General features: G+C 41.2%; 847 protein-coding genes, 15 tRNA genes, 2 other RNA genes, 13 pseudogenes, 3 CRISPR repeat arrays and 2 riboswitches (2 of these 882 running past the window's edge). Of the genes and pseudogenes, 428 read left to right on the top strand and 449 right to left on the bottom strand.

All coding sequences use genetic code 11. The annotated features are described in order from the left end of the window. The 3 genes from rsmA to ssrA all read left to right on the top strand — a co-directional run. A protein-coding gene (rsmA, locus tag KOLE_RS00270; protein ID WP_012744565.1) for a 16S rRNA (adenine(1518)-N(6)/adenine(1519)-N(6))-dimethyltransferase RsmA crosses the window boundary here: on the top strand, positions 1-250 show its 3' portion. The gene continues 569 nt to the left of window position 1, outside the view; 250 of the gene's 819 nt are visible here — the last part of the coding sequence; the start codon falls outside the window, past its left edge; it ends in the stop codon at positions 248-250. After that, positions 243-1,955, top strand: a complete 1,713-nt coding sequence (locus KOLE_RS00275; RefSeq protein WP_012744566.1) for a sigma-54 interaction domain-containing protein — start codon at positions 243-245, stop codon at positions 1,953-1,955. The genes rsmA and KOLE_RS00275 overlap by 8 nt, the downstream gene beginning before the upstream one ends. A gap of 25 nt (positions 1,956-1,980) precedes the next feature. Further along, positions 1,981-2,333: a transfer-messenger RNA gene (gene ssrA / locus KOLE_RS11290) on the top strand. A gap of 56 nt (positions 2,334-2,389) precedes the next feature. Here the strand turns inward: ssrA and fabG are convergent. Continuing rightward, positions 2,390-3,136: a 3-oxoacyl-[acyl-carrier-protein] reductase gene (fabG, locus tag KOLE_RS00280; protein ID WP_012744567.1), complete on the bottom strand. Its 747-nt coding sequence runs from the start codon at positions 3,134-3,136 to the stop codon at positions 2,390-2,392. Between the two features lie 405 nt (positions 3,137-3,541). Between fabG and KOLE_RS00285 the strand changes: the two genes are divergently transcribed. The 6 genes from KOLE_RS00285 to KOLE_RS00310 all read left to right on the top strand — a co-directional run bounded on the left by KOLE_RS00285 (position 3,542) and on the right by KOLE_RS00310 (position 12,619). Next, positions 3,542-3,877 (top strand): hypothetical protein, encoded by a 336-nt coding sequence (locus KOLE_RS00285; RefSeq protein WP_012744568.1) that lies wholly within the window; start codon positions 3,542-3,544, stop codon positions 3,875-3,877. A 29-nt stretch (positions 3,878-3,906) separates the two neighbouring features. After that, entirely contained in the window at positions 3,907-4,509 is a 603-nt protein-coding gene (locus KOLE_RS00290; RefSeq protein ID WP_012744569.1) for a transposase, read from the top strand. Between the two features lie 401 nt (positions 4,510-4,910). Next, entirely contained in the window at positions 4,911-8,711 is a 3,801-nt protein-coding gene (locus tag KOLE_RS00295) for an ATP-binding protein (protein ID WP_012744570.1), read from the top strand. A 115-nt stretch (positions 8,712-8,826) separates the two neighbouring features. After that, positions 8,827-9,765 carry a hypothetical protein gene (locus tag KOLE_RS00300; protein ID WP_158302994.1) on the top strand — a complete coding sequence of 313 codons (939 nt, stop codon included), beginning with the start codon at positions 8,827-8,829 and terminating at the stop codon, positions 9,763-9,765. Between the two features lie 102 nt (positions 9,766-9,867). Further along, complete coding sequence (locus tag KOLE_RS00305) at positions 9,868-11,610, top strand: GmrSD restriction endonuclease domain-containing protein (protein WP_012744572.1); 1,743 nt, start codon at positions 9,868-9,870, stop codon at positions 11,608-11,610. A gap of 115 nt (positions 11,611-11,725) precedes the next feature. Next, positions 11,726-12,619 (top strand): HNH endonuclease, encoded by an 894-nt coding sequence (locus KOLE_RS00310; protein ID WP_012744573.1) that lies wholly within the window; start codon positions 11,726-11,728, stop codon positions 12,617-12,619. 122 nt (positions 12,620-12,741) lie between these two features. On the opposite strand, the gene istB (KOLE_RS00315) is transcribed toward KOLE_RS00310, so the two are convergent. Together istB (KOLE_RS00315) and istA (KOLE_RS00320) are read right to left on the bottom strand one after the other, a co-directional pair. Continuing rightward, positions 12,742-13,464 carry an IS21-like element ISKol1 family helper ATPase IstB gene (gene istB / locus KOLE_RS00315; protein ID WP_012744574.1) on the bottom strand — a complete coding sequence of 241 codons (723 nt, stop codon included), beginning with the start codon at positions 13,462-13,464 and terminating at the stop codon, positions 12,742-12,744. A 7-nt stretch (positions 13,465-13,471) separates the two neighbouring features. Beyond that, entirely contained in the window at positions 13,472-14,941 is a 1,470-nt protein-coding gene (gene istA / locus KOLE_RS00320; RefSeq protein ID WP_012744575.1) for an IS21-like element ISKol1 family transposase, read from the bottom strand. Between the two features lie 187 nt (positions 14,942-15,128). On the opposite strand from istA (KOLE_RS00320), the gene KOLE_RS00325 reads away from it, so the two are divergent. Next, positions 15,129-15,638: a hypothetical protein gene (locus KOLE_RS00325; protein WP_041288597.1), complete on the top strand. Its 510-nt coding sequence runs from the start codon at positions 15,129-15,131 to the stop codon at positions 15,636-15,638. A gap of 29 nt (positions 15,639-15,667) precedes the next feature. Then, positions 15,668-15,910, top strand: a pseudogene (locus tag KOLE_RS00330) (transposase); the annotation flags it as partial. Between the two features lie 56 nt (positions 15,911-15,966). Here KOLE_RS00330 and KOLE_RS00335 read toward each other — a convergent pair. From KOLE_RS00335 to istA (KOLE_RS00360), 6 genes and pseudogenes are all read right to left on the bottom strand, one after another. Continuing rightward, a complete protein-coding gene (locus KOLE_RS00335) occupies positions 15,967-18,594 on the bottom strand; it encodes a DEAD/DEAH box helicase family protein (RefSeq protein ID WP_012744578.1) in 2,628 nt (875 codons plus the stop codon). Then, positions 18,587-20,638, bottom strand: a complete 2,052-nt coding sequence (locus KOLE_RS00340) for a DNA methyltransferase (RefSeq protein WP_012744579.1) — start codon at positions 20,636-20,638, stop codon at positions 18,587-18,589. Before KOLE_RS00340 ends, KOLE_RS00335 begins: the two co-directional genes overlap by 8 nt. Before the next feature lies 1 nt (position 20,639). Further along, entirely contained in the window at positions 20,640-20,855 is a 216-nt protein-coding gene (locus KOLE_RS00345) for a helix-turn-helix domain-containing protein (RefSeq protein WP_012744580.1), read from the bottom strand. Then, a pseudogene (locus KOLE_RS00350) lies at positions 20,848-21,432 on the bottom strand (DNA methyltransferase); the annotation flags it as partial. The pseudogene KOLE_RS00350 and the gene KOLE_RS00345, both read right to left, overlap by 8 nt. 168 nt (positions 21,433-21,600) lie before the next feature. Then, complete coding sequence (gene istB / locus KOLE_RS00355) at positions 21,601-22,323, bottom strand: IS21-like element ISKol3 family helper ATPase IstB (protein ID WP_012744582.1); 723 nt, start codon at positions 22,321-22,323, stop codon at positions 21,601-21,603. A gap of 69 nt (positions 22,324-22,392) precedes the next feature. Beyond that, positions 22,393-23,430 (bottom strand): annotated as a pseudogene (gene istA, locus KOLE_RS00360) (IS21 family transposase); the annotation flags it as partial. 55 nt (positions 23,431-23,485) lie between these two features. Between istA (KOLE_RS00360) and KOLE_RS00365 the strand changes: the two are divergent. Continuing rightward, complete coding sequence (locus KOLE_RS00365) at positions 23,486-23,911, top strand: winged helix-turn-helix domain-containing protein (protein WP_012744584.1); 426 nt, start codon at positions 23,486-23,488, stop codon at positions 23,909-23,911. A gap of 929 nt (positions 23,912-24,840) precedes the next feature. Continuing rightward, the gene (locus KOLE_RS00370; RefSeq protein WP_012744586.1) at positions 24,841-26,175 is read left to right on the top strand and encodes an ATP-binding protein; all 1,335 of its coding nucleotides are present in this window, start codon (positions 24,841-24,843) and stop codon (positions 26,173-26,175) included. A gap of 319 nt (positions 26,176-26,494) precedes the next feature. Here the strand turns inward: KOLE_RS00370 and KOLE_RS00375 are convergent. Both KOLE_RS00375 and KOLE_RS00390 read right to left on the bottom strand, forming a co-directional pair. Next, positions 26,495-27,831, bottom strand: a protein-coding gene (locus KOLE_RS00375) for an IS3-like element ISKol4 family transposase (protein WP_148207952.1) whose coding sequence is annotated in 2 segments (ribosomal slippage) — positions 26,495-27,432 and positions 27,432-27,831 — 1,338 coding nt in all. Because the reading frame shifts where the segments join, the coding sequence is not laid out codon by codon here. Positions 27,832-28,229: 398 nt separating this feature from the next. Further along, on the bottom strand, positions 28,230-29,441 hold the full coding sequence (locus tag KOLE_RS00390) for an ATP-binding protein (protein ID WP_012744589.1): 1,212 nt from the start codon (positions 29,439-29,441) through the stop codon (positions 28,230-28,232). 1,197 nt (positions 29,442-30,638) lie between these two features. Between KOLE_RS00390 and KOLE_RS00395 the strand changes: the two genes are divergently transcribed. Beyond that, positions 30,639-31,973 (top strand): ATP-binding protein, encoded by a 1,335-nt coding sequence (locus tag KOLE_RS00395; RefSeq protein WP_012744590.1) that lies wholly within the window; start codon positions 30,639-30,641, stop codon positions 31,971-31,973. A gap of 1,447 nt (positions 31,974-33,420) precedes the next feature. Then, entirely contained in the window at positions 33,421-33,849 is a 429-nt protein-coding gene (locus KOLE_RS00400; RefSeq protein ID WP_041288598.1) for a DUF7670 domain-containing protein, read from the top strand. 50 nt (positions 33,850-33,899) lie between these two features. Here the strand turns inward: KOLE_RS00400 and KOLE_RS00405 are convergent, their stop codons facing one another. Both KOLE_RS00405 and KOLE_RS00410 read right to left on the bottom strand, forming a co-directional pair. Then, positions 33,900-34,982 carry a hypothetical protein gene (locus tag KOLE_RS00405; protein WP_012744594.1) on the bottom strand — a complete coding sequence of 361 codons (1,083 nt, stop codon included), beginning with the start codon at positions 34,980-34,982 and terminating at the stop codon, positions 33,900-33,902. Positions 34,983-35,225: 243 nt separating this feature from the next. After that, the gene (locus KOLE_RS00410) at positions 35,226-36,587 is read right to left on the bottom strand and encodes an ATP-binding protein (RefSeq protein WP_012744595.1); all 1,362 of its coding nucleotides are present in this window, start codon (positions 36,585-36,587) and stop codon (positions 35,226-35,228) included. 532 nt (positions 36,588-37,119) lie between these two features. Here KOLE_RS00410 and KOLE_RS00415 point away from each other — a divergent pair. The 5 genes from KOLE_RS00415 (at position 37,120) to KOLE_RS00435 (ending at position 42,031) form a co-directional block, all read left to right on the top strand. Beyond that, positions 37,120-38,085, top strand: a complete 966-nt coding sequence (locus KOLE_RS00415; protein ID WP_012744596.1) for an ABC transporter substrate-binding protein — start codon at positions 37,120-37,122, stop codon at positions 38,083-38,085. A 5-nt stretch (positions 38,086-38,090) separates the two neighbouring features. Then, positions 38,091-39,050 carry an ABC transporter permease gene (locus KOLE_RS00420; RefSeq protein WP_012744597.1) on the top strand — a complete coding sequence of 320 codons (960 nt, stop codon included), beginning with the start codon at positions 38,091-38,093 and terminating at the stop codon, positions 39,048-39,050. Then, positions 39,047-39,796, top strand: a complete 750-nt coding sequence (locus KOLE_RS00425) for an ATP-binding cassette domain-containing protein (protein ID WP_012744598.1) — start codon at positions 39,047-39,049, stop codon at positions 39,794-39,796. The genes KOLE_RS00420 and KOLE_RS00425 overlap by 4 nt, the downstream gene beginning before the upstream one ends. A gap of 1,705 nt (positions 39,797-41,501) precedes the next feature. Then, complete coding sequence (locus KOLE_RS00430) at positions 41,502-41,741, top strand: helix-turn-helix domain-containing protein (RefSeq protein ID WP_012744599.1); 240 nt, start codon at positions 41,502-41,504, stop codon at positions 41,739-41,741. After that, positions 41,738-42,031, top strand: coding sequence for a helix-turn-helix domain-containing protein (locus KOLE_RS00435; protein ID WP_012744600.1), 294 nt, complete (start codon positions 41,738-41,740; stop codon positions 42,029-42,031). The genes KOLE_RS00430 and KOLE_RS00435 overlap by 4 nt, the downstream gene beginning before the upstream one ends. 177 nt (positions 42,032-42,208) lie before the next feature. Here KOLE_RS00435 and KOLE_RS00440 read toward each other — a convergent pair whose 3' ends face one another. From KOLE_RS00440 to KOLE_RS00450, 3 genes are all read right to left on the bottom strand, one after another. Further along, the gene (locus KOLE_RS00440) at positions 42,209-43,069 is read right to left on the bottom strand and encodes an aminotransferase class IV (RefSeq protein ID WP_012744601.1); all 861 of its coding nucleotides are present in this window, start codon (positions 43,067-43,069) and stop codon (positions 42,209-42,211) included. After that, positions 43,066-43,410 (bottom strand): DUF6506 family protein, encoded by a 345-nt coding sequence (locus KOLE_RS00445; protein ID WP_012744602.1) that lies wholly within the window; start codon positions 43,408-43,410, stop codon positions 43,066-43,068. Before KOLE_RS00445 ends, KOLE_RS00440 begins: the two co-directional genes overlap by 4 nt. A 71-nt stretch (positions 43,411-43,481) precedes the next feature. After that, on the bottom strand, positions 43,482-44,285 hold the full coding sequence (locus tag KOLE_RS00450) for a metallophosphoesterase family protein (RefSeq protein WP_012744603.1): 804 nt from the start codon (positions 44,283-44,285) through the stop codon (positions 43,482-43,484). A gap of 454 nt (positions 44,286-44,739) precedes the next feature. On the opposite strand from KOLE_RS00450, the gene KOLE_RS00455 reads away from it, so the two are divergent. The 12 genes from KOLE_RS00455 to KOLE_RS00510 all read left to right on the top strand — a co-directional run bounded on the left by KOLE_RS00455 (position 44,740) and on the right by KOLE_RS00510 (position 58,644). Further along, on the top strand, positions 44,740-45,330 hold the full coding sequence (locus KOLE_RS00455; protein ID WP_012744604.1) for a plasmid pRiA4b ORF-3 family protein: 591 nt from the start codon (positions 44,740-44,742) through the stop codon (positions 45,328-45,330). Positions 45,331-45,468: 138 nt separating this feature from the next. Next, positions 45,469-46,497 carry a hypothetical protein gene (locus KOLE_RS10975; RefSeq protein WP_012744605.1) on the top strand — a complete coding sequence of 343 codons (1,029 nt, stop codon included), beginning with the start codon at positions 45,469-45,471 and terminating at the stop codon, positions 46,495-46,497. Between the two features lie 216 nt (positions 46,498-46,713). Beyond that, on the top strand, positions 46,714-47,337 hold the full coding sequence (locus KOLE_RS00465) for a cyclase family protein (RefSeq protein ID WP_012744606.1): 624 nt from the start codon (positions 46,714-46,716) through the stop codon (positions 47,335-47,337). Between the two features lie 179 nt (positions 47,338-47,516). Further along, the gene (locus KOLE_RS00470; RefSeq protein ID WP_012744607.1) at positions 47,517-48,035 is read left to right on the top strand and encodes a flavin reductase family protein; all 519 of its coding nucleotides are present in this window, start codon (positions 47,517-47,519) and stop codon (positions 48,033-48,035) included. A 717-nt stretch (positions 48,036-48,752) separates the two neighbouring features. Further along, positions 48,753-50,039: an argininosuccinate synthase gene (locus KOLE_RS00475; RefSeq protein ID WP_012744608.1), complete on the top strand. Its 1,287-nt coding sequence runs from the start codon at positions 48,753-48,755 to the stop codon at positions 50,037-50,039. Continuing rightward, positions 50,008-51,204 (top strand): argininosuccinate lyase, encoded by a 1,197-nt coding sequence (gene argH, locus KOLE_RS00480; protein WP_012744609.1) that lies wholly within the window; start codon positions 50,008-50,010, stop codon positions 51,202-51,204. The genes KOLE_RS00475 and argH overlap by 32 nt, the downstream gene beginning before the upstream one ends. Beyond that, on the top strand, positions 51,201-52,220 hold the full coding sequence (argC, locus tag KOLE_RS00485; RefSeq protein ID WP_012744610.1) for an N-acetyl-gamma-glutamyl-phosphate reductase: 1,020 nt from the start codon (positions 51,201-51,203) through the stop codon (positions 52,218-52,220). Before argH ends, argC begins: the two co-directional genes overlap by 4 nt. A gap of 15 nt (positions 52,221-52,235) precedes the next feature. Next, on the top strand, positions 52,236-53,429 hold the full coding sequence (argJ, locus tag KOLE_RS00490) for a bifunctional glutamate N-acetyltransferase/amino-acid acetyltransferase ArgJ (RefSeq protein WP_012744611.1): 1,194 nt from the start codon (positions 52,236-52,238) through the stop codon (positions 53,427-53,429). After that, on the top strand, positions 53,426-54,274 hold the full coding sequence (gene argB / locus KOLE_RS00495) for an acetylglutamate kinase (RefSeq protein ID WP_012744612.1): 849 nt from the start codon (positions 53,426-53,428) through the stop codon (positions 54,272-54,274). Before argJ ends, argB begins: the two co-directional genes overlap by 4 nt. 2 nt (positions 54,275-54,276) lie before the next feature. Next, complete coding sequence (locus KOLE_RS00500) at positions 54,277-55,476, top strand: acetylornithine transaminase (RefSeq protein WP_012744613.1); 1,200 nt, start codon at positions 54,277-54,279, stop codon at positions 55,474-55,476. A 524-nt stretch (positions 55,477-56,000) separates the two neighbouring features. Further along, positions 56,001-57,611 (top strand): HD domain-containing phosphohydrolase, encoded by a 1,611-nt coding sequence (locus KOLE_RS10980; protein WP_012744614.1) that lies wholly within the window; start codon positions 56,001-56,003, stop codon positions 57,609-57,611. 625 nt (positions 57,612-58,236) lie between these two features. After that, positions 58,237-58,644: a flavin reductase family protein gene (locus KOLE_RS00510; protein ID WP_012744615.1), complete on the top strand. Its 408-nt coding sequence runs from the start codon at positions 58,237-58,239 to the stop codon at positions 58,642-58,644. Positions 58,645-58,669: 25 nt separating this feature from the next. Here KOLE_RS00510 and KOLE_RS00515 read toward each other — a convergent pair whose 3' ends face one another. Next, positions 58,670-59,794: an IS256-like element ISKol5 family transposase gene (locus KOLE_RS00515; protein ID WP_012744616.1), complete on the bottom strand. Its 1,125-nt coding sequence runs from the start codon at positions 59,792-59,794 to the stop codon at positions 58,670-58,672. Between the two features lie 18 nt (positions 59,795-59,812). On the opposite strand from KOLE_RS00515, the gene rd reads away from it, so the two are divergent. Next, a complete protein-coding gene (gene rd / locus KOLE_RS00520; RefSeq protein WP_237697531.1) occupies positions 59,813-60,202 on the top strand; it encodes a rubredoxin in 390 nt (129 codons plus the stop codon). Positions 60,203-60,262: 60 nt separating this feature from the next. On the opposite strand, the gene KOLE_RS00525 is transcribed toward rd, so the two are convergent. The 8 genes from KOLE_RS00525 to KOLE_RS00560 form a co-directional block, all read right to left on the bottom strand. Then, positions 60,263-61,363, bottom strand: a complete 1,101-nt coding sequence (locus tag KOLE_RS00525) for an aspartate aminotransferase family protein (protein ID WP_012744618.1) — start codon at positions 61,361-61,363, stop codon at positions 60,263-60,265. Positions 61,364-61,374: 11 nt separating this feature from the next. Next, positions 61,375-62,574: an aspartate kinase gene (locus KOLE_RS00530; RefSeq protein ID WP_012744619.1), complete on the bottom strand. Its 1,200-nt coding sequence runs from the start codon at positions 62,572-62,574 to the stop codon at positions 61,375-61,377. A 19-nt stretch (positions 62,575-62,593) separates the two neighbouring features. Further along, positions 62,594-63,292 (bottom strand): 2,3,4,5-tetrahydropyridine-2,6-dicarboxylate N-acetyltransferase, encoded by a 699-nt coding sequence (dapD, locus tag KOLE_RS00535; protein ID WP_012744620.1) that lies wholly within the window; start codon positions 63,290-63,292, stop codon positions 62,594-62,596. Next, entirely contained in the window at positions 63,289-63,924 is a 636-nt protein-coding gene (locus KOLE_RS00540) for a 4-hydroxy-tetrahydrodipicolinate reductase (protein ID WP_012744621.1), read from the bottom strand. Before KOLE_RS00540 ends, dapD begins: the two co-directional genes overlap by 4 nt. After that, positions 63,921-64,805, bottom strand: coding sequence for a 4-hydroxy-tetrahydrodipicolinate synthase (dapA, locus tag KOLE_RS00545; RefSeq protein WP_012744622.1), 885 nt, complete (start codon positions 64,803-64,805; stop codon positions 63,921-63,923). Before dapA ends, KOLE_RS00540 begins: the two co-directional genes overlap by 4 nt. Continuing rightward, positions 64,775-65,488: a diaminopimelate epimerase gene (locus tag KOLE_RS00550; RefSeq protein ID WP_012744623.1), complete on the bottom strand. Its 714-nt coding sequence runs from the start codon at positions 65,486-65,488 to the stop codon at positions 64,775-64,777. Before KOLE_RS00550 ends, dapA begins: the two co-directional genes overlap by 31 nt. After that, positions 65,485-66,453, bottom strand: a complete 969-nt coding sequence (locus tag KOLE_RS00555) for an aspartate-semialdehyde dehydrogenase (RefSeq protein ID WP_012744624.1) — start codon at positions 66,451-66,453, stop codon at positions 65,485-65,487. Before KOLE_RS00555 ends, KOLE_RS00550 begins: the two co-directional genes overlap by 4 nt. 83 nt (positions 66,454-66,536) lie before the next feature. Next, a riboswitch (Lysine riboswitch) is annotated at positions 66,537-66,711 on the bottom strand. Between the two features lie 386 nt (positions 66,712-67,097). Then, a complete protein-coding gene (locus tag KOLE_RS00560) occupies positions 67,098-67,298 on the bottom strand; it encodes a cold-shock protein (RefSeq protein WP_012744625.1) in 201 nt (66 codons plus the stop codon). A gap of 659 nt (positions 67,299-67,957) precedes the next feature. Here KOLE_RS00560 and KOLE_RS10985 point away from each other — a divergent pair. The 5 genes from KOLE_RS10985 (at position 67,958) to KOLE_RS00580 (ending at position 72,124) form a co-directional block, all read left to right on the top strand. Next, a complete protein-coding gene (locus tag KOLE_RS10985; protein ID WP_012744626.1) occupies positions 67,958-69,637 on the top strand; it encodes a sensor histidine kinase in 1,680 nt (559 codons plus the stop codon). A 142-nt stretch (positions 69,638-69,779) separates the two neighbouring features. Beyond that, the gene (locus KOLE_RS00570; protein ID WP_041288768.1) at positions 69,780-70,880 is read left to right on the top strand and encodes an HD domain-containing phosphohydrolase; all 1,101 of its coding nucleotides are present in this window, start codon (positions 69,780-69,782) and stop codon (positions 70,878-70,880) included. A 481-nt stretch (positions 70,881-71,361) separates the two neighbouring features. Then, entirely contained in the window at positions 71,362-71,574 is a 213-nt protein-coding gene (locus KOLE_RS11850; protein ID WP_158302995.1) for an AlwI family type II restriction endonuclease, read from the top strand. 11 nt (positions 71,575-71,585) lie between these two features. Next, on the top strand, positions 71,586-71,858 hold the full coding sequence (locus KOLE_RS11855) for a PDDEXK family nuclease (RefSeq protein WP_148208047.1): 273 nt from the start codon (positions 71,586-71,588) through the stop codon (positions 71,856-71,858). Then, the gene (locus tag KOLE_RS00580) at positions 71,855-72,124 is read left to right on the top strand and encodes a class I SAM-dependent methyltransferase (RefSeq protein ID WP_012744628.1); all 270 of its coding nucleotides are present in this window, start codon (positions 71,855-71,857) and stop codon (positions 72,122-72,124) included. Before KOLE_RS11855 ends, KOLE_RS00580 begins: the two co-directional genes overlap by 4 nt. Here KOLE_RS00580 and KOLE_RS00585 read toward each other — a convergent pair. Beyond that, positions 72,107-73,225, bottom strand: a pseudogene (locus tag KOLE_RS00585) (IS3 family transposase). The gene KOLE_RS00580 and the pseudogene KOLE_RS00585 overlap by 18 nt on opposite strands. On the opposite strand from KOLE_RS00585, the gene KOLE_RS11615 reads away from it, so the two are divergent. The 4 genes from KOLE_RS11615 to KOLE_RS11300 all read left to right on the top strand — a co-directional run bounded on the left by KOLE_RS11615 (position 73,123) and on the right by KOLE_RS11300 (position 77,275). Then, a complete protein-coding gene (locus tag KOLE_RS11615; protein ID WP_083763220.1) occupies positions 73,123-73,875 on the top strand; it encodes a DNA-methyltransferase in 753 nt (250 codons plus the stop codon). The pseudogene KOLE_RS00585 and the gene KOLE_RS11615 sit on opposite strands and share 103 nt — an antisense overlap. Further along, positions 73,868-74,620, top strand: coding sequence for a DNA-methyltransferase (locus KOLE_RS00600; RefSeq protein ID WP_012744630.1), 753 nt, complete (start codon positions 73,868-73,870; stop codon positions 74,618-74,620). The genes KOLE_RS11615 and KOLE_RS00600 overlap by 8 nt, the downstream gene beginning before the upstream one ends. Positions 74,621-75,683: 1,063 nt before the next feature. Further along, positions 75,684-76,121, top strand: a complete 438-nt coding sequence (locus tag KOLE_RS00605; RefSeq protein ID WP_012744631.1) for a type II secretion system protein — start codon at positions 75,684-75,686, stop codon at positions 76,119-76,121. Between the two features lie 146 nt (positions 76,122-76,267). Beyond that, entirely contained in the window at positions 76,268-77,275 is a 1,008-nt protein-coding gene (locus tag KOLE_RS11300) for a 3-keto-alpha-glucoside-1,2-lyase-like domain-containing protein (RefSeq protein ID WP_012744632.1), read from the top strand. A gap of 36 nt (positions 77,276-77,311) precedes the next feature. On the opposite strand, the gene KOLE_RS00615 is transcribed toward KOLE_RS11300, so the two are convergent. The 4 genes from KOLE_RS00615 to mnmA form a co-directional block, all read right to left on the bottom strand. Then, positions 77,312-77,653, bottom strand: a complete 342-nt coding sequence (locus KOLE_RS00615) for a DUF202 domain-containing protein (protein ID WP_012744633.1) — start codon at positions 77,651-77,653, stop codon at positions 77,312-77,314. A gap of 62 nt (positions 77,654-77,715) precedes the next feature. Then, positions 77,716-79,008: an APC family permease gene (locus tag KOLE_RS00620; protein ID WP_012744634.1), complete on the bottom strand. Its 1,293-nt coding sequence runs from the start codon at positions 79,006-79,008 to the stop codon at positions 77,716-77,718. A gap of 145 nt (positions 79,009-79,153) precedes the next feature. Continuing rightward, positions 79,154-79,229 (bottom strand) — tRNA-Pro (locus KOLE_RS00625). A gap of 35 nt (positions 79,230-79,264) precedes the next feature. Then, positions 79,265-80,344, bottom strand: a complete 1,080-nt coding sequence (gene mnmA, locus KOLE_RS00630) for a tRNA 2-thiouridine(34) synthase MnmA (RefSeq protein ID WP_012744635.1) — start codon at positions 80,342-80,344, stop codon at positions 79,265-79,267. A gap of 389 nt (positions 80,345-80,733) precedes the next feature. Between mnmA and KOLE_RS00635 the strand changes: the two genes are divergently transcribed. From KOLE_RS00635 to hutH, 6 genes are read left to right on the top strand one after another with little or no spacing between them, the layout of a single operon-like run. Further along, positions 80,734-81,426: a hypothetical protein gene (locus KOLE_RS00635; RefSeq protein ID WP_012744636.1), complete on the top strand. Its 693-nt coding sequence runs from the start codon at positions 80,734-80,736 to the stop codon at positions 81,424-81,426. Between the two features lie 38 nt (positions 81,427-81,464). Continuing rightward, positions 81,465-82,187, top strand: a complete 723-nt coding sequence (locus tag KOLE_RS00640; protein WP_012744637.1) for a basic amino acid ABC transporter substrate-binding protein — start codon at positions 81,465-81,467, stop codon at positions 82,185-82,187. A 22-nt stretch (positions 82,188-82,209) separates the two neighbouring features. Continuing rightward, positions 82,210-82,887, top strand: a complete 678-nt coding sequence (locus KOLE_RS00645) for an amino acid ABC transporter permease (protein WP_083763166.1) — start codon at positions 82,210-82,212, stop codon at positions 82,885-82,887. Further along, positions 82,884-83,654, top strand: a complete 771-nt coding sequence (locus KOLE_RS00650; RefSeq protein WP_012744639.1) for an amino acid ABC transporter ATP-binding protein — start codon at positions 82,884-82,886, stop codon at positions 83,652-83,654. The genes KOLE_RS00645 and KOLE_RS00650 overlap by 4 nt, the downstream gene beginning before the upstream one ends. Next, a complete protein-coding gene (locus KOLE_RS00655) occupies positions 83,651-84,325 on the top strand; it encodes an amino acid ABC transporter permease (protein WP_012744640.1) in 675 nt (224 codons plus the stop codon). The genes KOLE_RS00650 and KOLE_RS00655 overlap by 4 nt, the downstream gene beginning before the upstream one ends. Positions 84,326-84,347: 22 nt before the next feature. Further along, a complete protein-coding gene (hutH, locus tag KOLE_RS00660; protein ID WP_012744641.1) occupies positions 84,348-85,844 on the top strand; it encodes a histidine ammonia-lyase in 1,497 nt (498 codons plus the stop codon). A gap of 47 nt (positions 85,845-85,891) precedes the next feature. Here hutH and KOLE_RS00665 read toward each other — a convergent pair. From KOLE_RS00665 to KOLE_RS00690, 6 genes are all read right to left on the bottom strand, one after another. Then, positions 85,892-85,979, bottom strand: a tRNA-Leu gene (locus KOLE_RS00665). Between the two features lie 35 nt (positions 85,980-86,014). After that, positions 86,015-86,596: a TetR/AcrR family transcriptional regulator gene (locus KOLE_RS00670; RefSeq protein ID WP_012744642.1), complete on the bottom strand. Its 582-nt coding sequence runs from the start codon at positions 86,594-86,596 to the stop codon at positions 86,015-86,017. Further along, complete coding sequence (locus KOLE_RS00675) at positions 86,597-87,046, bottom strand: hypothetical protein (RefSeq protein ID WP_012744643.1); 450 nt, start codon at positions 87,044-87,046, stop codon at positions 86,597-86,599. Between the two features lie 9 nt (positions 87,047-87,055). Further along, entirely contained in the window at positions 87,056-87,697 is a 642-nt protein-coding gene (locus tag KOLE_RS00680; RefSeq protein ID WP_012744644.1) for a LolA family protein, read from the bottom strand. Further along, the gene (locus KOLE_RS00685; protein WP_012744645.1) at positions 87,684-89,066 is read right to left on the bottom strand and encodes an MFS transporter; all 1,383 of its coding nucleotides are present in this window, start codon (positions 89,064-89,066) and stop codon (positions 87,684-87,686) included. Before KOLE_RS00685 ends, KOLE_RS00680 begins: the two co-directional genes overlap by 14 nt. 166 nt (positions 89,067-89,232) lie before the next feature. After that, the gene (locus KOLE_RS00690; RefSeq protein WP_012744646.1) at positions 89,233-90,279 is read right to left on the bottom strand and encodes a potassium channel family protein; all 1,047 of its coding nucleotides are present in this window, start codon (positions 90,277-90,279) and stop codon (positions 89,233-89,235) included. A gap of 85 nt (positions 90,280-90,364) precedes the next feature. Here KOLE_RS00690 and KOLE_RS00695 point away from each other — a divergent pair, with 85 nt between their 5' ends. From KOLE_RS00695 to KOLE_RS00715, 5 genes are all read left to right on the top strand, one after another. Beyond that, positions 90,365-92,323: an ATP-dependent helicase gene (locus tag KOLE_RS00695; protein ID WP_012744647.1), complete on the top strand. Its 1,959-nt coding sequence runs from the start codon at positions 90,365-90,367 to the stop codon at positions 92,321-92,323. A 39-nt stretch (positions 92,324-92,362) separates the two neighbouring features. Continuing rightward, positions 92,363-94,534 carry a sodium-translocating pyrophosphatase gene (locus KOLE_RS00700; RefSeq protein WP_012744648.1) on the top strand — a complete coding sequence of 724 codons (2,172 nt, stop codon included), beginning with the start codon at positions 92,363-92,365 and terminating at the stop codon, positions 94,532-94,534. Positions 94,535-94,642: 108 nt separating this feature from the next. Further along, complete coding sequence (locus tag KOLE_RS00705; RefSeq protein WP_012744649.1) at positions 94,643-96,172, top strand: nucleic acid-binding OB-fold tRNA/helicase-type; 1,530 nt, start codon at positions 94,643-94,645, stop codon at positions 96,170-96,172. Between the two features lie 25 nt (positions 96,173-96,197). Next, the gene (locus KOLE_RS10995) at positions 96,198-97,037 is read left to right on the top strand and encodes a thermonuclease family protein (protein ID WP_012744650.1); all 840 of its coding nucleotides are present in this window, start codon (positions 96,198-96,200) and stop codon (positions 97,035-97,037) included. Positions 97,038-97,120: 83 nt separating this feature from the next. Further along, the gene (locus KOLE_RS00715; protein ID WP_012744651.1) at positions 97,121-97,786 is read left to right on the top strand and encodes a hypothetical protein; all 666 of its coding nucleotides are present in this window, start codon (positions 97,121-97,123) and stop codon (positions 97,784-97,786) included. A gap of 194 nt (positions 97,787-97,980) precedes the next feature. On the opposite strand, the gene KOLE_RS00720 is transcribed toward KOLE_RS00715, so the two are convergent. The 5 genes from KOLE_RS00720 to KOLE_RS00745 form a co-directional block, all read right to left on the bottom strand. After that, complete coding sequence (locus KOLE_RS00720) at positions 97,981-99,273, bottom strand: IS110-like element ISKol6 family transposase (RefSeq protein WP_012744652.1); 1,293 nt, start codon at positions 99,271-99,273, stop codon at positions 97,981-97,983. 284 nt (positions 99,274-99,557) lie between these two features. Beyond that, entirely contained in the window at positions 99,558-99,854 is a 297-nt protein-coding gene (locus tag KOLE_RS00725) for a GIY-YIG nuclease family protein (protein WP_012744653.1), read from the bottom strand. A 270-nt stretch (positions 99,855-100,124) separates the two neighbouring features. Then, positions 100,125-101,396: a group II intron reverse transcriptase/maturase gene (gene ltrA, locus KOLE_RS00730; RefSeq protein WP_012744654.1), complete on the bottom strand. Its 1,272-nt coding sequence runs from the start codon at positions 101,394-101,396 to the stop codon at positions 100,125-100,127. Between the two features lie 1,341 nt (positions 101,397-102,737). Next, positions 102,738-104,528 carry a DUF2207 domain-containing protein gene (locus KOLE_RS00740; protein WP_012744657.1) on the bottom strand — a complete coding sequence of 597 codons (1,791 nt, stop codon included), beginning with the start codon at positions 104,526-104,528 and terminating at the stop codon, positions 102,738-102,740. Between the two features lie 32 nt (positions 104,529-104,560). Beyond that, positions 104,561-105,052 carry a ferritin gene (locus tag KOLE_RS00745; RefSeq protein WP_012744658.1) on the bottom strand — a complete coding sequence of 164 codons (492 nt, stop codon included), beginning with the start codon at positions 105,050-105,052 and terminating at the stop codon, positions 104,561-104,563. A gap of 122 nt (positions 105,053-105,174) precedes the next feature. Here KOLE_RS00745 and KOLE_RS00750 point away from each other — a divergent pair, with 122 nt between their 5' ends. Then, on the top strand, positions 105,175-106,308 hold the full coding sequence (locus KOLE_RS00750; RefSeq protein ID WP_012744659.1) for an NAD(P)/FAD-dependent oxidoreductase: 1,134 nt from the start codon (positions 105,175-105,177) through the stop codon (positions 106,306-106,308). Here KOLE_RS00750 and KOLE_RS00755 read toward each other — a convergent pair. The 15 genes from KOLE_RS00755 to KOLE_RS00825 form a co-directional block, all read right to left on the bottom strand. Then, positions 106,305-107,489, bottom strand: a complete 1,185-nt coding sequence (locus tag KOLE_RS00755) for a MalY/PatB family protein (RefSeq protein WP_012744660.1) — start codon at positions 107,487-107,489, stop codon at positions 106,305-106,307. The two genes, KOLE_RS00750 and KOLE_RS00755, sit on opposite strands and share 4 nt — an antisense overlap. An 8-nt stretch (positions 107,490-107,497) precedes the next feature. Further along, entirely contained in the window at positions 107,498-108,316 is an 819-nt protein-coding gene (locus KOLE_RS00760) for a metal ABC transporter permease (protein ID WP_012744661.1), read from the bottom strand. Beyond that, the gene (locus tag KOLE_RS00765) at positions 108,313-109,062 is read right to left on the bottom strand and encodes a metal ABC transporter ATP-binding protein (protein WP_012744662.1); all 750 of its coding nucleotides are present in this window, start codon (positions 109,060-109,062) and stop codon (positions 108,313-108,315) included. Before KOLE_RS00765 ends, KOLE_RS00760 begins: the two co-directional genes overlap by 4 nt. Beyond that, positions 109,049-109,927: a metal ABC transporter substrate-binding protein gene (locus tag KOLE_RS00770; protein WP_012744663.1), complete on the bottom strand. Its 879-nt coding sequence runs from the start codon at positions 109,925-109,927 to the stop codon at positions 109,049-109,051. The genes KOLE_RS00765 and KOLE_RS00770 overlap by 14 nt, the downstream gene beginning before the upstream one ends. Further along, entirely contained in the window at positions 109,924-110,334 is a 411-nt protein-coding gene (locus KOLE_RS00775; protein WP_235599640.1) for a Fur family transcriptional regulator, read from the bottom strand. Before KOLE_RS00775 ends, KOLE_RS00770 begins: the two co-directional genes overlap by 4 nt. Before the next feature lie 135 nt (positions 110,335-110,469). Next, positions 110,470-112,146: a putative ABC transporter permease subunit gene (locus tag KOLE_RS00780; RefSeq protein WP_012744665.1), complete on the bottom strand. Its 1,677-nt coding sequence runs from the start codon at positions 112,144-112,146 to the stop codon at positions 110,470-110,472. Beyond that, the gene (locus KOLE_RS00785; protein WP_012744666.1) at positions 112,103-112,861 is read right to left on the bottom strand and encodes an ABC transporter ATP-binding protein; all 759 of its coding nucleotides are present in this window, start codon (positions 112,859-112,861) and stop codon (positions 112,103-112,105) included. The genes KOLE_RS00780 and KOLE_RS00785 overlap by 44 nt, the downstream gene beginning before the upstream one ends. A 13-nt stretch (positions 112,862-112,874) precedes the next feature. Further along, positions 112,875-113,735, bottom strand: a complete 861-nt coding sequence (locus tag KOLE_RS00790) for an ABC transporter ATP-binding protein (RefSeq protein ID WP_012744667.1) — start codon at positions 113,733-113,735, stop codon at positions 112,875-112,877. Then, entirely contained in the window at positions 113,717-114,079 is a 363-nt protein-coding gene (locus tag KOLE_RS00795; RefSeq protein ID WP_237697532.1) for a GntR family transcriptional regulator, read from the bottom strand. The genes KOLE_RS00790 and KOLE_RS00795 overlap by 19 nt, the downstream gene beginning before the upstream one ends. 28 nt (positions 114,080-114,107) lie before the next feature. Further along, entirely contained in the window at positions 114,108-114,878 is a 771-nt protein-coding gene (locus tag KOLE_RS00800) for an ABC transporter permease subunit (RefSeq protein ID WP_012744669.1), read from the bottom strand. Between the two features lie 219 nt (positions 114,879-115,097). Next, positions 115,098-115,859 (bottom strand): nucleotidyltransferase domain-containing protein, encoded by a 762-nt coding sequence (locus tag KOLE_RS00805; RefSeq protein ID WP_012744670.1) that lies wholly within the window; start codon positions 115,857-115,859, stop codon positions 115,098-115,100. Positions 115,860-115,959: 100 nt separating this feature from the next. Beyond that, positions 115,960-116,034: transfer RNA gene (locus KOLE_RS00810), tRNA-Asn, on the bottom strand. Positions 116,035-116,101: 67 nt separating this feature from the next. Further along, on the bottom strand, positions 116,102-116,467 hold the full coding sequence (locus KOLE_RS00815; protein ID WP_012744671.1) for a DUF1667 domain-containing protein: 366 nt from the start codon (positions 116,465-116,467) through the stop codon (positions 116,102-116,104). After that, positions 116,464-117,702, bottom strand: coding sequence for an NAD(P)/FAD-dependent oxidoreductase (locus KOLE_RS00820; protein WP_012744672.1), 1,239 nt, complete (start codon positions 117,700-117,702; stop codon positions 116,464-116,466). The genes KOLE_RS00815 and KOLE_RS00820 overlap by 4 nt, the downstream gene beginning before the upstream one ends. Further along, positions 117,699-119,144: an NAD(P)/FAD-dependent oxidoreductase gene (locus KOLE_RS00825; RefSeq protein WP_012744673.1), complete on the bottom strand. Its 1,446-nt coding sequence runs from the start codon at positions 119,142-119,144 to the stop codon at positions 117,699-117,701. The genes KOLE_RS00820 and KOLE_RS00825 overlap by 4 nt, the downstream gene beginning before the upstream one ends. A 320-nt stretch (positions 119,145-119,464) precedes the next feature. Between KOLE_RS00825 and KOLE_RS00830 the strand changes: the two genes are divergently transcribed. From KOLE_RS00830 to KOLE_RS00870, 9 genes are all read left to right on the top strand, one after another. Beyond that, positions 119,465-120,235 (top strand): DeoR/GlpR family DNA-binding transcription regulator, encoded by a 771-nt coding sequence (locus KOLE_RS00830; protein ID WP_012744674.1) that lies wholly within the window; start codon positions 119,465-119,467, stop codon positions 120,233-120,235. 11 nt (positions 120,236-120,246) lie between these two features. Then, on the top strand, positions 120,247-121,029 hold the full coding sequence (locus tag KOLE_RS00835) for a BtpA family protein (RefSeq protein WP_012744675.1): 783 nt from the start codon (positions 120,247-120,249) through the stop codon (positions 121,027-121,029). Continuing rightward, on the top strand, positions 121,001-122,266 hold the full coding sequence (locus KOLE_RS00840) for an FGGY-family carbohydrate kinase (protein ID WP_012744676.1): 1,266 nt from the start codon (positions 121,001-121,003) through the stop codon (positions 122,264-122,266). The genes KOLE_RS00835 and KOLE_RS00840 overlap by 29 nt, the downstream gene beginning before the upstream one ends. A gap of 23 nt (positions 122,267-122,289) precedes the next feature. Beyond that, positions 122,290-123,081 (top strand): SDR family NAD(P)-dependent oxidoreductase, encoded by a 792-nt coding sequence (locus KOLE_RS00845; RefSeq protein WP_012744677.1) that lies wholly within the window; start codon positions 122,290-122,292, stop codon positions 123,079-123,081. Positions 123,082-123,122: 41 nt separating this feature from the next. Then, positions 123,123-123,944 (top strand): carbohydrate ABC transporter permease, encoded by an 822-nt coding sequence (locus tag KOLE_RS00850; RefSeq protein WP_012744678.1) that lies wholly within the window; start codon positions 123,123-123,125, stop codon positions 123,942-123,944. 39 nt (positions 123,945-123,983) lie between these two features. Continuing rightward, positions 123,984-125,246 carry an extracellular solute-binding protein gene (locus KOLE_RS00855; RefSeq protein ID WP_012744679.1) on the top strand — a complete coding sequence of 421 codons (1,263 nt, stop codon included), beginning with the start codon at positions 123,984-123,986 and terminating at the stop codon, positions 125,244-125,246. A gap of 17 nt (positions 125,247-125,263) precedes the next feature. After that, positions 125,264-126,157, top strand: coding sequence for a carbohydrate ABC transporter permease (locus KOLE_RS00860; protein WP_012744680.1), 894 nt, complete (start codon positions 125,264-125,266; stop codon positions 126,155-126,157). A 36-nt stretch (positions 126,158-126,193) separates the two neighbouring features. Beyond that, positions 126,194-126,967: an inositol monophosphatase family protein gene (locus tag KOLE_RS00865; RefSeq protein WP_012744681.1), complete on the top strand. Its 774-nt coding sequence runs from the start codon at positions 126,194-126,196 to the stop codon at positions 126,965-126,967. 192 nt (positions 126,968-127,159) lie between these two features. Next, the gene (locus KOLE_RS00870) at positions 127,160-127,699 is read left to right on the top strand and encodes a glycerol-3-phosphate responsive antiterminator (protein ID WP_012744682.1); all 540 of its coding nucleotides are present in this window, start codon (positions 127,160-127,162) and stop codon (positions 127,697-127,699) included. 48 nt (positions 127,700-127,747) lie between these two features. Here KOLE_RS00870 and KOLE_RS00875 read toward each other — a convergent pair whose 3' ends face one another. Together KOLE_RS00875 and KOLE_RS00880 are read right to left on the bottom strand one after the other, a co-directional pair. Further along, complete coding sequence (locus tag KOLE_RS00875) at positions 127,748-132,271, bottom strand: fibronectin type III domain protein (RefSeq protein ID WP_012744683.1); 4,524 nt, start codon at positions 132,269-132,271, stop codon at positions 127,748-127,750. A 12-nt stretch (positions 132,272-132,283) separates the two neighbouring features. Next, entirely contained in the window at positions 132,284-133,564 is a 1,281-nt protein-coding gene (locus KOLE_RS00880; RefSeq protein WP_158302996.1) for a metallophosphoesterase, read from the bottom strand. Positions 133,565-133,682: 118 nt separating this feature from the next. Between KOLE_RS00880 and KOLE_RS00885 the strand changes: the two genes are divergently transcribed. Further along, positions 133,683-134,603, top strand: coding sequence for a sugar transferase (locus KOLE_RS00885; RefSeq protein WP_012744685.1), 921 nt, complete (start codon positions 133,683-133,685; stop codon positions 134,601-134,603). A gap of 70 nt (positions 134,604-134,673) precedes the next feature. Here KOLE_RS00885 and KOLE_RS00890 read toward each other — a convergent pair whose 3' ends face one another. From KOLE_RS00890 to KOLE_RS00925, 8 genes are all read right to left on the bottom strand, one after another. After that, entirely contained in the window at positions 134,674-136,428 is a 1,755-nt protein-coding gene (locus KOLE_RS00890) for an NADH-dependent [FeFe] hydrogenase, group A6 (protein ID WP_012744686.1), read from the bottom strand. 162 nt (positions 136,429-136,590) lie between these two features. Next, positions 136,591-138,966 (bottom strand): leucine--tRNA ligase, encoded by a 2,376-nt coding sequence (leuS, locus tag KOLE_RS00895; protein ID WP_012744687.1) that lies wholly within the window; start codon positions 138,964-138,966, stop codon positions 136,591-136,593. A gap of 125 nt (positions 138,967-139,091) precedes the next feature. Then, positions 139,092-140,300: an MFS transporter gene (locus tag KOLE_RS00900; RefSeq protein ID WP_148207959.1), complete on the bottom strand. Its 1,209-nt coding sequence runs from the start codon at positions 140,298-140,300 to the stop codon at positions 139,092-139,094. A 78-nt stretch (positions 140,301-140,378) separates the two neighbouring features. Next, entirely contained in the window at positions 140,379-141,644 is a 1,266-nt protein-coding gene (locus KOLE_RS00905) for an ABC transporter substrate-binding protein (RefSeq protein ID WP_012744689.1), read from the bottom strand. 40 nt (positions 141,645-141,684) lie between these two features. Then, on the bottom strand, positions 141,685-142,266 hold the full coding sequence (gene coaE / locus KOLE_RS00910) for a dephospho-CoA kinase (RefSeq protein WP_012744690.1): 582 nt from the start codon (positions 142,264-142,266) through the stop codon (positions 141,685-141,687). Next, positions 142,266-142,532 carry a hypothetical protein gene (locus KOLE_RS00915; RefSeq protein ID WP_012744691.1) on the bottom strand — a complete coding sequence of 89 codons (267 nt, stop codon included), beginning with the start codon at positions 142,530-142,532 and terminating at the stop codon, positions 142,266-142,268. Before KOLE_RS00915 ends, coaE begins: the two co-directional genes overlap by 1 nt. Continuing rightward, positions 142,529-143,890, bottom strand: coding sequence for a glucose-6-phosphate isomerase (locus KOLE_RS00920; RefSeq protein ID WP_012744692.1), 1,362 nt, complete (start codon positions 143,888-143,890; stop codon positions 142,529-142,531). The genes KOLE_RS00915 and KOLE_RS00920 overlap by 4 nt, the downstream gene beginning before the upstream one ends. Positions 143,891-143,903: 13 nt before the next feature. Then, positions 143,904-144,416: an adenine phosphoribosyltransferase gene (locus KOLE_RS00925; RefSeq protein ID WP_012744693.1), complete on the bottom strand. Its 513-nt coding sequence runs from the start codon at positions 144,414-144,416 to the stop codon at positions 143,904-143,906. Between the two features lie 156 nt (positions 144,417-144,572). Here KOLE_RS00925 and KOLE_RS00930 point away from each other — a divergent pair, with 156 nt between their 5' ends. The 8 genes from KOLE_RS00930 (at position 144,573) to KOLE_RS00965 (ending at position 152,761) form a co-directional block, all read left to right on the top strand. Then, positions 144,573-145,067, top strand: a complete 495-nt coding sequence (locus tag KOLE_RS00930) for an NADH-quinone oxidoreductase subunit NuoE family protein (protein WP_012744694.1) — start codon at positions 144,573-144,575, stop codon at positions 145,065-145,067. Next, positions 145,067-145,444 (top strand): (2Fe-2S) ferredoxin domain-containing protein, encoded by a 378-nt coding sequence (locus KOLE_RS00935; protein WP_012744695.1) that lies wholly within the window; start codon positions 145,067-145,069, stop codon positions 145,442-145,444. Before KOLE_RS00930 ends, KOLE_RS00935 begins: the two co-directional genes overlap by 1 nt. 15 nt (positions 145,445-145,459) lie before the next feature. Beyond that, positions 145,460-147,259 carry an NADH-quinone oxidoreductase subunit NuoF gene (gene nuoF, locus KOLE_RS00940; RefSeq protein WP_012744696.1) on the top strand — a complete coding sequence of 600 codons (1,800 nt, stop codon included), beginning with the start codon at positions 145,460-145,462 and terminating at the stop codon, positions 147,257-147,259. Between the two features lie 71 nt (positions 147,260-147,330). Beyond that, a complete protein-coding gene (locus tag KOLE_RS00945) occupies positions 147,331-147,834 on the top strand; it encodes an NADH-quinone oxidoreductase subunit NuoE family protein (protein WP_012744697.1) in 504 nt (167 codons plus the stop codon). Beyond that, positions 147,831-149,450 carry an NADH-quinone oxidoreductase subunit NuoF gene (gene nuoF, locus KOLE_RS00950; protein WP_012744698.1) on the top strand — a complete coding sequence of 540 codons (1,620 nt, stop codon included), beginning with the start codon at positions 147,831-147,833 and terminating at the stop codon, positions 149,448-149,450. The genes KOLE_RS00945 and nuoF (KOLE_RS00950) overlap by 4 nt, the downstream gene beginning before the upstream one ends. A 71-nt stretch (positions 149,451-149,521) precedes the next feature. Further along, positions 149,522-150,343: a transglycosylase SLT domain-containing protein gene (locus KOLE_RS00955; RefSeq protein WP_012744699.1), complete on the top strand. Its 822-nt coding sequence runs from the start codon at positions 149,522-149,524 to the stop codon at positions 150,341-150,343. 5 nt (positions 150,344-150,348) lie between these two features. Beyond that, entirely contained in the window at positions 150,349-151,839 is a 1,491-nt protein-coding gene (gene aglB, locus KOLE_RS00960; RefSeq protein WP_012744700.1) for a cyclomaltodextrinase, read from the top strand. Between the two features lie 4 nt (positions 151,840-151,843). Continuing rightward, complete coding sequence (locus KOLE_RS00965; protein ID WP_012744701.1) at positions 151,844-152,761, top strand: DMT family transporter; 918 nt, start codon at positions 151,844-151,846, stop codon at positions 152,759-152,761. Here the strand turns inward: KOLE_RS00965 and KOLE_RS00970 are convergent. The 5 genes from KOLE_RS00970 to KOLE_RS00990 form a co-directional block, all read right to left on the bottom strand. Beyond that, on the bottom strand, positions 152,694-153,152 hold the full coding sequence (locus tag KOLE_RS00970) for a methylated-DNA--[protein]-cysteine S-methyltransferase (protein WP_012744702.1): 459 nt from the start codon (positions 153,150-153,152) through the stop codon (positions 152,694-152,696). The two genes, KOLE_RS00965 and KOLE_RS00970, sit on opposite strands and share 68 nt — an antisense overlap. A 13-nt stretch (positions 153,153-153,165) precedes the next feature. After that, positions 153,166-156,687 carry a chromosome segregation protein SMC gene (gene smc / locus KOLE_RS00975; RefSeq protein ID WP_012744703.1) on the bottom strand — a complete coding sequence of 1,174 codons (3,522 nt, stop codon included), beginning with the start codon at positions 156,685-156,687 and terminating at the stop codon, positions 153,166-153,168. A gap of 11 nt (positions 156,688-156,698) precedes the next feature. Continuing rightward, positions 156,699-157,748: an elongator complex protein 3 gene (locus tag KOLE_RS00980; protein WP_012744704.1), complete on the bottom strand. Its 1,050-nt coding sequence runs from the start codon at positions 157,746-157,748 to the stop codon at positions 156,699-156,701. 648 nt (positions 157,749-158,396) lie between these two features. Next, the gene (locus tag KOLE_RS00985; RefSeq protein WP_012744705.1) at positions 158,397-158,600 is read right to left on the bottom strand and encodes a hypothetical protein; all 204 of its coding nucleotides are present in this window, start codon (positions 158,598-158,600) and stop codon (positions 158,397-158,399) included. A gap of 359 nt (positions 158,601-158,959) precedes the next feature. Continuing rightward, positions 158,960-160,834: an LVIVD repeat-containing protein gene (locus KOLE_RS00990; RefSeq protein ID WP_012744706.1), complete on the bottom strand. Its 1,875-nt coding sequence runs from the start codon at positions 160,832-160,834 to the stop codon at positions 158,960-158,962. A gap of 1,300 nt (positions 160,835-162,134) precedes the next feature. Between KOLE_RS00990 and KOLE_RS11640 the strand changes: the two genes are divergently transcribed. From KOLE_RS11640 to KOLE_RS01010, 5 genes are all read left to right on the top strand, one after another. Then, the gene (locus KOLE_RS11640) at positions 162,135-162,305 is read left to right on the top strand and encodes a hypothetical protein (RefSeq protein ID WP_202795099.1); all 171 of its coding nucleotides are present in this window, start codon (positions 162,135-162,137) and stop codon (positions 162,303-162,305) included. Next, a complete protein-coding gene (locus KOLE_RS00995; RefSeq protein WP_202795100.1) occupies positions 162,290-163,297 on the top strand; it encodes an AAA family ATPase in 1,008 nt (335 codons plus the stop codon). Before KOLE_RS11640 ends, KOLE_RS00995 begins: the two co-directional genes overlap by 16 nt. A gap of 313 nt (positions 163,298-163,610) precedes the next feature. Continuing rightward, the gene (locus KOLE_RS01000; RefSeq protein WP_012744708.1) at positions 163,611-164,345 is read left to right on the top strand and encodes a cytochrome c biogenesis CcdA family protein; all 735 of its coding nucleotides are present in this window, start codon (positions 163,611-163,613) and stop codon (positions 164,343-164,345) included. A 12-nt stretch (positions 164,346-164,357) separates the two neighbouring features. Next, complete coding sequence (locus tag KOLE_RS01005; protein WP_012744709.1) at positions 164,358-165,035, top strand: thioredoxin family protein; 678 nt, start codon at positions 164,358-164,360, stop codon at positions 165,033-165,035. Between the two features lie 220 nt (positions 165,036-165,255). Continuing rightward, positions 165,256-166,071, top strand: coding sequence for a VIT1/CCC1 transporter family protein (locus KOLE_RS01010; protein WP_012744710.1), 816 nt, complete (start codon positions 165,256-165,258; stop codon positions 166,069-166,071). On the opposite strand, the gene KOLE_RS01015 is transcribed toward KOLE_RS01010, so the two are convergent. The 12 genes from KOLE_RS01015 to KOLE_RS01070 form a co-directional block, all read right to left on the bottom strand. Continuing rightward, a complete protein-coding gene (locus tag KOLE_RS01015) occupies positions 166,055-166,618 on the bottom strand; it encodes a macro domain-containing protein (RefSeq protein WP_012744711.1) in 564 nt (187 codons plus the stop codon). The genes KOLE_RS01010 and KOLE_RS01015 overlap by 17 nt on opposite strands. 373 nt (positions 166,619-166,991) lie before the next feature. Then, entirely contained in the window at positions 166,992-168,176 is a 1,185-nt protein-coding gene (locus tag KOLE_RS01020; RefSeq protein WP_041288785.1) for an ammonium transporter, read from the bottom strand. A gap of 661 nt (positions 168,177-168,837) precedes the next feature. Continuing rightward, positions 168,838-170,145: a replication-associated recombination protein A gene (locus KOLE_RS01025; RefSeq protein ID WP_041288604.1), complete on the bottom strand. Its 1,308-nt coding sequence runs from the start codon at positions 170,143-170,145 to the stop codon at positions 168,838-168,840. Then, positions 170,108-171,049: an SDR family oxidoreductase gene (locus tag KOLE_RS01030; protein ID WP_012744714.1), complete on the bottom strand. Its 942-nt coding sequence runs from the start codon at positions 171,047-171,049 to the stop codon at positions 170,108-170,110. The genes KOLE_RS01025 and KOLE_RS01030 overlap by 38 nt, the downstream gene beginning before the upstream one ends. 10 nt (positions 171,050-171,059) lie before the next feature. After that, positions 171,060-171,683: a uracil-DNA glycosylase gene (locus KOLE_RS01035; protein ID WP_012744715.1), complete on the bottom strand. Its 624-nt coding sequence runs from the start codon at positions 171,681-171,683 to the stop codon at positions 171,060-171,062. A 19-nt stretch (positions 171,684-171,702) separates the two neighbouring features. Then, positions 171,703-176,103: an LptF/LptG family permease gene (locus tag KOLE_RS01040; protein ID WP_012744716.1), complete on the bottom strand. Its 4,401-nt coding sequence runs from the start codon at positions 176,101-176,103 to the stop codon at positions 171,703-171,705. A gap of 24 nt (positions 176,104-176,127) precedes the next feature. Further along, entirely contained in the window at positions 176,128-176,820 is a 693-nt protein-coding gene (locus KOLE_RS01045; RefSeq protein ID WP_012744717.1) for a phosphate signaling complex PhoU family protein, read from the bottom strand. Next, positions 176,810-177,634, bottom strand: coding sequence for an NAD(+)/NADH kinase (locus tag KOLE_RS01050; RefSeq protein WP_012744718.1), 825 nt, complete (start codon positions 177,632-177,634; stop codon positions 176,810-176,812). The genes KOLE_RS01045 and KOLE_RS01050 overlap by 11 nt, the downstream gene beginning before the upstream one ends. Before the next feature lie 9 nt (positions 177,635-177,643). After that, positions 177,644-177,961 (bottom strand): YggT family protein, encoded by a 318-nt coding sequence (locus KOLE_RS01055; RefSeq protein WP_012744719.1) that lies wholly within the window; start codon positions 177,959-177,961, stop codon positions 177,644-177,646. A gap of 12 nt (positions 177,962-177,973) precedes the next feature. Continuing rightward, positions 177,974-179,002 carry a Holliday junction branch migration DNA helicase RuvB gene (gene ruvB / locus KOLE_RS01060; protein WP_012744720.1) on the bottom strand — a complete coding sequence of 343 codons (1,029 nt, stop codon included), beginning with the start codon at positions 179,000-179,002 and terminating at the stop codon, positions 177,974-177,976. 9 nt (positions 179,003-179,011) lie between these two features. Further along, on the bottom strand, positions 179,012-180,310 hold the full coding sequence (gene asnS, locus KOLE_RS01065; protein ID WP_012744721.1) for an asparagine--tRNA ligase: 1,299 nt from the start codon (positions 180,308-180,310) through the stop codon (positions 179,012-179,014). A 106-nt stretch (positions 180,311-180,416) separates the two neighbouring features. Beyond that, the gene (locus KOLE_RS01070) at positions 180,417-181,814 is read right to left on the bottom strand and encodes an S-layer homology domain-containing protein (RefSeq protein WP_012744722.1); all 1,398 of its coding nucleotides are present in this window, start codon (positions 181,812-181,814) and stop codon (positions 180,417-180,419) included. Between the two features lie 101 nt (positions 181,815-181,915). Between KOLE_RS01070 and aspS the strand changes: the two genes are divergently transcribed. Genes aspS through plsY form a run of 6 tightly spaced genes read left to right on the top strand, consistent with a single transcriptional unit; the run spans position 181,916 to position 188,881 of the window. Then, positions 181,916-183,691: an aspartate--tRNA ligase gene (gene aspS / locus KOLE_RS01075; protein ID WP_012744723.1), complete on the top strand. Its 1,776-nt coding sequence runs from the start codon at positions 181,916-181,918 to the stop codon at positions 183,689-183,691. Beyond that, positions 183,688-184,338 (top strand): (d)CMP kinase, encoded by a 651-nt coding sequence (cmk, locus tag KOLE_RS11710; protein ID WP_012744724.1) that lies wholly within the window; start codon positions 183,688-183,690, stop codon positions 184,336-184,338. Before aspS ends, cmk begins: the two co-directional genes overlap by 4 nt. Continuing rightward, positions 184,335-185,231, top strand: a complete 897-nt coding sequence (gene ispH, locus KOLE_RS11715; RefSeq protein WP_012744725.1) for a 4-hydroxy-3-methylbut-2-enyl diphosphate reductase — start codon at positions 184,335-184,337, stop codon at positions 185,229-185,231. The genes cmk and ispH overlap by 4 nt, the downstream gene beginning before the upstream one ends. Further along, on the top strand, positions 185,215-186,933 hold the full coding sequence (locus tag KOLE_RS01090) for a S1 RNA-binding domain-containing protein (protein WP_012744726.1): 1,719 nt from the start codon (positions 185,215-185,217) through the stop codon (positions 186,931-186,933). The genes ispH and KOLE_RS01090 overlap by 17 nt, the downstream gene beginning before the upstream one ends. Further along, positions 186,933-188,261: a ribosome biogenesis GTPase Der gene (gene der / locus KOLE_RS01095; RefSeq protein WP_012744727.1), complete on the top strand. Its 1,329-nt coding sequence runs from the start codon at positions 186,933-186,935 to the stop codon at positions 188,259-188,261. The genes KOLE_RS01090 and der overlap by 1 nt, the downstream gene beginning before the upstream one ends. Next, positions 188,258-188,881, top strand: coding sequence for a glycerol-3-phosphate 1-O-acyltransferase PlsY (gene plsY / locus KOLE_RS01100; RefSeq protein WP_012744728.1), 624 nt, complete (start codon positions 188,258-188,260; stop codon positions 188,879-188,881). The genes der and plsY overlap by 4 nt, the downstream gene beginning before the upstream one ends. Positions 188,882-188,898: 17 nt before the next feature. Here plsY and atpC read toward each other — a convergent pair whose 3' ends face one another. The 14 genes from atpC to KOLE_RS01170 all read right to left on the bottom strand — a co-directional run bounded on the left by atpC (position 188,899) and on the right by KOLE_RS01170 (position 200,817). After that, the gene (gene atpC / locus KOLE_RS01105) at positions 188,899-189,315 is read right to left on the bottom strand and encodes an ATP synthase F1 subunit epsilon (protein WP_012744729.1); all 417 of its coding nucleotides are present in this window, start codon (positions 189,313-189,315) and stop codon (positions 188,899-188,901) included. Positions 189,316-189,320: 5 nt separating this feature from the next. Beyond that, positions 189,321-190,724, bottom strand: coding sequence for a F0F1 ATP synthase subunit beta (gene atpD, locus KOLE_RS01110; protein ID WP_041288787.1), 1,404 nt, complete (start codon positions 190,722-190,724; stop codon positions 189,321-189,323). 63 nt (positions 190,725-190,787) lie between these two features. Then, positions 190,788-191,627, bottom strand: a complete 840-nt coding sequence (atpG, locus tag KOLE_RS01115) for an ATP synthase F1 subunit gamma (RefSeq protein WP_012744731.1) — start codon at positions 191,625-191,627, stop codon at positions 190,788-190,790. Between the two features lie 10 nt (positions 191,628-191,637). Further along, positions 191,638-193,146 carry a F0F1 ATP synthase subunit alpha gene (atpA, locus tag KOLE_RS01120; protein ID WP_012744732.1) on the bottom strand — a complete coding sequence of 503 codons (1,509 nt, stop codon included), beginning with the start codon at positions 193,144-193,146 and terminating at the stop codon, positions 191,638-191,640. Between the two features lie 30 nt (positions 193,147-193,176). Then, positions 193,177-193,704: an ATP synthase F1 subunit delta gene (gene atpH / locus KOLE_RS01125; RefSeq protein ID WP_012744733.1), complete on the bottom strand. Its 528-nt coding sequence runs from the start codon at positions 193,702-193,704 to the stop codon at positions 193,177-193,179. After that, complete coding sequence (gene atpF / locus KOLE_RS01130) at positions 193,701-194,186, bottom strand: F0F1 ATP synthase subunit B (RefSeq protein ID WP_012744734.1); 486 nt, start codon at positions 194,184-194,186, stop codon at positions 193,701-193,703. Before atpF ends, atpH begins: the two co-directional genes overlap by 4 nt. Positions 194,187-194,219: 33 nt before the next feature. After that, positions 194,220-194,465 carry a F0F1 ATP synthase subunit C gene (locus tag KOLE_RS01135; RefSeq protein WP_012744735.1) on the bottom strand — a complete coding sequence of 82 codons (246 nt, stop codon included), beginning with the start codon at positions 194,463-194,465 and terminating at the stop codon, positions 194,220-194,222. Positions 194,466-194,500: 35 nt separating this feature from the next. Next, complete coding sequence (gene atpB / locus KOLE_RS01140) at positions 194,501-195,337, bottom strand: F0F1 ATP synthase subunit A (protein WP_012744736.1); 837 nt, start codon at positions 195,335-195,337, stop codon at positions 194,501-194,503. Then, complete coding sequence (locus KOLE_RS01145) at positions 195,312-195,674, bottom strand: ATP synthase subunit I (RefSeq protein WP_148207961.1); 363 nt, start codon at positions 195,672-195,674, stop codon at positions 195,312-195,314. Before KOLE_RS01145 ends, atpB begins: the two co-directional genes overlap by 26 nt. After that, positions 195,610-195,897: an AtpZ/AtpI family protein gene (locus KOLE_RS01150; protein WP_012744737.1), complete on the bottom strand. Its 288-nt coding sequence runs from the start codon at positions 195,895-195,897 to the stop codon at positions 195,610-195,612. The genes KOLE_RS01145 and KOLE_RS01150 overlap by 65 nt, the downstream gene beginning before the upstream one ends. A gap of 17 nt (positions 195,898-195,914) precedes the next feature. Next, complete coding sequence (gene polA, locus KOLE_RS01155) at positions 195,915-198,605, bottom strand: DNA polymerase I (protein WP_012744738.1); 2,691 nt, start codon at positions 198,603-198,605, stop codon at positions 195,915-195,917. 2 nt (positions 198,606-198,607) lie between these two features. Further along, positions 198,608-198,913, bottom strand: coding sequence for a carboxymuconolactone decarboxylase family protein (locus KOLE_RS01160; protein WP_083763223.1), 306 nt, complete (start codon positions 198,911-198,913; stop codon positions 198,608-198,610). A gap of 52 nt (positions 198,914-198,965) precedes the next feature. Then, positions 198,966-199,775 carry a TatD family hydrolase gene (locus KOLE_RS01165; protein ID WP_049753226.1) on the bottom strand — a complete coding sequence of 270 codons (810 nt, stop codon included), beginning with the start codon at positions 199,773-199,775 and terminating at the stop codon, positions 198,966-198,968. Continuing rightward, positions 199,738-200,817 (bottom strand): DUF933 domain-containing protein, encoded by a 1,080-nt coding sequence (locus KOLE_RS01170; protein WP_012744741.1) that lies wholly within the window; start codon positions 200,815-200,817, stop codon positions 199,738-199,740. Before KOLE_RS01170 ends, KOLE_RS01165 begins: the two co-directional genes overlap by 38 nt. 339 nt (positions 200,818-201,156) lie before the next feature. Between KOLE_RS01170 and KOLE_RS11550 the strand changes: the two genes are divergently transcribed. Both KOLE_RS11550 and KOLE_RS01175 read left to right on the top strand, forming a co-directional pair. Continuing rightward, positions 201,157-201,333 (top strand): hypothetical protein, encoded by a 177-nt coding sequence (locus tag KOLE_RS11550; protein WP_012744742.1) that lies wholly within the window; start codon positions 201,157-201,159, stop codon positions 201,331-201,333. A 197-nt stretch (positions 201,334-201,530) separates the two neighbouring features. Then, positions 201,531-202,811 carry an ATP-binding protein gene (locus tag KOLE_RS01175; protein WP_012744743.1) on the top strand — a complete coding sequence of 427 codons (1,281 nt, stop codon included), beginning with the start codon at positions 201,531-201,533 and terminating at the stop codon, positions 202,809-202,811. Positions 202,812-203,432: 621 nt separating this feature from the next. Here the strand turns inward: KOLE_RS01175 and KOLE_RS01180 are convergent. Together KOLE_RS01180 and KOLE_RS01185 are read right to left on the bottom strand one after the other, a co-directional pair. Beyond that, a complete protein-coding gene (locus KOLE_RS01180; protein WP_012744744.1) occupies positions 203,433-203,780 on the bottom strand; it encodes a HepT-like ribonuclease domain-containing protein in 348 nt (115 codons plus the stop codon). Next, the gene (locus KOLE_RS01185) at positions 203,773-204,075 is read right to left on the bottom strand and encodes a nucleotidyltransferase family protein (protein WP_012744745.1); all 303 of its coding nucleotides are present in this window, start codon (positions 204,073-204,075) and stop codon (positions 203,773-203,775) included. The genes KOLE_RS01180 and KOLE_RS01185 overlap by 8 nt, the downstream gene beginning before the upstream one ends. 747 nt (positions 204,076-204,822) lie before the next feature. On the opposite strand from KOLE_RS01185, the gene KOLE_RS01190 reads away from it, so the two are divergent. The 8 genes from KOLE_RS01190 to KOLE_RS01225 are packed head-to-tail and all read left to right on the top strand — an operon-like array spanning position 204,823 to position 210,812. Then, complete coding sequence (locus KOLE_RS01190) at positions 204,823-205,380, top strand: 3'-5' exonuclease (RefSeq protein ID WP_012744746.1); 558 nt, start codon at positions 204,823-204,825, stop codon at positions 205,378-205,380. 2 nt (positions 205,381-205,382) lie between these two features. Next, positions 205,383-206,672, top strand: coding sequence for a PhoH family protein (locus KOLE_RS01195; RefSeq protein WP_012744747.1), 1,290 nt, complete (start codon positions 205,383-205,385; stop codon positions 206,670-206,672). A 19-nt stretch (positions 206,673-206,691) separates the two neighbouring features. Beyond that, entirely contained in the window at positions 206,692-206,934 is a 243-nt protein-coding gene (locus tag KOLE_RS01200) for a DUF4911 domain-containing protein (protein WP_012744748.1), read from the top strand. After that, entirely contained in the window at positions 206,912-207,964 is a 1,053-nt protein-coding gene (locus KOLE_RS11000; protein ID WP_012744749.1) for a YqeG family HAD IIIA-type phosphatase, read from the top strand. Before KOLE_RS01200 ends, KOLE_RS11000 begins: the two co-directional genes overlap by 23 nt. Next, positions 207,961-209,067 (top strand): GTPase, encoded by a 1,107-nt coding sequence (locus KOLE_RS01210; RefSeq protein WP_012744750.1) that lies wholly within the window; start codon positions 207,961-207,963, stop codon positions 209,065-209,067. The genes KOLE_RS11000 and KOLE_RS01210 overlap by 4 nt, the downstream gene beginning before the upstream one ends. Next, positions 209,033-209,677: a phosphate propanoyltransferase gene (pduL, locus tag KOLE_RS01215; RefSeq protein WP_049753227.1), complete on the top strand. Its 645-nt coding sequence runs from the start codon at positions 209,033-209,035 to the stop codon at positions 209,675-209,677. Before KOLE_RS01210 ends, pduL begins: the two co-directional genes overlap by 35 nt. Before the next feature lie 4 nt (positions 209,678-209,681). After that, positions 209,682-210,479: a DUF72 domain-containing protein gene (locus KOLE_RS01220; protein WP_012744752.1), complete on the top strand. Its 798-nt coding sequence runs from the start codon at positions 209,682-209,684 to the stop codon at positions 210,477-210,479. 6 nt (positions 210,480-210,485) lie between these two features. After that, on the top strand, positions 210,486-210,812 hold the full coding sequence (locus tag KOLE_RS01225; RefSeq protein ID WP_012744753.1) for a hypothetical protein: 327 nt from the start codon (positions 210,486-210,488) through the stop codon (positions 210,810-210,812). Positions 210,813-210,868: 56 nt separating this feature from the next. Here the strand turns inward: KOLE_RS01225 and glgP are convergent, their stop codons facing one another. The 3 genes from glgP to rpmE all read right to left on the bottom strand — a co-directional run bounded on the left by glgP (position 210,869) and on the right by rpmE (position 214,875). After that, positions 210,869-213,433, bottom strand: a complete 2,565-nt coding sequence (gene glgP / locus KOLE_RS01230) for an alpha-glucan family phosphorylase (RefSeq protein ID WP_012744754.1) — start codon at positions 213,431-213,433, stop codon at positions 210,869-210,871. Positions 213,434-214,240: 807 nt separating this feature from the next. After that, entirely contained in the window at positions 214,241-214,600 is a 360-nt protein-coding gene (locus tag KOLE_RS01240; RefSeq protein ID WP_041288791.1) for a S1 RNA-binding domain-containing protein, read from the bottom strand. Between the two features lie 65 nt (positions 214,601-214,665). Continuing rightward, positions 214,666-214,875 carry a 50S ribosomal protein L31 gene (gene rpmE, locus KOLE_RS01245; RefSeq protein WP_012744756.1) on the bottom strand — a complete coding sequence of 70 codons (210 nt, stop codon included), beginning with the start codon at positions 214,873-214,875 and terminating at the stop codon, positions 214,666-214,668. 114 nt (positions 214,876-214,989) lie between these two features. On the opposite strand from rpmE, the gene KOLE_RS01250 reads away from it, so the two are divergent. Further along, positions 214,990-215,979 (top strand): hypothetical protein, encoded by a 990-nt coding sequence (locus KOLE_RS01250; RefSeq protein WP_012744757.1) that lies wholly within the window; start codon positions 214,990-214,992, stop codon positions 215,977-215,979. A gap of 2 nt (positions 215,980-215,981) precedes the next feature. After that, positions 215,982-216,998: a tRNA preQ1(34) S-adenosylmethionine ribosyltransferase-isomerase QueA gene (queA, locus tag KOLE_RS01255; protein ID WP_041288793.1), complete on the top strand. Its 1,017-nt coding sequence runs from the start codon at positions 215,982-215,984 to the stop codon at positions 216,996-216,998. Here queA and KOLE_RS11005 read toward each other — a convergent pair. Genes KOLE_RS11005 through KOLE_RS01270 form a run of 3 tightly spaced genes read right to left on the bottom strand, consistent with a single transcriptional unit; the run spans position 216,969 to position 221,670 of the window. Further along, positions 216,969-219,035 (bottom strand): AI-2E family transporter, encoded by a 2,067-nt coding sequence (locus KOLE_RS11005; RefSeq protein ID WP_012744759.1) that lies wholly within the window; start codon positions 219,033-219,035, stop codon positions 216,969-216,971. The genes queA and KOLE_RS11005 overlap by 30 nt on opposite strands. A 17-nt stretch (positions 219,036-219,052) precedes the next feature. After that, positions 219,053-220,033 carry an asparaginase gene (locus KOLE_RS01265; protein WP_012744760.1) on the bottom strand — a complete coding sequence of 327 codons (981 nt, stop codon included), beginning with the start codon at positions 220,031-220,033 and terminating at the stop codon, positions 219,053-219,055. After that, on the bottom strand, positions 220,015-221,670 hold the full coding sequence (locus KOLE_RS01270; RefSeq protein ID WP_012744761.1) for a radical SAM protein: 1,656 nt from the start codon (positions 221,668-221,670) through the stop codon (positions 220,015-220,017). The genes KOLE_RS01265 and KOLE_RS01270 overlap by 19 nt, the downstream gene beginning before the upstream one ends. 104 nt (positions 221,671-221,774) lie before the next feature. Here KOLE_RS01270 and clpX point away from each other — a divergent pair, with 104 nt between their 5' ends. Further along, positions 221,775-222,986 (top strand): ATP-dependent Clp protease ATP-binding subunit ClpX, encoded by a 1,212-nt coding sequence (gene clpX, locus KOLE_RS01275; protein WP_012744762.1) that lies wholly within the window; start codon positions 221,775-221,777, stop codon positions 222,984-222,986. Continuing rightward, positions 222,986-223,978, top strand: a complete 993-nt coding sequence (tsaD, locus tag KOLE_RS01280) for a tRNA (adenosine(37)-N6)-threonylcarbamoyltransferase complex transferase subunit TsaD (protein WP_012744763.1) — start codon at positions 222,986-222,988, stop codon at positions 223,976-223,978. The genes clpX and tsaD overlap by 1 nt, the downstream gene beginning before the upstream one ends. On the opposite strand, the gene KOLE_RS01285 is transcribed toward tsaD, so the two are convergent. From KOLE_RS01285 to rpmH, 7 genes are read right to left on the bottom strand one after another with little or no spacing between them, the layout of a single operon-like run. Beyond that, positions 223,961-224,200, bottom strand: a complete 240-nt coding sequence (locus KOLE_RS01285) for an FmdB family zinc ribbon protein (RefSeq protein ID WP_012744764.1) — start codon at positions 224,198-224,200, stop codon at positions 223,961-223,963. The two genes, tsaD and KOLE_RS01285, sit on opposite strands and share 18 nt — an antisense overlap. Before the next feature lie 17 nt (positions 224,201-224,217). After that, positions 224,218-224,577, bottom strand: coding sequence for a cupin domain-containing protein (locus KOLE_RS01290; RefSeq protein WP_012744765.1), 360 nt, complete (start codon positions 224,575-224,577; stop codon positions 224,218-224,220). After that, positions 224,543-225,247, bottom strand: coding sequence for an RNA-binding cell elongation regulator Jag/EloR (gene jag, locus KOLE_RS01295; protein WP_012744766.1), 705 nt, complete (start codon positions 225,245-225,247; stop codon positions 224,543-224,545). The genes KOLE_RS01290 and jag overlap by 35 nt, the downstream gene beginning before the upstream one ends. A 34-nt stretch (positions 225,248-225,281) precedes the next feature. Then, entirely contained in the window at positions 225,282-226,619 is a 1,338-nt protein-coding gene (gene yidC / locus KOLE_RS01300; protein ID WP_012744767.1) for a membrane protein insertase YidC, read from the bottom strand. Then, on the bottom strand, positions 226,616-226,858 hold the full coding sequence (gene yidD / locus KOLE_RS01305; RefSeq protein ID WP_012744768.1) for a membrane protein insertion efficiency factor YidD: 243 nt from the start codon (positions 226,856-226,858) through the stop codon (positions 226,616-226,618). The genes yidC and yidD overlap by 4 nt, the downstream gene beginning before the upstream one ends. Then, positions 226,830-227,234 carry a ribonuclease P protein component gene (gene rnpA / locus KOLE_RS01310; protein WP_012744769.1) on the bottom strand — a complete coding sequence of 135 codons (405 nt, stop codon included), beginning with the start codon at positions 227,232-227,234 and terminating at the stop codon, positions 226,830-226,832. The genes yidD and rnpA overlap by 29 nt, the downstream gene beginning before the upstream one ends. Then, positions 227,231-227,365, bottom strand: a complete 135-nt coding sequence (rpmH, locus tag KOLE_RS01315; RefSeq protein WP_012744770.1) for a 50S ribosomal protein L34 — start codon at positions 227,363-227,365, stop codon at positions 227,231-227,233. The genes rnpA and rpmH overlap by 4 nt, the downstream gene beginning before the upstream one ends. Before the next feature lie 154 nt (positions 227,366-227,519). On the opposite strand from rpmH, the gene KOLE_RS01320 reads away from it, so the two are divergent. The 7 genes from KOLE_RS01320 to KOLE_RS01350 are packed head-to-tail and all read left to right on the top strand — an operon-like array spanning position 227,520 to position 233,959. Next, entirely contained in the window at positions 227,520-229,124 is a 1,605-nt protein-coding gene (locus KOLE_RS01320) for a DNA repair protein RecN (RefSeq protein WP_012744771.1), read from the top strand. Continuing rightward, positions 229,117-229,755 carry a HEAT repeat domain-containing protein gene (locus KOLE_RS01325; RefSeq protein WP_012744772.1) on the top strand — a complete coding sequence of 213 codons (639 nt, stop codon included), beginning with the start codon at positions 229,117-229,119 and terminating at the stop codon, positions 229,753-229,755. Before KOLE_RS01320 ends, KOLE_RS01325 begins: the two co-directional genes overlap by 8 nt. Next, positions 229,742-230,641: a UDP-N-acetylmuramate dehydrogenase gene (gene murB / locus KOLE_RS01330; protein WP_012744773.1), complete on the top strand. Its 900-nt coding sequence runs from the start codon at positions 229,742-229,744 to the stop codon at positions 230,639-230,641. The genes KOLE_RS01325 and murB overlap by 14 nt, the downstream gene beginning before the upstream one ends. 17 nt (positions 230,642-230,658) lie before the next feature. Beyond that, complete coding sequence (gene hflK / locus KOLE_RS01335) at positions 230,659-231,624, top strand: FtsH protease activity modulator HflK (protein WP_012744774.1); 966 nt, start codon at positions 230,659-230,661, stop codon at positions 231,622-231,624. After that, a complete protein-coding gene (gene hflC, locus KOLE_RS01340) occupies positions 231,621-232,469 on the top strand; it encodes a protease modulator HflC (protein WP_012744775.1) in 849 nt (282 codons plus the stop codon). Before hflK ends, hflC begins: the two co-directional genes overlap by 4 nt. 2 nt (positions 232,470-232,471) lie before the next feature. After that, on the top strand, positions 232,472-233,098 hold the full coding sequence (locus tag KOLE_RS01345; RefSeq protein ID WP_012744776.1) for an IMPACT family protein: 627 nt from the start codon (positions 232,472-232,474) through the stop codon (positions 233,096-233,098). 21 nt (positions 233,099-233,119) lie between these two features. Then, positions 233,120-233,959, top strand: coding sequence for a M55 family metallopeptidase (locus KOLE_RS01350; protein WP_012744777.1), 840 nt, complete (start codon positions 233,120-233,122; stop codon positions 233,957-233,959). A gap of 37 nt (positions 233,960-233,996) precedes the next feature. On the opposite strand, the gene KOLE_RS01355 is transcribed toward KOLE_RS01350, so the two are convergent. From KOLE_RS01355 to mreB, 4 genes are read right to left on the bottom strand one after another with little or no spacing between them, the layout of a single operon-like run. Further along, on the bottom strand, positions 233,997-235,649 hold the full coding sequence (locus tag KOLE_RS01355) for a penicillin-binding transpeptidase domain-containing protein (protein ID WP_012744778.1): 1,653 nt from the start codon (positions 235,647-235,649) through the stop codon (positions 233,997-233,999). Further along, on the bottom strand, positions 235,630-236,019 hold the full coding sequence (locus tag KOLE_RS01360; protein ID WP_012744779.1) for a hypothetical protein: 390 nt from the start codon (positions 236,017-236,019) through the stop codon (positions 235,630-235,632). Before KOLE_RS01360 ends, KOLE_RS01355 begins: the two co-directional genes overlap by 20 nt. A 2-nt stretch (positions 236,020-236,021) precedes the next feature. Beyond that, complete coding sequence (locus tag KOLE_RS01365; RefSeq protein ID WP_012744780.1) at positions 236,022-236,723, bottom strand: hypothetical protein; 702 nt, start codon at positions 236,721-236,723, stop codon at positions 236,022-236,024. Then, a complete protein-coding gene (gene mreB, locus KOLE_RS01370; protein ID WP_012744781.1) occupies positions 236,720-237,739 on the bottom strand; it encodes a rod shape-determining protein in 1,020 nt (339 codons plus the stop codon). The genes KOLE_RS01365 and mreB overlap by 4 nt, the downstream gene beginning before the upstream one ends. A 202-nt stretch (positions 237,740-237,941) precedes the next feature. On the opposite strand from mreB, the gene speD reads away from it, so the two are divergent. From speD to rpsT, 17 genes are all read left to right on the top strand, one after another. After that, a complete protein-coding gene (gene speD / locus KOLE_RS01375; RefSeq protein ID WP_012744782.1) occupies positions 237,942-238,337 on the top strand; it encodes an adenosylmethionine decarboxylase in 396 nt (131 codons plus the stop codon). A gap of 35 nt (positions 238,338-238,372) precedes the next feature. Beyond that, on the top strand, positions 238,373-239,218 hold the full coding sequence (gene speE, locus KOLE_RS01380; RefSeq protein ID WP_049753287.1) for a polyamine aminopropyltransferase: 846 nt from the start codon (positions 238,373-238,375) through the stop codon (positions 239,216-239,218). A 349-nt stretch (positions 239,219-239,567) separates the two neighbouring features. After that, positions 239,568-241,382 carry a translation elongation factor 4 gene (lepA, locus tag KOLE_RS01385; RefSeq protein ID WP_012744784.1) on the top strand — a complete coding sequence of 605 codons (1,815 nt, stop codon included), beginning with the start codon at positions 239,568-239,570 and terminating at the stop codon, positions 241,380-241,382. A 13-nt stretch (positions 241,383-241,395) separates the two neighbouring features. Continuing rightward, the gene (locus tag KOLE_RS01390) at positions 241,396-242,262 is read left to right on the top strand and encodes a deoxyribonuclease IV (RefSeq protein WP_012744785.1); all 867 of its coding nucleotides are present in this window, start codon (positions 241,396-241,398) and stop codon (positions 242,260-242,262) included. Then, a complete protein-coding gene (locus tag KOLE_RS01395) occupies positions 242,255-243,850 on the top strand; it encodes a CTP synthase (protein WP_041288608.1) in 1,596 nt (531 codons plus the stop codon). The genes KOLE_RS01390 and KOLE_RS01395 overlap by 8 nt, the downstream gene beginning before the upstream one ends. Further along, complete coding sequence (gene folP, locus KOLE_RS01400) at positions 243,847-244,677, top strand: dihydropteroate synthase (protein WP_012744787.1); 831 nt, start codon at positions 243,847-243,849, stop codon at positions 244,675-244,677. Before KOLE_RS01395 ends, folP begins: the two co-directional genes overlap by 4 nt. Before the next feature lie 48 nt (positions 244,678-244,725). Further along, complete coding sequence (locus tag KOLE_RS01405) at positions 244,726-246,057, top strand: carbohydrate ABC transporter permease (RefSeq protein WP_012744788.1); 1,332 nt, start codon at positions 244,726-244,728, stop codon at positions 246,055-246,057. A 9-nt stretch (positions 246,058-246,066) separates the two neighbouring features. Then, complete coding sequence (locus tag KOLE_RS01410; protein WP_012744789.1) at positions 246,067-248,481, top strand: carbohydrate ABC transporter permease; 2,415 nt, start codon at positions 246,067-246,069, stop codon at positions 248,479-248,481. A gap of 23 nt (positions 248,482-248,504) precedes the next feature. After that, positions 248,505-248,708, top strand: coding sequence for a hypothetical protein (locus KOLE_RS01415; RefSeq protein ID WP_012744790.1), 204 nt, complete (start codon positions 248,505-248,507; stop codon positions 248,706-248,708). Further along, on the top strand, positions 248,705-249,490 hold the full coding sequence (locus KOLE_RS01420) for a class I SAM-dependent methyltransferase (RefSeq protein ID WP_012744791.1): 786 nt from the start codon (positions 248,705-248,707) through the stop codon (positions 249,488-249,490). The genes KOLE_RS01415 and KOLE_RS01420 overlap by 4 nt, the downstream gene beginning before the upstream one ends. After that, positions 249,487-250,413: a tRNA (adenosine(37)-N6)-dimethylallyltransferase MiaA gene (gene miaA / locus KOLE_RS01425; RefSeq protein WP_012744792.1), complete on the top strand. Its 927-nt coding sequence runs from the start codon at positions 249,487-249,489 to the stop codon at positions 250,411-250,413. Before KOLE_RS01420 ends, miaA begins: the two co-directional genes overlap by 4 nt. Continuing rightward, positions 250,406-250,645, top strand: a complete 240-nt coding sequence (hfq, locus tag KOLE_RS01430; RefSeq protein ID WP_012744793.1) for an RNA chaperone Hfq — start codon at positions 250,406-250,408, stop codon at positions 250,643-250,645. Before miaA ends, hfq begins: the two co-directional genes overlap by 8 nt. Before the next feature lie 25 nt (positions 250,646-250,670). Next, positions 250,671-251,900, top strand: a complete 1,230-nt coding sequence (gene hflX / locus KOLE_RS01435; protein ID WP_049753228.1) for a GTPase HflX — start codon at positions 250,671-250,673, stop codon at positions 251,898-251,900. Next, positions 251,897-252,910 carry a M23 family metallopeptidase gene (locus KOLE_RS01440; protein ID WP_012744795.1) on the top strand — a complete coding sequence of 338 codons (1,014 nt, stop codon included), beginning with the start codon at positions 251,897-251,899 and terminating at the stop codon, positions 252,908-252,910. The genes hflX and KOLE_RS01440 overlap by 4 nt, the downstream gene beginning before the upstream one ends. Before the next feature lie 6 nt (positions 252,911-252,916). Then, positions 252,917-253,243: a hypothetical protein gene (locus KOLE_RS01445; RefSeq protein ID WP_012744796.1), complete on the top strand. Its 327-nt coding sequence runs from the start codon at positions 252,917-252,919 to the stop codon at positions 253,241-253,243. A gap of 26 nt (positions 253,244-253,269) precedes the next feature. Then, entirely contained in the window at positions 253,270-254,454 is a 1,185-nt protein-coding gene (gene metK / locus KOLE_RS01450; RefSeq protein ID WP_012744797.1) for a methionine adenosyltransferase, read from the top strand. A 48-nt stretch (positions 254,455-254,502) separates the two neighbouring features. Further along, positions 254,503-254,799 (top strand): 30S ribosomal protein S20, encoded by a 297-nt coding sequence (gene rpsT / locus KOLE_RS01455; protein WP_012744798.1) that lies wholly within the window; start codon positions 254,503-254,505, stop codon positions 254,797-254,799. Positions 254,800-254,883: 84 nt separating this feature from the next. Here the strand turns inward: rpsT and KOLE_RS01460 are convergent, their stop codons facing one another. Together KOLE_RS01460 and KOLE_RS01465 are read right to left on the bottom strand one after the other, a co-directional pair. After that, the gene (locus tag KOLE_RS01460; protein WP_012744799.1) at positions 254,884-256,017 is read right to left on the bottom strand and encodes an ABC transporter ATP-binding protein; all 1,134 of its coding nucleotides are present in this window, start codon (positions 256,015-256,017) and stop codon (positions 254,884-254,886) included. Further along, positions 256,010-256,288 (bottom strand): type II toxin-antitoxin system Phd/YefM family antitoxin, encoded by a 279-nt coding sequence (locus tag KOLE_RS01465; protein ID WP_012744800.1) that lies wholly within the window; start codon positions 256,286-256,288, stop codon positions 256,010-256,012. The genes KOLE_RS01460 and KOLE_RS01465 overlap by 8 nt, the downstream gene beginning before the upstream one ends. Positions 256,289-256,410: 122 nt before the next feature. Here KOLE_RS01465 and KOLE_RS01470 point away from each other — a divergent pair, with 122 nt between their 5' ends. Continuing rightward, a complete protein-coding gene (locus KOLE_RS01470; RefSeq protein WP_012744801.1) occupies positions 256,411-256,941 on the top strand; it encodes a hypothetical protein in 531 nt (176 codons plus the stop codon). Between the two features lie 29 nt (positions 256,942-256,970). On the opposite strand, the gene glnA is transcribed toward KOLE_RS01470, so the two are convergent. Next, positions 256,971-258,296 (bottom strand): type I glutamate--ammonia ligase, encoded by a 1,326-nt coding sequence (gene glnA / locus KOLE_RS01475; RefSeq protein ID WP_012744802.1) that lies wholly within the window; start codon positions 258,294-258,296, stop codon positions 256,971-256,973. Between the two features lie 123 nt (positions 258,297-258,419). Here glnA and KOLE_RS11010 point away from each other — a divergent pair, with 123 nt between their 5' ends. Further along, a complete protein-coding gene (locus KOLE_RS11010) occupies positions 258,420-259,799 on the top strand; it encodes an AICAR transformylase/IMP cyclohydrolase PurH (only IMP cyclohydrolase domain in Aful)-like protein (RefSeq protein ID WP_012744803.1) in 1,380 nt (459 codons plus the stop codon). Positions 259,800-259,847: 48 nt separating this feature from the next. Further along, positions 259,848-260,109: signal recognition particle sRNA large type (gene ffs, locus KOLE_RS11310), an RNA gene on the top strand. Between the two features lie 29 nt (positions 260,110-260,138). Here ffs and KOLE_RS01485 read toward each other — a convergent pair. Next, a complete protein-coding gene (locus KOLE_RS01485; protein WP_012744804.1) occupies positions 260,139-260,603 on the bottom strand; it encodes a hypothetical protein in 465 nt (154 codons plus the stop codon). Positions 260,604-260,847: 244 nt separating this feature from the next. Here KOLE_RS01485 and KOLE_RS01490 point away from each other — a divergent pair, with 244 nt between their 5' ends. Both KOLE_RS01490 and KOLE_RS01495 read left to right on the top strand, forming a co-directional pair. Further along, entirely contained in the window at positions 260,848-262,293 is a 1,446-nt protein-coding gene (locus tag KOLE_RS01490) for a radical SAM protein (protein ID WP_012744805.1), read from the top strand. Positions 262,294-262,327: 34 nt separating this feature from the next. Then, a complete protein-coding gene (locus tag KOLE_RS01495; protein WP_012744806.1) occupies positions 262,328-262,888 on the top strand; it encodes a TetR/AcrR family transcriptional regulator in 561 nt (186 codons plus the stop codon). Between the two features lie 37 nt (positions 262,889-262,925). Here the strand turns inward: KOLE_RS01495 and KOLE_RS01500 are convergent, their stop codons facing one another. The 4 genes from KOLE_RS01500 to KOLE_RS01515 form a co-directional block, all read right to left on the bottom strand. Then, a complete protein-coding gene (locus tag KOLE_RS01500) occupies positions 262,926-263,762 on the bottom strand; it encodes a MurR/RpiR family transcriptional regulator (RefSeq protein ID WP_012744807.1) in 837 nt (278 codons plus the stop codon). Position 263,763: 1 nt separating this feature from the next. Further along, positions 263,764-264,765: a BMP family ABC transporter substrate-binding protein gene (locus tag KOLE_RS01505; protein ID WP_012744808.1), complete on the bottom strand. Its 1,002-nt coding sequence runs from the start codon at positions 264,763-264,765 to the stop codon at positions 263,764-263,766. Between the two features lie 179 nt (positions 264,766-264,944). Next, complete coding sequence (locus KOLE_RS01510) at positions 264,945-266,192, bottom strand: Glu/Leu/Phe/Val family dehydrogenase (RefSeq protein WP_041288610.1); 1,248 nt, start codon at positions 266,190-266,192, stop codon at positions 264,945-264,947. Between the two features lie 18 nt (positions 266,193-266,210). Next, positions 266,211-266,402 carry a hypothetical protein gene (locus KOLE_RS01515; protein ID WP_012744810.1) on the bottom strand — a complete coding sequence of 64 codons (192 nt, stop codon included), beginning with the start codon at positions 266,400-266,402 and terminating at the stop codon, positions 266,211-266,213. A 322-nt stretch (positions 266,403-266,724) separates the two neighbouring features. Between KOLE_RS01515 and KOLE_RS01520 the strand changes: the two genes are divergently transcribed. Further along, entirely contained in the window at positions 266,725-267,957 is a 1,233-nt protein-coding gene (locus tag KOLE_RS01520; RefSeq protein ID WP_012744811.1) for a glycosyltransferase, read from the top strand. Positions 267,958-268,714: 757 nt separating this feature from the next. On the opposite strand, the gene KOLE_RS01525 is transcribed toward KOLE_RS01520, so the two are convergent. From KOLE_RS01525 to KOLE_RS01540, 4 genes are all read right to left on the bottom strand, one after another. Further along, complete coding sequence (locus KOLE_RS01525) at positions 268,715-269,869, bottom strand: ROK family transcriptional regulator (protein WP_012744812.1); 1,155 nt, start codon at positions 269,867-269,869, stop codon at positions 268,715-268,717. A 26-nt stretch (positions 269,870-269,895) separates the two neighbouring features. Continuing rightward, complete coding sequence (locus KOLE_RS01530; protein ID WP_012744813.1) at positions 269,896-270,732, bottom strand: carbohydrate ABC transporter permease; 837 nt, start codon at positions 270,730-270,732, stop codon at positions 269,896-269,898. After that, complete coding sequence (locus KOLE_RS01535; protein ID WP_012744814.1) at positions 270,729-271,613, bottom strand: carbohydrate ABC transporter permease; 885 nt, start codon at positions 271,611-271,613, stop codon at positions 270,729-270,731. Before KOLE_RS01535 ends, KOLE_RS01530 begins: the two co-directional genes overlap by 4 nt. 67 nt (positions 271,614-271,680) lie before the next feature. Further along, entirely contained in the window at positions 271,681-272,844 is a 1,164-nt protein-coding gene (locus KOLE_RS01540) for an ABC transporter substrate-binding protein (protein ID WP_012744815.1), read from the bottom strand. Positions 272,845-273,061: 217 nt separating this feature from the next. Between KOLE_RS01540 and KOLE_RS01545 the strand changes: the two genes are divergently transcribed. Continuing rightward, positions 273,062-273,676 (top strand): deoxynucleoside kinase, encoded by a 615-nt coding sequence (locus KOLE_RS01545; RefSeq protein ID WP_012744816.1) that lies wholly within the window; start codon positions 273,062-273,064, stop codon positions 273,674-273,676. Between the two features lie 23 nt (positions 273,677-273,699). Then, complete coding sequence (locus KOLE_RS01550; protein ID WP_041288801.1) at positions 273,700-274,680, top strand: S66 peptidase family protein; 981 nt, start codon at positions 273,700-273,702, stop codon at positions 274,678-274,680. A 48-nt stretch (positions 274,681-274,728) separates the two neighbouring features. On the opposite strand, the gene trxB is transcribed toward KOLE_RS01550, so the two are convergent. From trxB to gatA, 21 genes are all read right to left on the bottom strand, one after another. Then, entirely contained in the window at positions 274,729-275,694 is a 966-nt protein-coding gene (trxB, locus tag KOLE_RS01555; RefSeq protein WP_012744818.1) for a thioredoxin-disulfide reductase, read from the bottom strand. Positions 275,695-275,709: 15 nt separating this feature from the next. Further along, the gene (gene pdo / locus KOLE_RS01560; protein WP_012744819.1) at positions 275,710-276,357 is read right to left on the bottom strand and encodes a protein disulfide oxidoreductase; all 648 of its coding nucleotides are present in this window, start codon (positions 276,355-276,357) and stop codon (positions 275,710-275,712) included. A 63-nt stretch (positions 276,358-276,420) separates the two neighbouring features. Then, on the bottom strand, positions 276,421-276,972 hold the full coding sequence (locus KOLE_RS01565) for a hypothetical protein (protein WP_012744820.1): 552 nt from the start codon (positions 276,970-276,972) through the stop codon (positions 276,421-276,423). 5 nt (positions 276,973-276,977) lie between these two features. Continuing rightward, positions 276,978-277,904 (bottom strand): SPFH domain-containing protein, encoded by a 927-nt coding sequence (locus KOLE_RS01570; protein WP_012744821.1) that lies wholly within the window; start codon positions 277,902-277,904, stop codon positions 276,978-276,980. A 12-nt stretch (positions 277,905-277,916) separates the two neighbouring features. Beyond that, positions 277,917-278,366 (bottom strand): NfeD family protein, encoded by a 450-nt coding sequence (locus tag KOLE_RS01575; RefSeq protein WP_012744822.1) that lies wholly within the window; start codon positions 278,364-278,366, stop codon positions 277,917-277,919. An 11-nt stretch (positions 278,367-278,377) separates the two neighbouring features. Then, positions 278,378-279,229, bottom strand: coding sequence for an MBL fold metallo-hydrolase (locus tag KOLE_RS01580; RefSeq protein ID WP_012744823.1), 852 nt, complete (start codon positions 279,227-279,229; stop codon positions 278,378-278,380). A gap of 3 nt (positions 279,230-279,232) precedes the next feature. Beyond that, positions 279,233-279,688: a 50S ribosomal protein L9 gene (gene rplI, locus KOLE_RS01585; protein ID WP_012744824.1), complete on the bottom strand. Its 456-nt coding sequence runs from the start codon at positions 279,686-279,688 to the stop codon at positions 279,233-279,235. Between the two features lie 53 nt (positions 279,689-279,741). Continuing rightward, entirely contained in the window at positions 279,742-279,969 is a 228-nt protein-coding gene (gene rpsR, locus KOLE_RS01590; protein ID WP_012744825.1) for a 30S ribosomal protein S18, read from the bottom strand. Between the two features lie 14 nt (positions 279,970-279,983). After that, a complete protein-coding gene (locus tag KOLE_RS01595) occupies positions 279,984-280,436 on the bottom strand; it encodes a single-stranded DNA-binding protein (protein WP_012744826.1) in 453 nt (150 codons plus the stop codon). A 2-nt stretch (positions 280,437-280,438) separates the two neighbouring features. Then, positions 280,439-280,894, bottom strand: coding sequence for a 30S ribosomal protein S6 (rpsF, locus tag KOLE_RS01600; protein WP_012744827.1), 456 nt, complete (start codon positions 280,892-280,894; stop codon positions 280,439-280,441). A gap of 204 nt (positions 280,895-281,098) precedes the next feature. Beyond that, entirely contained in the window at positions 281,099-281,566 is a 468-nt protein-coding gene (locus KOLE_RS01605) for a 2-thiouracil desulfurase family protein (RefSeq protein ID WP_012744828.1), read from the bottom strand. A gap of 1 nt (position 281,567) precedes the next feature. Continuing rightward, the gene (locus KOLE_RS01610; protein WP_012744829.1) at positions 281,568-282,428 is read right to left on the bottom strand and encodes a M23 family metallopeptidase; all 861 of its coding nucleotides are present in this window, start codon (positions 282,426-282,428) and stop codon (positions 281,568-281,570) included. Continuing rightward, entirely contained in the window at positions 282,425-282,856 is a 432-nt protein-coding gene (locus KOLE_RS01615) for a diacylglycerol kinase family protein (protein ID WP_012744830.1), read from the bottom strand. The genes KOLE_RS01610 and KOLE_RS01615 overlap by 4 nt, the downstream gene beginning before the upstream one ends. Further along, on the bottom strand, positions 282,853-283,458 hold the full coding sequence (locus KOLE_RS01620; RefSeq protein ID WP_012744831.1) for a 2-oxoacid:acceptor oxidoreductase family protein: 606 nt from the start codon (positions 283,456-283,458) through the stop codon (positions 282,853-282,855). Before KOLE_RS01620 ends, KOLE_RS01615 begins: the two co-directional genes overlap by 4 nt. A 6-nt stretch (positions 283,459-283,464) precedes the next feature. Further along, a complete protein-coding gene (locus KOLE_RS01625) occupies positions 283,465-284,292 on the bottom strand; it encodes a 2-oxoacid:ferredoxin oxidoreductase subunit beta (protein WP_012744832.1) in 828 nt (275 codons plus the stop codon). A gap of 2 nt (positions 284,293-284,294) precedes the next feature. Then, complete coding sequence (locus KOLE_RS01630) at positions 284,295-284,807, bottom strand: deoxycytidylate deaminase (RefSeq protein ID WP_012744833.1); 513 nt, start codon at positions 284,805-284,807, stop codon at positions 284,295-284,297. 4 nt (positions 284,808-284,811) lie between these two features. Continuing rightward, on the bottom strand, positions 284,812-285,270 hold the full coding sequence (locus tag KOLE_RS01635; RefSeq protein ID WP_012744834.1) for a ferritin-like domain-containing protein: 459 nt from the start codon (positions 285,268-285,270) through the stop codon (positions 284,812-284,814). After that, positions 285,254-286,402 carry a radical SAM family heme chaperone HemW gene (gene hemW, locus KOLE_RS01640; RefSeq protein WP_012744835.1) on the bottom strand — a complete coding sequence of 383 codons (1,149 nt, stop codon included), beginning with the start codon at positions 286,400-286,402 and terminating at the stop codon, positions 285,254-285,256. Before hemW ends, KOLE_RS01635 begins: the two co-directional genes overlap by 17 nt. After that, positions 286,402-287,235, bottom strand: coding sequence for a hypothetical protein (locus KOLE_RS01645; protein ID WP_012744836.1), 834 nt, complete (start codon positions 287,233-287,235; stop codon positions 286,402-286,404). The genes hemW and KOLE_RS01645 overlap by 1 nt, the downstream gene beginning before the upstream one ends. Next, positions 287,232-288,677 carry an Asp-tRNA(Asn)/Glu-tRNA(Gln) amidotransferase subunit GatB gene (gatB, locus tag KOLE_RS01650; protein ID WP_012744837.1) on the bottom strand — a complete coding sequence of 482 codons (1,446 nt, stop codon included), beginning with the start codon at positions 288,675-288,677 and terminating at the stop codon, positions 287,232-287,234. Before gatB ends, KOLE_RS01645 begins: the two co-directional genes overlap by 4 nt. A gap of 1 nt (position 288,678) precedes the next feature. After that, positions 288,679-290,085, bottom strand: a complete 1,407-nt coding sequence (gene gatA / locus KOLE_RS01655; protein WP_041288803.1) for an Asp-tRNA(Asn)/Glu-tRNA(Gln) amidotransferase subunit GatA — start codon at positions 290,083-290,085, stop codon at positions 288,679-288,681. Positions 290,086-290,215: 130 nt separating this feature from the next. Here gatA and KOLE_RS01660 point away from each other — a divergent pair, with 130 nt between their 5' ends. From KOLE_RS01660 to uvrC, 3 genes are read left to right on the top strand one after another with little or no spacing between them, the layout of a single operon-like run. Then, positions 290,216-291,037, top strand: a complete 822-nt coding sequence (locus tag KOLE_RS01660; RefSeq protein WP_012744839.1) for a 50S ribosomal protein L11 methyltransferase — start codon at positions 290,216-290,218, stop codon at positions 291,035-291,037. Next, a complete protein-coding gene (locus KOLE_RS01665; RefSeq protein ID WP_012744840.1) occupies positions 291,007-291,543 on the top strand; it encodes a DUF501 domain-containing protein in 537 nt (178 codons plus the stop codon). The genes KOLE_RS01660 and KOLE_RS01665 overlap by 31 nt, the downstream gene beginning before the upstream one ends. Further along, positions 291,533-293,257 (top strand): excinuclease ABC subunit UvrC, encoded by a 1,725-nt coding sequence (gene uvrC / locus KOLE_RS01670; protein ID WP_012744841.1) that lies wholly within the window; start codon positions 291,533-291,535, stop codon positions 293,255-293,257. The genes KOLE_RS01665 and uvrC overlap by 11 nt, the downstream gene beginning before the upstream one ends. Positions 293,258-293,291: 34 nt before the next feature. Here the strand turns inward: uvrC and KOLE_RS01675 are convergent, their stop codons facing one another. Beyond that, the gene (locus tag KOLE_RS01675) at positions 293,292-293,564 is read right to left on the bottom strand and encodes an HU family DNA-binding protein (protein WP_012744842.1); all 273 of its coding nucleotides are present in this window, start codon (positions 293,562-293,564) and stop codon (positions 293,292-293,294) included. Between the two features lie 405 nt (positions 293,565-293,969). Between KOLE_RS01675 and KOLE_RS01680 the strand changes: the two genes are divergently transcribed. From KOLE_RS01680 to KOLE_RS01690, 3 genes are all read left to right on the top strand, one after another. Further along, positions 293,970-295,061, top strand: a complete 1,092-nt coding sequence (locus KOLE_RS01680) for a M24 family metallopeptidase (protein ID WP_041288611.1) — start codon at positions 293,970-293,972, stop codon at positions 295,059-295,061. Positions 295,062-295,222: 161 nt separating this feature from the next. Further along, a complete protein-coding gene (locus tag KOLE_RS11720; protein ID WP_012744844.1) occupies positions 295,223-295,600 on the top strand; it encodes a helix-turn-helix domain-containing protein in 378 nt (125 codons plus the stop codon). Continuing rightward, entirely contained in the window at positions 295,522-296,529 is a 1,008-nt protein-coding gene (locus tag KOLE_RS01690) for an IS3 family transposase (protein ID WP_237697547.1), read from the top strand. Before KOLE_RS11720 ends, KOLE_RS01690 begins: the two co-directional genes overlap by 79 nt. A gap of 374 nt (positions 296,530-296,903) precedes the next feature. On the opposite strand, the gene KOLE_RS01700 is transcribed toward KOLE_RS01690, so the two are convergent. Next, on the bottom strand, positions 296,904-298,088 hold the full coding sequence (locus tag KOLE_RS01700) for an ISNCY-like element ISKol11 family transposase (RefSeq protein WP_012744847.1): 1,185 nt from the start codon (positions 298,086-298,088) through the stop codon (positions 296,904-296,906). 169 nt (positions 298,089-298,257) lie between these two features. On the opposite strand from KOLE_RS01700, the gene KOLE_RS01705 reads away from it, so the two are divergent. From KOLE_RS01705 to KOLE_RS01730, 6 genes are all read left to right on the top strand, one after another. Then, positions 298,258-298,333, top strand: a tRNA-Pro gene (locus KOLE_RS01705). A 5-nt stretch (positions 298,334-298,338) separates the two neighbouring features. Continuing rightward, a tRNA-Gly gene (locus KOLE_RS01710) sits at positions 298,339-298,414 on the top strand. Next, a tRNA-Arg gene (locus KOLE_RS01715) sits at positions 298,415-298,490 on the top strand. Between the two features lie 18 nt (positions 298,491-298,508). Beyond that, a tRNA-His gene (locus KOLE_RS01720) sits at positions 298,509-298,584 on the top strand. A gap of 10 nt (positions 298,585-298,594) precedes the next feature. Beyond that, a tRNA-Arg gene (locus KOLE_RS01725) sits at positions 298,595-298,671 on the top strand. 49 nt (positions 298,672-298,720) lie between these two features. Further along, complete coding sequence (locus tag KOLE_RS01730) at positions 298,721-298,984, top strand: stage V sporulation protein S (protein WP_012744848.1); 264 nt, start codon at positions 298,721-298,723, stop codon at positions 298,982-298,984. Between the two features lie 26 nt (positions 298,985-299,010). On the opposite strand, the gene KOLE_RS01735 is transcribed toward KOLE_RS01730, so the two are convergent. Both KOLE_RS01735 and KOLE_RS01740 read right to left on the bottom strand, forming a co-directional pair. After that, complete coding sequence (locus tag KOLE_RS01735; protein WP_012744849.1) at positions 299,011-301,026, bottom strand: alpha-amylase family glycosyl hydrolase; 2,016 nt, start codon at positions 301,024-301,026, stop codon at positions 299,011-299,013. A gap of 48 nt (positions 301,027-301,074) precedes the next feature. Beyond that, positions 301,075-301,162: transfer RNA gene (locus KOLE_RS01740), tRNA-Ser, on the bottom strand. A 205-nt stretch (positions 301,163-301,367) separates the two neighbouring features. Between KOLE_RS01740 and rplU the strand changes: the two genes are divergently transcribed. The 23 genes from rplU (at position 301,368) to oraE (ending at position 322,812) form a co-directional block, all read left to right on the top strand. After that, positions 301,368-301,682, top strand: a complete 315-nt coding sequence (gene rplU / locus KOLE_RS01745; RefSeq protein WP_012744850.1) for a 50S ribosomal protein L21 — start codon at positions 301,368-301,370, stop codon at positions 301,680-301,682. Between the two features lie 16 nt (positions 301,683-301,698). Continuing rightward, positions 301,699-301,950 (top strand): 50S ribosomal protein L27, encoded by a 252-nt coding sequence (gene rpmA / locus KOLE_RS01750; protein ID WP_012744851.1) that lies wholly within the window; start codon positions 301,699-301,701, stop codon positions 301,948-301,950. Between the two features lie 46 nt (positions 301,951-301,996). Beyond that, positions 301,997-302,521, top strand: a complete 525-nt coding sequence (gene rplM, locus KOLE_RS01755; protein WP_012744852.1) for a 50S ribosomal protein L13 — start codon at positions 301,997-301,999, stop codon at positions 302,519-302,521. Positions 302,522-302,536: 15 nt separating this feature from the next. Beyond that, positions 302,537-302,941 carry a 30S ribosomal protein S9 gene (gene rpsI, locus KOLE_RS01760; RefSeq protein ID WP_012744853.1) on the top strand — a complete coding sequence of 135 codons (405 nt, stop codon included), beginning with the start codon at positions 302,537-302,539 and terminating at the stop codon, positions 302,939-302,941. A gap of 59 nt (positions 302,942-303,000) precedes the next feature. Further along, complete coding sequence (gene dnaG, locus KOLE_RS01765) at positions 303,001-304,734, top strand: DNA primase (RefSeq protein WP_012744854.1); 1,734 nt, start codon at positions 303,001-303,003, stop codon at positions 304,732-304,734. Next, on the top strand, positions 304,724-305,941 hold the full coding sequence (gene rpoD, locus KOLE_RS01770; protein ID WP_012744855.1) for an RNA polymerase sigma factor RpoD: 1,218 nt from the start codon (positions 304,724-304,726) through the stop codon (positions 305,939-305,941). The genes dnaG and rpoD overlap by 11 nt, the downstream gene beginning before the upstream one ends. A 102-nt stretch (positions 305,942-306,043) precedes the next feature. Continuing rightward, positions 306,044-306,217 carry a hypothetical protein gene (locus KOLE_RS11555; RefSeq protein WP_012744856.1) on the top strand — a complete coding sequence of 58 codons (174 nt, stop codon included), beginning with the start codon at positions 306,044-306,046 and terminating at the stop codon, positions 306,215-306,217. Next, positions 306,177-306,935, top strand: coding sequence for an ATP-binding cassette domain-containing protein (locus tag KOLE_RS01775; RefSeq protein ID WP_237697533.1), 759 nt, complete (start codon positions 306,177-306,179; stop codon positions 306,933-306,935). The genes KOLE_RS11555 and KOLE_RS01775 overlap by 41 nt, the downstream gene beginning before the upstream one ends. Positions 306,936-306,953: 18 nt before the next feature. Continuing rightward, positions 306,954-307,922 carry a 1-phosphofructokinase family hexose kinase gene (locus KOLE_RS01780; RefSeq protein WP_420170096.1) on the top strand — a complete coding sequence of 323 codons (969 nt, stop codon included), beginning with the start codon at positions 306,954-306,956 and terminating at the stop codon, positions 307,920-307,922. 4 nt (positions 307,923-307,926) lie between these two features. Continuing rightward, the gene (locus KOLE_RS01785; RefSeq protein WP_012744859.1) at positions 307,927-308,379 is read left to right on the top strand and encodes a CBS domain-containing protein; all 453 of its coding nucleotides are present in this window, start codon (positions 307,927-307,929) and stop codon (positions 308,377-308,379) included. Then, the gene (mtaB, locus tag KOLE_RS01790; protein ID WP_012744860.1) at positions 308,376-309,653 is read left to right on the top strand and encodes a tRNA (N(6)-L-threonylcarbamoyladenosine(37)-C(2))-methylthiotransferase MtaB; all 1,278 of its coding nucleotides are present in this window, start codon (positions 308,376-308,378) and stop codon (positions 309,651-309,653) included. The genes KOLE_RS01785 and mtaB overlap by 4 nt, the downstream gene beginning before the upstream one ends. Next, complete coding sequence (locus KOLE_RS01795) at positions 309,616-310,473, top strand: aminotransferase class IV (protein ID WP_012744861.1); 858 nt, start codon at positions 309,616-309,618, stop codon at positions 310,471-310,473. Before mtaB ends, KOLE_RS01795 begins: the two co-directional genes overlap by 38 nt. After that, positions 310,470-310,772: a DciA family protein gene (locus tag KOLE_RS01800; RefSeq protein ID WP_012744862.1), complete on the top strand. Its 303-nt coding sequence runs from the start codon at positions 310,470-310,472 to the stop codon at positions 310,770-310,772. The genes KOLE_RS01795 and KOLE_RS01800 overlap by 4 nt, the downstream gene beginning before the upstream one ends. A 14-nt stretch (positions 310,773-310,786) precedes the next feature. Then, positions 310,787-312,682: a DNA topoisomerase (ATP-hydrolyzing) subunit B gene (gene gyrB, locus KOLE_RS01805; RefSeq protein WP_012744863.1), complete on the top strand. Its 1,896-nt coding sequence runs from the start codon at positions 310,787-310,789 to the stop codon at positions 312,680-312,682. 104 nt (positions 312,683-312,786) lie between these two features. After that, positions 312,787-313,320, top strand: a complete 534-nt coding sequence (locus KOLE_RS01810; RefSeq protein WP_158302998.1) for a DUF4894 domain-containing protein — start codon at positions 312,787-312,789, stop codon at positions 313,318-313,320. A gap of 5 nt (positions 313,321-313,325) precedes the next feature. Beyond that, positions 313,326-314,615 (top strand): cell division protein FtsA, encoded by a 1,290-nt coding sequence (gene ftsA / locus KOLE_RS01815; protein ID WP_012744865.1) that lies wholly within the window; start codon positions 313,326-313,328, stop codon positions 314,613-314,615. Next, positions 314,605-315,660, top strand: coding sequence for a cell division protein FtsZ (gene ftsZ / locus KOLE_RS01820; protein ID WP_012744866.1), 1,056 nt, complete (start codon positions 314,605-314,607; stop codon positions 315,658-315,660). Before ftsA ends, ftsZ begins: the two co-directional genes overlap by 11 nt. Continuing rightward, a complete protein-coding gene (locus KOLE_RS01825; protein WP_012744867.1) occupies positions 315,657-317,345 on the top strand; it encodes a GspE/PulE family protein in 1,689 nt (562 codons plus the stop codon). Before ftsZ ends, KOLE_RS01825 begins: the two co-directional genes overlap by 4 nt. 150 nt (positions 317,346-317,495) lie before the next feature. After that, positions 317,496-318,518: a 2,4-diaminopentanoate dehydrogenase gene (gene ord, locus KOLE_RS01830; RefSeq protein WP_012744868.1), complete on the top strand. Its 1,023-nt coding sequence runs from the start codon at positions 317,496-317,498 to the stop codon at positions 318,516-318,518. A 5-nt stretch (positions 318,519-318,523) separates the two neighbouring features. Next, on the top strand, positions 318,524-318,841 hold the full coding sequence (ortA, locus tag KOLE_RS01835; RefSeq protein WP_012744869.1) for a 2-amino-4-oxopentanoate thiolase subunit OrtA: 318 nt from the start codon (positions 318,524-318,526) through the stop codon (positions 318,839-318,841). Next, positions 318,838-320,265 (top strand): 2-amino-4-oxopentanoate thiolase subunit OrtB, encoded by a 1,428-nt coding sequence (gene ortB, locus KOLE_RS01840; protein WP_012744870.1) that lies wholly within the window; start codon positions 318,838-318,840, stop codon positions 320,263-320,265. The genes ortA and ortB overlap by 4 nt, the downstream gene beginning before the upstream one ends. After that, complete coding sequence (locus KOLE_RS01845; RefSeq protein WP_012744871.1) at positions 320,249-320,620, top strand: ornithine aminomutase subunit alpha; 372 nt, start codon at positions 320,249-320,251, stop codon at positions 320,618-320,620. The genes ortB and KOLE_RS01845 overlap by 17 nt, the downstream gene beginning before the upstream one ends. Next, positions 320,617-322,812: a D-ornithine 4,5-aminomutase subunit OraE gene (gene oraE, locus KOLE_RS01850; protein ID WP_012744872.1), complete on the top strand. Its 2,196-nt coding sequence runs from the start codon at positions 320,617-320,619 to the stop codon at positions 322,810-322,812. Before KOLE_RS01845 ends, oraE begins: the two co-directional genes overlap by 4 nt. Before the next feature lie 114 nt (positions 322,813-322,926). On the opposite strand, the gene KOLE_RS01855 is transcribed toward oraE, so the two are convergent. The 3 genes from KOLE_RS01855 to KOLE_RS01865 all read right to left on the bottom strand — a co-directional run bounded on the left by KOLE_RS01855 (position 322,927) and on the right by KOLE_RS01865 (position 325,523). After that, on the bottom strand, positions 322,927-323,544 hold the full coding sequence (locus KOLE_RS01855) for a biotin transporter BioY (protein WP_012744873.1): 618 nt from the start codon (positions 323,542-323,544) through the stop codon (positions 322,927-322,929). 134 nt (positions 323,545-323,678) lie between these two features. After that, positions 323,679-324,095 carry a secondary thiamine-phosphate synthase enzyme YjbQ gene (locus KOLE_RS01860; protein WP_012744874.1) on the bottom strand — a complete coding sequence of 139 codons (417 nt, stop codon included), beginning with the start codon at positions 324,093-324,095 and terminating at the stop codon, positions 323,679-323,681. Positions 324,096-324,338: 243 nt separating this feature from the next. Next, positions 324,339-325,523, bottom strand: coding sequence for an ISNCY-like element ISKol11 family transposase (locus KOLE_RS01865; protein ID WP_012744876.1), 1,185 nt, complete (start codon positions 325,521-325,523; stop codon positions 324,339-324,341). A 178-nt stretch (positions 325,524-325,701) separates the two neighbouring features. Between KOLE_RS01865 and KOLE_RS01870 the strand changes: the two genes are divergently transcribed. After that, positions 325,702-326,196, top strand: a complete 495-nt coding sequence (locus KOLE_RS01870) for a hypothetical protein (protein WP_012744877.1) — start codon at positions 325,702-325,704, stop codon at positions 326,194-326,196. A 45-nt stretch (positions 326,197-326,241) separates the two neighbouring features. Here KOLE_RS01870 and KOLE_RS01875 read toward each other — a convergent pair whose 3' ends face one another. After that, a complete protein-coding gene (locus KOLE_RS01875; protein ID WP_012744878.1) occupies positions 326,242-326,880 on the bottom strand; it encodes an MgtC/SapB family protein in 639 nt (212 codons plus the stop codon). A gap of 86 nt (positions 326,881-326,966) precedes the next feature. Here KOLE_RS01875 and KOLE_RS01880 point away from each other — a divergent pair, with 86 nt between their 5' ends. The 17 genes from KOLE_RS01880 to KOLE_RS01960 all read left to right on the top strand — a co-directional run bounded on the left by KOLE_RS01880 (position 326,967) and on the right by KOLE_RS01960 (position 344,736). Next, positions 326,967-328,154, top strand: coding sequence for an MFS transporter (locus KOLE_RS01880; protein WP_012744879.1), 1,188 nt, complete (start codon positions 326,967-326,969; stop codon positions 328,152-328,154). 12 nt (positions 328,155-328,166) lie between these two features. Further along, the gene (locus tag KOLE_RS01885; protein ID WP_012744880.1) at positions 328,167-329,501 is read left to right on the top strand and encodes an MATE family efflux transporter; all 1,335 of its coding nucleotides are present in this window, start codon (positions 328,167-328,169) and stop codon (positions 329,499-329,501) included. Positions 329,502-329,618: 117 nt separating this feature from the next. Then, positions 329,619-330,068, top strand: coding sequence for a FeoA domain-containing protein (locus KOLE_RS01890; protein WP_012744881.1), 450 nt, complete (start codon positions 329,619-329,621; stop codon positions 330,066-330,068). Next, positions 330,065-332,077 (top strand): ferrous iron transport protein B, encoded by a 2,013-nt coding sequence (gene feoB / locus KOLE_RS01895; RefSeq protein ID WP_012744882.1) that lies wholly within the window; start codon positions 330,065-330,067, stop codon positions 332,075-332,077. Before KOLE_RS01890 ends, feoB (KOLE_RS01895) begins: the two co-directional genes overlap by 4 nt. Continuing rightward, positions 332,074-332,457 carry a hypothetical protein gene (locus tag KOLE_RS01900; RefSeq protein ID WP_012744883.1) on the top strand — a complete coding sequence of 128 codons (384 nt, stop codon included), beginning with the start codon at positions 332,074-332,076 and terminating at the stop codon, positions 332,455-332,457. The genes feoB (KOLE_RS01895) and KOLE_RS01900 overlap by 4 nt, the downstream gene beginning before the upstream one ends. A gap of 82 nt (positions 332,458-332,539) precedes the next feature. Beyond that, the gene (locus KOLE_RS01905) at positions 332,540-333,166 is read left to right on the top strand and encodes a response regulator (RefSeq protein WP_012744884.1); all 627 of its coding nucleotides are present in this window, start codon (positions 332,540-332,542) and stop codon (positions 333,164-333,166) included. Continuing rightward, entirely contained in the window at positions 333,167-333,619 is a 453-nt protein-coding gene (locus tag KOLE_RS01910) for a potassium channel family protein (RefSeq protein ID WP_012744885.1), read from the top strand. Then, positions 333,616-334,278, top strand: a complete 663-nt coding sequence (locus tag KOLE_RS01915; RefSeq protein ID WP_012744886.1) for an NAD-binding protein — start codon at positions 333,616-333,618, stop codon at positions 334,276-334,278. The genes KOLE_RS01910 and KOLE_RS01915 overlap by 4 nt, the downstream gene beginning before the upstream one ends. Continuing rightward, positions 334,279-335,787 carry a TrkH family potassium uptake protein gene (locus KOLE_RS01920; RefSeq protein ID WP_012744887.1) on the top strand — a complete coding sequence of 503 codons (1,509 nt, stop codon included), beginning with the start codon at positions 334,279-334,281 and terminating at the stop codon, positions 335,785-335,787. Between the two features lie 2 nt (positions 335,788-335,789). Next, a complete protein-coding gene (gene hisS, locus KOLE_RS01925) occupies positions 335,790-337,049 on the top strand; it encodes a histidine--tRNA ligase (protein ID WP_012744888.1) in 1,260 nt (419 codons plus the stop codon). A 129-nt stretch (positions 337,050-337,178) separates the two neighbouring features. After that, positions 337,179-337,943, top strand: coding sequence for a DUF4912 domain-containing protein (locus tag KOLE_RS01930; RefSeq protein WP_012744889.1), 765 nt, complete (start codon positions 337,179-337,181; stop codon positions 337,941-337,943). Continuing rightward, complete coding sequence (locus tag KOLE_RS01935; RefSeq protein WP_012744890.1) at positions 337,940-339,541, top strand: glycoside hydrolase family 57 protein; 1,602 nt, start codon at positions 337,940-337,942, stop codon at positions 339,539-339,541. The genes KOLE_RS01930 and KOLE_RS01935 overlap by 4 nt, the downstream gene beginning before the upstream one ends. A gap of 13 nt (positions 339,542-339,554) precedes the next feature. After that, positions 339,555-340,124 carry a 2-oxoacid:acceptor oxidoreductase family protein gene (locus tag KOLE_RS01940; RefSeq protein ID WP_012744891.1) on the top strand — a complete coding sequence of 190 codons (570 nt, stop codon included), beginning with the start codon at positions 339,555-339,557 and terminating at the stop codon, positions 340,122-340,124. Then, complete coding sequence (porD, locus tag KOLE_RS01945; RefSeq protein ID WP_012744892.1) at positions 340,124-340,420, top strand: pyruvate synthase subunit PorD; 297 nt, start codon at positions 340,124-340,126, stop codon at positions 340,418-340,420. The genes KOLE_RS01940 and porD overlap by 1 nt, the downstream gene beginning before the upstream one ends. 5 nt (positions 340,421-340,425) lie before the next feature. Beyond that, on the top strand, positions 340,426-341,595 hold the full coding sequence (porA, locus tag KOLE_RS01950) for a pyruvate synthase subunit PorA (protein ID WP_012744893.1): 1,170 nt from the start codon (positions 340,426-340,428) through the stop codon (positions 341,593-341,595). 17 nt (positions 341,596-341,612) lie between these two features. Further along, positions 341,613-342,587 carry a thiamine pyrophosphate-dependent enzyme gene (locus tag KOLE_RS01955; protein WP_012744894.1) on the top strand — a complete coding sequence of 325 codons (975 nt, stop codon included), beginning with the start codon at positions 341,613-341,615 and terminating at the stop codon, positions 342,585-342,587. Positions 342,588-342,714: 127 nt separating this feature from the next. After that, positions 342,715-344,736, top strand: a complete 2,022-nt coding sequence (locus KOLE_RS01960; protein WP_012744895.1) for a peptidylprolyl isomerase — start codon at positions 342,715-342,717, stop codon at positions 344,734-344,736. 61 nt (positions 344,737-344,797) lie between these two features. Here KOLE_RS01960 and KOLE_RS01965 read toward each other — a convergent pair. Further along, positions 344,798-344,873, bottom strand: a tRNA-Gln gene (locus tag KOLE_RS01965). A gap of 73 nt (positions 344,874-344,946) precedes the next feature. Between KOLE_RS01965 and KOLE_RS01970 the strand changes: the two genes are divergently transcribed. The 16 genes from KOLE_RS01970 (at position 344,947) to KOLE_RS02045 (ending at position 361,272) form a co-directional block, all read left to right on the top strand. After that, entirely contained in the window at positions 344,947-346,611 is a 1,665-nt protein-coding gene (locus KOLE_RS01970) for a nucleoside kinase (protein WP_012744896.1), read from the top strand. Between the two features lie 15 nt (positions 346,612-346,626). Beyond that, on the top strand, positions 346,627-346,896 hold the full coding sequence (locus KOLE_RS01975; RefSeq protein WP_012744897.1) for a metal-sensitive transcriptional regulator: 270 nt from the start codon (positions 346,627-346,629) through the stop codon (positions 346,894-346,896). Position 346,897: 1 nt separating this feature from the next. Beyond that, a complete protein-coding gene (locus KOLE_RS01980; RefSeq protein ID WP_012744898.1) occupies positions 346,898-347,686 on the top strand; it encodes a tRNA (adenine-N1)-methyltransferase in 789 nt (262 codons plus the stop codon). Next, positions 347,670-348,893, top strand: a complete 1,224-nt coding sequence (locus tag KOLE_RS01985; RefSeq protein WP_012744899.1) for a S41 family peptidase — start codon at positions 347,670-347,672, stop codon at positions 348,891-348,893. The genes KOLE_RS01980 and KOLE_RS01985 overlap by 17 nt, the downstream gene beginning before the upstream one ends. Before the next feature lie 27 nt (positions 348,894-348,920). Continuing rightward, on the top strand, positions 348,921-349,553 hold the full coding sequence (locus KOLE_RS01990) for a hypothetical protein (RefSeq protein ID WP_158302999.1): 633 nt from the start codon (positions 348,921-348,923) through the stop codon (positions 349,551-349,553). Positions 349,554-349,556: 3 nt separating this feature from the next. Beyond that, positions 349,557-350,045, top strand: coding sequence for a hypothetical protein (locus KOLE_RS01995; protein ID WP_012744901.1), 489 nt, complete (start codon positions 349,557-349,559; stop codon positions 350,043-350,045). Positions 350,046-350,050: 5 nt separating this feature from the next. Beyond that, positions 350,051-352,444, top strand: a complete 2,394-nt coding sequence (locus KOLE_RS02000; RefSeq protein WP_041288616.1) for an efflux RND transporter permease subunit — start codon at positions 350,051-350,053, stop codon at positions 352,442-352,444. Positions 352,445-352,459: 15 nt separating this feature from the next. Beyond that, positions 352,460-353,074, top strand: a complete 615-nt coding sequence (locus tag KOLE_RS02005) for a hypothetical protein (RefSeq protein WP_012744903.1) — start codon at positions 352,460-352,462, stop codon at positions 353,072-353,074. A gap of 3 nt (positions 353,075-353,077) precedes the next feature. Further along, entirely contained in the window at positions 353,078-353,704 is a 627-nt protein-coding gene (locus KOLE_RS02010; RefSeq protein ID WP_012744904.1) for a metallophosphoesterase family protein, read from the top strand. Between the two features lie 26 nt (positions 353,705-353,730). After that, a complete protein-coding gene (locus KOLE_RS02015; RefSeq protein WP_012744905.1) occupies positions 353,731-355,260 on the top strand; it encodes a YifB family Mg chelatase-like AAA ATPase in 1,530 nt (509 codons plus the stop codon). 218 nt (positions 355,261-355,478) lie between these two features. Continuing rightward, positions 355,479-356,879: a [FeFe] hydrogenase H-cluster radical SAM maturase HydG gene (gene hydG, locus KOLE_RS02020; protein WP_012744906.1), complete on the top strand. Its 1,401-nt coding sequence runs from the start codon at positions 355,479-355,481 to the stop codon at positions 356,877-356,879. Further along, positions 356,854-357,114, top strand: coding sequence for a hypothetical protein (locus KOLE_RS02025; protein WP_049753233.1), 261 nt, complete (start codon positions 356,854-356,856; stop codon positions 357,112-357,114). The genes hydG and KOLE_RS02025 overlap by 26 nt, the downstream gene beginning before the upstream one ends. Next, positions 357,104-358,195, top strand: coding sequence for a [FeFe] hydrogenase H-cluster radical SAM maturase HydE (hydE, locus tag KOLE_RS02030; protein ID WP_012744908.1), 1,092 nt, complete (start codon positions 357,104-357,106; stop codon positions 358,193-358,195). Before KOLE_RS02025 ends, hydE begins: the two co-directional genes overlap by 11 nt. Continuing rightward, on the top strand, positions 358,192-359,421 hold the full coding sequence (gene hydF / locus KOLE_RS02035; protein ID WP_012744909.1) for a [FeFe] hydrogenase H-cluster maturation GTPase HydF: 1,230 nt from the start codon (positions 358,192-358,194) through the stop codon (positions 359,419-359,421). The genes hydE and hydF overlap by 4 nt, the downstream gene beginning before the upstream one ends. Continuing rightward, a complete protein-coding gene (locus tag KOLE_RS02040) occupies positions 359,411-360,805 on the top strand; it encodes an aspartate ammonia-lyase (RefSeq protein WP_012744910.1) in 1,395 nt (464 codons plus the stop codon). The genes hydF and KOLE_RS02040 overlap by 11 nt, the downstream gene beginning before the upstream one ends. A gap of 59 nt (positions 360,806-360,864) precedes the next feature. Beyond that, on the top strand, positions 360,865-361,272 hold the full coding sequence (locus KOLE_RS02045) for a methylglyoxal synthase (RefSeq protein ID WP_012744911.1): 408 nt from the start codon (positions 360,865-360,867) through the stop codon (positions 361,270-361,272). A 5-nt stretch (positions 361,273-361,277) separates the two neighbouring features. Here the strand turns inward: KOLE_RS02045 and KOLE_RS02050 are convergent, their stop codons facing one another. From KOLE_RS02050 to KOLE_RS02065, 4 genes are all read right to left on the bottom strand, one after another. Beyond that, positions 361,278-361,580 (bottom strand): SprT-like domain-containing protein, encoded by a 303-nt coding sequence (locus KOLE_RS02050; protein WP_012744912.1) that lies wholly within the window; start codon positions 361,578-361,580, stop codon positions 361,278-361,280. A 16-nt stretch (positions 361,581-361,596) separates the two neighbouring features. Continuing rightward, positions 361,597-364,095 (bottom strand): gluzincin family metallopeptidase, encoded by a 2,499-nt coding sequence (locus KOLE_RS02055; protein WP_012744913.1) that lies wholly within the window; start codon positions 364,093-364,095, stop codon positions 361,597-361,599. Between the two features lie 143 nt (positions 364,096-364,238). Continuing rightward, positions 364,239-365,957 carry a M3 family oligoendopeptidase gene (locus tag KOLE_RS02060; protein ID WP_012744914.1) on the bottom strand — a complete coding sequence of 573 codons (1,719 nt, stop codon included), beginning with the start codon at positions 365,955-365,957 and terminating at the stop codon, positions 364,239-364,241. A 172-nt stretch (positions 365,958-366,129) separates the two neighbouring features. Then, positions 366,130-367,692, bottom strand: a complete 1,563-nt coding sequence (locus tag KOLE_RS02065) for a 4Fe-4S binding protein (RefSeq protein WP_012744915.1) — start codon at positions 367,690-367,692, stop codon at positions 366,130-366,132. 571 nt (positions 367,693-368,263) lie between these two features. Here KOLE_RS02065 and KOLE_RS02070 point away from each other — a divergent pair. From KOLE_RS02070 to KOLE_RS02080, 3 genes are read left to right on the top strand one after another with little or no spacing between them, the layout of a single operon-like run. Beyond that, positions 368,264-369,454 (top strand): trans-sulfuration enzyme family protein, encoded by a 1,191-nt coding sequence (locus KOLE_RS02070; protein ID WP_041288618.1) that lies wholly within the window; start codon positions 368,264-368,266, stop codon positions 369,452-369,454. Position 369,455: 1 nt separating this feature from the next. Further along, entirely contained in the window at positions 369,456-370,415 is a 960-nt protein-coding gene (locus KOLE_RS02075; protein ID WP_012744917.1) for an MDR/zinc-dependent alcohol dehydrogenase-like family protein, read from the top strand. After that, positions 370,412-371,095, top strand: a complete 684-nt coding sequence (locus KOLE_RS02080; RefSeq protein WP_012744918.1) for a YjjG family noncanonical pyrimidine nucleotidase — start codon at positions 370,412-370,414, stop codon at positions 371,093-371,095. Before KOLE_RS02075 ends, KOLE_RS02080 begins: the two co-directional genes overlap by 4 nt. Positions 371,096-371,121: 26 nt before the next feature. Here KOLE_RS02080 and KOLE_RS02085 read toward each other — a convergent pair whose 3' ends face one another. After that, on the bottom strand, positions 371,122-371,997 hold the full coding sequence (locus KOLE_RS02085; RefSeq protein WP_012744919.1) for a carbohydrate kinase family protein: 876 nt from the start codon (positions 371,995-371,997) through the stop codon (positions 371,122-371,124). A 131-nt stretch (positions 371,998-372,128) separates the two neighbouring features. On the opposite strand from KOLE_RS02085, the gene KOLE_RS02090 reads away from it, so the two are divergent. Both KOLE_RS02090 and KOLE_RS02095 read left to right on the top strand, forming a co-directional pair. After that, positions 372,129-375,257: an efflux RND transporter permease subunit gene (locus tag KOLE_RS02090; RefSeq protein ID WP_012744920.1), complete on the top strand. Its 3,129-nt coding sequence runs from the start codon at positions 372,129-372,131 to the stop codon at positions 375,255-375,257. 12 nt (positions 375,258-375,269) lie between these two features. After that, positions 375,270-376,529, top strand: a complete 1,260-nt coding sequence (locus KOLE_RS02095; RefSeq protein WP_369816065.1) for a glycoside hydrolase family 1 protein — start codon at positions 375,270-375,272, stop codon at positions 376,527-376,529. Positions 376,530-376,531: 2 nt separating this feature from the next. Here KOLE_RS02095 and KOLE_RS02100 read toward each other — a convergent pair whose 3' ends face one another. Continuing rightward, entirely contained in the window at positions 376,532-377,167 is a 636-nt protein-coding gene (locus tag KOLE_RS02100; RefSeq protein ID WP_012744922.1) for a hypothetical protein, read from the bottom strand. A gap of 152 nt (positions 377,168-377,319) precedes the next feature. Between KOLE_RS02100 and KOLE_RS02105 the strand changes: the two genes are divergently transcribed. After that, positions 377,320-378,330 (top strand): phospholipase C/P1 nuclease family protein, encoded by a 1,011-nt coding sequence (locus tag KOLE_RS02105; RefSeq protein ID WP_012744923.1) that lies wholly within the window; start codon positions 377,320-377,322, stop codon positions 378,328-378,330. A 20-nt stretch (positions 378,331-378,350) separates the two neighbouring features. On the opposite strand, the gene KOLE_RS02110 is transcribed toward KOLE_RS02105, so the two are convergent. Further along, complete coding sequence (locus tag KOLE_RS02110; RefSeq protein WP_012744924.1) at positions 378,351-378,989, bottom strand: hypothetical protein; 639 nt, start codon at positions 378,987-378,989, stop codon at positions 378,351-378,353. Between the two features lies 1 nt (position 378,990). After that, positions 378,991-379,887 (bottom strand): 4Fe-4S binding protein, encoded by an 897-nt coding sequence (locus tag KOLE_RS02115; RefSeq protein WP_012744925.1) that lies wholly within the window; start codon positions 379,885-379,887, stop codon positions 378,991-378,993. A 141-nt stretch (positions 379,888-380,028) separates the two neighbouring features. Here KOLE_RS02115 and KOLE_RS02120 point away from each other — a divergent pair, with 141 nt between their 5' ends. After that, positions 380,029-380,760 (top strand): Nif3-like dinuclear metal center hexameric protein, encoded by a 732-nt coding sequence (locus KOLE_RS02120; protein WP_012744926.1) that lies wholly within the window; start codon positions 380,029-380,031, stop codon positions 380,758-380,760. 1,243 nt (positions 380,761-382,003) lie between these two features. Further along, a CRISPR array of direct repeats spans positions 382,004-384,582; the repeat unit is 30 nt; unit sequence GTTTCCATACCACATTGGTTCTTTCCAAAC. A gap of 1,103 nt (positions 384,583-385,685) precedes the next feature. Here the strand turns inward: KOLE_RS02120 and KOLE_RS02135 are convergent. The 5 genes from KOLE_RS02135 to KOLE_RS02155 form a co-directional block, all read right to left on the bottom strand. After that, positions 385,686-386,618: an SIR2 family protein gene (locus KOLE_RS02135; RefSeq protein ID WP_012744928.1), complete on the bottom strand. Its 933-nt coding sequence runs from the start codon at positions 386,616-386,618 to the stop codon at positions 385,686-385,688. Positions 386,619-386,710: 92 nt separating this feature from the next. Beyond that, the gene (locus KOLE_RS02140) at positions 386,711-387,481 is read right to left on the bottom strand and encodes a lamin tail domain-containing protein (protein WP_012744929.1); all 771 of its coding nucleotides are present in this window, start codon (positions 387,479-387,481) and stop codon (positions 386,711-386,713) included. A 149-nt stretch (positions 387,482-387,630) separates the two neighbouring features. Beyond that, entirely contained in the window at positions 387,631-389,823 is a 2,193-nt protein-coding gene (locus KOLE_RS02145) for a VIT domain-containing protein (RefSeq protein WP_012744930.1), read from the bottom strand. 137 nt (positions 389,824-389,960) lie between these two features. Beyond that, complete coding sequence (locus KOLE_RS11015; RefSeq protein WP_012744931.1) at positions 389,961-391,844, bottom strand: M6 family metalloprotease domain-containing protein; 1,884 nt, start codon at positions 391,842-391,844, stop codon at positions 389,961-389,963. Position 391,845: 1 nt separating this feature from the next. Beyond that, positions 391,846-392,391 carry a tetratricopeptide repeat protein gene (locus KOLE_RS02155; RefSeq protein ID WP_158303000.1) on the bottom strand — a complete coding sequence of 182 codons (546 nt, stop codon included), beginning with the start codon at positions 392,389-392,391 and terminating at the stop codon, positions 391,846-391,848. 287 nt (positions 392,392-392,678) lie between these two features. On the opposite strand from KOLE_RS02155, the gene KOLE_RS02160 reads away from it, so the two are divergent. Then, positions 392,679-393,755 carry a metallophosphoesterase family protein gene (locus tag KOLE_RS02160; RefSeq protein ID WP_012744933.1) on the top strand — a complete coding sequence of 359 codons (1,077 nt, stop codon included), beginning with the start codon at positions 392,679-392,681 and terminating at the stop codon, positions 393,753-393,755. On the opposite strand, the gene KOLE_RS02165 is transcribed toward KOLE_RS02160, so the two are convergent. After that, entirely contained in the window at positions 393,756-395,291 is a 1,536-nt protein-coding gene (locus KOLE_RS02165; protein ID WP_041288817.1) for a B12-binding domain-containing radical SAM protein, read from the bottom strand. Positions 395,292-395,497: 206 nt separating this feature from the next. On the opposite strand from KOLE_RS02165, the gene KOLE_RS02170 reads away from it, so the two are divergent. The 9 genes from KOLE_RS02170 (at position 395,498) to KOLE_RS02210 (ending at position 404,440) form a co-directional block, all read left to right on the top strand. Next, positions 395,498-396,361, top strand: a complete 864-nt coding sequence (locus KOLE_RS02170) for a DegV family protein (protein ID WP_012744935.1) — start codon at positions 395,498-395,500, stop codon at positions 396,359-396,361. A 32-nt stretch (positions 396,362-396,393) separates the two neighbouring features. After that, entirely contained in the window at positions 396,394-397,305 is a 912-nt protein-coding gene (locus tag KOLE_RS02175; RefSeq protein ID WP_012744936.1) for a cation diffusion facilitator family transporter, read from the top strand. A gap of 134 nt (positions 397,306-397,439) precedes the next feature. After that, positions 397,440-397,499, top strand: a riboswitch (Fluoride riboswitch). A gap of 21 nt (positions 397,500-397,520) precedes the next feature. Next, positions 397,521-398,252, top strand: coding sequence for a DUF6062 family protein (locus KOLE_RS02180; RefSeq protein WP_012744937.1), 732 nt, complete (start codon positions 397,521-397,523; stop codon positions 398,250-398,252). A 28-nt stretch (positions 398,253-398,280) separates the two neighbouring features. Beyond that, positions 398,281-399,222, top strand: a complete 942-nt coding sequence (locus tag KOLE_RS02185; protein WP_012744938.1) for an AAA family ATPase — start codon at positions 398,281-398,283, stop codon at positions 399,220-399,222. Continuing rightward, positions 399,215-400,504, top strand: a complete 1,290-nt coding sequence (locus tag KOLE_RS02190; protein ID WP_012744939.1) for a DUF58 domain-containing protein — start codon at positions 399,215-399,217, stop codon at positions 400,502-400,504. The genes KOLE_RS02185 and KOLE_RS02190 overlap by 8 nt, the downstream gene beginning before the upstream one ends. Then, the gene (locus KOLE_RS02195; RefSeq protein ID WP_012744940.1) at positions 400,485-401,918 is read left to right on the top strand and encodes a hypothetical protein; all 1,434 of its coding nucleotides are present in this window, start codon (positions 400,485-400,487) and stop codon (positions 401,916-401,918) included. Before KOLE_RS02190 ends, KOLE_RS02195 begins: the two co-directional genes overlap by 20 nt. Before the next feature lie 97 nt (positions 401,919-402,015). After that, positions 402,016-402,330 carry a lysophospholipid acyltransferase family protein gene (locus KOLE_RS11650; RefSeq protein WP_063727178.1) on the top strand — a complete coding sequence of 105 codons (315 nt, stop codon included), beginning with the start codon at positions 402,016-402,018 and terminating at the stop codon, positions 402,328-402,330. A 150-nt stretch (positions 402,331-402,480) separates the two neighbouring features. Further along, positions 402,481-403,128, top strand: coding sequence for a hypothetical protein (locus KOLE_RS11655; RefSeq protein WP_201029973.1), 648 nt, complete (start codon positions 402,481-402,483; stop codon positions 403,126-403,128). Next, positions 403,106-404,440 (top strand): sodium/glutamate symporter family protein, encoded by a 1,335-nt coding sequence (locus KOLE_RS02210; protein WP_012744941.1) that lies wholly within the window; start codon positions 403,106-403,108, stop codon positions 404,438-404,440. The genes KOLE_RS11655 and KOLE_RS02210 overlap by 23 nt, the downstream gene beginning before the upstream one ends. A 77-nt stretch (positions 404,441-404,517) precedes the next feature. On the opposite strand, the gene KOLE_RS02215 is transcribed toward KOLE_RS02210, so the two are convergent. The 4 genes from KOLE_RS02215 to KOLE_RS02230 form a co-directional block, all read right to left on the bottom strand. Continuing rightward, positions 404,518-405,021: a TraR/DksA C4-type zinc finger protein gene (locus tag KOLE_RS02215; protein WP_012744942.1), complete on the bottom strand. Its 504-nt coding sequence runs from the start codon at positions 405,019-405,021 to the stop codon at positions 404,518-404,520. Between the two features lie 46 nt (positions 405,022-405,067). Next, positions 405,068-405,946, bottom strand: a complete 879-nt coding sequence (locus tag KOLE_RS02220) for a DegV family protein (protein ID WP_012744943.1) — start codon at positions 405,944-405,946, stop codon at positions 405,068-405,070. 164 nt (positions 405,947-406,110) lie between these two features. Continuing rightward, positions 406,111-406,632 carry a chromate transporter gene (locus tag KOLE_RS02225; protein WP_012744944.1) on the bottom strand — a complete coding sequence of 174 codons (522 nt, stop codon included), beginning with the start codon at positions 406,630-406,632 and terminating at the stop codon, positions 406,111-406,113. Further along, the gene (locus tag KOLE_RS02230; protein ID WP_012744945.1) at positions 406,629-407,159 is read right to left on the bottom strand and encodes a chromate transporter; all 531 of its coding nucleotides are present in this window, start codon (positions 407,157-407,159) and stop codon (positions 406,629-406,631) included. The genes KOLE_RS02225 and KOLE_RS02230 overlap by 4 nt, the downstream gene beginning before the upstream one ends. 82 nt (positions 407,160-407,241) lie before the next feature. Here KOLE_RS02230 and KOLE_RS02235 point away from each other — a divergent pair, with 82 nt between their 5' ends. From KOLE_RS02235 to KOLE_RS02270, 8 genes are all read left to right on the top strand, one after another. Further along, positions 407,242-407,856, top strand: coding sequence for a PRC-barrel domain-containing protein (locus KOLE_RS02235; RefSeq protein ID WP_012744946.1), 615 nt, complete (start codon positions 407,242-407,244; stop codon positions 407,854-407,856). Positions 407,857-408,007: 151 nt separating this feature from the next. Then, the gene (locus KOLE_RS02240; protein WP_153020794.1) at positions 408,008-408,406 is read left to right on the top strand and encodes a hypothetical protein; all 399 of its coding nucleotides are present in this window, start codon (positions 408,008-408,010) and stop codon (positions 408,404-408,406) included. Between the two features lie 26 nt (positions 408,407-408,432). After that, positions 408,433-409,122 carry an ABC transporter ATP-binding protein gene (locus KOLE_RS02245; RefSeq protein ID WP_041288621.1) on the top strand — a complete coding sequence of 230 codons (690 nt, stop codon included), beginning with the start codon at positions 408,433-408,435 and terminating at the stop codon, positions 409,120-409,122. A 6-nt stretch (positions 409,123-409,128) separates the two neighbouring features. Then, positions 409,129-412,155: an ABC transporter permease gene (locus tag KOLE_RS02250; protein ID WP_012744949.1), complete on the top strand. Its 3,027-nt coding sequence runs from the start codon at positions 409,129-409,131 to the stop codon at positions 412,153-412,155. A gap of 36 nt (positions 412,156-412,191) precedes the next feature. Continuing rightward, complete coding sequence (locus tag KOLE_RS02255) at positions 412,192-413,337, top strand: SpoIIE family protein phosphatase (protein WP_012744950.1); 1,146 nt, start codon at positions 412,192-412,194, stop codon at positions 413,335-413,337. 33 nt (positions 413,338-413,370) lie between these two features. Continuing rightward, entirely contained in the window at positions 413,371-413,730 is a 360-nt protein-coding gene (locus KOLE_RS02260; RefSeq protein WP_012744951.1) for an STAS domain-containing protein, read from the top strand. Then, positions 413,723-414,034: an STAS domain-containing protein gene (locus KOLE_RS02265; RefSeq protein ID WP_012744952.1), complete on the top strand. Its 312-nt coding sequence runs from the start codon at positions 413,723-413,725 to the stop codon at positions 414,032-414,034. The genes KOLE_RS02260 and KOLE_RS02265 overlap by 8 nt, the downstream gene beginning before the upstream one ends. Continuing rightward, positions 414,021-414,425 carry an ATP-binding protein gene (locus tag KOLE_RS02270; protein ID WP_012744953.1) on the top strand — a complete coding sequence of 135 codons (405 nt, stop codon included), beginning with the start codon at positions 414,021-414,023 and terminating at the stop codon, positions 414,423-414,425. The genes KOLE_RS02265 and KOLE_RS02270 overlap by 14 nt, the downstream gene beginning before the upstream one ends. Here the strand turns inward: KOLE_RS02270 and KOLE_RS02275 are convergent. Further along, positions 414,408-417,284, bottom strand: a complete 2,877-nt coding sequence (locus tag KOLE_RS02275; RefSeq protein WP_012744954.1) for a response regulator — start codon at positions 417,282-417,284, stop codon at positions 414,408-414,410. The genes KOLE_RS02270 and KOLE_RS02275 overlap by 18 nt on opposite strands. A 219-nt stretch (positions 417,285-417,503) precedes the next feature. On the opposite strand from KOLE_RS02275, the gene KOLE_RS02280 reads away from it, so the two are divergent. Continuing rightward, on the top strand, positions 417,504-417,707 hold the full coding sequence (locus tag KOLE_RS02280) for a hypothetical protein (RefSeq protein ID WP_012744955.1): 204 nt from the start codon (positions 417,504-417,506) through the stop codon (positions 417,705-417,707). A 164-nt stretch (positions 417,708-417,871) separates the two neighbouring features. Further along, positions 417,872-418,396, top strand: a complete 525-nt coding sequence (locus tag KOLE_RS02285) for a cob(I)yrinic acid a,c-diamide adenosyltransferase (protein ID WP_012744956.1) — start codon at positions 417,872-417,874, stop codon at positions 418,394-418,396. A gap of 45 nt (positions 418,397-418,441) precedes the next feature. Here KOLE_RS02285 and KOLE_RS02290 read toward each other — a convergent pair whose 3' ends face one another. Further along, complete coding sequence (locus tag KOLE_RS02290; RefSeq protein WP_012744957.1) at positions 418,442-419,077, bottom strand: DUF4230 domain-containing protein; 636 nt, start codon at positions 419,075-419,077, stop codon at positions 418,442-418,444. Between the two features lie 47 nt (positions 419,078-419,124). Continuing rightward, positions 419,125-421,149, bottom strand: a complete 2,025-nt coding sequence (locus KOLE_RS02295; RefSeq protein WP_012744958.1) for a urocanate hydratase — start codon at positions 421,147-421,149, stop codon at positions 419,125-419,127. Positions 421,150-421,509: 360 nt separating this feature from the next. On the opposite strand from KOLE_RS02295, the gene KOLE_RS02300 reads away from it, so the two are divergent. Continuing rightward, positions 421,510-422,139 carry a transporter substrate-binding domain-containing protein gene (locus KOLE_RS02300; RefSeq protein WP_012744959.1) on the top strand — a complete coding sequence of 210 codons (630 nt, stop codon included), beginning with the start codon at positions 421,510-421,512 and terminating at the stop codon, positions 422,137-422,139. 13 nt (positions 422,140-422,152) lie between these two features. Here KOLE_RS02300 and KOLE_RS02305 read toward each other — a convergent pair whose 3' ends face one another. Both KOLE_RS02305 and KOLE_RS02310 read right to left on the bottom strand, forming a co-directional pair. Continuing rightward, the gene (locus KOLE_RS02305) at positions 422,153-422,755 is read right to left on the bottom strand and encodes a transposase (protein WP_012744960.1); all 603 of its coding nucleotides are present in this window, start codon (positions 422,753-422,755) and stop codon (positions 422,153-422,155) included. Next, on the bottom strand, positions 422,739-423,119 hold the full coding sequence (locus KOLE_RS02310; protein ID WP_012744961.1) for a hypothetical protein: 381 nt from the start codon (positions 423,117-423,119) through the stop codon (positions 422,739-422,741). The genes KOLE_RS02305 and KOLE_RS02310 overlap by 17 nt, the downstream gene beginning before the upstream one ends. Before the next feature lie 36 nt (positions 423,120-423,155). Here KOLE_RS02310 and KOLE_RS02315 point away from each other — a divergent pair, with 36 nt between their 5' ends. From KOLE_RS02315 to KOLE_RS02355, 9 genes are all read left to right on the top strand, one after another. Then, positions 423,156-425,450 (top strand): HD domain-containing phosphohydrolase, encoded by a 2,295-nt coding sequence (locus KOLE_RS02315; protein WP_012744962.1) that lies wholly within the window; start codon positions 423,156-423,158, stop codon positions 425,448-425,450. An 11-nt stretch (positions 425,451-425,461) separates the two neighbouring features. Continuing rightward, positions 425,462-426,484 carry a nicotinate-nucleotide--dimethylbenzimidazole phosphoribosyltransferase gene (gene cobT / locus KOLE_RS02320; RefSeq protein WP_012744963.1) on the top strand — a complete coding sequence of 341 codons (1,023 nt, stop codon included), beginning with the start codon at positions 425,462-425,464 and terminating at the stop codon, positions 426,482-426,484. Then, a complete protein-coding gene (cobU, locus tag KOLE_RS02325; RefSeq protein ID WP_012744964.1) occupies positions 426,481-426,969 on the top strand; it encodes a bifunctional adenosylcobinamide kinase/adenosylcobinamide-phosphate guanylyltransferase in 489 nt (162 codons plus the stop codon). The genes cobT and cobU overlap by 4 nt, the downstream gene beginning before the upstream one ends. Continuing rightward, positions 426,966-427,565 carry a cobamide remodeling phosphodiesterase CbiR gene (cbiR, locus tag KOLE_RS02330; RefSeq protein WP_012744965.1) on the top strand — a complete coding sequence of 200 codons (600 nt, stop codon included), beginning with the start codon at positions 426,966-426,968 and terminating at the stop codon, positions 427,563-427,565. Before cobU ends, cbiR begins: the two co-directional genes overlap by 4 nt. Continuing rightward, positions 427,555-428,250: an adenosylcobinamide-GDP ribazoletransferase gene (locus tag KOLE_RS02335; RefSeq protein ID WP_012744966.1), complete on the top strand. Its 696-nt coding sequence runs from the start codon at positions 427,555-427,557 to the stop codon at positions 428,248-428,250. Before cbiR ends, KOLE_RS02335 begins: the two co-directional genes overlap by 11 nt. 125 nt (positions 428,251-428,375) lie before the next feature. Continuing rightward, complete coding sequence (locus KOLE_RS02340; RefSeq protein WP_012744967.1) at positions 428,376-428,810, top strand: RrF2 family transcriptional regulator; 435 nt, start codon at positions 428,376-428,378, stop codon at positions 428,808-428,810. Further along, positions 428,807-429,268 carry a nucleotidyltransferase family protein gene (locus KOLE_RS02345; RefSeq protein WP_012744968.1) on the top strand — a complete coding sequence of 154 codons (462 nt, stop codon included), beginning with the start codon at positions 428,807-428,809 and terminating at the stop codon, positions 429,266-429,268. Before KOLE_RS02340 ends, KOLE_RS02345 begins: the two co-directional genes overlap by 4 nt. Before the next feature lie 34 nt (positions 429,269-429,302). Beyond that, positions 429,303-430,520 carry an MFS transporter gene (locus tag KOLE_RS02350; protein ID WP_012744969.1) on the top strand — a complete coding sequence of 406 codons (1,218 nt, stop codon included), beginning with the start codon at positions 429,303-429,305 and terminating at the stop codon, positions 430,518-430,520. 28 nt (positions 430,521-430,548) lie between these two features. Beyond that, positions 430,549-431,664, top strand: a complete 1,116-nt coding sequence (locus KOLE_RS02355; RefSeq protein ID WP_237697548.1) for a nucleotidyltransferase family protein — start codon at positions 430,549-430,551, stop codon at positions 431,662-431,664. Between the two features lie 62 nt (positions 431,665-431,726). Here KOLE_RS02355 and KOLE_RS02360 read toward each other — a convergent pair whose 3' ends face one another. The 5 genes from KOLE_RS02360 to KOLE_RS02380 form a co-directional block, all read right to left on the bottom strand. Continuing rightward, positions 431,727-434,234, bottom strand: coding sequence for an alpha-amylase family glycosyl hydrolase (locus KOLE_RS02360; protein WP_041288622.1), 2,508 nt, complete (start codon positions 434,232-434,234; stop codon positions 431,727-431,729). Between the two features lie 418 nt (positions 434,235-434,652). Further along, complete coding sequence (locus KOLE_RS02365; protein ID WP_012744972.1) at positions 434,653-435,591, bottom strand: ABC transporter permease; 939 nt, start codon at positions 435,589-435,591, stop codon at positions 434,653-434,655. Further along, complete coding sequence (locus KOLE_RS02370) at positions 435,588-436,700, bottom strand: ABC transporter permease (protein WP_012744973.1); 1,113 nt, start codon at positions 436,698-436,700, stop codon at positions 435,588-435,590. Before KOLE_RS02370 ends, KOLE_RS02365 begins: the two co-directional genes overlap by 4 nt. Beyond that, on the bottom strand, positions 436,697-438,202 hold the full coding sequence (locus KOLE_RS02375; protein WP_041288824.1) for an ABC transporter ATP-binding protein: 1,506 nt from the start codon (positions 438,200-438,202) through the stop codon (positions 436,697-436,699). Before KOLE_RS02375 ends, KOLE_RS02370 begins: the two co-directional genes overlap by 4 nt. A gap of 109 nt (positions 438,203-438,311) precedes the next feature. After that, a complete protein-coding gene (locus tag KOLE_RS02380) occupies positions 438,312-439,370 on the bottom strand; it encodes a BMP family ABC transporter substrate-binding protein (protein WP_012744975.1) in 1,059 nt (352 codons plus the stop codon). A gap of 267 nt (positions 439,371-439,637) precedes the next feature. Here KOLE_RS02380 and KOLE_RS02385 point away from each other — a divergent pair, with 267 nt between their 5' ends. The 19 genes from KOLE_RS02385 (at position 439,638) to KOLE_RS02475 (ending at position 466,040) form a co-directional block, all read left to right on the top strand. Continuing rightward, entirely contained in the window at positions 439,638-440,501 is an 864-nt protein-coding gene (locus tag KOLE_RS02385) for an ABC transporter ATP-binding protein (protein ID WP_012744976.1), read from the top strand. Next, positions 440,498-441,301, top strand: coding sequence for an ABC transporter permease subunit (locus KOLE_RS02390; RefSeq protein ID WP_012744977.1), 804 nt, complete (start codon positions 440,498-440,500; stop codon positions 441,299-441,301). The genes KOLE_RS02385 and KOLE_RS02390 overlap by 4 nt, the downstream gene beginning before the upstream one ends. A gap of 631 nt (positions 441,302-441,932) precedes the next feature. After that, positions 441,933-443,492, top strand: coding sequence for a WD40 repeat domain-containing protein (locus KOLE_RS11020; RefSeq protein ID WP_158303001.1), 1,560 nt, complete (start codon positions 441,933-441,935; stop codon positions 443,490-443,492). Between the two features lie 17 nt (positions 443,493-443,509). Next, the gene (locus tag KOLE_RS02400) at positions 443,510-444,085 is read left to right on the top strand and encodes a hypothetical protein (RefSeq protein ID WP_012744979.1); all 576 of its coding nucleotides are present in this window, start codon (positions 443,510-443,512) and stop codon (positions 444,083-444,085) included. Next, positions 444,086-445,300 (top strand): BREX system ATP-binding domain-containing protein, encoded by a 1,215-nt coding sequence (locus KOLE_RS02405; protein WP_012744980.1) that lies wholly within the window; start codon positions 444,086-444,088, stop codon positions 445,298-445,300. Between the two features lie 19 nt (positions 445,301-445,319). Then, positions 445,320-447,470 carry a DEAD/DEAH box helicase gene (locus KOLE_RS02410; protein ID WP_012744981.1) on the top strand — a complete coding sequence of 717 codons (2,151 nt, stop codon included), beginning with the start codon at positions 445,320-445,322 and terminating at the stop codon, positions 447,468-447,470. A 386-nt stretch (positions 447,471-447,856) separates the two neighbouring features. Then, positions 447,857-448,423, top strand: a complete 567-nt coding sequence (locus KOLE_RS02415; RefSeq protein WP_012744982.1) for a type IV pilus modification PilV family protein — start codon at positions 447,857-447,859, stop codon at positions 448,421-448,423. A 53-nt stretch (positions 448,424-448,476) separates the two neighbouring features. Continuing rightward, entirely contained in the window at positions 448,477-448,851 is a 375-nt protein-coding gene (locus KOLE_RS02420; protein ID WP_041288623.1) for a PilW family protein, read from the top strand. 26 nt (positions 448,852-448,877) lie between these two features. Next, positions 448,878-451,604, top strand: coding sequence for a hypothetical protein (locus KOLE_RS02425; RefSeq protein ID WP_012744984.1), 2,727 nt, complete (start codon positions 448,878-448,880; stop codon positions 451,602-451,604). A 156-nt stretch (positions 451,605-451,760) separates the two neighbouring features. After that, positions 451,761-452,639: a LipS1 family lipoyl synthase gene (locus tag KOLE_RS02430; RefSeq protein WP_012744985.1), complete on the top strand. Its 879-nt coding sequence runs from the start codon at positions 451,761-451,763 to the stop codon at positions 452,637-452,639. Then, a complete protein-coding gene (locus tag KOLE_RS02435) occupies positions 452,636-453,589 on the top strand; it encodes a LipS2 family lipoyl synthase (RefSeq protein ID WP_012744986.1) in 954 nt (317 codons plus the stop codon). The genes KOLE_RS02430 and KOLE_RS02435 overlap by 4 nt, the downstream gene beginning before the upstream one ends. Positions 453,590-453,609: 20 nt before the next feature. After that, positions 453,610-454,452, top strand: a complete 843-nt coding sequence (locus KOLE_RS02440) for a lipoate--protein ligase family protein (protein ID WP_012744987.1) — start codon at positions 453,610-453,612, stop codon at positions 454,450-454,452. Between the two features lie 186 nt (positions 454,453-454,638). Then, positions 454,639-457,242, top strand: coding sequence for a glycoside hydrolase family 38 N-terminal domain-containing protein (locus KOLE_RS02445; protein ID WP_012744988.1), 2,604 nt, complete (start codon positions 454,639-454,641; stop codon positions 457,240-457,242). A gap of 56 nt (positions 457,243-457,298) precedes the next feature. Continuing rightward, on the top strand, positions 457,299-458,567 hold the full coding sequence (locus KOLE_RS02450) for an ABC transporter substrate-binding protein (RefSeq protein WP_012744989.1): 1,269 nt from the start codon (positions 457,299-457,301) through the stop codon (positions 458,565-458,567). A 231-nt stretch (positions 458,568-458,798) separates the two neighbouring features. Beyond that, a complete protein-coding gene (locus KOLE_RS02455) occupies positions 458,799-459,683 on the top strand; it encodes a carbohydrate ABC transporter permease (RefSeq protein WP_202795102.1) in 885 nt (294 codons plus the stop codon). An 18-nt stretch (positions 459,684-459,701) separates the two neighbouring features. After that, entirely contained in the window at positions 459,702-460,544 is an 843-nt protein-coding gene (locus tag KOLE_RS02460; protein WP_012744991.1) for a carbohydrate ABC transporter permease, read from the top strand. Between the two features lie 13 nt (positions 460,545-460,557). Continuing rightward, complete coding sequence (locus KOLE_RS11025) at positions 460,558-462,705, top strand: endo-1,3-alpha-glucanase family glycosylhydrolase (RefSeq protein ID WP_012744992.1); 2,148 nt, start codon at positions 460,558-460,560, stop codon at positions 462,703-462,705. Between the two features lie 16 nt (positions 462,706-462,721). Then, positions 462,722-464,968 carry a GH92 family glycosyl hydrolase gene (locus KOLE_RS02470; protein ID WP_012744993.1) on the top strand — a complete coding sequence of 749 codons (2,247 nt, stop codon included), beginning with the start codon at positions 462,722-462,724 and terminating at the stop codon, positions 464,966-464,968. Between the two features lie 16 nt (positions 464,969-464,984). Beyond that, positions 464,985-466,040: a GntR family transcriptional regulator gene (locus KOLE_RS02475; RefSeq protein WP_012744994.1), complete on the top strand. Its 1,056-nt coding sequence runs from the start codon at positions 464,985-464,987 to the stop codon at positions 466,038-466,040. 353 nt (positions 466,041-466,393) lie between these two features. Here KOLE_RS02475 and KOLE_RS02480 read toward each other — a convergent pair whose 3' ends face one another. Beyond that, the gene (locus KOLE_RS02480; protein WP_237697534.1) at positions 466,394-467,425 is read right to left on the bottom strand and encodes an NAD(P)H-dependent flavin oxidoreductase; all 1,032 of its coding nucleotides are present in this window, start codon (positions 467,423-467,425) and stop codon (positions 466,394-466,396) included. A 1,038-nt stretch (positions 467,426-468,463) separates the two neighbouring features. Between KOLE_RS02480 and KOLE_RS02485 the strand changes: the two genes are divergently transcribed. The 3 genes from KOLE_RS02485 to cas6 (KOLE_RS02495) are packed head-to-tail and all read left to right on the top strand — an operon-like array spanning position 468,464 to position 471,574. Then, the gene (locus KOLE_RS02485; RefSeq protein WP_012744996.1) at positions 468,464-469,585 is read left to right on the top strand and encodes an Ldh family oxidoreductase; all 1,122 of its coding nucleotides are present in this window, start codon (positions 468,464-468,466) and stop codon (positions 469,583-469,585) included. A gap of 33 nt (positions 469,586-469,618) precedes the next feature. Next, positions 469,619-470,773, top strand: a complete 1,155-nt coding sequence (locus tag KOLE_RS02490; protein ID WP_012744997.1) for an NAD(P)-dependent malic enzyme — start codon at positions 469,619-469,621, stop codon at positions 470,771-470,773. An 18-nt stretch (positions 470,774-470,791) separates the two neighbouring features. After that, positions 470,792-471,574: a CRISPR-associated endoribonuclease Cas6 gene (cas6, locus tag KOLE_RS02495; protein WP_012744998.1), complete on the top strand. Its 783-nt coding sequence runs from the start codon at positions 470,792-470,794 to the stop codon at positions 471,572-471,574. Between the two features lie 1,054 nt (positions 471,575-472,628). After that, positions 472,629-473,053: a CRISPR direct-repeat array (repeat unit 30 nt; unit sequence GTTTGGTAAGAACCAATGTGGTATGGAAAC). A gap of 245 nt (positions 473,054-473,298) precedes the next feature. Here cas6 (KOLE_RS02495) and KOLE_RS02500 read toward each other — a convergent pair. The 13 genes and pseudogenes from KOLE_RS02500 to KOLE_RS02565 form a co-directional block, all read right to left on the bottom strand. Continuing rightward, positions 473,299-474,690, bottom strand: a complete 1,392-nt coding sequence (locus tag KOLE_RS02500; RefSeq protein WP_012745000.1) for an ATP-binding protein — start codon at positions 474,688-474,690, stop codon at positions 473,299-473,301. Between the two features lie 337 nt (positions 474,691-475,027). Further along, a complete protein-coding gene (locus KOLE_RS02505) occupies positions 475,028-476,320 on the bottom strand; it encodes an IS110-like element ISKol6 family transposase (RefSeq protein WP_012745001.1) in 1,293 nt (430 codons plus the stop codon). A gap of 230 nt (positions 476,321-476,550) precedes the next feature. After that, entirely contained in the window at positions 476,551-477,108 is a 558-nt protein-coding gene (locus KOLE_RS02510; protein ID WP_012745002.1) for a hypothetical protein, read from the bottom strand. Beyond that, the gene (locus KOLE_RS02515; protein ID WP_012745003.1) at positions 477,105-481,592 is read right to left on the bottom strand and encodes an MG2 domain-containing protein; all 4,488 of its coding nucleotides are present in this window, start codon (positions 481,590-481,592) and stop codon (positions 477,105-477,107) included. Before KOLE_RS02515 ends, KOLE_RS02510 begins: the two co-directional genes overlap by 4 nt. Beyond that, positions 481,589-482,587, bottom strand: coding sequence for a DUF1175 domain-containing protein (locus KOLE_RS02520; RefSeq protein ID WP_049753236.1), 999 nt, complete (start codon positions 482,585-482,587; stop codon positions 481,589-481,591). Before KOLE_RS02520 ends, KOLE_RS02515 begins: the two co-directional genes overlap by 4 nt. A 285-nt stretch (positions 482,588-482,872) precedes the next feature. Beyond that, positions 482,873-484,045, bottom strand: coding sequence for a GNAT family N-acetyltransferase (locus KOLE_RS02525; RefSeq protein WP_012745005.1), 1,173 nt, complete (start codon positions 484,043-484,045; stop codon positions 482,873-482,875). 152 nt (positions 484,046-484,197) lie between these two features. After that, the gene (locus KOLE_RS02530) at positions 484,198-485,445 is read right to left on the bottom strand and encodes a hypothetical protein (RefSeq protein ID WP_012745006.1); all 1,248 of its coding nucleotides are present in this window, start codon (positions 485,443-485,445) and stop codon (positions 484,198-484,200) included. After that, the gene (locus tag KOLE_RS02535; protein ID WP_041288624.1) at positions 485,442-486,713 is read right to left on the bottom strand and encodes a DUF5700 domain-containing putative Zn-dependent protease; all 1,272 of its coding nucleotides are present in this window, start codon (positions 486,711-486,713) and stop codon (positions 485,442-485,444) included. The genes KOLE_RS02530 and KOLE_RS02535 overlap by 4 nt, the downstream gene beginning before the upstream one ends. Positions 486,714-486,766: 53 nt before the next feature. Next, on the bottom strand, positions 486,767-487,939 hold the full coding sequence (locus KOLE_RS02540) for a GNAT family N-acetyltransferase (protein ID WP_012745008.1): 1,173 nt from the start codon (positions 487,937-487,939) through the stop codon (positions 486,767-486,769). Positions 487,940-488,605: 666 nt separating this feature from the next. Next, positions 488,606-489,786 (bottom strand): annotated as a pseudogene (locus tag KOLE_RS11030) (MFS transporter); the annotation flags it as partial. Between the two features lie 1,665 nt (positions 489,787-491,451). After that, on the bottom strand, positions 491,452-492,708 hold the full coding sequence (locus tag KOLE_RS02555; RefSeq protein WP_012745011.1) for an MFS transporter: 1,257 nt from the start codon (positions 492,706-492,708) through the stop codon (positions 491,452-491,454). A 267-nt stretch (positions 492,709-492,975) separates the two neighbouring features. Then, positions 492,976-493,578: a transposase gene (locus KOLE_RS02560; protein WP_012744960.1), complete on the bottom strand. Its 603-nt coding sequence runs from the start codon at positions 493,576-493,578 to the stop codon at positions 492,976-492,978. After that, positions 493,562-493,942, bottom strand: coding sequence for a hypothetical protein (locus KOLE_RS02565; RefSeq protein ID WP_012744961.1), 381 nt, complete (start codon positions 493,940-493,942; stop codon positions 493,562-493,564). The genes KOLE_RS02560 and KOLE_RS02565 overlap by 17 nt, the downstream gene beginning before the upstream one ends. A 313-nt stretch (positions 493,943-494,255) precedes the next feature. Between KOLE_RS02565 and KOLE_RS02570 the strand changes: the two genes are divergently transcribed. The 4 genes from KOLE_RS02570 (at position 494,256) to KOLE_RS02585 (ending at position 497,269) form a co-directional block, all read left to right on the top strand. After that, positions 494,256-495,350 (top strand): glycerol dehydrogenase, encoded by a 1,095-nt coding sequence (locus KOLE_RS02570; protein ID WP_012745012.1) that lies wholly within the window; start codon positions 494,256-494,258, stop codon positions 495,348-495,350. 106 nt (positions 495,351-495,456) lie between these two features. Next, entirely contained in the window at positions 495,457-495,753 is a 297-nt protein-coding gene (locus tag KOLE_RS11860) for a DUF2250 domain-containing protein (RefSeq protein WP_012745013.1), read from the top strand. Positions 495,754-495,871: 118 nt separating this feature from the next. Then, the gene (locus KOLE_RS02580) at positions 495,872-496,054 is read left to right on the top strand and encodes a MarR family transcriptional regulator (RefSeq protein ID WP_012745014.1); all 183 of its coding nucleotides are present in this window, start codon (positions 495,872-495,874) and stop codon (positions 496,052-496,054) included. A gap of 240 nt (positions 496,055-496,294) precedes the next feature. Then, positions 496,295-497,269, top strand: coding sequence for a CE1 family esterase (locus tag KOLE_RS02585; RefSeq protein WP_012745015.1), 975 nt, complete (start codon positions 496,295-496,297; stop codon positions 497,267-497,269). Between the two features lie 25 nt (positions 497,270-497,294). On the opposite strand, the gene KOLE_RS02590 is transcribed toward KOLE_RS02585, so the two are convergent. The 6 genes from KOLE_RS02590 to KOLE_RS02615 form a co-directional block, all read right to left on the bottom strand. Further along, positions 497,295-497,987 (bottom strand): aspartate/glutamate racemase family protein, encoded by a 693-nt coding sequence (locus KOLE_RS02590; protein ID WP_012745016.1) that lies wholly within the window; start codon positions 497,985-497,987, stop codon positions 497,295-497,297. Between the two features lie 49 nt (positions 497,988-498,036). Then, positions 498,037-499,323, bottom strand: coding sequence for a bifunctional folylpolyglutamate synthase/dihydrofolate synthase (locus KOLE_RS02595; RefSeq protein WP_012745017.1), 1,287 nt, complete (start codon positions 499,321-499,323; stop codon positions 498,037-498,039). After that, positions 499,313-500,779 (bottom strand): UDP-N-acetylmuramoyl-L-alanyl-D-glutamate--2,6-diaminopimelate ligase, encoded by a 1,467-nt coding sequence (locus KOLE_RS02600; RefSeq protein WP_012745018.1) that lies wholly within the window; start codon positions 500,777-500,779, stop codon positions 499,313-499,315. The genes KOLE_RS02595 and KOLE_RS02600 overlap by 11 nt, the downstream gene beginning before the upstream one ends. 14 nt (positions 500,780-500,793) lie before the next feature. Beyond that, positions 500,794-502,200 (bottom strand): UDP-N-acetylmuramoyl-tripeptide--D-alanyl-D-alanine ligase, encoded by a 1,407-nt coding sequence (locus KOLE_RS02605; protein WP_012745019.1) that lies wholly within the window; start codon positions 502,198-502,200, stop codon positions 500,794-500,796. Between the two features lie 466 nt (positions 502,201-502,666). Next, positions 502,667-506,512, bottom strand: a complete 3,846-nt coding sequence (locus tag KOLE_RS02610) for a hypothetical protein (RefSeq protein ID WP_012745020.1) — start codon at positions 506,510-506,512, stop codon at positions 502,667-502,669. 163 nt (positions 506,513-506,675) lie between these two features. Continuing rightward, complete coding sequence (locus tag KOLE_RS02615; protein ID WP_012745021.1) at positions 506,676-507,815, bottom strand: CD0519/CD1768 family membrane protein; 1,140 nt, start codon at positions 507,813-507,815, stop codon at positions 506,676-506,678. A 374-nt stretch (positions 507,816-508,189) separates the two neighbouring features. On the opposite strand from KOLE_RS02615, the gene KOLE_RS02620 reads away from it, so the two are divergent. The 5 genes from KOLE_RS02620 to KOLE_RS02640 all read left to right on the top strand — a co-directional run bounded on the left by KOLE_RS02620 (position 508,190) and on the right by KOLE_RS02640 (position 511,375). Then, complete coding sequence (locus KOLE_RS02620; RefSeq protein ID WP_012745022.1) at positions 508,190-508,528, top strand: DUF3795 domain-containing protein; 339 nt, start codon at positions 508,190-508,192, stop codon at positions 508,526-508,528. Positions 508,529-508,569: 41 nt separating this feature from the next. Beyond that, positions 508,570-508,983 carry a ParB N-terminal domain-containing protein gene (locus KOLE_RS02625; protein WP_420170097.1) on the top strand — a complete coding sequence of 138 codons (414 nt, stop codon included), beginning with the start codon at positions 508,570-508,572 and terminating at the stop codon, positions 508,981-508,983. A gap of 6 nt (positions 508,984-508,989) precedes the next feature. Next, entirely contained in the window at positions 508,990-509,334 is a 345-nt protein-coding gene (locus KOLE_RS02630) for an inorganic pyrophosphatase (protein WP_012745024.1), read from the top strand. A gap of 129 nt (positions 509,335-509,463) precedes the next feature. Further along, positions 509,464-510,696 carry a LemA family protein gene (locus tag KOLE_RS02635; RefSeq protein WP_012745025.1) on the top strand — a complete coding sequence of 411 codons (1,233 nt, stop codon included), beginning with the start codon at positions 509,464-509,466 and terminating at the stop codon, positions 510,694-510,696. Positions 510,697-510,742: 46 nt separating this feature from the next. Next, complete coding sequence (locus KOLE_RS02640) at positions 510,743-511,375, top strand: histidine phosphatase family protein (RefSeq protein WP_012745026.1); 633 nt, start codon at positions 510,743-510,745, stop codon at positions 511,373-511,375. Positions 511,376-511,449: 74 nt separating this feature from the next. On the opposite strand, the gene KOLE_RS02645 is transcribed toward KOLE_RS02640, so the two are convergent. The 4 genes from KOLE_RS02645 to KOLE_RS02655 form a co-directional block, all read right to left on the bottom strand. Next, positions 511,450-511,896: an NUDIX hydrolase gene (locus tag KOLE_RS02645; protein WP_012745027.1), complete on the bottom strand. Its 447-nt coding sequence runs from the start codon at positions 511,894-511,896 to the stop codon at positions 511,450-511,452. 389 nt (positions 511,897-512,285) lie between these two features. Then, positions 512,286-512,912 (bottom strand): S8 family serine peptidase, encoded by a 627-nt coding sequence (locus KOLE_RS11790; protein ID WP_474545605.1) that lies wholly within the window; start codon positions 512,910-512,912, stop codon positions 512,286-512,288. Next, positions 512,909-514,033 (bottom strand): peptidase S8, encoded by a 1,125-nt coding sequence (locus KOLE_RS11795; protein WP_049753240.1) that lies wholly within the window; start codon positions 514,031-514,033, stop codon positions 512,909-512,911. Before KOLE_RS11795 ends, KOLE_RS11790 begins: the two co-directional genes overlap by 4 nt. Further along, entirely contained in the window at positions 514,020-515,849 is a 1,830-nt protein-coding gene (locus tag KOLE_RS02655; protein ID WP_012745028.1) for a glycoside hydrolase family 36 protein, read from the bottom strand. The genes KOLE_RS11795 and KOLE_RS02655 overlap by 14 nt, the downstream gene beginning before the upstream one ends. A 430-nt stretch (positions 515,850-516,279) precedes the next feature. Here KOLE_RS02655 and KOLE_RS11320 point away from each other — a divergent pair. The 4 genes and pseudogenes from KOLE_RS11320 to KOLE_RS02680 all read left to right on the top strand — a co-directional run. Next, positions 516,280-517,007, top strand: a pseudogene (locus tag KOLE_RS11320) (IS3-like element ISKol9 family transposase); the annotation flags it as partial. Between the two features lie 112 nt (positions 517,008-517,119). After that, positions 517,120-518,223, top strand: a complete 1,104-nt coding sequence (gene istA / locus KOLE_RS02670) for an IS21-like element ISKol10 family transposase (RefSeq protein ID WP_012745030.1) — start codon at positions 517,120-517,122, stop codon at positions 518,221-518,223. Further along, a complete protein-coding gene (gene istB, locus KOLE_RS02675; protein ID WP_012745031.1) occupies positions 518,220-519,017 on the top strand; it encodes an IS21-like element ISKol10 family helper ATPase IstB in 798 nt (265 codons plus the stop codon). Before istA (KOLE_RS02670) ends, istB (KOLE_RS02675) begins: the two co-directional genes overlap by 4 nt. A 49-nt stretch (positions 519,018-519,066) precedes the next feature. Beyond that, positions 519,067-519,651 (top strand): annotated as a pseudogene (locus KOLE_RS02680) (DDE-type integrase/transposase/recombinase); the annotation flags it as partial. Between the two features lie 303 nt (positions 519,652-519,954). Here the strand turns inward: KOLE_RS02680 and KOLE_RS02685 are convergent. From KOLE_RS02685 to KOLE_RS02705, 5 genes are all read right to left on the bottom strand, one after another. Further along, on the bottom strand, positions 519,955-522,072 hold the full coding sequence (locus tag KOLE_RS02685) for a tetratricopeptide repeat protein (RefSeq protein ID WP_012745032.1): 2,118 nt from the start codon (positions 522,070-522,072) through the stop codon (positions 519,955-519,957). Positions 522,073-522,600: 528 nt separating this feature from the next. Continuing rightward, entirely contained in the window at positions 522,601-523,254 is a 654-nt protein-coding gene (locus KOLE_RS02690; protein ID WP_012745033.1) for an anaerobic ribonucleoside-triphosphate reductase activating protein, read from the bottom strand. Then, the gene (locus KOLE_RS02695) at positions 523,172-525,325 is read right to left on the bottom strand and encodes a ribonucleoside triphosphate reductase (RefSeq protein WP_012745034.1); all 2,154 of its coding nucleotides are present in this window, start codon (positions 525,323-525,325) and stop codon (positions 523,172-523,174) included. The genes KOLE_RS02690 and KOLE_RS02695 overlap by 83 nt, the downstream gene beginning before the upstream one ends. A gap of 175 nt (positions 525,326-525,500) precedes the next feature. Beyond that, a complete protein-coding gene (locus tag KOLE_RS02700) occupies positions 525,501-526,043 on the bottom strand; it encodes a 3'-5' exonuclease (RefSeq protein WP_012745035.1) in 543 nt (180 codons plus the stop codon). A 1-nt stretch (position 526,044) separates the two neighbouring features. Next, entirely contained in the window at positions 526,045-527,187 is a 1,143-nt protein-coding gene (locus KOLE_RS02705) for a M20 metallopeptidase family protein (RefSeq protein WP_012745036.1), read from the bottom strand. Between the two features lie 100 nt (positions 527,188-527,287). Between KOLE_RS02705 and KOLE_RS11045 the strand changes: the two genes are divergently transcribed. Genes KOLE_RS11045 through yihA form a run of 5 tightly spaced genes read left to right on the top strand, consistent with a single transcriptional unit; the run spans position 527,288 to position 532,504 of the window. Then, positions 527,288-527,623: a hypothetical protein gene (locus KOLE_RS11045; protein WP_012745037.1), complete on the top strand. Its 336-nt coding sequence runs from the start codon at positions 527,288-527,290 to the stop codon at positions 527,621-527,623. Positions 527,624-527,648: 25 nt separating this feature from the next. Continuing rightward, on the top strand, positions 527,649-529,109 hold the full coding sequence (glpK, locus tag KOLE_RS02715) for a glycerol kinase GlpK (RefSeq protein WP_012745038.1): 1,461 nt from the start codon (positions 527,649-527,651) through the stop codon (positions 529,107-529,109). Beyond that, positions 529,067-529,576, top strand: coding sequence for a tRNA (adenosine(37)-N6)-threonylcarbamoyltransferase complex ATPase subunit type 1 TsaE (gene tsaE / locus KOLE_RS02720; protein WP_012745039.1), 510 nt, complete (start codon positions 529,067-529,069; stop codon positions 529,574-529,576). Before glpK ends, tsaE begins: the two co-directional genes overlap by 43 nt. Then, a complete protein-coding gene (gene lon / locus KOLE_RS02725) occupies positions 529,576-531,951 on the top strand; it encodes an endopeptidase La (protein ID WP_012745040.1) in 2,376 nt (791 codons plus the stop codon). The genes tsaE and lon overlap by 1 nt, the downstream gene beginning before the upstream one ends. Continuing rightward, on the top strand, positions 531,932-532,504 hold the full coding sequence (gene yihA / locus KOLE_RS02730) for a ribosome biogenesis GTP-binding protein YihA/YsxC (protein WP_012745041.1): 573 nt from the start codon (positions 531,932-531,934) through the stop codon (positions 532,502-532,504). Before lon ends, yihA begins: the two co-directional genes overlap by 20 nt. Before the next feature lie 387 nt (positions 532,505-532,891). On the opposite strand, the gene KOLE_RS02735 is transcribed toward yihA, so the two are convergent. Further along, positions 532,892-534,373, bottom strand: coding sequence for a GGDEF domain-containing protein (locus KOLE_RS02735; protein WP_012745042.1), 1,482 nt, complete (start codon positions 534,371-534,373; stop codon positions 532,892-532,894). 342 nt (positions 534,374-534,715) lie between these two features. Here KOLE_RS02735 and KOLE_RS02740 point away from each other — a divergent pair, with 342 nt between their 5' ends. Further along, positions 534,716-535,366 (top strand): TIGR00153 family protein, encoded by a 651-nt coding sequence (locus tag KOLE_RS02740; protein WP_012745043.1) that lies wholly within the window; start codon positions 534,716-534,718, stop codon positions 535,364-535,366. Positions 535,367-535,401: 35 nt separating this feature from the next. Here the strand turns inward: KOLE_RS02740 and KOLE_RS02745 are convergent, their stop codons facing one another. The 4 genes from KOLE_RS02745 to KOLE_RS02760 all read right to left on the bottom strand — a co-directional run bounded on the left by KOLE_RS02745 (position 535,402) and on the right by KOLE_RS02760 (position 537,414). Further along, positions 535,402-536,094 carry an inorganic phosphate transporter gene (locus tag KOLE_RS02745; RefSeq protein WP_083763177.1) on the bottom strand — a complete coding sequence of 231 codons (693 nt, stop codon included), beginning with the start codon at positions 536,092-536,094 and terminating at the stop codon, positions 535,402-535,404. Next, complete coding sequence (locus KOLE_RS02750; protein WP_012744960.1) at positions 536,085-536,687, bottom strand: transposase; 603 nt, start codon at positions 536,685-536,687, stop codon at positions 536,085-536,087. The genes KOLE_RS02745 and KOLE_RS02750 overlap by 10 nt, the downstream gene beginning before the upstream one ends. Further along, positions 536,671-537,051, bottom strand: coding sequence for a hypothetical protein (locus KOLE_RS02755; RefSeq protein WP_012744961.1), 381 nt, complete (start codon positions 537,049-537,051; stop codon positions 536,671-536,673). The genes KOLE_RS02750 and KOLE_RS02755 overlap by 17 nt, the downstream gene beginning before the upstream one ends. A gap of 84 nt (positions 537,052-537,135) precedes the next feature. Further along, positions 537,136-537,414, bottom strand: a complete 279-nt coding sequence (locus KOLE_RS02760; protein ID WP_148207972.1) for an inorganic phosphate transporter — start codon at positions 537,412-537,414, stop codon at positions 537,136-537,138. Positions 537,415-537,671: 257 nt separating this feature from the next. On the opposite strand from KOLE_RS02760, the gene KOLE_RS02765 reads away from it, so the two are divergent. From KOLE_RS02765 to KOLE_RS02775, 3 genes are all read left to right on the top strand, one after another. Further along, complete coding sequence (locus KOLE_RS02765) at positions 537,672-538,145, top strand: NUDIX domain-containing protein (protein ID WP_012745046.1); 474 nt, start codon at positions 537,672-537,674, stop codon at positions 538,143-538,145. Between the two features lie 127 nt (positions 538,146-538,272). Beyond that, complete coding sequence (hpf, locus tag KOLE_RS02770) at positions 538,273-538,809, top strand: ribosome hibernation-promoting factor, HPF/YfiA family (RefSeq protein ID WP_012745047.1); 537 nt, start codon at positions 538,273-538,275, stop codon at positions 538,807-538,809. Positions 538,810-538,879: 70 nt separating this feature from the next. Next, on the top strand, positions 538,880-540,325 hold the full coding sequence (locus KOLE_RS02775; protein WP_012745048.1) for an Rne/Rng family ribonuclease: 1,446 nt from the start codon (positions 538,880-538,882) through the stop codon (positions 540,323-540,325). Between the two features lie 28 nt (positions 540,326-540,353). Here the strand turns inward: KOLE_RS02775 and KOLE_RS02780 are convergent. Both KOLE_RS02780 and KOLE_RS02785 read right to left on the bottom strand, forming a co-directional pair. Next, positions 540,354-540,430, bottom strand: a tRNA-Arg gene (locus tag KOLE_RS02780). Between the two features lie 7 nt (positions 540,431-540,437). Continuing rightward, a tRNA-Ser gene (locus tag KOLE_RS02785) sits at positions 540,438-540,527 on the bottom strand. 562 nt (positions 540,528-541,089) lie between these two features. Between KOLE_RS02785 and KOLE_RS02790 the strand changes: the two genes are divergently transcribed. From KOLE_RS02790 to KOLE_RS02800, 3 genes are read left to right on the top strand one after another with little or no spacing between them, the layout of a single operon-like run. Then, positions 541,090-541,368 carry an ArsR/SmtB family transcription factor gene (locus KOLE_RS02790; RefSeq protein ID WP_012745049.1) on the top strand — a complete coding sequence of 93 codons (279 nt, stop codon included), beginning with the start codon at positions 541,090-541,092 and terminating at the stop codon, positions 541,366-541,368. Between the two features lie 35 nt (positions 541,369-541,403). Further along, the gene (locus KOLE_RS02795; RefSeq protein ID WP_049753290.1) at positions 541,404-542,540 is read left to right on the top strand and encodes a permease; all 1,137 of its coding nucleotides are present in this window, start codon (positions 541,404-541,406) and stop codon (positions 542,538-542,540) included. 17 nt (positions 542,541-542,557) lie between these two features. After that, positions 542,558-542,791, top strand: coding sequence for a thioredoxin family protein (locus KOLE_RS02800; RefSeq protein ID WP_012745051.1), 234 nt, complete (start codon positions 542,558-542,560; stop codon positions 542,789-542,791). Positions 542,792-543,145: 354 nt separating this feature from the next. Here KOLE_RS02800 and KOLE_RS02805 read toward each other — a convergent pair whose 3' ends face one another. The 3 genes from KOLE_RS02805 to KOLE_RS11050 all read right to left on the bottom strand — a co-directional run bounded on the left by KOLE_RS02805 (position 543,146) and on the right by KOLE_RS11050 (position 545,826). After that, entirely contained in the window at positions 543,146-544,384 is a 1,239-nt protein-coding gene (locus KOLE_RS02805; protein ID WP_158303002.1) for a sensor histidine kinase, read from the bottom strand. 141 nt (positions 544,385-544,525) lie between these two features. After that, a complete protein-coding gene (locus tag KOLE_RS02810; RefSeq protein ID WP_012745053.1) occupies positions 544,526-545,227 on the bottom strand; it encodes a response regulator transcription factor in 702 nt (233 codons plus the stop codon). A gap of 77 nt (positions 545,228-545,304) precedes the next feature. After that, on the bottom strand, positions 545,305-545,826 hold the full coding sequence (locus KOLE_RS11050; protein WP_012745054.1) for a PepSY domain-containing protein: 522 nt from the start codon (positions 545,824-545,826) through the stop codon (positions 545,305-545,307). Between the two features lie 383 nt (positions 545,827-546,209). On the opposite strand from KOLE_RS11050, the gene KOLE_RS02820 reads away from it, so the two are divergent. Continuing rightward, positions 546,210-547,595: a TldD/PmbA family protein gene (locus KOLE_RS02820; protein ID WP_012745055.1), complete on the top strand. Its 1,386-nt coding sequence runs from the start codon at positions 546,210-546,212 to the stop codon at positions 547,593-547,595. Beyond that, entirely contained in the window at positions 547,592-548,962 is a 1,371-nt protein-coding gene (locus tag KOLE_RS02825) for a TldD/PmbA family protein (RefSeq protein WP_012745056.1), read from the top strand. Before KOLE_RS02820 ends, KOLE_RS02825 begins: the two co-directional genes overlap by 4 nt. Before the next feature lie 85 nt (positions 548,963-549,047). Here the strand turns inward: KOLE_RS02825 and KOLE_RS02830 are convergent, their stop codons facing one another. The 26 genes from KOLE_RS02830 to KOLE_RS02955 form a co-directional block, all read right to left on the bottom strand. Continuing rightward, positions 549,048-549,389 (bottom strand): hydrogenase maturation nickel metallochaperone HypA, encoded by a 342-nt coding sequence (locus tag KOLE_RS02830; protein ID WP_012745057.1) that lies wholly within the window; start codon positions 549,387-549,389, stop codon positions 549,048-549,050. A 48-nt stretch (positions 549,390-549,437) separates the two neighbouring features. Further along, the gene (hypE, locus tag KOLE_RS02835) at positions 549,438-550,442 is read right to left on the bottom strand and encodes a hydrogenase expression/formation protein HypE (RefSeq protein ID WP_049753243.1); all 1,005 of its coding nucleotides are present in this window, start codon (positions 550,440-550,442) and stop codon (positions 549,438-549,440) included. Continuing rightward, entirely contained in the window at positions 550,423-551,448 is a 1,026-nt protein-coding gene (gene hypD, locus KOLE_RS02840; protein ID WP_041288625.1) for a hydrogenase formation protein HypD, read from the bottom strand. The genes hypE and hypD overlap by 20 nt, the downstream gene beginning before the upstream one ends. Further along, positions 551,429-551,656: a HypC/HybG/HupF family hydrogenase formation chaperone gene (locus tag KOLE_RS02845; protein ID WP_012745060.1), complete on the bottom strand. Its 228-nt coding sequence runs from the start codon at positions 551,654-551,656 to the stop codon at positions 551,429-551,431. Before KOLE_RS02845 ends, hypD begins: the two co-directional genes overlap by 20 nt. After that, positions 551,653-553,881, bottom strand: a complete 2,229-nt coding sequence (hypF, locus tag KOLE_RS02850; protein WP_049753244.1) for a carbamoyltransferase HypF — start codon at positions 553,879-553,881, stop codon at positions 551,653-551,655. Before hypF ends, KOLE_RS02845 begins: the two co-directional genes overlap by 4 nt. Before the next feature lie 2 nt (positions 553,882-553,883). Beyond that, positions 553,884-554,333, bottom strand: a complete 450-nt coding sequence (locus KOLE_RS02855; RefSeq protein ID WP_012745062.1) for a hydrogenase maturation protease — start codon at positions 554,331-554,333, stop codon at positions 553,884-553,886. 16 nt (positions 554,334-554,349) lie between these two features. Beyond that, positions 554,350-554,958 carry a 4Fe-4S binding protein gene (locus KOLE_RS02860; RefSeq protein ID WP_012745063.1) on the bottom strand — a complete coding sequence of 203 codons (609 nt, stop codon included), beginning with the start codon at positions 554,956-554,958 and terminating at the stop codon, positions 554,350-554,352. Beyond that, positions 554,939-555,298 carry a monovalent cation/H(+) antiporter subunit G gene (gene mnhG, locus KOLE_RS02865; protein WP_012745064.1) on the bottom strand — a complete coding sequence of 120 codons (360 nt, stop codon included), beginning with the start codon at positions 555,296-555,298 and terminating at the stop codon, positions 554,939-554,941. The genes KOLE_RS02860 and mnhG overlap by 20 nt, the downstream gene beginning before the upstream one ends. After that, positions 555,291-555,629, bottom strand: a complete 339-nt coding sequence (locus KOLE_RS02870; protein WP_012745065.1) for an MrpF/PhaF family protein — start codon at positions 555,627-555,629, stop codon at positions 555,291-555,293. Before KOLE_RS02870 ends, mnhG begins: the two co-directional genes overlap by 8 nt. Further along, complete coding sequence (locus tag KOLE_RS02875) at positions 555,626-556,129, bottom strand: Na+/H+ antiporter subunit E (protein WP_012745066.1); 504 nt, start codon at positions 556,127-556,129, stop codon at positions 555,626-555,628. Before KOLE_RS02875 ends, KOLE_RS02870 begins: the two co-directional genes overlap by 4 nt. Then, entirely contained in the window at positions 556,126-557,604 is a 1,479-nt protein-coding gene (locus KOLE_RS02880) for a complex I subunit 5 family protein (RefSeq protein WP_012745067.1), read from the bottom strand. Before KOLE_RS02880 ends, KOLE_RS02875 begins: the two co-directional genes overlap by 4 nt. Then, entirely contained in the window at positions 557,601-557,945 is a 345-nt protein-coding gene (locus tag KOLE_RS02885; RefSeq protein WP_012745068.1) for a sodium:proton antiporter, read from the bottom strand. The genes KOLE_RS02880 and KOLE_RS02885 overlap by 4 nt, the downstream gene beginning before the upstream one ends. 2 nt (positions 557,946-557,947) lie before the next feature. Further along, positions 557,948-558,406 (bottom strand): MnhB domain-containing protein, encoded by a 459-nt coding sequence (locus KOLE_RS02890; protein WP_041288627.1) that lies wholly within the window; start codon positions 558,404-558,406, stop codon positions 557,948-557,950. After that, on the bottom strand, positions 558,403-558,939 hold the full coding sequence (gene mbhE / locus KOLE_RS02895; protein ID WP_041288628.1) for a hydrogen gas-evolving membrane-bound hydrogenase subunit E: 537 nt from the start codon (positions 558,937-558,939) through the stop codon (positions 558,403-558,405). The genes KOLE_RS02890 and mbhE overlap by 4 nt, the downstream gene beginning before the upstream one ends. 3 nt (positions 558,940-558,942) lie before the next feature. Beyond that, complete coding sequence (locus tag KOLE_RS02900) at positions 558,943-560,742, bottom strand: complex I subunit 5 family protein (protein WP_049753245.1); 1,800 nt, start codon at positions 560,740-560,742, stop codon at positions 558,943-558,945. Beyond that, positions 560,727-561,935: a hydrogenase large subunit gene (locus KOLE_RS02905; RefSeq protein WP_012745069.1), complete on the bottom strand. Its 1,209-nt coding sequence runs from the start codon at positions 561,933-561,935 to the stop codon at positions 560,727-560,729. Before KOLE_RS02905 ends, KOLE_RS02900 begins: the two co-directional genes overlap by 16 nt. Next, positions 561,928-562,368 (bottom strand): NADH-quinone oxidoreductase subunit C, encoded by a 441-nt coding sequence (locus tag KOLE_RS02910; RefSeq protein WP_012745070.1) that lies wholly within the window; start codon positions 562,366-562,368, stop codon positions 561,928-561,930. The genes KOLE_RS02905 and KOLE_RS02910 overlap by 8 nt, the downstream gene beginning before the upstream one ends. A 1-nt stretch (position 562,369) precedes the next feature. Continuing rightward, the gene (locus KOLE_RS02915; RefSeq protein ID WP_012745071.1) at positions 562,370-562,783 is read right to left on the bottom strand and encodes an NADH-quinone oxidoreductase subunit B family protein; all 414 of its coding nucleotides are present in this window, start codon (positions 562,781-562,783) and stop codon (positions 562,370-562,372) included. 2 nt (positions 562,784-562,785) lie between these two features. Beyond that, on the bottom strand, positions 562,786-563,697 hold the full coding sequence (locus KOLE_RS02920) for a complex I subunit 1 family protein (protein ID WP_012745072.1): 912 nt from the start codon (positions 563,695-563,697) through the stop codon (positions 562,786-562,788). Beyond that, the gene (locus KOLE_RS02925) at positions 563,694-564,194 is read right to left on the bottom strand and encodes a 4Fe-4S dicluster domain-containing protein (protein WP_012745073.1); all 501 of its coding nucleotides are present in this window, start codon (positions 564,192-564,194) and stop codon (positions 563,694-563,696) included. Before KOLE_RS02925 ends, KOLE_RS02920 begins: the two co-directional genes overlap by 4 nt. Next, positions 564,191-565,012 (bottom strand): FAD/NAD(P)-binding protein, encoded by an 822-nt coding sequence (locus tag KOLE_RS02930; RefSeq protein ID WP_012745074.1) that lies wholly within the window; start codon positions 565,010-565,012, stop codon positions 564,191-564,193. The genes KOLE_RS02925 and KOLE_RS02930 overlap by 4 nt, the downstream gene beginning before the upstream one ends. Beyond that, entirely contained in the window at positions 565,009-566,016 is a 1,008-nt protein-coding gene (locus KOLE_RS02935; RefSeq protein WP_012745075.1) for a 4Fe-4S dicluster domain-containing protein, read from the bottom strand. The genes KOLE_RS02930 and KOLE_RS02935 overlap by 4 nt, the downstream gene beginning before the upstream one ends. Before the next feature lie 83 nt (positions 566,017-566,099). Then, the gene (locus KOLE_RS02940; RefSeq protein ID WP_012745076.1) at positions 566,100-566,507 is read right to left on the bottom strand and encodes a hypothetical protein; all 408 of its coding nucleotides are present in this window, start codon (positions 566,505-566,507) and stop codon (positions 566,100-566,102) included. A gap of 399 nt (positions 566,508-566,906) precedes the next feature. Then, on the bottom strand, positions 566,907-567,560 hold the full coding sequence (locus KOLE_RS02945; RefSeq protein ID WP_012745077.1) for an HAD family hydrolase: 654 nt from the start codon (positions 567,558-567,560) through the stop codon (positions 566,907-566,909). Between the two features lie 5 nt (positions 567,561-567,565). After that, entirely contained in the window at positions 567,566-568,621 is a 1,056-nt protein-coding gene (locus tag KOLE_RS02950; RefSeq protein WP_012745078.1) for an ArsR/SmtB family transcription factor, read from the bottom strand. Further along, complete coding sequence (locus KOLE_RS02955; RefSeq protein WP_012745079.1) at positions 568,621-569,679, bottom strand: ArsR/SmtB family transcription factor; 1,059 nt, start codon at positions 569,677-569,679, stop codon at positions 568,621-568,623. Before KOLE_RS02955 ends, KOLE_RS02950 begins: the two co-directional genes overlap by 1 nt. Before the next feature lie 511 nt (positions 569,680-570,190). On the opposite strand from KOLE_RS02955, the gene KOLE_RS02960 reads away from it, so the two are divergent. After that, positions 570,191-570,631, top strand: a complete 441-nt coding sequence (locus KOLE_RS02960; RefSeq protein WP_012745081.1) for a hypothetical protein — start codon at positions 570,191-570,193, stop codon at positions 570,629-570,631. Between the two features lie 18 nt (positions 570,632-570,649). Next, complete coding sequence (locus tag KOLE_RS02965) at positions 570,650-571,426, top strand: PfkB family carbohydrate kinase (RefSeq protein WP_012745082.1); 777 nt, start codon at positions 570,650-570,652, stop codon at positions 571,424-571,426. 508 nt (positions 571,427-571,934) lie between these two features. Here KOLE_RS02965 and KOLE_RS02970 read toward each other — a convergent pair. The 3 genes from KOLE_RS02970 to KOLE_RS02980 form a co-directional block, all read right to left on the bottom strand. Further along, positions 571,935-572,507 (bottom strand): hypothetical protein, encoded by a 573-nt coding sequence (locus KOLE_RS02970; RefSeq protein ID WP_041288847.1) that lies wholly within the window; start codon positions 572,505-572,507, stop codon positions 571,935-571,937. 247 nt (positions 572,508-572,754) lie between these two features. Further along, positions 572,755-573,024, bottom strand: a complete 270-nt coding sequence (locus KOLE_RS02975; protein WP_012745084.1) for an acylphosphatase — start codon at positions 573,022-573,024, stop codon at positions 572,755-572,757. A 16-nt stretch (positions 573,025-573,040) separates the two neighbouring features. Beyond that, complete coding sequence (locus KOLE_RS02980; protein ID WP_012745085.1) at positions 573,041-573,682, bottom strand: lactate utilization protein; 642 nt, start codon at positions 573,680-573,682, stop codon at positions 573,041-573,043. 134 nt (positions 573,683-573,816) lie between these two features. Here KOLE_RS02980 and KOLE_RS02985 point away from each other — a divergent pair, with 134 nt between their 5' ends. From KOLE_RS02985 to KOLE_RS03005, 5 genes are all read left to right on the top strand, one after another. Continuing rightward, a complete protein-coding gene (locus tag KOLE_RS02985) occupies positions 573,817-576,087 on the top strand; it encodes a glycoside hydrolase family 31 protein (RefSeq protein WP_012745086.1) in 2,271 nt (756 codons plus the stop codon). A gap of 46 nt (positions 576,088-576,133) precedes the next feature. Then, positions 576,134-576,874, top strand: coding sequence for an ATP-binding cassette domain-containing protein (locus KOLE_RS02990; RefSeq protein WP_012745087.1), 741 nt, complete (start codon positions 576,134-576,136; stop codon positions 576,872-576,874). Then, positions 576,871-577,827, top strand: a complete 957-nt coding sequence (locus KOLE_RS02995; RefSeq protein ID WP_012745088.1) for a SufB/SufD family protein — start codon at positions 576,871-576,873, stop codon at positions 577,825-577,827. The genes KOLE_RS02990 and KOLE_RS02995 overlap by 4 nt, the downstream gene beginning before the upstream one ends. 17 nt (positions 577,828-577,844) lie before the next feature. Next, positions 577,845-578,879 (top strand): M42 family metallopeptidase, encoded by a 1,035-nt coding sequence (locus KOLE_RS03000; protein ID WP_012745089.1) that lies wholly within the window; start codon positions 577,845-577,847, stop codon positions 578,877-578,879. Positions 578,880-578,999: 120 nt separating this feature from the next. Beyond that, positions 579,000-580,304 carry a hypothetical protein gene (locus KOLE_RS03005; RefSeq protein ID WP_012745090.1) on the top strand — a complete coding sequence of 435 codons (1,305 nt, stop codon included), beginning with the start codon at positions 579,000-579,002 and terminating at the stop codon, positions 580,302-580,304. A 50-nt stretch (positions 580,305-580,354) separates the two neighbouring features. On the opposite strand, the gene KOLE_RS11055 is transcribed toward KOLE_RS03005, so the two are convergent. Further along, complete coding sequence (locus tag KOLE_RS11055; RefSeq protein ID WP_012745091.1) at positions 580,355-582,007, bottom strand: HD domain-containing phosphohydrolase; 1,653 nt, start codon at positions 582,005-582,007, stop codon at positions 580,355-580,357. 192 nt (positions 582,008-582,199) lie between these two features. On the opposite strand from KOLE_RS11055, the gene KOLE_RS03015 reads away from it, so the two are divergent. Next, a complete protein-coding gene (locus KOLE_RS03015) occupies positions 582,200-582,766 on the top strand; it encodes a hypothetical protein (protein WP_012745092.1) in 567 nt (188 codons plus the stop codon). Positions 582,767-582,787: 21 nt separating this feature from the next. On the opposite strand, the gene KOLE_RS03020 is transcribed toward KOLE_RS03015, so the two are convergent. From KOLE_RS03020 to KOLE_RS03085, 14 genes are all read right to left on the bottom strand, one after another. Then, complete coding sequence (locus KOLE_RS03020) at positions 582,788-582,997, bottom strand: chemotaxis protein CheB (protein WP_148207973.1); 210 nt, start codon at positions 582,995-582,997, stop codon at positions 582,788-582,790. Between the two features lie 17 nt (positions 582,998-583,014). Next, a complete protein-coding gene (locus KOLE_RS03025; protein ID WP_012745093.1) occupies positions 583,015-584,424 on the bottom strand; it encodes a GGDEF domain-containing response regulator in 1,410 nt (469 codons plus the stop codon). A gap of 188 nt (positions 584,425-584,612) precedes the next feature. Then, the gene (locus KOLE_RS03030) at positions 584,613-585,455 is read right to left on the bottom strand and encodes an SDH family Clp fold serine proteinase (protein WP_012745094.1); all 843 of its coding nucleotides are present in this window, start codon (positions 585,453-585,455) and stop codon (positions 584,613-584,615) included. Positions 585,456-585,473: 18 nt separating this feature from the next. Beyond that, entirely contained in the window at positions 585,474-586,742 is a 1,269-nt protein-coding gene (locus KOLE_RS03035) for an L-cysteine desulfidase family protein (RefSeq protein WP_012745095.1), read from the bottom strand. Between the two features lie 173 nt (positions 586,743-586,915). Next, positions 586,916-587,572 (bottom strand): 3-oxoacid CoA-transferase subunit B, encoded by a 657-nt coding sequence (locus KOLE_RS03040; RefSeq protein ID WP_041288630.1) that lies wholly within the window; start codon positions 587,570-587,572, stop codon positions 586,916-586,918. Next, positions 587,572-588,225: a CoA transferase subunit A gene (locus tag KOLE_RS03045; RefSeq protein ID WP_012745097.1), complete on the bottom strand. Its 654-nt coding sequence runs from the start codon at positions 588,223-588,225 to the stop codon at positions 587,572-587,574. Before KOLE_RS03045 ends, KOLE_RS03040 begins: the two co-directional genes overlap by 1 nt. A gap of 72 nt (positions 588,226-588,297) precedes the next feature. Then, positions 588,298-589,503 carry an acetyl-CoA C-acetyltransferase gene (locus KOLE_RS03050; protein ID WP_012745098.1) on the bottom strand — a complete coding sequence of 402 codons (1,206 nt, stop codon included), beginning with the start codon at positions 589,501-589,503 and terminating at the stop codon, positions 588,298-588,300. A gap of 201 nt (positions 589,504-589,704) precedes the next feature. Beyond that, a complete protein-coding gene (gene cobO, locus KOLE_RS03055; RefSeq protein ID WP_012745099.1) occupies positions 589,705-590,220 on the bottom strand; it encodes a cob(I)yrinic acid a,c-diamide adenosyltransferase in 516 nt (171 codons plus the stop codon). A 162-nt stretch (positions 590,221-590,382) separates the two neighbouring features. Continuing rightward, the gene (gene rbsD, locus KOLE_RS03060) at positions 590,383-590,781 is read right to left on the bottom strand and encodes a D-ribose pyranase (RefSeq protein ID WP_012745100.1); all 399 of its coding nucleotides are present in this window, start codon (positions 590,779-590,781) and stop codon (positions 590,383-590,385) included. Further along, a complete protein-coding gene (gene rbsK / locus KOLE_RS03065) occupies positions 590,778-591,680 on the bottom strand; it encodes a ribokinase (RefSeq protein WP_012745101.1) in 903 nt (300 codons plus the stop codon). The genes rbsD and rbsK overlap by 4 nt, the downstream gene beginning before the upstream one ends. A 50-nt stretch (positions 591,681-591,730) precedes the next feature. Continuing rightward, positions 591,731-592,609, bottom strand: a complete 879-nt coding sequence (gene rbsB, locus KOLE_RS03070; protein ID WP_012745102.1) for a ribose ABC transporter substrate-binding protein RbsB — start codon at positions 592,607-592,609, stop codon at positions 591,731-591,733. 41 nt (positions 592,610-592,650) lie between these two features. Beyond that, positions 592,651-593,580 carry an ABC transporter permease gene (locus KOLE_RS03075; RefSeq protein ID WP_012745103.1) on the bottom strand — a complete coding sequence of 310 codons (930 nt, stop codon included), beginning with the start codon at positions 593,578-593,580 and terminating at the stop codon, positions 592,651-592,653. Between the two features lie 5 nt (positions 593,581-593,585). Next, positions 593,586-595,079: a sugar ABC transporter ATP-binding protein gene (locus tag KOLE_RS03080; RefSeq protein ID WP_012745104.1), complete on the bottom strand. Its 1,494-nt coding sequence runs from the start codon at positions 595,077-595,079 to the stop codon at positions 593,586-593,588. After that, positions 595,066-596,061 (bottom strand): LacI family DNA-binding transcriptional regulator, encoded by a 996-nt coding sequence (locus KOLE_RS03085; RefSeq protein ID WP_012745105.1) that lies wholly within the window; start codon positions 596,059-596,061, stop codon positions 595,066-595,068. The genes KOLE_RS03080 and KOLE_RS03085 overlap by 14 nt, the downstream gene beginning before the upstream one ends. Before the next feature lie 437 nt (positions 596,062-596,498). On the opposite strand from KOLE_RS03085, the gene KOLE_RS03090 reads away from it, so the two are divergent. Continuing rightward, positions 596,499-597,101, top strand: coding sequence for a DUF2202 domain-containing protein (locus KOLE_RS03090; protein ID WP_012745106.1), 603 nt, complete (start codon positions 596,499-596,501; stop codon positions 597,099-597,101). Between the two features lie 51 nt (positions 597,102-597,152). Here the strand turns inward: KOLE_RS03090 and KOLE_RS03095 are convergent, their stop codons facing one another. Next, a complete protein-coding gene (locus KOLE_RS03095; RefSeq protein ID WP_012745107.1) occupies positions 597,153-597,788 on the bottom strand; it encodes a hypothetical protein in 636 nt (211 codons plus the stop codon). Beyond that, on the bottom strand, positions 597,779-597,988 hold the full coding sequence (locus KOLE_RS03100; protein WP_012745108.1) for a helix-turn-helix transcriptional regulator: 210 nt from the start codon (positions 597,986-597,988) through the stop codon (positions 597,779-597,781). Before KOLE_RS03100 ends, KOLE_RS03095 begins: the two co-directional genes overlap by 10 nt. A 198-nt stretch (positions 597,989-598,186) precedes the next feature. Between KOLE_RS03100 and KOLE_RS03105 the strand changes: the two genes are divergently transcribed. After that, complete coding sequence (locus KOLE_RS03105) at positions 598,187-598,834, top strand: transaldolase family protein (protein ID WP_012745109.1); 648 nt, start codon at positions 598,187-598,189, stop codon at positions 598,832-598,834. Between the two features lie 9 nt (positions 598,835-598,843). After that, the gene (locus KOLE_RS03110; RefSeq protein ID WP_012745110.1) at positions 598,844-599,815 is read left to right on the top strand and encodes a carbohydrate kinase family protein; all 972 of its coding nucleotides are present in this window, start codon (positions 598,844-598,846) and stop codon (positions 599,813-599,815) included. Between the two features lie 11 nt (positions 599,816-599,826). On the opposite strand, the gene trhA is transcribed toward KOLE_RS03110, so the two are convergent. After that, positions 599,827-600,528: a PAQR family membrane homeostasis protein TrhA gene (gene trhA / locus KOLE_RS03115; RefSeq protein ID WP_012745111.1), complete on the bottom strand. Its 702-nt coding sequence runs from the start codon at positions 600,526-600,528 to the stop codon at positions 599,827-599,829. A gap of 183 nt (positions 600,529-600,711) precedes the next feature. On the opposite strand from trhA, the gene KOLE_RS11660 reads away from it, so the two are divergent. The 4 genes and pseudogenes from KOLE_RS11660 to KOLE_RS03135 all read left to right on the top strand — a co-directional run. Further along, positions 600,712-601,203, top strand: a complete 492-nt coding sequence (locus KOLE_RS11660; RefSeq protein ID WP_202795103.1) for a DUF3795 domain-containing protein — start codon at positions 600,712-600,714, stop codon at positions 601,201-601,203. A 16-nt stretch (positions 601,204-601,219) separates the two neighbouring features. Continuing rightward, a complete protein-coding gene (locus KOLE_RS03125) occupies positions 601,220-601,789 on the top strand; it encodes an HD domain-containing protein (RefSeq protein WP_202795104.1) in 570 nt (189 codons plus the stop codon). A 143-nt stretch (positions 601,790-601,932) separates the two neighbouring features. Further along, positions 601,933-603,795: a prolyl oligopeptidase family serine peptidase gene (locus KOLE_RS03130; protein ID WP_012745114.1), complete on the top strand. Its 1,863-nt coding sequence runs from the start codon at positions 601,933-601,935 to the stop codon at positions 603,793-603,795. A 203-nt stretch (positions 603,796-603,998) separates the two neighbouring features. Then, positions 603,999-604,517, top strand: a pseudogene (locus KOLE_RS03135) (GrpB family protein); the annotation flags it as partial. 10 nt (positions 604,518-604,527) lie between these two features. Here the strand turns inward: KOLE_RS03135 and KOLE_RS03140 are convergent. The 6 genes from KOLE_RS03140 to KOLE_RS03165 all read right to left on the bottom strand — a co-directional run bounded on the left by KOLE_RS03140 (position 604,528) and on the right by KOLE_RS03165 (position 609,733). Then, the gene (locus KOLE_RS03140; protein ID WP_012745116.1) at positions 604,528-605,199 is read right to left on the bottom strand and encodes a DNA alkylation repair protein; all 672 of its coding nucleotides are present in this window, start codon (positions 605,197-605,199) and stop codon (positions 604,528-604,530) included. A gap of 120 nt (positions 605,200-605,319) precedes the next feature. Continuing rightward, positions 605,320-605,952 (bottom strand): histidine phosphatase family protein, encoded by a 633-nt coding sequence (locus tag KOLE_RS03145; protein ID WP_012745117.1) that lies wholly within the window; start codon positions 605,950-605,952, stop codon positions 605,320-605,322. A 227-nt stretch (positions 605,953-606,179) separates the two neighbouring features. Continuing rightward, a complete protein-coding gene (locus tag KOLE_RS03150) occupies positions 606,180-606,416 on the bottom strand; it encodes a DUF3796 domain-containing protein (RefSeq protein WP_012745118.1) in 237 nt (78 codons plus the stop codon). 294 nt (positions 606,417-606,710) lie between these two features. After that, positions 606,711-607,694 carry an Acg family FMN-binding oxidoreductase gene (locus KOLE_RS03155; protein ID WP_012745119.1) on the bottom strand — a complete coding sequence of 328 codons (984 nt, stop codon included), beginning with the start codon at positions 607,692-607,694 and terminating at the stop codon, positions 606,711-606,713. Between the two features lie 161 nt (positions 607,695-607,855). Then, positions 607,856-609,085 carry a linear amide C-N hydrolase gene (locus KOLE_RS03160; protein WP_083763180.1) on the bottom strand — a complete coding sequence of 410 codons (1,230 nt, stop codon included), beginning with the start codon at positions 609,083-609,085 and terminating at the stop codon, positions 607,856-607,858. 105 nt (positions 609,086-609,190) lie between these two features. Continuing rightward, positions 609,191-609,733, bottom strand: a complete 543-nt coding sequence (locus KOLE_RS03165; RefSeq protein ID WP_012745122.1) for a PadR family transcriptional regulator — start codon at positions 609,731-609,733, stop codon at positions 609,191-609,193. A 320-nt stretch (positions 609,734-610,053) separates the two neighbouring features. Here KOLE_RS03165 and KOLE_RS03170 point away from each other — a divergent pair, with 320 nt between their 5' ends. From KOLE_RS03170 to KOLE_RS03195, 5 genes and pseudogenes are all read left to right on the top strand, one after another. After that, a complete protein-coding gene (locus tag KOLE_RS03170; RefSeq protein ID WP_012745123.1) occupies positions 610,054-611,337 on the top strand; it encodes a phenylacetate--CoA ligase family protein in 1,284 nt (427 codons plus the stop codon). Between the two features lie 551 nt (positions 611,338-611,888). Then, the gene (locus KOLE_RS03175) at positions 611,889-613,163 is read left to right on the top strand and encodes an SDR family NAD(P)-dependent oxidoreductase (RefSeq protein ID WP_012745124.1); all 1,275 of its coding nucleotides are present in this window, start codon (positions 611,889-611,891) and stop codon (positions 613,161-613,163) included. Between the two features lie 304 nt (positions 613,164-613,467). Continuing rightward, a pseudogene (locus KOLE_RS03180) lies at positions 613,468-615,213 on the top strand (acyl-CoA dehydratase activase); the annotation flags it as partial. Positions 615,214-615,287: 74 nt separating this feature from the next. Further along, positions 615,288-616,408, top strand: a protein-coding gene (locus KOLE_RS03190) for an IS3-like element ISKol7 family transposase (protein ID WP_148207975.1) whose coding sequence is annotated in 2 segments (ribosomal slippage) — positions 615,288-615,540 and positions 615,540-616,408 — 1,122 coding nt in all. Because the reading frame shifts where the segments join, the coding sequence is not laid out codon by codon here. Then, positions 616,405-618,861 (top strand): acyl-CoA dehydratase activase-related protein, encoded by a 2,457-nt coding sequence (locus KOLE_RS03195; protein WP_012745128.1) that lies wholly within the window; start codon positions 616,405-616,407, stop codon positions 618,859-618,861. Before KOLE_RS03190 ends, KOLE_RS03195 begins: the two co-directional genes overlap by 4 nt. Positions 618,862-618,982: 121 nt before the next feature. On the opposite strand, the gene KOLE_RS03200 is transcribed toward KOLE_RS03195, so the two are convergent. The 4 genes from KOLE_RS03200 to KOLE_RS03215 form a co-directional block, all read right to left on the bottom strand. Further along, positions 618,983-619,615 (bottom strand): hypothetical protein, encoded by a 633-nt coding sequence (locus KOLE_RS03200; protein WP_012745129.1) that lies wholly within the window; start codon positions 619,613-619,615, stop codon positions 618,983-618,985. 209 nt (positions 619,616-619,824) lie between these two features. Beyond that, positions 619,825-620,220, bottom strand: a complete 396-nt coding sequence (locus KOLE_RS03205) for an HIT family protein (RefSeq protein ID WP_012745130.1) — start codon at positions 620,218-620,220, stop codon at positions 619,825-619,827. A 30-nt stretch (positions 620,221-620,250) separates the two neighbouring features. Then, positions 620,251-620,574, bottom strand: a complete 324-nt coding sequence (locus KOLE_RS03210; RefSeq protein WP_012745131.1) for a cupin domain-containing protein — start codon at positions 620,572-620,574, stop codon at positions 620,251-620,253. A 107-nt stretch (positions 620,575-620,681) separates the two neighbouring features. Next, positions 620,682-621,332 carry a class I SAM-dependent methyltransferase gene (locus KOLE_RS03215; protein ID WP_012745132.1) on the bottom strand — a complete coding sequence of 217 codons (651 nt, stop codon included), beginning with the start codon at positions 621,330-621,332 and terminating at the stop codon, positions 620,682-620,684. A gap of 172 nt (positions 621,333-621,504) precedes the next feature. Here KOLE_RS03215 and KOLE_RS03220 point away from each other — a divergent pair, with 172 nt between their 5' ends. The 3 genes from KOLE_RS03220 (at position 621,505) to KOLE_RS03230 (ending at position 624,078) form a co-directional block, all read left to right on the top strand. Beyond that, complete coding sequence (locus tag KOLE_RS03220) at positions 621,505-622,086, top strand: DUF6036 family nucleotidyltransferase (RefSeq protein WP_012745133.1); 582 nt, start codon at positions 621,505-621,507, stop codon at positions 622,084-622,086. Beyond that, positions 622,061-622,921 (top strand): hypothetical protein, encoded by an 861-nt coding sequence (locus KOLE_RS03225; protein ID WP_012745134.1) that lies wholly within the window; start codon positions 622,061-622,063, stop codon positions 622,919-622,921. Before KOLE_RS03220 ends, KOLE_RS03225 begins: the two co-directional genes overlap by 26 nt. Positions 622,922-623,307: 386 nt before the next feature. Then, positions 623,308-624,078, top strand: coding sequence for a nucleoside phosphorylase (locus tag KOLE_RS03230; RefSeq protein WP_012745135.1), 771 nt, complete (start codon positions 623,308-623,310; stop codon positions 624,076-624,078). 472 nt (positions 624,079-624,550) lie between these two features. Here the strand turns inward: KOLE_RS03230 and KOLE_RS03235 are convergent, their stop codons facing one another. The 5 genes from KOLE_RS03235 to KOLE_RS03255 all read right to left on the bottom strand — a co-directional run bounded on the left by KOLE_RS03235 (position 624,551) and on the right by KOLE_RS03255 (position 627,901). After that, positions 624,551-625,012: a hypothetical protein gene (locus tag KOLE_RS03235; protein ID WP_012745136.1), complete on the bottom strand. Its 462-nt coding sequence runs from the start codon at positions 625,010-625,012 to the stop codon at positions 624,551-624,553. 211 nt (positions 625,013-625,223) lie between these two features. Continuing rightward, entirely contained in the window at positions 625,224-626,126 is a 903-nt protein-coding gene (gene rsgA / locus KOLE_RS03240; RefSeq protein WP_012745137.1) for a ribosome small subunit-dependent GTPase A, read from the bottom strand. Positions 626,127-626,416: 290 nt separating this feature from the next. Next, a complete protein-coding gene (locus tag KOLE_RS03245; RefSeq protein ID WP_012745138.1) occupies positions 626,417-626,818 on the bottom strand; it encodes an FMN-binding protein in 402 nt (133 codons plus the stop codon). A gap of 2 nt (positions 626,819-626,820) precedes the next feature. Beyond that, entirely contained in the window at positions 626,821-627,417 is a 597-nt protein-coding gene (locus tag KOLE_RS03250; protein ID WP_012745139.1) for a TetR/AcrR family transcriptional regulator, read from the bottom strand. A gap of 4 nt (positions 627,418-627,421) precedes the next feature. Continuing rightward, positions 627,422-627,901, bottom strand: a complete 480-nt coding sequence (locus KOLE_RS03255; RefSeq protein WP_012745140.1) for a flavodoxin domain-containing protein — start codon at positions 627,899-627,901, stop codon at positions 627,422-627,424. Positions 627,902-628,060: 159 nt separating this feature from the next. Here KOLE_RS03255 and KOLE_RS03260 point away from each other — a divergent pair, with 159 nt between their 5' ends. The 3 genes from KOLE_RS03260 (at position 628,061) to KOLE_RS03270 (ending at position 629,907) form a co-directional block, all read left to right on the top strand. Then, complete coding sequence (locus tag KOLE_RS03260) at positions 628,061-628,270, top strand: hypothetical protein (RefSeq protein ID WP_012745141.1); 210 nt, start codon at positions 628,061-628,063, stop codon at positions 628,268-628,270. 112 nt (positions 628,271-628,382) lie between these two features. Further along, on the top strand, positions 628,383-629,570 hold the full coding sequence (locus KOLE_RS03265; RefSeq protein WP_012745142.1) for an MFS transporter: 1,188 nt from the start codon (positions 628,383-628,385) through the stop codon (positions 629,568-629,570). Between the two features lie 16 nt (positions 629,571-629,586). After that, a complete protein-coding gene (locus tag KOLE_RS03270; RefSeq protein WP_012745143.1) occupies positions 629,587-629,907 on the top strand; it encodes an MGMT family protein in 321 nt (106 codons plus the stop codon). A gap of 91 nt (positions 629,908-629,998) precedes the next feature. Here KOLE_RS03270 and iadA read toward each other — a convergent pair whose 3' ends face one another. After that, positions 629,999-631,138, bottom strand: a complete 1,140-nt coding sequence (gene iadA, locus KOLE_RS03275; protein ID WP_012745144.1) for a beta-aspartyl-peptidase — start codon at positions 631,136-631,138, stop codon at positions 629,999-630,001. Positions 631,139-631,579: 441 nt separating this feature from the next. Between iadA and glpX the strand changes: the two genes are divergently transcribed. The 13 genes from glpX (at position 631,580) to KOLE_RS03340 (ending at position 641,930) form a co-directional block, all read left to right on the top strand. Continuing rightward, entirely contained in the window at positions 631,580-632,587 is a 1,008-nt protein-coding gene (glpX, locus tag KOLE_RS03280; RefSeq protein WP_012745145.1) for a class II fructose-bisphosphatase, read from the top strand. Between the two features lie 134 nt (positions 632,588-632,721). Beyond that, positions 632,722-633,777, top strand: coding sequence for a helix-turn-helix domain-containing protein (locus tag KOLE_RS03285; RefSeq protein ID WP_012745146.1), 1,056 nt, complete (start codon positions 632,722-632,724; stop codon positions 633,775-633,777). Beyond that, positions 633,755-634,267 carry a PIN domain-containing protein gene (locus KOLE_RS03290; RefSeq protein ID WP_012745147.1) on the top strand — a complete coding sequence of 171 codons (513 nt, stop codon included), beginning with the start codon at positions 633,755-633,757 and terminating at the stop codon, positions 634,265-634,267. The genes KOLE_RS03285 and KOLE_RS03290 overlap by 23 nt, the downstream gene beginning before the upstream one ends. 21 nt (positions 634,268-634,288) lie before the next feature. After that, positions 634,289-635,278: an alpha/beta hydrolase gene (locus KOLE_RS03295; protein ID WP_012745148.1), complete on the top strand. Its 990-nt coding sequence runs from the start codon at positions 634,289-634,291 to the stop codon at positions 635,276-635,278. A gap of 23 nt (positions 635,279-635,301) precedes the next feature. Next, positions 635,302-636,324, top strand: a complete 1,023-nt coding sequence (locus KOLE_RS03300; protein ID WP_012745149.1) for an alpha/beta hydrolase family protein — start codon at positions 635,302-635,304, stop codon at positions 636,322-636,324. A gap of 56 nt (positions 636,325-636,380) precedes the next feature. Next, positions 636,381-636,632 carry a CapA family protein gene (locus KOLE_RS11800; RefSeq protein WP_083763182.1) on the top strand — a complete coding sequence of 84 codons (252 nt, stop codon included), beginning with the start codon at positions 636,381-636,383 and terminating at the stop codon, positions 636,630-636,632. Between the two features lie 74 nt (positions 636,633-636,706). Next, on the top strand, positions 636,707-637,516 hold the full coding sequence (locus tag KOLE_RS03310) for a protease complex subunit PrcB family protein (RefSeq protein WP_012745150.1): 810 nt from the start codon (positions 636,707-636,709) through the stop codon (positions 637,514-637,516). A gap of 119 nt (positions 637,517-637,635) precedes the next feature. Beyond that, on the top strand, positions 637,636-638,259 hold the full coding sequence (locus KOLE_RS03315) for a hypothetical protein (protein WP_012745151.1): 624 nt from the start codon (positions 637,636-637,638) through the stop codon (positions 638,257-638,259). Positions 638,260-638,424: 165 nt separating this feature from the next. Then, positions 638,425-638,985, top strand: coding sequence for a hypothetical protein (locus tag KOLE_RS03320; RefSeq protein WP_012745152.1), 561 nt, complete (start codon positions 638,425-638,427; stop codon positions 638,983-638,985). Positions 638,986-639,116: 131 nt separating this feature from the next. Next, on the top strand, positions 639,117-640,142 hold the full coding sequence (locus KOLE_RS03325; RefSeq protein ID WP_012745153.1) for a hypothetical protein: 1,026 nt from the start codon (positions 639,117-639,119) through the stop codon (positions 640,140-640,142). A 15-nt stretch (positions 640,143-640,157) separates the two neighbouring features. Continuing rightward, entirely contained in the window at positions 640,158-640,514 is a 357-nt protein-coding gene (locus tag KOLE_RS03330) for a GntR family transcriptional regulator (RefSeq protein WP_012745154.1), read from the top strand. Continuing rightward, a complete protein-coding gene (locus KOLE_RS03335) occupies positions 640,507-641,073 on the top strand; it encodes a hypothetical protein (protein WP_012745155.1) in 567 nt (188 codons plus the stop codon). The genes KOLE_RS03330 and KOLE_RS03335 overlap by 8 nt, the downstream gene beginning before the upstream one ends. Beyond that, positions 641,070-641,930 carry an ABC transporter ATP-binding protein gene (locus KOLE_RS03340; protein ID WP_012745156.1) on the top strand — a complete coding sequence of 287 codons (861 nt, stop codon included), beginning with the start codon at positions 641,070-641,072 and terminating at the stop codon, positions 641,928-641,930. Before KOLE_RS03335 ends, KOLE_RS03340 begins: the two co-directional genes overlap by 4 nt. Before the next feature lie 98 nt (positions 641,931-642,028). Here KOLE_RS03340 and KOLE_RS03345 read toward each other — a convergent pair whose 3' ends face one another. Then, the gene (locus KOLE_RS03345; RefSeq protein WP_015868041.1) at positions 642,029-642,703 is read right to left on the bottom strand and encodes a cupin domain-containing protein; all 675 of its coding nucleotides are present in this window, start codon (positions 642,701-642,703) and stop codon (positions 642,029-642,031) included. 323 nt (positions 642,704-643,026) lie between these two features. On the opposite strand from KOLE_RS03345, the gene KOLE_RS11060 reads away from it, so the two are divergent. Next, a complete protein-coding gene (locus KOLE_RS11060; RefSeq protein WP_015868042.1) occupies positions 643,027-644,850 on the top strand; it encodes a diguanylate cyclase domain-containing protein in 1,824 nt (607 codons plus the stop codon). A gap of 21 nt (positions 644,851-644,871) precedes the next feature. Here the strand turns inward: KOLE_RS11060 and cas2 (KOLE_RS03355) are convergent, their stop codons facing one another. The 35 genes and pseudogenes from cas2 (KOLE_RS03355) to KOLE_RS03520 all read right to left on the bottom strand — a co-directional run bounded on the left by cas2 (KOLE_RS03355) (position 644,872) and on the right by KOLE_RS03520 (position 691,195). Beyond that, positions 644,872-645,141 carry a CRISPR-associated endonuclease Cas2 gene (gene cas2, locus KOLE_RS03355; RefSeq protein ID WP_015868043.1) on the bottom strand — a complete coding sequence of 90 codons (270 nt, stop codon included), beginning with the start codon at positions 645,139-645,141 and terminating at the stop codon, positions 644,872-644,874. A gap of 1 nt (position 645,142) precedes the next feature. After that, positions 645,143-645,280, bottom strand: a pseudogene (locus tag KOLE_RS11450) (type I-B CRISPR-associated endonuclease Cas1b); the annotation flags it as partial. Between the two features lie 669 nt (positions 645,281-645,949). Next, positions 645,950-646,780, bottom strand: a complete 831-nt coding sequence (locus tag KOLE_RS03360) for an RAMP superfamily CRISPR-associated protein (RefSeq protein ID WP_015868044.1) — start codon at positions 646,778-646,780, stop codon at positions 645,950-645,952. Next, the gene (locus tag KOLE_RS03365) at positions 646,780-647,178 is read right to left on the bottom strand and encodes a hypothetical protein (protein ID WP_015868045.1); all 399 of its coding nucleotides are present in this window, start codon (positions 647,176-647,178) and stop codon (positions 646,780-646,782) included. The genes KOLE_RS03360 and KOLE_RS03365 overlap by 1 nt, the downstream gene beginning before the upstream one ends. Then, entirely contained in the window at positions 647,178-648,122 is a 945-nt protein-coding gene (cmr4, locus tag KOLE_RS03370) for a type III-B CRISPR module RAMP protein Cmr4 (RefSeq protein WP_015868046.1), read from the bottom strand. Before cmr4 ends, KOLE_RS03365 begins: the two co-directional genes overlap by 1 nt. Further along, complete coding sequence (locus tag KOLE_RS03375; RefSeq protein WP_015868047.1) at positions 648,119-651,100, bottom strand: CRISPR-associated protein Csx11; 2,982 nt, start codon at positions 651,098-651,100, stop codon at positions 648,119-648,121. The genes cmr4 and KOLE_RS03375 overlap by 4 nt, the downstream gene beginning before the upstream one ends. A gap of 33 nt (positions 651,101-651,133) precedes the next feature. Next, on the bottom strand, positions 651,134-652,336 hold the full coding sequence (locus KOLE_RS03380; protein WP_015868048.1) for an RAMP superfamily CRISPR-associated protein: 1,203 nt from the start codon (positions 652,334-652,336) through the stop codon (positions 651,134-651,136). After that, complete coding sequence (gene cmr1 / locus KOLE_RS03385; RefSeq protein WP_015868049.1) at positions 652,326-653,405, bottom strand: type III-B CRISPR module RAMP protein Cmr1; 1,080 nt, start codon at positions 653,403-653,405, stop codon at positions 652,326-652,328. Before cmr1 ends, KOLE_RS03380 begins: the two co-directional genes overlap by 11 nt. A gap of 20 nt (positions 653,406-653,425) precedes the next feature. Continuing rightward, positions 653,426-653,719 carry a CRISPR-associated endonuclease Cas2 gene (gene cas2 / locus KOLE_RS03390; protein ID WP_337442337.1) on the bottom strand — a complete coding sequence of 98 codons (294 nt, stop codon included), beginning with the start codon at positions 653,717-653,719 and terminating at the stop codon, positions 653,426-653,428. Then, a complete protein-coding gene (gene cas1b, locus KOLE_RS03395; protein WP_015868051.1) occupies positions 653,698-654,687 on the bottom strand; it encodes a type I-B CRISPR-associated endonuclease Cas1b in 990 nt (329 codons plus the stop codon). The genes cas2 (KOLE_RS03390) and cas1b overlap by 22 nt, the downstream gene beginning before the upstream one ends. Positions 654,688-654,694: 7 nt before the next feature. Further along, on the bottom strand, positions 654,695-655,192 hold the full coding sequence (gene cas4, locus KOLE_RS03400) for a CRISPR-associated protein Cas4 (protein ID WP_015868052.1): 498 nt from the start codon (positions 655,190-655,192) through the stop codon (positions 654,695-654,697). Continuing rightward, a complete protein-coding gene (locus tag KOLE_RS03405; protein WP_015868053.1) occupies positions 655,189-657,519 on the bottom strand; it encodes a CRISPR-associated helicase/endonuclease Cas3 in 2,331 nt (776 codons plus the stop codon). The genes cas4 and KOLE_RS03405 overlap by 4 nt, the downstream gene beginning before the upstream one ends. After that, positions 657,512-658,222, bottom strand: a complete 711-nt coding sequence (gene cas5b, locus KOLE_RS03410) for a type I-B CRISPR-associated protein Cas5b (protein ID WP_015868054.1) — start codon at positions 658,220-658,222, stop codon at positions 657,512-657,514. The genes KOLE_RS03405 and cas5b overlap by 8 nt, the downstream gene beginning before the upstream one ends. Positions 658,223-658,233: 11 nt before the next feature. Beyond that, the gene (gene cas7b, locus KOLE_RS03415; protein ID WP_015868055.1) at positions 658,234-659,172 is read right to left on the bottom strand and encodes a type I-B CRISPR-associated protein Cas7/Csh2; all 939 of its coding nucleotides are present in this window, start codon (positions 659,170-659,172) and stop codon (positions 658,234-658,236) included. A gap of 2 nt (positions 659,173-659,174) precedes the next feature. Further along, positions 659,175-660,974, bottom strand: coding sequence for a TM1802 family CRISPR-associated protein (locus KOLE_RS03420; protein ID WP_015868056.1), 1,800 nt, complete (start codon positions 660,972-660,974; stop codon positions 659,175-659,177). A 6-nt stretch (positions 660,975-660,980) separates the two neighbouring features. Beyond that, a complete protein-coding gene (gene cas6 / locus KOLE_RS03425) occupies positions 660,981-661,709 on the bottom strand; it encodes a CRISPR-associated endoribonuclease Cas6 (protein WP_015868057.1) in 729 nt (242 codons plus the stop codon). Between the two features lie 355 nt (positions 661,710-662,064). After that, positions 662,065-667,526: direct repeats of the CRISPR family, unit length 30 nt; unit sequence GTTTATAGAATACCTATGAGGAATTGAAAC. Positions 667,527-668,490: 964 nt separating this feature from the next. Then, positions 668,491-669,750 (bottom strand): Gfo/Idh/MocA family protein, encoded by a 1,260-nt coding sequence (locus KOLE_RS03430; RefSeq protein ID WP_015868058.1) that lies wholly within the window; start codon positions 669,748-669,750, stop codon positions 668,491-668,493. Then, the gene (locus KOLE_RS03435; RefSeq protein WP_015868059.1) at positions 669,747-670,796 is read right to left on the bottom strand and encodes a Gfo/Idh/MocA family protein; all 1,050 of its coding nucleotides are present in this window, start codon (positions 670,794-670,796) and stop codon (positions 669,747-669,749) included. Before KOLE_RS03435 ends, KOLE_RS03430 begins: the two co-directional genes overlap by 4 nt. Positions 670,797-670,913: 117 nt before the next feature. Continuing rightward, positions 670,914-672,758 carry a hypothetical protein gene (locus tag KOLE_RS03440; RefSeq protein WP_015868060.1) on the bottom strand — a complete coding sequence of 615 codons (1,845 nt, stop codon included), beginning with the start codon at positions 672,756-672,758 and terminating at the stop codon, positions 670,914-670,916. Between the two features lie 109 nt (positions 672,759-672,867). After that, positions 672,868-674,127: an ABC transporter substrate-binding protein gene (locus KOLE_RS03445; protein ID WP_015868061.1), complete on the bottom strand. Its 1,260-nt coding sequence runs from the start codon at positions 674,125-674,127 to the stop codon at positions 672,868-672,870. A gap of 59 nt (positions 674,128-674,186) precedes the next feature. Beyond that, complete coding sequence (locus tag KOLE_RS03450; RefSeq protein WP_015868062.1) at positions 674,187-675,005, bottom strand: carbohydrate ABC transporter permease; 819 nt, start codon at positions 675,003-675,005, stop codon at positions 674,187-674,189. Positions 675,006-675,010: 5 nt separating this feature from the next. Beyond that, a complete protein-coding gene (locus KOLE_RS03455) occupies positions 675,011-675,877 on the bottom strand; it encodes a carbohydrate ABC transporter permease (RefSeq protein ID WP_015868063.1) in 867 nt (288 codons plus the stop codon). Between the two features lie 6 nt (positions 675,878-675,883). Continuing rightward, the gene (gene menC, locus KOLE_RS03460) at positions 675,884-677,059 is read right to left on the bottom strand and encodes an o-succinylbenzoate synthase (protein ID WP_015868064.1); all 1,176 of its coding nucleotides are present in this window, start codon (positions 677,057-677,059) and stop codon (positions 675,884-675,886) included. Beyond that, positions 677,049-678,299 carry a beta/alpha barrel domain-containing protein gene (locus KOLE_RS03465; RefSeq protein ID WP_015868065.1) on the bottom strand — a complete coding sequence of 417 codons (1,251 nt, stop codon included), beginning with the start codon at positions 678,297-678,299 and terminating at the stop codon, positions 677,049-677,051. Before KOLE_RS03465 ends, menC begins: the two co-directional genes overlap by 11 nt. A 1-nt stretch (position 678,300) precedes the next feature. Beyond that, entirely contained in the window at positions 678,301-679,251 is a 951-nt protein-coding gene (locus KOLE_RS03470; RefSeq protein WP_015868066.1) for a dihydrodipicolinate synthase family protein, read from the bottom strand. Next, a complete protein-coding gene (locus KOLE_RS03475) occupies positions 679,244-680,566 on the bottom strand; it encodes a helix-turn-helix domain-containing protein (RefSeq protein WP_015868067.1) in 1,323 nt (440 codons plus the stop codon). The genes KOLE_RS03470 and KOLE_RS03475 overlap by 8 nt, the downstream gene beginning before the upstream one ends. A gap of 179 nt (positions 680,567-680,745) precedes the next feature. Further along, a complete protein-coding gene (locus tag KOLE_RS03480) occupies positions 680,746-682,053 on the bottom strand; it encodes a D-tagatose-bisphosphate aldolase, class II, non-catalytic subunit (protein ID WP_015868068.1) in 1,308 nt (435 codons plus the stop codon). Between the two features lie 22 nt (positions 682,054-682,075). After that, positions 682,076-683,041: an N-acetylglucosamine kinase gene (locus KOLE_RS03485; protein WP_015868069.1), complete on the bottom strand. Its 966-nt coding sequence runs from the start codon at positions 683,039-683,041 to the stop codon at positions 682,076-682,078. Beyond that, positions 683,041-684,060, bottom strand: coding sequence for an SIS domain-containing protein (locus KOLE_RS03490; protein ID WP_015868070.1), 1,020 nt, complete (start codon positions 684,058-684,060; stop codon positions 683,041-683,043). Before KOLE_RS03490 ends, KOLE_RS03485 begins: the two co-directional genes overlap by 1 nt. A gap of 5 nt (positions 684,061-684,065) precedes the next feature. Beyond that, positions 684,066-685,346: a Gfo/Idh/MocA family protein gene (locus tag KOLE_RS03495; protein ID WP_369816070.1), complete on the bottom strand. Its 1,281-nt coding sequence runs from the start codon at positions 685,344-685,346 to the stop codon at positions 684,066-684,068. Positions 685,347-685,369: 23 nt separating this feature from the next. Beyond that, on the bottom strand, positions 685,370-687,358 hold the full coding sequence (locus KOLE_RS03500; protein ID WP_015868072.1) for an endo alpha-1,4 polygalactosaminidase: 1,989 nt from the start codon (positions 687,356-687,358) through the stop codon (positions 685,370-685,372). Positions 687,359-687,362: 4 nt separating this feature from the next. Further along, positions 687,363-688,199, bottom strand: coding sequence for a carbohydrate ABC transporter permease (locus KOLE_RS03505; RefSeq protein ID WP_015868073.1), 837 nt, complete (start codon positions 688,197-688,199; stop codon positions 687,363-687,365). Continuing rightward, positions 688,196-689,065, bottom strand: a complete 870-nt coding sequence (locus tag KOLE_RS03510; protein WP_015868074.1) for a carbohydrate ABC transporter permease — start codon at positions 689,063-689,065, stop codon at positions 688,196-688,198. The genes KOLE_RS03505 and KOLE_RS03510 overlap by 4 nt, the downstream gene beginning before the upstream one ends. Positions 689,066-689,146: 81 nt before the next feature. Then, positions 689,147-690,397 (bottom strand): ABC transporter substrate-binding protein, encoded by a 1,251-nt coding sequence (locus KOLE_RS03515; RefSeq protein WP_015868075.1) that lies wholly within the window; start codon positions 690,395-690,397, stop codon positions 689,147-689,149. A 39-nt stretch (positions 690,398-690,436) separates the two neighbouring features. Further along, on the bottom strand, positions 690,437-691,195 hold the full coding sequence (locus tag KOLE_RS03520) for a DeoR/GlpR family DNA-binding transcription regulator (protein ID WP_015868076.1): 759 nt from the start codon (positions 691,193-691,195) through the stop codon (positions 690,437-690,439). A gap of 990 nt (positions 691,196-692,185) precedes the next feature. Here KOLE_RS03520 and KOLE_RS03525 point away from each other — a divergent pair. Beyond that, complete coding sequence (locus KOLE_RS03525; RefSeq protein WP_015868077.1) at positions 692,186-693,460, top strand: TrpB-like pyridoxal phosphate-dependent enzyme; 1,275 nt, start codon at positions 692,186-692,188, stop codon at positions 693,458-693,460. Positions 693,461-693,528: 68 nt separating this feature from the next. Here the strand turns inward: KOLE_RS03525 and KOLE_RS11065 are convergent, their stop codons facing one another. Continuing rightward, positions 693,529-694,083: a type II secretion system protein gene (locus KOLE_RS11065; protein ID WP_015868078.1), complete on the bottom strand. Its 555-nt coding sequence runs from the start codon at positions 694,081-694,083 to the stop codon at positions 693,529-693,531. Positions 694,084-694,430: 347 nt separating this feature from the next. Here KOLE_RS11065 and KOLE_RS03535 point away from each other — a divergent pair, with 347 nt between their 5' ends. The 8 genes from KOLE_RS03535 (at position 694,431) to KOLE_RS03570 (ending at position 701,118) form a co-directional block, all read left to right on the top strand. Next, complete coding sequence (locus KOLE_RS03535) at positions 694,431-695,618, top strand: MFS transporter (protein ID WP_015868079.1); 1,188 nt, start codon at positions 694,431-694,433, stop codon at positions 695,616-695,618. 279 nt (positions 695,619-695,897) lie between these two features. Further along, positions 695,898-696,362 carry an MOSC domain-containing protein gene (locus tag KOLE_RS03540; RefSeq protein WP_015868080.1) on the top strand — a complete coding sequence of 155 codons (465 nt, stop codon included), beginning with the start codon at positions 695,898-695,900 and terminating at the stop codon, positions 696,360-696,362. Beyond that, the gene (locus tag KOLE_RS03545; RefSeq protein WP_015868081.1) at positions 696,359-697,591 is read left to right on the top strand and encodes a molybdopterin molybdotransferase MoeA; all 1,233 of its coding nucleotides are present in this window, start codon (positions 696,359-696,361) and stop codon (positions 697,589-697,591) included. The genes KOLE_RS03540 and KOLE_RS03545 overlap by 4 nt, the downstream gene beginning before the upstream one ends. A gap of 7 nt (positions 697,592-697,598) precedes the next feature. After that, entirely contained in the window at positions 697,599-698,396 is a 798-nt protein-coding gene (modA, locus tag KOLE_RS03550) for a molybdate ABC transporter substrate-binding protein (RefSeq protein WP_015868082.1), read from the top strand. A gap of 22 nt (positions 698,397-698,418) precedes the next feature. Then, positions 698,419-699,183, top strand: a complete 765-nt coding sequence (gene modB / locus KOLE_RS03555; RefSeq protein ID WP_015868083.1) for a molybdate ABC transporter permease subunit — start codon at positions 698,419-698,421, stop codon at positions 699,181-699,183. Between the two features lie 11 nt (positions 699,184-699,194). Next, positions 699,195-700,145 carry a GTP 3',8-cyclase MoaA gene (gene moaA, locus KOLE_RS03560; protein WP_015868084.1) on the top strand — a complete coding sequence of 317 codons (951 nt, stop codon included), beginning with the start codon at positions 699,195-699,197 and terminating at the stop codon, positions 700,143-700,145. A 2-nt stretch (positions 700,146-700,147) separates the two neighbouring features. After that, entirely contained in the window at positions 700,148-700,633 is a 486-nt protein-coding gene (gene moaC, locus KOLE_RS03565; RefSeq protein WP_015868085.1) for a cyclic pyranopterin monophosphate synthase MoaC, read from the top strand. After that, on the top strand, positions 700,630-701,118 hold the full coding sequence (locus KOLE_RS03570; RefSeq protein WP_015868086.1) for a MogA/MoaB family molybdenum cofactor biosynthesis protein: 489 nt from the start codon (positions 700,630-700,632) through the stop codon (positions 701,116-701,118). The genes moaC and KOLE_RS03570 overlap by 4 nt, the downstream gene beginning before the upstream one ends. A gap of 16 nt (positions 701,119-701,134) precedes the next feature. Here KOLE_RS03570 and KOLE_RS03575 read toward each other — a convergent pair whose 3' ends face one another. From KOLE_RS03575 to KOLE_RS03605, 7 genes are read right to left on the bottom strand one after another with little or no spacing between them, the layout of a single operon-like run. Continuing rightward, positions 701,135-702,127, bottom strand: a complete 993-nt coding sequence (locus KOLE_RS03575) for an ATP-binding protein (protein ID WP_015868087.1) — start codon at positions 702,125-702,127, stop codon at positions 701,135-701,137. Next, positions 702,124-702,804: a response regulator transcription factor gene (locus KOLE_RS03580; RefSeq protein WP_015868088.1), complete on the bottom strand. Its 681-nt coding sequence runs from the start codon at positions 702,802-702,804 to the stop codon at positions 702,124-702,126. The genes KOLE_RS03575 and KOLE_RS03580 overlap by 4 nt, the downstream gene beginning before the upstream one ends. Further along, positions 702,801-703,472: a phosphate signaling complex protein PhoU gene (phoU, locus tag KOLE_RS03585; RefSeq protein ID WP_015868089.1), complete on the bottom strand. Its 672-nt coding sequence runs from the start codon at positions 703,470-703,472 to the stop codon at positions 702,801-702,803. Before phoU ends, KOLE_RS03580 begins: the two co-directional genes overlap by 4 nt. A 13-nt stretch (positions 703,473-703,485) precedes the next feature. Next, the gene (pstB, locus tag KOLE_RS03590) at positions 703,486-704,241 is read right to left on the bottom strand and encodes a phosphate ABC transporter ATP-binding protein PstB (RefSeq protein ID WP_015868090.1); all 756 of its coding nucleotides are present in this window, start codon (positions 704,239-704,241) and stop codon (positions 703,486-703,488) included. After that, complete coding sequence (pstA, locus tag KOLE_RS03595) at positions 704,238-705,074, bottom strand: phosphate ABC transporter permease PstA (protein ID WP_015868091.1); 837 nt, start codon at positions 705,072-705,074, stop codon at positions 704,238-704,240. Before pstA ends, pstB begins: the two co-directional genes overlap by 4 nt. Next, entirely contained in the window at positions 705,061-705,939 is an 879-nt protein-coding gene (gene pstC, locus KOLE_RS03600; RefSeq protein WP_015868092.1) for a phosphate ABC transporter permease subunit PstC, read from the bottom strand. Before pstC ends, pstA begins: the two co-directional genes overlap by 14 nt. 10 nt (positions 705,940-705,949) lie before the next feature. Next, a complete protein-coding gene (locus tag KOLE_RS03605; RefSeq protein WP_015868093.1) occupies positions 705,950-706,774 on the bottom strand; it encodes a PstS family phosphate ABC transporter substrate-binding protein in 825 nt (274 codons plus the stop codon). Positions 706,775-707,080: 306 nt separating this feature from the next. Between KOLE_RS03605 and KOLE_RS03610 the strand changes: the two genes are divergently transcribed. Together KOLE_RS03610 and KOLE_RS03615 are read left to right on the top strand one after the other, a co-directional pair. Further along, positions 707,081-707,965, top strand: a complete 885-nt coding sequence (locus KOLE_RS03610) for a glycoside hydrolase family 130 protein (protein WP_015868094.1) — start codon at positions 707,081-707,083, stop codon at positions 707,963-707,965. Between the two features lie 15 nt (positions 707,966-707,980). Beyond that, positions 707,981-708,928 (top strand): glycoside hydrolase family 130 protein, encoded by a 948-nt coding sequence (locus tag KOLE_RS03615; RefSeq protein WP_015868095.1) that lies wholly within the window; start codon positions 707,981-707,983, stop codon positions 708,926-708,928. Between the two features lie 130 nt (positions 708,929-709,058). Here KOLE_RS03615 and KOLE_RS03620 read toward each other — a convergent pair whose 3' ends face one another. Then, positions 709,059-709,319 carry a hypothetical protein gene (locus KOLE_RS03620; protein WP_041288634.1) on the bottom strand — a complete coding sequence of 87 codons (261 nt, stop codon included), beginning with the start codon at positions 709,317-709,319 and terminating at the stop codon, positions 709,059-709,061. A gap of 223 nt (positions 709,320-709,542) precedes the next feature. Between KOLE_RS03620 and KOLE_RS03625 the strand changes: the two genes are divergently transcribed. The 4 genes from KOLE_RS03625 to feoB (KOLE_RS03640) all read left to right on the top strand — a co-directional run bounded on the left by KOLE_RS03625 (position 709,543) and on the right by feoB (KOLE_RS03640) (position 713,910). Beyond that, positions 709,543-710,922, top strand: a complete 1,380-nt coding sequence (locus KOLE_RS03625) for an MFS transporter (protein WP_015868096.1) — start codon at positions 709,543-709,545, stop codon at positions 710,920-710,922. A gap of 120 nt (positions 710,923-711,042) precedes the next feature. Continuing rightward, positions 711,043-711,696: a metal-dependent transcriptional regulator gene (locus KOLE_RS03630; protein ID WP_015868097.1), complete on the top strand. Its 654-nt coding sequence runs from the start codon at positions 711,043-711,045 to the stop codon at positions 711,694-711,696. A 2-nt stretch (positions 711,697-711,698) separates the two neighbouring features. After that, on the top strand, positions 711,699-711,920 hold the full coding sequence (locus tag KOLE_RS03635) for a FeoA family protein (RefSeq protein ID WP_015868098.1): 222 nt from the start codon (positions 711,699-711,701) through the stop codon (positions 711,918-711,920). A gap of 1 nt (position 711,921) precedes the next feature. Continuing rightward, positions 711,922-713,910 (top strand): ferrous iron transport protein B, encoded by a 1,989-nt coding sequence (feoB, locus tag KOLE_RS03640; protein ID WP_015868099.1) that lies wholly within the window; start codon positions 711,922-711,924, stop codon positions 713,908-713,910. An 85-nt stretch (positions 713,911-713,995) separates the two neighbouring features. Here the strand turns inward: feoB (KOLE_RS03640) and KOLE_RS03645 are convergent, their stop codons facing one another. From KOLE_RS03645 to KOLE_RS03655, 3 genes are all read right to left on the bottom strand, one after another. Then, positions 713,996-714,226, bottom strand: coding sequence for a hypothetical protein (locus tag KOLE_RS03645; RefSeq protein WP_015868100.1), 231 nt, complete (start codon positions 714,224-714,226; stop codon positions 713,996-713,998). A gap of 58 nt (positions 714,227-714,284) precedes the next feature. Continuing rightward, positions 714,285-715,067 carry a GNAT family N-acetyltransferase gene (locus KOLE_RS03650; protein WP_015868101.1) on the bottom strand — a complete coding sequence of 261 codons (783 nt, stop codon included), beginning with the start codon at positions 715,065-715,067 and terminating at the stop codon, positions 714,285-714,287. Positions 715,068-715,206: 139 nt separating this feature from the next. Further along, positions 715,207-715,926, bottom strand: coding sequence for a VanZ family protein (locus KOLE_RS03655; RefSeq protein WP_015868102.1), 720 nt, complete (start codon positions 715,924-715,926; stop codon positions 715,207-715,209). 400 nt (positions 715,927-716,326) lie between these two features. Between KOLE_RS03655 and KOLE_RS03660 the strand changes: the two genes are divergently transcribed. Further along, positions 716,327-716,764, top strand: a complete 438-nt coding sequence (locus KOLE_RS03660) for a type II secretion system protein (RefSeq protein ID WP_015868103.1) — start codon at positions 716,327-716,329, stop codon at positions 716,762-716,764. 56 nt (positions 716,765-716,820) lie between these two features. Here KOLE_RS03660 and KOLE_RS03665 read toward each other — a convergent pair whose 3' ends face one another. Together KOLE_RS03665 and KOLE_RS03670 are read right to left on the bottom strand one after the other, a co-directional pair. Then, positions 716,821-717,351 (bottom strand): PH domain-containing protein, encoded by a 531-nt coding sequence (locus KOLE_RS03665; protein WP_015868104.1) that lies wholly within the window; start codon positions 717,349-717,351, stop codon positions 716,821-716,823. A 358-nt stretch (positions 717,352-717,709) separates the two neighbouring features. After that, a complete protein-coding gene (locus KOLE_RS03670; RefSeq protein ID WP_015868105.1) occupies positions 717,710-718,243 on the bottom strand; it encodes a DUF952 domain-containing protein in 534 nt (177 codons plus the stop codon). A 209-nt stretch (positions 718,244-718,452) separates the two neighbouring features. Between KOLE_RS03670 and KOLE_RS03675 the strand changes: the two genes are divergently transcribed. After that, the gene (locus KOLE_RS03675; protein WP_015868106.1) at positions 718,453-719,673 is read left to right on the top strand and encodes a radical SAM protein; all 1,221 of its coding nucleotides are present in this window, start codon (positions 718,453-718,455) and stop codon (positions 719,671-719,673) included. Positions 719,674-719,676: 3 nt separating this feature from the next. Here KOLE_RS03675 and KOLE_RS03680 read toward each other — a convergent pair whose 3' ends face one another. From KOLE_RS03680 to KOLE_RS03695, 4 genes and pseudogenes are all read right to left on the bottom strand, one after another. After that, positions 719,677-721,302 (bottom strand): hypothetical protein, encoded by a 1,626-nt coding sequence (locus tag KOLE_RS03680; protein ID WP_015868107.1) that lies wholly within the window; start codon positions 721,300-721,302, stop codon positions 719,677-719,679. After that, positions 721,274-721,651, bottom strand: a complete 378-nt coding sequence (locus tag KOLE_RS03685; RefSeq protein WP_015868108.1) for a type II secretion system protein — start codon at positions 721,649-721,651, stop codon at positions 721,274-721,276. The genes KOLE_RS03680 and KOLE_RS03685 overlap by 29 nt, the downstream gene beginning before the upstream one ends. Beyond that, positions 721,648-722,157, bottom strand: a complete 510-nt coding sequence (locus KOLE_RS03690; RefSeq protein ID WP_015868109.1) for a prepilin-type N-terminal cleavage/methylation domain-containing protein — start codon at positions 722,155-722,157, stop codon at positions 721,648-721,650. The genes KOLE_RS03685 and KOLE_RS03690 overlap by 4 nt, the downstream gene beginning before the upstream one ends. A gap of 97 nt (positions 722,158-722,254) precedes the next feature. Then, positions 722,255-723,426 (bottom strand): annotated as a pseudogene (locus tag KOLE_RS03695) (IS256 family transposase). Positions 723,427-723,490: 64 nt separating this feature from the next. On the opposite strand from KOLE_RS03695, the gene KOLE_RS03700 reads away from it, so the two are divergent. The 7 genes from KOLE_RS03700 to KOLE_RS03735 all read left to right on the top strand — a co-directional run bounded on the left by KOLE_RS03700 (position 723,491) and on the right by KOLE_RS03735 (position 730,391). Next, entirely contained in the window at positions 723,491-723,844 is a 354-nt protein-coding gene (locus KOLE_RS03700; RefSeq protein ID WP_015868110.1) for a hypothetical protein, read from the top strand. A gap of 75 nt (positions 723,845-723,919) precedes the next feature. Then, the gene (nagA, locus tag KOLE_RS03705) at positions 723,920-725,005 is read left to right on the top strand and encodes an N-acetylglucosamine-6-phosphate deacetylase (RefSeq protein WP_015868111.1); all 1,086 of its coding nucleotides are present in this window, start codon (positions 723,920-723,922) and stop codon (positions 725,003-725,005) included. A 403-nt stretch (positions 725,006-725,408) separates the two neighbouring features. Continuing rightward, positions 725,409-726,173 (top strand): DeoR/GlpR family DNA-binding transcription regulator, encoded by a 765-nt coding sequence (locus tag KOLE_RS03715; protein ID WP_015868113.1) that lies wholly within the window; start codon positions 725,409-725,411, stop codon positions 726,171-726,173. Between the two features lie 44 nt (positions 726,174-726,217). Next, positions 726,218-727,228, top strand: coding sequence for a GNAT family N-acetyltransferase (locus KOLE_RS03720; RefSeq protein ID WP_015868114.1), 1,011 nt, complete (start codon positions 726,218-726,220; stop codon positions 727,226-727,228). Between the two features lie 24 nt (positions 727,229-727,252). Further along, positions 727,253-728,266, top strand: coding sequence for a M20/M25/M40 family metallo-hydrolase (locus KOLE_RS03725; protein WP_015868115.1), 1,014 nt, complete (start codon positions 727,253-727,255; stop codon positions 728,264-728,266). Positions 728,267-728,401: 135 nt separating this feature from the next. Continuing rightward, on the top strand, positions 728,402-729,403 hold the full coding sequence (locus KOLE_RS03730) for an SIS domain-containing protein (RefSeq protein WP_015868116.1): 1,002 nt from the start codon (positions 728,402-728,404) through the stop codon (positions 729,401-729,403). Positions 729,404-729,458: 55 nt separating this feature from the next. After that, positions 729,459-730,391: a tagatose 1,6-diphosphate aldolase gene (locus KOLE_RS03735; protein WP_015868117.1), complete on the top strand. Its 933-nt coding sequence runs from the start codon at positions 729,459-729,461 to the stop codon at positions 730,389-730,391. 15 nt (positions 730,392-730,406) lie between these two features. Here KOLE_RS03735 and KOLE_RS11070 read toward each other — a convergent pair whose 3' ends face one another. Together KOLE_RS11070 and KOLE_RS03745 are read right to left on the bottom strand one after the other, a co-directional pair. Then, positions 730,407-732,017: an HD domain-containing phosphohydrolase gene (locus tag KOLE_RS11070; RefSeq protein WP_015868118.1), complete on the bottom strand. Its 1,611-nt coding sequence runs from the start codon at positions 732,015-732,017 to the stop codon at positions 730,407-730,409. 86 nt (positions 732,018-732,103) lie between these two features. After that, positions 732,104-733,192 carry an IS701-like element ISKol8 family transposase gene (locus tag KOLE_RS03745; protein WP_015868119.1) on the bottom strand — a complete coding sequence of 363 codons (1,089 nt, stop codon included), beginning with the start codon at positions 733,190-733,192 and terminating at the stop codon, positions 732,104-732,106. Between the two features lie 303 nt (positions 733,193-733,495). On the opposite strand from KOLE_RS03745, the gene KOLE_RS03750 reads away from it, so the two are divergent. Further along, positions 733,496-734,185, top strand: a complete 690-nt coding sequence (locus KOLE_RS03750; protein ID WP_015868120.1) for a SagB/ThcOx family dehydrogenase — start codon at positions 733,496-733,498, stop codon at positions 734,183-734,185. Between the two features lie 434 nt (positions 734,186-734,619). Continuing rightward, positions 734,620-736,389, top strand: coding sequence for an ATPase (locus KOLE_RS03755; RefSeq protein ID WP_015868121.1), 1,770 nt, complete (start codon positions 734,620-734,622; stop codon positions 736,387-736,389). A 56-nt stretch (positions 736,390-736,445) separates the two neighbouring features. On the opposite strand, the gene KOLE_RS03760 is transcribed toward KOLE_RS03755, so the two are convergent. The 3 genes from KOLE_RS03760 to KOLE_RS03775 form a co-directional block, all read right to left on the bottom strand. Next, the gene (locus KOLE_RS03760; RefSeq protein ID WP_015868122.1) at positions 736,446-737,654 is read right to left on the bottom strand and encodes an iron-containing alcohol dehydrogenase; all 1,209 of its coding nucleotides are present in this window, start codon (positions 737,652-737,654) and stop codon (positions 736,446-736,448) included. Between the two features lie 324 nt (positions 737,655-737,978). After that, positions 737,979-738,053, bottom strand: a tRNA-Val gene (locus tag KOLE_RS03770). A 54-nt stretch (positions 738,054-738,107) separates the two neighbouring features. Further along, positions 738,108-738,782, bottom strand: coding sequence for an HD domain-containing protein (locus KOLE_RS03775; RefSeq protein ID WP_041288639.1), 675 nt, complete (start codon positions 738,780-738,782; stop codon positions 738,108-738,110). A gap of 89 nt (positions 738,783-738,871) precedes the next feature. On the opposite strand from KOLE_RS03775, the gene surE reads away from it, so the two are divergent. The 7 genes from surE to KOLE_RS03810 all read left to right on the top strand — a co-directional run bounded on the left by surE (position 738,872) and on the right by KOLE_RS03810 (position 744,689). Next, on the top strand, positions 738,872-739,633 hold the full coding sequence (gene surE / locus KOLE_RS03780; protein WP_015868124.1) for a 5'/3'-nucleotidase SurE: 762 nt from the start codon (positions 738,872-738,874) through the stop codon (positions 739,631-739,633). Next, the gene (gene def, locus KOLE_RS03785; protein ID WP_015868125.1) at positions 739,634-740,128 is read left to right on the top strand and encodes a peptide deformylase; all 495 of its coding nucleotides are present in this window, start codon (positions 739,634-739,636) and stop codon (positions 740,126-740,128) included. It begins immediately after the preceding gene. Continuing rightward, positions 740,125-741,060 carry a methionyl-tRNA formyltransferase gene (fmt, locus tag KOLE_RS03790; protein ID WP_015868126.1) on the top strand — a complete coding sequence of 312 codons (936 nt, stop codon included), beginning with the start codon at positions 740,125-740,127 and terminating at the stop codon, positions 741,058-741,060. The genes def and fmt overlap by 4 nt, the downstream gene beginning before the upstream one ends. 3 nt (positions 741,061-741,063) lie before the next feature. Beyond that, complete coding sequence (locus KOLE_RS03795; protein ID WP_015868127.1) at positions 741,064-741,279, top strand: hypothetical protein; 216 nt, start codon at positions 741,064-741,066, stop codon at positions 741,277-741,279. An 89-nt stretch (positions 741,280-741,368) separates the two neighbouring features. Further along, positions 741,369-741,456, top strand: a tRNA-Leu gene (locus KOLE_RS03800). 183 nt (positions 741,457-741,639) lie between these two features. Next, positions 741,640-744,069, top strand: a complete 2,430-nt coding sequence (locus KOLE_RS03805; protein ID WP_158303003.1) for an ATP-dependent DNA helicase — start codon at positions 741,640-741,642, stop codon at positions 744,067-744,069. Beyond that, positions 744,060-744,689: a ComF family protein gene (locus KOLE_RS03810; RefSeq protein ID WP_015868129.1), complete on the top strand. Its 630-nt coding sequence runs from the start codon at positions 744,060-744,062 to the stop codon at positions 744,687-744,689. Before KOLE_RS03805 ends, KOLE_RS03810 begins: the two co-directional genes overlap by 10 nt. A gap of 39 nt (positions 744,690-744,728) precedes the next feature. Here KOLE_RS03810 and KOLE_RS03815 read toward each other — a convergent pair. Continuing rightward, positions 744,729-744,802, bottom strand: a tRNA-Gln gene (locus KOLE_RS03815). A 105-nt stretch (positions 744,803-744,907) separates the two neighbouring features. Here KOLE_RS03815 and KOLE_RS03820 point away from each other — a divergent pair. Together KOLE_RS03820 and KOLE_RS03825 are read left to right on the top strand one after the other, a co-directional pair. Then, positions 744,908-745,915 carry a glycosyltransferase family 4 protein gene (locus KOLE_RS03820; RefSeq protein ID WP_015868130.1) on the top strand — a complete coding sequence of 336 codons (1,008 nt, stop codon included), beginning with the start codon at positions 744,908-744,910 and terminating at the stop codon, positions 745,913-745,915. Further along, positions 745,912-746,913, top strand: coding sequence for a lysylphosphatidylglycerol synthase transmembrane domain-containing protein (locus KOLE_RS03825; RefSeq protein WP_015868131.1), 1,002 nt, complete (start codon positions 745,912-745,914; stop codon positions 746,911-746,913). Before KOLE_RS03820 ends, KOLE_RS03825 begins: the two co-directional genes overlap by 4 nt. Here the strand turns inward: KOLE_RS03825 and KOLE_RS03830 are convergent. The 11 genes from KOLE_RS03830 to KOLE_RS11560 all read right to left on the bottom strand — a co-directional run bounded on the left by KOLE_RS03830 (position 746,910) and on the right by KOLE_RS11560 (position 759,979). Further along, a complete protein-coding gene (locus KOLE_RS03830) occupies positions 746,910-748,067 on the bottom strand; it encodes a glycosyltransferase family 4 protein (RefSeq protein ID WP_015868132.1) in 1,158 nt (385 codons plus the stop codon). The two genes, KOLE_RS03825 and KOLE_RS03830, sit on opposite strands and share 4 nt — an antisense overlap. A gap of 342 nt (positions 748,068-748,409) precedes the next feature. Continuing rightward, complete coding sequence (locus KOLE_RS03835; RefSeq protein WP_041288641.1) at positions 748,410-749,801, bottom strand: MATE family efflux transporter; 1,392 nt, start codon at positions 749,799-749,801, stop codon at positions 748,410-748,412. A gap of 208 nt (positions 749,802-750,009) precedes the next feature. Beyond that, positions 750,010-750,654: a hypothetical protein gene (locus KOLE_RS03840; RefSeq protein WP_015868134.1), complete on the bottom strand. Its 645-nt coding sequence runs from the start codon at positions 750,652-750,654 to the stop codon at positions 750,010-750,012. After that, on the bottom strand, positions 750,651-750,926 hold the full coding sequence (locus KOLE_RS11665; protein WP_202795105.1) for a hypothetical protein: 276 nt from the start codon (positions 750,924-750,926) through the stop codon (positions 750,651-750,653). Before KOLE_RS11665 ends, KOLE_RS03840 begins: the two co-directional genes overlap by 4 nt. 86 nt (positions 750,927-751,012) lie before the next feature. Next, positions 751,013-751,567, bottom strand: coding sequence for an ABC transporter ATP-binding protein (locus tag KOLE_RS11670; protein ID WP_201029989.1), 555 nt, complete (start codon positions 751,565-751,567; stop codon positions 751,013-751,015). Positions 751,568-751,681: 114 nt separating this feature from the next. Next, on the bottom strand, positions 751,682-752,983 hold the full coding sequence (locus tag KOLE_RS03850) for a S41 family peptidase (protein WP_015868135.1): 1,302 nt from the start codon (positions 752,981-752,983) through the stop codon (positions 751,682-751,684). A gap of 134 nt (positions 752,984-753,117) precedes the next feature. Then, positions 753,118-754,722: an ABC transporter ATP-binding protein gene (locus KOLE_RS03855; protein ID WP_015868136.1), complete on the bottom strand. Its 1,605-nt coding sequence runs from the start codon at positions 754,720-754,722 to the stop codon at positions 753,118-753,120. A 45-nt stretch (positions 754,723-754,767) separates the two neighbouring features. After that, a complete protein-coding gene (locus KOLE_RS03860; RefSeq protein ID WP_015868137.1) occupies positions 754,768-755,982 on the bottom strand; it encodes a S41 family peptidase in 1,215 nt (404 codons plus the stop codon). A gap of 138 nt (positions 755,983-756,120) precedes the next feature. Continuing rightward, entirely contained in the window at positions 756,121-757,836 is a 1,716-nt protein-coding gene (locus KOLE_RS03865; protein ID WP_015868138.1) for an ABC transporter ATP-binding protein, read from the bottom strand. Further along, positions 757,833-759,230, bottom strand: a complete 1,398-nt coding sequence (locus KOLE_RS03870; RefSeq protein WP_015868139.1) for a radical SAM/SPASM domain-containing protein — start codon at positions 759,228-759,230, stop codon at positions 757,833-757,835. Before KOLE_RS03870 ends, KOLE_RS03865 begins: the two co-directional genes overlap by 4 nt. A gap of 611 nt (positions 759,231-759,841) precedes the next feature. After that, positions 759,842-759,979 (bottom strand): hypothetical protein, encoded by a 138-nt coding sequence (locus KOLE_RS11560; protein WP_015868141.1) that lies wholly within the window; start codon positions 759,977-759,979, stop codon positions 759,842-759,844. Between the two features lie 156 nt (positions 759,980-760,135). Between KOLE_RS11560 and KOLE_RS03875 the strand changes: the two genes are divergently transcribed. After that, on the top strand, positions 760,136-760,633 hold the full coding sequence (locus KOLE_RS03875; RefSeq protein ID WP_015868142.1) for a hypothetical protein: 498 nt from the start codon (positions 760,136-760,138) through the stop codon (positions 760,631-760,633). A gap of 49 nt (positions 760,634-760,682) precedes the next feature. Then, entirely contained in the window at positions 760,683-761,897 is a 1,215-nt protein-coding gene (locus KOLE_RS03880) for an IS256-like element ISKol2 family transposase (protein WP_015868143.1), read from the top strand. A gap of 83 nt (positions 761,898-761,980) precedes the next feature. Here the strand turns inward: KOLE_RS03880 and KOLE_RS03885 are convergent. The 17 genes and pseudogenes from KOLE_RS03885 to KOLE_RS03955 all read right to left on the bottom strand — a co-directional run bounded on the left by KOLE_RS03885 (position 761,981) and on the right by KOLE_RS03955 (position 777,758). After that, a protein-coding gene (locus KOLE_RS03885) for an IS3-like element ISKol7 family transposase (RefSeq protein WP_148207984.1) occupies positions 761,981-763,101 on the bottom strand; the annotation gives its coding sequence in 2 pieces (ribosomal slippage) (positions 761,981-762,849 and positions 762,849-763,101; 1,122 coding nt in all). 83 nt (positions 763,102-763,184) lie between these two features. Then, a complete protein-coding gene (locus tag KOLE_RS03895; protein ID WP_041288873.1) occupies positions 763,185-763,892 on the bottom strand; it encodes an ABC transporter ATP-binding protein in 708 nt (235 codons plus the stop codon). A 664-nt stretch (positions 763,893-764,556) separates the two neighbouring features. After that, positions 764,557-765,891, bottom strand: a complete 1,335-nt coding sequence (locus KOLE_RS03900) for a radical SAM/SPASM domain-containing protein (protein ID WP_015868146.1) — start codon at positions 765,889-765,891, stop codon at positions 764,557-764,559. 140 nt (positions 765,892-766,031) lie between these two features. Beyond that, positions 766,032-767,330, bottom strand: coding sequence for a radical SAM/SPASM domain-containing protein (locus KOLE_RS03905; protein ID WP_015868147.1), 1,299 nt, complete (start codon positions 767,328-767,330; stop codon positions 766,032-766,034). 23 nt (positions 767,331-767,353) lie between these two features. Beyond that, positions 767,354-768,637 carry a S41 family peptidase gene (locus tag KOLE_RS03910; protein WP_015868148.1) on the bottom strand — a complete coding sequence of 428 codons (1,284 nt, stop codon included), beginning with the start codon at positions 768,635-768,637 and terminating at the stop codon, positions 767,354-767,356. Between the two features lie 125 nt (positions 768,638-768,762). Beyond that, positions 768,763-768,927, bottom strand: coding sequence for a hypothetical protein (locus KOLE_RS11630; protein ID WP_015868149.1), 165 nt, complete (start codon positions 768,925-768,927; stop codon positions 768,763-768,765). A gap of 134 nt (positions 768,928-769,061) precedes the next feature. Further along, a complete protein-coding gene (locus KOLE_RS03915) occupies positions 769,062-770,366 on the bottom strand; it encodes a S41 family peptidase (RefSeq protein WP_015868150.1) in 1,305 nt (434 codons plus the stop codon). A 127-nt stretch (positions 770,367-770,493) separates the two neighbouring features. Further along, on the bottom strand, positions 770,494-770,667 hold the full coding sequence (locus tag KOLE_RS11635) for a hypothetical protein (protein ID WP_015868151.1): 174 nt from the start codon (positions 770,665-770,667) through the stop codon (positions 770,494-770,496). Between the two features lie 367 nt (positions 770,668-771,034). Next, positions 771,035-771,730 (bottom strand): ABC transporter ATP-binding protein, encoded by a 696-nt coding sequence (locus KOLE_RS03920; RefSeq protein WP_015868152.1) that lies wholly within the window; start codon positions 771,728-771,730, stop codon positions 771,035-771,037. Between the two features lie 12 nt (positions 771,731-771,742). Further along, complete coding sequence (locus KOLE_RS03925) at positions 771,743-772,558, bottom strand: ABC transporter permease (RefSeq protein ID WP_015868153.1); 816 nt, start codon at positions 772,556-772,558, stop codon at positions 771,743-771,745. A 6-nt stretch (positions 772,559-772,564) separates the two neighbouring features. Continuing rightward, the gene (locus KOLE_RS11075; protein ID WP_015868154.1) at positions 772,565-773,020 is read right to left on the bottom strand and encodes a hypothetical protein; all 456 of its coding nucleotides are present in this window, start codon (positions 773,018-773,020) and stop codon (positions 772,565-772,567) included. Next, positions 773,014-773,292, bottom strand: coding sequence for a hypothetical protein (locus tag KOLE_RS03935; protein WP_015868155.1), 279 nt, complete (start codon positions 773,290-773,292; stop codon positions 773,014-773,016). The genes KOLE_RS11075 and KOLE_RS03935 overlap by 7 nt, the downstream gene beginning before the upstream one ends. Beyond that, complete coding sequence (locus tag KOLE_RS03940; protein ID WP_015868156.1) at positions 773,289-773,918, bottom strand: ATP-binding cassette domain-containing protein; 630 nt, start codon at positions 773,916-773,918, stop codon at positions 773,289-773,291. Before KOLE_RS03940 ends, KOLE_RS03935 begins: the two co-directional genes overlap by 4 nt. 432 nt (positions 773,919-774,350) lie before the next feature. Next, complete coding sequence (locus tag KOLE_RS03950; RefSeq protein WP_015868157.1) at positions 774,351-775,268, bottom strand: NosD domain-containing protein; 918 nt, start codon at positions 775,266-775,268, stop codon at positions 774,351-774,353. 664 nt (positions 775,269-775,932) lie between these two features. Continuing rightward, positions 775,933-776,121, bottom strand: a pseudogene (locus KOLE_RS11460) (transposase); the annotation flags it as partial. Positions 776,122-776,231: 110 nt separating this feature from the next. Then, positions 776,232-776,360 carry a hypothetical protein gene (locus KOLE_RS11805; RefSeq protein WP_272940770.1) on the bottom strand — a complete coding sequence of 43 codons (129 nt, stop codon included), beginning with the start codon at positions 776,358-776,360 and terminating at the stop codon, positions 776,232-776,234. A gap of 277 nt (positions 776,361-776,637) precedes the next feature. Continuing rightward, a protein-coding gene (locus tag KOLE_RS03955) for an IS3 family transposase (protein WP_148207985.1) occupies positions 776,638-777,758 on the bottom strand; the annotation gives its coding sequence in 2 pieces (ribosomal slippage) (positions 776,638-777,506 and positions 777,506-777,758; 1,122 coding nt in all). Positions 777,759-777,906: 148 nt separating this feature from the next. Between KOLE_RS03955 and KOLE_RS03965 the strand changes: the two genes are divergently transcribed. Both KOLE_RS03965 and KOLE_RS11565 read left to right on the top strand, forming a co-directional pair. Next, complete coding sequence (locus KOLE_RS03965) at positions 777,907-779,373, top strand: helix-turn-helix domain-containing protein (protein ID WP_148207986.1); 1,467 nt, start codon at positions 777,907-777,909, stop codon at positions 779,371-779,373. A gap of 20 nt (positions 779,374-779,393) precedes the next feature. Beyond that, positions 779,394-779,555: a hypothetical protein gene (locus KOLE_RS11565; protein ID WP_158303004.1), complete on the top strand. Its 162-nt coding sequence runs from the start codon at positions 779,394-779,396 to the stop codon at positions 779,553-779,555. A gap of 5 nt (positions 779,556-779,560) precedes the next feature. Here the strand turns inward: KOLE_RS11565 and KOLE_RS03970 are convergent, their stop codons facing one another. Further along, a complete protein-coding gene (locus KOLE_RS03970; RefSeq protein ID WP_015868162.1) occupies positions 779,561-780,847 on the bottom strand; it encodes an MFS transporter in 1,287 nt (428 codons plus the stop codon). A 348-nt stretch (positions 780,848-781,195) separates the two neighbouring features. On the opposite strand from KOLE_RS03970, the gene KOLE_RS03975 reads away from it, so the two are divergent. Next, positions 781,196-782,740 carry a helix-turn-helix domain-containing protein gene (locus KOLE_RS03975; RefSeq protein WP_237697539.1) on the top strand — a complete coding sequence of 515 codons (1,545 nt, stop codon included), beginning with the start codon at positions 781,196-781,198 and terminating at the stop codon, positions 782,738-782,740. 165 nt (positions 782,741-782,905) lie between these two features. Here KOLE_RS03975 and KOLE_RS03980 read toward each other — a convergent pair whose 3' ends face one another. The 10 genes from KOLE_RS03980 to KOLE_RS04035 form a co-directional block, all read right to left on the bottom strand. Next, entirely contained in the window at positions 782,906-784,162 is a 1,257-nt protein-coding gene (locus tag KOLE_RS03980; RefSeq protein ID WP_015868164.1) for an MFS transporter, read from the bottom strand. Next, positions 784,159-784,410 (bottom strand): hypothetical protein, encoded by a 252-nt coding sequence (locus KOLE_RS03985; protein ID WP_015868165.1) that lies wholly within the window; start codon positions 784,408-784,410, stop codon positions 784,159-784,161. Before KOLE_RS03985 ends, KOLE_RS03980 begins: the two co-directional genes overlap by 4 nt. Before the next feature lie 102 nt (positions 784,411-784,512). Then, positions 784,513-785,148, bottom strand: a complete 636-nt coding sequence (locus KOLE_RS03990) for a hypothetical protein (protein ID WP_015868167.1) — start codon at positions 785,146-785,148, stop codon at positions 784,513-784,515. Then, positions 785,145-786,065: an ABC transporter ATP-binding protein gene (locus tag KOLE_RS03995; RefSeq protein WP_015868168.1), complete on the bottom strand. Its 921-nt coding sequence runs from the start codon at positions 786,063-786,065 to the stop codon at positions 785,145-785,147. Before KOLE_RS03995 ends, KOLE_RS03990 begins: the two co-directional genes overlap by 4 nt. A gap of 17 nt (positions 786,066-786,082) precedes the next feature. Further along, a complete protein-coding gene (locus KOLE_RS04000; RefSeq protein WP_015868169.1) occupies positions 786,083-786,274 on the bottom strand; it encodes a hypothetical protein in 192 nt (63 codons plus the stop codon). Positions 786,275-786,427: 153 nt separating this feature from the next. Continuing rightward, positions 786,428-786,883, bottom strand: coding sequence for a hypothetical protein (locus tag KOLE_RS11080; protein WP_015868170.1), 456 nt, complete (start codon positions 786,881-786,883; stop codon positions 786,428-786,430). Then, on the bottom strand, positions 786,877-787,155 hold the full coding sequence (locus KOLE_RS04010) for a hypothetical protein (protein ID WP_015868155.1): 279 nt from the start codon (positions 787,153-787,155) through the stop codon (positions 786,877-786,879). Before KOLE_RS04010 ends, KOLE_RS11080 begins: the two co-directional genes overlap by 7 nt. Continuing rightward, positions 787,152-787,781, bottom strand: coding sequence for an ATP-binding cassette domain-containing protein (locus tag KOLE_RS04015; protein ID WP_015868156.1), 630 nt, complete (start codon positions 787,779-787,781; stop codon positions 787,152-787,154). The genes KOLE_RS04010 and KOLE_RS04015 overlap by 4 nt, the downstream gene beginning before the upstream one ends. Positions 787,782-788,252: 471 nt before the next feature. After that, on the bottom strand, positions 788,253-789,914 hold the full coding sequence (locus KOLE_RS04025; RefSeq protein ID WP_015868171.1) for an ABC transporter ATP-binding protein: 1,662 nt from the start codon (positions 789,912-789,914) through the stop codon (positions 788,253-788,255). Between the two features lie 520 nt (positions 789,915-790,434). Next, positions 790,435-790,590: a hypothetical protein gene (locus KOLE_RS04035; RefSeq protein ID WP_158303005.1), complete on the bottom strand. Its 156-nt coding sequence runs from the start codon at positions 790,588-790,590 to the stop codon at positions 790,435-790,437. 200 nt (positions 790,591-790,790) lie between these two features. Between KOLE_RS04035 and KOLE_RS04040 the strand changes: the two genes are divergently transcribed. Beyond that, positions 790,791-792,443, top strand: coding sequence for a hypothetical protein (locus KOLE_RS04040; protein ID WP_015868172.1), 1,653 nt, complete (start codon positions 790,791-790,793; stop codon positions 792,441-792,443). 5 nt (positions 792,444-792,448) lie between these two features. On the opposite strand, the gene KOLE_RS04045 is transcribed toward KOLE_RS04040, so the two are convergent. Next, on the bottom strand, positions 792,449-793,735 hold the full coding sequence (locus KOLE_RS04045; RefSeq protein ID WP_015868173.1) for an MFS transporter: 1,287 nt from the start codon (positions 793,733-793,735) through the stop codon (positions 792,449-792,451). A 348-nt stretch (positions 793,736-794,083) separates the two neighbouring features. Between KOLE_RS04045 and KOLE_RS04050 the strand changes: the two genes are divergently transcribed. Beyond that, the gene (locus KOLE_RS04050) at positions 794,084-795,643 is read left to right on the top strand and encodes a helix-turn-helix domain-containing protein (protein WP_235599697.1); all 1,560 of its coding nucleotides are present in this window, start codon (positions 794,084-794,086) and stop codon (positions 795,641-795,643) included. Positions 795,644-796,077: 434 nt separating this feature from the next. Here KOLE_RS04050 and KOLE_RS04060 read toward each other — a convergent pair whose 3' ends face one another. The 9 genes from KOLE_RS04060 to KOLE_RS04100 form a co-directional block, all read right to left on the bottom strand. After that, positions 796,078-796,740, bottom strand: a complete 663-nt coding sequence (locus KOLE_RS04060) for a class II glutamine amidotransferase (protein ID WP_015868175.1) — start codon at positions 796,738-796,740, stop codon at positions 796,078-796,080. A gap of 486 nt (positions 796,741-797,226) precedes the next feature. Beyond that, complete coding sequence (pdxT, locus tag KOLE_RS04065; protein ID WP_015868176.1) at positions 797,227-797,805, bottom strand: pyridoxal 5'-phosphate synthase glutaminase subunit PdxT; 579 nt, start codon at positions 797,803-797,805, stop codon at positions 797,227-797,229. A gap of 2 nt (positions 797,806-797,807) precedes the next feature. Then, positions 797,808-798,686, bottom strand: coding sequence for a pyridoxal 5'-phosphate synthase lyase subunit PdxS (gene pdxS / locus KOLE_RS04070; RefSeq protein WP_015868177.1), 879 nt, complete (start codon positions 798,684-798,686; stop codon positions 797,808-797,810). 18 nt (positions 798,687-798,704) lie between these two features. After that, the gene (locus KOLE_RS04075) at positions 798,705-800,006 is read right to left on the bottom strand and encodes a nicotinate phosphoribosyltransferase (RefSeq protein WP_015868178.1); all 1,302 of its coding nucleotides are present in this window, start codon (positions 800,004-800,006) and stop codon (positions 798,705-798,707) included. Next, positions 800,003-800,533: an isochorismatase family protein gene (locus KOLE_RS04080; protein ID WP_201029997.1), complete on the bottom strand. Its 531-nt coding sequence runs from the start codon at positions 800,531-800,533 to the stop codon at positions 800,003-800,005. The genes KOLE_RS04075 and KOLE_RS04080 overlap by 4 nt, the downstream gene beginning before the upstream one ends. A 93-nt stretch (positions 800,534-800,626) precedes the next feature. Continuing rightward, positions 800,627-801,646, bottom strand: a complete 1,020-nt coding sequence (locus KOLE_RS04085) for a hypothetical protein (RefSeq protein WP_015868180.1) — start codon at positions 801,644-801,646, stop codon at positions 800,627-800,629. After that, complete coding sequence (locus KOLE_RS04090) at positions 801,643-802,605, bottom strand: DUF4097 family beta strand repeat-containing protein (protein ID WP_015868181.1); 963 nt, start codon at positions 802,603-802,605, stop codon at positions 801,643-801,645. The genes KOLE_RS04085 and KOLE_RS04090 overlap by 4 nt, the downstream gene beginning before the upstream one ends. Before the next feature lie 26 nt (positions 802,606-802,631). Then, positions 802,632-803,003 carry a hypothetical protein gene (locus KOLE_RS04095; protein ID WP_015868182.1) on the bottom strand — a complete coding sequence of 124 codons (372 nt, stop codon included), beginning with the start codon at positions 803,001-803,003 and terminating at the stop codon, positions 802,632-802,634. Positions 803,004-803,012: 9 nt separating this feature from the next. Beyond that, positions 803,013-803,390 (bottom strand): DUF2089 domain-containing protein, encoded by a 378-nt coding sequence (locus tag KOLE_RS04100; protein ID WP_015868183.1) that lies wholly within the window; start codon positions 803,388-803,390, stop codon positions 803,013-803,015. 1,058 nt (positions 803,391-804,448) lie between these two features. On the opposite strand from KOLE_RS04100, the gene KOLE_RS04105 reads away from it, so the two are divergent. From KOLE_RS04105 to KOLE_RS04125, 5 genes are all read left to right on the top strand, one after another. Beyond that, a complete protein-coding gene (locus KOLE_RS04105) occupies positions 804,449-805,735 on the top strand; it encodes an ABC transporter substrate-binding protein (RefSeq protein WP_015868184.1) in 1,287 nt (428 codons plus the stop codon). 68 nt (positions 805,736-805,803) lie between these two features. Further along, positions 805,804-806,694 carry a carbohydrate ABC transporter permease gene (locus KOLE_RS04110; RefSeq protein ID WP_015868185.1) on the top strand — a complete coding sequence of 297 codons (891 nt, stop codon included), beginning with the start codon at positions 805,804-805,806 and terminating at the stop codon, positions 806,692-806,694. Beyond that, a complete protein-coding gene (locus KOLE_RS04115) occupies positions 806,688-807,659 on the top strand; it encodes a carbohydrate ABC transporter permease (protein ID WP_015868186.1) in 972 nt (323 codons plus the stop codon). Before KOLE_RS04110 ends, KOLE_RS04115 begins: the two co-directional genes overlap by 7 nt. A 14-nt stretch (positions 807,660-807,673) precedes the next feature. After that, the gene (locus KOLE_RS04120) at positions 807,674-808,879 is read left to right on the top strand and encodes a glycosyltransferase family 2 protein (protein WP_015868187.1); all 1,206 of its coding nucleotides are present in this window, start codon (positions 807,674-807,676) and stop codon (positions 808,877-808,879) included. Positions 808,880-808,887: 8 nt separating this feature from the next. Beyond that, entirely contained in the window at positions 808,888-809,715 is an 828-nt protein-coding gene (locus KOLE_RS04125; RefSeq protein WP_015868188.1) for a MurR/RpiR family transcriptional regulator, read from the top strand. Between the two features lie 4 nt (positions 809,716-809,719). On the opposite strand, the gene KOLE_RS04130 is transcribed toward KOLE_RS04125, so the two are convergent. Continuing rightward, a complete protein-coding gene (locus tag KOLE_RS04130; RefSeq protein ID WP_015868189.1) occupies positions 809,720-810,376 on the bottom strand; it encodes a YggS family pyridoxal phosphate-dependent enzyme in 657 nt (218 codons plus the stop codon). Positions 810,377-810,568: 192 nt separating this feature from the next. Between KOLE_RS04130 and KOLE_RS04135 the strand changes: the two genes are divergently transcribed. Genes KOLE_RS04135 through KOLE_RS04150 form a run of 4 tightly spaced genes read left to right on the top strand, consistent with a single transcriptional unit; the run spans position 810,569 to position 813,149 of the window. Beyond that, a complete protein-coding gene (locus tag KOLE_RS04135; protein WP_015868190.1) occupies positions 810,569-811,108 on the top strand; it encodes a GNAT family N-acetyltransferase in 540 nt (179 codons plus the stop codon). A gap of 21 nt (positions 811,109-811,129) precedes the next feature. After that, complete coding sequence (locus KOLE_RS04140) at positions 811,130-811,795, top strand: glutamine amidotransferase-related protein (protein WP_015868191.1); 666 nt, start codon at positions 811,130-811,132, stop codon at positions 811,793-811,795. Between the two features lie 26 nt (positions 811,796-811,821). Beyond that, a complete protein-coding gene (gene pcp, locus KOLE_RS04145; protein WP_015868192.1) occupies positions 811,822-812,418 on the top strand; it encodes a pyroglutamyl-peptidase I in 597 nt (198 codons plus the stop codon). Beyond that, positions 812,415-813,149, top strand: a complete 735-nt coding sequence (locus KOLE_RS04150) for a nitrilase-related carbon-nitrogen hydrolase (RefSeq protein ID WP_015868193.1) — start codon at positions 812,415-812,417, stop codon at positions 813,147-813,149. Before pcp ends, KOLE_RS04150 begins: the two co-directional genes overlap by 4 nt. A gap of 118 nt (positions 813,150-813,267) precedes the next feature. Here KOLE_RS04150 and KOLE_RS11085 read toward each other — a convergent pair whose 3' ends face one another. From KOLE_RS11085 to KOLE_RS11090, 3 genes are read right to left on the bottom strand one after another with little or no spacing between them, the layout of a single operon-like run. Further along, positions 813,268-814,344, bottom strand: a complete 1,077-nt coding sequence (locus KOLE_RS11085) for an ABC transporter permease (RefSeq protein WP_015868194.1) — start codon at positions 814,342-814,344, stop codon at positions 813,268-813,270. Continuing rightward, positions 814,341-815,330, bottom strand: a complete 990-nt coding sequence (locus tag KOLE_RS04160; protein WP_015868195.1) for an ABC transporter ATP-binding protein — start codon at positions 815,328-815,330, stop codon at positions 814,341-814,343. Before KOLE_RS04160 ends, KOLE_RS11085 begins: the two co-directional genes overlap by 4 nt. Continuing rightward, a complete protein-coding gene (locus KOLE_RS11090; protein ID WP_015868196.1) occupies positions 815,317-815,829 on the bottom strand; it encodes a PadR family transcriptional regulator in 513 nt (170 codons plus the stop codon). Before KOLE_RS11090 ends, KOLE_RS04160 begins: the two co-directional genes overlap by 14 nt. 288 nt (positions 815,830-816,117) lie before the next feature. Here KOLE_RS11090 and KOLE_RS11335 point away from each other — a divergent pair. After that, a pseudogene (locus KOLE_RS11335) lies at positions 816,118-816,309 on the top strand (IS3 family transposase); the annotation flags it as partial. A gap of 124 nt (positions 816,310-816,433) precedes the next feature. Continuing rightward, positions 816,434-817,255, top strand: coding sequence for a DegV family protein (locus KOLE_RS04170; RefSeq protein WP_015868198.1), 822 nt, complete (start codon positions 816,434-816,436; stop codon positions 817,253-817,255). Positions 817,256-817,350: 95 nt separating this feature from the next. Here KOLE_RS04170 and KOLE_RS04175 read toward each other — a convergent pair whose 3' ends face one another. Both KOLE_RS04175 and KOLE_RS04180 read right to left on the bottom strand, forming a co-directional pair. Further along, on the bottom strand, positions 817,351-817,578 hold the full coding sequence (locus KOLE_RS04175; protein ID WP_015868199.1) for a helix-turn-helix domain-containing protein: 228 nt from the start codon (positions 817,576-817,578) through the stop codon (positions 817,351-817,353). Between the two features lie 10 nt (positions 817,579-817,588). Then, the gene (locus KOLE_RS04180; RefSeq protein WP_015868200.1) at positions 817,589-818,149 is read right to left on the bottom strand and encodes a DUF2975 domain-containing protein; all 561 of its coding nucleotides are present in this window, start codon (positions 818,147-818,149) and stop codon (positions 817,589-817,591) included. Positions 818,150-818,530: 381 nt separating this feature from the next. Here KOLE_RS04180 and elbB point away from each other — a divergent pair, with 381 nt between their 5' ends. Further along, positions 818,531-819,151, top strand: coding sequence for an isoprenoid biosynthesis glyoxalase ElbB (gene elbB / locus KOLE_RS04185; protein WP_015868201.1), 621 nt, complete (start codon positions 818,531-818,533; stop codon positions 819,149-819,151). A 311-nt stretch (positions 819,152-819,462) separates the two neighbouring features. Here elbB and KOLE_RS04190 read toward each other — a convergent pair whose 3' ends face one another. Together KOLE_RS04190 and KOLE_RS04195 are read right to left on the bottom strand one after the other, a co-directional pair. Further along, the gene (locus KOLE_RS04190; RefSeq protein ID WP_015868202.1) at positions 819,463-819,807 is read right to left on the bottom strand and encodes a nucleotide pyrophosphohydrolase; all 345 of its coding nucleotides are present in this window, start codon (positions 819,805-819,807) and stop codon (positions 819,463-819,465) included. Positions 819,808-819,859: 52 nt separating this feature from the next. Continuing rightward, complete coding sequence (locus KOLE_RS04195; RefSeq protein WP_015868203.1) at positions 819,860-820,369, bottom strand: NUDIX hydrolase; 510 nt, start codon at positions 820,367-820,369, stop codon at positions 819,860-819,862. Between the two features lie 91 nt (positions 820,370-820,460). On the opposite strand from KOLE_RS04195, the gene KOLE_RS04200 reads away from it, so the two are divergent. The 3 genes from KOLE_RS04200 to KOLE_RS04210 all read left to right on the top strand — a co-directional run bounded on the left by KOLE_RS04200 (position 820,461) and on the right by KOLE_RS04210 (position 822,274). Continuing rightward, on the top strand, positions 820,461-820,778 hold the full coding sequence (locus KOLE_RS04200) for a thioredoxin family protein (protein ID WP_015868204.1): 318 nt from the start codon (positions 820,461-820,463) through the stop codon (positions 820,776-820,778). Between the two features lie 205 nt (positions 820,779-820,983). Further along, positions 820,984-821,337 (top strand): hypothetical protein, encoded by a 354-nt coding sequence (locus KOLE_RS04205; protein ID WP_015868205.1) that lies wholly within the window; start codon positions 820,984-820,986, stop codon positions 821,335-821,337. A 280-nt stretch (positions 821,338-821,617) separates the two neighbouring features. Then, positions 821,618-822,274, top strand: coding sequence for a hypothetical protein (locus KOLE_RS04210; RefSeq protein WP_015868206.1), 657 nt, complete (start codon positions 821,618-821,620; stop codon positions 822,272-822,274). Between the two features lie 122 nt (positions 822,275-822,396). On the opposite strand, the gene KOLE_RS04215 is transcribed toward KOLE_RS04210, so the two are convergent. The 8 genes from KOLE_RS04215 to KOLE_RS04250 form a co-directional block, all read right to left on the bottom strand. Continuing rightward, entirely contained in the window at positions 822,397-824,889 is a 2,493-nt protein-coding gene (locus KOLE_RS04215; RefSeq protein ID WP_015868207.1) for an ABC transporter permease, read from the bottom strand. A gap of 9 nt (positions 824,890-824,898) precedes the next feature. Then, the gene (locus KOLE_RS04220; RefSeq protein WP_015868208.1) at positions 824,899-825,594 is read right to left on the bottom strand and encodes an ABC transporter ATP-binding protein; all 696 of its coding nucleotides are present in this window, start codon (positions 825,592-825,594) and stop codon (positions 824,899-824,901) included. A gap of 72 nt (positions 825,595-825,666) precedes the next feature. After that, positions 825,667-826,923 carry a sensor histidine kinase gene (locus tag KOLE_RS04225; protein ID WP_015868209.1) on the bottom strand — a complete coding sequence of 419 codons (1,257 nt, stop codon included), beginning with the start codon at positions 826,921-826,923 and terminating at the stop codon, positions 825,667-825,669. Next, positions 826,923-827,609: a response regulator transcription factor gene (locus KOLE_RS04230; RefSeq protein ID WP_420170098.1), complete on the bottom strand. Its 687-nt coding sequence runs from the start codon at positions 827,607-827,609 to the stop codon at positions 826,923-826,925. Before KOLE_RS04230 ends, KOLE_RS04225 begins: the two co-directional genes overlap by 1 nt. A 76-nt stretch (positions 827,610-827,685) precedes the next feature. After that, positions 827,686-828,705, bottom strand: a complete 1,020-nt coding sequence (locus KOLE_RS04235; protein WP_015868211.1) for a DUF5700 domain-containing putative Zn-dependent protease — start codon at positions 828,703-828,705, stop codon at positions 827,686-827,688. Positions 828,706-828,801: 96 nt separating this feature from the next. Continuing rightward, complete coding sequence (locus KOLE_RS04240) at positions 828,802-829,659, bottom strand: DUF6544 family protein (protein ID WP_015868212.1); 858 nt, start codon at positions 829,657-829,659, stop codon at positions 828,802-828,804. A gap of 362 nt (positions 829,660-830,021) precedes the next feature. Continuing rightward, positions 830,022-831,107, bottom strand: coding sequence for a peptide chain release factor 1 (prfA, locus tag KOLE_RS04245; RefSeq protein WP_015868213.1), 1,086 nt, complete (start codon positions 831,105-831,107; stop codon positions 830,022-830,024). Next, entirely contained in the window at positions 831,104-832,159 is a 1,056-nt protein-coding gene (locus tag KOLE_RS04250; protein ID WP_015868214.1) for a type IV pilus twitching motility protein PilT, read from the bottom strand. Before KOLE_RS04250 ends, prfA begins: the two co-directional genes overlap by 4 nt. A 112-nt stretch (positions 832,160-832,271) precedes the next feature. Here KOLE_RS04250 and KOLE_RS04255 point away from each other — a divergent pair, with 112 nt between their 5' ends. The 4 genes from KOLE_RS04255 (at position 832,272) to rbr (ending at position 836,909) form a co-directional block, all read left to right on the top strand. Next, the gene (locus tag KOLE_RS04255; RefSeq protein WP_015868215.1) at positions 832,272-833,705 is read left to right on the top strand and encodes an alpha-amylase family glycosyl hydrolase; all 1,434 of its coding nucleotides are present in this window, start codon (positions 832,272-832,274) and stop codon (positions 833,703-833,705) included. 116 nt (positions 833,706-833,821) lie between these two features. Beyond that, a complete protein-coding gene (locus tag KOLE_RS04260; RefSeq protein WP_015868216.1) occupies positions 833,822-834,769 on the top strand; it encodes a cation diffusion facilitator family transporter in 948 nt (315 codons plus the stop codon). Between the two features lie 25 nt (positions 834,770-834,794). Further along, entirely contained in the window at positions 834,795-836,282 is a 1,488-nt protein-coding gene (locus tag KOLE_RS11095) for an HD domain-containing phosphohydrolase (RefSeq protein ID WP_015868217.1), read from the top strand. A gap of 36 nt (positions 836,283-836,318) precedes the next feature. Continuing rightward, positions 836,319-836,909, top strand: coding sequence for a rubrerythrin (gene rbr, locus KOLE_RS04270; RefSeq protein ID WP_015868218.1), 591 nt, complete (start codon positions 836,319-836,321; stop codon positions 836,907-836,909). A 47-nt stretch (positions 836,910-836,956) separates the two neighbouring features. Here rbr and KOLE_RS04275 read toward each other — a convergent pair whose 3' ends face one another. Then, positions 836,957-838,612: a phosphoenolpyruvate carboxykinase (ATP) gene (locus tag KOLE_RS04275; RefSeq protein WP_015868219.1), complete on the bottom strand. Its 1,656-nt coding sequence runs from the start codon at positions 838,610-838,612 to the stop codon at positions 836,957-836,959. Between the two features lie 254 nt (positions 838,613-838,866). Here KOLE_RS04275 and KOLE_RS04280 point away from each other — a divergent pair, with 254 nt between their 5' ends. From KOLE_RS04280 to KOLE_RS04290, 3 genes are all read left to right on the top strand, one after another. Further along, positions 838,867-840,174, top strand: a complete 1,308-nt coding sequence (locus KOLE_RS04280; protein WP_148207988.1) for a DNA recombination protein RmuC — start codon at positions 838,867-838,869, stop codon at positions 840,172-840,174. A 445-nt stretch (positions 840,175-840,619) separates the two neighbouring features. Beyond that, the gene (locus KOLE_RS04285) at positions 840,620-841,474 is read left to right on the top strand and encodes a damage-control phosphatase ARMT1 family protein (RefSeq protein ID WP_015868221.1); all 855 of its coding nucleotides are present in this window, start codon (positions 840,620-840,622) and stop codon (positions 841,472-841,474) included. Further along, positions 841,474-841,956: a GNAT family N-acetyltransferase gene (locus KOLE_RS04290; protein ID WP_015868222.1), complete on the top strand. Its 483-nt coding sequence runs from the start codon at positions 841,474-841,476 to the stop codon at positions 841,954-841,956. The genes KOLE_RS04285 and KOLE_RS04290 overlap by 1 nt, the downstream gene beginning before the upstream one ends. A gap of 571 nt (positions 841,957-842,527) precedes the next feature. Here the strand turns inward: KOLE_RS04290 and KOLE_RS04295 are convergent. The 6 genes from KOLE_RS04295 to KOLE_RS04320 are packed head-to-tail and all read right to left on the bottom strand — an operon-like array spanning position 842,528 to position 846,932. Continuing rightward, on the bottom strand, positions 842,528-843,454 hold the full coding sequence (locus KOLE_RS04295; RefSeq protein ID WP_015868223.1) for a 1-phosphofructokinase family hexose kinase: 927 nt from the start codon (positions 843,452-843,454) through the stop codon (positions 842,528-842,530). 4 nt (positions 843,455-843,458) lie between these two features. Beyond that, positions 843,459-843,818, bottom strand: coding sequence for a hypothetical protein (locus KOLE_RS04300; protein ID WP_015868224.1), 360 nt, complete (start codon positions 843,816-843,818; stop codon positions 843,459-843,461). A 20-nt stretch (positions 843,819-843,838) separates the two neighbouring features. Then, positions 843,839-844,534: an RsmE family RNA methyltransferase gene (locus KOLE_RS04305; RefSeq protein WP_015868225.1), complete on the bottom strand. Its 696-nt coding sequence runs from the start codon at positions 844,532-844,534 to the stop codon at positions 843,839-843,841. Continuing rightward, a complete protein-coding gene (gene serS / locus KOLE_RS04310; RefSeq protein ID WP_015868226.1) occupies positions 844,535-845,809 on the bottom strand; it encodes a serine--tRNA ligase in 1,275 nt (424 codons plus the stop codon). Continuing rightward, on the bottom strand, positions 845,806-846,474 hold the full coding sequence (locus tag KOLE_RS04315) for an LptA/OstA family protein (RefSeq protein WP_015868227.1): 669 nt from the start codon (positions 846,472-846,474) through the stop codon (positions 845,806-845,808). Before KOLE_RS04315 ends, serS begins: the two co-directional genes overlap by 4 nt. After that, a complete protein-coding gene (locus KOLE_RS04320) occupies positions 846,471-846,932 on the bottom strand; it encodes a MarR family winged helix-turn-helix transcriptional regulator (RefSeq protein WP_015868228.1) in 462 nt (153 codons plus the stop codon). Before KOLE_RS04320 ends, KOLE_RS04315 begins: the two co-directional genes overlap by 4 nt. A gap of 331 nt (positions 846,933-847,263) precedes the next feature. Between KOLE_RS04320 and KOLE_RS04325 the strand changes: the two genes are divergently transcribed. The 5 genes from KOLE_RS04325 to prmC are packed head-to-tail and all read left to right on the top strand — an operon-like array spanning position 847,264 to position 850,861. Next, complete coding sequence (locus KOLE_RS04325) at positions 847,264-847,947, top strand: ribonuclease HII (RefSeq protein WP_015868229.1); 684 nt, start codon at positions 847,264-847,266, stop codon at positions 847,945-847,947. Between the two features lie 15 nt (positions 847,948-847,962). Further along, entirely contained in the window at positions 847,963-848,733 is a 771-nt protein-coding gene (gene mazG, locus KOLE_RS04330; RefSeq protein WP_015868230.1) for a nucleoside triphosphate pyrophosphohydrolase, read from the top strand. After that, positions 848,730-849,701 carry a SurA N-terminal domain-containing protein gene (locus KOLE_RS04335; protein WP_015868231.1) on the top strand — a complete coding sequence of 324 codons (972 nt, stop codon included), beginning with the start codon at positions 848,730-848,732 and terminating at the stop codon, positions 849,699-849,701. Before mazG ends, KOLE_RS04335 begins: the two co-directional genes overlap by 4 nt. Positions 849,702-849,704: 3 nt before the next feature. Then, positions 849,705-850,010, top strand: coding sequence for a metal-sulfur cluster assembly factor (locus KOLE_RS04340; protein WP_015868232.1), 306 nt, complete (start codon positions 849,705-849,707; stop codon positions 850,008-850,010). Between the two features lie 2 nt (positions 850,011-850,012). Continuing rightward, positions 850,013-850,861 carry a peptide chain release factor N(5)-glutamine methyltransferase gene (gene prmC / locus KOLE_RS04345; protein WP_015868233.1) on the top strand — a complete coding sequence of 283 codons (849 nt, stop codon included), beginning with the start codon at positions 850,013-850,015 and terminating at the stop codon, positions 850,859-850,861. Here the strand turns inward: prmC and KOLE_RS04350 are convergent. Then, the gene (locus tag KOLE_RS04350) at positions 850,836-851,585 is read right to left on the bottom strand and encodes an SIR2 family NAD-dependent protein deacylase (RefSeq protein ID WP_015868234.1); all 750 of its coding nucleotides are present in this window, start codon (positions 851,583-851,585) and stop codon (positions 850,836-850,838) included. The two genes, prmC and KOLE_RS04350, sit on opposite strands and share 26 nt — an antisense overlap. A gap of 12 nt (positions 851,586-851,597) precedes the next feature. Beyond that, entirely contained in the window at positions 851,598-852,188 is a 591-nt protein-coding gene (locus KOLE_RS04355; RefSeq protein WP_015868235.1) for a DUF4897 domain-containing protein, read from the bottom strand. A 155-nt stretch (positions 852,189-852,343) separates the two neighbouring features. Between KOLE_RS04355 and trpS the strand changes: the two genes are divergently transcribed. From trpS to KOLE_RS04380, 5 genes are all read left to right on the top strand, one after another. After that, a complete protein-coding gene (trpS, locus tag KOLE_RS04360) occupies positions 852,344-853,327 on the top strand; it encodes a tryptophan--tRNA ligase (protein WP_015868236.1) in 984 nt (327 codons plus the stop codon). Positions 853,328-853,338: 11 nt separating this feature from the next. Next, positions 853,339-854,022 carry a segregation and condensation protein A gene (locus KOLE_RS04365; RefSeq protein WP_041288883.1) on the top strand — a complete coding sequence of 228 codons (684 nt, stop codon included), beginning with the start codon at positions 853,339-853,341 and terminating at the stop codon, positions 854,020-854,022. After that, entirely contained in the window at positions 854,019-854,636 is a 618-nt protein-coding gene (gene scpB, locus KOLE_RS04370) for an SMC-Scp complex subunit ScpB (RefSeq protein WP_015868238.1), read from the top strand. Before KOLE_RS04365 ends, scpB begins: the two co-directional genes overlap by 4 nt. After that, positions 854,623-855,276 carry a pseudouridine synthase gene (locus KOLE_RS04375; RefSeq protein WP_083763192.1) on the top strand — a complete coding sequence of 218 codons (654 nt, stop codon included), beginning with the start codon at positions 854,623-854,625 and terminating at the stop codon, positions 855,274-855,276. The genes scpB and KOLE_RS04375 overlap by 14 nt, the downstream gene beginning before the upstream one ends. A gap of 177 nt (positions 855,277-855,453) precedes the next feature. Beyond that, a complete protein-coding gene (locus tag KOLE_RS04380) occupies positions 855,454-857,058 on the top strand; it encodes an ABC-F family ATP-binding cassette domain-containing protein (RefSeq protein WP_015868240.1) in 1,605 nt (534 codons plus the stop codon). Between the two features lie 211 nt (positions 857,059-857,269). Here the strand turns inward: KOLE_RS04380 and KOLE_RS04385 are convergent, their stop codons facing one another. Then, positions 857,270-858,205 carry an ABC transporter ATP-binding protein gene (locus tag KOLE_RS04385; RefSeq protein WP_015868241.1) on the bottom strand — a complete coding sequence of 312 codons (936 nt, stop codon included), beginning with the start codon at positions 858,203-858,205 and terminating at the stop codon, positions 857,270-857,272. A gap of 16 nt (positions 858,206-858,221) precedes the next feature. Further along, positions 858,222-858,506: a DUF2905 domain-containing protein gene (locus tag KOLE_RS04390; RefSeq protein ID WP_237697540.1), complete on the bottom strand. Its 285-nt coding sequence runs from the start codon at positions 858,504-858,506 to the stop codon at positions 858,222-858,224. A 160-nt stretch (positions 858,507-858,666) separates the two neighbouring features. Here KOLE_RS04390 and lysA point away from each other — a divergent pair, with 160 nt between their 5' ends. Then, the gene (gene lysA, locus KOLE_RS04395; protein WP_015868242.1) at positions 858,667-859,854 is read left to right on the top strand and encodes a diaminopimelate decarboxylase; all 1,188 of its coding nucleotides are present in this window, start codon (positions 858,667-858,669) and stop codon (positions 859,852-859,854) included. Positions 859,855-860,160: 306 nt separating this feature from the next. On the opposite strand, the gene KOLE_RS04400 is transcribed toward lysA, so the two are convergent. The 7 genes from KOLE_RS04400 to murQ all read right to left on the bottom strand — a co-directional run bounded on the left by KOLE_RS04400 (position 860,161) and on the right by murQ (position 867,657). Further along, complete coding sequence (locus tag KOLE_RS04400; protein ID WP_015868243.1) at positions 860,161-861,303, bottom strand: D-alanyl-D-alanine carboxypeptidase/D-alanyl-D-alanine-endopeptidase; 1,143 nt, start codon at positions 861,301-861,303, stop codon at positions 860,161-860,163. Then, positions 861,300-862,139: a carbohydrate ABC transporter permease gene (locus KOLE_RS04405; RefSeq protein ID WP_015868244.1), complete on the bottom strand. Its 840-nt coding sequence runs from the start codon at positions 862,137-862,139 to the stop codon at positions 861,300-861,302. Before KOLE_RS04405 ends, KOLE_RS04400 begins: the two co-directional genes overlap by 4 nt. A gap of 7 nt (positions 862,140-862,146) precedes the next feature. Then, positions 862,147-863,034, bottom strand: a complete 888-nt coding sequence (locus KOLE_RS04410) for a carbohydrate ABC transporter permease (RefSeq protein ID WP_015868245.1) — start codon at positions 863,032-863,034, stop codon at positions 862,147-862,149. A gap of 70 nt (positions 863,035-863,104) precedes the next feature. Next, positions 863,105-864,325: a sugar ABC transporter substrate-binding protein gene (locus KOLE_RS04415; RefSeq protein ID WP_015868246.1), complete on the bottom strand. Its 1,221-nt coding sequence runs from the start codon at positions 864,323-864,325 to the stop codon at positions 863,105-863,107. Positions 864,326-864,327: 2 nt separating this feature from the next. Beyond that, the gene (nagZ, locus tag KOLE_RS11100) at positions 864,328-865,914 is read right to left on the bottom strand and encodes a beta-N-acetylhexosaminidase (protein WP_015868247.1); all 1,587 of its coding nucleotides are present in this window, start codon (positions 865,912-865,914) and stop codon (positions 864,328-864,330) included. A gap of 5 nt (positions 865,915-865,919) precedes the next feature. After that, the gene (locus KOLE_RS04425) at positions 865,920-866,663 is read right to left on the bottom strand and encodes a GntR family transcriptional regulator (protein WP_015868248.1); all 744 of its coding nucleotides are present in this window, start codon (positions 866,661-866,663) and stop codon (positions 865,920-865,922) included. Between the two features lie 82 nt (positions 866,664-866,745). Further along, positions 866,746-867,657, bottom strand: a complete 912-nt coding sequence (murQ, locus tag KOLE_RS04430; protein WP_015868249.1) for an N-acetylmuramic acid 6-phosphate etherase — start codon at positions 867,655-867,657, stop codon at positions 866,746-866,748. A gap of 86 nt (positions 867,658-867,743) precedes the next feature. Here murQ and KOLE_RS04435 point away from each other — a divergent pair, with 86 nt between their 5' ends. Next, positions 867,744-868,736 (top strand): serine hydrolase domain-containing protein, encoded by a 993-nt coding sequence (locus tag KOLE_RS04435; protein ID WP_015868250.1) that lies wholly within the window; start codon positions 867,744-867,746, stop codon positions 868,734-868,736. A gap of 1 nt (position 868,737) precedes the next feature. Continuing rightward, entirely contained in the window at positions 868,738-869,841 is a 1,104-nt protein-coding gene (locus KOLE_RS04440; protein ID WP_015868251.1) for an anhydro-N-acetylmuramic acid kinase, read from the top strand. Between the two features lie 3 nt (positions 869,842-869,844). Here KOLE_RS04440 and KOLE_RS04445 read toward each other — a convergent pair whose 3' ends face one another. The 6 genes from KOLE_RS04445 to dnaK all read right to left on the bottom strand — a co-directional run bounded on the left by KOLE_RS04445 (position 869,845) and on the right by dnaK (position 878,142). Then, the gene (locus tag KOLE_RS04445) at positions 869,845-870,648 is read right to left on the bottom strand and encodes a L,D-transpeptidase (protein ID WP_015868252.1); all 804 of its coding nucleotides are present in this window, start codon (positions 870,646-870,648) and stop codon (positions 869,845-869,847) included. 26 nt (positions 870,649-870,674) lie between these two features. After that, positions 870,675-871,628, bottom strand: a complete 954-nt coding sequence (locus tag KOLE_RS04450) for a 2-hydroxyacid dehydrogenase (RefSeq protein ID WP_015868253.1) — start codon at positions 871,626-871,628, stop codon at positions 870,675-870,677. Positions 871,629-871,992: 364 nt separating this feature from the next. Next, positions 871,993-873,273, bottom strand: coding sequence for an ArsB/NhaD family transporter (locus KOLE_RS04460; RefSeq protein ID WP_015868254.1), 1,281 nt, complete (start codon positions 873,271-873,273; stop codon positions 871,993-871,995). A 100-nt stretch (positions 873,274-873,373) separates the two neighbouring features. Beyond that, positions 873,374-875,758: an ATP-dependent Clp protease ATP-binding subunit gene (locus tag KOLE_RS04465; protein WP_015868255.1), complete on the bottom strand. Its 2,385-nt coding sequence runs from the start codon at positions 875,756-875,758 to the stop codon at positions 873,374-873,376. Positions 875,759-875,818: 60 nt separating this feature from the next. After that, positions 875,819-876,271, bottom strand: coding sequence for an Hsp20/alpha crystallin family protein (locus tag KOLE_RS04470; protein ID WP_015868256.1), 453 nt, complete (start codon positions 876,269-876,271; stop codon positions 875,819-875,821). A 38-nt stretch (positions 876,272-876,309) separates the two neighbouring features. Next, positions 876,310-878,142: a molecular chaperone DnaK gene (gene dnaK / locus KOLE_RS04475; protein WP_015868257.1), complete on the bottom strand. Its 1,833-nt coding sequence runs from the start codon at positions 878,140-878,142 to the stop codon at positions 876,310-876,312. A 265-nt stretch (positions 878,143-878,407) separates the two neighbouring features. Here dnaK and KOLE_RS04480 point away from each other — a divergent pair, with 265 nt between their 5' ends. Together KOLE_RS04480 and KOLE_RS04485 are read left to right on the top strand one after the other, a co-directional pair. After that, positions 878,408-879,091, top strand: coding sequence for a DUF47 domain-containing protein (locus KOLE_RS04480; protein WP_015868258.1), 684 nt, complete (start codon positions 878,408-878,410; stop codon positions 879,089-879,091). A 34-nt stretch (positions 879,092-879,125) separates the two neighbouring features. Further along, positions 879,126-880,340: an inorganic phosphate transporter gene (locus KOLE_RS04485; protein ID WP_015868259.1), complete on the top strand. Its 1,215-nt coding sequence runs from the start codon at positions 879,126-879,128 to the stop codon at positions 880,338-880,340. On the opposite strand, the gene KOLE_RS04490 is transcribed toward KOLE_RS04485, so the two are convergent. From KOLE_RS04490 to KOLE_RS04520, 7 genes are all read right to left on the bottom strand, one after another. Further along, entirely contained in the window at positions 880,330-881,382 is a 1,053-nt protein-coding gene (locus tag KOLE_RS04490; RefSeq protein WP_015868260.1) for a hypothetical protein, read from the bottom strand. The two genes, KOLE_RS04485 and KOLE_RS04490, sit on opposite strands and share 11 nt — an antisense overlap. A gap of 11 nt (positions 881,383-881,393) precedes the next feature. Further along, on the bottom strand, positions 881,394-885,686 hold the full coding sequence (locus tag KOLE_RS04495; RefSeq protein WP_015868261.1) for a PolC-type DNA polymerase III: 4,293 nt from the start codon (positions 885,684-885,686) through the stop codon (positions 881,394-881,396). After that, on the bottom strand, positions 885,683-886,189 hold the full coding sequence (gene ruvC / locus KOLE_RS04500; protein WP_015868262.1) for a crossover junction endodeoxyribonuclease RuvC: 507 nt from the start codon (positions 886,187-886,189) through the stop codon (positions 885,683-885,685). The genes KOLE_RS04495 and ruvC overlap by 4 nt, the downstream gene beginning before the upstream one ends. Positions 886,190-886,377: 188 nt before the next feature. Next, positions 886,378-887,136 carry a ribonuclease III gene (gene rnc / locus KOLE_RS04505; RefSeq protein WP_237697541.1) on the bottom strand — a complete coding sequence of 253 codons (759 nt, stop codon included), beginning with the start codon at positions 887,134-887,136 and terminating at the stop codon, positions 886,378-886,380. Beyond that, a complete protein-coding gene (locus KOLE_RS04510; RefSeq protein ID WP_015868264.1) occupies positions 887,124-889,028 on the bottom strand; it encodes a transketolase in 1,905 nt (634 codons plus the stop codon). Before KOLE_RS04510 ends, rnc begins: the two co-directional genes overlap by 13 nt. Before the next feature lie 21 nt (positions 889,029-889,049). Further along, the gene (locus KOLE_RS04515) at positions 889,050-889,943 is read right to left on the bottom strand and encodes a PSP1 domain-containing protein (protein ID WP_015868265.1); all 894 of its coding nucleotides are present in this window, start codon (positions 889,941-889,943) and stop codon (positions 889,050-889,052) included. 15 nt (positions 889,944-889,958) lie between these two features. Then, entirely contained in the window at positions 889,959-890,981 is a 1,023-nt protein-coding gene (locus KOLE_RS04520; RefSeq protein ID WP_041288652.1) for a hypothetical protein, read from the bottom strand. A 76-nt stretch (positions 890,982-891,057) separates the two neighbouring features. Here KOLE_RS04520 and ndk point away from each other — a divergent pair, with 76 nt between their 5' ends. The 21 genes from ndk (at position 891,058) to KOLE_RS04625 (ending at position 911,901) form a co-directional block, all read left to right on the top strand. Continuing rightward, a complete protein-coding gene (gene ndk / locus KOLE_RS04525; RefSeq protein WP_015868267.1) occupies positions 891,058-891,501 on the top strand; it encodes a nucleoside-diphosphate kinase in 444 nt (147 codons plus the stop codon). After that, a complete protein-coding gene (locus KOLE_RS04530) occupies positions 891,501-892,682 on the top strand; it encodes a class I SAM-dependent rRNA methyltransferase (protein WP_015868268.1) in 1,182 nt (393 codons plus the stop codon). Before ndk ends, KOLE_RS04530 begins: the two co-directional genes overlap by 1 nt. Before the next feature lie 5 nt (positions 892,683-892,687). Then, complete coding sequence (locus tag KOLE_RS04535) at positions 892,688-893,497, top strand: zinc dependent phospholipase C family protein (RefSeq protein WP_015868269.1); 810 nt, start codon at positions 892,688-892,690, stop codon at positions 893,495-893,497. 10 nt (positions 893,498-893,507) lie between these two features. Next, positions 893,508-894,632 carry a glucose-1-phosphate adenylyltransferase subunit GlgD gene (glgD, locus tag KOLE_RS04540; RefSeq protein WP_015868270.1) on the top strand — a complete coding sequence of 375 codons (1,125 nt, stop codon included), beginning with the start codon at positions 893,508-893,510 and terminating at the stop codon, positions 894,630-894,632. 10 nt (positions 894,633-894,642) lie between these two features. Then, the gene (locus KOLE_RS04545) at positions 894,643-895,914 is read left to right on the top strand and encodes a glucose-1-phosphate adenylyltransferase (protein WP_015868271.1); all 1,272 of its coding nucleotides are present in this window, start codon (positions 894,643-894,645) and stop codon (positions 895,912-895,914) included. Continuing rightward, the gene (locus KOLE_RS04550) at positions 895,883-896,263 is read left to right on the top strand and encodes a hypothetical protein (protein WP_041288653.1); all 381 of its coding nucleotides are present in this window, start codon (positions 895,883-895,885) and stop codon (positions 896,261-896,263) included. Before KOLE_RS04545 ends, KOLE_RS04550 begins: the two co-directional genes overlap by 32 nt. Positions 896,264-896,268: 5 nt before the next feature. Then, positions 896,269-897,750, top strand: a complete 1,482-nt coding sequence (locus KOLE_RS04555; RefSeq protein WP_015868273.1) for a bifunctional UDP-sugar hydrolase/5'-nucleotidase — start codon at positions 896,269-896,271, stop codon at positions 897,748-897,750. Between the two features lie 162 nt (positions 897,751-897,912). Next, positions 897,913-899,235, top strand: coding sequence for an electron transport complex subunit RsxC (gene rsxC / locus KOLE_RS04560; protein ID WP_015868274.1), 1,323 nt, complete (start codon positions 897,913-897,915; stop codon positions 899,233-899,235). After that, on the top strand, positions 899,232-900,173 hold the full coding sequence (locus KOLE_RS04565; protein WP_015868275.1) for an RnfABCDGE type electron transport complex subunit D: 942 nt from the start codon (positions 899,232-899,234) through the stop codon (positions 900,171-900,173). Before rsxC ends, KOLE_RS04565 begins: the two co-directional genes overlap by 4 nt. After that, positions 900,166-900,894, top strand: a complete 729-nt coding sequence (locus tag KOLE_RS04570; RefSeq protein ID WP_015868276.1) for an RnfABCDGE type electron transport complex subunit G — start codon at positions 900,166-900,168, stop codon at positions 900,892-900,894. The genes KOLE_RS04565 and KOLE_RS04570 overlap by 8 nt, the downstream gene beginning before the upstream one ends. Continuing rightward, entirely contained in the window at positions 900,894-901,517 is a 624-nt protein-coding gene (rsxE, locus tag KOLE_RS04575) for an electron transport complex subunit RsxE (protein ID WP_015868277.1), read from the top strand. The genes KOLE_RS04570 and rsxE overlap by 1 nt, the downstream gene beginning before the upstream one ends. A 12-nt stretch (positions 901,518-901,529) precedes the next feature. Next, positions 901,530-902,123, top strand: a complete 594-nt coding sequence (rsxA, locus tag KOLE_RS04580; RefSeq protein WP_015868278.1) for an electron transport complex subunit RsxA — start codon at positions 901,530-901,532, stop codon at positions 902,121-902,123. A gap of 13 nt (positions 902,124-902,136) precedes the next feature. Beyond that, entirely contained in the window at positions 902,137-902,829 is a 693-nt protein-coding gene (locus tag KOLE_RS11340; protein ID WP_015868279.1) for an RnfABCDGE type electron transport complex subunit B, read from the top strand. A 3-nt stretch (positions 902,830-902,832) separates the two neighbouring features. Beyond that, the gene (gene dxr / locus KOLE_RS04590) at positions 902,833-903,966 is read left to right on the top strand and encodes a 1-deoxy-D-xylulose-5-phosphate reductoisomerase (protein WP_015868280.1); all 1,134 of its coding nucleotides are present in this window, start codon (positions 902,833-902,835) and stop codon (positions 903,964-903,966) included. Then, the gene (locus tag KOLE_RS04595) at positions 903,954-905,468 is read left to right on the top strand and encodes a site-2 protease family protein (RefSeq protein ID WP_015868281.1); all 1,515 of its coding nucleotides are present in this window, start codon (positions 903,954-903,956) and stop codon (positions 905,466-905,468) included. Before dxr ends, KOLE_RS04595 begins: the two co-directional genes overlap by 13 nt. Then, positions 905,465-906,508: a flavodoxin-dependent (E)-4-hydroxy-3-methylbut-2-enyl-diphosphate synthase gene (ispG, locus tag KOLE_RS04600; protein ID WP_015868282.1), complete on the top strand. Its 1,044-nt coding sequence runs from the start codon at positions 905,465-905,467 to the stop codon at positions 906,506-906,508. Before KOLE_RS04595 ends, ispG begins: the two co-directional genes overlap by 4 nt. After that, on the top strand, positions 906,505-907,476 hold the full coding sequence (locus KOLE_RS04605) for an L-lactate dehydrogenase (RefSeq protein WP_015868283.1): 972 nt from the start codon (positions 906,505-906,507) through the stop codon (positions 907,474-907,476). The genes ispG and KOLE_RS04605 overlap by 4 nt, the downstream gene beginning before the upstream one ends. 356 nt (positions 907,477-907,832) lie before the next feature. Further along, positions 907,833-908,909: a DUF4384 domain-containing protein gene (locus KOLE_RS04610; RefSeq protein WP_015868284.1), complete on the top strand. Its 1,077-nt coding sequence runs from the start codon at positions 907,833-907,835 to the stop codon at positions 908,907-908,909. Positions 908,910-909,043: 134 nt separating this feature from the next. After that, positions 909,044-909,937 (top strand): DMT family transporter, encoded by an 894-nt coding sequence (locus KOLE_RS04615; RefSeq protein WP_015868285.1) that lies wholly within the window; start codon positions 909,044-909,046, stop codon positions 909,935-909,937. A gap of 1 nt (position 909,938) precedes the next feature. Beyond that, positions 909,939-910,604, top strand: a complete 666-nt coding sequence (locus tag KOLE_RS04620) for a response regulator transcription factor (RefSeq protein ID WP_015868286.1) — start codon at positions 909,939-909,941, stop codon at positions 910,602-910,604. Next, the gene (locus tag KOLE_RS04625; protein ID WP_015868287.1) at positions 910,591-911,901 is read left to right on the top strand and encodes a HAMP domain-containing sensor histidine kinase; all 1,311 of its coding nucleotides are present in this window, start codon (positions 910,591-910,593) and stop codon (positions 911,899-911,901) included. Before KOLE_RS04620 ends, KOLE_RS04625 begins: the two co-directional genes overlap by 14 nt. A gap of 11 nt (positions 911,902-911,912) precedes the next feature. On the opposite strand, the gene KOLE_RS04630 is transcribed toward KOLE_RS04625, so the two are convergent. Together KOLE_RS04630 and KOLE_RS04635 are read right to left on the bottom strand one after the other, a co-directional pair. Then, a complete protein-coding gene (locus tag KOLE_RS04630; RefSeq protein WP_015868288.1) occupies positions 911,913-914,060 on the bottom strand; it encodes a Tex family protein in 2,148 nt (715 codons plus the stop codon). Next, the gene (locus tag KOLE_RS04635) at positions 914,053-915,009 is read right to left on the bottom strand and encodes a pyruvate kinase (protein ID WP_015868289.1); all 957 of its coding nucleotides are present in this window, start codon (positions 915,007-915,009) and stop codon (positions 914,053-914,055) included. Before KOLE_RS04635 ends, KOLE_RS04630 begins: the two co-directional genes overlap by 8 nt. Positions 915,010-915,117: 108 nt before the next feature. Here KOLE_RS04635 and KOLE_RS11110 point away from each other — a divergent pair, with 108 nt between their 5' ends. Next, a complete protein-coding gene (locus KOLE_RS11110; protein WP_015868290.1) occupies positions 915,118-916,089 on the top strand; it encodes a coenzyme F420-0:L-glutamate ligase in 972 nt (323 codons plus the stop codon). 26 nt (positions 916,090-916,115) lie between these two features. On the opposite strand, the gene KOLE_RS04645 is transcribed toward KOLE_RS11110, so the two are convergent. Together KOLE_RS04645 and KOLE_RS04650 are read right to left on the bottom strand one after the other, a co-directional pair. Next, positions 916,116-916,331 carry a heavy-metal-associated domain-containing protein gene (locus KOLE_RS04645; RefSeq protein ID WP_015868291.1) on the bottom strand — a complete coding sequence of 72 codons (216 nt, stop codon included), beginning with the start codon at positions 916,329-916,331 and terminating at the stop codon, positions 916,116-916,118. A gap of 288 nt (positions 916,332-916,619) precedes the next feature. After that, positions 916,620-917,066, bottom strand: a complete 447-nt coding sequence (locus KOLE_RS04650; RefSeq protein WP_015868292.1) for a type II secretion system protein — start codon at positions 917,064-917,066, stop codon at positions 916,620-916,622. A 473-nt stretch (positions 917,067-917,539) separates the two neighbouring features. Here KOLE_RS04650 and KOLE_RS04655 point away from each other — a divergent pair, with 473 nt between their 5' ends. Further along, positions 917,540-919,114 carry a DEAD/DEAH box helicase gene (locus KOLE_RS04655; protein WP_015868293.1) on the top strand — a complete coding sequence of 525 codons (1,575 nt, stop codon included), beginning with the start codon at positions 917,540-917,542 and terminating at the stop codon, positions 919,112-919,114. Between the two features lies 1 nt (position 919,115). Here the strand turns inward: KOLE_RS04655 and KOLE_RS04660 are convergent, their stop codons facing one another. Further along, positions 919,116-920,027 (bottom strand): sensor domain-containing diguanylate cyclase, encoded by a 912-nt coding sequence (locus KOLE_RS04660; protein WP_015868294.1) that lies wholly within the window; start codon positions 920,025-920,027, stop codon positions 919,116-919,118. A 321-nt stretch (positions 920,028-920,348) separates the two neighbouring features. Between KOLE_RS04660 and KOLE_RS04665 the strand changes: the two genes are divergently transcribed. Then, on the top strand, positions 920,349-921,434 hold the full coding sequence (locus KOLE_RS04665) for an NAD/NADP-dependent octopine/nopaline dehydrogenase family protein (RefSeq protein WP_015868295.1): 1,086 nt from the start codon (positions 920,349-920,351) through the stop codon (positions 921,432-921,434). Next, positions 921,431-922,746, top strand: the 5' portion of a protein-coding gene (locus tag KOLE_RS04670) for a methionine synthase (protein ID WP_015868296.1). Its footprint extends 322 nt past the window's final position; the window shows 1,316 of its 1,638 coding nt (coding positions 1-1,316); its start codon is at positions 921,431-921,433; its stop codon lies beyond the right edge, outside the window. The genes KOLE_RS04665 and KOLE_RS04670 overlap by 4 nt, the downstream gene beginning before the upstream one ends.

Below are 922,746 nucleotides of genomic sequence, written 5' to 3' on the forward strand. Positions count from 1 at the left end.
GGTAAAGTTAATAATGAGGGAACAAACCCTTGTACCTTTAAATGAAAAAAGAAGGTTCAGGAACTTTGTAAAGCTTGCTTTCTCACACAGACGAAAAAAACTAAAGAACAATTTGAAACCCATCATAGATAATCCGGAGGAATTTCTAAGATCGCTGGGTTTTTCTGTCAACGTGAGGGCGGAGGAATTGACCATCGAAAGCTTTGTGAAACTCTATGAAGCTTCGAAAAGGTGGAATAAGAATGAGTGAAAAACTTCTTGAAACCATTGTTAACGCCTTGATAGAAGCCGTAATAGTTATAGACGATTCAGAGAAAATAATCCTCATTAACAACGAAGCGTGCAACATTCTGAACCTCAAAAAGGATGAAGCTCTGGGGAAGCCTGTTGTTGGAACGATACCCAACACCAGGCTGCATATAGTCTTGAAAACCGGAAAACCTGAATACAACAGAATCCAAAAACTCGGCGATAAAACTATTGTTACTTCACGAATACCGCTAAAAGACGAAGAAGGAAATGTTTACGCCGTCATGGCGGTCTTCAGGGATATAACAAGTATCAAAAGGCTGGCCGAAGAGGTTACGAACCTGCGAGAAATAGAAGCCCTCCTCTCCGCGGTCATCGACTCCACCCACGATGCCATATCCGTCGCGGATGAAGAAGGAAAAATCGTTCTGGTGAACCGCGCTTACACGAGAATAACCGGGATGAGCGCAAAGTATGTCATAGGAAAACTCGCGACCGTTGACATAGCTGAAGGTTCCTCTTTACACCTCGAGGTTGCGAGGCGGAAGGAACCCATACTCAACGCCCGGTTGAAAGTAGGACCCGCTAAGAAAGATGTCGCGGTTAATGTCACTCCGTTGTTCGTGAACAACGAATTCAAAGGAAGTGTTGCTGTTATTCACGACCTCTCCGAAATAGAAAAACTGGCAAGAGAGCTGGAACAGACAAGACGCTTGCTGAGATACGTGAAGGCCAAATACACTTTCGATGATATAGCCGGCAACTCTCAAAAAATGCGTGTCGCTATCGAACAGGCAAAACGCGTTGCGAAAACACCCATGACCGTTTTGCTGAGAGGACCGAGTGGAACGGGTAAAGAGCTCTTTGCCCATGCCATCCATAACGCCAGCGATAGGGCCGATAAGAATTTTATTAGCGTGAACTGTGCCGCGCTACCGGAATCCATACTCGAGTCAGAACTCTTTGGTTACGCCGACGGTGCTTTCACAGGTGCGAAAAAAGGCGGTAAGCGTGGGCTTCTCGAAGAAGCGAACAGGGGTACCCTCTTCCTCGATGAAATCGGTAAGATGAGTATCTCCGTGCAATCAAAATTCCTGCGATTCTTGCAGGATAAGGAGATAATCCCTGTTGGCGGAACAAAACCACAAAAACTCGATGTCAGGATTATAGCCGCGACCAATTTGAATTTAGAACAATTGGTTGCTGAAGGAAAGTTCCTTGCCGACCTCTATTACCGTCTCAACGTAGTTCCAATAGTTATTCCGCCATTAAAAGATCATATAGAAGATCTTCCTGAAATTGCACGGGTAATTTTGATAAGACTGAACCAGGAATACGGCAGGCTCGTCGAGGATATAGACGATGAAGCCCTCGAGCTCCTGATGAACTATCCCTGGCCTGGCAACGTGCGAGAACTTGAAAATGTTCTCGGGCGTTCCATGATAAACATGGAACCGGATGAACGAGTCATCAGAAAAGACCACCTGCCGAAATTAGAACTGGAGAATCACCACCGCGAAGCCACTCAGATAGGGAAGCTCTCCAATCTCCTGGCAGACTACGAAAAAAAGATCATTGAAGACACCTTGAAGGCAACCGAAGGTAACAAGACAGCAGCCGCGAAGGTTCTCGGCATAAGTATTAGATCACTTTACTACAAACTCGAAAGATACGGCATAGATACTGCTAAAAACTTCGAACCGTGATAGAATATAATTGTCTAATAAATACGGGGGCGAAACGGTCTCGACGGGGCCGTTGAACCCGTGGGAGCGAGTCGAGGTTTCCGGTACCGCGTTAAAAAGCCGGACAAAGAAAAGTGCCAACACTGAATTTGCTCTCGCTGCTTAATTAGAGTAAGCAGCCGCCCCTGTGAGGTTGTGGTTCGGGACCTCGCAGAAGGGTGTCATAGCTCCGAACCTTGCTCGGGATTGAGCTCCGCAATCCCGGGGACTTTATAGGAGCTTGGGGAAGTGCACCTTGCCTGTGTGGTGTAACTTCCCGACAACGAACACAGGCTGCGCTCGGAGAGCCCACGGGGGATACGGCTTCGGACGCGGGTTCGACTCCCGCCGCCTCCACCAGGTAAAAACAAAGGGGAGCTAAAACAGCTCCCCTTTATTATTTGATCTCAAAAACGTTAGATAACAAGACCACCATCAACGCCAATGACCTGCCCGGTTATATAACTCGATTCATCGGAAATGAGGAAAAGATAGACATTGGCGATTTCTTCAGGCGTTCCCATTCTCTTCAACGGGATTCTCTCTTCAACCATCTTAACGATCTTCTCCGGGATCTTTTCAGTCATAGGGGTTTTTATGAATCCCGGTGCCACAGCGTTAACCCTTATATTCGCACCTTTTCTGGTAAATTCCTTTGCCCAGGTTTTCGTCATGGCTATAACGCCGCCTTTTGTCGCCGCATAGTTCGTTTGTCCGATGTTCCCGTAAATCCCGACGATAGATGACGTGTTTACAATCGAACCGTAACCCTGCTTCAGCATAACCGGTGCAACAAACTGAGTCATATTGAAAACACCCTTCAAGTTTACATTGATAACTATGTCCCAATTCTCTTCAGTCATTCTCTGCAACAGGGCATCCCTTGTTATCCCCGCATTGTTAACGAGACCATCAATCTTCCCGAACTTTTCTTTGATCTCCTCAACAAGCTCCTTAATGGCTTCCCTATCCGTTACATTCAGTTTCTTGGGGTAAATCTCTCCACCGAAATCCTTCGTCTCATCTTTCAATGCCTGCAGGAGTTCTTCATTCAGGTCGCATGCAACAACCGTTGCCCCCTCTTTACAGAATAGCTTCGCCGCTGCCTTACCAATACCACTCGCAGCGCCCGTAATAATTACAACTTTCTCTTTCAATCTCACATTCATCCCTCCGCTTCATTATTTCTCTCTTAAAATTATAATTTCCATCTGACTTTTTGATTCTCCACAGCCATATTATAACGTGAAAAACGACTAATTTTTCCGTCCGATTCTTCAGGGGAGCAACATATTATTTTCATCACTCTTAACTCCAAACTCATAACTCATAATTCTCTGATCTCCAGCGTCATAATTCTATCATCACAACGCCGCAAAAGAAAACTTCTTTAAAAAAAACAAACGGCTGCATTGAACCGCCATCGATTTTGTCGCTACAATAACAAAATGGTAAAATTATGACGGTGTTTTTTACTAAATTAGGGTGTCACGAAAAAAAGCGGGCCTCCCAAGTTCCAATGGTGGTACCATTGAAATAGCCCAAAACAAGAAAGGAGGCCCAAATAAATGGTACCACAAGAACTCACAAAAAGCGATATTGTAAAGATTATTGAGCAGTTAGACAAGCTTTTGCCTTCTAACTTCGTTAACAAACAAGGCAGAGGTAGAAGAAAGGCTTATTCTGACAAGAGCATCTTGAAACTTTCCATTTTATTGAAGCTATGCGATGTCTCATATCGTGGGGCAAAGAACTTTTTAGAAAAGAATCCCAAATACATGGGAACTCTTGGACTTGAAAAACATACCACCATTCCAGACTATATCCAGGAGAGTAAGAGAATTGCCTCTTCACAGGATAAACAAAGATGTTGTAAACCTCTTTTTGGATATAGAAGGACTTGAAAGGATTGGGTTGGTGGTGGATTCCTTTCGTGACCAAGACTTGTAAAGCCCATACAGCACAAAGACGAAGAAGGACAGGGAAATACAAAGACCCCCAATCCAGTTGGACAAAGACGACAAAAGGCTGGGAATATGGAAGAAAAGTACATATGAGTTTGGTTGCACAGAACCTATTGATTCAAGATTGGATGACAACGCCAGCAGCTGTACACGATTCGACGGTGGCAAAGGCACAAATAGATTCTGGCCAGGGATATAAGTATTTCCTCGCAGACAGCGCATATGATTCGCAACAGATATACCGTTATATATTCGATTGTAGTAGCATGATACCAGTAATAGACACAAACAAAAGGAAAGGTGTATCACTGGAAAAACAGTGTCAGGCTCGTTGGCTGGGCATTCAATTGAGGCAAATATATGCGGAGAAGTATAAAAACCGTTGGGAGATAGAGAGAACGATTAACATTCTACAAGAATATTTCAATCTGGAATACATTTGGTATGTGAGAAACAGGAATTATGATGCGGTATTGGGTTTGGCCATATTGGCATACAATCTTTGTGTTATGTTCAATATCTTGAACAGCCGTCCTCACAGAAAGGTGGCTGATATTATTGGCTGTTACTGATTTTTGAGACACCCTAAGTTCAAAGGGTAATTGAATTTTGTGAAAAGAACGGAATAAAATATCACATTAAACATGGGACTCCACTCAGTAAAAACACAACTACAAACATTTTTATTGAAGAAAGTGAATAACCCAATAGAATTACAAGAAAAGGAAAATAGGGACAAACACGTATGTCCAGAAAAGGCAAGTGCATTCAGTGGGGGATAAACCCACCAGGACAAAAGCCAGAACCTTGTAGCTTGGTCAGCATGAAGAAGGGATTGGAAATAGGAAATCCAGACTTTATTGCATGAAGAGTGTTTATCCTATTATTGACTAAATGCTAGATTTTTGTTTTGCTTAAAATAATCTCATTTTATTAGCTAGATGCTAGGAGTATGCATAGGTGGTGGGTGGACATGAGTTTGTTTAGTTTGGAAATAAAAGATTTAACTAATTTGGGACCGGATAGAGCTGTTAGTTTCTTTAGGAAATTGCTATGGGCTGAAGCGTTGCAGGTTGGAATTAGTAGAAATATGATTGATGTTCCAGAAAATATTAATGTTCCCGATGGTGGAATAGATGCTATTATTAGAGACGCAAATCCTACAAGTGACGAAGTCATACCCCAAGGATTAACTGGATTCCAGATAAAGAGCTCAGACTTATGTCCTTCCCGGTGCAAACAAGAACTTCATATTAACGGAGATATTCACAATGATCTAAAACCTGAAATCAAACAGATTTTGGAGAGTGACGGAACCTATGTTCTTGTTTTGTTTGCTGATATTACAACTCAGCAGAAAAGAAAACGTGAAGAAGCTATAAAACAAGAGTTGGAAGAATTTGGTTACCGAAACCCGAAAATTCGCATATATACAGCTTCCCAAATAATTGAATTTGCTAATCGTTTTCCCGCTGTCATCTGCTATTTGAAACCTCATATAACATCTTGCATGCCTTACGAATTGTGGCATAAGAATTTTGATGTAAGTAATCCCTACACATTTGTTGTAGATCCAGAAAGAGAAAAAATAATAAATGATATAAGAGAACTAATAAGGTCGGCAAAATCTACTACTATTATTAGAATAGAAGGTTTATCCGGTATCGGTAAGACTCGCTTGATATTTGAGGCATTATCCCCAAATGATCTTAAAAATAAGGTTATTTACTTTAAAAGCTCCGAAGACTTTAAAAATTCCACTTTGTTTAATCAGTTTAAAATAGATGAAAATTTAGATGCCATAATAGTGGTTGATGAGTGTTCTTCAAGTGACCACGATATATTTAAGAATTCTTTTGTTAACGTGGGCAAAAGGATAACACTAATAACTCTCTCTCATGAAATAAGTAATTATAACTCGTCGTTTCCTACTCATTACTGGAAATTAGAACCTCTGTCTCAAGAAAAGATAAAAGAATTATTATCTGAAGAGTTTCGAGGATTGCCACGCGAAGCAATAGATAGAATATCAGTATTTTCAGGAGGTTGTCCAAGAATAGCTGTTCTTATTGCTAACAATTACGCAACTGTGCCTACTTCATATCAAGGAGATTTTCTTTTTATAAGTGATGAAAGTCTTGTAAATAGATTAATAGCAGGCAGGATGGACACAAATTCAGAAAGATTTAAGATAACCAAAAGAGTTCTAATGGGATTATCACTTTTTGAAAAGATAGGTTATAGGGACAAAGTAGTGGAGGAATCTAAATGGTTAGCTGAGTATTTAAGAATCGATTGGATTGAATTCCAAGAAATAATTGCGGAGCAAAAAAAGAGAGGAATTGTTCAAGGAGAACACTATATTTATATCACTCCTTTCGTTCTTGCAGTGCATCTTTTAAAAGAATGGTGGGAAATTTACGGAAATGATTTCAATCTTGAGAATTTTGTTGGTAGTTTTCCAGACAAATTTAGCAAAGATATGTTTGAAAGGTTCATTTCAAGATTTCCTTATATTAGTTCAACAAGTCAGGGGAAGAAAACCATTGAAAAACTTCTTTCATCTAATGGTATATTCTCAGATGGCTCTTTGTTTAAAACAGAAATTGGGGGTAAGCTTTTTTTAAAATTAACAGAGGCAGATCCAAAAGCAGCACTCGAACGTCTAAAACGAACGATTGGACGCTGGAATAAAAAGGAGCTGCTTGAATTTATTACTGGAAGAAGATATGTAATTCACGCTCTTGAGAAAATAGTGGTATGGAGGGACTTTTTTCAAGATGCAGCAAGATTATTGCTTGCACTTGGGGAGGCAGAAAACGATTCATATGCTAATAATGCAAGTGGGGTGTTTGCTAGTTTGTTTTCTCCAGCTCCAGCTCCGGTAGCACCTACAGAGGCTTCTCTCACAGAGAGGTTACCGGTGCTTGAGGAAGCCATAAATTCATCTTCCAAAGAACGTAAAAGACTTGCTTTAAAAGCGTTTGAGAAAGCATTACAATCTACCAATTTTCTGAGAATGGTAGAGGCAGAATATCAAGGTGGAAAACCCTTACCAAAACTGTGGAAACCAAAGGATTTGAACGAGATAATTAAGTACTATAAACAGGTATGGAAAAATCTTGAAGAACATTTGGAAGTGCTTGAGGAAGACTTACGAGAAGAAGGTGTTGAAATACTTTTATCTTCAATTAGAGGATTAAGTGTTATACATCCTGAGCTTGATGAGATGGCAAGAGCGACTATTAACAAAATGAGTTCCATACCTTGGATAGAAAAAGAAAAATTAATCGAAGTAGTATCCCAAATTCTCCATTATGAAAGGTCAAAAATGGATGAAGATACTTACGTGAAGTGGAATAAATTAAAGGATAATTTAATTGGTTCTGATTTTTCCAGTTTATTAAAGAGATTTGTGAGTATGAATTTGTTGGAAGATTATCTTATGGATAGCGATAGATACAACACTAAATGGGTAGAAATCAATATTGATAAGTTAGTTAAGAAATGCTTGGAGAACCCGGATCTTCTTGAGTCGGAATATGAATGGTTGTTGACTGAAAAAGCGAAAAGAGGATATCTTTTTGGATACAGAATGGGTATTAAGGACATCAATCTTATTTTTTTGGAAAAACTGATAGAAAAATACAAAAAGATTAATGCTATTAATGCTAATGTATCTATGCAAGTTTTTGGTGGTTATCTCAATGCAATGTATGAAAAAGATAGCGCTCTTTGGGAGGAGAAAATTGAGGAACTCTCCAATGATCAACTCTTTAGGAAGTTTATACCTGAGTTAACTGCGTTATCTGGAATGACAACTAAAATTGCTTTGAACATCTTGAATCTAGCGAAAAATGGATATATAGAGATTGAAGCTTTTCGTGTTTTCCAATATAGAAGCGTTATCGAATCTATGTCTCAAAAAATATTCAACGAATGGATAAAATTCCTTCTGAGTGACAAAACCCATAAAGGAGCACTTATAGCGTTGGAATTATTTTACTCTTACTATCATGATAAGAAAGAAGTTCCATACAAGCTTACTTTATCAATTTTACTACATCCTGTCTTCTGGAATAATCCTAAAAATGTCCTGCATTATCAAATGATAGATTATTATTGGAAAGAGATCGCTCTCAAATTAGTGGACCAATATCCAGATACTGTTGAGAAAATTGCTGAGCAAGTTACAAAATATTTGGGAAATGCTAAAAGTATTACAGTAAAAACTCACTTTGTGGTTCAAGAAGTACTATATGAATTGAGTATTCGAGAACCCAAATCTATTTGGAGAATAATATCAAAATATTTAGGTCCTCCGATTGATGAAAGAGCGTTTTATCTAAATGAATGGCTTCGAGGGAAAAAATGGGACGGAACAAAGGGTAAAGGTGCTTTGGACCTGTTTGATCCAGAAGATATATGGAATTGGGTAAACGAAGACGTTGAAATGAGATCGCGGTATTTAGCGACCTTTATACCTCCTTTCCTTTTCCATTCAGAAAAAAAGGTATGTCTTGCGCGAGAAATGCTTGCAAGGTATGGAGACAGAAAAGAGGTGCGAAGAAATTTTTCTGCAAACTTTGCTTCGGAAGCATGGAGCAGTTCCTCGAGCTTACATTATAAAAAGGTTAAAGAAGAGCTTTTAGAATTCGGAAAGAAAGAAACAAACAAGAATGTTCTCATATGGATAGAAGAATATGTAGATTGGTTAGATGAATCAATTGAATATACAAAAATAGAAGAGGAAAGAAGAGGTTGGAACGAATAGATGTAAACACTTGTGAATAAAACATGGGGACAGACACATATGTCCAGAAAAGGCAAGTGCATTCAATAATTCGAGAATTGGGATCCGGAGACCGAGATTCGCGGCAGCGGCTTTTGTGCCAACAATGAGAATGGCTGAAGAAAGAGGTTTATTAACTGATGTTTTGTTATTAGCATTGTTAATTATATTTTTTAGGGGGGGGAATATTGTGAAAATGGGGATATTTGTCTCAGGTATATTGCTTGCTTTGCTAATCCTTTCAAACTGTTCAATTACTGCTTTCGCTGACGCAAATATTGGTTCTATAAGTAAAATCAAAAAGGATTATGAGGTGATAAATGATTTATACCGTCAGGGATTGAATGGACCAGTTAGGGCCGTTAAATTAATTAAGAAGCGACAATGGGTTGAAAAAATAGGCAGCGAAGAGGTATATGGTTCTGACACAAACATGTACGTTTATTTTTATAATCCAAATGGTTATTTGGTTAAAGAACTAATAAATCCTTCCACTGCTGATTGGACATTGATTATTTTTGTAAATGAATATGATTCCAAAGGAAGACTCTCAAAAAGATTGGAACTTGAGACATACTGCGATTTCAATGTTGATTCGTTGCTCAGCGAAGAATACGAGAAAATAGATGAAATAGTCAACATGGGTACTATTAGTGCTTTAAGAAATACAAAATACACATACGATTCTTCCGGACGCCTAGTTCTTGAGGTTAAAAACTTTTTTTACGAAAAGAAAAGCCGTTATTCTAAGCAGTGGATCTTGGGTAACAAAGAGAAAATAGAGTATATTACTGATCCTTCAGGTACAGCAATCGTGAAAACGGTTTATGATTCTCATGGGGAAAAAATAGATTACAGAGTCACAAAATACGAAAACTATAAACAAGCTATAACCAGAGGTAGAGTAAATTTAAGTTATTGGACAACCGTAAAATACGATGACTATGGAAACTGGATTGAATTAGAGCTTCGTGATACTTCAGATGAAATAGATGAAACAACAATTTGGAAGAGAGAAATTTATTATTTTGAGTAATTTGAAGACAACCCACTTTTTCAAGACAAAATATTGGATCAAATTAAAAACCGTGGACTCGTGTTGGAAGAGTGTTAAAACTAAAGTATGAGGGGGAAAAATATGGAATTAGAATGGTCAAAGAAGAAACTGTTGGGGCTTGTCAGAAGAGCCTATCGTGGAGAAGTAATGCTCCCTGATTTTCAAAGAAATTTTGTTTGGTCAAGAAGCGATATAGAAGAACTAATTTGCTCTTTACTTGAGAAAATGTTCATAGGTACCTTTCTTATACAACGAGTAAATCCAACAGATGTTCCCTTTAAAGTAATTCCAATCGAAGGTGCTAACAAAGTAAACGGCGGTTTTTCATCAAGACCTGAAATTATAGTACTTGATGGGCAGCAAAGACTTACATCATTATTTTATGCTTTATATTCTCCTGACATTCCATTAAAAAATACGACGAATCCATATGCATTTTTCATAGATCTACAAGAATTGTGTAAAGATAACATCGAAAGTGCTGTTTTCAGTTGGTCAAAACAGTGGAGAGAATATAAAGCATTATTGGATGGGAATGGAAAATATATCTTATCAGAATTGAAGAAAGAAAAAATATTGCCATTAACGTTTCTAGCAGACGATGATGAATTTGGAGATCTGTGGCATGAATCTTTCAAAAGTCTATTTTCAAGAGAGGATGCAAGGAAAGTAAAAGGTTATTTAGATCATTTAAGGCATTATGAAATTCATGTATTAAGCATTCCATTAACAGAAAAACCTGAAGATATAGCTATATTGTTTGAAAGGATAAACCGTACAGGAATTAAACTATCTATATTCGACTTACTCACAGCCCGACTATACAAGTTCATTAACTTAAGAACAGAGTGGGAGACTGCGTTTGATAAAAAATATTGGCTAAAACAAATAGCTTCAAATGATATAAAAAACACAAAAATTCCTTACTACATTATTCAAGGGTTAGCCTTGGGTAAAGGTATGAGTATAAAAGCTAGAGACATAATAAAAATAGACTCTACTATCCTAAACAAAGAATCTTGGGAAAACGCAATAGATATATTAGAAAATAAAATCTTGAGTAGACTCTTCGATGTTTCTGAGTATGGCATCGCAGATTATAGATGGTTGTCTTATCCATCAATGATTTCCATATGGCTTGGATTATTCATCAAAGCGGAGAATGGAGAAATTAATATTGATGTCGAGAAGATAAACAAATGGTATTGGAGTGTGATATTTACAGAAAGATATTCGGGTTCTACTGAAACAAAACAAACGAAAGATTTTAAAGATTTAATAAAATGGTTAAATGATTCAAGTGAAATTCCAGAGACTGTTTTAGATATAAGGAACAAATTGGGTGTTATGAAAATAGATACAAGATATCCTGGAAGTTCCATCTATAAAGGCGTTTTCAATTTGCTTTTTAGAAAAGGAGCATGGGACTTTTATGAAAAGGATAAGATTAAATTTTCAGCAAAGGACTTAGAGGATCACCATATTGTTCCCAAAAAGTTCTTGGAAAATAAAGGAGTAGATGTGGATAAAGATATTGTTCTAAATAGAACGCTTATTTTATCATTGACAAATAAGAAAATCAGCAAGAAAGCACCTGCTACTTATATTGCCGATATGATCAAAATACACGGAAGTGAAGAAAGAGTAATGGAAGTTTTAGAAAAGCATTTTATAAATAAAGAAATGTTTGAACTATTAAAGAGTATAAAAGAAGATTCTCCTCCCAATGAGATAAAGGAAAAATTTGAGTGTTTCATAAGTATGAGAGAAGAATTAATTAAAAACGAAATAACACAACTCGTAGGAGACAGGATTAAAGACTAAAATACTGACAGCCAATAAGTAGTGACAGGATACCCTTTGAGTGAAGATAACCCACTTTCTCAAGACAAAACATCGAACCAAATTAACTTAGATTGAGATATACAGATAACAAATTATGGACATCATCGCTTTAACTGATGTTAGTTGGTTTAAATTTCTGAGAAAGAAGAACAGAGAGAAAGACTTTAAGTTAATAAATTTCTGGACGCCAACTGGATGGGAACCAAAGAAAATAAATCCAGGAGACATGTTCTACCTGTTTTTAAAGAGTCCATACAGAAAAGTTGGCGGATACGCCAGATATGTTTACTCCTTTCAGTTAACGGTCAGAGATGCCTGGAACAAATTTGGTCAGGCAAATGGTGCTCCAAACATCAATATAATGTTGGAACAATTATCTGCAATTAGAGGAACTCGCATAGATGAAAATACCATTATTGGTTGCATAATGCTTCAGGATCCAGTTTTTTTACAGGATGACGAGTTTTTCGATTCTCGGGAAATAGGTGTTGAAATCAAGCAGGCTATGCAGAAGTTCAAGTACATCAAAGGTGCAGAAATAATTAGACCGGAATATACCATCGATAAAATAGGGAATTATGTTCTAAATGAGAAAGTAACGGTTGAATATACATTATCAGCGCATAAAAAGAGAATTGGTCAAAGTACATTTAGGGAAAGATTGTTAGAGCTTTACAGAAAATGTGCTGTGACCCGCGAAGACTACCCACTGGTCCTTGAGGCTGCTCACATAGATCCATACTTGGGAGAAAACAGCAACCATCTACAAAACGGGCTCATTTTAAGAAGCGATGTTCACAAACTATTCGACGCGAACCTTCTGACTATAGATACTAACTACCGTGTCAGATTGAGCAATATTTTGACGGGAACCAGCTACGAAAGATTTGAAAACAAACCGATTGAATTACCTAAAAACAAAAACTACTACCCATCTGAAGACGCTTTAAAACGAAGAATGGAAAAACTAATTGTACTTAATTACTAATTGGTAATTGGGAAAAAACAAAGAGTGACTGACAGTTTTTCCGCCCAATTATTGGATAAGCTGTATAAAGTCAATAGGTTTTTGACCCGGGAGGGCCATAAGGAAATGACCCGCTACCCACCTCAGGTATCTTCTAAAATATCCCTTCTTCGGTAACTTCTTCCAGACATATTGAGAATCACGGCATTGTGTGTGATTCTATCTAATAATGCCATGGTTAGGGCTTTATCATGGAAGATCTTTATCCATTCCGAGAACACGAGATTCGTTGTAATTAACGTGCTCTTTGTCTCGTATCTCATTGCCAGGTATTGGAAGAGCAGCTCTGCACCTTCAATGTCAAAGGAAATGTATCCCAATTCGTCTATTATCACCAGATCGAGCTTTTTGAATTGTTTTGCGTATCTCACAAGTTGTTTTTCGTCTTTTGCTTCTTTCAGTTCGTTAATCAGGCCTGCCGCTGTTTTGAATAGAACGTTATATCCTTCTTCACAGGCTTTTATTCCTATTGCCGTTGCCAGATGTGTTTTTCCTGTACCGGAGTTACCCAGCAGTATTAGGTTTCTATTCTCGCTTAAAAATTTCAACGATTTCAGTTCTTTAAGATGTTTCCTGGCGTCTTCTGGAAGGGCTGCTTCGTTGAGTTCTTCAAATCTTTTGGGTGTTGGAAATCCAGCCCGTTTTATTTTTTTCACTATGTTTCTGCTTTCTCTGGATTGTACTTCCGATTCCAGTATCTCCAGAAGGAATTCAATGTAACTCATGCCTTCTTGTTGAGCTTGTCTAGTGATTCTCTCGTAACTGTTGAATATTCCCGGTGTTTTCAGCCTTTTGCACAATCTCATTAGTTTTTCATCCACGGTGAACACCTACCAATCTGTCGAACTCAGAAGGATCACCGTGGTCTATCTGTATCTTCAAAGGATAGTCAAAGGTTTCATATTGTATGGGCTTTTGTTGTAATAGGTTTCTCATTATGTCTGCTGTTGGGATAATCCCGTTTTCAAAGAGCTCTTCTATTTTTTCGCAGAAGGTTTTTTCGTCATAATCGTTCAATAATTCCAGTAATTGTACGAATTCCCTTGGCTTAGTGGTATAATATTTGCCGAACACGACTTTTAGTGTGTCGTTTAATGCCTGGAAGGCTCTTGATCCTGCAAGGGCTCCAGGCTTTTTTCTTAGGGTGTTCAGGTAGTGAGCTATCTGTATGGCGTATTTACCTTTACCTCTTAAGCGTTTGTGAACCGCAACGACTTTGCCTTCTTTCAATATTTCTATACGGTCTGGATATATCTTCAGCTGCACTCTCTTCCCGGGGCAATCCTCAGGAACAGAATAGTAATTACCGTCCAGCATTATTAACGAATATCTGGATATGATCCTTTCTTCAAGACGATAGTTGTTGTAGCTGGCGGTAGGTAATGCATTTAGTTTTTCTTCATTGAGAGCTTTTACCGGAACTAACTCTCTTCCATATACAGGAGAAGCATTTAGTTCTGCCAGTTTTTCTTTTAAATATTCATTCGCTTCTTCCAGGGAATCGAATTCATTCCTTTCACTGAATACCCAATTTCTAACGAAACCAACACTTTCCTCATCTGTCCCCTTTTCCTGGGGTGAATAAGGATTACACAACCTGGGAGTGAATCCAAAGAAGGTGGCAAATTTGACGAAGTTCTTGTTCAGGTTCTTCCTGTCTTTCACCACCTTCATGTTGTCGTAGAATATCTCCTGTGGTACACCACCAATCTCCTCGAAAAAGTCTATGTGTGCCTGGATTACCTCCTGGGCAGTTTCTCTTTCAAAGACCCTGGAAAAACGATACAGCGAACGATTCAGTACCATGAATGCAGCAGGGTATTTCCCTTTTTCACCGGCAATGACCAGTTCCACCTCTCCCCAATCAAATTCAGCTCGTTTACCATCCGGCTTCTGAATGATGTAGACATCCCTTTGACCGTGTTCTTCCTTCCATTTGCGAACAATCCTTTTCACCGAGGTATAACTTATCTTGTGTCCTTCCTTAACCACCATTTGCCAGATTTTCTTCGCGGTGAATTGCAAATTCTTGGGTTTGTCCTTGTTGGAATCCAGGAGTTCTTCAATCCTCGCTACTGTCCTTGGCTCAATCGTCCGACGCTTAAAAGGAACGGGCTTCCTAACAATCACTTCCTTTGCGCTTCCTAATTTCACTGCTTCGATTCTGCGTAAATACTTCCTAACAGTGTTCCGGGATATCCCGGTGAGTCTTGTTACCTCACGAATAGAACCATATTCCTGATAGAGCCGTTGAATCTCTTTGACCTCGTACACGTTTTTCACCCCTCGTATACCTCCTTGAGCAGATTGTTTCTATTATCTCGCTCAAGAAGGTCTTTTTTTCCACGGGGTAACGGGTCAATTTTCTATGGCCCTGGGGGGTCAATTTTATTTGACCACATACAATAAGCTTAGAGCTCTGTGTACAAGCGAAACATTATGCGAATTTGTACTAGTGAGGGAGAATAAAATGAAAGATATTGTAATTTTAAGGCTGTTGGGTCCTTATAAATTGTTTGGAAATGATGGCAATTCGCTTTTTAACACGGACATTTCCCGCAAGAATGGTATCTATTTCTGGACGGTGAAATATAAGAATGGATACTTAATAGACTATATTGGAGAAACCGGAAAAACGTTTTGTCAAAGGATGAAAGAACATCTTATAGAAACATTGGGAGGTAATTACCGTATTTGTGATCCAGACAAACTTTTGCAAGGAAAAGAGAAAATTGTTTGGAATGGATTATGGCGTAAAGGTACAAGGGATAAAATAGGAGAATTCATTAGAAAAAAAATAGGGAAAAAAAATAGGGACAGACACCTTTTTCGGTGTCTGTCTCGTGTGTCCAGAAAGGCAAGTGAGAAAAAAGGTCTTGCGGTTTTCCAGCTTCCTTCCTACCAAGGGTTATGCTACCTATCGGCCTGGAAGTGCTTTCGGGATGTAATATCGTATTTCGTAGCCGTTGTATATTCCTGAACCCTTCCGGGTCAAAAACCTATTGACTTTATACATATCCCAAAGAGATTAGAAAATTGATTTACACAACCAATCCAATAGAATCCCTGAACAGCCAACTCAGGAAGGTAACAAAGAACAGAGGTGTTTTTCCCAATGACATGGCTCTCATGAAACTGGCATATCTCGCCATTAACAATATAACTAGAAAATGGACCGTGAGAATAAATGAATGGGATAAAATCCTTGCCACTTTGATGATAGAATTTGATTGGGTGAAATCCTATGTCTGATCTTTTCCGGAGTTTGGGGTTTACACAAAATATGTGACACGCCCGCTATCTCAATTTTATAAGCCTAGTTTTTTCTTAAACTCATTTATAAACTCATTTTTCCTGCCTTCATTATAAAATGGCAACCCAATTAATCTATATTTTTCATTCTCTCCAAATATAGTAGCTTTAAGATTGATACTATATTTTTCTTCAATTTCTTTTAAGAAATCTTCTTTCCATTGATCAGTTTTAATCAAATGTTCTCCTTTAGTCTCTATGAAAAGTTGATACTGTTCTATTTCTTTAGAATCTTCCCTTCTTAGAAACAAGACAAAATCTGGTTCCATAGCTTTACCATCTGAGAATCTATAAATTTTAAATAGATTTGCATTTCTTAACAAATATACTTCACTATATTTTTGTCTCAATTCATTTATGACACCATCAATAAACTTAACAAAAGATTTTTCTTCGTATGTTCCATAATTCTCGTCATAAATATACCAATCTTTATTAGCAAGGTTCAATTGTAAATATGGGTGCTTCGCATTACTCATAGGTATCCCATACTCCTGATCTCCATAGTCTCCAACATTTATTTTAAGCTGTTTATCTTTTACAACTTCCTTGATCTCAATCGGAACGAAAACTTCAGTCCCTTTATACTCAACATATTCATTCAGAATTTCATTTTCCAGTTGTAGCAACACATTTAAACATGCTTTTAATTTATCATCAGGTGTTAAGTCATCTAACTTCTCTCTAGAACTGGTAATATCAACATTTATTTTTTTTAAAGACTCGATAAATTCCTTTGAAGAATTCAAATCAGGAAAGTATCTTTTAAGATTGCTGAATCTATAAAAATCAAGTTTTGCCATGGCTTTTCTTATAACCACATCCCCAAAATCACCTAAACGAAATGTCCGTGTAGTTGTTTCAAAAGAATTTCTTCTGGTAGTTTCTTCTTGTAAAACAATATCTTCTCTCAAAAATCCCGTTGGAAGGATGTATTTATATGTTCTTTCTATTTCTATATCATCAATAGTTTTAATGCCTCTTCTGTCAGCCTCAACCTTTTTATTTACAAATAAAAATCCTTTTTTCCAAAACTCAGTGTTTTTTATATCAGGTTTCACTCTTAATTGAATCTCTTTTTCTTCATAGGGCATAATACCGTATTCCTTGAGAGCCGTAGTAAGTTCCTGTATGTATCTGGGATTATATTTGCTGTGATAATAAAGCTCTTCAAGGATTTTCAAGGGATTTTCCGGTTGGTTATCAAATTTTCTCTTAAATAGATCATCCTCTTCATTGATTTTGAATGGATAATACCTTGCACCTCTTCCTATCAACTGCCTCTCTGCAATAGTGGTATTACCAGGGATATATCTACCATCCCTTGTCCACCGTCCATCCCTTGTATCATAAAGCCTGACTATATCAAAGAGATTTAACACATCCCAGCCTTCATCAAGCATCTTAACAGCAAAAATAGCTCTTATCTCATTATTTTCATCCTCAAGGGTATTAAGTCTAATCTGTTTCTCTTTATCTATGTTTTCAGAATCAAGCAAAATACATTTTTCCTCTGAAAAATCCTCTTTTAACTCGGTTATAAGATTATCTACATTTATTCCCTCGTTTTCAAAATAATTAAATACTCTCTCCAATACAGTTCCAGTGGAATTTGATTTTATCGCCTCTATGTCTGCTTCACTCATATTGTCCATTCTTTCTCTAAATAATTCATAATTCTCTTTGGATTCTTTAATGCTCCTTGATTTAAAAAGTATCACAGGTTTTAATCTAATCCCATTTCTCTCCGCTATTTTTCTTCTATACTGGCTTAAAATAACCGCCTGCAACATCCTTTCCCAGTTTTCAAGATCTGCCTGTAAAACCTTCACCTCTTTTGAATAACCGTCAATTCTAAATTGCTTGAGATCATACTCAAAAATTATCTTATCTTTGTATTTGCTGTAAATACTGGGATTCTCTAAATCAATGGTGGCGGTATATTCAAGCAATATATTTTCAGGATTTGAGTTTAGAATCTGCATAACGGTATATTCCCAAGAAGTTTTTTTCATCTCCTCGGTTTTGCTCAATCTATTCCTCGTCCAGGCGTTGATATGATGGGCTTCATCTGAAATTAAAACGATTTTCTTATCCTTAAGATCTTCAAAAGTAATGGAATTTTCCCTGAAAAGATTTAACTGGCTATGCAGTCCCTGTATTGTCGTGAAGATTATATTTATGTCTTCCTCATTTGCTTCATCAAAATTGGAAACCTCTCTTATTACAACTTCTTTATCCTCAAATTTAATTCTCTGATTAAAAAGATATTTAGGAGAGAGGAGATTTAAAAAGTTGTCTCTTGTTTTCTCTATTATGTTGGTGCTGTTCACGAAAAATAAGAAGTTTCTATAGCCTTTATTGTAAAGATAAAGAATATTTGCAGCCATCAATAGAGTTTTACCAGAACCGGTTGCCATATTAAAGAGAAGTTGTGTTGGTCTTTTTCTATTAGGATTTTCTTCAAGATAATGTATAAACCTTGCTATAGCCTCGATCTGGTATGGTCTTAATTTAAACCTTGGATTGAGATTATCTTCAATGTATTTAGGAATGTCCTTTTTAAGATACCCCATTTTTGAAAGAATATCATATTCCTGGTTTAATCTTTGATTATCAGGCATCTTTTCTCTCCTCGTAAAAGTCTTTATTGAGCTTTTTGTCTTCTTCACTCACATTGTAAATAACATCATCAATTTCGCTGTAATTTACATAAAGGTCGTTGTATTCCAGCATCTCAAGTAGTAATTTCTTTTGTTCATCCAGACTAAGAGCCTTAAACTCTTCAATGTTTTCATCAAATAATTTTGAATCAACCCTATAGCTCAAAAATCCGTTGTGGTTTATATCTTTCCAAATATTTAGAAGTTCTTCTGTTGTTTTGGCATTTTCAATCTTTTCAATATAAATCTCGTTATTTTTCATCAGCCCCATGTATATGAAATCGCCGCCACCTTGCCAGCCTACAGCTTTAGAAATACCTGTTTGATCACCATTTATAACATTTTTTAATCTCACAACTGCACTATTTTCGCCGTAATCAAGTTGTTCTACACCAATGTATTGTCTTCCCATTTTATGGGCAACTGCACAGGTTGTGCCAGTGCCCATGAAGAAGTCTAAGACTATATCATTTTCTTCAGTTGATAGCTCTATAATACGTTTTAAGAGGGCCTCTGGTTTTTTCCCTTCCTTTAGACGAACGCCACCTTCATTAGCTATGCCTGCCCAACTTATATCTCCCCAAAAATCTGTTAATAACTCTGTTGGCACTTCTCTGCCACCAATATTTTTTACCTTATTTTTATAAAATGCTAATGCACCACCGTTTATTACAAATATTGGGTCTGCACCTTCTCTTCCATATACAAAAATCCTGTCTCTCTCCTTTTTAGATTTTATCAAAAGTTGTTTCAAACTTTCAGAAGGTTTGTGAGGGTCTCTAATACTTACAATTCGTTCTTTGTTCCTCAAGGCAAATTCTGCAATTAATTGATTAAAAATAATCTTCCAATATTTGCCCCACCGTCTTTGGGCTTCTTTGTATGCTTTTCTCAGAGAGCCTGTTACAGGAATTCCATTTTCTTCTAAGACAACTTTTTTGATTGATTCTAACTTCCAATTTTCAGGTTTATCTTCAAAATTAAGAATAACACGATCATAATTCTCATGATATTCTACTTCTACATATTGGAGTTTAAAATTAAACTTCTTTTTATCTCTGGCATAAAATAGTATATACTCTGTTACATCTATTGGACCAGGATTTACAACTTTGAATCCAGCAGGGGATGCCGTCTTAATGGCAATTATCTGAACCTTATTGCCCCTTCCGAAAGTTTCATCCATCAGAACGTTTAGATATCCTATTTCATGATGATCTAATTGAACAAAAATAGCCCCATCATCTTTTAATAGTTCTTTTGCAACTTCTAGTCTATTTTTCATAAAAGTAAGCCAAGTAGAGTGTCTGAAATTATCATTATATTGAAATTCATCACTCCCTGTATTGTAAGGGGGGTCAATATAAATTAGCTTCACCTTCCCTCTAAATTCTTTTAAAAGCGAATATAATACAAGAAGATTATTTCCTTTAATAATCAAATTATCTGTTATCGTATCTTCGGGCAGTCCTCTTTTCCTGTTTATCTCATCATCTCTCCTGAATCCGTCAAGCTGGTGTTCTCCGTCTTTATCTATTCTTTTAAAATTAGTAAATACCTTAGGTTCTAATAATCTATCAATCTCATCCGGAGCAAGAATTACATTATGAAAAATTTCTTTTCTTTTTTCATCAGATTTTTCCTGCCCACCTTCAAGAACACAATCTTTATAGGGCCATACCAAAACAATTTCTTTGCTTTTTGCTAAATACTTTCCTTCCTTATTAGCAAGACCAATTTTATTTTTAAAAGCAGTATATGAATCCGGTAAAAATTCTTTGTTATCAATGAATTTCATAAACTTCTCTTTGTCAAAAACTAAAACACCATCTACATCCTTGAAGAAATGTTCCTTTATCCGTTTGTTTTTTAATAGAAGTTTTATCAAACCCTTATCAAGTTTCAAAGCATGTTCTACTATTTTGTTTTTTAATAGTTTTCCTTCAGTATCGACAAACCGCGTATCTTCCTTTAAGAGTTCTTTCAATTCTTCCATCAATGTCATTTTATTGCCCTCCCTGTTTTTCATATTTCAGATTTTGCTCTAACCACTCTTCAATCATCATTTTCTTAAACCGCCACTGTCCTGCTACCTTGTAAGCAGGAATTTCTCCTTTCCTTGCCATCCTATAAGCAGTATGTTCATCAAGCCTTAAATATGCTGCAACCTCTTTCTTTGAAAGAATATCATATTCCTGGTTTAATCTTTGATTATCAGGCATCTTTTCTCTCCTCGTAAAAGTCTTTATTGAGCTTTTTGTCTTCTTCACTCACATTGTAAATAACATCATCAATTTCGCTGTAATTTACATAAAGGTCGTTGTATTCCAGCATCTCAAGTAGTAATTTCTTTTGTTCATCCAGACTAAGAGCTTTAAACTCTTCAATGTTTTCATCAAATAATTTTGGATCAACCCTATAGCTCAAAAATGAATGTTGTTTCATCTCATCCCATATATTTAGAAGTTCTTCCATAGTATTAGCATCTTCTATTTTTTGGATAAAACCTTCATTTAGTTTCATCAGCTCCATGTATATAAAATCGCCACCACCTTGCCAACCAACATCTTTAGAAATACCAGTCTGTTCGCCATTAATAACATTTTTTAGTCTTCCTACTTGCATTTCCATATGTTCATCTAATTGTTCAACCATAATCCACTGTCTTTTTAGTTTATGTGCCGCAGCTGCCGTTGTTCCTGTCCCACTAAAGAAATCTAAAACGATATCATCTTCTTTCGTATGAGCCTCTATTATTCGTTTAATTAAAGCTTCAGGTTTTTGTCCTTTAAAGTTGCCGACTTTTTCCTTAGAAAAACTATAATAGCAATTGAATTAAGTTGGTCTAATTCACTACAATTCCCAAACTATGCACTTAGAAGATAAAAGAGAAAAGAAGGTCTGTTTTTGGCAATATAAAAATCCAGCGTTTGGAAAAATAAAAAACCAGCACCCGGGGTAAAAAAATTAAGCCTTAATACTCGAATGTTCCAATCGGTAACTCTTGCCTGTAAACACCAACAAATGGCAATGGTGAATCAATCTGTCTATTATGGCACTGGTGAGTTTCTCATCGTAGAATATCCCATTCCATTTGCTGAACTCAAGGTTCGTTGTGATTATTACGCTGTTCCTCTCATATCTTTCCGCAATCACTTGAAACAAGAGTTGCGCTCCTTCTCGGTCTAAAGGTATGTAACCCCATTCGTCGCATATGAGCAAATCTGTCTTTCTGAGTGTCTTCAAGAACCTCTTCAATGTTCCGTTGCTTTTTGCTTCCACAAGTTCATTTACCAGTGTGGCCGTTCTGTAAAATCTGACTTTCTTTTCCCGGTTACAAGCTGCGATACCTATGGCTGTTGCCATGTGTGTTTTTCCTGTTCCTACAGGGCCATACAGTATTAGGTTCTCTTTCTTTCCCAGAAACCTCCCTTCTTGTAATTCTTCCAATGTTATACTCTTGGGTATCTGTACGTTTTCAAAACTGTAGTCTTCGAAGGTTTTCATTACCTCGAAATTCGCCTGTTTTAGATAACGATTTTTACGTGATACCCGTCTGTTTTCAATCTCCAGCTTCAGTAGTTTCACCAGGAATTCCTCGTTGGTTTCTGTCTGTATCTTTTGGTAGTTTTCCACTATACTTTTTCCCAATCTCAGTTCTTTGCAGTATTGAGCGATGAGTTCTTTCATTTCCTTTCACCCACCAGGGCATCGTATTCCTTAAAATCGGTTGCGTACGCTCGTAATCTCGGTACTTCGTTCCCTTGCCCCTATCTTCAACCACACTTCTGTTTCAGCATGTTTTGGTGACACGGAGTATCTGTTGTTTTCAAAACGAAGCATCCCATACTTGTCTGTCTTTGCTTTCTGTACCCTGGAAATATCCAGAGGTTTTTCGTTGAGTAGGAGCATCTTTTTCTTTTCTTCTAAAAACAGTTCTTTAATGCTCTTTTCCTTTCGGTAATGGGGTCTTTCCATATCTTTCTCCGAGAGGATTAAGAGCTCTTTGTTGTAATCTTCAAGATTCTCTATCCTGGGTATGGGAACAAAGAAGTTCCGCCTGTTATATCCAACCTTGTTTTCCACATTGCCTTTTTCATTGCCACAACCAGGATTACAAAACACAGGTTCAAAACCATAATGTAGGCAGAATCTGTAAAACTTCTCCGTTACCTCCCTTTCCCCTCCATCCAGAATTTTTTTCACCACGGGAGATAGGTTGTCGAACCATATACGCCGGGGTACCTTTCCAATATGTTCGAATATGTTCTTCAGCCCCTCGAGCAAACATTCAAGGTTTTCCCCTCTAAACAGTTGAAAGTATCCCCCGTTGCTGTATGGAAAAGAAAGATTCAGATAATGCAGCGTCGTTCCCTTACCCTTTTCAATGAACTCAGCCTGTCCAAAATCTGCTTGTGCTTCGCCACCAGGATGGTCAAGAGGTAAATAACCTTCGTTGGAATACAGCTCCTTCTTTTTCTTTCTCACATATGCTCTTACCGTACGTTCGCTGAGCGGAAAATTCGGATATTCCTCACATAGTCTCTTGTAAATCCTTCTAGCAGTATGACGTTGTTTTGCCTTTACCTTTTTATCTTCTTCCAGCCATTCATCTATTTTGGGCTTGTACGGATCGAGCTTGGAGGTCTTCTTTCTACGTTGAACATGCTCGTTCAAATCATCCATTTCGTCGTATTTCTTTACCGTTCTGAAATCATGCCCCGTCTCATTGGCTATGCTCCTCAATGATTTCCCTTCAAATTCTCGCAAATATTTGATATGATGTACCTGGATCATTGTCAGCACTCCTTTCTAACCCCCTTTAACTGTTTTGGTGTGCAATTAAAGGGTAATGGATTTTCCGGGTGCTGGCAATGATCTTTTTCTTTTCCTTACTGCTGGATTTTTATCCTGCCACTTGCTGTATTTTTATTTTGCCATACACACTAAAAAAATTCTTGAAGAAGAGAAGCGTCCTCTTACGGTAGAAGAGATATGGGAAAACGCAGTAGAAAAAGGATATGATAAGCTCTGTGGCTCTCAAGGCAAAACACCGTGGAGAACAATCGGAGCTCAAATATATGTAGATATAAGGGACAACCCTGATTCGCCTTTTGTAAAAATCGATTCTAAACCGAGAAAATTTTTCTTAAGAACTGTAGTTTCAGATGCGGAACTGAAAGAGATAGAAGAAAGAGAAAGAGGCAAGGTGGAAGCACCAAGAAAATTAAAGTATTCCGAAAGAGAACTACATCCGTTTCTAGCATATTTTGCTTAAAACAAAAATAGGGACAGACACCTTTTTTTTGGTGTCTGTCCCGTGTGCGTATAAAGTCAATAAGTTTCAGGTTTTTCCCAGGGAGGCCATAAGGAATTGACCCATTACCCACCTCAGGTGTCCATAATTCTCTTCTTCTGCAACTTCAGAAAAAAACGTGTCTAGAAAAGGCAAGTGCATTCGGTGGGAGATAAACCTACTTGGATAAAAACCGAAACCCCTTACTTGATGCGTAAGTAGCGGTTTGATTCTTATTTCTCCAAACGCTGGTTTTTGTATTGCCAAAATTCCAGAAAAATATGCAAATAAGAAAACAGAGACAAGAAAACAGGGACAGACTGAGGTAAAAAAATAGTAGGGTCAAGAGATGGCGCCTTAGGTTTAGGCAACACCTATCCGGTTTCTCCCCGTTTCCTTCGGGAGTGCCTCACTAGTATTGCCGTACCCAGGTTTCCATCTCCTGCCACATCAAACCGTACGTGCGGTTTTCCCGCATACGGCTTTCCTGTCTGCTTCGTGCCAAGAGTTATGTGACCTATCGGCCTGGAAGTGCTTTCGGGATGTAATATCGAAAAAATAGGGGACAGACTCTTTTTTTGAGGACCTATCGTGTATATAAGAAAGCCAAGTGAGAAAAAGCACATGCAGTTTTCCGGCATACGACTTTTCCGTTTGCTTCGTGCCAAGGGTTATGTAACCTACCGGCCTGGAATTGCTTTCGGGATGTAATATCGTGTTTCTTAATCGTTGTGTATTCCCGAGCCTTCCCGAATCAAAGATTTGTTATAGACTTTACACGCCACCGTTTTTTCTTACCACCTGCTATATTTTTATTTTTCTATGCAGATATCTGTATGACCTGCAAACAGGTCGTGATTTTATAATATTGACCTGTGCGGAGGTCATATGTTATAATTTCTTCGGTGATTATGATGAATGATGAAGAATTTTTCGAGGTTTTATTAAGGTGGAACCTCTGGGGTAATCAGCAACTAAATATAATTCCGAGGAGGGTGCTTTCACAGATAAAACCCTTTATGGATTACCACGGAGCGATTGTAATTCAGGGGCCCCGTAGAGCCGGGAAATCAACTTTGCTTTATCTTATAATTCAGAATCTGATGAAAGAAATTGCACCGGAGAGGTGTCTCTACATTAACTTTGAAGATTATGCCCTATCATCTTTAGAGCTCACCCCATCAACTATTCAACGTCTTCTAGAAGTATACGGAGAAAAGGTTTATAGTGGAGAAGATTTCTTTCTATTTCTTGATGAGGTACAAAACGTAAAGGACTGGCACAGGTGGGTAAGAACTTTTCTTGATACTCATCACAATAATACTGTTTTTATCTCCGGTTCTTCGTCGAGACTCCTGAGTTCTGAACTTGCTGGTTTGCTCACAGGCCGGCATGTTGTATTCGAAACCTTACCGTTTAGTTTCAGCGAGCTTGTCATAAATCAAGGGTATAGCACAGATAGCATATACATAAGAAAAAACAAGAATGCCATCAAAGGACTCCTTGCCGAATATATGAGGTTCGGTGGCTTCCCAGAAGTGGTACTCAGAAGACCTATAAACGAATCAAGAGCCAGGCGAATCCTCACTCAGTATGCAGAAGACATCCTGTTTAAGGATATTTCTACGCATTACAATGTGCTGAATATGAAGATACTCAAGTTTGTTTCTTTATTTCTAGCTCAAAACAGTGGTTGTAAGCTATCAATTCGCGGGCTGCAAAAAGTTATAGAAGCTGAGTTTGGCGAGAAATCATCAACAACCACTATTGCCAATTATATTCAATATCTTGAAGAGGCTTATATGAGTTTTGAGGTACGTCATTTTGATTATTCTATAATGAGAGCCATAAGAAGACCTTCTAAATATTACATGGTTGATACTGGCCTTCGTAACGCTATGTGTGGTTCGTTAACTCCGGATCGTGGAAAACTGCTTGAATATGTTGTGTATCTCTACCTTAGGACAATATACGATGATGTTTTCTATTGGTCAGGTAAAAGAGAGATCGATTTTGTATGCCGTGAGGGTAAAGAGATTGACCTGTATAATATCACATATGTATCTGATGTCAACGAAATATCTGTAAGGGAACTGGAAGGGTTCCTGGAGTTTCCTTCTGGCAAAGCGGTTCGAAAAAGATATTTGATTACATGGGACCTTCAAAGAACCATAACACACAAAAATATTACTATAGAAGCAATTCCTGCATATGTTTTACTTCTTCAAAAATCTGAGAATTGGTGAACACGCTGCGCGTGGGTAAGCTTGGCTGCGCCGGGAGAGCTACGCGCGAGGCTGTGCGCTGCTTCGCGGCGGCTATGCTGAGCTAAGCTCAGGCTGTGCGTGACTCCGTCACGGCTATGCGCAACTACGTTGCGGATCTTAGAACCGAGAAAATCGAGAAATGGTGACCGAGAGTCCGAGATCCGAGACTTGAGATTCGAGAAACAAGAAAATCGTTGTATGTTGTGCATTGTTCGTTGTACGTCACAATCCATCATATTTACCCCCTTGAAAGTATTGACGGCTTGACCCCCAAATATTGGACAAAAACAGACCAACATCAAGGATTTACGTACACAGGCTCGTTTTGGCTGGAGAATTCAGTATAGTATCTTGGTGTTTGGTATTTCAATGACCCATGAGGTCTCAGGTTGTTGTAAAAAGACAGATATACCTTTAGTTTTTCACACAAGTCTTCAAGATTCTTGAATTCGTTGTTTCTTACGAATTCCCTTTTCAAAGAAGAGAATGACGATTCAATAAATGCTTGCGAATCCGGATTCCTTACTATTCCAAATTCATGGATTATATTTTCTTCATTCATGTATATTCCCGTATCTAATGCTTTAAATTGGCTTCCGTTATCCGTTCTTATTATTTGTGGTTTTGCTCTTTTTGTGATCGCTATTTTCATTAATTGAATGAAATGTTCCTTTTTGCAGCTTTTACCTACATATGTTCCCACTATGCTTCTGTCATACACGTCTATTATGTTCAGTATCGCTGCATTCCCATCTTCACGTGTTTTTACGAATGTTATATCCGCTTCCCACAATTGGTTCGCTTTTGTCACTGTTATTGAACGGCTTCGAGTGTATGGATGCCTTTCACGCCTTTTGTACTTCCCAACAAGTCCGAGCTTTTTCCTGAGTCGGTGCAATTTCTTGTGATTTACTATGATTCCGTATACGTTCCGGATATATCTGGCTATCTTTTTTGAACCCATGTACTTCAAATAATATTCCTCTTGTAAAGGAGATTCGATCGCATTAAACCACAGCAGCAGTTTTTCTATCTCTTCGTCTTTTGTGATACCTCCAAAAACATTAAAGGCATAACCTCTTTCCTTTCTTCCTCTCCTGCCTTTCAGGAAAAAGCCCGGATTCTTGCTCCTGTAATAGCTGCTTCTTGGTATCTCTAAAACTTCAAGAACGAAGCTTACACGAAATCCCCAATTTATGTACTTGTTAGCAATACAGAGGATCGTAATATCTGTTACTTTTTTCCCTGGTTCTCTTCCATGTTCGTTTTTTTTAATTTTTCCTTGAGTATTCTTATTCTCAGGTCTCTCTCAGCAAGTTCCAATTTCAATCTTTCCAATTCGGCGTTTATTTCTTCAGGATCATCACTGTGTTCCTTTATCTTATCCAGGCCGAGCTCTTCTTTAAGAAAAGCGGGTATCTTGCTTTCATCTGCTATGAATGAAGGCTTCCTTTTCGGAGGCTGGAACGCATTTTCTTTGTATCTTTCGTAGCGCTTTACCCAGCTCATGATAAGTGAAGCATCCACATCATATTCGACTCCCAATTCTCTGTAACTCTTGTTTGTTCCTAAATACTCCTTAACCAATTTGATTTTGAATTCTGAACTGTATCTTCGCGGTGTTTTTCCTTTCATTCCTTTTACCCCCTTTTTCTTTCCTTTATTCTATGCTGTTGCTCTCCTTTTGTCCAATCCTTTTAGGGGGTAAATATGTTGAAAAAGGTTTACGCACAACCTACAACCTACAACGAAAAACTGAGATCCGAGAATCGAGAAAAAGAGACCGTGAAGGCGAGAACCCGAGAGCTGCTTTGCAGTTGGCACACGCTTTCGGTGGTTAAAACTCGGAAGTCATCCGATGTAGGGTTAAGATGGAAGAGGCATAATGGGAACAAACGTTAGTCTATGCTGCGTTGATATGCATGCAGTTTTGTCAAAGTAAAAAAGATAGCTGAGAATCATAGATAAAACCTAGGTAATTGCGCGTTAGTTGCACATCTATTGCACAGACGAATAGTAGAAACAAACATGTTTCAATACATCATCCCGATCAAATATAGTGGAATAACCTGTGAATAACCACTTTCTATGCCGTCTTTCAGTACAAAAGCATTTTTCTCGTTTTTTATCTGTTGAAGCGTTTTTCCGGGACCACCTATTTCGAATACGATCCGTTTTCCATTAAACCTTATGGAAAAATCGCCAACGTCTGGCACAGCAATTGAATAAGAAAAAAATTGGCTGGCAAAAAACGCTTCCCGTATTGTGCCAGTATTTGCTTCAAGACTCCAGATTGGCCTGCTTAGTGCATAATAAATATTTGGATTGCTCAAGAACACTTTTGCTCCGCTTCTGAGGAATTTGTGCCCTATTTTCTCCGGTGGAACACGGGTAATGAGCCGAACATGCTCCATTAAATCGAGGTAGTTGTACAGAGTGGGTTTTGTTATACCGAGAGCGTTGCACAATTTTTCAGCAGATATCTTAGGAACAGTACTCGTAGTCAGGAAGGCAATAAGCCGCTTTATCGTTGCGGCTCCTTCAGGCTTTATACCGCTGACGCCCATAATGTCATCGTAAATAACCTTATCCAGCGTATTAAGGACCTTGTTGTAATAATCCCCTTCGACAAAATATGGATATGCACCTTGCTGGAGATACTCAGAGAAAAACTTCAAAGGTTCATAATGCAATAAAGATGCTGAGATTTTCCTGTGATTTATCAGCAGCTCATCCAGTTTCACCGATTCGATACGGTCACCTGTTCTAATCTGAAGGTACTCTCTGAACGAGAGAATGTTCAGGTTGTAAATCACAGCTCTACGCGAAAGATCCGCTTTTCCTCTCAATATCTCCATTGTAGAACTGCCTGTGAAGATGATTTTCTTATTCGGGAAAGCATCGTAAAGCGCTTTCAGCTCTGAAGACCAACCAGGATATCTGTGTGCTTCATCTACAACCAAGAGCTTTCCTCCGTACTTAAAAAAAGTATCCCCGATATTGTACAACCCATCCTTCAAAACAAGGGGGTTATCCGCTGATATGTACAAATATTCAGAAGAACCCTTTGATTCGTTTGCTAACCATTGCAGCAATAATGTTGTTTTACCAATGCCCCTAAACCCTGTCAACCCTATCATTCTGGCATCCCAGTTAATAGTGGTATAAAGATACCGTCTAAACTCCGTTGGAACCGCTTTTAATAAACGATCCTGAATTTCAAAATATACATCTAAGGAAATCATCCGATCAACCCCTAATGTATAATGCATTTTACTATATTCTTGCTTATAGTATATCATACTTTACTACAATTATTATGATGTCAAGAAATTATGAAAAACACCCTTTTTAAATGTGTGATTTGTAGGCATTTTCGCGTTTTGGCCTTACGAAGTTGTCAGCTGATAGAGCAATGCGTGCATAGCTTAATAAACCCAAAAAGATAGCGCGGCCTGCTACGTTAGCGGGGAGCCAACAAAGCCAGCAAAAAATGTGGATCTTACCGGTTTTATACTACACTCTTTGATCCCTGAACATCTGATTATTGGCTTTTCAGAGAGCGTATAAACCGCCTTCGTTTTCCAATTTCATGATATAATATGCTTGGTGATAAAAATGAAGAAAAATCTATCAAAAAGATGTTTTTGGGACGTTGATATCGAGAGTCTTGATATTTCAAAATAGGGACAGACACCTTTTTTTTGGTGTCTGTCCCGTGTGCGTATAAAGTCAATAAGTTTCAGGTTTTTCCCAGGGAGGCCATAAGGAATTGACCCATTACCCACCTCAGGTGTCCATAATTCTCTTCTTCTGCAACTTCAGAAAAAAACGTGTCTAGAAAAGGCAAGTGCATTCGGTGGGAGATAAACCTACTTGGATAAAAACCGAAACCCCTTACTTGATGCGTAAGTAGCGGTTTGATTCTTATTTCTCCAAACGCTGGTTTTTGTATTGCCAAAATTCCAGAAAAATATGCAAATAAGAAAACAGAGACAAGAAAACAGGGACAGACTGAGGTAAAAAAATAGTAGGGTCAAGAGATGGCGCCTTAGGTTTAGGCAACACCTATCCGGTTTCTCCCCGTTTCCTTCGGGAGTGCCTCACTAGTATTGCCGTACCCAGGTTTCCATCTCCTGCCACATCAAACCGTACGTGCGGTTTTCCCGCATACGGCTTTCCTGTCTGCTTCGTGCCAAGAGTTATGTGACCTATCGGCCTGGAAGTGCTTTCGGGATGTAATATCGTGTTTCTTAATCGTTGTGTATTCCCGAGCCTTCCCGAATCAAAGATTTGTTATAGACTTTACACGCCACCGTTTTTTCTTACCACCTGCTATATTTTTATTTTTCTATGCAGATATCTGTATGACCTGCAAACAGGTCGTGATTTTATAATATTGACCTGTGCGGAGGTCATATGTTATAATTTCTTCGGTGATTATGATGAATGATGAAGAATTTTTCGAGGTTTTATTAAGGTGGAACCTCTGGGGTAATCAGCAACTAAATATAATTCCGAGGAGGGTGCTTTCACAGATAAAACCCTTTATGGATTACCACGGAGCGATTGTAATTCAGGGGCCCCGTAGAGCCGGGAAATCAACTTTGCTTTATCTTATAATTCAGAATCTGATGAAAGAAATTGCACCGGAGAGGTGTCTCTACATTAACTTCGAAGATTATACCCTATCATCTTTAGAACTCACCCCATCAACTATTCAACGTCTTCTAGAAGTATACGGAGAAAAGGTTTATAGTGGGGAAGATTTCTTTCTATTTCTTGATGAGGTACAAAACGTAAAGGACTGGCACAGGTGGGTAAGAACTTTTCTTGATACTCATCACAATAATACTGTTTTTATCTCCGGTTCTTCGTCGAAACTCCTGAGTTCTGAACTTGCTGGTTTGCTCACAGGCCGGCATGTTGTATTCGAAACCTTACCGTTTAGTTTCAGTGAGCTTGTCATAAATCAAGGGTATAGCACAGATAGCATATACATAAGAAAAAACAAGAATGCCATCAAAGGACTCCTTGCCGAATATATGAGGTTCGGTGGCTTCCCAGAAGTGGTACTCAGAAGACCTATAAACGAATCAAGAGCCAGGCGAATCCTCACTCAGTATGCAGAAGACATCCTGTTTAAGGATATTTCTACGCACTACAATGTGCTGAATATGAAGCTACTCAAGTTTGTTTCTTTATTTCTAGCTCAAAACAGTGGTTGTAAGCTATCAATTCGCGGGCTGCAAAAAGTTATAGAAGCTGAGTTTGGCGAGAAATCATCAACAACCACTATTGCCAATTATATTCAATATCTTGGAGAGGCTTATATGAGTTTTGAGGTACGTCATTTTGATTATTCTATAAAGAGAGCCATAAGAAGACCTTCTAAATATTACATGGTTGATACTGGCCTTCGTAACGCTATGTGTGGTTCGTTAACTCCGGATCGTGGAAAACTGCTTGAAAATGTTGTGTATCTCTACCTTAGGACAATATACGATGATGTTTTCTATTGGTCAGGTAAAAGAGAGATCGATTTTGTTTGCCGTGAGGGTAAAGAGATTGACCTGTATAATATCACATACGTATCTGATGTCAACGAAATATCTGTAAGGGAACTGGAAGGGTTCCTGGAGTTTCCTTCTGGCAAAGCAGTTCGAAAAAGATATTTGATTACATGGGACCTTCAAAGAACCATAACACACAAAAATATTACTATAGAAGCAATTCCTGCATATGTTTTACTTCTTCAAAAATCTGAGAATTGGTAAGCACACCGCGAGTGGGTATGACTGGCTATGCAAGTGATGAGAATTCCTTCGGAGTTGTTCCGAACCACGAGCGGTTGATTAGGAGAGATCCTGAATCAAGTTCAGGATGACGAATGTACAAAGCACGCTTCGCATGGGTGGACCCAGCTTCGCTAGTGGTAAGCCTGACTTCGTCAGGGGTGTGCACTCCTTCGGGTAGCGAAGCGACATGAACCGCAAGCGGTTGATATTGCTGAAATTAAAAGGCCATGGGTATGCCCAGCTGCGCTGGGGGTGAGCCCAGCTACGCTGGGGGTAAGGTGTGCCCGGCATGACATACAACTATAGGGTGAAAGTCCCGAATGCGGGGAGCGAGATAAGCATTAGCTGAGGGCAAGGGTGTCACTGGTAACGGTGAATCTGAAGGAAGCCTAAGGCAAAATCCGGAACTGAACGAAAGTGAACCAGCGTTGGCCGGTAGAGAGAGTAACCTTGCCTTACATGGGGAAGCCCGAGCTCCAACTCTACAGGTTGGGATGGCAGGATTCGGATGAAAGCTGTATGTCTTACCCGGGGAAGTCCTCACTCGTCCCAAAATGGGTAAGCCGGAACATGGGGAGACCCAAGGACTGGTGAAGCGGAGGAGGATGGCAGACGAACCCGTAGTAGTGTTGAACCTCTCTGAAAGGAGAAGGGACTATCGCCTTGAGCGATGGGGGTAACAGGAACCGAAAGGGCCTGTTACTTGCGAAGGGGGGAAGGATTGAGGAAATGGCACAAAGGAAAGCGAGTATAACAGGAGCCCGTAACGGAGGCTGAAATGCCGACGGTGGTCTGAAATGGCTGGGGCAGGCAAGTAATCCATTATAGGGTTGGGTATATTCCTCGAAAGGGGTAGAAAACCGATGCCTGTGTGGAAGAAGAAACCGATTCTGTTATATGCGACTTATTCTGAAGGCCATGCGGAGGTAGTATGATGGTATTCTACCACCGTCGGAGAATCCGATACTCAATCCATGAGCCGTGTACGTTGGCCCGTACGCACGGTTCTGTGAGAGGACGGGGGGGATCCCCCCTCCTACTCGATCCTGACTTCGTCAGGGGTGTGCACTCCTTCGGAGTGGGTAAAAACTGTCATTCTGAAAATCTTTAATCCAGAATCTTTTTTGAAGAATGAGATCCTGAATCAAGTCCAGGATGACGAGTCAATTCAGGCAATGATTGTGTCTATCCCTACTTTTAATAAGTAGTTATTCAGATATTTAAAGGGACCATAGAAAATTGACCCTTTACCCAAAACATGAGCAAAGAAAACCTACGCCACTATCGATTGCTCGCATTAAATAATAGCAGAGAGCCTTACACTAAATGCGTTTTCCATATGAAGTACTCAAGGGTGTAAAATCGTAATGGAATTAGGAGAGAAATGTGAAAAATCTATCGGAGGTAGATTAATTGGGGTGATGTTATGGAAGAAAATGTGAAGTTAGAGAAAAAAGGTCCAAGCCGTTTGCTGCTGATAGCTAGAATCTGGTCGGTAGTTGTTATAGCGATTGGCGTGTTTATATTCGCCGGTTATATCGCTAACTTTTTTACAACGGGGGTAACAGACCCTTATGCGGCTGAGAATTATCCGTTCATCGAAAACATCCCGCCATTTTTCAGCTTTATATGCATTATTGGGCTTGCATTAGCGTGGAAGTGGAAACTCATTGGAGGCTGGATTGCCATTATTTTCAGCGCCGCAAATTATGTTATTTTTTTCATCCATTGGCCTTTAACTGAAAATATAAACTTCCTCTATGCCCCTTACGGAATAAACACTCTCTTGCTTGTTCCGGGAATATTGTTTGTCCTTTACTGGCGGAAAGCCCATAAACTGCAAAATAATTTGTAAAGGGAGATTTGCCGCAAAATTCAGGGGCATTTTTCTTATGTCCAAAATGTTTATTCGACCAAATATTTTCGCTGTTTTAGGTAATTCCTGTATTCCTCCAAATTATCCATTCTTGTAATGGGAACATTGTTTTCTCCCAACAACTCTACAAGTTCTTTTTCATATCTTACTGCTGCACTTTTAAGGGGTTTAAGATTCAAAGGGTCAAATGCTCTCAGTGGTTCCAGCTTTGAAAACCTTTCTATGATGTTGCGGTCCCCTATTTTGTTAAGGCAGTATTTAACTTCATCTTGAAGCATTGCAGAAGCGCAAAAAGCGATCTCAGGCTGATTATTATCGCAAGCTGTCTCAATTTTCAGAAATGTCGATCGCAATTCTTCATAGAAATCCTTAAATACAGATTCAAAGGAATTTTTTGAACGAAATTTCTCCTTTTCTTTCTTCAACAATCCTGCGGTCCTATCGCACAATTTTTCAAGAGCTTCTAACATTTCTTTTTTTGATTTAGCGTTAATAGCCTGATATACCAATTTTTCAAGATCTTCAGGTTGAAGTGGTAATGAGAAGACCTGTTTGAAGTTTTTCCCCCAGCCGCTTTTCAAATATGTCTGATTGATGAGCGCAACGCTTTGTAAGATGTGGGTTAAAGCATGGAATACCTCTGTTCTCTGTTCTGAGATGTCTTTCGAATTTCTTAGATAATGCAGGATTCGATAAGTATCGTTGAATACCCGTTCAGCCTTATCCAACATGGCTTTTCGCTTTTTTGGCGTCTGATACGACCGGATAATATCCTGCAAAGATTCCAAGCGCTCTTTGTCTTCTTCAGAGCGAACATAGAGAAGTTTGCAATCGGCAATAACCGAGACAATATTCTCATTGAAATTCGCAATGCGTTCCGCTCGATCCCAGGAAATAGAAAAGAAGTCGATTCCGATTCCATCCAGAATGATGCAATCACTCAACTCAAAACCGCGTTCAGTAGCAGGGATAAAGAAAAGGTCGAAATCTGAATTATGATTTTGGGTTCCCTGGGCGTATGACCCGTAATAAGCGACGATTGATATATCGTCCGGATATTCCCTCTTTATGTGATCAACAAATAGCTCTGCCATTCTCATATAGTCCACCATTTAACCACCCCCATACTTCAAATATACACCACATTTATTTTTCAGCCCAATTGCAGATTTGGTGCATAAAGGTTCGGAAAAAAATAGGGACAGGAAAAAAATAGGGACAGACACCTTTTTCGGTGTCTGTCCCGTGTGTCTAGAAAGGCAAGTGAAAAAAATTCTTGCAGTTTTCCCGCATACGGCTTTCCTATTTGCTTTGTGCCAGAGATCGGGTGGCAATTTTATTTGACTACATACACGCTATATCATATATAGAAAAAGCGATACGGGTATTATTTTTATCTCGCCGGAAAGATCGAGGGTTTTCTTAGAAAGCAATATACCTTTTCCAAATACTCGTTTTATTGTTCTCAAGTCATCTGCATTGATTTTATTTTGGTATTTCAATTCAATAGGAATTCCATTAACGAGAAAATCTATCTCCTTTCCTTCCTTTGAATACCAGTAACCAACACCTAAAAAATCCGTGAGCCCATTTTCAAGATTTTTTCCATATCTGTACAACAAGTGAGTTCCAACAATGTTCTCAATAAGAGAGGCTTTATCATTGGTGATTCCAAGCTTTTGTCTGAGAGTATAAAGGAGAAAGACATCATAAAAGTAAACTTTCTTTTGTTTTCTTTCTCGTGGACTGAGGGTATCTTTGTCAAGGAATTTCAAAACCGCGCACATGAAATTGTAAGCCAAAGCATTAATATATTTTTGAAAGGTTTTTGTGTCGATTTCGACTTCAGAAGCTGCCGATTTCCAGGAAAATCTTTGAGATAATCTGCTCGAGGTAAAACCCAGAACATCCAAAAGTTTCGATCTTGATAACCCCTGTCTTTCTATATCTCCTAATAAAATATCCCACAATGTGTCATAGTGGTTTTCAAGGTCTCCTCCTCCGGATAATGCTGCTTCTATCACAGCCGGAATCCCCCCAGAATTCAAATATTGCTCAAACAATATCTCGGTATCTTTGCTTATAAGTCTGAGCTCGTATTCATCATCTTTTCCCAGGGAAATTATTTCGTTGACATCGTATTTTGGGGATTTCTTCCTTTCTATATTCTCAAAGAATTCAGAGAACATCATCGGCAAAAGTAAAACATCTGACTTTACATTTCCCTTTCTTCCAGGTAATCTTTCTGAAGTCCTTTTAATGTCCCAGGCTGAAGATCCTGTTAGTACAAAGAAATCATCTGCGAAGTCAGTGTTATCTCTCAATTCCTTTATTGCTTTTTGCCAATCTTCTACCATGCTGATTTCGTCCAGAAATATGTATCTCTTCTTTTCAGATTTTGAGAATTTGAGAAAATCAAGGAGGATGTCTCTGAGAACTTTAAAATCTTTTACCGTATCAAGGGGTATATAGAGAATCGATCTTCTTTCTCCTTTTTCTATTAGCTTGCTTATTGCGATCTTTAAAAGGGTTGACTTTCCAATTTGCCGGGGTCCCCTGAGGATGTAAAGACCGTTGCTTTCAAAGTCAAAGAAACCACTGTAATTTCTTTTAAATGATGCCTGCACATAGTTTTTTAAGATTTTGTTCTTTATTTCACTGGCATTTTTTGATAAATCCCACCATGGATTGTAAATACTTAAAAGAGAGAGATCCATATATATCACCACCAACTTGTTTATAAGGGTTTGGAATTACTTGGACTCATACTCCACAAATTTCCGGAAATTTGTGGATTGGCACTCCTCTATAATACCATAATGCATACAATTTAATCCAGAACCAAGTTTAAAAATTAGAGACAGACTCGTGTGTCCAGAAAAGGCAAGTGCATTCGGTGGGGGACAAACCCACCAGGGCAAAAGCCAGAACTTTGTAGTTTGGTCTGCGTCCATTTTCTTTTTCGAGTGGATTTTTTGTGAGGCAACTCGTGAGCTTGACTAAAAATGTAAATTTTGGTATGATATGTGAAAAGTATTTATGGAGGCAAGCGGATGTTAAAGCTAAGAGAAAGATCAGTTTGCAGTAAAAATTCCATATTTGCTTATTATTGGTGGTTTAGGGGATTGCCCTCTTCAGGGGTTCCCCCAATACCACTTGCTACATAATTGGGGAACTCATAAGGTAGAAGAAGAGGGCATCTGAAAAAGATGCCCTCTTTTTTTATATAACTTTACAGGGGGTGTTTGTATGAAAAGGTTTATTACCGTCGTGGTCATCCTTCTTTCAATTGTCGGTTTTGGTGTTGTCAAGATAGGTGTTACTCAGATTGTCGATCATCCAGCACTCGACGCAGTTGTAAAGGGTATGATAAGTTTTCTGGAAGAATCGGGTTTTGAAGTTGGCAAGGACATTGTATTGGATAGGCAAAGTGCTCAGGGAAGTGTGCAGAATGCGGTTGCAATAGCCAAGAAGTTTGCTTCCGAGGACATCGATATTGTTGTTGCCGTGACAACCCCCTCGGCTCAAGCATGTGCGCAGGCTATAACTGACAGGCCGGTTGTCTTTTCAGCGGTAACCGATCCTGTTGGAGCAGGATTGATCAAACAATTTGGTAAGAATGAAGGGAACATCGTTGGAATCTCTGATATGGTACCAGTTGCAACGCATTTGAAGCTCATAAGAATGGTGTTTCCCGAGGCTAAGAAGGTAGGGGTGATCTACAATCCGGGAGAAGCCAATTCTGTGACTCTGACAGAGATTGCAAAATCAGCTGCCCCAAGTCTTGGTTTTACCATTGTCGATATTCCCGGTACAACCCCAAATGAAATGATAACAGCCCTTAACAGTATTGGACCAAGCGTTGATGTTATTTACGTTGGAACAGATAATACCGTAGCATCCTCAATTCAAGCAATTGGATCCGCTGCTATCAAGCTTAAAAAGCCGATAGTTGCTGCGGACATTTCCATAGCAAGAGGAGGAGGAATCATAGGATTTGGATTTAACTATTTTCAGGTAGGAATTGAAACCGGGCGTATAGTTTTGGCTTTGCTGAAAGGAGCAAAGCCGAGCGAGATTGAATCAAGGATTCTCGGGCCTGATTCTTTGGAGTTGTTTGTGAATTTGGATCTTGCGAAAGCACTTGGAGTGGAGATACCAAAAGAACTTGTGGAGAGAGCCGATATAGTTGTTGAAAATGGTGTTGAGAGGTGACAAATGTGATCTCGATTTTTGAGCAGGGGTTGCTCTTATCTATAGCCGCCATGGGTGTTTACATATCTTTTCGCATTGTTGATCTTCCTGATTTGACACCGGACGGATCCTATGTACTTGGGGGAGCCGTCGCAGTGGCACTCCTTCGTTCCGGTCATTGGTGGGTCCACTCTCTGATTCTCGCCGTTATCGCATCTGCTCTGGCAGGTGTGGTAACGGCCTTCATAACCACAAGGTTTCGTGTTAATTCTTTGCTTGCCTCAATAATGGTTATGACTGGACTCTATTCAGTCAATATTAGAGTGATGAAGGCACCGAATCTTCCGATTCCAAGGATTGACACTGGAGCAGTCATGAATTACGAGCAGATGGCAGGAAAAACTCCTTTGGACGATCTTCTGGGTAGCACTGTTGCTTCTTATCAGGGTTCAGGTGCGAAAGCGATTTCAATACCTTTCAACGGTATTTCTGACGGAAGAGATCTATTCATTATAACTCTCTTTGCGGTAGGAGCTCTGCTGCTCATGTGGGTTTTCTTGAAAACCGAGTTTGGAATCATGTTCAGGGGTTATGGGCGAAATCGGTTTGCTGTTAAGACACTCGGTATGAACCCTAATCTTTTTGCTTATGTCGGGTTAGCCCTGGGGAACGCATTCGCTGGTCTTTCAGGAGGTCTTTTCTCAATGTACAGTGGTTTTGCAGATGTCAATATGGGTCTTGGTATCGTTGTCATATGTCTTGCTTCCGTAATTCTTGGGGAGATACTTCTCGGTAAATTTGGCTGGATGTACGGAATGTTATGCCCACTTTTTGGAGCATTAGCGTATCAGCTCCTTCTCACTGTCGCGATGAAGTACGGCTATAAGGTGGGTTTTAAACCAACTGATATGAAGCTCCTGACAGCCGTATTTGTGGTTGTTGTCATCGCATTGAGACGCTTTAAGAAAAGTGAGGTGACAACATGATAAGTGTGAAAAACGTTGAGGTTGTATACAATAGGGGAACGTTGGATGAAAAAACAGCGCTTAAAGGTGTGTCAATGAAAATCCTTCCAGGTGAGTTTGTAATCATAGTGGGATCAAACGGAGCGGGCAAGTCAACCCTTCTGAAGGTGATTACAGGGGAGATCAAACCACTGCGTGGGAGTTGCGAGATTATGGGTTCACCTGTTAGAGCTAATCAAATATTCAGAAAAGCGAGTATTGTGTGCCAGGATCCGAATACCGGTGTGTTTCCGAATCTGACAATAGAGGAGAATCTCATACTAGCCAGAAGAAAAGGATCGAGAGGCTTAACATTTGGTCGAATTGACAAAAAGAGCATCGAACTTCTCAAATCCACGAAGTTGGGCTTAGAAAGTGATCTCAAGAGAAAAGCTTCGAAGCTTTCAGGTGGACAGAAGCAAGCGCTTGCCCTTGTGATGGCGGTTTCATCTGATCCTGAACTTCTACTCCTGGACGAACACACAGCGGCACTCGATCCCAGGAGCACGGAAACCATAATGGAGCTAACAGAGAGAATAAACAAAGAACTCGGCACTACTGTAGTTATGATAACTCACGACATGGCAATAGCCGAAAACTATGGCGAGCGTGTAATAGTGATGGAAGATGGTAAAGTATCTGCTATTATTGATAAAACAACAAGAAAGGTTGCTGCGTCAGAACTCAAGGCAATGATAGGAACGGCCGCACTGCTTGCAGCAGATTGATTGGGGATACAAAAAAGTGTGAGCTGCTTCGCAGTTGGCATGCGCCTGCGGCGGAAAGAGCTGGACTACGTCCAGGACGCTTGCAGAGGCAGTCAACTGGTGGAGCGACGCTTGCGAGGCTGAGGCTTGCGGACGCTGTCAGTTAATAAAGCGACACGAACCGCAAGCGGTTGACACGAACTCCTTCTGAGTTGTTCCGAACCACTTCGTGGTTGTCTCGAACCGCTTCGCAGTTGGCATGCGCCTGCGGCGGAAAGAGCTGGACTACGTCCAGGACGCTTGCAGAGGCAGTCAACTGGTGGAGCGACGCTCACGAGGTTGAGGCTTGCGGACGCTGAATAAAAGACGAGAATCCGAGAGGGCCGCTGTGCGGCTGGTGAGCACGCTGCGCGTGGGTAAGCCCTGCTACGCTGGGGGTAAGCCCAGCTGCGCCATTAGTAAACCTCGAAAAACAGGTACAGTCCACTGAGGTACAGTCCCTGTTTTTCGAGCTGTGAGCACTCCTTTGGAGTGGGCGAAAACTGCTTCGCAGTGGAAGTGCTGACGACCGAGGCTCACGACGTTGTCAGTTGATGGAGCGACGCTCACGAGGTTGAGGCTTGCGACGCTGTCAGTTAATAAAGCGACACGAACCGCATGCGGTTGACACGAACTCCTTCGGAGTTGTTCCGAACCACTTCGTGGTTGTCTCGAACCGCTTCGCAGTTGGCATGCGCCTGCGGCGGAAAGAGCTGGACTACGTCCAGGACGCTTGCAGAGGCAGTCAACTGGTGGAGCGACGCTCACGAGGTTGAGGCTTGCGGACGCTGAATAAAGGACGAGAATCCGAGAATCCGAGAGGGTCGCTGTGCGGCTGGTGAGCACGCTGCGCGTGGGTAAGCTCTGCTACGCTGGGGGTAAGCCCAGCTGCGCCATTAGTAAACCTCGAAAAACAGGTACAGTCCACTGAGGTACAGTCCCTGTTTTTCGAGCTGTGAGCACTCCTTTGGAGTGGGCGTAAACTGCTTCGCAGTGGAAGTGCTGACGACCGAGGCTCACGACGTTGTCAGTTGATGGAGCGACGCTCACGAGGTTGAGGCTTGCAGACGCTGTCAGTTAATAAAGCGACACGAACCGCAAGCGGTTGACACGAACTCCTTCGGAGTTGTCCCGAACCACTTCGTGGTTGTCTCGAACCGCTTCGCAGTTGGCATGCGCCTGCGGCGGAAAGAGCTGGACTACGTCCAGGACGCTTGCAGAGGCAGTCAACTGGTGGAGCGACGCTTGCGAGGCTGAGGCTTGCAGACGCTGAATAAAAGACGAGAATCCGAGAGGGCGAGAATCCGAGAGGGCCGCTGTGCGGCTGGTGAGCACGCTGCGCGTGGGTAAGCACTGCTACGCTTTAGGTACGAATCCCTTCGGGATTGTAACGAACTCCTTCGGAGTTGTTCCGAACCACTACGTGGTTGTCTCGAACCGCAAGCGGTTGACACGAACTCCTGGTAAGAATCGAGATCCGAGAGTCCGAGAAAAAACAAGACGCTTGCAGAGGCTGTCAGCTGGTGGAGCGACGTTCGAAGACTGAGGCTTGCGACGCAGTCAGCTGATGGTGCGATGTTCGAAGACAGTAGAATAAAAAGCGGGATTGGATGTTGGATACTGGATCTTAGATGAAGAGCGGGTTTTGGATCCGGTGTTTAGGGTAGAGGATAAAATGGAGGTAAAAATGATGAAACTTAAGGAAATCAGGATTAAAAGGGGAATGACTCAGGAAGAACTTGCTGAAAAAGCGAAGATAAGCCGTGCCACCCTTTCAAAGATTGAGAACGGCAAGGTAAAACTAACTGATTTTTTTCTTGCAGATACAATAGCAGCAATTCTTGGAGTTCCTGTTGAAGTTCTTGTCCCGGAATTCCTTGAAAAGCGTCATTCACCACTTTTTAGAAAGGAAGATGCCAAATTATGAATCTGCTGGTTTATTCGAGATTGCAATTTTCATTGACCCAGAAGGAACTGGGGAGGTTAATCGGAAAGGATAGTAAGTATATATCTGCTGTGGAGCGTGAGAGAATAAAACCTCCCTTTTATGTTTCTGACAATATAGCTTATGTTCTAAAAATGCCGGTAGAGGTGCTGTTCCCGAATTACGTGAGGAGATCGCGCCTTCCAAACTGGAAAGAATTAATGTATTTAAGATCCCTTGGTTATAATATAGAGGTTTATCGGGAATTGGTAAGCACGCTAACGCAGGGATAAGCATGGCGAGGCCCACAAAAATAGTGACAAGCACGTGTGTCCAGAAAAGGCAAGTGCATTCAGTGAGGGATATGTGTTACGGGGATTTTCACGCTTATAGATGTAACAGTGAAAAACGAAATCGTGATGGTGACATACATCAACCAGTTAAGAGATAGGTTCAAAAAATAGGGGCGGTTAATACCGCTCTTTTTCTTTGTCCATAAAGTCTCTGTAAAGTTCCATAGCTTTTAAGGTAATTTCACCGGGAGCCTTGAATTCTCTGTCGTCTATTCTTCGCACTGGCATCACCATGGAAACGGTACTTACCAGGAAGACTTCATCAGCACTAAGGAATTCCTCCAGATATACTCTTCTTTCCACCACTTCTATTCCACTTTCTTTGAGGAGTTTGATGACCTTGCTTCTGGTAATTCCGGGAAGTATGTTATCTATTTCAGGGGTTATCACAGTACAATTTTTTACCAGGAAGTAGTTTGAGCTGCCTCCTTCGGTTATATACTTTCCTTTTGAATTCTCTCTGTACATGAGTGCTTCATAACCTCCACGTTCATAGGCAAAGTTCTTTGCCATCACGTTTGGAAGGAGGTTTATGGTCTTATGCTCACAGAGTTTGTGGCGTAGATCCGGAAAGCTGAAGACCGCGGCACCCCTTTTCCAGTTTTCAGGATTGATCTCACGCAGGGGAATAGCGAGCATGAAAAATGTGGTTTGTGTGCTTCTCGGTGGGTATCTATGCTCACGGTTTGTATCAACACCACGGGTCAGTTCTATGTACAGCTCGCCATCATTTATACGGTTAAGAGAGATCAATTCGTGGGCTCTGTTTTTTATTTCATCAAGTGAATAGGGAAAGGGAATGCCAAAAAAGGACGCACTGCTTTTCATTCGCAATAGATGGTCTTCGAAGAAAAAGATATGCCCATCTTTTACTCTGAGGACTTCGAAGAGCCCATCGCCAAAGGTCAGGCCTCTGTTTTCAAGAGTTATTAGCTTTTCGTTTTTTTCAACAAATTTTCCATTCAAAAATGCTTTCATTGATTCTGACCACTTCCTTTCTGATTAAACCAGCCTGCTCTTTCCATAGCCCTCCTGGCAGCTACCGCGCTTTTCCCGTCCCCCCTGGCTACATTTACCGAAACACTTTCCCCAACGGTTTCAGAAATTTTTGCGACCTGCTCATGAGTAAAACCCGGACAAAGGATTATTGCGTTTCCTCCTCTGTCTGCAAAGTCTTTGCATATATCCAGAATCTTCGAAAATTCGCTGTGTTTTACGAGTACGACCTCAAGTTCCGCAAGTTCCGTTTTAACTAAAGCCTTATCTTTCTCTGGATTTGCATCTGGAGCACCTGAAAGAAACAGGCTTTTAAAAGGCATAAAAATTCCTCCTTCGGTGATACGCTATATAGTTTATACCTATGGCCGCCAGGAATTCAACTTTCAACTTTTTATTCTCTTATCCCTGGGTCTAAGGTAATGTCTGTGTCTATTTTTGATCGTTTTTCTGTCTTGTCGCTTTTCCCCATATTGAAGGTTGTTCCCAGGGCTAGGACTGTGGCAAGTTCCATAGGAAGTTTATACTTCGCCAGTTTTTCTACCGTTATTTTTACCGGATAGCTGATCCTTACAAATTCGTGTTTCAAAGAACCCTTGTTCACATTAACAATCAAATAGCAGGCCCTGGGGTCTCCATCTTTCGGGCGACCGACACTGCCAGCGTTGAAAATAAGCTTGCCGTTTATCCAGCGTACCATGGGCAAGTGGGTATGTCCGTTGACTATTACATCGGCTGATATTCCCTCCGTTATCTCCTTGAGTCGTTCCACAGGAGTATCTGGTTTTATGTACTCCAATAGATTATCCAGAGGACTTCCGTGCACCAGGAGGAATCGGACCTCTTCAGCCTCAAAATTCAGCTTATGCGGTAACGATTTAAGAAACTCCTTCGATTCCTGGGAAGTGTTGGCGATGGACCAGTTTAAGGTGATGTTGCCTACTTCCGTTTCGCGACCAGGGTTGTAGGCACAACCGCAGCTTTTCTTTTCGTGTGCAATAGCGTCATCATAGTTCCCCATCACTGTGGAGATACCCAGAACCTTGATCTTTTGAACAACCTTCTCCGGATCAGGTCCATATCCCACAAGGTCTCCCAGGCAATATATCCGATCTACTTCCCGCCTTTTGATGTCTTCGAGCACCGCTTCCAGTGCTTCAAGATTTCCGTGTATATCAGAAATGAATGCAAGCTTCATGTTGACCTCCTTCAGTATCAGTGCCCTTCGATTATTTCAATGTTTTCATTATAACTAAGAAATTATCTGATTCTACCGCCAGTAAACCACTATAAGTATAAAATAAATGCTGTAAACATATGCATTTTCATCCAGAAGAAAGACAAAAATAGGGACAAAAAAAGAGTCTGTCCCTATTTTTTATATTTTTTAAGCTTGTCCCTATTTTTTAAGCTCGGGATGACGAAAGAAATATTGTGGCAGATTCTTATCCAGAAGAGATGAAAACACCAAATTTCCACCATGCTATAATACGGTCGTGGTGAGAATATGTTAGCGGTTATAAGGTGCGCTTTTGCTTATCCAACTTTTATTAGCTTTGTATACACGCATAACATTAGACGAAACGTGTTTATGTGATTTGAAAGATGTTTATAACCACAAGAATTTATAGTGGCTAATAGGAGGGGTCACAATGAAAAAGAAGTTCAATCGTGTGTACCAATTTAAGATTACGCTAAAGGGTATTAAGCCACCAATATGGCGACGAATACAGGTTCCAGAGACCTATACATTTTGGGATTTGCATGTTGCCATTCAAGACGCCATGGGATGGTTAGATTATCATCTACATGAATTCGAAATAATAAACCCTTCAACTGGGCTAAAGGTGAATATAGGGATTCCAGATGAGGATTTTGGTCGTGATGTTCTTCCGGGTTGGAAACAAAAAATAGCTGATTATTTTTCAATGGAAAATCCAAAAGCAAATTACACCTATGATTTTGGCGATAATTGGGAACATAAGATAGAGCTGGAAAAGATTCTTCCTCGGGAAAAAGGGGTTACTTATCCAGTATGTATCAAAGGGAAAAGAGCATGTCCACCTGAAGATTGTGGAGGTGTCTGGGGATACGAAGAACTGCTGGAAGCTATAAAAGACCCCGCTCATGAGAGGCACGAAGAATTGTTGGAGTGGCTTGGTGAGGACTTTGACCCGGAGCATTTTGATGTAAATGAGGTCAGTTTTGACGATCCCAACAAACGTCTAAAAAACATTTTTTGATGGAAGGCTCACAATGCTTAACGCGACATATACATTACGCTTTGCTTTAGATATACATCATTTTTTCCCTCTTGTACACCGCCTCCGGAATTTGGCAAAGCTACCTGCTATTCATTAGAATAAAACCGGGAGGTGGTTATGGTGAGAAAACTGACTTTCCTTCTGATATTTGTCATTTTCTCGTCAATCTCCATCTGCCAGATTCCTTCTTTAAGCAACATACCACAGCTTTTCAAAGGAAAATATCCCATCCCAAGCTGGATAAAGCCCGGGCTTGTTACGGTTTATGAAATGGAAGGCGGGACGAGAACGCTACCGACGGGACAAGAAAGCAGTGCATTCTATGGAAAGGGATATGCAGTCTTTATCGTTACGCAGGTTGAAAACAACCTGATCTATGGATTGACGCTCTTCGCGTACGATTACCCCGGGATTATGGTTACTCCACCGAACCCCATGATACTGTACGGATCTATCTACGTCGATCCGAGAGATATTCAGGAAATACTTTCTCAAAGGGAAGAATACGAAAGACAGGGCATTATCGTCAAGGGTGGACAATATGGTGAAGGCATCAGATGGGTTAACATCACCTACAAAAGTACGTCATACACGATCTTTATTTCTGAAGATGGAAAAGCTCAAAAGTTCTTATTCTCGGAAAAACAGGAAAATGGTAGTTCTGTTATAAATATGCAACTTATGGGTCTTTTCTACACAAACTGTCCTGAGATCGAAGATTTTCCAGAGGCTGCACGTGAAAATCACTCATATGAAATATACAGCTATGATCCATTCTACACAGGGCTTACCACTCCCGCCGGAAGGGAAACCATAGAATTTCAAAACATTCAAAAGCCGATCGCCAGCTACAGATTATCTTACTACACTGCGGACATGATGGTTCCGATCTCACAGACGATAAACGGTTTGCCATTGCTTGGACCGCACTACATCCATCCAGAGCTTTTGAATAAAGACACCATCCTTGAAATACCTGAGATAAATCTCAGCTGGGTAAACGAGGGCGAAGATGGAGAGATCGACTCGATCATATACTTCAATGGCCAAGAATCTTTGAGAATAAACTGTGATCAAAGGGGACTCGTCACCAGGATGCAATATCCATTTTCTGGATTTATTATTATCACACAACTGGAAAGGTAAAGGAATATCATACCCTTCACTTTTCTCCAATCCATAATTCCATATTCAAAGATAAGCGATGTTGTAAGAAATTGGAAATACATTCAGTAATTCAGTAAAATAATGACAGGCACTTTTTTCCACGTACATACTTTTGACTCATATAGCTTATCATCGATAAAAAAACTGGACAATAACAGTGATAGCCATTAATGTTTTGAAAGGGGGAGGGGAAAGATGCCTAAATTCATAGATTTGACGAGAATTATAGAAGATGGAATGGCCGTATATCCCGGTGATGACGAGACGATTCTGCGGCAGTCAAGACAGCTCGACAAAGACGGTTACAACAATCACAGGCTTGAAATAAGTATGCACAGTGGTACACATATCGATGGCCCCATGCACATGACAAATTGCGAAAAACTCATTCTGGATTTCCCGTTAGAAACCTTGATCGGTGAAGGTGTTGTACTGGATGTCAGAGATCAAGAGGTAATAGAACTTAAAGAAGAATACAAGTCAGCTATAAAGGAAGGAAGCATCCTTCTTCTCTATACGGGACGCGACAAAATATTCGGCACAAAAGAATATTTCTTAAATAACCCTGTTGTTTCAAAGGAATTCGCAGAATTTCTCGTGGAAAGAAGGATCAAAATATTGGGGCTTGACTCATCCTCTCCAGACAGGTATCCTTTCGAAATTCACAAAATACTGTTTGCGGGTGGCGTACTCATTGCTGAAAACCTCACGAATCTCGACAAACTGCTTTGCGTAGATACTTTTGAAGTGATAGCCCTTCCACTCAGAATAAAGGCCGATTCCTCTATCGCCAGAGTGATTGCCCGTGTGATGGGGTAGGATAAAAACGCGACAGACTCTTCTGTAGGATATTTATGAGGAAACCCCGGATTTTCGCGGGCTGGTAGTTATTAGATATGGAGGATTTTTATGTCAAAGGTAATGATGATGTAGAATGGTAAATGAGGTGTTGGAGAACCAAGGCTTTTTATTTTAATACCTGCTACGGAGGGGAAAATATGGATTATGAGGCTTTGTTTAAGGTCACTTATGGCATGTACGTGATTACTTCGAAGACGAATGAGAAGAAAAACGGGCAGATTGCTAATGTTGTGTTCCAGGTTGTAGCTGAACCGCCAACAATAGCGATCTGCATAAATAAACAGAACTTAACCCATGACTTCATCCAAGAAAGCAGAGTATTTGGAGTGTCAGTTCTATCCCAGGATACCCCATTAAAACTAATAGGACACTTTGGATTTAGGTCCGGAAGAGAGTTAGACAAGTTCAAAGAAATAAATCACAAAATAGGGGTAACCGGTGTCCCGTTGTTGGAAGACTACTGCATAGCGAACTTAGAAGCGAAAGTGGTAAACGTAGTTGATGTTGGAACCCATGTGCTTTATATTGGAGAAATCGTTAATGCGGAAGTTGTCGATGAAAAAGAACCCATGACATATGCCTATTATCATGAAATTAAGGGAGGAAGATCCCCGAAGACTGCTCCGACATATGCAGACGGAGGCTCACAACGTTGAGGCTTGCGGAGGCTGGCATTTGATAATACGACGCTTGCAGAGGCTATCAGCTGGTAGAGCGACGTTCGAAGACTGAGGCTTGCGGACGCTGATGAAATCCGAGAACCGAGAATCGAGAACCGGTAAGCACGCTAGCGCGTGGGTAAGCCCTGCTACGCTGCGAAGTGCTGGACTACGTCCAGGACGCTTGCAGAGGCTGTCAGCTGGTGGAGCGACGCTCACGAGGTTGAGGCTTGCGACGCTGTCAGTTAATAAAGCGACACGAACCGCAAGCGGTTGACACGAACTCCTTCGGAGTTGTTCCGAACCACTTCGTGGTTGTCTCGAACCGAAAGCGGTTGAAAAAACTGTCATTCCGGAAATCTTCTATCCAGAATCTGGGTTTGTTTTATGAATAAGATCCTGAATCAAGTTCAGGATGACAAACCAGATTTAAGACCATTGACAAAACCCAATTTAATTGGTAAAATCCCAAAAATAACACTTTTTGGAGGACATATTGAATGTTGAATGATTCGTTGAGATCTCAAAAACATTTGAATATAGTAAATGTATTAAACATTCGTAGACGTCCAAAGCGCCGGTGGGTGATTTCGAGCGCTTAGCTTTTTGTTGCTTGAACGCCCACACGGCCATATCGTTTTGATATGGCCGTTTTTTTTTTATACATTCTAAGTCTTCAACATAAACAACCTAAAAATATTGGAGGTGTTGCATATGAAAAAAGAAAAAGTTATTCTTGCGTACAGTGGCGGACTGGATACTTCTGTAATCCTGAAATGGCTTTCAGAGAAAGGCTTCGAAGTCATTGCTTTTGTTGCAAACGTGGGGCAAAGGGACGATTTCGACGCAATCAAGGAAAAAGCCCTGAAAACCGGTGCTAAAAAAGTGTATGTTGAAGACTTACGAAAAGAATTTGTCACAGATTTTATCTTTCCAGCTTTGATGGGAAATGCAATTTATGAAGGAAGATACCTCCTTGGAACTTCTCTTGCCAGACCTTTAATAGCCAAGAAACAGGTCGAAATCGCCGAAAAAGAAGGCGCGCAATACGTCGCCCACGGGGCCACCGGCAAGGGGAACGATCAGGTTAGGTTTGAGCTCAATTACGCTGCATTGAATCCACATTTGAAAATAATATCTCCCTGGAAGGATCCGGAGTTTCTTGAAAAATTCAAAGGCAGAACAGACCTGATAAATTACGCAAAAGAAATGGGAATACCTATAACGGTGAGTGAGGAAAAGCCTTACAGTGAAGATGAAAATCTGATGCACATATCACATGAGGCAGGAAAGCTTGAAGATCCAATGTACATACCGGAAGAACATATCTTCAATTGGACAGTCTCTCCAAAGGACGCTCCGGATGAGGAAACGCTTCTTGAGATACTCTTCAAAAATGGAATACCTACAAAGGTAGTCAATCTCGATGATGGAACTGAAAAAACAGATCCATTGGAACTTTTTGAGTATCTGAACGAAGTAGGTGCCAAAAACGGAGTTGGAAGGGTTGACATGATAGAAAACAGGTTCATAGGGATAAAATCCCGAGGCGTGTATGAAACACCGGGTGCAACTATCCTCTGGATCGCTCATAGAGATCTTGAAGGTATAGCCATGGATAAAGAAGTGCTTCATCTCAGAGATATGTTGACTCCAAAATTTTCCGAGTTGATTTACAACGGGTTCTGGTTCTCTCCAGAGATAGACTTCCTGTTGTCCGCATTTAAAAAAGCCCAGGAAGCGGTGGACGGAAAAGTTGTCGTTTCAATATACAAAGGAAACGTGACACCGGTTTCAAGATATTCCCCCACTTCCCTTTACGACCAGGCGCTTTCAAGTATGGATGTTGAAGGCGGGTTCAATGCAATTGATTCTAAAGGCTTTATAAACATACACGCTCTCAGGCTTAAAGCTCATAATCTTGTTTTAAAAGGAAAAGACCCCTTCGCCTGGAGAAAGGAGATTGGAAATGTCTATAAAACTCTGGGAAAAGGGATATGAAGTTGATCCCATAATAGAAGCATTTACAATTGGAAACGACTACAAAACGGACATGAGGCTAATAAAATACGATATAAAAGCCTCTATGGCCCATGCAGAAATGCTTTGCAAAATGGGATACCTATCTCGGAAAGAACTTAAAGAGATTAAAAAAGCCCTTGAAGAGCTTCTGGCTCTTGTCAACAACGGAAAGTTCGTAATAAAACCCGAAGATGAAGATTGCCATACGGCCATAGAAAATTTTTTGACACAAAAAATAGGAGAAGCGGGAAAGAAAATACACACTGCAAGATCAAGAAACGATCAGGTTTTAACTGCTCTAAGACTCTTTTACAAAGACGAACTCGAAAACATCGTGCAACTCATAAAACTGCTTCAAAAAGCAATTGAGGATTTTTCAACGAAGTATGGTCATGTTCAATTTGCAGGTTTTACACACACCCGAAAGGCAATGCCAACGGACTTTAAAACGTGGAGCGAGGCATTATACGATTCCCTCGAAGATGACTTGAAACTCCTAAAAACAGCCTATGAAATAATAGACCAATCGCCTCTCGGCACAGGTGCTGGTTATGGTATCCCGATCGAGATAGACAGGGAATACACTGCAAATGAACTTGCTTTCTCCAGAATCCAGAAAAATCCTATTTATTCACAAAACAGCAGGGGAAAGTTTGATTATTTGATCCTTCATGTGCTTTCTCAGATAAGTTACGACCTTAACAGAGTTTCAAGCGATATCATATTCTTCTCACTTCCTGAAGTGGGATATATGGATCTCCCAAAAGAGCTCTGCACTGGAAGTTCAATAATGCCACAGAAATTGAACCCGGATCCTCTCGAGCTCGTTAGAGGGTATCACAACAGGATCGTATCGAGAATGATGGAAAGCGTCATTACATCCTCAAATTTGATATCCGGATATCACAGAGATTTCCAGCTTTTAAAAGAAAGTGTCATAGAGTGCTTCGATGTTGCGAAGACTCTTTTAAAGGTAATGAAAATCGTATTCGAAAGGCTGAGCGTCAACAAGGAAAATTGCGAAAAAAGCATAACGGAAGAGGTCCTTGCGACTCAAAAGGTTTATGAAATGGTTAAAAAAGGTACCCCGTTTAGGGACGCTTACAGAAAAATAGCCCAAAGTTACGGAGGCGAGAAGAAATGATAAGGGTTGGAATAATAGGTGCAACTGGCTACACAGGATTGGAACTCGTGAGAATACTCACCAATCACCCTGATGTTAAAATAACCTTTCTTTCTTCCAGGAGTTTTGCGGGGAAAAAATTGAATGACGTTTATCCCTTCTCGCTAAAAAATGAAACCCTCGAAGAGATAGACCCTGAAAAAATCTCGAAAAATTGTGATGTTGTATTCACGGCACTTCCAGCCGGTGTTTCCTATGAAATTGCCAGAAAATTGAAAGATGTTCGAATAATCGACCTTGGAGCTGATTTTAGATTCGATGACCCTGCCGTTTACGAGGAATGGTATTCTAAAAAGCTACCTGATTATGATCCTACTGAAAGGGTTTACGGCTTAACAGAGCTGTACAGGGAAAAGATAAAGAATGCCAGATTCGTTGGAAATCCAGGCTGTTATCCTACGAGTGTTTTGCTTGCAACGGCTCCACTATTGAAGAACGGTTCACTGGATGAAGAAACAATCATTGTGGATTCAAAATCCGGGGTTTCAGGTGCCGGAAAAAAGGAATCGATAGATTACTCATTTTCTGAACTTAGCGGGAGTCTGAAGGCGTATAACGTGTCAAAGCACAGGCATGTCCCGGAAATGGAGCAGGAAATGTCTAAACTTTGCGGTAAAAGACTAAAACTTGTCTTCACTCCACACCTCGTCCCGATGGTTAGAGGAATCCTTTCGACGATATATGTGAAAACGGATCTATCTTTAGATGAGGTTTATGAATTATACCGGGAATACTATGGAAAAGAGAAATTCATCCACGTCCTTCAACCAGGCGTTTATCCTTCAACAAAATGGACTTACGGTTCAAATCACGCTTTCATATCTATGGCAAAAGACGATAGAACCGACACGCTCATCCTGATAAGTGTGATAGACAACCTCGTAAAAGGAGCGTCCGGACAGGCTGTTCAAAACATGAACGTCATGTTTTCCTTAGCCGAAGATGCAGGGCTTTCTTTCAATCCAATTTATCCATAAAAGGAGGTCGAAAAAATGAACATACCAAAAGGCTTTAAATTTGTAGGACTACATTGTGGGATAAAGAGAAAAAGAAAAGATTTAGGAATAATATACTCAGAAAAACCATGCATAGCCGCTGGTGTTTTCACGACAAATGTAGTGAAGGCCGCTCCGGTAGTTTACAACATGGAAGTCCTTGAAAAGAGCTTCAAGAACATAAGGGCTATCGTGGTGAACAGCGGTGTTGCGAACGCATGTACTGGAGAACAGGGGATGAAAAACACAATAAAAATGGCAGAAAAAACAGCGAAGGAATTGGGCATTCCAGTTGATAGCGTTCTTGTTTCTTCAACCGGGTTGATAGGAGTCCAACTTCCCATGGAGAAGATAGAATCCGGCATAGAAGAAGCAGCGAAGAATTTAGCTGAGGATCCCTTACCATTTGCTGAGGCCATAATGACAACCGATACGGTTACAAAGACAAGCTCAGTCAGGGTGGAAATAAATGGAAAAGAAGTGAACGTTTTAGGTGTGGCAAAAGGTTCTGGAATGATACATCCCAACATGGCAACAATGCTTTCCTTCATCTTAACAGATGCTCAGATTACTCCAGAAGCTTTGAAAAAACTTCTAAAGGCTTCCGTTGACAAAACCTACAACATGATCGACGTTGATGGGGATACGAGCACAAACGACATGGTTTTGATTCTCGCAAATGGATTATCGGACGCTCTAGAAATACACGAAGGAACAGAGGAATTCCAAAAGTTTTCTGAAGCGATTGACATTGTAAACACCGAACTTGCAAAAAAGATCGTAGAGGACGGCGAAGGCGCTACCAAACTCATGGAAGTGAAGGTAATAAACGCTCCAAATGTTAACGTGGCAAAGAAAGTTGCGCTCTCAGTGGTTTCGTCAAATCTTGTGAAAACAGCTATATACGGTGAAGATGCGAACTGGGGAAGGGTATTTGCAGCTGCAGGTTATTCGGGTGCGATGTTTGACCATTCAAGATTAGATCTCTATATTGAAAGCGAAAAAAACAGGATAATGGTGGCAAAAGATGGCTGTGAATATCCTTTTGATGAAATTGAGGCAAAAGAAATCTTGAGTTCAAAATACGTAAGATTGATACTCGACATGAAACAGGGTAATGGTGAAGCAACAGCCTGGGGAAGCGATCTGACTGAAAAATATGTGGAGATAAACGGGAGGTACAGAACGTGAAGCGTGAAACTGTTCAGGTACTCCTTGAAGCGCTTCCATACATAAAGGAATTCCACGGAAAAACCTTTGTGATAAAGTTCGGTGGAAGTGCCATGAAAAATGAAAATGCAAAAGAAGCGTTCATAAAGGATCTGGTTCTTTTAAAATACACCGGCATAAATCCCGTAATAGTTCATGGCGGTGGTTCTGAAATAAGCAGTCTCATGAACCAACTTGGAATAGAACCAGTTTTCAAAAACGGGTACAGGATCACCGATGAGAAAACAATGGAAATAGTCGAGATGGTACTCGTTGGGAAGGTTAATAAAGACATAGTCATGAATATAAATCTTCATGGTGGAAAAGCGATCGGTGTATGTGGCAAAGATGGTGAGCTTCTACTTGCAGAGAAAGAAACGAAATATGGGGATATAGGTTATGTTGGAAAAGTAAAAAAAGTGGATACCACTCTAATAAAAGGGCTTCTGGTGGAAGGCTACATTCCTGTGATAGCTCCCATTGGCTTTGGAGAAGATGGGACTTCGTACAACATCAATGCAGATATTGTCGCTGCTGAAATAGCAAAAAGTTTGGAAGTTGAAAAATTGGTTCTTCTGACAGATGTAGATGGTGTTTTTAAAGATGGAAAGTTGTTACCCATTCTATCATCAAAAGAAGCTGAGGATTTAATCGAAAAAAATATTGTGAAAGGCGGCATGATTCCAAAACTCCAGTGTGCAATCTCAGCTGTGAACAGCGGTGTCAAAAGCGTTCACATAATAAATGGTGGGGTGGAACATGCCTTACTACTCGAGATTTTCAGCAAAGAAGGAATTGGAACTATGATAAAGAACCTGGAGGTGTGAGAATGAATGGTATGAATTATCTGATGAATACCTACAATAGATTTCCTGTGGTATTTGATCACGGTGAAGGTGCCCGGATCTGGGATAAAAATGGAAAATCTTACCTTGATTTCACATCAGGAATAGCGGTTAATGTGCTTGGCCATTCACACCCAAAGCTCGTAGAAACGATAAAAACTCAAGCTGAAAAGTTGATCCACTGTTCGAATTTATACTGGACAGAACCACAAATTGAGCTTGCAAAGCTGTTAGGAGAAAATACTTTGAAGGGGAAAGTATTCTTTGTGAACAGCGGTACAGAAGCCAACGAAACCGCAATTAAGATTGCACGAAAATACGGAAAGAAAAAGGATAAAAATAAGTATAAGATTCTATCTGCCCATGATTCTTTCCATGGAAGAACTTTAGGGTCGTTGACAGCAACGGGACAACCAAAATACCAGGAAGATTTCAAACCTCTTGTTGATGGCTTCGATTATTTTGAATTCAACAACATCGATTCCCTGAAACAGAAGATATCTAATGAAGTGTGTGCTGTGATTTTAGAGCCCGTTCAAGGGGAAAGTGGGATCATTCCAGCTACAAAAGATTTCTTAGAAGCTGTAAGAAAATTGTGCAATGAATATGAAACGCTTTTGATTTTCGATGAAGTGCAATGTGGAATGGGAAGAACCGGGAAACTCTTTGCCTACCAAAGATACGGTGTAGATCCAGATATTCTAACGGTTGCGAAAGGACTAGGCGGTGGTGTCCCGATCGGAGCGGTTGTTGTGAATAAAAAAGCTGATATTCTGGAACCCGGCGACCACGGCTCAACATTCGGAGGAAATCCACTCGCTTGCAGTGCAGGAGTAACCGTTATGAGAGAGATACTGGAAAATAATCTTCTTGAACAAGTGGAAAAACTGGGAATTTATTTGAAGAAAAAACTCGAAAACCTGAAAGAAAAATTTCCAGAACACGTGAAAGAGACGAGAGGTATAGGGTTAATGCTGGGAATGGAACTGAAGGAAATTTCTGCAAAAGATTTTGCAAAAAAGTGTTTTGAGAAAGGATTGTTACTTGTTCCAGCAGGAAACAACACTGTGAGATTCTTACCACCGTTCGTTATCACGGAAGACGATATAGATCAAGCTCTGGAAATCGTTAAAGAATGTTTTAGCGAGTTCGAGAACCGAGAATCGAGATCCGAGACCCGGTAAGCACGACTTCGTTGCAGGTGAGCCCGGCTTCGCCGGGGGTACGCCCAGAAAAATCGACACGCGATTTTTCTGGCGGTGCAAACTGCTTCGTAGTTGTTATCGCTTAAAATAAAACTACAAACAAAGGATTGTCATTCCGGACTTGATCAACAACCGGGATTCGAGAGCTGGAAAGGTGAGAGAGCCGCTTCGCGGCTGAAGTGGTGTGCTTCGTCAAGGACGCTTGCAGACAAGGCTCCTTTTTCTTTTTCCTATCGCTGTATTTTTATTTTTCTGTACACACCTGTTAAGTGACGGAATTCATAACGGACACTTATGGCATTTGTGCTGGATTATTCGAAATGGAATAACAATACGTGCAACAAAGTAGGTTTTAACAGGGCGGTTACAACAAAAAAAAAAAAAAAAAAAACATAAAGTTGCTGTAAGGTATTATATGATACACTAATGTTACGTAGATGTAGTTTTGTTACTGAGCCTCGGGACCCTATTTTCTTCAGTAATATTGGTAAGAGGTCGATAATGTGAGGAAATTCATAAAACATAATGGTGCTTTTTTATTGATCGTTATAATTCTTACTACACTCTTTTGGATAGTTGTCCACCGCGGTGAGAATCAGATATATGAAAAAGAAGCGAAATGGCAGTACGAAAGCACGATTTCCCAATTACTCACCGCTGAAGAGATCATCAGAGTGCAATTTCACGATTTTGAACGGGTCTTGTTTTTGCTCAAAAGCATTCCAAATACCAGAAGCTATGTAAACACCAATTTTGAATCCGTTAGTTATAAGAATAAAGTTAAAGAGATCTTCTTTGAATTAGCAAAGGTTTTCAAGCACTTTTATAAGATCAGGATCATCGATTCTTCGGGACAGGAGATAATCAAAGTTGCTCGTGGATCAGATGGTACAGCAATAATTGCTCCCGGTTCACAATTACAGAATAAAAGAAACCGTTACTATTTTCAAGAAGCCATGAAGATGGATGAAAACCAGATCTACGTTTCTCCGATAGATTTGAACATTGAAAACGGAAAGATAGAAATGCCCTATACCCCGGTAATAAGGCTGGCAACCCCTCTGTTTGATTCTAAAGGAGAAAAAAGGGGAATCTTGGTTCTAAGCGTGGAATTTTCAAAAGTCCTTGAATTGTTGCCCAAAAACGTTTTCATCCAGACTGAAGATGGATACTTAATATCGTCAAACTCAGATAAATCAGTTAATTTCCGTAAATCCGATTACAACTTCCCCGATGATTCCGGCCATATAGAGCTTTCAGATATAGAAACCATCCACTATTCTACTGTTGACTTTCTTCCAGGCAATCGCCTAATCGTTGCATCATATCACAAACACCCAACATCGAAAGCGGCACTCCAAAACCTGACATTGATATCAATGCTGATCTTTATTTTATTTCTCGTCCTGATGTTTGCAGGTGTTTATTTGGATTTCTCGAAATCAAGAGATCTGTTGGGAGCGCAAAAAGCTATCATGTCTTCTCTTGCTACGCTTGCTGAACGAAGGGATACCGAAACTGGACGCCATTTAAAAAGAACGAGAGAGTACGCGGTGATACTGACAAAACAACTGCGCAAAAACAAGAAATACCGGAAAATCATCACAAATGAATTCATTGAGAACCTTTACGATACCGCACCCTTGCACGACATGGGAAAGGTAGGGATACGGGATTCTATCCTGTTGAAGGAAGGAAAGTTAACAAAAGAGGAATATGAAGAGATAAAAAAACACACCATAATAGGAAAACAGATCATTCAGGATGTTATCGGTAGATACAGATTGAAAGGGTCATACATTATCATGGCAAGAAACATCTGTGCGTATCATCACGAAAAACACAATGGCGAAGGGTACCCGGAAGGCCTAAAAGGAGAAAAAATTCCTCTAGAAGCGAGAATCTTTGCCCTGTGTGATGCCTACGACGCCATAAGGTCAAAAAGACCTTATAAAGATGAATTACCGCATGAAGAAGCGATCAGGAGGATCAAAGCTGATAGAGGAAAACACTTTGATCCCGATATTGTCGATGCTTTCCTGGAATGTGAGAAGGAGTTTGAAAGGGTGTATGAAACCTACAAATACGATCAAGGAATCGGCTTTGTAATCTAAGATGTATGCGTGAATATAAAAACAGCTGTCCGATTTCGGACAGCTGTTTTTATAAGAATATCTTCCTGACTACCACCTTTATTCTATTAATTCATTCCTTTTATTTCTAAACAACTACAACAGACACCTTTTTCTGAGAGCATTGGTCCTGGAGCATTAGAACAGGCGACGTGTTTTTGCCGTATTCGAAAGCATAAATATGACCCCGAAAGAATTCGTAAGGGTCAAAGAAAAGTTAGAGACAAATTAAAAACTTTCGATGTTAGAAAATTCTGTGAAGAAACCGGCTTTAGAAAGAGATAAGCCAGAGAAAAACCAGCCCGGATTATCGCTGGTCGGCTGTTATTGGAAATGGAGAAACTAAATGTCAGAGATAGTGATGATGTAGAATAATTAATGAGTGAACCTATAAAGACATAAAATCGAGCGAGTGCAGTATTTTTTAACTGTGAAGAGAAGGTACTTCTTTTACAGAAATCAGTGTTAGACAAAGCAGATGACCGGGGAAAAAGTGTTTGAATACGAAAATATCTGACATCTGAAATTAGCAGAGCATTTTTGAATTACTGTTTAAACAAAGGGAACTGAGATTTTTTGTTTTAGTACCTGGTGCGGAGGTGAAAAGATGGATTATGAGGCTATGTTTAAGATCACTTACGGTATGTACGTTGTCACTTCAGAAACGAATGGGAAGAAAAATGGGCAGATTGCTAATGTCGTGTTCCAGGTTGTAGCAGAACCACCGACAATAGCGATTTGCATAAACAAACAGAACTTAACCCATGATTTCATTCAGAAAAGCAAAGTATTTGGGGTGTCAGTTCTATCCCAAGATACCCCACTGAAGCTTATAGGGCACTTTGGATTTAAATCCGGAAGAGAGTTAGATAAGTTCAATGATATAAATCACAAAATAGGGGTAACCGGTGTCCCATTGTTAGAAGACCACTGCGTAGCGAACTTAGAGGCAAAAGTGGTAAACGCAGTTGATGTTGGTACCCATGTGGTTGGCTATGTCAAGAAAGTGCTGTAAAAATAACCCTGTATCCTAAAACAGGCTAAGATCCCATGTTTAGATATCTCCTTCCAAGCAGCCATTCTTCGTTAATGTCAAGTAAGATTGCGACAGCCAACCTCAAAAGTGCCGCATCATTTGGAAAAGCTCCTACCACTCTAGTACGCCTTTTTAGTTCTTTGTTTATCCGTTCCAGCATATTCGTCGTTTTTATCCTTTTCCAATGATCCCGTGGATATTTCTGGTAATTAAACAAGCCGAATATGAATCTTTCACAGGTTTCCGCCGCTTTTTTGAAGCCTTCTTCTTCAAGTTCCTCAATAAAGGCTTGTAATTTTTTCGCACTTTCCAGGCTCTCGTTCAACCGTTCTGCTATCTCTTTCCAGCGTTTACGAGGTACTTTTTTCAGCACATCCCTCACAAAATGTACATGGCACATTTGCCAGCTCGCTCCAATAAAGGCCTTTTTCACCGCTGAGATTATCCCCTTGTGACCATCTGAGATGACAAGTTCTACTCCTCTCAATCCACGGTTTTTCAATTCTTGGAAGAAGTCTTCCCAAAAGAGTTCATCTTCAACATCGGCGATCTTTGCACCAAGTATCTCTCTATGTCCATCTTTTCTCACACCGGCTACCACATAAAGAGCTTTATTGACGTATCTAACCCCGTCCCTGACTTTGAAATAGCTGGCGTCCACGAAAAGATACGGTATCTCCTCCTCTATTTCCCTGTTAAGAAACTCATACACCTTTTCGTCCAGTTCCCTGGCTATATTAGAAACTGTTCCAGGTGAAAGTTCTTCTGCTCCTAAGGTGGATATTATTTCCTTTATCCTGCGAGTAGAAACACCCTGAAGATATGATTCGACAATAGCGTTCTTTAATGCTTTCTCTACTCTTGAGTATTTATCAAAGACCCTGGTTTCGAAGGGGAATTCTCTGAATTGGGGTTTCTTCAACTCCAATTTTCCTAATCTGGTGTTCAAACTTCTTTTTCTATAACCGTTGCGGTGTGCTCTTCTGTTTTTTGTTCTCTCGTAGTAGTCTGCTCCAGCCTGTATCCGGGCTTCATATTCCATAACCGTATTCAAAAACCAGGTTAGAAGATTTCTCATTCCTTCTTCATTTTCTGTGAGAAATTGGAGTATAATATCTTTGATTTCCATGGGCCCTGTATCCCTCCTTTGTATGGTTTATGTGTTCTTCCTATTCTAGGATACAGGGCTTTTTTTATTTTTACAGCATTTATTTTATACTGCCATGTGGTTTATATAGGGGAAATCGTTCATGCGGAAGTTGTCGATGAAAAAGAACCTATGACATATGCCTATTATCATGAAATTAGGGGTGGGAAATCCCCAAAGACTGCGCCAACATATGTAGAAGAGAGAAAAGAAAACAAGGACAGTGGCAAGAAAAAATACCGATGCAAAGTATGTGGCTACATTTATGACCCAAAAAACGGTGATCCGGATTCTGGAGTAGCCCCCGGAACCCCTTTTGAAGAGTTGCCAGATAACTGGGTATGCCCTGTATGCGGTGTCGGAAAAGATAAATTTGAAGAGGTACGGTAATCCATTATTGTTGGGTGAAAAATACTAAAAAATCATAAACAATATGCAGACTTTGAAAATTCAAAAACCTTCAAAACTAAGCCTGCTTATTATTTCATCTATCTCGTCTATGGTTATATTGAGTGCTGGCAGGAAGCGAATTCTGCCTCCAGCTATGTTCAATAGCACGCCTCTATTATAGGCTTCAGCCTTTACCTTTGAAGCGTTTTCGGTGGTAACACCGATCATGAGACCATAGCCATTTACAGACTGGACCCATGGCAATTCAGCCAGTTTTTCTCTAAAATATTTTCCCTTTTCCTGGACCTGCATGAGAAAATTCTCGTCTAATTTCGATAAAACTATCTTTCCCGCGGCAAGTGCAACGGGGTTCGGGGCAAAGGTGGAGCCATGTTCACCGAATTTAAAGGGGCTGAATCCAGAGAAAAGAGCTGCACCAAGGGGCAGACCACCACCAAGTGCTTTGCCTACGGTTATTATATCGGGCTTCAGTCCAAAATGTTGATAAGCGAAAGCTTTTCCTGTCCTGCCCAGACCGGACTGTATTTCATCTGCCACAAGAATAAAACCCTGCTCCCTTTGATACTGTGAAATGGTTTCCAGAAGTTCTTCAGACAGTGGTAATACACCGCTGTTTCCCTGTATGCACTCGATAAAGACTCCGGCTATCTGGTTTTCTCTGGCAAAGCTAGTAAATTTCTCAGGGTCCGGCTTCAGAAAAACTCTTTCAGTCAGCAGGGGTTCGAAGGGTTCGCGTATTGCTTTGCCATAGGTCAGCGATAGGGCACCGATGGTACGTCCGTGAAAGTTTCCCACAAAGCTCACTATCTTACCCTTACGGAGTTTTTTGATTGCCTTTAAGGCAGCCTCGGTAGCTTCTGTACCCGAATTGGTGAAGAAAACCTCTCCAACCTGGCCTGACAGGCCAACCAACCTCGCAGCCACTTCTTCTGCATCTTCGTCAAGGAAGTAATTTGACAGATGAGTGTATCTTTCCAGCTTTTTCTTCATTGCGGTCAGTACTTCGGGATTTGAATGTCCAAGAGCCAGAACTCCGATTCCGGAATAGGTGTCGAGAAATACACCCTTGTCTGTGAATATCTCTATTCCCCGGGCCTTCTCAACCTTAAATTCATATGGTGTATATACCTTGCACAGCATACGAACCACCCTCAAAGCTCAAACTCATCTATCAGAGCCTTCAAAGCTCTTCCCGATTCTTCCTTTGGAACAAGCACCGAAATCTTTATCTCGGAAGTAGTTGTGGCTATTATCCTGATACCTTCTCGCTGCAAAGCAGAGAAGAAACGAGAGGCTACTCCTGAATTAGACCTCATTCCGACACCTATGGCGGATACCTTTGTAACATTTGTGTCGGCAGTTATTTTCCAGCCCTTTTCATCCTTCAGAACCGTTTTTATAACCTCTTCTACTCTATCGGGATTACCGGCTACCGCTGTAAAGGTTATGTGGGTATGGGAATTGTCGTTTACTATGGAGATCATGTCAATATTTATTCGGGCTTCTGCTACAGCATTGAAGATACCGCTTATAAGGTCTACGTTGTTGGGAATATTGTTAATTGTTATTTTTATCTGGTTCGAATCCATGGCGACACCCGTGACCACCGGTTGTTCAAGCCATTCTGGAAGTGTATTCACTATGGTAGTACCTCCTTCATCTGAAAATGAGGATAGACATACTACTTCAACATTGTACTTTTTTGCAATTTCCACTGCCCTTGAATGAAGGACCCGTGAGCCCTGAGCAGCCAGTTCTAACATTTCGTCGTAGGTTATATATTCAAGCTTTTTTGCTTTGCTATAGAATTTGGGATCGGTGGTGTATATCCCCGCGACATCGCTGTATATTTCGCAACGGGTACCGAGCTTGGCGGCTATTGCTACCGCTGAAGTATCGGAACCCCCTCTTCCAAGGGTTGTTAGGTTTCCTTCGGGGGTTATACCCTGGAAACCGGTTACCACTATAACGTCCTTATCCAGCAATTCCTTTTTGACCTTTTCAAGGTTCATGTCCATTATGCGGGCATCGGTATGGTTGTCGGTGGTCAGAATATTGAGCTGAAAGGCATTATATGAGACCGCTTTGACTCCCATTTTCAACAACATCATTGATAGAAGGGCAGCGGATTTCTGTTCTCCAGTGGCCAGTAACATATCCAGTTCTCTTGGATCAGGATCATCTGATATCTTTTTAGCGACAGAGATAAGCTTGTTGGTCGTTTCCCCCATGGCGGAAACTACAACAATGATTTTCTCTCCGGTGTCAACCCTTGCTTTGATTCTATTTGCCACATTAGCTATTCGCTCCAACGTTGCTACCGATGAGCCGCCATATTTCTGAACCAGCATTTCAGCAACTCCTCTATATTTATAGTTCTCTCAAGTCTTGAACTATCTTTGTCTTGTCAGCAGTAGTAGCATCAAAGGCTTTAATTACCTTCGCCGGTATTCCGGCCACTACTGTCCCTGAAGGTACATCTTTTGTAACCACTGCCCCAGCAGCTACGACGGAGTTAGCTCCAACTCTGACTCCCTCAAGTATCACAGCATTGGCTCCCACCAATACGTTGTCTTCGATTATTACCGGAGTTGCGCTGGGTGGTTCTATAACCCCGGCCACTACGGCTCCGGCGCCTATATGACAGTTGTCACCTATAATGGCGCGTCCACCGATCACAGCGTTCATATCTATCATTGTACCCTTTCCTATTACTGCACCAATATTTATTACAGCTCCCATCATTATTACAGCACCCTTGCCTATTTCTACAAGGTCCCTGATGATTGCTCCAGGCTCTATACGCGCCTCATACTTCGTCAAATCTGCCAGGGGAAGAGCTGAATTTCGAGCCTGAATATCGATGTGATAACCCGTTATTCTCTCTCTTTCTCTTGCAATAAGATCCTGAATTTCCTTGAAATCTCCGATTATCACACCGAAGTCTTTGCCTCCAACGAAGTTCAGTGTTCCCGTTTCCAGACCTTCAAGATTTCCGCTAACATAACATACGGCCGGAGTTTTCTTCTTTGAGTCCTTTATCATTTTTATTATTGTTTCAGCGTTCATAGTATCACCTCTTCATAGCTGAAAAAGCCTTTTTCTTTTTTCAACACAAAGTTTGCTGCTTCCTTTGCCCCGATGGCAAAAACCTTTCTTGAAATCGCCCTGTGACTCAACTCCAGAACCTCTCCGTCATTGGCAAAGATTATCGAGTGGTCGCCAGGAATCCCGCCTTCTCTTAGGGAGTGTATTTTTGCCTCCCTGCCAAGCTCTTTCTGCAGCATGATTGCTGTTCCAGAAGGTGCGTCCTTTTTTCTGTTGTGGTGTTTTTCTACTATCTCCACATCCCAGTTTTTCATATAAGGCGAAAACTGTCTGAGTATGAGTTTTAATAGGTTTATTCCCGGAGAAAAGTTATAGCTCTGTACCACGGGTACCTCTTCGGCTAACTTGTGAAGCAATTCGAAATCTGCTTCTGTCAAAGCGGTAGTTCCAATAACCAAACCACATTTGAATTCCCTGCAATCTTTGATGGTTTCGGAAAGGGCGCTTCTGTTAGAAAAATCTATTATCACTTCAGGCCTTTTTATAAGGTTACGCCCGTTTTCATCACGGGTGTAGACTAGCCTTGAGTCTGTCATTACCTCCTGAATGGCCTTTCCCATCTGTCCAGTGTGTCCTATAAGACCGTAATTCATCTGAGCACCCCACAATCCTGCATTGCCTTTTTGACAACTTCCCTGGTTCGCTTACTGGCCTCAGTCAGTGGTAATCTAAGGGTTTCAGAACCAAATCCCAGAAGATGAGTGGCAAATTTAACAGGAATGGGATTGGTTTCTATAAAGAGGGCCTTCATCAGGGGGAATAACTTTAGATGGATCTCCCTGGCCTTTTCCAGATCACCCTCAAGAGCCGCTGCAATCATTTCAACGGTCTGTGAAGGTGCTACGTTTGACAAAACGGAAATGACACCGTCTCCACCACTGCAAACTAGATGGAAAGCCTGATCATCGTTTCCAGACCAGATTTTGAATTCGGGCCTAACTTTTGCCTTTAATCTAAGCAGTTCATCTACCTGAGCCTGATTTCCAGATGCCTCTTTGATACCCACGATGTTCTCTATCTGTGCACAGCGAAGGACAGTCTCAGGGATTATGTCGATACCGGTCCTTCCGGGAACGTTATATATAATTACGTGACCGGGAACACTCTTTGCTATGGCTTCATAATGTCTGTATAGCCCCTCCTGGGTAGGCTTGTTGTAGTAGGGTGTCACGACCAGGACACCGTCTGCACCTAGCTCAAAGGCTTCCTGACTAAGTTCTATGCTATGGGCTGTGGAATTGCTTCCCGTACCTATTATCACCGGTACTCTGCCGCCGACTTTCTTGACAGCGAAGCTTATAATTTCTCTTCGTTCTTCTGAGGTTACAGTTGGAGCTTCACCTGTGGTTCCAAGGACTATAAGCCCGTTTATACCTGAATCAAGCTGAAACTTTAAAAACTTATCGAAGCTATCATAATCAATTTCATTTCCTTTAAATGGTGTTATAACTGCACTTGCAGCACCTCTGAACATCTTTCAACACCTCCTCCTAAATATATGTTGCCTTCTTTGAAACTTACAACAAGTTCCCCACCATTGGCCTGCAAAGTAACCTGTAATAGTTTTCTTCCCCTTGCGTAACACCAGGCAGTTGCTGTGGCACCGGTACCACATGCTCCGGTCTCACCCTCGACCCCACGCTCAAAGGTCCTTATTCTGAGTTTTCCTGGCTCAATCTCTTTGTACACGTTTATATTGGTGTTGAGTTCCCATCTAATGGGAATCAAAGTCTCCCATTCCAGCTTTTCTGTGTCGCCTTCAATTACAAAATGTGGGACTCCCACAGTAAGGAATTCGCCCTTTATCCCCTGGAATTCACGGCTTCCATGATAGTTAACAGGAGGCATTTTGACGTTATACAATCCGTCAACAAAACCTTCAATTCTACCGGCGTAGGATTCAAAGGTTATCTTAGTTTCTCCTGTTATCTCATGGATAAAAGCAACATAGGTTCGGGCACCATTGCCACAGAATTCAGCACGTTTGCCGTCCCTGTTGAAGTAATCCATGAAATGGTCTTCCACAAAGATAACGCCATCTTTGTCGGCAACATATTTCAATACCACTGCCTCTTTGATCGAGTCAGTCAATTTTGTGTTTCTTGAATCTACTACAAAGAAGGTATTTCCCGTGGCAGAGTAGTATGCGCCTGTCATGAGTTCAGCTCCCTGTGCTTCTGCAGTATCCTCACTGCATTGGTAGCAGCCCCAACCCTGATATTATCTGCCACGTTCCAGATCAAGAAGTGTGTATTGTCGAGACTTCTAACCCGTGATACATATGTAAGATCGTCTCCGGCTACCTGGCGAGGTGTTATAAGCTGGTTTGTAAGTACAACATCTTCACATCTTCCAAGTTCATCCTTTAGAGAGTCTATGGTAAAGGGTCTCTTTGTCTCAACAAATATAGACTCTGAATGTCCGTACAGAACAGGAACCCTTACTGTGGTGGGCCAGATAGATATTTCCGGATCGTTGAGAATTTTCCGGGTCTCATTAATCATCTTCAGTTCTTCCGTGGTGAACCCTGATTCCAGAAAATCTCCGATCTGCGGAACCACGTTCCGATGTATGCGGTCAGCAAAAATCCGGGTTCCTTCAGAGCCCCGTTCCTGCGCAAATAGCTCGTTCAAGCCCTTTCTGCCAGCCCCAGAGACAGCTTGATAAGTGGATACCACAATCGTTTTGATGCCAAATCTTCGATGTACTCTATAAAGGGAAAGTACCATCTGAATCGTTGAACAGTTGGGGTTTGCAACAATTCCGCTGTAATCTTTCAACAGGGCACCGTTTATCTCGGGAACAACCAGAGGAATAGCAGGATCCATTCTGAAGGCTGAAGAATTGTCGATGACAACAGCACCAGCGGCCGCAGCAACTGGTGCAAACTCTCTGGAGACGCTAGCCCCAGCCGAAAACAACACGTAATCGAATCCAGTCCTGAGAATTTCTGAAGTCAATTCCTTAACCGTAAATTCTCTAGAGTCTACCTTAAGCTTCTTTCCCACGCTTTTCTTTGAAGCCAGAAGAACAAGGTCGTCGTTGACAAGTCCCCTTTCATTGAGGACCCTGATCATTGCATTTCCTACCTCACCAGTCGCACCCACTACGGCAATTCTCATCTTAGCACCTCTAAAAATGACAAAATGGGTGTCTCCGCATGGAAACACCCGTGGTATGAAATACTAAAATACTATGTATTTTCATGCCCACCAGCGCTCCACGAGACACAGCCCCGTGACAGTTATACGGGTATTCCCCGTATACCCAGGAGTACAGAGCTTGGGGTACCCTGTATCCTTCGGCACCTTCGCCTTTCAATCCGTCCCGATCCCCATGATGGACGGTTTACTCATCTCCGGTGCACCTCTGTGGGGTAAATTATGTTGATTATAACATCATTGAATTAAATAGCAAGTCAAATAACAAGTTTTTTCTTTGCCAGCTTCTTGCATTTTCTTTGAGCTAATATTACCTGTGATTTTAGCAACTTCCCGACGCTCTTTGAAACAACTTAAATCTTCTTTCTCACCATATGAACCTTCAATCTGAAACAATGATCATAGTTTGAAAAACCACTTCTGGCAGCCAGAGGGTTGGGGCGAGCAGATTTAATTCACCCTAAAAAACTGGACAAAAAATCAACCAGATTTGTATAAACTCATGGATTCTTCGAATATGTCTTATGGGCTTCGCCATCTCAGTTTCTATAAGTCCCAATAAAAAAGGCCTACCATCTCGTAGGCCTTTTTCAGGTTTATTAGAATTATTCGACTGTTTTAACGTTTACTGCCTGAGCACCCTTCTGACCGTTTTCAATGTCAAATTCCACTCTTTGGCCTTCTTCAAGTGTTTTAAATCCATCTGAGACAATCCCTGAAAAATGGATAAAAACGTCCTCTCCTTCGTCTCTGGTAATGAATCCGTAGCCCTTCTGAGCATTAAACCACTTAACTGTTCCTTTCATGTTTCCTCCTGAAAATCTCTTGCACCATTTGCAAGTAGCGAATTATCCTTTCGGATATAGAAATTGTACCCTATTTCGACGCTTTTATTATGTCTATCACATGTACTCAATGTGCCATTCTCGCTTAGGAAAAACAGACAAAAAATAGTAGGGTCAAGAGATGTGCCAGAGGTTATGTGACTTATCGGCCCGGAAGTGCTTTCGGGGTGTAATATCGTATTTCGTAGTTGTTGTATATCCCGGTGGTTTTCTGTATCCCTTCCCTACTCCACTTTATTCTATTAATTCATTCCCTTTGTTTCTAAACAACTACAACAGACACTTTTTTAGTAAAAGAGTAGCATAATGGTGAATTTACATATACAAAACATAACGCCTGTGAAAGTATAATGCCAATGAAAAGAGAACATAATGGAACAGCATATAGCTAAAAGTGAAGTGAGTTCAAAGTGCACACTTTTAAGGCGAGATGAAAGGTCATTGAAAAACAGTATGCTGCTTTAAAAAAGTACGGGAAGATAGCCTCGCACCCGTATAAAACCATCATATCTTCTGTGTAATTAAATACTCACTAAGAACATCATTTTGACAAGATCATCATTGAAGGTTGAAGCATTTTAAGGAGGAATAATGGAAATGTTTGATTTCCTGGAGGCGTTATGAATAAGTTGATGAACGTCTTCAGAATGAGTCTGTTTGTTTCTTTGCTGATCATATTTCTCGCTGTGACCTTTGGGATTTACCTGCCAATGAAAAATGAACTTACAAAAGAACTCAATGAAAAATTTTCAAACAACGCTAAATTATCCAAGAAGGCCATTGACAATTTTCTTAAGCGTTGTATTCAGGGAGCAGAAAGCCTTTCTAGCCGTACTATGATCAGAAAGATGATAGTTGAATATCTCAGTGGAAACATCACTTTCAAAGAACTTCAAAAATATACTGCACCGAAATATCTCGATGGTGCTAATGTTCTCCAAAACTTAAAAAGAGCCACACGGATTGTTTCAGGAAACATCATTGCTTCTGTTGGAAGCTTAGACAATTTAGATATTGGAAAAGCAATAAGTTGTGAAGACGTGTCAGAAACAACTTTAGATATAGAATTTGAGAATCAATTTATTGTTGTCAATGTGTGTTCTCCAATACGTGAAAATACTACTCACAATTTTGTTTTTATGACCTCTTCGAGAGGACGCAATGGCGAAAATGCCACGGTTATAGGTCATGATTTAGTTTCTTTTGACATGACAAAACTCTTAGATGAGATCAATACAGGAAATATTGTATATGAGATCTATATCGCAACTAATTCAAAATACATCTCATTAAAAGGAAAAATATTTGACGTTCTCAAAGACGACACTTTGAGTTCAGATGGGAAAACAACGCGGTACACCATGAAATTAAGAGATACAGACGCTTTTCTCGTTGCAAGTGTACCCAATAATATTATCTATACTCGCATAAAAAAAATATCCCTAACCATTTTCATTGTTATTGCTGCTGCATTTCTGATTGTTGTTCTCTTAATACATTTTACGATTCTCACAAACGCAAGGAAGATGATAAAAACCATAGAACAAGATAATATCAAGATCAAAGAGTTAGAACGTCTTAAATCTGAATTTCTTGCTACCATGAGTCATGAGTTGAGAACCCCTCTCAACTCCATTACTGGGTTCGTTAGCATGATTTTACAGGGCATTTCAGGAGAAATCAACGAAGAACAAAGGAAACAACTCTCTATGGTTCACAGTTCTTCAATACATCTCTTAAATCTGATAAACGATATTCTGGATATCTCCAAGATTGAAGCTGGTAGAATGAGTTTTTCTAAGGAAAGATTCAACATTAAAGACGTTATTTCTGAAGTTGTACAAAATGTTTCGCTGTTGATTTCTAAAAAAGAAGTGAAGTTAATAACAGAAATACCTGATGAGATTCCAGAGATCTACAGTGATAAAAGGAGGGTTTTCCAGATTCTCCTGAATCTGGTCAGTAATGCGATTAAATTCACGGAGAAGGGCGAGGTAAGGATAAAATGCGAGGTAGATGGAAATAAACTGAAAATCAGTGTTTCTGATACAGGAAAAGGGATAAAGGAAGAAGATATGGAAACATTATTTGAAGCTTTTCGACAGATAAGTGGTTCGGCACGGCGCAGGTACCAAGGTGCTGGACTGGGGCTCTATCTCTCCAAAAAGCTTGTGACATTGTTGGGCGGTGAGATCTGGGTTGAGAGCGAATACGGTAAAGGTTCTACATTTACATTCACCCTGCCGCTCAAATCTGTGGAGGAGAATAATCATGAAGAAAAAAGTACTGGTGATAGATGATAACGAACAGAATCTGTTATCGCTGTAACTTCTTAAGCTATGCCAGCAGATGAAGAAAAGGCGCTTGCCATCGGCTGTGTTGGGTACATCAAGAAACCTTTTTCCTGAGAATTTCATACCAGAAATAGGGAAGGTGATAAACATGAAAATTCTGGCTGTTGATGATAACAAAGAAAATATCTATATGTTAGAGACTCTGTTCAAGAGCTATGGTTATGAAGTTGAATCTTCCCAGAATGGTGTTGAAGCTCTGGAGAAATTGGCCGAACAGGATTTTGACGTGGTAATTTCCGATATTTTGATGCCCGAGATGGACGGCTTTCAATTATGTCGCAGGGTGAAAATGGATGATAGATTAAAAGAAATCCCTTTTATACTTTATACCGCTGCCTACACCGATCCAGAAGATAGAAAATTTGCCCTCAGCCTTGGAGTCGATAGGTTTATTATCAAGCCATTAGAACCAGATGCTTTTGTTAAGATAGTAAGAGAAGTTATTCAGAACCATAAAGTGAAACCTTTAAACAACAACAAGGTAGTGAATAAAGAAGAGATTGTATATCTTAAGAACTACAACGAGAGATTGATCAAGAAATTGGAAGATGGAATGCTTCAGTTAGAAGAAAAAAATAAAGAACTCGAACAAAGCTATAAAAAGGTACAGAGAACCCTGGATTCCGTTGTTGAAACAATAGGATTGGTAATTGAAATGAGAGATGCCTACACTTCTGGTCATCAACGACGCGTAAGCCAGCTTGCCTGCGCTATTGCCAGAGAAATGAACCTGTCAGAAGAACAAATTGAGGCTGTTCGTATAGCTGGCCTTCTACATGATATTGGCAAGATATCCATACCGACAGATATTTTGAACAAGCCCGACAAACTGAATAAATTTGAACTCGGAATTGTAAGAAACCATCCACAAACTGCATTTGAAATATTAAAAGACGTGGAATTTTCCCAGCCCATAGCTGAGATTGTGCTCCAGCATCACGAACGAATAGATGGATCTGGTTATCCTAATGGCTTGAAAGGTAACCAAATTCTCACAGAAGCGAAGATACTAGCAGTGTCAGATGTTGTTGAAGCCATGGCGTTCCACAGACCTTATCGTCCGGCACTTGGTATAGCTAAAGCTTTAGAGGAGATCACCACAAATTCAGGTAACCTCTACGACCCTGAGACTGTAAAAGCTTGCATAGCAGTGTTCTCGCGGGGATTTGATTTTGAAAAAGAAAGGTAAAAAGTTTGCCTTTTCCAGCCGAACTCTCCCCAGCCTCGATACCTCATCATATGCCTCCTGAGTTTCATTTTCACTCTCTGTCCCACATTTCCGAAGCATTTGGAGGAATGATCTATTCGGAAGTAGCCAACCATCCTCTGAGTATTGGATTTACTTTTCCAACCGCCTTTTCGATAAATTGGATCAAAAATGAGCAGACATTTTTATGTGGTCAAATAAAATTGGTTCTTCCGCAAAATATAGGAATTAGAGCATAAGAATCTTCAGCCTAGCAGTCCAAATGAGCATCTTCCAAACATAATTTTCTTGACTCTACCTGTCTTGTCATAGTTTTTTTGTTCCTGCTTCGATTCTGCTTTTTTCACTGGTTAAATCAGTAAATTTACGGAAGAAGCAAAAACCTATTGACTTTATACAAACTAGATCCAGAAGGATTCGAAAAAATATTGATCGAGGCATTAAAAATCCTTATGACGACATTTTGATAAAACCAAACTACCCTGTAGATGATGAAGGAGAGCCCATCAATCATGCACCCGGTAATAAACCAGATACCGAGTGTTATTATAGAACATTCAAGGCTATATGTGAGGTAACCTTGAATACTTCTAATTTACAATGGGTACAAGAAGGGCAACCTGTGATGAGACATCTAAGAAATTTCAAAAGAGAGCATGAATTTGAAAATATTTAGTCGCTCCAAGGATACATAAAGATACTTATTCCCAATTCTGGATTTCTGTAAAGTACGAATATGATGGAAAACCCCAGAAGATAATTCCCTTAACCACACAACACTTTGCCCTGCTGCTAAAGAAACTACTACAATATATAGAAACAGGGAAAAAGTTCAGTCATTACGAATTACACAAATTATATGAGAAGATTATAAACGAAACAAAAAGGGTAAATAGTTTTTCCGAATGGACGAGAAAAATAGATCAACTTTTGGAATGTTGGATGGAGGAAAGAATATGAAAACAGGTCATATTTATAAAGGAGACTGCATAAAGGTAATGCGAGAACACATAAAAGATGAGAATATTGATTTAATCTATGCCGATCCGCCTTACAATCTGTCTGGAAAAAGTCTTAATTTGATAAACAATAAAACTGGTGGCCCATTTTACAAAATGAATGAAGATTGGGATACCTGGGACTATAATGAATATGTAGAATTTACAGAAAATTGGTTTGTAATGCTCCCCGAAAAACTGGACAAAAAATCAAGCAATTTTGTGTAGACTCATGGATTCTTCGAATATCTCTTTTGGGCTTTTGTATCCTAAAGCACTATGGGGATATTCTTCGTTATAAAACTTTTCAAAAGCTTTCGTCTTTTCGATTAGCTCTTCGTAACTCGGATTGTCCAATACCCATGCAACTTCTTCTTTGTATGTTCTGAAATACCTTTCCGTGTTGGCATTACCTTTGGGATTGTTGTAGCTCGTGAATATCTGTTTTATCCCAAGTACAGTACATTCTTTCAGGAACTTCGTGCTCGTTGGTTGGCTGCCGTTGTCGCTCACCAGTATTACTCCTTCGCCCCGCACACCTTCGGGATATCCCTCATTTAAGGCTCTGTCCAACGCTTTTAACCATTCTTCTGCTCTACACCTGAGACTTATTTCCGATCCAAGGATTTCTCTTGTGTACCAATCTATCACTGCTATGTAATATGCCCAACCAGCATCTCTTGTGAATACTTTTGTCATGTCGATCCCAAGCACCTCTCTGGGCCTGGTGGGCTTTATTTTCTTTTGAATGGTTCTACAAGCTTTTTTGTGCTCAACTTTGAAGAGTAATCCATTTTCTTTCATTATTCGGTATACCCTCTTTTGGTTGAGCTTATTGCCTTTTTTCCTCAACATCGCCCAGATTCGACGATATCCCCAGTAAGGATGCTCTCTTTTGAGTTCTTCTATTTCCTTGAATTTTTTCATCATCTGTTCTTCGACTGTATTCCCTAGGCTTGTAGTAATACGTGCTCCGGTTGATTTTCAAATACCTCAGCGCTTCTGAAACGCTGAATCCCTCATTAACAAGCAGTGCCACTATTTCCCGTTGCCTGGATGTACTACTGTTTTTTTTAATGTCTCAATGACGATGGTCTGTTTCCCTATTACCTTCTCGAGTTCTTCTACTTTTTCTTCGAGCTGCTTTACCCTGGATTTCTTCCCGTTTTCCAAGCCTTCTTTGGCTCCTTCGAGAAACCTGTCACGCCATTTGTAATACTGAGCTTGTGAAATTCCATGTTCTCTGCAGATTTGAGAAACGCTCTTTTCTCGACGAAGCCCTTCCAGAATTATTGCCATCTTTTCTTCTGTCGAGAGTTTCTTTGCCATTATCTGCACCCCCTTGCCTTTATTTTATCTCTCTACTTTTTTCCTGTCCAATTCTTCAGGGGAGCAGTATATGGTTAAAAGAAGCATGGAGAGTTTTAAAGTCTAACGTAAGTTTATATGTGTCATGTACATACCACAATATCGGAGAAATTATATTTTTGGCTAAGAAAATAGGTTTTAGATTAAATAACATAATTACGTGGTATAAGACAAATGCAATGCCAAACATAACTAAACGTACTTTTACCCATTCTACTGAATATGTGTGTTGGTTTGTAAAAGGAAACAAGTGGAAATTCAATTATGAAGAACTAAAGAAGATCAATCCTAATAAAAGAAAAGATGGAAAACCGAAGCAAATGAGGGATTTCCTGAATTTCATTGAGATGCCTATTGTTCAAGGAAAAGAGAGAATTAAAGGTGAAAATGGCAGAGCGATTCATCCTACACAAAAACCAGAGAAATTGCTAGAAATAATTATAATCGCATCATCCAATGAAGGGGATATTGTTCTGGATCCTTTCTTTGGAACTGGAACAACAGGTGTTGTGGCTGAGAGATTGAATCGTAAATGGATAGGCATTGAAATAAATGAGAAATTTATTAAAGTTGCAAAAAATAGAGTTTACGGAGGCATAGGACATGCTTAATATAAAACTTATTTTAGGGGACTGCATAGAGGAACTAAAAAAACTCGAAGCTGAAAGTGTAGATTTAATATTTGCGGATCCACCTTATAATCTATCAGGCGAAAACCATCTTACTGTACATGCAGGTAAACCAGTAAAACTCGATAAAGGCGAGTGGGATAAAATCGATAATATTCACGAATTTAATTTGAATTGGATAAAAGAATGTATCAGAGTTTTAAAGCCTCATGGAACAATATGGATCTCAGGGACATTACATAATCATCCTTCCATAGGAATGGCCCTTAAACAACTTGGTTTATGGATAATTAATGATGTGGTCTGGTATAAACCAAATGCCACCCCACTTTTATCAAAAAACAGATTCGTTCCCTCAACTGAGATCATTTGGGTTGCAGGTAAAAGTAAGAAGTATTACTTCAACTATGAATTAGCAAAAGAAATGAACAAAGGAAAACAAATGAGAAATTTATGGACAATAAAAGCAAAAAGACATATAACTCCCCACCCCGCAGAAAAACCAGAAGAACTGCTGGAAAGAATAATCCTGATTGGTAGCAATGAAGCAGATACAATCCTGGATCCGTTTATGGGTTCAGGCACAACAGGTGTTGTAGCTAAAAGATATAATAGAAACTTCATAGGAATAGAAATTAATCAAGAATATTTTGAATGGGCAAAAGAAAGAATTGAAAAAACGATCGTAAAACCATCTTTATTCGGGTCTATTAAAAAATCTGTGTAAACTCTCTTTGTCCCGAGATTTGGGATTGGAGCGAACTCCTGGTAAGAATCCGAGAGTCCGAGAATCGAGAGGGCCGCTGTGCGGCGGATACGAATCCCTTCGGGATTGACCCGAACTCCTTCGGAGTTGTCCCGAACCACTTCGTGGTTGTTCCGAACCGCAAGCGGTTGTTACGAACTCCTGGTAAGAATCGAGAGTCCGAGAACCGAGAGGGCCACTGCGTGGCGGATACGAATCCCTTCGGGATTGACACGAACTCCTTCGGAGTTGTTCCGAACCACTACGTGGTTGTCTCGAACCGCAAGCGGTTGAAAAAACTGTCATTCTGGAAATGTTCTATCCAGAATCTTGTTTTCTTAAGTACGGGATCCTGAATCAAGTTAAGGATGACTAGTTAGACTCAAGAACTTAGAGTCCGAGAGTCCGAGAATCGAGAGGGTCGCTGTGCGGCTGGTGAGCACGCTGCGCGTGGGTAAGCCCTGCTACGCTGGGGGTAGTCTGGCTACATCAGGGGTGTGCACTCCTTCGGAGTTGTCCCGAACCACTTCGTGGTTGAAAGAGCAGGACGTTTGCGGAGGCAGTAAAAGCTAAAGAGCGAGATTGGATGTTGAAGATTGGATAGGGTGAACATACGATTTCACCTCTATTGCAGAAATTTACTTCAAGATTGCGGAAATATATTTCCGCAATAAAATGGTAGTGACTACAGTTTACTGATTACAGGAAAATGAAGCAGAACAGTCCACAAGGGAAAATGGGGACAGTCCACTGCGGTGCAGTCCCCATTTTCCCTACTTTCGAACAACCGACAACGGGTTTTACCGTCGCTCCACCAGCTGACAGCCTCACAAGCGTCTTGTTTTTTTCCCGGGCTCTCGGATCTCGACTTTTTATCAGCGTCGCAAGCCTCCGTCTTCGAGCGTCGCTCCACCAGCTGACAGCCTCGCAAGCGTCTTGTTTTTTCTCGGACTCTCGGTTCTCGGATTCTCGTGTATTCAGTTGGCACGGTTTTGTGTATAGGTAGTCGAGGCAAAAATTCCAATTTTTAGAGGAGGGGTATTAAATGAGAAAAAGAGGATTTTCACTCGTTGAACTTCTTATCGTTTTGGCGGTTATCGCTGCGTTAATCGCTACAATCACACCGGTTGCTTTGAACGCTATCAAGAAGGCACAGGCTACAAAGGTTGCACAGAACCTGAAGACACTCGCTAGCTCCTTTGAGAACAAGGCATATGTTGATGGCACAGCTCCATCATCCATTAGCGATCTTGGAAGAGATATCGACACAGCCAAGTACGGTGTTGCTTATACAGAGTCCGCCGGAGATTACACAGTCGTAGTATTCACAACAGAAGATGTCGACTTCAACACTGTTCAGGGAATCCTGAAGGATGCGGTATCTTCCGATCCAGGTACCAGTGGTTACACTTTCCTGAGTGGTGGTCTTAGCAGCACAACTGGCGGAACAGTATTCTACGAATTCAGCTTTGTAGTCTATTGATGAATTCAAGTAACAAAAAAGCCTCCCATGTGGGAGGCTTTTTGTTTGCTGCCCCCCTAGAAACTATCTTTGTTAAGGGTTGGATGTTGCATTGGCATAATTTTGCATTAATCTGCGTGAAAAATATTTAAAAAGGGGTGGCCAATATGCAAAGAATAAAAAAAGGTTTTTCACTAATCGAGTTGCTGATAGTTCTTGCGGTAATAGCCGCTGTTGCTTCTGTAATGACCACCATAGCAATAAATGCGGTAAGAGCTGCGAGGGCTACAAAGGTAGCTTACAATTTCAGAATTCTTTCTCAATCAGTAACAAACAAAATTTACATAGACAATGAAATTCCCTCCACTATAAATGAACTTGGAGAAAATATTGATACGGAGAATTACGGTGTAGCATGGAGGGGAAGTGACGGTTTCTATGAATTTGTCGTGTTCACTTCCGAAGACGTAGATATAACGACGCTTCATGAAAAACTCCTGAACGTTAGCGGAACGGTTCCGTCGGGTGATTTTACTTTCATTGCTGGCGGCAAAAGTGATTTTGATGGTATGACTGCATGTTATATCTTCCTGCTGGACGAGCAGGGTAATCCTGCGTCCATGTCTTACGGCTCTTACACCTTTGACGAAGATTTTGATATCAGCACGTTGGTGTCAGTTTATGGAAGGGACTGGGTTGCAACTGAACAGGGACTTATGCCATCAAAATGGGGCGAAGCAAGAGCAATTCTTCCCGGAGATGAAACCTGGACAGATTACACCGTAAACGTTGTTGCAACGTATTCTGAGGGTAATGGTTATGCAATATACATAAGGGCGACAGGTGAAGCTGATAACATAACCGCTTATGCTTTTCAGGTTGACCCCGGATACGGTTCCGGTGCGTTTTTAGTAAGACCTGTATATGACGGTAGGGAAAGATCGCCCATAGCAATAACATGGTTCAGAAATATCGATGATGGTTGGACCCTGCCGATAAGACCAGAAAAGCACTATATAACAATTACTGCCGAAGGTAATCACTTCACCATGACCTTCAACGGTATTGAGGTTCTTAACTTTACAGACGATAGATTCCCCAGCGGACGAGTAGGAATTAGAAAATGGCATAAGACAGATGTAGCCTTTGAAAGCATAGAGATACAGCAGAATTGATCCTAGAAGGAAAGTGCTTATCATGTACTTTGCATCTCAATTTCCAAAATTTTTTCTATCCTCTTCATAAACTTTTTTCATTTTATATGATTTAGCGATATCTCTTTCTGTCTGTCTGAAACGAATAATTCCCAAAATGATCGTAAATACGGACATTGGAATCAAACTATAACCAAAGAAAACCCAAATTGTTTCCGTTGGAAAAAGCTTTATGAGAGATAATCCAGAAACGAAGAACATGAATCCTGTTCGTACGTAGGCAAGCAGCGTTCTTTCATTAGCAAGTTTTGATCTGCTAATAGCTAAATAATCGCGAAGTATTAGCTTGTTCGTATCGAATTCTTTGCATTTTTCAATTTCTTTTTTGCTAATTTTCATTCCAATTCCCGTCCTATTTTTATATTTGCAAATGACATGAAGCATTCTCCAAAGAAACTATATCATACATTTTTCCTAACCTTAATCTCTCTTTTAGTACACTTTCTGTATAACCACTCACCAGTAAAACTAAAAAACAGGATAATCATCAAAAATACCAATGTCAACAGAGAATGACTCAGTAAATAACGAACTAATATCGAGAATGAAACAAGATTTCCTATGATAGCGAGCCATATCAGGATTAGATTGCCATGAGTTTCCTTTCGTAATCTCAAGTGTCCGATATTAACGGCTGCATAAACTAAAAGGAATGATGCGCTGCCTACCATAGCAATTTTGCTGAGGTCAAACAAATTAGCAAATAGTATAACAAGTCCGGCTGTTATAAACAAGCCCTCTATTCCTCTTCCCCAAACTTTTTTTTCGAAATACTTAGGTAATTCGCCTTCTTTAGCAATTATGTAACTAACGTTTGCTCCGCCATAAAGGGTCGCATTGATAGCTGACGCAGTTGAAAATAAAGCAGCAATAGCAATTATCGTGAACCCTATTGAGCCAAGAAAAGGTTTAGCCGCTTCGGCCAGGGCATAATCCTTTGCTCTCACAATCTCAGGCAATGGCAAATTTCCTATCACTGCCAATGACACACCAACATAGATCATAATAACAATAAAAACACTCAAGTAGAGAGCTCGAGGAAGAGTTTTAGCAGGGTCTTTCATGTCTTCTGCAGCATTTGTAATCAAACCGAACCCTTCATACGCAAGGAAAACAATCGCTGCTGCAAAAAGTATATTATTAACTGGTGGAAATCTAGAGGGAGATAATAGTTCTGGTTTTATAAAGAAAAACCCAGCAATGGCAAATAATACGAGTATTCCCACCTTTATTGTAACAATAAATAATTCCGATCTACCCACAGCCTTCGACCCAATAAAATTAACAAAGACGAATAAAAGAATAATACCTGTCGCAAATATATTCAGTAGCATTGAGGGAGCATCTGGAAAAAAAGTCAACGCATATGCTGCAAACGCTCGTGCATAAAGGGAGAGTGCCAGAATATAGCCAATCCACAGCAGAATGTTGAACCCTCCGCTTAAAATCCCACTACCAAAACTCCTGACCAGAAACTCAACAGGTCCACCAGCAGATGGATATTTTGCTCCCAATTTGGCATAAGAATACGTACTAAAAAGTGCTACGATCCCCGCGATAACAAAAGAAAGATATACAGCATTGCCTCCTATCTGGCAAGCAGTACCCAATATCGAAAATATTCCTGCCCCCACCATACCACCAACACCTATTGACACAGCAGACCAAAGTCCTATCGATTTCTTTTCACCCACAGTTATTTCCCCCTAAGTAATGCTATGGTAGTACAAATTTTAATATTTTGGTTCTCTTCTTTCAAACCTCTCTATCAACTCTCATTTTACCCTCAAAAAAAAACAACCCTGAAACGGTTCGATGATGATCCGTCTCAGGGATCCCTGGTCAGGAGGCGGGGACTTGAACCCCGGGCCTCTGGTTCCCGAAACCAGCGTTCTACCGACTGAACTACCTCCTGCCTACGTGAAATTCTATCACAGCATAAATACGATTTCAACTAACGACGTTTTCAATGAAGGCACTTCCCAGAACGATGTTGCCATCGTAAAATACCGCCAATTGCCCGGGTGTTATAGCCAGCGCCGGTTTGTCAAATTCGACTTCCACTATATTACTGAAGATTCTTATTGTTGCGCCCTGAGCCTTCATGTTGCTTCTTATCTGACACTGACACCGAAGCTCTTTTTCATCTAGATCAGCCAACCAGTTCGGTTCAATTGCTCTGAATTTTTTTCTCATCACCGCTTCTTTTGGGCCGACTACAACACGGTTTTTATCCGCATCAAGAGCTACAACATAAAGTTTTTTATCAGAAACTATTCCAAGCCCGCGACGCTGGCCAACAGTGTAAAAAGCCAACCCTTTGTGTCTACCGAGAACGTTCCCTTCCAGATCGACTATCTCACCGGGTTTAATCTCAATCCCTTCTTCAAGAAGGAACCGCCTGTAATCGTTATCTGGTATGAAGCAGAGTTCCTGGCTTTCCTTTTTTGAGTGAACTGGAAGCCCTAATTCTCTTGCTATATCCCTTATCTCTTCCTTGGTCATATTACCATTGGGGAAGATTATATACGGAAGTTTTCTTCTCTTTATCCTTGAAAGAAAATAAGCCTGGTCCTTATACTTAGCAACTCCGCGAGCAAGACTTAATCCGTACTTCGGATGCTCAACAATTCTCGCATAGTGCCCGCTGGCAAATTTTTCCATTCCGTCGCCGAAGGCTTTCTCCATGAGAGCACCAAATTTCATCAGATCATTACAACGAACACAAGGATTCGGTGTCTTTCCTGCTTGATATTCTCTTATGAAATAATCGATAATTTCTTTCCTGAAAATATCATTCAATTTTACTATCCTCAGTTCAATCCCGAGCTTGGCCGCTATTTTGTGCGTGTCGATAGTATCTGAAGGACTGCAGCAAACCTTCTTCTTTTCAGGGACAAGTTCAAATAACGTATCCGGAAGGTTCTTCATGTGATATCCGACAACATCATGCCCCTCTGCCTTTAAAATCGCAGCAGCTACCGCGCTATCGACTCCGCCGCTCAATGCCACACCTATTTTCACAAGCATCACCCGATCGATTCTAACACTCTTCTTTGTTTCAAAGGTTTCGAATAGTATAATGACTATGAGAACCTTAATTCAATGAAACCTCCCACAATATAATAAGCCTGTGCTGGATGAAAGTTTACGCTACCACAAAATAGACTGTACCGCCTTCTACCCCAGACAAGATACAGGAAATATCCACAAACAAGTTAACAAATTTTCAGCAAAGAGGTTTGAAAAATTCTTTGGAAAGAGTCAAATCTAATCATTGCCCATGAACCGTCAGGAGAGCAATTTAAACCGGGGATCCTATTGAATTCTACGTTTTACTTTTTTTGTAAACTCAAGGTGCGTAAGTCGAAATCATAATAATGTAGACTATACAAAATCAATCAGGGGAGGAAAAAGCGATGAAACGAATACTGGTTTTTGTGCTTTTGTCTCTTTCAATAATTTCATTTGGTTCTTACAAGCTGGGAATTCTGAGTTTTGAATCACCTTATTCGATTCACTTCTCTGGTCTTACCGAAGATCTCGTTTTTGCTGACGATCAGGGTCGCAGTTACCAGTTTTCTAACGTTATTGAACCAGAATTAAGCCTGAAAGCAAACAAATCCTCCGCTTTAGAATTTGGTATAGATTCTTATGATCTTCAGATAAGTGTCTGGTTTGACACTCTTGGGATCCTGGGTGCCGGACGAAACGAATTCAGGATAGGCTGGAGAAAAGGATTCTTTGAAGCCGGGATCGGTATCAGAACCCTGTTTATAAACATCACCAAACAACTGGCCTGGCGCTTAGCAGATTATTCTTACTACATGACAATAGACGGAACATTATTTGATCCCACACAAACTGAAGTCCTTTTGATTCACAGGATTAACGATTACTGTCCCGGAATTTATTTCACTGCTTATTTCGGAAATTTTTGGTTTTCCATTGCAGGCTATCCACTCGAATTTTCCTCTATTTTTGAAGAGCGTTATTTGAAGATCAGCGACGACGATAATGAAGAAAAAATCTATTACCCAGGTGGAGGTTCCTTTAGCTTTTCGAACGATGAATTCTCTTTTGCGATAGGCTGGAGCTTTAAACTCTTTTAGAACAGCCTTTTATATCCATTGATTGGAGGGGTGAGATTATGAGGAAACTGAGTCTGGTTATCTTGCTTGTTGCCCTGGCTGCGTTTGCTTTTGGAAAGACTTACGTTGTAGGAACGAGTGCTGATTTTCCGCCGTTCGAGTACGTGGAAAACGGTGAGTTCAAAGGGTTCGACATGGACCTGATAAGAGCGATAGCTGACGAAATGGGATTCAATATCAAGATTGTTGATATGAGCTTCGATTCCCTTATCGCTGCTCTCGTTTCCGGAAACCTTGACATCGTTATCGCGGGAATGACCATCACTGCGGAACGTGAAGCGGTTGTCGATTTTTCCAAACCTTATTGGACGGCTGACCAGAGCATTATAGTTAAGGAAGATTCTGACTACACAGTTACCGTTCTCTTTGGGAAGCATGATATTGGTGTTCAGACCGGTACAACCGGTGACCTGTGGGTTGAAGAGAATCTTGTAAAGACAAAGATCCTCACTGGAAAGTTCAAGAGATATGATACCTTTGTTCTTGCACTCACCGACCTTATCAACGGCAACGTGGACGCAATCGTTCTGGATTCACCGGTTGCAGAGAGGTTTGCTGAAACAAGGCCGGTGAAAATAGTTGGTATAATCGTTACCGGTGAAGAATACGGTATAGCCGTAAGAGAAGGAAACAAGGAGCTTCTAAATCTGATAAACGAAGGAATTCAACGTTTGAAGGAAAACGGAAAACTTGGAGAAATCGTTGAAAAATACTTCAAGTGATTACGAAAGGCGGTAGAGAGCTATCGAAAAGATAAACATCATTATCGAGGCTTTACCGGCTCTTCTGAACGGCACATGGATGACACTGAAATTGACCTTCTGGTCTCTGGGGTTAGGGCTGATTTTAGCCCTCCCCTTTTCTTTCGGCCAGGTTTACGGTGGAAGAATTGCAAAAGGAATCATCGTTGTGTACGAACGACTCTTTAGAAGTATTCCCCTGCTCGTAATCCTGTTTCTGATCTTCTATGGCTTTCCAAAAATAAATGTGAGGTTTTCACCCTTTACGGCCTGTATTCTGGGCCTCGGTTTAAGAAGCGCAGCGTATCAATCACAGATTTTCAGAGGAGCCATTCAATCGGTGAGTGAAACACAGATGCGTGCAGCGCGATCTCTCGGTATGTCGCGTCTTCAGGGCTTCAGACATGTTGTCCTGCCTCAAGCCCTCCGTATCGCACTACCCGGATGGACAAACGAATTCACGATTGTTCTCAAAGATTCTTCTCTGGCCTACGCGCTCGGTGTTACAGAGCTTTTGAGGCAGGGGGGCTATATCATTTCAACAAAATACGAACCGATGCTCATATACCTGAGTGTTGCTGTCATCTACCTTGTGATAACTTTAGGAATCAACCGGGGTCTGGGTACTGTGGAGAAAAAACTCGCTATCCCGGGCTTCGCAGTTAAGGAGCAGATAAGATGAGCGGTAAAACTACAAACAAACCATTATTACGGATTGAGAATCTCAAAAAGAGCTTTGGTGATAACGAGGTTTTGAAAGACATTACTTTCTCCGTGAATGAAGGGGAAACCAAGGTCATCATCGGGCCAAGCGGCACCGGGAAGAGCACCTTGCTCGCGTGTATCAACATGCTTGTCACACCGGATTCAGGAAAGATATGGTTGAAAGATGTGGAAATTACAGGCGCAAAGGATCTGAACAAAATAAGGCAAAGAATAGGGTTCGTTTTCCAGGACTTCGGATTGTTCAACCATTTAACAGCATTGCAAAATGTGATGATCGGTCTGACCAAGGTTAAAAAAATACCGAAAGATAAAGCAAGAGAGCGTGCACTTGAAGAGTTACAGCGCGTTGGGCTGGAAAAATCCGCAAATTTCTATCCAGCTCAGCTTTCTGGCGGGCAGAAGCAGAGAGTGGGAATAGCCAGAGCGCTTGCCATGGACCCTGACATCATTCTTTTTGACGAACCAACCTCCGCTCTCGATCCCGAGCTCATAGGCGAAGTCCTTGCCGTTATGAAAGACCTCGCGAGCAGCGGTATGACGATGCTCGTGGTTACCCATGAAATGGGATTTGCCAGAACAGTTTCAGATGAGATTATCTTCATGGAAAACGGGGTCATCGTGGAACAGGGGCCACCAGAAGAATTGTTCAGCAATCCTAAACACGAACGAACGAGGCAGTTCCTGTTTAAATTAACGGAGCTCTACGGGGATGGTGGCGGATGATTGAAAGAATCATAGATATAATAATAAAGTTCTGGCCTGAATTTTTAAGGGGTCTCGGTGTCACTCTCGAAATGACCCTTATCTCCGTTGTAGCGGGTTTTTTAATAGGAATACTCCTCGCTCTGGCCAGGGTTTATGGCAATGCTTTATTAAAGGGGATTGCCACGGTAATCATCGAAGTCATTCGGGGTACGCCACTGCTGGTTCAACTCTTCATTCTTTATTATGGCCTTCCGCCTTACGGTGTTTCCTTGACACCCTTGACAGCTGCCCTCATAGGATTCTCCATAAACAGCGGCGCGTACCAGGCAGAATATTTGAGAAGTGCCATAAATTCGATCCAACATACTCAAATGCTCGCCGCGCGATCTCTGGGCATGACAAAATGGCAGGCAATCTTCAATATAATTCTGCCTCAGGCCCTAAGACGGGTAATACCCGCGTGGGCCAACGAGTTCATCTACCTTTTGAAATATACTTCATTGGCTTACATCGTTGGTGCGCCAGAGCTGATGGCTAAAGCTAAGTTTATAGCCAGCAGAAACTTTCAATTTTTTGAGGTTTATCTGGTTGTTGCTTTAATTTACCTTATTGTCGTTCTTGCTTTCACGAAAATCCTGACAACGGTGGAGAAAAAAGTCCGTATACCTGGTTTAGAATGGAGTAGATAGCATATCACTGGAGGTGTCAGACTTGGTAATTATCAATGGTAACGACCTAACAGTCGAACAAGTCTACTCCGTTGCCTTTCATGGTGAAGAAGTCAGGATAGCGGAATCAACTCTTGACGAATTGAAAAAAAAGCGACTTTTTCTCGAGGAAATGCACAATAAAGATGTCATTTACGGCATTAACACTGGGTTCGGAATTCTCGCAGACAAGCGAATATCGGACGACGATCTCGAAAAGCTTCAGGTAAACATAGTCAGATCTCACGCGGCTGGTGTGGGAGAACCTCTCAAAACCGAGCTTGTAAGGGCTATCATGCTCGTTCGAGCTAACTCTCTCTGTAAAGGTTACTCTGCTGTAAGGCCGGAGGTCGTTCAACAGCTTGTCAATTTCCTGAACAAAGGCATAGTACCAATTGTACCGGAACAGGGATCTGTGGGGGCAAGCGGGGATCTCGCACCATTAGCGCACATAGCGCTAGCTTTGATCGGAGATGGAGAAGTATTCCATAATGGAAGAAAAGAAAAAGCGCTGGAAGCCATTCAAGCTGAAGGTCTTAAGCCTCTAACACTGAAAACCAAAGAAGGATTGAGCTTGCTCAATGGGACAGCCTTCATGGCTGGAATAGGCGCATGCAGCGTGCATATAGCCGAAAAGATGTTCGATAAAGCTATCCTTGTAGCCGCTATGTCGGTGGACGCCCTGATGGGAAGCACTTCTCCTTTTGATCCAAGGATTCAGGAAGCGCGACCCCATCCCGGCCAAAAATATGTTGCAAAAAAACTGAGAGAATATCTTGAAGGAAGCGAGATAAGGAGATCTCACCTTCACTGTGATAAAGTACAGGACGCGTACACCTTAAGAACCATCCCGCAGGTTTACGGCGCTGTTTACGACACCCTTCAATACGTTAAATCCGTAATTACAAGAGAAATAAATTCCGCAACAGATAATCCTCTGATTTTTGATAACGGTGACGTGATCTCCGGAGGAAACTTTCACGGGGAACCGATAGCGCTGGTACTCGATTTTCTGTCCATTGCCCTTACCGATATGGCCAACATGATGGAAAGGCGCGTCGACAGGCTCGTAAACCCAAAACTCAACAATTTTCCCGCTTTCCTTACCCGGGGCAAAGAAGGTCTGAACTCCGGCTACATGATCTGGCAATACACTGCGGCAGCGCTGGCTTCTGAGAACAAAACCCTCGCGCATCCCGCGTCGGCCGATACCATCCCCACATCCGGATTTCAGGAAGATCATGTTAGCATGGGTGCCTGGGGAGCGCGAAAGCTCTGGAAAATCCTAAAAAACTGGAGCAATATCCTGGCAATTGAAACCGTCCTCGCCTACAGGGCTCTTTCTTTCAGGAAACCAAAGAAATCCGGAAAGGCGATTGAAGGGTTTTTCAAAGAACTCTCAAATATCCTTGAAGAACACGTGGAAGACCGTTATTTCGGGAAAGAATTCGCGGATGCGAGGGATTTCTTGTTAAAATCGCAAGGACTTAAAGGGTTTTAAAGTTTCAATAAATAAATAAAAAAAGGGGGAGCAAAGCTCCCCTTTTTTGGTGCCGGAGGCGGGACTTGAACCCGCACAGGCGTAATGCCCACATGATCCTGAGTCATGCGCGTCTGCCAATTCCGCCACCCCGGCGCACAAAAATAGTTTAGCATTAACGGTTATGGGTGTCAAGACGCGCCTGATCCGCAATCCATATCCTTCTGGACATCAAAAAAACACAGCAGGATCTTTTTCAAAAAAATCTTTATCGATTCTTCTGTTATGTTGTCCGCCATGGTATATGCGCTCATGAATATTCCTCTCATGAAGGCAAACATTTCATCAAAGGGGATTTTGAATTCGTCCCTGTATCTTTCGTATGCCGCCATAAAGACCTTTCTATACTCCGAGGTTATCTCCCGATATTTGCTCCTGTCCTTTAGTCTTTCTCGGTGGAACATCGCCAATATTTTGCTCCTGTTTTCTACATCTTTTGACAGCTTTTCGGCAAGCAATTCGAGGAATTCCTTAAGGTTTTTGGACATCTCAAGTGCGTATCTGGCGCCATCCACAAATTCCTCGAAGATCCTGAGAGCAACGGCGTCAAGAATTTCTTCCTTTGATGAAAAATAAACGTATATTGTCCCTTTGCCAACCTTCGCGTCTTTAGCGATCTCGCTTATTGAAACATTAGCGTATCCTTTCTCGGCAAAGAGTTTCTCTGCGCTTTTGAGGATTCTGTCTTTCTTATCTTCCTTCTTTATTTGCACTTACCACACTCCTCCAAGAACCAATCCGTTAATACCTGGAACGACAAATATATCACTTATGAGACTGTCATCACAAAACGATTTTACTACTTTATGAGCCACATACGCCACAACAGAGGATATCACAGAATCAACGATCAGGTTTTCAACCCGAAAATCTCCATTGAATGCAAGGTACACGTGCTTTGCAATCACTCCGCCAATCACCGTTCCAACAACAGCACCTGTTTCTATGGCATCCGCCATTGTGGTTGAGAAGGGAGAGAATATATCATCTGAAACGAACCCCATCTTATTCATTATGATGAGAGCTGGCACCGCCAAATTCTCACCGATATAAGCGCCAGCAGATGAACCAACTGCCGACAGCCCCGCCAGCACAGGGCTATAATCCAACGAAAACGCAAGAACTGACATGACCAAAATAAATAATACCAGCATTTTTCTCATATTACCGCCTCACAATCTGAATAGCGAATCTTCAAGTGTGATATTGATCTGAATATCAAAGACGAATATTTCGTACACTTTCTTCCCATCCTGGTATATAACAATCTTCACCGGAGCCAACGTTTCAGAATCAAACCACACTTCCTGCTTTTCATCTGCTTTCTGAAATACATAATGGTAAGTATTAACTTCTTTCTTGTTTATCTTCAAGGTTTCCTCGCCGATATATTCGTGCTGCATGTTGCTGAAAACTCTGTCAAGGTCACCATAAACAAAATCAAAGAATATTCCCATATCCCTTCCAGGAGCTTTGTTCTTATCAAAATCCCCACTGAGTTCCTTTTTCATAGTCCTTTTTAAACTGGAAATATAATTGTAGAAGTACTCACCGTCGATCGCTACAATGCTGCCTTTCATGTTTCTCGGTGCCGTATATTCTATCCTCAGTTTCTGGCCATCCCGATTGAAATAGAACAGGAATTCGACCTGGCTTTTGCTCCTTTTTGAGAACTTGGTAGCGTTCACAACACACTTAATTGTCTTCATATTTTCTGATGTTACCAATATATCGTTGAGTGAAACCGAAAGCACGGCACTCGCCACTATCACCATTACCAAAAAAAGCCCCGTGACCATCTTAAATTTTCTCATTGCGGATACCTCCTTTTATCAATATTTTTCTAAACGCAAACAATCCCAAAATACTCAAGGCCACCTGTATCAGCGTTGAATAAAACGATATGCTGAAGATTTTCATATAAGCCTCTATAAGATTGTCCATAACAAAGATAGAGCTAAAATCGACATTTGCTATTATTATCCCGGCTATTGTAGGTCCAACGATTCCTCCAAGGCTCCTCATAACACTTGCTATTCCCGCAGAGACACCCTGTTTTTCTTTTCCACCTTCTTCCATGATCACGTAATTCATCGGCGTCATTGAAATTCCGAGTCCCGATGCGAGGAGTATAGAGTAGATGTAGAATGAAGGCCCATCATCTACCATTTTTACGAAAAGATAGGAGAAGATCGAAAAAAGAAGCGCCCCTATAACCATTGATTTCCTTGCACCAAATCTTTTTATTAAGATCCCTCCGAGCATGACGAAGAAAATCATCGCTATCGCAAAGGGATCAATAGCGTAAACAGATTCTGAGACCCCGTATCCAAGCAATGTCTGGGTAAACGAAGGCAGGAAAGTAACAAAAAGGAACATAGAAAAACCAAAGAAGAAAGCAATCAGGCTGTAAATCAAGAACGATGGATTCTTAAAATCCTTTATATCTATGACCGGATTCTCCACCTTTAATTCCCTGATAACAAAGAGAATAAAAGATATAACCATGCCAATCATCGGAATTAAAACCTCAGGTGAAAAGAAGGGAGCCACCGCAAGGTATTTCATCATAAACATAAATGAAATTATAGCAACCGCAAATAAAATACTTCCAATGTAATCTATAGCCTCATGCTTTTTAAACTTTAATGTCTCCTTCAAGAAAGAAACAGCTATCGGAATAACGATCAGCGTCAGGATGAAAGGAACTATGAACATCCACTTCCAGCCAAGATGATCATAGATAATACCTCCGAGGTTTACTCCGACAACAACACCAAGCCCGTAAGTAGCATTAACGAGCGCGAGGGCTTTACCTTTAGAATCCTGGTAAAGCTCAACAGCCATGGCATTCGCCACCGGCAGAATCCCACCGGCACCGAAACCCTGGATCATCCTCCCAAGAATAACGATATTGAAGTCATTAGATAAGAAGCTCAGGAGAAGACCAAAAGAAAAAATCGATGCCGAAGCTATGAAACCCTTTTTTCTCCCAAAATTATCACTCATTCTTCCGATCATTGGCATGAAAGAGGCGTACGCCATCATAAAACCCGTCATCAACCACATAGCGTAGCCCTGATCGACCTCAAATATCTGTCCTGCTATTCCAAGAATAGGTGCCACAATCGTTATGCCAACCGCTGATATGAAGTTTACAAAAAGTATCGTGAACATGGACATTCTTTCAACCTCCTTCATAATACCGACCAGTCGGTATTATGATACACCTTTATATATTACATGTCAATTGTGGCGATTGAAAAAAATGCAGATATGTAATCCGAAGCACGAAGGTTTTTTATTTCCTTATTTTTAACAGAATAAGGTTTCTTTCAGTATCTGAATCCTATCGCTTATTCTGGTTGGTGAAGGCGCCTTCGCTAAGCAGTTTGTTGAACTTTTCTATTTTTTCTTCCTCCCCAAGAACCATGAGGGTATAGCCGGGGTAGATTCTCGTTCCGGCACTGGGATTGAAGATATTTTTCTCGCCATTGTTAATCGCTATAACGATCAAACCAACTTTTTTGGGAATCTCCATTTCACCAAGGGTCAAGCCATCAACCGGGAATCCTTCTTCCGGAACGACAATTTGTTCAAAACGCAGTTCTAGATCGCCTGAGCGGGTAATGGAATCGAGGAACCCTACAATTACAGGGTTCATTAGCATATTCACGATCCTGTGTGCACCAATCTCTGTAATGGGTACCACATTGTTTGCGCCCGCGTATTGCAGTTTTTTAATGCTCTCATGCTCATTCGATCTAGCGATTACGTTCAGGTTTGGATTGAGACTTTTCGCGGTTAGAATAACAAAAACGCTTTCCGCATCGCTATCCAGCGTTGTTACCAATCCTCCAGCCCTTGTCACGCCCGCTTGAATCAGGACCTCTTCATTTTTGGCATCTCCAAGAACGTAGTAAAGATTTTTCTTTTCTTCATCTAGCAGATGAGATATCAGTTGCTCATCCCGATCCACGATAACAACCTTTTTCCCTTTTCTCGCTAGCTCCTTCGCGACGGTAAGTCCGACCGTTCCAGCTCCGATAACTATGCAATGCCCTGTGAGCTTTTCTATCGCTTTCAAGATCCTTCGCCTCCTGAGAAATTCATTAACCCTTCCCTCAACAACAAAAGCCGTGATATTCGAGAATCCGTAAACAACGACCGTTACACTGGAGAGTATCAAAAAGCTGGTAAATATTTTTCCAGCTTCTGAAAGGTCTCCTGGAGTACCGTACCCTACGGTAGATATGGTTATTACTGTCATAAAGAAAGAATCGAGGAATGACCAATCCTCGATCACTCCATAACCAAAGGTCCCAAATAGAATAACACCGATTATCATAAATATTGAACGTAAGATTACCCGGTGTTTCGTTGAAATTTCTTCCATTTTATCCCTCCAGAGAAAATAATAACAGAAATCGCGTAAAACAGTTAGCTCCGGATTGTGATAAAATTTTGAAGAGGAGGAAGCTATGAAGCGCTATAATCTTAAACCACATGGTATACCAAACTTTATCCAGGAATCTCTTGACAACGAACAATTAAACGCCGTTCTCAATTCTAAAGGGAGAACGCTTATCGTTGCAGGACCTGGCTCCGGTAAAACCAGGGTCATCACGTTCAAGATCGCTTACCTTGTCTCTTCAGGGGTGAATCCTCAAAATATCCTTCTGGTCACGTTTACAAGGGCTGCTTCCAGAGAAATGATAGAAAGAGCAAGAAGAGTCAGCGGTTCTGACCTTCGGGGAATGCTTGCGGGAACTTTTCATCACGTTTGCAATCATTTTCTTCGGAAATATGCCACCCACTTAGGTATCTCATCTGATTTTACAATCCTCGACAGAGAAGACTCCAAGGATTTAATAAAACACTGCAAAGCCCAATTGATGGAACAGCGTGGAAATGATGGTTCCCTCAAGCTTCCAAGCCCGGGAGTTATCCAGAGTATCTTCTCCTATTCCGTAAACTGCATGGTTTCACTTGACGAATCAATAGCAAAGCACAACCGTAAGTTCTTCGCGGTTCGGGATGAGCTCGAGGAGATATGGAAAAGCTACACTCAACTGAAGTTAGAACACAACACCCTTGATTACGATGACCTTTTGATAAAAGCCGTTGAATTGTTTGAGAATAACCCAGAAATCTTAATTCGTGAATCTTCAAGATTCCAGTGGATTCTGGTAGATGAATTCCAGGACACCAATCTCGTACAGTACAAACTCGTTGAGATGCTTGCGGGTGTACACGGCAATCTCATAGTCGTCGGGGATGACGCCCAATCAATATACTCTTTCCGTGGCGCAAGGTTCGAAAACGTGTACGACTTCCTGAACCGTGACCAAACCTCCGTGTTCAAGATTCAAACCAATTATCGTTCAACACCGGAGATCGTCAGGCTGGTAAATCATCTTGTCCCAAAAAGCTCCCTTGAAAAACAATTGAAAGCTGTTCGGCCTTCAGGCCCGGTTCCAGTGATCGTGGAAACCTGGGACAATCTTGATGAAGCTTCCTTCGTGGCTCAAAAAATCAATGAGCATATTGAAGACGGCATTCAACCAAACAGGATAGCTGTGCTGTACAGATCTCATTTCCATTCCTTGGAGCTACAACTTGAATTAGACAGGAGAAGAGTCCCTTACATAGTTTTCTCAGGCCCAAAGTTCGTTGAAACCGCTCACGTTAAAGACATCCTCGCTTTCCTTAAGATCCTTCAGAATCCATACGATCAATTATCCTGGGGAAGGGTATTGAGGCTTTTCCCCGGCGTTGGTATACGTAGAGCAACCCAGATCATAAATGCTATTAGAGAGTCTTTAGGAAACGACAACGAGGTTATTTCCGCTCTCAGGCCATTCGCAACTCCCCGGGTACGGATAGAAAGATTGATTTCACTTTTAGAAGAGCTCAACAGTGAGCAAAGCCCGGAAGAAGTGATTTCAACTATTTATAAAGGCTTTTATGGTGAATATATGGACGAGCATTTTTCTGACGCCAAAGAAAGGCGTATGGATATCGAAAGGCTTATAGAAGTTGCAGATCGTTACGATAGTATAGGAGAATTCCTCGAAGATCTCGCCGTCAGCGAAAAGGTTGATATAGAAAGAGAAATAGTTGACAGAGAAGAGAAAATCGTGTTAAGCACCGTTCATCAGGCAAAAGGGCTTGAGTGGGATGTTGTTTTCATTCTCGCCATGAATCCGGGAGATTTCCCGCATGCTCTTGCAATAATGGAAGGAAACCTCGATGAGGAGGAGCGAATCTTCTATGTGGCTGTCACAAGGGCCCGGGATTATCTTTACCTCATACGCCAGAGAACCGGCAGGTCGCGCCCAATGATCGGAAATTCCTACGTCTTCAGGAGCGGACATGACTTTCTTACAAAGATCCCGGAGGATGTGGCTGAAAGATGGGACGTTGGGTGGAATATTTAATACCATATTTCTCTTGATTCCTATGAAGGAGGGGAAAAAATGAATGCTCTGTATCTCCCACTAACTGCGGGTGTTCTTTCGACCATCTTTGCATTTATCATGCTTGCCCGTACTTTGAAATTTTCACCCGGTAACAAGACTATGCAAAAATTATCCGGTTACGTTCAAGAAGGTGCATCTGCCTTTCTCTCTGAGGAAGCACGCAAGATATTCCTGGTGGCCGTCTTAATAGCAGCGGCTCTGGGTATAATCTTTCAGTCGTTCAAATACCCAATCGCTCTTCTTTTCGGTGCCCTTGTATCGGAACTCGCCGGCGTAATGGGGATGTACGCCGCGACGAGAGCAAATGCCAGGGTTACCCAGGGAGCTACAAAAGGATTATCTGAAGCCTTTAAGGTAGCCTTTTCCGGTGGTTCCGTCATGGGGCTCTCTGTTGCGGGATTCTCCCTTACCGGTTTGAGCATAATAATGCTTGTTTTCAAGGATTCTTTCCTCTACAACAACATCACAGAAATATCGCAAGCCTTCGGAAAAATATCTTTCCTTGATCCGGTTATGATAGTAAGCTCTTACTCTCTTGGTGCGAGTCTCATTGCCCTGTTCGACAGGGTCGGAGGCGGTATGTACACAAAGGCGGCCGACATGAGTGCTGACCTTGTCGGAAAGGTGGAAGCGGGAATCCCCGAAGACGACCCGAGAAACCCCGCTACTATTGCCGACAACGTCGGAGACAACGTTGGAGACGTGGCCGGGCTCGGTGCGGATATTCTCGAATCCTATGTCGCTTCTGTTGTTTCTGCCATCGTGCTTGCCATCTTCATGAAACTCGCAGACAAACAAATGATCAATGGGCAGGTCCAATACGGGATGAGCCCTGAACAATATTACGGATTGATCCTGCTTCCAATCCTCATCGCCGGCGTTGGTGTCCTTTCTTCGCTCGTTGGAGTGCTGGTTGTGGCAAACATGAAGGCGAAGGATGCCAGAAAAGCCCTCGGTTTTGGTAACGTATTCACCGGTATTCTTGTCCTCGCATCAACCGCTATCGTGATCGGAATCGCCGCACCAGATTACGCATTCAAAGATACCTTTATTCTCAACCCTGAATTCGTTTCCAGATGGAGATTGTTCTTAGCAATCGCCAGCGGTCTGATCGCCGGGTTGATAATAAGCAAATTAAGTGAGTACTACACCTCCTACGACTACAAACCTACACAGGATCTCGCCGAAAAAACAAAAAGCGGTGTTGCAATAAACATAACCTCTGGATTGGCGCTAGGTATGGGAAGCACGTTCTGGCCAGTAATTGTCCTGGCTATCGCCATTCTCGGTGCCTACTGGTCAGCGGGTGTCTATGGAATAGCAATAGCGGCCCTTGGAATGCTTTCATTCGTTGGATACATTGTCAGCGTTGATAGCTATGGTCCTGTTGCTGACAACGCCGGTGGAATCGCCCAGATGGCTGAACTTGATCCAAAGGTTCGTGAGATAACGGATAGACTTGATTCTGTCGGAAATACAACCGCTGCGATCGGTAAAGGATTCGCGATCGGTTCAGCAGCTTTCGCGGCTCTTGCGCTCATAGTTTCTTATATATGGAGTGCCGCACATTCTGCGGAGGAAATCGTAAACAATCCTGTAATTAATCTTGTTTCCCCCTACACAATCATTGGTTCGATCATAGGCGCAATGTTGCCTTTCTTCTTCACCTCACTGTTGATCCGTGGTGTCGCCGATACAGCAGATCTCATGATAACCGAAATCAGGCGACAGTTCAGAGAACATAAAGGAATTCTGACAGGCGAAGAAACACCTGATTATAAGAGATGTATAGAAATCACCACAAAGGGTGCGGTCAGCAGAATGCTGCTGCCCGGTATAATCGCAATCGCGACACCTTTTGTTGTCGGATTCCTCTTTGGTAAGGCAGCGGTTGCCGGATTGCTTCTTGGAGGCCTCGGCAGTGCCATCATGATTGCACTGTTCACAGCGAATTCAGGTGGTGCATGGGATAACGCTAAAAAATACATTGAATCCGGGCATTTCGGTGGAAAAGGAACGGATGTTCACTCCGCTGCGGTTGTTGGGGATACCGTCGGGGATCCTCTGAAAGATACCGTAGGTCCATCAATGGATATTCTGATAAAGCTCATGTCTGTCGTTTCTCTCGTTTTTGGTTCATTATTCCCGGATAAACCGTTCTTTATGTGATTACACATATAAAACACCGGGGCAAAACTTGCCCCGGTGTTTTGCTCTAACATAAATGATATGGTATCATTTTATTCCAAAAACAATTGTTCCATCGGAGGTGATTGTGTGAGAAAAGCTTTGATTCTTGCATTGGTAATGGTAATGGTTGTATCTACGGTTTCTTTATCGAGGGTAACATTGGATACTTTGACTTTTTACACCATCGATTTGGAGACAGGTAATAGTTCTATCTTTCCGATAGCTTACTTCACCTTTGAACCTATAAAGGGGATAGGGATAAGGTTAGAAGATTATCTTGCCCTCAGCCACGATACGCTTAATCTTGGGCCAATCAGTCTGATGAAACCAAGGCTTTATTACGGCTACTATTACGGTAATGATTTGAGTATCAAGATCGGTAATTTCCGCTCGAAGTATTACAACACCAGAAAGATAAACTTCCTCAGGGTTGGAGGGTTCTACGATTACAATTACGGAGCCGAAGTAAAATACGATTACGGTAATTTCACGTTCCTTGGAAGGTACAACTATGACAGTTACAATTCTGAACATCAATATGGAGGAATGATATCCTATAAAACCAAATCTTCTGCTCTTGCTTTCTACGGAATGGTTAAAGGCACAACTTATGACCTTTCTGTTGATGGAAGCCTGAAAGTAAAACTTGGCCCAGTTTCCAGCGAAATTTTCGGTGCTGTTGCTGTTTACGGTTCATCTCCTTTCAGTGCTCCACCAACTTATCTCATCGGAGCTCTTGCTGATTGGAACAAGATTTCTGCTGGAATACAGTACGCAAATCAGGGCTCCTGGAGTATCAAATACGATTACTCAGATCCTAACAAGTATTCTGAATGGGTGTTAAATACTTTTGTTGATTATTACTTCACTTCTGATATCTCTGTTGGTTTCTTCTTAGATGTGAATCCTACTGGATACAACTATGGAACAAAGTTCAAGTTGAACGATCTGGAACTGCTTGTTTCCAACGGTGATGTTGATGGTGGAATGGACGGTATCCAGAGACTGGAGCTTTCGTACTCGAACTATTTCTCCATTGACCTTGAAAAATCATTCAAAGCCCTGATAAGGAGCACAAAGAAACTGCCGAAGATAGCTGAAATCAAGAAGACAGCTAAAGTGGGAGACACCGTAACTATCAGAGGAATCGTTGCCGTTGATACCGGCGTAATGGGTAACAACGTTACTTACGTCGTAGATGAAACAGGCGGTTACATGGTCTGGGGAAGAAACGCTGCCGGATTGAAAGCAGGTGACGAGGTCATCATAACCGGTTACATCAAAGAATATTACGGTATTCTTGAAATTGTCACAAATTCTGTGGAAAAAATAGCTTCTGGTAAAAAGATACCCATTATCCCTGTTAGAGCCCTTGATGTATTCTCCGGAAAATACGAATCAGCGCTGGTAAAGATCACAGGTACAGTCATGGAAGTCCAGAAATACTCCATAATGGTCAAAGACGATTCTGGCGTAATAAAGGTTTACGCAAAGAAAGGAACAAATGTATCCTTCGAGGATATCTCCTTCGGCCAGAAGATCACCGTTATCGGTATCGTTTCGTTGTTCAAAGGAGAATGGGAGATCATTCCAAGATCCCAGGCTGATATACAATAATACATCGAGAAAGGAAAGGTGAAATATGAGTTCCCACAGATCTGTGATAAAGCAATCATGGCTGTATGTATCGTTAGTAATTTTAGTTTCAATCTCTGCGCTGTTCCTCACCTCGTGTCCCGGGTGGTTTACTTCATCATATTATGTAACAGAAATAATAGATGGAGACACTATTAAAGTTCTATACAATGGCGAAGAAGTCAAAGTCCGATACATAGGCATAGATACCCCGGAAACTCATTCAGATTACCAGGATTCAAAGCCAAACGGAGAGTTCGGAATTGAAGCAATGGAATTCAACAGAGATCTTATATCTCAGTCTGGTTGGAGAGTTAGTATCATAGCTAGAGGATATGACAAATACGATAGGTTATTGGCTTATGTGTACACGAAAGACGACAAAATGATAAACGAGGAGATCATAAGAAACGGTCTCGCAAGACCTTTAACCTACACAAGCACATCAGAACATTCTCAGGATTTCAAAGAAGCCTATGAGGAAGCCTTTAAAGAGAGACGGGGAATTTTCTCGAAGTATGATCCCGATTCAGACAATCCAGCACCAACTGTTGATGCTTCAGTTGTAAAAGACAACCTTGATGATTACCTCGGGAAGATCATCTGGTTGAAATTCACTCCAACAGATACCGGTTACGATTCTAAATTCGATGAATACTTACTCTTTTCTGATGATGCTGTTATAGCAATTCGTAAAGATGAAGCATACTTGTTTTTTGGCGGTGATCCGAAATTCAAAAATTACGTTGGCGAAGAAATAAAGGTTTACGGCGAAATATGGGAAGAAGACGGAAAACCGGAAATACTGTTAAGAGCACCCTTTGAAATCAAACCAATAGGAGAGTAAGAGAATAACAAAATGATTAACCCTAAATACCTTTGAGGGCTCCCTTTGAGCTCCACTCAATAAATTAATTAGGAGGTGTGGGTATGAAGAAAGTACTGTTAGTTCTCTCTATTGCTGTACTTATTCTTGCATTAACGGGTTGTCCAGGATGGTTCAATTTTGGTGACGTTCAGAAAATGACCATCCCGGAGATAATCGAATGGATCGACACCAACGAAGCGACAGATGTCAGTGAGTTCCTTGTTGAAACAGAAGGAATTGTAACCTATGCTTATTCGTACTATGCTTACATAGTAGATGCAGAAAACAACGGGATAATGTTGAGATCCGATAGTAGCGTAATAGACTTCAGAGACTTCAATCCGGGAGATAAAATTTCAGTAGTGGGTTCACCATACTTTTCTAAATACGGTGAGTACAGACTGGATACAGATACCCCCGGCGGAACGGCAACCCTAATCGAAAAAAATGTAGCACTTCCTGATCCTTACGTACTTCCAGCAGGTGAAGGGCTAACAGTTGGCTTATTTGGTAAACTTGTTCAGCTTACCGCTAGATACGATGGAACAGACAGTTATGGACATCATACCTTTAATAATGGTGGCGTTACTGTTACAGTCTTCAAGTACTCAGACATGCCTAGCGATCTTGCAACTAATACTACATACACAATCATGGGCGTTGTTGGACAGAGCTACGGTTACAAACTCTTCGTATGGGATAAAAGTTACGTACTGCCTGCTGAATAATCAGTAAATCCAATAAAAAAGCCTCCCGATAAGGGAGGCTTTTAACAACAGGGGGACAGTCCACTAAGGTACAGTCCCCCTGTTGTTTGGTCTCATTCATAGAACAAAACCAGATTCTGGATAAAACATCTCCAGAATGACGGCTTTTTTTGAATCACGCAGCGACTTTCTCGGCTCTCACCTACTATGTCAAGTCAAGGAGACAGACTACCTGAAACTGTTCCCAAATGGCAGTTGGTTTGAGCAACAGAGACAGGCAGGGATAACTTTTCTTTCTTCATTTTTTTGGTCCCCGGTATGCTATTTCTTGTTGTATAATTTAACCGAGGACTCTTGTTCCCACGTGAGGAAAGGAAGAGTTCCTCATCGTAGGCTTTTAGGTTTCTTAGCATGGCGAAGGCTATCTTGACGAGGATGTTCGCCAATGCTCTGAGGGCAAGAGATGGTTTCTTGCCCTCTTTATTTGTCTTCTTGTCATAGTAGCCTTTCATCCATGCTCCGCATTTCTTCGCGTTTATCGCCATCATATGGAGAATGCCTCTGAGTTTCTTGTCACAGTTTTTCCTCATCCTGCACATGCGAAAATTACCACTCTGGGATACTATTGGCATAGTTCCACAATACTTCTGGAAATCCCTGTAATTTTTGAATTCGTGTGTAAGAAATGCTGTTACTAATGCCATTCCTGTAGCTACTCCAACACCCGGGAGCGTCAGTATTATGTTGTATTTCGATTTACGTAGTTCTTTCTCCATCTCTTTTGTTATTTTCTTTTTCTCTCTTTTTGCTTCCAGAAGTTGTGTGGCAACATTCGCGATCATGTCCCTGGTGTATTTTGACATGCCCCAGTCAATGGCTTTTTCCCTGAGTTCTTTGACCTTTCTTTTCAATGAGGATGTGTAGCGTAGATGATTCGCTTTGAAATGTCTATTTATCTCCTTGTCAGATGTCTTCCTGAGTTCGGTTACATCCGGGCATATGGTGAGCAGGAATATCCTCCCGTCACAATCTGTCCAAGAATTACCCATCACCCTAGCATATTCAGGGAAATAATTATGAAGTTCGTTTTGAAGTTTGTTCTTAAGTCTTGAGGACATGTCGGTATAGTACCTGTAATGCCTCAACAATTCCCTGAAAAGCATGCCGAGTTCGTCATGTGTTGCCTTAATACAATATTCCGGGTGTTCTTTGTAGGTAAGGGCGATACACCTGGCATCTGTTGAATCTGTCTTCACGCCGTTCGAATGATAGCCTCTGGCTTCCTTTGACCTTTTCGGTGGCAGGAGATAAACCTCTTTCCCTCTGGACAGCAAGAAATCTCCCAAACGATTGAAACTCTCCTCAATGACGAAAACAGCGTCTTTTGATACTGTTTTCAGCAGCTTCTCATACCCCGCTATACCATCCTTGATCTTAAAAACCTTATCCTGTTCGATAGAATAGCAGGTGTGAAAATTCCACGACCAGTCAATTCCCACAATATCCATACTGATTCCTCCAAAAAACATTGTGCAGTCAATGAGTACAGGTTAATCGATGTAGCGTTCCTGGGTTTCCCCGGATATCCTACTATTGATCCTCTAGTACTCCCAGGATGGAAGAGGGAGTGTGAGAAGCAGTCGCTCTTATGGCGGATCGGTTCTCTGTTCCTCTCTTCCTCCTGACTGCCTCCTTTATTTTACTCCTACATCGGTTCTCGAGTTTCGAGCATGCTGTTCCCCTACATTACTATCCAACCAGAACACCCCTAACCCGTCATCCTGAACTTGATTCAGGATCCACATAGTATATCTTCATAAAGATCACGCATTTCTGGATTAACCTTTTCTATCAAAGCGATTTTCCACTGCCTTTTCCATGTTTTTAGTTGCTTCTCTCTTTCGATTGCGCTGGAGATTTGTTCGAAGGATTCATAATACACAATATCAACACAATTGTACTTAGAAGCAAAACCTTCAATTTTCTTGCTTTTATGTTCCTTAACTCTACGCAGGAGATTGTTCGTTACTCCTATATAGAAGGTTGTTCTACCAGGGTTTGACATTATGTAAACGAAACCTGGATTCATAAAATCACCTTCACTTATGCAAATGCTAAATTAAACAACGCTGCGTCTGAAATTTTACACTACTTTTTTAACCACAGGCGGTCACGTAACAAAAAAACAGCTTGTTTGTCATCCTGAACTTGATTCAGGATCTCGTTCTTAAAAATTAAGATTCTGGATAGAACATTTCCAGAATGACAGCCTTTTTCAACCGCTTGCGGTTATCGAGTAGGAGGGGGGGAATCCCCCCGTCCTCTCACAGAACCGTGCGTACGGGCCAACGTACACGGCTCATGGATTGAGTATCGGATTCTCCGACAGTGGTACATGCGAAAGCTTCATATCATACAGCCCTATCTTCTGGAAATACTTGTTCGGCAGTAGCCTACTGACCAACCGGGATTGAGAGCTTCTCCATTTGTTCATCCTTATTCCAGATATTTCGCCTCTGTATCCTTTTTGTCTCATCACCCTGCATAGTTTCTTTGTCGTCTTCCATTGTCGCAGGATTATGGCTCTCAATCTCCTTCTTATCCAACCCATGAGGCCTTTGAATACTCCCACCCAATCGATTATTTTGTAGTAATTGCTGAAGCCTCTCAGCAATTGGTTTAGCCGTTTTATTATCTCTCCAATCGGTGTACATTGGTTTCTCCGGGTGAGTGTTTTTACTTTCGCTTTGAACCTTTTTATTTTCTTTTCCTGGATTCGTATTTTGCCTTTTTGTATGGTAAATCCAAGGAATTCGATTCCATCATCTATCGTGGTTATTCTCGTCTTTTCTTTGTTGACCTTCAATTTCAGCTCTTTTTCCAGTATCCGGATAGCTATTTTTAGGTATTTTTCCGCGCTTTTGTAGCTCTTTGCGAAGATTAGTATGTCGTCTGCATATCTCACTATCCTTATTCCTCTGGCCATCATTTTCTGGTCAAATTTGTTCAGATAGATGTTGGCTAACAAGGGGCTTATTACTCCGCCCTGTGGACTTCCCATCTCACTGGGTTGGTATTGGTCCGTTATGACTCCACTTTTGAGGAAACTTCTTATTAATCTCAATATTTTGCCATCGCTTATTCTTTCCGCTACTGCGTCTATCATCTTTTCGTGGTCTAAGGTGTCAAAGCATTGACTAAGGTCTAACTGTACCACGTATTTCATTTTGTATTTGCACGCGAAGGCATAGGCTTTCTCTACTGCCTGGTGTGGATTCCTTCCTTTCCTGTATCCATAACTTGAAGGATGAAATCCTTCCTCAAAGATTGGTTCCATTATTTCTTTCAGCGATTGTTGTACTATTCGATCCTCTACCGTCGGTATCCCGAGCATACGTGTCTTCCCATTTCCTTTCGGGATTTCTACCCTTTTTACCGGTGAAGGCCGGTATTCTCCTTTTCGCAACTTTTCGCTGAGTTTCTTAATCCTTTCCAGAAGGTTTTCTCCATACTCCTGAACCGTTACTCCATCTATCCCGGGTGCTCCGTTGTTTCTTCGCACCTTGTGATATGCTTTGGCCAGGTTCGATTCCAGATAAACTTTGTCAATAAGACTGTAGTACTTCCTCATGTTTCCTCCTGTATGGCCTTCCGGATAAGTCGCATATAACAGAATCGGTTTCTTCTCCCATCCAAAGATTGGATTCTTTACCCCCCCCGGGAATCTTCCTATCTTTGCAATGGTTACTTACCTGCCCCGGCTATTCTCAACCGTCGTTAGCATTTCAGCCTCCGTTACGGACTCCTGTTATACTCGCTTCCCTTTGTGCCATTTCCTCAATCCTTCCCCCCTTCGCAAGTAACAGGCCCTTTCGGTTCCTGTTACCCCCATCGCTCAAGGCGATAGTCCCTTCTCCTTTCAGAGAGGTTCAACACTACTACGGGTTCATCTGCCATCCTCCTCCGCTTTACCGGTCCTTGGGTCTCCCCTTGTTCCGGCTTACCCATTTTGGGACGAGTGAGGACTTCCCCGGGTAAGACATACAGCTTTCATCCGAATCCTGCCATCCAAACCTGTAGAGTTGGAGCTCGGGCTTACCCATTCTCGGCAAGGTTACCCACTCTACCGGCCAACACTGGTTCACTTTCGTTCAGTTCCGGATTTTGCCTTAGGCTTCCTTCAGATTCACCGTTACCAGTGACACCCTTGCCCTCAGCTAATGCTTATTTCGCTCCCCGCATTCGGGACTTTCACCCTATAGTTGTATGTCATGCCGGGCACACCGCGACAACTCCGCAGGAGTTCGTAACACCGGCGTAGCAGGTCGTAACAATCCCGAAGGGATTCGTGTCGCCGCGCAGCGGCTACCGGTTCACGAATCTCGATTCCCGTCACCTGTCATCCTGAACTTGATTCAGGATCTCATTCTTGAGAAAACCAGATTCTGGATAAGACATTTCCAGAATGACAAAGAGAGGCCTCTCGCCTCGTTAACCCGACACTTGTTCCCTAACCCGTTGTCCTGCCCCACAACCCGTCGTCCTGAACTTGATTCAGGATCTCGTTCTTAAAAAACAAGATTCTGGATAGAACATTTCCAGAATGACGGTTTTTACCCACCCCAAAGGAGTGCACACCCCTGACGTAGTCAGGCTTACCCCCAGCGTAGCAGAGCTTACCCACGCGCAGCGTGCTCACCAGCCGCACAGCGGCCCTCTCGGTTCTCGGACTCTCGGACTCTCGATTCTTACCAGGAGTTCGTGTCAACCGCTTGCAGTTCGTGTCGCTTTATTAACTGACAGCGTCTGCAAGCCTCAGCCTCGCAAGCGTCGCTCCACCAGTTGACAGCCTCTGCAAGCGGCCTGCTCTTTCAACCAAAAGTGGTTCGAGACAACTCAGGATGAGTTCGCTCCACCGGCGCAGCCGGTCGTGCCCGCTGCGAAGCAGCTCTCTCGAACTCTCGGTCTTTTATCAAAACGCTCCGCCGCCTCCGCCGCCGGAACCTCCACCGACACCACCGGCTCCACCGCCGCTGGAAGAGCTTGAAGAACTTGCTTGAGCGGTGCTGGCAACGCTACCAAACTGTCTCGAGATATTGAACATGGCAGGATGGTACATGCATGACCTACCGCCTCTTTCCTGCCATACTTCGTATGGAATTATCCGTTCCATATTTTTCCTGACCTTATCGGCGATCCCGAGAGCGGCAGCATACACAAGGTATTCTTCCCACAGGGTTATGCTTTCCGGTGGATGTTCAGACAGGAGCGAATAATCTTCAAGGAATCTCTGGAATTTTTTCCATTTGAGATAATACTCTCTGCCTTGTCTGGTCCACCTTCCGAACACATCAATCGGGAGAAACAGAACACTGAAACCAAGAACCCAGAATCCACCGTAAACATATTTTGTCCATGAATTCATGAACAAAATTTCAGGATATTTTACGGAAACAACCAAGATCAAGAGGTTAATGCCAAGCAGAATAACTGCAAAAAGCTTGGCATATGTGTTTCCCGTAGTTACCATGTATCGTCTCTCTTTAACCTTGTTTTTTATCAGCTTTTTCCAGGCCTGGAATTGCTTCGTGAATGTTCTTGCTTTCGTCTGGGATTTTCTTAAATCGGATTTGACAGCATCGAAATCGAACACGTTATCATGAGAGTATCCTTTAAGAAAGGATAAGAAGAATTTCTCGCTATCCGTGAGTTCGCCACCTAATTTCAAAATCCTGATGCCTCTTATCTTTTCATTTTTTGGATCCGTTTCAAATGTTATAAATCCTTTCCTGTAAAGGTTAAGAAGCATCGCACCTATCCCGTCATTATCTGCACCGGTACAAAGGTTCTTTACTATCGCATTGACTTCTTCCGGGTTGTCTTTGAACGGCGGCTCGCGTTCATATTCAGCATTGTAAGAAATCTCTGGTTCCCTTCCAAAATAGAAGAATAAGAGGGACAGAATCACAAAAGCACCTATCCCCATAAGGAACGGGAATTGGAATTTCAGGAACTTTACCTTTGAAGAATATTCTTTTTCGATTTTCTCTATATCGCTATACATGAAATCACCCGGGGTTATAGCTGAAAGTGATAATCCTCTAAGATTCTCCTTCGGGAAAACAAACCTGACCTCCGCGAATGTTCTTGGAGGAAGTTTTTCGGCCTTGAAAATGTACTGTGTTCCTATTTTTTCGACTCTAAGGAATGGGTGCGTATAATACTCCATAATGGGGAAATACTCCGGAAACTCGAATATACCGATCAGACTTTTCACAGGGACATCCCAACCATCGCCCCATATTTTTCTGAAAAGCTGTGCTGTATCTTTGCCAACCTGGATTGCTCCACGAACGGTATAGGAAAGGTGGAGAGTCACCCTCTGACCACCCTCTGGCGGTTTAACTGGTTCTGATTGGTAAGGTACAAACCACACCTTTACGTCTATAGAGTTCTCGGTGCTGTTATTTTCAATATGCTGTATGGGTAATCCATCCGCCCAAACCTTCAGGTTGCTGTAATGAGTCCTAAAATCGTAAGGAATTTCGCGGTAAACCCCACGATACGGTTTAACAAGAAGATAGTCGATTTTCTCATGCACTACGATCGAACCATCTTCCTGGATTTTTTGCTCTATCGTTGCACCCTCTAATTTATAAATAGAGCCAATAGAGCTTCCATAGGTCAAGATTAAGAACAGAAAAACCCAGATTATCCCGCCAATTATTCCGCCCACAAGCGCTCGTTTAAGGCTTTGACTCATATTTCTCTCCCCTTCTAAAGATTTTTGCTATTTTATTCCTGTCTCTGGCCAAGCTGAGCGTCGATCATCATCAAACCCTGTTTAGAATCTCCGACCATTTTCAACTTTTTAACGATGGAGCTGAAGGATGTTTCTTCTTCAAGCTGTTCGGTCACGTACCATTGAAGGAAATCTGCCGTGAAGTAATCTTTTTCTTCTTCAGCGGTTTCCATTAATTTGAATATTCTTGAGGAAATATACTTTTCGTGTTCAAGGCCCTTTTCAAAAACATCCAGCAACGAATTGAATTCAACGTTTGGTTTATCGATACCGGGAACCTCTACATCCGCGTGCACCTGATCGAGGTAACGTATGAATTTCATGGCATGTTCGTGTTCTTCGGCAGCCTGCTTGAGCAACCACATTAACGCTCCTTTGTATCCTTTCCTTGAGCACCAGAGCGCCATAGACAGGTAAAGGAATTCAGATTCAAATTCAGCTTTAATCTGGTCATTGATCATCCTTACCATCTTTTCACTGATCATGTTTTGATCCCTCCAACACTTTGATTTGAATCACATGTATATTGTAGCATTCATACATATCAGTATGAAAATGGTTGTATAAGTGTTGAAAGAACTATAATATAGAATAGGAGGTGTCTTCGTTGGAAAAAAAAGCCGAGGTTATCATAATCGGTGCAGGCCCGGCCGGAAGTACCGCTGCAACTGTTCTGGCAAGAAGAAACTTCGACATTTTACTGATAGATAAGTGCCAATTCCCCCGTGACAAGGTCTGTGGAGGGGTGCTCACCGCCAAGTCTATGAAACTTCTGGAGAAGATTCATCCCGGGGTTGTATTCTCCCTTAATTTGAAACCAATTACAAAGGTTTCATTTGGGTATCCAGGTACTGAACGAAAAAACGAATCGATTACCTATATATACAAAAAACCGCTCTTCTATGTTGCGACAAGAAAAGAACTGGATAATGCGCTCATGGAAAACGCTCTGAGAAACGGCGCAAAGTATGAAAATGATGCTATTATCCGGATAGAAAGATTGGATGACGGATTTATCTGCCACGGTAGAAGCGGTAATACTTATAGTGCCCCATATGTTGTCATAGCCGCAGGTGTCTTTGGACACAATCTTCTTGAAAATACATCGAAAATCTCATATTCAATAGCGTACAAAGCACAGACGGCATCCGTACCAATCACCACCGCAACTATAAACTTTCACGACTTTGGTTATACGTGGATTCTACCGGGAAAAGGGTTTTTCAATGTAGGGATTGGCAGTTACGATAATTCCCTCACATACGCTGATGCGGAAAATATTGTCAAGAAGCTCTTTAACTTCCCCATTGGTAAACTCAACGCAGCTCCATTACCAATGTTTGATAAAACTATCTCCGTAGATCTCAATAACATGGTTCCTGGATGCTTGTTCGTTGGAGATAGCGGCGGATTCGTGGATCCGTGGACCGGAGAAGGTATATCCTTTGCCATGGAAACAGGTTTTTGCTCGGCTAAAGCGATCATTGAAAAAGGCGGAGACCGATTGAAGGTTAATGACGACTTCCTTGGCAGAATACGGAGGATTGGAATCCACCTTCAAATAGCCGGAATCCTCAGGGAAAAACTTACTACAACTCTTCCGGAACGTTTTGATCTACTCTCCGACATCCGAATGGCAAAATTACTGTATGTGTATCTGAACGGATACCTCAAAGGAATAGATAGACTAATGATAAAAGGCTTCTTCTTTCAGGGAGTTAAGGGTATCGAGACCCGTTAAGTTCCTTTTAGATTTTTAACCGCTGTTTCGAGCTGTTCCAGAGCTTTTTTGAGTATGGAACGCGGGCAGGCGATGTTCATTCGTTGAAATCCTTTACCCTCTTCTCCAAAAGTAACTCCATCATTGAGGCCGAGCTTCGCTTTTTCAATAATAAACTTTCTGAGTTCTTCCTGATCCATTCCCAGGCCTCTGAAATCAAGCCAAACGAGGTAAGTCCCTTCAGGCTCTACAACCTTAATTTCCGGCAATCTTTCAGAGATGAATTTTTTGAGAAACTCTAAATTCCCTTTAAGGTATTTCAGAAGTTGCTCCAGCCATTCCTCTCCGTATCTGTACGCTGCTTCAGTAGCAACGATCCCGAAAACGTTTCCAAGATTGAGTTCAAGAGAAGAAAGCATATTGTTGTAGATCCTTCTTAAACGTTGATTGGAAATGATAACAGTTGAAGTTGTAAGCCCGGCGAGATTAAAGGTTTTACTTGGCGCTATATAGGTGATGGTTCGATCAGCAAGCTCCTGCGAAATTGATGCTATGGGAATATGTTTGTACCCGGGCATGATTATGTCAGAATGTATTTCGTCGGATAAAATTATCAGATCGTGTTTAATACAAAGCTCACCGAGTTTCAACAGCTCGCCTTCGGTCCAGACCCTGCCACCGGGATTGTGGGGATTACATAGTATCAACATCCTCGCCCGTTCATCTATCTTTGACTCCAGATCTTCGAAATTCATAAAGTATTTTCCGTTTTCGAGTTTCAACGGATTTTTCACGAGCTGCCTTCCGTTCTCACGGACAGTTGAATAGAAAGGATGGTAAACAGGCGTCTGTATGATAACCTTATCGCCCGGGTTCGTAAATGCCAATATCGCTATTACTATCCCGGGAACAACACCAGGTGAATGCAAAAGCCACTCTTTTTCTACTTTCCAGCTGTGTCTTTTTTCCAGCCAGTTCATTATGCTCTCGTAATAGCTATCGGGTCTCGCTGTATAACCGTAACACCCGTGCTGCGCGCGATTTTTAATGGCTTCTATTACTGGTTTTGGAGCCTCAAAATCCATATCTGCTACCCACATGGGAATCAAATCCCGGGTGCCAAAGGCCTCATCTAAATAATCCCATTTGTATGAGTTTGTCTCCCTGCGATCTATGAACTTATCAAAATCGTATTTTTCCATAATCCCACCTATTCATTCTTTGTTTTCATTGCAAATACATATGTAAGCAGAAATTCCAGAAACAGAATCAAAACCACAACCGGACCGGGTGGTAAGTCAAAAAGGTACGAAATACCAAGGCCAAAGATCATTGCAAAAACACTCAACAGAAGAGAAAAAAGTATCATACTCCTGTAGGTTTTTACAATGAGTTTGGCTGTTGCAGCCGGTGTAACTATAAAAGCCGTCACAAGAATTATACCAGCAATCTTGACCGAAGCCACGATACTTAGGGAAAGTCCTATTAAAATAGCGTAATGTATAAAGTTGACATTCACTCCACAATGCCTCGCCATAGTTTCATCATAGGAATAATAAAGAATCTCCCTTCTAAAAAAGCAGAAGAAAAGAACGGCAGCAACCGTGAACCCAAGCAGCAACCAGATATCATTCTTCCCTACAAGAAGGATATTCCCGAATAAATAGCCCATAACATCCGGGGTGTATCCCCTGACAAAGGAAAGAAGTATTACCCCTACCGCCATTGAAAGCGGGAGCAGCATACCTATCATGCTGTTTTCACTGATTTTTTCACGCCTGCTGAAATAGCTGATTGTGAGCGCGAAGATTATGGCCGTTACCATTGCCATGATCTCGCTACCCGCACCTATAAGGAAACCAAGTGCCAGACCGCCGAAGGCAGCGTGCGCGGCTCCATCACCGATAAACTCTATTTTTCTCAATACAACAACCGTTGAGAAAAGCGATGTCAGGACGCTTACCAGAATTCCAGCAATAAAGGCATTTCTTAAAAATTCATACGTCAGGATATCCTGTATTATGCTCATTTTTTATCGTGCTCCTTGTGATAATGTCTTTTGCCCCTGATCAATATATCGAAATCCATGGAGAATATTCGCCTGATCTCGTCTGGAGAAATATCAGCTGATTCCCTGTAGCAATGAAGTGTTTTATTTAAACACATTACCTTATCGCATGAATCGAAAACCATACCTATGTCGTGACTGACCATGAGAATACTGATTCCCTGTTTGTTCCTAAATTCTTCGAGCAATTCATAAAAGGAAGCCTTTCCCATTTCATCCACACCTGCTTCCGGTTCATCTAAAATAAGCAGATCCGGCTCCATAAGGAGGGCTCGCGCAAGCATCAAACGCTGGTGTTCGCCACCAGAAAGAACTCCTATCTTTCTATTCTCCAGATGTACAATACCAACAGCTTTAAGCGTTTTCTTGACCTGCTCCCAATCTTCCCTGGTGTATTTCTTGAAGAGCCCACGTTTGGGATACAATCCCATAGCTGCAACCTCTTTCACCGTTATGGGAAACTCACGGTCGATTTTCTCTTGCTGCGGTAGATATCCAATTCTACCGTTCACGGTGATCTCCCCTGTGTAACCTTCCAGATCCCCGACGATAGCTTTCACAAGTGTTGATTTACCGGCTCCGTTGGGGCCTATGATTCCAACAAAGGACCCCTGTTCCATTTCAAAAGAGATATTTCTGAGGATATAGTGGTCTCCCGTCTTGAAACTCAGATTTTCGACCTTCAATATGATTCTATCTTGCACCATGAATAACCCTCTCTATCTGGTTGAGATTCCAGCTCAATAACTCAATTATAGAGCCTTTGTCAAATCCCAGCGGATCGAGTTCTGATAACGGCAATCCGGTGGATTTTGCGATAATCTCCACCGGCTTTTTGTTTTGCTGATATTCTCCAAAGATCCCAAAAACTGTATTTTTTCTTGCAAAATTTATCAGAACCTTCAGCTCAGAGATAGACGGTTCATCACCGTGACCGCTGAAAATAGTCCTTTCCTCAATACCATAGCGGTTGAAAAAATACTCAAAACTCGGATGCGCAACTATCACCGCTTTGCCTGAAAAAGGCGCAAGCAAATCCGCCACTTTCCTGTGAAATTCCATCAGATCATCTATCAACAGGTTTGCACGTTCAGCAAAAAACTCTTTATTCGCTGGAGATATTTTTGATAAAGCTTTTACTATTCCAGGTACGATATACTCACTTAAAAGCACGGGATCAAGCCAAACATGGGGATTCACTGAGGTATGATCGGCTGTATCATGTTCAGTATTGATTGAAATTAGCATTCCCATTGGTACAAACTCTCCGGCATAGACCACGGGTTTCCCTCGTTTTTCAAGATCCTTTAATGTGTCTAAGAGAAAATTCTCCAATCCCAGCCCATTCGCGACCACTATATCAGCCTTAAACAGTTTTTTTACATCGCTCATCTTTGGCGAATATATGTGAGGATTCTGACCGGCAGGAATGAGGAGTTCAACGTTACCTTTATCCCCAACGATCTCTTTGACGATCAGATAATACGGATTTATCGTTGTTACAACGTTCAGTGAAAAGCCAAGACTCGCCATTATTATAATCCACGCTATAAAGACAGATAGCTTCTTCATGTCTCTCTCCCCCTTCCGGGATAGTTGTGCCTGCATTCGCTGCACAGCCCTATGAAATAAAACACATGGTCTGTTATCGTGCAATCGTGCTTTTTCTCAATCTGTGCCTGAATCCTGTCCGCAAAGCATTCGTTGAAGACCTCTATTTTTCTGCAGTTTTTACAGTATATAAAATGCAATGGATGATTTTTTTCCACAGGATAGAAAAAGCGGACATGGGAGTCGAAACTTATCGATTTTATCATCCCGTTGTCTTCAAGAAAGGAAAGCCCGCGGTAAACTGACGATAGATTCGGCTTTGTTTCAAGTTTCTGATAGATTTCTTCGGCGTTCAGTGGCACTTCAGAGGTTTCGATGATCCTTAAGATCTCTTTTCTCAGCTCGGTTAAGCGTTTCAAAACAATCACCTCGCAAATGATTTGCGCAAATGATTTGCACATATATTTATACAACATTCTCTTCCAGCTGTCAAGCATCAAAAAAAGAAGTGCCGGTTATCGGCACTTCTTATCTTTCGAATATTGTAATTGATGTTCAGGAGATCAAACGTCCCTGCTTAATGCACTTCCGAACATCCTCGTTGCGATAGGGGCACATAGTGCTGAACCAGCCACTCCGACAAGGAGAAGGATTGAAGACATCACCACCGGAGATAATGTGCCTTTCAGCACAAAACCAAGATAACCAAATCCACCCACGAAACCAAAGATTATGGGAATGGTCAGCGCAACATTGATGTTCTGCTTCATGGCTTTGCTCGGGTTGTCCCAGTCTAATACCGGTTTCTTCGAATCTATCATCGTCTGGAGAAGGTTCAAAAATAAAAGATTCACTGTGGAAATGAAGAAAATCGACAGACTCTGTATCAAGCTGAGCTCTAAAAACATATGCAGCGCTATTGACACAAAGATCGGAGCAATAATTGTAATCGTCATGATGTGGGTAAATTTAACAACGAAGATGGTCGTTGGGCTCACCGGCAGCGCTTTGAGTTCGATGAACAATCTTCCTTCCCGGCTGAGAAGGGTAGGAGAAAGCGAGTTTATACCACCAGCAAGTACGGCAACTAAAACGCCGAGAGGCACTGCATAGGGTTTTATCAGTGGGATAAACCTCTTTATCTCTTCCATCTGTTCACCGTTGACAGATGCAAAGATTAAAAGCAGTATCGGAAAGATCACCACATTTATGAACCCGTTGAAAGAAAAGGACGGTACCCTGAGGAAATATTTCCATTCCCTCGCCATCAATGCCGCGAATCGGCTCCTGGATTTTCCAAAAAGACGTTCAAGTTCATCTTTTCCAACTTTAGTCCTTTTAGCGTGAGCTTCCTGGAGTTCTATATAAGTGCTGTAGTAGAATTTCTTGCCCATGTACAAAAGCAGGAGGAACACAAACACATGTAACACCACAAATCCCAGAAACGCAATCAATCCTTCAAAACCACCAGCTGTCAGGCTCTTCACAACAAGGATTGCCGGCGGATAGATTCTTCCAACTTTGTTTATCAAACTTTCCGGATCGCTGAGAATCCTGGCAAGGGCTTCCGGGGAGAAGCCTCCTGAGAAACTCATTCTGTTGGTAATCGCAACGAAGAATAGAGAAGCTACGAGAAGAAGGCTCGCCAGGATAAAAATGAAGAAATCCCTGTATCTGTCGAATTTTATCACCCTGTACAGCGGCAGGATTATAACCGTCGCCAGCATTACGGGAAGTATCTGCGATAACAAAAAGATCACAGCGGCAAAAAACCAGTAAAGTAATCCCTGAGAGGTCTTTACTCCAAAATATATAAGCGGCGGCAACAGCAATACCAGCGAGATAAGCATCTGGTCGAGTATTATCACGCTGAATTTAGCCGTCATAACCTCTGACGGCTTCAAAGGCAGTGGCAAAAGCACCTTCATCTCTCTGGAAAAGAAAAGGTAATTCACGACGATAAACAAACCAAAAAAGAAACCAATAAAGGTCGTTGCTGTGAACGCCTGCATGAGAAACAGATTTTGAAGCCCCATGGCTGTCATCTGCTCAAATGAGGTTTTCATAATGATCGAATACAGCGGAACCATACCGACGATCATGGAGAAAATTGCGAAGGTTATGAGTATTGGTTCCCAGAGCCTTTCTTTCTTTTTGAAGTAAATAAACTTTTTATACGATATCCCGTAATGCGAGTTAATCAGCGTCGAGATAAGAGAAATCAGTCGCTTCCATTTCACTCTCGGTCACCTCTAAGAAAAGTTTTTCGAGGCTTTCTTCACCCCTGGCTTTTTTCAGTTCTTCAACCGTTCCTACGAACAAAAGTTTTCCCTTTCCGATAATCCCTATCCTGTCACAGACCTTTTCCGCTACTTCCATAACGTGTGTTGAAAAGAATACTGTTTTCCCTGAATCGGCGTGTTTTCTCATCATCTTCTTTAGGATGTACGCGGATTCAGGATCGAGACCTACGATGGGCTCGTCCAGTATCCAGAGATCAGGTGCGTGAAGAAGAGCAGCAATCAGGGTTAACTTCTGTTTCATTCCATGGGAGTACGAAGATACCGGATCTTTTATCGCATCCTTCAACTTAAAATCTGCGAGCAATCTCTCCAGGCGCTCTCGTCTAACATCAGACGGAACTCCAAAAACATCGGCTATGAAATTCAAATACTCGTAGCCTCTGAGTTTTTCCATAACAAGAGGCTCATCGGCGACGTACCCGATCCTTTGTTTTATCGCTTCCGGCTCTTTCGAAAGTTCTTTCCCAAAGACCTTTATCTGGCCACTCGTGGGCTTCAAAAGACCGACAATCATCTTTATGGTCGTGGTTTTCCCGGCGCCGTTGGGTCCAAGAAAACCAAATATCTCTCCCTTTTCAACCGAAAGCGAGAGGTTATCAACCGCTTTCACTCCACCGCTATACACCTTGGTAACATTCTTCAGTTCTATCATCGTTTCACCTTCTTCATTCTCCTCTAATTAGGAACTGAAAAAACTCCTCAAGGTTCGGAGCGGTTCCTTCCATCTCAGAGAGATTTTCCAGCTCTTCCCATTCTTCAGGGTCCTTTGAAAGGACGACGATTCTATTGGGTACCTTTCTTAAAGAGGAGAAATCTCTATTATCCAGTTTTTTCATGGCTTCTATTGGTAAATAAAAGATTCTAAACTGTTCTTTTAACCCGTCAAGAGCTCCAGAATAGCGTATCTTTCCTTTGTCGATTATATAGATCCTGTCAGATATTTTTTCGACTTCGGAGATGATATGGGAGGTGTACAGGACGCTTTTTCCCTGGATGACCTTCTCCCTGATCATTTCGAGAACGTCATCTCTCATAATCGGGTCGAGTCCCCAGGTCGGTTCGTCGAGGATGTAAAGGTCTGCTTCCTGAGCCAGTGTGAAGCTCAGATATACCCCTGTCTTCATTCCGCTTGAAAAACCGGCGATTTTTTTATCCATGGGAAGCCTGAAGTGTTTTATCATCTCAAGGCTCTTTTTGCTGTCAAAATTCGGGAGAAATCTCTCACAGAATTTCATTGCTTTGGAAAGGGTCATATAACCGTAAAAACTCCTCTCTGCCGGTACGAATGAGATCCTATCCCTGACTTCGTCAATCGGTTTGCCAAAGACTTTTATCTCCCCTTCATAATTGATAAAACCAAGAATGGATTTGAGAGTGGTTGTTTTACCCGCACCGTTTGGCCCCAGCAAAGCGCAAACCTCGTGAGGCTCTATGTCGAGATCTATCCCTTTTACAGCTTCAACGCCATTTCTATAGGTCTTTTTCAGATTCCGGACGGTTATCACTTTCATTTCTTCTCGTTCCATATCTTACTAATCACCTCCACAATCTCGTCCAGAGAAAAGCCGGCTCTCCTGGACTTAGAAACAATCTCCCGAAAATCTTTTTTAAGGTCTTCAAGCATAAACTCTTTAATACCTTCCTTGTCCTTTATCACTATATAGCCTACTCCCTGATGTGCCATAACAATGCCTTCCATCTCAAGTTCCCTGTAGGCTCTTGCCACTGTATTTGGGTTCACCCTTATACTCGAAGCCATATCCCGAATTGAAGGCAATGTATCCCCTTCATTTAGCTTTCCCCGGAGAATGGCTTCCCTGATTCCTCTTTTAATCTGTTCGTATATAGGTGTTCTTGATCTTAGATCCACGTTAAACCACACTTTATATCACCACGTTTTAAAATTCCTTGGTTTTGAATATCCTGTAACTCTGAAAAGCAATAACCAGCGTTAAAACAGCAAGGGATAAAGTGTACCACCAATCTATCCCGGATCCGTTAATTATGTCCAGACCTAAGATGTACGGATAAGGATTGAGAAAGGCTATAGACTCAATCAAAGAAAGGAATGGCAGAGCTATGATAACAACAAGACCACCCACAACAGGCTTCACCTGGTCGTTGCTCAATACCGAAAAAAGAATAAAAAGGCTGTAGAAAAATGATACCCCAACTATTTCATGAACGAGTATGAGACCGGTGTTTCTAAATCCAATCTGGTAACCAGCGATTTTCATCGCGATAGGACCAGCAAGCGAGAAAATAACGATTATGGCAGTTATTACAAAATATCCCACGAAGAACTTCTTCCAGAAAACCTCTTCCCGTTTCCTTCGTGATAGCAGGAAGTAGATCGTCTTTTTGTCCACTTCTCTTGCGAACACTGGAAAGGCTATGATCAAAACAAATATCGGCAGGAATTGCCCAAGGTTTTTCCCGTGCCACTGGCTATTTATGTAGTACTCATCGTTTGTGAGCTTTTGGGCAATCGAAGGATCACCGATCATCTTCTGCAGAAACTCAGGCATCTCCTCAAGTTCATTGACCATCTGTTCCATCATGCTGGACGCATAGGGTCTCAAAGCAACCGTTGTGGTCAGCACAATCAGAGACAGTATAAATATAACTATCGCTCTTGTCTTATGTTCATTCCATTCTTTGTAGAACACGCACGTGCCTCCCTTCACCAAGATATTCGTTCACAACTAACAATCTACTGTACTATATCACATAGTACAGTTAACTGTCAAGCAAGTCATTTATCGAGGCTGCGTAAAGCTTAAAACCTTGAAGAAGCCGCAAAAAGAAAAAAAGAAGGGCGAAAGTTTCAAGGCCGGGAACTCTTTGATATAACGTTCGTTAATGAAAGAAGTTACGACTTACTATATCTAAGCAGGACTCTTTATTTTCCAACCATCAATATTGAATCCACCCATTTTTTCAAGCACGTGATTCGTTAGCATCTTGTATTCCTTCATCATTTCTGATTTATCTTTAATATTGATGGCATTCACATACATTTTCACAAATTCCTGGTCCGGGAAATTGCTCACGTGATATTTTTTCTTATCCTTTTCATCTGTAAGAAAACGCTTTATCTTATGAACTGGAATAGAATCAAATTGCAAAAAATTCGCATAAATTTCAAATAATTCTTTCAAGTGGACATAGAAAACAAAAAAGAATTCTTCCCCATTTGCCTCAAAAACTTCTTCCAGATTATCACACAAGTCCCAAATACCATATTTTGCCAATTCTATTTGAATTTTGTTTTGCTCAGGATATTTTTTGACAAGATACTCTCTCGCATCTTGGATCAATTTTTTCAATTCACCTGTTTTGTCAAAAAGCACCTTTCCGGTGCAAAGCATATGAGCGTTTACTCTACTTCTTTGTTTATAATCATCCTCTAAATATTCATAATGCTTCCTAATTGGATTGACAAAATATTCAATCAAAATTCCATCGATTATTTCATTTCCTCTTTCTCTCCAGGAGGTATCTGAATCCAAAAGAATGTGTAAATCAATATCAGAGTGTTTGCTCGGATTTCCTGTGATATAGCTACCACAGACGATTGCTCCTATTACTTCCTTTTTGTTTTCCCATTTTTTTAGAAATTTCTGCAAAGCAATTTCCCAATTTTTCATGTTATTAACTCCTCCTGTTTTCAAATATACCAAGTTATGCACCTCAAATTAAAATTAACAGTACGAAGGAAAAAAACAAAAAGCTCCCTTTCGGGAGCTCTGGCTCCAGCGGAGGGACTCGAACCCCCAACCATCCGGTTAACAGCCGGATGCTCTACCATTGAGCCACGCTGGAACGCAGTATTATTTTAACCCCTATCGGTCATTCTTTCAAGGGGGTACCGGGAATTTTGAGATAAAAATTATTCAGAACGTTTTCTAACATTTCTCGTCGCTATCAATGCAGTTCCCTTTCCATCAAGATCTTCAACGATCACGTCGCCTACTTTAACAGGCGCTTTTACTGCCACCCTCTTGATCTCCTTCATTTTATTTATAATGATGTCTTTGTTTATCGGCCTCGAAGTCTTCACTGACACAAGCTCAAGTTCACCGTCAACAACTTTTACGTTTGTTGTTAATACTCTTTTTGGGCTAACAAGCTCGTCTATCGCATACTGTTTGCCACGCGGACATCTGTTCCCTTCAATTTTGTACTCACCGTTTTTTTCAGATATAGAGATACGACAACCAAGAGGGCATAAAACGCAGGTTATATGTCCCTTCATTCAATCACCTCCACGGTAAGCTTCTCGTGATTCTTAATCGCGGCGAGTTTATTCTTGTTCACGACAATCTGGAGCATCTCACTTGGGACTCCGTATTTGAAAGAGGATTCAATCCCGAGTTCTTTTAAGACCACCGTACCCGACTCCATTGGTTTTTTCAACCTGAGATAAATCCTCAGATTTTCCTCAAGTGATATTTTCCCTGGCACAAGAACTCCTACGTTTTTACCCCTCACAACAGGAAACTGTTTGTGATTTTGACGCTTTTCTTGAGCGGTAAGTGCTGCGTGCCTTCCAGCTATCCAGCCCTCGGCCGCAACATAATCGACGAGATCGAAAACGGCTACGTTGTTTCCCGCAGCAAAGATCCCTGGCTTGGAGGTTTCACAGGTATTGGAAACGAGAAATCCCCTGTTTATACGGTCAACCAGCAACCTGTCGGAGAAATCTTCCACCTGCGGAAGCAAACCAGCAGAGAGAACCAGCGTATCCACGTTGTACCATTTCTCTGTGCCCGGGATTGGATTGAGGTTTTTGTCAACCTCCATCACCTCTACAGCCTCTAAACGCGGAAATCCTTTTACATACGTTACAGTCGCTGATAGATAGAGAGGAATTCCGAAATCTTCAAGGCACTGGACCACGTTTCTCGTGAGGCCTCCAGGATATGGAAGTCTTTCTACAACCCCTACCACTTCCATTCCTTCAAGAAAGAGCCTTCTTGCCATTATGAGCCCTATATCCCCTGAACCGAGAACGAGAGCCCTTTTTCCCGGAAGCCTGTTTTCCAGATTGACGAACCTCTGGGCTGTGCCGGCAGTAAAGATCCCTGCTGGCCTATCTCCGGGAACCATAAGAGAGCCAAAAGGACGTTCCCTCGCACCTGTAGATATCACAATCGCTTTCGACTTGACAATGAAAGCATCTTCCGGAGAAAGGATATATGCAATTTTGTTATCTAAATCCACTTCCCTCAAATAAGCTTGAGAAATGATATCAATACTTTTCTGACTCATTTCTTCTTCCAACCGTGCTGCGAATTCGGGTCCGGTCAGCTCTTCTTCGTAAAACTTCAAACCGAAGCCATTGTGAATACACTGGTTAAGAACCCCGCCGGTACGATCTTCACGTTCAATTAGAATCACCTTCGAACCCTCTCTCGCAGCTCCAATGGCCGCAGCCATCCCGGCCGCTCCACCGCCTATCACGAGTACATCTGTTTTGAGTTTCTTCATGGCCTCACCTTCTCTCTAACCAGCCAACTTTCATCCTCATTCTGCAGAACCTCCGATATATCGATATTCAACTCTCTCGCAAGTATTCTTGCAATCTTCCAGCCGCAAAAACCTCCCTGGCACCTTCCAAAGCCAGCACGGGTTCTGAATTTTATCCCATCTATCGTGGTTGCGCCATCACGAATCGCTTCGACAATTTCCTTTTCTGACACCTGATTACAATGACAAATGATCTTTCCAAGCAAAGGTTCTCTGGAAATCTCCTCGGCTAATTCATTGAAATCCTTTTCCTTGACCCTTGTCTTCTTTTCAGGGTATTTGATCACGGTTTTCCCGGTCAGTGCAAGTCCCATTTCTTCATGAATGATCTCTTCAACAACATATTTTGCAATCGCAGGAGCAGCTGTAAGACCTGGAGATCGGATAGCCCCAACCGTTATGAAGTTTCTGAGCTCTTCACTCCTTTGTATGAAAAAGTCCTTTTCTTTCGTTTCAGGGCGAAGACCGGCAAAGCTTTTTATCACCCATTCCCTTTTTGCAAGCCCGGGCATCAGCTGTTCTCCCGCTTCCATAACCTCTTTGATTCCATCAAGCGTTGTAGAAACATCCTCCGGCGAGAATCCCGGAAGATCCTCCGATGTTGGGCCTAAAAGCACTCCACCGTCCACAGTGGGAACGACAAGTTTTCCTTTCCCTTTCTCGTTTGGCAGGGGGAAAATAATCTTTTCAACGCGTGTCCCAACAATTTTATCTAAAAGAATGTACTGCCCTTTTCTCAAAAACACTTTCGGGGTTCTTGCTCCAAATAAATTGGCTACATGTTCATAATAGAGACCCGCGGCGTTTATAACTACATCTACCCTTATTGTTTTGCCCGAACTAAGTTTGAGGGTTTTTATAGAACCGTTGATGATCTCACCACCAACAACTCCGTCCCCTCTAATCAGAGTCGCTCCATTAAGGGCCGCTCCATCGGCAGCGTTAATCGCTATCTCCCACGGTTCAGTAACCCCGGCTGTTGGGCAATACAAGGCATATTTGTAATCTTCTGCTATCCCGGGTTGAATCTTCTCGATTTCGTTTCTATCAATTATTTGAAGCCCTTTTACGCCATTTTCTTCTCCCTTTTTCATGAGTTCTTTTAACTTTTCGATCTCTTCATTTGTATCTCTTGCCAGCACTATTGATCCTGTCCATTTAATCTCAAAACCAAGTTCATGGCTTAACGTTCTATACATTTGATTACCCAGCACACAGAAACGCGCTCTCAAACTCCCTGGTGGATCATCATAACCTCCATGAAGGATCGCGGAATTTGCTTTAGTTACGCCCTGACCGAAATCAGACTTCTTTTCGATTAACACAACATCCACATCGTATTTTGAAAGTTTCCAGGCTATTAAGCTGCCAATAACGCCACCACCAATTATCGCGAATCTCACTGTTTCACCTCCAAAAAGAAAAACCACGCCAATATTGGCGTGGTTTTCTCTCCTTCTCCACCACGGTAAAATTATTATATCATCTTTTACTACATGACTGCAAGAAAATGATATATTGCAGCTTCTATCAATATTTCAGTTCCATAAAAAACCTACAAAATGATGATTCCTCACATTTTTTTGAGCTTGATGTGGATTTTTCGAAAAAACACAATTATGTGCTTTTAGTGTCTTTATTCTCCCATAGTCTACTTATTTCGTCCTTTTGCTGATTTGCTCACTTTTGACTGAATATGGTATATTTCATACGAGGTGATGAAATGAATAAGTCAGAATCGCTCAAAATAATATCAGAAATAATCAGAAAAGAGGGCAATGTATCTATAAAAATGGTATCTGAAAAGTTGGGTGTTTCAGAATCCACAGCACGGAGATACATAAATGAATTAATCAAAATTTCTTCGCTTCCGTTAAAAAGAGTGCACGGAGGTGTCATTCTTGACACCGGAAAGGGATCCCTTGAACTCATGTTTGACACCAAATTATCTATGAACGCTGAAGAAAAGAAAAGAATCGCTCAAAAAGCTGTGAATTTTGTAGAAGATGGCGACAGCATAATCATCGACTCTGGTAGTACAGCATTTTACATGGCGAAATATCTCTCGAAAAAACGTGGGATAAAAGTTATATCGGTAGATATCAGGGTAACTGAAGAGTTGGCAAAAAATCCGGACATAGAAACCTATATAATCGGTGGAATTGTACGTCCAGGATACTACAGCATAGGAGGAGAACTTGCTGTTGAAACAATAAAGAACTTCTCCGTAGAAAAAGTTTTTTTGACAGTGGACGCGATTGATCTGGAAAACGGAATAACCAACTCTTCAATGTTTGAAGTTTACGTTAAAAGAGCACTTATCAACGCAGGAAAAACCGTTATACTTTTGGCCGACAGTTCAAAGATAGGGAAAAAAGCTTTTGTAAAGGTTGCACCAATAGAAAGCGTGGACATCATAATAACCACGCCTGGAATTGACGCCGACACTCTAAAGCAACTCGAAGACAAGGGTGTAAGGATCGTGATTGTGTGAGGAGGGAAAATATGGCTACTGTAAAGGAAATCTTTGGAAAAGAAAAAGTAATAATTGGTATGGTGCATTTTCCACCGCTTCCTGGTTCTCCGTTGTATGACGACAAAAAAGGGGTGGAATTCATCGTTGAAAGAATAAAAAGCGATCTTAAATCCCTTCAAAATGGCGGAATAGATGCGGTTATGTTTTGTAACGAGAACGACAGGCCATACAAACTGAAGGTGGATTCTGCCACAGTGGCTACCATGAGCAGAGCAATTGGAGAGGTTATGGATGAAATAAGGGTTCCTTTTGGCGTAGATGTTTTATGGGATCCGTTTGCCGCGATAGCCATAGCTAAAGCTGTTGGAGCTAAATTCATCAGGGAAATTATAACTGGAACTTACGTTTCAGATATGGGGCTCTGGAAAACGGAAGTTGGAGAATTTTACAGATATAGAAAATTACTCGATGCTAATGATATAGCGGTGTTTTTTAATATATCTGCTGAGTTTGCCTACAACCTTGACAGAAGACCTTTAGAAGAAATAGCAAAAAGTGTTGCTTTCTCCTCACTTGCTGATGTAATACTCGTCTCTGGCCCGATGACAGGTGAATCGCCTTCTCTGGATCACATAAAGAAGGTCAAAGACAAAGTAGGTGAAAAACCCGTCTTTGCCAATACTGGTGTAACCAAAGAAAACGTAAGAGAGATACTCAACATAGCTGATGGCGCCATAATTGGTACAAGCTTGAAAAAAGATGGAATCACAAGGCGTTTCTGGAATGGTTCCTACTTTAATTCTCATAGATGAAAATGGGAAACCTCTATATAACTCAATCCAGCAAAATGACAGTAGAGCGATAGAAGAAATAGAATACTTCAAAAAGATGATAGACAAAGAAGTATACTTTTCCGTCACCGGAAATACAGTAAATCAGCAGGTAATATTCCCAAAGTTTTTATGGTTGAGAAAACATGTACCTGATAAAGTCAAACACACAAGGTGGATAATGGGTTCATATAACTTCATAAATTTCAAACTTACAGGCATTCCCAACCTTGAAAAGAATTGGGCCCTGGAAAGTGGACTCTGGAAGATTGAAGATGGATGGTATAAGGATATATTAGACGCTTCCGAAATTCCTGAAAGTATCCTTCCAGAAGTGTATGAACCCTGGGATATAGTGGGTGGAACTACCAGAGAATTAGAAGAAGAAACAGGGATTCCCGAAGGCATTCCTGTAACAGCAGGATCTGCAGATCATATAGCCTCCGCTCTTGCAGTTGGCATGAGCAGGAATGGTGACCTCCTCTTAAAATTCGGTGGAGCCGGAGATATATTGTTTGTCACGGAACAATTAAAACTGAGCAAGAAGCTTTTCATTGACTACCACGATATCCCCAACTGCTATGTTCTCAACGGCTGTATGGCATCAAGTGGAAGTATAGTGAAATGGTTTAAAAATGAGTTTGCCCCCAATGTGAACTTTGATGAACTCACCGAAATGGCGAGAACCGCCGGAGTTGGAAGCGGTGGTATTGTCATGTTGCCATATTTCATTGGTGAGAAAACACCTATATTTGATGCAAAAGCCAGAGGAACCATGGTAGGTCTTTCCCTTTTCCACAACAAGGGCCACATGTTTAGATCAATACTTGAGGCGGTTGCATTTGGATTTAGGCATCACGTGGAGGTCATTGAAGAAATGGGTTTTGCCATCGAAAGAGTCTTTATGTCAAATGGAGGGGCTAAAAATGAGCTCTGGAGGCAGATAGTCGCAGATGTAGTGGGTTACGATGCCGTTTATATCACCAACCACCCGGGGTCATCGCTGGGAGCCGCTTTTATAGCTGGAAAAGCAACTGGGATGTTCGAAGATTGGGACGAGATAAACAAATTTCTAAAAACAAAAGAAAAGATATCATACGACCAAGATAATCACGAGGTTTATTCGAAATATTACGAGATATACAGAGATACATATACAAGTTTGAAGAGTGTTTTTGAAAAACTTTATGAAGTGTACCACGAAAAATCCGAATCTTAAAAAAGCCAGATGGGGGTATTACGATGAGCAACTGCAAAAGATTTGAGGGAATGACTGTTTTTATAACAGGAGCAGGTAAAGGAATAGGAAAGGCAATTTCAAAAGCATTTGCAAAAGAAGGTGCAAAACTTGCCCTGGCGGATATAAATAAAGAGGTCTTGAACGAAACATTAGGCGAAATAAAGCAATATTCTCCAGACTCAAGGGCATATGTTCTGGATGTCACCAATGAAACATTGGTCAAGAACGTTGTCGAAATAGTTCTGGAGGATTTCGGTACAATCGATATTCTCATCAACAATGCCGGTGTTTCTACTATGAACTGGTTCTGGGAACTTACTGAAGAAGAATGGGATTATAACATGAATGTGAATGCAAAAGGGGTATGGCTCGTTTCAAAACATGTTGCTCCACATATGATAAAGAAAAGAAAGGGCAAGATAGTAAATACCGCTTCTATGGCTTCGAAAATTGGAGCTCCTCTTCTCGCGCATTATTCTGCTTCCAAGTTCGCAGTTATTGGGTTCACACAGGCAATATCAAAAGAACTCGCACCTTACAACATAAATGTAAATGCTGTTTGCCCCGGATTTGTAAAGACAAGCATGCAAGATCGAGAAATCGTCTGGGAAGCAAAACTCAGGGGAATCGATGAACCAGAGAAGGTAAGGGAAGAGTACATAAAGCAAACCCCTCTTGGAAGACTATGTTATCCAGAAGATGTGGCAAAAGTCGTTCTCTTCCTGGCATCGGAAGACGCAGACTTTCTCACCGGCCAGGCAATAAATGTTACTGGGGGAGCATGTACACATTGATTCGCTCCCGTAAAATTTTCTGCGAACGAGGGGGGAGTTAAATGACAAGATCTGAAAAACGTTGGAACATAATAGCTCATGCCGTTTTGATAGTATTTTCAATATTAATCCTTTTTCCAATCATCTGGACGATTAGAACGAGTTTCGCCAGTGATGTAATCGCTTATGAAATCCCTCCAAAACTTATTTTCAAGCCTACTATCAAGAATTATATGGATATTTTTGTGGAAAATAACTTTTTGTTATACTTCAGAAACAGCTTTATTGTCTCCATAGTTTCTACTTTAATTTCCATACCTATAGCTTCATTGGCCGCATATGCTTTCGCAAGATACAATGTAGGAGGGAGTAAATTTAGAATGCTTATAATTCAAACTCAGATGTTGCCGCCTGTTGTATTAATCATTCCTCTTTTTGTTATCTTTATGAAATTAGGTTTGACAAACACACTGACGGGATTGATAATCTCTTACCTTGCCTTTAATTTACCATTTCTTATCTGGACATTAATAGGATTCTTCGAATCAATTCCTCGGTCAATAGAAGAAGCAGCGTTGATAGATGGAGCAAATAGATTTGTTGCTTTTGTCAGAGTGGTCTTTCCCATAGCCGCCCCTGGAATAATGGCAGCCGCAGTTTTCAGTTTTATATTGTGCTGGAACGAGTTTCTCTTCTCACTTGTTTTGTCTGGACCAGGTACCGCAACTATCCCCGTCAGGTTGGCTGCACTTCAAACTTCTAGAGGAGTGTTGATTGGAAAACTTTCAGCTGGAGTTGTAATTGCGATATTACCAATAGTCATATTAAGTCAGTTTATTCAAAAATACCTTGTAAGAGGATTAAGCTTTGGGGCCATAAAGTAACACCCTTTGACTTATAACCTTTCCATTGGAGGTGGGGAAATGAGGAAATTCTGGTTTGCACTTTTACTTTTGGTAATTTCTACGAGTCTTATGGCGACGACTCTGAATGTTCTCATGGAAGATGTTCCTGAAACCCATATCATTAAGAAATTGCTTCCTGAATTTGAAGCAAGCACCGGTATTAAAGTCAATTTTGAAATCGTTCAGTACGGTGATATGCACGCTAAACTTGTTCCTCAACTTTTAAGCCCAAATTGTCAGTACGACCTTTTACAGGTTGACAATTATTGGGCTGGAGAATTTAGCGCAGCTGGTTGGCTCGAACCGCTTGAAAAATATGTTGAAAGAGATGGGTTCGATATATCCGTCTATTTACCTTCGATGCTAAACATGGTAGGGTATTACAACGGAACTCTGTACATGATTCCTATGTATAACTATGCCATGGGCCTAATTTACAGGAAAGATGTACTGGAAGATCCAGAAATACAGAATATGTACAGACGGAAATATGGAAAAGAAATTGCCATTCCCAGATCTCTTGATGAATATGTAGAACTCTGCAAATTTATTCAAGAAAACACCAATCTATACGGTTCCGCAATGCAGGCACAGCGCGGTGATCCAATCGTTATGGAGTGGTCTAACTATCTCTTTTCATCAGGTGGAGACTATTACGATGAAAAGTGGCATTCGATAATTAATAATGAAAAAGGAATTAAAGCCACACAACTCTACATCGACCTTTTAAAACATGGTGCTCCTAAAGGCGCTCTCTCTTTTAACCTTGATGATGCATATAGGATAATGTCACAAGGAAAGGCCTTCAGTATGATTTCCTACAACTGGATGGTAGCCCAGCTTAATGATCCTGAAAAATCCAGAATCGCAGGAAAAGTTGCCCTTGAACCAATGCCAGGTGGTGTTGGACTCAATGGGGGATGGGGTTGGGCTATTCCTAGGAATGCTCCTGACAAGGAAGCTTCCTGGAAATTTATTAAATGGGTTGAATCATTCAAAGTAGCAAAACAAAGAGCTTTATTAGGAGGAGCTCCCACAAGATTTGATATATTCACCGACGAAGATGTTGTGAAAGCTTTCCCGTATTATCCAAAAATCATGTGGCTTGTTATGACTGCCAAACCTGTTCCCGAATTCCAATACTCTTCTCAAATGATCGAAATTACAGGAAGAGAACTTTCACTTGCTGCTACTGGAGAAAAGAGTATTTCAAAAGCACTCGACACGATTGCAAAAGAGCTTGATAAACTTTCCAAGCTTGCAAAACTCTGGAAAAAATAAGTGGGGTGAAGGGGCTAATGATCAGTAAATACATGAAGAATGAAAAACTAACAGGATGGATATTTGCGACCCCTTCTTTAATTGTTTTGGGGGCGGTTATAGCCGTCCCCCTTATTTACTCATTCATAGTGAGCTTTTCTGATTATACTTTTGTTAGTCCTTTCTTTAATTTTGTGGGATTCCAAAATTATCTTGCCGCTTTTCAAGATAGTTATTTTTGGAATTCTTTAAAGGTAACTCTAAAGTTCGTGGTACTTGTTGTATCAATGGAATTTGCTATCGGATTTGTGATAGCACTGATGTTGAATAGAGAAATTAGATTAAAAAAGCTATATTATACAATTTTGACACTCCCAATGGTTATGAGTCCAGTTGCAGTAGGTTTGATATGGAAAATGTTATTACACCCAGATCTTGGAGTCATAAACTATTTTATAACTTCTCTCGGCTTGAAGCCTGTAAATTGGCTAGCTAATAGTACAAATGCCTTCTGGACATTAATCATGGTTGACATATGGCAACAGGTTTCTTTTATGATTCTCTTGCTTCTCGCTGGACTTGTTTCATTGCCAAAAGAACCTTACGAAGCTGCAACTATAGACGGAGCAAATGAAACACAAAAATTTCTTTATATAACTCTTCCACTAATGAAACCAGTCATTGCAGCTGCGATTACTATTAGAATAATACTAGCCTTTAGAACATATGACCTTGTTTATGTTCTTACAAAAGGAGGTCCAGGAGTCAAAACCGAGGTATTAAGTTACTTTATTTATCGAAAAACCTTCATGGGACTAAATTTATCTGAGGCTTCGGCTACTTCATATATTCTACTTTTAGTAGTCATGGTTATAGTAATATTAGCCTTTCGATTTATTCTTAAGAGTCAAAATATCGGTGAACAACAATAAACTCGAAGGTGTTTTATTCCAGCAGAGGTGTGTATTATGAATATAAAAACCATGATTAAGGCTGCAGAAGCAGCGGGTAAATTAGCATTAAAGTACTTCAGAAGTGATTTTCTAAAGTACGAAACAAAATCTTCCAGTGCTGATCTAGTTACCGAAATTGACATTGCTTCTCAGAATGAAATTTTAGATGTGCTAAGCAAAAATTGTCCTGGCATACCAATAATTACAGAAGAAAAGAACCCACAAACTTATCCTGAGAAGTATTTTCTTGTAGACCCACTTGATGGAACCTTGAACTATTTTCATGGTATTCCTCTTTTCTGTGTTTCAATTGCTCTCATAGACAAGGGGTATCCGGTTTTAGGAGTTGTTCATGTGCCAACATTTTCGGAAACATTCACCGCCGAAAAAAGTAAAGGAGCTTATTTGAATTCAAAACGCATTCAGGTATCAAATAAACTCAGATTAGAGGATGCACTATGTGTAACGGGTTGGCCATACAATAAAAAACTGCACAATTGGACACAAAACGCTGTTAGAAAGATGCTCGAAGTAACTCAAGAAGTAAGAATATTAGGCTCCGCTGCTTTAGAACTCTGTTATATTGCCGCAGGCAATCTTGATATATATTTTGAAATTGGGCTTTCGCCCTGGGACATCGCTGCTGGTTATTTGATAGCGTCAGAAGCTGGTGCAACTGTTTCTTCTATATCGGTAGATGGTTTTGAATTGAATCTTGGGGAAATACTTGCAACCTCACCTGCTATTTATGCTGATACATTAAAGATACTAAGGAAATCATCTGAATAATAAGCTGATTGATCTAGCGTTGTAGATATCTAATGCATTGAGAGAAGATATAGATCAATAAGGCTATGTGGTAAAATAACTTCAAGAAGGATTCGATAGTTGGGTCATATCATTTAGTAGATATGACCCTTTTCGTTTTTCTCATTTCTTCTAATTTTTGCTTACCCAATCACGTAACAAAGGAGGGATCACATGCTGAAGGGTATAATTGCTGCATTATGGGAAAGAACCATTCCACCTGAAAGGGTTCCTAACGATACCATATTTTTCTTGAATGGTGGGCTTCTGGAGCTTCCCGAAAGGGTGAAAAGATTTAAGGAAAGCGGGAAACGTATTTATGTTGATATAGACTTCATCTCGGGTTTAAACAGCGACCATGACAGCGTCCAATACCTTAAAGAAATAGGTGTTGACGGTGTGATCACCGCTAAGGTCAGAACCTATAAAATTGCTTTATCCCTGGGAATACCGGGTTTGTTGCGTTTCTTCGCCCTGGATTCACGCGCAGTAGATAGAGGCCTGGAGCAGATACTCCACAACGATGTTAGAGCTGTTGAGATACTGCCCGGGCTGGCAGCCTGCAAGGTATCAAAAAAGCTCAGGGGATTGCTTCCAAATGTCAATATAGTTGCAGCGGGACTGATCGATAATGTTGAAGAATTGAAAATGATAAAACCCTATGTAGATGCTATTTCCACAAGCAATAAAGAACTATGGTATCAAAGCTGGTAATAAAAAAGGTCGGGAAAACTCCCGACCTTTTTTATTTGTTCCTTTTCTTCAGTCTAACTTCACCGGGTTCATCGGATCAGTTATGTCGAACAGGATGACCCCTTCTTCGGTAACAACTGCCAGCATTTTTTCACCGGCAACAAGTTGCTTAACTTTTGCAACATCCTTAATGGCTTTGACTATTTCAGGGTTGTACGGATCTTCAACATTGAGAACGACAAGATCACCATCAGCAATTGCGTACAGTGCGTTGCCTTTCAAAAGTAACCTGGTGACAGCATAGAAGCTATCGACTACCGTCTCTTTCATTATGTTGAGATCTACGTACTTCAGACCACCCTTTGCACCTGTTTCACCAACAAAGGCAACATCATCTTTCAGTACAACAGCCTGCGCATTTCCGCCTTCTTCTCCTGCATATTTGTAATTACCATCTTCATCTCTCGTCAACTTGACAACACCTGAAAGGAAATCTGCCAGAACAATCTTCGAAGCATCTTCAGAGACATCGATGTCTGAAATAAACAACCCATTGTATATGACTTCAGACTGCCCAGGCAATCCCTGGTCGTCCAATGACACTTTGTAAACCTTAGCTCCAACAGCAGGATCTATATCGAGTATCCATAGAGCGTTATCGGCGTAAACCATGTCTATAGGATCTTTAAGGCCGAGTCCAAGCTCTTGTTTGAAAGCTGGCTGCGTAGTGCTGTAACCCAATTTCAGAGCGATAAGATCGCCGTTATTGTTTATAACGTAAACAAGGTCTCCGTTTATTATCGGTGCAACTTCGCTGTTCAGATCAAGGTCGGTTAACCTGCGTTCGTAAACCTCATCTATTCCTTCAGCAAAGATCTTTTCTACAAGGACTCCATTTTCGATATATACAACTTTGTCTCTTTCCGGAGCTGTCGTGAAGGTATATACTTCGCTATTGGAACTGCCACCTCTCGAATCAGTTGCTTTTACACGCCAGTAGTAGGTACTTCCAGCGTTAAGAATCTCTGTGAGCTTATAGCTGTCCTCTGAGGTGGTGGCAACAAATGTCAGAACGTCAGGATCTTCTCCAAGGTAAATGGTATTTACGATTTCATCACCATCGGGATCTTCTGATTTCCATTCAAACTCCGGTGACAGAGAAACCATTTCGCTTCCATTCTCCGGAACGCTCAATTGCACTCTTGGGGCGGCATTCCCGGTAACAAAGCTCCAGACATCTGAAACGGCTGAGTCTATTCCGTCGCTGGCTTCGACTTTCCAATAATAGACTTTATTTCCACTGTATTCAGTGAAACCGTAAGTTGTTTCTGTAGCCAGATCTATCTGTTGCATATTATCGACATCTGTTCCAATGTACAGAGTGTAGAACAACGTATCACCATCAGTATCGGTTCCTTCCCAGCTGAGCACTATTTCGCCTGTCAGATCTGTTGCATCGTTTTCTGGTGCAATCAACTCAACAGCCGGTGGGTTGTTCTTTGTTGTGAAGGTCCATTTAGGTGATTCAGTTGAATTTCCAAATTCATCCCGCGCTACAACGTGCCAGGTGTATTTTTTGTGGCTTTCAAGCGGTGTCGTTATCGTAGCAACAGGCGTGATCAGTCCTGTGTACAGGGGTTCAGCCTGGCCGTCAAGGTAAACATCGAAAACAAGCTTTGCGTTGTCCGGATCATACGCATTCCACATTAGAACAACGTCAGTGGTTTCCACATCTTCAGACCCATCCATAGGAGTCGGATTGGAGAATTCCACAGGATTGTCCTCAACAATGAAACTGCTCACTTTTCCGTAACGCGGTTCTTCATCTTCTATCTTGATTTTCCAGTAATATGTTCTGTTTCCTAGCAATGAATCAACAACTTCTTTAGAGAATATCTCAGGAAGGGTCAAAGATGTTTTGGATCCTACGAATTCACGGTCGATCATCTTTTCCTCACTGTCGTAAAGCACAAAAATGTAATTTACAGTCCCATCATCGCTGGTGTATTCCCATGAGAATGTGGCTGTAGCTGGATCAATTACGCTACCGTCTTCAGGTGACAGATACTCGAGGTTAGAATCAGCTGTTTCAATTCTCTCAGGCTGCTCTAACCAATTCTTTGCACCGTGAGCATCTGTAGCGACAATGTTGAGATAGTAAATACTATCAGGTGCCAGATTTTCGGCTACAAAGCTTGACAGATTGATACCGGTAGCCACCAACGTCTCAGGAACTTTGCTTGTGTCAAAATAAACCTCAACGAAGACATCTTCGCCTTCAGGATCGGTTGCTTCCCATGTGAATTCAAGAGGAGCAACTGCACCGTATTTCCAGAGGTCTCCAGGACCGGTTATCTCTATCACCGGTTTTTCGTTACCTGTGACGAAGCTGCGTTTTTCGCTTATTCCTTTCTTGCCGATCGGATCGCTTGCTACTACCCACCAGGTATAGGTTGTATCAGGTGTCAGCGGGAAGTCAAGCTCGACCTCTTCAACGTTAGCACCAAGATCTACAACCACGGGTTCTTCTTCGCCATCAGGGAGAAGGAACAGTTTGGCCGTGAATACAGGATCGTCCTGATCAAATACCGACCAGCTGAATTTTGATTTAATTGTTGAAACCGGAGCACCATCGAAAGGTTCTTTTAATTCAACCACCGGTGGTTCATCAAAGGTGGAGAATTCCCATACATCACTCGTGACTGTGGCAGCACCATCGGTTGCAGTTACTCTCCAGTAATAGGTGCTTCTGGGACTGAAAATGCCTTCCACTGTTATTGTTTTTTCTTCAAGGGTTGCAGAAGCTATCAAAGTTTCAAAAGTCGTGTCAGTCGCTATTTCGATTGTGTAGGTTAAGGCATCTCCGTCAGGATCATCGCAACTCCAGGCAAAGATTAGCCTATCGAAATTATCCAGATCGGTAGCACCTGGAGTGGGACTCTCAGCAATAGGTCTATTGGGTTCAGTGTTTTCTGTGAAGAACATGTGTTCTTCCGTTACAGTTGAAGCCTTCTTTGAATCAATTGCTTCAACCCTCCAGAAGTACTGTGAACGTGCCTGAACCTTTTCAAGCTTGAAGGTGCTGTCTGGTGTTTCGTACATTTCTTCTTCGCCTTCAGCTTGTCTGATGAACACATGATAAATCACATCATCGCCATCAGGATCGAAACAGTGCCATTCCAGAACAACGCTTCTTGGATCAATAAATGTCCCATCTTCAGGAGAAAGGATCTCAACAACAGGCGCTCTATTGCCAACAACAAACTTTCTTTCCACGCTGCCCTGGCCACCGTAAGTATCCCTGGCAACAACCTTCAGCGAATATGTGGAAGCACTGTCAAGTCCTGTAACAGCAATGAAATCATCCTCAAGATTTGTCGCCAGCGTGGTGTAAAGTTCTCCAACCTTCGCAATGTAAACATCGTATACAAGGCTATCACCGTCAGCATCTGTTCCAATCCAGCTAAACGTTGCGTCTCTGGAAACTTCCTGCATTTCTTCCGCTGGGTAGACAAAAGCAACTTCCGGTTCTGTATTTGACATTTCAAATGCCCACTCATCGCTCTTGATGGCCTTGCCATCATATGCACCTTCAGCGACCACATACCACTTATAGCTGGTATGGCCTTTCAGCTTTTCATCAAGTACGAACTTTATGGGACTGGAAAGCTCTTCGGGGTTTTTGACGACAGGGCCAAAAACCTTTTCTCCTTCGTCAGAAACGATGTGTATCTGGAATTTCACCGGCCAATAATAGCGGTTGTATTCGACTTTCCAGGTTAATTCAACAGGCTGTTCTCCAACAACGGAAGTATCGGCTGGACTTATCAGGGTTATACCCTTCAACCGCGGCGCCACTTCTGTTGTGAATGCATAGGTTCCGGAGATTCTTTCTCCACCGTAACCATCTTTTGCAATTACCTTCCAATAATATTTCTTGCCGAATTCGAGTTCTTCTATTGTGTAGCTTGTAGCAGATCCAACGTTCACTTTTTCGGGGTTTGTAAAACGTATGTCAGTATCAAACATCACCGTAAAAGTAAGATTATCTCCATCGGGATCTCCACCGGAAATCCATTTCAGGGTCAAACCACGTGCAGTAACGTTCGCCGAATTGTTGGCAGGAGCAACCAACTCGGGTTTATCTGGATCGCTATTCTTGAGTTTGAAAGTCCAAATTTCACTTTCATCATATTTTCCTTTTTCGTTGAATACTTTAACTTTCCACCAATATTGCTTATGGGGCTTAACATTGGCTTCATAACTGAATTTCACAATGTCCTTTGCTTCCCTTGACGGGACACCTTTAACACCTTCGGCAATCTTCCGAAGAGCGTCTTTGCTTTCACCCATCCAGATCTCTGCCGTAAGTGTTTCACTGGTTTTTTTATACATTACGTCCCAGCTTAACTCAATCGTCTTACTGTATTTCACTGTGTCATCGTTATTTCGTGGCACAGGTGATACAGCGTTGACGAGTATCTTCGGTGGTTCGGTACACGAAGACAGAGTGAAGATCATTCCAATTACCAGAATGGCGAGTAACACAAAGGATAGCGTTGGACTACTCAGACTCTTACTTTTCCTGGACATTCTTATCCCTCCTCAGACACGTATATTTATTTCATTTGCAGTGAATTTATCACTTCCATACCTTTGATCAGAACCAATTCCGTTTAATTTCATTACATGTCTAGATTCTATATTAAGATCTTTACCGATTTTTTGAACTATCAAATAACTCAATTGAGCTCTCTTTACAAAACTATTCGAAGATTTCCTATCCACCATTTCTACCACAGGTTGCCATGTGCCGGTATTGGCATAAAATTTCAGTTCACCATCCACCGGAATTCCTCTCAACGTATGTCTATGATTATGCCCCATAATCACCCCCTTTATATCTGTGGGAAGTACCTCAGGAACACCATTGCAGTAACCAACAAAATTAGTTTTCCTCATTACTTTCTTAAATCCTTTTTCAAAGGAGCAACCAAGAATTCGTCGAGCGCATCTATATAAATAATCGGTTTGCATAAATCGTCTGAAACTCATGATTACACGGATTATCCATTCTCCAAATTTCATACCGCCAAAACGATTGACAAAAATCGTCGTTAGATATCTCAATCTCGGATAGTTAGTCTTCAACCAGCTCTGCGCTTCAGGCGTCTTGAGCATTTCTATAAACGTCTTCGTCCAGAGTTCCAGAAGATCCGTATCGACGTCATAACGCTGCCTGATATGTTCAAACCATTGAAAGACATCCAGAGTAGGGTGCACAAATCGATAATCATTTATAAATGGCACCGGTGCATTCAATCTTTTCAACTTTTCTTCAAAATTTAGCACCATGTACCGCGCCATAAAGTTCCCAAAAGGAGCCAAAAGATTACCGTTATCGTCTTTTGAGAATCTTCCCACAATGTCAAATTGGTTTCCGTGAAGGGTGAAAAGCTGCATCTCTGCGTCATAATAGAAAGGCAAAATCCTTACATTTTTTTGACCACCCAGAGCTTCTATGAGGCTGTTTCGCAATTCCGGATTTTCGAGCAGATAATGATCGTGGTTCCCGACAACATACACAATTTTCCCATACTCGGAAAATCGCCTGAAAGCGTCAAAAACACGAGTATGACGACTTTCAATGTCAGATATGAGTCTGGATGTCAATGACCTCGAAAGAATCGGATAAGGCAACAACCCGAGAGATTTAACTTCATTTGAATTAACCAGCTCTAATCCGTCACCAACAATCACAAGCTCAGAACAACCTGAAATTACAAGTGATTCTATAAGGTCGGCGAGCTCGTTATCGTATTCAAAATCGGTTTCGAATGTTCCATCACCAATATGAAGATCCCCCAGATAAACCTTTGTTACCATACGTTGTGATTTTACCATACACCGTTAAATGCGACAATTCCTAACCGTTTTCATTTTACCTCAGTATCTTCAAATTTCCCAAAAATCATGCGACAATAATAGCGATGGGAGAGATGTCATGTTTTTTTATGTGATCGATTTTCTATTTTCGATTCCCTTGATAACTAATAGTGTTGAGGATTTTTTACTGGCATTTCTAATCAGCGGATTCGTGTCTCTTTCAATGAGGGGGTATGAATCACAGATTATCCTTGATCCCAAAGAAAGAAAAATTTCTTTCTTTGGGTCATTGGTGATGGTAACGATTCTGTTTTTTGTTTTTACCGGATCTGATATAATCATTCTTTTGCCTGCGTTATTATCCGCACTATTCCGCTATACAATCCTCTTTCGGTTCAAAAGATTTTTCAAGCTCAGACCAATGACCGTTGATCCCGGAACAGTCGAAGAAGACTTTCAGGAGCTTGTCCACGTAAAAACTTATGATGGTTTTAAGAGATTTCTCGACTTTGTTTTTGGAGTAGTTTTTCTGATTCTTTTGACTCCAATCTTTCTCATAATAGCCGTACTAATCCTGATCACTTCCGGAAGACCCGTGTTCATAACACAGGATCGCATGGGAAGAAATGAGAAGGTATTCAAAATGCTCAAGTTCAGAACGTTCACGAACGGCGAACATCACAAGAGAATAACCAGGGTTGGCAAAATTTTGCGCCCACTGAGGCTCGATGAGCTCCCCCAGATTATCAACATCATTCTCGGCGAAATGAGCCTGGTTGGCCCCAGACCAGAACTCAAAGCCTTTCACGAGATGGGTAAAAAACACGTTCCAAACTATAAGCTTCGTTTACTGGTGAGACCCGGTCTCACCGGCTGGGCACAGATTAACTATAAATACACTACAACCCCTGAGGAATACATGATAAAAACCTCATACGATCTGTACTACGTTTTGAATCGCTCTCTGAGACTGGATATCCTGTGCTTGCTCAAAACTCCCTACGCTGTAATAAAATCTCTGGTGTCTAAAGATTTCTAGGCTGCTAATAAAAAAATCGGGGACATTTGATAAAGTGTCCCCGATTATCTATCTCCCGCTCACATTGAGCTCAATTTACTTCTTCAAGTTCTTTCTTTCGTTCCACAACGCTCTTTTTCCTGTCGAGATAGTGCGTGTGGAGAAGCTCATGGGATATGTGGCTAAGCGGGTGCTCAAGATATTCCTCGTAGATTTTCTTGATCGCCGGGTTTTCATGAGATTTTCTGATAGGCATGTTTTCATCAATTTCGTAAATAGCCTGCATTCTTCTCTCAAGATAATCTGGTCTGGTGGATTTGGGCTGTCCTCCACCACCAATGCAACCACCTGGACAGGCCATAATCTCCACAAAGTCATAGTAAACCTCACCAGATTTTATCTTATCCATGAGTTTGACAACATTTGCACCACCGTGGGCAACAGCAACTTTCAGAATCTTTCCATCAAGGTCAACCTCAGCCTCTTTGACTCCCTCAAATCCACGCACAAATTCAAAATCGAGCTTCGGCAGTTCTTTGCCGGTGTAAAGCTCATAAGCCGTTCTGAGAGCTGCTTCCATAACACCACCGGTAGCACCAAATATTACAGCGGCACCGGTAGATATGCCAAGAGGAGTATCGTATTCTTCTTCAGGAAGTGATTCATAAGGAATCTTTTTCATCTTTATCAATTTTCCTAATTCTCTAGTGGTTATAACAGCATCCACAGCAACATGCCCTCTAACCAGCAATGTTTCGCGCTCTGCTTCGTCTTTCTTGGCTGTACATGGCATTACGGAAACGACAAATATATCTTTTGGATCTTTGCCTATCTTTTTGGCGAAATAGGTTTTGATAAGAGCACCGAGCATCTCATGTGGAGACTTGGCTGTGGAAAGATTTTCTCTGAATTCAGGATAGAGTTTCTCCATCAGGTTAACCCAGCCGGGACAACAGGAAGTGAACATGGGGAACTTACCGCCTTCCTTTATCCTCTGAAGAAGTTCGGATCCCTCTTCCATAATCGTGAGGTCAGCAGCAAAGTCTGTATCGAAAACATAGTCAAATCCTAACTTTCTAAGGGCTGCAACCATCTTACCCGTGGAGATCGTTCCCGGTTCTTCACCGAATTCTTCACCGAGAGCTACACGAACAGCCGGAGCTGTCTGCACCACCAGAACTTTTTCATGCTTATACAGTTCTTCGGCTACACGTCTGAAATCCATTCTCTCCGTGATTGCTCCAACCGGACACACCGTTGCGCACTGGCCACAGTTGATACAATCCGTAGCAGCTATTGGAGCTCCAAGCGCTGGGACTGGTATAGAATGATATCCCCTTCCTGCCACAGAAAGAATAGAAAGTCCTTGCAATTCTTTACAGGCACGGCCACATCTTCCACAAAGAATACACTTGTTCATGTCCCTGAACAAAGAAGGGCTGGACGTGTCGTAGGGTATATTTCTGAGGTCCTTCGGGAACATATCCTTGATATCGTATCTGTAAATGAGATCCTGGAATTCACAGCGCCCGTTTGCATCACATGTCATACAATCATTGGGATGGCTGGAAAGCAGTAAAGCCAGATTGAACCTCACGGAGCGGTTCACGCGCTCCGTATTCGTTCTTATGACCATCCCATCAGTAACATAGGTAGCACACGCTGGAGAAAGGTTGCGTGCTCCTTCGATTTCAACCATACAAACCCTGCATGCTCCCACGATTGATAGCGCCGGATGATAACACAACGTTGGGATTTCGATACCAATTTCACGACATACTTCGAGGACTGTTCGATTTTCTTCAACCTGATATTGTTTTCCGTTGATTGTAACGGTAACTGGCACCCAGAAGCACCTCCATTCGGCAACGTAAACTCACAGTTATTGTGAATTTTCTATCAAGGTTATTCTACCATATCATTCTATGAAGTTACAATGTATAAAGTTAAAATTTTCTCCAAACTAAGAAGGGAGGTTCGGTAGAACCTCCCCCACAACTTCCTGTTATTACTTCACAATAATGTTAATTATTTTGTCCTGGACGTATATAACCTTTCGTATCTCTCCTTTATTGAGGTAGTGCGCAAGCCTTTCATCGCCTTTTATCTTCTCTATAACCTCATCTTCCGAAGCTTTCTGATGAATTTTTACTTTTCCACGCATCTTACCGTTTATCTGCACCGGAATCTCCACATCCGCCATAGAAAGGTACTTGTCATATCCTGTGGGCCATCCGGCATTCAATATAGTTCCTTTGCCGCCCTTCATTTCGTGTATTTCCTCACAAATGAAGGGTGCAAAAGGAGCAAGGAGTTTTGCCAGATCCACAACCAGCTGCCTTTCTATGCGTTCTTCTTTAACAGCCTCATTTATAAATTCCATAATGGCAGCGATAGCCGTATTGTACTTGATATTTTCAATCGAATACTCCACCTTTTTAATGGTCTCTGCCATCTTGATCTTTAGCTGGAGAGAACTTTCACCCTCGGGTTTGTTGGCAACCTCCCATACCCTGTTGAGGAAACGTTTGATGGCATCCATTCCGCTGTCCCTGAAGTCACCGCCTTCAAGGAAGCTTCCCATAAACATAAGGTAAGTTCTTAGCGCATCAACACCGTGGGTATCGAAATAGTCGTTTGGGTTGACGATGTTTCCCTTTGATTTGCTCATTTTCTCCCCATCTTTGATTATCAGACCGTGGCCCCTGAAGGATTTGAATGGCTCTTCAAAGTGGAGAATTCCGAGATCATGAAGTGCCATGGTAATGAATCGCGCGTACATTAGATGTAGGTTTGCATGTTCGTTACCTCCGATGTACATATCCACCGGAAGCCATTTTTTAGCCAGCTCAGGATCGAAAGGTCTATCCTGATCGTGTGGTGATATATACCTCAAGAAATACCATGCCGAGTCAAGGAAATTATCGCTGACATCTGTCTCTCTTTTAGCCGGACCACCACATTTAGGACAGGTGGTATTGACGAACTCCTCATTCCTCGCCAGAGGGGACTTTCCGCTGCCATCCGGGATATAGTCGTCCGTTTCGGGAAGCAAAACAGGCAGATCCTCTTCAGGAACAGGAACGATACCACATTTATCACAGTATATTATTGGGATTGGTGGTCCCCAGTATCTCTGCCTTGAGACACACCAATCGTGAAGGTGATAGGTGACGGCCGATTCTATCTTCTCGTGCACACTGTCTATATTGGCGATAAAATCCTCGCTCTTCCAGCCTGTATATGGACCGCTGTTTATCATTATCCCCTTCTCAGTGTAGGGCAAATCCTCAGGATCACACTCGATAACCTGCTTGATTTCGAGCCCGTATTTTTTCGCAAAAGCGTAGTCCCTCTCATCATGTGCGGGAACAGCCATTACCGCACCGGTACCGTATTCCACAAGCACGTAGTCACCAACCCAGATAGGAATTCTTTCACCAGTGAGCGGGTGAATAGCATAACTTCCCGTGAACATACCAGTTTTAGGGCGCGTCTTGGACGTTCTGGTAGCGACGTCCATCTTCTTAACGCTCTCAAGGAATTCTTCAAACTGCGAAAATTTATCTTCTTTTATGAGTTTTTTAACCAACTTGTGTTCCGGAGCTAAAGTAAGGTAAGTAACACCATAGATCGTGTCTGGCCTCGTGGTGAATACCTCTATCTCAATATCGGAATTCTCAACCGGGAAACGGATCTTTGCCCCTTCAGATCTCCCAATCCAGCTACGCTGGATATTCTTTGTGGTTTCGGTCCAATCGAGTTTTTCCAGGTTTTCAAGGAGGCGGTCAGCGTATTTTGTGATCTTGAAGAACCACTGGCTCATCTCCCGCTTCGTTATTTCAGTGCTACAACGTTCACATTTTCCGTCTATAACCTGTTCGTCGGCGAGAACCGTCTTACACGAAGGGCACCAGTTGACCTCGGAGTTTTTCTTCTCTGCGAGCCCGGCTTTGTAGAGTTGAAGGAATATCCACTGGGTCCACTTGTAATATTCGGGTGAAGAGGTGTTGACTTCACTGCTCCAGTCATAGATATTCCCGATCTTTTTCAGCTGCTCATCCCTGAAGTATTTGATACTTTTGGGTGTGAGCTTTGCAGGGTGCTCGCCAACTTTTAGAGCGTAATTTTCACTGTGGATACCAAAAGCATCAAATCCTATTGGTTCAAAAACATCGTAGCCCTGAAGCTTTTTATAACGCCCGTAAACGTCTGAACCTATAAAAGAATACATATTCCCTATATGTAACCCGGAAGCCGAAGGATACGGAAACATCATGAGGTTGTAAAAGGGTTTTTTCGCGTTTTTCAAATCAACCTTGAAAGGCTCTTCTTCCTCATAATACTTTTGCCACTTCTTTTCTATCGACTTGAAATCGTACATACTTCGTACCCCTCCCTAAGCTGGTCAAATAATAGATTTCCGACCGAGAGCAGTTTTCAAAATTATAGCACAGCTCGCACTTTTTTCCACCACAGATACGACTACAATCCATTAAATCCTGTTGTTCACAATCGCTGTGAAGCTTCATCTTCTTCGTGTAACCTTTTCAAAAATCTGAGCTGGATTGCATATGAAACAAGGCAAAGAAGGGCTGTCATTACCCCAAGGCTCTTTAGATCAGGCCAAAGTTCAAGAAAGAGCCCTCCGATCAACGGGCCAAAGCCAAAGATGATGCCGACCATCGCTTCGTGTATCCCGCCCTGCTTTCCGTGATCATTTTCCTGCGAGCTGAGACCGTAAAAAATTGCGAAGGTGTAGGGAACTGCATAGGTAACACCCGCGAGAAAAGCAATCAGGAAAAACACCGCGGGAGATGGGGAAAGGAAAAAGCTCGCAGCGGTTACAGGAAAGACGGCCATCAAAAGGAATGAAAAACCGGGATTTCCAACCCAGAAACGGAATAGAGTCAAAAGAACGAAACTTAGGAACACTCCTATGTTTGCCCCCACAATAAAGAAGCCGACCTTTTCTAAAGGCAAATTGTAGAAACTCAAAATTTTTGGAAATAGAGCCAGAACTGCCGAATAGATAATTCCGGCTATAACAAAGGTAAGTCTATAAGTTTTCCTGTATAAACGGATTCGGGGAAAATCTATTTTCGCCCTTGTATTCAAAAGTTTTGGACTGTAAGGGCCAGGAAGGTGGTCCCCGTACTTTCTAAAGTGAGAGTAAATGAGAAAGGCAGCGAGAAAAGATAATACCATCCCATAAAGAAAAACAAGAAAGGATAAACGTTCTATCAGAAAAGGACCGAAAGCCATACCAAAAATGTTTCCGATGCTCCATGAGAGCGTAAAACGCATCGTTGTGGCAACAGGGCTAACGCCCTCGGATTTTTCGCGGCTTGAGATAAGACCCTCAATACATGGGAAAAATATTCCGAAGAACAGGTTCATAACGACAACGAATAAAAAGAGATGCCATACCTGAGACCATAGAAAACCAACGGGTAAAAATAATCCAAAGAGCACCATGCTTACAATCAGCAGCAGTTTGAAACCTATCTTATCACCAAGTCGACCGAAGGTAAGCGTTGAAAGAACGTAGACGATTGAACCGAGAAAATTCAAAAGGCCAATCGAAAAATAGGGGAGTTGCCAGGACGCGGCTACGGTATTGATGGATGAGGCCAACAAATAAAGAAGGACAGAAAAAAGTCCCGCAAATATATTGAATCTGTGTATGTATATTCCTCTGCCGTTTATTAACTCCAGCCTCCCTTTCCAAAGAAGATAAACTTAATAAAACCGGGAGGCCATGATGGCCTCCCGGCAAATCAGAAACAATTCTAATTATTCTCCAAAAATAAGGCGGTGAAGTTCAGCTTCTGCCCAGGCAAGACCTTCGTCTATGGTTCTCTTGTTGTTCATAACGTCACCGACCATCTGTCCGATGACACTTCTGACTTCATACCATTCTGCGATGTTAGGATCGGTCGTTCCCTTGGGAATCTGGTTGATTGGAACCATGGCTTCGGGGTGCTGTTTAACGTACTCTTTCCACTGAGCTGTTTCAAGAGCCGTCTTAACAGCGGGCATGTAACCGGTCTTGACTGACCAGTAAGCCTGAATTTCTGGGCTAATGAGGAATTTCATGAATTCCCAGGCAGCTTTTTTCTGTTCTTCACTTGCGGTGGAGAACATGATGAGGTCTGTTCCGGCAAAGGGTGGAGCTTGAGTCTTCCACAACGGAACAGGAGCCCATGCCCAACCGTGTTTACCGGTTGAAGCTCTTTCAACATAGGGTTTACTGGCGATGGTCTCGATGAACATCATGATTTTGCCGTCGCCGAAAACACCATCAAGATAACCACCCTGGGTGTAAGCAATCTTGTATGTGTGAACCATGTCGTACATGAACTGGAGAGCTTCCTTGGCTTCAGGGGAATTGATGGTTATTTCGATGCTACCATCGTCTTTAACTTCGATGATCTTTCCCTTGTTTGCCCTGAGGAATACAACGAAGTGGTCGATGGTTGTTCTGAAACCAAATCCAAACTGATCGATTTCTCCATCGCCGTCTTTGTCTTCTGTAAGCATCATAGCATCGAAGAAGAGGTCTTCAACGGTTTCAGGCGGACGGAGCCCGTAAGCCTCGAAGGCATCGGTGTTGTAGTAAAGAACATATGTACTCTTGTTGAACGGAAGGGCGTAAACTGTGTCTCCCCATGTGATCATCTTTTTGAAAGGTGCCCAGATAGCGTCCCACTGTTCTTCAGTAAGACCGTAATCTGGATTCTTTATGAAGCTATCGAGTTCCTGAACAACGCCTCTCGGGATGAGCTTGGCTGTCCAGTTTCCGTAAGCCTGAGAGAGAACCGGGAGATTTCCAGACTCAGCACTTGCGAGAAGTTTCTGAGACAATGCCCCGTAGTTACCAACGTAAATTGCTTTCACTTCGATATCGGGATGTGTTTCATTGAAGAGGTTAACGATTTCCTCGAGGGCTTTACCATGTCCACCGCCCATGGCATGCCAGAACTCGACTTCAATCTTCTCAGCCATGGCAAAAATGGACAATGCAAGTACCATGGTAATGACAAGAAGTAGCTTTTTCATACCCCTTACCTCCTTTGTTGAAGTGGCATTGCGCCAACTATTATAGCATTATTTCTTTTCCCCGCAAAATTTCCCTAACCTTGATTAAGAGCTCTTGAGGCGAACCAGTATTGTCTATCGCTATGTCTGAGTATACTTTATAATTTTCCAGCTCTTTCTGCGAATTAAGAATACTGATAGCGCGTTCGCGAGGTATCCCTCTGCTAGCGAGTCTCTTAATTGCAACCTCATCAGGGCAATCAACCCAGATGATCAGATCGCATAATTTGCCCAATCCGATCTGATGGATCAACGCTCCATCGATCAGTACGTATTTCTTCCTGGTTTTTGAAATGATCTTTTTCACTTTTTCTTTTATTAGTGGATGCACAATACTGTTGAGAAGCTTGAGTTTTCGAGAATCTTTGAAGACTATTTCACCGAGTTTTTTTCTATCGATCTTCTTTCTGCTGTTATCCAGTATCCCGGAACCGTACGTAAGTACAAGCTGGCTTTTGAGCTCCTTGAGAACCTCGTGGCCCAATCTGTCGAGATCTATCACCTTTGTTTCAGGACCGGAAAGAAGTGAAACAAGCAAAGACTTCCCGCAGCCGGCTTTTCCCGTAACGCCTATGATTTTCATCAGAGTACCTTCTGCCCCTTTTCTATGGCTTTTGAAACGGCCGCTGCTATTTCGCTGTTCGTTGAACCGATTGCCTCTTTCTCTTCCGGCGACAGAACGACAACATCGGCTTCCAGATCATCAAGGCTCTGGAGAACTTCTATGACCTTTTCTGGTTCCTGAGAAACTATTACATAGAAAGGTACTTCGTCTCCTTCTAAATGGTAGAATTCCTCAAGTTTATACTCTTTAAGGCATTCCACCAGATAATTAACCATATCGTTCATAATTCGAACCTCCACTTTTTCTCAGAAAACTTGCCGGCAAAGGCTTCGTACCCTTTTCTTCCCATGAGCGAATAGGTGATCTTTTTTCCAAGCTCGACGCCGGGCTGATCGTAAGGATTTATGTTGAGCATTGCCCCCATTACAGCGGTCAGAAGCTCATAATATATGATAAACTCTCCAACGCTGGATTCTGACAGTTCGTCGAATCTCAACGTGAGATTCGGTACACCGTTTTCAGTCAGTGCCATGGCCGTACCTTCCTGTTCTGAGTTGAGAAGCTCCGATAGACTTTTCCCACCAAGATACGACAGCGCTTCAATTTCAGAATGAAGCTCGGGAATCTGTAAATCCCCCGGGAATTTCTCAAGCTTTAAAAAGGTGACTATCTTATCCTTGGGCCCCTCGTTGTACAGCTGAATCTGTGAGTGCTGATCCACAGCACCAAGGGCCTTTACCGGAGTTTGACCGGTATTAACCACATTTCCATCCAGATCGTACTTCTTTCCCAACGATTCAGCCCACAGCTGCCTGTACCAGTCCGCAAGAAGGTAAAGCTGATTCGAGTAAGGCATCATAACAGAGATGCTTTTTCCATCTTTCAGATAAGAATAATGGAGAAGCGCGTTTACCAGAACAGGATTGGTATCGGCACTGCTCTCAGAATAACGTTTGACACCGTTACGAGCGCCTTCATAGAGCTTTCTTATATCTATTCCTTCAGCCATGGCAGAAAATAGCCCAACGGGTGTCAACACACTGAAACGTCCGCCAACATCCTGAGGGATAGTCAGTGTCCTTATGCCTTCTTCTTTCGCTATCTGCCGCAAGACTCCTTTCTCAGGATCGGTGGTGAAAATCAGGTGTTCGCTTATATCTAATCCTCGCTTTTCGAGTATTCCTCTCACCACGAGATAATTCGCCATGGCTTCAGCTGTCGTTCCGGATTTGGAAATAACGTTAAACAGCGTTCGGTCAAGATCGATCTGTTCAATAACGCTGCCAACAAAATGCGGATCAACATTATCAACGACAAATACCCTGAGATTTCCTTCTCTTTCTTCCTCGCTCAGAAGGTTCCAGTTCATGGGCTTCAAAGATGCATGAAGTGCAAGGTTACCGAGAGCCGAACCACCGATTCCCACAACAACAAGCGTATCAAAGTTTTTTACCCAATCCTTCAGGGCTTCAACCTCATCAAGATATTCATCGGTTTTGAGGATCCTCAGAAATCCCGGCTCTGATTCGATTACATCCAAAAGAGATCTTTTGGCGAATTCCCTGTTATTAAAAACCTCATCCTTTGAAAGACCTGTTCCTAGATTCTCTTTAAAGGCGAAGGAAAAATCAAACTTTAGCATATAGAACCTCACCTCAATAGGTTATGATGCTTCTCACTTCATAACCTGAAAGTTTCTTTCTTGGTTCAAGGAAGGAAAGTTCGACCAGAGATACTATTCCGCTGATGGTCCCCCCAACCTTTTCTACCATCTCTGCTATAGCTTTCATCGTTCCACCGGTTGCCAGAACGTCATCCACGATCAAAACCTTATCGCCTTCTTTTATTGCATCTGTATGCATCTCGAGGGTCGCCGTTCCATACTCGAGTGAATATTCCACAGATACGGTTTTGTAAGGGAGTTTTCCGGGTTTTCTTATAGGAACAAATCCTTTTTCAAGTTCAAGTGCCAGAGGTGCCGCAAAAATGAAACCACGGGCTTCCGGAGCAACGATGAGATTAAACTCAAAGTCTTTTACAAGTTCTTTCAAACTTGAAATACAAACTTTGAAAGCACCGGGGTCTTTTAACATCGGGGTGACATCTTTGAAAATAATTCCGGGTTTTGGAAAATCAGGAATGTCGCGTATAAAGTCTTTAAGATTCACACTATCTCCTCCCCTTAATTCTCTACCAACAAAGCTTATTTTAACACAAGGCAAAATCCATTTTTTATAGTTGCATGTTATAATCCAAGTGAAATAAATAACATAAATAATAACATAGCCCTATCGTATAAGAATTTACTCAAGGAGGTGCAGGGTTTGTCACACGTTGGTTGCGAGGATCATGAAAAATTATACACCCAATTGAATGAGTACATAGACCAGGTAAAAGAAGAACCGGGTGTGCTCATCAACGTTCTTCACAAAGCTCAGGAACTTTTTGGTTACCTCTCTGAAGAACTCCAACAGCATGTTGCTGATAAGTTAGGTGTGCCTCTCAGTCAGGTACATGGAGTCGTGACGTTCTACAACTTCTTCACCACCAAACCGAAGGGGAAACACCAGGTCAAAATCTGCCTCGGAACCGCTTGTTACGTTAGAGGGGCAGATAGAATTCTCGAACGCTTCAAAGAAGAACTCGGGGTGGATTTAGATGAACCCACAAGTGACGGCCTTTTTTCCTTACACGGTGTAAGGTGCCTCGGCGCCTGCAGTATGGCACCCGTTGTTCTCGTTGGGGAACGCGACTTTTATGGTAAAGTAACACCAGATGAGGTTTCAGCGATAATCAAAAAGTACAGGGGGGAGAAGTAATGGCAAAGATCAAGAGCCTCGAAGAACTCATGAAAATAAAGGAGAACGCACTGAAAGAATTGAAAATGAGGGACTCTGAAAAACGCGGAAAAATTATCGTGGCCATGGGTACCTGCGGAATCGCTGCTGGTGCCAAAGAAACACTGAAAGCCATCGTAGAAACTCTTAACGAAAAAGGAATAGATGATATAGCTGTTGTTCAGTCCGGCTGTTTCGGGCTCTGTGACGTCGAACCTACGATCGAAGTACATATGGAAAATTCTGAGCCTATCATCTACGGCCATGTAACCCCGGCACAGGCAAAGAGAATAATAGAACAGCACGTTATTGAAGGAAAAGTTGTAGGCGATCTCATAGTGAAGCGTGGAGAACTCTAAGAAGAGGTGATTTAAGTGCCCACAGTAGAAAACACGATCCTTATCTGTGCAGGTGGAGCCTGTATTTCGGCCGGTGAAAAAAGTGTCAAAGACGCTCTTCAGGATTTGTTGAAAGAATATGCTCTTGATTCTGTCGTTAAGATAATTGAGACAGGTTGTATGGGCGCCTGCGACCTTGGCCCGATAATTATTGTTTATCCCGAGGGTATTTTCTATCAGAAACTCACCCCGGAAAACGTTAGAAGGGTCGTCGAGGAGCACCTCCTGAAAGGCCGTATTGTTGAAGACATGCTCTATAAGGGCGAATTTGGCGAGGTTAAAGCAAAACCTCAGGAAGAGCTACCGTTCTTCACCAAGCAGGTTAAGATAGCAACGAGAAACCTCGGGGTCATCGATCCGCTCTCGATAGATGAATACATAGCCCGTGATGGTTATTTTGCTCTCCACAAAGCAATCAAAGAGATGACACCGGAAGAAGTAATATCTGAGGTCAAAAAAAGCGAGCTGCGCGGTCGCGGCGGCGCTGGATTTCCAACAGGCTTGAAATGGGAATTCGTTAGGAAGGCAAAGGGCGATATTAAATACGTCATCTGTAACGCAGATGAAGGAGACCCTGGAGCCTTTATGGACAGAGCTATTCTTGAAGGAGACCCACACAGCGTCGTCGAAGCCATGACGATAGCCGCTTACGCGGTGGGGGCTCAAAAAGGATTCATTTACGTAAGAGCTGAGTACCCTCTGGCTATCGAACGATTCTCTAAAGCCCTTGAAACTGCACGCGAATATGGTTTCCTGGGAAAGAACATACTTGGAACCGGGTTTAGCTTTGATATAGAAATCAGAATTGGTGCCGGTGCCTTTGTTTGTGGAGAAGAAACTGCACTTATAAACTCTATTGAAGGTAAACGCGGTGTTCCAAGGGTAAAACCTCCATATCCAGCGACTTACGGTCTCTGGGGCAAACCCACCCTTATAAACAACGTTGAAACTTATGCAAATATAGCCCCCATCATTTTGCACGGTGGCGACTGGTTTGCTCAGTATGGAGTCGAAGGCTCGAGAGGAACAAAGGTCTTCGCTCTGGCAGGTAAAATAAAGAACACCGGGCTTGTTGAAGTGCCCATGGGAATTACCCTCAGAGAACTTATATATGAAATAGGCGGCGGCGTTCCAGATGGTAAGAAACTGAAGGCGGTCCAGACTGGTGGCCCAAGCGGTGGGTGTATCCCCGAAGAACATCTCGATACTCCCATAACCTATGACAACTTGAAGAAACTTGGGACGATTATCGGTTCTGGCGGAATGATAGTTATGGATGAAGATGATTGTATGGTTGACGTCGCAAAATTCTTCCTTGAGTTCACCGTTGAAGAGTCCTGTGGCCAGTGTACCCCATGCCGCGACGGTACTAAAAAGATGCTTGAGATACTGGAGAAGATCACCGCTGGTGAAGGAACTGAAGAAGATTTAGAGGTTCTCAAAGAACTTGGAGAACACATAATGAAGACCTCTCTATGTGGGCTCGGACAAACAGCGCCACAGCCGGTGGTTTCAACGATGAGGTATTTCTGGGACGAATACATTGCCCATGTAAAAGAGAAGCGTTGTCCAGCCAAGCGCTGCAAGGAACTCACCAGAGTTGTCATAGATGAAGAGAAGTGTGTGGGATGTACCGCGTGTGCCCGCGTGTGCCCGGTGAACGGCATAATTGGGGATATAAGGAAACCCCACAGGATAGATCCAGAAATATGTACGCGATGCGGAAGCTGTATCGAGGTTTGTAGATTCGACGCTATAAAGAAGGTTTCTCCATAAATTCTCCTGCAAAACCCCACCGGGGTTTTGCAGTTTTTAGTTATTAATAGTGGGTGAAAGGAGGAGCATGAATGGCTGTTGAGGAAGTGAAAGAAACGGTCGCCAGTATATATGAAAAAGTAATGAGCGAAAGCCTTGAAAAGGGTGACATCCTGATAAATACGCTTCATGCCATTCAGGATTATTATGGAAATTACATACCATTGGAAGCTACCGAAGCTTTGAGAGACATTATGGGAATCCCTCTGTCAAAGATCTACGAGGTCCTCACCTTCTACACCATGTTCTCAACAGAGAAACGCGGTAAGTACATTATACGCGTTTGCAAGAGCCTTCCATGCCACGTAACCGGTGGAGAGAAGGTTGTAGAAGCACTGAAAGATACCCTTGGTATCGATTTCGGTAACACGACCGAAGACGGTTTGTTTACACTTGAAGAAAGCAGCTGTCTGGGGTTGTGCGGTGTGTCCCCGGTAATGATGATCAATGATGAAGCTTACGGAAATCTGACTCCCGATAAAGTAGAAAAAATCATCAATGAAATACGCGAAAAGGAAAGAAGTGATGCCAGATGAAACCGATTACTGTGCTGGTCTCGGTGGATTCAAACAGCGTTTTGCTCGGTGCGAGGCACTTCAAGAATCATCTTGTGGGTCTGGTGAAGAAATATAACCTGGACGGTATCGTTGAGGTGCTGGAAACAGGAAGCTTTGGGCGCTACGACGAAGGTGCTCTATTCCTGCTTCTACCAGACAACATCTTCTACAAAATAAACTCTGAAGCAGACGTGGAAAGATTTGTTGAAGAGCAGCTTTTGAAAGGCCGAAGGGTTGAAGATCTCATTGTAGAAGAGCTTGAAGGATCTGAAACCATCGAAGCCCGAACGATCACGAAGGAAGAGCGTATCGTTCTGAAACGTGCCGGCGAGATAAACCCGAAAAACATAGATGAATACATCGCTTTCGATGGTTATCAGGGTCTAGCAAAAGCCCTTCAAATGAGCCCTGAAGACGTTATAAAAGAAGTAAAGGAAAGCGGGCTCAGGGGACGTGGTGGAGCCGGATTCCCCGCAGGATTGAAATGGGAGTTCACATACAAGGTTGATGCTAAAGAGAAGTACGTCATATGTAACGCCGATGAAGGTGAACCTGGTACCTTTAAAGACAGATTGATAATGGAAGGTGACCCCCACTCTGTTATAGAAGGTATGGCCATCACCGCGTACGCTGTTGGCGCGAACAAGGGGTACATCTATATCAGAGGTGAATACTTTGAATCAGTCAACAATCTGAGAATTGCCATTTCCCAGGCCTACGATTACGGATTGCTGGGTGAAAACATATTGGGCACCAACTTCTCCTTTGACCTATCAGTTAGATTAGGTGCGGGTGCATACGTTTGTGGTGAAGAAACTGCCTTGATCGAGTCAATTGAAGGCCATGCTGGAAGGCCGAGATTGAAACCACCGTATCCACCGGTGAAAGGCCTGTACCAGAAACCAACCGTAGTCAACAACGTTGAAACCTTCGCGAACGTTCCGTGGATAGTCCTCAACGGCGCGGAATGGTTCCGTTCTATTGGAACGGAAAGTTCACCCGGTACCAAGGTGTACTCACTCTGTGGAAACCTCGTTAGAAGAGGAATCACGGAGGTACCTATGGGAACCACGGTCGCAGAACTGATCTACAAACATGGTGGCGGAATAGCCAACGGAAGAAACCTTAAGATGGTTCAAACTGGTGGCGCTGCTGGTACTTTCATAAAACCAGATGAAATAAACACGCCACTGGATTTCAATTCTTTTAGAGATTACGGTGTCGCACTTGGTTCAGGTGTTATTCTGGCTGTTGATGACACTCACTGTGCCGTTGACGTGGCTCTGAACCTGATGGAATTCTTCGCTCACGAATCCTGTGGCAAATGTTCACCTTGTCGTGAAGGTACAAAACTCATAGTCAATATTCTCAAAGAAATCAGCAAAGGTCGCGGAACAAAAGAAATGATTGGCCAGCTTTATGACATAGCTGAAACGATGCAGAATTCGGCATTTTGTGGCCTTGGCCAATCCGTTCCGGTACCTCTCAGATCCCTGCTTGATCGTTTCAGGGATGAGATTGAAGCCCATATTGGCGCCGAAAGCTGTCCTGTGGGTGTTTGTAAGTTCGAAAAGAAAAAGAAGAAAAGAAAATAATCTTTCCGTACAACTTTTTAACAAAAGAGGTCGGACTTCCCGGCCTCTTATTTTGATATAATACGACAAGTATGTCTGGAGAAAAAAAGTACGATTTACCTGTTTTTTTACTGATTTTATCCATAATTGTGGGACTTGCCGCAATTATATGGTATATGCCTACTAACCCAAGGATCCTTACCGGAAAACAAACCGAAAAGATCCGGCGTCTTTCGGTTTTGTATAATGCTGGTCTGAATTCGGATTGTGGGGCAATCCTATCCAATGAATCTTACGATTATGATGACAGCGTCCTCGAGGCATATCGCTACTTCTTCGGAATAAACCGGAAACCAATCGTGATGCTAGCAGGAATTAAAACAGTCGATAACAAAGGAAAGAAAATATTTTCGTCCAATCCCGTCATAGAATCGTACGTCAACAAAAACATGAGAAAGGTTATGCCAGAGCTTCGCAAAAGGATAGAAAGAGCTGTTCTTTCTTTGAACAGTTTTTCAAAATCCGATACGACATTCAAAAAAAGAATAGCACAGGAGATATATCACGCGATTATGGACTTCTCCAGCGCAAAGGTTGCGTTGACGATCAATAATGAAACCATAGATCTTGACCTTTCAAAAGTCGATCCATATCTTGTGGCTTCCATAATGCTCGTAGAATCGATGATGAACCCATACGCAGTGGCTGAAGAGAGAAGCATTAAACAGGATTTCTCCGATACTATATACTCGCGAGGCTTGATGCAAATCTACGAAACAACCTTCTGGCAGCTCAAGAGCTGGATAAACAATTCTGAACTCGATATGACCGTAGATGATCTGTGGTCAATAAGGAACAATATTTTTCTGGGAATGGTGTACTTGGCGTACGCCCAAACTTTGATCGAAAGGTAGATATTATGTTTGATTGGCATACTTCCAAAGTTGTTTATCAGATTTTCCCGGATAGATTCAATATAGGCGATGGAAAAACAGCCAAACAAAAGGAAAATGAAGGCCTCTATCCGCTTCCAGGCCAGAGAACGGTTGATTGGAAGGAAAAACCAAAAAGAACCGGTGACAGAACCCAGCAGCTTCTATTTTGGGGTGGAGACTTAAAAGGAATAACAGAAAAAATCGATTACATAAAGTCGCTTGGAGCCGAAATAATTTATCTCACTCCCATCTTCTATGCCCATACGAACCACAAATACGACACCATAGATTTTTTCAGGATAGACCCTGCCTTCGGAACACTCCAGGATTTCAAGGAACTCTGCGAAACCGCTCACCAGAAGGATTTAAAAATAATCCTCGACGGTGTTTTCAACCATGTGGGGTTTGCTTCAAAATGGTTCAACGGATTGAACCTGTTTCCTGAAAAAGGAGCCTACCAATCCCCGAATTCTCCATATCGGGATTATTTCTACTTTTCGGGAGATAAATATAGGAGCTGGGTAAACTCCGGTTCTTTGCCAGAACTCAACCTTGATAACCCGGAACTCCAGGAGATCCTGTTTACCGGTAAAAACTCGGTGGTAAAGTACTGGCTAAAGCAGGGTGCAGATGGCTGGCGAATTGATTGTGCACACGATATAGGAAATCTCAACCACATAATAGTTGAAGCAGCAAAAAGTGTTAAACCTGATGCACTCATAATTGGTGAGGTCTGGAATTATCCAAAGGGCTGGAACGAATTCGCAAGGCTCGATGGCATAATGAACTACCATTTCAGGTCCCTGGTGATAGATTTGCTGAAAGCGGACATGCCGGTTGAAACAGTAGCGAAAATAATGAAAGATACCGTTGAGGACTGCGGTATTGATTATCTCTCAAAGTGCTGGAATATGCTCTCCTCACACGATGTCCCGCGTTTGTCAAATCTTTTCGACAACGAAAGAGATATTCGACTCGCTATCGCTCTCCAATTCAGCTTTCCAGGAGTTCCAATGATCTACTACGGAGAAGAGCTTGAGATGACCGGCGGAGAGGATCCTGAAAACCGCGATGCGATGCGATGGGAAAATCTGAGCAACTCACCAGAACGGCTTAACTTCTACAAGAAATTGACTGAAATACGCAAGAAAAAAATTGCCCTACAAATAGGAAGCTTTGGCATTCTCTATACCTCGCAACCCGACAGGACAATCGTATTCAAACGCTCGACGGAAAGAATAGACGATCTGCTACTGATAGCTTTTAATCTTTCCTTTGAAAAGGTTCAATTCAAAACCTACATAAATGAAAGCACTTTAATGACGGGAACTCTTTTCAGGGATCTGTTCACCGGCGAAACGTTCCGAACGGACGTGTCGAACATCACCCTCCAGGTTGAACCACGATCCTTCAGAATTCTTGAGCCCATTATCGAAAGAGTCCCGGACAGGTACACACCATATAAGAGGGTGTAGCACTGTGAATAAAAGAGTTACCGCAACACTCCTGCTGGCAACTACTGCCATCATCTGGGGAGAATCATATCTTTTTACAAAGGTGGCTGTAGAAAGCATGCCACCAATGACCCTTGCGCTCTTCAGGTTTATCGTGGCTGTGGCTGTTTTTATTCCAGTACAAATCAAAAAAGGCGTGTGCCCGAAAAGAACAACCAAGCAACGCTTCAATATCGCGATGGCCGGGTTTTTCGGGGTTACCCTTTATTTTCTTTTCGAAAACTACGGGTTGCGCCTTACAAGCGCTTCAGACGCTTCTCTGCTGGTCTCATCTGCCCCGATTCTAACGATGATCCTGTACGACATCCTACACAGAAAATTCGATGGTCTCGAATATTTAGGGAGTACCATTGCCTTTATAGGAATATCCATAGTGATTTATGGCGGGCAATTCTCTGAGGGTTCAAGCGTGCTGGGAAATTCCCTTTCATTTCTCGCAGCGCTTTCATGGGCAGGTTATACGTACTTTTTCGATAAAGTGAAAGACTCCTCCATAGCTACGATTGTACAGCTGATGGTGTGGGGTATAGTTTTCATCACGCCCTTCAGCATTATAGAGGTCTTCTTTTTGAAAGATCCGGTGATTTTTTCAGTAGAAGCTGTTTCAGGAGTACTGTATCTGGGAATACTGGCATCCGCCCTTGGATACCTGATGTGGGGAAAGGGAATACATCTCTGGGGAGGAAAAGCGGCCACCCTCTGGGTGTACACAATCCCCGTTTTCACCATCTTAGGCGACATCATATTCTTGAAACATCGCCCTTCGCTTTTCTTCTACGTTGGCGCATTACTGGTAGGAATGGGAATGTCTATCGCTATATGGCGTCAAAGGAAACACCTTCAAGTTCAAGAAGAAAACGCTTCCACTCAAGGCCTGCACTGAACCCCCCGATACCTCTCGCTGAAACAACCCTGTGACACGGAATGACAATGGGCAGCGGGTTGCGCTTCATAATCTGTCCAACAGCCCTGGCAGCCCCCGGGCTTCCTGCCGCTTTTGCAACCTCACCGTAGGTGACAACCCTTCCAAAAGGAATCTCCTTAACGTACAAAAGAACCTTCTTTTTAAACCCGGCATAAGGCAAATACAGTGGAAAGTCAAAGGTTTTTCTGCACCCTTCGAGGTATTCCTGGATTTGCGTGGTAAAAGGAGGCAGAGACTTTGGAGCCAGTTTGCTGTCAAACACAAGCTCTATCCTCGAAAGCATTCCATAATCAGCATGCAAAAGAATAGCACCTATCTCCGTGGTTACAACTCCAAGCTCCGTGGCCATCACCTCTAAAAAATCAACCTATAACGGACTCGATGGTCCCGAGTTTAACGGGTATAACTCTGGAAATTCCGTCTGTCATCGTGATACCATGAAGAACATACGCAACTTCCATCACAATCTTGTTGTGGGTTATTACAAGAAACTGCGTGTCCTCGCCATGCCTTCTCAGCATATTCTTGAATCGCTCGGCGTTGAAATCATCTAGCGGGGCATCCACCTCATCCAGAACATAGAAAGGACTGGGTTTGATGCTCAAAAGCGCGAACACCAGGGCTATTCCTACCAGGGCCTTTTCCCCACCGGAAAAGAGCTGAAGCTTCTGGAATTTTCTACCTGGCCGTCTGACAGAGATCTCAAGCCCTGATTCCAGCAAATCCTCGCCCGGGATTATACGGATCTCGCCTTCACCGCCGTCAAAAATCTCCGATATATATTTTCCAAAATTCTCGTTAACCTTTTCATATGTGCTTTTGAAACGATTTCTCGCTTCTTCGTCGATCTTTTCTATCAGTTTAATTAGCTTCTGGCGTGCCTCTTCCAGATCTTCCTTTTGAACCATCAATTCCTGATACTCAGCGTCAACCAGCTTGTATTCTTCGATGGCATCGAGGTCAACACTACCGAGGAATTTAAGCTTGTTTTCCAGCTCCTCAAGTTCCATCCGGGTCTTTTCCAGCTCTTCATCGCTCAGCACCGGTATCTCGCCTTCAACCTCTCCAAGTTCTTTTTCCAGCTGCTCTAGCCGCATCTTCGATTCCTGGATTAAAAGGTCAAACTGATGAAGCTTCTCTCTCTTCTGTTCTCTCTCACTCTTGAGGGCTTCGATCTCACTCTCAAGCTCCTGCAGGGCATTGAGACGTTCTTCCTTTCCCTGCCTTTGATCCCTGATGCTCGAAAAGAGCGCTTCGGTTTCCCGCTTGACCGATTGGAGCTCCCTATCCTGATCGGCAACCTGCTTCCTGAGCTTTTCCGCTTCATTCTCCAGCTCTTCGATCTCTCTCTCGAGTACAATTATCGCTTCGGAGTTCTCGCGTTTCTTCTGGCTTATAGCAGATAGCTCTTTCGTGTACTGTTCCTGCTTTTCGTACAATCCTGAAAGTTTCAACTTCCTGTCAACTATCTGGTTCTGGATCTCCTCAAGTTTCTTCTTTTCTTCTTTCAGTTCCTGAGAGAAGGTTTGAAGCTCTTTCTCGAATTCCTTTTTCTGCTGGTTGAGGGTCTTAAATTCCTCTTCCAGTTCTTCCCTCTTATTCAGGCTATCGTTCAGTTTCTTCGTGTACTCTTCCTTCAGCTTATCGAGTTCGCTAATTTCGCTTTCAAGCTCATTAGCCGTCTTCAAAAGTTCGTGAATCATCCTGTTGATGGCTGCACCCTTTGAAATGATCCCGTTCAATTCCTCATTGAGAACCCTGATATATCCCCTGAGTTCCTGAATCTCGTCCTTGATCTTAACCGATTCACGTTGCATTCGTTCCATAGCTTTTTGCAGATCTTTCTCTTTCTGTTCAAGCTCCTGAATTCTGCGCTTTCTGGTAACGAGGTCCAGCCTGACATCGTTTCCGATGTATCCACCGGTTATCGCTCCACCGGCCGAAAGAAGCTGTCCGTCCAAAGACACTATCCTCCCCTGGAACCCTAGGTTCTTACGAATATCTATAGCGTCATCCAGAGATTTCACCACAATAGCGCTACCAAAGAGATACTCGGGAACGATTTTGAACTCCTCTGCAACATCAACAACTTTAGCAGCATAACCGAGAAATCCCGGATGATTTTCAACCGCTTTGAATCTCTTGAAATTACCCTTCAGCATATCCAGAGGTAAAAGCGTTAACCTTCCGATTTTATGCTGCTTCAAAAAGGCAACAATTCTTTTCGCGGTTATTGAGCTCTCAACCACAACATCCTGCATTCTGGAACCCAGAAGGACACTGACAGCCGTCTCAAAGGTTTTGGGAATTTCGACAAGGTTGGCAACAACATCGATGAGCCCATCAAAATCGTCGCTCCTCGAGAAAATTTCTCGAACCGCTCTTGAAAAACCCTGATACTCCAGTTGCTGTCTCTCCAGGGTATTTCTTTCAATCTGGGAACGTCGAAGCTCCTCCATGGATTGGGCTATCTTTTCTTTGAGTTCCTCGAGTTGATTCTCGAGAGTGTCTCTTCTTTCCTTTGAGAGTGCTATGTTTTCCTCCAGCTCTTTTTGTTTCTCCGTACTCTCTTTTCCCTGAGCCGCCAGCTCCTCTATCTCTTTTTTCAGGTCTTCAAGACGCTCTCCCTTGGATTGAAGTTGAGAACCTATAAGATTCAACCTCTTCTGGGTGTCTTCTCTAACATTACTGAGCCTCTCCAGCTCGTTCTCTATCTTAGACATCCTCTTCACTACGGAATCGAGTTCTTCCTGCAGTTTCAGCCAGTCTTTCTCCTTTTCGCTGTACTTATGTACCATGGAATCTTTAATACTCTCAAGCTCTTTCAATTCCTTTTCTTCGTCTTCAATCTGCTGTTTCATCCCATCACTTATGAGTTTTAACTCATCTTTCCTCTTCTCAAGGTCTTCAACCTCTGCCTTCAACGTGTCTAATTTCGTGCTAACCTCTATTAGCTTACTTTCCTTATCGCTAAGTTTCTTTGAGTACATCTCCTTCAACTCAAGTAGATCGTTTTGCCTTTTCTTGTACTCTTCGAGCAACCGGGTAAAACCCTCTATTTCTTTGTCCATCTCGGAGAATTCCTGTCTCAGGGTTGACCATTTTGATTCATGCTCTATGAGCTTTCTCTGCAATTCCTTGAGTTCGTCGCTTACCTTTTCGTGCCCCTCCATGTGCGTGTTCAGGATCTCCCTTTCTACTCGCACGGCGTTACCATAATAAAGGGTCCTTACCTCCTTGAGTCTTTCGGTATATTCAAGGTATTTTTCTGCTCTCTTCGCCTTGAGGTACAGAGACTTTCTCTGCTTTCCAAGTTCAAAGAGAATGTCCTCTATACGGTTTAGATTCGCTTCAGTTTCCGATAGCTTGGCGAGAGACTGTTTCTTCTTTTCCTTGTAAATCGCGGTTCCCGCTGCTTCTTCAATCAAAGCCCTCAATTCATATGGGGAAGCGGTAACGACCTTGTCCACCTGTCCCTGGCCCACTATTGAATATATATCCATACCGACACCGGTACCCTGAAAGATCTCTTTTATATCCCTCAGTCGCGATGGCTTGTCATTTATACTGTATTGAGACAATCCATCTCTCGTTATCTCACGGCCGATAGTAATCAAACCGCGTTCATCCTCAAAGGTGAGTTTGACAACAGCCGAATTGGCAGGCGGATTCTTTTCGGAACCGGCGAAGATTACGTCTTCACGATTGTCCGCCCTTATGGTTTTCATTGACTGTTCACCAAAAACCCAGCGGATGGCATCCACGATGTTTGACTTCCCGCTGCCGTTTGGACCCACTATGGCCGTTATACCTTTACTTATATCTATCTTTGTCGGATAAGCGAAACTCTTAAAACCTTTTATGAATATAGAAACGAGTCTCATGACTGTACCCCCTAATTCGCCAGCAATATCCCGGAAACTTCAGAGCGAAAGAGCTCATCTAAAGACTCAACCAACACAATTTTCATGAGTTCTCTTAGATTTAGTTCCGGAGCACTGGCCCTTTCGAAAATCACTTCCATTCCTTCTTCTTTTGCTCTATTCAAAACACATTTTTTATGCCCGGTGAAAAACTGCTTCGTTCCTTCATCCACCTTAAGTATAATTTTATCACCCCGTCTTTTTTTTAAAACCCTCAGTATTTCCAGCGCCACCCAATTCTTAACCAATTCCCCCATCGCAGGATGGTACGGGCCGGCTACGACATTGTTCACTTCATCACCGTAAAGACAGATACCTATCCTATTTATCTTCACACCACCCAGGCTAATAATCACGTACATTTTCCACAGTATATTTAACGCCTCTCCCAGATCCTGAGGCTTGTACTTCCCTTCGTGATACATGCTTTCTAACGTGCTGTTCTTAAGGACAACGGTGGGATGAATACGACAGGTCGAAGCCTTCAACTTTACGACCTCTACCGCGGATCTGATATTCTTTTCCTCGCTATCCCCTGGCAAACCTGTCATAAGATGTATCCCGAAAGGAATTTTCGCCTCTTTCAGAAGTTCACAGGCAGTATATATCTCCTTAACCCCGTGAGGCCGGTTGGCAAGCCTCAGGACCTCCTCATCGAAGGATTGCGCACCAATTTCGACAAGGGAGATCGGATAATCCGATAGAATCTCCACCTTACGTTGGGTTATCTCCTCTGGAGAGGTGGAAAAACGGATAGCTTTTGCCTTTCCGGATTTTATTATCTCCATCGCTAAATCCAGATAATCATGCATGAGCCATTCAGGCAAGCCTGTGAAAGTCCCACCGTAAAAAGCGAGCTCCACGTTCTCCCTGTCAGCGAAAAACGCAAGATATCTATCAACCTCGTTAAAAATCTCATCCTTTGTCGGAATCCTTCCGAGTCCTGTAGCTGAATATTCATTACAGAAAACACAGCGCCGTTTACATCCGGCATGAGGAAGAAAAATCGGTATGATGTTCATATTGATATTATACAATGAAAGGGGATAGAGAAGTGGGAGCGAATCCCTTTGGGATTGGTGCGAACTCCTTCGGAGTTGTCCCGAACCACTACGTGGTTGTCTCGAACCGCTTCGCGGTTGATACGACCGGCTTTGCCGGTGATTAGCGCCTTCGGCGGAAAGAACCAAAAGCGGGTATAGGGTCTGGGGTATAGGGTATAGAGAAAACATTGGGAACCGAGATTCGAGATTCGAGAACCGATGGCTGCTGAGCAGCCGAGGCTTGCAACGCTGTCAGCTGATGGAGCGACGCTCGAAGACTGAGGCTAGCAGACGCTGATTAAAAGCCGAGATTCGAGAACCGGTAAGCACGCTGCGCGTGGGTAAGCCCAGCTACGCTGGGGGTTAGCCTGACTACGTCAGGGGTACGCACTCCTTCAGAGTGGGTAAAGACCGCTTCGCGGTTGAGAAAAGCAGTCATTCTGGAAATCTCTTATCCAGAATCTGAGCTTTTTTGATGATTAGATCCTGAATCAAGTTCAGGATGACAGGTTGACTAAGGAGTGAAATTATTGACACAGATAATCCAAGCATCATTCGAATTTTGAGATAAGTTTTAACACCCAGAGTCTCAGAATCGGATCTATTATTTTATAAGAGCCGTTTTTTCTACAATATCCATAGTTTGCACGTTTCAAGAGCTCTTTTAACACTTCCGGCGTTTATTGGTAACTCGTAAGGTGAAATACCGTGAACAAGTTTCTTAAGAACCTGTCTCTGATTTGTGGTCAAATTGTCCCAGAGCGTTTGAAAAGCACCTGATTCGAGATTTATTACCTTTTCAATTGCACTGGTGATATGCTTGTCAGACAATCGGCCGGCTCTTTTAGCCGCGTTCCACGCGTAAAATGCTACTGCCTGAATATAATATGGATGTCCTTCAACCTTAGTAACGACTTTTCTTACTCAAATACAAACGGATTCATAACTCAGCCACCTTACTTCGCATTATGCGAACTCGCAGATTGCGAAATATTTGTATCACAGTTGGTGGTTTTGGCGTTTGGGTTGCTTTCAGCAATGCCACCGGGAAGCGATTAAACCGCTTAATAAACAGGGCACAGCACGCTGTGCCCCTACAATAGCGATTCTAGGATCACGGTTATCATTTTAAGCATCATTTTTTCAACTGCGAAGCAATCTTCTCCAATCTCGCTCTATTGCCTCATGATTTAATTACCACATATTCCGTAAAGCGTGATCCAAGGCATATCATTTACTAATTTGGGATTTGATGGGTCGGATATATCTAAGATAACCAGACCGTTATCCCAGTTAGCCACGTACGCGTAGTCTTCCGCTACCGTTACCCTATATACAAAACCATTCAAATCAAAACTACCTATCTCCACAGGATTTGACTGATCAGATATGTCTATCATCACAAGACCGTTGTCTCCGTCTGCTATATATGCATAGTCTCCTGATACCTCTACTCCACATGCCCAACCATTCGTGTCATAATGACCAACCAGTATGGGATTTGATGGATCGGATATATCCATCACAACCAGGCCATTTCCCCAATCGGCCACGTATGCGAAATCTCCTTCCACCGTTACTCCACATGCATAACCATCTGTATCATAATGACAAACCGGTATCGGATTTGACGGATCAGATATATCCATCACCACCAGACTGCTCATATCCGCTACATACGCGTAGTCTCCCGCTACTGTTACTCCATTTGCCCAACCATCCGTGTCATAATGACCAATTTGGACAGGATTTGTCGGTTCGGATATGCCTATCACTACAAGCCCGTTATAATCGTCCGCCACGTATGCGTAATCTCCTACCACCGTTACTCCGCATGCATAACCAGCAGTGTCATAACGACCAACCAGTATGGGATTTGATGGATCGGATATATCTATCACCACCAGACCGTTCTCCCAGTCCGCCACGTATGCGTAATCTCCTTCCACCGTTACTCCACATGCGTCACCAGCAGTGTCATAGTGACCTACCTTAACAGAATCAGATACGTCGATTACCACAAGACCGTTATCCCCGTCTGCCACATACGCATAGTTTCCTGATACCACTACTTCACTTGCCCACCTACCTGTGTCATAATGACCAATTTGCACTGGATTTGTCGGATCGGATATATCTATCACCACAAGGCCGTTACCACCGTCTGCCACGTATGCGTAGTTCCCGACTACGGTTACTCCATATGCTTCATCAGCTGTGTCATAGCAGCCTACCTCTACAGGACTTGACGATTCAGATATATCGATTACCACAAGACCGTTATCATCGTCCGCCACGTACGCATAGTCTCCTGATACCGTTACTCCATATGCACTACCATCCGTGTCATAACGACCAACCAGTATGGGACTTGATGGATCGGATATATCTATCACCACCAGACCGTTCTCCCAGTCCGCCACGTATGCGTAATCTCCTACCACCGTTACTCCGCATGCATAACCAACTGTGTCATAATGACCAATCTGTAAGAGATTTGTCGGATCGGATATATCTATGATAACCAGACCATTATCATTATCCGCCACATATGCGTAGTTCCCGACTACGGTTACTCCATACGCAGCACCAGCCGTGTCATAGTGGCCTACCTCCGCAGGATTTGACGGTTCAGATATATCGATTACCACAAGACCGTTATCATTGTCCGCCACATATGCGTAGTTCCCGACTACGGTTACTCCATATGCAGCATCAGCCGTGTCATAGTGGCCTACCTCCGCAGGATTTGACGGTTCAGATATATCGATTACCACAAGACCATTATAATCGTCCGCCACGTACGCATAGCCTCCTGATACCGTTACCCCATATGCACAACCATCCGTGTCATAATAGCTAACCAGTATGGGATTTTCCGGGTCACTAACCTCAAATATTAACAACCCTTCAACTCCACCCGCGGCATATACGTACTGCTTTTCTGCTTCATCATTGCCATCGGGATTGTTAAAACCTGGACAAGCTGTTAACAGAAACAATACCAGGGTAACTACCATCACCAACTTCCAACTTTTGAACCCTTTTCTGACTACACAACTCATCGATACCCCATCCCCCTTCTTTGAAGTATAAAGTTTTATTATAACATCACAAACGTTATTTTCTGTTATTAATAACACACTTGCATTCAAGATTCGATTTGTGAGCTGTGCGCTGCTGCGCAGTTGATACGACCGGCTGAGCCGGTGTTACGAACTCCTGTGGAGTTGATACGACCGGCTTCGCCGGTGATTAGCGCCTTCGGCGGTTCAAACCCTCAGACTTGAAAGTCTGTTCTGTCAACCTGAACTTGATTCAGGATCTCGTACTGAAAACAAGATTCTGGATAAGACACTCCAGAATGACAGTTTTTTTCAACTGCGCAGCAGTTCGCACCCCTGACGTAGTCAGGCTTACCCACAGCGTAGCAGGGATCGAGTAGGAGGGGGGGATCCCCCCCGTCCTCTCACAGAACCGTGCGTACGGGCCAACGTACACGGCTCCTGGATTGAGTATCGGATTCTCCGACGATGGTAGAATACCATCATACTACCTCCGCATGGCCTTCAGAATAAGTCGCATATAACAGAATCGGTTTCTTCTTCCACACAGGCATCGGTTTTCTACCCCTTTCGAGGAATATACCCAACCCTATAATGGATTACTTGCCTGCCCCAGCCATTTCAGACCACCGTCGGCATTTCAGCCTCCGTTACGGGCTCCTGTTATACTCGCTTTCCTTTGTGCCATTTCCTCAATCCTTCCCCCCTTCGCAAGTAACAGACCCTTTCGGTTCCTGTTACCCCCATCGCTCAAGGCGATAGTCCCTTCTCCTTTCAGAGAGGTTCAACACTACTACGGGTTCGTCTGCCATCCTCCTCCGCTTCACCAGTCCTTGGGTCTCCCCTTGTTCCGGCTTACCCATTTTGGGACGAGTGAGGACTTCCCCGGGTAAGACATACAGCTTTCATCCGAATCCTGCCATCCCAACCTGTAGAGTTGGAGCTCGGGCTTCCCCATGTAAGGCAAGGTTACCCTCTCTACCGGCCAACACTGGTTCACTTTCGTTCAGTTCCGGATTTTGCCTTAGGCTTCCTTCAGATTCACCGTTACCAGTGACACCCTTGCCCTCAGCTAATGCTTATCTCGCTCCCCGCATTCGGGACTTTCACCCTATAGTTGTATGTCATGCCGGGCACACCTTACCCACGCGCAGCGTGCTCACCAGCCGCGTAGCGGCACTCTCGGATCTCGATTCTCGGCTCTCGGTTTTTATACAGCATGCTGTGCCCTCGTGTGGTTCCATCGTGGCAACAAAATGTGTCATAATGGTGTCATCATGAAACCACAGAGGTGGATTCTATGCATAAAAATGAAATCGTTGAACGTCTGGAAAGTTTTCAACAAAGGTTATTACAGCTGCTTCCACAGAAATTCAGGCCTGTATTCGATTCAATTACCCTCGACGCAAGAGCTTATTTAATAACCGGACCAAGAGGTGTTGGAAAACCCCATTTTTGCTATCCAGTATAAAAAACGTTCATGGTTTATATTTTTCCGCAGATAACCCAATTACACTTTCTATTCCTCTCTTCGATCTTGTCGAAGCAATCTTTATGCTAGGATACGAACAGGTTTTTATCGATGAAATACACAACGCTAAAGACTGGAGCATACATGTAAAAGCATTGTACGATTCTTTTCCAAACAAAAAAATCGTTATAAGCGACAGCAGTAGCGTGCTTCTCAGAAGAGGATTAGGTGATCTCTCAAGAAGGTTCCTGATAAAACGAATCCCTTTAATGTCTTTAAGAGAATACATCTATCTGAAGACAAATGTAACCCTGCCATGTTTTGACCCCTTTAGCTCAACACCTTCGGAAATGCTCACAAGCGTAAAAAATATCAACATAATGAAGGCATACCGGGATTATCTGAAAGAAGGGTTCAGACCAATTTTCTTAGAAGACTCCTATCCTGAAAGGCTCTGGAATATAATCGAAAAAATCATCTACAAAGATATCCCCTTCTTTGTCCCTCAACTTGCCGAAAACCACCTCCGTTTCATGAATGCGGTCATTGGACATCTCGCAGTATCTAAAATACCGACAGTCAATGTCAACAGCCTGTGCAGCAAATGGGAACTCGGAAAGAGGAAACTATACCAACTGCTCACCGCTATGGAACATACAGGATTGATAAGGATCATAAGAAAGAAAAACGACACAAAGGTAAACTCAATCGGTGCAAAGATCTTTCTCGAAGAGCCATCGATTTATTACCTTTTCGATGGCGAAATCGGAAACATCCGTGAATGCTACGTAACCACTCTTCTGCAAGAAAGCGGTAAAGCGGTATACGCATCAGATAATGAACAAAATGCTGATTTCATCGTCGATGGAATAAAACTTGAAGTCGGAGGAAAAAACAAAAACATAAAGGAAGCAGACTTCGTTATAAAAGATGATATCGATGTTCCCGTAAGAAACACCTTGCCAATGTGGACCCTCGGTTTTATGTATTAAGATTCACTTCGCGAAGCCTGTGCTCTGCCTCTCATCCCTTCACCCCCTTTTCTTTCATACTATCACTTCGTTATCTCTTGTCCTATTTCTTTAGGGGGTGATTACGGAGACAACCACGTAGTGGTTCGGAACAACTCCGAAGGAGTTCGCGTCCGCTGCCCTGCAGCGCACAGCGTCCGCAAGCGTCAACGTCGTGAGCCTCCTGAGCGCTGCTCACACTTCCGCCGCGTAGCGGCACTCTCGGATCTCGGTTCTCAGATTCTCGGTTTTATGTAGTATAATAGATATAAACCATAATACCGGGGGTAGGTATATGAACGAATTTACTCTGGCTGCAACGGCATCAAACCTCTTGCAAAGCCCGGGAGGTATTTCACCACTCATAAGTGTGAGCGTCAGCTATAGCAGCGCGATTCTCGGTGGGCTGCTTTCCTTTTTCTCGCCGTGTGTTTTGCCGCTGATCCCCATTTTCTTCGGGGTTCTGATGGCAGGTGCAGAAAGCGCAAAAGTGCGGTTTTTTAGAGGTTTGTCGTTCACCATTGGAATGTCTCTCTTTTTCTTCCTGTTGGGTACAGGTGCCGGAGGCCTGGGACAATTCATAAGAAGAAACGAAACGCTGATGAACATCCTCTCTGGCTCGCTGTTCATCGCCTTTGCTTTTATGTACTTATTTGAGGTAGGATTTAAGGGAGTGAGGGTAAACGCGTGGAAATTCAGCGGCAGTGTCTTTAGCGGTTTTCTTTTAGGTTCAGTTCTCGGCCTGATCTGGGTTCCATGTGCTGGCCCGATACTCGGCTCAATCCTGGTACTTGCTGCCAATCAGGGAACAGCTGCTAAAGGCGGAATGCTTCTTCTCACTTACTCTCTTGGTTTGAGCATACCTTTTCTGACCCTGAGCGGCGTTGTAGCAAAAATAACGTCCAGATTAAGTTTTGGAGGGGAATCGAAAGCCAGAAGGATTGTGAGGATCATCGTTTTCATACTGCTATTCGGTGCAGGAATTTTGACTCTCTTTGGCAAATTGAATCTATTGCAGTTTACAGCTTAGGAGGTAGGTAGAATGAAAAAGATAATGGTTCTATTTTCAGTGCTGGTTATTGCAACACTATCGCTGGCATACATCGGAAAACTCGATGATTTCAATGTTGGTATGAAACTCGCAAAGCTTGAAAAAAAGCAATTGATTGTAATGTTCTCGGACCCTTCCTGCTTTTACTGCACGAAATTCCAGAAGGAAACGCTTGTGAACGATAAAGTACAAGAACTTCTCAAAGCCGGGTATATATTCGTGGAAATATATCCCGGAGAAGAAGAGGCTACCATAGAGGTTAACGGAAAGACCTATAACTTTTCGTACTCAGAACTCTATGCCGCTTTTGAGGTCAGAGGCACACCAACGTTCTGGTTCTTCGATGAAAACGGTACTCCTATAACAAACCTACCGGGTTACGCTCCAGCGGATATCTTTGTAAAGGTACTACAATATATGGGTGAAAAGGCGTATATGAAAGGCATTACCTTCGATGCCTATACAAAGCAGAATATCGACTATATTGGAGAAAGTAAATTGATCAAGCTCACAAAGAAAGAAGCGGATTTCGTTCTTGAAAATGATCCTTTAGCCAGGACGTACACCGGAGAATTTGACAGATACACCATCTGGGTAACGGAAAATGAAGCGCTTGCCAGTGAACTCATATCCAAAGGAGCTTTCAGGGTTATCCTGGTAATTGAATAACAACTCAATACTGTACGGCTTTCCCTCGAAAAAACGCCTATAACTAGCTATTACTCCTGAACACACAGCTGTTGTGTTATACTACATGTGTGAGAAAAATTGTTCTCACACTGTTATTGCTGTACATCAACAAAATTGACAAATACCGTATCCTGAAAATAACAGCAAAGATATTATGCAAAAAATACGTCAATAGAAAATCCAAAGGGGGAGAAAAGAAATGTCCTTCAAGAAAACCAGGATTCAACTTGCACGGGAAGCCTTCAAGAGAAGAGACCTTTCCTTACACCAGATGGCCCACGACCCCAAAAAGATCGGTCAGGAGCCCTGGCACAAAACGGAAGCGGGAAGATACATAGGATCCGCTGTATATGGTGCCAGTGATGGCATAGTGACTACCTTTGCAGTTGTCGCCGGTGTCGCCGGAGCTCAGCTTGACCCAAAAATAGTTCTCATAATGGGGTTCGCCAACCTCTTCGCTGATGGATTTTCCATGGCTGTTGGAGATTACCTCTCAGAAAAATCCGAACAGGACTATATAAAGAGCGAACGTGAGCGTGAAGCCTGGGAAGTGGATGTTAACCCGGAAGGTGAACGCGAAGAAATAAGAGAGATATACAAACGAAAAGGTTTGAAGGGTGAAAAGCTCGAACAGATGGTTGAATTGATCACATCGGACAAAGAATTGTGGATTGACACCATGATGAAGGAAGAGCTCGGGATCATGGAAGATGAAGGAAGTTCTCCACTGAAAAGCGCTATCGTAACCTTCCTCTCTTTCGTTATCGCGGGATTCATGCCTTTAGTGGCTTACGTCTTCGCTTCTCTCGTACCCTTTTTCTCTCAGAACATGTTTTTATCAGCGAGCTTAATAACGGCAGCAACTCTGTTTGTCGTTGGATCGCTGCGGCAGATGGTTACTGGAGTAAACTGGCTCATAGGCGGGCTTGAAATGTTGCTTGTGGGCGGACTTTCGGCAACGGTGGCTTACGGTATCGGGTATCTTTTAAGAACGGTATTCAACGTTGTAATTTGAAAAACTCCTCCGATACCTTTTCAAAAACCTCCGTCGTAGCTCTATCGATATTACAGACACGTATCAGCGATAAGGGCGTATCCTTGTAATTTTCAAAGTAATATTCAACAGCCCTGAAAAAGCAACGTGCGCAAAGATCCTTTGGAACACCAAATATACCTGAAGATACCGCTGGAACTGACAGGGTTTTGACACCAAGTTTTCCGGCGGTTTTAAACGCATTTAAAAAGCTCTCATAGAGAAGCTCTTCCACGTTCTCCTGTCCGTAACGGGGACCGTGAACGTGAATGATGTACTTAGGATGAAGACTCCCGGCACCGGTAACAGCCACCTCTGAAACCTCAAGAGGGCCGTTTTTTCTGATAATCCTATCACTCTCTTCCTGTATTATCTTCCCCCCAGCCCTTAAAATGGCGCCAGCAACCCCGCCGCCGTGCCTGAGATAACCGTTGGCGGCGTTCACTATGGCATCCACTTCTTCTTTAGTTATATCGCCCTGTACTATCTGAATTATTTTTCCATCCTCCAATACAATACTCTTCACCATCATCATCCCCCCAAAGAATCGATAAGTTCAGAAACAAGTTATCAGCCCGCCGCAGTAAAACACCGGCGCAATCCTCATTCGCTCTTTCTCCTGAGATTGCTAACCATCTTAAAATCTATATTATCCATCCAACTTTTCTTTTCGATTGCTTCCTTTTCCCTCATCTCAAGCCCTGTCTGTTCAATTCTTATTATAAGATATTCCGTTACATAAATGAACAGTAAAAATGTTCTCTATCTCAGGCGATGATGTGTTGTATCCTGCCAATGAAACCTCTACTTTTCGGCAACTAAAATAAAAAATCTGGCGAACCACTCTATGAGTGACTCGCCAGATATACTCTATCGCGTATGACTTGCACTAAAAAATCAATTTATTCAACATAAGCCTCTTCACCGAATTCAAACAGGTCTAGACCATTCGTCTCTGTCTCTTCTGAAACCCGCACTGTGGTGATCTTGTTAATAAGCCAGAGGGCTACATATGTGAACACAAATGCATAAACCGCGGTTACTGTAACAGCAACAAATTCTTTGAGAAAGAAGGACGCATCTCCAAAGAAAAGACCATTCGCACCATTCGGATTAATGTTGGTGCTGGCAAACAGACCTAACAATAAAATACCAACGTATCCTCCCATTCCATGGACTCCCCAAACATCCAGAGCATCATCCCATCCTTTTTTATTTTTGTATGCGATGGCTGCATACCCAATGAGAGAAGCAATTATTCCAATCAACATCGATGACTGTACGTTTACATATCCCGCAGCAGGGGTTATTGTAGCGAGACCTGCGACAGCACCTGTAAGCATCCCCAAAACTTTCGGCTTTTTCTCAAATATCACCGCGAGAATCAACCATGTTATTGCCGCGAAGGATGCCGCAACATCGGTGTTTAAGAATGCTGAAACTGTTACGGAGTCCACTCTCAATTCACTTCCAGCATTAAAACCATACCATCCGAACCATAGCAACGCCGTGCCCAGAGCAACCAAAGGTATGCTATGTGGTCTCGTGTTTTTAACTTTCCTCTTTCCTACAAAGAATACCGATGCAAGAGCTGCAAAACCTGCGCTCGCGTGTACGACTATACCTCCTGCAAAGTCAAGAACTCCCCACTGCTGAAAGAGGCCTCCACCCCATACCATATGCACCAGCGGGAAATATACGAAAAGAAGCCAAACCGTCAGGAATATCATATACGCCTTGAAACGAACCCTATCTGCGAAAGCACCTGTAATCAATGCAGGGGTTATTATGGCAAACATCATCTGGTACGCCACAAACACCAGCATGGGAATTCCCATATTGGAACCAAAAGCTGTGCTGAGGCTAATACCATGGAGAAATAAATACTTCCCGTCTCCAATTATTCCACCGATATCTCCACCAAAGCACATCGTAAATCCAACGGTAACCCACAAGATGGTTGTCCATCCCATTGATACAAAACTCTGCATCATTATCGTAAGCACATTTTTTCTGCTCACGAGTCCACCATAAAAGAAAGCCAGACCGGGTGTCATCAACATAACAAGGCTTGTCGCAACAAGCATGAAACCCGTATTCCCTGTGTCAAACACTTTCTTCACCTCTTCCGTTAATTTTTTCAACCATTACTCCGTATAACCCGCACACGCTTGAACTCAATCTTGAATACATATTCTTATGACTAACATTGATTTTTCTCGGGAACATTCTCACCTCCCTCACTGAGAGAAACACATCAACGTACAGCATCCATACTACGAACCAATATTCTCAATCATAGCGGTAAATACAGCCAGCTAAACACCCTTATCATCTTTAAGCTCATGTAGATCATTACAACTATGAAAGCGTATTTTAACTGTTTAGCGGGGAGATGGTGCACTATAATTACAAACATATATATGCTAATTCACCCTTCCATATTTTATTCCTTCATTGTTTTCATTTTTGTTTTGATTTGTAGTAAAAAAGGGTTAAGAGCAGGAAAAACCGTTGTAGGTTGTGGGTTGTAGGTTGTAGGTGACGTTCGGGAACCGAGAAGGCTGCTTCGCAGGAGACACGAATCCCTTCGGGATTGTCACGAACTCCTGCGGAGTTGTTTCGAACCACTTCGTGGTTGTCTCGAACCGCTTCGCAGTTGATAAGGAGAGATCCTGAATCAAGTTCAGGATGACGGGTTGTGGAGTAGAACGAAAAACCAACAACGGTTTTTCTATACCCTGTGTATCACTCGAATTTCTTCAATCCTTTCCATAGCTGTTCAAGGCGGGCTTTTACGCTCTTTTCCCTGCCGTTTTCCGTGGGTTTGTAGAAAACCATGTTTTTTATTTTGTCTGGCAAATACAGCTCCCGGGAAAAACCACCGAAATCATGGGGGTAGTTGTAGTCTTTCCCGTAACCCATTTTCTTCATCATGTCTGTAACCGGGTTTCGCAGTTTCAAGGGGACCTCTAAGTTGGGATGTTTTTTTATGACTTCCTGAGCGGCTTTCTGCGCGAGATATACAGAGTTGCTCTTTGAGGCAACGGAAAGATAGATCGCCGCCTCGGAAAGATTCAGGGTACATTCGGGAAGGCCCACCCTCTCCACAGCCTGAAAAGCTGCCACAGCGACCAGCAGGGCCATGGGATCGGCCAATCCTATATCTTCAGAAGCAAGTATAACCATCCTTCGGGCTATGAATTTTGGATCCTCGCCCGCTTCAATCATGCGCATCATGTAATAAACGGCGGCATCCGGATCGCTGCCGCGCATGCTTTTTATGAAAGCTGAGATGAGGTCATAATGTTCTTCTCCAGCTTTTCTGTAACGCTTATGGGATATGATGGGCAGTTCGTCGAGTATGTCAACATTCAGTTCTTTGTAGCCCATGGCGGCGGCGTTTTCATAGAGCGTTTCAAGAAAATTCAGTGCGACCCGCGCATCTCCGCCGGCATTTTCTGCCAATATCCTTATAAGCTCTTCTGATATGGCTATGTCCAGCGATGAAAGTCTTTCGTCTTTCTCAAGGGCTCTGTGAAGGAGTTGAACCGTATCTTCCGGTGAAAGCTGCCTTAACACGAGCAACCGGCACCGGGAAAGAAGCGCTGGATTGACTTCGAAACTCGGATTTTCCGTAGTAGCACCGATCAGGGTAACTGTTCCATCTTCAACCACTGGAAGGAAGACATCCTGCTGCGTTTTGTTGAGCCTGTGGATTTCATCTACGAAGAGGACGAGATGTTTACCGTATTTCCTTAGTTGCCTCGCCCTCTCGAAGATTTTCTTTAGATCCGCTGTTCCCTGCAGGCTTGCGCTGAAAGCGACGAACTCGTATTTGTCATCTGCCAACGACTCTTTAATGAGCCTCGCGATCGTTGTTTTACCCGATCCCGGAGGGCCAAACAGGATCATTGAGAACACATATCCGCTTTCTACTGCCCGGCGGATTATCCCGTTTTTTCCGGTAAGGTGTTCCTGGCCAACCAGATCGTCAAAGTTGCGGGGCCTCAGGCGCTCACTCAGAGGCACCCATTTCTGTTCTGAAGAACTCAACTGTTTTCACCAGCCCATCTTCGAGTTTCACAGTGGGTTCCCAGCCCATGAGCTCTTTCGCTTTGTCCCACTTCAAAATGGATTTTCTCAAATCGCCGGGTCTCGGGTCAGCATACACCGGTTCTTTCTGGTAACCTGTAATCTCTTTCAACAAAGCGAAGAGTTCGTTTACAGATGTTCCGATACCCGTGCCTATGTTTATAACTTCGTTTTCCACTTTCTCCATGGCGAGGACGTTCGCGTGTGCAACATCGCCGGCATAAACATAATCCCGGACATTTTCACCGTCACCGAAGATAATGACCTCGTCGTTAGCCAGCATCCTCTTTGAAAAGATCGCGACCACGCCAGCCTCGCCGTGAGGATCCTGCCTTTCGCCGTAAACGTTGGCGTATCTCAACGCAACGTATTTGAGCCCGTACTGCTCGCTGTAAAACCTCAGATAATTCTCAACGGAAAACTTGGCTATGCCGTACGGCGAAAAAGGCTTCGGGAATTCTTTCTCCGATGTGGGAATTTCCGAGACATCATCTCCATAGATAGCGCCGCCGGTAGAAGAAAAGATGAATTTCTCGACGCCGTACTTAACCGAAAGGTTGAGCAGGTTCAACGTCCCTAATATGTTGATCCTTGCATCTTCGATGGGATCTTTCACGGATTGCGATACGCTTATCTGTGCCGCCAGGTGAAAGACATAACGGGGCTTATGGAGCATGAAGACGCGTTCCATCATCTCGAGATCCGTTATATCCTGCTGGTAAAACAACGCTCTTGGGTCGAGATTTTCGATTTTTCCTGAGGAAAGATTATCGATAACGATGGGCCCCATATTCTTCTCAATCAGCTCGTTAACAACGTGAGATCCTATAAAACCTGCACCGCCTGTAACCACAATATTTTCCATTTTAACCCTCCTAATCCTCCAAAGAAATCTCTCTTCCGTTTATCACCTGATCGTACATTTTTCTCACCTTCTGTATATCCTCCCAGGTAAGCCTTTTTGGGGAACCCGGTGCCGTGGACGGGTTCCTCAAAAGATAGCTGGGATGGAACATTCCAAAGACCTTTATGCCCCCATGCCAATCGAAGAGTTTTCCCCTGTATTTGGTAATCTGGACCTTTTCCGATTCGAGAAATGCTGCCAGAGCAGTCGCACCAAGACACACGATGAGTTTGGGTTTTATCACCGCAAGCTGTGATAAAAGATAAGGCTCACAGGCCTTCATCTCCTGGAGGGTTGGAGTCCTGTTGTTTGGCGGTCTGCATTTCACTATATTGGTGATATAAACATCCTCTCTCGAAAGTCCCACTGATTCCAGTATTTTTGTGAGGAGTTTTCCCGCTCTACCAACAAAAGGGCGTCCGGTGGCATCTTCATCTGCTCCAGGGCCTTCTCCTACAAAGACCACCGGCGAATCCAGAGAGCCTTCACCCGGAACAACGTTTGTTCTGGTCAGATGGAGAGGGCACAGGTTGCACTCCTCGATTTTTCGTATTATTCCCATCATAAGTTCCTTCTTTTTCACATATTCGGTCATTATAACTTCCACCTCTCGATCAGAACTTGAATTTAAAGAACGGTTTATAGCCTTGCGAAAGCCCAAAGACGAGATATCTGTCGGGCATCGCTTTGATGTAATATTTTAACCCGAGGAAATTCAAAACATCCGCTAAAGAAGTAGCACTGAGGTTAAGTTCCAGAATTCCTTCTAAAGCCATACAATGCAAATCTATATACAGAGGTTTTTCTTTTCTGTAAAGCTCAGACCAGTCTAAATATGATCCCGGAGATAGCCCTATCTGGAGATAACTTTCTCCTTCTTTTAACTGCAATTTGATATGCCGGAGCAGGCTCTTTCCCAGTCGAAGATCGTTCATACTCAGTATAAAGTAATTCTTCAGGGTTTCCTCTTTTCCAAAACTAACGCTAATACCGTAATTCTCAAAGGATTTGCCTTTACCGCTAACAAGGGTTTTGCCATCGAAAACAACCTTCTGAACGCCTATCGCATATTCGTATTCTCCTGTCGGCTCTCCCGTTGAGGAAGCTGAAGCGCTTGCCAGATAAAAATCTTCCAATTTCACATTGCTAAATTTGAGGCTCGCGATATCCGTATAGAAAAACTTTACGTACTTTGGTGTGGTGGTATATAACACCTCAAAGGTGCTGAAATACTTCGCAGGGAAGGCTTTATAATTGTCGTATTTGCTGAATCTCGCATACCCCGTCGTAAAATCTATAACGGCTTTGTTTATCGAGAAAGCTGGCGTACTGAATTCACCCAGCTCCAACCTTATCCTATCAAAATAATTCTTTTTTCTGTACACGTATGGATAGGAAAACTTCAGCGATGTTTTGAAATCATCACCGATACGCAGTGTGGTATTCAGGGAGATCTTATTTTCATCTTCACCATCCTGATCGATATCAGCTGTCCAGCCAAGATCGAAGGTGAAACCATAAGATCCTTCTTTATATTCTATCTTCTCGTTTCCCTCAATATTTCCAAAACTTCCTGTTGACCAGTCGTAAACGGTCTTCATTTTGTGACTAAAGGATCCGGCGGCAAGGCTAAACTCCAAAGAGGTTTCCGTTGCACTCAATCCCTGCAATTCACTATCGGTCTTGTAACTTAATGAAACCGGATCTTTAGCTATTTTTCCTGATATCTCCAGTGTTCCCGTACCGAAGAAGGAAGCATCTCTTGTGGGGAAGAGTCCGCTGTAATCTACATTCATGTTGTAATTTACATCAACAATTCCTGTTTTGAGCTTTGCGGTTAACCTGCCGGGATGGATCAACTCCATATCATTGAATATCCCGGAGAACAGATCCGATGGGCTCGCAACAGCGGTGGGGTTGTACTCAATACCGGCAGAAAAGCCCTTCAACGGGGTTAAATTGAAAGAATTCTTCAGACTCAATTCCATTCTGTCTTCGCTGAAGTAATCTGAAATGCTTGAAAGATCAAAGCTATCCGAAGCATCCTTTGTCAGTTTCCAGCTGAACTTCGGAACAATGAAACTGGAAAACTCTACCCCTTTAAACTCGTAATCCAGCAGTTTAAGCGTTTTAGATAGGGCATTATCCGCTGTTAACGCCCAGCTGTTGTCTTGATACAGGGTATAGATTATACTGGAATTGAAGTCTAACCAGCCTTTGTAGCTTATCTTAAAGGGTTCTATCCAGAAGAGTTTTGGGTGTTCCTGTTGATAAGAGTTGTCTGTGGAATAGTCCAGAGCGTAGTTACCGCTGATTTTCAGTTTCGAGTCCTTTGACGCATAACTGAATCTGTTCTTCCCGATGCTTTTCGTTGTGTAAGGCATTTTGATGTTCGCGGTCATATCAGAAGCGTCGAAGGTACTTTCAATATCACCGGTTGTGGTGAAACGCCCTAACTTCATCTCATAACGTTTGGCCTCAAGAATGAAATCTTCGATGTTTTCAGGCGCTAAAATCTCTCCCCAATCTGAGGATGTCGACTCAAGCTTGAAATTGAATGATTGCAATTTTGTGGTGAATACATCTGTATCCAGTTTCAAACCGGTCAATGACAACGTTCCGGTGACAGTGTATGTTGGTGTCGGTATATCAGATGTTTGGGTTTCCTCATATTCGATGGAACTTTTTGCATTCAGGGATCCAGACAGCGTTTTCATGGTGAAAGATCCTGAACCGACTTTCATCGAAAAGTTCGCCGGTACCGAAAGTTTTGAAAGAGCTGCGTTCCAGAGATAAAGTTCCGCATCTTCTCTTTCAAACAATGCTCCGGAGAATCCAAGGGAGTACTCAAGATTCTTCGAACGGTTGCTTCCGGTGAGGTTAAACAGATAAAGCTCATCCATTCCGAAATCGCTCATCAAGGTGAAAGCATCTGCGGCAACGGATTTGCTGCCCACTTTTTTATTTGCAAAGGAGATCCTCTTAAAAGGTTCTTTTAGTAGTTCTGAAGGTGTTCCGGATACGGCGAGAAGGTTCAGCCTGTAATTCGGGAGGAATCCCGGTTCATAAAGTGCGTATCCACCCCAGCTTGCCGGCGAACCATCTCCGTACTGTCCAAGCAATCTCAACGTTCCCAATTCTGGGGCCGGCTCAACTTTTGCGGAAAGCGTGAAGATATCTTCTGTTGTTTGCCAGTTTCTTTCCCAGGACAGAGCGAGAAGGAGCCAATCGATATCGAGATAACGCAAGGTGGTGATCGTTTTCCATTCCTGAATCGAGCTCAAATCAATCTGAAATGGCCGTCTTTCGGGATCGTCCAAAGAAAAATAGTACCAGGGAAGGTAAAAGACCGGCACATCGAGGATCTTCATAAGCAGGTTCTTCACGATCACGTATTTTCCCGGTTCAATCTCAGCGGAACTGACGGCAAAGCGATAATGAGGATGATCTTTAAGGTCACATGTCGTTAGATAGCCTTCTTTGAGCATCAACGTAGGAGTGGGTTCCATGGTGGATTCGGCAAGTTCCCCATAAACAAAAAAAGGGATCTTCTCCTCACTTTTATCGGATATTTTGAACTCGGTACGGGTTCGTACCTTCATCACTTCGATAGTCTCTTTGGTAAGATCAATTACAAGCCTCTGAGCTTCTATTATCTTTTCATCGCTGTGCATCACGACATTTCCCCAGAAGGAAATGGAAAGAGGTGTTTCATCTTTGAGTAATATAGAAGCATTTGAAGCACTGACTGTAGCGTTGAAACCCTCTGAAGTATATGTGAATTCCACACCATTGGTAAGGTATATCTCCCTACCCGAGCCGCTGACATCCCCGGCGGTGATACTCACCTTAGCACTAAAAGCAACTGTAAAAGAGAATATGAAGAGAAGCAGTACACCGAATCTGAAAAACCTCGAGAGGAATTCCCCCAATCTGTAAGAAGCCCTTGTGTCTATCAACAAGTATGTGATGATGCCGGTGATGGCAAAAATTATATTCGGAATCCAGGGGGCATAGGCTGGATTCAAAAGATCCTCTTTTCCCATGGCGCTCAACCACGCACCCGATCCTTGATAGATGACGATCAAAATAAAAGTCAGGATAACCGACCAGGACTTTGAACGAAGGTTGAAGATCAACGAAAGGGGAACACCTATCATGACTATGACAAGCGGAGCAAGGGATAGAGAGTATTTTTCTTGAAGGGCAACCATCAGCGATGATGTTCTAACACCCAGTCTTGAAAAGGACGCGATTTTCTTTTTCAGCTCCGCGCTTGTCATCTCCCTGGGGGATTTCGATTGCCTTATGTATTCCTGTATATCTGAGCCAAAATCCAGTTCGAGGGATTCAAAGCTCATATCGAAAGTCAGAAATCCTTTGGAATCCAGCTCGAAAACCCTTCCGTCGTGCATTATCCACTTATCGCCCTCTTTGGTCGCGCTTTTTGCACTGGTTACGCGCGTCTTCCCCCCGGAAAGGTCATAGAGCAATATTTTCTTCAGTTCGCCGGTTTCAGGATCTATCTTCTTTATGTACAGATATCTCCCTTTACCGTCTTCCATGAAAGCGTTCTCCTTTAATGTAACCTCGGGTCTACGGTATATAAATCTCGCCTGCGCTTCGTAGGCTTTTCTGTTGGCGTAAGGTACAATATAGTCGTTAAAGAGATAAGTAATACCGCTCAAAAGAACCGCAAAAATGACAAAGGGCAAAACCACGGTTTTCAAGGTAATACCGTGGGTCTGAAGGGCAATCAATTCATTATCCGATTGCATCCTCGAAAGTGTCCAGAATATAGCAAGCAAAACACCGACCGGTATCCCGAGAACAATAAAGTAAGGGAGATTGTAGTATATAAGCAGAAAGAGTTTATCTATTCCAACCTTGTACCTGACAATTAAGTCTGAAAGCTGATAAAGGAGCTCCAGACTCACAAAAATCAGAAATCCCCCGAGACCTATAAAAAAAGCACCCATGGACTGCTTGAAAATATATTTGATGAGTATCCGCAAGATTCGTCCCCCTCTGAATCTAGCCTATACACTACCGTTTTCCGATACTTCTTCCAGCGTGTCGTTAGCGCAGTGGTAGTATTTTCCCTTTGCTACATACATACTGCTCTCTATGATTTCAGTGCAGAGATCCCCTATCTCTTCAAGAAGCCTGAATATAGTCAGCAATTCGATTGCCCTTGAAACAAGTTTGGGAGATTCTTCCATAACGATCTTGAGCTCTTTTTCAACCTTATCCAGCATTTTATCAACCCTATCGTCCTGCTCGCAGATCATTTGAGCATCGCTGAGGGAAGGATTTATAAGGTTATCTACCGCGTCAGCCAGCATCTTGTCCACTGTATCTATCATCTTTTTCAGGGTTTCATAAAAACCGATTGGTGGATGCTTCGTAAGAAGAAGTGATTTGTTCGCCAGCGTAATGCACTTCTCTCCGATCATCCTCAACGTACGGGTTATATTGGCAGCCATTACAAGAAACCTCAATTCCCTTCCCATGGGCGTCAACGTTCCCACAAGCCCGACGACTTTATTCTCAACAGAAAAGGCATGCTGATCCAGTATCGAAATGGAGTATAGGACATCCCGCGCATGATGTTCATTTCTGCTTAAAATAGCCAGAGAACATTTAGAAAAGAGGTTCTGGACGTAACGCGCCATATTTATTATTTCATGCTTGGTTTCCTCGATCTTTCTCAGCCCTTTTTTAGAGATCATCTTTAAGCCTCCCGCCAAAGGCAAGCTTTCTCTTCAATACACGTACAAAATCAAAACCGGCATCCCTTAAGAGTTTCACTTTTTTATCGGAAATTCCCGCAACGATTTCATCGCCGTCCCGCAGCACGGCTGTCAGTATTCCATCAAGGTAGAGTTTCATCGGGGCATTCTTTCCGTCAATCACGGTAACCTTTGTTTTTCTTGTGGAATCCACTATTATCGACCCGACAAAGGGGTTGTGAGGGGCAACGGGTGTTACCTGATAAACCTTTGCCATCGGATCTACCAGAGCACCGCCAATAGAAAGGTTGTAAGCCGTTGAACCAGTACCCGTGGACAGAATCACGCCATCACCGACGATCCTGTAAGCTGAAAAACCTTCGATTTCTACCTCTAAAGAGGTTGTACGGCTCGGATCGCCCCTTTCCACGGCACAATCATTGAGAACCTTATAACGTTTCTCTTTAAAACTCACCTCAAGGAGATAGCGCTCTTCCATATGAAGCCTATTGTCAACAAACTTTCCTATGGCAGTTTCCAGTTCTCCGAGCTCAAAAGCCGCTAAAAAGCCAACACTACCGACCTTAAAGCTCAAAATCGGGAGATCGCGCTCAACAGCAAAGGGAACGGCTCTCAAAACCGTTCCATCGCCACCAAAGGTCATGATCACTTCTGGTTCGTAATCGTGATTTTGCTTCCCGGAAAAGGTATCACCGATGAAAACATCTATGTTGAAAGATCCCAGAAAGGAAATTATCTTCTGAATCATCTCTTCATCGAGTCGTTTGTGGTTGAAAAACACAATGGCTTTCAATTGATCACCTCACAAACCGGAAGCAGCACGGATAACATACGACAGGTCAAAGAGAGAACCCACCAGGAACTGATCTATAAAAACCAGCACGAGTATGGCAACAAGAGGCGTATAATCCACAATTCCACTTCTCAAAAAAGGAAAGACCTTTCTCAATGGTCTTTCAACAAGGTCACTCATGGCCTGAAAAAACATTCTGAAATTGCCGTAGTAATTTGGATTCAACCAGCTGAACAGAGCTGAAGCGATAACCGCGAAGATCTCAAACTCCACGAGAATCCTCAACACAAGAGCAACAGCATAAACAAGATTCGCAAGTACGAACATTTTCCCTCCTCCTTAGTCCCCTGTACTATCCCATAATGGACCGATCCCGTTAAATCTCGCAATACCGAGATGGCGGTAAGCTTTTTTCGTTGCCATACGGCCTCTGTTCGTCCGAACTATGAAACCGCTTTGCAGCAGATACGGTTCATATACCTCGCTTATCGTATCAGCTTCGATACCCACCGAGGCCGCGATGGCTTTGAGACCAGCAGGTCCGCCTTCGTAATTCTCAATAAGAACCCTCAAGATCTTCCTGTCCATATCGTCGAGGCCCTCAGCGTCGATCCCCATGATCTTCATGGCATCCTCTACGGTCTTAGAGAGAATCTTCCCCGTACCATCAACGGTAGCCAGATCCCTGACACGCCTCAAAAGCCTGTTGGCGATTCTGGGCGTGCCTCTGGACCGGGAAGCGAGAAGCTCGGCAGCTTCGTCATCTATCTTCACTTCAAGCAGTCGCGCCGATCTCTTTATTATCTGCTTCAGCTCATCCGGAGTATAAAACTCGAGTTCGAGAACCATGCCGAACCTGTTCCTGAGCGGTGCGCCGATCAAACCCGAACGCGTTGTTGCCCCTACGAGCGTGAAAGGAGCGAGATCGAGCCTTATGGAACGCGCACTGGGGCCTTTCCCGATCATAATATCCAGCTTAAAATCTTCCATCGCAGAGTAAAGGATCTCTTCGATAGCACGGCCAAGGCGATGTATCTCATCGATAAACAACACATCGCCTTCCTCAAGGCTGGTAAGTATGGCAGCGAGATCGCCCTGCTTTTCTATGACGGGCCCGCTGGTAACGTAGATGTTCGTTCCCATCTCGTTGGCGATGATGTGGGCTAGGGTAGTTTTACCGAGCCCGGGTGGCCCCGCAAGCAAAACATGATCCAGGGCTTCGTTCCTGACTTTCGCTGCCTCTATGGAAATCTTCAGCCTCTGTTTGACGTTCCTTTGGCCTATATATTCATCCAGCCTTTGAGGCCTTAATGTCCGCGTTAACTGTTCTTCACCTATATCTTTTGGGGTAAGAAATCGTTCTTCCATTTTATCTCCTCACGGATGAATTCTGTAAAGCGTTCTTGCAAAGGGAATCGCTTCCCTGACGTGCTCCAGTCCGGCTATCCAGGCCACGACCCTCTCGATCCCCATGCCGAATCCGCTGTGCGGCACAGAGCCGTATTCACGCAAATCGAGATACCAGCTGTAGGATTCCACATCAAGGCCAAACTCCTTGATACGCTCTATAAGCAGTTCTTTATCCCAAATCCTCTCAGAAGCGCCGATTATCTCGCCGTAGCCTTCCGGAGCCAGCATATCGTCACAGAGAACCACGTCGGGATTCTCAGGATCGGGCTGCATGTAAAAGGCCTTCATCTTTCTCGGGTAGCGCTCGACTATAACAGGCTTATCGAATTCCTCAGCTATTGCCGTTTCCTCGTCACCGCCGATGTCGTCTCCCCAATTAACGTTGAATCCCTTCTTCTGAAGGAGCTTTATCGCGTCGGTGTAGGTGATTCTGGGGAACGGCGCTTCGATCTTCTCGAGTTTAGAGATATCCCTTCCAATGGCGTGCAGATGATTAGCAGCACGTTCGATGGTCTTCTGGACAACGTACGAAACGAGTTCTTCCTGAAGTTTCATGTTGTCCTCATGCTGGTAGTAGGCAACCTCCGCTTCGTTCATCCAGAATTCTATAAGATGCCTTCTCGTTTTTGACTTCTCCGCCCTAAAGGTCGGTCCAAGGTTATAAACCTTCCCAAGAGCCATACAGGCGGCCTCAAGGTAAAGCTGCCCTGTCTGGGCGAGGTACGCCTTGCCGTAGTCAAAATAATCGATTTCGAAACAGTTTCCCGCACTTTCACCGATAGACCCGGTGAATATTGGTGTGTCGATAAGAACAAAACCGCGCTCGTTATAGAAATCCCTCACGGCCCTGATTATCTCATGTCTGATGTGCAGGATATGGAATTGTCTCTTTGATCTCAACCAGAGATGTCGATGGTCCATGAGATAATCGATCCCGTGGTCGGGCTTGTTTATCGGGAAATCCTTTTCAGGCTGGTGAACCACTTCTATTTCATCAATGAGCAGTTCAACACCTTCGGGAGCCCTGGGATCTTCCCTGACGATTCCGCGAGCGATTATGCTCGACTCCATCTTCAGCTTTTTCGCCAGTTTGAAGAGTTCCTCGGAAACCGAAGAGCGTTCGACAATTCCCTGAACGAAACCGGAACCGTCTCTCAAAGCGAGAAAGTGTATCTTACCACTCGAACGTTTTCTCCTGAGCCAGCCGCGTATCTCGACCCTTTCGCCGATGTGGTCTTTCAGATCACGTATATAAACCCAGTTCATTCAAACACCTCCAGATCCGCGTTCTTTTCCCGTTCCTTTCTTAGATTATAACAAAAAACCCCGGGACATTTCCCGGGGATTTTTTATGTAAGATTGTCTTTGTTGTTTACGGTGATGGTGGATACCAAAATGCAATAATACCAATCACAATTCCTGCAATTCCAAAGACAATTCCTCCAAATCCTACCCAAAAAGCTGTCTCCGTTCTCTTTTTGATTTCTTCAAGATTAATGTTCTCCGGCACGTCTTTCCTAAGTTCCACAAGCTGACTACTCAATTCAGTTACAGTACTATTCAAAGTATCAACATCATCCACCAAGAATTTTAAGGCATTTTCAATCTCAGGCGTGTTTTTGTTAAGCTTCGCAACAATACTTTTCAAAGTCTCAACATCTGATTTTAATCCTTCCAGTGTATCCACTTTATTTCCCGAAAACATTAAAGCCTTATCAATAGATTCTACTTTTTTTTCTACTTCCTTTTCCAGATCAGTAGTGCTAGTTTTCAGGTTTTCAAGTTCACTTATCAAAGGAGCAAGACTATCTTTGGAAACAGAGGATTCCTCCACCTTATCCAAACGCTTCTTTAATCCCAGAACCTCCATCTGAAGCCCTGAAATGCTCGTGTTCATTTCTTCAAGATCTTTGACTGTGGCGTAGTCTTCGAGTTTGCTGCCAAGATCCTTCCAGGTAACAAACTCAGAGAGCTTAGCCTCTACCCCGGTCATCCTGTCTTCAAGGGCCTTGAACTCTTCTGTTTTAACAAAACTGCCCGTTAAATTCCAGAGCGACTCAACCTTGTTTTCCAGGGTTGCGACTCTATTTCCAGCAGCTGTGATTCTTTTGGAAAGCCCGCTGATCTCATTGGAGTGGCCGAGAACGCTTTCATTCAGCGTTTTCAGATTGACCTCGATCTCTGATAACGTGGCATTCAGTGTCTTTTCGAGAACATTGACGTTCTCAGACAATTCACTGAATTTCCCCTCCAGATCGCGCTTTAGCTCGGCAACGCTTTCACCAAAACTCTGGAGTTTATCAAAGAATTTCTTTAAATCGGTTCCTTCTCCCAGAGCCGGTATAATCCCTTTGCTCTGAAGATCAGCAACCTCTTTTTCGAGTTTTTCCAGCCTGCCGAGAATATCGGCAAGATCGATGTATTCGCCTTTCTGGTCTTTGAGAATCGTTTCGAAAATGCCGAGCTGTTCTCTGATCTTTTCGATTGCCTCGCCTGAAACCGCTTCAGACGCTCCAGAAACACCCTTTTCTTCCAGATAGGTGAGAAATTTGTCAAGAAGAACTGCCGCCTGGTAACGCGTCAGCGGATCGTCCCCTTTGAAGTAGTAAAGTCCTCCCTCAGATATACCGCTCAAAATACCGAGATCTGTCAGCCTGACGATGGAATCATAGGCCCAATGACTCGGAGAAACATCCGTATAAACGGCCGCAAAAGCAAATCCTGCAAGCAACACGAAAATCATTAAGGGAGCCAGGATCTTTAATTTCATACATTCACCTCCCAATGGTATATTCGCTTAAAATTCTACCATAAAACGTCACGCCTATTGTGGCCAATCGTGGTAATATTTAAAATCAGGAGGTGGCAACATTGAAGAAGAGAACACATACCTGCGGAGAGTTGAGAAGTGAACACGCTGGAAAAACCGTCGTGTTGAACGGCTGGGTTGATAGGATCAGAGACCTCGGCGGCATAAAGTTCATTTTGCTCAGGGACCGTTACGGTTTCACTCAGGTCGTTTTTGATCCATCCAACGAGGATGTCTATAAGACGGCGCTGCAACTCGGTATCGAATATACTATATCTGTAACGGGCATCGTACGTGAGAGACCGAAGGATGCTGTTAACCCGAAGATGCCAACAGGCAAGATAGAGGTTCTGGCTACCGAAGTCGAGATCCTTTCGGAATCAGATACACCACCCATATACGTTAATATCGATGATGACTCATCTGAAGAGCTAAAACTCAAATACCGATATCTTAATTTGAGAAAGCCGAAGATGCAGAGAAATATAATCTTCAGGCATAAAGTGGTTCAGGCGGTCCGAAATTATCTCAACAAGAACAATTTTCTCGAGATAGAAACACCGGTCCTAACAAAATCAACTCCAGAAGGCGCAAGGGATTTTCTGGTCCCTTCGAGGTTAAGGCCCGGCAAGTTTTATGCTTTACCCCAATCACCCCAACTTTTCAAACAACTCCTGATGGTTGCGGGTTTTGACAGGTATTACCAGATTGCTAAATGTTACCGCGATGAGGATTTCAGAGCTGACAGGCAACCGGAATTCACCCAGATAGATCTTGAGATGTCCTTTGCCGACAGCGAAGACGTCTTTGCCATCGTTGAAGGTATGCTTTCCCACACCTTCAAAGAAACTCTGAATGTTGGGCTAACGACACCTTTCCCCAGGTTAACGTATGAAGAAGCCATGGAAATGTACGGCTCCGATAGACCCGACAGGCGTTACGGAATGGAGCTTCACGATGTGTCTGAAGCCTTTGTCGGAACCGGGTTCAGGGTTATATCGGAAGCCCTGGGACGCGGCGAGATCGTTAAAGGATTTCTCGCAAAGGGGCTTTCATCGAAGTTCTCGCGAAAGAGGCTGGACGAATACACGGCTTTTGTAAAAGAAAACGGACTTGGCGGATTGATATGGATAAAGGTTGAAGACGAACTGAGATCGAGCATATTAAAACACTGCCCCGATGAAATAAAGAAAGTTGTTGAGCGTTTCAATGCGAAAATTGGGGACATAATCTTCCTCGCTATTGGAAAGAGAGAAACTGTGTCTAAAGCGCTGGGCAAGCTGCGAGAAAAACTGATCTCTGAGGAAAAACCGGAGGTTACAGGCTTTGACATACTCTGGGTAACCGATTTTCCAATGTTCTCTTACAACGAGGAAGAAGGCAGGATAGAAGCGGAGCACCATCCCTTCACAATGCCGAACCTTGGAGACCTGGACAAATTCGGTAAAACTGAGCCATTGAAGGTCAGGTCTCACGCTTACGACCTGGTGATAAATGGCTACGAACTGGCAAGCGGAAGCGTCAGAATTCACCGTAGGGATATCCAGAACAGGATATTCGAGATGATCGGTTTAACCCACGAGGAAGCTCAAGAAAAATTCGGGTTTCTTCTTGAAGCCTTTAAATATGGCCCACCACCACACGCCGGCATCGCGTTCGGCCTGGACAGATTGGTGGCTATAATGGTTGGAACCAGTTCCATACGCGATGTTATCGCTTTCCCGAAAGCGGCAAGCGGTAACGATCCTATGACCGGAGCCCCATCAGAGGTATCAGAACGTCAACTTGAGGAACTGAGAATCAAGATAATCGATGAAAAGGATGGGAAGAAAAGATGAAGATCGCAATTGATGGGCCCGCCGGTTCCGGAAAATCAACCGTCGCAAAGATGCTTGCTGAACGGTTGGGATTCACCTATGTGGATACGGGCGCTATGTACAGAGCCGTCGCCTGGAAGCTAAAGCAGCACGACATTGATCCTGATAATACCGACGCCCTTCGTGAATTGTTAGAGAATACGCAATTTTCCATCTCTGACAGCGTTCTCTGTATGGACGGAAGGAAAATCGGCGACGAGATCCGTACGCCGGAGATCTCCAGACTCTCCTCGGATGTCGCTAAAATAGCGGAAGTAAGGCATTTCCTCACCGCCGAACAGCGCCGGATAGCTGAGAAGGGTAATGTTATAATGGAGGGGCGCGATATCGGAACGGTAGTTATACCGGATGCGGATCTGAAGTTCTTCATTACAGCTTCTCCGGAAGAGCGCGCCAGGAGAAGATACGAACAGCTGAAAAGGCTTGGAATCGAGGCAAATTATGATAGAATCCTGAACGAGTTGATCCAGAGAGATCGAAATGATTCTTCCCGGGAAATAGCGCCTTTAAAACCCGCGAAAGACGCTATCATAATCGACACAACGAATATGACAATAGACGAGGTTCTCGATCTGCTTGTTAGAAAGGTCAGGGATAAAGGTACATGAAGATCGTTCTCGCTGAATCACTGGGTTTTTGTTACGGCGTGAATAGAGCCGTTGAAGCGACGAAAAGGCTTTTGAAGGAAAAACGCGATGCCCGGGTAATCGGTGATATTGTTCACAATGAAATTGTGATGAAAAAACTTAAAGATATGGGATTGAAGGTTTACCCGGATCTTTCTTCAATCGATTTCTCTGATACAGCTGAGAATTCCGTGGCGATAATCAGGGCTCACGGCGCTTCACCCGATGTTGAGGATTTTCTAAAAAGGCGTTTTGGGTATGTTGTGGATTTAACCTGCCCGATAGTGTACAATGTATTTAGTTTGGCGAAAGACCTTGAAAAAAAAGGTTATTTTATAGTTATATTCGGAAAAAAAGACCACGCAGAGGTTAAAGCCCTGTGTGGAAGGCTAAATGATTACCTGATCGTTGAACCGGGTTATGATTTTGAAACCATAAAGGCTTTTTTAAGAGAAAAAAAGCCCAAGAAAGTTGCCCTGATTTCCCAAACAACCATGAACAGCGAGAGTTTTGAAAAATTGGCAGAAAAGCTGTTAAAATTGGAAGGCATCGAAGTTTCTGTGAATAACACCATCTGCAATGTAACCATAAACCGCGAAAAGATGGCGATTCACTTAGCACAAACCTGTGATGCTGTGGTGGTTGTTGGTGGTAAAAGAAGTTCAAATACAGGGAAGCTCGCGAAGATTGTCGAAAGCCATGGCAAAAGGGCTTTTCACGTTCAGAATCCGGAGCAGCTTCCGGATTTGTCTATTTATAGAAAAGTCGGTATCATAAGCGGAACATCAACACCGAAGGAACAAATCCTGAAAATCTTGGATTACATAAAATTTACCTATGAAGGGGAGGTTATCCGTAATGGAGGAGAAGTATAACGGACAGAACGAAGAAAACCTCAGCATGGAGGATATTCTGAAACAGATGGATGAGGTTGATGAAAGAAGGGGGAGAAGCAAAACCGCTGAAGTTCATTCGATTCAACCAGACGGGTTGCTGGTGATCCTCGAAGGAAAGTTAGATGGATTCGCTCCTGAAAGCGAGCTTGTAAAACCTCTAAAAGAGTACAACATCGGTGATAAAATAGAGGTCCAGATAATGAAAGTCGACGAAGATGAAGGGAGAAGCGTCGTCTCCGAAAAGCGTATCTACTTCCGAACTGCTCTAAAAAAGGTAGAAAACGCATACAAAAGCGGCGAACCGGTTACAGGAACCATCCTTGGTGAAACCAAAGGCGGTTACAACGTAAAGCTACTTAATGTCGTTCCGGCTTTCCTTCCAGGCTCTCAGTCTGGAATTAGGCGCGGCAGACCGATTCCCGAAGGCGAACAGGAATTCAAGGTCATAAACTTCAGAAAGAAGAAACGCGGTACCAATATCGTGGTTTCTTTAACCGCATTCAAGGAAGAAAAAGTGAAGGCTTACTTTGAAGCCCTTGAGACGGGTTCAACCGTCGAAGGAACCATCGAAAGCATCAAAGATTTCGGCGCCTTTGTTAGATTAACCAACGAGGTTGTCGGTTTGATCCCCGCGTCTGAGGTGAGCTGGGACCCATCACAAAAGGTTCATGACGTCCTCAATGTTGGTGATAAGGTAACAGTCAAGGTTATCGACGTTGACCCCGAGAAAAAGAAGATTTCTCTGAGTTTGAAACAGTTGCAGGAAGATCCGTGGAACACCGTTGAAGAGAAATATCCCGTTGGTTCCGTCGTTGAAGGTGTTGTAAAGTCAATCGTTCCCTTTGGCTTCTTTGTCATGATTGAACCCGGTGTCGAAGGATTGGTACATATCTCCGAGGTTTTCTGGGGTAATGTTAGAAGAGACCTCAAAGAACTTATAAGAGAAGGAGACAGGGTCAAGGTTAAAATTAAGGATATAGACAAAGAGAAGCGAACTCTTTCCCTGAGCTACCGCGAAGCACTGGGAGACCCCTGGGACAACATCGAGGAAAAATACAAAGTCGGGGAAATCGTCGATGGTAAAGTCGTTAAGGTTCTCCCAACGGGTGCCATCGTGGAGCTTGAGGAATACGTTTCTGGCTTTGTCCCCGTTTCCGAAATGTCCTGGAATTTTGTTGACAGGGTCGAAGACGTTGTCAAGGAATCCAGCGAAGTGAAAACAAAGATCCTGAGCATAGACAAAGAAAATCGACGCATGAGATTGAGTCTAAAACAGGCTACGGAAGATCCGTGGCAAAAGGTACACACTGAACTTAAGGTTGGCGATTACGTAGAAGGAAAAATCACACGGTTGATAAAATCCGGTGCTGTCGTAATGGTTGATGGTTATGGTGTCGAAGCCTTCCTCCCTGCTTCTCAGGTAGCGATGAAGCGAGTTGAAAACCTGGAAGATGCCATAAAGATCGGAGAACACAGGCGTTTCAAGATCATTCGCCTCGTTTATGATCCAGAAAAGGATGTAAGGAATATGGTTGTTTCCATAAAGCAGCTGTTGCTGGATAAGGAAAAAGAGGAGACTCAAAAAGCTTTAGAAGAGCTTTCAGGCGAAGAGAGTTCCACGCTTTCCCTTGGTGAGAAGTTGAAGGAACATCTTGAGAAAAACTCGGAGGGAGAAAAGTAGTGGCAACAGTCCTCATCGTCGGAAGACCAAATGTCGGAAAATCCACGCTTTTTAACCGCCTTGTTGGTGGAAGGCGTGCCATAATTGACGACCAGCCTGGTGTTACGCGCGACTTTGTGTTTGGCAGGGTTTTCTGGCAGCATAAGTCTTTCGAGGTTGTCGATACCTGCGGTTTGTTCGATTCTCCCAAAGATATAATCGAAGAAAAGATGAAAGAAGTCACTCTCGCCCTGCTGAGCGAGGGTGACCTTTTGCTTTTTGTAGTCGATGGCAGAAAGGGTCTGACATCGGCGGATATGGATATCGCGGAAACACTCAGAAAATCGAAAAAACGGGTCATTCTGGTAGCGAACAAAGTCGAAAACGTTGACAAATTTACTCTTGAGGTTCTCCCGGAGCTGTACAGCCTGGGGTTCGGAGAACCTATCCCGATTTCAGCCGAACACGGTTTGAATATCGATGTCCTGCTGGAGAAAATAATTAAAACCCTGGAGGAAGCCGGGCATCTGCTGGATTACGAACCCGAAAAGGAAGAAGATAACCTGAAGGTTGCTATCATAGGAAAACCGAACGCAGGAAAATCTTCACTTTTCAATTCGATAGTGGGAAGTGACCGCAGCCTCGTCACCGAGATACCTGGTACCACCCGCGATATGGTTGATGAAACTATCGAAATAGATGGAATGCCTGTCACTTTTATAGACACAGCCGGCATGAGAAGAAAGTCGAAGGTAGGCGTCAAGAACGTCGAGTATTACAGCGTCATGAGAGCTGTGGATGCAATAGAGCGTTCCGATATCTGCATACTCGTCATAGATGCGACACTAGGGATAAGCAATCAGGATCAGAGAATTGCCGGGCTTGTCGAAAAACGCGGTAAAGGGATAATTACCGTTTTCAATAAGAGTGATCTGTTAAACGAGAAACATAAGGAATCACTACTTTCTTCATTCGAACGGGAGCTGTATTTCATTGATTATAGCCCTGTTGTTTTTACTTCCGCGACGGAAGGTTTTGGTATCGATGAACTACTGGATAAGCTCTTTCTTGTCGCTGAAAAGATCGATCTCAGGATCCCAACCGGGTTGCTGAACAACCTGATCAGCAGGTACACCTTATCAACACCGCCTGTCGGGCGGAAAAACAAAAAGGCCAAAATCTATTACGCGGCACAAATTGATACAAGACCCCCTCTGATAATGCTGAAGGTCAACGATCCAGCATTGTTTACGGAGCCATACCTGAGAGGGATAAGATCAACAATAAGAATGAATATTGATCCCTTCGAGGGAACACCAATATTTATAAAGTTGAGGCGTAAAAAATGAGGTTTATCTGGTTGGCTATTATAGGTTACCTTTTTGGTTCAATTCCTTGGGGATATATAATCCCAAAACTCAGAGGCATAGACATAAGAAAGGTCGGTAGCGGTAACGTCGGCGGTACTAATGTGCTGAGAAATCTTGGAGGGTTCTGGGGAGCCATAACGATGGTTCTCGACGGTTTCAAACCCTTCATTCCTATAATGATTGCCAAACATACCTTCGGGGTAAGTGTGTCCGATGCAATGATGATAGGTTTCTTCGCCGGAGTCGGACACTGTTATCCGATCTGGTTGAAGTTTAAAGGCGGAAAATCTGTTGCCGTAAGCGTGGGAACGATTTCCGGAACAAAAGCCAGCCTCGTTCCAGTGTTTTTTGCAGTCTGGTTACCAATCGTCCTGATCACCCAGTACGTTTCTCTGGGATCTATTTTGAGCCTCGCTGTTATAACCATCCTGTATTTTCTCACAGATAGCTGGCAAACCGGTATCTGGATGCTGGCACTATTCTTGCTTACGACATATCGTCACAGGGGAAATATTGTGAGGCTCATACGGGGCGAAGAACGAAAAACGGATCTGATAGCGGCTTTTACAAAAAGAAACAAAAATAAAAAGGAGGGCTAAAAGCCCTCCTTTATTTATTATTTATGTTCAGTCTGTGTATGTTCTTTATACACCCGTATTCTTAAAAGATGTCTCTGCATTTTTGCGTTTGCACGTGCGCGTTTTCTCGCGTCCCTCTCCACTTTCAAAATCTCTTCCGCACGTTTTACGCGTTCTTCTGCTCTATGAATATCGATATCTTCCGGACGTTCGGCAGCGTCAGCCACTATAAGCGTCTTCTCACGCGTGTTCAGAATGTAACCGCCGTGAACGGCGAAAAGGAGTCTTTCTCCTTTGCTTTTGATCTCTATTACATCGACCGCCAGCTGTGCAACGATGGGAGCGCGTTGTGGCAAAAAGCCCATCTCTCCAAAAGGTGTCCTGAAAGAAAGATATTCAGCTTCGCCTTCCCATACTTTGGCATAGGGCGTCACAATCGAAACATTCAGGGACATGCGCCTCAGCCTCCGTAGCCGAGTTTCCTGGCTTTTTCTACAGCCTCGTCGATGGTTCCCACCATCATGAAGGCCTGTTCGGGAAGGTCGTCATGTTTTCCGTCGAGGATTTCTTTGAACCCACGAACGGTTTCCTTTATTGGAACATATCTACCCGGTATATTGCTGAAACGCTCGGCAACGAAGAACGGTTGAGTCAGGAACCTCTGAATTCTTCTGGCACGTCTCACGATGAGCTTGTCTTCCTCTGAAAGCTCTTCCATTCCAAGGATGGCTATGATGTCCTGCAAATCTTTATATCTCTGAAGAACCTCCTGAACTCTTCTTGCAACCACATAGTGTTCCATTCCAACGATCTCCGGTGCGAGGTTTTTGGAAGATGAGTCAAGGGGGTCAACCGCCGGATAGAGTCCCTGCTCGGCGATGGATCTTGACAGGTTAACCGTAGCGTCCAGATGGCTGAATGTCGTCGCTGGAGCCGGGTCTGTAAAGTCGTCGGCTGGAACGTAGATGGCCTGAACGGATGTTATAGAACCGTTTTTGGTTGATGTGATTCGTTCCTGAAGCTGCCCCATTTCAGTGGCAAGTGTCGGCTGATAGCCAACGGCAGACGGCATTCTTCCCAGCAATGCCGAAACCTCGGAACCAGCCTGAACGAATCGGAAAATGTTGTCGATAAAGACCAGCACATCCTTTTTCTGGACGTCCCTGAAATATTCCGCCATGGTGATGGCAGAAAGGGCTACCCTGAACCTCGCTCCGGGTGGCTCGTTCATCTGTCCGAATACGAGAGCTGTGTTTCCTATAACCCCTGCCTCCTGCATTTCGAGCCAGAGGTCATTTCCTTCCCTGGTCCTTTCACCGACACCGGCGAATATAGAGAGACCCTTATGCTCAATTGCTATGTTTCTGATAAGCTCCATAACGAGAACGGTTTTGCCGACACCGGCACCCCCGAAAAATCCGATTTTTCCACCCTTGTTGAAGGGAGCAAGGAGATCGATAACCTTTATACCGGTTTCCAGAATCTCAACGTCTGTTTTCTGCTCGGTAACTCCCGGTGGTTCACGATGAATATCCCAGAACTCTTCAGCCTCAACGGGACCTCTTTCATCTATCGGCTCTCCAAGAAGGTTGAACATCCTTCCAAGTATTTTATCTCCAACAGGCACAGCAATCTGCCTGCCGGTATCGATAACCTCCTGGCCCCTTACCAGACCATCTGTGGAGTCAAGGGCTATCGTTCTAACCACGTTGTCTCCAATAACCTGAGCTACCTCAAGTATTATCTTTTTGCCCAGAAATTTATTGTAAACCTCCAGAGCGTTGAGAATATCGGGAAGCTCAGCTCCTTCGAAGCTAACGTCAATTACAGGCCCTATAATAGCAACTATTTTTCCTTTGTTGATACTTTTTTGTTCCTTTTTGTTCTTCTTTTCTTCGGTTTTTTTGGCCACATTCACACCTCCAGATTACCCTTTTAAGGCCTCGGCGCTGTTCACAATTTCGATAATCTCCTGCGTGATGGTTGCCTGTCTTACTTTGTTTCTCTCCAGCGTCAATCTTTCGATCAGTTTTTGGGCATTTTCCGTTGCGCTCTTCATCGCATTTTGTCTGGAGAACAGCTCACCGACTTTTGTTTCGTAGGTGGCCCTCAGGATTTCAGAAATGATCCATGAATTCAGCATTTCAGGGAAAATTACCGATACTTCAGGCTCAAAGTCGTACATATCTTCATCTTTTTCTTCCTCTGCTATCGGCTCCAGAGGCAGAAGCCTCAGGGTTTTGGGTAGCTGAACAATCGGGTTCTTGAATTCGCTGTAAACCACTTTGAATCCCGAAGCGTTTAGCTCTTCTTTGATTGCCAGGACCTCATCGACAATTATTGCGGCTTCATCGACATCGGGAACATCGTAGAAACGCGTAAAAGCCTTTTTAAACAGTTTGTGCTTTTTATAATGCAATTCGGCCTTCAAGCCAACCGTGACTATGGCTTTTATGTTCCCTTTGGATATCTCGATATCCGCATGTCTCAGGATCTCACTGCTGAAAGCCCCACACAATCCCATATCCGTGGAAACGACAAGCAATACATCGCCTTCACCGGGAAATTTAGGGAATGTGTCGAGATTTCTTATAACACGCTTCAGGATTTCTTTCATGCTGTCAGCATAATTCCGTGTATATGCCAGTCCCTTCTCAACTTTCTTCAGCTTAGCACGGGCGACCATCTCCATCGCCCTGGTGATTTGCATCGTTGATTCGGTAGCATCTATTCTCTTTTTTATGGCACGGAGTTTACCTTTGCTCATGATACCACCTTCACGAGACGAACGCCTGACGCACGTCTTCTACCGCCTTTTTCAATCCTGCTTCTATCTCTTCGGTCATATCCTTTTTCTCTCTGATGGCTTTGAGCACGTCGGCATATTTTTGCCTCATGGTTTGCAACAGTTGTTTCTCGAACTGCCTGATCTTATCGGTTGGCAGATCATCCAGGTATCCCCTTGTACCTGCATAAAGAACCGCTATCTGTTCTTCAACCGGCATTGGGGAATACTGTTCCTGCTTCAAGAGCTCCGTGAGTTTTTCACCACGTATGAGCTGCGCCTGCGTGGCTTTGTCCAATTCAGTTGAGAACTGGGCAAAGGCGAGGAGCTCACGGTACTGGGCAAGGTCAAGCCTCAAGCTACCGGCTATCTTTTTCATGGCCTTTATCTGAGCGGAACCGCCGACACGGGATACTGAAAGCCCTACGTTTATAGCAGGTCTGTTACCGGCATAGAAGAGGTTCGGGTCCAGATAAATCTGACCGTCGGTGATGGAAATAACGTTTGTCGGGATATAGGCACTAACGTCGTTTGCCAGGGTCTCAATAATCGGCAACGCCGTTAACGATCCGCCACCGTGTTCCTCGTTGAGCCTTGCCGCTCTCTCCAAAAGTCTCGAATGGAGATAGAAAACATCTCCAGGATACGCTTCACGTCCTGGCGGCCTTCTTAGGAGAAGCGATAGTTCACGATACGCCGCCGCGTGTTTTGAAAGGTCGTCGTAAATAACAAGGGCATCTTTCCCGCTGTACATGAAATACTCACCCATAGCGGCTCCGGCGTAAGGGGCGAGGTAAGCCAATGTTGCAGGATCATTAGCCGTGGCTGCAACGATTGTGGTGTATTCCATTGCGCCGGTCTCTTCGAGTTTATCTATTATCCTGGCCAGGACTGCCGTTTTCTGTCCTATCGCAACGTAAATACAATAAACACCCTGATCTTTCTGGTTTATGATTGTATCGATGGCTATTGCCGTTTTTCCTGTCTGCCTATCTCCGATGATCAGCTCACGCTGACCCCTACCAATAGGAATCATCGCATCGATGGCTTTAATACCCGTTTGCAAAGGCGTATCAACGGGTTTTCTCATAACGACACCGGGCGCTTTGATTTCTACCGGCCGGTGTTCTGAAGCCTCAATGGGACCCTTCCCATCGAGAGGAATCCCGAGTGGATTGACGACCCTGCCGAGAAGCGCTTCACCGGCGGGAACCTCGATGATTCTTCCGGTGCGCTTCACCAGATCGCCTTCCTTTATCTCGCGGTAATCTCCAAGAACAACGATACCAACGTTATCCTCTTCCAGGTTCAACGCGAGGCCGTACTCACCGTTTTCGAACTGGACAAGTTCGTTGGACATTACTCCTTTAAGGCCGTAGGCACGCGCAATACCATCTCCAACCTGGATAATCCGCCCGGCCTCAAAATAATCTATTTCCCGGTCGGAACGCTTCAATTGCTCTTCAATTATCTTCGTTATCTCTGAAGGACTGATCTTCACTTAACCACCTCCAAAAAGTGGCTGCCATTCTTATTTAAGCCCATACTCTAAACGTTTTAGCCTTCCAGAAGCACTCAAATCAAGGACTCTATCCTGAAAATGTACCACCATTCCCGCTATCAGCTCCGGCTTGATCTGGATCTGGAATAATGGTCTCATCCCCGATTCTCTCTCTATGAACTCCTCAAGGAGCTTCAACTCTTCGTTCGATAGTGCAACGGCAGTTTCCACAAGGACCTTTATCTTGCTACGGGACTCATCTAAGATCTGTTCGTAAGCGTTTGTAATGGTGGGCAGATACAGCAATCTTTTCTTTTCAACCAGAATAACCACGAAGTTTTTGAATATCTCAGGAACGTCTTCCAGAAACTCAAGAATCAATTTCACAGCCTCAGAGCGCGGAAACGTCGGATCCTGAAGGAATTCCCGGGCTTTCTTATCAGAGAACATCTCGCTGGAGGCTTTCAGAAGCTCAAGTATCCCGTCCCTTTCAGATTCATCTGTCATCAGGAACAACGCCTTCGCGTATTTATAAGCGACAGTCAGTGAACGTTTCACTTCTCATCACCTAAACTCCTGAGAATCCTCTGAGCGTACTGCCTCTTCATGGCTTCATCCATCTCTTTACCAAGAAACTTAGCGGCAATTTCAACCGCCGTTGTAATGACCGTTGCCTGAAGCTGTTTCAACGCTTTTTCCTTTTCCTGTGCGATCTGCGCTTCGGCTGATTCCATGATCCTGACCGCTTCTCTCTGTGCGTTCTCTTTGGCTGTTTTTATTATTTCTTCGGCTTGTCTCTCAGCATTAGCAATGATTTCCTGAGACTTTTTCCGGGCGTTTTCCATCTCTATGCGGTATTTTTCCCGATAGGCTTCTGCCTCTTTCCTCAGCTTTTCAGCTTCAGTTAGTTCTGACTTTATCATGTTCTGCCTTTCTTCGATGATGTCGAAGAACTTATCAAAAAGCAGTTTTTTCAACACAAAGAGAAGCACAAGAAAATTCAAAAGCTGTATGAGTGATGTCAGGTTGAGTTCTATCATGCCTTAAACCCCCTTTTCGGTGGGGACTCTTCGTTAGCCCACCAAAAGGATCATAAACGCTATAACAAGTGAATAAAGACCGGTAGATTCGGTAACAGCCATGGCGAGAAGCATTCTCGTCGTGAGCGTACCTATCATCTCGGGCTGTCTGGACATGGCTTCCATAGCCTTCGCACCGATGTTACCTTCACCGATACCCGGCCCGATAGCACCAATACCCATTGCAAGACCAGCACCTATAAACTTTCCGAGCTGAACCAAAGCATTTCCGAGTTCCATCTAACACTACCTCCTTTATCAACAATTGTAATCGATCACTCTAACAGGGCCCCTATATACGCTATCGCGAGAATAGTAAACACAAGCGCCTGAATAGATCCCACGAACATACCGAAAAATCCCCACAGGAATGTCGGCAAAATGAGGTATTTTACAAGATAACTTATGATGAGCACCAGAAGACCTCCGCCCATTATATTTCCAAAAAGCCTCAAGGAATGGGATACCGGTTTGGCCAGTTCACCAACAATGTTCATGGGGAACATGATTGGATTTGGCTCAAAAAAGCTCTTCAACCATGTGGTAAAACCTTTTGCCTTTATCGCGAAAGCGTGGCTGATTATCAATACCAGAACCGCAAAGGTGGCATTGGTATTGAGATCCGATGTGGGTGTGTACCAAGTGTCCTCAAAAAGGGTTATCTTTATCCCTGAATCCGTCGGTACCACCTGAACTCCCGGAATACCACTGAGGATATTTGCGATCAGAATAAAAAGAAACAGCGTCGCTGCAATGTTGAATGTGGGCCTGACGAATTCTTTCTTTGGGATCGCGTCTTTTGTCATATCTAAAATGAATTCCAGCGCAAGTTCGAGAAGAGTTTGTTTCTTTCCAGGGATCACCTTGAAAACTTTCACAGTTGAAACAAATATGATCAATCCGGCCATTATAACCCAGGTCATTATAACCGTCATGGGGTTGATCCTGCTCAAAGGACCTGTTCCGAAGGGGAGCTGGTAAATCCAGCGTTCACCCACTCCCTCAAGGGAAAAGGTGTACCCGGTGGCAACCATATATATCAACACCGCTATATATCCCAGCGCTATAAACGTCAGAAAAATCTTGTCACCCTTTGTCAGCTGAATTCTCACTTAACCACCTCCCGAAAAGGAAAAGCGATATTTTCAAATTCAAGAAACCAATTGCTGCTCCCACAAAGAAGAATCTACCATAAAAAGTCGCTGTCCACAAAGCAACAGCAGCCAAACCATATCTTATCAAAAAGCCGTACCTTGAAAACCTTTCTTTTCTACACATAAGGTAAACATCTCTCGTCATCAACCAGAACATTAAAACGGCAAAAAAAGAACCATACAAAATGCCTGGAGCCATTTGTGATTTAAATAACAAACTTACTCCGGTTTCAATTATCGCCAGAATACTTATCGCTATCGTTTCTTTTAGTGCTATCTTTGTTAAGTCTTTCATACTTTTCGGCTTCCTTCATCAGATATCTTATCCCCTGATATATTCCGGAGATTGTCCCAAGAAACAAAAAGATTACCAGCCATATCTTGTTATGAAAAAGATATTTATCTGTCAAATAGCCTAGCAATCCACCGACAAGGATGTTGGAGATTACAACGATTCCAAATTGAAATACCATGTTTATAGCGTTTAATTGTCTGAAATCGATCCTTTTCTTTTTCACCACGCCCACCTCTGGAGTTATTTACCCCAGTAACTGTTAACTGCCACATCTACCTCAAGCGGAACCTTCAGTTCAACGACCCCGGACATACCCCTGGTGAGTATATCACAAACTCTGTCAACCTCTGTTGCGGGAGCTTCAAAAACCAGTTCATCGTGCACCTGCAAAATTGGGAAAGCTTCCAATCCCTCTTCCTTAACCATCTTATGTATCTTGATCATGGCAAGCTTCATGATATCCGCCGCCGTTCCCTGAATCGGGGTGTTGATCGCAATTCTTTCCCCTTCCTGGATCTTCATCTTGTTACGCGTCCTGAAGTGAGGTATCTCCCTTTTTCTACCGAACAACGTCCTCACGTATCCCTTTTCTTTGGCTTCGTGTATAACTTCATTTATGAACTTCCTGACCCCCGGATAAGCGTTGAAATAATTCGATATCATATTCTCAGCTATGTGGGTTTTTATCTTGAGTCTTCTTGCAAGACCGTAAGGAGATATCCCGTAAATAATCGAAAAGTTAACCATCTTTCCGACCTGTCTCATCTCCGGTGTCACATCTTTAACAGAAACTCCGTACAAACGTGACGCGGTAAGGGCATGCACGTCTTCGCCGTTTTTGAATGCCGAAATCAATCTTTCGTCCTCGCTGAAGTGCGCCAGTACCCTGAGTTCAATCTGGGAATAATCGGCACTTATGATCTTCCAATCACTCTTCTGAGGGACAACACATTTTCTGATTTCCTTGCCCTCTTCACCCTTTATCGGTAAATTCTGCATGTTGGGATTACTGCTTGAAAGACGGCCTGTACCGGTTCCCGTCTGGTGATAACTGGCGTGAATCCTTCCCGTAACCGGGTTTACAAGGGTCGGAAGCGTATCGAGATACGTGGATTTGAGTTTCTGGTACTTCCTGTAATCCAGGAGTTTCTGAATAATAGGATGCTCATTCACAAGCTCTTCTAGAACAGCTGCGCTCGTAGAATAAGCGCCATGCTTGGTCTTTTTCGGCGGATTCAATCCGAGTTTCTCAAAAAGTATCTTTGAAACCTGAGTGGGAGAATTTGGATTAAAAGGCTCACCAGCAAGTTCAAAGAGTTCTTCTCTTATCTTCCCGAGTCTCTTCTCGTATTCTTCTGAAAGATTTTTCAAAGATTCCACGTTCATGTACACGCCGTTGAGTTCGAGTTCCGCCAAAACGGGTATGAGTTCCATCTCGATTTTATGGAAAATGTTGTCGAGATCAGATTCATATAATTTCTTAGAAAGCACCCGATAGAGCCTGAGCGCTATATCGGCGTCTTCGACAGAGTATTTTGCAGCTTCCTCAACGGAAACTTTTTCAAACTGATCTTTCAATTGATTCTTATTCATCAGCTCGCTAAAAGAAGTGGTGCGATATCCCAGGAACTTCAAAGCCAGGTCATCAAGGTTGAAACGTCTTGAATCCGGGTTCAAAAGATAAGCTGCAATCATTGTATCGAAATGAGGCACAACTGGTTCTATACCATGCTTTTCGAGTATTTCGTAATCGAATTTTAGGTTCTGGCCGACGATCTTCGTGCCGGAATCTTCCAGAAGTTCTTTGAGTCTCAGAAGAACCTGTTTTTCGTCTGCCTGCCAATCGCTGCTTTCGTGATTAACAGGAATATAAAAACCCTCTCCATCCTTTATCGCTACAGAGATACCGACAATCTTCGCTTCGTGAGGGTCAAGGGAGCTGGTTTCGAGATCAATCGAAATCACATCGCTACCTTTGAGGGTTTCAAAGAGCTCATCGAGCTCTTGCTGGGAGCTTACCGGCCTGTAACCATTGTCTTCGTTATTATCAGAGCCCAAGTTGGTAAGATCGAATTCTCTTAAAAGCGAGGCAAATTCCAGCTTCAGGAAAAGTTCTCTGAGTTTTTCTTTGTCCAATCCTCTGTATCTGAGCTCTTCAAGTTCTATGTGTAAATCCGCATCCGTAACCAGGCGAACGAGCTTTTTCGACATCTCCAGCGCTTTTTTGCCGTCCATCAGCTTCTTTCTGAGCCCGGGGCTCAGTTTACGGATATTCTTGTATATCTCATCAATGGAGCCGTACTCTTTCAATAACTTCAATGCCGTTTTTATTCCAATACCCGGAACACCGGGAATATTGTCAGAGGTATCACCACAAAGTGATAGCAGTTCGTATATCTTTTCCGGCGGAAGCCCAAACTTTTCTTCAACCTTCCTCCTGTCGTATTCCTCCAGATCGGTAAGCCCCGAAACAAAGCGCAGAACTTTGACTTTTTCATCCACGAGCTGGAGGATATCCTTATCGCCAGATACTATAACTATCTCATCGAACTTATCCCTGTATTTCGTAACGGCAGTGGCAATTATATCGTCGGCTTCAAGGGTGGCCACGGAATGAAATTTTATTCCAAAGCCTTCTACAAGGTCTGGAATATATTTGAGTTGTGCTACGAGGGCATCCGGCATCTCTGCGCGAGTCGCTTTATATCCTTCGAAGAGATCGTGGCGGTGTGTGGCTTCTTTGCGATCAAAGGCAAATAGTGCGTAGTCTCCTTCAGCAATGTAGTTTTTGATGAATCTGGAAAGCATTCTCGCGGTGCCGTAAACCGCGTTGGTGGGTTCTCCTTTGGAGTTTGTCAGAGAAACATCTATCGCGAAGTATGCCCTGTAAACAATGGCCGTTCCGTCAAAAAGAAAAAGCCTGTTAGCCATTTTCAATCCTCTCCTTCCAGTTCATCGAGGAGAGCAACCGCGCGTCTGAAATGGGGTATAACTATCGAACCTCCCACTACAAGCGCGACGTTAAAGGCTTCCATAAACTCATCCCTGGTGACTCCAAGGGATTTACACTGCAGAATGTGGTATGTAATGCAGTCATCACACCTCAATACCATGGACGCAACAAGCCCAAGCAATTCTTTCGTTTTGGAGTCAAGGGCACCTTCTCTATACACGGCTGAATCGAGTGAAAAGAATCTCTTCGTGTTTATATCGCCCGTCTCCAGGATCCTTTTGTTCATTTTTTTCCTAAATTTCCTGAACTTCTCAATCTCACCCACGAAGCAACCCCCTCTAAAGGTTCAGTCTGAAAAGAGCGACCGCATTTGCGCAAAGAATATCAGCACAGGTCTCAACTGAAAGACCCTTCAACTCGGAAATCTTTTCCACAACAAAACGGACATAATACGGTTCATTTCTCTTTCCCCTGTGCGGCTGCGGCGGAAGGTAGGGACAGTCCGTTTCCGGTACAAAGGTCTCTATCGGCAAAACCTTTACAATCTCTCTGAGTCCTTTGTTTTTTGGATAGGTTAGCGGTCCCCCTATGCCGAGCTTAAATCCAAGTTCTTTGAATCTGAGCGCGTCTTCCTGCGTGCCTGAAAAGGCATGGATAACGCCTGTGAGTTTTCCTTCGAACTCTCTCAATATTTCATAGGCATCGTAATAAGCATCCCTGACGTGAACGATCACCGGCATATCAAGTTCCTGTGCAAGCAAAAGCTGTTCGCGAAAAACCTTCCTCTGAACATCTTTGGGCGATAAATCCCGATAAAAATCCAGGCCGATCTCGCCTAAGGCCACTACCTTCTTTTCAGCAGCCAATTCCTTCAGTATATCTATGTAATCAGAAGGCACTTCATCACTATCATGCGGATGAACCCCAACAGATGCAAAGATATGACGGTTGGCTTTCGCAAGTTCGACTGCTGCTTTGGAATCGTCCATATTCGTACCCACTTCTATGGTAAAAACAATCTTTCCTGAATCTATCTCTTCAAGGATTCGTTTCCGGTCTCTGTTGAAATGGGGAAAATTCAGATGGGCGTGCGTATCGCAGATTTTGAGCTCACGCGTTTGCCCTGATGTGTACGATGTCTCCGTCATGTATGATCTCATCCCTTCCTACGAGTTTAACAAGCCCCTTATTTTTGGCTTCGTGCATATCTCCAATCTCTATGAAGGTCTGGTAGGGAATGACCTCCGCACGGATGAAGTTTTTGGCAAGATCCGTGTGTATCTTCCCCGCAGCTTCCCTGGCGGTTGATCCTTTCTTTATGGTCCAGGCACGGACTTCATCCTCACCAACAGTCAAAAAGGACATCAAGCCGATATGCTCGTAAACAACCCTTGAAAGCCTTTGTATCCCGCTTTCCTTTATACCAAGCTCTTCCATGAAGGCTTCTTTTTCCTCATCTTCAAGTTCGTTGATTTCCATCTCTATCTTCCCGGAGAGTTCCATGTAGGCAAACCCGTTCTCTTCGCAGGTGGCTTTTATATCCTCTTTGCCGTCATAGTTTCCTTCTGTGAACTGTTCATCATCGGTGTTGGCCACTATGATCAGCGGCTTGGCAGTGAATAGAGAAAGCGAGCCAAGAAGCTTGAGAATATCCGCTTCCAGACCCAGTTGTGAAACAAATTTCTCTTCCTCGAGTGCGTTTTTTATCTCTCCCAGAACCTCGAGCTCCTTTTCTTCTTCCTTTGTCAATTTCTTTTTCTTTAAGCTTTCGTTGAGCCGTTCGATCTTGTTCTCTACCACTTCCATATCCCTAAGCAAAAGCTCCGTGATGATCGCATCAAGCTGTTGTTTTGGAGTTTCAGCTCCAACAGGCCATGGAACGGTGGGATCTCTAAAGGTTCGAACCACAGCCAGCAAAGCATCTGCATTCTGTATGAACTGGAAGATACGATTCTTCTCCTTGCGGTTTGCGGATGGATCGAAGCTGGGGATATCGATGAAGCTCAGGGTAGCGTATGTTGTCTTCTTTGGTTTGAATATCTCTGAAAGCTTTGCAACCCGTTCATCGTATATTTTTGCAACACCTGTGTGGGATTCTGTTCTATGTGAACCGGAGGTATCCACTCCTGTCAGAAGAGAAAAAATCGTCGTTTTACCACTCAAAGGTAAACCGAAAATACCGATTTCCATAAAATTGCCTCCCTCGTTTTAGTACCGAATAGACATACACTTATATATTACCAGAATTGGCGATTTTACAAAAGACGGGAGCGATTACGTTGCTGAAGTGCGGAGCTACCCTCCGGACGCTTCCAGAGGCTGTCAGCTGATAGAGCGACGGAAAAAAACCGTTGTGGGTTGTACGTAAAAAACGAGAAACCGAGATCCGGGAACCGATAGCTGCTGCGCAGCCGAGGCTTGCAACGCTGTCAGCTGGTAGAGCGACGCTTGCGAGGCTGAGGCTTGCGGACGCTGATGAAAAGCCAAGAATCGAGAGTCCGAGAGTCCGAGAACCGAGAGGGCCGCTGCGTGGCGGATACGAATCCCTTCGGGATTGACCCGAACTCCTTCGGAGTTGTCCCGAACCACTCCGTGGTTGTTCCGAACCGCAAGCGGTTGAAAAAAGCAGTCATTCTGGAGATGTTCTATCCAGAATCTCGTTTTCTTAAGTACGAGATCCTGAATCAAGTTCAGGATGCCAGGTAAAGAAAATGGGGACAGTCCACTACGGTACTGTCCCCATTTTCTCAACTTCGTGAGTGTCAGCCATTCCCAGCGTCTTTCTCATTAGCATACTACATTCCTGCTGCATAGCAGCCCTTCGGTTCTTGTTTACTTACATCTATATTTTCCCGTTATGATGGTATAATATAACTGAATTAATACCATAACGGGGTGATAAGATGGAATTGTTTGATATCCTGTTATCGATGAATCTCTGGTGGCGGGGTACTAAGATAGAAGTTCCTGAAATAAAAAGAGATACTTACGATGAAGTTCAAGAACTTTATAACACTTCTAAAACCATGATTTGCATTCAGGGATTGAGAAGGGTTGGAAAATCTACGTTGATCTTTCAGTTCATAAATGAACTCCTTACAAATGGGGCGGACCCGGAGGATATTTTATACATCTCCTTAGATGATCCAAGACTTATCAGTTTTGATTTTCCGATAATCGAAGCTTATGAACTATGGTTAAAAAGGTTCGGTAGAAGAAAGGCATACCTTTTCGTGGATGAAGCTCATTTTTCCAGAAACTTCGATCTTCAGTTAAAAAGAATCTACGACAACTATGGTCCGAAGATCGTATTCACAGGTTCCGCATCCCTTTTCTTAAAGAAAGGGATATCCGAAAGCCTTGCAGGCCGGGTTATCTCGGTTCCAATGAATCCATTGTCATTCAGAGAATTTCTGAGGTTTAAGAACCTGAAAGTAGAAAGTTTCGTTTCCCTTGAAGAAGCTATTGATAATGCTTATAAGTTGCCTCTGGAGATATACAGCCTATTCCACGAATACCTGCTCATCGGAGGATTCCCTGAAACTCTAACCTTAAAACCCGAAATGGCGAAAAGGTATTTGCGCGAAACATACGTTGAAAGAGTTCTTCTAAAGGACATTCCAACAATCTTTGGAAACGTGGATAGTCTAAAACTCCTATCTACTTTCGCAATACTTGCTGAAAGCACGGGAAACAAAATAAATTTCACTGAAGTCTCCAGTTCTCTCCGCCTGAAGATCGATACCGTAATAAAATACTCGGATTATATAAAGGCTTCCGGGCTGGTACATTTTATTCAGCGTATGAGTAAATCGGTAAGAGCACGTCGAAACATAATGCCAAAGGTGTATCTGGCACATCCGTCAATAGCAGGAGCCTTCAGCGAAATCAGGCTGAATGAAGGAGTTTTAGTGGAAAATGCAGTCGAAAATCATTTAAAAGCGGATAAATATTATTGGGAAGGAAAACGGGAAGTGGATTTTGTCGTAAACGGAATACCTATCGAAGTAAAGTTCTCAAACAAGCCAGAAACCGCTCTTAAAAATCTGCAGGAGCTCTCCAGATACTTAGATTTCAAAAGAGCCATCGTGGTCACCAGGGACATCTTAAAAAAAGAAAATTCGAATGATAAAGAGATTTTCTTCATACCAGCAGCGGTGTTTCTCCTTAGTGAGGTTCGGTAAGCACGATAGTGCGTGGGTAAGCCCAGCTGCGCTGCGAAGTGCTGGACCACGTCCAGGAGGCTTGCAACGCTGTCAGCTGGTAGAGCGACGTTCGAAGACTGAGGCTTGCAGACGCTGTCAAATAAAGCGACACGAACCGCAAGCGGTTGTCGCGAACTCCTGCGGAGTTGTTCCGAACCACTTCGTGGTTGTCTCGAACCGCTTCGCGGCTGAAAAAACTGTCATTCTGGAGATGTCCTATCCAGAATCTGCTCTATGTACCCTTTCGTCAACGGCGTAGCCGCTCCAAGCATCAATCAGCGGAGCTGATTCCAGCATCAATCGCCAAAAGTGATTCCAAGCGTCATTGCCAGGGGCAATCCAAGCATCTGCGTACGCTTTCTGCACTTCAGACGAGATCCTGAATTAAGTTCAGCATGACGGGTTATGGATGTTTATATTGAACAGTAAAGTAGGGGCACAGCATGCTGTGCCCTTTAATAGGATTTACAAAGGGCAGAACATGTTCTGCCCCTACGATAAAGAACAGCTATTCATTACAGCCTAACAATTATGGCTTGCCATCTGAGAAAATGGGGATAGTCCGCTACGATACTACCCCATTTTTTAGATTTGTTAATCTTAAAAACGCATATCGCTTTTTATTGATTCTATTTGCTTTCTTAATTCTGGAAGATCATTTTTTATAATAGCCCACACAATATCAAAGTTAACTCCGAAATAATCATGGATTAGCTTGTCTCGGGTACCTGCTATTTCTTTCCATGGAATCCGGGAATATTTTTGCCGGATATGAAGTGGAATCTTTTTTGCCGCTTCCCCGATAATTTCTATATTTCTCACAACAGCATCCTGCGTTTTAAGATCATTTAGAAATTCATTGTACGTCAGATTGTCTATGTAGTTCATTATTCTGTTTATTGCTTCAATAATATCTTCAATCAGTTCTGTAGGGGTTCTTTCAGACATAGGTAAGCGTCCTTTCTATATCCTCTTTTACCTTACGGTTTCTTATCGTTTTTAGACCGATCGGGGTAATTAGATCAACTTTTTTACCAAGGGCGTTTTCCAGAAACTCCGCTAATTCCATAAACTTTAAACCCGGAACTTTATCAAATTCAACATAAATATCTATGTCGCTGTCTTTCGTCTGAGATCCTTTTGAGAAAGAGCCAAACACGGCTATTTTACTCACGCCAAATCTATCTCTAAGCTCCGGCAGTAACTCTTTCAACACATTAATAATTGCACCAAGATCTTTCATAATATCACCTCTAAATGATTATATCACTACACTTTAATTATGCACGAATGATGCTGGCGGAACTTCGTTCTGGACGCTTACAGAGGCTGTCCGCTGCAGGGCAGCGGGAGCGAACTCCTGGTAAGAATCGAGAGTCCGAGAACCGAGAGGACCGCTGTGCGGCTGGTGAGCACGCTGCGCGTGGGTAAGCCCGGCTGCGCTGGGGTTGCGAACTGCTTCGCAGTGATAAACACCGTTGTGGGTTGTCGGTTGTAGGTTGTGCGTAAAATCGAGAAGCCGAGAGTCGATAGGGCCGCTATGCGGCAGATATGAATCCCTTCGGGATTGTCACGAACTCCTGCGGAGTTGTTTCGAACCACTACGTGGTTGTTCCGAACCGCAAGCGGTTGAAAAAAGCAGTCATTCTGGAAATGTTTTATCCAGAATCTCGTTTTCTTAAGTACGAGATCCTGAATCAAGTTCAGGATGACAGCTTCTGTTTATAAAGGGCGATGCCGGACACAGCGTCTGCAAGCATCTATTATTTCCTCACTCCGGAGGAGTGCTCACCCCTGACGTAGTCAGGATTACCCCCAGCGCAGCTGGACTCACCCACGCGAAGCGTGCTTACCCGCTGCAAAAAGTAATTTTCTCGCCTTCTCGGATCTCGGTGACCTGTTCTCGGGGTTTATCTATTCTCCAATCACCAACATCTATTCTCAAATTATTGCCTCTTCTCGTGATAAAATTCTTTCAGGAGGTATTTTGATGAACAAAGTATATGTGGTCATTGATACTGAAACCACGGGACCCTCTCCTTTGAGAGGAGATCGTATTATTGAAATCGCCGCTATTCCCATTTATAGAGGCAAGATGTTCGTTGACCTCGCCTTTCATTCACTGGTAAATCCACAGATCAGGATTCCAGCTTATATTTCCGGGATACATGGTCTCAAGAATGAGGATGTAACAAGTGAACCCACTATAAGCGATGTTTTCCCGAGATTCAAGGAATATCTTGGCAATGCAATTATTGTCGGTCACAGTATTGAGGTGGATATGAAGTTCTTTGACATCGCATGTAAGGAAATAGGAACGTTTCCACTTTCTAATCAGTATATAGATACCCTTAAGATAGCAAAGGATTTGTTCAAGGAAGGGTCGTACAGCCTTGCCGAACTTGCAAAAAGGTTGAAGATCAAGGATGCGCCAACCCATAGAGCTCTTGATGATGCGAGGGTTACTGGAAAGGTTTTTCTGGCAATGGTGAAAAAGCTCGGTGGGTTTTCAAGCATTCGCAAATATGTGAAGCGCTGGAGGGGATAGGTATGGTCAAGAACTTCATTCTCGATACGAACGTTCTGGTACATGATCCATATTGTATTGAAAAATTCGAGGATAACAACGTGATTATTCCGTTTCCTGTTCTTGAAGAGATAGACAAGTTGAAAAGTAAACCCGGAACCCTTGGCCAGAGTGCAAGAAAGGTCAACAGGATATTGGATTCTTACAGAGAAAAGGGAAGCCTTACCGGTGGAATTACACTTCCATCTGGAGGCAAGTTGAAGGTTCTGGTTTTCAATGAGTTTCACGTGGAATTGCCACCTTTTTTGGAACATAATTACAAGGACAACGCCATACTTCTTTACACTCTGGAATTGAAAAAGAGAAACAAGGTACCTGTCGTGCTCGTGAGTAAGGATATAAATCTCAGGGTTAAGGCCGATGTGGTGGGAATACCAGCACAGGATTATCTTGCGGATAAGGTTAGCCTGGACGAAGGGTTATCTGGAATATTGAAGATAAACGATGATATCTTGCGCAAACGTTTCCTGGAAACAGGAGAACTGCCGGCTAAAGAGTTAGCAGACGATGAGATATATCCAAATCTTTTCATAGATTTTGGCGAAGACGTTTTTGGACGTGTTGCGCCCGATGGTAAGAAAATCGTCAAACTAAAAGTCAACATGGAAACTTCATGCTGGGGGATTCAGCCGCGCAATGTTGAACAGATGCTGGTAATGGAACTTCTTCTTGATGATAGAATAAAACTGGTAACAATTCCAGGTATGGCCGGAACCGGTAAAACACTTTTGTCATTAGCAGCGGGGCTCAGGAAGGTGCTTGACGAAAAGGTTTATGACCGGCTTCTGGTCGCGCGACCTTTGATTCCTATGGGAAAAGATATAGGATATCTTCCCGGTTCAAGGGAAGATAAGGTTCGCCCGTGGATGCAGCCAATTTATGATAACCTTTTCCTGTTGTTCACAAATCGTCATCAGGACCTTGATACATTTCTTAAACGAGGCGAGAAATTAGAAATTGAGATTCTCAGTTATATTCGCGGACGTTCTATCCCGAATCAGTTAATGATTATCGACGAAGCTCAAAACCTCACTCCGCACGAGGTAAAAACTATAATCACCAGAGTTGGCGAGGATACGAAAATCATTCTGACGGGTGATCCTTATCAAATCGATAATATTTATCTCGATACAAGCAGTTGTGGGCTGGTTTATGCGGCGTCCAGATTCAAGAAACATCCACTGGCTGGATGCGTTACCTTAACAAAAGGTGAGAGATCCGTCCTTGCCAGCGCAGCGGCAGAACTGCTGTAAGATAATGGAGAGGTGAAACATGACGAACACACAGGAATATGATCTCTATTTAAAGATAGCCAAACCGGATATTCATGTTCTCTGTTATATAGTGGAAGCTGAGGACAATCTTATGAACATCAGGCACGTAACTGAAGACGGTTTTTTGAAAATAATCGTTCCCGGCGATTTACTCAAAGATGCCCTGAACTTTCTTGAAAGCATAGGCAACTATATAGATCTGGAAGTGGTGGAAATACGTGAAAATCCTGGACATACTTAGGTTACCGCTACCTAAGGAAAGAGCGAAAAGTGTTCGCGATATAGACTACGACAAGCTCATAAATAAGGGGTATAATACGTTCCTCTTCGATTATGACAATACGATCGCTGTATGGCGATCGACCTTTGATATGAGGAACGAAAGTTTGTTTAACTCTCTTTTGAACAAAGGTGTCAAGGTAGCAGTTGTAACCAATGCTCCTGCCAACAGAGTTCAACATATTACAAAGATATTCGGGCACAAAGTTAAAATATATCATTCAATGAAAAAGCCCGGTACAAAAGAAATGCAGAGAGTGTTAAAGGAACTAAGATCCGCTCCAGAGAAAACGGTCATTATTGGCGACTTGTTTTTGACGGACGTTATAGCCGGGAATCGTATCGGCATGTATACGATTTTGGTTCGTCCTGCTATTAACAAAAATGCGGCTCTTTATAAAAAAATCGCAGCCTTCCTTACAATGGCCAGTTATGTAACGTTCTTTTATACGGTTGGGTGGTTTGTCAGGACTATTGATTTGCTGACCCCACACGTCTTTCACAAACGTGTTGAAGATATAAATTTCGAGCAATTGAAAGATGCCGGTTACGAGCTGGTGGTATTCGATTTCGACAACACTCTTCAGCCCTGGAACTCCAACTCGCTTTCTCACGAAAGAGAGCTTTTTATAAAGCGTATACAGCTTCTAGGGTTCAAGGTAGTAATTGTCTCTAACGGTTCAAAAAGACGTTTGAAAGACATATCACAATCTCTTTCAGGAGTAAAGATTCTCCCGGAAGCGAGAAAACCCTATCCCGGAAAGGTAAGACGGTTGTTGAAATCGCTGGATATTTTGCCGCATAAAACCGTTGTTGTTGGTGATCAATTGTTTACGGATGTTCTAATGGGGAATCTTCTCGGAGCTTTTACCATCAAGGTAGTTCCTCTCTCTAATAAGGAATTCTTCTGGACACGAATCATGAGAAAACTGGAAGCAGTTGTGTTGAAGATTATAGAGTCCAGTGCGGAACTGAAGGAGATTGATAAATGAAGTGTAAAGGCTGTGGAGTGGAAATACAGACGTTTAACGATGATGTACCCGGATATATTCCGGCAGACGTTCTCGAAAGAAGGCAAAAAGAGGGTAAAGAGATACTTTGTCAGCGTTGTTTCCATCTCAAGCATTATGGAAAGTTCAAAAAGGAAAAGAAAGGTGTAAAATCTCTCGATAGCTTGAAGAAATACCTGCACCTCGCTAAAAATGTTATTTATGTGATAGATATTTTCGATTTCGATGGAACCTACAGAGAGGAAATAGTCGAACTTTTGAAAGAACACAATGTTTATTATGTTATAAACAAGGTGGATCTGGTTCCCAAAGAAGTTGCTCCACCGGAAATAAAAAAATGGGCTCGAGACAGGTTAAAGGTACAATCAACTCGTGTAAAACTACTGTCAGCAAAAGTTGGAAGAGGTGTATCAGGTTTCGTTAAATTTTTAAAGAGCAAAAAAGACAGGCGGTTTCTCGTTGTTGGTGTGACAAATGTCGGAAAGTCGTCGGTACTGAATGCCCTCACCGGTGAAGGCCAACTCACCGCCAGTAAATATCCTGGAACGACTCTTGAGCTTGTTCAGTTAAAAAACGAGGATACAGGCCTGACACTGATAGACACTCCCGGAATTTTCACAAATGATCGGGTTACCGATCTCCTCGATCCATGGTGCCAGGCAAAGATTATGCCACAAAAGAAATTGACAGTAACAACCATTAACGCCAAGAAAGACAGGACTGTCTTTTTCAGCAGCTTCGTTTCTATTACTGTCAAAGGTTATAAAGGAAGACGATCGCCCATATTCCATATACTTACCTCTGAAAATGTGGTTGTTCATGAAACCAACCCGGAAAAAGCTGAAGAGCGCTGGTCTGAGTGGTTTGGTCGGTTTCTCGTTCCCCCCTGTGGAAATAGCGGGTTTGATAATTATAAATTTGAAAACCATCAACTGAGACTGGAAGCCGGGCAGGAAATCCATATTTGTGGTCTCGGCTGGGTCAACGTAGCACGTGGGCCGGCTGAATTTACACTGAAACTCCCCGAGAGTGTAAAATGGGTTGTTAGGGATGCGCTTATTGGTCCATATAAATTCAAAAAATGAAGCTGGAGGTGTTTCTGTGAAACTCAAAAAACTTCCGATCAAAGCTGGTGTTTCTAACAGACACGTTCATCTGTCTCAGGAGCATCTGGAAATTCTCTTTGGAAAAGGTTATGAATTAACGCCTATTAAGGATCTTGGACAACCGGGACAGTACGCGGCAAAAGAGAAGGTCATCCTTGTTGGCCCTAAGGGTGCTATCGAAGGTGTAAGAGTCCTCGGACCTGTCAGAAAAGCCACACAGGTTGAAATTTCGAAAACTGACGCTTTCAAACTGGGGGTTAACCCTCCCATAAAGGATTCTGGCGATCATGAGGGTTCTGTTGGACTGACCCTTGTTGGGCCAAAGGGAACGGTAATCCTTGAAAGAGGCGTCATCCTTGCAAAAAGGCACATCCACATGACACCGGAAGAGGCAGAAGCCTTTGGTGTCAAGGATAAAGATATTGTTATGGTTTACTGCGAGGGGACCGGTGGAAGAAAAACCATTTTTGACGACGTTCTTGTAAGGGTCAGTAAATCTTACGCTCTGGAATTTCATGTGGATACTGATGAAGCCAACGCGGCTATGCTGAGTAACAATGACCCTGTGTATATTATAGAGGAGCTGTAAACCTTTGCTTTTTCTCGGAACGAGCGGGTATTCTTTTAAAGATTGGTTAGGAACTGTCTATCCTCCAGATGTGAAACCATCTCAAATGCTTAAGTATTATAAGCATGTATGGCGTTTTAATACCGTTGAGTTGAATTTCACTTATTACAGGCAACCAACGTATAAGACAATTGCAGGTATTTCAAGAAAGATTCCCGGCGAGTTCCTTTTTACAGCAAAAGCTCCTTCAACAGTAACGCACGAGTATTGGAAAGAAGGGAAAAAAGAAGCAGCAAAACAGGATATGGTACGTTTCCTAAGTGCACTTCAACCACTCAAAGATGAAGGTAGATTGGGACCTATTCTTTTCCAGTTTCCTTATGCTTTCAAAGCGACGAAGGAAAGGTTAAGGTATCTGGAATTCATCGCCGAAAAGCTCTCAGGTGAAAATATTCATTACGCTCTGGAATTCCGTAATGATAGCTGGGATGACCCCAAAATCTATGACTATGTTATCGAGCTCGGTTTTACACCGGTTACAGTGGATGAACCACAACTTCCAGGGCTGTTTCCATATCGCCCCATAATGGGAAAGAATCTGGCTTACTTCAGGTTCCACGGGAGGAATCCCAAATGGTTCCGTGCTGAAGGAAGTGCGCGGTATAATTATAATTATTCGGATGATGAGTTGAGACGTTTCGCTCTCGATGTGTTAGAATTTCTTAGAACCGGAGCGGATGTGTTTGTTTTCTTCAACAATTGTTACATGGGCCAGGCAGTACAAAATGCCCTCCGCTTCAGGGAATTGGTAGGAGGTGCATGATAATAGATGACATATTCTGATATTCTAAGCATCGTGTTGCGAATGATAGCTGAGGGAAGCGAACCTCATGAGATTTTTGAGCAGCTTTCCAAATTCGGGCTCAGTTCCAGTGAGATCGATGAGATTTATGACGCGGTTTTAGAAATGGTTGTCAACGGCTATGAAAAAACAGAAATGATCATAGACAACAGTTATGACATAAGAAGAAGGGTTTTCGTTGACGATGAACTCGAAACGCTTAAGATGATGCCCGGATTATTCAAATCCTTCGTGAAAGGTGATATTTCACCCGGAGATTTTGAGAAGTCCTTAAGTGATTTTTCGGTTTTTTGATGTAATAGAAAAAGCGCGGGGTTTTTCCCCGCGCTTTTTATTGCTCTCTCTGAATCCTATATCCATTTAGCCATTGGTAAGAAATGACCATTAGGAAGATTTTCAGGGTTGGGTATTACCCTGATGGTGTAGACCATTTTACCCTCTTCTTCCACTGTGAACTTGCCCGTATAAACATATTCACCATGGACATCCTCTTTTTCGAGTTTCATCGGGTAGGTTTTGAATTTGACTATTTCTCCATCTTCGTTCAGCATGGCAACATATATTTCCACCCGAACTTCTTCCGGTTTCAATTCCCCAAGATACACGTTGGCTGTCAGCGAAATTTCGCTTCCAACTCTCAAACTGTCCCCTGAGCTGGGCCTGAGAAGATTTGGTTTTATTCTTATGTAGCCCCAGTTTTGAAGGAGCCGTTGGTGCCATCTTGCTATCTCTAAGGCCTTTTTGAAAGAATCAGCGTTCATGAATTCATAGTATTCGACACCCTTTAGGTAGAGATTTTCTATGTAGTCTATAAGCATCCTGTGGCTGTTAAAATTGAGGGCTACGGACTTTATGGAGTTTTTCATTTTCTTGACCCACTCTCGAGGAATACCATTTTCATCTCTTTTGTAATAAAGCGGGATGATTTCCTTTTCGAGGGTACTATAGATAGAAACGCTGTCTATACGGTCCTGAAGTTCGTTATCGTCGTAATCTCTGTTATCCCCAATTGTCCAGCCGTTTTCGCCGTTGTAACCTTCGACCCACCATCCATCCATAACACTGAAATTTATGACGCCATTCATAGCAGCTTTCTGGCCACTGGTACCGCTTGCTTCGTGAGGTCTTCGGGGGTTGTTCATCCAGACATCGACGCCAGAAATCATATGACGGGCAATATTCATATCGTAGTTTTCGAGTATGATTATTCTATTCTTGAATTCCGGCATCCTTGACAACTGGTATAACTGACGTATGAGTTCTTTCCCGGGCTCATCAGCTGGATGGGCTTTACCTGCAAAGACAAATTGTACCGGGCGTTCGTTATCTGTGAGTATCATCTTTAATCTTTCGATATCTTTCAAAATGAGGGTAGCTCTCTTATATGTGGCGAATCTCCTTGCGAAGCCTATCGTAAGAATCTTTTCAGGTAGGAGTTTATCGACTTCCATCAGTTCTTCTATTGTTTCTCCGCACCTCAAACGCTGTCGTCTTATACGGCCCTGAAGGAATACTTTCATTCTTTCCTTTAGTTTCATATGAACTTCCCAGAGTTCTTCGTCAGGAACCTTATCGACATATTCCCATATCTCAGAATCCGTTATCTTCTCTTCCCAGCCTTTCGGGAAATACTTATCGAAGAGTTTCTTGAGGTCGCGGTTCAACCACGTCCACATGTGAACACCATTCGTCACGTGAGTTATGGGCACTTCAACGGCAGGATACTCCGGAAATACATGGCTCCACAATTTTCTGGAAACCTCTCCGTGGAGTTTGCTGACACCGTTTGCCAGACTTGATAATCTCAGGGCAAGAACGGTCATGCTGAATTGCTGATGGCCCCCAACACCTCTTTCGAGACCAAGGTCTATGAATTCCTGTCTTGAAGCATTCAGTTTTGGCCAGAATTCTGAGAAGTATTTGTCTATGAGGCTCAGGTCAAAGACATCGTTACCGGCGGGGACAGGTGTATGCGTTGTGAAAATGTTGGTGGCGCGGGTCAATTCTATGGCTGTTCTAAAGTCGAGCTTTTTGCCCTGAACATACTCTCTGATCCTTTCCAATGCAAGAAAGGCAGCATGCCCTTCGTTCATGTGCCATACCTTCGGATTGTAACCGAGCATCCTGAGAGCCCTGACACCACCAATTCCGAGGACGAGTTCCTGCTGAATTCGCGTCTCGCGATTTCCGCCGTAAAGCTGGGCTGTAATCTTTCTGTCTTCGGGATCGTTCATGGGAACATCCGTATCAAGAAGCAGAAGGACTGAACGCCCAACCATCGCTTTCCAGACCTTTGCCCAGACCTTTCTTCCGGGAAATTCAATGTTTACATAAATCTCTTCACCTTTTTCATTCGTTGCGGATACTACCGGAAAGTCGGAAAAATCATAACTGGGAAATTCAGAATGCTGCCAGCCTGTTTTGTCTATGGTTTGCACAAAGTAACCATGACGATACAACAAACCAACCCCAACGATGTTAAGTCCAAGATCGCTGGCGGTTTTCAGGTGGTCTCCTGCAAGGATCCCCAGCCCCCCAGAATAGATAGGGAAAGATTCGTGAAGGCCGTATTCAGCACAAAAATACGCTACAAGCTCGTTTTTTCTGTCGGGGTGATTTTTGTCCATCCATGTATTGCTGTTGTTCATATACGCATCGAATTCTGCAACAACTTCGGCATATTCTTTTAGAAACTTTTCGTTCTTTGCAAGCTCGTTGAGTTTCTGCTGGTTAATTCGCCTTATGAGTTTTACTGGACTTCTCTTTACCTCGTACCAGAGTTCTGAATCCATCGAACGGAAAAGAGCTTCTACTTTCGGGTTCCACGTCCACCATAGATTGTAAGCAAGTTCCTCGAGACGTTTCAATTTCTCGGGAAGCTTTGGAACCACAGTGATTTTTTCCAGGAAGTACATCTCTACTCCTCCTCCCAATCAGGTGAAAAAGGGCGTCCGCTTATGATTATAACGTATATTTGTATAGAATTCCACGTCTATTTGCCTCTGAAGGGGAAATTTCACGAAATATCGGCTCAAATGGGGGATTTTGAATATCGCTGCTTCGCAGCGGAAACGAATCCCTTCGGGATTGAAACGACCGGCCGCGCCGGTGATACGTACTCCTGATAAGAATCGAGAGTCCGAGAGTCCGAGAACCGAGAGGGCCGTTGCGTGGCGGATACGAATCCCTTCGGGATTGACCCGAACTCCTTCGGAGTTGTCTCGAACCACTCCGTGGTTGTTCCGAACCGCAAGCGGTTGAAAAAAGCAGTCATTCTGGAGATTTCTTATCCAGAATCTTGGTATCTCAAGTACGAGATCCTGAATCAAGTTCAGGATGACGGGTGTACAAAGAATCGTAGATTCGACCGGCTGCGCCGGTGTTACGAACTCCTGCGGAGTTGCCTCGAACCACTGCGTGGTTGAAAAAAGCTGACATTCTGGAAATGTTTAATCGCAGAATCTGCTGCACAAGCTGACGTTCTGGAGATGTCTTATCCAGAATCTTGTTTTCAGACGAGATCCTGAATCAAGTTCAGGATGACAGGTGGGAGTGTTCGGGTTTTAATGTATCTCGATTTTCACGTACAATCTACAACCCAGAACCGACAACGGCTTTTATCGCCGCGCAGCGGCTTTCTCGGACTCTCGTTTTTTGCTGCTCTTCTAAAAATAAAACAGGGTAAGCATTAAGCTTCCCCCGTTTTTATTTTTTGCTATTTCTTATCTTTTCTTGACCCCTCTTTTTTTATCGAGTCTCCTGCGGTACGCCGAAAGCTTTTGAGAGCTATCACGCATGAAACGGGCAAGTTTTCTCTCGAAATCCTGACTTGTAGCCTGTTCCTCCCCCTGATTTCCTCCGGCGTCTTTGATGGACAATTCCCATTTTCCGTCCTTAGTTGTACCAAGAACCTTCGCTGTGATCTCCTGTCCAACTTTCAGGTAATCATCGATATTCTTTACATAACCCTTCGAAACCTTGGAAATGTGAATGAATCCTTCTTCTCCGCCTTCAAGAGTAACAAAAGCTCCGTACTTCCTAACTGCGGTAACTTTGCCCTGAACAATGTTACCAACTTTCACACTCACACTCTAAACCTCCAGTAATGTTTATGATTTAGTAATGACGACATGCTGGGCTTTACAGCTCAGTAATTGTCGCCGTACTTGTTTCTGAATTTCTGTACTCTTCCTTCAGTATCGACGATCAACGACCCAGTATCGCCTTTGTAGAATGGGTGGCAATTGGAGCAAAGATCGATCTTAATATCCTCTTTCATCGTCCAGAACTTGTGCTCCGCCCCGCATGTACACTTTACGGTGATCAGCTTTAGCTCGGGATGGATGCCTTTTTTCATCAGGACTTCACCTCTTCAATAGTTTAATTTTACAGGCTTCATTATATCATATGTTTTAGAAGCTGTCAAAAAGGAGACAGTCTCTAACAAATTTTTGTGCGCCCGGAGATAATTATGAAGGATATCGAGAGAGTTTTTGAATCTGTAAAGGGAAAAATTTATGAAGAAGGTTTTACAACTTTTTATTATGAGAGGAAAGAATGGGTCGAAAGGCTCGCGCTACTTTTGAGACGTAACTCTGAAAGTGGCCTGCGACTTTTAAAGAGAGAACTGGATAATTCCAGTCCCCTGCTCAGTTTCTCTGATGAGAATCTGTCTTTTATAATCGATATCCTCAAAGATTCCGAAAGAGATGTTAAAGAACGGATAGTGCTGGCTTCGGATCTGAGCGGTGATACCGTTGGTAATACGGCTCATTTGCTTTATCTGATATATCCAAAGCATTACCCGCCTGTTCCTAAGGCCATCGGAAATGAGATGGTAACTGTGGAAGAGTATTATAGCTGGAAGAAAAGAGCAGAGAAGTTTCTGGGTAACATCGTAGATAATTACATCATGCTCGAAAGTGCCTTTCTTTTTAAACCATCGCCAAAAATTAGCGAAGGAATTGAAGAATTTTTCAAGGGACTTTCGTTCATCAATGTAAAAGGAATCAAGAAAGCCCGGGAAGAATACAAGAAATTAAAAGGGAAACAAAAAGAAAGAGTTGTCCGGTTCTTAAATGATTCTTATGTGAAGAAGGTAGTTACAAGTAAAAGGGTTTCTCCTGTTGTTATAGATGGAAGTAATATTGTTTTTTCGCAACAGCCTTTTCCAGACATCGCGAGGCTCGACAAACTTTTTAATTTCATGGGAAGGGCAAAAGAAGCGCTCTTTCCATACCGGATAGTGTTTGATGCAAATATACGCTATATAATAAGAGGTTACCAGCAAAGCCAGTTAGAGAAGTGGCTGGTTTTACCGAATGTAGAACTTTATTCACCTGCTGATGATAGAATTATCATGCTTGCTAGAAGCCTGAAGGCAAAAGTGATAAGCTATGATAGATTTCTTGAACATAATACTTCTGGAATCAAAATTCTAAGACCGGAGGATCTGTTGTGAATATGAAAGTATCAGATTTTGATTACGAACTCCCAAAAGAGTTGATAGCTCAAGAACCTGTTCAACCTAGAGACCATAGTCGTTTGATGGTGATTAGAAGAGATAGGGAGAATTTTGAGCACACACATTTTTACCGGATAATCGATTATCTTGAGCCTGGCGATTTGCTGGTTATGAATGACAGTAAGGTTATCCCCGCACGGCTGTTGGGGAAAAAATCCACTGGGGCAAAGGTGGAGATCGTTCTGATCGAAAAAGTAGGTTCTAAACAATGGAAGGCAATCGTTAGGCCAGGAAGCAAGATAAAACGCGGTAATGTGCTCCTTTTTGAAGATTTGCAGTGTGAGGTTGTAGAACATTGCGATGATTCAACAAGAATCCTTGAATTCACCGGCAGCAATCCATGGGAAAAGATAAGGCGTATCGGCAAATTGCCTATACCACCTTACATTTCTAAATACCCTGATGATCCTAATCTCTATCAAACGGTATATGCAAAAAAAGACGGTTCCGTTGCAGCTCCAACGGCGGGATTGCACTTCACGGATTCTTTGCTCAAAAAACTCAAAGAAAAAGGAATCAAAATGGCTTTCGTGACACTACATGTTGGTCTTGGAACCTTCCGCCCGGTTAAGGTCGAAAATGTCGAAGATCACGTTATGCACTCGGAATATTACACACTTCCCGAAGAAACGGTTGAGTTAATTAAGGAAACTAAAAGAAATGGGAACCGTGTCATTGCTGTTGGAACCACGGTAGTCAGAACTCTGGAAGCCGTTGCACAAAAACACGACGGAAAACTCGTCGCGGAATCAGGGAGAACGGATATATTCATCTATCCACCTTACGAGTTTAAAGTCATCGATGGCCTTATAACAAATTTTCACCTTCCAAAGTCCACGCTTTTAATGCTCGTGGCAGCTTTTACTGGACGCGAAAAAATACTAAAAGCCTATAATGAAGCTATAAAGCTTCGTTACCGCTTTTTCTCATTCGGCGATGCTTGCTTCATTTACTGAGTTTTCTGATTCAAGCCACGGTTCAAAAAAATGTTTCCACAGTTGTTTGAGAAGTATGGCTACCGGTGCAGCAAGAAATGCACCCAATATTCCCAGCAACTGTCCCATGAACAGGACAAGGAGGATAACCATTACGGGGTTAACTCTATTGTAATCACCCATGAGTTTCAAGAATATGATGAAAGCTGCTGAATGGATCGCTATAAGAGCAATCACAAAGATTATCAATCCTGAAAGACTTGGTTGGGCTGCTATCAGGAGAATGATGGGAACTATTTCAAATATAACACCAACAACGGGAACAAGATTGGTAATCGCAGCCCAAAATCCAATCAAAAGGCTATAACCAAGCCCGAGAAACTTTATCAGGAGTCCAACGGTTATACCCACTATAAGAGCTATAAACAGTATGGAAAGTATGTAGCGTTTCATGTTTCCATGAAGTTCCCTTAAAAAGTTTGCCGCAATTCTTCTATACTGCCGTGGATAGAGTTTTGGAGCAAGCCTTTTGAAAAAGGCAAAGTAAAAACTCGTGTATATCGAACCGATTACCACAAAAAACACTATCGTAAAGGTTTCAGAAGCGATGTTGGGAATTTTTTCTAGCATTGAATTCGTATAATCCCTCAGCTTCACTTTGAGTTCTAAAAGAAAAGTCCTGGTGGTCAAAAGAATAGATGCCTTCGTTTCTCTTTTTACGTTGAACCAATCAAGCAATTCGTTTGTATAAGCAAGCCAATTGCCATCATAACTCTCGAAGTTGCTTGCCAGATTGGTTGCAAAGTCCCTGGTAAATCGCTGGAAATACTTTTCCTCTTCTTTGCTCAATCCTATTGGTTTATAAGTTTCGAGTATTTCTTCAACACGTCTTTTTATTCCATCTCGTAGATTCGGTTCTTCCATTATAACGATGTAGGCCCTTTCCAGATCCGGAAAATTAACCGTATAACGTTGTAGCTCGCTGCGCTCTTTTTCGGTCATGTAATAAGCTTTCAGTGAATTCACATCGTTTGCTCCGGGAGAATAAATTTTGACACGGAATAAACCCGGAGGAAAAACAGAAACAAGTTCTTTTTCTATAAATTCCCTGATTTTTTCCGGTTCCCCGTCAGGAAGCGGAATCATAAGTAAGTAACGAGTATTTATTTCTTCATCTACTATCTGTTTTATCTCCGATATGAATTCTGAAAATGTTTTGTCCGGATTGAATTCATAAGAGTATTTGTTTATTATTTTGAGCAAGGCATTTCGGCTCTGAATCGTAAAAGGAACGTATATGTTGCTGTCTCGAAGATTACCTTGTTGTGATATTTCTTCTGACAAGCGTGCTGCTATATCATGTGCTATGGCAACTGCAACTGTCTCTGGAGAAATGCATTCTTTTATTTTATTTTCAAGTTTTGTTCTGAATATCCTTTCGTCTGATGATACAAGCGCTCCGTAAATTTCCACTTTCTTTATATCTGGTGATGTAGGGACTTCTTCAAAATACTCTTTCAGTTTTTCTGTCGCACTTCTGAGCTGCAATTCAAGGTAATTTGGATTTCTCTTTACCGAAGAAGCCGCTAAAAGGTAATCCTCTATCTCCTTGATCATTTGCTCTTTGCTTGCGCCCATCCTGTCGAGAATGATTCTATATTGCGATTCGATAACTCTGTCTCGGTTACCCACTTCCAGCACCCACAAGGTGGTGCCGACATATCCAGTGGATATTGTTTTATCATCGGAAGGGAAGAAATCAAGAACGAGGTTGTAAAAATTTGGGACCTGTTTCAAGACAAGTGGAACAATAAAGAACATTATCATAATTATCGTTAAAAAGACACTCAGCAATCCGATGATAAGAGCTAACGCTCTTTTGATTTTGAGCTTCGTTGTTGCAAATTTTGCCCAGGTAACTACTATAAACACAATAACCAGAGTTGCAAGAACCACAATAGCTGTGGTCGGTGAGAGTAAGAAAATCATGAACGCGATGAAGAGATACAAAAATGTCAGTAACGCCACAAACAATCTACCTTTGTTGGAACGCTTCATACGCGAGCATTCTCCTTTCAACTATGCTGAAAATATTCAGCAATTTTCGTTAGATCATCGGTCAACCCCATTACTACCATTAATTTAATTCGAGCTTTTTGAGAGGAAAGGCCCGGTGCAAAAATAACGCCTAAATCATGTAAACTCCGTCCGCCACCTTTGTACCCATAAATGCCGAGAACCCTTCCTTTGAAGCATCGTGATGTTATCACAACGGGAAAACTAAGATCTTTTATCAGTACTTTTAAAGCATCTTCAACCTTTGGCGGGACGTTTCCGCGCCCAAAGGCTTCTATCACGAGACCTTTGTAACCAAGTTCTGGTAATTTTTCTATTATTCTTCCGTCATCACCTACAAAGGTTTTTATCAGAGCTACATTTTCTTCAATGAATCTAACTCTGTAGTTTTCTCTATAGTATAATCTTCTAAAGTATACCACCTTGTCTTCATCAACTATTCCGAGAGGTCCATATCCAGGGGAATCAAAGGTAGCCACGTTACTGGTATAGGTTTTTGTAACTTCCTTTGCAGCATGAATCTCGTCGTTCAAACAAACCAATGTCCCCAATCCTCTTGAAGCCGGGGACAAAGCTACCTTCACAGAAGATACAACGTTCCTTGGGCCATCGGTACCTAGCTCGTTGATGTTTCGCATGGCTGCCGTGCAAACAACCGGCTTATCGGATTGAACGGTCAGATCCAGAAAATAAGCGGATTCTTCAAGGGTATCCGTTCCATGGGTTATCACCACTCCAGCAATATTTTCATCTTTTAGAATATCGTTTACAAGACTCGATAAATTCCACAACATCGAAGGGGTCATATAAGGGCTGGGGACATTACTGAAATCGTAATGTCGTATCTTTGCGATTGCAGATAATCCGTCAACTTCTGCCACATGAACGTTCATTCCACTTGCGGGAACAGAAGCACCTGTTGATGGATCCCTTACCATTGCGATGGTACCTCCGGTTGTAATTATCGCGATTTCAGGCAATCCGTCTTACCTCCTATCTGAAGTCTTAATTTTTTAAGATTGTTTACGGTTTCCTGCTCAAGCAAATTCACGAGTTCTTCCCAATTTTTGAAGGGTCTGTTCAATACCAACATTGTTGCTCTGTTTTTCCCGATGCCCGGCAAAAAAGTAAGTTCCCTCAAACTCAGACTGTTTAAATCAGCATTTACTGGTATTGCCGTTATAGAACGTATCCCATGTCCGATAACAACCATATCGGTTGGGCTCTCGAACTTTACCGGGCTTCCCACAAGAATTGGGTAGGTTCCAAGAGGTCTTCCAAAGGTTATATCTCCCTGAGTGTACTCCGGAATTACCTTTCTCAGTATCGCACCCACCGGAAATACCTTTTTAAGCATGGGAGTATCGAATTCCTTCCGTATCGTTTCTTTGTGTTTTATAAATGCTTTCTTAGAGAATTTAGGAAGAACCTGGTGCGATAATGGCGTCCCTTCAAATATCATAACCTGACGAATGTTGAGCCGTCTGATGAGCCAATCATTATCATATATCTTTTTCAGGTATGCTCTGTCTATCTTAAAGGTCTCTTTTGAATGACCCGGCAATCCATACAGGAGGTTTATCCCTGGAAGGAGCTTTGGAACACCATCAACTCTGAAAGCTCCTATTTCATTTACGATTTCAATTGCCTTCAAAATATCCTCAGCGGAACCACCAAGATTGTTCAACCTTCTAACGGTTTCATCGAAACTCTCAACACCAAAAGAGATTATATCTCCCGGTGTATCGTATCGGGCAATGGTTTCAAGGATTTTTCTTGATTCTTCGGGGTATTGGGCTATAAAAATCGGATTCCCGTTGTCTATGTGTAAAACTTCCGGCTTGAGAATCTCCGTAGCTAATCTGAACAAGTTTTCCACTGCTTCAGGATCCGGCTTCCCCACATCTCTATTGTAACCATAAGCCACAACATTTGCACTACGTCCAAACCTCAAAGCTTTAACTCCCACATCTTTTAATGCTCTCAATTCTCTTTCTATGCCTCTCAAATCACGGCTTTCAAACTTCCCGTAAAGCAGTGATTCTGTACAAAAAGAGCAGTAGCCGTCAGAACGTTCGCACCCGGACGAAATATCGAATTCGATCATGACATCTGGATAACGCGGGTGCTGTGGTACAATCCTCGCACCAATGGGATATAGCTCGTTCAATATCTCGTATCTTGAACCCTTCAATTCCAATCCCAAAAAATCTGCAAGTTGAAGTTCATGGGAAAGCAGCGCATCCACTTCGCTGAGCTCTACGTTCATAGCCTTTGTTCCGCCTTTCAGACTGTATCCAAGTGCTATTGGTCCACAAATAATCTTCTGTGGTTCTTTGTTTCCGGAAAGAAGCTTTTTAATATCATTAAGGGTTACTGGATTGCCCCCAACATATCGACCGGGAGTGGTTATCCCGCCGTGCACAACGAGAATCTGGTGGCCGCGAAAAGCTTCCCAGAGTTCTTTTTTCCTGACATCGTCTATTGTATGGTATTCCACTTCGTATCCAGCCCGAAACAGAATCCCCGCCAGTAACCTGATCTTTGGAGAAATATAAGGCGAAACACCAAAAGCGGCGGGTTCATCTATATAACCATCGACAAGCACAGCCTTCATGAAGTTTTCATCCTCCATTCTCGGGATTTTTCATACATCCCCTCATTAAGAGTGTATAATATATTGAAGAAATTTGGACCAAATAGATTTGGGAGGTAATATCTTTGCCATTCGAAAGAAAATGTTCATTTTGTGGAAGACCTGCTTCTCAGGTAAAAAAGTTAATATCCGGAGCAGAAGGTTACATCTGTGACGAGTGTGTTGAACTATTCCACGATATTCTAAAAGAAGATACAAAGGTGAGGCGGGAACCCGGGAAAAAGCTGCCGAAACCTGCCGAAATAAAGGCAATACTGGATCAGTACGTTATCGGTCAGGAAAAGGCAAAGAAAACAATCTCTGTCGCTGTTTATAACCATTACAAACGTGTTTTCATTGGAAGCGATGACATCGAAGTGGAAAAGTCCAACATTATGTTAATCGGTCCCACAGGCTCCGGAAAAACGCTGATTGCCCGAACTCTGGCAAAGATTCTCGATGTCCCTTTTGCCATAGCTGACGCTACACCGTTGACTGAAGCCGGTTATGTTGGCGAAGATGTGGAGAATGTTATCCTGAGGCTTTTACAAGCTGCAAATTTTGATGTAGAACGCGCGCAATACGGAATCATATATATTGACGAGATAGATAAAATAACGCGCAAAACCTCCAATCCGTCCATAACCAGAGACGTTTCCGGCGAGGGCGTCCAACAGGCACTTTTGAAGATAGTGGAGGGTACAATTGCAAATGTTCCGCCTCAGGGAGGAAGAAAACATCCCTATCAGGAGTTCATAAAGATCGACACCACCAATATCCTTTTCATCGTTGGTGGAGCCTTTGACGGCCTGGATGAGATTATAAAAGAGAGGATCTTGACCTCTACCATGGGGTTCGGGGCAGAGGTCAAAGGAAAAGATTCCTATCGCCTTGGCGAAATTCTTGCTCAGGTTGGTCCGGATGACTTGATTCACTACGGTATGATTCCAGAGTTTGTCGGCAGATTTCCCGTGGTCGCCACACTGGATGACTTGAGTGTAGAAGATTTGAAAAGAATAATGCTGGAACCAAAGAATGCCGTCATAAAACAGTACCAGAAACTCCTGGAGATCGAAGGTATAACACTTCAATTTACCGAAGACGCATTGACTGCTATCGCCAAAGAAGCCTTGAAGCGGGGTACCGGCGCGAGGGCAATAAAGAGCGTTATAGAATCTGTTATGCTCGATATTATGTTTGAAGCTCCAAGTATGGAGAATGTTGAAAAGATCATCATGACCAAAGATGTTATAGAGGGACGCGCAAAACCTGAAATAATAACGAGGGAATCAGCCTGATGAGAGTACTGGCAATAGAAAGTTCCTGCGATGAAACAGCCGTTGCTATAGTTGAAGACGGCAAGCTCCTATCCAGTGTTCTTTCTTCACAGGTAAATATTCACCGCAAATATGGCGGTGTAGTTCCCGAAATAGCAGCAAGAAAACACCTTGAAAATATTCTGTTCCTTCTGGATGAAGCCCTGGATAGAGCAAGCTTAAAGATCGACGATATCGATGTATTCGCGGCTACTCAGGGACCGGGATTGGTGGGTTCACTTCTTGTAGGTTTATCGCTGGCTAAGGGGCTTTCCATCTCGCTCAACAAACCATTCGTTGCAGTCAACCATCTCATCGGGCATATTTATGCCAATTTTTTGAGTTTTCCAGATCTAGAATATCCTTTTCTGGTTTTGCTCGTTTCCGGCGGACACACAGAAATTCTACTTGCCGAGGATTGGAATAATTTTAAGCGTATAGGAAAAACACGTGATGATGCGGCCGGTGAGGCTTTTGACAAGGTTGCCCGACTCCTTGGATTGGGTTATCCAGGAGGGCCAGAGGTCGAACTAGCTGCCAGAAACGGAAATCCAATTTATCGTTTTCCCCGTGCTCTCAACGAGAAGGGAAATTTTGATTTTAGCTTCAGCGGGTTGAAAACTTCTGTCCTTTACTTTCTAAAGAACAATCCTGAGGCTCGAATCGAGGATGTAGCTGCCGCTTTTCAGGAAGCGGTGATTGATTCTTTGCTTACCAAAACCTTTGCTGCGGCTAAAACATATGGCATTAACAAAATTGTTTTTGCCGGTGGCGTAGCTGCTAACACCAGATTAAGAGAGCGTGCGAATGAGATTGCAAAAGAGAAAGATATAAATATTTACTTTCCACCAATAGAATTTTGCACCGACAACGCCGCGATGATAGCTATGGTAGCTTACGAAAAAGCAAAAAGGGGGATTTTCTCCCCCATAGATACCAATGCTATACCTTATCTCTCAATCGTTAGTCTTTGAAGTGTTGTTAGTGGTTTCTTTGGAACTGCTGGAATCATTCGATGTTTTTTTTGAGTCTGTGGAGTAGAAGCCGCTTCCTTTGAATACAACACCAATGTTGCCTATCATCTTCTTGAGTTCTCCGCCACAGGTTTCGCAGGTTTCTAAGGGATCGTCGTTTATCTTCTGAAAGACTTCTACTACATTTCCACAACTTTCACAACGATATTTGTATATTGGCATGACGATTCCTCCTTTCCTCACTTTTCTGCATATACTGGAACAACACAGATGAACTCAAGTATATCTTCTGTTTCATTTTTGAACTGATGCTCAACGTTTTTTGGAACATAAACATACGAACCTGCGGAAACCTTTATTTCACCTTCAGGAGTTACAACTGTGGCTTCCCCTTTAACAATGAAAACCTCGTGTTCCCAATCGTGGGAATGCCTGGGGCTGTAACCACCAGGTTTTACTGTGAAAAGCCTCATTACAAAATTAGGAGCATTGTGTTTTTCGCCAATCAATATGCGCTTCTCTACCCCTCTTACAGTATCGCTATCAAAAACCTGAGCTTCCAGGTCATGAGCTTTTCCTGTTACTATACGCTCTGACATTTTTGAACCTCCCGGTTTTTTTCCTGGCACCGTTTCTACCGTTGCCGTTACCAGAATATTCCACAACTACTCGTCTGTAAGGTTCAAGCCCTATAGAATAGCTTCTCACTCCATCATATTGGGAAACTATTTCATGGACTATCCTTCTTTCAAAAGCAAACATAGGCTCAAGAATCACCTTACCCTTTTGCTTTTTTACCTTTCTCACTATTTTGTGAGCCATATTAACTACAAGTTCACTGCGTTCCCTCTTATAATTACCGACATCCACACTAACGTTGACCTTTATATCGGATAGCCTGTTGGCATAGATGTTCAGGATGTGTTGCAATGCACTCACCGTTTTTCCGTGCCTGCCAATCAATCTTGAGATGTTGTCGCCCTCAATAATAACCTTGAAGGTTTTCCCGTTGAAAGTAACGTCGAAATAGATGTCCTCTCCAAAATGGTGCAGTATTCCTTTCAAGTATTCCGATAGTTTTCTCTCAAAATATTTAGGAAGAAGTTTGGCCTCGATTTTGGTTGCTTTACCTCCAAAAATTCCAAGAAATCCCTTAGACCCTTTTTCAATAACCTTTACCTCTATTTCGTCTTCGTAGGCATCGAGCTTAATCTGAGCGAGTCTTACTGCTTCATCCACTGATGGAGCACTTACTACGACGGTTTTCATTTAAATGTACACCTCCCAGAACTTTAACATAGCGTTATTTCACGGGTTTTGGTGGCAATCCCAGAACTTCCCTGACTGTTAGTTTTTTGATGCCAAATTTACGGTAGACGTAAATAGTAATGAGCATCTGTATGACAGTATTTGTGGTGTAGTAAAGGAATAAACCCGATGGGAAACTGTAAAAAAGGAACGGAAACATTACATTAAAAATCATGCCCTGTCTGGCTGCCCGTGGATCCTGGCTTGTAAATAGCGACATGTAAAATCCCGCAAGGATTGTGATGATTATAAATGGCAGGTTTATAACGAATCCGCCGGTTGAAAGATCGCTCCAGATCAGGAACTTCGGCGAATAAGCAAACATCTCGCCGAAGTAACGGATAACAGCGTACAATACAAAAAACACCGGTAGCTGTATCAAAAGAGTGAGACAACCGGTTGCAGGATTTATGTTCTTTTCCCGGTAAAGCTTTGTAAGAGCCTGTTGCTGCTTTTGAGGATCCTTGTACTTCTTTTTGATTTTTTCTATTTCAGGTTGTACCGCACGCATCTGTATCATTGATTTCGTCTGGAGATGATAAAGGGGATAGAGGACCAGCCTTACAACGATGGTGAACAGGATGATAGCCCAACCAAAGCTCTTCGTCAGCTTATAGAGCCAGTAAAGAAATGCGACAAGCCCGTGGAATATATAGCTTGTAAAACCGATGGCACCGAATTCCTCGAGGTCCTTTTTTATTTCTTCGTATATCTCCGGAAACGCTTCGGAGATATGTATGAGTTTGACAGGCCCGGCAAAGGCAGAGATAGTTGCTCTTCCGGAGTTGGGATAAAAACGTTTTACGTCAAAACGTCCTTCTTCAGAATAACTAATGCACACCGTTTTCTGTTTATCAGGTTTTGCATATGTAATGAAGAAGTTCGGATGGACTTTCTGATTTATCTCCGATATATAAGGAACACTTACAGCGGTAATCTCCTCTGAAAAAGATAGAATAATATCAAAATCGTAGTAAGGGTCATTTTTTACGACAAAGGTTTTTGTTCCACTATCATAGAAAAAGTAGACAAGAATATTTCCATTTTCATCCTCTTCGTATGAGAATGAAATTGGAATGAGTTCGCCGTTGGAACCGTACACATTGTAACCATCAGGATCTTCAGGATAATAAGTATAAATATCTACAACCTTTCTATCCACGTTAATACGAATATCGTCAAGAACCCCCAACCTGGTATTTAGAACAATTGTAAAAGTCTTGGAAGATATCGTGAGAGTGTCTGTCCCCTCTTTTGTGGTCATTTCAGAACCAAGGAGAACAGAAGCAAACAAAACAACCAAGATAAAGAACAAAGCAGTAATTTTTCTCATTTCGTGTTCCTCCTTAGCAGTTTGAATTCTTCTGGAACTGGATCATATCCACCTTTGTTGAAGGGGTTGCATCTTAAAATACGCCAGGTTCCCAGCAAAAGTCCTTTAAATACACCGAACCTCTGAACAGCTTCAAAAGTGTAAGCAGAGCAGGTAGGTGTAAACCTACACGTAGGAGGCTTGGATGGAGAAATGTATTTCCTATAAAAGTTAATTAACGTCAGAACTATTTTTTTCATTTTTTTCCTGCTCTGCAATCCCGCTCAATAATCCAAGTAAATGATCAGATAAAATATGGTAATCAGCTTTACCACTCTTAAACGAGTCAGAAAGTTCCTTTCTTGCAATGACGAGTATATCATAACCTGGCAGGAAAGCACTTTTGTTCTTTCTGAAAATCTCTTTTACAATCCTTCTGAGTCGGTTCCTGTCGTGTGCTTTTCCGAATTTCTTTTTTACAGATACACCAATACGAGAAAAAGGCAGACCATTTCTGACATAGAGAACAACGAAGAAATTATCCTGAACAACATTTCCCTGTTTGAACACTCTATCAAAGTCTGCCTTCTTTCTCAATCTCTCATTTCGTGTTAATCTCTGGTCGATTTTTCTCACACCGCCAATCTTTTTCTTCCTTTTCTTCTGCGGTTTGCAATAATCCTTCTACCGGATTTCGTTCTCATCCTAACGAGAAATCCGTGGGTTCTCTTTCTCTTAACCCTCGAAGGCTGGTATGTCCTCTTCATAGCTCAACCTCCTTTTAATGTATCCTTGAAGATTATACGGAGCATCTGAAAAACTGTCAAGGATGGAAAGATTAAGATTAATGTTATTATTACCCACCGAAGGGTCATATGCAAATAGTATAATGTTGTTGAAACCAAGAGATGGAGGTTAGAAATGCTTTTTACTCTATCAGGAAAGAATTTTTTCACCTTCAAAGAATTTTACATGGAGTTTTCTGAAAAGCTGAACGTCATAACAGGAGAATCTGGTGCGGGAAAAACGCTTCTTCTGAAAGCCTTGAAAGCAGTAACCGGCTTTTCTCCACAACTCACCGAACGAAAGGAAGACAGCTATGTCGAAGCCATATTTCTCATGAACGAAGCCCTCCGCAAAAGGGCCGTGGAAATGGGAATCGAACCCTCTGACGAGATATTGATAAAGGTTAGTTTCGGGCCTCAAAGAACTATATACCGTCTGAACGGAAAAATCACGCCGCGCCAGGTCATTGCTGAGCTTCTTTCAGACCAGATTGAGATTCACTCTCAACACAGTAGTGTGAAACTTCTCGATAGCTCAAAACATCACCTGATTCTCGACAACATGATAAGGGATCGTTCCTTGCTAAAGGAATACGCAGAAAAATATAACGAGTTTGTAAAAGTCAAAAAAGAATTAGGCACCTTCGAAGTAGACCCTGGAAGCATAGCAAGAGAGAAGGATTTTCTGGAATTTCAGTTGAAAGAGATTGTGGATGCAAAGCTCCAACCCGGTGAGGACATTGAAATTGAACGGAAGTACAAAAAATACACCGACGCTCAGGAACTCAAGAAAACCTTTACCCTTCTAATGGAGACATTGAAAGATATGGACAATTCGGCTTATGCAATATTATCTAACATCCTGCACGACCTGGAAGCACTTGAAAAATATGGTTACAAAGATTTTTCCGAACATGCTCGCGTCGCCATTGAGGAGATCGATTATCTCTACGATATGCTGGTAGCTGAGCTTCCGAATTTTGAGTTCGATGATGAAGAATTCTCGCAAGTCGAGGCAAGATTTTCGTTGATACAGAATTTGAAGCGAAAGTACGGTCAAACCGTTGAAGAGATAATCGAAACAGGAGAAAAAATAGCAAACAGACTTAAAGAACTCACAAATCTAGAAGCTAAAAAAGAAAGGTTGGTGGAGAGGGAAAAGGAACTCTACCAGGAGCTTATCAGACTGGGAAAGGAGATAGATAAAGAACGTCTTGAGGTTGCCAGGATTATAAAGGAGAAGATACAGAAGCATCTTGATGATCTGAAAATGAAAGGGGCAATTGTTGATTTTCAATTCATACCAAACGAACACCCCACGAGCTCCGGCATTTCAAAGGTCTCTTTGCTGATCAGGACAAATCCCGGGGGAGGACTGTTAGAGATTTCGAAAGTAGCTTCCGGTGGTGAACTTTCCCGTATTCTGCTGGCTATAGAATCTGTTTTGAAGGATGAACTTACCTTAAGCACTGTTGTTTTTGATGAAATCGATACCGGTGTTGGACAGAGGCTTGGAAAGATTGTCGCTGAAAAAGTAAAGGAGATCTCGGATAGTGTCCAATCTATTGTGATAACGCATATCCCGCAGATCGCGGCTATTGCGGACAGACATTTTACTGTGAACAAAGAGATAATCGGGAATAATACGTATTCCTTTGTAAAAACTCTCAGCGACCAGGAAAGACAACTTGAACTGAAAGCTATGACTGGAATAATAGGGGAGGAAAGATTATATGAATAGGGATGAAGTTATAAGGAAGATTGTCGATGAAAAAGGAGAAGAAGCAATTCCTTTGCTTTTAGATCTGCTTGAAAAAGAGGACGACGAGGTAGCCAATATATGTCTTGATGCACTGTGCGATATGGGATCTTCCGGTATTGATGCACTTTTTAAGAAACTAAAAGAAATTGTCAGTGAAGGCAGGCAAAACGACATCACAGCCCTTTATATCGTTGACAGACTCAGTGATATTGGTGAAACACGGATAGTTCCACTGATATACTCCATGTTAAAACTCTATGACAGTGAAGAAGCACAGGTAATTTTATACGAGGCTCTGGCAAAACTGGGTGAAGGTGATAAAGTCGTTGATCTGTTGTCAATGCTCCTGAAGGAAGCTGTAAGCACTGATTTTCGTGACCAGATAATTATGGCGCTCAGCCATACTGGATCCATGAAGGCTCTAAAAGCTCTTGTTGAGCTTTACAATGATGATAAAATTGATAAGGCAACGAAAGCTTTTTTGCTCGAGGCGCTTCAGATGTTGCTTGTGAATCGGCCGGAATTCATAGAAGTAGTTAAGAATTTGAAGAGTGGGAAAGAAATCATCGACAAAATCTACTTCTGGGGCGAAAATTGTGAGTCTAAATAATAAGCTTTTCCGGAAATTGTACCTTTCAGGTTGCGAAATAAAGCTCGACGAATCTCTCGCAAACTATACCACAATAAGAATTGGTGGAAGAGTCGATGCGGTCGTTTTTCCGATGACCATTCAGGCTTTCTCGAAATGCCTGGAGGTTTTAAAAGCTCATTCGGTCCCTTTCAAAATCCTCGGCGGAGGGTCTAACGTTGTTCCTCCAAAAAGCTTCAATGGCATTGCCGTCCATACTCGATATTTAGCGAACGTTAGAATCTCTGGAAACAAGATAACAGCTGAATGTGGTGTGCCTCTTAGAAGGGTTCTGGATATAGCCGCTGAGGGGGGGCTCTCCGGCCTGGAGTTCGCTTCCGGAATACCAGGAACTCTTGGTGGTGCTCTTTACATGAACGCAGGCGCTTTCGGCGGAGAGATGTCTCAGGTCGTTGAGTCAGTGAGCGTTTTAGACGATAATTTGAAGCCAAAAAAACTATCCGTAGAGGAAATAGGTTATGGTTACAGACAGAGTTTGTTTAAAAAGAACGGTCTAACTATTCTCAGCGCGACTCTTTCATTACACGAAGGTAAGCCAGAAAAGATTCGTGAGAAGATGCAAGAGATATTATCGAAGAGACTGGAAAAACAACCGATACACCTTCCAAGTGCTGGTAGTGTGTTCTTGCGTCCCAAACCGGATTTTTATGTTGGCTCTACCATTGACAAACTCGGATTAAAAGGACTAAGAGTTGGTGGCGTTGAAGTGTCCAGGAAACATGCGGGATTTATTGTAAACGTAGGAGGAGGTACACAGAGAGATTTGGTAGAACTAATTGAAAAAATAAAAGCGCGGGTTTATGAAAAAACGGGAGTTATCCTACAAACCGAGATCGACATCTGGTAAAGGAAAGGAGTGATCCTATGACAGAAATAGGTGAATTACCTGAAAGAAGACCCTCTTTTAAGTTCATGAGTGGTTTTGTTATTGTGTTTGTAATAATCGCAATTGTCGTTGTTTATTTCCTGTCAGGTTTTTTCTTCGTTGGACCGGCAGAGGTTGGGTTAGTCAAACGATTCGGTGCCCACATAAAAACCGTTGGTCCTGGCTTACACTATCATCTCCCATACCCTATCGAAAGCGTTGTTAAGGTCAATGTTTCCGCACTCAGAAAACAGGAGATAGGATTCAGAACAGTTTCGCCAGGAAGATACACCTCAGTAAAGAATGAATCGTTGATGTTGACAGGCGATGGAAATATCGTCTCTGTGGAAGCAGTTGTTCAGTACTATGTGAAAGATCCTGAGCAGTTTGCTTTTAACCTGATTAATGACGAGCAGGTGGTCCGTTTCGTCTCTGAAGCCATCCTCAGGGAAGAGGTTGCCGCCGCGAGTATAGATGAAGTCCTCACATTCGAGAGGGATGTAATCGCAGCAAAAACGGCTGAGCGAGTCCAGGATGTTTTAGACCAGCTCAATGTTGGCATCGAGGTAAAGAACGTTTATCTCCAGGAGGTCAGTCCACCTGAACAGGTTGTTGCCGCATTCGACGACGTCAACAACGCGAAGCAAGATAAAGAAAAGCTGAGAAATGAAGCAGAAAGATACAAGAACGATTTAATTCCACGTGCTGAAGGTGAAGCCGTCCAGATAGTAAGAGAGGCGGAAGCCTATGCTGAAGAATTGATCCTCAAAGCAAAGGGTGAAGCAGAGAGATTCACAAAGGTTTTTGGAGAATACAAAAAGGCGCCGAAAATAACCCGTACAAGGCTTTATCTCGAAATGCTGAACAGAATCCTTAAAGATTCTGAAAAATTCGTTCTCCTTAGTAAAGATGGAGTATTGAAGTTCCTGGACCTCTCCAAAATGGAAGAAGGTGGTAGCCGATGAAAGCCATAATAACAATTGTGATTCTGGCGATTATTGCTCTGATACTTGTACCTGAATTCTTCTACATTGTAGATCAAACCAAACAGGCGGTCGTTCTCCGCTTTGGAGAGATAAAAGAGGTTAGTACCGAACCGGGGCTCCATACCAAACAACCCTTTGTTGACAAGGTTGTAAGATTCGATAAACGTTTACAGATATACGATGTTCCCGCAGAAAGAATTTTCACAAAGGATAAGAAAACGCTTCTGGTGGACACCATCGCTGTGTGGAAGATCGTTGATCCTGAAAAATTCGTGAAAACGATGAAATCGGTCGATCTTGCTCTGACAAGGATCGACGATGTTGTTTACTCCATCGTGAGAAACACCTTTGGAAAATTGCAGTTTGATGAAGTGATCTCCGGTCGCGGCGCGGTTCTCGAGAAAGTCACCCTGGCCGCTGCTGAAGAAATGAAGGACTACGGTATCCTCATTGTATCCGTCAGGGTTAAACGTGCTGTCCTTCCTGATGAAAATAAAAACGCTGTTTTCAACAGAATGAAATCTGAACGCTACCAGGAAGCCGCCCTGATCCGTGCTGAAGGTGAAAAGGAAGCCAATATGATTCGCGCCGAAGCTGATAAATTGAAGGTAATAGCCCTTGCAGAAGCACAGAAGAAAGCTGAAATAATAAAGGGAACCGCGGAAGCATCAGCTCTGAGAATCTATGCGGAAGCCTTTTCGGACGACCCGGAATTTTACGAGTTCTGGAAAAGGCTGGTTGTCTATGAAGAGACGCTGCCAGATTCAAAATTCATACTCAGCCCAGATATGAGCTTCATTGAAAAACTGATGAAAGGTGAATAGGATTGAGCTGTTATCTTTCACTAACTGGGACCGTCTCTTTTGAAGTGAATATAAAGCGTTCCGTTTTCATAGGTAACGCAGCACATTGTGAAACGGAGGAAGAAGCCAAAAGATTCATCAGAGACGTAGCTGCTAAGTACAGGGATGCTAGCCATAATTGCTGGGCTTACAAGGTAATTGGTAATGGCGTTGAAAAGTTCAATTTTTCCGATGCCGGCGAACCCCATGGGAGCGCCGGTCGGCCTATTTTTTCGGCCATTGAAGAGCTAAACATGACAAACGTGGCCATCGTTATTACAAGATACTTTGGCGGAACAAAGCTTGGTGTACGGGGGTTAATAGACGCCTATCGGTCAACCGCACGATCCACTCTGGAACAAGGGGAAAAAGGAAGATACTGTCCCGGAAAGGTATTTAGTGTCCAGGTTAATTACAGCATATGGAACATGTTCGTTGGAAAATTTGTTGAGGGAAAAGACTTCAATATTCAAGACATCGATTTCGGCGCTTCAGTAAAAGCCAAAATCTCCTGTAGAGTGGAAAACCTTGATGTTCTCATCTCCTTCTTCAAGGAAAGGCAAATAGAAGTAGAGATGAATGGTAACATCGTCTTTGTTGAAAAGGTGTAAAGGCTATCAGGGGGGATGGCGATGAAGATATTCATTTCGACAGATATGGAAGGCATTGCGGGGGTAGTCTCCTGGAACGAGATGAAGTCAAACAACAAAATATATACCACCATGCAGAACACGGAACTCAACTGGGTAATTGAACTCATCAAAGAATCAAAATTAAACGAACAGGTCGAAGAGATAGTGATTTGCGATTCCCATTCCAGGGGAGAAAATCTGCCCTTTGGTGGTATTTCTGACCACAGAGTTAGCTGGATCAGGGGTTACCCGAGACCTTTTTATATGATGCAAGGGCTTGATAACAGCTTCGACCTTGTTATGCTCCTCGGCTATCATGGCAAAGTAGGTTCGTTCCGGGCTGGTATGGATCACACCTATGCCGGATCCTGCATCTACAACATAAGACTGAACGGAAAAGAAGTTGGTGAAACAGAGATAAATGCTTATTACGCAGGAGTCTTCGGTGTACCGGTAGGACTGATTACAGGCGATGATGTTCTCGAAAAGCAGGTCAAAGAATTCTTTGGAAACGATTTTCCCTTTGTAAGAACGAAAGAAGGAATCGGAAGATTCTCCGCCAAAGTCTATCATCCAGTCAAGGTAAAAAAAGCATACGAAAAGGCTTTCGAAAAGTTATTGGAGCAGCTCGATAGCCTGGAAGTCAAGAAACTCAATGGTGAGATAACCCTCGAGGTTGATCTTGTTACAACTGTTGTCGCAGATGCGGTCGCAATTATACCGGGGTTAACCAGAACCTCTGGCAGAACAGTTAGATACACATCCACAGAATATCTAGAAATATTCAGGATGATACTGGCAATAGCAATGCTTGGTGGCCGATTTGCCAATTACGAATAAGTCTCTTGAAGATATGAAAGGAATCGAGGTTAATCAATCAACGAATCCCGTAGTATGCTTCAAAGATCTTTCTTGCTATCGCGGCGGCTGTTGTTGAACCATAGCCGCCGTTTTCGACAAACACCGTTACTATGATTTCTGGATCATCAACCGGAGAAAAGCCTGTAAACCAGGAATGCGGAACATTACCAGTATTTTCTGCCGTTCCGGTTTTTCCAGCAACATCGTAAGGAAACCCTTTGAAAGCATGGTAGGCCGTTCCTCTATCAGCAGGACCTGTTCCGGCACGTGATATGACATCTTTCATTCCAGCTATGATTGTCTCCCACGCATCTTCGGAAAGATGAAAGTCTTTTTCGTTCGTTGCACTCCTTCGATATATATATGGGACAACCTCACACCCTTTTGTAGCTATTATCGCCGTCATTCTTGTTACCTCAAGAGGTGTCATAAGCGCATACCCCTGACCGATGTAGGTTAGGATCGTATCACCGGGATACCACGGCTCACCGTAGGTTTTAAATTTCCATTCCCTTGATGGCATGAGTCCCTCTCTTTCCTCAAGATCTATACCTGTTTTGCCAAAAATGCCCGTCAGTTCAGCATAATGGGTTAGCGTGTCTATACCAAGTTTAAGCCCTAACTCATAAAAATACACGTTGCAGGAGACCGCAAGGGCTCTTCTCAAATCAACTTCTTTATGACCGTAAAGATACCAATCAGAAAACACAGCCAGGGTATGTCCCTCTGAATCTTTGTACTGAAAAATCCCCGAACAAAAGATGGTTGCGTCTGGCGAAACTTTTTCTGAAAGAGCCACCATAGAAATAAAAGGTTTTATGATTGAACCAGGCGGATACGGGGAAACAGCTCTGTTAAGCAGAGGGCCTTCAGGATCGTATTTGAGTCTTGTCCATTCCCTATCGGAAAGGCCTAACGAGAATTGTTCTGGAGAATACGAGGGATTGGAAGCCATTGCCAGAATCTGGCCGTCGGTTTTCATAACAATAACTGCGCCGGGACGGTTGTACGATTTCAGTAAAGAATAAGCGTAACTGCTGAGACTCGCATCTATGGTGAGAACGAGATCTTCCCCGGGAATTGGTTCTGTTTTTTCCAGTACAGAAACAACCTTTCCGTGGTTATCCACTTTCAAGAGCTTCAGGCCATTTTTCCCGGTTAACAGGTCGTTGTAAAATTTTTCAATCCCCCGAACCGGTTGTTCTTCAGATGTAATGTAGCCTACGACATGTGCTATTCCTGGATTTTCGCTATAACGCCGCACGAAGTGTTCTTCGACATCAATTTCGTCCGAATCTTCCAGAAGATGTATATAATCAGCCCTTAAATGAGCTTCTACCTCCCCAAAGGCCTCCAGTTTTCTGATGGTTGAAGTGGCATCATCAGCTCTATTGAGTGCCGTATAAAGAATGCTCCTGATTTTCTCAGAAAGGAAAGGCACCTTTTTCTTTAGAATATAAATCGGTTCATTCCATGCTAAGGGGATCCCGTTCCTGTCGAATATTCTTCCTCTTGGAGCTTCAATTGAAGAAACGCGTGTTATTATTTTTTCCACTTCTGCCTGGAATTCTTTGTGCTCCAGGATTTGAAACTGAAAAAGCCTGAATATAAAAAGTCCTGCCCCGAGGAGAAAGAAGAGAAATAGTAAATCAATTCTTTTCGAATTCAAGGATTTTCCTCCTCAAAATAAATAGAATCAGCAGCGGAGCTACAAAAATTCCAGGAAAGAAGGTATTGAATACCAATGTCGATAGCGACAGCAGAAATGTTGTTAAAATTGCTGAAAAAGGAGTTTTTAACTTCGTTTTGAACACAAGATACCCGAAAGATGTGATGATTCCTGCCAGAACGGCAAAACTCAGGCTGGAGTATGAAACGCTTATTAGCCAGATTATAAAAAGGCTCAAAACAAAGCTCAACCATCCGCCTCTTAAGGTTATAAATAACAAAACAATTGAAAGTGGGAACAGTGGAAAGAGATCGGCGTAACCCAGATCTATGTATGTAAGAAATACAGGAATCAAATATTTCCAGCTCACATTTACTCTCCTCCAAGATATATGAATAATTCACCGGATATCTCCAGGGTTTTCAGCAGATAGTTTCCACATTCCCTAAAGGGAGTAGTAATCTGACCAATAACCGTCAATCCGGCGTGATGCAGATACCCAAACCCCTCAATTGACGGTGAAAGGGTTACCTCATCTCCATACTCTAACTCAACAGGATCAAAGGTTTTAAAGAACACTCTACCATGTTCACTGTAAACGAATCCTTCAATATCCACAGAACGATGTCTGGCAACCGCGGGAATTCTAAACTCTAAAAACTTCAGAGGTTCAACCTCTATATAGCCACTACCCCAACCAACGACGACCCCCACAATATGCTTGCTTTCAAAGGCAACAACAGGGGACCCTAATAACGGAGTGGAAACAGCATCCAGTAATAGATGATTTCCTCTGTAGTGATTGTAAAAGGCCACCCTCAAAGGAGGCTCAATTCCGGTTATTGATAATTCTTTTTTTAGCAATTCATTTAATTCCGAAAGTAAAACAACTCTTCCTTGTTCTTTTAGTAATATAGAAAAAATTTCTGAGGATCTCATCCTCATATAAGTCAGGGGCCAGATCGCTTTTCCAAGAAAGACCTTGAAGCCATCTAACAGCCCCAAATAAAAGCACGTAGAGACAAACACTAGATAAATCAAAAGGATGGTTATGGAAATCTCCAAAAGTTTCAATATTGATTCTCCTTAGAAATCCTTTCTAAAATCGAAACCCTTTCAAGAACCATTCCTGCGCCCCGTGCGACACAGGTTAACGGGTCATCTGCAAGGTTTACCTTAATCCTTGTTTCTCTTTCCAGAAGCTCTCTTATACCTTTCAATAACGCGCCGCCACCGGCAACATTGATACCATTCAAGACAATATCAGAGACTAACTCAGGTGGTGTGTTCTCTATGGTGAATTTAACCGCTTCAACGATTCTATTTACAGGTTCTGTTATAGCTTCGCGAACTTCGTAGCCCTTCAGGATCAGTTTTTTGGGTAAGCCCGTATTCAGATCCAAACCAATGACCTCAGTTTCCGCTTCGTCGAAATCCTCGTGATCAACAACGTTCCCTATTTCAATTTTCACTCTCTCCGCAGTTTTTTCACCTATGGAAAGCCTGTACTTATCCTTAACATACTGTACAATAGACTCATCAAGCTCATCGCCCGCGGTTCTTATGGATTGGCTTAACACTATACTTCCCAGAGATATGACGGCAATCTCTGTGGTTCCGCCACCGATATCAACAATCATATTTCCGGTCGGTTCCTCAACATTTAGTCCTACACCTATTGCACTTGCCATGGGTTCTTCTATAAGGAAGGCTTTTTTTGCTCCGGCCTCCAACCCAGCATCGGTCAATGCCCTTCTTTCTACTTCGGTTGCTCCGGAGGGAACTCCTATTACAACCCGGGGTTTTAATAGAGTAAAACGATTTGAAGCGCGCGAAATAAAGTATTTAAGCATTGCCAGAGCAATATCGTAGTCCGCTATCACACCATCTCTTAAAGGCCTTATAGCGATTATACTGGCAGGAGTTTTACCAACCATTTTCTTGGCTTCTAGACCAACCTGAAGGATTTTTTGAGATTCTGAATCAATAGCGACAACTGAAGGTTCATTTACGACAACGCCGCTTCCTTTTACAAATACCAGTGTGTTCGCCGTTCCTAGGTCAATTCCCATATCCTGTCTGAATAACATACGTCTGCCTCCTGATAGTTATTGGTTTATCTCAATAAATTTTACCATCAATAAATCTCAGTCGTTAACCAGGTTTTTACAACTAAATGTTTGACTTTTCATTCTCTAAAAGAATATAATGCAATCGCATCACATAAAGAGTTAGCACAAATGCCTTACCCGAGAGGGGGGCATAATTTTTGATATATGGAGGGAAGAAAAGGTGAAAAAAGTTAAGGCTCTCGGGCGTCACTTGGTGGCTGAGTTCTTTGAATGCTCGTCTGAAGCACTGGACAATCTCGACTTCGTAGTCAATTCCATGAGGCAGGCCGCTGAGGAAGCTGGGGCTACGATCGTTGATTCGTCGTTTCACAGATTTTTGCCACATGGAATAAGTGGAGTTGTTGTAATAGCGGAATCTCATCTTGCAATACATACCTGGCCGGAATACGGGTACGCAGCTATAGACCTCTTCACCTGCGGCGATGAGGTTAACCCATGGAAAGCTTTTGAATTCTTGAGGATAAAATTTGATGCAAAAAAAACCAGCGTGGTTGAACACCTTAGAGGAATTTACTCCGAAATTGGGATTCCTGAAACTGCACCACACAAGGTATAACGGAGGGGATTGGTGTGAAAAAAGATCTTAGAACGATGGATCATCTTATGTACATGGAATATTATACTGGTAGAAACGCAGGCATTTTTATGAAGATAAAAAAGATGTTACACTCTTACCAAAGTCCTTATCAAAGGATAGATATATTCGAACATCCCGACTTTGGAAAGGTATTTGCTCTTGACGGTATAACGATGATGACGGAAGTGGATGAATTCATGTACCACGAAATGCTGGTTCATGTTCCGTTGTTCGTACACCCTGAACCCAGGAGAGTCCTCATAATAGGTGGAGGGGATGGAGGAAGTCTGCGTGAGGCTTTGAAGCATCCATCTATTGAAGAGGCAATACTTTGTGAAATCGATCCTTATGTTATAGAAGCTGCAAAGAAATACTTGCCAACGGCTGTAGAAATGGACAACCCAAAAGCCAAAATCGTAAACGAAAATGGTGCTGAATTCATCAAGAAGTACAAGGATTATTTTGATGCCATAATCGTTGATTCCACCGATCCGACGGCTGGGGAGGGTGGCCATCTTTTCACAAAAGAATTCTACAAAAATTGTTTTGAAGCGTTAAAGGAAGACGGTGTTTTCTCTGCCGAAACGGAAGATCCTTTCTACGATAAAGGATGGGTGGCCATAGCGTACAACAGAATTTCATCTGCTTTCCCGATTTCTAAATTATATACAGGCTTTATGACAACCTATCCATCAGGACTGTGGACATATGTTTTCGCTTCCAAAAAGTACCACCCAATTGACGACTTTGATCCGTCGAGAGTGCAGAATTTTGATCATCAATTAAAATATTACAACGAAGACATTCACAAGGCTTGCTTTGTCTTGCCGAATTTTATAAAAGAGTTGATTAACGAATAAAAACACGAGAATCCAAGAAATGGTAAGCTCGATTACGCTGAGGGTACGAATCCCTTTGGGATTGACTCGAACTCCTGCGGAGTTGTTCCGAACCACTTCGTGGTTGTCTCGAACTGCTTCGCAGTTGATATGCGCCTGCGGCGGATAAAACCCAAAAATGAGATACCGATTTAAATTCAGGATCTATCTACAGTACTCAACTTCTCGGGATCTCGGACAAGAATTTCTTAAAATTAGTTAAATAGCATTTACCAGAAAAGACAGGGGAGTACTCTCCCTTGTTTTTTTTCATGCGCTTAAAACGTTCCCGTGATAAAATTTCTATCAGAACATATCAGGGGGAATTTGTATGTACAATAAGGAATTGATACGGAATATATCGATAATTGCGCACATTGACCACGGGAAAACCACTCTTGTTGACAGGATACTCGAAATCACCAGTGCCATTGAACAGAGAAAGATGCATGAACAGTATCTTGATACTATGGATATTGAAAGGGAAAGAGGAATTACGATAAAAGCCACACCGGTAAAAGTAATGTACACCGCTGATGATGGAAAAACATATGAGATAAATATAATCGATACTCCCGGCCATGTGGACTTCTCTTACGAAGTCTCACGAAGTCTTGCTGCCTGCGAGGGTGCAATATTGCTCGTCGATGCGAGTCAGGGAGTTGAAGCGCAAACTTTCGCAAATACTTACCTTGCATTAGAAAACGACCTGGAAATCATTCCTGTCATAAATAAAATCGATCTTCCAAATGCCAATATTCAGGAAACCATAAGCGAACTGGAAGATCTCATTGGTTTTACGGAGGAAGATTGTATAAAGGCGAGCGGGAAAACAGGCGAAGGTGTTAAGGAGATTCTTAAAGCCATTGTTGATAAAATTCCGGCACCTTCTGGAGATTCTGGTGCTCCCCTGAAAGCTCTCATATTTGATGCCGAGTACGATAAATACAGAGGGGTTATAGTTCATGCAAGGATTTTCGAGGGCACGGTGCGCCCCGGAGATAAGATAATGATGTTCAGCAGCGGTGAAACCTTTGAAGTCACCGAGGTTGGAATATTTACTCCCGAACTTATACCGGCCGATTCTTTAAGTGCAGGAGAGGTTGGTTACATAATTGCGGGGATAAAAGAGGTTTCCAGCGCACGAATAGGTGACACGATAACATCGGCAGATAATCCTATCTCTGAACCTCTTCCGGGATTTAGAGAAGTCAAGCCAATGGTATATGCTGGAATGTTCCCGGGTCTCCCTGAATACTACGGAGAACTGCGGAAGGCTCTTGAGAAATTAAAGTTAAACGACCCCGCTCTGGTTTTTGAACCGGAGAATTCACCAGCTCTTGGATTCGGTTTCCGGGTTGGCTTTCTGGGGTTGCTTCATATGGATGTTGTTAGAGAAAGGCTTGAAAGGGAATTTGAAATAGCTGTGATTTTAACCGCTCCAAATGTTGTATATAGAGTGAAGATGAAAAACGGTGAAATCGTGGAAATCACCAATCCCGCAAAATTCCCAAACGATGGTGAATTTGAAGAGGTCGAGGAACCTTACGTCGAGCTTTCCATAATCACACCTTCTGAATATATGGGTAACATAATTGGATTCGTTACTTCAGAGAAGCGCGGTGAATTTAAGGAAGTCGAAAATGCCGGTAAGAACAGAGTAGTGCTGAAATTCATCGCACCACTGTCAGAGATAATGTTTGATTTCTTCGATAAACTAAAGGCTATTTCTAGAGGATTCGCTTCTATGGATTACGAGATCATCGGATATAGACCCTCCGATCTTGTAAAGGTAACGATCCTTGTTAATAAAGAAGTGGTTGATGCCTTATCATTCATCGTTCATAAGGACAAGGAATATGCCGTGGCAAAGAAAGTAGTTGAAAAGCTCAAGGATCTGATTCCTCAACATCAGTTTCAGATTCCCATACAGGCTAAGTCCCGCGGAAGGATAATCGCCAGGACCGATATAAAAGCTCTCAGAAAGGATGTTTTGGCTAAGTGTTACGGTGGAGACATAACGAGAAAAATGAAACTCCTTGAGAAGCAAAGAGAAGGAAAGAAAAGATTAAGGGAAATTGGAAGGGTTACAATACCGCAGACGGCATTCCTTGCTTTGTTAAAGATAGGGGAAGAAGATAAGTGAATGGGGTGAAATAATGATAATCGGTGCTCACATGTCAACATCCAGGGGGTTCGACAAAGTACCTCAAGCCAGTTTGAACATCGGCGGAAATACGTTTCAAATATTTCCCCACAGCCCATCAATGTGGCGAGCAAAACTTCCTGATGATACTACAGCGAGAAATTTTAAATACAGGCTGGCGGAATCGGGTATAAAACCTGAAGATACGTTGGTTCACTCTGGATATTTAATAAACCTGGCCTCACCAAAACCCGAAGTCTGGGAAAAATCAGTGGAACTGCTTGATTTAGAAATAAAAATCGTCGAAGTCCTTGGATTAAAATATCTGAATTTTCATCCCGGAAGCCATCTTGGAACGGGTTTGGACGAAGGTATATCCAGAATCGCTAAAGGCATTGATGTGGTACTCTCACGCAATGAAGATAGCAAAGTTATCCTTCTCTTAGAAAACGTGGCACCAAAAGGCGGAAACATCGGCAGCACTTTCAATGAACTGCGCAGGATCATTGAGACATGTTCCTATCCCGAAAGGGTAATGATAACCTACGATACCTGCCACGGCTTCGATGCTGGATATGATATCCGAAGCAAAGCTGCCGTTGAAAAGCTTCTTGAAGAAATAGATTCCGAGGTCGGCCTTAATAGATTTGTTATGATCCACCTCAACGATTCTAAATATCCTCTTGGCGCGGCAAAAGATCGACATGAACGCATCGGGGAAGGTTACATCGGTAATGAAGGTTTTTACCATTTCCTTTCAAACCCGGAGATACTAAAACGACCTTTAATACTGGAAACCCCGGGAAAAGATCCAGAACATGCTGAAGACATAAAACGAGTAAAAGAGATCCTTGGAGAGAACGGTGATAGCGATGACTAAAAAGTATATTGTTGTGACCGGTGGTGTGTTGAGTGGTATCGGGAAAGGAATTCTTTCAGCGTCACTTGCCAGGGTTTTGAAGGAAGGCGGCGTTGACGTAAATGTTTTGAAGATTGATCCATACCTGAATGTTGACGCCGGTACGATGAATCCAAATCAACACGGAGAGGTTTTTGTAACGGAAGATGGATACGAAGCTGATCTCGATCTCGGACATTATGAAAGATTCCTCGGTGTCAATATGCAAAGAATTAACAATGTAACGGCTGGTCAGATATACAAAAGTGTTGTTGATAAGGAACGCGCCGGAAAATACCTCGGTGCTACCGTCCAAATGGTACCCCACGTTACAGCCGAGATTAAAGAGAGGATAGACAGAATCTCCGGTGATCTCGTGTTGATTGAAATAGGCGGAACCGTCGGGGACATCGAGGGCGAAATATTCCTGGAAGCTGTCAGAGAGATGAGCCTTGAAAAAGGACCTGAGAATTTTCTCTTTATTCATGTCACTTATGTACCCTTCTTGAAAGCGTCCAACGAATTCAAAACCAAACCCACACAACAGTCGGTACAGCTTTTGAGAAAGATAGGTATCCATCCGGACATGATCGCTGTTAGATCAGAAATCCCCCTGGGAAACGACGAGTTGAATAAGATCGCCCTTTTTGGAGGAGTTCCGAAGCAAATGGTCTTTAACCTTCCAGACGCCTCGAACGTTTACGAAATCCCCCACGTACTGTATTCAATGGGAATTCAGAAACTGATAGCACAAAAATTGGGAATAGAACTAAAGGATGTTTTCCACTGGGATTATCCGCGGGCTTTCAAACCATATCGCATAGCTCTTGTCGGTAAATACCTTGGCACTGATGACGCCTACAAGAGCATAACGGAAAGTCTATTACTTTGTGGCGTCAGCAAACCGGAGACTGTTGATTCCCAAATACTTGAAGAAATGAGTGAAGATGAAATCGCTGTAACTCTCTCTTCATACGATGGAGTAATCATCCCCGGCGGTTTCGGGAAACGTGGTATTGAAGGTAAGATAAAAGCGATAAAGTACGCAAGGCTCAACAATGTCCCGATCCTCGGGATTTGTCTGGGGATGCAATTGATGGTCATCGAATTCGCAAGGAATGTAGCGGGTCTGGAAGGTGCGAATTCCAGAGAATTCGATCCAGAAACCCCATATCCCGTAATAGATTTGATGGAAGACCAGAAGAGGGTGCTCCAAATGGGAGGCACTATGAGATTGGGCGCTCAAAAAACGCCTTTGTTTAAAGGTTCAAAGCTAAGAGAGATCTACGGAAAAGACCTCGTTATGGAACGTCACAGACACAGATACGAGGTCAATTATGAAGAGTTCAAAAATCTCTTTACCTTTCCAGAAGATAAAGAAGCATTTAAAAATACCAGGCTTATTATCTCTTCAAAATTAGATTTTGTAGAGGCAATAGAACTACCAAATCACGTTTTCTTTGTTGGGATACAGTATCATCCTGAATTCAAATCAAGAGTGGGAGATCCCCACCCTCTCTTTAAAGCTTATGTTGAAGCGGTTGAAGCAAAAGGAGGGCATACAACTTGAAAAAGCTCCTGGCAAGAGGTCGTTATCTCGACCTTTCAGAAACAGTTGTAATGGGAATAATAAATGTTACCCCGGACTCGTTCTACACCGGAAGCCGCTATCAGGGCATAGAAGACGCTGTTAAAAAAGCCGTTGAAATGTATGAAGAAGGAGCAAAAATACTGGATATCGGGGGCGAGTCGTCAAGACCTGGAGCAGATCCGGTAGAACCACAGGAAGAGATAAGACGTGTTGTTCCCGTAATCAAAGAGCTAAGAAAATTAATACCTGATTGTTTCATCTCGATAGATACTTACCATCCAGAGACCGCAAAAGCCGCACTGGATAGCGGTGCAGATATAGTGAACGATATTACGGGTTTACGAAACGAGAAAATGATGAGATTGGTATATGAAAACAATGCTGGCGTGATTTTAATGCACATGAAGGGAACGCCAAAAACAATGCAGAATGAACCATATTACGAAGATGTTGTAAGCGAGGTTAAAGAATTACTCAAAGCCAATGCGGAAAAAGCCGTTGAAATGGGTATTCCTTCAGAAAGCATAGTGATTGATCCGGGTATTGGTTTCGGAAAAAGATTCGAAGATAACCTGGAAATTTTAAGAAAACTTGACATTTTTAAGAAACTCGGGTATTCTGTACTGATAGGGCACTCAAGGAAAAGTTTTATAGGGTACATCCTCGACCTTCCGCCAGAGGAAAGGCTTGAAGGCACATTGGCTGTTTCGGCATACTGTTATTTGAAAAACGTTGAGATTATCAGGGTCCACGATGTGAGAGAGCATATCAGGCTGTTCAAGGTTTTAAGTGCGTTAAAAAACTAGATGATATAATGAACTTAGCGCAAAAAAAAATTCCTGGGAGGGTGCGAAGTGGCTTATAGTAAGTATTCAAAGAAATACTGGCGAGAGACGCTCCACGCATACCTTTTTCTGCTACCATCGCTCGTAATCCTATCAATATTCGTCTTTTGGCCGATAGGGTTTTCTCTGGTTCTTAGCTTTTTTAAATGGGACTACACCACCACAGAGAAGTACTTCATAGGATTCGACAACTATAAAGAACTCTTCAGGCTTTCCTACCCGATAGACATGAACATCTTTTATGCTGCTTTAAACACTGCGATCTACCTAATCACAGCGTTGATCCTGGTAAGATTCTGCTATTTTATCGCTGGTTTGCTGAGCAAATATTCAAAGCCAGCTAAGATTTATTCAGTGTACTACGGTGTTACCATCTCTCTTGGGGCAATCTACTATATTCTACGCAATATCGTTGCTAATCTGTCAATGCTGCACATCTGGTTAGGACTGACCTTCTTTGTGATTGCACTGATTTCTATAAAGAAAATCAAGAAAAGCGATGCTCATATTCAGCTAATGGATTCACGACCTTGGACCAAGATCATCCTCGTCGTCGCTGCTTACCTTTTCTTTTCAATGATTGTTGTACCGAAGAGTTATGACCTTGTAGAGTATTTCAAATTGGCTAAAGAAAGTTCAGACTTTTTGAAAGCAATCTATAATACCGTTTATTACGTTATCCTTGCAGTTCCAACCCAGATAGCTCTGGCGCTCATAATAGCCCTTTTGTTGAACAGGAATATCAAACTCAGGTCTCTGTTCAGAACAGCCTATTTTATTCCATTCGTAACCTCTGTTGTTGCTGTTTCCCTTGTGTGGCAGTGGATGTTCAACGACCAGTTTGGTTTGATAAACTATGCACTTTCCTGGTTTAACATAGACAAAATAGCCTGGTTGAAAGAGGAAAAATGGACGATCCCGACCATTGCCATAGTTTCAGTATGGCAACGGGTGGGATACACAGCCGTTATATTCCTTGCAGGTCTTCAAAATATAGACAGATCATACTACGAAGCAGCAGAGGTTGATGGAGCTAACAGCTTACAAAAATTCAAGTACATTACCTGGCCGCTGTTATCACCAACAACCTTCTTCATACTAATCATCACGATGATCGGTGCATTCAAAGTGTTTGCCCAGATCTTCATTCTTTACCAGGGATTACCAGGCCCCGTCAATAAGAGCGGTTTGACTCTCGTTTATTACGTGTTCGAAAAATTCTACAATGAACAGCGTATGGGGGTCGCAAGCGCAGCTGCATATGTGTTGTTCATAATAATACTAATATTGACGATGGTACAGTTCAAAATCGGACGTTCTCGCGTCCACTACGAGAGTTGAGGTGGAAGCATGAAGTATACTACAAAGACATTGATTCAGACTCTTGTTTATCTTATTATCGTTGCTGGTGCGCTTCTAATGCTGATACCCTTCGCCTGGATGCTTGATACCTCATTCAAAGCCTCCAGCGAAGTTTCCAGCTGGCCTCCAAAGTGGACGACAAAGAATGCAAAATCAGAGGTTGAATTTCAAACTAAATTGAAATACAAAACAACAGGTGCGGGAATAGACCTCTCATCGCTGAGTTTGAGTGAATTTCGCAATTTTGCAGCGTTGCTTGGCTCTGCAGCTGGTAAGGATACTCTTGTGGTGATGCTCGACGATGACCCAATACTCAGAGGTACAGTAACCCTCAGGTTAACAGATGAAACCGGGCAGGCTCCAGCGTATGCAAAGAATATAGACAAAGCCACATATGCTGAAGTCGTCAGTGAATTTGAAGAAGTTAAGTCCAACGCACCCTCTGCATATGAGAAAGAATTAAGAAACATATTCACCGATAACCCTTCAGATTTTATCGATGATTTCCTTTATGTCGCCGAATTTTCCGATGAAGGCTTCGCGAGACGTGTAATGTTCGTTGCCAACCTGAGCGCAAGTCTGGAAGGAGCTATAGGCAACCTGAAGCGTGCTGTCGAAACGCCCTTCAAACCGTTCCCGATGGACAACGATACCACAAAAAAGCTTAAAGAAGAACTGACATTAAAAGCTTCCGAGCTTTTTGAGCCTTTCCGTGAGGAGATTTCAAAGGTCGCTACTGATCTTCAATCCATGAAGGTCGGGGAAACCAGAGTCATTACCCTTGAGGAAGTCAGGAGCGTTATAACTGCACTCGATAATCTGATCAATGAGGCCAGAAACCTTAAAAACCTTGTTGTTAAGGAATTAACACCTTTAATTCCTGCAACCGATATGCGCTTAAAACTCTCTTTAAGACAGGTAAGCTCTCTCATAGATGGTGGTGTTATTAAAAAATTGGAAAACTGGAAAACCCTTCTGGCATTCTACAACAAGGTGAAAGCGTTCTACGTCAGTCAGCAGGTTTTGAGGCTTTCCGGCAGTGAAATCGTTGGTAGAATAAGGACTGACCAGGAAGTTCACGCGATTTTGATGAAGGAGATTGATAACTGGGGAGCCCCGGATGAACTGAAAACCTATTTGAAAAACAACATCACTGAAAAGAATGTGAGAAATTCACTACAGATAATGCTCAGTCACGTGGATTTCGAATATAAAGAGCTATTGTCAAAGTATTTCGATAATCCCACCCAGGCTTTTAACGGCATTACAGAGATAATAAACCTTTCAAGAGCTGCTCTTGTGTCTCTTAACGATCCGCATTATCAAAATGCAGTTGAAAGCAAAATTGAAAGTGGTCTGAATTATGATGCTTTCAAGAACATAGCAAAAGAAATAGGGGCTAAAAGCGGCCAATCTCTGGTTATAAACGCGTCTCTTGCTTCTCTTGACAGATACGCCAACAAGGTAGATCCCGCCACATTCGGTCGATTGGTCTCAAGAAGATGGAAGGAAACACGCTTGATAGGTGAATTTTCGAAAACCGTTTCTGATACGTTCAGTGAACTTGAAATAGTAAAGAAGCCGGATGAGGTTTACAAGGTCTATTACCGGGGAAGAATAACCAGTGCCGGTACTAAATCTTTCGAAATAAAGTTCAAAGACCTTTATGCCGTTTGGTTCAAAGACGACAACGTTCAAGGAAAGGTAAAGTACACTGCCAGTGAAGTGTTCAAGAATTTCTGGCAAAACTATGTGGATGCATGGAATGCCGCACCCTTTGGAAGGTACTATTTCAACACGGTCTTCGTAGCTGTCAGCACCACGTTCCTTGAAATAATATTTGCAGCAATGGCTGCCTTTGCCTTTGCGAAGCTTGACTTTTTCGGGAAAAACTTCCTCTTTACCCTTTTCCTCGCCACTATGATGGTGCCGGGAGAAGTCCTTCTGGTCCCGAATTTTATAACCCTTACGGCCTTCGGATGGATCGATACGTACTACGCCCTTATCGTGCCGTGGGTTGTAAGCGTTTTTGCTATATTTCTTTTAAGACAGCATTTTATGACGATCCCAGACGAGCTCTTTGATGCCGCAAAAATAGATGGAATGTCAAAGTGGAAGTTCCTCTGGCGGATAATGGTTCCGCTTGCAAAACCTGCTGTTATCACAGGTGCACTCCTGAAGTTCGTTGGAAGCTGGAACGCTTTCCTCTGGGTATTGATCGTTACCAAGAGCCCGGAATACAGAACACTGCCCGTTGGTTTGCAGAACTTCAGTAGCGCAACCGGTACAGAGTACAATCTCTTGATGTCAGCAGCTACCTTCTCCATTGTACCGGTAATAATTCTGTTCCTTGTAACCCAGAAATACTTCATCGCCGGTATCGCAAGGAGTGGTTTGAAATAAGAAGAAAACGAGTGTCCTTTGGTGTGATTATTTTCATCACTCTTTTGCTGTTGCTTACAGTGGTTGCAAACTATCGTGCATATACCAAATATAAGGAAGCCAAACAAAGGCTTCAAGAGGTAGAGAAGCGATATCAGGATTTAACTAAAGAGCTTGAAATTAAAGAGAAGGAACTTGAAGCTCTCAGAAATTTTATAGAGCAAAACACCGCGAGGGAAGAGGAATGACTTTTATAGTTACAACCTCACATAAACCCGATGCAAAAATCGCTGCCAGGGCAAAAGACCTGGCAGCTAAGCTTGGGGTTCCTTACGTTTCGCGCCGAAGGTTAAAAGATTATCTAAAATTAAAACCTGTTGACTTTTATTATGTTCTGGATAGGAACGGTCAGCTATCTATAAGTTACGACAACCAGAGATTCTTTTTTCACCCATCTATGGCCAAGCTGAGACTTAAAAATTTTCGGGACGGTCAGCGAGATCACCTTATCGAAAGCCTTGAACTAAAAGGTAATGAATTGATACTGGACACAACCTTTGGACTCGGTAGCGAAGCAATATTGATGGCACATTTTCTGACACAGGGAAAGGTGATAGGGCTCGAGGCATCACCCCACATATACAGAGTGGTGAAGCATGGACTTGAACATTACCCGTTCCAGTATCAATGGATGTATGATGCAGTATCGAAAATTATTCTGATAAACGCGGATCTTAAAAAGTTCATACGGAAGGTTGCAGACGGTGTTTATGACATCGTTTATTGTGACCCGATGTTTGAGGTCCCCCAATACAGTTCGAGCTCTTTGAATCCGTTGAGACCTTTTGCTGTTTACAATCCCATTAACGAAGAAGATGTACTCGAGATGTTGAGAATAGCCAAGAAACGAGTTGTCTTGAAAACCCGCAATACCGATAGTCTCTTTGATTCATTCAAAACCATAAAGTTCGACAGAATATCGGGAGGTAAAAGCAGCGGCGTTTTGTATGGAGTGATAGAGAAGAAATGAAGATACCAATGATATTAGGGGCAACAGCTGTCGGTAAAACACAATTTCTGGTAAAACTCGCTTCATTAATTCCAATAGAGGTAGTATCCGTTGATTCAAGGCAGATATATAGATACATGGATATTGGGACAGCAAAACCTACACGGGAAGAACTTTCAAAATTAAAACATCATGTTATAGACGTTGTAGATCCGGACGAAGATTTCAATGTTTTTGAATACCGTAAAATTGCTCTGAAAGCCATGGACGAGATTGTCAAGAAAGGGAGAATCCCCGTTTTTGCTGGGGGAAGTGGTCTTTATGCTGAAACACTGATGAAAGGGATAGTAGAAAATGTTCCACGAAATGATAAAGTCAGGGAAGCATTGAAAACGCTTGAAGTGAATGCTCCAGGATCTTTGAGAAAACTCCTCGAAAAAGTGGATCATGAAGCCTACGAAAAGATTCATCCAAACGATTTGAAAAGAACTATCCGGTATCTTGAAGTGTTTTTTACCACCGGGAAAACATTAACGTCACTTCAGAAAATACATAAATGCTCAAATCAATTCACTGTTATAATATTAGAAAGAGATAGAAGAGAACTTGCCGAAAGAATTGAGAACCGTGTCGATAAAATGGTCGAATCGGGGTTGATCGAGGAAGTAGTAAGGTTAAAAGAAATGGGTTACACCCGTGAGTTGAATTCCCAGCAAACGATCGGTTATGCGGAGATCTGGAGCTACCTTGAAGGGGAGGTCACTTTAGAAAGAGCCACGGAGCTCATAAAACGAAATACAAGACGTTTTGCGAGACGCCAGATTATCTGGTTCAGACGGTACAAAGATGCAAAACGAATCAGTCTTTCTGAAACCAATGAGAATGATATCTTGAGTCTTTTGAAGGAAGACATTCTTAATGTTTGGGGGGGTAAATATGGCTGAAAAATTCAATCTTCAGGATCGTTTCCTGAATCTCTTGAGGATCAACAAGATCGAGGTTAAGATTTTCCTTGAAGGTGGGTTTCAAACGAAGGGAATCGTTCGTTCCTTTGATAATTTTACGGTTCTCCTTGAGACCGGCCAGGAACAGACACTGATTTACAAGCACGCGATAAAGATGATGATCCCACAGAGATACGTTAAGCTGGCTGTCCAGAATAAGAAGGAGGGGTAGCGTAATAGAGGTAAAATCGATAATTATAGCGGTTTTTAATCCAACGGAACGAAGATTAAAAGATGAGATTCTTGATGAATTAGAGGATTTAGCAGAAACCCTTGGATATATTGTTGTGGATAAAATCATCCAGAACCTTGATAAACCTGATAACCGCCGTTATTTTGGAAAGGGAAAGCTCGAACAGGTTAAAAAGATAGTATCGTTCAAGAATATATCAGTCGTAATAACTCGCCATAATCTCACACCTTCCCAGAAAAAGAATCTTGAGAGTTTTTTAGAGGTTAAGGTTCTTGACAGAACACAGGTAATTCTTGAGATCTTTAAAAAGCATGCTGTTACTAGAGAAGGAAAACTGGAAGTGGAACTTGCAAGGCTGAAGTACGAGCTCCCATCTTTGAAAGGAAAAGGAACCTCTCTATCAAACACTGGAGCTGGAATAGGTACAAGAGGACCCGGTGAAAAGATACTGGAAAGAGATAGAAGATTGGCTCTGAAAAGAATAACGGTTCTCCAAAAAGAACTTATAAAACAAAGGAAAGTACGGGAGGTTATTAGAAAGAAACGCCAACGGAATTCAATTCCCGTAGTTTCTTTCGTGGGATATACGAATGTTGGAAAGTCTTCACTGATTTCGGCGCTAACAGGCGCTGATCTATTGGTTGAAAATCAGTTGTTTTCTACTTTAGATGTTAAAACGTGCCGGTTGAAACTACCAAGCGGCAGAAGGGTACTAATATCTGACACGGTTGGATTTATAAGGGAACTCCCGCAGGAATTGATACAGTCTTTTAAATCCACCCTGGAAGAAGCAAAGTTTTCGGATTTACTCGTTGTAGTGCTGGACGCTTCTGACCGTTATTTAGATGAGAAACTGGAGATTATCAATTCAACGTTAAGAGACATAGGTGCGGAAAATGTTCCAAAACTGAATGTGATCAACAAAATCGACAAATGTACCGGAGAACGATTAAAGGAACTCGGGAATAGTTTTCCTGATGCGGTCTTTGTAAGTGCTGTTTTGAAGTACAATCTCGATGAATTGAAAGAGAAAATAGATATAGTGCTCAGCCAGAGTTTTCGGAAATACAAACTGGTTGTCCCTCCAGAAAAACTCGGCGAGTTTTTGAAGGTTCGGGATGAAATAAAAGTGATATCTCAGGAATGTTATGGGGATTCGTTGATCGTTGTATATAAAGCTCCGGAAAGAATTCATAAAAAGCTCGTTTCTTTTATCGGGGAGGGAGTTAAATGAAACTGCATAAACAGGTTTTGATCCTTTTACTATCATTTTTATTCCTATCCAGTTTTCTTATTGCCGGCTATCTGAAATTTCCGTTGAATAGAAAAATTGAGGTTACCGGTTATTTCGGAGAATATCGTGGCCCTTCACGTGACTTACAATTTGCAGCACATTTTCATAAAGGAATCGATTTTTCAACCGGAGGTGTAACAGGATTAGATGTAATGGCTCCCGAGAATGGATATATTGACTATTTCGAGTTGAACCATCCACTCTATGGTAATATTCTTGTTCTAGCTTTGCCAGAAGTAGAAAATCCTTATACCAGTAAAAAAGGCGTAAAGGTACTGTTTTGTCATCTTGAAAGTATCGGTGCTGAAGGAACATTGGCCGGAAGAAAATTAAGGATGATTTACGAGAAAATCCAAGGCACTTACGGTGAAGCCTATGTTAAAGTAAAATTCGACCCGGAAGAAATAACCTTTAGAAGGGGAGACGTTGTTGCTAAAAGCGGTGATACAGGTGGAGTTCCTCCTCACCTACACGTGGAAGTAAGGGATATGGACGAAGTGCTGATAATGAATCCGGGCTTCTTCTTTGATCTTGAATACGAGCGTACAGAAGTAAAAATAATGGAATTGAAAGTGGGAAACAAAAAATACGACTTGAGCGAGCATCCTCTGGTTGAGATTGGAAAATTTTCACCCATCGTTCTTCACACGATCATCAAACTAAGGCATCCCATAAACCCAAAAAGCATTAAGCTGTACATAGACGATAAACTGATCTATGGAATTGATTTTGAATACCTTAAATTAGAGCACTATGACGCTGTTAATGAAATATATGTGAATTCCACCCCTTCGGATTATTGGTTTAACCTTAAAAGTAACGCAAACCTCGATATTGTCGTTAATTACTGGGATAGAATAGACCTTTCTGATCCTAAAGATGCTCTCATAGTTGTTGAAGACCACTGGGGAAACAAATCTGAAGTAACATTCAAAATCGTTGGGAGATGATGGGACATGTTTTTTAAACGAAAGAAAAAAGGAAAAGACATCAACAAAAATCCCTTTTATAATAATGGCGACACCCTGGTTATCTATTTTAAGTGCACAAAGTGTGGAGAAGTATTCAGGAGTCATTTACGAAAATTCTATGACATCCATGTAAATTACGAGCGCTCCGGAGGTGCTTATCGCTTAGATAAAGAATTCATTGGAAGCAAATGCCAGAACAGGATAAATATTTACGCGGATTTTACAAGAACATTCAAACCCATTTCTTTTGATATAATAGGTGGGCGGTTCATTTCTAAAGAAGAATACGAACGTGAAAGTCAACAAACATAGAATTACAGATAAAAGGAGGAACGCTGATGAAAAAATGGCTGTTCACCAGTGAAAGTGTTACAGAGGGTCACCCCGACAAAATTGCAGATCAGGTATCAGATGCTATTTTGGATGCGATGCTTGAGCAGGATCCTGAATCACGAGTAGCTGTTGAAACGTTGGTGGCAACAGGTGTTGCTGTCGTCGCAGGAGAGGTAACTACAAAGGCTTACGTTGACATTCCGAGAATCGTAAGAGATACCATATTAGAGATAGGTTATACAAGAGCCAAGTTTGGTTTTGATGGGGAAACCTGTGCCGTTCTGACAAGTATCGATGAACAGTCGCCGGATATTGCCCTTGGTGTTAATAAATCTTTAGAAGCAAAGAATGACGGCAAGGATAAATATGACATTATAGGTGCCGGAGATCAGGGTATGATGTTTGGTTATGCAACGAATGAAACAGAAGAGATGATGCCTCTTCCGATTGTCCTTGCTCACAATCTTGCACGGAGACTCGCAACGGTCAGAAAAGAAAGGATCGTTGAAGGCTTCCGACCGGATGGTAAAACACAGGTAACTGTTCTCTATGAAGACGGGAAACCAATCGGAGTCAAAACAATAGTTGTTTCCACACAGCACGATCCAGCCATGACTCAAGAAGAGATAGAACAGCTTGTGAAAGAGCATGTTATCAAGGCTGTAGTACCTGAAGAAATGATGTTAGATGGAATAGAGACCTTTGTTAATCCCACAGGAAGGTTTGTGAAAGGCGGCCCTGCGGCAGATACAGGACTTACAGGAAGAAAAATAATCGTAGATACTTACGGTGGATGGATACCTCATGGAGGTGGAGCCTTCAGCGGTAAGGATCCAACAAAGGTTGATAGATCAGCTCATTATATGGCGAGATACGTTGCCAAAAACATTGTAGCTGCCGGACTTGCTGATAGAGTCACTCTTCAGATTGCTTATGCTATTGGTGTCGCTCATCCTGTTTCATTCATGATTGATGCTCATGGAACGGAAAAGGTTGCCCTTGAAAAGCTTGAAAAAGTTGTCAAAGAGGTCTTTGATTTCAGGCCTGCCGCTATCATCGACAAGCTCAATCTTAGAAGACCTATCTATAAACAGGTTGCCGCTTACGGGCATTTTGGGAGAATAGACGTAGAGGTTCCATGGGAAAAATTGGATGCCGTAGATGAACTGAAAAGGGCTTTCAATATGTAAAATCTTGTGATAAAATGATGCAGTAGAGTTTGAAAGGAGGGCAAATGAGTGCCAAATATTAAGTCGGCTGCCAAGCGTGTGAGGCAAAATAAGGTTAGAAGGCTCAGAAATAAAAGTGTTAGAACCAGATTTAGAAATGTCACCAAGCAACTTTTAAAGGCAATCGAAATCAATGAGGAGCCTGAAAAAGTGAACGAACTTTTAAGACTCTCTTATTCAGTCCTTGATAAAGCTGCAAAAAAAGGCGTTATTCATAAGAGACAGGCATCAAGAAGAAAATCAAGACTTACAGCCAAGGTTAAAGCTTACCTTGAGGCTCGTTCTGCAGGTTCAGCACAGTCATAACTCCTTCTTGATGAAAAAATAGAAAAAGGGTGAGACTTAGCGTCTCGCCCTTTTCTATTTAAGAAGGGAAATAGCTATGTTATACTACACCTCTACACTTTCAGTGTGTTCACCTACGAGAACATTCTTCTCTGTTTCAGGATCGAAGATATGCATCATCGCTACATCAAAAACGAGGTCGATCTTGGTTCCTGCCTGTGCCCGGGTTTTTGGATCAACCTTGGCTACAATATCGTTTCCGTCGATGGTAGCATGAATCAGTGTCTCACTTCCAAGAGGTTCAACAACGTCAACCATTCCGGTAACCGTGTTCTCCTCTGTAGCATTGACAGCAAACATCTTGTCGTAAATGTTTTCAGGCCTTATACCAAAAATGATGTCCTTATCTATATAAGGCTCTAGTTTAGGAGCAAACTTGTCGGGAACAATGATCTTCATGGTTTCTGCGGTTACCCAGAGCTTACCTTTGTCAGAAATGAGTTTGGCGTTAATGAAGTTCATAGCAGGAGTTCCAATGAATCCAGCGACAAACTTATTCTGAGGATCAAAATACACGGAGTATGGATCGCCTATCTGCTGAATTATACCGTCTTTCATAATAACGATCTTATCGGCCATCGTCATTGCCTCTACCTGGTCATGGGTAACGTATATGATCGTCGCCTGAAGATTCTTGTGAAGTCTTTTTAGTTCCGCCCTCATCTGAACCCTCAATTTCGCATCAAGGTTTGAAAGAGGTTCGTCAAAAAGGAAAACCTTTGGGTTTCTGACGATAGCACGCCCAACAGCTACCCTCTGTCTCTGACCACCGGACAGCTGCTTGGGTTTTCTGTCGAGAAGCGACTCGATACCAAGGATTCTCGCTGCTTCTTTGACTCTCTTGTCAATCTCCGGTTTCGGGAATTTTCTCAGCTTCAAACCAAATGCCATATTTTCATAAACGGTCATATGAGGATAAAGCGCGTAGTTCTGGAAAACCATCGCGATATCCCTGTCTTTTGGTTCGACGTCATTAACAATTTTTCCCCCTATTTCAATTGTCCCTTCAGTTATTTCTTCCAGCCCCGCAATCATTCTCAAGGTAGTGGTTTTACCACAACCGGAAGGTCCAAGGAGCACCACAAACTCCTGGTCTAAAACATCGAGGCTGATACTCTTAACCGCTTTAAAACCGTTGGGGTAGACTTTGGTAACATTCTTCAGGTTTACATTAGCCATCCAATTCACCTCCAGAGTTTTTATCCAGTTGAACAAGTATATCTTCAAACTTCAGACTTACGGCTTCTTCTCCAGCATCCATTAAATAAAGATCCCGGGTTTGTTCAATGAACTTGTTCACTGCCACATACTTCTCGTAGTCTATCACAACAGCCACAGGAACACCGTTTTTTGTTATAATTACGTCAGCGGAGTGACTTTCGTCCACTACTTGCGAAAAATGCGCTTTCGCATCAGCGATAGAATAGAACTTCAGTTCGTGCAGTCTCAAGATAAATCACCTCGAAGACTATTATACCTTATGACCATAATTATAGTCAAGTTTATGGCTGAAAAAATCACTCTTCGGGTTGCATTCCGAAGAAATTGGAAGATTTCTGGAGTCGATGAGATATGAAAAAACGGACAAAGACAGAACTTTTCACTCTTGTTTTTGTAATCATTGCCCTTTTATTCATGATGGTTTACAGCTCAAAATACAGAATTGCAGTTTACGTTCCAAATGATTCTGTTGAACTCGATGAGTTTTATCCGGGAGAAGGATTTGAAATCGTTGATACCAGTGAACTCTGTCCGATTTCAGGATGGGACTACAGTGGATTCGTGGTTACGGACGCTTCTCATCACAGATACCTTGTGTTCTTCTGGAAACTGGATAACAAAGAAAAAGCGCGTGAACTCTGGGAAGAACTCTGGAAGAAACGATTCGAGGTGCTTGCCAAAAACCGTGGAAGAATTGTAAAGCCATCCTATGCTTTTGGTAAGGTTGTCAGGTTTGGAATAAAGGACATGGCATGGCAAAAGGGTTGCTGGGTCTTTTTCGTTGAAACAGATGAGGGTGTAATTCCGGAAGGAAAAGAAAGTGACTTCATGAAAAAGTTCATACCTGAGCAATTTTTAAATGAACAAGCCGCTCCCCGTTGAAACAGAGAGCGGCTTATTTTTCAATCTCTTTAGTAAAGTTCAAGATATTTCTCTTTTTCCCAATCAGTAACGTGCATCATGAATTCTTTCCATTCTTTTTTCTTGGTCTCGAGAAATTTCTTATAAATATGATCCCCAAGTACATCTTTGATCAGAGAACTTCGAGAAAAATATTCCAGTGCTTCATTCAAATTGCCCGGGAGATTCTGAATCTTCCGCTTTTTTCTTTCTGTTTGATTGAGCTTGAATATGTTCTCTCCCACTGGTTTAGGCGGCAAGATCCCTTCCTCAATGCCTCTTAGCCCAGCTTCCAGCAAAACAGCTAAAGCTAGATAAGGGTTACACGAAGGATCAGGATTTCTGATTTCTATTCTCGTTGCCTGACCTCGAGCCGCTGGAACGCGAATCATAGCGCTTCGATTACCGAGAGCCCAGGAAATGTTAATTGGTGCTTCGTAGCCCGGAACAAGCCGCTTGTAACTGTTAATTATTGGATTGGTTACTATCGTCAATTCTTTCGCATACTTTATGATTCCACCAACAAAATTAAGCAAAACGTCACTGAGCTCATAGGGTTTTTCAGGATCATAGAAAGCGTTCTTCCCGTTTTCAAATAAACTCAAATGAATATGCATCCCCGAACCATTAACCTGAGCGAAGGGCTTTGGCATAAAGGTCGCGTATAAACCGTTCATGAGCGCTATCGTTTTAACAACCCATTTGAATGTTTGAATGTTATCAGCCGTTTTCAGGATATCGGCATATCGAAAATCAATCTCGTGCTGTGAAGGTGCAACTTCATGGTGAGCCGCTTCAATATCAAATCCCATCTTTTCAAGAGATATAACTATCTCTTTTCTCGTCTCTTCCCCTTTATCCACCGGCAGCATATCGAAATAACTTCCCCTGTCCATAAATCCAACGATGGGCCTATCAGAATTTTCATCCCTCTTGAAGAGAAAAAATTCAGGCTCAGGTCCGGCGTGGGCAATAAATCCCATTTCTTTAGCTCTTTGTACGACTTTCTTCAACCTATATCTTGGATCTCCTTCGAATGGTTCACCATTTGGAAGGTGAACATCACAGATAATTCTCATCGTTTTTTCATCATCATCTTTCCACGGAAGAAGGGCCACAGTTGATGCATCAGGAATAAGGTACATATCCGATTCTTCGATTCTCACAAACCCATCAATTGAAGAACCGTCGAACATAACTCCTTCATCTAAACTCTTCTCCAGAAGCTTCACAGGTATCTCTACGTTTTTCAAAAAGCCGTTGATGTCTGTGATTTGCAACCTTACAAACCTTACGTTTTCCCTTTTAACCAGCTCAAGAACAGATTTCTTATCCATTCAATCACCCCTGAATCTAAAGAAATACATGAACTATTGCTTCAAATTTACACAAATTCAGAGAAGAAAGTCAAGGAAAACACGTTCACGTTTGATAAAATTTCTTTGACTGGGGGTGAAACTTTGAATATCCACAAGGTTTTTGTAAGCGCCAGAATTACCGATGGTCTGGAAAACCTCTGTTCAAAACTGATATCAAAAGGTGCTGAAATCATCGCCGATGAAAGCACCTACGCATTTCTTAAGTTGAAAAAGATCACTGTTAAAAACCTTCGGGAATTCTTTGAAACCGAAGTAGCAGACGATTTTGCTCTTCAAAGAAGGATTGTTTCATGTTTGTCGGGAGCAAATGAAGAAAAAGCCACCTGTGGTAGTAATAATAAACACATTGATCTATTGGTGGTGAACTTCGAACCATTCTCCACATACGTTGAAAAGACCGGCAACGAAACCGAATTGGTAGAACATATAGATTCTTTCAAGCCTTCACTGGTATTATCAGCAGCAAAAAATTATAGAAATGTTGTGGTTTTGTGTGATCCTGAAGATTACGAAGACGTGCTCGAGGACCTCGAATATTACGGTGATGTGTCACTGCAGCGGAGACGAAAACTGGCTCTGAAAGCGCTTTATCTTTTATCTGCATATACTTCGGAAATCTATAGTGTGTTCTCTGAGATCTTTGCCGAGGAAAAATACAATTATCTTATTCTCGAAAAAATTATGCCACTTATGTTCGGAGAGATGTCGTTAAAAAAATCTACCCTTTACAAAGTGAGCGGAATTTGCGGGATTCTCGATGACGTCCACATAGCCAATCCATCAGTGGCCATGAATCACTCCCATATTCGCAGCGTCCTCCAATTTATGAGGCTCTATTACTTCTTCGGAGACGTCTCAGCCTTTATATCAGACGGAAAATTGATCGAGGTATCTTTAAGAGGCAACATGGAAACAATTCACCATGGTGAAAGCGTCATGTATGGTTCGTCATTTCCAATTAGTTACCCAATGATAAAAAGATTATACGCAACAGGTGTAAAAAGCTTCTGTGGAGTATTCGAAAAAGAGGCTGTCAGATATGCTCACGATAACGATATCCTCCTGCTCACAATACCGGAAAGGAATTCTCTTTCAGTTGCAAAATTCAATTTTGTGGGTTTTGAGAACTATATAGCCCTAGAAGAAAACAAATTCCCGAAAATGGATAGATTTTCCTCGACAGAAAAACTCGCAGTTATTACCTCATACTTTAATCCAAAAATTTCCCTCGCACTGGTTGAAACTGACAATGAACATTCTATAACGATCAATGTAGACTCTGAAAACAGGCTCAGAACAGCTATTTTCGGATTTAATTCCTTGAATGGATATGTCCTGGCCTGTAATGTTGATCTGAGTGATGAAACGGTAGAACTTTTGAGATCAAAAGGAGTCAACAAAATGTATCTGCCATGCGTTAGCAAAACCTACAACTCAGTAGACATTATTCCTATAATCTGAGTTCAAGCGGTTGAATATAACCCTTCGAGGTATTATAATGATTATGCACCATGCTAGGCGGGGAGCTGGCGGTTCCCTGTACCCGAAATCCGCCATATGCGGGGCCGAATGCCCTCCGAGGCTGTTCCGGTCGGAACACGGTGTGCTGGAGGGTGTTGAGGATTGGGTCCCACGCAACGGAGGCTCACGAACCTGGTCAGGTCCGGAAGGAAGCAGCCATAAGTGAGCTCAACCGTGTGCCGTGGGGGTGCTCAATCTGAGCCTGAAGGCATAACCGGTCCGGTCGGGGCTGTCGACGAGGGAGGCATGGTGCTTTTTCATTGGTAGAACTTCACTCAGCTACTGGCGATGTCTTCCTATTTCTATAAGACCAATGATAAGAACGAGTAATCCGGTTATTATCATGATAATGGAAAGTATTCTCCCACCCAACGGGGTAACCAGTTCATATTTACCGCTGTCTCCCCTGAGGAGAATATCTCTTGAAAAGTAGAAAAGCAAGCCACCCTGAATCAATGAAAATAAGGTATTCAAAAAGAGAAATTTCACTCTGGCAAATCTCAATGCGTATATAGTCGCCACCAAATAAAATAATAAAGAAAAAATATTCAATAAGATTCCGAACCAGAAAATTGCACCGATGCTTCCCGGATTGATTGGAAGTAGAACGCTGGATCTATTGTAAGCTGTTACTATGAGGATAATTGCTACAGCTCCTGTCAACCAGGCACTAATACCGTTATAGAGATGTCTTCGTTTGTATCTTCTGGCTTCAACAAGGCTCATTGTTCCTTTATCCCGCATCGATTTACCTCCAGAAATCTCTGTCTTCTTAAAAACCTTGACGATTTCTGTCGTATGATTTATACAATCCTCCTAAATTTGATTATAACACACCTGAATTACTCAAAACAAAAACAATTCGTAAATTCAACACCAAGTTAAACGCAAAAGAAGAAAATAATTGTTACCAAAATGAACAAATTTTGAAAACCTATGGGTTTACTATTTTACCGACCGGTAAGTAAAAAACTATGGAGGTGATCTGATGTCAATTGTAGACAGTATGAAGAAAACCATGCTCAAACAAGCTGGAAAATTTGTTGGAAGTGTTGTTAGGAACGCCTCTGAGGAAACGTTGTATAGACTTTTCGCCACTGTAAGTGCAGTGAGCAAAGAACCCGCAAAGGGTGGTCTTAAAAAGCTTGCAAATATGGCGAAGGAAAAACACCCCATGATCCAATCATGGAGACGCGTCTTTCAAAATGCGAATCCCAAGTGTGTTGAAAAGGTTATGACTAACCTTGTAATAAACGAATTTGCCCTCGGTGAAAAGATAAGACAGGAAAAGATGCTTGAGCATGAGGTTGTGCTTCCGAAGTTGCTGGTTATCAGCCCAACGTATGCCTGTAATTTGAATTGTGTTGGTTGTTATGCTGGTCTTTACGGAAGAAAGTATCAGCTCTCCAAAGAAGAAGTTTGGTCTCTCATCAGACAAGCTAATGAGCTTGGAATATACTTCTTTATCATCACCGGTGGTGAACCCTTTGTATGGCCACATCTCATGGAAACCCTAAAAGAGTTTAACGATAGCTACTTCCAGATCTATACCAACGGGACATTAATAACCAAAGAAGTTGCTCAGAAACTCGCAGAACTTGGTAATGCCACACCTGCGATATCCGTAGAGGGATTCGAAACAGATACTGACTGGCGAAGAGGTCGCGGTGTTTTCGCAAAAATTTCGGAAGCTTGGAAGAACCTTCGTGAAGCTGGTGTTATCTTTGGAGCTTCTGTTACTGCCACAAGATTAAATCACGACACTATTGTAAAAGAGGAATTTTGGAATTTCTTAAAAGAAAACGATGTTGCCTATTCTTGGATATTCCAATTTATGCCTGTTGGTATGAATCCATCAATGGACCTTGTGCCAACACCCGAACAAAGATATGAACGTTTCTTCGTACTCGATAAATTGAGACTCGGTGGAGATTTCGCTTTCGTTGCAGATTTTTGGAACCACGGGTTCCTCACCCATGGTTGTCTTGCGGCAGGTTCGAAATACCTCCACATCAATGCTAAAGGTTATGCTGAACCCTGTGTTTTCCAGCAATTTGCTGTTGACAGCATTAGAGAAAAGAGCCTTCTCGAAATCCTGAAGTCACCATTCTTCACCGCTTACAAGAGAATGATTCCTTACAGCAACAACTTGTTCAGGCCATGCCCGATTATAGACAATCCGAAGGTTCTAAGAGCTATGGTCAAGAAATTCAACGCTATTCCTCAGCATGAAGGTAGCGAAAAAGTTCTAACCGACCTTGCTCCGGAACTTGACAAACTTTCAGAAGAATGGGCAAAATACGCTGATAAACTCTGGTACGAATATGGTTACGCTGAAAAATACCCTTCGAAACGTGGTATATACGACTTTGAGGTGAGAATGAACAGATACGCGAACAACGAAGAAAAGCTTGCAATTGATAAGAAAGCCTAGCAACCAATATCAGATGGAAAGGTGGTGCCCCCCGGTGCCCCAAAAAACCTCAACAAGGGAAAAGATAATTCTTGCGGCGCGTAAGGCTTTCGCAAAAAAAGGGCATGATGGTGTGAGCATGTCTGAAATCGCCGAAAATGCCGGGGTTAAGAAAGCGTTGATCTACTACTATTTTCCAAGTAAAGAAGATCTTTTCTACGAGGTATGGCAATATTCTCTTGATGAGCTCGAGGATCACATATTTGCCGAAATTGAAAATGAAAATGCATACCTGAAGAAAATAAAAAAGCTATTGAAAGCCTACATTGATTTTATAACCAGTAAAAAGGAGATCAGGCAAATGCTCCTCCAGGAAAAGGGAAATTTTACCCGTGAAGATGAACGAACCTGGCAGAGAATCAAAGATCGCTATATGTCACTGAGAAAAAGAATATCATCTTTGATTGAACAGGCAAAACTTTCTCAAGAAATAAATGCCAGTGTTGATCCTGAAGGTGCAGCAGAACTCATACTCAACGGGTTAAGTTCCACAGATAATCCCAAAAGTATTGAAACAGTAAAGGAGATAATCTGGAGAGGTCTTGTAAAGGAATAAAACTTTTCGTAATAAAAAAGGGGCTTTAGCCCCTTTTTTATTTTGGGGCTTTTCTTTTGTATTCAAGAACATTTTGAAATTTCTCGTACCTCTCTGAACTCTTTTCATCCATTTTCAAGATCCGGAGATAAAGCTGGTCGATCAAAAACAACTGTACCAACCTCGTTGCAATACCACCTTCGGGAAGAACCAATGTTGAAAAGTACGTATCCAGATAGACCGTTTCCAGACCGGCAAGCATTGAACTCGATGGTGCTATAACTATTACCTTCGCTCCAGATTCTATTGCCCGCTTAACTGCATCAAAAAGGTCCTTTGAACTTCCCGTACTTGATATAGCTATCACAGCATCTTCTGTTCCAAGGTACGTTGCGGAGATCATCTGCATGTATCCATTCTCATAATGAGCTGTCGTTTTGCCGATCTGAACGAGTTTAAGATAAAGGTCAAGCCCTGCAATACTATCAAATCCAAAGGAATAAATGTCAATCTTATTAGCTTCCAATACAATCCGAGCAGCTTCATTAAGAAGTTCCTCAGACAACCGCACCGAAGCTTGTTCAATGAGTTCCTGAACAAATTCTGCGTATCGTTTGAAGGTGTTACTGAGAATGTCCGAATCAAGACCCGTAATAGCAGCTTTATCCAATTCAGCAGCAAGTGCGATTTTTAACTCGGAAAAACCAGAAAAGCCCAATTTTTTTGCCGTCTTTATCACAGTAGAAGGAACGACAAAACATTCATTTGCCAGCGACTGGATGGACATATTAACAACTTTTAATGGGTTCTCTTTTATGTATCTGGCAACTTTTTCTTCAGATGATGTGAGAGCTCCAACCCTTTCGTTAAACTGATTCAAAAAACTCTTTTTCATCTTATTCCTCCAGAGGTCGCAATATACCATATTTGAGAAGTATGTAACTGGCTTTCATGATTTCCTGAATTCTTTCCGGAACGATTTCTAAATAATGTGGATCTTCAAAGGTAAAATCTATTACACCTTCAAAAACTCCAACGGTTTCATTGACTCCGTATGTGATGGTTCCATCAGCAGCAGCCATAATGGTTTCATAAACAACTCTATCAATGTGCTTCAAAGAGCAAGCAAGAATCGTCCCGGGTCTCATAGAGATTATATTTGAATCCACGCCTATCACATATTTTCCCCTTCGGGCAGCTTCTTCTATTATACCTATTCCCGTACCACCAGCGATCGACAAAATAACATCTACACCTTCATCAAATTGCTTGGAAGCCAGTTCTCTACCCTTTCCCGGGTCAGCCCAGTTCCCGGCCACACTGAAAATTATTTTCGCGTCTGGAAGAACGAACCTGACTCCGTTTTCGAATCCCGGTTTCATTTTGTTCATCATAGCCGGGTAAGTATCGCCGGCTATCAAACCGACAACAGGATCAGGATTAACCCCTGGAAGTTCAGATACAGTTATCAAACCAGCAAAAATACCTGCAAGAAACGTCATTTCTTCATCTCTAAAAGCCACTGAATAAACATTACTGATACTCTCATTCAGTTTTCCATCTATGAGCGCAAACTTTTGTTTTTGAAATTCAACCGCGAGTTTTTTAACACTCTGTGGCAATCCTTCGGTAAAGGTTATCAGAAGATCGTATCTACCAGATGCTGCCATAGCCCTCAAGAGTGGTTCCCATTTGCCGGGGTTGTAGCCACCCTCGACGAGTTTTACATTTATCCCTTCTTCACGAGCGCGTTCCGCTCCCTGGAAAACAAGTTCGTATATTGGATTTCCACCAATTTCTCCCGGGATCATAATCCCAACAGTAAAACCTTTTGCAATCCCTATCCCAGTCATTAAAAAAATAACGAGTAACAGCATTTGAAATCTGTGGATTTTCATACTTCTCGCCCTCCCTTGATATAATTATTATAGTTAAATAAAAAAAACCCTCAGAAACATTATTTATTATATAGAAAAAAATGTTTCCGAGGGGTGTTTTTAATAAATTTAAAGTTACACTTATTTACCCTGAAGGAGGCCGAGAAAAACAGATGATTACATGAATTCTCATCTTTTTCTTATGGATAAATTCCTCGTTTTTTTATTGCATACATGACTCTATCAATAGCTATAATGTATGCTGCTGTTCTCAAATCAACACCATATTTTTTTGCCGTATCAAGTGTTTCCTTAAAAGCTTCTGTCATCATCGATTCGAGAGTCTCTCTTATTTGTTCAAGACTCCAGAAAAAAGCCTGAAGATCCTGTACCCATTCGAAATAAGAAACAGTCACTCCACCAGCATTAGCAAGAATATCCGGGATCACCATAACTCTTCGTTGGTTCAGTATTTTATCCGCTTCCGGGGTAATAGGACCATTTACTCCTTCAGATATTATCTTCGCCTTTATTTTATGCGCATTATCCTCTGTTATGGCATTTTCCAGCGCTGCTGGTATCAAAATATCTACATCCATTTCAAAAACGTCGTCCTTTCCTATTCTCTCTCCTCCAGGAAAACTATCCACCTTTCCAGTACTTTTTTTATGCTCAATGAGTTCCTGTATGTTCAACCCATTTGGGTTAAAGATACCACCTTTACTATCGCTAACAGCTATAATCTTGCAACCAAGTTCATGATTGCACAGAAGAGCGGAGTACATTCCAACATTTCCGAATCCTTGAACAGCAACCGTTGCCTTCGATGTTTCAATTCCCAATTCTCTACAAGCTTCCCTAACCGTCACCATCACACCCCTACCGGTTGCTTCTTCCCGACCTTTTGAACCACCAAGTCGCACAGGTTTGCCGGTAACAACCCCCAGTTCTGTATGTCCGATATTCATACTGTAAGTATCCATGTACACCGCCATGATATCCGGATTCGTATTGACATCAGGTGCAGGAATATCATGCTGGGGACCAATCATTATCTGAATTTCTGAAAAGTATCGTCTTGAAAGCCGACGCAATTCTTTTTCACTCAGACTTTTCGGATCTACTCTGACTCCTCCTTTTGCGCCTCCAAACGGAAGATCCATCAGGGAGGTTTTCCATGTCATCCAGAATGCCAGAGCTTTTACCTCATCAAGGTTTGTTTCAGGATGATACCTGATGCCCCCTTTGGCCGGTCCCCGTGCGGTGTTGTGTTGGACTCTGTACCCTGTGAACACTTTAACACTACCGTCATCCATCAAAACAGGAAAATCAACGATAAGACAGCGTTTAGGCCTCCTGAGCATTTCCGCATATTCTTCGTCAATTCCCATTATGGCCACTGCTCTGTTAAAATTGCTGATAGCCATTTCAAAAAGCCCCATGTTCATCCCCCCTATTAAGAAATTTCACTCATCGTTGGCACAATCGCCGCCGTATTTTCTTTTCAACTCAGGATCCTCTGACCAATTGAACTTACCAAGTTCCTTCACAAGATGAAATATCACTTTTTCGCCCTGTATCTCGTACCTCACGATCTCCCAGCCTCTTCGAATCATAAGGGATAACTCTTTTATCTCACTTATTGATGTCTTTTCCATACCATCACCCCCAATCTAATCGTAGTTCTTCATAGCCTGAAGCTTGCTTTACAACCAGTAACTTTTCGCATACAAAGTACAAACTAGCCAACATCCATTAACCTGCAGTACAATTATTGAGAAAACGTTCAATCATAAGTAAATAGCATTTCAAATATGTTTTAATATTATTATTGATCTATATTCATAGATATCTGGAATTTAAGGAAATTATTTTAAAAAAAAATACGAAAGGTAGACCTTTTTAATTTATTCAATACATGAACAAAGATAGTATAATTATGGTAAGTTAAGTAAAAATTCGTTCGAAGGAGGAAATTGAATGAAGAAAGTACAAACGTCTAAAAAAAGCCTTTCTCAGTTTATTGATGTAGTGGGAGAAAAAAAGATCGATGAAATTGTGTCGCTAGCCAGTGAGCTTAAAGGTCTCCGGGTTTTGCATATAAACGCCACATCATTTGGAGGCGGTGTCGCTGAAATTTTGCATACCCTTGTACCTCTTATGAATAATGTTGGTTTGAAAGTTGACTGGATGGTTTTGGATGGAAGTAACGACTTTTTCGATTTTACAAAAAAAATGCACAACTCCCTTCAGGGCAAAGAGGGAACAATAAGCGAAGAAGAAAAGAAGCTGTTTTTAAGGATAAACAAAGCAAATGCGCAAAGCTTGAAAGAAGTAGATTATAATGTAATCATTATACATGACCCACAGCCCATTGCCGTACCAAAGTTTGTGGATTTCCAGGATACTAAGCTGATCTGGAGATGTCACATAGATACTTCCACACCAAACGAAGAATTCGTCGAATTCTTGAACTCATTTGTTGAATATTATGATGCCAGTATTTTCACTTTGAAACGTTACGCCGGCAAGCTTAGATTCAGAAAAATTTACGAAATTCCACCATCTATAGACCCGCTGAGTCCTAAAAACAGAGAACTAACCCCCAACGAATTAAAGGCATCGATCGATAAATTAAAAGTCGATACAAATCGCCCTTTAATAACCCAGGTGTCCCGCTTTGACCCGTGGAAAGATCCAACGGGCGTGGTAGATGTTTATAGAGAGCTCAAAAAAGAGCTGAAAGACCTGCAGCTTTTGATGATCGGTTCTATGGCGTCAGATGATCCGGAAGGCTGGACCATGTACGAAGAGCTTCTCAGATACATCGGGAGAGATTATGACGTGAAAGTACTTACAAATTTTCACGGTATTGAGAGTATCGAAGTGAATGCTGCACAAAGAATCAGTGATGTTGTCCTTCAAAAATCAATTAGAGAGGGATTTGCATTAACCGTAAGTGAAGCTCTCTGGAAGGAAACCCCCGTCGTTGGTGGAAATGTTGGAGGTATCCCAACCCAGATTTCGCATGGAGTGAACGGTTACCTCGTCAACAACATAGAAGAAGCTGTCGAATATACCAAAATACTTTTAACGGATGAAACCCTGAGAAAGGAAATGGGCAAAAAAGGTAAGGATATTGTTAAAGAAAAATTTCTTATTACCCGTCATTTGCTGGATTACCTGAAGCTTTTTAGAGATTTGGTTAAATGATGCCGCTTCGCGCGGTTGATAAGTGCCTGAGGCGGAAGTGCTGGAGTACGTCCAGGACGCTTGCAGAGGCTGAGGCTCACAGACGCTGTAAAAAAAAGAGCGAGATTGGATGTTGAAAATTGGAGTTTAGTAAAGATCGGGTTTAGGGTCTAGGGTACAGAAAAAAATACCGAGAAATCGAGAGCCCGAGAATCCGAGAAAAACAAGACGTTTGCATGACTGTAAAGACAAAAGAGCGAGAATAGATGTTAGAGATCTGATTTTAGTTCAAAGACGCACTATCGTAGGGACAGAACATGTCCTGCTCATTGTGTTTACAATAATTTGCCGTTGGTTGTCTTTATCATCTCGGATTCTCGGATCTCGGTTTTTATACGGCATGCTGTGCCCTTTATCTAACGGTATATATCTAATCAAATGTATGTTTTCATATCCACTAAGGGCAGAACATGTTCTACCCCTACATTAAAAACAACAATCTCTTACAGTCTTGCGAGTCTCAACCTCGTAAGTGTCGCTCCATCAGCTAACAGCCTCGCGAGCGTCAAATGTTTTTTCAACTGCGTAGCAGTTCGTGACAACTCAGAATGAGTTCGTGTCAATCCCGAAGGGATTCGTGTCGCTGCGAAGCAGCTCTCTCGGACTCTCGGTTTCCGGTTTTTACGTACAACCTACAACGTACAACCCGCAACGATTTTATATTCTCGGACTCTCGGTTCTCGGGTCTCGGATTCTCGTTTTCTCGGATCTCGAGTTTTTATCCCTTATTCCCAACTTTTATCCTGGAACTTATATATTTTCTCAACAGCAAAAACGCAGCTCCCTTTTCCCAGGATTCTGGATCAGTTATACGCATGATTTCAGGCTTTATTTCCCAACCATCTTCTATATTGAGATGGATAGATTTGACGATATCGTTAAAGATCCATTCTGAAACAATCCCTTCACCGCCGATCCACAAGATTGCCGGCCTTAGCGACAGAACTAAATTCGACAGATAATAAGACAAACTTTTTATTATGCGTTCATATTCCTGCAGTCTTTCTTCTTTTTTTGCCTTCTCTCTAAATTGATTTATAATCGGTCTAAAAAGGTCAAAGTTGGCAACAAAATTGCCGATACTACCCGCTCTTTCTTTCACAAGAACATACTCTGAGGCCACAGTTTCAAGACATCCAATACGTCCACAATAACACTTCTCACCATCAGGGTCGACTCCATGGTGGCCAAACTCAAAGGCCGTTTTTCCATCACTCCCAACGAATATATCCTGACCATCATAATAAGACGCGCCTATCCCCACACCAAAACTCACGGTCAGCGAAGATTTGTTTATTATTCCGGATTCCACGATTTGACCAATATGCAAAGCATCAACATCGTTGCACATAACGAATTCCGAAAGGGCCAACTTAGAAATAACGGGTTCAAAATCAAAATTTCTAAGGTTCAATATGGGCGATTTTATTATCCTTTTGCTTTTTAAATCAACTGTTCCCGAAACCGCAAACCCGGCTCCGACAGGTTTATAATGCTCAACAAATCTTTTTAGTTCGCTTATTACATCCGGTATTGATTTGCCAATTTCATGTAACGGATATTCTATCGAGTCAATTTTTTTCAAGGAGAAATCAAAAACTATTGCCCGAAGAGATTCGCGCCCCAATTTAACACCAAAAACCGTTCCGTGTTCAGGATTTAATGAAACCACATGATTCGGCCTTCCCCTGCCACCGGCAATTTTTTCTATTCTGATCATCTCTAACTTCGTTAGTTCGTTCAACAGATAACTCAGAGTTGAATTTCTTATTTTCATTTTTTCTGTTAATTCTTTTCTTAAAACACGCTTGCCAGCGTAAAGAAAGTCCAGCAATTTTGTAAGATTGTCCCAACGAATCTCTTCGATTTTCACACTGATTCCCCCAGTTCAAGTCTTACTCATTTTATGGTCCAACCGACCATCCCTTTAACATAATATCTCTGCAAAAGAAGATAAATCAAGATCGGAATAATCATAACAAGTATAGATGCTGCTGACAAGAGCCCCCAGTCAACGTGATAAACACCTCTCATAAGGGGTATTCTCTGGGTTGCGAGAAGTTTGTTAGGTGAATAGATCAGAATCAATGCCAGGAAGAAATCACTCCAGACCCATGTGAACTGAAGCGCTGAAGCAGAGGCAATAGCCGGTAGAGCATTAGGGAAAACTATTTTGTAAAAAATCTGGAAGTCACTCGCTCCATCAATCCGGGCTGCTTCTTCAATGGAAAAAGGTAATGTTTTGAAATAATTGCGCATAAAGAACGTTATCCAGGGTATCCCCCACGCTGTATGTACAAGAATCAGTCCAAGATAGCTATCCACCAGACCGAGCGTACTCATTATCTGAAATATGGGCACAGCTATCATCTGCTGGGGCAGTGCGAGCGTTAGAACCACGGTAATAATAAACGCTTTTCTCATAGGAAAATGATAACGCGACAATCCGTATCCCGTCATGGTTGCGATTATGAGAGGTAAAAATGTTGCCGGGATTGCAACTATCAACGAATTTTTCATACCATTTATAAGTGGTGCTGTTGGGTGATTTAATGCGTCAAAAAAATTTGAGAAGGTCGGGGTAAATGTATCGAATCTCCACCATCCGTTTATTACTTCATCAAAAGGGCGGATCGCAGTCATAAGAATTCCAACGATTGGAAGGATCCAGATTAACCCAATAATCCAGGCGGTGATGTTAAGAGAAATCTCCCTGAATTGTATTTTTTTTCTCATAACGCATCATCTCCCGCTGAACTTATCATAGGTATAGCTGCAACAAGAGTCGACAGTGTTATAAGCACGGCAACAACTGCGGCCTTCCCGAAGTCCCACTCCCTGAAACCGTACATGTACATTTGCAACGCAAGTACATTTGAAGCACCACCTGGACCACCCATGGTTGCAACGTATACAATATCAAATACCTTCAATTCCCATAATAAAGTCATAGTGACAACAACAACCGTTATCGGTTTTAATAGCGGAATTGTAATGTTAAAAAACATCTTTGATGGTGTTGCACCATCTAACTGTGCAGCTTCGTAATAAGATCTGGGGATTGTTTCAAGGCCAGCAGCATAGAGTATCATACTGAACCCTGTCCATAGCCATACAGAACCAAATATCAGTGAAAGGAGGGCTGTTTCCGGATAGGCAGTCCATGTTTTACCCTGTATTCCAAAAAAACCGAGAACCATATTTACAACCCCAACGTTCTCTTCGAACATAAACCTTATCATTATTCCACCGACGATCATAGGCATTACCATACCCAAAAAGATGACTGATTTTATGATCGCTCCACCTTTAACTTTTCGTAAGAGAACAGCAAGGATCAATCCCAAAAAAGTCGTTAATGGTAGATGGATGCCAATCCACATAAGATTGTGTATGAGCGCTCCAAAGGGAAATCCCTGCTTAAATCCCCTCGGGTTTACAATATCTCTGCTTGAAAAAACTTCACGGTAATTGTTCAGCGACAGTTTTCCCGTTTCATCGATAAAACTGAGGAATATGGTTCTAAATGTTGGATATAGGACAAAGATTGCTATCAGCAACAAAGCAGGTAATATGAATATGGTAAAGTGATAGAGACGTGCTTTTCTAAGAACCACCGTATCGTCTCCTTTCTTTTAAAAAAGACGGGACCTTAAGGCCCCGCCTTTTCCTGTGATCAAACGATTACTCTGGCATCTTTTCATCAAGAATTTCCAGTACCTGATTCAGTCTGTCTGGTTTTACCCAAAGAAGCTTCAATTGATCCCAGAATGTTGGTTGCCATATGCCTCCGATAGAATCATCAAGGTCGTTTAGAGATGCTATACCCTCAAGAAGGTTTGCAACTTCTCTGTCAACAGGCGGATATGCATTTTCGTTTACTCCCAGGGCGGTAGCTATATGGCCACCCTGAGCAATCTGAATGGTTTGCCCTTCCGGACCTGCGAGGAACTTAAGGAGTTCTTTAGCTTCTTCCACATTTTTGGAGTACTTTGGAATGAAAGCATAATCAATTCCGAATACCATTCCCTGGCAACCTGGAAGTGTAAACACTCCAAGATCCTCGGGATCATCTACCATACCCGTGATCCAGCTTCCCATGAAATACAGCGCATAGTCTCCGTTCCACCATTGTCTCAAGATTGTGGTCCATTCAACGGGTTCGCTGAAAAACCCTTCTTTAAGCAGGAAGGTGAGTTTTTCCATAGCTTTTTTGACTGTAAAGCTCTCCCATTTCACGTTACCTTCAATTAGATCCTTTTGTAGTTCAGGACCACCAAATGTTATCAAAAAGTGTTCGGTAATATCTGATAACGGCCATCCTACCCCATCACCGCTGGCTATTGGTGCCTTGATCCCCGGAAGGTTTTTGAGCAACCTCAATAAGGTTACGAACTCATTCCATGTCTTTGGTGGAACCAGTCCATATTTTTCAAAGAAAGACTTTCTGTACCAGAAACCTGGTTTTACCTTTGCTGTATAAGCGATTCCGTATACCTTCCCGTTGAACATAACATTATCAAGAGCACCGGGAAGATAGCTTTCCGGCCTTATGATATCGGTAACCTCAACAACATGTTTGGTGTTTTCACGAATGAATGTTGGCCACATAAAAATAATATCACCAGGTGCTTTTCGGGCTGCAAATTGTGCGGGTAAAACATTCGCAAGATCTTCAGCGCGATAAATTTGATAATTCACCTTAATTCCCGTCTTTTCCTCAAACGCTTTGAGAACAGGCAAAAACTTTTCCATTTCCGGACCGGCCCATGGTCCAATTACCGTTAAACTCTTCCCAAATGCAATAACTGTAAGAACAAGCAGAAACATAACCAGCAATTTTCTCACCGTACACACCCCCTTTATGGAATTCATTTTAACTATACAACAAATCCACCAATAAATTCAAGTCTTGAATAAAGTCTTTATGGAAACTACTATCCGTAAGAACAAATGATGTAGATTAACTGTAATCAACTTAAGTACCGTTTCAAAGTATTACTGCTCATTACATGATAAAATATCGACTGGTTGGGGTAATTTAAAATATTCGGAGGAATATTTCATGGGGAAAATGATTGTTTTTGCAGGAAATGTTGGATCAGGAAAAACAACTATCGCCAGAGCACTTGCAGATGCTCTCGGCTTTGAGATTCATTTTGAGTCCGTCAGTGATAACCCTTTTCTTGAAGATTTTTATCATAACCAGCGAAAGTGGGCATATCATCTACAGACTTTTTTCCTGATTCATAGATTTACAGCACTGAAAGAAGCAATGGAAAAAGGGTCCAACATCGTTTTTGATCGCTCTATTTACGAAGATGCGGAGATTTTTGCCAGGAATCTCTACGAAACCGGAAAGATGGAGAAACGCGAATTTGAGACTTATCTCGATATGTTCTACTCAATGATCAAATACATCCCACATCCCGACCTGCTCGTATTCATCGATGCCGATATCGATACGATACTTGCACGGATAAGAAAAAGAGGCCGTAATATGGAGCTCGAAGTACCAATAGCCTATTGGCAACAGCTTGCAAATCTTTATGATTCATGGATAAGTAGGTATGATTATTCGCCAGTGTATAGAATTGATGCAAAATTCGTGGATATTGAAAGATATCCAGATCATCTGGACAAAATTGTTTCCGACGTCAAAAGAATTTTGAAGATTTGATTTGTGCGGACGGTGAAGTAGTGATGAAAAGAATTCTTTTATTGCTTTTGATTTTTTCCATAATCCTATCCTTTATGCAACTATCTGCAAACGTCAGCAAAAGAATCTCTGTTTGGAACTTCATTCATAAAAACAAAGTGAATACAGTTTTTGTAACTTCACCGGCTCGTTTTCCTGACCAGACCCTACTCGATGCAGGAATAAGAACACTCCAAAGTGCAGGGTTAACAGTCATAGTAGGCGACAGTTGCCGAAGATATCTATCTGACGAAGAAAAAGCCAGAGAAATCAACGAAGCCTTTGCAGATCCGAATATTGACATGATAATTACATCTCGCGGTGGCCATGGATCGTTCAGAGTTCTGGATTACCTGGACTGGAAAACCATCTCAAAAAATCCTAAACCTATCGTCGGATACAGTGATATCACAGCTTTGCTTTTAGGAATCTATTTCAAGACAGGTATCATCACCTACCACGGCCCAATGGTAACCGTTGAACTAGATAATGACGGAAAATCACTTGAGAAAATGCTGAAACTTTTGAACGGTGATAAATTGATTACCTTTGATTATAATTCAAAGCCGATAGTACCTGGTAAAATGGTTGGAAGGCTGATCGTAGGCAACCTGTCCCTTTTCAAAACTCTTCAAGGTACAAAATATTTTGGTTCTCTGAAAGATTCCATTTTGGTTCTTGAAGATGTAGGAGAAAGCCGGGAGTCAATAGAACGCATGGTATGGAATATAGCACATCTGAAAGACTATCAAACCTTAAGGGGAATAGTTTTTGCGGGATTCACCCAGATAAATAACGATGACTTTGACGGTGTTTTCAAAATCCTCGAAAGATTTTTCGAAGATGCCCCATTTCCTGTTTGGGTAGGACTTCCAGTATTCCACGGAAATTTTACAAAGCTAACTTTGCCCGTTGGTGCATGGGTTGAGATGGATCTCGAGAATCACTATATAAAGATTTTGAATGGTCCTGAACCAGAGAGATAAAAAAAGAGGGAACCCAACAGTGAGTTCCCTCTTTTTTTACTTAGTTCTTTATTCTTCATCAAAGTAGGTTCTTGATGCATGGCTTACAGCTATTGCACCGTCGGCAGCGGCGGTGACAATTTGTCTTACTTCCTTCTCACGAACGTCTCCGATCGCATATACTCCTGGAACGTTAGTTTCCATATGCTCGTCAGTCATTATATATCCCCAATCGTTGGTTTTAACTTTCCCTTTCAAAAAACCGGTATTGGGTACCAACCCGATGAAAACGAACACGCCTTCAACTTCAAGCGTAGAAAGTTCACCAGTCTCAACGTTCTTAAGGATCAATCTTTCAACCTTGTCACTTCCTTCGATTCTATCAACCACTGTGTTGAAAATAAAGTCTACCTTTCCGGTAGCTTTTATTCTTTCTTGAAGAAGCTTGTCTGCCGTCAATTTAGGGAGATTTTGAACTATCGTTATCTTATCAACGATCTTGGAGAGAAAAAGTGCTTCATCCAGCGCGCTGTTACCTCCACCAATAACAGCTATATGCTTCCCGGCAAAGAAATGTCCATCACAGGTTGCACAATAAGAAACTCCTTTACCGGCAAATTCAGCTTCTCCTGGTACATTCAATTTTCTTGGATTGGAACCCGTAGCAATGATCAAAACACGGCTCTGGATCTTCTTACCGTTGTCAAGTATGACGGTTTTCTTTTCACCTTCGACCTCGAGTTCAACAACCTCCGCATTCAGGAAAGATACATCGAAAGCACGTGCATGTTCAGCCATTTTTTCAGCAAGATCCATTCCACTTATAGAAGGAAAACCCGTCCAATTCTCGACTTTTTCGGTGTTGTTAATTTGTCCACCTTCCAGAGCACGCTCTATGATCAGAGGATCCAGTCCGGCCTGAACCGCATAAATTCCAGCAGTAATTCCTCCCGGACCTCCTCCAATGATGAGTATATCGTAGTAATCCTTTACTTCGCTCTTTTGTTTAGCACTTCCAAGATCGAAGAAGGCCACAGGAATCCCTCCTTATCAAACCGCCTTAAAGACTTCGTCTATAAACTGTTTTTCTGGATAAGCTCCAACAAAAATGACCTCATCGTTGATAACTATCTGAGGTACCGAACTAACCCCAAACTTCATCGACAAATCAGGGAATTCATTGGCCTCTATCATGGAAGCAACAACGTTTTCGTTTGCCATAGCGATATTGTGAGCTGTGATAACAGCGCGTGGACAATACGGGCACGTGGGTGTTACGAAAACCTTTATGTCTATGGGTTTTTCAATCGTCTTCAATCTCTCAATGGACTCCGGAGAAAGATTGGGCTTCGCTCCTTTAGAGAAACTAATTATATCCTGAAGCAACGTTCCAAACTCATGTCCAGAAGGTATCCCATAGAACCTTACACCTTTATCAACTCCGTCTGGAGTTAAAAGCACGATAGCCGGAGAAATCTCAATGGAATATTCCTTTGCCTTTTCAGAATCGGCATCATACTTTTCAAATACAACCATATCGGTAACTTCAGTGAGCTCACTGAGGAGTTGTTCGATCGTCGAACAGTAATCGCAATTGTCCTTGTTCTCAAAAAACAGGAGCTTCACCTTTCCTTCCATCTCTGACAGTATATCCTTTACTTGCGTTCTGATTTCATCGTTCAATAATTTTTCCGACATTCTATTTTCCTCCTTTTTTGGTTAACTCAGTATACCCTGTATGGGTATGATAACACGACTATGTTACTCGGATTTTGATTCTTTGTTTACAAAATCTTCCGCAAGCCATCTTACACTGGCCAAAACAAATATGATTCCCTCGAAAATAAGAAGAAAAAACAACCACTGATCCGGCATAAGGATTCTCATCTTATCAGATATCATAATTATCGCCGTACCAATAATAGAAAAGGTCAACACACAATCGAGTATCTTTAGCCTGCCACCGTATATAATCAAATCCCTTAAATATTCCTGACGGGTATATCCCAAGGATAAAAAGAAGATCCTGAAAGTATCGTCGTACCTTAGAACTTGCTCGGATATCGCACGTAGATTGAAAAAGTAGCCTGTAAAAAAGAGCCAGGCATACAGGAGTTTCATGTCATTGATAAAGAGAATGTACCCAAGGGCAATAAAAAAGGTCATTGCCGGGACATTCATAAACCGAAATAAAAATCCGGGTTTATGAGAAAAACGAAAAAAGGCAAAAACTGTTGCGATCGCAAAAACCATCGCAACAGCGGAAACCAAAATATGCCTAAAGATTTCCAAAAGAAGTTCAATTGCCAGCACTCACATCACTTCTTATTCTTCTTCTGTGGAGAATCTTTCTTTTCTTCTTTGAAAAGCTCAGAAATAACCCCAATGCTACTCAAAAGACTTGATGCTTCAAAGGGAAGGAATACCTTGTTAGCGGGGCCATTCGCAATGGCCTTCAAGGCTTCAAGGTAACGAATAGCTATCAAATCATTCGTAGGCTGGCCTTCGTGTATTGCTTTAAAAACATTAACTATTGCCATAGCCTGACCTTCAGCTTCGGCAATCAGTTTATATTTATTTGCTTCAGCAACACGCTTGATGGCTTCAGCTTGTCCTTCAGCCTTCAAAATGGCCGACCTTTTATCTCCTTCAGCTTTTGTTATCTCGGATTGTTTGTAACCTTCAGCTTCGAGTATAACAGCTCGTTTTGTTCTTTCTGCCTTCATTTGTTTGGACATAGCATCCATAATGTCCTGAGGTGGATCGATTTTCTTTATTTCAACCCTGGTGACTTTTACACCCCATTTATCCGTAGCTTCGTCCAGAACATCCCTGAGCTTTGCGTTGATTCGCTCACGAGAAGTTAACGTTTGATCGAGCTCCATTTCACCAATAACGTTTCTTAAATTGGTCTGTGCAAGTTTTATCGCAGCAATTTTAAAATCACGGACGTTATAAACAACCCTGAAAGCGTCGGTAATCTCATAATAAATAACTGCGTCTACAGTCACGATAACGTTGTCCTTTGTAATAACTTCCTGTGGAGGCACATCTATCACCATTTCTCTCATGTCAATTTTGACAATTCTTTCGATGAAGGGAATGATGAAATTCAAGCCTGGCTGAGCCTGACGTCTAAACTTTCCCAAACGCTCCACCAATCCTTTTTCAAATGGCCTTATGATCTTTATTCCCGATACAGCAATTATTAAAGCTATAACAGCAAGAATAATCCACAGAATCATAAAATCCCCCCTTTACTCATCTTGAGCGTTCTCGTTTTTAAACTTTCTAACGTATACAATCGTTCCTTCAAGCCTTTCCACTATTACCTTTTCACCGACACCAATGATATCATCATCGATAGAAACAGCTTTCCAATTTTCCCCTGCAGCCCTCACTACACCAGTTCTCTTTTTGTTGTTTATTTCTTCAACTACATTCCCTATACTCCCTTTGATCTCATCAATATAAATCTTCCTGGGAGACTCCCCCGTGAGCTTTTTAGCGATAGGCCGCGTAAGGATTACTAACACTACGCTCACAGCGGAAAATAACGACAACTGCCAAGAAAAGCTGAGTCCAAAGAAAGAGGCAATCCCTGCTATGAAAGAACCTATCGCAAACCACAGAAAGAAAAAGATCGGCGTAATAATTTCAACAACGAGTAATGCCACACCCAATATCATCCAACCAATGTACTCCATATACTCCCCCCTCAAAGAACAAAAAGTCTTTCGGGATGAACAAGATAGATTTTAATTCCTTTTTCGGCGAACTCTTCCTGCAACTTTTTTCTCAACACACTGATTTTTGAGGAGTACCTGCTAGATATATGATACAATATCAGCCTCTTGATATCACTGGCTTCCCGGACATTATCAAGAATCTCAGAAAGAACAGCGTGGTTTTGTCCTCTGCGATCTCCTCCGTTTATAAAAGTACACTCATGTATCAACGTCTCGCTACCTTTTATAACCGAAACCGGTAAGGCATTACAATCACCACTTACTGTGAGTATCTTCTTTTTGTAGGTCTGAGTAACAAAATCCCTGCCCTTTTCTTTTACCAGATCGGATATTTCCTGAGGCGATAAATGACTGAATTCAGGTTTTAATTTCCTTCTTTCTTCCAGAACATGATACCCGTAACTGATCTCACCACTTGTGTGTTGTACTGGAAATGGAATCACGGAACGCCTAAAATTTCCCGCGGTTCTTAAATAAACTTCCTCGCCGGGTTCAATAGGATTCAGTATCATTTCATATCTAAGTTTAGGATTCATTTCAGTGATAAACCTTAAAAAGTCCTCGATAGCCCTATTCTTTTTTGGATAATTTATCTTTAGAGCTTTTTCCCTATCACCCATAGCATTGTTACGTGTGTTTATGAGCCCCCACAAACCGGCAATATGGTCTACGTGTCCGTGTGTTATAAACACTTCCTTTATAGCATAAACACTGTTCCCAAGGATGGTCGAAATGCCTTCGCCGGCATCAAAAAGCACGCGCTCTGGACGATACAAAATCCACGTAGAGTAGAGCGCCTTGGAAAAAATCTTAAATTCCAAAACCTAATCCTCCTCGCTTTTTTCGATTGCTATGATTATACTCCCCTTGACGTTTCCCGGCAATTTTAGGTTTACCTTATATTCCCCTGTGTTCTTTATATTCTCTTTAAGATCAACATAACGCTTGCTAAATTCTGTCCCCAGCTCCTTTGCTATAAGTTCGGCTATGTCTGCGCTGGTAACAGCACCAAACAGTTTTCCAGAAGCCCCCGCCTTGACTTTCATTCTAAAATGCCGTTGTTTGATTTTCCTCAAAAGCTCCTCACTGTTAGCTTTTGTTCTTTCTTCTTTCTTTTTCTTCTGATCTTCTATGTTCTTTAATTTACTTAATTCACTCTTTGTCGCTTCAACAGCAAGTCCACGTGGAATAAGATAATTTCGACCGTATCCGTCAGAAACCTCTTTAATCTCTCCTTTTTTTCCAAGTTTAGCAACGTCTTTCAAAAGAATTACTTTCACAGCGACACCTCCTGTTAAAAACGGGAGGCTCCAGCCTCCCGTTTCATCTTTCGTTATTCTTTGGTGAAGGGCAGGAGCGCCATATGTCTGGCACGTTTAATGGCGGTCTTCACCATCCTCTGATGTTTAGCGCAATTGCCGGTAATTCTCTTTGGAACAATCTTCCCCTTTTCCGTCATGAATTCTTTCAATAAAGCGGTGTTCTTATAATCAACATAAGTTACCTTCATCGCACAGAGTTTACACTTCTTCTTCGTTCTTCTCCTTCTTTTTTCTCTCATTTCTATCCTCCTTATCAGAATGGTATGTCGTCACTATCGGTGTTTTCCGATTCGCTTCCAAAGAAGGTTATATCGTCATCGACTGGCTTTACATTCTCATCAATCAATGGTCCTTCTGTATCCACATTGGCCTGAGATTTCGTCTCCATAAATCTTATATTATTGGCCACTACTTCTGTAGTAGTCCGTGGATCACCATCCTGCGTTTTCCACTTTCTGATACGTAGCGAACCTTCAACAAGAACCAGACGGCCTTTTACAAGGTAGTTGCTGACAAATTCTGCGAGTTTTCCAAAAGAAACGATTCTAATAAAATCAGTGTTATTGCTATCGTTAATATCGGTCCTCATAGGTCTATCGACAGCCAGCGTAAAAACCGAGACTTGCGTTCCATTCGCACTGAAACGTATCTCAGGATCTCGCGTCAAACGCCCGACCAACACCACACGGTTATAACTAATAGACATAATTACTCCTCCACAGAGGGTTCCGTTGTTGTTTTCTGGGAAATTTCACTGGAAACCCCAGATTTTTCATTCTGTTCTTCAGCCTGAGGAGTTTCAATAACCTCAGTTACAACGGCTTCCGCTGCCTTTTTTCGAGCTTTTTTCTCTTCTTTCTCAAGGTCTTCTCTTCTAAATGTCTGCCATCTGAATATCTCTGGCGTTATATTGTAGAGCCTTTCCAGAGAGTTAACTTTTTCGGGATCTGCACGGAAAAGTACAACAGTATAATCTCCTTCCGTAAACCCTTTTCTAACACGGTAAGCAAGTTTTCTCATGCCCCATCTGTCAAATTGCTCAATAGTTCCCTCAACACGTTCTTCGATGTACCTTTTGACTTTCTCAGCAATAGCCTCTCTTGCTTCATCAGGTAATTCCGGTGAAACGATGAACATCGTTTCATAAATACGCTTTTCAGACATACGTTACCTCCTCCCATGGACTTATGGCCTTGCCTTTTGGCAAAGCGGGATTTTGACGCAAAAAGATTATAACACAGTAAAACCCAGACAATGGAAATTTTTTGTTTCTGATAAAAATCTCTAAATTTAAGAATACCATCAAGGTTTCCCGTACCAAGGGGAAACTCTCGATGGTACCTAAAAAGTCCTATCCCTTTTATTCCTTTAAAGAATTTGGGAATATGTCAAGAAGTCCAGCTCCTCTTCGGAAAAAACTTCAACACCATGGGTCCTTAAATACCATGCGGTGCACCCCGTGCCGGGTACAAGAACGGATTTGAAGGTTCCATCATAAACATAGTGCGTCCCGCATGAAGGACTCTTTGATTTCAAGATGGCAATCTGTGCCCCCATCAGTTTGGCAATTTTAAGGCTCTCACGAGCACCTTTAATGAAATATCCAGTCACATCTTTGCCATATTCGTCAATTACTCTGGCCCCTTCGTGCCAACCTTTTGAAGAAACTATTTCTGCTCGTGGACGCGGGGTTGGAAGCCCTCCGAGTTGTTCCGGACATATTGGAATTAGAAAAAAATCTTTGGTTAACTGAAGAACATTCAAACTCAAACTGTTTTTCCCGCAATAAGTACAGTTAATCCCTAAAAGACAAGCACTAACAAGTATTTTTTTCATATCACTTCCCACCACTCTGAGTTCCATCGTGTTTGTATTCTCTAACATAGTAAATAAGGTCTCTTGTAGGCAAAAAAGCTATTGGATCACGTGGATAAGACTTTCCGTCAGCAGCGAGCCGCCTTACCTCAAAATGAACGTGAGGCCCCGTTGCTAATCCGGTGCTACCCACTCTCCCGAGAAGATCTCCAGCATAAACATGTTGCCCAACGTAAACACTTATGTGACTCATATGTGCGTATCTCGTTACCGTTTCACCGTCATCATGCATTATTTCAACCATATAACCATACCCTTTGTCAAAACCTGCAAACACAACTGTTCCTCTTCCAGCTGCAAAAATTGGTGCTCCTTCCGGAGCGGCAATGTCCAAACCAGTATGAAATTTTCTTTGGCCGGTGATAGGATGAATTCTCATTCCATAATAAGAACTTATATATCCGTATACAGGCCACCTCAAAGGTTTTTCTATTGGTTCATAAGCAAAAACGTTAATAATGGATGCTGGAATAAAAATCTTCTGTCCTGGAAACACCCAGCTATCTCTGGTAAGGTTATTAGCCTTCAAAAGCGGTTCCAATGGCGTAAAAAACAGTTTAGCAATGTAGGTCAAGGTATCACCTTTTTTTACTTCATAAAGGAGCCCATCAGGTTGAGGAATAATAAGCTGTTCTCCAACACGCAAAAGCCTCGGATTTTCAATATCATTGAAATCAAGGATGGTAGATATATGTACGTCAAATCTTCTGGCAATTTCGTAAAGTGTATCTCCAGGTTGAACTTCATAAGTTAATAGCATATAGGCGTATAAATGTGCAACAGCAATTATAAAAACTAACAGCATTATGTGCTTCAACTTCACCTTTCAACACCTCCACGACTAATTAAGAACACCAAAACAACAATGATTATACCAAATGGAAAGGTATAAATAGAAGAAAACCCGAAAATCGCTCTACCAAACACGTTCAAGCCAATAAATATGGTCATCGATGCTCCAAAAAGTACAACGCTCGCCGCAACATCCTTGATGACCTTCACTTTAGTGTTAAATCGCGGCTCCAATAAATCAGATAGTTCTTCTATTAATGTATTTACCCCTTCAAGTATCCATACTATGAAAACTGAGAATATGATCCACAAAAGATCCGAGTCATCAAGTTGATAAAGAATAGCAAAAAAGAGCACAATAAACCCAATAATAAGCTGGATTCTAAAATTACGTTGCGTCTTGAATAAATGCGTAAATCCATCAAATGCATGTGTGAGGCTCTTTATAAACCTGCTCATTCGAACCCTCTTCCCACAAAATCATGTCTCTCTTCCTTTAATACATAGGATCTTTCAATCAGGGAAAATCCAAGATCGATTGCTTTTTCATTCAGTTCATGATATTTAGGCTTTATATACTTTTTCATAGCTTTTTTTAGCTCATCGGATTGCAATAGATTCGCTGCTTTTGCAATCATTCCAAGACCGGCCATGTTCGCTGGTAAACTTGAGCCAAGTTTTTCTTCAACAATTTTTGTAACGGGTTGAATAATTATTTTTTTCGTGGCTCTGAAGGCTTCTTTGGGTATCCTGTCAATGTAAGAATTATCGACTATTAGAATTCCATTCGTTTTGAGTAGAATCGCATGCATATTCAGAGCGAATTGGTGCATGCTGTAGATAACATCAAAACTGCTCGCTTCTGGATAATCGATCGGTTCTTTGCAAAACAAGACATCGCAGTACGACAATCCCCCACGAACCTGAGCGCCATGGGATTGAGTCTGAACAACCCAGTATCTCTTAGAAACAAGTGCATCGGCTAGTATTATTCCCATAAGAACGTTTCCCTGGCCACCAATACCTGATATTCTTATTGAATGTGGATAAGAGACTGCCACCTATTATCACTCCTCGTTTTCTTCAAGAAGTTTTTCTTTCAGTTTTTCGTATCTATGGGTATAGGTTTCCCTTTCTACGTTCACGAACTCACCCGTAATTATCTTTCCAGTAAGTTCTTCTTCGGACATTTTCATTGCTTTCGTCAGCAGGACGGCATTTTCTTTGAAGTGCTGAAGCATACCCGTAGGAACAGGCATTCCGTTATAACGTCCAAAATACGTATGACAGTTTGTGAGTATCTCAACAACAGAACATCCTTTATGTTTTAGGGCTTTTCTAATGTACGTTACCATCTGGGCATAGTGGTAAACGGTGCTTCTCGCCACGTATGTAGCACCAGAATTAACAGCCAGGTTAACCACATCAAAATTATTCTCGACGTTTCCGTACGGCGCGGTTGCCGCATACATGTCTTCCGGGGTAGTAGGCGAATACTGACCACCAGTCATCCCGTAAATCTGATTGTTGAAAACAATGATTGTTATATCCATATTTCTACGACATGCGTGGATAAAATGATTACCGCCGATTGCCAGCAAATCCCCATCTCCCCCCATAACAACAACATTGAATTCGGGTCTTGCCAGCTTTACACCGGTCGCAAAGGCTATTGCACGCCCGTGAAGGGTGTGCAAGGTATTGAAGTTTAGGTAACCTGTAACCCTCGAAGAACAACCAATACCTGATACCACAGCTATTCTATCTGGATCGAGTTGTTCTTTGTCAACAGCATCGATAAATGCTTTCATTATTACGCCATTTCCGCAACCCGGACACCATACATGAGGCATTCTATCCTGTCTCAGGTACTTGGTTAATCTTGTAATCGCCATGATTACCTCCCCGCATTCTCATAATGTTCTAAGATGACGCCGGTTTTTTCTAGCAAAAACTCAGACAGTGGATCAGGATAATCAACATCATAAACAACACGTTTTATCCCTGCATTGATTATTAACCGCGCACAAATGGAGCAAGGCTTGTGAGTTACATATATGGTTGCACCATCAGTAGAGATACCAAACTTTGCAGCCTGAGAAAGAGCATTTTGTTCAGCGTGAGCAGCATAGCAGATTTCTTGATTTTCACCGGATTGTATCGAAAGCGCATCTCTTATACACTCAATTTCATTGCAGTGGGGAAATCCTGAGGGGGGCTGATTATAACCGGTTGCCAGAATCCTGTTTTCTCTAACAATGATCGCTCCAACTTTTCTATGTAAACAGCTGGAACGTTCTTTTATCAAATGCGCAAGACTCATGAAGTAAGAATCCCAATCCTTTGAATCTCTTGGTTTTTCTTCGACTTTAAATTTTTTTAAAAATGCTTCTATCACATCTTTCTTCATATTCTTACAACAACTCCCTTAGAGTTACCACATGTTTCTTTTCTTCCACTATTATCTTCTTCACTGCTTCTTTGGCCTCATTGTCAGTAATTATCTCCAGCAACTCATAATAGAATATAACCGTTTCTTTCTCTCTTTCGATAGCATAGCGAATAACCTCTTCAGGTTCACTGTTTGCAAACCGTTTGACCAATGTGGCTGAATCCGGAAAAACCTTGTGTTCACTCATCGTCTTAAGATAATCGGAAGCTTCATCCCAGTTTATCAGATTATCGGCTTCTTCCTCGAAACGCTTCAGGAGGGTTTTGAATGTTTGCATATGCTCTTCTTCCTGCTTCGCGAGATATTGAAAAGTGGATTTTGCATCTTCTCTATTACTGTTTTTCGCCATGGTCATATAAAACTTGTAACCCTCAACCTCAATATTCAAAGCAATCTCCAGTATCTCATGAGGTGAAAACATCTTCAATCTCCTCCTTTATCCCCATCAGTCTTTCAAACACAACTTTCGAAAGATCAAGACCCCTATCGTTGAGTTTGATCCTTTCATTATCCACTATAACAAAACCTTCCAAACTTTTTTCTATTCTCTCTACCACTTTCTCCAGCAATGACTCATTCACCTGGAATCTGCTGATTCTGACACCTTCAACAAGCCTGAGCCCCATAAAAAGGGTTTCGAAAAGTTCCTCTAAATCATTGTTTTGATGTTCGTACTCTCTTGCAAAGTGTCCAACATTCATTGCCTTCACATACTCCGAAAATGAAGTTGTGTTGACATATCTAAATCGATTGAAATGACCACCTGCAGAAATCCCCAAGCCGACGTATTCCCCGTTTTCCCAGTAGTTTTTGTTGTGTATACACTGGTAACCTTCCCTTGACCACGAAGAGATTTCGTAACGATTATATCCCTTCTCTTCAAGGGTTTTGATAAGATGTTCATGTAGTTCCGTTATCAAATCTACGCTCGGCAGCTCAATTTTACCAGTTAAAACTCTTCTCATCAAAGGAGTGTCATGGTCGGTATCGAGGATATAATAGGAAATATGTTCAGGTAGGAACCTTTCTATGAGTTTTATATTATTCTCAAAGGTTTCGCGGCTCTCACCTGGAAGCCCTAAAATAAAGTCAAAATTTACGTTATCAAAGGCTTCCCGCGCAAACCCTAATCTTCTGAGCAAATCTACTGGATTTTTTCGGCCAACGTTGTTGAGTACTTCTGTTGGCGCTGTCTGTATTCCGATGCTCAATCTGTTTACACCAAGCTCCTTCCAGTCTCTCAGATTTTCGCAAGTTATCTCCCATGGATTGGCTTCAAGAGTCAATTCTTCTACCTGAAACTGTGAAGAGAAAGCGAGTCTATCGATAAGTTTCTCGAGAAAACGAGGCTGATACAATGAGGGGGACCCACCGCCAAAGTACAGGGTTTTTAGCATTAATTCATTGTTAGAAGTCCACAACTCTATTTCGCTTAACAAGGCTTTATTATAGGTCTCCGCTTGATCTGCATCAAACGGCAGTGTCAAAAAATCGCAGTAATCGCATTTCCTTTTGCAAAAGGGGAGATGTATGTATATTCCAACCTCTTTCATTAATAAATGAACCTCACGAACATCGTGACAACATCTAAATTATTCAAACCGATCCCCAAAGCAAACAGCTCACGATTACCAAGATTGCTGACGAGGAGATGTGTTTTAACCTCATCCAATCCAATAAACATCTTAGCAGACACCGTCAAATTGGTTGTTCCTATCTTAACTAGTCTGTTTAAGTAAAGAGCTATGCCAGGAGAAAATTCTGCGATTGAAGCTCCTATACCAGCTCCGTATCCCAGCTCTCCCAGCGAATCAATTGTTTCTATGTCTAATGTCAACTGACCCCAGCTCTCTGTTAAAAATAGCCTAAAGCTCCTGCTGAAATCCTTTGCAAAAAAGTATAATTCGGAATCCCAGAATTTCGAATTATTATCACTCCTGTTGATTACACGTACTCCTGTGTTGAAAGCACCAATAGGCATACGAAGATTAACCCTGGAATAACTCCGATATCCACCGTTAGAAAACAAATAAACCTCATTGTAGGAATGGGAGAACAAAGGGGCTTTATAAGAATTCGATACTAATCTTCCATACGCGCAAAAATCACCAGTATCGCTAGCTATTATTCCAAAAAACAGGTTTCCATCTTTTACTTTTATCTTGAAAAAACCCGTGGAATATTCCTCCCAGCTGTCGTGATAATAAACCCCAAGGTATGGATTCCCGGAAAAAAGCGAGATGTTCAATCCCACGCTGTCAAAAAACAACGGCAATTCGAATTCAGTTGACCAAAAAGCATCCTGAAGTGTAAATCGTACTGTGGGTGCAGCATATATCAAAACAGAAAAAATGATAAATAGGCCTATCATAAATGTTTTTTTCATTCTTCCAGCAACCTCCTGACAATCTCATTTACAAGAGCTGGATTGGCTTTTCCTTTCGTTCCTTTCATCACGATACCAACGAAATATCCCGCAACGCCTTTTTTGCCGCTCCTGTATTGTTTAACAGCCTTCGGATTTGCCTCCATGGCTTTTCTTATAAGCTCTTCTATCAACTTTTCATCGTTTATCTGCTGTAAACCAAGTTCTTCAACCAGTTCTGATGGCATTTTTTTGTTCTCTACCATTTTTGAGAAGAGCTCTTTCGCTATTTTCGTGGAAATTTTTCCTGAATCCAGAAGTTTAAAGAGATCGACGAAATGCTCTGGCTTGATACCAAGCTGATCTACGGAAGCGTTCCGCTGCTTTAGCTCTCTTAAAAACTCCGTCATTATCCAGTTTGATGTTTCTTTTGGTTTTCCGGTGGCTCTCGCAACATCCTCAAAGAAATTGGCAAGTTCTTTGTCCGAGCACAGTACTGACGCGTCGTACTCAGGGATACCGTACTCCTGCACAAATCGACTCTGTTTTTCCCATGGAAGTTCCGGCAATTCTTTTTTCACTTTATCCACATATTCCTGCGTCAATTTCAGTTCCGGAAGATCTGGCTCCGGAAAGTATCTGTAATCATTCTCCTCTTCTTTGGATCTCATTGAAGTGGTTTCCCGCGCAGAAAAGTTCCAGCTTCTGGTTTCCCGTACAATATTTTCGCCGTTTTCCAGAGCTGCTTTTATTCTCTCAAATTCAAACTCCAGAGCTTTTTCAACAAACTTAAAAGAATTTATGTTCTTTACTTCCACCCTTTCCGAGGATTTACCTGTCTCTGTGTCGTAAACGGATATATTGGCATCACAACGTAAAGCTCCTTTTTCCATATCTCCACTGCATACCTCTATGTATCTAAGGGTATCTCTCAAAAGCTCCATAAACTCCCTGGCTTCTTTTGGAGAATTCAAATCCGGCTCCGTGACAATTTCTATAAGCGGCACACCACAACGATTCAAATCGACAAAACTTTCCGTGGCTCCAGATATGGAATCTGCTCCCTGATGGAGCATTTTTCCGGCATCTTCTTCTATATGTATTCTCCTTATTCGTACCTTCTTTCTACTTTCACCTGTTCCTATCATAAGATAACCATGTTCTGCTATTGGATGAAAATACTGCGTTATCTGGTACCCCTTGGGAAGATCCGGGTAAAAGTAATTTTTTCGATCAAAGGAAGAGAAAAGGTTAATCTCACAATTAAAAGCCAGTGCAGCTTTCAAAGCATATTCCACAACTTTTTCGTTCAGGACCGGTAACGATCCCGGTTGCCCGGTACAAACCGGGCAGATTGCAGTATTAGGTTCCAATTCGAAGACATCGGCGCTACAATTACAAAAGGCCTTTGTCACTGTTGAGAGCTGGGCATGTATCTCCAAACCTATAACTGCTTTATACATGTCAATACCACCTTTCAGCTATTCTCGCCAGACCATTTTCATCATAAGATGGAGAAAGCTTCTCCAGAATTCTTGCTGTGTTTAACATCCGAACATCTTCGAATCGTCTCGCCATCATCTGAAAACCAACGGGTAACCCTTCATAAGCGCCTGCTGGAAGTGATATTGCGGGAAGACCAGCAAGATTGGCCGGAATCGTGTAAATATCCATTAGATAATAAGTCAAAGGATCGCTTATTTCACCTATCTTAGGAGCTACAATAGGGCTCGTTGGGTTGATCACAAAATCGTATTTCGAGAGAATCTCATTGATTTCTTTTGAAATAAGCTTTCTAACCCTCAGGGCTTTACGGTAGTACGCGTCATAATAGGCTGCGCTTAAGGTAAAGGTCCCGAGAAGTATCCTTCTCTTCACTTCGTCGCCAAAACCAAAATCCCTGCTTTGATTAACAACTTCTTCATATCTATCCGCATCTTTACGCTGTCCGTATCTAATACCATCATAACGAGAAAGGTTCGAACTCGCTTCTCCTGGTGCTATAAGATAATAAGTGGCAACAACATATTTGAGTGATGGAATGGAGACCTTCTCCACGATACCGCCAGCTTTTTCGATAGATTCCACCATTTTAATAAATACCTCTTTTACACTTTCTTGAAGCCCGGGATATTCAATCATTTCCCCAGGAAGGGCGAATTTTAGGCCGGTTAAGTCTTTCGGCTCTTCGTTTTCAAAGTTCAAAGGATGCTCGATCGTTGTGGAATCATCTGGATCGAATCCGATTATTACTTTTGCTACTTCAACGGCATCATCCACACATCGAGTTATTGGACCGATTTGATCAAGAGATGAGGCAAAAGCTACCAGTCCATAACGCGAAACCAATCCATAGCTAGGCTTATAACCCACAACACCGCAAAAAGCGGCAGGTTGCCTGATGGAACCTCCAGTATCACTTCCCAGAGCAAAGGGGACCAAACCTGCAGCTACTGCGGCAGCACTTCCACCACTGCTTCCACCCGGAACTCTATTTGCATCCCATGGATTCTTTGAAGGTCCAAAAGCTGAGAATTCCGTTGAAGACCCCATAGCGAATTCGTCCATATTTGTCTTTCCCATCAATATTGCTCCAGAGTCCCTAAGACGCTTTGTTACCGTGGCATCGTAGACTGATTTATAATTTGATAGAATCTTACTGCCACATGTGGTTTTAGTTCCTCTGGCAAGAATGTTATCCTTTAAGGCGTAGGGAATCCCATTAAGTGGCCCTTCTCCTGAGGTTCTATCAGGATCGGGAATTATCTCTGTAAAAGCATTCAGTTCATCATTGTAGGTGTTAATCCTATCGTTAAAGAAACGAAAAATGCTTTCTTTGTCCTTTAGATTTACGAGTTCTTTTATTTTCATTCGAAGAAATTTATTTGGCAACTGACCCACCTCCCATTTTTACAAAAGTATTGTAGCATCATATATTGAAAAGCTTGTAAAAGCTATCGGGTAATTTTACTCTGAATCATAACCTAACAGGAGTGATGGAATGTTTGAAAGATACAAACACTTTGTGGCGATTGTAAACAATGAAACGCGTGAAGAACTCGAAGACTTATCCGTTAAAAACGGTTTCTTTAACATCTATTTCGAAAACGTGTCTGATGGAGAATGGATTGCCCATCTTTATCTGGTGGCAGATGAAGAAGTTCCCGATTTTTTGAAGGATTTCCCATTCAAATATCTGGAAGATGAAAGCAGCGATAATTGGCATAAAAAATTTAGAGAGAGCTTAAAACCTTTCGAACTCTGTGACGGTATAACTGTTGTCCCGCTTGAAAAACCAGCACCGATTTATCAAAATGATCAGATTGGTATAATTCCTGGATTAGCATTTGGAACTGGGCTGCATGAGAGCACCAGATTAGCAGCCGAATTATTGAAAAAGTTCCTTAAGCCCGGAGACAGTCTGCTGGATGTGGGGTGCGGCACCGGAATCCTTTCGGTGCTAGCGGCAAAGCTCAGGGCAGGGCACGTTGTTGGAATCGATAACGATCCAAATGCCATAGAAAAGACACGTGAGACGTCTAAAATCAACGGGGTATCGTTGAACATACTAGAATCTAATTTCCTTCAGGCTCTGGCTTCAGATGAAAAATTTCATATCATAGTATCTAATATGATCGTCGAGCTTCTCAGCAAGTTCTACGAAGACGCAAAAAACTTCCTTTATGACGATGGAATACTGATACTTTCAGGAATCATCAGTAACAAAGAAGAAAAGTTCACAGAAGAACTAAAGCGTCATTATTTGCTTCTGGAACGAAAGGCGGAAGGAGAATGGGTGGCTTTAGCAATGAAAAAGAAATAATAAAGCTTCAGCTTGGTAGAGATATAGAAAATGATTTTACCGTTGTTAGAAGGTGTAGCTGGGGATATCCGCAGTGTATAAAATCTTCATTGATTACAAATGGAAAACCTTTTCCCACATTGTTTTGGTTGACATGCCCACTTCTCTTGAAGGAAATTTCAAAGCTCGAAGAAAAAGGTATGATTAAAACCATAGAAAGCAGGCTGGAAAACGACGAAAACTTTATGAAAGCATATGTGAAAGCACATAAGGAAACCAAAGATTTGAAAGAACAACTCCTTGCTTCTCTTTCAATAAGTGAATGGCAACGCAATGCCATTATTGAGAGAGGCATAGGCGGCATAAAAGATCTAAAACGTGTAAAATGTCTCCATCTCCAGTTAGCAAATTACATGGGAGGCATAAAGAATCCCATTGGAGAATTGATCTGGAAAATTATTGAACTTCAAGAATGTCCACCAAACGATATCATCTGTGATAGGCTGGTGAATAAATTTGAAAAATAAGCTCCTGGCAAAGGTTCGGGAACTTCCCGAGAAACCCGGGATTTACTTATTCAAAAACAAAAAGGGAGAAATTATATACATTGGAAAAGCAAAAAAACTAAGAAAGAGGGTTTCTTCATATTTTCGTGCTTCAACACACGAACAAAATGGAAAAACCAGAGAACTTTATCAGGAGATTGACGATCTAGAATTCATAGTCGTTCCCACTGAGAAAGAAGCTCTGCTGCTTGAGGCAAATTTGATTTATCAACACAAACCGAAATTCAATGTTCTTCTCAAGGATTCCAAACGTTATCCCTATATTTTTATCTCTGATGATGAATTTCCATACATCTCCATAACAAGAATACGGGATAGAAAAGGTTTTTATTACGGTCCATACACCAGCATAACCCTCGTAAGGAATCTGTTGGACCTTCTCCAGAGAATCTTCAAACTCCGATCCTGTATGGATAATAGAGACTGTAAAAAAGGACGTCCGTGCTTCCTGTATCATTTGAAGATGTGTTCCGCCCCTCTCGCCGGGGAAATTTCCCACGCAGAATACCAGAAGCAGGTTCGTGGATTCATGGACTTTCTCGATGGAAAAACGCTGGATGTCAGAAGACAACTGGAAAGAAGTATGCAAAGACTTGCTGAGAACCTGCAATTTGAGAAAGCAAAAGAGATCCGCGATGTTCTTGTTTCCTTCGATCGTCTTTACAGCAAGCAAGCTGTGGATGTTTCAGAGAGTTATACCGCTGATTTTATTGTTCTTGATTCTGGAATTGTAACATTATTGGAAGTCAGGGGTGGCCTATTGCTCGGTAAATTGACCTTCGATTTTCCCGAAGGAAATTTAAAGGATTTCATTCAACAATTTTATTATGGCCAGAATCACAGAAAACCTCCCGTTTTAATCGTCCCTGGACTGAATAAATCCGAAATCAAAGAAATAGCAGAAGATTTTGAATACATAGGAAATCCAAGGAGCGAAGAGGAAAAACGTTTATTGCTGATAGCCAGTGACAATACCATAGAAGAACTGAGAATTCGATTAAAAGTACAACAATCGTTGAAAATGGCAAAAGAGCTATTGGGGTTGAACAAAATTCCAAGAATTATTGAAGGAGTAGATATTTCACATACGCAGGGGGTTTATACCGTTGCCTCCGTTGTTGTGTTTCGAAATGGCCAACCCGACAAGATTAGTTACCGCAGGTACAGAATCACCGAGCTTAATGAACCTAATGATTTCGAGGCTTTAAAAATACTAATGAGACGTAGATATTCCAAACACCCACCACCGGATCTGCTGCTCGTTGATGGAGGGGCTCCACAACTTGCAGCGGTTCGTGAGTCACTTGAAGAGCTCGGACTGAAGAAGATAGATTTCATTGGATTAGCAAAAGAAGAAGAGGAAATAGTTTTTCCTGACAACAGAGGAAGATTGAAACTTTCACCCGATCATCCCGTTTTGCGATTGTTGACAACGATTAGAGATGAATCACACAGATTCGCAGTGAACTACCACAGAGTCTTAAGAGAGCGAAAGTTTTCAACATCAAGACTCGATGACATTCCCGGTATTGGGCCAAAAAGAAAAAGGGCACTGGTTAGAGCCTTCGGAAGTGTGACAAACATAAAAAAGGCCAGCAAAGAGGAACTCATGAAGGTAATAAAAAATCGAAAAGTTGTTGAACAGATACTTGCATGGACAAAAAAACAGGGGTGAGACAATTTCTCACCCCTGCTTTCTTGAAAGAAAATTACTTAACTTTCTCTTTTAATTCTTTACCGGCTCTGAACTTGGGAACCTTTCCTCCAGGAATCTTGATGGGCTTCTTGGTCCTTGGGTTCACGCCTTTTCTGGGCTTTCTGGTAGCAACCTCAAAGGTACCGAAACCAACGAGCTTGACTTCCTCACCCTTGGAAAGCTTCTCGCCGACGATCTCGATAAAGCAGTCAAGGATTTCTGCTGCACGTTTCTTTGTTACCCCAGTTCTCCCAGCAATTTCTGCCACAAGCTCCTTTTTGTTCACAGAAACACCCCCTATTCTAGAAATGAGCTGTCGTCGATATTCTAACACTTTTCAAGTAGTCTTTGCAACTATATAAGAGCTGTAAGTCTTTGTTGAAAATGGTTACAAAAAGGGGGTGAATAGAACATTGTTCAAAAGCCATTTACAAACGTTGCCACCTTCTAAGAATTCGTTCTTTCTGGTAAATTCTTAAATTCTTCATCCTTTTAACTTCAAAATTCGTGATCATATAAGAATGCAATTTAAGCCTCATTTCTACGTCCACCAGGCCAAAATTAAATTATTTTCAGAAAGATCGTGGATTCGAGAACCTTTGCCAGTCACTCCAGGAAATAGCCATCATTGTTTGGAGTCTTCGTAATGTTAGAATATTGAAAGGATAGAAAAATTGGAGAAGATGTGACTATGCGGTTGAACACAGTTAGAAAATATTACCAGAGCAGAAATGCGAATGGCGCCCTATTCGGAAAGGTTTCCAATATCTACTGGCTATTCGAAGGAAATATTGATCCCAGAATGGATCTTTTTTCCGACAGAGGGTCATTTTTCATTCTTATCCTCAGTGACAGAGTTCTCATAATTTGCCCAACCACAATCTACAGAAGGTTAAAAGAAGAGGTTTTTACCGGTTTTGACTTCGAGTATTTAGAGTATCCCTGGTATGGCGATCCGCTACCCTTACTTGAAAAACTTGGCCACAAATTCGGTACTATAGTAACCGATCTACCGGAACTTCGTGGAGTGAAGGGATATATTGGTGTCGATGACTCTTTCTATTCGGAAAAAATGGTTCTTTCAGAAAGGGAACTCACAAGATTGAGAGCAGTAGGGAAACTGAGTGAAAGTATGCTTTACGAATTCTCTCCAGAGCTTTCTCCTGGTTTAACAGAGATTGAAATTGAAAAGGTACTGAGAGCTCTACTCAATGAAATGGGGCTTGAAGTTCCCTTCATTGGTGTATGTTCCGATGAACGTATCACAAGTTATTCTCAAAGTCATTCCACAGAGAAACGTGTAAAAAGATATCTCAGAATATCGCTTACCACCCAAAAACAGGGATTGCGAGTTTCTCTCACAAGATTTTTCTATTTTGGGACCATACCTTCAGAACTTATTACCGTACATGAAAAGGCCTGCGCTCTTTACGCTCACCTTGCATTTGACACTCTGAACTCTGAAACAATGGAAGAAGTCTACAATAAAATCCATCGGGCATATTCAGTACTCGGGCTCAAAAGAGAAAAACAGGAACTATATGTAGGAGGTCACACAGGATATGTTGACAGAAGTTTTTTGGTTTACACCAGGAATGTAAAGATAAGACCATGTACAGCTTATGCCTATGGGATCGACTACGAAAGTGCCAGAAGTGAAGATACTTTTCTTATTAAAAACGACGGCAACGCCGAATTTTTGACACTAGGAGAAGATTTCCCAAAGATCGTTGTGAAAGTAGAAAACCTGAAGGTTTTTCGTCCGTGGATAATGGAATTGTAAGTTGGGACCGAGAAAAAGCGTTGCGGGTTGTGCGTAAATATCAAGAAACGAGATTCCGAGAGTCCGAGAGAGCTGCTTCGCAGTGTCACGCGTAATCACCCCCTAAAGAAATAGGACAAGAGATAACGAAGTGATAGTATGAAAGAAGAGGGGGCGAAGGGATGAGAGGCAGAGAACAATATTCAATGGAATTGAAGCTAAAAGTGGTAAAGGAATACGAAGAGGGCCACAAAAACACAAGAGAAATCAGGGAAGAATACGGGATACCGGATTCTACATTATGGGGTTGGATAAACAAATATAGAGCGGAGGGAGAAAGTGCTTTTGAACCGAAACTCAGAGCTGGAGATTTCATTGTTGATCCAACGAAGATACCACCTGTTCTGTACAAAGAGATAGGGCTTGACAAGATAAAGAAAGACCCAAAAGAGCTAAAAGGGGTTCTCAACGAAATCGAGAAATACAAACTCATAATAGCAGAGAAAGAATTGGAAATAAGGTTGCTAAAAGAAGCTCTAAAAAAAACTGGAAAAGGCTAGCAGTTGAACTTTTCGCTGAAACATATATGGGTTATGGTTTTTCAACCTCTTATCTTTTGAGAATCTTTGGAATAACCAGAAGCAGTTACTATCGCAGGAAGAAACCCGTGTTCTTTCTCAAAAAGACAAAACCAGGTAGAAGGCGCAATTACTGTCTAAAGACAAACGGTGAAAAGTTCGAAGATAAAGAGCTTGAAAAACTACTCAAAGGCATATACAGCAGAGTGAATCCATATGAACCTGAGTATTATCTGAAAGTATTAGGAAGCAAGAAGCTCAGCAAGTATTTTCTGAATGAATTTGGGATAATAGTGAACCACAAGAAAGTACACAGAATGAGAAAGAAGCTGGGATATGTCAGGAAATACTGGCCGAAACAGCACCATCCTGTTAGGCGCTCAACCCAGCATGAGATAGACAGGACAGGAATACTGTGGGAAGCAGATATTAAGTACATAACCACAATACAGGAAGGGAATATAGCCTTATTGGACATAATAGATGTATATTCAAGGGAAATAGTGGGTTCATATCTTGGGAAGAGTTGCAAGTGCAAAGATTTTACCCGAACACTGGGAAGGGCAATGCTTTACCAGGAAACGGTACCTCAGTTGGTCCGTACGGATAATGGAAGCCTGTTTACAGCTAATTACACCCGGGAATATTTTGAAAAGAACGAGATAATCCAGGAATTTGGGATAAAGCACCACCCTGATTCCCAGGCCTTTATTGAATCACAGCATTCGAATGTGCAAAGGGAATTTGTGGCTATGAATGTGTTTGAGAGAGCGGAAGACGTTTACCGGAAATACCAGGTGTACATGGATTTCTATCATAATCTCAGACCACATGGTTCTTTGAAATACATGACACCACAAGCCTTTAAGAAACACTGTAGCATTTCCATGATTCAGTCTGTTAAAGCTTGATCTCGTTAACCCGTGTCTCATTATTGGGGGTCAGACCGCACGAATCCCTTCGGGATTGACACGAACTCATTCTGAGTTGTCACGAACTGCTACGCAGTTGAAAAAACATTTGACGCTCGCGAGGCTGTCAGCTGATGGAGCGACGATAAAGACGGCTGTAGGTTGTACGGGAAGAACACCCTTTTGAAAAGAGCGGCTATAGGGTTGGGGTCTGGGGTTTGAAAAAGATACGCACAACGCACAACCTGTAACCAACAACCATAACTAGCCCTGCATCATTCGCGTCAGCGAATCTAACCCCATTTCCCGCTAGGGATACGTAATGCCTCAAAAATAAATCTACTTGAAATAGATTGGATGCCTCAAAATAAAATCTACTTAAAATTGAGAGGGACATAGTTGAGGATCCCTCCTTTCGATTTGTCAATCTGGATGCTCAGTAATTGCTCTTGCAAATGTGTTATTATACTCTTGAGTTTGTAAATGTCTAGGGCTTCGTGTTGTCTGCGAAGCCTGTCTTTTTTATCTTGGTCAACCCAGGGAGATCGCATGATCCTTTCGTATGGTGTAGTAGGGCGGTCGTATTTTTTGCTTACCTTGTTTCCTTTTCTAATTTTCTCAATGATTTTCTGATTTGGCTGAAAATGATTATTGTACAGATTCAGAGACGCATACAACTCCTTTAGTATTTGGAATTCTTCCTCTGTGTCGTATCTGTAATATCCAACGGCTCTTCTTACAACAGACCAGTTCTTTTGTTCGACATGACAATTATCATTCTTGTTGTAACTCCGGGTTCTGGTGAATAGAAGCCCTTCATCTTCACAATAACGGTATATGTGTCTATTAATAAATTCTGATCCGTTATCTGAGTGAATACCTAATAAAGTGAAGGGAAGCGTTTTCCTCAACTGAATTATAGCTTTTAATGTCCAAATTTGCGCTTTGTTTCTTATTGGTGCCACTACACTCCAACCACTTGCTACATCTACCATGTTGAGGCTGTAGCAAAAATCACCACTTACACTCCCGCCATCATGCCCAACGAGGTCAATCTCAACAAAGCCTGGTCTTGTATCGTCCCACTCGTAATGTGTTTTTATTCGTATGTGCTTTTTCAGAAGTGTTCCGGGCTTTGTATGAGATCGTCCTTTGAGTTCCATCTTTTTCCTCTCGCTGGATAACAATCTATCGATAGTGGAAGCACTTATGCTGAGAAGCTTCCTCTTTGTTTCTTCAGCCAATGTTAGATGCCCATTACGAACAAGATTATCTATTACTTCGTCCATCACTGCTTCGAGCCTTTTACCACATGGAAAATCCATTATCTCCCATATCTTCACGAGTTTCACGAAGACTTTGTGATCATATTTTTTCTTTCGACCTTTTTTCTGGCTGGGTGAGGTTGCCTTTCGCTTTTTCAAGGCTCCTCGTAGTAAAAACGATGCGTAACTACGATTATACTTGGTAACTCGGGTGAATTCATCTAGAATCTCGGATTTTTCTTTTTTGCGAGCTTTTCTGTACCTTTTTGAATACTCCTTCACCACATTTTTCATATCCAGCCTCTTCATCTTCTCGCCTACCTTCTTTGGTATTCGAGAAGATTATCCCTCTTTTTCGAGTAGATTTATTTTTGACGCAACGTTCCCTTTTCGAGTAGATTTTTTATGAGGCAATTCGGGATATTGACGTTTAGACCAAAATCTGATATATTTAATGCGTGCACGGGGAGTAGCGCAGATGGCAGCGCGCCTGTCTTGGGCACAGGAGGTCGCTGGTTCAAGTCCAGTCTCCCCGACCAGTAATGCGGCTGTAGCTCAATTGGTAGAGCATCGGCCTTCCAAGCCGAGGGTTGCGGGTTCGAGTCCCGTCGGCCGCTCCAGCGCCCGTGGCTCAATGGATAGAGCATCGGACTTCTAATCCGAGGGTTGCAGGTTCGAATCCTGCCGGGCGCACCACACATACTTCTAATCATGGTGGCTATAGCTCAGCTGGCAGAGCGCCTGACTGTGGATCAGGTGGTCGTGGGTTCAAATCCCACTAGCCACCCCATTTTTTGTGCGCGCCCGTGGCTCAACTGGATAGAGCATCGGACTTCGGATCCGATGGTTGCGGGTTCGAATCCTGCCGGGCGCGCCACTGTCTTTCCCAAGCGCTATCGCACCAGACTCAAAGGAGGTAGCAAAAGATGGAGGTTTTAAAAGTTGCATCCAGTTCAAAACCAAACGCGGTTGCAGGTGCTCTTGCAGGGGTGATCAGGGAAAAGGGAGTTGCAGAAGTTCAAGCCATTGGAGCAGGCGCTGTCAATCAAGCCGTGAAAGCGATCGCAATCGCCCGTGGTTATGTTGCTCCCAGTGGAATTGACCTTGTTTGTCTGCCGTCTTTCGCCGATGTTGAAATCGACGGTGAGGTTAGAACAGCTATAAAATTTGTGGTTAAACCCAAAGAGTAAAAAAACAGGCCAGGTGGCCTGTTTTTCTATTCTACTACAGCAATAAACACATCACCGGGACCTAACGAAAGGTTTAAAGGTCCTGATGTTTTCCATGTTTCATCAACAATATCCTTACCTTTCATGCAAACCTTTAATGTGTGCTCGCCTCTCCAGGTATAATAACCGAGGTCCAGTGTAACGTTCTTCATTTCATTGAAATTGATGTTTCCCACTATGACTAAACCTTTTTCACTATTCCAATACAACATTCCGATAACGTGTTTGTCTTCGGCAAAAAGTAATCTAAGGTTGTGTGGCTCTTTCAAAAGTGCATTCATTGAAATTCGGAGCTGTGAAAGGTGCCTGGTCAACTTACAAAGGTTTTCTTCCGTATTCCAGTGAAGAACGTAATGATCAAAAAAGGCCAGTTTTCCATAAAAAGGATCCTCAGGTGGAAGAACAAACCTTCCCTCTTCTGAGTTGTCGAGGCCGAGGTTCATAGGCTGACGCTCAAAGATTTCCTGTCCAGCATTGATAAAAGGAATGGTATTGGGTAAAAAGAAATTCAACGCCGTCATAAATTTCGAAAACACCTTCCCATACTTACGGGTACAGGCCCTTGGGGTATCGGGGGTTTCAACAGCTGCGAGAGCTGGTAGTTTTAGCTTCGGCAGGATTTCGTAACAAAGTTCCTTCGTTTTTCCTTCTTCAAATCTCGCTTCCATCCACCAAACATTCCCAAGAATACCATTGTAACCCGAGTCTTTTGCTTTAACATCATTTGACATAACAAGCTCTTCCGCGATTATGGCAAAGGCTGGATCGGCTTTTCGTGCCGCTTCTACAATTTGACGCTCAAGAGCCTCGGGAAGGGCATGCCCCATATCAAGGCGAGCACCATCAACCCCAAAATGTTCATTAAAGTAGGGCATTATGTCTTGAAGCACCTTCCAGAGGCCGGAATTGGGTATGGTCCCCGGGAAAAGAGAAGATTTTATTACATCAAAAAGAATATACGGCGGCTGTTTAGGATCATCGAGATATTTTTTCGCCTCTTCAGGATGGTCTTCATATAATCTGAGAAATGTAATGTCATTCCAGGTTGGCTGAGAATCATTGATCCAATCCGAGAAACCTGGTGGTGTAATGACTTTGAACTCACGTACCAGTTCCTCTAAAAAATCCTGGTTCCCTTTGTTAGCTTCAACAAAGTTTTCCCAGCGTTGAGGATCCATAACGTTTGGTGCATATCTGAATTTCCTGAGATGTTGTTTTACTATGTCAGAGGAGTAGACCTTTTCCAGATTTTCTTTTGATGGAAGTTCAAAGCCGAGCCCTTCGATTTTCGGCGGAGCGTAATCTTCCAACTCTGAAACATCTATCCAGTAAAACCAATCCGGATGTTCTAAAATTAGGTCCGCGTCGCGGGCTGACGTCCGGGGAATAAAATCAAGAATCACGCGAATTCCAAGAGCGTGAGACGCCTCCATAAAAGCCTTGAATTCTTCTTCGACACTGAATCCATCCAACAAAGTATCATGATACCTTGGGTCTATCTCAAAGAAATTTTTTACCGAATATGGTGATCCAACCTCGCCTTTTCTAAATTTGTCGCTGTATTTTGTTACCGGCAGGAAATAAATAGTATTAATTCCCATAGCTTTCAAGTAAGGTAACATGAAAATCATTTTGAGAACTGTGCCAGATTCCGTATACCCCTCGCTGTCGATAGGAGTAAACACTCTCGGATTAAGATGTGGATAAGCTGAGGTCGAACGAATATGCGCGGAATACATGATGCTTTCATTCAGCCAATCAGGGGAGCTTTCTTTGTTAATCTTTGATAATGAAAGAAGGTAATTCTTCCCCTCTTCCATCTTACTCAGAATGTCGCGAATTATACTGTAACCAAATTCATATGGGTTAACATAGATGAACTGACCTTTGAGTCTTACCGTTCCCTCATAATCCCTGGGGAACCATTCGCGAGGTATGGCGTAATCAACTTTGCCAGAATCGATCTTTTCTTTCAAAAAAGCGGCAATGTTTTTAAGATACATTTCAGAAACCTCCCAAAAATTTGGGGCGGCCTGACCGCCCCAAATTACTGGCGGAGGCGGTGGGACTCGAACCCACACGGGGCAAAGCCCCACCGGTTTTCGAGACCGGCTCCTTAGCCACTTAGGATACGCCTCCAATCCAGAAAAATTATATCATGCCATTCAGAACTGTCAATCGAACAATTGATGTTGAGGTTCATAAAAAATTTACTATTCTGCGCAACAGCCGTATGGAAATATGATAAAATAACGAAACGGTGACTACTTTTGCTTGAGATGGGTCTCAAACCCTAAACGGTACCCAGCTCAGCAAATATTTGTTGCAAGAGGAGGTGTAACTGATGTACGCTATCATCGAAGCATCCGGGAAGCAGTACAAAGTCGAAGAAGGGATCACATTGTTTACGGAAAAACTCAAGGATTTCGCTGAAGGCGATCAGGTTGTATTTGACAGGGTTCTTCTTTTGAAGGACGACAGTGGTGTGAAAGTGGGCAAGCCCTACCTCGAAAACGTTAAGATAGTTGGTAAGGTCGTCAGGCACGGTAGAGGTAAAAAGATCAGAGTCGTGAAGTTCAGACCAAGAAAGAACTACCATCGTGTCAAAGGGCACAAACAGTGGTTCTCAGAAGTCCTGATCGAGAAGATCGAGTATTGAGGTGGAGGTGATCTGAATGGCCCACAAAAGAAGTAGCGGAGCTGGAAGAAACGGAAGAGACAGTAATCCAAAATATCTTGGAGTCAAGCGTGGAGAAAACGCCTTCGTTAGAGCAGGGACAATAATAATCAGACAAAGAGGAACGAAGATCCACCCTGGTCAAAATGTTGGTATGGGAAGAGATTTCACGCTTTATGCTTTGATAGATGGTAAGGTACATTTTGAGACTCGCAATAACAGAAAGTATGTCAGTGTTTACGCTGAATAACCTGAGGCTTTGGTTTTGAAGGGTTATTCTGAAGGGAGGAAGAATGATGAAGATTCAAAAAACACCTATTTGCAAAGTTGGAGTAAGGCATTTTAAGGTAAATACAAAACGTAAAGGTGAAATAGAAAGAGTTGAAAAATTTGTTGTTGCTCCAGATGGAAGCAAACTCGAAAGAAAATGGTATCTTGTGGACGCCACAGATGTTCCTCTCGGAAGACTCGCATCACAGGTCGCAAAGATTTTGATGGGGAAACATAAACCTACCTACACGCCCCATGTTGATACAGGGGACTTTGTTATAATTATCAACGCTTCCAAAGTCAAGTTAACAGGCAAAAAGCTTGATCAGAAGATTTATTACAGGTATTCCGGTTATCCGGGAGGACTAAAAGAAAGAACAGCCAGAGAGATGCTTCAGAAGCATCCTGAACGCGTGATCAAGCTTGCTGTGAAACGAATGCTTCCGAAAACAAGGCTTGGTGCAAAGATGCTTAAAAAGCTTAAGATCTTCACAGGGCCCGAACATATTCATGAAGCTCAGAAACCTGAAACCATCGAATTGGTTAAGTGAGGGGGTTACTGAAGTATGGCAGAAATAGTTGAATATATCGGTACTGGAAGAAGAAAGACCTCTGTCGCTCGCGTTAGACTCAGACCAGGTGAAGGTAAATTCATAGTCAATGGAAAAGAACTTAAAGATTTAAAGGAATATCTGCATAACGACGCATGGGTTAGACATGCTCTTAAACCTGCAGTCTTAACAGATACTCTTGGACGCTTCGATATATTTATCAGAGTGTCAGGTGGCGGATTATCCGGACAGGCCGGCGCCATTAGATTGGGTATTGCAAGAGCCCTTTTACAGTTCAACGAAGATTTGAAACCTCTTCTAAAGCAGAACGGACTCCTTACAAGAGATGCACGTATTGTAGAAAGGAAAAAGTACGGACTCAAAAAAGCTAGAAGAGCTCCTCAGTTCTCCAAACGTTAAGCTTCTTTTTGGTTTCAATGATGGGCCTCGTCGGCCCATCTTCTCTTGGTGGTGGTTGAGTGTTCGATAAGGAGATAATTGACAGAATCAAAAGCTCCATTGATATTGTGGAGCTTGTTGGTCGTTATGTTAACCTCCAGAAGTCTGGAAGTTATTACAGAGGACTATGCCCTTTTCATAGCGACAGCGATCCATCTTTTTATGTTAGTCCCGGCAAGCAATTTTTCCATTGCTTTGGATGTGGTGTTTCTGGAGACGTGATAACTTTCTATGAAAAAATAGAAAATCTGCCCTTTTCCGAGGCAGTGGAAAAGCTAGCTGAAATCGCAGGCATTGAGTTACCAAAAAAATATTCCGTCAGAACGGAATACGACAAATATACACAATCCCTAAATATTCTGGCTGAAGCCTATCATAAGGAACTTTTATCGGGAAAACATCCGGATGTCCTTGAGTACCTTTTAAAAGAAAGGGGTTTCTCAGAAGAAACATTACGTGAATTTCGTATAGGTTTTTCACCAGGAAATCGAACTTTTTTGAAGAAACTGGTGTCAAATTTCGGGGTAAAATTGGAAGAACTTTTAAAAGCAGGCGTTCTGGTTAAGAAAAATAGTGATTACTTCGACAGATTCAGCAAAAGAATTATAATACCAATACACAATGAGAATGGAAAAGTTATTGGTTTTGGCGGAAGAATAATACCTGGAGAAACTGGAAGTAAGTACATAAATTCACCTGAAACGCGGTATTTTGTTAAAGGTCGAGTGTTGTTCAATTTACACCGAGCAAAAAAGAGTGTAAAAGAACTTGATTATGTTGTCATAACAGAAGGTTACTTTGATTCGATGGCGCTTTATGAAGCCGGAATTGAAAACAACGTAGGGGTTCTTGGAACAAATTTAACCCGCCAGCACTTAAAATTACTAAAAACCTATACAAACAATCTTCTTTTTTTAATGGACTCTGATAGTGCTGGAAAAAATGCAACTCTCCGTTCACTCGATCTAGCTGAAAGCGAGGGGTTTTCAACCGCGGTAGCAAAAATAACCGGCACAAAAGATGCCGGAGAACTCTTTAAAAACGAGGGACCAAAAGCCCTTGTGGATACACTCAAGAACGCGATACCCGGCGCAGTATTTCGAGTGGATTATCTCGCGCTAAAGGTAGATATTACTACCCCCCAGGGAAAACAAAAACTTCTGGAATTCCTGATTCCCACATTATCCAGGTACCTCCAAAGAGCGGATAATGCGGGTTTCCAACTCACAGTCAAAGCCATTTCTGAAAAAACAAATCTCCTCATCAAGGAAATAATAGCCGTGGCAAAAGGAAGGGAGAAACCACAAAAGATTTTAAGGGAACGTAGTACTTTTAAACTCAAACAAATAGAAAAAGACTTGCTAAGCATTTATTTTGGGCATCCAGAATTACGAAGCGAGGTCGCAAGAGTAGTTGATTTTTTAGAAACGTCAGAAGCTTTCAGGTATCTGGTGAAATTTATAAAGAAGAAACAGGACTTCAACGAGATTATTGATGAAATAGACGAAAAAATAGGACCTTCTCTTATGGAAGCGGTTGAATATTCTACCGATATTTCGATGGCACGTAAAATGTTAAAAGATATCGAGACGCATGTTGATAAAAAAATAATTCGCGAACAAATTGAGGAAATAGATAGAAAACTTAGAAAAGTAATCGACCCAGCTATGAAAGAATCACTGATGATTCGTCGCATGGAACTCACAAGGTTACTAAAAAGAACCTTGAAGGGTGGTGAAGCTGATGGCAGATAAAAAGAATAAGGCAAAAATGGTGGAGGAACCAAAAGAAAAAAACTCTTCACAAAAGAAAACAACTGAAGTAGTCATGCTTTCAGACAAAGAGGTTCAATCACGAATCAAAAAACTCGTTAAATTGGGAAAAAAGAAGGGTTATATAACCTATGAAGATATAGACAATGCCTTTCCCCCGGATTATGAGGGATTTGATTCTTCATTGGTTGAAGTAATCTACGAGGAATTAGAAAAGAACAAGGTTCGAATACTGGAGAAAGAACCCACCGAGGATCAGGAAGAAAGCGGACAGGAAAATCCGGCCGAAGATATAGAAACACTTCTCGAAAGTGCTCCAGAGATGTATGACAACATATCTCTAAAAGATCCTATAAAGATGTATCTGAAAGAAATTGGCAAGATCCCTCTGTTAACACCAAGTAAAGAAAGAGAATTGGCAAGGAGAGCACAAAAGGGTGATAAAAAAGCGAGAGAAGAACTTATAACAGCTAATTTGCGTCTCGTTGTTTCTATCGCCAAAAGATATATAGGTAGAGGCTTATCTTTCCTTGACCTTATACAGGAAGGAAATATAGGTCTCATAAAAGCTGTTGAAAAATTCGATTGGAAGAAAGGATACAAGTTCAGCACCTACGCTACCTGGTGGATCAGGCAGGCAATAACCCGTGCTATTGCTGACCAGGCAAGAACTATACGAGTTCCCGTACACATGGTTGAAACCATCAACAAGGTGAACAAGGTGATCCGTGAACATCTTCAGGAACACGGAGAATATCCAACGGTTGAAGAATTGGGTAAATTAACAGGAAAAACCCCGGAAAAAATAGAAGAAATCCTTGCTGCTTCAAAAGAAACCGTTTCGCTCGAGTCACCTATCAGCGGTGACGAAGAATCCACCATGGGAGATTTCGTTCATGATGAATCCATCGAAAAACCCGAAGAAGCAGCAATAAAAATGCTCCTGCGTGAGCAAATCGACGAAGTTTTAGATACTTTGAGCCCGAGGGAAGCCATGGTCTTGAAAATGAGATATGGTCTTCTCGATGGAAAAACAAAAACTTTAGAAGAGGTTGGACAATTCTTTAATGTTACCAGAGAAAGAATTAGACAGATTGAGGTTAAAGCTTTGAGAAAACTTAGACATCCGTCAAGAAGCAAACAGCTCAAAGCACTGCTTGGAATGCTAAATAGCTCAAAATCAGAGTAGCGCGTTTTGAATTCTATAAGCAACGTCCCCTTAATTTGCGTATCATTGATTAGAAAAAAGGATCAGATATAATCGAGTTGAGAATAAAGGGGACGTGATAAGATGGTATTTAAGAAAACCTCCAAAAACATCTCAACAAGCCCACGAATCGTAGCACAGATCGATTTGATAAAAATGGCAAAAAGTGGCGACAAGCAAGCAAACGACGAGGTTTTGAGAAGGTTAGGTTCAAAAAATGATAAAAGAACTGATGAAGATGGGCAGTCTCAAAGATGAGGCTGCTCTTTATTTAAAAAATTTTACATTAAAAGTAAACAACGAAGTCAAACTTGAAAACATATCTCTGGACGTAAAACGCGGACAGGTTGCTTTAATCTATGGTCCCAGAGGTTCAGGAAAGTCCCTTCTTCTAAGGGCTTTTTTGCACCTGAATGAAGAAATCTTCGAGGTTGTTCAGGGAGAAGGAGAGATTTGTTTCTTCGGGAAATCTGTTCTAGATATTGAAAGAAAGCTTCTTCGCAAAGAAATCGCTTACGTAGATACCTCTTTCCTTAATGCCATAAGTTTTTTTTCTCTTCACGAGTTTATGCGATTATTGAAAGGTGATCATTTTGTTATAGAAGACCTTTCTGATGAGGAACTGGATCTTCTGAAAGTACTGGAGATTGATGACCTTCTTATTGGAGATCCTAACGTTCCCCTTGGTGTTTTTCAACCTTTTCAACGGTTGGCGCTTCTTATATATTCTACCCTCGTCAGAAATCCCCGGGTAATTATACTCGATAGTGTTCTGGATCATCTTGACGATGAAGTATGTACCAGAGTGAAAAATCTTCTGATCGATTCAAAGGGTGACAGAACTATCCTCCTTTCAAGTCGCTATGTATTCAGGTTTCTGGATGTAGCGGATTTGTTGATATATCTAAAAAGTGGTAAAATTTTATATGCCGGAAGTACGGAAGAATTTGTGAAAGGAAGCCATTCAAGTTTCTAACGGTATCCGGATTCGGAGGTGTGTTACTTGCGTGTTCTTACAGTAACGCTAAACCCTGCTCTAGACAGGGAACTTGTTGTTGAGAACTTTACAATAAACAACCTGCATCGTGTTAAGAACCAGAAGTATTCCATAATGGAACCTGGAGGAAAGGGAATAAACGTCTCACTCATTCTGTCCGGATTTGGAATCCCAAGTATAGCCATGGGATTCATTGGAGGATATATAGGAGCTGTTGTCGAAAGCAGATTGAGAAACCTAAGTGATCTGGTTACGACAAACTTCATCAATGTAGAAGAAGAAACAAGGGAAAATATAACGATTATAGACCCAGCCAGCGATACCATCACAGAAATCAACTCCCAGGGCCCATTTGTGGATAAGCGGGATATCGACAAGTTCATGAAGCGTTATCTTGTCAGTTTAGGCAGGGTAAATGCAGTCGTTATATCTGGAAGTGTTCCTCCGGGTATTCCGGAAGATTTCTACTATTTACTAGGTAACACAGCAAAAGAAGCTGGTAAGCTCGTCGTCTCTGAATCCATTGGCGCCTGTTTTGAATATGCCGTTAAAAGAGGCGCTTTCACTGTTGCCAGACCAGACTTAAGAAGTGACCAGAAGCTTTTTGGGCAGGATTTAGAAGACCTGGACGATTATGTAGAAGCAGGTAAAAAAATTGTTGAATCGGGGGCGAAAATGGCTATCCTTTCTTATGAAATCGAGGGTGATGTTATAGCCACCGAAGAAGGCGTCTGGTTTTTCAAAACCCACGAACACGTGGAACGTTCACATCTGCTTGGGACAGGAGATAGTTTTGTTGCCGGTGTGGTTGAACATCTGTTGAAACATCCACACGATTATCTAAATGCAGCAAAACGCGGTATGGCTGCTGCAATAACGGAAGCAGCATATTTAGGAAAAGAAAGAATAACTTTGGACGATGTTGAAACTAACCTTACTGCTTTTGACATAAGTAGGTTGAGGTGATTTGATGAAGGTACGCGATGCGATGATTCATGATGTATCAGCGGTTTTTGAAGATGAAACGATAGAAGATTTCATAATCACGTGTTTGAGAAAAATGCGCACGGGGTTACCGGTTGTTGATGAAGAATTCAGGGTGGTTGGATTCATTAGCGAAAGCGATGTTATAAAATCGTCACTCCCAAGTTATTTTGAATTACTCCAGAGTGCCTCTTTTATCCCGGATACTCATCAGTTTGTGAGAAGACTGGGAGACATAAGAAACGATCCCATCGCTTCACATATGGTTTCACCAGCAATCGCTGTGAAACCGGATGATACGCTTATAAATGCAGCCGATCTTCTTATAAAAAAAGGATTAAAAACCCTACCTGTCGTGGATGATGACCATAAACTCGTAGGGATCATAACCCGCTTGAATCTCATTTATTCGGCCCTTCAGGGGCGGGTACTTGAATGAAAGAAATCGTTTCCTTTTTTACCTTCGGTTGCAAACTCAATCAATATGAAACCGAAGGGATGGCGGAGTTATTGCAAAACGATTTTAGGGTTACATTCGACTCGGAGATCGCCGATATTTTCGTTATCAATTCCTGTACGGTAACCGCAGAAGCTGAAAGGAAACTCCGGCAGCTATATAGAAGGCTTAAAGCAAAGAATCCAGGTAGCAAATTTGTGATTGTGGGTTGTTACTCAGAACTTTCAGCGGGAGAGCTGAAAGATCTTGGTTTTGACCTGATTCTGGGGATCAAAGATAAATTGAAAATTAAAGAATTCCTTAAAGAAAATACTGAGAACACCTGCATAAAGGATTATTTTCAGGTTACAAAGGGTCCTTATGGAAGAACCCGTGCATATATTGGCATACAGGATGGATGTTTGAACAATTGTTCATACTGTCGAATAAGATTGGCCAGAGGAAACAAAATCATCAGCAAACCCCCTGAAGTTGTTGCCGAAGAATTAAAAACACTCGTTGAGCATGGGTTTCAGGAAATAGTGTTGACAGGGATAAACATAGGTTTTTACGGATTTGGAGAAGGTTATTCCCTGATTTCTTTATTGAAACAACTGGTAAAGATCGAGGGAGAATGGAGATTAAGATTAAGCTCTCTCGATCCGAGGCTCGTTTCAAACGAATTAATCACGTTTATGACCGATAACCCAAAAATAGCTCAGCATGTTCATCTTTCTCTTCAAAGCGGTTCAGATAAAGTTTTGAAATCGATGAATCGTAATTACACCACTAACGACGTCGAACAGATTGTAGCACTCTTCAGATCCAGGAACAATCGTTTTTCTTTTACCACGGATGTCATAGTGGGATTTCCCGGTGAAACCGACACGGATTTTGTAGAAACACTCGAATTTGTTAAACGTATCAGATTTTTGAAAGTTCATATATTCAGATTTTCTCCACGTCCCGGCACCAAAGCTGCCCGCATGAGCAATCAAATCTCCGGGAATATTAAAAAAGAGCGAGCTACTGTCCTGAAAAAGGTCGCATTAGAAGCATCAAAAGACTATCTTAATGAACATGTTGGCAAGGAAAGCACTGTTCTTATTGAAAAGAACGATGGAATTTTTAGCTACGGTTACGACGAATTCTATATCCCTCACAGGGTTACCGGAAGCATAGAAAATGGTTTTGTCAAGGTACAAATTGGTGGCATAGAAGAACTGGAGGCTTTTTCGGATGTTGAATTATCTTGCAGGTCAGTGGCTGTCCGATGAGGAAGCCACCATAAATGTCAAAAATACTGGTATTTTAACAGGAATCTCCGTATACGAGGTTCTAAGAACCTACAACGGTCTTCCTTTTGCTGCAAAAAAACATTTTGAAAGGTTGAAAAAATCTGCCGATTATATGGGGATACCCCTTCCGATAAATTTCGATGAATTTCTTGAGTTGCTCTTAGAAGGTGTGAAGAAAAACCACAATAGCAGCGGTGAAGAACTTAGAATTAAGGTAATTCTTGTACAGAGCACAAATAATTTCTCCGAGATAATAGTCCTTTATGAAGAATTACCAAAGGTTTCTTCTGATGTTTATGAACTAGGAGTAAAAGTCGGGATATCGAAATTCATCCGTCCATCGGCAGCACTGGTTCCTTCAATAATCAAAATCCCGGGAGCACCATGGAAGGTTTTAACCCGCAAAGCCATGGGCGTCTATTACGATATGCTTCTTTTAAACGAAAAAGGAGACCTTTGTGAGGGAACTATATCCAACGTTTTCCTTATAAAAGATGAAAAACTCATCACTCCAAACATCGAATCAGGCATTCTACCTGGCATTACAAGAGAAAACGTGATAGGTCTTGCTAAGGCAATGGAAATTCCGGTTGAGGAAAGAACAGTTAAAGGCTGGGAATTATTCACCGCTCAGGAAGTTTTTTTGACTCATACCAGTGCTGGCATTGTCCCTATCAGAAAGATTGAGGACAGGGTTTATATAGAAGATTTCGCTGATGGAATAACGCGAATTCTACTTGACAACTTTGAGGGATTTATAATGACGAATGAATCCAACTGGGAAGGTCTATCAAAATGAAATGGAATCACCAATCACTTGACAAAATTTTTGAATCACTTTCCGGGAGTAATCCCTTTTTTAAAAAGTTGAAAGTACTTTTACTGCAAAATAACTGGGAGAAGATTGTTGGAACTCCCAATGCCATGCATACACAGATTGAGAATTTCTTCGATGGAAAGCTGTTCGTTTCGGCTGATGATGGTGTCTGGTTGAATGAACTTCGTATGAGAGAAAAGGAGATTCTCAAAAGAATCCATGAAGAACTACACGGAGATTTCGTAAGAAAGATTATTTTTATCCCAAAAAAGTCAAAGTAACTGGAGGTGCATCTATGTCTACTGATTACAATGCGCAAAGTATTAAGATCTTAAAGGGGTTGGAACCGGTTAGACAGAGACCGGGGATGTATATTGGTTCCACAGGAAAAGCGGGACTTCATCATTTAATATATGAGGTTGTTGATAATAGTATAGACGAAGTAGTTGGAGGTTATTGTGATTATATTAAAATAACGATCTTTGAAGATGGAAGCGTCTCAGTTTGGGACAATGGTAGAGGAATCCCTGTCGACATTCATCCCGAAACAGGTACAAGCGCTCTCGAAGTTGTTATGACCACCCTTCATGCTGGAGGTAAGTTCTCAAAAGACAGCTATAAAATAAGTGGTGGATTACACGGTGTCGGTGTCTCAGTGGTGAATGCTCTTTCAGAATGGATGGAGGTAAAGGTCTATAGAGATGGAAAAATCTACCGCCAGCGCTATGAAAGAGGAAAACCGACGACTCCTGTTGAGATCATAGGTGAAACGGATAAGAGAGGATCACTGGTTGCTTTTAAACCAGATAGCCTGGTGTTCACAACTACAGATTTCGATTTTGATATCCTCGAATCCCGTTTTAAAGAACTTGCATTTTTAAATCCCAGAGTTACCATAGAATTCGAAGATAGGCGATACGACGAGAAAAGGGTTTTCCATTTTGAAGGCGGTATTGTAGAATTCGTTAAATATCTCAACAGGAAAAAGACAGCAATAAATAAAGAGCCCTTCTATATTGAAGGAACATACAATGATGTGAAGATCCAGCTTGCTATGCAATACACAAATGCTTACGATGAAAATATCCTGACCTTTGTAAACAACATTAAAACCGTAGAAGGTGGAACACACCTAACTGGCTTCAAGACCGTTTTGACAAAAATGATGAATGATTATGCAAGAAAATTGAACGTGTTGAAAGACAAAGATCCAAACCTTCAGGGTGAAGATGTAAGAGAAGGATTAACGGCCGTTTTGAGTGTGTTCGTCAAAGAACCACAATTTGAAGGCCAGACAAAAGCTAAATTAGGAAATGAAGAAGTATACGAGGCTGTTATCAAGGTTTTAAGAGATAAACTTCCAGAGGTTTTTGACTACCATACGAAAGAGCTCAAAGCCATAATCATCAAAGCACTCGACGCGGCAAAAGCCAGAGTAGCTGCAAAAAAAGCGAGAGAAATGATCAGACGAAAGAATGCGCTTGAAAACACAACTCTTCCCGGAAAGCTTGCAGACTGTACTTCAACGGATCTCGAAACTACTGAACTGTTTATAGTGGAAGGAGATTCTGCTGGAGGATCTGCAAAGCAGGCGCGCGACCGGGAATTCCAAGCTATTTTGCCGTTAAGAGGAAAGATTCTCAACGTAGAAAAATCGAGCTTTGAAAAGCTTCTTAAGAATGAACAGATAAATAATATAATCGTGGCTATCGGAACCGGAATAGGAGATGACTGTAAACTTGAAAACCTGAGGTATGGAAAGATTATAATAATGACAGATGCCGATGTTGACGGTGCACACATCAGAACATTACTTCTCACCCTTTTCTATCGATACATGACTCCATTGATAAACGCAGGTCATATCTATATAGCTCAAGCACCTCTATATAAGGTTGAACTTAACAGAAAGAAGTATTACTTCTATTCAGATGAAGAATTGGAAGAATTTCTCAAAAATAACGACGGCAAGAAGGTATCGATACAGAGATACAAAGGTCTTGGAGAAATGAATCCAGACCAACTCTGGGAAACTACAATGAATCCCGAATCCAGAAAATTGATAAAGATAGAAATGGAAGATGTAGAAGAAGCCGATAGAGTCTTTACTATTCTGATGGGAAGCGAGGTAGAAGAAAGAAGAGAATTCATTGAAAGGCATGCTTTGATGATAACCGAACTTGATGTATGAACTTAGAAGCGAGAGGTTTTATACTTCTTTTAATTCTAGCGGTAGTTTGGACCATTGGGTTAATAAATTTTGTGGTGGAAATCTACTTTACCAGAGCTCATGACATGAGAATTTTAGTGGTAGATAATCGCTCGGTTGAAGTGGAATTTCCAAAGGTTTTTAAAAGAAGCTGGAATACTGATATAATAGTTCCACCAACCACTGAGTTTATTTCTGAGGGTAGGGTGTACCTGCCAGAAGCAGATTATATAGTCTATTTTCTTGATCGTTATTACTGGGCGTCAAAAGAACTGGTACTTCTTGATTTTGCTGATGTTGAAGCAGTTTTTTTGAATCCTGTGATATCTGGACTTCATTTTCGTTTTGAAGATGCAGGTTATGTACTGGCGAATGAAAACAGCGATCTTATACTAAGAGTGCTCAAATCGTTGTACGGCAGGCGGTCTATTTTAAGAGAGCTTTCAAACATAGATTTTGAAACAAATAAGATATTTCTCAAACGAGGAATCACCATTCAGGTCTTTGATTGGAGAGTAGTAGAAGAAAAACCGGAAATAATACAGAATCTGATCGATAATGCGGAAGATAGGAGTAAATACCTTCTCATGAGTGACGGAAAAATATTGAGAGTGAGGTGAAATAGATGCCAAGGGGGAAAGAGTACACTGTTTCAATTGACCTCGGTACCAATACGTTAAAGGGGGTTGTGGTCAGTTCAGATCCTTCTTCACAACTTCAACTTGAAGCTTATGGAAGTGTAAAGTCCGTCGGTCTTGATAAAGGCGAAGTAAAAGATGCGGTGGCTTTAAAGCAGTCGATCCAGAAACTTGTAGACGACCTCACCGGACAGCTGGGTAAGAAGGACATAGTGGCTGATTTCAGGCTTTGCTTTACCGACGGTGAGTATGCTGTTATGTCTGAAATCGTTGAAGAATCGATTTCAGACGACAAACCTGTTGTGGTAACTCAGGAAATCATTGATGAATTGATGGCAAAAATCACTCAAGATAAGCTAAAAGACAATAAAAACATTCATATGAAATATGTGAGAAAGTACATTATCGACGATGAAAAAGTGGTCTTCAATCCGGTGGATATGCTTGCAAAGCAACTAAAAGTTGAAATGGTCTTCGTTTCAAGCGAGGGAAAATCAACAGAGGTTTTCAAACGACTTTTCGAAGAACTTCTCGGTACAGGAGATTTCCTGATCTTCCCATCCTTAATATCCGGTGCTGAAGCAGTCCTAACCGACACCGAAAAGCAACACGGTGTTGTTTGTGTGTCTATCGGGCATGCTTTTTCTGAATTAGTAATTTATAGAGAGAATCTACCGATTTACGTGTCGCGTATTCCTCTTGGAGTCAGGCATATCGTTAGGGATATCGCTCTGGTTCTCGGGACCTCTCTTGATGAAGCTGAGCGATTACTCGTAACACACGGCTACGCAAGCATGTATCCTCCATCAGGAGATAGTGTCGTAGAATATTTCGGATTAGATGAGAGAACACGAAAGAATGTTTCAGTGAGAAAATTGTCCACTATAATCTACGCACGTGTTAAAGAACTTTTAAATAAAATCAGACGGGAGATTCAATATTCCAAAGCCAATTATCCAGAATTCGCCGAAGAAGGAATCCCAGGTGGAGTAGTCTTTACAGGCGGTGGTGCCAAGTTAAGGGGATTGAGCGACACCGGAGTGGAATCTTTGAAAATGCCAGTAAGGGTAGGAACCTATGAAACCAGTTTTAATCCAAGAATAGAAAATGCTCACGACGTCGTGAACGATCCCATATTCAGTAGCTGTCTCGGTAGCCTGATCGTTCAGGACGCTGTGGAAACCGGAATAGAAGAAGCTATCGGAAAGCAAAAAAGAAGAGGCTTCGCTGATTTCATAAGGTCTTTGTTCTTTGGAGGTGTTGAGGATGAGCTTTGAGATGAGCTACGAAGGAAAAGAAACTGATGTGAGACTTCCTGCGATAAAGGTTATTGGTGTTGGTGGTGCTGGCGGTAATGCAGTAAATAGAATGATCTCTGAAGGAATACATGGGGTCACTTTTATCGCAGCAAATACCGATGTTCAGGTACTCGAAGGCAATAAAGCAGAAATTAAAATTCAGCTTGGTAACCATCTCACACGCGGTTTGGGAGCCGGTGGAAATCCGGAAATCGGTGAAAGGGCTGCAGAAGAAAGTATAGAAGAGGTAAGAAAAGTTCTTGAAGATACAGATCTTCTTTTCATAACGGCAGGAATGGGTGGTGGAACAGGAACTGGAGCCGCTCCAATCGTTGCATCCGTCGCCAAAGAGATGGGAATTTTAACGGTAGCTGTTGTAACCACTCCGTTCTTCTTTGAGGGAAACACCAGATTGAGAGTAGCCAGCGAAGGCTTAAGAAAGCTCAGTAAATCTGTTGACACTTTAATCAGAATTTCAAATAACAAACTGTTGCAAGAACTTCCACCTGACACCTCCATTGTTGAAGCTTTCGCCAAAGCCGATGAAACCCTGCATCATGGAATTAAAGGTATATCGGAATTGATCACGAAACGTGGTTATATAAACCTTGATTTCGCAGACGTTGAATCCGTGCTGCGCGACGCCGGAACGGCGATGCTTGGAATAGGTATAGGTAGAGGTGAAAAGCGCGCCGAGGAGGCTGCAAAGGCCGCACTCGAAAGCAGGCTCCTTGAAAGACCAATTGACAATGCTATGGGAATCATTCTCAATGTCTCTGCCAAGAATATTACCCTGAGAGAAATGAACATCGCCGCTGCAATCGTCAGACAGAACTGCAGTGAAGATGCCGATGTTAAACTGGGTTTAATTGTCGATCAGGAAATGCCAGACGATGAACTGCACGTAACCCTCATAGCAGCCGGTCTTGAAATGGAAGAAAGCGAACTGTTTGGTGAAGCTTCCGATATACCTGCTATTTATAGATTCGGTCTGGATACCCATGAAGAAGAGGAAGGTACATGAGGGTTTACAAACGCCTGGGTGAGCTTTTAACAGAGCGGGGCTTGATTACTCCTGAGGTTCTTCAGCAGGCCGTAACAATACAAAAAAAGGTTGGCAAACCCCTCGGTGAAATACTCGTAGGGATGGGATTGCTATCCTGGGAGGATATCTACACCGCTTTATCCAAACAGTACAACCTGGAACTCGTTGAAGAACTTCCCAATATGGTACCGCCTGAGTTATTGAAACTTGTTCCACGTTCTGTGGCAGAACGCCTTAAGGTGGTTCCAATTGAGTTTTCCCCGGAAACCAACACGCTCAAAGTCGTTACTCCGGATGTTTTGAAAGTCCCTCAGATTGAACGAGAACTCTCTTTCCTTACAGGAAACAAAATCAAGGTAGCACTTACTCCCCCACCAAATTTTGAGGCACTGTATAGAGCAAGTTATGAAGAAGCATCTTCAAGTGAAATTATTGAACACACCTTCGATTTAGAACCTTCAGAAGAAGTGGTCGAAGAAGAAGAGGTTACCAGTGAAGAAACACCTGTAGGAAAGTTCATAAACGCCCTTCTCGAAAACGCGATAAGAAGTGATGCAAGTGATATTCACCTCGAACCTTTTGAAAAGGTGGCAGTGGGAAGATTCAGGATAGATGGAATTTTAAGGAAGATACTGACCTATCCTAGACGTGCCCATAACTCGGTGGTTTCAAGAATAAAAGTCATGTGTGGTCTTGATATATCAGAAAAGAGGCTTCCACAGGACGGTAAGTTCTTCATTCGAAGGGGTGGAGAACAGTACGATTTCCGTGTATCCACAATGCCAACGATCTTTGGCGAAAAAGTCGTCATGAGAGTTTTGAGGGTTTCCAACGCAAAAAAGAAACTCGAAGAGCTTGGATTAAGCGATTACAATTTAAAGAGGTTTAGAAAGCTTCTGGAAGCTCCCCACGGAATAATATTGGTTTCCGGACCCACAGGTAGTGGTAAATCCACGACGTTGGTGGCAGTCTTAAACGAAGTAACATCTGAAAAGGTGAATGTTGTTACAGCGGAAGATCCTGTTGAATATACAATAGAGGGTATAACTCAGTGTCAGGTAAACGCTGAAATTGGTTTAACTTTTGCGCGCTACTTGCGTGCTTTTCTTAGGCAAGACCCGGATGTTATAATGGTAGGTGAAATCCGTGATAGAGAAACAGCGCAACTCGCCATAGAAGCTTCGCTTACAGGTCATCTTGTCTTCTCCACGATTCATACCAATAGTGCTCCTGGAGCTGTCGCAAGATTGGTCAACATGGGGGTTGACCCATTTCTTTTAAGCGCTTCTTTGATTGGGGTAATTGGCCAAAGACTGGTCAGAAGACTTTGTAGTAATTGTAAAGTAAAAATCCCGATAAGAGAAGAAATCCTGGAAATAGCAAGCAAAATTTTCCCAAATAAAAATGAATTCTACGAATTCGTACCCGGTTCTGGATGTAACGAATGCCGGGGAATTGGATACAAAGGAAGAACCGGTATTCATGAGGTTCTTATTGTCAATAACGAACTGAGGGATTTAATGGTTAGAGGTGCTTCTGAACACGAACTTAGTGAAGCTGCAAAAGCGGCCGGGATGAGAACCCTTTATGAGGACGGTATCGAAAAGGTCCTGCAGGGCATAACATCAGTCGAAGAAGTAAATAGAGTCGCAACCGAACTGTAAACGTGTGAGCATACTAAAACATAAATTTGAAGGAACATCATAACCGGCTTAATTGGCTTTAGAATGAAATTACCGCTCCATGAGCGGTAATTTTTTTTCTGATATGATTAATTTGAAGGTCTAGATAGAAATTAATAAGGAGGGTCGTATATGGCGTACAGAGTTTTGGTTTGGGGATTGGGTGCCATGGGAAGCGGCATTGCCAGGAACATTCACTCAAAATTAGAACTGAAACTTGTCGGAGGCGTGGAAAAGAAGCCGGAAGCTGTTGGAAAAGATATTGGAGAATTTCTGGGAATCGGGAACATAGGCGCAAAGATATACGATGATCCGGAAAAAGCGATTCTTGAAACTCGACCGGATTTAGTTGTGATTGCAACAAATTCTTTTGTTCGAGAGGTTATGGAGAAAATAGAGCTTGCGGCAATAAACCATGTGGATGTGCTCACAATAGCGGAAGAAATGGCTTATCCTTTTTATTCCCATCCTGAGGAATCTACTATTATTGATAACATAGCAAGAAGATATTCTATCAGTATTTTAGGAACAGGAATCAATCCTGGTTTTGTCCTTGACCTTTTGATTATCGCCATGACTGGCGCTTGTTTGAATGTAGAACGAATCGAAGCAAAAAGAATAAATGATCTGTCGCCATTCGGAAAGACCGTTATGGAAACCCAGGGCGTGGGAACAACTCCTGAGGAATTCGAAGAAGGATTAAAAAACGGGACCATTGTTGGACATATAGGCTTCCAGCAATCAATAGCTATGATAGCTGACGCTCTTGGTTGGGAACTCACCAAAATTGAAGAAATTCGTGAACCTATCATTTCGAAAACCGAAAGGAAAACAGCGGTTGCTCATGTAAAACCCGGTATGGTTGCCGGTTGTAAGCACATTGGGAGAGGTTATATTAACGATAAAGTCGTTATTGAATTGATACATCCCCAACAGATTCTTCCACAGCTTGAGGGTGTAGAAACTGGAGATTATATAGATATTTACGGTGATCCAGAAATACACCTTTCTATAAAACCAGAAATCCCTGGGGGCAAAGGAACGATAGCGGTGGCAACAAACATGATTCCTTACGTTATCGAGGCCGAACCAGGATTCCTCACAATGGCAGACCTTCCCGTTCCGCGAACCTTGCTTAAAGATCTTGGGAGGTGATTCCTGTGGAAGCCGTTCGGGGTCAATGGGTCCAGATACACAAAATAATATTGAAACCAGGCGAAAGAGCCCCACAGGTTCCCGAAGATACTGCAAAGGTTCCCTTTGAACTGAGAGTAAAGGGATATCTTCAAGATGAGAAAGCGGCAATTGGTGATCTAGTAACGATAAAAACACCGATCGGTCGCGAAGTGAAAGGGCAATTAATTGATATTGAGCCAAGATATACCCATGATTTTGGTGATTACGTTTCAGTGCTTGACGAAGCAGGAGCCGAACTTCAGGAACTGATGCGTAAAATAAGCGAGAGTGATGAAAGATGAAAGAACTGTCATATGATGCCATAATGCAACGCAAAAACGAAATAATGAAGAAATCTGTTGGGATAGATTATGGGAAATACACGATTTCTGACATAGCTTTTGATTATGAAAGAATGATGAACGAAGTCGCTCTAGATATAGATACGGTACGAAAAATACAACTTGAGACAGGCGTAGGAAATACCAACCTCATAGAATTAAAAAATATAACCAAATTGGTGAGGTACATTTCGGAACCCGGGAAAGGGGCAAGGATATTTGTCAAAGACGAAGCAAGTAACCCATCTGGTAGTTTCAAAGACAGAAGAGCTTCTGTAAGTGTGTATATGGCAAAAAAGCTTGGATATGAAGGGGTCATAGCCGCCACTAGCGGTAATTATGGTGCTTCTGTGGCGTCACAGGCAGCCAAGCGCGGGTTGAAATGCATCATTGTTCAGGAGACATACGACAGCAACGGCATTGGACAACCTGAAATTCTCGAGAAGGGACGTGCCTGTGAAACCTATGGTGCAGAAGTGGTCCAGCTTACCGTAGGACCTGAATTGTTCTATTATTTTCTTGTATTACTGGAAGAAACAGGTTATTTCAATGCATCACTTTACACGCCATATGGAATCGCAGGTGTGGAAACCCTCGGTTATGAAATAGCTTTGCAGTGCCGTGAGCAAATTGGATGTGATCCTGATTATGTGGTTGTTACCCACGCTGGTGGTGGAAATCTGACGGGTACTGCCAGAGGGTTGCTCAAAGCAGGCGCTAAAAACACAAAAATCGTGGCTGCAAGCGTTGACTTACATGGCCTCCATATGGCGAGTGACAGAGACTTCAATCGAAAGTCTTTTACAACCGGCCACACAGGTTTCGGAATCCCCTTTGCAGTGTATCCTGATAGATCTGATGTTCCCAAAAACGCCGCCAGGGCTTTGAGGTACATGGATAGATATCTACTGGTAACTCAGGGTGAAGTTTTCTACGTTACGGAGATGCTGGCACGTCTCGAAGGAATGCAACGTGGCCCTGCTGGCAACACATCCCTTGCCGCTGCGATTTCTCTTGCAAGAGAACTTCCCAAAGACAACATCGTAGTGGTTCAGGAAACGGAATACACGGGAGCTGGAAAATTACCAAGTGCTCAACTAACTTTTGCTAAAAAGATGGGGGTTGAGGTCGTACGGGGAGATCCGCGAAAGCTTGACAAGCCAGGTAAACGGATCGTCATTCCTGAGCATCCATCACAATTGAGAGCTCTTGATGTTGATTTGCAAAAACTGAAGAAATCCTACATCAAAGAATTGGTTAAAAGAGGAATAAAACACCTGGAAGAGGTCGATATTGAGTTTCTGGCTGAGGATCTCAAAACAACAAGAGAAAACGTAAAAACTCTCTTCGAGGAGGTAATCAAAGATTATGGTACAGAGAGCTGATGATTTTAAGGAAAGAAGTAAGCGTCTTCAGAATATGACCGATGAAGAATTGGACAGGTATTTCTGGGAACTCGCTGAAAAAATTGTTGATCCTTTGATCAAGCTCGCCAGTACTCACACTAGTCCATCAATTGAGCGCTCGGTTCTATTGAGAATGGGTTTCAATAGTTTAGAAGCCAAAGCAATAGTCGAAAAAGTTGTTGATATGGGATTACTGGGAAAAGGTGCTGGTAATATCGTTTACACCATTTCTCAAAAAACAGGAAAATCCATTCTCGAAGCTGGAAGAGAGCTCGCAGCCGGTAAGTACTGGGACCTTGTTGAAGAGAGTTTCAAAGGGGTGGGATCAAAATGAGTTTACCACCAAATGAAAGATTGAATGTTGAAGAGATCCTTAAAGATTTAGAACATTACAGACCGCGAAGAAGAGGCTGGACGTGGAGAAAAAAACTTCCAGAAGGTACAAAAATAGGGGAATTTACTTATGATCAAATAAGTGAACCTTTGAAAAATAGCGTTCCCCTACCAGCTGCTCATCATTTTGGAAATATCGATCCTCAACCCGATGTGGTCATAACCTCCGAGATCGCTTCCGGGAGGTTCGAAGATGATATTCGCAGGATGAGAATGGCGGCGTGGCATGGTGCCGATCATATCATGGTCATACGTACGCTTGGCCAGAGCCATATGGATGGTCTCATAGAAGGTACACCTGAAGGTATTGGAGGTGTACCTATTACCAGAAAACAGATACGGGCCAGCAGAAAGGCACTGGATATAATTGAAGACGAAGTTGGGCGTCCAATAAACTTTCACAGCTACGTTAGTGGTGTTGCAGGACCTGAAATCGCTGTGCTTTTTGCCGAAGAAGGTGTGAACGGTGCGCATCAGGATCCCCAATATAATGTACTTTACAGAGGAATAAACCCGATAAGATCCTTTGTGGATGCTGCGGTTGCGAAAAAAATAATGGCATGGGCAAATATGCTGCAGATTGACGGGGCTCACAACGCGAACGCCTCCGCCAAAATGGCCTGGAAAGTGATGCCGGAACTTATCGTTCAACATGCGATAAACTGTATGTTCTCTTTAAAAGCAGGCATGAAGAAAGAAAACATTGCTCTTTCAACCGTTCCACCAATGGTTTCTCCAGCCCCCGAATTTAAGCTGAACTTCATTTATGCTCTTACAGTGAGAGAATTGTTCAAAGGATTCCGTTTCAGAGCTCAAATGAATACCAGATACATCGAGTCCGACCTCTTTGATGCTACAAGAATACACGTTCTCGATACCCTTATCTCCAGGTTGACCAGTGCAGATTTGCAATCCACTATCACTCCAGATGAAGGAAGAAATGTGCCGTGGCATATTAATTCCGTAAGAGGTGTTGAGACAGCAAAACACACGCTTATAGCTCTCGATGGAATAAAAAAATTCCTGAAGGTCAATGAGGAAGAAGTTAGACCCAGAATAAGGGAACTAAAAATGCGTGCCATACTCTTTATGGAGGAAATACTGGAAATAGGAGGATATTTTGAAGCGGTAGAACAGGGCTTTTTTGTTGATAACGGGTACTACCCAGAAAGAATGGGTGATGGAATAGCGAGACCTAAAGATGGTGGAATAGGAGCCGGTAGTGTTGTTCCGAGAGATCCTGATTACATGGCTCCTGTTTGTGAACATTTCGGTTATAACAACCTCCCCGAAGGTATAGAAAAACCATGTGATCTCATCGGTGGTTGTACTTTCCATAACCCTGAAAAAATACAGTTTATCGATGAACTGGACGAAAACGATAACGTTACTAACAGAATTCAGAAGGTGATAGAAGAAAGAGAAAAGGGCTTCATTGGTCCAGAAGTAGAGTGGTGGGGTGATGGCTGGATACAGATAGACATGACTATTCCTGATGACGAAGCTCACGCAGAAGCCGCTGCAATTGAAATTTGTAAACGTTTGGGGTTGGAAGAACCCACAGTGATAAGCAAAACAATCCTTCATCCGGTGGAGGGAACCTATATCGAATTGAAAGCGCGTGTTCCATTTAAAGTGAACCGAAATGAACTCGAGCTTCCAAAAAAACCCGAAACCCTCCCGGAAGAGGAAATATTCCAATATGTTTCCAAACACCCAATAAAGGTCGTCGCTGGCACCGCAGGCAATGATGAGCACTCAGTAGGTTTAAGGGAGATTTTAGACATAAAACATGGTGGAATAGAAAAATATGGGATCAAGTACACTTACCTCGGTACCAGCGTTCCACCGGAGAAATTCATAGACGCTGCAATAGAGACGGGTGCTGATGCTATCCTTGTTTCTTTAATAATCACTCACAACGATGTGCACGTACAAAACATGAAAAAGATTCATCAACTCGCCATCGAAAAAGGAATCAGGGATAAAATAATTCTCATAGCCGGGGGAACGCAGATAAACAACGATCTTGCTGTTAGCTGTGGTATGGACGGCGGATTTGGTCGTGGCACCAAAGGCATTCACGTTGCGAGTTTCCTTGTAAAAAAACTCAGGGAAAAGCACTCTAATTAAAAAATTTAACCTGCTCAATACAAAAAAGCTCCTCACTTTAAGTGAGGAGCTCTTTGTTTTATCTTCAAATAATTACTTCACAGAATTCATTATTCTAGAAGTGTAATTCTATCTTCACTTTTTTGGTGTTACTGCTTTTACAACCCCTGCAGCCAGAATTATTTTAGTGATATCGCCAGCTATAAACGGAATCGTTCCCATCCAGAGAAGTTCCTTCATTGTTATAGGGTTATTTTTAACAAGATTAAGCCAAATAGCCAGCTGACAGAGTCCCAGTCCATGGACTATTACAAAGTTTGCAACAACCATTAATCCAAGCATAGGAACGAAATTTCTGGACTTTGGATACCTGTCGCAGAAATATCCAATGAACAAAGCCGCAAAGATAAAACCAACGAGATAACCACCCGTCGGTCCTGTAAGGTGATGGATTCCTCCACTCCAGCTTGAAAACCATGGTATTCCCGCGGCTCCGAGCGTAACATAGATAGCCTGACTTACTCCTCCCCACCATCGACCAAGGAGGATCCCTGCCATCAAAACCGCAAAGGTCTGGCCCGTCGCTGGAACGGGAGTCCAGGGCAAATAAAACTTTACCTGTGCCAGAAGTCCAGTCAAAGCTGCCATTCCAATAGCAAGTATAAGTTTTCTTGTTACCGTTTGTTCTCTCGGCCATTTAAAAAGTTTCTGTCGTACTTCAAAATAATGTTCGGTAAGAGCCAATCCTCGCATGATTTACCTCCTCGTATTTGTACATTTCGGGAAGCATTCAAAAAGAAATATAACATACTTAAGATTACATCACCGTAGATGCAAACTACAATCAAAGAACCATCCAGTTAATATTTTCAGGTTTTTTCCGCAGGTTATTCACCAATTATTTTTACAAGGACTCTCTTATCACGCATTCCGTCAAATTCACCATAAAATATCTGTTCCCATGGACCAAAATCCAATTTTCCATCGGTTATTGCTACAACCACTTCACGTCCCATGACTGTCCTTTTGAGATGGGCGTCGGCGTTGTCTTCAAAACCATTGTGTTCGTATTGGGAATACGGTTTTTCGGGTGCAAGCTTTTCAAGCCAGCGTTCAAAATCGTTGTGAAGCCCGGGTTCATCATCATTGATGAAAACACTCGCAGTTATGTGCATGGCATTCACCAGACATAGCCCTTCTTTAACTCCGCTCTCTCTAACACATTCCTCAACAAGGGGCGTGATATTTATAAATTCTCTTCTCTTTCTTGTGTGAAACCAGAGTTCTTTTCTGTAACTTTTCATATTTTCCCTCCTTTAACTTTCATACTTTTCATATTATAACGATTATAATGCTGTTTTGAGAAAATGCTCATAAACACCTTTAATTAAAGGATATGATTGTCGAAAGAACAGCAACTGTCATCAGCCAAAACAAAGTTTTCACCGAATAAAAATTGGGGAATCACTTTATCAAGAGATGTGCTCACCACGTAATGCCTCAAAAATAAATCTACTTGAAATAGGATGGACGCCTCAAAAACAAATCTACTTAAAATTGAGAGGGACATAGTTGAGGATCCCTCCTTTCGATTTGTCAATCTGGATGCTCAGTAATTGCTCTTGCAAATGTGTTATTATACTCTTGAGTTTGTAAATGTCTAGGGCTTCGTGTTGTCTGCGAAGCCTGTCTTTTTTATCTTGGTCAACCCAGGGAGATCGCATGATCCTTTCGTATGGTGTAGTAGGACGGTCGTATTTCTTGCTTACCTTGTTTCCTTTTCTAATTTTCTCAACGATTTTCTGATTTGGCTGAAAATGATTATTGTACAGATTCAGAGACGCATACAACTCCTTCAGTATTTGGAATTCTTCCTCTGTATCGTATCTGTAATATCCAACGGCTCTTCTTACAACAGACCAGTTCTTTTGTTCGACATGACAATTATCATTCTTGTTGTAACTCCGGGTTCTGGTGAATAGAAGCCCTTCATCTTCACAATAACGGTATAGGTGTCTGTTAATGAATTCTGATCCGTTATCTGAGTGAATACCTAATAAAGTGAAAGGAAGCGTTTTCCTCAACTGAATTATAGCTTTTAATGTCCAGATTTGCGCTTTGTTTCTTATTGGTGCCACTACACTCCAACCACTTGCTACATCTACCATGTTGAGGCTGTAGCAAAAATCACCACTTACACTCCCGCCATCATGCCCAACGAGGTCAATCTCAACAAAGCCTGGTCTTGTATCGTCCCACTCGTAATGTGTTTTTATTCGTATGTGCTTTTTCAGAAGTGTTCCGGGCTTTGTATGAGATCGTCCTTTGAGTTCCATCTTTTTCCTCTCGCTGGATAACAATCTGTCGATAGTGGAAGCACTTATGCTGAGAAGCTTCCTCTTTGTTTCTTCAGCCAATGTTAGATGCCCATTACGAACAAGATTATCTATTACTTCGTCCATCACTGCTTCGAGCCTTTTACCACATGGAAAATCCATTATCTCCCATATCTTCACGAGTTTCACGAAGACTTTGTGATCATATTTTTTCTTTCGACCCTTTTTCTGGCTGGGTGAGGTTGCCTTTCGCTTTTTCAAGGCTCCTCGTAGTAAAAACGATGCGTAACTACGATTATACTTGGTAACTCGGGTGAATTCATCTAGAATCTCGGATTTTTCTTTTTTGCGAGCTTTTCTGTACCTTTTTGAATAATCCTTCACCACATTTTTCATATCCAGCCTCTTCATCTTCTCGCCTACCTTCTTTGGTATTCGAGAAGATTATCCCTCTTTTTCGAGTAGATTTATTTTTGACGCAATGTTCCCTTTTCGAGTAGATTTTTTATGAGGCAATTCGCACCATATTAAACCAGTCATCATGGGTGTTATAATACCGCGGGAGGTGGTGCTTGTGAGAACAATTATTTTTGTGTTTTCCATTATTATGATTTCCTCTATTGCACTGGCAGGTATTTCCGTAGGGTTGGATACTTTGATTGCTTCCAGTTATTTTATCGAACCTGATGCAACACCCGTAAGTACTGTACTGGTAATTGGTCTTGATTTTCAAATGGACTTTGCGCGTTTCTTTAAAGTCGGACTCACCACACCAATCTTTGGAGCATTTATTTCAGATGAAAGTGATATCACACCTATACCCCCGGGATTTCTATGGTATACATACGCTGGTGTTAAACTGCCATTTGGAAGATTCTATGCTATGGCAGACATTGGGACCATCCTTGCTATAGGAGGTTTTGTTCCCGAGTCAAAATTCCTCAGGGTAGGCGGAGGTTTCTATTTTGGCCCACGAAAATTTGTTGAATTAGCTACGGTAGCAAAGCTGGAAGAATTCCAGGAGTCACTGGGGAAAATATTTACATTCAAGATAGGCTATCAATTCTAAAAAACGTCCGTCGGTAGGCGGACGTTTTTTGTTTTTTTTCAGCGCTTATTGAACGTCAACAGATTTTACCCCACCAATTCTCGACAATTTATCGAGATTTTTCTTCAATATATTTAAGGATTCATAGGGAATACCTATCTCCAAAGAGGTTTCGTTTCCTTCGGTATCAATGCCAATTGAGGTAACTTCTACTTCTAACCCTTTCAGTATGTCCAGCAAATCCGTAAGCAAATAAGGCCTTCGCTCTGCTTCTATAAGTAATTTCCATTTTTTCTTCCCTATTAGGAAATCGATTGGTTTAAAAAATATCACAACAAGCAAGATGATCAATGTTACCAGTGATGAAAGCAGATACTCTCCAGAACCAAAACCCATTCCAACTGCAGCCGTAACCCATAAAGTTGCAGCGGTCGTTAATCCTTTCACTGAAAACCCTTTTTTCAAAATAGTTCCAGCCCCCAGAAAACCTATACCAGAAACAATTTGTGCTGCTATTCTTCCAGGGTCTCCACCGTTGCCAGCAAACACGGTCACTGATAATTCCGTCAGAAAAGCCGCTCCCACTGATATAAGTGCGTGAGTCCTGAGCCCGGCCGGCCTTTGAATCCTTTCTCTCGTAAAGCCTATGAATGCACCGGCAATCGTAGCAGCTACAAGTCTGAAAAAAAGATCCAGAATAAACATTATTGTTAACCCCCTTTTATAAGACATTATAACCTAATCTATCAAAGACAAAAAACATGGTCATCAAATGATATAATTAGTTAGGAATGCCAACTATAAGAAATAAATTACCACTTTTGTTGACCGCATTGTTCAGATTCATGGCGGTTCTGAGTTTTGGTATGCTTCTCCAGCTCAGATTGAGAGAGCTAGGTGCATCTGTTTTACTTATTACTTTACTATCAACGATCAGAGGAGCAATTACTACTCTGAGTTCACCCGTTTGGGGTGCGGTTTCAGACCACTTTAAAGAACGAAAACTTTTTCTTTTATTGAGTTTGGGTGTACCTACCCTGCTATATCCCATCTACGCTATCCTGGATATTCCGTACACTTTTATAATCATCGCAGGTGTAATAGCCTTCTTCTCTTCAGGTTATGATCCCATAGCCATGGCTATGAGTACAGACCTAGCAGATGGCTCTCTTGTTTCAACATCACATGAATTAGCTCTATTAAACTCAGCCAGTTCGATAGGGATGTTCTTAGGAAGGGTTTCACTTTCAGTTCTGCTTCTATGGCTCTCGGTGAAAAACACGATTTTGTTTTTCTCTGCTATCTCTCTTATGGCTTTTATTCAGGCTTTTTTCATTCCTGAAAAAGCTAACACTCCTGAAGTTGAACGGAGAAAGAAGAGAAGTTTCATCTTTCCTTCAGCAATTTTTGACATTAATCGTATGAAAAGAAACGGTCTGTGGGCGGTTTATCTTGGAAGTTTTATAAGACAATTCGGAATTGCAGGAACAACCTCTCTTATAGCCGTTTACATGACAGAAGTTGTGGGGCTCTCTAAATCTCTTGCTGTGCTGTTATCCGGATTGAATCCTTTACTTCAGATTTTTTCGCACATCTTTTTCGGAAAAGTTATCGGAAAGATAGGTTCCAAAATAAGCCTGGTGATTGGTATTTACCTTTCAGGTATTACACCTCTCTTCTTTGCCCTGTCAAAAAATTGGGTGCTGGTTGCCCTTGCTTATCTTTCGCTTGGTGTCGCTTTTGGGGCTTTTATAAATGGTGCGGCAACGTTTATCACATTGAATTCACCCCAACATAAGAAAGCAGAATTTCTCGGGCTCTTGAGATCGGCAAGGGCTCTTGGCTTTATGCTTGGCCCTGTTACCGCAGGTTTGATCGCCGAACATTCTTACGCGGCTATGTTCATTTTTATGATGACAGTTACATTTTTCAGTGGTACCATGGTTTTGTTATTCAGTAGAGAAAACCCTGAAGACTAAAGTGGGGCCAATATGAAAGAGTTCAATCGAAAACTCTTAAGCATAGCACTGCCGATTACCATTCAAAACCTTATATCTATGAGCCTAAATCTCGTTGACAATCTCATGATCGGGCAACTAGGCTCGGCTGCCATTGCTGCCGTTGGTCTCGTGAACCAGATAAATTTCGTTTTAATACTCTTTCTTTTTGGTGCCAGCAGCGGTACTGGTGTTTTCATTTCACAGTACTGGGGAAATCGAGATCTCAAAAACATAGGAAAAACTATCTCACACGTTTTGAAGATAACCTACGTGGGTGGATTCGTATTTTTCATGTTGCTTTTCTTCTTCCCACAGCAGATCATAAGTTTCTTCTCCAGGGATATTACCGTCGTAACAGCCGGCGTTGCATACTCAAAAATAATCTCTTTTACAACGTTTCTGATACCGTTCACCTTTGTGATGGCGATGGCACTTCGAACAATAGAAAAGCCAAAGATACCAATGTATATAAGTTTCGTGGTTCTGGCTTTCAATACCGTCGGCAATTACCTTCTTATATTCGGCGTTGGCCCTTTTCCGGAAATGGGTGTGAAGGGTGCAGCAATCGCGACTCTTTTATCAAGGATCATAGAGTTTTTTCTTTACCTGTACGTCCTGCTTAAACCGGTAACTGCCTTAACTATATCGAGGCATGAATTTCTGGATTTCGATACGGTTCTTTTCAGAAAACTCATGGTTGTCGCTCTGCCGGTAATCGTGAACGAGTTACTATGGAGTGTCGGCATGACAACCTATTCTTTCATTATGGCACGTATAGGAACCGAAGCGCTAACTGTAAAAAACATAGTTAGCACTCTGGAAAGCTTCGGCTTCATCATTTTTGGCGGGATGTCAGCAGCAACTGTAGTAATGGTAGGCTCAGAGCTTGGAAAGAAAAATTACGAAAAAGCTTTTAAGAATGCTATCAAGTTGTTAAATCTAATGGTGGTCATTGGAGTAATAACAGGAATCGGGATTATCTTGCTGTCACGCTTTTTAATAAGAATGTACAATGTCGAAGAAGTCATAAAATCGACCGTAGTAATGGTGATGATTATAGTGGGATTAGCACAGCCTGTAAAAATGTTCAACGGCCTCAATATAGTCGGTGTACTGCGAAGTGGTGGAGATACAAAAACAGCAATGTTTCTTGAACTCTTCAGTCTATGGGGAATTGGAATCCCGCTGGTTGCTCTAAGTGGTATAGTCCTCAAGTGGCCATTGCCCTTTGTGTTTTTGATGATGCTTCCGGAGGAGCTCTTTAAAGCTTCTCTGGGTATGTTAAGAGTCCATTCGCGAAAGTGGCTAAGGAATGTGATAGATTGAATACTTGTTATTTTAATAAGTTTAAATCAAATTTTCAGAAGTGATATATATCGCTGTTCGAAAGAATGATAGAATATATTGAGAATTATTCTCAATAAGCCCAAAAAGGTGATGCCAATGAAGATAAAGTTATCCGAACTTCCAGAAGGCGCGAAAGGAAAGATTCTGGAGTTGTACATTCCAGTTGAGCTCCGGGAAAGATTGTTTGGTCTGGGATTTGTTGAAGGAGAACAGATAGAGGTTCTCAAAAGAGCGCCTTTGGGTGATCCGGTAGTTTATAAGATAAAGGGATCTTCCGTAACATTACGAAACGACATAGCCTCGAAAATAGTGGTCGATTCTTCCATATTTCCTCTTTACTATGCTGAACCGGGAAAATATAAGATCGTCAGGATTTTTGGAGGGCGCGGAATCCTGATGAAATTGCAGCAAATTGGATTAATTCTAGAGAAAACCATAGATGTTGAGAAGAACTCTTTCGGTAAAGTTACAATATTACTGGATGGGAAAAAACACGTCCTGCCCAGGGGTCAGGCATTGAAAATTCTTGTTGAGGAGTTCAAATGAAAGCAGATAACAGATCACCGCAGCAAAAATTCAAACCCATAAAAAAAATTCCAGAAGATAACGGTAGTATAATACCTACAAAACGCTTATCGGTGGCGCTGCTCGGTAATCCTAACGTTGGAAAAACCAGCATCTTCAACGCGCTCACCGGCGCAAGGCAATACGTCGGGAACTGGCCGGGGGTAACCGTTGAAAAGCGCATCGGGATAATGTACCACAACAATATAGAATTCAAAATCACCGACCTTCCAGGTACCTATACACTTTCCGCAACAAGCCCTGACGAGAAAATCGCCCGTGATTTCCTTCTCTATGAATCTCCGGATATCGTTATTGTTATTTCAGATGCCATAAACCTTGAACGGAGCCTGTATCTATTGCTCCAGGTTTTAGAATTGCGCGGTGATGTAATTCTGGTGATTAATGCTATCGATGAAGCAAAGAAAAGCGGCATCTATATAGATAAAGCAGAAGTAGAAAAACATCTTGGAATCCCCGTTGTCCTTACCTCCGCAGTTACAGGTGAAGGTATTCCCGAGTTAAAAAACATCATGTCAAAGATGAAAGAAGGTAAGGTACATGTGCACTATGTCTTTGACGATGAACTAGAAGAGGAAATCAGCCGAATTTCATCCATTCTCGTTGCACGTAGAGAACTTAAAAACTATGATGCAAGATGGTTAGCGATAAAAATCCTGGAGGGTGACACTGAAATCCAAAAATTAACGGGGATTGAAATCAACAGGGAATTTTCACAGGAACTCGCTGTAACACGATATCGTTTTATAAAACAAATTCTGCGAGACGCTTACAGCAGAAAAACAAAAACAAAATGGGATTTAAATACAGCCATTGATCATGTTATAACCCATAAGTTTCTTGGCCTTTTGATATTCCTGATCATAATGTATTCGGTCTTTCAACTAACCTTTAGCTTTGGAGCTCCTTTTTCTTCCCTCATTGAGGAAGTAATAGAAGGGTTAGCGGGATTTTTTTCGTCTCTTATTCCCGTTCAATGGCTTTCATCGTTGATCTCCGATGGAATCATAAGTGGTGTGGGTGCTGTTCTTGTTTTTGTGCCAAATATCTTCATTCTCTTCCTGGCTCTCGGAATCCTTGAAGAAAGTGGATATCTACCAAGGGCGGCATTCGTCATAGATCGAATAATGTACGCAATGAAACTCAGCGGACGATCCTTTATGTCCATGATTCTCGGTTTTGGCTGTAACGTTTCATCGATAATGGCAGCACGAGCTATCAACGAACCTCAAGAGCGGATAACCACTATTCTTGTTTCACCTTTCATCAGTTGTAGCGCTCGATTGCCTGTTTATGTTCTGATCGCAGGAACTTTTTTTGGCGCAAAAGCCGGGTTGGTTGTGTTTTCTCTGTATATTTTGAGTATCGTTTTCACGGTCCTGTCAGCGCTGTTTTTCAATAAATTACTTTACAAAGGCAAACCCGCTCCCATGATAATGGAACTTCCGCGCTACAGACGTCCTACCGTAAAATCACTGCTCATCTACACATGGAACAGAGGAAAGCATTTCCTTGAAAAAGCGGGAACAATCATCTTTGCAGCATCGATCATCATATGGTTCTTATCATACTTTCCCTCAGCTGGAAATGTGCACGATAGCTATGCTGCTATGCTTGGAAGAGTACTTGAGCCTCTTTTCAGACCGATAGGATTCAGCTGGCAAATCGTTACCAGCCTCGTGTTTGGTATTGCGGCAAAAGAGGTAATCGTTTCAACTCTCACAATGTTTTACTCAACCGGTGCAAATCTGGGTGGAGGAACTCTTACACTTGTTAATAGTTTAACCCCGCCTACGGCCTTTGCTTTCTTGATATTTGTTCTCCTTTATGTACCTTGCATAGCAACTCTTGTAGTTATGAAAAATGAAACAGGTAGCTTAAAATACCCTATTATCTCTGTTGTATACAGTTTCACACTGGCATACGTTATGGCTCTATTGTTTTCTTTCATAGGAGGTTATATCCCATGAATAACTCCCGGATAAATGTTTTATTATGGCTCATGGGTACTCTTTATTTTCTGCTTGGCCTAAATACTCTGCTTGGTTTCTTTCTCGCCGAAAAAGATTTAATGTTTGCAATTATGCTCATGGTAAACGCCGCTATTTATCTCTTTGGCCTGCTGGAAAATCCCGAAAATCTCAATAGAAGAGCCGCTCATCTTCTGGTTGGAAGCTTCTTTTCCTTTCTCATCTTATTCTTCAAAATCTTCATACTCATAGGGTTGTGGTTGTCGGGAATTGTGGAGAATATGTGCATGTTATCCATTCCGGTTACCAATATTCTCGTGATTTTCTCGGGAATTGTAGCCTCTTTCATCTACGCTGCAACGCGTAAATTATTTGATTAAACCCTCATGAAATAACATATTAACCAGATTCAAACAGGTTTATCACTTTATGTGGTAATATGTTTTGTGTTTGGAGGTGATTATGATGGCAAAAATTTTTGTCATAGATAACACATTGAGTATCAGACGATTAATGAAAGACATCCTTGAAAGAGAAGGATACGAGGTTGAGAGTTTCGCAACCGCCGAAGAAGCTCTTCATGAGATAGAGAAAAATGAACCTGATCTGGTGATGGTAGATTTGAGATTACCATCTATGGATGGTATTACCTTTATAAAAACACTGGAAGAGAATGGTTTCATTTTCCCGATTGTCGTTGTATCGGATATTACTTCGCCGGAAGCCATTACCGAAGCTTTCAGACATGGGATTTGCGATTTTATCAGTAAGCCTTTTTCGCCTGAAGAAATTGGAAGTGCTGTAGAAAGGTGCATCAAGAATGATGAAAGTCTCCAAAAACGCGCCAGAGAAATAGAGCGCATGCTGGAAAAAAGTGACTTTAGAAGGGCATTGAAACATATAAGCAAATTGTTTTCCGATTTTCCAAACTCTGCTTATCCGCATTTTCTTTACGCTTTGGCTCTCAAAGAATCAAGACGCGGGGAAGCAATACGTCATTTAAAAGCAGCTTTAGCTCTTGAACCAGGCTTTATGAGAGCGAAAAATGAACTCGAAAAACTTGAAAATTCCGGGGATGGTGAAAAATAAATGCCAATTGTCAAAGGTGCATTGAAAAAGAAAGGGTACTTCGTTGTTATCTTCGGTTGTGGAAGATTGGGATCGAGAATTGCCAACTGGTTATCTTCAACAGGGAACAGCGTTGTGGTTGTGGATAAAGACGAAAGAGCCTTTGATGCTTTGTCTTATGAATTTACCGGATTTAAAATAGTCGGGAATGCAAACGAACTTGAAACGCTCAAACTTGCCAAAGTAAATAAGGCGGATTTCGTTCTTTCGCTCACTCCTGACGACAATACGAATATAATGGTTGCTCTGGTATCAAAGGAAATCTTTGGTATTCCCCAGGTAATCGCACGTGTTTATGACCCGAACAACCTTGACATGTTCTCACAGTTTGGGATAGAAATAATATGTCCTACTTTGCTTGCGGTTGATAGTGTAAAGTCGGCTCTTTCATTTATGGGCGGTGAGGAAAAATGAAGGTAGCTATCATTGGTGGGAAAAACCTAACATACTACCTGGCAAAAGGATTGATTTCACGCGGCTACAGAGTTTATGTCGTCAATAAAGACGAAGAGTATTGTGTTGATCTTGCGAAACGTCTGAAAAAAGTTACCACAATCGTCGGTGATGGGGCTAGGCGACATGTTCTTGAGCAACTTGAACTGAGCGAAGAAGACCAATTCATAGCTTTAACCCCCAATGACCAGGATAATCTCATAGCCTGTCTCACTGCACAAAGATTACTCGGGATCCGAAGACCGATAGCGCTAATTAACGATCCTGATAACAAGGAAGTTTTTGCAAAAATGGGAATCACCGCAGCCATAAGCCCGATAGAGATGATTTCCATGACTTTAGAAGATAGCATTTTCCGGGAGCAGATTACGAACCTTATACCAGCGTCCGAAAAACTCTCTGTTTTTCGGATAGATCTGCACAGCACAGCACCGGTAATAGGAAAAATGGTGAAAGATCTGGAACTTCCTGAAGAAAGTGTAATCGGGGCGATTATCAGAGGCGACGAGGTTATAATACCCCGGGGTAACACGCAGATTTCCGAAAACGACACTCTCATAGTTCTAAGCAATCCCGCTGTTCAATCAAAAGTTTTTGAAGCGTTATTGGGAGAGGTATAAATGTATCCAAAGGCATTAAAGAAACGATATAAAGTGATTTTTGGTTACATCGGGGAACTCTTTGTGTACTTTTCGGTCGCGCTTTTAACGCCCTTAATAATAGGAATCTGGCATCCTGAAGAATTTTCAAACGCCGAACCGTTTATTTATGCTGCTTTGATCAGTTTCCTCTTCGGTATGGCATTCAAGCTGTGGTTGAAAGTAAAACCGGGTACGCCACTATCCGTCCAAGAAGGAGCTATAATCGTCGTTTTCGTCTGGATCTTTGGCATAGTTTTCTCAGCTCTTCCTTTCGTTTTTGGAAACATTCTAAATTTCTCTCAGGCCATATTCGAATCAACCAGTGGTTGGACTACAACAGGTCTAACTCTTGTGGATGTAACAAAGATTCCAAGAGTTTATTTGGTTTGGAGAAGCCTGATGCAATTTCTCGGTGGTGCGGGGTTCGCTATCATAATGATGTCAGCTATTTTGGGACCTGGAGGATTCGGGCTTTACCACGCGGAAGGTAGAATCGACAATCTCGTTCCAAATATAAAGAGCTCAGTAAGAAGGATATTGCTGATTTACTTCACTTACGCAATTGGCGGAATAATAGCTTACAAAATTGCCGGGATGAACTGGTTCGACGCTTTTAACCATTCGTTAACAGCACTCGCCACCGGTGGGTTTTCAACCAGAGCTGGATCGATCGGTGAATTCAACAGCGTGGCTATCGAAACTGTTACAATAGTTCTTATGATACTCGGAACAACAGGATTCGGCATTCACTATACTCTCTGGAAAGGAAATTTCAAGGCTTTCGCAAAAAATGGCGAACCGAAACTCATGGGCTTAATACTTTTATTCTTCACCCCCATGTTGATGTCAACCACTTTCAATATGTTAGCGGCGAGTTCTTCAAGTTCTTTCAGGTTAGCAGTCTTTCAAGCTGTCTCAGCGCTTACAGGTACAGGATTTTCAACGGTTGATTTCACTAATTGGGCTTCAAAAGGACTTTTTACCGGTCTCTATCTTCTAACGCTCCTCATGATTTTCGGTGGAGACATGGATTCGACCTCAGGTGGGTTGAAACAATACCGTCTTTACGCGCTCATAAAGCTCATAGGTCTTGAAATAAAGAAGTTCTTTCTCCCCAAGAATGCTGTTGCCGTTACAGAGATCTGGAAAGGGGAGAAAAAGCGTTATATAGATTCTAACCTTGTGAAAGAAATCCTCATAGTGTTCACTATGTATTTCTTGACCTATACAATCGGCACTGGCATAATCAGCGCTTACGGATACAGTCTTGCAGACTCGGCTTTTGAATTTGCCTCTGCTTTGAGTACCGTGGGGCTTTCCGTAGGCATTACCCGTCCGGATGCTCCATTGGGCATCATCTGGACAGAAACCATTGGCATGTTCCTCGGAAGACTGGAGTTTCTTGTCGTAATATTCGGTATAACAAAGATGTTCAAAGATGCCTTTTATATAGCTACCGTTCGTAAAAGGAAAGCTACGGAGGTGTAACCATGATAACCAGAATAAAGGGAACACAGGATGTGTTTTTCGAAGAGATAAAATACTGGCACTACATCGAAAATACTATCCGAAAGATAACAAAGCTGTACGCATTTGAAGAAATCCGCACACCCATTTTTGAACATACAGAGCTCTTCAAACGAAGTGTTGGTGAATCCACCGATGTTGTACAAAAGGAGATGTACACCTTTAATGATAAAGGTGGGCGTTCTCTCACTCTGAGACCGGAAGGTACAGCAAGCGTGGCAAGGGCTTACGTTGAAAATGGTTTTATAAACAGGGGTTCCCCCTTGAAGCTTTTCTATGTAGGTCCTATGTTTCGCTACGAAAAACCTCAGGCAGGTAGATTGAGGCAGTTTCACCAATTTGGTATTGAAATACTGGGTTCGCATGATTCAACCGCAGATTACGAGGTTATAGAACTGGGGATAAACTTTCTGAAGGAATTGGGAATAAGTGGCACTAAATTGTATATAAACAGTGTTGGTTGTAATAAATGTAGACCTAAGTATAACGAGGTACTAAAAGATTACTATTCGGACAAGCTCTCCACGCTTTGTGATGATTGTAAGCGGCGATATAACACAAACGTTCTCAGACTTCTCGACTGCAAAATAGATAAAGAAGTGGCAGAAGGTGCTCCATCGATACATAATTACCTTTGCGATGACTGCAAGATCCATTTCGAACAGCTGCAGTATTACCTTAAATCGAGAAACCTGGATTATGAAGTCGATCATAAGCTGGTAAGAGGGCTTGACTATTACACAAAAACCGCTTTCGAAATCAGATCAAACATGTTAGGAGCACAGGACCAGGTTCTTGCCGGGGGCCGATATGACGGACTTGTAGAATACATCGGAGGAAAATCCGTGCCTGCTGTTGGTTTTGCTGCCGGGATGGAGAGAATGATTCTTCTATTAAAAAAGATGGGAATTGAGCCGAAGGTTGAAGAACTAAATACCGTTGCCATTCTTCCCATGAATAAAGAAGCCTTTGTAAAGGCTTTCGAATTTGCAGAAAGGCTCAGAAAGAAAGGAATATCTACTTTTGTTGATGTTATGGAACGTAACTTGAGAAATAAATTCAAGCACGCGAGCAGAATTGGCGCAAAAATTGCCGTTGTTATTGGTGAGGAAGAATTGGAAAAAGGTTTTGTTACCATAAAAGTCATGGAAGAAGGCAGTCAATATACGGTGGATTCGGACTGGATGGCCGACTACATCTTCAAGAAACTAAAAGAATTATAGGCATTTTTGGTTGTTCAGGAGAGCATTTTAAAGATAAACAATGATAATCAGACTTAACTGTGTACAAAAACCTCTTGTGGTGTGTTATCATACTTACGAGGCATGATGACTCCGCAGGAGGGATTTTTTATGAAAAAAGAAAAGATACTGGAGTTTCTAGAGGCTTCCCCAACAATCCAGGATCTCAGGAAGTTTGCGAAGATGTTAGGGTTGAGAATCAAGCGAACCATGAGAAAAAGAGACCTCATACGCCTTTTAAAAACCGAAGCAAACAAAATGAAAGACATTTCGTCCGTAACCTCAAAAATCAGTACGCCCGAAAGCAAAGATCAACCTCATCTTCCTTCGAAACCCGAAAACTTCGATCTCCCCAACTCATACACCAAGGATAAATTGGTGATGCTTCCTGTTAATTCCAGATGGGTCTATCTCTACTGGGATTTTTCCACAGAAACTCAAAAACGCGTCTTTGAATGTGGAGGAAAACTTGTTTTGAGAGTGTATGATGTTACAAACATAATTTTCGATGGTTCTAACGCCCACAAAATCAAAGAAATCACGCCTTCCGGAAAAACTAACAACTGGTATCTTAAGGTTGATTTTTCTGATGCTAATTACCTTGCAGAAATCGGAATCATAGAGAACAATAAATTTACCCCGCTTATAAGATCAAATATTGTAAGAACACCTGTCGCTTTTCCTAAATTCAAGGAAAAGGAAGAATGGTTGATATTGAACAATCAGGAAAAGAAAGTTGTAAGTGCTCTCGAATCCGAAAAATTTCGCAAAGCAGCTTTCCCATTTGAAAACAAACCCACAAGCTTCTCGAACCCTTCCTCTGAAGAATTTTTAAACTATCTATTTCGTTCAATAAGCGGGAGGAAGGAATTATGAAAAAAGGTTATTTTGTTCTGGTGCTTCACGCTCATCTGCCATACGTAAACCACCCAGATTTTCCTCAATTTATGGAAGAACGATGGCTCTTTGAAGCAATAACTGAAACCTACATCCCCCTTCTACGAGTTTTCGAAAAGCTCGAACGTGATGGAATCAGATTCAAGATCACAATGAGCATCACTCCTCCTCTAATGGAAATGCTGGCTAATCCTGATTTAAAGAAAAAATATCAAGAGCATTTAGACAAGTTAATCGAGCTTTCCAAAAAAGAGGTTGAAAGGACCTCCAAAGAAAATCCAAAAAAGCACAAAATGGCTAAATTTTACCTTCAGGATTTCACAAACATAAAAGAGTACTACTCAAGACTCGATGGGAATCTTATAGGAGCCTTTGCAAAATTTCAGCAAAAAGGGTACCTGGAAATCATAACTTGTAACGCAACGCATGGATTTCTTCCACTAATGGCTAGATACCCAGAAGCGGTAAACGCACAGATTGAAATAGGTGTTCAGACTTACAAACGTCATATTGGAAATTCTCCAAATGGAATATGGTTGGCAGAATGTGCTTATGTTCCCGGGATCGATAGATTCTTAAAAGAAAATAATCTTTCTTTTTTCTTTGTAGATTCACATGCTCTATGGTATGGCGACCCGGCTCCTCGATATGGTGTTTATCGACCGGTTATAACCCCAAATAACGTCTTCGTGTTTGCTCGCGATCCGGAATCAAGTCAGCAGGTTTGGAGTGCCGAAGTTGGATATCCCAGTGACTACCGTTACAGGGAGTTTTATCGGGATATTGGCTTCGATCGTGAAGACTGGTACATTGCACCAAATATAGACCCAAGTGGTCAACGTTGTAATACCGGAATAAAGTATCACAGAATAACAGGCAAAGATGTTGATTTGAACAAAAAAGAACTTTACGATATAGACGAAGCAAAAAAAGCCGTAAAAGAACATGCAAAAGATTTTGCTACAAAAAAGAAGTTACAAGTCGAAAAACTTTATGATAATTTCGATGGCGTCGAACCTGTGATTGTAGCACCTTTTGACGCTGAGCTTTTTGGGCACTGGTGGTATGAAGGTCCTCTATTTATTGAAGAACTTTTCAGACAGCTTCATGCCATTGATGAAGTTGTTCCGACCACACCACCAGAGGTTATTTCTTCTCTCGAAATGATACAAATTGTTACACCAGCTGCCTCATCATGGGGAAGTAACGGTTACAATGAGGTCTGGTTAAACCGAAAAAACGACTGGATATACCGTCATCTTGACGAAGCCGTTGAACGAATGATAGAACTTTCAAAAAAATATCAAAATACTCATGATCCACTCACAAAAAGAGCTTTAAATCAGATGGCTCGAGAACTTCTTCTAGCCCAGTCAAGTGATTGGGCTTTTATTATGACCACAGGAACAACTGTAGAATATGCAGTTAACAGAACTAAAACCCATATGAAAAGGTTTCTGGAACTGTATGATCAGGTAATAAGTGGTAAAATTAACGAGAGGGAATTGAAAATTCTGGAATGGGTCGATGGGATTTTTCCTGATATCGACTTCAGAATCTACAGCAAAAACTTTTGAAGGAGGGGTAATCGTGCCCGAAAAGTACTTTGAGGTAAGGTGGCACGGCAGAGCTGGGCAGGGAGCAAAAAGTGCTTCTCAACTTCTCGCTGAGGCCGCACTTGAAGCTGGTATGTACGCTCAGTCTTTTCCAGAATACGGAGCTGAGCGCTCTGGAGCTCCAATGAAGGCTTTTAACAGAATATCAGACGTTCCTATTAGGGTTCATCACACCGTTGAAAACCCGGATATCATCGTGATAGTAGATGACACTCTGCTCGGACTGTCCGCCATCACAGAAGGTGTTAAAGAAGATACAGTTATGATTGTAAACACGGTAAGAGGCAGTAATTTTGTAAGAGAAAAGACCGGTTTCAAAGGCAAAATATTCACAATTCCAGCAACAGACATTGCTCTTGAAGAAATTGGGAGAGGAATTCCAAATACCGTTATGATTGGTGCACTTTTGAAAGCTTCGAATGACAAGATACCTCTTGATGCGGTATTGAACAGAGTAAAGAAAATGTTTAGCGGGAAGCTCACCGAAGAAAAAATCGAAGCTAATTTGAGAGCGGTCCGCAGGGGATACGAGGAGGTGAAATGATGGCTCAAAAAGGCTGGAAAGATATTCCAATAGGCGGAATTATTGACACCCCGGGTTCTGCTCGTGAATACAAAACAGGTACATGGAGAATAATGCGTCCCATATGGGATGTTAACAAATGTATAAATTGTATGCAATGCTGGCTTTTCTGCCCTGATCTTGCCATCATTCAAAATGACGCCAAAATGGAAGGAATCGATTACGATTACTGTAAAGGTTGCGGAACCTGCGCAGCAGTGTGTCCAAAAGATGCCATTGAAATGCGACCTGAAACGGATTTCCAGGGGGAGGAGTGATCTGAATGCCAGTTAAAAAAGCGATTACCGGAGCTGCGGCGGTTGCAAATGCCATGAGGCAAATAAATCCTGATGTTGTCGCTGCTTATCCAATAACTCCTCAAACACCTATCGTTGAATATTTTGCGAAATTCGTTGCCGATGGTATTGTCGATACAGAAACAATTCCTGTTGAAAGCGAACACAGCGCGATGAGTGCCGTTGTCGGTGCTGCTGCCGCTGGTGCGAGAGCTATGACCGCCACCAGCGCTAACGGTCTTGCACTGATGCACGAAATAGTTTACATAGCTGCCAGTTCAAGACTTCCAATCGTTATGCCAGTCGTCAACAGAGCTCTCAGTGGACCGATAAATATCCACTGTGACCACAGTGATACCATGGCAGAGAGAGATTCCGGCTGGATTCAGCTGTTCTGTGAAAACGCTCAGGAAGCTTATGACCTTACCCTTATCGCTCTCAAACTAGCTGAGAGAAAAGAAGTTAGGCTTCCAGTTATGGTTAACCAGGATGGCTTTATTATCTCCCACGGCGTGGAAGTCGTAGAGCTTCTTGACGATGACGTGGTTAAGGAATTTATCGGAGAATCCACTCCGATGTACTCTCTTCTTGACATAGATCACCCTGTCACTTACGGGCCACTTGACCTCTACGATTATTACTTCGAACATAAACGCCAACAGGTAGAAGCTATGGAAAATGCTTATAAAATCTTCCCGGAAATCGCCGAAGCATTTGAGAAGATTTCCGGTAGGAAATACTGGTATGTTGAACCTTACAAAGTTGATGACGCTGATTATGTAATGGTTGCTCTCGGCTCAACAAATGGAAGCATCAAATACGTTGTAGATGAATTGAGAGAACAGGGGAAGAACGTTGGTCTTTTGAAAATCACCATGTTCAGACCCTTCCCGAAAGAATTTATAAGAAAATATCTTGACGGTAAGAAAGGTGTTATCGTTCTTGATCGTTCACTGAGTTTCGGCGCGGAAGCACCTCTCTACTCCGAGATCAAATCTATCCTGTACGAGGCTAACTCCAGGCCTGCTATCGGCTCTTATGTCTATGGTCTCGGTGGAAGGGACATAACACCCGCAATGATAAAACAGGCTTTTGAAGATGCACTCAGTGGTAATCTCAACAGCGACGAACAACGTTACCTCGGCTTGAGAGAGTGACTTGGGGGTGAAATGGTATGGCTATTAATGTGATACAGCTTGCAAAGGAATTCGCCAAAAAGGATATCGGTATAACTCAGGGTCATCGTCTTTGTCCAGGATGCGGCGCACCTAACACGGCAAAGATGGCCTTGATGGTTGCCAAGCACCTCGGGTACGAACCCGTTGTGGGTTTTGCCACAGGTTGTATGGAAGTTTCTACCACAATCTACCCATATTCCGCATGGAGTGTTCCATACATCCACAACGCTTTTGAAAACGTTGGGGCTACCATAAGCGGTGCTGAGACAGCATATAGAGCACTCAAAAAGAAGGGTAAGCTTCCAACGGATAAACCAATAAAGTTCTTCGCTTTTGCAGGAGATGGCGGAACCTACGATATAGGGCTTCAGTCTCTTTCAGGTGCAATTGAAAGAGGTCATGATTTCGTTTACATCCTTTATGACAATGAAGGATATATGAACACTGGAAACCAGAGAAGTGGTTCCACACCTCCTGGAAGCCAAACAACAACGGCGCCCGTTGGAGAAAAAATACCCGGAAAGCTGCAGCTCAAAAAGAATATTGTAGAAATTGTTGCGGGGCATGAAAATGTTTACGCCGCCACAGCTGCTATCGGCGAACCCATTGATTACATGAACAAGCTCCAGAAAGCCATCGAATTCGACGGGCCCGCTTTTATAGCTGTTATGGCTCCATGTGTCAGATTTTGGAGAATTAAAGAAGATTCTGCTCCGGCTATCTCAAAACTTGCTGTCGAAACCCTGTACTGGCCGTTGTACGAATACGAAAGAGGAATCTACAGAATAACCAGAAAACCGAGAAATATAAAACCGGTAGAAGAATTCCTGAAGGCACAACAGAGGTTCAGAGCCCTTCTCAATCATCCTGATAGAGATAAAATAATCGATATGCTCCAGAATTATGTCACCAAGAAATGGGAAAGGCTCCTCGCTCTGGAAGAAGCTACAAAGGATAAACCACTTCGTTAAAATTAATGTTTAAATGGAAAGCTTGCTATGATATAATCCGTAAAGTCAGGGGAGGTTAATCGCCTCCCCTTGTTGGTTGAGGTTTTGTGAGGAAATATAATGGTGTGTGGAGGGAGTTGAAGAACCAATGCATGAAACAAGATGGATGAGAAAAATTCAGGTACCGATCATCTGGACGATCGCTATACTTTTTGCTGCCGGGGTTATCTGGTGGTCAGTGGCAACCTATATGTCCGGTAAAAGTCGTGAAACTGGAAGCACGACACCCACCAACAGTGCAAGACCCGAGGACGCCTTTGCGTATCTTACCAAAGACGGTACCCCCCTCGAAGATCCTATTTACTGGATCTCTTATTCTGAATATGATGATACTGTTAGAGATGTTTTATCCAGTCTAAGTCAACGGAACATACAGCTTGATCCTTATTTCAAAGGTTCGGCTGGAATGAGCGAGATCGATGTTCGATATATGGTTCTTCTTGATTTAATCGATCAAAAAATACTCATATATTACGCAAAGAAGCACAACATCTATCCAACAGAAGATGAGATAAACACCAGGGTTGAGGAAATAGTTTCTAAATATACCAGCGATGAAAATTACAAAGCACAAATAGAGCAATATTACGGTTCTGTTGAGGCTTTCAAGGAAAAGGTCAGAAAAAGTATTTTCCCTTCAGTGTTAAAGGAAAAGGTTCAGAACGATGTCTTGAAAGATGTTGATCAAAAACTAAAGACTTATTTTGAGGAAAACAAAGATGAGATAAAGAACAAATACGAACGGGTTGAAGCAAGTCACATACTCTTGACTTCAGAAGCCAGTGCTCTGGAACTAAAAAATGAGCTTTTAAACGGTGCAATTAATTTTTCAGATGCAGCAAGTGAATTTTCTATCGATAGGAATTCAGCTGTTCTGGGCGGAAGTCTTGGAAGTTTTGGACACGGACAGATGGTAAAGGAATTCGAAGATGCTGCTTTCTCAGCAACCCCCGGAGAAATTGTTGGGCCGGTTGAGACTAAATACGGTTTCCATCTGATAAAAGTTGCAACCAAAACAGTTTTCGATACTTTCGATGAACTTAAGTCAAGCAGCGCTTACGATCAGTTCAAAAATGATTATGAAAGTGACGAATTTAAAAAATGGTTTGAGAATTACAAGAATAACGAAAAATTCGGATATGTTATAAACGACGAAGAATTGAAAATCTACAACGAATTTAAAAAAGTCCAGAATGCTGGAAATACCGATGAATATCTCAAAAAATTGAGTACCACCATTTTCAACGAAAGTGGTGGAATTTCGGTTGAAGGTAGTTATTTGCCAATTGCAATCTTTGTGCAACTTTCAGATGAAAAACTAAACAACCTGAAATATGAACTCAACGACCTTAAAGAAATGAAAAAGTTGAGCGAAACCACACCTGCTACTATTTTGTCCTTGAGTAATGAAGAGATTGAGAAAAAACTATCAGAACTCAATGACAGCACAGATACGAAGTTGAAAGATCTATACAGCGACGCAAAAAAATTGAAGGAATATCAATCTAAGTACGGCGAAGATATAAATTCTGTGAATGAATTACTGGAAACAAAACAAAAGGAATTTGACGAACTGAACAGCAGATTTGCTACAGCCGTGAAGTTTCTTTACAACATGATGCCCTATTCCTTCGAGGTATTGAACTACATGTATCGTGTCGATTCTGAAAATCCAGAGGTTGTCCTAAGATACAATGAAGGTGTGTACACTCATAATTTAAAACCATTACTGGATAGTCCAAGCACTTTACAGAGTTATCTTGATTATTACAAACAGCAACTTGGTGATAATGCGAGAATGTTTCTTATAGACTATCCGCTGCAGAAGATAGAGAGGGATTTGAATACCAAAATTATAAATGCAACCAATGCGGCAACAGATTTGAAGGTTTCAGCCCTTTACCTGCTTGTGGATGCTTACGAAAAATTAGCATCCTTGCCGGATCAAAACAACATCCTGGTTGAACTGTACTTGAGAGGTGAAAAACGTTATCTAAACGAGCTGAAAAAACTTCTCCCAAACGATAATGATGTTGCGTCTAAGCTTGAATTCGTAGAAAAGCAAATTGAAGAACTTCAGCAAGAAACAACCCCACCGGCCACTGAGTAATAAAAAATTCGGGGTGGCCTGAAAGCCACCCCGAATTTTTCTAAACGTGCTTTTTGTTTTTTGGCTGGGGCGGGAGGATTCGAACCTCCGGATGTCAGATCCAAAGTCTGATGCCTTACCAGCTTGGCTACGCCCCAATGCAAAACTAATTGTAGCATTGCTAAATGATACTGTCAAGAACGCAATAACCTGACCATGGGGGTGAATAAATTGGAAAATATCAAAGTTAAAATCAACAAACTCAACACCGAAATTGAGGTGCCGAAGGGAATAGCTTTTTATGAACTCGCCGAAAGGTTTCAAAAGCACTACGATTCTCCCATAATGGCTGCAAGAATGGAGAACTCCCTTGTTGAGTTGCGAAGAAAGCTAGAAAAAGACGCGGTAATCGATTTTATTGATCTTTCCAACATCGATGGTATAAGAATCTACACAAGAGGAATACTTTTCATTCTCTTTATGTCTGTCAGGGAGGTTCTTGGAAAAGTCAAGCTTTACGTCCACCATTCGCTGGGTTCCGGCCTGGTTTGCGAGGTCGTTGGAAAAAACGTGGGAAAGGAAGAACTTGAGAAAATAGAATCAAAGATGCGAGATATCGTTGAACAGGATCTCCCTTTCTCAAAAGAAACCATCGATAAATTTGAAGCCATCGAACTGTTCAAACTAGATCAACAGATGGAAAAATCTTTGTTGTTCAAGTACAGAAAAAAGAGTACCGTAAACATCTATAAATGTGATAACTACTTTAATTATTTCTACGGTTATATGCCCATGTCCACGGGCTGTCTCAAACACTTTGAACTCTTGCCCTATGGAGAATATTTCATTCTGAACCTTCCCACCCCTTCATCTCCAAACAAAGTTCCAGCGTTTGTTGATCAGCCAAAGCTGGCCTCAATATTCATGGAGCATGAACACTGGGGGAAAATCTTAAATGTCAAAACTGTTGGAGAACTGAACAAGATAATAGCAAAAGGTCCTGACAGCATAGCTGAACTGATAAAAATAGCCGAGGTTCTTCACGAGAAGAAAATAGCTTACATTGCTGATAAAATAGTTAATAGAAAAGGAACCCGGTTGATCCTAATCGCTGGACCTTCAAGTTCAGGAAAAACAACCTTTTCGAAACGTCTAATGATCCATTTGCGCGTTCATGGATTGAGACCCGTTCAGATTTCTCTCGACGATTATTTCGTTGACAGAGAAAAGACACCGAAAGATGAGAACGGCGAGTATGATTTCGAATCCATATATGCCCTTGATCTGGAGCTATTTAATCAGCAGATGACCGAACTGCTCGCGGGTAAAGAGGTCCACCTTTCTCGTTTCAATTTTAAGGAAGGTCGTCGATACTTTAGAGATGAAACCGTGAAAATCGAAGAAGATCAACCGATTATTGTAGAAGGCATTCACGGACTCAACGAACTCCTTACAAGTTCCATTCCACGGGAAAAGAAGTTCAAGGTCTATGTCAGTGCTCTAACACAGATGAACCTTGATGACATGAACCGAATACCAACAACCGACGTCAGACTTTTAAGGAGAATTGTTCGCGATCACAAATTCCGGGGCCACCCGGCTCAACAAACAATACATATGTGGGGTAGTGTGAGAAGAGGAGAGGAGAGAAATATTTTCCCATTCCAGGAAGAAGCTGATGTAATGTTCAACTCAGCACTGGTTTACGAACTAGCTGTATTGAAAATGTTCGCAGAACCCTTACTCTTAGAAATAGACAACAGCGTCCCTGAATATTCAGAGGTAAAACGCTTGCTGAGATTTATAGATTACTTTTTACCAATAACCAATCTTGAAGAAATTCCGAGAACTTCCATAATCAGGGAATTCATCGGAGGGAGTTCTTTCAAGTATTAAAGTGAGGTGGACACGGTGAACGAGAACATCTCAAAAGATGACCTCATCAAACGTCTAAGACGAATAGAAGGGCAAATCAGAGGACTTCAGAGAATGATTGAAGAGGATAGAAATTGCCCCGATATAATGACTCAGGTGTCCGCTGTGATGTCAGCTCTTTCTAAAGTATCTGAAATGATCGCTAAAGGCTATGCCCATCAATGCCTTATGGAAATAAGCGAAAAAAAGGATATAGCAGAACTTGATAACTTAATCGAGACTCTTCTGAAGTTCAGGAGGTTATAGTTTGCTTAAATATGGTGATAAGGTTCTAATCTATTTAGAAGATGGCTCTGAGTATATAATCACCCTTGAAGAGGGAAAATTTCTGGGAACCCATTTCGGAAATATTTTTCACGAAGATATTGTCGGAAAGGAATACGGTGATAGCATAAGCTTACGGAAACACTCAGCGTATATACTTAATATAGGGATTGTCGATCACATATTCTCGCTCAAAAGGAAAACGCAAATCGTTTATCCCAAGGATATGGGATTTATCCTTTTGATGCTTGATGTAAAAAATGGTGATCTTGTTGTTGAATGCGGTTCCGGGAGTGGCTCGATGACCTCGGCCCTTGCAAGAGCTGTAGCACCGGATGGTAGGGTTGTTTCTTACGAAAGAAGGGAGGAGTTTCACAAACTGGCTAAAGAAAACGTTGAATGCTTTGGCCATTCAGAAAATGTGGTTTTCAAACTCAAAGATATCTCCGAAGGAATAGATGAAAGCAATGTGAATGCGTTTTTTCTCGATGTACCGGAGCCTGTTCCACACCTAAAAACTGTCAGTAACTCGCTCATTGGTGGAGGTCGGTTTTGTGTTGTCTGTCCAACGGCGAATCAGGTACAGGATGTGCTCAGAGAATTGAGAAGGTTACCGGTAATAAAAGTGGAGATCTGGGAAACATTCATCAGAAAAATGAAGCTCAATCCGGAGCGTTTTAGACCCGAAGACAGGATGGTAGGCCACACCACATACATGGTTTTTGGAATCAAGGTAAATGAGGGAGGAGTCAGGTATGAAGAGAATCGTTAAAAGTGTACTTATTGTCGGGATTATTGCTGTTGTTTTTGTTCTCAGCGCATTTAAAGCGTTGACATACGACGAGATGCTCAACAAATTTCAGCCGGTATTCGAAATCATCTCTTACGTGCAGCATAGTTACTATGACATAGAAAAGGTTGATTACGATAAGGTTCTTGACGAAACACTCAAAGGGGTAATGAAAGGACTGGATGATCCTTTCGCGTGGTATTTTACACCGGTACAAAAAACCGAGAACAAGATAGATACAGAGTCCAAATATGGTGGTATAGGTGCCGTTGTCCAATACAATACAAAATACGACGCTCTTGAAGTTGTAGCACCTATGGTTGGGAGCCCTGCCGAAAGGGTTGGTTTAAAGGTGGGAGACATAATCTTTGAAGTAGATGGCCATAAAGTATCTGAGACAGGATATTACGAATCAGTAAATCTTCTTCGTGGAAAACCAGGAACAGATGTCACAGTTAAGGTCTATAGAAAAGGCGAAGATGAACCCCTTGTGTTCACGATAACCCGAGCAGAAATCGAAATTAAAACGGTTAAATATTCAGCGATAGACTACAACAACCATAGAATCGGTTACGTAAGAATAACGCATTTCAGCGAACCCACTTACAATGAGTTTCAGAAAGCGATGTTCTCTCTTCTGGAAGCAGATGGACTCATTATCGATCTCAGAAACAACCCGGGTGGTTTGCTTGGAAGCGTTTTGAACATCTCGAGTCTTCTTATCCCGGAAGGTTTGCCTGTCATAACAATCCGTGATAGAAACGGAGAAGAAAGAATTTACAGATCCTGGGGAAGCAATTTTAGTGATTTTATAAAGGGTAAGCCTATAGTGGTCCTGGTTAATGGGGGAAGCGCTTCTGCCTCCGAAATACTGACAGGAGCTCTGAAGGATCACAAAATAGCCACCGTTGTTGGTACAAAAACCTTTGGAAAGGCGGCGGTTCAAACCGTTTATGACCTTTCAAATGGCGGCGAAATATGGCTCCCAACAGCACATTACTTCACCCCCTCGGGTTCCGATATACATTTGAAGGGAATAGAACCTGACATAACTGTGGAGGCTTCTGAAACAAGCACAAATGACGGCAGGGAACTAACGGTATCAAAGGTTCAACTTGACCCTGAAACCGATGTACAGCTGAAAACCGCCCTCGAAATCATTGCAGACAAACTTGGTGGTGCCGAATAATTTTCTATGCGTCCCCTAGCTTATGTTTTGTTGATAGGAATTTTTGCAATAACCTTTGGTTCGGTTATTGTAATCACAAGTTCAAAGGCTTTAACGATAAACAATACAATAGAACGCTATCCCGTACCGGTTTTTAAGGCAAGAAACTTTTTCAAACCGGTTTTTGACGAACTCAAAAAAAAGCTTGAGAGGAATAGAATTCTGGTTTCAGTACTGAAATGGATTGAAGACAGGCAATTTGACAAATTGCACCTGCAGATCAGTGATACAACCGTTGAGTTATGCACCCCGGATATAGAGATATACGAAGCTATCATAAACCGTTTAGTAATGGAAATCGGGGCCAGAGGCGAAAAAAAACAGGAATACTTGAAGTTCTTTGGGAAGCGATATGTTGAATTTAGCGAAATAAGATTGGGGGCTTTCATCGTTCGATATATTCCCGGGTATATTCCTGTAAATGAAGATGATTTTGATACCGCAGAACTGCCAGAATATTACGTTCTTGAAGACGATAGCCCTGGTAAGATAGTTATGTCTGTATTAAAAGGAAAAGCCCCTATTGTTGTATATTCATCTGAGAATGAACTTAAAAATCTTGAAGCCACCCTCCAGAAATACAGTCTGCTGGCTTTACCAGCAAAAGACTATCTGAGGTGAACCATGGAGATATTCTTTGATCTGATTTTCAGGCCCAGACGAGCTATGAAAAAATCCAACATCTATTCTTTGATAACATTGCTTTTCATCGTTGGGGTTTTTATCCCATTTCATCTCCAATTTTCAAAGAGATTGTCTTCACTAACCGGTTATGAAATTCTTGGCGTAAAAGCTTTCATTATCTTTGTCATGATTGTAATCTTCTACGTTTTCGGTACCGCAGGAATTTATTTTATCCTTTTAACCTTTGACGAAAAATTCCGTTATTCGCTGATTCTGAGCTATTTTCCATACGTTTTTACTCCTATCAGTCTTTTTTTTGGCAACATGGGAAGTTGTTTTTTCCTTGTATTAATCGGATGGTCCTTTTACCTTGAATATCTCGCTGTTAAACTCAATACAAAAGCCGATATGACGAAATCTCTCATGACAATGCTAATATTTAAAAGCCTCAGGGTGATATCAATCCTCTGGCTTATTTTTCTGTGGTGATCATTATGCAAAAACTAAGCAGATTCGTTTTCACGTATCGCGTACCGATAGTAGTGTTTTTCGTCGTTATATCAGCAATAGGATTCTACCTTTCAACGAATCTTGTGGTTGATTCTGATCTCCTGAAGTTACTTCCACGGGAAAGCGACGTTGTGAAAAGATACGAGAATTTTGTTAAGTGGAGTAGTACAGACGATGTTACCTTTATAGTTTTAAAAACCAACAACAAAACCCAAAAAGGGCTTGACGAACTAAAAGCAGCTGCCAAAAAGCTGTATCAGGATTCTTACACCTTTCCACATATAGAAGACTTTATTAGATTCGATCTATTATCAAACCTTGGTGCTCTGAGCCTCGTTCTGGTCGATCCTTCGGTTCTTAAAGAGCTATCTCCCGAAGAATTTGATTTTTCTGATGAGTTTAAACGCCTGGTGAACTACGACTTTTCGGCTATTCACGATATCGGTATCGCTTTCTCCGAAACATTACAGTTAAAGGATAAGATTTTGAGTGATTCCACAACGACCTTTGAAAGTTTTGTAAGGATACCATCAGAATTTCCTGAAAATGACCCCATGATCCTTGTCATGGGGATCAAGCTTGATGGTCCTTCATCTGATGTTGATTACGTTGATCTGGTTATACCTCAATTGAGAAAATGGGTGAAGAGTGAAATAAGTGAATACAATATAAGCTTTAACCTGACAGGGGATCACCAAGCAACCTATGAGTCACATAAACAGGCAAGCAGAGATTTTATGGTCACTACAATAGTGTCTTTGATCGGTATCGCCTTGCTTTTTTATCTGGCCTATTCAAGCTTTAAAGTTACTATGTACATCTTTATCTCACTTGCCACATCTATGTTTACCACACTCGGGCTCGCATTTTTGATATTCGGAAGATTGAACATAGTCACGACGTTCGTAAACGCTATAACTCTCGGTTTGGGTATTGACTATGGAATTCACATAATAACAAGATTATCGGATGAAGTAAAACGGCGCAGAGACCCTGTGCTCTCGTTGAAGCATACCTACTACGCTGTCACCAAACCTCTCCTGGTAAGCCTTTTGACAACGATCTTGGTCTTTATTCTTTTAGCTATTATAGATTCTCCAGCCATTAGAGAACTCGGTATTTTAACCTCCGTTGGGCTTTTCGTGTTTTTTATTACCATGTATATCTTTTTACCGGCACTATCAATCGGTTCTTTTTTGAAACCAGGTAAAGTAATGAAGATTCACTCTCTCGATCGATTCTTCTATGCTACCTCTGCAGTTGTAAAACGATATTCCATGATATCCTTAAGCATTATAGTTACAATCTTATTGATCTTCAGTTATATAGGATTTGTCAGTATTTCAAATTTCTCCTATACCCCGCCTGGATTGATGTCCGAAGAATCTGAAATGCTGAGCACTTTGCACCTTCTTGAGCGGGTCTTCAAAGCCGATGTCACCAATTCTGTACCAATACTGGCAGACAATATAGAACAAGTGGAGGAAATCTCGCGAATTCTCGATGAAAATGAATACGTCGAGGGAAGCTTTTCCATCCTTACCATATTTAAAGAAGATAGTGATGAATACATGAAGCAGTTTAAAGAAGTGGTTCGAACGCTGGATAGATTCAGAGGGAATCCTTTAATGGAAGCATTCCTGAAAAAAGCAAATTATTATGACGAACTCTTTGTGCTGTTAGACGAATCCGAAAAGATCGAATCTGGAAAAGAATTGATAGACTTTATCTCTGAGACACTCCCGGAATCTCTCAAAAAGCAATTCATATATCTCTCTCCTGACGGGAAAAAATATTACATAGTTACTGCGTATCCCGCAGCACATCTTTATTCCAGTAACTTCATCAAACGTTTCTTTGATAGCCTTGGGGAGCTGGTAGAAAGAGTAGAGGGTTATCCAAGAATCTTTTATTACATAATGGATATCATAAAGAAAGTGTCTTTACCGGTTTCTGGTGTTGCGATATTGCTTGTTTTTCTGATTGTATCTTTAGAAAGAAAGAATATTTTCGACGGATTGAAAGTTACCTTTTTGATGATAGGCATTTTACTTTCAATGTTCGGTATCATGAATCTAATTGGAATTAAAACCACCTTTATAACTATAATCACCGCTCCACTGATTATCGGTATTGGAGTCGATTCCCTGGTTCACATGATCCACTCTTCTACAACGTACAATCTTTTTGAAGCCGGGCGTACACTGAAATCAGTAACAATGTCTTCAGCTACAACAATGCTCGCATTCTTCAGTTTTTCTCTGGCCGAAGGTAGACTATTGAGAAACTTCGGTTTGACTCTAACCGTTGGGGTTTTCCTTGCCTTGCTGGTTGCAGCCTTTGCTATTCCTGTGCTACCATGGAATAAAGAACGTTGAATGGAGGGTTAGAATATGCCTTTACACCTGCTTGTTGCTTATCTTGTTGCCGACCACGCTTTCGTAAACAATTATAAGCTTGGTGATTTAGCAAAAACCGGGTGGATAAAACACCTTATCTGGGTTTTCCTGGTTTTTCTCGCTTTTACTTTTGATCGTTTTCTCGGAAATGCATTCGGATTGCTTCTTCTTATCGGTGCCTTTGTATGGGAAATAGCGCTGAGATTTCTAAGAATAAGACTCGGGAACGATCTAAGCGAGGTGCTTTCTATCGGATTTTACATTCTGTTGTCGTTTCTTTCTGCTGATCTTTTGAAAACATCCTATATTACCCCGGAATTTTCATGGTATCTTATGGGGATGCTTGTGGTTACTGTTGGCGTAACGTATTTTCTGAGAAAGGGAATAATCGACAGGAACGCTACCGACACCGTTGGAATCTCTGAAAGACTCGTAATATTTATATTCACCTTCGCAGGTCATTATGAATGGGTTGCAATTTCTATCCTTTTAGGTCTGGTATATCGCTTGATTTTTTCCAAAGAAAAAAAGATCGAGTGGTTCATAAGTCCCACAGTGGGCATCGTGATTTCTATAGTATGGAAAATTACAATGCTGGGAGTATTCTGATACATGATTTATGCCATAGGCGATATCCACGGTTGCCTCGAAAGTCTTAAAAAGCTCATAGAAAAAATAAATCCTTCGCGCACTGATATGTTGATATTCGTTGGAGATTATATCGACAGAGGCCCCAATTCAAAAGGAGTAGTCGATTTTCTTATAAAATTATCCAGAAGTCGAAAATGTATTTTCATTCGTGGTAATCACGAGCAAATGTTGCTCGATTACCTGAACGGTGGAAAAACAAGAAAGTTGTGGCATTTTAATGGAATGGAATATACGATAAACAGCTATGGTGGGATAGATAAAATCCCAGAGAAACACATTCGCTTCTTCGAGAAAACCATCCTTTTCCATGAAACCGATGAATATGTTTTCGTTCACGCGGGCGTTCGACCGGGTATTCCGTTAAACAAGCAAAAAGACGGAGATCTTCTATGGATAAGAGATGAATTTATATACGCTGAATGGCCAGTAAAAGACAAAGTAGTCATTTTTGGTCACACACCAGTTCTCCAGGAACCTCTGATTATGAAGGACAAGATTGGTATTGATACCGGATGTGTTTATGGTGGAAAGCTAACCGCTCTTAGGTTGGATGACATGTGTTTCTTCTCAGTTAAGTCTATCTTCTAACGTGGATGTTTTTTGGGGGGGATAGGATGAGTCATTATTCAAAAGTAAAAAGTGTCACGATGCAGGGACTTAAGGCCATCGAAATACTCGTGGAGGTGGATCTGGACAAAAAAGCGATTCTTCAAGATGTAGACATCGTCGGCCTTGGCGATACCGTTATCAAAGAAAGTAAGAAACGCATCAAAAGTGCCCTCAAAAATTCCGGGTTCTCTTTTCCCAACGGAAGGATAACCGTGAATCTTGCTCCAAGCGATGTAAAAAAAGAGGGTTCTTATCTAGATCTTCCCATAGCTGTTGGAATCCTGAAAGCTAATGGTATTATCAATTCTTCAACAGATAATTATATATTTTTCGGAGAGTTGGGGCTTGACGGTTCTGTACGAAAGATCAGGGGGGTTCTTCCTGTTCTTCTGCAACTTTCCGGAAAGCACGCTGCGGCAGTTAAATTTATTCTTCCTACTGAAAATACTCATGAAGCCTCTACGGTTGAAGGTATAGAAATTTACACAGTAAAAGACATCAGAGAACTGGTATTGATGTTAAATGGCGATATACAAAAGAGTCCTTTAAGTTATGTAGAACCAACCTTTGAAGCAACTGACTCAGAAGATTTTTCTGACATAAAGGGACAGGAGTTCGCCAAAAGAGCAGCTGAAATAGCTGCCGCTGGTGGTCACAACTTGCTTCTTCGAGGTTCTCCAGGATGTGGAAAAACGATGCTTGCTCGCAGAATGCCAGGAATTCTTCCGTCTTTTACACTGGAAGAAGCTATGGAAACCACCATCATATACAGTGTAGCTGGACTTCTGAATGGAAAAGGTCTGGTAACAAAACGGCCATTTCGTGCCCCTCATCACACCGCTTCGACCACATCTATAATAGGTGGTGGAAGCGATGCAAAGCCCGGCGAGATCAGCCTGGCACATAACGGAATTCTCTTTATGGATGAATTCCCTGAATTCAGGAGAGATGTACTGGAAGCTCTCAGACAACCACTAGAAGATGGTGAAGTCACAATATCCCGTGCAAAAATTTCTGCTACCTATCCGGCCAGATTCATGCTCGTGGCAGCACAAAATCCGTGCCCTTGTGGTTGGTATGGAGACAAAACCCACGAGTGTACCTGTTCCTGGCACGAAATAAAACGTTATAACAAAAAAACCTCTGGTCCAATTGAAGACAGAATCGATATATTCGTCGATATGCCCCGGTTGGAATTCAGCGAATATTCCAGCGTAAAATCTGGCGAAAGTACAAAAACGATTCGAGAACGTGTAGAGCGCGCCAGAAAGCGCCAAAACCTCCGCCTGAAAAAATACAAGATCTTTAGCAATAGTCAGTTAAATCATAGGCAACTCGAAGAAATTGTAGATCTTGATAGTGAAGGGAAAAAACTTCTCGAAGCTGCTGTCGATAAATTGAAACTAACCGGCAGAAGCATAGACAAAATACTCAAGGTTGCTTTAACCATTTCAGATATAGAAGAAGAGAAACACGTGTTTCCACGACATCTTGCAGAAGCTATTCAGTACCGCAAGAGAGAACTTAGCTTTTAGAAAACCCTCGGGTTACCCTGAAGTAACATTGTTATGTTAGAATATTTGTGAAAAAAGTAACGTATATTGAAAAGGACAACGTATATCCTGAGGCCAAGGGAGTTTTCCTGAAGCCGAGGGGTGGATCGGAAAAATGAATTCAATAGGAACTAAATTAGTTCCTTTGAAGATAATCCATCCCCGGCTTTGCCGGGGATTTTTGTTTGGAGGGGTAAACAATGAGAACGGAAGTGAGAAGTTTCATCAACGTTGAAGAAATCGAAGAGCACTTGGAGAAAAATTCTTTTCCCAGTAGAGAAAGAATCGAGGAAATAATTCAAAAGTCTCTCGACAAAAATCGACTGAATCCAGACGAGGTAGCAGCATTGTTGAACGTCAGAGATCCTGAACTGAGAGAACTAATCTTCGAAGGTGCAAGAGAACTGAAAAAACGGGTATATGGGAACAGAATTGTCCTTTTTGCACCATTGTACATCGGAAATAAGTGCATCAACAATTGTGTCTACTGTGGTTTCAGGGTTAGCAACAAGGAGGTTGTAAGGCGCACACTCAATTTCGATGAACTCAAACTCGAAACGAAAGCCCTTGTAAACAGGGGACACAAAAGGCTGATACTCGTTTATGGAGAACACCCTGATTACAATGCGGATTTCATAGCAAAAACCGTCGAAATCGTTTACTCCATCAAAGAAGGAAATGGCGAAATCAGGCGTGTTAATATCAATGCAGCTCCGTTAGAGGTCGAGGATTATAAAAAAGTTAAAGAAGCCGGGATTGGAACCTATCAGATTTTCCAGGAAACTTACCACCCTGGAGTATATAAAAAAATGCACCCAACAGGACCAAAAGCCGATTATCTTTACAGGTTATACGGTCTTGACAGAGCCATGGAAGCAGGGATAGATGATGTTGGAATTGGTGCTCTTTTCGGACTTTACGATTGGAAATTTGAAGTTATGGGATTACTTTATCACACAATACATCTTGAAGAACGTTTTGGAGTAGGGCCGCACACGATATCGTTCCCAAGAATCGAACCAGCAATAGGAACTCCTATCTCCTCGAAACCACCGTTTTCCGTAAATGATGAGGATTTCAAACATCTTGTCGCTACTTTGCGATTAGCTGTGCCTTATACTGGCATGATCCTCACAGCGAGAGAACCCATAGAGATACGCAGGGAAGTCTTAAAACTTGGGGTATCTCAAATAGATGCAGGTTCAAATATCGGAATAGGGGCTTATTCTAAAGAAGATAAAGAAGCTTATAAAAAATCCCAATTTACCCTTGGGGACACGCGACCGTTGGATGTCGTTATAAAGGAACTCGCACAGGAAGGTTACATCCCTTCTTTTTGTACAGCCTGCTACAGATTAGGTAGAACTGGCGAACACTTTATGGAATTTGCTATCCCTGGATTTGTTAAACGCTTCTGCCAACCAAATGCTGTCCTTACATTCGCCGAGTACCTGGCAGATTACGCTTCAGAGGAAACAAAGGAAGTAGGCAGCAAACTGATAAAAAAAGAGATAAACAACGTCGAGGATGAGAAATTAAAAGAAACCCTGAGGCGGTACTATGAGAGAGTTCTCAATGGAGAAAGAGATCTGTATTTCTAAGATCTTAGAAATTCTAGAAAGGTTCGCAAATAAAGATACAAAAGTATGGATAGCCGAAAAATTTGGCAGACGTTGGTCCTATATCAAGGGATTCGGCGAGGAACAATATGTTCCGGTAGAAATAGTTTTGGAGTTTGGAAAATACGCGGTTTTCGCCGAAAACCTATCGGAAGTTCAGAAAGAAAAACTACAGCAGGAAATTATGCGAAAGTTGAGGGAAAATGATGGCGAGTAGTAGATTTGATATCGCGAAAAAAATTGAGGTTGAAGGTTCTAAAGAGCTACAGAGAATCGTCAAGAAAGTTCTAACAGAAGAAGAACTATCAAAAGAAGAGATAATCTATATCCTGTCGCTAGAAAGAGGGGAAAAAGACAGGGAACTGCTCTTTGAATTCTCAAATGCTATTAGAAAAGACTACGTCGGTGAGATGTTTTTCATAAAAGGAGTTATAGAGTTTTCCAACTACTGTCGAAAAAACTGTGACTACTGCGGGATACGTGCTGCAAATAAAATCCCCCGTTACAGAATGTCAGAAAAAGAAATCATAGAGATTGCAAAAACGATGCTTCCCATTGGAGTGGATACGATAATACTTCAATCTGGAGAAGATCCTTACTACGATATAGAAAAACTGGAAAGGATTGTCTCACGTATCAAAAAAGAAACACATCTCCCTGTTTCTCTCTCCATAGGCGAAAGACCAAAAACCGAATACTTAAAGCTCAAAGCTGCAGGCGCCAGCAAAACCTTGTTGAAACACGAAACGATGAACAGGAAAATATTCGAAAGTGTGCATCCTGATGATGATTACGACAAGCGGATAGACCTCCTTCTCTACACTGTCTCTATCGGATATATTGCCGGTTCAGGAAATATAATAGGCCTTCCAGGACAAACCATAGAAGATGTAGCCGATGACGTTCTTTTCTTGAGGGATTCCGGCGTCAGGATGGTCGGCCTTGGGCCTTTTATACCAGCCAAAGGAACACCTCTCGAAAATCATCCTTACGGAGACCCTGAACTCACTTTGAATACCTATGCAGCTGTAAGATTATGCATTCCAAAGGTTTTCATGCCGTCCACCACAGCGTTGGGAACTATCGATGAAGACCTGCAATTTGAAGGATTCAAAGTTGGTTGTAACGTTATAATGTGCAATTTCACACCGGAAAAGTACAGGAAAAACTACACGATTTACTCTGATAAAATCAAAGTTGATTTCTTTAAAACAGCAAAAAGAATGAAAGATATGGGCCTCAAGCTAAATCCAAGGATTCTGAAAAACCTTGAGGAATACAAGAAGGTGATCATATGATTGCTACCGGTGGTTATAGAAAGTATCTTGCATTCTTCGGAAAGCGAAACGTTGGAAAGTCGAGTTTGATAAACGCTCTCGTTGGACAGGATGTGTCTATTGTAAGTGATGTCCCGGGAACAACAACTGACCCGGTTTATAAATCATTAGAGATACACCCGATAGGTCCTGTAACGGTTGTCGATACCCCGGGTGTGGATGATGTCGGTGAGCTCGGTGAACTCAGGGTGAAAAGGGCCCTAAAAGCCATGTACAAGGCAGATATTGCCATTTTGGTTGTAGATCAACGCTGGAACGAATACGAGGATTGGCTGATAGAACAGTTCATTAAAATGGATTTACCATTCGTGATAGCAGTAAACAAAATAGATCAATCCTGGAACACTTCGGAGATAGAACCAAAGGTTTCTCCCTACCCTCATTGTTTCGTATCAGGACTCAAAAAAACTGGTATTGAGGATCTTCGAAGACTCATCAGTGAAAATCTTCCACAGGAAGAGGATATACCGCTGCTTTCCGATTTAATTGAAGCTGGTGAAACTGTCCTTCTGGTCGTTCCAATAGATCTCGGTGCACCTAAAGGCAGACTTATTATGCCGCAAGTTGAAGCTATCAGAGAGGTCCTGGATAGAGAAGCACTATGTCTCGTGGTTAAGGAAAGGGAACTACGCTGGGCTCTACAAATGATGAAAGAGGCACCTTCTCTGGTTGTCGCCGACTCACATCTTATAAGCAGAATCGCAGCAGATGTGCCGGATGAAATTCCACTGACCACTTTTTCCATACTGGAAGCCAGGCACAAAGGTGATCTTGTTGAGATGGTCAAGGGAATCAAACGAGTGGAAGAACTCACGCCTGAGAGCAAGATAATGATCATGGAAGGTTGTTCCCATGCTCCTCTTGTCGAGGATATCGGAAGGGTCAAAATACCTCGATGGCTTTCGAACCATATTGGCGGTGGCCTTTCTTTTGAAATAAGGGCAGGAAGGGATTTTCCCGAAGATATAGGAGAGATAGATCTTATTATCCACTGTGGTGGCTGTACTTTAACAAGAGCCATGATGATGCGGAGAATCAGAGAAGCCCGTCGGCGTGGAATACCAATAGTGAATTATGGAGTGTTGATATCTTACTTACACGGTGTTCTTGAAAGAGTTCTAAGGCCGTTCCCTGACGCCCATACGATTTATATCGAGGAGATTGAAGGTGTAACTCATGAGAATTGAAAAAGATGCACTCGGAAAACTTGAAATTCCCGATGATGTTTACTGGGGAATTCATACGGCCAGGGCATTAAAGAACTTTCCATCTACCGGTGAAAAAATTGACGAGGAATTTATCAGATGCTACGGTTATATAAAAAAATCGGCAGCCTTCCTCAATAAAAAACTTGGATTTCTTGAGACAAAAATCGCTGATGCTGTCATACAAGCTGCTGATGAGCTTATATCAGGTTCTTTGATGAAATGGGTTGTTGTGGATCCGTTATGTGGGGGTGCTGGTACCTCAATAAACATGAATATCAATGAGGTTATAGCTAACCGCGCCACGGAGATACTTGGAGGAAAACTAGGAGAGTACATTGTCCACCCATTGGATCATGTGAACCTTCATCAATCTACAAATGATACCTTTCCGACAGCCGGCAAAATGGCTACAATAGCCCTCCTAAAACAGCTGGTTGAGAATGTTACTAACCTTCAGGACAGCCTCCAGAAAAAGGAAGCTGAATACAGAAAAATGATAAAACCTGCGCGAACCCAGCTCATGGATGCAGTACCGATTTCTTTGGGGCAGGAGTTTGGCGCCATGGCAGAAGCCATTAGCCGCGATCGCTGGAGACTTTACAAAGTTGAAGAACGCATCAGAATGGTGAATCTTGGCGGAACGGCAGTAGGTACTGGAATAGCAGCAGATCGAAAATACGTTCTCTCGATAGTTGAAACGTTACGAACCGTTTCAGGCATAAAGATAGCTAAAGCGGAGAACCTGATAGATGCCACCCAAAATATGGACGTCTTTGCTGAAATTCATGGTTTGCTAAAAGCCCTGGCTACAAACCTCATAAAAATATCTAATGACATAAGATTACTTGGAAGCGGCCCAGGTTCAGCTATCGGAGAGATAAAACTTCCAAAGCTGCAGGCTGGGAGTTCTATAATGCCTGGTAAGATAAACCCGGTAATTCCAGAATATGTTGTACAACTATCATTAGCGGTTCTGGGGCATGATGCCATCATTAACTTCGCGGTTTCTTCAGGAAATTTAGAACTAAATGCCTTTGTTCCCGAGATTATTCATTACACTCTCAAATCTTTAAGATTCCTCACAATAGCCGCAAATTCACTAGCAAACTATATTTTGAAAATAGAAGCCAATCCCGAAAAAATGAGAGAAAACTTGCTTAGCAGTTCCGCAATACTGACTCCGCTCATAACGACCTATGGTTATGATAAAGTACAGGAGTGGATAGAGTTATCAAGCAAAACCGGAAAGAATTTGTGGGAAATCGTTAAGGATTCCCTGGGAGAGGAAGCTGAAAAATTCAAAGCAAAACTTATTTCCAATAAATCCACTGGTATTGGTTTTTCACACCAAGACTTTGAGTAAAAGGAAAAACATGTTATTATTTCCTTGAAAAAGCTTCTATGCTCTACGGAGGTATTTCAATGAACAAAATTCATATAGCTCTTATAGCTCACGATAAGAAAAAAATCGATCTTATCGTTTTCGTGAAAGAACATCTTGATGTGTTCGAAAAGTGCGAACTCTACGCCACAAAAACCACAGGTAAGCTTTTGAGAGATAAACTAAAGCTGAAAGTGAACACAGTTCAATCCGGTCCCATTGGTGGGGATCTTCAAATAGGTGCCATGGTGGCGAATGACAATATAGATTTTGTAATTTTTCTCAGAGATCCCTTAACTGCTCAACCTCACGAACCAGATGTTTCTGCTCTTTTGAGAGTTTGTGATGTCCACAATATTCCTTTAGCAACAAATCTAGCAACGGCTGAAGCACTAATAGCTGAAATAAATGCTCTCATGGAAAAAACAAATATGGAAGATGAAAAATAAGCTAATTATCTCACAGGAAAGTCAAATTCTTTTGAAAGCCTTTTGAAATCACTGGAGTTGTGCCTGAAATTCTTCCCCTCGATCATGAGAAACCAGTGAGAAAGTTCATGCAAAACCGTTTTATTGAACAGTTCTTCATTATCAAGAATAACAGGAGAAAGTTCTATTCTGAGTGGTTCAAAGTTTCCTCCGCGCTTTCTATAAACCAGTCTTCCTAAAGATCTTTTCAATCGTTTGTTTAAAATCACCGGTATATCCAGAAATCGCCCGAAGGACTTAAGTGAAAGCTCTCTTACTCTTATTTTCAAATCATCGTTCTTCAGTTCATTTCACCTCACAGCTGAAATATGGAAGTATCCCAGTAGAACCAAAAGAAAAACCAAACCTGATTTCAAGTGAAAAGGCAAGATAGGGATACAAAGTTTCGAATTTATAAAGAGAAACCTGCCATTGAAAATCCTCAGAATCAATCATTGTCGAAGTCATAAAACCATATCCTTCTCTCGAAAAAACAAGAATGTTACCGGGTAAAGATAGATTCCTTCTTGAATTCAGGTACTGAAATTCCAGATCCCCTGCAAATACCAGTGGACTTTCAGAATAGAAACTCCCGAATTTCACTGGAAAGATGGCAGCATCGCCAAACAGGACGAGCCTGCTCAGATTCTGACTGCTTATCAACCAATTTTTCCTGCGATAGGAAAGACTCAATGCTAGAGAAAGCTCTAAGGCGTTAGTATCATCAGTTTGTTTGCCGCTAAAACTAATCACAGAGGATAGAGCCGAAACTCCACCGAACAACTCTATCGAATCTGCAAAAGTCGCATTCGTATTGAACACCATGTAAAATGGAATACCGTATCTCAATACCCACCCAACACTAAAATTGCTAAAAATAGCATAGTCACGGGATATTGAAAAAGAAAGTCTTAGCTCTGATGCTGAGACTGTGAGATCAGTTTGTAAGTCAAGTTTTGAATAATCACGAGAGCTCAAACCCACTGTGAAAGCTGGATCCTTTATGCCATCCTCTAAATCAAGTCCCATAAACACCTGGGACGTTGAAAGATAATCTTCAAAAATCCCTCCAATCCCTTTACCATAAGGTACCAGGGTGAGAAACCGCATATTGTTGAGCGGAGAATACTTTTTTGTGATTAAAAATCGAGAATCGTATTTGACTTGTTCCCTTGGTTTTTTTGAAATAAACTCAATAGTTTCAATTACATTTGTTTTCTCAACTTTGAAAAGCTTTCTCCCATTATTTTGAGAAACGACCAACAATTCGTTCCGGTTTTTGAGGGGATACTCGCAGTACCTGGGAAAGCGAGCAACCACAAAACATTTACCGTTCTCTGGATCGAATTCTCCAATCTTTGTCCCGGTTTTATCACTAAGCGCTACCAAAAACGTGTCGTTGTTCCAGCTTCCAAGAGCAACATCAGTGTTTACTTCGTAGAGTTCGAGTTTCTTTTGCAAAAAATTATATATTCCCACATAGTGTTTACCTGAATCATTCATTCTGAATGCGAGAAATCTGGCACCATCGTTTGCTGTCAGCTGGCTTATATACACCAGTTCATCTGGTGCTGAATATATCTTGAGTTCTCTCTTGTTCTTCAAAGATAAAGTACTCAGGGTGAGCTTGCCAAAATCATTCTTTAATATCACCAAGAGATCCTTAGAAAGGATTTCAACAGCCAAAACATGGGAGATGCCGGAAAAATTCAGTTTCCCGTTTTCAAGAAAATAAAGTCTGCTTTCAAGGGTATCCCCCACTCTTTCCAGTGTTGTAAATGCTATAAAACCGTTTAAAGCAGAGAAATCTGTAATTCTTTTTGTGGTAGAAAAGATATTCACATCATCTTTGAAAATCCTGCTGATTCTCATTCTTCTATCATAAATAAGGTAGTAAAAATTTTCCTTTTTGAAAATAGCTTTTTCGACGCTAACAAAATTGTCCTTCGTTGTAATGTACTCAACATAGGAAAAATCTGTCTTGAGTTTTTCTTTGTACTTTTCTCTTTCAGCCTCTACAAATTCGGTTTTAAGCTGTTCAAAAGTTTTATTGTAAACTTTTTTGAACGCGTAATCGATACCAAGTAGAACCTCAATTCCATCCCTGAGTCTCAGGAAATCTCTGAATTTTTGCATTCCGTAGTGCTCTACTAAATAGCTTACAAAAGCGTATCCAAAATTATAGTAGGCTTCTCCTCCCACAGGATTGTATCCGGATATTATGGTTTCGTTCTCAAAAGGATTCGGCAATTCAAGCTGATCCAGCATAAAAGAGAGCCTTCGATGATCGTAAGTATCTGCTCCACAATATTCACTTCCCAGCTGTGCGATCCCTTCTATCAACCACGCTGGACTCAACGCTTGAGGGGAAACAAACCTGGAAAGAGCTATTTTGATTGGTTTGAGTACATTTGAAACTCTACTCAAATGAAAGACATGGCTGAGTTCATGCGTAATAACCGTCCGCAACCAATATTCATCGAACCGCATATAGTAATTGTTTCCGAGAGAAATAACGCGCATTCTCCCAGTAGATTCGGCATAACCATTGGAAAAATCCTCATATGTTGTCAATATAAAAATAACTTTATCATGAGGTATGTTCCCAAAAAGGGTTTGCAACTCTACATAGGTTTCTTCGGCGATTCTCGAAACGATGGCGAGAAGCTCAGAAGCTTCAGCATGGTAGACATAGATGAAGTGTTCGGATTCCGCCACCATCCAATCAAGATCTCTACTTGAATAACCAAAAACAATCGAAAACGCCAATACAAAAAAAGCGAGTAAAATTGTCGCTTTATTCAAATTCACCCCTCCTCATACAGTATACTATTAGAAGGGGGGTTTTTGAAAAGTACCGAAATAATTCAAGCCCGGAGAAATCTCTCCGGGCTAAAGTATATCTGAAGATAAAGAAAGCTTTGTTTTTTTGATCATCAATGAGAAATTCAGGATAACTGTTTCAATTCTTCTTCTATGAACTCCACCAGTTCTCCTATATAATCCTGAGAGAAATCGAACTTTATTCCTGCGGTCTTGTAAAGTTCTTCAAGAGGTTTTGAATAACCAAGTTTTAAGAACTTTTCGTAATCTTCTATTGCTCTCTTTCCCTTTCTACGATAATTTCTATAAATGGCAATCGCACCAAGTTGTGCAATACCATATTCAATGTAATAAAAAGGCGATGTAAATATATGAAGTTGCTGCATCCAGACAACACCTTTTTCTTTATCTAGATCCGACCAATCCACACCGGTGTTAAAGCGGTCCATGAGTTTTTTGAAATATTCCGTTCTCTCCTCTGGTGTATGTTCAGGATTTGTGTATATCCAATGCTGAAAAGCATCTACAATCATGCACCATGGCAGGAATTTTACCGTTCCCTCAAGTTCTCTTCTTTTTGCATGTATGTACTCTTCTTCGTTCGGAAAATACTCGTCCCAGTGATCGAGAGTGAGCAATTCCATGGACATAGAAGCCAATTCCGAAGCCTCCATTGGTGGTCGACGGTAGAAATGTATCGGCTCGTTTGCCATTGCAAACGAATGCATAGCATGACCGGATTCGTGAAGGATTGTCCTAACATTATCTTCAGTGCCAACCGCATTCATGAAGATGAAAGGAGCCCCCGTTTCAGCCAAAGAATAATTGTATCCACCTGGAGCTTTTCCCTTACGATTCTCAAGATCAAGAAGTCCCGAATTACACATCTTATTCAAATTAACACCAAACTCTGGTTTTACCTTATACAGTATCCTTATTGCCTTTTCTACAAATTCATCTATCGTTTTGAAAGGTTTTAAAACCTTTCCATCAGGATCAACACTGGTGTCCCACGGCCTTAAACTATCAAGATTAAGTTTATTTCTTTTCTTTTCATTCAGCTCCGTTACGAAAGGAACAACCACCTTTTCAACAGATTCATGGAATTCGAAAAGTTCATCTGGAGTGTAAGCAAATCGTCCTTTCTCTTTATGTTTGTAATCGCGGTAGTTATCGAAACCAGCATTTTTAGCCTGCTGGACACGTATTTCTTTGAGGTCATCAAAAAGTTTGTCCAATTCGACGCTGTGCTCAAGGATCTTTTGCATTCGTAACCGCCAGGAATTCTCACGTGTGTTCCTATCTGGATCAAGTTGGTAAGCCCCCAACTGTTGCAACGTCTTCTCTTCACCTTTGAATTTAACCGTTATCGAACCAATAATAGCACCGTATTTACTCGCCAATTTCGCTTCCCGGGCTTTAAGTGGAAGGTTCTCTTCCTTGAACATTTCGATCTTATTGGCTATAATTCTGTCCAGATTCTCATAACGTTCTGAATCCAGTTGAGAACGATAAGGACTTTCATAGAATCTTTTTGCTATTTTCATTTGGTAAGGTTCCGATCGCAACACAATATTGGAGAGAAAGTCGTTATAAGCTTCTCTGTATTCGTTTTTGTCTGCAAATCGTGTCATTCTAATATAACGCCAGGCGTTTTCTTCGCCGATGATATTCATCAACTCGCTGAACTTCTCCATCATTTTCACCAGATCATCTGCTGAAGAAATTTCCTGTTCGAGAATACCTTTAAATTCTCGTTCCACAATTTTCCAGTCAATAACATCCAGATCTTCCGTAAAATATTTCCTTGGCTTTTTTGTTATCTTTTCCTGGGTATAAAGCATTCTTATCCCCCATTCTTTATGGCATTCTTCCGCAATATTATATCATTTGATAAGCTAAACAAACTAAATTCACCTTCGCATTTTTGATCCAGCCCGTGAAAAACGTAGAATAAAACTCAAGAATCTACCAAATAAAAACGGGCCTAAATGGCCCGTTGATTCAGGGGGAGCTTTACTGCTGACTATCCACATATTCCCGAATCGCCGAAATTTCAAAACCATATTTTGATTTCAAATCCTTCAACATAGCGGTCAACGGTTCATCTTCTGATATACCGAATTCCTGTAAGAAAGCTTCAAAATCTGGTACCAGTTCTTTTATTTCTCCCAGGGTGGTGGAACCCTTTATACTGACTTCTGTCGTTTCTTTTTCGGGTTGATACACCAGTTCATCTTCACCAGTCTGCGCAATATAATCGGATGGCCATTTGCCACTAATGATATATGCTAAAACACCTGGCTCAGATTTCATAACAAGTTGTTTCACAGTAGCTCCTTCATCAAGACCTGCATTTTTAATTATTTCAGATAATTCTGATGAATCTATATTTGCGACAGAGTACAACTCTTCCACCGGTTGGTTTATTACTTCCACAGCTGTTCTAATCACTTCCGGAGAAATAATTTCCTCCTCTTCAGGGATTCCTATTAACTCAGCCAAATCCTTTAGCTTTGTTTCAGTCGGAATGCTCTGAGGTATTCCCAAAGAACCGTACAACACACCTTTAGATACATCGTAGTGATCAAGTATTTCCTGTAATGTTGAAGACCCACGTATGTCGTCCGTTGTCTCGTAAGTTTTTATTCTTTCAGTTATAAAAGCACCATTGGCCATTGCTATCGCTATTGGGGCAATAAAGGCAACTAACACAAGAACAACATAGGCAGTATTCGGAATCACCTTTCTTGGCTTCTTTTCTTTCTTTGCCGGGATAAGATCCAACTTGAGCGTGTCTTTATTCTTTTCATTGATTGGACAGCTTTCCACACATTTGAGACATCTAATACAACTTGGGCTTCTAAGTGCGTCTGTTTTGGACACAACAATTCCAACCGGACAAGCTCTATCACATTGTCCACAGTTTACACAGGTGTTTTCATAGCGCTTTATATTCAACAAGCTGAAAGAATTGAAAAGCCCATTGATAGCTCCAAGGGGACAGGCATATCTACAAAATGGTCGTTCTATGAGCAAGGATAATCCTAATGTCAACGCAACTACAATGTATCCTGACAACGCTATTTCGTCGGTCCATATGTTGAATAGATTGTAATACGGGTCAAAATCAGCAAAGACAAGGTTGACTGTTCTCGCGGTTTGAATTACGATGTAGCCAAGCACAAAATACTTACCAAATCTAAGTACCTTATCCAGTTTCTTCGGTACTTTATTGTAATGCTTTCTAAATATTTTTCTTCCAAGCTTACCGAACCACTCCTGAACACTTCCAAGTGGACAGATCCAACCACAGAATGACGCCCCCGTAAGAACCAGGAGAATTATGAGTGCCAGGATCATGATGAAATTCGACTGGTGAAGTTTTTTAACGTAGTCACCGGTAGTTACAAAATTGTACATCGTCACAACCCCGCCAAAGGGACAAATCGCATGAATACTCGCAACACCCGGGATTGTGTAAATGTTTTTTTCATCAAGATAGTGGCCTACAGATATGAATACGATCAACGCCACAAAAAAAATCTGAATCCAGAGTCTCAACCTTTGAACCTTCATACTCTCCCTCCTGAATCCAAAAATAATGTGATGTTTTTCACTTATCGTATCCTAGTATTTTAAGCTTAAAAAAAGCTTAGATATTACTTAGAAAATCCTTAGATTATTCACAAAATACAGTTGCAGTTTTACTTTTTTCATGGCTTCTTGGCTTAAGTTTATTTTGGTTCGCTTCTTGATTTATCTATTTTTAGATAAAATATTTTTAGTAAAACAACAACTTCTCAACAACGAAGAGATGAAGTGTTAAAAGAAATCATTAGTGGGCTGCTGTATTTTTAAGGAGAAACGCCACCGGAACTCCCCGAAAATGAGAATCGACCGCTGAGGTACCAAGAACCTTTTCATTGTAAAATGAAAAGTACCACTAGCCCCCTTGATAAAAGGATTTAAGTCATCCTGATTGTCAAGGGGGTTTTTCATCATTGTTTTCTGCTTAAAACCTGGATTCTTTTTAAGATTCTAAGCCCTTGTTCTTTTTTGCCTTCTATGTGACTCTGTTAAAATTTCAGCACAAGTTCATTTGTAGGGATATAATTAAATAAACGTAGTCTATAAGGAGGGTCTGAAAATCGTGGAAAATAAAGATCTTCATTTTGATACTCTTGCGATACATGCGGCTGAAAAAACCGATCAAAATCAAGCATTAAATCCACCTATATACATGACCTCGACGTTCACTTTTACGGACTTACAGCAAGCTGACGATACATTCAGCTTCAAACGAAAGGCATTTGTTTATACCAGAGGTGGGAATCCAACGATAAACCTTTTTGAAGCTAGAATGGCTGCTCTGGAATCCGGTGTTGATTCCGTAGCCTTTGCTTCTGGTATGGCGGCTATAACTTCTGTTTTGTTGTCCTTTGTTAAAAATGGTGATGAAATCCTTGCGCACAGAAACCTCTATGGTTCAACTTTTGGGGCTACCGCGCATCTTTTTCCGAATTATGGAATAATTACACGCTATGTGAACATGTCAGACTTAAAACAAGTTGAAAAGAGTATCACCCCAAAAACAAAGGTGCTTTATCTTGAAACTCCAACAAATCCATCTCTGGAGATAATTGATATTGCTGAGTTATCTAAAATCGCAAGAAATTATGGCATCAAAGTTGTTGTGGATAACACCTTTGCAACACCGTACTTTCAGAAACCCCTCGAACTTGGGGCTGACGTTGTTGTTCATAGTGCAACAAAATATATTTCCGGTCATGGGGACGTTGTTGCTGGTGTAGCAATTTCTAAAGATCAGGAGTACATTCACAGATTAAAGTTTGGCTATATGTGCGAATTGGGAGGTGTTTTGAGCCCATTTAATGCCTGGCTCCTCTTAAGGGGATTAAAAACACTTTCATTAAGAATGAAACGGCATGAGGAGAACGCTATGGCAATTGTGCGATATCTCAAAAATCATCCTCTCGTTGAAAAGATCATGTATCCCGGGTTAGAAGAACATCCTGGCCATGAGCTGGCAAGAAAACAAATGACTGGATTTGGTGGTATTGTCAGCTTTGAACTCAAAGGTGACGTGGAAACGGCGAAGGCTTTTGTTCGCAACCTTAAGCTTATAAAACTTGCTGTTAGCCTCGGGGACGCTGAAACCCTCGTTGAAGTTCCAGCTCTTATGACTCATAGGGATTATCCCGAAGAAAAACTGCACGAGTTTGGATTCTCGAGAAAAACCGTGCGAATATCTACCGGATTGGAACACCCGGATGATCTTATAGAGGATATCGAGAGAGCCCTTAAAGGAGTTGAGTGATATGCGTGCCCTGTACTTCGATGAGAAGCTTTCCATGGTCGAGGTTCCAAAACCATCTCCAGAAGATGGCGAAGCACTTATAAAGGTTTTAGCAGCAGGTATATGTAACACGGATATTGAGATAGTGAAAGGTTACATGGGATTCAAAGGCATTCCAGGTCACGAGTTCGTTGGAATTGTTGAAAAGTCCGCTGATCCACGTTGGGTGGGGAAACGTGTTGTCGGGGAGATCAATATAGCCTGTAATGAGTGTGATCTGTGTAAAATAGGGTTGAAAAAACATTGTCGGAATATAAAGGTACTCGGTATAAAGGACTGGAATGGAGCCTTCGCTGAGTATCTTGTTCTCCCCGTTGAAAACCTTCACGAAGTCCCTTCGAAAGTTTCTAACCGCCAAGCAGTTTTTGTAGAACCTTTAGCTGCCGCTATTCAGATACTGGAACAGGTCCACATCAAACCAACAGACAGAGTTTGTGTTATTGGTGATGGTAAACTTGGCCTGTTGATTTCTCTTTCTTTGAACGCCCATGGTGTAAAACATATTCTTGTTGGCAAGCATCCTGAAAAAATGAAGATAGTTTCTGACAGAGGCGTAAGTACATTGTTTCCTGGTGATGTTCAAAGTTTTGATAGATTTTTCGACGTTGTTATCGAGGCCACCGGGAATCAAGCCGGTTTGGAAACGGCTCTAAACATCATCAGACCCCAGGGAACAGTAGTATTGAAAAGCACTTATGCGTCAAAAGCTTCTGTTGATCTCTCTAAAGTTGTGGTTAATGAGATAAATATAATAGGTTCAAGATGTGGTCCATTTGAGCCAGCCTTACAACTTTTGGAGAAAGATTTGATTGACGTAAATCCCTTGGTGTCCCAGGTTCTTCCCTTTGAAAAAGCTTTAGAAGCTTTTGAACTGGCGAAAACCAAAGGGACACTTAAAGTTATTCTAGAGGTGGAAAAATGAAATACGAAATAGTTTATTTCGACCTTGATGGTACCCTTCTCGATTTTGAGCGTTCAGAAGCTGAGGCTCTGACAGCACTCATGGCTAGCGGGGGATACTCTCTGAATGCCAAAGAACTTGCGCTTTATAAGGAAATCAACAAAAAGTGGTGGAAAGCCCTGGCAGACGGAAAATACTCCAAAGAGTATATCGTTGTTGCCCGCTTTCAGGAGTTTTTTGAGACTATTGGATTCAATAAAATTACGCCTGAAGAAGCTTCAAAGTCTTACCTCATCGAACTTTCAAAACGCGCCTATTTTTTACCAGGAGCTGAAAAATTTTTGCTAAAACTCAAAAAAACTGGAAAAAGAATGGCAGCAATAACCAATGGCGTCGATTTAGTCCAAAAAAACAGAAGCAAAATTGCTAATTTAGATAGGTTCTTTGAATTCATTTTAACTTCAGAAAAAGTAGGGAAAGCTAAACCGGCCCCGGACATTTTCTTCGAAGCTGCTAAGATTTCCGGAGTACCGATAGACCGTTCTCTTTATGTCGGTGATAATCTGGAAACGGATTACGTTGGCGCCAAAAACGTCGGAATGGATTTTATCCTTTACGCACCAAAGGGAAAAGGAATATCGAAACTAAACGATCTAAAAATCGCCAAAAGTTATGACGAACTGTTTGAAATGATTATGTGAGCTCCTTTTATACAGAATTTTTAAGCTTATAGGTATTTCAAAAGAGAAAATTCTCTTTCTTCAATGAATTTTCTGATGTCTCTTATGGTGAATTCACCAGTAGCACCATAATGTGAGCATACCATAGCTCCCATAACGTTGCCAAAACTCAAACAATCTTCTATGGGAGCATTTTCTTCTCTTAATAATGCATGTATAAATCCAGCGGCGAAAGCATCACCGGCTCCGGTAGTATCAACTACGTCTATCTTATAAGCCGGGGCTTTTATTCCATCTTTTATGGAAGTTGAACCCAGATGACCGCGAGTAACTATCACTCTTTTTGCTTTTGGCTCCCCGTATTCTTTTAGAAACCCCCATTCCGCTTCATTTAAAAACAATGTATCCACATTTCTTGCAATTCTAAGAACCCTTTCGGGGCTTTCAAAAGTCACGATTCCTCCAGGCGAGTAAAAAATTGGCTTTTCTTCAAGGGTTCTAACAACATGCTCTGCCTGCTTCACCGATAACCCCGCGAGATAGTAAAGTTCTGATTCAGGAAAGTCAGAAAGCTCAGGAATAAATGCTTCATTTGCTCCCCTATAAGTATAAAGGTATCTTTCGCCTTTATCCGCAACATTTGCAAAACACAAACCGGTATGATATGTCGACAATTTTTTTATACCTTTTGTATAAACCTTACGATTTTCAAGTTCTTTTATAAGCCAATCCCCAAAAAGATCGTCTCCAACAGCCCCTATTAAAGCCACTTCATTTCCAAGCCTGGAGAGTTGAACAGCTGTATTGGCAGCAGTCCCACCGAGAACGAGTCTTAAAGAGGTTACACGATTCTCTTCCCTGTTTTCTGATCGCGATGTTCTGGCTATAATATCAAAATTTATGTTCCCTATAACAACTATCATAAAATCACTCCCGTCTATACTATTATTTAAATTATATATGCAGCATTCCTGGTTGGAAAGTATTAAAAGAAATAAGAGTAAAATTAAAACAACGGGACAGGTTAAATGAAATCGCTGGGGGGAGAAAATAAATGTGGAAACATATTTTGGAAACTTTCGCAAGAAAACCCATATCTGTTTTTCTCCTAACCATTTCATTGATTCTTCTCGGAATAGTTGCCTGGCAGGATATCCCTATAGATCTCTTTCCCAACATATCCTTTCCTTATGCTGCGGTGGTTACTCCCTACCTCGGAGCCGGGCCTGAGGAGGTTGAAGTCAATGTTACAAATCCCATTGAAGAAGCTGTCGGTCTTGTAAGCGGTGTTAAGAGAATTTCATCGCGTTCCTTTGACAGTTTTTCTGTTGTTGAGGTGGAATTTGAGTGGGGAACAGATATTTCCTATGCCGTTTCAAAGATCCGTGAGCTCATCGATGCCTTTGCCAGAGACCTGCCTGAAGACGTTGATCCAATTGTTGTGGAATTCAACCCTGCTATGATTCCAGTATACGTGGTTGGTATTGGAACGAAAGAGCCAAATAACATAGAAACACTCTCAAAAGATTTGCAACAGAATCTTTCACGTTTAGATGGCGTTGCTAATGTGGAGATTCTTGGAATTCCAGACAAAGAAGTCCTGATAGACGTCGATCCTGAAAAACTCGAAAAAATGGAGATTCCTTTTGATTCCGTAAAGATAATGTTGAGTGCAGGCACGAAATATCCCATGGGGAAGATAACAGAGGAAGATAACGTTTATCCCCTATCCGTCAGTACAAAGTTCGCATCCTTAAAAGAACTCGAAGAAACAATAATAGGATTTAGGGGAATGAGTAGATATATAAACTTCCAGTCGTTATCAAGTATTTCCGATGGACTAAAGCTTCCACCATTCTTTGTACCTGTTAGATTAAAACAGGTTGCTGATGTCGGGATAAAACAAAAGGAAGTTCGAGGTGGTGTAAGAGTTAATGCCGAATCTGCAGCCGTTCTGGTAGTACAAAAGCGTGGTGGAATGAACACAATAAAGGTAGCAAAGAAAGTTCGTGAAAGACTTTCACTATGGAAGGAAGAGCATCCAGGAGTAGTTATTCAAACAATCACGGACACGAGTGAATTCACCAACATGGCTATAAACGGTCTTTTCAAAAATCTTCTTCTCGGTGCGATAGTTGCGACAATAGTAATATACCTGTTTTTACGAAGTGTTAGCGCTACACTAGCAGTCACGGTATCCATTCCCCTTTCTCTACTTACAGCCATCATGCTTATGTATTTCTCAAAACTCAATTTTGACCTCATGACACTTGGGGGGTTAACTGTTGCCGTAGGGATGGTTGTTGACAACAGCATTGTTATACTCGAAGCGATATACAGATACCTTGAGGAAAAGATGAACCCTGTGGAAGCTGCATCAAAAGGGGGAAGAGAAGTCGTAGGAGCGATATTTGCTTCAACGATGACCACTTTAGCAATGTTCGTTCCTTTCGCCTTTATAACAGGTTTTGCGGCACAGTTGTTCAAATTCTTCGCGATTTCTCTGTCCTTTACCCTCATCGCTTCTTTCTTTATTGCAATAACGGTGGTTCCCGCTTTTGCTAATATAGTTAAAGCCAAACCGTCCAGAGATCACAGAATTTTAAAAGGATACAAAAGAGTCCTCGACAAACTCCTCACGCATAAAAAAGGCGTTATAATCGCGTTCGTAATTATCTTCGTTATTTCAGTGTTCGGGTTACTGTCCAAAGGGCTTGAATTCATTCCTGAAGTTGACAGCGGTGTTTTAAACGTCAGCTTTGCGCTGCCATCTAACACTCCCTATACGGTAGTCTCCAAAGCACTGGAAGAAATTGAAAGCTACCTTATGGAAAACAAAGATGAGCTACACATCGTTTCTACTTACAGCGTCTTCGGTCAACCCGGAACCATATTAAGTGCATTACGAGGTATTCAGGAAAATGAAGCCGACATGCAGATAAATCTAACCCCCTCGAACAAAAGGGACAAAAGCTCTTCAGAAATAGCCGAATCTTTAAGGTCACATATTGAGAAGGTAATGAAAAAATACAACGGTTCTTACAAGATATCCTCAGGTGCAATAGAGGTTGAAAGCATCTTCGGGACCCAGATCCGGGTAACCTTTTATGATAACGATTTAGAAAAACTCCGTCAATTGGCCGAAGAATTCGCGAGAAAGCTCGAGAAAATATCCGGTGTTATTGATGTCACCACGAGCTTTAGAAAACAACAACAGGTTTACGAATTGAGTATCGACAGAGGCAAAGCATTGACAGCTGGCGTATTTTTCATGCAAGCGCTTGGTGCGGTACAACCCTATACAGTGGGAATTAATACAGGGAATATCTTCATTGATGGTGAAAATATACCCATTATCCTTCACCTAAAGGATTCTCTGAATCCAGACACAATAAGAAAAATTAAAATCCCCTCCTTTTCGGCAAAAGACGCGTACATGGGCATGATCGCCGATTTAAAGAAAAAAGTCGTTCCATCAACCATATTCCATAGAGACGGCCAGAGGATAGCATTTGTAAATGCTTCGGTTTTTAATAGACCTCTTGGTGATGTTGTTAAAGATATTGAAAATATGGTCGATAGTGAGTATAAAGCTGAAAACAGGCCTGAAATTGGTGGTCAGGCAGCGAATTTACAGGAAACAGTGACGCAGTTTCTAAAAGCGATGATCATGGGAATCATTCTGATGTACCTGATAATAGGTGCACAGTTCGAATCTCTGGTTTATCCACTGGTAATATTCTTCACATTGCCAATGGCCCTGGTCGGAGTAGCTTTAGTAGTTTATCTCACAGGAATCACTGTGAATGTGAGCACGCTTATGGGAATGTTGACCCTTGCTGGAATTACTGTCAACAATGGAATTGTCATGATAACTTACATAAACCAATTAAGAGAAAGAGGGATGGAGAAGCGTGAAGCTATTATTGAAGGAGCTGCTAGACGATCAAGACCAATATTGATGACCACCCTGACTACTATTATTGCACTAATTCCAACAGCTGTTTCGAATGCCGCAGGTTCAGAACTTGACAGACCTATGGCTCTAACAGTCGTTGGAGGTCTTCTGATGGGAATGGTTTTCACCCTATTCCTCATCCCCTTGCTTTATGACATAATAGACAAAATCTCTCTCCGCTTTACTAAAAAAAAGACTTTTTCTGAAAAAGGTATAAGATGCTAAAATGGTAAAGGGGTGATTGGTTTGAAAAGCTTCCCAGCTGGATTTATGTGGGGCGTAGCAACCGCAGGCCATCAAATAGAAGGGGGAAACTATTTTTCTGATTGGTACAAATGGGAAATGGAAGGAAAGGTAAAAAACGGAGATACTTCCGAAACAGCTTGTGATAGCTGGAATCAACTTGATAGAGATCTTGAGATTCTCAAAAAATTGAGTGTTAAGGCTTATCGTTACTCCATAGAATGGGCCAGGGTAGAACCAAAACTCAACAAGTTCGATGAAGAATCTCTGAATAAATACAGAGATTTTACTATTAAATTAGTAGAAGCAAATATAAAGCCTATCATAACGCTGCATCATTTCGTCAATCCCCAATGGTTCGCTGAAATCGGTGGTTGGGAAAGCAGAGAAAATCTTCGTTACTTTCTTAGATACGTAAACAAAGTTGTTGATACCTTAGGAGAGTTTGTACCATTCTGGATAACGATAAATGAGCCAAATGTCTATGCGATTAAATCTTATCTTATGGGCGAATGGCCACCAGAAGTCAAAGATCGTGGACGAGCTTTTCAAGTTTTAAAGAACCTTTTGATAGCTCACACGGAAGCATACGACATAATAAAGTCCAGATATCCTTCTGCAATGGTCAGTGTAGCTTACAATTTTGTGCCTTTCTATCCATACAGAAAATGGCATCCGCTTGACATAATAACAGCTTTCACACTTAACAAAACCTACAATTATGCATTTTTGGACTCAATAAAACACGGTAAGTTCTACAAACCAATTGGCTCAGGAGAAAAAAATAAAAAGCTGAAAGATAAACTCGATTTCATTGGTGTTAACTACTATACAAGATATTTCGTCAAATACTCAAAACCTGAACCAGAACTTGTAGATACCGGGAACAAGAAGACGGATATGGGTTATGAATTCTATCCTGAGGGTTTGAGGACAATTATCATGAAATGTCATAAAGATTACTCTTTACCAATTTTAATAACGGAAAACGGCATCGCTGACGCCACCGACGAAAAACGGTGGAAATATATAAAAAAAGCACTGGAAGCGGTTCACAAGTCGCTTAAAGGAGGTGCGAAAGTAATAGGTTACATGTACTGGTCTTTGATGGACAACTTTGAGTGGAGCGAAGGCTACTCCATGAAGTTTGGTCTGTACAAAACAAAAAGAAATCCCCTCGAACTCGTTCCCAGGTCAAGTGCTTCAAAATATGCTGATGTTATTAAAAACAACGCACTTACAGATGATGATTAAAATTATTTCCTGAGTAGCATATAAAGCTTGTTGTTTTTTGAAACAACTTTCAGAACCTCAAATCCTGCGCCAATAAAAAGCCCTCTCAAAACATTTTCGGGAGGTTTAAAATGATAAACCCCTGCTTCGATAAATTCACCAATAAACGCCGGTATTCCTCGGGATTTCATCGCATTAACTGTTTTAGAGGCCCTTTCCGCTTCACTCGTTTCGGCTACCACGAGACCTTTAGCGCTATGTTTCAATGCTCTGTAAAGCCATCCGATCAGATTCAGAGTGGATTCAGGCGTACATGTGTTCATAACGTTTATACAAAGGAATCCATTGAACGTTCCTACATAACCCATTGCTGTTTTTTCTAAAAGGACCTTACAAACACCCTTTTTATTACTCTTGACAACTTCATTTGAATCCTCCAGAAGGAGCCCAACAATTTTTGTATTACTTTCAATCAGTTTTTTCCATAACGCGTACGCACTGCAGTTAACATCCACTATTATTTCTCCGGGTTTGAAATAACTCATAAATTCAGAAAATATCCCTCTGAAGGCAGTGTCAGACAACAATGAGTTACTTGAATCTTCCGGTGTTGATTCGTTTGGTGCACGATACATATCAAGCCAACGTTTTCGATCCAAAACATATCACCTCTATGACTATGTTATTATCTTCGCGAATTAAATCCAACAAAAAAAGAGGGTTGTCTAAAGATCATGGCGATGAATTTCGTAAAGAATTCTTTGTGAAAGTGATAAAATTTAACCAGTTTCTAATAAAAGGAGGGAATTGGATGAAGAAGTTTCTGGATGTAATTATCCTCTTACTTCTTGCTGGCACCATATTTGCCTGGTCTGGCCATGACGTTTTAACGTACTATATTCTTAAAAGCTTAAACATGGATTTCTCTTTTGAAGTACCGATAACCGTGTATTCCTACGAAAATCTTGAAACAAGGGAATACAACCTTGAGAAAGCTTCCTTTGATGATTTACTCGGTAAAGATTACATTCCCGGTGAAGACAACAGACTTTTTAAGCCTGTTTTTGAAAACTCAAAGCTTGAAAACGGGAAAGCACCTATCTGGCAAATCCTTTCAGTTTATTCATACGAACCCGATCTTGGAATGGATCAGAATCTTGAGCTAAGCAATCTGCAGTGGATGACAGGAGGTAGCCAGGGTTGGAGGCATATGGAATATCATCTGTTCTGGCTACGTTTCGGAGAAGTTTCGGAAAGCGTGGCATACTTTACCGAACTTTCAAAAAAAGCGTGGGAAAAAGGAGACCCTTACTGGGCTTTCAGATTCATGGGGCGGGCGATACATTACTTCGAGGACATAGGACAGCCCTATCATACCTTCCCGGCTCCATTTTGCGAACTTCTAAAACTCATGATCGATATGAATAAATGGATGACTGTGTTCACCAACTACCATCTGGTATATGACTATTACTCTGGATATTTACTCTGGAACCAAAATGCAAAAGTTGTAGAAGCAATTAAAACAGCAAAACCGATCAAAATAACTGATCCCAGAAAAGATGCCTTAAGGTTAAGAATATATGCAAGAAGAAAACTCCACAAAATTTACTACGAAATGAAAAAGATCATGAAGGATGACTTGGAGGTTTCTTCTGAATTCATGCCAAGTCCAGCTTACTTTGATCTTCTAACCGTCGAAGGAAAAACCAAAAAACTTGAGGAATTGACAGCCGATCTCCTTGGAAAAGTTGCTTCTTATATTAAAGGCTACCTCATCTACATGAACGAAGAAATGCGTTGGGAAGATAACCTACACTAATAATATCAAAGTCCCGGGAATTATTCCCGGGACATACTTGCTAAAATATAGTAATCGAACCTGTAAAAGAAATCTTCTCCAGCAACAGCTATCGGATACGGATAATCCTTGGAATACAGAACGTAAACATCTCCTGCTTTCAAATAAACCTCAATGGGAAGCTCGAATTCAACATCCTTAAGAGTTATTTTGTTAACCGTTTTCTCTGCGTCCTGATAAAAGCTTTCTACCAAAGTGCTTTCAACGTTGAGAGGAGTATCTACCGGGAAACTGCCTTCACTGATTTTTTCGAGCAATTCGGTATTTGCAGATACGGTTACGGGTAATATGGATTCATCGTAACCTTCTTTAGTACAGTTCTTCCATATCTTCACAAACCCTTCTCCTACTTCCGAAAGACTGAGTTTAAACCATTTTTCGTAAATGCGACTGTCAATTTGATTCCAGGATGTTTCACCCAATACCTGGACATTCTCGAATTCAAAATGATAATCGTCCATTGAATCAAGAACACAACGCCAATGCGTTTTTTCCACGCTAACCTTAATGATCACGATATCGCCTACTTTACCAGATACTACCTCTGGTTCAAAGCTGAAAACACAGGAAAGCGCAAATGTTGACACCAGCAAAATAGTGAACAGGAATACCTTTTTCATATCAATCACCTCCAGATTTAATCTCTAAGGAATTTTTTGGGCAAGCGCAACAACATTCGCCGCACATTATACATTCATCTGAAACTTCACCAGGTGTTTCCATAGCACCCATAGGGCACTTTTTCAAACACAGATTACAGTTGACACAACTATCATTTTTCTTCACTTTGAATATACTGAATCTTGAAGCAAAAGCCATCAAAGCTCCGTAAGGGCAAAGATATTTACAGAAAGGCCTGTAGATGAAAATTGACAGAATAGCAAATACAGTGGTTATAAGAATACCAATTATCGCGAATTCAAAAGTGAACAAACTTTTGAAGGGAGTAAATCCGCTGAAAACCCTCCCGGCTGAAAGTGCAGCTATTACGACGATAGCAAGAACAATGTATTTCACATACCTCAAAAGTTTATCTGTTTTGTACGGAACTTTCTTGCCATATTTTTTCATGTAAAGTAATTCCTGTACTCCTCCAAAAGGACAAACATATCCACAATAAATCCTGCCAAAGATAAAACTTATAATCACTGGTATCAGAAACATCAGAAGATAAGCGGTCTCATACTTAAAGAGCACGTTTTGTACTGTCGTGACAGGACAAAGCACACCTCCAAACAAGAACCCCAAAATTGCTATAGAAACAATCATGAGAACTTTTCTGTACTTGAAGGCTCTTCTCAAAGTTATCCAGATTCCGATCGCTGAAAGGCCACCAACAGCGAGTGTCTTCCACAACAGGTCATGTTTCCAGTAAGAAGACTGTTGAACCTGATCCTGGATTTGTGTTTGACTTCCAGGAAGATTGAAGTCAAGATCACCTGGGAATGAATCGGCAAAGAGTATATACGTGAAAAAAATCACTAGCACTACTAAAAAAAATCTCCTTATATTCTTCATAATTCTCACCTCCAAAAGCAGTCTAAAACCTTAAACTTAGAATTTGCTTAAAACTCCTTTAGAAAACACTTAGAAAAAATGCTTTTTCTTTGTTGCTCCTGTATAATTCCTTTGACAACGTTTGTTCAGGAGGGATGGAACATGAAAATTTTTGAAATCGAAAATTATCTAAATGAGATTCTGGAACCATGGAATTACACCGATTACTGTTATAACGGAATACAAATCGAAGGAAGGCACGAGGTAAAAAAGGTAGCTGTTGGCGTTTCCTTTAACAAAGCTTTTATCGACCATGCTCTCGAAGAAAGGGTTGACATGCTCCTTGTACACCATGGGATATTTGGAAGTGGTTTCTTTTCACTCAAAGGATATATAAAACGCAGGGTTGAGAAGGTCATCAAGAACGATCTAACCCTCATGGGCTATCATCTTCCGTTAGATGCTCACCGGGAATACGGTAACAATGCAACCATATTGAAACTTCTCGGTCTCGAACCCGGTGAACAGGTTGAAGTCGGATACATTGGTGAGTACGAAGAAGCAGTCTCATTTGATGATTTTTATAAGAGATTAAAGCAAATTTTCCCGAACCAACCGATATTAAAATACGTGAATTCTGATTTTGTAAAAAAAGTTTGCGTGATTTCCGGTGGTGCAGCAGGTGACCTCAGAAAGGTTGAAGGAAAAGTTGATACATTTATTACTGGCGAAGTGAAAGAACAGACAAGAGATGAAGCCAGAGAAATGGGAATCAATTTTATCAACGCGGGGCATTACGCCACAGAAACCTTCGGCGTTAAAAATCTTGGAAAGCTCCTCGAAGAAAACTTAGGTCTGGAAGTAGTTTTTATAGATGTTTGGAATGAGGTCTAAACCGAGAATCTGAGAGTTCGAGAAAAAACAAGACGCTTGCAAGGCTGTCAGCTGATGGAGCGACGCTTGCGAAGGCAGCAAGAACAAAAGGACGGGTATAGGGTCCGGGGTTTGGAAAAAGCTTCGAGAACTGAGATTCGAGATCCGAGAAGGCTGCTTCGCAGCGGACACGAATCCCTTCGGGATTGACACGAACTCCTGCGGAGTTGTTTCGAACCACTTCGTGGTTGTTATAAACTGCTTCGCAGTTGAGAAAATTGACACTTAAAACGACAATTGAGACCCGAGATCCGCTATTGTAGGGGCACAGCATGCTGTGCCCTTGTTTTATATGTTGGTTAATTCATTTTTCATTTTCAAAAAGACCTTATCACTGGCGGAGCCAGTCGAGACAACTCCGAAGGAGTTCGCACCCCCAGCGCAGCTGGGCGTACCCCCGGCGTAAGCCGGGCTTACCTGGCCGTAAGGCCATTCATACCACATTGGTTCTTTCAAGGCGCAAAGAGCGTACGCGCCATGCTGACTACGTCAGGACTAGCACACTTTGTGTGGACTTGCGCTCCTTCGTCGCGGCTGTGCGGCTCTTCGAGCCGGAATAGAATATGTTTAGGTCCGCCGAAGGCGCAAAGCCGTTCCACAGGAACGCATAGCCACTGCGAAGCAGTGCACAGCCTTGGCGTAACCAAGCCTGGCCGGCGCAGCCGCACCATACCACATTGGTTCTTTCCAAACTATAGTTGAACAATATCAGAACAAAGGGGGTTAAAGAAAGTTTCCATACCACATTGGTTCTTTCCAAGCAACTACATTCAAAGATAGAACACCTTGAGAAAAAAGTGTTTCCATACCACTATGGTTCTTTCCAAACCCCACCTTACCGCTTCCTTACCGCTTCGCTTGTTTTGTTTCCATACCACTATGGTTCTTTCCAAACCAACGTTAAAGTCAGACGCATCCGCGCATACACACGCATGTTTCCATACCACTATGGTTCTTTCCAAACGAAGCGCAAGGATCATGCGCTGAAGTGCGGAACTTCGTTCCGGACGCTCACAAGGTTGACGCTTGCAGAGGCTGACGCTCGCAAGGCTGATGAAATCTGAGATCGAGGATTCGGTACCTCCTAAGAAGTAAGGCTTCTGTACCAGCTTGCATACCTGGTTTTTACTTCAACGTTGTGAGCCTCAGTCTTCGAACGTCGCTCCATCAGCTGACAGCGTCCGCAAGCCTCATGGCCGTAAGGCCATTCATACCACTATGGTTCTTTCCAAACACGTGGAAACCAATGGAAATGGAAACTGTCAAAAGCGATGTTTCCATACCACATTGGTTCTTTCCAAACAATAAAAGGTGTTGATGTTAATTCCGGTTTTTGGAAAAGTTTCCATACCACATTGGTTCTTTCCAAAACTTCTGATGAATTTGCACGAGTCATCAATAACCTTAAAGTTTCCATACCACATTGGTTCTTTCCAAACCTGTGATAACGAAGAGTTAAGCGCCTGGTACATTACTCTTAGTTTCCATACCACATTGGTTCTTTCCAAACAATAAAAGGTGTTGATGTTAATTCCGGTTTTTGGAAAAGTTTCCATACCACATTGGTTCTTTCCAAAACTTCTGATGAATTTGCACGAGTCATCAATAACCTTAAAGTTTCCATACCACATTGGTTCTTTCCAAACCTGTGATAACGAAGAGTTAAGCGCCTGGTACATTACTCTTAGTTTCCATACCACATTGGTTCTTTCCAAACGCTATACTCGAAGGCATTGCACTCACCATTTTTTAGTTTCCATACCACATTGGTTCTTTCCAAACTTGTTTTGGCACGCATATGCGTGCCATTTTTTTATGGTTTCCATACCACATTGGTTCTTTCCAAACAGAGAACTACTTAAATTAGCCCGAAAAGAATTAAAGTTTCCATACCACATTGGTTCTTTCCAAACTAACGTTCAAAGGAAAAGTAACAACCGAAAAAGTCGGGTTTCCATACCACATTGGTTCTTTCCAAACACCGCATGGCTAAGTTTCTTGGATGGAGAAAACAAGTTTCCATACCACATTGGTTCTTTCCAAACACCGCATGGCTAAGTTTCTTGGATGGAGAAAACAAGTTTCCATACCACATTGGTTCTTTCCAAACACCGAAAATATTGTGAAAAGAATCAGCTTTTCATAGACACGTTTCCATACCACATTGGTTCTTTCCAAACTATATTGGTATACATGACTATATCATTTTGCATACAAAGTTTCCATACCACATTGGTTCTTTCCAAACAAGAATATCGAAACTAAATAAGTTGTTGGAAGCACAAAAGTTTCCATACCACATTGGTTCTTTCCAAACGAAATAAAGAAAGGGAATGTTGACGCCAGATTGTTTCTGTTTCCATACCACATTGGTTCTTTCCAAACTGTGCTGGAGGAAAATGTGGATTATGGTTACCCTGATGTTTCCATACCACATTGGTTCTTTCCAAACGGCGGTGAAGGTTTTAATAGCTTTCGCCTAGCATAAGGTTTCCATACCACATTGGTTCTTTCCAAACGTAGCATTCATGCATGCGAAAAACTTTGACAACAAAAAGTTTCCATACCACATTGGTTCTTTCCAAACTGGAACAATCTGACTTGCTACTTGAAGGTAGCGTAGTAAGTTTCCATACCACATTGGTTCTTTCCAAACTGAGACAGCTGAAGAAGCATGGAACAAGGTTATGTTTCCATACCACATTGGTTCTTTCCAAACCAGTGAAATTAAAGGCTTTTGCTTTGAAATTTCCTGGAAGTTTCCATACCACATTGGTTCTTTCCAAACTTGAAATTTCCTGGAATGAATCAAAGAACACAAAAAAGTTTCCATACCACATTGGTTCTTTCCAAACCAAGATGACGACGGCGACCTGATCGCCTGGTATCTGTTTCCATACCACATTGGTTCTTTCCAAACTTGTATAAAAAAGGAATAGACATCTTTACTATCAAGTTTCCATACCACATTGGTTCTTTCCAAACGATAAATTTTCAATCACTCTCGAATTCCCGACACTCGTTTCCATACCACATTGGTTCTTTCCAAACGAGGTGGAAGGCATGAAGGTAAGCATTACAAAAGATAGTTTCCATACCACATTGGTTCTTTCCAAACTACCGGAATTGCCAGCTGATACCAAAGAGGAAATACTGTTTCCATACCACATTGGTTCTTTCCAAACACTTCAACTGGATGCAAATTTACTGCGTCGAAGTCCGTTTCCATACCACATTGGTTCTTTCCAAACAGAACCAAACACTCCCTTAGGCCATGCCTGGTTAATTCCTAGTTTCCATACCACATTGGTTCTTTCCAAACCTTCACTATGTGCTAAATGCGTCATAGCCAACAAAGTTTCCATACCACATTGGTTCTTTCCAAACCGGAACCAAAAGGGAAATTAAGAAAAAATTCGTGCGTTTCCATACCACATTGGTTCTTTCCAAACAAAAGAATTTAAGTTTTACGAGCATACCATAGAAACGTTTCCATACCACATTGGTTCTTTCCAAACAAAGAAATAGAAGAAGAAAAAGTTATAGAATTATTATCGTTTCCATACCACATTGGTTCTTTCCAAACCCCGGGAACATGAGCTGTTCTCCGCCTACATCGTACGTTTCCATACCACATTGGTTCTTTCCAAACAAAACTCTTTTGCCAAAGTCTTCACCTACAGCTAAGTGTTTCCATACCACATTGGTTCTTTCCAAACGGAAGTTTTGTAGTAAGTAAGCGCCCTTCACGGGGTTTCCATACCACATTGGTTCTTTCCAAACAGTATATATTACAAGTAAATTATAAGGGAAAGCAATGCCTTAAGTCAAGGGAATTTGGGAATTTTTGGAAGGGATGGGAATAAATGTTTCTGCAAAGTTAATCAGTAAGGGGGTTGCAGTCATAAATGTCTCATCTGGAGAGAAATATCGTAAAATCCTGAAATGTAAACGAGTTGACAGTCAAATGACCAAGGATTTGTCGGATCTCTGTTAAGGATTTTAGAGAATTTCTAAATAGCGTGGGTAGTTAACCAATGATGGGGATTACCTAAAATTTTACCGGTCGGTTGATTCGACGAAGGTCTGTAACGAATATATTAAGCTCTGAAAGCAACTAATAAAAATAGAAATAGTACGATTTAAAGGTGTATAAAACGAGCGTTTAACATCTGACGGTAACAAATGTAACGTAATTTAACAGAGATCCGACAATACGTAAAGCGAACTAACGTTTGTGAAGTTGGATAGTAGCAAATCACAGAGAAGTGTTACAAAATGTAGTCAAGTGACTGAATTCGATAAACGAGCGGGATTATGTAAACAAAAAGTTAAGTCCAATCAAGAGGTTTAACTCGTAAAATAAAGGGTACAGCATATGTGTCTTCCGGCCTTGATTAATGACTAAGAAGCTGTAAACAGTGCTAAGTGGCGGCGCGAATCCCTTCGGGATTGGAACAACCGACTGCGGCGGTGGGGCGAACTCCTTCGTAGTTGATTCGAACTGCTTCGCAGTTGTAGCTACCGGCTACACCGGTGATTTGCGCCTTCGGCGGATTAAAACTCGGGATCCGAGAGTTCGATAAAGCTGCTTCGCAGCGAATACGCGCCTTTGGCGGATAAAAACCTGGGATTCGAGACCCGAGATTCGAGAAGTTAAGATCCGGAGATCCTGAATCGAGCTCAGGATGAAAAGTTGGCTTTTGTAAAATTTGTTTTATCAGTTTTTTCAACTGCGAAGCAGTTCGGAACAACCACGTAGTGGTTCGAAACAACTCTGAAAGAGTTCGCAACAACCGCTTGCAGTTCGCATCGTTCACCATCTGACAGCGTTTCAAGCCTCCGGAGCGCAGCTCCGCACATCATTGCCAAAGGCAATTCCGGTATTATTCCTCAAAAAGCTCAATTGCTTTTTTTACTTTTTCTTTCGTTAGTTCCACAACATCCTCTTTGCTGTTCTCGCTTAAAGGACATGGAGTGAGGTTACTCAGAAGATTTTGCAGATAAGAGAACGGCTGACTGACAAAATCCGGTGGAAAACAATCGAGTTTCTGTGCTAATTTAACGAAGAAGCTATCAGCATCGTAACCTCTGATGTAGAAAGCGTATTTACCTTCTTGAAGAAGTTTTTCTTGAACATGTTTGGGAGGTTCGCTATCTTTATATCCCACCCAGTAAAGTCTGTAATCAAAACGCTGGAATTTTGCCAGATGATCAAAAACAGGATCGTTTCTACCACTGTATCCCACAACGATCCACATTCTTCCCCGTGCCGTATCCATTATGGCCGGTTCTATACGTTTAACATGTTCCTCAAACTCTTTCTCGGTATTGATAAGCTCAAATCCGGTCCGCTGCCCGTGAAGATAGAAAACCGCTTTATCCGGGATGAAGTCCGGTTTGAAGTTTGCACTTGTAGTGAGATCATATACGGCAGGAAATTCCCCGAGAAGAGCACAGGCCCGAATTACAAGTGAGTCAAAATTAGTTGTAAGGATTCTGTCAACATAACCTGATTTCATAAGCTGCGCTATTACAATATGCGCCCAATTTACTTTCGTTTCATCGGTAAAATTGGCTATAAGATCCCTACGCTCGCCAGGAGCTAGCTGGCTCATACATTTGGAATACGTTTTTTTCGGGGCCCTTTCGTAGTCCAAAGGCCGGGTCTCCTTTATCATATCTACAACCTTGGCTGCTGTCGGAACACCGGCCTGAGCAGAACACCCTGTACCTATCAAGAGAGCAGTTTTTCGACCATGTATTTTCGCGTTTCTTAAGGATTCCACTACATCATCTATTTCTCTTTCAAAAATCATAAGCTTAAGAGCCTCCATTTCTTTGACTAACTATCCTATATTCTCTGGATTATATCATGTTCTATTTTTGGTCAGGAAATCCATTTCCGTCCTCAATAAGAATAAGTGGTTACCGTTGCACCTGAAGAATCGTAGAGATAAGCAGTATCTCCATCGTTGTTCCATACATATTGCCCTGTCCACTTCAAATTATTTTCTCCTTCTGGCATCGGCGAGCTGGCGGTAACGTGGGAATAGACCCTGACTTCTTCACCCGGCTCAAGCACGAAATTAGGAAATGTGAAAATATGGTTGGCTATATCTTTCAACTTCCACCCAAGAAGATTCACAGAGAGTGTTCCGAGATTTTTTATATGAACCACTTCAGGATTTGCGGCGTATTCAATGTTTGTGATCTCAACATCTGCTTCTAGAGTCCCGCCACCTATCGAGATCACGTAGCTATAGTAGATGTTTTCAGGATCTTCTGAGTAAGACGGACTTCCCGACAATACTGTTGGTGAGCTCAACGGAACGTAGTCCTGGGAAACGTCAGGTAGTATGGTTTTGAGCGTATCGTAGTCAACATCTTTGCCAGTATAATATACAACTACCAACCATGTCCCATTACTTACTTCATATGCCACTCCATAATTGTCCGGAATATTCCTTCCAATCTCATCAATTGATAATGGGGGAACGTTATCCACCAATATCTTATTTTCAAAACCAATGGAAAGATTCTTCAGGTTCCGGGCAACCTGAACAGCCTTTGCTTTTCTTATAGAATTCATCGCTGGTGGAATCAGTGCAGCAACTAAAACAGCAATAATAGCAAGAACAATTAACAGCTCAACAAGTGTGAATCCTTTTTTGTACAACATAAATAGGCCTCCTAATTTTAATGATGCAAGGCCATGCCATAATGTAGCGTATTTTGTAACTTTTCTTGATTATATTATAAAAAAGCCCGACATCTGTCGGGCTTTTCAGTTAATTTGGCTTGTATTAAGTTTTTCATTAAAATTACTGTTCATCTCAGAACCTCAGGAAGCTCATCAACGGTCTCCATTCCATCATTTCCAGTAATGATTTTGTATCCCTCATAGATGAACCGAACTTTATCTCCAAGCTTTAGTACATCAGCAATCCAAAAATCCCTGGAAAACAGATGGAAATACGCATCGCTGAAGGATTTGATGTGAACTTCCAGCCCTTTGTACTCTTCAAACCCTTCCTGAGTCCAAATGCCATCGTACTTTGCAAATAGTTTATCACCGACATACTGACGATTTTCTTCCCCTGCAATAATGATATCCTCTTTCATTTCAGATACAGCTTTCGAAGCGAGAATATCGCCAACTTCAACATAATTAATGACTCCACCCAATGGTGCTACCAGTGTTGGCATAACCGATTTATTTCCGGTACGAATCGGGACATTGTAATCAGCAGCCATTTCGCTCTCGGGATCTATGAGATAAGAAGTGAATTCATTGATTATGTTGTATTTCTTTGATAAATTGATTATTTCTTGCCTTATCTCTTCGCGCTGTGCTGGGGTCAGGGTTTCATCATACCTGTAGATATTCGCCAGTTCACTAATGCGCTTTTGTGCCCATAAAGTAGCAATGAACGGGAAACTGGAGTTCCTTGTTAAATCAAATTTGTATTTGATCTTATTCTGGACAATGACGCCATTGAGTTTCTCCTCCCATGAAAGGGTTACGTTTACCACACCTTCATGGTAATACACGCCTGATATCCTCAATGCCGTTCCAGAGAACAGGGTGTAAGGTCCCTTGGGAAGAACATAAGAAATATCTGTACCGTTTATTTCAAGATGAACATTCGACATGACCGGAGTCTCTATCATTCTATAAAGCTCCAGAACCTTTTCATCAATTTCTTCGTTCTCAACGATGTATTTAACCTTTCCCCCTCCTTTTTCTGCTAGTTCATCAAGTAATTCGGCATTTACATCGTATCCTACACCAAAAACAAAAAGATGTACATCTCTTACCTTAGCAAGTTTTGTGGAATCCCTGATAATTGTTCCAATATCAGTAATACCTTCTGTTGGTGCACCATCGGTGAGAAACAGCACAACTTTATACCTGTCATCCGTACTCTGCGTACCAAGAACTTCAATACCTTCAAGCAATGCATCATGAATATTTGTCATGCCACCAGCCATTATTTGCTTTACTGCCGGATACCATTCTGTTCTATCCGAAAAAGGCAGCAGACGCTCTGTAAGATTGTTTACTTCATTGTTGAAAGTTATGATTGAAAACCTATCACCTTCATGGAGCATTTGCAGAACCTGCAGCAACGCGAGTTTCGCTTTTTCAATCTTTTGACCGCTCATAGACCCGGAAATGTCCAGAATAAAAACTATATCTTTCGGAATGATTCTTTCAGGCTCTCTTGGTGGCACAAGGGTGAGAAGAAAGTACCCGCGCCTGTCTGCTTCATCCCAATAATTCATGATCGAGGAAGAAAGCGTCCCCCCTGTTACTGTCAAAGCTAAAGATACATCAGAACGTGGAACATAATCGGATGCTGAGAATACCCAGGAACTCTCGTCGCCTTTTTTTATGTAATTAAAAGAATGTATCGGGGAAAAGACGTCAGAGATTTCGTTCGGATCAGCGACCACTTCAATCCGAACGTTTTCTATGGATCTGGAAAGCATACTTTCGATTTTCAACGGATACGTCATCGTATACGATGATCCCCACAGCTCCAAAGGTTGAACATACTCAATAACAAATCGCCTGTGCTCTCCCGGTTCAAATGGGTAAACCTTCATCCTCACCATTCTGCTGTTGGCATATTCTAAAAGCGCAGGATCTTTCATTCTTCTAACGATATCCTGGTAGATTTTCCGTGCCTCTTCAGCTGGCAAAACCTTTCCTTCATAAACCTGATCGCCCACGATCATGGAAAACCTGTCTATAACGGCACCTAATGGAACAGGGAAGATGTACTCAGCTTCGATAGGCATAGAATTCGGATTCACAAACTCCTCTTCGATTCTTACCTTTGCGATACCATTCTCTACAGTTATAGTCACATAGTGATAAGTCATGTAAAACATTTGTACATCAGGGAGTGGTGGCATAACATGCGATTCCCAATTCGGGATAACTATCCCATCCGCAATGGCGATAGAAGAAATCACCAGAAATAAAACAAGCAACGCACCAACCATTTTTTTCATACACGACACCCCTTCGCTCGTTAGTTTCCCCCGCCGGCAAAGACTTATGCTAACAATTCTTTGACCACCTAAAAAGAATGTTCGTTCAAAACTAAAAAAGCCCGCCAAAAGGCGGGCATTTGCTGCTTATTCTGGTTTCACTCCTCCAATTGATGACCAAATACTTCGACAGGCAACGAATCTATCCACTTCCAGTAAAGCGGTGCGTCACCGTTCCAGGTACCGTCAGGCGCCTCATACTCAACCTCATCCCAGTTCAATTCTTTTACAGTGATAAGATGATTTTCAGAGACACCGTCATGAACAATTAGATAAATGAAAGGCAAGAACCTCTGGGTCAGGACTTCACTTTCGCCAGTTCCATCCGTCGCTTCAAGCGTCAGCTCAAAGGGATGATCAGGTGACAGCACCTGGACATCCAAAGAAAGCCTATCGGGGGCAAGTGTGCAATCTATTATAGTTGCATCCTGAGAAATCAGGTTGTAAGACACTATCTCGGAAATGAATTCATACACCAGTGTGTTCGATTCTCCATAAATAACATATGGCAGCGGTGCTTTGAGTACCACACCGGTACGAACGTCAAATTCAATATCAAGACCATTTACAGTTATATTTTCAACACTGAGTTTTGAGGTTCCATCGTAGAATGTCGAACTTGGCGAAGTGCCGGGACCAAATTCAATATTTGCCGAAGTTCCAGGGAACGGATCGCCAGCAGAACCATTATCTCCACCGTAAGTATCAAGGGCATTGTCGTCATCCGCTTCTTCGACATCTACCCTTCTATGCAAATCATTGGTCTGATAAGCATCTTCATCGATATGGTAAATCAACAACCCCGCGCCCGGAAGAGCCGCATCGTAGCCAAGCAACTGACGGTTTTCTAAAAGAAAGTACTCTTCTCCGGCTGGACGGTCTGCATTTTCGAACATCAGGACCTCGAAGTTGGTTTCAACTGGAGATAATAATTCATGGCCGTTGAATCCATTCAAGGAACCAACCGTTACCCAACCAAGTTCTTTCTTGCTCCAGGCACACATATGGGCAGGGGAATCCGCAGCTCTGTGTATGCCATTCCATGCTCCAGCAGCCATCAGCCCCCATAAACCAATTCCATCAGAACTGTAATCAGTGTCATACAGATCTGGCAACCCGAAAACGTGCCCGAGTTCATGACAGGCAACCCCGATTGTCAACAACTTTCCTCCCACCGTTTCCGGCTGGATCGTGTAATGTTTTATATACACACCGTCTAAATACAAGTACGGCCAGATATCCCCGCTGTGTGACCATATATCATATGGATCTCCCGATAATTCCTGGCCCTCACCCTGATGAATCACGATGATACTATCAACATAACCATCACCATCGTTATCAAACTGTGAAAAGTCGAAATCATCGTTGTCCGCAAGTTGCACTGCCTCTCTTACAAGTTCCCAACAATGGGCATCATCCTCTCCGTAATAACCATGTGTTGCGGATACTGTGTACCAACCTACAACAACAAACTCAAGCTTAAGAGTATCTTCTCCACCAGAAACCTCAAGATAATAGCTTTTTACCGAATTGGAATCTCCGGTAAAGACCGGTTCAATATCATCGGGCGTGTATGTGGGGGTTGTATCAGAAAAGTTCACGAGTATTACCGGAAATTTCAGCACACCGGATGTTGGGGCACAGGCAACATATTGAGGTCTTTCCACCGCGCTCAGATAATCATAAACCGTTGAAATCTCAAAGAGTTCTGGAAGAGCATCAATACCAGCTTTACTCCCCGAAGGTATCAATTTACCAATTTCATCGAAAACTGCGTATTCCCACCAACCGGTGTCAACATTCTTTATTATCGGAAATCCATTATAAAGGGTGACGTGTGCAAATTCATCACCTATAACCCTAACCGTTAAAATCGTTCCATCGGGTTGAGAAAGCGCTATCTCTCCCGGATATGCCGGAACAGAAAAGGCTAAAGAAGTTACTATTAAGAGCAAAAAAACAATAATAGCTTTCTTCATTTTACTCGCCCCCTTTCAGTTGTTCGAGGCGATCAACAAAATCCTGATCCGTAATCATACCTGTATAAGTACTATAAGCCGCATCATCATGTGCATGTATCGAGGCAATGGCCAGCAATTTCAGCAGTTCTTCCCTTCCAAGAGGGTCTGGCAGATAGTCAATTTGAAACTCCGTTTCATCAACAATAAACTCTCCGTGGCCTAGAGCTTCATCCCAATTCCCTTTTCTGATATTAACCAGAACCAGCCCCGCTTTCACGTTGGCGTTGGAGGGCACCATCTCCAACGAAAGGAGAAAATTATTCTCAGAGGTACTTAAGAAGTCTTTCATATAATAGGCCCAACCTATTCCCTCACGAGCAAGAGCTTCTTTCTGTTCATCGTTTGAGAATAATAAAACCTTGTTAAACTTCGATATCGCACTATTATAATCCCCGAGTTTAAGGTAATCGAAACCGCTTGTGAGAGCCTCGTCTATCTTTACACAGGAAGTAACCGCGAGTAGCAACAATAGTAAAGTTACAACACTCAAAACAGTCTTCTTCACGATGAACGCCAGCAGAAGGTTCCTCATTTCAATACAGAGTGGTGTGCTGGCTCCCTCCTTTCTTATATTGTTTTTACCTAGTTGAAAAATTTGCTGTTAACGTTGCCATTTGCTTTTTTATTTTAATCCTTTTCTACTCACCACCCAAGAAAAAACAACAGGCTACCTGTCGCTACATACACTTAAAAGCATTTTGATTAAATTCTCAACGTCGGGTAGATTTGCCGTTGAAAAGCATGATATAAATATGATATAAGTAGTATCATGAGAAAAAAGGAGCAAACACTATGAATAATAGAAGAAAATGCCTGATTATCTGGATAATTTCTGTTTTCTTAATTGCGATTTCTGCTATAAAGATAACCATGCCGTTCATTCAAAGTGAATCCGTTAAAAACGTGGTTTACAACAGTGTCAACAAGATCAAAACCCATTCGGGAAACTTTTCCTTTGCTGTCCTGGGGGATAACAAGAATTCAATCTCAACCTTTGGAAAGATAATTGAGCAGATCAACACCAACCCCGAGATCACATTCGTTGTGAATACTGGAGACATGGTGTTCGATGGAAGTGTAACAAAATACAACTTTTTTTTGAAACAGCTTTCTAAGCTACAAAAGCCATTTATTCCTGTCCCGGGAAATCACGACATTGCCGATGGTGGTATGAATAATTACGTCGAATTCTTCGGTCCTCTGTATTACGCGTTCGCCGTTGATCAGGTCTATTTCATAGTTCTTGATAGTTCCAACGAAGAGACCATAGGTGCCTGGCAGATGAAATGGCTGGAAGAACAATTGAAAAACTCACAAAAACACAAATACAGGTTTGTTTTTCTTCACGTACCTATCTTCGATCCGAGACTTCCAATGGATAAACAACCCGGACATTCATTAAAAAACACAAAAAACGCCATGGAACTACTGAAGCTTCTACAAAAATATAACGTTACAATGGTTTTTGCCGGCCACATCCACGGATATTTCAGAGGAGAATGGGAAGGTGTTCCGTATATCGTAACCGGTGGTGCTGGAGCGGAATTGGTTGGTTTGAACAAAGAACATTATTTTTATCACTATTTGATAGTCCGTGTAAAAGATACCGGCATTGATTATGAAGTTGTGAAGGTTAACTCCCCGGATTTCAACGTAATAGACAGGATAGGTGCCTTCCTGTGGCTTTATCTTTATTCTTTCGTGGTAATAAATTATTGGTGGATAGTCTTCATAATCGGTGTGTTCATTTTCACAATATTGCTAGTTAGGGGCTTCAAAAAAGAGATAATGAATATCTGGCGTTGGTTAATGAAACGAAGGATAATCAGATTTATCTCGAGGCTCTTCGTGGAGTCAAAGCCACACTGATTACATCTTAGCGGCAAGATTTCCGGAAGAGAAAGGTTTTTCGAATATCAATGAAACCTTCTTTTTTGAAATTTTCTCGGCTATTTTCCTGAAATGATAACCTGATATTGCAAGCGCCACGACCAGTGGAAAATGCCTTCTTTTTTTGAAGAGGCTCCATATGAGTAATTTCCAGTACTCAAACCTTTCTTTACCAAATATCCCTATCACCACAAGCGACCTTAAAAAGGCTTTGATTTCTATGAAAGTTATTTTTTTCAATCTAAAAGTATTGGGGAATTTATAGACAGACAAGAATTTTCTTAACCGTCTATAGTAATTTACGGGAGAATAAAGTTGTTTCATAAGCCTTTGATAACCGGAGATCAGGGTTTTTATATTCATTCTGGGAATAAAATTTATGGAAATCTCCACGTTATTTTCAACAAACTCACTGATCAATCTGCCTTCATTACGCATCCGCTCGTAAAGCTTGCTTCCACGAGGAGCATTCAGCATGCCAACCATGGCCGTTACTATACCCGTTCGTTGAATGAAACTGAATTGACGCTTGAATATAGAAGGCGTATCATGGTCAAACCCTATGATGAACCCCCCCTGTACTTCAAGACCTGAAGAATGTAATTTCTCTACGGATTTCTCCAGATTATGTTTGATATTCTGATATTTGTTTGTTTCCTTAAGACTCTCCTTATCCGGAGTTTCTATACCAACAAAAACCCTGTTAAATCCCGCCCGGGTCATCAAGTTTACTAGTTCATCGTCATCCGCAAGATCTATGGATACTTCCGTGTAGAATGTGAAAGGGTAGTTATGCGCTTTTTGCCATTCGATAATAGCTGGTAAAACTTTCCGTTTGAGGTCAAATCTTTTCCCGATGAAGTTATCGTCCACAAAAAAAACAGATCTTCTCCATCCCAAATCATAGAGGGTTTGCAATTCTTGAATAATCTGTTCTGTACTTTTCGATCTTGGAACATGGCCATTAAGTGCACCTATCTCACAAAACTCACAGTCGAATGGACAGCCCCTGGAATACTGTATCCCCATCGAGTAATACCACTTGAGATGTAAAAGATCCCATCTGGGAACAGGTGCTTTTGTTATATCAGGAAAATCCGGGCTTGCGTAATATCTCTTCAATTTGCCATTTTCAATATCTTCTACGAGTTCTGGCATGATCTCTTCAGCTTCTCCTAAAACGAAATGATCTGCATTCGGAAAATGATCGGGTTCCATTGTGAATAGCGGTCCACCTGCAATAACCGGAACATTCAATTCGTTGCATCGCCGTATGACATCTTTGACAGATTCACGTTGTACAGCCATAGCGCTTATAAAAACGTAATCACTGTTTCTAACATCCTTTTCTTTCAACCTCTCACAGTTCATATCGACCAACTTTATATTCCATTCATCTGGAAGATAAGAAGCGATCGTCAGCAATCCCAATGGAGGTAATGCAGCCCTTTTAGAAGCAAACTTCAGAGCGTGCTTGAATCCCCAGAAGGTGTCCGGATATTCTGGATAGACCATTAGTATGTTTTTCAAAAGCGACACCACCTTTCCTGAAAATTCTTCTCCTGAAACTAGTATCTCATCTTGTATCTTTTAATCCAAACCTTTTAAGAGATTAATTCGCATTATGTTCTTTTTTTGCTTTCGTGCGAAAAGAAGTATAATAAATTGTTGGGATTTAAATGCACATGACATTCACTAAAAACAAAAAAGGAGGTTCAGGCATGATAGGCATTCTCTGTGACTCTGCAACAGATGTCCCCGATGGAATAGCTAAAAGCGGTCACGTTGAGGTTGTCCCGGTACGGGTAGTCATAGATTCTCAAACCTTCAGAGACAATGAGATAAAACGTGAAGAATTGCTTCGCTTAATGGAAAATGGGACCATTCCAAAAACTTCAATTCCGGCTTACTCCGATGTGGAAAAAGGGTTCTTTCGCCTTATGAGCAAAGGAATCAATGAAATCATTTGTATAAACATTGCCGGAAGTCAAAGCGGGACGCTAAACCTTTTTCGGATGACAGCAGAAAGCTTTCAAAAAACATTTTCGCACCTCAAAATAAAGATCGTTGATTCCAGAAGTGTTTCCATTGGCTCTGCACTTTTGATATTCAAAGCTTTCAAACTCATAGAATCAGGAAACAACATTGACAAAATAGTCAGCACCTTAAAAGAGTACGTTGAAAAGAAAATAAAGGTTTTGTTTACACTTCCCACTCTGAAATTTCTCAAAGCAGGCGGTCGAATAGGAAAGATAAGTGCTACCATAGCAGAGCTATTGAATATTAAACCGGTTATAGGTCTTGAAAAGGATGGAACCTTTTACAGTGCAGCCAAAGTCAGAGGAATGAATAGAGCCATCAAAAAAATGGCGGAATTGACGCAAGAATTTATCAACGAAAGGGACGTAGAAGCATTAGCAATTTACAGATCCAGCGATGATGAAGGAACATTGAACCTTGCCAAAATGCTCCTTCATGAATTTAAAAACGTAAAAATAGAAAAACTCTTCACCGGGATAATCTCTCCAGCCCTACTCGTGCACGGCGGAAGAGGTCTCGTTGGCATCTCTACAATGGTGAGATAATATCAAAAAGGGATGGAAAGGACTGGATTAAAATGGCATATTCCCATAGAAAAAAACACGGGCATTCACATAGTTTTGAGGATACCTCTGAAAGACGATTATTGTTTTCCATTGTACTGAATCTCGGGATAACCCTCGTGGAATTTATTGGTGGAATAGTATCAAACAGTCTGGCTCTGATTTCAGATTCTCTTCACAATCTCACTGATTCAAGCTCGATGATTGTGAGCTACTCAGCAAAAAGAATTGCGCGAAAAAAACGAACACCGTTTCATACCTACGGTTTCAAGAGAGCAGAGATCCTGGCAGCTGCACTGAACTCAATTGTTCTTCTTGCCATTGCGCTTTTCCTTTTTGTGGAAGCATTCAAAAAAGTTTTTACCCCTTCGGAAATAAACGGTACAGTCATGTTGACAGTTGCAGTTATTGGCTTACTCGGCAACCTCTTCACGGCCATTTTACTATTCAATGACGCAAAAAAGAGCTTGAACGTGAAATCGACTTTCATACATATCGTAAGTGACACTCTCTCTTCGGTATTCGTAATAATCGCTGCCGTTCTCATAAGGAATTACGGCTGGATAATTCTTGATCCCCTGTTTACCGGAGTCGTTGGTGTTTTCATACTCTTTCAATCCATTTCCATATTGAAAGAATCCGTTCATATTCTCATGCAGGGAACTCCAAAGGATATTGAACTAGAAAAGATCTCAAAAGAAATCGAGAAATTTGATTTTGTGAAAAATGTTCATCATCTCCATGTATGGACAACAGATGGGCACGACAAATATCTCGAATGTCACGTGGAACTCTTTGACAATAATCTGGAAAAAGCCGATGCCTATTTAGATGAAATAAACGATCTTCTAGAGAAACAGTTCCATATAGAGCATTCTACAATCCAATTTGAAAGGGATCGTTGTAAGAAGAATGGAAAGCAATAAAAACATTTACTACAGCCCAACCAAACAAGGACTTAAGGAAATGGAAGAGAAATTATCAGTATATTTGATAAAACATCTTTTTTGAAATTGACTGTACCGCTTTTTTGGTAACAATAAGTACCTTTTATGATAAAATTTCTTTGGGCGATGGGGTCCGCCCTAATTGCCAAAAGGCTGATGACTCCTATCTCTATGAGGTAGGAGTTTTTATTTTTTTGATAGGATGGTCGATGCCTATGAAACACAATCAGAAGAAAGAGAATCAGGCGTATTTCACCCTTCTTGACCTAATTGAAAACGAAAAAAACGTATGTCCCATATGTTTGGCAACGGAAAAAAGCGTTGTCAATTACTTTGATATACTACTCTATGAGCTGGTTAATGACCCAAGAATCATGGGAACAATTGACAATGCAATGGGTTTTTGCAAAAAGCACACTGCACTCCTTATGTCAATGGGTGATCCCTTTGGACAATCAATAATATACAAAAGTATTCTTGAACAGGCAACTAAAGTTCTACCATCTCTACTATTAAAACCAAAGAATAATGTTAAACTCTTTAAGAACAAACGCTCGTTGATCTACGAAACCATTAAAAGTCGTTGCCCCGCTTGCGCCTTAGAGAAAGAATTCGAAAAATTGTATATCAATGAGTTTATTTCAGCTCTTGAAAAACAGGAATTTAGAGAATATTTTTCACTGTCAAATGGTTTATGTATACCACATTTCATCAAAATCATGGAAGCATGCAAGAATCGAAACTCGGCTACTTTTTTGTTTAATACTCAGCTTAAAATAATGAATAACATAATAGCTGAATTGGGCGAATTTATCAGAAAAAATGATTATAGATTTTCAAAAGAACGCATAAACAACGAGAAAGATGCATGGAAAAGAGCTGCAAGGCTTCTAGGAGGCAAACATATTTTAGATAAATTACACTAAGGATTGTTGAAAAAAGAGGGGGAGAATAATGCAGGTAAAAAAATTCGGCGAAAAAGTGTTGAAAAATATAGCTAAAGTAATCATTGGAAAAGACAACGTTATAGAAAAAACACTCGCAGTTATGATAAGCGGTGGTCACGTTCTTTTGAACGATGTTCCAGGTGTTGGAAAAACCATGCTGGCAAGGAGTCTTGCGATTTCGCTTGGTCTTGAATTCAAACGAATACAATGTACCCCGGATCTCCTGCCAACCGACATAACCGGATTAAATGTCCTGGATATGCGAACAAAAGAATTCGTTTTCAGGCCAGGTCCAATTTTCACAGATATTTTGCTGGCCGATGAAGTAAACAGAACCACCCCAAGAACCCAATCGGCACTCCTTGAAGCAATGGCAGAAAAACAGGTTACCATAGATGGTAAAACCTATCCTTTGAACGATTGTTTTTTTGTTATTGCAACCCAGAACCCGGTAGAATTTGAGGGAACATTTTCGCTGCCTGAAGCCCAACTCGATAGATTTTCAATCTGCTTATCCATGGGTTATCCCGATAAAGAACAGGAAATAAAAATGCTTGAAGGAATGCAAAAAGTACATCCTATTGAATCAATAAAACCAGTCACTGAGGCCTCAGAACTTACAAAAGTTCGAGAACTGGTGAAAAATGTTCGGATCGACCCATCGATATTGGAATATATTACAACTGTTGTAGAAAACACTAGAAAACATCCGGATTTACTCTTGGGTTCAAGTCCAAGAGGAAGCATTGCTTTGATGAATATTTCTCGAGGATTGGCAGCCCTTTCCGGAAGGAATTTTGTGATTCCTGATGATGTTAAGAAAATAGCTGTAGATGTTCTTTCGCACAGAATAATGCTGAAACCTGAAGCACGTCTCATGAAACGCACACCCGAAGAAATCATCCATGAGATCCTCAACACGGTTGAGGTGCCGCTGATAAATGACTGAACTGAAACCAACGAAGCTAATTTCTTCATCTTCTAACGTTGTTATTATGACCATTATTGCCCTTATATGGTTAACTTTGCAGGTTAATGGTTTTTCTTTGCTATTTGCGGCTTTCGTAGCAATTCTCTGGGTTGAATTCTTCATGAGCCGATTCCTGCTCAAAAATTTAACGGTCAAAAGAAAAATTCAAAGGAACAGGGCTTTCATCGATCAAAAGATAAAAATAGATTATACGATTCACAACAAATCCCCGATAAAACTCATTGTCTGGTTTTTGCCAATGGTTGAATCTGCTTCCAGCGCTTCGAAAATAAGGAAGAAAAAATTGATCTTGAAGCCTCGCGAAGAGGCAAAAATAAGTTCACACATCTATTTCGGGAAACGGGGAATAAAGGACGTCTCAAAATGTTTATTGAGTTATCCTGATCCCCTGGGCTTCTTCAAACACTGGATTACCTATGAAGCTCCGGAAGAGATTCTTGTACTTCCAAGTTTGATGGAATTCGAGAACTTTCCGCTCAGATTGCGAGAACTTTTGCCGGGTTTGAAGAGTGATTTCAAACTGATGGAAGACATGACCTATATGAAAGGGATCAGAGAATATTCCGGAGATCCCCTAAACAAAATACACTGGAAAATTTCCGCAAAAATGAACTCACTTTACGTGAAAGAATTCAATTACACTGCAATCAGTAGAACACATTTATATCTCGATCTGAATCTTTCAAAAGAAGTTTTCGCCCGGGACGTATGGAGCAGAATTCGGGAATTTTACGAAGAACAGGCGATCCTGGCAGCCTCATCGTTGATTCACTGGAGCGCGAAAATCGGACACAAAATAGATTTGACAGTTGTAGGGAAAAAAGTGCTTAGAAGTACCGGAAGTTTCAGCAATGATTGGGTAAAAACAGTGGAACTTCTCGCTATTTCTGAAGGGACCAATACCGGCCCAGAATTATCCGATGTACTATCAACGGATGTGGAGAAGTTAACCCCGGCTACTACCGTTGTGCTCTTCTCTATGTATCTGACTGATTCCATCCTTCCTGTCTTGTTGAAAGCAAGGGCTAGATGTTCCAGAGTTATCGTGATCCTGATGCCTTATGGATTCAGGGATCCACGTTACAAGCCAGCACGATCTTACGAACTTCTTCCTATTGACATGAGAGATCTAAAAGAAAAAGCGGCTGCTCTTGAGGAAGAACAGATAATCGTGCGAATATTGCGAGACAACCAATCACTCCAAGAGGTGGTAATGGAAATTGAGCAGCAGAGTGTTTAAAAAAACTATTGTCATGGTGTATGCGATATTTCTGAGTATTTATCTCTTCAGTGGAGAGTTCTCATTGACCTCTACAATAACGTTAACAGGGATAATAGTTCTTATTGCTTTGCAATCGCTATCCCGGATGGGGTGTAGTATTTTCCTCTCGGTTCCCTTTTCCATCATTGCCATGGTCATTTTCACAACAGGGGCAGAAAAACTCCCTGCAAAAGAGTCCTTGGCTTTTATCATGATGTTCGCTGCCATTGTTCTGATTATTTCTGAAAAACTTATCAGTTCAGGGTTGGGAGTTTTCCTTCTTGGTATAGCCTTGGCGATTAATCCCATTTTGGGTGTTCCCATGGACATCGTGGCTTTTTTGTTGGTACTTCTTGGATGGCTTCTGATACATTCTCAAGAAATCCCTTTACGTATTCTAATCCTTCTAGTACTCGCTTCATCAACAATTATACTGTTTACCGAGAATCTCGAAATCAGCCCAACTGCCAAGCTTTTAGAGGTACTCAATACGACAAACACTGCCACAGCTGTAGAAGGACACCTTACCAATAACCATCAAATTCCCATTTCAAGCAAAACCGGAAACTCGATCGATATCGAACATCCGGTCAATGCTCCAGAAATATTGAATGCACATAAAAGCTTTGAGGATAAACTATCCGATTTCGTGGTATTGCTGCTTTTGATTGTTGGGGCAAGCACAATGCTGGTTCTTTATGCGAGAGCCACTCGCATCAAAGGCTTCTGGAACTCCTTAATAATTGGTGCCGTCGTATTTGTACTGGTCCTCTCGTTAGCAATCATGGGTTTTATGTATTTAAGAGAACAACCAGATAAGCCTGTTTTCGGAGCAGCTGTTCCGAACGAACAACCAGGATATACAGGAGCACCATCAGCAAACCTTAATTCACAGCCCATCGAGAAAGACAATAAAGAAAAGGGAATTGAAGATACCGTACCATTAATCGGAATAACTCTAAGATCTTTCCTCACAATCGGCACCGTTATTGTAGGTGTTGTATTTGCAATATTGCTCTTTTCCTTTTTAATCAGAATATTGAAAGAAAAGAAAGAGAAAGAGCAGCCAGAAGAAGCTCCGGAAGAAATCCCTGAAGGAATCATACTATATCCCCTGGATGAAGTTCCGGCTTTCTCGCCAACTGTTAATTACATCCTTGGAGCCTACTGGTGGCTTCGAAGAAAGTACTATTCCGGGTTTCATCACCTTACACCTTACGAACTACTCGAAAAAGAAAAAGAAAGCGATTTTGAAAAAAACCTCAAACTGGTCACAGAATTGTACGTTTTGGTTAAATATGCAGGAAGAAAACCTTTGCACAGAGACCTTGAGAGTTTCCACAAAAACCTCTTAAAGATCGTCAATGCACTTTCAGAGAACAAAGAGATGTAAGAAAAAACAGTTTTCTGAACATTATGATGCCGAAGAATAATTCAATGTTAGAATGATATTGATAAAAAAGTTTCCCATCTCAATAAGGAGGGGTTTGGTGACTGAAAAGCTACCCGGTGATACATGGCTTTGGCGCCTCGCAAAACGATTTCTCACAAAAAGCTTCATAAAAAAATATAACCTGTGTGTTCAAGGAGTGGATAAAATACCAAAGCCACCCTTTTTGATCATAGGTAATCACACTCACTTTCTCGACCCGCTTTTTATCAATGCTATTCTTGATTACCCCATCGTTTGGGTAGCTGCAAGGGGAACTTTTCAAGCCTGGTGGGCAGGCCCAATCCTAAAAGCTTCTGGTGCAATAGCAAAACAAAAAGGCGTCCCGGATATGAATACTATAAGACAAATATAGGCCACTTTAAGGAAAAGCGGTATAGTCGGTATTTTCCCTGAAGGCTCGGTCACATGGAACGGTAACTTCGGAGAACTACCAAAAGGGACAAATAAACTTCTTGAAAAGGTAAAGGTCCCTACTCTAGCCACAAAGATCCATGGTGGCTATTTGTCAAAGCCGCGTTGGGCAGATTATGCGAGGAAAGGAAAAATCGAGATAGAATTAGCTATCTTTGAAGATGAAAGAGCTATCGACTTCATAAGTGATTCTGAATGGGACTGGCAGGAAAAAAAGAAAATAAAGTTTATTGGCAAAAATAAAGCTGAAGGGATTGAAAGGGTCATATGGTTCTGCCCAAAATGTCAAACATTCAAATCAATCAAGGCAAAAGGAGATAAAGCAAAGTGCACCAAATGCGGATATGAACTGATAGTGGATGAATATGGATATGTAAACAATTCTCGTTTGGATTTTCTTATGGCTGAACAAGAAAGAATCTTGTATGAATACATCAAAGAAAATGGTGGATTGATAAACCTGGAGTACGGAAAGATAGTGGAAAGAGACAGAAAATCCGCCAGAATCGTAAAAAAAGCTTCAGGTGGGGTTAGTATAACGAAAAAAGCTCTTTCCATCGGTAACAATATCTATCCTTTAGAAAAAATCAGAGGACTAACAACATTCCTCAAAAGGGTCAACGAATTCATTTTTGAAGACAGCGTCGTACGACTCACCACGAATCATTCATCACTTTTAATATACAAAACTGTAAAATTACTTAAGGAGGGGGATTATGTACTGGTCGATGATAGATAATTTCATTTATATCTCTATCTTTTTTGCTATTGCCATAATCTTAAAAAGATTCCTACCGTTTTTAAGAAAGTTCATCATTCCTAACGCTATCCTCGCGGGATTTATCGGATTAATCCTTGGGCCAAATCTATTTAAGGTTGTTCCCCTGGATTACGAAAAACTCGGACAGACCATATATCATCTGATGGGTATAGGTTTCATAAGTCTTGCACTAAGAAAAACGAAAAGCCGTAAAACCAGGAGCACCATGAATGCCGGATTTATAATTGTTTCCACATATCTTTTTCAAGGGATCATCGGTATGATCATGGCATATGGATTCAACCTCTTCAACAAAAATGTATCCCCTATAATTGGTCTTCTATTGCCCCTTGGTTTTGGCCAGGGGCCAGGTCAGGCGTTCTCAATTGGCTCACAATGGGAAAAGCTTGGATTGTTGAACGGCTCTTCCATTGGACTCGCAGTGGCAGCAGCAGGATTCACGTGGGCGACTATTGGCGGCATAATATTCTTAAATATATTTGCCCATGGTAACCACAAAAAACCCCGCGTGAAGGTCATCGAGAAAAAGGTTCTTGAAGTTAAAGACTACGAATTTTCCGATATGGATGGAATGACCATACAACTCGTAATCATAGGCGGTATTTATTTCGCGGTTATGGTTTTTCTGACACTTCTTGAAAAAGTTCTCGCACCGCTCGGAGCTCTCGGCGAAACCTTCGCAACGGTCATGTGGGGATTTCATTTTGTCTTTGGCGCAATATTTGCCATGTTGTTTAGAAAGATATACGACAAACTTCATGAAAAGGGAATTACCAGTGAAAACTATCTCAATAATTTCATTCTGCAGAGGATTGCCGGAGGCGTCTTTGATTTCATGGTTGCCGCATCGATAAGCGCTGTCGTTTACGCTAAGATAAGTACCGTCTTTTTCCCGCTCTTTGTTATAACCTTCCTTGGCGGTATATTTACCTACATTTACATTTCTTATGTTGTGAAAAAAACCATGAAAGACTATATTGTCGAGAACACTCTGGCATTTTTTGGTATGCTCACCGGTACGATTTCCACAGGTATGGCGCTTCTCAGAGAGGTCGATCCTGCCCTTGAAACAGGAACAGCCGAAAATCTCGTCTTCGGGAGTGGATTTTCTATCTTTGTAGGAATACCAATGATCGCGGTGTTAAATGTTCCTGCTTTTGCGCTTAGAACAGGAAACAGTGTTTACTTTTTGTACACACTTTTGACCATGCTCGCGTATGGATTTTTCCTGTACATAGTGTGGTTTCGAAGATTTTCAAAAAGCACGTAATATAGCCATGTTTCTTAGATAATTTCGGGTATTTTTCGGGCAGATATTTCGCGTGAAGGAACTTTTGACAATGCTCATTATTTTCTATGATGATGCTCTATGAATGAAGTATCTTCTACCAGAACAGGTGTACCACTCATAGAAACTATCAGGAGTTTCTCGTCATCTATGAAGCTGATAGTATTGTAAAAAACTTTTACACCAAGTACAACATTTGCACCAACTATTCCAGCCTGGATCTTGAGGTCTTCCATTAGCTGAAGTTTGAAGGTATCTATGTCATAGGTAAGAGAAACAACTTTTATAGGAGAGTCTTTTTCACCGTACAATCTAAACTTTTCCGGATTTATTGAAACAAGTACTTCAGAGGAGATAGCCTGGAAGTAAGCAGTGATTTCTACGGGTATTGTCTCAACAGACAGAAGAATTACATCGGGAACTCCAAACTCTGCTGACCAACCTTTGTTTTTTGTTTTATTCCCTAAGTTTGCAGCACATTCAAGACAGTAAATAGCACCATCTATTTTTATTGCTTCACCCCGAGGAACGATTTTTCCACAGGAAGAACACGTTCGAGCCATATTTAAACCTCCTAAATTATTCTACCATCCAATCCCAAACAAACCATTACTCCGAAAGAGGTTCACCATATGCAGCGCAACCAAAAAGTTCCGGACCACTATGACATGCAAGAACTGGGGGCAAATAAATATGGATAAATTCTGGAACTTCCTCAAGAAAATCGCTAAGCTTCTTTTCAAGTATTGCTTTTAGCTCCAGCGCATACTCTTTCATTCGACTATGTCCCCACCCTATTGCGAGTATATTATTCTTTCTCCGATTTCTCAAATGTTCAACAATATCGTCGGTCATTTTCTTCATCACAAGTTTCGTACTGCGTGCTTTGTGAAATGGAATTATACTGCCTGTTTTATCTATTCCAAGAATAGGCTTTATCTTTAAAAGAGCTCCAATAAGACCTTCAATTTTAGTGAGTCTTCCCCCTTTTATCAGATATTCAAGATTAAAAACTGTAAAACGAACACACACGTTTTTACTGAAGTCTTTAAGGATATCAATTATTTCCTTCACAGATTTCCCCTTTTCGAGAAGTTTGATAGCTCTCATTACAGCAAATCCGCCACCAATGGATATTTGCCTCGTGTCAAAGAAATGCACCTTCAGTCCTTTGATCTGAGACGCTACAAGCTTGATGGCATTGGGCACACTCGTTAATTCAGGAGAAACGTGGAAAAAAAGCAACTCATCATAACCATCGGATTTAATCCTCTCATAAAACTCTTCAATAACCTTCAATGAAGGTGCCGAGGTTTTCAATACAACTCCAGGATGAAACTTTCTGTAAAACTCTTCAGAGGTTATATCTACACCATCAAGGTACATTTTCCCGTCTATGTAAACAGGAATAGGAAGTATGTAAACTCCCTTTTTCTTCGCGATATTTTCCGGTATATCCAGCACTCTATCTATTGCTATAGCAAGCAACTCAATCCCCCATACAACTTAGAGTGTCAGAATAAGACTTTTCAAAAAGCTTCAGAGAAAAGCAATCAAGAGAACACGTTGTCACCTTATTAATCGCGGATAACTAACAACTATCAACCAGGAACTAAAAACTATTATTATTTTATTCTATCAAAAATACCCTGTCAGTTTAAAAATTCCAAACCAACTCCAATCAACCCGGATATCAAAACAATCCATATGACAGATAATCTGTATCTTACCTTTAGCCATATCACAAAAACCAACAAGCTCAAACTATATAAATCAGTAATTGAACTCATTCCTATTCTAAAAGTCACCGAGATGATGAGCGCAATTACTGCAAATCGCAAAGCCTCGAGAACCCTTGAAATATCCGACTTTTTTGCCACAATACCTAAAGCTCCTGTTATAAGAAAAACCCAAAAAAGACTTGGCAAAACAACACCAGCGGTAGCTACAAAAGAACCTGGAAGCCCATATAATCTGTATCCTATAAATGTCGCTGTGTTGATCGCTATTGGACCCGGCGTCATCTGAGAAATGGATAGCAAATCCAAAAAAGCATCGTGGTCGATCCAACTGTGAACAACAACTACCTCATCCTGAATCAACCCAAGAGCACCGTATCCCCCTCCAAAAGCCAAAAAACCTATCTTGAGAAAAGTAAGAAAGAGCTCGATCATCTTTTTCCTCCATGAAAGATATAAATCAAAGCGCCACATAAAAGGAGTCCCCAAAACGATGGAAGCTGAAAGATGACAATGGCAAATGCAAATACAGCTATTGTCACAAGGGTTTTAATCTGTTTCGTGCTTTCTTTTATAAGACTAAAAGAAAGTATTATAAGTGCCGCGGTGATTCCAATTCTTACCCCTTTCAAAAATCCCGAAAACACAGGAGTACTTACGAACTCCGTAAATATCATGGCAATTAGAAGAATAACCAAAAAAGGAGGAACGACAACCCCAAGCAACGATCCAATTGAACCCGGGATCCCGGCTATCCTCTTGCCAATTATCAGGGATAGGTTAACCGCTATTGCTCCTGGAACCGATTGAGCACGGACAACAGCGTCAAGAAATTCGGAGTCACTTATCAAGCCACGCTTAACCACAAGTTGTTCCCTTATAACGGGAATCATGGCGTAGCCGCCGCCCACCGTTAACAGGCTTATTTTCGAAAATGTCAGGAACAATCCAAATGCATTCATCTTTTCACTCCCTACTGAATATTTTACATGATACGCTTTTAATCGTCTCTTCCATGTTAGAATTTATTAAGGGGGTGAAAAGATGGAAACCAGATTGCGCTGGGGAGCTAAAGTAATATCTTCCGACGGAAAAAACCTTGGGAGGCTTACAAGGGTTGTAGTCCATCCTGTTAATAACGAAGTGACCCACATAGTTATTGAAAAAGGCATGTTTAACAGAAAAGCCAAGCTTGTTCCGATAAATTCCATATATTTTGCCGCTCCTGACGAAATTCGCTTGCGGGTAAAAGCCAGTGAAGTAGAAAAACTTCAAGATTTTGAGGAAATCTATTTCATTACAGGCGAAGGAGCAGAAGGAAGAGTAACACCAGTTTACTGGTTGAGACCTGTAGGAGATTACGCTGAGTTATATCCCCTGCCATCATTCAGCGTATCAAGCAACATATCCGAGGACTCCACCGCTATTGAACCCGGAGCTTTAATTATAACAGCAGAAGACAAAGAAGCCGGGCGGGTCAGAAGCATTCTTTTAGATGAAACGGGACACATAACTCATCTTGTTATTGAAATAAGCAGTCAAGGAAAAAAGAAAGAGAAGCTTCTTCCCATAGACTGGGTTACTGAAATCGAACAATCATCCGTAAAAGTATCAGCATCCTACATTATGCTGGAAAAACTGCCAGATAAGGATGAATAAACGGTTTCTTTTTATATATTATCTTGCGTGTATGGCTCTGTTATACGGGCTGAGTGTTTCTTTACATTCGTTATTAGTTTCCCTACTCCCGTTAGGTCTGATCTTCGCTTACATATTGATCACAAAAAGAACGAAAAAACTCTCGAGAAGTTTGAAATTCGAAGATTTTTTCAGTGGAGACATAATTACTCTTTCAACAATTGAAAAAGAGCTTTGCGATATAAAGGAAATTACAGCGCAGACAGAAGAATTTCAGCGATTAAAAAGACATATAAATTTACTTCTGAAACAGCTGAAAAACGGTATAAAATTCCAGAGGTGGCTCTATTATGCTTCTGTCTTGATAGCACCTCTGTTTCCTGTTGTAAGCACCGTTTTCATGTTTTTCTTTAAAAGCCAACGCTGGATTATAACAGTCGTATCTGGGTACATTGCCATGTTTTTGTTGCTAATCATCGTGGTTTCCGGTTCTGATAATTTGCTAAAAAACCTCGAAAAAATAGAAAAAGAGCTCAAAGATCTATTGCGTAAATATAAAAATGAAAATTAGTGGAACAAGAAATAGAGGTGATCTTTTTGGCATTCGTCAAAGCTCAGGATCTGGTTAAAATATACAAAAACGGGGAAATTGAATATCGAGCACTCAATGGTGTATCTTTCGAAATCAACGAGGGAGAAATTCTCTCTATTTTAGGTCCTTCGGGCTGTGGTAAAAGTACCCTTTTGAATTGTCTTTCCGGTATAGATGATCCAACCTCAGGAAAAGTTTTCGTTGATGGTGTCAATTTACATGCCCTGTCCGACAACGAAAAAACACGTTTCAGAGCACTCAAAATGGGGTTTATATTTCAATTCTATAATCTCATTCCTGTTTTAACAGCACTTGAAAACGTTGAACTTACCATGCTTGCTATCGGCGCTGAAAACAAATCAGCACGAAGAGCCGCTATGGAAGCACTCGAACAGATTGGAATGAAAGATAGGGTTGACTATTTACCTTCCCAATTGAGTGGTGGTGAAAGGCAGAGAGTCGCCATTGCCAGAGCCCTCGTTCATAAACCAAAAATAGTGTGGGCAGATGAACCCACCGGCGCACTCGACAGCAAAACAGGCGCTGAAATAATGGAACTGATTAAACATTTGAATGAAGAATTCAACCAAACCTTCGTCATTGTAACACACGACGATAGAGTGGCAAGTTACTCAGAAAGGATCCTTCACATGGATAGCGGAAAGATAATCTCAATCGAAAAACGCCAGGGATGATGATAGATGTTGATCAAAACGCTTACCTTTGCCGTTATTTTTGGAAGTAGCTGGGTAATTCTTTCAATGCTCCGCAACAGGATTATTCTGAAAATAAGTTTCAAAAATATCTTTAGAAGGAAGGCTGAAGCCCTTCTTATAATCGCTGGTTCACTTATAGGAACGGCTCTTATAGTAGGCTCCATGTCGATGAACGACTCGTTTCAAAAGTTTCTCTATTCTCGAGTTGAAGAGCAGTTGGGTGAAATCGATGAAGTTATCACTTTGAGACAAATCAATGGAACCGCTCCACCTTTCTTCACTTTGAATGACGTTAGCGATCTCATTAAAAGATTAAAGCACTCTGAATACGTTGATGAAGTACTACCCATCCTGAGAAAAGAGGTTAGCTGCGGCTCAATAGGAACGGTTCGTTCGTTAGAACCCGGAGCAGCAGCAAACGCCAATCTTATAGGCGTGGACTTCGCTCAATTGTCTCAATTTGGCTATGCTAAAGGAGTTTTCGATACAAATATCCCTGAAGAGCTGGATGGAGACATCCCTGTTGTAATCAATGAAACCTTAGCAGAGAAACTGAATCTCGGAGAAGGAGATGTTTTCGAGATACTCCCTGATCCGAGTTATAAACTTCTGGTGTGGTTGAAGTTACCAAAGGTTAGAGTTTATAAGATAGTTGAAGGTAAGGGAATTGTCAACTATTCTGGCACAAACCTTTCAAACGATACAGGAAAACTCTTTCTCTCAATAGAAAACGCCAGGAAAATTCTGGGTATAAAAGTTCCAGACAGCTATAACGAAATACTCGTATCCAATACAGGAGACTATCTTTCCGGTGAAAAATTCAGCAGCAGAATCGAGGAAATAGTTAGAGTCTGGGACAAAGATAAAAAATTTGAAGTTGCTAAAGTAAAGAGTGAAGCAATAGAAGCAGCATCAGGAAACAACATAGGATTGGTATTCTTCGCGTTGAGTTTCTTTGCAATCATAGCTGGAATACTGTTATTATCAAACATCTACATGATGCTTGCCCAGGAAAGAAAAAGCGAACTTGGAACCTTGAGAGCTCTGGGTTATACAAGGTCAAAAACATCGAAGGTTATCGTTTACGAAGGTTTTTTGTATTCTTTGCTTTCCTCCATTGTAGGATTACCCGTAGGTGTGGGAATATCATACTTTATTCTTTCTAAATTCGTAAATCTCTTCACGGATCTATCCACCATGGTACCAACCGAAAGGGCCGGACAAGCTCTCAATACATTTCAGAGCTCTTTTACTTTTTACGTAAAACCCCAGACGCTCTTCTATGGCTTTTTCCTTGGCTTGATAATTCCTATGATGGTTGTTCTCTGGACCGGTCGAAGAATCTCTCGAATGAACATAGTAAATGCTATTCGTGGTATTCCAGAAGAAATAACTCAACGTACGAAATACTTATTCAAGGTTTTTGTTGTATTCTCGCTGTTTGCTGGTGTTGTAATTGTGATGAGTGGCTACCTATCAGGCAGTGGAACAGCTTTTCTTAGTGGAACAACTCTCTTACTACTTTTGTTTCCTTATGTTTTGAATATAAGAGACAAAAGACTCATAGAAAGCATAACCAGCGTAGCCGTAATCGTTCTGGTAATGTTTAGCGATTACATTCCTTTCATCACTGAAGAGAGCGCAACCTCCGTCCCGTTGATCATTACCAAAGGATTCTCCATCCTCTTTTCCGGAATATTGCTTGTTGTTTACAACCTGAAAACCTTCGAAATTGTTCTATCACGATTATTTCACGGTACAGGAAAGAAAGCTGCGGTATTGAAAATATCAACAGCTTTCCCGGCAAGGAACAGAACCAGAACGGGGTTGACAATTGCAATGTACGCACTCGTTATTTACATAATAACGCTGGTCTCGATCCTCCCATATTCTCAGGAACAGAACTTAAAAAGAAGCAAAGATACCATGTTCATAGGCTTTGACTGCGCTGTTTTTTCTACGATCGGTAACCTGAATTTAAAAGCTTCCGAACTTTCTGAAATGAAACAGGTAACAACGGCTGTAGAGTTATCCCGTTTGAATATAATTGTCAACAAACAGGCGCAAACAGAAAGCTACAGGGCAGATCTTTACATTTTCGACGATGGATTTATAACAAAAGCTGAATTTAAGCTGAATGATATTGAAGTAATTCCGGAACTCAAAAAGAAATTCAATAGTAGCACAGATCTATGGAATTATCTTAAAGAACACCCAACCGATATAGTCGTTTCAAAATCCGCACTTCCTGGATTGACCCCCGGCGATATCATTGAGATTTTCACCGACAGTACTCCCGTGTTCTCAAGACCACCGAGACACTCAGAGATTGGAACAAAAATCACGGAAACCGGTAAAAAAATTCTGGAAGCAAGAGTTGTTGCTACCCTTCCTGAGAATGATATTAACTTCTTTAATGGGCTCTTCCTCTATCATGGAAATCTATCGTTATCAGATGAAACCGACGGATCAAAGATCATACTCATGAATGTGGCTGGTAGTTCTAAGGAGGAAAAGAAATCAAATTTCTACACATTGAAAAAATTGTTGGGAGCAAACATCTTTATATTTTACGTTGATGATATGATAGAACTAATTACCACAGCTATAAGTGGAATAATAGATATTTTAAGGTCGTTCCTCTATTTCGGGATGATTGTTGGAATCGTTGGAGTTTCTATACTCATGTTCAAAGCCCTTTACGAGCGAAAGAGGTTGATCGGAATGTTGAAAGCCATAGGCTTTACCAAAAAAATGGTTTTCGATGCCTTCATGATAGAAACAAGTTTCATTGTTATTCTGGGTATTTTGCTTGGTTTCACGACAGGAACATTGACCAGCATAGAGATCTTTAACTCTGTGTTATCTGGGTCTATGGAGATGTCTGTACCGTGGGGATACATGGCCATTTTATCCATCATCTTTTATGTCATATCACTCATCTCTACCATTATTCCTAGCTATCTTGCTTCTAAACTCACTCCAGCAGAAGCGTTACGCTATTTTGAATGAACTCACAACTGTTTCGACGCATTTAGGAGGGGGAAAATGAAGAGGGTGCTCGTTATTGACGACGATCGAACAGTAAGAATGTTGCTCAAAGTGATTCTCAAAAAAGCAGGATATGATGTTGTTGAGTGTGCAAATGGAAAAACCTCTTTAAAAAAGGCTGAAAGTTTCAAACCCGATTTGATTCTTCTTGACCTGATGTTACCGGATATAAATGGACTTCAGCTCCTTGAAACCTTCACATCCAAAGAGAATCTAAAAGATGTTCCCATAATAGTACTAACGGGTTCAACAGATGAAGAGAACAAACTAACCGCATTGAGAAGCGGTGCGGTGGATTTTATTACCAAACCTTTTCTTTCGGAAGAGGTTTTGCTACGTGTTCGTACACAACTTAGAATCCATAGCCTTATACACTCTTTACAGGAGGCGGTTGAAAAACTACAGGACGACGTCGCTGCAGCTGCGAAGATTCAGAAAGCATTGGTCCCGGTTTCCACTCCACAGGGGTTTAGAGACAGGGTTAATTGGATATACGAACCTTCGTACAATGTGGGAGGAGACATCTTTGATTTCATCAAACTTAATGACGAAAAAGAACTTATATATCTTGCAGATGTTGCTGGACATGGGGTCAAAGCGGCAATGCTCTCGGTAATCTTTCACAGATTTGTTGAGGATTATGTAGAAAACATAAAAAATCAGGGTGAAAAACTGGAACTTTCTAAGCTCATAAGAGCTCTGGAAGATAATTTCAAATTTGACAAGTTCGATCTGTTTATCACAACCGTAGCCGTGGTTATTGATAGGAAAAACATGAGGATCGAAATCGGAAATGCTGGTCATCCATCTCCATTCTTTATGAAAAAAAAGGACAGGAAGACTTTTTTTGTAAACGATCCGGTTGAAAGCATGCTGGGCCTGGGACTCGTCGAAGGTAAAACGAAGGTTTTAGAAATAAACAGAGGCGACAGAATATACCTCTTTACCGATGGTGTCATAGAAGTTGTAAATTCCTCAGGAACACAATTCGGCTTAGAAAATCTTAAAAAAAACCTGGAAAAAAACATTTGGTCCAAACTTGAAGAAAGCGTTAAAGATCTCTTTAATGAAGTTAAAACCTATAAAAATGGCGAGCATTTCGAGGACGATGTTACTATAATAGGTATAGAATTCACCGGCTGAATGTTTTCATTAAAAAAAAACAGGGGGGATATCGTGTTTTCTTTTAAGGTTGTAGATGAGAAATTCGCCATCATAAGCGTTGAAGAAAGGTCACGTATCACCGGCAAGATCCCTGCGGAGTTCAAAAAATGGTTCGAATCCAAAAAACTGGATACCTACAAAGCGGTCATTCTGGATGGTAGAAATATAGAATTCGTTGATAGCATGGGCATTGCTTCTTTCATAAGCCTTTACAAGATTCTCAGCCAAAAAAACATTCCTTTTGCTGTTTGCGGATTAAACAGCGAGGTAAGAAATCTTTTCAAACTTCTCAAACTCGACAAGATATTTGTTATGGATTGCAATTCACCTGAAGACTTTATAAAAAACTTAGGGGATGATTCTCATGATTAAAGAGCTGGTTATCGACCAGGATAGATTCACAGCGTCTTCCTGTAGTGAGTTGCTTTCAACCATCGAAAAATTGACAGATTTCGATATTCTCGCCCTGAACATGAAAAACGTGCAATTAATAGACTCCTCCGGCGTGGCCACGCTTCTTATTTTGAGGAGAAAGCTCGAATTCAAGGGTAAACGACTTGTGATTCTTTCGCCCACACCCAACGTTAAAAGGGTATTTATGATAATGGGAATAAACAAGGTTCTGGAAATCGTTGACAATCTCAGTGAAGTGAGCGATAACCGTGAAAAGAAATAAGTGGTCCTTTGAAATAAAGGCTTCTTTGGAAGCAGTCGACGCGCTTGCCTCTCAGATATTCAGGATGGTTGCTTCCGAAAAAAGCAACGAACTAGGGTTTAAGGTGGGCCTTATAATTATAGAGGTGTGCAGCAACATAGTAAGGCATGGTTACAACAAAAAAAACGACGAAAAGATATACATCGATCTGGAATATCTTGATGAAAGTGTTTTATTAACCATAACCGACAATGCTCCTCCTTTTAACCCTCTTATCGCACGCCCCCCTGACCTCAACGATATCAATTCGCTGGAAAAAGGCGGAATGGGCATATACCTGATCAAACAATTTGCCCAACAAATAAATTATAAATTCAAAGACAATCAAAATATTCTAACTATTCTGGTCTGAACCCCAGATTTGATCAATTAGTTTCTCAAGCTCACTTATCAGTTGAAGGATCTTATCTTTTTTCTTTGCTTTGGCGGCATTCTGCAATTTCACACCTATTTCTGATACCTCAACCACACTGTACATCTTACCAGAACCTTTTAAACTGTGGCCTTCCCGATCGATAGCCTCGAAATCTTCCTTCAGGCTCAACTCTTTAAGCTGCATTATACTTTCCCTGAGATAATTTTCATACTCTTCAAACATCTCACGCGCTTCTTCAAGGGTTAATCCCATGTTTGTCGAGAGTTCCTGAATGCGTTTTTCAATATCATTTCTCGGATTTTTAGGAGGTTCTCCTATCTTCTCCTCTGCTTTCCCAGTCTTTTGATCAGGTGTTTGAACAGGTTCAAATCTGGTTGTTTCTAATTCTTCTTGAATTCTAAGAAAATATACAATCGCATCTATCAGTTCCTTTTGTTTTACCGGTTTTCCAAGGTAACCATCACAACCGGCTTCAAGTGATTTAGCTTCATCTCCTCTCAATGTATGAGCTGTTAAGGCGATCACAGGTACCTTAAGTCCCTTTTCTCGTATCTTCCTGGTAGCGGTATAACCATCCATGACAGGCATCTGCATATCCATGATTATCAATGAATAAGTTTTCTCTTTGATTTTTTCAAGGGCTTCTTTGCCATTCCCTGCAACGTCCACTTTGAACCCAACTTTTTCAAGCATTTTCTTAATCAGCACCTGATTAGCTTTGTTATCTTCGACAACCAGTATTTCTTTACTAGAAAACTCGTGTACAGGATACAGATCTTCCTTCAAATATCTTGAAATAATCTCTATCAATTTCTTTTCTGAAATTGGTCTCGTTAATACTTCAAATCCTTCAATATTTTCTCTGGCATCTTTAGCCACCAACACTACAGGCGTCTCGGATTTTTTTACGGTGTCAAGAATCGATAGATCGTTCTCAGAAATCCTATCTAGATCCACTATAACCAGCATGTATTTTGCTTCCTTGCATAAAAGTGGGAGCATAGATATATTTAAAGTCGTTCTGTGTTTGATGTTATACCGTGAAAGAAGCGATGCGATGTTTTCAAAAAAGTTTTTATCTTTGCCTGCAATTAAAACAACCTTGTTGGTGTCTTCCTTTTTGTTTATAACTTTTTCTATTTCCTCTTTCGATGGAAGCTTCGTTGGAAGTGAGACAACGACTTTTGTCCCTTTGCCTATATGACTTTCGATATATAATTTACCGTTCATAAGATCAACGAGCTTCTTTGTAATAGCAAGACCGAGTCCCATACCACCATACTTTCTTGACATTGTTCTATCCAGCTGCGTAAACGGTTCAAAAATCTTATCAAGTTTTTCCTCGGGAATCCCTATCCCTGTATCGTTGACAATGTACGTGATCTTCCCTTCTTTATAATTAGCCTGTATAGTTATATATCCTTGCGAGGTAAACTTGATACCATTTGACACGAGATTTGTCAAAATTTGTTTGATTCTGAAAGCATCGCCAACAACATATTCAGGAACATTATTATCTAGACTATAAGCAAGATGTAAACCCTTAGAGTAAGCCATAGGAAGATACGTTTCAACAAGCTCTTTCAACAAATTCCGGGGGCTATATATTTCTTCGTATATCTGCATTTTTCCAGATTCAATCTTCGAAAGATCCAGAACGTCATTTATAAGACTCAGCAGATGTTCTCCGCTTCGGTATATTGTTACAAGGTGTTTCCGCTTTTCTTCATTCGTTTCCTCACTAAGAAGAAGTTCTGTAAAGCCGAGGATAGCATTCATCGGCGTTCGCATTTCATGAGACATATTGGCCAAAAATTCCGATTTCATACGACTTGCTTGCCTGGCTTCTGCCGTTGCTTTTCTCAACAATTCATTTGATTTCCTGAGCTTTTCAAGAGTCATTTCAATGAATTCCATTGTTTTATTAAGTTCCATAGATATTTTTCCAAGCTCATCATTAGATTTAAACTTCACACGCTCAAAAGAACCATCACGGATCGATGTAAATCCAGACAGTATTGAGTCCAGAGCCGTAGATATATAACGGTTCAAAGACCACGAAAAAACCAAAGAGAAAAATACGACCCCCACAACGATAAGAAACATTATTGGAATAAGCCTGTTGACAAGTTGAACAAGTAGTGTTTCTGACTGCAGGACAAAGACTTTAACACCAGCAATATCTACCGAATCCGTAAGATACACCTGGCCCCATCCAAATATAGATAAGATCCCTCTCGGCTGGCTAACAACAAAAGGACGCGAAGTTGCCTCTTTACTTTGCTGGATGACCGAACGTACGTAAATACCCGTTTGGATAAACTCCTGAGGGACTATATAATGATCATTATAACTAATAAAAACCGTTGCATCTTCACCAAGGTATTTGGATAAGCTTCCAATCAATTCTCCGTCAAAAATACTGCCAATTATTGCCTGCTTATTTGGTGTTTCAAATACCATCAAATATACAGGTTCACTATTAAGTAAAACAACCTTTGAACCTGATTGAACCAAACTTGCGATTTCATCAAATCCAACTCCAATTAAATTTTTAACTATATTAACCCTTCCGTCCCCCTCGAGTTCAATAAGCAAATCGATATCATCGTCAACAATACCGGTCTCTATATATACCTCATAAAGCTGCTTATACTCATTTCTCAATTCAGCAAACCATTTGTACACATTCTGCTTCTTGATCTCCAAATAACGTGTATATTCATCTCTAGCAGAATGGGAAAGCGAAAGCGAGAAAGCGATGACCACCACAATTAAAACTGAAAGAACAAAAATAAAAAATTCCAACGAAACTTTATTGCTGAGCTTTTTCATCACCTTCACTCCTAACGAAGACTTTCTATTTTTAAATGTTTGAAAACCTCTATATTCTTTCAATCTTCAAAAGCAAAAGGTTTATCCGGATAACATTGAGTATTGCAAAAATCAATCAAACGACACAGTACAATTTTATCATCCCAAAGGTGTTATCAAAAATCAGATAAATATAAGATTTCAAGAAAATGATAAAATAAACTCAGGGAGGTGCTAAAAGTGACGGAATTTCTTGCGATAATTGGGGCATTATTTCTTTTGTACATTGCTATAAGAGCCTTTCCAGTTTTGATTGGCGTAGTTGTTGGTATCGGTGTGCTTTTATTGGTTGTTTTCTTAATCATCGGCCTCACTTTCTTACTGCTTCCGCTTTTAGGAATAATCGCCTTGATCGTACTCGTTGCGAAACTGTTTGCTGTATGAGGATTCGAGAAAAAAGCGTTGTAGGTTGTACGCTTTAAAAAGGCGGGTTTAGGGTATAGAGTTTAAGGTTTAGAAAAGAGACGCACAACCCACAACTCTTTTTCTCGGATTCTCGGCTCTCGGTTCTCGAACTCTCGATTTTTGGTTCCAAAGGAGGAATACCTATGAGTATATCCACAGGTGGAGGAGATAAAGGTGAAACCAGCCTCTGGTCTGGCGAAAGGGTATCTAAAGATGATTTACGTGTTGAAGCATACGGAACGATAGATGAATTGAATTCACATATCGGTGAAGCCAGGCATTACTGTAAATCAAAAGAAACCAAGGAACTTCTTTTAAGAATTCAAAATGACCTTTTCAAAGTGGCGGGGCAACTGGCTTCTAAAGGTAAATTATTCATCGAACCAATAACTGAAACCGATGTTCAATGGCTAACAGAAAAAGTGCACCACTATGAAAAAATCATCAAATTAAAAGGTTTCGTTATCTCGGGAACGACAATTCAATCTGCAAAATTAGATATATGCCGAACAGTAGCAAGAAGAGCAGAAAGAAGAATTGTCAGTCTGTGTAAGACTGAAGAGATCGCCAATGAACTTTTGAAATATATGAACAGATTATCGGATTTCCTATTCATTTTGGCTCGTTTTGAGGAGCACCTTGAAGGAAAACTTACATACAAAAGGTGAAATACATACGTATCGGGTCCCAATATTTTTCAAACAGTCAGATTCTCATTTCTCTTCAATTTTCAAGGGACTGACTTTATTCTCAAGTGGAACATCTTCCTGGAAGTATATGATTACCTCGTCAAAACCCATTCCCAACAACAGCCCATGAAAGAAATTCCGGGCACTTTCTTTTGCAATATCAATAATTCCTGTTTTTTCTGACTCTTTTATAGCCTTTTCTCTAATGGCATTGGTATTTTCTTTGAGTATTCTCAATTTATCTTTAGGACCAAACATTTTTACCAGCATACCGCTTTCGTTTATCACCTTTATTTCATTCAGCTGGCTTAAGGTAACCGTAATTTCAAGGTTGGGCAATGGAAGCCTGAGTGTTACCCTCTTGGCATCGCTGGTTTCCAATACTTCAATGTTTTCTTCCTTCAGCGTGGAAAGGTCAAGAAAACCACGCACCGTTATCGGAACGATGAGAGTGTATTTTCCCGAAAGACCCGGTACGAAACTTCTTTTTTCCATCTCGTAAATCTGTGTTATTGTCAATTTTGCCGTGCTGAGTTCAGGAACTTTCTCTATCCTGCTAACAATTGAGGTGCTCTTAAACTCCGTTTTACGTGTTATACGAAACAAGATATAAAGCAGCAAAGTCACGAGTGCACCTAATATTACGATGGCAAACAGCATTCCATCGCCTCCTTATAGAAACCGGGGCCCAGGCCCCGGAATAGAAATTAAGCTTCCAGATTATCCACAAGCTTATCCACAAGTCCATCATCTACAAGATAGGGAAGAGTTATGTGATCTTCGCCTACGTTTTTCTTATTATACTCTATTGCAGTTTCAATTGAGTGCTCATTTCTCGCCCAGGCTCTTCTAGACACACCACTCATAACATCCCATGCGATAGCAGTCTTTATTACTTCGTCAACCCTTCTACTACCATCAAGCACGAGGCCGAACCCTCCGTTGATAGCCTTTCCAATACCGACTCCACCACCGTTATGAAGTGCTACTAGCGTCATTCCTCTTGCAGCATTCCCGGCGAAACAGTGGGTAGCCATGTCCGCCATTATGTTACTTCCATCCTTTATATTCGAGGTTTCTCTAAATGGGGAATCTGTACCACCCGTGTCATGGTGATCCCTTCCTATCATGATTGGTCCTACTTCTCCGCGTCTTACCATCTCATTGAACTTGAGAGCTATTCGAATTCTCCCTTCAGCATCAGAATAAAGAATCCTAGCCTGGATGCCAACTACTAACTTATTTTTCTCAGCATCTCTTATCCAGATGTAATTATCCCTGTCTTGCCCTCGCCTTGTCGGATCTATACACTCCATAGCAGCTTTATCGGTTTTTACGAGATCCTCATGCTTGCCACTGAGACAGACCCATCTGAAAGGACCGTAACCGTAGTCAAAAAGCATGGGCCCCATGATATCCTCTACATAAGAAGGAAAAATAAAGCCTTCGCTAGTATCGACACCATTTTTGGCTATCTCTTTGACCCCGGCGTCGAAAACGGCCTTCATGAAACTGTTGCCATAATCGAAGAAATACGTTCCCCGTTCTACCAGAGTCTTAATGAGCTCAAAATGCTTTCTAAGAGATTTGTCGACCAGCTCTCTGAATTTCTGTTTGTTCGTTCTAAGAAGTTCTGTTCTCTCTTCAAAAGTAATGCCTTGAGGACAGTATCCACCATCGTAAGCAGCATGACAGGAAGTTTGGTCGGACAACAGATCGATGTGAATGTTGTTATCCACAGCGTACTGAAGGAGATCAACCACGTTTCCGTAATAAGCAATGGCTATGCTTTTTCCGTTTTTCTTATACTCGAGAGCAGTCTTAAAGACTTCATTGAGATCATCAAGAACCACATCAATCCATCCCTGTTCAAGTCTCGTCTGTATTCTTGAATAATCAACCTCGGCGATTACTCCAACTCCATTGGCAATTCTCACAGCTTTACCCTGAGCACCACTCATTCCACCCAATCCGGAAGAAACAAAAAGATAACCTCTCAAGTCGCCATCTTCGGGTACACCAAGTTTCTGTCTTCCTGCATTCAAAATAGTATTGAACGTTCCGTGTACGATCCCCTGAGGGCCGATGTACATCCAGCCGCCAGCGGTCATTTGCCCGTAGTTAGCCACACCAAGTGCTTGCGCTTTTATCCAGTTTTCCTGGTTGTCAAACATCCCTACCATGAGCGCATTGGTAATGATAACCCTTGGCGCGTTTCTTGAAGATTTGAAAAGCCCCAGAGGATGTCCCGACATTACCACAAGCGTTTGCTCTTCCGTCATAACTTCAAGATATTTCTTCGTAAGCTGGTATTGCATCCAGTTTTGAAACACCTGACCTGTCTCACCGTATGTAACCAGTTCATAAGGATAGAGCGCGACATCGAAATCCAGATTGTTGTCGATCATAACCTGAAGGGCCTTTCCCTCCAGAGTCTTTCCTTTGTACTCATGCACAGGTTTTCCCTTTATAGGGCCTTTAGGTCGGAACCGGTAACCGTAAATTCTTCCTCTGGTGAGCAGTTCGTTAAGAAATTCGGGTGCCAGCTTCTCATGAAGTTCCTCGGGAATATATCGCAGAGCGTTTTTCAGCGCCAGCTTTATCTCTTTTTTGTTCAGCGTTAATTCCCTTTTTGGCGCTCTCCTTATCCCTGGTAGGAACTCCGGATCAGGCGGTAGAACCGGATCGAGCTTGATAGTCATAGCTTGTGAAATATCAAAATTTGAAATCATAGAAACCTCCCCCGATTTGTAAGAATTTTATTATTGAACATTTTACATACAATGTAATTTTATCACTTCGCGTTATCCCAAAAAAATGATATTAAAAATCAGCATTACAGATTGATATCGACGTCCTCTATCACTAATTGAACCTGAAAACTACCAACCAGCAACCGAAACAAACGTTTTTCGTTTTCGTTTTTTAGTCTTAAGATTAAAACTATAATTCCCATTTTTTGATAGCAAACAGTGCATGTTAAAATATAAAAGCATCGTCCGCACCACAATCCTCTATGAAATGTCCCCTTCAAGACGACTATGCACATAAAAACTTAACAGGTGAAAAATCGGATAGGAGTGTAAATCGGTGTGGTGTTTCCGAAAAAATGGATATGTGCGATTATACTGATTCTTCTTTTGCTATCACCCCAAAGTTTTGCTCTGGATGATACTGTTACCAAACAACACTACGTCTTTGGTGGGGATCATGATTATCCTCCATACGAATTTATAGATGAAAACGGCAATCCCGCAGGTTTCAATATTGATTTGCTTGGAGCTATTGCTGAAGTTATGGGTATGGATATTGAGATACGGCTTGGTCCCTGGAACGAAGTAAGAACAGCTCTCGAAAGAGGGGAACTAGACGGCCTTACAGGAATGTATTATTCTGAACAGAGAGACAAGCTGGTTGATTTCTCTACAGGATTTCTCATTGTTCATACAACGGTATTTGTTCGTAAAGATTATAATGGAATAACCTCAGAGGAAGACCTGGCAGGCAAGGAAATAATCGTTCCGTATGGAGATATCATGCATGACTATTTACTCGAAAAAAAGATCACTGACAAAATCATCACTGTCGAATCACCTGCCCAGGCTTTGCGCCTTCTCGCTTCAGGAAAACACGATTGCGCTCTTTTGGGGAATCTTCAAGGATTTTATCTTGCAAAAAAACTAAAACTAGATAACATAAAGGCGATTAAATCCGTCTTATAGGGTGTCTCAAAAATCAGTAACAGCCAATAATATCAGCCACCTTTCTGTGAGGACGGCTGTTCAAGATATTGAACATAACACAAAGATTGTATGCCAATATGGCCAAACCCAATACCGCATCATAATTCCTGTTTCTCACATACCAAATGTATTCCAGATTGAAATATTCTTGTAGAATGTTAATCGTTCTCTCTATCTCCCAACGGTTTTTATACTTCTCCGCATATATTTGCCTCAATTGAATGCCCAGCCAACGAGCCTGACACTGTTTTTCCAGTGATACACCTTTCCTTTTGTTTGTGTCTATTACTGGTATCATGCTACTACAATCGAATATATAACGGTATATCTGTTGCGAATCATATGCGCTGTCTGCGAGGAAATACTTATATCCCTGGCCAGAATCTATTTGTGCCTTTGCCACCGTCGAATCGTGTACAGCTGCTGGCGTTGTCATCCAATCTTGAATCAATAGGTTCTGTGCATCCAAACTCATATGTACCTTTCTTCCGTATTCCCAGCCTTTTGTCGTCTTTGTCCAACTGGATTGGGGGTCTTTGTATTTCCCTGTCCTTCTTCGTCTTTGTGCTGTATGGGTTTTACAAGTCTTGGTCACGAAAGGAATCCACCACCAACTCAATCCTTTCAAGTCCTTCTATATCCAAAAAGAGGTTTACAACATCTTTGTTTATCCTGTGAAGAGGCAATTCTCTTACTCTCCTGGATATAGTCTGGAATGGTGGTATGTTTTTCAAGTCCAAGAGTTCCATGTATTTGGGATTCTTTTCTAAAAAGTTCTTTGCCCCACGATATGAGACATCGCATAGCTTCAATAAAATGGAAAGTTTCAAGATGCTCTTGTCAGAATAAGCCTTTCTTCTACCTCTGCCTTGTTTGTTAACGAAGTTAGAAGGCAAAAGCTTGTCTAACTGCTCAATAATCTTTACAATATCGCTTTTTGTGAGTTCTTGTGGTACCATTTATTTGGGCCTCCTTTCTTGTTTTGGGCTATTTCAATGGTACCACCATTGGAACTTGGGAGGCCCGCTTTTTTTCGTGACACCCTATCCGTCTTATTCACTCAAGAATATTGTTTTGCTACTAAAGAAGGAAACGATCAGCTTTTAAGTAGCCTCAACGAAGGGCTGGCTATAATCAAAGAGACAGGTAAATACAAAGAGATCTATGAAAATTGGTTTGGGACGTTGTCAGCACAACATCTTATAATCAAAAATTTAACAAAGTACGGATCGATAATCTTGTTGATTTTAACTGTTGGATTTTTGCTTGCCTTGAGCTGGTCGAGAGTTTTAAAGATAAGAGTAGAAGAAAAAACAAAAGAATTACGAAAAGAACTGCTCGAAAGAATGATTACTGAAGAAAAACTCCGCGTTAGTGAAGAGCGATACCGCAAGCTTTTCGAGAGTATGCTCGATGGTTTTATTCTCCTTAAACCCGTGGCAGATAAAGATGGTAATATAAACAATTTCAAGATCATCGAAGCAAATACCTCTTTTTTGAAAGCAGTAGGCAAGAAGAAAGAAGAAGTTGTGGGGAAAATGCTCTGGGACATATTTCCAACGGTTTACAAATCCCACATAAAAGTCTATGAAAAAGTTATAGAAACAGGAAGACCAACACATTTTGAAATCCATTCAGATGAAACAAACAAAACATTTGAGATAGTCGGATTCACTCCGCAGACTGGTTATTTTGCTGCAATCGTAAGAGATATAACCCAAAGAAAGCAGGCTGAAAAAGCCCTGAAAGATAATCTGGAAAAAATCAGGAAACTACATGAAATAGCGTTAAAAATGGAAAAGAGTAAATCTGAAGAAGAAGTATATCACTTAATTGTCGAAGCAGCTAAAAAGATACTTGAGTTCGACATTTACAGTCTCGACATAGTTGAAGGAAATAAATTCGTGGTTAAAGCAATATCTGAAAAAGTTGCAAGTCCGGAAATCATGGAGGCTCCCCTAAATGAGGGTATAGCCGGAAAAACTTTCCGTACAGGCAAAACCATCGTGGTAAAAGATATCGCTAATGAACCGGAAGCGAAACCCCGGAGTAAAGAATACCGTTCAGCTATAAGCATACCAATAGGCAATATAGGTGTTTTCCAGACAATCTCAACGAAGAGGAACGCTTTCAGCAAAGAAGATGTTGAACTTGCGGAACTACTCATTTTCCATGCCACAGAAGCAATTGAACGAATTCGCTCAGAGGCAAAGATAAAATATCTCATCTTTCACGATCACCTGACAGGGGTTTACAATCGAGCATTCTTCGAAGAGGAGTTAAAACGCTTTGACGCTGAATCCCATCTTCCCCTTAGCATAATCATGGGAGATGTAAACGGCCTTAAACTCGTAAACGACGCTTTTGGACATACTGAGGGAGATCGTTTGTTAAAAACCGTCGCCACATCAATAATCTCCTCTTGCAGGCCACAAGACATTGTAGCTCGATGGGGCGGAGATGAATTTATAATCTTATTGCCGAGGGCCGGTTATATGCTCGCCGAAGGAATATTGAAACGAATCAAGATGAATCTGGAAAAATCTGACGAGGGTTCATATATCCCTATTAGCGTAGCTTTTGGAATTGCGACTAAAGAAAATGCCAACCAAAATATTCAAGAAATTCTGAAAAAAGTCGAAGAGCAAATGTATAAAAACAAACTTTTGAAAAGCATGAGCACCAGAAATTCAATAATAACTTCCCTTGAAAAAATGTTACTCGAAAAGAGCAATGAAACCGAAGAGCACGCAAGGCGCATGAGAAAAATAGCCTATGAATTCGGAAAGTATATCAATCTCACGGACAGTGAGATCAACGATTTAGTTTTGCTGGCTGCACTTCACGATATTGGAAAGATATCCGTACCTGAATCAATACTGAAGAAACCTGGTCCACTGACAGTCGAAGAATGGGAAAAAATAAAAGAGCATCCGGAAACAGGTTATCGTATAGCAATAAACTCGCCAGACCTTGTTACCATAGCAGATGGTATCCTGTACCACCACGAATGGTGGAATGGGAGCGGTTATCCACGAGGGCTTAAAGAGGAAGAAATACCGTTTATAGCGAGAGTAATTTCAATAATCGATGCGTACGATGTTATGACTTCTGGACGCCCTTATAAGAAACGGCTGAGCAAAGATAAAGCCCTCGAAGAAATAAAGAAATCTTCGGGTATCCAGTTTGATCCCAGGCTTGCAAGGTTATTCATGGAGTTCATGCAAAGTTTGGAAGACTCTGAAAAATCTGATAGAAATTCTGATAAAGATAAAAGTTATCATGAGTAAGGAGGTAAAAAATGGCAAAAAAAGATCTTGAAAACAAAATAAAAGAAAGACTGAATAGCCTGACAAAACCGAAAGGAAGCCTTGGCTTCCTCGAGGATATAGCATTAAAGATGGGAAAAATACAGGGAAAAGTCCTTCCAAACCTACCGGAGAAAAAAGCGGTTTTTGTCTTCGCAGGAGACCACGGTGTTACTGAAGAAGGAGTATCCGCATATCCAAAAGAAGTAACGGCACAGATGGTGTTGAACTTCCTGAATGGTGGAGCAGCGATAAATGTTTTTTCGCGGCATGTTGGAAGTGAAGTTTATGTTATTGACGCAGGGGTTGATTATGATTTTCCTGCACATGAAAGGCTTTTGAATAAGAAAGTTGGAAAAGGCACCAAAAATTTTTCTAAAGAACCTGCGATGACCAGGGAAGAAGCAGAAAAATCGATAGAATATGGAAAAGAAATAGCACGCTTCGCAAAAGAGAAAGGATTTGAACTCGTTGCAGTGGGAGATATGGGAATAGGAAACACAACAACCGCAACCACTATTGCCATAGCATTGGGACATAACCTTTCAGAACTGATAGACATTGGAACGGTTATAACCGGGCAACAATTGGAGAAGAAAGAGGCAGTGGTAAGACAAGCTATTTCAATTCACGAACCATTTATGGATCCCATTGATGTCTTATCGAAAGTAGGCAGCTATTGTCTGGGAGAAATGGCGGGATTTATACTCGAGTGCGCACAATTAAATATTCCTGTAGTTATAGATGGGTTCCCAACCACAGCGGCTGCCCTCATTGCAGCGCAATTGAATCCTGAAGTCCTTGACTGTATGTTTGCCGGGCATTGTTCAAAGGTTAAGGGCCATAGAGTATTGCTCGATGCTCTCAATCTACGCCCTATCCTGGATCTTGATATGCGTCTCGGTGAAGGAACAGGGGCTGTGCTTTCTTTCTCGATCATAGAAGCAGCCATTAAGATGATCAATGAAATGGCAACCTTTGATGATGCGAACGTTTCAAAGGGGAAAGAAAAATGATCTTAATTACAGGAGGAGAACGCTCAGGAAAAAGCCGCCTTGCACTGGAACTGGCGTTAAAAAAAGGAGAAAAAAGGGCATTTATCGCAACAGCTGAAGCCATAGATGAGGAAATGAGTTCGCGTATAGCAAAACACAAAGAAGAGCGGGGGAACCTGTTCGTTACATACGAAGAACCGCTGGATATACACGAGATCCTGAAAAAAACAGGGGATTACGACGTTGTTGTGGTGGAATGTATGACAACGTGGTTGGGGAATCTTTTTCACTACGGTCGAAATATCGATGAGATGGTTGAAAAGTTTATCGGCAGTATCAATGGAAATGAGATAATCGTAAGCAATGAAATAGGCATGGGGGTGATACCGGAAAACCCGATCACCCGGACTTTTGTGGAAGCGCTCGGAAGGCTAAACGCAAGAATCGCGCAGATAGCAGATGAGGTTTACTTTGTAGTTACAGGGATAGGTGTAAAGATAAAATGATAGGTTCCACATCATGGGTAATTCCCGGAACTTATTACGAAAACGCTTTACTCCTCGAAGGGCTCGTAGACTTCGTGGAGCTGTTGGTTTATACGTGGGATGAAGACACAAAGACACTTCTTTTTAATGAAATGGATAAACTCTTACAGCTTGATTTGTCTTATACAGTTCATCTCCCGATGGATCGGCTGGACAACGTGATACGCGCCTACAATTTTTTTGAAGAGGCACGGTTCCCTGTCATAAACTATGTTCTCCACCCTATCAAAGGGTGGAGAAGAACATTGGGAGAAAAAGTCGCCCTGGAAAACCTCAAAGAACTCATTGAACCTCATAATAGAATGGTTTTTGATGTCGGGCACCATTTTCTTGGGAAAAAATTCCCTGCTCATCTGAAGGAAGCGATTGTAGAAATACACGCAATGGGAGTAATCGATGGAAGAGACCATCTCCCACTCGATCGCGAAACGGCAGCGTTCATCAAAGGCTTCATGGGAGATCTTATTACCGAAAATGTTCTTATAAACTTTGAGGTTTTCGATCTTGAAGATTTGAAAAACTCTCTCAAAGTATGGAGTGATACCTTTGTGGAATGACATGAAACTTGCAATAGCATTCCTGAGCAGAGTACCAGTCCCTCTAAAACAAAATAAAGGGAACCTAAAAAAAATCTGTGCGTATTTCACATTCGTAGGATATCTGGCCGGCGTATTCTATTTTTCTATGAAGCTTATAAGCGAAAACTTTTTATGGACGCTGTTATCAGTTGCACTTGGATTTTACCTTTTTGATCTATTTCACTTTGATGGTCTCTTAGATACGCTAGACGGGTTCTTCTATCAGGGAACGAAGGAGCGGCGTTTTGAAATAATGTCAAAAGGAGATATCGGCCCCTTCGCTTTTTTCTATGCCGCATTGTATATAGTGGCTTATCTTTACGCTTTTTTGCATGTAGATCCAATTGATCTCATTTATGTGGCAGTTCTCGGAAGATTCTCCATGAATATTCTTTTGCACTTCGGAAAACCAGCAAAAAACACGGGGCTTGGAAAGTTATTACATCCCTATGAAAAAAAGCATACCCTTATAAGCCTTGTTTTTACCATTCCTCTTGTATACTTTCCTCTAAACTACATCATTTCGTTATCTATCGCGCTATTGCTGGGAAGCTCTATGCATTTCATTACAAATAGAAAAATCGAAGGGTATACCGGCGATGTGCTAGGGGCAACTTGCATGTTTTCCCAGCTTTCAATCATGGTAGCACTTTCGCTAATTTAATACGTACTCCCTATAGTCGATAGTTAATCTTCCACAAAAATATTCTCGATTCCATATTTTCGCCTATCCACCTCTGATATATAATCAAGATAGGGGGGCAATAATGTTGATGATAGGGGGGGATAATGTTGATCCAAAAGACCGTTAGGTATGCTCTGAGGATATTGGTTAAGCTGTCCATCGAGAATAGAGCCTTGAACTCAAAAGAAATCTCTCTATCCGAAAATCTCGATCACGGTTTTACATTGAAAATTCTCTACTATCTCAAGAAAGCTGGATTGGTTCGAGCTATTCGCGGTCGAAAAGGTGGATACGCTCTTGCAAAGAATCCCGAAGATATAACCATAACAAAGATATTCGAGGCTATACCAGACGTTGAAGAAAGGCTCATCGACTGTGATACCAGCTGCAAATTTCACAAAGAATGCTACGTGAAGGATTTCTGGGAATTGACAAACCATATCATAGGGTACACCTTTTCAAATGTATCCATCGCCAATATAATCAATAATAATTTCAAGGAAAAGATCAAGTTCCTGGAAGGGGAATTTCATCAATGAAGTCTAAGAGTGTGAACAAATATCAGCTTGCAAAACAATTTCAGTTGCTGGCAAGGCTTCTAGAAGTCCTTAAGGAGAATCCCTTCAAAATAAGGACCTATCACTTTGCAGCCAACGTAATCGGTTCTCTGGATAAGAGAGAGCTTGATTTGAAAGATGTTCAGGAACTCTCAAAAATCAAGGGGATCGGGAAAGCAATTGTGGAAAAATCAAGGGAATTCATCGAAACCGGAAAGATCAGGAAGCTGGAAGAAATCAGGGCAAAGATACCGGATACAATAAGAATCCTCGCAGAGCAAACAACTCTATCGTCAAAAACCCTTGCAGTTATGTGGAAGGATTACGGTATCGAAAAGAAAGAGGAAATTATCTCTTTTCTTAATGATTACAAAAGATCTCTTAAACTAAGCGATTCAGACCTCGAGAAAGTCAAAGAGGTTTTAAACAACGAATCGTAACTGTGTGATCTGAAAGGATAAGGAGGAAACACCATTGGCGTTTACGAAAGATAGGCAGTTTTACAAGTTTGCAGCTTATGGCTTCTTAAAAAACTTACGGTTTTTCGAACCATTTCTAATTCTCTTCTTTCGTGAAATGGGGCTTTCATTTTTACAGATAGGAATGCTCTTCTCGATAAGAGAAATTGCTACCAATCTTCTCGAACTACCTACGGGACTCGTTGCGGATATATACGGCAGACGAATCTCCATGCTTTTTTCTATGACATCTTATATCATTTCTTTCATAATTTTCTATTTCTTCCCGAATTTCTATATTTATGCTCTAGCAATGGTTCTCTTTGCCTTTGGTGAAGCTTTCAGGACCGGAACACACAAGGCCATGATCCTCGAGTACCTTCGCATGAATAAAATACTCGACAAAAGGGTAGAGTATTATGGTTCAACCCGTGCCGCTTCACAACTTGGCTCAGCTATAAACTCACTCATCGCTGCGGCCATAGTCTTTTACAGCGGCAATTACAAGGTAGTCTTTCTCGCTGCAACGTTACCATATATCTTCAATCTCATAAACCTCGCAACGTATCCGAAGGAACTTGATGGAGAGATCAAAAAGACCGGAAAACAGGAGACCTTCAAAGAGTTTTTTGGTATATTCAAGAACAAAGATTCTCTAAAAGGTATCATGAACTCTTCTATCTTCGATGCATTTTTCAAAACCGTTAAAGAGTACCTGCAACCGGTTTTAAAATCTCTGGCACTTTCCCTGCCTGTAATGCTAGCGTTCAGTAATAATGAAAGAACAGCGGTAGTCGTCGGCATTGTATATTTCTTTATCTATCTGGCAACAAGCTATGCTTCGAAGAATGCATCGAAAGTAGCTAAAAAGATCGGAAATAAGGAAAAAGCTATCAATATCACTTATCTGTTGGGAGCGGTTTTAATAATACTCTCCGGTGTCTCTCAGCGCCTCAATTTCCAGATTGGCGCGGTGATCTTTTTCCTGATACTATTTGTTATTGAAAACATACGAAGGCCCCTGAACGTAGCTTATATCAGCGAAAAGATATCCCATAAAACCATGGCATCGGGATTGTCCGCAGAATCACAGTTGAAAACTCTTTTAACAGCTGTTCTAGCACCAACAATAGGGTTTCTTGCTGACAAAATTACCATCGGTGGTGCATTGGTTGTCTGTGGGTTCGTGATGTCCATATTCTATTTGCTGATCCGTCTGCGTGAAGAAAAATGACCATCAGGAGGGATAAAAAGTGAAAGCAATGATTCTCGCCGCCGGAAAAGGAACAAGGGTAAGACCTTTAACAAACAAAATTCCAAAGCCCATGATACCAATCGTAACCAAACCTACAATCGAGTTTCTAATCGAGCTTCTAAAAAACCACGATGTTACAGAGATAATGATAAACATCTCACATCTTGGCTGGCTCATTCAGGACTACCTTAGAAACGGCTCAAAATACGGGGTAAACATTGGCTACTCCTTCGAGGGAAAGCTTTTGCCAGATGGAACCCTTGAAACTGAACCTATTGGTTCTGCCGGTGGGATGAAACTTATCCAGGAACGCTATAACTTTTTTGACGAGACTTTTATCGTACTATGCGGCGACGCAATTGTTGATTTGGACATCACCGAGGCCTATAATTTCCATAAATCAAAAGGAGCATTAGCTACGATCATAACAAAAGAAGTCAGCAAGGACCAGGTGTCAAATTACGGTATCGTGGTTACAGATGAAAAAGGGAAAGTGTTGAGTTTTCAGGAAAAACCCTCCCCGGAAGAAGCAAAATCGAACATAGCCAATACCGGCATTTACATTTTCGAGCCTGAAATATTTGAACACATACCTTCAGGTGAATTCTACGATATCGGGAGCCAGCTCTTCCCGAAGCTCGTCAGCGAGGGCAAACCCATTTACGCCTATTCTATGGATTTCAATTGGTTCGACATAGGCCGGAACAAAGATTATCTGGTTATCCTTGAAAAAGCTCTCTCTGGAGAGATTAAAAACTTCTATCCTGGTGGGAAGGAGATTTATCCGGGTGTCTGGGTTGGTACAGGGGCGGTAATATCTCAAGGGGTTGAAATAAAACCGCCTGTCTATATAGGAAGCAGTACAATATTGGAGAAAGGCGTTACTATCACTGGGCCCGCAATCATAGGAGCAAACTGTTATATTAGTAAAGACAGCCACATTGCCAACGCTTTTGTGATGGACTATTGTTATTTGAAACCCGGTACCTCTCTTTCCAGAATACTGGTTACTCCAGAATATTTTGTCCATTCTGATGGCGAAAGTGGAGAAATCTCCGAAAGCCATCTCAGTAAATCCGTAAAGGACGTCCGTACGCTCGGAATAGAAATGAAAGAAGCATAAGAAAACTATTTTACGATACAACAAATAAAAGAGGTGGAGCGAACGCTCCACCTTTGTCTTTGCTATTTTCCAAGATCTATCAGCACATCATCCATGATATATGGATCTGTCTTCTCGCCGCCACCAAAATGGAAGGCTTTTGGTTTAGGATACAGATCACGGTAACGTGCCTCAATCCCATCAAAATCCCATGTGGTGATATAAAATTTGAATCCATCAAAGCTATCCGGCCTTCCAAGAACCTCACTCGGGATTATCAGCGTTACCTCTCTGGTCATCTTGTTTGTTTTAACCTGAGGTGTTGGAGATATAGGAGTACCGAACGCTTGTGATCCGCTTCCTTCTGAAGAATAAGCGACAATCGACCAACCGTTGGCAAATATGAAATAATCCCAATCAAGCCCATCTGGCATTTTCGCATTCTGGAACGGCAAATCTTTTGCACCCGTTTTACTTGGGTCATCTATGTAGATCTGGAATGTTACATGGTCAAAGCCATTTTGCGGGCTCCAGGACGTTGTCAAATCTTTTATCTTCATGGTTATAACAAGGCTTGCGCCGATCTGCTTTATCGTAACTCCCAGCAGGTCCATCTGTCTCTTGAACGTAACATCGGTGGGGTAAAGATATTTTCCAAAGGGTCCATGGTCATCGCCTTCAGGATCTTCCACCTGTGCCAGGAGTTTTTCCGGTATATCTAGGATTACCTGATAATCTTCAGAGTAAGTAGTATCTGTCCGTTTTTGACCGTAAACCTTGAAAACTATGGTGTGAATCCCCGGGTCGAATTTAGAGATGTCCCATTCATACGACCATTTTCCGTCGATTACATCAACAGAAACGCTTGCGTCTATTCTGGTATCAAAGATTATCTTGACGCTCTTTGCATTCTTTGCAGTACCGGTGATTACAAAGTTACCGGTTATTTTCTGTCCCTGTTTGAGATTTGGATAAATTTCTACTGTTGGCATCTTCACTTTTTTCTTTTGTGTTGTCGCTATACCAACGTAAACGGAGCGCGGATTTAATACGAGATTCAACTCTCCATCTTTGTCGGCACTATATTTTTTCTTCAACGTATTGAGGGTGTAAAGCGGTTCTATAACCGTTCCAGGTTCTAACCCCGTTTTCAGGTTGGTTATTATCCTTCTTTCGTTCGAAGTATTCAGCATGACAAATGCTGTAACCTCTTCATCGCTTATCTTAAAAGCGAAGATGCCGGGGCCATTTGGATCATCTTTGAGAACCTCTATGTGACCATGACGAAATACAGGATTACTCTTTCTAAACTCCGTCAATTCACGAATGAACTGGTACATTTCAAAGGAAGTATCGTAATGATCCACACCACCTGAGGCATACCCTTCCTTGAACATAGCCGCTCTCGTTTCTACAAATCCCTGTTCCGTTCCGTAATAAATCACCGGTATACCCGGAACGGTAAAGAGAAATGCAAGAGCCTGTTTTACGGTAGCCAATCCTGCACCCTTTAAGAATCGTTCCATATCGTGATTGTCTATGAACGTTACCAGCCTCTCAGGATGTTCGAATTGTTCGCGGCGCTCTAAACGGTAACGGAGGTTCGCCGTAGCCTTTCCTTCCTTAAAAACGCGCCTTATCTCTATGTTCAACGGGAAGTCGAGCATGGCACTCATACCGTCTTCGAAATAGCTCTCCAGAATCTTTTCACCTGAATCATCGTATGGATCAGACCTTATCCAGGCCTCGCCAAAAGTTATAAAATCTTCCTTTCCGAGAGCTTTCGCAGTCTCATAAACACCGTTTTTACCATTCAAAAATTCCTTCCAGAACTCGTGAGGAACGTAAATGACGGTGTCAATTCTAAAACCATCTACTCCCGCTTCTTTTATCCAGTAAGTATAGCTATCCTTTAAGGCTTCAATAACCACCGGATTTTCCGTGTTGAGATCATCCAGTCCTGCCATCTGATAATTTAGCTTCTGGTTGGGATCACTGTAATTCGTAATATCCGGTGTCCAGTGATAAATGTTCTTATCCTTATCTTTCAGATAATCGTTTAACGAAAACGGATACTGTTCTGGGGCAGAAGTGGGAACACTTTCAGTGTTTTTGTAAAACTTTCCACCAACGAACTTGAAATAATCTCCAACATGATTGGCAACAATATCTTGAATCACGTACAAACCTCTCTTATGAGCCTCTTCAACAAACTTCTTATAAAGTTCCAGGTCTCCGAAATGCTCATCAATCTTCTTGAAGTCCCTTGCCCAGTAACCGTGATATCCACCATAATTTACCCACGGATTCCACCACTGGTTGGCAATGGGAGGTGTGATCCATATGGCAGTTGCACCAAGCTCTTTAATGTAATCGAGCTTTTCGATCAACCCGGCAAGATCTCCCCCGTTGTAACGCGCATTGTCCTTTCCATATTCCCCCATGCCAAAATTGTCGTTGGTTGGGTCTCCATTTGCAAAACGATCAATCATAACGAAATAAATTATCTGGTCTTCCCACTTCGGAGAAGGAACTGCCAGAGCTAAAACACATACCAGCAGCAAAAGAAATAACAAAATTAGCCTTCTCACACTATCACCCCTCTTTAAGAAATCGTTGTTGGTTGTCGGTTGCACGAAAAACATCGAGAATCCGAGAAACCGAGAGCCGAGACTATAGAAAACCGGTTCTAGGGTTTAGGGTCTATGTGTTAGTTTGTAATCAACTCCGGAGGAGTTCGTGGCAACTCAGAATGAGTTCCCTACACTGGCGTAGCCAATCGCTCAGGTTCTCGAATTCTCGGATTCTACGTTTTCCCACCACGATTCTAACCCAAAAAATACATTAAAACTACCGCTGCCGGTCTATAACTGTCAAAGATTCTTAATTTCCGGTTGTTAGTTGACAGTTGACAGTTGGCAGGAGCTAGTTTTCTAGATAGAATAAATAAGCAACAAAAAGTGCAAGCTCTTAAAAGCTTGCACTTTCTCATTCTTTAAAAATGATAAATCAGCTCTTTTCTTCTCTCGAATATGGAACACCCAGCGCAGCAGGCGCCCCAACTTTGACCTTCATCTTCTCTGTGGAAGTAAATACAAGCACAGCAACGGTCAAAAGATATGGGAACATCATGAGAATATGGGAAGATATCGTTGTTCCGAGAGCCTGCATCCTCAAGCCAAGCGCAGTCACTCCACCAAAGAGATAAGCTCCGAGCAAAGCTTTTGCAGGATCCCAGGTTGCAAATAACACGAGCGCTATCGCAATCCATCCACGACCAGCAGTCATGTTTTCTATCCACATGGAAGTATATGCAAGAGAAAGATAAGCTCCACCAATTGCTGTTATAGAAGCACCAAAGATAGTGTAAAGATAACGAATAGCGAAAACGTTTATACCCCTGGCATCAGCGGCATCCGGGGCTTCCCCAACAGCTCTAAGAATCATTCCCGGTTTAGTTTTGTATATATAGAACCACATGATGGGAACGAGTATATAACTCACATAAACCAGCAGATCATGAGAAAACAATATATCGCCAATATAAGGAATCTTTGAAAGAACAGGAAGCTCGATTACCTGAAACTGCTTTGCAACAACACCAATGTAATTCTTTCCCCAGAGACCGCTAATCCCTGTGCCAAGCATCGTTATTGCAAGCCCACTAACAACCTGGTTTATCCTCAGGGTTATCGTGAAGAAGGCGTGTACTAAACCAAGAACAGCACCAGCGATCATCGCCGCCAAAACGGCGAGAAGCAAATTGTTCGTATGGTATGAAACCACAAATCCACTTATTGCTCCTACCAACATCATGCCTTCAAGCCCCAGGTTCATAACCCCGGAACGTTCTGTGAATATATCTCCTAAAACAGCAAATAACAATGGTGTTCCGGCTCTTACCGTAGCTTGAAGCGTTGTTATAAAGATCGAATTCATTTCGTTCATGATCTCACTTCCTCTTCCTTCACAAATCTTATTCGATACCGGAATATAGATTCACCGCCAAGCAACGAGAACAGGACAAGACCCTGGAATATATAAACAAGTGATAGGGGTAATCCAAAGAACATCTGAAGCTGCTCATTCCCGACCAAAAGCCCACCAAACAAGAATGCCGCTACCAGAACGCCAATCGGGTTGAGTTTGGCAAGCCAGGCAATGATTATCGCTGTGTAACCATATCCGGGGGAAAAACCGTGCTGAAGCCTATGTTGAATTCCCATCATCTGTACTGCTCCTCCCATACCGGCTATCATCCCGCTGATTATCAGCGAGACAATTGTGTAAGTTTTAACGTCTATTCCTGAATACTTTGCTGCCATGGGATTATCTCCTACTATCCTTGAATTGAATCCCCACTTGGTTCTGGAGTACACATACTGCAGGATGAAAGCAAGAATTATAACGAATATGATCCCGATATGTACCTCTCCATTGAAAAGAGCTGGCAACCTTGCAGATTCCGGGAATTCTGCAGTTATAGGGAAGTTATAACCCTTTGGATCTTTCCACGGGCCATACACAAGATAATCCACCCAGAATATTGCAACATAGTTCAACATCAAAGTTACAACGATTTCATCTGTTTTGGCAAAGGCTTTCATAAAAGCTGGAATGGCACCCCATAGACCACCAAATATGGCACCCATCACCAACAACAGGAATATCATTAAAGGTTTTGATTCAATACCATTAAAAAGGTAAAGCGCTCCCCAGGTTGCTGCAAAAGCTCCCATGTAGAGCTGTCCTTCACCACCTATATTCCAGATCTTCATTCTATAAGCAAATGAAAGCCCAAGACCTACAAATGCCAATGGAATCATCTTAACCAGTGTCTGATACAGCCCATATATATTCCCGAAGGGCCAGGAGAACATCTCTTTATACGCAGACAGGGTCTCTCTGAAAGCTTCGCCCCATGTCTGGCCTCTCCCCTGAAAGAAGATTACGAGAATAATGCCCATTACCAGCAACGAAAAAGCTATGGAAACCACGGGAACGAGAAGATTCATGTACGCAGGAATGTTTGCTCTTTTTTCTATCCTAAGCCTCATACTGCATCCCCCATTCTCTTGGTTCCACCCATCATGAGTCCAATCTCCTCAATATATGCTGGATCAGGAGGTGTATAACCCATGATTTGACCTTCATAGATAACAGCGACTCTATCAGATAACCTGAAGATTTCGTACAACTCACCCGCAAGGAGTAGTACTGCTGCTCCCTTTGCTTTTTGCTGGAGCAAAGTCCTGTAAACAAATTCCATAGCTCCAATGTCCAATCCTCGCGTAGGATGGGCAGCTATTATTACCGATGGAGTTGTTGACAGCTCTCTTGCCAGAACAACTTTCTGGATGTTCCCACCCGATAAAAGTTTTACCGGGGTTTTTGGGGATGGGGTAGAAATGGAATACTCGTCTATTAGTTTTTCCGCAGTCTGAGTTATTAATCGTTTGTTGAGATAGTAAGGAGACATAGGAACATAATGTGTTATATAGTTTTTAAGGAACAAATTCTCAGCAACGGAAAGGTTCGGACAGGTAGCCATTCCTTTCCTATCCTGGGGAACATAAGAAATACCTTCTTTAATTCTTCTGGAAACGCTGGTGTGAGTAATATCCTTACCTTTGAGAATGATCTTCCCTGATTCTACTTTTCTAAGACCATATAAACTTTCAGCCAATTCCCTCTGACCGTTACCAGCAACGCCGGCAATTCCAAGGATTTCACCGGCTTTTAATTCAAGACTCAGATTATTAATGGCAAAGAGATTCTTATCATTGCGAACCTTGAGGTTCTCTATCTTCAGAACCGTTTCACCAATTTCAACATCCGGTTTCTCTATATCGAGAATCACATCTCTTCCAACCATCATCTTTGCAAGGCCTTTCTTATCTATATCCTCTTTATTCACTGTCCCAACTACCTTACCTTGCTTCAATACCGTTATACGATCACTTATTTCCATTACCTCATCGAGTTTATGGCTGATAAAAATAACTGAAGTGCCCTCCGCCGTCATCTTCCTAACAGCCCTAAAAAGGGCCTCAGCCTCTTGTGGGGTCAGAACAGCGGTAGGTTCATCAAGGATCAATATCTTCGCGCCCGTATATAAAAGCTTTAGAATTTCAACTCTCTGCCTTTCGCCAACGGAAAGCGTCCATACTTTTGCTTTTGGATTGACCGCAAGCCCGTAGTGTTTTCCCAATTGTTCGATCTTTGCCTCAACATCTCTGGTTTTCACGATAAAACCAAGTTCTTTCAAACCAAGAACGATATTTTCTGAAGTACTAAAAGAAGGAACCAGTGTAAAATGTTGCTGAACCATACCTATTCCGCTTTTAAGGGCATCGTGTGGTGAAGCGATATGAACCTTCCTGCCGTTGATAAAAATCTCGCCGTAATCGGCGCGATATATACCAAAAAGAATGTTCATCAACGTTGTTTTCCCGGCTCCATTTTCTCCAAGAAGTGCAAGAACTTCTCCTTCCTTAAGGTCTATGGATACATTGTCATTGGCCAAAACACCAGGAAAAGATTTGGTAATATGTTTCATTTCCAAAACTGTCCGTTTTTCTTCCACGTTAGCATCACTCCAGTGTAAAAGATCTTAGAAAGGGTAAATTAATGGGGCCGTGAGGCCCCACTGAAAAGCATAAAAAAGATTATCTTGGAATTGTACCAACAACATTATCTACAAACCAATCCATTTCAAGAAGTTCTCCATCGCTCAAGACTTCCCCGGCGGGAACCCTGAGGTTTCCTTCTTGATCGTAAATTGGTCCGGTAAACGGATGGAATTTCCCTTCGATGATTGCCTCCTTGAAAACAGAAACAAGGTTCTTCACGCTCTCCGGAACGAGGTCGCTTACAACAATGTCAACTACACCGTCTGCCATACCGCCCCAGTACTGCTCTGATTTCCATGTTCCATTCATAACATCTCTGACAACCTTTTCATAATAAGGACCCCAGTTCCAGACGGGTGCACCGAGATACGCTTTTGGAGCAAAAGCTTCCATATCGCTGTTGTAACCAATGGAGTAAGCGCCATAAGACTGTGCTGCCTGTTGAGGAGCAGGAGAATCCTGATGTTGTGCTATGACATCCGCACCAATGTCAAGCAAGGAAATAGCAGCTTCTTTTTCAGTTGCCGGGTCGTACCATGTATTAGACCATACAACATGAACCTTCGCTTCTGGATTGACGTATTTAACACCAAGGGCAAAAGCGTTTATTCCTCTGATGACTTCAGGTATCGGGTGGGCTGCAACATAACCTATGATGTTGGACTTTGTCATGATTCCTGCAATCAAACCAGTAAGGAATCTTGGTTCGTACATTCTACCAAAATATGTCGCAACGTTTGGAGCTGTTTTGTAACCAGAACAATGCATGAAAACTGTTTTCGGGAACATTTTGCTTATCTTGATAACCGGATCCATGTAACCAAAGCTGGTAGCGAAGATTATATCGTACCCTCTTGCTGCGAAGTTTCTCAAAACACTTTCTGATTCAGCACCTTCTGGCACACTTTCAATGAAACTCGTAAAAATTTGATTGCCAAATACTTTTTCGATGTACTGCCTTCCCTGCTCGTGAGCATAAGTCCAACCTGCATCACCAATAGGCCCAACATAAATAAAAGCAACCTTTAGTTTGGCACTAAAGGCAAGACCAGCAATCACGAGTATAAGAAGCGCAAATACAAGAAATTTCTTCACAAAAATCCCCCCTTCTTAGAAGTATAAAAATACGCGGGTTGTTGATATTATACCGATTCATAGCTGATTCAACCAAATAAGCAATTCATAGATTTTTTCGTCTAATCGCCACTTTTAATAAGTGAGAGGAATCATCACCTGTTATTTTAAGATATTCTGGAATATTCACCCTTTATTTTGGCATTGCATCAAACAAGAGATATGCTAGTATCAAGCTGGTTGTCTTCAAACCATGTAGTCTAAATATGTATGAAGGGCAGTGAAATCATGATTGAGGTTAAAGGCTTAAAGAAATACTACGGTAAAAACCGTGGCATTGAGAACGTTTCATTTATGATTAACGATGGTGAGACTTATGGGTTGATCGGCCCAAACGGCGCTGGAAAGTCAACCACAATACGCATCCTCACCGGTCTTCTCAATGAAGACAGTGGCGAAGCGTATATCGGTGGCTTCAGAATCCCGAAGCAAATAAACAAAGTGAAAGCAGCGATCGGTTACATACCGGGCGAGGTGAATTTCTACGGTGACATGAGGGTAAAAGATTTCCTGGAACTCAACAGAAATTTCTATAAGAACGTGGATATAGATTACGAAAGGTATATTGTGGACCTTCTTGGGATCGATACAAACAAAAGGTTCAAAGAATTATCGTTGGGAAACAAAAAGAAGGTCGCCATACTTCAGGCATTCGTTCACAAACCACACTATCTCGTACTCGATGAACCAACGAACGGCCTGGATCCGTTAATCCAGCAGAAATTCTACAGTTTGCTCGAAGACCACAGAAGAACCGGAGCGGTCGTTCTTTTTTCCTCGCACGTGCTTTCAGAGGTTGAAAAAGTATGCCAAAGATTTGGAATGATAAAAGAAGGCAAAATGATAAAAGAAGGTGACGTGAATACGCTGAAAGAGTTAACATACAAGGTTGTGGAAATTCGCGGATTCTCCGGAACCATTCATGGTTACGAAGGGAAGATAAATAGGAATGGAATCACATTCCACGTTAAAATAGAAGAATTGAAAGACTTTCTGAAACGTGTTACAGAACACGAATTTGAAGACATAGAGATAAAGAATCCTACGCTTGAGAACATTTTCCTCAAATACTACAAGGAGGAAGTAAAATGAATGTTTTCAAAAAAGATTTTAGGGGCAGATTCAGATCTTTTTTCATATGGACAATAATAATCTCGCTCTTCGGATTTTTGTACATACCATTTACAGATAAGCTGCTCGAGGAATCCGAACCCATGCTGAAGATGCTTGAAAATATTCCTAAGGTTCTTTTGAATATGTTCAACATGGACGTTGCGATGTTTTCGAAACCTGAAGGAATCTTCGGTTCTGAAGGAATGAGCTTTGTTTACATACTAACCGGCGTCTTTGCTGCTATGATGGCTGGTGCCCTTTTTTCCAGGGAATTTGAAGAAAAGACCATAGAGTACCTTCTGGTAAAACCGATATCCCGTCGTCGTATTTTCCTCGAAAAGAGTTTTACCTTAATTACCTTTGTCATCTTACTCTCCGGTCTATTCACCATAACAACCGTTCTGCTCTTTAGAACTCTTGTTCATACTGCACCATACAACGAACATATTCTCTTTGGTTTTGGGTTGTATGTGCTCTCGATCCAGTTGTTCTTTGCCGCCGTTTCAACTCTTGTGTCACTAGCTACCCAAAAATCATCTTTAACCACATCTCTTACATTGGGTATTCTTATTTTCATGTACTTCGGAAACTCCTTGTCATCCGTCAACAAAAATCTGGCCTGGATGGGAAAAATCAGTGTCTTTCACTATCTTCCCCTCATAGACACTGTCGTAAAAGAAAAAATATTCGTATCAAACGCACTCGTCATAATACTGGTGGCATTGCTCATCTTTTATGGAGCACTTGAGTTTTTCAAACGAAAAGATGTGCTAATTTGAAAGAACGCGCTTCGCGTCGGACGCTGGAAATCAGCTCCACTGATTGAAACTAGGGGTTGCCTGATGGCAACTGGTGCCTGGATTTGCTGACGCAAATGGTGCTAGGAGCAACTACGTCACTGACATAAAAAACGGGACACAGCATGCTGTGTCCCTACAATAGCTGATCTCGGGTCTCGGTTTCTCGGACTCTCGTGTTTTTGATATAGAAAGAACCAATGTGGTATGAATAGCCTGCGACCATGAGGCTTGCGACGCTGTCAGCTGATGGAGCGACGCTCGAAGACTGAGGCTCACGACGTTGAAGCAAGAGCGCGTTAGCGTGATTACCTTGTCTCGTAGGGAATATCAGATTCTATATCTTGAATTTTTTAATCAGCCTTGCAAACGTCAGCCTCCGCAGGCGTCAACCTTGTGAGCGTCCTGGACGAAGTCCAGCACTTCAGCAGCGTAGCTGCTCTCTCGGATCTCGGATTCTCGCCTCTCGTCCTGAAATTAATTATGTGATATAGTTTTACTATCAGCAGTCAGTCATTACCATTCCTATCTTTAAAGCAAGTTTTAGGTGATTCTTCACAATTATATGTATCAACCAAGAAAACAAAAAAAATTCGGGGTAAGGGTGAAATATATGAAACCAACAATTGCACTGATTCTATCGTTTCTGTGCCTGTTTTCAGGCACTGTTTTGATGTTGAAAACAATAGGTTTTCCAGTCGAAAACAATCCGCTAACTCTCCTGGTTCTAATCGGTGGAGTGTTTTTTATCTATTTGGTATCACTCATATTTAGGGGCCTCCGCACACTAAAAGAGAAAAAAGCGAACAGTACGCGCAAAAACACTCACAATTTTGGATTAGTTAATAAGAAAGTAACACCCAACGCTGATGAAATGCCCAGGTTTATTTCTCTCCAGGGTCATTCTGGACCTGTATCATCAGTAGCGATAAGCCCTGATGGAAAATACATAGTATCCGGTTCCTGGGATAACACGATAAAGTTATGGAATATCAACGGTGAGTGCCTTAGAACCTTTGAAGGGCACACCGACTGGGTAAGGACAGTAGCAATAAGTCCTGACGGAAAGTATATTGTATCCGGATCAGAAAATGGAAAGATAAGGATCTGGAATCTGAAAGGTAACTGCCTCAGGATATTGAGCGGTCATTCCGGGTCTGTACTATCGTTAGCTGTAAGCCCCGATGGGAAATATATTGTATCCGGTTCCTGGGATAACGCAATAAAGTTATGGAATACTAACGGCGAGTGCCTCAGAACCTTTGAAGGGCACATCGACTGGGTAAGATCGGTAGCAATAAGTCCAGATGGTAAGTACATTGTCTCCGGATCTGAAGATGGAAAAATAAGGCTCTGGGATCTAAAAGGTAATTGTTTTGGGATATTAAGTGACCATTCGGGACCTGTAATGTCGGTAGCTATAAGCCCCAATGGGAAATATATTGTATCCGGCTCCTGGGATAACACAATAAAGTTATGGAATGTCAACGGTGAATGCCTTAAAACCTTTAAGGGACATACCGATTGGGTAAGATCAGTAACGATAAGTCCAGATGGTAGGTACATTGTCTCCGGATCGGAAAACGGAAAGGTGAGAATCTGGGATACGGAAGGCAACTGCCTCAAGATATTAAACGGCCATTCCGGACCCATACTGTCGGTAGCTATAAGCCCTGATAAAAGATATATTGTTACAGGTTCCAGAGACAAAACACTTAAACTATGGAGTCTGGGGAACTATCTTGAAATAAAAAAGCCATTTCTCGTAAGCGAAGAACCCCAGCCTGAAAACAGAATTTTAAATTATGAAAATAAAAGCGAAAATCAAAATCTGGAAATTGAAAAAGAAGAACAGTATTTTGAGGAAAACGACTCCCCCATACAAAGTGACGATAAAATCTTACTCTATTTCATGAATCAAATTCAGGAATTAACTGAACTTCAGAAAGCCGAGCTTAGAAAAGTTCTGGTTTTAGAACCCAAAAAAGAATACTCTATTTCGGAAGCTGGAGTAAATCAACTTGTACTCTTTCAGTTATTGCCCAGAATCTCATATAATCGAATTCCTCTTATAGAACTCATTGAGAAAAATGGCCTCATGATAATTTGGGGAAATCAGTATTCAGACGAACTATGTGAGAAACTAAAAAGTACAATTATAGGCGGTATGTAAGTTCCTGGAGGGATGTTATGGAAAAAAGCCTTAGGGAAAAATATACAGAAGCGTTTTCCGGAAACTGGCAATATCTATTAAAATTTGCCCTGAAAATAGCAGAAGCAGGGGGAGAATTTCCACCCAAAACAACCATTTCATCAATGAGAGGTTGTATGGAATTTCTTTATTCAAAATATATTGAACGGGTACCGGTGGATATAAAACTAATAGCATACGGGCATGGCATTACTCCTGAAACTCTTAAAAAACATGTCAAAAAAATAGAAAACGCTGCGATTGTTTACCTTAAATCCATTGGAAATAAAATTGATGGCTATGTGGCTCTGTTCAGAACGGCTGCGAAACAGATTAAACTTATAACAGGCAAGGAATCCATCGAGGTAAAAACATTCATTAAATATGTACAATACCTGTGTAATTACTGGAGAAGTGATAAAACAGAAGAAATAGAAAAATTTTTTACTCGCTACTTCTATTTGACAGGTTTGAAGGCTGAAACCGGAAGAAATGCTGCCTCCGGACTGGACCTTTATACTTCTCCACGCGTAAAGGGGACGTACGTAATTCTAAGGTTTGAGGGGGATAATTAAATGGATTACAGACCTATGTTTGAAGCTATACGAACAGGTGTTTCCGTTCCAGAGGAATATGCTGCACATTTAATTATCGGAAGAACTTTTGAAAAAGAGATTATAGAAAACGACATAGATTATGTAATTTCATACCAGGCAAGCAAAATTAGGATCTTCCTTGGAGATTACGGGTTTGGTAAAACGACACTTGCAAAATACGCAATCACCAGGGCGTCAGAAAAAGGTATGGTCTATTCGATGCTAACCGAAAAAGATTACAAAAGCATCTACAGACAGGATGAATTCTTCAGGTCTATAATGAAAAACCTCAGGATGGTTGGATTTCAAGGGGATCTATTGAGATTCATCCTGAACAATTGGGCTGAGCAGTTCCTTAAAGAAAATAAAGATTCACTAGAGACACTGGAAAGAGATCAAATCGTTGCTTATCTGAAAAGCAGCAATCAGCTATTTGACGGCTTCTTCGCAGATGTTTGCGGCGCATACCTTTATAACTATATTAACGAAAAAAGTAACAACGAACTGTTAGCTTTTATAAGAGGCGACAAAGTACCCAAACGAACCTTAAGAGATTACGGCATCACACATTTTCTTGAGGATGACGGCTGGAATTTCCTGGACGCTTTTATGAAACTTCTTCTTACCTTTGGAATCAAAGGACTTCTCTTAGTAATGGACGAACTGGAGAATTTACGTCAAAATCGAAAAGACATTAGAGACAAAATTTACAACCATCTAAGAGAGCTCCTCGACAAACTTCCTGGTGGAGAAATAAAGGCAATTAACTGTATCTGGCTTGGAACACGAGAATGGTTCGACGATCAGGAGCGCGGCATTAAATCATATACCGCACTATATGACAGAATTCAAAAAGAAGTATCCGGAGTTCAGACAAAAGAATCCACATTGGTTGAACTAAAACCAATGAACACTGATGACCTTAACAAACTCGTTGAAAAAGTCTCTGGAATGTATAAAGAAACCTACAATATCACCTTATCCCAAAAGCAAATCAACACGATCAAGAGTACCGCCACCCAACAATTTACAAATATAAATGGGGAAGTATCAGTCGCTCCAAGAAGGGTAATAAAATGGTTAACAGAACTATTAGACGTTTTCAAAGAAGGAAACAAGGACATTATTAACGCAATTAATTCTGTTTCTAAAAGTGTAGAGGTTGACGATGATCGTTATTCCTCCATATTCTGAATTTTAAGTGGTGAGTTTGATGCCGAAACTTTCTAGTAGCGTAGCCTCCTTTCTTACCAACAACCTGGGCTGGAAAAGTTTAACGGCCATTCAAAAAAAAGCCATTCCCGAAATTATCTCGGGTAAGAATGTCCTGATTATTGCCGGCACCGCTTCTGGAAAAACAGAAGCGGCGATGATCCCTATTCTTCAAAAAATGAGCAAAAATAGAGGAAAAGGAATAATCTGCATATACTTTGCTCCTTTGAAAGCGTTAATAAACGATATCGCCCAAAGGCTCAAAGGCATATTCGAGAGATTCGATTTTTACGTGGGCAAATGGCACGGCGACGTTTCACAATCTGACAAGATCTACGCACTGAAAGAAGCGAAGATTCTGGTTACTACACCAGAATCAATGGAAGGGTTACTGACATCAAAAAAATTCTCGCCGGAGATCTTCAGTGATCTACGCTTTGTTGTAATTGATGAGGTACATAACTTTGCAAATAATCCGCGTGGCGCGCAACTGATGAGCCTTATAGAACGTCTTCAGATAATAAGCCGCAACGAGATCCAGAGGGTAGCCATGTCGGCTACGGTGGGAAACCCGGAAAAGCTGCTTCAGTGGATAACCGGTTGCAGTGAACGGGAATCCGTAGTTATAGAGACAAATTCTGCTTCAAGAAGGGAAATAAATGTAAGGAAAGAGGAAGAGATTGAGTTAAGCGACCTTGTCAAAAATCTGCTGAGCGAAAACAAAAAAATCATCATCTTTGCCGATTCCCGCAAAGAGGTCGAACACTACACACGAAAATTACTCGACAGTGGAATAGAAGCTTTACCACATCACAGCTCCGTATCAAAAACCATCAGAGAATCCATTGAAAAGGCCTTCAAAGCCAACGACAAATCTTGCGTGATTATAGCAACCTCTACACTTGAATTAGGGATAGACGTTGGTAACGTTGATACGGTCATCTTCTTGAATGTTCCATATTCCACGTCGTCATTTCTCCAAAGAATAGGGAGATCAGGCAGAAAAAGTAAAATCTCAAAAGCATGGATACTAATTCCCCGTGAAGAGGATTTAATAAGATTCCTGGGTATAGCTACGATGCTACAAGACGGTGAGGTTGAAAAGGTAAGACCTCTCTGGTATTACCCACAACTGTTTGCCCACCAAATAATAGCTTTGACCTATGAAAAACAGAAGCTTCTCATAGAACACCTGAAAGTGTTGAAGAATGCCAGCCCTTTCAAAGAGATCAAAAAAGATGATTTTGAACTATTAAGAGACCATCTTTTAAACAAACACTACCTGGAGCTAAACTCAGAAAATTATCTTGTTCCTGGAAGCGAAACACTGGAAATAATGGAAAGCGGATATAAAAAGAAAAACTTTGTCGTGCTTTTCCCGACTACTGTTGATTTCATCGTTTACCACAAGGGAGTTGAGATTGGAACCTTACATCCAATCTTTGCGCAAACGCTCCAGGAAAGTTTTCAGAAAGAAGGATACGCTGTTTTCTCCCTGGCAAAAGAAAATTGGCGGGTTGAAAAAATTGACACCCGCAAAAGAAAAATAGATGTTGTGCCAACCAACGAATCACAGATCCCCAAATGGATGAGTTTTGGATCAAAAATGGATTTTGATTTTGCCCAGGCGATCAGAAAAGCCTTGATTTCGCAAGAAATCCCGAAGAACGTAAATGTCTCTGAAACGATTAAAAGCGAACTGCTTGACTTGATGGACGTCGAGAAAAACACCGTTGCTACTGATAGATATCTGGTCACCTCTCAGCTGGCCACCCCCAATATGTACGAAATAGATGTCTTCACTTACTTCGGAAACCAGGGCAATTTACTCTTAAAATACCTCATTAAAATGTTGGGAATAGAAAAAATAAAAATCAATTGGAGAAGTATAAACATAAAATCAGAAAAGAGTATCGATCGTATACTTGCTGGCTTGAAAGAACTAATTTCAAAACCAGATTCTGAGATTCTGGACCTGCTAACCGCTTTCCTTTTGAAAAACAACAAGGAAATAAGTACACTTTACCTACAGCTTGGAGACACACTGAAACGTTACATTCCTCCAGAACTTCAGGCCAGATCCTTAGCAAAATATTTGCTGGACGATAGAGTAGTTGACGCTCTAAGGTCGGATCTTGTTGGAGAAAGTTGAAAGCGCGCTTCGCGTGGACACGACTGTGAAGCAATTCTCACCCACTCCGAAGGAGTGCTTACCCCTGACGTAGTCAGGCTTACCCCCAGCGTAGCTGGGCACACCCCCGGCATAGCCGGGCTTACCTGTTGCGAAGTAGCTTTCTCCAGCCTCCAACATCCGCCTCGCTCATTTGCTTTTACTGCCTTCGAGGTGTAGTTTCATCTTCAGCCAGCTTCGATGATTAACCTACGACGAAGTTGCGCTCGACCAAACAAGTTACTAAAAATTTACACGAAACAAATTAGAAACATGTAGAGAGTCATATTTTATCTACTTTTCTCTTTTTACACATGATAGCATTTTATATGAAGAATGCAGACAAAAAGGAGGAGGAGGAATTTATAGTGCTGGCACTCAGAGGTGTCAAGCCTGGTTTAACACTCGTAGAAGTATTGATAAGCCTGGTGGTTTTTACCATAGTAATGGTTTCGGTGACAAACCTTTACACCGAATCAAATCGTTATACCAACCAATTGTTAAAGCGTACGGACGCTTATAGTGAATTGTTTACGGCTGAAAATGTGCTTCAGATGGAACTTGCAAAAGCGGGTCCTGATATTAGATATATTTCCCTGGTAAAGGAAGCAGGAAATGAAGATTATAAGGCTGTTAGATACTCTGTATTCATTCCAATGATAAACTATAAGATAACCAAGCAGCTTTATTTCAAAGATGGAAGAATCAAGGTATGGGAAAAACTGTTCAATACGTCCGACTTTTCTTCAGATGTTGTTCCTACTTTAGAACCTCCTGGTATAAACATCATTTTCTCCACAACAGAGTTTGAAAATATAGACATTAAGTTTACGAGTGTTGCAACACAAAAGATTGAGTATACAATTATTGTGGATACCGGTGGTGGAAACACAGTAACGCATAATTCGACCGTATTTCTCATTAATATGGAATAAAGGTTATAAGGACATTTTGGCACGATTTTGTACAATGATTGTTGGTGATGTTTATGAAGCGAGGTTTTAGTTTAATTGAAATGGTTCTCACACTTTTAGTCATTTCTTTGGTTTTGGTCAGCATTTTTCAATCTTTTACGTCCACAAATTCGTTACTAAACAAATCTTACACCAAATTAACGGCTGTAACTGATCTTAAACAAGGCACACTTGCCCTGTGGTTTTTCAGAGACAGTGATCAAGCAGGTGAATATACCACATCAACAAATTTTAGTCGTGATGACAGTGTATTCGATGAACTTCGTGAAGAAGGTGTTTCAGAAGACATTGTTGAAAGATTTGAAAACAGTATTGAGTTTTGGGTACTTGAGACCGAAAAAGCGTCAGAAATCTATATAGCGGTTAAACTATTGAAAGATTGGAGATAGGTGCTCAAGTGCCCGGGGGTGGTTGTATGAACAGGAAAACAGGAGTTATTCTTCCGCTCACAATGATTTTACTTCTGACAGTTTCGATTCTCGCCATATCTATGTTGTCAAGAAGTTCGGCAACAGCAAAAATTCTGGTCGAAAAAATAAGCAAATCAGAGCTCCAGATGAACGCCGGAAATATTTTCCTTGCAAATCTAGCTTATATCCAAGAAAAATACTTGGAGCACGGTGCTTTATTGATAGATGAATATACCGAATACACAAAACTTTTCTCAGCACCTTACTGGTATACGAATTTTCTAAGCTCTTTCAATGAAGCCACTCTTGAAGGTCAGGGATGGACCGAATTCTTCGGTATGTTTTACGAAGATAGGTTTTACATTCCTGGTGATGACTTAAGAAAAGTTTTCCAGAAGCTAGCTGAAGGGAAAAATATAGACCTTGTGATGATCCCTCATAAGAAATTCCCGAGTTCGCTCTTAACAATCGTTCAGGTTGAATATCACGGTATCAAAGGTTACTGTTGGGGTGTCGTTAGCCCGAGATACTTTAGCAACTGGTCAAGATTTGAACTTGAAAGCAATACCACCGCTTATTGGTCTCCAGGATCAATAATTACCGGCCCAACCTTTTTCGGTTCTGCAGGCCTTGGTGGTGCGGGAAACGGCGGTCTTAGAATCAGCGCAATAGTTCCGCCAGATCCTGATAATGTTTCAGAATATGGTCCCATCTTCAATGGTGAATCATGGTATGAGTCATGGAATATGAATCTTTCTCTTAACCCTGACTTATCCGAAAGAAGACGAATATTTGTAGATCAAGACAATGACGGTGACTATGAAACGAATCTCGGCATCAAAACTTATGCTATTTATGAAGACGGTTCCAGAAAATGGATTTATCTTTCTGATTTTACGCAAGTTATCGTTGCTACCGATTACAAGACTGAAAACGGAAACCTGAAGGTCAAAGGAGAAATAAAGGATTTCATCCCACACGGTGTTTCCGGTGATTTCAGCGCGGAATTTTTACCATGGTATTTACCATCCGGAGCTAGAAAAGTAGATCAGGAATCGATAGAACAATTAGAAACCAGGTTTAACGAAATTGCAGATTATTACGACACGCAGTATGGAAATGTTAGTCCCTTGGAAGATATTTTGACTACTTCTTATTTCGCAACCCAGACGATGCTTCAAGCGGTCAATAGTTTCGGAATACACTTTAAAGATACAGAAAGGAACCTTGGTAGTGGAGACAAAACGGTAGTGGAAAGCGACATACAGAATATTACGCGACAGCTAGATGAAACCAATGTTATCAACGATATCATAGACGATGTCAGAGAATGGATTGACAGCGACGAAAAATTGAGGGAATCCGTTAACTACGATCTTGGTTACCCAATAAATTCCAGGTCTTTTTTAAGTGACGGAGATATAGAATACTGGCTCGAAAATTTCGTTTTGATAGAGCTTTCTACTCCTGAGGTAATTGTAGAACAAAAGAAGATAATAACAGAACGCCAGACAACAGGATCAGTCACCATTGTAGATTTTGCTTCCAACGTCTCAATAAGCGGTGACGTTGTCACAGGAAATACCTTAAAAACCATCCTTCAGCGCGATGATATTCCGCTCAATCTATCTGAAAAATACTCTGTCCTCGAATTTTCATGGCCTCGTGAAGTAAGAATCGGTAATGGTGGAACGATTAGAGAAAGATATAGAATAGCAACCCGCAAGGCATTATCATATTCCAAAGCCCCTGTTGATGTTAATTTAATATATCACGGACAAACAATAAGAAGAATCTGGTGGTGGATTTGGTGGAAACCAAAAATATGGACAAAAACAGGTCTTACTGCCTACGTTCCATCTGAAGTTGATTCATGGAGCGATTGGAGCTACAGCGGATGGAGCGGCTGGGAGACAATAGCAGGAGGCCGCGGTCGTGGGCATACTCACACTTACACAGCTGATGTTGATTTTTATTTGATAACCGACCCGGGCAACTTCGATAATATCAATTTTAGCTCTATCGCTGTTTATAAAGTCGACTCTGATGATGAAGGTGCCTATCCAAGTTTCACTTCAACACCTGTTGAAGTTGTTCACCGTGGTCTCATGGTAGTCGAAGATAATGTGGAAATTGGAGGAGCCGGTATCACCGGTGGAATTGGAAAGAATCTCGGAAGAGAAGCGACGGTTATAGACGGCAAGTTCACCATACTTTCGAGAGAAGGAGATATTTCCACAAATGGAGACATTGTCTATAACGATATGCTCAATGATCCAACATTCAGAAATTATTTTATTACCCCGGGAAGGCCGTTCAATCCGGATTATGATCCAAATGATGCAGTCAACAACACCCAGACTGACGACATGTTGAACCTTGTTGTTGCCGATGGAACGATAAAATTACCATATCATAATACGCGCGAATGGTATAACAAGGTAAAAAACATAAAGATTACAGCCAATTTATTTGCCTTTGGAAAAGGTTCAAGAGGACAAATTATTATAGAAGGTTATCAACGCTATGCAGAAAACATGGGGTACAGGCACCTCTTTGGAACCATGGTGGATAGAGATAGCGGCGCTGCGGGAATAATAGACAGATGGGGAAACATAACAGGTTTTAGAAGCAGAAACTACTATGATGAAAGGCTTTATGGAAATGAAGATATGCCCTTTGCGACACCAGAATCAAATCTGATACGGGCAACAGGAATTAGTTTCAAGTGATCTTTTGGAATAAAAAACGATAATTTCATTAAAGTCTCCCCGAAAAAGATTGCCGGGGAGATCTTTTTAATTTTAAGTGATACAATTTCTAAAGGTAACATATAGGAGAAAAATCATCGGAATTCTATTGGAAATTCGTGAAGGTGGTATATAACAATGAAACTCCCAACACATCTCGAAACTTCTATTGAAAACCTAATACAGCAAGCCTGGCAAATAAGGGTAGAGAACTTTCCCGCAGAAATCGAATTTGTCCTCCCCAAGCGAACTAAATCTATTTCAGTAACAGGTACTTACTGTGAGCTCAACTGCGCCCATTGCGGAGGGCATTACCTTAAAGGAATGCTCCCTTTGTCCAAGAACCTGGAGGATTTGGATTATGATAGTTTTCTGATATCCGGCGGGTGCGACAAAAACGGAAAAGTCCCTATACGCCCTTACATGCAAATCCTGAAAAAATTAAAGCAGCACCGGCGTTTCAATTTCCACGTTGGTTTACTGGATGAAGAAGATATGGAAGGTCTGGAAGAAATCGCTGATGTTATATCTTTCGACTTTGTAGGTGATGATGCTACCATCCGGGAGGTCTATGGACTCGAAAAGACTGTTGAAGATTACCTGAGAACATATAGACAGTTGAAAAAACTCGTACGTGTTGTACCTCATATCAGCATTGGGCTCAGGTGCGGCACGCTTTCTGGAGAATTTAAAGCTCTGGAGTTACTAAAAAATGAAGGCGTGGATGAGTTGGTGTTCATAGTTTTTATACCAACACATGGGACCAAACTAGCACACTGCTCTCCTCCTCCAATTGAGAACGTGCTGCATGTATTGGCTACCGCAAGAATCATGTTCCCGGATATACCCATTCATCTTGGCTGCATGCGTCCCGGAGGTGCTTACCGCAAACAATTAGATCCTCTCGCTCTAAGGTGCGGTATCAACAAGCTGGTTACGCCAGCACCTCAGGCAAAAGAAGAAGCCATTAACTTAGGGCTGACCATTAAGCATGGAGAGGAGTGCTGTGCGTTATGATCAGAATTTCCGTTGGAACAGCTAAAGTAATGGGCCTAACAGACTTACAGATAGATGTTTTGCCCACCACCGGTTACTTCATGATAGGCCAGAGTTGCATTTATGATTGCGCTTTTTGTTCTCAGTCACGAACCAGCCATACCCGTTCCGATCAACTTTCCCGCGTGACATGGCCGGAATACGACTTGGAACAGGTTATGAAGCATTTATCTACTACAACTGATAGAGAGGTAATCCGTAGAATTTGCTTGCAGGTCGTTCACCAGCCGGGAATAAAAGACACCGTCCAGAAGATTTTGCATCGCCTTTCTCAAAGTTCTGAGCTTCCCATTTGCGTTTGCATGCGGGTAAATCATGTAAAAGAAGCAGCAGAATTAATAGAATCAGGAGCAGAACGTGTCTGTATAGCTTTAGACGCCGCAAATCCACGCGTTTATGAGCAAATCAAAAACGGTTCCTGGCACAATAGAATGAAATTAATTGAAGAAGCAGCCGCAATGTTTCCAGGGCACATCAGCACTCACCTGATCGTCGGTCTGGGAGAAACAGAAAAAGAAATGGTTGAAACCATCCAGCATATGTACCAGATCGGTGTCACCGTTGGCCTGTTTGCGTTCACTCCCATCAGAGGAACACGCATGTCTAAGAATCCATCCCCGCCACTCGATCAATACCGCCGAATACAAGTAGCACACTGGCTCATTAGACACGGCATCTGTGATGGCAGCAACTTTTCCTATAAAAATGGTTCAATTACAGGCTTTGGACTCAGCAGCAAAGAACTCCTGAAACATCTAGCTGACGGCGAAGCATTTAGAACGAGCGGATGCCCCGATTGCAACCGCCCCTATTATAATGAAAGACCGGGCGGTCCGATGTACAACTACCCACGCCCTTTAACACCTGACGAAATAACAAAAGCAATAGCCGAACTGAAAATAAAGCTTTAAGCAAGAGAGGGAAAAGAGATATGGATAACGAATGGAGATTTATACAGACAGGTTTTCAAGATGGTGCCATGAACATGGCTATTGACGAAGCAATACTTATTTTTCACAGCAAGGGTTTGGTTCCGCCAACCCTTCGTTTTTATGGGTGGTCTCCACCGGCTTTTTCACTGGGTTATTTTCAGAAAGTGGAAAGAGTAGTAGATCTAGAAAAATGCCGTTTAGCCGGTGTGGACTGCGTTCGCCGGATTACAGGCGGAAGAGCTGTTTTCCATGACAAAGAGCTGACATATAGCGTTATTGCATCCCAGCGATTGCCACAGGTATCTGGCAGAGTCATCGAATCCTATCTCAAACTCAGTAAAGGCCTCCTGGAAGGGTTAGCTTTGCTGGGCATCCCGGCAAAAATGGTTGAGAAACCGAGCAAGAAACGGCACACAACAGCGGCTTGCTTCGATGCGCCTTCCTGGTACGAACTCGTAGTAGATGGGAAAAAACTGGTGGGCAGCGCCCAAACCAGAAAGTTCGGTTGCGTTCTTCAACACGGTGCCATCCTTTTAGATCTCGATGTGGACAAGATGTTTGAGCTCATGGCTTTTTCAAACGAAGCACTTCGCAACCGGCAGAAAGAGATTTTTCAGAAAAAAGCCTGCACTATCAAAAGTGTCCTGGGCCGTGAAGTTACCTATGACGAGATTTCTCAAGTAATATTAACTGGGTTTAAGAAATCGCTGGGAGTAAAACTCGTACCGAGTGAACTCACCGACAAAGAACTAAAATTAGCCTCTAAACTTCGAGAGGAAAAATACTCACGGCTTGATTGGTCTTCGCTAGACTCTATGAAAATCCCTGACCTCCAAATTTAAGTTTATAAACTATTCAAAAAATTTAGTAACCAGAAGAATATTCGCTATAATCTCCTATGTTTTGGATTATTGCGAATATCCTGCCAATATTCGTATTTTGGATTGTTGATAATTTTTGATATACATTAGGTTGTATATACAGGTATATAGAAATATAAATAAGTTGAATGAGTTGGGAGGTTAACCATGGAAAAGAAAAAAATAAGAGTACACGTCTTGAGCCACACCCATTGGGACAGAGAATGGTATGCCGCCTTCGAAACTTTCAGAAAGAGGCTCTTAAATCTTATAGACTCACTCATTGAGAATCTTCCAGAAAATCCCCATTTCAAGCATTTCATGTTAGATGGGCAAACAATCGTTCTTGAAGACTACCTTGAGTTGCGTCATCAAAAAAAAGATGAGTTGGTGGAGTTCATTAGGGAAGGAAAAATATCCGTTGGACCCTGGTATATACTCCCGGATGAATTTCTAATAACAGGCGAAGCCCTGATACGGAATTTTCTTATCGGAAAAAGTGTCCTCGACAAACTTGGAATTGGCGGAAATGTGATGAAAATAGGATACCTTCCTGACATGTTCGGGCATAGCGCCTATACTCCCGTCATATTGAAAGGTTTAGGATTTGAAGGGGCGGTACTCTGGAGAGGTATTGGCGATAAGTCCAGAAAAACAGAGTTTTTGTGGAAAGCTCCAAATGGTGATGAAATCCTCGTGATCAATTTAATCAGATCCTATTCAAATGGGGCACACTTCGGAAGAGATATTGAACTCATGAAGAGCGTTTTCAAAAAGGAAATAGAAGAACTCTCAAAACACGCTACCACAGAAAACATATTGATAATGAACGGAACAGATCACGAATTCCCTCTCTTTAATCTTCCTGAGAGGTTCCAGGAATGGTCTGAAGAATTTGGAGCCAAAATAATACACTCATCACTTCAGGAATACCTCAAAAGCGTTAAAAGTCAAAAGCCAGAGCTTAAAACAGTTGAAGGAGAACTAAAAGACCCGAAATACGAACCGGTGCTAAAGGATATAACCTCTACAAGGATATATCTGAAACTCATGAACTTCGAAGCGCAGTTACTTTACCAGAGGTACCTGGAACCTCTATCCACCCTTTTCTTTAACGAAGAAAACTCCCTGCCCAACGAAATAGAATATGGGTGGAGACTTATCCTGAAATCACAACCTCACGACAGTATCTGTGGTTGTAGTATAGACAAAGTCCACAGGGATGTTGATCTCAGGCTTTCCAACGCTCTTGAAATTGGTCTTGAAACACTTGGCTCATATCTCAAGAAACTTTCTGACGAGGATACTTCTGAAAACGAAAAAAGCCTGATCGTTTACAATCCATACGAAAGAGAAAGAGTGACAGTCGTAAAAGGTATCGTTGCTCTCGATCCTTCCAAAAATTATGTGGTAGTAGATGAAGAAGGAAACATTTGTGAGACCTCTATCGAGCCCTTGAACCCGCTTGAAACCGTGGACCTTTTACACCGCGTTGGTGACAACGACTATATCCAGGGAAGTTCCTTCATTACACAATACATCACTGCGATAAGCCCGAACGTGGCCTTTGGAATCAAGCCTGTGAGAATCTCCTTCATGGCACAGCTTCCGGCAATTGGCTTCAAAAAGTTTACTATCAAGGAATCCGAAATAACCAGATCAGTTGATGATGTATCAACAAACTTCGAGAATAAGTTCTACTACTTCAAATTGAATGAAGACGGCACATTCCAGGCTTTTGACAAGCAGAACAACACCCTCTACGAAAAAATGAACTTCTTTGAAGATGTTGCGGATGCTGGAGATGAATACAATTTCTCCCCAATTCCAGATGATAGAGCAATAGCTTCGCCCAAAAACGTTCGGATGAAGGGAGTGAAAAACAGAGGATTTTCAAAAGAAATAGATCTTCTCGTTGAATACGAGATTCCTGAAGAACTGACAAACGATAGAAAAGCACGCTCCGAAAGAACTGTCACAGTGCCCATAGAAGTCAAATACATCCTCTTCAGAGATGAACCGAGGATAGACGTGAAGCTTTCACTGCAAAACAACGCAAAAGATCATAAATTAATGGTTGGTTTCCACTTCCCGGAAAAACTGGATCAGGTTGTCAACGATGGTTATTTTGGGCTTGTAAAACATCCAACGAGTGTTGAACCTGACGAAAGCGCAACTGAAGAAGTTACTTCAAGGTATGCTATGGAAAGTTTTGTTTCTCTTTTAGGTGAAAAAGGAAAACTGCTGATCACCTCCAGAGGCTTGCATGAATACGAAACACAGATAACAAACGAGGGACTCGATTTGAAGTTGACACTTCTCAGAGCCGTGGGATGGTTATCAAGAGAAGACCTGTTAACAAGAAAAGGACACGCGGGCCCTGGAATCCCAACACCAGAAGCCCAGTGCATAGGCAGGTACAATTACAGATATTCACTAAGGTTCCTTGGTGACGGATCCTCTGAAGAAATGTTCGATGCCTCTCGAAGATTCCTTCTTGATCCGGTACTGATGGAAACATCAGAAGACACGAAGATACCGACGATATCGTTCTTCGAGTTAGAAGATGGTATTCATTTAAGTGCCCTTAAGATTTCTCAAAATAAAGATGCCGTGATAGCAAGATTTTTGAATGTTTCCAATGTTCCCAGAAAAATTTCTTTCAGGAAAGACGTTGAGATTGTAAATTTAGCGGAAGAACCCACGGGCAAAATTATCAGCGAATTCGTTTTGGAATCCGGTAAAGTGTTGACGGTTAAATCTTCGAAGTAGGGTGGGGGAGCAGAGCCCCTTAACTAGTAAGAATCTTTCAAAGGGAGGTTGGCATTATGAGAAAGTTTCTGTTTGCGTTGACGGTAGTGCTGCTGAGCTCTATCGTCCTGGCAGGAACCGTGGAGGTTGTTTTCTGGCACAACATGTCGAACCCTGTCGACAAGAGAGCTATCGATGAAATTGTACAGAAATTTAACGAAACGCATCCAAACATCAAAGTGAAAGTAGTCCTTGTACCAGGAAGTGAAACAGAGGTCACCAAGCTCATGACGGCAGTAGCAGCGGGAACTGGTCCCGATGTTTACTACCTTGATAGGTTTACCGTCGCTCAAAGAGCTCATCAGGGAGTTTTAGAACCTCTTGAGGATTATCTAGAAAGTATTGGGATAGACACAACAGAGCTGAGGTCCCAATTCTTCAAGTTCTCCGTAGACGAAGCAAGCTACAATGGAAAGCTCTACGCTCTTCCATGGGATACTGATGTCAGAGTCCTGTACTACAACAAAAAACTTTTCAGGGAAGCCGGTCTCGACCCTGATAAACCACCGGTAACGATCGATGAACTTGACGAATACGCCGAAAAACTAACTATAAAACAAGGCAACAGATATGTTCAGCTAGGATTCGTTCCATGGTTCGGTCAAGGATGGCATTATACCTGGGGTTGGGCCTTCGGTGGAAAGTTTTATGATGAAAAAACCCAGAAGCTTACTTTCGCCAACGATCCCAAGATCATAGAGTCCTTCAAGTGGCAGAAAAAATACGCTGACAAGTATGGTATGAAAAACCTTGGTGCCTTCTTCTCTATGTTCGGTGCAGAAATAAATCCATTCATAGGTGGAAAGCTTGCCATGGTTGTGGACGGTAATTGGTTCCTTGCACAGATTAGAAACTTTGCTCCGAAAGACTTTGAATACGGTGTGGCTCCAATACCGTATCCTCCCTATGGCGAACCCAACAGCACCTGGGCTGGTGGCTGGAGTCTTGTTATCCCCAAAGGAGCAAAACATCCAAAAGAAGCTGCCGAATTTATTCTGTACATGGCTACTGAAGGACAGACCATATACGCAGTTAAGTCCGGACATCTTCCGACTTACAAAGCCGCACTTCCAAAGTTAATTGAAAGCGATCCTGCACAAGAGGCATTCGCAGAAATCCTCCCGACAGCTCATTGTAGGCCTGTTATTCCCGTGGGAGCTCTCCTGTGGGACAAACTTACTGAAGCGAGAGAATACATACTCTGGGGAAAGAAACCTGTTGAACAGGCTCTCATGGATGCTCAGATTGAGGTCCAGGAAGCTCTTGACAAAGCTCTTGGAAAGTAATGTTTGAAAATAAAGTTGGCTCTCTCTACCGAGAGAGCCAACTTTTCTACTTAATTGTAAAACGAAGTTTGTGTTTACAGCCAAAAATATGTTTCACCGTCCATGTGACAGTATCATAATATGTTTTCTTACATAACAAACATACCAGCCAGCTCTTGTGTAAGGAAGGAGGTGCAGGCATTCTCCTTTCTTCATTAAATGAGGAAAGTCTGAATGCCGGACGCAATGAAGATGACCAAAAAAACGAGGAAAAATCTGAAAATAGGTCTCCTTTTCGCTTTACCCTGGTTAATAGGATTTGCTGTCTTTACAGTTTATCCTGTAGTTGCTTCTTTTTATTTTAGTTTTACCGAGTACCATGTGACAACACCCCCTCAATGGATTGGCTTAGAAAATTATCACAAGCTTTTCAACGATATACTCTTCACAAAATCTCTAACCAACACTCTTTACTATGTTGCAGGGCTTGTTCCATTGGGGCTTCTGGTTGGATTGATCCTGGCAGTTTTACTGGTTCAACCTCTAAAAGAGATCGTTATCTATAGAAGTATGATATATCTCCCGAGTATAGTTCCCGCTTTCGCCTTTGCAACTGTAGGGCTCTGGTTTTTCAACCCGTACCTCGGGTTTGTAAATTCTTTTCTATCCTTGTTCGGTATAGAAGGTCCAATGTGGCTTTCTGACGAAAAATGGGCAAAAATAACGATAATACTCCTCTCACAATGGGGAGCGGGAGGAACGGCGCTTATATACATGGCCGCTCTAAAAGACATACCCAAAGAACTCTATGAAGCCGCTGCACTTGATGGTGCAACGAGATGGCAAATGTTCAGAAAAATAACCCTTCCCCTTATCTCGCCAGCGACTCTTTTCTACCTAATCACAAGTTCATTGGCTGCATTCCAGATATTTGACCTACCGCAAATAATGACCGGTGGCGGTCCTGCAAATTCCACACTTTCATATGTCATGTATCTTTACCGCCATGCTTTCACATACGTCAATATGGGCTACGCGTCAGCTATGGCCTGGTTCCTGTTTCTCTTAGCCCTTCTTGTGACTTTTATCATATTCAAGACGTCAAAACGCTGGGTGTTTTACTACGGTTCGAAATGATGATAGGGGGATGACAATATGAAGTTCGGAAAGAAGACGAAAGAATTACTCAGGCTTAATATAATAAGAATTGGCTTACTGCTCGTGACGTTTGTTTATATGCTCCCATTTCTCTGGATGATCACAACGTCATTGAAAGCCGATCAGGATCTTTTCCTATTCCCACCAAAATGGATTCCAATCCCTCCAGTCTGGTCAAACTACAAAAAAGCTGTCGAATATTTCCCATTTTTCAGATACTTTATGAACAGCGTAATCATAACCGCTGGATCCGTTGTCGGAGCAATTCTTTCATGCCCATTGGTCGCATACAGCTTTTCAAAAATAAAATGGCCAGGTAGGGATTTCTTCTTTTATCTGATGCTCAGTACCATGATGCTGCCTTTCGCCGTTACGATGATCCCCACCTTCATCATATTCAAAAAGCTCCATCTCGTAAATACCCTGTGGCCATTGATCATTCCATCTTTTTTTGGAAGTCCTATGTACATTTTCCTGATAAGGCAATTCTTTAATACCATACCGGATGACTTCATAGATGCCGCTAGAGTGGATGGTGCCTCAGAATTCCAGATATATTGGAAACTAATGCTGCCCATATCAAAACCAATACTCTTCCTGGTGGGACTGTTCCAGTTTCTTGCTTCGTGGAACAATTACATCGGACCACTCATATACCTGACCGATGAAGAAAAATATCCCCTTGCTCTGGGACTTCCTCTATTTCTGAGCAGATATGGTACACACTGGAACTGGATGATGGCAGCAGCAACACTCGGGTTGATTCCAACAATAATATTCTTCCTGATCGCCCAAAAATATCTTATTGAGGGCATAAAGCTGTCAGGAATTAAGGGATAAAAGGAGGAATATAATGAGAAAATATATTCTCATTCTCGCTTTTTCCATCATTCTGCCCGTTTTTGTCCTCGGGATTGTGACAATAGAGATTAGAGGGTATACAACATCTGACTGGACACAAATAGAAATGAATTCACCTGTCATAGATGGAGAAGTTATTGAATACAAAGGAATCGGTAACTGTCAGATAATTCCCTGGGGAATAGCTATTCACAAACCCCAATTTGATGAATCAAAAGCTTCTTTCCACATAAAATTGACCTTCGAAGATTTCATCATAGAGCCTGAAGTTGTCATAAAAAAGGGAGATATAGGAGAAACCTACGTTGAGATATACGCTTCTCTCGAAAGTGAAACAGTAAAAATAGCCACCCTGAAGAATTCCGAAAACATAGCAGATGATCCGACCAACAGAAAAGAGTTCAAGATAACACTTAACAAGCTTGGCGAAAACACCAACAATGATAAGAAAACTGAATATGAGAGAAAAACACCCAGGCTTACGCTGGCATTTTACTACGCATGGTATGGAACTCCTGAAGGTCCTATGGGAAACGGACGATGGCTTCACTGGTATGGAGCGGGGATGTATTACCAAGGAACCAACCATCCCGAAATTGGCCTCTACGATTCATGGGATGAAGAGATTTTGAGAGCACATATGTCTGAAGCTGTCGAATCCGGCATAGATGGTTTCGTTGTTTCCTGGTGGGGTCCCGGCTCCTATGAAACGGATACCATCAAGAAAATGCTAAACATCGCGAAGGAATTAAACAAAAAAGGAAAAAGATTTTATATAAGCCTTTATTATGAAGGTTACGAAAGATGGGCTACCAGGCAAGAAACTGTAGATGAGCTTTGTTTCGCTCTGGAAGAGTTCGCTAAAGACGAATATTTTCTCAAAGTGAACGGCAAACCGGTGATCTTCATATACTCAAGGGCTATAAACAGTCTTTCAAAAGAAGATTGGGAATATGTTGTATCACAAGTCAGAGAAAAATGTGGTCCTGCACTTTTTATAGCCGACACTCTGGGTGCTAAATTCGCAAAACTCTTTGGCGGCCTGCACACTTACAACGTTTGCGGAACTTTTCGAAAACTTCCTCAGATGAAACTTGGTCTTAGATTCATGAATTTTCAGGCAAGGAAAAATGGGATAATCCACGTTATGAACATAATGCCAGGCTATGACGATACTCACGTAAGGGTTCCCGGATTTTCTGTTGATAGAGAAAACGGGAAACTCTATGAAGAATTATGGAAACTTGTTCTCAATCTTGACCCTGACATGGTAATAATAACAAGCTGGAATGAATGGCATGAAGGTTCAGAAATAGAGCCGAGCCTTGAATACGGACGAAAATATTTGGAAATAACAAAAAAATGGTCGGAATTATGGAAAGAGAGAGATCAAACAAAGATAAATAAGGAAGCCTTAACAGGCTTTTTCAAAAAACAGTTCGTTCCGGAAATCAACCTCCTCAGAGCCAGTATGTACGTAAAACCGGACAACAAAAGGATATACATTGCCAGCGATAACCTGTTAGCAGCTTATGCTTTGAGACTTTTAAACGATCCTCTTGCAGATACGATAGAAAAAGAACTTGAAAAATACAATAACGGTTATGATGAAAAGCATGAAATCATCATTGGTGTTAAGATACCAGCCATCTTCTACAGAAGGTACAACGAATATATAACCAGCGAATTCACCGAGAAATTTGGCTTAATTGACATACTTTATGAAAAACCAGATAAGTCAGTAATCATCAACAGCTGGAAAAATTATGCTGATCTGGTTGTTTATAGAGCTTTGAACTTCCTTTTAGATGGGAACGTAAGAGAAGCTGAAAATTTGTTTAAAACACTGATGAAGATGTGCGATGGATACGGATTTAAGGATAAAGCCTTCAAATCCTACTACGAAACATATAAAACTGGTTTGATGGTGCTCCTTGCGAAACGTTTGGAAAAAGCTGGTTCAAAAATTGCAGATGACTACCGTTATGAAATAGAAAAAGCCAAACTGATCCTCACAAAAACGCAGGCTCCCGAAGGCGGTTTTACCGTTGGATATGAAGCGAAGTCTGGAGAGATAATTCAGGCAGATGATACCAATACCGAAACAACCAGCATTGTGACAATCGCTCTTCTTGAATAAGAGGTGAAGTGAAAATATGAAGAGTTTTTTTGTATCTTTAATGCTTGTGTTTTCAATCATTTCACCAGCCTCAGTTCTGGATTATGTCGATCCCTTCATAGGGACCGGGGGGCACGGTCACACATTTCCTGGGGCAACCGTTCCCTTTGGTATGGTTCAACTTAGCCCGGATACTGATATCAAAGGTTGGGATTGGTGTTCAGGTTATCATTATTCTGATTCCTCCATAATGGGCTTCAGCCACACACACCTCAGTGGAACAGGCGCAGCAGATTATGGTGAAATCAGAATAATGCCAATCGTTGGAAATTTGAAAACACTCCCGGGACCAAAAGACGATCCTGACGGAGGCTACCGATCCAGGTTCAGGCACGAAACAGAGATCGCAAAACCCGGATATTATTCAGTGTTTCTAGATGATTACGGGATACTCGCAGAACTAACCGCATCCACAAGAGTTGGAGTTCATAGATACACATTTCCGAAAACTGATGAAGCTTACATAATACTGGATCTCTACCACAGAATCGGTGACATGGCAGAGAAGGCATGGGTGAAAATAGTTGGAAACGATGAGATAGAAGGATACATAACCGGAGGACATTTCTGTGGTGCACGCTCTCCCCACACTATTTATTTCGTCGCTAAATTTTCGAAACCTTTCGAGGAATTTGGGACGTGGAAAGTTTTCAGGATAGAACCAGGCAATAGGAAAGAAAAGCTACGGAGTCGTTCAGACCCCTTCGTAGGAGCTTACGTTAGGTACTCGACTGAAGAAAACGAAAAAATAATCATAAAGGTAGCCGTGTCTTATACCGGTATAGAAGGTGCAAGAAAAAATCTTTCTGAGGTTCCGGATTGGGATTTTGATCGCGTCAAAAAAGAAGCCTTTGCCGCATGGGTAAAAGAACTCAATAAGATAGAAGTAGAAGGGAAAATTGGAGACAAAATAAAGTTCTACACAGCACTTTATCATTCGTTCATCGCACCAAATATTTTTTCCGATATAGATGGAAAGTACATAGGTCCAGATGATAAAGTCCATTCCGCTGATTATCCCCATTACACTGTTTTTTCTCTCTGGGATACCTTCAGAGCTCTTCATCCTTTATTCGTTCTTCTCCAACCTGAGAGAAATGTGGACATGATAAAAAGTTTGCTTGACATATACGATCAATCTGGCTGGCTTCCAAAATGGTACAAAGCGAACAGATTTACGAACTGCATGATAGGAACCCATGCAGACTCAGTTATAGCGGATGCCTACGTAAAAGGATTGGAAGGATTTGACCTCCAGAAAGCTTATAAAGCAATGCTAAAAAACGCTACCAAAACCTCAAGATGTTTTTATGAAGCCAGAGGAGGCTTGAAATACTACATAAAGAAAGGATATGTCCCTGCAGACAGGGTTGGTGAGGCAACCTCCAGAACCCTGGAATTTGCATACGATGATTTTTGTATAGCTCAATTTGCCAAAAAGCTCGGAAAACTCAAAGACTATGAAAAATTCATGGAAAGATCAAAAAACTACAAAAACGTTTTTGACCGTGAAACAGGGTTTATGAGAGGAAGAAAATACAACGGTCGCTGGATGGATGAAAATAACTTTGACCCAGCAAAAGTTTATAAATACTTCACAGAAGGAAATTCATGGCAATGGACTTTCTTCGTTGTTTCAGATATGTACGGCTTAATAGGCTTAATGGGAGGCAAAGAGGCCTTTTCCAAAAAGTTAGACAGATTCTTTTCGGAAGACAGCAATGTGGATGGACCACCTGATATAACGGGTCTTATAGGTCAGTACGCCCACGGGAACGAACCTTCACATCATGCTGCATACCTTTACGTTTATGCAAACGAACCGTGGAAAACCCAAAAGATGGTCAGATATATAATGGATAACCTCTACCAAACAGGACCTGAAGGATTGTGCGGTAACGATGACTGTGGTCAAATGTCTGCCTGGTATGTTTTTAGTGCGATGGGATTTTATCCAGTTTGCCCTGGAACACCGTATTACGTCATAGGTAGCCCCATTTTTAACAAAGTGGTGGTACACTTGAATAATAAAAGGGATTTCGAAATAGTTGCTAAAAACAACTCTAAAGATAACCTTTACATATCGCGGGCCATACTTAACGATAAAGAGATAAAGAGAGCCTGGATAAATCACGAGGAAATCATCAAAGGTACGAAACTCGTATTTGAAATGTCTGCAAAACCAGATTTTTCCTGGGGACTAGAAAATGTACCCATGGAATAATGGAGGGATACTTAAATTGACACCGAAAGCTCCTTATAAACTAATCATCGACTTTCTTAGAGAAGAACTGAAAACAAAATACTCTCCCGGTGACAAGATCCCATCTGAAAACGAGCTCGCCAAGATGTTCGGAGTGAGCAGGTTAACCGCAAGAAAAGCTGTTGAAAAGCTAACGGACGAGGGCCTTCTTGTCAGAATACCGGGTATCGGAACTTTTGTCTCTGAGATCTCCAAACTTGCGAAAAACAAAGTAACTTACGTCGGCGTCGCGATTGGAAATGTTGCTGATGTAAGAGGAGAAGCGATGGTATCAAAAATAGTCAAAACGTTGAGAGACTTCTCTGTCCATGCTATATTCGTAGACATTGGAAAAAGCTATTCCGAGGATTTTGAAAAAAAGCTTTCCCGTCTTCTGGACGAAAATGTCTCTGGACTTATAATATCACCTATAAAAAATCTTGAGGAAAGCCATACTTTCAAGAAGTTTATAGAAAAAAAACTACCCATAGTTTTCATAGACAGAACCATATCCGGTTTTGAAGAGATTCCTTTTGTAGAGTCAAACAACTACCACGGAGGCTATCTACTCGGAGAACACCTTAAAAATGTTCATGACTCAAAAAAAGCAATATTCGTTACCGAAGAAGGGATGGACATTTTCAGCGTTAAAGAAAGATACAACGGCTTCAAGAATGCTTTTGAAAAACATGTAGATGTTCTTTTTGTAGAGGATATAGAAGATATGCGGGACAAATTCATCAAAACAATAAAAGAAGGAAAATACGATTCCATATTCTTCTGTCACGATCTTTTAGCATTATCCGGAATAACCTCACTCATGATGAATGGAATAAGGATTCCGGAAGATATAAGAGTGGTCGGTTTTGACGATAGAATCATATCCAAATACACCTTTCCTCACATTACCACAGTAAGACAAAACTTCAGCGAAATGGGAAAAGTGGCAGCATTGTTCATGGTAAAGCTCCTAAAGGGAGAAAAGATTCCCAGAGCCGAACACATCCCGGTAAAATTAGTGATAAGAGAATCCTGCGGTTGCTCTACCAAATGAATCAGCATTGAGTTTTTTCCAAGGATTATAGTCAAAAATTCAAGTATCATAACATTATAAGAACTTCGTCGCTTTCAAAACCCAAAATCCTAAATTTTTGATCCACTTTTTTCTATGATCCAGTCTCCAACATCCATTCTCGCTTTTGATTTTTTAATTCCGGTTCTCGGGTCTCGGATCTCGGTTTCTCAATGTTTTTTTCGTACAACCTACAACGCACAACCCACAACGGTGTTTATCACTGCGCAGCAGTTCGGGTCAACTCCGAAGGAGTTCGTGACAATCCCGAAGGGATTCGTATCCGCCGTGAAGCGGCTTTCTCGGTCTCTCGGATTCTCTGATCTAGTGGTTTATCACACTCCCTTAAAAAGCTTTCTGATTACTTCCTTAACGGTCGTGATTTTGTTGATTTTATATCCCATAGCTCCGATAAAAGCAAACCCATCTTCAAGGTTCCCTTTTGAAGCATTCAAAAGGGCCTCGGCTATACAATATGGAGCATCTTTGACATTACACGTCTTTATACAATGAAACCCACATCTGAATGGCTTTTTCTTTCCCGCTTCAACATCTTCGATGAATTTATTCCGCACAGCCCTACCGGGTAAACCAACCGGGCTTTTGATAATCACTATGTCCTCTTTTTTAGCGTTCACGATCGTTTCCTTAAACCTGATATCCGCATCGCATTCCTCAGTTGCAATAAACGGGGTTCCTACCTGTATTCCAGACGCTCCCAACGAGAACACTCTTTTCACGTCATCAGAGCTGTATATCCCCCCGGCAGCAATAACAGGAACCTCCTTACCATACTCCCTTTTAATCTCTTCGGTAAAATCACGTATCTGAGGAATAGTCCTCTCAAGTGAAGACTCAGGATCATCGAGCTGTTCTGGACGGTATCCTAAATGTCCTCCGGCTTTTGGTCCTTCAACCACAAAAGCATCCGGTATATAGTTATGCCTTTTCAACCATCTCCTGAAAATAAGTTGAGCAGATCTCAACGAAGATACTATTGGAATCAACCTGGTTTTTGAACCCTCACTTAAAAAAGAAGGCAGATCCAGCGGCAATCCGGCTCCAGAAATTATGACATCTATCTTTTCCTTGATCGCCGTAGTCACCATATCCTTATAATTGGTCAATGCAACCATGATATTCACACCAAGAATGCCGTTGGTTTTTTCGCGAGCATTTCGAATGATCCTTTTTAAGCCTTCTATGCTCGCCTGCTCAAAATTCCTTCTATTACCTCCCACCATCATTCCTATGCCGGCTGTGCCTATAACCCCTATCCCGCCTTCATTGGCAACCGCTGAAGCGAGATTGTCAAGTGATATACCAACAGCCATACCACCCTGTATAAGAGGAATTTTTGGCTTCAAACCCCCAATGTTTAACTTAATAACCTTCACGCTCCTTTCAAATCAAAACAAAATAAGGATTTCCGATTTCTACATTTTACTTGTTTTACTTTAGGAGAATTCTAACATAAAACCATATCCCAAAAAAAAGCCAAAAGTGATTATCAACCCCGAACTACTGACAATCTCACAATCATCAAGCAAAGCATTAACTCTAAAGTTAATAACTCACGAGTTAATTATGTCGCACCAGTAACTTCAACCACCCGTTATTAGTTATTGATTATCAGTACCTGATTCTCGAACTTTCTACACCATAAACCCAATTTTTTGAAAAACAGAGATTGTCACCCTAAGCTTGACTTGTCATCCTAAACTTGATTCAGGATCTCGTATGAAGCGCAAGGAACGTGCGCTGAAGTGCGGAGCTGCGCTCCGGACGCTCACAAGGTTGACGCTGCAGAGGCTGACGCTTGCAAGGCCGATAAAAACCTGAGATCGAGGCTTCGATATCTCCTAAGAAGTAAGACTGCTGTGCCAGCTTGCATACCTGGTTTTTACTTCAACGTCGTAAGCCTCAGCCTTCAAGCGTCGCTCTACCAGCTGACAGCGTTGCAAGCCTCGGCTTCGCAGCAGCTATCGGTTCCCGGTTCTCGGTTTCTCGGTTCTCGGATCTTTAATGGTTTCTCTATACCCCAGACCCTATACCCGCTCTTGGTCTTTTCCGCCTTAGGCGCTTATCAACCACGAAGCGGCTCGGAACAACCACGTAGTGGTTCGAGTCAACTCCAAAGGAGTTCGTAACAACCGCTTGCGGTTCGTGTCGCTCCATCAGCTGACAACGTCGCTCTACCAGCTGACAGCGTAGCAAGCCTCGGCTTCGCAGCAGCTATCGGTTCCCGGTTCTCGGTTTCTCGGATTCTTATCAGGAGTTCGTGTCAATCCCAAAGGGATTCGTGTCCGCTGCGAAGCAGCCCTCTCACTCAGTTCTCGTTTTTTTCTGTCCTCATGTTATATTTGAAACGTAAATAAGTTTTGAAAAAAAGGAGATGTTCGTACATGGAAGTAGTTTACGACGATGTTGTCTGGTTGGATTTTGACGTTCTCGAAAACTTTATGGTCGATGTTTTTAAAGCTCTTGGAGTTCCGGAAGAAGATGCCAAAATAGTCGCAAATGTGCTTATTACGGCTGACAAACAAGGTATCGACTCCCACGGAGTCGGCAGACTTAAGCCAATTTATGTCGAAAGAATTCAAGCGGGAATCCAGAACCCCATCACAAACTTTGAAATCGTCAGAGAAAGCCCGACAACGGCGGTAGTAGATGGGCACAACGGCATGGGACATGTAATAGGCTACAAAGCCATGAAACTGGCCATAGAAAAAGCAAAAAAGTACGGCATGGGAATGGTCGCAGTAAGAAACTCTACCCATTATGGTATTGCTGGATACTATGTCCAGATGGCTGTAGATGAAGGCATGATAGGTATCACCGGTACTAATGCGAGGCCATCCATAGCCCCCACCTTTGGCGTAGAACCCATGCTTGGGACAAACCCATTGACCTTCGGAATGCCTTCAGACGAAGAATTTCCCTTCATTCTTGACTGTGCCACGAGTGTCTCTCAGAGAGGAAAAATCGAAGTTTACGCCAGAGCAGGTAAAGAAATTCCTGAAGGCTGGGTAATAGGAGAAGACGGAAAAACCAGAACGGATACCGAACAAATCCTTGAAGACCTGAAAAAAGGAAAAGCCGCACTGGTTCCACTCGGTGGAATAGGAGAAGAAACAGCCGGATACAAAGGTTACGGTTACGCCACTGTAGTTGAAATACTCTCCGCTGCCCTTCAGGGTGGAAACTTTCTCAAAATGCTGACAGGCTTCGATGAACAGGGAAATCGTGTCCCGTATAGAATCGGCCATTTCTTTATTGCAATCAATATCGAGGCCTTTACCGAATTAGAAAACTTCAAAAAAACAACGGGTGAAATACTGAGAGCTTTGAGAAACTCAAAAAAAGCGCCGGGGGCTGAAAGAATATACACCGCCGGCGAAAAAGAATACCTGACATGGTTAGAAAGAAAAGATAAAGGTGCTCCACTAAACCACGTTCTCAGAGAACAACTCGTTCAATTAAGAGATGAATTCAATTTAGACCAGTATAAATTCCCCTGGGAATGATTATAAAAACCAGAAACATGCGGAGGGATAAAAATGGATCTCAAAGAAAAAGCACTTAAACAGCATGAATTATGGCAGGGAAAACTCGAGGTTATTTCCAAAGCGAAAGTAGAAACCTCCGAAGACCTCTCAATCGCCTACACCCCTGGAGTAGCCGAACCTTGCAGAAAAATAGCAGAAGATCCCGAAAAAGTGTATAAGTATACAATGAAAGGCAACACCGTTGCCGTAGTCACAGACGGAACGGCTGTTCTCGGTCTGGGAGACATCGGCCCCGAAGCCGCTTTGCCTGTGATGGAAGGAAAAGCGGTTCTCTTCAAAGAATTTGCCGGCATAGATGCTTTCCCGATATGCCTGGACACAAAAGATGTGGATGAAATAGTAAAAGCCGTTAAATACATTGCTCCCGGCTTTGGTGGAATAAACCTGGAAGACATTTCCGCTCCACGATGCTTTGAAATCGAAGAAAGATTGAAAGCCGAATTAAATATCCCGGTTTTCCACGACGATCAGCACGGAACAGCTATAGTCGTGTTAGCCGGAATCATAAATTCTCTGAAGATCGTCCAGAAAAAGCCAAATGAAATGAAAGTAGTGATCAACGGGGCTGGCGCTGCCGGAATAGCGATCACAAAACTCCTGATAAAATTCGGCTTTAAGCACATAATCCTCTGCGATAAACCCGGAGCCATATATAGGGGAGCCGATTGGACAAATCCTGCCCAGACAAAAATCGCCGAAATCACCAACCCGGACAACGTAAAGGGAACTCTGAAAGAAGTAATAAAGGGTGCAGACCTGTTCATAGGGGTTTCAGCACCAAACATTGTCACAGAAGAAATGATAGCTTCGATGAACAAAGACGCCATCGTTTTTGCTATGGCCAACCCTGTTCCGGAAATAATGCCGGATAAAGCAAAAGCGGGTGGTGCAAGGATAGTTGGAACAGGCCGCTCAGATTTCCCAAACCAGGTAAACAACGTCCTCGCATTCCCGGGAATATTCAAGGGGGCTCTAAAATGCCGAAAACAAATAACGGATAAAATGAAAATCGCCGCGGCTTACGCCATAGCCGGCATGATACCGGAATCCGAATTAAACGAAGAAAACATACTCCCAAAACCCTTCCAGCCTGGAATAGCAGATGCCGTAGCCGAAGCAGTCATAAAAGCAGCGGAAGAGGAATAACAACAAGGAGGTTTACAGGTGAGGATCAAAGTAATTCTCAAAGAAGCCAAAAACAAGGCTTTCAAAAGAGATCATTACCATCAGCTCGCTGGCATGATTTACAACATGATAAGAAAATCCAATCCAGAATTCTCCTCATGGCTCCATGAAAAAGGATTTATGGATGGAAACAAAAAATTCAAATTTTTCTGCTTCTCGAGGTTAATAGCTCCAAGAAATCACTACGAATACATCGGAGAAAACAAAGAATTAATCCTATTCAAAACCGATCAAGTATCTCTATACATTTCCTCACCGGTAGAAGAGTTCCTCACAAACCTGATAGAGTTTTTTCTTGCCGAGGATTACGTAAAGCTTGGGGATCACACGTTGAAAGTAGACAGCGCCAGGGCACTCACTACACCAGATTTTGGAGATAAAACTGTGTTTAAAGCAATCACACCAATAGTATTATCAAAAAGGGTTGAAGGATATAACACTCCTTTCTACATAAGAGCCTACCAATCCCCCGATGAATTCGATGAATACCTCACAAAAAACGCGAAAGAAAAATGGAAAATCTTCACTGGTCAAGAAAACGCCGACATATCCCTTCAAGTCGATAGAACATATCTCGAAAAAAAGGGAAAAAGAACCTCGTGCAAAATCAACCTCAGTCCTAACCAGACAATCATAGGATCAGTAGTCCCTGTAATTGCTATCGGAGATTCCGAGATCATAAGATTCCTATATGATGTTGGCATTGGCCAGAAAAACTCCCTGGGAATGGGAATGGTCGAATTAGCAGGATACAAATATTAAATATCAACGCAATACGTAATCATATAGTAGGGACACAGCATGCTGTATAAAATTCGAGATCCGAGACCCGAGATCCGAGAAGGCTGCTTCGCAGCGGACACGAATCCCTTTGGGATTGGCACGAACTCCTGCGGAGTTGTTTCGAACCACTTCGTGGTTGTTATAAACTGCTTCGCAGTTGAAAAAATTGACACTTAAAACGATAACTGAGATCCGAGATTCGGTATTGTAGGACACAGCATGCTGTATAAAATTCGAGATCCGAGACCCGAGAATCCGAGAAATCAAGAACAGTAGATCCTGAATCAAGTTCAGGATGACAGCTTCTGTTTATAAAGGGAGATGCCGGACACAGCGTCTGCAAGCCTCAGTCTTCGAACGTCGCTCTACCAGCTGACAGCCTCTGCAAGCGACAAATGTTTTCCATCTGCAAAGCCATTCGTCTCAATCTCAAAGGGATTCGTACCCGCCTAATTTTCATAGCAATTCTTCCATAGCGTGCTTAATTTTACATTTACATACCCGAACTCATTTCTCGAATTCAGTCACTTGACTTCACTTTGTAACAGTTCTCTGTAATGTGCTATTTTTCTATTTCACACACGTTAGTTTGCTTTCCTTATTGTCGGATCTCTGTTAAATTATATTACGTTTGTTACCGCGAGATGTTAAACGCTCGTTTTATACATCGTTAAATCGTACTATTTGCATTTTTATTAGTCGCTTTCAGAGCTTAATATATTTGTTACAGACCTTCGTCGAATCAACCGACCGGTAAAATTTTAGGTAATTCCTATCATTGATTAACTACCCACGCTATTTAGAAATTCTCTAAAATCCTTAACAGAGATCCGACAAATCCTTGGTCATTCGACTGTCAACTCGTTTACATTCACAGGGTTTACTGTACCCCTCTCCGGACAACGAATCTATATCTTATCCCTCCTTACAGATTAACTTTTTAGAAATAATTATTTCTCTCCCTATCAAAAATTCCCAAATTCCCTTGACTTAACGCATTGCTTTTCCTTATAATTTCCTTGTAATATATACTGTTTGGTAAGAACCAATGTGGTATGGAAACTTTGGCAGCGGGGGTGGGAATTGAACCCACTGACCTAGTTTGGTAAGAACCAATGTGGTATGGAAACGTGTATGAGCCTTCATCATTGATGAAACTATTTGTGTTTGGTAAGAACCAATGTGGTATGGAAACTCCTTTTTATTTTACGTAAAACTTTATATTCTGACTGGTTTGGTAAGAACCAATGTGGTATGGAAACTATTTTCGATGTCCGTAAAAGTACTACCAATAAATAGTTTGGTAAGAACCAATGTGGTATGGAAACAACACACTACTCACTCCTCGCACGCCGGACATAAAGTTTGGTAAGAACCAATGTGGTATGGAAACTAATGAACCTGTTGAGCTACCCGGGAAAGCGCCTGGTTTGGTAAGAACCAATGTGGTATGAATGGCCTGTGGCCATGAGGCTTGCGGACGCTGTCAGCTGATGGAGCGACGTTCGAAGACTGAGGCTTACGACGTTGAAGTAAAAACCAATTATGCAAGCTGGCATAACAGCCTTACTTCTTAGGAGGTACCGAATCCTCGATCTCAGATTTCATCAGCCTTGCAAGCGTCAGCCTCTGCAAGCGTCAACCTTGTGAGCGTCCGGAGCGCAGCTCCGCACTTCAGCGCATGATCCTTGCGCAAAAAAATTCTATTCGAACAACTCTTCCAATGTGTAAAGCCGTATTGTTTCATCATTTTTTGCCCTCTCCAAAAGTTTGTAGGTAAAACCAGACTTTGAGAACAAAACGTATATTTTTTTCTCAGTATTGAAAAGTTCACTTTTTTCAACAAGTTTATTCAAATCAGAAATGTCAACTTTTCGATTCTGCCATTTACATTCGCCAAAAAGCATGCCTTCATTTCCTAGGCCAACAATATCTATTTCTTCCTGCCTCTTTTTGAAAGGGTTATTCCCCCACCATCTTCCAATCTTTTCAAGCCGTACGGTAAATTCTCCCTTAGCGTTTTTTCTTTTTACAAAATCCGCGCAAACCCTTTCAAATGTCTTTCCAGTATATTCGCTTAATCCAGGTAATATTTTGCTATTCAAAATATATTCACTCATACCGGTTTCTACGAGCGTACGATTTGGAAAAATGAAGGTATACCAAAATCTGAACAACTCATCTCGTATAAAGTACAATGATTTTTTTGAGTTTTCTTTTTCTGTTACAGGAATTTCTTTCCCAACAATCTCTAATTCCATCAGAATCTTTATGTACTTTCCCGTTTTGTCATTCCGCTGCCCAATTTTGTTGGCAATATCGTTGAGTCTGCTCGCCCCAAATGCAATAGTCTCTATTATTGCATTGTATAAAGCAGGTTCTCTCAACTCCTGTTTTAGAAGAAACCTCGGCTCTTCATATAAATATGCGGATGTATCCAGAAAGTTGTTCATTATATTTTGCTTTATAGAAAGAGCCTCATCCCATTTCAACAAATACTGAGGAACTCCCCCGAGTATTCCATAAGTAATGACTTTTTCTTCAGCTCCTAGTGAGGGGAAAAAATTGGAAGCTTCAAGATAATTGAATGGTTCTATTTTGAATTGCGCTGTTCGTCTCCCGAAAAGAGGACTTTTACTTCCAAGCACTTCCTTCTCCATAAAGCCTATTGAAGAACCACACAGAGCAATGAATAACTTTGAATTGGCAAATTCATGATCGATCATTCTCTGAAGTAAAGAAGGAACTTCCGGGCTTGCGTTTACCATGTACGGAAACTCATCTATTACCAACAACAATTGTTCTTTTCTGGCCCTTTCACCTATAAACCTGAAAACCTTCTCCCAGGACTCAAATGGTGCTATTGTTTCAGATAGCCCAAAATGCTCGAGCACAAATTTCGAAAAACTATCGAGCATAACCTTCTCATTCACTTCATCACATACGAAAAAAATACTGTTCTTCCCTTCAGAAAACTTTTTTAACAACGTCGTCTTTCCAACACGACGTCTTCCATAAACAACAACCAATTGAAAATTCCCCTTTTTCCAGAGTCTATCCAGTTTTTCTAATTCCATCCTTCTACCAATAAACATAGAACCACCTCGAATATTATTAACTCTAAAGTTAATAACTTACGAGTTAATTATACTACACTTTCACCTCAAACGCTAAATTTATTTGATGTTCCTGACTCCCCAGATCCGATTTTTATCTAAAATCCTGTCTCCAACATCAAATCTCGCTCTTTTGCATTTTACGCCGCAGGCCCTCCAGCAAGACCGGACTTATTCGCTACACAGCAGCTATCGGATCTCTGACAGAAATTCAGTTGTTAGTTACTAGTTGTTAGTTCCTGGTTCTTGGATTTTCTATATCCTAAACCCGATTTTTATCTAAACTCTAATCTCCAACATCACCTACTATGTCAAGTCAAGGAGACAGACTACCTGAAACTGTTCCCAAATGGCAGTTGGTTTGAGCAACAGAGACAGGCAGGGATAACTTTTCTTTCGTCATTTTTTTAGTCCCCGGTATGCTATTTCTTGTTGTATAATTTAACCGAGGACTCTTGTTCCCACGTGAGGAAAGGAAGAGTTCCTCATCGTAGGCTTTTAGGTTTCTTAGCATGGCGAAGGCTATCTTGACGAGGATGTTCGCCAATGCTCTGAGGGCAAGAGATGGTTTCTTGCCCTCTTTATTTGTCTTCTTGTCATAGTAGCCTTTCATCCATGCTCCGCATTTCTTCGCGTTTATCGCCATCATATGGAGAATGCCTCTGAGTTTCTTGTCACAGTTTTTCCTCATCCTGCACATGCGAAAATTACCACTCTGGGATACTATTGGCATAGTTCCACAATACTTCTGGAAATCCCTGTAATTTTTGAATTCGTGTGTAAGAAATGCTGTTACCAATGCTACTCCTGTGGCTACTCCAACACCCGGGAGCGTCAGTATTATGTTGTATTTCGATTTACGTAGTTCTTTCTCCATCTCTTTTGTTATTTTCTTTTTCTCTCTTTTTGCTTCCAGAAGTTGTGTGGCAACATTTGCGATCATGTCCCTGGTGTATTTCGACATGCCCCAATCAATGGCTTTTTCCCTGAGTTCTTTGACCTTTCTTTTCAATGAGGATGTGTAGCGTAGATGATTCGCTTTGAAATGTCTATTTATCTCCTTGTCAGAAATCTTCCTGAGTTCGGTTACATCCGGGCATATGGTGAGCAGGAATATCCTCCCGTCACAATCTGTCCAAGAATTACCCATCACCCTAGCATATTCAGGGAAATAATTATGCAGTTCGTTTTGAAGTTTGTTCTTAAGCCTCGAGGCCATGTCGGTATAGTACCTGTAATGCCTCAACAATTCCCTGAAAAGCATGCCAAGTTCGTCATGTGTTGCCTTAATACAATATTCCGGGTGTTCTTTGTAGGTAAGGGCAATACACCTGGCATCCGTTGAATCAGTCTTCACACCATTTGAATGATAGCCTCTGGCTTCCTTTGACCTTTTCGGTGGCAGGAGATAAACCTCTTTCCCTCTGGATAGCAAGAAATCTCCCAAGCGATTAAAACTCTCTTCAATGACGAAAACAGCGTCTTTTGATACCCTTTTCAACAGTTTCTCATATCCCGCTATACCATCTTTGATCTTAAAAACCTTATCCTGTTCGATAGAATAGCAGGTGTGAAAATTCCACGACCAGTCAATTCCCACAATATCCATACTGATTCCTCCAAAAAACATTGTGCAGTCAATGAGTACAGGTTAATCGATGTAGCGTTCCTGGGTTTCCCCGGATATCCTACTATTGATCCTCTAGTACTCCCAGGATGGAAGAGGGAGTGTGAGAAGCAGTCGCTCTTATGGCGGATCGGTTCTCTGTTCCTCTCTTCCTCCTGACTGCCTCCTTTATTTTACTCCTACATCGGTTCTCGGACTCTCGGTTCTCGTCTTTAAAAACGTCCCCCACCAGATTCCGAAAAGAATTTCACGAGTTCTTCGAAGGTGTGTTCTTGTAGCAACAGGCTAACGCGTTTCCAGGCGGTAAAACTGTACTTCTGATAGGAATAGAAATCAAGTTTTGAAGGCTCCACGGTTTCGATATCAGCAAGTTCTTTTATATTAGCTCCCATCCATTCACAAGTTACAATGCACACCAATCCCTCTTCTACCCAGTAAGGAAATCCATATTTTCTAAAGGCAATGTGAGATAATTCGTGAGCAATAGATCTTATAGGATCGTAATTAAGAGACAGGGGCTGCATGAAAATCGTATCGTCTCTAACACCCGCCAGAACCCAGTACGGTAAACCAGATAAACGGCAGAACTCACCGGTACTATCGGCAACTATTACCGTATAAACAGTTTCAGTGGCTTTCTCACCAGTCAAGCACTCAAGCCGGTAACGATAATCTTCAAGTCCATTGTCGTACCAGGAAACGGTGGTGACCCGATAACCCAGGCCAACCACCGATATAACTAACACAACAAGTACAAAGACCTTTTTCATCTCTCTTTTACCTCGATTACTGCACCCTCAGTGAAAGCAAAAAATTCTTCTTCATACATTGCCCAGCATTTTGCAGGAGGTATTATATAAACCCCGGGCGCGATCAATCGATAACTTGTGCGTATCGTATTTTTACTGATATACCTGAAGAAATAAGCGGCCCTGTCAAAACGGCGCTCAATGAAGCTTGCATCTGGATATCTGTAAGTGTAGAATTTGTCGTAGAACCATTCACGCCTTGCACCAACCACAGAAGTATCAGTAACAAGCGCTGCAGAAGGTACGGGATCTTCTATAACAACATAAGGTAGATATTTCTTGTTTGAAATATCAGTCTCAACGATTATCAAGTCTCCCACTTTTAATTCTGGCGTACGTTCCTTTATCTTCACAATGTAATAAGATTCCTCAGCCTCATCCCTTACGAAAATTCCCTCTTCATTCACACCAAGGATTTCTGGTCTCATCAGGAACCATCCCAGGTGATTATCTCCAATCATAAGCTCCCCATCATTGAAATGAACCTGTTGGCCATCTATGACAACAACGGGATTTAAGCTCAATTCTTCGTATTCTCCAGGATTAAATCTATTTATGCTGTATATCCTGTATGGTGAATCTATTTCAACCTCCAACTTCTGCCCTTTCTCCGTGCCTTCCTCTACATATTCGACTTTCCTGAACACTCTCGTCAACTTGAAACCATTTCCCATTGCCTTCATCATTTCCATTGGATAGTAGAAGTCACCTATGAGGTTCAACCAGATAGGTTCAGACACTGAAACAATGAACTTCCCCGTTTTCAACGGAATGCTGATTTGTTCACCTGCGTGTACTGTGTCATCAAACAAAACCTTATCTCCCTGGCGAACAGCTACTTTCGTATCTTCATAAAGCGATCTCTCACCAAAAGTACTCAGTTCCATCACCGCAAGGGCGGTGGATATTGTTCTTGACCATCTGCCACCAATGCTCAACGACAGTATCTTGTTTGCAACAGCTGTAATGCTTTCATCCGGATAATCCAGTTTTTGCAGCAATTCAAGCAGGAAACTCAGTGTTACGGTATCATCGAAGAAATAGTTAAAAGTATTTTTGAAAATCCGATTTGATTCAAGGTCTATAGAATCCCACAAAGTTCTGAGATACTCTTGAGCTGCTGCTTTATCTCCTGTTTCGCAGAATGCGAGCGCTATCAAAATCACTGACGCAGGGTCTTTTTTCGGAAGATAAGGCTTAAATTCGTAGTTGTATCTCTTCGCATAAAGTGATATAACGTATTGTGCAAAAGGATTGCTCTTGTTTCGCTTCAGGTAATCAAACCCCATCTTTTGTACGCTGTCGTTTATTTTCAAGTCGGCCTTCTCGGCAAGATAAAAACCATACATAACGTAAGCGGTCATAAAATCGTCAGAACTATCATCTTTCCACCATCCCCATCCTCCATCATAATGCTGGAATCCATAGAGTCTTTTTAGACCATAATCAAGGTATTCATCCACTTTTTTCCGGAAACTCTTATCGCCGTAGGAAAGCAGTCTCTTTGCAGCTATCAGGGGAAGCCATTTGCTCATGGTTTGTTCAACACAGCCATAAGGATATTTAACCAGATATTTTATTGCGCTAAAAAGCTCCCGGTTAAGATCGTTATTTATGATCAACTCACCCTTGAAATTGTCGGGAACAATTATCTCCCTTTCACTCTTCATAAAGAGTTTGTAAGACTGTTCACGTTGTACGAATCGCGGTTTGATTCTTATCTTTTTTTCGATACCGTCTGAAAATTGACCACCGGTAAAGACAAATCTGAGAGTCGCTTCATCGCTTGTTAGCGGTGGTATTTCCTTGATTCTGACCTTGAATCTCAATGTAGCTGCTGAACCAGCCTCGATTGAAATCTCTTTGCTTTGCTTAATACAGTCTTCCAGTTCAAAGAAGTATCGCCCCTTTATATCCTGATCTGTATGGTTATTCACAAGGAAAGAGAGGTAAGCCTCATCACCTGAAATGAAGAACTCCGGAAGGTAGCTGATTACATCAACAGGTTTTTTAGTCTCAAATTCGGAATTCGAGTAACCAAAGCTACCGTCTTTCATCGCTGCCAATGCCCTTATTGTCCATTTGTCAAGATTATCCGGGAGCGTAAATGTAATAGTCGCAACTCCAGAACTATCAGATATACCAACAACTTGCCATAATGCCGTGTCAGAAAAATCCTTTCGGATTTGTTCTTCAACAGTAGGCGGCAGATAGTTCGCATTGGATCCGATTTCAGTCAAAACAGGTCTAAAAACCTTTGATTCCGCTGCAATGTAATAATCACTCGTGTAATTTATCAGGTTCGAAATTGAAGGGTAAAAACTGTTTTTAACGGTATCAAGATCTAAGAAGCGCATTGTTACAAAACTATTCTGAACACCCGAACCAAGGGTTTCCTTCCAGCTATCCCTTCCTTTTTCGAACACATCCAGAAGTGCCTGAGAAACCACCGCTACCGTGAAACTCGTTTCAACAGGTTTCCCATTATTATCGGTAACCTTTAACTTGAGAGAAACCTGAGATCCGGGCAAATAAACAGGTTCATTATGGATACTCAATCGGTAATATCCTTTTTGATCCTTAACTTTCACGATTGTCTTTTTCTCATATGTAGTATTTTTATCCTCTAAGAAACTGATAACTTCAAGGGCAAAGGTACCAAAGATATAGCTCTCGGGAATATCAAGAAGAACGGTATTTTTTCCTCTCTTCGCAGTAACAACCTTGGAGTACAAAACGCCAGAAAAATCGGCAACAAACCACACATCTGTCTCTTTTGACGCTTCAAATTCAATTTCTAGAGGTTTACCTGGAACAGCGTCCGGGATCTTTTTGATGCTCAATAATGTCTTTTTTTCTGAAGATACCAGTTCATCTTTATAATCTAGCCTTACTTCATATTTCGCGCCGTCTTCTCCAATCAAAGTCAGATAAACATCTTTGTCAACAGGAAGATTCTCGAGGGGAACTGTAAAACGAACACCTCCGGATTCGTTTGTCTTCATCTTGAAATCGTAGATATATACCTTCAGCTTCTTTTCCTTATATTCGCCATTTATTTTTTCATAGTATTTCAGTAAGTACCATACCTTTGCCTCAAAGGTTTTCGAAACCGGTGAATTATCCAGATCAATTGTTTTTACGTCGAAAACTATTTGCGAATCCTCTTTGGTATATTCCACTTGAAAACGGTATGGTGCCGTTACCACGCTGAATGGAATCTGGTACTGTGATTCCATTCCTGTATCATCCGAAACAGTTACCATCATCGTGTAATCTCCCGGTTCTAATTCTTTACCGTAACCAATTACTGTACGTCCCTTATTATCTAAAAAAGTCTTACCTGTATCGATAAACCGGCCGTTCTGCAGAATAGTGTAGACAACCTCTCCCCTTATAACCGGATCCCCATAATAATAAGAAGCACTAACTCTGACAGTTATAGGTGATCCTTTCTGGAAATATCTCCGGGTTGGTTCGACCTCCGCCTTGAATGTCGGCTTTTTATAATCCGCTATCTTAAAGTAGTAAACATATTCCTGGTTTTTGTCATCTTTCTTCCAGTTGAGTACCAGCTTGTAAGAGCCCCTTAACATCTCGGAGTTCGTTTCAAACTTTCCGGTGTAAGAAAGAAATTCATCCAGAGCTATGTCCTTTTTAAATACTTCCCTGTTGAGCGGATCGAGGATCTTCAGATTTACATTTTCGAGATTTTCCGCAAGAGAATAACCCTTCGATGTAATTGTCCTGAAGAAAAATCGGTAATTGACAGTTTCACCTGCTTTATATGCAGGCCTATCGGTAAACACAAAAACCATAGTGCTTGATGGAACGCTCTCGCTAAGTTTGCCTGGTTTCCATAAAAAATAACCCTCTTTCGAAGCAAAGAGCAAAGTGCGGTTTTCATCGATCATGTCCGTGATTTCAACCACACCATCGACACCGCTTTCCGACAGCAAGCTGCCATCTTCGAGTCTATACACCTTCAGATCTTCAACAAGTTTTCCCGTCTCTCGATTCCAGGTAGCTATGAGTAATTGATTTTCTGTTGCCACCACTTTAGGTGATAAATTCCTGTACAGCATTATGAAACGTTCTGTCATCCTTTCGGAGTCGATGACAACATAGTTTATGCCTTTCAAATCCTCAAAGGGCAGTTCTATTTTCATACCCGGATGACTCTGTACTTTTATGACCTTCGCTGGTTTGGCAGGGATTATTACGTCTGAAATCTTCTTTACGCCAAAGATATTTTCCGGCTTGAGCTCGTATATGGAAATAACTATTGTTCCATCGTATTCTTCAGGATAAATGGCCGGGATTTCCTTTGCGTCTTTGAACTCAACGATGATATCGTTCACCCTTTTAACATAATCCCTCACAGTGAAAGAAAAAGCCATCACTGTCAACATAACAAGAAGAAACACAACCACACTCTTTTTCATCTAATCTCCCCCTCCCCGAGAATTTTCAGTCTGTATATTCCAAGAAAGCACGTATTCTCTCTGATTGGTAACCACTGAATGGGCATAATACGCATATAATCATCAAGCCTCCATAACTTTATCTTTCCGGGATCTTCCTCGGATACCGGTCCTGTATGGTACACAAGCCCTTCACCGGTATAAATCATGGTATGGAAAGTTACCGGATTGGGATTGTGAAAAAACAGCAAGTCTCCGGGTAAAGCAGCGCTTAAATCAAATCCAACGAAGTTGACATTGTATTTCAAAATAGCATATGCGGTGGCGAAAGAACTCAGTCTATCCTTTCCAACAACAAATATATTCGTTCCTCCAACGGGTGCTTCAGGATAATTGTAGGCACTGACATCAGGAATGCTTCTCAGGTCTACTCCCGTTTTTTCAAGCCAGATCTCAGGATCGATTCCTGTTTCTTGAAACCACTTTTTGTTATGGTGCTTAAGAGCCTCTTTCATCGCAAAACGTACCAGGCCAGCACAATCGCGCTGATTTTCTCTCCAATTCGGTGAAAGCTGAAGGCTCTGGCAAAGCGCTATATTAACAAACCACGATCTGAGAATATAACTGTCTTCTCCCTTCAAAACAAGCTCGTCAGGAAAACCATCCGAATTATCATCTTTCCAGGATTCAAAATGAAGCTGTACACTTTTTCGATGCTTGATCTCGCGGTTATACAGGATGGAAATAGAGACATCTTTGGCTATTACCCGGAACAGATAAATGTTTTTGTCAGGAAGAACCCTTTTCTCTTCGAGGGTTACTCCGGCGTAAGAAAGAGAATCGATTTGCTCGAAAGGGCAGGTGGGTGCAGACACAACAAGCAAGCTGCCAACACGAGAACCGCAGGATACGTCAAGATCTGTCTTTACAACCCTCTCGACCGAAAGGTATACAAATGAAAAAATCGCAACAAATGCGAACATAAAAACTAAATAAAGAAAATCCCTATCTCGCACTACCCTCACACCGCTTAATATACTAAATTTGAATAACAAACATCATTTTTATTTCTTTAAGTGTTCTTGTGGATTTTTGACTAACAAACAATATGTTTGGTTCAATATATTTTAAATATACCAGAAAATATGTGTAAAATTTTTCGCTTTTATCCACTCTTTTAGAAAATAAAAAACATAACAACTGGTTCACAGCATCATTCGCTACCTGACAAAAATTTTAATTTTTCCAGCATAGAAGACACAGCAAGAGAGCAGTTACGCTGCGATAAAAACCTTCTTCTATCAAAACGGCTCCAAATTGAACGTTACAACCTTAGGCAGGTCCTGCCCTCTATAATCTTCAAAAACCTGTACCCTACCGGCTTCTATCATTTCTTTGAAGCTGGTAAATCCGGATATTATCGAGGAGAGACAGCTTACATCACACTCTATATCAGGGGATTTTGTTGATCTTGATATTCTCAAGAAACCTCCCTCTGCCTTGATTTCAAAGTTTCCGGTGTTCTCTTCAGAGAATTTGTCGTTGACTGAAACAATTAGTGGTTCCAGTTCAAAATCAACAGACAATCCATCCAGCTTTTCCACGGAGACTATCCTTATCATTCCTGCATTGCCAATTTTTTCTTCTGAAGGTTGATCGGAGAGATAAGGCCAGAGAAGAAAATCTTCCGGAAGGACCATCCTGAGTTTTGTAACTTGCAGAGATAATCTCTTCAGATAATTCAGCATTGTTTCTTTGGTTTCGTTGTCGTTGTAAATGAAGTCTTTCACGGTTACAATAGATTCAAACATTGCTTCACCACTTGAAAGGTAGAGTGCCATCATTCCAACTATTTTGCCATCTCTTTCAAACTTCACGACACCATTAGCTGCCTCGTTGTTGGAAAGCTCAAGATGCCTTTTCCAGTGAGGGTCATCCCTCAAAGCCAGGTTGTATTCCCTCCTCGCATGCTCGTTGTAAAACTCTTTACAGACTTCATCTGGAAATTTCAGATACTCCGCGGTAATTGAAGGATTTTCCTTTGCTATTAATGAGCCTGGACTAAGAAGAACAAGCTTCTTCCTGAAGAACAACTCCCAGCCATATTTTCGGTAAAAACTGACATTGAAAGGATGTAGCATGGAGACGACCATGCCTTTATCGCGCATCGTTTCAATAGACTTTTCAAGCATAAAACGAATTGTTCCCTTCCCTCTGTAATCAGGCCTTGAACAGATCTTGCTGATTCCTCCCATAGAAACCATCGAGTTTCGGAATCGCATCTGATAAGGATAGAGCAAATGTGCCGCAACGAGTTTTTTAGAGTCATATACGCCAAACATCTCAACCCCGCTAACCAGGGCTGTTCTTATGTACTTTCTAAGGAATTCATGTTTTGATTTTTCCACTACAAAAGAAAACTTAGCTATTTCCATTAAGGCTTCTACATCTTCACTTTTCCGGTATTCATACATTTTATTCCTCCTCGAAAATCGTTGTGGGTTGTGCGTTGTAGGTTGTACGTAAAAAACGAGATCCGAGATCCCGAGATCCGGGATTAAAAATCAAAAGCGAGAATGGATGTTGGAGATTAGAGTTTAGATAAAGATCGGGTCAAAGAGTGTGTTCAAACCACGGCAAAACCTCTTACATCTTCTTCCAACCTTGCCGGAAATACTCCAATGCCCGGGATTTCAACTTTGTCCCCATTTTGTACCGGTTTCTCCGGTAGATAAAAGACAACCTCGGAAAAAGTAAAGCTTTTCTCTATTCTCTTGACCATACTCTTTTGCTTTAGAAAAACTGGAACTCCCTTGAATTGCGTGGCAAAGAAATACTTGTTTATAATATAGTCTTCTTTCCATAGAATGTTCATAGGATCCATACCCATCAAAGGAAAAATCCCTTTCAACGTTATCCTGTATCCCGCTGAATTTTCAAAATTTCTGAATTCTTCATCTATATATTTTCTGTGTTTATCTAAGATATACCCGGCATTTTCCAAAACTTCTGATGGAACTGAATCTTCTGAAAAGTTATTAAAGGATAATCCGGAAAGTTTTTTCAGGAAATCGTAGATGTACTCTCCCGATTCCATATAATCCTTTTGCCAGCCTGCCTGAAACCTGTCAAGTAGGAATGCAAGGCACATCCCCGGCGCGTAGCAGCTCAATCTAAAACTTGAGAGAGAAGCTGGAAATTCAGACATCCCGTTCGCTTGATAAGCGATAGCGTACTTCAAAGGAATAGAACCAAAGTCACTGTAAGCTTTTGTTTCCACATATACAGCGACTCCTTCTACACTTTCTTGTGCTAACTCGTAATTCAACGCATCACCTATAAGTTTTCTTCTAAATTCCCTGATTGCTATAAAAGACGATAGCCTTTCTTCAAACTCTCTCTTCTCATCTGCAAATGTTGCCCTCAGTAGCTCTCTTCTCTCAAGAAACCTCACTGCAAGGTTCATTGGGGTAAAGGGATAATCGAGAACCTGGAGATCATTTGCCCAGCGTTTTTCTCCAACAGATTTTTGATATCCGTGAAAACCCTCATGAAAAATTAAAGAGAGAAACCTCTCGAAAGAGACAGTAGGTGATATGGTTGTAAGATCCCATATGGCGACCTGCTGCCCTTCAAGATCTTTAGCGGTGTTTCCATAGAACCTTTCATCTTTTTTTCCAATAAGAATTCCGTCGCTTTCCTCAAAACCTGCAGGCTTTCCTGGATAACCAACCAAAAATATCTTCTCATCGTTATACAACGCTACCGGCAGCTTCGGATAATCAAACCAGTACTTTTTCCTAATACCCTCATCTTCTATTATTTTATTTATCCGCTTTAAGGTTTCAATAATCTTTTCTTCATTATTTATCATAACAACACCTCCTTAATTTCCTCTGGAAAAATCCTACCTTCTTCTGTATCAGCAAATAATTTGAAAAATTCCTGGCTCCCTTTTTTGAGACAATCAGCAATCGCTTTATTCCCGTACTTTTTATCTATGATGTAACTCATATAATGCCCAAGTGCATAAAAGGGGCCGTTTGACCTCAAGCCGCGATTCAAAAACTTTTCTAGTTCATTGTATTTCTTCTGCTGAAAAATCGTATTGTACAAATCCTTGAAAAGTTCCACGCCTGCCTGAACATCGGATATATCTTCTACTGGAAAATCTCCCTTCTGAACATATGTTGCGGACCCCTCAAGAAATACGTAAGTAATCGCTTTATAAAGGGCATCCTTTCCTTTGTCCTTCAGAGGTTTTTCCAGCATTCTAAATTCTTTTCCTTTATTTCCTGGATAGAGGATAGCCTGAATTCTGTGAAAGGTTTCGTGTATTATTATGTCCAACAAAAAATCATAGTTGTCCTTGATATGCTCAATGTTGATACCGCCATATTTTCCGGTAGCCCAACCTCTTATGGCCCACCCAACACTAAAAACAAAACGTTCCTGAAATTCGAAATCTTCAGGAACATATTTTTCTATTCTCGCAGAAATACGTGCCTCTATATTGTCTTTGTTTTCCTCCAACTCGTTGAGAACCCTTTCGTAATCGTCCCTATTGCAGGCAATATCGGCAAAATCAAAGAAATTCCAGGGATTTAGCTGTTTCCAAATTTCATAGATAGATTCTTTGTTCGCTGCGAAGAATAGAAAATTAGCCAAAAATTCCGTTGTAAATTCAGGGCCTGGAACATAACCAAGGGAATTTCTGTGCTTAATCATCTCTGTAAAGATTTCCCCACCAGCGATTTCTCTGGCTTCCTCCAGGGTTGGATTTTCTTTAGCAAAATATTCTAATACTTCCCGAACCGCGTGTAGATCCAGAATGATTTTTATTCTCCCGCTGGATTTCACATCTTTCGGAACGTAATTCCTGCCTAAAAAATCTACGGGGAATCCAGTGCCGGCTACTATTTTTCTTTGTTCATCTCTTATCTGTGAAAGATAAGAAAGAAGGTCAAGAAATTTATCAGGCGTATCCGGTATGGGTATTTGCTCCGGATTTTCAATGGGATCTGGAATAACTCCGTAAAACCCTCCGCCAAGTTCAGCCTGCTTTTGTTGAATCCGAAAAAGTTTCTTTATGCTTTCGAGCGTATCAAGTTGCTTAATCAAACCAGAAAAATCATTGGTCACTGAATTCCCCCCCTTTTCAACTACAACAAAAATCATATTGAATCTCTCTCATATCAAAATGGCTCCAAATTGAACGTTGTAACTTTAGGCATGTCCTGCCCTCTATAACCTTCAAAAACCTGTACCCTACCGGCTTCTATCATTTCTTTGAAATTGGTAAACCCGGATATTACCGAAGAGAGACAACTTATATCACATTCTATATCGGGAGACTTTGTTGTTCTTGATATTCTCAAGAAACCTCCCTCTGCCTTGATTTCAAAGTTTCCGGTGTTCTCTTCAGAGAATTTGTCGTTGACTGAAACAATTAGTGGTTCCAGTTCAAAATCAACAGACAATCCATCCAGCTTTTCCACGGAGACTATCCTTATCATTCCTGCATTGCCAATTTTTTCTTCTGAAGGTTGATCGGAGAGATAAGGCCAGAGAAGAAAATCTTCCGGAAGGACCATCCTGAGTTTTGTAACTTGCAGAGATAATCTCTTCAGATAATTCAGCATTGTTTCTTTGGTTTCGTTGTCGTTGTAAATGAAGTCTTTCACGGTTACAATAGATTCAAACATTGCCTCGCCACTTGAAAGGTAGAGTGCCATCATTCCGACTATTTTGCCATCTCTTTCGAACTTCACGACGCCATTAGCTGCTTCATTGTTGGAAAGCTCAAGATGCCTTTTCCAGTGATGGTCATCCCTCAAAGCCAGGTTGTATTCTTTCCTCGCGTGCTCGTTGTAAAACTCTTTACAGACTTCATCTGGAAATTTCAGATACTCCGCGGTAATTGAAGGATTTTCCTTTGCTATTAATGAGCCTGGACTAAGAAGAACAAGCTTCTTCCTGAAGAACAACTCCCAGCCATATTTTCGGTAAAAACTGACATTGAATGGATACAACATGGATACAACCATACCTTTAGCGCGCATCGTTTCAATAGATTTTTCAAGCATAAAACGAATTGTTCCCTTCCCTCTGTAATCAGGCCTTGAACAGACCAAACCGATTCCTCCCATAGGAATCATTGAGTTTCGGAAACGTATTTGAAAAGGATATAGCAAATAAGCTGCAACAAGCTTATTAGAATCATAGACGCCGTATATCTCTGTTCCGCTGGACAAACCAGTGTCTATAAATCTCTTAATAAGCTCTTGCTCTGTTCTTTTTACCGCGAAGGAAAAAAATGCCATTTCCATCAGGGCTTCCACATCATCACTTTTCCGGTATTCGTACATTTTATCCCTCCTCGAAAATCGTTGTGGGTTGTGCGTTGTAGGTTGTACGTTTCCAAATCCTTACCTTAAACCTGATCTTCAAAATACTTAGCCGCACGGAGTTGCGCAGAGCCGTAGTGAAGCCACGCATGGCCTGGGCACAACAGCCCAGCATAGCAGCTATGAAGCAGCATGCAGCCTCTCAAGCGTCGTTCCGTCAACTGACAGCGTTGCAAACCTCAACCTCGTGAGCGTCAGCCTCAGCAAGCCTCCAGAGCGTAGCTTCATGCGTCTAAATCTTTTTCCAACTCCAGAGGAGTTCGCACCCCCAGCGCAGCTGGGCATACCCCCGGCGTTAGCCGGGCTTACCTGGCAGAAAGGCCACCCATACCACTTTGGTTCTTTCGATGCGCGAAGAGCATGCGCGCCATGCTGACTGCGTCAGGACTAGCACACTTTGTGTGGACTTGCGCTCCTTCGTCGCGGCTGTGCGGCTCTTCGAGCCGGACTAAAGCATGTTCTAATCCGCCGCAGGCGCGTGTCAACTGCGAAGCAGTTCGTACCAACTCCGAAGGAGTTCGAAACACTGGCGAAGCCAGTCGTAACCACGCGAAGCGTGCTTACCAGCTGACAGTCTCGGTAAGCGCCAGGAGCGTAGCTCCACGCATCAATCACTTTCGTTAATTCTCAAGCATAACTTGCTTCTCCACTTATTACATTAAGTTTTCCTGTTACAACGAAGGCAACAGACACCGCAAGGCTTAAAGATAACGCCGTCAACACAAGATAGTGTGCTGGTACATGATCAACCAGGAATCCATACGTTGCTGTTCCTAGTGGTAAGACGAGTCGCGACATCACTGCAAGCACTGAAAATACTCGTGAACGAACTTTTGTGGGAATCGCCTTCTGGAAAAAAACCCTTATCGGTGTACCCACAAAGGCGTTCAATAACCCTGTTGCTATTAAAGGAAGGGCAATGGCAACGAAATACAACCATGTAACCCCTCCAAAGAATTTCACTCCCCAGGGGAAGATCAAAATATTAAAGATATATACTGGTACCATTTGACCAAATAGTCCGAACTTAAAAAGCCTACCAGGATTTCGTTTCGCAAAAAATGAGGCAATCAACAGATTACCGATGAGATTCCCAATAATCCAGCATGAGTTTAGGATACCATATTGTTGACTGTTAAATCTGACAACTGTTCTCGCAAAATAAGGAAATACAACTATAAATGAGGGAATAAAAAGAAAATCGACTATCATGAGAAATATCATTACCGTAAACACATCTGACCTTACTTTCAAAAACGCAAACCCATCTTTGAGATCCTCAAAGAACTGCTCAACGGACATTTTCTTTCTTTCTGTTGTCTGCTTATACTGGATGAAGATCTCGCTGATCCCGGATACTACAAATGACGTAGCATTCAATATAAGAACAACGCCTATCCCAAGTGGATAAAGAACGCCTCCCATTGCTGGGCCTACGATATAACTTAAATTGTTTATAGCACCGAGTATTGAATTTGCTCTCGTAAGTGCTCTTTAGGAACAATGTCCGGAAGCATTGCACTGGTAGCCGGACCAAAGAAGGTATCCATGATTGCCATCGCAAATTGCGAAATGTAAATAACAGGAAGTGTGAGCATATTCCTGTACGCCAAAAAAGCGAGAAAAAATATCAGTGCTCCGCGGGCAAAATCCATATAAATCATGATAGCCTTTCTGTTAAATCTATCGCCAACCACACCGGCTATTGGTGCCAGAATAATCACTGGAAGCATCGACATAATCAAGAATGTCCCCATCATCGTTCCGGAACCTGTGATATCAAGAATATAAAGCGAAAGAGCGAGTGACTGTATCCCACTTCCTATTAAAGACACAAGTCTACCCATTGCATACAGCCAGAAATTTCTTAAACTACTTTTCACACTATCACTCCTTTACAAAAAAACCGTTGTAGGTTGTACGTTGTAGGTTGTGCGTAAAAATCGAGAACCGAGAACCGAGAGTCCGAGAAGGCTGCTTCGCAGCGGACACGAATCCTTTTGGGATTGATCCGAACTCTTTCAGAGTTGTCACGAACTCCTTCGGAGTTGACCCGAACTGCTGCGCAGTTGATGTGCGCCTGCGGCGGAAAGCAGCTACGCTGCTGAAGTGCTTGACTACGTCTTGAAAGCTTCAGACACTGTCATTCGTTAGAAGTCAACGGATACCTGTCATTCTGGAGATGTTTAATCCAGAATCTTAATCCGCCACTGTCATTCTGGAAATCTTCTATCCAGAATCTGTGCCTCTTAACTACGAGATCCTGAATCAAGTTCAGGATGACCGACCTTATTTTCGAAACGTGTTTAATGATTTTCGTTCTTTTGGTTCTATCCGCCGAAGGCGCTTGTCAACCGCGAAGAAGTTTTCACCCACTCCGGAGGAGTGCTTGCCCCTGACGAAGTCAGGATCGAGTAGGAGGGGGGAATCCCCCCGTCCTCTCACAGAACCGTGCGTACGGGCCAACGTACACGGCTCATGGATTGAGTATCGGATTCTCCGACGGTGGTTAAGTGCCATCATACTACCTCCGCATGGCCTTCAGAATAAGTCGCATATAACAGAATCGGTTTCTTCTTCCACACAGGCATCGGTTTTCTACCCCTTTCGAGGAATATGCCCAACCCTATAATGGATTACTTGCCTGCCCCAGCCATTTCAGACCACCGTCGGCATTTCAGCCTCCGTTACGGGCTCCTGTTATATTCGCTTCCCTTTGTGCCATTTCCTCAACCCTTCCCCCCTTCGCAAGTAACAGACCCTTTCGGTTCCTGTTACCCCCATCGCTCAAGGCGATAGTCCCTTCTCCTTTCAGAGAGGTTCAACACTACTACGGGTTCATCTGCCATCCTCCTCCGCTTCACCGGTCCTTGGCTCTCCCCTTGTTCCGGCTTACCCATCTTGGGACGAGTGAGGACTTCCCCGGGTAAGACATACAGCTTTCATCCGAATCCTGCCATCCCAACCTGTAGAGTTGGAGCTCGGGCTTACCCATTCACGGCAAGGTTACCCACTCTACCGGCCAACACTGGTTCACTTTCGTTCAGTTCCGGATTTTGCCTTAGGCTTCCTTCAGATTCACCGTTACCAGTGACACCCTTGCCCTCAGCTAATGCTTATTTCGCTCCCCGCATTCGGGACTTTCACCCTATAGTTGTATGTCATGCCGGGCACACCTTACTCCCGGCATAGCCGGGCTTACCCACGCGCAGCGTGCTTACCAGCCGCATAGCGGACCTCTCGGTTCTCGGACTCTCGGACTCTCGATTCTTACCAGGAGTTCGTGACAACCGCTTGCGGTTCGTGTCTCTTAACCAACTAACTGCGTCTGCAAACCTCTTGTTTTTCCCCACTCCAAAGGAGTGCTTACCCCCAGCGTAGTTGGGCTTACCCACGCGAAGCGTGCTTACCAGCTGACAGCCTCGGCAAACCTTCGGGGCGTAGCTCCGCGCATCAATCAGCTTTATTGATTCTCAAGCGCAACTTGTCTCTTTTCGCAAAATGTTCAGCTTTCCAGCCATAAGGAAAGGAATAGTCGCTATAACAGTCATAATCAGTGCTATTAAGACAAGGTAGTGGACCGGCATATGGTCAACCAAAAATCCGTACAATGCCGTTCCTAAAGGCACGATAAGCTGTGACATTACCGAAAGCACCGAGAAGACACGCGAACGTACATCCGTAGGGATTGTCTTCTGGAAAAAAACGCTCAAAGGTGTATTTACAAACGCATTTAACATTCCTGTTGACATGAAAACAATGGCAAGCGTCCCGAGATACAGCCACGTAGCTCCTCCGAAAAATTTTGCACCCCACGGAAACATCAGAATATTGATGATAAAAAATGTGATAATTTGACCAAAAAGTCCAATATCAAAAAGTTTTCCAGGTTTACTTTTTGAAAGGAACGAAGCAATCAATAGATTCCCTATAAGGCTACCCACAACTCCGCTTGACCTGAAAATACCAAACTGCTGACTACTGAAGCCCATCACTGTCCTCACAAAGTACGGAATTGCAATTACAAGTACAGGTGTCAGGAGAAAATTTGTTATCATAGCAAACAGCATTACCGTGGATATGTCCGACCTTTCTTTCAAAAAGGCAAAACCACCTTTGAGATCTTCAAAGAATTGTCCAGCAGACATTTTCTTTTTTTCCGTCGTTTGTCTGTAATGAATAAATATTTCGCTGATTCCGGATACTATAAACGACGCAGCATTTATTATGAACACTATTCCTATTCCCAACGGATAGAGAACCCCACCCATTGCAGGACCTACGATATAGCTAATACTGTTTATTGCTCCTAGTATCGAATTAGCTCTTGTAAGATTTTCCTCGGGCACAATATCTGGAAGCATTGCACTGGTAGCCGGATCAAAGAAAGTATCCATGATGGACATTATAAGTTGTGAAATATATATAATACTGAGAGACAATGTGCCTCTGTACGCCATAAAAGCCAAAAGGAATATCAAAACACCACGAGCGAAATCCATATAGACCATGATGGCCTTCCTGTTAAACCTGTCACCAATAACACCAGCGATGGGTGCAAATACGACCCTTGGAATCATCGACATTACCAGGAATGTACCCATCATCGTTCCGGAACCCGTGAGATCAAGAACATAAAGTGAAAGTGCGAGCGACTGTATCCCGCTTCCTATTAACGATACAAGCCTACCCATTGCATACAACCAAAAATTTCTCAAAGGATTTTTCACACCATCACCCCTCGAAAAACATTTCTATTATGTGTTTGAATATTATCACATTTATTGTTATGTTTTCAAGTGGGTATTCAAAATTTTTGAACTTTATCAGTGAATAATTATAATTTTTATTCTCAAAATTAGATAAATGAGTAGACACAAAAACTTGCGGAAGTTGTCTTTTTTAAAGGAGTACATAAATTCGAGGTAATTTTAGAAACAACCTGAACAAAGCAAAGGATCGAAATTATATCAATCTTAATTAGGGTGTCTCAAAAATCAGTAACAGCCAATAATATCAGCCACCTTTCTGTGAGGACGGCTGTTCAAGATATTGAACATAACACAAAGATTGTATGCCAATATGGCCAAACCCAATACCGCATCATAATTCCTGTTTCTCACATACCAAATGTATTCCAGATTGAAATATTCTTGTAGAATGTTAATCGTTCTCTCTATCTCCCAACGGTTTTTATACTTCTCCGCATATATTTGCCTCAATTGAATGCCCAGCCAACGAGCCTGACACTGTTTTTCCAGTGATACACCTTTCCTTTTGTTTGTGTCTATTACTGGTATCATGCTACTACAATCGAATATATAACGGTATATCTGTTGCGAATCATATGCGCTGTCTGCGAGGAAATACTTATATCCCTGGCCAGAATCTATTTGTGCCTTTGCCACCGTCGAATCGTGTACAGCTGCTGGCGTTGTCATCCAATCTTGAATCAATAGGTTCTGTGCATCCAAACTCATATGTACCTTTCTTCCGTATTCCCAGCCTTTTGTCGTCTTTGTCCAACTGGATTGGGGGTCTTTGTATTTCCCTGTCCTTCTTCGTCTTTGTGCTGTATGGGTTTTACAAGTCTTGGTCACGAAAGGAATCCACCACCAACTCAATCCTTTCAAGTCCTTCTATATCCAAAAAGAGGTTTACAACATCTTTGTTTATCCTGTGAAGAGGCAATTCTCTTACTCTCCTGGATATAGTCTGGAATGGTGGTATGTTTTTCAAGTCCAAGAGTTCCATGTATTTGGGATTCTTTTCTAAAAAGTTCTTTGCCCCACGATATGAGACATCGCATAGCTTCAATAAAATGGAAAGTTTCAAGATGCTCTTGTCAGAATAAGCCTTTCTTCTACCTCTGCCTTGTTTGTTAACGAAGTTAGAAGGCAAAAGCTTGTCTAACTGCTCAATAATCTTTACAATATCGCTTTTTGTGAGTTCTTGTGGTACCATTTATTTGGGCCTCCTTTCTTGTTTTGGGCTATTTCAATGGTACCACCATTGGAACTTGGGAGGCCCGCTTTTTTTCGTGACACCCTAAATCTTAATATTAAACATTTTTACATATTTATCTGTAATATCTCGTGCACGCATTTATTTTTTTAAACTATTGTCGGCGTTACCAATATTTCATGATTCGCGACACGTTTTTTCTTATAAAAGAACCTAACCTGAAAAAATAAAGAAAACTTTTCTGTGTTAAAGTGAAGATGAAAAAACAAAAAGATATAAGTACCATATCCCAACCAAAAGGGAGGTAAAAAGCATGATCAGTACGACTATTTTTCCGGGTCGCTACGTTCAGGGTAGCGGTGCTTTGGAAAGATTAGGATCGGAAATGGTACGATTTGGCAAGAAGGGATTCGTAATCTGTGATTCTTTCGTTTTAGAAAATCTTTTGCCTGACTTCAGGCAGAGTATGGAACAGTCTCTGGAAGTAGTTGTAGAAAAATTCGGCGGTGAATGCTCTGATGAAGAAATAAGCAGGCTGGCTGACCTGGCCAAAGGTGCCGGTTGCGAACTCATCGTTGGTATAGGTGGAGGCAAAACGCTCGATACGGCCAAAGCAGTTGCCTACGAACTAAAGCTCCCTGTCGTCATCGTTCCAACCCTTGCTTCAACAGACGCACCTTGTAGCGCTCTTTCAGTGATATATACACCCAACGGAGAATTCAAAAGATATCTGATTCTGCCTAAAAACCCCGATCTTGTATTGGTAGACACCAAAATAATTGCTCAAGCACCAGCCAGATTCCTGGTTTCAGGTATGGGTGATGCACTGGCTACCTGGTTCGAAGCTGAATCGTGCATGAAAAAGTACGCCAAAAACATGACCGGTAACGTAGGTTCTATGACCGCTTACGCTCTGGCAAAGCTCTGCTATGAGACCCTGCTTGAATACGGTGTTGCTGCAAAATCATCTTGTGAAGCCAACGCCGTAACACCCGCTTTAGAACACATCGTAGAAGCAAACACACTGCTGAGTGGCTTGGGTTTTGAAAGCGGCGGCTTGGCTGCAGCACACGCTATCCACAATGGTCTTACGGTATTAGAGCAAACTCACAAATATTATCACGGTGAAAAAGTTGCATTTGGTACCCTCACGTCCCTGTTCCTTACAGATAAACCAAGAGAAATCATTGATGAGGTCTATTCTTTCTGTGAATCCGTAGGCTTGCCCACCACACTTGCAGACATTGGGCTCGACGGTGTTTCAGACGAGGAACTCATGAAAGTAGCGGAAGCGGCATGTGCCGAAGGGGAAACCATACACAACGAACCCATTCCTGTCACTCCTGAAGCTGTTTATTCTGCTATCAAAACCGCAGACGCTGAAGGTAAAAGGAGAAAAGCGGTTTGATTGAAGTAGGTTTACTCACAGGTGGTCAAATAAATAAAGATATGTTCCCTGGATAACGAAGAGTCAATTTTAAATTTTATTTTACGGCTTAATTTGGAGTGAAATGATGAAAGCTTTACCTTGGGAAATCTTAGAGGAAGAAGATTGGAAGATTTTAAAAGATCTCTACTCTACGGCACCGGATTGTGCCAAATTTTTGTCAAGACGCCTTCGTTTAGATCTCGGAGAAACTATGAGAAGGCTTCGGACGCTTGAAAGCAAAGGCTTCTTGGAAAGGGTTGAAGGACGATTTCTCAAAAAAAAGGGCCTTCGAAAACCCAAACACATGAATCACACTTACTACGAATTGACGCGCCCAGCAAGGCTTTATTTACGCAAAATACTTTTTGAAGAGCAAAAATAAAATGTACATAGGAACCCTAAACAAGAAGTCCATTTGCTTGTCTATTACATTTATTGAGAAATTTCTTATAATAAACTATGAGGTTATACATTATCTTGATTAAAGGAGGTGTAAAAGGATGGAAGACAAGAAAGAAGTGGTGTTTGAGGCATTGAAAAAAGCAGGAAAACCATTAAGACCTGGAGATATTGCAAAGATGACAGGTATCGATAGCAAGGAAGTATCGAAGGTTATAAAAGAGCTAAAAAGCGAAGGTAAGGTTGAATCGCCAAAAAGGTGTTATTACGCACCAAAGGATTAAAAAGATACGTTTGTTCAAAGAATAGAAAAAACCATATCTTAAAGAGAATACATTAACCCGAGGTGGATCTGTTTCTTATGATCCTTTCGGGTTAACGTATTGCTTTATACAACAAAAATCTGTGCCCTCGAAAAGTTTGAGTTATTCTCAAAATCAAACAAAATTGCTCAATTCTCCGTCAAATCTCTTGTGAAGAAGCTTGATGGCATGAACAGTCTTCGTAATAGAAGGAGGTTATACATGAAGCATTTATACGCGAAAGTAGTTATCGTCTTTCTCGTTGTGGTTTTATCTGTATCAAGTTTCTGCGGAATTTTCGATGAAGCCGACCTGCTACCTGGAACTCACTCGATCTTTTTTAATTACAGTGGACATCAACGGCATTTCTACATCCACATACCGGAAAAGAAGAGGTATGAAAAATACCCGGTTGTTATTATGCTGCATGGAGGTGTTAGTAATTCCAAATTCTCCATGAAACGTTTTGGTTGGATGGAACTTTCAGATAAGGAAGGTTTTATAGCTATTTTCCCAGATGCCTTGCCTCCTATTGGTGGGTCATCTCCCGACAATACCATTTTTAGGCCGCAATCCTGGTGGGAAGGGTTGAATATCGATCCACGAAAGCTGGTTTTTAACGATTCAGTGGATGATGTCGGGTTTATAGCCACAATTATACAGGAGCTAAAATCAGAAGATTTAATCGATGAAAAGCGCGTTTTCCTCACCGGATATTCTAATGGAGCTACAATGGCCATGTTTCTCGGGCTTAAACTTTCAAATGTTATAGCAGCGGTCGCACCTGTTTGCGGTTTATATGTTCCTAAAGATCAACAAAAGATTTCATCACCAATTTCGGTGATGGTCATCATTGGTATGGACGACCCTTTCAATCCTTATTATGGGGGACTTATTCTACCGCCATGGTCTATAAAAATAGTCAAGAAACCACCTGTTGAAACCACTATCATGAAGTGGGTAAACTTACTGGGGCTTCCTGAACAGCCAGTTGAGCAATATGAAAATGAAGATGAGAAGTTCGTACTATACTCCAATGGTGAAACCGATTTTTATTTTCATGTATTCAAGAAATTAGGACACTTCTGGCCTCAGGCTGATTTAGACTATCCTTTGTGGTATTTCGGCGGAAGATATGATGAAATAAATGCCACAGAGATGATCTGGGAGTTTTTCAAGAAGCATCCAAAACGATGATTTTTTTCAGATCTGCTTTCTATTACTACTCCAGTGCTTTTTTCAGGGCAGCTCTTGCCAGGATTCTTGTGGAATCCAGAGTTGGTAGGGGAGATTCTTCCGGTATCACCAGCAAAGGTATCTCTGTACAGCCAAGCACAACGGCATCGCAACCCTGGTCCTTCAATTTACCGATTACTTCGTTAAAGTACGCTCGAGATTCAGGATAAAAGCGACCATAAACAAGCTCGTTGAAAATAATTTCATTGATTCGTTCCCTATTTTTTGTCTCAGGGATTCTGTACCCAATACCCGCAGCATCAAGTTTTGCAGGATAAACGGGAGACTCCATCAAAAAGCGTGTGCCCAAAATTCCAAGGCATTTATAGTTCTTTCGTTTTGCTTCAGCAGCAACTTCTTCAGCAATATGAAGCCATGGAATCGGAGATTTCTCGACAACAAGATCAAATGCATGATGAATTGTATTGTCAGGACATATAGCAAAATCAGCCCCGGTTTTGGCCACTTTATGTGCTGAAGCCACCATCAAATCAGCCACTCTTTGCCAGTCACCTGCTTCAATGTATTGCATATACTCCTCAAAAGAGAAGGTATGCATAGTAATCTCGGGGTGAGCGTATTTTCTTCCTATTAAGTTTTCACCTTCTATGCAGATTGTGCGGTAACAAAGAGCTGCTCCCTCAGCACTGCATGCAACTATTCCAATGTGTTTAGCCATACTTCCACCCCTAAAGGTTAATTGGTGAAGCACCAATAAAGCATACTCATCATAATAAAAACTTTCTCGCCTCTCCTACAGTATACAGAGAACCGGTAACACAAACTATATCATTTTCCTTTGCTTCACTTAAAGCTAATTCTAGCGCAGTTTCCACATCTTCAACAACACTGATGTTTTTGTTAAATTTAACTACAATCTCACGCAAATCATGAGATGTAGTAGCTCTCGGGGTTTTTGGAGATGTAGCCACCACTTTATATGCCAGTGGAGCAAGTTCTTTTACGATTTTTTCTACTTCTTTGTCCTTCATAATCCCGATTACCAATATCAGCTTATCCTTCTTTTCAAGAACCTCCATAAGAGCTTCTTTTAGTCTTTTTGCAGCCAGATGATTGTGAGCACCATCTAAAACCACCATGGGTGCATCCTGTACTATTTCAAATCTGCCAGGCCAGAATGTGTTTTCCAAACCTTTTCTGATACTTTCATCACTGATCTCAATATCATAAAATCTAAGAATCTCTATCGCACCAACGGCACAACTGGCATTTATCAGCTGGTATTTTCCTAATAGTGGTATCTTTAAGTTGTCGGACTCAGAAAAGATTCCCTTTACATTGAATCTTTGCCATTTGAGATCTGAATTCACGAATTCGTACTTTATATCCCTTCCTATCTGATAAATCCTTGCCCTCTTTTCCTCACCTATTTTCTTAATAACATCGAGCGCTTCCCCTTCTGCTGCTGTAACCACGAACCCATTTTCTTTGATAATCCCGGCATCTTCTTTCGCGATAGAGGTTATATCGTTTCCCAGAATATCCATATGGTCATAGTCACTATTTGTTATGACAGAAACCAGAGGCTTAACTACATTTGTAGCGTCATTCTCTCCACCCAATCCTACTTCTAAAACAGCAAAGTCTACTTTTTGCTGTTTAAAATAAACAAAAGCCATCGCAGTCACAACTTCAAAAAAAGTAGGAGACCCGAATTTAGAATTGGCTACCTCTGTAATATGTGGTCTGATTTTATTCAAAATCTCTACCACAACCTCTTCTTTTATTTGAAGTCCATTTATGGTCATTCTTTCAGTAAAATCAATCAAATGCGGTGAAATATATGTTCCTACTCTATATCCTGCTTCTTTCAGTATAGAACTTATAAAGGCAACGGTAGAACCTTTGCCATTTGTACCCGCAACATGAACAACATTGAGGGAATCCTGCGGATTCCCCAAAAGTTCAAGAAGCATTTTTATTCTTCTAACTCCTGGCTTAATGCCAAATCTTCTCAAACTATATAGATAATCTAAAGCTTCTTTATAATCCATTTTTCAGTATCCTCTCCGCCACTTTTCTATCATTAAAGGGAATTTTTCTGTCTTTGATAATTTGATACTCTTCATGCCCTTTTCCTGCAATAAGCACCAAATCTCCCTCTTTTGCCATTTCCAATGCTTGTGTTATTGCCTCAAAGCGATCTTCGATAACCAGATATTGGAAAGAATTATCGACTTTCTTGATTCCAGATTCAATATCACTTATAATTTCTGACGGCTCTTCATTTCTTGAGTTGTCAGAGGTAAGAATTGCGATATCACTCATTCTTGCTGCCACCACACCCATTAAGGGCCGCCTGTCCTTATCATCTCCACAACCAAATACAACTATTATTCTTCCTTCAGAAAGTCCTCTTGCGGTTTCAAGAGCTTTTTGAAGTGCATCAGGAGTATGGGCATAGTCAACAATCACATCAAAAGATTGCCCACAGTCAATTCGTTCAAACCTTCCCGGAACACTTGCATGAGCGATAGCTTCTCTAATTTCATTAAGGTTCAGTCCTTCACTTATTCCCACCCCAACAGCAGCAAGGGCGTTATACACGTTGTATCTACCTGGTAATCGGAGGTAGAATACCGTTTCTCCTAAAGGGGTGATAACATTAAATCTTGACCCTGTTTTCGAGACTTTTATATCAAAAGCTCTTATGTCTGCATTTTTATCATTTATTCCATAAGTCAGAATTTCTGTCCTTGTGTTTTTTATAATATGCTCCGCGTAAGGATCATCGATATTTATAACTGCTCTTCTTCCCGTCCGGCTTAAAAGCCTGAAGAACTTTATCTCTGCTTCCAAATAGTTCTCCATTGTTTTATGAAAATCCATGTGATCTCTACTTATGTTGGTAAATACGCCTATATCAAATTCACAACCAGTTACCCTGTCCAGCACCGTGGCGTGGGTAGATACCTCCATAACCACGTATTCAAACTCTTTGTTTACCAGTTCGTTTAACATTGCCTGAAGCTCCAGGCTTTGTGGAGTGGTCGTACTTGCCGGCAATGTCCTGTTCCCTAAGTCGTACTCAATTGTTCCAAATAGAGCTACCTTCTTTCCCGCCTTTTTTAATACATCCCTTACCAGATAAGTGGTGGTTGTCTTGCCATTAGTACCGGCAATTCCTACTACCTGCAGTTTTTTTGACGGATATCCATAAAACCTGTTCGCCAAGACCGCTAGAGCATATCTTGTGTTAGGAACTTTAATAACAGTGACATCTTTAGCTGTTTTAACGTCTTTCTCAACCACCACTACCCGGGAACCTCTCTTTATTGCCTCGGGGATGAATTTGTGTCCATCAAAATTAAAACCCGGAATACAAACAAATAAAAAACCTTCTTCCACTTTTCTCGAATCACATTCAATGCCGCGAATTACTAAGTCCTGCCTACCTTCAACCCTTTTTTCTTTCAAATCTTTTATCAGTTCTCTTAGAACCATCTCCATGTTTTGGTCCTCCCCTAGAAGACTCCAAGCCTTTTTCTCAATCTCTCCACTATTTCTTCCATCTTCATTCCACGCGAGCCTTTGATCAAAACAATATCACCCGGTCTCAGGATTCTCAAAAGACGATCTGACGCTTCCACATTATTGACAGAAACAAATATATTTTCCCTGGGCATACCTTCATCTTCAGCTCCATGAGCCATATATTGCGCAAGATCTCCTACGGTTATCAACATGTCAAATCCACAATCCGCACATATCTTACCTATCTGATAATGGAATTCTGGAGCTTTTTCCCCCAATTCCAGCATTTCACCCAGAATTGCTATCTTATTAGTATAAGAATTCATCTTTCCAACAGCAACCAGAGCTTCTTGCATTGATTGAGGATTAGCGTTATAACAATCATTAATAATCCTTACACTTTCTTCATTCGAAGTCGCTCTATCTATAAGAGGAATTTCGATTAATTCCATTCGCAGAGAGGGAAATTTAAAGTCTTTCAGAATATCTATCACTTTCTCTAAACTCAAACCAAAAACCACATGGGAAACAGCGATTGCTGCTAATCCATTGTAAACATTACAATAGGAAATAGTATTTAGTTTAACTCTGTAATTATTGTTTAGGGTAAATTCGAGAAACGTATCCCCAACTCTTATATTAGAAGCTGAAAATTCGGATTTATTTTCTACTCCAAAAGTAACTATCCGCTTTGTTCTAGATATCTCCTTCATTTTTAATACGTATGGATCATCGGCATTCAAAACCGCTACCCCATCCTCAGGCAAAGATTCCACAAGTTCTGATTTCTCCTGATATACCCCTTCCCTTGTTTTCAAAAACTGCAGGTGAGTATCACCAATATTAGTAACGACACCAACTGAAGGTTTAGCTATCTCACAAAGCCTTTTTATACCTCCCAATAAATTTGTTTCCATTTCTAGAACAGCCAGCTGCGTATGCCTGTCCATTTCCAACAAGGTCAATGGTACTCCCACAAAGTTATTGTAGCTTCCCTTTGCCTTTACAGTTTTGAACTCCCTGGTTAAGATATACCCTAGCATTTCTTTTGTGGTTGTTTTGCCATTAGAACCAGTAACCGCTATAACAGGGATGTCGAACTCTTCTCTATAAATCTTAGCTATGTCTCCAAGAGTTTTAAGTGTATCTCTCACCTTTATAATTATATTTTTGCTTTCAACCTCTCTTGACACAATTGCGCCTATCGCTCCTTTTTTGAAGGCTTCGTCTATAAAATAATGCCCATCAAATCTTTCCCCCTCCAGCGCAACAAATAAATCCCCTTTGTGTATTGTTCGAGTGTCGGTGGAAATGCCAAAAATCTCAACATCAGGAGTTCCCGAGAGTAAAGTCCCACCTGTAGCTTCAATAATTTTAGACAAAGATATCGGTTCCATGAAAGTTACCTCCGAAAAAACATGAAGATAGAAAGCTTTTGTTCACAGTTCCCTGGTATTTTCTAATTCAATAATATTACCTATGACAACATCTAATTTATATGTGATATTTTTCACAATTTAATTATGATCACAAACTATTTCTTTGTTATTAAAAACTATAGAAAATTCAAAGCTAAAAGTGTGTCGTTTTTATCAAACAATCCTGCAGGAAATCCTAAGAAGGAACAGAAGAAATAGGAAAGAAATTCGCTAAGCGTGCACCCAAAATTCTAGGGCATTTACGCTTTTTTGCCTTGACAGAGCAATCCCTTCAGCTATTTTTTATTTTTCAATCTTTCCTGAACAGCTTCGCTCGTCAATTCCCGTATAGCATCGGAAGCAATCCATTTATCGCTCTTCGAATCTATCTTCTGGATCTCTTTTGCAATTTCAACTGCTTTTTAATAGGCGTATTAGGTATTTATCATTCGATTTTGCATACCTGCACACCGTAATCAAAAGATTCGCCATGATGCATCCACACCAAAAGAACCGTATTACCCTGTAAAGGATATATTCCTGTCAGAATATTAGCTCCCCCTTCGCCTTTCCAAAGCGTAATTTTTTGGGAATCGTTGAGGTTTTGGGCAACGACTTCGAAGGGGTTCCCGTAAACAATCCATTTTCCGCCCGGTAAAATGGCACAAACATAACCTTCAAAAGTGGTTTCATATGTCTTGAGGGTTCTGCTTTTAACATCGTAAATATTCAATTTTGAATTCTGGTCTTTGAAGAGAACAGAATCTGTTCCTGGTACCCATTGCAGAATCTTATCCGCATACGTAATTCCGATTTTTTCTATCGTGGCATCACTGATTTTTAATACATATATACCGCCATCAAGTTTGCGTGCAAGGATATATTCGCCTGAAGGACTTATCCCCTGCAAAACCAGACCCATGCCTTTGATCGTTGTAACCGGTCTATCTTTATAACTACCTGATTTGTCGATTTCGAAACCTTCGCCACTGTATGCGTAAAGATATATTTTATCTTCGGAAATCCAGTCAAAGTTATATCCTTTTGAGAGGATCGCTTTGACAGGTTCAGACAGAGGGAATTCATCAAGCGTCCCAGTTTCTATGTTATACAGGCTAAAGCTATTTCCGGAATTGTTATTGCGCTCAATTAGCAATTTTTTGCCATCGGGCGAGAGTCTGAATCTATAGCTTGGATACCCATCTTTCATAACGTTCAGCCATACAAGATCACCCAAAGTGATTTTTTCCGGTTTTTCAATCTCCCGGAATTTGTTTGTAGTTTTTCCTACGGATTGGCCTACGTTGCTTTCAAGAACCCTTATGTTCTCTATCCTGGATCTCAAATTCCTCTCTCTTGACGAAGACCAATTACTGTACTCAAAACCATAACTTTTGAAAGTCTCGGTTGCCTTTTCAACTGCCTCGGCAAGTAATCTGATAAGTTCTTCCTTTTTCTCGCTGGTCGTGTATCCTCCTGCTTTTTCAATGGCTTCTACTTCAGCCTGAATTTTATCCAGATAGCTATCCAAGACCCTATCTGCCTCTTTAGCTGCTTTCTCACGTTTTTCAGCCATTTCAAGAAATTGTTCATACCTTTCGCAAAGGTTTAAAGCTTTTTCAAGATCTCCACCCACAATGCCCATTATATCCGGATCATCTGGACCCAAGGGGAAAGATATACCTGCTTTTTGTGCACAGAATCCATGACCCAGATATGAGCGATATTTCGATACGAAATCCAGTACTCTGGTTTTCAGATCGTGAGTGTAATCAAAAAGAGAGGCTTTTTCGTATTCTTCAATCATCTGTGACGCGCGTTTTTTGAGTTGATTGTTCTTTACAATCAGTGAATTTATATAATCGGAATATTTCTTCGATGGTTCAAAGTTCAGCATTGCCACGCCATTTGACTTTATCCTGTAAACATCACTGGCTATAGCTTCCAATACGTCGCGAGTCTCAAGCCAATACGCATACTTTGAATCTACATCTTTGGTAATCTGGGAGATCTTCCTCAATTTATTCCGCGCCTCATCTGGCGTTATTTTTTGCTCCCACATATTCCGTATTGTATATGCCATTTGTTCAATCTTGCTTACCCATTTTTCCATATAAAGCGGTTCCAGAGAGTTGAAACCATCAACGACAATCTGGAGCATGTTCTGGAATAGTTCCACCTTTTGTGTCAGGAACGCCAGATAGACTTCGAGATATTGCTTTGTTTTTTCATTTTTCAACTCTGCCATATAAGCCCACTGAGAAACTGTGGCCTTCCAATCAAGCGTTCCTTTCATCCTTCCCAATAATGACTTCTTGAAAGCTTCAATTGACGCCAGATCCCGTGAATATACGATTCGGCCATCCCGGTCTGTGTAGTAATATTCGGGAACGCTATCAAAGAGGGCGTTGATCTTTTCGGATAAACTGTTGACTTTCTCGATCAGAGTACCGGTTAAGTGTTCGTCTTCATAACAGATCCCCAAAAGGTTTTCCAGAATCCAGCCACCATTTTGTAGCAAGAAAAGTGAGGGCGCTTTAGAAGTAAGTTGGTTTATAAACGATTGGCCAAATCCTTCATTGAATTCCTTCATCATTGCTGAAAAGCTCGAATAGGGATATATCGAAACATATTGCCCTGTTTTTTGTTTATAGAGCTTCAAAAATTCCACGATTTTTGTTGACAATTTATCTTGAATAAGTTTCATCTCATTTCCGGGATTAAAAGATCTGATTAACTGGGACAACTTTTGTCTGAATGCTTTCTGGTTCCTTTCTATTTCCTGCTTTTTCGAGGAGATAAAGGTATTCAATTCCTCGAGGTTTTGTTTAACATCTTCATTTATACTCTTCACTTTCTCCGAATATTCATTCCAGTCAATCAACCCTTTGTTATAATCCATTTTAAGTGCACTGGCTATTTTTGCTTTGGCCTCGTTCATCTGACTGATGTAAGAACTGACCACTTGATTGACTTCGTAAGTGAATGCACTCAGAGTTATCTCGTCATTTTCCAGCTGCCCGAAGGCGTACTCGATTATCTGTTTGGCATTATCGGGACTTGGTATCTTCTCCTCTACCTGCAATTCACTCAGTGTTTCAATCTTATCCTCAATATTTTGTATTGTACTTACTTCACGCAAAGGATCGTGTGTTCTTGCGGTTTCTTCTGCTTTTACTATGACCTCCGCAGGGATAACCTCTTCAGACTTTGCCAACTTTTTCGATGGCTCCTTTTTTCCCTGCACCTGTATTTTGCCTTTATTTAAAGCTTTTATTTTCGATAGGAAGTAAGCTTTATCGAAGTAACACTTGTTTATCTCATCTTCATTATCGCCAACCAATTCTCTGATCTTTTTGATGAACACCACTTCATTAGCCGCTATGTCATTAAACATGATCTGGAAATCGACAACATTGTAATATTTCGTAAATAGCTCTACAAGCAACGAAGGCGTTTCTATAATGTTTTTTAATATCGATTCAGCCTTTTCCTTGACAGTTTTTTCTATCGCTTCTTTGGTCAATTTGCCACCCTTGCTGAGAATCTCCAATTCAAGCCTTTTGGTTAACCTGTCTTTCAATTTATCCTTTAGATCATCTGAAGCTTTAGTGAGAACCTTATCCACCAGCTTTTTTTCTTCGGAGGTTTCGAAGGGTTCAACAAAGTACGTTTTCCACCAGTACTGTGCTATCTTCTCAGTAGCCCCATAGTTTCTTTTGCAGTAATCGATAAAAGTCACTTTATACGTTGAGTCTATCAATTGGAGGATCGCGTTCTTTACTACTCCACCAAAATCACCTTCGAGCAGCGGTTCTAAAATCGTTTTCCAGTTCGATAACACGTCGTCTATCACCTTACCAGCCGTTTTCATAGAACCTTTCAGGGTTTCTGATGCAAGATAATCTATGGAGTTGTACAGGTTGGATTCAATCAAAGCGGTGAGTTGCTTGTTTTCCCTCAAACGTGCTTCCTGATACTCAAGCTGGAGTCTCAAAATTTCTTCACTGGAAGCCCCTCTACTTCGTGCTTCTTGCATTTTTCGGACAGCCTCTTGCGTTTCTTTTTGAAATCTAGCTAAAAGCGGGTCTTTTGAGTAGAGCATTTCTAAGAACACGTCGCGACCAGATTTGAAGAGCCCATTGTAGTTAATGATACCCTGGATCGTTTTCAAATAGCTTTTGTTTAGTTCACTGGTGATGTTTATACGATACTGCAAAGCGTCGTTGCTTGCTGAAAATGCACAAAAGCAGAAAAGCAAAAAAAACATCACCACAACGATCTTCTTCACCCTAATCCCCCCAAAAAATAGGACGTCTTTTTAATTCTATCATAATTAACCTATATTAACAAAAAATGTCTCCAACCAATATAGTGTGGGAAATACCTTCCACCATAAGGAGACATTCCTTTATGAGAATTTTCTCGTAACAACGCTACTAAGTTGCTCGGGATTACGATATCAACACATATACAAAATGGGCAAAGACCCCTGCGCTGATACCACCTATCGTGTGGCTGAAGATTGCTTTACCGACCAGTTGCCTCGATCCCAGAGAATCCATCATCGCAACGTGTGTTGAAAGGTATCCGCTCCAGCACATACCGATAGCCGTTAATACTGCAACGTCATTGGGCATGAGTACCCCATCAGCTATGAATTTTGGCACCAGGGCAAGAGCCGCTCCTGTTGAACCCAGCGAAGTGAGCGGGAAGGCAATGAGTTCCGGGGAGGAAAAACCAAATAGAAACTTCAAAACCCAGAAGAGTCTCTCCCCCAGCCATGGCAATACAGCAATTCCCTCATATGCAACGCCTGAATATCCTTCAGGAGAAGCAGGTCCGTAGGTGAGCATCATTATAAAGGTGGAGATTATTAACACACCGGGAATTATCGAAACACCCAGCTCAACGCCACTTTTTCCACCTTCAAGCACAGCATCCATAAATCTTTCAAAAAGTCCCTTATCAGTGTGTGAAAGTGTGCTGTCTGTCAACTCTATGTCTCCAAATGCTGCTGAATGTCTGAAGGCTTTCTTCGTATAGAAAGCCATGATCCTCACAGAAACCACGCTTCCAAGAATAGCCGCAACATTTCCCACAAGCGCTGGAACAAGAAGACTGTAACCGGCAATAGCTGACTGGGCAATCATAAAGGTTGTGAGCATTAGCCCCATTCCAAAGGAGGTTCCAAGATTACACATAAGAGGTAGTTGATACTGCTTAAAACACCTTATGAAATTCCTGTCTTTCACCAATGAAAGGATCGCCGGGTTATCTGAAAGATATGTGGTTACTATACCGATAGCAGCAGCCCCCGGCAGGTTGTACAGGGGTTTCATGAGAGGCGAGAGTAACTTATTCAGCATTTCCACAACACCGAATTCCGAAAGCAGTCCACCCAGAGCTCCCGTAAGTACGGCAACCGCCATGATAAAGAACACTGTATTCAACAACAAGTCGTGAGCGGTGTACATGATGGTTTTAAACATGTTACCCAATCCCATACGTGAACCAAAAAGAAATAGAAAAAGGGAAAGAAAAAGGAGAAGCAGAATGGGTTCGATGATCTTCTTCTTCTTCACGTTTTCCATCCAATCCACCTTTCTGGAGATATTGTCCAGGTAAAGTTTAGCATGAAAAGAAGGATAAGTGATGAGGCTACGTCGCGGTGTTCTTGCATCTCAGAAGAAGCAGAAACATTTGCATTTCACATAGTTTGTTGTATAATATTAATAGGCTTTCAAGCCTGTTAGCATGGCGAATGTTATCGCCAATGCTCTGAGGGCATGGGCACGGTCCCATGTCCTCCTTTATTTATTTACTCCATGCTTCTGTCATCTTCGATTTCTCTATAAGAATCTAGCTTATGCTTCGGACGTTGAATCCCGATAACACAACTGGCTTATATTCCATTTTTCTGGTACACTTTTAATTGCATTTCCGGTGGAATGGGGGATAGGGAAGTATGAGAGCATATTGTGGTATTGACTGTTTTAGATGTCCCGTGTACATAGCTACGGTTAACAATGACGACAAGCTTCGTGAAGAAACGGCAAAAAAATGGAGTAAAGAGATTAACCTGGAAATCACAGCGAAAGACCTGGTCTGCTACGGCTGCAAATCCAGTCAAACATGGAAGATGTGCAGAGATTGTCCTTTTGTTAAATGCTGCAAGGGAAAAGGTTTGGACAACTGCGGTGAATGTGATTCCTACCCCTGTGCTGAAATCAACAAATTCCTGAAAAACCTTCCGGAAGAATCAGCATTTCTTGATCAAGTTCATAAACAGCGGTTCCCGGATTAACAATGGGAACTCTGTAGTAGTTGATCATCATCTGGAGGTTTGTGGAGTTGGAAAAGGCGTTTCTTCTTCACCTTGATAAAATTCAACCCAGTCAGCTATACATAAGCCAGGCAAAATTGAAAAGAGTGCTGGATATCATTGAAAAGGAGGGGTTCGAAGCTCTTCCACCGATTCCTGTTATAAGACTAAAAGGATTCATTATCTATACGGACGGGCATACACGGGCCATGGCTGCATATCTCAGCGGTTTGGAAGAGGTGCTCGTGTATTGGGATGAAGATGAACTTGATCTACAAGCCTACGAAATCTGCGTTGATTGGTGCCTCGATGAAGAAATTAAGAGTATTTCCGACCTAAAAGACAGAATCATTCCGCACAGCGACTACGAAATCTTGTGGTACGAAAGATGTAGAAAAATGCAGGAAGATCTTGAAAACAAAAAAGAACGGAGATGACGGTACATGAATTTCTGGGAAAGGTTTGAAGCATTCATAACTGAGCATGAGATAGTCATAGACAGACCAAAAGGAAGCCAGCACCCGAAATATCCCCAAATTGTGTATCCGCTGGATTACGGTTACCTCAAAGGAACAACGGCGGGGGATGGTAGTGGAATAGACGTCTGGATTGGTTCCATGGATGAAAGAAAGATCACCGGAGTGGTAATAACAGTTGATTCATTAAAAAGGGATTCTGAGGTTAAGATCCTGATTGGCTGTAATGAAGATGATAAAAAGAAGATTCTTAAAATAGTAAATAACTCGCACATGAGTGGAATTATTATCGATAATCCCATCATCGAATAGATTTTCGTTACCAGAGGTATTGCCTTTTTGAATGGAGAATTTCAACGAAGTCTTGTTAAACATATTGGATGAATAAGGGAACACAGAATATTTGGAAAAGATCAATAAAACTTTGTGGAGGTTGATTGAATGCAGTTTGTGTTGTTAATAGGATTCGTCGTCATGTTATTATGCGTGCTTTTCGCGATGCAAAATCTAAAAAAGAAAAGGTTAATAGACGATACTCCTACTTCAAAAGTAAAAGGTGTTTTCATCGGTCTTGTAGAACTAAAAGGGAAAGTCAAAACAACACGACCTCTCACGAGCTATCTGACTGAAAAGCCCTGTGTTTATTATCGATGGTCGATTGAAGAGCACTGGACAAAACGCACTACCGAGACATATACCGATTCTCATGGAAAAACAAGGACAAGAACAAAGACCGAAAGTGGTTGGAAAACAGTAGCTTCTGGTGGCGACGAAATACCCTTTGAGCTCTGCGATGATACCGGCTGTATTCTTATCAGGCCGGAAAAAGCAAGGGTAGAAGCCATAACCGTCATGAACCGTGTTTGCGGTAGAAGCGATCCTTTGTATTACGGAAAAGGTCCCGACCGCGCGATAATGTATTCCGATCACCGCAGGAGATTCGTTGAACGGATCATTCCACCCGACGCTGATTTGTACGTTTTCGGGCAGGCGAGAGAGAGGGAAGATATTGTAGCACCTGAAGTGGCATACGATAAAGAAGCTCCTATGTTCCTTATTTCCACTAGGGAAGAGAAAAAACTCAGCCGAAGGTACAGCCTTTACTACTGGCTTCTGGTAGCTGTGGGTATCATTGCAGCTATCGCAACCGCGTATTTTTCGATCGATCGAACATTCTCTCTTCCACAGGAACCGATTCAGCCGTATATTGTAACAATAGGTTCCTTTCTGGTTATGCTGTTTATAGGATGGTTCTGGGTAACCCACAACAGCCTCAAATCTTTGCAAAGGCGGGTTCAGCAGGGTTGGTCCCAGATAGAAGTACAGTTAAAACGAAGGCACGACCTGATACCTCTGCTGGTGAATGTGGTTAAGGGACTTGTAAAACACGAACAGGATACCCAGGAAAAGCTCGCAGAACTTCGTGGAGAACTCGAAAACATGTCCGGCAAAGAAGTCCTCAAGGTTCTCATTGAACGCTATCCGAATCTAAAATCACAGGAAGCCTTTATAAAGCTCCAGAAAGAACTCAGCGACACCGAAAACAGGATTGCCCTGGCAAGGGGCTATTACAATGAAATCGCTTCGTTCTACAACGCAAGGCTCGAACGATTTCCGGATCTTATTGTTGCAAAGCTTGGAAGATTGAAACACCAGCGACTCTGGAAGCAATAAAGAATTTGGTGTGGTGCTGGAAAACTAAGAGGTATGAGGTGATCGAATGGATTTGCTCCTTATCAGGCATGGACATTCTGTTGGAGACGATGAAAGACGAATTAAAGGAAGCTGGGATGTCGAACTCACTCCAAAGGGTCTTAAACAGGCAAAGCTGCTCAAAGAAAGACTGGAAAAAGAGAATTACAAATGTGACCTTCTTTTTTCAAGCCCATTGAAACGTGCAGCTCAAACTGCTGAAGCAGTTTCTCAGGCTGTGGGAAAGCCTATAATCTATGATTCAAGGTTACGTGAACAGGATTCAGGAAAATTCGCGGGAATGACCAGGGAAGAGGCTTCAAAATTTAGTCCACCGCCAGATGAAAAGGGTTACAGAAACTATGTTCCGATACCTGGTGGAGAATCACTGTTAGACCATATCCGCAGGGTGAGCGAATTCTATCTCGAACTTATCGATAAGCATATGGATAAGCGAGTCTGTATAGTGACCCACGGTGGAACCATAAATGTATTGTTGCGGATCATTTATAACCTGCCTGTGAATCAACCGTATGTGGATAAACACATCTATTTGTTTGCTATGAACGATACAGCTATGTCCAGATTGATAATCAGAGGTCCACAGGATGTCATTACCTATTACCTTAATAATTTCAGCCACCTGACTGCGATAAAGTAATTTCATAAAATAAAAGAAAAAGCCTCCTTTTATTTTATGGGAGGCTTTTTTACATAATAAGCCGTTGATACATTTTAGTTTTTTTGGTTCAATCTCATTTTTTCAGCGATTCTCAAACTCTGCTTTACCCATATAGGGGTATTAACATCTTCGAGAATCTCCTGAGCAGTTAACCAGAATACCCCTGCAACTTCATCTTCATTTACACAGCGCGGTTCACCGCTTCTGTGTCTGCAAAGGAATACGATATCGACGACGGGATCACCTTTATCTGTAAAAAAAGATTTGCTCTCAACATACTGGAGGTCATCGTAAACCTCTATCCCGACTTCCTCCATGATCTCTCGTTTCAGGGTTTCTTCCAATATATTGAGAGAAGCTTTCTTGACCTCTACTTTTCCTCCAACAAACGAAATTGCGCCGGGAGCATGTTCTTCTTTTTCGCTTCTTTTGATAACGAGCCATTTATCTCCATTAAAAATCGCTGCTTCGACATTCACAATACACCATTTCCTATCCATGTTCTCGCCAACTCCTTACCTCAAAATCCCATTTAAACAAGAGACACAAATAATCTGCCACTACGCATTATAACTAAGATCAAGTTCAGGATGACAATTCAAGAAGACAAAGATCGGGTCTAGGGACTGGAGAAAGTTACGTACAACGTACAACCCACACCAACAACGGGGTTCATCTGCGTCTGCAAGCCTCAGCCTTCGAACGCCGCGTCACCAACTGCCAGCCTTGCAAGTGTCTGATATTTTTTCAACTGTGAAGCAGTTTGCCCCAACTCCCAAGGAGTTCGTAACAACCACGAAGTGGTTCGGGTCAACTCCGCAGGAGTTCGTGACAATCCCGAAGGGATTCTTGTCGCTGCGAAGCAGCTCTTTCGGACTTTCAATTTTATCTATTTACGCTCCAGTTTATTGTAATATTCTTCAACCGCTGCTTCTTTGATCTCCAGCACCTTTTGGAGAAGGCTTCCTTCAAATACGGGTTTCAACCTATCAGTAATAATAGGTGAGAACTGAAATTCCACTGTGATGGTCTCACCCGGTTCAACGGTAATAGCGGTGGGTGTTCCATCTTTTGGGTTGCCACCAGAGTAACCGTAATAACCGTAGAGGTCTCCAGAAGTTAGATACATATTGCGATCTACATCTCTCCATGCATAGATGTAAACACTACGCGCTATTACTTCCGTTAGCAAGAAATTCCCGCCCTCATCTGCACAGGTTATCGAATCTATAACTCCTGTAACAGCGTCAACCGTCCACACAATGAAAGGCTCGTATCCTGTATCGTATGTCAGAGCCCTGTATGCGTCAACCAGACCTGCACCGTAATAGTTGTCAAAACCAGGTTCTCCAAGATCTTCCGCGGTATCTCTAAGGATTTTCCTTATCGTTTCAACACCGGTATAACCTTTGCTCATAAGAAGCGCTACAATTCCAGAAACGTGTGGGGCTGCCATGGATGTTCCCTGTAAAAACTCGTAAAGTTCCCCATCATTTGATATCCAGCATGTACTCAGAACTCCGTCTGGATTACCATCTCCATTTGATCAACATCGAGGTCTCCGCCGGGAGCAACAACATCCAGTTCAGGCCCATAGTTGGAATACCAGGCTCTTTCTTTATCTAACCGAACTGCTCCTACCGCTATTGTTTCGGGGTACTTTGCCGGATACCTCAAACTCCCATTATCATTTCCGGCTGCGCAAACTACGACAACATCATTGTCGTATGCGTACTTAATAGCATCGCGAATAATGGAGCTATCAGAGGGGCTGCCAAGGCTCATATTCAATACTTTCGCTCCATGTTCAACAGCGTACACGATACCCCTGGCAACATCAAATGATGTTCCGATCCCCGAATCATCAAGGACTCTAATCGGTAATATCCTAATACCGCTGCCACCCCAACAAACACCCGAAACGCCCTGGCTGTTATTGGTGAGGGCAGCTATGGTACCTGCAACATGTGTTCCATGGCTTATGATTTTTCCATCGTAGGACATCCCGGGATCCGTCGGATCTGGGTCATCATCTATAAAATCGTAGCCTTCATCGTAGAATACTCCCTGCAAATCCGGATGGTCAAACCTTACTCCCGTATCGATAACAGCTACTACAGTTAGTGATGACCCCTTGGTAATCGACCAGGCAGCGGGAAGATTTATTAAAGAATAGTGCCACTGTTCAGGATAATACGGGTCATTAGGCGTCACTTCTGCCTGTGAAAAAAAGAGATAATTCGGTTCCACAAATTCGATTTCAGGAAGTCTTTTTAATTTTTCTATACTCTCCTCATTGGCTTTAATAAGAATATAATTTGTTTTACCATCTCTGAAGCTAAGCGTTTTCTGAATAGAACCTTTATCCATGCCAATACTCATTAATAAGCTGCTGGCTTTATTTCTATCTAACCAATTGTTGAACTTCACAACATATTCTCCAGGGACATAGTGTTCGGATTCAATTGGACTCGTTGAAGGTTCAATGACTAATACGCTTTGTTGGCCTCCAACAACGCTACCAACAAAAGGAGAAATACTTCCAAAAATTTTGCTCTTATAGAGGTTAAAAATACATCCTGACAGAAGAAAGAATACAAAAAACAATGAAATAACAAAAAAATCACGCTTCTTCATAGTAATTCACCTGTCTTCCATCTTCTTTGTATTCTACTGTTTTTTTTAGTTCCACAGCTACTGATGACACGCTCCTCAACCAGATGGAATGTGGTTCTATCTCTACATCCATTTCTTCCGTATTTACTCCAGACCATGAAAGGGCGTCTTCAGGGATTTTAACCCTGGCTTTTTCATCACTGAGGTTTATGACAGCAACGGAGTTTTTTTCTTTTCCACCTTTTACCGCCACCGTAAAGATTTCACCGGTATCGTCAAAGAAGACTCTTGGTTTTCCACCCCTCAAAGAAAGCGTCTTTCGTAAGATCTCAATACCCTCTTCATCCACAAGAGTCATATCATCGCTTTCGATGATGGGATTGTCGAGTAACCCACAGACATAACTGAAAAGTTCTTTCTCGTTATCAGAGAGTTTAGCCGCTTGAGAGCGAAGAATTGGAGTATCTGGATCGTTTATCCATAACCTCTTATGCATAAAATAACGCGTAAGGGCGTTTCGGATTGAGTATTTTGCACTCGGGATACCCAGATCCGGAAGCTCTCCACCCCATATTGGTGCGGTATCTGCTCCTATTCTCATAGCATCAACAAGGCCAACGGAAGGAAGCAAGGGCGCACCACAACCGAGCAAGTAAACATCATCACCCAGAGCTCCTCTTATTGTCTCCAATCCTTTAACATATGCTTCTATGGGGGTTATATTTTCGTTCTGTCTTATTCCTGGTATTGCACCCGCAAAAAGGAAATCTATTTTGATGTACTTGAATCCTGATTTTTTGATCTTCGACATAAGATCTTTTATAAACCCTAGCACTTCCCTGTTTGAAAGGTCGAGAGCGTAAATATCTTTTCCCCAGTTCCTGAAAGCTCGTTTGGGATTACCAGAAGAATCCTTAACAAACCATTCCGGATGTTCACGGAAGAGATCCGAGGTTTCCGAGGCACAGAAAGGTGCGAGCCATAAGCCGGGAATGAAACCTTTCACTGATATTTCATTTGCTATTTCCTCGAGGGAGGGAAATTTCTCATTGGTTATCAGCCAATCTCCAATGTCTTTCTGATAACCGTCGTCTAGCTGCACTAACGTGTATGGAAGCCCTCTTTCTTCGCGAAGATTCGCCAGAAGTTTAACATTTTTCTTCAATTCTTCGAAAGTGATATCGGTAAAATAGTGATACCAGCTGCACCAGCCGATTCCTTCCAATTCTTTGAACACAGGTTTTTTGTAATCTCTTATCATTTCCGCGTAGTTTTCCAGCATTCTGTTAAGTTTATCACTATGAAAAACCACTAACGGTTCGATCTCTATGGTTTCTCCTGGCTGGAGCGGCTTTCCAAAGAGCTCGATCCTGGCTTCCACGGTTTTGGTAGCTTCATCTATCGTAAAATATGGATGAGAAACTTTTGAGTCAAGGAATCCAGCTAAAAAACCTTTATTTGCTATAAAATAGTCGCTGGGAAATATATCAATATTGAAAAGCTCAGGTATTGGTGTTGCCGAAAAAAGAGTCGTCCCTGCAGATTGGGCAAATGCTACGGCCTCTTTTGTGTTGGGAATGCTTTTATACAACCTGAAAGGGAACCATGATCCCCAATTATTGCAATAAAAAGGAAAATCGAGATCAGAAAATTTTGCTACGGTGAAACTGGAAAGTTTTATAGGAACCGTTTCGATGTTTGTCAAAGAGAGGTTGATTAGATAACCGGAATCCAGAATATTCAGCTTATAGTTGAATTCCAGTCCAGCCGAAACAACTTTCGTCTTCAATTGACCATCGATTTCAATGCCACTCATTCCCGGTATCTGAATCCGCACATAAATACCTCCTAAATCCGTTTCAACTCGATTATAACGCAAGTTATTTACACCGCAGTTGCGTCCACACGAAAGCCGCCATACGGCGATAAAACCGTTGTCGGTTGTGGGTTGTACGTAAGAATCGAGAGTCCAAGAGCGTTAGAGGTATAGAGAGACCCACGCAGATCCTGACCCAAGTTCAGGATGACCGGCTTTATTTTCGAAACGTGTTTAATGATTTTCGCTTTTTTGGTTCTATCCGCCGAAGGCGCTTGTCAACTGCACAGCAGTTCATAACAACCACGAAGTGGTTCGAAACAACTCCGCAGGAGTTCGTACCAATCCCGAAGGGATTTGTGCCGCTGCGCAGTAGCTTTCGTAATCACCCCCTAAAGAAATAGGACAAGGGATAACGAAGTGATAGTATGAAAGAAAAGGGGGCGAAGGGATGAGAGGCAGAGAACAATATTCAATGGAATTGAAGCTAAAAGTGGTAAAGGAATACGAAGAGGGCCACAAAAACACAAGAGAAATCAGGGAAGAATACGGGATACCGGATTCTACATTATGGGGCTGGATAAACAAATACAGAGCGGAGGGAGAAAGTGCTTTTGAACCGAAACTCAGAGCTGGAGATTTCATTGTTGATCCAACGAAGATACCACCTGTTCTGTACAAAGAGATAGGGCTTGACAAGATAAAGAAAGACCCAAAAGAGCTAAAAGGGGTTCTCAACGAAATCGAGAAATACAAACTCATAATAGCAGAGAAAGAATTGGAAATAAGGTTGCTAAAAGAAGCTCTAAAAAAAACTGGAAAAGGCTAGCAGTTGAACTTTTCGCTGAAACATATATGGGTTATGGTTTTTCAACCTCTTATCTTTTGAGAATCTTTGGAATAACCAGAAGCAGTTACTATCGCAGGAAGAAACCCGTGTTCTTTCTCAAAAAGACAAAACCAGGTAGAAGGCGCAATTACTGTCTAAAGACAAACGGTGAAAAGTTCGAAGATAAAGAGCTTGAAAAACTATTCAAAGACATATACAGCAGAGTGAATCCATATGAACCTGAGTATTATCTGAAAGTATTAGGAAGCAAGAAGCTCAGCAAGTATTTTCTGAATGAATTTGGGATAATAGTGAACCACAAGAAAGTACACAGAATGAGAAAGAAGCTGGTGTCGACATCGATTATAAAATAGTAAAAACGTCGGTCAAAAATGAGCAAAAACATCGGTAAGAATTGAGTAGTAACATCTGAATATCTCAGATAGAAAAGGAGGTATTCAGATGTTAACGGAAAAGCAGGTCTTTGAAATCAGAATATTGTACAGAGAGGGGTTAAGCAAGCTAGCAATAGCCAGGCGCCTTGGCATTGCTCCCAACACCGTAAACAAATATCTTAATAAGGAGTGGTGTCAAATGGCAAAAAGAGGTTCGAAACTCGATCCTTTCAAGGATTACATCGAGAAAAGGCTCCAGGAGTATCCCGAACTTACAGCGACAGTGTTGTTTAAGGAATTGGTGGAGAGAGGTTATACCGGTAAACTGACAATACTCCGGATGTATGTGTCCTCAATAAGACCCAAGGGGAAACCTGAAATTGTTGTCAGATTCGAAACAGAACCTGGTAGACAATTTCAGGTTGATTGGGGAACGGGTACAACGGTTATTGCGGGCGAAAAGACGACCGTTAAGTTCTTCATTATGGTGTTGAGCTATTCACGGATGCTGTACGCGGAGATAGTACCAGATGAAAAGCTTGAGACCTTGATCCAAGCTCATCTGCATGCCTTTGAGTACTTTGGTGGTTATCCCTCAGAAGGTCTGTACGACAACATGAAAACCGTTGTAAAGAAGCTTCAGAAACAGAAGGAATACAACGCCAGATTCATGGATTTTGCAAACTTCTACGGCTTTAAAGTGATTACTCACAGGCCATATAATCCAAAAGCCAAAGGAAAGGTCGAGAGGTTGGTTCCTTACGTAAGGGAGAATATTCTTTACGGCCAGAGTTATTCGAGCCTAACGGAATTGAAGAACGTATTAAGAGATTGGTTAGCAATAGCAAACCAGCGACTCCATTCCGAATTAAAAGAAACCCCTCTCGAAAGATTCGAGAGGGAAAAGAATCACCTAAATGAGCTAAGTAAATTGTATCCCATTCGCAGATTAAATACAAGACTCGTAAGAAACAAAGGCCAGATAGTCTACAAGGAAAGGGCATATCATGTTGGTAAAAAATACGTAGGGGAAAGAGTCAATCTCCAGGTGGAAGGTTCACTACTGAAGATATACAGCAACGATGAACTCATTACAGTACATCCATTGAAAGACCAGGTAGAAAAAAGGTCTTTGAGAGAATACCAGGCTCTTGTGGGTGATGCGGTATGAGCTACGAAAAAGTACACAGCTTGTTGAAAGAACTGAAACTGGAAGGAATCTCCAGGGTATTGGATTCTTCTCTCCAAAACTGGAGCAAAGGAGATAAAGACGTTCTCGAATTGATTGAAGAACTACTAATAGCCCAGAAGAAAGAAAACGAGAACAAGAAATACATAACAGCTCTCAGATACAGCGGATTACCTTTCCACAAAACCCTGGAAGAATTCGATTTCAGTTTCCAACCCAGCATAGACAGAAAACAGGTAATGGAACTGAAGACCCTGAGATTCATGTACGAAAAAGAGAACGTGGTATTTCTTGGACCTCCTGGAGTAGGAAAAACACACCTGGCGGTAGGTCTTGGAATGGAAGCCCTAAGGGAAGGAAAGAAAATATACTTCGTTAATGCAATAACGTTGGTGGATCGATTAAAGAAAGCCTTTGTTGAGAGACATCTGGAAAAAACCATTAGATTCTACAAATCCCTTGACCTACTAATAATAGATGAACTGGGATACCTGCCGCTGGATACAGAGGGAGCGAAGCTGTTTTTTGAACTGGTGAGCCAGAAATACGAGCAGGGAAGCATAATCCTGACATCCAACAGAAGCTTTACCGAATGGGACAAGATATTTGAAGACGAAGTATTAGCAACAGCGGTATTGGACAGACTCTTACACCATTGTACGATAGTCAATATTCGTGGAAAAAGTTACAGACTGAAAGAAAAACAGAAAACGGGGCTTGTTGGTATACAGACGACGATTGGTAGAACCGACAAACTACGCAAATCTGAGCGATGAAATTACGCAATTTTGATCGATGTTTTTTTGCATTTTTGGTTGATGTTGACAGCTGGGATATGTCAGGAAATACTGGCCGAAACAGCACCATCCTGTTAGGCGCTCAACCCAGCATGAGATAGACAGGACAGGAATACTGTGGGAAGCAGATATTAAGTACATAACCACAATACAGGAAGGGAATATAGCCTTATTGGACATAATAGATGTATATTCAAGGGAAATAGTGGGTTCATATCTTGGGAAGAGTTGCAAGTGCAAAGATTTTACCCGAACACTGGGAAGGGCAATGCTTTACCAGGAAACGGTACCTCAGTTGGTCCGTACGGATAATGGAAGCCTGTTTACAGCTAATTACACCCGGGAATATTTTGAAAAGAACGAGATAATCCAGGAATTCGGGATAAAGCACCACCCTGATTCCCAGGCTTTTATTGAATCACAACATTCGAATGTGCAAAGGGAATTTGTGGCTATGAATGTGTTTGAGAGAGCGGAAGACGTTTACCGGAAATACCAGGTGTACATGGATTTCTATCATAATCTCAGACCACATGGTTCTTTGAAATACATGACACCACAAGCCTTTAAGAAACAGTGCAATATTTCTTTGATTCAGTCCGTTAATGCTTGATCTCGTTAACCTGTGTCTCATTATTGGGGGTCAGACCGCTTTCTCCAATCTATAACATCCAATCTCGCTCTGTAATTTTAAGTCACCGGATCCCGGTTCTCGAATCTCTGTCTTTAACAGCGTCTGCAAGCCTCCTGGACGAAGTCCAGCACTTCGACAGCGTAGCTGCTGCTCTCTCGGTTTCTCGGTTCTCGATCGTCACGCACAACCTACAACCACTTCGAACAACGATAATAAGCGTAGCTTTGCACATCATTCGCATAGTGAATCCAAACATTAACCTCGAAATGGTTCCCTAGATTTTTACCTCCTTTGATTTTTAAGCCAGCGCATTACTCGTGGATATGATTTCCAAACTTTTTCATACTCTAAAGCATAAATTATTGCTTCTTTTTTTTCCAATTCAATCTCAACATTATCCAGCTCTTCAGGATCAATACCCATAAGTAAGATATCTATAACATATGGGTTCATTCTTTTTGCCAAACTCAATTCCAGATTTGCCCTTTCTATGTTTCTTCGGATGTAATAGATGAATGCCCGCCCCATTACGAAATCAAGGCTGTTTTCATCTTCATACCACTCTAAAAGTTTTTCTGCTTTTATGAAATTTCTTTGTCTGAAATAACAATTCAACAAACTATTTTTAGCGTTTAAGAAGTCCATTGGCTCAACTACGAGCATCCACTCAAAAATCTGAGTGGCTTTTGCTAAATTACTTCCTCTCATCCTTAGAAAATCTCCAAAGTCTTTGAAAAGCATCAAAATTGGTCTGTTATGATGGTGTGAGAATTCTATCATGTAGTTTCTCAGATTAAGTTTCCTGAGTAACTCTTGAATTTTCTCGACACCAGTTTCGAGGGTTCGTCTACAATCTTCTTCCATACCTAGTGTAAAATATTCATTCGCCAGTTCCATATAAGCCGTAAATTCATAGGGATGTTTTTCTAAAACCTTCTCCAGAATCTGCACTTTATCTTCCTTATTTTCAAGCATCTTTTTAAGATAGTACTCTCTTGGCGGGAGATTATACCTCAATGAAGGAACTCTTTCACTACTATCGATTTCAAAACCTGGAAAAAGGCTATCTTTTTCCTCAAAGATCGTGCGATGCATTTTTCTGGCGATCTCGTAATTGGTTGAAACCACAGATGATACTATCGCCGACTCTTCAGAATCTTTATCTCTCAACTTAGGAATTACGCCATTTTCAACAAAGCTTTCAAATGCTTTCTGATCCCTCTTAGAAAGACTCTCATAAAGCACAAGAGCATACTCTTTGTATCCATAAGCCTGAGCCAATAAAGCTCCCGCAAGCCTGGCCCTAGAATTGGTTTTCAGATCCATTATATATTTGATAAATTCTTCCAGCGCTCTTGATTTTCGCTTTGTTTTTTTCTTGAGAAGACTGTCGCAAACCGCCCTTATAATCAATGGCACTTCTGTCTTCTCTTCTGTCCTGCCCAGTTCTTCCAAGAAATTGATAATCCTCTTTCCAACAAATGAAAAGCTTGTATTTTCAGCTATTCCAGCAATTATCACTGGCAGTAAACCTGACGTAGGCGCCATTCGATTCAAAACATATATATGACTCTTAAAAGAAGATCCCCACGTTAACAGTGAAGCACCTGCATAAGCTGCTTTACGCCTCACTTCATCATCTTCGTGCCTCAAAAGACAAACCAGCGATAATATCGATGGATCTGTCCCAAATAATGTGTCTGGGAAAAAAACCTCGAAAGGCAATTCAAGATAATCCGGTCCAATATTGGGATTCAATCCCAACGCATAGGATGTTATTGTTGATTCAAAATAACCAAGAGTAAGGTTGAAAGTAATGTCCAATGCTTTCAAAAAGAATCTTGGACAATTTCTAGCAAGGTTCATTGCCTCCGCAACTATTTTGATTAGCTCTCTATCATTTCCATTATCATCTTCTTCGTTGTCGGAAAGTTTGAAATTCTGAAGAAAAAATGCAATAGCATCTAACCCAGCCAACAAATACCAGCGAGCTATTTCAGTATTCCCATATTCAGGTTCCCCCAAAATAATAGCAATTACCTCTTCATCATTTTTAACACTATCGGATTCCACATTATCAACTTCACGCTCATTGGCTTTTCTAATAAGCCGGCCTAAATTAATAATTTTCTGTGCTATCCTGAACCTGGTTTCAAAGGGAATATCTTCATCCCACAGAAAGATACCCCAGAAATAAAGTAAAAAGTATTTGTTATCATTGAGCACTTTGGAATCAAGTCCAAAAGCATCTTTCAAAAGTGATGAGAGTTGATCAAACTTCTCGCTATCAACTTCCTGCCGCAATTCTTCCCAATTAAACTCAGGTCCGGTATAATCGGTACCGATCTCCAGAAGATCACAAAGATATGTTATTCTGTACTTCTGGTACTCACTCCACATAAGACCCCATCCCTTCTATGAAAATATATTTGAAACTTCATAACGCTTTGAAAGGCATTAACTCTATCAATTATGAAAATCTACCTCACACAATATATTACAACATTTAAAGAACTATTCAGAAAAGCTCTCACTAAAAATCCACACAGCTTTCGTCTAAATACCTTTTCCCGCTCAATTTTAGTTGATAATCACCGTTTATTAATTGCGAAACCGATAAAGTCACTCTGTGGCTGAAAAGCGTTCTTCAAAGCGAACGAAGGGGATCTTGCTAACACAAATGACACTGGGAACGACTACGTCGTTGACATAAAAGAACGAGGCACAGCATGCTGTATAAAAATCGAGAACCGAGAATCGAGAATCCGAGATGGTAAAGGCGAAAAACATTTTCACTCTTTATTTTAAAACCTTCGAACGTCGCTCTACCAGCTGACAGCGTTGCAAGCCTCGGCTGCGCAGCAGCTATCGGCTCTCGGATCTCGGATTCTCGTTTTTTACGCACAACCTACAACGTTTTTTAACGTCTCATCCTCTAACAACAACGTTCTCTACATAGGGTTTAAGAGCTTTTTCGAAGTCAAGCAAAATCTCCCTGGGATAGGGAGAAACTGAATTCACCGGTCGATATTGTTGGATCGCCACATTTTTAATACCTTTCAGCAGCTCAGCAAATTTCGGGAAGTTATCCGGTTTAATATATGGTGGGTAAACGGTGATTCTTATTTCATAGTCCTTTGCATTTTTTGTTATCTCAAGACTCTCAAGAATCGTTTCGAAGCCCACATTGGAGAAAAGGGAATAATCAAGGCTTTTCAAATCCATAGCGATAAAGTCAACGATTTCAATCAATTCTTTCAGAACTTCGGGATTACTACCGTTTGTATCGACCTTTATGAATTTACCCGGGAATCTTTTTTTGAGTTCTTTAAAGAAAGAGAGAAGAGCATGACCATGCAAGGTCGGCTCCCCTCCGGTTATAACGACGGCATCTATTAAATTCTTTCTTAAAGATAGATATTTATAAACATCGACTTCTTTGATCGGATGAGGAATTCGCTTTTTCAGTTCGGCGTTATGGCAATACTCACAGTCAAAATTACAGCTTGAGGTAAAGAGAGTTGTCGATACCTTTCCCGGATAGTCCACCAGACTTACTTTCTGCCATCCTGCGAAATCCATCTATTTCAGTCCTCTCCACACGAAATTCCTTTCTGCTTTTGAACTCTTCCTGTTTACCAATATTCCAGTGCTGAACCGGCCTGTAATAACCGGTGATACGCGAATAAACCTCCGTTGGTTGCCCGCAGATAGGGCAAGAATATTCCTCACCTTTTATGTAACCATGATTACGGCATATGGAGTAGGTTGGAGAGATTGTGAAGTAAGGAATGCGATAATTTTCCGCGATCTTTTTGACAAGCTCCCGGGTAGTTCGCCAATCGTCAACGCTTTCCCCAAGGAAAGCATGGAACACTGTACCTCCGGTATATTTTATTTGAAGCTCCTCCTGAAGTTCCAGGGCAGAGAAAATATCTATTTCATAATCCACCGGAAGGTGGGTAGAATTGGTGTAATAGGGAGCATCTTTACCAGCGGTGATTATGTCCGGGAACAGTTTCTTGTCTATCTTGGCGAGGCGGTAAGAGGTAGACTCAGCCGGTGTTGCCTCAAGGTTATAGAGGTTTCCTGTCTCTTCCTGATAAATCTTCAGACGTTCTCTCATAAAGTCCAGAACCCTGATAGCAAAGCGTCTTGAGTTTTCTTCATAAATAGGTTTTTTGAGCCATCTCGCGTTGAGACAAGCCTCGTTCATTCCAACAAGTCCTATCGTTGAGAAATGGTTATCGAAGTTCTTGAGGTACCTCTTGGTGTAAGGATACAATCCTTCATCATTCAGTTTTTCTATAACCTCACGTTTTATTTCAAGACTGCGTTTTGCCAGATCCATCATTTTTGAAAGTCTCTGGAAGAATTCCACCTCGTTCTTACTTAAATAAGCCAACCTTGGAAGATTGATCGTTACGACACCGATAGAGCCAGTGTATTCATCCGAACCAAAAAGACCTCCGCCACGTCTTCTTAACTCGCGCTTATCCAGCTGAAGCCGGCAACACATACTGCGCACATCATCAGGGTTGAGATCCGAATTTATAAAGTTCTGGAAATAGGGAGTACCATATTTTGATGTGATTTCAAAAAGAAGCTCGGAGTTCGGGTTTTCCCAGTCAAAATCTTTGGTGATATTGTACGTTGGTATCGGATACTGAAAGCCTCTTCCGTTGGCATCCCCTTCTTTCAGGATCTCCAGAAAAGCCCTATTTATTATGTCCATCTCTTTTTGGCAATCACCGTACGTGAAATCCTGAGGTTCTCCACCTACGATGGCTGGCTCGTCTTTGAGTCTTTTTGGAACTGTCCAGTCAAGGGTTATATTTGAGAAGGGCGACTGTGTTCCCCAGCGACTGGGCGTATTTACACCAAAAACGAATGATTGTATGCACTGCTTGACTTCCTTGAAAGTGAGGTTATCCACCTTTACAAAAGGTGCAAGATAGGTGTCGAAAGAACTGAACGCCTGTGCGCCGGCCCATTCGTTCTGGAGGATTCCAAGAAAATTAACCATCTGGTTTGCCAGCGTCGAGAGATGTCTGGCCGGTTTGGAAGAAACCTTTCCCGGCACACCGCCAAGCCCCTCTTCTATAAGCTGCCGGAGACTCCAACCAGCGCAATAACCGGAAAGCATAGACAGATCGTGTATATGGAAATCCCCGTTTTTATGTGCTTTTCCGATCTCTTCATCATAGATTTCGCTGAGCCAGTAATTCGCTGTAACAGTCCCGCTGTTGTGGAGTATCAGCCCACCAATTGAGTATGTAACGGTGCTGTTTTCTTTAACCCGCCAGTCCCTCTGGTTAAGATAGTTATTGACTGTTTTGGCAAAATCCAGCATCGATGATTTGAGATTCCTCAGCTTCTCTCTTTGCTTACGATACAATATATAAGCCTTGGCAACCTTGTTGAATCCAAGATCTTCAAGGGTTTTTTCGACAGAGTCCTGAATATCCTCGATGTCAACAATGTTTTCTTTAATCTTCCCCTGAAAATCAGAAGTTACCCGAAGAGCGAGCCTTTCGAGTATGTCATCTGTGTAAGCAGTATCCGTTGCTTCAAATGCTTTCTTTACAGCAAGAATTATCTTTGAAAGTTCAAATTCCACTAGAGAGCCGTCTCTTTTCCTGACTAGAAGCATCTAAATCCCCCCATTTCAGTCCCTATAAATAGTAAGCCAACAATATAATGGTACTATATATAGTATCACAAAAAGAGAAAAAATAACGCATCTATATTTTTACTATAATAAGAAACTTAGAGTAATTATTCCCGATTAGTGTTCAATTTTGAAGAAGTGGAAAAAAATTGCGGTATCAAATCCTTTTCACAACAAACTTCTCAATTTCTTCGACACCTATCATCTTCACCATCTTTATGAACGCTTTTGCAGTGGCGACAGCATCTCCCAGCGCACGATGCCGATCCTCACAAAAGATACCCAGGCGCGCCAGAATAATGTCAAGATTGTGTCTGCCACGAAAAAGGCTGCGCGAAAGGCTGATGGTATCCACAAAAGGATTCGGAAGTTCGCCGATTCCAATTTTCTTCCCGAAATAATCGAGAAAGGAAAGATCAAAGGGAGCATTTTGTATCACAAGAACGCGATCTCTCACGAAATCATAAAACCTCGGTAGAACAATTTCTATCGGAAGCTTATCTTCGAGCATCAGGTTGTTTATGCCTGTAATCATGGTTATGGAGATCGGCACGTGCCTCTTTGGTTTTATAAGTTCGTTGAAGGATTCTTCGTAGATTATTTCCCAGTCCCTGACAACCACGCCCGCGATTTCTATCAACTCTGCCCCTTTATGAGGGCTGGAACCGGTGGTTTCGGTATCTATGACAACAAATTCCAATTCAATCCTCCTTACTCACTTCCTTGAGTAGAGAATAAAATACCTTCACGCCAAAATCAATGCATCTGTCCTCCGGTAAAAACTTTGATGTGTGTAATCCGGCTTTCATCGTTTCGGTAGCACATCCAAGCCAGAACATCAGTGAAGGGTACCGCTGGCTGAAAAACGCGAAATCCTCGCCGGTGAACTTTGTCTCGCATTCAGCAAATTCCAAACCAATACTTTTGACCGTTTTCGCAAGGGCTTTAAAGAGCCTGGAGTCGTTCATAAGTACTGGATAATACGCTCCATAACGAACCTCGCCCTGAACCTTCCATGTTTTGCTTATGTTTTCAGTAAATCTTTCCATGAGCTCGTCTATTTTCTCTTTGGTTTTTATGTCAAGAACCCTATAGGTTCCCTCAATTATTGATTTTTCCGCCACTATGTTCCTTCGATCACCCGCTACCAATTTTCCGATGGTGAACACATAACGCTCCTCTTCCGGGATGAACCTTGTGAGAGCGGAATAAAAAGCGGTTATGAATTCTGATGCGGGTAGTATTGTATCCCTGCCTTCATCAGGTTTGGCTCCATGAGCACTTTCACCTTTAAAGATAACGTCGAATTCCGTTGGGCTCGCGAAAATAACTCCTTCTTTAGAAGCAACCGTACCCATTTTATAATCAGGGCTTACGTGTAATGCGAAAGCAGCTTTTACATCATATGAGTCAAGAAATCCGCTTTCAAGGAAAGGTTTCGCTCCCCCGGGGCCTTCTTCGGCTGGCTGAAAGAAGAACAAAATATTTGCTTCTGAAAGTTCTCTTGCTACTTGTTTGATCAATCCAGTAAGCACGGACATATGGATATCGTGACCGCATGCGTGCATCCAGCCAGGGTTTTCCGATGCGAAATCCACATTAGTTTCTTCTTCAATGGGCAGGGCATCCATATCTGCTCTGAAAAGGACAAAGCTCTTATTTTCTGCATTACGATATTCTACCACCAATCCTGTTTCCAGAACTTCATAAATTTTGAAGTAATTTTTCGGTAAATCTGAAAGGAATTTCAGTAAGATCTTTTTTGTTTCATATTCCCTAAAACCACCTTCCGGATTTTTATGCAATCTGTGCCTTAATTCGTGCACCTTGCCAATTTCGATCATTTAAATATCCCCCTATTTTTTGGAGTATAATTATTACAACACGTTGATTCAAAACAAATATAGCACAGTTTTGCTGTGTGAAAATGGTGGGGGTGACCCTATGGAGATGGAAAATTCAAGTACTCCAAAAAGCCTCGATGAAGGTTTAATAAAGGCACTACAGTCAGCCATTCAAAAAGCACCTATAAGAAACGGTGGAAAAATTTACCTCACCGATATCTGGGTGATAACCTCCCTGCCGGAGGACATGATCATAGAGCTTTTCAGAAGGAACCAATTTGCTCTCCCGGAGGGAGTCCTGGCCGTTGTCGATGATAGAAGAAGACGCAAAAAAGTAATCTACGATGTAAGAGAGACAAAAACGGAAAAACATGAAGAAAACCCTGAAGAAACAGAAGATGGGGAAAACGGAGATATTACGCCGACCACAAAATAAATAAAAAAAGTTAGGGGGGATTTTCATGGGGTACATCCTGGCAATTGATCAGGGGACCAGTAGTTCAAGGGCTATTATCTTTGATGAGGATCTCTATCAAGTTGCTAGCGCACAAAAGCCTTTCAAACAAATTTATCCGAAACCTGGCTGGGTGGAGCATGATCCAAACGAGATAGTTCTCAGTGTTATGTCTTGTGTGGAAAAAGCAATTCAAGACGCTAAGATCTCTTTTAAGGACATTGAGGCGATAGGCATAACCAACCAGAGAGAAACGATCGTTGCCTGGGATGCCGAAACGGGCAAAGCTCTCTACAATGCCATTGTCTGGCAATGTAGAAGGACAGCGGATAGGGCTAAAGAACTGGAAAGACAATATCGGAATTTTATACATTCAAAAACTGGTTTGCTTCCTGACCCTTATTTTTCGGCAACAAAGATGGAATGGATGCTAAGAAATGTTCCAGAAGTTAGAAAAGCCGCGAAAAAAGGAACTTTAAGATTTGGTACCATAGATTCCTGGTTGATTTGGAATCTAACACCTGACAGACAACATGTAACCGATCACTCAAACGCTTCCAGAACCATGCTTTATAACTTGAACGAGTTGAAATGGGACGAAGAATTGCTCGAGTTTTTCGGTATCGAAAAAGAATTTTTGCCAAAGGTTGTTGATTCTTCAAAACTGCTGATACGTTCTGTATATGGCCCGGTAATATCCGGCATTGCCGGAGATCAACAAGCATCTCTTTTCGGGCAAACCGCTTTTAACGTAGGTGACGTAAAATGTACCTACGGAACCGGTTCTTTCATCCTGATGAACACTGGAGATAAACCAAGATTCTCGAGAGAAGGGCTTTTAACCACCGTAGGTTGGAAGATCAACGATGAAATTGTCTATGCAATCGAGGGCTCAATATTTACAACAGGTGCCCTTATAAACTGGCTGAAAGATGGTTTGCAGATAATCTCCACTCCCGAAGAAACGGAGTTATTGGCAACCAGTGTTGAAGATAATGGCGGTGTCTATTTTTCTGGTGCCCTTGCCGGTCTCGGTGCACCATACTGGGATTCTAAAGCCCGCGGCTTGATCATAGGTTTAACCAGAGGAGCAACCCGTGCACATATAGTCAGAGCTGTGTTAGAATACATTGCTTTTAGAACAAAAGAAATACTGGAAATAATGGAAAGGGATACAGGAATAAAGGTCAATCGACTCCTTGTTGATGGTGGCGTTACGAGGAACAACTTTTTGATGGAACTTCAGTCTAAAGTATTAGGTGTAACTGTCGATAGACCAATAGTCAAGGAGACCACAGCACTTGGAGCAGCCATGCTTGCCGGGCTCGCAGTTGGTTTATGGGATAAAGAAACCCTCGCGGGAATACGGAAAAGCGAAGTCGTTTTTACCCCAACGAGAAAAGAATTGGAGGATGAATACAAAAAGTGGAAAGAAGCGATAAAACGTTCTATGAACTGGGCGGAATGAATGAAAAAGCTGTAAGACACCTGGCTTTTGAGATTGCTAAAAGGCTTGAAGGTGGTGAAATTCTTCTCTTAAAGGGTGATTTAGGAACAGGAAAAACTACCTTTGTTAAAGCGCTCGCTGAAGGTCTCAGGATAGATCCCGATGATGTCAGAAGCCCTACGTTTACTATTGTGAATACGTATGTCGGTAGGAATTTAACGCTCCTTCATGCTGATCTTTACAGATTAAGTGATCCGTCAGAGGTATTGGAACTGGATCTTTTAGGCCTTCTAGGCCCCGAAACTGTGCTTGCCGTAGAGTGGCCGGAGCTTTTGGCTGGATTCATTGGAAAGAACGCTCTCAAGATCGAGCTGGAATATGAGGATGAAAAAACAAGAAGATTGAAATTGAGCGGATCCTATAAATGGATAGAGAGAATGGTGAAAGACTTTTTCAAAAAGGAAAGACAAACCAAGGAGGTGAAATAATGGCGCAGAAGTTCCAGCTACTGGAAAAGGCAGCGGTGAACCCTGAAAAGAAAGCGCAGATTCCGGATGTTCTCCCTGCAATCGCCACACGAACGAACATGCTTATCTACCCTTCACTGGTAATGCCGTTATATGTCGGTAGAGATAAATCATTGACAGCTCTTGAAGAGTCGATAGCAAAATACGACCAGCTCATATTTTTAATTTCACAAAAAGACGTAACCACTGAGAACCCAACTGTGGAAGATCTCTATAAAGTCGGAACCGTTGCACGTATCGTGCAGTTGATGAAAATGCCTGATGGCAATTACAAGATCCTCGTTGAAGGTCTCGCGCGTGCAAAGATAGTTGACGTTGTTGAAAAAGATAATCTTTTCGTTTTTAAGATAGAGGTTTTGAAAGCTAAATATCGAAGGACGAAAGTTCTTGAAGCCCTCATCCGAAAAGTAAAAGAACTGGCGATGAAGTATGTCAACATGAGCCGTCGATATCCGGATGAATCCATAGTCGCGCTTGAAGATACCGCTAATCCTGATAAATTCGCAGATTTTGTCTCGTCTCTCCTGCCGTTGCCACTTGAAGAAAAGCAAAAACTCCTGGATGCTGTATCGCCCAAGGAGAGATTAGAGCTGCTTCTCGAGATTTTAACCCGGGAAGTAGAAATACTCAATCTTGAGGAAGAACTTGATAGAAGAGTAAAAGAGAAAATCGAGCAAAGCCAGAAAGAATACTATCTCCGTGAAAAAATGAAGGCTATACAGGAAGAGCTCGAAGGTGAAGAAGACATCGAAATAAAGGAACTAAAAGAAAAGCTCGAAAAAGGGAATTATCCAAAAGAGGTTAGGGACAAAGCCGAACAGGAGATATCAAGGCTTGAAAAGATGTCACCATACTCCGCTGAAGCTACGGTGATCAGAACCTATCTTGATTGGTTGCTAAATCTACCATGGACAGAGGAAACAGAAGATCACATCGATATAAAGGCTGTTAGAAAAACTCTCGACGCAAATCATTATGGTCTTGAGGATGTCAAGGAAAGGGTGCTTGAGTTCCTAGCCGCAAGGAATTTTTCCAAGAACCTTCGCGCACCAATTCTATGCCTGGTGGGACCACCGGGAGTTGGAAAAACATCTCTTGGTAGATCCATTGCAGAGGCTATGGGGCGAAAATTTGGAAGGATCTCCCTAGGTGGTATGAGGGATGAGGCCGAAATTAGAGGTCATCGCCGTACTTACGTTGGAGCCCTTCCGGGTAGAATCATTCAGATGATAAGAAAATTGAATTCTAAGAATCCTGTGATCGTTCTGGACGAGATCGACAAACTGGGTGTGAGTTTCCAGGGAGATCCAGCTTCAGCTTTGCTGGAGGTTCTCGATCCTGAACAGAACAACACCTTTACAGATCATTATCTTGAGGTTCCTTTTGATCTGTCAAAGGTTCTTTTCATAACAACTGCAAATGTGCTCTATACTATTCCACCGGCACTCAGAGATCGTATGGAGATCATCGAGATACCGGGATATACCGATACTGAGAAACTTCATATCGCTAAGGATTACATACTCCCGAAACTCTATGAAGAGTATTCTATAACGAAGCGAAAAGTGAATATCACCGAGGGTGCTATAAAAAAGATAATAACTGAGTACACCAGAGAAGCTGGTGTGAGAAACCTCGATAGAAATCTTTCTAAGATTATCAGGAGAGCAATCTTGAAACTTTCTGAAGGTCAGAAGAGCGTGAAGGTAACCAAAAATAATATCGAGGAGTACCTTGGAATACCGAAGTATAAAGAAAGCGATTTAAGAAAGCGTCCGGAAATTGGGGTTTGTACAGGTCTGGCATGGACGGCTGTTGGCGGTGAAATAATGCACATTGAGGTGCTTCCTATCCCCGGAAAAGGGAAATTCATCACCACAGGACAGCTCGGTGATGTTATGAAGGAATCGGCACAGATAGCGCTCAGCCTTGCCAAAAAACTGTGCGACGGCAAAAAATACGTTAAGGTATTTGAAACGAACGATTTTCATATTCATGTCCCGGAAGGTGCGGTTCCGAAAGATGGTCCCTCCGCCGGAGTAACACTGTTGACAGCTATCATTTCTGCCGTAACAGGAACCCCAATAAAGCATGATGTTGCTATGACCGGTGAAATAACGCTGAGAGGGCGCGTTTTACCAATCGGCGGATTAAAAGAAAAGCTTATGGCAGCTTATCGTGCGGGAATCAAAACAGTTATACTTCCAGAAACTAACAAAAGAGATCTCGAGAAAGTTCCAGATGAAATAAAAGACAAGCTAAAATTTGTCTTCGTGGAAACAGTTAAAGAGGTCATTGAGGAGGCTCTGGTAAAGGATGTTGATAAAAAAGGTTGAACTCGTCAAAACCGCATTCAAACCCGGAGATTACCCTGAGCCTGTTAAAAGAGAAGTTGCTTTTGCCGGAAGGTCGAACGTCGGGAAATCTACATTGCTAAATACCCTTTTCCAGAGGAAATTAGCACATACAAGTTCCAAACCCGGGAAAACCAGATCTATAAACTTCTATCTGGTCAATTCAAAGTATTACTTCGTGGACCTTCCAGGTTACGGTTTTGCAAGTGCATCCAAACAAGAACTTGCAAGATGGAAAGAACTGATAGAAGACTATTTTTCTACCCGTGATAACCTGAACCTTGTCACAATCCTAATGGATTCAAGGCATCCTATGCAGAAAAACGATTACAAAATGCTCGAATGGATAAAAGATTATTCAATACCTTTTATCGTAGTCTTGACTAAAACCGACAAACTTTCGGGAAACGAATTGAAAAAGATGATCCAGATTTATGAGAAAGAATTAAAGTTATGGGGCTCACCACCAATCATTCCCTTTTCTGCAAAAACAAGGAGAGGGCTCAACGAACTGTTGAAAATTTTGATACCGTGAGCCCGGCTACGCCGGGGGTAAGCACGATTCCGTCGTGGGTTAGCACGCTGGCGCGTGGGTAAGCTTGGCTGCGCCAAGGGTAAGCCCAGCTGCGCTGGGGGTGCGAACCGCTTCACGGTTGGTACGCACCTTCGGTGGAAAAAAACAAAAGCGGGTATAGGGTCTGGGGTCTAGGGTTTAGAAAAAGAGACGCACAACGCACAACGTACAACCAACAACGGCTTTTATCACTGCACAGCAGTTCGTAACAACCACAAAGTGGTTCGAAACAACTCCGCAGGAGTTCGTGACAATCCCGAAGGGATTCGTATCTGCCGCGCAGCGGCTCTCTTGATTCTTTCGGGCTCTCGGTTCTCGATTTTTCCGTACAACCTACAACCTATGTTATTAACCATTTAATACACCAAAAAACCTGTACTTCTTTTTGGTATCGGAGGATTTAGCGATCCTCAAAGCCTCAAATGCTTTAGTCATTAAAACGTCCGGATTGTGTCCATCTTTTGGAAACATGGCTATTCCTGATGTCGCATTCAGAAAGAGTTTGAATTTTCCAAGCTCGATGGGGTCCTTAATAGAAACGGTGATCTTATCGATCAATTTCACGACATCTTCTTCTTCTGAAACCAATGCGATTATTCCGAATTCATCTCCTCCAACTCTACCGATAATATCGTCTTTTCTGAGAACTCTCCTCAAACGCTCCCCAAATCTTTTTAAAACGTTATCAGCAAGAACCGGACCAAGAAGCTGATTTACCGAGGTAAAGTCATCGATGTCGAGAAAAATTAGCGCCAATTTTTTGTTTTCTTTCTCAGAAAACTCAATCATGTAGTCAAGGGTTTTCAAGAATTCTTTGCGTTCCAGTAATCCTGTAATTGGATCTCTTACTATTTGAGATTGTTTAATCTCCAAATTTTTAAACTCCTTTAATGCTTTGAGTTGGATGGAGGCCATCACATATCCGATCATAATTATGGCAAGAAAAACTACATCATAAACAAATATACGTTTAAGAACTACTAGCTGCCCTCTTTTGATTTCTGCGTCAGGATATAAGGTCAAGATACCTATCATTCTATTTTCAAGAAGATTGTCTATTTTAATTGTGCTTAAAGTCCATATCCCTTCAGTGCTTAACCATTGGGTTTGTCCATTTCTTAATATATCTTCCTTTGGGATAATTGGCACTAGTATGTCAGTGTATAAATTACGAAAAGAAACTTCTGAATTCTTTGAGAAAACTCCAAAGACCAGATCGTTGTTCCTCAAAAAATTCCTGAACACTTTTCTTAACCAATCTTCCGAATGCAAAAGAAAAATCGTACCCACTTTATCTTTTCCATTGTAAAGCGGTGCTCCAAAAGTTATCCAAAGTTTTTCTTCAAAATTTAAGGGACTGATATAAATAAAATCAATAACCGTTTCTGTTGATTCACTTATAGCATTTGTGGATATCAACTCCTGTATGATTTCCTCGATTTTTTTGCAATATATCTGAGCATGTTTTTGTAATACCTTTCCGGAATTATCAACTATGTAAACTTTGGCTCCAGGATCATCTTCAAATCTAGAATCAGTAAACGCAATTAATAACTGCTTCACTCTTTCTTCGTCAAGAATTTTCAAATCAAGTAATCCTGCAAAAAACTTAAATTCTGCAATTTCTTTTTCCAGGGTTTTTTCGAGAATCATTGAAAAACTTTCAGCTTTACTTTTTTCTGAAAGCTTGAACTCATCCAATTTAGTTCTGAATTCAACAGAGTAGCATATGATCGAACTGATAATCAAAATAGAGATAAGAACTACCAGCACTGAAATCTGGATTTTTTTACTTTTTAAAAAGCATTTATTCAGCTCATTCATTTTCATTTCGACCCTTCCTCTATAGGATTAGGATTTAAGACTTGTTCGTTTGACTAAATTTTATGAATGCAAATTAATGCCAAAACACTGTGAATTTAGGGCGCAAATCCAATTGGTGATAATAGTGAGTTTACTGGTACTTCGTGTGTTTTTAAAAACACCCAATTGCGTATGAGAGAAATCAATTTCCGAATTGAGAGCATTTTTCTGAGTGTTTCCATAAACCACGACAATCCAAAATTATTACTAAAAGTTATTGTTGAGATATTGCTGACATATAATTCAGATAACAAAAATGTACTATAATTAGATTGGAGGAATATAGCAGATTTGGTTGGAGGTGAGTTTGTGGGTTGGTTCTTCGGTAAAAAAGAAGAAGAAATTCTGAACAGTTTTTTTAAGCACATCGAAAAAATACAGGAAGGAATCGACCTTCTTGAACGCTTTTTTGACGCTTACGAAGATAACGATTGGGATCTTGTCGAGGAAATAAGAAACAAGATAAGTGACATTGAACACGAAGCAGATGTAATCAGAAGAGACACAGAAAACGGAATGTACTCTGGCGCTTTTTTGCCCAATTTTCGCGGTGATTTGTTGGGTATCATAGAAAGTGCAGACAAAATTATGAACAAGATACAAACGGTTGCAGATTTGATATGGATGCAACACGTTGAAGCTCCTTTAGAGATCAGAAAGGACCTGAAAGAACAGGTAAACCTTGTAATCAAAACTTTCAAATCTCTTGCAACGTCTTTGAGAGAAATGTTCGACAATATGGATAAAGCTCAAGCATATATAGAGGAAACCGAAAAGTTTGAACATGAAGAGGATTTGAAAGAAAAGGTAATGATTTCCACACTTTTTAAGCTTAAAGATATGTCTCTGGCGGAAAAACTCCAGATCAAGGAACTTATACTAAACATAGGTGATATAGCCGATCTTACTGAAGACACCTCTGATAGAGTTCAGATCGTTATAATGAAGCGCAAGGTTTAAGAAAGAAGGCTCACACGCTCGAGCGTGTGAGCAAATCACAAGAAAACACTTATAATTCCCAACATCGTTACACACATCAAACCGCTAATAATGGGTGTACCAACCCAACCATATACGACGCGCATAACCATCTTTGTATTTCCTATGCGCGTCCCTCTTGCGAATCCTGCACCTATCACAGCTCCAACGATCGCTTGCGAAGAACTCACCGGTACACCAATGAGTGCGTATATCCACACCGTTAAAGCCGAGCCCAGAACAACTACCAAAGAGGAAAAATAGTCAAGTTCGACTATGCTCTTTCCAACCGTTAACATTACCCTTCTGCTGAACGTTAAAATCCCGAAGGCTATCGAAAGTCCACCGATCAGAGCCAGAAGCTGTATATTCAACAACCTTCCAACGAGCGCCCCGGTAACGTTAGCAACGTTATTTGCCCCCAGGGAATACGAAGCATAGGCTCCGAAAATCCAGGTTGCTACTTTTATTGTTAAATCCTGTGTTTTAACGTTTTTAATCAACCTAAAAGGATAAGACAAGATTATATACAAGACAAAACCGAACACGAAGGCCCCAAAAGGTGTGCCAACCCACGAAAGCATAATTTTTACGAGTTTTCCAGCATCTACATGTCCGTTTATCAAAAGGCCTGCACCAGTAAGAGCACCAACAACCGCCTGTGTTGTTGATACAGGAAGACCGTAGGGTGTCTCAAAAATCAGTAACAGCCAATAATATCAGCCACCTTTCTGTGAGGACGGCTGTTCAAGATATTGAACATAACACAAAGATTGTATGCCAATATGGCCAAACCCAATACCGCATCATAATTCCTGTTTCTCACATACCAAATGTATTCCAGATTGAAATATTCTTGTAGAATGTTAATCGTTCTCTCTATCTCCCAACGGTTTTTATACTTCTCCGCATATATTTGCCTCAATTGAATGCCCAGCCAACGAGCCTGACACTGTTTTTCCAGTGATACACCTTTCCTTTTGTTTGTGTCTATTACTGGTATCATGCTACTACAATCGAATATATAACGGTATATCTGTTGCGAATCATATGCGCTGTCTGCGAGGAAATACTTATATCCCTGGCCAGAATCTATTTGTGCCTTTGCCACCGTCGAATCGTGTACAGCTGCTGGCGTTGTCATCCAATCTTGAATCAATAGGTTCTGTGCATCCAAACTCATATGTACCTTTCTTCCGTATTCCCAGCCTTTTGTCGTCTTTGTCCAACTGGATTGGGGGTCTTTGTATTTCCCTGTCCTTCTTCGTCTTTGTGCTGTATGGGTTTTACAAGTCTTGGTCACGAAAGGAATCCACCACCAACTCAATCCTTTCAAGTCCTTCTATATCCAAAAAGAGGTTTACAACATCTTTGTTTATCCTGTGAAGAGGCAATTCTCTTACTCTCCTGGATATAGTCTGGAATGGTGGTATGTTTTTCAAGTCCAAGAGTTCCATGTATTTGGGATTCTTTTCTAAAAAGTTCTTTGCCCCACGATATGAGACATCGCATAGCTTCAATAAAATGGAAAGTTTCAAGATGCTCTTGTCAGAATAAGCCTTTCTTCTACCTCTGCCTTGTTTGTTAACGAAGTTAGAAGGCAAAAGCTTGTCTAACTGCTCAATAATCTTTACAATATCGCTTTTTGTGAGTTCTTGTGGTACCATTTATTTGGGCCTCCTTTCTTGTTTTGGGCTATTTCAATGGTACCACCATTGGAACTTGGGAGGCCCGCTTTTTTTCGTGACACCCTAAGGAAGACCGAAAAACGTCATTATCGTAACCGTTAAAGCAGCAGCAAACATGGAGACAGCTGATGTTGCAAGATTTATCTCTGTAAGCCCCCCAATTGTAGAAAGACCTTTCGAACCCTGAAGTACGGCACCTAAAACAACAAAAATAGACGCCACTATTGTGGCTGTTCTAAAACGAATTACTCCGTTGACCACAGGTGGCCCAAAAACATTTGCTGCGTCATTTGCGCCAAGCGACCATCCTAAGAAAAGTGAAGGCAATATGTATATGAGCATCACCAAAACGTTTCACCTCGCCCAAGAAAATTACCCTGTAAGCCATATTTTATCATATCTTCGAATTTTTCTTCACACCCTCGAACGGTTGTTATGAACCATTCTAAAGGATTTGAGGCAAAAATAGTTATTTAAGCCAGATAAAATACCATCTTTGAATCTATAAGTTTTTTCAAGTTATTCTGTTTCTTTCTGCACAGTGTTAACTGATGTTTGTTTTTATGGTTGTAATGTTATACTTTTATTGAGGTGATCGAATGTTCAAGATGACACATCATGCGTGTGTTAGAGGAGTAGTTATTGATAAAGGGAAGGTTCTTGTTGTGGAACACTCTCACTCTAACAGGCCCCCTTTCTGGTGCTTTCCAGGAGGACACGTAGAAGAGAACGAAACACTTGTTGAAGCTGTAAAACGCGAATTAAAAGAAGAAACACACCTTGATGTTGATGTGGGTCAGATCGTCTTTGTCCAGGAATTTGTTAAAGAACATCTGATCGAGCTGTTTTTTGAATGTTTTATCGTGGATGGAGAAGCAAGACTTGGTAGTGACCCTGACAACCCCGGCATGCCGATTTTAACAAGAATGAAGTGGGTAGAACCTGAAGAACTTCTGGAGCTTCCTGTTTATCCTAAAGCTTTGTCTCAAATTTTGTTCGAAGATCACAGAAATTTTCCAAAGATAGGTTTTCAGGCTCTTTACGAAAAGGAGGAAATCCAGAAGGACAAATAGTTCTCGTTCTTGCTTTTCTTAACATTGGGAAACTACATCGTGGAAGGATGAAACTGTATCAAACTTCAACGAGTCAAACGTATTAGATCCAGTTCTTCAACGTTTATTTTAAGAAAGGAGGGTTATTATGAAGTACAACATCTACGCCAAGGACATACCAGTAACTGATACCATGAAGGAGCACATTGATAAGAAACTCGCCAAGGTTTTCAGAGCAATTGATGAAGATCATTTCACCTCAATGGACGTTAGAGTCATGAAAGAAAGGGGGCTTTATAAAGTAGAAATAACCGGTCATCTCCCCGGTTTTGTTGTTAGAGTAGAAGAAAGAGGCGACGACTTTTATGGTGTTGTAGAAGCAATAGCAAACACCCTTGAAAGAAGGATTAAACGTTATAAAGAAAGAGCGAGAATGAGACATAGAGCAAGTGCTAAAGAGATCCTGGAGGCTATTCCGGAAGTTCCTGATGAGGAAGAAAGAGGACTTCAAATAACCCGTACGAAGCGTTTTTCTATAAAACCTATGAAAATCGATGAAGCACTCTTACAAATGGAAATGCTTGGTCATACATTTTTTGTATTTAGAAACGTAGACACTGATGAAGTTAACGTTCTGTACTTAAGAAAAAATGGTACAGTTGGTTTAATAGAAATGTCAGAATAATCAAAAAATTTGAACTACCTGATCAGGCCGCTTTTTGCGGCCTGGTTTTAAACAAATAAAGTGGAGGTGAATGGAGATCACAAAAAAGAAAAGAACGCAGGCTATCGTTTTTAGCTCATTAGAAGATGAGGTAAGGATCGCCATTCTTGACGAAGGTAAAATCCAGGAAGTTTTTTTTGAAGAAATGGACAACGAAAGTTACATGGGAAACATTTATCTTGGAAAGATAGAAAATGTGGTTCCAAGTTTGGAAGCAGCTTTTGTTAATATCGGAATCGGGAAAAACGGCTTCCTTAGATTCAAAGATACCAGAAATAACCAAAAACTTGAAAAAGGAAAAAAAGTCCTAGTCCAGGTTAAAAAAGATCCAATAGGTTCCAAAGGTCCACAACTAACACTGAAAATCAGTATACCAGGAAGATGTCTCGTTTATATGCCCTTTTCCAAACACGTAGGAATATCGAAAAAAATAACCGACCAGGCAGAACGTGAAAGGCTCATCTCCATCGCTAAAGGAATAATAGAGAATGATGAAGGGATTATCTTCAGAACAGCCGCTAACGGTGTTGGTGAAGATACTCTTCGCGAAGAGCTGGAAAACCTGAGAACAATATGGAAAAAGATAAACGAAAAATTCAGAAGGGCGAGAAAACCCCAGATTCTCTATGAAGAACCAAGTCTTGTTGAATACATACTTAGAGAGAGACTAACTGAAGATGTAAAAGAAATAGTCGTCGATAGCGAAGATCTCTGGCACGATGTTGTTGCAGGGATAAGCAAATTCAAAAGCGGGTTTAAACCGATTGTAAGGTACGTTGAAGAAGACGCATTCCTACATGAAGGAATATACGAAAAGATGAAGGTATTATACACACGGGTCGTTCCACTTCCAAATGGCGGAAATATATTCATAGATAAAACAGAAGCAATGACAGTCATCGATGTTAACTCAGCCAGCAATACTCACGGCAGTGACGTTAGTGAAATGTCTTTGAACACTAATCTTGAAGCCGCGGTAGAGATAGCGCGACAGCTACGCTTGAGAAACATTGGTGGAATTATAGTCATTGACTTTATCGATATGAAAAGTGAAGCTGACAGAAAGAAGGTTATCTCGCTGCTTTCTGAAGAACTTAAAAAAGACAAGGCGCATTCACTGATCCTTGGATTTACAAGACTCGGTCTTCTTGAAATGACCCGTAAGAGATCAACAGCAACTATAAATTCCAGAATATATAGTACATGCCCTATATGTCGTGGAACTGGTCAAATAGAGTCACCAAAAATTACTTACCAACGGCTCGTAAGCGACTTACAGAGATTGTTCAAAGACAAGAAAATCAAATCAGCTACCGTGCAGGTATATCAAAATCTTTCTGGAATACTCACACCTGAGGTACAAAAGCAGTTGAGTAAGCAATTCAAGAGAGAAATTAAAGTGTCCTTCACCTGGCCAGTCCCAGCGACTTACGATATTAAAGGAAGTACAAAGTCAGAAGCAAAGTCAAAAAAATAGGGGTTTGGAAGATTATCCGATTAAACAATGGCGTGCCCGGGGCGATTCGAACGCCCGGCCTCCAGATCCGCAGTCTAGCGCTCTATCCAGCTGAGCTACGGGCACACCAAAATGGCGGAGAGGGAGGGATTCGAACCCTCGGAGGGTAAACACCCTCACTTGCTTAGCAGGCAAGCGCCTTCGGCCGCTCGGCCACCTCTCCACCTACAAAAGGATTCTAACACGCTGACAACTTGATGTCAAGATTCTTGAAATTCTCGTGAACGGGCTTCCTGTGAAGTAAGTAACTTCCTATCTTTAAGAGCATTCAAGATTAGTTAACTCATTTACAAATTTGTTGACATTCTTATGTTGCATATATGTGCAATAATGCAATTAAAAGATAGAATAGAGATTCGAGAAGCTGAGAGCCGAGAGTCCGAGAGAATCAAAAGAGCCGCTGCGCGGCAGATACGAATCCCTTCGGGATTGTCACGAACTCCTGCAGAGTTGTTTCGAACCACTTCGTGGTTGTTACGAACTGCTGTGCAGTTGACATGTGCCTTCGGCGGAATAGAACCCAAAAAGCGAATATCATTAAACACGTTTCGAAAATAAATCCGGTCATCCTGAACTTGTTTCAGGATCTGTAAGGGTCTCTCTATACCTCTAACGCCCTTGGACTCTCGGTTCTCGATTATCACGAACAACCTACAACGCACAACCTACAACGTTTCTTGATTTTTAGATCTCGGATTCTCGACGCGCGAAAAGGGAGTGATCATATGAAAGAGATGGTTGATTTCTTCAAGGCACTCGGTTGCGAGTGGAGGATAAGATTGGTTGAGATTCTTTCAGAGAACAATAAGTGCATGTGCGAAATCGAAGCGGAATTTCCCATTGATAAAACAACGCTTTCCCGGCATCTGAAAGCTCTCAAGGACGCCGGAATTGTAAGAGAAGAAAAAGTGGGAACACGAAAAAATTTATTCATCACTGACGAGCGGGTCCTTGAAGTCATCGAGTTAGTAAAAAAAATCATTGAGGACAGAAAATTTGCTTAATGAGTTGGAGGGCTAAAATGAGAAACATTCTGCCAATGATTATCACAAAATTTTCAAATCCCCGGATAAAAGTGGAATTCAAAAAATTTTCCCTGTTAGTTGGTGGGTTTTTGCTGTTTTACCTCTTACCTTTCGAAAATTCAAACGTCCAGCAGGCAATTCTTGGCGGTTTTACGATGCTAAGTTCTTATGCGAAAGAACACGTTTTGTTCTGTCTCATTCCAGCATTTTTTGTAGCGGGTACCATAACTGTTTTTGTTAAGAAAAGCGCTATTTTAAGGGTTCTCGGGCCACAAGCGAAGAAAATTATCGCTTATCCTGTTGCAGCATCTGCTGGTGGAATTTTAGCTGTATGTTCTTGTACCATTCTCCCATTGTTTGGAGGCATATATAAGCGAGGTGCTGGATTGGGACCAGCCATAGCTTTTTTATTTACAGGTCCGGCAATCAATGTGGCAGCTATTTTCCTGACAGGAAGGGTTCTTGGATGGGAGTTATCAATAATCCGGCTCGTGGCTACCATTTCATCTGCTATCGTAATTGGACTTATTATGCAGGCAATATTTGCTGAAAAAGGCGAGGGTGGTTTTACCATTGTAGAAGATGAACCGGAACTCTCCTGGGCTCAAATCCTTGTATTCCTTGGTCTTCAATTTGTTTTCCTTATAGCCGGAGGTTTAAAAATCAACGTCATCATAAAAACAACCATTATGGTTATTGCTGCTTTGGGAATCATTTTGATGGCACTAAACTTCAAACCGAGTTACAGTGCTCGCTGGATTGAAGAAACCTGGGAGTTCACAAAGAAAATACTTCCTTATCTTTTCTTTGGCGTCTTTATTGCCGGAATTATTTCTCATTCTCTGCCCAAAACAGTTGTGCAGACTTTCCTGGGTGGAAACAGATTGTTTTCAAATTTCTTTGCGTCAATTTTTGGAGCATTCATGTACTTTGCGACCCTTACAGAAGTTCCCATCATCCAGTCTCTTATGGAACTTGGTATGGGAAAAGGACCGGCTTTAGCCCTGTTTATGGCGGGATACACACTGAGCTTGCCCAATATGATAGTTCTCACAAAACTACTTGGAAAGAAAAAGGCTTTTACTTATTTTGCACTGGTAATAGTTTTTTCAACTTTTTGGGGATACCTTTATGGAAATCTTATGAAGTAAAAAGGAGGTTGAAAGCGGTGAAAATTGAGATCTACGGAACAGGTTGCCCAAAATGCAAACAGACAGAAAAAATAATAAGAATGGCAGTTGAAGAACTGGAAATTGACGCAGAAATCGTAAAAATAGAAGATCTCATGGAAATCATGGCGCGAGGAATTTCAATAACTCCTGCAATCAGGATTGATGGGGAAATTGTGCTCAGTGGGAAGATTCCTTCTCTCGAAGAAGCAAAAAAACTCTTACAGCGATAAGCATGCTCGCACGTGAATAAGCCCGGCTCTGCCGGGGGTACGCGTCTTCGGCGGAAAGAACCTGAGATCCGCTATTTTAGGGGCAGAACATGCTCTGCCCCTACGATAAAAAAACAGTGATTTATTGCAACCTTGCAAATCCAACTCGTCATCCTGAGCTTGACTCAGGATCTGATGCAGGAGTAAAATAAAGGAGTTGCTTCCGTTTTACTTTGTCCAGGATTTTTTCATAGAGCTATTGATGAAATTTCTAAAAGCAGCCGAAAACAAAGCTGGCACTCTGTAGCGCGAAGAGCCTACAAAAGAGCAGCTATTACATTTGTTGGTGATTATAGGGCAATAAGAGGTGATCTGTCAAATCGGAAACTTTACTATAAATATACTTCCCTTTCCTAATTGACTTTTTACTTGTATTTCAGCATTATGAGCTAAAGCTATTTCTTTAACGATAGAAAGTCCCAAACCAGCTCCTTCAACTCTCGAGCGTGATTTGTCTATTCTATAAAATTTATCGAAAATCCTTTCGAGTTCATTTTCTGGTATACCCTGGCCAGTGTCACAAATAGATACAAGGACATGTTTAAGACCTTTTTTCTTCTCAGAAAGCTTTGCAGTGACTGTAACTTGCCCACCTGGTTGGTTGTACTTTATGGCATTATCGATTAAATTAAGAAACAAGCGAACTACAAGATCAAAATCTCCAACAATTGTCAGATTGTCCTGTAAATCCGCTTTTAATATGATTCCTTTTCTATTTGCCGCATATTGCATTTGTTCAACGACAACTTCAAGCAATTCCGTTAAATCTATCTTTTCTTTGTGTAGTTTTATTGCTTTACTGTCAAAGCGCGCAACTATGAGAAGAGTGTCTACAAGCTTGCTCATTCTTTCAACTTGTTTTCTTATTTGTATTAAAGAGTCTTTATATTCTAGCGCATCCCGTTCACGATTAAGTGTTACATCTATTATGCCTTTTATCGATGTCAAAGGAGTTCGCAGATCATGAGCAGCATTTGCAGAAAATTGTTTTTGGCTATTCAATGCATTTTCCAACCGATCAAGCATTTGATTAAACGTTTTTGATAAACGCCCCAATTCGTCATCTGGAAGATCTATATCAAGGCGCCGATCTATTTTTTCAGCGTTAATTTCTCTTGCCAGGTTTGTGATACGGTCTATTGGTTTCAGCGTTTTTTTAGCAAGCAAATAACTACCAATAGATGCGATAATAAGTGTTAGTGGTATAAAAATTACAAGCAAACTTCTAAATTTTTCCAGAGTTTCTCCGAATGGTTCCGTAAACTCTGCTACCTGGAGCCAACCTAAACTAAGCTTTACTGTGTAAACACGCCATTCTCCAGAATCAGTTAATATGGTCAAAAAACCTTTTTTTAAAATTTTCGGATCCGCTGGTAAAAGAAAATAGTTTCCAAAACCATCAATAACGTTTCCGTTTTCGTCCAGGATACGAGCAAAGAGTTCTTTACCAATAAAATTTTTTATCAAATTAGCTCCATTTTCCGTGTTTTGAAAGGCAAGTTTATTATCATCATAATCAATATTTATTATTAGTTGGGAGGCTATGAACTCCAAATTTTTATCTATAGTTCTCCGTAAATTAGTAGAGAAGCTGAAATAGAGAACTACCGTGAACGTTATGAGTACAATCGCTAGAAAAGTTACATACCAAATTGTTAACTTGGTTCTTATTGTTATTGTTTTCATATTAAAAAATCAAGATTCGCCTCCCTTACTTTTATTTGGCTGTATTTCTCCTATCATATACCCCACACCATGTACTGTATGTATTAGTTTGTTCTCAAACCCATTGTCTATTTTCTTTCTCAAATAGCGTATGTATACATCTACAATGTTTGACTCTGTATAAAAATCTAAGTTCCAGACGTGTTCAACTATTCGTGTTCTGCTCAATACTTGATTTGGATGACGCATTAAGAACTCCAGCAGTGCATATTCTCTTGGTGTTAAGTCTATCCTCTTTCCAGAGCGCTCAACATGATGGGTTACAGTATCAAGGACAAGATCGCCTACTTGAAGCTTCAAATTTAAAATTGTGGGAGGACGCCTTAAGATGGCTCTTATACGTGCAAGAAGTTCGCTGAAAGAGAATGGTTTTACAAGATAATCATCTGCTCCTGCATTCAATCCGGTAACTTTATCTTCAGTGCTATCAAGGGCTGTAAGCATAAGTATGGGTGTTGAAATACCATTTTCTCGAACTTCACGGCATACTTTTAAACCGTCTTTCACAGGCAGCATAATATCTAATATAATTAGATCATAGTCCACATCAAATATCTTATTCAATGCATCTTCTCCATTATCAACAGTATCAACAATGTATCCTTCTTCCGATAACCCTTTTTTTACAAATTCTGTGATTGCTTCTTCATCTTCCACAAGAAGAATTCTCACAAGTATCACTCCCCGTGAATTTGAAACTCGGTGCCATTAGGCACCGAGTAAAGTAATCTTATTTTACCACGTCTTCTTCATTCATTTTCCATCTCCTCTTGTATATTCTCACTCTCAGAATCAGCATCTTCAACATGAAGGATTTTTGCGGTTCCTGCATCGACTTTTACCTCTTGGCCATTGTCTAGGATCACACCATAAACAAGGAATCCATTTTCGTTTTCAAGCTTAATACTTTTGATGTTTGCGCTTGGGTATGAGCTCATAACCACGTTGGCTGCCTCTTCCTTACTGATCTTTGCAAGGGTAGAAAGATCTTTCGGTTCGGGGTTTGATACCATTACACTACCAGTGTAAGATGGTTCCTGTACTTCGGCCTGTTTTTCGGTATTTTCTACACTCTCTGATTGCTCGTTTGCTTCTGTGGCTTCAGATTCTTCATTTTTGACTTGTTCCTTAGTGTCATCATCTGCTGTTTGCGTTGTTGCATAAGATGGTGTTTGTGCGCTGCTTGAGCTGTTCGCAAAAGTAAAATTCGCTACCAGCAACATACTAACTAGCATCAATACGATAAGAATAGGGACAGTTTTTTTCTTCATAAGTTACACCTCCTAATTTTTAATTTGACAGCCGGCTGTCTTTGATTTCCAACAATATGTTATCAATCAAAAATGAGAAAACTCTAAGAAAAGAATTAGAACTTTCTCATAATCTCAGGATGACTCAAATTACATTTTATTTTCCTAAAAGGTGGAATACAGGACCGTTTTTACAGAGCTTGTTTTTGGCGATATAAAATCCAGCTCCAAGGATAAAAAAATTAAGCCTTAGTACCCAAAAAGTCCAATCTGTAACTCTATGATTTTCTCTCCAAAAACAATGTTTGTTTTGGATATTTTCTTTTTTTCTGTGTTTGTTTTATATTTTTTGGTAAAATAAAAAAGTAAGGAATACTAACCAATTAGTTTTTAGGAGGTTTTTTATGATTGATGGCAGGACAGCAAATGAAGTTATTGGCGTTTTGCTGAAACATGGTGCTGAATTCGTGGAATTATTCATTGAAGAACGGGATACCAGCAACTTTTCCCTTGTTAATGGACAGCTAGAAAGAGCTCTTTCAGGAAAAACTTTTGGTATAGGTATCAGGGCCTTTTCTAAAAACCGTTCTTTATACGCCTTCACCAACGATCTTTCAAAAGAAACGTTAGTACAGATTGCTGCAAACCTTGGAGAAGTTATCAATGGGAATGGCGAACCACTTTCCCTTGATTTCCGCGAACAATCTATTGAGAACAGGCATCTCTTTATCCTTGAACCATCCTCTGTATCAAAGACAGACAAAGTCAAGGTAATGAAAATGGCTTTCAATGGTGCCAAAAGCGTTTCCAAACTCATAACCCAGGTACTTGTGGATTACTGGGATTACGATCAGAGGATTACCATCATAAATTCTGAAGGACTTAAGGTTTCAGATAGAAGGCTCAGAACAAGACTGATGATTACTGCCGTGGCTTCTAGGTACAATGAAAAAGAGACGGGCTTTTATGGTCCCGGTGCGGCAATGGGTTTTGAGTTTTTTAACACCTTTGATGTCTTTGAAGCAGGACAAAAAGCCGGGCGTATCGCGGCTCGAATGGTCGAAGCTGAATACGCTCCCGCTGGCAGGATGCCGGTAATCATTGCAAACGAATTTGGCGGTGTTATCTTTCACGAGGCCTGTGGACATGCCCTTGAAGCAACATCTGTAGCCAAGGGATCTTCAGTATTTACAGGTAAACTAGGCCAAAAAATAGCGGCCGATTGTGTTTCCGCAGTTGATGACGCTACAATACCGAATGCCTGGGGATCCACGAATATCGATGACGAGGGAACACCTACCAGGAGAAACGTGCTCATAGAAAATGGAGTACTGAAGAGTTATCTCATAGACAGGTTCAACGGCATAAAAATGGGTATGGAAAGTACAGGGAGCGCCAGAAGGCAGGACTATCGCTATGCTCCTACTTCAAGAATGAGCAATACCTTTATACTTCCGGGTCCATACTATCCTGAAGAGATCATTTCAAATACAGAATACGGACTTTATGCAAAATCCTTAGGCGGGGGCTCGGTAAATACAGGAACGGGAGAATTCAATTTTGCGGTCAGAGAAGGATACCTTATTGAAAAAGGAAGGATCACAAAACCTGTAAGGGGTGCAACGCTCATTGGAAAAGGCTCTGAGATCCTCATGAAGATTGACATGGTTGGAAATGATCTGAAACGCGGTCAGGGAATGTGTGGTTCAGCATCTGGTTTAATACCGGCTGAAGTAGGGCAACCAACCATTAGAGTCTCTGAATTGACCGTTGGGGGGCGAAATAGATGACGTTCGAGAATTTTAAGAAAATGGTTTTTGAGTACGCAGCCGCTAAGAAAACCAATGATTTTGAAATCTACATAAAGAAAACACACGAATTTGATGTCAGTATTCAGAAGGGTGAAATTGAGAAATACAAAGATGCTACAACATTGGGAGTGAGTTTCAAAGTTCTCAAAGATGGAAAGGTGGGTTATTCTTTTTCCGAGGTGCTGGACGAGCAAGCGGTGAAACTGCTTGTTGATGAAGCACTGGAAAATGTAACAGTAATAGAGTCTGAGGAGTCCGACTTTCTTCACGATGGTTCAGGAGAGTACACTGACTTTCCCACCCTTTATCTCGGAGAATTTGATAGACTGACAACACGCGAAAAAATCAAAATAGCGATGGAACTTGAAAAAACGATTATCAATTCGCACCAGGAGATCTTTATGCTTCCCTATAATGCATTCAACCACAGGACATCAGAGACCTACATAGCCAATTCCTCTGGAATGGAAATGTATTCCAGGTCAGATGGTGGATATGCTTACGTTATGGCATTGGGTAAAAAGAACGGGTCGCCAAAGAGTGCTTTTTACTTCACGGCAGGAAAAAGTCTACAAGATCTTGAGCTTTCAAATATCCCCATAAGAATTTCCCGTGATATAGAACTGCTTCTCACTGCCAAACCTGTAAAGAGCGGTAAATACGCCGTTATTTTTAGAAACGATGCCTTTGGTTCGCTCCTGGCAGCTTTTGCTCAGATGTTCTCAGCTAAATCAGTGCAAAAAGGTCTTTCTCTCTTGAAAGATCAGCTTGGGAAAAAAATTGCTTCCGAAAAATTCACCTTGATTGACGACTCATTTTTGAAGATGAGCCCTGTTAGCAGAACCTTTGACGATCAAGGCGTACCAACAAGGAAAAAAGCAATAATCGAAAATGGAGAATTGAAAACCTATCTGTACGATTTAAAAACTGCTAGAATCGACAATCGTGAGTCAACGGGTAACGCTTTGAAGATAGGAAGCTACAAAGATCCTACAAGTATTTCTTATTTCAATCTTGTACTTGGAAATAGTGGAATCCCCTTCGAAGATATGGTAAAAGCTATCGAAAGAGGTCTGGTAATCATTGAACTTGATGGATTGCATTCAGGAACCAATCCGATTTCTGGCGATTTTTCCCTTGGTGCCAGAGGCTTTTTGATAGAAAACGGAAGGATTGTTGGAGGCGTTGAAGGGATAACAGTATCCGGTAACATCCTCGGCGTTTTGAAGAATATTGTCGAAACAGGTAACGATGCAAAGTTTTCCTTGCCAGGTATAACAGGATTCTCCTCATTTGCATTCCTTCCCTCAGTTTTAGTAGAGGAGATCGATGTAGCCGGGCTCTAACAAGTTTTGGGGTATCTCATAGATTGAACTTGCTATAATTCTTGCTGTAGCTCCCCAACATTGTGATTCGGGGAGCTATTTAGTTCTACTTAAAAACAACCTCTTTTATATAAACCTCATCACACGAAAGCACCCTAAGATCCCCTCCACAATAAGGGCAGTGAATTTCATAGCCCTGGGATGAAAACTTCTTTCCACAATCTTTGCATTCAAAGAGAAGTTCGTCAGTAATAAATTTGATTTCAAGATCTGGGAAATCTGACTCTTTTTTAATCACGTTGAAAGCTTCTTCGATCTGATTTTTGTCTGCCACAACTAGTTTTCCTATCCCGATAACAATTTTTTCGATATTCCCGAACTCTTCGGGCTTGAAATTCTGTTCGATGAATATCTTCACCCTTTCAGCTATCGATAATTCATGATGCATACAATTCCTCCTCTTTGTTTAAATTCAGCCACACCCCATCAAAAAACTTCAACAGATCCTCGGTGTGAGTTCTTCAACAAGCATCGGTAACACACGTTTAGCACCATTCCGGGTTTTCAAGATGAGTAAAGGTCTCTCAATTATGCCGCCAACAAATCCTATCGTTGAGGGGTCAAAACCTGCGTTTTTAAGTCTTTCTAACAAATCTTGAGCATCTTCAGGGTGGCAGATAATCACTGCTGTTCCTTCACATGCGAGGTATAGAGGATCGATACCCAGTATCTCTGAAACGGTTTTTACCCCCCCCGGTATCGGCAGTTTATCTTCATAGATAGCAAAATTTCTTTTTGTCGAGTGAGAGAATTCGTTGAGTATCTGGGCAAGGCCACCTCTTGTCGGATCTCTCATAGCATGAACACGCAACCCTTTTATAACAGCTAAAAGCTTTGTAAGTACCCGGCAATCAGATTGAAAATCTATTTGAAATCCCTTTCTTTCAGCCATTATAGCGGCCCCATGCAAACCAATTGGGCCTGTAATAATTATCAAATCGTTTGTTTCTATCCTTTTGACACAAAGCTTTTCGTATAAAACCTCTCCCAGGCACGTTGTGTTGATCACTATTTTATCGAGCGCTCCATGCTCCATTACCTTTGTGTCACCGGCGATGATTTTCACACCATTTTCATCGAGTTCTTTGCGAATGGAATCTATTATTTTATCCAGCCTGGAAAATTCAAATCCTTCTTCGAGAACAACTGAAAGGGTAATATATTTTGGTTTAGCTCCTGTCATTACAAGATCGTTTATGCTACCGCACACGGAAAGTTTCCCAATATCTCCGCCGGGAAAGAACACGGGACTGATAGTGAAACTGTCAGTGGTAACAGTATCTACAACTTCCTCCAAAAAACCGCTGTCATTTTCAGTTGAAACCAAAGTACTTCCAAGAAGTTTCTCTATATGCTTGAGTAACTTAAACTGTTTTTTCCCGCTGTTGTGGTGAAGTGTTATGATTCTTTCTTTCAAGCTATCACTCCCCTTTTCTTCCATACAGAAAACTCGCATGACAGGCCCCTTCTGATGAAACCATGCATGGACCAACGGGCGTTTCCGGTAAACAGAGAGTACCAAAGAGCTGGCATTCTTCAGGTTTTATCTTGCCGGTAAGAACTTCACCGCAGGGACATGGATCTTCTGAACTTACGTTTTCCATTTGAAAATGCGCCATAACGTCGAATCTTCGGTATTTTTCTCTGAGTTTCAATCCTGAATTGGGGATAGTGCCCAATCCTCTCCAAAGGGTATCTGTAACCTCAAAAAAATTCTTAATTTTCTCTCGCGCGTCGAGATTTCCTTCTGGTTTCACAGCAGAAGCATAAACATTAACAACCCCATAAGCACTCTTCTCAAGCATTTCGGACATCTTTTCCAACGCAACGGTTAGTTCTTCTCGTGTGAACCCGGCTATAACAAATGGTTTTTTTACTTTCTCTGCCAGCTTTATGTAAGGTCGCTCACCTATTATTGTGCTAACATGACCCGGGCAGATGAAACCATCGAGTTTGTTTTCTTCATCTTCGAGAAGAGCCTCCATCGCCGGCGGTATAAGTTTGAGCAATAGATATACGTAAAGGTTTTCTATTCTTTCTCTCTCGATTTCTTCAATCAGCGACGCTATAAGAGGAGCTGTGGTTTCAAAACCAATAGCAACAAAAACAGCGCCTCTGGCTGGATCTTTCTTCATATCATCCACAATCCATAACGGGTTGTACACCTCTCTCACGCAAGCACCAAGAGCTTTTCTCTCCCTTAAATTCCCATTTTTTCCCGGAACCTTCATAAGATCACCGAAAGTGTAGATTCTCATTCCTAGATCACAAAGGTAAAGTATCCTGTCTATATCGGATTGTGAAGTGACACATACAGGACATCCCGGACCACAAACAAGCTCGAGTCTCTCTGAGTAAAGCTCTTTTAACCCATACCTCATGAGGGCGTGAGTGTGAGTCCCGCAAATTTCCATAACTCTGTACTTCTTAGCTTCCACGAGCTTCATCTATCCTTTCAGCAATTTCTAATATTTTCCTTGCTGCTTCAGTGTCGATTGTTTGTATAGCAAACCCGGCGTGAACGAGTACAAAATCACCCGGAGAAACGTCCGGGACAAGTCTTATGTCAACCTCAAGTTTTATTCCTTCCCGTCCTACAAGGGCTTTATTATCTTTGATTTTGATAACCTTCAAGGGTATTGCCAAGCACATCATCCATCACTTCCAATCACATGCCAGTAGATCTGCCCAAACGCTATTCCCTCATCGTTTGGAGAGACTTTTTCATTAAACCAAACATTAAAACCTTTTTTCTCTAACAGGGCAACGGCCACCTCAAGCAAAAGTTTGTTTTGAAAAACACCTCCAGAAAGGCATACGTTCTTTTCTCCTGTAAGTTTCTTTATTTCTCCACACACAACAGAAATAGCTTCGGCGAGCGTTCGATGGAATTTCGAAGCGAGTTCTGAGATTGAATTTTTATCTTTTTCGCTATAAAGTTCCCTTATCATTTTCCGAAAGTCAATTTGCCATGGTAAGGCAGATTTATCCAATACCCAGGAAAATGATTCAGAATGCCTTTTGGCAACAGATTCCAGCTTCATTGGGGCTTCCCCTTCAAAGGTATTCTCTTTGCAAACATCGAGTACAGCAGCGGCAGCATCGAACAACCTTCCAGCTGAAGAAGTCTTCACGGGAGCGTTTTCATACAACAGGTGAGCTTTTTCATCTTTCAGATCCACCCCGGAATCAATGAGGTAAGCATAAGCCATGAGCTCCGGTTTTTCAATAGCCAGCTCTCCTGAGGGCATTGGGATGTAACGTAAATGTGCAAATCTCATACATTTCGAATTATCAATAGAGAAAAACTCTCCTCCCCAGATTTTCCCATCAAATCCGTATCCGGTACCGTCAAAAGCAACACCTATACATTTCTTTAATGCTTTCTCAGCCATAACGCTGTAAATATGGGCAACATGGTGTTGACAGGAATATATTTCACAATCCCTGTTTTCAGCGTATTCTTCACCAAGCGTTTTCGAAAAGTAATCTGGATGAAGATCGGTAACTACAACCCTAGCGTGTAAATCGAAAAGCTTTTCGAAGCGCTTTAGCATTTTTTGATACTGCACCTGATTTATGTAATACGAAAGATCCCCAAGATACTGGCTCCCATAAAAACTCTCTTCTCTGAAAAAACCGAAACTGGATTTTAGGTCCGCTCCTGTGGCGAGAATTTCCGGGTGCTTTCTGTTTCTTAACGGTATCTTTATGACCTCCGGAATAAAACCACGGGATTTTCTTACAAAAACCGGCTTTCCTGCTAAAACCTTAATAACGGAATCGTCGCATCTGTTTACAATTTTTCTGTCATGCAGCAAAAGACCATCACTTAGTTTCGAAAGTTTTGTAAGAGCCTCAAAATTATCGGCACACAGCATCTCTCCGGATATATTTCCGCTCGTCATCACCAGCACAAAAAAATCTTCCAGAAGAAGGTAATGGATACCGGTATAGGGAAGCATCACTCCTATGGTATGAAATCCCGGCGAAACATCGTAGAAAATGTCTCCACGCTTTCTTAAAAGAACGATTGGCCTTGCAGGAGAAAGAAGCAGCCTTTCCTCGACCTCCCCAACATATGCAAATTTTTTAACTGTCTCCAGATCTTTTGCCATAATCGCAAAGGGTTTCCTGGGTCTGTCTTTCAAATTCCGCAGTTTTTTGATAGCATCCGGGTCTGGTTTACAAACGAGGTGAATCCCTCCTATTCCTTTTATAGCCACGGTGCCACCGGCACGTATTATGCCTATCGCCTGCTTAACAGCTTCTTCACCTGAAAAGTGGCTTACAATCTCGTTTTTGATAATTTCTACGATCCAGTATTTTGGTCCACAATCTTCGCAACAATTGGTTTGAGCGTGGTATCGCCAATCTCTCAGGTTTGTGTATTCGGTATTACAGTCATGGCACATGGAAAAGTCATCCATTGATGTTTTGTCTCTGTCGTAAGGCAGCACATAAGCTATTGAAAAACGTGGTCCACATCGGGCACAGTTGGTAAAGGGATAAAGATATCTTCTGTTCCCTTTTGAAAACATCTCACCAATGCATTTGTCGCACATGGCTATGTCCGGTGGTATCGATGTGTTGATTTTTCCCGTCTTCTTACTGTTGATTATTCTGAAACCCCTAATCTTGTTTGTTTTCACAGCTTTTTTTGAAAAGGACAGCTCTCTAATTTTCGCTGGCATTGGCTTTCTTTCATTCAAAATTTCGATGAATTCTCTCAACTTCGTTTCATCGCAATCAAGAACGATTCTTACGCCACTTTCGCAGTTCTCCACATAACCGTGTAACCCGAGGTCTTCAGCCAGGGTTGCCACGAAAGGCCTAAAACCAACGCCTTGAACGATACCGTTGATCATTATTTCAAACACCTCTATTTCCTGCATTCTCTTTCAAATCCTTTCACAATGGTCTCGATAATCCTTTTCATTTCCAGAGAAAGGGTCGTGCCAAGAGAAAGGACGGCGGGCCTTAATCCAACCAGGTAAATTTCAAATCTCTTCTTCCTATTCAAAAAGTCGATAATAGAAGCCAATCCAAAACTATGAGTGGAAAAGGAAAAATCACGTATCTCTTCTTTTTCATAAATCCGGTAATTTTCCTCTATCCCTTGAACCGTGTCAATGAAAACGATAACGTCATGTTTCCCTTTTGAAAGCGCATCGAGGTAATTTTCCGGTGTTTGATAACATTTAACAGCTTTCCAGTTTTCAGAAAGTGGAAACTCCAAAATTCTATCTATGATTAATAAACCAGCTGTATCATCTGACCTCAACGGATTTCCAAGCCCCACGAAAAGCACCTGGCGCTTTCTCAACTTCAATAAAAATTCCTCGATTTTACTTAAACGCATCTTCAACAACGACAAGATGCCGGCATTTCGGGCAAAGAAGTTTAAAGAGTTCTTCTCTCCTGATGATCTCTCTTGGTCGCATTTCAGGAAAGGAATATCCCAGATCTGTTAGTTTTATCAGGACAAGATTTGGATTACCATAGGTGTAAGCCCCAAGTCTTTTTATAAGCCATTTAAGATGATCAACAGTTGTGATAATTGCCCCACATCTCTCACAGAAGACGAGTTCTTTTTCAATACAGTTGTAATTTCTTTCTTCTGATCTATCAAAGGTTGCGGTCGTAAAATCTGTAGTTTGAACGATTCCATCTTCAACAATGCACTTTTCCTGGCATTGTCCGCAATATATGCAATCGGTATACTTCACAGTTAAGACCCTTACCTTTTCAACCAGGTCATCCACCATGTCTATCGCTTTCGCAGGGCAAACCTGGACACATGCACCGCATCCGACACATTTTTCGGGGTTGAAGAGAGGCTTTCCCCTGTAAGTTTCGACAGGTTCATAAACTTCAAAGGGGAACTTCGTTGTAAACCTTTTAGAAAAGATGTTGGAAATAGCTTCCTTTATCTCTCTAATTTTCGGAGTCATCATTATTTTCACTCTCCTTCAGACTTTCACCGTACATATCTACAACAGTACCTTTAAAAGGCTTCACACCGCTCCTGTAAGCAGCTCTTGAAATTGCATGGGCCGCAACCGGTGATGTAAGTAATATGAATACCATACATATCAACGCTTTCATGCCTCCAGCGCTAAATCCTTCCAGTACAAAAACCCCCACCAATATTCCAGCCGAACCAAAGGTGACACATTTCGTCGCTGCCTGTAATCTGTTGAAAACATCCGGCAATCTGAGCAATCCCAGTGCCCCAAAAAAATCGAAGGCAAGGCCAAAACAGATCAACATGTATCCTATAACCGTTCTAATCATCAAGAGCCCTCCCTTCAAGGAATTTAGCCAGAGCCAGAGATACTATAAAGCTTTGGAGCGCCCATGCCATCGCGATGTCTATGAAGAAAGATGCCGTGGTAAAGACGTATAAAAGAGCTAAAAGCCCGACGATTAATATGCCAAATATATCCACAGCCACGATTCTATCTGCTGCTGAAGGTCCAAAGATCACTCTTAAGATTGTCATTAGCGTACAGGCGAGGAGTATATTGATCAATCTGGCCACGAAAGCAAGATCAACCAGGAAGAAATTACCTATAAAAAAAGCGATGATTACCACAAGGCCAATCAGCCATTTCAATATTTTCATCGCATAAACCTCCTCAGGATTGACTCGAATCTATCACCTATGAGTTCAGTACATTTATCCACTTCAAAAGCTTTAACGTTAATCCAGTGTATGTAAAGAAAACCTTCATCTTTGTCAATATCCACGGTCAATGTTCCGGGGGTAAGGGTTATAGAGTTAGCGAGAACAGTTAAAGAAGCGTCTTCTTTCAACTTGCTCTTTATTCTGATGAATCCCGGTTTTATGGGAAGATACGGATTTACAACAATCATGACTACGTTGAGATTTGCCTTCAGCATCTCCCAGAAGAGAACCAATAAATAGAGCAAAAAATAGGGCGCCTTGCTGGCAATAATGCTTCTCCCGCTTTTAAAAAGGATTTTCCCCGCTACAAGGGAAACGAAAAGAGCAACTACCAGACCGGCAATAATCTCCTGAACATCTGTGATAGCTGTTATAAGTATCCAGACAAAAAAGGATAATGTAAAAACCGTAATTTTACTTTTCGTGGAAAGTTTCATCGTCCACCACCTGCCGTAAACAAAGCGATGTAGGCCGTTCTGTCCGTTATACAGGAAACAACCTTTTCCAGAATGTTTTCCCGTACAACAGGAACGTAAAACAAAGCGGTTGCAAGTGTGAGAACCGCAAGGATTATCATGGGAATCTTCAGTGATGCGGGTAGAGATCCTTTATCGTTAACCTCTTTATTCCTCTTTCTGAAAGCCTTCTTGAGCATTCCAAGATAATATCCAAGAGTTATCACGCTTACCGCGAGGGCAATAATCGCATAGATAAATTTTCCGGTATATATTGCGGCGGTAATTATAATCAGCTTGCTGAAGAATCCACCGAAAGGAGGTACACCGGAAATTCCTAAAGAAGCCATAAGAGATGTTACGTAAGTGGTTCTGTCACTTACACCTTTCATCTCTTCCATATCTCTCGTGCCTTCAATCAGTTCCACTGCTCCAGCATCCATGAAAAGCAATCCTTTCAGTACAGCATGGTTCAACATGTGATAAATCGCACCAAGCACCCCAAGGGGTGTTCCAATACCGAGAGCGAAGATGATGTATCCCATCTGGCTGACACTGCTGAAACCCAGCATTCTCTTGATATCTTTCTGCATAACAGCTACAAGAGCGCCTATTACCATGGAAAGCGTCCCAAATATAAGAAACAATTCCTTCACCAGTTCTGAAACCCCGAATACCATGTAGAAAACCCTAATGAGTGTGTAAGCTCCCAGAACTTTTATCAGTACCCCGGAAAGCATAGCCGATACAGGTGATGGAGCTGAAGGATGTGCATCTGGTAACCACGAATGAAATGGAAACATCGCCGCTTTCAATCCAAACCCCGTCAGGAATAGAGCGTAAACAAGGTTAGTCTCACCTACCCCAATCATCTTATTTGAAATCTGCATCAGGGTCAAAGACGAGGTCATACTGTACACGCAACCTATCCCAAAGAGCACAAGGCTTGAGGATAACGAACTCATGATCGCGTACTTGAAGGCCGCTTCATAATGTTCCGCCTCACCATGAAAAGCTACAAGAGCGTAAGTAGCTATAAGCGCGATCTCCATAAAGACAAAGAGGTTGAAGAGGTCACCGGTAATCGCCACACCGTTAAGGCCGGTAATCATCAGCATTAAAAGCGCGTAGTAGTTCCATATACCAGAAAATTTTCTCATATATCCGACGGAATAAATCGTACTCAGTACAGCCAACGCGGAGACCATGGTAACCAAAAAGGCTGATAAATAATCGATTACAAAGGATATGGTATACGGTATTTTCCATCCGGAAAGTTCGTAAAGAATCGCTCCTCCTTCGCTTTCAATCATAGGAAAGAGCAGGAGAGAAATCGCTAAAAGAGAGAAAGTGGCCGTCAAAGCAATCAGTTCTGGCAGAACCTTATTCTTCCTCCCTAATAGAACAATCAAGAAACCTGCAGCCAAAGGTATGATAACCAGATAAGGTATTATCACTCCCTGAGCCTCCTTATCTTCCTCAGGTCAAATGTTCCGTATTTACGATGAATATTTATAGCCAGCGTTATCAACAATGCGGTCACACCGAGCTCGATAACAATAGACGTCAGAACCAGCGCCTGCGGCAGTGGATCGACCATCAGTATTAGTTCGTGCTCTTCTCCGGGAAGAAATATAGGAAATCTCGCACCTTCTCTGTACGCAATAAGTATCAGGAAAAGATTTGTAGCGTAACCCATAATACCGAACCCAAGAATTACTTTCACGATATTTCTCTTTACGAGCATTCCATACAATCCAACAAGAAAGAGCGCAAAACAAAGTATGTAGAGATTCATAGTCATTCCTCCCTGTTATCCTCTCCTTCATCATGTTCTATCAAAGCCAAAACAACAAACGCAAGGAATATTCCCGTTCCAACTTTTAAGGCAATGGCGAAATTCAGTAGCGGTATAGTACCTGAGCTGAAGAGATCAAAAAGTTTCCCTTTTCCCAGGAAGTTTGTCAGAAAAGGTAGCCCAAGCAGCATAGCAACCAAACCAATTCCAACATAAAACAGAACTCCCGTGGACTCCAGCATATGAAGTGCTTCCTCATCCGGAAGCTTTATCGGAGATTTTTTACCGTATGCGAGAGTGATGTGAATGAAAGCCAAAGCAATAACGAGTCCACCAGCGAATCCACCGCCGGGCGTCAGGTGCCCGTGAACAACAAGAAATATTCCATAAAGCATTATCAACCAGACAGTGAAACGCGTTATGGTCTTGACAATGATTGTCATTCCGTGTTCTTTTTTCATATGTCATCCTTCCCTTTGTCCCTTTTTCTAAGGAGGGTTACAACGCCAAGAATAGAAACGAATAAAATAGTTGCCTCACCAAGGGTGTCATAAACTCTGTAATCAAGAACAACGGAGGTCACAAGGTTGACCGCACCTGTTTCCTCAGTACCACTTTCCAGATATCTCTCTGAAACCTCTAGCAAGGGTTTTCCAAATTCTGGCAGAATGGAGAAAAGTGGAGCTATCAGAAAAAGAACCAAAAGAATCACAACTAATTTGGCGGAGAAAGAAACCTTACTTTCTTTAACGGTTTCATAACGCTCGCCGGAATTCTTCAACAGCAAAATAAGGATTATCACCGAGATGATTTCGTAAACAAACTGTACGAGAGCGAGGTCAGGTGCCTGTAAAAATAGAAAAGCAACGGCAACAGCGAGTCCAACCATACCAACAGAAATCACCGAAGACAAAAGGTCTTTTATTTCGAGAGCAACTATCGATGCGAAAATCATAAAACCAATGAGAAAGTACATCCACGATTCGATTGGCATACGTTACCCCCCTCTCGCCATTACAAAGAGAAAAACGAATAGCCCAATAACTATCCATACCAGTTGAAAAGACAGCTCACCTGTATGCAACTTTCTCAGTGGTATTGCCAGGTTGCGGGCACCTGCTTTCAACAGTTCAAAGGCATCAAACCATTTATTTTCCGCTGCTGTGTATATACTCTTCAGCGGTGGCATTTCTTCAACTTCGTTGAAAAAATCAACCCCACTAATCTTGAAAGAAGCAGAATCTTTCTGACCTCCAACAAAAGCTTCATCAAACCTCACTCGCTTAAAAATCAGATAAATGAGGCCACCGAACAAAAGACTGAGGACAATCACACTCAGCAGTTCCGGCGAAGAATAGAAACCTACTGGAGTAATTTGTTTCACAGGCAGGATTCTATCGATAAATCTTAGAGGGAAGAACCTCCATCCAATACCGATCATCAGACAAAGGCCTGCATTTATCGATAGCGCTATTTGTCTGACAATCGAAACTTCCTTTACTCCATCCAACCTTTTGGGTCGCTTGCTGAGAAAAGACGAATAGATGAACTTCATAAAACTGGCAAAGGTCAACGCACTACCAAAAAGGGCAAGAACAAGGCATATCATATATAAAACACCCAGCATATAACCGCTGCTGGCTATTGCAATTAATACTCCCTGATACACCAACCATTTAGAAACGAAACCATTGGTAAGTGGTATTCCAGAAATGGAGAAGGAACAGACCAACGTGCCTATGAAAGTAACCGGCATTTTTTTGGATAGCCCCCCTATTTTTTCGAGTTCACTTGTTCCGGACTGACTCTCAACATTTCCCATCCCCATAAACAATCCGGATTTATAGATAGAATGGTTAACCATGTGCAACAACCCACCAGCTATACCAATGGGATTACCGGTCGCTACACCAAGGACCATGTATCCAACCTGGCTAACGGCATGATAACCGAGAAGCTTTCGCCCGTTGTGCTGTATCAGAGCCATCATAACTGCAGCTATTATTGTCAAAGCACCGAGTAAGGCCATCACTATTTTCAGAACTTCCGAAGGAGTTATGAAATTCATGAACAGCCTGGCAAAAAGGTAAATACCCATTAGTTTGTCGAGAGAAGCGGGAAGCAAAAAAGTGGATTCGAGAATGGATTTCTCACAGTATTCCGGAACCCATGTATGGAGTGGAAAAGCTCCAGCTTTAGCAAAAGAAGCTAAAGCTATAAAAATGAAAGCCGTCACAATCCATCCTCCGTTTATGCCAATTGGACTTCCACTCATCCTGAGAGGCAAGCCTGTGGAGCTAATAATGATTAAAAAGGCAAATATCAGCAGAGCATCTGATATTCCTGAAATCAGCAAAGCCTTCTTGGAAATTGCAGCCGCTTCTTCACGAATAACACCGTACAAATAAAGCATCAAACCTGACAATCCCCAGAAAATGAGAAAAAGAATTGCATTATCAGACATAAGGGCGCTGTTGACGAAGTACACTGTGAGGATAAAGTATATATGAACCTTTTTTATACCGGTTTTCAGAAGGTATATAGAAAAAACAAAGCCAAGAAGATTAGCAAAGAATACTGTGAAGAAAGAAAGATCGTCAAGGACGTACAACTTCTCGCCATTCAAAGAAAAACTGAGTGGAAGATCTCTGACAAAAAACAGAGTGTTTGCAAAGAGAGAAGCGATAGTTATTATGTTAAGCCACCGCACGATTTTTACCGGAAAAACAAGATCTAATAGAATCACAACTAACGGCAAAAAAAGCATAAAAGAAATCGGAGTCATAAGGATTTCCATAATTTATACTCTCCCATGTTTTTAATGAGTCTATCAGTCTTATCCTGGGATAGTTTCAACAGGTTGCTGGTTATTTCCATCCCTTTTTCGGTCTGAAGTCTGACGGATCTTTCGGTGCAGCAATAACAGGGATCAACAGAAGCGAGGGTAATCAATACGTCGGCAAGATTTTCGCCGATACAGGAAGCTTTGTAAGTCGGGATATTAACGTAACTTGGTGCTCTTATTTTGTGCCTGACAGGGCGGTTAGAACCATCCGTTCTTATATAGTGGAAAACCTCTCCTCTTGGAGCTTCGTGCCGTCCTATCCCCTCGCCGGCAGGTATTTCCTTAACGTCATTGTATATCGGCCCTTTAACCTTCCTCAACTTCTCTATTATTTGCCTGATCATCTTTATGCTTTCAAATACCTCTAAAATCCGTACCACTGTTTTGGCAAAAATATCGCCCTCTTCCCTTACAACAACCCCAAAATCGAGCAGATCATAGGCCGCGTAAGGTTCATCTTTCCTGACATCGATAGCAACACCAGAAGCTCTCGCGGTGGGACCAACAGCGCAATAGCTTATTGCCTCTTCTTTGGTGAGTACTCCAACTCCACACAATCTGCTCCTTACTACCGGATCATTCGCTACGGCTTTGGCAACCATAGTTAGTTTTTTCTCGAGAAAGTCAAGTTTTTCATGAACAACAGAATTCAAAGAAACATCGTAATCTCTTCTCACACCACCGATTTTGAACGTCCCATAATGGTTTCTGTTCCCGGTTATCATCTCAATAACCTCAAGTACCGGCTCCCTGTATTTCCATGCCCACATCCACAAAGTATCGTAACCAATGAAATGTCCCGCGAGTCCCAACCACAGAAGATGACTGTGAACCCTTTCTAACTCACCAATAAGAGATCTTATATAGCGGGCTTTAAGTGGGACTTCAATCTCTCCAATATCCTCAAAAGCGTTTATACAGGCAAAGGGATGGGAAGCGGAGCATATACCGCAAATTCTTTCCACCACAAATATAGATTGGTCAAAGGTGCTTTCTTCAGAGATTTTTTCTATACCCCTGTGCATCCATCCGGTTTCCATCTCAATGTCGACTACCCGCTCTCCGTCGAGTTTTATTTTGAAATATTCTGCTTCTTCGAGTAACGGATGAAAGGGTCCAACCGGTAGATTAAATTCTTTACTCATGTTTTCTTCTCTCCACTCTCAAAGGTTTTTTTGGTATCTTCTCATTATTCTCCGTCAGAAGCGGTTTCAATCCGGGATGGTCTATAAACCCAACACCAAAAAGTTCATGAATTTCCCTTTCGATCCAGCTAGCTCCTTCAATAATTTTTGCAATGGAGGGAACAACTGGTTTTTCGACAGGAACAAAGACCTTAGGACAGTAATAACAGCCCGTAAGGTCATCTGAAAAATGATAAATTAACTCAAAGGTTTCTATATTCTCAATAGCCGTTATCGTTGAGAGCCGCACCCCTCTTGTGAAAAGAATCTTTGCAACATTTGTTATGTTTTTAGCATCAACTTTGAAGTAAATACGCTTTCGCTTTTCAGAAAGAAGCTCAATATTTTCCTGGATCGCCGCAAAAAGCTCTTTTTTTCTTTCAATTGGATTCATTTCACAGCCTCCCAAGCAGTTCTGATAATCCGGCTATCATGGTTTCTGGCTTTGGAGGACAACCTGGTATGTACAAATCAACAGGAACAAATCTATCTAAAGGTCCACACCTCGTATAACTCTCCTTAAAGGTTGCTCCAGCCACCGGGCAGGTTCCTACTGCGATCACAAATACAGGCTTAGGAGCTTGGTTATAAATCCTTATAACCCTTTCAGAAACCTTACATCCCCCCATCCCAGTTACGAGCAGAACGTCAGCATGTCTTACTGAACCGACAAGTTTTATTCCGAAACGCTCGAGGTCATATCTCGGCGTTAACATATCGAGAATCTCTATATCGCAGTTATTACATGGTGACGCGCTGACATGAAACACCCAGAGTGATCTTTTCAGAATCTTCGTGTAAAATCCCATATTCATCCCCCCAAAAGTGCTATGAGAAGCGCTATAAAAGCCATAGGTGCCAGTTTCTTCCAGAAAAAACCGAGCATTTTTTCAATTGTTACCCTTGGGTTTATGTTCTTAACCACCACAACGATCAGGAAAGTGATCAGATAGAAAGCTACTATCCACAGATACCTGACTATCGATATCTCCTGAGGAACACCGAAAAAAAGAACGCTCAACAGCAACGGAACAACCAAAAACTTCATTCCTTTTGAAAGCTTCCATAAACCAAGCAACACGCCCGAATACTCGATTTCTACACCACCCGCAAGTTCCGTTTCTGCTTCAGGTAAATCGAAGGGTTGGATTGCTAACTTAGCTTGAATGCAGACCAATCCCAGGATATATGCGATTACTCCAGAGATAGAAGTTATTGCCGGAGAACCGTAGATCAGTCTTAACAGATTGAAATCAAACCCCGATTTCACAACAGGCACCAGAATGACCATAATAAGAACTAGTTCATCAGCAAGAAGCATCTTCAGTTCTCTGGAAGCACCTATACCGGCGTAAACATTCCTCGAAGCAGCGGCTCCAAGAAACGTAGCCATAGAACAAAGGATAAGCAGGTAAATTATCAGTATCACATCCCCTGCGATTCTTATTCCAAGAAAGACAGCACATCCCAGAACAGTAGAAAGGGTTGTAACAGTTGAAAATGAGACAATCGGGGCAAGGACATACACTACAGAGGCTGAGAGTTCAGGGACAATGCTCTCTTTCCCGAACAACTTGAAAACATCCAGAAAATTCTGATACCATGGTGGCCCCACCCTATGCTGGAAAAGAGCACTAAGCTTGCGTTCCAGCCACCATATTATTAAACCTGCAAAACCGGTAAAGAGAATTCCCGGAAATACAATGGTATAAAAAACAATCAAATTATTCTGCCCTCCTTATAACGCCAATTCGGCGCGCGTATCGCAAGATACTTTCCGGCAAAATAAAATCCATTCTCAGGTTGTTCTCTTTCAACATCTAAAACCCTTATTGTGTTACCACTACAGGTTTCAGCACATAAGGGAACATAATTAGAATCAGCATTCATTTGAGAAAGACAGAAATCACAATGTGTGGTCACGTAACTTATCGTTTCTGGAAATAGTGTTCCAAAAGGACACGCAAGGACACAGGATTTACAACCGACACAAAGCAGGTTGTAACGTTTTACTGTTCCATCCGGTTGTCTCTCTAAAGCATCCTTTGGACATGCTTTCACACAATGAGCGTTCTTGCATTGTCGGCAATAAACCGCAAATTCCGCGACCTCTACAATCGAAAGAACGCCATTATTTTTCCCGTGATACAGGTATTCACATTTGATTCTGCTTATATCGCTCTTAATAAGTTTCTCAATATCTATCAGTAGTTTCTTCATGCCCAGATTTCCCCCGGATTCTCAAATTGGTCATAAGTAAATACTGGCCCATCTTTACAAACGAAATAGTGTTCTATGGTGCAATGTCTGCAAAGTCCAACTCCGCAATACATCTTGCTTTCCATCGATAAATAAAGATTCGACGGTTTTATTTTCTTTTCGAGAAGCATTAAAGATGTGAACTTCATCATTATTGGCGGTCCACAAACAGCGGCAACTGTATTTTTCGCATCGAATTCTAAAGGCTTAAGGAGCGTTGTTACGACGCCTATATTACCTTCCCATTTTTGATTTTCTGGAACCCTATCCACTGAAAGGGTTATTCTGACTTTTCCAGTTTCTTCCCATTCTTTCAGCTGATCTTTGTAGATTAAATCTTCCGGAGTTCTCGCACCAAAGCAAGCGGTGATACTTCTGTAATCATCTATATCGTGCATAAGCGTCAGCAGCAGGGAACGAAGAGGGGCGAGCCCAACACCGCCACCAACAATAAGAACATCCTTTCCTTTGAACCTGTCTAGAGGATATCCATTACCATAGGGGCCTCTCAAAGCCACCGTTGCCCCTGGCTTTATTTCATGCATTTTTTCTGTCATGTAACCAACTTTCATTATCGTTACCTCAATAGGGTTTTTCGCGTACTGAGAGGATGATGGAGTAAATGGCCCCTCACCAATACCGGGTAACCCCACCTCAACAAACTGCCCCGTTTTGAATTCAAAATCCTCACCGCACTCTAAAACAAAGGTTTTAATAACTGAAGACTCCTCTACAATCTCTATACACTTTGTCTTTATCGCTTCAAAAACATTGGTCATTTTTTCACCTTCATTTCTTCTCGCATAACCCTCATTGTATTTCTGATGTCTATACCCGCAGGGCAAACATCGATACATCTTCCACAACCAGTGCAACCACTCATACTAAGCTGCTTCACCATGTAATTGAATTTGCAATTATACCTATGATTAAAACGTTTATAGAGCTCAGGTCGAGGATTCCCGCCGCCAGCAACGCGAGCATACCCCTTCAACTGGCAGCTGTCCCAGGTACGAACCTTTGAGAAGGATTTATTTTTACTCTCATCACTCATAATGAAACAGTAACAGGTAGGACAGACAAAATTACATCCCCCACATTCTATGCAGCTGTCAACAGCACTGGTATCGAAAATATTTAACTTTTCGCCTTTGTCCTTGCTTCCCAACGACCACTGTGAATTTATTTCACATACTAGGGTTCTAATCTTTTCCCTTTGATTTTTGAGAACATCAACGACATCAGGTGTCTCTTCAAATGCCGTTAAATTCTTCGACAGTAATTTGAGAAATCTTTCTCCTTTTTCACTTCCAGAGCGAAGTAATAGACGCTTGCCGATCGATGAAAGCGAAACATCATAGTGTTCCTCCGGATACGGATTTATTCCCTGAAGAATGCAATGACAGCTACTTTTCGCTTCTGTGCAATCTGAAGAGATTATCAAAGTTTTTTCCCGAAACTCTTTATAAACAGGATCAACATAATCCCCTTCAAGAAGTGCGATGTCTAAAAGTTGTATCGCTCGAAGATCGCAGCTTTTAACCCCCAGAAGAATTCGTTCCCCACTCTCAAGATACGTCAAAACATCATTTCTTGGTTGGAACAGCAAAATCTTCAAAGGATCAATGGGGTGATATTTATCGAGCACAGGAATCCCATCGCTATCCATGCTTTTCCAGCATTTTAAGAATATTTCTCCATTTTCCTTGACCGGAGCGAATAGTTCGGTTCTTTCGGCCAATCTCTCGAGAAATTCAACAAACTCCTCAAAAAAGACGAGCATTTTGGTATTCCCCTTTGTGATAAAATTCACAACAATTTTTAAACGATAACCCTACTAAACAATGGTTTCGAAATCAAATAAACTTACTCCTCTGAATCTATATACGGATAATGCTTGTAAGCCTCATCAATTAAAGTTTCACTCTTGTTGTATTCGATATAATGTCCCTTACAGCCCTTTCGAGGACAAAAATGAACGTATCCACCAGCTTCAAGCATTAACCGGACCATTTTTTCTCCGCACTCTGCACACTCAAGTTCACCTAACAGTTCTTCGCTACAATGTGGACAAAAAAATTTAGCAGTAACACCATCTGGTATATTGAAAGTTATTTTGTAGTTGTAGCTTCCGTAAACAGAGCTAAGCCATATTATTCCGTGATGTTTTTCATGTACAACTTCTAATTGAATACTTGGATGTTTATCAATAACTTCAGTGGTATTCATGAGAGAACGCTGACAATAAGGACATTTAATGTCAATGGCAAACATAAAATTGCCCCCAATATTCGGATTGGAAACATCAGCTTTGAAGAAACATCTAAAATAAACGAAAGATTAAAGGAAGGAGATTTTAGGACACAACACATTTCCTATGCTGATAAAAAATCCTATCAACTTTTTGATCTAAATACCAAGGAAAAGATGTGTATGAAAAAATAATTTTTGTGGGCAAAATGAAGTAATGTAATGATGTGGAAACTTTTGAAGTCAATCGAGAACCAAGATCCGAGATCCGAGAATGCGAGAATATAGAATCGTTGTTGGTTGTGCGTTGTAGGTTGTACGAAAAAAATCGATAACCGAGAGTCCGAGAACCGATGTGCACTGCTTCGCAGTGGCTATGTTGGGCAAGGTACATTCGCTTCGTTCACATTAGCGAATCACACTTCAGTTGCTTTGCAACTTCTCAACCATAAACCCTTTAAGCTGTCTTAACCCATCAAAAACCTTATCAGCCTGACTCAGGTCTAAACCTTGGTTTTCTTTGTGTCTTATAGCATAAACAATCATTCCAGAAGTTTTCGCACTTTTTATTCCAACTGGTGAATCTTCTATGGCAATACAGTTTTCTGGCTCTACTTTGAGATGCTCAGCACATTTAAGATATATGTCGGGAGCTGGTTTGGCATTTTCTACCATATCTCCCCCGATGACGTAATCGAAATAATTAAGGACATCGATGGTTCTTAAAATATCGTAGACAACATTACTCACAGTTGATGAAGCAACACCTAATTTAACTTTGCTGTACAAAAAGTCCAGCAATTCCAGAAGGCCATCGTTTGGTTTCAGCTTGCTTTTTGCTCTTTTCAGAAACTCCTCCATGTATTCTTTTCCGAAATCCTCAGGAGCCAATGGAAGTTTCGCAAGCTCCACAACGATCTTTTGTGCTTCTTTCATTCTCAGTCCCATCTGACGAATAAACAGTTCTTCTGTAATGATTCCACCGTATCTCCTGACAACCTCTTTGCAGGCTTCTCTATACAATCCTTCCGTATCAACGATAACCCCATCCATGTCAAATATCACTGCATCGATCAAGAAAATCACCTCAGATTGAGAATGGATTTGAGATTCTTCACAAGTTTTTTTATCGTTTCTCTTCTAAGCATAACGATGTTATTGAACACATCGATGTCTACAAGAGAGGCTTTGAAAAGAAGACTGATATGATATGAAATAGTGGATTTGCTTAATCCTGTCACTTCTGCCAATTCCTTCTGTGTCGCCGGTTTGTCAAAAAGGTACTGTATTATTTTGAATCTTGTCTCATCTCCTATAACCTTCAAAACATTTCTAACACGATCCTCTAGAGGTATGCTCTCTGAAAAATCTTTTGTTATCTCTCCAAGTCCCATTATGAGCAGATGAAAACTCGGATAAGTCATAAGACCAGAGTTTGTATGGGGTACAGAGTTCTGAAGTGCTACATAAAGCGGTTTGGATTCATCAGGATGTATATCATAGTACTCAAAATAATTCCGTATCGAGTTGTTTATCATTTCAGACTGATAGCTCTTCATAAACTTCCCGATTTCAGAAAAATTGACCGATCTGAGGCCACTTTCTTCGTATATTTTCAACATCTTCCATGTGTTCGATTCAAGAAAGTCCAGTGCCGTTCGCGGGAAAAACAGAAGCTGATTTATGAACCATTTGGAATCTCTGCTGATACCTTCGATTTCTTCTACTCTTCTTGTAAGCTCACCGGGTTTTTCTTCTATCATCTTTTTTACATCATCTGGAGGAATCTTTAAACGTCTTACAGAAAGAACCTGTATGAATCTTTCACGTATGATTTTCAACGTTTCATCATTGAAGTCAAGCGAATCTTCTATCTTCACAATCGTTTTATCAACCATTTTTACTCTGACAGGGAAAAGTATAGGAGCTATGACTCCCAGTTCGTTCATAAAAGTAGTATATATCCTTGTTGACCAATCAAGGGATTTTAGCAGTTTGTCTCTGAATGACAGCATTTCTTTTGACGGAGTATATTCAACTCCAAGTATTTTGAGAACACGCGTAACATCCGTGTTGAAAGAAAAATATATAGCCATCGTAAGATCGTATATTTCAAAATATCCGGTAATGATTTTCATCAATCCTCACCATCCTCATGGAACATGCTTTCCAGAAGGGCTAACAGATTAGAAATGGCATCTTTTTTGAGGGAATAATACATCTTTTTACTCTCCCTCTTTTTCTCCAGCAAACCAAGAGATTGTAAATATGAAAGATGGTGGGAAATTGTGGCCTTTGATAACCCACAAAAAGCTGCCAGTTCATCTACATATTTCGGGCGTTCTGATAGCGCCTTTATTATCATAAATCTGGTAGGGTCAGATAATCCCTTCAAAAGTTCCTTGACAGTGTTTACTGAAAACTCAGAAAATCCTTTTCTGGTAACACTTTCGATATCACCGTATAGCACGACGTAGCGCTTCCCAAATATCTTTATCGGCAATGTACCAAAATCAGGTAAAGCAAACTGAAGGTAAATGTAAAACTCTTCCTCACTGTCAAAATTTAAAACATGTGAACCATAAAAGTAATTGGGAACTTTATTCAAACTATTCTCAGTTATATTTGAAACCTCTCTCCGGCACATCTCATTAATATAGCTTCTCAAACCGGAGGATTCGAAATACCTCTTCAGCTCATTCAAGGCGCTCAATGTAATCTCTCGCAGGTGTTCTGGAAAAAGCACAAATTGTGAAAGAAACCAGATGGAATTTTTGGAAAGTTTGTCGGTGTTCTGTAAAGCGCTTAACAGTGTCTTACCGTCCTTCAGGAGTTCTTCTGCTTTGTCCTCAGAAACAGCTAATTTATTCGTTAAAACCACAAACAACAGCATCTCAAAGCGTTTATCAAATTCTTTGTCCAGCTCATCTATGGTTTCCTCGAGTTCGACGAACTTCGAACTGAGGGGAAACCCCGAAAGCACCGGAATTTCTTCCCTAAGATCGGCAAAAACACTGGCAACCGTTTTGACATCCCAGCTTGCTTTGCTTTCAACTTGTTCAACAAAGGAGAAAAGCTCATCCAAATTGCGTGGTTCGGAGCGTAGTTGAGCCTTTTCTGCTTGTTTATCGGAATTCACAGCTGTACACGCCAAAACCAAATCCACAAATTCAACCTGTCCTATAACCAATCTCATTCTGAACCTCCTCGGTTCGAACTTTATCGAATTATAGCATATAACATTTACGATTATTTTCCATAAAGTGACGCTCAATCTGTCTTCTTAAAACTCCTTAAAACACCTGTTTACCATCATCAAGTTAGACCGTCATCGAATAGTAACAGACAATATTTGACAACCATCGAACTCAGTGTTAATATATTGATGGACATCGAAATAAAATCTAAAGCGAGGAGGGGGATGGATATGAAGAAAAATATGAAAAGAGAACCGGTTAATTTGAAAAGTGTCTTTGAAGAAATTGAAAAAATGAAAGTATCTGTTATGTCAAAGAACGGCGCGTTGAACATATAAATTAACACCCCTTCGGCAACAAGTGAGAAACCGCAACCCCCATATGCAACACCCCCCCTTTCCCCACGGAAGAAATGGGATGACACTGGGCCTGAAAAGGCCCCTTTTTTTTTAATAATGTTATTGGTGATAATGTTATAATCTTTCTAGTATTTTTCAAGGAGGGGATTTGGTGAAGACTCTTAAACGGCTTGAACTTTATCTCTTGACAATAGCTGTCCTCCTTGGGATCATAGCATCGTTATTAGCCTACGATATTGTAATAAATCCCATGATAAAGAGTTATCAGATAAATAGACAAAAAAAACAGGAAATGAAAGAGAGAACATATGACGTTCTTGAAGAAATTTCTAGAATAATATTCGCTATTAAAGGCTATTATTATCTTAACCGCTCTCTGCCAGATCCGAACGAAATTCTTAATGATACTGAGCATACCTACAACTATTCCATCGATTTCGAAGAAATGGATGCTGCTTATCGTATAAGCATCCGGGGAAACTTCCCGCTCCTGACTAACCAAAAATATCTCGATGAATTCAGACTTGAGGGAAAGCTTTATTCTACTGAAAATAGCTTTTTGTATGTTGTTTATCTGGACAAGTTTATGTAACACTTGAGAGTGAAGGATATGAATGTAGTCGTTTTTGGTGGAACATTTTGGGATGTTTTCATATATGGTAACAGACCTCATGATGTTGAGATATTAGAACTACCCGGTGGATCCGGTTTGAATATAGCTTTCGGCCTTTATAAACTCGGTCACAGTGTCTGCTTTTTCTCCAATATAGGTAATGATTGGCGGGGTACAGAGCTTCTTAAGAAACTTTCAGAAAACGGACTCTCCACCTATGGATTAACAATAAGAGAAGGAAAAACAGGTTATCATATCGCTCTCAACGATACCCCAATCGGAGTCGATAGGGGAGTGAACCGTTTGAATATAGAATTTGACAATGACACCTTAAAAAATGCTGATATAGTAGTAATAAACTCCGAAATTCCTGTAGAATCTATCTATAAAATCTGCTCTAAAGCTGAAAAACTTTGTTTTATCGATCTTGGTCCCCGATTTGTCATAGATACCAGCAAACTCAGAAAGTTGTCAAAAGCGAAACTGATCCTCATAGGCAACGAAAAAGAATGCGAAAAAGAGGGTTGTGATGTTATAAAAATGGGATCAAAGGGTGCTTCATGGAAAGGGGTAACTGTTGAAGGAGACCTCCAAAACTATCCTTTTAAAGTGGGTGCCGGTGACATTTTCGATGTAGTTCTCATAGATAGTTTCCTTAAAGGCCTGGACAAAAGAATCTGCCTTGAAAGGGCTGTAACTATATCCCAAACAGCAGCAAAAGAAATAAAGGGCGCTTTTTCGAAGATGATGATATTGGAACCGCAGAGCGGCTGAAGTGCTGAGCTGCGCTCCGGACACTTGCAAAGGTTGATCTGTCATCCTGAACTTGATTCAGGATCTCGTACTTAAAAAAAACAGATTCTGGATTGAACATCTCCAGAATGACAGTGGGGGGTTAAGATTCTGGATTAAACATTTCCAGAATGACGGTTTTTACAGCCGCGAAGCGGTTCGGGTCAACCACGCAGTGGTTCGAGGCAACTCCGCGGAGTTCGTAACACCGGCACAGCCGGTCGAATCGACGATTTTTTGTACACCCGTCATCCTGAACTTGATTCAGGATCTCGTACTTAAACCCAGCTTCCAGATCAAGTCCAGAATGACAATCCTTTGTCTGTGGTCTTATTTCAAGCAACGTCAACTGCGAAGCAGTTCGTGACAACTCCGCAGGAGTACGAGACAACTCTGAAAGAGTTCGCAACAATCCCGAAGGGATTCGTATCGCTGCGAAGCAGCGCACAGCGTGCTTACCCGCAGTGCAGCGGTCCTCTCGAATCTCAATTCAATACAAAAAAGAATACTCAACCTCCGCATCATAGCGGGTTCCTTCCGATACTTCATAATCCTTAATCAACAACATTTCTTCTAATTCGAAGGAGGGATCAATTCCAAACATATGATTCCATGTGTTTACGCATATTACTGGTCTTCCATCTCTGAATACAACTTCATTGAAAGGAATAATCGCATCACCATGCAAATCTTTCGTATCCTTGAAATGATGCTTGCCGGAAAAAGTACCGAAAAATCTTAATTCTAAAAGCTTTCCATTTTTATCAGTTATGATATGAAAAGTCTCGATATCTTCGATTCGCCCATATTTAAAGAATCTGTAAATGTCATAAATCACATTTATGAAACAATCGGGGTGATCTTCATCCTTAAAGACCACTGTTATCTCGTAATCTATTCCCCTGACACATTCCTTTTGAGACACGAACACCTCAACAATTCCGTTGCTTTTATCGTATTCAGGGATAGCAAATATAGGAAGAATTTCTTCAGGTATGCCCTCCGCTAAGGCAAACCTCAACAATAACACCATTAAAAACATCACGGCAATAAACTTTTTCATACCATTTATCACCCCTATTACAATAATCGTTGTAGGTTGTTCGAAAAACATCGAGAATCCGAGAAGGCGAGAACCCGAGAAGATGAGAATAAAAACAACGCTTCTCTTTTGAGCCCGCATAACCACTGCGAAGCAGTTCGGAACAACTCTGAAAGAGTTCGCACCACTGGCGCAGCCAGTCGTACCAATCCCGAAGGGATTCGTACCCACGACAAAGTCGTGCTTACCAAATCTTGGACTCTCAATTCTAATACCGTATTTCAAAAGAATCGAAATGCACCGGTGATAGTTCTTCAAGTTCGACTTTACTAACATACGCAAATGGTGGTCCATTCTCAATCTCATTAATAAAATCGTTGAGAACAGAATCCTCAGCCTCGGCTACAACCTCAACACGGCCATCAGCAAGATTTCTTACATAACCAGTGACCCCCATCTTTTTCGCTTTTCTATAAGCAAAATAACGAAATCCAACACCTTGAACAATCCCTGAAAGAAGTATCCTGACTGTTTTCATTGTGTGTTCCACCTCTTCAAAGCCCCAGGTCTTCTCCTACCAGCAAAACGGTGTATCTGCCTTTGCGAGCCGAGCTATCGGTTATCACAACATATGTTTCACATATACGTTGAGTCGAATGACAATCCATACAAATTCCGGTAGAAGTACATGGGGTATGAAGGTTCAATCTTTTAGCGTTCATCGGAGATATATATTTTATGCGTTTTATTGCCTCATCCATATCGGAAACGATTTTGTTCATACCAGCAATGATTATTACTTTATCCGGTCCGAAAATCATCGGCGCTACCCTTGTGCCATGACCATCTAACTGGACAATCTCTCCTTTTATGGTAATCGCATTAGCACTACACAGAAAATAGTCAACTTCGAACATCTCTTTGAATATTTTCCTTTTTTCTTCGGGCGTTTTAGCAGCATATCTGTCTCTAAAATCGTATCTTCCATTTCTGAGAAAATCAAGAACACCACATTGAGAAAGAGTTATAGATCCACCAACAGCGGCACTGGAACCAGCTGGCATCAGTTCTTCTAATTTAGGAACCACTTCTTCCGGGGTTGAGAGATACACCGCATTGATCCCTCTTTTTGCAAAGTTCTTTACGACAATACTGGCAAGATTATCGTATTTCCATTTCAGAAGTTCTTTTCTCATACACACCCTCCCATAAAATGTTGTTAAACGCTGGTTGTTATAACTTCCCGGAGGAAAACCGAAATCTGATTTAAGTCTACCATCATAGGTGTTACAATGTGAAATGTAGCACACAATGTATTGGAGGGGTACTAATGTTCACAACATATAGAAAATTTCCCAGCAGGATCCTGGAGATAACGTTCAAAAAAGATGGGGAGTCTGTTTTGCCAGAAAGCCCTGCTGTTGTCATGAAACCCATGGCTACTGTGAATAACCTTATTTCTTTCAACTTTTTCAATTCCTGGTTGAAGAAAGATTCGGAAAATCATTATTCCTTCAGTAGTACAAACGGATTATGGGGCGAAATGGAAATTCGAGAGAAACCGAAAGGGTTTGAAATAAAAATAAGAATTGATCCGGAAGACGGCATCTTTGGTTTCGGTGAGGAAATCGGAGCTTTGAACAAACGGGGTAAGGTGTATGAGATGTACAATACAGACGAACCAGACCATTCACCAACCAAAACTCGTCTCTACTCATCTTTTCCGGTTTTCATGATCCTGTCACCAAAGAAATCTCTCGGATTCTTCCTCGACCACCCTGGTTACAGCAGATTTGATCTGGCTTTCACCAAAGAAAATGAAATAATCATCAACGTTGAGGGTGAAGGGTTCAAACTTTATCTCCAGGGAACAACTCCTGATGAGATTATTAAAGCTTTTACTGAACTTACAGGAAAACCTCACTTCTTCCCGGTATGGATACTCGGATACCAACAGTCACGCTGGTCTTATCCTAACGAAGAAACTATAACTGATCTCGCGGAAAAGTTCAGGGAGAAGAAAATCCCCTGTGATGTTCTTTATCTCGATATAGATTATATGGAGGATTTCAAGGTCTTCACATGGAATAAAAGAAGCTTCCCAAATCCAGAGAAACTGCTGGAAAAATTAGAAAATCAGGGATTCAAGGTCATAACAATAATCGACCCCGGGGTAAAGATTCAAAAAGGTTACGAAATTTATGAACAGGGGATTAAAAGAGATTATTTCTGCAAAAAACCGGATGGTTCACTGTTTGTCCCGTACGTATGGCCAGGACCATCTCACTTCCCTGATTTCATGAATTCTAAAGTTCGTGAATGGTGGGGAAAGCTATGCAGTGATTTTACAAAAACGGGGATAGCGGGCATCTGGAATGACATGAATGAACCATCTATTTTTATGACAGCAGAATCTCTTCGTGAATTAAAAACGATTGTGAATAACATCGAAGAAGATATGGGAATAGAAGCAGGATTTATTTTAAGCCAGCTTGATGGTCGAAAACGTTATAGAGACTACGGTGTCGAATTTCAACATACCGATGACACAGGCAAAAAATTTCTGAACAGACAGGTTCATAACCTCTTTGGATTCAACATGTCACGCGCAACTTACGAAGGTTTTCAAAAAAGCGATCCCGATAGAAGGCCAGTTGTGATAACCCGTTCCGCTTATCCTGGAATTCAACGGTATGCCATTTTGTGGACGGGTGACAATGCCAGCCTATGGGAACATCTGTTAATGGAAATTCAAATGGCTCAGTCTCTTGCACTCACTGGGGTGAATTTTATCGGTTGTGATGTTGGAGGATTTGGCGGTAATTCCTATGGGGAGCTTTTGGTAAGATGGACCCAGTTTGGTGCGTTTCTGCCCTTCTTTAGAAATCACAGTGCCATAGGCACACGAAATCAGGAGCCATGGGTTTTCGGCGAAGATGTTGAAGAGATTGTACGTAATTATATTGAACTCAGATATTCTCTAATGCCATACATTTATTCGATACTCAGAACAGCAACAGTAACGGGAATACCGATGGTCAGGCCTCTATTGCTTGAATGGCCTGACAACCCCCAGACTTATGAAACCGATGACGAATATCTATTTGGTCCAGCGCTTCTGGTGGCTCCTGTTTATCGTCCCAACGTCAGGGGTAGGTATGTTTACCTACCAGATGGAAAATGGATGGACTTTTTCGATGAAAAAATTTTGGATAGCGGCCATCACTACGTTGAAGCGCCTCTAGATAAAATGCCTCTATTTATACGTGAAAATTCGTTGATCCTGACAACAGAAGTCAACCAGTATCTTTCTAATGCAGTATGGAAGACAGTAAAAATAAAGGGATTTGTTACCACAGCTGCAAGTTTCGAGCTTTATGAAGATGATGGAATCAGCAGGAAATATCTTGAAGATGAATATTCGCTGAAAAAGATAGAAGTCTGGAAGTCTGAAAACAACTACCTTGCAAGGATATATCCTCAGGAGGGAAAACTTGAGATTCCAGCAAGAAAACTGAGTATAGAGATTTTTGATGGTAAGAGGTTCTGGAAAGGTGAAATCGAAGACAGTAAAGAGGGGTTGTGCATAGAATTGCATTAAAAAACTAAGAAAAACGATAAAAGATAGATGGATTGGAGGTATCAGGGTGCTGGAGTTGAAAAATGTTTTTTTAGAAAGAGAGAATAGGGTTATTATCAAAAACATGTCAGTAGCTTTTGAAGATAACAAAGTGTACTCTATTCTTGGAAACAATGGTGTTGGAAAATCCACTCTGGCGTACATAATCATGGGTCTGGAGAATTATCGTGATCACAAAGGCGATATTATATTCAACTCAAAAAAAATCAATGATCTCTCCGTTTCGGAAAGATCCAAACTTGGCATCACCTTGGTCTGGCAGGAGCCTGTTCGTTTTGAAGGAATAACAACAAGAGAGTATCTAACTTTAGGTGGAAAATTAAAACTATCAAATGAGGAGCTCCTGAAGATATTGAATCTGGTAGGCTTATCCGAAGCCTATCTCGACAGGATTGTTGACTCTTCACTAAGCGGCGGAGAAAGAAAACGAATCGAACTGGCTTCTGCACTTATCCTCAAACCAAAACTTGTTATACTTGATGAACCTGACTCTGGAATAGACATAATGTCAACAGATATGATAGAAGCCGTCCTCAACCATTTCAAGTCCAATGGTGCAACAGTGTTGGTAATAACCCACCGTGAGGAAATAGCACGGATGACCGATGAGGCTTATCTCATGTGTGGCGGTAGAATGCTTGCTAGCGGAACCCCGGACGAAATAATAGCATTCTACAAAAGGCTGTGTGATAAATGTTCACACACAAATCAACCTGTTGAGGAAGAGAAAAGGGGAGTCGGAAGATGAAAGGGAACCTATATGAAAAGGAATTTGAAACTATTGCCAAATATTATGAGCAAAGTGGTGGAGATGCGTCAAAATTCCTAAGAAAGGATATTGTCTCAATCATTGTAAGTGGTGACAAGGTGATTGGGAGAAATACAGTCTCAGGAGTTGAGCTAAAAGCAAAAGAACTCGAAAACGGTGTGGAGCTCTGGATAAACGTTGCAGACAACGTTCAACTCAACAATCCGATACATCTGTGCACTGGTTACCTCAAACCTGAAGGAACTCAGCGGGTATTTATACACACCAAGATCGGAAAAAATGCAAAGGTAGATTTTATCTCTCATTGCGTCTTTCCAAAAGGCACAAACTTCACACATAAAATGATTGCGGATACTGAGATAGGAGAGAATTCAAAAGTGTCTTACAATGACACTCATTTTCATAGTCCAGACGGAGGTGTAACGGTCGAAGCTGTCTACAATACCAGAGTAGCAAAAAATGGGCTATTTGAAAATGTATTTCACTTAACAAAAACTCGTGTCGGTAAGCTATTTGTGCAGATGAAAGTGGTTCTTGAAAAAAAGGCAAGTGCCTTTTTAGAATCTAAGGTTTTCGAGAAAGAAGATGATGAAGTCGAAATAATCGAGGAACTTAACCTGGACGGAGAAAGCTCATCAGGTATTGCAAAGACGGTAGTTTTCGCAACTGACAGAAGCAGAGCGAAAATCATCAACAGAGCTTTCGGGAACGCTCCCTTTGCTAAAGGACACATAGAATGCAAGGAAGTTGTCAAAGGAGATAACGTAAACGTCGGAACTATACCGGAATTATACGTTAAAGACGAAAAAGCTGAATTAACTCACGAAGCCTCAATAGGAAGAGTCAACGTGAAACAATTAGAAACACTTATGTCAAAAGGCCTCACAGAGGATGAAGCCACGGAACTGATTGTTAGAGGAATGCTCAAATAGATTTAGGGGGGACTAAAGTGGATTACAAAGAAAAATACGTTGTCAAGAAACTCGTGGATCTTGTCAAAATTCCCAGCCCTTCGGGTTTCACTCATAGGGCCATTGAATATGTTCGCAAGGAACTCGAAACACTTGGTTTCGAACCTAAACTAACGAAAAAAGGCGCATGTTACGTGTGCCTCGGCGGTGAAGGTAATCCAGTCGCTTTCACAGCACATGTCGATACTCTCGGTGCCATGGTTAAATCCTTGAAGTCAAATGGGAGACTGGAAATCACTCCCATAGGCGGCTATATGATGAACAGTGTTGAGGGTGAAAACTGTGTGGTTCATACAAAAGATGGAAGAGAGTACACGGGCACGATTCAAACTATCGCACCATCTGTTCATGTGTTTGAGAACGCAAGAACTCTAGAAAGAAAACCTATAAATATGGAAGTACGGATCGATGAAAAAGTGAAAACCAGAGATGACCTCGAAAAACTCGGTATCGAACCGGGCGATTTCATTTCTTTTGACCCGAGGATAGTCGTTACCGAGAAAGGGTTCATAAAGAGCCGCCATCTGGATGATAAAGCAGGCGTAGCTATACTATTGACAGTAGCAAAAGACTTAAGCGAGAAAAAATTCTCGCTCAACAGAAAAGTCTACCTTTTCTTTTCAAACTATGAAGAGGTTGGACACGGCGCTTCAAGTGGTATTCCCCAAGATGTTGAAGAACTGATATCCGTTGATATGGGAGCTGTTGGTGGCACCCTTTCTACCAATGAATTCGTGGTTTCAATATGTGCTAAAGATTCCGGTGGACCCTATGACGCTCGATTGGTAAGGAATCTAGTTGAAACTGCTAAAAAATCTGATGTAAATTACAGCGTAGATATCTATCCCTTCTACGGCTCTGATGCCGATGCTTCTCTCAGAGCAGGTTACGACATTGTTCACGGCCTCTTAGGACCAGGTGTTGAAGCTTCACATGGATATGAGAGAACTCACTACGATGGTTTAAAGAATACGATTAAATTGATTGAAAAATATCTCAAAAAAATAGTCTAAAATACGTTTAACCAACAACACCGTGCTTTTTTGGTTGAAAGACCGTGATTTTTTCTTTTGGAAAATTGAGTTATCAGCGTATAATTATATTGAAGCATTACAAAAACAGGAGGTGAAAGTATGAGAAAAGTGATCGTTTTGAGTTTGCTCCTTCTTACCACTTCATTGTTCTTTGCGTTCGGCCCAGAACTTAGTTTTGGCACAGTAACGCTTGGAGCTACCGATAGCTATTTCGTTTACATGTTCCATTATCCTGTCACAGACATAATACCTGGAATCGATCTGGATTTTGGCTTTGACATGTATCAAACCGAGATAGGCGGTCAGATGTATTTTGGTAAACCTTCACTGGACGCCACACCATCTACAAATGTTCTCAACGGGTTCTCAATCTACGCTGTAAGTCTCCGCACCAAATTGCTAGATTTGCGCTATGGCAAAATGGGATTCTACTCAAAAGGTATAGGCCTTCTTCTCAATTCTTACACAAAACCAAGAGCATGGGCTTTTGACGCTAACATTAAATTCTTCCAGCCCGGGTTGTCTTTACACGTTCCATTTGAAATTGTCTCACTAAATCCGTTTGTAGTCGACAAGACCTCTTCACTCTGGTTCGGAGGCGTTTTCTTCGATCTTCCTCTGAACCTCAAACTGGATACAACCTTCGTATGGGAATCAAATTCGGCTATAACAGACAGTGGTGAAATACCTGCTTATGGATTGACAGCTTCACTCGATTTCCCGATAGTTAACTGGAAGCTTATACGGTTGATCCCTTCTGCTGAGACAGCGATACTCGCTACCAAAGATTTCAGTCATATTGGATTCGGTGCTGGTGTTGGAGCCAGAGCTGCTATTCTCGATCTGCTGCGCATAAGGGGAGGGCTCGTTTACTATTCAGAAAACTTCATACCCGGTTATTACAACGCAGACTATGAATACAAGAAAATGATGGAACTGTATGAAGGTCAATCATGGCTTCCGAGAATCACCGATGCAGCAACTCCTGCTCTCGGCTGGTTCATAAGAGGTGACGTTGGAATAGGTGATATGCTTATTCTCAAGGTCAACGTGGATAGCTACAATACACTGCCAAATTCTCCTGTTGTTAAAGGATATTTGCGGGTAAGAATTCCTGAGGTTAACCTTGGCAAATTCGGTGGAGTTCCAGAATTCTTTGCTGAAGCTGGTTACTACCAGGATAATTTCCCGGTAGCTGAATTGTTTGGCGAGAATTGGAAAAACGCTCTTCTAAACGAAAACACCAGACTCAGCTTTGGTGCTATATATCCTCTAGCAGGAAATATGGCAGCCCACTTCATCGTGAATTACAACCCCGCAGCCAAAGATTTCGATTACCTCATAATGTTCGAATCACTCTCAGATAGAATGCCCGGAGCATGGCTCGATCCTAGCGAAGATTAATCTTTAATACTATATAGAAGACAGGGCTCCAATGATATGGAGCCCTGTCTTCATTCTACAACTTCAAACAAATCTTCTATCGTTTCTCTCCAGATTTCTTCAAAAGCGATACGATAGTTCCTTGGTTGGATCATCTCCGCCATCTTAGCAAAATTATTCAGCAAGTGATCTTCAACCAGTTGCCCGCGAAGGCTCAATAGATACCTTACAGCCTCTTCTTTGGATAACGCCTTCCTGTAAGGCCTATCTGTGGTCAGAGCATCAAAAATGTCGGCAATGGCCACTATCTGAGCAACTTCAGGTATCTCCCCATTCTTCAGGCCAAGTGGGTATCCTTTGCCATCTATCCGCTCATGATGCATCAAAACTACGTGGCGTATTAAATCCGGAAATTTCAACCCTTCAAGGAATTCCGCCCCATAAACCGGGTGCTTCCGTATCGCTTTCAATTCTTCAGGGTCAAGCTTTCCTTTCTTGTTGAGTATTTCAAGAGGAACTTTAATCTTCCCATAATCGTGAAGCATTCCGCCAATTATCAGATAGAACAAATCGGTTGTAGAATAATTCATATGACGCGCTAACGAGTAAGCAAAATACGAAACTCTGAGAGTATGGCTGGCTGTATAATCATCTCTTTGTCTCAACTCATTTACCAATTTCTTGAAAATGTCCCATAGTCTGAACAAAGCGGATTTAAGATATTTTCTAACGTGGGGAGATAATATCTTCTCTTTCCGAAGTATTTCGAAAGCTTCTATCATTACCTCTATCGCCTTAAAGCTCTCTCCTTGAGCGTTAAGGATCTCAGCTTTTAGCGCCTGACTCTCTCCATAGAGATAAGGAGTGTATTCTCTCTCCAGTATGCGATCTATCCACCGAACATACTCTTTGGCTTTGTCAATATCTCCCCGACTAACATAGTAATAACCGAGAAAGACCAGAGATATTCCCATATCCAAACGCTCAGGATTCTCAGAGTTCATTTTTTCGAGTTCTTTAACGACATTCTCAGCTTTTTCTATCTCAGAGAGAGCAAGAAAACATTTTAACTCCATAACAGCACATTTGGAAAGAAGATAGTCAAAGGCCTTCTTTTTAAGAGAGGTAACAAGGTTAAGCGCTTTTTCAAAGTCACCACGATAATAGTAATACTCCGTAAGGTTGTAGGGAGCAAGCAATGAACCGGCAAAATCTTCCGGGTACTTCATTGCCTTTTCAAGAAGTTCAACAGGGTCTTCTCCGATTTCAAAATAAGATGCCACCAGACCAAGATCATTATAATACGTAGCTCTGAGGTCCTCCGGTACAAACTTTTCTATGCCGAGTAATTCCTTCGCCTGTTTTATGACCTCCGTTCTTTTATTGAGCTCGTAACTGATCATCATATAAAAAAGCCTGAAAGAAATCTTCTCCCGGCTGTTTTCAGGAAACTTTTCGGCTATTTCCATAACTCTCTTCACAATATCATAGGCTCTTGTCAACTTTCCACGTTTCGCATTGAAAGCAGCAAGTTTTCTAAACCATTCTAAATCATAGCTACTGAGAGTATCCCTTCCCTCTGCAGTGGTACAAAGTTTTTTCAAAGCGTCAAGGTAATCTCGCTCTTTTTTATCTTCAATCTTTTTAAGAATCTCACATATTTTAGGAATACTTTTCTCAGAAATTTCTAAACCTAAAAGTAACTCCTCAACGTCCTTTTTCATAAAAACCTCCAGAATCTGCGGTTGAACAGTTAATTTCTTGCTTAATTATATCATTCAAAGCTGTTATAAAGTCTGAGAAAGACTCACAAAAAACCTTGTCCAATTTGGATTTTAATAATACAATATCTCTGTAGTCAATTAAATTCCGTTCTTATTTTTTTATTGACTAAACATTTCGCGGAGGTGTTGCAAATGCTGAGGAATATTTTTATCGTCATTTTTGTTATTCTTTCTTCAATTCTACTTGCCGAAGTATCAGAAACTACCAGTGCTACTGAAGTTACTGTTCCATCTGTTGAAGAGGAGGTTGCAACTGCTACAGTTGTGGGAGAAGAAAAAGCTATGACACCTGAAGAACTTTTGGCACGTAAAGCAGCATTAGAGGAAGAGTTGAACAGAATAAATCTACAGCTCATGGATCTTCTGACAGAATCGGTTAGTGCGGGAATGAACTTAAAAGAAAATCTCGAAAAACTGCAAACCGAGCTACAGCAATTGAAAACCCAATTATTAGGTCTTTCCAATAACTTATCGAGTTTTAAAGGTGATCAGGAAAGCTTTAACAAAGAGGTTTCCACGGCTCTCACCAGAATTGATGCACTCGTTTCACAGGTTGATCAACTCAATTCATCAATTGATCAGCTCAAAGAATCCCTGCAAAAAATCGAACAGAGAGTATCAACATCTTTCTGGCTATCCATTGTAGCAATACTTGTCTCAGTGACCATTGCTGTACTAATTGCTTTTCAGATTATCTGAAAATGTTTTCTCAAGATCTTCCTATTTCCTGATGACACCAACCTTTTTGATTATCTTCTCAACAACGCTGTAAGATGGGAGAACAATGGGGGCACATTCGCGCTCAATAACTTTTGCTAGCATTCCATAAATGATATCTGTATCTTCAGACTCAGTAATGGTATAACCTCCGGGGTTTTTGATTTTTACAATTGCATTCGCTCGATCGTCACCCACAAGAACCCTGATCATCACCGCACGTCTATCTCCTAATTCTCCCTGTAGACACTTATTCTATCTTTTCCAGAACGTTTAGCTTTGTAGAGCTCGTTATCAGCCTTATTTACCAGTTCCCTCAAAGTCGTATCATCGGAAAATTCGGCGACTCCCGCGCTGACAGTTACCTTTATCGGCTTGCCCGTTACCGCTCTCCAATCGTAGTTTCTCAATTCATCAAGAACTCTTTCAAGAGCTTCAACTGCCTCTGCTGCTTTTATGCCCGGAAAAATTATCAAAAATTCTTCCCCGCCATATCTACCCACAATATCACTTTTTCTCATAGAATTTCTGAAAATCTTTCCTATCTCCTTCAGAACCGTATCTCCAAAGAGATGCCCATAAGTATCGTTGATTTCCTTGAAGTCATCTACGTCCAGCATAGCTACAGTTAAGGAAAGCATTCTTCTCTTTGCCAGCTCTATGTACTCCTTCAAACGACTAAGTGTAGCTTTTCGATTGAAAAGGGAAGTTAGAAAGTCGATTTCCGTAGCGATTCTTTGATCACAAAAATTGTTTACGGTTTTTGCAATTATTCCAAGCGTCTCTCCTATGCTATCCATGAAATAATAAAGGCTTTCTGCGTTCCGCGGCCTTTTGAAAGACATAACACCCAATTCCTGATCTCCAAATGATATGACAAAATTTTTGACATTATTCGTATCAAATCCATCTTCTGAAGCATCCGAATCAAACTTCAAAAGCCACTCAGATGGAGTAACAGGTTTTTCCATAGCCCTCAATAAATTGCTTTTAACATATTCATGAGGCGTAGTATCAGAATAAAATCCAAAGGAATATACTCTTCCTATACTTGAAGAGATTAATAAAATACACAATCCATCAGCGCGTACAAAGTCAAGGATCAAGCTTTTTAGTTTTCTCATCATGTATTCTTCATCATCCACGTACTGAACCAGCGAAAGAAGTTCTTTATTTATGACCTCGGTTTTCAGGGTTTCTTCTATTACATCCACAAGTTCGCCAAATGGTTCAGTGCGGGTTTTATATACCTCTTTTGACCAACCCGAAATATAATTCCCTTTCAAAAAGTTAAGAATCTCTTTTGTGATCGATTCCACATCTCCTGATTTCTTCAGGAATTTATTTGCACCACTCTTTTTGGCCCAAAAATCATTTATCGCCTCATCCGCTCCGGTTAAAATTAGGATACCAACATTCTTAAAGCTGGTATAGCTTCTTATTAGCCGGCAAAGATGTACTCCATTCATCCTGGGCATAACGTAGTCAGTTATTACCACATCTGGAAGAAAATCAAAAAACTTATTAAGACCGTCTATTCCATCGGCTGCAGTTTCAACAGTAAACCCGTATTCTATCAGTACTTTTTCCAGCAAAGTTCTCCAAGTATCACTGTCATCAACCACTAACACTTTATCCATAAACTTTCCTCACTTTCGTATTCTCATTACTCTAAAAGAATCCCCCTTCCCAGCAAACATCGTATATCAACTAAGCTCTGATTCCTCAATTAACCAGTATTAAAAACATCGCCTCTATTAAGGTAAGTTTAACTCACTTTAACTCTAGCGCCGCAGTATCACAAATCTCTACTATCATTTCTTTTGGATCATTTTTCACGCTCAGACTTCCTGTAAGAGATGGGTATATACTGCACCGACGGTCTTCTTTGCTCGGTTTGTTTATAAAGGTTCATGAGGGTGTATATCTCATCCGGTACTTCCGTGCTAACATTCAACCCGAATTTTTTAACCTCTTCTACGGTAAGGGGATAATCATGTGTCCAGTATCCTGAACAAAGTTTATCAGCAAGCTCCTGAGCTTTTTCAAACCCGAATTTATCCTTCAAAAGTTCCGTAACAAATTCCTTCATCTGGGCTATCGCTTTCTTCGAAATATCTGCCAGAATCAGTGTTTGGTCGTCAACTTTATTTATGTCCTTCTCCTTGACAACATTGAGGATTGAAGCTGCTGGATACTGTCCAATCTGAGGATCGAGCGGACCAAGAACAGCGTTTTCATCCATTACTATCTCATCAGCTGCTATGGCTATAAGTGTTCCACCAGACATAGCATAATGAGGAACGAAAACGGTGACCTTTCCCTTGTGCTTTTTTAATGCTCTGGCTATCTGTTCAGCAGCAAGCACTAAACCTCCAGGGGTGTGAATTATAAAATCAATCGGCATATCGTCGGGGGTCATTTTAATGGCCCTAAGAACCTCTTCTGAATCTTCGATGTCTATAAATCTTCTCATACTCAAACCGAAAAAGTTAACGGCCTCCTGGCGATGAATGAGGGTTATTACCCTGCTACCTCTTTTCTTTTCAATACTTCTCAGCAATGCTTCCCGGGAACTTTTGACTGATGCTGATCTCATAAATGGAATGAACATTGAGAATATCAGTATCATCCAAAAGAGCTGAAATATAAATGTTGCTGGATCGAACATTCTTTCATCCTCCTTTCGCTATTTGTTATACTTCTCTAAAATATCGATTATAGTATTTTCCAATTCTAACGCTGTTCTTGTACTGATCTCTCTAATATTTTCTATTGTTTCTTCGATAGTTTTACCAACAACACCCTGAGGACCAGCAACACAAGATTTATCCAGAGCGAGCATAGCTGAATTATACGCTACTTCACCTGAAAAACCCACTTTGTAAGCACAGGCTTCTTTCGCACCGTCGCAGATCATTCCAAGGGTGCTCGAGAAAACAGTGCTCATTGCTTGAGAGATCTGCTCTGTTGAGCCGTTGAGCATATACACAATTCCCGCCGCAGCCGCCGGACCCGCCGCATTTGCCGCGCCGCAAGTCGGAGTAACCTTCCCTAGCCTGCTTTTAATATACCCTAAAACCAGATGACTCAATGCGATGGCTTTGGCGATTTCTTCTCGAGTCTTCCCATACGATTTCCCGGTAATTGCGACAGGCAATATCGTAACTATTCCTTGGTTCCCGCTTCCTCCACTGCTCATTACTGGCAATGGAACCCCAGCCATTCTTGCAAATGAAGCCGCTGCACAGAAGCGTTTTATCCTTATAGCAAGCTCTTCCTCTGAATTGTTGTTTTCTTTAACCGGCTTGCACAGTGATATTCCCTCATTCATAGCATACGTGGCTATTTCGAGGTTCATTTTTACTCCTTCGAATATAAAATCTACATCCTTGGCGTCTATGCGTTCGACAGTCTCTATTATTTCATCTATTGGAAATTTTTCCCCTTCAAAAAAAACCGGCTCTTCCCGTTCCCTTTGTGAACCTTTGAAAACAATCACACCATCTCTTGCAACCAGAGAGATAGCGGTGTGATCGCCGTCTATAACACACCTTGCAGCATGATTCCTTGTTTTAACCGTTACGTCTATATAAACTCCGGGTTTATCCCTGAGACATGATAGCTTCACTTTACCTGAAGCTATCATTCTTTTCGCTTTTTCTATATGACTATCATTGCATGATTTCAACGCTCGGAGCTTCAATGAAGGATCACCACAAATAGCCCCAAGTGCCGCGGCAATCTTGTTTCCCCTTGCTCCATTAGTTCCCGGGATTACCACATACATTCCATTCTTATAAATGTTTATGCTGGTCTTAACTTCTATGCTCTCCAAAATCTCATCTTCAGGCAAATCTTTACAAGCTCTTGAAACAGCAAAGGCTATCGCACCGGGTTCCGTACATCCTAGAGCAGGCTTTACACCAGACTGTAAATACTGTGTCAATCTGATCACCGTTATTCTCCCCTCTATACTTTCTGTTTTTATGGATTAGCGTCATCTATCTATAAGAAACCCGACTTTGGTATCATTCTAACACGTAGAACCAGGTTAAAATGAACTTTTCTTTCAGTGAAAGCCTATATAATAAAAAAGGGCCTGGAGGCCCCTTTTCATTCTTGACGCGTTTAAACTTTTATTGGCATCTCACTGACGTTATCCGGAATGATCAATTTTGCCTCTGTCTGTTCAAGCACCTGATCAACTGTAACACCGGGAGCAACTTCTTTCAATAACAGTCCATCTTCTGTAGGTTCGATAACTGCTAGATCCGTTACCACAAGATCGACGGGTCTAACGGAAGTTAACGGCAGAGTGCATCTCTTAACCAATTTTGGCCTTCCTTTAGCTGTGTGTGTCATAGCAACGATAACACGTTTGGCCCCGGTAACGAGATCCATTGCTCCCCCCATACCGGGAACCATTTTGCCAGGAATCATCCAGTTGGCGAGCATACCCTTTTCATCTACTTGGAGAGCACCAAGGACAGTCACGTCAAGATGACCTCCCCGTATAAGCCCAAAAGACATTGCACTATCGAAAGTCATAGCCCCGGGGAGGGCTGTTACGTATTGTCCGCCCGCGTCGGTAAGATCTTGGTTTTCCATACCCGGTTCTGGAACGGGCCCCATCCCAATAATTCCGTTCTCAGATTGGAAAAAAACCTGTATTCCTTCAGGAATATAATTCGCAACCAGTGTTGGAATGCCTATACCAAGATTAGCGAGATTTCCATCTTTCAATTCAAGTGCCACACGCCTTGCTATTAATTCCTTAGGATTCATCATTTACACCCCCCAACGACAATATAATCTACAAGTACCCCAGGGATGTGCACTTCATCAGGCGGAATAGCACCTACAGGAACAACTTCCTCCACTTCCACTATGACAACATCCCCTGCCATTACCATGAGAGGATTGAAATTTTTAGCCGTGAGAGAGAAAACGAGATTGCCAAAATAATCAGCTTTTTTTGCCTTTATAAGCGCAACATCCGCCCTAAGTGGAAGCTCGATCAGATACTTTTTGCCATCGAGTTCGATGGTCTGTTTGCCTTCTTCCACAACCGTTCCGACACCGGTTGGAGTTAAAATGCCCCCCAGTCCAACTCCACCGGCGCGAACTCTTTCTGCAAGCGTCCCCTGTGGGATGAGTTCTACTTCCAATTCCTTTTCTATCATTTGCCGCTGGGTTTCAGGGTTTGTGCCGATATGCGAAGCAATAACCTTTTTCACAAGCTTGTTAACGATGAGTTTTCCGATTCCTTTGTCTGGAAACGCTGTATCGTTGGCTATAACGGTAAGACCACCCTTTTTCGCTTTGATTATTTCATCTATCAAAGTCTCCGGACTGCCGCAACCAAGAAATCCCCCTATCATCACAGTCGCACCCTCTGGAATTAAATCAACCACTTCCTTACTTTTGATGACCTTCACCTTAGATCCTCCCTTCGGATTCCAAGTCATGGTTAGGACTACTTAGATCCTTATCAGGAACAACGGACTAACTCAGATTCTCTTTATAATAATGGCTGTTCCCATTCCACCACCAATACACAGCGTGGCAAGGCCGAGTTCAACTCCGCGTTTCATCATTTCATAAAGCAAGGTCACAACTATTCTGTTTCCACTACAACCTATCGGGTGTCCAAGAGCTATGGCACCTCCATTGACGTTTGCTCTTTCAATTACATAATCTTTGCTGACTCCATACATTTCATTCCATTTACGGATAACCCCGAGTGTTTGCACAGCAAAAGCTTCATTTGCCTCGATAAGATCGATATCTGTGAACTTTAGACCTGCATATTTGAGGGCATTATCGGTTGCGGGAACCGGCCCAAGCCCCATAACCATCGGATCGACTCCACCCTGTCCCCAGGCAATAACTTCCGCCAGAGGTTTCAAACCGTGAGCTTTTACGTAATCCTCGCTTGCGAGAATAACTGCACTGGCTCCATCGTTAATGGTAGAGGAATTTCCAGCGGTTACTGTTCCATCTTTCTTGAAAGCAGGTCTTAACCTTGCAAGTTTTTCAATGCTGGTTTCTCTGGGACCTTCGTCGGTATCAAAAATCCTGGTCTGTTTTTTCTCAACAACCTCAACGGGTACTATCTCGTCTTTGAATTTCCCTGCAGCAATTGCCGCACGAGCGCGATTCTGGCTTTCAAGGGCATATTCATCCTGTTCTTCACGAGATATTTCGAACCGGGAAGCGATTTCTTCGGCGGTTATACCCATGTGAACCTGGTTAAAAATATCAGTAAGACCGTCAAACACCATGTGGTCAGTCATCTTCATATCGCCAAATTTAGCTCCAAACCTCGCCTTATAATCGACCAGATACGGTGCCTGAGACATGTTTTCCATACCGCCTGCTACCACAAGATCGGCCTCACCATAAGCGATATCTTTAGCACCAATAATGATAGACTTCATACCGCTCCCACAAACCATATGAACTGTGTAAGCTGGAACTTCCACAGGAATTCCCGCATAAATAGAAGACTGTCTGGCCGGACCCATACCCTGACCTGCCATAAGAACATTACCAACGATAACTTCATTAATATCTGAAGGTTCAACACCGGCCTGGTCGATAGCCGCCTTAATCGCTATAGAACCAAGTTTTGGTGCAGAAATACTCTTAAGGCTTCCACCGAATACACCAATAGCCGTTCTTTTAGCTCCAACAATAAAAACTCTTCTTTTCACGTGTACCCCTCCATTTGTTATAGATACTTGAAAAGTTTTATTCAATTTATTCTATCAGGGCGTTTTTGTACATGACAAAATCAGGTTTACGGAATGAGAAACCGTTAATTGTGTAAATCTTGAAAAAACAGGTTTTTGTTACCGAATTTACACGAATACAAAAACGAGAAGACTACATCAAAAATCTTTTGGTTCTAAAAACTAAAATTCAATCCCTTTTCGAGCAATAATCCCTTTCTGGTAGTAATGCTTCACTTCTTTCATTTCGGTAACCAGGTCTGCAATCTCAATAATCTCCTGAGGAGCGTATCTTCCCGTAAGAACCACTTCTACATGTTCGGCACGGTTATTTACAGCTTCAATAACCTCAGAAGAGGTTATCAGTTTAAAATAGAGCGCTATATTAACCTCATCCATTACCACCAGATCGAAATTCCCTTCTTCCAGCATATTCTTAAGTTTTCTTAGGCCATCTTTGGCGGCTTTTGCATCTTCGTCGCTGGGCTCACCGTGTATGAAACATCCTCTCCCAAATTGCTCTATAACAAAGTTTGGGAGAAAGTTAGCAGCCTTTAGTTCACTGTAATCCATTCCTTTAACAAATTGCCCAAAGAAAACCTTTTTCCCGGCGCATACCGCCCTTAAAGCTAATCCCAATGCCGCAGTAGTTTTACCCTTTCCATTTCCTGTATAAACATGAACATATCCTTTACCCATCTTTAAGCCCCCTAACCAGGTAAGTATCTCTCTCTCAAATATATCATTAACGATGGTATAAAAATCATAAGCTTTAAAATGAGGATTAAAGAAAGCAAAAAGAAAGGTTCGTCCGAACCTTGGGGAAGTTGCTCAAATTTTGAAGATATGATTTATGTGTATCTAAAAGTCCACGCCTGAAGACAATATAACGTTGGAATATGGAGTAGCTTCTCCCGTTCTAATATACGCTTTCGAACTCACAGCAGCGATTTTCTTAAACTCCGAATGTTCAACGTAATCAACTGCCGCGTCCGAAAAAAGCTTTAATATAGCATTGTGCATTTCCGGGTTTTTATCCACGATTTCTTTCGCTAAAATTATTTTCTCTATAATAAGTTCCTCTCGCAACGCTTTGAGAACATCGATCAACCTGGGAAAACCTTTGATAATCGACAAATCTACGACTTTAGCGCCGTCAGGTATTGGGAAACCACAGTCACAAACTGTTATTCTGTCCATATGCCCCATTTCCGCAGCTATTCTGGCAATCTCCCTGTTTATAATTCCGCTGCGCTTCATATCTTCACCCCGCGTTCATCAAGAAAGAACTTGACCTCTTCAAGTGTTGGGCAAGACGGTTGCGCCCCCATACGTGTAACTGAAATTGCAGCAGCGGCACTGGCAAATTTAACCGCATCGATCATGTCAAGCCCATTTTCGATAGCTACCGCGAGAGCCCCGTTGAATGTATCGCCAGCAGCGGTTGTATCTACTGCATCAACCTTGAAAGCACCAAGAGAGAATTCACCAAGTTCTCCAGAAAAGATAGTTCCTTTCTCACCAAGTTTCAACAGTACATTTTTACAGCCAAGTTTCTTCAGTTCCTTAATCAACATTTCCGGCGGCAAATCACCTACCAGTGAAACTGCTTCCGATTCGTTTGGGGTGATTATGTCAACGTACTGAAAGATCTCCTTCGTTATATCTTTCGAAGGTGCTGGATCGAAAATAACGAGTTTTCCCGCTTCGTGAAATAAACGAGCAGCATGAAGAGTTGCAGAAAATGGAATCTCATTCTGCAACAAAAGCACGTCCGCTTTCAAAAGTTCATCTCTTGCGGACTCCACAACACTTTCAGTAAGATAAGCGTTTGCGCCGGGATAGATTACTATCCGGTTGTTACCCGAAGCTTCAACTTCAATTATCGCCATGCCATTGGGAGAATCAACTTTTTTAATCCCTTTCTCTAAGCCAGCTTTTTTCAGGCTTTCAACGGCAAACTGCGCATTTCCATCATTGCCTACACATGTCAGGAAATAAACCTCTGCTCCTAACTTTTTAGCAGCTACTGCTTGATTGGCTCCTTTTCCACCAGGAAAGTAATTTAGTGTTGTGCACTTTTGAGTTTCACCAGCGCGCGTGAAATGGTCAACCGTGAGAACTACATCAACATTGTTGCTTCCGACTACTGCTATCATACGAATCCCTCCACAAAAAACGGAGGGGGGACATTCCCCCTCCTTTTCCATTATTCATTCACAACAAGTTTTAGATCAACAGGGATATAAATAGAGCCCGTTGTGAGGTACTCGAACGCCTTGAGAACTGCAAGCTCTCCCATCTTGTAAGGTTGCTGGGCAATGGTCGCAGCCATTTCGCCTTTTTTGACTGCTTCAACAGCATCATCGATGGCATCAAAACCAACTACATAGATTTTTCCAAGCAGTCCGGCTGCTTTGATCGCCTCAATCGCTCCAAGTGCCATTTCATCGTTCTGGGCAAAAACGGCGTCAATATCTGGATGTGCCTGAAGAATGTTTTCCATAACTATTAACCCTTCCGCTCTGTTGAAGTTAGCGGTCTGTTTTGCTACCAGCTTTATCCCGGGGTATTTTGCTATAGCTTCTTCAAAACCTTTTCCGCGATCTCTCGCAGCGGAAGTTCCAACTATACCTTCCAGTTCAACGACCTTACCTTTTCCACCAAGAAGTTTCGCCACAAATTCACCGGCCATCCTTCCACCGGCAACGTTATCAGAAGCGATGTGGCAAACAACCTTTCCACCATTGGAAGCTCTGTCAACTGTTATCACAGGAATGCCGGCATCGTTTGCTTCCTCAACTGCCGTTACGATTGCATCACTGTCAGTTGGGTTGATGATTATCAGATCTAGACGTTGTTGAATGAAGTCTTCGATATCGCTGAGCTGTTTCGCCGGGTTGTCCTGAGCATCTGCAACGATAACTTCTACCCCCAATTTACCTGCCATGTCCAGCGCACCGTCTCTCAACGTAACAAAGAACGGGTTGTTGAGTGTCGAAAGAGACAGACCTATTCTGTAAGTTGCTCCCAATGCGAAGACTGACACCAAAAGCAATAAACTGAATAACACCAGTACCTTTTTCATACTTAACCCTCCCCTATCAGAATAGGGGCATATAGCCCCTTTTATTTCTGACCCGCACGTTCAGCCATAACGGCGAGCAGTATTACTGCACCTTTTACAGCTTGCTGGTAGAATGGTGAAACATTCACCAGGTTCATTCCGTTGTTTATAATCCCCATTACCAGAGCCCCAAATAGTGTTCCAATTATCGAACCCTTACCACCTGAAAGGCTTGTTCCTCCCAAAACGACCGCCGCTATCGCATCGAGTTCGTACCCCATTCCGAATATCGGTTGAGCACTATTCAACCTTGCTGTTAAAATCAGTGCACTCAATGCTGAAAGAAGACCGCTAATCATATAAATAATTACCTTGTAACGGTCAACCTTGACGCCGCTCAGCCTTGTGGCTTCTTCATTCCCACCTATTGAATACGTATATAACCCGAGTTTTGTATTTGTCAAAATGTAGAATCCCGCGACGAAAACCCCTGCCATTATATAAATTGGAATCGGTACTTGGAGCCATTCACCTCTACCAAATTCTCTGAAAGCAGCGGGTAACCCGGTTATTGGTCTACCCTGCGTGTAAACCTGTGTGAAACTTCTCGCAATTGCCATTGTGGAAAGTGTTACAATGAAAGGCTGAAGCTTCATTCGTGCGATTATAAAACCGTTGAATGTTCCCATAGCGGCTCCGACACCGAGGGCGGCAAGCACACCCCAAAGTATTGATCCGCCCTTCAAAATCGAAGCTCCCACAACTGCCGAAAGGGCAAAAACAGAGCCTACCGAAAGGTCTATCCCACCAGACAATATCACGAAGGTCATACCAAAAGCCATGATTGCATTTATGGAAATCTGCCTGAGAACATTCAGAAAGTTTGACAGCGTCAGGAATCGGTCAGACAAAATGCTGAATAAAATCACGATTCCTAGAAAACCTACTATTATGGGGAATTTTCTGAAAAAGTCAATGATTTTCTTCAACATTCTCTTCAGCCTCCCATAGCAGCAGCTATAATTTTTTCCTGACTCATTTCTGAACGTTCAAAAACTTCCCTTTGCTTTCCCCGGTGCATAACAAGCACCCTATCACTCATTCCCATAACTTCTGGAAGTTCTGAGGAAATCATTATAATACCAACCCCCTGGTTTGCCAGTTCATTCATGAGCTTATAAACCTCGACTTTGGCTCCAACATCTATTCCTCTAGTGGGTTCAACAAAAATGGCCAATTTTGGTTTCCTTAAAAGTCCTTTTGCGAGAACAACCTTTTGCTGGTTACCACCCGAAAGATTCGATACTCTTTGCTTAATAGAAGGCGTCTTCACTTCAAGTCGATTTACCATATCATTCGTGATCCTCTTACCCTCTTTCCAATTCAAATGCCCTAACTTGGAGATAAACTTTGTATTCTGGAGGACAACATTCTCCAGTATATTCAGGACGAGCACCAAACCCTGACTTTTTCTATCTTCCGGTACGAGGATCACTCCTTTTTCGAGAGCGATATCCGGTCTGCTTGGAATCGGATAATCTTTTCCAAGAAGTTTACATTCTTTCGCAGTTGCCTTTAAGCCCCCATAGATCCCCATTGCGATCCCGCTTTTACCGCTCCCGACAAGCCCGGCGATCCCGAATATTTCACCTTTCCTGACATTGAAACTCACATTATGTACATAACCCGGTACATTGAGCTCCCGAACCTCAAAAATGATTTCATCAGAAACTTTGTTTTCTTTGGGGAACATATTTTCAATCTTTCGTCCTACGACATCCGTAATGAGACGTTCTCTGGTGTAATTGGAGATTTCGTCGGAAGAGATCCTCTGACCATCTCTTAAAACAGTAACCGTATCAGCAATTTCAAACACTTCTTCCAATCTATGGGATATAAAAATTATCGAAACGCCTCTCTTTTTAAGATTCCTCACATGATCAAAGAGCATTTTTGTTTCATGGTCAGTAAGCGTTGCCGTGGGTTCATCCATAACTATGATACGTGCGTTGGTTGCGAGGGCTTTTGCGATTTCAACTAACTGTTTTTCCGAAACATTTAGGTCTTTAACAAATTCCGTTGCGGATATAGAAAAACCAAGCTTTTTTAGTAACTCGGAAGCCCGTCTGCAAATATTTTTCTTCCGTAAATTGAACCAGCTTCCTCCTTCATTCCCAAGATATATATTTTCCGCAACCGTAAGATCCTCAACGAGATTCAATTCCTGATAGATCACCGAAATTCCCGCCCTGATAGCCTGAATTGGGCTGGTAAAATTGATAGGCTTTCCATCAAGAATTATTTCCCCTTCATCTGGAGTGTGCACTCCACTTAAAATCTTTATTAAGGTAGATTTCCCCGCTCCATTTTCACCAACAAGAGCGTGTATTTCCCCATGTTTTAACCGGAAATCTACCTTATTTAGAGCAAGTACACCAGGGAAACGCTTTGTAATTCCTTTCATTATCAGGATGGGCTCATTTTCTTTCACGGGTACTCCCCCTAATCTCAAGGGTTGTTTCCAAAAGAACTACATCATTCTTAATCTCCTCGTTGATCGCGCTGATTAATAATTCAGCCCCGACACGCCCCATTAAATAAGCGTCCTGCCTGACTGTTGTCAAAGGCGGCCGACTCATCCTTGAAAACAGTATGTCATCAAATCCCGTAACAGAAACGTCTTGCGGTATCCGAAATCCCCGCCTTTCAAGTTCAACCATTGCCCCAAAAGCTATCATGTCATTTCCGCAGACAACAGCATCTGGAATATGTTTTAGCTTTTTAACCATTTCAACGCCGCTTTCATAAGTGTACTCTCCAAAAACAATTTCAAAATTGAGGTCGTTTCTGCCTTCAACAGTATCTTTAAACGCTTTGAGCCTTTCTTTGGCTGAATGAATGATTGGATCACCACTTAAAAAGACGAAGGAACGATGCCCGGTCTCTATAAGGTAATTCATTAATTTCTTGATACCGCCATAGTTATCAGAAGCAACGCATGAAATAGTTGGACGATTTACAATGTTATCCATCAAAATAGTTGGGATCTTTTTGGAGATCGCAGAATCTATCAGTGGATTGTTCTCTTCAAGGGTTATTGCGATTAACCCATCTATCTTCCTTGAATAGAATGTGGCAAGAAGCTCGTTTTCTTTTTCTCTGTCCCCAGAAGAACTGCAGAGTAAAATAATATACCCGAGAGACTTCAAAAAATCTTCTGCCCCTTTCACCATAGAGGAAAAGAAAGGATTAACAATATCCGGAATCAAAAACCCTATTGTTTTTGTTTGGCCTTTTCTAAGGCTTTGAGCAACTCTATTGGGATGATATCCGAGCTCTCTGGCGGATGTTAGAACTTTTTCTACCAACTCTTCGCTAACAAAGGAAGTTTTGTTGAAAACCCTTGAAACGGTGGCTATCGATACTCCTGCATGCTTTGCAACATCCCTGATACTCACATGTTTTGACTTCATTTTCCCCTCCTGAAAACGTTTACGTAAACGTTTACATGAAGTATTTAAGCATACCCATGGATTCAAAACCAACTTTGTTCATCTTCATTAGTAGCTAATTTTTTCTATCCTGGGAGATTTATCCTTAATTAAATGAACCATCCTCATTATCTCAAATTAAAAGAAGAGTACCATTGTTGACTGTATTCACAAGTTGCTGTGCTATATTTATATTGATAATAACAATGTTTTAATCGTCTGCTGATATGTATCGGTTTTACACTTTCTAAAAACTATTATTTGTTAACCTGAAATACACATGTTGAATGTTGAAACTATAAGAATATCTCTCAATTCTAAGGAAGTTCTAAGCTCTTTATAAAGCTGTTCTAAGTTTTAATCTGTAATCTATAAGTGTAGCAAGGAATTACAAACTTTAACCCAGGGAGGTTGATAGTATGAAAAAAAGTATTCTAGTTTTGTCACTTGTGATAATGGTTGTAGGAGTAAGTTTTGCAGGAATTACTCTTAATGCTTCTGAAGTAGACAGTGTTTTATTCATGGTTGAAGAAGAGAAATTAGCTAGAGACGTTTATCTAACGCTCTACGACAAATGGGGTCTTATAACCTTTTCCAACATTGCCAGAAGCGAACAACGCCACGTAGATGCTGTCAAATACATCATTGAAAAATACGGTCTCGAAGATCCAACTATTGACGAGATAGGCGTCTTCAAAAATGAAGAACTGCAGGCACTTTACACCCAACTGGTAGAAACAGGAAGCAAATCACTCGTAGATGCAATAAAAATTGGACTTCTCATCGAGGAACTGGATATAAAAGACTTGAAGGAAAGAATCGAAGCCACAGACAATGGAGATATAATCACTGTGTTTAACCTTCTCATGGATGGATCAGAAAATCATTTCAGAGCTTTCTACTCACTGTTGCAGAGATTCTCAACTGAAGATTACACGCCTCAGTACATAACGATTGAAGAAATGCAGGAAATCCTCTCCGGCACAAATGAAAGAGGAGGAATGGGGCATCGCCCGTTCTGAGAGCAGGTAAATAAAAAACGGGAACGCTAAAGGCGTTCCCGTTTTTTCATTTTACTCTACCTTTAGACTTCTTAACCCTAAAATTAAAAGCGGTATTGAAAACAAAACGTACGTTACAAGAATACCCGGATTTTCCATTCTTTGAACATAAAAATACATCACGACACCAAGAAAAACGAAGAAAAAGATTCCAGGCCAACGCCACTTTCTTGATAACTCAGTAAACAGAAGAATCAACAAACCCGGAATCGATTCCATCAGGGTTTCGAACGAAAAACCATGCGAAATCAAAGCAAAGAGTACGAGTATAAGTCCCATTATCCTTCCTACATACGTTATTACCCCTTCTCGCGAAAACGTCAGGGAAGCAAACAATGCGGCTTTGGTTACCAGCGGGACAATCACAAAAATTATTAACAAATCCCAGCTCAGATCTATTTTCATCGTAAACAACAGCATCGCAAGGAGTACCGTTATTATAAGCGTTATTGTAGAAGACAAACCATCGTTGGCAAGTTCCCGCTCATCGAGATCTTTAAGAACACCAAAGAATCTCAGAATGGGACGGATAAAAATTCCAACCCCCAGGAAAACGAACCACGGATTCACTTCCAGCGCCAACCAGAGCATCAAAACAAGCACCCCAATATTGAAGAGAAGCATATAAACCTTTGTTCTCATATCCAATCACCTTCCTCCAATTCAAATAACTCCTCAACGGAACAGCCAAGAACCTTCGCTATCTTCAGAGCCAGTTTAACCGAAGGATTAAACTTTCCTTTTTCGATATAAATGATCGTCTGTCTGGTTACCCCTACCCTTCTGGCCAGTTCCTCTTGAGTTATTTCCCCTTTTGTAATCCTGACTTTCTTGATATAATTCACCATAATATCCCTCCCGTATCATCGTACATTTTTCTTTACTTTAAGTCAAGTATTGTTGACATTATAAATGGAGTCAAAAAGCAAAAAATTGTTCAAAAAGAGGTTCAAGTTTTACAATAGGGTCAAGAGCATACCGCATAATAACCACAAGCAAAACCACGTTGTACGCAAAGGCCATACTTAAAAAATGGGGGCGAGCTAATGCTGTTTATCGATGACTTCAGCGAAGAAGCTGTAAAACTGGTAGAAAATCCTGTCTTTTCAGGTTTGACCACGAACCCAACGATTTTGAAAAGGGATAGACCGAATCTTACCATGCTGGGAGCCGTGGTTTTACTGGAAAAAATCCCGGGAACAATGCACTTCGTTCAGGGAAGCGTAAAAAACACTGAATGGATACAGTTTTTAGCAGGACTGATCGAAACCGGAAAGATTTCCGCTTCCAAGTTTGTAATTAAACTTCCATGGGAGCCGAGTATCGCAGCACCTATCTCCAAACAGTTGAAGAAGATGGGATTGAAAACCTGTGCCACTGCCGTTTACTCTCTCAGACAGTACTACACAGCTTTAGCCACTGGTGTGGATTATGTCGCGGTTTATTTTGACAGGATGAAACGCTCCGGAATAGATCCTGTAAAACGGATTCAGGAAATGTTGAAAATAGGTGCTAACACCAATAGTTCTCCAAAGATTCTCGCAGCGAGTATCAAGGAACTTCAAAGTGCTTATGAACTCATCACTATCGGGGTCGATTCACTCACCTTACCATTGAATCTTGCTAAAGAATTCGTCAAAGGTGATTTCCCGATGAACGATCTTGAGATCTTTGAAAATGAATTCAGGATGTGAGGTTGGGTTATGGCGAAACCTGTATTATGCGCTGGAGAAGTTTTGCTTGACTTCTTATCCAAGAACCCCGGAGCCGGTCTTGATGAAACCACACTCTTTGAAAAAAGGCCGGGAGGTTCTCCCTTCAATATCGCGGTGGGATTGCGAAGGCTCGGGGTACCCGTGGCATTTCTTGGAAAGGTGGGAACAGACGAATTCGGAGACGCTCTTTTCTCATACCTTGCTTCTGAGGGAATCGATACCCGTTTCGTTGTCAGAAGCCCCGGTACAAAAACCTCTCTTGCCTTCGCTGCAATAGACAAGCACGGAAAACCTGTATTCAGATTTTACCGTGACAACGCCGCGGATGTGAGCTTAAAAATAACGGAAATTCCGGATATCAACCCGCAAGATTTCTCTCTGTACCACTGCGGGTCAATATCCTTACTGGAGGAACCTTCAGCGAGTACTTACCTCGAAATCTTCAGGCGATTCGTAAAATCCGGCATAAAAACATCTTTTGATCCAAATATAAGAAGAAGCCTTATAAAGAACGAAAAGAACTACCGAATGTTATTGAATGAAATTATTTCCAATGCCGATATTATCAAATTGAGCGATGAGGATCTGGAATACATAACAGGCGAAAAGAACCCGGAAAAAGCTGTCAATAAACTTCTTACAAAAAGCAATGCCATTATATTCGTAACCCTCGGAAGTAAGGGTTCGTTGGTTTGCAAGGACAAAGAGATTTCCCATGTTCCCGGTTATAACGTCAAGGTTTTAGAAACAACAGGATGCGGGGATTCATTCATGGCAGCTGTTTTATCCCATATATACAAACTAAACAGTGAAGAATTTGTGCGGTTATCTATCATGGAGCTTGAAAAAATAGCAAAGTTTGCCAATGCCGAAGCTGCCATAGTAGCTACCAGATATGGCGCCGCAAATTCAATGCCGTATAAACAAGAGGTCGAAACATTCTTTTTGAAAGACCTATAAGCTTTTAAAGATCAGGGACCAGGATAAGGAAGAACAAAAAACACCATTACGGCAAAGAATGTTATATTGCCCAGAAGTACCATAATATGCCAGATTTCGTGATTCCCAAAATAAGGTGGTTTTGGATTAGGCTTCCCGGCGAAAAATATCCCTGCGCCAACCGTGTAGAATAATCCCCCAAGGATCATAAGGATAATACTCAAAAGTCCCAAACGCACATAAACACTGTAAACCAAAACTATCGATAACCAGCCCATAGCAATGTATCCGACTGTGGAAATACTTTTTGGTATCTTGTTGAAAAACACAGACTTGATAACGATGTTGAGTATCGCCAGTCCCCATATGATCCCAAAAACCGTCCAACCAAGTACACCACCAACCACGGCAAGACAGAAAGGTGTGTACGTCCCAGCTATAAGCAAATATATTGCGCTGTGATCAAGAATCCCGAAAACCCTGTGATATTTATTAAAAAGCAGGAAGAAATGCAAAAGACTGCTGGCAAGCATTGACAAAAACACCGTAAAGCCATAAATACTGAAGCTTATCAGATGAACCCATTTGTGCTGAAGAGCTGAAAAAACAATAAGAACCACCAATCCAGCAATAGAAAGAACAGCACCAACAAGGTGCGTAATGGAATTCACGTATTCATTAGACTCTTCCGAAGAAATCATTTTATCCATCTTGCTTTTATCTTTTAAACTCAAATCAGTTAACTCCTTTCATAGATTCGCACATGGCTGCGCTCATCATCGTTGTGAGTTGTCGGTTGTAGGTTATGCGCGACAATCGAGATCCGAGAGTCTTTCCTACTTAAAAGTATACCAGACACGATATTCCAAGCATTTCAAGAGTAAGGTCGTCATCTTTATTGTTCAAACGCGTTTTCGTTGGAATTTATCACCAATTTCTTCGTTGCTCTAAAAATTTTAAAAGAAATAGAGCAAAATTCTAATTTCATTCTTGACATTTCTAATTATAAACGGTATATTGTTAATGTAAAAGATAAAGATTCTTATAAAAGGGCGACAAAAATAAAGACCTTTTGTCAGCCATCAAAAAAAGGGGGAAATGTTATGGAAAAAGTCGTTGGGGTATGCGGGTGCATTTGTAGTGATTGCAGGATTTACGGAAAGGACTGCAAAGGATGTCATGCTATAGCGGGGAAGCCGTGCTGGTTGCATGAAGTGGGGCTTGATGTTTGTGATTTTTATGAATGCTGTGTAATTGACAAAGGGCTAAAACATTGCGGGGAATGTATAGAAATTCCATGTGACAGGTTCTGGAAGAATAAAAATCCTGCATGGACAGAAGAACAACACAAAAGAATTGTAGAAGAAAGGGTCATTTTACTTAAAGGATTAGCTCAGAATGAAAATTGATCAAGGAAAGGGTTCTATGAAGAAGGATATTAGCAATTTAGGAATGAACCTATCAGCAAGACGATTGAATAGAATTTTATCAATATTGTTTTCAGAAATGAAGGATCTATCAGATGAAGATAGAGATTTACCAATTCGTTGGAATGTAATTCACATGTATACCAGCTCACAAATCGCAAAAATATTAGCACTTAAACGAGGGATAGATCCAGAATTAGCAGGAATAGCAGCAGCTCTTCACGATATTGGTGTAGTAAAGACAAAGCGACATAAAAATCATGCCGAAGCAGCAGAGAGATATGTATATGAAATTATTGAGAGCTATAATTCCAAACATAGAGGTGATTTGCCTCAAATTACTAAAGAAGAAGCAGAATTAATTGTAAATGCTATAGTTCAGCACAGCCAAAAAGAAATTATTTCAGATAATCCCTTCGTTGAAATCTTAAAGGATGTTGATTCATTAGACAGATACTTACATGGCGTAAAAACAGAAGGAACGCATCGTGAAAGATGCATAAAAGTATTGAAGGAACTTGGAATTGAAGAAAATCTCATCAATAGAACAAAAAAGGTGAGTTATTAAAATTGGCGTCCAACTTTACCTAATAAAACATTTCCAATATTTTGTTATAAAAAGTCTGCGATATATTTTGCACCAAAAATCATCCGGAACGTCAGGCATCCTTATTCAAAAAGTGCGATGAAATATAATCGGAGGTAACAACGATGGCAGAAGATCCCATCAAAAGCAACATCGTACATAGCCTTGAACCTGAAGTAACCTTCCTTTCCAAACCACCACAAATTGATGGTGTTCCGGATACAGAGCTTAAAAATCTTCCAGTTTATACATTCAATTTCGTTGAAAAAAGCAACGATCAGAACCCTCTGGCTGAGGCTAATTATTGTTTAGCCTACGGAGCCGAATTCTTCTATTTATACATTGAGGTTAAAGCCGACAGTTTCATATGCCGTGACAGGGGCTATCAGAACGGAGACGGATTTCATATGGTACTGTCAGTTCCTCGTCCTGGAAATGTACCTACCGATGAGTTTTTCGTGATGGCATTCTGTCCACAGAAAGAACCTAGCAGAGCCTGGCAAAAAAAGTTCATATGGTACCACAATATCGACCTCTCGTTTCAACCTTTGAAAAACACCCTTTTTGAGGTAAAAAAATTAGACGGTAAGGTAGGATACGAATTACTGTTGCCATGGAGAGAAGTCTATCCTTATCATCCGTGGCTATCAGAATCGATAGGTTTTAACCTGTGTTATGTTCAAGCAGTTGAAAAAGACGAAAAAAATTACTTTTTTGTTGTACAGGATGACCGCATTCAATCCGAGCAAAGTTGCCGCCTCTATACAAGATTAAGTTTTTCACCCCCTAGGTTAAGCAGCGGTACAAAGACTTATATGATTTTAGACCGTAATCATTGTAATGAAGGAGAAACCATCGAGGCAAGGATCGCTGGAATATCTGCCACACCTACTAAAGATACGATCATAGTCCAGATAAATAGTGATGAAGGTAATGTGGTAAGTCGCGATGTATTCAGCTTCGACATCGATGATGAGTTAACCAAGAAAAGTTTTGAGTTAAGAACGTCCCATTTAATCCCGGGAGAATATAAGGTCAAGTGGGCATCGCAGATCAGTAGCCTCTCTGGCAATATTAGTTTTACAGTATTACCGAAAGAAACTGTTACTGATATGAGCAAACAATTGGAAAGTATCAAAGATAGGATCAGTTCTGGAAGTTTGACAACCTTGCAGTTTAAACTCCAGGAGATTAAAACAACAATGAAGAAGCTTAAACCTTATGATACTGCTGAAAAACTGAGAACTTCCATTAGCAAATTCAAATCTGTGGTTGAGTGTGCTGCAAAAGGTGTAGATATCATCGCGACCAAAACGGGAATTCAGAGAAGAGCTTATCGCTCAAAAATTGATAACTCACTTCAACCGTACAGTATTAAAATTCCGAAAAATATGGAATCAAACAAAAAATATCCTCTTTTAGTTTTTCTCCACGGAAGCGGAATGGATGACAGACAGGTATTGACCGAAAGAGAGGTAGACCCACTAATAAATTTTATTGAACTCGCTCCCTTTGGTAGAGGAACCTCAAATGCGTTCAGTACTGATCATGCACAGGATGACATTCGTGAGGCAATAGACGACGTGATAGCACACTATCCCGTCGATACAGATAGAATCATTCTTGCAGGATTTTCGATGGGCGGCTATGGTGTTTATCGCACATTTTATGAGAACCCTAAGATATTCAGGGCACTCGCCGTTTTTTCAGGTCATCCCGATTTGGCAAATAAATGGGGGATTCCTGGTAAGCACCCAAATTTTTTAGACGAAAAATATTTGAACCCTTTCAAAGGGATCCAGATTTTTATTTTTCATGGAGAACAGGATAAAAATTGCCCGTTTGATTTGACGAAAAAATTGGTTGAAATGCTTAAGAAAGCGGGAGCACGGGTTGAAGTTTATATCGATAAAGAAAAAGGCCATGAAATGCCAGGCGAAAAAATATACCGTTCTTATTTACAATGGCTGAAAGAAGTGACAAAGTGAAGAAGAAGAACCACAAAAATGCCACTGGATTTATTTGAAAGAATGGTATATACCCTTGATAAGTACTGATAATGATTGCTAAAGAGTATAAAATGAGTTAGCATACATACAATTTACCAATAGAATTGGATACAGTTTACCTGGTCCATTTGCTGGATATTACGTGCTTAGCTCATATCAACGGAGGCATTTAAAATGCCAAAAAAAAAACGAAAGTTTTTGAGGTTGTACCATACAATCCAGAATGGAAAACAGAGTTTGAAAAGATCAAGACCATGATAACCAGTTACATAGGTGACTTGATTTTAACCGTTGAACACGTCGGGAGCACATCCGTTGAGGGATTATCTGCAAAACCGATTATAGATCTTGATGTTGTTATTGATAATTATGATGTACTACCCAGTATTATTGAGCGTTTAGAAAAAGCAGGCTATGAACATGAAGGTAACTTAGGGATTGAGGGACGTGAAGCGTTTGAAAGAACATGTGACAATGACCTTATGAAACATCATCTGTACGTATGTCCCAAAGATGGAAAGGGATACCTGGAACATGTTGCATTCAGGGATTACTTGCGAGAAAACGAAACCGCAAGAAAAGAGTATGAAACATTAAAGCTTAAATTAGCAGAGACTTACCGCCATGATGTCGATAGCTACTGCGAGAAAAAAACCGAGTTTATAAGAACTATATTAAACAAGACAATCTACCGTGATTAGTGCTATCATCTTATAACTTCATCATTTCCTGTCTAATTTCTTTAGGTACCTTTTCCAATGCGTATCTAAAGGTTGTACGAGAAAGCGACTTCACATTTTTTCGCAAGTAATCAAGTATTTCATCTGGATATGTTAGATAAGAATACTTAAGTAACCATCCCACTGCCTTCTGAATGTGATGGTGCGGATCGTCTTCCAAGTTCTCAACAACAATTAGAACCTTGTCTAAATCATATTCTACAACGAAACTGGATTTTACACCATTACGAATTAAAGAAACCGGCGCCGCTCTTCTAACATACGTTCTTTCCGATTCTGCCCACTTCAAAACATTCGAAAATAATTCAGAATACTTGTACACAAAAGGACTGAGAACCCTGTAACATAATTGGTCGCATGTACCCCAATGATGAATATACTTGAAAAGCCAACCTTCGATAACCGGAAAATGTTTTATATCAATTATAGTTGTTCTTTTTTTGATCCACAGCGTTGCAATAGAAAACAAATCCATATTATTAGCAGCAATCAACTGCTCACAAAATTTAAGAAGCTCCTCATCGGATTTCGGAGCTTCTTTATAATACTTGTTAGCTATTTTTGATATAACAACAGACCTCTGGGATGTTCCGATGTTTGAAGATTCTTCTTTTAAAGATTTCATTAGTCTTATTGTATCCACAAATTACCCTCCAAATATATCTTGACTGAAACGGAACTTCAGTATTTTCATCCCCATGTATCAAAAGGATAAGTGGGTAGTCTTTTGCTACATTATGCATCGGGCAATACTTAGGATTTATTAATCGTTATATACCTTCTCATTAGCTTGATAATGTGATATATCTCCTTGCAAAACAATTTTTCTACTATCTTCTTTAATCTCAACAATATTTAAACATGTAGGATACATGAAAGCGCCGCTCCAAAAGTCCATAAGATCTTTATTTTCAAAGTATGCAATAAGTGCTTTTAAAACAACCGCATGAGTAACAATTAAAATATTTTTCCCTTCGTATTTAGAGATTATTTTCTCTACTTCATTACTTACTCTATCTAAAACTTGTAAAAATGTTTCTCCGCCCACAGGCTTATACAAATGAGGAAAATTCCAAAAATTCCTATATTCATCTGGCCAATATTTTTTAATCTCTGCATGCAACTGACCTTCCCATTGTCCGAAGTGAATTTCTCTAAGATTATCATTAGGTACTATTTCTATATTTCTTTTTCCTCTAATAATTTCAGCTGTTCGAATTGCTCTTCCACTTGAACTAGAAATAATTACATCTATTTCAACATTCTTCAATCTTTCTCCAAGCCATTCTGCTTGTTTCTCACCTAATGTTGTAAGTTTTGAATCTTTTTGGCCTTGTATTCTGCCCTCCAGATTCCATTCTGTTTGACCATGCCGGGTTATATATAACTTTGTCATATTATCACCCTTTTTTCCTACCGCTGGCTTTTTATTCTGCCATTTTCTGTATTCTTATTTTGCCATATACACTTGTTTTCAGCCTTGACTTTTTTCTTTTCTTTGCTGCTATAAATAGCATATTAGACAACCATACTCTACAAACTACTATCCAAAAGGGGGCATTGTTCAAAAGCAAAGAAAAGGTACGAAGTACTGCAGAGTCGGGTAAAGCGGTGGCATCATTTTTACACCCTTATTATCCCAAAAACTCCAAGTATCGCTACGATTAAACCTATTACCCCAATAAATCCTAAGTATTTAAACTCTTCCTTGAGATATTTGAAATATGAGAAGAATGCAAAAAAGCAAAAATAGAATAACCACCAGGGATTATGCAAGCTAAACGCTTTAAAACCAAGAAATCCTAAGAATCCCAAAAGTCCGCTTGCCCAGTGTTCGTTACTTATTCTTCTTTTGGCCATATTCGCAAACATTACCTCCTTTTTTACATATTTTTTCGCGCTACCGCATAACCCGATTTTATCAGCCTCCGCAACCCTCTGTTTTTATACCCACTCCGAAGGAGTGCTTACCCTCAGCGCAGCTGGGCTCACCCACGTGCTGCGGCCCTCTCGGACTCTCGAATCTCGATTCTCGCCCTCTCGCTTTCTCGGTTCTCGATTGTCACGTACAACCTACAACGCACAACCAAAAACGATTCTATATTCTCGCCTTCTCGGTTCTCGAATCTCTTTTCTACACCCTATACCCGCTTTTTATATAATGATCTCCTCCACAGGTCTTCGAACACTTCGCTCGGAACGTTTCCTTGAATAACCTGCACGCAAAACCAACTGAACAGGTTTTGACAAACCCAGTGAACTCTCCAGCTCTTCCTTCCAGGGAGATTCTTCCATCAGTTGTGACATGGGGTGGATGGAAACCCCTAGTTCAGTACACTTCAGTGCCAATTTCTCGAAATTTCTACCAGCTTCTAGTGTAGAATGAACACTCAAATCCTCGCTCGTTATAACAATAAATCCCGAACAATTGTCCACCTGATTTCTGACATTCTCAATTCCTTTATTTCTGAAAGACCTGGAAAACGCGTTTTTTCTGCTCATGAAAGCATACCAGAAAAACTTTACCAACCCCGTCATTCCCAGCATTTCAGGGGTAAGACCATCGCTTTTTTCGGAAACTTCAGATCGAGAAAATCTCAACCATTCCGCCAGCTCTTTTTGCTTCTCATCATCGAATGTCTGTCTTTTGTTAGCTTCCACCAGATTGCTTGCAATCCATTCTCCCTCCTTGCTTTTCCGAGGAAAATAAACCAGACGATCTGGTAAAAGTTTCTCAAGTTCTTTCAAATGCAAACCTTGCAGCTCTTTTTTCTCGTACGGCCTTCTATCGGTAGCCCTTTTCTTTATCAATTCCAGTCGATCATCCCCTCGGGAAGCACATTTCACCAACTTTATCTTGAGGATTTCTATATCCTTTGGGCTATTCGCCAGAACCTCTGCATGGGATTCAAATCCAAACGCAAGAGCAGCTTGCTCTAAATTCTCCCAGAACGCACCTATCGAAAGTAAAAGCTCGCGATTCTCAGGATCAACTCTTGGAAGCCAGCGAGTTGGGTCAGATTGAACAATAAACTCCAAGTCCGAAAGGATCTTAATTTTCCATGGCTGGCTGTTATGCGAATTTGGTGCAAGAGAAGCATATTTAAGAATCTGAATTATGTGCTCTGCGACTTCCACTTTCCCTTCCACCTCCATAGTCACCAGGCAATCGCATATTCCCCCCTTACATAATTGAGTCAACAATTAGAAAAAACAGAACCTCGAAAAAAGCATGGAATCACTGAAGACTCCATGCTCACTAAAGATCATTTGTTATATCACCATCAACTCTACTCTGTCTAAAATTCAAAGTTAAAACCAATACTTATTGAATTTATTACTTTCACAGGATCTACAAAAATTACATCACTTCTGTAAGTCACAAATGGCTTAAAAGGAATATGGTTGTCGGGCTCCCACCCAAGATTTGAAGTCAATCCAACCACATTATCCGGGTCTTCACCATAATTAAAGTATCCAACAGTTCCTATCGACATGTTAAACCATCCAAATAACCTTTGCTCCAAAATAATTCCCGCTGTGAAAAACTCATCAAAACTCGTAATTTCTATTCCATACCTTTTAACACCATCATCTGCGGGGAACAAAATCCGAATTCCATAATGCGACGTGCTCTTTCCTTCTATATATCCAGATCCAAAATGGGGTCTTACAATCATTCTGGGATCAGATTGCGGATATTTTAGTACAGCATCTGCTTTATTTAAATTGCTTAAACTATACCCATGTTTACCTCTATAAAGTTCATCTTTAAGGCTGAGTACCACTGTTTGCGAATTTTTATACGACACGTATATTTCCTGATTACTAAGATCATAAACATTTGACCATATTGTAGTGTTTTGCGATGCTGCCCTCAGTAAATTTTGAACATCCTTTATAGTACGTATATTTCCAATATTTTCTTTTACTATATAAAATCTCTCAAATAACGCTTCACTTTTTACTCCAAGTTTAGGATGTGAGATAAAATGATTCGTCATGATCTGGGATTTAACTGGATCTTTTATAATTACTATTTCATTATCGACGTATTCAACAATAGCAGCGTTTCCATCTTTATCCACTATCATATAGTGGACAACTGGAAAGCCTAAAAAAGTACCGAAGGCAATGGAGTAATCAGAGAATACCTCCAACGCTTCGTCAACCGTCTGAGCACGTTCAAGAACAATTCTGACCATTTCCAGACTCTTCCTTATAGGCTTAAAAATTGAAAAAGGCGTTCGGGTATCAGGAACAGCGGCAATACCTATAAACAATCCTTTATCATTTATCCCCTCATAGGGCATATCTACTCCCATACGCTCCAGAATGGCTATACCATTATTCTCATCATTAGCTGGAACAAACCAGATTCTCCCACCACTTCCTGCGTCATCAAAATTTCTACCCACAAGAACATGTCCATTATCATCTACTACGTAAAAAATCGTGCATGCAAATACCTGCTGTGAAACTAAAAGAAGCACCGAGATTAGAAAAAAACTTAAAAATTTCACCATCATCTCCTCCTCTCTTTTTCGGTAAACAGATCATCTTTAAAAACAAATAAAGCAATGTTAGACAAAATAAATAAGCTGAGCATGCCGGGAATACTGAACTTTTTATTACTATTGACCATCACCTGTTTCCTCTCCTTTTTCTGTACCAGCGTTTATTTCTTCAAAAAGATTCTCATACCAGGTAGCGAGAAACGTAAAGAAATCTATACCAAACTTGAGTGTGTACATCTGATAGGTATCTGCGTGGTTTTTCATTTCTTTTTCAATCATTTGGAGTTTTGATAGGACTTCACGAATTTCTGAGATATGCCGGGACACCATTGCCAGAAGCCTGTCTTTAGGAAGGTGTCGGGCAAAAAAGAGTTTCGCAAGAAACTCATACTTAGTGTTTGCTGGTGCCGAAGGCTTTTCCAACCATTTTAAGAATTCTTTTCGTCCCTTATCTGTTAATGAATAAAATACCTTTACTTTTCTACCCTCTACAACTTCTTTAGATGTAACGAATCCTTTCTTCTCTAGCTTTTTCAACGTAGGGTAAATACTTCCATAGCTGGCATCATAAAAAAATGATGTACTAACGCTCATAACCTGTTTGATATCATATCCAGTCATAGCTCCCGAACTCAAAAAACCAAGAATAACCTCTTCCACTATTTCACCCCTTAAATACCATTTTCTTTAGCTTTAATCTCGTTTTAGTATCACTATGATATATATCAACATGATATACATTACCACATATTCCTCTCTTGTTTCAAGTTGCGTGCACTAAATTAACAAAAAATAAAAACACTCGATTAAACAAGATGATTCATTTCAATAATCTTCGATGATCGTCATTAATAATTCATAGTGCATTTGAAATCACCTTTCAAAGTGATCAGGTTACCATTCTTAGCTTTCTCACCCTATAAAAACTCTCAATATAGTACTCATTGTGTTAGGATTGTGTTATATGGAGTTGATCAAAAATGAGCAGATGGCTTGTAAAGCGTATTCTCAGAGCGTCCGGGATCCATTCTAGGTACAGAATACCCTGGAATTGGAAGGTTGGAACCCGCTTGTACAGCAAAGGAAGCTTCAAGAAAACCTACAGGCAGGAGGCCTTTAAAGTTCTCATACAGGAGGTTTACCGTAATTCAAAATTCTACCGTGAACATCTTGAAAAGTATAATCTCAAAAATGTAAGAACCCCTGCAGATCTCGGTGACTTTTTCACCTATCCTGCACAGCTGGAAAATCACCCTGAAGATTTTATCTGCCAGAAACCCGACATCTATTTCGAAACCTCCGGCAGTTCTGGAAGACCGAAGAAAATCGGATTAACCCGTGAAGATTTCCTTCTATTAGCCTTTACCACAGCCCACGGCCTGAAAAAAATGGGCGTGAAGAAGAATGACCTCTTTCTCAATGCTTACAGCTATGGAATCTGGGTTCCTGGCCTGATCCTTCAGAATGCACTTGAAATGCTTGGCGTTCCTGTTGTCCCTGTGGGCCATCAGAAACCCGAGGTTATATTCGAAAAAATCGTGGATTATAGACCAACGATTGTTGGAATACTGCCGTCTTCGCTGATCGTAATAACAAAACTCGCTGAAAGATATAAAAAAGAACTTCCGAAAATTCGGTGGTTTCAAACGGGAGCGCAACATATTCCTTCAAAAACAAAGGAATGGATTAAAACCGTGTGGGGTGCGAACGTTGTTAACGGCTACGGTGCGACAGAATTCGGCGGAACGTTTGCAATAGAATGCTATGAAGGAAAAGGTTACCACTTCAACGATCTTCTGTTCTGGGTTGAAATACTCAACCCGGATCAGGACGGATACGGGGAACTTGTTGTAACAACACTCGCCTTTCGATGTATGCCACTGATAAGATACAGAATAGGCGATATAACCAGATTCGTAAATGACCGTTGTGATTGTCCCTTTAGAACTGCAAAGATCGATTACATACTAGGTAGAAAAGATGACATGTTCAAAGCAGCAGGGAACAACCTCTATCCTGGATACTTCTCAAAAGCGGTGGTTGAGGGAGTATTTCTCGGTGTAGAGATCGACACAAAAGAAGAAATCGACCGCATAAAAATACGGGTCACAGAAGGTTCAAAAGTGGACTTAAAAAGGCTCGATACTTTCATCCTGGATACCATCGAAAAAGATGAACTTATAGTCGAAACAAAATTTGAATCACCGAATTCGCACACCGGGAGGAAGATACCTGAGGTAATTGATTTACGGTCATGGGATTGATGTTTGGAACCTCTGACGCGGTGAAGTGCGAAGCTACGCTCCGGACGTTTGCAGACACTGTCAGTTAGTGAAGCAACACGAACCGCAAGCAGTCGACAAGCGTCTCCAGCGGATAGAACCAAAGGCGAGTCTAGGATATGGAGAAAATGCGAGAGTCCGAGAACCGAGAATCCGAGAAATCAAGAACAGTAAATTCCGAATCAAGTTCAGGATGACGAATTAGGCTTGCAATACTGTAATAAAGCATGTTCTTTATTGTAGGGTTTGTTCTTTGTGGACACAAAAATGTACTCTTATATACTGTCAAATAAAGGGCACAGCCCTATAATAGCGACTCTCGGATCACGGTTATTGTTTTAAGTATCAATTTTTTCAACCACGAAGTGGTTCGAAACAACTCCGCAGGAGTTCGTGTCAATCCCAAAAGGATTCGTGTCCGCTGCGAAGCAGCCTTCTCGGCTCTCGGTTCTCGGATTCTCGAATCTCGATGCATATCTGTTATGATAAAATTCCTACCCAAAACATAAATTATTAAACCAGAGGGGATTGGGATGCTTATCGAGAAAATGGGGTTATCCCGCACTGCCCTTGCAGGAAAAGTGGCAGTTATTACAGGTGCAGGCCAGGGAATCGGTAAAGAATTAGCAAGAGCACTGGCATGGCTTGGTGCCAAGGTCATCATTGCCGAAATCAGGGATACAGGTGCTGAAGTTGAAACCTTAATACGTTCAGAAGGAGGCACGGCCATGTTTGTCCAAACCGACGTTAGTGACGAAAAAAGTATTCAGGCATTAGCCAAAAAGGCTTTTAATACCTTTGGCAAGGTAGATATTCTGGTGAACAACGCCATTATCTACCGCCCCGGTACCATCCTGGAGCTCCCAATAGAGGCCTGGGATCAGGTTTATGCCGTAAATCTGCGTGGCGCGGTGCTAGGCATTAAAGCGTTTTTGCCGGGAATGCTCGAGCGCAAGGAAGGCGTTATAGTAACAATTACATCGAGCGAAGGCATGCCGTATATGGCCTCCTATTTTGCATCAAAGGCTGCGTTACAGTCTCTTGGACTATCCCTTGCAGGTGAATTGAGCGAAGAATCAGGTGTATCAGCCTTTGTTTTTGCACCCGGGATGGTGGATACACCCGGAGGAAATCAGGCATTCCAGGCGCTGGCACCAAAATACGGTATGTCTTACCAGGAATTTATAAATATGAGTCCCAATCCCGGCTATAATGGTCTAATGCCGGCTGAAGACTGCGCCGCAGGCTTTGCATACGCCATTGTCCATGCCCGGGATTATCATGGTCAAATCGCTGATCCCTTCCAGATTCTCGCTAAAACAGGCCTTCTACAATTTTCATCGCAGCCAAAAACCGACAACACTGTCCCAGCCGAATCCTCCTTGGAAAAACCCGCAGGAAAGAAATCGGCGATTGAGCTTGCCAGAGAAGTAAAGAAAATCCTGGAAGCGGTTAATAAAGAAGCCAACGAACTCGATCTGTTCAGGAAAATGTGGGTTACCCGTGCATTCCGACAGAGAACTGGAATGAGCATCAAAGACTGGCTGGAAACAGTTACAGAATTGGTTGCTGAACTCGAGGCTGCAGAAACCGGAGACACCACAAAAATCGAAAACATTCGCGGCAAGTTACCCTGGTTAAAAAGTAACCTTGAGAGGCTTGCCGATTATTTCAAGAAGAATATGAAAGACGCAGAAGGATATTTCAAAGATCCAAAAGCTCTAGCTAAAGCTCTGGAGGTTTTAACCTACCGGGTAAATACTGTGCGATCGTTAATTTCGGCATTAGAGCAAAAAGTTAAACCGTAGACAAAGACGAATCTTTAATCTTTAGGATAACTTTTTTCGCTTCACAAAGCATCTATGCTTTCCAAACTCGCCTTTGTTCTTCGGGATCAGGCTTCTTCCACTTTTGATTTCATACATTTAATCGTTCTGACAACGGGAAGTTCCATTGCAAATTGGATTTTTAGAGAAATTTGTGATACTGCGAGGCAGCTCAACAAAAAGATTAGTTTTTATGGAACAACTATTGCCAGAGTCTCTAAGATCCTTGGTTTAGAAAGATTTTGCGAGCTTGGAAGGTAAACAAGCTCAGCTGAAGGTGTAAAAGATGGATTTAAAAAGTATTGGTGTATGTGTAGGATCAAGCAATATCTCATATTATGACGGAATTAAAGGAGAAAATGTTTCTCACCATGGCAATCCCATGGAGATTTTGAAGGAACTGATACCTCGTTTCTTGATAGATGGGAATGTCATTGTCACCGGTAGAAAAGCAAAAAAGATGGTGAAACTTTCCCAGATACCAGAGGTTGAAGCAACTGAAATTGCGTACAACACACTCCGGGATAAATACGGCGCTGTGGAGGGTATTGTTAGCGCCGGTGGAGAGAACTTCATACTCTACAAGCTCAACGAAAAGGGTTCGATAATCGGAATATATACTGGCAGTAAGTGTGCGTCTGGTACGGGTGAATTCTTTTTGCAACAGTTGAAGAGAATGGATGTATCCCTGGATTTTGCCAATTCCATCGAGATTGATGAATGCTACGAACTTTCATCCAGATGCACTGTTTTTTGCAAAAGTGATTGCACACATGCTCTCAACAAATGCGTGCCCAAAGAACTGATTTTGAACGGTCTTGGAAAGGTCATGGCAGAAAAAATAATGGAACTTGTTCATAAAAGTGGTGTGAAGAAAATCATGCTTGTTGGGGGAACTGCAAGAAACAAAGTAATGGTTAAGCATCTCCTAAAGCGAATCGATTTGGTAATCCCGGATGAAGCTCTCTTTTTCGAAGCCTTTGGTGCGCACGTGTGGGGAAAGAGAAACAGCGCATTTGCTTTCAAAGCTCAAGGCACGATATTCGTGGAAAGCCCGTCAAGCTTTTCCAGGCATGCACCTTTGAAGAAGTTCCTCAACATGGTGGAATTCAAAAAAATGAACTTTGAAAAAGCGCAAAATGGCAATGATTGCATCCTCGGTGTAGATGTAGGTTCAACAACCACCAAAGCTGTTCTGGTCAGATTGAGAGACAACGCAATACTCACCGGTTCATATTTAAGAACCTTGGGAGACCCAATAAGGGCGGTAAAAAATTGCTACAACGAACTGATAAAGCAACTGAAGGGAATCAATCTCAGAATCATCGGTGTAGGCATCACCGGTTCTGGGCGTAAGGTAGTGGGTTTGTATTCACAAACTAACGCGGTGTATAACGAAATAACAGCTCATGCCAGAGCTGCGGCTTACTTTGATTCTGAGGTGGACACGATATTCGAAATTGGAGGTCAGGACGCCAAATATACTTATCTTGTGAATCGTGTCCCGACAGATTACAGCATGAACAAAGCCTGCTCCGCCGGAACGGGATCATTTCTGGAAGAGGCCACCAAAGAATCGCTGGAGGTACATTACCTGGATATAGGAGATCTGGCACTTGAAAGTGAAAACCCTCCCAACTTCAGCGATCAATGCGCAGCTTTCATAAGTAGTGATGTTAAAACCGCCATTCACGAAGGTTTATCCAGGGAAGACATATGCGCCGGATTGGTCTATTCCATCTGTATGAACTACCTGAACAGGGTGAAAGGTAACAGACCGGTGGGAAAGAAGATCATCATGCAAGGGGGAGTGTGCTACAACCGTGCAGTACCTGCTGCAATGGCTGCATTGACTGGCAAAAGAATTGTGATACCACCCCATCCCGGACTGATGGGGGCATACGGCGTCGCATTGATAGTGAAAGAAAACATAAAGCAGGGATTTCTGAAACCATCGAATTTTGACCTCCGCGAACTTGCAAATAGAGAGGTGCAATACAAAGGAACCTTTATCTGTCCGGGAGGGAAAAAGAGCTATACTGCTCCCCTGAAGAATTGGACAGGTAAAAAGTAGAGAGATAAAATAAAGGCAAGGGGGTGCAGTTAATGGCAAAGAAACTCTCGACAGAAGAAAAGATGGCAATAATTCTGGAAGGGCTTCGTCGAGAAAAGAGCGTTTCTCAAATCTGCAGAGAACATGGGATTTCACAAGCTCAGTATTACAAATGGCGCGACAGGTTTCTCGAAGGTGCCAAAGAAGGCTTGGAAAACGGAAAGAAATCCAGGGTAAAGCAGCTCGAAGAAAAAATCGAAGAACTCCAGAAGGTAATTGGAAAACAGACCATCGTCATTGAGACCTTAAAAAAAACAGTAGTGCATCCAGGCAACGGGAAATAGTGACATTGCTCCTTAATGAGGGATTTAGCGTTTCAGAAGCTCTGAGGTATTTGAAAATCAGCCGGAGCACGTATTACTACAAGCCCAGGGAATACAGTCGAAGAACGAATGATGAAGAAATACTCAAAGAAATAGAAGAACTCAAACGAGAACACCCTTACTGGGGATATCGTCGAATCTGGGCGATGTTGAGGAAAAAGGGCAACAAGCTCAACCGAAAGAGAGTATACCGGATAATGAAAGAGAATGGATTGCTGTTCAAAGTTGAGCACAAAAAAGCTTGTAGAACCATTCAAAAAAAGATAAAGCCAACCAGGCCCAGAGAGGTGCTTGGGATCGACATGACAAAAGTATTCACAAGAGATGCTGGTTGGGCATATTACATAGCAGTGATAGATTGGTACACAAGAGAAATCCTTGGATCGGAAATAAGTCTCAGGTGTAGGACGGAAGAATGGTTGAAAGCGTTGGACAGAGCCTTAAATGAGGGGTATCCCGAAGGTGTGCGGGGCGAAGAAGTAATACTGGTGAGCGATAACGGCAGCCAACCGACAAGCACGAAGTTTCTGAAAGAATGTGCTGTACTGGGGATAAAACAGATATTCACGAGCTACAACAACCCAAAAGGTAATGCCAACACGGAAAGATATTTCAGAACATACAAAGAAGAAGTTGCATGGGTACTGGACAATCCGAGTTACGAAGAGCTAATCGAAAAGACCAAAACTTTTGAAACGTTTTACAATGAAGAATATCCACACAGTGCACTAGGTTACAAGAGTCCCAAAGAGGTATTCGAAGAATCCGTGAGTCTACACAAAATTGCTTGATTTTTTGTCCAGTTTTTCGGGGAGCATTACAGAGCTGTGATAGAAAATGCAAGATAAGGATTATCGAGATAAACGGCAAGAGATTTCCCTTTGGCGGAGCCTGCAATCGTTATGAGAACATAGTCAGACATGTAGTAACAGATACTGAAGAGTACAACCACGTTAAAAAGAGAGAAGAGATGATCTTCAATATGGAAGGAAACTCCGGAGAGAAGACCATCGGAATCAGCAGGTCACTGGCTATGACTTCATTATTTCCTCTATTTTATCGTTTCTTCAGGTATCTCGGGTTCAGGATAATAATTCCGGAAGTTTCAGATAAGAGAGGTTGGGATCTAAAAAACGCGGAGTTCTGCTTCCCTGCGGAGATGGCACACGGTTACATGTATGATCTTCTCACCAGAGATCCGGATTATATATTCCTCCCAAGAATAAGGGGAGTGAAAGTGGAAAACTCCAGAAATTACAACGTTTTCTGCCCGTTTGTGCAGAGTGAACCGGATTACCTCAAGTCCGCGTTTCCAGGTCTTGAATCTCGAAATGTTCTGGAAATGAACCTCGACTTTTCAAATGGATACGAAAGCGAAACTGAAAAGTTTGAGGAGATTGCTGAAAAACTTGGAAGTAAAAGAGAAGAAGGAAAAAATGCCTATTTCAAGGCCTTGAAAGACTTCAAAGAACTGAAAAGAAAGATAAAGAAAACCGGAGAAAATTTCTTAAGAAATCTGGAAAAGGACGAATTCGGTATTGTGCTTTTTGGAAGGTCTTACAACGCTTTCTCCTCGCATGCCAACATGGGAATCCCTGAAAAGTTTGCATCCAGAGGGGTATTGATAGTAAATCTCGATGCCTTGCCATACGAAAGCGATGAAGGCTACAGCAACATGTACTGGACCTGGGGAGAAATGATAACAAAAACCGCGAGATACGTAAAAAAACATCCTAAGCTATTTGGTGTGTATATAACTAACTTCAGCTGTGGGCCCGATTCTTTCATAATCTCGTATTTTAGAGATATCATGGGTGATAAACCCTCATTGATTCTTGAACTGGACAGCCACACGGCCGATGCAGGCATAGAAACAAGGATAGAGGCGTTCATCGACGTAGCCAAAAGCTACCTCAAAGCTCCTGTGTCAAAAGAAAAGAGGAAGGTCTCCAGACCCATCACAAAGCTGGAAAATGGAGAGCTGAAAGTTATAACCCCAGACGGCAACAAGTTTCCCATAAGCCATGAAAAGGTCCGACTGGTTTTTCCAACAATGGGGGAATTCAGCACAAAATGCCTAGCTGCCTCGTTCAGTTATCACAACGTTAAAACCGACGTGTGTCCCGAACCAGACATCGAAGAGTTCAGGCTGGGGAGAGGTAATTCTCTTTCCAAAGAGTGCCTGCCACTCCAGCTCACTCTCGGTAGTCTTATAAAATACCTTAATGGAAACAGCAGTGATGACGAAATTATTCTTTATTTCATGCCGGAAACAATGGGACCATGCCGTTTTGGACAGTATAAGGTTTTCATAGACCTCTGGCTGGACAACAACCACGTTGATAACGTCGCATTGTTCAGCCTGAATTCTGAAAACGCTTATGCGGGGTTAGGACTCCAGTTCAAATTACGTGCCTGGATTGCGGTCATCGTTTCCGATGTTCTGACAGATATTGAAAATACGGTGAAAGTCCTGGCAAAAGATAAACATGAAGCAAAAGTATTGCTGAAAAGAGTAAAAGAAAAAATACTGGACAGTTTTGCTAATGATTCCCTGTATACTTTTTTCAGAAAACTCAAAAGAGCGGCTAATCTTATCGCATCCATAGAAAAGAGCAGGAATTACACCGAAACACCAAAGGTACTGATAACAGGTGAAATATATGCTAGAAGGGATGAGTTTTCCCGAAAAAGATTGGAAGATGTATTTGCTGAAAACGGAATAATAACCCACATATCACCGGTGCATGAGTGGATATACTACACGGATTATCTGTTTCTGAAAAAGCAGACTTCGCCAAACTCAACCCATATTGACAGGCTGATGAAGAGAATGGAAATTCTCTTCAAAAGGGATATAGAAATGAAGGTGAAGAAAATTTTCAAAAAAACAGGATTCTATGAAGTGTGCATGATGGATGTAGAAAAAACAATTGGAGCTGCAAGAGAACACCTTCATCCCGAATTAACAGGTGAGACGATTCTCACGGTGGGAACAGCTCTTTCCGAAATTGGTGAAAAATACGATGGTATAGTTTCAATAGGTCCCTTTGGATGTATGCCAAGTCGAATCGCTGAAGCTATCATCAAAAAAGGGATTTTGAAAAAGACATTCGAGGATCCCGGAAATGCTCCAATAATCTACATAGAATCTGACGGCAATCCTTTTCCCCCAATCATAGAGAGCAAAATCGAAGCTTTCATAGTTCAGGTAAAAAGGTTCAAGGGTTACAATTTATCATAAAATGATTTTATTAAGAAACTCTTCGAGTGAGAGTTTCCATAAAGATGAAATTGCCACTACTAAAAAAAGCCCTGCATCCATTTTCCAATAGGATGCATGGCTTTACTGTTCGGATTTAAAGTTATCTCCAGCAGTATCCAGGGCCAAAGTTGTTCTGGACATCCATGTTCGTTCTGAAACCACCACGAGGGGCTTCCTTTCCAAAAGAACCTCTTGCTCTGCCAAAGCTTCTGCTCTGTACGTTCATCTGTGCTGCTCTTCCCATAGGTGCGTTGCCTGCCATTCTACCCTGTGCCCAGTTAATGAATCCATCTTCGTCTCTAAGAACTACTTTGTTCCCATCTACGTCTATGGCGTTCACTACGACATAGCTTCCGGAATCAGTTGTTACCAGGTTTCCATCGATGCTGACTGTTGCTCCTACCTTGAGTTCGATACCGTCGTACAACCAGACGGGGCCGGTGTGAACTTCATAAGTGCTTCCATCTTCGGTTTCAACGATGATCTTCATGGTTGAGTCGAATGTGATGTCAACGATAGTTCCTTCGATAGCAATCTCTTCACCGTCTAAACAGGTTCCGTCGCAGTACTGGTGTAGAGGCTGGAAATCATCCTGTGTAGTCCTGTACGCGTAACCTGCTCCGGGAACATTAGATGCCTGATCCGTTTGACTCCATCTGCCACCAAACGCAAAGATACTTGCACTTACGATAAGAACCGCTACCAACGTTGTGATAAGAATACCTTTTTTCATACCTTTCACCTCCAAATTTTTTGGGATTACCAAGCTTCGTCTCTATGATAGGAGGTGAAACTTAAAGCATTCTTAGACAGTACTTAGAGTTCGCTTAGAGTTTTTTTGATCGGTGAATCCACACAAACAAAAACGGGAGCACGAGCTCCCGTCTTCTTGTTGAATACTATACAAAATATAAATTCGCTTTTACCCTTTCAATTCAAACGCTATTCGTTCGGAGTATCATCATATATTCTTCTGGCAGAAATAACACCTCTAACTCCACCTGTTGGATCTTCAATATCACCTTTGTATCTTGGTATCACATGGATATGAACGTGCATTACAGTTTGGCCAGCAGGCTTTCCAACGTTTACACCAATATTATATCCATCAGGCTTAAACTTCCTGTCCAGAAATTCTTTTACTTCATCTATTAACCTCACCATTGCAATCTTTTCTTCCATTGTTGCTTCAAAATAATTGCTGAAATGCCTGAATGGGATCACAAGAACGTGCCCAGTGCTAACAGGGTATTTGTCAAACCTCGCATAACAGAGATCGTTTTTTAAGATAATTTCACTATTATCCGGGTTACAAAAAGGACATTTTATATGCTTCACACTACCCTCCGGTTATAGTTACACTCATTTTCAAGATTGAGGACGCGGTGCTTTAAGAACCAGTACCATTAAAGGTTCATCGCCAGTGTTCTTAATGCCGTGAGGCACATTCTTTGGGCCTTCAATCAGTTCATATTTTTCAAGTTCCAGACTTTCATCACCTACCGTAAAAACTCCCTTTCCTTCAAGAACCAGCATAAAAACATCCACAGGAGTAACATGTGCCGGCAGCTCAAACCCAGGTTGGATTGTTATTACGTTAGCCAGAGCGGATTCTTTGTCATATATCTTTCTTGCTTCGATTCCCTCTTTTTTGAAAATCGAAGGCAGTTTCATTATCTGTACCTTTTTCATAATTACGGACCTCCTTTTCGGAATACAGTAGTAGCATACAACTCCATCGTACCGTAGCAATCCTGTGAATTCAGTAACATATGTTACCTGATTCACTCCAGATTAATTCAGAGATCCGCAACGATTATCCCAACCAGCGGGTGCAACTTTATCAGATTCATTTTTTTCGCATGTTCTTCGAACATCTTCTTCAAACTGTAAGCATTTGCCGGAAAATCGGTATCACCTTCGTCGTAATATACTTCATCCCAGATTTCTTTGTATTTGCCGGGATCTTCAAACCACATTATGTCTGCGATTACTATTCTGGTTGGCCTTTTTGTGAATTTCATCATGGTTTCAATTGCCTTTTTCTTTAGATCATCTGTTAGATGGTGCATTGCGTACACGCTGACAACCTTGTTTATTCCAAACTCTTTCAAATCAACCTCTTCATAGGGATTCTCAAAAGAACCGCGGTAAAAAGCCACGTTGGTTATATTTCTCTTTTCTGCCTCCTCTCGGGCATCTTTGAGCAAATTCGAGCTTATGTCTATCCCTATAACCTCTTTGCAAAACGGAGCAGCATATAGAGCCCAGCGTCCTCTGCCCGTGCCAATATCCAGCAAAACATCATCTTTGCTTAATTCGAGAAGTTCAACAGCCTTTTTCCCGATCCTGCAAATGATATCATCACACTCCGCGCTCCTTTTTGCAATTGGCGAAGCCTCACTGATAGAATCAAACGTCCTCTCAACCTTTTTGCGTTCGTACTTCAAAGAAAAACCTCCCTATCTGGTTTATTACCAAAACGATTATACAGGGACAAACCGTTCAAAAGAAAAAACGAAAATAAACATTACTCGAATTTGATAGCACCATTTCCTATGATGTATTAGTATATGATATACTAAGGTTTAGTATATAGTATACTAACATATGAGGTGAATCATGGACTATCTGGATATTGAAAAAATTTTGAAAGCATTGAGTTCACAACTAAAAAGAATTGGCAAAAGAATAGAGATCATCGTCTGCGGTGGTTCAGCCCTTTCCATTATAGGACTGGTGAAAAGGGTTACGAAGGATATAGATGTTCTGGCAATTGTTGAAAAAACCAATGGTCATTTCAAGATAGTTAGAGCAGATTTTCCTGTCTGGCTTAAAAAAGCAATCGAAAAAGTTGCTAGAGATTTCGATCTTCCACCAAACTGGATGAATCCTGGTCCAACTTCAATGGTTGATCTTGGTTTACCTGAGGGGTTGGAGAATCGACTTATAGAAAAGAATTACGGGAATAATCTGACAGTATATTATATTTCAAGATTCGATCAGATACACTTCAAACTCTACGCTTCGGTGGATAGAGGTGGTTACCATATAGATGATCTCTTGAAGTTGAATCCAACAGATGAAGAAATAGAAGCCGCGGCTCGATGGAGCATGACTCATGATGTATCTGAAGGATACAGAATGGTTCTAAAAGATCTGTTGAAGAGGTTAGGTTATGATGTTGTCGCCGAAAGAATTTAAAAAACATTTGATTGAAACTGCAATATCAATATTATGGGATCAGTGGGAGAAATTAGGAGCCTGGATTGGTCCGGGGGAAAGGTTCAAATTCTATTCTGATCCTGAAGCTGCCGTGGTTTTTTCAGGGTATTTCTCAAGATATGAAAAACGGCTTCAGAAAATCTCAGAAGAATGGATTTCTGCAAATAAAGAACATCTAAATACGGTGCGTCTGAAACGAATGTCAAAGGAGCTTTCCAATGAATATGGGATCACTGTTCCAACAAAATTGAAAATAGAAGTTACGGGCAAATCTAAGTTTTCTAAGTTTATAAGAGAGCTGGACGTCCTTTTACCTGAAAACCTGTTACCAAGATTAAGGCTTCTCTTCGGTTGCTCAACCAAAGCAGAAGTTATTTTTCACTTACTTACTGCAGGAAATTCCAATTCAAATCAGATCGCGAAAGAAAGGTTTTTGAACCAGAAGGCCGTCTTTATAGAGCTAAACAAACTTGCTAGAGCAGGATTGCTCATCGAAAAAACGGTAGGTAGAGAACGAATATTTAGTATTTCTCCGAATTTCGTTAGTGTGTTGCCCAAGCCTATATCTTCCAATTCAGTGTCCTGGGTGCTTCTTTCAGCTGCCTTCATGGTTGAAAGATGTTTGAGTGACGATTATCTGGACGACGAATACCTTATCTTTTCTACTTTCAATGATTTCAGAAAGACTCTTGCTTCTATGCTCAATAAAGCAATGGAGTGTAACGTTTCGTTAAAGCAAGAAAGTGCTCAAGGGTTTTATTCGAGTGTTGTTGATTACTGGATCTGCCTTACGAAGAAAGCAACTGGAAGATAGGAAAATTCTATGCATGCGGGAAACAATTATAAAGGCACAGCATGCTGTGCCCTACGTAAAATAAAACGGAATTTTCAAAAGGTTGCGGTAGGTTCAATACCTGTAATTGTGCGATCTTTCAAAGCAACCGTTTCCAGATGATGCAACCGAAACAACCTCAACGATTTTAAATGGCAAAGGGGTTATAATGATTCCAAAATTTTCATGTTAGGTTTGCTGTGATAATTCAAGCATCAGAAACCTTTCAAGAGAGCTTTTAAAGAAAAGATGAAAGTTCTAAAGATTGACAGTAAACAATAACTGGAAACCCTAATTATTATGTATGTGCTTTAAAGCTCCAACTCTGATGCTACAATATAATCCACAAAACATGCTGGAGGTGAATCATGAAAGACAACATTCCCCCAATACTCGAATTTGATGGTACTACTCCCGCGGTAATCGAGCCGGGTAAAATAATAAAACCTCTTCCCCAAATGCCTGAAAAAGTCATACTGGTATTCTATCAGGAAGTAATCGATTTCTTGCGTGATGCTGGTAAACTTCGCCTCCTGAATATAAGAAGAAGCGAGGTTGGAGAGTTTCCGATTTACCTGCTGGAATATAAGGAACAGCAAATAGCGGTATTTAACCCCGGGCTAGGTGCACCCTGCGCGGCTGGTTTTTATGAAGAATTGATAGCTCTGGGAGCGAAAAAGACCATAGCCTGTGGTTCCGCAGGGGTTGTAAACCCAAAGTTGAAGAGAGGTAGTATTGTAATAGTAGATTCTGCGGTGAGAGATGAAGGCACGTCTTATCATTATCTGCCACCTTCCAGGGAAATCAAGGCAAATGAAAAAGTGATAAAGATTATCGAGGAAACTTTAAAAGACTTGGGTGTGCCTTATGTTAAAGGCAAGACATGGACAACCGATGCTTTTTACAGAGAAACCCAAAATCGTGTGAAGAAGAGGTTAGCTGAAGGTTGTGTAACAGTCGAAATGGAAGCATCAGCCTTGATGGCAGTTTCAGAATTCAGGGGGGTAGAGTTTGGCCAGATACTCTCATCCAGCGACGATGTCAGCGGTACTGAATGGGATCCGAGAATCCCTCCCGAGGCTTCTTCCCATAAAGAGAAAATATTCTGGCTTGCAGCGGAATGCTTGATCAGGCTTTGAAAACAAACGGGTTTCCATTGCACGAGAAATCAGACTTTCGTTTTTCTCTCTATTAATTCAACAACAAAAGCACAAACTTATGCTGTGGCGTTGATCTTGATTTAGACTTAGTATGTCATATACTAATGTTTAGTATATAGCATACTAATATATGAGATTATCGTATAGACAATTTTCTAAAACCGAACCCAACAGATGAAGAAATAGAAGCCGCAGCTCGATGAAGCATGACTCATGATGGCGGAGAATTTTTACTCGTTCTGGAAATAATAGGGCACAACATGTTGTGCCCCTACGGTACAGAAATCTATAAATGATCATAATAATAGGGCACAGCATGCTGTGCCCCTACGACAGGAAATACTGTTTTAGAACATGTTCTACCCCTACAAAATGTTTAAATCGATATTGATCCGCATAATACTGCTATACCTTACGCGGTAAATTATCGAATATGAGGTTGCTTTTTTCCTTACCTTCTTACCTTTTCTTTAAAGAGTGTATAAACACCAAAAAGTATCAAAGCTACTCCGATGCCTATCCCTGCACCTGGTTTAGTGAAACCTCTTAATAAAAATATCAACGTAAGCGCACTAAGAACCCCTATTGGAACGAGAAGTCCTTTAATCCTTCTCCCACCTGCCAGATACATCTGAAGCAATCCAAATGCCGGTGCAAAGACAAAGAAAGCCCAGCCTCCAGCTTCTATGAATCCCGGGAACAATGTTTCCACAGTTAAGACAGCTGAGACAGTAAGCAATACCCCTGCGGGAACAAGCAATCCCGGTATATGTTTCCGCAAGCCTTTTTCCTCCATCAGTATTCCGGGCAACCAGACGAAGACAAGCCAGAAACTCGAACCAAATTGCGGGACAAACAAAAAAAGCGCACCAACAACTATCAGAAATATTCCCAATATCCAGCTTCTAATCATTCACGTTCCTCCTGTCTATTCTCTAATAACCCAACAAAGGTCTTATTTTTCCCTTACCGGTAAATCCCACCGTCAATTTCACCGTGTTGTTCTTCTGGAAATAGACGATGCTTTCGTATGCCTACCTCAAGATAGTTACAGGTTATTATAACAGAGGTAAGGAAGCATCACTAAATACAGGATAGGTAGGCATTGATATTAATCAGATTCTTCAGCCTGATTTCTTTAACTTAAGATAATTCCTGTATCTTCGCTCTTCCAGGAGGCCCGACTCAATCGCTTCTTTCACGGCACACCCGGGCTCATTTATATGGTTGCAGTCTCTAAACTTGCAGTGTTTAGCAAGTTCTATGATATCCGGAAAAGCGTCTCTGATTCCCGTTCCGTTATCAATCACTCCAAACTCCCTCATTCCGGGAACGTCTATTATCCGCCCCCCGAAAGGAAGCTCATAAACCTGTGACGATGTTGTGGTGTGCTTGCCCTTGTAATGACTGGTGCTCACTTCATTCGTCTTTGTCTTTTTTTCATTAAAGATGGCGTTCACCAACGAGGATTTCCCGACTCCGGAGCTTCCAGCAAAGACAGAAATTTTATCTTTCAAGAGAGATTTTAGCTTCTTTATCCCTTCTCCCGTTATGGTACTGGTGAGCAGTACCGTATAACCAAGCTTTCTGCATTCTTTGATATCTTCCTGCACTTCCGATAGATTTATTAGATCTATTTTGTTGAAGCAAATGACTGGTTCTATTCCGCCGTACTTTGCCGATACGATGTACCTCTCTATAAGATTTTTTCTGTATTTCGGATTTTTAACCGCAAATACAAGTATTGCCTGATCGACATTTGCAGCCACAACCTGCTCCAGGTGAGAACCTTTTTTACCGGCCCCCTTTCTGACCAATTTACTTTTCCGTTCTTCTATTGCGGTTATCACTCCCCTGCCTCCCAGAACAGGTTGAAATTCTACGTAGTCACCTACCACGACCATCGACTTGGTTGTCTGGCTTTGTTTGAAAAGCCTGCCCCTAAGGGTACAGTTAATGTCTTCGCCATCGTTTACCGGTCTTACTTTGTACAGTCCTTTCTGAACATTTATTACAATTCCTCTCAATTTTCTCTACCTCCTAAAAAAGCACCACGGTTTTAGCCGTGGTTGCTCGTTTTTTACAAACAAAAAAGGCCACAGCTTCGACACAGCGTGGCCTTCCATTTGTCAGATTAAGAAATATTTAGCCAGTACTCACCGGGAGGACTACACTGTGTCGGATTGAAGTTATGAACTTGTTGAAAAATCTGGCTTCTATTCTCTTCATCATCCGACATCACCTCCCTGAAACGATATCTTGCTTTTTTCATTATACACAGAATCTTTCCAAAAACCAAACTAAGCTGTATCGCTTGTTACTGATAATTTACAGCATTCTCGATGGCCTTCAATATAGTTTTGCTGCTGTATGTTGCACCGCTTATTATATCAACCATAACGCTCTGTTCATCGATAACAGCTTCCACAATATCCTCCGCTTTCTTGCCTCTTCCCGTTATGTGCTCTACAATCTCGATGTCATCTATTTTTCCGTCACTAACGCTCACACAGACCTTTGCACTAACAATCCCCAACGAATAGCTTCCGTAATATTCTCCATCTTCAAGTTCGGAGAGTTCAAGTTCAGAAAATTCAATATCTGATACCTTTTCCTTCATATCCATATATATCAGGAACAGTTTGGATCCGATTCCCACTACAATAACAAAAATTACCACAACCAGTGCAAGAACAAGATATTTCGTGCATCTTTTCATGTTCACGCCCTCGCTTCTGGTATCAGGTGCTCAATATTCATTTTTAGCTTCGCGAGCAGTTTTTCTTTTGTGTCATTTGAAATACCGTAATAATGCGTGTATAACATCCCAAAAAGCACCGAAGTGATAATTTCTTCAAGTCTAACTACCGTTTCAGATTTGTATCCGTATTCTGAGGATAGTTTTTGAAAAAGCCCTATCCTGAGCTTTTGTATTTCTTTGAAATTTGGGATAAAGTTAGCATCATCTATCACTTCAAGACTCTCGTTCATGAAGATGATTTTGAACAGGTCGGGCTTTTCAAGGAAGAATCTTGCGAACTCGATATATAGGGCTTTGATCTTTCTAGCTGCCGGTAAATCCAACGAAAGTTTCTCCTGCAGCCATTCCATTATTTCAGCCGCGTAACTATCAATAACAGCGTTTAGTAAACCGTTCATGCTACCAAAGTAGTTGTATATGGTAGCGGGAGCATAGCCTGCTAGTTCAGCGACTTTTCTGACATTGAGGGCCTTTACGCCGTGTTTGTCGATGATTTCCCTTGCCGCTTTTATGAAATATTCTCGCCTTTTCTTTATGCGTTTTTCTTTCTCCGACATATCATCAGCTTCCCCTTTCGAAATCTTCTGCGAATTTTCTTATGTTTTCCACTTTTATGGAAGGATACTCCCGTCCTTCTGACATCTTCTTTATAACTTTTCTTACAATAAATCCCATTTTATCGAAGTTGAATTCTCCACCGAAGTATCCTTTTGCAACGCAACTATCAAGAAAGTCTTTACTGAAATTATTCGAAAGGTACTCTTCAAACCTATCCTGAGTTTCTCCCATGCAGAGAAACACACCCAGTCTTTTCTTTTTCAATAATTCCAAATTCTTCTCGACGAATTTTTTCACATTTCCCGGTATTCTACCCACGCGTATGCAACTTCCAAGAATTATGCCATCGAATTCGTTTGGATTCACTTCGCCCGCTTTTGCAAGATCAACCACAGAATTTTCTGATTTTAAATATTTCGAAAGAAGCCTGGCGCACTTCTCAGTGGTACCGGTCTTGCTACTGTAAAGTATTAAGATTTTCATAAAAAGCCTCCTCATGGCTGTTAATTGAACATTGTTCAGTATTTGAACATAGTTTACTAAAATTGGTAATGAATGTCAAGCGTGTAATCTCAAAGAAGGTTTTGATATAATATAAGAAATTCTAATGATATTAATTATTTACAAAATGGAGGAACTGAAATGAACTGGATACATTTTGAACCTACTTTTCTGCTTATAGGGTTAATCAAAGACAAAGAAAAATCCCTCGAAGAAAAAATCAAAGCAGTTACAGATTCTATGCTGGTAAGCATGTTTGATGAATTTCACGTTGACAATAACGACGGCAAAAATCTTCACTTCATATTCTTTCGATGGGATAACTTTTTCAATTGTTTTCCTCCAATTTAAAACCTGTTAAAATAGGTGGAACCGTTGAACTTCTCGGTAGTTGATTGTCTAACGCAAAGTCAAAGGAACCGAAAGGAAAATATTATCTTTATGCAGATAGCGAAGGTTAAATATGCAAAGTTCTAAGCAAAATTTGAAGAAAAACATCCCGCTGTTTTATATATACCATTTCCTCTCACAGATCAGAGTGGATAATGTTCTCTGGCTTTTATACATGCAGTACAGAGGTCTCAGCTTGCTCGAGATTGGAGTCTGTGAAGCCATTCTTCATGTAAGCGGATTGACCTTTGAAATTCCTACAGGGGCTATCGGGGATTTGATCGGCAGGAAGCGCTCCATGATGATTGGCTCCGGATTGATTATATTGACTTACATACTTATGCTTTTCGCACACTCTTTTTTGAACTTCGCACTTGCTTTTTTTCTATTTGGCTTTTCAATGACGTTTATCTCCGGATCAGATACGGCTCTGATTTACGATACTTACAAAGTTTTGGGAATAGAAACTAATTACAAAAAGGCTGCCGGGAGTTTTCTTGCCCTACTGGTACTTGGAGAACTTTTTTCAAATATGACTGGCGGTTTGCTTTCGAGAATCAACTGGACAGCTGTCTATATTGGGGCAATAATTTCCAGAAGTTTGTTTTTTGGGTTGATACTTTTTTTGAAAGAACCACCTTATGAAAAAAGCGAGAGGAACTTTGATGGATACCTCACGCTGATAAAAAACGGAGCCCGTCAAATATTTGGGACCCTGTTTCTGAGATGGATTTTTGTGTTTTGGGTGGGGATTTCCCTGGTGGGAGCTTCTTTAAGAATGTATTCTCAGACTTTCCTGGGAAGCAAGGGGTTGAGCCCTTTCTGGGTGAGTGTACTATTTACCGTTTCTGCATTGTTCGGGGTGATTATAGCAAAAACTGCGTGGAGAATGGAAGAGGCGCTTGGCCGCCGTAATTTCTTTTTGCTAACGGGATTGACTCTGGGGATTCCAACAATTTTCTACGGGATAGCCCCTTTGGGTATCACTGTTATGCTGTTCTTATTGATCAGTAATGCTGAAAATTTTCTTGATCCGTTGATGGGTTATTATATTAACAGGGAGCTGGATTCTCAATACCGTGCGACTGCAAATTCCTTTTTAAACATGGGTTTCAACGTATCAATGGCGGTTTTCTTCCCGATATTGGGGTATTCTATGGATAACTTCGGATACTCACCAGTTTTTGTTGCCATGGGGCTGTTTGGTATCGCACTAACTTTTCTTTCAGTAAAAAAGTTCAGAAAAATGCATCTTCTATGAGAGAAAGGTGAAAATTATGCGACCTCAAAAAAGGCTTCATGAAAGCACTTACGCAATTGTGAGAAAAATACCATTTGGCAAGGTGGCTTCTTACGGCCAGATAGCGAATATAGTTGGCTGCACGCCGAGAATGGTCGGCTTTGCATTGGCTTCTTTGAAAAGAGACGATGTCCCCTGGCATAGGGTTATCAACAGCAAGGGTGAAATCAGCCTCAGAGACTCTGAATGGAGAATTATCCAGAGGCAGATGCTTGAAGCTGAAGGAGTTGAATTCAATGAAAAGGGCAAAACCAATTTCAGCGAATTTGGCTGGAATGGAACTGAATCCAGTGACTGACATCCTCTAGGCTGAATCCTGAAGTATCTTTCTTTTCGAGTTTAAGTTTTCCCTATAGATACACTATCGCTCAAGTTATCCACTTTCATCTTCATCTTTGATCGGCAAGAGTGCCTTTCTGCACTACTATCTTACCGTTGGCTAACACGAGCTCCAGGTTTAGATTTTCAGTGTTAAAAACAAGCAAAGAAGCCGAATAACCTTTCTCAATCTTTCCATAACCAAAACGGTTCAACCCAAGCGCAGTAGCTGGAACGGAACACACGGGTTTGATAGCTTCTTCAACGCTGAGACCCTTTTGCAGCAGCTCTTTGAATACTCTTAAAAGTCCATCAACCGGTGCTGCGGTGATTTCAATAAGTTTGCCATCTTCGTCAAATTTGGGAAGGCTTCCGAGACCATCGGAAGAAACACTTATCCGATTGAGATTTCCAAGCTCTGCCCTTAAATTCATGATAATGCTTGACGTATTTTTTCCAGCTGTCAGATCTATGAATCCGTCATTTTCCTTGACCCATTTGATTCCTTCTTCAAGGAGTTTATCGTTTCTTGAAATGTGAGTTGGTATGAAGTGTTTTGGAGGTAGTGAACCGTTTTCGACCGCCTTGAACAGTGGTTTCATCCTTTCGGGCGCGTTTCCCATATGGCAAACGACTATTCCTTTTTTACCAGCAAGCATAGCGGCCACTCTCGTATCCATCGCCAAGCGCTGGAGTTCCGCTCCAGAGATATTGCTTCCCCTGTGATCAGAAACCGCTACTTCACCCACACCTATGACTTCGGGTATTAGTACGATGTCTTTAGCAAGGTCACCAGTAATGGTCTTGATTGGGTATCTATATGAACCTGTGAGCACCCATGCACCAAGTCCCCATTCTCTGAAAGCCCTCGCTTTGGCAAGAAGCGAAATGTGATCTCTGGTTATGCTATCAGTACCTAACATTCCAACAACTGCCGTAGTGCCACAGCAGGCAAATTCCTCAGGAGTTCCCTCTCGTGTCCGGGTGCTGAACCCTCCTTCTCCACCTCCACCAATGAGATGAACATGACCATCCACAAAACCAGGCACAGCAAAATGCCTCTTTGAATCAAAATAAAGTGTCTTAAGTTTGTCGATGCCGTCAATTGAAATTTTGTCTGCTATCGCTTCTACTCTGGTCCCACATATCAAAATATCTTTGATTCCTATATATTGAGAAGAATACACTGGCAAATCCTTGAGTAACAACATTTCCATCACTCTCCCAAGTTTTGAAAATTCCCAATTTACTCAAGTTTATCATTTGTCCATCGGTTGAATGGTATGAAAGTGAATCCAAATAAGGGTTATCAAGTAGTTTGCGAACGGGTGAAACCAGTAAATTAAAGCTTACGCAACAAAAGATGTTACAAAAACTTCTAATCGTTCGTAATAAGCTGGAAGAATTTTAAAAGGAATTTTTGAAAAATGATGAAATATGAGATTATATGGTTGTCCGTATTCTATGAATTAAGAGGCAATCGGTAATTTGTTTAGACAAAGGTATGAAAAATCCTGTCCTTACAACATGCAATTTATTTAGCTTCACATATTTACATTTCCAAATATGCATCATTTCATCAAAAACTATTGATTTTTTATAATTTAGCCTTTGAAAAACCGTGAATATACATTACAACGGGGGTGGGGAATTTGATACCTGAAATAACACTTGATATGGTCAGGGTTACTGAGGCTGCCGCTCTGATGGCCAGTTTGTACCTTGGCCGGGGCAACAAAGAAATGGTGGATCAGTATGCGGTTGATGCGATGAGAGGTATCCTCGATCTTATCGACATGCGGGGGACTGTTGTTATTGGTGAAGGCGAAAAAGACAACGCTCCAATGCTTTATCCTGGCGAAAAAGTTGGTAAATGGGGTGATGACGACCCGGAAGTTCTTATAGCGGTTGATCCAATCGACGGTACCAGGCTGGTTGCAGGCGGTCGACCAAATGCAATAAGCGTCATTGCGGCAACGGAAAATGGTGAAATTGCTCCTCTTCCAACCCATTATGTGGATAAACTTGCGGTTGGCAAAGAACTTGCAGGGCATCTCGATATTGAAGCAACTCCCAGAGAAAACCTCAGGATCGCTGCGGCAATACTCGGAGTCAAGGTTTCTGAACTTACGGTTGCTGTGCTTGATAGGGAAAGAAACGCTGAACTCATCGAAGCTATTAGGAGTGTCGGTGCGAGAATTAAACTGATTGATGATGGCGATATAGCAGGAGCAATTTCCACAGCGCTTCCTGAAAGTGGAATAGATATTTACATGGGCGTCGGTGGTTCCCCCGAAGGTGTTTTAGCAGCAGCGGCACTACAGTGTCTTGGGGGAGAAATCCAGGTCAAATGCTGGGCAAGAAATGATGAAGAAATCAAAAAAGTCGAGAAGGCAGGTTTTGATATCAACAAAACATACAGAACCAGAGACCTGATAAACGGTTCCGAGGTTATCTTTTCCGCAACCGGCGTTACCGATGGCTCATTCTTGAAAGGGGTTCGCTTTCACCAGAACCAGGCTGTCACAGATTCAATAGTGATGAGATCCAGCACCAGAACAATCAGAAGAATCATTGCTTACCACGACCTTGAATTCAAAACCATCACGACAAAAACAGAGGGTGAAAAGAAACTCATAAACGGCGCCAATTGGTTCTAAAACAGATATTTACTATCTATATGGAGATACAAAATGCCGTCAAATACACTTTAACAGCTGTTGTAATCTTCTCCGGTGGTTTACAAAATTAAATGCTACATGGTATAATGTAAACCAAGGAGGTGGAGGAAAACATGAGTATCGGAAGCAGAATCAAACAAGCTCGGATAAGAAATAATATGAGTCTAAGAAAACTATCAGAAAAAGTCGGTGTTTCTGCAATGGCCATTTCGAAATATGAAAGAGATGAAGATGTACCAAGTTCAAAAGTGCTCATAAGATTATCAAAAGCCCTCAATGTCAAGGTTGAGTATTTTTTCAGACCAGACCTATTTCCAATAGAGTCACTCTCACAAGTATCTTATAGAAAACATTCCAAATTGGGTAAAAAAATACTGAATGCAATCAAAGAATCTATTAAAGAATGGCTTGAAAGATATATTGAAATTGAAACCATTGTATATGGATCCCCTTGTGTTTTCAAAATACCGAAAATAGACCTCGTGGTTAATGAATACTCAGATATTGAAAAAATAGCACTTGACCTGAGAAATAACTGGGAACTTGGTATGGATCCCATTGACAACATAACTTTAACGTTAGAGGACAAAAATATAAAAATACTTATACTCGACACCGTTGACAGATTTGACGCCTGTACCTTCTGGGTAAACAAAGATATTCCCGTGATAGTAATAAAAAGCAACATCTCGAAAGAAAGACAACGTTTCAACCTTGCACATGAACTAGGACACTTATTATTGAAGATTAATGAAAACCTGGACGAAGAAAAAGTAGCTCACAGATTTGCCGGGGCATTTCTGATTCCTAAAGATACTTTTATTTCGGAAATCGGCCCAAAAAGAAAACGAATTGGTATAGAAGAATTGAGAATATTAAAACAAAAATATGGAATCAGCATGCAATCAATTGTAAAACGCGCAAGAGACTTGAATGTTATTAGTCAAAACACTTATAAGCAGATCTTTATTCAATTTAGAACTATGGGCATAAGCAAGGACGAACCCGGAGATACTGAGATAATGGAAACTTCGTCGCGCTTTGAACAACTCGTTTTAAAAGCATTAAGTGAGGAACTGATATCCCAAATGAAAGCAGCTGAGTTACTTGGAGTATCGCTGCAACAGCTACAAAAGGAGCTGTTCAATGAAACAAAAGAACTCTGCTGAAGCAACAGTAGTTATAACAGATGCCAATATATTAATAGATCTAAAAAATGCAAATTTAGTCGGTGCCTTGCTAAGAACCGAATGGCGAGTCATAACAACAGACTTCGTTTTCGAAGAATTGAATCCTTCAACAATAGCCGTAGATTCTTTTGGAATAGAAGTGATAAATCTCTCTGGGATTGAAATAGCTGAGATATTTGAAATCAGGCAAAATCACAATAGATTATCGATACCAGATATATCTGCACTTATACTGGCCGAGAAAATAGATGGCATTCTTTTAACAGGAGATAAAAGATTAAAATCACTCTGTCTCAAAAGAAATAAAATCGGTGTTCATGGTGTGTTATGGATATTGGATCAACTTGTCAATTTGAAAATAATAGACTCCAATCACGCTATTAAAGCAATTTTCAAAATGAAATTCAAAGGAGCAAGGTTACCAGAAAAGGAATGTCAGGAACTTATTTCAAAATGGAAGGAACTTTGAACGATTAAAGTTGTGGTTCATATGATAAAACAAATCAACACGGCAAAAATCAAAAGGATAATTAAAGTGATCGTTGCTTTTTCTCTGGTAATGATAGGCTTCGCATGGAACTGGGCAGTTGTTTTCTTTGCCCTTCTCGTTCTGAATATAAAAACTTTATATCGTGCCCTGCTGGGGAAACTGCCCCTGGACGTTCCGGATGAGTCATTCTTTGGCCCTGAAAGCCACATTTACAAACGCGAAGGTAATGCAAACCTAAAACTCGATATCTTCTATCCAAAAGAAGGGCTTACGGTGTCGGAAAATTACCCTGTTGTCTTTTTCGCTCACGGTGGAGGCTGGATAAGTGGCTCCAGGCGACAGGCTAACAATATCTCGTGGTGCAGGTACCTGGCATCAAAAGGCTTTGCGGTTGTAAACATTGACTATCGTTTTGGTTATCTCTCCCAAATAGACGATATTCTCAGAGATTACGCGGACGCTTTGGATTTCATCAGGAAACAGGCAGAAGAATTCAAAATCGATTCTTCCAGAATAGCGTTGATGGGACTTTCAGCTGGCGGTCACCTCTCTCTATTTCATGCCACCTACAATTCCTATTGGAAAAAAGTTGAAAATATGGAAGGCATTAAATGTGTGGTAGCATGGTACGCACCCTCAGACTTGATGGATCTATGGGACGACGACGTGGAATCACTCTTTGCTCGTTTTGCCGTTGCCGCCACACTGAAAGGGCTACCAACAAAGAAAAAAGAGAACTACATTCACTACTCTCCCATAAACTGGGTTTCAGAAAGGATGGTCCCCACTTTCCTCGTTCACGGCAGTGCTGATAAAGTTGTTCCGGTTAAGTCGTCCATCAAACTCTTCAAAAGACTAATGGAGTTTAACGTTCCATCAGTCTTGAAGATTTATAATGGAGCGGACCATGCCTTTGAGTTTGAGCTTAAAACACCTAAAACAATACGTTTTATAGAAGAAACGGTTGAATTTATACGTTCACACGTTTAGCGTTCTAAAAAGGGGAGGATAGCATGAACCCCACCTTTGATTACGAGAAAAGAAAAATAGATTTTTCCAGCGGCTATATATTCAAAGGTAAGCACTACAGGTGTTCCATAATCAAATATCCCTCTTTCTACGAACATGCCGCTAAAGGGACCGAAATGGTAGAAATCTACCACTTTACGCCAAAGGAAAAACCTGCGGGTTCTATTCTCATTCTTCATGGGTTAGGATCAAGAAACATCCCATTCCTGTTCTGGATGGGAAGCCATTTAGCGAGTGCAGGCCTTCAGTCTTCTGTCATGATCCTGCCCGGCAATTACACCAGAACGGCAGATCATTCAGTGAGTGGAAAAGACTTTTTCTCTACAGACTTAAACCGGCTCATTTCCTTCTGGGAACACGCCGTTGTGGATACAAGAACTACTCTCGACCTGCTCGAACAGGAAGGTGTCTGGCTCGATAATAATTGTGTGCTTGGTTATTGTCTTGGTGGAATGGTTTCAATTATTGTCAATGCCCTTGAGCAAGACAGGATAAAACAGGCAATCCTCATGACTGTTGGTGGCAACATGGCAAGAATTCTGTGGGAATCACCAACCCTGATATTTGCCAGGCGCAAATTTAAAAGCGGAGAGGGAAAAACGGGTTTTTTGAACGACAGAGAGAGACTCATAAGAACTTTCAATGATGATATAAAAAGGTTAAAAAGCTTCTCGAGTGTTCATGATCTCCTGAACTCAGATGTTCACCCTTTGTTCAAAGTTGATCCACTGGCCTACGCTCCCTTTATCCCCGCAGACAAAGTCACCATGATCGAGGCCTTTTTCGACAGAACTCTGCCTAAACAAAGCCGGAAGCTCCTCTGGAAGTTGCTCGGCAAACCCAAAAGATATATCGTTCCAATGGGACATGTTTCCTGGCTTCCTTTTGAATATGCCCTGGGAAAATTCGTTTTAAAGAAAATGGGGATTAAAGAAGCCAAAAAGAGAATGCGCTTGCTCGAATCCACAAAAGTGGAAGAACCAATTGATGACGAGAGTATCAAATGAGATAATAAAACGAGAGCCGAGAGTCCGAGAAAACGAGTGACAAGACTATCTGATCCATGAAGATTCTGGATGAAGGAGCGAATGTGATTATCGGTCATCATCCCCATGTTCTGCAGGACTTTGAGTGCTACACAACAGCTGATGGCAGAAAAGGCATCGTTTTCTACTCACTAGGAAACTGGACGACTGCCATGAACCCGGTTTACACAAAGACAACTTCGGTTGTTAAACTATTACTGAGTGAAGAGGAAGAACCACTTGTGGTAAAACCAGGAACTTTAAGGTTCCAAAAGATGTCTAAGCTTTGAATCCATCATTAGTAGTATTTCCGTTAGGGTACAGCATGCTGTACCCTGGTAAAGTCATCCGGGGAGGTGCCCAAATGAAGAAAGTATGTGTTATTTCGATTTTTATTCTGCTTGTTGGAATGCTTTTTGCTCAAACGGATATATCCAATATAACCCTTATGCCTGTTAAGAACGTTTTTGATAACATTCCTTTCAAACCTTTCGGTACGAGAACCACCAATGTTCAGATATTGAACCTAACCGTTCCCGAGTCGAATTCTTATGTGTTCATAATAGAAGGCTGGTGGTTTATCGGAATCTCAGACGTTAAAACCAAATATACTGAAATCAAGATTCAGGGGCCGGGATTCTTTGTGAAAAAAACTTTACCCCTTGTTAAAAGCACTTTCTATCTATCTCTAGAACCACAACTGTTGATTCTACCCAAAACAGCGGAGAAAATCGAAGTTCTTGGTATTGAAGTAGAAATCTTTGATGTTGTGAAAGTTAAGCTACCCTTTAAAACAGTGAAACTTTCTGTCCAGAATATTCGTGAGCCCGGGATATTTCCAGCACACTTTTTAGAAAATGAGCTCTCTCTTACCAATGAAATCAAAAAGGATGAAGACGTTTACCTGGTTGTTTCCGCCGGTGAAATGCCCACAGGTGGTTACTCTCTCAAAATAGAAAGTGTAGAACGATACGAAAATAAAATAGTGGTTACCGCCACCCTCAAAGCGCCGCCAAAAGGGGCTTTCACAACGCAGGTGCTAACCTACCCGACGCAAATCATAAAACTTTCCGGGATAGCCCCCGGATATTATAAGGTGATCTTACGATTGAAAACCATCAAAGACGGTGATGTTACCCTGCAATCCTTCGAGACAGAACTTAAGTACCACTGACGCGGTTTCTGCGGGCAAAAAACTCTAAGCAAACTCTAAGCATTGTCTAAGATTGCTTTAAGTTTCACCTCCTATCATAGAATCGAAGCTTGGTAATCCTAAATCTGGAGGTGAAAGGTATGAAGAAAGGAATTCTTATTACAACGTTGGTAGCGGTTCTTATCGTAAGTGCAAGTATCTTTGCGTTTGGTGGCAGATGGAGTCAAACGGATCAGGCATCTAATGTTCCCGGAGCAGGTTACGCGTACAGAACCACTCAGGATGATTTTCAGCCCCTACACCAGTACTGTGACGGAACCTGTTTGGACGGTGAAGAGATTACTATCGAAGGAACCATCGTTGACACCACATTTGATTCCACAATGAAGATCATCGTCGAAACCGAAGACGGAGGCACCTACGAAGTTCACACCGGTCCCATCTGGTTATACGACGGTATCGAACTCAAAGTAGGAGCAACTGTCAGTATCGAAGGAAGACTGGTTACGACTGATTCTGGAAGTTATGTCGTAGTGAATGTTATAGACGTAGATGGAAACAAAGTAGTCATTAGAGACGAAGACGGATTCATTAACTGGGCACGAGGCAGAATGAATGACAATGCCCCCATGGGAAGATTTGGAACAGCCCGAACAGCTCCAGGCAGAGCAAGAGGTTCCTTTGGAAAGGCAGCACCCCGCGGCGGTTTCAGAATGAACATGGACACCCAGAACAACTTTGGCCCTGGATACTGCTGGAGATAATTTTAAATCCGAATAACGAAAACGGGAGCATTAGCTCCCGTTTTTTATTTGTGCAATTCCACCGATCAAAAAATTCTGAGGAATTGTCTAATTTCTTTTTAAGATTTACCTCCTATCATAGAGTCGAAGGTTAGCATCAATAACATCATTATGGAGGTGAAAAGTATGAAAAAGGGTATTCTTATCACAACGTTAGTAGCTGTTCTTATTTTGAGTGTAAGCATATTTGCTGAACCACTGCATCAGTATTGCGATGCTGATTGCACCTGTACCAGCAGCGAGGAGATAACCATCGAAGGAACCATTGTTGAAATTAACTTTGACAGTACCACAGTAATAGTTGTGGAAGCTGAAGATGGAAGTATTTACGAAATTCACACCGGTCCAATCTGGTCATATGACGGTGTCGAGTTAGAAATTGGAGTAACCGTCAGCATCGAAGGAAAACTTGTTGTTGGCGATTCAGAAAGCTACGTAGTATTGAACAGCATAAATGTTGGTGGAACCGAAGTAGTTCTCAGGGATGAAGACGGAACCGTTGTCTGGGCACAGAAACGAATGGCAGGTAACGCCCCCATGGAAAACATTGGAACCGCACAGGCCAACGTTCAGAGCAGAAATACGGTAAGAACGAGAAGTTATTTTGGAAAGTTAGGTTCTGACAATGGATTCGGAACACCTGAAAATGTCCAGAACGAATTTGGTCCCAAAAACTGCCGTAAATAAGTAACTCAATAATTCTCAGCAGTCAAAGCGGGAGCTAATGCTCCCGCTTTTTATTTGGTAATTCTTGACAAACTAGTTGATTAGTGTTCTAATAAAGTAGAACACTACAACACTTGGAGGAGGTACTTCCAATGAACGAACGTTACTCTACGATTCTAAAAATAGCATTGGCAGCAGCTCTGGGGTTGCTAGCAATAGTTGTACCGGTATTCACATTCAAACTACTTCTCGCAACAGTTGGTATCATAATCTTTGCAATAAGCCTGAAAAAATTCAAAACACTTTTTATTACCCTCACGATTATCCTGATTGTGATACCTTTAGTCGTAATCGCAGGAATCAAAGGGCTTACGAACCTAGATTTTTCTTTTCTCAACAACTTATACAGTCAGGGTTTTTTAAAAAACCTGTCCCGTTTTGAAAATTATGACTACGATTACAACCCTGATCTGAAAAACTCAACCAAATATAATGAAATATTGGAACCAGAAATCTTCATTGATGATGCTTCTGATTTAGTTATTAGTAGTGTGGGAGTCATAATAGAAGCCGATCCACGAAGTGACAAAATTCTAATACCTGACGACTTGGAATACTATTACGACAACAACAATGTGCTTCACATAAACATGCCAAAAAGCTGGAAAAACAAAACGGCAAGAATCGTGTTAGGCACCAAAAACTTCCACTCTTCAATCAAAATAAACGCGGTTGCGGTAGAAATCCCGGATGGACTTAAAACAGACACCCTACAAATTGAAGGTGAGGCTATAAAAATCGATGGTTATATAAACGCCGAAAATGTCATTTTACAGGGAGTAGCCTGCAGCATTGCAGGGGATATAAAAAGCAAGACCCTTAGATTAAATGGCATGGTAGCTGTATCAATCAAAAACAAGATGGAAGTTGAGTATTTGACCATCAACAACAGCCAGGCTGTAAATATCAAAACGAGCCTACGTGGAACCTCAAAAATTATTATCAACTCCACAAGCATGAACGCAAAAATAACCTACATGGACACCTGGGAAGGCAAGCGATTTATCAATGCTGACAGCCTTGCGGGTAATATCAAGCTGTATATCCCGCGCAATAACAACGGAAACCTGGATATAAACACAAGTGGAATTATAAATGTTTCAAAATCCTATTATTGAAAGAAGCGTGGTAACATGCTACGAAAGGTTGACAAACATTCCGGCGTCCCGGCATATATTCAAATCATGAATGACATCAAAAAAGAGATATTGTTGGGACGACTGAAAGACGGTGACCGTCTTCCCCCTGTAAGAAAAATGGCTGATATTTTTGGAGTAAATACAAATACAGTGCTTCACTCACTGGAACGCTTACAATTTGAAGGTTTGCTTGAAGCGGAACATGGGGTTGGATATTTTGTGAAAGTTACAAATGAAGTTGGAAAAGAAGCTATTGAGATCATAGAAAGAATGGTAGCAGAACTGAAGGAAAAAGGTATAGATCTCGAGATGGCAAAAGTACTTCTGGAGGAGGTTTGGAAAAATGCTTAAAAAAATAGAAGCCTATTTTATGAAAGAAATGAGCGAAAAAGCTGGTAGAATAGCCGTTTTCTCCTTAGGATTACTCATTCCCAACTACGGATTCAGGATGTTGTTCTTATTTTTACTGGTTACCACCGTTTTGCCTGCAGACATACACAACAAAAGGATTTCAAACCTTCTGGCCTTACCATATTCTCATGGTGAGCTTTTCTGGATTTCACTCCTTTTCCTTGTTGGAATAACCACCTCAACAGAGTTTCTGGGAGCTGCACTTTTTGGACGCGGATTTATTTATACAGGGATAAATTTGTGGAGATCATTGAATTTTATTGGATTTTATTATGCGGTTTCCATGCTCAGTGTAATCGCTGGCCTGGACAACTTTGGAATCCCTTTTCTCATATTTATTCTTGACATTATTATGGGAGGTCTTGGCTCAACTTATGAAAATCCTTATTTCTATATTAGCCCGGTTTACCAGGGAAAATCGCTAGCAGTTACAGGTGTAGCAATAGCTACATTGCTGATCTCCTATCTCATATTTACAAAGAAGGGGGTTCAAAAATGATCGTAGAAATTAAAGGAATAAATAAAAAATTCGGTACAAAGCCTGTACTCAATGACATAAGTTTTTCTGTAAAAGAAGGAGAGATATTTGCTCTGGTCGGACCAAATGGTGCCGGAAAAACCACAACGCTTAGATGCCTTTATGGAGAGTTAAAACCCGAAAGCGGTTCAATAAATGTCTTTGGAAAAGAACTCTGCACTCCGCTCAAAACCGGAATAGCTGTGATGACTGAAGACCGTTTGACTTTCAGGCGATTCAAAGGCGAAGATTATATAAAAATGTGGAAAATGCTGTACCCGAATTGGCAGGATAAAACATTCAACAGTTTCTCCGTACATTACAGATTCAACATGGACCAACCCGTGGAAACCTATTCCATGGGGATGAGAACGCTTTTTAACTTAGCGCTGGTGGTATCGAGCAATGCTGATTTGCTTATACTCGATGAACCCACCCAAAATCTGGATCCCGTAATACGAGAAGAAGTAACCAATATACTGAGAGATTACAGTGTCCAGAAAGGAAAAACCGTGATTATTTCATCTCATGAAATCTATGACCTGGAAGAAGTCGCTTCATCTTTTGCGATAATCTTCGAAGGTCATGTCCTTTATACTGATTCCATTGATAGAGCAAAAGAAATCCACAGGATGGTTTCAAGAAACGAGAACATAGATGATGGAGAACTGATCGGTCTGGTAAACGACGAAATTCTCGTAAAAACCGATAAAAACATCGGAAGATACGCTAACTTCAAAGAAATAGTCCTGGGCTACCTTCAAGGGAAGAAAGCATTCAAACCTTTTGAAAACAGCACCTCCGACAATCAGATCAACGATAGCCCTTTTACCCTTTGATAATTTGATCAAAACGCCCTTCATGCAAATAAATTGCTGAAGGGCGTTTTTACTTCCTAAAAACTTATGAAAATAATGGCTTATCAGGCACCTTTTCCTCAGGCGAGCCAGATCAATACCAATGGTTCATCGCTTTCTGTCCAGACTACGTGACTCGTATTCGGTGGAATGTAATACGACTCGCCTTTCTTTACCTTTACAGTCTTATCCCCAATCTTAGCAAAACCCTCGCCTTCAATAAAAATCATCGCTTGATGAAATGGATTCGTATCGCCTTCCTGATTCAAACTCTCACCCTTTTTCAGCATATACCAGGCGCTTCTGAGCCCCGTGGCATAGTACAAACCTATAGCATGTCCTCCGTGAACAACCCTTGAATGTTCTTCATCCAACAAAACCTTTTCAGGATCACTTCTGTTGAAAAGGTGCATACCAAGATAATTGAATCGGGCAATAGTATCAGGAGTAATCTTCTTATTATTCGAAAATCTCCAGTCCAGAGGCGCTTTATCCAGATAATTGGCTTTCGCAGCAGCTGTAATTGCGTTGAACTTCCCTTCGTATATCTGGCGCAAAACATCATAAGTTGTAGTTAAAATAACATCGGCTTCGTTATTTACACCTTTGCCCAGGATAACCTCGCCATTATCAATCTTGATGTAGAACGATTCATTCGTATCTTCTACATTTAACTGTGCCAGAAAGGTGTAATCTGGTTCTACCTTGCTTTTAAAGTTATCAGCCATTTCTTTTAACATCTCATACACTGTCATTTCTCAAATCCTCCTTAATTTATTTTCAGAATTACAGGACAGTTTTCCTAAGCAATAATATATTGTTACTTAGTCTTTACTTGAATAGTCCAATGTTTTCTGTTCGGAAAACCGTTCTTTTTTTTCAGTAAGAGTAATTTTATGGGGATCAAGTAGTATAATTTAAATAAAAGTTTATATCACAAGCGTGAAAACATTTTTTCTTTCTCTTTAGTAATCAAAATTCGATCAAAAACAATAGAAGGAGGAGTATTTCGATCTGACACAACTTTGCTATCTCAACTCATCGTTTCACTCTAAAACAAAAGCGGGGGGAAATTTTAATGAACAAGCTTCCGATGGAGCACCGATATTTCGAGAAACTCTTTGAAAGCAGCCCTGAAGGGATTGTAATTTGCGATGAGAAAAATCGTATCCTTCGAGCGAACCCAAAATTCTGCGAAATGTTCGGTTACCAATACGATGAAGTTATTGGACATTTCGTGGATGACATAGTCGCTAAAGACCCGGAATTAAAAGCCGAGGCAATGCAAATAACAAAAATCACTCTCTCTGGAAAAAACATAAGCAATGAAACCATAAGACAAAGAAAAGACGGAACACGTTTACCTGTATCAATTCTTAGTGCACCTATCTATGATGGAAAAAAAGTTGTCGGGGTAGTTGGTATTTACAGAGATATAACAGAACTAAAAGAATCCCAGAAAAAACTACTCGAAAGTCTGAGAAAAAACCAGGCTCTCTTAAACGCCATCCCTGATATGATCTTTGTTATCTCAAGAGACGGTACCTATCTGAATTTTAAGGCAGACAGAAAAGATTTACTGGCAATACCACCGGAAAAAATCATTGGCAACAACATAAAAAATACTGGTTTTGATCATAAAACCCTGAATCAGTTATTTGAGGGAATTGAAAAAGCACTCGATACCAATGAGGTACAGACTGTTGAGTATTCATCGAAAACGTTTACCGGTCTAGGTTATTTTGAAGCCAGAATAGTAGCATTGAACGAAAAAGAAGTTTTGATGCTGGTAAGAGATATCACTGAACAAAAAAAGAACCAGCTCAGGCTGGAGCGTTTTGCCATATTTCACCGCGCCCTCACAGAAATGTTCAACGAGATACTCCAAATGGAATTAGACGAAAATCCCTATCAAAGATTGGTGGAACACGCGGTTGAGGTAGTCCCAGGTGCTGAAGCAGGAAGCCTTCTGATGAAAGATGAAACAGGGGTCTTTCGGCTTGTTGCTGCTGTTGGATACAACCTTGAGAAATTGAAAAAAATCTTCTTCAAACCGGAAGAACTGGCGCAGGGAAATACAGATAATGTGTTGATTGTTACTGACCTCGTTAGCATAGACAAAAATCTCGACGCTGAAAGATTGGAAATCCTGAAAAAATACGGGCGCATTGATGAAATCAAAACCATGCTTTCCATTCCGGTCAAAATAAATGGTGAACCCGTAGCTTATTTCTGCCTCGACAGTTTTAGTAGCTCGAACGCTTTCGATGAAGATTCCATAGAAATGGCAAAGATATTAAGCCAGCAGGTTGCCGTTATTTTGAAGAGAATAAAACTAGAGGAGGAACTTAGAAGACAAAAGAAACAATTGAAATTCATGTCCGAACACGATCCACTGACTGATCTGCCAAACCGACGCTTATTCGCCGAAAGAGCCAAACAGTACATTGCTCTTGCGAAACGGAGAAAATCACCTTTGAGTATTCTATATCTTGATTTGAATCACTTCAAAGAAGTAAACGATTCATTCGGACATGATGTTGGCGATTTGGTTCTCAAAAAAATTACCAAAAGATTCAAATCCTGTTTGAGAGAGGGTGATCTTGTCGCCCGCCTTGGTGGAGACGAGTTTGTATTCGCATTGCCGGACACAGATGCTGAAAATGCGGCAAAGGTAGCTAAACGCATAATTGAAGTTATAGAAAAACCAATAAACATCAAAGGCAAAAGTGTGAAAATCAGTGGAAGTATAGGTGTTGCCGTATTTCCAGATGATGGTGAAAATATTGACCAACTCCTGAAACATGCCGATATGAATATGTACCGTGATAAAAGATTAAAATGCAATAACGGAGAAGAAAGGAACATAAGAATTCTGGAGAATTCAAATGACAGGAATTGAATCTGTGTTCTTGGTGGTACCTTAAATAATTCCATCATCAAATACTTGTTTTTTATCTATTCCGAGTATTTCGAGATTAACATCATTCTCAGTCCGAAGCTTGTATATTCGAACAGAATCTTCTTCAACTTTTATTATGCGTTTTAGCTGTGATTTCAACGTTTCAAGATTTGTTTTGGTTATTTCGCCTTCAAGTACAGAGTTTTGTACCCAATCTAGATAACGGCGGCAAACTTTCAAGACTCTGTTTACCCGCTTCTCTCCTATGTCGTACACAATCAAAACGTACACTTTAACCTCTCCATGGGATATATTCTTTTTCCCCTGTAATATGTTTTTCTATCTTATAGAGCTCAAGCCTTATGAGATATCTGTATGAAACATTTCTTTTTAACTGTGGGTGTTTAAATGTGGATTTTAGCTTTTCATCTTTGCTGTAGAAACCTACTATACCTATCCTTATTAGCACATACAAACTACATATAGGTGGGATACAAGGCTCATGGAAATCAACGATAATACGGTTCTCCAAACTATGCACTTAGCTAGATGAACCCAGTAAGGAAACTAAAGAACACTTTATGATCAAGGACAAATAAGGTAAACACGGCAAAGTATGCTATCTTACGTGTTGTTAAATAAATTCCTTGAATTCAATTCGGTTTCTGACATTCATATGGTACCCCGCTATCATCGGGACAAATGGAGAAATGCTGTTTCAACGTATTTTTCGGTAGAGTGTTACGAAAACAAACATATTACAGATGGAACTGTAATTTTTGAAATGAGATGCGGCAAGATTTGTATAATAATTGAGTAGTGGTACTTTGTATTAAGGCCTTAGAAAAAATTTCTTTGCACATAGAACTTAAAAAGTTGATGAATATTAATTGTAATTATTGGTATCTGTTTGTTGTGTTTAACTCCATAACTAGTTTACCAGCTTTCTATGCCTTTTCGGTAATTTTCTTTATTCTTTCTTCTAAGTGTATAGTTTGAATTAAAGAGCTAAGTGTTTCAGAACTCCTCTACTATTATTTTCTAGACTCCTGTCGATCCCTTGGCAATTTCTACTTATCAGTGGTTGACATTGAATAAATTATGATTCGAACTTCCATATGCCTTTTTGACATATCAAAAAGCTATATTCTTCCTCGAACACAGTTCCAGGCGTCCAACATATTTTTGCTGTTGAAACTTTTGAGCCAAAATTCCCGTTTTTCATATTAGTTTCAAGTCCAACCAAAGGTTCTATGTTTCCTCTCACAATATGATTATTGAGCTGTTCATCAAAAAGCACATGGGAAATTAAGGCATAAGGCTTAGAATCAGATTTAGAAGCTTTTACTATTGGAGTATCCTCATTAAGTTCGACCTTATAGCCAGGGTAATCTAACTTATGTGTCTCCATAATACTAGAAACTACTACTCTACCCCAACCATAGGTTCTTTCACCACCTAGCTGAACTTTGGATAGTACCTCTTTCCACTTTAACTTAGAGCCATCTCGCTCGAAGATATAGCCAATAAGATACACTTTCTTATTTTCTCTTGTTTTTTGAGCAATATATTCTATTTCATGTAAGCTGCCACCCTCAGCTTTTCTTGTATTTGAATCTAACGCAGTGGTAACATAGCTTTGTATATATTTCCACTCAAATTCGTCCAGGTTTTCCCAAGGGAAAAGGGTTATTTTTTTGTCATCATCTGAAGGATAGAAATAACAGAATCTGAGAAACTCGTCAACATCTTTGCCTGTTTTTTCATAATCGAAATTTTCATACTCTCTTGCTATTCTGGCTGTCAACGCCCCCCAAAGAGTTCTGCCTGGAACATAATATCTAGTTTGTTGAAGATTTCCGATCTTCCTCTTACCTATATGCAGCGGCGAGAGGAGTTGAAGAACAACTTTATACATTTTCCAGCTCATTATTCTTTCACCTTCGCTTTAGCACCATATCGAGCATAGATAAGAGTTCTCTCCCAGAGATCTTTCACGAGGAAAAGAAAATCAGTATTATTACATATCTTTTCATTAACTAGATTTAGTGCATCTTCCGGCGATTGTATTTCCTTGTCCAAATTTTCAAGGTCGATTTGCAAAGCTTTACCTGCTGTACTAAGTAGCTCTTTAACAATTTTATCTGCAGTTTGGTCTTTTTTCTTATCCCGTGCATATAGATAAAGAATACAGGCGTAGACGCCTTCTCCATGAAGAACTAAAAGAGTATCATTAATGAGTTTTTCAAGTTCTTTTGCATCTATCGCATTCAATTTGTTGAGAATTTCATTTCCTGATTTCGCGGCAATGTAATCAAGGTTTTTCATTAATCATCACCGTCCGAAGAGACCAGTTTCATTCTACCGAAGCCCCTTGTGACCATTCCACCTATACCAAGATATTCGATAACTTTGAACCCATCCTCAACAACATCCATGGGTGACTTCCAGTTATTTATAATCTCATTTGTCTTCCCATTTTTCTTAAATTCCATCATTACCTTTTTAAACTTCCCGGGAGAATAATCATCTTGAATAACTGTGGAGTACAACCATGTGGCTCTTGGAATAGCTTCATAAGTGAAGAGAGCACGATCCTCCGCAGCACCTGTTTCTGGATTTATCGCAACAGAAGTTCTTGTTTCAAGATTATCATTGACTATCCGTGTAAATAACTTATCAGAGACTATATAAATCCTATCTTTGACAAGTTTCCAGTCATTGCTTTCTTTCAACCCATCAAAACTGGGCTCTTCAGCATTTATGCCTTCAACATCGATGTATAACCAGCCAATTTTGATTTTTCCCTTTGCAGCATTGCCATTCAAGAGATAAGCCTTTTCTTCATCAAAACAAGGTTTGACATCAATTCCAATTTCACATAATAGATTCTTGGTGGTCACCCACACTGTTCCTTCCGGTGAATAAACTGGGAACAGAATTATTCTTGCATCTGATAAGCTAACCATACCCGCTCTACCCGATTGCTCAGAACCGGAGCCATTTATATAACCAAAGGTATATGATACTGGATTATTTGGATTGCTATTCTTTACTGCTTGTCCAGCAACATCTAGGTTGCCAATAAGCATCGCAGCGTACATTTTTGCAGCCCCTGAAAGGCTTGTTCCTGGGATTATTGGTAAATTTGAACCAGCTTCTCTCACTATTGTGTTATCAACTATCCCCAAATTTGCTCCACCTGTTCCTATATGTATCGGGTCAAGTGTCATGAAAATGAATTTCTTCTTTTTATAAAGTTCATTGTTCATTCTATCACCCCCGTTTTATCCTTTAATATGCTCATGTGAATTTCCAGCACATCAGAGAGTTTCCCATTCACGCAGAAATCAATGATTTTCTTTCTTTCATCGTTGCTGAGCGATGGTTTCCATTTAAGATTGCCAACAACATACTCAACATAAGCTTTGAAGACTTCATCATTATCCTCCAAAGAACTGGCCCAATCCCTTCGCTTTTTTTCTACAAGGCTGTTCAATTTCTTTATCTGGCTGTTTGGGAGTTTTGTTGAGAGCGTTGCCCATACCCTTTCGATATCGTCCAGATCGTCGAGATAATATGGCCGCTGCTTTCTGTTATCCGAACGCCTTTGGACTTTGTTGTTTTTATCGTTATAGCTTATCTCAAACCTCTGGGAAGCCGAAGAAAGGTATTCAAAATCAAAATATGATGGTATGACGAGAATTTCATCACCTATCTTGAGTTCTGACACATGAATCAACCACTCTCCAGATGGCCCTTTGAAAGAAAGAGACCTATTTTCAAGTTCAGCTTTGTCATTATTTACAACATAAAAATACGGATACCATATATCTTTTGAACCATCCCCCATCTTTGAAGGGATTTTCCAAATCTGCCCATTTTCAAATGACAATTTGAAATGATCAGGAAATTCATCCGGTTGCTTTGCTAACCTCCAAGTTTCCTGTTTATTATTTAATCGCATAAATCGGCGTCCGGCATCTATAATTGCTGGAAGTGCTGTATGATATCTTGCATACACTATCCCAAGATTCATAGGTAGCCGATTTCTGACTTTGCCCATTTCTTTCTCGTATTTTTTCTTTATCTTTTTGGCAACCTTAAGCGCTTTATTGGCTGGAACAAGAACCATGAATCTTTCCGGATCTTTTGTTATTTCAATCACTGGAGAGTAACTACATGATTCAATTTCAATATCCCCGATCCTTGAAATGGCTAATTTTTTTGTGGGGCTATTGGAGTTGTAGAAATCTATATTTTTACCATTCAGTATTTCTTTAATGCCATCAACCAGATTTTTCCAATTGCTTTTAGTATCAATATTTAACTTCTTAGCTAATAGTTCAAGGTTCTCAATTATCACAAAATTGGAGAATTCATTAGCGCCTTTTGGATTATTAGCTTCGTAGAATACAGTGAATCTGATGCCATTGACTTTAACTTCATAAGCATTATTAACATTAAGATCTCTTAGATTATTTGCTTGGATTTTAAGAATAAGCCTTTTATCTCGCATTCCCACGGTTTTTCTAATGTCAGCAAGTGCGTCACCCCAAAACTTGCTTGTTGTCTCCCAAACTCTACGAACCCTTGCAAATGAAGGAGGTTTCCGCCAAATTGAAAGGGCCAATTTCTCATATTTTGTGAGCTCTTTGTTAACTTCGAGATCTTCAGAACCGACCATGAAGTTATAAAGACCATCAGCTGTCTTACGATCTCTTAAAACATATTTATTCCCAATACTTTTGAGTTTTTGCATTTCCAGCAATTTTACCGGTGTCGTTAGCTCTCTCATGAGTTCTGCGAATGAAAAACCAACGGTCTTCTTGAGATTTCTGAATGTTGAAAGACTGTCTGCATTACCGATCCAACTATTCAAGTTGAAACCAAAACTAAGCAGTGCTATTTTTCCCTTTGAATCTGCGATTTCATCGATCCATATAGTTTGTTCTTTCCTACTATCTAACCACTGTTTTGCTCTACCCGTAATTCTCTCTGAACATTCTTGGCACAATCTCTTTTGCTTATTTCTCATGGAATTACTATCAACAGGCTTTATGCAACAAGAAGAGCATAGTTCGGCTTTCTGAATCCAGAGATTTTGCAATCTTAGCGAAGGAATATTGGTATCAGTTTTCTTTGATATCATGGAACCCAAATTATAAAGATTTCTGGAAGACTTTTCGCTGATATAAAAGTATGGAGTTATTTCACCCTTCGTAATGGCAATAACCTCATCCAAAATTCTCTGTTTCAAAGTAACACCTTCATTGATGATCAAATCATCAATTTCTAGTTTTTCACTTAGTTTTGGAATTAGGAAGGTTATCCCATTTATGTCTCTATATATTTCTAAGCCCAAAGGATACTCAACTTCAATAATCAACTTAACTCCGTCAAATGCTTCATCAATCAGCTTTCTTCGACTTGCAATATCGCCAATCCCAATCCCTTTTGCCAAATATTCTTCACCATTAAATGTCATATGGAGATATCTGAAAGTGTATTTGCTGTTCTCATCAAAAGGATCCTTATAACCATTTATAAGTCCTTCTGCAAGTTCTGCCTTGAAAAAAGCAACCGAAGAAACTGTTTGATCCCAAAGTGTAACATCGTTTATTGGTCTTCTTGTATCTCCTATTGTCTTTGTAAAGTGTTGATTCACGGCATTTATTATTCCTATTCTAAGTTCATTCCATTTTTCAAAATTACCAGTCTTGTTAATTTGTAAAAGTTTCTGTGCCTCTATAATGGCACTTTCGATAAAAATATAAAGATCCTTGGAATTTAGATCAATTTCATTAACATCTATGGGATCCTCTTCATAGCCAAAAGCAGTTGATATGCGGATACTTGAATTGTGTTGAGACGAGTAAGCACCACTTTTTAAAACTCCTTTTTCTGTACCAGAACCACGACCATGAGCATCATTCATCAGTTTATTGAATGCATTTGGGTCATTTTTTATTTTATTGTTCCCTAGTTCATGTTTTGAGATAAATTCTTCTATTATAAGGGGAGTCTGCAACTCTTGTACTGGTAGCTTTTTTTGGGAATTTTTGAGCAAATCTTCTTTAAAGAGTCTCCTAAGATTTTTGGATATACTGTTTGGCAATTTTGAAGACATTGAAAGATCACTATCTATAAATTCTTTAGTATATTTTCCTAACATATGCAACCAAGCCGCTATTTCGGCAGTAAGCAAAACATCTCTGTTTTCCGCAAGAACTGTCAAGTCTTTACTCATCTGAAATACCTCCCACTGTTTCTGAATGGGAATTCAAAGCATATATTTTTTTAACATATCAATCAGTTCATCAAAGCTATTGAACTCACACATATTTTTTGGAGAATCTTTGACATTTAGTTGATTTCTATAAGCTTCTCCCTTCTCCTTATACCAACGTTTGAATTGAGAGAATTCATTACCGCTCTGAAAACCGAGCTCACCTTTCTTTTCCTGAAATCTGTTATTACTGAGCAGTTCTCCAGTTTCACTATCTACAAGTTCACTTCTCACGGTACCATTTTCATTGAGATATTTACGAAAATTCTTAGGCAGTTTTATTGCTTCGGTTTCTTTCTCTATCTTTATGGAAATATCAGTGTAGACTTTTCCGTTTTCTATAATGTTACTGGCTAGTCCATATCCGCTTGATGTTTTTGCACCAAAACCATATACAGTGAACATTGCCTTAAGTCCTTTAACTATAAGTTTCAGATCTTCAAGCGTTTGATTCTTGATTTCTTCCTGTTCTTTTCCAATAAGATCGAAAGGAACATACAGAAGCGAGAACTTCCCTTTTTCACCGATGGGAACACACTCAATAAGTATTGGCATTGTACCGGTACGAGTCTTTCTATCATGAGGATTTATGATTTCGAAACTGCATTTACTAAAAAATGTTGGAAAGAAGTGGAGCCGTCCTTGACGAAAACTATCTTTTTCCTGTCTTTCATTCCCAAATATACGAATGATTTGCTTGTTGTTTTCTTTCATACCTTCTTGCCATAATGCCGAACGAAGGCAACCCTTCCAGGTAGATCCTGGAATGTAAGGGCAACCAAGCACTTTCTCTCGCTTTATAGAGTTTTCAATAATCGTAAAATTTTCATCATCTTTGGATATATAGGGCTTTTCAAGAGTGAATTCAAATTCGATAATGAATGAATATGGCGGTAAAATTTTAAGGATTTCCTCATCAATTTTGAGGTAAAATTCCTTACTTAATCTGTTATCATTAATATCTTCGCTTTTCTTTCTTCCCTTATAAACCTTTCTTACGTAATTTCCCCCATCAGAATTTTCTTGAGTTTCGAAATATTTGAAAACTACTGTTAGCTCTGAATTGCTTAATTTATTGAGAACTTCTATGATTTTTTTCCCATCTGGTTGTTCGTTCTTGAATTCTTTGGTGAGCTCCCTTATGATTCCTTTCCCCTGAATTTCAAAGATGGATTGCGAATTATAGTCAAGAATCAATTTCGGTCACCTCTCTTAGCGTCTTGTTTAGAGTAACAATCTCAATGTTAGAAAAAATTTTATTATATTCTCCATTTTCAATAAATATTTCGCGAATAATATCTGCAATATATCTCTCTGTAAATCCCCAAATGCGCAACTTATATTTATCATCATGCTGGTTCTCTTTATAGAAACTGCTTACAAATACTCTACTCGCCCATTTATCGCCTTTTGTTCCTCCGAAAATTTCTGATGTCGCTTCTTTTGATTTGCTCTTTTGGAGATATCTCTTTCGCAACATATATCTAATATCAAAGGACATTGATATATATAAATCATTATGATTACTACCTATATATTTTGGATTCTTGAGAAAAGTATTCTTAATATCATTCGCTTCAATTTCATCCGTTTCAAATTTCCAATAGTTCTTAAGTGAAAAAATTCCTTCATCACTATTACTTTTCTTAAAGTTATTTTTCTCAAGAAATTTGTGAATTTTTCGAAGTGATTCCTTTGTTTCTTTCTTATCTATAAGTTCAAACAGACCATAACCAAATTGAGGTTTGGCTCCAATCGAACCAAATTCACTCATGATTGAAAGAACGGCTTTCAGCTGATCTTCAACTTGTTTTTCACTATTTCTAGAAAGAATTTTGAGTTCAAGAGAACCAAAGAAGTTTTTATCATCAAGATTCTGTTCAAAAACCTTTCTCAACCAATTTTTATTAATTTTACTATTAGTAACCTGACAAAATATTTTATTTCCTTCAACTGGTTGTTTCCCCTCACTTGTTATCTGCAAATTGAACATTCTTTTCCATCCCGTTGTTCCAAACAAATAGCAAGCAGGGCAAAGTTTTGAAATCCTCTCTTCATTGTTCTTTTCTTTACCGGATAAACCACAGCGATTATCTGAAGTCGGATCACAAACATGATATCCCAAACCCCTTGCAACAACTTCATACCACCAGCGGATACTTCCTATGATTCCTGTTTCGTGTATTCTGTCCATCTTTTCATCTGCTCCGCCTGTCCATAACGGGGTCAATGTTTTGATTTTGAATGTGATTGGCTCATTCCTCACTCTCGATCACCTCTGGTTTTTTATATTATTCCATTGTCTAACACTTGTTTTTTGTGTATTCCTAATATCTCAAGCCTCAACATTTTTCCCGTTCGAATTTTGGAGATTCTGATTGAATCTTCCTCCTTGTTAGTAACCTTGGTAAGTTTCACTTTGAGTTTTTCGAAAACAGCTTTTGTTAATTCTCCTACATGCACTGAATTTTGAACCCAATCAAGAAATTGCCTGCAAATCTTCAATATCTTGTTTACACGTTTTTCCTTAACATCATAAACAATCAGAATATAATTTCTTATCCTTTCCAGGGAGCGTATACTCTTTCACCGGTGATGTGCTTTTCAATTTTATAGAGCTCAAGCCTTATGAGATATCTGTATGAAACATTTCTTTTTAACTGTGGGTGTTTAAATGTGGATTTTAGCTTTTCATCGTAGGCTCTTACAAAAATCTCCTTACCTTTATCATTCATATATATCCCCTCAAGATGCTTTGCAAAGTGTTTTGCCTGTATTTGTTTTTTGTTTATGAGAGAAAATATGAGCCTATCTACAATAATGGGCTTGAATATCTCTGCAACGTCAAGATTTAATGAGAAACTTCTAAAGTTAGTTGTATGAAGAAATCCTATACGGGGATCAAGGTGCGTTCTGTATATTTCTCCAAGAACCGTTGTATAAAGCATTGTATTACCAAAACTGATAAGCGCATTGATTCTGTTCAACGGAGGTTGCCTTGATCTATTCACAAATTCAAAGCTTTTATTGTCAATAATTTTATCGAAGCATTTATAGTAAAGATCTCTGAAATTACCCTCAATCGCCATTATTTCATCTACTGATGCCATTTCTTCAAGACGGTTCATAAGTTTTTTAAGCTTTTCTATATCCTCTTCCAAATCCTTCCCACGTCTGTTGTAATAAGCCAAAACACTTATCATATTACCCATTGAACCTTTCACAAAAATTCTTGCCAAATTAATTCGCTTAGCCCCATCATTATAGAAATTTGCCTGTTCTAAGACCAGAAAGCCAGAATTCAAGTGTTCGCGTGGATAATACGTTCCAGAGTAGTAATCATAACGATTGAAAAAGTGAATTGGAATCTGCTGTTTTGTAAGAAAATCAAGTACCCTTTTGTTCAGCTCAAGCTCTCCAAAGACACATATAGAATCTGTTTGCTCCACGGGTAGATGAACCTTCTTCCCATCTTCTTTTTCAAAAACAAGCGTATTATTCATTCTCAGTAATTTCCCCGAAGTGAATAGATATAACACTCTCTTCATACATACATCACACCCAACAATAAGTGTAATAAGCGCAATTCTTACAACGATTTTGTGATCTTTCTATTGGAGGAATTGGACCATCAACCAATTTTTGGATCTCGTCGCTCATTTCTCGGATACGTTTTTCTTCTTCCGCGGTAAGAATAACAGGTATCCGTTTTCTTTCCTTTGGAACAAGAAGCAAACCTTCAGCTTCAACTCCCATTTCTTTGAGCCTTCTTAAATAAAAGAGCAATTGATCGCGAGCTCCATCAAGGGAATACTTCGATTTCTTAATCTCGCTTACAATTGTTTTGCCATTTTTTTCTTGAACAAGATCCAGTTTTATGTTATCTATGGCAACATCCTTTTCCCCTTTGTTTTCGTACGAAGTTTCGTGAAGAAGTCTTCCAAGGGCAAGATTAGTATTATCATTTTCAGGGAAAATTCTGTGAGCTACAAGCCATGCTTCGCGATGGCAGTTTGAATATGAAAGTATAAGATAACCGTTTACGTCTATCAATAAATATCACTTCCTGCAGAATGAAAACCAGTTACGCTGTCATAGTATCTTTGAAGTTCCCTTTCGTCGTTAGAAACATAGTGGAAACCATTAACAACAGGTGGCAAAGCATTTTCTGACTCATTCCATTTCAATCGGTAATTAACTATGTAAGGAGCAAGTTTCCTAATAGCATCTTTTTTTTCAGCTAGAAGCTCAAATTTGTCCTGTGTGCTTATGTCTTTTGAAAGTATTTCCTGATAATTTTTCCAGGCATTTTTTGCATTTTCGTCGAGTTCTATAAAAACAGGGTTCGTTGGTCTTTCTTCTATGAGCTTAAATTCATTAATTTTTGAAAATTCCAGCTTATAAATGTTTTTGAGTATCATTCGCGATTCTTCTTCAAATCCCTTGGTTTCGATTTCTGCAAGATAAATTTCAACAAGATTATAAAGCATGGATTCACTGTAGTTATCATTATTAGAAAGTACTTTTCTAGAAGCAAACAACAAAACCGAATCGTATATTTTACTTGGATCTCTTTTACCCATGAATTCTTTTATATCTACAAGAATTACCTGTCCTTTCTTTTTCCTGTTCGATCTGTTCACCCTTCCTGCAACCTGAACAACACTATCAAGAGGACCAATATCACGAATACAATAATCAAAATCCAGATCCACACCAGCTTCTACAAGTTGAGTCGTGACTAATACACGAAAACCTTTAAGATTTTTTAACTTCTCAATTCGGTTTTTTCTTACTATCGGGGGAACTTCGCTAGATAGATAATATAGATATTTTTTATCTACGAATTCCGATATTTCTTCCAGTACAGCTTTCGCACAGCCAATTGTATTTAAAACCACCATAAGTCCTTTGCTCTCATCTCTGGCTTTTTCTACGACCTCTCTAAGAAATATTTCCTTGAATTTTTCGAAAGTTACTTCTCCGATATAATGAAGATCAAATCTATCCAGAGGAATTTCCCCAGTATAGAGATGTTTTCCAGAGATACCAAAGCACTTTGGCATAGTAGCAGTTGAGAATACGAATTTAGTTCCGCCATAATCAGCAAGAAGCTTCAATATTTTTCCTGTCAGTTCCCAATACTTCGGAGGTATAGCTTGAATTTCATCTAACAAGACTATTGACCCAGGTATCCTAAAAAATTTCATGTTTCGTTTATTTGTGAAAATAGAATGAAAGAAACTGACAAAAGTAGTTATAATTATCTCACTATTCCAGGAATTTATAAGAAGATCGGCGAGATATTTCTCATAGCCTTCGCCTTCTTTAGTGGAGTATTCTATATCAGATAGGTGATGTTGCTGTAAAACCTGATTCTCAGTTGGAAATGATCTACCAGTTTTTTCGAAAAGTTCTACGGCTACTTCATATGTTTGATCTATTATGCTCAGAAAGGGAAGGCAATAGATTATTCTTGGTACATAATCACTATTCGTAAGTTTTTCTCTGAGTTTTAGCCCAAGTGAAAACAAAGTCAAAGTTTTGCCTATACCTGTTCTCCCTTTTAATATTCCTATGGAGAAGTCGGTATCATTAGTAGCTTCATGATAGAATTTGTTTCTAAGCTGGTTCATTGGATCTCTTCCAGGATTGTCAAAACCCAAGACTTTTCTATACTCTTCAACAAGGTCTTTGGGAATTGGATCCCTTTTTGGTAGTGGTCTATCCCTGAACGCTGCATCTGTTTTGTCTGCCCAATCAAGCAGGGATGAAAGATACATGTAAAGAATGAAAGACTGAATGTCATTAACTTCGTAGAAATGATCCTGGAATTCATCCTGCCATTCATCTACATTATCTTCAAGTTCCAAAGGATCCAACTTAGGTATCTGGATTTTATAAGCAAGTTCATTTAGAAACTTAGAATCGAGATTGGCTACCTGCCATTCCAACAAATCGACTTCATCATTTAGATCACAACCAAATTCAGGATATTCTGCTTTTCCGTGATGTCTTCTTACGAGAGTTACTATAAGAGGAATCAAATAATGTTTCTCTTCAGGTAGATTTGCTTTCAAATATTTCCCAACAGCAAATGCTCCCAGAACAGCATGCAGAGATTTTTCTTTATCATATTTTAACTTCCGGATCTTTTTCTGAAACTCCGGTGTTGCTTTACCCAGATCATGCAAATATGCTATCGCTTCTACGAGAAGTTTCAAGGTTGAATACTCAACTCCAAGAAACCTTTCAAAATCCATGTATTTCTTTGCAGTTTCTATTTCAGACATCATCAGGTAATATACGCCTTTGAGATGGTCGATCAATAATCTTCCAGGTTCATTTCCCATTGGAGGGTGTGAATAAACCTCAGACAAGCATTATCACCTCTTTTTGCTCACCGATGACAAGAGAAATAACACTTGTTTTCTCTGATTTTTTCAACAGTTGTATCTTTTTACCATTCTCTTCATATACTATTTCCGAGTATTCCTGAACTTTTCTCTCACAATCCATCCTCACAGCATGAGTTTCATGGAAAAGATTCAAACCACTCTCGAATTTGATTTCACCTTTATCAAAGAGATAAATTACCGAATCCACAAGCGTCGGGATTTCATCAACACGTTTTCCTTCAAAAAAACCAACATAGCTCACTGAGGCTAAGAACTCCGAAATTCCAAGATATGGAGTGTAATAACATTCTTTGTTTTTAACCACACTTTCTAGCTTTGCCAAAAAATCTTCGTTTCCAGATACATAAATCCTGTAAATCGGGGAAACGACACATTCAACAGGAACCAAGATGCTACCACCATTTTTTGTGTGCAGATATTTAAGATTGAAAGTCGTCTTTTTTATGGAGGTTAACAATCGCACCCCTGTTTTTACATTGTTGGTTTCAAAAAACTTAGAATGTTCACTTTTTCCAAATCCTCCACTTGAAATCCCAAGAATACTACCAATTATTCCAAGAACTGCTGTACGTGGCGGGATGGAGTACGTTAGAGCAGAAGTAGTTGTATATGGTTTTCTGAAATGAGCATAATCACTAGAGATATCTAAGACGAGGACTTTCATAAGCCCTCACCTCACTTTGCCAGCGGTTTCATCTTACCATCAATCAAATTCTCAATTTTGAAAGGTTCACCATTTAAGGTTAGCTTGAGTCTTGGATCTATCCTATATCTAATTTCTTTGATCTTATCGTTATATCTTTCAAGTAGTCCTTTCAGCTCTGAAACCTCTAAAACAAAATCGGAAATCCCTCTTATTTTCTCATCCAGAAGATCGGATACCAGCTTAATTGCTTTATCGAGCTCTCCTATATGGAAATTTTCATTATCGTTATATACAACATCTATAAGCAACCTGGGAAGCTGTTCCATCTTCGAACGAGTTATAAGGTCCCTGGTTCCATTCCACAAGGCTTCGAAGAAGAAATCGATGTCGACTTCACGAAGAAGAGTTTCCTTAGCTGTATTTTGATTTATTACACCATAAAATGCTATGCAAGAATAAGGGAGTTGCCATTTTTCACTGAAACTTCTTCCTTCTCTATCTTCCTTAGAAGCAAATGCAGCTGTCCCTTGAATAAAAACTGGATCTACTTTGTGTAGAGAACGTCCAAATCTAAACTGAACAGGTCCAATCATAGACATATTTAACTTAGAAATCGGAACTGTTCCCCCAAAGAGTCTTAAATCTATACATTTTTTAAGGAGTGCCTCTGCAGCAGTTTTTCTGTCATATTCTTTGCTGGTTATGTCGGGTATCAATTGTTTTGCCCTCTGTTCTGAGGTGACGGGGTCACCATTTATAAAAACTTCAAATTCGTACTCATCTTTTTCTTTATTAGCTGAAATCATGTATTCGCGACATGTCTTTTTTAGTCTTACATCTGAAACTATATTTACCCCCGTTACTTCATCCATCCTTGGCTTGTTTTCATCCAATGGATCTCCATTTGGATTTCCATCTTTCACATCATAAACGAACACAATCTCATGTCTGTTTTTTATAAATTCCATATCTATACCTCCTTATCCTCAATTTCTTTTTTATTCTCATTTGAACTCATCAACAACCTTTTCGAAGCTTCTCCACAGAGAAAAGCATAATTTAAGTCAGTAATAGAAGATTTCCATTTCATTCCAGCTTTTAATTGATATTCTCCCGCAATTTCAAAAAGTCTCTTCATAAATTCCACATGAGAGGCATCTTTGATTTTTGTCAAGTAATACTTGAACTTACTTTTCATATAAGATAGATGCTCCTTAAAATCATCTGGCTTCATCCTGTAGCCCTTTATTCTTTGATCCGCTGTTCCAGTATAACCCTGTGATTCTTGGATATCCACGAATATTGAATGAATCATCCCAATAATAAAGGTGAGTTTTAATTCGTCATTCTTGAAGAAATCCGGGTATAACTCAAAAAAATCTTTTAAAATCTCAGACTTCGATTTACTCAAATCTAATCTCCCCCCTTCATGAAGATTGTTCAGTCTGTCCAAAAAGTATCCCATTGCCACTATGTTGCCTCTTTCAAAAAAGAGATTTTTTCTTTCTTTTTCATCAGCATTCATTTTAAATGAATGTATATATCTCAACGCTGCCTTTTTGTATGGATCAAGATTTATCCTAAAACCTTTAAATATTGCCTGCATACACTTTAAGAAATCAGAAGGAGGAACTGGATTTTTGTCCGTTGCTTTTTTCTGGAGCTGAGAATAACCTTTGAAAACCTTCCAAAGAGTTTCAAACTTTATATATGGAGATCCCAGTGATTTAAGTTCATTTTCAATACTGGTTGCAGCAAAATTGATCATTTTCAAACGAGAAGGGGGAACGTCTTGAATGTTCAGGTATAACTTAACTTCGTCCTTTTTCCTAGCTTTCATGAAAAAAACAAAATTTAGCGTTGAATAGGTTTCTTCTTTTCCAAGCTTTGCAACTATCTTTCTTTCAAACTTTTCGTATCTCCCATTTTCTTCCTTAAAAGTATTTGTCAGGCTGTCAAAAGCAGCTAAAGTATTTTGAGCAAACCTGTGATGTTTTTCTATCCTTTCTCCAAAAAATCTAGGTAAGACATAAACCCGTGAATCATAAGAATCACAAGAACCATAAAAGTTTAGTGTTAGTTTTTCATCAGCTATCTTTTTACCAAGAGCTAATTTTGCAAAACATTCTGAACAAAGTGGCATTGTGATATCGTGACTTTTTTTGTTCATCCTATATGCAAAACCTGGTTGATCTATGGTAGCGAATTTTAGGATATCACTAACTTTGGCACCTACTTCGGTTTCCTTTCCACAGATAAAACACGTTCCTGCTCTCGACTTTGGTAATTTCTGAACTTCTCCCAAGAAAATCTTTCGAAATTCTTCTATCTCACCCACATAACGTCCACTTATTACCACAGTAACAAAATAGCGTTCATTTTTGTCACAATTTTTAGCTGCAACTTCAATATCCCTAATTATGACTTCTCTATTTTCTTTTAAAACTTTCTCTATACCAGAGATCAATTTTCCTTTATGAACCTCACAGTATTTAATAAATCTATCTATTATTCTTTCAGGTCCATGTTTGGCTGGTTTAAGTGTAAGAGAATAAGGGTCAAACCTTGCAGATGGAGTTTTTCTGTAAAGATAGTTTACATCCTTTTTTTTCTCCATAGAACAGCCAGTATAGATTAAAGAACCATTTTTTGTTTCCACGTTTATTGTAATTGTTGCTGTATATTTCGCTCCCAGATCTTCTGTAAATTGTTGAGTTTCATCATAGTTCTTTTCGTGTATTTTACCGATTTCATATAACGCTTTAATCAAAAGTCATCACCTCTTTCGCATCAATTCAACCATTCCAAATCCCTGCGCGTTTCTAGAGCCAAGACCCCAGTTAAAAGCCAGTTTAATTAATTCAGTATTGCCAGATAGTTCGAACTTCCCATCCCAGGCTATTATTGTGAATCCTTTGTACTTTATAATCCTTTGCTTCATTTTACTTATTGGTTTTATTGAAAATTCATCATTTGAAAGTTCTAATCCTATCGCTTTTGCTTTTCTTAATAAGTTTTCTCTGATTTGGATTCCAAAATCCTTCTCAAACGGGTTATAGTAATAGCTTTTCTTTTTGCCTTCTGGAGTTACCAAAGTAGAACGAACCGTAATTGGTGATAAAGTTATCACCTTTATAGGAGACTCTTTAACTTTTTGATCAGAAACATCTAATTGAACAAGCTTTAATTTTTGACCAATAATATCCAATTCTTCACTCTTTAAAAATTGATTACCAATAACTTGTATGATTTCATCAAACGGAGAAGCAATACTAAATGAAATTGGGGATTGAAAACTTATTCTGCCATTATATAAAGTGTGCTTACCTTTTATTCTCGAAAAAACAAAAGGGCGAAATTGCCTGCTGTTATAGAGGGGACCGCTTTCATGAAAATCTGGAAGTTTCTTCGAGACAATTTTGAAAATTAATGACTGAAGCATATGATTATAACTTATAGGAAGATCAATACTTTTATTACTCTCAAAAGCCAAAACGATTTTCACTTATTTCCTCCTATTTTTACCGTCAAGACACAGAAACCAAAAACACACCTTAAGTTTTGCAAGGGCATTTCTTTACGCAAGTATGCTTATTTTATGAAGTAACTCAATTAAATACTAACATATTAATTGTGTTGAATGCAAATATTTAGCATTATGTTATTTTTTTCAATCTGCTGCCACATATAAGAACATGTCGATGTCTAATAAGCAGAAATTCCTAGGAGATCGACAGAAACTTGTGAACTAGCGCAAGCGTCATTATTGGGTGAAAAGCTAAAATAAAGGGTGAAAAATTCCTTCAAAATTGATATTTTTGAAAAAACCACAAAAGGTTATATAATCTATATAGTAATTGGTTTATAGAATACCTATGAGGAATTGAAACTTCCCCTCATTCTTTTAAAAAAACCACGCTGGTGGAGCGTTTATAGAATACCTATGAGGAATTGAAACATCTGCCAAGATAAGTAAAGCTGTGCATTTGACTAGTTTATAGAATACCTATGAGGAATTGAAACAAAGGTATTATGAAACAGGCAGCGACCAAGCAATAGTTTATAGAATACCTATGAGGAATTGAAACTTCCACACAGCCTTTTTTTATCATTTTTTTCTGGTTTATAGAATACCTATGAGGAATTGAAACCTTCTTTTTGCACTTCATTGATAGCTTTGTCTAGTTTATAGAATACCTATGAGGAATTGAAACCACGAATTACCCAAAGAGGTGCATGCCTAATCTTCAGTTTATAGAATACCTATGAGGAATTGAAACCAGAAATAGATATGGAAGACGTCATAAATACAGTGTTTATAGAATACCTATGAGGAATTGAAACTCCTCCAGCTTCGCCGGAATAAAGACCCTCCCGTTTTGTTTATAGAATACCTATGAGGAATTGAAACTATTTAAGATGTCGAGAATAGATTTCAAGACATCCAGAGTTTATAGAATACCTATGAGGAATTGAAACGTCGATAACAAGTATGCGCTGGTCCCCGGTCAATTCCGTTTATAGAATACCTATGAGGAATTGAAACAAGTGCCATCGACAGCCTCTCTTGCAGGCGGTACAGTTTATAGAATACCTATGAGGAATTGAAACTTCTAGTGATAGGTCGACTCGAAATCGACCACAGAGAGTTTATAGAATACCTATGAGGAATTGAAACAGGTGTAGTTTTGTCATGCAGGCGTGGCGGAATTGGGTTTATAGAATACCTATGAGGAATTGAAACTGCCATCAACCAAAATAGAAAGTGTACCAGCGTGTTTATAGAATACCTATGAGGAATTGAAACAGCTATCCTCTCGCCTTTCTTGATTTTCTGCCCCTCATGTTTATAGAATACCTATGAGGAATTGAAACACCTGCAAGCCGGAACGAAAACGAAGAAGTGGGAGCGTTTATAGAATACCTATGAGGAATTGAAACTCGATAAGAGCTTCAAAAGACAGTGTTCTAAAATATCGTTTATAGAATACCTATGAGGAATTGAAACTACATTTTTCTCCATGTGTGTCAAAATGGCAAAAAGTTTATAGAATACCTATGAGGAATTGAAACACCAGATGGGAAGAGCTAATGAAAGAAGGCGAAAAAGGTTTATAGAATACCTATGAGGAATTGAAACTACTGCTCCATGCTCTGGTTCCCATTGTTCCCGTTTATAGAATACCTATGAGGAATTGAAACTCGTATATTTGCGGCCAATTTTCCGATAGATAGGTTCTGGTTTATAGAATACCTATGAGGAATTGAAACTTGAAATATTGGGTACAAGACTGCAAAAATAGAGTTTATAGAATACCTATGAGGAATTGAAACCGAATAGCAACGGCCAATACAGCGAACAAACGAATAGTTTATAGAATACCTATGAGGAATTGAAACCAACTTCTCGAGAGGCTGCCAGAGGGTAAGATTCTGTTTATAGAATACCTATGAGGAATTGAAACTACTGCTTAACGGTGGTACTTGACCGTTGCGAATAGTTTATAGAATACCTATGAGGAATTGAAACTCGCATTTTCTTATTGCATTCTAATTACATGAAGTTTATAGAATACCTATGAGGAATTGAAACACGCCAACCACGCCTTCAAATATTTCTTCGCTTGTGTTTATAGAATACCTATGAGGAATTGAAACCTAAGAATACCATTGAATGGTTAGATAACATTTTCGTTTATAGAATACCTATGAGGAATTGAAACCGGAAATGCGTGAAGATGTTGATTACCTCGGTTTCGTTTATAGAATACCTATGAGGAATTGAAACAATTTATCGAAAAACTTCGTAAGCGCACCAGCCGCCCAGTTTATAGAATACCTATGAGGAATTGAAACTTTGCCAACGTAGTTTTCCCAATCATCTGGAATTTCGTTTATAGAATACCTATGAGGAATTGAAACAAGCTATCTCAGAATCTTTTGGCAAGCAAGTTGTCGTTTATAGAATACCTATGAGGAATTGAAACTTTCCTTGTCTTCACCTTGATCATTTACAAGCTTGTTTATAGAATACCTATGAGGAATTGAAACTATCACCTTTAGCCGAATATAGTCTAATCCCATCGTTTATAGAATACCTATGAGGAATTGAAACTCGGTTTCCCGGGTCGAGGGTAATGCGCTCTCGCGTTTATAGAATACCTATGAGGAATTGAAACAAGAACTTCCGAAACATACGGAGTATGCCAGTATTCCGTTTATAGAATACCTATGAGGAATTGAAACTCCAGCATTCCTGCGGTATCTGCACCGAAGATGTAGTTTATAGAATACCTATGAGGAATTGAAACCCTCAAATCTTTTTCATACTCTCTGCGCGTTTTATCAAGTTTATAGAATACCTATGAGGAATTGAAACATATATAGCATGAATTCCAACGCCATTATTTTGAGGTTTATAGAATACCTATGAGGAATTGAAACACAAGATAATAGTCTACCCAGGCAGCTACATGAAAGTTTATAGAATACCTATGAGGAATTGAAACAAACTTTTGGGAGATATAATCCGTTGAACTTTATGTTTATAGAATACCTATGAGGAATTGAAACTCCTTTAGAACACATGGGGCTCAAACGTCCGCGTGTTTATAGAATACCTATGAGGAATTGAAACAATACCTTTCCGCTTCCGCAGGATACTTTTCACTGCGTTTATAGAATACCTATGAGGAATTGAAACTTAACCATCTGGAAGCGTTATCGCTGTCAGACTCGATAGTTTATAGAATACCTATGAGGAATTGAAACCTCCTACCATAACCTTTCCACCATATCCAGCTATGTTTATAGAATACCTATGAGGAATTGAAACACTAGTATCATCTGATATAATTGCGATATTTTCAAGTTTATAGAATACCTATGAGGAATTGAAACGCAACTCCTCGCAGCGATAGCGATGGTTGAAAGTTCGTTTATAGAATACCTATGAGGAATTGAAACCAGTATTCTGATAACCCACGGTACTGACTATTTTCGTTTATAGAATACCTATGAGGAATTGAAACGACCTATACACGGGAATGTTGTGGCGTCTTTCGGGTTTATAGAATACCTATGAGGAATTGAAACAAGGCAATCACCCCCTTTGGTTCGTTTTTACTACCGTTTATAGAATACCTATGAGGAATTGAAACTCCATTTTACTGCTTTCGACGCCCCTGTTTTTAGTTTATAGAATACCTATGAGGAATTGAAACAGTGTTGGTAACAGTACGACCGCTTCTCAAGTATCTGTTTATAGAATACCTATGAGGAATTGAAACAACTACTAAATTTCGCTTTTTCATCTTATGCCTCGTTTATAGAATACCTATGAGGAATTGAAACTTCTGCTCTTGAGGGGAAAGCTCGTAAATCTTTAGTTTATAGAATACCTATGAGGAATTGAAACTGATTGATGGAGATCCTCAAAGCCACATGACTCATGCTCGTTTATAGAATACCTATGAGGAATTGAAACAGATAGGGCAGGATGCTGACGGCAACGGATACGTGCGAGCGTTTATAGAATACCTATGAGGAATTGAAACCTGCAACACCACCTCCCAATTTGACCATGTCAAGTTTATAGAATACCTATGAGGAATTGAAACTCGGTTTCTCGGGTCGAGGGTAATGCGCTCTCGCAAAGTTTATAGAATACCTATGAGGAATTGAAACACTTCATCGTAGAAGCGTTTGTACAGCTCATTCCGTTTATAGAATACCTATGAGGAATTGAAACTTTTGTTTCTTTTCTATCTCGCTCATTCTCTCCGTTTATAGAATACCTATGAGGAATTGAAACGCGGATGCTTCCGCTTTCGTTGTCGGTGATTCTGGTTTATAGAATACCTATGAGGAATTGAAACTACGAAAAACTAAAGAAAAGGGGTGGGGAAAATGGTTTATAGAATACCTATGAGGAATTGAAACATGAATTCCTTAAAGAAGTTAAGGAGGGAGAGGAAGAGTTTATAGAATACCTATGAGGAATTGAAACCTGCTGGTTCTACGTCTGATGCGATAGGGATATCGTTTATAGAATACCTATGAGGAATTGAAACTGTGCAAGCCACGCTCCGGTAGCGCTTCCAATCTGGTTTATAGAATACCTATGAGGAATTGAAACCTCGGAGAGATAGATATAGACTCGAAACTAAGCTATGAGTTTATAGAATACCTATGAGGAATTGAAACAAGGAAGCGCTAAGAGAATACATGGAAAAGCTTGACGTTTATAGAATACCTATGAGAAATTGAAACTACCTTATTACTTTTGGAAGAGGAACAGCGGTATTGTTTATAGAATACCTATGAGGAATTGAAACCTACGTCTCCTTCTTCCATCTCAATCTTTATTCTTGGTTTATAGAATACCTATGAGGAATTGAAACTCGTACATGCCCTCCAAAATCTTCGCGAAGTTGTTCGGTTTATAGAATACCTATGAGGAATTGAAACCTCCTTCATGGGCATTCAAAATGCGGTCACGGTCGTTTATAGAATACCTATGAGGAATTGAAACGAAACTTCAGATTCTGAAAGGCCTGTTTCAAATGCTAGTTTATAGAATACCTATGAGGAATTGAAACCATTTTAGCTCCTGTTTTTATGATATGTGGTGCCGTTTATAGAATACCTATGAGGAATTGAAACTATGGCCTTCATATCCCAGTAACCCACATAACCGGTTTATAGAATACCTATGAGGAATTGAAACAAAACGATAGACGTTTATGCCTATCTCTATATTGTTTATAGAATACCTATGAGGAATTGAAACTTTGCCAACGTAGTTTTCCCAATCATCCGGAATTTCGTTTATAGAATACCTATGAGGAATTGAAACTATCGAATAAAGGTATAAAGCACCATGATTGCATAGTTTATAGAATACCTATGAGGAATTGAAACAGGGCATTGTTGCCCTCATGGAGGCAGCGAGGTAGTTTATAGAATACCTATGAGGAATTGAAACGGTAATTGAATGCGAGTACTCGCAAGGGTGGCGGGGTTTATAGAATACCTATGAGGAATTGAAACTTAAACAGACTCCGAAGTTATATGGATTTAGACCACCGGGTTTATAGAATACCTATGAGGAATTGAAACCACCTCTTGCTTCGCCAAGGGTTTCGTCGATATGCCGTTTATAGAATACCTATGAGGAATTGAAACTGAACCACACAGATGAGGGGCAGAAAATCAAGAAAGGCGTTTATAGAATACCTATGAGGAATTGAAACATTTGATACTGAAACATTTCGAATTATTATTCTATAAAGTTTATAGAATATCTATGAGGAATTGAAACTAAAAATGGCAATAATTTTGTTGCCGATCAGGTTTGTTTTTAGGTTACCTATAAGGGCTAGAAGCGTACACCGTGATACCACTACTATTGACACTCTACCGGTTTTTAGGTCATCTGTAGGGGGGAGAAGTTCCGACAACATGATATACTACATGTAAAATTGTGTTATGTAAGTATTTATAGATTAACTACAAGGAGTTGAAACAATTCCATCTTCTGGAATTTGATGTTCTGACATTTATTTGTAGAATACCTATAAGGAATTACATTATTATTATTGTCAAGATAAGTTGGATCATTTGGTGTAGCGTACTTGGATGGAAGTTTCTCTTGCACAAAGATTTGTCTTATTTATAAACCAGAATCAAATAATCTCAGGTGTGGTACTACACATTTTAATTACCAAAAACATTATCCGCAACAGGTTTTAGGCTGTAAAAAAACATAAATGTTTCGACTGTGATTGGCTTCCAATAATAATTACCGATAGTGATTTAAGGGAAGTTTTAACCCCCAGGAATATAAAAACATCTTTCAAGGTAAAAAATGCCATGCGAATCCGGAATTACAGGCCAACCTTAAAAGCTGAATCCCTTGTGACTCACGATATTCCGTTATCTTCTGAATTCTGTTGGTGGCATTTTTACTATTTTATAACCGCTGCCGACACCGTTGAATCTTTTGACCTCGTACATGTTTATCACCTCTTATCCATCTCCTTGAACAACTTGTTTCTATTATCTCGCTCAAGAAGGTCTTTTTTTCCAGGGGGTAACGGGTCAATTTTCTATGGCCCTGGGGGGTCAATTTTATTTGACCACATACAGATGAGGCAACGAAATCAGACAACTGAGCGCTGCGCTTCAAACCTGTTGGAATAGACAACATTCACACCAGGCTTCGATTTTAATGATTGGGTGTTCGAGTTTTCTCGGTATATCTCGCTCACATTTTTACCTAAAAATCAACCAAGAAATTCTTTCCTGAATTCTTCCATATTGACAACTGTTCCGGACAGCCGTGATCTTTCCGCAGCAAAGGCCATGAAATGGCTCTCAAGGGAATCCATGGGTGAAGTCAACGTGCCTTTGTAATCCGGTTCAGTAAGCATGCGTACGAAAGCATCCATCATCTGGAAATCCCCGCCGTTATGTCCGCCTTCTTCTGGAGGAAAAACCTTTATCTTGAATTTTTCTTTCCCGAAAACAGCAACCTCAATCTCATTTTTCTCAAAATGCCCTATAATCTCACCTTTTGTGCCAAAGATATTGATTTTTCTGGTTATCTCTTCTGTAAATGCTGTAAGGGTGAAATTTGCCGTTATCTCGTCTTCAAATTCGATAGAAACCACCTGATGATCCAAAACATCGTTATCACACGAATAAACGCAACGACCGTAAGGCCCCTCCTGTAAAGCCTTCAGTCTGCCTTCATAGGAAAGATCCTGGGTTATGACGCTCACAGGCCAACCTGTGTTTTTTCCCAGGTAGATCTTGATTGCGGAATATGGACATTCTCTTTCCACCAAACAACCATCGGTACAACGCTCTGTCGCACCTGCAGGTTTATTTTCCTTTCTGAAATGGGAGAGATGACCAAAAGATGCTATCGCTCTGGATTTCTTACCAACAAGCCAGTACAGTATGTCCATATCGTGACAGCTTTTGGTGAGTATTATGGGGGCTGTTTCGTCTTCCCTTCGCCAATTACCTCTGACATAGCTATGAGCCATATGGTAATAACCTATGTTTTCCTTGTGCTCTATCGACATTACCTTGCCAATTATCTCTGACTGAATCAATTCCTTCAATTTAGAAAAGAAAGATGTGTAGCGCAACACATGCGCCACTATAACTTTCCTATTCAATTTTTGCGCAAGAACAGCGATTTTTATAGCATCTTCTAAATTGGTAGCCATAGGTTTTTCTAAGAGCAGGTCATATCCTTTTTCCATAAAAGCGATGGCTGGTCTGACGTGTAAATGATCCGGAGTGGAAATGATAGCAGCATCTGCTATTTTGTCCTTGCTGGCCAGTTCTTCCCAGCTTGCGAAACATAATTCTTCGGGAATACCGTGAATTTTAGCTATGCTTAAGCGTTTTTCTTCGTTAGGTTCAGCTACAGCAACGATTTTAAGTTTATCTGGATTATGTGCTGCATAAAAACCGTAGGCATCCTTTCCGCGGTTTCCAGCTCCAACAATAACGGCCGTTGCCCTTCTCATTCCTGCTTTCCTCCTTCACTTGCAATTCGTTCACACTTTTCTATAAGTTTCAAAACTTCTGCTGAACTTTCAGGTGAAACTGGCGGTGGTTTACCATTCACATATGCGTTGTAAAAATCTATGTAGTAGGCTTCGAAAGTAGTTGGAAGGTTTTTTGGACACTCCCACGATTCTTCGTGCCATGGTATTTTTTCACTGTTGTATAAGCGACCGGGAGCTGCACCTTCTTCGAGCCTGCGCTCGACAATATCCTCTTCTTTCACCCATTTCCATTTAATCAAGGTTTCAGTTCCCCAAATTCCACCGCGGGTTGCCATAATGAGCCAGCGTTCTTGAGGGTAAGCACAACCTCTGGATATTTCAAGATCGCAAACTAAACCCGATCTTCCTTTCAGTATTATCTTTACATGGTCTTCTGCATCCCCAAGGCTTATTGTCCTTTTAAGGTCGCAAAACATTACCTCCGGTTCTTCATCATGATAAAATCCGAGGAGCTGATCTAGAAAATGCGCACCGGAGTTTCTCAATTCGCCACCACCAAATTTTTTCAGGGCTTGCCAATCCCATCGTCTGGAAAACAAATGATAATTGCTTTTTATAAGAAATGGTTCCCCTATTTTTTTCTCATTGATTATCTGCAGTATCTTTTTATAGTCCGGATCATAGCGTCTATTGTGAAACACTGAATATATTAGCCCATACTTTTTTGCCAGATTTATGAGTTCTTCCGCTTTTTCCGAATTCTCAGCCATAGGTTTTTCACACACAACGTTTTTTCCCTGTTCAAAGGCTTTAAGGGTCTGCTCTCCATGCAGATATGTTGGGCTAGCGATAATTACCAGTTCTACCTCTTTATCTTCCAAAAAGTGATCATAATCATCGTAGGTTCTGCAGTGAAATTTCTTAAAAGCCTCTTCCCTTCTTTCTCTCAAAGGATCGAAAATAGCTACAATTTCATACATATCCTTGAGTTTGGAAAGAGTCTTCCCGTGTATGTTCCAGCCGGCACGTCCGATCCCGGAAATACCTACTTTGATTCTTTTCATTGGCAACACACCTCGATCACCACAATAAAATCAATTTAGATGCTATCAGAACCAGAGGCCCGGGAACAAAAACCAGGCCCCCGAATAAAACTATTTGGTGCTGTCAGGAAAATGACCTTATTCCCCAACTATCGTTACCTTTACCTTATCTCCAACATGGAGATGTTCCAATAGCCATCCAGCTGCCGTACCGTGTCCAGAAAGAACATAGCCCATTGGCGGTATTTTTGCATTTCCAACGTGTTCCTGAATTTCGAGTACATACCAGTTATCGTTGATTATAACCTCAACGCCGTATGGGTTGGTGTTCGTACTCGCGCCGTAATCGGATGTATAAAGTATCAATTCATTGGGGCCGCGGCCACCAGGCCATGAAACGGGTGTGGGGTTTACCTTATCGATTATGCATACGGCTCCATCAGGAGCGGTTACTGTGCTCTTAATACCACTTTCTATCAATGTTTTGATAACAACTTCCACTTCAATTTCTTCCGATTCGGGAACGTAAATGTAAACCCCTGTTGGAGTATAATCTTCTTTAGCAAATTTGAGCGTATGTGGTCCTTCAAGCAAGAGGAGCGAAACAATTCCAGAAGCAACATTTACTTTCGTATTGGGAATGTCTATGGTCATTTCCACATTTTCCAGAAGTGTTCCTTTTGTATCTTTCAAGGTTATCTTAACATTTTTCACTCTGTCCCAAACAATAAGCCTTCGGAACCACGGAAGTGCTTTCCTTATGACCTCTTCAGCTTTAGGACCGCCAGACATAACATAGGGAGCAAGTGTCATCGCGTTGTACCATACCCGCATGGTCGGTCTGCCGCTTCCATCATACCAGCCACCCTGTCGCTGGAATTCTTCACCATTGCTCGGGAAAACTTCCTCCCCCTGAACCTTGTCCCAATCCAAAGGAAGCTGGGTGGTTTCAACAAAGTCCCAGCACCATTCCATTCGCTTGTGTAGGTAATTTGAAAATCCCTCAGGGGTAAACAGCTCTTCTGGTGGCTTATCCTTCCAATAACGAGCTATCCATGTTTCCTCGTCTGGCATGCTGATACCACTGTCTATGAGCTGTTTGTAAGTGTACGCGGCCCAGCCAACTTCATTTGGCGAAAGATCCGCAATATTGAAAGCACCGCTGAAATGCGCCTCGCCACCATCTCTAAAATCGATCATCAATCGAGCTCCAGCTGCCGCGACCCGGTAATAAGCTTCATCATTGAAATGAACATATCCATTTACCAATGCTCTCAAAACACTCTGCTGGCATATCCCCAGCCACCATGGATCGTGTTTGTCGGAACCCGGGTACATTTCATCCCGGATGTAGTAAGGCCACATACCGGTCCACATCTCGTTGGCTCTCTCAATGGCTTCAGCTTTGTCAAGTTGAAGCTCTACAAGTCTATCTAGAATTTTTCTCGCCATTTCTTCGGCTTTATCCGCCTTTTCGAACATCGATTTACTTCGGCAGTAGTCTGCATATTTCATAAGAACCGTGGCATTAATAGCCTTGTTCTCAATTTTTCCTTCCGTTGTCCAGCCTTCGGAGTTTGAATCATACGACTTTTCGAGATTTGAGCAGTATTCACTCACCGCTTCGATCATTTTAGGATCGCTGCAGTAGTCATCATAGGAAAGAATAATATCCGCTACACTCCTGTGCAGTGGCGTAAGGAAGCTGAGTTCTTCGGAAGCCTTTAACAAGAAGTCAAATAATAATTCCATTTCCTGTTTTATCGATTCATCCCTTGTTACCTGATAGCTAACCATAAAAGCTTTTAAAGCTTGAAAGGTATCCCCGTATTTCCCAACGGTTGAAACGGTTCCGTTTTCATGAATGGTAGTCTGAATGTTGACAGGAAATCTCAGGTATTTACTGGATTCTGTACCGAAATCCCCTGAGAAGAGTGCAAGAGATGTGAGTAAAACCATCAAAATAAGTATGTGCTTTCTCATGAAGAATCATCTCCTTTGAGCCTTTCGGCTCTTTCAAAGCAGTTGCACACTAGAAATAAGGCGGGGTGTGCCCCCATAACATGAAAGCACACCCCGCCACGTGCCGAGATCAGAAACCTTCGAGTATAAAGTTAACTTCTTTTTCAGCATCGTTAAGCGCTTCTATGACTGTCTTTTGCCCAACTATAACAGCCTGCTGGGCTTCTTTTATAACATCCATAACCCTTCTTTCGTCCTTTACGATAAGACCTCCGCGGGTAAAGACCTTCTGAGTTTCAAGAACTCCAAGGAAAGGGTTGTCAGCATATAGAGGTGGCGCGCCTTTTAACGGGGACATGTATCCTATCGTCTTATTGTAGAAAGTGTTATTTTCAGGGGATATGAGGAATTCAACCCATTTTGCTGCTGCTTTGGGATTTCTCGAACCCCTGAATATAGCCCAGGCACCCATTGTACCGTAAGTTATCTTCTTGTTTTCCTTCAGGATTGGTCCGAATTTCGCATAATCAGCCAAATTAGGATCTTCTGCCAGAAGCTGTGAAACACCCCAGGCATCGGCTCCAAACCACATGGCTATTTCATCGTTGAGGAAGTAATTCGTTGAGAGACCAGCCTGTATGAGATCTTTTGGAGCGTAACCCTCGTCAAACAATAACTTGACAAAGGTCAAAGCTTTAATGCCCGCCCAGCTATTGAAAGCAGCCTTTTTAAGATCAGGAGTGAGGACGTCTCCACCTGCCTGCCAGATGAGTGGATAAAGGGTCATGTTAAGCGTATCTTCCATTGATGCCGGATAGCCAATTGTCCAGATCTTTTCTCCTGTTTTCATCGCGTATTCTTTGACCATTTTGCAGAGTTTGAGAAGGTCGTCCCAGGTTTCAGGAAGCTTGTTGACATCCCAGCCAACTTTCTTGAGAACCCTGAGGTTGTACAAATATCCGACCGTAGAGACAAGAGCCGGTGCTAAATAAACGTGTCCGTTATAGGTTACCGCATCGATAAGGGATTCCGGATACCTTGCCAGAGCTTCCCTGGATAAGTACTTTTCCAGAGGAATGAGAGCTCCACGTGCTGCAAACATCTGAAGGAAGAACTCATTCAGGTATGCCACATCTGGTGGCCTTTTTGCCGCCACAGCCGTAAGAAGCTTCTCTGCTCTTCCTCCCCAGGGAAGAATCTCGACTTTGATTTCAATATCTGGATTCTGTGCTTCAAACTTTTCAATGAGCGGTTTCCAGAGAACTTCCATCTCGTTCGCTAAAAGAGGGAAGTTCCACTGAGTTACCGTAACTTTTGCACCTAATGCCAGCGTTGAGAATATTCCAACCAGCAAAAGGCTTATTAACAGAACGCCAAATTTCTTACTCATAACATACCACCTCCAAAATAGAGTTGAACCTTCTTTCGTGTTTTCATTACCCCACCCATTTACTTAAGATCTATGGCTATCCCCTTGGTGATATATTTTTGGAATAAAACGAATATAACGATCGTTGGTATCAATGCCAATGTTGTAGCTGCCATAGACCAGCTCACGTTCTGACCGAAAATCCCCCTTAAAACCGACATACCGACAGGCAGCGTGTACATATCCGATGTAGTAGTCATGATCAACGGGAAAAGGAACTGATTCCACCACGAGATAAAGAGGAAAATAGCTAGAGTGGCTAAAGCTGGTTTTATCAGGGGAAGAACAACCCTGAAATAGATCTGCATCTCGGATGCGCCGTCAATTTTGGCTGCTTCGATTATTTCGTTCGGGATATTCTGATCGATAAACTGTCGTATCAAAAAAATTCCGAATCCGCTGGAAGCTCCTGAAAGGATGAAAGGCCAATAGGTATTAACCAATCCGAGATAGCTCATTTCAATGAACATGGGTATGATCCATGCCTGAATTGGAAACATCATGAACGCCATAAAAGCCCAAAAGAGAAATTCCTTTCCGGGAAACTCCTTTTTGGCAAAGACGTAACCACCCATAGAAGCCAGAAAAGTGGCACACACGGTAACACTAACGGTGATGATAACACTGTTGAGAAACCATCGAGATAATTTGGAATTTCTTAACACCTGTATGTAATTTTTAAGGGTTAGATCCGTCCCAAACCAATCACCGGGCGACGAAACGGGCTTTGCCTGAAAGGAAACAGATACCATAGCCACAAAGGGACCTGCCATAACTATGGTGAGGATACAAAGGATAACATAGGTTATGATTTTCTCAAATGTCGATATCTTAAACATTCAGATCACCTTCTCCTAAAAAGGGTCTTCTGGAAAATACTTAATCCAAGAATAATAACGAAGAGTATGATAGCCACAGCCGAAGCGTATCCCATCCTCATGTACTTGAATCCGTAGTTGTAGATGTAATAAACCAGCGTCAAGGTCGCTTTCGATGGTCCACCCTGTGTAATGATGTATGTCAGATCGAATAACTGCAGAGCCCCAATGAGATTGATTATCACCACGAACATGGTTATAGGTCTCAGTAAGGGAACGGTGATTTTCCAGAAAACCTTCCAGCGCTTCGCACCGTCAATCTGGGCACTCTCGTAGTAGGATCTTGGTATTCCCTGAAGCCCGGCAAGGAATATCAGCATATTGTAACCAACGATCTGCCATATAGCCACGATGGCAAGCGATGGTAGCGCCCATCTGGTTGATGTTAGCCATGGAATCGACTCAATGCCAAAAATTGCCAGGAATCCATTTATAAGCCCCTGGTCTGTGCTGTACAACGATCGCCAGATCATGGCAACAAAAACTGGTGACGTTATGAATGGGAAGAAAAATAGGGTACGGAATACCTTCATTCCTGGTATATCTTTATTCAAAAGAACAGCAAGTAAAAGTCCAAGAAAAACGGCTGCCGGAACGACGTAGGCTGTATAGAGTAACGTGTTTTTGAACGCTATCCAGAAATTTGGGTCTTTCCACATCCTGGCGAAATTCGCCAGCCCCACGAACCTTGGAGTTTCCACCATAGACCAGCGGAACAGACTCAAACCAAAGGTCCCAAACAGGGGAATAAGCCTTACCAGTATGTACAGAATGATATTTGGAAGGAGAAGCAAATACGCTGCCATGTATTTTTTTGAGCTTATCTTCGTCATTTGTATTCAACCCCTTTGACTCTCCCAGATTTTTTTGCCCAGAGCTTCCAGATGACTTAAGGTCATATCAAAACTCGCTCCAGGTTCATCCGGTACATAGATCTTCCCATCCGTCATGGTGTTCTCAACCAGATCATTTCCCTTGCCGTACCATTTCTCGCTGGCCGCTACATCAGCAGGAAAAACAAATCCTCTGAAAGAAGCCAGGCTAATCAAAAACCTCGCACCCAGCCCGCTTTCTGGCATAGTACCGCCCCAAAGTTTTATTCCGTTGTCTGTGGCAATCTTGTAGATCTTAATGGCTTCCAGCAACCCTCCAACCCGCTGGATTTTTATGTTCCAGATATTGGATATTCCCAATTTCGCCACAAATTCGGCTACTCGCGAGGAAATCAAAGACTCGTCAAGGCAGATCGGCGTCTCTATCCTTTCACCAAGCTCTTTCAGATCTAACAGAGCCTCATAATGTAACGGCTGCTCGTGAAAAAGGCATTTGGCTGCATCCATAGCTTTAAACGTTTCCCACTGATCGAGCTCAAAAGAAGAATTTGCGTCAGTCCACAGAGGAAAATGATCTCCAACTGCCCTTCTGGTTTCTTGAAGAGGCTCCACGTCCCATCCGGGTTTTATCTTTATCTTTATCCTCCTGTAGCCTTCCTGAAGAGATTCCTCCACCTGGTGTATCAGGGTTTCGATCCTGCCATCTTCCGGTATTCCAAGAGCGGCACCCGATTCTATGTAATTATTGGAAGCAAGATATTCTTGTTTTACTCCTAAATTTTTCATTTTCTTCTCTATCATTGCTTTCAAAGATATCTTGTTTTTCTTTGCGATGAGATCCCAGTAAGCGTTCTCCACTCCACATCTCGCGAAGTGGTTACCACGAATCCCGTTTTTGATGAGGTGATTGAACTCTTCAATCGACAAAGGTTCTTTTCCAAGAATCATCGGAAGAAGATGATTCTTCAGGATAACTTTGGTTGTTTCCAGAGTTTCTCCCAGATAGAAGGGTTCTTCAAAAGGAGCTGATTCTCCATAACCAAAAAGGTCACCCTCACGAATCTCCACAACAAGGGATCTTCTCGTATAGCAGGTACCCGAGCTTATCTGGAAGGGTATCTTCATTGGGATTACTATCTCATACAAACTAACGCCATCTATTCTTGCTGATTCAGTTATCATCACTACAGCTCCTTTCAATGCTGTGATCAAATATGTCCAGGAATCTTAAAAGATCATCTACCCTAAAGAGATAACCTTTTTCTTCAAGCCATTTCATTGCAACCAAAAGCCCTTCTTCAGGGTGGAATAAAAGTTTATGTAAAGCTCTCTCAGATCTATTTCCCCTTTTCATCCGGTATTCTTCAAGCGGCAATTGGAAGAAGGTGTGGCACTGCCCATTAGTAGCGCCTCTAAGAGCGTACTCGATCATCATTTTTCCTGAACAAATATTTCCTGTGGCAGAAATGGTAAGCCCTCTCTCTCGAGCTTTTAAGATCTCGTTTTTGAGGGAATCCAGAATGTATAGATTAGTATCGGAGAGGTCGTAGCCTCCGTAAGTCATTCCTTTTTCTTTATCCAATAATCGGTTAAAACATGTCAGGTAATCTATTTCATCGTGGGAATTCAGCAGCTCCTTCAGAATCTTCTTCTGAAATTCAGAACCACGGATGGTGTTGAAAATCTTAACGCCCAAAATTGTCTGTTTCCCAACTACTTTACGAATCAAACGGGGCACTTCCCTGAACCATCTCAGAACGTTCTTTTCATCTTCTGCACCAGGGTTTAGATTAACGGTTGGACTAAAATCTATCTCAAGGATGCAAGGAAGATTACCTTTCACGCTCAAGTAAGCATTTACAATCTGCTGTCCTGTGTACTGATATTCTTCTCTTCTGAATTCTTCATCAACCTCAGGGAGATGGAACTGACTGGAAGCGGCTACTGGAATTCCATTTGCATTTCCCAGAGAGTAAGCCTCTTTGTAAAATTCCAGATACTCCTCAAAAGACTTATCCCAGCCTCTTCCTTTCCACGTAACACTCCAACCCTCTCTTCCCGATCTGCTTCTGATCCTCTCTACCTTCATTCGAGGTCTGCTGACCTTCCATTCCTCCATAGCCGAACTGCCCGCTTCATCCTGAGCGATCACGGTCTTGAGAACCACAAAACCAATCCCGGCCGTTATATCATCTTTTACCTGTTTGATGTTCATCGAAAGCTGTCCGGAAGCTTTACCAAAGGGATTTTTGATCTTTACTCCTGCAAAGGTAGCTGAAAGATCGATTCGGAATTTTTGAAGGATGTACTCTTCAAGCATGAAAGGCATTCCTTCATCTCCGAAACGCTCATAATCTTCGGATACCATCTTCATGAAATCTGAATCGACATCTAAGGTTTCCGGCAGAAGATATACAGCCATCTCAAAGTGCCCCCAATTGTTCCAGAGTTTTGCGAATCCTTTCTTTATCTGTGTCACTAATACCCGGACCGTACGGATCAAACACGCAATCTTCAGGAATTATGTTCATCATCGCCAGCGCTTCTTCGACCCTCTCGATGTAACCTTCCATCGGATCGACAAACAACGCCTCAGCCAAAAGGTCGACCTTTTTCATGATAGAAATAAAAGCAGGATCTTTTTTTAGGTAACTTTCTATCAACTCTTTTTGCAATTGCGGTAATACCGATCCAAGCCCAATCAACGCTGAGCGGGAGCCCCTGGTCAGCGAATAGCCAAACATCCTGTCTTCTCCTGTAATTAAAGCTTTATCGGGGAATCTTTCCAGTACGAATCTGGAAATATCCTGCATCTTTATTACCGAATAAAGCGTGGCCAGCTTGATTCCGACTACGTGATCCATAGAGAGAAGTTTTTCAAGAGTCTCGTAAGAATAAGAGAGCCCACCAGCTTCTTCGTAAAGGTAGAACAGTATGACAGGCAGTCCAATTTGTTCCAATTCTCTATGATAACGAACGATCAGGTCATCATCCTCGCTGAGTTTCTTTAAAGGAACGGGAGGGAAGGCGAGGAGGCAATCTGCCCCACCAGATTTTGCCTCCTCCGCCATCATAAGGAGCTCTTCTATGTAAATCTTTATATCTTCATAATTCAATTCCTTTCTCTTCGAACCAACACCGGCGAAGATCGTCTTTTCAGGTAAGGCTTCTCTCCACAGCTTCAGAATGAAATGTCTTTCTTCACGTGAGAGAAATAGACCTCTACCCGTATGCACCCAGACTGCTACTCCGTCTATCGGCGTTTCTCTGAGATACATTGCAAAATCTTTGTTTGCCTGTATATCAATACTCCCGGTTTTCTTGTTGAAAAGAGTTGGAACCGCTGGGAAAAGCTTTCCATCTAATTCACACATCTACTCTCTTCCTCTCTGTTTCTATTGAACCGCTAACAAGCGCGTAAACTTTTGTGGGACGCCCAGCTCCAATATTTGAGCGCGTCCCCACTACGCGGACTATATCCGCTTTGATGAGTTTTGCGAGTATCCTTCTGGCGGTTTTCGGACTTATTCGCAATATAGAAGCCAGATCAGTTGCCGAAAAATGTTCGTTCAACATCTCAAGAGCTTTCAACGTTCTTGAAAGGTTACTGATAGTGAGCCCTGTTTTTTCTGAAAGTACTGTCAGGTTATTGTCCTGAGTTTCAAGCTCGAAAGATCCTATCCCATTTTCATCGAGCGGTCCTATTACCGTAGTCCCATCGAAGATGTAACAGCCCTTGCCTCCCTTTTTCATTGTGAGCTCAACCGCGTTCATTGCGTACTCTTCAGCCATGGATGCGTTGATTCCGACACCGTAGCCAACGCATACATCGATACCGGTAGAAACCAGAACCTGCGTTCTCAGCGGATCGTGCTTGAAGTTATCCGTATCCAACATGAGCTGTCCGTAGGTTTCAATAAGAATAAAAGAAGACTCCATTCGCGGGAATACCAGCAGGTTCTTTCTGTTCGCATATTCCAGAAGCACATTGTAGATCTTCATCAGGTCTTTCCGCTTCTTCGCTGAATTATTTGAAAGCTCGTTTGGAACGATAACACCAACGACCGTTCTGAGAAGTTCCATTTTATTGCTTTTCATTTCAAGTATCATTCTCTGAAGGGTACCCCTTATGGTGTGCACAGACGGCGTGATGGTAAAGACGGGAATACCTTTGTCTTTCAGCACTTTGTAAGCCGACTTCAAGCAGGTAATGCACACATCGACCTTCTTCTCTCTGAACATCGCTTCATGAAAATCGCAAAAATCCTGGTTGGCATTTGTATTAGGAGAGAATTCTCTAGTGTAAACAGCCTTTACTGGAATTTGAGCTTCGTCGATAATTTCTACAACCTCTGATTCAGCAAGGGTATCGACGGAGATGCTGAATTCTTTTTCTAAATACTGCGGAAATACCCTGAGAACATCCAGCAAAGACATAACAAGCCCAGTGGAACGATAAGGCACATAATCCCACACAACAAGCTGATTTATCTCTGAGGCACAGAGATAATAAGGGATCGGACCTGTGAAGAGGATGCCGTCAAAAAGATGCTGATTGGCTTCTACAATTGCCGGCGCTTCGGTCTCGATCTTATACTCAAGAGGAACAGCTTCTAAATTGCGAAACTCTTTGCTAACTGATACTACTTTTTTCACAAGGTCTTTCGGCCCTATAACTCCTATCTTCATGAGAAAGCCTCCCCATATTTTTGGACATGTCCCTAATTAGCGCATAATTATCTCAGCCTTATGATAGCACATGAGAACAACATATCCAAGGAACAAAGAGAATAGCTATACTGTATTATTTGAGTTTAATTAGGTCTATTTGGAAGTAAACAAGAGTAAGCAGGAATTTGGACTATTCCTCAACATTCAGGGTGAGTTGCGAAATAGTAGTCATCAAGAACAAGGGTAATTCGATCTTTTATAAGGCTTATTGGATCCTTTCTTAGCAAACCGTTTCTGATTTTTTGGTACTGCATCGGCATGAACTGGCTTATAAGCGTTAACGGGATTTCTTTTGTTTCAAGGTTGGTTATCAGCTTATTCACCGCTGTTCTAACCTCAGGAAGATTCCAGTAATACCTCAAGCGATCGAGAAAGCTGTATTTACGGGCTAATCTATTTTCTCTCTCTTCTCCCTGGTAATATTTTTCCCAATGTTTTGGATTGTCAAGCATCGCTCTCTCGACAACTTCAACAAAGTTTGAACAAAGCCCGGGTGTATCATAAAATAACTCTTTTTCAATGCTGCTCAACGCAAAAAAAGCCTCTCTGAGCGCAAATGTTAGAGCTGGCCCAACCTTGAGTATGGCTACACCGTCTTCTACCATTTCTTTCAATGCTTTTGCCGTTTGATAATCTGTCGAGTGACCTTCAAAAACTATATTTGGATGCTTTTTTATCGCCTCAGTAAGTTCTCTCGCTCGATTTCTATCATATTCGAATATATGTTCATTCCCGAATTCTACTCCCGGTTGCACAACAACCGCAATCACCCTTCCCCAGGCTTCATACAAACCATGGTCGAAAAATGCCTTTTTGGTCAACTCAACGGTACGCTCAAAATCCTGAACACTGGTTACATGAATCGATTTACCTTCGTTTTGCGCTCCACCCGGTGGCGGAACATCCGTACCAATAACGTAAACAGGCCGGAGAGAACCGGCGGATTCTTTAAAAGCCCTCTCGGCTTCAAGACAGAGAAGAGCTGTTCTTTCCGCTATAACTTCCGGGTTCAGCGGCTCGTTTTCGTTCCCCGGATCGTCTGCAAGACGCATGCTGGCATCCAGATGAAGCTTGGTAAACCCAGCTTTAGCGTATTCTCGAATCATTTCAATGGCGTTACGCATAGCCTGATCTGACGGCTGACCCTTCCAGGGATTTGGGCCAAGATGGTCGCCACCAAGGATGATTTTATTTTTGGGAAGTCCAATATCCTCAGCGATAGAAAAAACCATTTCTCTGAAATCAGCAGGAGTCATACCGGTGTAGCCACCGAACTGGTTTACCTGATTGCAGGTGGCCTCTATAAGAACCGTTGTCCCTTTCATCTTCGCATATTCCAGAGTGGTTTCAATAACAAATCTATTGGCACTACATACAGAGAAAACCCCTTTGGGTATTCCCTGTTTTTGCAATGAAACAATGTCCTGAAGAGGATGTTTTTTCATTATCCTGGTCCCTCGGTTATGTTTATTCTGAGGCTTTGATATTCCGGAGAAATTCAAAGAGTCTCTCTTCGCTGTATACCTCTTTAGCTGCCAGTATGATCGCACCAACATGCGGTGGTAATGTTGAGGTTTTTATGTAAAAATCTTCGGTTTTATCAACGTAATCCCGAAATCTCTTGTATATATATTCACAGTTGAAAATCCCTCCAGCTACCGCTACGGGAATCGGGATTTCACGGATCTTTTGCTTCACCGTATTCAGGGTGATTAACAGCTCCCGCAACGCTTCATCAAGAATAGCGGTAGCTACTTCATCACCAGCCTTTGAAGCTTCACATACAACCTTTGAAAGTGAGGCAATATAGGTTCGCGAGTTGTCACCTTTGCAATACAGAAGAATCTCTCTGAGATCCGAAACTCTGGCATATTCCTTTATCATTTCGAAAAGAGGTGTTCTCTTACTTATTCTCCCGTCGTACATCTTGAATACCGTCTGGAGCGCTCTTTTGCCTATGTAGTATCCACTGCCCATGTCGCCGGCGTGTTCTCCCCAACCGTCTATCTTGAACACCTCACCCTGACGATTTTTAGCCATGAGCATTGCACCGGTCCCGGCAAGCAGGATAACTCCCGCTCCAAGAGGGTGAGCCCCTTCAAGGGCTAATCTCACATCGTTTACAACCTTTACCCTTTCAGGGATTATCTTTTCAACTAATTGCTTTATCTCCGGATCAAATTCGGGAATATCGCCAAAAACAGGCATTCCAAAACAGGAAAAGGTGAGCTGCTCTCTGGTGATTCCGGCGGCTTCAAGAGCTCTGTCAACAGCATCTCTGAGATTTTCAATCACTTTCTTTCGTGGACGGTTCAAAACGTCGGCTGAATCTGCCCGGCCCGTCCCCAAACATTCACCCGTGCCAGAATAAACTACCGCGAATGTTTTTGTGCCACCACCGTCAACACCAAGAAAGAAGTCATAAGATTTCATCAGAATTTCACAACCTTCGTTAGATGTGTTGGTTTATCAGGATCAAGCCCCTTAGCAACTGCGCGCCTAATACCTATCAATTGCAGAGGAATCACTCTCAGGAACCAATCACCAAAATCATCTTTCTCATATGAAATCTCGATTCCGTTTGTTCCTTGAAATTTTCTATAAGCGATACTGATGACCGTTCCGCCGAGTTCCACGATTTCGTGCGCCATTTTTTCTTCTTCCTCATACAATTTTGAATTTGCAAGGATGACCGCCAGTGAATTCGCTTTGATCTTCGATTTCGGACCGTGTCTGTACTCCAATGTCTGGTAGCAGTCAACATCTGAAAGAGATGTCTCGGTAACCTTTATAACCCCTTCCATTGCCGCACTGAAATACTCATCATAACCAAGAAAAACAAAGTGCTCAAATTTTCCGGGATTCAACTTATCAAAAAGAGCTTCCGCATCATCAAGCACCTTTTTAGATAGTTCCGGGATCTCTTTCAAATAACTCTCTAAGTTTTCACTTGAAAAGAGATCTTTTGCCAGCGCAGAAATAAGAAAAGCCATGGAGGTGAATGATTTTGTCATGACTATGGATTTTTCTTCGATAAAATCCATCTCTACAGTAACATCCGCCACCCGCGTCATTGTACTGCCGGGTTCGCAGGTAACCGCAGCTATATAGGCTCCATAATCTCTCGCCTTTTCTAGCGCCCCAATCGTTTCAGATGATTCACCGGAACGTGAAAGTCCTATCAGGAGTGAATCAGCAGGAAGTTTGCTTAGCCCAAACATTATCTCGGAACCACTGTAATAATTCGATCTGATTTCTCCATCAGACAGACGGTTGAAGTGTCTGGAAAGCCCCATCGCAAGATAGTAAGAAGAACCACAACCCACAAAGTTGATCTCTTTCGGCTTTTTATCCAGAATTAAATCTTTTAGTTTCTGAATTACTTCTGGATACTTTTCACTGAGTAATCGATGCTTCTCTGGCTGCTGTCTTATTTCATCGAGTGTTTGCATGTCTATTACCTCCCCGATCCATAGAGCTTTTCTTTTCGATATTCTTCCATGTTTATAACCTTATTATTCAGTCTCGATTCTTCAGCCGCAAATGCCATTAGATGACTTTCCAGGGAATCCATTGCTGAGGTAAGTGTACCTTCATATTCTTCGTTCGAAAGCATCTCAACGAAAGCATTCATCATATGGTAGTCTGCCCCGTTGTGCCCACCTATGCCTGGATCTTCTATCTTTATTACTTCTGGCTCTTTACCAAAACGGGTTACTTCCAGTTCATTCTTTTCAAAGTGTCCACGAATTTCTCCCATGGTTCCGAAAACACGTATTGTTCGCGAAATCTCTCTAGTAAACGCGGATAATGTGAAATTAACCATCACATCTTTGCCAAAAGTCATTGAAACCACCTGATGGTCGACGACATCGTTATCACACGCATATACACATCTACCGTAAGGTCCTTCGTTCAATGCCTTCAATCTACCTTCATACGATAAATCCGTTGAAATCACATTGACAGGCCAATCTACATTATCGCCAAGGTATATCTTAATGGCAGAATAAGGACACTCTTTCTCCACCAGACAACCCTGCGTACATCTTTCTGCAGCCCCTTCAGGCATGTTTTCTCTCCTGAAGTGGGACAACTCGCCAAATGAGGAAATGTAGGTGCATTTTTCGCCCACCAGCCAATAAAGGAGATCCATATCGTGACACGATTTCGTCAGAATTATCGGTGCTGTTTCCTTAGAATTTCTCCAATTACCACGAACAAAACTGTGTGCCATATGAAAATATCCGATGTTCTCTTTATGCTCTATACCCATAATCCTGCCTATGATGCCGGAGTGCATCAGTTCTCTGAGTTTCGAAAAAAACAGTGAATAACGGAGCACATGGCAAACCATAACTCTTTTTCCGTACTTTTGAGATGCGAGGGCTATTTTTATGGAACCTTCAAGGGTTCTATCCATAGGTTTTTCAAGAAGTATATCGTATCCAAGTTTCATAGCTTCTATGGAAGGTTCTACATGAAGGTCGTCCATCGTTGCTATTATCGCACCATCTGCTATTTTCCCTACGGAAAGGAGATCTTTCCAGTCTTCAAAGCGTCTGGCTTCAGGTATTTCCAGTTCGTCAGCCAGACGGTTTCTCTTTATCGGATCCGGTTCAGCTACCGCTACTATCTCCAGTTTGTGTGGATTATTCTTCGCATATGCGCCAAAGGCATCTCTTCCTCTGCTTCCAGCGCCCATCAGTACTGCCGTAACTTTACTCAAAAAGAGCACCTCCTCAAAGAGAGTAGAATTGCTTAACGATTGCCCAATACAATGTTATTGAATAGATTTGTCATACCCCAGTTAGCTGGAAGTTTCTGCGATGTTGAAATAATCGTTTCCTGACTTGGACCATCTGTATCCGTGTCAGATACCATAAAACCACCAGCAAAAACCAGACCGCTTTTGACTTCCATACCCAGGATCGACCATGGAATCGATGCTTCAAGGGTGTACCCTTGTTCAGTTTTCGTGGCTGCTACGCAAATTTCCTTAAAGGCTTCATCTGAAAATGGAACCCATATCCATGCTTCCGGAGGCAGCGAATCAAAATCACCGGTAGATAATCCTATCTGGAAATCATCATTGTTGGCCGGTTTTGCTTTAACATCAAGAAAACTCGTATCGAACCACAGTTCAACGTGATCGCCTTTCCACATGTTCACACCCTGCTGGGTTTGTCTCAGTCGATCATCTGTTATATCAAAGAAGAGATAAAGTTTCTCTTCATCCCACATGGAATAGACCTTCGCTGAAAGATCCTCAGGACCATCCCAGAGACTTTCAAGATAGCCAACAGAAGTTTCATCGTTGAGAACGGCTATCATGTAGTTTTTCCAGTTATCTTCCATAACACCATCAATAGTTGGAGGTTCATCAGTGTAAAAGATGGTAATCGTTGCAATATCAGGTTTACTGGGAATTTCGATTGACAAGTCTTTTTTCTCCGCAGGCTTTATCAACTTCTCGGCAAGCTTGATATCGCTGCTTGAACCCAGTTGAGCAACCTTTACGCCTCTAAAACCCAAAGCGATTTGGATACCTTCTTTTTCAGGCATTATGTCGAAAATGTCCTCTTCCCAGATATCAATCTTTTCGCGTTTGTATTCTCCGGAGAAACCGAGTTGTAATCCTTTCAGAAAAATCCTTTTTGCAAACACGTTCCCGGCCAGCGAACCTTCACCGATCAAAAAGACGTACCCAGCTGGGAGATTGCCTACCTCGTCTTTGTATAATATGTACACGGAGGTGTTTGCTTTTTCTCTCAATGTTAGAACAACAAAGCTATTCCAGCCGATGCCCGCTTCCCTGTAACTGTGTCCCCCATCGTAAACAGGGTCTGACCATTCTCCGTACACAAACGAGTAAAACTCCTGACTTCTATCTCCTGGTGCTCCGAGATCAATACCCAAAACGTTGTTATCCAGGAAATCGACAGGCTTCTGGAATTTCTCTTCAGTTTCGGCGTCATACACCCTTTCAAGATAGAGTGTCGAAACATACGGGATGAATCCGCATTTCCTGGCAAAATTCCGCGCAAAAGTCCTGAGTTCTTTATCTTCAGGTGCGGCATATGACAGTGATAAAACTCCAAAGCCATCCTTTTTTGAAAGTTGCTGAACTCTTTTTATCAACAGATCATCGATGAAAGCTTTTTCATATCTCGCTGTGTTGAAGTTAAAGGTCGTAGCAAAGCTTTCCCAGAGAACGAAATCTATATATTTTCCTGTTTTTTCCAGTCTGTCAAAGGCACCGTTCTGGATGATAATCATGTCTGGAAAGGTGTCGCGGATTTCTCGGATAAAATCTGCCATAGCACCTACACCATCTGGATTTGAATCTACCGTGTCCATGAAAATGCCTGTGAACCCTCTTTCGAGTTGGCTTCTGATACGCCTTATCACTATATCTCTCCAGGCCCTGCTGCTGGCTGCTACCCTCGTTGAACCCCATATCTCATTCACTGTTCCCAGGTCTTTCGGATTAATAGAGAAGTAAGCAGGATCTCCAGGTGCAAGTTCTCCAACACTTATATAAACAACAGGATATTTCCCGGCTTTGACCATCTCATCGAGTTGATCTGCACTGTATGTACCCGGCGCAACGATTGTAAGATCGAAATTTTTCAACTTTTCAAAATTTCCCGTGCCATAGTAAACCGCAAAAGAATCTATTTTCACACGAGCTGCCAATACAAAAAGCACGATCAGAAGAAACACAACAATCATCAAATACCGTTTCATCAGATCACCCCTTTAATCCACTGAGCTTGATCCCTTCAACGAAATAGTTTTGTGTGAAGAAGAAAACAATTATTATCGGCACGATCGAAATCACTGAACCGGCCATAAGATAATGCCAGAAACCTGCATACTGAGTCTGGAAAAAGGTTAAGCCCAGTGGTAAGGTATATTTCTCTATATCGTACAGATAAATCAACGGGTTGATCAGATCGTTCCAGCTACCTATAAAAGTAAATAGACCAAGCGTTGCCATGGCAGGTTTAAGAAGTGGAAGTATTATCTTTAAGAATATAAACCCTTCATTTGCACCATCAATACGAGCCGCATCAAATAAATCCTGCGGCATTTGCATTATGAATTGCCTGAGAAGAAATATCCCAAAGGCACTTCCTGCAAACGAAGGTATTATCATGGGCTTGAAGGTATTTACCCACCCAAGATTTCTCATAAGCAAAAACATTGGTATTAAAATTACCTGATAGGGTATCATCATCGTGGCCAGAAGAATGGTGAACAGAATTTTGTTTCCTACAAACTTGAGCTTCGCAAATGCATATGCTGCGAGAGAGGACCCAAACAAAATTCCTACAGTAACCGTTCCCGCAATCAGAATGCTGTTTAAGAACCATCGGCCCAAGGGAACTATCTTCCAAACATCAATGTAGTTCTTAAAGTTCCACTTGTCAGGCAACCACTTTGGTGGATAGGAAAAAATTGAATTGGCGTCTTTAAAGGAAGAAAAGAACATCCATAAAAACGGTAGAACCATAGCGATGGTGCCGATAGACAACACCACATATATAATGAAAGCTTGAATAATTCTCTTATGCTTTTTGCTCATGCGTAAAACACCCACTTCTTTTGGACTTTTAGTTGTATGAGCGTAAGAACAAGTATCACTATAAACAAGCCCCAGGCAATAGCTGAGGCATAGCCCATTCTGAAGAATTCAAACCCATTTTTGTAGAGATAGTAAACAATGCTCAACGTGGCATCATTTGGCCCACCTTTGGTCATCGCGTACATCTGGTCAAACACCTGCATAGAAGTGATTAAGTTCATTACCACCAGGAAGAAAGTGATCGGACTCACCAACGGAAACGTTATTCTCCAGAATTTCTGCCACGAGGTGGCCCCATCTATCTCTGCTGACTCATAATAAGATCTCGGAATATCCTTTAACGCGGCAAGGAAGATTATCATGCTATAACCAAATCCTTTCCAGACACTCATGATAACGATAGAGATCATGGCCCATTTTTCATCCCCAAGCCAATCAGGACCTTGAATACCCAGAAAATCCAAAAAAGAATTGAATAGTCCATATTGCGGCTCATAAAGCCATATCCACACCATCGCTACAGCTATCATGGGAGTAAATACCGGCATAAAATACAAGGAGCGGAAAAATTTCATACCGGGTTGTTCTCTGTTCAATAAAACGGCCATCAACAGTCCAAGGAAAATTCCGCCAGGTACTGCCAACCCCGCAAAGTAGAACGTGTTCCACAACGATTTCCAGAATAAAGGATCGTGCAAAAGTTTCACATAATTTGCTAACCCAACGCTTTTGGGTTCTGTAAACAGGTCCCAGCTATGAAAACTGATTATGAAAGAGGCTAGTAACGGTCCTACAGTAAAAATCGCTAACCCCAACAAGTAAGGCAACAAAAACCAAATCGCTTTTCTCCAACCTCTCAACTTCATCACCTTCGATCTCAAGTGCTTAATAATGGGGGAAGAGTTTCGGCCCTTCCCCCGCATATTCTTATTCTAGTTGAACGATGATTATTTGGAGTTCAAGATCTTTTCCATTTCCATGTGCATCTTCTTGACACCGTATTCAGGTGACAGCTTCCCACTGAAGATGAGCTCAGGATATTTTGACCAAACATCCCAGAGTTCGTTCCATTTGGGATGGAATGGAAGGATATGAGAATAAGGTATCTCAATAAGGAATGCGAATTTATTGTCAGGTTTCTTTGTAGGATCCATAAATTCAGAGGAGAAAGCAGCACTCTTAGAAGTTGGAACAGAGCTTCCGAGCTCAAGCAGATATTTTTGTCCTTCCGTTGCTATAAACTTCAGAAGTTCTACAGCTTCTTTTGGGTGCTTTGTTTTCTTGAAGACGCTGAAACCAACAGCATTGGCTATTGCTGCCATTTTCTTGCCTCTTGGTAGGACCTGGACATCCCAATCGAAGTTCTGGATAGTGCTGTATGTTGGAACCATCCATTTACCCGTTATATACATACCAATCTTTCCAGAACCGAAAGGATTCCACCCGAAAGCTGCTTGTTGCGAGATGGTCGGTGAAACGTGATACTTGAGGATAAGATCAGCAAGGAACTGGAAAGTTTCAACGTTTTGTGGAGAATCAAAAAGGCTCTTGGTTTTGTCAGCGTTAAGAATTTCTCCACCGTTCTGCCAGATAAACGGCATCCAATAGTCTGGATTTATTGGAATAATCACACCCCATTGATCAATTCTTCCATCACCGTCAACATCCTTCGTAAGTTTTTTGGCTATATCAAGGAAATCTTCCCAGGTCCAGTCAAGAGCAGGATAAGGTACACCAGCTTCATCAAACATCGTTTTGTTGTAGAAAACAACGTATGTATTGAAATCTCTTGGAAGACCATAAAGTTTTCCTTGATACTTAAAGGTATTTACCGCTTCCGGGAACAGTTCAGATTCAATAAGATTCTTTGAGGCAGGATCACCGTAAATAAGATCCGTGATGTCAAAAAGGACACCCTTTGATGCAAATACCTGAAGCCATCCTCCATTGACGGCAAAAACATCAGGTGCACTACCAGCAACTATTTTCGTCTGGAGCTGTTGCCAATATGCTCCCCACGGCTGAACGGATACCTGTACCTTTATTCCAGGATTTGCTTCTTCAAACGCAGCGATTATCTTCTTATAAACCGCTTCTTCGTCCGGACTTCCCCACATAGCAAGATTCAACGTTGTAACCGAAAAAGCCACCCCAACCACTACCAACATGGTGAGAATAAAAACAAGGGCTTTCTTCATAAAACCACACCTCCCAAAAAATTTTTTCCAGACCCAAAATCAAATTATCTTGGCCCCCAGTTGTGTATAGGAAAATTTCGTTTCTTCGGGTATAGCATCTGTAATGATCGCATCAACCTCTGCAATTTCAGCGACTCTCGCCGGTTTGGTAACTTCAAATTTTGTGTGGTCTGCTATCACATACTTCTCCTTGCTTCTCAACATAAATTCCTGGGCTACGGAGGCCTCATCAAAACTTGAAAAAGAAATTCCTCCTTCGATTGAAATACCATTTACTCCCATAAAGAACTTATCGATATTGAATGCTCTTATAGTCCTTAATGTAAATTCCCCTACACACTCATATGAACCCTTTCGAGGTATCCCGCCGGCCATTATGAGAACAAAATCCTTCTTGCTCTCAAGGATCAGCGTTGCTATGTTGATAGAGTTAGTTATAATCTTTAAACCTTGAAGCTCTGAGTTTATAAGCTCAGTGGCAAGCATGTAGGAAGTGGTCCCGCCGCTCAACGCTATGAACTCATCGTTGTTGATAAACGCCATGGCTTTTTTAGCGATGAGCTTCTTTTCTTCTCTCATATAGTTGTAGTTGACAAGAAAACTGCTTTCAGCGTGGGGAGAGTTTATGACCGCACCTTTGTGTGTGCGTTTTATGAGTTTTTTAGAAGCGAGGTTTTCAAGATCCCTTCTGATGGTGCTGGTTGAAACGTTGAAATGCTCGGCCAATTCCTCGGTCGTAGCACTGAAATTCTTTTTTATGTATTCAAATATAGCCATGCGCCTTTCATCTGTAAGCATATAATCACCTCATCAATCACAAATAATCAAATATGATAATTTATAATGCACATTAGTGATTATATATGAATACATCAAATATAGAAAAGCGAATGTAGGCTAATTATGGACATATATGAGCAATGAAAGACGATGAAGTTTGAAAATCGACGTAAATAAGAAAAAACGAAATCGAGAACCGAGAGTCCGAGAAAGCGAGAGGACGAAATAGCCACTTCACGGCTGAAGTGCGGAGCTACGCTCCAGACGTTTGCAGAGGCTATCAGTTGGAGAAACGACGCGAACCGCAAGCGGTTGTCACGAACTCCTGCGGAGTTGATACGAACCACTTCGTGGTTGTCACGAACCGCTTCGCGGTTGTGCCCTTTTGTCAGCGGTGTAGCCGCTCCAAGCATCAATCAGCGGAGCTGATTCCCAGCATCAATCGCGACAGCGATTCCAAGCGTCATTGCCAAAGGCAATCCCAGCATCAGCGCACGCTCTTTGCGCTTTAGTACGAGATCCTGAATCAAGTTCAGGATGACTGGTAGGGGGCAGGATGACGGGTAGGGTGTTTAGGATGACTTGCAGAGGGCCGATTTGCCTGCTGTGTCAACTGCGAAGCAGTTCGCGACAACTCCGCAGGTGTTCGTAACACCGGCGTAGCCGGTCGTGTCAATCCCGAAGGGATTCTTGACGCTGCGAAGTAGCTTGTGCATAGCCGGTCGTATCAATCCCGAAGGGGTTCGAAACGCCGCGAAGCGGCTCTCTCAGACTCTCGGTTCTCGATTCTCGATTTTCCATTGACTTGACGAGGCAAAATTTGGTAATATATACCAAACACGTTCAGAGGTGAGCAAAAGTGCTGAATTTCTCTGAGATAAAATTCAATAGGTTCTGGTGGTGGCAGGAAGCCCCTTAATGGGGTAGTCCTGCTGTGCTGAAATTAGGATTACCCATAATTAAGGGGCTCTCTAAACAGAGAGCCCCTATTTTTTTGGAGGTGAAAAGATGCGTTCGAGAATCAGAGTAAATCTTCCGGTTGAGGAGATGCCGAAAAAATGGTACAACGTGAAAGCTGATCTACCTTTCAAGCTCGATCCACCACTGCATCCAGCGACTCAGCAGCCGATGAAACCGGAGGAACTTTCGAGGATATTCCCTCCCTCCATTGTTGAACAGGAAGCAACTGAAGAAAGATTTGTAGAAATTCCAGAAGAAGTCCTGGAAGAGTATGTGGTCTTCAGGCCCACACCTCTAATAAGAGCTACCTTCCTTGAGGAATATCTCCAGACGCCTGCTCGCATTTATTACAAATATGAAGGCACCTCACCAACGGGAAGCCACAAAACCAACACCGCCCTCGCTCAAGCTTTTTACAACGCGAAAGATGGAATCAAACGGCTCGTTACCGAAACGGGAGCAGGTCAATGGGGAAGCGCGTTGTCATATGCTGGAAGAAAGTTTGGGTTGGAAGTCAAGGTTTTCATGGTGCGTATCAGTTACGAACAAAAACCGATGAGAAAATACATGATGAACCTATTTGATGGAACTGTCACACCGAGTCCAAGTGAACTCACTTCAAGCGGGAAGAAATTTCTGTCGCAAGATCCCTCACATCCCGGGTCTCTTGGTATTGCTATAAGCGAAGCGATCGAAGAGGTTATGGCTGATCCCAATACAAGGTACTCGCTCGGAAGCGTTCTAGATCACGTTCTTTTACACCAAACGGTTATTGGATTAGAAATAGAAAAACAGCTGGAACTGATTGGCGAAAAGCCAACGATTGTTATGGGCTGCCACGGTGGCGGCTCGAATTTCGGAGGAACGGTTCTCCCATTCATTCCAAGAAAGCTTGCTGGAGAGAATATCCGGTTTGTGGCTTGTGAACCGGAATCCTGTCCGACATTGACAAAGGGTGAATTCAGGTACGATTCCGGAGATTCAGCAGGTTTTACACCGCTGATCAAGATGTACACTCTCGGAAAAGAATTCGTACCGCCAAAAATCCATGCTGGAGGACTTAGATACCACGGGTCAGCCCCAATCATAGCGCGTTTAGTTCACGAAGGGATAATTGAAGCAGAAAGCTTTGATCAAGAAAAAACTTTCGAAGCTGCAAGGCTCTTTGCAAAATTGGAAGGAATTATCCCAGCACCAGAAGCCGCCCATGCAATAGCAGGAGCCATAAAAGAAGCAATAGCTGCTAAAGAGGAAAAACGTGAAGAAGTAATAGTTTTTACTCTCAGTGGACACGGGTTAATGGATCTTACAGCATACGTTTGAAAGCTGTAAATCCTGGTAATCACAGAAAGGAGGAGCTTAATAAGCTCCTCCTTGTTGATTTTTTCAGCTCAATCATTTTCTGTCCAGAGGATCACGGATATGTAGTATTTGTCTGTGTCACTGTAACCAACGTAAGACCATCCAATGTATTTTCTTATTCTTTCATCGACTTTGTCTCTCGTTCCAGCGTCATCGAAACCACCAATGGTGAGAACCGCGCATTTTAGGTTATTTACGGTATGCGGATTTCCCCCAGCATCGTAAACCGTCCCGGTTATGTAACTTTTCCAGTATCTGAAAGTGGTATTCCACGGCGTATTCTCTGGGAGAGCCGAAAGATAAGGTCCATTCCACTTTCCGCTACCATCATCTTCGAAAAAATACTTAAACCCTCTATCATCTTCTGTTCCAGGGTCATAAAAGTCCAATCCGGCCTTCGGAAAATCCCCGGTATCAAAAAAATAGGCATGAACTGCTGATTTTATCGCTTTTGCATCCATGACGATACTCATGGCCTTTCCTTTAACGAGTACGTTGTCAAGAATGGGAACGATAGCCGTCACAAGCGCTGCCAGTATCGCAAGGACTATCAATAATTCTACAAGACTGAATCCCCACCTCATAAAAGCTCCCCCTTGTTATATATGCAGCTAATCTATTTTGTTGTATAAGCAAATTCATGCCAACACAATATTTTCGATACACCGGTAACCGGTTCAAATCAGTTATTATACATATTCTTTTTTATGGATGAGAACTTTTAATAGTCCTTAAAATTCTACCATTACTGATCTTTGCCACACATATTTGAGCTTGAATTAGTTTTATGCAGGTTTAGCGCATTGTCTGTGTGATTTGTATAATCGCAATTTTTCCGGAAATTTGGGATTAGTTTTTCTTTATGGAAAAGGTGTTATAGGCATTACAGGGCAATTTTGAAGTACGTCAAATCTCATGATATAATGCTGCCATGTGCCAAAATGTCGAAAGCAAGCTGAAAAGAAACATTCCTCTGTTTTACATATACCACTTCCTCACACAAATCAGAGTTGACAATGTACTCTGGCTTCTTTATATGCAGAGTAAAGGGCTTTCGCTCTGGGAAATTGGGATCTGTGAAAGCGTTCTACACATAAGTTCTCTTATTTTTGAGATCCCAACCGGAGCAGTCGGCGACTATTTCGGAAGGAAACGCTCCCTGCAGATCGGAGCTTTTCTACACATAGTAACTTACACTCTCATGCTTTTCGGGAATTCTTTTTATGACTTCATCATAGCTTTCTTTGTTTTTGGTTTTGCCATGACATTCATTTCAGGTTCCGATACCGCTCTCATATACGATACTTACAAGGTGCTCGGCATCGAGAAAAACTTCAAGAAAGCCATAGGAACCTTTATGGCGATTTTGATAATCGGAGAATTAACTTCGAATATGACGGGCGGCCTGCTCTCTAGAATTAACTGGAATGCGGTTTATATCGGTGCGATCGTTTCAAGAAGCTTATACTTTTTATTGGTTAGTTCTTTTTATGAACCACCCAGGGTCTTATCAGAGAAAAACAGAAGCTATTTTCGTATCGTGAAGAATGGGGTAGCGCAGATACTCAAGACGAAGTTTCTGCGCTGGCTCACTATTTTCTGGGTTTCCATTTCCTTTTTCTCTTCCACTGTATATTTTTACTCCCAGACTTATTTCAAGAGCAGGGGCTTGAGTCCTTTTCAGGTAAGTGTATGGTTTACCGTCGGATCGATTATCGGCATCTTCGTTGCGAAATTTGCTCCAAAGCTTGATGATCTTATCGGAAGGGAAAAGGTCCTTCTCTTATCAATCGTTACCTTTTCGGTTCCTCTGATGTTTTATGGTTATCTCCCAATCGCACTTTCAATCCTTGTGATGCTCGTAACATCAAATGTCGTAAACATTGTCGATACACTGATGGGATACTATGTGAACAGAAAGATCGATTCGGAGCACAGGGCAACCGCCAATTCAGTGATCGGCATGGGCTTCAGCCTGAGTATGATCATCTTTTTTCCGCTTTTCGGATTGCTCAGCGAAAGATTGAGCTATCCTACCGCCTTCCTGTTTGTAGGTGTAGTAAGCCTTCTACTCCTGGCACTTTCTTTGAAAAAGATCTTAAGATATTCCAGTTACTAATCTGGTCTTCTTTCAATGCTTCGTTGAATTTCCTGTGAGGCTTAACAGCATAAAGAGTTATATTCTGTGAATTTGGGAGCGAGAAATATACTGTTTTTGACTTTATCTTTACCACTGGAAACACACAAAAACTTACGATATTGAAAAATCTTCCTGATTCTCCTACTTAGGTGTATTTAATGGGAACTGTCCAAGCCCTTGAGGGTAAGTAAGATATCAGCTAAGATATAATTAAAATATCAGTATATGATCCTGATTTTTTGTTGACTGGAGGTAAAGATGATACGGGGTTCGATTCTTTCCATAAATATTTCCAGAAAAAAAGGGATGAAGAAAATCCCTGTTCAAAAAGCTGTTCTCATCGAGAATCACGGTATTGAAGGAGATGCTCACGCCGGAGATTGGCACAGGCAAGTATCCATGTTAGCACTTTCCAGTATCGAAAAGATGAGGGCTATGGGCCTTCAAATTGATTTTGGAGACTTCGCCGAAAATCTCACTGTGGAAGGCGTAATCCTTCATGAACTTCCTCTTGGTACAAGAGTAAGAATAGGTGAAGCTGTATTGGAAGTCACACAGATCGGTAAGCAATGCCACAACGGCTGTGAGATTTCCCGTCAAACAGGGGTCTGCGTGATGCCTCGTGAGGGAATCTTTCTGAGAGTTATTAAAGGCGGCGAGATTTCTGTGGGAGATAGTGTGATTTTCGAAATTTCAGAAAAGAATGCGGCGGTGATAAAATGACTGGAAGATATATGAAGTTCGTTCCTCGAGAAGAAATATATGAGAACTATGTCAAGAAACTCTCACCTATTTCGACTGTAGAAATACTGGATGTTCGGGAAGCCTTAGGAAGAATCTGTGCTCAAGACGTTCTTTCTGGAGAAACTTTACCTGGCTTCAACAAATCCACTTTCGACGGTTACGCAGTGAAGGCAGAGGATACTTTTGGAGCCAGTTTTGAGACTCCGGCGGTGTTAAAGGTCAAGGGACAGGTGGAGATGGGAAAAGCATTCAAAGGTGAAATTACCTCAGGTGAGGCTGTCAAAATCCCGACAGGTGGTTTTGTCCCTAATGGAGCCGATGCCTGTGTGATGATTGAAAGTACAAAGGAAATTGGAGATACTGTTGAAATATATGCAGAGGTTCGGCCTGGGGAAAACCTTGTCAGATACGACGAAGATATACGGGAAGGAGAAATAGTTGTTGAAAAAGGAGAAAGGATCAATTTTGGACATGTCTATACCCTATTAAGTCTCGGAATAACAACTATAAAAGTTTTCAGAAAAGTTAAAGTAGCAGTGATTTCTACCGGCGATGAAATAGTCGAACCGGAAAGTGCAAAGGAACTAACCCAGATTAGAGATGGAAACACCCATACTCTGGTTTCATGGCTAAATCTTTTTCCTGGAGTAGAAGCCAGAAGGACCGCGCAGATTGTAGATGACCTCAATTCGCTGATAAGCAGTATTAAAGAAGCTCTCAAGGACAACGATGTGGTGGTTATTTCTGGAGGAAGCTCCGTCGGTGAAAAGGATTTTACAACAAAAGCTATTTCTTCATTGGGAGAAGTTAGGTATCACGGTACGTGGATAAAACCCGGAAAACCGACTGTTTTCGGAGTATGTGATGGTAAACCTGTTCTTGGCTTGCCAGGTAAGCCTTCATCATTTATTGTGAGTAGTTACCTCTTTTTATTCCCGATTTTAAAACGTTTGGCAGGCCAAAAAGATTTTCTTCCCGTACCTGCCGGGATGGTGAAGATAGAGGATGAAGTCGAAGCTAAGATGCGACGGGAACGTTTTTTCTTTGTGAAAGTGTTTAAAAAAGATGGGAAAATGTGTGCCACTATAATTCCAGGACAATCTATGCTGATATCTCCCTTCAGAAAGGCTGATGGAATCATTGCACTGCCTCCCGGTGAAGGAATAAAAGCAGGCGAAATCCGGGAATATTACAGATTCGATTGGTGAGAACGCTATGAAAAAAACTATCATATTCTTTCTTACAATCGTTTTGATGCTTATCGTAACGGGTTGCAAAAGCAAACGTGTGGAAATCAATACATTTGAAGATCTTGCCAAGGAAGGTGTGAGGATATCTATTGGAAACCCCGAACACGTTCCTGCAGGTATGTACACCTTAAAACTTCTTGAAAATCTTTCGAAGGAATCGCCTTCCCTGGCGGAGAAGATTATGAATAACGTGGTTTCAAAAGAGGTACACGTTATAGCTGTTCTTGAAAAAGTCCTTTCAGGGGAAGTGGATGCGGGTTTTGTATATAGAACAGATTTTCTTTCAAAAAAAGAAAAACTCGAGGTCATTGAAATACCAGAGAATGTTCGAGTAAGAGCAATATACGCTATTGCATTACTTTCCGATGGAAACAAAAAGAAAGGTGAAAAGTTCCTGGAATTCCTGAACTCGAAAGAAGGTAGAGCTATTTTGTCAAAATATGGATTCCACAATCCGAAAAGTGGTGAAGGAGATTTCGTTTCTACTCCACTTTTTGGTGAAATCATTGTATATGCGGCTGCTTCTCTCACAAAAGCTTTTAAAGAAATTGGGGCCCGTTTTGAGGAGCTTACAGGGTGCAAAGTAGTTCTGAATTTCGGAAGTTCCGGGGCTCTGGAACAGAAAATTGAAAGCGGGGCAAGAGCTGACGTTTTCGCTTCAGCGAACATAAAGATGGTGGAAATACTTAAAGAGAAAGAATTTATTGAAGGCTATACTATTTTTGCGGAGAACGAACTTGTGGTTGTAAAAATCAAAAAATGAAAAAGTTGAAAGTGGTGCTTAAATGAATTTTTTCAAGGTTTCTATATTAATAGGGATGATTCTTGCAGTTTTAATACTGATTTTGCCTCTTATAGCTCTTTTGGTGAATATAGCGACTTCGGAAGTTCATCTTGAAGTACTGATGACTTCGTGGAAACCGCTAGGAATAAGCCTTTTAACAGCCACGGTTACGACGTTGATTGTTTTTGCGTTAGGAGTTCCCGTAGCTTATTTTTTTGTATTCAAAGATTTTCCTTTTAGAGATGTTCTGGATACTCTGGTGAATTTACCGCTTGTTTTACCTCCAAGTGTTACTGGATATCTGCTTTTACTAACTTTCGGAAGATATGGACTTGTTGGAAAACCCCTTTCAATTTTTGGGATCGAAATAATGTTCAGCCTTCCCGCTGTTATTATTGCCCAGACATTTGTTTCTCTACCTTTCATGGTAAGGAGCTTCAAAACAGCCCTTGAGGAGATCCCAGGCGATCTTCTGGAAGTATCGAAAATTACAGGCGCAAGTGAGTACGATATATTTATAAAGATCATATTACCTTTGTCTAGAGAAGGGTTAGTTTCTGGTGTCCTTTTGAGTTTTGCAAGAGCTATAGGAGAATTCGGTGCAACTATGATGGTCGCCGGGCTTTTCGAAACCCTTCCTATATCAATTTACAACAATGCTATGGCAGGCGACAGGGAAGCAGCAAATCTGCAGTCTCTGGTTCTTGTCGGATTCTCTCTCATGACCCTGATGCTTATTAAAAAACTTATGGAAAGAAGAGATTAGATGGTGAAAATATGAAGGAAGAGCTGAAGGATAAAATTGGAAGGAATATTGATTATCTCCGATTTTCAATCACGGACCGGTGCAATTTCAGGTGCTTCTACTGCATGCCTGAAAACACCTCTTTTTTACCAGAATCAGAGCTATTAACCCTTGATGATATCCGCTTTGCTGTACAGATATTCAAAGAAATTGGTTTTAAGAGATTGAGGCTTACCGGTGGAGAGCCAACACTACGAAGTGATCTCCTTGAAATTGTTTCGATCGTTTCAGAAACTTTTGGGAGCTGTGCTATGACTACAAACGGTTCAAGGTTGAAGGAACTTGCTCTTGAACTCTATTCCGCGGGTTTGAGGGAGGTGAATGTAAGCCTCGACTCAATCGATAGTGAAACTTTCTTCCGGATAACCCGTGGCGGGAATCTCAAAGAAGTTCTGAAGGGAATCGATGAAGCCATTTCTGTTGGCATAAAGGTCAAACTCAATACTGTGATAACACAGATGAACTTCCATGAGATTCCGGAACTGGTACAGTACGCTGAAAAGCTTGGAGTACCTATAAGGTTCATTGAAGAGATGCCAATAGGGAAAAACAACAACCGTCATTTCATTCCATATAAAAAAGTTTTGGAATTACTACACGAAAACGATTTTATCCAAATAGAAACTCGAATAGGTTATGGCCCTGCCAGGTATTATAAAACCTCACGAGGAACAATTGTAGGCTTTATCACTGCTATTACCCATAACTTTTGTAACGGATGCAACAAGCTCCGGCTTTCCGCCGATGGAAAACTGTTTCCATGTTTGGCCTATGATTATCATGTTTCTTTGAAAGGCGCAATAAAAAGCCGAAGATCCGATGAAGTTAAGAAAAATATTTATAATGCTATTAGCTTAAAACCTTTAAGACACGAACTGCTCAACAGAACTCAGAGCAATGGCATGAACCGGATGGGAGGATAACTATGAAACTAAGTCACATGGACGACAAGGGCAATGCAAAGATGGTGGATGTCTCTGCCAAAGAAAATACAAAAAGAACAGCCAAAGCTTATGGAAGAATAGAAATGAGGCCAGAAACCCTCGAGCTGATCGTAAAAAATGGGCTTCCCAAAGGAGACGTATTCTCAACCGCCAGAATAGCCGGGATAATGGCTGCGAAAAAGACCTGGGAGCTGATTCCCATGTGCCACAATATTTCTCTGACTCATGTGTCTGTCGAGTTCAAAATTGACAGAGACCGTTCTGCTGTTGAAATCTTCACAACGGCGAGTTCCGTTGGAAAGACCGGAGTCGAAATGGAGGCGTTAACAGCAGCTTCTGTCGCTGCATTGACTATTTATGACATGGCCAAAGCGGTTGACAAAGAAATGGTCATAGCAGATATCTACTTATTGATGAAAAGCGGCGGCAAAAGCGGGGATTGGAAGAGAGGGAGCGATGAAAAGTGAAAATCAGATACTTTATCCTTGTTTTGAGTGATAAAGCATATAAAGGTTTGAGGAAAGACGAATGTATCGAAGCTGTGAAGAGTGTTATTAATAATGCGAGCTTCGAATTGATCGGAACAGAAATCCTTCCTGATGAATTGGAGCTAATAAAAAGGAAATTGGAAGAACTTGCTGATTCAGGAAAAGCCGATCTTATAATCACCAGCGGCGGCACAGGTGTGTCACCAAGAGATGTAACTCCAGATGCTACTTTGAAAGTGATTGAGAAGAGGATTCAGGGGATGGAGTACGCTATGGTTATGGAAGCACTTAAACGTACACCCAGGGGTTCAATCTCCCGGGCAGTGGTTGGAATTCGTAACGAAACTTTGATCGTCAATCTCCCGGGCAGCCCAAAAGCTGTTAAAGAAAATCTCAACGCTATAATAAATGCTATTCCCCATGCTATCGAAAAACTTAAAGGATCAGAAAAAGACTGTCATTGACTTCTTTTTCTGTATTTTACTTTTTTCCTGTTGAGGGAAGCCTTAAGGTGAAAACTGTTTCAAGCATAGGAAGTGACTTTACCTGAATTTTTGCGTCGATGAGGTCTGAAGCGTGCTTGACTATTGATAAACCTATTCCGAGACCGTTTATCGAAAGTTTCTTTGCATTTGTTCCCCGGTAAAACCTTTCGAAGATCCGGTGAATTTCATCCCTTTCGATTCCGATTCCTTCGTCCTTGACCGATATCTGGATTTCATCATCTTTCTCTACTGCATTAATTTCTATGTTCCCACCATCGAGGGAGTATTTCACGGCGTTTGAAACCAGATTGGCAAGAATTCTGTAAAGCAATAAAGAATCGGATTCTACGTAATGTTCCGGGGACACAAGTGTTTTTATCTTCAGTTTTTTTCTTTTGATCTTCGTCTCAAAATCCTCTATAATCTCTTCTATCAAGGATTTTAGATGGATAATTTCTCTTTTCACCACATAGTTACCCAGTTCAATATTGGCAAGTTCTCCAAGTTCTTCAATTAGTTTGGACAATCTTTCCGAGCTTTTGAGGATACCAGAGGCTGCTTCACTCAGTTCGGGCGGGATCTCATCTTTTCTGTCGAAAATAAGCTGCGCATAACCACTCACCACAGCCAGAGGTGTAGAAATCTCGTGAACGAAGAAGTTCACAAAATCTGTTTTAGCAGTTTCAAGAATCTTCTTTTCGGTAATATCTTTTAAAATCAGGAAATTCTTCCTGATCTTTATAATCATGTATTTCGTGGAGCTTTCTGCTGAAAGTTCAACCTGAAACTCGCCATTCTCTTTATTCAACAGGCACTCCGCAATCTCGAAAACTCCGGGAACTTTAAGAACCTCGTCGATAGATTTCCCTAAAACATCACCAAACAATCCCTCTGCAACACGGTTACAATCAATAATCCGCAGAGTTTCATCAACCTCTAATATGCCATCAGAAAGGCTGTCGAATATCGTTTTAAAATCACGGTTCAACTCTTCTCATCCTCCGGGATAACGAGTTTGTACCCAACTCCTCGCACAGTTTTTATGAATTCGCTCCCGATTTTCTCTCTGAGTTTGCTTATATGAACATCAACGGTTCTAAAGTCTCCAAAGAAGTCCATCCCCCAGACCCTATCGAGGATTTCCTGGCGGTTAAAGACTTTTCCGGGGTTCTCTATCATGAGTTTCAAAAGCTCAAATTCCTTTCTGGGAAGTTCCTCTTTTTTCCCATCCTTTATCATGCTGTATGAATTCATATCTATTTCAATGTCACCCAATTTCACAACGTTTCTGTCCTTTGGACCCATTTCGTAACGCCTGCTCACCGCTTTAATTCTGGCGATAAGGGTTCTTGGATTAAAGGGCTTGGTAATATAGTCATCAGCACCAAGTTCAAGGCCAAGGATCATATCAAGATCGGATTTTCTGGCCGTAAGAAATATCACCGGTATCTCTTCGTATTTTCTTTTAAGTTTTTTTATGACATCCAATCCACTGGCATCGGGAAGCATTATGTCCAGCACGATTAAATCCGGTGGGTCATTTTCCAATGCTTCCCACATGTTCCGGGCAGAATTTGCGGTTCTAACATTAAAACATTCCTGTTCGCAAGCAGTTTTCACTATGTTCAGGATATCCGGATCGTCATCTACCACTAATATTTTCACCGGCGCATTTCCTCCTTCAGGTTTTTTCCCTCAACTATGAAATATACTTCTTCGCAGATATTTGTAATATGATCAGCAGCCCTTTCGAGAAACCTGGTAACAAGCATTAGATCTATAAGTTGATCTGTAAACCCTACATTCTCAGGTTCTTTCATCTTTTCGATTATTTCATTTCTTATAAAATTATAGATATCATCCACTTTTTCATCGGATTTCCAGATGGATTTTGCAAGTTCTATATCCCTCGTGTAGTAGGCTTTTATTACGTTATCAAGCATGCTTTCTACTATGGCCATCATTTTCCTCATATGAGTCAGAGGTTTAACTAACGATCTACCGGTATTTGCAATCGCAACTTCCGCTATATTAACCGCGAGATCACCAATTCTTTCCAGATCAGTGGCGAGTTTTATCATCATCATTATGTAGCGGAGATCCTCAGCTAGAGGTTGGAATCTTCCAATAAAATTCACTGTCTCCATGTCGATTTTTCTCTGGAGATTGTCTATTATCTGGTCAGAATTTATGACTTCTTCTGCCTTTTTTTCGTCAAGATCTTCAAGGGCCTCGACAGATTTCACAAGATTGAATCTAACTCTCTCCATAAGGTCTGAAAGCATGGATTTCAATCTGTGGAAGTTAGCTTCAAGGTGCTGTTGCCTGTCCATTCTATACCTCCATTCAACTAAAAATCCCTCTAAGATAATCGCTAGTCCTGCAGTCTTTCGGATTCGTCGTCATTACATTTGTTTCGTCAAATTCGACCAACTCGCCCATGTAAAAAAACATCATGTAGTCCGAAATTCTCAGAGCCTGTTGTAGGTTGTGGGTTACTATCACTATTGTATACTTTTCTGACAGTTCCTCAATCAACTTTTCTATCTTTTGTGTGGCTATGGGATCAAGAGCGCTCGTTGGTTCGTCCAAAAGCAAGACCTCAGGTTCTACCGCTATGGCTCTAGCAATACACAATCTTTGCTGCTGCCCCCCGGAAAAATTAATGGCGTTCTTCTTTAATTCCCCTTTTACTTCATCCCACAGCGCCGCTTGTTTTAAAGAGCGCTCGACTATATTTCTGAGTTCTTCTTTATTTTTAACGCCATGGATACGCGGTCCATAGGCCACATTATCAAAGACACTTTTGGGAAAGGGATTTGGTTTCTGGAAGACCATGCCCACCTTTTTTCTGAGAACAACAGGATCGAGGGTCATTATATCCTCCCCATCCAATTTGACCGTCCCTTCAACCCTGTACCCGGGTATTAAGTCGTTCATTCTGTTAAGAACCCTCAAAAAGGTGCTTTTTCCACACCCAGAAGGTCCCACGACAGCTGTAATTTTATTTCTCGGAACTGTACAGGTAACGTTCTTTAACGCTTGTTTATTCCCATAATATACGTTAAGGTTCTCGATCTCAAAAACACCGTCTTTGCTCATAAGCCACTCTTTCTCCTTTCAGAAAGGCGTTTCAAATTAACCACGGCAAAAATCGCTACCACAATTATCATCATCACGGAAATTGTGCCTTCCAGATTCGACGTAACTGCTTCAGGATAAACTGTCGAGAGGACAAAGATATGGGTTGGAAGCGACATGGCAGGATCCAGAAGACTGTCTGGATTGCTGGTTATGTAAAACGCCGCACCGGTGAAAAGAATCGGTGCAGTTTCGCCTATTATCCTCCCTACGGATATTATCACGCCGGTTAAAATTCTCGAGATAGAAGCCGGGATAACAACTTTGAAAACCGTTTCGCCTTTTGTTGCCCCTAAAGCCATTGACGCTTCCCGATAAGAATCCGGAACAGCCTTTAAGGCTTCATGTGTATTGGATATGATATACGGAAGAGCCAGAACCCCGAGTGTCAATCCTCCAGATAAAAGCGATGTCCTGAACCCAAAAGTTATACTAAACAACGCCAAACCAAACAACCCGAAGACAATGGAAGGAATGCTTGAAAGCACGTTTGTGGATCCCAGTATTATTTTCTTCAGCCAATTCTCCGAGCTGTACTCACTGAGAAAAACAGCTCCCAATATTCCAATTGGAATAGAAAAAGTCAAAGCAATCAGTAGAAAGTAAGCACTTCCAAGGATAGCTGGAAATATTCCACCGGATTCCATGGAATTTGAAGGAAACTTCGTCAAGAATTCCCAGGATATACTATCAAGACCTTTGGCAATTAAAAAGGTAATCAGTGATATTATCGCAGCAGCAAAAGAGAAGCTCACTGTACCCATCAAAATGCCCATGAATTTATCCAGCTTCATATTCTTTACCACCTTTAAGTTTCATGGCTATTATTGTAAACAAGGTTGAGATAACCAAGAGTACGACCCCAATCATGAAAAGTGCGTGGTAATGAGTACCCCCGAGCTCTACCTCCCCCATCTCACCGGCAATAGCAGAAGTAAGCGGCCTCACAGGATCAAAGATGCTGGAAGGTATCATCGTAGCCCCACCAGAGACCATCAACACGACCATCGTTTCACCAATAACCCTGTTAGTTCCAAGTATTATCGCATTCAAAATCCCCGACCTGGCCTGAGGAACAACTACCTTAAATACCGTTCTTGTTTTGTTGGCACCCAACGCCAGTGAAGCTTCACGTTGATTCTTTGGTACGGAGCTAAGAGCATCCTCGATGAAAGTCACAAAATACGGCATGGCAAGAATTGAAAGCACCAGAGATGCATTGAATATATTCAACCCCGTCCAGACATCAGGAAAAGTATTCATTATCCACTGAGAGACGTACTTCAACCCAAAAGCACCAAGCACCACTGAAGGAATTCCAGCAGTCAGTTCAAAGACAAATTTCATAAGTTCGCGAGTCCTTCTTGAACTATATTCGGACATATAAACCGCAATGATGAACCCTAACGGAATACTGAATACCAATGTAAGTCCCGTAACACTCAATGTTCCCACAAATAAAGCCAAAATGCCGTATTCAGGATCTTCGTAAGTGGGAAACCAACGCGAGCTGAGGAAAAATTCCTTCAGGCTCACGTCTTTAAAAACACTTATACCGTTGGAAACCAGAAAGTATAGTATTCCAAAAACTATTACTGTCGTTAGGAAAGCAGAGACAAAAACCAGTACCTTGATAGTTGCTTCTCTGTATCTCTTCAATTTATCTACCTCACTTCTCTATACCATAAGCATTAACATAGCCGACCTTCAAAACAAGAGCCTGTCCCTCTGGAGAAAGCGCAAATCTTATGAAATCCATGACCAAACCTGTTGGAAGCCCTTCCGTAGCATCGACAAACATGAACAGAGGTCTGGATATCGGATATTTTCCGGAATTCACGTTTTCTACGGTTGGTTCTATTCCCTCTACTTTCAGAGCCTTCACCTCATCGGTTACGTATCCCATTCCGATGTATCCAATGGCATATTTGTTTTGCTTCACCCGTTCCACTTCGGCATTGGTTGAAGGCAGCATTTGAACGTATGGGGCAAACTTCTCCTTTTTCATAACGTGTTCCACGAAATATTCGAATGTACCGCTTGCGTTGTCTCTCGAATAAACTACTATCCTCTTTTTAGGAAGAGAAGGATCGATCTGATTCCATTTCGTAATCTTTCCAGAATAAATCTTGTAAAGCTGATCAATGGTTATTGAATCAATTCCTAGAGACTTGTTAACGATAATAGCTATCCCATCGTAAGCAACAATGAAAGGTATAAAATACCTACCTTCAGCATTCATCTTTTTAATTTCGGAAGACTTCAACCATCTGCTTGCATTGGCTATATCCGTCTGTCTGTTAAAGAGAGCTTTAATTCCCGTTGATGAACCGGCACCTTCGATGCTTATATCAACATCGGGATGCAGTTTCTTAAATTCCTCCGCCCAAAGCTGGGCAACAGGATAAACAGTGTTTGATCCCTTTATCACCAGAGTTTCAGCAGATATTATGAGTGCAGTAAGCAGAAAAACTAACAAAAATGCCTTTTTCATTCTCTATCCCTCCTTGTGAAGATTGGTGTCATTAATCTTATACAATTCTTGTTTTATATGAGTATTAGGTGATTTTTATCGTGGAAACAAAAATACGCAACCAACTAATCTTCTATACTACTTCTACCTATGGCACCTATTTTTCGGATATACCCATATAATATGTAATATAAGATGAAGATTAATTCTTTTAGCCTTTGGCTGCTATATTTACAAATTCCTGGCCAGTAAAATTTGCTGGTGTTGTTTTTTAGTTATCGAAAAGGTACTTTCTGCAAAACATTTCAAACGAAAGGAGGCATTCTGATGGAATTGACGCTAAAGAGACATATCTTGAATCCCCTGCTATCACCCAAACCTCATCATACCTGGGAGTCCAAATACGTTTTTAACTGTGCTGTGATTAAAAGAAATGGACTATTTCACATGATCTATCGAGCTCAAGGAGAAGATATGGTATCAAGATTGGGGTATGCGGTAAGCACTGATGGTTTGAGATTCAACCGACTTGAATCACCTGTATTTGGTCCGGCCTCCCAATGGGAACTATACGGTGTAGAAGATCCCAGACTCACTGAGATCGATGGAAAAGTGTACATGCTTTATACCGCTTATTCGCCTCACGGGGTAAGGGTCTCCATGGCTTCCACAAGAGACTTCATTAGATGGGAAAGATATGGTGTTGTAATTCCGGATATTAATAACAAAGATGCGGCTTTATTTCCAGAAAAGATCAATGGTAAGTATGTAATGTTTCATAGGATTGAGCCAGACATGTATCTGGCTTTCTCGGACGATCTGATTCACTGGGATAATTTTGTATCCATTGCAGGGCCAAGAAAAGGTTACTGGGATAATCTCAAAATAGGTGTTGGAGCTCCACCAATAAAGCTTGAGGAAGGTTGGCTTGTACTCTACCACGGAGTCGAAAAAACCGCCAGGCCAACTTACAGACTTGGCTTTATGTTACTTGATCTCAATGATCCATCGAAAGTCATTAAAAGGAGCGAAGAGCCAATTTTAGAACCTGTAGAAGATTGGGAGATTTTTGGTGGAGTTCCCAATGTGGTGTTCTCCGATGCGATGGTAGAACATGATGGTAAGTTCTATGTGTATTACGGAGCCGCTGATAATCATATAGCTCTTGCAACAATCGAAAAAGAGGAAGTTCTCAGGTGGGTCCGATCGTAAAGGAGGACATTAAACATGAAAAAATTGGGAATCATGATTTTTATACTTTTTGCTTCACTTGTTCTTTCAATCGGCTTAAAATTTGAAGACCTGAAAGACCTGAAAAGATTGAGTCTTTCCCCTGTTCTCATGCCACAGGGTGTAGACTTTGAAAGCAAAGCTGTTTTCAATCCAGCCGCGATTGAAATTGAGGGAACAGTTTACCTTTTTTATAGGGCTGAAGATTGGACTGGAGTAAACAGATGGAATGGAACTTCGAGAATCGGATTGGCTAAAAGTCAAGACGGATTAAACTTTACCAGGGAATCCAGCCCTATAATAGAGCCCACTGAGAAGTATGAGATTCCTGGAGGTTGTGAAGATCCAAGGATTGTAAAAATCGATGACCTATATATTATGACTTATACAAGTTATGATGGAAGCACAGCAAGATTGTGCCTTGCATATTCGAAAGATCTGAAGCACTGGACTAAAATTGGCCCTATTATAAAGACAATGAAATGGTCAAAATCTGGTGCTATCATCCCTAAAAAGATAAATGGAAAGTATTACATGTACTTTGGAGATTCCAAGATTTATCTGGCTACTTCCAACGACCTGAGAAACTGGCAGGTTTATCTAAAACCTGTACTTTATCCCAGACCTGGTAAATTTGATAGTCGTCTCGTCGAACCGGGGCCCCCTCCGTTAATAACAGAAGAAGGTATCCTACCTTTCTATAATAGCGCTGATTATTCAGGCATTTACCGACCAGGAGCTACACTTTTCGATCCTATGAACCCCAAAAAACTGCTTAAAAGAACAAGAAAGCCTTTGATAGAACCTGAGCTTTCTTGGGAGAAAAACGGCCAAGTACCAAACGTAATATTCCTTGAAGGAAGTGTTATACACAATAATTTTCTCTTGATCTATTACGGTGCCGCTGATACATACATAGGCGTCCTCGGTATGCCTTTGAACTAAAGCAATAGCCTCATAATCCCATAACCAAGCCGGAGTTTCCCTCCGGTTTTTTTGTTTGTCTTCATTTTCGTTCTATCTGAGACAGCTCTTCTATGACCCTCTTTCCGCAATCTTTTTAACAAATATCAAATCATCTGAAGTATTCAGATAGATCTTGCGGAGTTTCCTCCCACGTGTTCAGCAATGATGGAAATTTTTCTATTTTTAGATAAGCTCGGGCGAACTCTATGTTATCTCCATTGTTATCTCCATTCAGCTTGGCATTGTTCATAAGAATACTGGTTCCACCAAAGATCTTCGCTTTCAATCTTTTTCTGTTTGTACCAAGAACCATCATATCGTTTATCAGGCGGTCCATGGCATTAATTCCCAGCCTACAATCAGGATTCACATAAAAATCCTCTGAGATATATCCGCGCTGCCATTAGTGATCTCATCGGTACTGTTAGAAACGGAATCAGCGTTGTTCCAAATGCCTTTGAGGTTTCTAGGAGCAAAAAGAAACAGTAAGTTCACAGTTTTAGAGCAAAAGGAACGTTGAATGTTTACATTTCTGAGTGTAGATTAGCTCTTAAAGAGAAGTTTTAAATATATCCTTGAAATGGTGAACTAATTTGGAAAATGAGTCGTTTGTCCAAACAAAAAAATTATCGATCCTGGAAGGGATCGCTTTTAATGGCGTATTTATACTAACGCAGGGCTTCCTCCTAACGGGGTTGGCCCTGCAATTTAACGTTTCGGAGAAAATTCTCGCAATTCTCGGTGTTATTCCTATGCTATCCCAAATGTTCCAGATACTCTCTCCAAAGCTCTTGAGACTCGCCAAAAGTAGAAAGAAAGCGATGCTCATTTCAGCTTCAATCTCGAGACCTTTGTTCCTCATTATCCCAATTCTGCTCACGCTTAATTTGAGAAATCAATATCTCCTCCTTTTGATAATGTTGGTATTCGGAGCTTTTAACAGCCTCACAGGAAATTTCTGGGTATCCATTATGAGAGATATCGTATCCCAGGAATCCTCTGGAAGGTTCTTTGGAGTTAGAAACCTGTTGATCTCGCTGTTTTCTATGGTAATGATTTATTTTTATTCCTGGATAATCGACAGTATGGGAGAATCTGCAGGATTCATAACTATTACTATAATAGGAAGTATATTTTCTCTCAGTTCTTATTTTATGCTCAGGAAATATGAAGATCCTCCCAAAAAGGAGTACCTTACTGGTAACATATTTAAAGAAGCTTTTTCAGACGAAAATTTCAAAAAGTTCATCATTTTCTCCTTCTTCTGGAATTTCACCATAGCTATTAGCGGTCCGTTTTTTTCCTATCACCAGATCGTCAACCTGAAACTCGACTATTCCTATATGAGTATCCTTGCTTTCATAGCCACTGGTATATCTATGGTTTTTTACATAATATGGGGAAAGATTTCTGACAAAATAGGCCATCAGAGCGTAGCAGAATTTTCGGTTTTCCTTGCTTCGCTAGTTTCTTTTATTTGGGTATTCATGAATCCCCTAACCCAGGGCTATCTCCTGGTAATTGATGCTTTTATAACCGGACTTGCCTGGAGCGGGATCAACTTAACACTATTCACTATAATGCTTGGAATAGTTAACCCCGGAAATGTAGAAGCTTATTTTGCCGTACTGTCGCTTACTAACGGCATAGGAGCATTGACAGGCTCTTTGATCAGTGGGCTTTCCGCGACTCTTCTAAAAGATATCTACTTCGAAATCGGCGGAATGCCGTTTTACGGGATACAATTTCTTTTCCTCACAAGTGGTATATTGCGTGCAATTTCATGGCTTCTCCTCAAAAAGGTTAAAACCAGAAAAGAAGTATCTGTTCCGGGGTACTTTTTCAACGCCCTGTACATCGTTGGCAGAAGGGCAGTATCACGTCCTTACGAATACGCCTCTATCTTAGCCAAAACAGGAAGACAGCTAAAAAAGAAGATTTTTAAGAAAAAATCTATCAAACCACAAAAATAAGTTAATCGCTCTAAATTATTCTTGCCAATTTTCCATGATCAATACAAACCCTCTTACTTTTTTGATTTGACAGTAAAATGTGCTAAAATATAGGTAACCCTATATTTTAGAGGTGAGACTATGGTAATTACTCCCGCGTTGGAAAACTATATCCGTGTACTCTATGATCTGCAAACTTCTGAAAAGCTACCCAGAGTAAAGCACGTAGCAAAAATGCTCAAAGTTAAAGTACCTACTGTGGTTGAAAGCTTGAAAAAACTGGAAAATGCCGGGATTTTGGAACACGAAAAATACGGATACATTCGATTAACTCCTAAAGGAATCGCATTAGCAGAAAGGATCCACAAAAACAACAGGATAGTTTACGAGTTCGCCACCAGGTTTTTAGAACTTTCATCAGATGAGGCACAAGATCTAGCTTGCAAACTGGAGCATATAAGCAACATTCGATTTTTCACAGCTCTTTCTGTGATGATGGATTTTCTAAATGAAAATCCTGAACTAAAAAAGCGCTTTTACATACATATCAAAGACCACCAGGAGGTGTTCGGTTTGACTTTGGCTTCGGTTGAGCCTGGAAAAATTGTGAGAATAAAGAAATTAAAAGGTACAGAAAGCTTCAAAAAACGCCTGATGAGCATGGGCATCATGCCAGGAGTAGAGGTTCTGGTAGAGAGGATTGCTCCCCTTGGCGACCCCATAGAAGTGAAGGTGAAGGGTTACAGATTGAGTCTTCGAAGAGAAGAAGCCAGGAATATTTTAGTGGAGGAATGATAATGCCGTTAAGTATGGCTACTCCTGGAATTTATAGAGTCAAAGCGATAAATGGCGGTAGAACGATGCTAAAACGTCTTACAGATATGGGGCTACGAATAGGAAGCATCCTACAAGTTGTTTCAATAAATTCCTTTGGACCGGTAATTGTACAGGTAAATAACACAAGACTTGCGCTAGGTAAAGGTGTAGCACACAGAATCATTGTGGAGGGGGCAGAATGAGATGGAAAACATAAAAGTAGCTCTAACTGGCAATCCTAATGTTGGCAAAACCGCTATATTCAATGGCCTCACCGGAATGCGACAACATGTAGGAAATTGGCCAGGAGTAACCGTCGAAAAAAAAGAAGGCACATATATCCACAAAGGAATCAATTTTTTGGTGACTGATTTACCGGGCATTTACTCTCTTTCGGCGGTTTCTATAGACGAAAGAATAGCAAGGAATTTTTTAACTGAAGAAAATCCAGACGTTGTTGTTGCCATCATCGATGGAATGAATCTTGAAAGGAATCTCTATCTAGTTTCCGAGTTGATGGATCTTGGGGTGAATCTAATAATAGCAGTCAATTTTATGGACGAAGTAGAAAAAAACGATATGAAAATAGATATTCAGAAGCTTTCTGAAGTTTTTGGAGTCCCGGTTGTAGGCACAGTGGCTATTAAAGGCCATGGTATCCAAAAACTTAAAGATGAGATATTCAAAGCTTCGCAGTCAAAAAGCGTTTCATTTATTAGATATAGCGATGAGCTGGAACAGTATATAAAGCAGATCGAAGAAATATCAAGGCTTTTCAACATAAAATCACCCTTTAGGACACGATTTCTGGCTCTAAAATTGATTGAAGAAGATCCGGAGATCTTTGAACAGATGAGACTCTCTGTTAATAACGCCAGGCAATTTTCGCGATTGTTGAATGAAATTCTTTCAGATATCAAACAAAAACATGATGACCCCTCGGTTTTTGTGGGTGATGAGAAGTTTAAATTTATCAAGAGAACTCTAAAGAACATTGTAGAAGGCAGCGGAACAAAATCTGAATCTTTGACAAATAAGATGGATAACATATTCACCCATCGTATTTGGGGGCTTCCAATCCTATTCGGAATTATGTATACCGTTTTTCAATTAACCTTTACGCTCGGAGGTATTTTCGCTGATTGGCTGGATTCTGGAATGGGGTTCTTAAGCGATTCGGTACTGAGTTCAGTTCAAAATGAGATACTGGCATCATTTCTTGCTAATGGAGTAATTGGTGGAGTGGGATCGGTTCTGGTATTTGTACCGAACATCTTTATCCTTTTTCTCTTGATCGCTGTACTGGAAAATGTAGGTTACATGGCAAGAGCAGCCTTTGTTATGGATAAAGTGATGAATGCAATAGGGCTTTCTGGAAAATCCTTTATACCCATGATCCTTGGTTTTGGTTGTAATGTACCAGCAATTATGGCAACAAGGACTATAGAAAAAGAAGATGACAGAATAATCACAGCTGTTCTTAACCCTTTAATTCCATGTTCAGCAAGAATTCCGATCTTTCTCGCATTCGCTGGAACGTTTTTCCCGAAACACCAGGGATTGATAGTTTTCTCGATGTATATTATAGCAATCGCTTTAATAGTCATCCTGGCTAAAATATTGAAAACAACCTTGTTCAAAGGAACACCTGCTCCATTTGTTATGGAATTACCTCCTTATAGAGTCCCAAGCTTTTCACAGGTAAACAGCGAAGCGTGGAAAAGAACCTCTCTTTTCGTGAAAAAAGCGGGAACCATTATATTTGCGGCTGTCATAGCAATCTGGTTGTTAGCCTCTCTGCCAACTGGTGTCGAATACGCATCGAAAAATAGCTACATCGGTTTAATAGGAAAGGCAATTGCCCCAATCTTCAAACCAAATGGATTCGGGAACTGGCAGAGTTCTGTTGCTTTAATATTCGGATTTATGGCCAAAGAAGTTGTTGTTGGAACTTTGGGCGCTCTCGCTGGTGGGATTGAAAACCTCGGAAGCTTTCTTTCAAACCTTTTCACACCTATTTCAGCGTACTCGTTTATGTTATTTAGTTTGTTATACGTCCCCTGCGTAGCTTCACTGGGGATTCTTTTGAAAGAGGTTGGAATGAAATGGACAGTCCTTTCAGTAGTGCTGCTTATTTCACTCGCATATTTCGTTTCCATGGCATTCTATCTTATCGGCTCCTTATTCATTTAGAAAGAGAGAATCTACCTTTTGCCTAAACGGTAGATTCTCTTTTACTCAAAACGCAGAAGCATTTTCCTGATTAATCAGCTTCTTCTTATTCCATGTTCATTTTTTCCTTTATCTCCTTCACTTCCTTCTTCAGGTCCTTGATTTCTTCGAGAAGCTCTCTTATTTGCTTTTCCGAATCCAAGCCAGAGTCCAAATTCGTTTTTTGCTGATAGGGCGAAGAAACATACCTTAACAGCGCTAACGCTGCGCTTCCTATAAGTCCCAGAATCAAAATCCAAAACAACCATCCAATAAACGAAGGAACAGGTGGTAACATCTTTCCATCCCCCTTTCACCTTGTTTCCTAAAATTTTTTCTAAATCCTCCAAATAGGGTTAAAAACTTGAAATCTGTCTGCCAAGAAAAACTGCTTCTGCTTCATTTTGATCCAAAATGAATCCGGTTCTCTCATATAACCTGCGTGCCGCAGTATTTTCGATTTCCACCCATAACATCGCCGTTTTCACGCCTTTTTCCTTTGCCCTTTGTAGGCCCTTTAACAATAATTCTTTTCCTATCCCTTTTCTTCTTTCGCTTTCTGCTACACCTATATTTCTAATCAAGCAACTCTTTTTGCCTGCTCCATAGATATTGATCACAATAAACCCTTTTAATTTCCCATTTATTTTATTAACTAAAACGATGCTCTCGTCGCTGTTAATCCATTTCGTTAATTCATTTTTCGTCACATTAAATGAATCAAAAATAGTTCGCTCCAGATCTAAGAATTCTTCAATATCTTTTTCTTTCAATTCTTCAATAAAATGCATATTTTTCGTTTGAAATCTTCTGTTTTCCATATCCAGATAATAACCTACGTGTACACATTTAACTCTGTATCCCCATCGAGATATAATATCTTTCTTCTCCATTACATCATTGAAATTACCCGCATATCTAAATATGAAATCGGTACCATCTTTTTCGACTGTTTCAAGACCTCTTTTTAGATCATCAATTGTATTTGCACCCCAGAGTAATTCATTCTCCGTGCTGGTTCTTACCAACAAAAATAATCCTTCAGGCAACTCATAAATCTTTCCAATTTTACTCACATCACCATAAAAAAAGTTCTCAGGATAAGATCTTCCCTTTTTTAGTATTTCTTCAACATCCATTTCGTGTTCACCTCAAATTATTTTTTCTAAATATACACTTAGAAAGAATGCATAGAAGCCCAACATAACGGTGATACCCCCACACCCAGAACCAATATATCACATATTTCAAAAAATCTAAATGGCTTTGTATCAAATACTAGAAGTCCTTTTTCTGAGAAACCTCTGGTTCTTTCTGGATCCGGGGCTTTTTCAGGTAATCATAAAAAAGCCGGGCAGTGAGAAAGCTCAGGTAAGCTAGCAGAAGTTTGGACGTTCCAAAAGATGGGTTCATATATTTCAAAACCTGAGGGAATACAACGAGGAAAAGTACAAAGAAACCGGACAACACTTTGTTCTTGATCGTGAACGTATGGAAAAATAACAATCCTACGCTGAAGAAAAGAGCGATGTCAAACACAACCGCAATCTTTTCTGTGAACAACTTCGAAAAAACATCGTTTAACTGCACATAAATCGCAAACGTCGTGTACACCGGGAACAAAAACCACGAAAACCAGCGAAAGCGTTTCAATATCCAGCAAGAAAAATATACGAACAACGGTACCGCAATCCCGACATAATTAGCAAGCAGGTCGAAGTTATCATAGGCTCTGTACGACAGATAGCCTTGAATTGTTTCAAGCCCGAAGGGTATCGAAAGCAGGACTGTTCCAAAGAATACGCACAACCCTTTACCAATACCGCTCTTTACGAGAAATAGATACAGGACACTGCCGAGCGCAAAGATTCCAAAGTGCACGACTTTATCAGCATTGTGTCCGGCATTTTCTATACTGAAAGGTGCCGTATATAGATATGTAAGGATAACTCCATATATCACAAACAAAATTACCGCAATTTTCGATTTTAGATTCATAAGTTTATTTTAACCTAAATCCCTTTTTTTCACCACTCATTATTAAACAAAGTGCCTGAGAAATTAGTTTCCGTATTTTGGAAATGTCTTTCCGGGAATCGAGATCCGGTGTTCGAGAGCCGAGAATAGAGAAGGACACGTTTTTCCCTCTATTCCCTATTCTACACGGGAGAAGTTAAGACCTGTAGATCCTGCATCAGGTTCAGGATGACGAGTTAAAATTGCTAGGCTGTAATAAAACGCTGTTTTTTATCGTAGGGGCAGAACATGTTCTACCCTTCGTGGTTAATATAATTTGCTATTGGTCGTCTTGCCTTCTCGGATTCTCGTTTTTTCAGTTGGCACGGTTTTGTTTATGGAAAGTCGAGGCAAAAATTCCAATTTTTAGGAGGGGTATTAAATGAGAAAAAGAGGATTTTCACTCGTTGAACTTCTTATCGTTTTGGCGGTTATCGCTGCGTTGATCGCTACAATCACACCGGTTGCGTTGAACGCTATCAAGAAGGCACAGGCTACAAAGGTTGCACAGAACCTGAAGACACTCGCTAGCTCCTTTGAGAACAAGGCATATGTTGATGGCACAGCTCCATCATCCATTAGCGATCTTGGAAGAGATATCGACACAGCCAAGTATGGTGTTGCTTATACAGAGTCCGCCGGGGATTACACAGTCGTAGTATTCACAACAGAAGATGTCGACTTCAACACTGTTCAGGGAATCCTGAAGGATGCGGTAAATTCCGATCCAGGTACCAGTGGTTACACTTTCCTGAGTGGTGGTCTTAACAGCACAACTGGCGGAACAGTATTCTACGAATTCAGCTTTGTAGTCTATTGATGAATTCAAATAACAAAAAAGCCTCCCATGTGGGAGGCTTTTTCTTTTTCCAATACTTACAAAGGTATTTCTATAAAACTTTCATTCACAACTCTTATGAAATCATCGAAATCTTTTGGCGCAAGCAAAAGAATATAATCCTCGTTTTTTAACTCCAGAAGAAGAACTCTTGTTCCCACTGCCACTATTTTTGCCTTCTTACCGTTTTTCAATTTGAAGCTTCCGATTCGATAATCCCCGGCTGAAGTTCCAAAGGTTCTCAAGACAGGTTTATACTCATCAACTTCTTTCCAATCTAGAATTCTTGCGGAAACCACATCTTCTCTGTTAACAACGATCTTTGTGACCCGCGATATATTAACCTCAAGCTTCCCATCTCCAACCTTAACGCCGGCTCCAGAAGGATTAACTATCAAAAGCCAGATCATAAAAAACGTTGTTGCACCAAGAATATAAGAGGTAATCCTCAACCTTTTATCACTTGTAACAAAAAAGGTAACCAGGGTCATCACAGCAAGCAGAGCAACAACACCGTAAGAAATCAAATTTACAAGGTGTGTGCTCCCAAGAGCGAAAAATTGATCCATACCATTTGCCTCCTTTGCTAGGTACAGTATGTACCCATATTAGAAATAATTCTTATTCTTTGGATTTTTGACTTCTAAACCCTAGAATTTATATTCTGTGGTGTCTTAATGTCTCTTTTGTTTCGCAGAGCACGCATGCGTATTCCTTCACCAGAGTATTTAACCAGCGCCCGATAGCCTTCTGTACTATATCACATAGTACAGTTTCCTGTCAAACATGCCATTTAATTCTTAAAATGAGAGGTGAAAAATGCTTTAATGCTGGAATACGGAGGATCGTTCTGTAAGTTTGCGATACTGTGCGCTGTTTCGCAGCGCACAGTATCTGTTTCTCTGGTCTTCAGTTCTCAAATCTGTATTATTCATCGTTCATATTTACGTGCCTTATTTCGTCTGGTAACTGAAAAGTACCATCGGCTGTGGGTTCAAAACTTACAACATCAACAACCGCGTCAAGGTTCAGTGAACCATATATGTGAGGAAACAAATCACCGTTACCCGGATCTTCGTATTTTATGGGCGATATTAGTTTATCCCTGTCTATTACAAGAAGCACAAGTCCTTTTTGGCCAGCAAAAAGAGTGTTCGCTACTTCAATCACCTGATCAATCTCGGATGCATGGATAAATCCTTCCGTTTCAAGAGTATCCCCAAGGTAAATACCTCTATCTAGAGCTTCTTTCCACTTTTTTTCAGAAACGATATGATAAATGAGATGCAAGGTACCACCCTCCTCATCATGCATGATCCATTTAAAAACAAGGGACAGAATATATTCTATTTCTACAATAATACCAAAACTCAAGATCCGGTAAGTATGCTGATACGTAAGCAAGCTACAGGATGATATAAGAGCCGGTTTGAGAACAGGTATGGTGTTGTAGAGATTCACTCCAAATCTCCCAGACCACATCAATATCATAGCGACAGCCAAAGCGGTTCCGGGAATAGCTTGCGGAAGGTTGAGAGTATGTCCATGGCTTTCGAATGGTCATTTATGGAATCAAGCAAGCTGTTGGGCTTCATTACACGGTGAATGCTTACTATAAGGTATAATATGGATAACTACACTGAACTATTTATAAAGAGGAAGAATTCCCTATGGTTGAACTACTTAAGCTGTACGTTAAGTCGAAAGCTAAACCTTCAAAAAATACAGAATTGATGGGATATATTTTTCCTTCCGAAAATATTGGTTTGTACCTCCATGTACCTTTTTGTAAGCACTTTTGCGATTTTTGTCCTTATCATAAGTTGAAGTATGATCCTGCTCTTGCTAGAGAGTATGCGGGATTAGTCAAAAAAGAATACCGGCTTCACGAACCTAGAAGATTTAACTCGCTTTATATAGGTGGTGGTACTCCTTCGGGAGACCTGACTCTTTTGAAGGAATTACTGGATTTTCTCAGGGATAACGTTATGGGTGAAATCGCGCTGGAGGTGCATCCCATTGACGCAACTTCAGAAAAACTGCAAGAGATGAAAGAATTGGGGATTAATTACATTAGTCTAGGCATTCAATCGTTGGATGATGATGTTTTGAAACATTTCGGTAGAGGATACAGTGCAAAAACCAATTTTCTAGCTTTAGAAAATAGCATTAAAGCAGGTTTTGATTTTGTGGATGTGGATTTAGTCTTCGATCCGTTGGCTTTTGCAGATAAAAAGATCCAATCTGATCTGGAGAAGATTATGAAACTTTCGCCACAGCAGATTTCCGTTTATCCTATGATGCGTTTTTCCTGTACCAAATTCAGAAACACGCGGAACAACAGCAGAAAAGAATTGAAAATTTTCGATAGGTTAGACGAAATCGCAGACAAGAATGGTTATGAGCGGGATACTCTCTGGACTTATAAAAAGAAAAATTTGGTTGGAAGATACACTTCTGTCGCGAGAGAGTTCTACCTTGGTCTTGGGCTAAGCGCTTCAACTTTTTCGGGGGAGATTTTTGCGGTAAATACCTTTTCAATGAACCTCTACAGAAAAAGGCTTGAAGAAGGAAAACTTCCGATTGAAATTGTGTACCATTTGAAAGGCTTACAGGGAGCACTATATTACTCTTTTTGGGCTTTTTATGCAGGAAAACTGGATTTTGCCAGATTGTCCAGATTCTTTCCTGATTCGTCTAAAAAGCTTCGAGTTTTGTTTGAAACGCTTCGATTGACGGGGTACCTGTCAAAAAGCAGTATGATCTACCATCTCACTCCACGTGGTCAAAAAAAGCTTCATCAATTTGAAGAATGGTTAACGTATGCGTTTATAGACCCAATATGGTGTCAGCTGAAAGAGAACGCCAGAAACTTTAAGGACTTATTTTAATTATTACCAAACTCTCATTCCGATCAATCTCAGTTTTTTCTCAGATAATGTATCGCTATCTGTTCTATCGGAAACGGCAACAAGCATATTGAGATATTCGTCAATATTATCTTCAGGAGCACCAAATCTTTCACCAACAAAAGAACCTACTATGAAAAGCTGGGATGCTTTGTTACCAGAAAGTACGGTCCCAACATCTGGAAATCTAAACGTACCACCTTTACCATCTTCATCTGGCAAAGCAAAGAAACGACCGTTCAATACCCTGACGCCATGAGATGCATTTCCAACGCCACTAACCCCCTGACCATAAGTTATGATTATATCTCCTCCAATTGAAATTACAGTGAGGGATTCATCATTTTCTTTGCTTGAAACTTCTACCACAAAGTCCTTTACTGAATTAATCGCGTGGTTTACTACAGGACTCCCGCCATTGCCGTTGTTGAAATCAGTGTAAAGTGAGTCGTAGATTAAATTAGAATGCAATGTGACGTCACCCTCAACTAATATTTCAAAATTTCCGTCTATTCTTTGTGCCTTCTGAGCATCAGTGCTTGGTGTATTTATGTTATAGTCAAAAACTGCGTCTCCGTGTATCAAGATTCTGAGCAAAAAGTCCTGTTCTGGAATGGTCACCAGAGGGATTCCGTTTGCTCCTAATATTACCTTTCCACCGTCGAACTCAACCAGTACTTGATCTTCCGGTGACGGTGGATACACTTCAAGAACTAATGTGTCAGCCAGTTCTGGTACAACTGGGTTGTCAAGATTTAGCACCGTACTCTCATAGCTGCTGAACTCCTCCAGATATTCCTCCCTAAGGTCTGAAAGATAGGTTTCAGCAGGTGTGGATATCTGGGTATAGTTAAAATCGTAACCTTCGCTAAATTCAACTTGATGAGCTGCTACTCCCTGTAAAAATATATTCGCTGGATCATTTTCTTCAGCCACTTCGATTTTACCCAACACGGTTACAGGACCATATAAAAGATCACCAGTAAATACTTGACTACCAAATCCACGGCCTTTTTTGGCTGATTTCAACTCAGAAAATTCCCTTTCGATGGTCCCAAAAGAAAGTACGGGAAATATTTTTTCTCTTTCTTCCGTTGCAACTCCTAAAGCATATCCTCTAACATTAGGCTTTTTAGCCCAACCTATAATAATATAATCGCTAATATTATCACCTGTTTCATATTTGTAGATCACTGCACCAAAATCGTAATCACTCACCCATGGTAAGTTTTCCAGGAGACTAATAAAATCTCTTTCCTCAGAAAGATTCCAGCAATTTCTCGCCGCTATTTTTTCCAGGGCGTTTCCCCAATAAGTACCTTCAAGGCCACTTCGAGAGGTCACAAATTCCTTAAAGTTGGCGAGATCTTGCCAATCGTCTTCGAAATTTGAATCCACGTAGTTTGCTACAAGGTAGCCCAGAGCAAGTTCAGTAACATTGGCGGCTACATTCTGAGCCATAGACATGGTCTTGAAAGTTCTTATTTTGTCTATCGACCTGCTTACCTGCAGACTAACTGTATAAATCATAACAGAGCAAAATACTAATACAATGAGTATCATCGGAAGAATGAAGCCATTTTTATTTTGACAACGAGTATCTGACAACATGGAAGGACTCCTCCCTTCCCGTGCTTATATCCTCAAGCGTGACCGTAAAATCCACAATATTTTCTTCGAGTCCTTCAATATTTCTAACAGTTAAATCTCTCACCAGAATATTATTCAATCCGGAATCTTCAAAAATCTGATTGAGTAAACTTTTGCTTTCAGCCCCCGCTGATGGTGAATTCCTCAAAAAATCTTCTACGATTTTTTCGGCCACATGAAAATTTACAGTAAGAATACTCTCGCTGGACAGCTTTTTATAGTGCACAAGTAACGGGAATCCAGCCGAAACAAAAATCCCAAGTATCACCAATACAACAATAAGTTCAACAAGTGTGTATCCCTTTCTCAAAAATACTTCACCGCCCCTTCTATCGTCTTAGAAAGGTTCTTATACTCAAAGGTTACTTTATAAAAGAGCCACTGATTGTGAGGGTAAACTGAAAAGTCCACAATGTCTTCAGCTATAACTTTGGATGTCAAATTACCATCAGAATTCGGAAAATAAAAGATCAACTGCTTCGTGTCAGCATCATGAGATATGAAAGCGGTGAGCGTAGCATAATGGGTTTCAGAAGACTCATCCCCTGCATATGGAACAGCAATGTTCAGGTATATGGTGTCAGAAGTTTCAGTGATGGACGCCAAACCCGTCCAGTGACGGGACACGATATAACGCAAAGATGTTTGAAAATTAATGATATTCTCTTCCAGCTCTATCGATGCATTTATTACGTTGGCATTCTTAAGTATCATTCCGGTGATCAATGTCGCTGTCGTTATAATAATTGTTGATAAAATCAAGGCTACGAGCGTTTCTGTTAAAGTGAATCCCTTCTTCCCAATAGATTTCTTCATCGATATCTCCACCAATTTTCAGGGAAAAACAACCCTTGAATTCGTATATACGACTTAGTCTTATGATTACTTCCTAAATAATTATAGCACTTTCCTGCTATGTCAAGAAAGTGCTGTAAAAACATCCCTGTATCCTAAAACAGGCTAAGATTCCAATGTTTAGATATCTCCTTCCAAGTAGCCATTCTTCGTTAATGTCAAGCAAAATAGCAACAGCCAACCTCAAAAGTGCCGCATCATTTGGAAAAGCTCATACCACTCTAGTACGCCTTTTTAGTTCTTTATTTATCCGTTCCAGCATATTCATCGTTTTTATCTTTTCCAATGACTTCGTGGATTTTTCTGGTAATTAAACAAGCCGAATATGAATCTTTCACAGGTTTCCGCCGCTTTTTTGAACCCTTCTTCTTCAAGTTCCTCAATAAAGGCTTGTAACTTTTTCTCATCTGCAAGGCTCTCTTTCAACCGTTCTGCTATCTCTTTCCAACGTTTACGAGGTACTTTTTTCAGCACATCCCTCACGAAATGTACATGGCACATCTGCCAGCTCGCTCCAATGAACGCTTTTTTCACCGCTGAGATTATCCCTCTGTGACCATCTGAGATAACAAGTTCTACCCCTCTCAATCCGCGGTTCTTTAGTTCTTCAAAGTAGTCTTCCCAGAAGAGTTCATCTTCAACATCGGCGATCTTTGCACCAAGTATCTCCCTATGTCCATCTTTTCTCACACCAGCTACCACGTACAGAGCTTTATTAACATATCTAACTCCATCCCTGACTTTGAAATAGCTGGCATCCACGAAAAGATACGGTATCTCCTCTTCTATTTTCCTGTTGAGAAACTCGTACACTTTTTCATCCAATTCCTTGGCTATATTAGAAACTGTTCCAGGTGAAAGTTCTTCAGCTCCAAGGGTGGATATTATTTCTTTTATCCTGCGAGTAGAAACACCCTGGAGATATGATTCGACAATAGCATTCTTCAACGCTTTCTCTACTCTTGAATATTTTTCAAAGACCTTGGTTTCAAAGGGGAATTCCCTGAATTGAGGTTTCTTCAATTCCAATTTCCCTAACCTGGTGTTCAAGCTTCTTTTTCTGTAACCGTTGCGGTGTGCTCTTCTGCTTTTTGTTCTCTCGTAGTAGTCTGCTCCAGCCTATATTCGAGCTTCGTATTCCATAACCGTGTTCAAAAACCAGGTTAGAAGACTTCTCATTCCCTCTTCATTTTCTGTTAGAAATTGGAGTATAATATCTTTGATTTCCATAGGCCCTGTATCCCTCCTTTATATGGTTTGTGTGTTTTTCCTATTCTAGGATACAGGGCTTTTTATGTTTTTACAGCATTTATTTTATACTGCCTTGAAACTTCCAATTGAAGAGAAAAAAATCGAGAATTTAACGATAGGCGAACGGGCAAAACCCGGTATAGAACTAATAAAAAAACGTAAATTACCACCTGAAATTGCGCAGGCAAAAATCTCAATTCTGAGGTTTTCAGGTCTTTCGGTCGTATTTCTACCCTTTGAAATGTTCTTTGAAACCTGTTGCAAAACCAAGGAAAACGTCGTGATCGTGAACTACGCCAATATGTACAGACCGTACCTTGTCCCGGAAAATATTAGAGGAACATACGAATGGATTGTTTCACCCTATCCTGATGAAGCCGAAAACATTGTTCTATAATTTTTGGAAAAACACACCTGAAAACAAAAGAAATAGAAGTATAATTTAGTAAATGCTGTTAACAGAGGTGATGATATGTTAATCGAGCGAGTGCTGATCGTTGACCCCGTAGACGGAGAATACACCGGGAGCGTGCAATTCGGAGAAAAGATAGAACGAATAATGAAAAAAGAAACGGATTACGATTATATACTCATGCCAGGCTTTATAGATCCTCACACGCACGGTCTCGTTGGAATAGACACGATGGAAGCCTCAAAAGCAGCCTATGAAAAATGGATAAACGAAAACTTTTCTCGGGGAGTAACCCACTTTTTGCCAACAACTGTCTCAGCATCAAAAGAGGATATTTTGCATATTTTAAAAAGATTCAAAGGTGTCAGGAAATCAATAGGCGGGCTTCATCTTGAAGGCCCTTTTATAAGTATAGAGAAAAAAGGTGCACAGAATCCCGAACATATCAGAAAACCATCACTTGAAGAGCTAAAAGAAATAATAACTGACAGCGTGCGGCTGATCACAATGGCACCGGAAGTGGAAGGTTTTTATGAGGTTTTACCGTATCTGACTGAACGTGACGTAAGGGTGAGTATTGGCCACTCAAACGCTGTATTTGAAGACATGGCAAAGGCGTTCCAGAACAATGTTAGGAGAATAACCCATTTCCCTAACGGTTTGAGAGCTCTCCATCACAGGGAATTAGGAGTTGTTGGCGGAGCGCTATATCTGGATTTTACAATAGAGCTTATTGTGGACGGTGTTCACTCTTCACCGGAATTCGTTGATTTCACGTATCGAATAAAAGGGGCAGACAAGATCATACTGATAACAGATTCAATATCTGCCACGGGGTTGAAAGATGGAAGTTACACGCTGGGTGGTCTTGATGTGAAAGTAGTTGGCGGTAAAGCGACCCTCGCTGATGGAACCCTCGCTGGTAGTACACTCACTTTTGACAATGCGGTAAAGAACTTTCACCGTTTTACACACTGTACGCTGAAAGAACTCGCAATGGTTTCTTCTTACAATGCAGCGCGTGATCTTGGAATAGACGATGAAGGCCGGATTAAAGAGGGGTACAGAGCAAATTTTGTTCTCCTCGATAAAGAGTTGAATGTTGTAAAGACGGTCTTTGAAGGGAATGTGGTTTACGAGAAGTGAGATCCGGGAAAAACATGACGCTCGCGAGGCTGTCAGCTGATGGAGCGACATTTGTGAAAGCTGTGCGCTGCTATGCAGCGGCTGTGCTGAGCTTCGCTCAGGCTATGCGTGACTTCGTCACGGCTATGCGCAACGGAGTTGCGGCTAAGTACATTAAAAAGCGAGATTGGATGTTGGAGACTGGAGAAAGCTGCTGCGCAGCGACAAAAACCTTGTCGGTTGTGGGTTGTAGGTTGTGCGTGAAGAACTTCTTGAAAAGAGCGGGTTTAGGGTTTAGAAAAAGGGACGTACAACGTACAACCAATAACGGTTTTTCTCGAATCTCGGGTCTCGGATTCTCGGTTCTCGGACGTTACGTACAACGCACAACGTACAACGGTAAATCAGAACGGAGGGAAATACCTTGACAGTTATTGAGAGAAGGGAAAAAATTCTCCAGATTCTGAAAGCCCAAAAGAAAATAGACATTAAGTTTCTTGCAAAAATGATCGATGTTTCAGAAGTTACCGTAAGAAGGGATATAAGAATTCTTGAGAGAGAAGGAAAACTGCTGCGCAGTCGAGGAGTAATCATACTACCTGACGTCTCAGAATACGAGTTGTCCTTTATGGAAAGAGAAAAAGAGAACGTTGATTTGAAAAGAAAAATAGCCAGAGAAGCGATTAACTTCGTGAAAGAGGGAATGGTGGTAGGATTCGATGCAAGCACTACGGCTTTACAGATCGCGAAACTGGTAATAGAAAAGGGAATAAATATTACACTGGTTACCACCAGCTTGCCAATCTTTCGTTTGGTTACGTACTCTAACAGAGCGAACGTCATACTTATCGGCGGGGAATATGACATGAAAAATCTATCTTTCGTTGGTCCTATTACCATTAGAAACCTTGATATGTTCTGCTTTAACCTTTGCTTCATTGGTGCAAGTACCATAATTCCCGAGCGAGGGTTTTTCACACCGGATTCCAGAGGTGCGGAAGTAATAAGACATTTTGCATTGAACAGTTCAAAAGTAATAGGCGTAACGGATAGTTCGAAATTTAAAAAAAGCGCTCAATACCTGTCGGTAGACATTAAGCAAATAGATGTTGTGATAACCGATGACAAATTCAATGGGGAATACTTAAAAAGATTTCCATCCAGTGTGAAGGTCATTATGGCTAAATAATTCGTTGATTGGGTACCTCCCGTGAAGCTATGGGGGTGATTGTTTTGGAGGGGCCAAGAGGACTTAGAAAGGGAGAAATTGATTCTGCTGTTGAACTTGCTGACAAAGTCCTTGCAAGTGGTGAAAAAAGGATGCAGAAGGTGTACCCTTTACTTCTTTCTGAAGATAATGCTGAAAATCTAAGGGTATTTGTGGATAAAGGGAAGGTTGTGTCACTCGTTGGCATGTTGCCGCGTGAATTGAATATCTACGGTCATAAGGTTTATGTTGGACTCATCGGCTCTGTTAGTACAGATCCAGAGTATAGGGGGAAGGGATTCGCTACAAAACTTTTGCATGATGTTGAATTAAAAGCTTTGAAAGACGGGATTGCTTTGTTCTATATATCCGGTGGAAGAAACCTCTACAAACGTTTTGGTGCAGTAAATGCTGGTGTTTTTTACACCACCACAATCTCTGGAAAAAAAGAAAATCCTGAGGTCAGAAAAGCAACCGTCAAGGATATCGCTAAAATTTGTGAGATTCATTCGAGAAAACCCGTGAAATTCGTAAGATATTTCGATGATTTTCTGAAGGTCTTTCAGACCGGTCATGCTGTCGATAAAGAGGCTGAGTACTTCATTTTCAAGGATTCCTACGCCATCTTTGTAGAACGGGACGGTCAGCCAAGGATGGTGGAATACGGTGGAGACGAACAAGATGTCCTGGAAATTGTAAAGCACGTTTTGAGCAAGAGTGATCACTATGAAGCTCTCATTCATTTTCCGGGTTTTTCTGCGTTTAAGAACATTGTGCCTGAGAAAAAGAGAAGAGGGTTCTTTGGAACTGTTAAAGTCCTGTCGAATGAAATGTTTTTTGATCAAATAAAAGGCTATTTCCTGGAAAGATTACCAAAAAGAAGAGTTGAAAAACTAAAAGAACAACTCTCCTGCATGGATACCCCTTCTCTTACAAAATTTCTTTTTGGTTCAATCGAAGGAGATCCTGAAATACCAGCAGATCTCGAAGGTGTTTTGCCTATACCTATTCCAGATTATGGAGCAGATTTTATTTGAAACTTAGAAAAGGAGCGTCTTACTATGGATATTCTCGAAAAGCTTGTCAACACAGCTACCGGTCCTGATGTATCCACCGAAGAAAAGCTCAAGAGAACAGCCTTTCTTCTTGATATTCTGGTGGATTTTGGGTTCAAAGTGCGCAGCGGCAACGGGTGTCACGTTGCCGTACGTGGCAATCCTCCTTACCTAACCCTCATCGGCCATCTGGACACAGTTTTCCCGGAAGGTGAAGAGAAGAAAAGACCGTTCAGTATTGTTGGTGATAAAGCGTACGGTCCCGGTGTTGCGGACATGAAGGGCGGTATTGCGGTAATGTTTCAGGCACTCAAGGACATTGACCGGGACAACATAGCAATAATACTAAACGTTGATGAAGAGATAGGTTCACCAGAAAGTGAGATTGTTTTCAGTGAATTTGCCAAGAAAACCTCTTACTGCCTTTCATTTGAACCCGCTTTTCCAGATGGAAAACTTGTCGCCTCCAGAAAAGGGGTTGGTGCGCTCTTAATCAAAACTCACGGAAAAAAGGGACACGCTGCGAGGATACAGGAAGGCGCGAACGCTGTGGTGGAACTCTCAACCAAAATCCATAAAATCTGGGAATTGAACAGAAATTTTGTGGATTTAACTGTGAATCCAACGATTATCAAAGGTGGTATCAAAAGCAATGTAACTCCAGATTACGCGGAATGCTATTGCAACGTCAGATATTACGCGATGAATGAGGTAGAGAAATTCGAAAAAGAAATCGCCAGAATCTCTAAAGAAACCGTTATTAATGGTTGCACTACGGAATTCGAGTACAAGCAATATAGAAAACCCATGAAAGAATGCCCTGAACTCGTTGAAATCGTTAGAAAGGAAGGGTTTAAGGTCACACGATCATCTGGAAGCGGTGATGCGGCATTCTTCAACAGAGCAATCGACGGACTCGGTCTTCCAGGAGGCAATCTTCACTCTGAGGAAGAATACGCTATCATCTCAGAATTTGATAAAAAGGTCAAACTCGCAAAAAAACTAATTACCTCAATTTAAGAGTTTTCCCCAAAAGGATAACCTTTTGGGGGTTTGTTTTATCTTTTTGTTCATATATAATCAAACTTACCCATGTTTACTAGTTATATATGATTGTTTTTGGAAAGTACAGGATGATGAAAGGAGTGAAATACCGTGACAACTGTCGAGAAAGAAATACGCGAGCAGATAACCGATCTTCCAAATATACTCAGTTTTATGAAAGATTTTGTCAAAACAGGGAAATTACCGGATTTTCTGTTTGATGCAGACCTGGTCTATTTTGTCGGATGTGGAAGTTCCCATTACAATGGTATAGCTGCATCTCGTTATTTTATCCAAAAAACAGGAATAGAAGCCAGAGCACTGCCGGGCGGTGAAATCTTCTTTGCAAAAAATCAAAATATAGGCAGTAACACAATGAAGAGAGCAGCTGTGCTTATTTCTAGATCTGGAGAATCAACAGAAGTTCTGCTTGCCGGGAAGGTTTTCAAGCAACTTGGAATACCGACGCTGGGAATAACAACGGTAAATAACAGTTCTCTTGTAAAGATAGTTGATCGTTCTATTGTACTGCCTCTCGATGAAGTTTCCATAGTTATGACGAAGTCGTTTTCCGCTATTCTTCTAGCTTTACAGTTACTTGTTGACTATTATTCCAATGGGAATTTCGAGTATTACGATGAATTAGTCCGTTTGATACCGGACATAATTGAGAAAAGTTTTGAAATGATTGAGAATGACCAGCTGTGTTCTTACAAACGTTTCATCTTTCTTGGTATAGGTTCCTTTGAGGGGATTGCCAGAGAAGGTGCTTTGAAACTGGAAGAGATGTCTCTGAGCACAACAAAGGCTTTCTCAACCTATGAATTCAGGCACGGACCTAAATCGATGGCAGATGAAGAAACACTCGTCACGATTTTCGGAGATATCACAACAGAAGAAAGAAAACTCGCGGATGAGTTAAGATCTTACGGATCAAAGATAATTTATGTTGGTTCAGGTGAACCTGATATCTATACGGGTGGAGAAATGGGACTATTCCTGTCTCCTATTTTCTCACAGATATTGGGGTTAAAAATTGCTGAAGCAAAGGGCTTGAACGTTGAAGCTCCAAGGAATCTTACAAAGGTTGTACGCTTTGTGCACAACGCGTGATTGATTAAATTTTCAGATCAATGAAAGTAAGATACTAAAGCCCGGAGGTGAAGTTATGAATCTTACGGTAGGAAAGTTCAGAGGTTATACCAGGATTTCCAATGAGTTTGGACAATTCAATATGCTTGCACTTGATCAAAGAAATAGCTTACAGAAATCGATAAAGGAAATTAAGGGTGATTGGAATTCAGAGGATCTCGCGAATATCAAAAAAATGATACTGAAGACCCTGTCTTTTTATGCATCGGCGGTTTTGATAGATGGAGAATACGGTTTTCCTGAAAACATAAAATACGTTGCTCCTCAAACAGGAATTATTTTATCCGTTGAAAAAAGTGGCTATGTTACTGACGAAAGCAACTTCCAAGACAGGCACTCGGTACTTTACAGAGAGGATGCAGTTAAACTTGCTAAAAAACACGGACTTGATGCGGTAAAACTGTTGATCTACTGGTCTGATTATGCTTCCGATAATACGAAAAACTACCAGAAAGAACTTGTTGAATCAGTTGGAAAGCAATGTAGGGAAGAGGATATTCTTTTTATACTGGAGATCCTCACCTACAATCGCGGTGAACGCGAGAAAAACGAAACCATATTAAACGCCGTAAGAATTTTCAAAGATGATTCCTTTGGCGTTGATTTGTTCAAGATAGAAGCCTTCTCTCAGGATCCAGAGATTTCAAAAGAAACTGTTTTTGAAGCGACCGGGGGCAAACCATGGGTCATTCTGAGTGGCGGAATGGATTTAGACAAATTCAAAGGTATAGTTAAGTGGAACATGACTCTAGGGGCCTCTGGCTACCTTTGTGGACGCGTTGTCTGGAAAGGGGCTGTTAAATACGTTGAAGACCTGGCAAAGATGGAAGCTCATTTAGAAAATATAGGTAAGTACAATATAAACGTTTTGAAGCTAAACTCTCTGGAGGCTTTACCTTTTTATAATGCACCTTATTTTGGTGGTATGGAAAATATAGATCTCGTTTGACATGCTGTCTACTCCCTAAAGGGAATGGGTATTTTCAGCGGTTGTACTATAAATGTTGCTTACCCTTTCAAACTCTTTTTCGCATTCCAGGAAAGCATCGACAATATCGGGGTCAAAGTGTTTACCTCTATCTGCCTTTATTCTTCTGAGAGCTTCCTCGTGCGGCAGCGCATCTTTGTAGGGCCTTTTCGACCTGATTGCATCGTAGGCATCGCACAGGGCGAAAATTCTAGCTTCCAGGGGAATTTCTTCTCCTTTCAAGCCTTCCGGATATCCCTCACCGTTGTACTTTTCATGGTGATACGCACAGATGTTTCTTGCCATAGTAATAAACGAGCCTTTCAGTTGATACTTATCGATAGCATCCTGAAGTATCTGTTTTCCTATTAAAGTGTGTTTTTTCATCTCTTCATATTCCTGTTCTGTTAATTTTCCTTCCTTCAACAGGATAGAATCCCGTATCCCTACCTTCCCTATGTCGTGCAAAGGGGTGGTATCGTAAAGGTTCTCAATGAATTCATTTGTGATGATTTTCCGGTATTTCTTGTTTTTGCGCAGTTGTTTTGCCAGTATCGCTGCGTACTCTCTCGTTCTTTTTAAATGGCGCCCTGTTTCGGTATCTCTTCGTTCAGCAAGCGTGGCAAGAGAAGACATGATAGCTTTTTGTGCACCTATCAGATCTTTTGATTTCGATAAATTTAAATAAATAACTACCAGCATGAGTGTGAGAAATAAGATGAACACCAGTGTTGACGTCAAAGTCAGGTTTTGGAGTGCCGCTTTCAATGTTGGATGTTTGTGATATGCTGCAATGATCAAGCGATTGCCAGGAAGAAATTCAACAGTTGAATAATGTAAGGTTTCTATATCTGAAAGCTCTATATGACCAGAATCATTGGGGAAGTTGTAATTGGATTTACGGAAATTAACTGATTTGTCTGGATTTAACGATATTAAGTATCCGTCTTCCGTCTGAATAAACATATTTTTATATAACAGTTCAAGAACTTCTGAAAAGCGTACATTTAGAATCACAATCCCCATTTTTCTGCCTTCAGAATTAAACAAAGGGGTTGCCAGCCTTATTACCGGAGTGTAGGGTATTTCTATCTTTCCTTTTTCAATGTTCAAATCTATCGGAGAAACGTAGATCTGGTTTTCATCCATTTTCATGGCTTCTTGAAAATAGTAACGGTCCTCTTTATTTTGCAGTCGTGAATCGGGAACAATTATCGTAGTACCATCCGGGTTGTGATTGACTCTAACTATTTCCTGGCCTGAAGAATCGATAATTCTTATTTGATAATACCACTTGGAGGCTTTGGCAAGTTCATAGAATATTTCTTTAATTGTGTTTTTGTGGCTAATAGATTCAAAATTACTGTTCACGAAGTTTTTGGTGTTCGGAATGTTTTTTAGTAAGAGCAAATCTCGTTCGAAATTACGGAATAGTACCCTGATGACCTCTTCGGTAGTAAGTAATTGAGAAACAATACTTTCATGCCGCCATTGCGCTTCGATTTCGTATATTCTTTCGCCACCAAAATGTATAACCACCCAAAAGAGAACAGAAAGAATCACAATAGTCAACAGAAATATCCTGTTATGTTTTATAAAACTTCCCACACAATCAACCTCTTTCGAAACATAGTAACGAAAATATATCGGGAGTAAAGAGATAAGTATACTAAATTCCCAAACTATGCACTTAGCTAGATAAACCCAGAGAGAAAACAAAAGAACGATTCGGGATCACGAACAAATAAAGCAAATAGGGAAAATAAAGCTTTTTCCAGATGGTACTGTTCTATCTGCCGTTCAATGAATTCTCTGAATCCTATCCGGTCTTTGACATTCAAATAGTATCTCGCTATCATCATCGCTGTGAAGTAGAGAGCTACAAGCTCCGTGTGTTTTTCAGTGGAACGCTGTGAGTAAACCTGTGTTTTCAGCCCCAATAGACCTTTTGCCTGCTTGAAGTATTCTTCCACAGTCTCTCTTTTGCTGTAATGATTGAGTATCTCATACTCTGTCATGTTCGTGTCGCTGCAAAGAATGATTCTCGTTTCGTCAGCACTGTTGTCAATGACTATCTTTACCTTTGCTTGGTAGCTCGGAACTCTCGCAATAAATGATGTGACTCCCTTAGTTTTTTTCTTGAGCTTTGAAAGCAAGAAGCTTTTTCCGTCAATCACAACCTTGAGATTGGTTCTCAGCCTGCCGATTATAGTCGAAGCAGAATTGACAACCTTTGCAAATATCCTGCCGCACATAATGGCTCCATCTACAAGGACAATGTTGTTTTCAAGCTTCGAGTACTCAAGAATGGAGATGAGTTGCCCTGTGAAATCACCCTTTGTTCTTTCTCTTGTAACCAGGGGAAAAAACAGTCCGTTCTTTACATATAGTACAGATGAGATAAGCGAGATACTGTTTATTACCTTCTCTGCTGTGGAAGAGTAATACTTGCCAAGGTTCTCTATCTTTGAGCCATACCTCTCAATAACGGTCTCATCCAATATGATGTATTTGGGTTCAAGACCATTGTTAGAAAGAAAGTTTTGGATGAAATTCAATCTGCTGCCTGTGAGCTCTTCAGTGGTAACCATGGTGTTTGAAAGCATTCGTGAGAAAGATGACTGAGAATGCCCCATTTTCCTACCGATTGAACTGAGGCTTTTGAAATGAGATATGGCAAGGCCTCTGGTGTAATCGAGCAGCAGTGTTTTGTGCTCAGACCTGGGAAAAGAAATCTCTTCACACATAGAATTTAGAAGTTGTGGTATATTAGTTGTGGGCATGGGAAACCTCCATATGTTGTGTTTGGCTTCACAACTAATTTACTAGGTTCCCATGCCTTTTTCAATGACCTGTATTTCCTCTTTCTTCTAAGTGCATAGTTTGGGAAATTAGTATATCATAACGGCATCTGTAATCGCTTTTTGCAGCGGAATGCCGAAAACAAAACATCCTGACCCGCATAACGTTGTCTGCTTTTTTGATAATATAACAAAACGTTATAAATTACGAAGGATTTGTACACTCTTTCTAAAATGAGATTAGAGAACCGAGATTTGAGAATCGAGATCCGGAAAACAAGAAACATGGTAAGTTGTAGGTTGTGGGTTGTGCATGAAAAGCTGTCGCTAACCGAAAGAACGAGAAATGACGCCGATATTGTAGATCTCACTTTACCGGACAAATTCACTGTGGGGGATGTCCCTCTCAGAGAAGTGATTACGAAAAGAAGGAGCAGAAGGAAGTTTGCAAAAAAGCCCCTTACGCTTGAAGAGCTTTCGTTTCTTCTCTGGAGTACCCAGGGAGTAAAAGAAGTGTTCGATAACAAAGTTACACTCAGAACAGTGCCTTCAGCTGGCGCCAGACACCCCTTTGAAACATACCTCGCAATTCATGATGTTGAAGGTATAAAGCCAGGACTTTACAGATATCTGGCACTCGAACACAAGCTTTTATTCTTAAAAGAGGTAGATGAACTTCCTCGAAAATTAATAGAAGCTTCCTTGGGACAGCGTTTTGTAGGAGAATGTGCGGTTACCTTTATTTGGACGGTCATACCTTACAGAACCGAATGGCGGTATGCGCAGGCTTCTCATAAGGTAATAGCAATAGATATCGGGCATGTGTGTCAGAACCTCTATCTTGCAGCTGAAGCCATAGGGGCTGGGACTTGTGCTGTTGCAGCGTATGATCAGAGTAAAATGGATAGTCTGATAGGAGTGGATGGTGAGGAGGAATTCGTTATTTACATGGCTCCAGTAGGAAAATTGGAATAAAATGATAGTGTTTTTTGGATTTAGGCATCAAATATGGTAGAATAACAAAAATTTCTAGCGGAGGTTCTATGTCAGAAGAAATGAAGGTACGTAAAGTGTTTGTTTTGGTAGAAACGAGCAAAGATAATAACAACAATAACAGACCGGGATCGGTCGGTTATTGCTTTATTTAAAACATTGTACAAGTGACCGGCCGATGGGATGAAAACCATCGGCCTTTTTTTATACAGTTGTCCGGGAACGCTACTTAAATAGAAAATACAGCAAAATATCGAGCCCTGATTCGAAAACTACCGTTATCGAGATATTATAAGCGTTAAAGTAATGAAATTTAATCGAATAAATGCCATAAGGGATTGCAGAAGAAAAGGGGGTATGATTGAATTGTTATTTTTTACATATTCGGTCAAAGAGCTAACTCGAGGAGTGATGATATGAGGAGCGTATTGATTGATGGTCAGATCGCTTATAATGCTGTTTCACAACTTTTCAATTCTGATACCTTCCGGATTTTGCTTTCGGAGCTCATAGAAGATTCGGCGAAAAAAAGAACGTCGCTTATTAACTTTTTCAATTTGTTCATCAAGGATCCAACAGCTGTTTCTCTTGAGGACAGGTACGATATTGATGCTATTATTCAGCTTCTCCTGGCTTTGATGGTTAACCCAATAGAGAAGATAGACAGTTCAGACTGTTACTCCTTCCCAAATCTTAGTGATAAGAGGGAGCTGGTCGTCAAGTTCGTTGAAAGTCTCTTCAGTTTATGGAGAAATAAACACAGGTTCATGATTCGCCAGGATTCGTACACCTCAAGAAGATTGAAGAGAATTTTCAAACAGATGGTGCTGGTAAAAAACAACACAGACCTTAGAAGTCTTGTTCTGAGCACTTACAGGCAAATATTGATAAACATTTCCGATGTAAGCCTTAAAATTTTGAGGCAGGAACCCGGCGGTGCGCAGGTTGGCTTCCTTGTGGATACCCCGGAAGTTCTTCCCGAGGCGACACTCAACAACGCCAAATGGCTTTACGATTTACAATTCGTATGGAGCGCCGTTTTTGAACCACCTGTGATTTTCTATACCCGTTCAAACAAGAGGAGAGGAATCTTTAAGGTAGTTGATCGCCCGATACTTGATAAAATCTCAATAAACGATCCTCAAAAATGGTTCCTCTTCCCGATCCTTGCCGGAGCCAAGCTGATATTCGTTATCGTCAATAAAGAATATCTGGCGCTCGCTTCAGGGCTGGTTAATCTCTTTGAGCTTGCCAGTTTTGGCAAAATAAAAAGTAAGAAACCTGATGGACTATACATTCTCGGTTTGCCGCTGGATTTCTTTGAAAACGAAGAGGATTTCAATGGCATTATTTATAGAGAAAATGACGGAACATACGTTGCTATGGTAGGCGATCATCCATCAATTGATTACTTTGGTTATATGAAGAAGATGGTTCTCACAATCCACAATCTACTGGTTATAGATGAAGGAAGGTTACCGATTCACGGAGCACTTGCAGAGGTAAGTCTTAGAAATGGAAAGAAAGCAAATATAATGATCATCGGAGATAGTGGGGCCGGTAAGTCAGAAACTTTAGATGCGCTAAATCAATTAAAAGAAGAGGTTTCTGAAGTGAATATTCTGATAGACGATATGGGTTCTTTAGATATACTGGACAATGGGGATGTTGTGGCGTACGGAACGGAAACGGGAGCTTTCGTCAGACTCGATGACCTTCAACCCGGTTATGCTTACTCCACGATGGATCGAAGTATCTTCATGAACCCGAACGAGACGAATGCCAGAGTAATTGTTCCGTACTCCAACTATGCGGAAATTGTAAGGCCAACGAAAATTGATTATTTCTTCTACGCAAACAATTATGAAAAGTGCGATGAAGGCGAAGAAATAAAGTTCTTTGATGATGTTGAAGAAGCACTTGAAGTCTTTTCGAAAGGTGCAAGGATGGCTAAAGGAACAACCGCCGAAAAAGGCCTCACCTATAGCTACTTTGCTAATCCGTTCGGAGCTGTTCAACGCAAGAATGAGCATCAGAAAATAGCCCAAAGATATATGGAAGCTATGGCAAATGCCGGGGTAAAAATTGGAGAACTGAGAACACAGCTTGGGATAAATGGATTTGAGCAAGAAGGTCCATTACAGGCAGCTAAAGCTTTATTGAAATTAATAGACTCTCAAAAATAATAACAAACAAAAAAGAAAAGGCTGGTGAAAACCAGCCTTTTCTTTTACTTTCTATTTTAGCTCAATGGTTTCAGAGAATCTTCGTAGATCTTAGCAATAACCTCTTTTGTTGCCTTAATAGGAGCAAGGCTCAGTAAGAGATCAAGGGAAGGTGTTGTTGCAAGTTCAACGAGTTTTGGAATATCGTCTTTTGTAAAGCCCATATCTTCGAGTTTTTCTGTGATACCAAGGCTGAACAACCATTTTTCAATACCAGCAGCGATCTTTTCTGCCTCGCCCGGAACACCCTTTAGACCGGGAACAATTGGTTCATAAATGTCAGCCAACACTTCAGGAACAGCCGGATATATGTGTTTAACAACCGCCGGGAGGAGCATCGCGAGACCAAGACCGTGTGGAAGTTCAGGTTTTATAGCACTTAGTGGGTGTTCAAGTGCATGTGTGAAATGGAGCAAACCGTTGTCGAAGGATATACCGGCTATGGCTGAAGCGTAGAGCAGGTAATATCTTGCTACAAGATCTTCTGGGTGTGAAAGAGCCTGAGGTAGGTATCTTGTAATGAGTCTGATTGTTTCCTTGGCGAGAAGTATTGAATACGGGCTGGCAACGATAGTGGTTGCAGCTTCTGTTACGTGGTTAATAGCGTCAATCGATGTGAATTTTGTCTGGTTTGGAGGTAGCGTTTTCATAAGAGCGGGGTCATCAATAGCGTAGGTCGGGTAAATACAATCGTATGCAAGAGCGGGTTTATATTCTTTGTCAAGGATAGAAGCAACAGCAAACCTGTCAACTTCGGTACCAGTTCCATGAGTGGTGTTTACAGCGATGATTGGTTTGGCTTTTTCCGGAATAAATTTCTGTTCGTACAGTTCGCTGGCAGTTTTGTCAGTGTATTCCAGGAGTATTGCTACGCTCTTTGCTGAATCGATGGGACTTCCTCCACCTATTCCGATGACGGCCTGAGCCCCGAATTCTTTTCCCATTGCTGTGGCTTCGTCAATCTGTTCTACCGTTGGATTGGGTGTTACGCCCGTGTACATTATACTATCGATTCCGACCTCTTTAAGGGCAGGTTCTATAACATCCCAGGCACCGGTAACTTTGTAAGCAACTTCATCGGTAACCACAATAACCTTATTTATTCCTTGCTTTTTGAGGGCTTCAGCAATGTCTTTTATCTTTTTTATGGCGCCAACGCCAAAGTAGCACAATGTTCTTCCTCTGAGTTCAAAAACGTTGTAAATGTCCATTTTGCTTTCCCACATAATTTCACCTCCTGCTTGTGAATTTTTTCACTTATATTTTACCACTACTATTATGTAATTCCTGCGAAGATAAGGTAACTTGATCAGAACGATTATGTGAATTTTTTCACAGATACTTGCGGGCGTACAACATCAACCAAAAAATTTTTTGAAAGGAAGCATAGCAAATACACTGCTATTAAAAAGTTTAGCACCATTGGGTATAAAAACAAAGCTAACCTAAGAGAGGAAATGAGGAGATGCGGTTTAACAATACAAGTAACTTTTCTTGGAGAAGTTTCTGTGAAAGCCATTGTGATAAGAAAAAACCCCTTCAGGGGTTTCTGGTGGGTGCGACAGGGATCGAACCTGTGACCTCTTCCGTGTGAAGGAAGCGCTCTCCCGCTGAGCTACGCACCCCGGTAACTATCACGATTTTAGCACCCATCACCAGGGGTGTCAAGAAGAACCTTTTTATTCGAGTCCGTACCATTCCCGGAGAAATTTCTTTACATACTCCAGAGTGAATTCATGGCGCCTTTCAGCAAGTTTCCTGGCAGTTTCAGTCCAGAAGGAATCAGGATCTATCTTCAGAATCTTTTCAAAAAAATGGTTCAGATATGTCGAGGATTTGCCGTTATAGTTTTTTGAAGGTTTTATTTTTGGATCATAGAAAACCCTTTTTTCACCTTTGTGAGCAAATACCCGCGCGATAGCTATCGCTCCTATCGCATCGAGTCTATCAGCGTCCTGTAGGATCTTTCCTTCAGGATATTTGGGTGTTTTTCGTAATGAATATCTATGCGAACGTATGCTGTCAACCACTATTTCTATCGTTTTCTCATCGAATCCGTGTTTTGCCAGCAGCTTTCCTGCAAGTTTAGCGCCTTCTTTGGCATGATCAAGCCCCGTTAATACTTCGTCTTTCCTTTTTATATCATGAAGCAAGACAGAGATATGCAGAGCGCGACGATGCTTCACTTCTTCGTTTTCCAGAATCTGTATCGTGAGTTTCCCTACACGTTCGATATGACTCCAATCATGTGCAGGACTATCAACACCCTCAAAGAAACGTTTCGCTTCCGTCAATAAACCCTCTAACTCCGGATAGTTTTTTATTAGATATACCGAGTAACTTAACACCTTCATCACTCCTTATCGGTAATAATACCCTTTACAGGAAACGATAAATTAAACTTCATGATGTAAAATTAATACAAAGGGAAAGGAGGAAGATCATGAATATACTGGTAACGAATGATGATGGAATAATGGCTCCAGGTATAAATATTCTCGCACAAAAACTAGCAGAAAAGCATAGTGTTCTTGTTGTTGCTCCTGATGTTGAAAGAAGTGCTACCGGACATGCTATTACCATCAGAACGCCTTTGTGGGCAAAAGAAGTCAAGGTTGGAGAAAAAACGGTTGGCTACGCCATAAACGGAACACCTGCCGACTGTGTAAAACTTGGAATCCTGGCTATTGCAGATTTTGAAATAGAGCTGGTTGTAAGCGGAATAAACAAGGGACCGAACCTGGGAACAGATATACTGTATTCAGGGACGGTTTCAGGAGCGCTTGAAGGTGCTGTTATGGAAAAACCTTCTATCGCTATATCAGCCGCTGATTGGAACAATCCAAAGTACGAAACAGCAGCTGAATTTCTTCTGGAGTTTCTTGATACATACGATGTAACAAAGATGCCGGAATTCACAGCACTGAATATCAACGTCCCTTCGGTTGACAGAGCAGAATTGAAGGGTTGGAAAGTCACCCGTCAGAGCAGAAGGCGTTATCGTGACTATTTTGAGAAAAGGAAAGACCCTTATGGAAACAATTATTACTGGATGTTCGGAGAAATAATAGAGGATGATCCAGGTGAGGACTCTGATTACGCCGCTGTTCGGAGAAACTATGTTTCAATAACTCCCATATATGCTTTCATGACCAATCAAAACTATATGCCCAAGCTAAAGGAGGAATTGGAAGGAGGCAATTGAATGCATATTGTCTATATCGGAAATCCCGTATTGAGAGAAAAATCCGAGGCGATAAAAAAGTTTGACGATAATTTAAAAACTTTCGTCAAAGAGCTCACAAGCATTATGTACAAAGAAGATGGCGTTGGTTTGGCCGCGCCGCAAGTTGCTGTTTTAAAGCGCATGTTTGTTTTCGACGACGGTTCAGGCCCTAAAGTAATAATCAATCCGGAGATACTCGAAAAATCAAAAGAACTCGTCATAATGGAAGAGGGATGCCTTAGCATCCCGGGGGTTTACGCTGACGTTGAAAGGCCTGAATGGGTTAAGATGAGATACCAGGATGTTGACGGTAACGTTCACGAAGAGCTATTTGAAGGTTACGCTGGTAGAATTGTTCAGCATGAGTACGATCACCTGAATGGCATTCTTTTCATAGATTATCTATCTCCCGCAAAGAAAATGATGATAAGGCCAAAACTGAGGGAGATAATGAAGGGGAAAATTCTAAAATGAAAATAGTTTTTATGGGAACACCTGATTTTGCAGCGGAACATCTAAGAAAACTTGTTGAAAAAAAATACAATGTTGTTGGTGTCTTCTCGCAACCAGATAAACCGAAAGGTAGAGGAAAAAAACTCATTCCTACACCGGTTAAACAGGTGGCCAGGGAATATGGGATACCGGTATTCCAGCCAAAATCCGTAAACAAAGGCGAGGGATTCGAAGCCCTAAAAGAGCTCAAGCCGGATATTATCATCACCGTTGCTTACGGAAAGTTACTCAAACAACAAGTTTTCGAGCTACCACCTCTCGGATGTTACAACGTTCATGCTTCATTGCTGCCTAAGTACAGAGGAGCAGCACCGATACAACGTGCTTTAGAGAATGGCGAGAAAGAAACAGGAATAACTATATTCAAGATAGATGAGGGTATGGATAGTGGCCCGATAGCGCTGCAAGAAAGAATTGAGATTTCTTCTGATGATAACTTCGGAACGCTGAAGAAAAAGCTATGCAATCTTGGCAAAAAACTGCTTATAGAATTTCTTAAAAAAATCTCTGCTGGCGAGATTAAACTTACTCCCCAGGATCATTCCCAGGCAACCTACGCACCAAAGATAACTAAAGAGGATACCATTCTGATAGAATTTGACAACGGAGAACGAGTTTTTAACAAGATACGCGCCTATGATCCTGAACCCGGGGTTACCACCAGACTCGGAGAGCTCAGAGTTAAGCTCTTCGGTGCGGGGATTTGTGATAATTGCTGCGTTGATGCCGAGCCAGGGCAAATAATCTCGATCAGCAAGGATTCTATGGTAGTTGCCTGTAAAAAGGGTGCTGTTAAAATTTCCAAAATTCAGTTTCCCGGGAAAAAAGTGATAACTGTCTGGCAAGCGAAATCTGGCAGATTGATAGAAGAAGGAATAAAACTAGGAGGTTGAAAAATGGCAAGGGCTTTGAAAATGTACCACATAAAAAATCTTGAAACACAGGAAGATGAAGAAAAAATCAAAGCGGTACTCAAAGGTGTTTCCGGAATTATCCGCGTGAATCCAGAAAGCAGGTTTGCTATCATCGAGATTGAATTTGAAGATGCTTTGATCGATGCCGCTACGATCAGAGATCTCCTTGCAAAAGAAGGATATCAGATGATCATCTAAGATCCTTTGTTGGCTTCTCTTTGGCAATGATTTTGCAGAATAATCCTGTTGACAAAGAGACCCGGTCGCGTTATAATGATTTTGCGTGTGCCGAGGTGGTGGAATTGGCAGACACGCATGGTTGAGGGCCATGTGGACACGTAGTCCGTGCGGGTTCAAGTCCCGCCCTCGGCACCAGAGACCGGGTAAAATCCCGGTCTTTATTTTTGGGGTGATTTTCTGAAGCAAACTATGATTTACCTTTGCAGAGTTTTCAATTATAGAAGGAAACAGAGAGTCTCTTTGACTCCTCTTAGCGGGAGCGAAAAAAGCTTTTCTGTCAATTTCAAAGAACTTAAAGAGTTTTTGGGGAAGCACCCTGTGTGCTTATTTCCTTTGAATGATGAAACCTACAAATTGTTGTCAAATTATCCCGAAGTTATCGACGAAAACTTTTTGAAGAGGTTTTTAGTTTATCCTACAGGTAAGGAATCCGATAAACATATCAACGAATATCTTCAATTACTTAGCAGTTTTCCTGCCTCACTTACCGATATCCTTCCACATTTTTTTGAAAAAAATGACGGACTTGGAAAATTCCTGCAGATGGGTCTTTCGAGCGGAACGAAAGATTCCAGGTGGGAGGATGAAGTTTGTTCTAACCTCACGAAATTAAAATCCGTCGATCACAAAGGTGCTGACATAGACCTCATCAAAACTGTGCGAATGGTTTTCAGCGAGGGCGGACTTCTTGAAGACATCCTTGAAGGCTATGAATACAGACAGGAGCAATTCATGACAGCGCTGGAAATAGCGGAATCCATAGAAGGAAAACAGGGAATAATGATAGAAGCTGGAACAGGTACAGGTAAATCCCTCGCTTATCTAATACCATCTGCTTATTATTCTATTTCCAAAGGCGAACAAATAGTTGTATCCACAAGAACAAGAATGCTTCAGGATCAACTTGCCAGAAAGGATGTTGCAATAGTCAAAAAACTTCCCAATCTCGAAGAGCTTAGAGTCTGGACTCTGAAGGGACGAGAACGTTATTTTTGTCTCAAAAAATATTTCGAAGAACTCGAGTACGCCGTCGGATCAGGAAAATCAAAAAACCGTACAGAGCTCTTTGGAGTTTTATTGTGGTCAATAAAAACCGGAAGCGGCGATTTAGACGAACTGCACCTTAAAGAAGAGAACAGAAACAGGTTCACAGCAACAAGATTTGAATGCCTCAGAAAGCTTTGTCCTTTTTTCAATAGATGTCCTTACTACAATTCCAGAGACAACGCTCAAAATGCCGATATAGTGATTACAAACCACTCTCTTCTCTTCAGCGAGGCTCATATACGTCTTGAAGATAGCCGCGAAGGCGAAGATGAACCTATTGGCATGCTTCTTCCAAAATTCAAGGTGTTGATCGTAGACGAAGCCCACGAATTGGAAATGTCACTCACCGAAGCCATGAGTTTTAATCTCGTCCCCCACGAAGCAGTAAGTACCATTAGAAAGGCTATAAACTGCTCAAAAGATGCGTTAAGAAGCATTAGAAATCATTTTGAACGTTCCTTTCTTGAAGAATTATGGGGACGTCTGAGAAAGTTCACTGCGGAAATAGAAAAGATCCTCAAAACAATCGTGGTTTCTTACAACAATTGTTCCACTGATGAAAAACACTCTATTGATAACGAGGAACTGGAAGCGTTGAAAAAGGATATTGGTGAACTTTATACCATTATCCAGAGATTCAGGGCTGTGTTAATTCAATTATTGAGAATGGTGGAAGAGGTTGCCGAAGAAGAGGAAACACCTGTTCTTGAAAAATTGAATATGGAGTTGAAATCAGTAACTTCAGAGCTTGACGGTTTAATCAGACAACTTTTAGGTTTATCGAGGGAAGAGGATGGAAGGGTCGTTTATGTCAGAAGAACCGTAACCAACAATGGAAACCATCTGATCATAACATCCGCACCAATTAAAAATGATCAGCTCATGGCAGCCATTTTCCCTGATGTACCTGTAAAAGTTTTCATATCAGCTACATTGTGGGTATACAGTGGAAGAAGCGATGGATTCAACTACGCCAGAAGAATACTGGGATTGAATGAATCTTTTCATGCAATAAAACTCGGAAGTTCTTTCGATTTTCAAGAACAACTCAAGTTCTATATCGTGAAGGACATGGCGAAGTACCAGCCTAACAACAGAGAATATCTAAACCAGGGTGCCAATCTAATATCCGAAATGCTCAAAATAGTCAAGGGCAGCGCAATGGTTCTTTTTACTTCTTACAAAGACATGTACTATGTCATTTCGAAGATTTCAGAGGAACTCCTTGATATTCGACTGCAAATTCAGGAGCCCAATAACAGTCCAACTGCTATTGTCAATGAACATGTAAATTCGGAAAATTCCGTTATATTCGGTGTAAGAAGTTTCTGGGAAGGGATAGATCTTCCGGGTGAACACTTAAAACTGTTGATTATCTTCAAACTTCCTTTTGAACGTCCCGATGATCCTTTGATAAATGCCAGAATAAAGCATTACGGAACGAAAAATTACGTTGAAGGATTAAATAAATACTATTATCCCAAGATGATTACAGCATTCCGTCAGGGTATTGGACGGTTGATAAGAACTCGAAATGACAGAGGTGTTCTCGTGGTTCTTGACAACAGAATCGTGGATGGAAACAAAATCTACTCAAGGAAACTTTTGCGTTCGTTATCACCCGATGTAAAAATAAACGTTATTGATGGTTCAAGAGTCATATCAGAATTAAGGAAATTGAGGAGAACAAAATGGTTCTGAACTTTCTCGAAAGATTTTTTCCAAACAGCTGCACCTCTTGTGGTGCAAGAATTCCTGTTCGGAATTTCTTGTGCGAACACTGTGAAAACCAGATTAAAGGCCCCCTTCTGGAAAATTTTTCCATTTCTTACATCAATAAAACCTATGCTTTTTGGTGGTACGAACCTCCCATGAATGACCTTATAAAAGCCTACAAATTTCAGGGAAGGTTTCGTTTAGCCGAGCAATTCGCTGAGATGCTTTTCAAAATGATTTTCAAATTCAACATAGATGGTACAATTATCCCCGTTCCTACAACGTTTTCAGCGCTAAGAAAACGCGGTTTTGATACCAACGCTCTAATACTAAAAAAATTAAACAGAAAGCTCGACATCACCGTTTTAAATGCCCTAACGGCACTAAGGCGCCCAATGCCACAATCAAGATTGTCGGGAAATGATAGGGTAATTTCGGTGAAAGGGAAATTCCAGCTCGTTAACTCAACATTGAAGCTTCCAGAAAGAGTTATTCTGTTTGACGATGTTATCACTACTGGAGCAACCGTTTCAGAATGTGCTAAAATTCTCAAGTCAAACGGTGTCATAGAAATTATAGGAATTTCGCTGGCTAAGAGTCATTAACCCCGTAATAAAAAAAGAGGGTCATCAAGACCCTCATAATGGCTGGGAGGGGAGGACTCGAACCTCCACCGGCGGATCCAGAGTCCGCTGTCCTACCATTAGACGACCTCCCAAAGACACATCGATTATATAATAGAGTTGTTTGTGTGTCAATCAATCTTGATTCAGTTTTTCAGGAGAGCTCAATTTGTCGCTAAAAAGGAGGAAATTCCTTATTTATGAAAGTACTATTGTACTCAGAGAATCAAAAGCTCTTTCAAAAATCCGGGGTCGGAGTAGCTTTAAAGCACCAGATGGAAGCGCTCAAGCGTGCTGGAGTAAACTTCACCTTGAATCCAAAAGAATCCTTTGATATTGTTCATATAAACACAATTGGACCGGGTGCCTGGAGGTTATTAAAGACTTCAAAACGAAGAGGGATACCGGTAATTTACCATACCCATACAACCTATGAAGACTTCCGAAACAGCTTCTTATTCAGCAATCTTGCGGCACCAACAATCAAAAGACTCCTAAAAAAAAGATACGGAGCGGCTGATTATCTGATTTTTCCATCGAAATATACCCAGGAAACAGTCAGAAACTACGCTGTTAAAACCCCTGGTTCGGTGGTTTCAAACGGTGTTGATATCGAGAAATTCAGAAAAAACGAAAAGCTTTCGCACAAATTTCTCGAGACTTTTTCTATTAAACCACCTGTAATATTGAACGTTGGGCTTCCCCTTAAAAGGAAAGGAATTCACGAATTTATATCCGTAGCCAAACAATTGCCAGAATATACATTTGTCTGGTTCGGCGCAAAGTTCTCGGCTCTCCAACCCCGTGAAGTGCGAAATATCTTAAAACACCCCCCAAAAAACGTCCTTTTCCCGGGATATGTTCCTTCTGAAATATTGTTAGGGGCACTTTCGGCAGCAGATGTTTTCTTTTTCCCGAGTTATGAAGAAAACGAGGGCATTGCCGTACTTGAGGCGCTATCAACAGAATGCGCGGTGTTAATCAGGGATATACCGGTATACAGAGAGTGGATGCACTCCGGCAAAAATTGCCTGAAAGGACGTAGCGTCCCTGAATTTGTTGACGCAATACGAAAACTCATCGAAAACCCTTCTTTCGCAAAAAAACTCGGTAAAAATGGTAGAAAAACCGCAGAAGAACGCAGTCTAGAAAAAGTTGGTGCAAAGTTGAAAAAAATATACGAAGAACTTCTTGGAGGTGGACTGTGAGCAAAACTCTTCGGAACTTGTTGATCGTAGTCTTGATAACTATTATCACACTTGTTATAATCTCGCATTTTTCAGATTTTAAAACCGCGTTTGCCTATATTATCCAGGCTTCACCATTCTGGGTATTCATCACCTTTGTCGTTGCAGCCACAGCCTGGGTACTGGAAGCATTGACGGTCAAGATCTTCTCCAAACTCTCCGGCCTTCATGCAAAATTTATTTACCTTCTGAAACTTACAATAATAGGAGCCTTTTTCTCTGCAATAACCCCTTTCTACACCGGTGGTCAGCCAGCTCAAATAGCCTTCATGGCAAAAAAAAGGCTAAGCGCCGGCAAAGCTTCCGCTATGTTGATGGCGCGTTTTGTGGCTTATCAGATCGTCATTACGGTCTTCGGCGTAGTTGGGGTTTTCTCAGCTTATTCTTTTGTCTCTAAGGAAATATCTAACTTAGCGCTTCTTGCTATATTTGGGTTCATCCTGAACTCAGGTGTCTTGTTCTTCATAATAATGTTTTCAATCAGCGCCCGTACTACTGAGAAAATTGTGAGATTCTTTATTTTTCTGTTGGCTAGATTCAGGGTTATAAAAAATCCTGAAGAAAAAATCGAAAAGATACTTTTTGAGGTAAGTCGTTTTAACAAAAGCATGAAAAAGTCTTTTGAAACCCCGAAAACTTTCCTTCTATCGTTAACTCTGTCTTTTTTACAAATGATGGCGGTAATCTCTATTCCATACTTTGCATCACGCTCCCTTGGTATAACCGTCGACTACTTCCAGTTGATCTCCGTTCAGTTGGTTCTATTTTTGATAGCTTCAATGGTACCAACTCCGGGAGCAAGTGGTGCCTCTGAAGGAGGCTTTATGCTTTTTTTCACCCCGCTCTTTGGAGCTAAAACCGCTGCAGTTATGCTCTTATGGCGTTTCTTTACCTATTACATGAACATACTGTTCGGAGGGTTCCTGACTGTCATTGAAACACACAGCCATAAATCCTAATCTCTTGAGTTCAACACAGTTTCATATAGAGCTATTGTCTTTTTTACATGCTTCTCCATGGTAAAGGATCCCGCAATTTCGATGGAAGCTACAGACATGTTTTTCATGAGTTCGTCTGATGATAAAAGACTTTCTATTCCTTCGTGAAGCCGATCTTTTGATCCAATTAAGAACCCATTTATTCCGTTTTTCACAATGTCACGAAAAGCGTCGTCCGCATAAGCCACAACCGGTAATCCACATGCCATTGCCTCTACAAGAACGACTCCGAAGGTTTCGGTATGGGAAGCAATGACAAAAATATCACTGCTATTGTAAGCCAGTACCACTTCATCCGGCCATTTCAAATAACCGGTAAAAATAACCCTGTTCTTCAATCCCAGTTCCTTTACCTGCGTTTTCAAGTTCTTTTTCTCGGGACCATCACCAACGATCAATAGGAACGTATCGGGATATTTCTTCACAATCCTTGAAAAATTCTCCACAATGGCATCCACACTTTTTTCTTTTCCAAGCCTTCCCACAAAAATCAGCACTTTAGCATTTGAAGGAATATTGAAACGCTCTCTGAACTCTTGGATTTTTTCTTCAGATATTTTATTTTCAAAAGGAGTTAAATCTATTCCATTTGGAATAACCTCTATATCGGTAGAAACACCGTAATCCCTGAGCAATTTTTCCACCTTACGCGACGGTACAATGACCGCTTTATTTTTATTGCAAAAACGCCTTGAAAGATCTATAACAAATTCTCTCAAAACGCTGTTAAAAAAGGGAATATAATGGACATAATCCTCCATAATGGTGTGGTAAGTCGTTACAGAGGGAATTGATTTCCTCTCAGCTATTATATTCCCGATGTACCCCATAACGAGCATTGTATGGCTATGAATCAAATCAATCTGCAATTTTTCTAAGGTTTTTTCAACATCAAAATATACAGTTGGAATTACAACCCTATGCTGTCTCTCCCATGGAAATGGAAAGGACCTAAATCTGAAGACGTTCTCTTCAAAATGGGATTTCGGATGCGCTCCAGTAAAGATAAAGACCTCGTGACCAAGAAGCGCAAGATGTTCCTTCAACTGCTTGACCATCGTGACAACGCCATTTACTTGAGGTTCATACGTATCGGTAAACATCGCTATTCTCATTTTAATACCTCTCCTGATTTATTAGTTTCAATCTGCTCTTACATTATACAACGCTTTTTTCACTGATATATTTATTGTTGTCTCCTCTGATACTATTCCTCCACAATAGCAAAAATACATGCAGGAAACCTGAACCATCGCTGAAAAGCAATGGAACAATAATCAGGAGAAAGCTTTCCGGAAGAACATCGAGATTGGTAATGCTTTCCATATGGAAAGCATTATGTAATGCAAAGAGTTTTCCTGGAAGAAAATCCTTGCTTAGCCCACCATCAACACCATGAGTATCGATCCCTACTCACGAAAAAGCTGCTGACTCCCTATTTTCGCACCGTTATGCCTTTATGCACCGGCTTTTTTACGAACCTTATCGGCAGTTTTTTCCCAGTTACCTGAAAGTAATCTGAATACTTTAAGGGACATTCTGAGGATCATATCAATCATCATACCTATCCATGCCCCCATAAGTCCCATACCGAAATATTTTACCAGAACAAAACCCACAGGTATCCTGACAAGCCACATAGCGATCATAGAGGCAATCATAGGAAACCGTGTATCTCCCAGCCCGCGCAGCGCACCGGTAAAAGCAAAATCTGTCCCGAGGATGATTTGAAACAACCCGATTATCCTGACTGGCAGGCTCGCCATCTGAATTATCTCAGCGTCGTTTGTGAAGATCATTATAAAAGCACGCGGAAACAGAAAGATCAAAATGCCGATAATAGAGGAAAAACACATTGAGATAATCCAGCCCTGTCGCAAGGTCCCGATAACCTTGTTTATCTGTCCTGCTCCATTATACATACCGACAAGAGCCGTAATGGAAACACCCAACCCCCAGGCAGGCATGAAGGAAATCGACTCAACGTTTATACCTATTCTATGCGCCGCATACACCCTGGCACCAGCTAAAAGCAGTATATTAGCAAAAACCATAATTCCCACCGAAAAAGATAGATTATCAAAAGCCGTTGGCAGACCAACTGAAAATATATTTCTCGTTACTCTCGAAGAAAATCTGCACGGTTTTGGTCCCATTGCTATTCTCTTATTCCTGAAAAGAAGATAAAGCAAAATAGTTGCACCAACAAACCTTGAAATAATTGTAGCTGTCGCTGCACCTCTTGCTCCCAATTCGGGGAATCCGAACCTTCCAAAAATGAGTGCATAATCGAGAAAAATGTTTATCGCATTGGATATTGCCACGGTTATCATCGGGGATTTGGTATCTCCTGCCCCTCTCAGAACGGATCCAAGAACGATCATAAAGCTGAACCCTGTCGCACCAAGAAGGATAATGGCTAAATAATCCTGTGCGGCTTGCTGAACAATGGGTTCAGCCTTCGGGAAAAACCACTCTATAAAACTATCAGAGAAAAAAGCCAAAAGAGTCATCGCTATTCCAACAGCCGCTGCAAGATAAATCGAATGCCAGCTTACTCTATTTACAAGCCTTTGATTTTTCGCGCCAAGCCCATTTGAAATATAAACCATTGTCCCGGTAGATACTGCTATAAGAATCACCTGAAGTATAAAAACCATCTGGTTCGCTACCCCAACGCCGCTCATAACCCGCCAATCATAATGCCCAAGAAATGCGGTATCCGCAATACCGAGAAGCATCTGGAGGATGTTCTCACCCATCGCTGGAAGAGCAATAACAATTAATTTTTTTCTTATTTCAGCAGCTTCTTCGTGAGAAAGATAACTTCTTAGCAGGCTATACTTCATTGACATCACCATATCGTTAGGATTCCTAACTATTTTAGTTTTTTAAGATTTATTCTCTATGATGAAAGTGTGAAAATTAGGGTAAGCACACTACGCACGGGTGCGCTCCGAAAACGGGGACTGTACCGCAGTGGACCGTACCCGTTTTTCGGAGGAAAAGCCCGATAATGTCAGGGGTGCGAACTCCTTGCAGCTTTTTCATTCAACCTCACTGCTGTATCAGCTCTTTGCTGAAGAACCCCACTATGTACACTATTCCAAACACAAGAAATAATCCTGTAAAAACCGCTATATAGTTTATTAGGCCCATCTGCGAAACTTTTATCCACACCTGTTTATTAAGGGCAACAAAATATATCAGCAAAAATAGAGCCATTCTGATTATAAGCGGATTCCCAAATACAAGAAGTCCTATTCCTAAAAGTCCGCTAAGCACTCCAGACCAGATCGGAAGAGCTATCAAGCTTATAATAATTGCTTCAAGAGTAGGAACAGAGCCCCCACCAGAAAAAGTACTTGTTATAAAGCCTGCAAGTAAACCCCATATTGTCAATGCAACGCTGATAAAATACACGGCTAATATCTTACCCAAAAAGATTTCTCTCATACTCAGGGGCGATGCCAAAAGGTATGAAATGTTCTTGTTTTTTTGCTCTTCCAGAAAAGCAATCCAGCCAAATCCATAGGACACAAAAAGCGCTCCTATCAAAGAAGTGGCGACATAAGGATCAAATTCATACAAATTTTTGGAATTGAGCGCCACCGCAAATACCGTAACTACTGCAAATAACAAGAAAAACTGATATCTTTTACGCATGAATATACGAATTTCTTTCTTAATCAGCGCCATCATATTTCCTCATCCTCCTTAACGATGGATGTGTATATATCCTCAAGCGTTACCTTCTCTTCTTCAACCCTCTCCACATCGATACCCTTGTTCACAAGGTATCTCACCACCAGTTTCGTGTACGTTTCATCTCCAGAAACCATAAGTTCATTTTCTTTACTTATGCGTACTTCACAATCACCTGAAAACTCGTCCACAATCTCTGGAGGAACCTTGCCACTCACCTTGATTTTCACCTGTGTGCCAACTCCCAGTGCTTTTTTCAACTCTTCCATGTTTCCTTCCACAACTATCTGCCCTTTCCTCATAAGAACTATTCTGGTACATATCCTCTCTATATCGAATAAATCGTGAGAAGTGATCAAAAGCGCTTTGTTTTGTTGCGAAAGCTTTTCAGAAACTCCACCATGTTTTTCCTTGCAACCGGATCGAGATTGGATGTCGGCTCGTCCATAACGATAATTGAAGGATCATGTACAAATGCACACGATATTGCAAGTTTCTGTTTCATACCCGCAGAGAGTTCTTTGGTTAAGCTATTTCTTTTTTCCCACAATCCCCACTGCTGAAGCAACTCCTTGCAGCGACCATCAGAAACTCGATACAATTCTGCCCAGAATTCCAAGTTTTCTTTAACAGTTAAATCATCATACAAACCCGGAACATCCATAACGAATCCTATTTGTTTCCTATCTTCTTTCGTCATTTTATCGATATTTTTGCCCAGAATTTTTACCGTTCCTTCTGTGGGCTTCAAAAGGCCCAACACCGTCTTCGCCAGTGTTGTCTTACCCGCGCCGTTTGGTCCAACGAGCCCTACAACCTCACCACTTTCAATTGAAAGATTTACCCTCTTCAAAGCTTCTACACCGTTTTTATAAGTCTTACTCACGCCTTTTAGTTGTATCATCTCCATAGCTTACTTTCCTCCCCATATACAACATAAAATAACAAATTAAGAACACCGATTATCACTACTGCTACGGTGAATTTTTCTTTCTTATTTACTTTTCCCGAAGATAATCCCGGATTATTCGGACGAGGAATAACCCCCTTTTTGAGCCTCTTTGACAATCTTAAGGGCTTTATCAAGCATAGGATCAGCTTCACCAATTATCCATGAAATCTTTTCCTCAAGGCTCAGGTTTATGGGAATATCTGGCTCTATATGTCTCCCCTCTTCAAGAAGCAAAATCCTCGCTTTTGACAGATTTGCGATGCATTTTGTGTTTGGTAGTAAGTATCCTTTTCGATTCGAACCGAAGTTAGCTGTTTCACTGGACCGTTCCCCAAGAATCGTTCCGATATCAGCTTTCAATGTATAACTAAGGAATCTGAGACTTGCAGAGAAAACATTCTCATCTGTCAAAATCCACACTCTTCCAGAAAAATGCTTTTCAGCTGGATAGATGTATATGTTGTACTTTGAAACAATGTATTTGGTTCCCTCCCTGGTGTGGGATTTTGATCCGATTCCTATGGTTAACTCAGTTGGTTTATCTACAAGATATTCCATCAGGCTTATCACAGGCTCTAGATCACCTCCCGGATTGCTTCTAACGTCTATAATCAGATCAGTAATGTAGCTATCCAGAGCTTCTTCCATCCTGTCTATTATTTCTTGTCGAAATGACCCATTAAAACTTGGGATTTTCAATACCCCGATAGAACCATGTAGTTCAAATGATGGGCTTCTTTTTCTTACCGGTTGGGGGACCCATTTATAGTCTTTTGAAGATGCAGATTCAATCTTCAGTGTTTTTTTCCCATCTCTGCGAAGATAGGTGATCTCGAATTCCTCGATTCCCCACCATTCTGGTAGTGCCTGGATGAAGTAATTAACCCGCCAGTTTAAGCTGCTTTCAAGAGTTTCAGAAGATCCATACACTTGCAGCTCTTCAATAATATTCTCAATTGGAATACCGTTGATCTTTGTCACAATGGCTCCGACTGGCAGTTTACAGATTGAATTAACTACCACGGCATACCCGTTTACCCTGCGCAATCTGAAGGGGAAAACCTTGATCTCGGCATCCGTAGGAGGGCATAACATGGAATGTTGATCATGAAGAATGGCTATTAACGGAGCAGCTATCATGTAGAATTCCGACCAGGTCATATCGTGGTCTAATTGAGCCCTTTTCTCTGCCACAAGATTCCAGAATACATCTTCATCTACCTTTAGCCATGGATTGTAAAACTCTGCAACGATTTTGGAGACAAGAAAATCTAAGTCCTCTCTCAACTGCTCGGGAGTAAAAAGCTGTTCGGCTATTGTGAAAGTGGAGATGAGTAAAAGGACTCCTATGAGTATACAGCGAGTTTTATTCACCGCAATCTCCACCTCATATAATATTAGCTGAAACTTTTTTCAATACTTTGGATTTCACACTTATATATCAAAGCTTGTAATGACATGAGTGTGTTTTTCACGGTAAGGCTGAAACAACTCTAATGTTTGCTTGTTCAATTTTTCAGGTGTAATTTTCCATTCTCAAGCTTGTATACTTTGTCGCAAAAGTCCAATATTTCTTTTTCATGGCTGATTACGATACATGTTTTTTTCTTAAGGTATTCCTTTATGAGTTTTATTACGATCTCTCTTTTATCTTTGTCCACAAAAGCGAGGGGTTCGTCTAAAATAAACACTTCACCTTCATTATTAAGCGATCGCCAAAGATTTATTAATTTCTTCTCACCACCAGATAGATTGGAGCCTTTCGAGTATATTTTCTTGCCTAATTTTTCATTTATGAATTCTGCGAGGTTGTTAGGCATGGTTGTGTTTTGAAGAATTAAATCTTTTTCAAGATTTCCAAAAACATATGGATGCTGGGATATCAGAACGATCTTTTTACGCAAAACTTTATTATCGATATTCTTATAATCGATTTGGTTGTAGTAAATTCTTCCGCTATCCAATTGTATTAACTTCACCAAAACATTGGCCAGTGTAGATTTTCCTGCTCCGTTCTCACCGATTACGCCTATTTTTTCTCCCTTTTTAATTGAGAGATTCAGGTTGCTAAAGATCTTTTTGTTTCCGAATGATAGGCAGGCATCTTTTATTGTTAATTCCTCAAAATCATCTAATAATTTATCAATAGAACCGCTATCTTCCTCTTTCAAACTTAGAAATGATCTAATCCTATTCAAAGAGACCGTCTTTTGTTTGAACCTTTTCTGAAAACCCATAAAATACTCGACAGGACTCCACAATCTTGAAAAATACAGGGTAAAAGCTAACAAAGTACCGATGGTTATTTTTTCGCTAAAAACGTAGTTTGCTCCCAGCCAATAAATTAAAAGGTGAGCTGCATTCATAACTCCAACCACAAGTATGAAATCATAAAGAATTTCGTACTTCACCTCTTTTATTTGTGTGGTGTAATAGCTATCGAGTGTGTGAAGAAATTCCGTTTCGAAGAAGCTTTGATGATTTCCAGCTCTAACAGCATAATTATTATTGAGTAGCTCTTCCACCTGACTGTTTATTATCTCTTCGTTTTCTAGAATCTTTTGACTTAAACTCTGTATTTTTGGAATGACAAGTTTGGAAAACAGAACAAATATAGGAAACAAGAGTACCAGCAAAAGGGTTAATAACAAATTCAATTTGAGCATTATAAACAATATAGCGGTTATAAAGAAGATGTTTATGGCAAACGTCGTAAAATCCTCTACAATTAAACTTCGTACCCTACCAACATCATTATTCATCCGTTGTATAAAATAACCGGAATCCCTTTCTATCAAGTCAAGATAAGGTATGTGGTTTATCTTCTTAAATAACTCCATCCGTAATTTGTTGAGAACCTTCACCTCAATAGTATTTTGGAAATAATATCTAAGGGAAAGAAATACGATGAATGCCAGAAACGTGATAGCTAAATAAATCCCATACCTGTTTAACTCATTTATATCACCATGTGTGTTTGCTGTATCGATCAATTTTTTAGATAAAATGGGGATAATTATCAGGCAAACTTTTTGGGATATGCTGAATAGAAAATATAATAAAGCTTCCCATTTGTTAATGTATTTATAAAAGAAAGCCAGAACTTCTCTCATTGGTTTGCTCCTTTTCACTAAAGACTACTAATTATCTATCCCGGATTATTCGGACGAGGAATAACCCCCTTTTTGAACCTCTTTGACAATCTTAAGCGCTTTATCAAGCATGGGATCAGCTTCTCCTATTATCCATTTAATCTTTTCCTCAAGGCTCAGGTTTATGGGAATATCCGGCTCTATATGTCTTCCCTCTTCAAGAAGCAAAATCCTCGCTTTTGATAAGTCTACGCTACAGTTTGTGTTTGGTAATAAATATTCCTGTTGTTTAAACCCAAAATTCGCTGTTTCGCTTGACCTTTCTCCTAGAATCGTTCCAATGCCTTCTCTTACCAAAAAACCAAGAAATATGAGAGTACCGGAAAAAATATCTTCATCCGTTAGAATCCACAGCTTTCCAGAAAACTGTTTCTTCGCAGGATACACATTCACACCATAATCTAAAATAGCGTATTTAACTACTTCCCTTGTATAAGATTTCGCCCCGATTCCTTTGGCCAATTTCGTTGGTTTATCTACAAAATATTGCAGGAGACTCAATACGTTTCCTGTACTACCTCCCGAATTGCTTCTAACATCAATAATTAGATTGGTGATGTCGCTATCTATCGCTTCCTCCATTTTCTTTACTGTTTCATTCTTATATGATCTATTAAAACTCGGAACTTTCAAAACTCCAATAGAACCATGCAACTCAAATGATGGGCTTCTTTTTCTTACTGGTTGAGTAATCCATCTATAATACTTTGAACTTGTAGCTTCCAAATTCAGTACTTTTTCTTCATTTTTATAAAGATATGTAATCTCAAATTCCTCGATTCCCCACCACTCAGGCAATGCTTGGATGAAGTAATTCACCAGAAAATTAAGTCTACTCTCTGGAGTTTCATAGGTTCCATACATCTCCAGTTCCTGGATAATATTCTCAACCGGAATGCCATTGATCTTTGTTACAATGGCTCCGACTGGCAGTTCGCAGACTGAATTGATCACCACCGCTTTATCTTTCACATTGTGCAACCTAAATGGAAATACTCTGATTACTGCATCTGATGGAGGATGCAAAAAGGAATGCTGGTCGTGAAGAATGGCTATTAACGGAGCAGCTATCATGTAGAATTCCGACCAGGTCATATCGTGGTCTAATTGAGCCCTTTTCTCTGCCACAAGATTCCAGAATACATCTTCATCTACCTTTAGCCATGGATTGTAAAACTCTGCAACGATTTTGGAGACAAGAAAATCTAAGTCCTCTCTCAACTGCTCGGGAGTAAAAAGCTGTTCGGCTATTATGAAAGTGAAGCAATCAAAAGGATTCCTATGAGTATATAGCGAGTTTTATTCACCGCAATCTCCTCCTAGGAAATTGAACTTGTAATATTGTATTGCTTACTATTATCACGCCATCAGTTGGCTTTCCAGGATTTTCTTGTACATCAAACCTTTTTTCACCAATTCCTCGTGTGTGCCCTCTTCAACCACTCTTCCTTTGTCCAATACAACCACCCTATCTGCCTTCCTTATTGTCGATAATCTGTGGGAAATGATGATAATCGTCATATTCAGCTTCTTCAGGTTGTTGAATATTTCCTCTTCTGTCTGTGAATCAACACCGGAGGTAGCTTCATCAAGTACGAGTACCTTTGGATTTCTGATAACCGCACGTGCTATTGCAACCCGCTGCCTTTGACCATCGGATAACTTTGAACCTCTCTCTCCTACAATAGTGTCGTATCCGTTCTCAAGTTTGTCGATGAATTTATCCACACATGCAATTTTGATGGCTTCTCTAAATTCTTCTTCACTGAAGTTATCATCAAGGACTATATTTTCTCGTATACTCATATTGAAGAGGAAATCATTTTGGTGTACCACAATCACTTTCTTTCTAAGTTTGTTTAACACGTACCTTCTTAAATCTTCACCGTTTATCATTACGTTTCCCTTTTCTGGATCAAAGTACCTGGGAAGAAGGGTAATTAACGTACTTTTTCCTGCACCACTTGTTCCCACGATTGCGACACGCTCGTTTGAGTTTATTTTCAAGTTAATTCCATTCAAAACAGGCTCATTGTCATACGAAAAGCATACTTCTTTGTATTCGATCTTGTTTACACCTTCAAATATCTTTTCTCCGCTCTTCTCCTCGTCCATTTCGTGAATTTCACGAATTCTTCTGAAAACGGGAGTCGCACTCTTTAGGGAGATGAGAAAGTGACTCAGAACCCTTATGGGTTCATATATCCAGTTCATGAAATCGTAGAAACCTATCAACGTACCGAGTGTGATAGTCCCTTTCATCACAAGAAAACCACCGAAACTCAAAACGAGAACGGGACTTATCCCTCTTATAAATGTTACAAAATCCTCTATGGTCTGTGTGACAAGTTGATACTTGTTGCTCACCTTAAGCCACTCTTTCACCTTTTCATCAAATTTTTCAGCGAAATATTCGTTCTTAACGAGATTTTTTATTGTAGCGGTTCCATCTATTTTCTCTCTAAAACTCTCGATAACCTGGCTGTTTTTTTCGCGTTCGAGGGTGGAGAATTTTTTTAGTTTCTTGTTAAAAATGTTCACAGAGAAGTTATAAAAAGGAATGGTTGCGAATACAACAAGCGCCAATTGCCAGCTGAAGTAAATTAATACCCCACCAAAAAGTATCAATTCTATGATATTCAACACGATAATTGGGATAACAGAACTTATTGTTCTAGAAAGTTGGGGGATATCCGAAGTTGCTCTTGAGATCATGTCACCTGTGCTCTTTTTGGCAAGGCTTTCTACAGGAGATCGCAAAACTTTTTTTAGAAACGATACCTGCTCATCGTGTGTTATCTGGTTACCGCACTTAAAGATGTTGTAGTTCACAACAACAGAAAGCAACCTTTCGAGCCCTTTGATACCTATAAACAAGAGTACGAATACCGGCAGTTTGGAGAAGTCAGCCTTTGCTATTATATTATCAAATAGATATCTTATAAGAAATGGGCTTAAAATCCCTACGAAGAGCAGAATTGGTGCAAACACGAAAATCAATTTCTGATATTTTGTGTACCGTTTTGCGTAGTTTAGAAGTTCGTGAACTTCAGGATCACGTGTAAGAATTCTCAATATAACCACTCCCAAACCTTTTCATCAAAAATTTTCTTGACAATTTCCATTTTTATTTTGCAGTACTCGTGTGGAATAGTTGCATCACTAGATTTTCCTAAAACATGCTCTTCAAAAACACAGCCTTCACAGAGATATTCTAAAAAGCATTCTTTGCACATTGTATCGTTACTTTTTGAATTTAAAACCTTATATTTTTCTTTCATGACTTCCAATTTTTTAGAAACTTCACTTAAATCATCGTTGACGTTGGCAATTTTAAATTTGTTCTTTCCAACAACAAGTTGGCATGGGTAAATATCACCTTGGGCTGAGACAGCAAAACTTGTTATGCCAGCTCCACAAAAATATTCTGTTGGATTTGAATTAAATATGTTACTCAAATATACTTTTATTCTTTTAGAAATTTCGTCTTGGTTTTCAAATTTACGTGATGTTTTTAATTTTTCTATTAACTTAAGAATGTCGATAACGCTATTTGTAAACAAATCAGTTCCTATTAATAGGTCAGGATGATTTGATATAACGGGTACAATCATAAGACTTGTTATTCCTAGTTTCTGAGCAAAAAAATTCTTTAAATCCTCACGAGAAAATCCAAACTCCAAATGTTTTTTCGTGTAAGTTACTTCAATCGCCTTTGGTTGGTAGATATTCCTCAGGATGTCAAGATTTTCAATAACTCTGTTATATGAAGGACTTCCGTCTTTAAATGGTCGTAAAGTGTTTTGAATTATTTCAGGCCCGTCAAGACTTACAACTATTTCAAATTCAAATAGTGAACTGTTATCTTTGATTAACTTCACCAGCTCCTCTACATTTTTCTGGGAAACACCCAATCCTGTTTCAAGGCTAATTTTTGGTGATGCTGAAATCTTTTTTTCGTTTGTCAATATTTTCAAAGTCTCTATTAATTTTTTAATTGCTTTGAGATTTAACAGTGGCTCACCACCAAAAAGCTGAATAGTTTCAATATAACCGTATAAATTATAGAAAACTGTCAATGTATTTTCTAATGTCGAAATATTCATTAATCCGCCTTCACCATATGTTCCACCATTTGCGTAGCAATAAACACATTTGAGAGGGCACTCTTGTGATACTAAAAGAGCCAATCTTTCCACATGGTTTTTAGTTACTGTTTTTATTGAAAGAAGCTGCTTTAATTGGTTAATAGTATTTTCGGAATTAGGAAGCACAGTTAGGATTTCGTTTATTTCCTCCGTGTTATTTTTTAGAAGTAGCTTGAAGAATTTTGTGTTTGTTTCGTCTAAAGTGTATATAGATAACGTGGGCTTGTGCCATAGTATAGTTTCATTGCTGGTAGTTGAAAAAAGATAAAATTCTCTTTTTATAGTTGGTAGATTATTAACTATGAAGTGGTAATTTCCCATTTTTCCATCCTCCTCTTTATATTTGATGAGTCAAAAACTAAGATTTGTCTTTTATTTAAACTTTTGAATTTAGTATATGAATTCAAAAACCCGCCACATTGCATAAACAATGTGGCGGGAGAGAATGATTTACGCTAGAACTTACGGGGTGAGTTTACCATCTTTACAACTTCCGCAGATTGCATACCCCCTGCATCCAGAGCTTGTGGTTACGTCCGTTTCAACAGGTATTAGTACTTTTTTCATAATCTTACACCTCCCTTCACGTTAACTTTCTAGTACCCCCTCACGGGAGTTAATTGCCTCTTTGCCAATATTTCTGCTCTCGATATCTCCTCACAGCTCAAGCTTTAGCAACTTCTTTATAACGCAGCTTGGTGACACCGTTTTCAATCTTTCGACAGTGCTTTCACTCAGTTTTTGTAGTATTGTATCCATGTGTGAGCGGTGGGCTGCTGAGATTTTCAAGTTTGGAAATCAAAGAACTTTTGTATATGTTTCCCGCACTGCCCCACTTTAGCTGTTTTCTTGTTACAGCCTATTTCACTTTAGCCTTTTTGTGCAATTCTGCGAGTTTTGTCCATGGCCGGTTGTGATAGAATGAGAATGAGTCAGTTGTCGGCATGCTGGGTTATCACAGGATTTGTGTTTTCTGTGTTAGCATTTGCATCTGTTTCATCAGCAAACGCTATTGTTACTGTTAAGAACAACATTATTAATATCAGCAAAATCTTTATGGATTTTTTCATTATTTCCCCCCTTATTTGCAGAATAATACATTCTATGTGATTTTTCAAATTTTTAAATTCTGTAATTCGCTTCTGTAGTAAGTTTCAGAGCCTAAAATTGCTTGAAATCGTTACATTCGCATTTTTCCGTTATAACTGAAACAAGGGGTTGGAAAAGTGAAGAAACTGCCCGAATTGTTCATGCCTGTATTCAGATATGGTGCATTTGCAAAACCTTTAATAATTAAAGTCATCAATTCCAATTTGTCAGATAATATAAGGTACACTGCGCTTTCTTTTGTACATACGTGGAAAGGTGACTATAACAAAGCGCTTTATTACACCCATAAGGCACTTGATCTTTGTGGAAATAGCAGCATGCGCTATATGCTTTTTGCAAGGGAGCTGTCGTGTAAGGCAAGTCTCGGGAACAAAGATGAAAAGCTTTACCAATTTCTAAAAAGCAATTTGAATAAAATAAGCGGAAGGACACGAGAAGAAATAGAAGCAGTTATTTTAAACGTAGAAGCGAGATGGGGAACAGTGAAATTGAAGAGAAAAACAAGAATTTGGGGGGATAAAAAGATATTATCTGCCATCACTTTTCATCATCTTGGTTATGCGCGAAGACTCGCTGAAGAAGGAAAACTCGGGTCTGTTAGTAATTTTGTGTAAACTCCCTCCGAAATATGAGAAAATAACAAAAAGCTAAGGAGGGAGAACAGTGGGAAACTTCGACAGAGAAGCAATGAAGAGATTGGTACGAGAAAGGAAATTAAAAACGACAAAAGACGCGGAAAATCTAGTAAAGGAATTATTTGGAGACATCATTAAAGAGATGTTGGAAGCGGAACTTGAAGAAGAACTTGGTTATTCTAAGCATGACTACAGAAACAAAGAAACGGATAACTCACGAAACGGTTATTCGAAAAAGACAGTGAACAGCTCTTACGGTAAAATAGAACTTTCGATTCCCAGGGATCGCAAAGGTGAATTCGAACCAATAGTGGTTAAAAAGCACCAGCGAAGCATAGCTTCCATAGAGGACCAGATATTGTCTATGTATGCCCGGGGAATGACATACAGGGACATACAGGCACATCTTAAGGACATATACGGTTCTGAACTGTCAATTGAAAGTATAAGCAGGATAACAGACAAGATAATCCCTATTGTTTCCGAATGGAGAAACAGACCCCTTGAAGAGGTATATACCATAATCTACATGGACGCTATCTTTTTCAAAGTTTCTGAGAACAACCAGATAAGAAACAAGGCTTTGTATATAGCCTTTGGGGTAAATCTGGAAGGAATGAAAGATGTCCTAGGAATGTGGATAGCTCAGAGTGAAGGTTCAAAATACTGGCTTGGTGTGCTAAATGAACTGAAAAACCGAGGAGTTAAAGGTGTAATGTTCTTTTCAATAGATGGATTAAAGGGAATGGAAGAGGCAATAGAAGCGGTATATCCCCAGGCTAAAATCCAGAGATGCGTAGTACACCAGATAAGATATTCCATGAAATTTGTATCCTGGAAAGACAAAAAGAAATTCGCTGCTGATCTGAAATCGGTATACACAGCGGATACAAAAGAAGCAGCATGGAATGCTCTTATGGCCTTTGAAGAGAAATGGGGAGAAAAGTATCCATTCAGCATTAAAAGCTGGAAAGATAACTGGGAAGCCCTCACGACCTATTTCGAATATCCCAAAGAAATTAGAAAATTGATTTACACGACAAATCCCATAGAATCCCTGAACAGCCAACTCAGGAAGGTAACAAAGAACAGAGGTGTTTTCCCCAATGATATGGCTCTCATGAAACTTGCATATCTCGCCATTAACAACATAACCAGAAAATGGACCGTGAGAATAAACGAATGGGATAAAATCCTTGCCACTTTGATGATAGAATTTGATTGGGTGAAATCCTATGTCTGATCTTTTCCGGAGTTTGGAGTTTACACAAAATATGTGACATGCCCGAAAACTCTGTAATGCACCCCGAAAAACTGGACAAAAAATCAAGCAATTTTGTGTAGACTCACGGATTCTTCGAATACCTCTTTGGGACTCTTGTAACCTAGTGCACTGTGTGGATATTCTTCATTGTAAAACGTTTCAAAAGTTTTGGTCTTTTCGATTAGCTCTTCGTAACTCGGATTGTCCAGTACCCATGCAACTTCTTCTTTGTATGTTCTGAAATACCTTTCCGTGTTGGCATTACCTTTTGGGTTGTTGTAGCTCGTGAATATCTGTTTTATCCCCAGTACAGCACATTCTTTCAGAAACTTCGTGCTTGTCGGTTGGCTGCCGTTATCGCTCACCAGTATTACTTCTTCGCCCCGCACACCTTCGGGATACCCCTCATTTAAGGCTCTGTCCAACGCTTTCAACCATTCTTCCGTCCTACACCTGAGACTTATTTCCGATCCAAGGATTTCTCTTGTGTACCAATCTATCACTGCTATGTAATATGCCCAACCAGCATCTCTTGTGAATACTTTTGTCATGTCGATCCCAAGCACCTCTCTGGGCCTGGTTGGCTTTATCTTTTTTTGAATGGTTCTACAAGCTTTTTTGTGCTCAACTTTGAACAGCAATCCATTCTCTTTCATTATCCGGTATACTCTCTTTCGGTTGAGCTTGTTGCCCTTTTTCCTCAACATCGCCCAGATTCGACGATATCCCCAGTAAGGGTGTTCTCGTTTGAGTTCTTCTATTTCTTTGAGTATTTCTTCATCATTCGTTCTTCGACTGTATTCCCTGGGCTTGTAGTAATACGTGCTCCGGCTGATTTTCAAATACCTCAGCGCTTCTGAAACGCTAAATCCCTCATTAAGGAGCAATGTCACTATTTCCCGTTGCCTGGATGCACTACTGTTTTTTTTAAGGTCTCAATGACGATGGTCTGTTTCCCAATTACCTTCTCGAGTTCTTCGATTTTTTCTTCGAGCTGCTTTACCCTGGATTTCTTCCCGTTTTCCAAGCCTTCTTTGGCTCCTTCGAGAAACCTGTCACGCCATTTGTAATACTGAGCTTGTGAAATTCCATGTTCTCTGCAGATTTGAGAAACGCTCTTTTCTCGACGAAGCCCTTCCAGAATTATTGCCATCTTTTCTTCTGCCGAGAGTTTCTTTGCCATTAACTGCACCCCCTTGCCTTTATTTTATCTCTCTACTTTTTACCTGTCCAATTCTTCAGGGGTGCAGTATAATCTTTCCCATACTAATTCCTCCCCACTATATCAAAGAACAGATCTTCAAGACTTTTATATTTTGATAGGGTATCGTTTATCAAATTATCGACCAATATCTTTCCATCTTTCATCACGATTACTCTGTCCGCAAGTTTCTCAACTTCTGCCAAATCGTGAGATGTTAGTAAAATACTCTTACCATCTTCGTTCAACTCAAGAATCAGATTTCTCATGTTTTTCCTTGAAAGGGGATCAAGACCACTCATAGGTTCGTCAAGAATCAGAAGATCTGGGTCACTCAAAAGCGCCAGGACAAAAGATAATTTTCTCTTTGTACCTTTTGAATAAGTGTAGACTTTTTTTGTTAGAAATCCTGAAAGGCCTAACATGTTTATGTAGTACTCAATCTTTTCCCTAGTTAAAATTCCTTTGAAATAGTCAAAACATATTTTTATGTTCTTCCATCCTGTGTATTTTTCCCAGAAAAAATCTTTCTCCGGCATTACAGAGATATCTAAACCCTCCATTTTATTTATCACACCGGAATCAATATTGAAAATCCCCGATAAGCAACGAACGGTAGTCGTTTTTCCCGCACCATTTGGGCCAACAAGTGCTAGGATTTCTCCGCGTAATATATCAAAAGAAACGTTTTTTAGGATATTTCTACCCTTTATTTCTTTGGAAATAGACTCAATGGAAATAATTTTTTCGATTCTTTCAACTGTTTTTTCCATACGCAATTATAATTCCCTCCAAAAAACTGAGAAAAAGAATCAAGCAGATTTATATAACCCCATGAATCTTCAAATATCTCTTTTGACCTTAAAATAAGTGACCCACGCTTTTCTAAACAAAAACTTCCGATTTTTCTAACCTCCGAAGTCGTTTCAAGACTAGTATATATTTTTCTATATGATTTTCATATTTCTTGCCTTCTGAAATGCAGGTGAGCTAGGGGTTTCAGAAGAACTTTTTTCTTGCGTTTTCGATGTTTTGAAAAAATCCACCTCTAACGCATCAGGAGATATAAAAAATTTTTCCAAACATTTCCAACTGTTGATCAGGTAATAATCCAGAAATTATCTGTGAATCTTGATCGTTGTCGGGATTTTCAAGTTTGGAATTTGACTGTCATAAGTTCTTCTGGATTTTTTATAATTTGATTTCATTGTCTATCATAAACTTTCATTTGCTTTGTTTTTGCTTCATGTTTGAAGGCCGAAGGAAATCTGCTAATCCTTTCTAATGAATAGCTTCAATATTTCAGTAGAATTCCCTTCAAATCACCTCGAATTTTCTATAATAGAACCAGAGTTCAGTTTTTCCTTTATTCGTCTTGTTAACTCGAAGTGCATAAGTTGAGACTCATATTAGTTATCTTTAATGCAAATCATACAGTCACGATTTTTTAAGATATCTTTGGTAGGCAAATGGCAAGTAAACATTCTTAATAACCTCCATTTCTTCGCATGAGCCTTCTAGAATTGTGCCATGCTTTACGTATGCAGAATAGGCACAACCTCCACCACAAATCGCTGAGAATTCACAGCCAGCACATTTCTTCAACATAAAAACAGATCTCGATTTCCACCTTTTGCTTGCTTTATTTAGTTTAAATGAGGGATAAAATCTTCCGATGGAAAGTTCAGATTGCCCCACAGCTTTCCAGCAGGGATAAATCATTCCGTAAGGATCAAAAATCATAAGCCCCGTATGCGCATTACATGCGAAGAAACGAGGACTCCATACTTTGTTTATGAACAAATCCTTAAAAGGATAGACTATTGGTTCGCTAAATATTTCGTTTAATAAACCTTTTTCATAATACTGACAGATCTTCTTCCAAATTGCTACCTTCGAATAGTTATGTAACGTGTTGCTATTAGGGGCCGACGTGGATGCAAAAAAACAAGATAATTTGTCTTGATTCGGCCAATTATGGTATTTTAGGAATTTTATCAGTTCTGGAATAGTATGTTCGTTTTCTGAATCCACAAGGATTCGGATCGATGTTTTTATGCCTTTGAGTAACACTAACTCGATATTATGAATAATTCTATCGAAAGTTCCATTTCCGGAAATACTGACCCGTCTTTTATCATGTTCATTTTTTGGACCATCCAAACTCACCTGGACAAAATCTATTCTGTCTTTGTATTTTGCCAGATAATCTATATACTCGTTAAGATAGATACCATTTGTAATAACTGCAATTTTTCTATCTCTTGTTATTGCGTTTTTTATTATATATTCAACAGCTCTTCTATTTTCTGGCATTAAAGGTTCTCCGCCATACAACTTAATAGAAATCTTTTTATTATCTCCAAGATCATCAAAAAAGTCAATGACCTCGAAAGCTTTTTCTATTCTCCGATCATCTATGACAGTAGTTCTTTTACCCACAATACCCTCTTTCACAGAAGCCTCAAAACAGTAGGGACAAGCTAAATTGCATTTATATGTAATTACAAAACCATATTCTTTGTTCTTAAATAAAGTTTGGCAAACTTCTGTGAAGAAACGTTTCATATCACTTTTCTCTTCAATTATTGTCTTGCTGGTAAGATAACCTCTTGATATTAAGTATTTTTCGACTCTATCGTTAATTAGTTGCCCTCTAAGGACTTTTACAACCGCTGAATCTACTAAGTCAGCTGAACCGGATAACGAATTGAAAAGCAAAAAAGCGTCTGTGTCTACTTTCATTACTAAGTTGTAATGACTTTCATGCATCACCCTTACACCTCACTTTTGCTAATCTACGTTAGGGGCAGAAAAGCATCATATGGGCATTAAAAATTAACAATTTTCAAAGTACACTACTCGATAGTATTGAATGAAAGAATCAAGAAATAGGCCTTGATCTTCCAAAGCTAACTCCCTGTTGTGGTGGGAACAGAGTTCGATTTTTTTCGCGCTACCTCAACAAATGACAATTCGATCGCTTTTTTCACAAACTCACAGTAAACACGAAAATGCTTTTCAGGTAGTCCGATAGTAGCCATGCAAATACCAGAACATAAATTACGAGCCCAACAGTTCTTGCATTCTTCTATTTTTGAACTCAATTTATTCAACTTTGACTTAGATGTTAGTACTATCTCCTCAAATGTATTTGAGATGACATTTCCAATGAAGAAGCTAGATACACCGACCTTTCTATGGCAAATATACACATCACCATTACTAGCCAGAGTAACCATCGTACGCCCCGCAGTGCAATTTGCGGAGAATTCTTTTGATTCAATTTTCTTAGCTGTGCTTGACACCAATCCAAGAAAAGTACCATTCTTGTGTCTAAAATACTCATAGAGTTTTTGATAGCTGGAAGTTAATTCGAAGCTTTCGGGAATCATGTGTTCATTACTGGTGCTAACAACGGCAACATAGAGTTTCCTAATAGATAGTTCTTTGAAGACTTCTGCAAAATTCGATAAATCTGAATTCACAGATGTTGAAGTACATCTTATTGACGGTTTTAGCCCCTTTTCGTTCAACAGTTTTATACCATGAATCGTTTTGATAAAACTGTTCTCTGAGTCTTTTAGAGGACGTAAGATATTCTGGGTTCTCTCTAGGCCATCAAGACTAACTAAAACACTGAATTTTTTCTTAGTAAGAAAATCTGCAATTTTTGTATCTATCAAAGTAGCATTTGTTGTTATACCAAAGGAAAATCGATCTGGCCACATTTTTTCTACATATGATACTATCATCTCTATCAAATCGAAATTTAGCAAAGGCTCCCCACCAAAGAATGTCAGTCTTCTTCTTTGATTATCCATGTCTGGCTTCAATAATTTAATAATTGCTTTTTTTGCTGTTTCAGAATCCATACGAGATAATCGGTCAAACTCTTTCGAATTTTCATAACAATAAGCACATCTCATGTTACACTCTTGTGTTACATCTAAGGTTAAACCTCGAAAATGTGTTACTTGTTTTAACTTAGTTTCTTCACTTTTTGTTTTATTCAACCTACCATATTGTTCGAAAATTTCGAGTACCTCTTTTGGAAGAACGATGTTCTGGTAAGTTTCACCCTTTTTCAGTAACTCAAATAACTTATTATCTATCTCTAATAGAGAAATCGTTTCAGGAAAAAACACGAAATTCTTACCCAAAAGTGATGTAGTATAATATTCAATCTCTCTGTTTACGTAATGATTCATATTCACTTCACCTCCATACCCTTTCATTCTTCTGATGCCCTTTCAACAATTCGCAGAGCTTCGTCAATCATGGGATCAGCTTCTCCAATTATCCATGAGATCTTTTCATCAAGGCTCAGGTTTATGGGAATATCCGGCTCTATATGTCTTCCCTCTTCAAGAAGCAAGATCCTCGTTTTTGACAGATTTGCGATGCATTTTGTGTTTGGTAGTAAGTATCCTTTTCGATTCGAACCGAAGTTAGCTGTTTCACTGGACCGTTCCCCAAGAATCGTTCCGATATCAGCTTTCAATGTATAACTAAGGAATCTGAGACTTGCAGAGAAAACATTCTCATCTGTCAAAATCCACACTCTTCCAGAAAAATGCTTTTCAGCTGGATAGATGTATATGTTGTACTTTGAAACAATGTATTTGGTTCCCTCCCTGGTGTGGGATTTTGATCCGATTCCTATGGTTAACTCAGTTGGTTTATCTACAAGATATTCCATCAGGCTTATCACAGGCTCTAGATCACCTCCCGGATTGCTTCTAACGTCTATAATCAGATCAGTAATGTAGCTATCCAGAGCTTCTTCCATCCTGTCTATTATTTCTTGTCGAAATGACCCATTAAAACTTGGGATTTTCAATACCCCGATAGAACCATGTAGTTCAAATGATGGGCTTCTTTTTCTTACCGGTTGGGGGACCCATTTATAGTCTTTTGAAGATGCAGATTCAATCTTCAGTGTTTTTTTCCCATCTCTGCGAAGATAGGTGATCTCGAATTCCTCGATTCCCCACCATTCTGGTAGTGCCTGGATGAAGTAATTAACCCGCCAGTTTAAGCTGCTTTCAAGAGTTTCAGAAGATCCATACACTTGCAGCTCTTCAATAATATTCTCAATTGGAATACCGTTGATCTTTGTCACAATGGCACCAACTGGCAGTTTACAGATTGAATTAACTACCACGGCATACCCGTTTACCCTGCGCAATCTGAAGGGGAAAACCTTGATCTCGGCATCCGTTGGAGGGCATAACATGGAATGTTGATCATGAAGAATGGCTACCAACGGAGCAGCTATCATGTAGAATTCCGACCAGGTCATATCGTGGTCTAATTGAGCCCTTTTCTCTGCCACAAGATTCCAGAATACATCTTCATCTACCTTGAGCCAGGGATTGTAAAACTCTTCAACGATTTTGGAGACGAGAAAATCTAAATCCTCTCTCAATTGCTCGGGAGTAAAAAGCTGTTCTGCTATTGTGAAAGTGGAAGCAATCAAAAGAATTCCTATGAGTATGCAAATTATTTTATTCACTTTTTAATTCCTCCTTTTTGTCATTGATGAAAATAGGAGGAGAGCTTATAAACTGAATTTTAGTTGTAAATAGTACTTAAAGTGCCCACTTGTAATCTAAATACATTTAGGGAGAAATATTCTTTTCACGGAAGCGGAAGCTCACAAAGAGGAGAATCCGCTTGTTCTATCATGCACTCAGGACATGGTGCATCCTTTTCAGGTCCACAATCGAACAGAGTCTCGGTAACGGGACAGCTAAGAGTTTTAGGCTTACCCGGTTCGTTCAGTGGAATAATTCTGTAATCCATATTCAGTCTCCCCCTTTTCTTTTTTTGCTCTCCTCCAAAACATTTGATTTAAGGGACTATATATTACACAAAAGTCTTACCTAAAAGTGATGTAGTATAGTATTCAATCTCACTGTTTATGTAATGATTCATATTTACTTCACCTCCATACTTCTTTGCTCTTCTGATACCCTTTCGACAATTCGCAGAGCTTCGTCAAGCATGGGATCAGCTTCTCCTATTATCCATTTAATCTTTTCCTCAAGGCTCAGGTTTATGGGAATATCCGGCTCTATATGTCTCCCCTCTTCAAGAAGCAAAATCCTCGCTTTTGATAAGTCTACGCTACAGTTTGTGTTTGGTAATAAATATTCCTGTTGTTTAAACCCAAAATTCGCTGTTTCGCTTGACCTTTCTCCTAGAATCGTTCCAATGCCTTCTCTTACCAAAAAACCAAGAAATATGAGAGTACCGGAAAAAATATCTTCATCCGTTAGAATCCACAGCTTTCCAGAAAACTGTTTCTTCGCAGGATACACATTCACACCATAATCTAAAATAGCGTATTTAACTACTTCCCTTGTATAAGATTTCGCCCCGATTCCTTTGGCCAATTTCGTTGGTTTATCTACAAAATATTGCAGGAGACTCAATACGTTTCCTGTACTACCTCCCGAATTGCTTCTAACATCAATAATTAGATTGGTGATGTCGCTATCTATCGCTTCCTCCATTTTCTTTACTGTTTCATTCTTATATGATCTATTAAAACTCGGAACTTTCAAAACTCCAATAGAACCATGCAACTCAAATGATGGGCTTCTTTTTCTTACTGGTTGAGTAATCCATCTATAATACTTTGAACTTGTAGCTTCCAAATTCAGTACTTTTTCTTCATTTTTATAAAGATATGTAATCTCAAATTCCTCGATTCCCCACCACTCAGGCAATGCTTGGATGAAGTAATTCACCAGAAAATTAAGTCTACTCTCTGGAGTTTCATAGGTTCCATACATCTCCAGTTCCTGGATAATATTCTCAACCGGAATGCCATTGATCTTTGTTACAATGGCTCCGACTGGCAGTTCGCAGACTGAATTGATCACCACCGCTTTATCTTTTACCCTATGCAACCTAAACGGAAATACTCTTATTACCGCATCTGATGGCGGTTGCAAGAAAGAATGTTGGTCGTGAAGAGTGGCTACTAATGGAGCAGCTATCTTGTAGAACTCAGACCATGTCATATCATGGTCTAATTGAGCTCTTTTCTCTTCGACAAGATTCCAGAATTCGGTTTCATCTACCTTTAGCCAGGGGTTGTAATACTCTTCAACGATTTTGGAAACGAGAAAATCTAAATCCTCCCTCAACTGTTCGGGAGTAAAAAGCTTTTCGGCTATTGTGAAAGTGGAAATGAGTAAAAGGATCACTATGAGTATGTATCTCGCTTTATTCACTTTAATCCCTCCTTTTTGTCATTAACGAAAATAGGAGGAGAGCTCTTAAATTGAATCTCAGTCATAAAGAACACTTAAAATAAACACTTGTAATCTAATCCAAATACATTTAGGAGAAATTTTCTTTTCACGGAGTATCACAAACATCAAGACTGCCGCATTCATCTAGCATACCTGGTGGACATGTATCTCCACATGGTGCATCCTTTTCAGGTCCACAATCGAACAGAGTCTCGGTAACGGGACACCTAAGAGTTTTAGGCTTATCCGGTCCGTTCAGTGGAATAATTTTGTAATCCATATTCAGTCTCCCCCTTTTCTTCTTTTGCTCTCCTCCGAAACATTTGACTTAAGCGATCACATATTTAGTAATTAATAAAACAAAGGGAAAAACACGAAACTCTTACCCAAAAGCGATGTAGTATAGTATTCAATCTCTCTGTTTATGTAATGATTCATATTCACTTCACCTCCATACCCTTTCATTCTTCTGATGCCCTTTCAACAATTCGCAGAGCTTCGTCAAGCATAGAATCAGCTTCACCAATTATCCATGAAATCTTTTCCTCATGTCTCCCCTCTTCAAGAAGCAAAATCCTCGCTTTTGACAGATTTGCATTGTATTTTTGATTGACGTTTTCTTTATTTGGGGAATTTACTAAAAACTGCTAACAGACCCCTTTTACAAAATTCTCTACGCAATCTCTATTTTCATGCACCAGCAGTTCGCCCACTTTTATGCCATTGTGTATAGCTATTATCCTGTCCATTTTCTTCAAATCTTCTATCTCATGTGTTGCAAAAATGACTATCTTCTCTTTTCCAAGCTCGTTCACTATCTTGTGTATTCCACCTCTCGTCTTTATATCTATCCCCGCACATGGCTCGTCAAATATGTATACTTTAGCTTCTTTCAGCAGCGCCCTCGCTATGTCCAGCCTTCTCTTCAGTCCTTTTGATAACTCCATGTATCTTATTTTTCCGTATTCCTCAAGCCCCGTCTTTTCTATCACTTTTTCTACTTTTTTCTTTAACTCCTTCCCTACAAGTCCGTTCAACATCCCAAAGAATTCAAGGTTTTGTTTGACAGTTAATCTGTAATAAAAGCTCCTTTCCATTCCAGTGGATATGGTTATGTTTTTCCTTGCATATTTGTTGTTTTTGATGATATTTACTCCTTCAAGGGTAACCGTCCCCTCATCTGGCAACAAAAATGTGGCAATGATTTTTAGTAGCGTTGTCTTCCCCGCACCATTCTCTCCAAATATCGCTACTTTTTTCCCGGTTTCTATCTTTAGACTCACACCTTTCAACGCTTCTATCCCGTTTTTGTATTTTTTCTTCACACCTAGCACTTCAAGCATTCCATCTCACCTTCAATACCATACAAGAGTTCCTTCTTTTTGTGCTTTGCGCAGGTTGGTTTGGAATACTATTATTCCCAAGGGTAGTAAAAGTATGCCCATGACTATTAATATTAACAATCCGTCTTTTATCTGAGTCAGTGTGTATCCTTTTATTAGCGTTTTTCTCGATAAATCCATTCCAAATGTAGTGGGAAGAAAATACGACACAGGTCTTATCCATGTTGGCAGTATTTCGACGGGAAAATATATGCCTGAAAATATTCCTGCTGTCGTTGAGTATATCCATCCTATGGGATCACCTCTCTTTGTTACCACCACCATAGCAGCGCTCAAAAGACCGATACCGGAAAGAGGAAACATCGTTACTATCAGCACCACGAAAGTTGCAAATATATTGGGTGTTATATGCACTGAAAATAACCACACAAGGGCAAAGAACATGATAATAATATTTATACTTGTGAACATAAAAGAGCTCAGAAAATTGAAGGTAAAAAGTTCCCAGAAAGGTGTTTCGGAAAGAAGAAGATATTCCAGCGTGCCCATTGATTGCTCACGCTGGATAGATGCTTTGAAAGTGGAAAGAGCAAGGTTCGTATATGACATGAAAACGGTACCTGTAATAAAATAAGCAAGGACATCACCTCCGTATTTTTCTATCATAGGAAAGTAATTGCCACCTGCTATGAACTTACCAATAAGTCCAAATTGGATTATTCCCACAAATCCACTGAGAAACCCAAGAACAAGCTGTACCCTGTAAGAGAGCCATATCGCTATGTCTCTTCTAAAAAAGTAGCAAAATTTGTATATTAATGCTTTCACTTTTAATCAACTCCCGTGATTGGTTATTGCGACTTTGTTTATTCGTTTTATCGATAGCCATGTTAATAACGCAAGCCACATTGCTCCGTACATCAATGCCTTTTTAGGATCATCAAGCCAGAACATATCAACAAGAACTTTCAAAAATTTGCTGTCTTTAAAATTGAGCATCAAAAAGAATGTGAGTTTCATGGCTATGAATATAATCCCTGCTGACATAATGCTGCCAATCATCAGTTTCCCAGGTAGAAAAGTCGTTATCAGCACAGCCAGCGCAACGTATACCATCGTTTTCAAGATATTGGAACTTACTTCTTCAAGCGCTTTTGTTATTTCTGGATTTTGACCCGCTGTTTCTATTCCTTTCAGTGTGAAATCTCCGGTTACCATTCCTGAACCTATCGAAATGAGCGCAAAGGCTATAAAAAATTGCAAAACAATGAAAAGATAGAAAGTCAGCAATCTTTTCCACATCCACTTTGTTCGACTTTTCCCACACAGCAAATGCGTAAGAATGTACCTTCCACATACTCCACATTGAAAGCAAGATCTGCCAACATCAGTGATAATATTGGTATCAATAATTCCTGTGTATTGGATATAAAATGCAGACCTATGGCCATACCTCCAAACATTTTTCCGTTTGATTTAAAAATTAACGCGCTTAAAATACCAATAATCAGGTATATCGCCTGTATAACTATCCAGTGTCTATGCTTGAATAAAATTCTCATATTGTCACCTCTTTTTCTATTACTCTATCTATGAGGCCTTGATACATATCTGGATTTGTACCGGCAATTATGCAGGTTTTACCGTTTTCTTTATAATCACGAAGTAAATTTACTAAAGTTTCATGGCGCTTTTTATCAAGTGCGAGTTCTGGCTCATCCCATATCAGAAGTTCAGGATCATTTATCAGCGAGAGTGTTAATTTAGCTATCTTCCTCATGCCATGGGAGGATTTCTTGTATTTTCTGTTGAAATCTATGTTCCACATTCTTACATATTTTTTCAGTGCTTCTTCTGCCATTTCGGGTGTTACACCTTTTTGTCTGGCGAAGAGTAATATATTTTCTCTCAAGCTAAGTTCTCTGTATAATCCCATACCATCAATCACTATTCCCAACCTTTTTAAAATTTCAGGGTTACGATGTGGTTCTTTTCCAAAAACGCTAACATTCCCAGTTGTTGGAGGTATTAATCCACAAAGGATTTTTAAGAGCGTACTCTTCCCGGAACCGTTTAGACCTTTTATATAAACAAATTCACCCTTTTTCACGCTCAACGAGAAGTTGTCGAATATTTTCGGCCCATTGGCAAAAGAAAACGATACATTCTCCATAGACGCAACCGTCATCTTCTAACCTCCGAAGTCGTTTCAAGACTAGTATATATTTTTCTATATGATTTTCAAATTTCTTGCCTTCTGAAATGCAGGTGGAATGGGGGTTTCAGAAGGGCTTTTTTCTTGTGTTTTCGATGTTTTGAAAAAATCCACCTCTAACGTATCAGGAGATATAAAAAATTTTTCCAAACATTTCCAACTGTTGATCGGTAATAATACAGAAACTATCTGTGAGCGTTGACTGCTGAGTTCTTCGAGTTTTTCCTCGAGCTGTTTTACCCTGGATTTCTTTACGTTTTCCAAGCCGTCTTTTCTTCCATCGAGGTTTTCTTTGCCTTTATCTGTACCCCCTTGCCTTTACTTTATCTCTCTACTTATATGTCCAATTCTTCAGGGGAGCAGTAAATAGTTTTTGTTCCATATTTGGGAGCCGAAGGAAATTCATCAATCCTTTCTAACAAATAGCTTCAATATTTCAACAGAATCCTGTGGACAAAAAATGTGATTATCGGAGATGTTTTCTTTTCCATACACTGATCCATCGAAAGGTTTTTCGACACATTTTGAACATAGCTTGCATTCTTCTGTGGAAAGGCTCAAATCCCATTTTGTGGATTTAGAAAAAATATTGCTTTCCAGGGAACAATTGCCTTTTCCAGATAGTATTACTGCAACATGGTTGCGATAGAAAATATTCTTCGATAAATCTAGTTCTGAGACATCAATAAATTTTGCACCAATTACATTTTCAGAAAATTTGTTGTTCTGACTGTATAGCGTATCTACGTTGCTTACAAGAAGACCTGTTCCCATGTGTTTTACCAGGTTGTTGGTGAATTCTATGTTATTAGCTGCTGATACAAGCATTGCTGTTCCACGGTATGTGAAACCTCCTTGGATTTTTTCCCTAACACCATTGAATACCGAGGTAGATATCGAAAGCGATCCACCAGAAAATAATATAGCGGTGCCGGAGGTCTCAAACTTACAATTTCTGAAGCTCACGTTGCTCATTATAATTTGAAAAAGCCTTCCATCCCCTCTGAATTTTATCCCCTCAAATTTTAGTTCATCAGAACCAATAACAACGATCATGGGGATTTCCGAATCAACTGGTTCAAAATAAACTTTTCCTTTCTCACCAACTATCTCAAGGGATTTGTTTATGACAGCTTTTGTATTATAAACACCTGGCATGACTTTAATAATGTCACCATTTTGAGCGATATCAATAGCTTTTTGAAGTGAATTTATGTCACCTTCTGGATTGACTGTTATCGTTCTTCCCATCTCATCTGCAATCAAAAGTGTTGAAAGAACCAGTAAAACTGTGAAAAGCATTAATGATTTTCTTAATGACATACCTGTCCCCCCCATAATTCACATTAAAAAGCTTTGCTTCAAATTCAGGCCTACTTCACGGCGACAGCATGTCTCATAAGGAGTATCGAGAAGTGAATACCAACTACATGGATAAATCGTTACACATTCATATTCACCAACACAGGTTTCAGGATAGGTGCACTGTGCGAGACAATACGCAGTACATGCTGCATAACAAACAGCATTTGTTCCACAAGTTGCACATCCTGCTACACATTGAGCGTAACAGGTCCAATCAGTGTATGCAGGTCGTACTTCCGTACACCAACATTCAGTGCGGGGTTCAGTTATACTGTCATCACATTCAACTCGAAGTGGTATTATACTTTCTACAGAAAACAATACTGTTGAAACCATAATTAGAAGAACAAAAACCATCCTTTTTAACATGCGAATCCCTCCTTTTGTTTCTTTATTTCCTAAGTACATGTTCCTTCGACCCCCAAATATGGGAAAAACTATTTGTTTTTAGGATATAAAAATCAAAAATCTTGCTATGTCAAGAAAGTGCTGTAAAAACATCCTTGTATCCCAAAAAAGACTACAACTCTGTATTTAGACATCGCAATCTTGCTTTACCTCTAACACAACAAGAGATATAAAAATCCGGCTCATATATTTCCAACTATCGATCAGGTAATAATACAGAAACTATCTGTGTGTCTTGACTGCTGCTGAGTTCTTCAACTTTTTCCTCGAGCTGTTTTACCCTGGATTTCTTTCCGTTTTCCAAGCCTTCTTTGGCTCTCTCGATAAACCTGTCACGCCATCTGTAATACTGAGCTTGTTAAATTCCTTGATCTCTGCAGATTTGAGAAATAATTTTTTGCATGCTTTAAATAGTTCTTATGCTAGATGAGATACTTCTTTTTTCCTTAGACACCTCTGGTTTCTTTCCCCACCACACAGCTTAACCATAGGTTGTGTTAATTCAGCACAATCCTATCCATCAATTGTCTGAACAACAGGTGGTCTTGTGACCTCTGTCTGCTCATTGTAATCATCTTCTCCCGCAAAAATAAGCGTTACAAACATAAAAATCACCAGCAGCATTATCATCACTTTTCTCACTATCTCACCCCTTTATTCCCAACATAGCACCGTACATTTGAAAGTCAAATTTCATGCATTCTGTATCCCGCTTCTGTTGCAAATTTTGGTATGGTAAAATTTATATGATTTGTATATTTCATGTTTTTTTTAGTTATAACACCTCAATTACTTGGTGCAATCCATGTATTTATCTGTATGTTGGGTGATCAATTTGAATAAAAAGCTCTATGAGATCTTAGATTTACTTTTCAAGCACGGACAATATGTAATGCTCCCCGAAAAACTGGACAAAAAATCAAGCAATTTTGTGTAGACTCATGGATTCTTCGAATATCTCTTTTGGGCTTTTGTATCCTAAAGCACTATGGGGATATTCTTCGTTATAAAACTTTTCAAAAGCTTTCGTCTTTTCGATTAGCTCTTCGTAACTCGGATTGTCCAATACCCATGCAACTTCTTCTTTGTATGTTCTGAAATACCTTTCCGTGTTGGCATTACCTTTGGGATTGTTGTAGCTCGTGAATATCTGTTTTATCCCAAGTACAGTACATTCTTTCAGGAACTTCGTGCTCGTTGGTTGGCTGCCGTTGTCGCTCACCAGTATTACTCCTTCGCCCCGCACACCTTCGGGATATCCCTCATTTAAGGCTCTGTCCAACGCTTTTAACCATTCTTCTGCTCTACACCTGAGACTTATTTCCGATCCAAGGATTTCTCTTGTGTACCAATCTATCACTGCTATGTAATATGCCCAACCAGCATCTCTTGTGAATACTTTTGTCATGTCGATCCCAAGCACCTCTCTGGGCCTGGTGGGCTTTATTTTCTTTTGAATGGTTCTACAAGCTTTTTTGTGCTCAACTTTGAAGAGTAATCCATTTTCTTTCATTATTCGGTATACCCTCTTTTGGTTGAGCTTATTGCCTTTTTTCCTCAACATCGCCCAGATTCGACGATATCCCCAGTAAGGATGCTCTCTTTTGAGTTCTTCTATTTCCTTGAGTATTTTTTCATCATCTGTTCTTCGACTGTATTCCCTAGGCTTGTAGTAATACGTGCTCCGGTTGATTTTCAAATACCTCAGCGCTTCTGAAACGCTGAATCCCTCATTAACAAGCAGTGCCACTATTTCCCGTTGCCTGGATGTACTACTGTTTTTTTTAATGTCTCAATGACGATGGTCTGTTTCCCTATTACCTTCTCGAGTTCTTCTACTTTTTCTTCGAGCTGCTTTACCCTGGATTTCTTCCCGTTTTCCAAGCCTTCTTTGGCTCCTTCGAGAAACCTGTCACGCCATTTGTAATACTGAGCTTGTGAAATTCCATGTTCTCTGCAGATTTGAGAAACGCTCTTTTCTCGACGAAGCCCTTCCAGAATTATTGCCATCTTTTCTTCTGTCGAGAGTTTCTTTGCCATTATCTGCACCCCCTTGCCTTTATTTTATCTCTCTACTTTTTTCCTGTCCAATTCTTCAGGGGAGCAGTATAAATATTCAAAACCTTTTGTGGTAAATTTCCTCCAATTTTTCACTGGACCTGAATGCTTTTATCTAAAAGCAAGACTTTTGAGCTGGAGGAATGAATACGATCGAGCACTTTATGAAATAGAAAAAGGGTTGAAAACCGCCGATTCAACGAGGGCCGAATATCTTCTGTACGCACTGAAGCTATCTTTATTAAGCAAAACTGGAGCAAAGCAAACAGATAAAATGATAGTCAAGCTAAAAAAGGGCTTGCACAGAATTCCACCTATTGCGCGTAAATTAATCATTAGCACTATTCTCAACCATACAATTCGCAGTTGTGGGGTTGAAAAGATAAGGATATGGGGAAAGTTATACGAAAATGATCTTGCCACATGGTGTGCAGTACAAATTGCTTTTGCTAGGAAGCTTTATCGTACAGGAGATATAAACAAAAGCGTGAGATTATTGCTAAATGTGTACAAAACTGCCAGGAGATTGCCAAATCCCTCACAGATGATTTCAGCATTAAATAACGCAGCATGGTATTTGAAGAAAGATCATCCTTACTGGGCATTGAAAATGTCCCGGCAAAGTGTGTATTGGATGGGATGGTATAAAGAATGGGAAGAAGCGTCTGCGAATATATTTGACACTTTGTTGGAACTGCAAATACTCTCTCATGATAATTTCGGAGCTTTCATTATAACAATGCTTATGTTGAAGATGAGAGACTTGAATGGAAGTTACATGAAAAAGATACAGATATGGAAAGACATAACTCTGGGCATTTCAATGTACAGGAACACGAGAAGGCTTCGGAGATGGATAGGATCTATCGGAAATAGTATGTCGGACATTTCAAGAAAGACAGGGATAGACAGGAAAGTATTAACAAAAATAATAAGCGGGGAAGTAAGAAACATAAAAGGAGAGACAATAAGAAAAATAATACGAGGATCGAGAAATTTTGATGTTTTCAAAACACCATATCCTATATACAACGAATTAGTGAAGATAGATATTGAGAAACGGTTTGAAGAAGCGATAGAAAGTTTGAGACAACTACCGCTTTCAGAAAGACAGACTTTATTCATATCCACATACATGGCTCAGATTAAAAGGGATAAGTTTTATTTATCGAGGAAAGACAAGTTCAAAGAAGCATATGAGATGCTTGGTGAAATTGGAAAATTTGAGAGATATATGTTCAAAAGATACGAAACTATGGAATTTATGATAGACATGATGAGAGCGCACCCGTACATAGAAGGAAGGAAGGCGGTAGTAAGAAAAGCAATAGATAGAATGAAAAAGAAGAAAAAGGAAGACTTTATTCATGGATATATAGAACTTGATGAGCATGATAGGAGACTACTGGACAGATTTTTTCGAAACTACGGCAGGTATGATGGCATAAGGTTCGGGGTGAGGATAGATGGACCTGAGAGAGTAAGATCATTTGCAAAGAGGTACAGATTGAAGATACAACCATGTTTTATTGCCTATTGGTGTGAAGAAGATGGAAGGATACGAAGAAAGCTGGAAAGGATTTTGGAAATCATATAATACCAACCGGAAATTTTCTTTTGTCAACATCGATCAGAAATGTGAGAAATCGTCCCGCAGAACTTTATCCCTTCACCCAGAAATACAGGCTAAAGAAAACCCAGACTGCCCTTGCTTACTGGGCGCTGGATAAGAAGAAGGAAAGGGAAAAGCTGATTAATAGACTTTTGAGATTTATTTGAAATCCTCAAACTGTTTCTGATGATTCAACAATTGAATTTTCGGTTTTTGGTTTGCTTTCAAGAAAGTCGAAAGTTTTTGTGAAGAGATAGACCAGTGTGATAAGAGTCGTTAAAATAAGTGAACCAAAAATAACTAAATGTACAGGATATTTATCTACAATTAATCCGTAAACAGCCATACCGATTGGCATGCTTATCTGTGCGATAAGGGAGATTGCCGATAGTACACGGGTCCTAAGTTCTGTTGGGGTTGCCAATTGGAAATATACTCCAACAGGTGTATTGATGAAAGCATTGAAGAAGCCCATGGCAACGAAAAATCCTGCTATAAATATAAGGTATATCCAACTTGGTCCTCCAAAGAAGCTTATCATCCGTGGAAAAGTAAGAGTGCCGAAAGTGTAGAAAAGAACTAATTGGAAAAACAAACCGGTTAAGAACAATCTTTTTATACTTTTGTTCTTAGCAATGATTACAAGAAGTATGTTTCCCGCAGTAATACCGATGAGCCATGAAGCATTCAAAATTCCATATTGATAGCTATTGAATCCAACGATTTCCCTAGCAAAATATGGAATCACAAGCATTATCACTGGTCCCATAAGAAAGTTGGTAAGCATTATGAAAATCATTATTCGAAGTACTCCTGCTAGTTTTTTGAAAGCATTGACACCATCTTTCAAGTCTTCCCAAATTTGTCTGACGGTTATTTTCTTTTTTACTGTTGTCTGTTCATAACTTATGAATATCTCGCTAATGCCGGATATAACGAAGGTCGTGGCATTTAATGCAAAAACGAGCCATATTCCAAGGGGATATAGAATGCCTCCAAGAATTGGACCAACAATGTAACTAAAGCTATCGGTTGCATTAACTATTGAGTTTGCAGATGTAAGGTTATTTTCTGGGACTATATCTGGCAGTATAGCTCTTGTAACAGGATCGAAGAAGATATCCATAGTGGAAATAATCAGTTGAAAGCCATAAATAAGAATAATTCCCATGGATTCCTTAAAGGCAAGAAAAGCCATAAGAAAGATGATAATACCACGGAACAAATCGAGGTATACCATTAGCCATTTTCTGTTTAGTCTATCCCCGAACACCCCGGCTAAAGGAGCAAAGACAATTCGTGGTAGCATATTTATAAGCAAGAAAGTACCCATAGCAGCGCCAGAACCTGTGATATCCAATATGTAAAGCGACAGAGCAAGAGATTGTATACCACTCCCAAGAAGTGATACTAACCTTCCAAAATAATAAAGCCTAAAGTTCGTTTGCAAGCTAGACATTTTTTGTCACCCCCGGAATTTTTGCTTATTTCTTTTGGTTAAAATCTAGAAATTCATTTAACCAATTTTCAAAAGAGTTTTTCTTGGTCTCTGGAAAATGTTTTTCGGGTTTAGTCAGTTAAAATATTACTTGTGCATATATGATTTTCAAGTCTTTAGTATTTCGTAAGTCTTATTTGAAGCGGAGTACAAATAGACATTATAATAAACAATTATCCTTTTTGATTTTTTGATACTTAACACTAGAATAGAAAATGGAAGTGATGATATTTATAGGGAGGGAATCGTATAAACCGTAAAGTTCCTGAATTACTCAACCATGCCTTTGGTGTTTTTTACTCGAGACCAATGATAAATATGCTAATAGATAACAAACCTTCCAGTGAATGGAAGCATTATTCCAGAGCCATTAAGTACTACTGTGAAGGAGACTTCAGCAAAGCAAAGTCTCAGATTGAAAGAGGCTTGAAGAGTAATATGAAAAACCGTAGTCTCTTTTATCTACTACTTTCTCTCAAACTACTCGTATCAACCGGACAGAACGATAAGCTTTACAACAGGCTTAGAAGAGAATTCGGCAGAATACCGGTAAGAGTGAGACCAGAAGTCGTCTGGGCCTTAATCAACTATCACAGTATCTATCATACCGAAAGAGAACTCAAAGCCTTCAGAGTGTGGAGCGAAAGATACGAGCAGGAGAACACTGCAACGATAATGCTCTTCCTTGGAAAAGCAAGAAAAGAGGCTCTTGACAACAATAAAGAAAATGCGTTAAAACTCTTCGAAAAGACTTATGAACTGGCGAAAAAACTCGAAGATCCGCAGGGACTTATAAACGTCCTCAACGATTTTTCCTGGTACTTGAAGTTAGATACGAAAGAACGTGCCTTGAAATTAGCAGAAAAGGCCTCCTACTATTCTGGCTACTACGATGAAGACCTAGCTGCCGCTCCTTATGTGCTCGATACCCTCGCAACTATCCAATTTGAAAATCACGTTATTTCATTATATAAAACCGCTGAAATACAGCGGTTTGTCGGCTTCAGAAATAGTAGTACCTCAACCATATTGAAAAAGAAAAGCCCAGTTTTCAATCCTAGAAGATCAAAATACGCAAACAATGAACTCATAAGGGATTACTTGAAGAATCGCATGAACAACCTTTTAGCTGTTAGTAGGAACACTGGAATTGCCTGGGATAACCTCAGCAAACTCATTAACGGCAAAACCCAAACCGTCAGGGGTAAAACTTTAAGGAAGATAATCACAGGATTGGGAATCGAGGTTGATCCACTCAACGATCCTTATCCGATCGTGAACGAATGGATAAAACTTCAGATAGATAAAGGCTTTGAAAATGCGATAACAGAACTGGAAAAACTCAAACCATCCGAACGTGAAATATTAATCCTCTCAACATACACCGCTCTTTTGAACAAAAGGAAAGATTATCCTTATCTAAGCAGGAAGGGAACGCTTTCCCGTGCACTGGAACTTTGTAAAGAAGACCTTCGAAGGTTTAGAGAATTTACGGAAAATCGTTATGAAATGAAGAAATTCGTGGCTCAACTCTTCGAGCTTCATCCGTTTCTTGAAGGCAGGAGAGACCTTATTTGGAAATTCCTGAAGGCCTTACCTGCGAGAAAAAGAAAAGAGTTCATCCATAAGTATCTTCAACTCGGAGATGAAGACAGAGGGGTAATAGATACCTTCATGAGAAACTACGTTCGCTACGACAGGAACTGGGGCCTGAGACTCAAACCTCCCGCAGAACTTTATCCCTTCACCCAGAAATACAGGCTAAAGAAAACCCAGACCGCCCTCGCTTACTGGGCGCTGGATAAGAAGAAGGAAAGGAAAAAGCTGGCTAATAGACTGTTGAAGTTTGTTTGAGGTGTTTTTTATGCTTTACGGTGTCTTCGGTGTTTAACTACCGGTTAGTATGCGGGTGTATAACTTTTTTGTGTAAACTCCGAACTCCAGATTAGACATAGAATTTCACCCAAGAATTCCTAACAGACCCCTTTATTCTGTTAACTCGAAATGCATAAGCTGAGATTATGACTCACTTCCTTCTAAAGATTTTTGTTTACAGTATTCTCGAATTGCACGTATCCTAAATCCCACTATCATTTGAATAACGAATATAACCCCGTAAAAGGCGAGCATACTACGAGGAGAAAAAATATCTAGAAGAACTCCACCCAAAAAGAGGGATAATGGAGCAGAGATCGTCTGTGTTGCAGAAATCACACTCGTAACTCTACCCATTTTTCCCTGTTCAATTGTCTCTTGAAGATAGGTTTGCACACTTGCTTTGCTTATCGAAGTTACAAGACCAAATAGAAACATCATTACCATTAAACTATAAATGTTAAAGAAGATAGTGGTAGTTAGAAAGATCAAACCTATTATAAATTTAGCTCCCAGATTAATTTGAACATTATTAAATTTCCGCAGGAACTTCTTTAAGAGTGTATTTGCTGCAATACCTCCTATAATCATTCCAACTGCCATAATTGATTGAGTAATTCCATAAGTAAAAGCATCTCCATTCCATTTCCTTATCGCCACCGGTATCCAAAGGAAAAAAGGAATTAAAAAATCACCAATTGTACTCAGAAGCGTAACGGCAAAAAAAGCTCTATTCTTCCTAAACTCAGCAAATCCTTCTTTTAGCATGCTGAGATATGATTTGAAATTCTCTTTATCTTTTTCGTAATGCTTCTTGGTATCGCTTCTACCCTTTACAACAATCATGGCTCCACAGATCGCCGCGAAAATCGATGTCATTGAATCTATAAAGAAACAGGTGCTATAACCAAACATCTTGATAAATAAACCAGCAACCCCTGATCCTATAAAGGCTATGGAAGTAAAGAAAGATGTCTTAAAAGCGTTGAATGAAAATAAATGCTCTTTCGGGACAATCTCTGGAATAAAAGCAATGCTTGCAAGGAAGAAAAGCTGAAGTAAAAAGGGATAGAAAAAGGCTATCAAGTAGATATTTAATGTGCCAATCCTGCCCAAGTAGGCAGGAATAAAGAGTAAGAAGAAGACGACCAGTCCCTGGATCAAATCGCTGACAACTATTATTCTTTTCCTTGAGAATTTATCTACTATTATTCCTGCTACAAGACCAAAAATTCCTAAAGAAAATTCCTGAATCCCCATCACACTTCCCAACCCGGAAGCTTTCCCAGTCAGTTCCAACATTAACCATGCCAGGGCGATCTTGTGAAGCTCATCCCCAAAAGTAGAAACCCCTCTTCCTGTGAAGTAAAGAATGATATTTCTCTTGAGATTATTCTTCATTTTTTATCACCATTGTAGGATCCCCACCATGCTAAATTTTGGCTTAATTGAGCTCTTTTCTCTTCGACAAGATTCCAGAATACATCTTTATCTACCTTGAGCCAGGGGTTGTAATACTCTTCAACGATTTTGGAAACGAGAAAATCTAAATCCTCCCTCAACTGTTCGGGAGTAAAAAGCTTTTCGGCTATTGTGAAAGTGGAAATGAGTAAAAGGATTCCTATGAGTATATAGCGAGTTTTATTCACCACTATCTCCCTGGATTCCTGATACGTTATCCTTTTCCAGTTTCCAGTACAGCAAGTGCCTTATTTCATCGCTAAAACTTGCGTTTTTCATTGGAAGAGTTTTCATAAGAGAATTCTCATCATTTTTTCCTTATTTATTTTTCCCATAAGAATATACAGCAAAAATGCAAGGGCTATTCCAGATAAGGTGAAAATGATTATGGTACTTGTAGAAATGTTTGCTGGATTATTCATCATGCTTATAACTATTCCTATAGTCACAAACATTTCGAGGTACTGGAGAAGCAAGGGGTTTTTTACTATAACGAAAGCTATGCAAAATAGCTCTATAAGCACAAATCCAGATATTGGGGTTACGATAAAAAGCATCAACAAGAATTTTATGAGGTCACCTCTTAATAGAATCATAGTTGGAATTCCCATAAGTAACGATATAGGATAAGAAAACAAAAAGATCGCAAAACACTTTCCGAGAAGAATATCTTTAACAGATAACGGTGCTGCTAACAAACTCCCAAGAGTTCGGCTGTATCTTTCTGTATTGAAACTTATTGGAGAAAATAAGCATGCGCACAAAAGCATTGGCACCAAAGGAGATATTACTGAGTACGTTCCATTTCTACCTGGCAGAAATGGGTTTACGAAGGTAATAAATGCCGAAGTTAGGATTATGACTATCAATTTTACCTTTTCGCGAGAAAAGCATCGTATTTCTTTCCACATAATTGCTCTCATCATTCTTCATCCTCTTTCACAATTTTTATATAGATATCTTCCAAGGTCACCTTCTCAGATTCCACTCGTTCGACACCAACATCATTCTCTACAAGGAACTTGACTAATTTTTTTGTATCGAAATGATCTCCTGGCACAAGGATTTCTTTATCCCTTATTTTTTCAATGGGATAATTTTTAAATAGTTTCTTTTTAAGAACATCGCTTACATTCGTAGATACAATTATTTTCACACATTCCCTAACTCCTAATTGTTTTTTTAATTCTTCCATGGAACCGTCGGCTATGATTTTCCCTTTTCTAATCATTATTATCCTTGTGCATACTCTTTCAATGTCGTATAGATCATGTGAAGTAATGATAATGGTTTTATCTGTTCCTGCGAAACCTTTTAATAGGTCTACTACCTGTCTTCTTACAACAGGGTCAAGGTTCGACGTGGGTTCATCCATTACGATGAAAAGCGGGTCATGGATAGCTACCTTCGCTATGGCTAATTTTTGCTTCAAGCCTCTGGAAAGCTCCTTTACAAGATCTTTTCGTTTGATCCACAAATCCCATCTTTCCAATATTCCTTTTACCTTTCGCGTATCCACAGCATATACTTTTGCCCAAAATATCATGTTTTTTTCTACTGTCATATTCTCATATAGCCCTCTATCATCGAGGAGAAAACCTGTCTTCTTCTTGAATTCCATAGGCAACGAATAACTATCTTGCCCCCATAATTTGACTCTTCCAGATGAGAGCTTTAGCAGGCCAAGGAGCGATTTCACGGCGGTTGTTTTTCCCGCACCATTAGGCCCTATTAACCCTACGATCTCTCCTCTTTCTATTTTGAAGGTTATGTTTTTGAGTGCCTCCGTACCGTTTGGATAGATTTTGCAAGCATTTTGAAATTCAACAACATGCGAATTCACAGTGTATCGCCTCTTTTTTATAACTGCCCGGCTTTGGTCAACATTATTAAAATAAGCCCTACAACTCCCAAAATCCCCACAATAGTTAAAGCTATTCTTTGCAAAGTCTTTCGGCGCTTTTCTGGTAACGATTTTGCTTTGTATATCATAACAATTGCGCCCAAAAGTATCACGTTACCTATTATCCCGAATAACTGCAATTTACTCATTCAAATCACCTCCCATATTATGTGGACAAACAATGTTTTGCTTGTGTTCATTTAACGATCTTTGCTCAGCTGCATAACAAGCAGTAAATCTAAACTTAAAATAAGTAACGATGCTTTTCTCAAAACAAATACTTTCGATTTTCTCACCTCTGTTCAACTTCCCTGATTGGTTATTGCGACTTTGTTTATTCGTTTTATCGATAGCCATGTTAATAACGCAAGCCACATTGCTCCGTACATCAATGCCTTTTTAGGATCATCAAGCCAGAACATATCAACAAGAACTTTCAAAAATTTGCTGTCTTTAAAATTGAGCATCAAAAAGAATGTGAGTTTCATGGCTATGAATATAATCCCTGCTGACATAATGCTGCCAATCATCAGTTTCCCAGGTAGAAAAGTCGTTATCAGCACAGCCAGCGCAACGTATACCATCGTTTTCAAGATATTGGAACTTACTTCTTCAAGCGCTTTTGTTATTTCTGGATTTTGACCCGCTGTTTCTATTCCTTTCAGTGTGAAATCTCCGGTTACCATTCCTGAACCTATCGAAATGAGCGCAAAGGCTATAAAAAATTGCAAAACAATGAAAAGATAGAAAGTCAGCAATCTTTTCCACATCCACTTTGTTCGACTTTTCCCACACAGCAAATGCGTAAGAATGTACCTTCCACATACTCCACATTGAAAGCAAGATCTGCCAACATCAGTGATAATATTGGTATCAATAATTCCTGTGTATTGGATATAAAATGCAGACCTATGGCCATACCTCCAAACATTTTTCCGTTTGATTTAAAAATTAACGCGCTTAAAATACCAATAATCAGGTATATCGCCTGTATAACTATCCAGTGTCTATGCTTGAATAAAATTCTCATATTGTCACCTCTTTTTCTATTACTCTATCTATGAGGCCTTGATACATATCTGGATTTGTACCGGCAATTATGCAGGTTTTACCGTTTTCTTTATAATCACGAAGTAAATTTACTAAAGTTTCATGGCGCTTTTTATCAAGTGCGAGTTCTGGCTCATCCCATATCAGAAGTTCAGGATCATTTATCAGCGAGAGTGTTAATTTAGCTATCTTCCTCATGCCATGGGAGGATTTCTTGTATTTTCTGTTGAAATCTATGTTCCACATTCTTACATATTTTTTCAGTGCTTCTTCTGCCATTTCGGGTGTTACACCTTTTTGTCTGGCGAAGAGTAATATATTTTCTCTCAAGCTAAGTTCTCTGTATAATCCCATACCATCAATCACTATTCCCAACCTTTTTAAAATTTCAGGGTTACGATGTGGTTCTTTTCCAAAAACGCTAACATTCCCAGTTGTTGGAGGTATTAATCCACAAAGGATTTTTAAGAGCGTACTCTTCCCGGAACCGTTTAGACCTTTTATATAAACAAATTCACCCTTTTTCACGCTCAACGAGAAGTTGTCGAATATTTTCGGCCCATTGGCAAAAGAAAACGATACATTCTCCATAGACGCAACCGTCATCTTCTCACCTCCGAAGTCGTTTCAAGACTAGTATATATTTTTCTATATGATTTTCAAATTTCTTGCCTTCTGAAATGCAGGTGGAATGAGGGGCTCAGAAGGGCTTTTTTCTTGTGTTTTCGATGTTTTGAAAAAATCCACCTCTAACGCATCAGGAGATATAAAAAATTTGTCTAAATATTTCAAACTGTTGATCAGGTAATAATCCGGAAATAATCTGTGAGCGTTGACTGTTGAGTTCTTCAACTTTTTCCTCGAGCTGTTTTACCCTGGATTTCTTTACGTTTTCCAAGCCGTCTTTTCTTCCATCGAGGTTTTCTTTGCCATTATCTGTACCCCCTTGCCTTTACTTTATCTCTCTACTTATATGTCAAATTCTTCAGGGGAGCAGTATATTGTGGTATACATAGGTGCCTTTATTATCTATTTCGAAGACCAAGACATCATTCATGTTTTTCTACCTCCTTACAATTACCTTAAAAGATTAATCTTTGTCAAATGCACGATTTTATTACAAGCGTCATCGAAGTAGTCAGAATGATCGATTATTACGCATATCTTGTCGTTCAACTCTTCTTTTATAAATTTTTTGATCAGTTCTCTTGTATCTGTATCTAAATGAGCCGTTGCTTCGTCGAATATGAAAACATCAGAATCGGATTTCACAATAGCGCGAGCTATCGCCAGTTTCTGTATCTGACCACCAGAGAGTTTCACTCCATTTTCTCCCACCAAGGTTTGATCCTTTAAAGGTAAGCTCTCTACGAAATCTTTCAAACCTGATTTGATCAAGGCCATTTCGTACTTTTCATCGTCGACATTGTCTACTATCTTTATGTTGTTCTCGATGGTATCGTTGAACAAGAAAATCCTCTGTGACACTATCGACACTCGGCTCCTCAGGGATTTCTTCGATATCTTCATTAACTTCACGCCGTTTATCAGAATTTCTCCTTCGTAATTTTCGTAAAATCCCAGAAGTAATCTTATTACCGTTGACTTTCCACTTCCGTTCGGCCCTTTCAAGAGCACTTTATCTCCAGTTTCTGCCTTCAAATTGAAACTTCTCAAAACGTATTCCTTCCCATCGGGGTATCGGAAATTCACGTTTCTCATCTCTATTTCGTTTATCTTATCTATCTTGATCTTGTCAGTCCCTTCATCTTCTTCGGGATATCTCAAGAAGAAATCTCTGATCCTTTCTAAAGCCACAAAGGCAGGTTTGAAGGTGTACATGCTTAAACTCCAGTTGACCACAGGAGCGTAGAGTTTTCCAAAGTATCCAGCAAAAGCCATGTAAGTCCCGACAGATATACTCTCTTGAAGAATGGATCTCCCTCCCAAATAAAGCAGGAGAACACCTGCAAGAGAAGAAAGAAGTATGATCGCTTCAGAGCCGAAAGATAGCAAAATACCGTATTTTATGGCTGATTTCACGTACTCTTTGTTCACTTCGTTTATCTTCTGTGCTTCTTTCTCTTCTAAGGACATTCTTTTTATCTCCTCTGCACCGCTTATGGACTGTTGTATTTTTCCATGGAAGATGGCCCCTTTCTCCATGGTTTCATCGGTGACTCTAGCGAAGGCCGATTCGAAAGTTCTGGTCACTACATAGAAAACGGGTATTACAAGGATCAATAACAGAGTCAGTTGTACGTTCATAGACAACATGATCACTAAAGCTCCTATGAATTCGAAAACGCTGAGAATCAGCTTGAAACTCTGCAAAGAAAACAATGGACTCAAGGAATCGATTTCTTTGAACCTCGAAACGATGTATCCACTTTCGCTATTGGAGAAGAACTCGAGTGGTAGTTTCAAAATGCGGTTCGTTAAGTCTTTTTGCATGTCAAAGAGTGTGCTCTGGCTTACAAATGTAAAAAGCGCCGAACTTAAGTAGTTGAAAAGACTCTTCAACACGTACGCCCCAACGAGCAGCAAGACGTATTTGATTAATAGATTCAGGTTTCTGCTCATTATTCCTTCATCGAAAGCAAGTTTGGTGAGGTAAGGTGGTAAAAGTGAGACCAAAGATAACGCAACCAAAAAAGCAAAAGCCAGTATGAACAGTTTCATCTTGGACTTTACGTATTTAAAGACAAAACGCAGTAGTACTAATTCTTTTGCCTTCATGGTTTTTTCATGCTCCTTTCAAAAGAGGTAGGAGAGAAATTGTAATGCTCCCCAAAAAACTGGACAAAAAATCAAGCAAACTTATATAAACCCATGAATCTTCGAATATCTCTTTTGGCCTTAAAATAAGTGACCGACGCTTTTTTCTAAACAACCGCTTTCGATTTTTCTAACCTCCGAAGTCGTTCAAAACTAGTATATATTTTTCTATATGATTTTCAAATTTCTTGCCTTCTGAAACGCAGGTGAGCTAGGGGTTTCAGAAGAACTTTTTTCTTGCGTTTTCGATGTTTTGAAAAAATCCACCTCTAACGCATCAGGAGATATAAAAAATTTGTCCAAATATTTCCAACTGTCGATCAGGTAATAATCCAGAAACTATCTGTGTGTCTTGATTGCTGTTGAGATTTTCAAAATCGAAACTCAAAGAATTTTCATATACGTTTTCCGCGGTGCATTTGCTTGAACCATCTTTTGGTCCAACCACGTCATCTGGATCAGCCAGCAAAGGTGCAGAGCTTTAACTCTGAATCATTCTGTAAATTTCATTCACGCTTTCGTTGACTGTAGATGGTGGGGTTCCATCTGTGTATTTCTTTCTATCACCTGGACTAGCAAAAATAATTGCAGAAAAAAGGAATAGGACAATAGACAATATGGCAATTTTCTTGAACACAATATCATCTCCCTGAGCTCCTTTGTAACCTAATTTTATCAACCACCATATGATTTTCAAGTTTGCTGGGTTCTGTAAGCATTTCTGGTAAAGGTTTACAGTCAAGTATTTTTGTGTAATTTTCACTTACAGGAAAATTCAACCCATAACGGTCCATATGGTAAAGTTAAAATATATAAAATGTGTAATGGGAGTGATTTTTGATTAGCAAGAAATTCCCTGAATTTGTTGCGACTTTCTTGGAGTACGGTGGTTACGGAAAACCTTTTTTAAATTATTACTTCAATCATTCGAAGGACTCGGATTGGCTGGATTATTTTTTGATACTCAAATTGGTTTGGAAGCGAGAATATCCGAAAGCTCTGAGAGAGATTGACAGGGTATTAAAAAGAGTCAGGAAGAACAAAACGCTGACGTATTTTCTCCTTGCAGAGAAACTTGCATTGTTATCCAGGTTGGATACTGAACAAGCAATTTCACTGTATAAGCAGTTGAAATATGGGTTCTCAAAGATACCAAAAACAGCAAGGAATGTTGTTGCAACTGTGATGATAGGTGTTCATGCAGAACTGCAAAGTAATGAAGATATGCATGAATTCAGAACATGGAGCAAGCAATACCTCGAGCACAATCCCACAAGAGTATTTCTCGAACTTGGAATGGCAAGAAGAAAAGCAATTTCCGGAAATCTAGATATGGCGAAGGAATTATTTTTGGATGCTTTTGAAATCGCCAGAAGCATACCACATCCGGGGGGGATGAGTGATTCTTTAAACGATGCTGCGTGGTATTTAAGAGAGTATGATTCGGAATTTTCACTAAAACTGGCACAGAAATGCCTGTACATAGACGGTCAGTACTATGAAAAATTCAACGGAGTAATAAATGAGTTTGACACATACCACGAGGTTTTGAAGCTTACAAAGGTTGAATGTCTTTGTGAAAACGCAATGATTTTATATTCAATATTCGAACTGATTCAGGAAACAGCGAAGGGTTATCTATACAAACGATATGAGGGGATGTTAAAGGAGTGCTTGAAATTCATAACTGACCTTGAAGTTTCCTCTTACCGATCGGAATTGGCATTAATTGAATATCTAAGAAGCAGGATATCTAATATAACAGCTGCTTCTAATAAAACAGGAATCGCCAGGCACAGACTCAGAGGGTTACTTAACGGCAAAACCCAAACCGTCAGGGGCGAGACTTTAAGGAAGATAATCACAGGATTGAAAATCGAGGTTGATCCACTCAACGATCCTTATCCGATCGTGAACGAATGGATAAAACTTCAGATAGATAAAGGCTTTGAAAATGCGATAACAGAACTGGAAAAACTCAAACCATCCGAACGTGAAATATTAATCCTCTCAACATACACCGCTCTTTTGAACAGAAGGAAAGATTATCCTTATCTAAGCAGGAAGGGAACGCTTTCCCGTGCACTGGAACTTTGTAAAGAAGACCTTCGAAGGTTTAGAGAATTTACGGAAAATCGTTATGAAATGAAGAAATTCGTGGCTCAACTCTTCGAGCTTCATCCGTTTCTTGAAGGCAGGAGAGACCTTATTTGGAAATTCCTGAAGACCTTACCTGCGAGAAAAAGAAAAGAATTCATCCATAAGTATCTTCAACTCGGAGATAAAGACAGAAGGGTAATAGATACCTTCATGAGAAACTACGTTCGCTACGACAGGAACTGGGGGCTGAGACCCAAACCTCCCGCAGAACTTTATCCCTTCACCCAGAAATACAGGCTAAAGAAAACCCAGACTGCCCTCGCTTACTGGGCGCTGGATAAAAAGAAGGAAAGGAAAAAGCTGATTAATAGACTTTTGAGATTTATTTGAAATCCTCAAACTGTTTCTGATGATTCAACAATTGAATTTTCGGTTTTTGGTTTGCTTTCAAGAAAGTCGAAAGTTTTTGTGAAGAGATAGACCAGTGTGATAAGAGTCGTTAAAATAAGTGAACCAAAAATAACTAAATGTACAGGATATTTATCTACAATTAATCCGTAAACAGCCATACCGATTGGCATGCTTATCTGTGCGATAAGGGAGATTGCCGATAGTACACGGGTCCTAAGTTCTGTTGGGGTTGCCAATTGGAAATATACTCCAACAGGTGTATTGATGAAAGCATTGAAGAAGCCCATGGCAACGAAAAATCCTGCTATAAATATAAGGTATATCCAACTTGGTCCTCCAAAGAAGCTTATCATCCGTGGAAAAGTAAGAGTGTCGAAAGTGTAGAAAAGAACTAATTGGAAAAACAAACCGGTTAAGAACAATCTTTTTATACTTTTGTTCTTAGCAATGATTACAAGAAGTATGTTTCCCGCAGTAATACCGATAAGCCATGAAGCATTCAAAATTCCATATTGATAGCTATTGAATCCAACGATTTCCCTAGCAAAATATGGAATCACAAGCATTATCACTGGTCCCATAAGAAAGTTGGTAAGCATTATGAAAATCATTATTCGAAGTACTCCTGCTAGTTTTTTGAAAGCATTGACACCATCTTTCAAGTCTTCCCAAATTTGTCTGACGGTTATTTTCTTTTTTACTGTTGTCTGTTCATAACTTATGAATATCTCGCTAATGCCGGATATAACGAAGGTCGTGGCATTTAATACAAAAACGAGCCATATTCCAAGGGGATATAGAATGCCTCCAAGAATTGGACCAACAATGTAACTAAAGCTATCGGTTGCATTAACTATTGAGTTTGCAGATGTAAGGTTATTTTCTGGGACTATATCTGGCAGTATAGCTCTTGTAACAGGATCGAAGAAGATATCCATAGTGGAAATAATCAGTTGAAAGCCATAAATAAGAATAATTCCCATGGATTCCTTAAAGGCAAGAAAAGCCATAAGAAAGATGATAATACCACGGAACAAATCGAGGTATACCATTAGCCATTTTCTGTTTAGTCTATCCCCGAACACCCCGGCTAAAGGAGCAAAGACAATTCGTGGTAGCATATTTATAAGCAAGAAAGTACCCATAGCAGCGCCAGAACCTGTGATATCCAATATGTAAAGCGACAGAGCAAGAGATTGTATACCACTCCCAAGAAGTGATACTAACCTTCCAAAATAATAAAGCCTAAAGTTCGTTTGCAAGCTAGACATTTTTTGTCACCCCCGGAATTTTTGTTTATTTCTTTTGGTTAAAATCTAGAAATTCATTTAACCAATTTTCAAAAGAGTTTTTCTTGGTCTCTGGAAAATGTTTTTCGGGTTTAGTCAGTTAAAATATTACTTGTGCATATATGATTTTCAAGTCTTTAGTATTTCGTAAGTCTTATTTGAAGCGGAGTACAAATAGACATTATAATAAACAATTATCCTTTTTGATTTTTTGATACTTAACACTAGAATAGAAAATGGAAGTGATGATATTTATAGGGAGGGAATCGTATAAACCGTAAAGTTCCTGAATTACTCAACCATGCCTTTGGTGTTTTTTACTCGAGACCAATGATAAATATGCTAATAGATAACAAACCTTCCAGTGAATGGAAGCATTATTCCAGAGCCATTAAGTACTACTGTGAAGGAGACTTCAGCAAAGCAAAGTCTCAGATTGAAAGAGGCTTGAAGAGTAATATGAAAAACCGTAGTCTCTTTTATCTACTACTTTCTCTCAAACTACTCGTATCAACCGGACAGAACGATAAGCTTTACAACAGGCTTAGAAGAGAATTCGGCAGAATACCGGTAAGAGTGAGACCAGAAGTCGTCTGGGCCTTAATCAACTATCACAGTATCTATCATACCGAAAGAGAACTCAAAGCCTTCAGAGTGTGGAGCGAAAGATACGAGCAGGAGAACACTGCAACGATAATGCTCTTCCTTGGAAAAGCAAGAAAAGAGGCTCTTGACAACAATAAAGAAAATGCGTTAAAACTCTTCGAAAAGACTTATGAACTGGCGAAAAAACTCGAAGATCCGCAGGGACTTATAAACGTCCTCAACGATTTTTCCTGGTACTTGAAGTTAGATACGAAAGAACGTGCCTTGAAATTAGCAGAAAAGGCCTCCTACTATTCTGGCTACTACGATGAAGACCTAGCTGCCGCTCCTTATGTGCTCGATACCCTCGCAACTATCCAATTTGAAAATCACGTTATTTCATTATATAAAACCGCTGAAATACAGCGGTTTGTCGGCTTCAGAAATAGTAGTACCTCAACCATATTGAAAAAGAAAAGCCCAGTTTTCAATCCTAGAAGATCAAAATACGCAAACAATGAACTCATAAGGGATTACTTGAAGAATCGCATGAACAACCTTTTAGCTGTTAGTAGGAACACTGGAATTGCCTGGGATAACCTCAGCAAACTCATTAACGGCAAAACCCAAACCGTCAGGGGTGAAACTTTAAGGAAGATAATCACAGGATTGAAAATCGAGGTTGATCCACTCAACGATCCTTATCCGATCGTGAACGAATGGATAAAACTTCAGATAGATAAAGGCTTTGAAAATGCGATAACAGAACTGGAAAAACTCAAACCATCCGAACGTGAAATATTAATCCTCTCAACATACACCGCTCTTTTGAACAGAAGGAAAGATTATCCTTACCTGAGCAGAAAAGGAACGCTTTCCCGCGCACTGGAACTTTGTAAAGAAGACCTTCGAAGGTTTAGAGAATTTACGGAAAATCGTTATGAAACAAAGAAATTCGTTGCTCAACTCTTTGAGCTTCATCCGTTTCTTGAAGGCAGGAGAGACCTTGTTTGGAAATTCCTGAAGGCCTTACCTGCGAGAAAAAGAAAAGAGTTCATCCATAAGTATCTTGAACTCGGAGATAAAGACAGAGGGGTAATAGATACCTTCATGAGAAACTACGTTCGCTACGACAGGAACTGGGGCCTGAGACTCAAACCTCCTGCAGAACTTTATCCCTTCACCCAGAAATACAGGCTAAAGAAAACCCAGACCGCCCTCGCTTACTGGGCGCTGGATAAAAAGAAGGAAAGGGAAAAGCTGAGAACGCTGCTTTGCAGCGGATGCGAATCCCTTCGGGATTGACCCGAACTCCTGCGGAGTTGATTACAAATACAAGAGCGGGTATAGGGTCTGGGGTCTAGGGTTTAGAAAAATTCGTACAACGTATAACGTACAACCAACAACGATAATTGAGATTCGAGATGGCCGCTATGCGGCTGGTGAGCACGCTGCGCGTGGGTAAGCCCTGCTACGCTGGGGGTAAGCCTGACTACGTCAGGGGTGCCAACTGCTGCTCAGTTGAAAAAACTGTCATTCTGAAGGTGTTCTATCCAGAATCTGGCTTTCTTAAGTACGAGATCCTGAATCAAGTTCAGGATGACAGCTTTGTTTTTCAAGGCACGTTTACCAGTTTACAACTTTGCAAGCATCTAATCTTTTTCAACTCCGAAGGGATTCGTATCCGTCGCGCAGCGGCCATCTCGGATCTCGGCTCTCGGATTCTCGGTTATTGAGCCTCAAATAACAATTACCTCTCTATTTCCTAATTCCCGGAAGTTTTTGATATCAATATCGATATATTTTTGGATGGGCTCGCTTGAAAGAATTTTTACCCCGTTGTGTTCAGTGTAGTAGAGATTATGGTAGCTGTCTTCAGGATCTGAGCAATATTTCATTGCCCAGATGTTTTCAAAATCGCTCAAAAAGCAGGTTAATGAAGTGAATTTTCTCTCTTTTTCTATTTCCTTCGCGCTTTCAAGGAGGGCTTCTTTAGGAGACATTTTTTGAAGTTTTTCAAGGATCTTCGAAAAATAGTATTGGCTATCTATTTGCCCGTTTTCGCTTGATATCCCATGAATTGTCCCATTATGAGCAAAGACATAAGTTTTTTCCTCTATACTTGCAATAAAGGGATGCACGTGATTAAGATTAACTTTATATCCCGGAGAAGCTTTTCTGGCATGGAATAAAGAAAGCCACGCTTTCGGAGGATGGTATTCTGTGCTCCAGATAGAAGCCGTATCTCTGAGGATTCCTGCTCTATCCTGACTTACATAAAAAACCCCAAAACCGTCACCATGTGGGTTCTTTATTCCATCGACCGCCATAGATTTTAGAAATTCAAAATAAATCTTTGTTTCAACATCTTTTTTAGCTTTTATAGCTACCATTCTGCACATGTTATCACCTTCGGAAACGAGATTTGATGACTGAGATTCGATAACCGGGATCCGGGAGGGCAAGACAACCAATAGCAAATTATATTAACCACGAAGGGCAGAACATGTTCTGCCCCTACGATAAAAAGCAACGATCTATTACAGCCTTACAAGTCTGACTCGTCATCCTGAACTTGTCTCGTCATTCTTAACTCGATTCAGAATTTCAACCTTAAAACAAACCCAGATTCTGGATTAAACATCTCCAGAATGACAGGTATCCGTTGGCTTCTGAAAAATGACAGCGTCTGCAAGCCTCCTGGACGTAGTCCAGCACTTCGCAGCGTAGCTGCTTCCCGCCGAAGGCGCGTGTCAACTGCACAGCAGTTCGCAACAACTCCGCAGGAGTTCGTGACAATCCCGGAGGGATTCGTGTCCGCTGTTCCGCAGCGCACAACCTCGCAAGCGTCCTGTTTTCTCGGATCTCGGACTCCCGGTTCTCGATCCTTATTCTTTCCCAATTATTTCTTTCACGAAGTATTCGTGAATTCTCAAATCATCCGTTAGCTCGGGATGAAAGGATGATGCGAGAATTTTGCCCTGCTTAACTAACACCGGTTTTTCTTTATACGTGGAGAGTACTTCAACACTGTCCCCGCATTTTTCTATTATAGGAGCTCTAATAAAAATCGCCCTAAAAGGGGTATCCCCTATAGCCGGTATTTCGAGATCGGTTTCAAAACTCGCTACCTGTCTTCCATAACCGTTTCTTTCAACCGCTATGTCCAGAACACCGAGAGTTTCCTGTTCGGGATAATTTATTATTTCACGCGCTAAAAGTATCATGCCTGCACAGGTAGCGTAAACAGGTAGCCCTGAAGCAATCGCTTCTCTCAGAGCGTCCCAGAGTTCATATTTTTTCATCAACCGTATCATGGTTGTCGATTCGCCGCCAGGCATGATCAACCCGGAAACTTCCGCAAGCTCCGAAGTGCTTTTTACCCATAGGGGTTCATTTCCCGTTTTTTCTATCATTCTAAGGTGCTCCTGGATGTCTCCCTGGATACCGAGAACCCCTATTTTCAAACTTACCAGCCCCTCTCCTGTAGTTTAACATCAAGCTCTTCAATATCTTTACCTTCCATCGGCTGCCCAATGTCTTCACTAATCTTTGCAAGCATTTTGGGATCGTCCCAGTGAAGAACTGAATCAACTATGGCTCTCGCCATTTTTTTCGGATCTTTGGATTTAAAGATTCCAGAGCCAACGAAAACACCATCTGCGCCAAGCATCATCATGAGCGCAGCATCAGCAGGAGTTGCAACTCCACCGGCGGCAAAGTTAACAACGGGAAGTCTGCCCAGCTCACGAACCTGCTTCAATATCTCCACAGGTGCACCGATTTCTTTTCCATAATGGACAAGTTCTTCATCACTCATGAGTTGTACTCTTCTTATTTCTTCATTCACCGTACGCATGTGTTTTACAGCTTCAATAATGTTTCCTGTACCAGCTTCACCTTTGGTTCTTATCATCGCAGCACCTTCAGCAATTCGCCTGACTGCTTCTCCAAGATTTCGTGCTCCACAAACGAACGGAACTTTGAACTGATGTTTATCAATGTGATATTTATCATCGGCTGGAGTGAGAACTTCAGATTCATCAATGAAATCAACGCCAATAGCTTCAAGGATTCTGGCTTCAGCGGTATGGCCTATTCTCACTTTTGCCATTACAGGTATTGAAACTGCCTCCATTATCGATTTGATAAGTCTGATGTCGGCCATTCTCGCTACGCCGCCTTCTTTTCTTATGTCTGCAGGGACTCTCTCAAGGGCCATTACGGCAACAGCACCGGCTTCCTGGGCTATCTTAGCCTGTTCAGGTGTTGTGACATCCATGATAACCCCGTTTTTGAACATTTCAGCAAAACCTTTTTTTACTACCCATGTTCCCCTTTCTTCCATACTACTCACCTCTCTTCTCTATTTGTTATTGTTCCAATAATCCACTTCCACTTTAGAAAGCCTCGACGTATCTCCCTTTTTCCTGCCGTATTTTGCACACGGCCGTCCGTTTACTTCAACAACATCAGCTGTGAAATCTACCTTTTCTTTCAGTAACTTTGAACCAACACCGTAAACATCTGCTGGCACTTCCAATTTCTCAAACAGTTCTATTTTTTTTGCGTCGAAACCACCGCTAACTACTATCTTTAGATCTTTCATACCGTACTTGTCAAATTCCTGTCGAGCTTTCCAGACCAGTTCCGGACATACTCCCAAAGACGAAGTATCTTTTGGTACAACAGAACGATCTCTGAGCGTTCCAGAGGTATCGAACCTGACACCCCAGATCTTTCCTTTACCCGGACCTATAACAATTGAAGGATCGCTTTCCCCAAGAACAAATTTCTTTCCTGTTGCCCTTTCGTAAAATCTCGCAATAACGCGGTATGTGGTATTAATTACATCGTTATCCCAATCAACGAGAACTATCCTGTTGACTTTTTCACTGATATACTCATCGAAGGCAACGGCAGCGTCCTCAGTATTTCCCTCATAGGCGGCTATAAGAGCATGAGGGATGGTACCCATGCTTTCAACGCCCCAGTAATCAGCATTGGCATCCGTGGATACGCCAAAAGCACCGGCTTTTAGGGCAGCATAACCATCGATCGCCTGTGTCCAGAAGTGATCAAACCGCGCACTGAAGAATAATATGGGTTTTCCCTTCGCCGCATTCACCACTTTTTTAACAGCCGTAGCTGTTGATGAAGCGCGCGCCATTACTCCTAAAAGTATGGTTTCAAGATAGCCAAAATACCTGGGATCTCCCTTTATGGTCATCACCGGTTCCATATCCTTACATTCATCGCCATCGTACAGGGCGTGCACTTCAATTTCAGGCCATTTATCCACCCATAATTTGTTCAATTCAAGTTTCAGTTGCCACTTCTTCGCCGATAGCTCATGCAAGGCTTTCAGGTTCATATCCCAGGCGGCATACTGAATTTTTCTTTCCACTTCGAGGATCTTCTCAAAAAGCTCGTTTGCCTTTGTTTCGTCTTTGTAATATCCTGTCCCAAACCTTAAAATTGCAAGCGCCTCATCGATTCCAACAACTATCGTGTCATTCCTTGGGAAATACTGGTACAGGACTTCTGACGACTTATTTGCTTTTTTCAAAACCTCGACATACCGGGTAAAATATTTATCTGAATAGTAACCAGCTCTTATTTTGTCAATTGGTACCTTGAATACCCGCGGATCTAATCTTTTTTTCATTCAATCACCTCTACATTGAGCACCTCTTTCATCTGCCTCAAAGCAAATCTGTGAAGATCGTTGTCATAGGAGATCACGCCTTTTTCATACAAAACCACTTTAAGTTTCCTGTTCCTCAGCTCTTCGACAGTGAAGAGCACACATATATTGGTCACCACGCCTGCTACATGAAATTCATCCAGATCAAGTTCCCTGATTAACGCATCGAATTTGGTCTGATAAAAAGCACTGTATTTCCTTTTCTTTATCGTATAATGCTTTTCATAACCTATAAGCTCACGTTTTACGACGTCAGCAAGTTCTACTCCTTTTGTCCCTTTAACACAATGAGGGGGCCAGTACTCAAATTCCGGGTCATCCTTCTCATGAAAATCCATGGTGGTGATTATCGGTAAACCCTGCCTCTTGAACCGATCTATCAGTTCAAGCACCACCGGAAAAATCTTTCTGGAACCATCAACAAAGAGTGCTCCTCCCGGTTCGACAAAATCTTTCTGAAGGTCGATAAGGAGTAAACTTTTGATAATACCACCCCTGAAACAATTCTATCGCAGAATCCCTAACACTTCAATACAAATTAAAAAGCGGGGCATTCGCCCCGCATGCACTGTGCTTTCAGTTTATAACCACTCAAAAGATATTTTGGACATATCGGATTTGATGAACAGCTGGCAGGTTACTTTTGCGTGCTCTATGTTTCGGGAAACATATCCTTCTTCTCTTGGAATGAGCTCTTCAAAACTACTCCAGTTGAGCTCGCCTTCATGCACAATGGTCACGCCGACATCCCTTGGAACTCTAAGATTCAAAGAGGTTACCTCACATTCCACCTCTATTCTGGAATCACGCATCTTAGACGGAATCAATGATAACCTCGAAAGATTCGCTCTTATAGTGGCACTGTCGAGATTGATGTTTGAAAAATCCAGCACTGAATCCGTTCCATCAAGGGTAGCATTCAAGAATATAACCGGTTTGCTGTTAAGTTCAACATCTACCCGGGATTTGGATAGAACACTGGAAACGCCCGCTTTGGCTTTACACTTTACCTTTAAATTCGCTTTAGAATTGTCCATGTTGTACTGGACATTACCATTAAAATCTTTTTTATCGAAATTCATATTTACTTCAAAACCCTTGTCCTCCTTACCATCTACAAGAAGTACCTTACTAAGGTTAGCATCCAGTTCAACTTCATAAGTATTGGCTTCAATGGGTCTGGACAAAGAGATATGTTGCCTGGAAGAAACTTTGCGAACCTTGGAGAATCGAGGGTTTCTAAAAAGGGACATTATCCCCCAACTGAGCATATAGGAACCTATGAGTGCCAGCAAAAGCTCTCCAAAATTCCAATCCAGTCCCCATATATTGAATGCATCGATTATCAAAACGGTAGCAAAAATCAAGCTTCCCAGGTATTCACCTTTCGGGTATCTGAAAATCTTCAAACCGTTGTTTATGAATAAAGCAGCAAACAAGAGTTCAAACAGCACCCAAAAAGAAAAATCGATTACGTTTATACCCGAAAGTAATATTAATGTACCTATGAATATAGCAACAATTGCTCCAAATTTCACTTTTCTTTTCCTCCTTTCGTTATGAGCGTCAAAATATTTCGACTTTCCACAACATGCGCTCATTCTTCTTTTCCTCCCTTTCCTAACAACTCGTTTATTTCTTCATCATTATATCCCAGCAAAGAAAGGATCTGTCGCGCATGCTCTTCCGTAATTTTCCCGTCATTAAACAACTTCAGTGTTTTCTCTGTTTCCTTGTCTTCTTCAAAATACATTGGTTTAGAGATTTCCTCTTTCAAATCATCGAAAGTATTCTCTTGCCTTGGTTCAACTCTTTTTGGCATTTCAAACCCCTCCTGAGCTTTTATCCACACATCGCCAGAAACAGAATTCATGGTGATTCTTTCTCTCGGTTTATCTGGATCCGCCTCGATAATGTAGAACTTCTTTTCTTTAACGAATGGAAGTTTCGAAAAGACATCGCCGCTAACAGTGGAGAGAAGGACTTCTACGTTCGGTTTCTGAGAATAAATAACTTCAAGATCACCGCTTACTGTGGAAACGGTCAAATCCCTACTCATTGGTGCTAAATGAACTATCCTGATATCCCCCGAAACCGTTCCAAAACGCGCATCCCTGAAGTTAAAATCCTTAAGGACACAATCACCACTGACATCGTCCAACCTGAAAGTTTCAGCTGATCCAGAGAAAATGCTTGTATCACCGGAAACGGCATTTATTCTTAAATCACTTAGATATACCCCTGAGATTGTTATATCTCCGGAAGCAGTCCCTATCTTTAATCTTTCAATCTTTTCCGGCAAATAAACCTTTGCTTTCTCTATTCTTTCATTGTCAAAGATATTGTGAAATAATCCTGTAAATCCCTTTATCTCTTTTTTCTCGAATCTTATGCGTAATTCTGATCCCCTAATTTCTACAACTGGTTCATAGTCTTCCTCATCTGTTTCAACCTCAGCTATAAGTATGTTTTCCTTGGTGGAGATTATTTCCAGGTCAGCTGAAGCGGTATATAAAGACACGCTATCTATTTTCTCAAGTTCATAGGTGAAGCTTTTCATAAGGCCCCCTCCTTATTTTTCAAATCTCACTCTTCAAATCTGATTTCTATCCTGTATTCATCGGTGTCTACATTGATCGTTTCACCTGTACTCATAGCCTCTTTTATGAGTTCATCCATATCTATGTCCAGATCTACATCCAGATCATTAGAGCCAATCTTGAATGATTTACCTTTCATAAACTTCGAAGCAAAAGAGGCGAGTTTTGCTGGAAGTGTTATATTAACTTCTGTCTTATTTTTTAATTTATTGAAAACCTCTATTTTCAACCTTCTCGCCATCTTTTGCTTGGTTTCAACAACCTTAATAAGCTCCTCCATTAAGTCAAATCCCTGATCAGGGGTTATTTTTTTCTCGTATATTAAATTCAGTATCCTCATTATCTCTTCTCTATTCATCTTTTACACCTACCTCCTGCGCTTAATTTTTCGTAAAAGTTCGAGAGCCTCATCAGGTTTCATTTCCCCGGACTCAAGTTTTTCAAGTATCTTGATTGTTTCTTCCTGTTCTTTATCCACGGTATCGTATCCCATGCTCCTAACAATATCTTCCAGTCTGTTTTTTGCCGTTGGATACGAAATATTGAGTTCCTTTTGGACCTCCGAAAGGTTTCCCCGATTCTTGATAAAAATCTTGAGAAATGCGAGCTGCTCCGGTGAGAGCTTCATAATCTCATCGAGTTCGAAGCGCCCCCTTATCGTGGTACCACAGCTATCGCAGTGATACTCTGTTATCGCCAGTTTGTCCCCGCATACAGGGCAATTCGAAATGGGTCTTCTTTTCACATCATCACCTCCAAAAATTTTATTTTTACTTTCATAATCCTTAGCCTTTGCTTTTTATTATACAACTTAAATATGATAAAAGTCAATTATATGAGTAAAATTCTTATTCGAGAGAACGAGGATCAAGATCCGTGAAAAGACGTTGTAGGTTGTACGTGACAATCGAGAACCGAGAAAGCGAGAGGGCGAGAATATAGAATCGTTTTTGGTTGTACGCGTATAAAACGAGAGATCGAGAACCCGAGAGTCCGAGAACCGAGAGCTGCTTCGCAGCGGGTACGAATTCCTTTGGGATTGATACGACCGGCTTCGCCGGTGATACGAACTCCTACGGAGTTGACCCAAACTGCTGTGCAGTTGACACGCGCCTTCGGCGGGAAGCAGCTACGCTGCGAAGTGCTGGACTACGTCCAGGAGGCTTGCAGACGCTGTCATTTTTCAGAAGCCAACGGATACCTGTCATTCTGGAGATGTTTAATCCGGAATCTTAGTTCGCCACTGTCATTCTGGAAATCTTTAATCCAGAATCTTAGCCCGTACCGTTATTCTGGAAATGTTTAATCCAGAATCTGGGTTTCTTAAGTACGAGATCCTGAATCAAGTTCAGGATGACAACCTCTGGAAAGACGTGAAGATCATACGCTGAAGTGCGGAGCAACGCTCTGGACGCTCACAAGTTTGACGCTTACAGAGGGTGACGATTGCGAGGCTGATAAGAACCGAAGATTTGGGATTCTATATTTCCTGCGAAATAGGGCTGCAGTACCGGCCAGCGTGGATACCTGGTTTTTACTTCAACGTTGTGAGCCTCAGTCTTCGAACATCGCCCTATCAGCTGACAATGTTGCAGGCCTCCTGAACGTAGTCCAGCACTTCAGCCAGCTTTGCTGGCTCCAAGCGTCATCATCTTCCATCGTAACTAAATGTTTACCAAAAGAACACCCTAATCTGTATGATGAAAATTACCAATCTATGGTAGACTTATGATGAAAATATTCTTCATACATATTACCCACATTTTAATCCGGCCTTTGGCCGCAAAAGGGGAGGGTTTAAGTATGAGAAAAGTGCTTGTTCTTTTGCTCGTGTTAGTTTTGTTTGCTTCACTTGCAACTGCCAAGATTATCTTCTGGACTACTGAAGTCGAATCAAACAGGATGCAGAGAATAAGAGCACTCGCGACATTGTTTAGAGCGAAAACTGGAATAGTTGTAGAGGTTGTGCCGGTTGAAGAAAATGACCTGCTGAGGCAAATTCCAATTGCCAAAGCTTCAGGAACACTTCCGGATGTTGTCGAAGGTGGAATTGAACCAATGCTTCTTCTCGGAAGTGAGGGGCTCTTAAATGAAGATCTCGCCGCTGAAATCATTAATGAATTTGGTGATATCTACACAGGCGCCTCCAGGCTCCTTTCCAATGGTAAAGGAGGCTACTTTGCGATTCCTTTCCACGCCTGGGTCCAGGGTATCTGGTACAGGAAAGACATGTTCGCAGAGAAAAAACTGACACCTCCTATTTCCTGGTACGATATTCTAACAGCAGCAAGGGAAATCCATGATCCTGAAAATGGTGTTTACGGTATAATATTGCCGAAAAAAGCGGATGCTTACGCAGAACAGGTATTCACCGAAATAGCCCTTGCGAACGGTGCAAGACCAATCGACCTTGAAGGAAATATAAAATTCAACACCCCAGAAATGATTGAAGCTTTCAGGTTCTACAAGGAACTTGGAAAATATTCAAAACCCGGATTCACAACCGTCTTGGATGCTTTAAAAGGTTATCTCGCTGGTGAAACGGGAATGATTTTCTATTCAACCTACATAATGGATGATATCGCTGTTGAAGAGGTCCAGAGAGGTAGAATCGATAAGTTTGACCCGAAGCTTGTTGTCAATACCGGTTTTGCCAATTACATGATAAATATCAAGCCAAGCTCTTATGGGCAGGTAGTCGCACTTGGAATACTGAAAACATCGAAAAACAGCGAAGAAGCCAAAGAATTTGTCAAATTCTTAATGGACGGATCTAACTACATCTACTGGCTCCACATGGCTCCCGGCGGAATGAACCCAACGAGAAAGTCGGTAGCCGCGGATCCTGCTTTCCTTAATAATCCGGTTCTTGAAAGGTACGGTAGCGAAAAGATTCAGGAGATCATCGCTGCTCTCGAGAACGTGGAAAGGTTTGACTTCTATGAAGGCCATGTACTGATGGATATGAGTAAGATTTCTGGTAACTTCATCATTGGTAAGGCGATCAACCTCATGTTTGCAAATGATTGGACTCCGGAAGAAGCGGCTAATTGGGCACAAGCTGAAGCCGAAAAGATTCTCGGGAAATAATTGAACGGCCCCATTTTTCCCGGTGGCCTCTGCAAGAGGTCACCGGGTTTTTATGGAGGTGTAAGACTTTGACTAACTCGCGAATGGCAACAGTGGGGACACTAAAAAAGAAGGAAAGTTCTCTCGGTTGGAAGCTGATCATGCCAACGATAATTCTTATAGCAGCTTTTATACTATATCCTGTCGCCTATAACATATACCTTAGCTTTTTTGATGTTTCCCTTTCCCCAGAGAAACCGAACGAATTTGTTGGACTTAAAAATTATATCAATATCCTTTCAGATCCCGATTTCTGGAAATCTTTTTCGATAACTGTGTTGTTCACAATTCTAACCGTCGGTGGAAGTATAATCCTTGGAATTGTCGTGGCACTTATGATGAATAGGGACTTTTTTGGGCGTTCGCTGGTACGGGCATTGTTGTTGCTTCCATACATAACCCCTTTGATTGCTATCGTGTTCGCGTGGCGATACATCTTTCTCCCAATCGACGGTCCGCTGATAAGGTTACTGGCCGGGATAGGGTTGATCGATCCGGGAGTTGATTTCATAAACAATCCGAACAATGCTTTCTGGGTAGTATCCATATTCAATATCTGGAGAAACTTTCCTTTTGTCTATCTTATGATCCTTTCACGACTGCAGTCTATCTCTTACACACTATACGAGGCCGCTGAAATAGATGGCGCAAATTCCATTCAGAAATTCAAATACATCACATTACCGGAACTCTACTTTGTAATTGGTTCTGTCGCTCTTTTGAGAGGTATCTGGAACTTTTACAAATTCGATGAAGTTTATTTGATGTCAAAATTCGCTGGCACGCTCCCGATATACATCTATGAGAAAGCATTTGTTGGTGTTCCGGAACAGGGTGTTGCTGCTGCGATTGCAACGATCTTGTTCGTTGTAATGTTCATCCTGATCGGAATATACGTAAAGAGGGTGTTGAAATGGTAAAGGCGAAAAATATACCCAAAAAAATTGGTTTCTATATACTGGTTATCCTGGTGGTTCTTTTTGTTGCCTATCCGTTCGCCTGGATGATTTCCGTATCTTTAAGGTACGACACCGATGCCTTTGAACCTGGTATAATCCCAAAGAGGCCTACTCTCAGACAATACGGTGAACTTCTTGGTTTTGTCAAATCCATAAGAGAAGAGCTCTCCCGTGAGGAAGAACAACTGACAGAACTCATAAAAGATCTCCCCCCGGAATTGCAAAAACAGGTTGCTGCTGAGATTAAAGCCCAGAGGAAACAGGAATCCTTTCCATTTCTCAGATTTTTCCGGAACAGTTTAACAGTTGCTGGGATCTCCGCTTTCATAAGTCTTGTCGTTTCCGTTTTTGGCGCGTATTCTTTCAGTCGTCTCGAGTACGTCGGAAGAGGTGTCTTACAACGTGGCGTTCTTGTAGTTTATCTGTTCGGTGGAACTATACTCGCGGTACCGTTGTACCAGATATTTGTGAAACTAGGATTTGTTGGCTCTGGTTTAAAATCTTTCCTTGCGCTTTTCATAATATACATCGTACAAACGTTACCCGTGTCGCTCTACATGCTGGGAAATTACTTTAGAACAATACCTTACTCCATAGAGGAAGCAGCGATAATAGATGGCTGTACCAGAATCCAGGCGATATTCAAAATAGTTGTTCCGTTATCATTACCTGCTATTGTAACTGTCTATATTTATGCCTTCATGATAGCGTGGAACGAATTCCTTTTTGCTTCTATTTTTGTAAGGCCGTACCCAACATACTATACTCTTCCTATCGGTTTGAATGAACTCTTCTACTCTGAACATGCTATCTGGGGAAAGATGATGACGGCTTCTGTACTAACGGCTCTTCCTGTTGTCGTTATGTTCACAATAATGGAAAAATACCTAACAAGCGGTTTAACCGTTGGTGGAGTTAAAGAATAATGGAGGTGGTCGTAATGTTTGCGGTGCCTGACGAAATTATTGAAACACTGGAGTACTTTGGAAAGATTAAAGTGGTTGTTGGAATCCCGAGTTATAATAACGCATCAACAATTTCATTCGTAACCAAAATGGCTGCGGAAGGAATAGAAAAATATTTTGGAGGCTGTGGGATAATAGTCAACGCTGATGGAAATTCGAATGATAGAACCCGTCAAGTCTTTTTGAGTACAGATACTGGTAAGATCAAAAAGCTTTCTTATGTGTATAAAGGTATTCCAGGAAAAGGAAGTGCAATGAGATCGGTTATGGAGATTTCTTGCAAAATGCAAGCACCGGTAACCATATTTTTAGATTCCGATTTGCGCAGCATTAAACCATGGTGGTTAGAACGTCTTGGAATTCCAATTCTTGATGGCAAAACTTCTTATATAACCCCCTATTATGTGCGTCATAAATATGACGGTACTATCACGAACAACATCTGTTATCCCGTTACTTCCGCGCTGTATGGCCTTAAAATAAGGCAACCTATCGGCGGAGATTTTGGGGTTGGTCTGGAAATGATAGAGAAATACATGACCAAACCCGAAGACGTTTGGGAAACCGACGTTGCCAGATTTGGAATCGATATATGGATGACAACCATAGCGATAAACGAATCTGAAAAAAGACCTATGCAGGCAGCTTTGGGTGCAAAAATCCATGATGTGAAAGATCCTGGAAAACATCTGGGACCTATGTTCAGCCAGGTTGTAGGAACACTGTTCACCCTCATGCAAACCTACGAAGAACGATGGAAGAGCATTACAAAGCTTGAAACAGCTGAGATTTACGGGGATGTTCCCGATGTAACTCCCGAACCCCTGGAAGTGGATATTGAAAATTTGAAGAAAAAAGCAATTGAAGGTACAAAGAAGGTTGAAGGCTTTGTGTCAGAATTTCTTCCCGAATATCTGCAGAAGCGCTTTTACTCGGTAAGTACTGAGGGAACTTTAGATAAAGAAAACTGGGTAGACTTTGTCTATGAATTTGCTAAACTTTATAAAAATACTCAGTTGAGGAAACAAATCATAGATGCTATGATACCTTTGTATTTCGCGAGAGTTGCAGACTTTGTGTATAAGACGATCGATCTAGATTCCCGGAAAGCTGAAACATTAGTAGAAGACCTTGTTCAGGTTTTCCTGAAGAAAAAATCCGAACTGGTTGATAGGTGGTGATAAACTCCGTGATAATCGTTCAGCTAAAAGGTATATACGATTCTTTGAGTGAATCAGAAAGGCGTGTTGCTAAGTATATTATTGAGAGGCCGGACGATGTTATACATTACACTATAACAGAGCTGGCAAAGTTTTCTCATTCCAGTGAAGCTACTGTATACCGATTGGTTAAAAAGTTAGGGTTTAGTGGATACCAGAGCTTTAAGATATCTCTTGCTAGAGAGTTGAGCATACCCCAGGAAGTAATAGAAGAAGGTAGCGAAGGTAGTTACCAAAACTTTGTAGAAAGAATCGTTCAGGAAAACATATCACTGGCAAAAGAAACCATGGCTGTTCTGGATCTTGATGCGTTGAAAAAAGCTGTGGAACTGATAATTAACGCCAGGAGGTTGGTCTTTTTTGGTGTTGGTAGATCTGCCGTGGTAGCTCAAAGTGGAAGTTTTAATTTTGCTTTGCTGGGTTTTTCCAGCACTCATTACATCGATCCGCATGCTCAGGTTATGGTTGCCTCTGGTTTAACGAATGAAGACGTTGTTGTTGGAATCTCACACACAGGAACGATAAGAGATACTGTGAAATCTGTGCAGGTAGCCCATGCAGCGGGGGCGAAAACAATCGTCATAACCTCCGGTATAAACTCCCCGATAACGGAGGTAGGAGATGTGGTTCTCTACACTGCGGCCGGGAAACCATCAACAAGCGAATTCACTGTCAGCAGGATCGGTGAATTTCTGATTCTTGATATCCTTTACAAAACAGTTGTAGCACGCATGAGCGAACGTCTCAGTAAGCATTTCGACAAACTGGAAGAAATATTGAAACCAAAAAGGTTCTAATCTCTCATTTTCTGGGACCGAAAAGGATTGTTCCAAGCCTTATCATATTTGCGCCTTCTTTAATGGCTATTTTATATGAATCTGACATACCCATAGATAACCATTTCATCTCGACTCCCGGTAGTTTTTCTCTGGAAAGGTTCTCAAACAGCTCACGGGTCAAACTGAAGTAAGGGCGAAGTTCTTCTGGAGCGTCAACAACAGGCCCCATCGTCATCAAGCCTTCGATTCTAATGTTTTCAAGTTTAGAGATCTCTTCGACTAACCGAAAAACATCTTCGGGAAGAACTCCTGCTTTTTGTTCTTCTCTGCCACTGTTGACCTCTATCAGAACCGGCATGACTTTGCCGAATTGTGCAGCACGCTTGTTGATTTCATTTGCTATCTTTACTGAATCAACAGTCTGTATCATGTCGAAAATCTGTACAGCTTTTTTCACTTTATTTTTTTGGAGATGACCTATCATGTGCCATTGTGCTTTTTTCCCCACCGCTTCAAAAGCTTTCTGTGCTTCCTGCACATAGTTTTCACCGATTATTTCTATTCCAGCCTCTATTGCTTCTAATATTTCCTCTGGTGTTCGGGTTTTAGCTGCAGCAACGACGGTAACATAATCCGGTATCTCAGAAAGAATCTTCTTAATGTTCTCCTTTATTCCCATTAAAACACCTCCATAAAAATTATAGCGCAATCAGTAGGGACGTTTTACAAAATAACCGAATTTTCTATTAATTGGTGGTTCGCTATCCTGATGATATAATTTTGAAAACCCAATTCAGATAATAGACCTTTCCATTCCAAAACCATTCAACAGAAGTGAAATACTGTCTATAGCTGGTAGAGGGGGGAGAGAATGCTTGAGGGAAAATCTGTCAGGCTAAGGGCTTACAGAAAAGAAGATGTTGAATTAGCATGGAAGTACATCAACGATCCTGAAGTGAAAAGTTATTTGGTTCCAGGAATACCCTTTCCCATGACTCTGGAAGAAGAGTACAAATGGTATGAAAACTTGAGTTCTTCGAAGGATACCTATAACTTCGCCATAGAAAGGATAGAGGATGGTCAGTATATAGGTGGCTGCGGAATCAACGAAGTCAACTGGAAGAACAGCTACGCTTACGTCGGGATCTTTCTGGGTAAACCTTACTGGTCTAAGGGTTACGGTACAGAAGCCATGAAATTGCTGCTCAGATTCATTTTTGAAGAGATGAACCTTAATAAAGTGCTCTTAAATGTCTATTCCTTCAACGAGCGCGCTATAAGAAGCTATGAAAAATGCGGGTTCGTAGTAGAAGGCCGTTTGAGAGAGCAGATTTTTAGAAAAGGAAAATACTACGACGAAATAATTATGGGGATTTTAAGGCGAGAATTTCTAAGAACTATCTCTGATTAACAAATAGGAGGTGTCGCCCAATTGAAAGTATTTCTGGTAGTTTCCCTTCTATTACTTTCAATAAGCATATTTGCTTTGAACAAACCTATAGCTCTACTTTTAAACGACGGAGACTATCTAAATACTACCTCTCTCATAGAAAAAGCACTTAAAGATCTCAAAGTTGATTACAAGCTTTACAGAACTTTTCTCGGAGAATTCCCGGAAAAAGGAAGTTATTCGGGCATAATTTTGAGCGGTGGAAGTGATATGAGCGCTTTTTTTAATAATGATGGAAGCGCGAAAGAAACGGTAAAACTAATAACGGAAAGCAATGTCCCTGTTCTGGGGATATGTATGGGACACCAGCTAATTGGTAAGATCTACGGAGCATCTCTAATCTATCTCGAAGAACGCGGCTGGATTGAGGTAAAAGAACTGAAAGATAACGTTCTTTTCACAGGCTTACCGGAAGTCTTCAATGTCTGGGAAAATCACATGTATACTCTCAATAAAGTTCCCGAAGATTTCGAACTCCTCGCTATCGGTGAATCCGGTTCCATTCAAGTGATAAAACACCGTGAAAAGCCAATTTACGGCGTTCAATTTCACCCGGAAAAGGGCGACAACAAGAAATTTAATCATGGTTTCATGGTGCTTTTGAATTTCATCACTCTGGTGGAATACTATGACTCTAAGTCTTATTAAAGTTGTAATTTCGTGGAGGTGATAAGGTGATACTGCTCAGTCATTTCGATGCTTTCGGTGAAGATAGAGAAAACTCCACAGAAATACTGTTAAGTACCTTTAAAACCCGGAACAATGTACAAGTCGTCAAACTCCCTACTGTTTTCAGAAAAAGTGGTGAGATACTTATAAAAGAAATCGAAAAGACTAAACCTTCTGCAGTGGTCATGCTGGGACAAGCCGGTGGTAGAACGGCTGTAACCCCGGAAAAAGTGGCTATAAACATTATGGATGCAAGGATAAAAGATAATGAAGGAAACAAACCCTGTGATGAGCCTGTGGTTGAAGGTGGACCAACCGCTTACTTTTCCACTCTTCCTGTAAGAGAAATAACTGAAAAACTCAGGAAAAACGGAATTCCCGCTGCTATTTCCTACACAGCGGGGACTTTTGTATGCAACAGCCTTTTCTACCAGATTATGCATTACCTATCTGAAAATGATTTAAGTATAAGAGCTGGATTTATTCATTTTCCGTATCTTCATCGGCAGGTAGCTGAAAGACCGCAAATACCTTCCATGGGGCTTATCGAAATGCAGCGGGCCATGGAGATAATCCTGGAGGTCGTGGAGGCCAAGCTATGAAGATAGCAATAGCGGAAATTGCACCTTTCTGGGAATCCAAGGATGAAAACAAAAAAATGGTGAGTGAGCTCTTCAACCAAGCCCGTGCTGGAGAAGTTGAACTCCTGCTATTTCCAGAGATGACCCTCACAGGTTTTACTATGAACACATCCATGTACGATGATGGAAAAGACCTGGAATTCTTCAAAGAAAATGCAGAAAAATATGGAATTGCCGTTGTTTTTGGTCGTATTGTAAAGCACAAAGATTCATTCTATAATGCAGCTACCTTTTATGATCCTTTCACGAAAACCACAATGGATTATTTCAAAAGAAAACTCTTTAAATACGGAAAAGAAGATCAATATTATACACCTGGAGACAGAGCGAGCAGATTCAGGTACAAAGGGATAGAATTTTCACCCTTTGTTTGCTTTGATCTGAGATTTCCGGAATTATTTCGTGATGCGAAGGGTGCAGATGTTTTCATCGTCATTGCCAGCTGGCCTGAGAAGAGAAAAGACCACTGGCACACCCTCTTAAAGGCAAGGGCAATAGAAAACCAGACTTTCATATTCGGTGTAAATCGTTCAGGTGAGGATCCTATCACCACCTACGATCATCTCTCAATCGCTTTTGATTACTACGGTAACACGCTCAAAGCGATATCTCATGAACCGTTGAAAATCTACAATATTACAACAGAGATGCTCCAGGATATGTATCGCTGGAGAGAAAGTTTTCTGTTATGAGAATCGAGATCCGGGATTCGGTGAGAACTGTTTCACAATAGCTATATGTGACTTTGTCACGGCCGTGGTAACTTCGTTATTAGTAAAAAAGGAATCCGGCAAGCGCCAGATTCCTTTTTTAATTCGTTGTAAGTCTTCCAAACAACGGGACGGCAAGGGAAAGTGTCACGATTGCGAATATAACTAGCATAACCACATCATTTGATACGTTAGATAAATTGCCTCCGAGTATCATTACTTTTCTGAGTGCATCAGCAGTGTAAGTGAGCGGGAAGAACTTCGACAAAGTTTGCATGAACGACGGCATCTGTTCCACAGGAAAAAACACGCCTGAAAGGAACATCATGGGGAATGAGATGGTTGTAAGCACCATTTGACTCGTTTCCTGATCCGGTGCTCCAGCTGTTACGATTATGCCGACCCCGATAAAACTAAATATACCAAGAATCAGTATAAGTAATGTTAAAAGCAAAGAACCGTGGAGAGTAACACCAAACAGCAATACCGCCAAAGCCAGTATGATTATAGCCTGTAAAATCCCTCTCACAGTTTGTGCAAGGGTTTTGCCAAGAACGATAGAAGACCTCGGGATAGGAGTTGCCAGAATTCCATCGAGAGTTCCTCTTTCTTTTTCCATAGTAATTGCAGCCGCTAAACCGTTAACAACACTCATAATTGCAACCATAGCCATTATTCCGGGTGCCATGAATTCATAGTAATTGAATTCGCCGCCTCCTGGATTTTCTATTTCAACATCAAATTTTCCTCCCACACTCCCAAGGGAAGCACCAATAGACGAGGTTACTCCCTGAGCAGCAGCCATGGCTATTTGAGGGTTAGAGGGGCTGGGAATCAGTTTTATAGAGGCCTCTTGTTTTCTCAGTACCGCGGTTAGAAATCCCTCAGGAATTACCAAGGCAACGTCAACTTTTTCCTCAAGGAGGACCTCTCGGAGTTCCTCTTCACTTTCAACGAAGACGAAATTTTCGCTTCCTTTGCTTTCTATCATCTTTTTAAAACCTTTATCTAGAGAATAAACAGCAATCTTTATGTTGTCCCCGGATTGCACTTTTGGAAAGATGTATCCGGTTATGAGCATCATGAAGACAGGCATAACAAGAAAGGCAAATATTGCTGTCTTGCTGCGGAAAAAGTATTTTAGATCTTTTATAGCTATTTGTACCGCGTACTTCATGAATGCATCATCCTTCTCCCTATGAATTTCATTTTCTTAACTGCCTGGTCGCGCATCTCGTGGCCTGTGAGTTTGATAAAAACATCCTCAAGGGATGGTTCAACACTCTTTATCGATATGATTTTGAGCGAATGCTTCGCAAAAAAGTTTGTTATAAATCCTACAGCGTTATCGCATTTCATGAATACCCTGATCTCTTCTGTCGATCTGCTTATTACCTTTTTCACACAATCTATACTCGACAGTTTCTCTACTATCTCGTTATTTATACCGGGTACTTCAAGATCGAAAATTTCGTCATCTGAATCTTTCAGAAGCCTTTTAAGATTTTTGGGGGTATCGAGAGCCACTATTTTCCCGTGATCGATTATCGCTATTCTATCGGAAAGCATATCCGCTTCCGTCATCATATGCGTGGTAAGGATAATAGTACGGCCTTCGTCATTCATTTTTCTTATGAATTCCCTGATGGCTCTCGTGGTCTGAGGGTCGAGCCCTAAAGTCGGTTCGTCGAGGAAAATGATTTTGGGATCGTGTAAGAGAGCTCTTATAACATTGATTCTCTGCCTCATGCCGGTGGAAAACTTACCAACCATCGTGTCTTTCCATTTGAGCATATCCACCACCTCGAGAAGTTCGAGACAGCGCTTTCTAGCTTTTTTATCATCGAGTCCGTTTAACTTTGCGAAGAACATGAGATTTTCCATGGCAGTGAGTCTGTCATAGAGTATCGTTTTTTCTGAAACCAGTCCGATCTTCTCTCTCACTTTTGATGGTTCCCGCAAAATATCATAACCTGCAACAATTGCTGTTCCTGAAGTTGGACGGGTTAGAGTGGTTAGTATTCTTATGGTTGTGGATTTTCCAGCACCGTTCGGACCGAGAAAACCAAGTATCTCTCCTTCGTTGACTTCGAAAGACACCTGATCTACGGCAAGAACTTCCTTGAAACGTTTGGATAGATCTTTAGCTTCAATTACCTTCATTTTCTTTTTCCACCTCAGCTTTTAAGTTTGTTAGAATTTCGATTAAAGTGTTTAGTTCCGATATTAATTCATCGATGTGAGAGCCTTTTTTCCAGTTTGTCTTGTGGAGTTTTAACATTACCTTTCCTATATGTCGCTTAACAATTCCAGGAATGCTTGAAAAATTTTCGGGGAAGATGTCCTTACTTTTCACACCAACCAGGCGCGCCAGGGACTCAGCGAATTTTCTGTGGCTATTGACTAACTCTGCACGTTGGCTTTCGAGTTCCTCATGGATCTTTTTCCCTTTTTCGGTTGGATAATATAGCTTCCTTTTTCCTGAAGTTTCTGAATAGATGAGCCCATCAGAAACAAGCTTGTTCAAGACAGGATAAATTGAACCAGGAGACGGTTTAAATCCCATTTTTTCCTCAATGAGTTCCATTATTCTGTAACCATGTACAGGATACTTTTTCACCACGATACCCAGCACAGCAAATCTGAGAAATCCCTTGTTCAAGTATATCGCCTCCGATATATCGGTTTCGATATATTATATCAGAGCTTATTGAGTAATTCAAGATTATAAAGACGGAAATTTTTTGCAGCAACTCGAATCATTGAATAACTCACACGGGATATAAGCATGATAGGGGGGGATTCTAGTGAAAGTGGGCCTCCCTTTATCGGGTTGCAGCTTAGGCGATGGTACATTTCTGACATCCAAAAAATGTACGAAATTATGGTGGGTATTGACAAAATGGTGAAGGCGTTGCAGGAACTAAGATAATTGATGCCGGGCACACCGACATTCTCTTCTTTGAAGAGGGAATTCGTAAGAAACAACGAATTCAAGAATCTCGAAGACTTGTGTGAAAAACTGAAGGTATATCTGTCTTTTTACAACAACCTGAGGCCTCATGCGTCATTGAAATACCAAACAACAAGATATTATACTGAATTCTCTAGCCACAACGAGCCTGTGTATGTAAATCCTTGATGTTGCTCTGATTTTGTCCAATATTTGGGGGTCAGACCGCATCGAGAGTCCGAGAGTTCTTTTTCACCTCAAGTCACGCGGTATAATATAATGTTTTCTATCCTCAAGTATTGGAGGGATCCGTATGATAAAAATAATTACCGACAGCTCCTGCGACCTGCCTGATGAACTTATTAAGAAATATGAAATTCGTACGGTACCGCTTTCAGTTGAGATCGAAGGAGTACGTTATACCGAGCGTATTGACATTACCCCGGAACAGTTCTGGGAAAAGATGAAACGAGCTCGCTCTCTCCCAAAAACCTCTCAACCATCTCCCGCTCTCTTCGCTGAAGTTTTTAAGAAAGTTACTAAAGAAGGTCATGTACCTCTTTGTATAACAATTTCCTCAAAGTTGAGTGGTACATACCAATCAGCAATGCTTGGAAATGAATTGGTTGGTAAAAAGGCCGTTGTCTTTGATTCCCTTGCCGGTTCACTTGCTCATGGTATCCAGGTGCTTATGGCTGCTCGACTCGCCACCGCTGGTAAGAAGATGAAAGAGATCTTCGAAGCTCTTGAAAAATACAGAGAATCGGTAAAGATAATAATCCCTCTGGATACACTGGAAAACATAATAAAAGGCGGGAGGCTTAACAGAGTTCAGGGCACTGTCGCAAAACTGCTCAATATAAAGGTAATCCTTCACGGGGTAAAGGGTGAGGTTAAAATGCTCAAGAAAGTGCGCGGAAAAAAACGCTTCAGAGAAGCGATACTGAAAATTATAAACGGTTTGAACCCTGAACCCGGAAGGATATTCGGCATAACCCATGTGAACAACATAGAAGATGCGAATTATTTCAAAGAAATTCTCGAAAAACAATTCAACTCTGAAGTAATCGTCAATGGCATGGGGCCGACCTTTGCAACCTACGCCGGCCCGGGAGGCCTTATACTAGCCCTTTAGCTATTCTCTGTCAGGAAATTCATAGTTCTCCTCTAAACTTCTGCCTCATACTATTGAATGTTTATTTAAAAAGCAACGGAAGCAAATAATACTATTTATGGCGTAATACTATCTTTATCCTCTTCAACATATTCAAGGATATCTCCTGGCTGACATTTCAATTCCCTGCAAAGAGCCTCAAGGGTAGAAAATCTGATTGCCTTTGCCTTTGAATTTTTTAGAATCGAAAGATTTGAAACAGTAATTCCCACTCGCCTAGAAAGCTCGTTGAGGGAAATTTTGCGTTTCGCCATCATCACATCAAGATTCACAATAATGGGCATAGTTTCACCTTCATATCGTCAGGTCATTCTCTTCTTTATATTCTTTGGCAGTCTTAAAAATCGCCGTATAAATTAGAATAAGTAATCCAACAAAAACTGTTGCAGGATTTATTCTATAAGTGGCTATTAACTCAACTTCGCTCGAGAGATCTTCAAAATAACTTGCCAGCATGAACCCTCTGAAAAGGTCATAGAAGGAACTTGTAACAGCGAATAGTAGAACAAAAATTCCCGTCCATCCCATAGATCTTATATTCCTGTCTGTGAAGACTTTACCTTTTGCAAATTCCTTGAAGATATTTTTTAGGCAATAGAGAATTCCTATGAAAATTAATCCTGAAATCCATAAACTTATATAGACCAAGGGATATTCCAAAACCGCTGTAGCATTATTGACCCTAACAGCGAATCCAGGATAATTAAAAGAACTTTTAAAGCCGTTGGCCTTGAACCAATCAGGAAACATATACACAAGAAAGCTCAGGAACAGACCTATGAAGGCTACAATGATACTCAACTTGATAACCACATAGAGAAAAGAAGATATCGATTTTTTTCCAACATACCTCATAATATTCCCTCCTGAAAATTTGTTTTGTCAGAGATATCATAACACGTGATTTTATGTAAATCAAGATATATTTATTGAATTTCGATAAATTTTTCGTTTTTTTCAAAAAATTAGAGTAAAAACAGAGTACCGGGATCTGAAATCCGCAAGAGCCACTTTGCGGCAGAAATGCAGGGCTATGCCCTGGAGACTCAGTTATATCGATTTCGATAGATTATATTAGAGCTTGTTAGCTTATTGGACAATTCAAGTCTCTAAATTTGGAGAAAGACGAAAAATTTTTATGTGGCAGCTCGAACCATTGAATAATTCACATGGGAAACGCTAAAATATATCTGCAAGAATCCTTAGGATGTAAGCAGAATAGGGGGGACAATTCTAGTGAAAGCGGGCATTCTTTTATCCGGTTGCGGCTTAGGCGATGGTACTCAGATCGAAGAAGTTATGCTTACATATCTATCTCTAGATAAGTACGGAATAGACTATATAACCTTTGCCCCTAACGAAATGCAACATGATGTAATCGATCATTATACGGAAAAACCTCAAAATGAAAAAAGAAATATATTGATTGAGTCTGCACGAATCGGTAGAGGAAAAATCTGCGATATAAGGGAAGTCAGTTGCAAAGATATAGATGCCATTATAATTCCTGGAGGTTTAGGGGTATTCAAGAACCTATCCACATTCATAGTAGATAAAAAGTCCTTCACGGTTAATAAAAACGTTGACGATTTATTGAAAGCCATGTATTTATCAAAAAAGTCTATTGCTGGAATATGTGGAGCCGTTATTTTGATAGCTAAGAGTTTGTCGCAGCATGTTTCTGACTTAAAGGTTGCTACGGCTAACGATGCGTATGGGGAATTACTCTCAGAACTCAACGTTAATGCTGTTAATTGCTCCGCAAAAGAATGCGTGATAGATAGAAAAAAACAAAGTAGTAACTACCCCCGCATTTCTGGCATCCAAAAAAATGGACGAAATTATGGTGGGTATTGACAAAATGGTGAAGGCGCTACAGGAACTGGGCTAATTGATGCCGGACACACCTGGGCGAGAGCTTCGCTCTCAGAAGCTGATTTGTTCTTGAGATCCTGAATCAAGTTTAGGATGACAGAGCAGACTTACAGAGTCTGAGGTTTTGAATCGCCTCAGGTGCTAATCACCGGCGAAGCCGGTCGTGTCAACTGCAAAGCAGTTCGTAACAACTCCGAAGGAGTTCGAGACAATCCCAAAGGAATTCGTGTTCGCTGCGAAGCAGTGCGTAGCGGCTATCTCGGTTCTCGGATTCTCGGGCTCTCATGTTTTTGTTATTCAACAAATTCCGTATATTTTTTACTCGTACCTTTTGCTTTATCCACGGGGTACTTTCGCGCGTTCTTTTTCATCTTTTCCCGCACTGCATCCTGAAGGTTTATACCCAAATCATGAGCAAGTATGACCAAATAAGCGTATATATCTGCTATTTCATCTTTTATCTTATCCAGCTTTTTTTCCACAATTTCTTCTATCTCTTCATCTTTAGCCCATTGAAAAAGCTCAAGCAGTTCGGCTGATTCAATCACTATAGACGCAGCAAGTGTGCGGGCATTGTGAAATTGCTTCCAATCCCTTTCATCCCTGAATTTTATGATTTCCTTTTCGATAGAATCCATTTTTTGCTCCTTTCAGATATTCTTGGTTGCTTCATATTTATTCTATTAAGAATTAAATGATGTTGATATATCCTGACTCTGACAATTTTTTGAGAATCTCATCGATTGAACCAGCTATGATTCTTGCTGTGGCACCCCAGACTACGAGGCCGGGAAATCTGTATCTTATGGTTTCTTCCCCGGATGGAAGCAGTATAACTTCTTCCTTCGTTTGTTGAAATAGAGAAAGTTTAACGAAAATAATCACTTCCACTTCATTGCGATTCAATACGAATTCCCTTTTATTTAGAAGTGCAAGAAATGGATGAACTTCGATCCTTGACATAAGTGTTTCCGTCATTTTCAAGCTGTGAACAAACAATACGTTATCACGGCTCACCCCGATCTCCTCTTCCATTTCTCTTAGAGCCGTTTCCAGTAATTCTTCTCCGTTCTCACGGATACCTCCAGGAAAACTGATCTGTCCAGGGTGGCTTTTCAGCTTTCTGGAACGCCTCGTTAGAATTAAATACGGTTCGTCTTCGAGGCTAACAACCGGAACGATAACAGCTGCTTTCTTCAATACAACTCCTCCAACGGTTTATCTTATTGAAAAATATAGCACGAAAAGAGCTGATATAATAGCCGTCGAATATTTTATGAAAGGGGATCTTATGAAAGAAATATCCTTTTCGGAACTGAAAAATGAAATGAATAAGGGACTTGTGTTAATTGAAGTATTTACACCTACATGTGGTGTTTGCGCAGCTGTTCAGAGAAAGCTCCAGAAAATCGAGGAAAACTACCCTGAGTGGAAATTCTATTCCATAAATATGCTGGATAACCCCGAAGTTTCCGGAGAGTTCACTGTTTTCACGGTTCCCACAATTATTGCCTTTCACAATGGAAAAGAACTTAATCGCTGGGCTAGAAACTTTGGGATACACCAGATAACGGATTACCTTGATAGGTTAACGAAGATGCTGGGATAACTAAACAATCTGAATAATCTTCCGCTACATTCTTTCACATCCAGGCACCCCATCTTTTTTGGCTATCTTCTCTAATACTGGAGAAGACTTTTCCTAATGTTCACTCTTCAAATGGATCTTAGACTTTCTATAAGAACTATTCATAAAACTTTTTTATATAGCATTATATTGTATAATCCCGTGTATCCAGGAGAGGAGGGATGGTATGAAACAATTTGTGGCTTTTTTAGTCATCTTTGGTTTGGCTACAGCGGCTTTTGCGGGGATCGCTTCTGTTGCTGATGCTGAAAGACTTGCAAAAAAGCATGCCAAAGAAGATGTAAGGGTGGTAGGTACAGTTTTTCTTGGTATGTGTTTTCCTATACTTACTCCCGTGGTGACGCTCACTAAAACATTTAGTGTTCCAGCCGAAAGGCTAGCGGTAGCTCAATCTTTTTCTGATCCCAACATCACGTCACACTACATTAGCACTTATAAAAAAATACGGAAGACAACAGCGTTATTCTGGGGATTCGTTGGAACTATTATCGATGTGATATTGGTATTCCTATCATACTAGATTCAGTCTAGCCCGGATAAGAATCTTAGCAGACGGGATATTTTGGTTTCCCGTCTTTTTTTATTATACGTTTCGTGAGGGATTCCTATCGGTGAAGCTAGATTCATACACACACCAGAGTGCTCCCCAAATCTCTGAAGATAAAATCTGAAAATAAATGAGGTGTTTATCATCCATTATTGTGCAATAGAATTTTTTCTCTTATTTTAATACTTAGCTTTTAACAGAACAACGGGTATAATGAAGTAAGAATGCTAACTTACGCGATAGAGGTGATGGTATGAAAAAGGAGTTAATACTTTTGCTGCTTTTGATGGCATCGATTGTTGTGTTAGGACAAATTGAATTTGTGGAACCCATGCTCTTGCCTAATGGAGTTGGTAAAGTTTCTTTGGGGATTGACCCGTATTTAAGATATGGAATACTGGATATCATGGAAGTTGGTCTTGATCCTCTTCCATACATTAAACTGGGGACCAACATCGGAGATTTCTGGGCATCCATTGGTTACGGGTATTTTCCTGCCTTTGCTTCGTATGATCAGACAAGTACAGTATTTGTCGGGATAGGTTACTATCCCAGAAGGTTCTCCGCCAGTGTCTGTGCTATGTATTCCGAGAAGGAAGACTATGACTATACTTCACCAGATCCTACGATGACTATTGTCACGGGATTGTCCGTTGTAAGTGAAATAAAATTGAATAACCTGGAGAAAAAGGGCAATATAAAATTCATCGCCGGTTACAACTACAATATGAACACATCTGAAAATAATTATTTCGTCGCCCTGAATGCAGGAAGTTTCTTCGATTGGAACTGGTGGATATTCAGGGAATTATATATCTACGGCGGCATAGGCACAGATCTCCCCTTTGAAGATCTAAGCAGTATCGGTATTATGGCAGATATTGAAAGTGTGTTCCAGTTTTTCAAATAAAGTAAAATCTGAAAATCGAGAATTTGAGACTATATAAAATCGGGTTTAGGGTCTGGGCTCCAGGATATAGAAGGCTCAAAAAATAGCGACAGACATAAAAATAAAGTCTGTCGCTATTTTTTCTACTCTATGGTATTTATAGCCTCGACTATTTTCAACCTGGAAAGTCTCTTTATAGGAGCTATGGTAGCAAGAATCCCTATCAGAATGCTAGCAGCAATAGCTCCAAAAATCACCAGTAACGGGAAAGACCAGGTCAAGTAACTTAATTCTTTCTTTGCCAGGTGATAGAGGATATATGCAAGACCCGTTCCAAGCAACGTTCCCCAAGCAGCACTTATTATTCCAAAGATAGCCCCTTCCAGAACAACCATCTTTTTCAATTGGTTATTGCTGGCGCCCACCGCCCGCATTAGCCCAAATTCCCGCCTTCGCAGAATGATATTGCTGTTGAGAGTGTTAATAACGCTGAAAAGTGCTATAAAGGCAATCACAGCTGTTATTCCGTAGATCATTATAGCGAGTTCGTTTTTTGATTTTTTCAGTTTTTCGATCTCCTTTTCATAGGAGTTCAGGGTTGTTCCAGAATATTGGAACGCTATTCTCTCCAGTTGATTTCTTATCAATTCCAGATCGGCTTTCGAATCACAAAAGATATCCACGTAATTATAGACATCGATACCTTTATTTCCTGAAGTTTCTCCCATGATGGGAACTCTGAAATATTCCGAAACCTTTTTATCCAAAGTAACCAGCTGCAAACCGGGTGATCTCACATCCATAGTTGTCAAGAATCTTTCTACCACTGCTGCCACAGTGAAATCATAATCAAGGGTTATCAGCTTCATTTCTTCGTTGAGATATCTTATTCTCAGTTGAAGTTTATCTCCGGGTTTCAGATTGAATCTTTCGCTATCTCTTCTGGTGATTATTACCAGGTCCTCTCTCTCAAAATCTCTATCACTTATAGAACCGCTTATAAGTTCAGTATTCAATTCTTCGAGACCCTGGGCATTGTATCCCAGTAAATCTGATTGAACCGGATATTTACCGGTTTCTGGATCTCTTTGCCTCTCAAAAACTCCATCCATGAATTTAGAGATTATCGAACTGTCGTTAACATCCTCTTTTTTAAACATTGCCTGAACTATTGAATGCCTGGCAGCTACTACTTTGTTTACTCCATCAATAGAAGCTATATATTCAACCTGGGACGTACCCGGACCATTTCTGGCACCCCAGCCGCTGCTAAGGCTGAAGTCAGATCTCATGTACATCCCTACCAGTCTATCCAGATCCATACTCGCAAAGAAAATGGTGGAAACGATAAAAAGTGTTACCGACATTATCATAGATATAATCGTGATAAGCGTTCTGCTTCTGTTCCTCAATAGATTCCTACAAGCTAATTTTCCGGTGGTACCAAACAGCGTTCCAAAGACACGAGTAAGTAAACTGTTTTCGGAAATTTTATCTGGCTTCCAATAAAAACGTATAGCCTCTATTGGCGATATCTTGCCAGCCTTTACGGCCGGACCTAAAACAGAAATCCACACCATAATTATCCCTAACAATGCACTCATAGCTATTATCCATGGTTCGATGACAACTGTTTTAATCTCTATGTTCAAACCAAGAGTGCCTGTAAAGATTACCAGAGAGGCCAAAACGAATCCAAGAAACAAACCTAAGGGAATAGCTTTCAAACTCAGTATTGCAGCTTCGTGATACACTATCTTTCTGATCTGGGAAACGGTGGCCCCTGCAGCCCTAAGCAATCCGAAATCCCTTATTCTCTCAAGTACAGAAATATTTATTATGTTGTAGATCGATACCGATGCTGCTATGGCTATCATGAATCCCAAAACGATAACAATAAAATTCGTTTTAGCTTTATCTCTAAGGCTTTCGATAAGTACTCTATTCAGCTTCAGCCTATCTTCAAAGCCAAGAGACTCAGCAAGAGTTTTACACTCTCTTTCAAGATTGGATTCTGACTTCAGCCTAAAATATGCGTTTGGTGTAATACCGATAATTTCAGGCGGAAGTCCAATGTATCCATATGCAAAGTTTGTACGAGTTGTAAAACCGTCCTTCGCAATCCCTACTAACAGATATTTTCCTGTTAATTCCTGCGGGGTGACTACTTTGGTTTTTATCTTTATTTCTATGGTTTCACCGGGGATGAGCTGAACGCCCAACAATTTTAGTGCTGTTTCTTCAAGCACAATTTCTTCGCTGTTCTCCGGCCAGCGTCCCGCAACAAGTTCCTTTCCAAGCATGTTTAAAGCTTCAGTATTGCAGTGTTGAATCATTATCTGAGTATCTCTTTTTAATCCTTCAACAAAACCTATCTCATATACAACCCCCACACTGTCGACCTTTGCATGGTGCTTTAATACCCTCATTTCATCCTCGGAAATATTTTTGACAACTGCGTGATAACTTCCGGTCATATCTTCTATATTTCTTTTAGAAGCTGCCTGAATATTGATCCCTAATATTGAAACAGCCGTTATAAGGGCAACAGCAAGCGTAATCCCTATTATGGTATAGCGAGTTCGCCGTTTCTGGCTTTTAAGATATTTTCTGCTTAAATCCTTATAGCTCCTCATTGTCCCACCTCAAAAGAACGATTTTTGTTTTGACTTAATGTCCTGACAGATAGCCCCATCTTCAATTCGAATAATTCTATCGGCAGTTTCAGCTATTCCGAGATCATGGGTAACCATCACCATAGTTTGGTGATACTTCTTGAGTGTTAATCTGAGAAGGTCCATCACCTCTTCACTGTTTTTGCTATCAAGATTCCCGGTGGGCTCATCAGCGAAGATTATCGAAGGCTTGGCAGCGAGTGCACGGGCTATACTAACCCTTTGTTGCTGTCCTCCCGAAAGCTCAGAAGGCATGTGGTCCATCCTATCCGCAATCCCCAGAAGCATGAAAAGTTCATCTATATAACTCTTGTCAATTTTCCTCCTGTCTAAAATTAAGGGAAGTTCTACATTTTCACGAGCGTTTAACACCGGAATTAAATTATAAAATTGAAAAACAAATCCGATCTTTCTCCGACGGAAAACAGAAAGTTCTCTTTCTGACATTTCTGTGATATCCTTGCCATCGATAATAACACTTCCTTTTGTTGGATTATCGAAACCAGCAAGAAGGTGCAGCAGAGTGCTCTTTCCTGAACCGCTCGGCCCTACAACTGCTACAAACTCCCCCTCTTCTATCACAAGGTTTGTGGGTTTCAGAGCAATTACTTCATTATTCCCTTTACCATAGCGCTTTTCAAGATTGATCGTTTTTAGAATATGCACAACGATTCCTCCTCTTCGACATTCGTACATATATTTTGAGGAGCGTACCTTCAGTTTGGCTTAAGTAAAAGATTAAGATTTCTTAAGGTGATCTCGGGGAAATTCCAGAATGAACTCTGAGCCGGTGCCTGGAATAGATTTAATACGTATTTCTCCGTCGTGGCGCTCAATGATTGCCTTTGAGAGTGTTAATCCTATTCCCGTTCCATTTCGATTTATAATTAAAGCTTTTCTTCCGCGATAGAATTTATCGAAAATGAAGGGCAAATCTTCAGGCTCTATACCGATTCCATTGTCCTTGAAGATAAGTTTCATGTATGCATCATTTTCAACTAATTTGATTTCTATTCTCCCGTTTTCTGGCGTGTAATCGATGGCGTTTTTTAAGATGTTTTCAAGAGCCTGGCCAAACCAGTTGGGGTCACATTGAAACCTGAAAGACTCGGGTAAGCTAAAAATTATCTGGTGATTCTTTTTCCTCCACCTGGGCTCCAGTACCTGTACTGTTTGTTTTATGAGTTCAGGAAGTTCGATATCCTTCATGTTAAGCTTTACTTTCCCTATTTCCAACCGGGATATATCCAGAAGGGTTTGTATGAGCCACTCCATTTTGTTTTGTTCTGCAAGACTTCTCTCTAAAAACTCACGTTTCTTTTCCGGATCGATGTTATCCGAAAGCGAAAGTTCTATCATGAGCTTCATAGAAGCCAGTGGCGTCTTTAGTTGATGCGTCATCTGAGAAATGAAGATTCTTAGCTTTTCTTTTTCTGCATTTAAAGCTTCTACTGTCAATTTCAGCCTTCTTACCATTTGATCAAGCTGCGTACCAAGAATAGCAAGATCTCCTTCCTCCAGAGAATCAAAGGAATAGTCGTAATCTTCATTCATCACAGCATCGGCACCAAGTGAGTACTCACGAAGTGTCTTATAAATTTTCGAAAGCTGCCCGGAAAATATGATTAAAATAAAAAATGCACTACATACCAAAACACATAGAGAAAACAGAACAGATCGGAGGAAAGAGATATTGAATGCGGCATTACCTAGAAAATTCCCTTTGGCATAACCATATTTTATCGCTATGGATAAACCCTTTTGATAGTACCTTTCTGACCCTTTTTCAAAGAATAAATCTTCTTTTCCTTTTATTTCTGGTATTTCTTCTGTAAGTCTTCCCAGTAACTCAAGCCTTTCTTTCTCTACCCCAGCATAAAGTCTCTTATAACTAAAAAAGCAGAAGAAGCTAACAATAAAAGCAAAAAAAACTACACAACCCACAATTAACCAGAGTGTTCTTCTGAAATCCCTGTTATCTAAAAGCTGTACCATTATTCTCGCCACCTATATCCGAGTCCTCTTACGGTGAGTATGTGCTCTGGCTTTGAGGGATCGTCTTCTATTTTTTCTCTGAGTTTTCTGATATGAACGGAAAGAGTGTTATCATCCACAAAATCACTTTCTGTATTCCAGACATATCCCAAAAGCTGATCTCTGGTTAGAATTCGTCCAGCGTTATCCATAAGGGCAAACAAAAGCCTAAATTCTACCGGAGTCAAGTGCTGTTCAGCATCTTCAACCATGAGTTTCTGATTCACTATGTCGAGACGTATCTGACCTGAAATCAGGTATCGGTTAACAGTCTTTTTACCTTCAATCCTTCTGAGATTTGCTCTGATTCTGGCAACGAGTTCTTTTAGCTTAAATGGTTTAGTTATATAGTCATCAGCTCCCAGCTCGAGGCCCATGACTATATTTACCTCTTCATCCCTGGCGGTGAGGAAAATAATGGGCAAATCCGAATAGGTCCTTATTTCCTTGCACAATTGAAAACCGTTCCCATTCGGCAACATAACATCCAGGAGTATGAGATCGAAGTCTTTTTCGTCAATACGCTTTCTTGCTGATTCGAGTTCTGTTGCAACCTCCACAAGAAAAGCTTCCTGTTCTAGAGCATATTTGATTCCCATTGCAAGTGTCTCATCATCTTCTACAAGCAATATTTTTTTCAAAGCCATTCCTCCCAACTAAAAAGATGACAGACACTATTTTCTGTGTCTGCCTTCTTTTATTGCTTTTAACTGGAATCCAATTTTAACCAAAAACCTCTTCTAGACGACTGTCGAAGAGGGGATAATCTGTTTTTTTGTTCTCGTTGAGATAAGTTGCAGCGTTATTGTACACTCTAACGTAGATTGCAGGATTTTCGACTACTCCCAGCACTTCTCCGTCTCCACCGGCACGATAAATGGCCTCGATTGTCTTAATACCTACCATATTTATCGCTCCAAAGGTTTTACTCATATGTTTCGAAGCCCACCCAAAAAATTCCTCGGTGGTTAGTTCATCATTAAGTAATTTGAGCATCACATCATTTACTTCCTGAAAATAGGATTTCCATCTTTTTAGATCGCTTTGATAATCAGGGTTATCTTCGAACCCTATAAGCCCTTTTTCGGGATCTCCTCCCACGCAATAGTAAGCTATCCCTTCACCTGCCAGACCAGCGATCAGTTCCGCAAGCATGTTCTTGTTTGCAGGAAGTTGTCCTGAAAGTAGTGTGTTTTCTACAATACCGTTGAAAGCGATATGATGGAGCTCATGGGCAATCGTGCTCGCTACCTTGTCCAGCGATTTTGAAATATGTTCGAGATCGAGGGTTATGTCATTTCCCACGAAATACCCACCGCTGTAACCAGTGAAGATGATAAAAATCCTTGGCTCGAAATCTATCCCCTGAGGCAAAAAACGTTGCAGTTTTTTCTGAGCAAAATTCGTTATTTCTTCCTGCTTCTCCTTTAGTTGTTTGAGAAAGGATTCAAGTTCGTCCAATCTGTCAAATTTGTCTTTCAGGTTCTTATGAAACTCGATGAGAAAGTCATTCTCACTCGAGAGGTTTTCCCTGTCGAGGTTGAGGAACACATGCTTGAGATCTTCAGGCATAATATTAGCGTTTGAGCCATCTGGTCTGTTGTAATGCTTTATCATTTGTTTTATAGCATCGTGTGATAGTAATTTGTCAATTGTTTGAGGGTTAACAGCAATGCCTTTTTTTACATCATGGAACAGCTCAATCATGTAATCAATTGGCTCAAAATCGAAACTAACTTTCATTTTTGTGACCCCCTTCCCCTTTTTTACAAAAATCCAGTAAGATTATATCAATGAAGTAAAGGGATACAAAAACAGCGGTTATTTCAATGAGAGTACCTAATAAACAACCGGTTTGTTATATTCAATTTCGGTAACCTCAAACTTAAACCATGTGAAATCCCCGGTTTCAAGTTTCCATGTAACTTCTCCCATAGTAGGGATCTTTATGCCATCGAATTCTTCATAATTCCCCATAGTAACCGACCATGTTTCCAATGAGTATTGTCCATCATGTTCCCTGTATCTTTCAGCAACAAAGTTAATAACTTCGCCCTTATCGTTAAAGGTAAATACTCCAGAAGCTGTTATCCCTCCGTAACTCATGGTGGTTTTTGCTGAGTTCGTATCGATTTCTTCCCAGGTAATGTAGCTGCTTAAAGCCGCTGTTGGAAACCATACCATTTCAGCAAGATACCGCAACAACGTGCCCTGATCCATTTCTTTCCCTTTAGAATCCGCGACCGGGATTAATGAAAGAACCTTGATAAGCATATTTCCTTTGCCTTTATAATACTTATCCCTTCCAACAATATAAAATAACGGAGCAGCTTTAATTCTGGCTTTCCAGATAAATCCGGGTTCATCTATCGTAAAATATTGCTCTGCTTCCACCGGCATCCATGATTGTTCTTCCTTCAACCTCATTATCGCTTTTTGTTTTAAGCGAACTGCTCTGATTTTTTCTTTTTCAACTACCTGTGAATATTTCAGCCATTTCTGGACCGGTATTGGTAACTTCTCTAAATCTGATTTTTGAATGATCCCATCGCTATCTTCTGAATTATCAGCAAATAACTCTTTCACTTCTCTTGCCACTTTCTGGTTGAACAGCAAGTTTGCTATAAATATTACTGTGATAATCAGGAGGATTATAGTTGCCAAAATACTAAGTATGACAAGTACTACCTTGCCCACGTCATCAGCTCCTTTTTTCACTACCCGTTCATGTACTTTAAAAAACGAGAACCGGGAATCTGAAAGGGTTAGCATAGCTGTCCGAAATGCAGGGCTGCGTCCAGGAGGCTTGCAGACGCTGTGCGCTGCTTCGCAGCGGCTGCGCTGGGCTCCGCCCAAGCTATGCGTGACTTTGTCACGGCCATGCGTCTCTTCGAGACGGAGTAGAACACGTTTTAATCCGCTGCAGGCGCGTACCAACAGCGAAGTAGTTTATAACAACCACGAAGTGGTTCGAAATAACTCCGCAGGAGTTCGTGTCAATCCCGAAGGATTCGTATCCGTTGCGAAGCAGCCTTCTCGGATCTCGAGTTTGTTAATCCTCACGCAGTTGTCATTTCCTCAAGAAGTTTTTCCAATTTTATATTGATATCCGCTTCTGCCAATTTAGCAATCAATTCGTCTAAATCACCATCGAGTATGTCCTGAAGCCTGTAGGTTGTGTAATTAATCCTGTGATCTGTAACCCGATTTTGAGGGAAATTATACGTTCTGATTTTCTCGCTTCTTTCTCCGGTACCGATTTGCGAACGCCTTTGTTGGGAAAGTGTGCTTTCCTGCTGACTTCTGTACAAGCTATAAAGCCTTGCCCTCAATATCTCCATCGCTCTCGCTTTGTTCTGGTGCTGCGAACGTTCGCTTTGAACAGTTACAGTTATTCCCGTTGGAAGATGAACAATTCTTACCGCCGATTCTGTTCGGTTAACGTGTTGCCCTCCAGCTCCTGAAGAACGGAAAGTATCTATCCTGAGTTCTGAAGGATCTATCGCAACATCTACTTCTGAAGCCTTAGGCAATACCGCAACCGTTGCAGTAGAAGTATGAATTCTTCCACCAGACTCTGTTTGAGGAACTCTTTGAACCCTATGAACGCCGCTTTCGTACTTGAGCTTTCTAAAAACATCTTTGCCCTTTATCTGAAAAGTGACTTCCTTAAAGCCTCCCAAATCAGTTTCATTGCTTTCAAGGGTTTCAACTTTCCAGCTGTTTCGTTCGGCATAGCGCGTGTACATTCTGAACAAATCACCTGCGAACAACGCTGCCTCTTCACCACCTGTACCGGCTCGTATTTCTACGATAATATCTTTGCCACCAAGTTCATCAGGAATCAGGAGAAATTTCAAGTTGAGTTCAATCTGTTCAATTTCTTTTTGAAGTTCAGCGATATTTTTCTCCGCTTCTTCTCTTTCTTCAGGTGATAAGAGTTCTTTGATCTCCTCCCATTCCTGTAACTCCTGTTTTTTAGAAGCGAGAAGATCATAACTTCTGGAAATCTCTTTGAGTTCCGCATGGCGTTTGCTTAGTTCCATAAGTTTCGAAGGATTTCCTACAATAGAAGAGTCTGACAATTTTGCTTCAACCTCTTCAAGCTGTTTCTTAAAGAGTTCGATCAGTTTTTCCAGATTCATCGCATTAGCCTCCTGGAAATAGCAATTGGGTCTCTGGCATAATTCTTGACCTGTTCTAAATCAATCATTCCTTTTTTGTAAGCATTGAGAAGCGCATCATCGAAGGTTATCATTCCTAGTTTCGCACCCGCTTGCATCATAGACTCGATCTGATGGAATTTCTTTTCTCTTATCAGGTTCCTTATAGCCTGGTTTACAACCATAATCTCGATTATCGGAATACGTCCCTTTTTATCTTTTCTTTTAAGTAACCTCTGGTATATTACAGCTATAAGCGTATTGGCTAACTGCATAGCTATCTGGTTCTGCTGGTGCGGGGGAAAAACTCCAACGATCCTTTCAGGCGTGGTAGCCGCGGAGTTTGTATGGATGGTTGAGAACACAAGATGTCCCGTTTCAGCTGCGGTCATCGCAAGTTCCATGGTTTCTGGATCTCGCATCTCACCAACGAGTATAACGTCTGGATCCTGTCGCAAAGCGTATTTCAACCCATTGGCGAATGAATTTGTATCCGCTCCAAGCTCTCGTTGATGGATTAGTGCGTGTTTAGGATCAAAGACATATTCGACGGGATCTTCAATTGTTATGATATGGACGCTTCTTGTTCTGTTTATAAATTCTAGCATTGCCGCAAGGGTTGTTGATTTACCACTACCCGTTGGCCCAGCTACGAGTATCAACCCTTTATCGGGTGTACAGAATTCCTTGAACAGTGCTGGGTATCCCCATTCATCTATTGTTTTAATTGTTCTTGGAATAAGCCTGAGGGCTATTGCGGGAAGTTTGTTGGCATAAAAGAGGTTGCCTCTGACTCTCGAGTGACCGAAGGAAAAAGAGAAATCGATCTCTTTTTTATCAATATCGGTCATCTCCATTCCCGTTAGTTCCTTTAATTCGGAAAGTATAACCAGCATTTTTTCACGATCAATTAAAAGAGTTTCATCGGTAATGAGGTCGCCATTTACTCTATATTTCAATTTTTCTTCAGTCGTTATATGAATATCGCTAGCATTGTACAATTCACCCTTTTCGAGTATTTCATTGATAAGCATAGAATCCCCCACCTCCTTCTGACTTATGGATTTTAACATATTGATTTAACAGTTAAGTATTAATGAAAAGCTAAAATCGGATGAGAAGCGTTTATAGGAGGTCCATACTGCGATGTATTACGAATTGTATCTCCGTTCCTTTGCTGATGGAAACGGTGACGGTATAGGCGACTTGAAAGGAGCTACAAAAAAGCTCGATTATTTAGCGGAATTAGGTGTTGATGGCATATGGCTTCTACCAATAACATCATCACCTGCTTATCATGGATATACCGTTACGGATTATTACAATATAAACCCTACATATGGTGACATAAAAGACCTGAAAACTTTTCTCGACGAAGCCCACAAAAGAAAAATAAAGATTCTTCTGGATATACCACTAAATCACACATCTCCAAATCACATCTGGTTTCAAAGAGCCCTTGCTGGTGAGAAACCCTATGTTGATTGGTATCTGTGGTTAAGAAATGAAAAGTGGTTGAATGCCAGACGCCCCTGGGACGGTCAACCGGTCTGGAGCAAGCTGGGAGGAAAATGGGTATACACGTTATTTGGCCCGGGCAGTCCTGACTTAAATTATGAAAGCCACTCACTCTGGGAAGAGATAAAGAGGGTTCTTGCTTTCTGGCTCGCAATAGGATTTGACGGTTTTCGATTCGATGCAGCCAAGCACATATTCGATTTTTCTATGGAAAAGGGATACTGTGAATATCAGCATGATCGTAATATATCTTTCTGGAAAGAAATGATCGATTATTGTAAAAAAATCAACCCGCATAGTATATTTATCGGTGAGGTTTGGGATTCTAAAGAGATTGTCGATATGTACTCTTCCGTTTTTGGTATGGGATTTAACTTCTCTTTGTCCTATGTGATAAAAGAATCTGTTTCGGAATTATCGCCCTGGAGGTTGGTGGAAGGCGTTAAAAATACTATGTCGAACTATTTCGATGAAAACAGGAACTACGACTTCGGAATCTTTCTTACCAATCACGATATGAGTAGGCTGGTTACCTATATGAATGGAAATAAGGAAAAAGCCCTGTTAGCACTTTCAACGCTTGTTTCCCTTCCTGGTGTACCGTTTCTTTATTACGGTGAAGAACTGGGAATGGAAGGTGAATACAGAGAGTTTTATAACGAGGAACAGTTGGAACCTTTCCAGTGGTTTGAAGCGGGGTACGGCCCTTTGCAGGCAGAATGGAAGGCTTGCGGTAAAAATCTGCCGTACAAGGGAATATCTCTTGAATATCAGCAAAACGTCGATAACTCATACTATCAAAGAGTCAAGAAATTATTTGAATTCCGAAAACAAAATTCATGGATAGAAAACGCAATGATACTGGAGATGCAAAATTCAGATGGATTAGTTAGTATAGAATTGGTAGGTAACGGAAAAAGTGCAATGTTTATTCATAACTACACGATGGGCGAAAAAATAGTAGACAAAAATAAAGATCCTATACTTCTTAATGGTTATCTAAAACATGGAGAAGAGTTTTTATTGGGACCTTTAAGCTCAGCGGTCATCATCCATAAATAAAAAATGGGCCAGCTGGCCCGTAAAAAAAGGAATAGGGGGGCAAGTTTCTATAATTTTGACTTGTGAAAGTTCAAAAGAGTTCATCTATTTCAAAAGTTTGTGGAGGAAACAATTATATGGAGTACAATAACAGGGATAAAATCGCGAATAAAGGATCTATCGTCGGAGTCGTAGGAAATCTCATTCTTTCTGTCGGAAAGATTGTTACCGGCTTATTTACGGGAAGTATGGCTATCCTCGCTGATGGTCTTGATTCTGCCATCGATGTGATGACATCCATGGTTACCCTCGCATCAACTAGAATCGCAAGCAAACCCCCAGATAGAGAACACCCTTACGGCCACGAAAGAGCTGAAGCGATAGCAGCGAAGATTATTGCTATGATTGTTCTCTTTGCTGGTGGTGAACTTGCCATTACTTCGATTAAAAAGTTGTTTTTAGAAGCACCTGTAATAAATAACCTTGGCCTCGTTTTAGGAGTCGCATTGATGTCGGCTCTGGGAAAATATTTTCTTTACAGATACAAACTCAATATTGGAAAGAAGATAAACAGCAGCGTTTTCATCGCTGATGCGGTAAATATGAGAAGTGATATACTTATATCCCTTTCTGTTTTTGGTGGAATATTTCTTATTATGTTGACAGGGTTAACTATCCTGGACACAATAGTGGGATTGATTGTTTCCGCCTTTGTTATAAAAAGCGCTGTGGAAATATTCTTACAGAGCAGTACAGAACTGATGGATGGGATTCCTGGCAACGACAATATTTACAAAAGAGTCTTCGAAGCGGTAAATACAGTTGAAGGCGCTTCAAATCCACACAAAGTTAGAATCAGGAAAATGGGGCATAAATATCTCGTAGATATGGATATTGAGGTTGATGGAAACCTTACCGTACAAAAAGCCCACGAAATCGCAAAAGAGATAGAAGAAGCTATAATGAACAATGAGAAGAGCGTTTATGATGTACATGTTCATATCGAACCTCTTGGGAACATCGAATCTGAAAATTTCGGTATATCCGTTGAAACAACCAGAAAAGACCGACATACTAAAGGATAAAGCCTTTTTATGGAGGGTGTTGCAAATGCCGGATACAATAGGTAAAAATACCCGTGATTTCATTCAGCAATTTCATCAACTATTTATTGAACTTTGCGAAGTTATGCCAAACAGTTTCAACGATCTTATAACCGAAGCACTTAAGAGAACAACTGATTTTCTTGAAGTTATAGAGGTTTCAATTGCTTTTGAAGAAGAAAACGGGTTAAAGATTTTAACCTCCAATAATACGAAAGAACTCTTACAAACTTACCAGAACGAGGCACTCCAGAAACTTGTTTTTACCGATAACGGAATGAAGAAGTTGGCCATAGAAAAAGCGAAAAAACTCATGCCATGGCTCACACATTCCGGGGGCACACTTTGCATTGTGCCGCTAAACACCGTAAAAAATAAACTTGCCTTCATATACATTTTGATGGATAATTTTTCAGAAAGTGTGGAGTTTAATCCGCAGTTCGTTGAATATATAAGCCTGTTTTTTTCCACTCTGCTGCTCTTCTCAAGAATCGGGGGTATAAAAGATTTGATTGAAACCATATTTACTCAGAGTCCTCACCCAATGTGGTTACAGAATAAATCAGGAGAGTTTCTACTTTTCAACAACAGGTTCCTGAAACTCTTAAAAAAATCCAGAAACGAGTTGAAGGGAAAGAAACCCGCTGAAATACTTTCCGGCAAGGACATAAACATATTTTATGAAATATTTGAGCAAGCACTCAGGGAGAAAAAAACTATCACAAAAGAATGGATAACAGAGACTTCTGGAATTCCTAAAGCTTACCAACTGATAGAAGTCCCTTTTAAACTGGGTAACGATTATTTCGTCACCGGTATTTGTGTAAATAAAGAACAACAGGAAAAACTCAAGCGCGAAAATGCTCAGCTTAAGAATGCTCTTGTTAATAGCCTCGCAATTCAAGCTGAAAATGTTCTGGAACAGGCAGATTTACATCTCGAACTGATATCCGAATGCTCGGCGATTATAGCTTTCCAACTTAAAGAGACGGGATATAATATAGACTCAGCCTTTCTTGCCAACATCCGGCTTGCTTCAAAGCTTCACGATATTGGGTTCCAGAAAATCCCGGAGAATATACTGAGAAAACCAGTCAAACTAAACCCAAACGAATGGCAGCTGCTGAAAAAACATACTATTGCCGGTGCTGAATTCTTGCGCAAGCTCCGCGAAGAAAACTGCCCTCAAAACCTTCTCTTAAAGATGGCCGAAAGCATCGCCCTAAACCACCACGAGTGGTATGATGGAAGTGGTTATCCATGTTCTTTAATTAGAGAAGAAATCCCTTTAGAAGCAAGAATCATTGCCATTGCAGATACTTACAGCGCTTTAAGGGTTGATAGACCTTACCGAAAAGCGAAAACACATCCTGAAACCCTTGAGATAATAAAAAATGAGGAAGGAACGCATTTTGATCCAGAAATCGTTGAAGCGTTTATGAAGGTAGAAAGCGAAATAGAAGCATTGTTTGAAAGAATGCTTGAACAGTATTGACAACGTTATTACATATTTAGTAAAGGGGGAATTTTTGTGGGAAAACTTGACGGTACCAGAACACTTGAAAACCTTATGAAAGCTTTTGCTGGAGAATCTCAAGCAAGAATGAGGTACACCTATTTTGCCTCCATCGCCAAAAAAGAAGGATACGAACAGATAGCGGCGATTTTTCAGGAAACGGCGGATAACGAGAAAGAACACGCAGAACTCTTTTACAAACATATTGTTAAAAACGTCGATGAGCTTCCCGTTACTATCCATGTAGATGCCGATTACCCGGTTGAGTTGCGTAGCACTCTTGAAAACCTAAAGGCGTCAGCTACTGGCGAAAACGAGGAGTGGACAAAACTCTACCCAAAGTTTGCCGACATCGCTGAAGAAGAAGGGTTCAAAGATATCGCCAATACATTCAGACAAGTCGCAAAAGTGGAAGAAAGGCACGAAGCAAGATATCTAAAGCTGGCAAAAAACGTAGAGGAAGGAAAAGTGTTCAAAAAAAACAAAAAAGTTCTCTGGAAATGTAGAAACTGCGGTTATGTTCTTGAAGCTGAAGAAGCACCGGAAAAGTGCCCCGCCTGCCAACATGCGAGAAGCTACTTTGAACTTTTTGTCGAAAACTATTGAAAATTGAAATAGCTGGAAATAAAAAGGGGGATGGATAATCCCCCTTTTTATTCAAGCTCCACAATGAGCTTTTCCAGACTTTCCAGAACCTCTGGAGGTAACTTATCAAAACCGCCTCTCTCGCTTTCTTTCGAAATCACGAAGTTAATTCTGTCCTTTATCCTTTTCTCCAGCAAATCTTTATAATCTTCATCACTGAAATCAGGTATAAACCCTTCAACTTCGAGTATTTCAAAATCACTGAATTTTCCCCATTTTTTAAACTTTGCGCTTCCTTCAATTATGCTTTCTAATAGTGAGAGTGTAAGCTCCTTTGTAACCTTCTTATCGAGGAAATAACCGGTATTGAATATGTAACACGCAACATTTCGCGATTCAAAAAGTTCCTTAAAACCATAGTAATCATGAGAAAGCGGATATGTTCTGAAAGGATTCGCATACGGTTCAAATACAAGCGCATTCATATCAACGCCAGGGGGGAGTCTTTCGGCGGAGGTTCTCTTTGTTGCGAGAGTCGCTCCCATCGCAGATGCCAGGATCGGGTTGGTCACCTTAAGTACGGGAGGCAGACTATTATCTTTCATGAGCCAGATGATCGCGCTGACGGGTTCATCAAACTTATCCACTCTGTTCGGAGACCATAAACGCGACTTTATCGCCCTACCGTTACCATTCCGGATATCTTCAGTTACAATAACCACCTTTCCCTTATCATCGAGGGTCGCACCTACATTCTGAACACTGAGAAGGTATTTGTTGTCTGGAGATGTTAAAGGATAGTCGGCTGTCTTATCGAAATAAGACGGCTCAAGAGCCACCGAAGAACCGTCCTCAAGGGATATTATGAAGGCGTCATCATGCAAAATGGTAACGTCGTATTTATCACCGTGATGTGCATGGGTGATGGTGGATTTCCCGGAACCAGAGAGCCCGAAAACACCAACAACGAACTTCCTGCCGTCAGGAAGGTTGTACCGCTTTTGCCCGCCATGGCATGCTACGTACCCATTTCGGCTGGCAATGCTCCAGGCGAGCGTCAACGTTCCCTTTTTGAACTCCCCAAAATAGCGCATTCCGAGTAAGGCAGCGCAGTTATGCTCTGTATCGAAGAAAGACAATCCCAGAGGGTGCTCAGGGTCAGACCAATCCGGATCAGAAAACACAAAGATATCGCCCTCATTTTCGAAGATTCTTGAACGCCTGTACATCTCAATATAGGTTTCGGTCACAGGCTGAAAATTCAGAAGCCAGTTATACAAAAGGTTCTCATACCCTTCAGGAATCAATATATGAGCTCTTACGATGAAATCCTCATGAAGACCAACAAAAGCCTGCGCATGATATAGGTTGCGATATCTCGTGTTGTACACAGCCTCTCTCAGCAAAGAGGCATACTTGTCAGGATTCACACCTTTCTGACCCAGTATTCTTCTGGCAGCAGCGGCTCTTCCGTAAACCGCTCCATCATTGAAGAGAAGAACCTTAGACCCTGGGTCAAGCCCAAGTTTCTCCGGTTCAAAAATCTCTAAATCTGTAACAATAGTTCCGGGTGAGTTTTTTGCAAGTTTGTACGCTTCTTTCAGAGAAGTAACATTAACAACATTGTTTCCATAAAAAGGTGTTTCTATCGTGACTCTAAACCTCGAAAAAAGTGGGTTTTCCTTTCTTACATCTTCCCTTTTTACCCCGGAAATAGTTGCCATTATTGATCCCCCCACCAGAATACGCCAAGATTAATTTACCTTTTAGCACAAAGAGAATAACACACATTTGAAAAGTACTTAAAGGTTAAAAATGCTGAATTAATGCCACAAATAAGAATTAAGGCCTTCTATATTTGTAATGTAAAACATTGCGAAGGTTTGTTTGAGTATGCGGGAGTAATTAATATACATGTGTTGCTTACAAAATGCTAAAATGAATTAGATCAAACAGATGAAAGTTGGTGATCTCCTTGTTGAGTTGGATTATCACACTGGTAGCGCTTGTGGTTACAATCATAATGGCTATCTCGGCTTTAAAATTGTACAAAGAACTGAAAAAAAACATCGAGGAAAAATCGAAATTCGAACACTACCGTGAAGAGAATCAAAATCTGTTGAAAGAAATAGACTCCCTGAGAGCCGAAAACGAACATCTAAAGATCGAGAAAGCAAAATACGAGAAAGACATAGAATCACTCGATGATAAACTGAGCTGGCTTGAAAAAGCAAAGGAAGAACTCGAAAAGAACTTTAAAGCTCTCGCAAGCGATGTCGCGTTGAAAAATACTGAGAGCTTCCTGAATCAAGCAAACGACAAACTTAAAGGCCTTATAGACAATCAAAAAACCGAACTTGAAAAACTCCTTGACCCTCTGAAAAATAACCTAGATACTCTTCAAAACAACATCAGAGAGATTGAAAGCAAGCGTGAAAAGGCCTATGGCGGTCTTGAAAAACGCCTTGAAGAACTGTCGCGGGTACACAATGAACTGCAGACAGGTATTACAAAATTAACCTCTTCTCTGAAATCCACCACCGCACGGGGACGCTGGGGAGAATTCCAGCTTAAGAGAATCGTTGAACTTGCGGGAATGACTGCTCACATAGATTTCGAGGAACAGGAAGTTACCGAGGCCGGAAGACCCGACATGATAATAAAATTACCCAACGGTGGCGTTATTCCCGTAGATGCAAAGGCACCGTTAAACGCTTATCTGGAAGCAATGGAATGCCAGAGCGATGAGGAAAAGAAGAAAAAACTCAACGAACACATCAAAAACCTGAGAAAAACCATTACAAATCTCGGTTCCAAAGCTTATTGGGAACAATTCCAGCAATCACCAGATTTCGTAATCATGTTTGTTCCTTTAGAAGCAGCGGTGAGTGCCGCTTTTGAAATGGATCCCACTCTTCTAGAAGACGCAGTTAAAAGAAAGGTTCTCATAACCACACCAATAACTCTCCTGGCTTTGTTGAAATCAGTCGCTTACGGTTGGCAACAATTCCAGCTCACGGAGAATGCCAAGAAAATAGCAGAAGAAGGCAAAGAATTGTACAAAAGGCTCAGTAAATTTCTGAACGATGTCGACACAGTCGGAAAGAGATTGAAGTCACTGGTACAGGCTTACAACACAGCCGTCGGTTCACTGGAAACCCGACTACTCCCAAGAGCAAGAAAATTCAAAGAGTATTCAGAGATAGAAGGAGAAGAACCCGACATTCAGCCGCTGGAGGTTGACCCCAGACCAATAAACGCCCCAGAATTAAGCGAAGAGGAATAGGCTCTGAGATTCGAGAACCGAGAGTCCGAGATAGCCGCTGCGCGGCGGATACGAATCCCTTCGGGATTGACACGAACTCCTGCGGAGTTGTTTCGAACCACTTCGTGGTTGTTATAAACTGCTTTGCAGTTGAAAAAATTGATACTTAAAACGATAACCGTGATCCGAGAGTCGCTATTGTAGGGGCACAACATGCTTATAACTCGAGATCCGGGAAGTTAAGAGCTGTAGATCCTGAATCAAGTTAAGGATGATAGCTTTGCCAAACGTCACTTCACCAGCTGACAGCGTTGCAAGCCTCAACCTTGTGAGTGTCAGCCTCTGCAAGCGTCCGGAGCGTAGCTCCGCACTTCAGCCGCGGAGCGGCCTCGTTTTTTTTACATGCGTTTCCCTGTAACTGTTATGGTGATAGAATTATGTCAGTACAGGACAGGAGGAGATAGTATTGAGGAGTTCTATCGAATGTATTCCGTGTAATATGAGTTCGTTGATCCGTATCCTGAAAAAAGCTAATGTGAGCCCTGAGGCGCAGCAGAAAGCGGTTAAGAGATTCATGGAGAGGCTCTTAAGTCTCGATAGTTTTGATCTGACTCCTGTTCATATGGGGCACGAGATAAGGTGCGTTATCTCCGAGCTTTTTGGAGAAGTTGATCTGTACCGCGAAATGAAGGATTCAGCTAATGAGTTGCTACTTTCTCTGTATGATGATTTGAAAGCTGAAGTTTTGAAATCTTCAAATCCTATCGAAACTGCTTTGAGATTTTCTGTTGCCGGTAACATCATAGATTTTGCGCCGGGGCATGAAATAAATGTTATGAGAACCCTTAAGGAATCCATTAAAACGGGGTTTGCGGTCAATGACCTCGACAAACTTTTGGCAGATCTGGAAAAGGCAAAGAGTATCCTGGTAATAGGGGATAATTGTGGAGAAGCTGTTCTGGATAAACTTTTTCTTGAATTGCTTGATATCCCTGTTAAGTACTTCGCTGTAAGAAGTGCCCCTGTTCTCAATGATGTAACTATCAGGGAAGCGAGGCTCATAGGTATCGAAGAGGTCGCAACTGTTATAGAAAGTGGTACCAATGCTCCGGGCACGCTTCTAGACAGAATTACTCCGAAGTTCAAAGATATTCTTTACAGTTCTGATGTCGTTATCTCTAAAGGCCAGGGAAATTTTGAGAGTTTAAGTGATCTGGACAGGGAGATCTATTTCTTGTTAATGGCAAAATGTGATGTGGTCAGCGGTTATATCGGAGTTGAAAAGGGGAGCTTTATCGCTTTGAAAGGGGGCAAGCGATAGTGCTTATTCATGATGGTGAGCTCATTTTGCGCTCTACAACAGCAGACGATCCCGAACTAAAGAAACTCCAGGAAGATGCGAGGATACTGAAGCATATGTCGGAAACGAGGATGTACCCTTTTGCTATGCCCTCTCAGATGAGCTTCAGGATAGAGTCCGAAGGTAAAGTAATCGGTGAAGTCTCGTTGAAAACGATACGCTGGTTCAATCGGAAGGCGGAGATAAGTATATTCATCGTCCCGGAGTACCAGGGAAAGGGTTATGGGAAACGTGCCTTAAAGAAGATTATGGAACTTGCTTTCGGTACTTTCAATCTTTACCGCCTCGAAGCGGAAGTTATGGAATTCAATGAGCCTTCTATAAGACTCATGGAAAGCCTCGGGTTCAAACTCGAGGGAAGATTAAGGGAAGCGAGATACGTTGACGGTAAGTACTGGGATATTCTTCGCTATGGAATTTTAAGGCGAGAATTTGAAGGTTGAGATGCTTTGAGCCGCTTCACAGCTAAAGTGCAGAGCTACGCTCCGGACGCTTGCAGACACTGCCAGTTAGTGAAGCGACACGAACCGCAAGCGGTTGTTGCGAACTCTTTCAGAGTTGTTTCGAACCACTGCGTGGTTGTTCCGAACTGCTTTGCAGTTGAAAAAACTGATAAAACTGATTTTACAAAAGCCAACTTGTCATCCTGAACTCGATTCAGGATCTCGTACTGAAGCGCGGAAAGCATGCGCAGATGCTGGAATTGCCTTTGGCAATGACGCTTGGAATCGCTGTTGCGATTGATGCTTGGAATCAGTTTCGCTGATTGATGCTTGGAGCGGCTACGCCGCTGAGTAAAGGGCACAGCATGCTGTGCCCCTACAATAAATTCGGATTACGGATTAAGTCTGGAATGAGCAATTTTGGCAACTGTTTCTTATTTTAAGTAATGTCAACTCCGAAGGAGTTCGTATCACTGGCGAAGCCGGTCGTGACAATCTCGAAGAGATTCGTGCCGCTGCAAAGCAGCTTTCTCCAGTCTCCAGCACCCGCTCTCGTTCTTTGTCTCAATCATCAAAGTCGCTCTACCTGTACATCTTTCATAAGTTTTTCGACATCTTTTTTATGGCAAAGTTCTGTACCGGGTGTTATTACTGTAGCACTGCTGGCCGCGCCCGCCACCCTGAGAGCTTCTTCGATAGGTTTTCCTGCTTCTCTGTACATACAGTAAGCGGCAAGGAAACTATCGCCAGCACCAACTGCACTTTTAACCGGAACTTCAGGAACGCTAACACGATAGAGTGAATTATCGACGTAACAAAGAGCTCCGTCTTTTCCCAATGTCAGCAGAATCTCGTTTATCCCGTACTTCTTGCTTACCTCTATTAGCGCGTCTTTCAGTTCTTCGTGACTTTCAGGTACTTTTCCATAAAGGCGCGAGAATTCATGAAGATTGGGCTTAATCCCGTCTGGTGGGCATTTTATCCCCAGCATTAAGGGTTTCCCGTCTGAATCGAGGTATACTTTTGCGCCTCTTTTTTTAGCAAATTTGCAAATTTCCAGGTAAATAGAACTTTTTATTCCTTTCGCGAGGCTTCCGGAGAGTATCAAAAAATCTCCTTGCCTGAGTAAGGTATCGATAGTCTTTATAATCTTCCTTTCTTCTTCATCGGATACTTCCGGTCCCGGGAGGCTCATACGGTACTGTGTGTTGCCCTTTTGAAGTATGGTGTTGACCCTCGTTTCTTTGTGGGTGAAAACCGAAGCGTAAACGACACCCTCTTCATTGAGCATTTTTTGTATGATTTGTCCCGTATGCCCACCGAGTAATGCAATAGCGACTGAATGGCCTCCGAGTTCATTTATAACGCGCGAAACATCGATTCCTTTACCAGCAGGATAATCACTAACTTTTTTAACACGAACAGTATCGTCTTCTATTAAATCATCGATGTAAAGGTATCTATCCAGACATGGATTTAGTGTTAAAGTGAAAATCATCCTGTCATCTCCTGAACATATCCGTTCTGTCTTCATCGTGCAGGATTTGCATATATCTATGTTTCGCAGTCTCGGCAAGCTTGGCTATTATCTGCTCCAAATCACTGTTATCGAAATAGCTCTCAAGCATCTCTCTTAAAGGTTTATCGAAATGGAAAGGTATTTCTTCTTCCGGTGCAAAGCTAATGTGTTCGATATGCCGCAGATCAAGATCAGGCACGATTTTCTTTAATAGCTTAAAAGTGGTATCTATAAAAACATCGACAACCTGAGGTGGGTTTTTCGCTTCCATGAGCTTTTCCCTGTATTCACTTTCGATCTCTTTTAATTCTTTAACATGAGAAAAGAACTTCTTTTCTCCCATTATTTCACCCCCTGACTTCTTCACATTCTTCCAATAGAGAAATTTACGAAACTTAAAGAAGCTATCACAGCCGTCTCCGTTCGAAGGATTCTCGACCCAAGAGAAACGGAAATGGAGTCTTGCTGCATCTCACGGATTTCCTCTTTGGTGAAACCACCTTCAGGTCCTACTATTATCCGAACAACATTCGACCCTCTTATTTTCTCTTGCAAGGTAGAGATGCTCTCTTTCTTAAAGTCCAGGAAAATATTCAAATCATCCGAATTGAACCGTGGCAGTTTTTCGTGGATAACTACCTCAGGTAAAAAGGGATTAACACTTTGCTTGGCTGCTTCTTTCACTATTCTACGAAATTTTTCAACTTTTCTTTGATCAACTCTGGCTACGGTCCTCTCACAATTGAAGATCTCTATTCGATCCGCACCAAGCTCCGTACTTTTTTCTAAAATCAAACGGAGCCTTAGCCATTTCATAGACGCCACAGAGACGATAACAGTTCTATCGTCGTGATGGAAGACCTTTTTTGATAGCATTCGTCCGACAGAGTAATTCTTTGAAAGCTCCTGGAGAACAAACTCATAGAGTGTGCCTTTACCATCAGTGGCAACAAGCTCATCACCTGGTTTTACACGAACAACCTTCATATGATGAGCTTCAATCTCATCAAATATAAGTCGTTTTTCTTCAACCCTTTCGACAAAGAAAGCGTTTGGCACTCAGCCTATTACCTCCGTTCCCATATAAGGAACCAGGACTTCTGGAACTCTTATCCTTCCATCCGGAAGCTGATAGTTCTCAACGATGGCAACCAGAGTCCTTCCAACAGCAAGCCCAGACCCATTGAGGGTGTGGACGTATTTCAATTTATTGTCTTTATCTCTAAAGCGCATATTTCCCCTTCTCGCCTGGAAATCCTCAACATTACTGCATGACGAGATTTCTTTGTAAGCGTTGTAAGATGGCAGCCAGACTTCTATATCATAGGTTTTAGCCGCAGCAAAACCGAGGTCCCCTGTACACAAAGCCACTACTCTGTATGGAAGCCCGAGTCTTTTGAGAACCTCTTCCGCATCAGCGGTAAGCTTTTCAAGGGCTTCGTAAGATTCATCTGGATGAACAAACCAGACAAGTTCCACCTTGTCAAACTGGTGTACCCTTATCATTCCCTTCACGTCTTTTCCATAGCTTCCAGCTTCTCTTCTGTAACACGGGGTATAAGCTGTATATTTCCTCGGAAGTTCGTTCAGGTTAAGAATTTCGTCCCTGTGCTGTGCTACAAGAGGAACTTCAGCTGTTGGTATCAGGAACATATCGTCCGGATCGGTTTTATAAGCTTCTTCCTCGAATTTTGGAAGCTGCCCTGTGGCTTGCATTGTTTCCCTTTTTACGAGGTGTGGCAAAGCAACTTCTTCGTAACCGTGCTCTCTAGTATGAAGATCGAGCATGAAGTTAATGAGAGCGCGCTCGAGCCTGGCCAGTTCTTTCCTTAGAATTACAAATCTCGAACCACTTAACTTCGCTGCTCGTTCGAAATCCATCATACCAAGATTGGGACCAAGATCCCAATGTGCGAGGGAGTCAAAATCAAATTGTCTTGGCTCACCCCATTTTCTAACAACAACATTGTCTTCCTCACTTTCGCCCACAGGAACGCTCTCGTGAGGAATGTTCGGTATGTAAAGCAATTTATTTCTCATTTCTTCATCGAGTTTCTTCGCCTTTTCAGAAAGTTCTTTTACCTCAACAGAGATGTCCTTTGCCTTTTCCATGAGCTCTTTAGCCAGAGCTTCATCACCTGAAGCTTTTGCTTTTGCGATCTGTGAAGATATCTTGTTCCTCTCCGCTTTTTTCCTATCGGAAGTACTTATAGCTTCGCGTCTTGCCTTATCTAACTCGAGCAATTCATCGAGTATAGATTCATCTACACATCTATTCTTCAAAGCCGCCCTTATTTTTTCCGGATTCTCACGCACAAGACGGATATCTATCATTGCTCACCCTCCTCAAGTATTATTTCGAGGTAAACGTCTTTACCTTCGAATGTATCGTTGGTGGTATTATAAGTCAATTCTGAAGCTGTAATGGTTCTATTGTTCTTTTTATCAACAATGTAGACATCGCCTTTCAGATAGAAAATACCCTTTTTTCCATGATATTCAAAATAAAGCGCTCGAGCTTCAAGTTCATCACGGTAGTATATGAGCACGGGCTTAAAAGCTGGATCTTTCTTGGATAGAGTTTCACCTATGAATTCTTCAGTATCGAGATTGAAATCAAGCTCAGCCGCGTTCTTTACAAGAAGCTTCTGCTTCCCCTTATCATCTTTCAAAGATGCAATTACATCTCCTTTCATAACTCCTGAAGAGGTATCCATATTGTACTCGAGAAAAGTAGCTGTGGCTTCTCCGGTTGAAAAAAGAGCATATGTGCTTCCTTCTGCAACAATATAATTCCAGTTACCTTTCTTCGCCAGGAGAGTTGCCTCATCGGTTTCAACAGAAACCTCTCCTTCTTTCTCTATATAAACATCTCCTGTGAGATAAACCTGGTCTTTAGACCCAACAATATTTTTCGCCCTTATTTTTACCGTACCAGCAGCAATCAGTAATGATACCAACAAAAGAAAAACAACCAAAACAATAATATTTTTCTTCATCTTGCGTTCCCCCTTAAAGTCTCGCTACTATCCATCTTGTTTAGAAGTTCTTTTAAAATTTGCTTCAATTCTTTAGCTCTATCTCTATCGAATTTTGAAAGCACTGTTTGAAGGTATGCGATCCTTCTTTCGATAACCTTTTCGATAAGAGCCCTCCCCGATTCAGAAATATCGATTATGTAAGCTCTCCTGTCAACATCAGAACGCTTCTTCTCCACAAATCCTGCATCTATAAGCCTTGATACCAAACCTGTCGTGGTACTTTTTGTTATTCCAAGTACCCTGCTTATGTCACTCATTCTTCGCTTTCCACCAAAATAAAGTATCTGGAGCACATCAAATTGGGCAGGTGTTATGGGAAAGTCCTTCAACACCTTTCTTCCTTCACGTTTTATCTTTATGTATATGGATCTCAGAGTTTGTTCTATGTCTCTAGCTGTTCTTTTACTTATCTTCACAATCGCGCCACCTCTGCTTCAAGTTCTAGAAAAATTATAACATTACATCCTAACCTTCAAAAAATGCCAGGGGAAGCTACTCATAGAAGTATGTTTTTAATTGCTGTATAATCAAATTACTGACCATTTCTGTACCGGGAACACCTAACAGGCAACACTGGTTATGATTCCACGCTCTTTGATAAACCTATACTAAAAATGCTCATGTCTGTTTTATCTATACATATCAGGAACATTATACAATGGAACAGATACAACAGTACCAAGGAAAGGAGGCGCAACCCCTCTCTTCTTTTCTCTAAGATGAAGAGTACCCGAATGTTGAAACCTTATGAGATGTGAAAATACAGAAGAACTGCTTGATTTTGATAGAATGTACATTGAGAAGTTTGGCGTGATAGCGGGTCTGGACGAAGCCGGACGTGGCCCTTTAGCGGGACCTGTTGTAGCAGCAGCGGTTATCCTCGGCGAAAAAATTGAGGGATTATTCGACTCGAAAGCACTAACTGAGAAAGTCAGAGAAGAACTATTCGATAAGATTATAAAAAAAGCAAAGGTTGGTATCGGACTATCCAGTCCCGACGAGATAGATACATTCAATATCTTTGAAGCAACGAAACTCGCCATGAATCGTGCCATTAAAAAATTACCAATACAACCCGATTATGTGATTATCGATGGAAAACACTTGAAGTTGAACAACAGAGGTGAGTGTATTGTTTCCGGAGATCAAAAAAGCGCTTCCATAGCTGCAGCCTCTATTGTGGCAAAGGTATTCAGAGATAGATTGATGAAAGCATTGGCAGTGCTCTATCCTGAATATTCGTGGGACAAAAACAAAGGTTACGGTACCGCAGAACATTTGAAAGCTTTAAAAATCTACGGCCCAACCTTGTGGCACAGATTAACCTTCAGCCCGGTAAAGGCGCTGCTCAACAGAGAGATCGTTTTATCTTGGTTGCAAAATGATGTCATATCTGAACGAAGGCTTTTCAGAGTTGGAATGTTGTTTTAGCGGAGGTAGAATCGCGTGGAAACCGGAAAACGTTTTGAAAAATTGGTTGAACTGATGCGAATACTCAGAAGTAAAAAGGGTTGTGAATGGGACAGAGAACAAACGCATGAATCTCTGAAACCCTATCTTATAGAAGAAGCATACGAGGTTCTCGCTGCCATCGATAAAGGTAACGATGAAGAATTTGCCGAAGAATTAGGTGATCTGCTGCTTCAAATCATCTTCCACAGTCAGATAGCATCAGAAAGAAATGCTTTTACCATTGATGATGTCGTGGAAACACTGAGTGATAAACTCATCAGGCGTCACCCGCATGTTTTTGGTAATGCTAAAGGGTACTCCTATCAACAATGGGAAAAGATAAAAGCAGAAGAAAAGGGAAAGAAAGAGATCTCTGCGATTGGAGAAATAAATCACGCTTTACCAGCACTCAGCCTTGCTAGAAGAGTACAGGAAAACGCCGCTGCAGTCGGCTTCGATTGGGAAAATCTTGAAGATGTTACGGAAAAAGTCGAAGAAGAATGGAGCGAGCTCATGAACGCCATTAAATCTGGCGACAAGAAAAAAATAAATGAAGAATTCGGTGATTTACTCTTTTCCATGGTCAATCTCTCAAGATTCATAGAGGTTGACCCCGAGGTAAGTTTGAGAAAAGCAACGGAAAAATTTATGAACCGATTCAGGGCTGTTGAGAGTCTCATAAGAGATAGGAATCTTGAAATCGACAAGCTTTCTTTGAAAGAACTTGATGAACTCTGGAATGAAATAAAGGAGGGTAAACAATGAAAAAATTCCTTGTGATTTCTCTTTTGGTGTTATTTTCCGCTGGTATATTCGCCACTTCGGAAATTAATCCCGACAAAACTACTCCGGTCGCTACTGTCAATGGAGAACCGATAACCATGTACGAGTTTCTTGCGGAAGTAATGCCAAATTACATGGAAATTGCCAAAAAAGTGGAAGAAGTCGATCCGTTGTTTTCTGAGGTTTTAACTTCAACAGAAGCCGGAAAGACGCTTCTTACAGAATATGAGAAACGAGTACTCGCAAAGATGATCGAAAGAAAACTCTTCCTTCAGCTTGCAAAACAGCTTGACGTTGCCATCGATATGCAAGCTCTTAAAGAGAAAATTCACAATATCATCATACAAAATCTCAAGGAGAATAACATAAGTATTGAAATCGCCGATTTATACTACACGCTTAAAGGCTATACTGGTGGTCTTGAGATGTACGAAGTCAGAGTTTTGAACGAAACCGCGTATCGTCAAACTTATGACGCTATCTATCAGGCTCTGACTTCCGATGCTACCGTTACCGAGGAAGAGATCGTTCAGTATTACAAAGCAAACAAAAAAATTGTCTTAAAAATAAAGGGGTTTGACTCCTTCGCTCCCGCGTATACTTTCTTAAACAACGCAAAGGCTTCCGATGATCCTGTATCCCTGTTCGACGTTGAAGACAGGGAATATACATTCGAAAACCTGATAAAAGAAACGGGAATTAGTACGGATACAGCTGTTTTCCTGTTCGATGAGTTTAAAAAAGGCCTGTATCCAAAGGTCATTAGCACTGAAACCAAACATTATGTTGTGTATCTTTCGGGAGAAAAATCTCTCGAAGAGCTTCGTGATGAAATTTCCAAAAAGCTTCTAGAAGAGAAAAAGAAGAACATATGGAATACCTTTATCGAACAGTATTTTGTTCCTTTCAGGGAACAGGCAATAATCGAAGTTGGCGAAATAGGAGGATAGAACATGGCGGCTGTGACAAAAGAACAGGTGATGGAAGCTCTCAAAGAGGTTTACGACATGGAAATCGGCTTTGATATTGTTAGCCTTGGGCTTGTATATGGTGTTGAGATAGACAACGAAAACAACGTTAAGGTAACCATGACGCTGACCACACCAATGTGCCCTCTTGCAGGCTTTATCATCGAGGATGCCAGAAGTAAGGTTCAACAGATAGAAGGTGTCAACAAAGTTGATGTTGAACTGACTTTCGATCCACCATGGACACCCGAAAAAGCTTCTGACGAAGTAAAAAAAATCTTTGGAATATAAGAATGAAACTCAAAGAGTTGTTTGAAGGAATCACGTTCGAACTCAAAGAAGCGGGGATTGAAAATCCTCGCTTCGTTACTTTTACTTTACTTGAAAGTATTGCAATGATAGAAAAACATAAAGTGTTTGTTGATACTGCCACAGAAATCGATACAAAAACCTGTAAGCTTCTATTCGACGCGGTGAAAAGGCTAAAGGCTGGTGAACCGCTGGATTATATCATTGGCTGGAAGTATTTTCTTGGAGCCAAGCTTAACCTTGATTCAAGGGTTCTAATCCCAAGGCCGGAAACAGAGGAACTCGTGGAGATGATCATAAACGAGCATAAAGGTAAGAACGTAAAAGCCTTCGCAGACGTAGGCACCGGTAGCGGTGCCATAGCAATCGCTCTAGCAAAACACTTCCCAGCATCAAAGATCTACGCCACCGACATCTCCAAACCAGCTTTAGAACTTGCATTCGAAAACGCGAAAATCAATGGAGTAGAAGGAAGAATAGCCTTCCTTCACGGGAAAAATCTTAACCCCCTTGAAGCTTATATGGATGAAATAGAAATTATAGTTTCAAATCCACCGTATGTGAAAACCACGGTCCTTGAATCACTCGATAAAAGGGTCAAAGACTATGAGCCTATAATCGCTTTAGATGGCGGTGAAGATGGAATGAATTTTTTCAGGGAGTTTATAAAAGTTCTCCCAGAGGGAAAATTCGTGTATCTTGAAATTGCCACTTACTCCCGGAATCCGTTGAAAGACTTTCTTAAGAAATACCGGAAACGTTACACAGTCAAATTCAGAAGAGATCTCAGCGGTAAAATCCGGTTCGCTATACTTCGCCCAGAAGGGAAATAATCCTTTCTGAAAACTCTGCTAAATCGCACTCGTACTTCTTGTCTGCTATATAATCAAGCCCTGTTTCACCCTGATTGATTATGAGCAATTTTGCTCCCTTTTGTTTTGCAAAGGTAGGTAAATGGGCCGCCGGATACACCACAAGGGAAGACCCCATGGTAATAAAGAGTTCAGCATTTTCCGAAAGGATGTAAGCTTCAGCCATGGCACTTTCTGGAAGAGCTTCTCCAAAGAAAACAACATCCGGTTTTATGAGTCCACCACAGGTACATTTAGGAACATCACTTACTTCAAGCATTTTTAAAACGTCTTCCGCCGTGTAGCGCTTCCCACAGCTCATACAGAAGAATTTCTGAGCGTTGCCATGCAATTCAATCACTTTCTTTGATCCAGCTTTCTGATGCAAACCATCGATATTCTGGGTAATTACTCCTTCTATCATTCCTTTTTTCTCCAGCATTGCCAGTAACCTGTGAGTGGCATTAGGTTCTTTGTTAAAAAGGTTGTGAATTCTATCTGCAGCAATCTTGTAGTACTCAGCCGGTTGTGACAGGAAAAAATCGAGATCAAAAATGTATTGAGGGAGTTTCTTATACAAACCTTGTGGCCCTCTGAAATCCGGAATACCGCTTGCAGTCGAAACTCCGGCACCGGTAAGAATCGCCGTAGATTCGGATTCATCCAAAAATTCGAGGAACTCTTCCGCCAATTCTTCCAGATTCATACCCCTCGTCTCTCAATCAAGAGGTTCAAAAATGACCTCCGGGAATCTTATCACCCCATCTCCAGTCCACAAAAGAACATTGTTTTCGAGAATTTTAGAAGGTGTGGGTGTTGCGGATATGATTTTTGCATTTTTAGGCAAACTGAACGTCAGAAATGACTCGTCAGCCAGGTTTATTTCCATATCACCAAGTGATGTATTTACTTTCCCATCACTCACAGTAGCGAACCCTTTTACCACAGCGTATTCTTCGACTCTTACGACATCGTAATCCAGCTGAGTAGCTGTTGACTGAAAATCCTGAACAAGCATCGTTCTATTGACTTTGCTTGAAAGCCCATCAAGAGATTTCTGGAACTCGGATATCTTTTCGGATGCCGGCTTTTGAAATTGCTCCAGGAATTTTTCTATCTGTGATGGTTTTAAAAATTTCAGATCCACGGCACTGTCCATGATAACGGTTCCATCAAAGGAATATCGATAATCACTGGTGTATCTTATTGTTTCCACTTTCAACCGGTTGGAATAACCTAAAAACATATTCACTACAGTAACACCAATCATAACTACTAGCACAATTATTAGTAAAGTATTGAACTTCATGTTGAACCTCCTAATTTGATAGTTTCCACGAATATGATACCACACCTCTGAAAACCTGACTGCTGGTTGTAGCGATGTTGTTGGAAATGGCGTATGTGTTAAAATATCATGGAAAGCAGCTTAACAGTGGAATTTACTATTTTGGAGGTGTCTAAATGCGTGTCCTTAGTGGAATGCGTTCGACAGGAAAATTACATCTTGGAAATCTTACAGCCCTCGAAAGATGGGTCGAACTGCAGAATGAAGGAAATGAATGCTACTTTTTTGTCGCTGATTGGCATGCATTAACTTCTCATATAGATTCTACGAATAATTTTGCCGGTTGGAGTCTGGACATTGTGAAGATATATGTCGCCGCTGGCCTTGATCCGGAAAAATCTGTAATTTTTATTCAATCTGCTGTGAAGGAACATGCGGAACTATTCCTTCTTTTCTCCATGCTGGTTTCCGTTTCAAGGCTTGAAAGGATACCAACTTACAAAGAACAGAAACAGCAAATAAATGATAGAGATCTTTCCAGCGCTGGCTTTTTGTTGTATCCGGTGTTACAAGCTGCAGATATATTGATGTACCGTGCCCATGGCGTTCCCGTTGGCGAAGACCAGGTTTACCATATAGAGCTTACCCGTGAAATAGCACGAAGATTCAACAACCTTTTCGGTGAGGTGTTCCCTGAACCTGAACCGATACTGGCAAAAGTCGCAAAACTTCCGGGAACCGACGGAAGGAAAATGTCGAAAAGCTACAACAATTTTATACCAATCGATACAGATGAAAAACAGCTCTGGAAAATGATAGCTCCTATGATGACCGATCCGGCAAGAAAGAGAAGGACGGACCCGGGTGATCCTGAAAAGTGCCCTGTTTGGGAATATCACAAAGCTTTTACCCACTCGCAGGAGGAGTTAGACTGGGTTGTTAATGGCTGTAAAACGGCCGGAATAGGTTGTATAGATTGTAAGAAGCTTCTGCACAAGAATCTCAGTGCAAAGCTCAGCCCGATCTGGGAAAAACTGAGAGAGTTCGATAAAAATCCTGAAGAGGTGAAGAAGATAATTAAAGAAGGAAATGCTAAAGCTCGGGCGTTCGCACAGGAAACGATGAGACTCGTTTACGATGCTATGAAATTCGGGTGGTAATAGTGGAACAGATGAAACTTATATTCACGCTTCCAGAGTTTGAAGGTCCGCTTGACCTTCTACTCTTTCTTGTTAGAAAACATCGCGTGGATATAAGGTCGATTCCCATAACGGTTATCGCAGATGAGTTTATCGTACACATAGAAAAGATGAAGTCTCTTGATATGGTTGTAACTTCCGATTTTTTGCTCATGGCATCGACTTTATTGCAGATGAAATCAAAGGCACTCCTTCCAAGGCTAAGTCCAAAAGAGGCACAGGAACTTGAAAAACAACAGAAAGAATTGTACAGGCAGGTTGAAGAATATCAAACGCTTAAAGAACTATCAAAGCGGCTCAAGATAAAGCTCTACGAATCTTCTTCCTACGAAAGAGTCAAGGTCGATACCCCTGAAACAGTATCATATTCCGAAGAATTACCACAAAAACTCGCAGAAGCTTTCAGAGCAATACTGAAGGAAACCGTAGAAAAAGAAAGAGTTTATACGATAACATCCGAATTGTACAGCGTAGAAGACAGAATGGAAGAAATAGAAAAGGAATACGAAGAAATTAGATTAATGGAAATACTTAAACAAAAGACCCGTATTGAAGTGGTGGTAACCTTTCTTGCAGTTCTTGAACTTATTAAGCTTGGTAGGTACATAATAGTAACCCTCGAGCCCACGCCATTGTTCAGGAGGGTACATAAATGAGTGAAGGGATCTCCAAAAAAGCAGCCATAGAGGCGATGATCTTCGCATCTCGCCAGGGAATTACCTCCAAAAAGATGGCGAAAATTCTTGAATTGAAGGAAAATCAACTTCTCCTTATACTGGAAGAATTACAGGAGGAGTACGCCAATAATCCGAACCGAGGCGTCATTTTAAGACAGGTCAACGGGAAATTCAGATTCTACACAAAAAAAGAGGTACAAAAATATGTCACAGAAGTAATCAGACGTCCTATCGCAAGAATAACCGATTCTCAACTTGAAGTCCTTGCCATAGTCGCCATAAGAGGGCCTGTAACAAGGACCGATGTCGAGCTGATGCGCGGAAAATCCTCACAATCGCAGCTCCTCGAACTTCAAAAAATGGGACTTTTAAGGAAGAGGCGTTCAAAACTTCCTGGAAGGCCTTATCTGTATAAAGTAACCCAGAAATTCTATGATACCTTCCAGCTAAACGACCTTTCTGAAATAGTGGAGGGATTGGAAGGAAAAATTGTGGAAACGAAGGAGGTAAACCCTTCTGAAACTTCAGAGGTTTCTTCAACTGAACAGCCACCTGTCGAGGCGGAAAGCGGGGGAAGCGATAAAGGGAAATAGGGTTCTCATAAACGGTAAGCCCGTGACGGAACCATGGTTTGAAATTGATCCCGTAAAAGATTCGATCACACTCGACGGGAAGAAAGTAAGGCCCAGAAAGCAACAGCGAGTGGTTTATGCTTTGAACAAGCCGCGAGGTTATCTCAGTAGTATGAGCGATGATAGAGGTCGGAAGACAATTGCCGATCTTATAAAGGGGAAAATACCGGAAAAAGTCTTTCACGTTGGCAGGCTCGATATGGATACCGAAGGGTTGATAATCCTCACCAATGACGGTGAGCTGGCCAGAAAACTCTCGCATCCTTCTTCTAAAATAAGGAAGACCTATGTTGCCAGGGTTACTGGAAAGCTGAGCCACCACGAAATAAAACGTTTGGAGAATGGCGTGGTTTTGAGAGACGGATTTAAAACTTCCGGGGCTTCTATCAGGGTTATTCGGGCTTCACTAAGAGATACCCTAGTCGAAATAATCATTCATGAAGGGCACAAAAGAGAAATCAGGGAAATGTTTAAAGTGTTCGACAAACACGTCCTTTACCTCAAAAGAACGGCTATTGGCAGCTTGAAGGTAGATATCGTTCCAAACCCCGGAGACATAAAAAAACTAACTGGACAAGAAATACAAAAACTGCTAAAATAAAGCGCAATACTAGTTAAAAGCTGGTGAAAAGATGCATAAAACCATCTCCTTTATTCCCACAAATTAATAACTTCTAGTACAGACCCTTAACTTTTATTCTTAACACCAACCTATTTAATTGAACCCGTTCAATTCGGGTAATTTGTCGTGTTTTGTGCCTTACGAGGAGGTGGTTTTTTGCTGCATATAAAAAATCTTCGAATAGAGTTCGATGAATTTATTCTGATAGATAATATCTCTTTCGATGTTGTTCCGGGTGAGGTTCTTGCTATAACAGGACCAAATGGTTGCGGGAAAACTTCTTTAATACGCGCCATAAAAGGAGAGCTTCCTTATGAAGGAACTGTGTTTGTCGAAAAGGGAAAGAAGATAGCCTTCGTACCTCAGGAAAATCCGGAGTCAAATGAAAGAGTTGTCGAATTTATTTTACAAGAGTTTCCGGAGATTCACCGCATAAAGAAACTCCTGGAATCCCAAGTCGACGACCCGCTCATTTGTGCGAACCTGCTCGACGAATATGCCGGAATGAGTGGTTTCGAGCTTGAAGATCGTATTGTAAGGGAACTTCTAAGATTAGGATTCGGAAGACAGGAACTCGAAAAAAGTGTTTCCGATTTTTCTGAAGGAGAAAAACGGTTACTCCTTGTAACCCGCGCAATACTTAAAGACCCGGATTTGATTATCCTGGACGAACCTACGAACCACCTTGACATTTCAATGATCATGCGACTGGAAGAGGAAATACTCAGGTTGAAAAAATCAGGAAAAGCATTTATCGTAATAAGCCACGACAGAACGTTTGTCGACAAAATCGCTGATCGGACGCTATTTATACAACGCGGAAAAGCGGTTACGGTAAGAGGTGGGTTCAGCCTTATGAGAGCCCATCTTCAAAACAAATTTGAATCCGATTTAAGGCGTGCACAGGAAATCTCCCGAAAAATCCGGCAACTCGAGCAGGAGGTGGCCAGGCGAAAAGAGTGGTCGAGGAAGAAAGAATCTCAGAAAAAATTCGCAGACAAGGTAATGAACAAAGGGTACATCGGCAGGAAATCTGCCAAACTGGCAAAAAGGGCGAGAGCTGTTGAGAAGAGGGTAGAAGAACTAATCGATAAATTGAAAGCCGAAAAGCCCTTCATCGAAAAAAGGTTGAAAATGCTTTTCCCGTATTATGAGGTTGCGGAAAGAAAATTGTTGAGCTGTGAAAATTTGAGCTTTTCTTACGATACGAAGGATTTATTCTCTGATATAAACTTAGACCTAACCACTAAAGACAGAGCTGCAATAGTTGGGCCCAATGGAACTGGGAAAACAACCCTGCTGAAATGCTTGATTGGAGCCCTGAAACCAAAAACAGGGCAGATTTATATGAACAAGAACGTAAATTGGGTTTATCTGCCCCAGAGAATCGAAACTTTTTTCCAGAAAGAGATCCTGCTGGATACCTTCATGGTTTTCGGCATATCTGAAACTGAGATAAGGACTATACTTGGGGCTGCAAAGTTCAGAAGGGAAAAGGTTTTTCAGCGAGTTGACACCCTGAGCAAGGGTGAACTCACACGAGCTGCGATAGTATGGGCTACACTTTCTAAAGCTGAATTTCTGTTTATGGATGAACCGACGAATCACCTGGACATTGAATCTCTTGAAGTGCTGGATGTCTTAATCGAAAATTTCAAGGGAGGAATGCTGTTTATCAGTCACGACAGGCATTTCATCTCAAGGCATGCTCGAGAAGTGTATTATCTGTCGGATAAAAAACTTTCGAGGATGAACTTGTAAAAAGGTGCGGGAAAATACCCGCGCCTTTTTTCAAAAGCAGGTTTTAGACGAATACAGAAGTTCAAAGGTTGAACAAAAAAAGGGACCCTCAAGGGTCCCTGAGTGCTGTCTATCCAAGGGGGGATAGGGGGGTCGCACTCTACAAAAAAATTATAGTTTCTTACTATTACAGGTAGGTTTTCCTCCCGCTAAGGATTTTATGCTATTCACTTCACTCTTCTTTGAAGACTCTTCTCAACTTAACTTTTCCTTTCTTCGCAGATATAGCCTTCAGCGGTAGAAGCATCACAGCAGGTTGAGCTCTGAAAATTACATTGCATAAGGCTTTCTTGCTGTCATATGGGCTGGAATGAATGATTTCAATTTCTTCACCATCTTCTGCTATTTCCACATCTTCCGGTCTGAACACTATATTTTCGATTCGATTGACCCCTAGCGGTGAAAAGATCTCCATAACTTCTATTGAAGGTGGGTTGGCGTAGAGCTCAACCGGATTCCCTGAAGCTATGAAGCTCCCTTTCTTCATCACGTAAACCCTGTCAGCTACCGCCATAGCATCTTCAGGGTCGTTGAGGACTATCACAACACAACGTCCCAACACCATGAGAAGTTTCTTCACCAGCGTACGCATTTCATTCCTGATTTTTCTGTCAAGTCTTTCGAAAGGCTCGTCCATGAGAATCAATTCAAAATTTCTGACAGTTTCTCTCGCTATTGCCGTTAACTTTCTTATTCCTGCCGGTAGTTTTTCTGGAAGCTTATCGAGATAGTCAGAAAGCCCATCGAGTTCTTGGGCTTTTTTTACTACCTTTCCTTCCGCTTCTTTGTCTTTTCGCAATCTGAGAGGGAAGGCCACATTTTCGAAAGTATCCAGATGAGGAAAAATAGCGTCATTCTGAAAGACAAATGCTATATTTCTCTCGTTTGGAGATAGAGCGGTTGCGTCCTTACCGGCGATGAACACTTTCCCACCGCTTGGTTCCTGAAGGCCAGCTATTGCCCTTAAAAGAAGAGTCTTTCCACATCCAGAAGAACCTAGAAGAGCTACGATCTCATTTTCCTTAGCTTTCAAACTTACGGGACCAAGCTTAAAATCCCCGAGCTTTGCTTCAAGGAACTCCACTCTTAAAACATCTACACTATCCATAAGCCATCCCCCAGAGTTATTTAAAAAGATTGCCGATGAATCTCAGCAGCCATATTATCCCGCTGATAAGGCCACTCAAAACGAGACAGGTAGTAATTGGAAACCAGAACTCGAATCCATCTCTCGAAATGTGTATATCTCCCGGTAGCTTCCCGAAAGGAATCCCTATTTTTCTAAATAAAAAGACAGTGGCAGCCAAAATGAACGCTATTATTCCAATCTTGATCAACAGCTTTTCTAAAAATTCCAGAGTGCACACCTCCTGGATCTTTCCAGAAAACAGGCGTTGGCATGTTTTCAATCCAATTATAACCCTTCATAACCCTTTGGTTGTGCAACCAAAAATTGTGGTATATTAGTTGTAAGTATGAATACCTCTTTGTTGGTTGTACTCGGCTTCACAACTAACATAGCCAATTTAGGCATTACATCAACCAGTTTACGGTGTTAGGAGTGAAAAAATGAAAGAATTATTGAAAAAGATTGCGAAAGTTTATGGGACACCAGTGTATGTGTATTTTGAGAAAGAGATCAAAAACCGTATAGACAACGTTTTAGGAGTTTTTGAGGGAATAAATGTTTTTCCAACGTTTGCTGTGAAAGCAAACAACAACCCCCACTTATTGAAGGTCATTTACAATAAAGGCTTCGGGATGGATGTAATTACCCCGGGAGAGCTTTATGCTGCAAAATTGGCAGGTGCTTCGCCTGAAAAACTGGTATGGAACGGTAATGGAAAAACAGAAACAGACATAAAGAAGTTCATTGGAAGCGTGAAATATGTGAACGTAGATTCTTTTGAAGAAATGGAGATCTGGAAAAAGAAAGAAGCAAACGTTGAATTGTTTATCAGAGTGAATCCCAATATAGATGCGCGTACACATCCTCATATCTCCACTGGTCTAAAAAAACATAAATTCGGTATCCCGTTGGATAAACTCGATGAATTTCTGAAGAAATTCCCCGATAACCGAATCAAGGGATTACACGTTCATATAGGATCTCAGATAACCACCGTTGCCCCTTTCGTTGAGGCGTTCGAAAAAGTCTCTGAAGTATCGAAAAAATATGGATTTGAGAAGATCAACATTGGTGGGGGATGGGGAATAAATTACGATGGAAAGGAGCTGGATTTATTAGAATACAGGAAAAAAGTTGTCCCGCTTTTGAAGAATTTCAAGGAAGTTATATGCGAGATCGGCAGGTACATCATTGGCCCATCAGGGATTTTATTGTTAAAGGTTCTGAACTTAAAAAAGACTGATGACAAATATTTTGTTGTTGTGGACGGAGGAATGAATACTTTAATCAGGCCAGCACTTTATGGTGCGCATCATGGTATCAAGATTCTCGAGCCCACTGCTTTATCCGGGAAAATAGATATAGTCGGTCCCCTTTGCGAATCTGGAGATAAGCTGGCATGGGATATAGAAATAGAGTTACCTGAAGTCAGCAGTTTGTTGTACGTTGAAAACGCAGGAGCGTACGGATTCTCAATGTCTAACAACTACAATTCTACCCTCAGGCCAGCGGAGGTACTGGTAAAAGAAAACGGTGAAATAGTATTGATAAGGCGAAGAGAAACTTTAAATGATCTGTTTGGAACAGTGCAGAGAACCGAGATCCGAGAACCCGAGAATCCGAGATAGCCGCTTCGCGGCAGATAAGAACCCTTCGGGATTGTTACGACCGGCTACGCCGGTGTTGCGAACTCCTGCGGAGTTGTCGCGAACTGCTTCGCAGTTGACATGCGCCTGCGGCGGATTAAAGCATGTTCTATTCCGGCTCGAAGAGCCGTATGGCCGTGACGAAGTCACGCATAGCCTGGGCAGAGCCTAGCACAGCCACTGCGAAGCAGCGCACAGCGTCTGCAAACCTCAACCTCGTGAGCGTCCGGAGCGTAGCTCCGCACTTCAGCAGCGTAGCTGCTATCTCGGACTCTCGGTTCTCAGTTTTCAGTTCCCCTCATAAAATATTTCCAGAATACTGTTTTCAAAACCTTTGGCATCGGTTTTTGACTTTGAAAAGTTGTTTTCGAACAGTGAAAATACCACCATTTTCCCCGATTTTGTTTTCATAAAACCTGCCAATCCGGAAACTCCCGTAAGCGTTCCCGTCTTTCCCCAGACTTCAAAATCGAATCTCCCTTTTATTGTTCCATCATTTTTCGAATATGAAAGAATGTCGAGAAGTGTATCTCCATACTTTTTGTACATGTGCTTCAGGATTTCCACAACCAGTTTTGGGGAAACAAGGTTGTATCTTGAAAGACCAGGACCATCGGTGATCGTAAAATCGTTCACGCCGTACTCTGTGACACTTTTAACGGTTCTTATCAGGGCTGCTATGGAGTTGTTGATCGTTCCTTTTTTCAATACCTTTGCTCCCACTGTCCTGAAAATCTGTTCGGCTACCTGATTGTCGCTTACCTCGATCATGCTTTTCAGAATCTCTCTCAATGGTTTGGATTCGTGGATATAAGCCGGTTCGTGTTTTTTTGATATGTATTTGACAACCATTTCACCTTTTACGGAAACACCCAGTTCTTCAAAGGTGCTTTTCAATGTCTCAAAAAATTTTCTGGTTAGTGTATACTGATCAATTCCAGAAGAGATCGATGGATACGAAGGCCCTTTTATCGTAAGAGCGCCTATCATCGGATTGGGATCATCCCACATCCAACCTCTTCCATAGATCTCTTTTCTATCGAAAAGTCTGTCGTCAAGAATTATGTTATTTATCTCAACGATCTTCTTATCTTCCACTATTTTGGCTATGATGTCGTGAAGTGTGGATACGTAAATAGTTGGATCTCCGGAACCTTTTACCCCGAAATCTTCTCCGATCAAATAAAATTTCGTTTTGTAGGTGTATTCCAAACCAAGGTTTTCTAAGGCAGCTAACAGTGTAAATAACTTTGTGACGGACGCTGGCGTAAACAGCTTTGTAGCGTTATACTGGGTAATAATTTCCCCTGTTTCGATATCTTCAACATAGATCCCAACGAATCCATCAAAGTTATCCACAAGTTCTCTCACCGTATCCCCAAATATTGAGGTAGTTAAAAGGATGAAAATTAAGAAAATTACTTTTTTCATTCTTTAACAGCCCCTCTGACCAGACCGGATATGATTTGTTTCTGAAAGGCCAGAAAAACCACAATTACTGGAATAGTCGCAATACTCGAACCAGCCATCAAATGAACGTAATCAATTCCGTGAAGTGTGTTGAAATATGCGATTCCTATCGGAAGTGTCCGCATGCTATCGGTATTCGTGAAGATTAAAGGATATAAGAACGAGTTCCATGTGGTCAGGAATGTATTGATACCCAGAACAGCTATTGCTGGCCTGGAGATTGGAAAAAGAACCCGGAAAAGTATTGTGAAATCCCCGCCACCATCTATTCGAGCAGCTTCGTCGAGGGATTTTGGCAGTCCGTCGAAATATTGCTTCATAAGAAAAATTCCGAATCCCTGAACTGCAAAGGGAAGTATTAAAGCCCAGTAAGTGTTATACATTGCGAGTTTTTTAATGAGTATGAAAAGGGGAATCATCAATACCTGTGCGGGGATCATCATTGTTGCCAAAATTATCAAAAGTACAAGGTTTGCTCCCTTGAAATTCTTTCTGGACAATGCGTAAGCGACTATTGAATCGAGTATGATATTCAAAATGGTAACGGACACAGTGACAATAACGCTGTTAAGGAAATACCTGTTAAAATTTGCGCTCTTCCAAACATCAACATAGTTTTTAAATGTAACTTCTTTCGGGATAAGGGTATCCCAGCTTGGGAGTATGTTGCCCTCAGGTTTTAGCGATGTTGAAATCATTATATAGAGCGGAAACAGGGTTGTTATTAGCAAAAAAATCAAAAGTGAGTATGCGATTGTTTGGCGTAACCTGTATCTCCAGTCTCTTTTTATTATCATATCAATATCACCTCTGATATCTGATAACCAGCTTCTGTATGAGCGTAAATGCAAGTATGATCATAAACAACACATAAGACATTGCAGCAGCGTAACCCATCTTCATTTTATGAAACCCTGTTTCGTAGAGATAATAAACAATCGTAGTTGTGGCTTTCAGCGGGCCACCCTGGGTCATTACATAAACTTCGATAAAGATCTGAAAGGACCTTATCGTATTTATAACGAGCACAAACAATAGCATTGGGGAAATCAGGGGTAATGTAACCTTTCTGAACAGATAGAATCCCTTTGCACCATCGATCGCTGCAGCTTCATAAATTTCCTGGTTGATTGATTGTAAGCCAGCCAGAAAAAGGATTGTATAATATCCGAAACTGGCCCAGATATCCATTGCCATAATCGCAGGCAGCGCATATTTCGGTTCAGCGAGGATTCCTCTACCGTACCTTACAGAAGCTCCAAAGAATTTCATTAAAGCCGTTAAATATCCATACGGTGAATAAAGATAAGAAAAGATGGTTGCTATAACTACCATCGAGGTAACAACAGGCATGAAATAACCTGATTGAAAAATTTGCTTCCCTTTGATATTAAGGTTACTCACCAAAACCGCCGCTATCAGCAGTGCTATTATGGTTGTAATTGGCACAGTGCCAACCACAAAAATCAGAGTGTTTTTCAGAGCCTTCATGAAAGTTGGGTCAGAAAACAGTTTTATGTAATTTTTCAAACCAACAAAAGTAGGAGGTTTCCCTCTGATGGGGTTGTAACGGGTAAAAGACAAATAAAAAGAATAACCAACGGGATAGAGTTTGAAAGTTAGAAAAGAAACTATCCACGGTGATAGCAACAGAAAAATTTTGAGAGAATTTCTAAGTCTTTTACTTGCCATGTGGATACCACCTCAAAAAAAGGGGTGAGGTGGGAAGCCCCACCCCATTTTCTATTATTTGTTATCGCTATTATTCGCCGTACTCTTCTTCAAATTCTTCAAGAATTACGTTTATTTCTTCCGCTGCCATATCCATTGCGGACTGCGGATCTATTGTTCCGTTGTAAACCTCGGTTATGTACTGGGTGAGAATTTCCTGGATCTCAACCCACTTTGGATGTGCAGGGGGTGTCTTTGTGAACTGGAGTTGGTTCATGATAACAAAGAAACCGGGCTGGTTCTTAAAGAACTCGTCGTCTTTAACGCTTTTGTCAGCCGGAAGCAATGTCGGTATTCTTGAGGAAATAGCCATTGCGGATCTTTTTTCAACTATGAACCTGGCAAGTTTTTCAGCTTCCTTTGGATACTTGGTGTTTCTTGGGATAACAATAACCTCGGCACCACCAAACTGAGTTGGTTTTGACCACAACTTATCCGGTCTAACAAAAACAGCATAACCGAAATCTAGTTCAGGAGCATCTTTCGCGAATGACTTGATTCTTCCAACATCGTCCATGATGATACCTACTTTTCCTTGCATGAAAGCCTGTCTTACGTTGAGGTTCGAGTCTATCATGGAGTATTTTGTGAGTTTTTGAACGAAACTCAGCGCTTCAACAAATTCAGGAGAGTTTACAGCAGCGCTCTTCCAGTCTTCTGACAACACACTTCCGCCGTTTGACCATGCAAAGGGCAGGAATGTTTGCCATGTTGTGTACTGTCCTGTTTTGATTCCAAATCCAAAGATATCATCACCTAATGCGTTGATTTTTTTCGCGGCATCCAGAAGCTCGTCCCATGTTCTCGGTGCTATTTCAGGATCGAGTCCAGCTTTTCTAAAGAGTTCTTTGTTGTAGAAAAGAATTCTGGTAGAAACAACCCATGGATAACCGTAATATTTACCTTTGTAGATTACAGGATCCCACATGTTGTACTTATCCAGCAGATCGCTGACATCAACTTCAAGAAGCGCACCGTCAGCCGCAAATTGAGCGACCCATGTTGAACCGAGCTCCAGCACATCTGGTGTATCGCCAGCAGCAAAAGCAGTGACTATTTTGTTGAATCCATCGGACCACGTCAGTCTTTCCATCTGTACCTCGATATCCGGGTTTTCCTTCATGAATTCTTCGATCACCGGACCCATCCATTTGTCAGACCAGAAATTCCAGAATTTGAGTACAACTTTACCTTCGGCAACAACCGCAAGCAAGCTGATAAGCAATACGGTTACCAGCAAAACACGCCTCATGACTAAATCCCTCCCTTTGTTAAAATGCACTCGCCTTTAAGTGGGGTGTTGTCAATCAAATAATCTAACAATCTAATAGCGAGATATTCATTCCAATCATATGTTGTTATATACGCATTAACCAACTCTTTGTCTTTGACAAAAAGATAATCGTAAGGAGATTGAATCGCAATCAAGAGGTTATTCTTGTTTTCGTGAATCAACAGATTTACGAGTTCAGCGGAATACTTGTTTCTGTAGGTATCCATCGTGAATATTATTACCCCATCATAAGTACTTGCTTTTTTTATGGTTTTTATATATCTGTATGGGGTTGAGCGTAGATTGTATTTAACCAGTTTGAAAGTTATTCCTTCTTTCTTCAGTAAAGACGTTATGTATTCCCTGGTATAAGCACGCTCTTGAACAATCGATACACCCGGGTTATAGGGGAAGAAGATGAGATACTTTTTGTCCTTTTCCAGGGAAAAATTACCCTTGCACAGTGCTATTCCATCAGAAATTTCTTCCCAGATCTTTTCTACTTGTAGATCGAGTTCATTAAGTTCGGAAGCGTACGCTAACAGACGAAGTTTCGTGATTCTTTTAACCGCATTATCTATAACTTCCTCAGGGATATTTCCGTTTTTTACTTCCTGGAGGATGTAATCCGCTACTTCCAGCTGAGTTTCTAAGTCTTTCCAGATGATGAACATATCAACACCGGCTAACAGTGATTGTTTCACCGCTTCTTTCACGGATTTACCTTCCGAGACTGCTTTCATAAGCATGTCATCGCTGATGATTACTCCATCAAAACCTAACTTTTCTCTCAAATAGGAGATTATTTTCTTAGATATTGTGGCTGGAACGTTGTCCCAAAAAGGCAATAATATATGAGCAGTCATCAATGCCGGTATCTTATTTTCTACAGCGATTTTGAAAGGGGACACATCAGTTTCGATAAAGTTGCTTTCAGGCTTATTGATAACTGGAAGTGAAGTATGGGAATCTGTATCCGTATCTCCATGCCCAGGAAAATGCTTTCCAACTGGAATAACCCCGGCAGAAAGAAGACCTTTAAAGAAAGCAACTCCATTCGTAGCTACCCTTGTTGGCTCGTTCCAGAACGATCGCACTCCTATGATTGGGTTAAAGGGATTTGAATTAACATCAAGTACCGGTGCGAAGTCCATATTGATTCCCAGATCTCTCAACGCTTTTCCCGTTAGATAACCTACTTTATAGGTTAATTCCGTGTCGTTTACAGAGCCCAACAGCATAGCATTTGGAGGTACAAAGATATCCCTGATTCTGGCGACCATACCGCCTTCCTGGTCAACGGCAACGAAAGGCGGGATATCATCACAGTGTGTTTTGATCTGTTCAACAAGTTCTTTTACCTGATCTTTATCTTTAACGTTTCGTCCAAAAATGACAAAACCTCTAACTCCCTTATCTATCAACAACTGGATCTGGTCATTGTAAGAGATTCCCTGAAATCCAAAGAGGAAAAGCTGTCCAACTTTCTGTTCAATGGACATCATACTTACAAATTGAGAGAGTGTTAATGTTCCAAGCAGGAGCATCTTAAAACTTTCAGAAAACATCAAATTCACCTGGCTTTCAAAGTGACCCTGAGTTTAAAATTGTCCTTTCTGTAATTCGAGTAAACATATTCAATGGGAATTTTCTCCTGTGAAAAAGTGATACGAACAATCGATAAAACACAATCCCCTTCTTTTATTCCAAGGATCTTTGCTACGCTTTTTTCGGCATGAACTACTTCAATTTCCTCTTCAGCAAAAGTCGGATAAATCGAAAACTCGTCTTTTAGAAGCTTATAGAGTGATTTGGTTGACATATCGTACTGTGAAATTTTTCTGAGTATGGGATATTTTGAAATATTCAAATATGCGTTCTCGATTGATCTTGGGCGGTCACCTTCATATCTCAACCTGGATAAGAGCAGCACCTTTGCTTCACCAGAAATATGGAAAGCATCTGCAACTTTTTCAGGAGGTTTAACGAGTTTATTTGTAAGAACTTTCGACCAGGCTTTTTTTCTAATTTTTTCCATTTCCTCACTAAAGCCAGTAAGATGGGAAAGGTCAGAAATCATCTTGTTTTCTGCTACATATGTTCCTTTACCCTGTATTCTATATATTAAGCCCTCTTTTACCAGTTCTTGCATCGCTTGTCTAACGGTTAGTCTGCTTACCTTGTAATACTTTGCCAATTCCTCTTCTGGAGGCAGAGGATCGTTTGGTTTCAGCTTGTTATCTTCGATAAACCTTTTTAAGTTCAACTTTATCTGGTAATAGAGGGGAATCGGGCTACTTCTATCAACAGATTCCAAAACCTTCATCTCCTTGTTATGATGTCTAGTTATATATACAACTTCATTTTATAAAAAAACTTCCATCGAAGTCAAATTCTGTTTAATCAGCGTTATTGCCATTTGACAACATTTTGAGGGCCTCAGACAAAAATTCCGTGCGCTCAAGTACGTTATTACATTCCTCTTTTGTTTTCCCTGAGAGTACCATTAAAATAGCAAGCTTTGTTTTATTTCCTGATAGTTTCAGAAACTTCTTTGCCTCATCTTTGCTGATTCCTGTGACTTCAGAAATAATTTTGGTTGCTCGTTCTTCTAACTTCGTGTTGAGGATCTGGACGTCGACCATGTAATTTTTATAAACTTTACCGAGTTTAATCATAGTCACTGTACTTATCATGTTTAAAACCATTTTTTGTGAAGTTCCAGCTTTTAATCTCGTGCTTCCTGTTATAACCTCTGGACCGGTTCGCAGTTTTATAACTACATCAGCCCATTGTGCTATTTCAGGATTTTCTACATTGGCAATTAACACGGTTCTACACCCTACTTCTTTTGCCTTTTTCAAAATTCCTTTCACATAAGGGGTGCGTCCGCTGGCGGTTAAACCGATCACGGTGTCTTCTTTTTTTACTCCGATACTTATCAAATCATTTACGCCGCCAATTTCATCGTCTTCTACAGATTCTACGGCTTTAAAAAATGCTTCTTCTCCTCCCGCCATCAACGGTAAAAATAGACCTTCATTGACTCCGAAGGTGGGAACGACTTCCGCTGCATCAATAACGGCTAATCTTCCACTGGTTCCAGCCCCACAGTATATTACCCTTCCGCCTGATCTAATCGAGCTTACCGTCATGTCAATTACTGTTGCTATTTTTTCGAGTTGTTCAGCGACAGCTAAAGGTACAGTAGCGTCTTCGTGGTTTATAAGCCTGAGCATTTCGATCGTACTTAAAGAATCGATATTGTAAGACTTTGGATTTGACTGTTCGGTTTCGAGTTTTTCTATCATAGTTTTCCTCCTTGTATAGGGTAAGTTTTTTATATTATTATATATCAATCTGTATAATACATAAGAGGTGGAGAGAGGTGGAGAAAATGTGGGAAACAGTGGATAAGATCGTTAAAAGCGGAATAAACAAGATTTATCCGGGAGCTGTGTTGCTTGTTGGAAGACCTGGAGAGATATTATACGAAAAAAGTTATGGGACAATTGACGGAGTCAGAAAAACTCAATTGGATACTATATACGATATTGCCAGCCTCACAAAGGTTGTTGCAACAACTACTGCCGTAATGAAGCTGTTTGAAGAGGGATTGCTGCATCTGAACGATAGGCTCGGTTACTTTTTGCCTGTTGAAGGAAAAAAAGCTGACATTACTATTTTCCAGTTACTAACCCACACTTCAGGTATGGCACCGTATACGGAACTCTGGAAACATTTGAAGGGAAAGGCGCTGTTAGAGGAAATTCTAAAGATTCAACCCGTTTATGAACCCGGAAAAATCGTGTATTCATGTTTGAATTTTATTACGTTAATGGCTGTTGTTGAAGCCGTTTCCGGGACATCGTTTGATGAATTCGTTTATTCGATTCTTTATCCTATAGGAATGAACAATACCTCTTTCAATCCTGAAAAATATGAAAATATTGCCCCAACGTCAATACGGGAAGGTAAAAGGCTCATAGGAGAACCTGATGATGAGCTTGCATATTACTTAGGTGGGGTCAGCGGAAACGCCGGACTCTTTTCAAGTGCACGCGATCTTTTTATCTTCATGAGTGCTCTGTTAAAAGGCGAAATCATGAGAAAGAAAATCGTGAATCTCTTTTCACAGCATGTTGTCGATTCAAACGGAAAAAGAAGACATCTTGGGTGGGAAGCACCTTATAATGGTTCAAGCGCTGGTGACATTCTTCTGCACTTGGATCATGCTTTCGGGCATACCGGTTTTACGGGGACGAGCATATGGTGTGATGGTGAGAAATTCGTTATCCTGCTCACGAATCGTGTTTTTATAAAGAGATTCAGTGAGGGAATTGGACGTATCAGGATATTACTTCACAACGTCGTTTTTGGAGGGTTATGAAGTGTGGGAAAAGTTTCTGAAACTGCTAAAAAAAGATGAACGGGTAGTCCTTGGTTTAATGTCCGGTACATCAGCTGACGGACTCGATATCGCTTTAGTCAAGGTCAGTGGTAAAACTCAAGATTTGAGGTTTTCCTTAGAATTCTTTAAATCTATCCCGTACCCAAAAGACCTACGAGAAAAAATTATTCGTGCATATAACCCGAATGTTTCAACCGTTAAGGATATCACGGAATTGAATTTTGCTCTGGCACGTGAGCATGTGAAAATGATTAAAGGTCTAGGCTTGCAATTTGATTTGATTGGTTATCACGGCCAAACGGTTTACCATATGCCGGAAGCCGGTGCAACTTTACAATTAGGGGAAGCTGATGTTTTGGCTGTCGAACTTGGAGTACCGGTAGTCCATTCCTTTAGGACAAAAGACATGGCTCTGGGAGGACAGGGTGCTCCAATCGTTTCGTATTTTGATTGGGTGGTTTTTGGAAGAGAAAGCGGTACTGCTACATTGAATATTGGCGGTATTGCAAACCTGACTTATTTATCTAAAAAAAGAGAAAACGTTATAGCCTTTGACACGGGACCGGGTAATTGTTTGATAGACGTTGTTGTCAATAAGTATTACTCACAACCCTTTGATATTGATGGAAAGATAGCAAAAAAAGGCAAAATCCGCGATGATGTTATTGAATTGTTGATGATGAAAGACGCAGACTATATTGAAAAAAGCCCCCCAAAGACAACAGGAAGGGAAAGGTACAACGAAGAATTTCTGGATGGTATCAAATGCCCTCCAAAGGATCTTGTACGCACTTTGACCAGATTCACAGCGCTTTCCATTCATCTGAATATCAAGAAACATGTGCCAAAGACGAAAAAGTTAATCGTTACTGGAGGGGGAGCATTCAATCCTGTACTTACAGACGATATCCGTTCCTTTGGATACGAAGTTGAAATACCAGACAAAACCTTCGTCGAAGCGAAAGAAGCGATCGCAATTGCTGTTCTGGCGAATGAGTTTTTGAACGGCGTCACTACAAATATCCCGAATGTTACGGGTGCAGAAAGAGAAGCGACGCTTGGAAAGCTTTCTTTGCCGTTCTGATTTTTATATCATCCGTTCAACAAAAACAATTCCTGTGTAAAACTGAACATAATGTGAAGGAAGAAGGAATGGATGGTTTAACTCTATCATCTTTTTCTGGATTTCTATCTGGTCTGTATCGTGTATTATGACGCATCCATGGCTTCTTCTAAGTTCTTTTGCTTTTGTTCCCCCATGAACGAGAATACCGTCTCTGTTGACTTTGTAAATTCCAAGTGCGTATCCATATAAAGGTTGCCATAATCTGAACAGACCAGCTGGTCCGAATTTCTCTGGTGTATTCTTCAAAATCCCGGATTCATAGGAAGAAAGATATATGCCGATAGGTGTATCTCCGTTTTCGATCTTCTGGCTCTCTTCCGTTTTTGAATCATGCTGTCCGTGACCTCGAGCAAGACAGGAATAAATTTCATTCCCTTCTCCGTCGTAAAGGTGTAGGTTTCCAAGCTTGCTTCTGTCATCCGGAAGGGTGATTTTCAGGAAAAAATAATAGCTGTTTTCCGCATATTTCGTGAGTTTCTTTAGTGTCTCGAAGCCGCAGTGTTTCTCCTTTATATCTTCCTCTTTTTTGAATTCAATCAAAGCGTCAAAGAAATCCAAACAAGCTTTCTGGTCTAGTGGAAATGGCGTACCGAACCCTCTGTAGAAGAGATACCTTGAGAGTAAGTATTTTGCTCTCCAAACATCATTGCCTGTCATTTCAGGTTTTATTGTCCTGTGAAAAGGTTCAGGTAACGTGAAACCGCTTATCTCTCTCGTTATCGTAAATTCAAAGTCTGGATTGTCGTAAAAATACTTTTTTTGCACGTTATCACCTTAAATATTTGGCGACATCAATAAACAGGCGTCAAAGGTTTCTTTCCTTCGAGAACCGCGAGAACGTTTTTTGCTACGAGAACAGCCATGTTGTTTCTGGTTTCTACTGTTGCCGAACCGATGTGCGGCAGTAAAACCACGTTGTCAAGTTCCTTAAGAGCATACGGAACCTCAGGTTCGTTCTCATAAACATCCAGTCCCGCAGCAGCTATTTTACCCTGCTGCAAAAACTCTATCAAAGCTTCTTCGTCCACAACGGCGCCTCTCGATGTGTTAATCAGTACCGCTGATGGCTTCATGAGCTTCAATTTACTTCTGCTAAGGAGATGATAAGTTTCACTGGTCAGAGGTACGTGAAGAGATATAAAATCAGATTCCTTCAACAGCTGTTCCAAACTTCTGTACTCGACATCAAGATTTTTTTCCTCTTCACTTGTTAGAGGCCTTCTATTATGATATATAACTTTCATCCCAAAAGCTTGAGCCCGCTTAGCAACAGCTTTTCCTATCCTTCCAAGTCCAATTATCCCGAGAGTTTTTCCGTTCAGCTCAATTCCGAGGAACAGCTCCGGTTTCCATCCCTCGAAGAGGCCTTTCCTTACAAATTTATCTGCTTCAACAATCCTTCTAGCAGTGGCAAGCAATAGAGCCATTGCAAGATCGGCAGAGGCATCTGTAAGAATATCCGGCGTGTTTGTAACGATTACTCCTTTTGCTTTCGCAGCTTCTATATCAATATTATTGAATCCAACAGCATAATTGGCAATTATTTTGAGTCTTGGAAGTGCGTTTATTATTTCAGCATCTATGTTATCGGATAAAAGTGTTACCAGAGCGGTCGCATCTTGTGCCCTTTCTATTATCTCTTTTTTCGAAAGGGTTCTATCTTCCTCGTTGACCTCAACATTGAATTTGCTCAGGAGTTTCAATCCTATTTCCGGAATCTTATAGGTTACAAAAATCTTTTCCAAGGGAACTACCTCCTTTCCTAAGAAATCCGAGAACCGAGAGGACGAGAGTCCGAAAAAGCCACTTTGCGGCACGAATCCCTTCGGGATTGTTACGACCGGCTACGCCGGTGTTGCGAACTCCTGCGGAGTTGTCGCGAACTGCTTCGCAGTTGACATGCGCCTGCGGCGGATTAAAGCATGTTCTATTCCGGCTCGAAGAGCCGCATGGCCGTGACGAAGTCACGCATAGCCTGGGCAAAGCCCAGCACAGCCGCTGCGAAGCAGCGCACAGCGTCTGCAAACCTCAACCTCGTGAGCGTCCGGAGCGTAGCTCCGCACTTCAGCAGCGTAGCTGCTATCTCAGATTCTCGGTTCTCGACTTTCACTAATATCTTACCATCAAATATACACTGGATATGATCATACTTACAAGGACAACCAGCATACCGTAAGCCATGAATTTCACGAAACTGATTTCTTTACCATAATATTTTTTGAGAACCGCGAGACCTATGATATTCGCCGATGCTCCGATGGGAGTGCCGTTACCTCCCAAACACGCTCCTAAAGACAGGGACCACCAGAGAGGATTCAGATTTGAAAAGGTTTCCGGGTTTATTTTTTTCATTGATTCTACTACAGGTATCATCGTAGCAGTGTAAGGGATGTTATCTATAAACGCTGAAATTACTGCTGAAGCATTTGTTATAAAGAGCATGGTACGATGGTAAGAACCTCTTGAAAGTTTTATAAGTAAATGTGCAAAATTTTCCAGCACACCGGTTTCTTCAAGACCTCCAACTACAACAAAAAGCCCAATAAAAAACAATATCGTTGACCATTCTACTTCTTCCAGAGTTGCTTCTACATTTTTTCTGTCCATAATCGTTAGAGATAACGCTGCCATCAGAAGGGCTATCGTTGAACTTTCTAAATGTAACTCATGTTGAAAGAGAAAAAGAAACGTCGTAATGACTAGTAATACAATAGATATTCTGAAGTTTTTTCTGTTAGTAACTGCTTTGGTTAGTTCGATACCTTTTGCGTCTGTAAGATCTACACTGAGCTTTTTCCTAAGCAGAAAAATTATCATCGTATGGGTGGCGATGAATATGAGTACAATTGCGGGACCAAGATTGACAATAAAATCCATAAAAGACAACCCCGCAGCGGAACCTATCATTATGTTTGGCGGGTCACCAATAAGCGTTAAGGCACCACCGATGTTTGATGAAAAAATTTCACCAAGCACCAAAGGAAATGGGTCAAGACCTACAGCATCAGCGATAGCAAGAGTAATAGGAACAAAAACAAGGATTGTTGTAACGTTATCAAGAATACTGGAAGCAAGGGCTACTACGCTAACCATATACAGATATAGTTTCACCATACTACCCTTCGAGAGCTTTAGCGCCAACGCGCCAAAGTACTCGAAGATACCGCTTTTTTTCATAACGGCTACGAAGATCATCATTCCTATGAGGAGAAATATGGTGTTGAAGTCAACGTATTCTTTGTAAACAATTGCAGGATCTCTAAACACCCCAAAAATAAGCATGAAGGTTGCGCCAAATAAAGCAACAAGCATCCTGTTAAGCCGTTCGGTGATGAGGAAGAAATAGGAAATAAGAAAAATCGACACCGCTACAACTGTTTGATAACTCACGCTATCATCTCCATAAGAATTTTGACAGAACCAATTATACAACAAAAAAAGTACGCGGCAGGAATATCCCGCCGCGTATGCCTTAGAACTTTCGAAATGATTATTCTTCTTTGTAAATCTTTATGCCGAAATCATCGGCACCCACAACGACAACATCGTTTTCAGAAAGCTCGCCGCTGATTATCATGTCGGCAATCTGTCCTTCCACATCTCTTTCAACGAGCCTCCTTATCGGCCTTGCGCCATATACGGGATCATATCCTCTATCCGCAAGGTAATCGACGGCTTTATCGGTGTAACGCATGGATATACCCTGTTCGCTGAGTTTTTCCTCGACCTCTTTCAATCTCAATTTAACGATCTCTCTCAGGTGCTCTTTGCTCAACGGCTTGAAGAACACGATGGCATCGAGTCTATTCAGGAACTCCGGTTTGAATGCTGACTTAAGTTTCTGTTCGACAAGTGCCGTTGTGTTTTCGTCGAATTTACCCTTCGTCATCTCTTCAGAACCCACATTACTGGTCATGATGAGTATGGTGTTGGAGAAATTAACGGTTTTTCCTTTTCCATCAGTTAATCTTCCATCGTCCATCACTTGAAGTAGAACATTGTGAACATCAGGATGTGCTTTTTCAACTTCATCAAGTAATATGACGGAGTAGGGTCTTCTTCTAACCGCCTCAGTTAATTGACCACCTTCTTCGTATCCGACGTATCCCGGAGGCGCACCAATAAGCCTCGATACAGAGTGCTTTTCCATGTATTCGGACATATCGATTCTTATCATCGCATCTTCGCTACCAAAAAGTATATTTGCCAGTGTTTTCGCAAGTTCCGTCTTCCCGACACCTGTTGGTCCAAGGAATAGGAATGATCCCCATGGTCGGTTCGGTGCTTTTAGACCAGCACGTGCCCTTCTTATGGTATGGGCAACCGCACTAACAGCCTCTTCCTGATCTATGAAACGTTCGTGAATTAGCTTTTCGAGATTTTTCAATTTATCCCTTTCAGATTCGAGAAGTTTCCCGGCTGGTATTCCGGTCCACTGCTCGACGATTGAAGCAATTATTTCTTCCGTAACTTCATTGTTCTGAGCGTTGTCACTCTTGAACCATTCAGCCTTTCTGGCTTCGTATTCTTTTCTGATTTTCTCGAATTTCGTTTTGAGTTCCGCGGCTTTCTGGTATTCACCTTCCTGAACGAGCTCGGATATCCTGTTGTCGAGCTCCTGGAGCTCTTTTTCCATCTTCCTCAAATCATCCGGAAGATATCCGGCTTTAAGGCGTACATAAGATGCAGCTTCATCTATAAGATCAATAGCCTTGTCTGGTAGGTATCTGTCTGTTATGTATTTCATACTTAGATCAACGGCCGCCTCAAGAGCTTTATCCGTTATCTTAACCTGGTGATGCTTTTCATACGACTCTCGCAATCCTTTTACAATTTCCAGCGCCTCATCCCTTGAAGGTTCGTCTACATAAACTGGCTGGAATCGTCTTTCAAGAGCCCTGTCTTTTTCGATGTACTTTCTATACTCATCGAGAGTAGTTGCCCCTATACATTGAAGCTCTCCTCTCGCGAGAGCTGGTTTCATAAGGTTGGCAGCATCCATTGAACCCTCCGCAGAACCGGCACCCACAACGGTATGAATCTCATCTATGAACAAAATCACTTCTCCAGCAAGACGTTTCACCGCATCAATGATCCCCTTCATTCTCTCTTCAAATTCTCCACGGAACTTGGTTCCAGCAACAACTCTTCCCATATCCAGAGCAAGCACTTTTTTGTTTTTCAGGTATTCGGGAACGTCACCATCAACGATTCTCTGAGCCAACCCCTCGACAATTGCGGTTTTACCAACACCAGGTTCCCCGACTAAGGCAGGATTGTTTTTGGTCTTTCTACCGAGTATCTGGATGACCCTTCTTATTTCTTCATCCCTGCCTATAACAGGCATCAGTTTTCCTTGCTTTGCCAAATCGGTTAAGTCTATGGTGAAACGCTTGAGAACATCAACATTCTCGTTTTCGGACGCTTCACCCTTTTGCCTGGCACTCAGTATGGCATTGTAAACGGTATCAACGTTCAATCCGTGTTTCATCAGGATTCTTGCCGCTACTGACGAAACCTCTCTAAGCATAGCAAGTAACAGATGTTCCGTACCAACTTTGGCATCGTGCATTCTTTTGGCTTCGTTTCTGGCTGCTTCTATGATGTGGCGTGCGTCGGGTGTAATATAAATCTGATTGGAAGATTCAACACGCCCACCATAGCGCGCAATAACCTCTTCGACATCACGGCGAAGGGATCTCATATTAACCTTCAACTCTTTCAGAATCTCATAAGCAAAGTTATCCTCATCTTCGAGGATAGCAAGCAAAATATGCTCGCTGCCAAATTGATTCTGGCGATATCTTGTCAATATATCCTGAACATCCATCAGGATTTTTTTCGCCTTCTCCGTGTATTCTTCATAATTTATCATTCTCTCACCTCCAGTTTTAAAAAGGGCGCCTTAAAGGCGCCCCGTATGATTTCATCTCAATTACTCAACTTTCACACTTACCGTTTCTTTCTTGACTTCTTCCTTCTTAGGCAATTCGATTTTCAGGACGCCGTCTTCGTATTTTGCTTTAACTTTGGTCGTATCGATACTGTCGGGCAATCTGAAAGCTCTCTGGAACATACCATAGGAACGCTCGTAGAGATGGTAGTTTCTGGATTTGTCATCTTTTTCAGAGGATTTCTCTCCTTTGATTGTCAGGATTCCATCTTCAATTTTGATTTCGAGATCTTTCTTCTTTATGCCAGGTACTTCCATTTCCACAAATATGGCATCGTCCGTTTCGTAGATATCGACTTCGGGGATGAGCATGCCGTACTCTCCTCTTCTTACATCGAGTCCTCTAAAGGCTTCGCTGAAAAGCTTATCGATCTCTTTCTGAATTTCCTCAAAGGGTCTGAAGAGTTCAGAAACGTTCTTCTTTGGAACCAACATGCTATCACCTCCCCGACAAAATTTTCAGTTTATTCATTTTAGGCATTGTCTTTCGGTGGTATGTACTCAGAATTTCCACCTTGGTCTCCAGGATTTCCGGTCTGATCAGTCTGCCCACCCTGAGCCGATTGGTAAATAGCCTGGCCGATTTTCATAATCTCCTGCTGCAACTGATCGAAGAGTAGTTTGATCCTCTGTATATTGTCTGAACTTATCGCATCTCTCAAGTCTTTTACTATATTCTCTATTTTTGCTCTGTCCTCGGGTGAAATCTTGTCCCCATTCTCCTTGAGCATCTTTTCTGCACGATAAGCGAGTTCATCAGCCTGGTTTTTGAGTTCGATCTCCTGTTTCTTCTTCTTGTCCTGTTCTTCATATTTCTTCGCATCTTCGATAATCTTCTTGATTTCATCTTCGGATAGCTTGTGTCTTCCGGTAACAACCATCGATTGCTGTTTTCCGGTTCCAAGATCCTTGGCATAAACGTTCACAATTCCGTCACTATCGATATCGAAGGTAACCTCTATCTGAGGTACACCTCTCGGTGCCGGTGGAATACCCGTAAGCTTAAAGCTTCCAAGGAATATGTTGTCGCGGGCCATGGTTCGTTCACCCTGGTAGATCCTTATTTCAACCTCTGTTTGACCGTCTTCAGCTGTAGTAAAGATCTTGGATTTCTTTATCGGGATCGTTGAATTTCTTTCGATTATCGGTTCCAGGAGCCCTCCTTTTACTTCGACTCCCAGCGTGAGTGGCGTTACATCGACAAGGACAAGATCCTTTTCCAGTTTTCCTCCAAGTATAGCAGCCTGAATCGCCGCACCAATAGCCACTGCTTCATCAGGGTTAACGGTTTTGTTGGGTTCTTTACCGAATATATTCTTGATGAAGTTCTGTACGTATGGAATTCTCGTAGAACCACCAACAAGTATGATTTCATCAATATCCTGAGGTGACATCTTGGCATCGTTCAGAACTCTTTCAATTTGTTCTCTTGTTGATTCAACAAGATCTCTTATCAGCGATTCAAAAGTGGATCTTGTTATCTTCATTTCAAGATGGAGCGGTCCCTCGGCTGTCGCTGTTATGAAAGGCAAGCTGATCTCCGTTTCGTATTTTGAAGAAAGCTCTATCTTAGCCCTCTCGGCCGCATCTTTAAGTCTCTGGTAGGCTTGTTTATCCTGCCTGAGATCAACGCCATGCTGTTTTCTAAACTCTTCGGCTATGTAATCAATGAGTCTCTGGTCAAAGTCATCACCACCAAGGTGGTTGTTTCCAGCCGTTGCAAGAACTTCAACAACTCCATCACCGATGTCAAGTAACGACACATCAAAGGTTCCTCCACCAAGGTCGTACACTATGATTTTCTTGTCACCTTCGCTTTTGTCCAGCCCATAGGCTACTGCCGCGGCTGTAGGTTCATTGATGATTCTCAGAACTTCGAATCCTGCTATAATACCAGCTTCTTTTGTAGCCTGTCTTTGAGCATCATTGAAGTAAGCTGGACAAGTTATAACCGCTTTGGTTACCTTACCGTTCAGATAGGCTTCAGCGTCTGTTTTGAGTTTTTTCAGAATATAGGCACTTATCTCCTGGGGTGTATACTCTTTGTCATCTATCTTGACCTTATAATCAGACCCCATCTTTCTTTTTATTGATCTGATAGTTCTGTCACTGTTGAGAATAGCCTGACGCTTTGCGGGTTCACCAACGATTATTTCACCGGTTTTACTGAACGAAACCACAGATGGTGTGGTTCTTGAACCTTCAGCATTGGGGATAACCTCAACATTTCCATCAGGCTTAACCCAGGCAATAACAGAGTTTGTTGTTCCAAGGTCAATACCTACAATGTATTCTTTTTCAGCCATATCATTCCCTCCTTTTTCACCTCGTGTTCTATCTTCGCATTTTAATTATATTTAGTTAGCAATCGAATGTCAAGTTTGCCATTTCAAAAATGTGGTTTTGTATGGTCCGCTTTCATTCATATATATAATTATACCAATCTAATCGCAATATAATCTTATAGCGACCGTTACTAAAGAATGCCAAATTTATCTGGTCGATTCTTGTTTCTTTTTTTTAGTGTCTGTTTATCGTGATAATGCTAAACTCCAAGTAGGAGGTGATGAGTTGCCCAGATTAATTGACAAGCTCTTTCCAAAAGAAAGCCCTTTGAGACTCCTTAAAGAACATGCCGATCTGGTCTTAAAGGCTTCCTCTTATTTACCAGAAGCGCTGGAGCTTTACTTCGAAGGAGACTTAAAGAAAATCACCGTGATGTCAAAAGAAGTTGAGGAACTGGAACGCCAGGCTGATGATATCAAAGCACGTATTCGCGCAAGCTATATGAAACTCAAATTCGTGTATTTCGAAAAATCAGATCTAATGACCATCCTCCACAAAGCCGATAGTGTTATAGATGGGGTTGATGATGTTTTAAAGATATTGCAAATGAACTCGGTTGAAGGTCTCGAAAAAACCGACATTCCAAAAAATTTCATCAGCCTTGGCGAAGATTCATTTAAGTCGGTACAACTTATGCACGACTTAATAAAAACACTGCTTGACATTGTTGAAAGCTCCTTTGCTCCTAAAGAGATCGGTAAAGAAGTCAAGGAAATAGATGAACTAGAAAATTACGAGTTCGACACGGATGTTCGTTCGGTAGAACTCGGAAAAATGCTTTACGCCCAAAAGAATAGGATGAATCCCGTGGATATTCTCTACCTCGAGAAATTGACGACAACAATTTCGGACATTGCTGATAGCGCTGAAAACGTTGCGGAAGCTATTCTTATGGTAATCAAATCATAAGAAGGCCCAAATTTTTTCATCTGGAGGGATTTTCTTGCTTTTATATATCTCGCTAGCTTTAGGATTCGGTCTTGCTATGACCATCGGAGGAAACGATGTCGCTAACTCCATGGCAACCGCTGTTGGTGCTAAAGCAATTACCGTTAGACAGGCTGTGCTAATTGCGGCTGTTCTCGAATTCTCCGGTGCTTTCCTTTTTGGCACACACGTTACAAGTACCATCACCAAAGGAATACTGGAACCGGCCTTTATAGGTTCTCAAAATGCTCTTGTTTTTGGGGCTATTTCCGCTCTCATAGGAGCATTTGCCTGGCTCGTCCTGGCTACTCTTGGTGGCATGCCGGTATCGACAACCCACTCTATCATTGGCGGAATGGTTGGATTCGGTTTGATAGCTGGAGGACTGCAGGCTGTAAACTGGGTAAAAATGCTCATGATCGTAAGTAGCTGGATTATATCACCTCTTGTCGGTGGATTCATCGCATATGTGGTATTCAAATTAATTGCAGCCAGTATTCTCAAAAAAGAAGATTTGATGACTGCTACAAAGCATTACGCACCCATTTTCATCAGTTTTGCCTTCTTTACAATCGCTTTCCTTTTCACCGTGAAAACACTTAAAAACCCTGTCAATATATCATTATTCTGGGGATTATTGTTCTTTGTTATTTCTTTTGTTATCAGCAGTTTGCTAATACGAAGATTTCTCAAAAAAAAGCAAACAGGAGACTGTTACGAGGTTGTAGAATCTACATTCAGAAAAATGCAGATCCTGACATCTTGTTATGTGTCCTTCTCCCATGGAGCCAACGATGTTGCTAATGCGATTGGACCTCTCGCGGTGGTTTATTTCGCCCTGACAGCCGGGGGAATTGGAGAAACCGTGAACATCCCATCGTGGATGCTTGCCATCGGTGGCTTCGGTATAGCTCTGGGCGTAGGGCTTTGGGGGAGAAAGGTTATGGCAACTGTCGGAACGCAAATCACAACACTAAACAACACCCGTGGTTTCAGCATCGACTTCGCGGCAGCCACATCTGTTCTCATAGCTTCCGTCTTTGGAATGCCCGTTTCCACGACTCACGTCGTTGTCGGGGCTGTTACCGGAGTCGGAATGGCGAGGGGGTTCGAAGCCGTTAATAAAGGGGTGCTCAAGAATATCCTCTGGGCATGGCTTGTAACAGTACCGGTTACAGCAGGCATTTCTGGATTTGTCTTCTATCTTTTCAGCAAAGTTTTCATAATGTGATGGGTATGGAAACCATATATTCTTTTAGTCGATCTGATATGAGAAGCTCTTTACCGTGAATCGCTATAAAAAGTTTTTTTGAGCTACACCGTGAAACCGCCGAACGTAATCTGTGAGGATCAATTTTAGCAAAAAATTCCGGGAACTCACTTATTGCGAGAGTGGTTTCGTACTTAAAATTTCCGGTTTTTACCAGAAGTTTCAGTGTTTCAGCTTTTGAAATTAAAAGAACACTGAATCCCTTTTTCACGAGTCTTGCCATTTTCTTCAAACCTGTGAGAAGAAGATTTCTGTCTATCGGTGTCTCTTTGTAAGTATTTTTCTTCAAAGAAAATATCCTCTCCTCATATACCGGTGTTCTGTCATTACAGAAAGAAAACAGCAAAGGACCCGCCTTTAGTCCAACGTCATTGATACCGTCTCCGAAAACGATCTCCACATTCTTCAAAGTTTCCAGTGCTTTGAATAAATGTCTCACCGTTACGTAAGGTAAAGATACCTGGAAATTTCTTTTTGATTCGGTCTTCAAAAATGCAATAACGGTCATATTCGAACTCGTTGAAACCATAGCGGTTTCATTGCCACCACCGAAGATCGTTACCATCTCACCTTCAACGTTTATTGAGGAAGCGAAGTTTAATTTTCGCCTGAATTCGGATAATTCCATCTTGAACAATGCTTCAAACTTCCGTTCCATTCTAGGTCGCTCTTCTATCTTTGAGTTTTCTATGATCAATCTATCGCCATTGGCAGAAATCACAAGCTTTTTATCGCCAAGAGAAAATTGGATATTCTCCTCCTTCGACTTCCGTTCTTTCAAAACCCTTACCTGGTCAATAGGTAAGATGTATGTTCCTGAGAACGGAGATACCTCTTTATTTACAGCTAATTCAAGCTTTCCACAACCATCACTCACAAAGAACCTGAGCCCTTTGAAGTAATGCAATCTCACGAAGCGAAAGCCGGGTTCAACTGTCCCGGCAAATTTTTCACATAGCTCAAGTATTTTTTTGTATTCCCCGTTTTTCAGAACGAATTGCATTCATCTTCACCCTAAAAGAGTGTTATTTGCTCTTTTTCAGGAAGTCCTTTGAAGGCCCCATACTTTCTCAGTATTTCCACGTGCGTTTTGTTGATCGAAGTCCTTTTCAAAAGATCTTCCACTGAACTAAATGGCCTCTTCTCACGCTCTTTTATTATCGAAATGGCTACTTTATACCCAAGGTTTTTTAGCCTGTTAAAAGGTATTCTGAGGGCGTTGCCTTCTATCAAAAAACGTCTCGCATCTGATTTCTCTAAATCAACAGGCAGAAAGGAATAACCTCTAAGGCGCATTTCCAGCACGATCTCAAGAAGCGTTTCTTTGGATCTTTCTTTGACATTCTTGTTTGCATTATTTTTGAGATTTGTAATTTCCTTTCTTATACCACTTACATCACCAAGAGCGAGATCTACATCGAATTCGTCACCCTTTATTGTAAAGTAAGTTGAATAAAAGGCCAGGGGATAATGAACCTTGAAATACGCCACCCTGTAACCCATACTAACATAAGCAACAGCGTGAGCCTTCGGGAAAAGATATTTGATCCTTCGGCAAGATTCAATAAACCATTCTGGTACTTCTGCTTCCTGCATCATTTCAACTTCCTCATCCGTTATGCCTTTCCCTTTTCTCACCTTTTCCATTATTTTGAATGCTTTTAACGGCTCTATTCCTTTTGAAATCAGATAATTCATAATGTCATCTCGACATGCAATGACATCTGACAGCGTTGCTTTTTTCGAAACTATCCAATCACGAGCGTTATTCAACCAAACATCTGTTCCATGGGAGAGCCCGGATATTCTCACAAGCTCACCAAAGGTTTTCGGACGGGTCTCCCGGAGCATTCCCCGAACAAACTGTGTACCAAACTCGGGTATCCCGAGAGTTCCCACATCTGTACCTAAGTCACGAGGATTTATTCCTAAAACCTTCGTCGAAGAGAATATAGACAAAGTATCTTTATCATCCATGGGAACAGTCGTTGGATCGACACCTGTTATATCTTTGAGCATCCTTATAAAAGTTGGATCATCGTGTCCCAGCGCATCTATCTTGACCAGATCATCGTGAATCACTTCGTAAGCGAAATGTGTTGTCATTGTTCGAGATTTCGTGTCGTTTGCTGGAAACTGTACAGGGGTGAACTCATGCACATCTCTGTCCTTGGGAACGATCATAAGACCGCCAGGATGCTGTCCTGTGGTTTTTCTGACTCCAACGATTCCAGAAGCAAGGCGGTCTATCTCCGCCCTCCTCAACTGCTTTTTGGAACGTTCCATGTAGGCTTTTACAAACCCATAAGCGGTTCTTTCAGCAAGCGTGCTTATCGTGCCTGCTCTGAAAACGTGATCTTTACCAAAAAGCTTTTCAAGGTATGCATGAGCTCTTTCCTGATATTCTCCCGAGAAGTTTAAATCTATATCTGGTACTTTGTCACCTTCAAACCCCAAAAAGGTTTCGAAAGGAATGTTCTGGCCGTTTTTTTGCATTAGCGCACCGCATTCGGGACAGCTTTTGTCTTTAAGGTCGTATCCGGATTCAACTGAACCGTCCAGAACGAATTCCGAATGTTTACATGCAGGACATACATAGTGAGGTGGTAACGGGTTCACTTCGGTAATTCCCAGCATCGTCGCAACCAGAGAACTTCCAACAGAACCTCTGGAACCAACAACATATCCGTCTTCGTTGGACTTTCTAACGATCTTCTGAGCAATAAGGTAAAGGACAGCGTAACCATGACCTATGATAGCACGAAGCTCTTTTTCAAGACGCTTTTCAACGATTTCCGGGAGTGGATCTCCATAGATCTCATGGGCCGTTTTGTATGTTAGTTCCCGTACCTGTTCGTCCGCTCCTTCGATAATGGGTGGATGAAGTTTCCCTCTTATAGGTGCTATATTCTCAACCATTAAGGCTATTTTTCTGCTGTTCTTTACAACAACTTCGTAAGCGATCTCTTCGTCTTCAAAAATCTCCTTTGCAGCTTCAAGCATTTCTTCTGTGGTTCTAAGATAGAGAGAGGGTTGCTTGTCAAAATTCTGGTACTCTTGTGCAGCTTCAAGTACGGCACGGTAAATAGCATCCTCTGGTTCTAAGAAATGAACATCTCCGGTCATCACCACAGGAATGTTCAGTTTTTTGCCTATCCTGTAGAACTCGCGGTACATATTTTTGAGATTCTCTCGTGTTATATGAGCTTCTGCTTCGTTGTAGTCCAGAACATCCAGCGGCATAATCTCTATAAAATCAAAAAATTTCGCGATCTCCTCAAGCTCCGCAGCATTTGCTCCGGAAAGATACGCCTTCGAAAGTTCTCCAGATATACAAGCTGAACCAATGATCAATCCCTCACGCTTTTCGAGAAGAATGCTCTTCGGTATTCGAGGCTTCTTATAGAAATATTTTGTGTGTGACAACGTAACAAGCTCATAGAGATTTCTCAAACCCGTTTTATTTTTTGCGAGTATGGTTACATGAAGCGGTCTCAAGCTCGAGATGTTTATGTGCTTTCTCAAATTTTCGAGCTCTGCTATCTTCTTTATTCCTCTCTTCTTCGCCATAGAGAGAAGCTTCTTGAAAACCTCAGCGGTTATTCTCGCATCCTCTGAAGCCCTGTGATGTTCAAAATCTCCGAGTTTTAGACGTTTAACAACATTGTCTAAAGAATAGCTTTTCGATTTGAGAAGGCTTTTGGATAAAGCCAGAGTATCTATATAAGGTAATTTCCAGTCTTCGTTGTACAGCTGCTTGACCGCGTTTCTTACAAAGCGGTAATCGAAAGTTGCGTTGTGAGCAACCAGAACAGAATCTTTACAAAACTCGAGAAATTTCGGTAGTACTTCAGAAAGCGATGGGGCATCTTCCAATTCTCTATCACTGATCCCTGTTATTCTGGTAACTTTTTCAGAAAGATTTCTTTCTGGTTTTACAAAAGATGAGAATTCTCCTATTACTTCGGTTCCTTTCAGCTTAACAGCGCCTATTTCAATGATTTCATCTGCTGAAGGATCAAGCCCGGTGGTTTCAAGATCAAAAACCACATAAATGCTGTTCATCAACTCAAGGTTTTTATCTTCTATTTCCCTTACGATGGGTTCTGAATCATTTACCATGTAACCTTCCATTCCAAAGATAGGTTTTATCCCGCTTTTTTTCGCGGCAAAGTAGAAATTTGGAATGGACTGAACAACACCGTGATCCGTAAGGGCTACAGCATCGTGTCCCCAACTTTTAAGGGTTTTGAACAATTCGTTAACATCGACAATAGCATCGAGTGCACTCATTTTTGTATGGAGGTGAAGTTCGACGCGTTTCTCCTCGGCATTATCTTTCCGCTTCGGGAGTTCGATCTGGTTCAGGTCTCTTACCATTAAAACTTCTTCTTTTATCCTGTCATCATATTCAAGCTTTCCTCTTACCAAAAGCTCGTCCCCGTTATTTATTCCATTCCATACCTCTCTGGCTTTTGCGCCGATCAACTTACAGATTATCGAATCGGTAAAATCCGTTACATTGAAGGTAAGAACAGACACCTTTCCATTCCATTTATCAAGACCAAAGACCTTTCCAGCAACAACCACATCTTTTTCTCTACCCATAACATCACAAATCTTCTGTGGTGCCTGTCTGATTCTTCTCCCGAGAATTACTGTACTCTCCTTTTTAGAGGGTTTCAAAACCTGTGCTGATTCGCCAGAAGTCGCTGAAGAAGGCGAAAGTATTAAAGGTGTTTCGGGCACAATATCTGGCTTAGCTTCATTCTGTATGGGTTCAAAAATTATTTCGAAAGGGATATTTTTCCCTGCAGTCTTCTTTATCGCCTGTCGTAAATCATCTTTTTTTGATCTTATACGCGCTTCTGCAAAACTATTTTTAACGTGTATGATTATTTTCTCACCATCAAATTTGATATCCGACTGTTCTAGATAAGAAGCCAGACCATTCGTGTGTTTAATAAAAGCGTCGATGTCAAATTCAGCATCATCTACTCCGGAGGGCTCTTTGCCAGCCAAAGGAACTCCATCCGGATGATGTAAAGATTCACTGACGGGTCTGAACCCAAGAGAAACCCTTATGTTTAGTTGCGCAGAAGCTACTTTTACAAAACGCTCCAGAAGAAATCTTTTGATTTTTTCTGGAAGTTTGTCATCGAATACAAGAGTCATTTCTCTCTTTGAGAGGTCCACAACTGCATCCAGCACATAAAATGAATCACAGTTGTACTCCGGATAAAAACCAAGGATTCTTTCAACAATCCTGGAGATTGGTATATTCAATTCTTTGAAACGTAACTTCACCTATGAGCACCTCCGGGAAATCTTCGAAAGGAGATATGACACCATGCAACTGCCAGAGCATCCGCAGCATCATCAGGTTTTGGAGTTTCGTTCATTCCCAGAAACTTTTTCATAACCCGCTGGATCTGCCCCTTCTCAGAACGACCATATCCAGTAACTGATTGTTTAACCTGGTGCGGTGTGTATTCAAAAATGGGAATACTAAGCTGCTTCAAAACCAGCAAAACAACCCCTCTCGCTTCTCCAACCTGAATGGCAGTTGTAACGTTTCTGAAGAAGAAAAGCTCTTCGATAGCAGCTTCATCTGGTCGATACTCTTCCACAATTTCGTGGAGGCGATCGTATATCTTCAACAGTCTATTTGGGATCGGCTCACCCGGTTTTGTTTGAATAACACCGTAACCAACCAGCGAGACTTTTGAGCCAGAAACATCTATCAAACCGTATCCTAAAGTGCCAAAGCCAGGATCGATACCAAGGATTCGAGTACAACTCTTTGCCAAAACAACACCTCCAGCTTTACCATTTTACTTCCTGAAAATCTGCGAAAGAGATAGAACAATCTCTTCACGTGGGAAAGGAGGCTTTGACAGAATCAAACGCTCACCAGCAAAGGTTTGCAAAAGGGCAGTTCCTGTTCACATGGTTTCTTTTTCGATACAAAACCGGTATATTTCTCTGAAGCAAAAAACTACGTCAGTCTTTCACTATTTTTTGGCTCAATCCCCTGCTCTTCTAAATCTTTAAGAAGTTTTTCATAAGCCTTTCTCGCGGCGTCCTGTTCCGCAGCTTTCTTCGTTTTCCCGTAACCAACGGCAAGCGCTTTTCCATTAACCCGCACCTCTACGTGGAAGAGCTTGTTCTGAGGAGTGCCGATGTTTTCTATGTAAGAATATTCAGGTCGTACACCCAGATTACCCTGTGTTAATTCTTGAAGGGTCGTCTTGTAATCAAGCACAAGTTCTTTATTCAAAGCTTTTTCTATATAGATTCCTAATTTCTCTTTCACAAAATTCCTCGCTATCTCGAATCCTTCGCTCAAATAAAGGGCGCCAAGGATAGCCTCAAAAGCATCGGCCAGTATCGAGTCCCGTCCCCTTCCGCCAGTCTTTAGCTCTCCTTTGCCAAGAAGCAGGTACTCCCCTATGTTCATATTCCGAGCAACCTCTGCCAGAACTTTTTCGCTTGCTACGACCGCACGTGTTTTTGACATCACACCTTCATCTACGTCGTACTCTCTGTACAAGAGATCTGCAAGCGAAAGAGCCAGCACAGCATCCCCAAGGAATTCCAATCTTTCATTCGATTCAACATTCATTCCCTTACGTACAACTTCATTTGCATAAGAAGAATGACACAGAGCTTTGAAAATCCACTCTGTGTCAATATCCAAATCGTTTTTCTTGCAAAACTCTTGAACTTTCTTATAATACTCTTTCATCTCACCCATTTCCTGACTCTTTCAGCTATCGATTCCGCGTCAAGTCCGGCAATTTTATAAAGGTCTTTTTTACTTCCAGAAATGAAGTACCTATCGATTCCGATTTTTTCGAATTTCTCCGGCAGGAATCCCGCCAATGCAAAGTAGCTTTCAAGGAGCGTTCCAAGGCCACTGTTCACGTTATGATCTTCAAAAGAACAAACTTTACCCTTAAGATATTCCTTTACTTCCTCAAAATTTGCGTCAAGAGGACAGCTTACATTCAAAATGGTGATTTCTATTCCTTCAGCCTTAAGCTCATCAGCAGCTTTAACTGCTTCTGTTGTTACCTGTCCTGTAACGACAACCGTGGCATCTTTTCCTTCGCGAATGACATCAACCTTTCCATATTCAAATTTATAGTCATCACCAAAGAAAGGTTTGCCATTTGCGTCCGTTATTATATCCATTTTCGAGCGTCCCATGGCTATAATGAAATTTCCTTTGTTTACAGCCGCATATCTTACAGCTCTGTCTGTCTGGTTGGGATCTGCAGGAACGATTAGCTTGAAACCGTATAGATTCTTTATGGCACCTATATAGTCGAGACAGTGATGGGTCTTTCCATCTTCCCCAACATCTATACCCACGTGGGTTACACCAACCTTCAAGTCAGTTTTGTTTATATCGTTGAGTCTTTGTTGGTTATAGGTTTCATCAATTCCAAAGACCCCAAAATCTGCAAAGAATGTTTTCGCACCTGATATGGACATGGCGCCAGCAACCGTTACAGCGTTGTGTTCCTGCACACCGATCTGGACAAAATTCTCGGGCCATACTTTTTCGAAATCCTCAAGTTTCGTTGAAGGTTTGAGGTCGCAATCAACAACCGCTATGGGCGCCTTTCCTTTGTTAATCTTTGCAAGATCCGCTAAAGCCTTCCCGAAAGCGGAACGATTATCAAGTTTTTCAGAAGCGCCGTAAGTTATCGGTGTTCCGGGATCGATTTCAACGAACTCCGTCGGCGGTACAATTGGCTCGTGATAGGAAGGTAATTTCTTTCTCATCTCAAGGTACTTTTCAAGATCATTTTCTACTCCGAGTTCAGCGAGAGCCTTCTTACAAGCTTCCAGATCTAGTGGCTTTCCGTGATATCCAACGACATCTTCCATAAAGCTGACACCTTTACCCATAACTGTTTTCGCAATTATTACCACAGGTCCCTCCGAATAATTGGAAGCTTCGCACAGCGCATCGTTAAGAGCTTCGTAATCGTGGCCATCGACTTCGATGACTTTCCAGCCGTCAGCTTCATAATTAGCCTTTATATCGACAAACATAACATCATGAGCTCTTCCAGATATCTGTGCATCGTTATAATCGATAACTGCCACCAGATTGTTCAACCCGTACTTCACCGCTGTCCTTCTGGCTTCAGCAACCTGTCCTTTTGCCTGTTCAGCATCACCCATTGCAACGTAAACCTGGAAATTCTTGCCGCTTATCTTAGAAGCAAGGGCCATACCAACACCGGCAGAAAGCCCTTGCCCGAGATTACCGGTAGTCCATTCCACACCAGGTATGCCACGGGTTATGTGACCCTCATAAATACTGCCAGCATGTCTGAATCCTGCAATAACTTCGTCAATATTGAAAAAACCAAGTCTCCCAAGTGCCGCATAAACACCTGGAGAAGTATGGCCATGACTAATAACAACCCTGTCTCTGTTAGGATCGAAAGGATTTTCAGGATCGATATTTGCATACGCATAAAGCATAAGGTAGATATCTATCGATGACATCGAACCACCAGGATGACCTGATTTAGCAACTGTGGTCATCTTTAAGATATCACCACGACAGATACGTCCAAGTTCTTTGAGTTCAGCTATTTTCTGTTCTGAAAGCTTTTTTTTCGCCATTCTGATACCTCCAATCCTCAACTATTTATCATCTTCTTCAAGCTCTATGTCTTCATCTTTCTCTCTAAGAAGTTCTTCTGGATCTGTGTCTGAAAGAAAAGAAACCTGGCTTTTTCTGAATTCATCGAAAGGAATTTTCAATAGCTGACCGTCATCCGCTACAAGCGTCAGCATCTTGAGAAAAATATTGACGGTGAGAACTTTGCAGGTTTTGTTCTGGTATTCCACCACGGTCCCTTCATCGGGTATATCTTTAAGTTCTTCTTCGTACAGATCCTGCTCGTAAGCAAGACAGCACAACAACCTGCCACATCGTCCTGAGATTTTTGCAGGGTTAATTAACAGTTGCTGTTTTTTCGCATGCTTTAACGTAATGCTTTCAAAATTCCTGAGAAATCTCACACAACATGCAACCATACCACACAGTCCGAGACTTCCCTGCATTTTAACCTCGTCACGGATACCAACCTGTCTTAACTCTATACGCGTTTTGAATGTCCTTGCGAGATCTTTGACCAGTTCCCGAAAGTCCACCCTGCTATCGGCTCCAAAATAAAATACGATTCTCGAACGGTCAAACATATATCTTGCTTCAAGTAACCTCATAGGCAAACCATGTTTCTTGATGAGCTCTTTACAAATCTCAAAGGCTTTCTCTGAATCTTCCTGGTTCTTTCTGTGAACCTCTTCGTCTTCTTCTGTCATTTTTCTCAAGATTGGCTTTATCTCTTCGCTTAACTGATCTATTCTCATTATAACAGGGCCATATCTAACCGTTCCAACATCAAGACCAAACTCGCCCATAGCGATCACACGGTCCCCTGGACGTAATTGCAAATCTTCTGCGGTGTATTTACTGAGTTTTCCAACAGCGTGGAATTCCACACCATAAACATGTCCATATATCTCAGGCATATTTTCCCTCCATTTCTAGCGTTTCACAAAAATTTCTCTTGCGCTGTAAAGAATTCTGTGTAATATGAGATCTCTATTCAATGAACCAATTTTCAATCTCGATAACCTTTGACACCACAGGAAAACTTCCTCAGATTCTGCCGTATTTTTAAGATCCAGGTCCATCAACCATTCGAGTAATTCCAAATTCTGTATGAGATTCCATCTTGAAGTTCTACTGATAATGAACGAGTCATGAATCAACGTTCCTAAAACCGCTGCAATCTCCTGAAGAGTATGGAAATAATTACCGTTGGTGTTCAAAGTTTTTTTCAATACCACAAATTTCTTAAAAAACTCGTGTTCCCCCTCAGAAACAATCCTACGAATAACCTCAAGATAAAACTTTCGTCGCATCAAATATTCTTCAGGCCGAGAATCCGTAAGTTTCTCAAATTTTGTCACCAGATCCTGAAAATTCAATTGCTCAAAGCTCTTCAATGCTTCTATCAATTGTGACACATCATTGTCGAGACAATGTTTCAGAACTTCGAAATCTTCAAAGCAACCCGCGTAAATGTACTTAACATCCTCCCTGTACTTTTTCTTCAGAGCATCTAACATTTCGTAAGGATAATCCATTTCAAAGAAAATGCTCCGGCTCCTTATCGTTGGAAGAAGAGATTCCCACGAAGTCGTTGTCAGTATCAATGTCGCAAATTCCGGTGGTTCTTCAAGTGTTTTCAAAAAAGCATTGGAGGCCTCAGGAGTAAGCCTTTCAACTCTATGAATGACAACATATTTTTTCTTGCCATTTGCAGGTTTATGGAGCAAGAAACGTTCAACATCCAATATATCGTCAATTCCTATGTTTCCTGAAGATGGTTGTACTACCAGGAGATCCTCGGTTTCTCGTTGCGAATTCCATTTCGTATCACTCCGAACAAGCTCAAAAGCTCTCTGCAACAAAAAACTTGGCGCTTTTCCAATAAACGCTACCGTTATACCTTTATCCAGATGTATAAGGTTCTCCAATGTTTTTAGAAAGGTCTCATTCATAACTCCCATAATTTAATTATAGCTGAAAGCTAGCAAATGTTATATGTATGATATATTTTTAAATGGGAGGGATTTTATGGAGAGAACATTTGTTTATTTGAAACCAAATACGATACAGAGGCAATTGATCGGGGAAGTGATATCCAGATTTGAAAGGAAAGGGCTGAAAATCGTAGCTTTAAAAATGCTGAAAATGACAATGGAGCAGGCGGAGAAACTCTACGAGGAACACAAAGGGAAGGATTTCTATAAGCCGCTTCTGAAGTTTGTTACCTCCGGTCCAATAGTTGCGATGATCCTTGAGGGACCCCGGGCTGTTGAGGTTGTTCGCCATGTTATAGGAAAAACGGATCCTCTTGAAGCTAACAGCGGGACGATCAGGGGAGAATTCGGAGTCACGATAAGAAAGAACATAGTCCATGCTTCCGACAGTCCCGAGCATGCCAAACACGAAATGTCGATTTTCTTCGATACCAGTGAAATCGTGGATTATAAGCTCTTACTAGAGGAACAATTCTGATGGTCATAGCTGTTTTAAAAAAAGGAAAGGAAAAGAAGCTCCTCAACGGTTACCCGTGGGTTTTTGAAGATGAAATCAGTGAAGTTCAGGGTGAGCTAATCCTTGGCTCCCCGGTGAATGTTTTTTCGAATGATTGGGCCTTCGTGGGAAAAGGCTTATACAATCCCTTTTCGAACAGAAAGATAATGTTTCTGACCACTGAAGATGTAGAGTTAGACGAAAATTTTTTCAGAGAAAGATTATATAAAGCCCTGGAATGGAGAACACGTTTTTTTGATAAGCCCTATTACAGGTTATTTCACGGTGAAGCCGACGGAATTCCCGGGTTCATTGCCGACAGGTATGGTGAAGTTATAGTTGTACAGTTCAGAAATTCCATTGTAGAACTATTGAAAAAACAGCTGGTAAATTCTATCGTAGAGCTTCTTCTTCCTGCTGCGGTTTATGAGAGAAGCGATTTTGAAATGGGCACCGGTGAAGCTTTGCAAAGGGAAACGGGACTACTTTTTGGTGAGATAAAAACTCCAATTGTTGAGGTCGAAGAGAATGGATTGAAGTATATCGTGAACTTTACAAACGGGCAAAAAACCGGGTTTTTCTTCGACCAAAGAGATTCGAGAAAAATGGCACGGAAAATTGTAAAAAGATTCGCTTTCAAGAGAGCTCTCGATCTTTTTTCGTTTACCGGTGGTTTTGGAATAAATATGGCCAAAGCGGGTGCTGAAGTTGTTTGCGTCGATAAATCCGGTGAAGATCTAGAAGTAGCTGAACTCAACGCAGCGTTGAATGATGTAAAAGAACGCATGAGTTTTGTTCAGATGGACGTCTTCAAATATCTGAAATCTTTGGAAAAGAAGGAACAATTTGATATAGTTGTTTTAGATCCTCCATCGTTGATAAAAAGAAAGAAGGAACTTCGTAGAGGAATAGAACTTTTAAAAGAATTAGTCTCTCTCTCCGTTCCGGTAGTTAAAAGCCACGGAGTAATTTGCCTTTGCAGTTGCGCTTATAATCTTGGGCTAGAACATCTTATTGAAGCATTAAGAAAGGTATCTTTGGAATTAGACGTTCAGTATAAAAATATTGGGATAACCTACCAGTCTTTAGATCATCCCTGGGTTTTGCAAATCCCGGAATCGCTTTATTTAAAGTGTGTGTGGACAGTTGTTGAAAAGAGGTGATAGAGGTGCCAGCTATATGGACCCACCTCATTCACGGTGACAGGGTTTTAAGAGAATTGAATATCGGTTTTGAAGAGGATTCCCTTTTCCTGTTCCATCTGGGAACCCAGGGACCTAATGTTTTCTTTTACCACGAGAATGAAGAATACAAAACCGCAGGTCACAGACTGCATAATCACAAGTGCGGTAAGTTTCTCTCCTACCTTTCAGAAAATTTATTTGAAGATTTTAGTCCCTATGTATACGGCATAATCTGTCATCACACACTAGATAGATTGACTCATCCATACATAATCTCACGTGCTGGAAACAGCAGCAAACATACCGATCTTGAAGAGGTAATAGACATTCAAATGGTAAAACGTTTCTTAAAAATTTCCATCGATACATTGAATCCACTGGGAATATTGCCTAAAGAGGTCCCTGAAATCATCGATCAGCTTTATGCAACATTCCTTTATGATGTTTTCAGAATAGACGGCATAAGCTTTTCTGAAGCTTACGGTAGAATGAGAGAAATGCTAACGCGAAAAGACCGCTCAGCTTTAGCGAATATCTTCAGAGGATTCACAAAGATATTTACACCTGGAAGTTCCCAAAAACAGCTGTTACTGAACGAAGACGTGTTGAACCTCAACAAGCGTTCCTGGTATCATCCAACCACCGGCTGGGAAAGCCGGGCCACTTTCCTTGAGTTATTTGATAATGCCGTTGAAGAAGCTGCTAAGATAATTCTCCCTTCTCTGAAGACTCATCGACCACCACAAATCCCCGATTTTTCATTCATGACGAATCTTCCATGCGTAGATTATTGAGGTGATAATTGTGAAAGTCCTTGGATTGGTTATGGCAAATCACCGCGCAGAAACCCTCAGACCCTTAACAAAGAAGCGTACGAGTGCAGCTTTACCGGTTTTCGGAAAATACAGAGCCATCGACTTTACGTTGAGCAATATGGTTAATGCCGGTATATCAAAGATTGGAATAGTTACTCAATACAGTCCCCGGAGCCTTATGGATCATCTCGGCTCAGGAAAGGAATGGGATCTCGACAGAAAAAGAGGAGGTCTTTTTATACTCCAGCCTTACGATACAGCATCCAAAGAAACTCTTGGATATGTAGGAAGTGCTGATGCCCTTTTTCAGAACATGACCATATTGAAAAGAGGAAATGAAGACTACACTCTTATCAGTGATGGTGACAGTATATACAAGATCGATTTCAGCAAAATGTTCAGAGCACATATCGAAACTGGAGCTGATATAACAGTTTTAACCGCAAGATCTGAATTTGTAAAGCATCAAGCCGTTCACCAGAAAACCATTTCCGACGAAACGGGAAGAGTCGTTGAATGGAAAATGGAAGACGAAAACATTGAAAATGAAAAATTTTCCGTTCCTCTCGGCGTTTACTTCATGAACAAATTCCTTCTGAGAGAATTGCTTTATGCGAATGTTCCCGAAGGTAAGGTAGATTTCGTCAAGGATATCATCGCGTCCAATGTAGATTCACTCAGAGTAGTTGAGTATAGATTTGAAGGATACTGGAGAAACCTTAAATGTGGTTTGGATTGTTATTATAAAACCAATTTAGACATACTCTCTGAAGAAGTAAGGCAAGAACTTTTTTACCAGCACGGAAAGATCTACACCAAGCTAAAAGATTTGCCACCACCGAAGATAACCGGTACAGCACGGGTTTCAAATTCCATGATAAGCGATGGTTCCATTATATCCGGACGGATCCATAACTCCGTTCTCTTCAGAAACGTTAAGGTACTTGCGGGAGCTATTGTGAAAAATTCGGTAGTACTTGAAGGCTGTCTCATAGAAGAAGGTGCTTACGTTGAAAATGCGGTGTTAGATAAGAATACAGTGATACGGTCTGGAAGAAGATTTATTGGGTCTCCTGAGAAACCAGCTATTGCAGAAAAGTTCGCGGTTTTATGAGGTGATACGAATGGCAAACAGAACCGTTGCTCTCATTCTCGCCGGGGGACAAGGGACCAGATTGGGATTGTTCACAGAAGAAATGGCAAAACCCGCTGTTCCTTTCGGTGGGAAATACAGAATAATTGATTTTACTTTAAGTAACTGCGTAAATTCAGGTATATACAACGTTGGGGTTCTGACGCAGTATCGGCCTCATACACTCAGTAAACACATTGGGATTGGCAGACCATGGGATCTAGATAGAAAAGACGGTGGCGTTGTAATACTACCACCTTATAAGGGACGAGAGGATTCTGATTGGTATTCCGGAACAGCCAACGCGGTTTTTCAAAATATAGATTATGTTGACGACTTCGATCCAGAACTTGTCCTTATACTATCTGGTGATCATATCTATGCTATGGATTACAATGAACTCATAGATTTCCATTATTCGAAAGCTGCCGATGGTACGATCGCCTGTATGAGGGTTCCTATGTCCGAGGCTTCGAGATTTGGAATCGTTGTAACTGACTTCAATGAGAGAATCGTTGAATTCCAAGAAAAACCAAAAGAACCAAGATCAAATCTGGCATCCCTCGGTATCTACGTTTTTAAATGGAAATTCCTGAAAAAAATGCTTATAGAAGATGAAAAAGATCCCAACAGTTTCCATGATTTTGGTAAGAACATACTGCCAAGAATTGTTGAAGAAAATCAGGGTTCTCTGTTTGCTTTCCCTTTCGAAGGATACTGGCGAGATGTTGGAACCATAAGGTCTTTATGGGAAGCCAATCTGGAGTTGACACGTCCGCTTCCTCCTCTTAATCTCCATGATCCAACGTGGAGATTTTATACTCATACCGAGGAATATCCACCAGCTTTCGTTGCTAACGACGCAAATATTCGGAATTCATTGGTCAGTGAAGGAGCTGTTATTCACGGATATGTGGAGAACTCCGTTATTTTTCAGGGAGTTTATATTGCACCGAACGTTACAATAAAAAACTCCGTGATTATGACCAATACTATAATCGAAGAGAATTGTGTTATCGATAAGGGAATCATAGGTGAGAACAGCATCATACGAAACGGCACTCATCTCGGAGAAGGTGAAGAAAAAGAGAACAATATGTTCCCGGATATATACAACGCTGGGCTTGTTGTTGTCGGCTCCGATGTCGTTATTCCTTCTGGAAGGCGTGTTGGAAAGAACGTTGCTATATGGAATCACGTAAAAGAATCCGATATAGATGGTGACATCAACAGTGGCGAAACTGTCTTTCCAAAAAACAGATAGAAAAAATGGAATTTCTTTGATTTTCACCTCACTGTGTCTGGCACTCACAGTGATTTTAGTTGCTATGATATGGTTCCTCGACAGTTATACAAAAAAACAGGAAAAACTCGTTGAAGATACCTTTAAACTAAGTCTTGATATAAGGAGTATTTTCCATACATTCCCGAATAACGCAAATAAAACAACAGAAATCACCACAGAAACCATCTATCAAAACGATACAAAAATAGAGATTCTTTCTGTTAAAATAAATACACCTGAGCAAGGTGTCACATTCGAATTCATAGGCTCTATCGAACCCTTAGATACAGGGGAAGGAGAAAAAAACAAAAAAGGAAGAAGGAGGTAGGGAAAATGAGAAAACTGCTTCTAGTATCGCTATTAGTACTCATTGCGGTATTTGTTCTTGCAGAAAAGATAACCATCCTGCACATCAACGACACACACGGGCATGCATGGACTTTTAGTGAATGGAAAAATCCCGATATAGGTGGTTTTGCTTTGATTGCAACCCTGGTTGATCAATTCAGGAAAGAGAATCCCAATACGTTGTTTTTGCACGCTGGCGATCTCAATACCGGTGTACCTGAATCCGACCTCATAGACGCCGCAGCGGATATCGTTGCATTGAACCTCATGGGACTGGATGCGATCGTCCTTGGAAACCATGAATTCGACAACCCACCGGAAGTTCTGGCAAAACAGATAAAATGGGCTCACTTCCCATTCTTGAGTGCAAACATTTATAAAGATGGAAAACCTGCTTTCACCCCTTACATAATTAAAGAAGTCGGTGGATTGAAAGTTGCGATCGTTGGTTTCACCACCGAGGAAACGGAAATCCTCGAAGCCCTTTATGCTCAAGGTTATGAATGGAAGAGTGTCATCGAAGTCGCCAAGGAATTGGTTCCTGAACTGAAAAAACAGGCAGACCTTGTTATTGCCCTAACACATCTTGGTACTGGCAAACCTATCGTAGGTGTTAACTCTATCGAACTCGCTGAACAAGTTGATGGCATAGATGTCATTGTTGACGGTCACAGTCATTCTCTTCTCACCGAACCAATGGTTGTAAATGAAACTCTCATCATTCAAGCTGGAGAATGGGGCAAATACCTCGGTAAGCTCGATCTCGAAGTAGAAAATGGCGGAATCGTTTTCGTCAGCTACGAATCCATCCCGATAAAGAAAGCCAATATAGAATCCAACAGAGCTGTTGATATCGTTCTTGATTATTTCAAGAAGCTTGGGGATGAAAAACTCGATACCGTTGTTGGTGAAACCAAGATTCTGCTTGAAGGAACAAGAGCAATAATCAGAAATCAGGATACAAATCTCGGTCACCTTGTAGCTGATGCCATGGTCTGGAAGACTGGTGCCGACCTCGCCATAACCAACGCAGGTGGAATCAGAGCCTCAATTCAGCCCGGACCGATAACATACCGCGATATTCTCAAGGTTCTTCCGTTTGGCAATACCCTTTACATCATAAAGATCACAGGGGAACAGTTGATGGAAGTACTCAAATACACCACAACGATTCCAGCTGGAAAAGGTGCCAGACCACAAGTAGCAAATCTTAGCTACAAAATTGAAAACGGCGAGGTCAAGGATGTTATGATCAAAGGAGAGCCAATAGATCTCAGTAAGACCTACACTCTCGTTACAAACAACTATATGGCTGCCGGTGGAGACGGTTACAAAATGCTCAAAGGACTCGAAGGTTATGACACCGGATTCGTCCTTGCCGATGTCGTCATGGAATATATCTCTGAAATCAGCCCGATTACCGAGTACGACGATGCTCCAAGGGTAATAAAAGTCGAAGCTGAATAAGCCAATTGAAAATGTCGCTGATTTGACATTTTAAAACCTCGAAAATTTGAGGAGTAGTTTATAAATATTTCCTGTATTATAATAGGGGCGTAAGCCCCTATTTTTCATTTCTTACCGGCGTTATCAATACATAAAATCTATTGGATAGAAAGGTGGTAGATGATGGGACTGTTGAGCTTCAAAGGTGGGGTTCATCCGCCTGAGAAAAAAACTCTTTCTGAAGATGTTCCACTATCCAGAGCCCCACTACCAGGAAAGGTTTTTGTTTTCCTCGCCAATCATGCAGGTGTACCCGCAAAACCAATTGTTCAACCCGGTGATGATGTCAAAACAGGACAGAAGATCGCTGAAGCTGCTGGTTTCATCTCGGCGAATTTACATTCCCCGGTTACAGGGAAGGTTGTGGAGATCTCCAAGATGTATCATCCTGTTCTCGGAAAACCTCAGGATGCAATTGTAATCGAAAAAACTAGCGACGATGACTGGGAACTCCTCGAACCAGCAAAATCGTACGAAGAATTCAGTCGAGATGAAATCATAGAAAGAATTAAAGAAGCCGGTATAGTTGGTCTTGGTGGAGCCACATTTCCAACCCACGTTAAATTAAATCCACCTAAGGATAAGAAAATCGACGTTCTTATAATTAATGGTGCTGAATGTGAGCCTTATCTTACTGTTGATTATCGTTTGATGCTGGAAATGTCAGAAAAGATTATTCGCGGGATTCGAGCATTAATGAAGGCACTTGGGGTTGAGAAAGCAATTATAGGTATAGAAGATAACAAACCAAAAGCTATAAGAAGAATGAAAGAAGCCGCAGGTGATGGAATTGAGGTTAGAGTTCTTAAAACTAAGTATCCCCAGGGTGCTGAAAAACAGCTTATTTATGCCCTTACGAAAAGAATTGTTCCGTCTGGTGGTCTTCCAATGGACGTTGGTGTTGTTGTACAAAATGTTGGAACTGCCTTTGCTGTTTATGAAGCTATCGAACTGGGAAAACCTCTCATCGAGAGGGCTGTTACTGTAACCGGTGAAGGAGTTAAAAAACCCATAAACATTGTAGCGAGAATCGGGACCCTTGCCAGCGAGCTCATTGAATTGGCTGGTGGTATGGAAGCAAACGTCGATAGAGTTGTCTTTGGTGGTCCAATGATGGGAATAGCCGTTCCCAAAATAGATATTCCTGTGATGAAAGGAACTTCAGGTATCACGGTAATGACAAAAGAGGTTGTAGGAGAAAGGGAAAGCTTCCCCTGTATCAGATGTGGAGGATGTGTTAAAGCCTGCCCCATGTATCTACAACCTTTTCAGCTTTATCTTTACACCAGTAACAGGCTTTACGACAGAGCCGTTGATGAAGGACTTATGGACTGTATGGAATGCGGAAGTTGTTCTTATGTTTGTCCAGCAAACATTGACCTTGTCAAGAGTTTTAAGCTGGCTAAAAAGGTTTACCGTGCGTTGAAAGGGGGAGCAAAAAAGTGAAGCTAAATGTTGCAGCAGCACCTCACCTACGATCAACCAATAGCGTACGGAAGATTATGATTGATGTTCTTATAGCGTTGTTGCCTGCCAGTGTGATGGCTGTAATACTGTTCGGTGCGAAAGCTTTGTTCCTGATAGTGTTCAGCGTTGTAACCGCAGAACTTTTGGACTTCTTTTTCATGAGAATTCTAAGAGGCAAAAAAGATTACAGACCGGACGGTAGTGCCGCGGTTACTGGCCTGCTTTTGGCTCTTAACCTTTCCCTGGCGGTGACATGGTGGCAAACCCTTGTTGGTATTATCGCGGCAATAGGGATTGCGAAAAATGTATTTGGCGGATTGGGAAAGAATATATGGAATCCAGCCCTGGTTGGACGTGTTTTCATGCTGATCTCTTTCCCGGTACAGATGACGACCTGGTACACACCCTTTGATTTGCAAACAACCGCCACACCAATGGCGTTGTTAAAAGACGGGAAGGAAACCATCTGGGGAATCAGAGACCTTTTCCTCGGAACGGTTCCAGGTTCTCTGGGTGAAGTGAGTGCATTATTGTTGATTCTTGGTTTTGTATGGCTGGTAATTCGTAAAAGAATAAAGCTTATGATACCGATCGCTTATGTGGGAAGCGTAGCCTTGATCTCGGCAATTTTCTACCTTGTGAACCCTGCATACGGGGATCCGTTGTACCACATCTTTGGTGGCGGATTAATGCTTGGAGCGCTTTTCATGGCAACCGATATGGTCACAAGTCCTATGACACCGAAAGGGCAATGGATTTTCGGATTGGGTTGTGGTGTAATCACCATGGTTATCCGATATTTTGGAGGTTATCCAGAGGGTGTTTCCTTCTCAATCCTGATAATGAATTCCTTTGTGCCACTGATAGATTCTGTAACGCGCCCGAAGAGATTTGGCGAGGTGAAAGCCAATGCGTGAGTATATCAAAACAGGACTAACACTCATGTTGATAACCCTCATAGCCGGTTTGGGATTGTCACTTGTATATACACTCGTTAAAGAACCAATAGAAAAAGCAGAAATAAGTGCCAAAATAAAAGCAATAGAAAAAGTCCTGACAGATTCGAATACTGGTGAGCTTCTCATCGAAAGGTCGGCTATTCCAGAAACTGCTCAAGAACTTTCAAAGTACGAATGGCTTCCCTCAGGCTTCACACCGAAAGAAGGTTTCTTATATATTTCATCCGATGGTAAAGGAAAAGTTCTGGCACCCGCTTATGTTTTCAGAGCAAAAGATGGCAGTAAGATATATATTCTCACCGGACAGGCCGTTGGTTACGGTGGAAATGTTATTACCATAGCAGCTTTTGTGGAAGATACTTCAGGTATCAGATTAAACGCTATCAAGGTTATTGAATACTCTCAAGAAACTCCTGGATTAGGAGCAAAAATAGCTGATGAAAACATACAGAAACGTTTCTATCCGATTTCAAAAGAAGGGCTTGAGAAACACCTGAAGGTTGATAAGGATTCCGGCAAAGGGGCTGTCAATGACGAAATGGAAATGGAAAGGCGCAGAAACACCGAAGGCATCATTCAAACAAGTGACGTGATGACCGGTGCGACAATAACCCCTAGAGCTGTTGTAACTTCAATCAATGCAATGTATGAGTTTCTCAAGAAGGCAGGTGTGAACTAATGGCCGAAAAACTGAATAAGATGAAGGTCCTCACCAACGGATTCATAGCTCAGAATCCAACATATGTACAGGTTTTGGGAATGTGTCCAACGCTTGCAACGACAACCAGCGCTGTGAATGGTTTGGGTATGGGATTGGCCACAACAGCTGTTCTCATCATGTCGAACGTAGTTGTTTCTCTTTTAAGAAAAGTTATTCCAAATAAAATACGTATCCCGGCTTACATAGTCATCATCGCTTCCTTTGTTACAGTCGTAGATTTGCTAATGCATGGGTTTGTATATGACCTCTGGAAGACTCTTGGGTTGTTTATTCCACTTATCGTTGTTAACTGTATAATTCTCGGACGTGCGGAATCCTTCGCATCGAAAAACGGCGTTTTTCTTTCATTCCTGGACGGTCTGGGAATGGGTCTTGGATTTACCGGTTCACTTGTGCTGCTCGGAGCTGTGAGAGAGATTATCGGTAACGGTAGTGTGTTCAATGTTCATTTGACCGATATAAAGATGTTTGCAATGGTGCTCCCACCGGGGGCTTACATTGCTCTTGGTCTGTTAGCCGGATTGTTCAATTACATCGGTGCAAGAAGGAACAAAGCTTCGAAAGCCAAAGCCGGAAAGTGAGGTTGAGTGATTATGACGATGGGAATGGGAACAAGATTGTTCTTCATATTTCTTTCCGCTGTATTAGTTAATAACTTTGTTCTTTCAAGGTTTCTTGGGATATGTCCCTTCCTAGGGGTTTCCAGAAAAGTGGATACAGCTATCGGGATGAGTCTTGCGGTTATTTTCGTTATGGTTATGGCTTCCGTGATCACATGGTTGCTGAATGTTCTATTAGTTGCCCTCGGGCTACCATTTTTGACTACCATAGTTTTTATACTTATTATAGCCGTTCTTGTTCAGTTCGTTGAAATCGTCTTGAAGAAAACCAGTCCTGGACTGTATGAAAGCCTCGGAATATATCTGCCGCTAATAACCACGAACTGTGCCATTCTTGGTCTTGCTGTTCTCAATGTTCAGCTTGAATACAATCTGCTGGAAACCATAATAAACTCTGTTGGTGCAGGAATAGGTTTTGCTCTTGCTTTAATAATTTTCTCAACAATTAGGGAAAGAATGGATCTTGTAGAGTTACCGGAAGCTTTTAAAGGTACCGCAAGCGCTCTCATAACAGCCGGCTTGCTTTCAATGGCGTTCACAGGATTCCAGGGCCTCGTGAAGCTGTGAGGGGGTATGGTGGATGATAATAGTTTATTCGGCCTTGATTTTAGGAGTTCTAGGTTTTGTTTTCGGTACATTTCTCGCTTTTGCAGCGGCAAAATTCGCTGTAAAAGAAAATCCGAAAGAGAAATTAATTGAGGTTGTACTCCCTGGAATAAATTGTGGGGCCTGTGGATATCCCGGATGTTCCGGATTCGCAAAAGCGGTTAGCGAAAGTAAAGCGTCTGTTGATGGTTGTATTCCCGGGAGAAGAGCCGGCGTTCCGGAGAAAATAAAGAAACTCCTTGAAGCCTCTGATGACGCTATAGAAAAGATATGGGAAAAAGCCGGTGGCGATCCAGAAGCAGCTGTTAAAGAGTTCTTCGCTGGTGCAGCGCCAAGCGAAGAAACAAAGCCCAAGAAACCTTCAAGGCCAAGCAAAGAAGAAGTGGAAAAGTACAGAGCAATGCTTGATGAAAAACCGGTTGCCAAGGCAGTTTATTCCATTCTTCCAAAAATAGACTGCGGTCTCTGCGGGTATCCCGGTTGTGCAGCTTTCGCTATTAAAATAGTGGAGGAGAAAGAAAACCCGAGTAAGTGTATCCCCGGTAAACGTCAGAAAGTTGAGGAAAAGGTGAAGAATATCAAGGAAAAATCCCCGGAAGAGATTAAAAAAATCGTAGAGGAAGCCAAAGGAGATATAGAGGAACTGAAGAAAAGATTCGAGGTGTAGCTCTTGAAGAAAATAGCGATAGTAGGTTCCACAGGTTCCATTGGAACTCAAACACTTGAAGTGATTAGAAAACTTGATAATTTTAGAGTTGTGGCCATGGCTTGTGGCCACAACTTTTCACTTTTTGAAAGACAACTCCACGAATTTTCTCCAGAATACGCTGCTATGCTTGAGCCAAATAGAGAGCTAGAAGTTAATTTTCCATCTGTGAAGTTTTTTTATGGTGCTGAAGGAATTGAAGAGATGCTGGAGATAGCCAAACCTGATTACACAGTTCTTGCGGCCAGCGGCGCGATAGGGTTGAGATACAGTCTCAAGGCGATTGAGCATTCTAAACGGCTCTGTCTTGCTAATAAAGAGTCCATCGTTTGTGGTGGAAAACTTCTGCTGGAAAAGGCAAAGCGGTATTCGGCAGAAATTATTCCTGTTGATAGTGAACACAGTGCGCTCTTTCAGTTGCTTCGAGGCGATGTTCGACCAGAGAAAATATTCATCACCGCTTCAGGTGGTGCACTCAGAGATTATCCGCTCGATAGAATCAATGAAGTTACACTGAAAGATGTTTTGAATCACCCTGTCTGGTCTATGGGGGTTAGAATAACTGTTGATAGTGCTACTATGGTGAACAAAGGACTTGAGATTATAGAAGCCCATTATCTCTTTTCCTATGATGAAAAAGACATTTTGACATATGTTTGCAAGAATAGCGCAATCCATGCCGGAGTAATCTACTCAGACGGAACAATAAAACTTCACATCGGCAAACCGGACATGAGAATTCCGATAGCTTATTCTTTAACTTATCCCCAAAGGGCTGCACTGAAAGACTTCACGGCTTCTCCTCTGGATTATTCCCTTTCTCTGGAGGAAATCGATTATCGAAGATATCCGGCTTTGAAACTAGCACGTGAAATTATCGGGATACCGTCGAAACAAATCGCGTTCAACGCTGCTGATGAAATAGCAGTCAAAAACTTTGTGGAGGGTAGAATTTCTTTTGGTAGCATTTATAGGATAATTGAAAAAACTATCGAGCGTATTGAACCGATAAGTCCTAAAGACTTCGAAGAGGTTCAGGCTATCGATGTATTGGCAAGAAAAATTGCACAGGAAGAGGTGAGAAAATGCTCACGTTAGTTTACTTTTTTCTTATACTGACGGCGATAGTCGTTGTTCATGAGTTCGGACATTATCTTTTCGCAAGGATTTTTGGTGTTAGGGCCTTAGAATTTGCTGTTGGATTTGGCCCCAGAATTTTTTCTAAAAAAGGCAAAAAAACAGAATTCAGAATAAACGTTCTTCCTCTAGGAGGATATGTGAAACTTGCTGGTGAAGATTTTGGAGAACTTTCTGAAGAAATTCCCGAAGACGAGCTTTTTTCCAACAAACCCTCATGGCAACGTTTCCTGATAGCTTTTGCCGGACCGTTATTTTCGATAATAGCTGGATTTATTATATTCGCTCTTGTTGGGGCGTTCTGGGGTTTCCCTGAAGTTCGTATCGAACAGGTGGAACCAGGTACTCCGGCATATTACGCCGGTTTAGAGGCTGGAGATAGAATTCTTGAGGTTAACGGCAGGGTCCTGATTCAGGAAAATACTCTCAGTGATCTCATTTCGAAAGGTAAAGAGTTGACTCTAACAATCGAAAGAGACGGAAAAGAACTTCAACTGAACGTGAAGCCAGCTCTCTTTCCCGAAGAAGCTATTCTCGTGATCAAAGATGCTGAGATGATACCAGAAGAAGGAAGTATTATCGAATTATTCAACGGAGTACCTTTTGATGGGAAATACAGCGATTTCTCCAGCGTTTTAACTCCTGAGAATACCATCAAGATAACCTTTAAAGATGGTACTCAGCTTTCCGGGGTAATTGAAGGTGTTTCGGTTACCAAAGAGAGGTATGCAATTGGAATATATTACAGCAATTTCGAGCCTGTTCTGAACAAGGACTTTGGAAGATTTAAGGCTGGTGACAGAATTCTCGAAGTCAACGGCATGAAACTCGAAAATGGAGTTGATCTATCAAGGCTGGCTCAAATAATAGGTTTGAATGAAAATCAGCTTTTCATCCACCTTTCAGGGAATAAAATGGAATGGTTTGGTAGAGGATTACCGGATGAATTGACCATTAAGGTTCTTCGCAATGGTAAAGAACTAACGCTGGAAACAAGTAAAACTGAAATAACCAATCTGATGAAAGAACCCAATGTTTTCCAGCTTGGTTATTCTTACTGGTATCCCAAAAATGTATTTCATGCCTTTTCTTTGGGTTTCAAATGGGCTAACGAGCTTTTATTCTCAATGGTCAAGATACTTTCACGGTTATTCACCGGTGGGACCAGTCTGAATGAGTTTTCAGGACCTATCGGAATGGTTACCCTTGTCAGTCAGGCAACAAAAGCGGGGTTAAAAACCATCCTAATCCTTGTTGGATTCATTACCCTGAACATAGGTGTCATAAACCTGCTTCCCCTTCCAGCTCTCGATGGTGGGAGAATGGTTCTGGCGTTCGTTGAAATGGTTACTAGAAAAAGAATTGATCCAAAGGTAGAAGGTTATATTCACACAATCGGGTTTATAATAATTATGGGAATTTTAATCTACATAACCTTTATAGATATAGGAAGATTTCTGTGAGCAGAATAATAAAAATTGGGAATGTTGAAATAGGCGGAAATAACCCTATCGTAATTCAATCTATGACAAATACCAAGACCGCAGACGTAAATGCCACTATCTCGCAAATAAGAGCTCTCTCATCAGCTGGATGCGGGATAGTCAGAGTATCTGTCCCGGATTTTGAGAGTATAAAAAGCCTGAAAGAGATAGTTAAGAACGTAAAGATCCCGATTGTTGCCGATATCCATTTTGACTATCGTCTCGCCATAGAATCTATAAAAGCCGGTGCCTCCAAGATTCGAATAAATCCGGGAAACATAGGTGCTGACTGGAAGGTCAGGGAAGTTGTTAGGGTAGCAAAAGAATATGGCGTTCCCATAAGGGTAGGGGCGAATTCCGGGTCCATAAAAAAAGGTTACACTCATCTTCAAAAAGCTGAAGCTCTTGCCGAAAGTGCCCTGGAAGAAGTGAGAATTCTTGAATCCATGGGGTTTGATAGAATAGTCATCTCCGCAAAGTCTTCATCTGTCATGGAAACTATCGAGGCGAATGTTTATATCCACTCTAAAGTTGATTATCCACTTCATATAGGTGTTACTGAAGCCGGTGTTGGTGAGAGCGCGATCGTGAAATCATCCATAGGGATTGGGGCATTGCTCATCAAAGGAATTGGAGACACTATAAGAGTTTCTATGGCTGGGGATCCGATAAAGGAAGTTCTCATAGCAAAAGAAATCCTTAAATCACTTGGTAAGTTGAAAGGGCCGCAGGTGATTGCCTGTCCCACCTGCGCGCGTACCGAGATAGAGGTAGAAGTTCTTGCAAAAGAAGTAACAGAATGGCTGGAAGGAATAGATGAGGAACTCACAGTAGCTGTCATGGGTTGTGTTGTAAATGGTATCGGCGAAGGAAAACATGCGGATATAGGTGTGACAGGAACAAAAGATCAAGCCGTTATATTCATTAAGGGGAAAATCGTGGAACAGGTGGAAAAAGGTAAACTAAAGGAAAGGTTCTTCTTTCACCTGGAGAATTTATTGGGGAGGAAAAAAACATGAAGGTATCCATAATTGGTGCGGGAATGGTTGGATCGTCAATCGCCTATGCAACGATGATAAAAGGGGTAGCAAGGGAAATAAGCATCGTGGATATAAACGGTGATTTAGCGGAAGGTCAGGCTCTCGACTTGAGTCATGGAGCTCCCTATGTTCATCCTGTAAGGATAAAAGGCGGCAATGATTACAGTTTAACGAAAAATTCCGATGTTGTCGTTATCACTGCCGGTAGAGCTCAAAAACCTGGTGAAACGAGATTACAGCTTCTTAAAAGTAATGCGAAGATCATCTCTTCGATAGTTGAAAGCTGTCTCAAATATTCCGAAAATCCGATAATACTGATGGTCTCAAATCCCGTAGATGTGCTTACGTGGGTAGCGTGGAAGAAATCCGGGCTACCAAGAGAACGAATTATCGGTTCAGGTACGACACTTGATACGGCAAGGCTCAGACAGAATATAGCAGATCATTGCAAACTTGACCCGAGAAGTGTACATGCCTATATTATAGGAGAACATGGGGATAGTGAAATCGCCAGTTGGTCCACGGCGAATGTGGGAGGAGTTCCAATAAAAGAATTCTGCAATGGCTGCTTGGCTAAAGGGTGCGAAAGAGATAAGGTGTTCGAAAGAATATTCGAGAATACCCGTGATGCTGCTTATAAAATCATTGAAAAGAAAGGCGCTACATACTATGGTATCGGCCTTGCTGTGGCAAGAATTCTTGAAACTATCGCTGGAGATCATCATTCTGTCTTAACGGTATCCAGTGTCCATGAAGAGTTTAGAGGAATGCGGGATGTTCCTTTTAGTGTTCCCAGTGTTCTGGGTAAAAAAGGAATAGAAAGAATCCTTCCTTTAAAACTCTCGGACGATGAATTGAAAGGATTAGAAAATTCCGCGAAAGTTATAAAAGCTGCTATAGAAAGCATATTAGAGAATCGAGAGCCGAGAGCCGAGAATCCGAGATAGCAGCTACGCTTGAAGTGCGGAGCTGCGCTCCGGACGCTCACGAGGTTGAGGTTTGCAGACGCTGTGCGCTGCTTCGCAGCGGTTGTGCTGGGCTTTGCCCAGGCTGTGCGTGACTTCGTCACGGCCATGCGGCTCTTCGAACCGGAATAAAATATCTTTTAACCCGCCGCAGGTGCGTGTCAACTGCGAAGCAGTTCGTAACAACTCCGAAGGAGTTCGCACCACCGGCGAAGCCGGTCGTATCAATCCCGAAGGGATTCGTCTCTGCCGCGTAGCGGCTTTCTCGGACTCTCGGATCCCCGGACTCTCGGTTCTTGAAGTATCTTTTTCATCACATGAACCAAGGAGGGATTTGGGTGAGTAAAAGTTCTTTTTCATTCTTTGCGATGATCCTATTTTTCTCAGGGGTACTATTCGCTTATGCTGGCATACAATACGAACCTGAAAATATCAGACTTGTTCCACCAGAAAGCGACTTAAAAGCACTATTATGGACTAACAAACCTACTGGTTCAATGTATCTTTCTGGTGAAGAGATGGTAATTCATTTTAAGACAAACAAAGATGCTTACGTAACCATTCTCGACATCCTTCCGAATGGGAAAATAAAAGTTCTGTTTCCGAATAAATTCGAGAAGGATAATTTTATTCAAGCAGATGTTGAATACACGCTTCCAGGGACCTCTTCAGAGTATCGCTTGTTAACTGGAGATATCACAGGCAAGGAAGTGTTCATATTAATAGCGTCAACAGAACCATTGTATTTTCTGGATCCTGTTTTTATACGATTACAATATTCAATTTTTACTTATTTCTTGAGCGATGTAACTGCTTTCGTCCCTACGGTTACTCGTTCGCTTGACAACGTTCCTTGGACTGTTGCTGCAACATATCATTATATCAACTACCTTCCGAACCTCCAGCGTGTGAGGTTAGATTCCGATCGCCCGAACACAAAAGTTTATGTCGATGGACTTTATTCTGGAATCGCTCCGGTCGAATTGAAACTTGAGGAAGGAAAACACAGTGTTTACATGTTCAACGACAAGGAACTCGCTTACGGTCCGGATGTCATAAATGTAAGTGCTGTTTCGAGGCAATTTGATTTTCAGTTATTTCCAACCTATCCTTATGGGTTCATAGATGTTTTCTCCGACCCTGTTGGCGCGAATGTTTACGTTGATGGAAAATATGTTGGAAAAACCCCCTATCACGATTTTGCCAGGGTTGGGTATAGATCGGTTAGAGTTTCAAAATGGAAGTATCACTCTGTTACGCAAGAAGTATATGTAGATGAAGGTGAAGTAAGCACAATCGATGTTCAGCTTGTTCCCAAGACTGAAGAAGAGATAAGAAAAGAAATAAATACAATGATTTTGGTTATGGGCATCGCGGTCAGTATCATAGCATTACTGATTATACTATCACAATAAAAAATTAGAGGCGCTTTTTTTCGCGCCTCTGTTTTAAATTATACCACAAGAATCATGGTTAGTCAAGCTTTGTGTATGTAATATGATAGTAATCTTAGACTTTTCTGAGGTATTGCGGGAGGGAATACATAATTGTGCTAAGTAAGAAAATTCTGGCGAATATCTATCTACTTCTTGTCGTGGTTTTCTGGGGACTAACTTTTCCGCTGCAGAAAGTTATTCTTATAAACTCATTATCGCCGGCTTTTTACAATGCTTTACGTTTTTTTATGGCTATCATTTTCTTGATTCCTTTTAAGGCTTTTAGGAAAAACTTCTTCAGCTCTTTAAAAGAAGAATTATTTCATGGAGTAATTCTTGGATTATTTCTCTCTGGTGGATATGTTTTTCAAACGTGGGGGTTAGTTTATACAACAGCGTCCAAAAGTGCCTTCATAACAGCTTTGTATGTTGGATTGGTGGCTATTATGGCTCCTTTTTTAGAAAGAAAAGCTCCTACATTCTTACAAATTGTGGCGCTTGGAATTTCTATCATGGCACTTTATTTCCTCACGAGTCCAGCCGGTGGCGGTTTTAATTTAGGCGATTTTCTGACTCTGTTATGTGCAATATCGTATGCTTTGCATGTCCTTTTCATAACACATTTCACCCGGGAAAATGAATCTGAACTTTCTCTCCTCTTACCACAGCTTGTAACAGTTATGCTGGTTAACGTTATTTTGATACCGGTTATTCCAGGTAAAGTGATTTTGAACCGGGAAATATTTTTTACAGCCGTTTTTGCCGCTATTTTTGCTACAATTTTTGCCATAGCTATTCAATTGAAGTATCAGAAGTATGTAGGCTCTCTCGGTTCATCGTTAGTTTACGTTGGTGAGCCCGCTTTTGCACTACTTTTTGCAGTTATCTTGCTGGGGGAAAAAATCACAATGATTGAAGGACTTGGGTTGATAATGATGGTCGTCGGGATAATTCTTGGAAGTTTGTCAACGATTAAAGAAAAAGAACAGGAAAGTGAGGTGGGATAACTTGAAAGCAAAAGTGCTTCTCGTAGAGGATGATCCTCACATAAGAAAATTCATTCAGCTGGAACTCGAACACGAAGGCTATGAAGTAAAAACAGCCGTTACCGGTCCACAAGCTCTCGACGAACTTGAAAAGGAGCTTCCAGATGTTGTTTTGCTGGATGTGATGTTGCCGGAGATGAATGGTTTTACCGTGTTAGAAAGAATCCGGGAAGACTTTTCAACGGAGCTTCCAGTAATTATGTTGACAGCTCGAGGAGAGCTGGAAGATCGGGTCAGGGGATTGAAAAGTGGTGCTGATGATTACATAGTAAAACCTTTCCACATTGAAGAGCTTTTGGCCAGACTGGAAGCAGTCCTGAGAAGAAAGGGCTATTCAGAAAAAATTTTATACGGTAATATAGAAATGAACCTCTCTTCCAGAGAGGTAAAGGTTAATGGTGAACCTGTCGAGCTTAGTAGGACAGAGTTTGATTTGCTAAAAGTCCTTCTTACGAATGCAGGAATCGTTATGTCAAAAGATAGGCTGTTAGAGCTGGTATGGGGAACGGAAGAATGGGGGAATCCTAACGTTGTGGAAGTGTACATAAATTATCTGCGAAAGAAACTTGGATCAGCGGGGAAGATCATAAAAACGGTAAGAGGTGTTGGTTACGTTGCGAAGGAGTAAATCCATACCATTTTCACTTCAGTTATTTATCAGTATTGTTATGATAACCGTGCTCGTCATGGTTTTCTTTGCCCTTTTTGTTTATAGTCTTTCATCCGAGCTGTTTGTACGAAATTACGCTACCGAGCTGGAGAAGAATTTTAGAAATTTCTTCAACTTTAATGCCCAAAGGCATGGTATAGCATCAGGGCCACGCGGAATGTCGGGTGGACCACAAAGCAGGATTTCAAAAAGTCTTTTTATTATGGTTGATGATAGTGTACTTCAAAACCCGGATGGAATACCAGCACCGGATTTTTTTGAAGGACGAAAACTCCTAAAAATAGATGGAAATACCTACCTGTTCTATGGATTTATAGATTCCGGAAAAAAGGTGCTTTTGGGCATAAGAACTGCTGAATACGATTTTCTGCTTGGTGGCTTGAAAAAAGCTTTTATTGTTGCCATTATGTTATCGCTGATTCTTTCAGGCATTGTGGGATATTATATAAGCTCCAAGATATCGACACCACTTAAAAGAACGATGGAACTCTTAAAAGAAGTTGTGGTGAGTGATCTTTCAAAGAGAATATCTGTTGACTCTAACACGAAAGAGATATTGGAACTTACTCAGGCGATAAATTCAGCATTGGACAGGATAGAAGATGGTTATAAAAGGCAGGAGCAGTTTTCCTCTGATGTAGCCCACGAGATACGTTCCCCATTAACTGCTATACTTGGTTTTTCACGAATGATACAGCGTTGGGGAGCAAGAGACCCAGAAATCGTTGAAGAATCAGCGAAAAATATAGCAGAAACAGCTGCAAAGATGCTTACCCTTACTGAAGGTTTGCTATTTCTTTCGAAACCAAACCTTTCACCAAATCTGGAAATTTTGAATCTGAGGACCCTGGTAGAAAGAAACGTTTCGGATATCACTAGAATTTATGGAATAAAGATAAAAAACGTCGTGCCCGATTTAAATGTAAAAACCGATGAAAGCCTGCTTTCCATAGCTATAAAGATACTCCTGGAGAATGCGGCAAAACACGGCGAAGGTAAGCCAGTGGAAATTGGTTGGGATAGCGAAAGAAAGGCTTTATATGTTAGGGATTATGGTCCCGGGATACCAGATGAAATTAAGGATAAAATATTTGACAGATTTTTCAAGGCAGAACGCTCAAGAAGCGGTTCTGGACATGGCCTTGGTTTATCAATTTTCAAAAAGATCTGTGATACGTTGGGATTAACCGTAAAGGTTGAGGATCCACCTGATGGTGGCGCAAGTTTCGTAATAACAGGCTGGAAATTATCATAACAACGGTAAAATCAAAAACGTTTTTCTACGAGTTCAAGGGCGATTCTTTCCCTTTCGAGGTCAATACTCAGAACTTTTACTTTTACAATCTGTCCAACAGACAGAACTTCGAGAGGATCGCAAACATTTTTTCCCATTCTTGTTTTATGGATCAATCCGTCCTGCTTGACGCCGATATCGACAAAAGCTCCAAAATCCACTACGTTCCTTACGGTACCCTCAAGTTCCATATCAGGTCTTAAGTCTTCTATTGAAAGAACATCATCGTGCAGTATGGGTTTTGGCAATTCGTCCCGTGGATCAAGCCCGGGATTCTTTAATGCTTTTACTACCTCTTTTACAGTAATGGGATTGAACCCCGCTTTTTTTACGAAACTTTCTATATCGAATTCTTCCAGTTTTCCTCTTAACTCTTCACGTTTCCGGATTATTTCTTCCGGGAGAATTCCTACTTCTTTCAATACTTCACGGGCAATATGATAGGATTCAGGATGAACAATGGTGTTATCTAAAGGTTCCTCACCATCTATTATCCTGCAGAATCCAGCAGCCTGCTCAAATGCCTTGTTACCGATTCCTTTGACTTTCAATAGGTCTTCCCTCTTTTTGAAAAGTCCAACCTGTTTTCTGTACTCAACAATGTTTCTTGCCATTCTCGCATTTAGGCCGGATATGTACTTCAGTAAATGTTCTGAAGCGGTGTTAAGGTTAACTCCCACGTAGTTGACCACAGATTCCACTTCTCTATCGAGTGCTTTTTTTAAGTTTTTTCTCGACACATCGTGTTGGTACATTCCCACACCTATCGATTCAGGCGGGATTTTCACATACTCGGCAAGGGGATCCTGAACCCTTCTCGCGATTGAAATTGCACCACGGGTAGTTACATCATATTCTGGGAGTTCCTCAGTAGCCGTCTTGGACGCCGAATATACAGATGCTCCGGCTTCGGAAACGATCATGAATTTACAATTCAGATTGCAGGTTCTAATGGTTTCAGCCACAAAACTCGCAGTTTCACGTGAAGCGGTTCCATTTCCAATGGCTATTATCTCTACTCCAAGCAGTCTTACCGCATTAGCCACTTTCATCTGCGCGGATTTTTTATCATTTCGCGGTGGTGTCGGATAAATAGTATCGTGGTAAAGAACTGAGCTATCTTTTCCAACCACCGCTATCTTACAACCTGTACGGTAGCCAGGATCAATTCCCATAACAACCTTTTCGCCCATCGGTGGTTGCAGCAAGAGGTTTCTCAAATTCTTTGCGAAAACTTTGATCGCCCTGTCTTCGGCAGAAACCTTTAGATCACTCCTGACTTCTCGCTCGATAGATGGTTTCAACAGCCTTTCATAAGAGTCTTTCAACGCTTCCAGAAGTTCGGAAAAATACGCTAAAGAAGAGGAAATTCCAAGTTTCTTTTGAAGCGAAGAGCCAGGGTCGAAGGGAAGTGACAGAGTAACTTTTAGAACTTTTTCCCGTTCTCCTCTAAATATGGCGAGAATTCTATGTGAAGGGATTTTTTTAATAGGTTGCGAAAACTCATAATAGTCTCGATAAATGCCTTTCGGGTCTTCGGCGTCCCCTCGTAAGCATTTCACTATTCCTTTTTCACTGAACAACGTTCGTAAAAAAACTCTTATTTCAACATTGTGAGATATCTTTTCCGCTATAATATCCTTCGCGCCTACCAAAGCTTCCTCGATAGACACTATCCCCTTTTCCTCCGATATAAAGCTTTGAACGAAGTTGTCATCACGAGATTTCGCCGATAAAAGGAATTCAGCAAGCGGTTCAAGCCCTTTTTCCCTCGCCATGTCAGCTTTTGTCTTCTTTCGGGTTTTATAGGGAAGATACAAATCTTCCACTTCCTGAAGGCTTTCAGAGGTTTTTATCGCCTTTTCAAGCTCTGGAGTCAGTTTGCCTTTTTCACTTATTAATCTTAAAACTTCCTCTTTCCTTGTTTCCAGCTTTTTAAGATACTCCAGCATATCAGCGATTTCCCTAATCTGAATTTCATTCAATTCTCCTGTTTTCTCTTTTCGATATCTTGCAATAAAAGGAATTGTCTTTCCTTCTTCAAGGAGTTCAATGGAGTTTTTGACCTTCCATGTTGGCAAACCAAGTTTTTTCGCTATCTCTACTGTAAAATCAATCACCGCTGATAACCTCCCTGACAACCTTAACTACTTCAATTGGGAAATTCCCGGATACTGTTTCATTGGAAAGTACTATGCCTGAAAAACCGTGTTCTATCAGGTCATAAAGGTGACAAATTTCGCTTCTCGTTGGTCGGGGATTGTCTACCATGTGTTCCATAACCTCACCTGCCATGAAGACAGGGCAGGTAAAATCCCGCATAGATTTCACAAATTCACCATAGAATTTTGCAAGTCCCCTCATTCCAAGATGTGCTCCAAGATCACCCCGACAAAACCACATTTCGTCGGTTTCACTTGAAATTTCCTTCAGTTTATCCAAATCCAAATAATTTTCTATCTTAGCAGCCACATACCTTCGTGAAATTGCTCTTAGATTTTTTATCTGTTCAGGAGAACTAACAAAGGATAATGCGTATCTCACAAAGGGATAATCACGTGTTTTTGAGATTATTTCCACGTCCTTCTCGGTTAAAGAAAAAGATCTGAAATTTTTATCCGAAAGGAATTCAAAGTTTATTCCCTTAGCTCCATGGACTCTTCCAGCTTTCAGTACTATTGCATAGGCTCTATTTCCATCGTTATCGAGAATCTTCAACTTTATCTTTCCATCATTTAGGGAAACATTCAGGTTCGGGGAAAGAAGTTTCAATACAGCAGGTTCTACTAAAAGGGTTTTTATTTCCGGGCTTTCACTTGTAGCAAAAACAATCTTTTCCCCCGGAATAAGTTCAACGGTTCGTTGATCTTTTCGAAGTCTTTTTTTGCTACCTTTAAGATCGATATAGAGCGGGATGTTGTAGAAATGGAACTGGTATTCTTCTAAAAACTCTATTAACTCACCAATCTCCATATGTGAAGAATTAACCCTGAAAGCAGTTACTCCAGCATTCAGCAGCTCTCGGGCAATTGAAAAGTCCTTTATAGTAGCAAAAATTTTAAAATTCAATTCTATCACCTCGCAAAAATTATACCCCCTTAGATTGAACATATCTTCAATATGTTCCGGTGATATAATAAAAAAAAGAAAAAGCGAGATTTGAAAGGAGGCACATATGTGTCAGAACAAACTGTAAAAGGAGAACTCAGGGTTATACCGATAAGTGTTTCGAAGGCTATCGTACCCGAGGAGGCTCGAAGAACTACAGCTGGAGAATATCTTGTTAATGCCCTTAAAGAAAAAGGAATAGAGGTTCAGGATAAGGATGTTTTTGTACTCACTTCAAAATTAGTCTCGCTCTTCGATGGTAGAACAATCAATTTGAGTACAGTGACTCCCTCGAGAAAAGCGAAGATTCTTGGCAAACTTTTCCATAAAGATCCCCGTGAGGTTGAACTGATAATGCGTGAAGGAAAGGTTCTGGCTGTTATACCTTTCAAAAAAATTGCGAAAAACCCCGCTATATGGAAGCGAATGCTCCAGTTTTCGGCTAACCCCGAAGGTACACGCCAAGCGCTCGATATATCAACATATGTTTTTGTTGTCAATAACCACGCAGCTTATCTCGATGACGCTGGTATAGATTTTTCCAATTCTCCACCAGATTATGTAACGCTACTACCTAAGGACCCTTGTGCCAGCGCTAAAAGAATTCGAAAAGAAATCATGGATTTAACCGGTAAAGAAGTTGCTGTGATTATCACCGATACCGTTTCCGTGTTAGGAAGAATGGGATCGCAAGACATTGCCATAGGTTATTCTGGTATTGACCCAATTACAAGAAAAAGCGGTAAGGAAGATCTTTTTGGAGAGCCTCATCTTGGAGGAAACGACCTTGTTATTGATTCTATGGCTGGAATTGCAGGACTTGTCATGGGACAGATGAACGAAAGTACTCCTGCGACACTTATCAGAGGATATGATTACGAGCCAGAAAGAGAAGATGAAGAACCTAAAGGTATGGAGTTAATAGCTTATCCGAAGAGTATGGCTTTTAGATCAAGTGTTCTAACGATATTAACAACTGTCTGGTTTCGCATAGTCAATTTTTTTACCTTTCAAAAATGGCCAAAAGATGAAGAAAATTAAAACGGCGGGGCTCAAAACCCGCCTTTTTAATAGCTTTCAACTTTGATTATCCGATATCCCTTTGCTGAAAGTTTCTCCTCAAGATTCTCAACGATTTCAAGAGAATCTGCTTCCACAATAACCTTTCCTGAAGAGAATTCAACGCTTTTAACTTCCCTGCCAAGAACAGATTTGATTACTCGCCGTACAGAATCAACGGACCCATCATCACTCATACCTTCAATTGTGAGTACCATTCGCATCGTATCACCCCAAATATTGGTCTCACTATAATATTCTCATCTTTCGCGCTTTTCGTCAACATGCGGATTAATCAAGTTGTCAATAAATAAATCAATGCGTAATAGATATTCAACGAGCTTTAAAGCTTTTTCTAAAGAATGGAAGTATGATAGAGATACACTTGGGAGAACAATAAGGAAGCCTCGATTAAATACAACGTGCTAACCCCACCCCTGTTCGAAAGATTTCCCCATCACGAAGCGTCAGAGCAGCCTCACAAGAGGCTGCTCTGATTTTTGCAAAAGAGATTAATAAATATCAAATTCTATACGATAAAGAACAGTAGCATTGTTCGCATTCTGAAGTCCTCCGGCCAGATAATCCGCACCAGCAGGAATTATCGCGGTGGAATCGCTCGAAGCCGGAAGTATCTCGTGAACGGTGTCAAATTTCACCTCTTCGGTTGTAAAAACCACAATGACATAATGACCGCCAGAAGAAGTATAAGCTATTCCGTAATTTTGTGTATCTATGTCCCTACCAATTTCAGAAATATTGGAAGGCAGCTCGCGATCTAACAATAGTTTGTTCTGAATACCCCCGGCAAGAACTTTGAGATTAAATGCCACCTGAATCGCCTTGGCTTTTCTTATCGCATTCATGGCAACAGGTGTAATACTGGCAAGAAGCGCCGCTATAACAGCAAGGACTATAAGCAGCTCTATGAAAGTAAACCCCCTTCTTCTGGTAAACATATAATCCCTCCCGCAATAGTGTTCTGAGGTACTCTAAATTATACAATCGTTTTGTAAAGAAGCAAGGAGCAATGATGTTACATGAGAAATCGATTGATGGATAGTTAGTTTAACTAACAAACGCATTTATAATAATAGTAACAACGAAAAAGATCTGGTAAGCACTCCTTCGGAGTGGGAAACAATAGACGTTTGCAAAGGCTGTCAATTGGTAGAGTGACGTTTGCGACAAAAAACACGAGAATCCGATGTTCGAGATCGACGCGACTGACTTCGCCGAGGAAACGATTAATTCTGTCGGTGACACGTGTCTGCGGCGGGAAGAGTAGAAGAGCGGGTATCGGGTCTGGGTAGAGCAGCTGCTTTTTACTCTTTACAGCCAGAGAGAAATTTACCTCACTGACATCATTTGTGATAAATGAACCTTTATCAAAGTATATAATTTATGGAATCTATTTGAAAGGATATGACGAATGAGTATGAATTTTAGTGAAATGGGTTTATCCCGAAAGATGTTGAACTCCATTGAAAAAGTGGGGTTTGTAGAACCTACTCCGATACAATCTAAAGCAATACCGGTGATTTTAAATGGAAGAGATATAATTGGCCAGGCACATACCGGAACCGGTAAGACAGCCGCTTTTGGAATACCTCTTCTTGAAATGCTGGATTACTCATCAAAAAAAGTACAAGCGCTTATTCTCTGCCCAACAAGGGAACTGGCTGTTCAGGTGGCACGCGAAATAGCTGCGTTGGCCTCTAATCGCAAGGAAATAGAAGTACTTGCTATATACGGTGGGCAATCTATAGAACGGCAGATAAATACCCTAAAGAAAGGAATTCAAGTTGTTGTTGGTACTCCCGGCAGAATAATGGATCATATGCGAAGAAAGACGCTCAAGCTCGATGACACAAAATTTGTAGTGCTGGATGAAGCTGATGAGATGCTAAATATGGGGTTTCTTGAGGATATACGGTACATACTCAGCCATGTTGGAAAAGAACGACAAATCACTATGTTTTCAGCCACCATGCCGAAAGCAATTATAGCTCTGGCTCAGGAATTTCAGAAAGAACCTGAACTGATAAAGGTGATAAATAGAGAATTGACTGTTTCCACGGTAGAACAATATTATCTTGAAATAGGGGAATCCAGAAAGTTTGATGCTCTTTCAAAGCTCATTGAGTATTACAATCCGCAACTTTCGTTGGTTTTTTGCAACACGAAGAAGAAAGTAGATGAACTTGTTCCGATGCTTCAGGCTAAAGGTTATCTTGTCGACGGGCTCCACGGAGATATGAGTCAATCATTGAGAAACAGAGTCATGAACAGTTTCAGGAATAAATCGATTAAAGTTCTTGTAGCCACCGATGTTGCTGCTCGTGGTATAGACGTTGATGATATCGAGGCAGTTTTTAATTACGATATACCCCAGGATGAGGAATATTATGTTCACAGAATAGGAAGAACTGGAAGGGCAGGAAAAACCGGAAAAGCCTTCAGTTTCGCCTACGGTCGTTCTCTTCACAGGTTGAGAGAAATACAACGTTATACAAAAATCAAGATAAAATCCTTAAACGTGCCCTCAGAAAAGGATGTGAACACAAAAAGAATGGAAAGCTTTCTTGGTGAAATCAATGATATCCTCGAACAGGGCAATCTAAGTGATTACGTTCCTGCTGTAGAGGAACTTATTGCAAGGGGTTACACCTCAATGGAAATAGCTGCTGCACTAATAAAAATGAATGTGTCAAAAAGAGCCTATTCTCAGAATGAGGCTGGGGCTAAGAATAACAATCGTGACCGTGAGATGATAAAGCTGTTCGTCAGCGCGGGGAGTAAGCATAACATAAGAGTTAGAGATATTGTTGGAGCAATTACCGGCGAGGCGGGTATTCCCGGTGATCGCATAGGTTCAATTGAACTTTTGAGTAAGCATAGTTATGTGGAAGTTGAGCGCAGATATGCTGAATTGGTTATTGATTCTCTCAATCGCTGCAAGATAAAGGGAAACAAAATAGTTGCCGAATTAGCAAGAGCAAAGTGAATTAACCGATAGTAAGCCTGTTTCTACCCCTTTGTTTACTTATATACATCAGCTCATCGGCACGCTTTATGATACTCTCTTTTGTGTCGCCTTGTTTTGCAAGGGTAGCTCCAATCGAGATGGTTACACTCAAACTTTCTCCATTTAGTTCGAAACTGGAGCTCTCAACAAGTAGGCGATATCTCTCAGCTATTGTTTCAATAGTTTTCATGTTAACGTTTTTGATGAGCGCAACAAATTCTTCACCACCCCATCTACCGACAACATCGGAAACTCTTGAGGCACCGAGAAGCGTATTAGCCACGATCTTCAATACTTTGTCGCCTGCGACATGGCCATAGGTGTCATTAAAACTTTTGAAATGATCTATATCCATGAAAATTACACCGAATCTCAATTTATGCCTCATGAAATCATTCATGAAATCTTCTAATCTTTCTTCAACGTAACGTCTGTTTGGAAGTTTCGTCAATTCATCAAACATGGCAAGTTTTTCAAGTTCAGTCATTCTCTGTTTAAGTGCTTCTTCAGGTGTTTTGTCATTGAAGAGCTCTAGGGCGGCGTGTATTTCGCCATAGTCATTTCTGAGTGGAACCACTCTGATACATACAGGTTTTCTGTAACCATCTTTGTGGTGAAGATACACGTTTGCTTCTCTAATCTTTCCATCTTTAAGTGTCTTTGCAAGCGGGCAATCTCCTTTACAAAGACTATTTCCCGCTTCGTCAACATGCATAAGGATATTATCCATACAGGATCTTCCCAGAATTTCATCTTTACGGTAGCTGGTTATCTTTTCTGCTGCTTTGTTCCAGTAAAGTATTTTTCTGTGCTTATCAACAATATAAGCTCCTTCGATTAGTACATCAAGTAAACCCCTCCAATGCCTGTAATCATGATCATTGCCTGACATTTTATCACCCACTCTTGAAAAATTTTTTGTTTGTCGTATATTTCTCGAAATTTATTCTATCACTATTCCTTTCGGTTATTGTTTTTGCCTTTCATCGATCCATTGAAATTGAAATAAAGAAGATTCTCGACAACATTCCTAAAAAAGTTTAAAAACTCTTTCTCAGTACCTTTTCCAAGTGTGTTTAATTGTCTTCGGTTCTTAATAGATTATGGTTATAATTGATTTGACGGGTTTTCACTTTCGTTTTATTCTATTTCTTACCCATTAAATTCAGTTTTTTCAAGTTTCCACCGGTTCCAGGATATGGGAGGTGGCAACATGAAAATCTGCGTTGTTGGCGCTGGCAATGGTGGACAGGCTATCGCCGCTTATCTCGCAATGCATGGACATGACGTTGCTCTTTTTAATCGAAGCCGGAAAAGAATATCCGGAATTCTCTATGCACGAAAGATCAGAATAGAGGGCGAATCCAGTGGCGTTGCTACGCTAAGTTACGTTGGAACAAACATCGAAAAAGCAATAGAAGGAAGAAAATTAATTATGGTGGTAGTTCCCGCTTTTGCGCATGCTTCCGTTGCTAAAAGAGTCGCTCCATATCTTGAAGATGGTCAGGTCATTGTCCTTAATCCTGGCAGAACCGGTGGTGCACTGGAGTTTAGAAGAGTATTAGACGAGATGAATGTCAAGAAAGATATCGTTATTGCCGAAGCTCAAACCTTTGTTTTCGCCTCAAGAATCACGGGGCCGGGAACAGTAAAGATATTTAAAATTAAAAATGCTGTTCCTGTTGCCGCATTACCTGCGTCTAAAAACGATCTACTTTTCGAAACTCTACCTAAAGTGCTTCCTGAATTCGTGGTTTCTCCGAATGTTCTTTACACTAGTTTCAACAACATAGGAGCCGTATTCCACCCCGGAGCACTTTTGATGAACGCTGGTTGGGTAGAATCAAGGCATGGAAATTTCCAGTTTTACCTTGAGGGAATAAGCCCTTCGGTGGCAAGAGTTCTGGAAAAAATCGATGAGGAACGTTGCCAGATAGCCCGTGCACTCGGGGCAGAACCGATGACGGCTGTTGAATGGATCGATTTCGCCTACGACGTCCAGGGTATCGATCTGTACGACGCAATTCATAACAATGAAGGATATCAGGGAATAGCTGCACCCGTTAGTCTTTCTAATAGGTACATTCTCGAAGATGTACCCATGAGTCTCGTGCCTATAAGCTCTTTCGGAAAGTACCTCGGTATTCCGACACCAGCTATCGATTCGATTGTCAACATCGCTAATTTTGCGCTCAGAAGAAATTTCTGGAAAGACGGAAGAACGGTTGAGCACCTTGGACTTGCCAATATGACCGTGGATCAGATATGGAACTTTGTTGAGAACGGGAGAGATACATGATGTCGAAAAAGAAAATAATCGCAGGTGCCCTTGGAAGCGATGTTCATGTAGCCGGTGTGCTCAATTTTCTCGATTTAGCAAACAAAGAAGGATATGACACGGTATACCTTGGGGGGGCTGTACCACTGGAAAAATTCATTGGGGGAATAATCGAAACTGACCCAGATATTGTGGCAATAAGCTACCGTCTCGATTCGGATGCCCTTCGGAATCTTTTGAAGGAATTTGAGATGGAAATAAAAAGGTACGGTCTTCAAAATAAAATATACATCTTCGGTGGAACTGTAGAAACAGCAAAAGTAGCACGGGAGTTTTCTTTTATCTCCAAAGTTTTTGATGGAAGCATGAGCATTGATCAGATAGCGATGTTCTTAAGAGGAAAGCGTGATGAAAAAGAAGATGAGATACCTCCTCAGACCCTTACTGAACGAATAAAGTACAAATCCCCTTACCCGTTGATAAGACACCACATAGGCCTCCCCACACTCCAAGAAACAGAAAGAGAAATAGAAAAATTAGCGGAATCCGGTTTGCTCGATATCATTTCACTCGCACCAGATCAAAACGCCCAGCAATTCTTTTTCACGCCCGAAGAGATGGATCCAGCACAGGATGGCGCTGGCGGTGCTCCTTTTAGAACTCGCGATGATTTTACACGCATGTACCAGGCAAGTAGAAGGGGAAACTATCCTCTTTTACGTTGCTATTCAGGAACCAGAAATTTGATCAAATTCTCCGCTTTGCTACACGAAACGATACACAATGCCTGGGCAGCGATACCCCTCACATGGTATTCCGACCTTGACAGGCGTTCCGATAGACCCCTCCTTGAAGCTATAAAGGAAAACCAGGAAGCAATTCGCTGGAACGCTTCCATGGGAATACCCGTAGAGATAAATGAATCCCATCAATGGGCATTGAGATACTGTCACGGTGCCGTGGAAGTTGCCACAGCGTACATCGCAGCTTACAATGCAAAAAAGCTTGGAGTAAAGTACTACATTGCACAGTATATGTTCAATACTCCCCCCGAGATATCACCAAAGATGGATACAGCAAAAATGCTGGCAAAAAAAGAGCTTATCGAATCACTTCATGACAATGATTTCATCTCGTATCGCATGGTGAGAACAGGATTGATGTCTTTTCCCGCCGATCCGTATATGGCGATGGGACAGCTCGTTTCTTCCATGTTCACCGCAGCATATCTGAAACCCCATATAATTCACGTGGTTGCCTACTCTGAAGCCATAAAAAGGGCTACTTCAAAAGAAATAATTGAAAGCGTCAAAATGGTGAAAAAAGCGTATCT

The organism is Kosmotoga olearia TBF 19.5.1, assembly GCF_000023325.1.
In the GTDB taxonomy this organism is placed as follows: domain Bacteria; phylum Thermotogota; class Thermotogae; order Petrotogales; family Kosmotogaceae; genus Kosmotoga; species Kosmotoga olearia.

Bases quoted from the DNA above. Each gene is read 5' to 3' on its own strand.
- KOLE_RS00275 (WP_012744566.1), top strand. From the start codon at position 243: ATGAGTGAAAAACTTCTTGAAACCATTGTTAACGCCTTGATAGAAGCC.
- KOLE_RS00285 (WP_012744568.1), top strand. From the start codon at position 3,542: ATGGTACCACAAGAACTCACAAAAAGCGATATTGTAAAGATTATTGAG.
- KOLE_RS00295 (WP_012744570.1), top strand. From the start codon at position 4,911: ATGAGTTTGTTTAGTTTGGAAATAAAAGATTTAACTAATTTGGGACCG.
- KOLE_RS00305 (WP_012744572.1), top strand. From the start codon at position 9,868: ATGGAATTAGAATGGTCAAAGAAGAAACTGTTGGGGCTTGTCAGAAGA.
- KOLE_RS00310 (WP_012744573.1), top strand. From the start codon at position 11,726: ATGGACATCATCGCTTTAACTGATGTTAGTTGGTTTAAATTTCTGAGA.
- istB (WP_012744574.1), bottom strand. From the start codon at position 13,464: ATGAGATTGTGCAAAAGGCTGAAAACACCGGGAATATTCAACAGTTAC.
- KOLE_RS00325 (WP_041288597.1), top strand. From the start codon at position 15,129: ATGAAAGATATTGTAATTTTAAGGCTGTTGGGTCCTTATAAATTGTTT.
- KOLE_RS00335 (WP_012744578.1), bottom strand. From the start codon at position 18,594: ATGCCTGATAATCAAAGATTAAACCAGGAATATGATATTCTTTCAAAA.
- KOLE_RS00340 (WP_012744579.1), bottom strand. From the start codon at position 20,638: ATGACATTGATGGAAGAATTGAAAGAACTCTTAAAGGAAGATACGCGG.
- KOLE_RS00345 (WP_012744580.1), bottom strand. From the start codon at position 20,855: ATGCCTGATAATCAAAGATTAAACCAGGAATATGATATTCTTTCAAAG.
- istB (WP_012744582.1), bottom strand. From the start codon at position 22,323: ATGAAAGAACTCATCGCTCAATACTGCAAAGAACTGAGATTGGGAAAA.
- KOLE_RS00365 (WP_012744584.1), top strand. From the start codon at position 23,486: ATGGATTTTCCGGGTGCTGGCAATGATCTTTTTCTTTTCCTTACTGCT.
- KOLE_RS00370 (WP_012744586.1), top strand. From the start codon at position 24,841: ATGATGAATGATGAAGAATTTTTCGAGGTTTTATTAAGGTGGAACCTC.
- KOLE_RS00390 (WP_012744589.1), bottom strand. From the start codon at position 29,441: ATGATTTCCTTAGATGTATATTTTGAAATTCAGGATCGTTTATTAAAA.
- KOLE_RS00395 (WP_012744590.1), top strand. From the start codon at position 30,639: ATGATGAATGATGAAGAATTTTTCGAGGTTTTATTAAGGTGGAACCTC.
- KOLE_RS00400 (WP_041288598.1), top strand. From the start codon at position 33,421: ATGGAAGAAAATGTGAAGTTAGAGAAAAAAGGTCCAAGCCGTTTGCTG.
- KOLE_RS00405 (WP_012744594.1), bottom strand. From the start codon at position 34,982: ATGGTGGACTATATGAGAATGGCAGAGCTATTTGTTGATCACATAAAG.
- KOLE_RS00410 (WP_012744595.1), bottom strand. From the start codon at position 36,587: ATGGATCTCTCTCTTTTAAGTATTTACAATCCATGGTGGGATTTATCA.
- KOLE_RS00415 (WP_012744596.1), top strand. From the start codon at position 37,120: ATGAAAAGGTTTATTACCGTCGTGGTCATCCTTCTTTCAATTGTCGGT.
- KOLE_RS00425 (WP_012744598.1), top strand. From the start codon at position 39,047: ATGATAAGTGTGAAAAACGTTGAGGTTGTATACAATAGGGGAACGTTG.
- KOLE_RS00430 (WP_012744599.1), top strand. From the start codon at position 41,502: ATGATGAAACTTAAGGAAATCAGGATTAAAAGGGGAATGACTCAGGAA.
- KOLE_RS00435 (WP_012744600.1), top strand. From the start codon at position 41,738: ATGAATCTGCTGGTTTATTCGAGATTGCAATTTTCATTGACCCAGAAG.
- KOLE_RS00440 (WP_012744601.1), bottom strand. From the start codon at position 43,069: ATGAAAGCATTTTTGAATGGAAAATTTGTTGAAAAAAACGAAAAGCTA.
- KOLE_RS00445 (WP_012744602.1), bottom strand. From the start codon at position 43,410: ATGCCTTTTAAAAGCCTGTTTCTTTCAGGTGCTCCAGATGCAAATCCA.
- KOLE_RS00450 (WP_012744603.1), bottom strand. From the start codon at position 44,285: ATGAAGCTTGCATTCATTTCTGATATACACGGAAATCTTGAAGCACTG.
- KOLE_RS00455 (WP_012744604.1), top strand. From the start codon at position 44,740: ATGAAAAAGAAGTTCAATCGTGTGTACCAATTTAAGATTACGCTAAAG.
- KOLE_RS10975 (WP_012744605.1), top strand. From the start codon at position 45,469: ATGGTGAGAAAACTGACTTTCCTTCTGATATTTGTCATTTTCTCGTCA.
- KOLE_RS00465 (WP_012744606.1), top strand. From the start codon at position 46,714: ATGCCTAAATTCATAGATTTGACGAGAATTATAGAAGATGGAATGGCC.
- KOLE_RS00470 (WP_012744607.1), top strand. From the start codon at position 47,517: ATGGATTATGAGGCTTTGTTTAAGGTCACTTATGGCATGTACGTGATT.
- KOLE_RS00475 (WP_012744608.1), top strand. From the start codon at position 48,753: ATGAAAAAAGAAAAAGTTATTCTTGCGTACAGTGGCGGACTGGATACT.
- argH (WP_012744609.1), top strand. From the start codon at position 50,008: ATGTCTATAAAACTCTGGGAAAAGGGATATGAAGTTGATCCCATAATA.
- argC (WP_012744610.1), top strand. From the start codon at position 51,201: ATGATAAGGGTTGGAATAATAGGTGCAACTGGCTACACAGGATTGGAA.
- argJ (WP_012744611.1), top strand. From the start codon at position 52,236: ATGAACATACCAAAAGGCTTTAAATTTGTAGGACTACATTGTGGGATA.
- KOLE_RS00500 (WP_012744613.1), top strand. From the start codon at position 54,277: ATGAATGGTATGAATTATCTGATGAATACCTACAATAGATTTCCTGTG.
- KOLE_RS00510 (WP_012744615.1), top strand. From the start codon at position 58,237: ATGGATTATGAGGCTATGTTTAAGATCACTTACGGTATGTACGTTGTC.
- KOLE_RS00515 (WP_012744616.1), bottom strand. From the start codon at position 59,794: ATGGAAATCAAAGATATTATACTCCAATTTCTCACAGAAAATGAAGAA.
- KOLE_RS00525 (WP_012744618.1), bottom strand. From the start codon at position 61,363: ATGCTGTGCAAGGTATATACACCATATGAATTTAAGGTTGAGAAGGCC.
- KOLE_RS00530 (WP_012744619.1), bottom strand. From the start codon at position 62,574: ATGCTGGTTCAGAAATATGGCGGCTCATCGGTAGCAACGTTGGAGCGA.
- dapD (WP_012744620.1), bottom strand. From the start codon at position 63,292: ATGAACGCTGAAACAATAATAAAAATGATAAAGGACTCAAAGAAGAAA.
- KOLE_RS00540 (WP_012744621.1), bottom strand. From the start codon at position 63,924: ATGAATTACGGTCTTATAGGACACACTGGACAGATGGGAAAGGCCATT.
- dapA (WP_012744622.1), bottom strand. From the start codon at position 64,805: ATGTTCAGAGGTGCTGCAAGTGCAGTTATAACACCATTTAAAGGAAAT.
- KOLE_RS00550 (WP_012744623.1), bottom strand. From the start codon at position 65,488: ATGACAGGCGCATACTACTCTGCCACGGGAAATACCTTCTTTGTAGTA.
- KOLE_RS00555 (WP_012744624.1), bottom strand. From the start codon at position 66,453: ATGAGAATTGCCGTAGTGGGTGCGACTGGTGAGGTAGGAAATGCAATG.
- KOLE_RS00560 (WP_012744625.1), bottom strand. From the start codon at position 67,298: ATGAAAGGAACAGTTAAGTGGTTTAATGCTCAGAAGGGCTACGGATTC.
- KOLE_RS10985 (WP_012744626.1), top strand. From the start codon at position 67,958: ATGAATAAGTTGATGAACGTCTTCAGAATGAGTCTGTTTGTTTCTTTG.
- KOLE_RS00570 (WP_041288768.1), top strand. From the start codon at position 69,780: ATGAAAATTCTGGCTGTTGATGATAACAAAGAAAATATCTATATGTTA.
- KOLE_RS00580 (WP_012744628.1), top strand. From the start codon at position 71,855: ATGAAAACAGGTCATATTTATAAAGGAGACTGCATAAAGGTAATGCGA.
- KOLE_RS00600 (WP_012744630.1), top strand. From the start codon at position 73,868: ATGCTTAATATAAAACTTATTTTAGGGGACTGCATAGAGGAACTAAAA.
- KOLE_RS00605 (WP_012744631.1), top strand. From the start codon at position 75,684: ATGAGAAAAAGAGGATTTTCACTCGTTGAACTTCTTATCGTTTTGGCG.
- KOLE_RS11300 (WP_012744632.1), top strand. From the start codon at position 76,268: ATGCAAAGAATAAAAAAAGGTTTTTCACTAATCGAGTTGCTGATAGTT.
- KOLE_RS00615 (WP_012744633.1), bottom strand. From the start codon at position 77,653: ATGAAAATTAGCAAAAAAGAAATTGAAAAATGCAAAGAATTCGATACG.
- mnmA (WP_012744635.1), bottom strand. From the start codon at position 80,344: ATGCTTGTGAAAATAGGTGTGGCATTGAGCGGCGGAGTCGATAGCGCG.
- KOLE_RS00635 (WP_012744636.1), top strand. From the start codon at position 80,734: ATGAAACGAATACTGGTTTTTGTGCTTTTGTCTCTTTCAATAATTTCA.
- KOLE_RS00640 (WP_012744637.1), top strand. From the start codon at position 81,465: ATGAGGAAACTGAGTCTGGTTATCTTGCTTGTTGCCCTGGCTGCGTTT.
- KOLE_RS00650 (WP_012744639.1), top strand. From the start codon at position 82,884: ATGAGCGGTAAAACTACAAACAAACCATTATTACGGATTGAGAATCTC.
- KOLE_RS00655 (WP_012744640.1), top strand. From the start codon at position 83,651: ATGATTGAAAGAATCATAGATATAATAATAAAGTTCTGGCCTGAATTT.
- KOLE_RS00675 (WP_012744643.1), bottom strand. From the start codon at position 87,046: ATGAGAAAAATGCTGGTATTATTTATTTTGGTCATGTCAGTTCTTGCG.
- KOLE_RS00680 (WP_012744644.1), bottom strand. From the start codon at position 87,697: ATGAGAAAATTTAAGATGGTCACGGGGCTTTTTTTGGTAATGGTGATA.
- KOLE_RS00685 (WP_012744645.1), bottom strand. From the start codon at position 89,066: ATGTCCATGTTCACGATACTTTTTGTAAACTTCATATCAGCGGTTGGC.
- KOLE_RS00690 (WP_012744646.1), bottom strand. From the start codon at position 90,279: ATGGAAGAAATTTCAACGAAACACCGGGTAATCTTACGTTCAATATTT.
- KOLE_RS00695 (WP_012744647.1), top strand. From the start codon at position 90,365: ATGAAGCGCTATAATCTTAAACCACATGGTATACCAAACTTTATCCAG.
- KOLE_RS00700 (WP_012744648.1), top strand. From the start codon at position 92,363: ATGAATGCTCTGTATCTCCCACTAACTGCGGGTGTTCTTTCGACCATC.
- KOLE_RS10995 (WP_012744650.1), top strand. From the start codon at position 96,198: ATGAGTTCCCACAGATCTGTGATAAAGCAATCATGGCTGTATGTATCG.
- KOLE_RS00715 (WP_012744651.1), top strand. From the start codon at position 97,121: ATGAAGAAAGTACTGTTAGTTCTCTCTATTGCTGTACTTATTCTTGCA.
- KOLE_RS00720 (WP_012744652.1), bottom strand. From the start codon at position 99,273: ATGGATATTGTGGGAATTGACTGGTCGTGGAATTTTCACACCTGCTAT.
- KOLE_RS00725 (WP_012744653.1), bottom strand. From the start codon at position 99,854: ATGAATCCAGGTTTCGTTTACATAATGTCAAACCCTGGTAGAACAACC.
- ltrA (WP_012744654.1), bottom strand. From the start codon at position 101,396: ATGAGGAAGTACTACAGTCTTATTGACAAAGTTTATCTGGAATCGAAC.
- KOLE_RS00740 (WP_012744657.1), bottom strand. From the start codon at position 104,528: ATGAGTCAAAGCCTTAAACGAGCGCTTGTGGGCGGAATAATTGGCGGG.
- KOLE_RS00745 (WP_012744658.1), bottom strand. From the start codon at position 105,052: ATGATCAGTGAAAAGATGGTAAGGATGATCAATGACCAGATTAAAGCT.
- KOLE_RS00755 (WP_012744660.1), bottom strand. From the start codon at position 107,489: ATGGAAAAATACGATTTTGATAAGTTCATAGATCGCAGGGAGACAAAC.
- KOLE_RS00760 (WP_012744661.1), bottom strand. From the start codon at position 108,316: ATGAGCATAATACAGGATATCCTGACGTATGAATTTTTAAGAAATGCC.
- KOLE_RS00765 (WP_012744662.1), bottom strand. From the start codon at position 109,062: ATGGTGCAAGATAGAATCATATTGAAGGTCGAAAATCTGAGTTTCAAG.
- KOLE_RS00770 (WP_012744663.1), bottom strand. From the start codon at position 109,927: ATGAAGAAGCTATCTGTCTTTATAGCGTGGATTATAATAATGGCGAGT.
- KOLE_RS00785 (WP_012744666.1), bottom strand. From the start codon at position 112,861: ATGATAGAACTGAAGAATGTTACCAAGGTGTATAGCGGTGGAGTGAAA.
- KOLE_RS00790 (WP_012744667.1), bottom strand. From the start codon at position 113,735: ATGGAACGAGAAGAAATGAAAGTGATAACCGTCCGGAATCTGAAAAAG.
- KOLE_RS00805 (WP_012744670.1), bottom strand. From the start codon at position 115,859: ATGAAAAATTGGGAAATTGCTTTGCAGAAATTTCTAAAAAAATGGGAA.
- KOLE_RS00815 (WP_012744671.1), bottom strand. From the start codon at position 116,467: ATGAAGGGACATATAACCTGCGTTTTATGCCCTCTTGGTTGTCGTATC.
- KOLE_RS00820 (WP_012744672.1), bottom strand. From the start codon at position 117,702: ATGAAGAAACTCAAAACAGATGTACTCGTGATAGGCGGTGGAGCGGCC.
- KOLE_RS00830 (WP_012744674.1), top strand. From the start codon at position 119,465: ATGAATAAGTCAGAATCGCTCAAAATAATATCAGAAATAATCAGAAAA.
- KOLE_RS00835 (WP_012744675.1), top strand. From the start codon at position 120,247: ATGGCTACTGTAAAGGAAATCTTTGGAAAAGAAAAAGTAATAATTGGT.
- KOLE_RS00840 (WP_012744676.1), top strand. From the start codon at position 121,001: ATGGTTCCTACTTTAATTCTCATAGATGAAAATGGGAAACCTCTATAT.
- KOLE_RS00845 (WP_012744677.1), top strand. From the start codon at position 122,290: ATGAGCAACTGCAAAAGATTTGAGGGAATGACTGTTTTTATAACAGGA.
- KOLE_RS00850 (WP_012744678.1), top strand. From the start codon at position 123,123: ATGACAAGATCTGAAAAACGTTGGAACATAATAGCTCATGCCGTTTTG.
- KOLE_RS00855 (WP_012744679.1), top strand. From the start codon at position 123,984: ATGAGGAAATTCTGGTTTGCACTTTTACTTTTGGTAATTTCTACGAGT.
- KOLE_RS00860 (WP_012744680.1), top strand. From the start codon at position 125,264: ATGATCAGTAAATACATGAAGAATGAAAAACTAACAGGATGGATATTT.
- KOLE_RS00865 (WP_012744681.1), top strand. From the start codon at position 126,194: ATGAATATAAAAACCATGATTAAGGCTGCAGAAGCAGCGGGTAAATTA.
- KOLE_RS00870 (WP_012744682.1), top strand. From the start codon at position 127,160: ATGCTGAAGGGTATAATTGCTGCATTATGGGAAAGAACCATTCCACCT.
- KOLE_RS00875 (WP_012744683.1), bottom strand. From the start codon at position 132,271: ATGTCCAGGAAAAGTAAGAGTCTGAGTAGTCCAACGCTATCCTTTGTG.
- KOLE_RS00880 (WP_158302996.1), bottom strand. From the start codon at position 133,564: ATGGTAACAAAGGTTTATCTGGGGGATCTTCATATTGGTGATGGAACA.
- KOLE_RS00885 (WP_012744685.1), top strand. From the start codon at position 133,683: ATGTTTTTTTATGTGATCGATTTTCTATTTTCGATTCCCTTGATAACT.
- leuS (WP_012744687.1), bottom strand. From the start codon at position 138,966: ATGTACGATTTCAAGTCGATAGAAAAGAAGTGGCAAAAGTATTATGAG.
- KOLE_RS00905 (WP_012744689.1), bottom strand. From the start codon at position 141,644: ATGAAAAAGCTACTTCTTGTCATTACCATGGTACTTGCATTGTCCATT.
- coaE (WP_012744690.1), bottom strand. From the start codon at position 142,266: ATGAAAATCATAGGCGTTACGGGAAAAGCCGGCTGCGGGAAGTCTTTG.
- KOLE_RS00915 (WP_012744691.1), bottom strand. From the start codon at position 142,532: ATGAACGATATGGTTAATTATCTGGTGGAATGCCTTAAAGAGTATAAA.
- KOLE_RS00920 (WP_012744692.1), bottom strand. From the start codon at position 143,890: ATGCTAAAGTTTGATTTTTCCTTCGCCTTTAAAGAGAATCTAGGAACA.
- KOLE_RS00935 (WP_012744695.1), top strand. From the start codon at position 145,067: ATGGCAAAGATCAAGAGCCTCGAAGAACTCATGAAAATAAAGGAGAAC.
- KOLE_RS00945 (WP_012744697.1), top strand. From the start codon at position 147,331: ATGGCTGTTGAGGAAGTGAAAGAAACGGTCGCCAGTATATATGAAAAA.
- nuoF (WP_012744698.1), top strand. From the start codon at position 147,831: ATGAAACCGATTACTGTGCTGGTCTCGGTGGATTCAAACAGCGTTTTG.
- KOLE_RS00955 (WP_012744699.1), top strand. From the start codon at position 149,522: ATGTCTGGAGAAAAAAAGTACGATTTACCTGTTTTTTTACTGATTTTA.
- aglB (WP_012744700.1), top strand. From the start codon at position 150,349: ATGTTTGATTGGCATACTTCCAAAGTTGTTTATCAGATTTTCCCGGAT.
- KOLE_RS00970 (WP_012744702.1), bottom strand. From the start codon at position 153,152: ATGGCCACGGAGCTTGGAGTTGTAACCACGGAGATAGGTGCTATTCTT.
- smc (WP_012744703.1), bottom strand. From the start codon at position 156,687: ATGAGACTCGTTTCTATATTCATAAAAGGTTTTAAGAGTTTCGCTTAT.
- KOLE_RS00980 (WP_012744704.1), bottom strand. From the start codon at position 157,748: ATGAACATCATACCGATTTTTCTTCCTCATGCCGGATGTAAACGGCGC.
- KOLE_RS00990 (WP_012744706.1), bottom strand. From the start codon at position 160,834: ATGAGTTGTGTAGTCAGAAAAGGGTTCAAAAGTTGGAAGTTGGTGATG.
- KOLE_RS11640 (WP_202795099.1), top strand. From the start codon at position 162,135: ATGCATAAAAATGAAATCGTTGAACGTCTGGAAAGTTTTCAACAAAGG.
- KOLE_RS01000 (WP_012744708.1), top strand. From the start codon at position 163,611: ATGAACGAATTTACTCTGGCTGCAACGGCATCAAACCTCTTGCAAAGC.
- KOLE_RS01005 (WP_012744709.1), top strand. From the start codon at position 164,358: ATGAAAAAGATAATGGTTCTATTTTCAGTGCTGGTTATTGCAACACTA.
- KOLE_RS01010 (WP_012744710.1), top strand. From the start codon at position 165,256: ATGTCCTTCAAGAAAACCAGGATTCAACTTGCACGGGAAGCCTTCAAG.
- KOLE_RS01015 (WP_012744711.1), bottom strand. From the start codon at position 166,618: ATGGTGAAGAGTATTGTATTGGAGGATGGAAAAATAATTCAGATAGTA.
- KOLE_RS01020 (WP_041288785.1), bottom strand. From the start codon at position 168,176: ATGCTTGTTGCGACAAGCCTTGTTATGTTGATGACACCCGGTCTGGCT.
- KOLE_RS01030 (WP_012744714.1), bottom strand. From the start codon at position 171,049: ATGGAAAATATTGTGGTTACAGGCGGTGCAGGTTTTATAGGATCTCAC.
- KOLE_RS01035 (WP_012744715.1), bottom strand. From the start codon at position 171,683: ATGACCGAATATGTGAAAAAGAAGGAACTTATGATGGGAATAATACGA.
- KOLE_RS01045 (WP_012744717.1), bottom strand. From the start codon at position 176,820: ATGATCTCTAAAAAAGGGCTGAGAAAGATCGAGGAAACCAAGCATGAA.
- KOLE_RS01055 (WP_012744719.1), bottom strand. From the start codon at position 177,961: ATGTTCGTACTTGCGAATCTTGTTTATGCTGTTGCTCTTGTGTTGAGG.
- ruvB (WP_012744720.1), bottom strand. From the start codon at position 179,002: ATGGAAGAACGATTTCTTACCCCAAAAGATATAGGTGAAGAACAGTTA.
- asnS (WP_012744721.1), bottom strand. From the start codon at position 180,310: ATGAACTGGGTTTATATACGTGATCTGAAAGACCACATCGGCGAAAGG.
- KOLE_RS01070 (WP_012744722.1), bottom strand. From the start codon at position 181,814: ATGAAATTAAAGATCCTGGCTCCCTTAATGATTTTCGTGTTGCTTGCA.
- cmk (WP_012744724.1), top strand. From the start codon at position 183,688: ATGAAGATCGCAATTGATGGGCCCGCCGGTTCCGGAAAATCAACCGTC.
- ispH (WP_012744725.1), top strand. From the start codon at position 184,335: ATGAAGATCGTTCTCGCTGAATCACTGGGTTTTTGTTACGGCGTGAAT.
- KOLE_RS01090 (WP_012744726.1), top strand. From the start codon at position 185,215: ATGGAGGAGAAGTATAACGGACAGAACGAAGAAAACCTCAGCATGGAG.
- plsY (WP_012744728.1), top strand. From the start codon at position 188,258: ATGAGGTTTATCTGGTTGGCTATTATAGGTTACCTTTTTGGTTCAATT.
- atpC (WP_012744729.1), bottom strand. From the start codon at position 189,315: ATGTCCCTGAATGTTTCGATTGTGACGCCCTATGCCAAAGTATGGGAA.
- atpG (WP_012744731.1), bottom strand. From the start codon at position 191,627: ATGAGCAAAGGTAAACTCCGTGCCATAAAAAAGAGAATAGATGCTACC.
- atpF (WP_012744734.1), bottom strand. From the start codon at position 194,186: ATGATAGAACTCAACCTGACATCACTCATACAGCTTTTGAATTTTCTT.
- KOLE_RS01135 (WP_012744735.1), bottom strand. From the start codon at position 194,465: ATGGAACTCGGAAATGCTTTGGTTCAGCTCGGAAAGTTTATAGGTGCT.
- KOLE_RS01145 (WP_148207961.1), bottom strand. From the start codon at position 195,674: ATGAAAGACTTAACAAAGATAGCACTAAAAGAAACGATAGCGATAAGT.
- polA (WP_012744738.1), bottom strand. From the start codon at position 198,605: ATGGCTAACAGGCTTTTTCTTTTTGACGGAACGGCCATTGTTTACAGG.
- KOLE_RS01160 (WP_083763223.1), bottom strand. From the start codon at position 198,913: ATGAACAAAAGGATCCTGGAGACGGGCGATATAAACACGAAGAGATTC.
- KOLE_RS01165 (WP_049753226.1), bottom strand. From the start codon at position 199,775: ATGACGGAGACATCGTACACATCAGGGCAAACGCGTGAGCTCAAAATC.
- KOLE_RS01170 (WP_012744741.1), bottom strand. From the start codon at position 200,817: ATGGAAATCGGTATTTTCGGTTTACCTTTGAGTGGTAAAACGACGATT.
- KOLE_RS01175 (WP_012744743.1), top strand. From the start codon at position 201,531: ATGGAATTGTTTGATATCCTGTTATCGATGAATCTCTGGTGGCGGGGT.
- KOLE_RS01180 (WP_012744744.1), bottom strand. From the start codon at position 203,780: ATGTCTGAAAGAACCCCTACAGAACTGATTGAAGATATTATTGAAGCA.
- KOLE_RS01185 (WP_012744745.1), bottom strand. From the start codon at position 204,075: ATGAAAGATCTTGGTGCAATTATTAATGTGTTGAAAGAGTTACTGCCG.
- KOLE_RS01190 (WP_012744746.1), top strand. From the start codon at position 204,823: ATGAACAAAGTATATGTGGTCATTGATACTGAAACCACGGGACCCTCT.
- KOLE_RS01195 (WP_012744747.1), top strand. From the start codon at position 205,383: ATGGTCAAGAACTTCATTCTCGATACGAACGTTCTGGTACATGATCCA.
- KOLE_RS01200 (WP_012744748.1), top strand. From the start codon at position 206,692: ATGACGAACACACAGGAATATGATCTCTATTTAAAGATAGCCAAACCG.
- KOLE_RS01210 (WP_012744750.1), top strand. From the start codon at position 207,961: ATGAAGTGTAAAGGCTGTGGAGTGGAAATACAGACGTTTAACGATGAT.
- pduL (WP_049753227.1), top strand. From the start codon at position 209,033: ATGCGCTTATTGGTCCATATAAATTCAAAAAATGAAGCTGGAGGTGTT.
- KOLE_RS01225 (WP_012744753.1), top strand. From the start codon at position 210,486: ATGACATATTCTGATATTCTAAGCATCGTGTTGCGAATGATAGCTGAG.
- glgP (WP_012744754.1), bottom strand. From the start codon at position 213,433: ATGTACTTCCTGGAAAAAATCACTGTGGTTCCAAAGCTTCCCGAGAAA.
- rpmE (WP_012744756.1), bottom strand. From the start codon at position 214,875: ATGAAAAAAGGCATCCATCCCGAGCTAAAGCTGATCACCGTAAAGTGT.
- KOLE_RS01250 (WP_012744757.1), top strand. From the start codon at position 214,990: ATGAAGGATATCGAGAGAGTTTTTGAATCTGTAAAGGGAAAAATTTAT.
- queA (WP_041288793.1), top strand. From the start codon at position 215,982: ATGAAAGTATCAGATTTTGATTACGAACTCCCAAAAGAGTTGATAGCT.
- KOLE_RS11005 (WP_012744759.1), bottom strand. From the start codon at position 219,035: ATGAAGCGTTCCAACAAAGGTAGATTGTTTGTGGCGTTACTGACATTT.
- KOLE_RS01270 (WP_012744761.1), bottom strand. From the start codon at position 221,670: ATGAAGGCTGTGCTTGTCGATGGTTATATAGATGAACCCGCCGCTTTT.
- tsaD (WP_012744763.1), top strand. From the start codon at position 222,986: ATGAGAGTACTGGCAATAGAAAGTTCCTGCGATGAAACAGCCGTTGCT.
- KOLE_RS01285 (WP_012744764.1), bottom strand. From the start codon at position 224,200: ATGCCAATATACAAATATCGTTGTGAAAGTTGTGGAAATGTAGTAGAA.
- KOLE_RS01290 (WP_012744765.1), bottom strand. From the start codon at position 224,577: ATGTCAGAGCGTATAGTAACAGGAAAAGCTCATGACCTGGAAGCTCAG.
- jag (WP_012744766.1), bottom strand. From the start codon at position 225,247: ATGAAAACCGTCGTAGTAAGTGCTCCATCAGTGGATGAAGCAGTAAGA.
- yidC (WP_012744767.1), bottom strand. From the start codon at position 226,619: ATGAGAAAAATTACTGCTTTGTTCTTTATCTTGGTTGTTTTGTTTGCT.
- yidD (WP_012744768.1), bottom strand. From the start codon at position 226,858: ATGAAAAAAATAGTTCTGACGTTAATTAACTTTTATAGGAAATACATT.
- rpmH (WP_012744770.1), bottom strand. From the start codon at position 227,365: ATGAAGAGGACATACCAGCCTTCGAGGGTTAAGAGAAAGAGAACCCAC.
- KOLE_RS01320 (WP_012744771.1), top strand. From the start codon at position 227,520: ATGCTTTTTACTCTATCAGGAAAGAATTTTTTCACCTTCAAAGAATTT.
- KOLE_RS01325 (WP_012744772.1), top strand. From the start codon at position 229,117: ATGAATAGGGATGAAGTTATAAGGAAGATTGTCGATGAAAAAGGAGAA.
- hflK (WP_012744774.1), top strand. From the start codon at position 230,659: ATGACAGAAATAGGTGAATTACCTGAAAGAAGACCCTCTTTTAAGTTC.
- hflC (WP_012744775.1), top strand. From the start codon at position 231,621: ATGAAAGCCATAATAACAATTGTGATTCTGGCGATTATTGCTCTGATA.
- KOLE_RS01350 (WP_012744777.1), top strand. From the start codon at position 233,120: ATGAAGATATTCATTTCGACAGATATGGAAGGCATTGCGGGGGTAGTC.
- mreB (WP_012744781.1), bottom strand. From the start codon at position 237,739: ATGTTATTCAGACAGGATATGGGAATTGACCTAGGAACGGCGAACACA.
- speE (WP_049753287.1), top strand. From the start codon at position 238,373: ATGGATCATCTTATGTACATGGAATATTATACTGGTAGAAACGCAGGC.
- lepA (WP_012744784.1), top strand. From the start codon at position 239,568: ATGTACAATAAGGAATTGATACGGAATATATCGATAATTGCGCACATT.
- KOLE_RS01390 (WP_012744785.1), top strand. From the start codon at position 241,396: ATGATAATCGGTGCTCACATGTCAACATCCAGGGGGTTCGACAAAGTA.
- KOLE_RS01395 (WP_041288608.1), top strand. From the start codon at position 242,255: ATGACTAAAAAGTATATTGTTGTGACCGGTGGTGTGTTGAGTGGTATC.
- KOLE_RS01410 (WP_012744789.1), top strand. From the start codon at position 246,067: ATGAAGTATACTACAAAGACATTGATTCAGACTCTTGTTTATCTTATT.
- KOLE_RS01420 (WP_012744791.1), top strand. From the start codon at position 248,705: ATGACTTTTATAGTTACAACCTCACATAAACCCGATGCAAAAATCGCT.
- miaA (WP_012744792.1), top strand. From the start codon at position 249,487: ATGAAGATACCAATGATATTAGGGGCAACAGCTGTCGGTAAAACACAA.
- hfq (WP_012744793.1), top strand. From the start codon at position 250,406: ATGGCTGAAAAATTCAATCTTCAGGATCGTTTCCTGAATCTCTTGAGG.
- KOLE_RS01440 (WP_012744795.1), top strand. From the start codon at position 251,897: ATGAAACTGCATAAACAGGTTTTGATCCTTTTACTATCATTTTTATTC.
- KOLE_RS01445 (WP_012744796.1), top strand. From the start codon at position 252,917: ATGTTTTTTAAACGAAAGAAAAAAGGAAAAGACATCAACAAAAATCCC.
- metK (WP_012744797.1), top strand. From the start codon at position 253,270: ATGAAAAAATGGCTGTTCACCAGTGAAAGTGTTACAGAGGGTCACCCC.
- KOLE_RS01460 (WP_012744799.1), bottom strand. From the start codon at position 256,017: ATGGCTAATGTAAACCTGAAGAATGTTACCAAAGTCTACCCCAACGGT.
- KOLE_RS01470 (WP_012744801.1), top strand. From the start codon at position 256,411: ATGAAAAAACGGACAAAGACAGAACTTTTCACTCTTGTTTTTGTAATC.
- glnA (WP_012744802.1), bottom strand. From the start codon at position 258,296: ATGGATAAGAAATCTGTTCTTGAGCTGGTTAAAAGGGAAAACGTAAGG.
- KOLE_RS01485 (WP_012744804.1), bottom strand. From the start codon at position 260,603: ATGCGGGATAAAGGAACAATGAGCCTTGTTGAAGCCAGAAGATACAAA.
- KOLE_RS01490 (WP_012744805.1), top strand. From the start codon at position 260,848: ATGTCAATTGTAGACAGTATGAAGAAAACCATGCTCAAACAAGCTGGA.
- KOLE_RS01500 (WP_012744807.1), bottom strand. From the start codon at position 263,762: ATGAAAAAGAGTTTTTTGAATCAGTTTAACGAAAGGGTTGGAGCTCTC.
- KOLE_RS01505 (WP_012744808.1), bottom strand. From the start codon at position 264,765: ATGAAAATCCACAGATTTCAAATGCTGTTACTCGTTATTTTTTTAATG.
- KOLE_RS01510 (WP_041288610.1), bottom strand. From the start codon at position 266,192: ATGAACATGGGGCTTTTTGAAATGGCTATCAGCAATTTTAACAGAGCA.
- KOLE_RS01515 (WP_012744810.1), bottom strand. From the start codon at position 266,402: ATGGAAAAGACATCAATAAGTGAGATAAAAGAGTTATCCCTTATGATT.
- KOLE_RS01520 (WP_012744811.1), top strand. From the start codon at position 266,725: ATGAAGAAAGTACAAACGTCTAAAAAAAGCCTTTCTCAGTTTATTGAT.
- KOLE_RS01530 (WP_012744813.1), bottom strand. From the start codon at position 270,732: ATGAGAAAAAAAATACAATTCAGGGAGATTTCTCTTAACATCACCGCC.
- KOLE_RS01545 (WP_012744816.1), top strand. From the start codon at position 273,062: ATGGGGAAAATGATTGTTTTTGCAGGAAATGTTGGATCAGGAAAAACA.
- KOLE_RS01550 (WP_041288801.1), top strand. From the start codon at position 273,700: ATGAAAAGAATTCTTTTATTGCTTTTGATTTTTTCCATAATCCTATCC.
- pdo (WP_012744819.1), bottom strand. From the start codon at position 276,357: ATGTCGGAAAAATTATTGAACGATGAAATCAGAACGCAAGTAAAGGAT.
- KOLE_RS01570 (WP_012744821.1), bottom strand. From the start codon at position 277,904: ATGATTCTGTGGATTATTCTTGCTGTTATAGCTTTAATAATTGCTGTA.
- KOLE_RS01575 (WP_012744822.1), bottom strand. From the start codon at position 278,366: ATGGAGTACATTGGTTGGATGATATTGGGTGTGGCATTACTCGTTGTT.
- rpsR (WP_012744825.1), bottom strand. From the start codon at position 279,969: ATGAGAGAAAAAAGAAGGAGAAGAACGAAGAAGAAGTGTAAACTCTGT.
- KOLE_RS01595 (WP_012744826.1), bottom strand. From the start codon at position 280,436: ATGTCTATTAGTTATAACCGTGTGGTGTTGGTCGGGCGTTTGACGCGA.
- rpsF (WP_012744827.1), bottom strand. From the start codon at position 280,894: ATGTCTGAAAAGCGTATTTATGAAACGATGTTCATCGTTTCACCGGAA.
- KOLE_RS01605 (WP_012744828.1), bottom strand. From the start codon at position 281,566: ATGAAAAAAATACTTGTTAGTGCTTGTCTTTTAGGGATTAACTGTACT.
- KOLE_RS01615 (WP_012744830.1), bottom strand. From the start codon at position 282,856: ATGAGCAGGTTTATAAAGAGCCTCACACATGCATTTGATGGATTTACG.
- KOLE_RS01625 (WP_012744832.1), bottom strand. From the start codon at position 284,292: ATGGCGATTACAAGATTAACCAAGTACCTGAGACAGGATAGAATGCCT.
- KOLE_RS01630 (WP_012744833.1), bottom strand. From the start codon at position 284,807: ATGAAGAAAGATGTGATAGAAGCATTTTTAAAAAAATTTAAAGTCGAA.
- KOLE_RS01635 (WP_012744834.1), bottom strand. From the start codon at position 285,270: ATGTTTTCACCTCATGAGATACTGGAGATTGCTTTGAATATTGAGGTT.
- hemW (WP_012744835.1), bottom strand. From the start codon at position 286,402: ATGAAAGAGGTTGGAATATACATACATCTCCCCTTTTGCAAAAGGAAA.
- KOLE_RS01645 (WP_012744836.1), bottom strand. From the start codon at position 287,235: ATGAAAAAAACATTTATGATAGGCCTATTTATCATTTTTTCTGTTTTG.
- gatB (WP_012744837.1), bottom strand. From the start codon at position 288,677: ATGTATAAAGCAGTTATAGGTTTGGAGATACATGCCCAGCTCTCAACA.
- gatA (WP_041288803.1), bottom strand. From the start codon at position 290,085: ATGAAAATAAAAGAACTCGTAAATCTAAAGGACAAAGAAAGCATTTTT.
- KOLE_RS01660 (WP_012744839.1), top strand. From the start codon at position 290,216: ATGTTTGAAAGATACAAACACTTTGTGGCGATTGTAAACAATGAAACG.
- KOLE_RS01665 (WP_012744840.1), top strand. From the start codon at position 291,007: ATGGGTGGCTTTAGCAATGAAAAAGAAATAATAAAGCTTCAGCTTGGT.
- KOLE_RS01680 (WP_041288611.1), top strand. From the start codon at position 293,970: ATGCGGTTGAACACAGTTAGAAAATATTACCAGAGCAGAAATGCGAAT.
- KOLE_RS11720 (WP_012744844.1), top strand. From the start codon at position 295,223: ATGAGAGGCAGAGAACAATATTCAATGGAATTGAAGCTAAAAGTGGTA.
- KOLE_RS01700 (WP_012744847.1), bottom strand. From the start codon at position 298,088: ATGAAAAATGTGGTGAAGGAGTATTCAAAAAGGTACAGAAAAGCTCGC.
- KOLE_RS01730 (WP_012744848.1), top strand. From the start codon at position 298,721: ATGGAGGTTTTAAAAGTTGCATCCAGTTCAAAACCAAACGCGGTTGCA.
- KOLE_RS01735 (WP_012744849.1), bottom strand. From the start codon at position 301,026: ATGTATCTTAAAAACATTGCCGCTTTTTTGAAAGAAAAGATCGATTCT.
- rplU (WP_012744850.1), top strand. From the start codon at position 301,368: ATGTACGCTATCATCGAAGCATCCGGGAAGCAGTACAAAGTCGAAGAA.
- rpmA (WP_012744851.1), top strand. From the start codon at position 301,699: ATGGCCCACAAAAGAAGTAGCGGAGCTGGAAGAAACGGAAGAGACAGT.
- rplM (WP_012744852.1), top strand. From the start codon at position 301,997: ATGAAGATTCAAAAAACACCTATTTGCAAAGTTGGAGTAAGGCATTTT.
- rpsI (WP_012744853.1), top strand. From the start codon at position 302,537: ATGGCAGAAATAGTTGAATATATCGGTACTGGAAGAAGAAAGACCTCT.
- rpoD (WP_012744855.1), top strand. From the start codon at position 304,724: ATGGCAGATAAAAAGAATAAGGCAAAAATGGTGGAGGAACCAAAAGAA.
- KOLE_RS11555 (WP_012744856.1), top strand. From the start codon at position 306,044: ATGGTATTTAAGAAAACCTCCAAAAACATCTCAACAAGCCCACGAATC.
- KOLE_RS01775 (WP_237697533.1), top strand. From the start codon at position 306,177: ATGATAAAAGAACTGATGAAGATGGGCAGTCTCAAAGATGAGGCTGCT.
- KOLE_RS01785 (WP_012744859.1), top strand. From the start codon at position 307,927: ATGAAGGTACGCGATGCGATGATTCATGATGTATCAGCGGTTTTTGAA.
- mtaB (WP_012744860.1), top strand. From the start codon at position 308,376: ATGAAAGAAATCGTTTCCTTTTTTACCTTCGGTTGCAAACTCAATCAA.
- KOLE_RS01795 (WP_012744861.1), top strand. From the start codon at position 309,616: ATGTTGAATTATCTTGCAGGTCAGTGGCTGTCCGATGAGGAAGCCACC.
- KOLE_RS01800 (WP_012744862.1), top strand. From the start codon at position 310,470: ATGAAATGGAATCACCAATCACTTGACAAAATTTTTGAATCACTTTCC.
- gyrB (WP_012744863.1), top strand. From the start codon at position 310,787: ATGTCTACTGATTACAATGCGCAAAGTATTAAGATCTTAAAGGGGTTG.
- KOLE_RS01810 (WP_158302998.1), top strand. From the start codon at position 312,787: ATGAGAATTTTAGTGGTAGATAATCGCTCGGTTGAAGTGGAATTTCCA.
- ftsA (WP_012744865.1), top strand. From the start codon at position 313,326: ATGCCAAGGGGGAAAGAGTACACTGTTTCAATTGACCTCGGTACCAAT.
- ftsZ (WP_012744866.1), top strand. From the start codon at position 314,605: ATGAGCTTTGAGATGAGCTACGAAGGAAAAGAAACTGATGTGAGACTT.
- KOLE_RS01825 (WP_012744867.1), top strand. From the start codon at position 315,657: ATGAGGGTTTACAAACGCCTGGGTGAGCTTTTAACAGAGCGGGGCTTG.
- ord (WP_012744868.1), top strand. From the start codon at position 317,496: ATGGCGTACAGAGTTTTGGTTTGGGGATTGGGTGCCATGGGAAGCGGC.
- ortB (WP_012744870.1), top strand. From the start codon at position 318,838: ATGAAAGAACTGTCATATGATGCCATAATGCAACGCAAAAACGAAATA.
- KOLE_RS01845 (WP_012744871.1), top strand. From the start codon at position 320,249: ATGGTACAGAGAGCTGATGATTTTAAGGAAAGAAGTAAGCGTCTTCAG.
- oraE (WP_012744872.1), top strand. From the start codon at position 320,617: ATGAGTTTACCACCAAATGAAAGATTGAATGTTGAAGAGATCCTTAAA.
- KOLE_RS01855 (WP_012744873.1), bottom strand. From the start codon at position 323,544: ATGCGAGGATTGGCTCTTACCGAACATTATTTTGAAGTACGACAGAAA.
- KOLE_RS01860 (WP_012744874.1), bottom strand. From the start codon at position 324,095: ATGAAAAGTTACAGAAAAGAACTCTGGTTTCACACAAGAAAGAGAAGA.
- KOLE_RS01865 (WP_012744876.1), bottom strand. From the start codon at position 325,523: ATGAAAAATGTGGTGAAGGATTATTCAAAAAGGTACAGAAAAGCTCGC.
- KOLE_RS01875 (WP_012744878.1), bottom strand. From the start codon at position 326,880: ATGTTTATTCTGGATCTTTTTTTCAGACTTGTAGCTGCTACGATTGCC.
- KOLE_RS01880 (WP_012744879.1), top strand. From the start codon at position 326,967: ATGCCAACTATAAGAAATAAATTACCACTTTTGTTGACCGCATTGTTC.
- KOLE_RS01885 (WP_012744880.1), top strand. From the start codon at position 328,167: ATGAAAGAGTTCAATCGAAAACTCTTAAGCATAGCACTGCCGATTACC.
- KOLE_RS01890 (WP_012744881.1), top strand. From the start codon at position 329,619: ATGAAGATAAAGTTATCCGAACTTCCAGAAGGCGCGAAAGGAAAGATT.
- feoB (WP_012744882.1), top strand. From the start codon at position 330,065: ATGAAAGCAGATAACAGATCACCGCAGCAAAAATTCAAACCCATAAAA.
- KOLE_RS01900 (WP_012744883.1), top strand. From the start codon at position 332,074: ATGAATAACTCCCGGATAAATGTTTTATTATGGCTCATGGGTACTCTT.
- KOLE_RS01905 (WP_012744884.1), top strand. From the start codon at position 332,540: ATGATGGCAAAAATTTTTGTCATAGATAACACATTGAGTATCAGACGA.
- KOLE_RS01910 (WP_012744885.1), top strand. From the start codon at position 333,167: ATGCCAATTGTCAAAGGTGCATTGAAAAAGAAAGGGTACTTCGTTGTT.
- KOLE_RS01915 (WP_012744886.1), top strand. From the start codon at position 333,616: ATGAAGGTAGCTATCATTGGTGGGAAAAACCTAACATACTACCTGGCA.
- KOLE_RS01920 (WP_012744887.1), top strand. From the start codon at position 334,279: ATGTATCCAAAGGCATTAAAGAAACGATATAAAGTGATTTTTGGTTAC.
- hisS (WP_012744888.1), top strand. From the start codon at position 335,790: ATGATAACCAGAATAAAGGGAACACAGGATGTGTTTTTCGAAGAGATA.
- KOLE_RS01930 (WP_012744889.1), top strand. From the start codon at position 337,179: ATGAAAAAAGAAAAGATACTGGAGTTTCTAGAGGCTTCCCCAACAATC.
- KOLE_RS01935 (WP_012744890.1), top strand. From the start codon at position 337,940: ATGAAAAAAGGTTATTTTGTTCTGGTGCTTCACGCTCATCTGCCATAC.
- porD (WP_012744892.1), top strand. From the start codon at position 340,124: ATGGCTCAAAAAGGCTGGAAAGATATTCCAATAGGCGGAATTATTGAC.
- porA (WP_012744893.1), top strand. From the start codon at position 340,426: ATGCCAGTTAAAAAAGCGATTACCGGAGCTGCGGCGGTTGCAAATGCC.
- KOLE_RS01955 (WP_012744894.1), top strand. From the start codon at position 341,613: ATGGCTATTAATGTGATACAGCTTGCAAAGGAATTCGCCAAAAAGGAT.
- KOLE_RS01960 (WP_012744895.1), top strand. From the start codon at position 342,715: ATGCATGAAACAAGATGGATGAGAAAAATTCAGGTACCGATCATCTGG.
- KOLE_RS01985 (WP_012744899.1), top strand. From the start codon at position 347,670: ATGAAGAGAATCGTTAAAAGTGTACTTATTGTCGGGATTATTGCTGTT.
- KOLE_RS01995 (WP_012744901.1), top strand. From the start codon at position 349,557: ATGGAGATATTCTTTGATCTGATTTTCAGGCCCAGACGAGCTATGAAA.
- KOLE_RS02000 (WP_041288616.1), top strand. From the start codon at position 350,051: ATGCAAAAACTAAGCAGATTCGTTTTCACGTATCGCGTACCGATAGTA.
- KOLE_RS02005 (WP_012744903.1), top strand. From the start codon at position 352,460: ATGCCTTTACACCTGCTTGTTGCTTATCTTGTTGCCGACCACGCTTTC.
- KOLE_RS02010 (WP_012744904.1), top strand. From the start codon at position 353,078: ATGATTTATGCCATAGGCGATATCCACGGTTGCCTCGAAAGTCTTAAA.
- KOLE_RS02015 (WP_012744905.1), top strand. From the start codon at position 353,731: ATGAGTCATTATTCAAAAGTAAAAAGTGTCACGATGCAGGGACTTAAG.
- hydG (WP_012744906.1), top strand. From the start codon at position 355,479: ATGAGAACGGAAGTGAGAAGTTTCATCAACGTTGAAGAAATCGAAGAG.
- KOLE_RS02025 (WP_049753233.1), top strand. From the start codon at position 356,854: ATGGAGAAAGAGATCTGTATTTCTAAGATCTTAGAAATTCTAGAAAGG.
- hydE (WP_012744908.1), top strand. From the start codon at position 357,104: ATGGCGAGTAGTAGATTTGATATCGCGAAAAAAATTGAGGTTGAAGGT.
- hydF (WP_012744909.1), top strand. From the start codon at position 358,192: ATGATTGCTACCGGTGGTTATAGAAAGTATCTTGCATTCTTCGGAAAG.
- KOLE_RS02040 (WP_012744910.1), top strand. From the start codon at position 359,411: ATGAGAATTGAAAAAGATGCACTCGGAAAACTTGAAATTCCCGATGAT.
- KOLE_RS02045 (WP_012744911.1), top strand. From the start codon at position 360,865: ATGAACAAAATTCATATAGCTCTTATAGCTCACGATAAGAAAAAAATC.
- KOLE_RS02060 (WP_012744914.1), bottom strand. From the start codon at position 365,957: ATGCTTTATACCCAGGAAAAGATAACAAAAAAGCCAAGGAAATATTTT.
- KOLE_RS02065 (WP_012744915.1), bottom strand. From the start codon at position 367,692: ATGAAGGTTCAAAGGTTGAGACTCTGGATTCAGATTTTTTTTGTGGCG.
- KOLE_RS02075 (WP_012744917.1), top strand. From the start codon at position 369,456: ATGCGTGCCCTGTACTTCGATGAGAAGCTTTCCATGGTCGAGGTTCCA.
- KOLE_RS02080 (WP_012744918.1), top strand. From the start codon at position 370,412: ATGAAATACGAAATAGTTTATTTCGACCTTGATGGTACCCTTCTCGAT.
- KOLE_RS02085 (WP_012744919.1), bottom strand. From the start codon at position 371,997: ATGATAGTTGTTATAGGGAACATAAATTTTGATATTATAGCCAGAACA.
- KOLE_RS02090 (WP_012744920.1), top strand. From the start codon at position 372,129: ATGTGGAAACATATTTTGGAAACTTTCGCAAGAAAACCCATATCTGTT.
- KOLE_RS02105 (WP_012744923.1), top strand. From the start codon at position 377,320: ATGAAGAAGTTTCTGGATGTAATTATCCTCTTACTTCTTGCTGGCACC.
- KOLE_RS02110 (WP_012744924.1), bottom strand. From the start codon at position 378,989: ATGAAAAAGGTATTCCTGTTCACTATTTTGCTGGTGTCAACATTTGCG.
- KOLE_RS02115 (WP_012744925.1), bottom strand. From the start codon at position 379,887: ATGAAGAATATAAGGAGATTTTTTTTAGTAGTGCTAGTGATTTTTTTC.
- KOLE_RS02120 (WP_012744926.1), top strand. From the start codon at position 380,029: ATGAAAATTTTTGAAATCGAAAATTATCTAAATGAGATTCTGGAACCA.
- KOLE_RS02135 (WP_012744928.1), bottom strand. From the start codon at position 386,618: ATGATTTTTGAAAGAGAAATAGATGATGTAGTGGAATCCTTAAGAAAC.
- KOLE_RS02140 (WP_012744929.1), bottom strand. From the start codon at position 387,481: ATGTTGTACAAAAAAGGATTCACACTTGTTGAGCTGTTAATTGTTCTT.
- KOLE_RS02145 (WP_012744930.1), bottom strand. From the start codon at position 389,823: ATGAAAAAAATGGTTGGTGCGTTGCTTGTTTTATTTCTGGTGATTTCT.
- KOLE_RS11015 (WP_012744931.1), bottom strand. From the start codon at position 391,844: ATGAAGAAAGCTATTATTGTTTTTTTGCTCTTAATAGTAACTTCTTTA.
- KOLE_RS02160 (WP_012744933.1), top strand. From the start codon at position 392,679: ATGAATAATAGAAGAAAATGCCTGATTATCTGGATAATTTCTGTTTTC.
- KOLE_RS02165 (WP_041288817.1), bottom strand. From the start codon at position 395,291: ATGGTCTATCCAGAATATCCGGACACCTTCTGGGGATTCAAGCACGCT.
- KOLE_RS02170 (WP_012744935.1), top strand. From the start codon at position 395,498: ATGATAGGCATTCTCTGTGACTCTGCAACAGATGTCCCCGATGGAATA.
- KOLE_RS02175 (WP_012744936.1), top strand. From the start codon at position 396,394: ATGGCATATTCCCATAGAAAAAAACACGGGCATTCACATAGTTTTGAG.
- KOLE_RS02185 (WP_012744938.1), top strand. From the start codon at position 398,281: ATGCAGGTAAAAAAATTCGGCGAAAAAGTGTTGAAAAATATAGCTAAA.
- KOLE_RS02190 (WP_012744939.1), top strand. From the start codon at position 399,215: ATGACTGAACTGAAACCAACGAAGCTAATTTCTTCATCTTCTAACGTT.
- KOLE_RS02210 (WP_012744941.1), top strand. From the start codon at position 403,106: ATGTACTGGTCGATGATAGATAATTTCATTTATATCTCTATCTTTTTT.
- KOLE_RS02215 (WP_012744942.1), bottom strand. From the start codon at position 405,021: ATGGCTCGAACGTGTTCTTCCTGTGGAAAAATCGTTCCTCGGGGTGAA.
- KOLE_RS02225 (WP_012744944.1), bottom strand. From the start codon at position 406,632: ATGATCGAGCTCTTTCTTACTTTTCTCAAGATAGGTTTTTTGGCTTTT.
- KOLE_RS02230 (WP_012744945.1), bottom strand. From the start codon at position 407,159: ATGAATGCATTTGGATTGTTCCTGACATTTTCGAAAATAAGCCTGTTA.
- KOLE_RS02235 (WP_012744946.1), top strand. From the start codon at position 407,242: ATGGAAACCAGATTGCGCTGGGGAGCTAAAGTAATATCTTCCGACGGA.
- KOLE_RS02250 (WP_012744949.1), top strand. From the start codon at position 409,129: ATGTTGATCAAAACGCTTACCTTTGCCGTTATTTTTGGAAGTAGCTGG.
- KOLE_RS02255 (WP_012744950.1), top strand. From the start codon at position 412,192: ATGAAGAGGGTGCTCGTTATTGACGACGATCGAACAGTAAGAATGTTG.
- KOLE_RS02265 (WP_012744952.1), top strand. From the start codon at position 413,723: ATGATTAAAGAGCTGGTTATCGACCAGGATAGATTCACAGCGTCTTCC.
- KOLE_RS02275 (WP_012744954.1), bottom strand. From the start codon at position 417,284: ATGAAAAAGCTCAGCAATAAAGTTTCGTTGGAATTTTTTATTTTTGTT.
- KOLE_RS02285 (WP_012744956.1), top strand. From the start codon at position 417,872: ATGAGTATATCCACAGGTGGAGGAGATAAAGGTGAAACCAGCCTCTGG.
- KOLE_RS02290 (WP_012744957.1), bottom strand. From the start codon at position 419,077: ATGCTGTTTGCCATCGTAATATTAGGTGCACTCGTGACTTTGCTGCTT.
- KOLE_RS02295 (WP_012744958.1), bottom strand. From the start codon at position 421,149: ATGATTTCAAATTTTGATATTTCACAAGCTATGACTATCAAGCTCGAT.
- KOLE_RS02310 (WP_012744961.1), bottom strand. From the start codon at position 423,119: ATGGTACCACAAGAACTCACAAAAAGCGATATTGTAAAGATTATTGAG.
- KOLE_RS02315 (WP_012744962.1), top strand. From the start codon at position 423,156: ATGGTACCACCATTGGAACTTGGGAGGCCCGCTTTTTTTCGTGACACC.
- cobT (WP_012744963.1), top strand. From the start codon at position 425,462: ATGGCAAAAAAAGATCTTGAAAACAAAATAAAAGAAAGACTGAATAGC.
- cobU (WP_012744964.1), top strand. From the start codon at position 426,481: ATGATCTTAATTACAGGAGGAGAACGCTCAGGAAAAAGCCGCCTTGCA.
- cbiR (WP_012744965.1), top strand. From the start codon at position 426,966: ATGATAGGTTCCACATCATGGGTAATTCCCGGAACTTATTACGAAAAC.
- KOLE_RS02340 (WP_012744967.1), top strand. From the start codon at position 428,376: ATGTTGATCCAAAAGACCGTTAGGTATGCTCTGAGGATATTGGTTAAG.
- KOLE_RS02345 (WP_012744968.1), top strand. From the start codon at position 428,807: ATGAAGTCTAAGAGTGTGAACAAATATCAGCTTGCAAAACAATTTCAG.
- KOLE_RS02355 (WP_237697548.1), top strand. From the start codon at position 430,549: ATGATTCTCGCCGCCGGAAAAGGAACAAGGGTAAGACCTTTAACAAAC.
- KOLE_RS02365 (WP_012744972.1), bottom strand. From the start codon at position 435,591: ATGAACGAAATGAATTCGATCTTTATAACAACGCTTCAAGCTACGGTA.
- KOLE_RS02370 (WP_012744973.1), bottom strand. From the start codon at position 436,700: ATGAGGCTTAGGATAGAAAAAAGAGCAAACATTCCTGCGTACATGAAT.
- KOLE_RS02375 (WP_041288824.1), bottom strand. From the start codon at position 438,202: ATGAAACATATTACCAAATCTTTTCCTGGTGTTTTGGCCAATGACAAT.
- KOLE_RS02385 (WP_012744976.1), top strand. From the start codon at position 439,638: ATGATTGAGGTTAAAGGCTTAAAGAAATACTACGGTAAAAACCGTGGC.
- KOLE_RS02390 (WP_012744977.1), top strand. From the start codon at position 440,498: ATGAATGTTTTCAAAAAAGATTTTAGGGGCAGATTCAGATCTTTTTTC.
- KOLE_RS11020 (WP_158303001.1), top strand. From the start codon at position 441,933: ATGAAACCAACAATTGCACTGATTCTATCGTTTCTGTGCCTGTTTTCA.
- KOLE_RS02400 (WP_012744979.1), top strand. From the start codon at position 443,510: ATGGAAAAAAGCCTTAGGGAAAAATATACAGAAGCGTTTTCCGGAAAC.
- KOLE_RS02405 (WP_012744980.1), top strand. From the start codon at position 444,086: ATGGATTACAGACCTATGTTTGAAGCTATACGAACAGGTGTTTCCGTT.
- KOLE_RS02410 (WP_012744981.1), top strand. From the start codon at position 445,320: ATGCCGAAACTTTCTAGTAGCGTAGCCTCCTTTCTTACCAACAACCTG.
- KOLE_RS02420 (WP_041288623.1), top strand. From the start codon at position 448,477: ATGAAGCGAGGTTTTAGTTTAATTGAAATGGTTCTCACACTTTTAGTC.
- KOLE_RS02425 (WP_012744984.1), top strand. From the start codon at position 448,878: ATGAACAGGAAAACAGGAGTTATTCTTCCGCTCACAATGATTTTACTT.
- KOLE_RS02430 (WP_012744985.1), top strand. From the start codon at position 451,761: ATGAAACTCCCAACACATCTCGAAACTTCTATTGAAAACCTAATACAG.
- KOLE_RS02435 (WP_012744986.1), top strand. From the start codon at position 452,636: ATGATCAGAATTTCCGTTGGAACAGCTAAAGTAATGGGCCTAACAGAC.
- KOLE_RS02440 (WP_012744987.1), top strand. From the start codon at position 453,610: ATGGATAACGAATGGAGATTTATACAGACAGGTTTTCAAGATGGTGCC.
- KOLE_RS02445 (WP_012744988.1), top strand. From the start codon at position 454,639: ATGGAAAAGAAAAAAATAAGAGTACACGTCTTGAGCCACACCCATTGG.
- KOLE_RS02450 (WP_012744989.1), top strand. From the start codon at position 457,299: ATGAGAAAGTTTCTGTTTGCGTTGACGGTAGTGCTGCTGAGCTCTATC.
- KOLE_RS02455 (WP_202795102.1), top strand. From the start codon at position 458,799: ATGACCAAAAAAACGAGGAAAAATCTGAAAATAGGTCTCCTTTTCGCT.
- KOLE_RS02460 (WP_012744991.1), top strand. From the start codon at position 459,702: ATGAAGTTCGGAAAGAAGACGAAAGAATTACTCAGGCTTAATATAATA.
- KOLE_RS11025 (WP_012744992.1), top strand. From the start codon at position 460,558: ATGAGAAAATATATTCTCATTCTCGCTTTTTCCATCATTCTGCCCGTT.
- KOLE_RS02470 (WP_012744993.1), top strand. From the start codon at position 462,722: ATGAAGAGTTTTTTTGTATCTTTAATGCTTGTGTTTTCAATCATTTCA.
- KOLE_RS02485 (WP_012744996.1), top strand. From the start codon at position 468,464: ATGGAAGTAGTTTACGACGATGTTGTCTGGTTGGATTTTGACGTTCTC.
- KOLE_RS02490 (WP_012744997.1), top strand. From the start codon at position 469,619: ATGGATCTCAAAGAAAAAGCACTTAAACAGCATGAATTATGGCAGGGA.
- KOLE_RS02500 (WP_012745000.1), bottom strand. From the start codon at position 474,690: ATGTTTATTGGTAGAAGGATGGAATTAGAAAAACTGGATAGACTCTGG.
- KOLE_RS02505 (WP_012745001.1), bottom strand. From the start codon at position 476,320: ATGGATATTGTGGGAATTGACTGGTCGTGGAATTTTCACACCTGCTAT.
- KOLE_RS02510 (WP_012745002.1), bottom strand. From the start codon at position 477,108: ATGAAAAAGGTCTTTGTACTTGTTGTGTTAGTTATATCGGTGGTTGGC.
- KOLE_RS02515 (WP_012745003.1), bottom strand. From the start codon at position 481,592: ATGAAAAAGAGTGTGGTTGTGTTTCTTCTTGTTATGTTGACAGTGATG.
- KOLE_RS02525 (WP_012745005.1), bottom strand. From the start codon at position 484,045: ATGTATGAATACCGGAAAAGTGAAGATGTAGAAGCCTTAATGGAAATA.
- KOLE_RS02530 (WP_012745006.1), bottom strand. From the start codon at position 485,445: ATGATAAATAATGAAGAAAAGATTATTGAAACCTTAAAGCGGATAAAT.
- KOLE_RS02540 (WP_012745008.1), bottom strand. From the start codon at position 487,939: ATGTACGAATACCGGAAAAGTGATGATGTGGAAGCCCTGATGGAAATG.
- KOLE_RS02565 (WP_012744961.1), bottom strand. From the start codon at position 493,942: ATGGTACCACAAGAACTCACAAAAAGCGATATTGTAAAGATTATTGAG.
- KOLE_RS02570 (WP_012745012.1), top strand. From the start codon at position 494,256: ATGATCAGTACGACTATTTTTCCGGGTCGCTACGTTCAGGGTAGCGGT.
- KOLE_RS11860 (WP_012745013.1), top strand. From the start codon at position 495,457: ATGAAAGCTTTACCTTGGGAAATCTTAGAGGAAGAAGATTGGAAGATT.
- KOLE_RS02580 (WP_012745014.1), top strand. From the start codon at position 495,872: ATGGAAGACAAGAAAGAAGTGGTGTTTGAGGCATTGAAAAAAGCAGGA.
- KOLE_RS02585 (WP_012745015.1), top strand. From the start codon at position 496,295: ATGAAGCATTTATACGCGAAAGTAGTTATCGTCTTTCTCGTTGTGGTT.
- KOLE_RS02590 (WP_012745016.1), bottom strand. From the start codon at position 497,987: ATGGCTAAACACATTGGAATAGTTGCATGCAGTGCTGAGGGAGCAGCT.
- KOLE_RS02595 (WP_012745017.1), bottom strand. From the start codon at position 499,323: ATGGATTATAAAGAAGCTTTAGATTATCTATATAGTTTGAGAAGATTT.
- KOLE_RS02600 (WP_012745018.1), bottom strand. From the start codon at position 500,779: ATGGAGATGGTTCTAAGAGAACTGATAAAAGATTTGAAAGAAAAAAGG.
- KOLE_RS02605 (WP_012745019.1), bottom strand. From the start codon at position 502,200: ATGGAACCGATATCTTTGTCTAAAATTATTGAAGCTACAGGTGGGACT.
- KOLE_RS02615 (WP_012745021.1), bottom strand. From the start codon at position 507,815: ATGGAAAACGTGAAGAAGAAGAAGATCATCGAACCCATTCTGCTTCTC.
- KOLE_RS02620 (WP_012745022.1), top strand. From the start codon at position 508,190: ATGAGAGCATATTGTGGTATTGACTGTTTTAGATGTCCCGTGTACATA.
- KOLE_RS02630 (WP_012745024.1), top strand. From the start codon at position 508,990: ATGAATTTCTGGGAAAGGTTTGAAGCATTCATAACTGAGCATGAGATA.
- KOLE_RS02635 (WP_012745025.1), top strand. From the start codon at position 509,464: ATGCAGTTTGTGTTGTTAATAGGATTCGTCGTCATGTTATTATGCGTG.
- KOLE_RS02640 (WP_012745026.1), top strand. From the start codon at position 510,743: ATGGATTTGCTCCTTATCAGGCATGGACATTCTGTTGGAGACGATGAA.
- KOLE_RS02645 (WP_012745027.1), bottom strand. From the start codon at position 511,896: ATGGATAGGAAATGGTGTATTGTGAATGTCGAAGCAGCGATTTTTAAT.
- KOLE_RS11795 (WP_049753240.1), bottom strand. From the start codon at position 514,033: ATGAAGAAGCGTGATTTTTTTGTTATTTCATTGTTTTTTGTATTCTTT.
- istA (WP_012745030.1), top strand. From the start codon at position 517,120: ATGTTAACGGAAAAGCAGGTCTTTGAAATCAGAATATTGTACAGAGAG.
- istB (WP_012745031.1), top strand. From the start codon at position 518,220: ATGAGCTACGAAAAAGTACACAGCTTGTTGAAAGAACTGAAACTGGAA.
- KOLE_RS02685 (WP_012745032.1), bottom strand. From the start codon at position 522,072: ATGTGGAGTGAGTACCAGAAGTACAGAATAACATATCTTTGTGATCTT.
- KOLE_RS02690 (WP_012745033.1), bottom strand. From the start codon at position 523,254: ATGGATTTCGCAGGATGGCAGAAAGTAAGTCTGGTGGACTATCCGGGA.
- KOLE_RS02695 (WP_012745034.1), bottom strand. From the start codon at position 525,325: ATGCTTCTAGTCAGGAAAAGAGACGGCTCTCTAGTGGAATTTGAACTT.
- KOLE_RS02705 (WP_012745036.1), bottom strand. From the start codon at position 527,187: ATGATCGAAATTGGCAAGGTGCACGAATTAAGGCACAGATTGCATAAA.
- KOLE_RS11045 (WP_012745037.1), top strand. From the start codon at position 527,288: ATGGAGATGGAAAATTCAAGTACTCCAAAAAGCCTCGATGAAGGTTTA.
- glpK (WP_012745038.1), top strand. From the start codon at position 527,649: ATGGGGTACATCCTGGCAATTGATCAGGGGACCAGTAGTTCAAGGGCT.
- lon (WP_012745040.1), top strand. From the start codon at position 529,576: ATGGCGCAGAAGTTCCAGCTACTGGAAAAGGCAGCGGTGAACCCTGAA.
- yihA (WP_012745041.1), top strand. From the start codon at position 531,932: ATGTTGATAAAAAAGGTTGAACTCGTCAAAACCGCATTCAAACCCGGA.
- KOLE_RS02735 (WP_012745042.1), bottom strand. From the start codon at position 534,373: ATGAAAATGAATGAGCTGAATAAATGCTTTTTAAAAAGTAAAAAAATC.
- KOLE_RS02755 (WP_012744961.1), bottom strand. From the start codon at position 537,051: ATGGTACCACAAGAACTCACAAAAAGCGATATTGTAAAGATTATTGAG.
- KOLE_RS02760 (WP_148207972.1), bottom strand. From the start codon at position 537,414: ATGCTCATATACATATTGCCTTCACTTTTCTTAGGATGGTCGCTTGGC.
- KOLE_RS02765 (WP_012745046.1), top strand. From the start codon at position 537,672: ATGTTCAAGATGACACATCATGCGTGTGTTAGAGGAGTAGTTATTGAT.
- hpf (WP_012745047.1), top strand. From the start codon at position 538,273: ATGAAGTACAACATCTACGCCAAGGACATACCAGTAACTGATACCATG.
- KOLE_RS02775 (WP_012745048.1), top strand. From the start codon at position 538,880: ATGGAGATCACAAAAAAGAAAAGAACGCAGGCTATCGTTTTTAGCTCA.
- KOLE_RS02790 (WP_012745049.1), top strand. From the start codon at position 541,090: ATGAAAGAGATGGTTGATTTCTTCAAGGCACTCGGTTGCGAGTGGAGG.
- KOLE_RS02795 (WP_049753290.1), top strand. From the start codon at position 541,404: ATGATTATCACAAAATTTTCAAATCCCCGGATAAAAGTGGAATTCAAA.
- KOLE_RS11050 (WP_012745054.1), bottom strand. From the start codon at position 545,826: ATGAAGAAAAAAACTGTCCCTATTCTTATCGTATTGATGCTAGTTAGT.
- KOLE_RS02820 (WP_012745055.1), top strand. From the start codon at position 546,210: ATGATTGATGGCAGGACAGCAAATGAAGTTATTGGCGTTTTGCTGAAA.
- KOLE_RS02825 (WP_012745056.1), top strand. From the start codon at position 547,592: ATGACGTTCGAGAATTTTAAGAAAATGGTTTTTGAGTACGCAGCCGCT.
- KOLE_RS02830 (WP_012745057.1), bottom strand. From the start codon at position 549,389: ATGCATCATGAATTATCGATAGCTGAAAGGGTGAAGATATTCATCGAA.
- hypE (WP_049753243.1), bottom strand. From the start codon at position 550,442: ATGGAAGAAAAGGGGAGTGATAGCTTGAAAGAAAGAATCATAACACTT.
- hypD (WP_041288625.1), bottom strand. From the start codon at position 551,448: ATGAAGCTCGTGGAAGCTAAGAAGTACAGAGTTATGGAAATTTGCGGG.
- KOLE_RS02845 (WP_012745060.1), bottom strand. From the start codon at position 551,656: ATGATGTGCTTGGCAATACCCTTGAAGGTTATCAAAATCAAAGATAAT.
- KOLE_RS02860 (WP_012745063.1), bottom strand. From the start codon at position 554,958: ATGATGACTCCGAAAATTAGAGAGATAAAGGAAGCTATTTCCAACATC.
- mnhG (WP_012745064.1), bottom strand. From the start codon at position 555,298: ATGATTAGAACGGTTATAGGATACATGTTGATCTGTTTTGGCCTTGCC.
- KOLE_RS02870 (WP_012745065.1), bottom strand. From the start codon at position 555,629: ATGAAAATATTGAAATGGCTGATTGGCCTTGTGGTAATCATCGCTTTT.
- KOLE_RS02875 (WP_012745066.1), bottom strand. From the start codon at position 556,129: ATGAAACTTTCCACGAAAAGTAAAATTACGGTTTTTACATTATCCTTT.
- KOLE_RS02885 (WP_012745068.1), bottom strand. From the start codon at position 557,945: ATGAATCTCTACATACTTTGTTTTGCGCTCTTTCTTGTTGGATTGTAT.
- KOLE_RS02890 (WP_041288627.1), bottom strand. From the start codon at position 558,406: ATGAAAAAAGAACACGGAATGACAATCATTGTCAAGACCATAACGCGT.
- mbhE (WP_041288628.1), bottom strand. From the start codon at position 558,939: ATGCCAATCGAATCGTGGATGTACTTTCTCATTGGTTTTATGATTTTC.
- KOLE_RS02900 (WP_049753245.1), bottom strand. From the start codon at position 560,742: ATGGAAATCCTTATGACTCCGATTTCTTTTATGCTTTTTTTGCCGTTA.
- KOLE_RS02905 (WP_012745069.1), bottom strand. From the start codon at position 561,935: ATGAGTAAAGAATTTAATCTACCGGTTGGACCCTTTCATCCGTTACTC.
- KOLE_RS02910 (WP_012745070.1), bottom strand. From the start codon at position 562,368: ATGAATCCAATTGAAAGAAAAAAAGAGCTTTTTGCGGCGATCCAGGAA.
- KOLE_RS02915 (WP_012745071.1), bottom strand. From the start codon at position 562,783: ATGGGATTTTACACGAAGATTCTGAAAAGATCACTCTGGGTGTTTCAT.
- KOLE_RS02925 (WP_012745073.1), bottom strand. From the start codon at position 564,194: ATGAAGAAACTACTGATAGATATTGAGAAACTTATTAAGAGCGATATA.
- KOLE_RS02930 (WP_012745074.1), bottom strand. From the start codon at position 565,012: ATGACCAATGTTTTTGAAGCGATAAAGACAAAGTGTATAGAGATTGTA.
- KOLE_RS02935 (WP_012745075.1), bottom strand. From the start codon at position 566,016: ATGCTCGTCTTTTTTGAGGAGTTTGTTGAATTTCTCGAGAGATTGGCC.
- KOLE_RS02940 (WP_012745076.1), bottom strand. From the start codon at position 566,507: ATGTTTGCCATTGACATTAAATGTCCTTATTGTCAGCGTTCTCTCATG.
- KOLE_RS02950 (WP_012745078.1), bottom strand. From the start codon at position 568,621: ATGAAAATCATTACCGGATATTTTGAAATATACGATCTTACGATGGCT.
- KOLE_RS02955 (WP_012745079.1), bottom strand. From the start codon at position 569,679: ATGAGATTGGTTATAGGACAGGTTGAATTTGTGGATTTGGTTTTGGCG.
- KOLE_RS02965 (WP_012745082.1), top strand. From the start codon at position 570,650: ATGAATGTAGTCGTTTTTGGTGGAACATTTTGGGATGTTTTCATATAT.
- KOLE_RS02970 (WP_041288847.1), bottom strand. From the start codon at position 572,507: ATGAAAAAGTTTATTGCCGTGATGTTTTTAATGGTGTTATTGTTGAGG.
- KOLE_RS02975 (WP_012745084.1), bottom strand. From the start codon at position 573,024: ATGAAAACAGTCAGGATACTTCTTTCAGGGATTGTTCAAGGTGTTGGA.
- KOLE_RS02980 (WP_012745085.1), bottom strand. From the start codon at position 573,682: ATGAGAAAAGAACTTCTGAAATGGAAATACGATAATCTTGCCAGTATT.
- KOLE_RS02985 (WP_012745086.1), top strand. From the start codon at position 573,817: ATGTTCACAACATATAGAAAATTTCCCAGCAGGATCCTGGAGATAACG.
- KOLE_RS02995 (WP_012745088.1), top strand. From the start codon at position 576,871: ATGAAAGGGAACCTATATGAAAAGGAATTTGAAACTATTGCCAAATAT.
- KOLE_RS03005 (WP_012745090.1), top strand. From the start codon at position 579,000: ATGAGAAAAGTGATCGTTTTGAGTTTGCTCCTTCTTACCACTTCATTG.
- KOLE_RS11055 (WP_012745091.1), bottom strand. From the start codon at position 582,007: ATGAAAAAGGACGTTGAGGAGTTACTTTTAGGTTTAGAAATTTCTGAG.
- KOLE_RS03015 (WP_012745092.1), top strand. From the start codon at position 582,200: ATGCTGAGGAATATTTTTATCGTCATTTTTGTTATTCTTTCTTCAATT.
- KOLE_RS03020 (WP_148207973.1), bottom strand. From the start codon at position 582,997: ATGATCAGGGTTCTTGTGGGTGACGATCGAGCGAATGCAATTGTAAAA.
- KOLE_RS03025 (WP_012745093.1), bottom strand. From the start codon at position 584,424: ATGGATAAAGTGTTAGTGGTTGATGACAGTGATACTTGGAGAACTTTG.
- KOLE_RS03030 (WP_012745094.1), bottom strand. From the start codon at position 585,455: ATGTTCGATCCAGCAACATTTATATTTCAGCTCTTTTGGATGATACTG.
- KOLE_RS03040 (WP_041288630.1), bottom strand. From the start codon at position 587,572: ATGAATCCTAAGGAATTAATAGCAAGGCGTGTGGCACTTGAATTGAAA.
- cobO (WP_012745099.1), bottom strand. From the start codon at position 590,220: ATGGGTAAAGGATATGTTCATGTTTATACAGGAAATGGAAAGGGTAAA.
- rbsD (WP_012745100.1), bottom strand. From the start codon at position 590,781: ATGAAGCGCAGCGGAATTATAAACAGGGAGATTGCCAGAATAGCTGCG.
- rbsK (WP_012745101.1), bottom strand. From the start codon at position 591,680: ATGATAGCAGTAGTCGGAAGCAACAATGTTGATGTAGTTCTCACGGTT.
- rbsB (WP_012745102.1), bottom strand. From the start codon at position 592,609: ATGAAAAAGGTACTGGTGTTATTCAGTTTATTGCTTTTGGTGTCAGTC.
- KOLE_RS03075 (WP_012745103.1), bottom strand. From the start codon at position 593,580: ATGTTGAAGAAAATCATTGACTTTTTCAGAAAATTCCCCATAATAGTA.
- KOLE_RS03085 (WP_012745105.1), bottom strand. From the start codon at position 596,061: ATGAAGTCAAAACATGTGAGTATCAGGGATGTTGCAAAGCATGCAGGA.
- KOLE_RS03090 (WP_012745106.1), top strand. From the start codon at position 596,499: ATGAAAAAAAGTATTCTAGTTTTGTCACTTGTGATAATGGTTGTAGGA.
- KOLE_RS03100 (WP_012745108.1), bottom strand. From the start codon at position 597,988: ATGGTGAATTATATCAAGAAAGTCAGGATTACAAAAGGGGAAATAACT.
- KOLE_RS03105 (WP_012745109.1), top strand. From the start codon at position 598,187: ATGCTGTTTATCGATGACTTCAGCGAAGAAGCTGTAAAACTGGTAGAA.
- KOLE_RS03110 (WP_012745110.1), top strand. From the start codon at position 598,844: ATGGCGAAACCTGTATTATGCGCTGGAGAAGTTTTGCTTGACTTCTTA.
- KOLE_RS03125 (WP_202795104.1), top strand. From the start codon at position 601,220: ATGAAGAAGGATATTAGCAATTTAGGAATGAACCTATCAGCAAGACGA.
- KOLE_RS03130 (WP_012745114.1), top strand. From the start codon at position 601,933: ATGGCAGAAGATCCCATCAAAAGCAACATCGTACATAGCCTTGAACCT.
- KOLE_RS03145 (WP_012745117.1), bottom strand. From the start codon at position 605,952: ATGACAAAGTTATATATAACCCGGCATGGTCAAACAGAATGGAATCTG.
- KOLE_RS03150 (WP_012745118.1), bottom strand. From the start codon at position 606,416: ATGGCCAAAAGAAGAATAAGTAACGAACACTGGGCAAGCGGACTTTTG.
- KOLE_RS03160 (WP_083763180.1), bottom strand. From the start codon at position 609,085: ATGATGGTGAAATTTTTAAGTTTTTTTCTAATCTCGGTGCTTCTTTTA.
- KOLE_RS03170 (WP_012745123.1), top strand. From the start codon at position 610,054: ATGAGCAGATGGCTTGTAAAGCGTATTCTCAGAGCGTCCGGGATCCAT.
- KOLE_RS03175 (WP_012745124.1), top strand. From the start codon at position 611,889: ATGCTTATCGAGAAAATGGGGTTATCCCGCACTGCCCTTGCAGGAAAA.
- KOLE_RS03200 (WP_012745129.1), bottom strand. From the start codon at position 619,615: ATGAAAAAAGGTATTCTTATCACAACGTTGGTAGCGGTTCTTATCGTA.
- KOLE_RS03210 (WP_012745131.1), bottom strand. From the start codon at position 620,574: ATGAAAAAGGTACAGATAATGAAACTGCCTTCGATTTTCAAAAAAGAG.
- KOLE_RS03220 (WP_012745133.1), top strand. From the start codon at position 621,505: ATGGACTATCTGGATATTGAAAAAATTTTGAAAGCATTGAGTTCACAA.
- KOLE_RS03225 (WP_012745134.1), top strand. From the start codon at position 622,061: ATGATGTTGTCGCCGAAAGAATTTAAAAAACATTTGATTGAAACTGCA.
- KOLE_RS03230 (WP_012745135.1), top strand. From the start codon at position 623,308: ATGAAAGACAACATTCCCCCAATACTCGAATTTGATGGTACTACTCCC.
- KOLE_RS03235 (WP_012745136.1), bottom strand. From the start codon at position 625,012: ATGATTAGAAGCTGGATATTGGGAATATTTCTGATAGTTGTTGGTGCG.
- KOLE_RS03245 (WP_012745138.1), bottom strand. From the start codon at position 626,818: ATGAAAAGATGCACGAAATATCTTGTTCTTGCACTGGTTGTGGTAATT.
- KOLE_RS03250 (WP_012745139.1), bottom strand. From the start codon at position 627,417: ATGTCGGAGAAAGAAAAACGCATAAAGAAAAGGCGAGAATATTTCATA.
- KOLE_RS03255 (WP_012745140.1), bottom strand. From the start codon at position 627,901: ATGAAAATCTTAATACTTTACAGTAGCAAGACCGGTACCACTGAGAAG.
- KOLE_RS03260 (WP_012745141.1), top strand. From the start codon at position 628,061: ATGAACTGGATACATTTTGAACCTACTTTTCTGCTTATAGGGTTAATC.
- KOLE_RS03265 (WP_012745142.1), top strand. From the start codon at position 628,383: ATGCAAAGTTCTAAGCAAAATTTGAAGAAAAACATCCCGCTGTTTTAT.
- KOLE_RS03270 (WP_012745143.1), top strand. From the start codon at position 629,587: ATGCGACCTCAAAAAAGGCTTCATGAAAGCACTTACGCAATTGTGAGA.
- iadA (WP_012745144.1), bottom strand. From the start codon at position 631,138: ATGTTGTTACTCAAGGATTTGCCAGTGTATTCTTCTCAATATATAGGA.
- KOLE_RS03285 (WP_012745146.1), top strand. From the start codon at position 632,722: ATGAGTATCGGAAGCAGAATCAAACAAGCTCGGATAAGAAATAATATG.
- KOLE_RS03290 (WP_012745147.1), top strand. From the start codon at position 633,755: ATGAAACAAAAGAACTCTGCTGAAGCAACAGTAGTTATAACAGATGCC.
- KOLE_RS03295 (WP_012745148.1), top strand. From the start codon at position 634,289: ATGATAAAACAAATCAACACGGCAAAAATCAAAAGGATAATTAAAGTG.
- KOLE_RS03300 (WP_012745149.1), top strand. From the start codon at position 635,302: ATGAACCCCACCTTTGATTACGAGAAAAGAAAAATAGATTTTTCCAGC.
- KOLE_RS11800 (WP_083763182.1), top strand. From the start codon at position 636,381: ATGAAGATTCTGGATGAAGGAGCGAATGTGATTATCGGTCATCATCCC.
- KOLE_RS03310 (WP_012745150.1), top strand. From the start codon at position 636,707: ATGAAGAAAGTATGTGTTATTTCGATTTTTATTCTGCTTGTTGGAATG.
- KOLE_RS03315 (WP_012745151.1), top strand. From the start codon at position 637,636: ATGAAGAAAGGAATTCTTATTACAACGTTGGTAGCGGTTCTTATCGTA.
- KOLE_RS03320 (WP_012745152.1), top strand. From the start codon at position 638,425: ATGAAAAAGGGTATTCTTATCACAACGTTAGTAGCTGTTCTTATTTTG.
- KOLE_RS03325 (WP_012745153.1), top strand. From the start codon at position 639,117: ATGAACGAACGTTACTCTACGATTCTAAAAATAGCATTGGCAGCAGCT.
- KOLE_RS03330 (WP_012745154.1), top strand. From the start codon at position 640,158: ATGCTACGAAAGGTTGACAAACATTCCGGCGTCCCGGCATATATTCAA.
- KOLE_RS03335 (WP_012745155.1), top strand. From the start codon at position 640,507: ATGCTTAAAAAAATAGAAGCCTATTTTATGAAAGAAATGAGCGAAAAA.
- KOLE_RS03340 (WP_012745156.1), top strand. From the start codon at position 641,070: ATGATCGTAGAAATTAAAGGAATAAATAAAAAATTCGGTACAAAGCCT.
- KOLE_RS03345 (WP_015868041.1), bottom strand. From the start codon at position 642,703: ATGACAGTGTATGAGATGTTAAAAGAAATGGCTGATAACTTTAAAAGC.
- KOLE_RS11060 (WP_015868042.1), top strand. From the start codon at position 643,027: ATGAACAAGCTTCCGATGGAGCACCGATATTTCGAGAAACTCTTTGAA.
- KOLE_RS03360 (WP_015868044.1), bottom strand. From the start codon at position 646,780: ATGAGCTGGAAAATGTATAAAGTTGTTCTTCAACTCCTCTCGCCGCTG.
- KOLE_RS03365 (WP_015868045.1), bottom strand. From the start codon at position 647,178: ATGAAAAACCTTGATTACATTGCCGCGAAATCAGGAAATGAAATTCTC.
- cmr4 (WP_015868046.1), bottom strand. From the start codon at position 648,122: ATGAACAATGAACTTTATAAAAAGAAGAAATTCATTTTCATGACACTT.
- KOLE_RS03375 (WP_015868047.1), bottom strand. From the start codon at position 651,100: ATGAGTAAAGACTTGACAGTTCTTGCGGAAAACAGAGATGTTTTGCTT.
- cas1b (WP_015868051.1), bottom strand. From the start codon at position 654,687: ATGAAGAGAGTGTTATATCTATTCACTTCGGGGAAATTACTGAGAATG.
- cas5b (WP_015868054.1), bottom strand. From the start codon at position 658,222: ATGAAAGTCCTCGTCTTAGATATCTCTAGTGATTATGCTCATTTCAGA.
- cas7b (WP_015868055.1), bottom strand. From the start codon at position 659,172: ATGGAATTTATAAAAAACAGACATGAGATTGTGTTCGTTTATGATGTG.
- KOLE_RS03430 (WP_015868058.1), bottom strand. From the start codon at position 669,750: ATGAGAAGGGCAACGGCCGTTATTGTTGGAGCTGGAAACCGCGGAAAG.
- KOLE_RS03435 (WP_015868059.1), bottom strand. From the start codon at position 670,796: ATGAAAAGAATCAAAGTAGGTATTTCCGGGATCGGACGTGCCGGCTGG.
- KOLE_RS03440 (WP_015868060.1), bottom strand. From the start codon at position 672,758: ATGAGAAAGCACATACTTATTTTGATGGTTTTACTCACATCTCTTGCA.
- KOLE_RS03445 (WP_015868061.1), bottom strand. From the start codon at position 674,127: ATGAGTAAGAAATTTGGCGTTCTGTTAATAAGCCTTTTGCTGGTTGGA.
- KOLE_RS03450 (WP_015868062.1), bottom strand. From the start codon at position 675,005: ATGTTTAAGATATCGACATTTGAGAAAATCATAACCTATGTTATCCTT.
- KOLE_RS03455 (WP_015868063.1), bottom strand. From the start codon at position 675,877: ATGACGAAGATAAGCTCAAAAAAATACATGGCAGCGTATTTGCTTCTC.
- menC (WP_015868064.1), bottom strand. From the start codon at position 677,059: ATGATAACTGAATCAGCAAGAATAGATGGCGTTAGTTTGTATGAGATA.
- KOLE_RS03465 (WP_015868065.1), bottom strand. From the start codon at position 678,299: ATGGCTGTATATCTTCTGCCGGAAACCTTAGATGTCGATTCAGATTTC.
- KOLE_RS03470 (WP_015868066.1), bottom strand. From the start codon at position 679,251: ATGTGTGAATTAGATGGAAAGCTTTTCCCAGCGGTTCCAACTCTTTTC.
- KOLE_RS03475 (WP_015868067.1), bottom strand. From the start codon at position 680,566: ATGAAGATAGGAGTTATAGGGCCGAAAGACCTTGTGAAAAAAGTAGTA.
- KOLE_RS03480 (WP_015868068.1), bottom strand. From the start codon at position 682,053: ATGAAAAAACATCCTCTTCAGGACATTGTTTCATTGCAAAAACAGGGA.
- KOLE_RS03485 (WP_015868069.1), bottom strand. From the start codon at position 683,041: ATGAAATCTTATGACTTCTTTCTTGGTGTTGACGGTGGTGGCACAAAA.
- KOLE_RS03490 (WP_015868070.1), bottom strand. From the start codon at position 684,060: ATGCAAACACTCGATGAAATAAGACAGCAGCCAGAGAAGCATCGATTA.
- KOLE_RS03500 (WP_015868072.1), bottom strand. From the start codon at position 687,358: ATGAAACGGTATTTGATGATTGTTGTGTTTCTTCTGATCGTGCTTTTT.
- KOLE_RS03505 (WP_015868073.1), bottom strand. From the start codon at position 688,199: ATGAGCAAAAAGCATAAGAGAATTATTCAAGCTTTCATTATATATGTG.
- KOLE_RS03510 (WP_015868074.1), bottom strand. From the start codon at position 689,065: ATGAAGTTGAGAGGTTGGAGAAAAGCGATTTGGTTTTTGTTGCCTTAC.
- KOLE_RS03515 (WP_015868075.1), bottom strand. From the start codon at position 690,397: ATGAAGAAAGCCCTTGTTTTTATTCTCACCATGTTGGTAGTGGTTGGG.
- KOLE_RS03520 (WP_015868076.1), bottom strand. From the start codon at position 691,195: ATGCTTACAGATGAAAGGCGCATGGCTATATTTGAATACATAAAAAAG.
- KOLE_RS03525 (WP_015868077.1), top strand. From the start codon at position 692,186: ATGCGTTCGAGAATCAGAGTAAATCTTCCGGTTGAGGAGATGCCGAAA.
- KOLE_RS11065 (WP_015868078.1), bottom strand. From the start codon at position 694,083: ATGAGGTGGGGATTCAGTCTTGTAGAATTATTGATAGTCCTTGCGATA.
- KOLE_RS03535 (WP_015868079.1), top strand. From the start codon at position 694,431: ATGTGCCAAAATGTCGAAAGCAAGCTGAAAAGAAACATTCCTCTGTTT.
- KOLE_RS03540 (WP_015868080.1), top strand. From the start codon at position 695,898: ATGATACGGGGTTCGATTCTTTCCATAAATATTTCCAGAAAAAAAGGG.
- KOLE_RS03545 (WP_015868081.1), top strand. From the start codon at position 696,359: ATGACTGGAAGATATATGAAGTTCGTTCCTCGAGAAGAAATATATGAG.
- modA (WP_015868082.1), top strand. From the start codon at position 697,599: ATGAAAAAAACTATCATATTCTTTCTTACAATCGTTTTGATGCTTATC.
- modB (WP_015868083.1), top strand. From the start codon at position 698,419: ATGAATTTTTTCAAGGTTTCTATATTAATAGGGATGATTCTTGCAGTT.
- moaA (WP_015868084.1), top strand. From the start codon at position 699,195: ATGAAGGAAGAGCTGAAGGATAAAATTGGAAGGAATATTGATTATCTC.
- moaC (WP_015868085.1), top strand. From the start codon at position 700,148: ATGAAACTAAGTCACATGGACGACAAGGGCAATGCAAAGATGGTGGAT.
- phoU (WP_015868089.1), bottom strand. From the start codon at position 703,472: ATGGACAGGCAACAGCACCTTGAAGCTAACTTCCACAGATTGAAATCC.
- pstB (WP_015868090.1), bottom strand. From the start codon at position 704,241: ATGAGCAAAGACGGTGTTTTTGAGATCGAGAACCTTAACGTATATTAT.
- pstA (WP_015868091.1), bottom strand. From the start codon at position 705,074: ATGAAGCTGGATAAATTCATGGGCATTTTGATGGGTACAGTGAGCTTC.
- KOLE_RS03605 (WP_015868093.1), bottom strand. From the start codon at position 706,774: ATGAAAAAGGCATTTTTGTTAGTTTTTCTGCTTACTGCACTCATAATA.
- KOLE_RS03610 (WP_015868094.1), top strand. From the start codon at position 707,081: ATGGAATTGACGCTAAAGAGACATATCTTGAATCCCCTGCTATCACCC.
- KOLE_RS03615 (WP_015868095.1), top strand. From the start codon at position 707,981: ATGAAAAAATTGGGAATCATGATTTTTATACTTTTTGCTTCACTTGTT.
- KOLE_RS03630 (WP_015868097.1), top strand. From the start codon at position 711,043: ATGGTAATTACTCCCGCGTTGGAAAACTATATCCGTGTACTCTATGAT.
- KOLE_RS03635 (WP_015868098.1), top strand. From the start codon at position 711,699: ATGCCGTTAAGTATGGCTACTCCTGGAATTTATAGAGTCAAAGCGATA.
- feoB (WP_015868099.1), top strand. From the start codon at position 711,922: ATGGAAAACATAAAAGTAGCTCTAACTGGCAATCCTAATGTTGGCAAA.
- KOLE_RS03645 (WP_015868100.1), bottom strand. From the start codon at position 714,226: ATGTTACCACCTGTTCCTTCGTTTATTGGATGGTTGTTTTGGATTTTG.
- KOLE_RS03650 (WP_015868101.1), bottom strand. From the start codon at position 715,067: ATGGATGTTGAAGAAATACTAAAAAAGGGAAGATCTTATCCTGAGAAC.
- KOLE_RS03655 (WP_015868102.1), bottom strand. From the start codon at position 715,926: ATGAATCTAAAATCGAAAATTGCGGTAATTTTGTTTGTGATATATGGA.
- KOLE_RS03660 (WP_015868103.1), top strand. From the start codon at position 716,327: ATGAGAAAAAGAGGATTTTCACTCGTTGAACTTCTTATCGTTTTGGCG.
- KOLE_RS03665 (WP_015868104.1), bottom strand. From the start codon at position 717,351: ATGGATCAATTTTTCGCTCTTGGGAGCACACACCTTGTAAATTTGATT.
- KOLE_RS03675 (WP_015868106.1), top strand. From the start codon at position 718,453: ATGGTTGAACTACTTAAGCTGTACGTTAAGTCGAAAGCTAAACCTTCA.
- KOLE_RS03680 (WP_015868107.1), bottom strand. From the start codon at position 721,302: ATGTTGTCAGATACTCGTTGTCAAAATAAAAATGGCTTCATTCTTCCG.
- KOLE_RS03690 (WP_015868109.1), bottom strand. From the start codon at position 722,157: ATGAAGAAATCTATTGGGAAGAAGGGATTCACTTTAACAGAAACGCTC.
- KOLE_RS03700 (WP_015868110.1), top strand. From the start codon at position 723,491: ATGTTTTTACAGCATTTATTTTATACTGCCTTGAAACTTCCAATTGAA.
- nagA (WP_015868111.1), top strand. From the start codon at position 723,920: ATGTTAATCGAGCGAGTGCTGATCGTTGACCCCGTAGACGGAGAATAC.
- KOLE_RS03725 (WP_015868115.1), top strand. From the start codon at position 727,253: ATGGATATTCTCGAAAAGCTTGTCAACACAGCTACCGGTCCTGATGTA.
- KOLE_RS03735 (WP_015868117.1), top strand. From the start codon at position 729,459: ATGAATCTTACGGTAGGAAAGTTCAGAGGTTATACCAGGATTTCCAAT.
- KOLE_RS03745 (WP_015868119.1), bottom strand. From the start codon at position 733,192: ATGCCCACAACTAATATACCACAACTTCTAAATTCTATGTGTGAAGAG.
- KOLE_RS03750 (WP_015868120.1), top strand. From the start codon at position 733,496: ATGGTAAGTTGTAGGTTGTGGGTTGTGCATGAAAAGCTGTCGCTAACC.
- KOLE_RS03755 (WP_015868121.1), top strand. From the start codon at position 734,620: ATGAGGAGCGTATTGATTGATGGTCAGATCGCTTATAATGCTGTTTCA.
- KOLE_RS03760 (WP_015868122.1), bottom strand. From the start codon at position 737,654: ATGTGGGAAAGCAAAATGGACATTTACAACGTTTTTGAACTCAGAGGA.
- KOLE_RS03775 (WP_041288639.1), bottom strand. From the start codon at position 738,782: ATGAAGGTGTTAAGTTACTCGGTATATCTAATAAAAAACTATCCGGAG.
- surE (WP_015868124.1), top strand. From the start codon at position 738,872: ATGAATATACTGGTAACGAATGATGATGGAATAATGGCTCCAGGTATA.
- def (WP_015868125.1), top strand. From the start codon at position 739,634: ATGCATATTGTCTATATCGGAAATCCCGTATTGAGAGAAAAATCCGAG.
- fmt (WP_015868126.1), top strand. From the start codon at position 740,125: ATGAAAATAGTTTTTATGGGAACACCTGATTTTGCAGCGGAACATCTA.
- KOLE_RS03795 (WP_015868127.1), top strand. From the start codon at position 741,064: ATGGCAAGGGCTTTGAAAATGTACCACATAAAAAATCTTGAAACACAG.
- KOLE_RS03810 (WP_015868129.1), top strand. From the start codon at position 744,060: ATGGTTCTGAACTTTCTCGAAAGATTTTTTCCAAACAGCTGCACCTCT.
- KOLE_RS03820 (WP_015868130.1), top strand. From the start codon at position 744,908: ATGAAAGTACTATTGTACTCAGAGAATCAAAAGCTCTTTCAAAAATCC.
- KOLE_RS03830 (WP_015868132.1), bottom strand. From the start codon at position 748,067: ATGAGAATAGCGATGTTTACCGATACGTATGAACCTCAAGTAAATGGC.
- KOLE_RS03835 (WP_041288641.1), bottom strand. From the start codon at position 749,801: ATGAAGTATAGCCTGCTAAGAAGTTATCTTTCTCACGAAGAAGCTGCT.
- KOLE_RS03840 (WP_015868134.1), bottom strand. From the start codon at position 750,654: ATGATGGCGCTGATTAAGAAAGAAATTCGTATATTCATGCGTAAAAGA.
- KOLE_RS11665 (WP_202795105.1), bottom strand. From the start codon at position 750,926: ATGGAAGAGTTGAAAAAAGCACTGGGAGTTGGCACACAGGTGAAAATC.
- KOLE_RS11670 (WP_201029989.1), bottom strand. From the start codon at position 751,567: ATGGAGATGATACAACTAAAAGGCGTGAGTAAGACTTATAAAAACGGT.
- KOLE_RS03855 (WP_015868136.1), bottom strand. From the start codon at position 754,722: ATGAGAGAAGTTCTGGCTTTCTTTTATAAATACATTAACAAATGGGAA.
- KOLE_RS03870 (WP_015868139.1), bottom strand. From the start codon at position 759,230: ATGGGAAATTACCACTTCATAGTTAATAATCTACCAACTATAAAAAGA.
- KOLE_RS11560 (WP_015868141.1), bottom strand. From the start codon at position 759,979: ATGAAAAAATCCATAAAGATTTTGCTGATATTAATAATGTTGTTCTTA.
- KOLE_RS03895 (WP_041288873.1), bottom strand. From the start codon at position 763,892: ATGGAAAAAACAGTTGAAAGAATCGAAAAAATTATTTCCATTGAGTCT.
- KOLE_RS03900 (WP_015868146.1), bottom strand. From the start codon at position 765,891: ATGCATGAAAGTCATTACAACTTAGTAATGAAAGTAGACACAGACGCT.
- KOLE_RS03905 (WP_015868147.1), bottom strand. From the start codon at position 767,330: ATGAATCATTACGTAAACAGAGAGATTGAATATTATACTACATCACTT.
- KOLE_RS11630 (WP_015868149.1), bottom strand. From the start codon at position 768,927: ATGGATTACAGAATTATTCCACTGAACGAACCGGGTAAGCCTAAAACT.
- KOLE_RS11635 (WP_015868151.1), bottom strand. From the start codon at position 770,667: ATGGATTACAAAATTATTCCACTGAACGGACCGGATAAGCCTAAAACT.
- KOLE_RS03920 (WP_015868152.1), bottom strand. From the start codon at position 771,730: ATGCTTGAAGTGCTAGGTGTGAAGAAAAAATACAAAAACGGGATAGAA.
- KOLE_RS03935 (WP_015868155.1), bottom strand. From the start codon at position 773,292: ATGAGAATTTTATTCAAGCATAGACACTGGATAGTTATACAGGCGATA.
- KOLE_RS03940 (WP_015868156.1), bottom strand. From the start codon at position 773,918: ATGACGGTTGCGTCTATGGAGAATGTATCGTTTTCTTTTGCCAATGGG.
- KOLE_RS03950 (WP_015868157.1), bottom strand. From the start codon at position 775,268: ATGTCATTAAGAAAATCATTAATGCTTTTCACAGTTTTACTGGTTCTT.
- KOLE_RS03970 (WP_015868162.1), bottom strand. From the start codon at position 780,847: ATGTCTAGCTTGCAAACGAACTTTAGGCTTTATTATTTTGGAAGGTTA.
- KOLE_RS03975 (WP_237697539.1), top strand. From the start codon at position 781,196: ATGATAAATATGCTAATAGATAACAAACCTTCCAGTGAATGGAAGCAT.
- KOLE_RS03980 (WP_015868164.1), bottom strand. From the start codon at position 784,162: ATGAAGAATAATCTCAAGAGAAATATCATTCTTTACTTCACAGGAAGA.
- KOLE_RS03990 (WP_015868167.1), bottom strand. From the start codon at position 785,148: ATGATGAGAGCAATTATGTGGAAAGAAATACGATGCTTTTCTCGCGAA.
- KOLE_RS04000 (WP_015868169.1), bottom strand. From the start codon at position 786,274: ATGAGTAAATTGCAGTTATTCGGGATAATAGGTAACGTGATACTTTTG.
- KOLE_RS04010 (WP_015868155.1), bottom strand. From the start codon at position 787,155: ATGAGAATTTTATTCAAGCATAGACACTGGATAGTTATACAGGCGATA.
- KOLE_RS04015 (WP_015868156.1), bottom strand. From the start codon at position 787,781: ATGACGGTTGCGTCTATGGAGAATGTATCGTTTTCTTTTGCCAATGGG.
- KOLE_RS04025 (WP_015868171.1), bottom strand. From the start codon at position 789,914: ATGAAGGCAAAAGAATTAGTACTACTGCGTTTTGTCTTTAAATACGTA.
- KOLE_RS04045 (WP_015868173.1), bottom strand. From the start codon at position 793,735: ATGTCTAGCTTGCAAACGAACTTTAGGCTTTATTATTTTGGAAGGTTA.
- KOLE_RS04050 (WP_235599697.1), top strand. From the start codon at position 794,084: ATGATAAATATGCTAATAGATAACAAACCTTCCAGTGAATGGAAGCAT.
- KOLE_RS04060 (WP_015868175.1), bottom strand. From the start codon at position 796,740: ATGTGCAGAATGGTAGCTATAAAAGCTAAAAAAGATGTTGAAACAAAG.
- pdxS (WP_015868177.1), bottom strand. From the start codon at position 798,686: ATGGAAGAAAGGGGAACATGGGTAGTAAAAAAAGGTTTTGCTGAAATG.
- KOLE_RS04075 (WP_015868178.1), bottom strand. From the start codon at position 800,006: ATGAAAAAAAGATTAGATCCGCGGGTATTCAAGGTACCAATTGACAAA.
- KOLE_RS04085 (WP_015868180.1), bottom strand. From the start codon at position 801,646: ATGAGCGCATGTTGTGGAAAGTCGAAATATTTTGACGCTCATAACGAA.
- KOLE_RS04090 (WP_015868181.1), bottom strand. From the start codon at position 802,605: ATGAAAAGCTTCACCTATGAACTTGAGAAAATAGATAGCGTGTCTTTA.
- KOLE_RS04095 (WP_015868182.1), bottom strand. From the start codon at position 803,003: ATGAATAGAGAAGAGATAATGAGGATACTGAATTTAATATACGAGAAA.
- KOLE_RS04105 (WP_015868184.1), top strand. From the start codon at position 804,449: ATGAGAAAAGTGCTTGTTCTTTTGCTCGTGTTAGTTTTGTTTGCTTCA.
- KOLE_RS04115 (WP_015868186.1), top strand. From the start codon at position 806,688: ATGGTAAAGGCGAAAAATATACCCAAAAAAATTGGTTTCTATATACTG.
- KOLE_RS04120 (WP_015868187.1), top strand. From the start codon at position 807,674: ATGTTTGCGGTGCCTGACGAAATTATTGAAACACTGGAGTACTTTGGA.
- KOLE_RS04130 (WP_015868189.1), bottom strand. From the start codon at position 810,376: ATGGGAATAAAGGAGAACATTAAGAAGATTCTTTCTGAGATACCGGAT.
- KOLE_RS04135 (WP_015868190.1), top strand. From the start codon at position 810,569: ATGCTTGAGGGAAAATCTGTCAGGCTAAGGGCTTACAGAAAAGAAGAT.
- KOLE_RS04150 (WP_015868193.1), top strand. From the start codon at position 812,415: ATGAAGATAGCAATAGCGGAAATTGCACCTTTCTGGGAATCCAAGGAT.
- KOLE_RS11085 (WP_015868194.1), bottom strand. From the start codon at position 814,344: ATGAAGTACGCGGTACAAATAGCTATAAAAGATCTAAAATACTTTTTC.
- KOLE_RS04160 (WP_015868195.1), bottom strand. From the start codon at position 815,330: ATGAAGGTAATTGAAGCTAAAGATCTATCCAAACGTTTCAAGGAAGTT.
- KOLE_RS04170 (WP_015868198.1), top strand. From the start codon at position 816,434: ATGATAAAAATAATTACCGACAGCTCCTGCGACCTGCCTGATGAACTT.
- KOLE_RS04175 (WP_015868199.1), bottom strand. From the start codon at position 817,578: ATGCCCATTATTGTGAATCTTGATGTGATGATGGCGAAACGCAAAATT.
- KOLE_RS04180 (WP_015868200.1), bottom strand. From the start codon at position 818,149: ATGAGGTATGTTGGAAAAAAATCGATATCTTCTTTTCTCTATGTGGTT.
- KOLE_RS04190 (WP_015868202.1), bottom strand. From the start codon at position 819,807: ATGGATTCTATCGAAAAGGAAATCATAAAATTCAGGGATGAAAGGGAT.
- KOLE_RS04200 (WP_015868204.1), top strand. From the start codon at position 820,461: ATGAAAGAAATATCCTTTTCGGAACTGAAAAATGAAATGAATAAGGGA.
- KOLE_RS04205 (WP_015868205.1), top strand. From the start codon at position 820,984: ATGAAACAATTTGTGGCTTTTTTAGTCATCTTTGGTTTGGCTACAGCG.
- KOLE_RS04210 (WP_015868206.1), top strand. From the start codon at position 821,618: ATGAAAAAGGAGTTAATACTTTTGCTGCTTTTGATGGCATCGATTGTT.
- KOLE_RS04215 (WP_015868207.1), bottom strand. From the start codon at position 824,889: ATGAGGAGCTATAAGGATTTAAGCAGAAAATATCTTAAAAGCCAGAAA.
- KOLE_RS04225 (WP_015868209.1), bottom strand. From the start codon at position 826,923: ATGGTACAGCTTTTAGATAACAGGGATTTCAGAAGAACACTCTGGTTA.
- KOLE_RS04230 (WP_420170098.1), bottom strand. From the start codon at position 827,609: ATGGCTTTGAAAAAAATATTGCTTGTAGAAGATGATGAGACACTTGCA.
- KOLE_RS04235 (WP_015868211.1), bottom strand. From the start codon at position 828,705: ATGAAAGTTAGTTTCGATTTTGAGCCAATTGATTACATGATTGAGCTG.
- prfA (WP_015868213.1), bottom strand. From the start codon at position 831,107: ATGAATCTGGAAAAACTGATCGAACTCTTTAAGAAACAGCTTGAAGAG.
- KOLE_RS04250 (WP_015868214.1), bottom strand. From the start codon at position 832,159: ATGCTTATCAATGAAATACTCGAAAAGGGTGAATTGTACAATGCTAGC.
- KOLE_RS04255 (WP_015868215.1), top strand. From the start codon at position 832,272: ATGTATTACGAATTGTATCTCCGTTCCTTTGCTGATGGAAACGGTGAC.
- KOLE_RS04260 (WP_015868216.1), top strand. From the start codon at position 833,822: ATGGAGTACAATAACAGGGATAAAATCGCGAATAAAGGATCTATCGTC.
- KOLE_RS11095 (WP_015868217.1), top strand. From the start codon at position 834,795: ATGCCGGATACAATAGGTAAAAATACCCGTGATTTCATTCAGCAATTT.
- KOLE_RS04275 (WP_015868219.1), bottom strand. From the start codon at position 838,612: ATGGCAACTATTTCCGGGGTAAAAAGGGAAGATGTAAGAAAGGAAAAC.
- KOLE_RS04295 (WP_015868223.1), bottom strand. From the start codon at position 843,454: ATGATTTTCACTTTAACACTAAATCCATGTCTGGATAGATACCTTTAC.
- KOLE_RS04300 (WP_015868224.1), bottom strand. From the start codon at position 843,818: ATGGGAGAAAAGAAGTTCTTTTCTCATGTTAAAGAATTAAAAGAGATC.
- serS (WP_015868226.1), bottom strand. From the start codon at position 845,809: ATGATAGATATCCGTCTTGTGCGTGAGAATCCGGAAAAAATAAGGGCG.
- KOLE_RS04315 (WP_015868227.1), bottom strand. From the start codon at position 846,474: ATGAAGAAAAATATTATTGTTTTGGTTGTTTTTCTTTTGTTGGTATCA.
- KOLE_RS04325 (WP_015868229.1), top strand. From the start codon at position 847,264: ATGAGATGTGAAAATACAGAAGAACTGCTTGATTTTGATAGAATGTAC.
- KOLE_RS04335 (WP_015868231.1), top strand. From the start codon at position 848,730: ATGAAAAAATTCCTTGTGATTTCTCTTTTGGTGTTATTTTCCGCTGGT.
- KOLE_RS04340 (WP_015868232.1), top strand. From the start codon at position 849,705: ATGGCGGCTGTGACAAAAGAACAGGTGATGGAAGCTCTCAAAGAGGTT.
- prmC (WP_015868233.1), top strand. From the start codon at position 850,013: ATGAAACTCAAAGAGTTGTTTGAAGGAATCACGTTCGAACTCAAAGAA.
- KOLE_RS04350 (WP_015868234.1), bottom strand. From the start codon at position 851,585: ATGAATCTGGAAGAATTGGCGGAAGAGTTCCTCGAATTTTTGGATGAA.
- KOLE_RS04355 (WP_015868235.1), bottom strand. From the start codon at position 852,188: ATGAAGTTCAATACTTTACTAATAATTGTGCTAGTAGTTATGATTGGT.
- trpS (WP_015868236.1), top strand. From the start codon at position 852,344: ATGCGTGTCCTTAGTGGAATGCGTTCGACAGGAAAATTACATCTTGGA.
- KOLE_RS04365 (WP_041288883.1), top strand. From the start codon at position 853,339: ATGAAACTTATATTCACGCTTCCAGAGTTTGAAGGTCCGCTTGACCTT.
- scpB (WP_015868238.1), top strand. From the start codon at position 854,019: ATGAGTGAAGGGATCTCCAAAAAAGCAGCCATAGAGGCGATGATCTTC.
- KOLE_RS04385 (WP_015868241.1), bottom strand. From the start codon at position 858,205: ATGGATAGTGTAGATGTTTTAAGAGTGGAGTTCCTTGAAGCAAAGCTC.
- lysA (WP_015868242.1), top strand. From the start codon at position 858,667: ATGAAAGAATTATTGAAAAAGATTGCGAAAGTTTATGGGACACCAGTG.
- KOLE_RS04400 (WP_015868243.1), bottom strand. From the start codon at position 861,303: ATGAAAAAAGTAATTTTCTTAATTTTCATCCTTTTAACTACCTCAATA.
- KOLE_RS04405 (WP_015868244.1), bottom strand. From the start codon at position 862,139: ATGATAATAAAAAGAGACTGGAGATACAGGTTACGCCAAACAATCGCA.
- KOLE_RS04410 (WP_015868245.1), bottom strand. From the start codon at position 863,034: ATGGCAAGTAAAAGACTTAGAAATTCTCTCAAAATTTTTCTGTTGCTA.
- KOLE_RS04415 (WP_015868246.1), bottom strand. From the start codon at position 864,325: ATGAGGCGTGTTTTGCTGGTAACCGTATTGCTTATCAGCTTGCTTGCG.
- nagZ (WP_015868247.1), bottom strand. From the start codon at position 865,914: ATGTTTTCTGAAAGTTTTAAGATGCTCCTGCTTGGAACATTAACACTC.
- murQ (WP_015868249.1), bottom strand. From the start codon at position 867,657: ATGATAGAAAAACTCGAAACCGAACAGTCAAATCCAAAGTCTTACAAT.
- KOLE_RS04435 (WP_015868250.1), top strand. From the start codon at position 867,744: ATGTGGGAAACAGTGGATAAGATCGTTAAAAGCGGAATAAACAAGATT.
- KOLE_RS04465 (WP_015868255.1), bottom strand. From the start codon at position 875,758: ATGATAAATTATGAAGAATACACGGAGAAGGCGAAAAAAATCCTGATG.
- KOLE_RS04470 (WP_015868256.1), bottom strand. From the start codon at position 876,271: ATGTTGGTTCCAAAGAAGAACGTTTCTGAACTCTTCAGACCCTTTGAG.
- dnaK (WP_015868257.1), bottom strand. From the start codon at position 878,142: ATGGCTGAAAAAGAATACATTGTAGGTATTGACCTTGGAACAACAAAC.
- KOLE_RS04490 (WP_015868260.1), bottom strand. From the start codon at position 881,382: ATGCAATTCGTTCTGAAAAACGGGGAATACAAAAAAATACTTGAGCTA.
- rnc (WP_237697541.1), bottom strand. From the start codon at position 887,136: ATGGGTGAGATGAAAGAGTATTATAAGAAAGTTCAAGAGTTTTGCAAG.
- KOLE_RS04510 (WP_015868264.1), bottom strand. From the start codon at position 889,028: ATGGCGAAAAAAAAGCTTTCAGAACAGAAAATAGCTGAACTCAAAGAA.
- KOLE_RS04515 (WP_015868265.1), bottom strand. From the start codon at position 889,943: ATGCCTGAGATATATGGACATGTTTATGGTGTGGAATTCCACGCTGTT.
- KOLE_RS04520 (WP_041288652.1), bottom strand. From the start codon at position 890,981: ATGAATGAGACCTTTCTAAAAACATTGGAGAACCTTATACATCTGGAT.
- ndk (WP_015868267.1), top strand. From the start codon at position 891,058: ATGGAGAGAACATTTGTTTATTTGAAACCAAATACGATACAGAGGCAA.
- KOLE_RS04530 (WP_015868268.1), top strand. From the start codon at position 891,501: ATGGTCATAGCTGTTTTAAAAAAAGGAAAGGAAAAGAAGCTCCTCAAC.
- KOLE_RS04545 (WP_015868271.1), top strand. From the start codon at position 894,643: ATGGCAAACAGAACCGTTGCTCTCATTCTCGCCGGGGGACAAGGGACC.
- KOLE_RS04555 (WP_015868273.1), top strand. From the start codon at position 896,269: ATGAGAAAACTGCTTCTAGTATCGCTATTAGTACTCATTGCGGTATTT.
- rsxC (WP_015868274.1), top strand. From the start codon at position 897,913: ATGGGACTGTTGAGCTTCAAAGGTGGGGTTCATCCGCCTGAGAAAAAA.
- KOLE_RS04570 (WP_015868276.1), top strand. From the start codon at position 900,166: ATGCGTGAGTATATCAAAACAGGACTAACACTCATGTTGATAACCCTC.
- rsxE (WP_015868277.1), top strand. From the start codon at position 900,894: ATGGCCGAAAAACTGAATAAGATGAAGGTCCTCACCAACGGATTCATA.
- rsxA (WP_015868278.1), top strand. From the start codon at position 901,530: ATGACGATGGGAATGGGAACAAGATTGTTCTTCATATTTCTTTCCGCT.
- KOLE_RS11340 (WP_015868279.1), top strand. From the start codon at position 902,137: ATGATAATAGTTTATTCGGCCTTGATTTTAGGAGTTCTAGGTTTTGTT.
- KOLE_RS04595 (WP_015868281.1), top strand. From the start codon at position 903,954: ATGCTCACGTTAGTTTACTTTTTTCTTATACTGACGGCGATAGTCGTT.
- KOLE_RS04605 (WP_015868283.1), top strand. From the start codon at position 906,505: ATGAAGGTATCCATAATTGGTGCGGGAATGGTTGGATCGTCAATCGCC.
- KOLE_RS04645 (WP_015868291.1), bottom strand. From the start codon at position 916,331: ATGCGAATGGTACTCACAATTGAAGGTATGAGTGATGATGGGTCCGTT.
- KOLE_RS04650 (WP_015868292.1), bottom strand. From the start codon at position 917,066: ATGTTTACCAGAAGAAGGGGGTTTACTTTCATAGAGCTGCTTATAGTC.
- KOLE_RS04655 (WP_015868293.1), top strand. From the start codon at position 917,540: ATGAGTATGAATTTTAGTGAAATGGGTTTATCCCGAAAGATGTTGAAC.
- KOLE_RS04660 (WP_015868294.1), bottom strand. From the start codon at position 920,027: ATGTCAGGCAATGATCATGATTACAGGCATTGGAGGGGTTTACTTGAT.
- KOLE_RS04665 (WP_015868295.1), top strand. From the start codon at position 920,349: ATGAAAATCTGCGTTGTTGGCGCTGGCAATGGTGGACAGGCTATCGCC.